We start from the raw sequence: 922,746 nt of genomic DNA, 5'->3' as shown, positions 1-922,746 counted from the left end.
AAACCCCGCCGTATATTTTTGGTGTTGTTGACTTAGGAAATAGTAATTTTGCTGTTCGAACAATAATGTATGTCGAAAATGGTCAACAATACAAGCTGGAGGAAGAATTACTAAGTACCTCAGTACAAGAATTGACAAACGATGGATATTCTATTCCATCCTCACCTATTAATATCTAAGTAAGGAATAACAGACCTTAAAAAAACTGACTATATAGATACTGCTCCTACGATTTGCTAGGTTCATTGTTGCAACGAAGCAATAGTTAGCAGATGGTATCATATATAGTTCAGTTTTTTATACTTGTTTTTAAATATTCAATTCTTCTTTTATTTCATTTACCCTTGGTATAAATTCATATCTTTTTTCTAATTCATGTGCGAGATGATTTACCGATTTTAATATTTCTTTTCGCGTAATAATTCCTTCAAAAGTATTGTTGGCATCAACAATAGGTAAAAAAGAAGCCTCTACCAATAAATGAAGCACATCTTCTAAATCATCTTCTTGCTGTAATGAAGCAACATTAACTTCCATCACGTCAGATACTAAAAGCCCATCTAGAACATTTGAGTTAAAACCATCAATATCCATCATTTTATCTACGATATTTGCTAAACTGATAAGACCTACCAAATGATCCGATGAATCTAACACAGGAATTTTGCTATATCCTACTTTTGATAAAACTAATAACGCGTGCTCTAAAGGATGGCTATATAGCACGGTCGCCACATTGTCTGAAGGGATCAAAAATGAATCTTTGTTTTCTAAAAGTAAGGATTTTGTATATTTCCCAATCAATCTACTGCCTCCATTTCTAACAAAACTACATCTTTTATTATACCTTAAAATAATGTAGAAAAGAAGAAAAAGCGCTTTCTTTAAAAATTTATAATAACTATTCACTTTTTATTCTCAATTATAAAAAATCTCCTACATTTAAATTAAAAACTTATCAAAAAGTGCTCAAAAGCCGATAAAAGCAACTTTTGAGCACTTTTTTCTACTTATTAAACTCAAATGAAAGATCTTCCAGTGCTTCAAAATTTCGGTCATAATATTGTACTTGAAAAGAAGTTTCTGTGCTTTCAATAACGGCGTAAGTTTTTATTGGAAATGCTCCACGAGGCTGTAAAATGCTCCCTGGGTTTAAGAATAAACGTCCTTTATTAACTTCACAGCCAAGCTGGTGTGTATGACCAAATAAAGCAATATTTGCTTGATACTCTTGTGCCTGCATATCCAACTGGGTCATTCCCATTTTCACACTTGATAGATGCCCATGCGTTAGATAAACAATGTCTTTTCCTGTATCTACTACTTGAAACTTTTTATACTGAGAATCAAAATCAGTATTGCCAGTAACGACATAAACACCTTTCCATACTGAATCATCTTCTGCTAGCTCAGAATCCCCACAATGAAAGAGATAATCAACCTGATCTTTATAATGTTCAAATAGATCCACTAGAATTTGACGATCTCCGTGATTATCACTAACAACTAAATATTTCAAACTAATTTCCTCCTTCTAGCCAATCTTGCCATTGGTTCTGTAACTTGTTTAATGCTTGTGCACGGTGACTTACCTTATTTTTTTCACTTTCACTCATCTCTGCAGCTGACTCATTTAAGCCCTCTGGTATAAAAAGCGGATCATAACCAAAACCGTTATCACCTTGCGGAATACGAGCGACTCGACCTGGCCAGTCAGCCTCAACAACCAAGCTTTCTTTTTTAGGTGCCGCAAATACCAGTGTACAATGGAATTGAGCCTTTCTTTGTTCATCGGCAATATTTGTTAATTCATGCAGTAGTTTTGCGTTATTGGCTGCATCATTTTTCTCTTCCCCTGCAAAACGTGCTGAATAAATGCCTGGCATCCCATCTAAAATGTCAACTTTTATCCCAGAATCATCTGCTAAAACAGGACATTGTAAAATATTTGCGATCGTTTCCGCTTTCAGTCGGGCATTTTCTTCAAAAGTAGTCCCCGTTTCTGCAACTTCGGACAACTCCGGAAAGTCTTTCATCGTTTTGACCTTATAACCAGCCGCATAAAACATTGTAGAAAACTCTCTGGCTTTGCCCGGATTTCCCGTAGCGATCACTATAGTTTGTGCATCCACGCCTTGATTTTGCTCTGGGTTGGCATATAATGCTTCTTTTTGTCTGGTTACTAATGTATCAATTCCTTGTTTTGCCAACAATAATAATTCATTTAGTTGAGAACGATCAAAGGTCGCTTGTTCCCCATTACCTTGAATTTCTATAAAACGGCCGGATTCAGTCATAGCAATATTCATATCTACGGCACAAAGGCTGTCTTCTTCATAATCCAGATCAAGTACACAACTACCATCGGCTAAGATACCGACACTGATAGCCGCACAGAATTCCTTTACAGGATCTTCGCTTAACTCATTCGTTTGTAATAACTTATCGATTGCTAAACGTAAAGCGGTAAAAGCACCTGTGATACTAGCAGTTCTTGTGCCACCATCGGCTTGTACTACATCACAATCGATGATGATCGAACGTTCACCCAATTTATCCAAATCGATCACAGCACGTAAACAACGTCCAATTAAACGTTGGATTTCCATTGTACGTCCCTTTAATTTTCCTTTGACACTTTCTCTTTTATTTCTAGTTTGTGTTGCGCGCGGTAACATACTATATTCTGCTGTTACCCAACCTGTATTGCTATCTTTAAGAAATGGTGGAACTGTGTTTTCAATGGTGGCTGAACAAATAACCTGTGTATTACCAAAATTGATAACAACCGACCCTTCAGGTTGTTTGTAAACATTTGTCTTTATTTTTATATTCCGTAATTGATCAAAATACCTACCATCATGACGCATGATCTGTGCCTCCTAGAGCAATTTGTTTTGAACTAGCCATCGTTTTACCCAGCCAGTCTTGAGCAATTTGGTCAAATAATTGAGTTGAACCTGTCGTATAAAAAGTAGTATCCCCTTTTTTCTTATTTTCAGCATTAGCAATACTAAAATAATCTAAAAGCATACTAACTTCACTGATCGTTTCTGCGCCAGAATCAATTAAAGTAACATCTTTTCCCATAACATCTTGAATTACCGGACGTAATAAAGGATAGTGTGTACATCCTAAAATCAAAGTATCTAAATGTTTATTTTTAAATGAACGTAATGTTTCAAAAACGACTTTTTTAGCCACTGAAGAGTGAAATTGGTTGCTTTCTACGATGGGGACAAATTTAGGACAGGCAAGACTTTCAACCTGAATTTGAGAAAATTTTTCTTTGATTGCTCGTTCATAAGAAGCACTTTTAACAGTTCCTTGAGTAGCAATCACACCGATCCTCTTATTTTTAGTTGCTTTAACTGCGGCCCTAGTTCCCGGCATGATCACGCCTACGACTGGTATAGCCAATTGATCTTTAATCGTGTCTAAAGCCACCGCAGTCGCTGTATTACAAGCAATAACCAACATTTTAATATTTTTTTCCAATAAAAAATGCGTCATCTCCCAAGTAAATTCAATTACTTGCTCTTTAGGCCTTGGTCCATACGGGCAACGTGCTGTATCCCCTAAATAAATAAAATTTTCGTTGGGTAATTGTTTCATCGCTTCTTTTACAACAGTTAAACCACCCACACCGGAGTCAATAAATCCAATTGGTCGATCATTCATATTTGTCATCCCTTATTTTTCTTTAAACACACTCATTTCTATATTGTGTACTTTTTTTTAAAACTTTTCAAGCTTTAAGCAAAAAAACCCATCTATAAAAGATGAGCTTTTTCTTTAGTATTTATAACGTTTATGCTCCAAGTATCTAGACAGTAATGATAGCAAGTAACAAATCACAAAATAACTAGCTGTCATAGCCACAAACATCGGTAAAACATAATTTGTATCTTGTCCATAAATGATTCTAGCATGGTGAGTTAATTCCGGTAGCGAAATAATAATTGCCAGAGAAGAGTCCTTTACTAAAGAAATCAACTGACTGATAATCGCTGGTATCATTGAACGAAATGCTTGTGGAATAATAATAATTACCATCGTTTGTATATAACTTAGCCCTGTGGAAAGACCTGCTTCAAATTGCCCGTTAGGTACTGCATTCAAACCGGCCCGGAAAATCTCAGAAAGCATAGCAGATTCAAAAATTGTTAAAGCCACTACTGCCGACCAAAAAATATCAAAACGAATACCTATTTGCGGTAGTGCAAAATAAGTAAAGAAAATGATCAATAATAAAGGCAAATTTCGAATAATATCTATAATTAAGCCTAGTATTTTAGAAAAAACAGGGATATCTGAAAAACGCAATGTGCCAGCCAATACGCCGATCAAAAAACTAAGTACAATCGATATAGCTGATACCGAAACAGTGACCTGCAAGCCATCTAATAAAAAGCGCAGATTATCGAATGAAAATGCTCCTATAAAATCCATGAGCTGCTTCTCTCCTTCCTAAACTAGACATTTAAACGTTTTTCTAGATAACTCATCAAATAAGATAACGGTAATGTCAAAATTAAATAAAAAATTCCTACGATAATATAAGTATCAAAGGTAATAAAGGTTGAACTTGCGATCAAATCTCCTTGATACATCAGATCCAAACCTGCAACAATCGCAAGTATTGAGGAATTTTTAATTAGATTTATAAATTGTCCGCCCAATGGTGGGATAACAATTTTGAAAGCTTGCGGTAAAATAATATAGCGCATCACTTGTACATAAGTAAATCCTGAAGATAAAGCAGCTTCAGTTTGACCTTTAGGTACAGTTTGGATACCCGAACGTACTGTTTCAGCAATAAAAGCAGAAGTATAAATCGTCAACCCAATCGTTCCTGCTTGAAAGCCAGTAAAGGGTAGACTGTACATTGGTAAAACGACGTAAAAAAACATCGCTATAATCAACAAAGGAATATTGCGGAAAAATTCAACATAAGCTCTTGCTAAACCCTTAACAACTTTGTTTGAAGAAAGCTGTAGAATCGCCATTAAAGTACCAATTACTAGACTAAAAAATAAAGCAATTAAACTAGAGAGTATGGTGATTTTAAATCCATCAAAAAACATTGTCGAGTAGTTCTGAAATAAAGTTAACATCTCTTCTCCTCCTTATTCACTGACTCTACCCTCGTCATCATTTGGAAACCATTTTTCATATAACTCATCATAGCTTCCATCTTCATGCATTTCTTTTAACGCTTCATTTATCGCATTTAAAAAGTCTTCTTGGTTTTTATCTACGGCAATTCCGTAGGGCTCGTTAGTGAAGGTTCCCCCTACTAATTCGTAATTAGGGTTTTCACTTGCCATCCCTAATAAAATTGCGTTATCAGTTGTCATAGCATCACCTTGGCCAGCTTGTAGAGCTGTAAAAGCTTCTGCGTAATTTTCTAATTCGATCACATTAGCTTCAGGAGAGTGCTCACGAATATTTTCAGTAGAAGTTGAGCCTTTCACGGCCAAAACTGTCATTCCTGGTTCAATAGATTCAACATCGGTAATAGGACTTCCCTTTTTAACTAAAAGAGATTGGCCTGCATCAAAATAAACATCAGAAAAATCAACTTCTTTTTTCCGATCTTCAGAAATGGTCATCGTTGCGATAATAGCATTTATATTACCATTTTTTAATAAAGGAATCCGTGTTTTTGAGGTAACTTCCACAAAAGTTGCTTGCCCATCTCGACCTAGAATTTTTTCGGTGATCGCTTTGGCCATGTCAATATCAAACCCTTTTACTTCTCGTGAGGAAATATCCATCAAGCCAAATAAGCGAGTATCATTTTTTACCCCCCAAATAATTTCGTTTGAGTCTTCGCTAACTTCCAAGACATCTCTATCTGCAATACTTTCTGATTTACAAGCAGATAATGCAAATACAGTCATTAAAAGGGTTAAAAAGGAAAATATTTTTTTCCTGTTCATTGCTTTTCCTCCTTTTTTAGACCCGTTTTTTCAAAAACTTATGTAAAAATCTATAGTTTAGAAATAACAGGTTAATGATTAACAACTTTACTAATAAATTGTTGTGCTCGCACTTCTTTTGGTTTTTTAAAGAAGCTTTCCACATCATGACTATCCTCTAATACTTCTCCGTCGGTCATAAAGATGACACGATCGGCTACTTCTCTAGCAAAGTTCATTTCATGAGTAACAACGATCATTGACATTCCTTCATGAGCGATTTTTTTCATAACATCTAATACATCACCGATCATTTCCGGATCAAGCGCTGAAGTCGGTTCATCAAATAAAAGCATTTCTGGCTGCATCGCTAGCCCTCTTGCAATAGCAACACGTTGTTGTTGTCCACCAGAAAGCGTTGAAGGGTAAGAATCTTTTTTATCCAACATCCCCACTCGGTCAAGTAAACTTTCTGCTGTATCACCTGCATCTTTTTCACTTTTATTTAAAACTTTAGTAGGCGCTAAAGTAATATTTTCCAGTACAGTTTTATTAGGGTATAAATTAAAGTGTTGAAAAACCATGCCAATATTCTTTCTGATTTCTGTTAATTTGGTTTGTTTACTACGAATATCTTGATCATTAATCAGAAGATTCCCCGAAGTAATCATCTCTAACCCATTTATTGTACGCAAAAGCGTACTTTTGCCAGAACCTGAAGGTCCAATCACCACTACTACTTCGCCTTTTTTAAATGTAAGATTAATATTTTTCAAAGCATGGAAATTACCAAAGTATTTTTCAACGTTTTTAAATTCAATCATTGACATATTTTCACACTCCCATTTTTTATTTAAAATTAATAAGATTTTTCTAATAAACAGCTAATCAACATTATAATCTTACAAATTCCTTTTTGTAAAGTTTTTTTTAATCAGAAAGACGAAATTTTTTTATTCCTAACAAACTCATGTTAGCTTATTTATCGTATGAAATTTATTTTGTTATAAGTTAATGATTGTTTCTTCTATGAAAAAAAGGTAAGATTATTACAGACTACAATTAGAAAAGGTGAATAAGTGTGAATACAATTCTTACAGGAGACCGTCCAACAGGCCAACTGCATTTAGGGCACTATGTTGGCTCGTTAAAGACTCGTAAAATGATGCAAGACGATCCAAATAATGAGTTATTTGTAATGATCGCTGATGTCCAAGCTTTAACTGATAATGCTAAAACACCGGAAAAGGTTTCTTCTAATGTGTTAGAAGTTGCCCTGGATTATTTAGCAGTTGGACTGGATCCCAAAAAATCAACTTTATTTATCCAATCGCAAATCCCTGAACTTTCTGAACTGACTATGTATTATTTAAATCTAGTCAGCGTTGGCCGTGTGCGACGTAATCCGACAGTAAAAACAGAAATTGAACAAAAAAGTTTTGGTGAAGGCGTGCCTACTGGATTTTTTATCTATCCTGTTTCTCAAGCAGCCGACATTACTGCTTTTAAAGGAAATTTAGTTCCCGTTGGTGAAGACCAAAAACCGATGTTAGAACAAACACAAGAAATCGTTCATTCCTTTAATACCACTTATCAAGAGGTTTTAATTAATCCTAAGGGCGTATTTCCAGAAAAGGGTATGGGGCGCCTTCCAGGGATCGATGGAAACGGAAAAATGAGTAAATCTTTGAATAATGGTATCTACCTCGCCGATTCTAAAGATACTGTGGATAAAAAAGTGATGAGTATGTATACCGATCCTAATCACATCCATGTGCACGATCCAGGAAAAGTTGAAGGAAATATGGTCTTTACTTATCTTGATGTTTTTGCAAAAGATAAAGCCTATGTAGAAGAATTAAAAAAACAATACCAAAATGGTGGATTAGGCGATGTAAAAATCAAACGTTATTTGATTGATGTCTTAGATGAAGAGTTAACACCAATGCGTAAGCGTCGTGAAGCTTTTGCGCAAGATCCACAGTATGTCATGGAGCTTTTAAAAGAAGGCAGTTTATCTGCTGAAAAAGTTGCTGCACAAACATTAGATGAAGTAAAAACAGCAATGGGCATCAATTATTTTCGCTAATGAAAAACTCCGGGTAAAATTTTACTCGGAGTTTTTTGTATATTTTTTCATGGCTATCGGATTGTTGCTGCTAATTGTTGCGTTAAGGCTTTTTCCACTTTTTCCATCGCTTTATTAACTTGTTCATCAGTTAATGTCGCTTCTTGATTTACAAAAGTTAAGCGATAAGCCATTGATTTATATCCTGTTTCGATATTTTCTCCCTGATAAACATCAAATAAGGTAACTTTTTGCAGGAATTTATCTGCAGCTTTTTCTATGGTTTGTACAATTGTTTGATTTGCTACATTTTCGTCAATAGCTAGCGCAATATCTCGTGTAACTTTCGGATATTTTGTGACTGCTACATAAGTAAATTCTGGCTTTGTTTTTAAAATGACGTCTAAATCTAATTCAGCGACATAAGTTTCTGGTATTTCATACGCTTTTGTAATCGTTGGATGTACTTGCCCTATAAAACCGATACTTTGTTCATTTAAAAAGACTTCTGCAGTTCTGCCTGGATGCATTTCCTTTAAAGCCGTAGTTTTTTCATAACTAATTTTATCCGCTAAATTCAATTCTGTGAACAGCTCTTCTAAAATACCTTTGGCTTGATAAAAATCAACCCATTCTTCCTTACTTTGCCAATCACGTCTTGTCCACTTGCCAGATAAAGCAAAAGCAACATGATTTTTTTCTTGAGGCAAATTTGCTTTAGGATCATCTGCTTGATAAAAAACACGCCCAATTTCATATAATGCCACTTGTTCATTTCTACGAGCAACATTATAAGAAATATCATCTAAGAGTCCAGTGATCAAGTTCAAACGAAGGACCGTACGATCAGATGTCATCGGCCAATCTAAATGGGTAAGCTTTGAACTTGTATTGGTAAATTGCAGTGATTTTTTTTCAGATGTTAAGGCATAACTAATCGCTTCACTTAGACCCGCTGATTCAAGAAGTGTACGTATCCTGCGTGTTTTCAACTGATCGTTTGTCAAGCTACCTGCAACGGTTTCGCCGCTAGGTAAAGTTGATGGTAAGTTATTATATCCATAAATGCGGGCAACTTCTTCTACAATATCTGCTTCAATAGCAATATCCCAACGGCGCGGTGGAACGACTACTGTATAGCTTCCCCCATCTTCCTGATAACCAAAACCTAAATCCGCAAAAATATCATTAACATCAGCTACTGTTAGTTCTGTTCCCAGATAGTCATTCAAACGTTGCAAGCTTGTCATAACCTCTTTATCTTGCGGTTGTACTTGACTAGCCTTTACACTACCCTGAAGTACCTTTCCGTCAGATAATTCAGCGATCAAAGCACAAGCTTGTTCACAAGCTTCGTCAATGGTAGCTACATTAATACCTTTTTCAAAACGAGCCGAAGACTCACTGTGTAAATTAAACTCTTGCGATGTACGACGAACAGCTGCTGCGTCAAACATCGCTGATTCAAGAGCGACAGTGGTTGTTGTTTCCGTAATCTCTGAATCAAGTCCACCCATCACACCTGCTAGAGCCACTGGCTGTTTGCCATTTGTGATAACGATATTTTGCTCAGAAAGTGAGCGCGTTTCCCCGTCTAAAGTGATAAGTTTTTCATCTTCTTGTGCACGACGTACGACAATTTCTTGACTATCTAAGCGATCATAGTCAAATGCGTGTAATGGTTGACCGTAATACATCAAAATATAATTTGTCACGTCCACTACATTATTAATAGGACGAATCCCAATATTCATTAAACGATTTTGCAACCAACGTGGACTCGGCTTAATTTTTACATTTTCGATCAAACGTATCTGATAACTAGGCGCATCTTTTTCATCTCTCACTTTTACCTTGATCTGATCTTCTGCTTTAGCAGTCGTTTCAGTTAGCTCTTGTTTTTTAAACACTGGTTTTTCAGAATAAATTGCAGCTATTTCAAAAGCAACACCTCTCATACTCAAGGCATCTGCACGATTAGGTGTGAGCTCTAATTCAATAATCGCATCATCCATTGCTAAATAAGAAAATACTTCATCACCAACGACAGCCTCTTCTGGTAAATAATAAATTCCATCTGCATACTCTTTAGGTATAACACTTTCGCTATAACCGATCTCTTGTAAAGAACAGATCATCCCATAAGAGATTTCTCCTCTGATTTTACCTTTTTTTATTTTTTCATTTCCAGCAATTCGTGCGCCCGGTAATGCAACGATTACTTTAATACCTGCTTTGATATTAGGTGCGCCACAAATAATTTGTAGCACTTCATCTTCTCCTACATCCACTTGGCAAATGGAAAGATGATCAGAATCCGGATGAGGTTTACAAGATTCAACATAACCTACAACGAGCTTTTTTAATCCTTCATATGGATAAGAAAGCCCTTCTACTTCAATACCGGTTAACGACATTTTATCGGCTAAAGTTTGGGGCGTGACATGAGACACATCTACCAATTCATTTAACCACTTATATGAAACTAACATTTACTTATTCCCCCTTGAACTGATCAATAAAACGAGTATCGTTTAAATAAAAGCTGCGAATATCTTCTACGCCGTAACGCAACATAGCGATCCGGTCAGGACCCAAACCAAAAGCAAAACCGCTATATTCTTTGGGATCAATCCCAGACATCTCTAAGACATCAGGGTGAACCATACCGGATCCTAAAATCTCGATCCAACCTGAATGTTTACAGACACTACATCCTTTACCTCCACATTTGAAACAAGAAACATCTGCTTCAACAGAAGGTTCCGTAAAAGGAAAGTAACTAGGGCGTAAGCGAACTTCGCGATCTTCACCAAACATTTTTTTCATCAGTTCTTCTAGTGTCCCTTTTAAATCTCCCATTGTTATATGCTTGTCAACAACAAGTCCTTCGATTTGATGAAATTGATGACTATGTGTAGCATCATCTGTATCTCGACGAAACACCTTGCCCGGAGAGATCATCCGTAGTGGCCCTTTAGAAAAATCATGTTTTTCCATCGTTCTAGCTTGTACAGGAGAAGTATGCGTGCGTATCAATAATTCATCTGAAATATAGAAGGTGTCTTGCATATCTCGAGCTGGATGATTTTTAGGAATATTCATCCGCTCAAAATTATAATGATCTTGCTCAACCTCTGGCCCTTCAATAATTTGATAACCCATACCTACAAAAATATCTTCAATTTCTTCTACAATTTTAGTCAAAATATGTCTGGTACCTTGTGGGATCTGTTTACCAGGTAAAGTAACATCAATACTTTCCTCTGCCAAGGCTTGATTTAACGCTTCTTCTTCCAACTTAGCTCTTTTTTTTTCAATTTGTTGTGTTAAATGATCCCTTACCTGATTCGCAAAACTTCCCACCTTAGGTCGGTCCTCAGGTGCTAAATCTTTCATACCGCGCAATACTTCAGTAATAGGGCCCTTTTTACCCAGTGTTTTTACTCGAATGTTATTAAGAGAATCCAAATCTGAGGTATTACTGATCTTTTCCATTGTTTCTTCCTCTAAATTTTCTAACTGTTCTTCTAAAGTCATTTATTTCCCTCCTTATTTTTAAACAAAAAAAGACCTCATTCCATAAAGGAACGAGGTTTCGTGTTACCATCCTAATTCGCGACAATCATCGCGCACTTAATCAATTAACGGTAGTCATTACCGGCTTTATATAAAAGCAAGCTACAGAAGTGAACTTCATTTTTCGAAACCAGCAATTGCTTTCAGTCTATGGCAATTTTCCCTGTTACTGTTTCAACCAAACTACTCTTTTCTATTAACGCTTTTTATTATCTAATTATTTGTTAGTCTACTAAATAATAAAGAAGAAATCAATAACTGTTTGTTGGATTTTTGAAATTACATTCTTTCTCGCTTACCCAATCTTGGCTCCAATTTCTCACCGAATCTAGCACGTCTTCAAGACCTACGCCCTTATCAGTTAATTGGTACAGTCCATCTGACTTACTAACGATTCCTTCATTTTCTAATTCTTTCAAACGTTCTGTTAACACACGATCACTTAACATAGGAATTTTATGTGCCATATCAACAAAACGTTGTGATTTTTCTTGAAGTAATACATCTATAATCAGACCATTCCACTTTTTCCCCAAAATAGAAAAAGCTTTTTCAAATTTAGGGCAAAGTGTATAAGTTGTTTCTCTTGTTTCCATCATGAGCCCTCACCTCTTTTTGAGATTATAACATAATTATTCGATTTCTTCCCAAAAATTGCTTCACTCAGTAAATAACTCAATATTTTCTTTACTATTTAAAAGAACTAAAAAAGTATGCTGCACAGGTTTATTTAGTGCCTGTTCCAAAGCTTGTCGATATAAGCGTAATTGCCCTTGATACTTAGCAATGAACTGTTGTCTACTTATTTCATTATACACAGCATCTGTTTTGAAGTCATATAAAATAACGTGATCCTCATATTCGATAAAGCCGTCGACAATACCGTGTATTAATAATTCAGCATCCGCTTCATGAAAGTCTAAAAATACATCTCGAGCATCTTTTAGCATAGAAAATGGTTGTTCACGATGGACAAGTTGTGGTTTTTTTAAAATTTCTTTGCCTAGTTCCGTTTGGAAAAACCACAGAATAGCAGTTAAATCAATTTTTTCAGCAACTTGTTTTTCGATTTGATGGTTATTGACTAACTGTCTTAATTTTTCTTGTATACTGTCAAATGTTGGCAAAGTCGTTAATGGGATCAACTGTAATAAACTATGAGTCGCACTGCCTACAGTCGTTGGATCAATACGGTCTGCTTGCATAAATTTAGGTTTAGCCAAATCTTGTGTTACATATCGATAATGTTGCGCTTGCTGCTGCTCGATATTGCTTTGCCAAGAGATTCTATTAAGCTGCTGGTCATCAGGATCGTTATACAAACGTTTCATCTCAGAAACGGACTGATAACTTGTGGTTTTGGTTGATTTTTCCAATGGGTAAACAAAGTCTAAACGTTGCTGTAAGTCATCTATTTCAGTTTTTTCTGAAGTACTTAATGAAAAATCCTCAGCAACTGATGTTTTAGGCTTATTCAACTCTTTTTGTAGTTGTGCTTGATTTACCCAATGTATTTCAAAATGAGCTGGATGATCAAGTACTTTTTTACTATCTTTGGCTTCAGCAAAAACTTTTTGCATATCTGGATGACGCATCAAAGTCATTCCTACCCAATCCATTAAGTTCCCTTTGCCTTTTAGACGTAAAGCTGTATCTAGCACCAAATTTTCTTGATCTAGCGCTTGTTGCCAATTCTTTAAGGCTTCTTCTTTGGTTTTGTAGGAGCCAACTAGATAAAGCTTCTGTTCTGCTCGGGTCAAGGCAACATACAACTTACGCATTTCCTCTGATAGCATTTTTTGAATTCTTTGCTGTTTGATTGCTTGATACGGCAAAGTATCATAGCGAACTTGTGCTTGATCTATATATTGAATACCTGCTCCTAAACGTTCTTCAAAAATATAGCGTGTCGAAAAATCACTATAATTAAACTGCTTAGTCATATCCAAAAGAAAAACCACCGGAAATTCGAGTCCTTTACTAGCATGGATCGTCATAACCTTTACCGCATTTTCTTGAGTTAAGGCAAGAGGTTCGGCTAAGTCCTTATCTTTTTCCTGCATTTTTTCGATAAAACGGATAAACTGATACAAACCTCTAAAACTACTCTTTTCATAAGTTTCTGCCCGATGAGCTAAAGCAACTAAGTTGGCATGACGTTGTCGACCTGAAGGAAGGCCAATGACGTAATCTAAATAGGCCGTTTCTTGATAAATCGACCAGATCAATTCACTAAGTGAACGTCTTCTAGCTAGTGTTCGCCACAATTCTAATTGTTCATTAAAAGTTCGCAGACGACTAGCAAGTTCGTCGTCTTCTGACAAATACGCCAAAAATGCCTTATAATAATCATCATTTTTTTTAGCTAAACGAATTTTAGTTAGCTCTTCTTCATTTAAACCAACTATCGGAGAGCGCAGAACTGCTACAAAAGGAATATCCTGATAAGGATTATCGATAATTTCTAATAGTGAAATCATAATTTGGATTTCTGATGCTTGAAAGTAGTTTTGTGCATCATTGACTTCCAAAGGAATTTGAAACTGTTTAAATATGTCCATAATCACTAGATTATTTTTGCGTGTTGGCGTCAATAACACAATATCATTGTAAGTAACAGCCCGTTTTTCTTTAGCATGTTTATCATAGATCATAAACTTATTTTCAACTAGTTCTTTGATCTTTAGCGCAACCAGATATAATTCTCCTTCAGTTTTATCGTCAACGACTGTTGGATCTTCCTCAACTTCTTTTTCATATAAGAGTAACTCAGTATTAAATGCATCACTTTCGGGAAAATCTGAAAAACCAGGGACTAATTGAGCTGCTTCATCATAAGGGATCTGACCTACCTTTTCATCCATCAATTGCTCAAATACCAGATTGGTAAAGTGTAGTACTTCCTTTCTAGAACGAAAGTTTTCCGCTAAAATAATTCTTCGGCCACCATTTTGCTGTGCAAAAGCTAAGTATTTATCTACAAATAATGTCGGATCAGCCAAGCGAAAGGCATAAATAGATTGCTTCACATCTCCTACCATGAATAAGTTTCCTTGTGCGGGATCTGGTTTACGGATCCAAAACAAAATAGCTTCTTGCAGGCGATTGGTATCTTGGTACTCATCAACTAGAACTTCTTCAAAACGATCTCTATAGTAAGAAGAAGCTTCACTACCTTCGCCATTAGCTTGTAAAATATCTAAGGCATAATGTTCAAGATCATTAAAATCTAATACACCCTTAGCCTGCTTACGCTTTTGATATCTATCAATAAAGCTTAAAGTTACTTCGCTCATCTTTTTAACTAAAGGTTTGGCTTGCTCCATTAATTCGAGCATTTTTTCAGGAGGCTGCGCAAAAAATGTTTCAGAATCTTTAATGAGTTCCTTAGCATGATCACGTCGAGGTTTAATGAATTGTTTTGATAGCTCCTTTTCTTCTTCTTTTTTATAAGTTGGATAGCGTTTAAAGTCAAAGCTTGTTAACTGCGCGTAAACTTGTTCTACATTATCCTCCTTGATGTAAGCATATAAACGATTCGCTTGTTCTAAATCATTGGCGACTACAACGACTGCTTTTTCCATCGATTCCAAACTTTGAGCTACTTGCAAAGCTGCTTGTAATTGACCAATAGCCGTTTGTAAATTAGCTAAAACAAGCGGCTTAACTTGGGTTTGATACATCTGATTTCCTGCTAAACCATGTGTCGTATCATAACTTTGTACCAGCTGGTTTAACCAAGTGGTCGAATCAGGATTGGCTCTAGCAAAATTATATAAAGACATGATCAGATCAGTAAATCCATCATCTGAGCGATCACTAGAAAAATTCTCTGCTAATTGATAAAATTCCTGATCAGAAGCTTCAAAGTATTCATCCCGTAACTCTTCCCAAACCTCTTCTTTTAATAATATCCGCTCCGTATCATCAGTAAGCATACGAAATACTGGATCCAAGTCAATCAAAAAGTAAAAACGGCGAATAACAGTTAGACAAAAAGCATGCAAAGTAGAAATATGAGCTCGAGGTAGTAAAGATAGCTGTTTAACAAAGTGATTACGCCGCGATTGCTGACTTTCTTTATTAATTGCATCTTGTAAAGAACTTTGAATACGCTCCTTCATTTCTCTAGCTGCTGCTTCGGTAAAGGTGACAATCAATAATTCGTCAATATTACTTCCACTCTTTAATTTTTCAATCACGCGACGTACCAAAACAGTCGTTTTTCCTGAACCTGCTGAAGCAGATATTAGTAAATTATCACCAGTGTCAAATACTGCTTGCCATTGTTTGTCAGTAAATGTTTCATTTTTTGGTTTTAAAGGAATATCAGTCATCTTTTTCCTCCTTTAAGCGTTCCATAATTTCTTCTTTTGATAAGGAATGAATGCGATGATAGTCATTTTCTTCTAACATCGGATCAAATAAAGAGATACTACGAAACGGAGAATATTGTGTTGCTCGCCTTTTATCTTTCATCTTATAAGAAGGATTCATTTTAATTTCACCAGAAAGTATTCTTTCAGCCGCTTCTTTTAACTTCTTGCGATTGTGTGCCATCAGCGTGTTCATCTCTTCTATAGTATAAAACTTTTCTTTACTTCTAACAGAGCCTTTTATTTGCTCATTTTTATCTTTTTGAATAGGAAATACTAGTGAATGTTCGGACTTATTAAGCGTTTCATCAAAAGCTTCAAACACTTCCGGGTCATCTGCAAAAAGCCCATCAAGCTTGTATTGCTTCAAGCGTTCCTTTTCACTAGCTTTTTTAGGGGCCAGAATAGGATCGTAAACATGGAAGTAATAAGCACCAGCACCACTTACATCTTTTTTGCCTATGAGTTCAACAGCATCTTTTAAAGCAATATCTAAATAAGTGAGCAGTTGCATGGCAAGACCATAGTAACTATCGGTAATATCAAACTGATGAGCGCTTGATTTATAGTCCATCACCGCAAGCCAAGGTTTTCCATCAATAGTCGTTGTGTCGACACGATCAATTTTTCCTCTTAGATAAAGTTTGCCCCCGTTAGATAAAGGGATTTCTAAACCGGGAATCCCTTGGTTTCCTGCAATTTCTCCAAATAAGACTTCAGTCTGAACAGGCGTTAATTGTGTTTTTTCAGCCTGTTTTTTTAACCCCCAGGAAACATGTTGGACTGTTTTGCCTAAACGATAACGAATAAAACTCATACGAGCATTTTTTTCCATAAAAGCATAACGTTCTTGTCCAAATATATTTTTTAACACACGATCGATTAAAAGTTGTCGCTGTTCTTCTGACATTTGCGTCAGTGAAAGGTCATCTTGAAAAACAGCCTTTAAAAAGTTATCTAAAGCCTCATGGAAGATTTCTCCAGTCATCGCAGAATTGAGACCGTAAATTTCTCTTTCTTTTAGCCCCAAACCGAATTTAAGGAAATAATCATACTGATAATCATAAAAAGTTTCTATTTGTGAAATCGAGCTATAAATATTTTTCCCATATAACTGCTCAGCCAACTCAGGTGAGAGGTTCACTGGAACATTACGATGCACTTGACTTTCAAATACTTTAGTTGCTAATGACCGATAATCAGACATCAAGAGTAAGTCTTTTAAGGATTGCCATTTCCCGGAAAGAGCGCTTTTTTCCTCTTGTGCTTGACGATATAAGCTGTTCAATTGGCGGATTAGGCTCTTATAGCTTCCAACGTAATGATGCGGATCACAAGTTAAATCCAAGCTACATCGATCTTGCAGCGTTAGATCAGTCCACTTTAATATACGAGCAAGATAAGAAGACATCTTGATATTTTGCTTGGAATCTGCATTTTTGGGATAGCTTAAATATAATTTTTCAGAAGCTGACAATAACATATTATAAGCGACAAAAGGCTCTTTACGAATCGTTTCTTCTGCTTGATCCTTTAAATATTGTCCTGGCTGTAAATTTTCGTTTAATTGTTGTCTTTCTTCTGTGGAAATTAAACTTTTATTTTCCACAGTACGAGGAAAACTTGTTTCGTCTAAACCAATTGCAAAAGTCACTTTTGCTTGTAAAGGACGAGTTAAATCTAGTGGGTTAATTTGTACTTGGTCAATAGCCGTGGGAACTTTACCAAATGTAAGATTTTCCAGCCCGCTAGATAGTATTTCCTTAAAAAGGTCAAGGTCAAAAGGGTCTTCCCCATAGATTTCTACAAGTTCATCTAATAAGTCCATCAAAGAAGCCCATGTTTGCTCGTGATCACGTGCTTGCTCCAAATTTCCCCATACAATTTCTTGTTCTCGCCAATAGATCAACTGCTGTTCAACACCAATTTTTTGTAAAAATTGATAAAATATTATAATTGCTTCTTTCGTTGTATCTGCAGCTTTTAAACTGATAAAAAAGCTGACAATATCATTACGAAAATTATTACGAAGCTGATTTGTAAGTACTTCTGTATTTTCAGTATCAATAAGTTCTTCTTTTTCAAAATCAAAATTAAATAAACGCCAGTCTTGCTCACGTGTCCAGTCAGCACCATGAAAATTATGTGCCAAAGCTTGATTTTCCGTTATATCAACTATCCAACGATATTTATCACGTGCTTTTTGCCAATCTTGTGTATCTTCTTGTAGTTGCTTTGGTATGTATAGTTCGGTGCGCAAGAAACGGAAAACATCAGATGTCCGGTAATAATAATTATCTAAAGCAAATAAAGCTTGGATAAATTCTACTAAGGGGTGTTGTTTCATCTGCCGATCTTCATCTAAATAAAAAGGAATATCTAATTCTTCAAAAATCGACGGAATGAAAGAATAATATAGTTCCGGATTCAAAGTTAATAGCTGAATATCTCGATAATAAAGTGGCTTATTCCCTTTAGTAAATGAAAGAGAAACTAATCGTCGAATTTCTGTTGCTACTTGTCTTAACTCTTCTTCTGGGTTCTCGGCTTTCCAAATTTCCACGTGATCACTCAGAGCCCCTGCTTGTTCATATCTTCCATGATTCGTCTGTCTGAAACAGCGTTCTAACTCTAAGTAACTAGTAGATACATTATTTAAAAGAGGGGCCTTTTTATCAAATAAGACATGGCTTTGTTGATTTTGCGCAAAGTTTTTTAAAAGATGGTAAGTTTGTTTTGGATCAAAAAATAAATCTAAGGCGTCACTATCTGTATGCACAGAGTCAACATACAGATCAATACACACATGACTTTTACCAAATAAGACTTTTAAAAGTTCTTGTTCTTGCATACTAAAATTCGAAAAACCAGTGACTATAAAAAGCTTTTGATTTAACTGAGCTGTATCCTGTAAATCACTAGCTGCTAAAAAATTAGTTAACATCGAAATCGGTTGTTCTATTTGTAAGTTTCTTTTAGCCAGTTCTTTTTCATAAGCGGTAAATATCAGTCTAATTTCATACATCTTAAGTTCAAAATCTTTAGCCTTAGTTGTTTCCTGACTGCTAGGAAGAAAGCCAAGCGTATCAATTGTAATGTTGCCTAGTTGAAATTCTTTATAAAGTTCAAGTAATTTTGCAATAAAACCTTCCTTATTGATCTCACCACGGAAAATAATCAGTTTATCGCTTAAAGTTAGAAGAACTTTACGCATGATCATAGCTGAACCTGTATCCGAAATTGTTTGTCCGCTTATATTTTCACTATCTTGTAAAAAATACCATGCTAAACGGTTAAAACTATAAACTTGTCCACGAATCGTACTAAAATCTTTTTTTTCTTGCCTATGTTTTAATTGCGACAAAATTTCTTGTTCACGTTCAAATTTATTGTAATTAGGGACTAAAAAAAAGACTTCATTATGGTCTTTTGCTAACCAGTCACAAGCGATATCTAATACCGCTTTTTCATGGTCGCAACTACCATCTCCGGTTATAAATTGTAAACTCAAAAAACCCCGTCTCCTTTTCTATCTAATATTATCAATGGAATTGACTCATATTATCATATGCAATGACCAGTGTAACACATTAGTAAAGATAAATTTAATAACAAAAATAAGCATTTTTTGTTTACTAACTTTTAGTAAGAGGTTATACTATATTTTGTAACAAAAAATCGAAAGGTGGAATTTTTTTATGTCAAATTTTTTAAATGCGATTAAAAGCCGTCGTTCTATTTATTCCTTAGGACGCAATATTTCTTTATCTGAAATTGAAATTACAGAATTAATCAAAGAGGCTGTAAAACAAAGCCCTAGCGCGTTTAATGCCCAAGAACCCCGTGTTATTACTTTGTTTGGTGACGCTCATGAAAAACTATGGGAACTAACTGAACAGGCTTTAAAACCATTAACCCCAGCAGAAGCTTTTGAAAATACAAAGCAAAAACTAGCGGGTTTTAAAGCAGGACTTGGTACAGCTATGTTTTTTAATGACACTGACATCACCAAACAATTACAAGAACAATTTGCCTTATATGCGGATAATTTTCCTACGTGGGCCGAACAATCAAACGGTATTGCTACAGCGAATACTTGGACAGCTTTAACAGAAGTTGGTATGGGGGCCAATTTACAACATTATAATCCAGTCATTGATGAAGCGGTAAGCAGCCAATGGGATATCCCAACAAACTGGCGTTTACGCTCGCAACTTGTTTTTGGCTCACCCGAAAAACAGGCTGGTGATAAAGACTTTATAGCAGATGATGAACGCTTTAAAGTATTCAAACAATAGAAAATAATAAATAGTACAGCTTGCGTCACATCAGAGAACAAGCTGTACTATTTATTATTTGGTTCCATTACAACATCAATAGGTGTTCCTTCTTTTAAATGTTTTGACAAAAATTTAACTAGTTCATCCATAGGTGTACTAAATTTCATTAAAGGACCACGTAAACCAAATTTAAAGAAATTCATCTTGACCTCATTTTTCTTTTCATCCCGGAATAAAACAACTCGATCCACTTCATCAAATTTGATTCCACGATTATCTAAAGGATGGATAACAAATCGATCGCTAGCAATTCCTCTGCCATTAACAGCATAACTAATAATTGCTAAACTAACTGCAACTCCTCTTACTATTTCATCCAAAGTTCCTGTGGTTATAAATAAACTACCTGCAAAAATGCCAAGTAATATTGGAAGAAAAATTGAAAAAAGCGATTGATGTTTTGCAGTAAAAATCAATTCTTTTTTTACTAAAAATAAAAATAGATATAAAACAATTGTAAACGCAACAAACAATAAGGTAAATACTGTCAAAGTAAACACCACCCTTCTAACTCCTTCTATTTTATCAGAAGATAGAATAATCTACAAAGAGAAACTACCAATTCAAATTTCTGAAAGCAAACTAAAACCTCTGAACTTTTCCTAACAGATAGTCCAGAGGGTTTAGTTTTTTTGCAAATTTAGTGGTCCAAAGAATTGACAATATAAAATATTCCGATCAATATAAAGTATAAACCAACTAAAAATGAGATAGTAAGTGCCGAAACGATTGGGTCGAAAAATAACATCAGACCCACTATAATTCCAATAATGTTTATAAATAGCGTTAGCCAGTAGTGTCCATTACCAAATGTCCGAGCGTGATCTAAGAAGAATAAGTTTCTAACTGAATCCGCGATAAACCAAACAGCAAAGACATAGGATAGTGCAATAACACCTGCGCTAAGGTTAAATAATAAAATAATTCCCAGGATCAATTCGATAATACCTAGTATTAAAAAGGCGGTTGCGCGAAATCCAGTCATATTCTTGATCTGATTACGAACTACAATACTAAAAATGCCATTGATAATCGCAAGAATAGCAAAGAAGATGACAATAGCAGACAAACTTCCAGCTGGATTGTTAAATGCTAATAGCGCGATTAAAAGAAACAGTATCCCTAAAATTAGACCGCCCCAATTAACAGATTTTCGTTCATTCATTTTTTCACCTCCTCTTTTCTCACTAAGGAGTATTATGACACACGTTTGTCTTATTCAGCAAAGAAAAACGATCGATCTTAAAAAAGAGATCGATCGTCGTTTTTATTCATCTAAACCTATTTCATTTCTTACTACTTCAGCTATTTGATTGACGTAATAATCAACTTCTTCATCCGTTGGGGCTTCTGCCATAATGCGTAATAAAGGTTCTGTACCAGAGGCCCGAACTAAGATACGTCCTTGGTCTCCGAGTTTAGCTTCGACGTCATCAATAATTTTTTTGATTGCTGGAACTTCCATAGCGCCGTACTTGTCAGAAACACGAATGTTAACTAATTTTTGCGGATAAATCGTCACATTAGCTGCCAATTCAGAAAGCTTTTTGCCCGTTTGTTTCATGATGTTAAGTAATTGAATGCCCGAAAGCATGCCGTCACCCGTAGTATTCAAATCAAAAAACACCATATGTCCTGATTGTTCGCCACCAAAATTGTAGTCATTTTTACGCATTTCTTCAACTACGTAACGATCACCAACTTTGGTCACAACATCATTCAAACCAGCAGCTTCTACTGCCTTGTGAAAACCTAAGTTACTCATTACAGTGGTTACAATCGTATTTTGTTTTAACAAATCATTTTCCGCTAAATAATTTGCACAAATGTACATAATTTTATCGCCATCAACGATCTGCCCATTTTCATCAACCGCAATGACTCTATCACCATCGCCATCAAATGCAATACCTACATCGGCTTGTTTTTCTACTACAAAATCAGCTAGTTGTTCTGGGTGAGTAGAACCTACACCATCATTAATATTAACACCGTTAGGAGAAGTACCTATTGTATAAAAATCTGTTTCCAAATCAGCAAATAAACGATTCACAGTAGGCGCAGTTGCTCCATTGGCAGCATCTATACATACCGTAAGTCCAGATAAGTCGTCTTTAATTGTTTGTTGCAAATACTGCGAATATTTCAGCATCCCTTCAGGAAATTCTTCTAAAGATCCTAGACCATCAGCCGAAGGGCGTGGAAGATCATCTTCCTCAGAATCAAGTAAAGCTTCAATTTCTAGCTCTTTTTCGTCTGCCAATTTAAATCCATCATTTCCGAAAAATTTAATCCCATTATCTGCTGCTGGATTATGTGAGGCAGAAATCATTACACCAGAGCTGGCTTTTTGGACACGAGTTAAGTAAGCAACTCCGGGTGTTGAAATCACGCCCAACTGAAAGACTTCAATTCCCACCGAAAGCAAACCGGCAATCAGCGCACTTTCTAATAGCTGACCTGACATCCGTGTATCTCGTCCTACTAAAACTTTTGGTTGTTCTTTTTCGTCTTCATGACGACTTAGTACATAACCCCCACAACGTCCTAATTTAAATGCCAATTCAGGTGTTAGCTCTTTATTTGCAATACCTCTAACACCATCTGTCCCAAAATATTTTCCCATAATCAACTTACCTTTCTGTTTCTTCTTCATTTTCTTGTGAATCTATTTGTTCATCTGTTGAATCTTGCTGTTCCTGTGAATCTTCTGTTTGTGTTTGCTCTTGACTTTCTTGAGTAGTTGTTTCTTCTTCCGGCGAGTTCTCCTTTATCTGACTGCTATCTGTAGTTTCTGTTGTTGTATCTTCTACTTCTGCATTTTCATTTTCTTCATTATTTTCCTCACTTGCTGGAGCTTGATTATCTGGCGCTGACTCATCACCGTTACTTTCTTCTGTAGTTGAATCTTCAAATACCGGCGTAATATTAACAGTTACCGAATCAATATTAGAAGTCAACTGAGAAGGAGCTTGAACATCAATATTTCTGGTTGTCGGTTCTGTAATATCAGTTACGTCAATCGGCACTTCAAGAGAATCTACATCATCTAATAAATTTTGTGCTCCAGTTATTGTAGCACTATTTTCGCTCAATTGAAAATCGTAATCAGTTACTCCTTCTGCAACTTCACCTGTCTGAGAGGGTTCTAAACTAACTTCCTTATCTGGCGCAGAAACCTCCATACTAAGGTCCACATTTTGTGGACTCAAACTTGCAGACAAGCTTTCCCCGTTTTCATCGACAGCTTGTAAAGGAAAACTATCAGAAATATTTTCATTAATTGTTTCTAAATCAGAGGAAACAACCACTCTAGAAATATCTTTCATTGTCTCTTCTCCTGAAGTAACTTCTACTTCTTGCGGGGAAACAGCCAGATTATCTAACTCAAAACCATCTTGCAGTTTATCTTCTAGATCTTGTGTATCAATTTGAAAATTTTTCGTCTCTTTTTTTTCAATCGTAACTGTTAAAGTATCTGGCTCTGCGCTAGCGTCTACACTATTACTTAAGTTCTCTATTTCAAGAGGAACATCGTGAGTACCTTCTTCTAAATCAGTTAAATCAGCAACTACTTCAAAATTTCGTGTTTCTTCGTTAGCTTCTGCATTTAACTGAACTCGGTTAGCACCACTTAATGTCACATCAGCCGTTTTTTCATAACCTTGAATGTAATACTCATCAGAATCATAGTCAATGGTAATAGGAACATCATGTGCTGTTTCATCAAAAGTTTCTGAAGAAGCAATACTATTTTGAAAATTTGAACCATTAGCATTGAAAAACAGAAGCAGACTGATAAATAAAGCTAAGAGTCCGTAGACAACATTGCTTTTTTTCTTTTTCTTAAGCATCATTTGCCTCCTTTACTCAACTTATTCAATTCATCTAAAAGGCTTCTGAAAAAATTCTTTTTACTCTTCTCAGTATTTTCTACAACCAGTGTATCTCTAAGCAATTTTAAATACTCTTCTTGACTTAATTCATTGTACATCTGGTTATTCAAAGTCAAAGTTACGCCGCCAGTTTCTTCAGAAACCACAATTGTTAAAGCGTCGCTAACTTCTGAAACACCAACAGCTGCTCGGTGCCTAGTACCATACTCTTTAGAAATCATATTACTATCAGATAACGGTAGATAAGCGCTCGATACCGCAACTTTTCCATTTCTAACAATTACAGCACCATCATGTAGTGGCGTATTGGGAATGAAGATATTGATTAAAAGTTCTCCAGTAATATCCGCATCTAAACTAATCCCAGTTTCCACGTATTCTTCTAGTCCTGTATTACGTTCAATGGTAATCAAGGCGCCAATCTTACGTTTGGCCATATATTGGATCGCCTTATCAAAGGCTTGAATCATTGTTTCTCCCTGATCCTTCTCTGTTTTTGTCGGGGTAAAAAAGGTTGTTCGCCCCAAGTGTTCCAAGCCGCGACGAATCTCAGGCTGAAAAATGACAATTGCAGCAATAACACCATAAGTAATGACTTGATCCATCAACCAAGACAAAGTGTGAAGTCCAATCACTTCAGCTAAGAAGCGAATAGCAATAAACATCACAACGCCCTTGAATAGTTGGATCGCCTTTGTCCCTTGTACCATCTGTATCAATTTATATACAAGATACCAAACAACCAAGATATCTAAAATATTGATAAAAAAAGGAACAGAAAAAAAATCCACAGATAATAACTGTCTCCAATAATCTAAATCAAAAAGTTCTGCAATGTTAAACGACATATAAAGCCTTCCTTTACTCTAAGACTACACTCTCTGTTACAGTATAGCATAGCTTTTTTCTGTTGTTGATAAAAAAGTTACTTCCTTTTTATTTTTTCAAAAAAAAATAACATTTTATTCACTTTGAAAAAATATAAGCCGGGAAAATATTGATAACCTTGATTAAAATTCTCAAATCCAAGGGTTAATTTAATACAGCTTTTTCGTTTTCAAGTTTTTTAAGTTAAAATATCAACCCAATAGCTTTTTTTCACTCTGTATTTGCCATTGATTAAGCCGCTATTTTCATATATCAAAAACGAATTGATTCACAATCGCTTAAAAAAACGTTACACTGGAGGAAAAAGAAGGAGGAATTCTTGTATGGATATCTCAGCAATTAACAAAGAAGAGGTAAACACTGATTACGGTATTCTCATCGGAAAAAAAGCACCCAAAACAACAGTGGAATTTATTAATTTAAACTGTCCCTTTTGCAAACAATGGTTTACAGAGTCTAAAGATACTTTGAATAAAGCTGTCACAGATGGAAAATTAAATCGTGTGGTTAAGTTATTAGACCGTACTAAGGAATCATTACAGCGCGGAAATGTAATGCATCGCTTTGTGACAGACGATGATAGCGATCAAGCGCTTGAAGATATGACTCGTATTTTTGCTTCTCAAGATGAGTGGGGAAATCTGCCCTTACAAGAGGTAGCCAATTACGCTAGAAACGAACTAGGGTTAAGCGAACATCATCATTTAGATATCGCTGAAGAAATTGTACAAGAAAGTAAAAAAGCCAATATCTCATCAGTACCAACCTTAATTCTTGGTGAACATATCTTTGATGAAAATATCGATCAAAAAACATTAAACGATTATATTAGTGAATAAAAAACACCGAGCGCTATTTAAAACACCCATAATGATTAGATATTATGTCTAACAATTATGGGGTGTTTTTTTATACTACATCTTTTTTTAGCTTGTCCGCAAATTCATTGATTTTTCGAATGCGATGGTTAATCCCCGATTTAGATATCGCACCTGAGGGCAACATCTCTCCTAGTTCTTTCAGACTAATTTCTGGATGAACCAAACGCAATTCCGCGATTTCTTGTAGTTTATCTGGCAAGGCAGACAAACCAACACGATCTTCAATAAATTGGATATTTTGAATCTGTTTAGAAGCAGCATCGATTGTTTTATTCATATTTGCTGTCTCACAATTCACCAATCGATTAACAGAATTTCTCATATCGCGTACAATCCGTACATCTTCAAATTTAAGCATAGAATTTGTTGCGCCGATCAAAGTAAGAAAATCAGCGATATGCTCCGCGCCCTTCAAATAAGAAATATGACCATTTCTTCTTTCTAATGTTCGTGCATTTAAATCATAATCATTTAACATCTTACAAATATCTTGATTATGCGCTTCATATGTAGAATAAATTTCCAAATGATAACGGCTCGTTTCCGGGTTATTGATCGATCCCGTAGCCATAAAAGCCCCCCGTAAGTACGAACGCATTTTCTGCGTATCTCCTATAATATCATTACTTACCTGAGCAGTAGGCACTCCGTTTTCCATAATACTTAGTTCATCTAAAACACGTCTTGTATCTTGTTTTAGACGAACAATATAAACATTGTTTTTCTTTAATTTCATCTTTCGTCGAACTAAAAGTTCGCTACGTACATTAAAATGTTCTTTTAATAAAGAATAAATTCGTCTTGCGATCGCAGCATTTTCTGTCTGTACATTTAAGATAAGACGTTGATTAAAAAGACTTAATGAGCCATTCATGCGAATTAAGGCAGCAAGTTCGGCTTTAGCATGTTCACGATGTACTTCTAGACTTGTTAACTCTTTTTTTACATCCGCAGCAAAAGACATCATTGCACCCCTTTCCAATTCTTTTTAATTTTTGGCTTCATAAACAATTCGTAACAATTCTTCGACAACTTTATTGCCATCGTGGAAAACACCACCGTCTCTTAACTCAAGAAAGTCGGTGGATACCACACGACAACCTAGACTCCTTAGTCCTTTAAAATCGTGCTGCACTTGTAATAAATACTCATCATAAACTTCAACATTCATATAACCATCCGGAACTTTTTCAGTATTTACTAAGACAGTATCAATAAAAGCCTCGCCTAAATGTTCATTTAATACACGTACATGATCTGCGTCTGTAAAATGTTCAGTTTCACCTTTTTGCGTCATGATGTTACAAATATAAACTGTTTCTGCCTCTGTCTGTAGCATTGCTTGTCCGATTTCTGAAATCATCAAATTAGGTAAAATACTGGTAAATAAGCTTCCTGGACCTAAAACGATCATATCCGCTTCTAAAATAGAGGAAACAACCTTTTTAGCTGCTTTAGGTTTACCATCATTTGCTTGATTTCTAACAGAGACATTGTCGATTGTTTTACGATCCAAAGCAATCTTAGATTCGCCTATCACACTCGTCCCATCTTTAAAGTTTGCTTGTAGTACAAGTGGTTCATCAGAAGAAGGATAAATATTGCCTTCAACGTGCATCATTTTGGATAACAATTGAATTGCTGCATATGTACTGCCGCGCATCTCAGACATGCCAGCGATAATTAAATTTCCTAATGCATGATTAGCCAAAAACTTATCTTCTTTTTTAAAACGATATTGAAAAATATCTGAATAAAGTTTTGGCATATCAGATAAAGCCACTAGTACATTACGTAGATCTCCAGGAGGTGTTACTGAAGTCACCGAGTCACGCAACTGTCCGCTGCTTCCTCCGTCATCAGCGACTGTAACCACAGCAGTAATATCCACCCCTTGGTTACGCAAACTTTTGAGTATTACGGGTAGTCCAGTACCTCCACCCATCACAACAACCTTAGGACGTCTAATACGGTAGGTTTTCATTCTCACGAGCGATTCACCGTCTCTTTCCTTTTAGCCTTGTCTCTATGGGTGATATTCACCTTATAGTCTTGTGCCAAGGCTTCTCCGATTCTTTGAGTCAATGCGACTGAACGGTGTTGGCCACCTGTACAACCAATAGCAACTAATAGATTGCTTTTTCCTTCCTCTACATAGCCAGGTAAGATCGATTGCAATAAAGATAGAAATTGCTGATAAAAATTTTCAGTTGAAGAAAAACCCATCACATAATCATAAACTGGTTCTTCTAGTCCAGTTAATGGACGTAATTCAGCAATATAATGAGGGTTAGGTAAAAAGCGCACGTCCATCACGATATCAGCATCAATCGGCAGCCCATATTTATATCCAAAAGATACCATTTCAATACGAAAGCCGGTATCAGTTGAACTACGAAACTCTTCATTGATTTTTTCTCGCAGCTGTCTTGGTGATAATTCTGTCGTATCTATAACAATCGACGCATCTGCTTTTAATTCTTCTAAAACAGCTCGTTCTTTTCTGATACCTTCTGTAATCAAACCATCCATAGCTAATGGATGTGTACGGCGTGTTTCTTTATAACGCGAAACTAATTCACTGTCTGAAGCATCTAAAAACAGTACACGTGTATTGATAAAAGCCGTATTTTCAATTTCTACTAACATTGCTTGAATTTCTTCAAAAAAAGACCTGGAGCGCAAATCCACAACTAAGGCAATCTTTGTTATCTTACCAGACTCTTTGATCAATTCCCAAAACTTAGGAATTAAATTAGGCGGCATGTTATCTATACAAAAATAACCTAAATCTTCAAAACTTTGGATGGCTACAGTCTTTCCTGCGCCACTCATCCCAGTGATGATTACTAAATCTAAATGATCAGACATCTTCTTCTCTCCTTGCTCGAACATTCTATTCTTCTTATTATAACACTCCGGGCGTATCTTTTCGAATGATTTTTGAAATAATTAAAAATTTTTTTACGAGTACAAAAAGAGCAATCACCTAAAGTAATTGCTCAAAAAAGTCATGATTTTTCAACTAATTTTTTTAAGTACTGCCCAGTATAGCTATCTGGACTAGCTGCAATTTGTTCTGGCGTACCTGTTGCTATAACTGTACCACCATTTTCTCCACCTTCTGGCCCTAAATCAATCACGTGGTCAGCAGATTTTATGACATCTAAATTATGTTCAATCACTAAAACTGTATTGCCAGCATCGACTAAACGATCTAGCACCTGTAATAACCTAAGAATATCGTCTGAATGTAAGCCGGTAGTCGGTTCATCTAGAATATAAAAGTTTTTACCGTTAGAATTTTTTTGTAGTTCACTAGCCAGCTTCATTCGTTGCGCTTCCCCGCCAGATAAAGTAGTCGCCGGCTGACCCAATTTGACATAACCTAAGCCTACATCCACAATCGTTTGAAGCTTACGACTGATTTTAGGGATATTTTGGAAAAATTCAAAAGCGTCATCAACGGTCATATCTAATACTTCTGAGATATTTTTACCCTTATAATGTACTTCTAAAGTTTCGGAATTATATCGTTTACCATGGCAAACTTCACAAGGAACATAAATATCTGGTAGAAAATGCATTTCTATTTTTATGATGCCGTCACCTTTACAAGCTTCGCAACGTCCACCTTTGATATTAAAGCTAAAACGCCCCTTCTTATAACCGCGTATTTTCGCTTCATTCGTTTGCGCAAATAGTTCGCGAATATCATCAAACACACTCGTATAAGTAGCAGGGTTACTACGAGGTGTTCGGCCAATCGGACTTTGATCAATATTAATAATTTTTTCAATGTTTTCAAAACCTGTGATCTTTTTAAATTTTCCTGGTTTTTTTGAATTCTTATTCAAACGCTGAGCAAGAGCTTTTCTTAAGATTTCATTAATCAAAGTTGATTTACCTGAACCTGATACACCCGTTACTGTAATAAATTTCCCAAGAGGAAACTTAACATTAATATTTTTCAAATTATTTTCTTGGGCACCCGTTAAAGTAATATTTTTTTTATTTCCCTTACGACGTTTTTTAGGTAAAGGAATTTCCCTTCTTCCGCTAAGATACTCCCCTGTTAAGGAATGAGGATTCTCGGCCACTTGTTCTGGCGTACCAGAAGCTACGATCTCGCCACCATAATCTCCTGCTCCTGGACCCACATCGATTAAATAGTCAGCAGAGCGCATCGTATCTTCGTCATGTTCCACCACAATCAAAGTATTGCCTAAATCGCGCATTTTCTTTAAAGAGCCTAGCAAACGATCATTATCTCGTTGATGTAATCCAATAGAAGGTTCATCTAGAATATATAATACCCCAGATAAATTAGAACCGATCTGCGTTGCTAAACGAATCCGTTGTGCTTCACCACCAGAAAGAGTACCTGCCGAACGGCTCAAAGTCAAATAATCTAAACCCACATTTTGTAAAAAGCTCAAACGATCTCCGATTTCTTTAACGATAGGTTGCGCAATCATTTGTTCCTGTTGTGATAATTTGAGATCTTCAACAAAATCATAGGCATAATTAATCGCTAAATCACTAACTTCTCCGATATGCTCTCCATTTATTTTCACGGAAAGCGCCTTATCATTTAAACGGTAACCGTGACAAAGTTGACAGGTCAACTCTGTCATATACAAGCGCATTTGTTCTCTAGTAAAGTCACTGTTTGTTTCATGATAGCGACGTTTGATATTGACCATCACTCCTTCAAAAGGCATATCTACATCACGAACATTACCAAAATCATTTTTATAATGAAAGTGAAAATGACGACCATTGGACCCATTTAATACAATATCTTTCTGTTCTTTTGTAAGCTCTTCAAAAGGTGTATCCATATCAATCCCAAAATCCTGACAAGCTTGTTCTAACATCTGCGGATAATATTGAGAACTGATAGGATTCCAAGGAACAATTGCCCCCTGGTGTAAAGTTTTTGTTTGATCAGGGATAACTAAATCAATGTCTACTTCTAATTTTATCCCTAAACCGTCACACTCTGGGCAAGCACCAAAAGGCGCATTAAAAGAGAATAAACGTGGTTCTAATTCACCTACGGTAAAACCACAGTAAGGACAAGAATAATGTTCACTAAAAAGCATATCTTCTCCATCAGTCACATCGACGATGGCGTAACCATCAGATAACCGAAGCGCTGATTCAAGGGAATCAAATAAACGAGAACGAATGCCCTCTTTAATGACGATACGATCTACAACGATCGCAATATCATGTTTTTTATTTTTCTCAAGTTCAGGCACCTCTGTTATGTCATAAATCTCATTATCAACTCTTACACGTACATATCCTTCTTTTTGTACCTGTTCCAAAGTCTTCTTATGTTGACCCTTTTTTTGAGAAATGACTGGCGCAAGCAGTTGAATCCTACTTCTTTCTGGTAATTCAAGTACTTGGTCAACCATTTGTTCCGGTGACTGACTGGTAATTTCCACATGGTCATTAGGACAAATCGGATGTCCAACACGAGCGTACAGTAACCGCAAATAATCATTGATTTCAGTCACTGTACCGACGGTTGAACGAGGATTTTTACTAGTCGTTTTTTGGTCAATCGAAATAGCTGGACTTAAACCATCAATACTATCAACATCCGGCTTATCCATTTGACCTAAAAATTGTCTGGCATAAGAGGAAAGACTTTCTACATAACGCCGCTGTCCTTCTGCATACAGCGTATCAAAAGCCAAAGAACTTTTTCCTGATCCAGACAAACCTGTGACCACTACCAGTTCATCTCTGGGAATGGTCACATCTACATTTTTTAAATTATGGGCACGAGCACCATGTATCACTATATTATCGTTTGGCATATTCTTCCCCCGAACTATTAAGCTTTTAATTCTAAAATCGAATCACGTAAATTAGCTGCTTTTTCAAAATTCTGCGATTTAGCAGCTTCTTTCATTTCTGTATTTAATTTTTCAATTAAATCTTCTTTTTCATCTTTTGTAAGATCTTCGTAAGAGACTTGTTTTTCTTCGCCTTCTTCGGTAACAGAAGAAATTGAAATTAAATCTCGAACATCTTTTTTAACTGTTTGTGGAACAATCCCGTGTTCTTCATTGTATGCTTCTTGAATTTTACGACGACGAGTGGTTTCATCTATAGCATTTTGCATAGAATCAGTCACTTTATCAGCATACATCACAACCTCACCATCAGCGTTTCTAGCCGCTCTTCCCATCGTTTGTACAAGGGAACGTTCGCTACGCAAAAAGCCTTCTTTATCAGCGTCTAATATCGCGACAAGAGAAACTTCAGGCACATCTAAACCTTCTCTTAGTAAGTTAATTCCTACTAAAACATCAAACTCACCTAATCGCAAGTTGCGGATAATTTCTGTTCGTTCTAATGTTTTAATATCACTGTGAAGGTACTTGACTTTTATTCCTAATTCTCGGAAATAGTCGGTTAAATCTTCCGCCATTTTTTTAGTTAAAGTTGTAACAAAAACACGCTCGTCTCTTTCCACACGTTCATTGATTTCCCCTACAAGATCATCGATCTGTCCCATAATAGGACGGACATCAATCACTGGATCCAATAAACCAGTTGGACGAATGATTTGTTCAACCACCGTATCTGTCTGGTCGTATTCGTAAGGACCTGGTGTCGCAGAAACATAAATAATCTGATTCACATGTTTTTCGAATTCTTCTAACCTTAATGGTCGGTTGTCTAAGGCTGAAGGTAAACGAAAACCATAGTCAACCAGCATCTGTTTTCTGGCCCGGTCTCCATTATACATCCCGCGAATTTGCGGCATAGTTACGTGAGATTCATCGATCACTATTAAAAAGTCCTCAGGGAAAAAGTCTAATAGTGTATACGGGGGCTCTCCTTCTTCTCTTCCGTCCATATGTCTAGAGTAGTTTTCAATGCCTGAAGTATAGCCCATTTCTCGCAACATTTCAATATCATAATTCGTTCTTTGTTCTAATCGTTGTGCTTCTAATAATTTATTATTTTCTTTTAAAATGGCTAAACGAGTATCTAATTCTTGTTTGATCGAGGCAATAGCAGTTTCCATATGATCTTCATCTGTCACAAAGTGAGTAGCTGGGAAAATAGAAACATGCTCGGTTTCATTTAATATTTCACCCGTTAATGCATCGACTTCGCGTATTCGATCGATTTCATCACCAAAAAATTCAACTCTTAAAGCTCGCTCAGCACGTGAAGCCGGAAAGATTTCAACGACATCGCCTCTTACACGAAAACGCCCCCGTTGAAAATCTATATCATTACGTTCAAATTGGATATCGATCAATGAGTGTAATAAGTCATCTCGAGAGATTTCCATTCCTTGACGCAAAGAAACAACTTGTTTTTGATATTCCATTGGTGAACCTAAACCAAAAATACACGATACTGAAGCAACAACAACAACGTCATTACGTTCTAATAACGAGCTAGTGGCTGAATGGCGTAATTTATCAATTTCATCATTAATACTGGAATCTTTTTCAATATAAGTATCGCTTGATGGGACGTAAGCTTCTGGTTGATAATAATCATAATAACTTACGAAGTACTCCACCGCATTATTAGGGAAAAATTCCTTAAATTCTCCATATAGCTGACCCGCTAGTGTTTTATTGTGAGCAATAATCAGTGTTGGCTTATTTACATTTTGGATCACATTTGAAATAGTATAAGTCTTCCCCGTTCCGGTAGCACCTAAAAGAATTTGAGCCTTTTTATGATCTAACACCCCATCAGTTAATTCTGCAATTGCTTCAGGTTGATCCCCTGACGGCTGATAATTTGAAACAAGTTCAAATTGATGTGATAATTCTTTTTCAATCATAAACGTCTGCCTTCTTTCTGGATAAAACTATCCTATATGCAAATCATTGCTTTTCCTATACTATTCTAACACACCGAACGTACTTTCGCTATTTTTTTACTTTTTTCTATAATTTCTCTAAAATGTTAGGTTTTCTTACGTAATTCGTGATTTTTTTAGACATTTTTGTATTTTTTATTCTAATTTTCTTGCTTTGTTTAAAAACTTTAGGATATAATCTTCTTTATTAAGACAATTTAACGGAAATAATTTATTTTAATCTAGACCCTGATTTTCAATTGTCTTTAAAGGAGGAATTTTTAAATGAAAAAAAGAACGATACTTATTTCGTTACTTTCTGTGTTTATTACTTTATTTTTTTGTGGGAGTAAAACTGTTTCAGCTGCGGAAAAAACCTATGATATTGGAACAGACGTGACATTTGCTCCTTTCGAATTTCAAAATGATGATAACGAATACGAAGGTATCGATATTGATATATTAAATGCGATCGCCGAAGATCAAGGATTTAAAATAAATTTACGTCCTTTAGGATTCGATAGTTCGGTGCAAGGCGTACAATCTAATCAACTTGATGGCATGATCGCAGGAATGTCGATCACTGAAGAAAGGGAGCAAAGTTTTGACTTTTCCGACCCCTACTACGACAGCGGTATACAAATGGCAGTTGCCCAGGGGAATGATGAGATAAAATCTTACAAGGACTTAGAGGGTAAAACGGTAGGCGCTAAAGTGGGTACCGAAAGTGCAGATTTTTTAGAAGATAATAAAGATAAATATAACTTTGATGTTAAAAACTACGATGATGCGTCTGGACTTTATGGAGCTGTTGACAATAACACCGTCGAAGCTATTTTTGATGATTTTCCAGTCCTTGGTTATGCAATTAAACAAGGAGAAGAATTATCCTTAGTTGGTGAACCAGAGGCGGGAAATCCCTATGGTTTTGCAGTTAAAAAAGGGCAGAATGAAGAACTGCTAGAAAAATTCAATGCTGGATTAAAGAAATTGAAAGACTCTGGAGAATATGATGAAATCGTCGATAAATATGTAGAAACAGAGGGTAACAGCGAAGAATCTGGCGAGATGAAAAATGTAGAAGCCAAAAAAGACGAATATGTAATTGCTAGTGACACTGCTTTTGCGCCTTTTGAATTTCAAAACGATGAAAATGAATATATTGGTATCGATGTTGATTTAATGAAGCGTGCTGCCGAATTACAAGATTTCAACATTACTTTCAACCATATAGGCTTTTCCGGTGCAGTGCAAGCTGTTGAAGGCAATCAAGCAGATGGTATGATTGCTGGAATGTCTATCACAGATGAACGAGAAGAAAGTTTTGATTTTTCGGATTCTTATTTTGAAAGTGGTATTCAATTAGCCGTACAAGAAGGTAACGATGATGATATCAGCTCTTATGAAGATTTAGACGGAAAAACTGTGGGAGCTAAGGTTGGAACCGAAAGTGCTGACTTTTTAGATGAGCATGAGGACGAATACGGTTATAATGTAAAATTATATGACGATGCTGATCAGCTATATGAGGCTGTAAGCGTTGATGCAATCGATGCTTTAATGGATGATTACCCGGTTATAGGTTATTCCGTTGCTCAAGGACAGGCACTTGAGACACCTATTGAACGCGAATCTGGTGGTGAATACGGCTTTGCAGTTAAAAAGGGAGAAAATCCTGAACTATTAGAAATGTTCAATGAAGGTTTAAAAGAGATGCAACGAACTGGTGAATACGACCAAATTATTGCAAATTATATCGATGATAGCGGAGATGCTACGGCCAGCGAATCTTCTGCCGATGAATCTTCTCTTATCGGCTTAATTAAAAATAACTATAAAGTATTATTGAACGGTTTATGGAAAACGATGGCTTTAGCTTTGATTTCTTTTGCTTTAGCTTTGATCGTTGGTGTTATCATAGGTCTCTTTAGTGTAGCGCCTATTAAAACATTACGGACGATCGCTTCAATTTATGTTGATGTGATTCGTGGTATACCGATGATGGTTTTGGCCTTCTTTATTTTCTTTGGTTTATCTGATGCAATTGGCATAACCATTCCTGACTTTACAGCAGGTGTTATTACATTGACATTAAACGCGAGCGCTTATATTGCAGAAATTGTCAGAGGTGGAATAAATGCTGTGCCAACAGGTCAAATGGAGGCCTCACGAAGTTTAGGATTAACCTATAACAAAACGATGCAAAAAATCATTTTACCACAAGCAATCAAAATTATGATTCCATCTTTTGTTAATCAATTCGTTATCTCTTTAAAAGATACCACAATCATTTCAGTTATCGGAGTTGTCGAATTACTACAAACAGGAAAAATCATTGTTGCACGAACAATGCAAAGTACCTATGTCTATTTGATTATTGCAATTATGTACTTGATTGTAATTACTGCTTTAACAAAACTAGCAAAAGTACTTGAAAAGAAGGTGAAATAATATGAAGGAAAAAATTGCAATTGAAAATCTAGTGAAAAAATTCGGAGATAATACTGTATTAAACGATATTACAACAAGCATTAAAGAAGGCGAAGTTATTTGTGTTATCGGTCCTTCCGGTTCCGGTAAATCCACCTTTTTAAGATGTCTGAATCGCTTAGAAGAAGCTACTAGCGGACAAATTATCATTGATGGTGAGCATTTGACCGATAAAAAAACTGACATTAACCAAATACGTCAACATATTGGCATGGTTTTTCAACATTTTAACTTATTCCCTCACTTATCTATTTTAGAAAATATTACTTTAGCGCCTCTAGATGTAAAAGGTAAAAACAAAAAAGAGACAGAAGAACGCGCAGATGAATTATTACAAACAGTAGGACTATCCGATAAAAAGAATGTCTATCCTGAAAGTCTTTCCGGCGGACAAAAACAACGTGTAGCCATCGCCCGTGCTTTAGCTATGAATCCAGATATCATGTTATTTGATGAACCTACTTCTGCATTAGATCCCGAAATGGTCGGAGATGTTTTGAAAGTCATGAAAAAATTAGCAGATCAAGGAATGACAATGGTCATCGTTACCCATGAAATGGGATTTGCCAAAGAAGTTGCAAATCGTATAATGTTCATTGATGACGGTTATTTTTTAGAAGACGGTAAACCCGATGAAGTTTTCAATCATCCTAAAAACGAGCGAACAAAAGATTTCCTAGACAAAGTATTGAATATCTAAATAGTAAAAAGTAGTTCTCGTTTTAGCGAGAACTTTTTTTGTGTTATTTTATTTCATACAACATAACTTTCTTATTCCTTTGTGCTATTTTCTTTCATACAACATAACTCGCTTGTTTCTTTGTGCTATTTAACAGTATTCAGTTTTATTTGAGAAAATTTACTCTTCATCTACAATCTCGGCTTCTTTTTCGACGGGTTTTGGTAAATCAATTCCGTATTTTTCTAATTTTAATCGGTATTTTTATTTATTTAACAGCTGAATAAACAATATCTTCGATTTAACCACCTTTTATTGAGGCTAGTAATTAAAAATTACAACAAATAGGATAAAGGACACTACGCCTCGCTTTCGCTCGCCCTAGTACTGTTCATCATCAGCTTTCAGCTTCCTTTGGTCGCTGAATCGCTGTGATTCACGGCAAAAAAGTGGAGATCAACTATTATGTGATCTCCACTTTCCATTTTATTTTTTAAAAGCATCTTTCATCTTGTCAAAAAAACCTTCTGATTGCTGTTCTTCTGTTCTTTGTCCCGTTAATTCAGCAAAATTTCGCAATGCTTCTCTTTGTTCTTCATTCAAGTTCTTCGGCGTGATGATCTTTACCGTTACTTGTTGATCTCCCGTACTATTTCCTCTTAAACGAGGTGCGCCTTTACCGCGCAAACGGAATTTCGTGCTAGTCTGTGTACCAGCTGGAATCTTCAATTTTACATTTCCATGAACAGTTGGTACATCGACTTCATCACCTAAAGCTGCTTGTACAAAGTTGATTGGCAATTCGTAATAAATTTCAGATCCATCACGATCAAAAATATCACTTTCTGCTACATAAAAGACAACATATAGATCACCATAAGGTCCACCGTTAATGCCAGCTTCCCCTTGGTTAGCTAGCCTCATTTGTTGTCCATCTTCTACACCAGCTGGAACAGAAACATTAACACTATGTGTTTTCTTTTCATGTCCTGTACCATGACATGTTTCGCAAACTTCTTTGATTTCTTTACCAGTTCCGTGACAAACATCGCAAGTTTGTCTTGTCATTACTCGACCAAGTGGGGTTTGACGTTCAGCATTGATCGTTCCAGAACCCTTACATTTATGACAAGTTTCTGGTTGTGTGCCTGGTTTAGCACCATTTCCACCGCAAGTATGACAAACTTCATTACGTTTATACGAAACTTCTGTATCTTTACCAAATATCGCTTCTTCAAAAGTCAGATTGATTGAATATTGTAAATCATCACCTTGTCGTGGCGCATTTGGATCTGCAGAACGGCCACCACCGAAGAAAGATTCAAAAATATCTTCAAAGCCACCGAAACCACCAGCGTCTGAGAAGCCTCCTCCGAAGCCACCAAATCCACCAGCGCCACCGCCGCCGAAATTGCCATCGGCACCTGCATGACCATATTGATCATAAGCTGCACGTTTTTGTGGATCGCTTAGCGTTTCATAGGCTTCTGAAATTTCTTTAAACTTCTCTTCTGCATCAGCTTCTTGGTTGACGTCTGGATGATATTTTTTGGAAAGCTTACGATATGCCTTTTTGATTTCATCATCTGAAGCCCCTTTGTCTACACCTAGGACTTCATAATAATCTCGTTTTGTTGCCATTGGCTTTCCCTCCATCTAATACTTTAACAGTCTTTCGTATTTTATCATAAATTATGCAGAAGAAACATTATTTTATAAAAATACTTAAATTAAAAAGAAAAGACCGGTTTATCACTATAGTAGACAATATTTCAAAAGAAAAAGCCAAAGTGGATGTCTTTGGCTTTTTCCCAAATAACGAAATTATTGATTATCGTTATCGTCGTCATCTACTTCTTCAAAATCTGCATCCACTACATCGTCGTCACCAGAAGCGTTAGAAGCATCGTCTGAGCCTTGAGCTCCTTGATCGCCTTGTTGTTCTTGTGATGCTTGTTCGTACATCTTAACACTCAAGTTTTGTACGATTTCATTCAATGCATCGCGTTTAGTTTTCATGTCTTCGATGTCGTCAGCTTCCACTGCAGCTTTTAGTTCATCACGTGCATTTTCAGCTTTTTTGACTTCTTCTTCGTCGACTTTACCATCAAGGTCACTCAATGTCTTATCTACTGTAAACAACAGTGTATCTACTTCGTTACGTAGGTCAACTTCTTCTTTACGTTTTTCATCGGCTTCAGCGTTTGCTTCAGCATCTTTAACCATTTTATCAATTTCTTCATCTGATAAACCGGAAGAAGATTGAATGGTAATTTTTTGTTCTTTTTGTGTGCCCAAGTCTTTAGCTGAAACATTTACAATACCGTTTTTGTCGATATCAAAGCTAACTTCAATTTGTGGTACACCACGTGGAGCTGCTGGAATATCTGTTAATTGGAAACGACCTAACGTCTTATTGTCAGCTGCCATTGGACGTTCACCTTGCAATACGTGAATATCTACGGCTGGTTGATTATCTGCCGCTGTAGAGAATACTTGCGATTTACTTGTTGGAATCGTAGTGTTACGATCAATCAACTTCGTAAATACACCGCCCATAGTTTCAATTCCTAGAGATAACGGAGTTACGTCAAGTAATACAACATCTTTAACATCACCACTAATAACACCCGCTTGGATAGCAGCACCCATAGCAACTACTTCGTCCGGGTTCACTGATTTATTTGGTTCTTTACCTGTTTCTTTACGTACTGATTCAACAACAGATGGAATACGAGTCGAACCACCAACCAAGATGACTTGATCAATATCAGATTGAGATAAATCAGCATCTTTCAAAGCTTGGCGTACAGGTTCTTTTGTACGATCAACTAAACTACTTGTTAATTCATCGAATTTTGCACGAGTCATATTCATTTCTAGATGAAGAGGGCCATCTTCACCAGCTGTAATAAATGGTAAACTGATTTGTGTACTTGAAACGCCTGATAAGTCTTTCTTCGCTTTTTCAGCAGCGTCCTTTAGACGTTGTAAAGCCATTTTGTCTTTACTTAAATCAATGCCATTTTCTTTTTTGAATTCACTCACCATGTAATCAATGATTTTTTCGTCAAAGTCATCTCCACCTAGCTTGTTGTCACCGGCAGTAGATAACACATCAAATACACCGTCACCTAATTCTAAGATGGAAACGTCAAAAGTACCGCCACCAAGGTCAAATACTAAGATTTTTTCATCTTGTTCAGTTTTATCTAAACCGTAAGCTAAAGCAGCTGCAGTTGGTTCATTTACAATACGTTCAACTTCTAATCCAGCGATCTTACCAGCATCTTTAGTTGCTTGACGTTGTGAGTCATTGAAATAAGCAGGAACTGTAATAACAGCTTTTTCAACTTCTTCGCCTAGATAATCTTCTGAAAAGCTTTTAATGTGTTGCAAAATCATTGCTGAAATTTCTTGTGGTGTATAAGATTTATTGTTCGCTTCTACCTTATAACCATCTTCACCAATATGACGCTTAATAGAAGTAACAGTATCTGAGTTTGTAACTGCTTGTCTTTTTGCTACTTCACCTACTTGAATTTCGCCATTTTTAAATGCTACAGCAGAAGGTGTTGTACGATTTCCTTCTGGATTTGTAATAATTTGCGATTCGCCGCCTTCTAAAACTGAAACGGCTGAATTTGTTGTACCTAAGTCAATACCAATTATCTTACTCATACTATGATCTCCTTTGTCATTTTATCATTCATTTAATATTGAAATAAACTAATTTATTGTGCGACAACTACCATGCTGGCGCGAAGTACACGGTCATAAATTTTATAACCTTTTTGCAATACTTCAACGACTGTTTCTGCCGGATGGTCCTCTGTCGCAGGAACTGTTTGAACAGCTTGATGTAATGTAGGGTCAAACGTTTCACCTTGGGCAGAAATTTCTTCAATTCCTTCTTCCTGCATGGCAGAACGTAAGCTTTCTAAAGTCATCTCTACCCCTTTTTTCAAGCTTTCGTTTTGTTCTCCTTCAACTTCAATTGCTACAGCACGTTCTAAATTATCAATTGCAGGAAGTAATTTCTTTCCTAAATCTTGTGAACGATACCTTTGCAATGTTTGTCTTTCGTTACGAAAACGATTATTCATATTCGAAAGCTCAGCTGAAGCACGAAGATATTTGTCTTCCATTTCATCAAGTTGTGCTTTTAAGTCATCAACTTCTGAAATAGCTTGAACATCTTCATTCTCATTTTCTTCAACTGTTTCATTTTCTACAGTTGATTCATCTTCACTGGTTTTGTCAGAAAATGTTTCTTCAAACTCTTCTGCATTCTTTTTTTTATCAGACAATCATCTAACATCCTTTCTATATAAATAATTGACAATTCACGCAGATCAGCCGAATGAATCGATCGAACGATAATAATCATCCAGTGTTTCTGCTAGTTCTTGACGAAACACATCAAGTAAACTAAGCATTTTCGAATACGGCATACTAGCCGAACCTAATAATGCGATCGTACCATTGCCATGATCTTTAATCTCATAATTAGCTTGGATCAAACTCATGTCGCTTAGTAAGTCATTACCCAATTCTGACCCAATCCGAATTTGAATCGGTTGATCTTTAGTGCTCAACAATTCATTCAATTGCTTCGAGTTCTCCATAAACAAATACATGGATTTAAACTGATCAATGTTTTGGATTTGATCGGAATTCAGTAAATTCATCTGACCGCCAACAAAAATCTTTTCTTCAAAAGCTTCACTCAACATATTATTGAATAAATCAAGAATTCCTTCAGTTGTTTGAAAATACTTATGAAGAATCATCGGGATTTCAGTTCGCAAGCGTTGATAAACTATTAATAAAGGTTCACCGATTAGTTTATCATTGATGATTCGCACCATTTTTTCAAGATCTTCACTATCTACGCTTTTAGGAATTGAAAATACTTGATTTTCAACATTTCCCTTGTCAGTTACAATGATTGCGATCACTTGCCGATTATTAAGTGGCACCATTTTAAAACCTGTAAGTTTTCTATTACTTACATCAGGTCCAATCGATAGCGCCGTATAGCTAGTCAATTTAGAAAGAATTTTAGCTGATTGTTCAATGATATCATTGATCTCATGAAAATCTTTTCCTAAGGACTGCTGTATGACGTCTACTTCGCTCTTTTTTAACTTTTCTGGTTCTAGCAGATAATCGACATAGTAGCGATAACCCTTTAGCGAAGGGATACGACCTGAAGAAGAATGTGGTTTTACCAAAAGCCCATATTCCTCGAGAGTTTTCATCTCATTTCTAATCGTGGCTGAACTAGCTGCGATCCCTTCTTCCATCAGCGTTTTAGATCCAATTGGCTTTCCTAAATTTGTATAATTATGAATAATTTGATGCAAAATATTATCTTGTCTTTGCGTCAACAAATTTATCACCCTTTAATTAGCACTCCTTATATCTAAGTGCTAACACGATTATTAATATACCACAAATCACAAGAATGTCAAGAGGAAATGCTCAAAAAATTAGCACTCTTTATGTTAGAGTGCTAATTCTGGAGAAATAGCTAGAAATTCGTCTAAGTTTATAAATAACTATGGTAAACTAATGACAAAACATGCTTTGCTAAAGGAGCAATTAATTAATGGAAAAAGTTCTACAAAATACCTCTTCATATATTCATATTCCTTTTTGTGAACATATTTGCTTTTACTGTAATTTTAATAAAGTATTTTTAAAAGGGCAGCCTGTCGATGAGTATATCCAAGGGTTATTAAAAGAAATACAATTAACACTTGATCTTCATCCTACAGATGCCAGTCAAACGATTTATATCGGAGGAGGTACGCCCACTTGTCTATCTGCTAAGCAATTAGATGATTTACTCAGTGGCATCACTCAATTGCTGCCCGTTGAAACTACCAAAGAATTTACAATTGAAGCAAATCCTGGTGATTTGACGCAAGAAAAACTAAATGTCATTAAAAATTATGGAATTAATCGCCTTTCAATGGGGGTGCAAACATTCGATAATCGTCTTCTAAGAAGAATTGGCCGTAAACATACTGCTGAAGATGTATACCAAACATTAAAATTAATAGAAAAAAATCAGATAGACAACCTTTCAATCGATTTAATTTATGCTCTGCCTGCACAAAGCATTGCAGATTTTCTTATTACTTTAGAAAAAGCGATCGCTCTTGATTTACCTCACTATGCGATTTATTCCTTAATTTTAGAAAATAAAACAATGTTTATGAATTGGGTAAGAAGAGGAAAAATTGAATTGCCCGAACAAGAAGAAGAGGCAAAAATGTTCGAGCTAGCGATAAATGAGATGGAAAAAGCCGGATTTTCTCACTATGAAGTTAGTAATTTCGCTAAAAAAGGATGGGAATCAAAGCATAATCTAGTTTATTGGAATAATGAGCATTATTATGGTTTTGGCGCTGGTGCTAGCAGCTACCTAAACCAACAACGTTATAAAAATTTCGGTCCTATTCAACATTACTTAAACCTGTTACGTAATAATCAGTTACCTATCATTGAAACAGAAAACCTTTCTTTTAAGAACCAAATTGAAGAGGAATTATTTTTAGGATTAAGGAAAAAAGAAGGCGTATCCTTGCATCGTTTTAAAGAAAAATTCAACTTAGAACTTACCGATTTATACCAGGAAGTTCTTCCTGAACTATTCGATGCGCAATTATTAACTTTTAAAAACGATCATCTCAAGTTGACTCGTAAAGGTTTATTTCTAGGAAACGAAGTATTTGAAAAATTCTTGCTCTCATAAAAATTTTTAGATAAGCTATTTTTTCTATTAAAGCAAATGCAATATTGATTTTTATTTTCTTTGTTATATCGATATAAAAGGGTAGAGGGGAAATAAGATTTCCGCCCCTCCCGTCGCACCGTACGTACGGTTCTCGTATACGGCGCTCCATTTGTATTGTTTTCACGCTTGATTAAGATAGTAATTTAAAGGATTGACCAATCCAGGTCGATCCTTTTTCTTTATGGCTAAAACTTTCGGACTTAGGGTAAAATTGACGACGTCCATGCCACATTTCCTATACCAACCTAATCTCGAATTTGCCACCTTATAAATATTTTCTTTGGTAAAATGGCATTTGAATAATCGGTTTAATTGTTGTAGATTCGTATAGATTCGTTGTGGCAGTTTCCATTGCTTTATGATGATCACTCGGACTTTATGTCGTAACCATTGCCCAAACTTTGCTAGATAGGTTTTCATATTCCCGATACGGTAGTAATTGATCCAGCCTCTTATCGTTTGGTTGAGTTTCGTGAATGTCACCGCTAAGGGTCGCGACACCGCCTGTTTTCTTTTAAGGATGGCTTTGGTTTTGTCATAGAGCTTTGTTTTACTAACTTTGCTCGGTTTACACTGCCAACCCTTCTGGTTCTTCCAGAAGGTAAACCCTAAAAATTGACTCTGTGTCGGTCGTACCACCTTGGTTTTTGTGACGTTCACTCGTAAGAAAAGCTTTCTTTCAATCCAACTCGTAATAGATTTCATTACACGATTGGCTGCCCGCTCACTTTTGACAAAGATATCCGTATCATCCGCATAACGGACAAAATAGAGTCCTCTTGCTTCTAGTTCTTTATCCAATTTGTCCAGATAAATATTCGCTAAAATGGGACTTAAAGGTCCGCCTTGCGGAACGCCCGTTTCATTCGGACGAACAAAGCCATTTTCCATAATCCCTGCTTTTAAGAAAACACGTATTAAGTGAAGCGTTTCTCTATCTTTGACCCGTTCTCTAAGGGTCGAGATTAATTTATCATGATGAACCGTATCAAAATATTTCTCAATGTCCATATCAATGAGCCATTCATAACCTTCATTCAAGTAATCAAGAACTTTTTCAATCGCTTGATGTGCACTTCGATTGGGACGAAAACCATAACTGCTTTCACTGAAGTGAACATCGAAAATGCGACTCAGCTGTTGCGCGGTTGCTTGTTGTACCACACGGTCCACGACACTTGGAATCCCTAAAGGTCTTTGTTTTCCATCGGGCTTAGGGATATAAACTCGTTTGACTGTTTTCGGACGGTAAGTCATCGATCGAATCTCTTGAACAAGGGAATGTCCGTGTTGATAGAAATAATGGTCAAGTTCGTCGACTGTCATTTTATCAACACCCGGAGCGCCTTTATTCTTTTTGACCTGCTCGATGGCTTGTCTCATGTTTTGCTGGCTCGTGATCTTTTCAATGAATCTCATGCGCTGTTCCTCCTCTAGGTGTAGATGGATCCAAGATCGTCCTCACTACTTTTCCCATCGATAGTTACGTTCTACCGTTCTAGGGTATCCTCGTTTCCGGACTGCTTGGATATTTTCTTCTAGCGATTCACACTATACAAACATTCAGCCCTTCACTACATGTAATATCATAGCTACTATGGCCTCGGCTGACTTCTTACGACAAACCTTTTTCGACCGTTCGCAAACGTCCGTAAGATCTCCCAGGGTAAGACACTTATCTTTCTCTCCACAACCTCTTGATTTACTGTCTTGGTTTTACGTTTACCTTTTGGACTTCGGCTTGATATGCAGCCTTATCCACCATTTAGCCTCATCAAGTTCCTGTGCGTAGGTTCAAGAGATTTGCGCCACCACTTCCTTCACCCCATCATCGCTGATTTCGGCTTGTGGCTCGCTACACTTGGCGGTAACTACCCGTGACTAGACTTTCACTAGCTAGATAAATGCCATGCCTGGCACAATCGAGTAGGAGACTAACCATTAATTGATTAGTCGACCTCTCACACCACCGTACGTACGGTTCCGTATACGGCGGTTCAATATCTTGCGTAAGCAGACTCTACCAAGGCGCTTAGTGAAACTAAGCCCCATCGGTGGAGTCTTTCGTTTGTAAGTGTCCGATGAACTTCAGACGTTTTGGACAGTCGCCAATATTTCTTTCTAGAGGATCCGATTTTCTTGGCGCCGTTTAAATCTAAACCATAAGACAATAACTTCGTTATTTTCGTTTTGGGAACTTTCCAACGTTTGAGGATCAGCTGCCTGATGCGGTGATGTAACCATGGTTCAATTTCCTTTTGAATAAAACCTCGAATAAATCCCAATCCGAAATAGCCTATCCAGCCACGCGTGACTTGATTGATTTCCTCTATGATCGTTCGAAAATCACCCGCACGCTTACGGCTTGTTCGACGTTTCAATTCGGCTTTGAATTTCTTCTTGGCTTCTTTGGTAGGGATAAAACGACAGGTGCCATTGACTTTCATTATCAGACAGCTCAAGAATTTTAAACGCGTTGGTGCCCCCACTTGACTCTTGTCTTGATTAACAATGAGTTTAAGATCTTTTTCAATGAAACGGGTCACACTTTTTAACACTCGTTCGCCCGCACGTTTTGACTTGACATAGATGACGAAGTCATCGGCATAACGAACAAATTGGTGTCCTCTTTTCTCAAGTTCTTTATCCAGTTCATGTAAGTAAATATTACAGAGAAGAGGCGATAAGACCGCCCCTTGAGGTGCACCCGACTTTCTTTCTACGTATTCGCTAGACAGGTTAATCACACCACTCGTCAAGAACTTACGAATAACCTTGAGAATTGCCTTATCTTGAATAAACTGCTCTAAGTGATACATGAGCTTGTCATGATTTAGTGTGTCAAAGCATTGTTTCAAGTCACAATCGACCACCACTTTATAGCCTTCCTCATAATAGGCGACACATTGCTTCAAAGCAGTGTGTGTTCCCTTATTCGGGCGAAATCCGTGGCTTTGTGGAAGAAAATATGGGTCAATGATGGGCTCAATGACTTGTCGAATCGCTTGTTGAACTACGCGATCACGCACACATGGAATTCCCAATTGGCGTTTTTCACCATTGGGTTTCGGTATTTCGACTTGTTTGACCGGTTGTGGCTGGTAGGTCCCTTGAAGCAATTTCTGCCTTAGTGGCGCATACAACTTCTCAATGTGGTCTTCTACTTCATCCACAGCCATACCATCGACACCAGCGGCTCCTTTATTACGTCGGACCCTTGTTGCGGCTGTCTTAAGATTTTCTTTTCTTACAACGGACTTCATCAAAGATGAAGACTTACGATACATTTCTTTCATTTCTCCTAGAGGATAACTCGACACATCTACATACGCTTTCAGGTTCCACCTTATCCCTCTGTAGATTGCCAACCTTATGGTTGTTTTCTGTCTTCTTTGCTTCCTCTAACCTCCAATCTATACTTTGTATGAATATTGTTCGGTCCTTCGGTACATTTTCCCTACTATGACCTCAGCTGACTTCTATCTATTCGTTATTACTACGACAGCTGTCGCTAGATAGATATCCTCGGGTAAGGAGTGATAACCTTCCACTCATGCCGCTGCCTCATTTACTGTATGGGATTCGGGCAGTATTGGACTTTGCTTTGTTTGGCAAGCTCATCCGTCCCAATCCAGCCTTCCTATGAGGTTTCTGTTCGTCAGCGCGAGTGTTTGCCTCCAGCTTCCTTCAGATTCCACTTCGCAGTGGACACCCTTGCTTTTGGCTAACAGTTCCTACTGCCAAGCCTGTAGTGGACTTTCACCACCAAGTTATCGCCCATGCCGAGCGCACCAAATAAGGTCTTTAAGCGAGAATACTCACTTAAAGACCTGATAAATCATTAATAATTCTTAACGACTCCTTCCCATTACCACCCCCCTGAAGCGCCTCCGCCTCCAGAGGATCCACCGCCAAATGAGCCCCCACCAAATCCACCGAACCCACCACCACGGCCTCGGCCTTTGGATGATCTTGGATTATAAGCAGAAGAAGCGTAATGAGCAGTTAAAATTAATCCACGGTAATCATATAAAGTATCGCCCACTAATACGCGACGTCCTATTTTACGACCAGATGGATATTTGTTCAACAGGCGTCCGATGTCTCTATTTTTTAATACATGATGATAAGTTTGCCAGTAAACCATACCATAAAAAATGAGTGCATATAGATTTAATTTTTTAATTTGTTTAGCAGACTGTTCCGTTACGCTATTGTCATTTCCAACAATACTAGAAAATTCTTTGTAGTCTTTTTTTACCCACTTTCTAGTTCTCATTATTCCGATAAAATATAAAAGAACCACAATAAATAAGAGGGTCATAAAAACAATTGGAATAAGTAAAACAAAGCCTAGACTATCTCGACGACCTTCATAAATGCTTATTTGGCTATCTTCATAAGGTGTTTTTGAATTAATATAATTTGCAACTAAATCAGTCGTGGCACTCACGCCTTCTGAATAATCTTCCTCTTGATAGTTTTCTACTACTTCCTCGTCATCGAGAATCCCCTGACTCTCAGCATCTGTCAGCACACCTTCCAGTCCATATCCTACTTCTAATCTAGTTTCCTGTTCAGCAACCGACATCAAATACAGTACACCATTGTCTTCCTCATCATTTCCGATACCTAAGTTATTAAAGATATCTGTTGCATAAGACTCAATATCTTTTCCATTAGGTAATTGATCAAGCGTGACAACCATAAATTGCGCACCATTAGCGTTCTCATCTAACTGTCGGTTGAACTGGTAAATTTTTTCCTTTACATCATTAGATAAAATTCCTGCATTATCTGAAACAAAAATATTATTACGATCAATTGCAATCGTGCTATTTCCTATGTCCGCTTCGTAATAATTAGCTTGAGGGGTATATTCATTAGCATACTGTGCTTTTTGCCCTTGTAAAGTTGTTTCAAAAGAAGAAGTATTTTGCGCGTCAATTTCTTCTTCTTTTTGCTCTTTTTGCCCTTGCAATTGGTTAATTTGCGTATTGTAATACTGTTCCATTACATTTTTTTGATGATTTAATAAAGGCACACCGATAATAAAAAATAATAACCCCAGTAAAATAAATAATCCACATATCCAAACATAAATAGTATTCAGACGTTTAAAACGTCGATAATAATGATGAATATTTTTTATTGTGTTTTTACTTAAATGTGACTCGTTCACTTCTTTCATAGACAAAAGCCCCCTTTATTCACTCGTATCAATATCAAAATCGACCTCGGGAACTTCTTGCGCGCCTTCTTCAGCTTCAAAATTATCCTTTCTATCAAAGTTGAATATGCTAGCGACTAAATTATTAGGAAAACGTACCAGCAATTGATTATATTGCTGAACCGATTGTATATAACGTCTACGTTCTGTTGAAATTCGATTTTCCGTTCCTTCTAGTTGGGACATTAAGGTTCTAACATTATCATTTGAACTTAGTTCTGGGTAATCTTCTCTGATAACATTAACCATCGTTGAAAGTTGTCCAGACAATTCGTCATTGGCTTCAACTGTTTCTTCAGGTGTATTGGCTTCATTATAAGCTTGTCTGGCTTCGGCAATATTACCAAATATTTCTTGTTCTTGTTGCATACTTCCTTGAACCGATTCTACTAAGTTAGGCACAAGATCAGCTCTTCTTTGCATCACATTTTCAACTTGTGACCAACTTGCATCCACATCATTTTCAGCAGAAGCTAAGCGATTATAAGTAAAAACGATAGGAGCAGCAATAACAAAAATCACTGCCGCAATAATTAATAATAAAAGGTTCCGGTTTCTTTTATCCAATTTTAAATCACCTTCCTTGTGAGTGTTTCACATTTTATTTTACCATAAAATAACATATACTACAAAAATATAATAGCTACATCCTTTGACAAGTCAGTCTGTATGTCTTAAGCTTAAGTTAACATCAAAATAATAAAAAGGGATGATCATCATGGAAGAAACGATATTTTTTAATCGTGGAAATGCTTTAACATCTGATGTCGATCAAGAAGAATTGATGAAAAAAGTACAAATCGAAAAAGATAAACGTGGGCTCAATAATAAATTAGTCGTCGTTCAAGATAATAGAGGCGAATACTTACTCTTTGATTTTTCTGATGCTGACGCTGAAAATGATCAATCCAGCGAATTTCAAGTAAAGCAAATTATCGAAGATGACAAAACAAAGTAGTTAAAACTGTATATTCTCTAGTAAAGAATCGAGTAGGAGACTAACCATTAATTGATTAGTCGACCTCTCACACCACCGTACGTACGGTTCCGTATACGGCGGTTCAATAATTTAAGCTTTTATTTCTCAAGGATTTCAATGAAATCCTTGAGTTTCCATTGTTTGAACTTTTCTTTGCTGAAGATTCTATTTAGAAGTTTTGATTTTGAAATTCGCCAATACTGTTTCCGGCTATTCGCATACGTCATGGCCTCTTTATGAGAGGCCCCTCTTGCCTTCAGTTGGCGGTATTTCGTATCGACTTTCTTCCATCTTTTCCAAATCAAGGCTCGCAACCTATGTCGTAAGTATTCCATCTGTTTAGCTAGGAAAGTTTTTAGTTCTCCGTCTTTATAGTATTGAATCCAACCTTGGGTGTACTGATTGATGGTTTTGATCATCTCATCTAGCGTGCCCACCCTTTTTCGGTTCGTCAATCTTTTCAGCGTTCTTTTGAACTTTTGTTTGGCCGACGCTGTGGGTCGGCTCTTTACTTTCCCTTATCTTTTCTCATACGATAGCTCAGGTATTCTAATTGATGCGCCTTAATGATTTGGCTCTTTTCTTGATTCACCGTCAATCGTAATTTCTTTTCCAGGAATTGGGTAATACTTTCTTGGACTCTCTGAGCGGCCCGCTCGCTTTGGACAAAGATAATAAAATCGTCCGCGTATCGAATAAACCGATGGTTTCTTCTTTCGAGTTCCTTGTCCAATTGGTCCAGATAAACATTGGCTAAAAGAGGAGAAAGCGGGCTCCCTTGGGAGGCTCCTTTTGAAGTTGGACGAAGAATTTCGCCCTCCATTACTCCTGCGTTTAAGAAATTCCAAATAAGTTGGAGAACGGCCTTTTCTTCGATGTACCATTGCATACGATGCATAAGTTTCTGATGGTTAATCGTGTCGAAATAGCTCTTTAAATCACAGTCGACAACCACGTCATAGCCTTCTTCATAATATTGGCCTGCCTTCGCTATTGCTTGTTGACAGCTTTTTCCAGGTCTAAACCCATAGCTGTTTTCCGAAAAGGTCGGGTCGATCAAGGGCGTGATGACTTGTAAAATCATTTGTTGTACTACGCGGTCCCGTACGACGGGGATGCTCAATTTTCGTTTCTTGCCGTTTCCTTTAGGAATTTCCACACGTTTTGTTGGTTGTGGGCGATAGGTCCCTTCTCTCAGCTTTTGTACAAAGGGACGACGATACTTGTTCAAATGAGATTTGATTTCAGATACCGTCATATCATCGATTCCCGGTGCTCCTTTGTTCTTTTTGACTTTCTCGATCGCTCGATCTATATTCATTGAGCTGACGAGTTCGTTCATTAATGGAAAGCCACTTTGGTTCATCATCTTATTGTCGTGCTCCCTTACGCGCTCCTCATTTCTTCTTTTGCTTCCAGCTTATCCTTCCACGAGTGAGCTACCTATCGGTCTTTACCACGGTATTGGCTGCGGTCCTGGTGAGCACGTCCACCTCCTTGTTTACTTCAAAGTTATTATTGTTCAGTCCTTCATATCCATAGGATACTACTATGACCTTGGCTGACTTCTGCCTATTCGTTGTTACTACGATTTCTATCGCTAGGCAGACCTCCTCGGGTAAGGTGCGATAACTTTCCACTCACGTCACCGCCTCATTTACTGTATGGGATTCGGGCAGTATTGGACTTTGCTTTGTTTTGCAAGCTCGTCCGTCCCAATTCAGCCTTCTTATGAGATTCCTGTTCGTCAGTGCGAGTGTTTGCCTCCAGCTTCCTTCAGATTCCGCCTCACGACGGACACCCTTGCTTTTAGCTAACAGTTCCTACTGCCAAGCCTGTAGTGGACTTTCACCACCAAGTTATCGCCCATGCCGAGCGCACAAAACCGCTAGAAAATGAAACTTTTATTCATTTTCTAGCGATTTAATTTTTATATTATTCATTAATTTTTTTCATTGCGGCAAAATAACGTCGTGTATCTTCTTCATCACATTTTAGCTGTTGAATTAATTCCTCTGCGCCATTAAAAGCTACCTGATCTCGTAAAAGATGATTCCAGCGCACGCTGACTTGCTCCCCATAAATATCCTGGGTAAAATCTAAAATATATACTTCGATCGTTAGCTGCCTACCTTTTTCAAAAGTATCATTATGACCGATCGATCCCATAGCTGGATACCACTTCTTACCTATCTTTATTTCAGAAGCATAAACGCCTTCTTTAGGTAGACGGCTGGTGATTTCAGTCTTGATATTAGCTGTTGGAAAGCCTAAAGTACGTCCTCTAGCGTCGCCGTGGACCACGGTTCCGTCAATTTCATAAATATATCCCAATAGACTTGCCGCTAGCTCCATATTTCCTTGATCTAAGCTTTCTCTAATTCGCGTTGAACTAACTTTACTGTGATCTTGTGTTTTTTTAGGAACGGATACAACCTCAAAACGACCTTGGGCATATTGCGGCAAATGATCCATATCCGCTATATTTTCAGGTCCGTAAGTATAATCAAAACCCGCAACCGCATACTTTGCATGTAAGTCAACAATATATTGGTCAACAAAATCCTGTGGACTCAAGCTTGCAAATAAAGATGTAAATTCTACGATATATAAATAATCCACCCCTAGACCAGCCATCAACAGCTTCTTTTGTTCTGGATTGGTTAAATATTTCATTTCCTCTGGTTTAACTTTTTGAAAAACAATGGAAGGGTGTTGGTTAAAGGTCATCACTGCCAACTTCAGTCCTTTTTTATCTGCAATTTTTCTCCCCGTTTCGATCACCTTTTGATGTCCCTTATGTACACCATCAAAAAATCCCAGCACTAAAACAACATCCTCATCAGGAATAATATTTTTTGAATAGGGATGTCTAAACTCAATGACTTTCATAAAAAGCTAATCTCCTAACTAACTCAGTTCTTTAATACTTTTAAGGGCTTTAAACCGTTCTTTTCGTTTTTATTGGCTTCATACAAACTAACAACCTGATTTTGATAAAAAATCGCAACAGCTTCTTTTGGCATATCAACTAAGCCAAAAGCCGAATAAGGTAAGCGTGCCCCATTTCTGACTTTCTGCCACAGTTGCTCAGAAATATCTACTCTTTGAAAAGCTTGAACACCATATTCGATCGGTAGTAATATTTCACTGGCTTGACCTTTTTCTGCTGCTGTTTGTACTTCTTCTAAAGTTGCCGCTTGTTCTTTTGTGAAACCAGCGCTTTTCACGCGCGTTAAATCTGACATATGCGCACTCACACCGAGTTCTTTCCCAAGATCAACAGCTAAAGTTCGAACATAAACACCTTTACCACAAACTACTTTGAAACGCCAAGATTGTGTCTGTCGTTTTTCTTGGTGAACAGGCCTACTTGTACGCGTAAAGGATTCGATTTGTACTTTACGCTGTGGTCTTTCTACTGGCTGTCCACTTCTTGCATATTCATAAAGGCGCTTGCCATTTACTTTCACAGCTGAATATAAAGGAGGAACTTGAATTATTTCTCCGACAAATTTTTTCATAGCATCATCAATTTCCTCAACTGAAAAGGGCTCATTAATCGGATCCTGTTGAACAACTTCTCCACTAGCATCTTCAGTAGTCGTTGCATAACCAAGCGTGATTTCGCCTTCATACTCTTTTCCAGAATCGACTAAAAATTCGACTACTTTAGTTCCTTTTCCAATACAAATAGGGAGTACGCCATCGACATCTGGATCCAGTGTCCCGCTATGCCCGATTTTTTTAGTATGTAAGATTTTTCTTAATTTAGACACGCAATCATGACTTGTCATGCCACGGTCTTTCCATAAAGGTAAAATACCGTCCATAAATTTCTCCTGTTCTAGTTTTTAGCTTCAATAGTATAAAATAGTATAACATAGCCTGTTAAAAAAAGCATAAAACAGTTTTAATCACCACGCACAAAAGTGAGAACTAGCTCTCTGTGTTTAAAAATAATAAATCAGTCCAACTATCAGTGTTATTGGTGGCAACTTTTCTGATCTACCTCCAATCCATGAATTATTGGTAGTAACTCCTTCGATGTGCCTCCAATAATTGTAAATAATGGTAGAATGTCTGAATGGAAGGGAATAATTTTCCTAATTAAGGAAACGACTACTGCTATTATAAAGTCTCAATAAATTTTAGATTTAGTTTTTCAAAATAAAAAACAGGTATCCACCTGCAGCGACCCCTAAAAGACAGAAGAAAAACTTCACTTCTAGAGGTCGATTCATCAGATACCTGTTTATTTTTTAATCTTCACTTTCATGCAGCTCACGAATGACTTCATCGATTCTTTCACCGTATTCAACTGATTCATCCAATTCAAAGAAGATCTCAGGCGTTTTATATATACTTAGTACATGACCTACTTCACGCCGGATAAGTCCTTTAGCATTTTCTAAGCCCATTTGTGCTTCTTGTTTTGCCGAAGCGTCCTCAGACAAAATACTATAAAAAATGGTCGCTTGTTGCAGGTCACCCGTGACACTTACATCTGTAATAGTTACATTTTGTACGCGTGGATCACGAATTTTTGTTTGCAATAAGTGAGTTACTTCTTTTAGTATTTCCTGAGCTACTCTACGATCACGATAATTAGCCATGATATGTCCTCCTATACCAACAAATTACTTGCCAAAAATTTAGTTTACTTTAACTTCTTGCATGACAAAGCCTTCAATAATGTCGTCTACTTTAATATCATTATATTTTTCGATAGTAGCACCACATTCATAGCCATATTTTACTTCTTTGACATCATCTTTGAAACGTTTCAAGCTAGCAAGTTTTCCTTCAAAAACCACGATACCATCTCGAATAACACGCACACCGCTATCTCTGTGAATTGACCCTTCCATAACATAACAGCCAGCGATTGTACCGACTTTAGAAACTTTATAAGTTTCACGTACCACCATTTGACCTGTGATTTTTTCTTCGTATTCTGGATCAAGCATTCCTTTCATCGCTGTTTCAATTTCATCAATCGCTTGATAAATCACGCGGTGCAAACGAATATCGACTTCTTCTGTTTCAGCTTGCCGTCTAGCTGGCGCAGTAGGTCGTACATTAAAGCCTATAATGATCGCGTCACTAGCAGAAGCTAAAGTAATATCACTTTCATTGATTGCTCCAACCGCTGCATGGACAATATTGATTTTCACGCCTTCTACTTCAATTTTTTGTAAAGAGGCAGAAAGTGCTTCAGCTGAACCTTGAACATCGGCTTTAATGATAACATTTACTTCTTTGAGTTCGCCTTCTTTTAGACTTTCAAATAAATTATCCAAAGTGACATTTGACCCAGTAGCGCGATGTTCCATCAAGGCTCTTTTTGCTCTTTCTTCTCCAGCTTGACGAGCTGTTTTTTCATCTTCAAAGACAGCAAAACGGTCGCCAGCTTGTGGCACATCGTTTAATCCGGTAATTTCAACCGGCGTCGCTGGTTTAGCTGATTTGTCACGACGACCTAAATCATTAGTCATTACACGTACGCGTCCATAAGTATTGCCCACTACAATTGGATCGCCCACCTTTAGTGTTCCTTGTTGTACCAATAAGGTAGCTACTGGACCTTTTCCTTTATCTAAACGTGCTTCAACAACTGAGCCGATCGCCCGTCTTGTAGGATCAGCTTGTAAGTCTTCAACTTCAGCCACTAATAAGATCATTTCCAAAAGTTCTTCAATATTTTGATTGAACTTCGCTGAGATTTCAACAAAAATTGTGTCGCCACCCCAAGCTTCTGGAATCAATTCATATTCACTTAATTCTTGCATCACACGTTGTGTGTTAGCACCGGGCTTATCAACCTTATTCACAGCTACGATAATTGGAATTTCCGCTGCTTTAGCATGGTTGATTGCCTCAACTGTTTGCGGCATTACGCCGTCATCAGCAGCTACAACTAAAATCGTAATATCGGTAATACTTGCTCCTCTTGCACGCATACTAGTAAAAGCCGCGTGTCCCGGAGTATCTAAAAAGGTAATTGGTTTTCCATCGATATCAAGTTGATAAGCACCGATGTGTTGAGTGATACCGCCTGCTTCGCCACTTGTCACGCGAGAATGACGCAAATTATCCAATAAAGTCGTTTTACCATGGTCAACGTGTCCCATAATCGTAACTACAGGCGGACGTGATTCTAGGTTCTCTTCATTCACTTCTTCGTTATCAAAGAATTTATCAATATCAGCAATATCAACTTCCACTTTTTCTTCTGCTTTTATACCATAATCAGCAGCTAACAGTTCAATACTATCTTTATCTAAAGGTTGGTTTTGGTTAACCATAATGCCGACCATAAATAACTTTTTGATAATTTCAGCTGGTTCACGACGAATCTTTTTGGCAATATCAGCCACATTCATTCCTTCTGTATATTCTAATACTTCAGGCAATTCATGATATTTACGTTGGGTAACTGGTTTTTTACTTTGTTGCTGTTGTTGTTTACCTTTTTTACCCTTTTTATTGAATTTATTACGGTTTTTATTATTAAAATTATTATTCTTATTATAGTTATCGTTGCGATTTTGCTTTTTACGCTGTTCGTTTGTGTTTCCTTGTCTTCTTTTATCTTCTTGCACTTTTTGCCCTTGCCTGTTTGTATTTTTTTGTGTCTGTTGTCTTTCTGCTTTTTGCGGTTGTTTCTTTTCAGCAGATTTATTCGCAGCTTCGCCTTTTTGCGTACGGTTTTGTGAATTATTTTCACTTGCTTTACGCTGTTGTTGATTTACAGGGCGATTTTGCGACGCATGTTGTCGTTGTCTTTTATCTTTATCATTTGTTTGTGTCTTTGGCTTATTTGGCTGATTTGTTGCTTGTGCCTGGGATTTTGCTTGCCGCGGGTTCCTATCTTGCGGGCCTTGGTTAGTCGCCGCTTGATTTTGTTGCGCTGGTTTTCCTGAACGCGTGGTTTGTTTTTGCCGATTTTGAAATTTCGGATTATTACGTTGTGATTGAAATTTCTTTTCTTTTGGTGCTTGTTTATTGTCCGCTGGTTTTTTATTTGTTGATTGACTATGATCTGACTGAGCACTTAAATTTTGACGAAGCTTTTGTTGTTCTGACTCAGAAAGTGAGCTCATATGGTTATTCACATCAAAACCTAGTGATTGTGCTGTTTCAACAATTTCTTTACTCGATTTGTTTATTTCTTTTGCAAGTTCATATATTCTTTTTTTGCTCATGCAGTCACCTTCCTAACTTGAGATTAGTTCCCTTATTTTCTTTGCAAATCCGCTGTCCAACACACCAACTACCAAACGTTGTCGGCCAATCGCTTGGCTTAGTTCAGATGAATGAAAACAGTTTGCAAAAGGAACTTGGTAAAAAGCACTTTTATCTTTTACCTTTTTTCGGGTATTCTTACCAGCATTTCCTGCTACTAAAGCTAATTTCACTTCTTGTGTGCGTATTTTTTGAACGGTCATTTCCTCACCTGTTACAAGTTTGCCAGCACGCATTGCTAAGCCCAGCAGATTCAAAGCTTTTTGTTTATTCATCGCCAAACAGCTCACGACGAGCTTTTTGATGCGAAACATAATCGTACAACTCTTGATAGAATTCATCGCTTAATTTCGTTTCTAATACACGATCTAAAATATGTTTATCCCACGCCATTTGTGCCTCCTCAGGCTCTATTGCGATATAAGCACCCCGACCCGGTTTCTTTCCAGTAGGATCGATCGAAACATCACCTTCCTTGGAACGTGTGATGCGTAACAATTGTTTTTTAGGTATCATTTCGCCAGATACAACAGATTTTCGTAAAGGAATTTTTCTTTTTTTCATACAAAAGCCCCCTTAAGATTCTGGTTCAGATTCATCTGATACATTAGAAACATGTTCTTCATCAAAAGCTTCATTATTATCTTCTAACACAGTATCTTCAACTTCTTCTGTGTCTGTAGCTTCTGAAGCATCCTCTTCTTCATCCAGCTGCGCATAAAAATCTTCCATGTCCGATTCAGATTTAATATCAATTTTATAAGCTGTCAATTTGGCAGCTAAACGAGCATTTTGTCCTCTTTTACCAATGGCAAGAGACAGTTGATTATCAGGAACCACGACAGTACACACTTTAGGATTTTCCATATCGAAAATAACATCGCTAACTTCTGAAGGATTCAAAGAATTGGCGATATAAATTGCAGGGTCTTCATTCCATTCAACAATGTCCATATTTTCACCCTTCAATTCGTTCACTAAAGCTTGTACTCGTTGACCTTGGGGTCCTACACAAGTACCGACTGGGTCGATATCTGGATCAATGGAACGTACGGCAATTTTAGCACGATCCCCTGCTTCACGCGCAATACTTAAAATTTCAACAGTACCATCATAAATCTCTGGCACTTCTTGTTCAAATAAGCGGCGTAACAAATCCGGATGTGTACGACTAACAAAAACTTGTGGGCCTTTAGAAGTATTTTCCACGCGAGTAACATACACTTTAATCTTATCATGTGCTTGGTAATGTTCATTAGGCATTTGATCTTGTTTAGATAAAACAGCTTCGATTTTGCCTAAATTAACGTAAATATAACGCCGATCTTGACGTTCAACAACACCTTGCATAATATCATTTTCATAAGCAGAAAACTCATCATAAATTATAGAACGTTCTGCTTCACGCACACGTTGTAAAATGACTTGTTTAGCCGTTTGCGCTGCAATCCGACCGAAGTCTTTAGGCGTTACTTCAAACCGAATCCTGTCTCCAACTTCATAAGCTGGGTTGATCGCAGTCGCATCTTTTAATGAGATTTCTAGTTGTGAATCCATTACTTCGTCTGTTACTTCTTTTACTGCATAGACATTAATGTCACCTTCATTTTCATCAAAATCCACTTCTACATTTTGTGATTGTCCATAGTGACGTTTATAAGCCGAAATCAAAGCAGCTTCTAGCGCTTCAATTACGATCGTTTTAGAAACTCCTTTTTCTGCTTCTAATGTGTCTAACGCGTTCAACATTTCTTTACTCATTATCTTTGATTCCTCCGTATTTATATTTGAACAGCTAAACGGGCTTTCGCAATTTTCTTGCGATCAATCGTTATCTCCTTTTCGCGGGTTTTAATGCGAATTTTTAAAACAAGTTGTTCTTTGTCAAAGGATTGCAAGAAACCGTCGTATTGTTTTTGGTTATCAATAGGTTCATACAAGGAAACATGGATATACTCTCCAAGTGCTTTTTGATAATCTTCTTCTTTTTTTAAAGGACGTTCAGCCCCAGGAGAAGAAACTTCTAAGAAATATGCTTGTGGAATTGGGTCCGGATCTGCCTTGTCCAATTTCTCACTTAGGTATTCACTCACATAAGCACATTCTTCAATATCAATGCCGCCTTCTTTATCAATAAAAACACGGAGATACCAATTTTTTCCTTCTTTTACAAATTCTAGATCAACCAATTCGAAGTTATTTTCTTCGAGTACGGGCATCACCAAATCTTTTACAGTGTCAACGACTGCACTCAACAGTTATCCCCTCCTTTAGTAATTGAAAAATTCTTTCCATAAAAAGAGTGAGGGAATTTTCAGCCCTCACTCACCTCTAGTATCAATACTTTTATAATATAGCACAAAATTTGCATAAACTCAAGCTTCATGCATTTTTTGTATGTAAAGGAACGGAATTTAATAAGTAGTGAAAGCTATTGATTCTTATCATTCAATAAGACCTTTCTTAAAAAAATTGAGATTTCAGCAAATTGATCTGAAACCTCAACTTCTTTTTTATACTCTACTATAGTTATTCACATCAGCTACTATAGAATCGATAAACATATTGGTTGATTGAACTTCTGTTTCTTTACTACCGTAACGACGCACATTAACTGTGGCCTCTGCCATTTCATTATCACCTACAACAATTTGATAAGGAATCTTTTGTGTTTGTGACGCGCGGATCTTATAACCCATCTTCTCATTACGGTCGTCAACTTCTACACGAATCCCCTTTTCTTGCAAACGGCTTTTAATTTCATAAGCATAGTCAGCATGCAAATCGACAGAAACTGGAATGATCGTTGCTTGAATTGGTGCTAACCAAGTAGGAAATGCGCCTTTATATACTTCCGTCAAGTGAGCAACAAAACGTTCCATAGTTGAAACAATCCCTCGATGAATAACAACCGGACGGTGCGTATTTTCTCCATCTTCTCCTACATAGGTTAAGTCAAAACGCTCTGGCATCAAAAAGTCTAACTGGATAGTAGACAACGTTTCTTCCATCCCTAGAGCAGTTTTTACTTGCACGTCTAATTTAGGACCGTAAAACGCTGCTTCGCCTTCAGCTTCATAGTATTGCACACCTAATTCATCTAAAGCTTCTTTTAAAACAATTTGCGCATGTTCCCACATCTGGTCATCGTCAAAATATTTGTCTTTATCATCAGGATCACGATAACTTAAGCGGAAACGATAGTCATTGATGTTAAAATCCTTATATACAGCTGTCATCAATTCTAATGTCCTTTTGAATTCATCCTTGATTTGATCCGGACGTACGAAAGTATGCCCATCGTTTAAGGTCATTTCACGCACTCGCTGTAAACCAGATAATGCGCCAGATTTTTCATAACGATGCATTTGTCCCAATTCTGCGATACGTATAGGCAATTCACGGTAAGAATGAACATCGTTTTTATAAACCATCATATGATGGGGACAATTCATCGGACGTAAAACCAGCATTTCGCCATCGCCCATGTCCATCGGTGGAAACATATCTTCATGGTAGTGGTCCCAGTGCCCCGATTGTTTATAAAAATCGACATTAGCCATGATCGGTGTATAAACATGTTGATAGCCTAAACTTACTTCTTTATCAACAATATAACGTTCGATAATGCGACGAATGGTCGCTCCCTTTGGCAACCAAAAAGGCAAACCAGAGCCTACTTCTGAAGATAACATAAACAAACCAAGTTCTTTACCCAATTTACGATGGTCCCGTTCTTTCGCTTCTTCTCTTTGTTTCATATAAGCTTTCAAATCCTTTTTATCAAAGAAAGCAGTACCGTAAACCCTTTGCATCATTTGATTATCTGAATTACCACGCCAATAAGCTCCCGCTACTGAAAGTAATTTAAACACTTGAATACGGCCTGTTGAAGGAACATGAGGTCCACGACATAAATCGATAAAATCTCCTTGTTCATAAGCTGTAATTTGTTCATCTTCTGGCATGTCATGAATCAGTTCTACTTTATAAGGATCATCTGCAAAAAGATCAAGCGCTTCTTCTTTAGATAACACCTTACGATTGATTGGATTATTTTCTTTTACAATTTTCATCATCTCTGCTTCAATTGCTGGTAAATCTTCTGAGGTTACAGGATTCTCACCATTATCAGTATCATAATAAAAACCTGATTCAATCGCAGGTCCTACACCAAAATGAATATTGGGATATAAACGACGCATTGCATTTGCCATTAAATGAGCTGTCGAATGACGTAAAATGCCCAAAGCATCTTCATGGTCGGGCGTAACAATTTCAATTGCCCCATCTTCATAAATAGGACGGTCTAAATCGATTAATTGTCCATTAAACTTAGCAGCTAAAGCTTTTTTAGCTAAGCTTTTACTAATATCTTCAGCAATCGCTTTAGGCGTGATTCCATCTTCCAATTCTTTTACAGAATTATCTGGAAAAGTGATTTTCAACATATTTATTTCCTCCTGATATTTATTTTAATTGATGAAAAAGCGCGTTTTACTGCAAATTCCTGTTTATTTTGCAATAAAAAAAGCCCTAGTATTATCCTAATACTAGGGCGACTAATTTCGCGGTTCCACCTATTTTTGGATACAAAACTTGTATCCCTCATTAGCTATAACGGCGCGGCCGCCTTTGTTTCAACAAAGGTTTCAAAAGTGGTCCTTGCTTGGGTTGCTTTTGGAAAAGTTTCAGCCTGGCTTTTCCTCTCTTATAAAAGTCGCACAAGTTTGGTTGGCTTTTTCATCAATCATTTATGGCTTTATTTAACCACTTCTGAAAATATTTTGCAAGTGCTAAGCGTTAATTTTTCTTTAATCAAATCGATAAAAAGCTACGCCTACACCTTAACCCACACTTTGATACAAATGTAATAATTGTTCCAAAGTGATATCTTTAGTTTCTTTTAATTCGTATTCTTTCATTAACTAGCTACCTTTTCTTGTAGATAATCTTTTAAAACGACCGCTTGATTATATTTTTTGTCCTTTGCACCATAAATAAGTGTCACATTATCTTCTTGCAGCCAGTCTGCGATTTGTTCAACAAATTCTTGTGTTTTATCATTATTATCCAATTCTTTTTTGTACTCTTTTTCAAACCAAGGAAATTTTTCTGGGTCATGACCAAATTCTTTTCGTAAATCATTTGTGGGAGCAATGCCTTTTTCCCATAAAGCTAACGCTAGTTTTTCCTTTTTGATCCCTCGTGGCCACATACGATCAACTAAAATTCGTTTGCCATCAGAAGGTTCTATATCTTCATACGCACGCTTTATTTGTAAATTTCCCATAAAAAATCGGCTCCTTTTCTTGTTTCCTTTATTATAACTTGATGCTACAATAAAAAACAAATATTTAGAAAAAGGATGACAGCAATGGATTACCTAGCAAGCTACAAAGAATTACTTTCTATCGCACAAGCAGGGCTACATTATGGTAACGATCAATTTGATCTTGTTCGTTATCAAGAACTAAACGATTTAGCCCTACAGTTAATTCAAAGCCTTGGTGATGAACCCCAAGAAGTGATCCATGATTTATTTTCTCATGAATCTGGTTATCAAACGCCTAAAGTAGATATTCGAGCATTCATCACTCAAGATAGTAAAGTATTGCTTGTACAAGATAGTAAGTCACTCAAATGGTCTTTACCTGGCGGCTATGCAGATGTTGGCTTTTCTCCTAAGGAAAACACGCGTAAAGAAGTCTATGAAGAAACCGGTCTTAAAGTAGAAGTTAAACAATTAAAAGCCATTTTTGATACCAATTTACGTAAAGATATCCCCCAAGCTTTTCAATATTACAAATTAGTATTTGACTGTGAAATCCTCTCTGGTTCTTTTATGGAAAATCTAGAAACTAACCAAATGCATTACTTTGCTCTTGATAAATTACCGCTACTTTCCCAAAAAAGGACGACCCAAGAACAACTCCTACAATTAATGCAAGAAAATAATACTAGCTATTTCGAATAGTAAAAAAGGGAGAAAGAAAATGGAAAATATCGGCACTATCCGATTAGAAACTAAGCGATTAAATTTACGTCTTCTAACACCTGAAGATGCACAACAAATGTTTGATCACTGGGCTAATGATACTAAAGTGACTAAATATCTTAACTGGAAACCCTATCAAACAGTCAAAGATGTCAGGAATAATTTAAGTGAATATCAAAAAAATTATATCGATGTTGATTATTTTTTCTGGGGAATTGAAGAAAAAGTAAGTCAACAGCTCATTGGTACAATTTCAGCAAGTGTTGCTGATAAAACCGCCAAAGTTGCGGAAATCGGTTATTGTATTGGCCAAAATTGGTGGGGTAAGGGTTATACTAGTGAAGCATTAGCAGAAGTGATTGCTTATTTATTTGAAAAAAATGATTTTAAACGAATCGAAGCTACTCACGACGCTGATAATGCTCCTTCAGGAAAAGTTATGGAAAAAGCTGGCATGAGTTATGAAGGAACGCTTCGACAACGACTGGTCAATAACCGCGGAGTTGTTGATGCTGTATATTACGCCATATTAAAAAAAGACTATATCAGTCAACAAGCCCAACATCAAATTTATAATTTTTTGAATGAAACCAATCTTTCCTATCAATTGCTAGAACACAAAGCAGTTTATACGATAAACGAAATTGACTTTGATATACCTGGCACCAGAGTGAAAAATCTATTTTTACAAGGAAAAGACGACCTTTATTTATTGATCCTAGCAGAAGATAAACGAGCTATTTTAAAAACCATCGCACAAGAAGTCGGTGAAAGACACTTGTCCTTTGCTTCTGAGCAAAAATTAAGTCAAGTTTTGCATACAACTCAGGGCGCTGTCTCCCCTTTAGGTTTGTTGTTTGATAAAGAGCAAAAGGTACAATTGATCATAGACGAACAGCTCCCTGTAAGAGGAAAAATTAGCTTTCACCCAAATAGAAATGATAAAACATTGATTTTTGACTTTAATGATTTTCTTACTTTTCTTACAAAAATCAACCACTCACCTAAGTATATCAGTATTTAAAAACAGCAAGGTTTATCGCATTCCTTGCTGTTTTTAAGCTGTTTATTCTCGATTTTTTAAGGCAAGCCGAAGCGTTTCATTGGCTAGTTCTGACTGTGCATCTACTACCGGATATTTTTCATTTTGTACAGCTTCTTGTACCAATGACAACTCCGTACATCCTAAAACCATGACATCACAATTGTACTCTTCCGTCATTTTTTGCAATATTTGATAAAACAATGCTTCATTACAAAAATGATTTTCCTTCACATCTCGATAAATCAGATTTGTAACGTCTTGTTGCAGATCAGCATCAGGCAAAACAACGTCTAAATGATCGAATTTATTCAACTCGTTTTCATAAACTTTGGTCTTAATCGTTCCTTCTGTCGCTAACAAACCTACACGCGTTTTCCCTGTTTTTTTGCCAAATTTTTGACTCGTTACTTCTGCAGCAAGACGCGGCATATGCAAAATTGGAATATTGGTCACTTCTTGTAATTCATCAAAAAAATGATGCGCGGTATTACATGTTAATACAAAAAAAGCAGGTTGAAGTTTAGTATACTGTCTTAAATCTTCTTTTAGCACACGGGAAGGATCTTCTGTCGATTTTCCCAAAATAAAATCTGTTCGATCAGGCACTGTTGCGTGATTGACTAAAAGGTAATTTAAATAATCTTGATCAGAATGGATAGGCGTTCGCTTATTGAGTACATGTACAAAGCTTTCAGTGGCCAACGTTCCCATTCCACCTAAAATTGTAAAAAAGTTTTCCATTATTATCTATTTCTTTCTAAAGTATTTTTTATATCTATCATGATATAAATAAAAAATCCGTTTGACAAGCAAATAGCGTTTTAAATTCATGTCTTTTTTATAGTATAAAGTATTGCCGTACTTATTTTCTGTCAAATATTGCGTCGCACGCTCTTTATCCGGACCTTCTGCAATGTATTGTTTTAAGATTTTTTTTGGCACACCTAACCAAAGTTTATCACCTTGCGCATAAGTTGTTTCTGTAAACGGTGTTTCTAATACATAATCTTCTACTAAATATTTCGCTAAATTATAGCCACCTAATGTTACACAGAAGCTGCTTCTACCTTGCCGCAAATTAATTTCAAATAATTTATATTCGCCGTCTCTTTCATCATATTTCATGTCAAAATTGGCAAATCCTACATATTCGATTTTTTCTAAAAAGTTTTTCATTTGGTCAAAAACTTTTTCATTATAATCAGGCATAATCGCCACATAATTTCCCACTGCTTCAGGCGTTGGGTCTTCTAATAGCGGATGACCTAAATACATCATTCTTACATTATGATTGTGATCCACATAAGCATTTAATACACGCATTCGTGAATCATCACCAGGTATAAAATTTTGACAAATCATTTCAGAAGTATAACCTGCTTGGTAAACTTTAGCCAAAATATCATCCACTTCTTCTTGTGAATACAAAATAAAGGCTTTTTTTCGTCCTTCGAAATCAACATCCAAGTACTCAACGCTATCTGAGGGTTTCAAAGCTACTGGGAAACCAAAAGGTAGTTCAACAGAGGAATTTTTTTCCACCATATCTTTTGTGATAATAAGAGTATCTGGATAAGGTAGACCGTATTTTTCACAAGTTTTATAAAATGCCGCTTTATCTTCTAATGTTTCTTGCGTTTTTGCATCTACAGTTGGACAAATAAAACGTTGACTCAATTCTTCTTTGTTATGTGTAATCAATTCGGTATATCCATCGCCGCAAGGAACTAAAATAATCTTACGAGGATCATCCTTGTATTGTGCCATCAATTCACGCATGACTTTCATAAAGCCTTCTGGTTCAGAAAAACCAGGATGAGAATGAACATTGACGATTTTGCTGTATTTTGTCGGAGAAAGTTGTCCAGCACCATGCGCTTCTGAAATTGTCCCATATGCTTCATGAAATGAACGCGCCATTCCATAAACATTTATATCACTACCTAATAGAAGAGGTAAAAATTGTTCATTTACTTTTGTATTCACAGCTAAAACCACTTTCTTTCTCAAAATTTTCATACATAATATTTAATTGAAAGTATACCATAAGTAAAAGAACAATTGCATCCATTAACTGATAAATCTTAAGATAGTTAAGACAGTCGAGAACTTTTTTAGAATTTTTCCGTCCCATACTCAACCTGACTTAGGGCCAAGTCTAGTATCATTGGCCCTTACTATGCGAAACGTTAGACCAATCACTCTATTTACGGCCCATTCTCTGCCTAACTTAGGGCCAAAAATCGAATTTGTGGTCCTTACTTTGCTAGACTTTAGGCCAAAAGACAAAGCTTTGGCCCTTTCTTTGTCATACTTAGGTCCGGAAATTGATTTTGCTAAACCAGCTTCTTTTCAATCAAACTTCAGTTCTAGCGCTATTCTTTCGCGTATAAGCTTAAATTATGCTATAATTTTATGATGGAAATTTCTATATTAGATAAAAAACTTATCAATTGGAGGTAAGTTCATGAGTGAACGTCAATATGAAGAAAAACATCTAGAACAAACGATTTCGTTGATTGAAAACGAAGAAGAGTTGTTGAAAAATCAGCAAGAAGAACTAGAAAAATCTATGAGCAATCAATTAAAAGAAGTAAGTAAAAATACGATTAATACTGCTACTGAAGAATCCTTTTATGAATCTGTAGTTGAATACCGTCAGCACGAACATGAACTAGCATTACGTTATCAAAGTGCTGAAGCAAAAGAAAAACGAATGAATACACTAGAAACGATGGCACAGTCTCCCTATTTTGCAAGAATCGATTTTAAAGAAGAAGCAGAACTAAAAGAAACATTATATCTAGGGATTGCTTCATTAAGAGATAAAAAAGATGACACGATCGTCATTGACTGGCGCGCCCCCATTGCCAATCTATATTATGAAGGAGAACTTGGGAAGGCTTCCTATACAGCAAATAAAGAAACTTTTTATGTTGATTTGTTGTTAAAACGTCAATTCAAAATCCAAAATGGAGAACTTCTTTCGATGGTTGATACTTCTGAAATGATCAATGACGAGTTTTTGTTGGATATTCTTGATGACACGTCTTCTCCACAAATGAAAAACATTGTTTCAACGATTCAAAAAGCGCAAAATCAAATTATTCGGGATACAAGCAGCAAATACATGCTCATTGAAGGAATCGCAGGTAGTGGAAAAACCTCTGCTTTATTACAACGTATTGCCTTTTTGTTATATCACCATAGAAACTGGTTAAAGGTTGATCAAGTATTATTATTTTCTCCAAACCATTTATTTTCCGATTATATTTCAATGGTATTGCCTTCTTTAGGTGAAAGTGAGGTACCTACCCAAACTTTTACCAATTTTTTACAAAAGCTTATTCCTAATTATACGATTCAAAATGTAGCGCAAGAAGAAGAACAATTTTTAAGTGGTGAAAATAATCCAGTTCAAACAATGAAAAATGGCTTAAGCGTACTTGATGAAATTCAACCTTATGTGACAATTATTACCAATTTTGGCCCGATTTTTCGTGACTTAAAAATCAATGGTGAAACCTACATCAAAAAAGATCAAATACGCCATTGGTATAACCAAACCAACACAAAGCTTCCGCTCTATCAAAGAATACAACTTTTACAAACGAAATTATTAAAGAAAGTGAGCGGCCTACAAAAAGATGAAGCGAAAAAAAATTGGGTAAAAGAACAGGCAGCTGAAAAACTCGAAGAAATTTATGAAAACAACCCTAACCTTGATGACTCTGAGGAAAAAGAAAAGCAACTAAGAAGACAAATAAAACAAGAAATTGTAAAAAAGGAATTCCGTCCGATGATGCAAAAAGTCAATAGCTTTCGCTTTATCAACTTTGCCAAACAATATATCCACTTTTTAAAACAATTTCCTGAAAATATTTTAAAAGAACATGGGATCTCTGCTAGAGCTTGGGAAGATAGTATTCAAACGGTGCGCCAACAAATGAAAAATAAAGAGATATTACAAGAAGATGCGTTGCTCTACTTTTCACTTTTGCGGAATATCTACCCAATGACTAATGAACAAAAGGTTCGCTTTATCTTTATTGACGAAATGCAGGATTTTCCTCCTGCACAAGTAGCACTATTAAAAGACTTATTTCCAAAAGCATCAATGACCTTATGTGGTGATTTAAATCAAAAAGTTTTTGGAAATGAAACAATTGTTCATTCAGTAGATAAATTATTTGAAAATGATGAAGTCACACGTTATCAACTAACCACAAGTTATCGCTCAACTGAGGAAATCACAGCCTTTGCTAATCAGTTTCTATCACAAGAAGATCGCGTACAAACGACAGCAAGAAACGGCGCAAAACCATTAATTGTAAATGCCGCAAATCAAGCGCAAGGAATTAACTGGCTTGAAAATGACTTGGGGAATGAAACGGCGCAGAAAAAACAATGGCGTACTGCGATCATTGCTAAAACCACCCAAGAATGTAAAGAATTATACAGTCAGCTTTCTGAAACGGCGCAAAAAAGTATTCAGCTCATTACTTCCGAAGATGAATTTATGAAGCGTTCAATTGTGATTATTCCTGCCTACTTGGCTAAAGGTTTAGAATTTGATCGTGTATATGCTTGGCATGTTGCCGAGAACTTCTCAGCTAGTGATCAACTCATTTTTTACACCATAGCTACCCGTGCTATGCATGAATTAAATATTATTAGCTTTGGACAAAACAGTCCTTTACTAGCAAATGTTGAAACAGATAGTTACCAACAAAAAGACTTACTTTCAGACGAATAAAAAACAAAAAAGCAGCAACTTCCCGGTCAATAATACTAACGGGTTGATTGCTGCTTTTTAAACGCTCAAATAAAAAAAGTTGTTTCTGGATATTTTAATTGTACCACCTGCAAAATCATTTTTAACTCAGAAACATTGATAGGATTATCTTCATCAAAAATTCGACTATGGCGACCAATTTGACCATTTTCAATCAAATGGTAAATACGGTTCCATACGATAAATTCTTCCAAGTTTTCAAATCTGCTGATGGGAAAACCTCCTACATCAAGGATCTCAGACAAACGAAAAGCGACATAAGCGCTATCTACATACATTTTTTCTGAATGAAATTCGTCAGGTGCCCTATAATTAATAATTGCCTTTTCTGGACGATTTTCTATCAACCAATCTAATAAAACGAAAAACCCCGGCATACGACTAGGCTCCCTAAACAATCGTTGTGATTCTTTCGCACCACGAAAAACCATCGGAATGAAAATATTTCTCTTATAAACAAGCATCGGTGCACTTTTAATAGAACATTCCAAGTAACGGTTTAAATAACTAGGGCCACTATAATCACCAATACGATAACCATCAACGCCAAATTGCTTATACTTATCAGCAAGCTCAGAGCAATCTTGGATCGTTAACGCTGTTTTGGATAATACTTCATACCCACTTAAAACACGACGAAAGGGCTTTAAAGTTATTTCTTCTTCCACCGTTCAACCCCCTATTCAAAACTTCTTCTTAAAAATAATAATAACATAAATTTCAAAGATTAGCTTATAACAGATGAAATATTATTTAGTTTCTAACTAAAATATTTTAAAACTGCTTATAAAACTTATTTATCATTTGCTTATTGTCTACAAAAAAATACGCTAAGTATCTATTTAAACAGATGCTTAGCGTAGATAAAGAGTTTGTTTTTATTCATTATTTGCTTCTAATAAGTTTCTTAAGTGTTCAACTGCCTCATTACTACCTGACATAATTAAATGATCACCTAATTCTAAACGAGTCGTTCCATGAGGGATGATTGGTTCATGATTCCGAAAAATACGACTAATGATTACCTCGTTAACCTCCGGCAATTGTGAGATCATCTTTTCTTCATACTTAGCATTTGTCACAGTAACTTCATTTAAGCGAAATTGTGTAGAAGTTAGTACGTTAAAGAAAGCAGGTGCTTCAATCGCACTACGTAACATACCGACATTAACATCAAACATACTGAAAAATTCCACCTCAGCTTGCGCCAAATTTTCCTCCATTTGTAGCCGTTCTTTTGGATCACGCACATCTAAACGTACAATGACACGAGGAACACCATATTCTTTAGCTTTTAATGCAAGATCAAAGTTAATGTTTGCCTCTTGATGGGCCAAAACGAGCACATCAGTATCAAATACTCGATTGAAAATCAAGTGTTGACTATCTAAAGATTCAAGTAAAGACAACTGTGCTTTATTATGATAAGTATCATATTGATATTGATCATTAGTATAGATAGCTTTACTATAATGAGTAGAAGACAATTCCTGCATTGCAGAGATTGCCATTAATCCAACCCCTATAAAATGCACCTCTATTTTCTTCTGAACTTCTTCGTGAGACTTATAAAAGTATTTAAATAAAAGAGGTCCTATTAAACAAGTCAAAATCCCCGATAAAAGGAAAGCTCCTGATTGTTGTTGATCAATGACATTCAAATTTTCCGCCACATTAAGTGCTGGTAAAATAAGCGTGAGAGTCGTTTGCGACAAAAATACCCCACTTAAAGCATTAGAAGTCGTAAATAGTCGACGAAAAATAAGCTGGTAGTTTAGCAAGCAGAAAAGCGATTAAAAATAAAGGAATCAATACTAGTGTTTCCGCCGAACTAAACATTGCCACTAAATCTAGTTTTACCCCTGTCAGAATAAAGAAAAACGGAATAAAATACCCGTAGCCAATAGCATCTAATTTTTCCTCAGTCTCTTTTTCTGGTTCCAATAATTTAATGACAATTCCTGCAAGAAACGCACCTAGAACGTTTTCTGCTCCAACAGTTTCTGCTAAAACCACTAGCGTAATAATCACCACAAAAGCAAGACGAACGTCTAGTTGGGTTGTTGATTTTGTATATTTCTTAAAAACAGTGAAGAAATTACGAAAACGCAAAAGTAATAATACAGCTACCAGAAAGATTAAGGAAGTAAACCAAAGCGTACTACTATTCCCGCTTTTTAAAGAGGAATAAATCGTTAAACCCAGAAGTGGAACGACTTCCCCTAATACTGCAAAGAGCAAAAGCGTTTGTCCATAAGTCCGTCCTAATAGCTCATTTTCTTTTAACACCGGGATCACAATTCCTAAGGCGACCGTACTAAATAAAATACTAGCTAACTGTACATCTGAGAAAAAGCCAGAAACACAGAACAAAACGGCAAGTAGTACAGAGCCAACCACTGTTAACCCATAAGCCAAGCTAGCCACTTTGAGCGGTGTTTCTTTGCTAGTATTTTCAGCTTGTCTAGCTGCTAAAGGAGTAGAAGTATCAGGCTTTTTAAATAATGAAAAATCAATTTCCATCCCACTTAAAAAAAGTAATAAAACCACACCTAAAGTCGAAATAGTAGATAATACAGCATTGTTTTCAACAATATTAAATCCACTCTTACCTAATAAAATTCCCACAAAAATTTCTGCAACAGTCGTAGGAATAAATGATATATGAAACCTAGCTAACAGCATAGGTGTTAAAAACGCTGCAAAAGTTACAATTACGAGAGAAAAATTCATACACTTGCCTCCCTGCTCAATTTTTTTAATAGATTTGAAATAAGTCATAGGATACATTCTTATGTTTATCGTTCCTACAACAGCCTTCATAAATTTTCTCGATTCAACCTATTCCAAGTTTTTTCCGAAAGTAATTCTAACAGCTTTCATGATATTTTGAAAATATTATAAACTATTGAAATAACGTATCTGCAGTTCAGCTTTTGAATCATCAAACTATAGTAAAAAAAATGGAATCAAGTATTATAAAAATAAGTCCGGAAAAGCTTTTTTAGAAATTATATGTTAAAATTTAGTTAGTAGTTACGAAAACGCTATTATTTTTACAAGGAGGTACAAATTATGAACAAAAAACAAGCTGCTCTGTTTTTATATCTTTTGGAAGATTTAGCTTTTGATAGACAGTTTCACCTGCAACAAAGTGTAGTATTTGAAGCTAAGGAAAATTTAATGACTGGGCTTTTCTATCCTAGTGACGCCTTCTTTGCTCCTTTTACAAGCCCAGAAGAGGCCTATACATTCAAAGAAACCTTTGTCAAAAGAACCATGAAGAGTGCTATTGCTGATTATAATAAGGCACAGATACAGCAAGATTTACAAAAAGATATGCCCGCAACTTTTGAAAAAATTGAATATTTTGTCTTACATTACGAAGAGTTCGAAGAAACAAAAGATGTAAAAACAATTGTTACTGATGATACAGTTATTAAAAATGTAGATTTTATGAACATCCCAAATAAAATCTTCCCATTTTTTATTTTCCCTAAAGATGTCACATTTACTCCTGTATCATTACTATTTGGAAGTTAGTAAATAGTTACATGTCTAAAAAAAGGCATTTAGCTGTTATCTAGCCAGCTAAGTGCCTTTTTTCTACGCAATGAAATATAAAAATCATTCTATTCTAACACTACGTTATGATAAATGTTTTGCACATCTTCCAAATCATCTAATACATCAATAATTTTCACAAAAATAGCCTTGTCTTCATCCTTTAATGTTACTTCACTTTGCGGAAGCATCTGCATTTCTGCAATGTCGTACTTTTCAACGCCATAACTATTTAGTGCTTCTTGAATAAGATGGAAATGTTCTGGCTCACCGTAAACGACGATTTGACCCTCATCATTTTCAACATCTCGTATATCAATTTCCTTATCTAGCAAAAATTCAAAAATTTCATCAACGTTATCTCCGGCAAAACTAAACAAAGCCGTATTATCAAACATATAAGACACCGCACCATTTACACCCATATTTCCACCATTTTTACTAAAAGCAGCACGTACTTCACCAGCTGTTCGATTTACATTATTTGTCAAAGCATCTACAATAAGCATCGAACCCGCAGGACCGAATCCTTCATAACGCAGTTCGGAGTAAATTTCGTCACTAGCGCCTTTTGCTTTTTCCAGCGCACGATCAATGACATGCTTGGGTACATCATAAGTCTTTGCCCGGTCAATGACAAACTTTAACTTTTGATTTGTATGCGGATCAGGCTCTCCAGATTTTGCGGCAGCATAAATTTCTATCCCAAATTTTGCATAAACTTTGCTATTATTTTTATCCTTTGCGGTCTTTTTAGCGACGATATTTGCCCATTTGCGTCCCATTTTTTCACTTCTCTTTCAATTATTTTAAAAATACTCTACATTAAACACGAATTGGAAACTGGCCAAAGTTTTGTTCTTTTATCTTAGCGTTTACCATCTGATAAATGTTATCACTTTGGATGCCCAGTGTCATCTTTTCTTCCTCAGTTTGACCAACCTTAGAAATAATCGGCCATGAGATAGTTTTTTTCTCCTGCTGTAAGTATTGTTGCCCCTTCTGGGTAAATCCTAAAATGTGTAAATAGTTATTATGCCAAGCTTTTTTTACATCTTTATCTTTTAAATTCAATAAACAATAGCAAAACAGTCGTTGAATCCTTGCACGTGTATATCTTTTTGATTTAACAAGCTGTACATATTCCTCAAAATTACTTGCTTGTCTAATTTTACTTTTTAAACGATACTCTAAACCTTCAACCATTTGATAGATTTCACGTAATTCAGCTAAGGAACTCGCTAATATTTTATATCGTAAAAATGGCCAATAATCCTCCCAACTCACTTGATAATCAGTGAGATCTTTTGCTGTTTTTACCGGAACTACATTTTTCACACTATTTTTTTCAAAAACTGCTTGACGGATTGCCGTAGCGCTTGCGATTTTTCCTGTTAATTCGGCGGAATGATGGTTTACTTTTTTTCGTTCAATGGGATAAATGCCCATAGCTTGTTCAAAACGAGCATTTTCTTTAGCATAAGTCAATCCTAATACATGATTTGGTTGTTCTTTTAATCGTGCAAAAGCAGGATCATCGTCAGCTAACACAGCCGCCATTTTTTGCGCGTAAGTTAAAGTAGGGTCATCATATTTCTGGTAAGCTTCATCGATTTCTTTTTGGTGAGTTGTAGTAAAATGTCCAAAAGAAGAATAATCAAAATCTGCACTATGATCTGTACCAAATGAAAGGCTTTTGCAGTGCAGTGCATGTAAAAGTTGCACGCCACCTTTAGCAAAGTAATCCGCCGACTGTAAGGACCATTGAATAGGTAATTCAACGATCAAATCTGCACCTTGTGATAGTGCTTCTTCGGCTCTTTGCCATTTATCAATGATAGCCGGCTCTCCACGTTGTAAGAAATTGCCGCTCATTACAACCACCATCACATCTGCTTGAGTCCGTTCTCTCGCCTCTTGCAATTGATATCTATGACCATTATGAAATGGATTATATTCAGCAATGATTCCGCAAGTATTCATCCTTATCTCCTTATATGTAAAAACTCAATTCCTACTAAAATCCCACGAAATCAAAAGATTTCATGGGATTACATTTATTTATAACAAACAAAAAACCAACGTTCGCTATTGTTTGTTGGTTCACTATCCTTAAAATCAGCACATACTTTAATCTGCTCAAAACCCGCTTGTTTCAACAAATCTTTATAAGTTTCTATGGGATAAGTACGTTCCAAATGCAATTCATCTTCACGGTTAAAAGTTTCATCCTGATTTTTAATAAAAAACGTCAGAAAGTGTTCGATACTATGAGGAAATTCTCCGGGATAACTTTCCCATAAAAAGGCGAAATCTTCTGTTTGATAATGATAAGTATAATCAGGAAAAACTTCATCTATCTGATAAAGCGAGTGGACATCAAACAAAAAAACACCATCTTTTTTAAGCACTTGGTAAACCTGATTAAAAGCCGTTTGTACTTCTAGTTCATCAGCTAAATAACAAATAGAATCAGAATAGCAAGTGACTACTTCATAAGTTCCCATATCTTTTAAATCAAGCATGTCTGCTTGTACAAACTGTACATCTGCTTGTTCATATTCTGCTCGTTGATTGGCTACTGTTAACATCTCTTCTGACAAGTCTAAAGCTGTAACAGCATATCCTTTTTGAGCAAACTGAATGGCTAATTCACCCGTGCCACAAGCCAATTCTAAAAGTTGCTTTTCTTTCTGTAAATGACGCAAGGTAAAAGCTAACCAATCCTCATATAACTGTTCATCCATAACTTGATCATAAATAAAAGCAAAAGTTTCAAATGCACTCATTATTCTGTGACCCAAGCCGAAGTATCAACAAAAGGGGCATCCGCCCATAGTTTTTCCAATTGATAAAATTCACGTTCATCTTCATTAAACACATGGACAATCACGTCGCCTAAATCAATTAAGATCCATTTCGCGCTATCTCTTCCTTCGACACTTTTTACTTCAACTTGTGCTTTTTGCTCACTTTCAATAATATCGTTCACAATAGCTTGAATTTGGCGATTGTTTCTTCCAGAGCAGATCATAAAGTAATCAGCCAGTAAAGACACCTCACGAACATCTAGAACGACAATATCTTGCGCACTTTTTGCGTTTGCTGTTTGTACAGCTGTTTGTAAAATTTGTTGACTATCTATTTTCGTTCACCTCTTATTTATCTTAGTTCTTTTTTGCCACCCAGCGGTTATAAGTTTCAATCGTTTTAGGGTAAATCGGCGCATTAATATCTATTAAATGAGCCAGTGTATGTTTAGTTTCATAAGCTACTGCTTCATCCAAATCTTTTTTAGCAATAGCACGTGCTTTTTCTACACCAGGGATATCTCTTCCAGCTTCAATATAATCTGCTACATAAATGATTTTATCTAGCAAGCTCATTTGAGAAGCCCCAGTTGTATGTAAACGGATCGCTTGCAAAATGGACTCATCAGTAATTCCAAGTTCTTTTTCGACGAATTGTGCACCTACAAGACCATGCCAAATCGCATTATTCCAATTCAATAAATCTAAGTCGTAGTCATAGTCACGAATGACTTGTTTAAATTCACTGTCCGAACGTTCCTTGGCATAATCATGAGTCAATGCAGCAATACTTACTTTTTCCTTAGACTCTCCATATCTTTCAGCCAAAGATAGGGCAGCTGCTTCTACTCCTAATACATGGTTAAAACGTTTTTCGCTCATCGCTGCTTTAATTTTTTCCAATAAGGTTGCTCGAGTATTTTCATCATATTTCATCAAGATACAACCCCTTTTCTTGAATATAGTGTAACACATTTTCTGGCAAGAGATAGTTCACCGAACAACCTTGTGCAATTTTTTTCCGTAAATCTGTAGAACTGATATTCATATCAGGTACATCGATCCAAATAATTGGATAAGAAGTTTCAGTTGGATAATTAGGTCGTTTGACTCCTACAAATTGAACCAATTGCATTAGTTCATCAACTTTATACCACTTGGGTAAATACTCCACCATATCTCCACCGAGAATAAAATAAAAATCAGTATCGGGATATTTCTCTGTTAAGATTTTCATGGTTTCATAAGTATAGCTTTTACCTTGACGATTGATTTCACTTTTTTCAATATCAAGTAAAGGATTATCAGCAATGGCTAACTCTAACATCTTTAATCGATCTGAAACATCAATTGTTTCTTTAGGGTCCACATGGGGCGGTTCATTAGACGGCATCAAATAAACCTTTTCTAAACCTATTGATCTGCCGACTTGATCTGCCATGATCAAATGCGCTATATGAACAGGATTAAAGTTTCCTCCTAAAATTCCTACTTGTTTTTTCTTTGAATTCCTTTGTTCTTTAACTTCTACAAATGTCTGTACATTACTCATCACTTGCTGTTTCAACTTCTCATGCGCCTCCAATAACTACACTTTCTTTACAGCAGCAGAAATCTTTTGATTTTTTTCTTGATTTGAAATTTTAAAAATCACTAGCACACGCCCGATGATTTGAACTACTTGGCAGTCCAATTTTTCTTCTAAAATCGACGCTACCTCACTAGCTTCTTCATCGGTATTTTGTAGTAAACTTACTTTAATCAATTCTCGTTTTTCTAAAGCTTCGCCGATTTGTACGATCAGTTGATCATTTAATCCACCTTTACCAATCTGAAAAATCGGTTGTAAATGGTGAGCTTGACTCTTCAAAAAACTTTTTTGCTTTCCTCTTAATTCCATAACGTCCTCCTAAACCAGCGCTTTACGTGTAATAACATCGACGCCCTTGGGTGCCCAACCACTGACCACAACTGAGCCTTTCACTGTAACCCAGCCCAAGCCGGCAAAAACAATATCCGTTTTTTCTTTAATAGAAAATTCAAAACGTTCCAATTCAGGGAAGTTTTCTTTTTCTTCATTACGTGGGGGTTGTAATAGTTCACCTAAGTGTTTTTCATAAAATTTATCCGCGTTTTCTAATTTGGTTCGATGAATCATTAGATCATTTGAAACAAAAACGGTAAAAGAGCTTTTTTCTCCTTTAATAAAATCAAAACGCGCTAAACCACCTAAAAACAATGTTTGTCCAGCGTTTAATTGATAGATCTTAGGCTTAATTTCTTTTTGGGGCGCGATAATTTTAAGATCTTTTTCCCCTAGAAAATGCGCCATTTGATGATGATGGATAATCCCAGGTGTATCTATTAAAAATTGACCATCCTCTAAAGGAATTTCAATTTTATCTAATGTTGTTCCAGGAAATTTTGAAGTAGTGATTAACTCCTTAACATCCGCTGTTTTTTGAACAATCTGATTAATCAATGTAGATTTACCTACATTTGTTACACCTACAATATAAACATCACGACCTTCACGATACTTTTCTATCATGTCTAGTAAAGTATCTAAATCATCGTTTCTTTTGGCACTAGTCAATAATACATCGACTGGACGTAAGCCTTTATCGTGGGCTTGTTCTTTCATCCATTGTTTTAATTTGGTCTTTTTTAAAGACTTAGGTAACACATCTACTTTATTACCTACCAATAATACGGGATTGTCTCCCACAAAGCGATGCAAACCAGGTATTATTGAACCATTAAAATCAAAAATATCTACCACATTGACAATAAGTGCATCCTTTTGCCCGATTTCATTTAATAACCTTAAAAAATCATCGTCGGTCAATGAGACATCTTGAATCTCATTATAATGGCGCAGACGAAAACAACGTTGACAATAAACTTCGCCAGATTCCAATCCTTTTTCCAAAACTGATTTTGGCGTATAACCTATTTTATTTTTATCTTCTGTTTGAATAACAGCTCCACAACCAATACATTGAAGGGCTTCTGTCATTTTATTTCACCTTGCCATTTCATATCAGAATATTTTTTTTGCAAATACTTCATGATCTTACGTTCAAAAAAACGATTAAAACGCGTTTTCCAACCATCAGTATTTACTACTGGTTTAACCAAAACGCTCCATACACCAGCACTATTTGCTGCTTTAATATCAGTCATAAGCTGGTCTCCTAGCATAACTACTTCTTCTTTATTCACATTTAGCTGTCTACATGCCCTATTGATCCCAACAGGAAGAGGTTTAAGTGCTCGTGCAACATAAGACAGTCCTAGTTTATCTGTCACCCTACTAACGCGTTGCGCGCTGTTATTTGATACAACCACAACAGCAATACCAGTGTCTTTCATTTCTTCCAACCATTTTCTTAGCTCATCAGTACCATCGGGATGATCCCAGGCGATTAAAGTATTATCAAGATCAGTCAAAACAACCCTTATACCAACGTTTTTTAATTGCTCAGGTGTAATTTTATAAATTGACTCGATCATCCAACTTGGTTTATAACTTGAAAACATCAATCATTTTTCTCCTCAAATGAACAAGCTCATGATAACCATCACGAGCGTTCTTATCTAACTTTTAAAAATAAATTTCTTTTTAACTCTTCACAAATGTTGATTATACAATAAATTTTCATAAAGGAAAAGTTTTGACCTTTTTATTGTTTTTATCCATTCGCCCACCAAAAACTTTCCAGTTTTTAGCAATATTTATTAAAATAACCATTTTGCTTTAGATAGCCTTACGTGCTTTTCTTCCTATCAAATACAAAACAAGACCAAATAATATAATGATATAAAATGGTAATTCAACTTTTGGTCCTAGATCAGGTATGATCAAAACGACCAAAACAAATAGTCCTACTGCAAAAATACCAAAAAGGCCAGATAAAAAAAGAAATCTTTTATTGTTGATCTCTTTGAAACAAGTCCAGCGAATATACTGAAGGGATAAATACATGATAAAAAACGCAATCGGAATATCTAGCAAAACTTTAAGCGCAAAAGCTCCCAAGTAATAAGTCTTACTCCATGAATCTACACTAAAAATATAAGGGCCCAGCCCGTTAAAAATACCAGAAGTCATGCTCACTGCCGCCAAAAAGTAACATACAAACATAATGAAATATTGTATATGCTTTTTAGTTACTCCTTTGGGAAGCTCTCCAAGGATTTCATTGGCATATTTCTTTGGTTGCTTCCCAAAAACATCTTTTGCTGTCTTTCCTTCTGCTTGTGCCTCTATTAAGTGATCGAGCAGCTCAACTAAAATTTCTTCCATTTCTTGATCAGATGTATTATAAGAGGCTCGTATGTAAATCATCATATCCTCATAGTACTTTTTATTTTCTTGAGATAGCTGTTTGCGCTTTTCATTATTCAATTGCACTAACGCTTCTGCATCCATCTTATTCCTCCTTATCCAATAACCGATCAACCGGTAACTTGATCGTTTCCCAATTTGCTTTAAAATCAACGAGTGCTTTTGTGCCCTCTTTTGTCAGATAATAGTATTTTCTATTCGGCCCTGCCGGTGACTTTTTCATCTCGCCTGTAATTAATTGTTCTTTTTGTAATCGCAATAAAATTGGATATATCGAACCTTCACTGACAAAAAGGCCGTAACTTTGAAGTTTCACTGATAATTCATATCCGTATACAACTTGACGATCGAGTAGTGCAAGAATGCATCCTTCCAATATTCCCTTTAATAATTGACTTCGTATCGACAATTATCCCACCTACTTTATATTTAAAAGTCATGAATGATTTTTATTTATTTGGCTAAGACTAACTTGTATTACCATATAGTTTAGTAAAAATGTAACTATCTTGCAATACAACTTAGTTGATTTTTTATTTAATTATTGAAAGCGAAATAATCGTTAGAATAATCAGATTTTTCGGACAATTGCTCGCTTTACCTGCAAAGATATGTTAATATACTCAAAAAGGAAGTCGATCATATGAAACAGCCCAAAAATTTCATTATTATTTCGCCGCATTTTCCCGAGAATTTTTCCACATTTGCTGTTTGTTTACGAGAAAGAGGCTTTAATACCTTAGGAATTGCTGATATCGCTTATGATCAACTAAGCGATACTTTAAAAAACGCTCTAACTGAATATTACCGTGTAGATGACATGAATGATTACGATCAAATGTATCGTGCAGTTGCTTTTTTCGCCCATAAATATGGTAAAATCGATAGAATTGAATCCCATAACGAACATTGGTTGGAGTTAGACGCGCAATTGCGAACAGATTTCAATGTAGTGGGCTATACCCTTACAGACTTTGAGCCAATCAAAAAGAAATCGAGTATGAAAAAACTCCAAATGCTAGATCTTCCTGTAGCAGAAGGTCGTGTATTTTCTGATGAAAAAACCTTCCCAACAAGTTTTTGTCTGTTAGGAAAGTTTTGAAATGAACAATAAACAGCTTAGTATACATTTAAAGCAAAAGCTAAAAACTCACCGAAAATGATCTACCTGATATTTTTCAAAATGGTATTCTCCAGACTGAAAAAATATTCTGGCTATCGTGCATGTATGCCATTGGATACTATGTAATCTCTGTCTTATAATCGCTGGGTAATAAAACACCTACCCAGCGTTTTTCTTTCATATAAGAAACTTCCAAAAAGTGCTCATGAAGCGCTCAAAAGCTATTGATAATAAGCAGGTAAGTGAAATTGTTGATTGTTTTCAAATAGCTCTCCAACTTCAAAAAGTAAATCCTCACGACCTTTAGCTGCCATAAACTGAATCCCCAAAGGAAGGCCTTCATTGGTTAAATGAGTAGGTAAACTGATTGCAGGTTGTCCAGTTAAATTTGCTAATTGAGTGAATGGCGAAAATCGTAAGCTTTTATCAAACATTTCATAAACCAAATCTCCTGCTTGTTTTAAGGAATAATTTTGTATTTGTGCTAATTGTGTGCGAATAGTATTACTTTGTAAATCATCAGTGATTTTAGGAGCTGAATAGGCTGTGGTAGGCGTTAATAACAAATCATAGTTTTCAAATAGCTCTTCCATCTGCGCTGCTGCTTGATCCCAAGTATTAAGATTATGAATATAACTAGCTGCTGACTGTTTCATACCATATTGGTACAGACCCCAAGACATCAATTCCATATCTTCTTTTTCGATCGGACGCGCTAAATTATAGGAAAGTTCTTCTATCATAGCGGCTGTTTCTGCGCCATTCATATGATAATAAGATTGCATTAGCTTTTTACCTTTGATCGGTAAAGAAATTTCTTCTATCCTATGCCCTTCTTTTGTTAGAAAAGAAACTGCATTTTTTACTGCCGTCATCGCCTCTTCTGATACTTCACTATCCACTGGCGAAGTTGTAACAAAAGCAATTTTGAGTCCTTTTTTATTCGCGCTTCTCGTATGCTCCCATTCAACTTTTGGCGCTTGATAAGGCGCTGCTTTTTCTGTACCTCTTATCGCATAAAAAAGCGTCTTTGTATCTCGCATTGAAACGTTTAAAGCAAAAGAAATTGAAGCTCCCTGCCAAGCACGAAATCCTGCAGGACCAACGAGCATCGTTCCGCGAGTAGGTTTTAATCCAATTAAACCACTAAAAGATGCCGGAATACGAATTGAGCCACCACCATCACTGGCCGCAGCAAGTGGAAACATACCAGAAGCCACACTAGCTGCTGCACCTCCGCTTGAACCCCCCGGAGAATAATCAAGATTCCAAGGATTACGTGTATTACCATAAAGTGTCGGGTCTGTAACATTTTTAAAACCGAATTCTGGAGCATTTGTTTGCCCTAAAGGAATCAATCCTGCTGTTTCCAAAGCCTGCACAAAATGATTACTGACTGGTGCACGATTTGTTTTTAATAAGTGACTGCCAGCAGTAGATAGCCACCCCTTTTTATCCTGACCTAACATTTTTAAAGGCAAGGGCAAACCAGCAAAAGGCGATTTTTCTATATTTTTACTAGCTTCATACTGTTTTTTAGCATCTTCTTTGGCAAAAGTTACCAGTGCATTTATTTTTTGATTATCTTTTTCTACCCTATTTTCAATTAACGTCAATAATTCTTCAAAAGAAATTTTTTGTTTTTTTAATTGCTCTGCCCAATACAAAGCATCATGTATCATCACACTCACCTCTTCTTTTATTTTACTATAGAAATTTAAAAGTGTCGCATGTAATTTTTTGTTTAGCTATTGCTAAAAATAGTTATGACCATTATACTAAGTTATACAATATATCGGATGGAAACACAACGAAAACACAATATATAGTATTTCCAAATGGTTGTCTTAAAGGAGTTTTTAAAATGAGCGTACAAATAAAAGAACCCGAACTTGATATTGAAAAGTTAAATCAAGATATTAAACAATTCCCACAAGTTTCCCCTATTACAGATGATATGTATACAACAAGACAAGGCGTTTCGCGCTTAGTCATGCTTGATCGTTACGCTTATAAAGATGTGCAACAGCGTACACTTGCAGTAGGAGATTTAATTGTTTTAACAGTTAAAAGTGATCCCAATTACCCAGCACGTGGCGTAGGAATCGTTCAAAAAATTGACGATCAGCAGCAAGAAGCAGATATTCTAGTAGAAGAAGCTTACCGTTTTTCTATTGAAGATCCCGATGAACAAGCTTCAGGTATCGTTACTCGTCATTTAAACGAAATTGACAAACCTCTAGAAGTTTTTTATGAACAAATTACAAAACGTGTTGCTCACGCTCTAGCAAGAGTAGACCAAACTATTGGTAGCAAGACGATGATTGAAGAAGGATTTTATCAACAATTAAAAGAAATGAACTTTGTCCCTGCTGGCCGAGTTCTTTACGGTGCCGGATCTGGGGCTAATGTCACCTATTTCAATTGTTATGTTATGCCTTTTGTCCCAGATTCAAGAAGTGGAATTGCCGAACATCGCAAAAAAGTAATGGAAATTATGAGTCGTGGAGGCGGTGTTGGTAGTAATGGTTCTGCTTTACGTCCCAGAAATGCAATCGTGCGAGGCGTTAATGGTAAATCTTCCGGCTCTGTTTCATGGCTAGATGATATTGCGAAATTAACTCACTTAGTGGAACAAGGCGGCAGTCGCCGTGGTGCGCAGATGATTATGCTGGCTGATTGGCATCCAGATATTATTGAATTTATTGTGTCAAAAATGCAAAATGCACGTATTTTACGCTACTTACTAGAAAATACAAATGACAGCCAAATCAAGCAAGCCGTTCATGAAAAATTGAATTTCACTCCTCTTTTACAAAGTGAACGTGAAATGTATCAATTTATCGTTAATCAAGAAAACAAAACAGAAACAGTTTCATCTGCAACAATTAAAGAAGCACAAACAAAATTAAATGACGGTGGTACTTACAGTGTAAATAATTCTGAGTTTTTATCAGGCGCTAACATATCTTTAACACTAACGGATGATTTCATGCAAGCTGTTAAAAACAATGAAGAATGGCCACTTCGTTTCCCCGACTTGTTCAATTATAGTCAAGAAGAAATGGATGATTATGACAACAAATGGCCGGAAATTGGCGATGTGCGTCAGTGGGAAGACTTAGGCTATCAAGTGGCAACTTATCGAACAATTAAGGCGCGTGAATTATGGAAATTGATTAATATCTGCGCAACTTATTCCGCAGAACCAGGCATCTTTTTTATCGATAATGCCAATAATAAGACAAACGCTATCGCTTATGGTCAAAAAGTTGTTGCAACCAACCCATGCGGCGAACAACCTTTAGCGCCTAACTCAGTTTGTAATTTAGGCGCCATCAATTTAGCGAATATGGCAAATAAAGACACTGCTGAAGTGGACTATGACAAATTAATGGAAACAGTCAAGATTGCTGTACAAATGCAAGATGATGTCATTGACTCAACACCTTATTTCTTAGAAGAAAACAAAAAACAAGCATTAGGTGAACGTCGTGTCGGGCTTGGCGTCATGGGGCTTGCCGATTTACTTATTTACACCCATCATCGATATGGTTCTAAAGAAGGAAACCAAGTTGTTGACAAGATTTTTGAAACAATTGCAACTACAGCTTATCGGGAGTCCATTCGTTTAGCAAAATTAAAGGGCAGCTTCCCATTTTTAATTGGAGAAACCGAAGAAGAAACACAAAAACTAAGACAACGTTTCATTCAAACTGGCTACATGAAAGATATGCCGCAAGATATTCGTGAAAATATTTTAGCGCACGGCATCCGTAATTCTCACCTATTAACTGTAGCTCCTACCGGCAGTACTGGTACTATGGTGGGCGTTGCCACTGGGTTAGAGCCTTATTTTGCCTTTAAATATTATCGTAGTGGACGCTTAGGTAAATTTATGGAAGTAAATGCTGAAATTGTACAAGAATACTTAAATGAACATCCAGAATCTGATGCTAGTCACTTGCCTGAATTTTTCGTTTCTTCTATGGAATTAGCGCCCGAAGAACATGTTGATGTGCAAACCACCATTCAACGTTGGGTTGATAGTTCGATCTCTAAAACTGTAAATGCACCTAAAGGTTATACCGTCGAACAAGTAGCAACTATCTACGAACGTCTATATGATGGCAATGCTAAAGGGGGTACGGTTTATGTAGACGGCTCACGTGATTCTCAAGTATTAACACTACAATCAGAAAAAGAAACAGAAAAACAAACCTCCTTGTTTGAAACAGAAGATATTCGTATTGTAGATGATTCTGACGAATTAGAACAATTAGTGGAACAAGCAGAAAATGATCATATTCAACAAGAAGGACATACAGATGATGTGATCTACGGTTCTGATGTTGGTAATACTTGTCCAATTTGTCGACAAGGCATTGTTAAGGATATAGGTGGTTGTAACACTTGCACAAATTGTCAAGCACAATTACGTTGCGGTTTGTAAGCTAAGGAGGAAAATAATGCAAATTTATACTCGTACTGGTGATCAAGGAACAACCAAACTTATCGGTGGCCTTGAAGTAACAAAAGATGATCCTCGTATCGAAGCTTATGGAACGATCGATGAATTAAATAGTTTAGTTGGATATATTGCTAGCTTGCACGAATTGGCAGTTAACTTCAAAGAAGAACTCGTTTACATCCAACATTATTTATTTGATTGTGGCAACGATCTTGCTACACCCACATTTAAAGAAATAGGAAAAATTTCACCCAGAACGAGAAATGCAAGCGACCCACTCTACCCTTACGTAGTCAAAAAAGAAGATATAGCGTGGTTGGAAGCACGGATAGATTTTTATGCAGATATCCCAGCCGAGATTGATTATTTCATCCTACCAGGTGGCACGCCGGAAAGTGCGCAACTGCATATGGCTCGTACCGTTGCACGACGAGCGGAACGAGAAATGGTTAGCTTTCAAAAGCAAGGACAGGTAAATCCCTTTGCGTTGAAATTTGTCAATCGGTTATCAGATTACTTCTTTGCCTTAGCCCGCGTCGTTAATAGCCAAGCAGGAAAAGAAGATATTCGGTATGAGCGTAGCAAAAAAGTCTTTCACAATGACCTCACAAAAGACGATATTCAATAAAAAACAGGACAAGAGCCAGTAGAAATGGGCTCTTTGTCAAATAGTGTTGTTTAAGCAAAACCTTTATAAAAAGAAGGACTTCGGTTCTTCTTTTTTTGTTATTTTATAAGATCTCAAGAAGCCCTTGTTGAATAAGCACTCGCTTACGTAGATGATTAAAAGAACGAAAGCCAAAGGCAATCCGTTGAATTACTTTAATCAAGTTGTTTTTCCCTTCAAGTTTGCCGTTGGAATACGGTTGAGTAAAAGATAAGGTAATTTCTTTACGGTACTTTTGGAGGTGACGTAAGGATTTTTTAAAGGGTTCTTCTAATAAAGGCGACAGTTGATCAATGATAGCGAAAAATGGTTGCGCTTTGCCGTTTTCAAAAGCGTCAAGCAGATCTTGATAAACATCATAAGAAGCCTTAAGCACGGGATCAATGGTTAATAAGTAATCCACAACTTCCGATTCCGTCACATATTTTTGGCGAAAAAGAGGGAACTGTTTCAAATGGTCGTACCCCAAGTTTTTATGCTTTTTTTGGAGCTGTTTCCAGTATTTTTTTAATTTGCGATAATCCTTCATTTGTTGGGCGCTCTTTTTGTCCAGCTGGTTCATCGACCGAATCCGCTGCTGGTTAAAAGCTCGAGAAATCTGTTGGATAATGTGGAAATGATCCACAAGAATCTTGGCCTTCGGAAATACTTGAGGGATCATTTTTCCATAAGCCGAATTCATATCCATAACCACATGTTGGACTCTTTTCCGCGCTTGTTGAGTAAATCGTTGAAAGTAAGCAATCAGTTTGAAATTGCGGCGATCGTCCAAGATATCGATAATTTTTCCTGTCTGAGCGTCACTGAAGATAAAACACATGGCTCCTTCACAGTCCTTCGTGCCTTTGAATTCATCGATTAGCAAATGTTTCGGTAAATGGTTGGGATTGAATTTAAGTCCTTGATAGAAGGTATCCAATACGCGTTCCACGGTTTTAAATGAGACCCCATAGCGTAAAGCAATATCTTTCATCGATAGTTTTTTCTTCAAGTCTATCGCAATGGCAAACTTCAAGGCTTGCGAAATATAACAGTCTTTGGCGATATAATAGGTCCTGGCACTAAAAGTATGATGACAGGATTTACAATAAAATCGTTGCTTAAATAAGCGTAAAACGCTGGGCACTTCCTGATAAGGAATTAATTGAATATCCGAAGCCTTTGGCGAATGTTTAATAAGAAGATTCTCTTCATTTATGAGGCCACAACATTCGCAAGCTTTCGGGGTGTAGGTAAGGACACCGTAAAAGACATTCGTCATTCGATGATGAATGGGTTCTTTTTGAACTGCTTGAGCGGAAAAAAAGATGTGAGGGTCCTTAATATTGAGTAAGTTTTTAAGGCCTACATCTAGATTTTGATCTTTAATTTTGATATCTTTGTATTGAAGCATTTGTTTTCTCCTTTTATTTTGGTGTCCAACTTAATTATAAAGGAAACAAATGCTTTTTTGTTATATAAAAAATTAGTGTTATTACTAATTTTTTTAGTAACAACACTAAATATTATAGACCCTAGAAATGACTCTTGTCCTGTTTTTATTTTTTTATAGCCTTAACTCCTATTAAACACCTTTTATCACCAAAATTAAGACTCATTTAAGTCAGCAATTGTACTGTTTTCACCAAAAATACTCTCCCAATCTCCAGTGAAATCATCCACCGCTTGAGCAATTGACGGCATTGCTAAAGCTTGACCAATAATATCTGGTGCAACCGTTACCGCTTGGGCCCCTTGTTCTAAGGCAGTAGTCACTTGACCTACATTTTTAAAACTAGCAGCTACGATTTTAGTTTGACTATTACTCGCTTGTATTTCATTTGCCATAGCTTTCAAAGCTTTTCTAGCATCGATATTTAAATTTTCCATACGGTTAAAATAAGGCGCAATATAATCTGCACCCGCTGCAATTGCTAAATAAGCCTGGAATTTAGTATAAATAGCTGTAGCCGTTACATTTAATCCTTCTTTTTTTAAGGCCTTAATTACTTTTAAACCTTCACTACTTACAGGAACTTTGAAATAAATCTCTCTTCCCAATTGCTCCGATATAGCTTCTACATCTTTTAACATCCCTACTTTATCCTTTGCCACCACTTGTATATGCAGCGAACGTTTTTCTCCAATCACTTCCCTAATTGCTTTCATATGCGCAAAAAAATCAATTTTCCCTTCTTTTTTTATGATCGAAGGATTAGTTGTTACGCCTGCTAATGGAAGAATAGCCTCATACTTTTTGATTGTTTCAATATTTGCAGTATCTAATAAAATTTCCATCATAATTTGCTCCTTTGTTTAAAAATAAGCGAAACCGCTTGCTTTAAAATTTAAAAAGCCAACTTTCGTTCAAAATTTTTTTATTATCTTACGAAATAAACATAGCACAAGTATCAGAAAACCGTCAATAAGTATTGTACAAATCATCACAAATTTATTTTTAAGTCAACAGCTAAAGATTTATACACTATGATTGCATAAATACAACTCATATAAAAAAATAATGAATATTTATTCGCTGATCTATTGATTAAATAAAAGTAATTTGCTAACATATAGTTTAAATTCAATTTAGGGGATGCATAATTATGAAAGAAAAAGTTGTTTTAGCTTATTCAGGAGGTTTAGATACTTCTGTTTCAGTTCGATGGTTGACCGATCAAGGATATGATGTTATTGCATGTTGCCTAGATATTGGTGAAGGAAAAGATATCCAAGCAATTCGAGATAAAGCATTAATGGTCGGAGCAAGCCAGTCTTATGCCATTGATGCAAAAGAAGAATTTTTACAAGACTTTGCTCTAATCGCTTTACAAGGAAATACTTTTTATGAAAATTCCTATCCGCTGGTTTCCGCACTGTCACGTCCACTTATTGCAAAAAAATTAGTTGAATTAGCACATAAAACTAACGCAACAACAATCGCTCATGGTTGTACCGGCAAAGGAAACGATCAAGTTCGCTTTGAAGTTGCTATTGCATCACTAGATCCTAGTTTAAAAGTGATTGCACCAGTGCGCCAGTGGCAGTGGTCACGTGAGGAAGAAATCGCTTATGCACAGGCTAATAATGTCCCTATTCCTGCTGATTTGGATAATCCTTATTCGATTGATCAAAACTTGTGGGGCCGAGCTTGTGAGTGCGGCGCCCTTGAAGATCCCTGGTCTACTCCACCAGAAGGCGCCTATGGAATAACAAATGAATTGTCTAATACACCTGATAAACCAGATAGCTTGGAATTAGCTTTTGAAAAAGGAGTCCCTATTGCTATCAATGATAAAAAAATGAGTCTGACCTCTATTACTTCTACACTTAATACTCTAGCAGGTAAACATGGTATCGGACGAATCGATCATGTAGAAAATCGTTTAGTAGGTATTAAATCTCGAGAAGTTTATGAATGCCCAGGTGCTTTAACTATGATGCATGCTCACAAAGAATTAGAAGATTTAGTTTTTGCCCGTGAACTGGCTCATACCAAACCGATGATCGAAAATCAATTAGCTCAAACCATTTACGACGGACTTTGGTTCAATCCACTTACAAAAGCGCTTGTCGCTTTTATTAAAAGTTCACAAGAAAACGTTAATGGCGTGGTTCGTTTGAAATTGTTTAAGGGAAACATCATTTGCGAAGGTAAAAAATCTAAGAATAGTTTATACAACGAAAATCTAGCAACTTATACTTCCGCTGACACTTTTGACCAAGAAGCCGCGGTTGGATTTATTAAACTATGGGGGTTACCTTCAAAAGTTCACGCTGAAGTACAAGCACAACAAGCAGCTGAGGAGGAAAGCAAATGAAAAAGCTCTGGGGCGGTCGTTTTACTGGTGAAAACAAAGACTGGGTAGATACATTTGGGGCCTCTATTTCTTTTGACTATCAACTGGCTAAAGAAGATATCTTGGGCAGCTTAGCTCATGTTAAAATGCTAGGCGCTTGCGCTATTATTACAAAAGACGAGATGCAACAAATTCAAACAGGGTTAGAAAACTTGCAAGAAAAATTAGCTAATGACGAATTAACTTTCACAATTCAAAACGAAGATATACATCTAAATATTGAATCCCTTTTGACTGAGGAAATTGGCCCAGTTGCTGGTAAACTTCATACAGCACGTAGTCGTAATGATCAAGTAGCAACGGATATGCATCTATACCTCAAAGAAACTGTGATCCTTGTCATCAAAAAATTGCACCAATTACGTAGTGTGTTGCTAGGTAAAGCCGAAGAAAATGTCGAAACCATTATGCCTGGTTACACGCATATGCAGCACGCTCAACCTATCTCTTTCGGTCATCATTTATTAGCTTATTATCAAATGCTGACACGCGATCAAGAACGTATGCAAGAAAGTTTATCACGTATCGATATCTCCCCCTTAGGCGCAGCAGCTTTAGCTGGCACTACTTTTCCTATTGATCGTCAAATGACAGCGGATGAATTAGGATTTTCTGATATTTATGATAACAGCTTGGATGCCGTTAGTGATCGAGATTTTATTTTAGAGTTTTTAAGTAATGCTTCCTTGTTGATGATGCATCTTTCTCGTTTTTGCGAAGAGCTTATTCTATGGTGTACTTACGAGTTTCAGTTTGTTGAACTAACAGATACTTTTTCTACCGGAAGTTCAATCATGCCTCAGAAGAAAAACCCGGACATGGCGGAACTAATCCGTGGTAAAACAGGACGTGTCTACGGGAATTTAACTCAGTTATTAACCGTTATGAAAGGTTTACCTCTAGCTTATAATAAAGACTTTCAAGAGGATAAAGAAGGCATGTTTGACACTTCAGAAACGGCTATCACTAGTTTAGAAATTATGAGTGACATGATCAAGACAATGAAAGTAAATCCAACAAATATGCAGCAGGCAACGGAAAAGGATTTTTCTAATGCAACAGAATTAGCTGACTATTTAGCCAATAAAGGCATACCCTTTCGACAAGCACACGAAATTGTAGGTAAATTAGTTTTAGAATGTATTCAACAAGGAAGCTATCTGCAAGATATCCCCCTAAAAAAATACCAGGAAGTCTCTCCTGTTATTGAAGCAGACGTTTACGATAAATTAAGTGCCGCAACCGCCGTGAAAAGTCGCAATTCAACAGGCGGCACTGGTTTTGATCAAGTAAAAGCCCAAATTGAAAAAGCTCGAAAAGAACTACAAAACTAGAGTTAGACTGATAAAGTAACCTTAGAATTTACTAAATCTAGAGCTAGTCTAGCAAACTAGCCCTAGATTTTTTTAAATTTAGAGTTGGACTAGCAAAGAAGCTTGTAAAATTTTTAAATCTAGAGCTAACCTGACAAAGTAACCTTAGTTTTTTTAAATCCAGGGTAATTCTGCTTATTTTTTCTAGTTTTGCGAAAAAAGTTTAGTATGCTTCTTTTTATATTTCTTCTAAACTTTCTGAATCGAGAATTCGAATTGTTTGTTTATCTCTTTTAATCAGTTGATCCTTTTCCAAAGATTTCAATTTACGCGACAATGTTTCTGGTGTCGTGCCTAGAAAACCAGCTAGTTCTTTCATTTTCATAGGAATTTTTATTTGGGAACTTTCCGTAGCTTTTGCTAAATCTAACAAATAAGTTGCCAATCGTTCTTCAATTCTCTCCATAGTTAGAAATTGCGTCTGTTCCTCAACTTTAGCGTTTTTTTCAGCATTAATTGTTAAAAGTTTTATACTTAATTGCGGATAGTCTTTTAAAAGTTTTTGAAAATCACTTTGTTTTAGTACACAGATCTCGATATTTTGTAAAGCTTCGCCAAACAAGTTGTTATTTTTTACACCAAACAACACATCTTCACCTTCATAGCCGCCAGGTTCCACCACGCGTAGTAATTGTTCTTTTCCATTTGGCGAAAGTTGATAAACTTTTAAAAGACCTTTTGCCAGAATGACCAATTGAGGGTCATCAAAAGGAGAAAATACTGTTTCTCCTTTTTTATAAACGGTATGTCTAACTAATTGATGAATTCTTTTTTGATCTTGCAAGTCCAAATGGTTAAATAAGGGAACTAACGTGACACATAAATGCTCTTTATGCTCCATAATCATCCTCTTTTTATTCTTCTTAGTCTTCTTCTAAACCTTCAGAAACTTCGTGTCCTAAATAACTTTGTATACTATAAATTTGATGTTTTATCCAAGAGTATAACTGTTTTAAAAATTTCGCAAGACCAAACTTACTTTCATCTTCTGACAACCTTACTCCTCGAGTAATAAACATTAATTGAGTACTAAAATCTTTAACAACCTCCATCAACAGATCCTTTCCTGTTTCGTACTTTAAACGTCCATTTTCTTCTAACATACTATATTGGGTAAATTCTTCTGTAATTGTAGGTATAACCTCGTCTTCATCTAGCATCAAATAATTTAACTCGTCAAATAAATGGCTTTCTTTAACAATCAATTCAGGAAACACTTCTTGAACAAAACTTCGCTCTACTCCCTTTATATAATAAACAACTTGTCTTAATTTATTCTGGTGGATATACAAATTGGCCAGAACATGTCCAATCATTGCTCCAGCTGTCGGCGTATGATGGTCTTTTTCACTTTGAATTAATTCTTGTTGGTATTTTTCTTCTGGAGTCATTAAGATAACTCCTTTGTCTTGGTATTTTCTACGGTATAGCCTAACTTTTTAATCGTTTGTTGGATTATTAAAGCATCTGTCACACTCGAATCAAGTTCAACTTTTACTTTACTTGCATTAAATAATACTTTCACTTTAGCTACGCCATCTTCCTTTTTGATTGCTTGTTCGATTTTTTGCATACATGAAGGGCAAGTAAGCGTCCCTAATTGAATGATTACTTTTTCCATAATAAAATTCCTCCTCTTTTATTTTCATAGCTATCTTAAATTATTTTATAAAAGAAAAAAATTGATACTTATCAAGTTTTGCGTTTTTTCTTATAACTTAGTAATAAACGCATGCCATTAAAGATGACAATTAAGATACTTAATTCATGGATAAACATACCACTAGCCATATAGATATAGCCAAAAACCAAACCTAATAACAACAGCAATATGGTTGTTAGTGCAATTAAGATATTTTCCTGCATATTCCGCAATGTTTTTTTCGTTAAACGATAAGCTTCTGCTAATTTTTCAAAATTTGATTTCATTAAAACAACATCTGACGTTTCAATAGCGACTTCTGTACCGCCTCCCATAGCAATTCCAATATCACTTAAAGTAAGAGATGGGCTATCGTTAACACCATCACCGACAAAAGCTGTTTGATGACCTTCATTTTGTAATTTGCGGATATAATCGGCTTTATTTTCTGGCATTAAATTTCCATAAACCTTAGTTATTCCAAGTTCTTCTGCAGTACTTTCTGCTGTTTCTTGATTGTCACCGGTTAGCATGATTAGCTCTTTTATACCCATTTCTTTTAGATGGGATAATGTCTCTTTTACTCCTGGACGAATCTGATCTTTAATACCAATCAATAAAGACAATTGCCCATCAATTGCCACCATCACTAAAGAATGTCCGCTAATTTGTAATTGATGAGTATCATCTTTTATTTTTTTCGTAAGTTTAATATTATTTGCGTTCATCAAGGATTTATTACCAACAAGTACCTTTTTATCATCCAATATTGCTTTAATTCCTTGACCTTTAACTACGTTTGTTTGAGTAACTGGCAGATAACTGGACATCTTTGCATAGTCTAAAATCGCTTGTCCCAATGGATGATCAGATTCTCTTTCAACACTAGCGACTACTTTTAAACTGTCGCTTAAATCCTCTGTGTAACTTTTGATAGCAGCAACACTTGGCTTACCTAATGTCAAAGTGCCCGTTTTGTCAAATACAAAAGTGTCAACTTTACTAAAACTGTCAATAACCTCGCCACCTTTAATCAATATGCCATCTTTAGCACCACTTCCAATACCGGCAACATTTGAAACTGGGACACCAATAACCAAAGCTCCAGGACACCCTAGAACTAAAATAGTAATGGCTAAGCGAACATCTTGTGTCAAAATACCGACAATTAAAGATAAAATAAGGACGAGTGGTGTATAATACTTGGCAAACTTATCGATAAAACGCTCAGCACTAGACTTACTATCTTGTGCTTCTTCCACTAACTCAATAATTTTACCAAAAGTAGTATCTTCCCCAACTTTTTTAGTTTTTATTTTTAGCGTGCCATTATCTAAAAAAGTTCCCGCAAAGACGTCGTCACCTTTTCCCTTTTTTCTTTGTTTCGATTCACCAGTTACACTGGCTTCATCTAAGTAACCTTCTCCTTCATCAATCACTCCATCTACCGGTACTTGACCACCCGTTTTTACTAATAAACGATCATCTTTAGCAATAGCCTCAATTTCAACCGTTTCGCTTGTTCCATCATCTAATATTTTTAGAGCACTTTTAGGAGCCATTTTGGTCAAAGACTGAATAGCTGTACGTGTTTTTTCTAAGGTTTTTCGTTCTAAAAAACTACCAAATAAAAACAAAAAGGTAACAATCGCTGACTCATTATATTCTCCTATCAAAAAAGCACCAAAAACTGCGATAGTTACTAACAAATCAATACTGAGTACTCGTACTTTTAACGCTTGATATGCTTGTAAAAAAATTGGTAACACCCCAATGATCGAAGCAATAATTAGAAAACTTTGATAAAAAAGCCTCTCCATAAAGACAAACTGCGCGATCCCAGCAAAAATGATGAATATTCCAGTAATAAACGTTAACTGATTTTTATGTTGCATAATATACTGTTGTATTTTCATTTGTCTCCTCCTTTTCACAATTACAGTGTAGTGAAAAAACCAGAGAAAAAAATTGATTATCATCAAGAAATACAGTTTTCTGTTAACAAAGTAATAATGATAATAAAATGACAAAACAGCATTTTTGAAGCTTATTGACAAAGCTATAAACATTGATATAATAAACTTTGTTGTAAAGCGGATGTGTTGGAATTGGTAGACAAGCATGATTCAGGTTCATGTGAGCATAACGCTCGTGTGGGTTCGACTCCCACTATCCGCATGTAAAGCAAATAAGATGATATAACAAAAAAGAAGGAAAAGATGACTTGTATCAACATCTTTTCCTTCTTTTTATTAACACCTCATAACTGCTCTAAATCAATCTGCTTATAATCTACATAAGCGCGATAAAACAAATCCATAATTTGAAATAAGGGCATCATACTGAAAATTTCATCGCTGGATTGACCTATTTCCGTCGATTGATAGTATAAATTATAAGTTGCTTTGGAGGCTAAACGATTCCTACTCATATTAGTGATCGATAAGATAGGAATATTTTTTAATTTCATTCGATTTAAAACATTTTCTTGTGGTTTATTTTCTCCGCTTAATGATAAAATAATCATCAAATCCTTTTCAGTAATAGAACCGTTTAAAACCAGACTCAACTCTTTTTGTGATTGTAAATGTATAGGAAAACGTTGTAATGGAATGACGCTACGTATAAAGCTTTGTAAAACATCTCTTTGTCCCCAACCAGTGCCATAACAATAAATTGATTTTGCTTGATCAAAAGTTTGCAAAGCAGGTATAATATTCTGCTGATTAAAAAGTTTAGCTGTTTGTAAAAGGTCCTCTTGTTGCATAGCGACAAAGGAACTTTCTTCTTTACGATATGTATGTTGTTGCTTTAATGCATACTTGAATTCACTATAGCCTGAAAGACCTAATTTTTGCGTAAAACGTAAAATTGAAGATTTTGAAGTCAATGTAGCTTCCGCTAGTTGAGTGATCGATAAACGTTTACATTCTTCTTCATGTTTTATAATATATTGAGAAATATGTTGGTCATTTTCATTTAAATAGTCATAATGTTCATTAATTAAAGCTTCTATACTCAAAATAATTCATCCTCCATCTTCTTGTGTTTTAATTGTAACACAAGGTGGATATGCTGCTAAAAGTTATTGCTATTTTGTTTATTTTATTTTATTAAAAAAGGTTCCCAGACACTATTTAAGCATCTGAGAACCTTTTTTCCATTACTTTAGTTCTGGCCAATATTCTTTGTTAGCTTCAATCAAATCATCCAAAATTTGTTTTGCTACACGCGCATTTGGCACAATACGTGATAATGTAAGAGCTTGCCATAATTTTTGATAAGATTTAGTAGCCCAAGCATCCACCACTAATTTTTCTACGGCTACTTGTTGTTCCATCAAACCTTTTTGGAAGCGGGGAATTGAACCTTGAGTCATTGGTTCAGCACCTTGTGATCCTACTATACAAGGGACCTCTACCATTCCTTCTGAGTCAAAGTTCTCTACTGCGCCATGATTAGGCACAATTAAAAGCATACGTTCTTTTGTGTTATACGCAATCGCCCGAGCTAAATCAACAATATAACTAGCATGATCATCTGCAACTAATTTTGCATCTTCTGCTGTTTTGATATTCGAAATGCGGTTACACTCACTAAATACGTGTTTTTCCCGATTATCCATAACTTCATTGGCACGAGTATAGTTGATATCACTGTGCTCTGCTTCATCTTGCGGATAGAAATAATACTTCAAATAGGTATTAGGTAAGGTATTGGGATCCAGCCATTGTACTTCTTTAGCTTTACCAAAAGTGTATTCCCAACTTGGTTCTTCGTCTGTACCCGCTTCTAATTCTTTCGGTGTAATATAGCCGTGTTCTTTTACCCAATCAGTAAGTTGTGGCATCAAATCGTTACCATCTTTATCGCGAATATCGGTCCACCAACCAAAGTGGTTCAAGCCATAATAACGTACTTCCATATCTTTACGGGAGGCTAGACCCAATACTTCAGCCATACGAATTTCAATTCCTACTGGCATATCACAAATATTGATAATCTTGCTATTAGGACGTAATCTTCTTGTTGCTTCAGCCACAATCGCTGCAGGATTGGAATAATTTAGCATCCATGCGTTCGGAGAATATTTTTCCATATAATCTAAAATTTCTAAGACGCCAGGAATAGAACGCATGCCATAAGCAATCCCACCAGGACCACAAGTTTCTTGTCCGATAACACCATATTTCATTGGGATCTTTTCATCTTTTTCCCGCATGGCGTATTTTCCAACTCGGATATGTGCCATGACAAAGTCAACATCTGTAAAAGCTTCTTCTGGATTTGTTGTTGCTTTAAATTCAATTTCTGGTGCCCGTTCTTTTATAATCACTTCTGTGGCATCCGCAATTTGTTTCTGTCTTTCTTTATCATTATCATAAAATTTCAATGAACGAATCGGAAATTTATCCAAGTTTTCTAATAACATCATCACGATTCCTGGTGTAAATGTACTGCCGCCGCCTGCTACTACAATTGATTGTTTTTTCAAAGTCATAAAACTATTCGTCTCCTTCATAATTTTTATTTTCGTCTTCTACAATTTCCTCAAAAAATTCTCTTACTTTCGGCACATCCAAACCAACAATGACTTGGAAAGCTTTTCCGTTTCTTACAACTCCGTGCGCACCGCCTCCTTTAAAGAAATCATCTTCTAGTACTTGTCCTTCATCTGCGACAGAAACCCGCAATCTGGTCGCACAATTTGTCACATCGGTGATGTTTTGCGCACCTCCCAGACCTTCTATGAACTGAGCAGCCTTCTGTGCATTGGGATTATCACTTTCTCTCACACTAGACATAGCCACGCTGCCTGCTGCTTGCTTTTCTTTAAAATCTTTTTTGCTGTACATTTTGACTTCGCCGCTATCTTCACGTCCAGGTGTTTTGATATTGAACCGAACAATTGCCCAACGGAAAAGGAAGTAATAAATCACCGAAAAGGCTAATCCAACACCTAAAAATATAAATATGGCATCTTTATGGTTGGCCCACATTGGTAAAATAAATTGCGAAAAGTTTGCAATAAAGCCGCCACCAATAGAAGCGGATACACCTAATGCATACATAATCATACTCATTGATGCAGCCAACAATGCATGAACAGCAAATAGCTGTGGCGCTAAAAACAAGAAAGTAAATTCAAATGGTTCTGTAATTCCTGATAAAATTGCAGTAAGTGCTGTTGGAATGACTAAAGCCATTGTCTTTTGCCGATTTTCTGGTTTAGAAGTCGCTATAAAGGCGCCGCCAATACCAATCGGCGCGAATACTTTGGAAACATTTTGAAGACCGAATCCTCCCCCCGGAAAAAGTTCTCTTAAAGATTCCGTGGAGTTGGCAAATTCAGATAAGTGTTCGAACCAATAGCTTATTGTTCCACCTTGAACGACTGCTGGACCTAAATCGAATGGTTGGTAAATAAAATGGTGTAACCCAGTTGGTATCAAAATTCGTTCTAAGAACACATAGATACCTACACCGATTGTTCCACTTGAAGCCATAAAACCTTGCAGTTGAGCAATCCCATCTTGAATAGGTGGCCAAACCCAAGCAGCTAAGAAAGCTAATGGCAAAGCTGCGATAAAACCTAAGATCACAACAAACGAAGAACCAGAAAAAACACCTAGCCATTCAGGTAGCGCTGTATCATAAAATCGATTATGTAAATAAATCGCTACCCCTGCTATTAAAATCGCTCCGATAATACTAGTATCAAGAGTTGTCACACCACCAATGGATTTAATTCCTATCGCTTCTGGATCACTTAAATCAACACCAAAATTCCAAGTCTCTAAAATAGCGTTCATAAAAGTATTCCATGTCATATAAATAACAAATGATTCCAATACTGCACGTCCGCTAGCTTTTTTAGCCAAGCTGATCGGAAGGCCAATAACAAAGAGTAACTCCATATTATTAAAAACAGTCCAACCGCCTTCTTCAATGACGCCCCAAATGTTACTCCAAAAGGTTCCTTCTGTAGCAATGGAACCAACAATATCTGGATTTTGAAAAACAGTGGATAAAGCTAAGATAATCCCATTAAATGCAAGCAATAATACAGGAACAATCATTGCTCCGCCAAAGCGTTGAATCTTTTGCATCATACTCCATTCACTTCCTCATAAATTTAATTTGCAATCGTTTTACTGATTTAAGTCTAGCAAATTCAAATCAAAATGATAGGGGTTTCAAAGTAAATGGGACTGTACTTCTAATTTCCATATTTTTCCTATATCGCGGGAAAATTCCCAGCTTCAAATACACTGAAATCTAAAACAGTGTGACTATGTATAATTAATAACTAAAACTTGAAACCTACTTTTCGATACGTATCCCTTGGTATACCAAGGATCTCATGCACAAAATTAACTTCAACCTGCTTGCTTGAGCTGTTTTTGTATAGAGGAAGGTAGTTTTTCAAGGAACTGTTCGATAATGTTATTTAATACGGCTTCATCCAAAACATATTCATCCGCAAAAGCTTCTTGGAATAAAACGAGTAATTGCAGAATGGCTTCCGATACAGAAAGCTCGGAAAGCTCATCAATGAGAAGATAAAATAACTCGCCAAGCGTTCGGTCGTCTTTACTTTCACGTTCTTGCACCGCTAGGATCATATAACCGATAGCTACCAGTGTCGTATGCGCAAAGATCCCGTCATAAGAAATCCCTTGGTACTTGGCTAATTTTAAGTATTGTTTGCACATCTTGAAGTAGACTTCCACCGACCAGCGTCTAGCATAGAGCTGAATGATCTCGTCTTCGGTCAGATCGATATCGGTCGAAGCTAAGACCAAATAGTCGTTTCGTTTATTGCAATTGCGAATATATACCAACTTAATGGGAAGGATTTTCCCTTCTACGACAGCTTCTACTCGGACACTCAAAAGATAGCGAGAACGACCGCGGCGCTTTTTATGTGTGCCAGGCATGGCATTTATCTAGCTAGTGAAAGTCTAGTCACGGGTAGTTACCGCCAAGTGTAGCGAGCCACAAGCCGAAATCAGCGATGATGGGGTGAAGGAAGTGGTGGCGCAAATCTCTTGAACCTACGCACAGGAACTTGATGAGGCTAAATGGTGGATAAGGCTGCATAACAAGCTGAAGTCCAAAAGGTAAACGTAAAACCAAGACAGTAAATCAAGAGGTTGTGGAGAGAAAGATAGATGTCTTACCCTGGGAGATCTTACGGACGTTTGCGAACGGTCGAAAAAGGTTTGTCGTAAGAAGTCAGCCGAGGCCATAGTAGCTATGATATTACATGTAGTGAAGGGCTGAATGTTTGTATAGTGTGAATCGCTAGAAGAAAATATCCAAGCAGTCCGGAAACGAGGATACCCTAGAACGGTAGAACGTAACTATCGATGGGAAAAGTAGTGAGGACGATCTTGGATCCATCTACACCTAGAGGAGGAACAGCGCATGAGATTCATTGAAAAGATCACGAGCCAGCAAAACATGAGACAAGCCATCGAGCAGGTCAAAAAGAATAAAGGCGCTCCGGGTGTTGATAAAATGACAGTCGACGAACTTGACCATTATTTCTATCAACACGGACATTCCCTTGTTCAAGAGATTCGATCGATGACTTACCGTCCGAAAACAGTCAAACGAGTTTATATCCCTAAGCCCGATGGAAAACAAAGACCTTTAGGGATTCCAAGTGTCGTGGACCGTGTGGTACAACAAGCAACCGCGCAACAGCTGAGTCGCATTTTCGATGTTCACTTCAGTGAAAGCAGTTATGGTTTTCGTCCCAATCGAAGTGCACATCAAGCGATTGAAAAAGTTCTTGATTACTTGAATGAAGGTTATGAATGGCTCATTGATATGGACATTGAGAAATATTTTGATACGGTTCATCATGATAAATTAATCTCGACCCTTAGAGAACGGGTCAAAGATAGAGAAACGCTTCACTTAATACGTGTTTTCTTAAAAGCAGGGATTATGGAAAATGGCTTTGTTCGTCCGAATGAAACGGGCGTTCCGCAAGGCGGACCTTTAAGTCCCATTTTAGCGAATATTTATCTGGACAAATTGGATAAAGAACTAGAAGCAAGAGGACTCTATTTTGTCCGTTATGCGGATGATACGGATATCTTTGTCAAAAGTGAGCGGGCAGCCAATCGTGTAATGAAATCTATTACGAGTTGGATTGAAAGAAAGCTTTTCTTACGAGTGAACGTCACAAAAACCAAGGTGGTACGACCGACACAGAGTCAATTTTTAGGGTTTACCTTCTGGAAGAACCAGAAGGGTTGGCAGTGTAAACCGAGCAAAGTCAGTAAAACAAAGCTCTATGATAAAACGAAAGCCATCCTTAAAAGAAAACAGGCTGTGTCACGACCCTTAGCGGTGACATTCACGAAACTCAACCAAACGATAAGAGGCTGGATCAATTACTACCGTATCGGGCGTATGAAAACCTATCTAGCAAAGTTTGGACAATGGCTACGACATAAAGTCCGAGTGATCATCATAAAGCAATGGAAACTGCCACAACGAATCTATACGAATCTACAACAATTAAACCGATTATTCAAATGCCATTTTACCAAAGAGAATATTTATAAGGTGGCAAATTCGAGGTTAGGTTGGTATAGGAAATGTGGTATGGACGTCGTCAATTTTATCCTAAGTCCGAAAGTTTTAGCCATAAAGAAAAAGGATCGACCTGGATTGGTCAATCCTTTAAATTACTATCTTAATCAAGCGTGAAAACAATACAAATGGAGCGCCGTATACGAGAACCGTACGTACGGTGCGACGGGAGGGGCGGAAATCTTATTTCCCCTCTACCCTATTTCGTTTGAAGATTTCTTTGACATCCATCTTTTGGCCTTGATAACGGTAGTAGATCTTTTGACTACGTTTGACCATCGCTACGCAGTGGCATTTCAGGTCACGGATCTGTTGGAACATTTTGGGACTGGAAAACCAAGTATCGAATAAGACATAATCCGCATGGATCCCTTGGTTCAAAGCCGATCGAAGCAGTTCCAGTGTCACTTCTGTGCCTTTACGAAGCGCTTGAGCTTTACGTTTCCCCCTATTCGTGCGTTGGTCCCCGATATCAAGATCAGATTGGAGCTTTCTTTTCCCGGAGAGCAAGGAAAAAGCGACGGGGACAAAGCTGTTGCCATCACTCCAGCCTAATTGTAAATAACGAAATCCTTTGAAATATTTTTTCTTGGCATGGTCGTATTGTAAAGCGGCACATTCCACTTTTTTCGCATTCGAGCGGGTATACATGGAGTCATCCACGATAAATGTGGTTTTTCGGGCATCACCCGTCAATGGACGTAGGAAAGTAATGACGGATTTAGCCACTAAGATCAGTAATTTTTGCCAATGAATGTGCGGATCATTCAAGACATTGCGAAAGGTCTTATCCGAAAAAGACAATTGTTCCTTCTGCTTTTGGTAAAACCGATAGGTAGAACCGTTGGTAAAGATCGAGGCCAATAAAAAAGAAAAAATAACAGGAACCGAAAAACCCCTTTTATGGACTGCGTTTGATTTTTTCAACGCAGAAGCTACATGGAACTGATGAAAAAAATCAGACACAGAGGTAGAAATTTTTTCTGAGTTTGGCGTTGTTTGTGTTATAATTGACATGGCATGAACACTCCTTGGTTAGTGGTTTTTCGTTGATTCTATTATACCAGGATTTGAGTGGTTCATGCTATTTTTGTATCAAAAAACGTTTATTTATCAAGGGATGAACTGTATTTTTGAACTTTCAAGTTTTAGTTAATAACAATAAAAAAAAGCAAGTAAATGACCTATTGCTAGGCTACATTCACTTGCTTTTTTCAGCAATACTTAAGCTACTTATTTTAAATATTGGCTAAATAGTTGTTTATACATTTCAATATAATCAAAATACATTGGTTTAGATAGACTTTCATTATCTTTATGCATCGTATCATTACCTGGACCAAACATCGTATAATCAAATCCGTTGGGTTGATTGATCAAGAATTTCGAACCGTCTGTTCCGCCAGAAACACCCATCGTTAAAATTTCATCGGCGGAAAATTTCATTCCCGTTAACTCCGCTGATTTTTTAGCTTGTTTGATTTCTTCTTCTGACATTCCTTGATTTTGCAGATACGGTGTTCCAATTTTTTGAATTAAACGAATCAAAGAAGAGTCTTTATTTCCAGTAATAGCTATCGTATTCATCGTTACTGTGTAATCAATTTGCGCATCGGTATCTTGATTATAATCAGCAATTGTTTCTTTAAAGATTGATTCTAGTTGATCATTAGTAAATTCAGGGATCGTTCGCATATTAATTTGAGCCTGAGCTGAAGCTGGGATTGCATTAATTTGATTTCCGCCATGAATGACATCAATATTAAATACCGTATCTCCTAGTACTTCATTTTCAATACCATCGGTTGCTTGTTTAACTTTATTTTCAATTGTATTTAATACATGTAGTAGATGTTCAACCGCATTTACGCCAGCTTTTGGCATGGAGCTGTGTGCTGCTTGTCCTTTAGAATCGATGGTGATATTTAATTCACCTTTATTTGCGTAAACACAACGATAGCCACTTGGTTCGGCAATTAATAAAGCATCAACATCTTTCATGTAGCCTTGCTCTGTCAGTTTTTCTGCACCTGGTTGCCCCACTTCTTCGCCACCAGTTGCTAGTAACTTAATTGTTCCATTCAGTTGAGTACCTGCTTCTTTTAATTCTATCATAGCAATAACTAAAGCCGCTAAACCAGCTTTCATGTCCGTCACACCACGGCCGTAAAACATATCGTCCTTTTCGACCAATTTAAATGGATCGGTAGCCCAGTTTTCTTTATCCACTTCAACGACGTCCATATGACCAGAAACAGTTAATACAGGATGACCTTGACCAAGCGTTGCAACTAAGTTTGCTCGGTTATCACCAAAAGGTAAAATTTCATTAGCTATTCCCGCGTCATCTAACTCTCTTTTTAAAATTTTAGCTACATCTTTTTCGTCTCCGTTAACTGACTTCACTCGAATCAGTTCGGAAAGTAAAGCGACTTTCTTCTTTTTGTCCATTAGTCAACACTCCTCACAAAATTTACTTACATTAATAGTTTAGCACTTATATTTATAAAATAAAAAGCTAACAAAATCCTAACAACAACAATAAATAACTACTTCATCACTTCAATCAGCTTAAATACTCGGTAAACAATTGCTTGAAGATTTCAATAAAATCAAAATACATTGCTTTGGATAAACTTTCATTATCTTTATGCATTGTATCATTACCCGGACCAAACATAGCATAGTCAAAACCATTCGGTTGATCGATTAAAAATTTCGAGCCATCAGTTCCGGCAGACATTCCCATTGTCAAAATTTCTTCGTTTGAAAGCTTCATCCTCATTAATTTCGCAGAATTTTCTACTGCTTTAATTTCTTCGGCTGACATATTTTGACCTGAATAATTTTGTCTTAAATTATTTATTCCTAGCTTGAATAAACAATATTTTATGCTTTTTTATTCATTCTACATATAAACAAAAATAAAACAGTAAGAATGATAAATTTTATCGACCCATTCTTACTGTTTTATTTATTTAACTATTCATCTCAGCTTGACGTTTCAATACACGTTCACTAACTTTTAAAAATGGTAAATAAATCATTACACCTATCGCAATTAATAAAATTTGCAAAATAGGTGCACGCCAATCACCGGCAGTTGCTAGATAACCACTGATAACAGGCGGTGTGACCCAAGGAATAAAGACCACAGTCTTACTAACCAAACCTATTGCTGTCACAACGTAGGCAATTAAAGCTTGTACAATGGGAACAATAACAAAAGGAATAATCATCGGAATATTAAATACAATAGGTAAGCCAAAAATCATCGGCTCATTAATTTCAAATAGGCCTGGTGCTAGACTTAGCTTAGCAACCTCCCGATAAGGTTTCATCCGTGAAAATATAAGAATTGCAATTAACAAACAAAAGGTCGCACCGGTTCCTCCCATCTGTGCAAAAGATGTTTGGAAGCTAATCGTTAAAATATTGGGAGGTTCTGTTCCTTGAGAATAAGCAATCATATTTTCATTAATATTTTGCGTTAGAAAAGGCTCAGTAAAAGGGCCATTAATCACTGATTGATGAATCCCAAAAGTAAACAATAGATTTCCAAAGCTATATAAGAATAGCCAGCCAATCAAACTTGTTCCCACACTCCGTAATGGCTGTTGAATCAGCATCACAATTAAAGTAATTAGATCCATATTAACTGTAATCTGTAAAAGTAAAGAAAGAGCTGCAAATAGGGAAACAGTAATAATAGCAGGCAACATCGTACTAAAAGATTTTGAGACAGCTGGTGGAACTTGTTCACCTAAGTTAATTTGTAAAGCTTTACTTTTATTTAAAGCTAGTAATAGTTCTGTTGCTAAAAGCCCTATGATAATGCCTACAAACATTGCTTCTGTACCCAAATTGGCATAAGTTAAAGCCCCAGTCGTTTCGATCGTATCTTCATTAAATGGCACCTCTACTGCTAAAGGCATAATAGTAATATAAGTTGCCAGTGAAACCACAGCAGCTGAAATCGGGTTAGCAAATCCTTTATTTGATGACAAAAAATAAGCAATGGTTGGACACAACAATAATCCAGCAATATTGAGTGTCCCATTATTAATACTATTACCGAAATCCTGAGCAATCGCTAAAGTTTCTCCAGAAAAAATAAAGGGAAACAAAACATTATTAATTAACACAGCCAAACCTGCCAAAATAAACATAGGAATGATCGTTGCAAAGGCATCACGTAAGGAGCGCAAATGAACTTGATTCCCAATTTTCGAAGCCATCTCTACAAATTTATCCATAAATTTACTATTCATTTTTTATCCCTCATTTCAAAAGATAGTCACCATTCGTTCGAATGACCTTTTTAAACCAATCGTAACTTTTCTTTGGCACACGTTTTAAATCTTTTAAATCATGATTTTCTCGATTAACATAGACCACACCATAGCGTTTGCGCATATCACCCTGCGAGCTTAAAATATCGATTAAACCCCAGCCAAGATAGCCTAGTACCTCGACCCCATCTTCATTAACTGCTCTTAATAAAGCGAGTAGATGTTCTTTGTGATAATCAATACGGTAGTCATCTTCGATTGGATCCTTGCCATTCCACTCTTCTATCACACCAATACCATTTTCAATTGGAAAAACAGGTAAATTGTAGCGCTGGTATATTTTATTTAAAATATCACGAAAACCATTAGGATCAATCTGCCAATCCCATTCTGTGGTATCAATATAAGGATTTTCCTTTTTACCAAATTGTATGTACTCATTAGGTGCCACACCTTGGGGAACCAGCTTATGATCAATTGTTGTACTAGAATAATAGCTAAAGGTTAAATAGTCACTTCTTAGCTTACTAATTTCAGCCAATTCATTTTCAGTAATAGCTAAATCAAATTGGCGATTTTTAATAAACTGCAAATAAGAGTCTGAACGTTTGCCATAAGTGTACATTTCCAAATAATGATGATTCATAAATTCATCAAATTCACGTGCTAAACGGACATCTTCAGGATGACTCGTCGCAGGATAAACTTCTTGATAAGCAAGCATCCCGCTGATCTGAGCATCTGTTGTTTCGTGAATATAGTTAGCAATACTAGCATGACAAACCATAGTATTATGTTGAATTTGATATAATTTCTCCAAGGTTTTTTCGCCTGTCAAATAGCCCGAAACAATAAAGCTTTCCTCCGGCATGCTAAAAATATTTTGTTCATTAAACGTTAACCAGTGCTTCACTTTATGACCAAATCGATCGACCATTTCTTTGCCATAACGAACAAAAGCATCAACGACTTCCTTGCAAATAAAACCATTATAAGCCTCAGCCAGATGTAAAGGCATGTCAAAATGATACAGACAAATCATCGGTTCGATACCACGACTGATTAACTCATCAATAAATTGATCGTAAAAAGCGATCCCTTCTTCATTCCATTCTCCATTGCCCGCTGGGTTTACCCGGCTCCAAGAAATTTGAAAGCGATACATATTCATGCCTAAATCTTGCATATAATCAAAATCCTCTAGATAACGATGATAAGAATCAGTTGCTACTTTCCAATCAGAAGCATTCTCGCTAGCTTCTCTAGTATCGTAGACAGATTTTCCCTTTCCTCCTTCATTCCAAGCACCTTCTGTCTGCATACTGGATACAGAATTTCCCCAATAAAAATCTTCACGTAGTTTCATTTAAATTCTCCCTTTCATCAGTTGTTAATTTAATCATAGCACGATAAATAGCGCTTCCATTTTCGAATTTGTTATTGCACTTTCATATATTAGTTCTGACTTTCAATTTGTGAAAATTAAAGATACAATTCAGACAAGGGAGTGTTGCATATTATGAGTGGAGGATTAATTCTTTCTTTACAAGATATTTTAAATCATTATCAAACTAAAGATACAGAATATCTTATTGCCCAATATCTTTTAAAAAACCTTTATCAGAAGACCATTACTATTACTGATATTGCTAAATCCTGTCACCTTTCTGAAGCAAGTGTTACACGTTTTGCTAAGAAATTAGGTTATACAGGATTTAGTGAGTTTAAAAAAGATTATTTTTTAATTCAACTTGAAGAAAACGAACTAGAACTTGACCTTTTAGCTAGAAATGAAAAACAAAGCACGAGTCAGTTATTATTAAATGAGTTACAAACAGTAGGACAAGAATTTCACGCTTTTATTGATAACTTTGATGCAAAACAAGTCGAAAAAGTAAGTAATAAAATACATGAATGCCGGCGAGTTTATCTATTCTCCACCTTGATACCCGGAAATATCACTATGGTTTTACAAACCATTCTTTTAAACTGTGGTAAAGAAGCCATATACCCGGTAGACAATAGAAAACAACATGAAATCATTCCGCAATTAGAAAAAAATGACCTAGCAATTGTTGTCTCCTTGGAGGGATCACTAGTCATGCAAAAGGATTTAACATTATCGATCATTAATTCAAAGGCCTCAAATATTTTGATTACTCAAAATTCACATATGAAACTATCTTCTTTGTTCGATACAGTTGTGACCCTTGGTGATCATGACTTAGAACGGACAGGTAAATATAAATTGCTAGCTTTTGTAGAATTATTAGGGAATTATTATATACTAAAAAATAAATAAACATTTCAATTTATTTCATAAGGCTCAAAATGTTTTTCAGTATGTGAAACATTTTGAGCCTTATAAAATAATCGTATTTACTTATCTTTCCAGTAAAAACTTATTATCGCAGATAAAAAAGAAAAATTAACAAAGAAGTTTTCCACAATTCTCCTTTTAGATGTTTTGTTAGTTTAACTATTTCTATCAAACTAAGATAAGTACATCATTATTTTTCAGAAAATTAAACCTATTCAGATTATTGTGTTGACAATCGCCTATTTTCCGGTATGATAGGCTTAAATATACTTTTTAGGAGGCTTTCATGCATTTAAAACCAACACTTAAAAGCAATATCAATCATTTTTTCGATCCAACAAATCAGCCCAACTCAAACGTTACAATGGGTTTGATTACACTACAACCAGGAGAAAAACATCCAAAACAAGGCTACTCTTACCATAAGCAAGATGAATTCTCTTACATTATTTCGGGACTAGCCCATACAATTTTAGAAAATGGAGAAGATATTTTAGGAAAAGCTGGGGATGCCCAATTGATTGAAAAAAATGAAGGTCATATAAATTATAATGACAGCAAGGAGCCCGCTGTTGTTGTTTGGTTTTTAGTTGAAAGAAAGGAGGAAAAGTAAATGAAAAAAGCCATGTTAACTAAAAGTTGCCTATTTGTAACATTACTTATTCTTTCTGGCTGTTCAACTGGGAAAACGAATGAAGCAGAGCAAGAAAATCAACCGATTCGTCTTATGTCTGAATCCGAATTAACAACGCTTGATACTTCGAATATGCTTGATTTTCCAGATGCTATTGTCCAAACTGCGGCTTTTGAAGGACTATATGCCCTCGATGAAGAAGACGAAGTCATTCCCGCAGTTGCAAAAGAAATGCCAGACATCTCTGAAGATGGGAAAACGTATACCATCCAATTAAGGGAAGATGCTAGCTGGTCAAATGATGACCCCGTCACTGCAGATGACTTTGAAGCTGCCTGGAAAAAAATGATAGATCCAGAAAATGCATTGGAATATAGCTTCTTGTTAATAGATACAATGGAAAATGCCGAAGCCATTGCAGCAGGAGAAAAAGAAGTGGATGAACTTGGCATTGAAGCACTTGACGATCACACACTAGAAATTCATTTAAATGAAGCAACTCCTTATTTTACTTCTCTATTAACATTTCCTACTTTCTTTCCCCAAAATCAAAATGCTATTGAAGAGTTTGGAGAAGATTATGGTAGCAGTAGCGAAACTGTGGTTTACAATGGACCGTTTGTAGTAGAAAACTGGGACCAATCTCAAACAGATTGGGAACTAGCGAAAAATGATAAATATTGGGATCAAGAAAATGTGAAAGCTGATAAAATTCATTACGACGTAGTCAAAGAGTCTTCAACGGCTTTAAATTTATATAACGACGGTCAATTAGATGTCGCAACACTGACTGGAGAAATGGCTAGGCAGAATTTGAACCACGAGGATTTTGAAGATTATCCTACTGCTACAATGAATTATATTCGTTTAAACCAAGAGCGAGCGGGTAAAGATACACCACTAAAAAACGAAGATCTACGTAAGGCATTAGCCCTGGGAGTTGATAAGGAAAACTTAGTAAATAATGTGATTGCCGATGGATCTGAACCCTTACATGGCGCAATAACAAAAGATTTTATCTCGCATCCAGAAACGGGGGAGGACTTCCGAGAAGACACAGGGGATTTAATGAAATATGATAAAGATCAAGCGCTCTCTTATTGGGAAAAAGCCCAAGAAGAACTAGGAGACGAAATAACATTAGAATTACTTGTAACCGATGAAGGAAACTATAAAAAAATGGGAGAAAGCATTCAATATCAATGGCAGGACCTTTTTGACGGGCTAACAGTCAATATGAAATCAATGCCCACTGAATCTGCATTGAATTTAGCCCGCGATAGTGATTACGACATGTTTTTAATCTACTGGACACCTGATTATAAAGATCCAATTTCAACTTTAAATACCTTGTATTCAGGTAATGATCGAAATTATTCCAACGAAACTTATGATCAACTTTTAGATGATGCATCTGGAAAATACGCCAACGATCCAGTAAAACGCTGGGAGACATTAATTGCGGCAGAAAAAGAAGTAATGGAGGATACAGCCGGTATGATTTCGATTAGTCAAAATCAGCAATCCATTCTACAAAATAGTGATATTTCTGGAATGAATTACCATACTTTTGCTGCGCCTGTTACATTGAAAGATGTTCATAGAGAATAATTACGTTCTTCTTAAAAATTTAAAATAAAAAATTGCGGATAGACATTTTTCGTCGCTCCGCAATTTTTTATATTGTTTAATCATTTCGCATATTTTTTACCTTAATCATTCTTGTAACACCCGCACGTTCGTCTTCTTCTAACTTCATTCGAATGTAATAAATTGTTTCTTCCAACTCAGGAATTGTCATATATTCCAAAGCGTTCACACGTCTTCGTGTTTTTTCGATTTCGTCAGACAGAAGTTGACAAGATTTTCTTTGGCTTTTGCCCGCTGAATTTTAATCAGTAAAATTTTTTCATTTAGTTGCAAACAAAAAACTTGCTGTCGCAATTTACCAATTTGTTTGGTCATCTCTTTTTGTTTTTTTCCACAAACGGTACTGCTTATCTTTTGCATCTGTTAGCATCTTTTTAGGAGACTTTCATAAGGATTTTGTTCAAATAAAACGCCCAGTTCATTTAATTGTTTTCTTATCGCCGCTTCTTCTGTTTTAAAAATAGCCCACTAAAAAACAGCTCGTTCTTGCGCGTATCATTTATTTCATACTAGATCTTGGAGGTTTTCAAATAAGATTGAATGTCTTCCCATTGCTCAGCTGTCTGTTTCTACCCACTGCTTCTGTAAAGCTTTGATATCAGATAAAAATTGATGCAACTTTGCGTTATCGTAGGAATTTTCTAAACTTGAAATATCCATCTCTTTTCTTTTTAGTATTCGTATCCTCTGCTTAGCAGCGCTATGATTTCTGATAAAACTAATTGCTTCTTTTACTTGCGTTAAGATTCACTACTATATAAAAAACTACGGACAATCGCTAAAAAAACGAATTAATCCATAGTTTTTTTGCAGACTTCATTGCTCGAGATGCGGGAAAACTAACTACTATTTATTTCACCGCCGTCAACAAATAATCTCCTGGTGTAACTTGTGTTTCTTCGGTTACGTCGATCGTTTGAAACTCAGCAGAATTTGTAATTACGACGGGTGTAATAGTGTCATAGTTTTCACTTTCTACACCCTCTTTATCAAATTTGATTAATAAATCCCCTGCTTTTACTTGTTGACCTTGTTCTGCACTAATTTCATAGTATTTTCCTTCTAATTCAACAGTGTCTAAGCCAATATGAATGAGAATTTCTGTCCCTTCATCAGTTGTCATACCAACCGCATGGCCAGTCGGAAATAGCGTTGAGATAATACCATTAGCTGGTGCTCTTACCTCACCAATTTCAGGTTTAATTGCAACGCCTTTTCCTAGAGCTTCACTTGAAAAGACTTCATCACTCACTTCGCTCATTGGAACAAGTTGTCCTTGCATGGGACTCGCAATGATATCTTCTTTGGCGCTTTCTTGTAACTCTTCTTTGCTTGCTAGACCTTGTTCATCGCTTTTGATATTTTCACTTTGTCCTTCATTGCCATTGCCGTCTATAGATGGTACTGGGAACATCATTTGAAGTACAAAACCAACGACAGTACACAAAGTAAAACCGATAATGACATTCCAAAAATTCATATCTAAGCTACCACTAGGGTTAATTGTATTAAAGATTGAAAATACACCTAAACCGCCTGTCCGATAACCTACTACACTCATAGCCCCGATATAAGCACCACCAACTGCATTACCAATTAATGCGTACAAGAAAGAACGTTTCATTGGTAACATTAAGCCATAAATTGTAGGTTCTGATACACCAAATGCCAGTGAAATCGCACCTGGTAAAGCAATATCTCGAACTTTTTTAGCTTTAGATTTGATAAGCAGAGCAATTACAACACCTAATACACCAAATGTTGATGAAACCATGGCAGGGCCAATCGATTCATAACCTTGTTCAGCTAGTAAGATAAACATAATCGGTACAATACCCCAATGCAGGCCAAAGATAACCAATAATTGCCAAGCAACAGCTAGTAAAGCACCAAATAGCAATGGACTGAATCCTTGAACAACAAGGAAGAATTGTCCGACTAATGCTGAGGCCCAATTAGCAATGGGTCCAATCACGATCAAGGAAATCACAAAAACGATCATCACTGTGAAAAATGGCGTTAAGAAAGAACGAACAACACTTGGAATAATATTTTTTATCCACTTTTCTACCACAGAACCCAACCATACAGAAACTAATATAGGAATAATTGCGGAATAATAACCGTTAGGTGGCATAATAATAGGAATTCCTAAAAAAGTGGAGTAAATTGGCGACTCAAATGCCGTACCGGAAAACAAGGTATACATGACATCTCCTGTCATCAAATTATTGATTTCTGGGTGTAAAAAAGCCACCGCAATTGCTAAAGCTGTAAATTCATTCATCTTTAATTTACGAGCAGCAGTTATCGCAACCATCACTGGTAAGAATTGGAAAAAACCGTCTCCAGCAAAGTTTAAGACTTGATATACGCCACTTTCTGGATCAACACCTACTGTACCTAATAACGCTACAAGACCTTTGATCATCCCAGTTGCAGCTAAAGCCATCAAAAATGGTTGGAAGACACCTGAAATAAAATCAATAAACTTATCTAGTACATTACGATTATCATTTTCATTGCCACCCTCACTAGTTTCACTAGCAGAAGTGTCACCGCCTATGCTTGTTTGGTTTACTATTGCTTCATAAACTTCTGCTACCTGTTCTCCGATAACAACTTGGTATTGTCCAGCACTTTTCATGACCGTTACAACACCATCTCTATTTTTCAAATAATCTGTATCCGCTTTATTTTCGTCTTTTAAATTAAAACGTAAACGCGTAATACAATGACGTAGTCCTGCTACGTTTTCTTCACCACCCACGTGATCAATAATATCACGAGCTAGCTCATCGTAATTATCTTTACTCATAATTGAACCTTCTCCCTCATTTTCTTTTAACAAAATAAAAAACCTAAATAAACACACAACACAAAAATAGCGTAAACAATTTTGTCTTATGTTAATTTATTTAGGTTATGCCTGGTCCATCCCAGTAACAGTCCTTTAAATGTCTATTACTTAAATTATCATGAACCGCTTTCTATTGCAAGTATTATTTTTAGTATTTATTCAAAAAATTTGTTGCTAATTTAAAATCCAGACAGACCAGCTCATAATAAAATAACGGAAAGTCAGAACAAGTATGCTGGCTTTCCGTTATTTATTTTATCCTGCTTGTTCAAACATCTGCTCAATCAACTGTAATACATTGCGCACTTCTGTATTTTTTACAATAGGTGTAGCATCATCACGGATGACATGATAAACATTGCTGTAAAAGCTATCATACTCAGCGGATGCTTTGGGTAAACTTAATGTTTCTGTTGCATCTTCTGAAGGTGGCGCCATAGTTTTTGTTAAACCGACGCCCGCTTGAATTGGTTGTGGCATTGTTTCATTTGAAGTTTGTACAGCACGAATCATCTCTCCGGAAAGATCCCAATCATCGATTCGAGCGGTACCTTCTGTTGCTTTAACATACCATCGCGGCAACTTCACATAATTTGTGGTTCCGACTTCAACAATTGCTTTTATACCGTTTTCGAAAGTAATAAAACTAATAAAGCCATCGTCGACTTCATCTCCTAAAACATAACTAAAATCTACTTGGACATCTTTAATCGGTGAATCAACCAGCCAAAGCATCTGATCTAATAAGTGAATCCCCCAATCCAAAAGCATGCCACCGCCGTGTTTTTTTAGATGACGCCAATCGCCTGGAATACCGTTAGCGCCATTTACACGTGATTCGATTTGAAATACTGAACCAATCGGCTGACTTTGGTACAAGTCCCGTACAATTAAGAAGTCTGGGTCCCATCGACGGTTTTGATGAACAATAAAACGATTGCCAGTGTCTGCTGCAACGGCAAGAATTTCATCAAATTCCTCCGTATTTAAAGTTGCTGGTTTTTCGCAAACCACATGTTTTCCTGCTTTTAATGCAGCGATACTCATACTTTTATGCAGATCGTTAGGCACAGCAATCAACACCGCTTCTATTCTTTCATCAGCTAGAACTTCTTCAAAACTTTCATAGGTGGATAAACCTTTTGCACGAGCCACTTCTTGTCTTTCTTCTAAGATGTCGTAAACGCCTACTAAGTTGATCTTTTCTTTTTCGGAAAACATTAAGTTCTTTTCATGATAACTACCCATGCCACCGTAACCTATAATTACAAAATTTACTGCTGCCATTTACACGTCTCCTTATGCCCACCACATTTCAGATGGTTCTTCTTTAATCATTACACCTTTTAAATTCTTAATCGCTTTGGTCAATCCTTCATCAATCGACATAATGGGATCTTCATGTTCAATACTTAAAACATGATCATAACCATAAATACGTAATGCAGAAATCATATCTGACCAGACTTTCATGTCATGACCATAACCAACTGTTCGGAAAGTCCAGGCGCGTGATTCAACCTTGTTGTATGGTTGCATATCCGTTAGTCCATGCATATTGATATTGTCTTGATCCAAGAAAGTATCTTTAGCATGGAAATGATGAATCGCTTGTTCTTTGCCTAGAATTTTCACTGCTGCAACAGGATCGATCCCTTGCCACCACATATGACTTGGATCTAGATTACATCCGATGGCTTTACCGGTTTCTTCACGTAAACGTAACATAGTATAAGGTGTGTGTAATAAGAAACCACCGTGCAGTTCAATGCCGATTTTTATTCCCGCCGCTTCAGCTTCTTCATTGATTTTTTTCCAGTAAGGAATCAGTTTTTCTTCCCATTGATACTTATAAATATCTGAATAAGTACTCGGCCAAGGAATAACCGGCCAATTATTAGCTGTATCGGTCGGATTACCTCCGGATACGCCAGAAAAACCATTAACGACAGGAACATTCATTAAATTAGCTAATTTAATTGTTTTACGTAATAATTCATCGCCTGCTTGCGCAACTTCTTTTTTAGCTGAAATTGGGTTATGATGCGCACTTAAAGCCGAAATTTCTAAGTCTTTATCTTGTAACTTATGCAAATATTCTTTACGTGCATCGCTACTTGCTAGTAATTTATCAATATCTAAATGAGCATTGCCTGGAGAACCTCCAGTACCGATCTCCACTGCTTCCAAACCTTTATCTGCAGCTTCTTCTATCATCTCATCAAATGTTAAATTATTAAATAATGGTGTAAATACGCCTAATTTCATTTTCTATCTTCTCCTTTGTAATGACCGTAATAGGGACGACTGTTTTCAGTAGGTGCACAAAACTCTACAGCATTGTTTATCACTCTTTGTACTTTTTCATTGTAATAACTGTCGTAAGTCTCATGCCCAGGCTGAAAATAAAAAATCTTACCGTTACCGCGACGAAAAACACAACCACTCCGAAAAACTTCACTTCCTGGATAAGCACTAATAAAAATAAGTTCATCAGGTGCTGGAATATCGAAGTGTTCTCCATACATCTCTTCTTGTTTAAGATCGATAAATTCACCCACACCCGCAACAATCGGATGGCTAGGATTCACATTCCAAAGTCGTGCTGACTGACCATCTTCTCGCCATTTTAAATCACATGTTGTGCCCATCAATTTTTTAAATATTTTTGAGAAATGTCCTGAATGAAGAATAATTAAGCCCATACCTTCTAAAACACGCTCGTATACTCTATTTACAATCGCGTCATCAACCTTGTCATGAGCAATATGCCCCCACCATAATAAAACGTCTGTTTCTGCTAATATCTTTTCCGTCAAACCATGTTCTGGCTCATCTAGCGTAGCTGTTTTTACAAAATAATTTTGTCCAAAAATTGTCGCTAACTGTTTATGGATGCCTTCTGGATACATTTTCTGAACGGCTTCATCGGTTTTTTCGTGACGAAATTCATTCCAAATCGTTACTCTAATCAACACTTTCACCTCTTTTACAAATAAACAGGTTCCCCAGTCTTAGATGATTGATAAATTGCTTCTAATATCTCTGTTACAGTTAAAGCTTCTTCTGGTTTAACAACTACCTCCGTATCATTTATGACTGCATCAATCCAGGCTTGAGCTTCCAATAAAGCAGGATCCTCTCCTTCTTCGTCGTAAAAGTCAACACCACCAGTTTCTAATTGAATTTTTTTATCATAAAGTAAGCCGTGGTCTTCGCCATTGATGGTCAAACCATCATTCATATCCGCACCAGCTTTGGTGCCCATTAAGGTCGTTTTTGCTTCTTTAACATCTAAACTATTTAAGGCCCAGCTGGCTTCTAGAAAAATGGTCGCGCCATTTTCCATAGCAACAAACCCAAAAGCTGAATCCTCTACATTAAATTCATCTGGATCCCAAGGACCCCAAGCATTGGCGGCATTTTTTGTCTCAGATAATTTATGATAAGCATTACCTACTACATACTTAGGTTTATAGTTATCCATCATCCACAAGGTTAGATCTAGCGCATGGGTACCAATATCGATCAAAGGTCCTCCACCTTGTGCTTGTTCGTCCAAAAAAACGCCCCAAGTAGGAACTGCCCGCCGTCTAATCGCATGGGCTTTTGCTGTATAAATTTCGCCTAATTCACCTTCTTGGCAAACTTCATGTAAATATTGCGCGTCTTTTCTGAAACGATTTTGATAGCCGATCGTTAACTTCTTACCAGTTTTTTTGGAAGCTTCGATCATTTTTTGTGCTTCTTCTGCTGTTTTTGCCATGGGTTTTTCACACATTACTTGGTTTCCTGCTTGCATTGCGGCAATCGAGATCTCTGCGTGCGCGTTATTAGGTGTTAGTACATGTACAACATCCAATTCAACCGAGTTAAGCATTTTATTATAATCCTCGAATACTTTTGCATTTACGCTACCATATTCTTTATTGGCTTTTTCTGCTTTTTTTACTTTAATATCACAAAAAGCGACAAGTTCTACCTCTTCAATTTGCGATAACGCCGGTAAATGTTTCCCTTCAGCAATTCCACCACAACCAATAATACCAACTTTTACAGACATAGCTTCCCTCCTGAAATCGTTTTTATATTTCATATATTTATTATAACGAAGAGCTATTCGTGATTCTTCCTGCTTTTATAAGGAAAAATTCCTGAATATTGCTTTTTTATTCTTTTGGGTATTAAAAAAGCCTGGAGCAGTCGGCCCAGACTAAAAAAATTTTCAAGATGACAAATAACTCATCATTTTTTGATATTGTAAAGGTGAATGGCCCACAGCCCCTTTAAAGACATGATGAAAAGTCTTAACACTAGCAAAACCAGCTTTTTCCGCTACTTCTGCCATAGGTAATTTTTCATTTCCCAAAATAAACTGTGCTTGATTTACTCGATATTCTGTCAAAAATTGCATAAAAGTTTGCCCTGTATTGGCTTTAAAAAAACGTGTGAAATAATAAGGGCTAAACCCAACATAACGGGCCACATCATCAATAGTAATAACTTCTTGATAGTAATTCTCGATATAATCAAATACTTTATTCAAACGTTGTAGTGTTTCTTTTTGCTGGATAGCATTAGGGACCTTTTTGTTTTTTACTATTTTTTGTTTTGGCAAAAAGCGGTAGCACTCTCCAATTAAACGATGTAATAACGCCAAAATGAAGTAGTTTTTCCCCGGAGACTCATTATTTTCTAGTTCAAATAATTCTAATAATAGTCCTCGCATTGTTTCCGCAAATTCTTCAGACCAATAGCGACTATGACGTTGTCCTTCTTCAAATAAAGAAAACAAAGAATTCTTTTCATTCTTTCGTAAAACAGACTCGTCGAATAATTTCAAATCAAATTGATAAACATAGCGCACACTTTCCGGAGAAGCTAAAAAATAGTGGGGTTGACCACTGGCAAAATAAATCATTTCTCCCTCTTCTAAGGTGATCACTTTTCCATCAAGACCGATATTCACTCTACCTGATTTGGCATAAATTATTTCTATTTCTTTATGCCAATGCGGATAAACGATGGTCATTCCATCATTTACTAACATCCGGTAAGGGAAATGCTGGTCTAGTTGTGGAATTTCTAAATATACACTCATAAACAACCTCTTTTACATAAATTTAGCTAAAAAATTCATGTATGCCTTTTCTTTTATTTTAATGAATATTAGGATAAAAAACTAGCATTTTATAGAAATTCTTTAAGTGATTACGCTTACTTCAAAAAATAGAATAACAAGCATCCCGATAAATATAAAATTATGCTAAAATAAATAAAAATTATATAATTAGGAGATTATTTGGATGAAAAATATATGGCTAATCATAAAAGGAATCTTTATGGGAGTAGCAAACATCGTCCCCGGTCTTTCTGGAGGGACAATTGCTGTTTCTTTAGGAATCTATGACGATATCATTCGTTCCATCGCTACTATAAAATCTGAAATGAAAAAAAGTCTCCGCTTTTTTATTCCTCTTCTTATAGGATTATTACTCGGTGTTGCGCTTTTTTCAAGGATGATCACTTATCTTTTTGATTTCTATCCTTTAGTCACTGCTGCAACTTTTACCGGTTTAATTTTAGGTGGCTTTCCGATCTTGTGGAAGGAATTTCGTTCCTCACTATATCTACAAAAAAATAAAATCAATTATTCTCATTGGATTATTTTTCTAGCAATGTTTGTTTTAGTTGCTTGGATGGGTGTTGCTGAAGTATCGGGGACTTCAACACACGAATTATCACTTGAATTCCCTACATTATTCGGTCTGTTTTTTATCGGAATTATCGCTTCTGCTTCAATGGTGATTCCTGGAATTAGTGGTTCCTTAGTCATGTTGATTTTGGGATGGTATCAAGCTTTCCTTGCCATGATCAACGGTTTTATCGATGCCCTACGAGCTGTTGACATCAATGAGATTCTAACTTTTGGTATTTATTGTTCTTTTTTTGGGATAGGAATGTTATTTGGAATAGCCATTATTAGCAAACTTATCGATCAGATGTTTAGACATTTTCCAAGTTACACTTACGCTGGTATTTTCGGTCTTGTACTGGCCTCTCCTATTGCTATTTTTTCTAGTTTAACTTTGGAGGCTTCCTCCTTTAGTATTTTTACAGTAGTAATGTCTGTACTGCTTGCTATTGTTGGGTTCGGGCTCACTTATCTTTTAGGAAATAAAAGTAGTTAGCACGTAAAAAATAAGCTTTACCGACTAAATAAAACGGTAAAGCTTATTTTTTTGTTTATTCTGTATCTGGAACCAATAATTCTTTAGGAACGGCAAAAAGATAAGTGATGATAAAAGTCAAAATAAAGGTCAAAACGCCTACTGCAATATAAGTAATTAATTGATATGGATCATAAATATACATTAATGGAGATAAAATAACTGCTAGACCATAAGAATTCGCTTGAATCCCTAACATAGATAGCACAGCGCCACCAATTGCAGAACCTGCTAACATAGCAGCTAAAGGTCTTGTACCATAGCGTAGTGTAATCCCGAATAAACCGGGTTCACTAACCCCGAGTAATTGCGTAACACCAGCACTTGTACCAATAACTTTTACATGACTTTTTTTAGCTCTTGTACTAATCGCAAAACAAACTGCCGCATTGGCAAATCCATACATTGCACATATCGTAATCAATGGATTAAATCCAGTTGAGCCCAAAAGTGCCGTTTCAATTGTAATAAATAAGTGATGCATACCGGTCATAACAGCTAATGGATAAATAAAACCGATGACTAAACCACCAATACCAAAAGGTACATGGATAAATGCTTCAACTACATAAACGAGACCGTTTTCTACAAGATGTAGTATAGGGCCTAGGATTAATAAAGCAGTAATTAGCATTACAGCAATCACGACAAATGGGGAAAACATCATATCTAGAGCTTGTGGCATCACCTTTCTTGTAGCAATCTCTAGTTTCGAGCCCAAGTAACCGATAACTAGAGCAGTCAATACACTTCCTTGATAACCAGTGATCGGGATAAAGCCAAAAGCCATCACAGCTTCAACATTACTACTTGCATCTGCCACCTCATAAGCATTAGGTAGTAAAGGCGAAACCAGCATTAAACCGATCACAAAACCGACGATAGGTGTTCCGCCAAATTTTTTAAACGCCGACCAACAAATTAGCGCTGGTAAGAAAGAAAACACTGTATCTGTTAAAACATCCAACAAAAGCATGACGGCATCAGGAATAGCATCTTGAGTCGTACCAAAAAAGCTTAAAACATTTTCATTTCATAAAACACCTTGTAGACCTAAAAATAAACCTGTAGCGGCAATCCCTGGAATAATTGTCACAAACACATCCGCTAATGTACGAACGCCTTTTTTAATCGGATTATGTTCTTCTTTTACCTTATCTACTTCTGCTTCTTTTTCTTCCATCGTATGATCTTCTTCTACTATCGCTTTATAAACTTTGTCAACAATTCCTGTGCCTAAAATCACCTGATATTGTCCTGCGTTAAAAAAGACACCTTTAACTTCGTCTATTTTTTCTATTTCATCGTCATCAATACGTTGTCTATCGTATACTTCTACTCGTAAGCGTGTTGCACAATGTGTAATGGATTGAATGTTATCTTTTCCAATTTTGTCAATAATTTCTTGACCGATTTTTTTATAATCTTGACCCGCCATACAATGGTCCCCCTACTTAATAAGCCCTGTGGCTATTAAAAATTTTTAGTAAATATAGAAAGCAGTTTCATAGCTGCTTTAAAAAATAAAACCTCACATGGTATCGATATCACAAAGAACATCAGAAATTAAGCTGTTATAAAACTTTTCAAATGTTGATAGCTTATCTGATACTCTTTGTTTTTATATTATTCTATGCTAGCTTTTTACCAATTATTTCCCGATACTTTTACAGCAAATGCTTCATAAGCTTGTAGTTCCTTAGAACCGCCTATTCCAGTATTATAATTATGAATTAAACACTTTGAATGGTTTAAATTTGTCTGTAAACTATACTGTTGTGATTGTTTTGAAAAGTTTACTACAACAATAATTTGTTCATTATCGTTATATCTAATATATGCAAGAACATCTGGATTTCCAGTATTTAAAGTTTGATATTCTCCATTAATAATGTCATAGTTATTTTTTCTTAATTCAATTAATTCTTTATAAGTGAAAAATAGTGAGTCTTGATTAGCTAAGGAAGTTTCTACATTTATACTTTTGTAGTTAGGATGTACAGCAAGCCATGGAGTAGCTGTTGTAAAACCTGCGTTTTTAGAAAGATCCCATTGCATCGGATGCCTAGCGTTATCACGACCTTTGGTATTGATTGACTGTAGAACCTCTTCTTTTGGATAACCTTTATCTAAACGATCATAATACATTTGCCTACTTTCGATATCGTTGACTTCTGAAATATCACTTATTTCATAATTTGTCATCCCAATTTCTTCTCCTTGATAGATGTAGGGCGTTCCAGACATAAAATAAAGATATATAGCTAACATTTTTCCGCTAAGTTCTCGGTATTGTTTCGAATCATCTCCCCAGCGAGAAATAATTCTTGGTAAATCATGATTATTCCAAAATAATGAATTCCAACCATCACCTTGCAATTCGGTTTGCCATTTCGAAAATACTTGATGTAACTCTTGAGGATCAAGTTCTTTTAAATCCCATTTTCTTTTTCCAGCTTGTTTATCTAAATTGATATGTTCAAATTGAAAAACCATAGATAACTCGTTTCTTTCTGGCTTACTATATAATTTAGCTATTTCAGGTGTTGCTCCCCAAGTTTCTCCAACGGTAACAACATTATAATTTCCAAAGGTTTGTTGATTGAGTTCATGAATTAACGGATGCAGTTCAGGTCCATTCTTCGTTATCAACTCATCTGGTTCTTTCCCTATTAAATCAATAACATCTAGACGGAAACCACCAATTCCTTTTTCTAACCAATAATTGACCATTTCCCAGATCGCCTTTTTCATTTCTGGATTTTTCCAGTTAAGATCTGGTTGTTCTTTTGAATGTAAATGAAGATAATATTCATCTAATTCTGGGACATATTCCCATGCACTTCCTGAATCAGCTTTTAATGAATTAGGAGGTTCTGAGTTATTACTTGTACGCCAAATATAGTACTCATGATAAGGATTGTCTTTACCTTTTAATGCTTCTTGAAACCAAAAATGTTGGCTTGAAGTATGATTAATCACCAAATCCATAATAATTTTGATCGAACGCTTATTCGCTTCATCAATCAGACGATCCATATCTTCCATCGTGCCATATTCAGGATCTATAGTTTGATAGTCACTTATATCATAACCATTATCAACATTAGGCGATTGATACACAGGGCTTAGCCAAATCGCATCTATTCCTAAATATTGTAAATAATCTAATTTTTGTATAATTCCGTTTAAATCACCTATACCGTCCCCATTTGAATCTTGAAAACTGCGCGGATAAATCTGATAAATCACCGCATTTTTCCACCAATTTTTTTCCATTTTTAAGTTTATCCCTTCTGCGTTGTCTAGCTTTTTTGTTATTTAAACAATATACTTTGATAGGGTGAAAGTATATTACCTATGTCTTGGTTTTTATTGTTATGTGTATTGACAAAAATCTGTTCAATATCTTTTGGCCAAATCACTTCTTCTTCATCTGTACCAAGATTGGTGAAAGAATAAACACGTTCACCGTTATATTCACGAACATAAGCAATCACATTTTCCGCTACATTTGATAAAAACTCGATTGTACCATGAATTAAAATCTGACTAATTTCAGAAGTTTGCCTTAAAGCAATCATTTTCTGGTAAAACGCTATAACTTCACTACCTTGTGTGTTAGTTGTAGGATATTCCTCTGTCATTTCTAACCATGGTTGTACTTGGGAAAATCCACCATACTTTTCATTATTCCATGGCATAGGGCTACGAGTATTGTCACGGCTACGTAAATTAACAAAATGCAAGGCTTCCTCTTTGGAATAGCCTTCTTCCATTCCTCGATAATAATTATCGATACTAGAAATATCATCAAACTCTTCAATGTTTCTTCTTTCGGCGTTTATCATACCTAATTCTTGACCTTGGTAAACAAATGGGGTCCCTCTTAAGAAGAAGTAGAGTGCTCCAATGCCACAAGCCGATCGTGCGTTTTGAAAGTCTGGATGAACAAGTTTTGACAATGCTCTAGGTTGGTCATGATTTTCAATAAAGTTGGCTGCCCAGCCTGCTTGTTGGATCGTTTCTTGCGATTGCGCTAATAATTCTTTAAAATCCCTTACTTGCCAATGGGAACGTTTAAACCAATCTGTTCCTGACTCAACATCAATATCTGCATAGTGAAAATCAAAAATCATCGAAAAATAGCCGTCTTCGCCAATAAACTCCTCATAATCCTCATAATTAACTCCTGATGCCTCTCCTATTGTTACACAATTATATTTTTCAAATGTTTCTTTTTTTAATTCATTTAAAAATCTTCCAATTCCTGGACGATTCCTTGTCTTATGCTTACAAGAAACTAAACCGTCAGCACCATCAGCAGGCAAAGACGCAAAGTCTTGGTCTTTTTTGATAAAAGTGATTGAATCAATGCGAAAACCAGCAATCCCTTTGGCAAGCCAGCGATTAATCATTTGATAAATTTCTTGCCTTAGCTCGGGATTCTCCCAATTTAGATCGGGTTGTTCTTTGCCAAAAAGATGTAAATAGTAAGCATCTTCGTTATCTACTTTTTCCCAAGCAGATCCTCCAAATTGTGAACGCCAATTATTCGGAACTTCTTTACCTTTTTTAAAAATATAATAATCGCGATATTTACTGTTTTTATCGGCTAGTGCTTTTTGAAACCACTCATGTTCATCAGAAGTATGGTTAACAACTAAGTCTAAAATAATCTTGATATCTAATTTTGTAGCTTCATTTAGTAACAAATCAAAATCATCCATTGTACCAAATTGTGGATCGATATCTTCATAATCTGCAATATCATATCCATTATCGTGCATAGGAGACTTAAAGATAGGACAGATCCATATCATCGTCACCCCTAAATCACTTAGATAAGGCAATTTCTGACGTATACCTTCTAAATCACCAATCCCATCTTCATTTGAGTCATTAAAACTTTTTGGATAGATTTGATAAATAACCTCTTTTTTCCACCAGTCTTTTTTTAATTCTTGCATTAAAAATACTCCTTCTCATTATGGTATCGATACCACATCGACTAATAAAACAAGAAAATCTTACTCATTTTCTAAGCAGATTTTCTTTTAATTAATGACAATTTTAGCTTACTTTGATCAACTTCATAGCTGCTATCTTCAATTTTAGCTAATAGTAAATTTGTTGCCTCAGTCCCTAAGGCTGCCACCGGTTGAGCAATCGTGGTTAAAGGAACAGTTAACATCGAAGTAGCCGGTTGATTATCAAAACCGATAATAGCCAAATCTTGCGGGACTTTATAGCCTCTTTGCAACATATTTTCCATCACACCAATAGCGACTTCATCACTATTGGTAAAAATAGCTTCCGGCCGTTTTTCTTTGGGCAAACTAAAAATTTTGTCAGCAACATCATTGCCATCTTGGCTTGTATGAACTTGTCGAAAAATCCAATCTTTTTTAAAAGGTAATTGTTTTTCCAGTAAAGCTTGCTCGAAACCTTCTGTACGTGAACGACCATGCCCTTCATTGGTCAATGTCCCGCCAGTACAGTAAGCAATTTGTTGATATCCTTTATCAGCTAAATAAATCATAGCATCATAAACGGCGCTTTTTTGATCTGTAACAACCGTCGGTACCAAACTTCCGCGCATCGTTTCATTACACAAAACAATTGGCCCAAATTCTTGGTAGCTTTGAATTGTCGCAGGATCTCCTTCTACAGAACACATAATTAACCCAGAAACCACCTGTTGTTTCAGTAATTCTAACATGTTCATTTCTGATTTTTTATCATCATATGTTTGCATAATCAGCACGTTATAGTGACTTTTTTTCGCTTCTTTTTCAATGGCATCAACTAAATAGGAAAAAAACGGGTTCGTTATCCTTGAAACAAGAATACCTATCGTATTTCCTTTTTTAGAGCGCAATTGCGTTGCAATCGAACTAGGCGTATAATCGAGCTCTTTCATGGCAGCTTTAATCCTTTGTTTCTTATCATCTGAAATATAAGGATGATGGTTTAAATATCTAGAAACTGTGGAAACAGACAAGTTAGCCTTACTAGCTACATCCTTTATAGTCGCCATAAAAAGAACTCCTTTGTGGTATCGATTTCAGATATACTATATACTCTCCCACTATTTTTGTCAATATGTTATTCTATTTTTTTAAAGTCAAATCAATTTTTGCTTTGAATCATTTTACTAATTTAAAGGTGCTAAAATTAGAAGACGAAAATACACTTGCTATTTCATCCCCTAATCTTAGTGTAGTTTACCCTTTAAAATTACTATGAATTGAGCAACTCGTAAATAACGTAAATCCAAATCAGAAATCTGAATTTTATAAAACTGTTCTAAGGAGTAAAAAACATTTTTTACGTTTTGATAAAATAATTTGCCATTAATCTTAAGTTCCACAATTTTTTCTGGAACAGAGTAATCTTCCACGCCTAATATTGTTCTTTCAATTAAAATTGCAGAATGCATTAATAAATTAAAACGCATTTTCGCGGATAGCTTTAGATCAAAACGTCGTTCAAGTTTTTCCACAACATCTTCTACTTGCCGGATAATAACATCCGGGTTTAAAAATCCTAATTTTTCGGATAACCCTTCTTTGGAGAAAAATTGAATGAACTCATTTAAAATGTTCGAAATATCATTAGGATGAGCTAAAGTATTAAATGAATTCTCTAATTGTTTTTCAGCATCCTCATCTACAACATCTAACATATTCATTGTAGGTATATGCGTTCTATTGCTAAGATAAGAAGTACTTAAAATTAAGATCGTCGATTTTAAGTAATCCTGTTGATCATTCGCAAGATCTAAAGTATTCAACAACTCGTTAAATTCCAATACGATAATCTTAATATCAGGATCTATATATTTTTTACAAATAGACTGTATTTTTTTAGCAACATCTTTGCCCGAAATGCTCGATATAATAATATTTTTATCGACTTCAAACCCTTCAAAATATTGCACCTCTGTTTTAAAATTCTTTTCAGCAGATTCTGCAATATCATAAAACTCAAGTTTCGCACATAAAAAAATAGGATAATCCATTGCCAGATCTGGGCCTGCATTGAATTCAATCGCCTTCTTGACTTTTTTAACAAAAGATACAAAAAGAACTCGCTTTGTTTTATAATTGATTTACCACAAATCAAAGACAAAGGAGTTCTTGCCCTTATGATACACTTAAAAGCCATCAAAAATCAATTACCAAATGAAGTAAAAGCGACTTTTTCCGAATTAAAGGTGCCTTCCTTTTTGCGTCAAGCTCACATCCACAAGCAAAAAGGCTATTCCGTCGCAGTCATCTTTACTTTTCTTTTTTCTTTAGTCTTTAAAGGCAAATCGCTTCATCAAGTCCTTTCTGGACGTGAGGCGGACCAATGGATGAAAAAAGATACGGTCTATCGTTTGATGAACGATCCTCACAATAACTGGCGGACCTTTCTTCTTCGTTTCAGTACTTCGGTGATCGAAAAGATCCATCGTCTGACGGATCCTCAAACTCATCTACGCACCTTGATTTTAGACGATTCTACCTTTTATCGAAATCGGAGTCAAAAAGTCCCTGGTTTAGCCCGTCTATGGGATCATGCCTTGCAAAAAGGCTACAAAGGATATCGTATGCTCACGTTGGGCTTTTCCGATGGGTATTCGTTTCTGCCTATTGATTTTAGTTTGCTTTCTGGCAATAAAAAAGTCCAGCCCACCATCTCTGTACAAGACCAGCGAACCGTGGGCGCTCGTCGATTCAAAGAAGCGCAGCGTCCCATGCCTGAAGTGGCGGTTGAAATGGTGGCACGTGCCCTTGATCAGGGCATTTATGCCACGCATGTGCTCATGGACAAGTGGTTTACTTGTCCGAAAATGATCGATCGGTTACACGATTTAGGCATTCATACGATAGGGATGATGAAAAACGGAAAAACAAAATATCTCTACCAAGGGCGTTTTTATAAATTAAGCGAACTCTACCAAAAATCGACGGAAGAAGTAACTGCTGAAGCTATTCTTTCGTCCATTATCGTCCAGCCCTGTGCTGGTCAGCATCCTGTGAAGATCGTTTTTGTGAAAAACCACAGTAAACAAAGTGCCTGGTTAGCCATTATGACGGATGATCTGAAGCTGTCTTCTCAAGAGATCGTCAAAACCTATTCTTTACGGTGGGATATCGAAACATTCTTTAAAGCATCAAAATCACTGCTTCATTTAGCGCAAGAAACACAGACACGGAATTATCAAGCCCTGCTCTGTCACACGACCATTGTATTTACCCGTTATATTCTCTTGAGCTGGCAACAACGCTGTGCCAATGACGAGCGGACACTGGGCGGCTTATTTTATGAACTCGCAGATCAGATGAAAGAACTTGATTGGTCTGTGGCATTGCTTGAGTTGGTCAAGATCATTCAGGCTGTCAGCGAAAAAGCAGAAAGTACACTACAAGACTTTATTGAAAGTCAACTACAACACTGGATCGATACGCTACCCAACTATATCAAGGGTTATCTACCGAATTTGGTGTGCGAAACTTGAGATAAAATAGTTTTCCATTGAGTAATTGTTGTCCGATATCTAAGGCATAAGAAGTCGTCAAATTATTAATCACCAACAATTCACCCAAAATTTGTGGCTTCAAACTCTTATACAATTGCGTTAATGATCCCATATCCACCAACATAATGACGCCTTGCGAAGTATCTCTTTCAGAAAGCCAAATTTTTACCTGCGAAACAATATCATGAATAGAAGAGGTCAAAGGCATATTAATCGCATCAAAAATGTAATCATTACATATTCTATTGGCTACTGCTTGAATACTAGAGGCCGTTGTATTTCCGTGGGCAACCAATAGCGCATGATAACGAATATCTTCTGAAACCGTACCAATTAACAAAATCCCCAGTATTATTTCAACAGACTCTTTAATCTCTTGGTTGATATCTTTGGTCAAATTACTTGTTAATAAGACCGTTCTTGGATATTCCCTTTGTAATCTCTGCTTGGTTTTAATAAGCTTTGCTTTAAGTTCATTACTTTCATTAAGCTTTATAATATTATATAAACAATCAATAGCCTCTTCTGTTAACCGTTCATTATCTAATATTTTCTTATTTTTACTTTGAATACTATTTTTTATATGATAAAAAAGAAAATCGTTATCATTTGAAAAAAGCGTGGTTAAATAGTTTTGATAAAATTGATAAATGTTTTCTTTTAATTCAACTAAACGATCGTTTTTATCAAATAGATTAAAAAATGTACGCTTTAGTCTTTCTTCTACTACCTTATTTTCGTCTGTTAGTGTATCTGAACGTGAAAGATAAATCCAATCATTTTCTTGTGAATCTCCAATTTGTATCACTTCTTCTTCGCTATTTTTTCTTAACCGATCAGCACATAACATGCGTACTTCATTTCTTAAACTACCTACATTTCCTGATAATCTTTCTTCTGTCATTTTAAAAAAGAGCGTTCGACCTATTTTTAAATCCTTTTGAATTCGCCTAGCTTCATTGAAAAATAAATATTTAACTAACCCTATTCTTTCAAGGAGCGGTCGCTGATGAAAAGTAGGTAAATGAATCGTAACCGAGATACGTCTGTAAAAGGTTGGTAACAGTACTTTTTCTGGGTTTTCTGTGGTGGCAAATAATAAACGAACATTTGAAGTGACTGTTTTTGCCTCTTCTCCCATCGGACGAAAACGTCCTGTATCCATAAATTGAAACAATTTTTCTTGATTCTCATTTGATAGCCGATGCACTTCATCAAGAAACAAAACGCCTTGATCTGCTTGCACCAACAATCCCTTTTTATCAGTATCCGCACCGGTAAAAGCACCTTTTGTATGACCGAAAAGAATTGAAGAAATAAGTTCTGGATTATTAGCATAATCAGCACAATTAAAAACCAAAAATTTTTCTGTTCCTTTAGCTTCTTTAGCTTTTAAATAGTCAAAAATCAACTCCGCTAAATAACTTTTGCCCACACCACTGTCACCATGAATTAAGAGGGGTAACCCTAGAGGTGGATAGAGTACAGCAGACTTACATTTATTGATCGCTTCTTTCACGCTTCCATCACTACCAATAAAATTTTGAAAAACATTTTCTTCATTTTTATCCTGGTTAAAATTAGCTAATTTCCAGTAAATTGGTTTTCTCCCTTTTTTTATAACTTCACCATTTGTTAAAAGTTCATTTAAATAAAGGCTAGTAACTGAACGACTTAATTCCACAATTTTAGCAATCTCAGTTGTGGTTAAACCATTTTTTGCTTCTTTTAAAGTAGACACAAGCTTTTGTCGTGTTTCTGATTTCATAGTTTATACCTCCATCTTATTAAGATACCTAAAATAAATTTAAAAATCACTCTAAATTAAAAATCGACGTGAACATTCATTAAAAGAAGTCTGTTCACGTCAATAATAGATTTTAAAAATTTTCACTATGAATTAATTTTCGCAGAGTCATTACAGCTTCTTCGTTTTCTTTTACCTCAATATACCCATCTTGCATTACTTTCTCGTTAAATCGATTTAACCAAACTGGAAGCCAACGACTGTTTAATAATGGTTCGATGTCGTTTGTAAAACTATCACCTACATAGATCCATGAATCAATGATTTTAGGTAACGCTTGTTCTACTTTCTCAAAACAGCTAAAATTAGGCTTTGCATCATTTAAACTTTCTGAAATAAAAATTCGTTCTGGAGTCATATAATTCAATAAATTTAACTGTTTAATTTTATTAGCCTGCGTTTTTTCTAAACCATTTGTTAGTACGCCGAAATAAACCTTATTTTTTTCTAAAAAAGAAAATAGATCAATATAACCTTTCGAAAGCTTTTGTTTCTGTTGGTTCTTATGATACAAATCATCTAGTTCTTCTAAAAACAAAGGATCACTTGCCATATTTAAGTCCTTTGTGACCCATTGCCAACGAGCATTTATATTATTGATAAAGCGAGTTTCATAATATTGCTTATAAATAACCTCACTATAAAATCGAAAATTTTTATAAAGTTTTTGCATTTGTTCTTCTGATAAAGACGCTAAAGAAGAAAGAGCAAACAATGTTTCCTTAAATGCGGCATAGTTATCCAGTAATGTATCATCTACATCAAAAAATACAGCTACTGTCATATTAAGCAATTCCTAACAAGCCTAGTAGTATCCCTAAGCACATAATGCCTAACATCACCCAGTTTACATTTACTTTTTTACGCAATAACCAAAAAGCCCCCAGTGTAACAGCTAAAGGTACAATACCTACAAAAAGTTGATCTAAGTATTCTTGAATTTGCATTGTTTCTTCACTGCCTGCGACATTTACCTCTAGAATCGTTTCAAAGTTAACATTTGAAGCTGTCATACTGCCCATCATCATTAAACCAAGCATACTAGAAGCTTTGGTTAAAATTTGCATACCACCAGATTCATATAACTTTTGAATAAAACTAGTTCCAACCGAATAGCCACCATATAAAGCAAAATAATGAATCAGAAAAGCTGGAATATTGTACAAAAGTAAAAAGACAATAGCACCCAATGGCGTCCCAGTACTTGCTAAAGAAATGCCTATACCTGCGGCGACAACTCTTAAAATTCCCCAGAAGAAAGAATCTCCAATACCGGAAATAGGGCCCATCAACGAAGCTTTTACCGCTGTAATTGAATTCGCATCGAAATTTTTATCTTCACTATTTTGTTTTTCCATTGAAGAAACTAAGCCCATAATAAAGTTATTTAGATGCATCGTTGCATTAAACCAAGTGGTATGGCGTACCAATGCATCTTTTCGTTCTTCTTCTGTTTTGTAAAAACGATTAATTACCGGAAGTAATGTATAAATAACACCAACGGCGTGATATTGCGTTGCTCCTGTTCGGCTAGCATTCATTGTCCAAGAACGCCAAAATACAGAGCGCATCATTTTTCTTTCTTCTTTACTTAAATTCTCTTGTAATTTCATGCGAAAAAGTCATCCTCCTCTTCTTCTTTGGTCATAGTTCCTGTGGCGTTGTTGTTATTATTTCCATTGGTAGAAATATCTCGCATCTGTAAATCTCGTTGTGCGCTAACTACACAAATAACAACACCGATAACCGCAACGGCAACAGCCGGTAAGTCTAAATAGGCAGTAAGTACAAAACCTAAAATATAAAAAACGGCTAATTTATTATCCCATAGAAGTTTCATTAACATCGCAAACCCGACAGCTGGTAATAAACCTCCTGCAGCACTTAATCCGTTCATCAATTTTTCTGGAATATTTTCTACAAATGTGTTGACTGGTCCACTTCCTGCTAAAATTCCAATGAAAGCTATTGAAGCGATAATTAAATAATAAATAACCCAAGTACCCCAATGAAGCGTAATAATCATTCTTTCGTTTGCTTCCCGAGCAGCTTTGTCTAAAATAGGCGCAAATAAGTTCATAAAAACATTTTTCAAAAACATGACTACAAAAGCTGCTAACATCCCAATAGGAACAGCTAAGGTCATTGCCGCATTTTGTTCTATATTTGAAATAATTGCAAATGTAGTAGCAAGTGTTGTGGCAGTTACTGGTTCAGCCGCAATGACTCCACCTATATTTACATTTCCTAAGAAAATTGCTTCTAAAGAAGCACCCATTAAAACGCCAGTTCTCATGTCTCCCATTACAAGACCCGTTACAAGACCAACAACTAATGGACGTTCCAACATACTTTGGCCTGTTAGATAATTTCCGGCAAAACAGACAAATACGACAAGCGCGGCTAATATTGCCTCTATCAACATAGTTTATAATTCCTCCTTCTATAGCTTACTTAAAGCATCATTTAAATTGTATCTGGAATTTGTAGGTAAAACTTGATTATAACTATCTACTTGTTCAATTTTAGATAATTCTCTTGCTGCTTCAAGCTCGTCTGGATTCAATTGCACACTTGGAAATAACATTGTTTTTGATTTTGGATCTGTCTTATCAAAACGCCCAGTATTGGCTACATTTACCGATTCAATAGATTCAACATTTTGAGCGATTTTAGTAGCATCACTGACGCTATTGACGATGACAAAAATCCGACGATCTTTACCTCGAGGGTCGTTGAAAACATCTATTGCTTCATCCACTGAACGAATCAATAACTTTATACCATTAGGCACCGCCATTTTTAACGTCATTTGTGTAACCTCATTTTTCGCAGCTTCATCATTAGCAACCACTAGTAATGGCGCGTTTAACTCTTTTGTCCAAACCATTGCTACTTGTCCGTGAATCAATCGGTCATCTACTCTTACTTGTGTTATCATTAGCTTTTCCTCCTAAAAAAATGTATCTTTTTCTACTGTTTGGCTTGTAGGAACTAACTTTACTTGACTTTCTTCTATAGCTTCTTGTATAAGTTCAGCGTTTAATTTTTCTTCCTCACTTCCTACAATCAGTGTCAATAAAACAGCTAAGTTAGTATTTGATATAATAAAAATATTTTCTTTTTTTTGTGTAAGTACCTCCGCTACTACCTTTTGGTTTACACTTCCACCGAATAAATCTGTAAAAATAATTGCTTGTTCATCTTGTTGAATTCCTTGCACAAATTCAGTAATTTTAGGAGTGTAATCCTCATCAGTTACATAAGCATTAATGACTTCAATACTCTTTCCTTTATCTGCTAAAATATTCAAAGAGCTTTGAAATCCATCAGCTAGCTTTCCATGTGTCGCCACTAAATATCTTTTTTTCATTAACATCACCTCATCCTTATATTAGCAATAAGTATGCCAAAAAATAAAAAGCTTATAACCCTATTATTTCAGAGTTACAAGCTTTAATTCTTCTGTTTAAACAGTTTGATTTATTTTTAAACAAGTATCAGTCATGTTTAATTCTATAATAAATTATTTATTGAATAGTAAACGAATAGTCTAGAGACCGAATACCATTGTAGCTGGCTTATTCAAAAAAAGCCTCTACAAATCTCTTATAAAATGCAATAGATTTACTAAAAACGTCAATGTCTATGTTCTCATTACTTTGATGCTCGCTATTATTCCCTGGTCCAATTTGCACTATACTAAAATTACCTTTGGCATGTGAAAATTCTGAAGCATCACTAGCACTTGTTTGGCCGACTACTTTTATTGGATCAGGATACATATTTTTATGTACATTTTTAATCAACCTCACTAGACTTGCATTGCTATCACCAGACATTGCTTCTTCTGGAAAAATATATTCAATACTTAAGTTATAGTCTGGTTTCTGATTTAAATTATCAATTAAATGGTTCAATGCAGAGAAAACCAATTGATTAGGGTAAGCAGGGATCGTTCGTATATTTCCTTTCATGATCGCTTTTACAGGGACGCTATTAATTTGTTCACCACCATGAAAGACACTTTGAACATGGGTTAACTTCCCTAAAATAGGATCAGTTTTATCAAAATTTTCCATTAGTGGTTTTACTTCATTAGCAAAATTAATTAAATGATCAATAGCATTTATGCCATCCTCTGGTTTGGAACTATGAGCTCCCTTACCTATGGATGTTACGACGTAATCAATAACACCTTTAGAGGATATCCCTATCTCTTTCATTTCATTGGTAGGCTCTGCGATAATTAAACCATCCAATTCATCAGCATAGCCTGCTTTAGTTAACTGCGCTGCACCATATTCTCCAGTTTCTTCACCAACTGTCGCAAGCAGTCTAATCTTTCCAGGAATCGCATCCTCTGCAAGAAAATCAAGCATGGTAATTACTAAGGCTGCTAAGCCACCCTTCATGTCAGTGACACCGCGTCCAAATAATTTATTATCTTTTATTTCAGCTTTAAAGGGGTCACTGTTCCAAGCTGACAAATCACCTTGAGATACAACATCTTCATGACCAGAAAATCCTAAGATCTTTTCACCAGTACCAATCGTAACAACTAAATTGTCTCTATTCGGTGCATAAGTTACTCGCTGGATATCTACATCTTCACGATCATTATAAGGCTCAAATAAAGAAGCGATATAGTTAGCAACCTTCGCCTCATTATCGTCCACCGAATCTATAGCAATCAAATTTGCTAAGATTTCAATTTGTTTTTCTTTGTCCATCTTATTCACTTCCTAAAGTATTAAACAAACTCTATACCAATTTTGTGTAACTTGCTGCCAATATTCTTTTATTTTAGTGGATATTTCGCTGACTTTCCACCAATAATTTTTATTTTGGTGGTTACTATGGCCATTTATCTCCAAAAAAGTCATGAAATTTATTCTGATATTAAACGTAATATTTTAAAAAGATAGACAAACATTTTTATTTATGGTCAATCATGCTAGACTATAGTTAAAAAACGTTTGGAGTTGGAGACATGGACTATCGTACATTCATGGAACAAGTTACAGAAAAAGTAAATCAAATGTCAAGTGCTGACAAAACAGATTTTTTGCTGAATTTATTACGATTAACCCCCGAGGTAAAACGTGAAAAAATTTTACAATTAATGACGGATGATACTTCCTCTTTTGAACAACAATTTCAAGAATATCAAGATTATCTAGCAAAGTTAGAAGATAAAGAATTTCATTTCACTGCTGAAGACGAAGAAATCTACGATGAATTTGACTGGGAACCCGACTACCAAGTTATTTTAATAGACTCTGAAAACGTTGGCAAAACATTAACAGAAATCTTGGACTTTGCTAAGCAGTTAGTTTATCAAAAACACTACCATGCTGCTTGTGCGCTATACATTCGTTGTTTGGGACTCCAATTTCTAACCTATGATAAAGAAATTGGAGATCAATATGAATATTATTTAGGTGAATTGATTCAAGAAGGGGTCGTTGATGATGATAACAGCAGCGTAATCACACATCTACTGTATGCCATTTATCAAACAACCAAAGACACTACAGAACTTGTCAAGACCTTTTATCATTACTTAGCTACTCCTATAAACCAAGAGGTAAAAATTGCGGATATATTCACTGTGGGACCCGAATCTTTAGAACAATCAGAAGAATTTTTGTTTGACTGGATCAATTTTTTAAAATTAAATCCTTCTCCCTTAGCTGATCGACTTTTATTAGATGCTGTAAGAACAAGCTCTTATTTTAAACAAGCGGATCATTTATTTACTTTAGCCCAAGAAACTGCTGCCACTCACCCTTATTTATACCTAGAATGCATTCATTTATTTAGTTCACAAAACGCTCCGGAAAAAGCTCTTGAGGTGGGAAAAGATGGTCTTGAAAAAATTCCATTACACAATAAGGTTCGTAGTCAAATAGCCGAAAAAGTAGTCTATCTTGCCAAACAGTTTAACGACGATTCCGTCTTCCATGCAGCTACACAAGATACTTTTTATTCTGACCCTTGTCTTGACAATTTATTTCCTGTTTTAAAATTAGACTTATCGCAACAAGAACAAGAAAAATTACTGCGTTTTGTACAAAATGACCATTCAGTGACTAACCAAGTTGTTCTGCTTTTCTTCCTAGGTCAATTCGAAGCAGTCTATAAAAATATTAGTAGCGATCACCATGCCTTAGGATGGAGCAAGAGTAACAAAGGGGTAATAATTCCTTTGTTACTCTTGTTATTGCGGCCCATGCAGTACTCAAAAGCCGCTAAAGCACTCATGGCAGATATAAATTTTAGGATATCGTCCCATCAATTGGATGTGTTTGAAGACGAGTTTATTTATTGGAAAAGTTCGGTTTTTTTACCAGAAAAAAACAAGGCTCAATACCTTAACTGGTGCAAAAAAGAAATCGAAAAAAGAGGCAAAGAACTTATTGTAACTAAATTTAGACATCATTATCATCGTATGGCAGCACTTATTGTCACATTAGGTGAAGCAGAAGAAAATAATGGCGTCATGGGTGCTCGTGCACAAATTATTCAAAGTTATCGTAAAAAACATAGTCGCAAACGAAATTTTACTGCTGAACTAGATAAACTAATTTGAAAGAAGGTTCAAAAATGAAAAAAAGTAAAAAAGAAAAGAAAAAACTACTAGCTAAACAGCACGCTTCTGATCATCTTGCAAGTTTAAAACAAGAAATTAGCACGATGCTAAGTTTCAATCTAAATCCTTATATGGTATTTGCCCTCTACATCATGGAAAGATTCGAATACACTCATGTTGAAAAAATGAAACCTGACGTGACGCAATTTATGGATAACTATTATTTAGATTTTCCCGATTTAGATAAAATCATGGACCACATAGAATTAAGAGAAGCTTTCAACAGCTATCTTCAAATCGTGCAATACTACTATCTATTAACTACCACAAGTGGAAAAGAAGAGTTTGAAAAAATCGTAGAGTGGCTTCCCACAGAAAATAAACAAAGACAAACTTTGTTAAGTTGGCCAGATAATTATATTATTAGTTTATTTCATCCGATCATCTCAGAAGGTACTTTATATTTTCAAGATTTAAAAGATCAGAATAATTACGACGTATATGTAGAAGATGGAAGTGAATTAATGGATATTATCCAAGAAAAGCAGCCAACTTTTTTATCCTTACTTTTCCCCACTGAGAATGGATATACCATCAGTCCTTTAGTGGAATGCCAACATTTTGATAATTTAAAGGATATCCTCGATAACGATCTACCTAAAACAAAGTGGGAAAGCGAACTTTTTCTCTGGTATCGAGATAATTTATCGTATATTCTTAACTCAGCAACCTTAGATCCATTTGGCGAAGATTTGCTACCCGAATTTTATTCAGCCGAACGTTTTGCTAACGAAAGTGACACTGATTTTGCGGATCGTTTATTAGATCAAGATCCTATGTTCGAAAACTTCCCATATGTACTGGAGCTAAAGCAATTGCTCGTTAAAGTGATTCAGACATTTCCTCAATTATTTATTGCCCGAGCTAACGTGTTTCCATTACTTGATGCTCTTAAGGTCCTTTTTAGCGATATAGAAATAGAATCTAAAATTGATGAATATTTAGGCGATTCCCTTTCTCATTTTTGGATATTACTAATTTTAGAGTATCTGCCCGAAGAAGTAAAAATGATAGAAGAATTTAAAGTTGATCCTGATGATTGGACTGATTATGACGATCTAGACTTACCTTTTTAAAATGTTGCATTTTATTAATTGTTTGATTCAACTTATGTGCTTAACACTACTTCCCTATTAAAAATAGAGCTGCCAAAGATTCATTTTCTTTAGCAGCTCTATTTTTTTATTCTGTTACCTAAACAAGCAACGCTAATTTTTTATTCTTAGCTTATGATATTTGTATATAACAGTATGAAAGGATGAGTTTTTTGCAAAGCGAAAAAAGATTAGTGATTCACATCCATGACCTGACACAAAAATATAATATGTCTTTACGAGAACTTTCTCGCCAATCTGGTATTGATATCGCTCGTTTAAGTGAGTTAGCTAGTGGCAAACGCAAGCGGGTCAATATTGACTTTGTTATAAAAATTGCTGAAGCATTAAATATTACTGACATTCGTGAAATTTTTACCATTGAAGATAAATAAATCAATTTTACTGAGTTTCCCCTAACTGCTGCTTCTTGCTTTCGACATAAACCTCGGAGGCAGCGCTTTCATTTATACGATCACCTTTCTTTTTGTTAAATCCAATCCCCTTTCCAACAAGAACCATTGATTCATCATTATCACTTTTAGCAACTAGAGCATTATGGCTAAATACTTGCAAAATTTTCACTGCAACCTTTCCTCCTTTAAAAAATAGTTGGTTATTCTCATTCGTTGCCCTTAAGGACAACGTTTTCAAACTTATTATAACCTATGATACTTATATAAGCAACAAGCTTTTGAAAGGATCTGGTTATTTGTATACAGAAAGAAAATTGGTCGTACATATTCATGAACTACTAGAAAAAGAAGGCTGGTCCTTATCAAAACTTGCGCTTGAAGCTGATATTGATAAATCAAAATTAAGTCGTCTGGCTAGCGGACAACGTGAGTATTTATATATTGATTACTTAGTAAGAATCGCTGAAACATTAGACATTGACGATTTAAATGAAATTGTTTCCCTTGAAAGAGTAGAAGATAAAAGCAAAAAATAAAAGCGGCTAATTTTTTAGTCGCTTTTTAGTTTTCTGAACAAACCAGTTTTATTATTCATTCGTCTTCTGAGTGAACAATTTTTTCTATTCTACTATCTGTTGCTTGACTTTACGCCATCAAAATTACATCAAAAAAACAGCTGACATCTTATCGATGCAGCCATTTAAGTAATATTATTCTATGTTTCCCAGTGCTAAATCTTCCAATAAATGTTCTGTTTGAGAGTTTAATTGCAGTAAAGAAAATGATTTTTGAACATAAAAAGTACTTGTGATTGTCTCATTTTCATTTATAAATATTTCAATAGAAGACCGATCAAGAAAAATTTGCACAGACAAAGCTTTTTTTGTATCTATAGCTAGCACATCAGATTCCTCCATAGAACTATCACCTTCCCCGCTTATTTGGTAAGCAGTATTTTTACGAGAGAAAAACAAGCCCTGTTTTTCTGAAGAATAGCTGAACTGTAAAGATTCTCCCTCTTCATTTGTAAAAAACAAATCAAAAGGCGTTACATTATTTGCTGCTATTTTAAAAGCAATATAATTTCTATCTTCTATTGAAATCTCATTATTTTCTAATTTTGTTTCTTATATTTTTATTAAATCAAAAATTTTTAAAGGGACTTTTTGCTGTAATTCCCCATCTTTAGCAGTAATCATTCTTGGCAATGTCATTTGTCCAAACCAGTTATGACCTAGTTCGTAAGTTGGCCGGTTTGCTTGCCAGTTCTGCATCCATGCAATAGCTAAATAGCGTTCCTCTGCTAATTTTACTGTTTGTGGAGCATAAAAGTCCATTCCATTATCCATCTCTTTTATAGATGTTTGTTGAAATTCAAAGTTTTCCCAGTCCATCTCACCTTCAATTAACCAAGAAATATGAGAGTGTACTTTTCCTTTTTCATCAACATAGTCCATAGCGCTTAAAATAAAAACAGCTTTATCTTTAAACAACAATAAATCTGGACATTCTACCATCGTACCTAAATAAGGGTTATACGGAAAAATAACTGAAACATACTCCCAATTCAATAGGTCCTCTGAGTGGTATAATATGACCTGCCCTTTGTTATCCAATGTTTTAGAACCGATCACAGAATAATATATGCCATCTTTTTCGAAAATTTTTGGATCGCGAAAATCAACGACCGAAGTACCTGCAGGAATATCATCTTCCGTTAGCACAGGGTTTCCCTCATATTTTTTAAAATTCACACCATCTTCTGAAATAGCTATATTTTGATTTTGACGCGTTTTCGTTTCATCTGTTTCATCTGGCAAGTGTCCTGTATACATCACATATAATTTTCCATCTTTTTCAATAGCACTCCCGGAAAAAACACCGCCCTTATCATAATCTTGATCGGGAGCAAGTGCTACTGGCAAATCTTGCCAGTGTAAACCCTCCTTACTTTTTGCATGCCCCCAATGCATAGCTCCATGCTCTGCTTTATAAGGATAATGTTGATAAAATAAATGAAGTTCATTATTAAATATAACTACACCATTTGGATCATTTGTCCATCCAATTGGAGGAGCAAAGTGATAGTCTGGATAAAATTTCTTCCCAGTAGTTTCCTTGTTCCCTCTAATAAATTCATTAGCTTTTTCAATTGTATAAAGCATAAATAACTTTTCTCCTGTTCCTAAATAAACTAAACTTTTGTTAAACCAAACCTTAAATTAAACATTAACTAACATTGTCGTTTACTATCCTTTCGAACTCTTCTCGTACTTTTGGAACCTCCATTCCAACAATAACCTGGATAGCTTTCCCATTTCGAACTACGCCATAAGCACCATAATTTTTGAAAAAAGCATCATTTTCCAACTGATCTGGATCTTTTACCGAAATTCGCAAACGAGTCGTACAGTTATTAATATCAGCAATATTATCAGTCCCACCCAAAGCATTTAAAAAACCTAACGCTTTTTTACCTACATCGCTTAATCCTTCATCACTAGAAGCAGCGCCTTTTTCTTCTGCTTTTTTAGCTTTATATTCTTTCTTACTATACATGTGTACTTCTTCGTCCTCTTCACGTCCAGGCGTTTTTAAATTGAATTTTAAAATTACCCAACGGAAAGCAAAATAGTAAATGAAAGTGAGTACAATACCACTAGCAAAGTAAATAAAAATAGCATCTAAATGATTTTCAGCCATTGGTAAGAGAACGCCCGTAATACCTCCAATATTTGCCGCGAATCCTCCAGCTAAACCAAACGCATATATGGTCATTGCAAAGATAGATGTTAATGCTGCATGAACAGCAAATAATTGGGGTGCTAAAAATAAGAAGGTAAATTCAAAAGGTTCTGTAATCCCTGCAATCATTGCTGTAGCAGCTGTTGGTATAACTAAAGCCATTGTCTTTTTCCATTTTTCAGGTTTTGAAGTAGCAACAAAAGCTGCTCCAATACCTATTGGAAAGAAAAACATAGATGCATTTTGTAACATAAAACCGCCTTGAGGAAATATCTCTCTTATTGAGCCATCAAAAGCAGCAATTTCCGAAAGATTTTCAAACCAATAATTAAGTAGCCCACCTTCAACGGCTGCTGGACCAAATTCAAAAGGTTGATTAATAAAATGATGCAAACCTGTTGGAATTAAAAGTCTTTGTAAGAAAACATAAATTCCAACACCAGCTGTTCCACTAGAAGCCATAAACCCTTGCAATTGAGAAATAACGTCTTGAATCGATGGCCAAATCCATGCAGTTAAAAATGCAAGAGGAATAGCCATAAAGAAACCAAGCATAACCACAAATGATGAACCAGAGAAAATCCCTAACCATTCTGGTAAAGGTGTATCGAAAAATCGGTTATGTAAGTATACAGCTAACCCAGAAATCAATAATGCCCCAATTAAATTAGTATCCAATGTCGCAACGCCACCAATTTCTTTAATACCGATAGCATCTTCCACATTACTCATATCTACGCCAAAGTTCCATGTGTTTAAAATGTAATTAATATTTGTATTCCAAATCATATAAATAACAAAAGATTCCATAACTGCTCGCGCCTGAGCTTTTTTCGCTAGCCCGATAGGCAAACCGATTACAAACAGTAATTCCATATGATCAAATACTGTCCATCCGCCAGATTCAATCATTCCCCAAATATCGCTCCAAAAGGAACCTTAAGCGGCGAGTCCTCCTACTATTGATTCATTTTGAAACGCAATAGATAAAGCTAATATTATCCCGTTAAAAGCAAATAGCATAACTGGCGTAAGCATTGCTCCACCAAAACGTTGTATTTTTTGCATCATTTTATTTAGCTCCTTTAATGCCTTTTTTATTTTATCCAGATATTTTTGACAGCGATTTCTAAAAGGGACAATTTATAAAGCTTTACTATGAATAAAGCTTTATAAATATATTTTTTTACTCTAATATTATGACTTCAACACCAAAATGATCACTCACAATAGATTCATTATCTTGATTGAAAATGACATGGTTTTTTTGAACAGTTAATTTATCACTAACAAAAATATAATCAATTCGTTTACTATCAGAAGTTGTTTTCCAACCATCGATTTTTCCCTTCATAGTTGCATACCCGTAATTTTCTTGTGCGATTGTATAAGAATCATTTAAAAAGGGCGCTGTTTTTAAAACATAATCATATCCTTTATTGTAAGTGCTAGCTTCATTGTTAAAATCACCCATAAAAATAATGTTTTCTTTCATGTTTTCATTAAGGGCAATTTGGGCTCTATCCCACTCATGTTTGAAAATTTGATTATCTTCTGGATCTTCCCACCAAGAAAAATGACCATTAAAAATTAACCATTTTTTATCAAAAATTGATATTTCACTTTTTAAAATATTTCTAGTGCCTACGTTATCGTATTCTGTAGACTGAGAAATATTTATTACCTGGGAATTTTGTGGTGTTTTCGATAAAATGGCTAGTCCTTCATCATATTTATCATATCCTATATGATTAGCGCTCCAAGTCCAAAAATAGTACTTTCCAAATTTCTCTAGTTCTTTGACCAAAACTCCTGCATAATTGCCTTTTTTTAATGGAACGAGATTAACTTCCTGACTGGGTTTTATAAAGCGCTTATGCTCAGTCATTCCTTCTTTCATAGGCTGATTAACTTCTTGAAGAGCGATCACATCATAATCTTTAGTCGCTATCACTTGCGCTAGTTGTTTTATTTTTTTACTAGCAAATTTTTCCATCCATCCATGTACATTTAATGTTAAAACTTTCATCTTCCAATCCCTTAATTTTAAAAAATTCAAATTCAAAATATTTTTTCCTATTTTGAAATTTTATACATACGTGCTTCATAAGGACGTAATAAGATACTATTATTTAAACGATCATTAACTTCATAATTAGCTAGTACAAGTTCTTTTAGATTATATTTAGAAAAGTCCATTTTTTCACGACCATCAAACATATTTACCATAATAAGAAAATCTTCTTGCTCACCGTGTCTGAGATAGGCATAAACTGATGGGTGCTTTTCTTCAATTAATTCATAGGTTCCATAAATAAGGGTTTCTGAACGACGTCTGATATCAATCATTTTTTTATAGAAATTATAAACAGAATTAGGGTCTTCATAAGACTCAGCTACGTTGATATCTGCGTAATTGTCATTTACTTTTAACCATGGCGTGCCCGTTGTAAATCCTGCTTGCTCTGTAGAATTCCACTGCATTGGCGTTCTTGAATTATCACGAGAACTTTCCCAAATATATTCCATTGCTTCTTCTTGCTTACTACCTTCTTTAATCATAGTTTTAGCTTTATTGACTGACTGTATATCATCATATTCATCTAAAGAATCAAAATGAACATTTGTCATACCAATTTCTTGCCCTTGATAAATAAAGGGAGTCCCCTGCATAAAGAAATACATCGTTGCTAGCGCTTTAGCAGATGTTTTACGCATATCTGTATCATTTCCCATTGACGAAACCGCACGCACTAAGTCATGGTTTTCAAGAAACAAAGCATTCCAACCAACACCTTCTAACCCTTTTTGCCACTTGGTTAACACTTTTTTAAATTCTGTGAGATCAAAAGTAGCTTTATCTCCCCAAAGATTTATATGTTCAAATTGAAAAATCATATCAAAATAACCGTTTTCTTCACCAACCCACTGTTCTGCATCCTCTACTTCAACACCATTTGCTTCTCCTACTGTCATAATATCGTAGTTATTGAAGGTTTCTTCAGCTAATTCTGTGAGATGTTTATCAATACCCGGTTGATTCATATGCGCATCAAAAGATGGCACAACATCTTTTTTCAATGGATTAGGCAAATCTGGAAAACCAGGCTTTTTCTTGATATGTGTAATTGCATCAATCCTAAAACCGTCGATTCCTTTATCTAACCACCAATTAACAGTATCATACAGCGATTGCCGCACTTCTGGATTCTCCCAATTTAAGTCAGGTTGTTTTTTAGAAAATATATGCATATAATATTCTTTTGTTTTGTCATCCCACTCCCAAGCTGGACCATTGAAAATAGATTCCCAATTATTAGGGCGGCTTCCATCTTTTTTACCTGGATGCCAAATGTAATAATCACGATATAGATTATCTTTAGAAGACCGTGATTCAATAAACCATTCATGTTCATCCGAAGTATGATTAATGACAAGATCCATAATTAATTTCATACCACGTTTGTGTATTTTTTCCATCAATTCATCAAGATCTTTCATTGTCCCGAATTCACTCATAATAGCTTTATAATCGCTAATATCATAACCATTGTCATCGTTAGGTGATTGATAAACTGGGCTCAGCCAAACTACATCAACCCCTAAATCTTTTAAATAGTCTAATTTTTCTATAATACCTCGTATATCACCAATTCCGTCTCCATTTGTATCATAAAAACTACGAGGATAAATTTGGTAAGCAACTGCTTCTTTCCACCATTTTTTTGTTTGTTTCATTGAACATCCTCACCTTTCCTAAAAGTTGCTCTACGCCATAATAGAATTAATTATTTTTTATTATTTCCGATTTTGAAATCGTTTTACGAAATATAATAATATAATATGTCAATCGTTACCATATATCAACCCTTTAACATATTTTATCAAAAAACACTCCCAACCTTTTTTAGTTAGGAGTGAATGGACATAATCACTGGCTAGAAGTTGAAGATAAGAGATTTACTGGTAACTTGGTTACTTGTTCAACTTTTTCTTCATTTAATAACGCCAATAGCACTTCGACTGATTTTTGTGCCAGTTTTTCGATTGGCTGAACAATGGTAGTCAATTCTGGATTCAGTTGCCGAACAATCTTTGTTCCATCAAAACCGATGATTTTTAATTCTGCAGGAACTGAAACCCCATGTTCTTTAGCGCTGTTCATACACATCGTAGCAATGATGTCATCCCCAGCAAAAATACCGTCATATCCCGTTTCTCCGGTAAAAAGCTGATCAATCAGTTCACGTTTTTTTGGTCGGTGAATTGAAAAGGAACTTCCTTGAAACTATAAACAAGGTTATTTTCTTTCATCACATCTTTATACGCAGCCGCACGATCATTTGCTGGAGTCGTAACCTGTTGATCTCCTCGAATGCATACAATTTTTTGGCAACCCTTATCAATTAATTCTTGTGTAGCAAGCTTTCCCCCCAGATAGTTATCACTTTGAATGATAGGAATATGGGCTGTTAATTCTCTTTCGATACTTACGATCTTATTCTCAAAGTATTGATATTCACTGATATTAATATTATGCGATCCTACAATAACCCCATCGACCCGTTTTTCTTGAAGTAAGCGTAAGTATTTTTTTTCATTATCAACATCATTTAAGCTGTTACAAATAAATAGATTATACCCTTTTTTAGCCAGCTCTTTTTCAAGATGAAACGTTAATTCACCGAAAAAAGGGTTTTCAGTTGTTGGAACAATTAGTGCAATAAAGCGCGTCTTATTGGTTAAAAAAGAACGTGCCATTTCATTAGGCGTATAATTTAATTCGTCCATTGTGGTCATGACTTTTTTCCGCGTCTTATCACTAATATACCCACGATTGTTTAACACGCGCGATACGGTTGTAACGGAAACGCCAGCCTTTTCAGCAACATCTTTGATGGTCAATGACATATTGAACCTCCTTATCATAAAGAAAGAATCGTTGCAATAAGTATAAATTTTTTTTACTAAGAAAGCAACGAGCAGGAAGTCGATCTAATTTTTAATTCGCTTCTTCATATTTCAGTGATTTTCCTTTTTTGATTTGTGTATTTGTTGATAGCTGAAAAAGTCTTTTTCAGTCATCTTTGTATTTCAGATGCAGTTCTGTTAACTTGCCCACTTAAGTGGTTTCTATAAATTGCAAATCCTACTTTTATATGGAATGTTTAAATATTGGAAAAATTCAGAAAAAGTGCTATTCTTTTACTTATAAAAATTTGTATTTCAGAAAGGGACAATCTTATGACTCAACAAGTAACTCCAAGAGAATTTATTATGAATATTTTAAACGGCTTAGCCATTGGTACAGTCATCGTTTTAATTCCAAGCGCCTTATTATCTGAACTTTGTAAAGCACTCTTACCTACTTTCCCGTTTTTGATCAACGTCTTAAATGCAGTAAATCTTTCTAATTCTATGATGGGAATTGTTATTGGGACTTTGATCGGTATCAACTTTAAATTTCCACCGATACAGTCGGCTGCGGTAGGACTTGCTTCTATCTTTGCTTCTGGAGCCGTTAACTTTACACCAGATGGAATGCTTTTAGAAGGTACAGGCGACATTATTAACATAGGACTAACTGCCGCTATGGCTTGTGGCATGCTTTTGTTCTTAGGAAATAAGTTAAAGTCTTATACCATTTTAGTTATTCCCGCGCTTTCTTTGATTATTCCAGGCATTATTGGACGCTTGATTTTGCCTTATATTTTAAAAATTACGGAATGGATCGGACAAGGGATCGCCCAACTACTTGATTTACAACCTCTTGTTATGAGTATTTTATTAGCTGTTATTTTTTCTGTTTTGATTGTTTCTCCGATTACAACCGTTGGTATTGCTTTAGCGATCTCGTTAAGCGGCATAGGTTCAGGCGCGGCCAATATTGGTATTTGTGCAACCGGATTTGGTTTTGCAATCATGGGCTGGCATGTGAATACCAAAGGAACAAGTTTTGCTCACTTTATCGGATCACCGAAAATGTCGATGGCTAACGCCTTGAAAAAACCACTGATTTTGTTACCTATCATTTGTACTGCTGCATGTTGCGGTGTTTTAGCTGCTTTATGGGATATTCAAGGTTCACCTATGTCAGCAGGCTTTGGTTTTAGTGGCTTAATTGGTCCGATTAATTACATGAATTTGGCCGAAGATGGCTGGACATTTGTTACTTTGTTAAAATCTATTATCGCTTTTGCCGTTGCTCCAATTGCTTTTAGTTTTCTTTTTAAATATCTCTTTACCAAGGTGACGCCCATTCTAAAAGAAGAAGATTACTATTTGAATATTTAATTTGTTAAATAATTTTTTTAGGTTTGCCATAAAAATTCTTTTAAGATTTCGGATTTTGATGTATGATAAAAACGAAATTAAAGGAAAGCAGGTATTTTTATGAGCGATGAACCAAAAAAACACTCCATTATTGAGCAAACCAATGGAGCATCCTTGCAAGAAATCAATAGTACCGTCCAAGTACCCAAAGGAAAAGGATTTTGGCGAACTTTACTGGCCTACTCTGGACCGGGTGCCTTAGTCGCTGTCGGCTACATGGATCCTGGGAATTGGTCTACCTCTATTACAGGTGGTCAAAATTTTCAATATTTATTAATGTCCATTATTCTAATTTCCAGTTTAATTGCGATGCTTTTACAGTATATGTCTTCAAAACTAGGAATCGTTAGCCAAATGGATTTGGCTCAAGCCATTCGTGCGCGTACAAGTAAATCTTTAAGTATCGTTTTATGGGTACTGACAGAATTAGCCATTATGGCAACGGATATTGCTGAAGTGATCGGAGCTGCGATTGCGCTTTACTTGTTATTCAATATTCCACTTGTATATGCTGTTTTCATCACTGTCTTAGATGTATTGCTCTTGTTACTGCTAACCAAAATCGGTTTTCGTAAAATTGAAGCTATTGTCGTTTGTTTAATTTTTGTCATTTTATTTGTCTTTGTCTACCAAGTCGCTCTATCAAAGCCTGATTTAGGAGCCATGTTTGCAGGTTTTATCCCAACAATGGATACCTTTTCGCAAACGCCGCATATTGGAGGTCAAACACCACTAACAGGTTCATTAGGAATTATTGGTGCCACGGTCATGCCGCATAATCTGTATTTGCATTCAGCGGTTTCACAGACACGCAAACTCGATCACGATAACAAAGAAGAAGTCGCACAAGCTGTTCGTTTTTCTACTTGGGATTCCAATATTCAACTTTCTTTAGCTTTTCTTGTCAATGCCTTGTTATTGGTTATGGGCGTAGCTGTATTTAAAGATGGCGCAGTACAAGATCCGTCCTTTTTTGGGCTCTACGAAGCTTTATCTGACCCTAATACCTTAAGTAATGGCGTATTATCTCAAGTAGCCAGTTCGGGACTGTTATCCACATTATTTGCCGTTGCCTTATTAGCATCTGGACAAAATTCAACCATTACTGGTACGCTCACAGGACAAGTAATCATGGAAGGTTTTATTCATATGCGAATGCCCATTTGGTTACGTCGTTTAGTGACTCGCTTGTTATCAGTTGTTCCCGTCTTAATTTGTGTTCTTATCACGAGTGGTAAAAGCACCGTAGAAGAGCATACCGCCTTAAACAATTTAATGAATAACTCACAAGTTTTTCTAGCTTTTGCTCTACCGTTTTCAATCATCCCACTGCTTATGATGACAAACAGTCAAGCTGAAATGGGCAAACGTTTCCGCAATAGTACCATCGTAAAGTTTTTAGGTTGGATTTCTGTTATTGCGTTAACTTATTTGAACTTAATCGGCTTACCCGACCAAATTGAAGGCTTTTTTGGAGCGCAAGCTACTAGACAAGAACTTTTATGGGCAGATGGAATTGCTTATGTTTTAATTCTTGTTGTTCTAGCCTTATTAGCATGGACAATTATTGAGTTATATAAGGGAAATAAAAAGTTTGAACAACTACAAAAAGAAGGAATGAATAATGATGGGTAATGGATTTCACAGCATCTTAGTTGGAGTCGATGAATCTGCCAATGCGCAAAAAGCTTTTCAATATGCCGTAAAAAAAGCTGCTCACGAAAATATTGAATTGGTTATTGCTTCTATATTAGAATCGGATGAAATAAACGTGTATCAGGCTTTGGATGATGATTACTTGCGATTAGCACGTAAAAAAACAGAAGAAAATCTACGAAAGTATCAGCAATATGCTTATGACCAAGGTGTACAAACCGTTAAACTTTTTAGCGATGAAGGTGCCCCTGCTGAACGAATTATTCATCATATCTTGCCACAAACCCAATGTGACTTACTCATTATTGGATCACACGCTAAGCATGGGCTGAAAGACTATTTTGGCACCAGTGCTTCTTATATGGCTAAAAATGCCCCAATTTCAGTCATGATTATTCGCTGAAAGTGTACTTTTTTGGTAACCGACACTCAGAAGTTAGATTTTAGCTCTAAGGATTGCTACATGATTTTAAATGAAGATTCTACTTACTTCTTGGATAAAAAATACAATTATAAAAAGCGTGCTGCTTTATACATAGCACGCTTTTTTTCATCATGAATTAAACTAAATTTTATCTATCTATAAACTCTGCTTCATCTTCCAAATTTTTTGGCAAATCAATATTGTACTTTTCCACTTGCTTTTGATTAACATATGTTTCCCCTTCGTCGTAAACATAGACAGGAGTTTTAGCTGGATCATCTCCATTGAGGATATCAGCTGTCATTTCACCTGTTTTTACCCCTAATTCATGTTGGTCAATCCCTACGGTCGCGACGCCGCCTTCTTCCACCATAATATCTACTGATGGAATAATGGGAATATTCTTTTTGTCGGCTTCGTTAACAATGGTTGACATCGCATTAGCCATAGTATTGTCATTTGGAATATAGATAAAATCGACATCGTCCATGGCTTGGATCGTTTGTTGAATTTCATTTGATGAAGGAACCGCATATCTTTCAGTCTTAAAATCTTGCTTTTTCGCCTCTTTTTCGGCTTCTACAACTTGTGGTTTAGCATTATCTTCTGAGGACGAATAAAGGATCCCCATTGTTTTTGCTTCAGGTAAAAGTTCTTTGGCCAAATCCAGTTGTTGATCAATCGGTACTTGATTAGAAACGCCGGTCATATTTCCGCCTGGTCTTTCCATAGAATCGACTAAATCACTGCCCACTGGATCTGCAATAGCGCCTAACATAATAGGTATATCACTCGTTTCATTTGCTAAACTCTGAACAGCGGGTGTAGCGATTCCTACCAGAGCGTCAGGATTACCTTCGACTAATTGTTGGCTCATTGTCGCTAATTTGCTTTGATCGCCTTGACCATTTTGAAACTCGAGTTCAAGATTCTCGCCTTCTTTGTAACCCGATTGCGCTAGGCCGTCTTCCACACCTTGTCGTATATCATCTAATGAAGGGTGACTGACATATTGTAAAATACTTACTTTTTTCGTTTCTTCAGACTGAGCGTTTCCCGAATTCCTTTTCCCTAACTCAAAAGCGAACAAGCTACCTGCTAAAACTACCACAATAACAGCAACACTGAATATCAATCCTTTGTTTTTCATTTTACCTTCCTACTTTCTTTATTGAATTAAACTGATATGATCGCTTTGTTTGCTTTGTTTTAACAAATAAAAAAAGCAACAATCCTGCGATCATTGCTGAAAAAATCATAACCACCCTTCAAAAGGGTGGTTTGCTCTGGGGCTATAAGCCCCCAATACTAGCCAGCGTCTCAAGGCGCTGGCTTTCACTTTGTTCAAGCCACACTGGTTTTGTCGCTTTTGCTACCTCTCAAGAGGTGTTTTTATCACTCTCTAACCCTTAAAAGGGTCTGCATATTCTCGAACACTTAGTTTATCTAAGGCCATATCATGTTTTTCTTGCTCTTGAATATATTTCTTGATGGTTGCCTCATAAGACCCACTGTGCTCACATAATAACCTTCTGCCCAAAAATGACGATTCCCAAATTTGTACTTCAAATTGGCATGTTTATCAAACATCATCATGGCGCTTTTTCCTTTTAAATACCCCATAAAGCTAGAAATACTTATCTTCGGTGGTATACTTACGAGTAAGTGAACATGATCGGGCATCATATGTCCTTCTAGGATTTCTACACCTTTATAACTGCACAATCTTTTGATAATCTCTTGTAGACTTGCTCTGTATTGATTATAAACAATTTTTCTTCTATACTTGGGGGTGAATACAATATGGTATTGCATAACCATTTTGTATGGGTTAAACTATTTGCTTTGTTAGCCAACTGAATCTCTTCCTTTCGTTACCATGTAGCCTGAACAACTACATTGTAACGCTAGTGAAGAGATTTTTTAGTATAACTTTTTCCTTTCCACCCGCATAGCGTGTGGTTTTTTGTTTCGCACGCTACGCGAGCTCAACCCGGTCTAAAGACTTAACAAAAACCGCATAGATGATTGATCTATGCGGTTCATAAGATTGATTTTAACCGGCATAGATACAAAGCTTTAGATTGCTCGTCTAAATCGTTGTATCTATGGAAAGAATCCATCAATACAACCTACTACGCCAGTTTTGCCATGCTTGTGCTAAATTGTTTGCGTAAGTTAATTGCATAATGGTTTCTTCCTTTCTTGTTTAGTAATTGAGCTTATCATACCTGAACAAAGAACTTAGGTCAACCTTTTTACAAATCAAAGATTCGATTTGGGTTTAATACATTTTTTGGATCTAGTGCTTTTTTAATCGCCTTTAATGTATTCATGTATTCTTTTGAGTAAAAATGGGATAAATACTCTTTCTTTTCCAAGCCAATACCATGCTCAGCAGAAGGCAAACCGCCCAGTTCAGCAATAAATGGATAAAGTTTTTGTTCATATTCGACTAACATCTTTTTCCACTGAACATCTTCATAATCTTCTTGTAAAACGCAGATATGGATGTTGCCATCACCTGCATGTCCAAAAAACGCACTTGAAATTCCCATCTCATCTGCATATTTTTTCGATTGAATAATTAAATCAGGAACGTAACGAGTGGGAACGACAGGATCGTACATTTTGGTAGTTGCCGCAGCATAAATTCCGGTTAGGATATGATCGCGAATATTCCAAACTAATTTTGCTTCTTTTTCATCAATATCCCGGATATTTAACGCGCCTGCCGAGTTAACAATGGAACGGACTTCGTCTAATTCACGGTTTAGAGCTTTTTCGTCATTGGAGTTTAATGTCAAAAGTAAAAAAGCCGCTCCTTCTTGTTTGGGCATTTTGACTTGTAAATAATCTTCCGCATAACCCACCGAATTTTTCTCTAATAATTCCAATGCTACGGGCTCTACAGGCGAATTTAAAATTTCATAGACTGTAGGTGCCAGATCATCTAATTTTTCAAAACCAACCAGCATGGAACGTTCATAACGTGGTCTAGTCCTCAATTTTAATTGTAATTCAGTAATAACACCTAATGTCCCCTCTGAGCCAATAAAAAGATCTTTTAAGTCGTAACCAGAACTATTTTTTTGATTTAAACTACCTGCATGAATAATATCACCATTAGCCAACACCACATCATAGCCACGTACATTATCGCGTGTTACACCATATTTGATGGCGCGCATTCCTCCTGCGTTCGTTCCAACAGTACCACCAATCGTAGCGGATTTTTCACCTGGATCTGGCGCATAAAAATAAGGCGTATCGGCTAAATACTGGCGGATTTGCGCCAGAGTCACCCCTGCTTGTACATTTAAAGTTAATGTTTCTTTATCTAAAGAGATAATATCAGTCATCTCAGCTAAACTTAAAAACCACTCACCTTCATGAGGATAAGTTGCACCAGTTAATCCGGTATGTGCCCCAATCGTAATCACTTTTTTGTCAGCCTCATTTGCTTTTTTCATAAAATCGCTGACATCTTCTGTACTCTTAGCATAACCGATTAATTCCGCTTGTCCCGGTTCGAGTTCATGAGCATTTGAGGTTAATAATTCCTCAGGCACTATTTCTTTAATTTCCATAAATAAAAATCTCCCTTAACTAAAAAATATGTAAGCGTTATTACTACTTAACTATAACATAGTTAATTTTTTTGAAAAAGAATTGCGTCAATTGTTTCTTATAAATGAAAATAAAAATTAGTTGGTTAACTTCAAAAAATAGCGCAATTGGCGAAATAGTTGACGATGTGAACCCAATCCATAGAAATATCGGCGGGACATTTGACGATGTGCCACCAATCGTTAAATTATTGGAGGCAACTTGCTCAATCTGCCTCCAATAATTACAAATAATGATAAAATGTATGAAACAAAACAACTTTCATCTTTTGAATTACTTTTCTATCGTTCCTTGTTCTTTCGCGAGTTCGTTTTTGTCATAAACTTTAAAGAAAGGATAATAAATTAAAATAGCAATAATAATTAAAATAATATTTAAAACAGCAGCTCGCCAATCACCATTGGTTGCCAAGAATGCCCCAATAGGACCAGGTAATGTCCAAGGAGCGGTTACAGTAACTGCATTTACTAAACCAAGGCTGGTCGCAAACCAAGCAATCGTTGCTAGAACAACTGGAGCTCCAATAAACGGTACCATCAAAATAGGATTTAAAACAATAGGTACACCAAAAATAACAGGCTCATTAATGTTAAAAATCGCTGGCGCAAGAATGGTTTTTCCGAGTTTCGACCCATATTGCGACTTTGAACGAAAAGCTAGTAAAATAGCTAATCCGATCGTTGCACCTGCCCCACCGATCCAGATGAACCATTGATAAAACGGCTCTGCTCCAATTGTAGGTAAAGGCTCTCCAGCAGCTAATGCACTGGAATTACTTTCTAACAACTGCAGCCAAAGCGGTCGAGCGATTGATCCAATAACTGCTAAGCCATGAATACCAAAGAACCAAAAGAAGGTTGTTAGTAAGACTAATAACAAAACAGATGGCAATGAATCTGCCGCACTAATTAATGGACTAATTAAATTACCGATAAAAGCATGCCAATCAAAACCTATATAATAAGTAATCGAACCAATCAGTAAAATAACGATTAATGTCGGCGTCAATGCTTCAAAAGAACGTGCAACTGCAGGTGGCACTTGTTCAGGCATTGTTATCTTGAAATTTGACTTATCCGTTAAACGATAGATTTCTACAGCAATAATCGAAGTGACAATCCCGACAAACATTCCTTCGCCACCAAGGTTGGCCATAGGCAATACAAATCCTTCAACACCAGCCATTTCCGTCGCTTCTTCAGGGATAGAAACTGGAACCAAAGTTAGAAGAAAAGCTGTTACTGCTAAAATGCCTCCAGCTACTTGGTCAAGATCATAACTCTTTGATAAACTCGCACCAATACCAAAAGTAGCATATAGCGCCATAATATACATAGACATACGATAAGGAAGCAAAATTGTTTCAGCATTTGCGGTCAAAAACTGTGTAATTCCCCACGACTCAGGTAGTGGCGGAAAAGCGACAATCATGAAAAAAGATCCAACAATAATCAAGGGTAATGCGGCAATAATCCCGTCACGGACAGCTCTTAAGTGACGCTGGTTGGCAATATTTGCCATCGGTCCTCCCAGATATTTTTCAATCCATTGGGTGAATTTGTCTAACATATTTCCCCTCTTTTCTTTTTTAGAAGATAAACCCTTCTATTAACCAGACATATGACATCAGTTCTAAAATGACCGTAGTTACAACAAAAAACAAAATAAATCGCTTACAAAAACCTTGCTTAGTCTCTATAAAATAATGACTATATACCAAAGAAAAAGCTAGACTGACTGGTAAGGTAAGCATAACGCCTAACTTAAAACTAAGCCCTAACATTGTCAATAAGTAAGGAAAAATCACTCCACCAAGTAACAAAAAAGCAAATACGATAAAACTACTTTTAACAGAAAGCCTAGGTCCTCGTAATGACTGTTCTTCAGGTTTCATCTTTTCCCTCCTCTCGCCTTTATTATAGCGTTTACAAAGCGTATTTTCAATGATTTCAAGTATTTTTTGAAATTTTATTTCTGAAGAGAAAATTTCTTACTGTTAAATTCAAATAAAAATGAAATATTATTTCATAAATGATCAAATGACTTCTTAAAAATACAGATTAACTTACAAAATATTATTCGACGTTTCTGCAAGGATTCTATGTGTTAAATGATTCACCGTCTAAATAAAGTAAAAAATGTAAAATGAATGCCAACCTCCTATAATTAAATCTATAACTAGCGTATAATGAACTGAGAAAATTGATGAAAAATTTATTGGAGGTAACTATGAAAAAAAGTAGCAGTAAAACGATACGTACATCGGATTTAATTTCTATAGGAATTTATACAGCATTATATTTTATATTAGTCGGCATCGCTGAAATGATTGTGGTACTACTTATTCCTGGTTATTCCTATTCTTATTCTCCTGTTGTGGCAGCTTTGCTTGCTGGAACGATTTTTATGTTAATGGTCGCAAAGGTCCCTAAATTTGGCGCGATTACGATTATGGGGAGTGTTTTAGGTATATTTTTCTTTTTGAGTGGATTATTTCCTTTTGCCTTAATTCCAAGTGTTATTTCTGCCCTACTTGCAGACATTATCGCCTATATTTTCAAGTACAAAAGTAGGATAGGACTACTCATTAGTTATATTGTATTTTCTTTTAATACTACTGGACCTGTCGTTCAATTGTTATTTAGCCCAGATAGCTATGCAGCTAATCTCAGAGAACGTGGAAAAGATACAGCTTATATTGAAAATGTCTTTGCAAGTATTGCTAATTACACGGGGATTGTTGTTTTTGTTTTGCTTATCATTGCGGCTATTGTTGGTGGCTTATTTGGTCAACGAATGATGAAAAAACATTTTAAAAAAGCAGGAATTGTCTAATGGTTTTCCATTTTGATCCGCGAACAATTCTTTATTTTTTGCTAATATCCCAAATTGTCTTACTGTTAGATAGCAGTATTTTTATCGAAATAGTCACGGTCTTTATTTTCATTATGCCTTTTTTTATAAGTAAGCAACTTAAATGGGGTTTCATTATTGTTATCGTTTATAGTCTGCAATTGTTTACAGCCTTTACTATTTTGCCAAATATCGATAATACAATGTTGCTTTACCCACTTTCAATGGTCGCTAATGGATTTCGGGAGTTAATCCCCGGAATTATAATAGGCATTTATGCATTAAGATTAACACACTCAGCGGAATGGATCAGTTTATTTAAAAAATGGCGTTTTCCTAATTTTTTTATTGTACCCTTTTCGGTTATCTTTCGTTTTTTTCCAACAATACGAGAAGATTATCATCAGATTAGAAAGGCGATGGCTTTTCGAGGAATTGAAAAAGGTCCTATTGCTTTTATTAAACAACCCGTACAAACCTTTGAGTTTATTTTAATTCCACTGCTGATGAACGCAAGTCAAGTGGCACAGGATTTGACTATTTCTGCTTTAACTAAAGGATTAAGTATTCCGGGAAAACAAACGTCCATTATCAACCTCCGCATGACTAAAGTTGACCTGATTTATATGGTTATTGCTATCATTCCCATTGTTATTGATATAGGAGGTTTATTATGAAACGATTTGCAATAAATAGTGAAAATACTTCATTTCGTTTTCTTCATGCAGATGATACTTTTTTAAAATCGATTAACCTAAAAGTATCTTCCGGTGAGTGTATTCTTATTTGCGGAAAAAGCGGTAGTGGCAAAACCACTTTTAGTCGTTTATTAAATGGAATTAGCCCTAACTATATTGAAGGCGACTTGACTGGACATGTTGAAACACTCGGTTTAATTGCGGGAGAAGCAGACATTGAAGATTATGTTCCTGTAATTGGTAGTGTTTTTCAAAATCCAAAAACACAACATTTTACTACAAATACCACCTATGAACTTGCTTTTGCTCCTGAAAATATAGGAGAGTCTCCTAATCAAATTTATAAACGTATCAATGAAGTCTCTGAAGAACTTGATATCAAAAACTTACTTAACCGTGATATCTTCAAATTATCTGGTGGGCAAAAACAACAAGTTGCTATGGCTGCTGCCAACACTCTACGCCCTAAAGTTCTGATATTAGATGAAGTAACAAGTAATTTGGATCAAAAGGCAGTAGAGCAGATCAAAAAAATGATAAAACAAAAAAAGGAACAAGGAGTCACAATTATTCTCACCGAACATCGTTTAGCTTGGAGCAAGGGACTAGTTGATCGCTACGTACTATTTGAAAATGGTAAGTTAGTCCAAGATTGGAACAGCGATAAATTTAATCAATTGACGAATCATGAGTTAGGACAAAAAGGTCTGCGAGCCATGGATTTGTCTAAAAAACACAAAAAACTTTTGCAAAAAGAACAAAAAACTGAAAATTTCCAAGGGGCCTATTTACTACAAGCGGAAAATTTAAGCATTGGTTATGATAAAAAAACTCCGATTTTATCAAATATGACTGTCGGGCTAAGTCAAAACAAAATCACAGGAATCATAGGTCCCAATGGCGTAGGAAAAACAACACTAGCAAACACGCTTACGGGCTTATTAAAACCCTTAGCAGGAAAAATTTTATGGCATGGCCAATCAATTTCTCCTAAAGAATTAGTCAAAAAAGGTTTTTTAGTGATGCAGGATGCAAATTACCAATTATTTAGCGAATCTGTTTCTGAAGAAGTTTTACTCAACGCAAAATATCCTGAACAAAAAGACCCAGTATTAGAAAAACTAAATTTGTCAGGTTTAGAAGAACGTCATCCTATGAGCTTATCAGGGGGACAAAAACAACGTGTTGCCATAGCATCAGCTATCTTATCGGGAAAAGAATTGATTATTTTTGATGAACCTACTAGTGGTTTAGACTATGTCAATATGCAACATTTTGGTCAGTTATTAAATACGCTGAAGGAAACCGACGCTATTATAGCCATCATTACCCATGATGTGGAACTATCAGCTGATTGGTGCGATGAGATTATTAATTTAGGATAATTGTATAAAAAATATCCAATTGGCAAATTATGCTTCTTGGATATTTTTTATACACTGAAATACTTATCTTTTTTTTTAAAATATCTATCGCTAAATGCTATCATCAAAACGACTCAGTCGAAAACTTTCCAAAGAAACAGCTGGTTGTTTTCCCATCAGCATATTTGCCAAACATTCACCAATACCACTGGCAAATTTAAAACCATGACCCGAAAAACCACAAGCAACCATAATATTTTCATACTCTGGTAAATAATCGATAATAAAATCTTCATCCGGCGTATTCGTATAAGTACATACTTTGCCTTCTTTTAATTCTATATTTTTTAATAAATGCTTATGTGTAAAATCAACCACTTCCTGCTCGTCTTCTGGATATGTTCCAAACCGTTCTAACACCCTCGGATCATCTAACAAACGTCCTCCATCATGTCTACCGATTTTCAACCCTTTTTCATTTATATCAGGAAAGCCATAATAAGTGCTATTTCCATCATCATAACCCCAAGCTGGAAACCTGCCTTCCTTATAAAGTGAATTTTTAGCAGCAGTCATCCATGAAAAAGTTTTACGTAGTGGTATAAGAGGTAATTTTATATTTAATAGTTTTGTTACTTGATTGGTCCTTTTACCAGCAGCGATAAGTAATTTTGTACCAACAACTGCTTCATTTTCTAATTTTACAGTAATTTGTTCTGTTGATGTTTTAATTGATTGAACAAAACGATTCATGTATAAATCAGCACCATTTTTTTCTGCTAACATACGGTAGGTTCGTATTGCATTTTCACTAAACAACACACCAGAACTTTTTTCAAAATAACCAATAGCGTCTTTATCCAATTGAAATCCCGGCCAGCGTTGGTTAATGTCTTTTGCTGTCATCACTTCTAGAGGCAAAAGATACTCTTCAGCTGACTTTTTCACGGTTTCTAAGAATATATTATATTTAGGACCAAAATTTAATACGCCAGTTTTAGCAAAAATTCTTTCATTCGTTTTCTTTTCTAAGCTTTCCCATAGTCTTTGTGCATGCAGTGCTAAAGGGACATAACTACTACCTTCTCCATAAGCATGGCGGATTAACCTAGTTTCGCCATGATGCGAACCTTCTTCATGCGGAGGGTCAAAAGCATCAATCAGCGCAACTGTTTGTCCTGATTCTGTTAAGTAATATCCAGCAGCCATTCCCATAGAACCTGCTCCTATAATAATCACATCATACAATATTTATAGCCTCCTTATTTTTTAATTCATTACTAAATTTAAGTCTTATATTATTTTATTTCTATGTACTGTTTCTTCCGAATACAACATTATCTTGTGTTTTTATAAAAAGCATCCTAAAAGCGTAATGCCTTTTGGATGCTTAAAATTATACATTAATAAATAAATTAGCTAGCGGATATGCTATAAATAATGCGATAATTAGTGTTCCTACTGCTACTAACATCCCATATTTTAACATTTGTATAGTATTGGTCCAACCAGAAGAACCAGCGATAGCTACATAAGGCATCGAAGGCGGTGTAGCTGAGCCGATAGAAGCCACTAACCCAATAACAGCTGCAAGAGAAGCTGCTTCAACCATATTGGAAGAAAGCGCAATAGGCACTGCCACGGAAGTAACCACTTGTGAAGTAACCATATGCGAGCCAATATTTGATTCAAAAGTTGCCCAAGCGATAAATAATCCTACGATCAATAACGGCGAAAGCCCTTGTGCAATTGGCTTCATCACATTTGATACATAATTAATCAACCCAATATCTTCATTAGTCAGCGCGCTACCTATGGCTAAAGTCGAAGCTGCCATAATCAGACTCGGCCAAGAGACACCCTTTGTGATAGCTTCATTGATAATTAATAAAGGTTTGCCTTCCAATCGCAGCATTGCTAACACAACAACGCCAGCAAGCGGCGGTACAGCAGTTCCGAAGCTATCGATTGTTGCTGCTATATTAGGCAAGATAGGCGAAATAATACCCGGTAATACCCATAATAAAATGACAATAACAAAAATAGACAAAATCATTTTTTCCCGTGTTGTAACAGGTTCAGTCTGCATTTCTTTAAAGTCAGCTTTATCCAACTGTTTAAATTGCTTTGTATCTGGTTTTAAAATAAAGCGGAAAACTAACAACATAAATAAAAAGATTAATAAACCTGATGGAATCGCAAAAGCCATATAATCTGCGTAGCTTATTGTCATATTTGCAATAGATTCAAATACGCCCAATGCAATTACAGGAAAAACATGAGCGATAGGTGTCATCCCCGAAGATAAAGAACAAGAAATCACTAAGCCAATCATTAACATGGAAGCAAAGGTACTTCCTTTTTTTAGATTTAAAATACCATAGATCTCTTCTAATATCGGCAGCATAATAAAAAATAAGACCGTTGGGGAAATAAATAATCCTATTAATAATACCGATAATAAAAATAATAATGTCAATTGCCAAGCGCCCTTTTGTGCCCACTTACTAGTAATAAACGCTAGTGCAATACGTTTAATAATACTTGTCTGCGACAAAGCGTAAGTAAGCATAAAAGTAAAAAGTAAAAAGACAAAAGTTTCATTACCAAAAGATGAAGCAAAAACTTGCTCCGGATCTAATACTGGCACCAAAGTCAAAGCCGCTAAACATAATAAACTTGGCCAATCAATCCCTACAAAAATCCACAATAGTAGCGTGCCTAAAAAGATTCCGACAACCTGCATACCATCCGCGTTTAACCCTGTAGGTGCTGGGATAAAACGGAAAAAGAAAATCACTAGTAAAGCAAAAAGCAGAATCGGTATTTTCCTATTTCTCATAAAAACGCCAACTTCTTTCAAAAAATTACATTATGATAAATTTATTAACAAGACAAAAAAGTATTATTGATCAATAATTTCTTCTTGTTGATATTCTTTTGTCGTGTCCATAATTGCTTGAAAAATTTTACGAACTGAATCTTCAAAGTCTTTGTTTTCAGTATAAGAAGCGATTTTATCTAAGACTGCTTTTTCACGATTTTCATCTAAAACAGGTATATTATGCTCTTTTTTAAATTTACCCACTTCCACTACCGCGTTCATTCGTTGTTCAATCAAAGGAACAAGCTCCTTATCTGCTTGATCAATCAGTTTTCTTGCCTCTTCTAAATTCATTGTCATACCCTCTTTCAGTTATTTTAAATAGGAGTATATCATGGTTGATAGTATAATACTATGGGAAAATAAAATTAGTCATTCAATATTCTAAAGTTAGTCTTACAAAGTCACTCTAGTTTTTCATAATTTTAGAGCTAGTTTGACAAAGTAGCTCTAATTTTTGTGGAATCTTGAGTTAGTCTGCTAAAGTAGCTTTAGTTTTTTCGAAATCTTGAGTTAGTCTGGCAAAGTAGCTCTAGTTTTATCACTACAAATGCTACTCATAAATCTCAAACCCATAATTTCGAATGTGCTGTTTTAGTAATTCTAAGTAATCTTTTGCTATCTTACTTAAATCGATCTTCTTATTTTTTAAGTAACCTAGTATCATTGAATCGTCTATTTCCAAAGGAATAGCAACAATCTTTTCATCATTTAATTCACTACTAATAATACCCGAACTGATCGTATAACCATTTAGTCCTACCATCAAATTAAAAATTGTCGCGCGATCACTGATTTGAATATGCTTTTTCCTTTGTAAGGTACTTAAAATTTCTTCAGAAAAATAAAACGAGTTAGTATCCCCCTGTTCATAGGATAAATAAGGATAATCTTCTAAGTCTTCTAAAGTAATACTTTTCTTTTTCGTTAAAGGATTTTCTCTGCCCACGAAAACATGTGGTTTGGCTTCAAATAATGGAATAAATTCTAAATTTTTTTCTGCAATAAGTCGCTTTAGGACGGTTTGATTAAAATCATTTAAATAAATTATACCTAATTCGCTTTTAAAAGTTTGGATGTCATCCAAAACATTTTGCGTCTGTGTTTCTCTTAAAGTAAATTGGTATTCGTCTTGACCGATTTTTTTCACTAACTCTACAAAAGCGTGAACAACAAAAGCGTAGTGTTGTCCTGACACACTAAAAATATGTTTACGTGTCGTAGTTTTCCCGAAACGTTCATCTAATAGATTAACCTGATCTAAAATCCCACGCGAATAGTTGATAAATTCCCGTCCTTCATTTGTTAATGTAATCCCTAATTTCGTTCGGTAAAATAATTGGATTTTATATTCTTTTTCCATTTCCTTCATTGCCTGTGATAACGATGGCTGACTAATAAAAAGCTGCTTTGCTGCTTCATTTATCGATCCTGTTTCAACGATTTTCTCCAAGTATTCTAATTGTTGTATCCTCATATGTTTTCTCCTTGTTATAGTTTTTACCTATCATAACATAGAAATAAAACGTATTATCTATTTTAGAGTAAACTTGTTAGAATAATGCCAATACAAAAATATTGGAGGAATGCTTTATGAGTACAGCTACAACAAAATTTCAACTTGTGGGTTTCTTTGTTAAGACCTGAAGATTTATTGGAATACAAACAAAAAATTGAAAATCGTGATGATATAAAGTATCCATTTTATGATGCTTTTCCAGGTTATAAAGAAAAAGAAAGTGAAACGACGAAACAAGTGATTGCTAAACAAAAAGAAGAAGGAATAACGCCTATTACTGATGGAGAATATACAAAGTCTATGTGGCATTTGGACTTTATTTGGGGCCTTAAAGGGATTGAACGCTATATTGCTGATACTGGCTATGCTTTTCAAGATCATGACGGCGGAGATTTTGAAACTAGAAAGGACATTGGTCTTCGTATCACTGAACCTTTATCTGGGAAAAATCATCACTTTATTGATATTTTTAAAAATATTAACGCTCAAGCTGAAGAGACCGATGTTAAGCTCACTGTGTGGGGTGCCGCTCATGCATTTACTGAACTAACAATCTTTGATGGTCTGTTTGGTAAGAATCAACTGTACAAAACCCAGGAGGAATTAAAAGATGGTTTAGTCAACGCTTATAAAGAATTTCTAACTGAATATAAAGAAGCTGGTGGTAAGATCATCCAATTTGATGATTGTCTGTGGGAGCTATTTGCTGATGATAATGAACATAGTTTTTACGCTAGTGGAAATGAAGGGATAGAAGATTTAGCCGACACCTTTATCTCAATTAACAACAAAGTCGCTGACTTTGGACATGAATTAGGTCTAAAAGTTTGGACGCATAATTGTCGAGGAAACTACCAGAGCCGTCATGCTGCGGGAGGCACTTACCAAGCAATTGCCGAAAAATTTTTAGGCGAACAACACTACGATCGTTTCTTTTTGGAATGGGATGATGAACGTGCTGGTGACATTTCAGCTCTAGAAGTATTAAAAGATAAGCCTGATGTTGAAGTCGTTTTAGGGCTTCTTTCCAGTAAAACAAGTACGCTTGACGATGAACAACGAGTGGTAAATCTGCTTGATAAAGCAAGTCAGATTTTGCCAAAAGAACGTTTATTTCTTTCACACCAATGTGGCTTTGCTTCTTGTGACAACGGAAATGAACTCTCCATCGAACAACAATGGAATAAAATTAATCAAGGTCAGAAAATCGCAGCTGAGTATTGGGGATAGATAAATTAGTTAAACGACAAAAACCACTCTGTCAATTCAAGCAGAGTGGTTTTACTTATCTCTTATAGTTTTAATAACAATCATCATTTTTTGGTAAATAATATAAAAAATCAGAAAGCTTCTCAACATACTTGTTAATACTAAAAAATTACCAATGTATTCAATTGAAGAGGACATATAAAATTACTATGAAGAAGTGAAAAAAATTGTACAACTATTTAATTATCTAGATTTGTTTCAGTCGTTTTGGATAGTAATTTTGCAATTGTATCATATAGTTCTACTGGATTTTGTACAATGTAATCAGCAATACAACTTTTAGGTTTTTGATAGTTTCGATAATTTACCCAAATTGTTTTCCAATATACTGAATTTGCACCAATAATATCGTTCACATAGTTATCACCTATATAAAATAGCGTCTGATTTTTTATAGAATCAGATAGTTTGTCCTCAAAAAAATTAAAAATGAGTTTTTCTGGCTTTGAAACACCGACTTCTTCAGAAATTAAAATATTTTCCCTTGGGACCCATTTTTCAAGCTGTAGAGCCTTTATCTTTTTTTGTTGTCGTTTTAAAGTACCATTAGTGATAATTCCTAAAGTTTGCTTTTTTGCAACAAGCAAGTTAAAAAGTTTTTCCATTTCAGGAAATAAAATGATATCATTCTGATAATTTTCAAAATCTATTTGGAATTTTATCGCTTGTTTATCAGTAATTTCGATATTATAGTCGTGAAGAGCTTGCTTAATACGAAAAATCTGCATATTTTTTAATTTTTCCCGATCAAATCCTGTTGTGGAAAAGGATTCGTCTCCATATTCCTTCATTAAATGATACAATCTAGGTATGTCTAAGTGCCAATGAGTTTTTAGTCCCAGATTATTAACTGCCCGTTCAAACGCATGTAATTGATCGTATAACGTATCATCTATATCAAATACAAAAATGTTTTCCATACTTAAGTTCATAATTACTTTACCTTTCTTCGTTTTCCAATTCAATTTTATGAATAATCTCAAAAAGCGTATTTTTATCCGCGATATAATCTGGTTCTACTGTATTTGGAATCTTTTTATGAGATCGTCGATTATACCACACAGCTTTCCAATCTGCATTTTTTGCTCCTATAATATCATTTTGAAACGAATCACCTACATAATAAATATGTTTATCTGTTAAACCTAAAGTTGTTTCTGCCAAGCGAAAAATATTCACATCTGGCTTAGCATAGCCAACCTTTGAAGAGATAAATATATGATTTGCAGGTATCCATTGGTCTACTTTTAATTGTTTAATTTTTCTTTCCTGATGAGCAAAGGGGCCATTCGTTATAATTCCCATAGTTATTTGCTTTTCCACACAAAATGACAATACATCTTCTACTTCAGGGATCAGTTTAATCTCTCTTTGAAATTCCTGATAATCCTTTTGAAACATCGCCGCCTTTTCATAAGAAATCTGCTTACCAAAATAAGCTAACGCTTGTTTAATCCTATATACGTACATATCTTGCGTATTCATTTGTCCATTTTCAGTTAAATGAAAAACTTCATCACTTAACTTACGGCTAGTCGTATATAGAGCTTCCAAAGGAATATCGTAAAAATTAAAATGTTTTTCAAAAGAGCGAGCAAAAGGAGTTAATTGATCATATAGCGTATCATCCACATCAAAAAATATAGCCTGCATCATTTTATCATCGCCTTTTAAAAAAGTAGCTAACCTAGTGATTAGCTACTTTTTTATTTCTATTTATAACACACGACCTATTCCATAAAATATTTCAATTTCTCCACCACTTAAAGTTAAAGAAATCTAACGATCTATGGTTATTTTGACAGACTTTTAATCCGTGAAGTAGCACCGTTCAACTTGTAACACTCCGCATAATCACGAATAGGACGCTTGATATGGTCAATAACGTAACGCTCACCGTCAATATTTTGTGTTTTAAGGTTGGCGTAAAGCTTCTTGATTTCATCTTGCACTTCGTCATCGTTGAATGTATAGTGACCAGCAATATCAAGGATTTCTGCTTGTAATTCTTCATCTTGTGAATTCAATATTTGATCGACAGTTAAATCTTTTTGTTCACCTACCATCCATTTTCTCCAACGTTCGCTGTTAATTGCATGAATCAATAAAGTTTCACGTGTATTCGATACTTCTTTAATCAAACCATTTTCAACGAGTCTTACTTCAACTGCTGCCAGGTTTAAATATGCTCGAGTCTCTTCTGTACCATATTGAGGCGCGACATTAGTAGCAGTAATTTCAGAAGGAACATGTTCTAACAATGTAACGTCATCTAAGTAATCGCCATTATGTTCTTTTAAACCTACACCATATTTTTTAGCCATTTGCGCTAAATCATAAGCATTTTTAAAGTTAAATGTGCCAATTTGTTCTGTTTTACGAGTTAATGTTCCTGTTTGCCCTACAATGAAAGTCGGCATAGGTAGGTTACGTTTTTCCAATTCTTCTTTTAAGCGTAAAATAAATGTTTCATAAGTTTCTGTAGAAGTTAAGCCGCCATTAGTCTCTTCTGTTCCCACTTCATAACCAATTTCTGGCAAATTACGTGCTTTACGTTCCTTTTCACAAAATTCAATGAGATCTACCGTTCTTTCTAAAACTGTATCTAATGGAATAACTTTTCCAACCTCAAATGGATCTTTTGTAGGATCAATCATTAATAAGTCAAAACCTGCTTCAATATCAGCAACATATGATTGCTGCCCAAGTTTCATTGCTTCATCTACTGGCAAATGGTCATTACGCTCTTTATCACGTTGCCAAGGTCCTCCATGGTCACGGCATAGATAATACAAATTATTATAATTAATATTTTCTGCAACTTCTTCGACTGCTTTAGCAAATGTAAATTGGTTCCAACCATTCACATAGCCCCCACCAAGTTCGTCTGCATCTACTTGATTCCGGCTAGCAATAAACATTACAGGAAAGTCATCTTCTTGTGATAGTTCTAGAGTTGCTTGTACGCAATTTCTAGACATAGGACCTACTCCTAGTATAGTTGCACTTTCTCCTGTCTTTTGTAAATCAAGTAACCCTTCAACAACTGATTTGATTGGTAATTTTTCCACAGTTCTTCCACTCCATTTCTTTATTATTAATTTGAAAGATAACGTTATCACTTATTTAAGTATAAAATGACGTATCTCTCTTGAATATTACATCTTCTTGCAACAAGTTTTCGCTTACTTTATATACTTCTTGCAATTAAACTAGCAAAAATAATCCCTAGTATTATTCTTTTCATTATTCTCTTCATCTTTAATTAGACAGACTTTCATATTTCCCACTTTAGATTTCTCTCGTTTTTTATTTATCTTCCTGCTGCTCTTTGTTATACATAAATATTCTGTATGATGTCATAATTACACAAAACAATACAACGCCTATTGCCAGCGCAATCAAAAATCCACCTACATTATCAATTAAGGGCCACATATAAAAGCCATAGATTCCTCCAGGAAAAATCCCTGAGCCAAACAAGAAAGCAATTGCTCCAGCAACAGCAGTACTAATCATGCTAATTGGAATAATACTTGGATAGACCATGATAAAAGGAATAACCGTTTCTGAAATTCCTAGCACGCCTAGTAATAAACAAGAGAATGCTCCTTTTTTTAATTGTGGATTAAAAATTTCTTTTTTTGTAAATAACCGTGCAAAGTACGGAGAAAGTCCTAAACCTATAGGAGGAACTAAAGCACCTAATACGAGTGCTATATAAGAATACCCAGTATCAAAATACAACTGCTTACCGATTGTTCCTGCCATCTTATTAACAGGACCTCCAAAATCAAAAGCTCGCGCTGCTCCTAACGCTCCTGATAAGACTGCTCCTCCCTCATTACCTACTGAAGCAATCAAAAATTGACTGAAGTTAGCAAAACCAACTCCAATATAAGCGCTTACAAATCTGCTTATTAAAAGTACAAAAATAGTTCCAAGTACTGGCAGCAGAAACAAAGACTTTACTCCTATATATTGTGTACTAAAACTTGAAACCTACTTTTCGATACGTATCCCTTGGTATACCAAGGATCTCATGCACAAAATTAACTTCAACCTGCTTGCTTGAGCTGTTTTTGTATAGAGGAAGGTAGTTTTTCAAGGAACTGTTCGATAATGTTATTTAATACGGCTTCATCCAAAACATATTCATCCGCAAAAGCTTCTTGGAATAAAACGAGTAATTGCAGAATGGCTTCCGATACAGAAAGCTCGGAAAGCTCATCAATGAGAAGATAAAATAACTCGCCAAGCGTTCGGTCGTCTTTACTTTCACGTTCTTGCACCGCTAGGATCATATAACCGATAGCTACCAGTGTCGTATGCGCAAAGATCCCGTCATAAGAAATCCCTTGGTACTTGGCTAATTTTAAGTATTGTTTGCACATCTTGAAGTAGACTTCCACCGACCAGCGTCTAGCATAGAGCTGAATGATCTCGTCTTCGGTCAGATCGATATCGGTCGAAGCTAAGACCAAATAGTCGTTTCGTTTATTGCGATTGCGAATATATACCAACTTAATGGGAAGGACTTCCCCTTCTACGACAGCTTCTACTTGGACACTCAAAAGATAGCGAGAACGACCGCGGCGTTTCTTGTTTCGTTTGAAGATTTCTTTGACATCCATCTTTTGGCCTTGATAACGGTAGTAGATCTTTTGACTACGTTTAACCATCGCTACGCAGTGGCATTTCAGGTCACGGATCTGTTGGAACATTTTGGGACTGGAAAACCAAGTATCGAATAAGACATAATCCGCATGGATCCCTTGGTTCAAAGCCGATCGAAGCAGTTCCAGTGTCACTTCCGTGCCTTTACGAAGCGCTTGAGCTTTACGTTTCCCCCTATTCGTGCGTTGATCCCCGATATCAAGGTCAGATTGGAGCTTTCTTTTCCCGGAGAGCAAGGAAAAAGCGACGGGGACAAAGCTGTTGCCATCACTCCAGCCTAATTGTAAATAACGAAATCCTTTGAAATATTTTTTCTTGGCATGGTCGTATTGTAAAGCGGCACACTCCACTTTTTTCGCATTCAAGCGAGAATACATGGAGTCATCCACGATAAACGTGGTCTTTCGGGCATCATCCGTCAATGGACGTAGGAAAGTAATGACGGATTTAGCCACTAAGATCAGTAATTTTTGCCAATGAGTGTGCGGATCATTCAAAACGTTGCGAAATGTTTTATCTGAAAATGATAGCTGTTCCTTTTGCTTTTGGTAAAACCGATAGGTAGAACCGTTGGTAAAGATCGAGGCCAATAAAAAAGAAAAAATAACAGGAACCGAAAAACCCCTTTTATGGACTGCGTTTGATTTTTTCAACGCAGAAGCTACATGGAACTGATGAAAAAAATCAGACACAGAGGTAGAAATTTTTTCTGAATTTGACGTTTTTTGTGTTATAATTGACATGGCATGAACACTCCTTGGTTAGTGGTTTTTTGGTAATTCTATTATACCAGGATTTGAGTGGTTCATGCTATTTTTGTATAAAAAAACGTTTATTTATCAAGGGATGAACTGTATTTTTGAACTTTCAAGTTTTAGTTGTGTATTAATTTTAATATTTTTATTTAACCATTTAATACTATAACCAGCAGCAAAACCAGCTAGAATCGCTCCAAGAAACCCTGTCCCCATCTGTTCAACGAGTAAGCCACCTAGAAAGCCAGGCGCTATCCCAGGTCGATTGGCTATCCCAAAGGCAATATACCCTGAAAAAACTGGATACATTAATGTAAACATTAAACTTCCTGAATCGTAACACCAAGTAATAAAATCTAACATAGGGCTTCCTTGTGCTGCCAAGACTTCTTCAGTAAATTCATTTACATTAAAAAATACTGAGCCGAGTAGAGAGGAGACCCCCATTGTTACACCTGCAATAATAATTATAGGCATCATATATGAAATACCTGTCATTAGGTTCTTTTTTAAGTCGTTTAATATACTTTTCATACTAGACATTTTCATTTCTCCTTATAGAATTATTTTTTTACTGTTGGTTTATTAAAAAGTCGGATATTACAAACTAAGTGCCAATCGCAAATTTCAAAATAATTACTAAACAGCTCTAGGGATTCAGTTTTACAAAAGGATAAGGAAAGTGTCCAGCAATCTCAAAAAGAATCGTACATTTTTAGGTGAAAATTATTCACAGAATTTTAGAAATCACTCAAACTTAACAGACCTTTGCTAGTTGCTTTTATTTGTCTTCAATGGTTTCTATATTAGGTTTTGTAAAATGTAAAATAGCGACTGAAACAAATACGCCAATAAACATAGCAATGGTAAACCACAATTTCCCATTTACTACCGGAAGAATGACCAATCCTCCATGTGGTACGAGAGCTTCCACTCCATTGACCATGCCTAGACCGCCTGCAACTGCGCTACCGATAACAATAGCTGGCAATACTCGTTTAATATCCTTAACTGCAAAAGGAATAGCTCCTTCTGTGATTCCGATTAAACCCATGAAAAAAGTTGAAAGACCTAAGTTTCTATCTGCTTCTGTATATTTTTTCCGATCAATGAACGTCGAAATAGCCATGGCAAGTGGCGGAACAGCAACTGCAATTCGATGAGCTCCATTTGGTTCATAAACATTTTCAGCCATAAGTGCTATCGTAAATGCGGTAGCTGTCTTATTAATAGGACCACCCATATCTATAGCTGTCATAGCGCCTAAAAGCATCCCTAGGACAATAGCGCTGCCTCCTTGTAAACTACTTAATACATCGACTAACCAATCCATTGCAGCGCCAATCGGTACCGCAATGATATAAATATAAACTACCCCTAGAATGAACGTCGTTAAAATAGGTACAATTAAGATCGGCATAATGGTTCGAATAGTTGCAGGAACTTTCCAAGTTTTAACCCATCGTACAAAGTAGCCAGTAGCAACCCCCATGATCATAGCCCCTAAAAAGCCAGTTTCAACTTCTCCTTGGCCAATAGGGTTGTTTGCTATATAACCTAAAATCATAGCTGGAACCAAAGCTGGTTTTCCTGCTAATGAATTAGCAATATAGCCTGAAAGTAACGGAATCATCATCGCAAAACCGGCATCGCCAAGATCGTTCAGATTTTTCATAAAAGGATTGGTAACTTCTAACCCAGCTCCAGTTGTTTCACCAGTTGCTAGAGAGACTGCTAAGAAAATACCACCGACTACAACTGCTGGCAGCATAAATGATACACCAGTATTAAATGCTTTTTGTAAGTCTTTAAAGAAACTCCCCTTTTTCTTCATGTATCCTTCTCTCCTTTGTTTTTTTCCAATAGATAGATTTACAATTTTTCTGCTTCATCAAGAACTTTAGCTGGCTGTTGAATAACTTCTCCAGGGTCTACAGTAAATACTTTTCCTTCGTTTTCTTTTTCTTCAAATCGTTCTTCGCCATCGATACCAATTGCTACGGCCATAATCACAATATCCGCTTCATCAATTTCTTCTTGTTCTAGTTCATTTTCAATTCCCATACTACCTTGTGTTTCTACTTTGACTTCGTACCCTCTTTTTTTCCCCTCTTTTTCGATTGCCTCTTGTGCCATATATGTGTGTGCAATACCTGTCGGACATGCTGTTACTCCTACAATTTTCATTTGTTTTCCTCCTCAAATTTCTATTGAATTTAATTGCTTAAAAGCGCCATTACTACTGGTTTGTGCCATTAATTTTGTCCTAAATTCTTGATCTAATAATTTTTTACTTAATTGTGAAATAAACTTTAAATGTAAATTGTTTTCGCTCTCATTTGGAACACCAATTAAAAATATCAAACGCACTCTTTCTTCATTTTCTTCTGTCCATTTTATTTCCTCAGTTGTTCGCAAAAACGATATAAATGGGTATGACACAGCATCGGTTTTTCCATGCGGAATCGCAATCGAATAGCCAATCGCTGTAGGGACTTCTTGTTCCCGTTTTTTGACAGCTTCATAGAGCTTGTCTTTATCAGTTACATAACCATTCGTTTGAGCATTATTTACGATAATCTGTAATACTTCATCTTGACTGGTAACCTCTTGATCTAAAAATATCAAGTCCTCTGAGATGACACCTCTCTCATTTTGTTCCATTATGTTCACTCCCTAAATTCTTCAATAAAGCTTCTCTAGTTGTTTTACTGCGAAATTGTTTCAAAATTTTAGATTCATCTACCATGCTATAAATATCAGATAAAATCTTTCGTGTTTGTAAAGTGTCTTCTTTAGAAATACAGATGAGAAAAACAATATCCACGTAATACTTATCCCATTTAAACTTTTTTTTGTTCTTTATAATAGATACAACCGTTTGATTAACATATAATGGGTTCCCGTGAGGGACCGCCGTGCCAGAAGGTAAATCAGTTCCTCCCAATTTTTCTCGATGCGAAAGTCCAGAGATAAACTCTTGTGTCACAAATTCTTGATTCACCAATTGTCTCCCAACTTCTTCAAATAGTTCCTCTTTAGACGAAAAGTTCATATCTGCAAAAATAAATTCAGGATGAATAAATTTCTTCAAATGGTGCAGAGTTAATAATGGTTTCATTTGTCGAATATCGCTTGGTTGATAGCCCGATCGTTTTATTTTTTCTATATCCGTATCAGTTAAAAACGGAGAAACAAATATGACATTATTTGCAGGTATATCTTCTTTAATTGTCGAAATAATTAAATCAAATTTTTCAACATCAATATATTCTAGTTCAGCAACTGATGCGACTTCAATGGTATCTAAAGATGGGATGATATTTTTAATGCGATTCATTAATAATTCGGAGGTTGCAACCCCCATCTGGCAGACAATTAATATTTTTCGATTGACTTTGGCCCGTTCAATAGCCGATTGGAAATAGATGGTAAGAAAAGCAATCTCATCTTCATTAAATGAAAATCCCAATTTTTTCTCATACTCACTAAGAACCAGCCAAATAACATTAAAGGTCAGTGTAAATTCTGTTTTTATCTGTTCAGTAAAAGGATTCTCCGTTTTATTATTCGAACGTAAGCGATAAATCATTGGTGGAATATGATTAATTAATTGTTCTTCTAATTTTTTATCATTAGAAAAATCAATACTTAGCGCTTCGGATACTTGCATGATAAGTTTATTTACAAGAGCATCATCAATATTTTCTTCTGGCAGAGATTCAAATCGATTAGAAATCAAGTGTTGTGAAAAAAATACAACATCTTCATTCGTATATGAAAAATCTAATCTTGAAGCAGCTTTATGCAGAATTCTTACAGCACTTTCTTCAAAAAACAAAGCATCATCATAAACATGGATTTCTTGATTTTCTTGAACATGTTTTCCATTTAAGTTACGATAAACAAGAACAACGAAAATGTTCAATACATTTTGTACATAATAATCTGAAATCACATTGCTATTATCTCGAACATAGCTATACAAAATATTCGTACATACCGAAATAATTCTTTCCCCATAATAAGGTTCCAATAAATTCATCTTTTTAGAAATGGTATCTTCATAATAAAAATCTGAGTTGCTTAATATATATCGGTTAAATTGCAAATAAGCCTTTTGGATATCTACCTCACTTCCTGATATTCTCGTACCACGAATATCGCTTTTAAGTTCGATATTAGAACCTGCTTTAAGAATCTTCATAATAAATTCAAAGTCTTTAATGATAGACGTTTTGCTTACCATGTAAGTTTCAGATAGAAGGTTGAAACTTACCGAAGTTTCTTCAAACAATAACGATCTCATTATGCTAATCCGTCGAGTGACTGTGTTATACACATCGGAAATCTCATCGTTTTCTTTAGAAAATTCACTTTCTTTTAATTCTCTAATGGCTACTCCAACGCCTCGCTTTCGTTCTAAATATTTACCTAAACTTTGAATATAATCTTCTAACTGTTTTAGCTCTGAGTGTACTGTTCTTTGTGATACTCCCAACTTAGTGGCTATAGATTTTACAGTCAGAAAATCATCTTGTGATTCCAAAAGTTCAAGTAATTCTTTTTCACGCTTTGATAACATACGATACGCACATCCTAACTTAAAAACTGCAACTCTGTTAGCGTTATCATGAGTACATTTTTTATTATAGTCAGATAACTAAAATTTGAATATTACATTTCTTTGCAACAAGTTTTAAGCGAAACTTGTTTACTTGTTGCAATTGATAATTGGAATGAATGAAAAACCAGTATCTTCCATGATACTGTCAGCTTTTTATTCTAAAAATCTTTCTCGTAGGAGAATTTGCTTGTCTACAGAAAAACCTAGTCCCTTCGCTACAAAATTTTGTATATCTCCATAGTTTTTCTTTAAAACAAATAAGCTTTCTTGCAAGAATCAAAATATTCAAGATATTTATGAAATTTTGTTCATTTAGGTTCTTTAAAAGTTTAACTGAGCGAAAGGACGTTATATTATATAGATGTCCTTAAAGGTTAATACAAATTAATAACTAAACCACAATGTCATCCTTTACAAACTAAGTTGTACAATATTCTGATAGAAAACCAAAAAGAGAATCATTTCGTTTGCTCGACGATGAAATGATCCTCTTTTAAAATTTCTTCAGTCAATCAAAAAATGACTATAGCTTACACTTTCTATCTCTTGTTTTACTACTCAATTTAATAACTCAAGTTTCGCACATAAAAAAATAGGATAATCCATTGCCAGATCTGGGCCTGCATTGAATTCAATCGCCTTCTTGACTTTTTTAACAAAAGATACAAAAAGAACTCGCTTTGTTTTATAATTGATTTACCACAAATCAAAGACAAAGGAGTTCTTGCCCTTATGATACACTTAAAAGCCATCAAAAATCAATTACCAAATGAAGTAAAAGCGACTTTTTCCGAATTAAAGGTGCCTTCCTTTTTGCGTCAAGCTCACATCCACAAGCAAAAAGGCTATTCCGTCGCAGTCATCTTTACTTTTCTTTTTTCTTTAGTCTTTAAAGGCAAATCGCTTCATCAAGTCCTTTCTGGACGTGAGGCGGACCAATGGATGAAAAAAGATACGGTCTATCGTTTGATGAACGATCCTCACAATAACTGGCGGACCTTTCTTCTTCGTTTCAGTACTTCGGTGATCGAAAAGATCCATCGTCTGACGGATCCTCAAACTCATCTACGCACCTTGATTTTAGACGATTCTACCTTTTATCGAAATCGGAGTCAAAAAGTCCCTGGTTTAGCCCGTCTATGGGATCATGCCTTGCAAAAAGGCTACAAAGGATATCGTATGCTCACGTTGGGCTTTTCCGATGGGTATTCGTTTCTGCCTATTGATTTTAGTTTGCTTTCTGGCAATAAAAAAGTCCAGCCCACCATCTCTGTACAAGACCAGCGAACCGTGGGCGCTCGTCGATTCAAAGAAGCGCAGCGTCCCATGCCTGAAGTGGCGGTTGAAATGGTGGCACGTGCCCTTGATCAGGGCATTTATGCCACGCATGTGCTCATGGACAAGTGGTTTACTTGTCCGAAAATGATCGATCGGTTGCACGATTTAGGCATTCATACGATAGGGATGATGAAAAACGGAAAAACAAAATATCTCTACCAAGGGCGTTTTTATAAATTAAGCGAACTCTACCAAAAATCGACGGAAGAAGTAACTGCTGAAGCTATTCTTTCGTCCATCATCGTCCAGCCCTGTGCTGGTCAGCATCCTGTGAAGATCGTTTTTGTGAAAAACCACAGTAAACAAAGTGCCTGGTTAGCCATTATGACGGATGATCTGACGCTGTCTTCTCAAGAGATCGTCAAAACCTATTCTTTACGGTGGGATATCGAAACATTCTTTAAAGCATCAAAATCACTGCTTCATTTAGCGCAAGAAACACAGACACGGAATTATCAAGCCCTGCTCTGTCACACGACCATTGTATTTACCCGTTATATTCTCTTGAGCTGGCAACAACGCTGTGCCAATGACGAGCGGACACTGGGCGGCTTATTTTATGAACTCGCAGATCAGATGAAAGAACTTGATTGGTCTGTGGCATTGCTTGAGTTGGTCAAGATCATTCAGGCTGTCAGCGAAAAAGCAGAAAGTACACTACAAGACTTTATTGAAAGTCAACTACAACACTGGATCGATACGCTACCCAACTATATCAAGGGTTATCTACCGAATTTGGTGTGCGAAACTTGAGTTAATAATATTGAATAACGTTTTCTTTATCCTATTTTATATTGCTGAAGGTTTTGAATTTGATTATTCACTATACAATCAGCTGCTTTTTTCTCATTTCTTCTAGTAATAGCCGTTTTCTTTTGTGAATAGTTAAAAAGCTCGCCAACTCTTTTTCCCAAATAGTTTCCTGATTAAATTTGTAATAAATGCTTCGAATCTCTTCTAATATACTAACCGCCCTCCTATAATTTTCTCTTTTTCCTGCTTGAATAAAGTTATTCGCTTCTTGCCAATAGAGATCTATGATTTCTTCTGGATAGTCATCAATCAATTGTTTACTGAAATAATGACCATTATCCGGCGTATAGAAAAACCAATCATTAGATTTCCTATTAGCTGATTGTAGATAGTTTAAAACAAGATTTTTTTGTCCCTTTTCTAAACAAATTTCCAGGTAAAAATCCGTATCTTTTTCTTTTATTTGTTCTAGAATAAAAGGTTCATGTTGATTAAAGTCTTTTGTGTGTAAAAAGTGTTGACACTCGGAATAGATTTCTTCTATTGAATCATATTGACTAGTTGCTAACCAGTCGAATAATTTTTCCTTTGCTTGTTCATAATTACCCATCTTTTTATGGTATTTATACAACAATTCTGTTAGATATCCAGCTGCAAAAGAGCTCTTTTGCAAAGAATCAAATAATTTATCTAATGCTTCTATTTCATTTCTATAAATCCACCTTTCTACGAAAGGTACCAATCAGGTCATGAAAAAAGCCTGAAAGCCCCTTCGGTATTTGTTTTTTGTGTTATTCTTTGTTTACACAGGTCCCCAGCGCACGACAGAACCTGAGGAGGTGAGTGGCGGGGCTGTATAGCGGCAACCCCGCATTTCTATATAGTGTCGGTCATCCGTTAAGGCATCAATGAATGGCGCAAACCCGTAGCCCGTAAACTTATCTCTTCCAAAGTTGACTCGATTTCGCCGGATGACCCGTCCCTGCTGTACCTGTGATTCACTGATAATAGGAGGGATTTGATGTTTAAAATCTTCCGTAAAAATTGTTGTGGCTTGGATGTTCACAAAACTTGGATTTTTGCCTGTATTGGGATCACCGATACAAACAACCGAACAGAATATAAGCAAGCTCGCTTTTCTTCCTTCTCAAAAGGACTTGGAGAATTAGCTGAATGGCTCGCAAAATATTCCTGTACCGACGTTTGTATGGAATCCACTGGAAAATACTGGATTCCGGTTTTCAATATCCTTGAAAAAACTTGTTTTGTTACCTTAGCTCATCCCAAATATACCAAGCCACAGAAAGGAAACAAAACCGATAAAAAAGACGCGAAGTGGATCTGTGACTTGTTTATGTGTGACATGATCAAGCCGAGTTTTATTCCTCCTCCTGCTATTCGTGAGCTTCGCGATTTAATGCGTTATCGAAGAAAACTGACGAATATGAAAACAGGAGAGAAGAATCGTGCCCTAAATTGCCTCACCGTTTCCAATCTCAAATTAGATGGGGTATTCAGTGATGTCTTTGGAAAGACCTCCCGTTCGATCCTTTATTATATCCTTGAACACCCTGGAGAAACCTTTGATGTGACTCCTTTTGTGGACAAACGCTGTAAGAAACCGATTGAAGAGATCCAAGCCGCTGTGGATGGCGCGATTTCTCCTTCGCAAACCATTAAAATTCGACAATGTCTCGCACACATTGATGAATTAGAAGGACATAAAGCAGACATCGAACAAGAAATCCAGCAGCTTTCGATTCCCTATGCGCCTGTTTTAAAGCTACTTCGAACTATTCCGGGTTTGAACACGAATCCCATGACCGCTATTGCGATTCTTTCAGAAATCGGGGCCGATATGTCGGTGTTTGCTCACTCGAAAAATCTTATCTCTTGGGCCGGTTGCTGTCCTCGGAATGATCGAAGTGCGCAACGAGTGAAATCTACTCGGATTTCTCAAGCGGGAAATTATCTCAAGCCGCTTCTTGTACAAGTTGCCAATGCGGTCATTCGCTCCAAAGAACACCCGGAATTTGGCAACCGCTATCGTCGGATCAAGTCTCACCGGGGGCATAAAAAAGCTATCATTGCTATTTGTAAGATGCTCCTGACCGCTATCTGGAACGTCTTAAGCAAGGTAGAACCTTATGATCCAACCGGTTATTTTGTCGAATCGCAAATGTCCATACGCACCTCAAAAGTATTGACGCAAACTCAGGCACTAGCCCTTCTTAGAAGTAGAGGCTATGTCATTACCGACAAAACGGACGTAGCGAATTGATTTAACCCAAGAATTCTAACTTTGACTTGCCACCTGTAAAAAAATTTTAACTAGCAGAGGGCTTATTTGTTGCACACTTTTTTAGGTTTTAGCTGTTAATTTTATTTTCAAACTTTTCTTATAATAGTTAAATAAGTAATCGACGAGCTCTGTATTATCAAAGTCTGCTTCTTTAATCCCTTTGTAAGCAAATGACACAGCCTTGTCTATCTCTTGATGTTTATCATAGTACCTTACAATTTTGTAATAACCATGTGTAAATTCCAAATTATCCAGTGTAACCTGCAAGAAAGCTTCATCTTTTCCATGCTTTTGGTAGATATCGGCTGCTAAATCTGTGTAGAACGGATTGGGACCTTCTGCCAAACAGTCAGCAAGATACAGTTCCTCTTTTTCATTCTGACAAAGTTCAACAGCTAGATCGATCAACGAATCTTCAAAACCACTATTACTTCGGTTAAATTGCTCTAAGATATCATCGACAAGTTCCCCGCGCACACTCCACGGTAAATCATTCTTCTGAACAATTTCTGTTATATAAGATAACTTAAAAAATACTTCTTCATCTTCACTAAGAGAACTTCCGCCATAATCATTTGCGGAATCAACAATATCGTAAACCACTTCCCAATATTCTTTTAACAAATTTATTTCTATAGCTTTATCGTCGCTCTTTTTGTTTTCTCTTGCCCATTCTAATATTTGAGCATCCAAGTTCATATTTTTCCAACGTAATTGTTCTATAAGCTCTATCAATCTATTTTTATCAAAATTATTCAGTAAATTTTCAAAAAATTCCCTATCCTTCATTTAGATGCCACCTTTTAGGAAAACTTTATTATTTTTTTATATTTTAATGCTTTTGTTTATTTTTTTCTATAAGAGTTCTTTATGGTAATTTTCTTTTTACCAATGCACGGTCTAGTTTAATATAGTTGCTTTTTAAATTGACAAAATCAAAAGCGTACTATATTATGTACATATAAGGATGGTGTTTAAAATGGATTCAATGACAAGAACAAATCTCAGAAAGAATTTATTTAAAACTATTGATAAAGTGAATAAAGATAACACCCCGTTAGAAATTACAATTAATAGTAATGAAGGTACAAATGAAGGTGTCGTTATGCTTTCCAAAAGAGAATATGAAAGAATGCAGGAAGAACTTTATCTTCGTGAAACTGGTACTTTAGACTACGTCTTTGATCTGATGGATAATTCTTCAGAAGACGATTTTGAAGAACTATGAGTGTTTGGAGAGTTAAAGCGCATAGAGTTATAAAAAAAGAGCATATTCCATTACTTGAGCAATCTGGATTAAAAAAAGACTTCGATGAGATTGTTGAGACATTAAAAGAAAATCCTTTTGCAAATGTCCGAAGACAAGAAAAATTAAGTCCAAAAAGTAGAGGACTCTACTCTATGAGAATAAATAATAAACATAGAGTTGTTTATTCAGTTAATAAAAAAGATAAAGAAGTCACAATTTTAGCAGCATGGTCGCATTATGAAAAGAATATACCAAAATTATAAAGACTAGATAAAACTGATATTGTAAAAGTTTTTTCTAGTCTTTATTTTTTTCTTATCAAGAGGTAAATTTCAATTTCGTTCTCACTTTGTTAAGTAAGTACTTAAGGATTGATTAGAAGTAAATTTAGACTCTGCTAAGCTCATAAGTAAGCAAAAGTAGTGAGCTAAAAAAGAAATAAGCACATAAGTTCAGTACTAGTGGGGTTAAATCATGATAACCACATTAGTTTGTCCGACTTATGTGGTTACTTTACTTATTCTTTATAAAAAATTGGCTACTATGAATTAACTTCACAGTAACCAGTCTTTTTACTTCATCGGTGTAGCTGTTTCTTTCAATGTTTCATTTAATTCATCAATGTTTTGTTTACCTTGTGTTTGTAACCATTCAATAGCGGCTTGTTCGCCACTTTTTACAAAGACAGGAACGCCATCTGTCCAAGTTGTCCGGCCACATAAGACGCCATTAAATGTCGATCCGGCTTCTTTAGCAAAACGCAAGGTGTTACGTAATAATTCAGCTGATACTCCGGCACTTAAGAAGATGAATGGTAAATCAGTTGCATTGGTTTGATCAACAAAGTAATCAGCTGCTTCATCTTGACTATAAACAACTTCTCCATCACTATAACCTTCGACAAAAGCCATGTTTACTGGCACTTCAACTTTTAATACATCCACATGGTATTTTTCAGCAGAAAATTCTTTCATCATTTATTTCTCTGTTTTTCGATACCGTTATTCAAATGCTATAACACCCTTCAATCCAACCGATTTTTCAGCATTTCCCAATGCTTGTTGACATTCTTCTTCGTTCATTGCAAGAGGTTTATCACATAAAATATTTTTTTTTACTTGTGCTGCAGCTATTGCAATTTCTTTATGGTAAGTAAGCGGTCGGTCGGCGTCACAATGATTACAGCATCAATTTCCTCGTTCTTTAAAGCATCATGCTAGTCTTTATATATTTTTTTGTCATCTAGCTCTGCTTGAGCATTCTGTAAACTTTCTTCCAAAGGGGGGCACACAAAGCGATGAGTTCGGCATTTTTAATTTTTCCAGCCATATTTCTAGCATGAATCATGTCCGCGCGCCAACGCCAATAAGATAAATATTAACCATCCAACTGTGCCCTTTCTGCTCGATATTCTTCAATAACTTTAACACTTGAACTCATGCCTAAACGATCGGCCCCTGCTTCAAGCATATCTTTAGCAGTTTTCAAGTCACGAATACCTCCAGCAGCTTTGACTTTTACTTTGTCACCAACCACTTCTTTCATTAATTTAACGTCAGCAACAGTTGCTCCAGCTGAACCAAAACCAGTGGTCGTTTTAACAAAATCTGGTTGAACTTCTTTAGCTATTTCACAAACTTTTTCCTTTTCATCGTCTGTTAAATAACAAGTTTCTAAAATAACTTTCGAAAGAATATTTTCTTTTTTACAAATATCTACAATTGTTTGCATCTCTTCTTCAATATATTTGTCATTACCATCTTTTAATTTTGATAAGTTGATAACATAATCAATTTCATCTGCGCCATTTTTAATTGCTTCTCTGGTTTCAAATACTTTTGTTTGGATAGTCGTTTGCCCTAAAGGAAAGCCAATCGCAGCTCCCACATGAACCGGACTATCCCTTAATAACTTTTTACATAGTGTAACCGGCGCGGAATTAATCGCTACCATTTTAAATCCATACGCTCTTGCTTCTTGACATAACTTTTCAAAAGCGGCTTCTTGTGCATCTGCTTTTAATAAAGTATGATCGATTTTATTAGCTAATTGTTCTACCGTTAAATCTATCGTCATTTTTATTCTCCTTTTCATACATTTGTTTTCGCTTACATCATAACATTTATCCTAGTTTGTTACATCTAATTATTGTAAAGCAAAAAAACGCTAACTCGTAAATTAGCGTTTTTTTTGCTTATATAACTTAGAGAAAAACTATTTATAAATCTCGGCTTGTTCAATCATCGTTACTTTTTCTGGTTGGCCGGTTTTCCTTGATTGAATTAATGCATCTGAGGTTACACAAGAAGCATAACCATCCCAAGTGCTGGCTCCGACAAGTTGATCATTTAAAATACCTGTTGCCCATTCAATAAACTCCTCATCATAAGAATCCGCAAAACGACTCGCCCAATGATCTCCTAAACCGTAAGAAACTTGTTGGTTTTTTCGCTTAGTCACTGCGGCCGGATCTGGTAAATCTAGTGTACCATCCTCTCCAACCACTTGGCAGCGAATGTCATAAGCGTAAGCACCATCTGTTTGGACTTCAACATCAATACGCTGTCCTGATTTTGTTGTAAACATCATCAACTGTGGGTTTAACCAATCGCCGGAAGTGCGTTTACTTTGTTTTACTTTAAGAACTTGGACTTCATCGTATTCGTCATTTAATAACCAACGACTAATATCAATTTCATGAATAGCAACACGAGTGATTGCGTAATCAGTTTGGAAACCAGCAGCCTGTGCGATATTGCGGTGTGCACTATGAATCATTAACGGCTCACCGACTTCACCTGCTTCAATCGCTTTTTTCATTTCAACATACCCTTTATCAAAACGACGATTAAAACCCATTTGTAACAAACGATGGCCTTGTTCACTTTCAATTGCCATCATTTCTTCGCATTCTTTGGCAGTTAACGCTAGTGGCTTTTCACAGAAAACATATTTATTTTGTTTTAAACACTCCACAACGTAACCAGCATGCGTTTCATCTGTCGAACAGACTACAACCGCGTCCACGTCATTACTTGCGATTAATTCTTCACCACTTGCGAAACTTTTAGCGTCATATTTTTGCGCAACTTCATCTGCAACTTTTTCTACATAGTCGTATACAGCCACGACTTTAGTCTGAGAAACGACGTTCGTTAGTCGTTCAACGTGTTCCTTTCCGATCGCTCCACATCCGATAACACCTACACGAATCAAATGATTATCCAATGAAATTCCTCCTCATATTTTCATTACATTACTATATTTTGCAATTTCAAGCGTTCTCTTACTCTGTTACAAAAATAACATATTTCACTTTTCTTGTCGTCCCCGAAAATCCTACTTCGTCATACCTATCAAAATACCTCCGGCAACCACCAAGATTAAACCACTTAAAGTGTACTTAAGTTCTTTGGAAGTTTTTATTTCATGAAGAATAAGCAGTCCACCTATAGTGGAAACCACCACATTCATCTGAGAAAGGGTAAAACCTAATGCAACGCCATTTGCTTCATTGGAAAGCATAAGTGTAATATTCCCAATAGCAAAAAAGAGCCCAATAAGTAAATTTTGAAAAGACTTTTTTCCGAAAATATCTGGTTTCTTCTCAAATGAACAAAACAAAATCGAACCGATAAACATACCAATCGCTTGTGGGAAAATTGCATCCCAGCCATTAATATCAGCAAGACGAGGAATTACTGCGTATAATACAAAACCTGCAGAAGAAACAATTAATGTAATCATCCCTTTTTTCATGTCTACTTCATTACTTATTTTTTCTACTTTTTCTTGATAAGCAGTAAAAGTAACACCCGCAATAATTAATACTAATGCACTTATTCCTAAAAAATAATGCATTGTTTGAGTCCATTCTCTAAAATACAATACACCCACTAAAGTTGTACCAATTAATTGTGTCCCAGTCGAAATCGGCATTGCACGTGAAACACCAATTATATGAAAACTTTTAATTTGGTTAAACTGACCAAATGACCAAGATATCCCACATAAAAATGAAGCTATAATTAGATTGGCAGACCATGTAGCTGGTTGATAAAAAAATAAAACCGCCACTGAGAATATTAATGTTCCCATAGACATTCCCATTTGTTGATTTGTTGCTTTACCACCAATTTTTTGCATAACTAGTGGGTTGATTCCCCACATTAACGCTGGCACTAGGGCCAATAAAATATTACCCATATTAAAACCACCTCTTGTTTTTATTTTCACAATAAATGAATTACTAGGCTGACTAATAATTAACAACTTGTGTCTACCATTAAATTATAGAAGACAATTGGTTAAAAGTATTTTCGTATCTTGCGCAATATGTGATTTACTAAACTTAGTAAAAGTCCTTCTCAAAAAAGTAAAAAACAAAAATTTTAAAATCTTGCGTTCACTATTTCACGTACCTATCTCGATATTCTCTGGGACTTAGAGAAACAATCTTTTTGAAAAGTGTTGAAAAATAAGCAGAACTATTAAATCCTACTTTGTGAGCAATTTCTGTGACTGAACTTTTAGTTGTAATTAATTGCGTTTGAGCTTCTCCTATCCTGCGTCGTTGTAAATATTCAATGGGTGAATAACCATAAAGCTCTTTGAATTTATGAGCAAAATAAAATGAATTGATATTCCACCGTGGATTACTTTCTAAATTCTTTACTTTAAACTCTTGAGTAAAATTTTCATCCATATATAATTTAATATCTTGTACGATAGCTAACTTGTTATCTTTTTTCTTCATATTGTTTTTATTTTGTAGAATATTCGACTTTAATAAAAGCACTAGCGTTACAAAAAACTGTTGCACAATTGTTGCATAATTGAGCTGTCGTTGCTCTAAAACTAGAAAACAAGTTTCAAAAATATTTTTTATAATATTAAAGTTTTCTCTTGTTTTAAAGATAGGCATTTCTTGATCAGAGATCAAAGCTCCTGGTCGTAGTCCTTTTTCTTGCACCCCTTTTAAACCAATACAATACGAAGAGACGGCTTCATTTTTAAAAAATTCCTCATGTACAACGTCACTATTATAGACAACCAGATCTCCTTTTTCGACAAGATACTCGCGTTCATCAATAAAGATTTCCCCTTTTCCTTCAGTAACTAAGAGCAATTCAACAATATCTGAATGCGCATGTAAGGTACGAGGATGGTTACGATCTTCTATGTTTACTTGACTAATATATATAAAACAAGGGTTGTTTTCATTAAATTTTTGAGTAAATGATTTCGGTAAAAATAACTGATGCATAGCATGCCTCCTTTAAATACAGTAGGAAAATGTGCAAATATTCTTTAAGATTAAATATAAATTCATTATAACAATTTTAAAGCAATGAAACCTTATTCGCTTTAAATTTTTGTGCGCTCGGCATGGGCGATAACTTGGTGGTGAAAGTCCACTACAGGCTTGGCAGTAGGAACTGTTAGCTAAAAGCAAGGGTGTCCGTCGTGAGGCGGAATCTGAAGGAAGCTGGAGGCAAACACTCGCACTGACGAACAGGAATCTCATAAGAAGGCTGAATTGGGACGGACGAGCTTGCAAAACAAAGCAAAGTCCAATACTGCCCGAATCCCATACAGTAAATGAGGCGGTGACGTGAGTGGAAAGTTATCGCACCTTACCCGAGGAGGTCTGCCTAGCGATAGAAATCGTAGTAACAACGAATAGGCAGAAGTCAGCCAAGGTCATAGTAGTATCCTATGGATATGAAGGACTGAACAATAATAACTTTGAAGTAAACAAGGAGGTGGACGTGCTCACCAGGACCGCAGCCAATACCGTGGTAAAGACCGATAGGTAGCTCACTCGTGGAAGGATAAGCTGGAAGCAAAAGAAGAAATGAGGAGCGCGTAAGGGAGCACGACAATAAGATGATGAACCAAAGTGGCTTTCCATTAATGAACGAACTCGTCAGCTCAATGAATATAGATCGAGCGATCGAGAAAGTCAAAAAGAACAAAGGAGCACCGGGAATCGATGATATGACGGTATCTGAAATCAAATCTCATTTGAACAAGTATCGTCGTCCCTTTGTACAAAAGCTGAGAGAAGGGACCTATCGCCCACAACCAACAAAACGTGTGGAAATTCCTAAAGGAAACGGCAAGAAACGAAAATTGAGCATCCCCGTCGTACGGGACCGCGTAGTACAACAAATGATTTTACAAGTCATCACGCCCTTGATCGACCCGACCTTTTCGGAAAACAGCTATGGGTTTAGACCTGGAAAAAGCTGTCAACAAGCAATAGCGAAGGCAGGCCAATATTATGAAGAAGGCTATGACGTGGTTGTCGACTGTGATTTAAAGAGCTATTTCGACACGATTAACCATCAGAAACTTATGCATCGTATGCAATGGTACATCGAAGAAAAGGCCGTTCTCCAACTTATTTGGAATTTCTTAAACGCAGGAGTAATGGAGGGCGAAATTCTTCGTCCAACTTCAAAAGGAGCCTCCCAAGGGAGCCCGCTTTCTCCTCTTTTAGCCAATGTTTATCTGGACCAATTGGACAAGGAACTCGAAAGAAGAAACCATCGGTTTATTCGATACGCGGACGATTTTATTATCTTTGTCCAAAGCGAGCGGGCCGCTCAGAGAGTCCAAGAAAGTATTACCCAATTCCTGGAAAAGAAATTACGATTGACGGTGAATCAAGAAAAGAGCCAAATCATTAAGGCGCATCAATTAGAATACCTGAGCTATCGTATGAGAAAAGATAAGGGAAAGTAAAGAGCCGACCCACAGCGTCGGCCAAACAAAAGTTCAAAAGAACGCTGAAAAGATTGACGAACCGAAAAAGGGTGGGCACGCTAGATGAGATGATCAAAACCATCAATCAGTACACCCAAGGTTGGATTCAATACTATAAAGACGGAGAACTAAAAACTTTCCTAGCTAAACAGATGGAATACTTACGACATAGGTTGCGAGCCTTGATTTGGAAAAGATGGAAGAAAGTCGATACGAAATACCGCCAACTGAAGGCAAGAGGGGCCTCTCATAAAGAGGCCATGACGTATGCGAATAGCCGGAAACAGTATTGGCGAATTTCAAAATCAAAACTTCTAAATAGAATCTTCAGCAAAGAAAAGTTCAAACAATGGAAACTCAAGGATTTCATTGAAATCCTTGAGAAATAAAAGCTTAAATTATTGAACCGCCGTATACGGAACCGTACGTACGGTGGTGTGAGAGGTCGACTAATCAATTAATGGTTAGTCTCCTACTCGATTTAACTACGCAAGATTCAAAGAATAAAAAAGCCGATTTATTCTTATATTTAGTCTACAAGAATAAACCGACAGTTTCATGGCACTATAAAAAATAAACTTCTATAATTATCTCTACATAAATATCTTTACAAAGATTTAAATTTATTCACTACATTACCCACAGTAAATCCAAAGGCTTCCATTACCTCTTCTGGGTCTCCTGAATAACCGAAGGAATCAACAGATAGAATTTTACCTTCAGACCCTGCATATTCTCTCCAACCTAATTTTGAAGCCATTTCTATGGTTACTCGCTTTGTTAAATGCTTAGGTAATATTTTTTCCTTATATTCTTCAATTTGCGCTTCAAATAAATCCCAAGAAGGAAGACTCACAACATTCACCGCAATATTTTCTTTGGCAAGAGCCTCTTGGGCCTCTACTGCTAATGAAACTTCCGAACCACTAGCGATTAATATCCCCACAGGATCTTTCACTTCAGAGACGATGTAGCCTCCATGGCTTACACCTTCTATTGCCTGATCCAAAGAATGAGTAACTGGTACAGTTGCTTGTCTTTCTAGTACGAGCATTGTTGGTTTAGTCTTTTGTTTTAAAGCGAACTTCCAAGCTGCTGCTGTTTCGTTGCCATCTGCGGGGCGAATTACTTGCAAGTTCGGCATAGAGCGAAAAGCAGCGAGTTGCTCGACCGGCTGATGCGTAGGGCCATCTTTGCCGACAGCAATACTATCGTGACTAAAAACATAAGTGACTGGTAAGCCCATTAACGCAGCCAATCGTATCGCAGGTTTCATATAATCGGAAAAAATAAAATATGTGCTGACAAAAGGTAGAAAATGATGCAGCGCGAGTCCATTTGCGATCGCCGTCATACCAAACTCTCTGACACCAAAATAAATATTTTTACCAGAAAAATCAGAAGCAGTAATCGCTGAAGAATTATCAATCGTCGCTTTTGTCGACGAACTGACATCTGCTGCGCCTCCAATTAATTGCGGAATATGAGTAGATAATGCATTTAATATTTTATGAGAAGCAGTTCGAGTAGCTAACATCCCCTCTTTAAACGAAAGTTCGTTGAATATTTCGGACCAGTCCTCTGGTAATTTTTGTTGCAAAAAATCTTCTAATATTTGAATTTTTTCTGGATTATTCTGCTTGAGTGCTGAATAATCTTGCTCCCATTTTTCTTTTAACCGTTTTCCCCTACTTTTTAAATCTGAAAATGCCTCATAAGCTTCCTCAGGGATAGTAAATGGCGTATCATATTCCCAACCTAAGTTTTCCTTGGCCTTCTTTGCGTCTTCTTCTCCCACCGGATCACTATGTGCATCACTAGTTCCTGCAATTTTGGGTAAACCGTAACCAATCGTTGTTTTCACTTCAATTACTGTTGGTTGATTTGTTTCTTTAGCTTGACAAAGAGCTTTATCAATTTCTTCTATATTTTGCCCATCTTCAACTAATAAATGCTGCCAATGGACCGCTTCAAATTTCTCTTGAATATTATCAGAAAAGGATTGCTCCAAAGCGGCATCCAAAGAAGATTGGTTAGAATCATACAACACGATTAACTTTCCTAATTGCAAGTGCCCGGCAAAAGAAATGGCTTCATGACTCACGCCTTCCATTAAATCTCCGTCACCGCATAACACATAGGTATAATGATCAATCAATTGATTTTGTTCTTCATTAATCGTATCAGCTAACTTCTCCTCCGCTAAAGCCATCCCTACAGCCATAGAAATTCCTTGCCCTAAAGGTCCTGTCGTCACTTCTACCCCTTCTGTTTGTTCCCATTCTGGGTGCCCTGGTGTTTTACTATTGAAAGAACGGAATTCTTGCAAATCTTTTTTTGAAACATTAAAACCACTTAAATGTAATAACCCATACAGTAACATAAACCCGTGACCTGCTGATAATACAAAACGATCCCGGTTAAACCATTGTGGATCTTCTGGATTAATCTTTAAATGTCTATTCCATAATGTATAAGCCATTGAAGCCGCCCCTAAAGGAAGCCCCATATGTCCGCTACTTGCTTTTTCGACAGCATCAATGGTCAATGTTCGTAAAGTATTGATTGCTAATTGTTCTTTTTTAGAATTTGTACTCATGTAATAATCTCCTTTAAACTTCTATTTTCTTTGCTGGACGTACAGCTGAATAGATAAAGTAAGCCACTAAAATAGCAACGATGCCATAAATCCCGACTTTACCAAACCAGTTATAAAAATAACCAAGTACAATTCCAACAACAGCAAAATCAGAATCTCCAAAAGTAGAGTTAGTAAATCCTAAGTCTCCTAATAATGGTAGCAAAATTGCTGGCAACAAAATTAGCAATGCGCCATTAATAATGCCACTAATAATTGTCCCTCGTCTTCCTCCTGTTGCATTGGCTAACACACCAGAACCAGCACCTACAAAGAATAATGGAATAAGCCCCGGAATGATCACTGGTAAATTAAACAACGGCAAGAGTAAAAACATAAGGAAACCACCGACGACAGAAGCGACAAAACCTACTAAAACAGAATTAGGCCCATAAGGAAAAATAACTGGTACATCCAAAGCTGGTTTCGAATCCGGTACAATTTTTTCAGAGATTCCTTTAAAGGCAGGAACAATTTCAGCCAACATCATACGTACTCCTTGTAAAACAATCACGAAACCAGCTGTAAAAGTAAGTGCTTGTGTAATGGCAAACATCACAATGTTATCTCCACCAGACATTTCACCAATAACCGCGCTATCAGCAAACAAGAATGTAAGAACATAGATAATTATCATAACAATAGCTGTAGAAATCGTATTATCTCTAAAGAAACCTAAGCCTTCAGGAATTTTTAAATCTTCTGTAGATTTTTCTTTATTCCCTACTAATTTACTAATCCAGCCAGATAACGCATAATTGGCCGCATTAAAGTGACCCATAGCGATATTATCATTTCCCGTCACATTACGATAAAAAGGCTGAACAATGGCAGGAGAAATCGCCATAAACGACCCTAACAAGAACGCACCAATCGCGACTAGCTCCACGCCCGAAAAACCGGTTGTACCAAGCACTGCAGCTAATAGCGCCGACATAAACAAGATATGGTGACCTGATAGAAAAATGTATTTAATGTTAGTCAATCGAGCGATCAGGATATTCATGATAAAGCCAAAAGCCATAATCAAACTCATTTCTGTTCCCAGCAAATTTTCCGCAATTCCAATAACAGCTTCATTTGCCGGAATTACCCCTTGGACATTAAATGCATCTTCAAAAGCGGGCCCCAGCGTTTCTAACGCTCCAGAAATAATGTCGCCCCCACTGGATAAGATTAGAAAACCGATGACGGTTTTACCTGTTCCGGTAATAATTTTCGTTACTGGTTTTTTTAAAGCAACCAAACCAATAAAAGCGATGAGTCCGATGATAATTGCTGGCTGATTAAAAAAACTATAAATAAAATTCATTCATTTTCACTCCATTTCTATGACTTTAACTGAGGTAAAATAGCTGCTCTGATCGCCTCTTTATCAACTACATTGTTCACAAACACTTTTGGAGTCTCAACGTCAGTTAGCTGATTTTCTAATTCAGCAGTGGAAATAATTAAATCTGCACCTTGTCCACCTACAGAACCTAAATCACAAGCTTCTACTTCTCCTTTAACATCCTCTTCTTCTAAAATCGCATCCACATTCATTTTCATAATCAAACTAGAACCTGAACCCATGCCACATACTGTTAATATTTTCATCTGTATTTCCTCCTAAAATTTTTATTTATTATTTACTACACTTTCTTCTACTTGCGTTAAGACCATATGGAAAATGGACATCGCAATTTCTTCAACTAAATCCGAATCTTTAAATGGAAAATCGACACATTTGTCTGTCCACTCTTTCAACACTCCTCCATTATTTCCCAGTACCGCAATCGTATATATTTCCTTTTCTTTCGCTTTTTTCAACGCCTGCAATAAATTAGCAGATCCTGCACTAGAAGACATGATAATAAGAACGTCTCCTTTGTTTCCTATCCCCTCCACTTGACGAGCAAACACTTCCTCGTAGCCATAATCATTCCCAGTCGCTGTCATCACACTAGGATCAACGGATAGTGTCACACCAGCAAAAGCTCCTCTTTCTATTTTGTAGCGTCCAACAACATCGCCTGTAATATGTTGTGCATTCGCGGCACTTCCGCCATTTCCAGCGGTTAAAATTTTACCTCCCTCTTCCAAAGCCTTTGTGAGTATTTCAGCTGCTTGTTTCATTTGTTCTACCTTTGTCTCACGAATATTTTGTAAAGTTTCTATCCTGTTATCAACTTCTTTTAGATAATCCATTTTTTATCTATCTCCTTTTAAATCTCCGTTTTATCAATATACTGTAAAATCCCTTCCTTATCAGAAGAACGTAATAAGCGATTAAATCGATCTTCTTTTAGAGCTTCTACTAACTCGGAAAGCGCTTTTAAATGGGAGTTATGATCAATAGCCGCTAAGCAAATAACAGTATAGACAGGATCATTCTCCTTATTACCAAAATTAATTCCCTTATCTAAGGTAATTAAACTCATACCAATTTTATGAACGCCATCTTTAGAACTAGCATGTGCTAAAGCAATATGTGGTGCGATAACGATGTATGGACCAAATTTTTCTACAGACTCTACCATCGAATTCGTATAAGTCCTATCAATGGTTCCTTCTTCTTCCAAAATTTTTCCGCCATAAATGATTGCTTCTTTCCAACCATTGACGTTAACTTGAGTATCAATTGTATTTTCTGTTAATAATTCTTTTAACATCGGTTCATAGCTTCCTTCCGTAATTTTTTCTTGAATCATTTTTTCATCTAAAATCTTTTTTTCTAATAATTGAATCTTATTGACATCTATTTCGGAAAGAACAGCCGATACTTCAACAAACGGAATATCTATAACTTCTAGCGGCACAGTAGAAATAATCATATCCGCGTCATATAAATGCGCTTGCAAATAGTCTTTGGTGACCACTTCCATAGGAAAATTAAAATGCTGTTCTAATTTATTTTTTAAAAACTGAGAAGTTCCTACGCCCATATGACAGACTAGAAAAACATTTAGATTTTTAGTATAGATGTTTTTCATTTTTTCCATCGAAGAAATGAGATGTAAGGTTACAAAAGAATATTCTTTATCATCACTTATTGAAATATGGTGTTGTGTAAATACCTGCTTCATTACTTTTTTGACAGCAACATAGACAGTTGGATACATATTTCGAATCTTTTTATACATCTCTTCATTGATCAAATCACTAATATCAGTATCTTTAGTTATAGTTGTCTGGAAATGTAAGGCTAAATTTTCATATAACTCTTTGTCTTTTGTTAAGTCAATGTTTAATTTCTTACTAATTTCCGTTATTACATTATTTGCTAAAATATCCAAGTTTACTTTAAACCCTTGATAGATCACCTCGTTTTTGATGAAATGTCTTTGATAAAGCTGATTGGATAGAAATAAAATTTCGGGGGAATCGAACAAAATGTCAAAGTATCTTTCTAGTAAATGACAATTGTTGCTAACAATTTCTAATTCATTGATAGAATAGCCAGCAGCGGGTTTATAATTTTCGCTTACATATTTGTTGCTCTTTATTCGTTTAATAATCGTCACAATAATTTCTTCGAATTTTTGAAAACTATCATCTGTCATTTGTATCATTAATTCTTCTTCCACTTTTTTAATCCAATAATTGATAAAAGAACGATCACTTGTTTCCAGTTCTTTTAAATAATTACTCGAATGTATGGCTTTTTCTATAAATATAAAATAAAGCTCGCGTTGATTTTCTTCAGAACCTGATAAATAAAATCCTCTCTTTTTTTCAAAATAAATGGAGATATCTTTTTTCTGGGCGATTTTTCTTAATTCTTTCAAATCATTATTGACTGTACTTCTACTAACTAATAAGCAATCCATAAAATATTCGATCGTAATCCGTCGTTCTTCCCAAAAAATTTTATTGTATAGAAATTGCAACCGAAATGCGGGCTCTTGCCAAAAATCTTCTTTATTATTCGGAGCGTCCTTGTTGGATAAAGCCTTTTCAATCAGGTTTTTATTATCATTAAGTGAATAGGTAACCTTCACTTGTTTTTCTAAACTATTTAAATTTTTACTTTGTAAAAATTCATCAATTTCCAAAAAATTATTTCTTACTGTCCGCGGTGAAACGCCCAATAGTTTAGCAATGTCATTTAACTCGATCGTTTTCTTTTCAAGAATAAGAGTCAAAATTAGCTGGCTTCTTTCGCTTAACATTTGCTTCCTCCTTACATCGTATTATCCGATACTTTTTTACTAAGGAACAGCTCAATTCTTTTCCATGATTTTGAAAGGGCTTAAATACATAAACTATCATACTATGACTTTCCATCGAATAACTGTAAAAAAATAACCGAAAAGGTTTGTACATATACAAACTTTCTCGGTTATTTATAGGTCAAACTAAAGAAGATATTTCTCTCAGTTTCTTTTCTCATTCATGTTAAAATTGGACTTTCATTTGCTTCTGCTTAAAAAAATTACCAATTAAAATTTTACTATTCTTTTTATCAATTCGATAAAATATAGCAAACGTTTTTCCAATAAGAACACGATAAGTAGGTTTCTCTAGACCATATAATGCAGAAACCTCTTCATACATTTCAGGAAAAGCTTTGAGTTGCTCTAAAGATTGATAAATAAGCTGGATAAAATGACGGATTTTTTCTTCAGAAAGAAAAAGTTTTGTTTCCCATTCATCAATATTAGTATTCAAACTATTTCTAAAACTTTCTGTATAAACAATTTCAAACTCTTTCATTTACTCGCCCCAACCGTATTTTCCAAACTCTTGTTTCATCTCCTCCTCGGAAAGAACACGCCCTGTTTCAAAATCTGCAAAACTTTCTTCAATCATTTGACGATCATGTTTTTGTGCTAGCTGTTGCGTATCAATAATATAGTGATTATCTTTTTTTTGATAATTTAAAATATCTCCTTCTTCCAATCCCCACTCTTTAGGAAAAATAGCTCCAACTGAGTTTCCAATTTTTCGTACTTTAATCTTTCCCATAATATCATCCCCTTGTTTTTATGTATAATTAATTATAACATGTTATAACGTATTTCGCTATTAAAAACTGTCGCTATTTTTATTTTCAGAGAAAAATAAAAATAAGCACTAAAAAAGATTACCCCTTTTCTAATGCTTATTTTTAGTCATTATAATAACTACTTTATTGTTTTAGAGTTTCAAAATTTAACGCTGCGCCAATAAGATTCGCATCATTATGGTACTGACAAGCTTGGATTTCTGGCATAATGGATTCAATATCGTCTTTTGCTAGATTATTATATAGTCGTTTACGCAATTCGTTGATAAATTCATTTCGCGCAGAAACACCTCCGCCGATAATCACCATCTCTGGATCTAAAGAGACTTGAATATTATATAGACTTTCCACCAAGGAATCATACATTTCTGAAACGGCTTGTTCCGCGTCAACATTGCCTTCCTTTTTTAGATCAAAAAGTTGGACGCCGTCTATGTTTTGACCAAATTTTTCAGAAAAACGCAAAGCTGTGTTTCGAACAGTCCCATTCACACTCAAAGATTTCCCATTCTGATTACGCATAAGACCAAATTCACCACCGAAAAGATGGGCGCCTTTGTATAATTGATTATGAATAAAAATGGCACCCCCGACACCCGTTCCAATAACAAGAAACACCGCTTGTTGTACTTGTTTTCCTGCTCCTTGAATCATTTCACAAATGCCAGCACAATTGGCATCATTTTCGATGGTAACAGGTAATTTTAAATAGTCTTCCAATTCAGCAAAAATGGGGCGATGATGAAGATAAGATACCGCACTTATGCCATCAATTCTTCGTTTCTCCACATTGACTGCGCCTGGAGAACTAATAGCAACGCCTGTAACCTCAGTATCAAAATTTTTGATTGTTTGAGCAAAAGTTTCTTCTAGTTGGGTAAAAGAAGAGGGGGTAGGAAATTTCCCCTTCTGTTTAATTGCCCCTTTTTGCCACAAACCATATTTTACTGCAGTACCGCCAATATCAAAAACTGCCAGACTCATTGTTTTCCTCTTTTCTTAATACCCATTATTTTGTGCGACTTCTTTGTACCATAGCCCACTTTTTTTCAAATGACGTTCAAAGTTATTATCCAATTCCAAACGATAAAAGCCATAACGGTTACGATAGCCATTTAGCCATGACCAGCAGTCAATAAAGGTCCAAGTATGATAGCCAAAGCAATTACTGCCTTCTTGAATCCCTTGATAAAGATAATCCAAGTGTTCTTTCATAAAATCAATGCGATAATCGTCTTGAATCATGCCTTGTTCATCCATAAAACGTTCCTCATTCGCAACGCCCATACCATTTTCGCTCACATACCAAGGGAAATTGTCATACTCATTTTTCATCATCATCGCCACATCATAGATGGCTTTGGGATAAATCTCCCAGCCACGATAAGGGTTAATCCTTTTTTCTGGCCAGTCATAAGGGGCATATAAGTCCTCTGGATCTTGCGCAGGAAAACGTGGATTTTCAGGTGCTTGTACGCGTAAAGGCTGATAATAATTTAAGCCAATAAAATCTACTGTATTTTCTTTCATTACTTCTTTATCAGAAGGGTTCGTTTCTGGGGTTAGCTCATGTCCTTTGATTAATTGCACCAAAGCTTCAGGTATAGCTCCTTTGACTGCTGGATCTAAGAAACTTTTCATCGTTAATAAATCGGCATTTTCTTTGGCTTTTTGGTCAGCTTGTGCAGCGCTGCGTGCATAAGCCGGAGTAATATTTAAGATAATGCCGATACTGCCTTTAGGCTTTACTTCACGAAAAGCTTGCACGGCATAAACGTGAGCCATCAAGGTATGGTAACCCACTTGGACTGCTTTTTTGAAATCATGAATAGCTGGATAATGAGCACCATTTAAATAGCCACATTCAATATGCACGATGGGTTCATTAAAGGTTGTCCATTGATCAATTAGGTCTCCAAACAACTCAAACGCCGTTCTTGCATAAAAAGCAAAAGCATCCACCGATTCACGACTTTCCCAACCGCCCTTTTCCATTAGCCACATCGGCATATCAAAATGAAATAAGTTAATAATAGGTTGAACACCTTCTGCAAGGATATGTTCAAAATAATCGCGATAAAAAGCCACTGCCTCCTGGTTTACATGTTTGCCATCAGGTAAAAGCCGTGCCCAGGAAATAGACGTCCGAAAAGAATTAAGCCCAACTTCTTTCATTCGCTGGCAATCTTTTTTATACATTTCATAGATATTCGACGTATTTTCAGGTCCTTGATTCTCGTAGAATTTTTCCGGATTGGTTTGAAACCAATAATCCCAAGTTGTAGCAGACTTACCATTTTGTGAACTATGACCTTCAGATTGCGGGGCAGAAGTGGCTGAACCCCATAAGAAATTTTTCGGGAATGTTTTCATAAATTTTCCTCCAATTTTATTTGTACTCCTACAAAAGGTGATTTTTGTAAAACAACAACTTTTCGCTGGTTCATTGTAAGTGTTTGGTTGGTTTCCATATTAATGATCTTTTTTATTTTTGCTGGAAATTGTGCCAAATTCAAACAAAGTGTATCATCAGTATTTTTGTGAAAAGCAAAAACACTGTTTTGTTTATAAGTAAAGTACCAACCAGATTGCGTGAAACTTTCGTAAGGACGCGTTTCATATATCCCTTTACCATAAATTTTTAACCACTCACCTAATTTTTTCATAATTTCTTGAGCCTTTTTAGGGAGAGTTCCGTCTGGTTTAGGCCCAATACCTAAGATAATGTTACCACCTAAGGCTACTACTTGAATAACAGAATTTAAAATTTCTTCAAATGTTTTATACTCATCATTAGGAACATACCCCCAATTTTTTGCTAGAGGGATATTACTCTCCCAGGCTTTTTTAGGAGGAATCTCCGGGATTTTCCTTTCTGGTGTAACATAATTTTCATATTTCCCACCAACTGCTCGATCTACAACTAATAAGTCGGGCTGAATTTTTCGCAGTTTAGTCACAATTTTATCCATGGGTAAATATTCATTATGGTCAGTATTAACCCAACCACCATCAAGCCATAAAATATCAATTGGACCATAATTTTTAATTAATTCTGTTAATTGATTTTCAACATATTGACTAAATTTTTCCCACGTTTTTGGCTCCTTTAGTGGATTATAGCTAGCATAACGTCCTATAGGTTCTTCTTCTTTTCTCCAATAATCATTCGAATGCCAATCAGCTTTAGAATAATACAATCCAGTAGCTATCCCTTCATTATGAAAAGCATTTATAAGGTGTTTTAAAATATCAGCATGTTTATTTGTGTGAAAAGTACTTTCGCTATTTGTTATTTTATAGTCACTATATTGTGTATCATACATATTAAAACCATCATGGTGTTTTGTTGTAAATAGCATATATCGAAAACCAGCGATCTTTGCCATTTTTGCCCAATGCTGCGGGTTAAATTTTTCTGGATTGAATACTTGGCTCAATGACCAATAATCCTTACGTAAAGTAGAGAGGTCTTCACGCCATGCGCCTTTTTTTCTTGCCCAGTCATCTTCTTTAGAGAGTTGCCAAGACTCTACAATACCTGCTTGTGAATACAAGCCCCAATGAAAAATCACCCCAATTTTTTGATCAGAAAACCACTTTAATTTATCAGTAATTTGCTGAGGTAATTCGTTGTATTCTTCTTGTAAAGCTGCTGAATTTTCTTCAATGTCTTTGCGTATTTTTGCCATTACTTATCCATTCTCCTTACTGAATCACGCCATAAGATTTTATTGGGTATGACAAACTTTTCGCCATCCACTGTATTTTCTTCTTGAATTTTTTTAACGATTTGTTCGGCAGCAAGCAAACTTATATCAGTCACTGGCTGACGAATAACAGTCAGCTTAGGTTTAAAAATATCACTTGCGTCAAAATAATCAAAACTTGCAAAAGAGAGTTCTTCTCCTAATTGTATTTCTTTTTCAGAGATTGCTTGTAATGCACCTAGCGACATATTGTAATTACAGACAAAAATAGCGCTAGTTTGCTGTTTTAAGAGCTTATTTACACCTACATAACCACTTTCTTTTGAATAATCTCCATAGTATATCTTTGCATGTCCTGCAAGTGGAACTTGCATCTCGTTAAACGCTTCGAGCGCTCCTTCTAGTCGCTCTCTAGCAATGTAGTCTTTTTGTAAACCAGCAATAATCCCTATTTCTTTATGTCCATAAGCAATCATTTTTTTTACAACCAATTTTGTACTTTCCCTATTATCCATGGTAATTGAGTCGACTTTAGGAAAGTCAAGCGGGGTGTTTATCGAAACCACAGGAATATCTAAATTTTTAAGTTTTTTTGTCTCTTGCCACTCTTGTTCAGCTTCAAAAACAATCAGACCATCTACTTTACGAGAAAGTAAAAAATCAAGTTTAGTCCCTAATTGACTTTTATTTTTTTGAAAACCGCTAAATAACATACTGTAACCAAGTTTTTCTAATTCATCAGCTAAAGTAGCAATCATGGCTGCTGAAAATATGCTTTGTGCGTTATTCATTAACAAACCAATAGACATTGTCCGATTACTTTTTAATCCTTTGGCAGAATAATTTTGTTGATAATCGAGTTTTTGAATAGCTGCTTCAATTTGTTTCATATTTGCATCTTTCAACTTATGCCCGTTTAGATAACGAGAAACACTACCAACAGAAACATTGGCTAACTTTGCAACTTCTTGTATAGTGGCCATAAGGTCTGATCCTCTTTTCTATTATCATTTACTCTATATTCTCCTGCATTCCACGATTAGCCGCAAGTATAAATGGCATATATAAGAAAATATCCAGAATAAATAAAACAACTGAAAGCAAAGTTGCCGGAATATCTCCAGCTGTAGTTACCCAAGTTGTAATAATAGGAGGTAACACCCATGGTGGAATAACTACACTTCTTCCCACAAGTCCTAAAACAGTTAAAGGATACGCAATAGCTAGATTAACAAGTGGTACACCAATAAAAGGTATCGCCAAGTAAGGATTCATTACAACAGGAAGGCCAAACATAATGGGTTCTGAGACATTGAAAAAACTTGGTAATAAGCCTATTTTAGCGATATTTTTATAATCTTTTCGTTTAGAGACCCATACAATTGCTATTAACATAGGTAATATTGCGCCAGTTCCACCGAATAACGTATACATACCAATCCAAGGGTTTGTAACAATGTTAGGGATGGCATCTCCAACATTGAACGCATCTACATTTTGTTGAATTGCTGTTAGCATTGGTGGAGAGGTAACAGAAGAAACAATATTTTGCCCATGCAAGCCAAAGAACCATAAGACTTGTGTAAATATTTGGACAACAAACAAACCAACTGGGCTCTCCATAGCTTTTTGTAATGGAACAGAAATAATTAATTGGATGATATCTGGAACGGATTGCCCTGTTCCTTTGACAATAGCAAAAGTTACAACCGCAAAGATAGCGATCGTTAAACACTCGGGAATTAACGCATTAAATGAACCTGCAACAGCTGGAGGTACACCGTCCGGCATTTTTATACGTAATTTTTTCTTGTTTGATAACCTCACCAATAATTCCGTTCCTAATAACGCAGCAATAATTCCAACAAACATGCCGCCAGAAGAAGTCAGTGATTGTAAATAAACTCCTGTCACTTCTACTGTTTCTTCCGAATCAACCAGCGTAGCTTCGTTAAATAAAGGAAACATAATCATAGCAATCGCTAAGCTTAAAATCCCCGCATGTAGTTCACTAAGATTTTCTCGTTTAATTTTTCCGGTTGAAATATAGTGACTTGTCATGCGATAACCGATTAAAAAGGTAACAAATATTGTCATTATCCCTAATGTCCCGTTATTTACCATTAATGCTAAATCGGACAAAGAAGACAAATCGACATATTCATTCACCGTTTCATTTGAAAAAATAAGCGCATTCAACAAAATAAATAAAGAATTGGCGATAATAATAGGGCTAATATCTACAAAACTATCACGTATTGCTACTAAATGACGCTGATTTGCCATTTTTGAAGCAAAAGGCATCAACCATTTGGAGATTTTTTCAGTCATAGACAATTTTTTCACGCTTTCTTTTTATATATTTTTGAATCGATTCAAAAATATAATAGCACAAAACTTTTAGTTTGAAAATGGTTTCATTGGAAATAAAAAAATATGATCTAGTCTTTATTTTCCAAACTATCTTTTTCTTATTTTTTGTAATACTGTTCGAACGAGTCGCTTCATTTATTATTCCATCAGAAATTATTTCCATTTCTGATAATACTACCAAAAATCGACTTACTTTATGAGAACGTTCGCACCTTCATCATGCTAATATAAACAAAAATATGGAAAGGAAGAATAAAATGAAGAAGACAGAAAAAGAAAAGAGAAAGCTATTTGAAGAAAAGGAAGGAAATCCCTTTGATGATGTCATAGGTCGCAGGCTCAAAGAGAAGATGGACAGTTATCCTGACATGGATAAATACGTGATGTTTTTAGCTGTAATGAAAGTGCTGATTGAATATGCAGAGAATGGTAACTGGGCTAAAAAAGCACCAGATTTTGTTAAAAAGTATTATTTTCCACAAAAGCAAATAGAAGAAGTACAGCAAATTTCTGCGTTTCGTTATTCTTATCAAGACTACTGTGAATTAACTCGCGATTATTATTTATTGACAGAAACCACAGGTAAAAAAATATTCCAAAAAATGTTGGATTGGTTTCCTTCAGAAAGAGAAAAAAATAGAATTGCTACTTGGCCAGCTTCTTTTGTAATAAGCTTATTTCGTCCTATTGAATTGGAAAATAAAATCTACTTCGAAGACATTCGAACGAAAGAAAGATATAAAGCAACGCTTCTTGATGACGCACTGATTAATAAAATTAAAACATTTCGTGCGCCTTTCTTATCGTTATTAGTCCCGTCTGATAAAGGGTACTTAACTGATATTATTTTAGAATGTGAAAACTTTGATCTTATCAATCCGACTAAAACAAAAAATCTTTCTAAAAAAGACTGGGGAGAATACGTATTTCGTTGGTATCGAACAAATTTATTAAAGTCACTTACATCAGAACGCTCTCAATCGAACTAGACTGGAATTAGGATCCCTCCGAAACGGCTTCTTCTAAGAAAATATAAAAAATAGCAACGTTCAACCAAGATTTTTTGGAGAACGTTGCTTTATGTTAAATATATTTATAATGAACGTGATAATTTTATAATTGTCGCTATATTTGTAGCTAAAGTTTCCACATTTTCTTTTCCATTGGCTAAAACTGTTTCTAGAGAAGAAAGTTGAGGAATAATACTAAACGCAGCATCAATTCCCTCTTTATAAATTGATTCATATCCTTCATTTAAACTACCAGCCAAAGCAATCGTAGGGATGCCCAACTTCTTTCCGATATGAGAAACAGCTACAGGCGTTTTTCCAAAGCGCGTCTGATGATTAATACTACCTTCTCCCGTTATTAAAAGTGCAGCATCTTTTAATGCATCTTCAAGACTCAACATTTCAACTAGTAAATCTCCACCTCTTTGTAACTTGGCATCTAAAAAACCTAATAAACCAGCTCCTAATCCACCTGCAGCGCCTGCTCCTGCTGGTGAATCAATATCTTTTCCCATTTGTTTTTTGACAATCTCTGCGTAGTGAACTAGATTTTTATCCAATTGTTCAAGCATTTTCGAATCGCCACCTTTTTGCGGCCCATAAATGTAAGAAGCACCATTTGGACCTGTTAAAGGATTATCTACATCACACGCAACCCTAAAAGTAACATCTTTAATACGAGAATGTATGTTAGAAACATCTATAAATTGAAGTTCTTTCAGTCCTTCTCCAGTCGGAAAGATATTTTTTTCATTTTTATCTAAAAGTTTTCCACCTAGACTCATAATCATTCCAGCACCACCGTCGTTAGTAGCGCTTCCGCCGATACCTAGGATGATCTCTTCAACCCCTTCATCTAAAGCTGAATGTATTAACTCACCAAAACCATATGTCGAGGTTTTTAAAGGATTACGGTCGCTTGGCTCTACTTTATCCAGGCCTGAAGAAGCTGCCATTTCAATCACTGCCACTTTTTTATCACCCGTTAATCCATACTGTGCTTTCAAAGATTCTCCTAATGGTCCTTTTACAGTCTCTGTCTTAAAACTGCCTCCTGTAGCATCAATAATCGATTGTACTGTTCCTTCTCCGCCATCTGCCATTGGAACTTTTAAATATTCTTCATTTGGCAATACTTTTTTAAAGCCCTTTTCAATAGCCGTTGCTGCTTCTAAAGATGTCATACTTTCTTTAAATGAATCTGGTGCGATCACAATTTTCATCTTTTAGTTCCTTTCTGTTTTTATAAAGTTATCCTATCATTCCAAAAATAACAACCGAAACAATTGTAATAGTTAGACCAACCAATGTTTCATAAGGAATGAGTTTCAACCTATCCTTAAATTTCATTTGAACGCTCCCACCTGTTGCATGGAAGAAACTTCCATGTGGCATATGGTCTAATACTGTAGCACCGGCATGAACCATAGCTGCACCGGCAATACCTGAAACGCCAGATTCTAGTAATGTGCTGCTGAAAACTTGACCAGCAACAATTGCCCCTGAAGTTGTAGAAGCGGTTGCACCTGACATAAGAATACCTGCTAATGGTGCCAGTAAATAAACAGGTAAACCCAAATCAGAAATAAAATTAATTAAAACATCGCCTAATGTCGAATTTGTGATCACTCCGGCAATCAAACCAGTCCCAATTAATAGCACTGCAACATTAGACATTTTACTTAACCCAAAAGTCGCTTGTCCTATAATTCCTTTAAAGCGTCCCATAATAACTGAACCTGTGACACCACCTAATGGTAAAGCAATCATAGGATCAATTTCAATACCAAATATTGGTCTTAACGAAAGTAAAATAACAGCTACTAAGGGACCGGATAGCGCTGTCATAAAACTCGGTAACTCTAATTCAGATCTTTTGTCTTCATCAGTGTCCTCCAAAGTTACTCCTACGCCTTTTTTCGTTAATCGTTTAGCCAAGAAATAAGTAATAAATAAAGCCACAAAAGCAGGGATTACTCCAGCAAGCATGACAGAAGTTAGCGGTGTCGCAAAAGCGTCGGATAGTGCTATTGTATTAGGATTAGGAGACATAACATTACCTGCTTTTCCGCCACCAATCATAGCTAATAAAATGGCTGTTTTACTAATGTTAGCATTTTTAGCAATGATTAATGCAATGGGAGCAACTGTAATAACTGATATATCAATAAAAACGCCAACTGTAGTTAAAATCATTGTTGCTAAAGCTAGTGCAAAAAGTGCTTTTGTTTCACCAATTTTATTGATAATTGTCCGAGCAATTGATTCCGCGCCCCCTGTTTCGATTAAAACACCAGCTAAAATACCTGCAGCCAAAATCCTCAAAATAGCTGTAACCATGTCTTGTGCTCCGTTTATCATCAACTCAATCGTTTCAGCTAAACTTGCTCCTCCTAAGAGTCCTCCTGCTAATGCTCCGATAAAAAGTCCATATACTGGTGGTGTCTTGATAAAAATCAAAATAATAGCAATAATTAAACCTGTTACAGCACCAAAAGCAGTTACTTGTATATCCATTTTTTTCCTCCTTGAAAATTTTAGTTATTCCCCGTCGCTAAAATACATGCCAAAAAACCTAATTTTTCAGTTTTAGATGAAAAATTAGGTTAAGCCTATGATAGTTACTCCCATTAAATAAGTTTTTAAATCATGCTATTTTTCATATTATTTAAAATTGTTCTTACTAATATTCCTCCTTTACTAATTATGATATTTAGATTAAAGTGCCATAGTTAAAAACATTATAAAAAATATGGTTAGTTATACCGCTTTCAAAGTTATTATATAATAACTTAAGTTACTCCACAATATAATTGACAAAAAGAACCTATACCTCTCTTCAACTTTTAAATAAAGGATTTTATTTAATTAGATAGACGACTTTTTTTAAACCAAAATACCAAATAGTTAATTTTTGCACAATATCAGCATTTTTTCTAAACTTTTCTATTCTTTTTTATTACGTGGCAATACTGAAAGCAAAAAATCCATAGAAATTTGCACAAATAGGCGAACTTCTATGGATCTTCTCATATCTTAAATTAACTACTATTTCTGATTTTTATCAACCATTGTCTCATTGACTTCTTCTCCGATAATTCTTACCTCGGTTTGCAAGTCAACATCAAATTTTTCTTTAATTACTTCTTGGATATGACCGATCAGTTCTACATAATCCGTAGCTGTTGCACCGTCTAGGTTAATAATAAAACCGGCGTGTTTATTAGAAACCTGCGCGCCGCCCCATTGTAATCCTTGTAGACCAGCCTCTTGGATTAATTGTCCTGTAAAATGACCAGGGGGGCGTTTGAAGACACTTCCACAAGAGGGGTATTCTAAGGGTTGTTTAGATTCTCGTAAATAAGTCAACTCGTCCATACGTTCTTTGATAAAATGATGCTGTCCTTCTTGTAGAGAAAAACGCGCATTTAAAATGATGCCATGACGAACTTGAATGATGCTATTTCGATAGCTAAAATCCATATCTTGGTTAGAAAAAGTTTGCACGGTACCATCTGGCATCAAAACATCACTAGAAGCAAATACATCTTTTATCTCACCGCCATATGCACCAGCATTCATAAAAACTGCGCCACCTACACTGCCAGGAATACCGCAAGCAAATTCTAAACCACTTAAAGACGCATCAAGCGCTGCATAACTGGTATCTATTAAACGCGCACCTGCTTGCACTTCAACTGTATCATCAGTAACTTTAATTTGGTCCATCGACAAAAGCATAATAACAAGACCACGGATACCGCCATCACGAACAATTAAGTTACTAGCATTTCCTAAAACTAGCCAGGGAATGTCATGATTACGACAATACAAAACTAATTCTTCAGCTTCTTCAGCAGTTTCCGGAAAAGCTAAAACATCAGCCGGTCCACCCGTTTTTGTAAATGTATAATATTTTAAAGGTTCATCTATCAATAAATTAATCGCAGGAAATTGTTGTACTAATTTTTCTTTATCCACCGAGAACTTCTCCTTTTTCCAAACATCTTACTCATTCTATCACGTTCTTAGCGAACTGACTACTGATAGTTTAGTGCATTCTACTTTTTTCAACTTGTTTTAATATTTCCGCGCAAATTTTATGACTATCATAGACATTTTCCTGACGTAAATCCGTCGTTGATCGCGTCTTTAAAGCCTTGAGAAAAGCTTGAACCATTGGATAAAACCCACGCTTTACCAAAGTATTTTCCCAATCACCAAAAGTTTCCATTTGCTCTATATCTTCTTTTTGCGTGATATATTTTGTTAAATTTGTTAAACGATGAATGCCTTCTTCGGTAGTTACTTGGTAATTTTCCTGATTACTGCCACTTTTAGTATCCATACTTAAAATCGCTGTCGATTGTTTTGTTTCTAACTTAAGCAAAGCTGTCTCTAAATGTTGCTTAGTTTCACGGATATCACTGTAAAATGTTTGAACTGGATCATCTAAGAGATAAATTGCCGTATCGACCAAATGTAAAAAGACATCAAAAATTTCAAAGGTCGTCTCTTCAGAATTGGCTAGTTGGTTCTTTTCCAAAAATAACATACGCTTAAACTTTTGCTGGTTCAATCTTTCTACCATAGGAGCGAATCGACGATTGAACCCTATCATTAAAATTCGTTGTTTCTCTTTGGCTAGATTTAATAGTTCTTCTACTTCGGCAATATCTTCACTTAAAGGTTTATCGACAAATACATCCACACCGTTTTCTAAACATTTTTTTACCAACGAATAATGCGTTTTTGTTGCTGTGTGAATAAAGCAGGCTTGGATTCCTTCTGCTAATAAATCATCCAAATATGTATTCATATGCTGCAGATGATACTTATCTTGCAGCTTTTTTTGTACTTCTTTATTTCTAGTCGCAAAATAAAACGCTGCTTGATCTTGCATCTGCGTATAAACAGGCAAATAAGCTTTTTGCGCAATATTTCCTAGACCTAAAACGCCCACTTTCATCTCTTATCCTCCAAATTTTCATTTGTTTTTATATTAACGTATTTTGCGATAAAACAAAACTTATATAGTCTGCTTTCTCATGTCAGAAAATTTGAAGGAGAACTGAATTGGTGCTAAAATGTAGGGGTGTATTCAAAGGGAACATACCAGCCCTTTAATAGGAGATGTATAGCAAATGAATTTTATCGCAATGGATTTTGAAACAGCTAACTACCAAAGACACAGTGCTTGTTCACTAGCTTTAGTCATGGTAGAAAATAGCCAAATCGTAGACGAATATTATACCTTAATTAAACCGGAAACAAAGTTTTTCTGGAAAAACATGCAAATTCACGGCATTCATCCAGAAGATGTTGCCGATGCACCAAAATTTCCTGAAATTTGGCAAACAATCCATCCTTACTTTCAAGAAAATAATCTCGTTGTAGCACATAACGCTGGCTTTGATAATAGCGTACTAGCAGGTTGTTTAAACTATTATAATTTAGAACCTGCCCGATTTTTATCATTATGTACCGTCAAGACGAGTCGCAAACTTTATCCTGAAATCAGTAACCATCGTTTGAATACGATGTGTGACTTTTTGCATATTCCACTGGATAATCATCACGACGCACTAGCTGATAGTCGTGCTTGCGCAAATATTTTACTAGAAGAAGAAAAGTACTTTGGTACTGAACCCTTTAAAAAATTAGTAACAGCAAAATAAAAGGCAAAAGCTCATCAATTGGGCTCTTGCCTTTTATTATAGTGTTTTTGAGGAAAGACTCCGTGTTTCTTTATTCGATTTAGCTTGCAGAATCAATCATCTTACTCATTAGCAACACATCCAAAAAGCGTCCATCGTCACCAATAGCGCCGCGCTCTAATACAGCTTCGGTTTGAAAACCATATTTTTCATAAAGATGGCTTGCACGGCTATTTTGTTTTTGTACGGTTAACTCTAAGCGGCGAATCTGTCCAGTTTGTTGGGACCAATCGATCAACTCTTCTAATAAAACACTACCTAAGCCTATGCCCCAGTAATCCTGTAAAATTGAGATACCTACTTCGCCAATATGTGAGATGCGTTTTTCTTCACTTGTTCTGACAGAAGCAGTTCCCACAATTCGCCCCTCTACTTCTGCGACCAAAAGCAATTGCTTATCACTCTCGTAAATTGTTTCAAGCTGATTTTCTAATAAATGAATCGGTAAATCCATGCCATGTTCGTCCATGACTAAAAATTCCGTTTGTTTGCCGATAGTTTGCGAAACTTTTACTATTTGCTCAGCATCTTCGGCTAATGCTTCCCGGATATTAACATCTACTTCTTCAGACATTTTACAGCTCCCATCTTTTCTCAATTCTTTTTTTGAAATCTTCGGCTTGCTCACCAAATGCCTGCAATACTACTGTACGTTTATTTTCATCATCCGAATCTTTTTCAATAGTAAGTTCTAAATAATCTAATGGGACTGCATCTTCTAATTGTTTCCCCCACTCAATTACACAAAGGCCATCACCTTCAAAATATTCATCTAAGCCTAAATCCCAAGCACCTGAATCAATCCGATAGACATCCATATGATACAAAGGTAGTCTTCCATTAGGATATTCTCGAATAATTGTATAAGTGGGACTTTTAATCGTTTGTTTAATTTCCAAGCCTTTAGCGATTCCCTTTGTTAAGGTTGTTTTACCAGCGCCTAAATCTCCGGTCAAGATTAAATTATCGCTTGCTTTGGCTACTTCACCAATGACTATAGCGAATGCTTCTGTGGCTTGTAGGTTTTGTAAAGTGATCACCTTTTTCACTTCCTTTCAATCAATGGCTAGTATAGCTGCTTTAATAAAAAATGGCAAAGATTTTACAGTCTACTGCTAAGTAGTAATGAATCCATAATTGTAAAATGATGAAGATTTCAATTCAAAAAAGCTAAAAGAGTCGGCGCTAACTTCAACCAACTTTTTTAGCTTTAAAAAATACTTTTTTAATTCATCAATGATTGACCTGCAGTAATAATTGCTAGCTTATAAACATCTTCTTCATTACAGCCACGAGACAAATCAGAAACCGGCTTGTTTAAGCCTTGTAAAATTGGGCCAATCGCTTCAAAGTTACCTAAGCGCTGTGCAATCTTATAGCCGATGTTTCCAGATTGTAAATCAGGAAAAACAAAAACATTCGCTTTGCCTGCAACATCAGATTCAGGAGCTTTTAGTTGAGCCACTGTTTGAATATAAGCCGAATCAAATTGCAACTCACCGTCAATTGGTAGCTCGGGAGCTAAATCTTTTGCCAATTTCGTCGCTTCAATCGTCGCGTCTGATTGCGGGCCGTGCGCAGAGCCTTTCGTTGAAAAGCTTAACATTGCCACACGCGGATCAATATCAAACATTTCCGCTGTTTTAGCTGATTCAACAGCAATTTCTGCTAATTCTTTGGGTTCAGGGGCAATATTAATCGCACAATCTGAAAAGATATATTTTTCTTGTTCATTTCCGCGCATCATCAAAAACGCACCGCTTGTACGACTTACACCAGGTTTGGTTTTAATGATTTGCAAAGCTGGACGTACTGTATCACCAGTAGCATGAATCGCGCCGGATACTAAACCATCGGTGATTCCCATATAAGTCAACATTGTGCCAAAATAGTTTTCATCTTTTAGGATTTCTTCTGCCTGCTCACGAGTCGCTTTTCCTTTACGACGTTCCAAAAATGCTTCTACAATTTGTTCCCAGCGCTTACAATTGTCTGGATCATAAATCGTCATATTAGAAATATTGATTCCCCGAGTAGCTGCGGCCGTTTCAATTTCACTTTGCTTTCCGATCAAGACTGGTTCAATCAATTCTTCCCCTCTTAAACGAGCTACAGCACTTAAAATACGAGTATCTGATGCTTCAGGAAAAGCGATTTTGATTCCACGACGAACAATTTTAAATTTCAGACTATCAAATAATTCCATGAATTGGTTCCCTCCAGATTTTATTTACCTCTTCATCATACACTATAACAGCGGAAAAAAACAGGGCTTCTTTCTGTATTAATAAAAAAACACCTTTTAAACATTTGCTTAATTTGAAAAGATGAACTGCTATATTACGGCTTTCAATCTGTTATACTTTTTGTGGTAATCGCCAATCAATAGGTTCTTTACCTAAAGCGATAAGCGCGTTATTGGCTTGAGAAAAAGGTTTTGACCCAAAAAAGCCACGGTGAGCAGATAACGGGCTAGGATGAACAGATTTAATAATCACATGTTTGCTTGTGTCGATCATAGAAATCTTCTTTTGTGCAGGTTTTCCCCATAGAATAAATATCACAGGATCTTGACGTTCATTTAATTTTTCAATGACTTTATCGGTCAAACGTTCCCAACCTTTTCCTCGGTGTGAATAAGCTTGGCCTTCTCGTACGGTTAAAACCGTATTTAATAATAAAACCCCTTGTTTGGCCCAAGGCACTAAATATCCATGATCTACCGGCGAAATGCCTAAGTCACTTTCTAATTCTTTATAAATATTTTGTAAAGAAGGTGGTACTTTCACACCCGGCTGCACGGAAAAAGATAAACCGTGTGCTTGATTTGGGCCGTGATAAGGATCTTGACCTAAAATAACGATTTTCACCTTTTCATAAGGCGTTATCTGTAAAGCCTCAAAAATATGATACATATCAGGATGAATTTTCTGACTCGCATATTCTTCTTTTAAAAATTCACGTAAATCTTTATAGTATGGCTTTTGGAACTCATCAGCTAAAATATCTTGCCAACTATTATTGATGATCGTCTTCATTTGAAATAAATCCTCCTTATTTTTAAGGATATCTCAGAAATTGTCTGGCTACAAGTAAAGACACATTTTTTTACTAAAAAACTTTTTTCTAGCTAAGAAATTCTAATAAGAATATGGTAAACTGAAATTGTATAAAAAGAAGAAGCGGCAATGTAAAGTCGTTTTGCGAATGGACTTTCGTAGATTTTTTACTTGCCTAGGATGAAAGGAACAAATATATGATTAAGCTAATAGCTTCAGATATGGACGGCACTTTGCTTGATGCAAATATGCAAATTCCTGAAAAAAACGTAGCAGCAATTAAATATGCCCAAACACAAGGGGTGGAATTTATGGTGGCTACAGGTCGAAACCGTTTTGAAGCACTTCCCTCACTAAAAGAAGCAGGAATCGATTGTGCGATGATTACGCTTAACGGCGCTCAGGTTTTTGATAAAGCAGGGAACTCTATGTTTATGGAGCCGATTGATGTAGAAACAGCAGATAAAGTTTTAGATCTCTTAGAAAAAGAAGACATTTACTGCGAAATTTCAACTAACAAAGGAACTTTTTCGCAAAGTAAAGAACGACGTATTGAAAATTTTGCTACCATAGTAGCCGAAGCAATGCCCCATTTAACGCGTAAAATGGCAATCGCCATGTCCACTGCACGTCTTGAATTTTTACCTATCCATTTTGTCGACAGTATCCGTGAAGTGATGCATCAAGAAGATATTATCGTCTTAAAAATTATTTGTTTCCATAGGGATGGCGCGGCATTTTTAGGCCCTGCTGCTCGTATTGTAGATGAAAGTTTTGAAAATTTATTTGTCACTTCATCTGGACAAAATAATTTGGAAATCAACCATCGCTTAGCACAAAAAGGCATCGCGGTCGCTCATATAGCAAAAGAACGCGGTATTTCTTTAGATGAAGTCATGACAATTGGTGATAATCTAAACGATGTTAGCATGATCCAAACAGCAGGTGTTAGTTTTGCGATGGATAATGGTTTGCCAGAAGTAAAAGAATACGCCAAATATACGACAGATACCAATGTCGCTTCCGGTGTCGGCCAAGCGATTTATCGCTCTATTGAAGAAAATTTATAGTGTTTTGCTTTTTTGCACGAACACCTTGATTGTTTAAACAAGGAGGTGAAGGGCATGCCAGAATTTTATATTCAAGATAAGCAATTAAGTAACATTACACGTACGGTTGTGACAGATGAAAAAGGTCAATCCCTTTTCTTACTTGTCGGACGCTGGGGTACAAAAGGCGATGCTCTTTCTTTATATCGAATGAACGGCAACTTAGTCGCTAGTATCAAACAGATCAGTTGGACTTTTGGTAAACGTTTTGAGATTTATGAAAACTATACTAAAGTGGGGACTTTACAAAAAATCTTTAATTGGCCAGGTGATTTTTATTACATTCCAAGATTAAATTGGAGTGTTTATGGAGATATTTACAATCACCATTACAAAATTCGGCGCTTTAACGAGGAAATCATGCAAATGAATAAAGCTGTGTTTTTAACTGGCGACTATTATATGCTAGAGATTCCCAATCCAAACAATGCGCCTACTTGTATCTGTGTCGCAGCTATTATGGACTATTGGTTATATAATCGTAATCGAAAAAAGAAAGCTGCTTTTTATTTTGATTTTAAACTATCCAACAGTCTAGAGTAAAAAGACAGAACCTAATTGGTCCTGTCTTTTTTCATTAAGAATGAATCTCTTTTTGCATATGATGATAAGGATGGTCACTGATGATTTGCTCCCCAACGATTTTAAATCCATTCTCTTCGTATAGTCTTTGCGCCTTTTTATTCGCATGGTCCACACAAAGGCCTAAAACCGTGGCGCCTTCTTTTTTGGCAAAATCTTCAGTAGCATCTAACAGTGCTGTAGCAATCCCTTGCCCACGATAAGCTGAATCTACACAAAGCGTATCTAGATACCACTCCCCAGCAAAACTTTCTTTTTCGCCAAACATAGATTGATCAGCTACATTATATTTAGCGAGCACTTTTTCTAAACTTCTATCGATCGTTTCTTCCTCGCTAGCAAAATAACCAAAAGCAATTCCAGCGACTTCCCCATCAACCTCATTTACCAAGCCATGTTTCCTGCCATACCGATACTCAGGATCTTGCATAGCTTCTTGTAAAATTTTTAAAGTCGTTTGTTCATCGACTTTATTTAAAAAGGGTAACTCCATATCCTTTAAAATAACTAATATTAATTCCGCAATTTTGGGTTGATCCTCTTTTTTGGCAAAACGAATCATAAAATTCCTTCTTTCTTATAAAATTATTTTCCAACATTTACTTATATTTGCTATACTATCTCCAGGAGGTAATATCCAATGAATGTAGTATATATATCTATTTCTGGCAACACTCGTTCTTTTGTGCAACGTCTCCAACGATTTGCCGAAGAAAAAAATGTTAATGAGCTAATTATACACGCAAAAGAAATCGACGACAATACACCTGAAGAAGAAGAAACTGAACCATTTTTTGCTTTTGTTCCTACTTACTTAGAAGGCGGCAATGGCATCGATAATGGAGATCAGGAAATCTTAACTGAAAGCTTACGAGATTATATCGAATTTAAAAATAATCCAAATCTTTGCTTAGGAGTAATCGGCAGCGGCAATAAAAATTTTAACGACCAATATTGTTTAACTGCTAAACAGTACGCTGAACAGTTTGATATCCCTTTTTTGGCTGATTTTGAATTACGTGGTACCAATGACGAAATCCAAAATATTTACCACTTACTCTGTGAAAAATGGCAAGCTGCCGTAGATGAATTTTAAAATTTATAGCAAATGAGGTGAAGGTTTGTTTCACTTATTAAAAGCTTTTTTATCTGTTTATGAAACCCATAATTTTACCAAGACAGCCAACAGTCTTTATCTAACACAACCTACTGTGTCCGCTCAAATCCGAAAATTAGAGGATCATTTAAATGTCACTTTATTTATTCGCAATGGGAAACAAGAAATTCTTCCTACCAAAGAAGCTGATTTTTTATATCCTAGAATTTTAAAGATTATTGAAGAATGGAATGACGCCATTACGCATGTAAATACACAAAAAAGTTATCGTGAAAATTGTGTTTTGGCTAGTTCTCAAACTTGCGGAACCTATCTGATCCCTAAAATTGTACCTATTTTGGTCAAGCGTTTCCCTATGGTTAATTTTAGTTTTCCAGTCATGTCAGGAGAAGAAATTGTCCAAGCATTAGAAAAAGCAAAAGTTGATTTTGGCTTGATTGAAACTCCAGAACGTAGTGAATTGGTTGATCGTTATATCGTCACTAAAGACGAATTAGTACTAGCAGGTGATCCTGATTCCGACTATTGGTTACTACCTGAAACCGACTCTCCTCTGGGTTTTATCAATGAAAATTATTTAAAATCTAACAACCTAACGCCTAATATTATCCGTACTTATAACCATGAGATGGTTTTAGCACTGTTAAAGCACCATGTAGGAAAAACGATCGTTTCCAAGTTAGCTTTAGAGCAAAATTTACCCTACCAATGTTTAGATTCTTTCGGCGAACGCAATCTATATTTTTTAACACGTAAGAAGGTAGTATCGGAAAAGTTAGGACAGATTTCTGCTTTTATCCAAGAACAATTATCCCATCGCGAAATGTTTTCTTAAAAAAATGGCTTACTGGTTTTTTAACCAAATAAGCCATTTTTTTATCCACAATTTTTATCCAAAAAACATCCACACCTCTACTTAGCGTTTCACAAAAATAGTCGTAAAAGAAAAATTAAAAGGCGTGATTTCATGTTTTAAATGATAAAATTATTTTTTATTAAAGCTAAACGTGAAACAACTTAATTGAAAAAATCGTTTTCTAAACTATATTGTTCCCCTTGTAAAATATCGTATTGAATCAAACGATAATCCTGGTAAATTTCTTGTTGCTTTTTATTCAACTTTAACTCTTCATGAAATTGTTTATCATTATCTACATACATCCTCGCCTCAAAAGCAGGCAGTATATCTTCTAAATCTAATAAAAGTTCATAAAAAGGTGTTGACTGCAAGCCTGCTTTTTCAAATAAATTCGGTGCGAAGTAAAAAGGACTCGTAACCTCCCCTTCTTCGTGTTGTAAATCTTCTTTTGAATCTACCATTAAAAATTCCGTTTGATGTAAATTAGCTTCATCATTTTGTTCTTGTAGTTGATCAGAATAAATCCCTGGTAAGTGATCGCCCCAAAAAACGACTAAGGTACGTTCTGGTAATTTTTCCAGTTCTTGGGTGAAGTCTTTTAGCGCTTTTCCACTGTAATGAATGTCTTGTAAATAATGTTCAACATTACGATTATTATCATTTCCACTTACTTGATAATCAACATTATCATATTTGCCCTCATAAGGCATATGCGTTTGCATAGTCACCAAATGAAAGAACTGTGGTGTTTTTTCTTCTTGTAATTGATCCAATATTTGCTGATAAGCGGCCTCATCAGAAATATAAGGATTATTTTCGATGGTTTGAGTATAATCCATACTATCTTGATCGATAAAACGATCAAAACCTAAGATTGAATAAACATCTTGTCTTTTATACATGGAAGTATCATAAGGGTGGATCGCAGTTGCATCATATCCGCGATCTTTTGTTAAAGAAACCAATGAAGGCAAATCATCCATCTTAGGTATTAACATCGTATAAGGGGTTGTCATCTGCGGATTCAATAATTCCATAGAAAAACTCGTTAGTGCCTCAAATTCAATATTCGCTGTACCCCCACCGTAATTTTGCGAAAGCATTTTCCCACTGTAGGTTTGCTCAGCTAGGTCATAATACTCTTTTAAAGGATTTCCTGAAACCGAGAGTCCCTGTAGATGCTCAGGATCAGAAAAACTTTCACTCATCACATAGACAATATTAGGCTGCTCTTTACTTTCAGCTGGTTCAACTTCCTCTTGGTATTTTTCTGTAATATCTGCAATTGCTTCTTGTGAATACCCTTCAGGCTCTTTCATTGCGTCCACCCGCAAATTATATAAAAAACCACCTACAAAACCGACATTATAGTAATTCATTTCTTGCGAATAAGGAATCCACAAAGCGGTTTGATCATAACCTTTTCTTAGCAAGTTACTCTCATCATTGAAATGACTAATATATACCAAACCTAAACTGCTAAGACAAAGCATCATAACGCGCAAGATTTGTGTATTTTTGGCTAAAAAGAAACTACGATATAATTGATAGATAAAAAGAAGTCCAACAGCGATCATTAAAATAAGAACGAACACAAAGGGGCCTGTCCCAATAACTTCTCTAAAAAACCCCAACTGAGTCACCATTTGTAAATCATCAGGATAAACCGGTTCTTGTCGAAAGGACATTTTCAAATAAGTAGCAATGCCTATGATCGTAATAAAAAGGCTATAAAAACTAGCACCAGCAATTAACGAGCCTGCCAGACTACTGAAAAAGATAAACAGTATCAACAAAACCAAACTAGCTAAAAAGAATTTTTCTGTATGCCATGAAAAAGCAAATTTTATGGCTAAATCAATGGATAGCTCATTTTGACACCATTGTAAAAAAAGATTACTAAAGATAATTCCACAAAAAATCACTAAAGTTAAGACGAAATATTTTAATTTTTTATTCATTCTTTTCAAACACCTTACTAAAAATCATAACCACCCTTCAAAAGGGTGGTTTGCTCTGGGGCTATAAGCCCCCAATACTAGCCAGCGTCTCAAGGCGCTGGCTTTCACTTTGTTCAAGCCACACTGGTTTTGTCGCTTTTGCTACCTCTCAAGAGGTGTTTTTATCACTCTCTAACCCTTAAAAGGGTCTGCATATTCTCGAACACTTAGTTTATCTAAGGCCATATCATGTTTTTCTTGCTCTTGAATATATTTCTTGATGGTTGCCTCATTAAGACCCACTGTGCTCACATAATAACCTTCTGCCCAAAAATGACGATTCCCAAATTTGTACTTCAAATTGGCATGTTTATCAAACATCATCATGGCGCTTTTTCCTTTTAAATACCCCATAAAGCTAGAAATACTTATCTTCGGTGGTATACTTACGAGCAAGTGAACATGATCGGGCATCATATGTCCTTCTAGGATTTCTACACCTTTATAACTGCACAATCTTTTGATAATCTCTTGTAGACTTGCTCTGTATTGATTATAAACAATTTTTCTTCTATACTTGGGGGTGAATACAATATGGTATTGCATAACCATTTTGTATGGGCTAAACTATTTGCTTTGTTAGCCAACTGAATCTCTTCCTTTCATTACCATGTAGCCTGAACAACTACATTGTAACGCTAGTGAAGAGATTTTTTTAGTATAACTTTTTCCTTTCCACCCGCATAGCGGGTGGTTTTTTGTTTCGCACGCTACGCGAGCTCAACCCGGTCTAAAGACTTAATAAAAAGGGAAACCTCAACGTTTCCCTTAGCTATTGTTAACAAAATCCAAACAAATACTTGCGCGCTTTTATTTCCAAAAGTCATCAAAAATCGTGATCGGTTGATGTCTTTTATGTTGCGTTTTCGCCCATAAATTTTCAATTGTTTCTTGGGCTTGTTGGGAAACGCGTTTTCCTTCTAGGTAATCGTCAATCTCTTGATAAGTTACACCTAATGCAGTTTCATCACTAATTAGTGGCTTTTCTTCTTCTAAATCTGCAGTTGGCACCTTAACATAAAGTTCTTCTGGTGCGTTCAACGTTTCTAATAACAGCTGTCCTTGTCTTTTGTTTAAGCGGAACAAAGGCATGATATCAGCTGCCCCATCACCAAATTTCGTGAAAAATCCTGTAATATTTTCTGCCGCATGATCTGTTCCGATCACTGCACCCGAAAACTCACCAGCAATTGCGTATTGCGTAATCATACGCTGGCGTGCTTTTATATTCCCTTTATTAAAATCCGAAACTGACATACCCACAGTTTCCAAAGAAGATACTTGAGCATCTACTGCCGGTTTAATATCAACTGCGATTTGTGTATCTGGTTGAATAAACTCAATAGCGCGTTCAGCGTCTTCTTCATCTGCTTGTGTCCCATAAGGAAGTCGTACCGCAATAAAATGATAGTCCGAATCTTGGGTCTCTTGTCGCATTTCCTCCATGGCTATTTGTGTCATACGTCCAGCTAATGAAGAGTCCTGTCCACCACTAATACCTAATACAAAGGTTTTAAAAAAAGAGTTTTTGTATAAATAATCTTTTAAAAATTCTATACTCTTTCTGATTTCTTCTTCTGGATCAATGGTCGGCTGGACGCCTGTTTCATTGATAATTTTTGTTTGTAAACTCAAAATAATTCCTCCTACATATATAACAATTAAGATGTTATATCTTCTACCTCTTGACGAACTTTATTCAAAAGTCTCATCTTATGATTATAACAATCTGTCGATAAATCTACTGGATAAGGTTGTGGATTTAACTCACGTTTATACTCTTCCCACAAGGAAGCTAAGCAACTTTTAGAATATTCTTTGATCTCTTCTAAAGAAGGCATATCATAAATTAATGCACCTTGTGCAAAAATATCATGTAAAAGAACGCGAGCAGTAAAATCAGTAACCGTTTTGTTAATATAAGTGTGTACGGGATGAAACATATAGATACTTTCTTGTTCGTTAGGTTTTTCATCCCACAAAGTGACGTAGTCTCCTTGTGATTTTCCATCTGAATTACGTGTAATACGCCATACTTGTTTTTTTCCAGGCGTTGTTACTTTTTCTGCGTTACTGGAAAGTTTGATTGTATCAACCATTTCTCCTTGATCATTTTCAATCGAAACTAATTTATAAACCGCACCTAATGCAGGTTGATCATAAGCAGTAATCAGATTCGTTCCCACACCCCAGACATCAATTTTGGCTTTTTGCATTTTTAGATTTAAAATCGTGTTTTCGTCAAGGTCATTGGAGGCATAAATTTTCGCCTCAGGAAAACCAGCGTCATCCAACTGCTCTCGAACTTTTTTGGAAATATAGGCCATATCCCCGCTATCAATTCGCACTCCTAAGAAATTGATCTGATCGCCTAATTCTTTAGCTACACGTATCGCATTTGGTACGCCTAGTTTTAATGTATCATAGGTATCCACTAAAAAGACACAATCTCTATGCGTTTTAGCATAAGCCATAAAACCATCATAATCATTCCCATAAGATTGAATAAGTGAATGTGCATGTGTCCCAGCATCCGGAATACCAAATACTTTACCGGCGCGTACATTACTAGTAGCATCAGCACCACCCACATAGGAAGCCCGAGCTCCCCAAAAAGCAGCATCCATCTCTTGTCCACGTCTTGAACCAAATTCCAAGAGCGGATCTTCTCCGATAACCGACTTAATACGGGCTGCTTTGGTGGCAATTAATGTTTGAAAGTTAACGATATTTAAAATAGCAGTTTCTACTAATTGCGCTTGAGCTAGAGGTCCTTCTACTTGGATAATAGGCTCATTGGCAAAAACCAAATCCCCTTCTTTAGCTGAACGAACAGTACAACTAAAAGAAAAATTTTTTAAATAATCCAAAAAACCTTCCGGATAATTTTCTACTGAACGTAGATATTCAATGTCTGATTCAGTGAATTTCAAATTTTTTAAATAATCAACCAAACGCTCCAACCCAGCAAATACTGCATAACCATTTTTAAAAGGCATTTCCCTAAAAAAACATTCAAAAACCGCATGCTTATCAGCACGCCCTAGTTCCCAATAAGTTTTCATCATATTAATTTGATAAAGATCCGTATGCAGTGCTAAACTATCATCTTTGTAGGTTTTATTCATTACACTCAGACTCCCTCAATTTTTCTCCATTATATTATAACAAAGATAATCACAGCAATGTAACAATAACACTTAAAATAAGTAAAATATTATAGAATGACTTGTAGACTTCCTTTTTATTTCGCCAATTATAATTATTTGTTATGCTAAAACAAGAAAGAACATTCGTGAAAGGAAGGGATACCAAATGAAATCATTGTCAGAATCCACAGTTTTAATTACTGGCGCAACAGATGGTCTGGGAAAAATGACAGCTGAACGTTTTGCAAAACAAGGCGCAAAAGTCTTGTTACATGGAAGAAATGAAGAAAAAGGTTTTAAAACTATTGAAGAAATACAACAAACAACCGGCAATCAGAATCTAAAATATTTTAATGGCGATTTTGCTTCGCTTCAATCGGTAGCAAAATTGGCTGAAAAAATTATAGCAAATAGTGAAAAAATTGATCTTTTGATAAACAATGCTGGTATTGGTGGCGGTCCGAAATCACAAAAGCAACGTGAACTGAGTCAAGATGGTTACGAGTTAAGATGGAGTATCAATTATTTAGCTCAAGTTTTATTAACTAGAAAATTACTTCCGATGATGAAAGATCATGCAAGAATCATTAACGTTGCTTCAGTTGGCCAAGCGCCTATTGATTTTAATGATATCAATATGGAAAACCATTATGAAGGTTACTTAGCATATGAGCGTAGTAAATTAGCTTTGATCATGTTTACATTTGACCTTGCAGCTGAATTACAGAAAAGAGAAATTCACGTCAATGCACTACATCCATCAACACTAATGAGCACAAACATGGTATCTGATCATTTCGGTCCAGCGCAAACTTCAGTGGAAAAAGGTTTTTCTGCCGTTGAATATCTTACAACTTCAAAAGAATTAGATGAAGTTACAGGTGAATATTTCGAAGGTAAAACCCAAGCTCAAGCAAACGCACAAGCTTATGATAAAGCAGCTAGAGAAAAATTGGGACAAATAACAAAAGATAGCATAGCAAATTATCTATAAATAAAAAATACAGATTGATTTTAGAGTATAAAAAACTTATGTTGTATGAGCGGCGATAGCACATAGAAATGGGAAACTTATGTTGTATGAGCAACGATAGCACATAGAAATGGAAAACTTATGTTGTATGAACGACGATAGCACATGGAAATGGAAAACTTATGTTGTATGAACGACGATAGCACATGGAAATGGAATTTCTATGTTGAATATATAGCAATTCGAATTCGCATAGCTCTTTTATATTATCAACGATAAAAGGTAAAGGACACTACGGCTCGCCTTCGCTCGCCCTAGTACTGTTCATCTCTTTGTTTACGCTTCGATTCACAGCAAAAAAGCCTTGGACATTTTAAAGTCCAAGGCTTTTTGTAAAGCTATTACATCATGCCGCCGCCCATCATTGATGGATCCATTCCTTGAGCGCCAGCTCCAGCATCATTGCCTGATTCATCTGGACGATCTGCAATTACTGCTTCTGTTGACAGTAGTAGTGCAGAGATAGATGCTGCATTTTGTAAAGCAGAACGTACAACTTTAGTTGGGTCAACAATACCTGCATCAACCATGTTTACCCATTGACCAGTTGCTGCGTTAAAACCAACGCCTAGTTTTTCGCTTTTTAGTTTTTCAATAATAACTGATCCTTCAAAACCAGCGTTTTCAGAGATTTGACGTACCGGTTCTTCTAATGCACGAAGTACGATGTTAACTCCTGTGATAGCATCGTCATCTGCATCTAGTTCAGCTACTTTATTAATTACATTAACAAGTGCTGTACCACCACCGGATACCATACCTTCTTCAACACCAGCGCGAGCAGCGTTTAAAGCATCTTCAATACGTAGTTTTAGTTCTTTTTGTTCTGTTTCAGTTGCTGCACCGACTTTGATTACTGCAACACCACCTGCTAATTTAGCAAGACGTTCTTGTAATTTTTCGCGATCAAAGTCAGAAGTTGTTTCAGCTACTTGATTTTTAATTAATTGTACACGATCTTCGATAGCTGTTGAATCGCCAGCACCTTCAACGATTGTTGTATTATCCTTATCAACAGTTACTTTATTAGCTTTACCAAGAGAGTCCATTGTAGCATCTTTTAGTTCAAGTCCTAAATCTTCAGTGATAACTGTAGCACCAGTCAATACAGCGATGTCTTCTAACATTGCTTTACGACGATCACCAAATCCAGGAGCTTTAGTTGCAACAACGTTAAATGTCCCACGAATTTTATTCAAAACAAGTGTTGGTAAAGCTTCGCCATCGATATCATCAGCGATAATCAATAGTGGTTTAGATTCTTGTACAACTTGTTCTAATAAAGGAAGAATATCTTGAATGTTAGAAATCTTCTTATCAGTAACCAAAATGTAAGGACTATCTAAATCAGCTTCCATTTTTTCATTATCAGTTACCATGTATTGTGATAGATAGCCGCGATCAAATTGCATACCTTCAACGACATCCAACTCTGTGTCAATACCTTGTGAGTCTTCAATAGTAATCACACCGTCGTTACCAACTTTATCCATTGCATCTGCAATATATTGGCCTACTTGTTTGCTGCCAGAAGAAACTTCACCAACTTGTACAATCGCTTCTTTTGATTCTACTGGTGTAGAAATATTTTGTAATTCTTCTACAGCTTTTTGTGTTGCTTGTTCAATACCACGACGAATGCCTAAAGGATTAGCCCCAGAAGTAACGTTTTTCAAACCTTCGCTTACAATGGATTGTGCTAATACAGTTGCAGTTGTTGTACCGTCACCAGCGATATCGTTAGTTTTAGAAGCAACTTCTGAAACTAATTGCGCGCCCATATTTTCAAAACGATTTTCTAATTCAATTTCTTTAGCAATCGTTACACCATCATTTGTAATTAAAGGAGAGCCGTAAGATTTTTCTAAAACAACGTTACGACCTCTTGGGCCTAAAGTTACTTTGACTGTATCTGCTAATTTACTTACGCCATTAAGCATTGAACGACGTGCGTCTTCTGAAAATTTAATATCTTTTGCCATGATTTCTTCACCTCAAAATAAAGTATTTTTTTATTCTACAATTGCTACAAGGTCTTTTGCTGAAAAGATCATGTAGTCTTGTCCATCATATTTCACTTCAGAGCCGGCATACTTTTCAAATAAAACAGTATCTCCGACGTTTACAGGAACCTTTGCTAGTTCACCATTATCTAGTGTACGTCCTGGACCGACAGCTACAACTTTACCAGTTTGTGGCTTTTCTTGCGCAGTGGATGCTAAAACAATGCCTCCAACTGTTTTTTCTTCTTCTTCCGAAACTTCGATCAATACGCGATCGCCTAATGGTTTTAACACGAGAAATCCCTCCAAATAAAATTTTTCATTTAATTTTCTGTTATTAGCACTCATTAATATAGAGTGCTAACTCACAATTTCAATATTATCATTTTTTACTAATATTGCAAGTAGTTAGAACAAATTTTTTTACAAAAGTCAAAAAAAGTCAGTCACTTCTAAGGCCGAATTTATCGACTAAATGACTGGCAATTGTCAATCTGACTCTCTTTTTGTATAATAAATAAATTGATAAAAAATTTCTTAGAAAAAGGAGTCGCTAATGTCTGTAAGAAAATATAGTTTATTAACCATTTTTATGTATATTATTGCTTTTTTTGCTCCCATCTTTGCGCCAACGAGCCAAGCCAGTACAAATGTCACCACCGTAACCTATCTTTTAGGCGCTGCTTTTATGATTTTTTTGTATCTTAGACAAACGAGCAAATTAAGCTTTGAAAAAAACAAGATTAACCTGCTCCCTACTTTATTTTGGGGGATCGTCGGGATTTTTCTAGCCATACTTTTGCAAACAGTCATTATGCAAATAGAACAATTTTTCGGCATACCGATTGAATCGCAAAATACACAAAATATTATTGGGATCGTTTTACGTCAACCCTTATTTGCGCTAGCAGCAATGGTTGGCGGTCCGATTATGGAAGAGTTTGTCTTCCGTCGTTCTTTGATCGGTCTTTTTGATTCATTTGCTTATCCTTGGATAGGTATTATTGTTAGTTCGTTAATATTTGCTGTTGTCCATCAAGACGGACATTTGCTGTTATACTTTTGTCTAGGCTTTTTCCTTAGCTTACTTTATAAAAAAACTGGAAAAATTTGGACTTCCATGATTAGCCATGTCGGCATGAACAGCTTAGTCGTTATTGCAAATCTTGTCCTAATTGCTGGAAATTAAGCAAAAAAGAGACATTCCGAATAAAGATTTTATTCGGAATGTCTCTTTTTATATAGCAAACAAACTTGTCGCTTGTTCTGGATCTGTATCACAAACTTTAAACATTTCACCTGCACCAAAATCATGTTCTTTTAAAGTATTTTCCATGGTTAAATGAGCTAACTCTTTTAAATTGTTTTCTTTACTTAAATGACCTAGATAAATGCGCTGGGTTTGATCTGTCAAAATATCTGTCATCGCAAGTGCACTATCCTCATTTGATAGATGACCGCGATCGCCTAAAATCCGCTGTTTTAAACTCCAAGGGTACTTACCTGAACGCAACATCGCTAAATCGTGGTTATTTTCAATCAAATAAGCATCTGCGCCGCGTACGACCCCACGCAAATAATCGCTACAATAGCCAGTATCAGTCAATACCACAAATGACTTTCCATCTTTATGAATGCGGTAAAACTGCGGAGCAGCCGCATCATGTGAAACGCCAAAGCTTTCAATATCCATATCGCCAAAAGTCAAAACTTTACCCATTTCAAAGGAATGCTGATGTTCAAGTGCGACATTGCCGATTAAAGGCGACATTGCTTGCCAAGTTTTATCATTGGCATAAATATCCAAATGATATTTACGTGATAATACGCCCACACCATGAATATGATCACGATGTTCGTGGGTAACAAAAATCGCATCTAGATCATCCGGTTTTCGTCCTACTTCACTAAGCAATGAAGTGATTTTTTTTCCGCTTAAACCAGCATCTACCAGAATTTTCTTTTTAGGTGTTTCAATATATAATGAATTACCGGTGCTTCCACTGGCTAAAACACTTACTTGAAATGCATTTTCTTTCTCCACTGCGCGTGACTTCCTCTCTAACATAAAAACTAATTTCATTATACATACCTTTTTATGAATTTTCTACCGTTTGAACTGTAGTATTTGTAATGATGCGATTTGTCAACGCATTGACTTTTTCAATTTGAGTCTGTCCATCCTCGTCTTCAATCGCAACAAACCAAGCAGGTACATAAACATTTTGTCCTCGTACTTTCAAATTTAAAGTATAGGCTAGATGGCGCCATTTGATTTCAGAGCCACTTGGAATTTTATTATTCACATATAAGGTATTGATAATTTCTTCTTCTGAATATAAAGAGATTGCTTCGCGCAATGGAATCAAATCAGAAATATGCGTTTGTGTATAATTACTTAAAACCCATTTATCATCTTGCTCTGACAGCTCGATTTCAATACGACTCGAACTATCATCAATAGGAATACCCTCATAGCTTTGTGCCGCAATTATTGATGGGTAATCTCCTTTAAAGCTTGAAACATCTTCTAAGTAACTGTATTCGTCTCCAAACAACACTTGATCTTCTTCTTGTAAAAATTGCTTTAATACATTGCTTGTCTGAGAGGTATCGGTGATCGCATTTTCTTCTGTCAAACTATGAGTAAGTGTTTTATCATCGACTGAAGTTTGATCTTTTAAAAGATCCTGGTCATCTTGACGATCCCTTTCTTCATCCAACGCCTCATTCATATCGCTAGGTTTGCCACTGATATAATAACCTTTTTGGTGTTTTCCAGAAAACTGACCACTATAGCTTATATCTTCTGAATCCAGACGATCTTCGATAGGAACTTTTTGGTCTGTTCGATAAACAACATCTTCCTGATCGTCTGCTTCTTTATAAATACTAAATAAAAATATATTCAATCCTAGAAAGGCAAAGAAAAAAATCCAACCGATCTTTTTAAAATCCATTTATTTATTCCTCGCTTTCTTGCAATTGTTGCATTAAGTCTTCTGATTTATGCCAGCTATTTCCATACTGCACATACCAAGCCGGTTCTAAATCGACAACACCTGTATCTTCAATATTTTCCCAGCTGTAGCCAACAACCAGGCTGTGTAATTTTTCTGGGTCTGCGCCTGTATAATACAGATCTTCTAAAACTTCTTTTCCTGAAGGAACTTCTATTTCACTATCAGAAGGAATCGGCACTTGAATCATATTTAGATTAGCTTGGATTTCCACGCTGCGTTGATCTTCTTGCGAAGTATCTGAAAATTCAACCGAAAATTTCCCTTCCTCGGTATCGCTAAAGACTGGAAAACCTTCTACAAAAATATGATAATCAAGGGTATTTTGCATAGAATCTAAAAAGCGTATTGAACCATAATTAGTGCCCAGTTTTCGAATATATTGATAACTATCAGTATAAGGGTCGAATTCCTCTTCTTCAGAAGTATTCCCTTGAAAATCGACTCTTTGGTTATCGGGCTCAATGACCATCGACTCAGACCCATCGTAAATATTTAGATTGTCGGTATCGTCATTACTGCGTAAATTATCCGGATTTGTAAAGAAAGAATCGCGGAAAACAGTATATGGTCTTGAAGAAGCAATGTAACTAAACTTTTTCAATTTTACTGGCTGGTCATTGAAGTATTCAAAATAATCAAGTCTTTCATCTTGAACAACATCATACCAGTCTACAGAATCTTCATTTAAGATGTTTTTTATACCATCTAAAGAAGATTGAATATCCGCTTCTGCTGATAGCTGTTCATCTTTGTTAATAAAACGAATTTTCTCTTCTGTAAAATCAATTTGAACCAACTGAAATGTCAATGAATTTATTTCTTCATTTCCTTCATTTGCCAACGCTAAATTAAAAAAGTCAATGTATTTTTCTAAAGGAAAGGAACTAGCATAATCCATCTCAATCCCATCAGACATTCTGGTTTGTTGAACTAGTTGTTCAGTTGAATCATAGCTTTGGACATTTAAAGAGTTAAAAGAAGCTTGCGAAATATCTGCCTGTAAATCTTCTAATAAGTTTTCCGTATTACTGGCTTGGATTTGATCTTCTGTTTTATAAACAGCTTTTATAGGTAAAAAGACATCTTCAGCGGCTATATAATCCTCTTCTTCTTCCTCATCATGTGCTTGACTTTCTTCTGTTTCTTCGACAAGTGTCTGACCTTCAATGGTTGGATTGGCCCATATCAAGTAAGAAAGATAGAAACTTAAGATGATCATTAGTGCTAAGCCGATCCACAAAAAATATTTTGAAAACTTCATTCCCACCAGTCCTCCTCATAAGGTTCATAAGGCAAACTAACAAAGAAAGTTGAGCCGACATGTTCACGACTTTCAACCCAAATGTTACCTCCATGAACTTTCAATACTTCTTTAGAAATCGCAAGGCCTAAGCCGGTACCGCCTTGCTTACGTGCTCTTGCTTTATCGACCCGGTAAAAGCGATCAAAGACTTTATTAATATCATTAGGTGGGATGCCTAAACCTTGGTCGGTAATACTTAAGATGATATTATTGTGTGTTTCCACCAATCGAACCGTGATGATACCGCCATCTGGTGAATATTTCACCGCATTGTTCATCAGATTATCAATTACTTGAATCATCCGGTCGGTATCTACTTCTACCCATAATTCTCTTTTCGTAAAATCACGTTTGATATGATATTTTTTTTCTTGCTCATCGACCATCATATCAAAACGGTCTAACACAAAATTCACCAGTTCTTTAAAATTAATATATTCTGCTTGGAGTTGATAATTTCCGCTATCCATTCTAGAAAGACTCAATAAATCATTGATCATACGAATCATACGATCTGTCTCATTTAAAGTAACATTCAAGAACTTCGGCGCGATTTCTTCGTCTTTCCAAGCGCCTTCAGACAAAGCTTCAATATAGCTCCTAGTACTTGTCAAAGGCGTACGTAATTCATGCGAAACATTGGAAACAAACTCGCGTCGTTCTTGTTCAGTTTTTTCTTGTTCAGTGACATCATGTAAAACAGCCACTAAACCAGAAATAAAGCCGGAATCACGACGGATCATGGAGAAATCTACACGCAAAAGGACATTATCCAAATTTTTATCGGCAGAAGGTCGCTCTAATAAAATTTCCTCTGGATTTTCCAAAATTTTACGTAAAGTATAATCTTCTCCCATATCAAAAAGCGTTAAAATCGATTGGTTTACTGCAGATTCACGTTCAACATTTAGTAAAGATAAAGCCATCTCATTGATAGTAATTACTTTTCCACGACGATCTGTTGCCACAACACCGTCTGTCATGTGGGATAACACACTATTTAAACGGTTGCGCTCTGATTCCATCGCTTCTTGTGTTTCTTCAATTCGTTCGCCCAATTGGTTAAAAGTCGCTGCCAATTCACCCAACTCATCATTTCCTTTTACTTGGACTTTACGACTATAATCTCCCTTGGCAATACGAAGGGCCTGCTGTCGCATTTCCGCAATCGGCTGAGTGATGGAACGCGCCACTAAAACAGCCACGATCATCGAGATAAAAACTGCAATCACTGAAGAAGTAATAAAAATTAAAGCAATATCATTGATTTCTTCATATTGTTGTTCTAAGTCACTTCTAATATACAAGGCCCCTGCTACTGTGTCACCTGTTGTTTGAATGGGCTGTACATTGATTTGCACACGATTAGAAGTTTCATCATCAACAGCTACTAAACTCTTGGTAGAAAAATCATCAATATAGGGATCATCATTTTTCTTCCCCACGGTATATCTTTCTGCAACATTGGTTGTTGCACGAATGTTATTTTTTTCATCAACCACTTTCATTTCCAATACATCAGAAGAATCACTATTATCAAGCACTCGTTGCAGCTCATCGTTTTGTTGGCCACTATCTTCGTCATCTGGACTGCCTAAGTGATTGCCTAACGTACTCGCCAGCGTTTCAGCCTGTGTATCCATATTGCTTTTAAAACTTTCAATGGTTGATCGTTCCAATCCGCGAATAAAATACGCCCCGATAATCTCGATTGAAACAAGTAAAACCAAGATAAAAGTCAGGGCGATTTTAAAGTTCACTGATCGAAAAAAGCGAACCTTTTTTTTCATATAGCGTTACTCCTGTTCTGGATTGCGTAAATAATAGCCTACGCCTCGACGTGTAACTAAATAGCCTGGATGGCTAGCGTTATCTTCGATTTTTTCGCGTAAGCGTCGCACTGTTACGTCCACAGTACGTACATCGCCAAAATAATCATAACCCCACACCGTTTGTAATAAATGTTCACGCGTCATTACTTGTCCAATATGTTGTGCTAAGTAATGCAATAGTTCAAACTCACGGTGGGTCAATTCAATCTCTTCCTCATTTTTTGTAACCATGTAAGCATCCGGATGAATGGTAATATCATTAATTGTAATCTCGACATTGGCTGCTTGATCAGCGCCCTTAGCGCTAGAAGATCCTCGCCTTAGATTGGCTTTAACACGAGCGACTAATTCACGATTAGAAAATGGTTTTGTGACATAATCATCTGCCCCTAGTTCCAAGCCTAAGACTTTGTCGATTTCTGCGTCTTTAGCTGTTACCATAATGATTGGCATATCATAAGTTTTGCGAATTTCACGCGCCACTTCTAGCCCATCGACTTTGGGTAACATTAAATCAAGTAAAACTAAATCAGGTTTCACCTCTTCTACTTGCTCTAATGCTTCTTCTCCGTCATAAGCTGTATAAACTTCATAACCTTCTTTTGACAAATTAAAATTAACAATGTCAGTAATCGGTTTTTCGTCATCAACAACTAATATTTTTTTCAAAAAATTTCACCTCATTTGATTTAAATCTTTTTAGCGTCGTTTCTATTATACATGATTTTGTCTCTAGTTTCATTAAAACAAAACAAACTCTTCTTCTTAAAGCCTAAGTTTTCCCAGAAATATGCGATTTTTGAAATGATTAACTACAAAATTCTAGACAATAAAAAAGAGAGCAAACAAAAAAAGAGGCCTGCCGAGAATGTATCGGCAGGCAAGGAGTAAAAATGAAAAAGTGTTAGGGTTGTCTTATAAAAAGACATTTTGTTGGTATGAGTCTATAGTAACTATTAATTATGAATAAATTATGAAAGATTAACTGTTTTCATGTAAAATTTTTATAAGGAATTTTTAAAAGCAAGTATTTCTATATATTTTAGCAAATGGTGTTACAATAAAGAAAAAAGTACAAGGAGGAGTTTCTGATGGGAAATACAATGAAAGCTGTGGGGCTTTATCGTTACTTACCAATTGATAATGAGGAAAGTTTGTTAGACTTGACTCTACCTAAACCACAAGCCAAAGGTCGTGATTTGCTTGTTCGTGTTAAAGCTATTTCGGTTAATCCGGTTGATACGAAGATACGCTCGCCTAAAGAAAAGATCGAAGAAAAACCAAAAATTTTAGGTTGGGATGTGGCAGGTGTCGTAGAAGAAGTGGGAGAAGATTGCTCTTTATTTCAAGTAGGAGATGAAGTATTTTATGCAGGTGATTCCACACGTCCTGGAGGCAATAGTGAATTTCATTTAGTAGATGAACGTATTGTAGGTAAAAAGCCAAGCTCCTTAGATTTTGCTTCTGCTGCTTCTTTACCTTTAACATCTTTAACGGCTTATGAAGCTTTATTTGAACACTTAGCCATTAGTCACAATAAAAGTAGTAATGTAGGAAAAAAATTACTTATTGTAAATGGTGCAGGCGGTGTTGGATCGATTGCAACCCAACTAGCTAAAAGTGTGGATTTAACGGTTATTGCGACAGCTTCCAGACCTGAAACACGCGATTGGGTAAAACAACAAGGCGCAGATGTGGTTATTAATCATCATAAAGATTTTTCTTCTCAGTTAAAAGAAGAAGATATTACAGATGTTGATTATATTCTTTGCCTACATTCCACCGAAATGCATTGGAAAAATATGGCAGATGTGATTGCGCCTTTAGGTAAAATCTGTTCTATTGTAGAAACGGAAGAAGCGGTTGATTTAGGGTTACTGAAAAACAAAAGTGCTACTTTTAGTTGGGAATTTATGTTTACTAAATCAAGTTATCAAACAGAAAATATGGTTACCCAGCATGAATTTTTAGATAAAATTTCGCAAATGGTAGATAACAATGAAATTCATGCAACCATCAACCATCATTATGGTACTATCAACGCTAAAAATTTGAAAAAAGCGCATAAACAATTAGAATCAGATACAACGATTGGAAAAATTGTTTTAGAAGACTTCGATTAATAAAAGAAATACTAGCTAAAAATATTGGAGACATATAGAAAAAATTGCCTCCAATATTTTTTGGATTAGGGGCACATTGAAAGAGTTGCCTCCAATATTTCTCAGATTGGCGGCACATCAGAAAAGTTGCCTCCGATATTTTTCGGATTGGGGGCACATCGAAAGAGTTCCCTCCAATATTTCTCAGATTGGCGGCAAATCGAAAGAGTTGCCTCCGATATTTTTCGGATTGGGGCACATCGAAAGAGTTCCCTCCAATATTTCTCAGATTGGTGGCACATCGAAAGAGTCGCCTCCAATATTTCTCGGATTGGTGGCACATCAGAAAAGTTGCCTCCAATATTTTTTGGATTGGAGGCACATCGGAAAAGTTCCCTCCAATATTTCTCGGATTGGTGGCGCGTCGAAAGAGTCGCCTCCAATATTTTGTGCGCTCGGCATGGGCGATAACTTGGTGGTGAAAGTCCACTACAGGCTTGGCAGTAGGAACTGTTAGCTAAAAGCAAGGGTGTCCGTCGTGAGGCGGAATCTGAAGGAAGCTGGAGGCAAACACTCGCACTGACGAACAGGAATCTCATAAGAAGGCTGAATTGGGACGGACGAGCTTGCAAAACAAAGCAAAGTCCAATACTGCCCGAATCCCATACAGTAAATGAGGCGGTGACGTGAGTGGAAAGTTATCGCACCTTACCCGAGGAGGTCTGCCTAGCGATAGAAATCGTAGTAACAACGAATAGGCAGAAGTCAGCCAAGGTCATAGTAGTATCCTATGGATATGAAGGACTGAACAATAATAACTTTGAAGTAAACAAGGAGGTGGACGTGCTCACCAGGACCGCAGCCAATACCGTGGTAAAGACCGATAGGTAGCTCACTCGTGGAAGGATAAGCTGGAAGCAAAAGAAGAAATGAGGAGCGCGTAAGGGAGCACGACAATAAGATGATGAACCAAAGTGGCTTTCCATTAATGAACGAACTCGTCAGCTCAATGAATATAGATCGAGCGATCGAGAAAGTCAAAAAGAACAAAGGAGCACCGGGAATCGATGATATGACGGTATCTGAAATCAAATCTCATTTGAACAAGTATCGTCGTCCCTTTGTACAAAAGCTGAGAGAAGGGACCTATCGCCCACAACCAACAAAACGTGTGGAAATTCCTAAAGGAAACGGCAAGAAACGAAAATTGAGCATCCCCGTCGTACGGGACCGCGTAGTACAACAAATGATTTTACAAGTCATCACGCCCTTGATCGACCCGACCTTTTCGGAAAACAGCTATGGGTTTAGACTTGGAAAAAGCTGTCAACAAGCAATAGCGAAGGCAGGCCAATATTATGAAAAAGGCTATGACGTGGTTGTCGACTGTGATTTAAAGAGCTATTTCGACACGATTAACCATCAGAAACTTATGCATCGTATGCAATGGTACATCGAAGAAAAGGCCGTTCTCCAACTTATTTGGAATTTCTTAAACGCAGGAGTAATGGAGGGCGAAATTCTTCGTCCAACTTCAAAAGGAGCCTCCCAAGGGAGCCCGCTTTCTCCTCTTTTAGCCAATGTTTATCTGGACCAATTGGACAAGGAACTCGAAAGAAGAAACCATCGGTTTATTCGATACGCGGACGATTTTATTATCTTTGTCCAAAGCGAGCGGGCCGCTCAGAGAGTCCAAGAAAGTATTACCCAATTCCTGGAAAAGAAATTACGATTGACGGTGAATCAAGAAAAGAGCCAAATCATTAAGGCGCATCAATTAGAATACCTGAGCTATCGTATGAGAAAAGATAAGGGAAAGTAAAGAGCCGACCCACAGCGTCGGCCAAACAAAAGTTCAAAAGAACGCTGAAAAGATTGACGAACCGAAAAAGGGTGGGCACGCTAGATGAGATGATCAAAACCATCAATCAGTACACCCAAGGTTGGATTCAATACTATAAAGACGGAGAACTAAAAACTTTCCTAGCTAAACAGATGGAATACTTACGACATAGGTTGCGAGCCTTGATTTGGAAAAGATGGAAGAAAGTCGATACGAAATACCGCCAACTGAAGGCAAGAGGGGCCTCTCATAAAGAGGCCATGACGTATGCGAATAGCCGGAAACAGTATTGGCGAATTTCAAAATCAAAACTTCTAAATAGAATCTTCAGCAAAGAAAAGTTCAAACAATGGAAACTCAAGGATTTCATTGAAATCCTTGAGAAATAAAAGCTTAAATTATTGAACCGCCGTATACGGAACCGTACGTACGGTGGTGTGAGAGGTCGACTAATCAATTAATGGTTAGTCTCCTACTCGATTTAGACCGCTTATCCTATTTGGTATTGGCGCAACGGAGGCTATTTTAGATTAACTTTCTTAAAAATTTTTATGTGCAGCTAGAATTAACATCATTGGTCGCCGCAATTCTTCTTGCATATCTTGACTAGATGCCAACATTTCTTGTGTAGGTGTTAGTTCAATGACTTGATCAAGAACAAGGCCTTGATGCAAAATAGCTTGCACGTAAGTCATCATGGTTCGATGATACTTCGTCACAGTGAATCCCAAAAAATCAGTATTCCTTTCGCCTTCTGAAAAGTAACGGTCCACCGGCCAATGACTGATTTCGCCTTGCTTATCTAGCACCCACTGTTCACTACCTTGGGCCGTAAAAACAGGATGCTCCACACTCATGACAAAAACGCCTTCAGGTGCCAACTGCTTATAAACTTTTTCAATTAATCCCACATAATCAGCAATATAATGAATCGCTAAAGAACTAATGATTACATCAAAATTTTCCTCGAATTTATCGAAATCAAACATATCCATCACTTTGTACGCTATATTTTCATTTTCGGTCATAGATCGTGCTTGCTCGATCATTTTTTCTGAACTATCAACACCAATAACTTGTCTTGCTCCGTGGTCTGCCGCATATCGACAATGCCAGCCATAGCCGCAACCTAGATCTAATACCCTTTTTCCTGTAAAATCCGGTAAAATTTCTTTTAGTTCATGCCACTCACCAGCCGCATCAAGCCCATACTTGGAGCGATCCATATTGGCGTATGCATTGAAAAACTCTGGATTATCATAATTGGAGTTCATTTTCTCATCCCTTTTCTGTTAACACTGATTAAAAATAATTACTTGATGTTAAAATTACTATAACATATTTAGATACTTAATTTTATGTAATAAAACTTAAATCATTAATCCAGAAAATCGTCATAATAAGTAACAAAATAATCATATAAATCTTTACCTCGTGTTGTTTTAACTTCTTGACGATAAATCGAAATTTTTTTATCTAACATTGCTAAATTTTTCTGATAAATATTTAACTGTTCTTGTATCTTTTTTCGATGTAAAAGTAAAGTTGCATCAGTTCCTCTACTGGTGGATCTTCTAATTGTCTTAATTCAGTGTATTTTTTCATATCTTCTATTGACATTCCTGTTTCTTTCATATGAATTAAAAATTCAATCCATTTCTTATCTTCTTCTGAATAAATCCGATTTTTGCCTTGTCTTTCTGGTGTTACTAATCCCTCTTTCTCGTAAAAGCGAAGTCCGTGAACAGTCATTCCTACAATTTTTGCCAATTCGCCAATAGAATAACTCATTAAAGTCCCTCCTCCATCTATCCAAAGCTAAGTAAAAAGGCTCAAGAATTAGCTTCCTGAACCTTTAAAAATTAAATGATTTAACAATTAGGCATCTTCATCAAAAATTTCTTTAGCTAAGTTAAATGCCGACCAAGCTTTAGGCCAACCGGTATAAAAAGCTAAGTGAGTAATAACTTCCACAATTTCTTCTTTAGTGACGCCATTTTGTTTGGCCATATTTAAGTGCGCTTCTAATTGTGGAACCCCTTGTGTTAATAAACTGGCAACAGTGACTAAACTACGGTCGCGTGGAGATAGTTGTTCTTCTCTGTCCCATACTTCACCAAATAAAACGTCATCGTTTAATGCCGCAAATTGAGGTGCAAAATCACCTAAATTGTCGCGTCCTGCGGTTTGTTTTGCCATAAATAAGTTCCTCCTTTATTGTTTTCTAATGATGAATCTTTTTATTTTTCTAATTAATCATAAATTTCATCGGAAACAGGTTCTAGCCATTCTGGAGTTCCTGCTGTGATTGCAATATGTTCAAACCAACTATCTTTAGTTGCACCATGCCAATGTTTAATGCCATCGTGTGTGACAATCACGTCACCAGTTTGTAAGAATTGCGCTTGTTTGCCATCTTCTTGATACCAGCCTTCGCCACCAGTTACTAAAAGAATTTGATAACCGTCATGATGAATATGCCAGTTGTTTCTACAACCAGGTTCAAACGTCACATTGCCAACACCTACATTTACTTCAGGATCTGCTACCAAAGAATTCATATAGCTTTGCCCTACAAAATATTGCGCAAATGCATCATTTTTTTCACCACTTGAAAAGATGATACCGTCTTTTACTTCTTCATTTTTTGCCATTGTTTATTCCTCCAATTTATTATATTGAACAAGCCTATTTTTTACAGCTTCATCAGCCCTATAAACACGAGAGCCATGTACAGCAAGCCCGGTCATAATTTTTGCGTGAGGGCACAATGCTTTTAGTTCAAATAGACTATTGCCAAAAGCACTTCCCTCAAGAGTGCAAAAAGGAAAAATAGTTTTTCCTTTTGTATTATAATTTTCTAAAAAATGAACCACAATTTTAGGGAGCCCGCCACACCAATTAGAAAAACCTAGAAAAAGTATCTCCCTCTTTAAGGCTTTTTCTAGTCCATAAAATAAAGGCCTTAGTTGATCTCTCTTTTCATTTTCAGCTATTTCTACCATCTTATTATAAGATTTAGGATAGCTTGTGACAGCTTGCAGCTCTAATTGCTCACATGCAATGCTTTGACTGATTTTAGCGGCAACAACTTCTGTATTGCCTTTTGCAAGCTCTACCACTTTCCCATCGATTAAATTTTCATACTTTCTAGAAAAATAGATTACTTTGGGCAATACTTTCACCTCAAAAAACTGTAACTGACTTATTTCATAAGTTTATCTTACAGCTGAACTTTGGCTATGGCTATTGCTTTTTATGCAGAGGGCTATGCTTGAAAAGCTTGTAAAAATTTTTCTAGTAGTTTATTAACTGAAGGGGATAATATTGTATTTCTTTTCCAAACAAGCACACAATGAGTGCTTATCTCTGGAACAATAGGTAAAAATTTCACATTGCTCGTATTTCTATTAGCCATAGCACCTTCTATTGTTAAGGCGGACCCTACTCGGTTTTCTACTAATGAAAAAACATTAAAGATTAGATTATAGGTGCCTATAATGTTCAATTGTCTATCCTGCAAAGCTTCATGAGATTGAAACATTTTTTGTACATCCTCACGTAGAGAACAAAGGAGAGGAACGCCGACCAGCTCTTCTAAATAAATACTATCTTTACTTGCTAAATAAGACTGTTGTGATACCATCAATCCCCATTTTTCTTCTCTGGGTAAAACGAACTTATGATATTTATCAGTTGATATAGGCTCTAATAAAATCGCTAAATCTAATAAGCCTTTATCTAACCTATCTACAATAACATCACTGGTACCACTAAAGATCGAAAAAGTTACTTGTGGATGTTCTGACACAAATTCTTCTAATATAAGCGCTAGTGTATCTGAATTATCCGCTTCTACACAGCCAATACTTATGTGTCCACTGAGCCATTCTTCTTTACTATCGTTAAATTCTTTTTCTGTTTTATCGCTTAGATATAAAATATCTTCTGCTCTTTTTTCAAAAACAAACCTGATTCAGTCAGAAACATTTTACGATTTGTTCTTGTAAAAAGGTCTGTCCCTAAATTCTCTTCAAGTCCTTTGATTTGTCTACTTAAAGTTGGCTGTGTGATATGTAATGTCTGAGCAGCTTTTGCGATACTTTGTTCCTCAGCGACAACTAAAAAATATCTAAGTACTCTTAGCTCCATATAGTTTCCCTCCGACTTTGTTTCCCTTTACATTACAACTTATTTTACCTAAATAATGAAACAAAAAAGATAATAAAGCAATAAAAAAATTCCTTGTAGCTCCTATTTTCTGTTATTTTAAATTTGATTTGAAGCTAGGCATAGTTTGTTAATTGACATAGAGTGAAGTCTAGGTAGTACACTACAATTGAATTACTTTAAGAAAAGAGGAGATTTAGTTATGAATAGACCTTACGTTTTTTGTCACATGCAAGTTTCTCTGGATGGAAAAATTATCGGTAAATTTATGGATATTCCAGAAAGTAAAGGTTCTGGTGAGTTCTTTTATAATGTTGCTTTTGGAGAAAACGCTCATTACAAACATCAAGGTTGGTTATCCGGACGTACAACAACGGATGATAATTTCACCCACTATAAAAAACCTGAATTAGACGAACAAGCTCCTGAAGTACCTGCAGGAGACTTTGTCGCAGAACCAACTGGAAATAAATATTACATTTCGATTGATACCTCTGGAAAATTGGGATGGGCTAAAAATACTCTACAATACGGTGATACAACTGCTGAAGTTTTAGAAGTCTTAACGGAAAAAGTAAGCAATGCATATAAAGCTTTTCTAAGAGAAAAAAATATTTCTTATGTTATTGCTGGAAAAGATTCCTTAGATATGGAGTTACTATTACAAAAGTTAAATGATCTTTTCCAAATGGATCTCGTCATGTTGGGTGGCGGCGGTGTCTTAAATTGGTCCTTTATCCAAGCAGGCCTTTGCGACGAAGTTAGTGTTGTGATTGCTCCTGCAGCAGATGCTTCAGCTACTTCCCCATCTTTATTTGATACAAAAGAGGGCTTAACAGATGATACACCCGTTTCCTTTACATTGAAAAATGTAGAAACAAAAGAAGATAGTACAGTATGGCTGACTTATGATGTTAATAATAAAGAAACAAATAGCTAATGAAATTTCGACACTTAACCCTCTATTTCTGTAATCATCTTTTCAAGAGCACTTGCAGCAATTTCATTTTCAGGCATGTTTTCTTTGATACGCTCTATACACTCACTATGGTCATGCTTACGTGCGATACATTGATAACGCCCAAACAACAATATCGAGTGATGCGCTGGGTACCACATGTCTTCAGGGAGTTTATCTGACATCATCTGTTCCACTTTTTCTACCGAAGCATCTTGGGGAACGAAATGGAGTTTTCTTGTCACTCTTTTAATGTGAGTGTCCACCGCAAAAGCCGGGATATTAAAACCGTTTGTCAATACAACATTGGCCGTTTTTCTACCCACGCCAGGTAAAGTTGTTAACTCTTCCCGATTATCTGGAATTTGACCCTCAAATTTTTCCAATAACATCTGACTCATATTTTTTAAATATTTCGCTTTATTTTTGTACAACCCAATACTTCGAATATTTTCCTGAATATCTTCTAAAGACGCTACTGACATAGCTTCAGGTGTTGGAAATTTTTCAAACAGCTGAGGAGTTACTTTATTCACAGACACATCTGTTGTTTGTGCGCTTAATAAAACAGCGCATAACAATTGAAAATTGCTTTCATGATTTAAGTCTGTTCCTAATTTTGGATAGAGCTTGTTAATGGCTTGAGCAACTGTTGTCGTTTCTTTATTGGTTAATAAAACTTCTTCAGACACATGATCCTTCCCTTCTAACTTTTATATTTAAATCCTAGCCTTTTTTTGTGAACTCGTCAACTTTCTTCTTATTTTGAAGATTTAAATAATTTGCGGTTATTGATGTTAAAGATAAAGATTGAAAAGATTTCCTCCCTGTGTTTATAAAGATGGGGATTGTTTGAACTCATTTACTCCCTGTTATTATCCACTCTACTTAATAAAAAAGCTATCTAACAAGATAGAATGAGTCTTCTTGTCAGATAGCTTAAATGAGTTTACTTTTACGCAAGAGCTTTTTTTGCTGGGCTTGCTTCTTCTTTAGTTGTTTCAGTTTTAGCTGGTTTAAATCCTTTCAAACGCAGCGCATTTAGTAAAACGGAAACTGAACTTAGGCTCATTGCGGCACCTGCAAACATTGGATTTAGTAGCGGGCCACCAAATAAGTACAAAATACCCATGGCAATCGGAATACCAATCGTATTATAAGCAAAAGCCCAGAATAGATTTTGTTTGATATTTTTAATCGTAGCTCGGCTTAGTTCAACCGCTGTTGGTACATCCATTAAATCACTACGCATCAAGACAATATCAGCTGATTCAATTGCAACATCTGTACCAGAACCGATCGCGACCCCTACATTGGCTTGAGCTAAAGCAGGCGCGTCATTGATACCATCGCCGACCATAGCTACATGAAGCCCTTCATTTTGTAATTTTTCTACTTCATTAGCTTTGTCTTCAGGTAAAACTTCACTAAAGACACGATCGATTCCTACTTGTTTAGCAATTGCTTCTGCTGTCCGTTTGTTATCTCCGGTAATCATCGCTACTTGCAAGCCCATATGGTGCAACTTATCAATAGCGGCAATACTGTTTTCTTTAATCGTATCTGCTACAGCTACAATGCCTATCAACTGTCCACCAGCTGCAATAAACATCGGTGTTTTCCCTTCATTAGCTAAACGATCAGAAACTTCTTGCGCATCAAGGGTGTCGATATTATTTTCTGTAATTAATTTTTTATTTCCTAATAAAACCGTTTGTCCTTCAACGGCGACTTGAATGCCATGGCCTGGAATCGATTGGAAATCTTTAACTGTTTGTAAAGTTACGCCTCGGTCTTTGGCACTTTCAACAATTGCTTCTCCTAATGGATGTTCTGATCCTGTTTCCGCAGAAGCGGCTAATGTTAAAACAGCTTCTTCATCATAACCATTATAATTAATGATATCCGTTACTATTGGTTTACCTTCTGTAATGGTTCCTGTCTTATCAAAAACAATGGTTTGAACTTTTTGCGTACCTTCTAGTGCGTCACCGCTTTTGATCAATACACCATTTTCAGCACCTTTTCCAGTACCAACCATAATTGCCGTCGGTGTTGCCAATCCTAAAGCGCAAGGACAAGCGATAACCAAAACGGAAATCGTGATCGTCAAAGCAAAAACCCAAGATTCTTGCCCTAAAAGAAACCAAGCTAAGCCAGAAAGTACAGCGAGGGCGATCACGATAGGAACAAATACTCCGGAAACTTTATCTGCTAATTTAGCAATAGGGGCTTTAGAACCTTGCGCATCTTCTACTAACTTGATGATTTGTGATAGTGTTGTATCTTTTCCTACTTTAGTTGCTTTAAAATAGAAAGACCCATTTTTATTGATACTTGCGCCTACAACTTTATCACCAACTTGTTTTTCAATCGGGATACTTTCACCTGTGATCATTGATTCATCAACAGCAGAGCTACCATCAACTAACTCTCCATCGACTGGGATTTTATCGCCTGGGCGAACGACTACAATGTCATCTGTTACTACTTCATCGATGGAAATTTCGACTTCTTTATCATTACGAATAACACGAGCAGTCTTAGGCGCTAAACCCATCAATTTTTTAATCGCATCGGAAGTTTTCCCTTTAGAAACAGCTTCTAAATATTTTCCTAAAGTAATTAAAGTCAAAATAACTGCGGCTGATTCAAAATATAAATCAGGATGACCATGATGTACTTCCACACGTCCCATTACTAGAAGAGCAGTCATCACAATGCCTTGCAATAAAGCCGCTGTCGTTCCGATGGCAATGAGAGAGTCCATATTAGGATGCCCTTTAAAAAGTGATTTGAAACCTACAGTATAAAAAGAACGTCCTAAATAAATGACGGGTAAAGTTAAAGCTAGTTGTACTACCGCAAAGGTGACTGTATGTTGTACCGGATCTAGAAATTCAGGAATAGGCAAGCCCCCAAAAGGCAACATAGGACCCATAGCGATATACAAAAGTGGTAAAGCAAAAATAGCGGATCCTAAAAAACGTAGCCATAAATCTTTCATCTGTTTTTGTTTTTTATCTGCATCATCGCTACTTACTTTATCTGATTCCACAGCCGCTTGATAACCAGCATCTTGAACAGCTTTAATAATATCGCCTGCATTGATTGCATCTTCATCATAAGAAACATTCATTTTTTCTGTGGCTAAGTTAACAGCAACTTCTTGTACACCATCTACTTTTCCTACACTTTTTTCAATCGCTTGTACACAAGAAGCACAAGTCATTCCTTCAATATCAAAACTTTGTGAAGCAATATTTTTAAATGCTTTATAACCGGCACTTTCTACCGCTCCTTCAATATCACTACCTGCAACGACTGTCGAATCATAAGAAACATCCATCTTTTCAGTCGCTAAATTAACAGCTACCTCTTGTACGCCGTCAAGTTTCCCCACACTTTTTTCTACAGCTTGCACACAAGAAGCACAAGTCATCCCTTCGATATTATATGTGTCTTTTAACACCCTTTTCATCCTCCTTCAATAGCGGATGTATGTAAGAAAAGTTATGCTAATTTCTTACACAACAATGCTCACTACGCTTTTTCCGCTGTATAACCTGCTTGGCTCACTGCATTTACAATATCTGCAGATTGTACTTCATTTGTATCAAAAGTAACCGTTAATTTCTTTTCATCTGGATCGGCATTAGCGTTTTGAATGCCAGTCAGTTTATTCACTTCTTCTTCAATGCGCGCCTTACAATGAGCGCAAGACATATCTGGTACTGAATAAGTATTTGTATTCATCATTCATTCCTCCAAAAAATTTTATTTTTTATCGCATGTTTCCTCAATCTTAGCTGAATCATGATTCGTAAAATATTTTCGTTTACAATTGTAATTAATTTCTATATTCTCAATTTACCTTTTTTGTTTACAAATGTCAATAATAAAAACAAAATTTTTTTAACTTCCTAAAAAAAAGCGAGCATCCCTTAGCTTATACCAAGAGAATGCTCGAATAAATTTATTTAAAAACTTCACTAAACAGCTATACGTTCAGCATTTAAAGCATAAGAAGCATATTGCTTTGCTTTTTTTACAATTTGTTCATCTGTTTGATGCCCCACAACAAGTGATCACTTGTTGTCATCAGAGGCTCATTTTTTATTCACTATCTTTACTAGACAACAAATCAGCGATCACCGGATGAACTAAATCAAGCAAATCTTGCACCGCAATAACGACACTTTTATCCAGCTCACCTGCAGAAACAGTAATGCGTTCATAATTTTTTATTACTTCATCAAACAATATCGGATACTCCGGATGGTGCATATAAATTCCAATAGGTGTATTAGCACCATGCGGATAACCGGTTGTCTCCATCACATAATCCATCGGTGGAAGCCCTATTTTTCTATTTTTAGAAACAGCAGCAGTTTTTTTATAATCCAGACGAGCATCTAAAGGAACTAACGCAATCGTAGGACCGGTCTTATTTCCCTTAAGTACTAAGGTCTTAAAAATAGGTGTTTTACTTGTATCAATATTATCAGAAGAAAATTCATAGGATTGATAAGCAATATTCTGCTTATCTAAAAAAAGTTCTACTTCATTTTTAGACATTTCCATTCTCCTCATCTCTTTATTTAAACTAATAAACATGATATGAAATAACATTGATGAAATCAAATATAGTGAACTAGCGTCAATTTGAAGATCGTAATATTTTCTGACTATTGAAGAGAGAATTCGATTTTCTTTATCCATTATTTCGTTTTTGAATAAGCTTTTCCGATTTCTTTATTCATTATTCAGTAATTGAAGAATGAATTCGAATTTGTTTACTCAATTTTGCTTATAAAAACAAACTTTATGCTTTTTATTACTCATTTATATCATTATTGAAGAAGCTTTCCTTATTTCTTTATTCATTATTTAATTATTGGATAAGCTTTTTCAATTTCTTTACTCATTATTTAAACGATACAGCAAACATTTCCGCTGTTTAAACATTGACTCACTTTTTCCAAAACATTACAAATTCTTTTTCTCCAGTCTCCTCATCGACATTTACTTCTTTTGTCACAAAGTCTTCTCTTTGGTAAAAATCTATCGCTTTTTGATTTTTTTCGTAAGCTTCTAGAGTTAATTGATTCTTTTGCGTTTTAACATAATCAAGCAATTGTTTATCTATACCGCCAGATTGTTTTTTATGAGTAACAAAAAGTCCAGCGATATATTCGCCAGCCAAGCCAATAAATCCTACAATATTATCCTTACTATCTAGATACACATAAACTTCAGATTGCGGCAATGCTCTTTTCATCATACCAATCTGACTGTACCAATAACTTGCAGCAATAAAATCATGTGCTTTGACATTTTCTTCTTGTAATCCACGAATCATATTTTCTACTCCTTATTTTTTACTAGGACAAACGCCCTAAATATGGTATTTTAAAGTTAATATTAAAAGCATGAATGGAGGCAACATTACCTATGAAAAAAGGAAATGCTATTGAAATTATCGCCATTTTGTCACTATCTTTCATTCTGACATCGACCTATTCCGTCTCAGGTGTGGTTCCCACTTTGTTAGAAGCTTTTCCTTTTTATTCACGTTCTTCCATAGAATTTCTGGTCTCCATCCCTTCGATATCTATGATTGTAATGATCGCCTTAAGTCCACTACTTGCCAAATTCTTTAGTGAACGTAGCACCATCGTTTCTGGATTGCTCATCGCAGGTATCGCTGGCATTACGCCTTTTTTTACAACAAGCTTTTCTATGATCTTCATTTCTCGTCTGATCACGGGTATCGGCTTTGGCTTGATTAATACTTGCGCTATAAGTATGATTAGCGAACGTTTTACTGGAAAAAAACGAGCTCATTTATTAGGTTATCGCACCTCTATAGAAACCTTAGGACAAGCGATTTTGACATTGTTTGCTGGGCAACTATTGGTCTGGGGTTGGCAGCCTGCTTTTTTAATCTACAGTATAGCATTTCCTCTTCTAGCTTTATATCTTCTCTTTGTTCCTAATAAAGAAGTTAAGACACAAAATACATTCACAAAAGAAAAGCTTCATCTAGATCAGCTTTTACCAATCTTAACTAGTGCGCTTTTTGGCGGTTTATTGATTGCGACCAATACAGCCAACTCGCTAAGAATCCCTAGTTATATCGTGGAAAATAATTTAGCTTCTACGCTAACAGCCAACCGTGTGCTAAGTTTGTTTATGTTTGCTGGTTTTATGGGCGGTGCTTTTTTTGGTAAACTTTTCACGCTATTAAAAAAATACTTTTTAACTGTTCTACTGTTTGCTGGTGGTTTAGGTTTAATCTTTATTCCGCTAAGTACAAGTATTTATTTTATAGCCATTGGTGCTTTTCTTAGTGGGTTTACAATCACAAGTACTGTTTCTAGTATTTTTACTCGTTTACCAGAAAAAATACCATTAACGTTTTTGAATACTGCCAACGCTATGGTATTAATCGGTTGTAATTTAGGCGCTACAATAGCACCTCTTCTTTTAAATTGGATAGGAAAAATAAATGCTGGCTTAGATTTTCCTTTTATTATTTTTGCAATAATCTTTTTTATCATTTCTGCTGGAAGTTTTTGGCATGCTATAACTTATAAGCAGTAGCAAGCAGATTGTTCTATTGCGCAGCTAAATTTTTTAATCCGAGATGAACCAAGCCATTAAAGTAATCCTTATTCATAAAGATATGACTCTATCATCCTCAATACGCTGTCTTCATCATTTGAAGGCGCAGTATATTTTGCTGTTTTCAATACCTCTTTACTGCCGTTTTTCATAGCATAACTTTCATTCGCTAATGCCAGCATTTCTAAATCATTATTCCCATCACCAAAAGCCAGCAACTCGCTAGTATCAATCTGCCATTTGTCTAAAAGTTTTTGCACAGCCTCTCCTTTGTGTATCCCCGGTATAATCAAATCAACATCTCCATGCCCGCTATAAACAGCGACAACTTCATTTAAAAAATACCGATTAACGCAATTAATCAGTTCTTCAGTTTTTTCAGTAGAAACATTTAACGCAAACTTTACAAACTCGTCTTTCGGTAAAAATGAAAAAGAAGAGATCTCAGCAAGTTGGTAATAATATTTTTTTGCAAAAGATTTAAAAGTAGCCATCTCATTTTCTAGCATATAGGCTTGGGTGACACCACATAAAACAATCCCTACTTGAAAAGGCAAATCCAGTAAAAACTGCAAAATCCTATCCACCAAATTTGCTTTAAAAGCTACTTTTTGTATCAATTGATCCTGCTTAAAAACCAAAGCCCCATTTTCTGATACAAAAGTCATCTCTTGCTCTTTTTCAGGAAAAAAAGTCCGCAACTGCGCGTATTGATTGCCACTAGCAACTATAAATTGAATATTTTGTTGCTGTATTTCATTAAATATTTTTTCAAATCGCTCTCTATTATAATCATTGTTCGAATTTAAAAACGTCCCATCCATATCAACTGCAATTGCTTTAATCATTGGTTTCCTCCTAGATTTTTTAAAGAACTTGAAGTTTCCTTAGCGCAAATTCAATACCTTCTTTTTCATGATCAAGCGTCACCAAATCAGCTGCTTTTTTAGAACGATTTTTATTCACAATTGCCAGCGAAAAAGGACTGTCTCGGTAAAAGACAAAAAAGAAGAAATTTAGACAGTTAGCACTTAATAAAAAGTTACCACAGAAAGACCTTTTTCTTATATACCGAATTACAAAAGTCTAATGTAGATGTAGATACTGCTTTATCCTCAATGACATGGTTTCCATAAAATGAACATCGATTACTTAAGACAAAAAACCTGGAAAATTTCAAAAAATCTTCCAGGCTTTTTATCCCGAATAATATGATCTTAAATATTTCACTCTTTCATCTTTTTGACTTGATAAGAAATTGGGCGAAAGCTAGATAGGCCTATCACTATGACGGCTACTAACAAAAAGCTAGCAAAGCTCCAATTAAGAAATACCTTCAATAAAAGAAGAAAAAGTAGTATTAACCCCATCCCACCTACATAAAGCCAAAAACTTTTTTCTGATTTAAAATATTTCATTGAAGAACACCTACCCTTTTTTATACTAGCGTATCAAATAACTTTTATTCCTTGCAAATATATATTTAAAAAAGAAAAATAAATATTTGCAAGTTACCCGTTACTTATACGGTTTTGCTAGCACTAGTAGCCGCAATTTTTATGCGGGTAATTTCAAAAGACAGTAATCTTTTGAAAATCGCCGCCTTATTATTTTTAGGTTCTGCTATCGTACGAAGTATAATAGTCATTAAGCAAACTAAAAAGGAATAATCTAAAGTATCTTAATTAAAAAAGCATAGAAACCTCTATTATGTCAGGAGTTTCCGATGCCTTTTTTTTATTATACTGCATTTTCATTATCTCTATCAGAATAAGAACTGTCTTTAAAGAAGTAATCCGTCACTTTTTTATATTCTTCTATGGAAACGTCGGCATTATCAGAATGCAGCATTTCATATCTCACGCCGCCTTCTGTCATAATTTTACCACTACCGACAAAACCGTTTCTCAAATAAAATCTCTTCCGGCTTTTTCTTTGCTCGTTATTTTCCGCATCATCACGGATTTCTTCAACCAGTAAAATAATTTTATCATTAGCAAAATAATTTCTTATTGCTTTTATAGCTTCTCTGCCATAACCTTTAGATTGAATCATCGCGTCTATGGCAAAATAAAAGATATATACTAAGTTCTCATATCTTGTGTAATAAACAATGCCAACGAGTTGTGAATCGGAAAAAAGTCCTGAAAAACTAGCTTTTCCCAATTCAACATTATCTTTTAATATGCTAAATGGTAATTGTTCTTTTTCAGGAAAAGAGTTGAAATAGATTTTTTTCGCGTCATCAATTGATGTTGAATCATTCTTAAGTTCTCGAATCATTAACATAAACTACCCCCAATATTACAATTCATCTATTTTTTTAATACAACTATTTTCCATCATAAGAAACTTAACAAAAGAAAGTCAATAAAAAAATATTAAACAACCCGTTCTATAAAATCCCTTTAAAAACGGGTCATTTAATACATTTTAATTTTATTATTTTGAAAACTTAACCTATATTTAAAAAACCAAGTTTAGATAAGTGAATCCTCACCTGCTTCTTGTGCAAGTAGTTTTTGATCGTACATTTTGATAAATGGAAACCAGATAAGAAATGCGATAATAGCACAAAGTATAGATATAACTATGGACATATAGTCTCCACCTGTACTAATAAAAGCACCTGCTCCTATAGGGGTTGGCCAAGGCATCATGGCAATCACTGGTTGCATAAATTGTAATTCAACTGCCCAATAAGCCACTGATGCGGTAACCATTGGCGCTACAAAAAATGGAATAGCTAAAAACGGATTATATACAATAGGTAACCCAAAAACTAAAGGTTCATTAATATTAAAGAACCCAGGTACAATAGCCGCTTTCCCTAATACTTTTAATTGTTTAGATTTGGCTACAAATGCAAGATATATTACCAGTCCTAAAGTTGCTCCTGCACCTCCCATAATGATAAATGCATTATTAAGCTCCCCTGCAAATGGAATATTCGCACCATTTGCATTAGATTGTAAATTTGACATAAGAATCGGAAAAAGAAAGCCTTGGATAATAATATTTGAACCATGAATCCCTACAATCCAAAGAGCATGAACTAAGAAATAAATGACTAAAATACCTAACCAACTATTTGTCAAATTAACAACAAAGCCAAAAGGAAGAGCAATCAATTTAAAGATATCTGTTCCAAATGCAATTAAAATACCGTTAATCAATAAGACTGAAATAGCAACAACAAAAGCTGGTATTAAAGCCGTAAAAGCATTAGCTACGCCCGACGGTACTGCTTCTGGCATTTTTATAACTAAGTTTCTTTTTACACAAAATCTATAGAGCTGAACAGCTAGTATAGCCATAATAATTGCTGAAAAAATTCCTGATGAACCTAAACGGCTAATGCCATCTTCAACCATTTCCCAGCCGTGAATAATCGTTGCATCTTCATTATTTTGGTTGACTAAAGACATTTCCCCATTTTGAAAAACTAATTGAGGAACTGTCATAAACAAAGCAAACATAGCTAGTAAAGCACCATTTACTGGGCTCATATTCAACTCATCTTCATCTGCATATATCCTTGTATATTCATAACCAACGACAATACCAAAGTATAATGCTAACAATCCCATAGTCGTTTTATTTGCTAACATATATAAATCACTAATTCTAAAAAAAGTATTATTGAAAAATCCTTCCAAGAAGGTAAATGTTTCGGGTAATACATTAAAAACGAGGAACATAGACCCAACAATAACAAACGGTATACTTGCCATCCCAGCAGCCATTACAGAACGAACAATACGCCATTGTGCAACTTTACTCATAGGTCCTAATAAGTACTTTTCTAAGGTATCAAGTGCCTTATTTCCTGATTCCATATAAATTCTCCTTTCGATTATACATGAATAATTTCTTCATATTTTTTAATACGCTGGTAATGTTTATCCTCATTATATTGAATTTGATGTAAACGATAGAGAATGATACTACTAAGTAAAATGCCTATTGCTAAAATACTTACAATTAGCACTTGGGACTTCGCTTGATTTACAAGAAAAGGATATAATTGAGAAAAAACTGGAGAAAAAAGGCTTAGAAACACCAAGAATACATTGGTTGTAAGCAAGGTCATAAAACAATATTTTGTATAAATTGCTCGATTTGTATGCTTGCTTATCATTTTCACCTGTTCAGCAACACTACTTAATAGACAAAGTATCAATATTGAAGGAATAAAAGATAGAATTGAACGACTCATTAATAAGGAAATTAACCAATATATATTGATAAAGAAAAATAACGCTACAACATACCTGACAAGTAAATACCGATTAAAGTACATCGATTTTATGCTAAAATTTTTCTTATTTTTCTCTATTTGCTTCTTTTCCTCTTTCTTCATAAGATAATTTTCACTCACTTTCATTTTGGATGTTTTTATATAAATGTAACATCTCCAAAGCAACTTCCCTTAGTGTCACTGTCGTCATTAAGTGGTCTTGTGCATGTACCATAATAATGTCTATATTGACATCTTCGCCTGAAGTGTACTTTTGCATAAGTGAAGTTTGTGATTGATGAGCCGCCGTTAATTCGTTATTGGCTTCGTCTAATTTTTCTTCAGCCTTATCGAATTCTTTATTTCTCATCAAGCCAAATCCTTCGTGTATTAGCGTTCTTGAATTACCACTATGTAAAATAATGGTAAAGGCGACATTTTGAATTTCATCTTGATCCATCCAATTAGCTCCTTTGCTTAAAACATTTTATTTTTACGATTCAGGTAACTCTTGCAAAATTAAATTCGATAATTTTTCAATTCCCATAGGGACAGGCACATATGCTTGAGGGGGAATATTTATTACTTTCTTGCCTGATCGTTCACCTGTTTTTTTAAGTTGTTCATAATACATCTTGGTTTGAGGGCTAACTAAATATAAATCATACTTTCCTTTTTCAATCATATTTCTTCCTTCATTTGTAGAGGTGGCTTCCACTTGAATATCATTACCTTTTTCTTTTAAGTATTCGGTCGTCTTCTTGGCTAATACAGAAGAAGACATACCTCCTTGACAAATAATTAATATATTTTTCATCTTTTTTCCTCCTTTATTTAATTTCACGATTTTTATTTATAGATCTTCACCACTTGACTTGATAACTTCTTTATACCAATAAAAAGAGTCTTTACGCTTGCGATCTAAGGTCCCTTTTCCTTCATTATCTTTATCCACATAGATAAAGCCGTACCGTTTTTCCATTTCTCCTGTTCCTGCGCTAACGATATCAATCACACCCCACGGCGTATACCCTATTAAATCTACGCCATCGGTAGCTACCGCCTTGATCATCTCTTCAATGTGTTTTTTCAGATACGTGACACGATAAGGATCATGGATACTTCCATCTTCCTCTACTTTATCGTAAGCACCTAAGCCATTTTCCACGATAAATAGTGGTAAATTATAACGTTGGTGAAGAACATTAAGAATATAGCGTAGACCAATGGTATCAATCGGCCAACCCCAATCACTGCTTTCAATATAAGGGTTATCTACCATTTTGGCATCAGGATATTCCGGCACAGAATCTTGTCCTGTTACATCTGGTAATGTGCTTACAGTTCCTGACATATAATAACTAAAACCGATATAATCCACTGTGCCTTCTTTTAAGGTCTGCAAGTCTTCATCAGTATATTCGATGTTATAGCCTTTTCTTTCCCATTCTTTCAAGGTATAAGCAGGAATTTCTCCGCGAGCGTGAACATCATTATAAAAGAAACGGCGATTCATCACTTTGACAGAAGCCATCATATCGTTAGGATTACATGAATAAGGGTATATTGGCACATAAGCCATCATACAACCGATTTCAAAATCAGGATTGATTTCATGGCCCAACTTCACCACTTTAGCGCTTGCGATAAGTTCATTAAGCCCAGCTTGAAAAATGACTTCCTCATCATTTTCTTCTTCATTGACTAAAATCGCCGAATTGGTCCATGTTTGAAAGGGTTCTTGTCCATCTGCCTGATTATTGATTTCATTAAAAGTCATCCAGTATTTCACCTTATCTTTATAACGATTCATCACCACTTCAGCATAATGAACGAAAAAGTCAATCAGCTCCTTATTTCTAAATCCACCGTATTCTTTAGCTAAATGATAGGGAATTTCAAAATGTGATAGCGTGATTACTGGCTGAATACCCGCTTCTAATAATTCATCAAATAAATCATCATAAAACTGCAATCCTTCTTCATTGGGTTCTTTTTCATCACCATTAGGAAAAATACGAGACCAAGCGATGGAAGTGCGAAAAGCTTTTAACCCCATCTCTTTTAATAGTGCAACATCTTCTTTATAGCGATGATAAAAATCAATAGCTTCGTGATTTGGATAGTTCTCACCTTCAATGACACCATCAGTAATTCTTCGACGCACCTTATTTGTACCTGCTGTCATAACATCAGCCGTGCTAATTCCTTTGCCACCTTCTTGCCAACCGCCTTCAATTTGATGTGCAGCGACCGCGCCACCCCACAAAAAATTTTTAGGTAATTTAGCCATTTATATCTTACCCCTTTCTTTTGTTGATTACATTTTTATAATAGTTTATAACCGCTTTCATTTGTAGAGAATATTTTTCCGTTGGCAACAGAAAAACGCTGGACATAAAAAAAGACGCCATATCGCGCCTTTTTAAACTTTCTTGAGCGTATTTTTTAAAGCTTCATAAGTATCACATTGCAGTACTTTTTGGATTAGCGGACGGTTGTCTAATAGTTTCATTAAAACATCATACATAGGTTTGGACTCTTCCATCTGATTTTGCTCACTGATATTAAGCAAACAGACAAATTGAACTAATTTATCACCCCACTGAATCGGATGTTTTAAAGTAACAACCGACCAGAAAGTTTCCTCTACTTGCGGGTCCATAGGATGAGGTATAGCAACTAAATTACCAAAACTTGTGGTAGAATATCTTTCCCGTTCTAGTACCGAATCGACAAAATCATTATTCACTAAACCTGCCTTTTGCAATTCTTTACCTAAAAACTGAATCACTTCTTCTTTAGAAGAGAAATCCTTTTGTAAATAAGTAAATTCTTTTAGCATATACTTTTCGATAATTGTAATATCAAGGCTCACTAATTTTTCTATTTTATTGACATCTTGCCTTCCTAAAAGCGTACTTACCTGAATAACTGGAACAGGCAATTTATCAAAAATAGGAATCGTACTAATGACTAAGTCTAAAGAATCAAAATCTTGGTTTTTTAAATTATAATATTCAGTTGTACCTAAGATATTCAACTCATCGTAAAAACGATCTTGTAATTTCAGTAAAAGCAATTGCGCAGTTCCTAAACCAGAGGCACAAACAATCAAACATCGTTTCTTACTTTTTTGATTTTGTTTTTGTCTTTCTAAGGCAGCTTCAAAATGAAGTGCAATATAGCCAATTTCATTTTCATCAATGGTGATTCCTAAACTTTCTTTTATAACTTCCGCCGCAATGGTTAAAGCTGCTTCATAAGAAAAAAGATATTTATTTTTTATTTCTTCTAATAAGGGATTTCTTAAATTCATCTGATGCTTATAGCGGTTAATCGCCGGCTCAAGATGAAGGCTCAAACTCAACATTAGTTCATTGTCTTGAAAAAGATTTAGTGAATATACATTATCCATTCTGCGCAAAATTTCTTTAGTCAACTGTTGAATATCATTTTCCAAATAGTTTTCTATTTCATTCATCTCTGAATTAGAATGCATTTTCTTTGTTCCTTGTAAATGAATGGCCAAGTAAACAACCTCATTTTTAGGAAAAGAGACGTCTAACTTTTGTTCTATATCTTCTACGATTGCTTTTGCTACTGTATATTCTTTTTTCTTAGTAATCTCTCCGAGCTCTTCTTGAAAAATCTCAACCATTTCCCTTTCGCGAATTCGCTTACAAGCGATGGCGATATGAGTTATTAAATTATTCAAACTAATATCGGTAATCACAATACTATATTTTCTTAAATTTGTTAGTATACTATCACGAATCCATTCAATCTCATTTTGGGGTAATATCTCAATCAATTCTGTGATTTGGTCACTTAAATCAGACTTATGATTAAAAACATATTCAGAAATACAAAAGCGAATATCCATCTCGTTTCCAGTAATTTTAATCCCGTAATTAGGTTTTTGTTCTAAAGATAAATGATACTTTTTTACAATTTTTCGAATATCGTTGATATCACTTTGTAAAGTCGAACGACTGACAAATAATTCGTCTGCAAGGTCGTCTATTTTCAAATATGAAGTCTGTAATAACAATTTTTCCATTAAAAATTGCATACGAGCTTCAGGCTCAGTCGGTATCACTTGATCATTTTTATCTGTATCTTTTCTTAGAAAATGTTTAAACTGCTCTTCATCAAAAATACGAAGTAAATAACCTTTTCCTCTATAGGAGTCAATTATTGCCGTTTTGTCACTTAGTAGCTTATTTAATTCTTTCATCTCTTTTTGAACCGTTTTTGAACTCAACTGAAGGTTTGTTGCAATTTCGCCACTAGTTTGTAGTTCATCGGTTGATAGTAATAACTGTAAAATTTGCTGCATACGAGCATTCAAAATACCCATTGGTTAAAACTACCCTCCTTTAACATATGTTGATTTCTAAACATTAGTATAGGGGAGTTGTTTTAAAAAAACAACGCTAATATTCATATTGTTAAAGTTCAAGTTAACAATAAATAGATTGAAAGCGTAAGAAAATGTTTTTAGAAAATGTGCTACTTATAGGAAAGTTAATAATATAAGATTCTTAAACTAATAAAATTACCTCTTAATACTATGCTATTTCACTTTAGCTAGTTACCTTTTAAAAAATAAGCTAGCATCTCTTACATATTTATAGAAAATGCTAGCATATTAATATATTTATTTAGCCACATGCATCATTATAGAATTCGCGGCAGCTCTTCGCCTTTAACACTATGCACATCGTCCACTACCACAAAGGCGTTTTTATCAATATTTGATATCAACGGGAAAATATTAGCTACTTGTTTATCAGAACAAATCAAATAGATCATTTCTCGAGATTGTTTATGGTAATAACCTGTTGAATTAATAAGCGTAATCCCTTGTTTTAAAGTGTTTGATAGTGCTCCGGTAACTTCCTCTGTTTTGTTTGTAATAATAGTGACTGATTTTTTAGCACCAAAGAAAGAGCGTAATTTATTTAAAAACATGGCACAAGTATATAATTCAACGACGGTTAATAACATATTTTCAAAGCCGATGATAAAGCCTGAAGGAATAGCCACTGCTAAATCAAAAATCAACATGGCATTTCCTCGCTTCATCCCTAAATAACGATTGCCAATTTCGCCTAAAACCGTACTGCCAGCGATCGTACCTCCAGCATTAAAAATCAAAAATAGACCAAATCCCATGAGCAATCCCGCTACTGTTGCAGGGATAATCGTCTGATCCGTAGTATAATCTAAAAAATTAGGCAAACGTAAAAAAACGGAAATCCATATAACCGCCCAAAGAGAATTAAAAATAATTTTTTTATCCAATAAGCGATAACCTAATAAAAGCAACAGAGCATTAAGCACTATATTTGATATATCAGGAGGAATTCCTAACGCATAATAGCCGATGGCAGCTAAACCCACCACGCCACCGTCCCCAATTTCATGCGGAAGTAGGAACCAATTCACAGCAATACCGTACATAAAGGCTCCTATTACCATCATCAATAAGTTTTTCATGCGCAAATTCATTTCACCAACTCCTTTAAAAAAGATAGACGCTTCAGTCTAACATAAAAGGAGAAGACTTTTAACCAAGAGCGGTTAGCACTTCTTGCTACTATTTTTACCGGCTAAAATAGTAGAATAAGTAATGAATAGCGTTTTCTTTACTCAAAATTACAAGAACGAGTAAAAGAAATCTTGCTCATTGTTTAATTCCAAATTAGAATAAACCAACACCTAACTAACACAATACTGAACATTCTTTACAGAAGTAATTATTTTACGCCTCTTTTACTTTAATTAACAATTTCCCAATATTTTCGCTATTTTCCATCGCTTGATGAGCTTTTGCTACATCTGCAAAAGCGTAAGTTTGATGGATAATCGGTTTTATTTTTCCGGCTTGAAAATAAGGGATCACTGTTTTTTGAAAATCAGCAGCTAATACCGCTTTGTAATCATCTGAACGTGGGGATAGTCCGGTACCAATAAATGAAATACGTTTGCCAAGAAAAGCACTTAAATCAACATGATCCACTTCCACTCCCCCAAGTGTTCCAATGAAAATCCAGCGAGCATCGACTGCAGCACTATTAACATTTTTATGCCAGTAAGTCGCGCCAATAAAATCTAGGATAACATCTGCGCCATGTCCGGTTGTTTCTTTTTGAACAATCTCATCAAAATTTTCTTTTTTATAATTGATCGTGACATCTGCACCTAATTCACGGCAAAAATCCAGTTTCTCTTGTGAGCCTGCTGTCACAATAATACGAGCATCACTGATTTTTCTAGCCATCTGAATGGCCGCTATCCCTACACCACTTGCTCCGGCGTGGATCAAAATAGTCTCTTCTTCCTGCAATTTTCCTAACCAATACATGGTTTGATAAGCGGTCAAAAACACTTCAGGTATAGCTGCTCCGTCTTTTAGAGACATCTCTTTGGGTAAGATAATTGCTCTACCCGCTGGAATAATAGCATATTCTGCATAGGCGTCTTTTTTTACTAAACCTGCTACTTTGGTACCCGGTTCTAATGAAGGATTATCAGAATGGTTTGCTTTTACCACACCACTGACTTCAACGCCTAAAATAGGATAAGGCTTTTTCATTGCCGGATTTTCTCTTGTTAAAATATCTAAACGATTAATCCCCGCATATGAAACCTCAACCAAAAGTTCGCCATTTTCTGCAGTTGGAACTTGTCTTTTAACTAATGTTAACTGTTCACTTCCTCCGGGTTTTTGAACAGACCATGCATTCATTTGCATAAACTCACTCCTCTAATTATTTGTGCAACCAACGAAACGCACGTTTTAATTCATCACTACCATTTTTATCATACCAACGTCCATGAGCCAAAATAATTTTTTCTGGTTGCCAATTTAACATTTGCTCATAAGCTGCTTTTGCGATTTTCTTTCGTCCTAGAAAAGTTAGACGTAAATCGATTGGCGTTTTCCCATCAGGATCTGCAATTCCTCCTAACTTATGTACTATACGCCAAAAACTATTTGAGGTTCGCTTTGATTCAAAGTTTTCAATTAAGTCCGTTAAAATCAATGTGTAACTACTTTTATGGAAGAAAACAACTTCTTCCATAGCACGACTTCCCTTAAAGATAAGCTGCTCAATTTCATCCTTCCAATAAGAAGGCGCAGTATTTTTTAACGAATCATCAAAATGTACCTCTATATCTTGCTTAGCAGCACGCTTTTCAACGCCTGGACTTGACCAAGCAATAGCATCGGGATAACGCTTCTTCCATTCTTCAATATAGGCGTAATGAATTTTATTCGGTGAAATCAAATGTCTTACTGGGCCTAAACGATCAATTTCTTGAAATAGCTCTTCATTAGCTTGAATCGGAGAATGACACCATAAACTTTGATCAGATAATCGAACAATAGTCATTCTAGTTGAAAATGGGACCTTAAAACGACCCACATTCATTTTAATTTGTCCACCGTCTACAATCCAAATATTTTCTGCTACTTTTTTTAAAGTATTTAATGGTTCATAAATGGGAAGTGTCATGATACGCTCCTTTATAGGTAATTAAAAAACGATAATGGTTTTACCGTTATTACCGCTTTGACTAGCATGTTTCAACGCTTCTTGTATCTCATTCATCGAATAGACCGCTTCGATTCGACTGTGTAATTTTCCTTTAGAAAACAAAGTAATGATGGTTTGTAAATCCTCTTGGCTAGTACGAACAAAATTATGTTCTGCCCACAAAGCCTGTTCTTCTACATTGTGACTTACTTTGTCATCACTTACGGTAATCAAACGTCCTTGGGACTGAAGAATCTCCGTACGATCTAAAATTCCTGCTGTATCAAATACTGTATTAAAAGCCGGAACCGATTCATCACTTACATACATTGTCACATCAAATAAATCTTCGCAAATCTTTTTTTGTTCTTTATTTCGGACAAGCCCTGCGACAGAAATTTTCGCTTGTTTTGCTAATTCGATGGCATAACCACCAACTGAACCCAATGCTCCTGTTACAAGTAAAGTTTCCCCTTGCTTTATTTTCAGTTTTCTTAAAGCTTGTAAAGCAGTCACAGCGCCTAAAGGAATGCTTGCGCCATGGATAAAATCAATATCCTCTGGTAATTTTAGCAGTTGGTCTTCTTTAACAGGCACGACTTGTTGCCAGCTTCCTTGTGGATGTAAAGCTAGCACCCGATCTCCTATTTGAAATGCACTATCTTTATCAGCTTCTATAACGATACCAGCGATATCCCAGCCGAGTACCATAGGAAATTGATCAATTTCTTGTACTGTTCCTGGTGTCATATGTTTAATGTCGACAGGATTCACACTAGAAGCAACCACGCTTACTAATACGTCTCCTTTGTTTTTTATCGGTGTGTCTACTGACTGAACTCTTGCAGCCTCAGGCCCACCATAATTTGTTACTTGAATTGCCTTCATATAAAGCACCCTTTCTTTTCAAGACTTACTTAATATCAGTGTATCTTTCTAAACAAAAAAAGTCAGTTAAAAGGTTTTACAGGAGAAGCCGCATGAATTACAGGCGAACGTTCAGGTATCGGACAAGCTATCGCTACTCGTTTACAAGCTGAAAGAGCCACAGTCATTATTCCAGTATTAATTCCTGCCTAAAATAAATAGGCAGGAATTTTTCATTCTAATCATTTTCTTGTACCTTCGTAAAAATCGACTTAGCAGTCGTCAAATCTTGGGCAGCAATGCCCACTGTTTCAAATAGGATAATTTCTTCATCATTTTCTCTGCCTAGCAATTCATTGCTTGCAAGTTGACCGATATCACCTGTAAATTTATCTTTAGTTATTTCTCCTTTATCTAATGGCACAAGTAAATCTCCAGCTTCAGCTAAGACCGCTTCTTGTGAGTCAAAATATATTTTTGAAGCTCTTTTTAATAATTCAACTGGGATTTCTTGCATATGTGGTTGATAAGAGCCTACGCCTGAAATCGTTGCGCCAGCTTTTACTTTATTTCCATCAAAAACAGCTTGCGTAGAAGAAGTTACCGTTGTGATTAAATCAGCATTATCAATCGCCTCATCAGCATCTGCCACGGCAACAATTTCAGTTGGAAATTTTGCTAAAGATTTACGCATGCTTTCCGCAAAATTTTTCGCCCGTTCAAAATCAAGGTCATAAACACGAACTTCTTTTAACTCTTTTGCTGTTAACATCGCTTCAAGTTGCGTGGCTGCTTGCCCACCCGTACCGATTAAAGCACCGATTTTACAATATTTTTTGGCCAATAATCTAAATGCTACACCACTAGCAGCTCCTGTTCTTAGCCGCGTCACATACGTTCCATCCACTAAGCCATTAATTACCCCAGTTTCAGTATCCATAACTAAAATCTGAGCATTAATGGTAGGCAATCCCTTTTCTACATTTCCCGGAAACATATTTAACACTTTAACACAAGAAGCGTCATACTCCTGGCAGTAAGCCGGCATACATAAATAGGTTCCTGTCCCCTCTTCATTTTTAATTTGTGTTCTTAAAGGAACCTCTACTTTTCCCTGAGAAAATAAACGAAAAGCATCTTGAACTGCCTCCATACACTCTTCCATCGAATAATATTTTTTTATATCTTTTTCAGAAATATTAAGCACTTTATCATTCCTCCTTTGATAATTATTAATAATAGTATAACATCTCCTATCACCTTTAAAAAACGTTTTCAGTTTTATCTATTAAGTTAATAATCAAAAAAGGGCTTTAATTGTAATTAACAACGATAAATATTAAAATGAAATCGTAATAATAGATTCAATCGAAATGGAGGATACAATAATGAATGATAAAACAGTGGTATTAAATGGCAGCGTCGTAAATTACGATGGGAATGTTGATTACTCAAACATTGCTTCTGAAGTTGTTGTTTATGATAAAACGCCTGAAGACAAAATCTTGGAACGTGTCGATGGGTTCAATATCGTCGTCACAAAAGAGATGCCTGTACCTGGAAACATTATTCGTCAATTTCCCGATAGCGTAAAGATGATTTGTGAAGTTGGTACTGGCTTTAATAATATCGATATGGATGCAATTCATGAAAAAGGAATTGCTTTATGCAATATTCCAGCTTATAGCACACAAAGAGTTGCTCATACAGGCATCATGTTTATTTTAAACTTAGCTAGCGCCATGCAAAAACAAATTCGCATGTTAGAAGAAGGCAACCATGATAATTTCCAAAAACATCTCATGGTCGATCATATGGAAGTGAATGGAAAAACTTTAGGTGTGATTGGTTACGGAAATGTTGGGCAAGAAATCATTAAAATCGCTCAAGCATTAGGAATGAAGATTTTAGTGTCGACTCGCACACCTCGTGACGATCAAGATGGCATTCACTTTACTACAAAAGAAGAAGTGTTTAAAGAAAGTGACTTTATTTCACTAAATTGTCCTTTAAATGATGAAACTAAACATACAGTAAATAAAGATACCTTGGCTATAATGAAACCAACTGCTTATTTAATTAACACAGCACGTGGTGGTTTAGTTGATGAAAAAGCACTGATTCAAGCCATCCAAAATGGAGACATTGCTGGTGCTGGTTTAGACGTCCAAGAAAAAGAACCACTGCCTGATGATAGCCCACTATATGATATGGATAATGTCATCATAACGCCTCACATGGGCTGGCGCGGTCTAGAAACCAGAAAACGTTTAGTCTCATTAATTCAAAATAATATTCAAGCCTTTGCCAAAGGCGAACCTATTAATCGTGTTGATTGATCGTTTAGCTACGATATATTTTTAAATAGGAAAGTCCCCAACTTTTGTCATTGAATTCTTACAAAAGCTGGGGTTGTTTTTCTCAAAAGACAATCACGATTTTTCCATTATTACCGCTTTGGTTAACATCTTTTAAAGCGGTTTAAATTTCATTGACGGAATAGACTGCCGTTCCCCTTGTTTATAATTTTTTATCTAGAGTAAACTGAATTGTGTCTTGTAAGTCTCTTTGATTAATAGACACATGGTTTTGTTTAGCAAACGATATATGTTGTTTTACTTCATTACTAACATCGTCATCACTTACCGTGATCAGTTCTCCCCCTTACTTAAGAATGTCCGTACGATCTAAAATTCCTGCAGTATCAAAGACAGCATTAAATGTTGGAAGGTTTTGAAAAAACCTGTAAATGAAGTAGCGGAGCTTTTTAACTAAAAAGAAAGCTCGTTTTCTGAAAGTAAACTTCAGATATAGTTTCTATCAATTTACAGGGAGTCAATTAACGAAACGTTCCCTATCTTTGGCTTTTCAGGGGTTAAATTGCAATTTTACTACCTAACATGTTGAACATAGGGAGTAAATCAGCTATTCAACCCCTATGTTTCTTCTTTTTTGCCATAATTATATAATTTTATGCTAATTTACACTAATAACAGGTAGTCTTTTTTCAATCTATTCCCTGTCTTTTATTTCTCAGGGAGTAAATCTGAGAAACGTTCCCTATCTTTTCAAACATAGGGAGTCGTTTTGGATTTTACTCTCTATCTTTGATGTTTACCGCTTAGAAAATAGATTACCCACTTATAGAAAAACTATAGTTTAGTGTTTCTAAATATAAACTAAATTTGAAAAGCAAGGACTATAAAAAACAGAGGAAATGGAAAGTCGAAGACACAATTGCTGAACCTCTTTTCAGACATAGAGCCTAGCTAACGTATATAATCATAAGCAATATTTATAAACAAAAACTGTCTACCGCTCGCTTCGCTCAAAATCTTGACGAATAAAATTTAAAATAATCGAAGCTAATCGTTGTTTCCAATAGTTTTCTTCCACGTACAACGCATATACATTAGGCGTTAAATCTTTACGTTTATGATAGTTATTTCCAATTACTCCTGCTCCTAAAATAATCTCGTCTTTAGCATTCATGCCTACATACCACTGGGGCACGGTGTTAGAGTTATTAATACAGTCTTGTATGTTTTTTTATAACTTGTAATAGAGGCCTTCCATTTTTCTGCAAACCAAGTCGCAGTTCTTTCTAATAGAAAAGACGCATCATGTAGAGGGACTAGCCCAGTTCAGCTATTAGTTAGGTGCAGTAAAGGGTATGGACGGTTTTGACCGTCTACACTGGAACGACCCATAATCAGAAAGCCATTTTTCAAATAAAATTTCTTAGCCACAGTATTTTGTTCATTTACATCAACACCAGTAATACCATATTTTGTGATTAGTTCTTGCAAAATAGCTGTTCTATAACCTTTAGCTGTAAATTGGGGATCGATAAAAAGCATCTCTAAATATTTTTCATTTTGACCGCTAAAACCTAGCAAATTATCCATATCATACCAAAGTCGAATATCTAAAAAAGGAAAATAACTTGGAATTTCTTTCCGAATTCGAACTTTATCTTCTTGACTTAAAAAATCATGCGTAGCTGTCACGCTTTTGTCCCATAAGGCAATAATTTGTCCTTCGTCTTGCTGTGTCGCAATTTTATTGCTTAACATATTTTCTCCTAAGTAAATTTTTCTATAATTTATTCAAGTATAAATCATAAAGAGGGGAAATTTCTATATTAATTTGTATCAAGATAAAATGATCCATATTTATCCCTACATTCCTCCACTTTTATATAATTATTGGTGGCAACTTTTTTAATCTACCTCCAATAAGTTAAATTGGTAGCAAGTTTGCAGAGTTGCCTCCAATAGCAGTTATTTATTAATATTTTTCAAATGAAACAAAAAAACTAGGTATTTTATGTTTATCGTTAAGTTAAACATAAAATACCTAGCGCAAAATTTTATTAACTAATCATCTAATCCTATCATATAATCATCATCACTCATCGCTTCAACAGTTCCAAGCAAATAACCATTACCGACTTGTGAGAAGAAATCATGGTTGCTGGTTCCTGTGGAAATCCCATTCATAACAATCGGATTGACATCATTCGCGCCATCAGGGAACAACGGATCTTGCCCCATATTCATCAAAGCCTTGTTGGCATTATAACGTAAGAAGGTCTTTACTTCTTCGGTCCAGCCAATATCGTCATAAAGTTGTTCCGTATAATGTTCTTCATTTTCATATAATTCAAAAAGAAGATCATACATCCAATTTTTCATTTCTTCTTGTTCTTTTTCAGAAAGTTCGTTGAATCCTAATTGGAATTTGTAACCAATATAGGTACCATGAACTGATTCATCGCGGATAATCAACTTGATAATTTCTGCCACATTTGCCAACTTGTTATTTCCTAAATAATACAGCGGTGTATAAAAACCTGAATAAAATAGGAAAGTTTCCAAAAAGACACTGGCTACCTTTTTTTGTAAAGGTGAACCATTTTTATAGATTTCATTGATACGTTCGGCTTTTTTCTGCAAATATTCATTAGTATTAGTCCACTCAAAAATATCATCAATTTCCGCTTTCGTATTCAAAGTGGTAAAAATTGAAGAATAACTTTTCGCATGAACAGACTCCATAAATTGAATATTATTTAAAACTGCTTCTTCATGCGGTGTGCGAGCGTCTTCGCGAAGACGCTCCATCCCATTTTCAGATTGTATGGTATCTAATAGAGTTAAACCACCAAATACATATCCCACAAGTTGTTTTTCTTGTTCACTTAAGCTACGCCAGTCATCTAAGTCGTTTGACAAAGGAATCCGCGTATCTAGCCAAAATTGCTCAGTTAACTTTTCCCATGTTGATTTATCAATAAAATCTTCGATTTCGTTCCAATTAATGGCTTCATAATAAGTGTTTGCCATTTTTGCGCCTCCTTGTTTCTAAACTTTAGATGACACAGCTTTCACATTGATTGCTGCCGATTTCTTCTTCATCTTCAGTAAACGTACGTACATAATAAATGGATTTAATGCCTTTATGAAAAGCATAGTTTCTTAAAATATTCAAATCACGTGTCGTTTGTTTATTCGTATCTGTCTTCCATTCGTAAAGCCCTTCAGGAATTTCCGAACGTAAAAACAGTGTTAAACTCATGCCTTGGTCTACGTGTTTTTGTGCTGCAGCATAAATATCAATCACTTTACGCATATCGGTATCATAAGCTGAAGTGTAGTAACCAATTGTATCATTATCTAAATGAGCAGCTGGGTAATAAATTTTCCCAATTTTCTTTTCTTGCCGTTCTTCAATTAAACGAGTAATTGGATGAATACTAGCGCTTGTGTCATTAATATAAGAAATTGAACCCGTTGGCGCAACTGCTAAACGGTTTTGGTGATACAAACCATATTTTTGCACTTCGTCGCTAAGCGCTTGCCAATCCTCTGCACTTGGAATAAAGACTCCTTCAAATAAAGATTGTACTTTATCAGATTTTGGTTGAGGTGCATCTGCAATATAGGAAGCAAAATAGCTGCCATCAGCGTAATCCGAATTTTCGAAGTTATGGAAAGTTGTTCCCCGTTCTTTTGCGATGTTGTTACTTTCAACTAATGTCCAGTAGTTTAACAACATGAAATAAAGATCCGTAAATTCGATAGATTCAGGAGAACCATATTCCATATGATTTTTCGCAAAATAACTGTGTAAGCCCATCGCGCCTAAACCGATGGTATGATTTAAATGGTTCCCATTTTGAATGGTTGGGACAACGTCAATATCTGAAGAATCTGTCACAAAAGTTAAAGCACGCGTCATGGTTTGCACAGATTTTCCAAAATCAGGACTGTCCATTAAGTTGCCAATATTGGTTGAGCCTAAATTACAGCTGATATCTGTACCAAGTACTTCGTAATCTTGCTTGCCATTAATGACTGAAGGTTTTTGTACTTGTAAAATTTCAGAACATAAATTACTCATGATGATCTTACCATCAATTGGGTTGGCCCGATTAGCCGTGTCAATGTTAATGATATAAGGATAACCTGATTCTTGTTGTAGTTTTGAAACTTCATCTTCTAATTCACGCGCACGGATTTTGGTTTTGCGAATATTTGGATTGTGCACCAAACGATCATATTCTTCTGTGATGTCTACATAAGAAAATGGGACGCCGTATTCTTTTTCAACACTGTAAGGGCTAAATAAATACATGTCTTCATTTTTTCTTGTAAGCTCATAAAATTTATCCGGTACAATTGCACCTAGAGATAATGTCTTCACACGAACTTTTTCATCAGCGTTTTCCTTCTTAGCGGATAAAAAGCTAATGATGTCTGGATGGAAAACATTTAAGTAAACCACACCCGCACCTTGGCGTTGACCTAATTGATTTGAATAACTAAAGCTATCTTCAAACAATTTCATAACGGGTACAACACCACTAGCGGCGCCTTCATAACCTTTAATAGGTGCACCAGCTTCGCGCAAATTAGACAATGTAATGCCTACACCGCCGCCAATGCGAGAAAGTTGTAGCGCCGAGTTAATACCACGACCAATAGCGTTCATATCATCGGTTAACTGTACTAAAAAGCAAGAAACCAATTCTCCACCGCGTTTTCTTCCGGCATTTAAAAATGAAGGGGTTGCCGGTTGATAACGTCGATGAATCATTTCATCTGCTAGATCAAGCGCCAACTGTTCGTCTCCATCAGCGAAATACAAAGCATTAATCGCTACGCGGTCTTCAAACCTTTCCAAATATTGGCTACCATCATTCGTTTTTAAAGCATATTGGGAATAAAACTTATAAGCTGCCATAAAAGAATGGAAGCGGAAATTTTGATTATCTAAAAACGCATAAAACTCTTCCAAAAATTCTGGCGTATATTTTTGAATAAACGTTTCGTCTAAAAACTCATTTTCGACCAAATAATTCATCTTATCTATAGCAGAATCAAACTTCATTGTATTTGGTTCTACGTTTTCTCTAAAGAAAGCTTCTAAAGCTTCCTGATCCTTATTTAGCGGAATTTGACCATTCACCGGGCGATTAATTTCATTATTAAGTTTAAAGTAACTGACATCTTTTAATGTTTTTAAACTCATGCATACACAACCTTATCTATAAAATAATGGGAAAAAAATAAAAAACAAGGACTTGTGAGTCAGAAGTGACGGACAAATCCCAGTCTTTTTTGAATTTGTTCAAAGAAAGAATTAACTTGCTAGTTGACGCAACTGGTCAGGACGGAACCCAACCACCGTAGTCGCATCTGAAGTAATTACTGGAACACTTTGGAAACCTTGCTCTTTTAACCAATCCAATGCGTTAGGTTCATTATCGATATTAACCTCTTCAAAATTAATATTATTTTCAGCTAAAAAGCGTTTTGTCATTTTGCATTGCATGCAATTATTTTTAGAGAACAGTGTAATATTCATAGTCGTTCCTCCTTGGTATTTCGTTTGATTAACTGTGTCTATCATATAATGAGTAATAAACAAAAGTCAATAGAAAAATACCATATCTTGTGTTTGTGAATCAGAGGAACACTAATTGTTGTGTTTTATTCACAATTTTTTAAAAGTCTTTTACTGTTAAATGAGGGCTTTGCCTTATCTTTTTTACATAAAAAAATCTCTTCAACTCTTTAAAAATTTCTAATTGTGAAAGTCATCTCAACAAAACATTATTCATCCATTCCCTGTTCAAACATCGCTTGACGTTCTTCAAAAGAAACTTCTTTATGAATTTGATGCAACATCCATTGGTAACCAAACGTATCGGCCACGACAGCATTGGTTACACCAAAGTCAGACATATTTGTTAACGGCATTAATTCTTGCCAGCCATGATCCATTGCGCGTTGAAAAGTTTCTTTGATATCAGGAACCATTACATTTAACCAAATCGGTACCACAGTTTCTTTAGGCGCTTGCATTCCAGCGTCAAGATTTTCATCTAGCAAATGAATACGTGTATCATAAATCGTAAACACCACTTCATTTTGTCCCTTAGGAAAATCTGTTTTTTCGATCAATTCTGTCGCAAAAATTTCTTGATAAGTTGCAAAAGCCTTTAATGCGTCATTTACGACAATATCCACTTCCACTCCAGTATGCATACATAAATACCTCCAATTTTTCTTTTTAAGTTTAACACAGAATAGTTAACCTGGATGATTTCTAAAAAGCTTGTGGATAACTTTCGTGCCGAATGAAAGCGTCTTTTTGATGTTATTGAATCATTTCTTTGCCTTTTTTGGCAAATGACGGTGCTGGACAACTTTCTATATCTAAAAGTGAACATACTTCTTCCTAGAATGTCTTTAAGGCGAAAATCAAGACGCTATTTTTTCTTCTTTTTTTCTCATTTTTATAGATTCAGTCGCTGGATTCTGGCAAGAACGTCCCAGAATAAAGTGTCATAAACATTCGTATTCGAAAGATGGATTTGAATTTGTCGTGCATGCGCCGTCATTCTGCCTGCTATATGAAACAGTTTAAAACGGATGGTATCGATCACTGTCGCTTTTTCTGTCGAAGGAAAGGTTAGATGCTTCATCAAGTGAATAATGTTGTAAGCCATAAAACTTAAGGCTAAACGCGCTTGATTGGCGGTAAACGAAGCGCTATCTGTTTTTTCGGCAAAGAAGCCGCCTTTCATTAATGAAGTTTTCCATGTTCCCTCGTTTTTGATAGAGTTGAAAAATCGTCTTGGGATCGAGATTCTCAAAGTTTGTAACGATAAACTGAAAATCGCTAAAAAGTAAGGACCCGGCAAGACGAGTGGCTTTCATGGCGACTCGACGTGATTGTCGCCATTTGTTAGCCCGATAGTCCATTAGAAAATATTGCTGTTCGGTTTTCGTATAATCGGTGTCATCTTGATAAAGGACTTGATGTTGAATGTGGTCGAGCAAACGGGCGTTGCTTTTGAGTTTGATCACATAACGGACTTGACGGTCTTCGCAATGGGAAAAAATTTCGGGCTTGGCAAATCCGCTATCTCCACGAACCATGATCAGAGGATCACTGGATCGCTGCTGATATCGATCTAACATCTCCTCGAGATAATCTTCGGCATGGGTAGACGTATAGGATTTTCCGTGACGATGGCGAACATCTAAAGCAAGCCCGGTCAATCCTTCAAAAGTGACAAACGGATGATAGCCATTGATGCCATAGTGATAGATAAACTCGGCTTCTTCTTGTTCCCCGTAGGTGGGACAAGCCGTCGAATCAAAATCGAGCACTAAGTGTTGTGTATTGTCATGGTCTAACCATAGATCCGCTAAGTCTTTGGCTACTTGTGAAAGTTGCGACACATTTTCTGTCGTTAATGTATGCAGAAAGGTCGAAAGCATGGATTGCGAACTAAGGTTTTCTTGTTGAAGCGCTTCTTGAAAGAGGCGATCGTATTGCACTTTATTGGCGTCTCGATCGCGTGAATATCCCGCAATCAATTGATAAAGCCATTGTTTCAAGATTTCTAGCCAGGAATGATGTGAAAATTTGCGGCCATCGTTGATATAAATCCGTTCATTTAATAACTGATCAAAATGAATCTTCTTTAAAAATTCGGCAACCAATACCATTCCGGCATCATTGGTTAAGGCGCCCCCATCATTGGCGATAGAAATTTTCTTTTGAGAATTGAACATTAATGGTTTTTGTTGTAAAGTGAAAGACATAAGAACGCACTCCTTATTGTTATGTTTTGTCGACTTTACAATAACACGAAGTGCGTTCTTTTTGTACACCCAAAAGGTGAAGCAACTAAACTTTTAGAAAAATGAGCATACCAAGGATTGAATCATTCTTGGAAAAATTTATAAATCATTCAGGGTTAACTTTCACGAAAAGAATTTTACTTCTAGCTGTGTCAATATAGTCATATAAATAATAAAAAATAATTTTTTTATTATTTAACTACTAATGTTTTACGATCATCCATTCATGTGGTACATTGTTACTGTTGACGTAAATGAAATTTTAACTAAACTATAGTGAAAAGGTGACAAGAGCAATGTGTGGGATTGTTGGATTTGTGAATACAACTTATTCAAAAGATGAAAAAGCAGATCAGTTAGAACAAATGATGGCACGAATCGTACATAGAGGCCCCGATAACACAGGCCAATTTATTGATGAAGGCGTGGGACTAGGGTTCCGACGCTTAAGTATTATTGATTTAAAATGTGGTAACCAGCCCATTTTCAACGAAAACGACACAAAAGCGATTATTTTTAATGGAGAAATTTATAACTATCAAGAGTTGCAACAAGATCTCCAAGATAAAGGGCATGTTTTCAAGACAAGCGCGGATACAGAAGTTATCTTACATGGCTATGAAGAATATGGAACAGAAATCGTTCAAAAACTACGTGGAATGTTTACTTTTGCGATTTGGGATAGAGAAAAGCAAGAACTGTTTGGCGCTCGCGATCACTTCGGAATTAAGCCATTATATTATTATCATAAAAATAATACCTTTATGTTTGGTTCAGAAATTAAAAGCTTCTTGGATCATCCAGCATTCGAAAAACAAGTGAATCCAGGCGCCTTAAAACCATACATGACGTTTCAGTACCCTGCAACAGACGAAACATTTTTTAAAGATGTCTATCGTGTTCCAGAAGGACACTATTTTTTCGTAAAAAATGGCGAAGTAACATTCACCCAATATTGGGATATGGAATATACGGAAGAAAATATGACAGAAAAAGAAGCGGTGGATTTGATTGACCAGGCCGTTCAAGAAACAACAAACGCTCATCTGATTAGTGATGTTGAAGTCGGAACGTTTTTATCGAGTGGGGTAGATTCTAGCTTAGTGACGACGCTAGCCAAACCTCAATATACGTTTTCCATTGGCTTTGGTGAACACACCTACAACGAATCTTCCGAAGCTAAAAAACTAACAGACATTTTAAACTTACGTAACTACTCACGTGTGATTGAATCTGAAGAAGCCTTTAATGCCTTTCCTGAGATCCAATACCATCTGGATGAGCCTTCTTCCAATGCTTCTTGTGTTCCTCTTTACTTTTTAGCGAAGTTAGCTCGAGAACATGTCAAAGTGGTTCTTTCAGGGGAAGGAGCTGATGAACTTTTTGCTGGTTACACAGAATATGGCTTCTCCTCTAACTCCAAGATGGTCCGTGTCTTTGCTCAAGGGTTAAAGAAATTACCTAAAAAGTCACGTTATCGCTTAGCAAGCCGTTTAAAAAATGCGCATAACTTTCATGGAAGACTTCATTTGTACCAATCCATCGCACCGGCGGAAGATTTTTTTATTGGCCAAGCCTTTGTGTTTGATGAAGATGAAGCTGCAGATTACTTGCAACCAACTTACCAGCAAAGCGAATCGGTACACGATATCGTACACAAACAATATCAAAAAGTCCCCGACCTGCCGGATTTGAAAAAAATGCAATACTTAGATATGCATCAATGGATGCCCAAAGATATTTTATTAAAGGCAGATAAAATGACCATGGCACATTCCCTTGAAGCACGAACTCCTTTATTGGATACCCGTTTAATGGAAGTTGCTGAAAAAATCCCATCCAAATATTTGTTAAATAGTAAAGAGACAAAATACGCCTTCCGTAAAGCCGCTCATCGTCATTTACCTGAGGAATGGGCCAATCGTAAAAAATTAGGTTTTCCAGTACCAATCAAAGATTGGCTACATGAAGAGCAATTTTATCATCAAGTTCGTGACGTTTTTTCATCTGATTTTGCTGCTGATTTTTTTGACCAAGGAAAAATCTTAGATCTGTTGGATCGTAATTACCAACAAGAAATCGATGCTCGACGTAAAATTTGGACAATTTATTCTTTCCTTACCTGGTATAAAGTATATTTTGTTGAAGAAAGTCAACCCAAGAGCTAATGGAAAAACTCAAAAGAAGGAAGAAGCTCGAGTGTATGAAACGACCGGTATCGTTAAGATAGCAGTAGATATGTTGTTATAGAACCTCATTGTTAACTGTTCTTTTGCATGAAAGCTCTTCGTCGTTGCAATCATAATTAACTTAGCTAATTGACGTAAAAAACTATTAGTAAGTGGTAGACTGTTATAAAATTCAATGAGATAAAAATGAGGTGAAGAAAGATGAAGCAAAAAAAGAATCAACTTTCTTTTAAAGAACTACTGCTTACTCTAGTCCTACACCACACTGCTATACTTCTATTTAATTTTATATTTACTAGGCAATTAATATGGGGGCACTTGTTTGTGTATTAGGCGCAATTATTATAGGAACTCCAATTACTTACTATTCGATGAATAATCGAAGTTTTCGATCAATGAATGTAGAAAAATTTTCAATAACTGTATTCATTAACATTCTAGTAACATTAATTATAGGTATGCACTATTTTTTCTCGTAATACATTTGTAAAAATAAAATTAGCAAATAAAAAAGCTCTCCAAGTCTAATAAAATTGGAGAGCTTTTTTAATAGTTAAGATGAAAATGTAGATATAAAACGAATCTAACATCAATATTATTAGAAAGATTTGCGCTCACGCTTAGGTTTGTAGAAATTTAGGATACTTACAGATTCTTTCTTTTGTTAGAAAGTCTAAAATGAACATTCTTTGCAGTAAAAATATTTAATAATATATTTTTATGACGCGTTGCCCATATGATCCCCAACGTTAAGAATAAGGTCGTAAAAAATGAGTCATACTCAGTTGAAATCCTATTCTTTTTAAACAATATAGAGAATCGGTTTGATTATATGTGTAAAAGAACTGTAAAAGACGAATGAAAGGTTATTTTAGACACTTTCTAGAAGTTAGTGACTTCTATATATTAAACCAATCTTCTCCAGTAGATCAATATGAATCAGATGTACAATTTTTCAATTTAATTCTATGACTACACAAATATAATGAACAAAAACGTTGGGAGATAGTGTTCATTCGATTGTTGAATGAACACTCTAACGCTTAAACAATGTTCGTTCGATTGTTGAATGAACATTCTAACGCTTAAACAATGTTCGTTCGATTATTGAATGAATACTCTAACGCTTAAACAGTGTTCATTCGATTGTTGAATGAACACCCTAACGCTTAAACAGTGTTCGTTCGATTGTTGAATGAACATTACAATACTTAATCCATGTTCGCTCAGCAGCAATTGAGAATAAATTCCCAGAAATACCCCACGTTCACTTAAAAAATAAAACTAGGAAATGGAAAATTATTGGCAATAGGGTTATTTTTCTAATTTTAGCTAAATTATTTTAAACAAAAAAAGAGGAGCAAGAAATGTTTTCGAAGTGCTTTTCGCACCAACATTCTTCTCCTCGTGGGTTTGGCACCCAATGGGCTGTGGGGGGCTCGAACCCTCGACCCACTGATTAAGAGTCAGTTGCTCTGCCAACTGAGCTAACAGCCCAAAAATAAATATATTAGCTTTTCATTTAACACCTTAATTATCCTACCACCCTATGATAAAAAATGCAAGTTGTTTTTTCATTAATTACTTTTAAAGATTTATCATTTATTTCTCAATTTTTTCCTTCGGTACCCATACCGAAATCGAGCCAGCACCCACCGCAAAGACAGCAGAGCCATCTTCTTCAATAGTTACTTCTTCTTCTCGATATCCGATAACATCAACATAAGTTTCACCGGCGTGCAGGCTTCCGACATTCATTTCTTTTTCATTTTCATCATTTGTAGAAATAACTACCGCACATCCTACTGGGTGTTCGTCATCGCCACTTCGTGTAAAACCAATACATCTTGGATCGTCTAGATAACCTTCTGTTTCACCATAAGCAAATTGTCGCCTTATATAAAGCAACTTATCGATAAGTTCCTGACTCCCACCATAATCCACATCTTCTGCATAATAACCGTAGTAATCGGGATAATATAAACAAGGATAACCATAAGAACTAAGCAAAATAATGCCATAAGCTAAAGGTTTGAACCAAGGCTCTACAAAGGATTCTAAAGATTGTCCAGGTTGCGAGTCATGATTATCCACAAAGGTAACTGCATACTTGGCATTGTCAAGATGTAAAGTACCGTCAAACAACTGCGTTAGATCATAATTATCCGGATCGATAGAAGCTTCATGTAAAGCGTAATGGAAGCGCACATCCATCATGGAAAAATCAAAATCCTGTTTTTCTAAATATTCTTCCAATACTTCTGTATCTTGTTCCCAATATTCTGCGACAAAAAAGAAATCTTGACCGAATTCTTCTCGAACATAGTCAACCAGTCCATCAATAACTGAACGTTTAATATGTTTTACCGCATCTAAACGAATACCATCAATTCCCGTTTCATTGATAAACCATTTAATCCATTGTTTTGTCTCTTCCAAAACTTCTTCATGTCCATAATCAATGTCTGCAAACATCAAATAATCAAAGTTGCCAAATTCATTAGACACTTCATCATCGTCGGCCCAACCTTTTCCTTCACCAACAATTTGAAAAATCCCCTCAGTATCTGTTTTTTCGTCTCTAGATACGCCGGAAAAATGACACCAGTGCCATTCAAAATCTGAGTATTTTTTCTCTCTTCCTGGAAAATAGAAATGGGGCCAGCCTTCAATTTCGTGTTCGTCACTAATCGCTTTTTGACGATTGTTTTCATCCACTCGAAAGGCTTGAAAGTTTTCAGTTTCATCTGCAGCTGCTTTATGATTTAATACAACATCTGCGTATACTTGAATACCATACTCATGTAGAGCATCAATAGCCTCATGCAGTTCTTCTTTTGTTCCATACTTCGTGCGTACCGTTCCTTTTTGATCAAATTCACCGAGATCATACAAATCATAGACCCCATAACCCACATCCTCTTGCCCTGTCCCTTTGAAACAAGGAGGAATCCATACTGCCGTAATTCCCTTTTCGCTAAGATGCTTAGCATCGTCACGTAACCTCTGCCAATGTTTGCCATCATTAGGTAAATCCCATTCAAAATATTGCATCATTAATCCATTTAGGCTCATAGTTATCTCCGTTCTTGTGTATTTCATTCCTACACAACTAATAAGTTAAGAGTATCATACTATAATACACAACTTATCCGAAGAAAAACGCTCTAATTAACATTTAAGCCTAAATTAGGGTCTGTATAAGCATACATACGCTGGATTAGACCATTCTCTTCATTAATTTCAAATACATTGCAGAAATGGTTATTTTCAATTGTTTGACCTTCTGACAGTTGACCATATTCGGTGCCTTCTACAACGATTCGATTTTTTTCTACTGTAAAGATAAACGCTTCTTTTCTAAAAAATAATTGTTTAAAATACTGTACCAATTGCTTGTTTACTTGTTCAAAAGCATCCCATCCTTTTGCAATACCAAAAGCAGCAAAAAACACTTCACAGTTTTCATGAAATAATTCCATAATTTTTTCATGACTTCTAGCTTCTACAGCTTCAAAATATTGAATAGCAATTTTTTTATTATCCATCAAATGTCCTCCCAGAAATTATTAAGCAAACTTTTTTGTTCAACTTTTATTAGCTTAATTAAAAGAATATCATCAGAAAAGAAATAGGGTAGAGGGGAAATAAATTTCCGCCCCTCCCGTCGCACCGTACGTACGGTTCTCGTATACGGCGCTCCATTTGTATTGTTTTCACGCTTGATTAAGATAGTAATTTAAAGGATTGACCAATCCAGGTCGATCCTTTTTCTTTATGGCTAAAACTTTCGGACTTAGGATAAAATTGACGACGTCCATACCACATTTCCTATACCAACCTAACCTCGAATTTGCCACCTTATAAATATTCTCTTTGGTAAAATGGCATTTGAATAATCGGTTTAATTGTTGTAGATTCGTATAGATTCGTTGTGGCAGTTTCCATTGCTTTATGATGATCACTCGGACTTTATGTCGTAGCCATTGTCCAAACTTTGCTAGATAGGTTTTCATACGCCCGATACGGTAGTAATTGATCCAGCCTCTTATCGTTTGGTTGAGTTTCGTGAATGTCACCGCTAAAGGTCGCGACACCGCCTGTTTTCTTTTAAGGATGGCTTTGGTTTTGTCATAGAGCTTTGTTTTACTGACTTTGCTCGGTTTACACTGCCACCCCTTTTGGTTCTTCCAAAAGGTAAACCCTAAAAATTGACTCTGTATCGGTCGTACCACCTTGGTTTTTGTGACGTTCACTCGTAAGGAAAGCTTTCTTTCAATCCAATTCGTAATAGATTTCATTACACGATTGGCTGCCCGCTCACTTTTGACAAAGATATCCGCGTCGTCCGCATAACGAACAAAACGTAGCCCCCTTGCTTCTAACTCTTTATCCAATTTATTCAGATAAATATTCGCTAAAAGGGGGCTTAGAGGGCCGCCCTGCGGGACTCCTTTTTCGTTTGGGCTCGTTAAACCATTCTCCATAATCCCTGCTTTTAAGAAAACACGTATTAAATGTAAAGTTTCTCTATCTTTGACCCTTTCTCTAAGGGTCGAGATTAATTTATCATGATGAACCGTATCAAAATATTTCTCAATGTCCATATCGATCACCCACTCATAACCTTCATTCAAGTAATCGAGTGCTTTTCCAATCGCTTGATGTGCACTTCGATGGGGACGAAAACCATAACTGCTTTCACTGAAGTGAACATCGAAAATGTGACTCAGTTGTTGCGCGGTTGCTTGTTGTACCACACGGTCTACCACGCTTGGAATCCCTAAAGGTCTTTGTTTTCCATCGGCTTTAGGGATATAGACTCGCTTGACTGCCTTAGGTCGATAGGTCATCGATCGAATCTCCTGAACAAGGTCTCGTCCATGTTGATAGAAGTAATGGTCAAGTTCGTTGACTGTCATTTTATCAACACCCGGAGCGCCTTTATTCTTTCTGACCTGCTCGATGGCTTGTCTCATATTTTGATGACTCGTGATCTTTTCAATGAATCTCATGCGCTGTTCCTCCTCTAGGTGTAGATGGATCCAAGATCGTCCTCACTACTTTTCCCATCGATAGTTACGTTCTACCGTTCTAGGGTATCCTCGTTTCCGGACTGCTTGGATATTTTCTTCTAGCGATTCACACTATACAAACATTCAGCCCTTCACTACATGTAATATCATAGCTACTATGGCCTCGGCTGACTTCTTACGACAAACCTTTTTCGACCGTTCGCAAACGTCCGTAAGATCTCCCAGGGTAAGACACTTATCTTTCTCTCCACAACCTCTTGATTTACTGTCTTGGTTTTACGTTTACCTTTTGGACTTCGGCTTGATATGCAGCCTTATCCACCATTTAGCCTCATCAAGTTCCTGTGCGTAGGTTCAAGAGATTTGCGCCACCACTTCCTTCACCCCATCATCGCTGATTTCGGCTTGTGGCTCGCTACACTTGGCGGTAACTACCCGTGACTAGACTTTCACTAGCTAGATAAATGCCATGCCTGGCACACATAAAAAAATATCGCACTTTTTTGTGCGATACTTACTAAAACGAAAGTATAAGAATTTGTATGCAAGCTTTCACCCACTTCTGAAGTTCATTCTCCGCCGAATGAAGAAAGGTTATTTATTATCCAAAGTTCACTCAATCTTCGTATAATTCTTCTCCAAGCATCTCTAATGTATCAAAGGTACGAGGACCATAGTCCATAAAGTCGTCGTAAGTTGTTGTGTATATTCTATTTTCTTTAATCGCGCTCACATCTTTAAGTAATGGTTCATTTGTAATACTTTCCACCGCTGTTTCGTCTAAATCCGCATTACGATCAGCTGTAACGTAGAGAATAATGTCAGGATCAGCATTAATGATTGTTTCTAAAGAAGGATCTGAGCTACTCCCTTCAATTGCAGGTTGCACATTTAACTGTTCAAGCAGGTCGCTTTGTAAACCTTCTGAAATGTTAAATGCTGCAAATGTTGAATCAGAATCATCATAGGCCACCATTGGAAGAAGCGTTAATTCTTCCTCTCCTTTGTTCTCATCGGCTTTTTCTATAACATCTTGTAGACGTTGTTCCAATTCTTCAGCATATTTTTCAGCACGTTCATTCACATTAAAAATTTGTCCTAAAGTACGTACATCATCGATTACTGCAGTCAAAGGAGGATTCGTGGACATACCACTTGCCGTTTGTATATAAGTTTGTGCGCCTAGTTCATTTAAAGTGGAGACTGACCCCATTGAATCATCATCAAATGACATTTCACGTCCTACGACAATATCAGGTGCGTACTCTGCAACTGTTTCCTTGGATACATTCATCTTATCGCCAATCACTGGGATATCATCAACATCTTCTGCAAATTTCCCAGTAACTTCATTATCTGGTTGAGTAGTGCCGACAATTTTATCTTTTAAGCCCAATTCTAACAAAATCTCAATTGAAGACAGGTTATTTGTCACCACTCGCTCAGGTGCTTCTTCAAATTTTTGGGTCTGAGTATTTCCCTCAGCGTCTGTCACATCTATCTCTAGAGGGTAAGTCGTCTCATTTTCATCGACTTGTTCTTCAGTATTAGCAGTAGCCTCCTGTCCTTCTGTTTGTTGTGAATTACAAGCTGTTAATAAAAGTAAAACTACAAATAATGCGCTTATCAAATAGATAGATCGTTGCTTCATCTGATTCTCTCCTTTAGTCTAAAATGTATAATAACTTATCAATAAATTTTGCGTTTTCGGGTCGTTGTAGACTTCACAATCCACTTCATAAATATCCTTTAAAATTTCTTTTGTGATAACCACTTTCGGTCTACCGTAATATTTCACTTCTCCTTCCTTTATAAAATAGATATAATCACAAAATTGTGCGGCTAATGAAATATCATGTAAAGCCACTAAAGTATTTACACCTAATTGTTTAATCACACGAAGACTTTCTAATTGATACTTGATATCCAAATGATTACTTGGTTCATCTAAAATCATTAAAGTAGGTGCTTGAACAATCGCTCTAGCAAGACAAACACGTTGCTTTTCTCCTCCAGATAGTTGGGAAATAGGCCGATCTCGTAATTTGCACAGGCCTGTTTTTACCAAGGCTTCTTCTACTAATTCGTAATCATGGACACTTTCTTTTTCTAAAGCACGTAAATGAGGCGTTCTTCCCATTAGAACGATTTCTTTTACGGTAAAATCAAAACTATTATTTTGAAACTGTGACACCACAGACATTTGCTGGGCAATTTTTTTAGTTGGCGTATTTTTTAAGTTCAAATCATTTAAATAAATAGTACCGCTTTTAGGTTCTAATACGCGATATACAGATTTTAATAAGGTAGACTTCCCACTACCATTAGGACCCAATAAAGCAGTGAAAGAGTGATCATGTACTTGTAGATCAATTCCTTTAATCACTTTATTTGTTCCTTGAAAAATTTCTACGTTTTCAACATTAAGGTTCATAACATTACTCCTGACTAGTCTTTGAATTGATAATTTTTTTGAATCATGATAAATGCAAAAAATGGCGCGCCAACGATTGACGTAAAGATGCCAATAGGTAATTCATTATTTTCAACCATAGTACGAGCTAAAATATCTACAACGACTAAAAAAATACTTCCAGTCAATACAGTTATAGGAATCAATTTCCGATGGTCTGGACCAACTAAAGCTTGGATATTTTATTTTTTCTTCATCACTATAAAAAAACGAGTTAACTAGAAGAATTTCTAATTGATATTCATAAAAGGAAACACACAATCTTGGCAGCAATCCATATGATTAAAGACTCCCCTTTCTTAAACAAAGTTGTTGACTATAAAAATCTATCTTGCTAGACTATTACGGTCGTCTTTTTAAAGACATACGAAATGAAAAGTAAGGAAGTGATGATGGTGGCTTGGATTTTAGATTGGGGAGAAAAATGTAAACCAAAGCTGGGAAAACACCTTATAGATATACAGGCTGGTTATAAACCAAGCCGCTATGATTTCTTTTAAAAAATAGAATGAGGTGTTTTCCCATGCAAAAGTTTAAAACGCAAAGTTTCATTTTGATTTTAACGTCGTTTCTTTTAGGCTTTAGTGAATTTATTATCGTAGGTATCTTAGATGATATCGCTGCTTCTTTTCCTGTAGATGTTTCTACAGCGGGTTATTTGGTCACCATTTTCGCATTATCTTATGCTATTAGCACGCCTTTTGTGACTACTTTAATTGGGCAAAAACGTTTGCTTAATGTTTTATTATTCCTGATGAGTATATTTACTATCGGAAACTTTGTCACTGCTATGGCACCAACGTATGCTGTTTTAACACTTTCCCGCGTTGTCGTAGCTGTTGTTTCTGGTTCAGGCATCTCCGTGATTATGGCTTTTGCGACTTATTTAGCTCCGATGGAAAGACGCGCTTGGCTTATCGCTTGGATATTTTCAGGTTTTAGTATCGCTTCTGTTTTTGGGGTTCCATTGGGTACATTCTTAAGCACACAATTTGGTTGGCGTTCTGCTTTTTACCTCATTGCTGGACTTAGCTTTATCTTGTTGTTTTTCCTTAAGATAAGTTTACCTGATGATCTGCGGCAAAAATCTTCAGGAGCTACACGTTTTTCTGACCAGTTAGCTATTTTTAAAGATTCACGGATACAATTAAGTGCTTTCGTTACCATGTTCAGCATTGCCGGTATTTATGCTGTGTACACCTACCTGCGTCCTATTTTTTCGACAGAATTAGGGATTGCGCCTTCGTTAGTGACCTTAGCTTTTACAGCTTATGGTTTCATGTCCCTTATAAGTAATCAATTGAGTGGTAAAATCGCGGAAAGACGTGGTTTGCTTACATGCCGAAAGTTTATATTGCTGAAATTTTCTTATTAGGATGTTTGCCTGTTTTGTTAAATATACATTGGGCGGGTTTTATTGATTTAATGTTGATTGGTTTGACGATGTATCTACTCAATTCGCCTATTCAATTGCATATGATAGGTATTGCAGAAAATAGTTATCCTCAATCTATGGTGTTAGCATCTTCTTTTAATTCGATCTTTTCCAATATTGGAATTGCCATAGGTTCTGCTGTTGGAAGTCAAATCGCACAAAATGTTGGTATGCAAGCTCTCGGGCCAGGAGGTGCCGTTCTTGCTGCAATTACATTGGTACTAACACTGATGTTAAATCGTAAGAACGCCCAATTTACGGAAAGTTTAGAAGCTTAAATTTTAGAATGGATCGCCTTTCTTTTTGAAAGGCGGTTTTTTCATCAGGTTTTGTTCAATCTTGCACATAATAAATGAGGTGTTAATATATAATTGTTCGCACAGGCCGCTATAATTTATATCCGGATATGAAATTTATGGCAACACCTCCAATTGATGGCGATTTAACCCAATATATCACTTATCCTAATGAGAAATTACGAGATGAATAAGCTGAAATCTTGTTTATACATCTAACCAAATAAAGAGACAAACCGGAATACTTCTTCAACTTTAAAAGCAAGTCTTCCGATTTGTCTCTTTTTGTTTTTAAATACAATAAAGCAAAAAAATTATAATTTCCCTGCTTTTATTAGCTCTGTTACCTTCGATGCTTTTGGTACAAACGCCACTGACAGATTCCGTAAATAACCAGTAAAGCAATTGTTAACATATTTTGCTGGATATACATCCCCATCTTAAAATAGGTATTCATTTCTGGATAAAACGAAACTTGCGGAACCATATAAATAGAATAACCTAATGATAGAAGGGGCAAAACAAGCCCCCACCAAAAATGTTTTCTGGTAGATAACCAAATCTGAAGTCCCACGCCCCCAAATACTGTAATCAATACAATGAGTAAATCGGTCATTGATAACGGCATAATATCACCTCTTTTTTATTTGACGATTTTATAGTAAGTCTTGGCAGTAATTCTATAAATCATAATGTAAACCAGCAAAAAGATAACAAACGCTAGGAATAGACTCAGCGGAAATAAGTTCACTTGATTTAACATCACTAAAACCATCCCTTTTTTCATCAGCGGCAACATCACGAGTGTATGGACGCCGGTGACAAATACCGGCAAGAAAAAGACGCTTAACATTTGCGAACGAATAGCTTGTTTAATCTCTGCATCGCTTAATCCAACATTACGCATAATCCGAAAACGTTCTTTGTCATCGTAAGCTTCTGAAATTTGTTTATAATAAATGATTAATACTGTCATCATCAACAATAATAACGCTAAGTTTAAAACGAGAAATAAGACGCCTCCTCTTAACGCACGAAAGTTACCGTTAGCCTCTACTCTTGTGTCAACATTGGTAATATTCATCTTTTCTTCATTTATTTTATCTTGATAATGATTGGAAAAATCAATTTTCTCCTCTTTTGTAGCATTTACTAAATCAAATTGTGAGAAAACGCTGGTGGGTGTCGTCATCTCCTGTAAAACATCTTGTTGGCTTTGATCAATTTCTTGTAATACTTCAGGAGAGCTAACAATGATATAGTAACCATCATTTACCGCATTTGACGTTTCATTTCCTATAGCAAACTCTTCAATATTATCTTCTTCTCTTACCTCAAATTGTTGATTTAATAAGGACAATGTGTTCGCTTTATAAGCTTGTACTGTCCCGTGAACAACCACTTCGTTTTCTGCTAAATCTAATTGATCCCCCGAAATTTCCTGATAATTATCTTGATCAACAAAATAAAGATTGGCTGGTGTTTGGTTCGTTTGCGTTGAGTAAACATCTTGTGTGAGCGTAAAACCATTTTTGTCTCGTTGTGCCGGAAAATTTAGATAAGTGTAAGATAGGAAGTCCTCTACTTGAATATTGGTCTCCGCTGAAATCTGTTCGACAACCTCTTGTATTCTTGTTTTTGTGGTATCCTCTGTTTCTGCATCACTATTACCTACTTTCACTTCAGAAATCACATCACGCGGATACTGTGTATTCACTGAATTATCCGTCGTTAAATACAAGGAAGCCGCAATAGAAAACATTAAAACAACACCGACTGATAAAATAGAAATATTGGCCAAACCTACTGCATTTTTTTTCATGCGATAAAGCATACCGGAAATCGGTATAAAATGTTTGGTTTGATAATAGTATCTTTTATTCTTTTTAAGTAGCTTCGAAAAAGTAATTGTTCCTGTAGTAAACAATAAGTAAGTAGCAGCAATTACGATTAAAATGGCTAAAAAGACTAACTGCATCCCTAAAATAGGTGACTGAATCGTTAATGCTAAATAGTAACCGACGCCCATTAAAAGTAAAGCAATAATGGTCCATACAATTTTTATTTTAGGTTCTTTCTCCCCTGTATTGCTTGCTTTTAATAATTCAATGGGATTAGCAAGCCTGACTTGATAGATATTCACAAGTAAAACTGCAAGAAAAATCAAGAGAAAGAAAGCTGAGGTCCATAAGATCGGCTGCATAGAAAGCTCAAAGCCCAAAGAGACAGGCGCAGCTAACATACGTCGAATAAGAAGCGTCGCGACTTTATTTAACAACAATCCTGCTATAAGCCCGACAATTAAGCTAACGAAATAAATAAAAAGAATCTCATAGGAAAGGATCTTGCTTATATGTTTTTTATCCATGCCTAAAATGTTATAAATACCAAATTCTTTTTTTCGATTTTTCATGAGAAAACTATTCATATAAAACAAAAATATCGCAGAAAACAGAACTAATATCACATAGCCTAAAGCTAAAATTGTTTGTAGGTTCGCGCCTCCAGGGATTTGTTTCAAACCGCTATTGACAGATAAGCTTAAAATAACGAAGGTCATCATAACAGAAACAATACTTGAGATAATAAATGGATTGTAAAGTCGGCTGTTTTCGCGAATACTTTGTAAGGCTAATTTTGCGTAAAATCCATTATGCATAATAATCCTCTCCTGCACTCAATACAGTTAGTGTCTGTGAAATTTTTTGAAACATCTGCTCGCTACTTTCTTCTCCTTTATATAATTCATGAAACACATTGCCATCTTTAAAAAAAGAACGCGTTTGGCATGACTAGCTGCTTCGATACTATGTGTGACCATTAAAATCGTTTGTCCTTCATCATTAATTTGATTAAAAAGGGTGAGCAGTTCGTTGGTTGATTTTGAATCTAGCGCTCCTGTCGGTTCATCAGCTAAAACCAAAGCCGGACTAGCAATAAGTGCCCGCGCCACTGCAGCCCGTTGTTTTTGCCCACCAGATACTTCGTAAGGAAATTTCTCTAGCAATTCTAATATGCCTAATTTTTCCGCAATGGGTTTTAGTTTTTCTTCCATCATTTCATGCTTCTTTCCTGATAGAACTAAAGGTAAAAAAATATTATCTTTTAAAGAAAAAGTATCTAATAGATTAAAATCTTGGAAAACAAATCCTAGATTTTCACGTCGGAATTTTGAAATATCTTTTTCCGAAATTTGTACGATATCTTGATCATTTAATAATACTTTGCCATTTGTCGGACGATCCAGCGCTGCTAAAATATTCAGTAAGGTTGTTTTGCCAGAACCCGATTCGCCCATAATGGCAATATATTCTCCACTTTCAACAGAAAAAGAAAGATTCGCCAAGGCTTCCAACTTATTTTTTCCGAATCGATTGCTATATACTTTCTTTAATTCTTGTACTTGTAGAAGACTCATTTTTAGCTCCTCACTTTCTAAGTAGTGATATTTCTTTGTTAATCTAACGATAGCAAAAAAGAGAAATGCCTTTCTATAATTTAAGCTGGCATTTCTCTTTATTTTCTAACAGTTTTGTTAGATTGCTTTATTTTGTAATCATTTCCTGTTTGTCAAAATGTATAGATACTTTTGTCCCTTTTTTAGCTTTGGAAGATAGGAAAAGCTGGTGCCCTAATTTCTGAATCACTTGTTTGGACAGGTAAAAGCCAATGCCCGTAGCATTTTTTTGTTGGCGTCCCGTAAATCCTGTGAAATTTCTTTGACCCACTCTAGGTAAATCTTCTGCTGAAATACCAATACCTGTATCTTCGATAACTAAAGACTGATTTTCTAAATAAATCGATATTGATCCTTCATGAGTGTACTTTAAGGCATTAGAAAGTAGTTGATCGATGACAAAACTTAGCCACTTGGCATCAGTAACAACACGAAGATGAATCATCTCATAATGTAGCGTAAGTTTTTTTCGGATAAAAGAAGGAGCGTACTTTTTAATATTTTCTCGAATTAAGTCATCTACATCCACTTCTTGAAAATGATAATCGGTGGAAGAACTTTCCAAGCGGACATACTGTAAAATCAAATTTACGTACTGATCAATTTTAAATAGTTGTTCTTCCAACTCATCTGAAACTTCTGCTTCATCTTCTTGTAAAATTAAATGAAGTGCTGCAATCGGTACCTTAATCTGATGGACCCAAGTTGTGAAATAATCCAAAATTTCTTGTTCAGTGTGTGCCGCTTCATTTTCTAAAGCTAAAAGCTGCTGGTTTATTTTTTGAATAATTACTTGATAGTCCTTTTCAACAGAACCATTGCTTTCAGGTAAGTCTTTGAATGTGACCTCTTCAGAACTTTTAAGACGAGCTAATTGAGTACGTTTGGTATAGAAATGGTAAAAATCAAAAACACCCATAATAATAACTACAAAACTGCTGATAACAATGCTTAATAAAGCTCTTTCTAGCGGCAATTGATAAACATAGCCCACTACAATATTAACCACAGCAAAAAAGAGACAGAGAAAAAGAAACATTCTTTGTTTGTATAGATATTGGAGTAGTAGCACACCTTTAGTTTTCAATAAGATAACCTTCTCCTTTTTTTGTACGAACAAAATCCTCTAAGCCCATTTCAGCTAACTTTTTCCTTAAACGATTGATATTGGTATACAGTGCGCTATCATCCACATAACTATCTGATTCCCATAGATAAAGCATGAGCTTTTTCCGAGAGACAATATGTCCTTTATTTTCCATTAACTTTTGGAAAACTTTTGCTTCGTTTTTTGTCAGTTCCATCTCATGGTCTTGATAGGAAATCGTAAAGTTGCTGCTATTAAAAATTAAACCACGATGTTCAATTAAGTCATTGGAATCACTAAAGTCGTAACTACGACGAAGAAGCGCTTGTATTTTTGCCATTAAAATTTCCAAGTCAAAGGGTTTTGTAATATAATCATCGGCTCCCATCTCAATTGCACGAAGAATATTCAGATTATCTATAGCCGAGGAGATAAAAATAATCGGCACACTGGAAATTTTCCGCATTTCCCGACACCAATGGTAACCGTCAAAAAAAGGAAGGGTGATATCAAGCAAAACTAGCTGCGGATCAAAGGAAACAAGTGCTGACAAAATGTTTTGAAAATCCTTTGCAATCAAACTTTCATAATCCCATTTTACTAGATGTTGTTTGATTTTATTAGCAATCACTTCATCATCTTCAACGATAAATATTTTCATGACGGCACCTCTTTTCTTCCCATATTTTCCTTTAGTATGCCTTAATCCAAGCTTTCTGTCTAATATTTTCAGCTGTTTAAACACTAGTGACGATTGATCAACGACCCCACCCATATTTCCATTGAAAATAATTGAGAGAAGAACGAAGGCTTTGCTTCATTTATTGCTGCGTTGTTATAGTAATCACTTAGTTTTCCTTGAAATTCTAACTGTAATGTAGGAATTTCTTTTAAATCTTGCGGCGCAACTAAAGATAATGGTTTTTCAAAAGTATTAAACTCGCATTCTGCCAGTACTGAAGCGACAAATTGTGAACAGAAAAATACATGATCTCTTTTTATAGGTCTATTGATTAAAAAACCAAATAAACCAATAAAATTATAATGATAATATTCTTTTTCTGCTTTTATTTGTTCAACATATAACTCCATTTGTTCTAATTGCTCTTGTGTAATATCAAAAGAGTAAACTGCACAGTGCGCTTTTTTAAGTAGCCCCGTTCTGATATTTTCCTCGATAAACCCACCAATAAATGGATTTCTTATATGCTTTCTGCCAAAGCTATAAACTTCCGACAAATCAGAAGTAAAAGCAATGGAAGCATGATTGTAAGGATGATGTGTATACAGCCTAATAAACTTAGTAAACAGCGTTCCCGTATCGGTTAATAGTATATATCCTTTTTTCTCTTCCATAATCTTGCTCCTTTAACTCTCCTATTAAGAATATTTTCTATTCTCAATATAACGATAAAATACTAAAAAAGAATTAATTAATTTCTTAAAAAAGAGTTAACTATTTTCTAATTGATAACAATTATCTAAAACTTGAGAACATCTTTATACCATGATAATTTATTATTAATAATAAAGCTATAAGGAGATCTTTTATAGAACAAAAACAACTCGTCTATGCAAAGTTAGAAGAAATGAATATTGATTTTCAAAGGATTGAGCACCCGGCTGTTTACACAATAGAAGAAATGAAAGCCCTGGATTTTCCAGCGCATTCCACCGTTGCTAAAAATTTATTTTTAAGAAATGGCAATGGGAAAGAACACTATCTGCTTGTGGTTGAAGAGGATCAAAATATAGATTTAAAAGAAGTTAAAACAATGATTGCCTCTTCTCGCTTATCTTTTGCCTCTGAAGAACGGCTTGAAAAATACTTAGGCTTAGCTAAAGGAGCTGTCAGTCCATTTGGTTTATTAAATGACAAACAGAACGATGTGACTGTTTATGTAGATAGTCATTTAAAAGACGCAAATGTCATTGGTCTTCACCCTAATGATAACACTGCTACTGTTTTTATTACTTTTGAGCAGCTCTTGCAATTTATAAAAGAAACAAAACATGAAATCCATCAATTAAATTTTGCTTAATTCATTTTACAAAAGAATACCGAATTGGAGGCAAGTACTTAAATACTTGCCTTTTTCATTGAAAAAAATGCTTGATTTCAGTAAATTTTCAAGCTTTTTTAGTAGATTATACAATAAAAAATATGCTATCCTATTCCAGGATTATTAATAACTCTTGCAAGCTTATAGACTGCTTTAAAGCAGCTTATTATATTTTCAAGGGGAGAAAGGAGTGTAGTAATGGCTAAATTTATTAATAAACATTATAAAAATATCATACTTTGTTTCATAGGAACTTTTATCAATGCGCTCGGTGTTAACTGTTTTCTACTTGGAGCAAATTTAGGAGATGGAGGTACTGTCGGGATATCTTTGGCTTTAAGGTATACGCTTGGCCTTTCGCCCGCCTTAACATCTTTGATTATAAACACTTTAGTCGTTTTTGTCGGTTGGAAATTTTTAAGTAAAACCACAGCAATTTATACTGTGATCGCCAACACTGCACTTTCTTTCTGAATTTAACCGAAGGAATCAATTTAGGTGTCGACGACTTTGTTATAAACTCTGTGTTCGGGGGTGCTGTTATAGGTATTGGCGCGGGTCTAGTGATCTCAACAGGTAGTACCCTAGGCGGAACTTCAGTTATAGCTAAAGTCCTCAACAAATATCTGGATATAAAAACTTCTCAAGGAATTTTTATGTTGGATGGTCTAGTTGTCCTATCTTTTCTTTTAGTACTTCCTATAGAAAATGTTTTATTTACTATCATTATGCTGTTTGTAACAGAAAGAGCTACCTCCTTTATTATTGAAGGTTTTAACCCTAAAAAGGCGGTTACCATTATATCTAATAAGAATGAGGAAATCAGTAATAAAATCAATGATTTTACAGGCAGAGGTTCAACGTTATTAACAGGTAGCGGTGGTTATAGTAAAAATCAAAGAACCATGCTTTATGTTGTTGTACCGCAATCACAAGTTACTAGGATTAAAAAGCTTGTCAATAAGGAAGACGAACATGCATTTTTGGCCATTCATGATGTTAGAGATGTATTAGGTAGTGGCTTTATCAATATCAATTAAGATAAAAATATTCCTTGTTCCCACCATAATTTACAAATATTGGTGGGAACTTTTTTGATGTCCCTCCAATAATTTTTCAATTGCTGGCATCTTTTTAATGATACCACCATTTTTTATGATTTTGGAGGAGTCATTTTATTTGATGTATTTTCTCCTAAATTGTAAAGGAGAGTCATCGTAATACTCGCCAAACTTTTTGATAAAGTAAGCGACATTTTCCATCCCTACGCTTTCAGCAATTTCTTTGACGGTTCGATTTGTTTCCAACAATCCTTTTTTTGCCATAGTTAGACGAATATTCATCAATCGTTTTTGTGGGGTTATCCCAGTAATTGCTTTATAAGTGTGGCGTAAATATGATTCTGAACCTCGTGCTAAGTGAGCTAATTCTTCTAGGGTTAACTTCTGCTGATAGTTATGAAGTAAAATCGTATCAATTTCTCTTACCCATTCCTGATTGCTAACTGGCTCACCTAAGGGTTGGCATCTTTTACAAGGTCTGTAACCTGCCTGTACAGCCCCTTCTTTTGTATAATAAATTTCTATATTTTCTTTTTTGGGTAATCTTGAAAGACAAGAGGGGCGACAAAAAATCCGAGTACTTTTGACTGCATACCAAAAGATATCATCATAATACTTATTATTAGCTTTTATGGCCTGCCACTCAGTTTTTGTTACACTCACACAATAAACCTCCTCTCATCGAATGTCTTCTAAAGTAAGCAGTTTTAATTTTCTTTCGATCCCTCCTGCATAACCGGTCAGAGAACCATCGCTTCCAATGACTCTATGACAAGGGATAATGATCGAAATAGGATTATGTCCTACAGCGCCACCAACAGCTCGTGCTGATCCGACGTTTTCACCGTAATTTTCTTTTAATTTATCAAGGATTTGCTGATAAGTAATTGTTTGTCCATAAGGTACAGTTTGCAAAATTGATAATACCTTTTGACGAAAATCTGTAACTTTAGGAGCTAATGATAAATGCTCTTTTGCAGGTTTTCTTCCGTCGAAATAGTCACTCAACCACTCTTTTACTTTCTTTATCACACGGTTTTCTTGATAAACAGCTTCTTCTAAAGAATAGGAAGCACCGTAATATTTCTGATCTTCAAACCATAGCCCCAACACAGAACTGTTGTCAGCTAATATTAGGAGATTGCCTAAAGGTGATGCATATTTACTTTTATATAACATCTTTTCCCACCTTTCTTTTATCATCTTTACTCATTTCATCACTAAAAAAATTTCTTTCTTATAAATCTATTATAGCAATTTTTTCCTATAAAAAATAATACAATCTGGCTTTTTTAACCTAAAAAAAGTCCAGACCTATTCTTTTATAGATCTGGACTTTTGCTGTTAAATTAAGCATCTTTCCATACTTCTTGGGCAATGTCTTTGATAAATCTTATTTTATTCCATTGCTGTTCTTCGGTTAAAATATTTCCTTCTTCAGTGGAGGCAAAACCACATTGAGGACTAAGACATAAATTTTCTAAAGGAACAAACTGACTTGCTTCTTTGATGCGAGCGATAATATCTTCCCGATTTTCTAAACTTCCTGATTTAGAAGTCACTAAGCCTAAAACCACCTTCTTTCCAGCTGTTACATTAGCTAAAGGTGAAAAACCGCCTGCACGATCACTATCGTATTCTAGATAATAAGCGTTGACATTTTCTTGGTCAAATAAGGGGCTAGACACATTATCATAGCCACCTGAAGAGGACCAAGTTGACTGATAATTTCCTCGACAAATGTGTGTGTTGATCACAAGATCTTGTGGTTGATTGTCGATAATTGCATTATTTAAAGTAACAAACAACCGTTTTTGTTCTTCCGCTTCTTTTTCAGCCCTAGCGCGCTCTTTACTAGCCACTTTTTCTGGAATACCATTTGTCATAGAAGTGCCAGCTGCTAACATTCCCCAAGTACAATCATCGATTTGTAAGGTTTTAACACCTGCAGCATAAAATTCCGATATCGCTTCTCGATAGGCGGAAATAATCCCGTCAACTAAGGCTTCTGTTGTTGAATATATTTCTTTAGTTGATGCTTCATTTTCCGGTCTAGCCAATTCTGCCCAAAATTGTGCAGGGGCTGGTATCGTTAATTTTACTTCCGTATCTTCTTTTGCATGTTCTTTTGCAAAACGAAAATGTTCTACAAAGGGATGATTTTTTCCACCCAGTTTACCTGTTAGTCTAGCAGTTTCTGCTCGAGTTTCCTTGTCTTTAAACTGATAGCCTTTATCACTTGCTGCTTTTGTAACACCATTGAGTCCCCAAAAGAAATCTAAATGCCACCAACTACGACGAAACTCACCGTCCGTTACAGCGTTAAGTCCAACTTCTTCCTGTTTCTTTATTAAATCAATAATTGCCTGATCTTCTACTTCTTTTAATTCTTCTGCCGAGATGTTTCCTTGCTCAAAATCTTCTCTAGCTTGCTTTAACGCCTCGGGTCTTAAGAAACTACCGACGATGTCATAACGATAAGGTGATTGTTGTTTTAATTTTGTATCTGCCATTATAATTCCTCCTGTATTATCTTTTTATTTATTATTTTTAAATACTTTTGAGAACTGGCTCTCTTCCTTTATATCATCCTTTTTTTATTTAATTTTTTTATCTACAGCATCCTTTGATAAGCTATTTAAAAGAATTTGAACAGCTTGAAATGCTTGAACGCTCACGTTATCCACTGAATCATCAAACATCTGTGGTGCTTTATCTCCTACCTTATCCGAAATTGCGCGCACATTGAGTATCGGAATATTATAAAAACTAGCTACTTGAGCAATTGCGCAACTTTCCATATCCGAACCTATCAAGTCTGGAAAATTTTTGCGTATTGTGTTGATAGTGGCATCATCACTCATAAAAGAATCCGCAGTTACAATCGTTCCTAAATGATAAGTAATATTGTGAACAGCAAATAACTTTTCAACTTCTTGCAAAAGAGCATGGCTAATCGGATAATCAGCTGGCATCTGAGGCACTTGACCATATTGATAGTCAAAGCCTGTCGCATCCACATCACTATAAACAAAACGATCGCTAAGAAGTATTTCTCCTAAGGCTGCATTTGCATGAAAAGTACCAGTAGTTCCAGTATTAATAATTAAATCGGGTGCGACATGTTCACATAACCAAGCCGTACTAGCAGCCGCATTTACTTTACCAATACCTGATTCAACTAAATAAACATCTTCGTTGAGTTTTTCAATAACAGTCTTTCCTTTTTGCCAAATTTGTTTACGTTGTGTGAAGAATTCACGAAAAGGAGTTACTTCTTCTTGCATCGCCGCAATAATAGCAATTTTCACTTTATTCCCCCCAAACTTCATCAATTGATTCGTCTACTTCTACTTTGGTACCTTCAAATTCTTCATCTATATACTCTTGGATTTCAGGGTCATGATAGATTTCTCCTAGCTTTTGCAGATCTTCTTCATCTTCTCTTCCTTCTTGGACTGCAATAATGTTAAAATTCCCTTTATTGTCATCATTAACTTCTTCATGATAAATAGCATCTTCTAATACATTTAGCCCCCCTTCAAGTGCGACCGTGTTACTGATTGGAATTAAATCCAAATCAGATAAAACACGAGGGCCCGTCAGATCATCAATTAAGCTAAACTCGAGATTTTTAAGATTTTCTGCAATATCATCAGGTGTACCCAGCCCATCATCAAAGTCCTCTTCTAGTGTAATCAATCCAGCCGATTCTAATAGGCGCAATCCTCGTGCGGTATTTGCTGGATTATCTGCTAGCGCTACCTGAGCACCATTAGGAAGATCTTCCACAGAATCATACTTGTCTGAGTATAATCCCATAGGTTCCATATAAGTTGTCGCTATAGGAATTAAATTTGTTTCACTTTCTTCGTTATAACTTTTTAAATATTCAATAGACTGAAAAGCATTCGCGTCTACATCGCCATCTGCCACAGCATTATTGGACTGTGTTCCTCCTGTGATTTCTGTTACCTCAATTTCAAGTCCCGCCTCTTGGGCTGCATCTGAGTTTGCGATATAATCCCAAACTTCCGCATCCGAATCTACTGAACTGATATGAACAACACCATCATTTTGCTGTGCACCCTCTTGTTCTGCAGACCCACTATTTCCACAAGCACCTAAAAGCAGTAAAAAAATTGTTGCACCTATATATAAACTTATTTTTTTCATGTGTCACCTTCCTTAATGTTTAAACAACTAATGATACGCCAACAAACAAGCAAATTCTTCCCCCTTATATGTTTTTAGAGATAAAAAAAAATCTCCATCCCTTTGCTTATTATTTCTAATAAACAAAGGGACGAAGACTTTTCGTGTTACCACCCTTATTCATATCGACCTCACAGCCAATATCTCAACGGTACGCATGATACCCGGCAGTATATCGGCTGCTTTCCCGTTTATTCAGCGCTAACTGAACAAAAAGCTTAGAGCTCATCTTCACTAAATTTATTTGCACCCTTTCACACCATCCGGGCTCTCTTTAACAAACGCAATAGTTACTCTTCTCTATTATCGCTTTATCTGTGATTTGCAAATTAGTATAGAGAATAGTCAAAACTTTGTCAAGCTATTTTTTGAAAATTCTTCCATTTTAACTATTAGTCCTTGTATACCATTGCTGCTAAATCAAATTTTTTAATTATTCTGATAATCTTATTTTTAACTAACACCTAAAATTTCCTCTTTGGAATGAATCAATTCTGTTAAAAAGTTACAATAAGGCGTTGGTATTTGGTATTGTTTTCCTTTTCTAACAATCACGCCATTAATATAGTCGATCTCAGTTAAACGTTTATTATCGATTAAATCCTGATACATTGATGGATAATGTAAACCTATTGTTTCTGGATCAAAACTTGATTTTATTTGTGTTAAAACTTCGTCTTTGTCTAGGAAAATATTTTGTGCGTTAGCAATTGCGATAAATTCATCGACAATTTGAGAAATAATAATGTTGGCGTAACTGCTTGCACCAAGACTAGCGATGTTACATTCTAAAACAGTGCATAGTCCATTGACACTTCCATTCACACATGCCTTTTTATAAATAGAGGACAAAATATTAGAAGAATACTTTGCATTTAAATCAGCTCGGTTCAATGCCTCAACAATTGTATTGGCTGCTTGTTCTTGGCCTTGTGCTAAGTTTTGTAAGTCAATCGAACCATCGCCAAATAGTTTCACTTTTCCTGGGCCTTGCAGACCGGAAGTCCACATAGTATTTCCTAAGAAAATATTTTGATAAGGTACATATTTTTTAATCATATCTTCATGACCAATGCCGTTTAGTAGACAAAGTACCTTCGTATCTTCATGTAAAAGACTATTAATAGATTGCAACATGGAATCTAACTGCATAGCTTTAGTAAATAAAATCACCAAATCTGCTGAAAAATCAACCTTTGCAATCTCATTTTGATTATAGGCAGAAATATTTTCAACTATTTTTTCTCCGTTAAAATTAGCTTGTAATCCATTTTTATTGATTGCATCAATGTGTTCTTGCCAACCATCCACTAAAACAACTTCATGATTCGCACGATGTAACATTAGCCCAAAACGACTTCCCATAGCTCCGGCTCCGGCTATAATAATTTTCATATAATTCACTTCCTACTAGGTATATTCATTTCACCCATTTTATTATACTACGCTTATTCCTGATAAAAAACCATTTAAGAGGTTGTAATTTTTTTACGTTCAGATATTATCCGTGCTACACTTTTATTGTACAGAAAATATATTAAGCGGAGGTAATATAAATGCAACAAGAACAATTAATTCTAAAAGAACGTCCGAATGGTTTACCCGATGATAATACTTTCGAGTATAAAAACATTGATGTTTTTGAAGCAGGGCAAGGCGAAATATTAGTCAAAACTTTATATCTCTCAGTTGATCCGTATATGCGTGGCAGAATGTCCGATGCGCCTTCTTATTCTGCACCTTTTGAAGTTGGTCAACCTCTAAACGGAGCGGTCGTTAGCCAAGTGATTCGTTCAAACGATAATAATTTTTCAAAAGACGATTTAGTAACTGGTAATCTTGACTTTCAAGAGTATAATGTCATAAAAGCTTCAGATGTACGAAAAGTGCAAACAGAAGGTTTAAAAGCAAGTAATGCACTCAGCGTATTAGGAATGCCTGCTTTAACAGCTTACTTTGGTATGATGCATATTGGCGAACCCAAAAAAGGCGAAACTGTCGTCGTATCAGGCGCAGCTGGAGCGGTTGGACAAGTGGCTGGTCAACTCGCTAAAAGAGTCGGTGCTCGTGTCGTTGGCATCGTCGGTTCAGAGAAAAAAGCAAAATATATCACTGAAACATTAGGCTATGATGCGGCTGTAGAATATAAAAAGGGAAATGTCAGTGAACAACTAAAAGAAACCTGCCCTAACGGTATTGATGTTTATTATGAAAATGTCGGTGGCGAAATCTCAGAAGCAGTTTGGCCTTTATTAAATGTTTTTGCCCGTATTCCTGTATGTGGCGCGATTTCCTCCTATAACCTTAAAGAAGGCGAAGAAGATATCGGCCTGCGTGTACAACGTTTCTTAATTAACTCTCGGGCAAAAATGCAAGGATTGCTAGTCGGTGATTTCGCGGATTCTTTCGATGAAGCTTATACCGCTCTGGAAAAAGCAGTAGCTAATGGTGAATTACAATTTGAAGAAACCATTTACAATGGTTTCCATAAAACACCAGATGCCTTTTTAGGTCTATTTAGCGGGGAAAATATCGGAAAACAAATTGTGAAAGTTGCAGATAAAGAGTAGTTAAATAATAAAAAAGAGAAAATGTAAGAGCGCTAAGTATCGCTCAAACATTCTTCTCTTTTTTATTTTCTTTCATATATTTCGTAAATCTTACTACCCAACAACTTTTCCTTATGACATACTCTTTCTGAAAAAGAGCGGGAATCATTTGTTTTGATTAATGGAACAGCCATCATTATGGGAAGTTTAATAGGTGTATTATTAAGAAATTTTTCTGAAGAAATGAGAGCCTTACCATTTTTATGTTATACTGTATTGGACAGTAAAGTTTGTGACGGTGGCTATCTTTTTGAAAGGCGGTGGTACTTATGAATGTAAGTGCTAAAATCTTAAAAGAAAGGAGAGGCCTTTTGTCTGTGGCTGAAGCGTTAGGGCTAATGATTGGTTTCGGTTCTTTAATCGCGACTTTAATTTTTGGTATCCTAGCAATAGTAAAAAACGACAAAAAATAACCGTCAACTTTAGCAGGGCGACGGTTATTTTTAATTAAATAATGTGTTCTGTCACCATCTTAAACGGTGCTGTCATTGAGGGATTGTTCATAGCAATTCCTCTCTCCTTATATAAGGAAGTATAGCATATAAAAGCGGATTATTCAATGTAGAGTCTTTGAGTGTATCATAGTATGAGCATTTCAAATTTAGCTTAGATTTAGGGATGCTATACCATTTATTTTATAAGTAATAAACATTCTGATATGAATAAAGACAGGGAATAAAATCCAAATCGACTCCCTATGTTTGAAAAGATAGGGAACGTTTCTCGATTCTACTCCCTGAGAAGTAAAAGACAGGGAGTATATTAAAAAAAGACGACTCCCTGTTATTAGCGTCAATTAGCATAAAATTGTATAAATATAGCAAAAAAGAAGAAACATAGGGGTTAAATAGCTGATTTACTCCCTGTGATGAACATATCAGGGAGTAAAATAGCCATTTAACCCCTGAAAAACCAAAGATAGGGAACACTTTTTTAATTTACTCCCCGTCCTTGACCCTTATAGTTTCTTTTCGAAACCTTCCATTGGAGCGGCTTGGTTTTGGTAATTTTCTGCTTTTTTGCCATCAGGTGTAAAGTTCATTACACTGCCAAATGATTCTTTCAAATAAGTTTGCATAGCACCTGAAATGCCTAGTTCTTCCATATCCGCAAGGCTCATTGTCGTACGGATACTTGCTTCATCGCCTGTCATTGCTTTTTCTACCCAATGAGGTTCACGTAAAAGCTCACGTCCAATAGCCACTAAGTCAGTGCCACTATTTATCATTTCTTCAGCATCTTCTGGCGTCTCCACTGAACCCACGCCGATAAGCGGAACCTCATTAGCGATTTTTTCCGTAAATTTTTTCAAAATAGGCGTAGTATCTGTTTTATCATTTAGCGAAGTACGTTTATAACTTCCCATAGATAAATGAATATAATCCACTTGATTTTTAATTGTTTCAGCAAGATATAAGGTATCTTCTAAATGAATGCCTGGTGTTTCAACTTCTTCAGGTGAAATCCGATAGCCTAATAAAAACGAATCAGTTGCATACTTTTCGATCGTTTCAGTTACTTCTTTAATAACTGCCAGCGGGAATCTCAAACGTTTTTCCTGACTACCTCCCCATTCATCAGAACGTTGGTTAGAATTGGCAGAATAAAATTGTTGTAACAAATAAGTATTTGCCCCATGTAATTCCACACCATCAAAACCTGCTTGAATTGCTCGTCTAGTAGCAGCACCAAAATCATTAATAATTTGTTCGATTTCTTCTTGTTCTAATGCTCGAGGAGTTTCCAAACCGGGAGGAAATTCTGCTGCGATTGCACTAGCACTTACAGGTGTTTCTCCGCGTAATACTTGTGAGGTTGATTTTCTCCCTGCATTAAAAATTTGCAAAATCGCTTTTGCGCCATCCTTTTTGATCGTTGCCGCTAACTTTCTTAATCCGGGTAACATTTCATCATGGGCTACGGAAAGTTCGCCTTCAAATCCTTTCCCATTATCGGAAACATTAGCTACTGAGCTAATTACCATTCCTGGACCTCCAGCTCTAGCAGCAAAATAATTAAGCTCATCTTGCGTAATCTTGCCATTATAAAAGCTAGACATTGTAGTCATAGGTGCCATGACTATTTTATTCTTTAAGGTGATGCCATTGTTAAATTGTAAAGGTTCTAAAAATTGATAATCTGCCATAGTTCAACACTCCTTATTTTTTAGCAAAGCTCTTTTCTTTTGCTTTACATATGTTAGTATAAATCTACGAAGAAGAATACGTAAGTACGCACTATAAAGTGCTATAGGTACCAAAAAGTTCCTATTGGAAGAAAAGAGGATTTATCATGAGTAAAATATATCAAATGGGCATTGAGGCTACTTTAGATGTTATCGGTGGAAAATGGAAACCTATTATATTATGTAATTTAGGACATGGACCCTTACGCTCAGGAGAATTAAAAAGAAAGCTCCCTAACGTTACGCAAAAAATGCTAACACAACAGCTTAGAGAGTTGGAAAAAGATCAGATTATTGCTCGAGAAGTTTATAACCAAGTTCCCCCTAAAGTCGTCTACGCTTTAACAGAAGAAGGAAAGACATTACGAGATATTCTAGTTTCCATGTCTATTTGGGGAGAAAAACGGATTAAACAAGCACAAACAGATGGCGAAGATGTTACTTTATTAAGGGATTATGACGGTTTTATAGAGATGTAAAAAAACATTACTAACTCCATAATGATTAGAGAAGCAAGCTAATCATTATGGAGTATTTTTGTATTGTAAGACTTTTGTAAGATTTACGAAAAAGATTCGAAAGTTTCTCTTATTAAGATAAGTCTATCATCAAATAACAGGGAGGAAATCTTTTGCAAAAATTTTTGGTTGGAATTGTACTTAAAACAAAAAAGAAGCGTGACAACTTATGAACCAGTCAAAGAAATTGACATCCTAAATACGAAAGAAAAACTATGAGGAGGAAATGAACATGGAAAAAATTGTCGATGCACAAGATTTGAGAAAAGTTTATGGTAAAGCGCAAGGAGAACAAACTGAGGCGTTAAAACAACTTTCTTTTACTGTGGAAAAAGGAGAATTTATCGGTATTATGGGCCCTTCTGGTTCGGGTAAATCGACCTTGTTAAATTTATTAGCCACGCTTGATAAACCAACAGATGGAACAATCACCATCGACGGAAATGACGTCACAAAACTAAAGGGTAACCAGATTGCGGATTTTCGTAGTCAAGAAATAGGATTTATCTTTCAAGAATTTAACCTTTTAGAAAATCTAACGGCTTCTGAGAATATTGCGGTCCCCCTTTCACTTCAAGGTGTTAACGCTAAGGAAATCAAAAAAAGAGTAAATCAAATCGCGCAGCGATTATCAATTGATGCCATTTTAGAAAAGTACCCAGCAGAAATTTCTGGTGGGCAAAAACAACGGGTAGCCGCCGCTCGTGCTTTAGTGACTCAACCTGCCATCTTATTAGGTGATGAACCTACGGGCGCTCTTGATTCGCAAAGTTCACGTGATTTGCTGGACACCATGAAAGAATTAAATCAAAATGACCAGATTTCCATCTTACTTGTAACCCACGATCCTTTTTCTGCTAGTTACTGTAAACGGATTTTATTTATCCAAGATGGTGTCATCCAACAAGAAGTCAAAAGAAACGACCAAAGTCGAGAAAGTTTTTATAGACAAATATTAAAGATTCTAGGAACTTTAGAACAATAGGAGGTGAACACAAATGCTTTTAAAATTATCACTGACTGGACTTAAAGGACGCTGGCGCGATTACGCAGTTCTTTTTTCTGGACTAATGATTGCCGCAGGAATATTTTATATGTTTCAATCTATGGCAAGTAACGATGCTTTTTTATCAAGTAATTCTCCTGTAGCTATGACAGGTATTATTTTTCAGCTAGGCTCTGTTTTGCTTGGTATTATCACCTTAGTTTATATTTTATATGCCAATTCTTTTTTGATGAGTATGCGACAAAAAGACTATGCGATGTTTATGATGTTAGGCGCTAAACAACGTAAAATCGCTCTGCTGATTTTTATCGAAACGTTTATTATCGGTCTTTGGGCAACACTTCTAGGCGCTATTATAGGTGTTGGATTGTCCTCTATTGTAAGCAAACTTTTGACCAATCAACTGGACATTCAAGTAACAAATTTTTCCGCCTTCAGCGCTAAAGCGCTCCTTCTTACATTAATCTTTTTTACGATCTTATTTTTATTGGCCGCGACAATTAACGCTTCTTCAATCGTCAGAAAGCCGATTTTATCTTTATTAAAAGCAAACGAAACGCCGACTGCCTCACGACGTAAGCCAGTAGTATTAGCCCTAGAAGCCATCAGTGGGCTGGTCTTACTCGGAATTGGCTATTACATGATGAATAGTGTTGACAAGATTGGTTTACTCGCGCTAATCATCGCTTTATTTACAATTGTATTAGGAAGCTATTTCGTTTTTCATTCTGTCATGATTTTTGGTTTAAATCTTTTGAAACGCTCCGATAAATTAAGACTGAAAAATTTAAATAACTTTACATTATCGCAGTTAAGCTTTCGTATTCAAGACTATACTAAAATGCTTTCGATGGTATCGATCATTTTCGCTTTAGCACTAGGCGCGTTAACTGTCGGATTAGGTTTTCACAAGGAAATTCCGAAAATGACTGAGCAAACCTCTACTTATGACTTATTCTTAAATAACGCACAAGATGCTGATCAAAAACAAGTCGAAGAGCTAAATCCGACTTTAGACCTTAGTTATCAGCTAAAAGAAGATGAAGATACGGTTTATTTTAACCAAGAACAGTTTGATGAAGAACCTTTAAACGCGATTTACTATGACACAACGCCTAAAAAAACCACTTATTCTGGTGAAGAATTAGCTAATGATGAAGCTAAGATGGATAGTCTACGGACCTTATTGCTTCCCGAGCAACAGGGAAAAGAGATATCGATGGTCGCTGCAGATGAGTTTAATGAGCTTAATCAGGCAAGCAGTCGCTTACAAGTTGTTCAAGTTAAAGATTTTATGGCCCAAAAAGATGCTGTTGGAAAAATTGTTGCTGAAAATGTAAAACAAAATCCATCTTTAGCCCAAGATCAATTTTCTATGAACCAAAAATATGACATTTACACACTCTACAATGAAATGTTCTCTGGACTTGAGTTTATGGGATTTTTCCTCGGCATCGCTTTTTTGACAATGCTAGCGAGTTGCTTGATGTTTAAAATCCTATCAGGAGCAGCCAGTGACGTTGCTCGTTACAACATGCTAAATAAAATTGGTACGCGAATGAGTTTATTAAAAAAATCGATCAGAAGAGAAATTGTGGTATTATTTTTAGCACCGGGAATTTTAGGCGCTATTCATGTGTTATTTGGTCTAAAAATGTTTACTTCTTTAATTACCGAACCTTATGCCGGCATTTGGTTACCGTTTCTTATCTTCTTCATCTTATATCTGCTTTATTATTTGTTAACGGTCTGGTTATACACCGATATTGTTTTAGAGAAAAAAGAATAGCTTACACAAAATGAAAGCTCCTTTTAAAAGGGGCTTTTTTGCTTGATATTTAGAAATCTATGACCTTATTAGTGGACAAATAAAAGCGCTTGCGTTTATGATAAAGATACGCTTTAGTGAATGGAATTAAACTTCACCTGTCAAAAATGTATTCGTCTAATAAATTGAAACACTTCATTATTTGCAACATTTGTGTACGTAAAAATTCAACTTATGAGAGGTGGTGAAGTTTATGAATCTAACATATCTTTTTATTATCACAATAGCTATTATTGTACTTATTTTTGGTTTTATTAATATTTTTTCACCTAAAACAGGCTGGTGGTTAGAAATTGGTTGGCGGATAAAAGATGCCGAACCTTCCCACGCTGCTTTAATTATGAACCGTGTTAGCGGTGTTTTCATGATTATTATCGCAAGTATAATCATCTATAGAATCATACAGTTAATGTAAATACGCAATTAAAAGCTCATTGCCAAAATTGACAATGAGCTTTTTACTTTAATCGTCGTCTTCTTCTACTTCTAATACTCCACCGTTTTCTGCATCAATAGTGACTTCTGTTTCGTTTCCTTTTTCAAGAACATTGACTTCCCAAGTTTGCTTATCATCAGAAACACGTTCTAATTTCCATTCGCGAGCTTTTCCGCTATTAGCTTCTTTTTCTGCGATATCCGTCGCTTCTTTTTGGCTAATGGCATCTTTTTGATTTAGTTCATAACGAGTTTCCTCTTCGTCATCGTCTTCATCATCTTTATCACTTCTGTTATCAATAATATCTCCAGAAGCTGCATCGATATCCGTATTATATTCCGTTTCATTATCATAGCTTTCCACTTCATATACGTAGCCATCGCGAGTAGGTTCTAATTCGATGCTTTCAACTTTTTTCCCATATTCATCAGCAAAAGTATCCAGAGCTTCCTCTTCTGTTACTTCAATTTTATCCGGATCAGAATTATCAAGTTCTTTATCACTGGTTGAAGCCCAAGCATAACTTCCGCCTACGATAAAAACCGCTGCAACTGCAATACTTCCAATCATTGTCTTTTTGAAATGTTTCATCTTATTTCCCTTTCTTCCTGTTTTTCTATCTTTATATTAGCAAGAATTTCATTTAAAAAAATCAAAAAAGAACATAAATCTGATGAAAATTTCTTCATTTTTTAGGGAAGGTAATCATAAATATGGTTCCTTTCGGTTGATTGTCCTCTATCTGAATGGTGCCTTGGTATTTTGTAACTAGGGCTTTTACGATAGATAAACCAATCCCTGAGCCATTCACTTCACTAGAGCGTGACTGATCAATACGATAAAGGCGCTCGAAGACTTTCTCTTTTTCATCATCCGCAATCCCAATGCCTTGATCGGCAATTTGTAAGCAGATCTTCTCATTTTTTTGCAGCGATAGCTTGATTTCACCTGTTGGCGCATACTTCAAAGCATTTTCTAGCAAATTTTGGATAATTTGTTGCAAATCAGTTTTAGCTGCTTTGATATAAATTTCTGGTGCTACTTGTAAGGTAATTTTTCTTCCAGATGTCAACTCCATGTTTTCTACTTCTTGCGTTACAAGTGATGAAAAATCAATATTTTCTAATTTATTCTTATTTTCTACACGTCCTAATGTTAGCAATTGCTCACTTAATAATTCAATACGCTTGGATTCTTTATCGATAAATTCCAAAGACTGCGGGATGACTTCTGGGTGCGTCTCACTTCTTCGTTGAATCAAGTTAACATGCCCGCGAATCGCTGCTATCGGCGTTCGTAATTCATGGGAAGCGTCACTTACAAATTGTTTTTCACGCTCAATCGCCTCTCGTTGTTTTTCCACTAATGTATTAAATGCCGTGGCTACTTGATAAATCTCCTGAGGATCTTCTGGCACAGTTAAATACCCTTGCGTTTCCTCCAATTGATTCAATTCGTTCGACATCTTACTTAATTTTTGGCTCCAACGGCCTACCATCCAGTAAATGAGTAGCGCACCCACGATTAAACCAACGACATTGAGCAAAAAATTGACCAGCAATAAACTGGTAACAATATCGGCAATGGCTTCACTATCAATAATTAAAGATACTTCAGCATCACCAATCTCTTTTTCTTCATAATAATAACGGTCGTCGTCTACAAATACAAAATGTTCTAAAAACGGAATATTTCTTCCTTGAGAAACATCAGCAAATGTCTCTTCTGCGTCTTCTGAATAATAGCTTTCACCATTTGGCAAGCGTACTTGCAGCACTTCTCCTTCATCTTGTATCACATAGCTATCAACCAAATCAGACCAATTTTGTTGGGATGGATCACTCTTTTCGATCGTTTCAAAAATATGCTCACTGCGATCAGAAACATAGTCATAGACAAAGGCGATAGACACACCAATAAAAATGACATTCATTAACAATAATATCAATGCAAATAAACCCATAAATCGCACGGTTAATTGTCGTTTAGCTGTTTGTTTAACTTTCATAAGGATCCCTCAAAACATAACCCACCCCACGAATGGTTTGAACAAAAGAGTCTGCATCAACTTCTTTTAATTTATTACGTAAGGTGCGAATATATACATCAACCACGTTTATTTGCCCAAAATAATCATAACCCCAGACTTCATTGAGTAAGTCATCGCGTTTTTTGACAACTTCAGGCTCTTTCATTAATTGATATAAAATCCCAAATTCTTTTGGTGTCAGCTCAATCAATTCATCTTTTACCTGCACTTGGTGTTTAGCTACATCCATTGTAATTTTTTTGTAGTGTAATAAGTTACTTTCTTCATTTTGCACTTGTAACCGTCGTTCAATTACGCGAATACGAGCAAAAAGCTCTTCAATTTCAAATGGTTTGGTGATATAGTCATCTAAACCAGTATCTAAGCCGGTCACGATATCTGTCGTTTGTGTACGAGCGGTCATCATAATAATTGGTATCTTGCTTACTTTACGAATGCGTCGAGCAATGGTAATCCCGTCTAATCCCGGTAACATCCAGTCTAACAAAATCAAATCGAACTGTTCTTTATACTGTAAAAAAGTATCTAACGCGGCTTCTCCATTTTTTTCCCAACTCGTCTTATACCCTTCAAACTGTAATTCACTTTGAATAAAACTAGCCAAGCTTTCTTCATCTTCTACTAATAACAAGTTTAACGGTTCCATTTTCCCCACCTCTTGTCTCTATTATAAAGGATATGTTTATTTTTATTGTAACAGAAGGGTACTATTTTCCCACTTTATTTATTATCAGACATTTTTAAAAGCTTGTCTTAAAAATAGGACAAAAATTTAATGAAGATTTTTTCATTATTATTTGACCACTTTTTTTTAAGTTCATTGCAAAGGGATGTTAAATCCCCACAGGCTAATAATGAATAATGTTTTCTTATTCCACTATTCATTATTCAAATATTGAATAAAACTTTATCTTTTTACTATTCAATATGCCAATAAAAAGAGGAAAAGGGCTTCTTCTTAGTTGTTAAATATACAAAAAACGAATTTGTGTTCATTTAGTCTACGTTATTGAACAATAAAAGTTGATTTCTTTATTCAATCATAAAAAGTTGAATAAAGAAATTGAAAATCATTCTCCAATTTTAAAAAAGTAAAGTAAAATGACAGTTATAATGAATGGCAGTTAAAAAGAATTAAAAGCTATAAGACTTTGACAATTTTAATGCTGTATGCATATGATAATTATCACAAAAGGACTGGGAGGAAAAATAATTTTCTATTCTTTTCAAGACAAATGGTAAAAAGCGTCATAAAAGGAGGACAACAATGATCAACGTAAATTTTTTGGTATTTGATGATTTTGAATCTTTAGATCTATTCGGTGTTGTAGAAATTTTTGGTCGTTTGACTAACATCTATACCTTAAATTACTACTCTATGAAAGGCGGACTCGTTAAAAGTAGCCAAAACGCAGAAATGATGACCCAACCAATAGCTCATTTGACAAATGAAGATATCCTGATTATTCCTGGTGGTAAGGGAACTAGAAAGCTGGTCAAGGACTCAGAATGGATAAAAAAATTAAAACACCTTAGCCTATCAGCTTCTAATGTTCTAACAATCTGTACAGGAGCTGCCTTGCTAGCAAAAACGGGACTTTTAAATGATAAAAAAGCAACCAGCAATAAAAGAGCGTTCGATTGGGTGAAATCTGTTAACAAATCCGTTTTTTGGCAAGAAAAAGCTAGATGGGTGGTTTCAGGTAAGTATTATACTTCCTCAGGGGTATCTGCAGGAATGGATATGGCTTTGGGCTTTATTGCAGACCAGCATGGAAGAAAAACGGCAGAAAAAATTGCCTTTGACATTGAGTATGTTTGGAACGATGATCCTAACAATGACTTATTTATTTCTTAGATGTAACTTTATAAACATAAGCGTATTTAATGCAAAAGTAGGATTTCATTGGTAGAGTAAAATTAATAAAGCATAGAAGGAGTGGTAAGATGTACGAATTACACGAGTTACTTGCGAAATTAAAAGATTACGAATGGGTTAATTTAACACATGTCGTCACAAAAGATATCCCGGTGTATCATACCTTCAACCCTCTGTCAGAAACGACGATCTCAACACTCAAGGAAACAGGTTCTTACTCCGTGGAATATAGCATCGGAAATTCGCACGGCACCCATATTGACGCGCCCAGTCATTTTGCCCAAGGAAAAAGAGATATATTAGATATTTCGCAAAAAGAACGCGCGCTACCTTTGTATGTTCTTCATTTGGAAGATAAAGTAAAAGAAAATCCTGGATATGCTGTAACGGTCGATGATTTGAAAGATTTTGAAGCGTCATACGGAGAAATTCCTGAAGGTAGCTTTGTCGCTTTTTCAAGCGGATGGTATAAAAACTTTGATGACAAAGAGAAGTTTTTAAATAAAGATGACAATGGCGTTGAACATACGCCTGGTTGGTCCATCCCAGCATTAGAATATTTAAGTCACAAAAGAAATGTCACCGCAATTGGCCATGAAACACTAAACACGGATAGTGGTCCCGATGCCGCTGCAGCTAATTTTTTACCGGCTCAACAATACTGACTAAAAGAAGATAAATACCAAAACGAACTGCTAGCTAATTTAGATAAAGTACCCGCAGTTGGCAGTATCATCGTTACAGCTATGCTACGCATCTTAGCCGCTCCTGGTTTCCCCGCTGAAGTATTTGCAATTGTGCCTAGAGATTAAACTGCTTTGAAATAATTTGCATCGTAGCATTATTTTGGCAAAATAATAGAAAAACCAGGTAGTCAGAAAATCGCTACCTGGTTTTATTAAAATTTTATGCAACTGAACATAGCAATATGGACTCGTCTTGAATTAGAGTCCATATAAAAAATATCTCCCTAAGTTACCACGGCCATTCGTTACCTTCTTCTTTCCCCCAATCTACCTCATGGTCACGTTGTCCGTCATCTTGCCAGTCTGCAAAAATGTCATGAATATGAGTCGGCTGTTTTTTTATAGGTGTTAAAACGATTGAATTATTTTGAATAGTTACAGTTAAAGCTTGCTTATCTTCTAAACCTAATTGTTTTACAATATATCTTGGGATTTCAGTAACCATCGAATTTCCCCACTGTATAATACGAGTTTGATTTTTAATATTATTCATTATGGTCACTCCTTAAAAAGGTTTCCTTTATATATAGTAAAAACGATGTACATACATAAAATCAACAATAATTACTCACTTACGATTAGTTGAATCCATCACGTTTATTTCTTAATTGAACAAATTCATCGAAATCCTTCGCGCGAATAAATGGATTGACTTCCTTTTCAATTTCAATGGTCGAAGGCAATGTTGGTTCATTATTTTCTCTTTGTTGCTGAACTTTCTTTAGTGCTTTACTTACTGCTGAATTTGAGGGGTCCACTTCTTTGGCAAAACGTAAGTTGGTATCTGAATACTCGTGAGCTGCATATACTTTGATATTATCAGCTAATTGTCCAAATTTATTGACTGTCTTAAACTGCGCTTGATAATCTCCTGTAAAGACTCTGCCACAACCCGCCATAAATAAAGCATCGCCACAAAAAACTTTATCATCCACTAAATAAGAGATATGCCCGTTTGTATGTCCAGGTACTGCCATAATTTCCCATTTGTGATCGAATAAATCAATGGCTTCGCCCTCATGAACTATATTTGTAGCATAAGCCCGACACTCTTCCGGTCCATAGACCGCCGCATCCGGATATGCAGCTATAATTTCTTTTACACCGCCAGTGTGGTCAGCATGATTATGCGTAAGTAAAATAGCCGTCAAATGTAATTCTTGATGACTAGTTAAATAGTCCAGAACAGGACGCGCTTCACCTGGATCTACAACGACAAGGTCTTGATCCTTTTGATAAAGCCAAATATAATTATCCGATAGCGCTTCTAATGGGGTTATTGTCATCTTATCTCCTACTTTCTATTTAATTTCTTATATTCATTTTACTGTAAATAAGATAATATGTTAAATCGTAGCTAGCAAACTTTGTGATAAAAAATTGTAAAAATGTAGAATTAGCACACAACTTATTGAAAATTATGTGCTTAGCCTGGTTTAACCACACTACTTTTGCATACTTATGTGCTTGTTTGCTGATAACCACACTAGTTCGCCGATCTCATGTGCTTATAATGTTTTAACCCCATTAGTTTTGTATTCTTATGTTCTTAATTAAAAGAAAGATAAACTTTATCTTTTACCGTTGGATCTAGAGTCTTTTGTATGGCTTGTTTATATTGGTTAAAAGGATAAATGATTTGCGGGAAAGCTAGCTGCAACTCTCTTTTATCTATTAAGTGGAAAATTGTCTCAAACTGCTTTCGCCATTCTTCAGGGGAACAGTTTTCGCTCCAATGTCGTAAGTGAAACATTTTCGCAGTGATATTTAAATGTTGAGCGATATATTGAAAGTCCACTTGACGACCTGAAAGCAAACCAATCGTACGGAAATCTCCACCATTTCTGACACAGCGAGCTAAAGTTGTTCCAGCTGAATTGCCAATCATATCGATAGCAGCTTGAACGCCCTTTCCTTTCGTTATTGCCATGACCGCATCAAAAACGTTTTCTATTCCCGAGTTAATCACATAATCCGCACCTAATTTCTTTAACGGTTCTCGATATTGCTCGTTTCTAACTACCGAAATCATTTTAAAGCCTAAAATATTTGCAAGTTGAATAAATATCTTTCCAATCGAAGAATTCCCGGCGTTGACTAATAAAAAATCTTGCTTTTTTAATGTAAATCCTCGAGTACACAACAACCAGGCCGTAATAGGATTGATATAAGTTTGGCAAGCTATTTTATAATCGATAGTTTCTGGAACAATAATTAACTGATTAGCTTTCATTACTACTCCCTCTTGCCAAGTTCCCTCTTCTCTTAAAGGTAACACCATTTTACCTATTAATGACTGATTCTCTGCTTTTCCAACTTTTTTAACAACTCCAACACCTTCGTAGCCAACTGTACTGGGCAAGGGAATTCTGTGGGCGTAAGCTCCAGTTACAGGAATCAAATCGGAAGGATTAATGGGCGCCATCATCATTTCAATGAGCGCTTCATCTTCCTCTAAATGCGAAATTCTTCTATTTGTTTCTTGGATAACCAATTCCGGTTGACCAAATTCTGAATAATATAAGCTTTTATAACTCAGTAATATTCACCCTTAACTTTTTATGACTTATGAACGAAAATAATTTATTTCATTGGTATTAAAAATTCACAGATCTTGTCTTCGCCTTCCTCTTCTTTGTAGCGTTCAAGTATAGGCGCATTTGCTATAATATCTAAATGATTTTGAGAAATAGTTTTACCTATATTTTTCCAAAATGAATCGACCGCTTCTGTGGTATGAGTCACAGTAAATACTGCATACTTTCCACCTTCAAAATCCCCCCATATTTACTTGAGAGTCCTGGGAAAAATCTTTATCCGTAAACAGCATTAAATCAAATCGACATTGTTCAACTGGTGTAAGCTGAGGATTACCTTGTGCAATGCCAATAATCCCTTCAGTCTTTTTGTCTTCTTCTAAATGATTATGAGAAATCCATTTTTTTAAGTTTTCCATCATTTGAAAGTTCTCAGGGCTTCCATACTTCCCTATATTTCTAACATGAACCATTTTGTAATTATCCAAAATTTCAATTTGATAATTCATTTGTTACCTCCCAAAATATATTGAGAAGATTAGCTAATCGTTGCTCATCAATAACGGTAACACGCTTTAAAATGGTTTTCACTACCTTTTTTAAAACAGTTTATATTTTTTAATGAAAGATAAGTTGGACCTAATATTTTACGGATTGGGGACATGTCGCTAAAGTTGCCTCCAATATCTTATAGATTGGGGGCACATCTCTAAAGTTGCCTCCAATATTTTATGGATTGGCGGCACATCGTAAGAGTTGCCTCCAATGTTTTATAGATTGGGGGCACATCTCTAAAGTTGCCTCCAATATTTTATAGATTGGCGGCACATCGTAAAAGTTGCCCCTAATCCATTACTATCCAATAAAAACTAAAACGCTAAAACTCTTTATAAAGAATTTCAGCGCTTTTATCCACATGATCAGCTATATATTTTCTAAAAACTTTTCTGCTACTGCTTTGGCGGAAAATGGGTTTTGTCCTGTGATGATTCGTCCGTCCTGTACGGCAAATGATTTAAAGACTCTTGCTTTGACAAACTGGGCGCCATGTTCTTCAGCGACTTTCTCATTATAAAATGGAACAACGGAACTTTTTCCACTCAGGTGTTCTTCTGTTGTCGTAAAGCCTGTAATCTTTTTGTCTTTTACAAAATATTCGCCATCTTTATTTTTCATAAATAACAATCCTGCAATTCCGTGGCAAACGGACATCACATAACCATTATTTTCGTAAATTTGTAAACTAATTTTTTCTAATTCGGGATTGTTCGGAAAATCCCACATCACGCCATGGCCGCCTGTGTAATAAATCCCACAATAATCAGCAGGCGTCACTTCGCTAGGTTTCAATGAATGAGCCAGTGCTTTTTCTTGGAATTGGCGTTGTTCATAGACAGCAAAAGATTCGTCGTCGATCGATTTCATACTACGTGGGTCTAAAGGAACAAAACCACCTTGTGGACTGACATAATCTACTTCAAACCCTTGTTTTTGCACTTCAGCAACAAATTCGGTAGCTTCGCCTAGCCATAAACCAGTTGCTGCATTCTTTTCACCATATTTTACTGTATTTGTTAGCACAACGAGAATTTTTTTCATCAAATCCACTCCGTTCATTATTCTTGTATTTTAATTATGATTTTTCCTTTAGCATGTCCAGACTCTGAATATTCTACAGCTTCTTGCGTTTGTTCAAAGGAAAATACACGATCCACAATAGGTTCTAATTTCCCATCTTCAATATAATCACGTAAAATTTCTAGTTGTTCATCACTTGGTTTCATGAATAGAAAGTGATAGTTCACGTCGTATTGCTTTTCTAAACGTGTCAATTTAAATGAAGCGAGGCTAAACAGCATGGTTTTAAACCAACCGACACCATATTCTTTACCAAAACGAGCATTGGGTGTTCCGCTGATCGTTACTATGTTACCTCCTGGTTTTAGTATTCTAAAACCATCCATCAAGTTTTGACCACCTAAAGTATCAAAGACATCATCATAATCACTTAAGACTTCCGCAAAATTTTCTTCATGATAGTTAATTATTTGATCTGCACCTAGACGAGTTACTAAATCCTTGCCTCGGTTACTTGCTGTTGTAGCGACATAGACGCCCATTAATTTAGCTAATTGAATCGCAATCGTACCAATGCCACCAGAGCCAGCTTGGATTAATACTTTATCGCCTGGTTTTACTTGCATAATATCGTGTAGGGCTTGATAACTGGTCAAGCCAACCAAAGGAATCGATGCAGCTTCTTCAAAAGTAAGATTTTTAGGCTTCAATGCAATATCTCCTTGGTCAATACCGATATATTCAGCAAATGTGCCGATTTTAGACTTTTGTGGTCGACCGTAAACTTCATCACCGACCTTGAATTTTGTTACCTTATCGCCTAATTTTACAATTCGTCCGGCAAAATCATTGCCTAAAACTAAGGGCATATCATAGCTTAACAACATTTTTAGTTTTCCATCGCGAATTTTCAAATCAACCGGGTTAATACTTGCAGCAACAATTTCTACTAATACTTCATTAGCCGAAATTTCAGGCATAGGTAAAGTTAATTCTTCTAATTTTTCTTGTTTATAATGAGAAATTCCCATTGCTTTCATCGTTTGTGCCACGCTTTTTCCTCCTAATCGTTCAAAGGTTTAAACCGTTGAATTTACGAAGATTATCGTATGCTTTTTGGGAATATTAGTCAACTATTATGTTTTCAATTAACCATAACTTTTAAAAAAGACATTAAGTTATAAAATAGGAACTTTTTCACCTAGTTTTATAAATATGGTATAGTATTTAAAAACGAGGTGGTTTGATGAAACTCATTGAATACACAGCAAAATATAAAGATTACCTGAATAACTACTACTTAGCCGACGATACCTTTTCTAAAAGCCCACAAGAATCACTTTTACAAACACATCGAGGTAGCGAGTTGCATCGAATTTTAGCTTTGAACCACGATGATTTGGTTACTTTTTTTGTTTTGGATGAAGGAAGAGATAAATATGATTATACCGATCGTACGGATAGTATCCTTCTACGCAGTTTTTCAACTGATAGCAGATATGCTAGAAAAGGCTTTGCTTTACAAGCGCTTAAGGAATTACCCGCTTTTGTTCAAGAGAAATTTCCTCACATCAAGACAATTATCTTAGGGGTCAACCAGGAAAACACTAAAGCTATTCAATTGTATAAAAAGGGTGGTTTTTATGACACCGGCAGAAAATATTCTGGTAGAAAGGGCTGGCAGCTTATTTTTGAATTACCTATCTATCAATATTATTCCACTAATTAAACAAATGAATCATAGAGGAGCTCATCATGGAAAAACAAGATTTACAACAATTAAAAACAGCATTTGCTGACACCAGAGATTTTCTTTTAGCGTTAGGTGATGAAAAAAGACAACTTATTATTATGGCTTTATTAGAACAAGAATCTTGTGATGGATTGCGTGTCGTCGACTTAACCGAAATTACACAGTTATCCAGACCCGCTGTTTCTCACCATCTAAATATTTTAAAACAAGCAAATATTGTTTCTGTTCGTAGTGAAGGCACCAAAAACTATTATTATTTCTCCAATATGATTGATAATGTCAAAGATATGAAAAAATTAATCGATCAACTGTTAAATCTATTAGAAGAAAAAGAAGTAAATCAATAAAAAAGAAGAAAAAAGCCTCATAAAAAGACTTTTTTCTTCTTTTTTAATTTAAAATCGCAAGTCCTAAACATAAGTAGCCGGCATACAAACACCAGATTAAGTAAGGAGCAAATAAGAAGCTAGCTGCTTTATTAATATAATAAAATACACGCATACAGAAAATAATCAAGGCGATTAGCACGATAATCACCAGCGTAGCAATCCAATAATGGTTGCCGCCAAAAAATAGAATACTCCAGGAAAAATTCAAAATTTGTTGTATGGCAAACAAGGTAATCGCCGAAGCTTTCATCTTTTTTGAAACTTTAGAGACAATCAATAAAAATAATGCTGTCCCCATCAGCGCATATATGATGGTCCAAATCGTACCAATGATACTTCCAGGCGGCGATAGCGGCGGTTTTTGCAATTGTTGATAAACACTTTGAATATCTCCTGCAAAAAATCCGGAAATAATCCCAGTCAATTCAATACCCACGACACTTATTAACCAAACGACCCACTTTCTCATACACTTGACCTCCTAAATTTTTTTACTAATTTTTTTCTATAATAATAGCCATCGTCTTATTTTCTTCATTATAAGCTCGTCCTGTAACATCGCTAAAAATTTCGCAAAACTCAAAACCAGCTTCTTGCATTTCTTTTATCAATGCATCCTTTGTAAAACAAGTATTCCACACATAATAAGGTGTAATTTCTGTATCTGAAACAATCGTGGTTTGTTCTAAAGTAACATCATTCGAATACTTATAATTTCCGTACAATGCAATATACTCATCTGGACGCCAAAAACCTCCGTTTTCACAGTTTTCCCACTTTTGTTCTTCTTGAAATTGTTGATAAAATTTTTGGGAAAAGACATCAAGTAATAATTTCCCACCTGGTTTTAAATGCTGATAAATATTATCCAGTAAAGTTTGACGATCCTTAGTCGATAAAGCACCATAATCACAATAGATTAATGTAGCTAAATCAAAGCTTTGTTTTAAATCCATTGCTAAATAGTCTTGATAATAATAAATATTTGCTAAGCCATGTTGCTGGGCGGACTTTTTGGCATAATCAATCGATCGCTTGGAAAAGTCAACGCCCGTTACTTGATAATTCTCTAAAGCAAACTTTTCTGCATATATTCCTGGGCCGCAGCCTATATCAAGTAGCTTGGGATAGGTTTGTGCTGGAATTTTTTCTTTAATCCAAGACACAGATTGTTCGATAAAAGAAAATTTGCGACTCGCACCAGAAAAATCCGGGTCTAAATGTGCTTTTAGCATTTGTTTCGAGATATATTCATCATCCCAAAAAGCTTCTTTTGATTTTGTATAAAGCGCTGGCTTTTCTAAGCTCTCTTTTAAATTATAAAACATTCACTACCTTCCTTTTTTACTCTTCTTATCTAAAATCGATAAATCATATGATAGACGCTAAAATGACTTGCTTGTTTATGCTCAACCATTTCATAACCAATGTGTGAATAAAGGTTCTTATTTTTTTCGTCCGCTGTATATAAGTAAATCGATTCAAAATCTTTTTTATACCGTTGATGGATTTCATTTAAAAACTGTTTACCTACACCTTTTCCTTGATAATTTGAAGTCACAGCAATCGCCGCTAAAGTGACATAGTTTTCTTTTAAAGGGTGGGTTAATTTCATTGTTTTGCTCATAGAAAATGCATTTCTATACTTTATTTTTGTTAATAATGGGAGCAACTCAAAAACTTCTGGGAAAACAAACCTTAAGGTATGGATCAAAGACTTTTGAGATGTTTTTTTCATAATAGAAACCCCTACAATAGTATCATCGATTTTAGCAACCATGATATCATGTCCCTGTTCAATATAAAGTTTAGCGTTCAACAAAGAAGCTTTATAGTACTGTTTTTCTGTCAGCTCATGATTAAAATTATAGGTATGAGCGGTAATAGCTTCTGTTTTAAAAGTTTCAACAAACAATTTCAACGCTTGCTCTAGCTCTCCATCTAATCCTCTTACTGTATGAAATGTTAGTCTATTCTTAGGCAATGGGCACTCCTTTTTAATTAACTAAATAAGGGGCAGTAACTGTATTGTCAGTTTTCGCTAAATCTTGAACTGTTCCTGAAAACGTAAGATAGCCCCCTTTATCTCCGCCTTCAGGACCGATTTCTATCACCCAATCGGCTCGTTTAATAACACTAATATGATGTTCTAGTAGAATAATACTATTGCCCTCATCTACCATTTGTTCAAATAAGTCTAGGAGCTGCTGAATATCATCTAAGTGCAAGCCGTCTGTTGGCTCATCTAATAGATAAATCGTTCCTTCGCGATGTAAATTATCCGCCAATTTTAAGCGCTGCAATTCACCGCCAGATAATGTCGTTAATGATTGATTTAATTTTAAATAGCCCAAACCTACATCTAAAAGTTGTTTTAATTCTTGGGCAAAAGGTTGGTCTTTAAAGAATGCAAAGCTCTCGTTCACGTTCATATCCAACACATCCACAATGGTCTTTCCTTGATAGAAGTATTGGGTTGCTTCTTCGTTGTAGCGAGCCCCATGGCACAATTCACAAACTGTTGTAACATCTTCCATAAAAGACATATCCGAAACGATAATCCCTTTACCCTTACATCTTGGACAGGCGCCTTTGGAATTATAACTAAACCAAGCAGGACTTACATTGTTTTCTTTGGCAAATAATGAACGGATTTTATCAAAAATATTTAAATAAGTCATCGGCGTCGACCGTAAATTCACACCAATATTTTTTTGTGAAATATAAACCATTTCCTTATCTTGTTGCATAATTTTTTGATAAATGACACTTGCCAATGAAGATTTCCCCGAACCAGCAACGCCACAAATAACAGCTAGCACGCCTAATGGAATATCAACGGAAAGATTTTTTAAATTATGCAGGTCAGCATTTTTTATCGATAATGTATTTTCCGATGTTCTTGGTGAATCGTTCAATGGTACTTTTTCATGAAGGGCTCGACTCGTTATCGTATTTGATTGTAAAAATTCACTATAAGGACCAGCAAACTGTACAGCTCCGCCATTTTCCCCAGCTTTAGGCCCGATGTCTATAATATAATCCGCCATTTGAATAAGTTGCGGATGATGTTCCACTAAAACCACTGTGTTTCCTTTATTTTTTATAGCAATCAGTGCTTGGCTCACACGTTCAATATCTTGCGGATGCAATCCCGCACTAGGTTCATCTAAAATATACATGATATCATTTAAGGAACTATTGATATATTTCGCGATTTTTATTCGTTGTGCTTCGCCGCCTGACAAGGTTCCAGTTGCTCTTTCCAAGGTTAAATAAGATAAGCCGATATCGATTAAAGCTTGTACACGTAACATAATTTCTGACTTTACATTTACAGCGAGAGGATCAGAAATAGCAGTGACAAATTCCTTTAGTTGCTCTAATGACATACTGACAACATCAGCGATATTTTTACCGGAAATTTTACAACTTCTAACCTTCTCATTTACTCGACTCCCATGACAATCTGGACACTCTTTTACCGTTACAAAACGGTCCAATTGTTTTTGGTGACGACGACCTTCATCCGAATGAATAATACTTCTTTGTACACGCGGTACAATTCCCTCATATAAAGCAGTATGTGGCCATTCAGCTGGCGCATTTTTGATTTGTTGTCGTGGCGCATAGAATAATAAGTCTTGTTCTTCTGGTGTGTAGTCTTTAATTTTTTCATCTAAATCAAACAAGCCACTATTAGCATAGCGTTTCCAACGCCATTTTCCTTTGTGAAACGTAGGAAAATCGATAGGGTCTTCGTTTAAAGACTTATTAAAATCAACCAGTTGATGTAGATGAATTTCAGTGACTTTTCCTAAACCATCGCAGGTTGGACACTTACCATCAGGATGATTAAAAGAAAAGGTATCAGAATAACCGATAAATGGTTTCCCAACACGAGAAAATAACAAACGTAAAAAAGTATATATGTCTGTATAGGTTCCCACAGTTGAACGAGAATTCGCTGAAACTTTTTGCTGCTCAATCATAATTGAAACCGGCAAATTTTCAATTTTTTCTACTTCAGGCCGTCCATATTTAGGCAAGTATGCCTGCACATAACTATTAAAAGTATCGTTTAATTCTCTTCTTGACTCAGCCGCCAAAGTATCAAAAACCAAAGAAGATTTTCCTGAACCTGAAACACCGGTAACCACAGTTAATTGATGTTTAGGGATCTCCACTGTAACATCTTTTAAATTATTCTGTTTAGCATTTTTTATTTTGATATATTCCATCACATAAGCCTCCAAATATATCTATATTATAACATGTTTCATCTAAATTTAGTTTTTAGATCACTTTAAGCCTTTGGCGTAAAAAAGCCAGATTTACGAAAAATAAAGTTTGTAAATCTGACTTTTTTATTAATAATTGTAACAGAGAGTGTTTTTCACTCCCCATGTTTTTAATATCAAGTAATATTTTTATCCGTTTATATATCAAGTTCTTCATTTAGCAACAAATCATCATTGGCTGTATCGATGATTTTCAAACGATTTGTTCGTTTAATAAATACGCTTTTGTATTCTTTTTGTCCTTCATCGTTAGAAAACAGTAATACTCTTTTATTTGGATTATCAGTGGCTGTCTCCATGGTTAAGCCTTCCAAATCAATGGTGTCTTGCAAAATATCGCCTTCCTCAAAGTCAGCAACATCATTTTCTGCATCTGAATTTTGCGATTCATCAGTAGAAGTTTCAGCAGTCTCTTCTTCTGTAGAAGCTTCTTCCGTCTCCTCTGTGGATTCTTCCATTGCTTCAGAACTTATCGAAGACGATTGTTCTGTTTCGGTTGATGTTTGTTCAGTTGATTCTGCTGTTTCTGAAGTTGCTGCTACTTCCTTATCTTCATTATTCTCAGTGGATGTTTGTTGTGTACAGCCTGCCAATAACATGGTTGAGATTAAGACAAGCGTTGTTACTTTTAAACTTTTCATTGTAATACTCTCCTTTAAATTATCTGTTTTATTTTATCATGTTTAAAGGGAGTACCCAAGTTTTATGCAAAAGCTTTTTCTTATTCCACTTCAACCACAAACGCTTGCCATGGCTGTAAGTTTATATTTTCAAGTGTCGTAAACTCGTCCACTGTATTTTGTATGATGACTTTTTTCATTTCATCTTCTGAAGAAAAAGGTTGTACTTCGCTGGAAAAGTTCGTTACCACTAACCAACGTTGTCCTTTGTACTTTCGATAATAACTAAAAACTTCATCAACAGTATCCACTAACTGAAAGCTTCCCCAAATCATAATTGGATTTTCTTTGCGTAACTGGATCAGTTTTTGATAAGTATAAAAAATTGAATTGGGTCCTTTTAACGCTAATTCTACATTAATATCTTTATAATTATCATTGAGTGCTAGCCATGGTTTACCAGATGTAAAGCCAGCGTTTGTTGAACTATCCCAAGCCATAGGACGACGTGCATTATCCCGGCCCTTGGCATTAATCGAAGCTAAGATATCTTTTTTATCATAACCTTTTGCTAAGCGTTCATGATACATATTAATGGATTCGATATCGGCTGCTTCAGAAATATCTGAAATAGGTGTATTGGTCATACCTATCTCTTCTCCTTGATAGATGTAAGGCGTTCCTTTCATCATATGCAACAGAATCGCTAACATTTTTGCACTTTGTACGCGATACTTATCATCATCACCCCAGCGTGAAACGATCCGTGGTTGATCATGATTGTTCCAATATAAAGAATTCCAACCTTCATCGCCTAACTCATTTTGCCATTTCGCAAGAACTTCTTTCAATTTAGCTACATCTAAAGGCGCTAAATCCCACTTTTCGCCATTTGCTTGTATGTCTAAATTCATATGTTGAAATTGAAAGACCATTGATAGTTCCTTACGTTCTGGTTTAGAATATAATTTAGCATTTTCCGGCGTTGCCGCCATCGTTTCGCCTACTGTCAATAAATCGTACTTGCCGAAAGTTTTTTGATTCATCTCTTGTAAATAATCATGTAACTTGGGTCCGTTCGTTGTAATTTTTTCTTGGGGGATTTTACCGATTAAATCAATCACATCCATACGGAAACCGCCGATGCCTTTATCAATCCAAAAATTCATCATATGATATACTTCTTCTCGTACTTTTTCATTTTCCCAATTTAAATCAGGTTGTTTTTTACTGAAAAAGTGAAGATAATATTGACCAGTCTCTTCTTCAAACTTCCAAGCAGAGCCAGAAAAAAAGGATGTCAAATCGTTAGGCGCCGTGCCATCTTCCGCAGGATTCGCCCAAAAATAATAATCACGATATGGATTATTTTTATCTTTTTTAGCTTCTATAAACCATGCATGCTCATCAGAGGTATGATTGACGACTAAATCCATTATAATTTTAATCCCTCGTTGATTGGCTTGGGCCAAAAGTTCTTCCATATCGTCCATACTACCAAATTCATCCATAATCGCTTCATAATTCGAAATATCATAGCCGTTATCATCATTAGGTGATTGATAGACCGGAGACAGCCAAATTGCGCCTATCCCTAGTTCTTTTAAATAATCTAGTTTTTCAATAATTCCTTGCAAGTCTCCAATACCGTCGCCATTACTATCGTTAAAACTACGCGGATAAATTTGATAAACTACAATTTCTTGCCACCAATGTTGTACCATACTATTCCTCCTTTGATTCATTTTAACTATACGCTCTTAGAATAAAAATTGAAAGCGCACTACTAAGTGTGGACTTTTTAAAACTGTAAATAATAAAAAAGTTACTCCTGTTTGTGAATAACCCTTGTTAATTATAAAAGCCGTAAACTTTCGCTTTGTTCCTTTCATTCCATCGCTGCCTTACGCAATTGTTTGATATCCAACTTTTTCATGGAAAACATAGTACGGTTAACATTTTCCACTTTTACCGGATCTGAATTGCTGAGTAGTTCATTTAATTCGCTAGGCACAATTTGCCAAGAAAGACCATACTTATCTGTTAACCAACCACATTCTTCTGGCTGGCCTTCTTCACAGAAACCTTCCCATAACCGATCTATTTCTTCTTGAGAATCACAGTTAACCATTAGTGAGATTGCAGGTGTAAATTTAAACATTGGTCCTCCATTAATCGCAATATATTCCTGATCAGCTAGTGAAAATTCTACTGTTAATACAGTCCCTTCTGGCATGTCAGATACCTTAGCGCCTGAAGAACCATAATAAGTGATATTATGAATAGAACCCTCTTCAAATAAAGAAGTATAAAACTTCGCCGCTTCTTCTGCCTGAGTATCAAACCACAAATTTGTCACAATTTTTTGCATCTGAAAAACCTCCCTTTTCAGACTCTCTGCTACATTCATATTTAGCTTAAACAACATTCCATTGTTATTAAAAAATGGTAACTAATCCTACATTTCACTTTTATTTTAACATAAACGCTTACAAATCGCTTATTGCTAATAATTATTTTATCTAAAGTTTTTTCTTACCACGGCTGTGTCGTAGGTCCGATAGTAAACTCATTAACATTTGTATCTTCTGGCTGATCAATGGCAAAAGCGACAACATTGGCTACACGGTCAGGACCAATTTCGTATTGATCATACATTGCATTTCACAGCAAACAAATACTTATATTACATACGCCCTATACTTAAAAAGCATATTAAGTCATTATTCTTCTATTTTGTCTGCCAAATTAGAAAGGAATTTTGCCGGATTTCCTCCTACAATTGTATTTGCCGGCACATCTTTGGTCACCACAGCTTCTGCGGCGACAACTGAATTCTCCCCCACTGTTACGCCTGGAAGAATAGTAGCATTTGAACCAATCCAAGTTTTTTCTTTCAAAACGATAGGACGCAGGTGCATAATCCCTCGCTTTTCTGGGTGATAATCATGGTTAATTATAGCCAAAACTACATTATGACCAATCAAACATTGATCACCAATTGTAATGCCTCCTTGGTCTTGAAAGCGACAACCAGAATTGATAAACACATTTTTACCGATTTTGATATTTTTACCAAAGTCAGACGTAAAGGGTAAAAACAAGGAGAAACCTTCATCTAATTCTTGGCCAGTGATTTGAGTCATCTGTGCTTTAATTTGCTCATCAGTATACACACCATTATTAAGTTTCGTACTCAGATAACGTGCTTCACTGGATACTTTTGTCATCGCACGATGGACTTCTGTATTGGGATAAATCACTTGCTCTTTTGCAAATCTGCTTAAAAGTTCTGTTAACTCTATTCTTCTCATTCCTCACTCATAATTTTTATATTTTTAACAAACAATACCTTTGCCACTCTATCATAAAATGATATGATTTATTTAGCAAATACTTATAACAAATATGTAACTATGCTTTTAACGTATAGGAGGAAACTTATGGAAATTCGATTGTTACGTTACTTTGTAGCGGTTGCCAGCCAGCAGACCATTTCTGCAGCTGCCCAACAGCTCCACCTTTCACAGCCGACATTATCCAGACAACTAAGTGATCTTGAAAATGAATTAGATACAACGCTATTTATTCGCGGCAATCGTAAAATTAGTTTAACCGCAGACGGACAGTATTTGTTAAAAAAGGCCCAAGAAATTATCCAGTTAACGGATAAAACGACGGCAAATTTTAAGCAAAAAGATGAAACATTAAGCGGAGAAATTTATATTGGCGCGGGTGAAACTAAGGGAATACAAGTTGTCGCTCAAGCTTTAAAAAAGCTTTTACAAAATTATCCTGCCATCCAATTCCATTTATACAGTGGTAACGCTGATGATATTATGAATAAATTGGATAGCGGTTTGCTGGATTTCGGAATTGTGATTGAACCTGCCGATAAGCAAAAATATGATTACATGCATTTACCAGAAAGCGATACTTGGGGTGTATTAATGCATAAAGATAGTCCACTAGCAAGCAAAGAAGAGATTCGTCCTGAAGACTTGCACAATAAGGCTTTAATTATTTCCCGACAAACGACCGTTGATAGTGAGCTTTCAAGTTGGCTAGGACAAGAGATTACAAACTTGAATATTGTCGGCACATATAATCTCCTTTATAATGCTGCACAAATGGCCAAAGAAAAACTCGGCTATGTTTTATGTCTTGATCGTCTGATTGACACTTCCATTGATAGCTCTTTAGTCTTTAAACCACTAACGCCTAATTTAGAAGCAAGTCTTAACATCATATGGAAGAAAAACCAGTTTTTTTCTACAGCAGCACAAGAATTTTTGCAAGAATTACGTAAAACAATTGAAAATGAATAGGAATCTCCTCGATAATAGCCTCGTTTTTTCTTTTCTAATATAAACAAAAAACGCGCTTTAGTGAAAAATCACAGAGCGCGTTTTTTAACATATTTTAAATTCAATGATTATTCAACTCTAGGTTCAGTTCTTGATTGTACTTCGTTTTTGGCTTTTTTCGTTGCTTTATTCGTTTGTTTTGAAAGATAACGACCTGTGGAGCTAGCAGCACCGCTTACTTTATCTTGCACAGTCTCGCTTTCTTCTTGATATTGCTCTTGCGATTTAATATCAACTACATTTACATTAACTTCAATTACTTCTAAATGCGTCATTTCACTAACTTCGCTGGAAATGATTTTTTTCACTTCATCATAGATTTTTCGAACGTCTTTACCAAATTCTACAACAATATCCATATCTACAGCCACTTGTTTTGTACCAACTTCAGTATGAATGCCTGTAGTCACATCATTTGTATTGACTAATTTTTCGGCAATGTTTGAGAAAAATCCTCCATCGATTGTCAACAAGCCATCAATATCTGCTAAAGCCAAACCAATAATCTTTTGAATGACTTTATCCGCAAAAGTTAATTCTCCCGAAATTTGTTGTGTTGTAGTTGTACTGTTGTTTGTTTTATTTTCCATCTGTCTTTCCCCCAATTCATACATTTTTTATTTAAAACGATCAAAAAATCCCATAGTATTTAAATAAATACCAATAAAAGCACCTAAAAAGATACAAATAATAAGTAATAAAGTTTCGGAAAATCCGATCGTTAGCAGAAGAACTGCCAATATTAACCCGATTCCTCCACCAATGATGCCGTATCGATAGCGCTGAAATAATCCTTGCATTTTGACATCCTTCCTATTCTACTCTATTTCTTGGGCCCGCATTTTCTTGTTCATCTTTTAAGTAAACCTCTGTTTTGATCGCATCTGTTGCTAACAAGTCAGAAACCTCATGCCGTATTTGCTCAACTAATTCATTTTGCTTTTCAGTTGTACGCATCGTTTTACGTAGGGCTCCGACAATTTTGATCTTAATCTTTTTCTTACTCATTTTAACCTTTACTCGAGGATTTTCAATAGAAGGTTCTTTTTTTAAGGTTTCTAATACAAAGTTTTCTACAACACTTTTTCGAACGCTTAAACGCCCATTTTTACCTTTGATCACTAGCGTATTGCTCTTTTTCGGATAAAAAATCGTTACAAGCATAAGAAGAATCGCTAAGCCGATAAAAAATACACTCAAGCAAAAAAGTATGATTTGAATATAAGGACCAACCAAAGGATAATTATCCATTGAAATAAAATAAACGGGTAAATAAATTGCTTGCTGGTTTTCAATCAGTACAAAAAAGAAGGTAATAAGTAAGCCGAGCAGCACAATACTAAATAAAAGTTTCCTTATTTTTCCCATCCTTTCACCCTCTCTGATAGATTCAATAGCTAGAATAGAAGTGAGTACCCACTCTTTTCTTTACTATACAATGGTACTCACGCTATTGAAAAACATTTACTCAACTTCGGGCTTATTTTTTGTTTCGGATTTTTCCAGGCCTTCATTTATTTTCCCAGCCGCTTGTTCGGTTTTTTCTGAAGTATAATCGGCAATTTCATTTGCTTTATCTTCTAGTGTTTCTTTATTTTGTTCATATTCTTCTTGTGTTTGAATGTCTGCTACATTGACATTAATTTCAATCACGTCTAAACGAGTCATTTTCTTCACTTCTGTAGTAATGACCTGTTTGATTTGTTCATATATTGCAGAGATGTCTCGACCATATTCACAAATAATCTGCATATCTACAGCCACTTGTTTTTTACCTACTTCAGTATCGATCCCTGCGGTAACATTTTCTGTATTGCTTATTCTATCAGCAACTGATGAAAAGAACCCCCCTTGAACATTCAATAAACCATCGATTTGTTCCATCGCGATACCGATAATTTTTTGGATCACTTTATCGTTAAAAGTTAGCTCTCCAGAAGCTTGAGAACGATCTTCCATTGCTTGAAAAGAATTGTTTCCTTTTGAAGTTTGCTCTGTTGTCATTTTGATTCCTCCTCATTTTATATAGTTCATGTTATCTAAAACAAATAAATTTTTCAAAAAATAACTATAAACATGCTTTTTATTTCATAAAATAAAATAGCTTTTTCTTCTGTTCTTATTATATTTGAAAGTTTTTCAAATCGCCAGCGATAACCACTTTAAGCAAGAAAAAAATTCTTGTTGCCACCATTATTGATAATTATTGGAGGCAACTTTTCTGATGTGGCACCAATCTGAAAAATATTGGAAGCGACTTTTCCGATGTCCCACCGATCTTTAGCAATTTAAAAAATATTTCCTTGTAATCCAGAAAAAAAAGAGAGAAAAATCTCTCGTTTTGTATCTACTGCTTAGATGTAGTAGTTTAATCAAAAAACTCACAACCAATTAAGATTGCGAGTCCTCTCTAGATTCAATATTTTGCTGGTCATTGTCATTATCATTATGATCTTCACTATCAGTGTTAACAAATTGCACTTCAAAAATGGTTTTTTGGGCGTCATTGTCATTGAAAGCATCAAACTGAGCAACCAAGGTAGCATGTTGCCACTTTTGTCTAATACTACTTTTGTATTGCATATCAATTGTCAATTCAGTGGTTTACTCTTTTTCTATTAGCGCCTGTTTCAAACCATCATGAACCTTATCGTTTACTGGAAGCAAGTAACTTTCGTTGCCCGGTAAGATATGCACATATTTATTTTGTAATTGTTCATTATCCAAATATATATCTATATTGATGTTTTTAGCAGTTCCTCCGCCTAAATTATACAAACTAAAATAATCAATACTTTCCTCGCCGATCTTCAATAAATCTACCGCATTTTGTAGCTTAAACTTACCGTTTTCATGAATGATAAATGTTTGCTCAAAACCTAGTGCTGGGTAAAAACCCAAACGCATTTGGTACAGTTGAATTGATATTGAAACACAATAAAAAATCGTCATAACAAGTGTCCCAATCGAACCCACAGCATTTAAAATACTGACAATATCCATAAATAACTCCCCCTTATTTTATACAAGTGTCCTAATTGCCTATACAAGTATAAAATAAAGGCCTTTTTTTATAAAGTATTTCCCTTCAAACGTACAAATAAAAAATCTTCTATGCTATTTTTACACAGAAATCGGTCGAGTCGCAAATACATCGTAGTAATGATTTAAAACAGCTAGCATTGTTTGATTCGCAATATTTTTCAATTGCAGATAATCTTCAGGCTGTTTTTTTTGTATGGCATAAAAAGCATCATTGATAAAATCGGAAAAGATGTTCACTTTACTAATACCATGTGTTGCACAACGATTTAAGTTGCTATCTCCACTAGAAGAACCGCCGTGAAGCACTAGCGGAATCGTTGTCATTTCATCTATTTCTTCAAGTCGTTCAAAGTTTATCGTGGGTGCCCCTTTATAAATTCCATGAGCTGTTCCTATAGAAATCGCTAATGAATCCACATTTGTCTGATCAACAAATGCAAGTACATCTTCTACTTCTGTATAGATGGAATCAGTAAGCGTGGGAGATTCGGAAAAATCATTTGATCCCACATGTCCTAATTCTGCTTCTACCGTTACATCGAATTGGTGGGCATATTCCACAACTCTTTTAGTTATCGCAATATTATCTGCAAAATTTTCTCTTGAAGCATCGATCATGACCGAAGTAAAACCCAATTCAATCGCCTTAAAAATAAAATCCGTATCTTCTCCATGATCTAAATGAAGAATAACTGGTACAGGACTTTTTTTGGCAAAAAATTTGCCGATCAGTGCTGCCTCTTCAATAGCTAACATTTCACTATGGGATTGTGCATACGCTAAAATTAAAGGCAAGCCTTTTTCTTCTGCTATCTTCACATAAGAACGTGCACTGTCTAAGTCAATAAAATTAGTAGCTGGTATGGCAAAATTTTCATCTTTAGCAGTAAGTAATGCGTTTTTAGAATTTACTAACATCGTTTATCTCCTTTTTTAAATATCTTTCTTGTAAAAGCGCTTTTATTTAATTGCCCATTATTAATAAATTACATGTTCGATGACGTTTTCGATTTTGATCCCAATCAACAAAATAAATATAACCTACAGAACCAATTAAAGGTTGGCCATCTTTAATGATCAATGTTTGGCTTGAACCAAACAGAGAAGCTCTTAAATGAGCATCCGCATTTAAAATGGTCGTTAAATCGTTGGGGTATTCCGGTGTTTGTTGGGAGAGTTCTTCTAAAAACTGTACGTGATCTTGTCCTGGATATAAATAATCACTTTCGGTTAACTGTCTGGGAATCAGTTTGTCCAAAATACGATTAAGATCAACTTGTAATAATTCATCCCCGTTCCAATCTTTATCATGGACAAACTCTTCAAAAATCACTGAACAAGTAGTATGTTGTGAACTAACGACACATAAACCATCTTGCACACCCGCTTCTTGAATCTCTTGTCGTACTTGATCGGTAATATCTGAATATGTGACTTTTGATCCGTTAGATTCGACTTTTAATGAACCATGTTCAATTTTCATAATTATCTTCCATCCTTTCCTTCTTCATAAACGCGTTGTACCGATTCAATCATTTCTTCTAGCATTTGACTAGGCAAATCTGCTTCGGTGATTCCACTTGTACATCCCGTACCATCGGCACCCAATTTAAGCGTGCGATACACATCCTCAGGGGTACTTATCCCAGCTGCTTGTAAAATATAGATATCCGGGTCAATCTCTTTTATGGCATGATTTGTTTCTTGGATATAACTTTCATCACTTGCTTGTCCCGTTCCAATGAGTTCAGTGGGTTCACAAAGCAAAACGTCAGGTTTAAGTAAAGCAATTGAACGAGCCTCTTCCAAAGAGTTAGCGCATACAATTGTTTTAATTCCCAGTTCTTTTGCCTTTTTCATCGATTGAATAAGCTCTGTTAATTGCAAAGGATGCTCCGCATGGTTCAAAAAGACTGCTCGAGTGCCTGCTTGATAAATAGACTCTGGTAATACTGCCCCCATTCCTCTGCCTGGGTCAATGCCATCCATGTGTTGCGCTGTAACGATAATATGTTGCGTATGACTTGCGATATTTGCTAAATCAGCATAAGGCGCAGTTATAAGAATCGTTAAATGGGGATACTTTTGGGCTAATGTGTCAGCTTTTTGTGCTAATTCCAATAATTTCTTACCATAAAAATAAGACTTCGGATTAAAAGTAAAAAAAGGTGCTTGCAATTTCATCGATCTCTTCCTTTCCATTTGTAAAAATTATTTACATTTGATAAATTTAGTATAACTTTCACAAGAAACCCTGTCAATATATAGTTTTCCAATTGAAAACACATTTAGCATTTGTTAAAACAATTATGTTATAATAAAAAGCACTTATAAAATTAATCCATTCAGGTGATCAAGTTGAACAATAGAAATAAAATGATCGTACAAGCTGCCCTCCTTTTTTATAAAGAAAATGTCAATCAAACAGAGATTGCCAAACAATTGAATGTTTCTCGTCCGACTGTGGCGACGCTACTCAAAGAAGCTGTAGATCGCGGTATTGTTAAAATTTCCATTCAAGACTCAGAAATTATGAATTTTGAACAACAAGAAATTCTCGCTAAAAAATATGGTCTAAAAACTGTTCTTATTTCCTCCGCTACTGCTTCTGAGGAGGAAGCCAAACAAGAAGTCGGCAATCTATGTGCTACTTTTGTAGAAAATAATTTAAAACGTATTAAAAATTTAGGGATTGGCTGGGGATCTACTTTAAATAAGTTTGCAGAAGCAGCCAGTTATCATCACTTTGAAGATTTATCGATCGTACCGCTTATCGGTGGTGTTGATGTATCAAATGTTAAAAACCAGTCCAACCACTTAGCTTTTATCTTATCGCAAAAATATAATTGTCATATAGACTATTTCTATGCGCCAGCCATTGCAGAAAGTTTAGAGATGAAAGAAGCCTTTGACCAATCACAATTTATTCGTGATATTATCCAAAAAGGAAAAAATGTTGATATGGCAATTACTGCAGTGGGCAATCCGATTGAATCGTCCTCCTATCGAAAGTTAGGTTATTTTAGTGAAGAAGACGCTTGTGAAATGAAAGAAAAGAATGTTATTGGAGATATTTTAGCCACATTTTTCAATAAAAACGGCGAGAGTGTTCCAACAAATATTTCAAAAAAAATGATTGGTGTTAATTTGGATGACCTTATGAACATTCCAGAAGTCGTTGTTGTAGCTTCCGGAAAAGAAAAAGCGCCTAGTATCCAGCATTTGTTAAAACAACCGATCATCGATCACTTAATTATTGATGCAGAAATTGCGGCAACATTATAAAAAGGAGCATAAAATGTTTACTTTTGAAAACTATCAAAGAAAATATCTCGCTCAAATGACAAAAGTTTGGAACGATGTGTTAAAAGACGGCGATGCTTTTCCAGGAGAAGAATTATTCACTGAAGAAGAATTTGAGACCTATGTAGCTGAACAAAGCATTGTTCGATGTATGACAATTAAAGGGAAACTAGCTGGTTTCTATGTTCTTCATCCTAATAATATCGGTCGTTGTAGTCACGTTGCCAATGCGAGCTATTGCATCGATAAATCTTACCGCGGAAGAAAAATTTTCTCTAATCTTGTAGAAGACTCACTCATACAAGCAAAAGCGCAAGGTTTTACCGGAATGCAGTATAATGCTGTAGTAACGAGCAATCTCCCTGCCATTCATATCTATCAAAAAAATGGTTTTACTACTGTGGGGACCATTCCTGCAGGATTTCGTTTAAAAGATGGTCGTTATTCTGATATGTATATTATGTATAAAGATTTGTAAATTGGTTATAGATGATGGAAAAACTTGGACCTTATTTTAGGTTCAAGTTTTTTATGCTAATACCACCTATCTGCTACAAACGCCCACTTATCCATAAGTTATATACATTTATGAATCATTCCACTATGCTTAATTTGAAGGAGGGAAAGAAGATGAAAGTAAAATTAGAATTAGACCAAGATCTGGACAAAGAAATGATTATTTTAAAAACAAAAAAACAGTCATCGAAAATTAAGGAAATTGTTGCCTATATCGAGCAAAAGTCCACACCATTAGTTGGAAAAAAACAAGACAAAAACTATCGAATAGCGATTAATGATTTTGTTAACTTTTATTCCAGTCAGAAAAAAGTCTTCGGTCACACAAAAGATCAAGAATATATTATTTCCTATCGTTTATATGAATTAGAAGAACAGTTGCCTCATTCTTTTGTCCGTATTTCTAATACCGAAATCATTAATTTGAATTACGTTCAACATTTTCAATTGAGTAAGAGCGGTTTAATTTTAATTCGTCTGTCAAATGGACATATGACAAGTTCATCAAAAAGATATTTAAAGAAAGTAAAGGAGCGCTTATTATGATGAAAAAAATTGCAGCTTGTTTAGGTATCGGTATCGTATTTGGCACATTCATCGGTTTAATTTTATCAGTCATTGCTTCATTAGTCTACAGTCAAACAGAGTATATGCCAGTAACGCCAGCGTTTATGTCCTATTTTTCTAATGAAATACAAGCCATGCTAGGAGCAATTGGTTTATGGTCAGCTATAGGCAGCATATTTTCATTGGCTAGTCTCATTTATTCAGAGACCGATTGGAGTGTCACTAAAATGACCTTGGTTCATTTTATCGTTACCTATTTAACCTTCCTACCTTTAGCCACTATAGCCGGCTGGACTTCTTTAAACTTAGGAACTTTATTTGGATTCACGCTTACTTTCCTTCTTATTTATGTAGTCATTTGGCTTGTTGCTATGTTAAGGGTAAAAAAAGAAATAGATGCGTTAAATAAACATTTGCAAGATAATAGCTAACTTAAAAAGCGTATCCTTTTTGTGGGATACGCTTTTCTAACCGTTATGAAATAAGCTGCAATTGTTTATCTTTTATTTCATAAACTTCGTCGGCTAATTTTTCGACAAAATAAGGATCGTGCGAAGTAAAAATAACCGTTCCTTCATAACTTGCAATCAACTTTTCTAAAGCTTCTATGGTTTTGATATCGATAAAATTCGTCGGTTCATCTAATATTAATACATTGGAAGGTCGTACAAACAATAGCGCAATAGCAAGTTTGGTTGCTTCTCCTCCACTTAAAGCAGACAACGGTTTATTAATCTCTAATTGAGCAAAACCTAAATTATTTAAAAGACTACGAACCAGTTTTTCTGGATACACCGTGCGTTTCATTAAAAAGGTTAGCATACTTTCTTCGACATATAATTTATAATCCATTTGTTGGTAAAAAGAAAAAGCCACCTTAGGTGATAAAACAACGCCTTCTCTGTCATTAACAATAGCATCCAGTAAAGTTGTTTTACCACTACCGTTTTCCCCTACAATCGCTATCTTCTTATTTAAAGCAAATTGAAAGTCCGTTTGTTTTAATAAAATTTTATCTCCGGCAGTTAATTGTAGATTTTCTCCACGAATAGGGTATTTATTATGAATTTCTACTGATTTTGGCGTAGGAAAATGAATTTCTTGTTCTTTGGTTTCTGTTCTGACTTCTTGAAGCTGAGACAAACGTGATTCCATTGACTTAGCAGACTTTTGCATTGATTTTTGCACCGTATCTTTTTGTTTTGAAGAAGAAAGACGATCAGGACGAATACTCTGTTGTTTTTTCTTATTAGATACTTTGCTTGCCTTTTCTGCTTGTTCTTTCTTTTTGGCAATTGCTGTTTCTAAACGCCTTTTCTCTTGTAAATAGTTTTCCTTGTCATGTTCATTTTTCATTTCTTCCTGTTCTTTTTGCTCTTTATAAGAATCATAATTGCCTTCATATTCAACAATTTTGCCATCTTGAATTTCCCATATTTTATCGGCTAATTGATTTAAAAAGTAACGATCATGACTTACAAACAGCAATGTTCCATAGTAATAACGCAGTTCTTCCACTAATTTTTTTACACTTTCCTGATCAAGATGAGTCGTCGGTTCGTCCAACAAAAGTCCCATTTGATATACTGAAAGTATTTGTGCTAAACGAAATTTCGAGCTTTCTCCGCCACTTAATGTCTGTAAATTATTTTTAGGAACATCAAATTGACTCATCAATGCCCAATCAAGTGAATCGATATTCAATAATTCGTCCACCTCTGCTATTTGCGGGTAATAATTGAATGCTACTTCTCTTTGAACTTCACCTTCAGGGATTAAATCACCATGAATAATTTTTAAGAGCGTAGATTTCCCCTCTCCATTTCCGCCAATAATACCGATGCGGTCGTTTTCATAAACAGATAATTCATCAATTGCTAATACTTCTTTTGCGCCAAAATTTTGCTGTATATTTTTTAATTTAATTGTTAATTGTTCCATGATATATTCCCTTTCTTACTTAGGAAAAGGAAAAAAATGAGTACACAAAAAAGGATAGTCTTCTACGGAACTATCCTTGCCATTTCAATTTTTATTTTATAGAAAAGTATACACTCATCCCTTGAAATCGCTATTCCTAAGACTTTTGAATTTATATTTAATTATTGATTCAAAAGTGCAAAGCGCAATCTCATAGATGCAGTCATTGTATACTTCCTTCCTTCATAATTTTCATTCTAATAATAACTTAACAGTTAGAAAAAGTAAAGATTTTGCTTTTTCCTATAAAAATTACAGATGAGGAATTAATCTAGCAAAAAGATTATTAGCAAATTCAAAAGTACATAAACATTTATATATATGAAAGGAGTATTCATATTATTTTTTATTAAAAAATGAACCAAGTTTATCTAACACAATTAAAAAAATAGAGAAAGCTATGATTTTTATAATAAACTTAAAAGAGTTTGTATCACGGAAAACAAAATTGTCCACGATAAAAATAACGCAAGCGTATCCTACTATGACAATTACATAAGGTAAAACCTTTTCAGGTTTCATAGAAACACTCCTACTCAAAATATATTAAATGTCCCATTAAACTCTAGTGTAAGCTACTAAAATTTCTTGAAAGATTTTCATTCATAAGAAAATTTGATAGTTTTTTGCACTATTTAAAAAGTATGGTCAAAAGTAATCGAGTAGGAGACTAACCATTAATTGATTAGTCGACCTCTCACACCACCGTACGTACGGTTCCGTATACGGCGGTTCAATAATTTAAGCTTTTATTTCTCAAGGATTTCAATGAAATCCTTGAGTTTCCATTGTTTGAACTTTTCTTTGCTGAAGATTCTATTTAGAAGTTTTGATTTTGAAATTCGCCAATACTGTTTCCGGCTATTCGCATACGTCATGGCCTCTTTATGAGAGGCCCCTCTTGCCTTCAGTTGGCGGTATTTCGTATCGACTTTCTTCCATCTTTTCCAAATCAAGGCTCGCAACCTATGTCGTAAGTATTCCATCTGTTTAGCTAGGAAAGTTTTTAGTTCTCCGTCTTTATAGTATTGAATCCAACCTTGGGTGTACTGATTGATGGTTTTGATCATCTCATCTAGCGTGCCCACCCTTTTTCGGTTCGTCAATCTTTTCAGCGTTCTTTTGAACTTTTGTTTGGCCGACGCTGTGGGTCGGCTCTTTACTTTCCCTTATCTTTTCTCATACGATAGCTCAGGTATTCTAATTGATGCGCCTTAATGATTTGGCTCTTTTCTTGATTCACCGTCAATCGTAATTTCTTTTCCAGGAATTGGGTAATACTTTCTTGGACTCTCTGAGCGGCCCGCTCGCTTTGGACAAAGATAATAAAATCGTCCGCGTATCGAATAAACCGATGGTTTCTTCTTTCGAGTTCCTTGTCCAATTGGTCCAGATAAACATTGGCTAAAAGAGGAGAAAGCGGGCTCCCTTGGGAGGCTCCTTTTGAAGTTGGACGAAGAATTTCGCCCTCCATTACTCCTGCGTTTAAGAAATTCCAAATAAGTTGGAGAACGGCCTTTTCTTCGATGTACCATTGCATACGATGCATAAGTTTCTGATGGTTAATCGTGTCAAAATAGCTCTTTAAATCACAGTCGACAACCACGTCATAGCCTTCTTCATAATATTGGCCTGCCTTCGCTATTGCTTGTTGACAGCTTTTTCCAGGTCTAAACCCATAGCTGTTTTCCGAAAAGGTCGGGTCGATCAAGGGCGTGATGACTTGTAAAATCATTTGTTGTACTACGCGGTCCCGTACGACGGGGATGCTCAATTTTCGTTTCTTGCCGTTTCCTTTAGGAATTTCCACACGTTTTGTTGGTTGTGGGCGATAGGTCCCTTCTCTCAGCTTTTGTACAAAGGGACGACGATACTTGTTCAAATGAGATTTGATTTCAGATACCGTCATATCGTCGATTCCCGGTGCTCCTTTGTTCTTTTTGACTTTCTCGATCGCTCGATCTATATTCATTGAGCTGACGAGTTCGTTCATTAATGGAAAGCCACTTTGGTTCATCATCTTATTGTCGTGCTCCCTTACGCGCTCCTCATTTCTTCTTTTGCTTCCAGCTTATCCTTCCACGAGTGAGCTACCTACCGGTCTTTACCACGGTATTGGCTGCGGTCCTGGTGAGCACGTCCACCTCCTTGTTTACTTCAAAGTTATTATTGTTCAGTCCTTCATATCCATAGGATACTACTATGACCTTGGCTGACTTCTGCCTATTCGTTGTTACTACGATTTCTATCGCTAGGCAGACCTCCTCGGGTAAGGTGCGATAACTTTCCACTCACGTCACCGCCTCATTTACTGTATGGGATTCGGGCAGTATTGGGCTTTGCTTTGTTTTGCAAGCTCGTCCGTCCCAATTCAGCCTTCTTATGAGATTCCTGTTCGTCAGTGCGAGTGTTTGCCTCCAGCTTCCTTCAGATTCCGCCTCACGACGGACACCCTTGCTTTTAGCTAACAGTTCCTACTGCCAAGCCTGTAGTGGACTTTCACCACCAAGTTATCGCCCATGCCGAGCGCACAAAAAAGAGAGCATCCTATGCCCAGGATCCCCTCTAAAAGCTAATAAATCAGCCATTTTATTATTCCGCTGCGTTGGCGTCTTTGAAACCGTATTTCTTGTTGAAACGGTCCACTGGGCCATCTGCTTGTGTGAATTTTTGACGTCCAGTATAGAATGGATGTGAATCAGAAGAGATTTCAACACGTACAACTGGGTATGTGTTGCCGTCTTCCCATTCAATGGTTTCTTCTGAATTTTTTGTCGAACCTGACAAAAATTTAAAACCTGTTGTTGAATCCATAAATACAACTGGATGATATTCTGGATGGATATTTTGTCTCATATTATTACTCTCCTTTGCCCTGAATTATTTGCTAAATCAGAGTGTTTCTTTACAACACGTAACATATTAACATTTTTTAGAACTTAATGCAATCAGGGGCTTTAATTTATTTGAAACTCTACTGTTTGGCAGATTTATCTTTTATTTGATCGCTTTGATTTTTTATCCGTAAATGAAACATCATGAAAAGAATCAAGAAACTCTTGATTTGTCTTCGTTTTTTTCAAGAAGCTTATAAATTGTTCCGTATTCTCTAAAGAATCACCCAACATATTATTACGCAAACGCCAAGTTTCTTCTAATTGCTCCGGACTCATTAACAATTCTTCTTTACGAGTGCTGGAACGTTTCAGATCAATTGCCGGAAATACTCGTCGTTCGGCTAATTGACGAGAAAGATGCATTTCCATATTTCCTGTACCTTTAAATTCTTCATAGATCACATCATCCATGCGACTGCCAGTATCTACTAAAGCCGTAGCTAAAACGGTTAAACTACCGCCTTCTTCAATATTTCTGGCAGCCCCGAAGAATTTTTTAGGTTTGTATAAAGCTGCTGGATCAATCCCACCGCTTAAAGTACGTCCACTGGGAGGTACGACCAAATTATATGCACGTGCTAAACGTGTAATACTGTCCATTAAAATAACGACATCGCGTTTATCTTCGACTAAGCGCATTGCCCGTTCTAAGACCAACTCTGAAACGCGTGTATGATTATTAGGCTGCAGATCAAAAGTCGAATAGACAACTTCACCATCTACACTTCGTTCTAAATCAGTAACCTCTTCAGGGCGTTCATCAATTAATAGAACAATTAACTCTACATCAGGATAATTTTCTGTAATCCCGTTGGCAACCTCTTTTATAATACTAGTTTTTCCTGCTTTAGGAGGCGCAACAATCAGTCCACGTTGCCCAAAGCCAACGGGGGAAAATAAATCCATTATCCTGGTAGAAATTCTTCCTGGTGTAGTTTCTAATGTGAACGGTGTTTCTGGGTAAAGTGCTGTCAGAGCTGGAAAATGTGGACGTTTTTTAGCTTCTTCCGGATTTTTTCCATTAACACTTTCAACATGCATCAAACCATAATAACGTTCAGATTCTTTAGGAGGACGTGCTTTACCTGCAACCTTGTCCCCATTTCTTAAGCTGAAACGACGAATTTGTGAATTGGAAATATAAATATCTTCAGCACTTGGTCCATAGTTAATCGGACGCAAAAAACCATAACTGTCTTGTGAAATAATGTCTAAAATTCCTTCCATATAGAAGAAACCTTGTTTTTCCGCTTGTGCGCGAATAACAGCCAAAGATAATTCTTTTTTGTTCATTTGACTATAATACGAAATTTTAAAATCTCGTGCGTAATTATAGATTTCTTTTAGCGTCATATTGTCTAATTCCGCCATTGTTAAATAGTCGCTCATTTTTCATCCTCTACCATTTCTATATCGGCTCCTAGCTTTGTTAATTTCTCAATAATATGATCATAACCACGCAAAATGTATTCTACACCACCAATAGTTGTAATACCTTCTGCCATCAAACCGGCAGTAACCAAGCAAGCCCCTGCTCGCAAGTCGGAGGCTTCTACTTCTGCACCATGTAATTGACTAGAACCATTAATAATCATCGTATTTCCTTCAATCGAAGCATTGGCACCCATACGAACTAATTCTGGAATATGATTAATACGTTTAGAATAAATCGTATCGATAACCTCAGAACTCCCGTTTGCTTTTAGTAAAAGCGGCGTAAGTGGTTGCTGTAAATCAGTAGCTAAACCTGGATAAGGATAGGTTTTTACAGATACTGCTTGTAAGTTTTCTGTCTTAGGCACATAAATTGCGTCTTCAGTAATGTCTAACTCCACACCAATTTCTTCTAATTTAGAAATATAACTATCCAAGTGTTCATAAATAACATTTTTGATTTTAACACCTTCACCACAAGCAGCTGCCATAGCCAAATAAGTTCCTGCTTCAATTCGATCGGGGATAATCGCATGACGACAACCATGTAGATTTTCAACACCTTCGATACGAATCTCATCTGTACCGGCACCACGAATTTTGGCGCCCATATTATTCAGCAAAGTAGCTACATCAATAATTTCTGGCTCTCTTGCGGCATTTTCAATAATCGTACGTCCTTTGGCTTTTACAGCAGCTAACATCACGTTAATCGTAGCGCCAATAGAAACCATATCCAAGAAAATACGGTCTCCTTGCAATCCTTCTTCTCTCGTACGTAAATACATGGCACCGTGTTCGTTTGTCACTTGCGCCCCTAAGGTTTCAAAACCTTTAATATGTAAATTGATCGGCCGTGGACCAAGATCGCAACCACCGGGTAACCCTACTACGCCTTCGCCAAATTTGCCTAACAAAGCGCCCATAAAATAATAAGAAGCACGTAAACTATTAATTTTTCCACTTGGCATCGGAACGGAAACAATATGAGTTGGATCAATTTCAAGTTGATTATTTTCAAAAGTGGTTTTTACACCCATGATTTCGAGGATTTCAATTAAAGAATGGACATCTTGAATGTCGGGTACTCCTTCAAGTGTAACCGGAGAATCTGCTAAAATTGCAGCGGGGATCAAAGCGACGGCACTATTTTTAGCTCCGCTAACAGCTACTTCACCTGACAACGGTTGGCCGCCGTGAATCACAAATTTTTTCATTTTTTTCACCTATTAATTATTTTTTTATGTACTTATACATACGAACCTTATTCTACCATAATAAGAAACTTGAAAAAAGCTAAAAAAACTCACGAACCAATGTTTTGGTCCGTGAGAGCTATCGAAAGGATGAGTTAAGCTTTATCAGCTGATCCGAACCAATCGATATGGTTTTTAGCTTCTTTGATGATTGCTTCTTTACCAGGTGCCAATAATTTACGAGGATCAAAGCCTTTACCTTCTTGATCTTTACCGTCTTCAATGTATTGACGAGTTGCTTTAGCAAATGCAATTTGGAATTCAGTGTTTACGTTAACCTTTGAAATCCCCATTGTAATAGCTTTTTCAATTTGGTCTTGTGGAATACCTGAACCACCATGTAGTACTAATGGCACATCTTTACCTACAGCTTCTGTGATAGCTTGTAAATGGTCAAAGTCTAAACCTTTCCAGTTTTCAGGGTATACACCGTGGATATTACCAATACCACAAGCTAGAAAGTCAATACCTGTATTAACCATTTGAATACATTCGTCGATATCAGCTAATTCACCTGCACCTACAATGCCGTCTTCTTCGCCACCAATTGTTCCTACTTCACATTCAACAGACATACCTTTTGCATGTGCTTTTTTGACAACATCTTTTGTTTTTGCCAGGTTTTCTTCAAAAGGAAGAGATGAACCATCAAACATTACTGAAGTATATCCAGCTTCGATACATTCTAACGCATGTTCATATTCACCATGGTCTAAATGAAGAACAACAGGAACGGTAATGTTCATTGAATCAATTAAGTTATTTACCATATCAACAACTAATTTGTAACCGCCCATGTATTTTGCAGCGCCCATAGAAGTTTGGATTAATACTGGTGCATTTTTTTCTTGCGCAGATTGAAGAATCGCTTGGGTCCATTCTAAGTTGTTTGTGTTATAAGCGCCAATTGCATACCCATTCTTACGTGCTTCCTTAAAAATTTCTGAGCCTGATACTAATGGCATAATAGTTTCCTCCTAAATTTTAATTGAACGTTTTTTACTAAGTCTTACTTAGTCAACATCTTTATTTTAGCAAATTATTCAAATTTTTTCTACTAAATCTAGAGGATTCTGTCGATTTTCCAACTTTTTCGCGTCTTGAACACCAGGAAATAAGAAAATTTTCAGAAAAGAAATGAACTTTATCATTCTTTAAAAGCCTGTATAAGAAATATCTTACTATGATTTAAAAAACTCGAAAAGCTTCTCTCAGCTTTTCGAGTTAAAATACTTTAATCTTCTTTTGATGCCAAGGAAGCTTCCACAAAACCTTTAATTAATTTTTGTGGACGGTTCGGACGAGAGATTAATTCTGGATGGAACTGACAGCCAACAAAGAATTTATTTTCAGGAACTTCTACAATTTCTACTAAATGGTTATCTGGAGATACACCAGAAAAAACCATACCACTTTCTGCAAAAGTATCACGGAAATCATTATTAAATTCATAGCGGTGGCGATGACGTTCTTGTACCACTTCTTCTTCTTGATAAGCTTGTGCTGTTTTCGTTCCTTTTTGCAACTTACAAGGATAAAGTCCTAGACGTAGTGTTCCACCTAAGTCCTCTACTCCTTCTTGATCAGTCATCAGATCAATAACATTGTATGGCGTTTCTGGATCTCTTTCGGTAGTATTAGCGCCTTCTAAGCCAATCACATTTCTGGCAAATTCAACACAAGCCATTTGCATGCCTAAACAAATCCCTAAAAATGGGACGTCATTTTCTCTTGCATAACGAATGGTTTCGATTTTTCCTTCAATTCCGCGATCCCCAAAACCGCCAGGAACTAAAATACCATCGACATTACCTAATATATCTTCTACATTTTCAGCAGTAATTTCAGCAGAATTTATAAGTTCAACATCAATGTCTGAATTATAACAAAAGCCAGAATGTTTTAATGCTTCAATAACTGAAATATAAGCATCAGGTAACTCAACATACTTTCCTACAATAGCAATACGAACAGTCTTTTGTAAGTTCAGCACACGATCAACTAACCCTTGCCATTCTGTCATATCTGCTTCTGGTGCGTCTAGATTCAGATGATCTAAAACAATTTTGTCCATTTTTTGTTTTTGTAAATTTAATGGAATAGAATAAAGTGTATCAACATCACGAGATTCAATCACAGCTTCCGGCGCAACATCACAAAACTGCGCTAGCTTATTTTTCATCCCTTGAGAAATAGCTTCTTCAGTTCGTACCACTAAAATATTGGGTTGAATGCCTAAACCTCGCAATTCTTTTACGCTATGTTGGGTAGGCTTCGTTTTCATTTCCCCTGCTGCTTTTAAATACGGGATTAAGGTAGTATGAATATAAAGAACGTTATCTGAACCTACGTCTCCTTTCATTTGACGTAGTGCTTCCAAAAAAGGTAAGGACTCGATATCACCAACAGTACCGCCAACTTCTGTAATAATGACGTCTGAATCCGTCATATTAGCTGCGCGCATAATTTTTTCTTTGATCTCATTTGTAATATGCGGGATGACTTGAACCGTAGCGCCTAAGTACTCGCCTTTTCTTTCTTTACGAATAACTTCTGAATAAACTTTTCCCGTAGTAACATTAGAATATTGGTTTAAATTAATATCAATAAACCGTTCATAATGTCCTAGATCCAAATCGGTTTCTGCGCCATCATCTGTTACAAATACTTCCCCATGTTGATATGGGCTCATTGTGCCTGGGTCCACATTAATATAAGGATCGAACTTTTGGATCGTTACTTTCAATCCACGGTTTTTTAATAAACGACCTAAAGAAGCCGCTACAATCCCCTTTCCGATAGACGAAACAACGCCGCCAGTTACAAAAATGTATTTGGTCATAACAAAAAACTCCTTATCCTTTTTTCAGGTGCTGTTTTTAGAAATAAAAGAAAACTCCCTATTCAGTTTGAATAGGGAGCATTATTTACTAAAACGATCATAGCTCTTTAATATAAGAGCGCCCAAGCAAAATATTACCTTGTTCATTTAAGAAAGTCAATCGTTAAAAAACAATTTTATTAATAAAGTTCTAAATACTGATCTCTTTCCCATTCTGATACAGTTTGCCTAAAGGCTGCCCATTCCATTTGTTTTGCTTCAACAAAGTTTTCATAGATATGAGTCCCTAAAGCATTAATCATTACTTCATCATCTCTTAACTCTTTAAGTGCATTATGAAGTGTGGAAGGTAAATCAAAAATTTGTGCCGTTTCACGTTCTTCTTCACTCATCACATAAATATTGCGATCCACACCCTCTGGCGCTACCATTTCATTTTGAATACCATCTAATCCGGCTTCCAACAAAGTAGCCAGAGCCAAATAAGGATTTGCTGAAGGATCAACTGAACGCAATTCTAAACGAGTAGACAAACCCCGTGAAGAAGGAATACGAATCAGTGGTGAACGATTATGTCCTGACCAAGCCACATGTACTGGCGCTTCATACCCTGGTACTAAGCGTTTGTAGGAATTAACCGTCGGATCACAAACGGCGGTATAAGCCCACGCATGTTTAATTAGACCAGCCAAGAATTGATATGCCGTTTTACTTAGCTCCAATTCGCCACTTTCGTCATAAAAGGCGTTTTCTTCTCCTTTAAATAAAGACATATTGCAGTGCATACCAGAACCAGCTATTCCTTCCATTGGCTTAGGCATAAAGGTCGCATGCAAGTCATATTTTCTAGCGATCGTTTTAACCACTAGCTTAAAGGTTTGTATACTATCACAAGCATCGACAGCATCTGCGTATTTAAAATCGATCTCATGTTGTCCTGGTGCCGCCTCATGATGAGAGGCTTCTACTTCATAGCCTAGTTTTTCTAACTCTAACACAATATCACGTCGACAATTCTCCCCTAAATCCATAGGAGCAAAATCGAAGTATCCGCCATGGTCATTCAAATGTTGAGTGATATTTTGGTTTTGGTCAAGTTGGAATAAGAAAAATTCTGGCTCTGGCCCTAGTTCAAAAGAAGAGAATCCTAACTCTTGCATATGTCTTAATACACGTTTTAAGTTTCCACGAGGATCGCCTGCAAATGGTGTGCCATCAGCATTGTAAATATCACAAATTAAACGACCCACTTTACCATGTTCAGCTTCCCAGGGAAAAATCATCCAAGTGGTTAAATCAGGATATAGGTACATATCACTTTCTTCAATGCGCACAAATCCTTCAATAGAAGAACCATCGAACATCATTTTTTGGTCCAGTACTTTATCCATCTGACTGATCGGTACTTCTACATTTTTTATCATACCACTAATATCGGTAAACATTAGTCGTAAAAATCGAACATTTTCTTTTTTGGCAATCTCTTTAATCTGTTCTGCGGTATAATCTACTTTTGGCATATATTTTTCCTTCCTTTACGGCGGTTTGTAGTAAGAGACAAGTAAGTACGGTAAAACTATAGCTTAGGGCGTTGAGAATCAAAAGGACCTTTGGGATTGAGTCCACCTTGGGATAAAATTTCATCATAAAAAATACGTCGGACATCTTTATCTGTTAACGGTTTTTTATTTTTTGCTTGTTTTTCTTCTTCTTTTCGCATCTTATAAACATGCTTGATACCGGCCATATTTAAACCATCTGAAAGATAATCTTTAATTTCTAGCAGGATATCTATATCATTTAAAGAATATAGACGTCGATTGCCTTCGCTTCTTTCAGGATGAATTAAATCTTGTTCTTCATAGTAACGAATTTGGCGCGCGCTTAAATCCGTTAATTTAATGACTGTACCAATTGGAAAAACTGACATTGAACGCCGCAGCTCTTTTTCACTCATAGGCTTACTCCTCTTTCTTTCATTCGGTCAAGCTACCTAGCAACTATACCAATTTATGTTATAGCTGTCAACAGTTTATGTTATAAAAGCTAACACAAAATAAGAGCAGTCAGACAATCCCGCTGCTCCTACTTTGCCTGTTCCATACGAGTAATAGCAAAAGAGTGCTCTTTAGCAAAACCTTTGGCTACATACTGCTGTTTTTCTTCTTCAAAATCGGTTGAAACAAGCAATGTATTTTGTTTTAATTTTTCTAACAAACGTCCTTCATCCGGCGCTAAAACTAAAGTATAAGGCTGTAATTTTTCCTTCATAATTGATTGGATCGCTTCAATGAGTTTATCCTTACTAGCAGGATCTTTTGCTGAAACTAAGACATAAGGAAATAATGTGGGAACAAATTGCTCTTTATCTATCAAATCCGCTTTATTATAAACCACCAAAACTGGAATTTGACGCAATTGCAAGTCGTCCATCAACTTTAAAACCGTTTGCTCTTGTTGCTGCCGATTTTCAGCAGAAGCGTCAATCACGTGCAGTAATAAGTCCATATTTTGACTTTCTTCCAAAGTTGAGTGAAAAGCGTCAATTAATTGCGTGGGTAAGTCTTGTATAAAACCAACTGTATCAGTAATCGTGACTTCAAAACCTTCTGGCAAGCGCCATTTTTTAGTCAGTGGATCCAGCGTTGCAAATAATTGATTTTCTTCATAAGCATCTGCGCTTGTCAATAAATTAAGTAAGGTCGATTTTCCAGAACTGGTATAGCCAACTAGACCAATTTGGTATACTTGTTGTTCATTTCTTTGTTGACGTGTTCTTTGGCGATGTTGCTCCACTTCTTTTAGCTCACGGCGAATACTTGTCATTTTTTTGCGAATTAAACGTCGATCAGTTTCTAGTTTAGTTTCCCCGGGGCCTCGGGTACCAATACCACCTCCAAGTCGCGACAAGGTTTTTCCTTGACCGATGATCCGAGGAAAGGAGTATTCTAATTGCGCCAATTCTACTTGCAGTTTACCTTCTTTGGAACGTGCACGTTTGGCAAAGATATCTAGAATTAACTGAATCCGATCAATGGTAGGCGCCTCCAATGCGTCTTCAATAATTTGCCCTTGTCTTGGTGTTAACTCATGGTTAAAAATCACCAAATCGATCGCTTCTTTGTCAATCGTCTGTCTTAATTCTTCCAACTTTCCTTTACCGATAATGGTTTGATGATCAAATTGTTCTCGATTTTGTTCGATAGAAGAAATCATGGTACCATTAGCAGTTTGTGCCAAATTTTTCAATTCAAGCATAGATTCTGCGAAATTATGATGATTTTCCGGCGTCTGTACGCCAACTAAAATCACTCGTTCTTTTTTTACCATACTACACCTCCAACCACTGTGCGACTTCTTTTTTGATCTGTGCTATTTCCTGAGGTTCTTGGAACAAATCGAACCAATGAAAAAACATGCGGTTATTAAACCAAGTCAACTGTCTTTTGGCATAGCGCCTTGAATTTCGTTTGATAAGATCGGTCGTTTCTTGAAGACTACGTTCTTTGGCAAAGTATGGAAAAAACTCTTTATAGCCAATTCCTTTTGCTGCCTGACTGTCGGGATATTTTTTTACTAACGCTGCTTCTGTGATAAGTCCACTTTGTATCATATCATCCACACGTGTATTAATACGCGCATGCAAAAGCGAACGATCAGTGGTTAGTCCAATCATAAAGCTATCATATAATGGTTTGGGCGCTTTTTCTGGCGCAATAATACTTCTTCCGGTTTTCTCTTTTACTTCTAAAGCGCGAATAATTTTACGCTGATTGTTCATATGAATCTTTTTAGCAGCTAAAGGGTCCTTTTTTTCTAATAATTCAAAAAGTGCTTGTGGACCTTCATTTTCTGCAAAAACTTCATATTTATGACGAAGTTTATCATCCTGCTCTTTTTGCGTTGCACCTAATTGATAATCATAAAGGAGGGATTGAATATACAATCCAGTCCCTCCCACAATAATAGGTAAATGCCCTCTGTTACAAATTTCAGTAATTTTTTGCCGTCCTTGCTTTTGAAAGTCGGCTGCAGAATAACGATCTCCGATATCACAAATATCGATTAAATGATGAGAGACTCCCTCTTTTTCTTCTTCGGTAACTTTGGCCGTACCGATATCTAATTGTCGATAAATTTGCATAGAATCACCGCTGATGACTTCACCAGCAAAAGTTTTGGCTAGTTGAATACTTAGACTTGTTTTTCCGACAGCTGTCGGTCCTGCAATGACTAACACTTTTTTCATGTCTTTTGTTGATTCCTTCTCTTAGCCAATTGTATTTCTTCCGGAAAATCAGTAAACGCGCCGGAAACTTGTAGGTCCATTACTTTTTTTAAGTTTTCTTCATCATTGACGGTCCATGGACGAACATCAATAGGATAATTAGGAACTTCTGCATCATGTGCCAAGGCCCAATCAAGACTCGGGTGAATGCCCTTGATATATGAACGATCCATCGCCATATTCGTCGCTTCTTCTGAATCCTTCATTACTAAATCAATTCGCGTTTTAGGTTCAAGTTTATGAATACGTTCTAATGTATCTAAATTAAAACTGGAATACCAATAAATAAATGGCCATTCTTGACTCAGCATAAGATCCGAAACTTTTTCTTCAATACCCGGATAGTCTTCCACATTTGTTTTAAGTTCAATTTCTACGATCCCTCGATAATTTCGTGCAATCAGTAAGTCAGTCACTTCTTTTAACGTGGGCACTTTAGTTGATGCATATTTTTCATCAAACCAACTGCCCGCATTCAATGCTTTTATTTCCGCAAGTGTTTTATCTTTAATAGCACCCTTACCATTGGTCGTGCGATTTACTTGTTCATCGTGCATAACAACTAGCTCATTATCTTTCGTTAGTTGAACATCTAATTCAATACCTTCTGCTCCTGCGCGAATCGCTTCAGCAAACGAAGGCAAAGTATTCTCGGGCCTTGTGCCACTAGCTCCTCTATGAGCAAAAATTTTCATCGGTCTCACTCCAATCAGAAATATTGTAACATGTAACGATAAAATCAACAAAAAAAGAAGAAACAGCGCTTTGTCTCTTCTTTTGGCTCATTATAAAGGTTTGGAAAAGTAGGTCAACGGTTCATCGCTGACTTTTTTCATTTGATTTTTCTTTTCATAAATCATTTCTGTTAACTCATCAGAAAGTTCTTCGACCAACATACGCGCGCCTTTAAATGTATAGCCGCCAATTTGAACCGTTTCTTCAGGAGATAAAACGACCTTACGAGTAGCAATTCTTTTAAAAAACTCATCCAAAAAATAATTAGGTAAATAAAAGCTATTTTGAGCTGCAAAAGAATGTAAATAAATATAATCATCCACCGTAATATAGCAATCATCAAAAGCGTTAAAACTGGTGTATTGCTCCATCATAATGACCCGTTTATCCAAAATTTCTACTATTTTTTTATTTAATAATACTAAAGTTTCAATCTCTTTGACCTTATGCTCTAGCATTCTTCTTTTTTCATCTTTACGTTGATCATATCGTATACGTAAATTAAACGCGACCGTTACAACCAATGCGCCAATTAGCACTCCTAATAAGCTTGCGATAAAAACTTGCATTTAACTTGCCTCCCCATTAAAAAATAATTGATGTCTTTATTCTACCAAATTTTCTTTATCATAGCCAAGGTTTTATATTTGACCTTTATTGACCAAATATGTATACTAGCTATTAGAAAAAGATAAATGGACGTGATATAATGTCTTTTAAACGTCTATATTTTCTATGATTTAAAAGGAGGAACATGAAATGAATTTAATTCCAACAGTAATTGAACAATCAGCCCAAGGGGAAAGAGCGTATGATATATACTCTCGTTTATTAAAAGATCGTATTATTATGCTAAGTGGTGAAGTAACCGATGATCTATCTAACTCCATCATTTCACAACTACTATTTTTAGATGCACAAGATTCGGAAAAAGATATTTATTTGTACATTAATTCGCCAGGTGGTAGTGTGACAGCTGGTTTTGCCATTTATGATACCATCAACTTTGTCAAAGCTGACGTGCAAACCATCGTATTAGGTATGGCAGCCTCTATGGGAAGTTTCCTATTAACCGCTGGTACCAAGGGCAAACGTTTTGCTTTACCAAATGCTGAAATCTTGATTCACCAACCATTAGGCGGTGCGCAAGGACAAGCAACTGAAATCGAAATTGCTGCTCGTCATATCTTGAAAACACGTGATCGCTTAAATGAAATCTTGGCTGAACGTACAGGTCAATCACTTGAAGTAATCAAACGCGATACCGACCGTGATAATTACATGACTGCTGAAGAAGCCAAAGAATACGGCTTGATAGATGACATCATGACCAACAAATAAACAATGATTAAAAGTGCCATTGTCTTTACTATTTTGGGTAAAGGCAATGGCTTTTTTGTATTTAATAATAATTTAAGAAGACTATTAGGACCTAATTCTTTTTATATTCAGTGTACTTGCCGTCCAGATAATCTTTGCCTAATTGGCAATAATGATCTACGTTTTCTTTATTGCCTTTAATTTCTTCTGGCGTTAATTCTCTAATCACTTTTGCTGGTCGTCCTAAAGCTAAGGAATTTGGCGGAATCACTGTTCCTTGGGTCACTAAGGAACCGGCACCAATCATACTGTTCTCCCCTATCATTGCATTATTCATAACAATCGAACCCATACCGATTAAAGCGCCGTCTTCAATTTTACAACTATGCAACAAGCACTGATGTCCTACAGTAATGTTGTTACCGAGCACACAAGAAATATCATGATCAACATGAATCACTGTTCCGTCTTGAACATTCGTCCTATCTCCTACAAAAATAGGGGCGTAATCACCACGAAGCACACTATTAAACCAAACAGTTACCTCTTTGCCCAAAGTCACATTTCCAACAATCGTAGCATTTTCTGCAACAAAATTTTTCATAGTTTCCTCTTTCTAATCCAATTAAAATAAGAATATAAAATTATAAATGAGGGTTTCTTTCTCAAACTTCCCTTCATTATTATCAAAATGAAGGGACCTCTCTCGAACTTCCCTTGATTTTGGATAAAATGAAGGTTCCTTTTCTAAACTTCCTTTCATTTCATCTAAAATGAAGGCTCCTTTGTTTAACTTCCCTTCTTTTGTAAAGTATATCATATCACTCACTAGCAACAAAAAAGCGACACCAACTTATAGTGGGTCTATAATATTTAGTGTTGTTACTAAAAAAATTAGTAATAACACTAATTTTTTATATAACAAAAAAGCATTTGTTTCCTTTATAATTAAGTTGGACACCAAAATAAAAGGAGAAAACAAATGCTTCAATACAAAGATATCAAAATTAAAGATCAAAATCTAGATGTAGGCCTTAAAAACTTACTCAATATTAAGGACCCTCACATCTTTTTTTCCGCTCAAGCAGTTCAAAAAGAACCCATTCATCATCGAATGACGAATGTCTTTTACGGTGTCCTTACCTACACCCCGAAAGCTTGCGAATGTTGTGGCCTCATAAATGAAGAGAATCTTCTTATTAAACATTCGCCAAAGGCTTCGGATATTCAATTAATTCCTTATCAGGAAGTGCCCAGCGTTTTACGCTTATTTAAGCAACGATTTTATTGTAAATCCTGTCATCATACTTTTAGTGCCAGGACCTATTATATCGCCAAAGACTGTTATATTTCGCAAGCCTTGAAGTTTGCCATTGCGATAGACTTGAAGAAAAAACTATCGATGAAAGATATTGCTTTACGCTATGGGGTCTCATTTAAAACCGTGGAACGCGTATTGGATACCTTCTATCAAGGACTTAAATTCAATCCCAACCATTTACCGAAACATTTGCTAATCGATGAATTCAAAGGCACGAAGGACTGTGAAGGAGCCATGTGTTTTATCTTCAGTGACGCTCAGACAGGAAAAATTATCGATATCTTGGACGATCGCCGCAATTTCAAACTGATTGCTTACTTTCAACGATTTACTCAACAAGCGCGGAAAAGAGTCCAACATGTGGTTATGGATATGAATTCGGCTTATGGAAAAATGATCCCTCAAGTATTTCCGAAGGCCAAGATTCTTGTGGATCATTTCCACATTATCCAACAGATTTCTCGAGCTTTTAACCAGCAGCGGATTCGGTCGATGAACCAGCTGGACAAAAAGAGCGCCCAACAAATGAAGGATTATCGCAAATTAAAAAAATACTGGAAACAGCTCCAAAAAAAGCATAAAAACTTGGGGTACGACCATTTGAAACAGTTCCCTCTTTTTCGCCAAAAATATGTGACGGAATCGGAAGTTGTGGATTACTTATTAACCATTGATCCCGTGCTTAAGGCTTCTTATGATGTTTATCAAGATCTGCTTGACGCTTTTGAAAACGGCAAAGCGCAACCATTTTTCGCTATCATTGATCAACTGTCGCCTTTATTAGAAGAACCCTTTAAAAAATCCTTACGTCACCTCCAAAAGTACCGTAAAGAAATTACCTTATCTTTTACTCAACCGTATTCCAACGGCAAACTTGAAGGGAAAAACAACTTGATTAAAGTAATTCAACGGATTGCCTTTGGCTTTCGTTCTTTTAATCATCTACGTAAGCGAGTGCTTATTCAACAAGGGCTTCTTGAGATCTTATAAAATAACAAAAAAAGAAGAACCGAAGTCCTTCTTTTTATAAAGGTTTTGCTTAAACAACACTATTTGACAAAGAGCCCTTATAGTCAGCGCCGCTTTTTCTCTTATTCTTGGTCTGCAAATTGGCTATTATATAGCTCTGCATAAAAACCATTTTTAGCAAGTAAAGTATCATGCGTTCCTTGTTCGATAATAGAACCATGATCCATAACTAAAATCAAATCCGCATCACGAATGGTTGACAAGCGATGGGCAATAACGAAACTGGTCCGTCCTTTCATCACTTGATCCATTGCTCTTTGAATCAATGCTTCTAGACGGGTATCTACTGAACTGGTTGCTTCATCTAAGATCAAAATTTCAGGATCAGAAATAATTGCCCTTGCAATTGTTAATAATTGTTTTTGTCCAAGAGAAACATTATCTCCTTCTGAAGCAATTTCCATATCATAGCCTTCTGGTATCGTCCGGATAAAGTGGTCAACATTGGCTGTTTTAGCAGCATCTACTACTTCATAATCGGTAGCATCTAACTTACCAAAACGAATATTATCTGCGATTGTCCCACCGTAGAGCCAAGCATCTTGTAATACCATACCGAATAATGAACGAACATCACTTCGGTTCATTTCCTTAGTATCAATCCCGTCGATTTTGATCGCGCCATCATCTACGTCATAAAATCGCATCAACAAATTAATTATGGTTGTTTTCCCAGCGCCAGTTGGACCAACGATCGCTACGGTCTGACCTGCTTTTACACTCAAGTTCAAATCTTCGATCAATGGCTCATTTTGTTGATAAGAAAAATAAACATGATCAAATTCAACATCACCTTGGACATGCTCGGGCAAAGCTATTTCATTTTCACTTGATTTTTCTTCGTCTTCATCTAAAACTTCAAATACACGACGAGAAGAAGCAGAAGCACTTTGTAGCATAGCAGATAATTGCGTGATATTTCCCATTGGTTGACTGACTTGCCAAATATATTGGATGAAAGCTTGTAATTGCCCAACCACGATCACACCACTTAGGACATTTAAACTACCAAAAACTGCAATCACTATATAAGTTAAGTAAGCAGTTGATTGAACCAATGGCATCATAAGTCCTGAAATAAATTGCGCTTTAAATCCATTGCCTCTAACAGAGCGATTTACTTTTCTGAAGTCTTCTGATGTTTCATGTTCACGTCCAAAAAGTTTAATGACATTAAAACCTGTCATATGTTCCTGTACAAAACCATTCATTTCACCTAAAGAGTTTTGCATTCCATTAAAGTATTTTTGCGATTTTGAAATAACAAAACGCGAAATAAAATAGGAAGCTGGAATCATAAGCACAGCTGCTAGTGCCATATAAACATTAATATAAAACATCATTGAAACAGATAATACAATGCTCAAAAAAGCATTCACTAATTGGACTAATGATTGTTGTAAAGCGCCACTAACAACATCCACGTCATTAGTCACACGCGAGAACACATTACCTTGTTGGTGAGTATCAAAGTAAGAAACCGGCAATCGATTGATTTTATGCGAAATATCTTTACGCAAATCTTTCATTGATGATTGTACAACACCGGTCATTAACAAACCAGCAGCCAATTGTGATCCCCCATAACCGATACCAATAAGGACAATGGCAATTACCGTTTGTTTGATGTAAGCAAAATTTATCGGATCACCATTTGAAATATTACGACTGATTTCTGTGGTTGGAAGTCCTGTAACATAAGGCAAGGCAGTATTAAAGCCCACCGTTGCAACTACTAGAAACATGACGAAAATAAATTTAAATTTATATGGTTTTATATATTGTCCTACACGTTTTAAAGAAGAAAAAGTATTCATTGTCCTAACTCCTCCTTCGTTAATTGAGACGAAGCAATGTCGTAATAAACGGAGCTAGATTTTAGTAACTCTTCATGTGTTCCTATACCGACAATATTTCCTTCGTTCAATACAATAATTCGATCTGCCCCCATAATCGTGCTCACTCGTTGAGCAACAATCAATACGGTGGCATTTGTTGTTTCTTTATCAATTCTTTCACGCAATTTTGCGTCTGTCGCAAAGTCCAAAGCAGAAAAACTGTCATCAAATATATAAAGATCAGGTCTTCTTACAACAGCTCTAGCAATGGCTAAGCGTTGTTTTTGCCCACCAGAAAAGTTAGAGCCACCTTCAGCTATCTGTGTATCTAAACCATCTACTAATTCAGAAACAAAATCGCTAGCTTGCGCGATATCTATGGCTTCATACAATTCTTCATCCGTTGCGTCTTTTTTCCCGTAGAGAAGATTTTCTCTGAGTGTTCCAGAAAACAAAACAGCTTTTTGCGGTACATAACCAATCTTCTGACGTAAAGCAGCAATATCATAATCGCGAACATCGATACCATCTACCAAAATTTCACCTTCACTAACATCATAAAGACGAGGGATCAATTGAATTAAAGTAGATTTTCCGCTACCGGTACTCCCGATAAAAGCGACTGTTTCGCCGGGTTTGGCTGAAAAGGTCGCGTCACGAATCACTGGAGCCTCGGCATGTCCTGGATAAGCGAAAGTAACATCATCAAAGGCTAAGTAACCATTCGTTTCTGTCGTTGTTACGCCATTTTCTTTATTTTCTATAATAGGTTCAGTATCCATTGCTTCTTGAATTCTGTTTGCTGATACTGCCGCTCTTGGATACATCATAAAAATCGTAGAAAACATCATAAATGAAAACAATGCGTGGAATATATATTCAATAAAAGCAATCAAATTCCCCACTTCTAATGTTCCAGCATCTATTTGGATACTTCCTTGCCAGATGATATAAGCCATCACGGTATTAAATAGAAAGAAAAATCCTGGCTTCGCTGAAGACATCAAACGAAACAAGTTTTTGGAACTTTTTTCAAAAGCGTCATTTACTTTACCAAAACGTCCTTCTTCAAAATCTTCATTAACAAAAGCGCGAATGACACGTAATCCTGACAAGTTTTCTCGTAAAATATTATTTAACCGGTCAAAATTTCCTTGTTGTTTCCTGGATAATGGATCAGAAAAACGAGCGATCGCTACAACACCGATCAACAAGAATGGCAATGCCGCTAAGACATAAGCACCTAAACTTGCACTCGTTCGTATGACCATAACCAGACTTGCAATAAACATCATCGGCGTCATAAAGCCAGTCCGTAAAAGGTTTTGCATAAACAACATAATTTGATAAGCGTCATTAGTTACACGAGTAATTAATGACGGAACACCTAGTTGTTCATATTCATTATGAGAATATCCTTGTATTTTCTCAAAAAGATCTTGGCGAATGGAGGCTGTTACATTAGTAGTGATACGGGACATAAAATATCCTAAAGAGATATTCATTAATACACCAACAACGACCACTGCTAACATGATTAAGCCTATTTTTTTAATATACGCATCATCATTATTGGCGACCCCCACATCGATCATTTGGCTTAACAATGTAGGTAATCCTAGTTCAATAATAATAAACCCGAAAACACAAATGAAATTAAAGAATAATAACCCTTTGTTTTTCAAAGTATAATGCAACATTAATTTCAAATTTATCCCTCCTTTTTTGAGCAATTACTTTAAAGATAGCATATAGATATGAAAAAAGTAAAGAAAATGAGAAGCGTTTTTAACAAGTTTTTTCAAACCTTTTTTCATATAAAAATACACCATCCTTTTCTTCATAAGGGACTTTATATTTTCATGTAATTTTCTTGTTTTTGCCGGCGCATTTCTATACTTATTTTTATTTGTGTGATAAACTATCAATGGATAATTGGTTATAACTTAAAAAGATATAATTGCTAACTACTTTCAACAATTATAGATGATTAAGTTGCCAAAAACGGACCTATTTTGGATCAATCTTCACTTATAAATTTAAGTAAAAAGTCAAATAAATAAAGATGCAATAAAGGAGAACATACACATGATCTACAAAGTTTATTATCAAGAAACAAAAGAAAGTAACCCTAAAAGAGAACAAACACACTCTTTATACGTGGACGTGGACGATGTCGTGACCGCTCGTCACATCGTTGAAGAAAATACCCCATATAATATCGAATATATACAAGAATTAACTGGAAATCACTTAGAATATGAAAAAGAACAAGCTGATTTCCATATAGCGGAGTTTTAACATGAAACAATCGCTTAAAAACAACGAAACAGGTGTTTTCGCTGTTGGCGGATTAGGTGAAATCGGGAAGAACTGTTATGGGGTACAATTCCAAGATGAAATCGTCTTAATTGACGCAGGAATTAAGTTTCCAGAAGACGAATTACTTGGCATTGACTATGTGATTCCTGATTATAGTTACATTGTTCAAAACATCCAAAAAGTAAAAGCTTTAGTCGTTACACACGGTCATGAAGATCATATTGGCGGAATTCCTTATTTACTAAAACAAGTAAATATTCCTATTTATGCCGGACCGTTAGCTTTAGCTTTGATTACAAACAAGTTAGACGAACATGGTCTACTGCGCGATGCAGAACTTCATGAAATCAATGAAGACACTGTAATCCGTTTTCGTAAGACTTCTGTCAGCTTCTTTAGAACAACCCACAGTATCCCGGATGCTTTAGGGATTGTTGTGAAGACGCCGTCAGGAAATATCGTTGAAACTGGTGATTTTAAATTTGACTTTACACCAGTTGGCGAACCAGCAAATCTTCATAAAATGGCAAAGGTTGGCGAAGAAGGCGTGCTTTGTTTACTATCAGATAGTACAAACGCTGAGATTCCTACTTTTACTAAATCTGAAAAAACGATTGGCTCTTCTATCCTTAAAATTTTTGAAAAGGTAGAAGGACGAATTATTTTTGCTAGTTTTGCTTCCAACATTTTCCGTTTGCAACAAGCTGCTGAAGCTGCAGTTGCTTACGGACGCAAAATTGCCGTTTTTGGTCGCAGTATGGAAAATGCGATTGCCAATGGACAACGTCTTGGCTACATCAATGTCCCAGATGGAACATTTGTTGATTCGCGCGAATTGAACTCTTTGCCGGCAGATAAAACAATGATTTTATGTACAGGTTCTCAAGGTGAACCGATGGCGGCTTTAAGTCGGATCGCTAATGGCACCCACCGACAAATCCAAATTCAGCCAGACGATACCGTGATTTTTTCTAGTTCACCGATTCCTGGAAATACGACTAGTGTAAATCGCCTGATTAATTCGTTATTAGAATCAGGCGCTGAAGTCATTCATGGTAAGATCAACAACATTCATACTTCTGGTCACGGTGGGCAAGAAGAACAAAAATTGATGTTGCGCTTGATGAAGCCTAAATATTTCATGCCGATTCATGGTGAGTTTCGTATGTTAAAAATTCATAGCCAATTAGCTGAAAATACTGGAATTCCTAAAGAAAATTGTTTTTTGATGGAAAACGGCGACATGCTAGCTTTAACCCAAGATTCAGCTCGCCCATGTGGTCACTTTAACGCAGACGACACTTATATCGATGGTAGTGGTATCGGCGATATCGGAAATATCGTTTTAAAAGATCGGCGAATTCTTTCTGAAGAAGGTTTAGTGATCGCTGTCGCAACTATCGATAAAAGTAAAAAGGAAATCCTAGCAGGACCCGATATTTTATCGCGTGGATTTGTTTATATGCGTGAATCTGGTGATTTGATTAAAAAAGGACAAAACATCCTTTATAATGCATTACGTGATGCACTAAATCAACAAGATACTAGTGAATATAAATTAAGAGAAGCCATGAGCCAAGCGTTACAACCATTTCTTATCGAACAAACGCAGCGTCATCCAATGATTTTATCTATGATTATGACACCAGATAATAAATAGAAAGAGCAGCCTGAAAAATGGCTGCTTTTTTTACATCCTTATTTCTACATATTCAACACTGGTTTTAATTATCTATGTGCTATCTCCATTCATTTAACATAGGTTTCGCATTTCTATGTGCTATCTTTACTCATTCAGCATTAATTTTCTTTTTTATGCTATTTTTTCATAAAAAAAAGACGTTCATAACTTTCATTACGAACGCCCTTTTTGTGAATTTGGTTTTTAAAGCATTGCTAGTTTTTAACTATACTTTTACAACATTAACAGCTTGAGGACCACGATCTGATTCTTCAACGTCAAATGACACAGATTGTCCTTCTTCTAAAGTTTTGAAGCCTTCTTCTTGAATTGCTGAAAAGTGGACAAACACGTCACTTCCGTCTTCACGAGAGATAAACCCGTAACCTTTTTCTGCGTTAAACCATTTTACTGTACCTTGTTCCATTCAAGTTTCCTCCTCGTGCGTTAGCACTTTATAAAATTGTAACATTGCTCGTACTACGTTAGAGACAGGTAACTGAGTGCCACTTCCATTTTCCAAACAAAATTACAAACACTATTCTACTCTCGTGGCTGTTTTTTTGCAAGTAAAAATTACTGTAAATTGATTAATTCCAAAATCCTTCTTCCCTTAAACTGACATATTCCTCGCTACCAATAATTAAATGATCTAAAATCTCAATGCCCATCATTTCTCCACATTCTTTCAAACGCTTGGTGAACTGACGATCATTTTCTGAAGGTGACGGATCACCACTAGGATGATTGTGCGAACATATTATGCGTGCCGCGCTACAACGAACAGCTTCGCGGAAAATCTCACGTGGATGCGCGACAGATTGATTAACCGATCCTACAAACAAAGTTTTACGAAAAATCACTTCATTTTTGGTGTTTAAATATAAACAAATCAAATGTTCTTGCGAAAAATCCTTCATCTCAGACATTAATTGATGGGCCAAATCAAAACTTGTCACTACTTTACCAAGCTTGGGTTGGTTTGCGCGTTGAATACGACAACCCAGCTCCATCATCGCCTTTAATTCGATTGCTTTAATTTGTCCTACTCCTGAAATTTGTTGTAACTCAGTTAAACTAGCATTTTTTAGTTCATATAAACTGGGAAACAGTGTTAAAACTCTAGCAGAAAGTTCCATTACACTATATTTCTTTGAACCTGTTCGTAACAAAATAGCCAGTAATTCTTGATTAGAAAGTGCCTGTACACCATATTCCAATAATCGCTCACGGGGAAGTGAACTTAAAGGTACTTTATTTTTTTCCATAAAAAAACCTCCTTGCTTCCTTATACTAATAAGTACGCAAAAAGGTTACATTTACTTTTCTAAAATTGTCGAAACTTCATTTAATGTCGGTAAAACTGCTGAAGTCTTTTCTTTAATTTCAGAAGTAGGCTTAACCAAATCGGGTACCATAATTACATCGATGCCCGCTTGATCAGCTGCCAATATGCCATTTTTCGAGTCTTCTAAGATAAGCAGATTCTCTTTAGGTAAGCCGAAACGATCAGCCGCTATTTCAAAAATTTCAGGGTCAGGTTTAGCTTTTGTAACGTCTTCAAAGGAAACAATATGAGAAAATTCTTCTGACAAGTTGTTCTTTTCTAAAAGAATATTGATGATTCTACGCTGATTACTAGAAGCAACACAACGTTTAATATTTTCTTCTTGTAAATACGTTAATAACTCTTTTAGTCCAGGTTTTACTTCAGCAGCACCTGATTCAAATAACTCCACTGCCCGATCAAAAGAACGGTTGATAAAAGTATTTACTGTTTGTTGGCCAAAAAGCGAATCATACATTTCATGATAAGCTTGCCAAACTTCTTCATCAGAAATCCCTATATATTTCTCATAAATGGCAAAGTCATAAGAAAAGCCCATTCTATCTGCCACTTCTTGTGTCGCCCTATAATAAAGGCTCTCAGTATCAAACATCAATCCATCCATATCAAAAATAATTCCTTGTATATTCTGCATTGTCTCCTCCTGATTAAGAAATAAGATCTTTAATTAATTTACGTACCTCTGCCACAAAGTAAAGAGAACCTGTTACTAAAATCATATCGTCATCAGAAATTTTTTCCAAAATATTTGCTAAACCAAAATGCCATAGAGATACAATATTGATTCGATCTTCATCTATTCGTTGATAATTTTTTTCTAAACGCATAACCCCTGCATAATCAAAATTTGTCAGATAAATTTCTGCATTAGAAATTTCCAATAATTGCTCAAGCATTCCTTCAACATTTTTTCTTTCTAAAGCTGAAAAAATTACATAGATATGACGATTTTTAAACTCATTATTGATATTTTCTGCTAACCGCTTGATCCCTTGTTCATTGTGCGCACCATCTAATATAATCAAAGGCTCTTGATTGATTCTTTCCATTCTGGCTGGCCAAGCTGTTTTTAACAAACCATTTTTTACGTTTTTTTCATCAAATGGAATTTTTTTAAATTGGCACACTAGATAGAAAAGTTGAACAGCCACAGCCGCGTTTTCTGTCTGATGTTTTCCAAGTAAAGAAGTGATTAGTTTAGGAATTTTCCCCGCTTCATTATAAAAGTCAAATTGCTCGCCCCAGTCAGGATATGGTCCTTTATAGTCAATAGAGTAGTCCACATTAAAATGATAAACCTTTGCTTGCTTTTTTTCAGCCGTTTCTTCGATGACTTTTAGTGCCTCAGGAGGAATTTTTCCAGTCACAACAGGCACCTTATCTTTGATAATACCTGCTTTTTGAGCAGCAATTTTTTCAATAGTATCGCCCAATACTTGTTCATGGTCCATCCCAATAGTAGTGATAGCTGTAAGCAAAGGAGAGATAATGTTCGTACTATCATACAAACCACCCAAACCAACTTCTAACACTACCATATCAGGACCTTGTTCTTTAAAATAAAGAAAGGCAGCAGCAGTCAATACTTCAAATTCTGTGATCTCAAAAAGATCGCTAACAGCATCAGCTGAATCAATAATAGCTTGTATTTTTGCTACAATATTTGTCAATGCATCGTCAGAAATGGGCTGTCCATTGATAGCGATTCGTTCATTAAGTGCTTCAATATAAGGTGAGGTAAAGGTCCCGATCGACCATCCCGTTTCCTGTAACATGGCAGATAAAAAACTAACGGTGGAACCTTTCCCATTTGTTCCAGCAATATGAACAATTGAAAGATCTTTTTCCGGATGATCCAAGGCATCTAACAAGGCACTGATGCGTTGCAAACCTGGTTTTGAACCAAACTTTTGTCGACTTTCAATAAACTGGATCGCTTCTTCTGCTGTTTTTATCACGATATTTCACCTCAAAAATTATTATAACAAATTGATTCAACACATACTATGATCCACGATCCAAAAAGAGTAACTAGCGTGTTATTGCTTGATTTTTTGTAACTGTTCAATCCGTTCTTTTACTGTTTGTTGTTTTTCCAGGTAATCTTTTTGTTTGTCGCGTTCACTTTGAACTACCTCTGCAGGTGCATTGGCAACAAAGCGTTCGTTAGCCAATTTATTTTTCACACGCGCTACTTCTTGATTCCATTTTTCCAATTCCTTTTCCAAACGATTCAACTCTTCGTCAATATTAATTAAGCCAGCCAATGGTAAATAAATATTTGCGCCCGTCAAAACAGCCGTCATCGCCAACTCAGGTGCTTCTAATTCGCTATCGATGACCAGTTTTTCCGGATTACAGAAGCGCTCAATATAGTTTTTATTTTCTTTTAGAAATGTTTCAATGGCCTGATCACTCGTTTGAATAAGCAATGTAATTGGTTTGGAGATCGGTGTATTCACTTCAGCACGAATGTTACGTACGGAACGTATCAATTCCATTAACACATTCATGCCTTGTGCTGCATCTTTATCATTAAATTTTGGATGAACTTCTGGATACGATGCGATCACAAGTGAAGTGCCATTGTGTGGTATCTTTTCCCAAATTTCTTCTGTGACAAATGGCATAATCGGATGTAGTAAACGCAAAATCTGGTCTAGAGTATAAACAAGAACGCTCTTGTTCATTTGTTGTGCTTGTTTATCAGTGCCGTAAAGTGTCTCTTTACTCATTTCAATATACCAATCACAAAAATCATCCCAGATAAAGTTATATAACTGACGACCCGCTTCTCCAAACTCAAAGCGTTCAAATAGTTCTGTCACTCTTGCTACTGTTTCATTTAGACGTGTTAAAATCCAACGATCTGCCACTGACTTTTTCCCATTAAGATCGATATCTTTTGCAGTCATTTCCTCTACATTCATCAAAACAAAACGAGCCGCATTCCAAATTTTATTAATGAAATTCCAAGCAGCATCCATTTTTTCATAACTAAAACGAACATCTTGTCCAGGCGTAGAACCATTTGATAAGAACCAGCGCAGCGCATCAGCGCCGTATTGATCAATAACTTCCATCGGATCAATGCCATTTCCTAGTGATTTACTCATCTTACGACCTTCTGCATCTCGAATCAGTCCATGAATCAAAACATTTTCAAATGGACGTTCATTGGTAAATTCTAAACTTTGGAAAATCATACGGCTAACCCAAAAGAAAATAATATCGTAACCTGTAACTAGTGTGCTTATTGGGAAATAGCGTTGAAACATTTCATCTGAAATATCGGGCCAGCCCATAGTTGAGAACGGCCATAAAGCAGAACTAAACCAGGTATCTAAAACATCTTCATCTTGTTGCCAATTTTGACTATCTTGTGGCGCTTGCATGCCCACATACATTTCACCTGTTTCTTTATGGTACCAAGCTGGGATTTGATGTCCCCACCATAATTGCCGAGAAATTACCCAATCATGAACATTTTCCATCCATTGTAAAAAGGTTTGGTTAAATCGACCTGGATAAAAATCAACAGCAGCCGAAGTGTCTTGATTATCAATGGCTTGTTGCGCTAAAGGTCCCATCTTTACAAACCATTGTTTTGATAAACGAGGTTCAACGACAGCGTCACTTCTTTCAGAGTGTCCCACGCTATGTACCATTTTTTCTACTTTGACCAAGCGACCTAAATTATCCAAATCTTCTACAATCGCTTTACGAGCAGCAAAGCGATCCATATTCGTATAAGCGCCCGCATTTTCATTCATCGTCCCATCATCATTCATCACATTTACACGAGGCAAATCGTGACGATTACCTACTTCAAAGTCATTTGGATCATGAGCCGGCGTGATTTTTACTACACCTGTTCCAAATTCGCGGTCAACATACTCATCTGCCACAATAGGGATTTCTTTATCCATTAATGGTAAAAGCACTGTTTTGCCAATTAACTCTTGGTAACGTTCATCATCTGGATGAACTGCCACCCCAGTATCTCCCAACATGGTCTCTGGACGTGTTGTCGCAATTTCTACTACGCCTGAGCCATCCGTTAACGGATAGGTCATATGGTAAAAAGCACCTTCTACCTCTTTATGGATAACTTCTATATCAGACAAAGCCGTTCGTGCTTGCGGGTCCCAATTAATAATATATTCGCCACGATAAATTAGAGCTTTTTCATATAATTTAACAAATACTGTTCTTACAGCTTCTGATAACCCATCGTCTAAAGTGAAACGTTCGTGTCCATAATCCAGCGACAAGCCTAATTTTTCCCATTGTCCTCTGATATGTTGCGCATATTCTTCTTTCCAATCCCAAGCTTGTTCCATAAATTTCTCACGACCTAAATCATAGCGAGAAATTCCTTGCTCCTTTAGCTTCGCTTCTACTTTAGATTGGGTCGCAATCCCTGCATGGTCCATTCCTGGAAGCCATAGAGTATCAAAGCCTTGCATACGCTTTTGTCGGATAATAATATCTTGTAAAGTGGTATCCCAAGCATGGCCTAAATGTAATTTTCCAGTAACATTAGGCGGTGGAATAACCACTGAATATGGCTTTGCTTTTTGATCACCACTTGGTTTAAATAAATCCAGTTTTAACCATTCTTGGTAACGACCGCTTTCGACTTCTTGCGGTGCATATTTTTTTGATAATTGATTTTCTGACATTTTACTTCCTCCTTGTAAAGATCGCATACTAATTTCCACTTTGTTGGGCTCACTTTTTCTTAAAGCTCGTTATTTTTCACTGATAGTAAAGGTAAAGGATACTACGCCTCGCTTTCGCTCGCCCTAGTACTGTTCATCACTTCGCTTACGCTTCGATCTCATCAAGGTCTAAGCGACAAGTCGCTAAGGCCTTGAAGGATCTACTTTCAGCTCCTTTTAGTCGCTGAATCGTAGTGATTCGGTTTGGGGAACTACGCTCGTTCCTCTCGCCTAGTACTGTTCATCAGCTACTCTTAGTGATTCACAGCAAAAAAGCCCTAAGATGTATATACATCTTAGGGCGCTATTTACGCGGTACCACCTAATTTGCAGTCTTTACGTACTGCCGCTTCTAAGTGAATTAACGATCACGACTCGTTTGGCTCTACTTTTTTCAAACCAAAGACTATCAAGCTACCTTCACTACCTATTGTTGAAAATTTTTCAGCCAGGAATTTTCTCTCTAAAAACAATTCAGTCAGTTACTCCTCTTGATCCTCGTCCGCTTTATTTTACAATGCACATTTTTTAAAGTCAACTTAAATTAAGGCTTTTGCTTCTTTTAAAGCTTTTTGATAATCTGGTTCATCAGACATTTCCGGTACAAACTCTTCATAAGTAATTGTGCCATTTTGGTCAAGCACAAAAATACTTCTAGTAAACTTATCTGCTTCTGGAATATAAAGATTATAGGTTTTACCAAAGGTATTTTCTGGATCGTGTAACATAATCATATCCACGCCTTCTTGGCCACACCATTTCGCCTGATCTTCTTTTGTATTATTTGAGATAGTAGCAAAATTAACATCTTCAAGCTGGCTAGCTTCTTGATTAAAACGTTTTGTTTGTAAGGCGCATACGCGGGTATTGATATCAGGAACAACACTCAAAATTGTAGGTTTTCCATTATCGAAATCTTCCAAATTATACGTACGATCTTGCAAATCTTTCAAGGAAAAGGAAGCTGCTTTTTCACCAACTGCTGGTTGTTGCCCAGGTACTTCTAATTCTTCGCCTTTACGTGTAATAATCATCTTTTTCTCTCCTTAACTATTTATCACTGAAAATAACATTTAAAAACTTTCAAAAGTTTTTAACTTACTGTTAGTATAAAGTAGTCAGAAAAATTTATAAAAAAATATGCTTATGAAGGAACAGCTGAAGATGTGTTCTTATAATGACGATCAAAAAAGAGCAGGGTTAGCAGTTCAGTTGTTAAATCAATATAGCGTATACTAACATGCTTTGGTATCTCTACCCGATCAGGCGCAAAGTTTAATATTGCAGTAATTCCACTATCAACCACTACGTCAATGGCTTGTTGCGCATTTTCACTAGGCACGGTCGATATCACCACTCTAATATTTTTTTCTTGCGCTATTTGTTTAAAATCATCCATGCTATAAACATGAAAACCCGCGATCGTTTGACCAATAATTTCTGGATCTATATCAAATACACAAGAAATCGTAAGGTTTTTATTACGTCGAAAATTATTATTGGCTAACGCTTTACCCAAGTTACCAAAGCCAATGATAGCTACACAACTTTTTTCTTTGCTATCTAAGATCTCACTAAACACTTTAATCAAATAACTAACTTCATAACCATAACCACTACGACCCAGTTCACCTAAATAAGAAAAATCACGGCGTATCGTAGCAGAAGGAACCTGTGTGATCTCAGAAAGTTGTTTTGATTTAATTCGTGTCATACCTTTTGTATCTAAAATTGTCAGGTTCCGTAAATACAACGGTAGCCTTTTAGCTGTAGCGCGCGGTATTTTTTCCTTATTATAATCTTTCACTTGCTAGCCTCCTTGTTAATTTGTTCACATAAAAGTGTATCACTCTTCCTGTATTTTAGCAATAGTCCACTTTCATTGGAGTAAGTTTCACACTTTTTCACAATATAAAATATCATCCTACCTTTTACTTATCGTTAAAAAAACTCAGTTAATCTTTTTATTGTCTTTTTTTCTTTTAAAAAAGGAGTAAACTCATCCACTAAAAGGATAAATTTACTCTCTTTTCTCCTTTTATAACAATTCAGCAAATTCGTCTTCTTGTTCTTGCAGGCTTTCTGGAACAATTTCCTCTACTTTAATATTTGTCAAAGCTCGTTCAATGAGTCCTTCAATGTCTAGTCTTTCTTCATATTGATGAACTTTATCCAAATGAGGCTTAGTTTTAGGTTGAGGTGGCGCAAAAATAGTACAACAATCCTCAAAGGGTTGAATCGACAGGTCAAAAGTATCAATTTTTTGAGCAGTATCAATGATCTCAAGTTTATCCATTGTCGCTACAGGACGAATAATCGGCGTATTAGTGACTTCATTAATCGCGACCATACTTTGTAAAGTTTGAGAAGCCACTTGTCCCAAAGATTCCCCATTTAATATCACTAATCCGCGCCGTAATTGGCGAATGCTATCTGTTAAGCGCAACATCATTCGTCGAGTGATCGTCATCCAGTATCCTTGAGGGACTCGATTTTTGATTTCCTCTTGAACTTCAGTAAAAGGCACTTCAATAAATTGAATTTGTCCCACATAAGGCGCAAGTTTTGCTGTGAGGTCTTTGGCTTTTTGTAGTGCCTGTTCACTAGTATAAGGAGGGCTAGCAAAATGAACTGCCTCAATTTCCACGCCACGTTTCATGGCCATATAACCAGCTACTGGAGAATCAATCCCCCCGGAAAGCATCAGCATCCCCTTGCCGCTTGTCCCAACCGGTAAACCAGCCGCACCAGAAATTGTTTCATGAGATAAAAAGGCACCGTTACTACGAATTTCTACCCGTAGATTAATATCTGGTTTTTTCATTTGTACTTTAATCTCAGGAAATCGTTCAATAACTGCGTCACCTACTGTAACATTCAATTCATTACTCGTTTGTTCAAATGAATGGTCACTGCGCTTAGCAGTTACTTTAAAACTTTCTTTTCCTGTATAGATTTCACTGACCATTTCTTGGGCACATTTTTTAATTTGCTCAATATCTTTTTCTACTCGTATACTTGGTGAAAATCCTTGGATACCAAACACCATTTTTAGTTTAGGAATAATCAAATCGCTATCTTCGCCATTTAAAACTAAATGCATCCGATCACGATCTGCATGAATTTTTAATCGAGGAAAATCAACCAACGCTTGTCTTACATTTTTAGCCAGTCGTATAATAAATGAACGTCGATTCTTTCCTTTTGTCGATAGTTCGCCATAACGAACCATGATTTCTGAATATTTCACAAAAACACCTCTTAATTAACTTTTGAAAATTTTTGATACAACTGCTCAAATACAATCATAAACTGTTCAACTTCTGCCATCGTATTACTTTCATCTAAACTGATCCGAATCGCACAAGTCGCCAAATCACTTGAAACATTCATCGCTGCAAGCGTGCTTGATTCTGTATTCTTTTTACTTGAACAAGCACTTGTAGTCGACACAATAATCTCTTTTTCTTCTAGGGCATGGACGAGTACCTCCCCACGAATGCCCTGTAATGCTATACATAAAATATGGGGAGCGGCGTTTTCCTCGAGCGAAAAAATTGTCACCTTATTATAAGTACTCAACCCATCTATAAGCGCTCTTTTTAAGTTGGCTAAGTGCTCTGGACGTTGCGCTTTCTTTTCAAAAACAATTCGTAAAGCCCTAGCCATAGCTACAATCGCCGGTACATTTTCTGTGCCACTACGTTGTTCTTTTTCTTGGCCGCCGCCTGTCATTAGTGCTTGCATGCGTCGTCCTTTTTTCCAATAAATAAAACCTACGCCCCGTGGACCATGAAACTTATGAGCAGAAAAACTAGCAAAATCAACACGTGGCGTCAGCCATTTATCTCTATCAACTTTAGCAATTGCTTGAACAGCATCCACGTGAAAATGGATTTTCGGATAGTTTTCCAGTAGCTCACTAATTTCTTTAATAGGTTGGATTGTGCCTATTTCATTGTTCACTGCCATTACAGAAATTAAAACAGTATCTTCTCTAATGAGTTCAGCCAGTTGTTTGACATCTACAAAGCCTTCTGCAGTTACCGGTGCTTGGTCAATTTCAAAACCAAAATCAGCCAATTGCTCAGCTGTTTTTTTTACAGCAGGATGTTCAATACTTGATATAATTAGATGTTTTCCATAAGGTTGTTTTTCAAAAGCAGTCCCTTTTAACACCCAGTTATCACCCTCTGTTCCTCCGCTGGTAAAAACAATCTCTTCAGAAGTAACCTGTAGCATATCTGCAATTTGTTTTCTAGCTTGCGTTAACAAACGATTCGCTTGCATGCCAAGGTAATGTAGACTTGAAGGATTGCCAAATACTCGTTGACTGGTTTTTACATATGTATCTAAACTTTCAGGCAAAATTGCCGTTGTTGCACTATTATCAAAATAGATCATTTATATAAGATCCTCTCTATAAAAATACTGTTTCATTATATCCACAACTGTGATTAGTTTCAAGTTCGACGATTGATACCACTATTCGTCTGATTCGAAGGTATAGGACACTACGCCTCGCTTTCGCTCGCCCTAGTACTGTTCATCTCTTCGCTTATGCTTCGATCTCATCAAGGTCTAAGCGACAAGTCGCTAAGGCCTTGAAGGATCTACTCTCAGCTCCCTTTGGTCGCTGAATCGTAGTGATTCGGTTTGGGGAACTACGCTCGTTCCGCTCGCCCTAGTACTGTTCATCATCTACTCTCAGCTCCCTTTGGTCGCTAAATCGTAGTGATTCGGTTTGGGGAACTACGCTCGTTCCGCTCGCCCTAGTACTGTTCATCATCTACTCTTAGCTCCCTTTGGTCGCTAAATCGTAGTGATTCACAGCAAAAAAGCTGGTATGAACTTAAAGAAGTTCAAAATCCAGCTTTTTAGACTAATTCTTCTCGATTTTCGTAGTAAAAGTCTTCAATCCGTTTAAAAGCTCCTGGTTCTACTCGTTCCAGTGCCGTACCGATCTCATCTAAAGCATCTTTGTAACGATATTCATAATAAAACAGATCAAAAGCACGTTCAATCGAAGCTTTCACTTCAGCATAAGAATGACGATAGCGATTAGCGTGCTGCATCATTTGTTCAGTTAAAGCAGCCTCATCAAGCATATCATGCGTTTTTTCTGTTAAAACACTTAGATCTTCTTTACAAAGGGCAACCATCTCGTTGACTTCATCCATGTCCACTCGAATTTGATTCAATGAATCATCTAATTCTTCTAAGCGGTCAGTTACGCCATAGAAATAATTAAGATAATCACCTGGCAAACCAGGCAAGCGTTGTTTTTCCACCAAGCGTTTTAAGTTACGTAAATCAAACTCGAGATCTTCTGCTTGCTGTTGCGCAACTTTCTCGCCCTTACGTAATTCTCGGATCGCTTGATCGATCTCAACTTGTTCGCTTTCAACCCCATCCAAAATTCTGTACGCTTCTTTATAAAAGCTTTGTGCTTCAGAATAAGCAATCTCATGAGCTTCAAGCTGAGGATCCACTGAGTCATTCCGGCGAGCAACTTCTTCAATTTCTGTTTGGAAACCACGTACTCGTGCTAGTTCATTATGATTCAAGGTATAAGTCTGCGAAGTATGATCAAGTTCAATCAATAGTTGACGATTATTACTTGTCGCATGTTGAATGTAATCCGCCACTGCTTTACGATTTTTTGTGACATAATTTTTAGCTTCGATCTCACGTTCCATTACGTCGTATAACTGATCAATTTGATCGGCCGTTTCAATGTTTGCAGCTTCCACGGTTGAAATTTCGACTTTTTCTAAATCTTCTAATGAATGCTCAACGCGATGATGCACTTGCTGGATATCTTGGGCAAAATTTCCTACAGGAAGCACATATTCCTGCTCCATTAATGTTTGATATCCTTCTTCGATTTCTTCTAATTGTTCAGGGAATGTTTTATGCAGCTTTTCATATTCATCAGGAATTTTTCTCATGAGTTCTTCTAGTTCAAAAGTATGCTTTTCAGCTGATTCTAGAATATCTCGAGCTTCTACGGGATCACCAGAAGTATTTAGTGTAATAAACTGTGTAAATTCACTTTCTACACTTTTTACTTGTTTTTGCACTTCCGCAAAAGCAGGTCCGAACTGATCCCCGTTATCTCTTAGCGCTTGTTTCATTTCTTCATAAACATCCATTGCTTGTTGGACTTTCAATGAATTGCGCTCTTCGCTTTCACGTAATTCTTTAAAGCCTTGACGGACTTTTCCTATTTCGTCTTCAATATCATCCATCGTTTTTTGCGCTTTTTCCACTGCTGCTTTGGCTTTGACAAAGCGAAAAGCTTCATTCAAATTTTCGATCTCGAAAATTTGACTTTCTAATTCAGCAAATTTGTCAGTAGAAAGTTGCTCCCACTTTTGTTCCCACTCTTTAAAATTACTTTGGCTCTGTCCTACAAGACGCATCTTTTTTATGGCATCGATATCTTCTTTAATAGACGAGTCAAATAAAGCTTTCTTTCGGTCTTCTAAAGCTTTTAACTTCTCCTGATTTTTCTTGCGCATAAAAAAACCTATACCATAAACAACCGCTGCAAGCACAACGATCGCTATCACAATTCCTAAGATCAGATTACTTCCCATTTAGCTGCCTCCATTTTTGATCCTATCCATCAATCTGTAATAAAAGACAGATGATTTTATTTACTTGATCATTACATCCCATAGAGATTCATTCTTTTCTAAAGAAAAGACATCTAGCTTTGATTATAGCATAAAGACAGTTGCCAATCACTATGAATCCTTAAAAAAATGATACTTTATTGTGCCAATTTTTTCAATTATTTGTTTCTTTTTTAAGAGATCTATACTACAGCCCTTGATTTATAATCCATTTAAAGGTACGCTATTAAAAAAGTTTTTGAATGAGTCAGGCGGAGATAATTTATGAAAACAGCAAAATTCGGCGGTAGTTCTTTAGCGAACGCAACACAATTAAAAAAAGTCGCAGAAATTATCAAGTCAGATAATACTCGACGCTTTGTGGTGGTTTCTGCACCTGGAAAAAGATATGCAACAGATCAAAAAGTAACTGATTTGCTGGTTGAACTTTATCAAAAAAGAATTAACAATGAAGCAACAGATGATTTAATCACTAAAATTTTTGCACGCTATGAAGAAATCAGTCGAGAGTTTCAAATCGAAAAAAGTATTTTAACTGAAATCTATCAGTCTTTGGAAAGTTTAAAAAATTTACCGACGGCAGATAATCCTCATTTTTTTGATGAAATTTTATCAAATGGAGAAAATAATAACGCCAAACTTGTGGCTGGTGTTTTACAAGCAGAAGGTGTCGATGCCCGTTATATTAATCCTCAAGAATTGGGAATTTTTGTATCAGACGAACCTTTAAATGCGCGTATTTTATCAAAAGCTTATCCAGCGATGAAAAATTGGCGTAACAGTTCAGAAGTCTTAGTGATTCCTGGCTTTTTTGGTTATACGGAAAAAGGCGAAATTTGTACCTTCTCTCGGGGGGGTTCAGATATTACTGGGGCGATCGTCGCTTCAGCAATGAATGTGGATTTGTATGAAAATTTTACTGATGTCAATGGTATTTTTGCAGCACATCCGGGTTATATTCACCATCCAGAACCCATTCGTGAAATTACTTATCGAGAAATGCGAGAGTTGTCTTATGGCGGTTTTTCGGTTTTCCATGATGAAGCCTTAATGCCGTCTTATCGCGCGAAAATCCCAGTGGTTATCAAAAATACAAATAATCCAGCACATCCGGGAACACTAATAACTAATGAGCGCGAAAATAAGGAACAACCGGTCGTCGGTATCACAAGTGATGATGGTTTTAGTATGATCTATCTTAATAAATACCTGATGAACCGGGAAGTTGGTTTTACATTAAAAGTGTTAGAAATTTTTAAGGAATTTAATTTAAATTACGAACATATGCCTTCAGGAATTGATGATATTTCCATTATTTTACGGGCGAATCAATTGACCCCTCAATTAGAGGAAGACTTATTACGAAAGATCGCATATGTTATTGATCCTGATGAACTTCGTGTTATTCATGATCTTTCTATGGTTATGATCGTCGGTGAAGGCATGAAACAAAGAATCGGAAGTATGTCTGAAAGTACGGCAGCTTTGGCTAGAAAAAAGATCAACATTGAAATGATCAGTCAAGGAGCTTCTGAGGTGAGTATTATATTTGGTATCCATAAAGAACGCGAGCAAGATGCTATCCGAACATTGTATTATACCTTTTTTGAGTAAGAATATTATCCGTCATCCAATAAGGATCATAAGAATAAAAAATTTACTATAAAGCAAAAACCGGCTGAATTTTTTCAGCCGGTTTTTACTATCATTCTTCTATCGATACCCATTTATAATCATATTTCGCACCGGCACTATGAGACACAATGCCTTTTACTTTATCAGAAACCATATGACCTTCTGCTTTTTGATAAACAGGAATAACACCCATTTCTTCATTGATCACTTTTTCAGCGTCAAGCAAATCTTGAAAACGTTCTTTAGGATCGTTTACGTGAGTTGTTGCTGAGTCTTCAACTAATTTGTCATATTCATCATTACTCCATTTACCAAAGTTATACGAATTTCCTGATTCAAACAAATCAGTAAAACTGCTAGGATCTGCGTAATCAGCTCCCCAACCGCCAACAACAGCATCGAAGTCTCCTTCGGTAGAACGATCGATACGAACAGTAAATGGCACCGTCGTTGAATTAACTTTCATACCATCTAGTTCCTCCCAAGCACCTTGAATGTATTCACCTACTCTTTTAGTAGAATCTGTATCCTCAGCTAGCAAGTCAAATTCTAATGAATCGATATCTAGTTCTTCTTTAGCTTTTTCCCAATGTTCTTGTGCTTTTTCTGGATCATATTCTAACGTAGAGTCCGAAACTTCGGTAAAATCTTCATCAGTATCTGGATCTTTTCCAGTTTCTTCAGGAAGTAAGTTTGTCGAAGCGACAGAACCATCCCCAAGGACTTGTTCTACTAAAGATTCGCGGTCAATAGCATAAGACAAAGCCAAACGAAGGTCTTTATTTCTAAATGGAGAGTCTTCGTCCTCTTGATTTAGTTCAACATAAGAAGTACGCGCTTCTTTTACGGATTGATATTCTGGATCATTTGCATTTTGTTGTGCTAATTCCCCGGTAAGAACAACATCATCTGTTTGGCCATCACGAAATAAATTCAAACCTGTTGAAGATTCTTTCACGACTGAAACATTGATTTTATCTAGATTGACACTGTCTTTATCCCAATATTCATCATTGGCGGTATAACTCCATTCAGTATCAGAACCCGCTCCTTCAAACTCAGTTAAAGTAAACGGACCATTATAAACTGAGTCATCACCTGTTTTGGCATAATCTTCCCCTTTTTCTTCAACGATCTCTTGTGGTTGCGGGAAAAAGGAAGCAAAAGCTAATAAGTTATCAAAAAATGGTGTGGGTGTATCTAATTTAATTTCCAATTCATAATCATTTACCGCCGTAATCCCCAATTCTGAAGGATCCTTATCTCCTTCGATAATATCGTCTCCATTTTCAACATAACCATAAAGGTAGGCGTATTCTGAAGCTGTTTCCGGGTCTACCGTGCGTTGCCAACCGTAAACATAGTCATCGGCTGTCACTGGATCGCCATTAGACCATTTGGCATCTTCTCTAAGTTTTATATTGTAAGTCATTCCATCTTCTGAAACCTCAGCCATTTCAGTGGCTCCAGCTGGTTGTGGTTCATTATTTTTATCTAAACGATAAATTCCTTCGTAAACGTTATTAAGCGCTGTAAAACTAATTGTATCCATTGCTAATGATAAATCAGCAGATGGCATTTCTTGTACAACCGACAAATTAAATTCTTGTGACTCACTCTCTGCTTCACCGCTTTCTGCTGTATCCCCTGTGGTACAAGCAGTTAGCAGTACCGTACTAACCAACATAAGCCCAAACAACTTTTTCTTTTTCATTCAAACACTCCTTCTTATATAATTTGAACTCCTTGATATGAATAACATTGTACAAAAACTGTTATTATTTTGCAATTAAATTTTCAAAAAATTTTCTATTTTCCAACTTATCTAAAAATTAAGTCCTTATGGCATTTTACGAAGAAAAGAAACCGTATTCTTTTCAAAAAATAAAAAAATTATTTATAATGAAAGTAAGAAAGGAGCGGATAAGAAATGGTTTGGAATATGAATGATTATCCAAGTACGATGAAAAACCTAGATTCATTAGTTCGCAAAAAGGCCATCGATGTGGCTAACGCTTTACTACAAGATGGTTATCCGGAAGGCCGCGCGATTCCAATTGCGACCCAACAAGCACAACAATGGTACGATAATGCAAGTTCAGAAGAAAAAGCAGCCTTTCGTCAAGAAAAACCGCCCCAAAAAAATGATTCTCATGCTGGTTCAAAAAGAAGCGGAAAATTATTAGATGCAGATGTTAAAGTAAATTACTCAGACAAACAATGGCAAGTCATATCAAAAGGTGCTAAAAAAGCAAGCGAAACTTATGACACTAAAGAAGAAGCCATTGAACGAGCAAAATATATCGCTCAGAATAAAGAAACCAGCTTGGAAATTTATAAAGAAAACGGTGATCTCCAAGAAACACGTGACTTCTCTAAATAATCACTTACCACGTTTATAAAAGGAAAAATCCTCCTGAACTGTTTTTCAGGAGGATTTTTTCAGTGAAGCATTTTTTACTTCTCTTCTTTTTGCCTTTGTAATTCTTTTGTTATTTTGCCCTCGGGCGCAAAATCTACTTCCCAATTCGCTGGTTTCAACACTTTATGGGTCTTTTTATCATAATGTGGCTCGCCATCTGGAAATACTTTGCCCATATTCGCTTGATGAACAATATCCATTATCGGTTGGGGATCAACGCCAAGTAATACAAAAGAACCATAAGTAAAGTACATGATATCTGCTAAAGCATCTGTTTGTGCAACTAATGGATTCGTTTCAGCATTTTGTTTACTTAAAACTTTTTCCTTGGCTTGTTCAATTGCCTCATGCAAACCATCCACTAATTCCAAAAATTCTTCCTTATTATCTGGACTTGCAGCATACAATAATTCAACAATTTCTTCTACTTTAAAACTTGCCCGATGAAGTGCCTTACTTTTAGTAAAAGCGGTTGGTTCATCAGGTTGTTCGGGATTAAAAGTTGCATGAAATTCTTTTGCCATTTCAAATGGATCCAAAAATATCTTCCTTCCTATTTTTTAATTAAATTAAAATATCGCAAAGCAGCAGTGATACCATCTTGGTTGTTTGTGGTTGTCACATAATCCGCCGCTTGTTTTGTCTTTACCGTAGCATTCCCCATCGCAACGCCCATACCAGCACCTTGTATAATTTCAATATCATTTAAATGGTCACCAAAGACCATCGTTTCTTCCAGTTTAATGCCTAAATGTTCAACCAAAAACTTAAGACCCGTTAATTTTGAGCTTCCTTTAGGTACAAGATCAACTGAATATGGATTCGAACGTTTAAGATCACAATGAGGTAAAGCTGCTGCCAATCTTTCATTCTCATATTCCGGACTCAACATGACACACTGATAGATAGGTTCTTTTAAAATAGCAAGGTTACTATATCTTTGTTTGCGTCGATTAGGACTATATTTTTGTAAAAAGCGTTTCATTTTCCGGATAGGAAAGTAATGCGGCACAAAACGCATAAAGTGTAATAAAAGCTGAGATTGACCAAAACGCATCGTCCAACTCCCTGCAGAATGATTTTTTCCACATAAGATCATTTGACGAAAATGCTGGTCTGCATAAGAAACAATCTCAGTTAAAGCTTCTGATTCAAAGGCGCGCTCATAAATCATTTGCTCTTTAGTATAAACAAGTTGACCGTTACAGGCGATAAATAAATCAAAAGGCAAATCTTTTAAAATATGAGCAATACTTTTGGGCGTACGAGCAGTGGACACACCACAAACAATCCCCTTTTTATGTAAAGCGCTAATCGCTTTTTTCGTATTTTTAGCAATTCTTCCCTTATTTGTCAAAAGGGTTCCATCTATATCAAAAAAAACCGCCTTTATCATTTCTTCACCGACTTCTTAGAACAAGCCTAATTGGCTAGGGTTTAAATTCTCAAAATCAAGTTGTAACAGGTCTTTAAACTGTAACGCATTTTCCGCTGCGTCACCCCCAGCATTATTATTAAAAATAATCGCAACTTGCTTACTTTGGTCTTTTACCGCAGCAACTGCCTCTTGTAGTTCTTCTAATTCTTCCTTACTATAACGGTAATTGGTGCGCAAACGTTTAGCATCTGGTCCAGTAGCGTTCCAACCGATATCATTACGTCCATGAAAACGAAAAAAGACAAAAGACGAGTTGGTCACATAAGAGTCAAAAGGAATCGTAGTCGATAATTTCTTTGGCTCATCAACGATCACTAAAGAAAATTTCTGTTCCTGCATAAATGCTCTAGTCCGCGCCAAAAAGGTTGAATCATACCAGCTGTTATTACGCAGTTCAACAGCCATCGGTATTTGCGGAAACAACTGACGAAGTATCCTCAAATAGTCGACATTTTCGCGCCTACAATCAAAATAAGGCGGAAATTGCGCTAATAAGCAGAATAAATTTCCCTGCTCAATCATAGGTTTTACACTTTCCAGCAGTTCTTGCGCAAGTTCTTTTAACGATTCGCCTTCTGTAAGCTCCTCATGCTTAGTAAAAACCTTAGGTAATTTCATAATAAATTGAAAACGCTCAGGTACTTGTTTTAACCATTCCTTAACATAAGTTTGTTTAGGAATGGCATAAAAACTTGTATCCATTTCAACCAACGGAAAGTAAGCAGCGTATTCAAATAAACTACTTTCTTTTTTTCCGGTCAAATAGGTATGTTCTTTAAAACTTGTACAGCCAATCTGAATCATTTTACTTCCCTCTTTATTTTAAAGTTTAATCTATTATAAAGAGAAAAAATGTCTGACGCAACAAAATACAATTTGTTGTGTTTTCTTTTCCTCGCTTTTACGATAAAATTGATAGACTAATTAAAAAGGAAAGGGTGAAAGTAATGAAACAGATTCTTGTTTTACATACTGGCGGCACCATCGCTATGAAAGAAAATCCGTCTACGGGAAGCGTAAGTCCGGACGCAAAAAATCCATTAACAGATGCACCGATTCCCCTGCCAGAAGACGTTCAGCTGATCACAGAAAATATTTTTAACCTCCCTAGCCCGCATATTACACCTGAACGTATGCTTAAAATAAAAAAACGTATACAAGAGGCTTATCAAAATGGCATAGATAGTGTGGTTATTACCCACGGCACTGATACTTTGGAAGAAACGGCTTATTTCTTAGATCTAACGATCGGTAACTGGCTTCCAATTGTTCTCACGGGTGCAATGCGTTCAAGTAATGAGTTAGGTAGTGATGGCTTATATAACTTCGCCAGCGCTATACGAGTAGCAGCTTCACCAGATGCCAAAGACCAAGGTGTGTTAGTTGTGATGAATGATGAAATTCATGCCGCTCGTTATGTAACCAAAACTCATACTACAAATGTCGCGACTTTTCGCACCCCTTCTATCGGTCCCATTGGTATGATAAATAAAAATAACGTTATATTTTTACAAAAAATTTTGCATTCACAATATACAGACATCTCCTCAGCATCTGGCTTTATCCCTATCCTAAAAGCTTATGCTGGTATGAGCGGTGAATTATTAGAAGGCTTAGCTCATCTATCGCTAGATGGCTTAGTCATTGAAGCCTTAGGAGCAGGTAATTTGCCTCCAGAAAATATCGTCCCTTTACAAAAACTATTGGATGCTCAAGTGCCAATTGTTTTAGTCTCACGTTGCTTTAACGGGATTGCTGAAGCTGTTTATGATTATAGAGGCGGCGGAAGCGAGTTACAAAAAATGGGCGTGGTTTTTTCTCCAAATATTAATAGTCAAAAAGTCCGAATAAAATTATTAATTGCGAATAATCTCCAACTAAAAAAAGACGAATTGACCGACTTTATGCAACATTAAAAGAGTCCCTTGTTAGCTAGACTTTTATGCTAATTAACAAGGGACAACTTTTATTTTTCTTGCCACTCAATTTGAGCTTCACAATATTTTTTATCTGCAATTTTAATCGCATGACGTGTTTGCTTGCCACTTTCCTGATCCACGATCTCATAAAGACTTTCAATCTGCTTGCCATATTCAACTTCTTTATCAAAACGAACGTTTATATATTTAGGCTCATAAGTGGTTAAAAAGTCATAGCCCAAGCCATCAATCAACCAATCAAAGTACACGGAATTATTGACATGATGATTACTATCGATATCATAAAATCGAACGTTATATGCAGTACTACTTGGATTTTCTAAAGACTCAACTTTTGGTGGACGTTTGATTTTAGTAATTTTTTCACTTTCAAACGGTGCAATAATGTCTTCAGTTACACTACTAATTTTACGTGTTGTATAGTTCATTAAAGAAAAAATAGATTCAATATGGACTAGCTCTTCCCCAGATTCTGTGGTAATCCAAAAGTCCCGATAGCAGAAATATTTATTATATTGCATTGCTTGAGTCGTCACTTGAATTTTTTCATTTACCCTTGGTAAACGAGAAATGAAAACTTCATAATGTGTGATAATCCATGTTACACCAAATTGATGTATGTAATCATTTCCTCTGTTCAATAGATCACTTTGTTCTTCTGACACCTTGATGACAATCGCAATCATGGTCGAAAGTTTCATTGTATGGTTTACATCACACTCGTAATAAGTCACCTCATGTGGAATTGTATATTTTGCTCCCAAACCAACAATCCTCCTTTATAGCTATTAAATATTCAACAAAACAATTATAACAGAAAATTTTTTATGCGTCTGTTCTTCCCTTGTTTTCTCTTTTTAATCTAAAAAAAAGAAGAGCACGCGCACTCTTCTTTAAGAAAATTCTTTTAATTAAACTTCATTTTCTGTAACTACTTGGTTAGAATCATTTAAGGTATCGCGATCTAAATCATGGAGCCTTGCGCTTGTTACAACGCCGACAACCATACTATCACTGACATTAACTAATGTTCTAGCCATATCAATTAATGGTTCAACTGAAATCACTAGACCTACGATAGCTAACGGCAAGTTCATTGAACTCAATACGATCAATGAAGCAAATGTCGCGCCACCACCAACACCAGCTACACCGAATGAACTAATCGTTACCACTAGGATTAGCATCAAAATAAAACGCCAATCGAAAATGTCAACGCCAGCCGTTGGTGCTACAATAGTAGCCAACATTGCTGGATATAAACCAGCACATCCGTTTTGTCCAATAGAGATACCAAAGCTTCCTGCAAAGTTTGCTGTCGCATCTTCGACACCTAAAGCTTTCGTTTGCGTTTGCAGATTCATTGGTAATGCGCCCGCACTTGAACGTGAAGTAAAGGCAAAACTCAATACAGGGAATGATTTTTTAAAGTAAGTGATCGGATTTACCCGTACAGACATGAGTAACAAACTATGCATAAGTAACACGATAATTAAACCTACATAAGAAGCGATAATGAATGTACCTAGGTTAATAATTGCACCAAAATCACTTGTTGCTAGAACGTTTGTCATCAAAGCAAATACACCAAAAGGCGTAAGGCGTAAAACAAGCGTTACAATACGCATAACGATATTGTATAAGCTTTCGATAATACGATTGAACGTTTCAGCTTGTTCTGGCGCTTTGCGCTTGACACCTAAGTAAGCTACACCAACAAAAGCAGAGAAGATAACAACACCAATCGTACTTGTATCCCGACTACCAGCAAGGTCCGCAAACACATTCGTTGGGATAAAAGATAGAATTTGTTCAGGAATTGATAGATCTTGTACTTCTGATTGTTGTTGCGTAATTTCAGCAATCCGGCTTGTTTCTTCAGAACCTTGAGTAAATTGGGCTCCGTCCAAATTAAACAACATAACCATTGAAATTCCAATCAAAGCAGCAACTGCCACAGTTCCTAACAGTGTTGCTAATACGGAAAAACTGATTTTCCCGATTTTTGAACTTTCCTTCATGCGTGTAAACGCACTTACAATGGAAACAAAAACCAATGGCATGATGAGCATTTGAAGTAATGCAACATAACCGTCACCAACAATGGACATCCAATCAAGCGACTGTTCTACAACTGGACTTTCTATACCAAAAATCAGCTGTAAAAGGCCCCCAAAAAGGATACCAGCAAACAAACCAGTAAATACACGCGTTGAGAACTTCGCATGTATTTTTTGCATGTGATAAAACACATATAAAACTGCAACAAATAAAAGTAAAACAATTACAGTGAGCAGATTTGTCATTTAACTTCCTCCTTTAATTTCTACGTATAATGACAAGTCCGTCAAGGGAAGTAAAGGTTCCTAGTGACCATTCTTCAACAGTACACTCTAATGAAAATGCGTGTGAAAGATTCATTAGTGACGGTTTCATTATAAAAGGACACATATCGAATGTCTAATATTTGTTCTTGTATTTAGTAAGTTAGCAACTGTTAGCTATTGAAAAGTTGTGCTATAGTAGATAAGCATGCAGTAAAGGAGGCATTTTTTATGGAAAAACAATCCAATGATTTAACAAAACAGTTCATTTTTTTACTGGCAGCAACTTGCGGTATTGTGGTTGCTAATATGTATTATGTGCAACCAATTGGCACGCAAGTCGCTGAAAGTTTTCAGGTAAGTACCAGCTCAATTGGCAGTGTAACGATGCTAACACAAGTAGGTTACGCTCTAGGTTTACTATTCATTGTCCCTTTAGGAGATGTTTTAAATAAACGAAGGCTTATTATCTCAATGGCTGCCTTATCCTCCTTATCATTATTAGGCGCTTTTTTTGCGCCAAATTTTCAATTATTTATCCTGGCAGCCTTTATGATCGGATTACTTTCAGTAGTCCCACAAATTATTATTCCCTATGGCGCAGTATTAGCTGGGCCCGAAAAACGGGGCCAAGTCATGGGAAAACTTTTGAGTGGGCTTTTGATAGGAATTTTATTATCACGCACGTTTTCTGGTGTTGTAGCTAGTTTTTTGCCTTGGCGTTCTATCTATCTCATTGCACCACTATTGATTATCCTGTTGACCATTTTACTTACATTTAAAATGCCAAAAGATCCAGTTAAAAATGCCACACTTTCTTATATGGATTCATTGAAAAGTATCCCTTTATTAATAAAAAAACAAAGAGCCCTTCGTGAAGCAGCTGTTTCTGGATTTTTTATGTTCGGAACTTTTTCAATCTTTTGGTCTACGCTAATTTTTTATATTAGTAGTCCTGTTTATAATTGGGGAACTTTTGAAGCAGGAATACTTGCTATTTTTGGTTTAGCCGGAGCTGTGGCAGCACCACTTGTCGGAAAACTATCCGATCAATACGCACAACGAACAATCGTGTGGATGGGAATTATCATGCAGACAGTTAGCTTTATTATTCTACACTTTTTTGCTGTGCATATTCTTCCGTTAATTCTATCTATTATTTTATTAGATATCGGCAATCAATTTGGTCAAGTAGCTAACCAAACTCGAGTACAGAATTTAGGAGAACAAGTCAGCAATCGTAACAACACTGTGTTCATGTTTTCTTATTTTATAGGAGGCGCACTCGGCTCTTTCCTAGGAACAACAATGTGGGAACAAGCAGGTTGGCTCGGCGTCACTTTGACTGCTCTATCTTTTCAATTATTAGCGATGATTTTCCACTTTGTTGTTTTTAAAAAGTAAGATCAGTGAGCTTTATTGGAGCAGATTCAACAGCGTTTTCTGCTTGCTTTGAGTTATCGGGACAGATTCACCATTGACTGTTGATCTTTTTATGCTATCCAGGCAATTATCATCTAAAATCAAAAAAACCGAACGTTTCTTTCAGCTAGAAGACCTAGAACAGTTAGTAGAAGAACGCAAAAAAAGCCCTATCAGAGTCACGGGGCTTTAGTTATTGTAAATAATATCATTTATTTTCGTTAAATTAATCATCATAGGATAAAAATTCAGGGAATTATTTTCTTTATCAGAAAGAGCTACGAATTCAAATCCTAAATCTTTGTAAAATTCAGTAGCTTCATATAATGCATCTATATAGATACTATTTACAGGTAAGGTATAGTGAAACCTAAAATCTAATACATCCTGATAAATCGCACCTAACATTTCCGCACCAACATATTGTCTTTGAAATTCTTTCGCAACGCCAAAACACATGATTTCAAGTACTGGAAAAGATTTTGTATTGAAACGTTGTATCAATTCATTACCAAATCTGGAACCCATAAAAGATTTAAAATTTTGGTATCCTTTTAAATAGTCTATGTCCAAGTTTTTCAATGATAAAGTGTAAAATCCTTGTATTTTTTCTTTGTTATCATCGAGAAAGAGCGTAGTATTCCCAAGGCCATACTCCTCTAATGTTGCTGCTTCATTATGAAAAAAATCATTTAATCTTTTATTATCACAATCAAACGCTGCTATTTTGTCTGAGTAAACAAAGGAATTGTAAAAATATTTTTTCATCAACGTTTACTATTATTTATATTTTTAGCAGATTTAATTAATTTGGCCGCTCTGCTAACACTTTTTTTGTATTCAGATTCATTGAGTAAAGTTTTTTTTCTTCCAGAAGCCAAAGATTCAATTTTTTTATACTCTTTGTCATCTTTAACTAAAATAGATGGGTTTTCACTTAAATTAGCTCGCATGACCGTCCCCTTCTTTCTTCTGATATGCAGCATCCTTATATAAGGAAGAATAGCACAATAACTTCTGATATTCAATTCTGAACAACTTATCGTACAAAAGGTGAAAAAACACCGAGATCTTTTTGTACGATTATACTATGTGATCAAGCAGTTGAAATTTTAAAAGTTCGTATCTACCGTCGAAAAAATTATACCTGTGTAACAAAAAAACAACAGGCAAGTCTCTTAGAAATTTTAAATAAACTCTAAAAAACTTGCCCCCTTTTTAATTCGATATACTATAAAAGTTGTTACGCCAATGCACCCATAGGATCCCATGGTGCTAAAACAGTTGGCTCTTTTTCATAGGCTTTTAATTGTTCAGCAGTCAATAAATCTTTTCTGACAACAATTTGATAAGTGTATTCGTCCATCCAAGCATCGCTTGCTACAAAGAATCCCTTATCACCGACTTTATCGCCCCAGCTGTTTTCAACCTTCCATTTCGTAGATTGATCATCGACAATATCTACACCGGTTAATACCATTGCATGGGTCATTAAACTTTCACCATAGTCTAAACGCTGTGCTTTTGTAGTCGTAAAGTCAATATCAAATAACTCGTTCATGTCATAAGTATCAAGTGACATGATACCGTTTTGTCTATTCGAAGATTGACCTACATCACAACCAAACCAAACAGATTCACCTTGTTCTAATTGTGCAATCGCTAATTTTTTAAAGGTATCCATATCAAGATTTAAATACTTCACTTGTTTACCACCTACGACATTACCTAACATTTCTACTGTGTAAGATTGATTATAAGGTTTGTCCTCTGTCGGTGCGTTGATAATAGGAACATAGTTATTTAAATCTACCCCTACGTATTTATCATAAAAGGATTTCGGTGTTAAATCACGATCAATATGGTATTCCTTATTTTCATCACGATATTCAAAATCAAAAGTAGTCGGCGGTGTGCCCAATGAAATAGCTAAAATATTATACACTTCTTGTAGCATATCCTCTCTGCTAGCTTGAATATCATTTTCAGAAGCACCATCAGCTACTAATTGACGTAAGATTGCTGCATCTTTGCGAAGTTTTTTGTTCAAATAATTATTCAAATCACGAGAGTTCGATGAATTACTACTTTCAGGCATCGCTGCTTTAGGGACAACACCATACTTATCAAAAAGTGAAACCATCATATCCCATTGTCCACCATCTTGTTGCGGTGTTTCTAACAAAAAGGCTACTTTACGACTTGTTACTTCTTGGTCGGCTGTCGCTAAAATATTTTCATAAAAATAATTGGACTTTTCATACTTATCCCAAAAGTTCGTATAATTTTGAGATAATTCAAAGTCTTTTAAGTCAAAATTATCTAAAATTTTATGACGAAAAGTATTAAGCGCCGCAAACATCCAGCAACGACCTGATTGCTTTTGGTTAGACACATTTCCTGTTTTTAAATCAATTGAAAATACAGGCACATTATTGCTTTGGGCCACGATATTTTCCGCTGAATTGGTAATACCATTTTTAACTACAGCATTTTGTACAGCTTGTTGTTTTTCATTTTCTTTAAATTCTGCAGCAAATTTTGCTGTTAATTCATTTGTTATTTCAGCCATTTTTTCATCTCCTTTTAAAACTTACTTATCTATTCTACTCTTTCCCTTTAGTAAAGACAACTACGACTCGTTGTAAGTTGGTTTGTTCTTATTCTTATTTCCCAAAAAGTAACGTTCAATTTTATTATAAACTTTTCCTACAGGTTCGCTTGCAAGCACAGTCGTCAGCAAAATGCTGGCTAGAGCTAATACGATAAAACCAGGAAAACCTAAATGGATATTTTCTAAATCAAAAGCACGCATTCCTCTTATAAAGAAACCATGTAAAAGATAAGCAATTAATGTATATTTCCCTTCTTTAGTGTAACTAGTTTCTCTAGTCGGTACCAAAGAGAAGAAAGCTAGCATACCTATAATTGCCAACATAAAGGTAACAATACGTACTAAAAATCCCCATTCTGGGAAATTCAAGAAGTCATCGTAAGGCTTTGAACCAAAGAACATATATTTATTTACTTCATTCAAGTAGTTCACTAAAGCATAAATAACAACAAAACCAACTGCAAATAGCTTTTTATACTTAAAGTTTTTAAACCAATCGAAAAAACCTTTAGGAAGATAATAACCAATAATAAAAAACGGCAAGAAAACAGCTGTACGCTGTAAAGTCAGCTCTCGGCCAATAAATGGTGTATAGCCGACAAGTAAACTAATTAATATGCTGATAGTGATACCAGCTGTTGGACGTATTCTTCTGAAAAAATACAAAGAAATCTGCCAAAAAAAAGAACTGATCAAAAACCACAGTGACCAATTGGGAACGTCAAGTTGAAAAGTAAAGTGTTCCTCTGCTCCTGATAAACGATTAAAAAGCGAATATAACCATTGAAAGAATATATAAGGTACAATAAACTTTTGAAAATTCGTTGCTACAGGCGCTTTTTTTTGTGGGTCAAATGATTTTGCAAAAAAACCTGAAATAAAAATAAAAGCTGGCATATGAAAAGCAAAAATCGTATAATACAAATCATGATTCCATTGTTCATTTTCAATAAAAGGTTGCATCATATGTCCAAAAACCACTAAGATCATTAATAAAAATTTGGCATTATCAAAATAAGGATCCCGTTTTTTCTCTGCCATATAACTCAATCACCAACTTCTCTACAAACTATTTGCCATTATATTTGTATTATACCTGAAGATTATTGCAATTTAATTGCATTTTTATGAAAAAACATCAAAAATTTTAACGACGAATTAAATAAAACCTAAAAAAAAAACAGCGTCCAAAATTCTGGGCACTGTTTGTTAAATACTCCGGCAGTAGGACTCGAACCTACGACATCATGATTAACAGTCATGCGCTACTACCAACTGAGCTATGCCGGAATGATAGGAGTCTAATCATCTTCAATAAAAAACAAGAAACAGGAGTAAAACAGTTTAGAATTAAATGACTTCTTTCATTTCCATTGCTTTTCTCTCCTTTACTGAATAATTAATTCTGGCATGCGATTGAGCTATGTCGGAATCTCTACATTGATAATATAACAAATTACTTTTTAAACGGCAAGTTATAGGCTTTGCTAATTTAACAGAATCAAGGGAACAAAAAAGACCTTTCGTTTTATTGTCCCCCCATTTATAACAACTTTATTCTTTTATAGATTGTCTTAGCAGAACTATTCTTTCGGTTCCAGATCTTCAATAGAATCAATATCCATATATTCAGGAACCACAAAACCGTTTTGTAATCCTTCTAAATTTGAACCCAAATCAACAACTTCGTCTTCGTGTTTATCATACAAGTGGCCTTGTGTCACTGGCAACGCTGGAGCAACACTTGCATCTGCACTATCACCAGCGATACTTTCGAATAAAATAGCGGGATCTACTTCCGTAACTGTAACATCATAGCCGTAATCACTTAATACTTGTTCCATCACGGCTGCAGATGCTTGCTCTGCTTCCCAAGGCATAGTAACAAGTTCAATTTCTTCACCATTTACTTCTTCTACATTCTCAGTCCACTCTGCCACTTTATCTTGATTATCTTCCATCCAATCAGAAGCAGCTGTTTCGACATCCGAGTTTTCTGCTTCATACATTATTTCTTCCACATCATCCAATTCCCAATTAAAGGCATCGAGTATTTCATAAGCACTGGGCATATCCTCTTCTAAACCTAAACGTGTAATCGTATGAGCCGCTTCAGAATCTCCCATGGTATTTTGCGGGTCATCCAACATTTTTAAATCATATTCGATAAACATATGATGGGGCACCCAGCCGGTAAAAACGATGGGTTCTTCATTTTTTATTGCATCATCTAATTGTGCAAGCATTCCTGCGGTTGAACTTTCTTCAAGATTCCATCCAGCAAGATTATCATAACTATCGATTGTATCATAAGAAACTTCCGTAATACCTGCTCCAGGTTCAATCCCTGTAATTGTATAATCCACTTCCTCACTATAGTTAATATCATCTTGAGCCTCAGTAGAATTTTCTGTCTCTCCATTATCACAAGCAGCAAGTAAAAAAACAGAAGATACTCCCAATATCAACAAAGTTTTTAATTTATTCACAAAACGCAACACCTTTCCATACTATTATTTGTTACTACCCTTTTAGATAGATTTAAATCGAGTCTTACATTTTTAGGACTTCTTTATCATCAGATCCATCGGGTTTAACATCATAACCCCCTTGTGTTAGCGATAACAAAACTTTCAAAAATAATTGTCTTACTGAAGCCATTCTTATTCTTAGTGGATCCGAATTTTTGCTTTCACCACCTCCATCAACTAAGCAACATAAACCTTTTATATTACTTGGTATAATTTTAAAAGTTTTGAAAGTTTCAAATTTGCAGCGCCACAATAATGCACCTTTTTCGCGTTCACATACTATTCAACTTAACACAAAGAATAAATATAAGCAAAATACCGTTGTATAGCTTTATTTTTTTGGCAAGAATTAGTAGAATGAATAAGTAAAATGAACAAAAGGTTGTTAGATAAAGGAGTAAATAATGGTTACATTAAAAACAATTGAACCCACAGATTACCAAACTGTAGACAGCTTAATTCGCAAAGCATTTACGAATACTGAAGAAGGTTACGGAAACGAAGCAGAACTAGCTGCTAATTTACGAAAAGATGCCACTTACCAAAATTATCTCGAAATAGTTGCTTTAAAAGATAATACTATTGTCGGCTATGGACTTTTAAGTGAAGTAGGCGTTTACGAAGATAGCATCCTGCTTAGTACAGGGCTCTGCCTAGCACCACTTGCTGTTCTACCAGAAATGCAAAAGCAAGGAATTGGCGCTATGCTGTTAGAAGAACTAGAAATACGAGCTAAAAAGGAAAATTACCCTTTTATCAGTATCTTAGGTCATCCTGCATATTATTCAAAATTTGGTTATCAATTAGCCAGTCATTTTAATATACAAGCACCTTTCCCTGTTCCTGATGATGCCTATTTTGTTAAAGAATTATATCCGGCCAGCTTAAAAAATGTAGAAGGGACAGTTTGTTATTTAGATGCATTTAACGAGTAACGTTTACGGTAGTGGAGGTGACGAAAATAGCAATTAAACTCATACCTGCATACGAATATCCCTACGAAATAAACAAGTTATTTAGCGAATATACTCATATGTTGGTAACACAAAATGAAGAAATGAAAAACTATCTAACAATCCAAAATTATAGTGGAGAACTAGAAAATTTGGAAAGAATATATGGCTTACCAGAAGGTCGTTTATATTTGGCTTACTATGACAGTAAACTAGCTGGCTGTATAGGATTAAAAAAGCTGGATAACCATTATTGTGAAATGAAACGATTGTATGTGCGTCCTGTTTTTAGGAGAAAACACGTAGGCGCGCATTTAATTGAAAAAATTATTGAAGATGCACGCCAAATCGGTTACAAGCATATCCTTTTAGACACGCTGCCTTCTTTAAAAGCAGCTGTTGTAAATTATAAAAAACATGGTTTCTATGAAATAGAAAACTATAATGATAATCCAATCGAAAATTCTATTTATATGCAACTTGACCTATAAAAAAGTAGCTAGACAATTTATTTTGCCTAGCTACTTTTTGTGTACAGTTCTGCTCTCCATTATTGAACAAAGGTACGCCAAAGTTTTATTCAATTGATGAATAATGAATAAAGAAATCCAAAGACCTATTCAACTTTTACTCAATGAATAAAAGAATTGATGGTATGCTCACCATAAATAGGACAATAAAAAATGGAAATCCTAATTTATGGAGGGAAGAAGCATGCGAAGTAAAGAAGTAAGCGAGGAAAAACGTTATCCAAAAGCAAAAACAAATAAACCTTTAGACCATCTTTTTCTTATTTCTACTTAGGAATTTTCATACATATAATCCCTCGTCATTGGTAGACCATAGCCGCTCGTACCATTGACTAGTAGGTATTGCATAACATCAATATTGCCTGCTTCAAAAGAAGCTGCACAAGCTTGCAAATACAATGACCACATACGTGAGAATGGTTCACCATATCGATCAACAACCGTATCAATATGTTCTAAATAATTTTGATACCAAATTTCAAGTGTTTTTTGATAATGACGTCTTAATGGTTCAAGATCTGTCAATTGTAAACCTGCGTTCATAATATTTGTCAAGTTTTCGGCAACATTTGGAATATATCCACCTGGAAAGATATATTTAGAAAGAAATGGATCGCTACCTACGCCCTCATGCTGACCAGTAATCCCATGAATCAACGCACGGCCATTAGGAACAAGTAGTTTTTGTACTTGTTCAAAATATTTTGGAAGATTTTCTTTACCCACGTGTTCAAACATACCAATAGATGTTGCGTAGTCAAATTTTTCTTCAACTTCACGATAATCTTCTAAATAAACGTCCACTTGACCTTCTAGGCCTCTAGTTTTAATTTCTTCTTTCACTTGGTCGTACTGTTCTTGACTTAAGGTAATCCCAGTAGCTTTAAGTCCAAATTCTTCAGCTGCCATAAAAAGTACAGAGCCCCAGCCACAACCAATATCTACTAAAGTTTTTCCGCGTTCCGGGTTTAATTTTGTTAAAACATGACGCACTTTATTTTTTTGTGCTTGTTCAAGCGTATCATTTTCATCTTTAAAGTAAGCACAAGAATAAGTCATCGTTTTATCTAACCACAGACGATAGAAATCATTACCGATATCATAATGGCTTTGCACATCTTCTTTGGAATTTTTTTCTGAATGAGAAATTTTAGGTAAAAACTTCAAAAATCCACTGTTATCTGTTACAAAGCTGTTTACGCTTCGATAAGCAGAAGCAACAAGTTCTTGTAGATCACCCTTTACCTCAATATCGCCGTTCATGTACGCTTCACCTAAAGTTAATGTAGGAAGTGAAGTTAGCTCTTTAATAGAGATCGCCTTTTTTAATTGGATCACAGTTTCAGGCGTGCCTTCGCCATAAACTTCGCTTGTTCCGTCCCAGTACTCTACCTTTACTGGAATATCAAAAGCATGACCTAAAAGCTTATCATACGTTTTCTCTTCTAACATTAAAAACACTCCACCTTTAAAATTTGTATTCTTGTTCTGCAAGTGTATACTTATATATTTTACAAAACTTTTTTATAATTTTGTAGTGAAAAGGTCGGTAAAAAAACGCTTTTCTTTTCAAATTTATTATTTGTTGATTATCAACAAATAAAAGTTACATGAACTAAGCATACAGTAACTGAAAGCAATAGAATAAATATAACATGATATTTTGTTATCGTAAATAAAACTGTCTTCCAGCAAAACACTCCTTTTGACAATCCCTAATAATTCACTTATATTCATAGTTAATTAGGCGATTGTAATAAACAAATTCTGAGTTAGCAATAAATAAGTTTAAATGATTAATAAGGTATCGTAATAACTGTTTGTGGACTCACCTTTGCTTGACTTTGGACCAAAGAATCTTAGAACGCTTAATTTTTTTGAATTCCACTCCTATAAGTGTCAGCATGTTCATCTTGTTCTCCTCCTAAACGTTATAATTAGTACTTCGATGAATGACAAAACCAAAACTTCCACAATCGCTGCGATAATTTTATACATTTCTTGATCGGTCTCAAATAATGTTTGAAAAGGTAAAGCAAATGGAAATAAGGAAAGTTCGAAGCTTTTTTGATAAATCATAGTCGCTAAAAAGACCGCAGTTACATTGATTCCAAGGCTCACCCAAATATTCTCGAATAATGACGCAATAACCAAAGCAAGAAAAACTGCTGGCAAGTGCATGAAGAAAAGATAGCCAAAATTTTTCATAAGTCCTATTCCAAAATTCTCATAAAAGTCAAACCATTGATAAGTAGCGACTATGATGGCAATCATCTCTAAAAAAAGAACAATGGTTGACAAGAAAGCTAGTAATAAGGCTTTATTAAAAAACAAGCTGCTCTCTTTAATAGGTAAAGTTTTCATCTTTTCCAAAGCATGTTCCGAGTATTCTATAGAATAAAGTAAGCAAGCCCCTGTGATGATCAAGAAGGAGTTTAACATCGCCAGCATCTGCCAATTCTCTGTCAGTAATTTTTCCATAGGTTCAACATTTGGCAAGTTCTGATCTGAGAGTATCAGCCTTAAGATAGGGATTGCAGCTGCGAGAAGCCCACCTAAGACAAACGCTAGCAATAATCCGGTTCGCTTGATTTTCTTGAATTCTAAGAAACAGTTCATGCCTTAATCCCCCTTCGGATATTATCTTCTTGAATTAACTGCAAGAAAGTATCTTCTAAGTTACCGTCTGTTCGATCCGATGGATGAAAGTTCGTTTTTAATTCATCAATGCTGCCTTCAAATAACAAGTTTCCCTGGTTTAGAATTCCAATCGTATCAGCAACTCTTTCGATTTCTGAGAGTAGATGAGACGAAAGAATAACTGTACATTGTAGTTTTTCCGGCAAAGTTTGAATGAGTGTCCGAATTTCATGTACACCCACTGGATCCAAGCCATTAGTTGGCTCATCTAAAATTAAAATCGCAGGTTTACCAATCAAAGCAATCGCTAAGCCAAGGCGCTGCTTCATTCCTAAAGAATATTTTTTGGCTTGTCGATCTTTCCATTTCACTAATCCTACAATAGACAACGCTTCTTCAATCGAAGTCTTGGGTAAGCCCAAAATTCGACGAATAATATCTAAATTTTCTTCTCCGGTTAAATTACCGTAAAAAGAAGGCGCCTCGATAAACGATCCGACTTCTCTTAAAATCTCATTACGATTTTGCGGATATTGCTTATGATTTATCGTAAAAGCTCCACCACTAGGTTGGGTAAGACCTAAAAACATTTTCATTAGCGTCGATTTTCCTGCGCCATTGGGCCCTAGTAGCCCGTAGACTTTTCCTTTAGGAACTTGAATATTCACCTTTGATACCGCCGTAAAATCAGCATAATTTTTACTTAAATTTTCTGTTACAATTACATTCATGGTTTGATTCCTCCTTTGTTACTTCGAGTTTACTGAATCAACCTTACATCCTCCTTCTCTTATCCTTACTTCTGCCTTACATTTTCACTGAATCAAACAAATTTTAAAGAAAATAAGCTACAATAAAAGTAACGTTAAAGAAGGTGGAAAAATGAACGAAGATTATCTAAAAGAGAAACGAATTTTGATTGTAGATGATGAACCGGAATTATTAGAAATGGTGGTTTCATTTTTAAAAGAAGAAGGTTTTAAACAAATTGACACGGCCAATACAGTAAAAAAAGCCGTCGAAGTTGTACAAAAGACGGCCCCTGATTTAGCGATTTTAGATGTCATGTTGCCTGATGGCGATGGTTTCTCATTAATGAAAGAATTAAAGCAGACAACAGATTTTGCGACTATTTTTTTAACTGCACGTGGAGAAGATACAGATCGGCTAACCGGATTAGGCTTGGGCGCAGATGATTATTTGGTAAAGCCTTTTTTACCCAAAGAATTAGTTTTTAGAGTTTTAGCTATTCTTAGGAGAACTTATAAAGAAGAACCTACTTTAGTGCAATTAAAAAACTGCCAGATCGACTTTGCTCGTGCCGAGATAATTAAAGAAGAAGAAACACTTTTTTTGACAGCAAAAGAACATGACTTGCTTAAAGCTTTGTACCGTAATGCTGGGCGTATTGTCACGATAGACGCTTTGTGTGAAGCTGCTTGGGGCGAAAATCCTTTTGGCTACGAAAATACCTTGATGGCACATATCCGACGGATTCGTCAAAAAATAGAAAAGCAGCCTTCTAATCCTGTTTCCCTGATTACGGTTAAAGGACTAGGTTACAAATTGATTGTGGAGGATTCTTGATATGAAAAGTGTACCGAAATTTATCAGTCGATCTATTGGTTTACTGGTTTTAAGCATCCTATTGTTACTCACAGCAAATGCCATTCTAGCTATCGTTATCTTCCATCAACAGTTTTCCGGAGAAGCTTCGTATAACAGCTCTCCTTACAAATACACGCAAAAAATAGCGAATCACTTTACAACAACTAATAATCACTATGAATTAGATGAATCCTATTTGGAAAAAATCGAAGCCGATCATGTGTGGGGAATTATTGTAGACGAAAAAAGTCAAAAAGTTGTGTGGCAGACAGATAATCTTCCGGAAAACATCCCGCAGACGTATTCTCTAGCTGATATTTCAGACCTAACATTAGGATATATCAAAGGGTATCCAACTTATACCGGTGAAGTCGACCAAGATCTGCTAATTCTTGGCTTTCCAAAGACAAGTTACTGGAAAATGATGACACCTAGCTGGAGTTATCGATTTATCGCCAATGTGCCACAAATCCTGCTAGTGGTTTTAACAGTCAACATCATTGTTATCTTGTTCATCTATCTTTGGTTTAGTGGAAGAATGGTCCGTTCTGTGGTTCCTCTTGTAGAAGGAATCAAAAACTTACCGACAGGACTGCATGAAAAAGTCCGTGAAAAAGGGCCCCTTTCAGAAGTGGCAGAAAACATCAACCAAACGTCAAAAGTTCTTGAAGAACAAGAAAAACAATTAAGCAAAAAAGAAGCAGCTCGAGCGGATTGGATTGCTGGAATCTCTCATGATATCCGCACCCCTCTTTCGATGATCGTAGGTTATGCTAGCCAGCTAACGGATCGTTCGTCGCTTTCAAAGCAAGAAAGAGGTCAAGCAAAAATTATTCTCACCCAAAGTCAGAAAATCAAGCAGCTGGTAGATGACCTAAATCTTTCTTCAAAATTAGAATACAGCATGCAGCCGATCCATTTAGCAAAAGTGAATATACTCTCCTTGGTGCGACAAGTCATTGTCGAGTTTATCAATAACAATCTGGACGAAAAATATCCTATAAAATGGCATTATGAAGAAGGTCTTGATAGATCTACCATCGAAGCAGATCAAAAATTATTACAACGAGCAATCACAAATCTAGTCCAAAATGCCATCGACCATAATCCCAACGGCTGTACGATTGATGTTGCAGTAAAAAAAGACCAAGAGAATGTTCGAATAATGATCGAAGATAATGGGGTGGGCGTTAGTGATAACCAGCTCACCGAACTAAACCATGCCTCACCGACTTTATTAAGCCAAGACGCTAAGCTTGAACAAGCTCATGGTTTAGGCTTACGGATCGTTCGTCAAATCATTGAGGTACACAAAGGAACGATCGCTTTTGAAGAAAACAAACAAGGCGGCTTTTCAGCCATTATCATAATCCCTGAAACACAGACTGGCTAAGCCCTCTTTTCTAGAAGAATACTTTTTCTATCCACAGTTTCACTGTCTATTTCTAAACTTTGTTTTGATAATTTACACAAAAAATGCCCCTCTCTTTTTTGAAACAAAGAAAGAGAGGGGGTATTTTTTTCACCTTCTATAAATAAATCTATCTAAGCAAAAAATTTTTTACAGCGTTTTACTGGCTTTAATCGCCTTGCGAATTTCTTGGAGTCCTTCATCGATTTTATCTACTGGAAGACTTGTGGTATTCAATTTCAGAAACTTTTGATTTTGAGTATAGCCAGTTAAGTAATTGCCCTTATAATTATCAACCCATACCCGCCGTCGAACCAACTCTTGATGTAGTTTATTCATATTCGTTTGTTTGGGCAGTTTGATGACTGTATGCATTTGGTTATTATCATTAAATGAATAAGCCGAAAAATATTTTTTTAATCCTTTTTGAAGTGCGTCAGCTTTTTGTTGATGTTTTAATACAATCTTATGTTTATGATGGGCATAGAGACCACTTTCGATAAATGTTTGCATAATGATCTGGCTTAAAGAATTTGTATGTATATCACTAATTTCTTTAAAACTTTGGAAATCATCAAGTAAACTTTCAGGAAGAACCGCTAATCCTAGACGTTGTCCAGGAAACATAATTTTGGAAAAACTCTTTAAATAAATCACCCGCTGATGAACGTCTAATTCAAAAAGCGTTTGATAGCGATTTCCTCCCTCAAAGTCTCCTAAGTAGTCATCTTCGATAATATAAAAGTCATATTTTTCTGATAAAGCTAGAACACTCTTTTTTTCTTGCTCAGTCATTGTTGTTCCCAGGGGGTTATGTAACCGCGGCATCAGATAGACAAAGTCAGGCCGTTCTTCTTGGATCACTTTTTCCAGTTCCTTGATTTGTATTTTATTCCAATCGCGACTATAAATGACATGATTCAATTGTAATCGTTCAATCAAATGCACCATCTGACTATAGGTTGGCTGTTCTATCAGAATAGATTTTTTTCTAGTCATGATGATCAAAGAAAGAATATGCAAAGCTTGCTGGGAACCACTGGTTATTATGATTCGTTCGTTTTTAGTATAAATTTGATCTTCTTCTAATAATTTCCGAAACAAATCCTTCAATTCCTCATTACCAGTTATAGCTCCATAAGTGAATAGCTCTGTCTTTTTATTTTGAATCGCAATTTCTAAACATTGCGAATAATTTTCCCAAGGGAAATCTGTCCAAGAAGTAGAGGCAGTAGAAAAGTCATAGCTATTTTCAACAGTAGCTTCTTTATGATTGTTAGAGAGAACAAAATAACCCACATTTGCTTTTGCATAAACTTGATTCATCGTTACTAAATGTTGTAAAGCGTGTGTTACGGTCGATTGACTTGCTCCAAAAACTTCCATCAACTTTCTAACCGGTGGTATCTGTTCTTCATATTCTCCCTCTTCAATAAGATGTAAAATCTGATGAGCAATCGACTGATATTTATACACCTGATTCCCTCCTTCTGTCTCCAGATTACCATAAAGCAACTTTAGGATAACTGATAGTTGATTTGTTTGTATCGATACAACAGGATAAATCATTTTTCTGTACATGTTTAATTTTCCTTATGATAAAACACAAGGAGGAAGCCTATGAAAAAAAATAATGCCCTATTAGCCGCCACAATTTTTTCTATTATTATTGGTTTGTCATTTATGTTTGTCAAAATCACTTTAACTTACGAAGGACAGCTACTCATATTAGCCCAACGTTTTACTTTTGCTTTTTTGGGTGTACTCGTATTTTGTGTAATAAAGCCCGTTTCGTTGCGGTTAAACCCAAGAGAAACCGCTCTTGTATTTCTCATTTCCTTGTTTTATCCGTTAATATTTTTTAGCAGCCAGATACTAGGACTTGATCATTCGACTGTTACAGAAGCGGGAATTATCCAAGCGATCGCTCCAGCCATAACCGTGTTACTTGCCAGTTTATTTCTAAAAGAACATATCCAAAAAATACAAGGAATCGGTATTTTTTTAAGTATTGCCGGCGTTATCTTTTTACAGTTAATGAGCCGTTCTGGAAACTATGAATTTCATCTGATAGGAAATTTACTGATTGTCGTATCTATTCTAGCAACAGCTGTTTATCAAATCATGTCAAGAAGCGTCACACAAAAAGTGTCCCCTCTACAAGTGACGATATATATTATTTTTGTGGGCTTTATCTTCTTTAATAGTATCTACTTCATCCAAAATGGATCATTAAATGAATACGCCCATTCTATGACAAAACTTCCTTATTTGTTATCCATTTTATTTTTAGGTGTCTTATCAACCGCTGGAACCTCTTTATTATCTATTTTTGCTGTATCAAAATTGCCCGTTATTCAAGTCAGTGTCTTTAATAACTTAGCTATTCTTATTACTATTTTATCAGGAATCATCATCTTAAACGAACCTTTTCATTACTATCATATTATAGGAGCGATTGTCATCATCTTAGGTGTTCTACTTGTAAATGCTCATAACCAGCCCCGTCGCATTTATGAAAAAAAGAAATGATTTGGCGCATTTCCTATTGATAAATGAAAGCTCATTTAAGGTTTCTTTTAAAGGTCAATGATTTATTATTCAAAAAAGTCCATTTCTTACAATTATACTCATTGTATCGATACAAACAGCATTTTATTTTCCTTAATCACCTTTTTCTTCTGCATAATGAGAATAAGTACATGTGGTATTAAAAAATTCTACAGGCATATAGCTCCCTAAATTGTTAATTAAAATATCAAAATCAGGAAATCATGCGATTGATTTCCCAATGCCTGAAGTTGAGCCAGTAATGAATGCTAATTTCCTTTTTAATTTCAAATCCATAGTATTATCATCCTGTGCTTCTTGATCTTTTCTTTTTGTTCATAATGGATTTTGGTTTCTTATATATTAGTATAAGCGCACTGATTATAAAAAATAAGTACGCATTATCAAGCCTAAAAAGTACCTAATGAATAAATAAAAGGGTAACTAAAGGAAAGGTTTTTAGATGGGTAACAAAATGACAAAATTAGCAAAAAGGTTAGAGGCTTATATCAAATATAGTCTTCTTTACCTATCTCACTCTCATCCCATTTCCCCATAGATCGTCATTGTCTTTGGAGTTCATATTGAGAGTCTACTTGCTTTTTTCTCACTTTTTTACAACCAACAAAAATATTACCATAACGAAGAGGACATAAAATTTTTTTCTTTCTAACTTTCATCTTGTTAAACTAATAACAAGTTCTTTTAAAACACTATAATAAAATTTAATAAACTATGCTATAATATTTTTTGGCAGCTTGCCTCAGAAGGGGGTGTTGTCTTGTTAGCAAAGATCTTTTCGTTAATCGTTGCACCTATTTTGGTAGGTTTAGCCATTGAGCTATTTTCTCACTGGTTGGAAGGGAAGGACAAAGAAGACGATTAACAACAAGTTGCCATCCAACTGCACACGTTAGTGATCATGTCTAACGTAAAAAAAACCAGCTCCTACTCGCAATAGGGCTGGTTTTTGTGCTGTCTTGCAGCAAAGATCTTTTCGCAAATTTATTATAGCATACTATTCTTAAAATATAAATAAATATATATATATTTATATTCATATTTAATCCTTCTTAAAATTTGAACAATCGCCCTATTCATGTTATCACCTCAACCAAAAGAAAACTATGCTTTTAATTTTACAGTTGATTTAATAAGCAGCATTAAAAAATTAATTAAAGAATTCATTTCAAAAACGAAGGCAACAAATTCATATATTATTTCAGTTATTTATTTAGGGTTGCATTTTAAGCCATCTGTCCTCTGAAAAGTACTTTAATATTAACCAAAACAATTCAACTCAAAAACTTTTTGAGTTACTATCTGAATCCATGATTAGGATCAGTATAGGTATACATCCGAGTAATGAGCCCGGTCACAGGATTAATTTCGAAGACATTGCACATGCAATTGTCTTTGATGATCTGTCCATTTGCTAATTCTCCGTACTCTCCCCCCTCTGCTACTATGCGATAATCTTGTACAGTAAAGATAAATTCTTCTTTTTTAAAAAATAATTGTTTGTTTACTTTTTCAAACGCTTGACGTCCATAAGAAACACCAAAATTCGAAAAAAGACTTCACACTTTTCATCAAACAAGTCCATAATTACTTCATAGCTTTTTGCTTCTACTGCTTCAAAATAAGCCATAGCAACTTTTTTAATATTTACGTCATCTTCAAATCTCCTCTATTAGTATAAGCAAAATACGAACTTACTAGTGTTTTATAAAAAAATACACTAATTGTATACATTTGTTAAGAATTATATTTTTAATAACTTAGATTTGCCTAATATCGTAGGAGTAAAAAATATACAAAGCACACTTTTTTTATGTGAAATTTTTAAATCCCCATAAACTATCTAAAATATATCCACTGCAATTGACTTACATATTATTATCTTTTAAAATGACTTTATGGTCATTTTTGACTAAATAGTCACCTGAAAGGAAATGTCATGTCAAAAGAAAAAAAGTTTCAATTACGAAATCAAAAAATTCTTACTACCGCAGAAAAAATTTTAAAAGAAAAAGGCTATTACTATTTTAAAATCAGTGATATATCTGAAAAATTAGAAATCGCAAAAGGAACCATTTATAACCACTACGATTCAAAAGAAGATCTACTTTTTGCTGTTATTTACCCAAAACTCCAAGAATTAAGAGATTCTTTACAAAAAATCTCACTTTCCGATCTGCCTTTTAAACAGCAAATTCAACAGGCCGTGCGAATTGCTTTAGAAAGCGATTATCATCAATTTTTAAAGCTCACTTATTCGGATATGGCCGTACTATTTCAAGAAAAAAGTCAAAAAGAAATGACGATTGTACAAGAGGAAATTATACAAGCATTCGAAAAAATTCTTGTTGTAGGCAACAATGAGGGCATTCTTAGAAAAGATTTATCGTTAACTTTTTTGAGTCATCAAATCCTTTCTATTTTAGATCCTTTATTAAACAGTTTAATGGTTGATTCTGGAAAAGTGGAAAAAGAGGATTTTATACAACAAACAACCAAAATATTACTATATGGAATGACGAAAGGATAAATTTATGGAAAATCAAAAACTTTATGAAATGACTTTAAATCAAATGAAACCTATCCAGCTTAGACAGCTAGGAACAGCCGGTCATGTTGCTTGTGCTTTAGAATCAATAGATGGAAATATTTATACGGGCATATGTATTGATATGCCTTGTTCCATCGGTTTATGTGCAGAACAATCAGCGATTGCAGAGATGTTAAAAAATGGAAAAACGCAAATCACTAAACTTATTGCTGTCTATGAAGACGGAAGTATTCTTCCCCCATGCGGAAGGTGTAGAGAATTTATTAGTCAATTAGATAATAATAATTATGAAACAAAAATACTACTACCAACATTGAGAGAAACATCGCTAAACAAACTACTTCCTGAAAGGTGGGATGATAAATGGAATTACGACAATTAACCGACCGCATCTTCTACTATCCCCATCAAACCGAAACGGACCGTCCAATGTTGGCTTATGTTCAAGGAGATAAATTATCACTTGCTATCGACGCCGGCAATTCCAGTGATCATGTTGCGGAATTTTACCAAACGCTACAAGCCAAGAAACTTAAATTGCCTGATCTAACTGCTATGACCCATTGGCATTGGGATCATACCTTTGGCATGCAGCAAATTCATGGTCTATCTATTGCTCATACTAAGACAAATCAACTTTTACAAATCGAAAAAGAAAAGATACAGGATAAGAAGTATGTACAATCATTGAAATTAGAAAATCCCTTTCTTGCAAAAGAATTTTCTGACGATAAAACGATTGAAATTGTTCCTTCTGATATTCAATTTGAAAATAAATTGAGTGTTTTACTTGGTAATTTAACCGCACAAATATTTCACACAGAATCGCCGCATTCATCAGATAGTACTTTGGTTTATATTCCTGAAGAAAAAATATTATTTTTAGGCGATGCAACGAGTGAAGATTTTGAAAACGACGGCTATATGGATCAAGAAAAATTGAAGTCACTGATAAAGGTAATTGAACAAACAGATTGTACTTACTGTATGCTAGGTCACGCACAACCGCTAGGAAAAATTGAATTAGTTGATTACTTAAAGTCAATCAATTCATTATCGTAATAGGTAAAAACAAAAGGACAGAAAGAATTTTAAATTTCTTTTTGTCCTTTTATTTAAAATATATTTTTCTATCCTATCCAAATAAACAATTCTCTAGCTCGATCACAATAGGTGTTACTCTACTATTTTTAGCTATCCCTTTAAATTTCCACTAATTTAAATAGAAAAACTTTGGTTGCTATAGCCAATCATTTCAACAATGATAAGTTCCCTGTTAATTTATTAATTATTTTTTTAGGCCCATACAAGCCAATGCCCATGTATTGTAAATCCGTAGCTTTCATTTGTTGAAACCTATCCATATATTCCTCATAGGTTTTACAAGATTGAGCAAGATTAGTGAAGTCTACCGTTTCAATATTTTGATAATCTTTTTGATAAAGTCTATTACGTAAGTCAAAAAGGTTTTTTCTATTTGATTTTAAAATTGGAACAGGAATGTAGATAATCCCTGAGTGTAAAAATTGGTCGCCATCAAGAGTGTCAGGACCTATTAATTCTGGATGTTTTTTTCCTAAACTCATTCCTAAAATGGCTGCAGTATTCGCAACTAGCCCTAAACTTAAAGCATCATCAATCAAAATAACGCATTTATTTTCAGTTGACATATCTTTCCTCCCTATTGTTTAAAAATACCTTGGTATTGTTTCGGAGTGATACCAATGAGTGATTTAAATACACGAGTAAAGTGACTTTGATCAGAAAAACCCACTTTTAAACTAATAGAAAGTAACTCTTTACCGTTAGATAACAATTCTTTGGCTTCCTTTATTCGAATTGTCTGTAAATACTGATACGGGGTAACACCAAAATATTTAGTAAAATAGCGAATAAGCGTGTATTTATTAAGATGACATCGCCTACTTAACTCTTCTAATGACACAGTAGAAGCGAAATTTTTTTCTAAATAGCTTTTAGCAAGAAGCAAATTTTCTTTTGAAGCTTCACTAAAAGCAATTTCCTCTATTTTAATATCGGCGGCATGGGCGATCAAAGCGTCGATAAAAAAATAAAGAAGTTCTTCTCTATTCAAATCATCTTTATTTTCCAATATCAATTGATGTAAGAGCAAAAAGAGTTCATCGATTTTAGGTAATTTCAAAATAGGCTTGGTAAATTTAACAAGTTCCTCTTTGCCTGTTATCGTTGTGATGATTTCTCTCATACGTTCAATTGAAACATTTATTGCTCGATAAGTTAAATCCAACGCCTCAACTTGTGTACATCCATGGCTATCAAAAGGATTAAACAACAGAAAGTCTCCTGGATTTACCTCATATTCCAACGTATTGCATGTTAAATTTCGTTTTCCTTTTTCGACAAAACCAATGACATAATAGTCATGAAAATGATTCGGAAAACTTTGAGAGACACCTTCAAAATAATACCCTTCTAGCTTTAACTGCTTGTCAAAATAAATTTCTCGAAAGTCTTTACTCATGTGATTTTGCTACCTCGCTTTTAAATTATCATAGCTACTGCTTTTTTTCTTGAATGATATTGACAATTACAATAAATATGAAAAAGAAGTATCAATTATTCTGGGAAGTCTCCCTTAACTTGCTATTTATCCATGGTTTCTATTTTGCCAAGTTTCGTCAATTCTTTTATTACCTCAGGGTTATGATGATCCATAAATAATGTTTGATGACTATCCAATTGGGCTAATTTTTCGAGTTCTTTTTGTTGGTAAAAGAGATGTAGTTCCACTTGGTTAATCGCAGGTGTAACTGTAGAGCATTCAGCTAAGTCAACAAGTCGATCGCTATAAAAATTACTTACGCCGATAGCCTGTATTTTGCCTTGTTGATGATATTCAGTCAGTAGCAGAAACGCGCTTGCATTTTCTAAATGAAAAACTGACACAATTTGATCAAATTCTTGATGGAAAGACAGCTGACGAACTCAACCCTATCTATTGGACAAATAAAAAAGAACAATTTATAAAAGAACGATTGGAAGAAAAACAATAAAAAACACACGAGTTGATTTGAGCCAACCTCCAAAGTTAGATTTTAAGTCTAGCTTCTGAGAATTGGCTCAAATTTTTTCCTATTCTTTTTCTGCAGGCTTAAATCCAAACTCATCGACAAAGCCCTGATGTCCTTGAGGCGTAACCCTCACAGAACGATGAATCGTCCCTTCTTCCAACCATTGCAAAGTAAGTAATTTTTTCGTTAACTGTAAAGCAAAGGGCCCCGCAATATGAAACTTGCGTTCCGTCCAGTCAACATGATAAGGAATCGTTTGTGTTAAAAACTTTTTTGTAGATGTTAGACCAAATTCTTGGGTCCACGCATATCCCTTCTGCGTTAATAAAGAGGAATTCCCTAAATCCTTAATATAGTCTAAATTGATCATCGCCTTGGTTAACTGAATGCCCAGATTTCCTGCTAGATAACCATAGCAAGTTCGTGCATAAGAGAGCGCCTTTTTATCTAAAGAATCTCTCATCGAACAAACTTCAATCTCAGGGGAAAGCGCAAGCATTCCTTCCACTACTTCTGCGACTTTTGGATTAGCAATATAATAATAACGATACTTCCCTGATTTCTGTTGGTTAAGAAAACCTGCCTTCATTAATTTTGCTAGGTGCTCACTTGTTGTTTGGGGAGATACTTTGACCATCTTAGCAATTTCACCTGCAGGTAAGGCTTTGCCATCGCTTAAAGCCACGAGTATTGCCATACGCGTCGGATGGCCAAACAGAGCGCTAGTGCTATAAAAGTTCTTATAAATAGACATACTCTCCCTCCTTGTCTTTTTTTAAGTATAGCATTTATATCATTCGGCGGAGGACGAAATATATCTTTGTTATAGTCAAATAATAGCAAAGGAGATGTTTTTATGAATGAGAAAATTATGAATGACAAAAAGCCACAACTCAGTCACGCCCTGACTTTTGTTGCTTGTATGGGAATGTTTTTATCCACCTTAGATACAGGGATTATGAACGTAGCACTGCCCTTTTTCACCCATTTTTTTAACACGCATGAGAATATTGCTGCAATGAGTGTTGTAGGTTACACAGTCAGCTTAGCCGCCGTTATTATGCCTTTAGGCAGTCTAAGTGATCGAATAGGCAAATTGAAAATTTCATTTTTCGGCTTTTTGTTATTTGGCATAAGTTCACTGTTATGCGGTTTAGCACCAAATATCCTCTTTCTAATTATTTTTAGAGTTTTTCAAGGAATTGGAGCTGCTGCCTTACAAGCGACTTCCTCTGCTTTGATTACTTCTTATGTAAAAAAAGAACAACTTAATAAAGCCTTAGGTACGTTGGGCATTGCCATTGGGTTAGGTCCTGTTTTAGGTCCATCTATCGGCGGAATGTTTCTATCCTTAGGTGCATGGCAATGGATTTTTTGGATCAATATTCCTTTAGTTTTAGTAACTTTATTTGTTAATCTCTTTTTATTAAAGCAAATCAAAAGCTCCCCAGTTAAAATCCATTCTTTCGATTATAAAGGAACCAGTTTATGCTTAACTGCCATTGTTTTGTTGCTTAGCGGATTAAATTTCATCGTTGAACCAAGTCAACTAGCCTTAGGAACAATCTTTATTCTGGGTGCAATAATTGTTTTCATTATGCTGATTAAAGTGGAAAAAAAGCAAAAAAATCCGCTTTTTCATTTACAAGATTATCGGAAAAGTAAAATCGCTTTAGATTTACTGGAAACAGCGCTTCTAGGATTTGCGACTTCAATGATTTTTCTGTTACCGCCTTTTTTACTCGAACAACTTTTACACATTAGTTCAGGGAAGACCGGCTTGTATGTATTAGGAGCGCCTATCGGATTGGTTGTATTTTCTAAAATCAGCGGCAATCTAAATGATGGAACAAAGCATCGACAATTTGTCAGAATTGGTTTATGGACGATGTTTATTTCCTTCCTACTGTTAGCACTCACTTCACAGTTATGGACACCAATTTTGGTCACTTCTTTGTTATTTATATACGGTGCAGGCGCTGGATCCTTTCAACCAGCCAATATTGCGCTTATCATGCAGTCATCTTCGCAAAAAATGCAAAGTGAGGTTGGTTCTTTACAACGGATGATTCAAAATATCGGAATCGCCATAAGCACCACCGTGGGCTCAGGCATTTTGATTTTACCCTTTTCATTAAGGACAAATCTGACGATCGGATGGGGGTTAACTACTAGCTTATTATTCATCACTCTTTTTACCCATTTGTTTATTAAAAGAGCCAAAAAATAAGTAAGGAAGAGCTTCTCGCAAAAGCTTTTAAAATAAATTTATCCCGAATACCAAGAATAAAAGGAATGTACAACAAAAAAGTGAAGTTAGGACTGTTTTGACATGTTCAACTTCCTTTTACTATTCATTAAACTTTTATCATATAAAAACTATCTTCAATTAATGCGAATAGTTCACCAACACTTACTTCACTCAGTAAAATTGTAACCCAATACTTTTTATCCATAAGATAGGCCGGTAGAAACTCATCTTTCATCACTAAAAGTTCAAGCAACGCTGAATTCAATTTAATATCTGTGATACCTAATTCTTCTTTTCCTTTCAATCACAAATTTTGCACCTGTTTATTTGACCACTCTGATTGTAAATAACATAGGAGGAAAAAACATTATTCTAACATAACTAATCCTTGTAAAGGGCGCTTATTATTTTGTGAACTATATGAGTTTAATTAGGTCTGAAGATAAAGAAAAACGGTCTTAATCAGACCGCAAAGCTACGAGAACGGATCTCCATATTTTTCAACATACCCATAATAGCCCATTTTATATAAATCAATTGTCTTCGTGATTTCTTTTGGTTCATCAAAACGAACCGCTTCTAAACACAGTTGGCTAAATTCTAACGGCGCAGTACCATTAGCTGTGATCAAGTTGCGGTCCCTTACCGCTTGCTCTTCACAAAAATCAGCCGCATTCGTATAACTTTCAAAATCTGTCCATAAAAATTGAGTGTTGCCTGTATGTTTGTATCCCTCTAAAAGGCCATTTTGTGCTAGAAAATCTACTGCCCCGCATATAGCACTAACAATATTTCCTTGTTTTAAATGATAAGTAACCAGTTTTACTATGCTTGAATTTGTAATTTCCCATGAATTACCACCTATTAAAACCAAAAGATCAATGTTTTGCGGAATATTTTCTATTAAGTAGTCTACATCTACTTGAAATCCACCAATGGAAGTAACTTTAGGTTTGATTGAAGCCGTCTTAACATTCCAAGTTGTATCACTGTTAAGTATACTAGCAATATATGAGGGTTCCCAATCAGCATATTCATCTAATAAAAATACTATGGCTTGTTTCATTAAACAATCGCCTCCGTTCCTTTATGTGAATAGTTTACCATTAAAAGAATAAATGACCAACTTATGCTCATTTTTTAAATTATTTAAAGTGTAACTCTAGTGAATCTCACACTTTTAAGAAAGTTTTTATAGTTACAAACGCTTAATACAACAACTGCAAGAATAAATAAATTAGTGAGTAAGCTTTTCAAAAGCCTTCCCTCGATCGCAATAAATATCCAGCTTAGTGGACTGTAGCAATTATTTTTGTTATACGTGTTAAAGTTTCATTTCTTGATAACCATCAATTTCTTTTTCGTTTTTTTTAGCTACACTGTAGTTGTTCAAAGAAAGGAGATGTAAAAATGAAGCTACAACAGTGGATTATGCAGCATAAGAATCATTTGACATTGATTAATGGTCTATTGATTCTTTTGGCTGGTGTTTCAAAATTTTTATTCACATGGATATTCGGTTATCAGCTTGCCATGCTGATTGCTTCTGTGATTGGTATGCTACCAATTTTTCTACAAGCTTATCAAGCATTAAGGGTAAAAGTTATCAGTATCGATTTATTAGTGAGTGTCGCCATTTTAGGCGCACTATTGATTGGTGAATATAATGAGTCAGCTATTGTCGCCTTTTTGTTTTTGTTTGGTAGTTTTTTAGAACAAAAAACGCTAGAGAAAACACGGACAGCCATTCACTCTTTAACTCAAATGGCCCCTAAAAGTGCGCTAAAGATCACAGACAATGGTCGCACAGAATCGGTTGACATTGATGATATTGATAAAGGAGATCATTTGTTAGTAAAAACAGACGCTCAAGTTCCTGTGGACGGTGTTATTGATGAAGGCGAGGGTTATTTAAATGAAGCCAGTGTAACCGGTGAATCGCAGCAAAGAAAAAAAGAAAAAGGCGACGATGTTTTTGCTGGAACTTTTTTAGATAATGGCACCTTAAAAATTGTCACAAAAAGAGTTGGCGAAGATACTACTTTTGGAAAGATTATCGAATTAGTGGAAGAAGCACAAGATAGTAAATCGAATGCAGAACGTTTTATCGATAAATTTGCCAAATATTACACACCAGCGGTCCTACTCTTAGCTTTTATTGTCGGGATTTTTTCTCAAGATGTTCGCTTAGCCATCACCATTTTAGTTTTAGGTTGTCCAGGCGCTTTAGTGATCGGTGTTCCTGTTTCAAATGTCGCAGGAATTGGAAGTGGTGCCAAAAGCGGCATTTTAATCAAAGGGGGCGAAGTGATCGACAAATTTAGCAAAGTAGATACTTTTGTCTTTGACAAAACAGGGACTTTAACCATGGGGAAACCCAGTGTGGCTGCCGTCAAAAATTATACTGATAATTTCACTGAAAGCTTAAAAATCACTGCTAGCATTGAAAGAGAGTCCGATCATCCATTAGGTCAGGCAATTGTCGATTATGCGAACGTTTCTAGTTATGTTTCTGTTGAGCAAACCAACGTGGTTAAAGGTCAAGGTATTATAGCAACTTTATCCGATAAGAAGGTGTTGATTGGAAACCAGTCATTAATGGTAGATCACCATGTCCCCCTCTCCAAATCTATCAAAAAAGACATTCATCAACTGCAATCTACGGGACATTCTTTAGTGATGGTTGCAATGAATGGTCGACTATCCTTATTAATAGGCATTAAAGATCAAATTCGGCCCGGTGCAAAAGAAACTCTTGCCCATTTAAAACAAACGGGCGTCAAAGAGCTCATCATGTTAACCGGCGACAACCAAGAGACTGCAGAAAATATTGCCCAAGAGCTAGGGATCACCAAAGTCTACGGCAACCTACTGCCAGAAAACAAGGCGGATTATATTCGTCAGTTACAAAAAGAGGGGCATCAAGTTGCTTTTGTCGGTGATGGCGTAAATGATAGTCCCTCCCTTGCTTTAAGTGATGTGGGAATAGCCATGGGCGGCGGAACAGAAGTTGCAATTGAGACCTCTGATGTTGTTTTGATACAATCAAATTTCGAAAGAATCGCCAAAGCTTACCATCTTACGAAAAAAATCGCCCTTAACATGCAAGAAAATATTATGATTGCACTTGCCACTGTCTTATTGCTGCTTATTGGTTTAATTTTCGGCTATATTTATATGGCAAGTGGGATGTTTGTTCACGAACTAAGTATTTTGATTGTCATTTTTAATGGGATGAGGCTCTTACTCGGTACGAAGAAAAAAGCATAAAAATTGATAGCTATCAATTTTTTCTCTGACAATCTATTTTAAACTAGCAATAGAAATAAAAAAGGAGGAATTTTATTATGGAAAAAGTCATTCTTCAATTAGGAACATTAACTTGTCCTTCATGTATGCAAAAAATAGAACAAGCAGTGAAAAAGGAAAACGGTGTAGAAAAAGTGAAGGTATTATTCAATGCAAGTAAGGTCAAAGTGGAGATCAATCCAGCTCTCACAAATGCCGAAGCGCTCAAAAAGACCATCGAAAAAGTCGGCTATAAAGTAGAAAACACAAAAACAAAGGAGCTTTCTTAATGAGTCCAAAAGAAAAATATCAAGAAGAATTAAAACAAAGTGAAATCGATCATCATACACCAACTGCCGGTGCTTTGGTCGGTCACATCCTATCCAATCTTGTCATCCAACAAAACAAGTTAAGACAGCTGCTTTACTATGTAAAAGGCAGTGAACAAACTTTTGTGCAAGAAGTATTCTCTACAATCATCGACCAGGAAAGTCAATTATTTGACGAATTGAACCATTTGATGTTAGATGAGGGAGAAGTGATCCCCACAACGACCGAAGAATTTACTCAATATAGTATGTTGGAAGAAAGCGGCCGTCTAAAATATGAACCAGTCAATGATCGATTGATGGAAACTGTTCAAGACTTTGCTACGCAGCTGTTGTTCATTACTCGAGGAATTACCCTAGCAGAAAATGAAAATAAATGGGGGATCGCAGATTTCTTGAAAAAGTTAAATACTTGGATAAAACATCAAATCTTTGTCATCCAAAGTTATTTAGGGCATGAAGTCACTGAAGGTTTGGAAGAAGACGAAGATGACGACGAATAAAAGAGGTTGATTATGAGTCAAAAAGAACATTTATGTGTCACCTTAGTTCCCTTATTTAATCATTTGGATTGGGAAGATCAAAAAAAGATTCACCAGCTTGTTCGACATATTCCCTTTAAAAAAGGAGAAACCATTCTTTCTCCTTATGACGATCCACAGCTTGTAATTGTCGCCCGAGGTCTCTTAAAAGTTTATCAGCTTTCCCCCAGCGGCAAAGAACAATTGCTACGAGTAGTGGAACCTGGTGGCTATGAAGGAGAAAATGCCATATTTGGCGTTGAGAATAGCAATCTTTTTGGTGAAGCTTTGCAAAATACAGAAGTCTGTCTATTAAAACAAAGTGACTTCCAAGCGCTTTTAACAGATTATCCGCAATTAAGTTTAAAACTTTTAACCATTAATGCCCAAAAAAATGCCAAAGTTGAAGAGCAGACTCAATTTCTCACGATGGAAAAAATTGAAGAACGGCTGGCTACCTATCTCTTAGATTTAGCGAAAGCTGAAGAAAGTTCTCAAGTAAAAATTCCTATGAAGATGAAAGAATTGGCTGCTTTTCTTGGAACCACCCCGGAAACATTATCGCGCAAATTAAAATCCTTGGAACGCGCACAATTGATTAAAAGAGAAAAACAAACCATTCAGCTTCTTGATTACGAAGGTTTAGAAGAAATTTAACGCATGAACTAGGATGAACATGCTTTTAAGTACAGAGGAAAAAGCTATTTTTTTAAATAAATAAGTCAATGAATTCTTCAAAAAAGGATTGTAATTTTATATAAAATCGTTTAAAATATTTATTAGATTATAATAATTATAATCTGTCTTTCTTATCTTTATTAAAGGAGCGTGATTCTAGGAAATATTTCTTTGATTTATAGATCGCAGGTTAGGCGGAAGTCGTAAAGAATAGTTGATAACTATTATCAATTAGATGGTGTGTTTAATTTACAAAAAAGAGGAGGCATTTTCAATGAAATTTGAAAAGACAAAAGAAACATTAAACCAATTAGTAGCAGATTTAAGTCAGTTCGCGGCTGTTATCCATCAAACCCACTGGTACATGCGTGGACCAGAATTCTTAACATTACATCCAATGATGGATGATTATATGGATGAAATTAACGATCAATTAGATGAAATTGCAGAACGTTTGGTTGCCTTAGATGGCTCGCCTTATTCCACCCTACAAGAATTTGCGGATCACACTGGCATCAAAGATGAAGTTGGTACTTGGGATCGTTCGATGAGCGAACGATTAGAAACTTTGGTATCTGGCTATCGCTATTTAGCAGACCTTTATCAAAAGGGAATTGAAATTTCTGGCGAAGAAGGCGATGATTCCACACAAGATATCTTTATTGCTTACAAAAGAGATATCGAAAAAAATATATGGATGATTCAAGCTGAACTTGGCCATGCGCCAAATAATGACCCAGCATAGAAAATTCACTTGTGTAAACATTCTCTGATTCGCTGTTAAAAAAACAAAACGAACCTTCCTTTTCTATCAGTGAAGAAGAAGATAATCACAATTTATCGTAAAAAATAAACTTGAAAAATGAAAATTCATTTTATGCTTTATCATTTCTAGCACTGGTCGCAAGAAACCATTTCTTGGGCACCAATGCTAGTTTTTTATTTTTTGAGAAAATATAAAATAATTTGCTTGAAAGCTCGTAGAATAAAGCTACTAATAGTTAACCAAGCAGCTAGACACTTTGGCAAAGTCTCTTTTTTAATCTATAAGTCCTTTTATCTCATCTACCAATTGTCCATTACCAAGAAATTGAGCTGTAGTTAATACATTCAAAAGCTCTTCTTCTCCCTTTATCTCATCTAGATATAAAAAAGTAACCTTTGCTTCATAGTATTTTGCTAGAAGTCGAAAACCGTCCATCGTAATTTCGATAGTTAAGTTATTCAATAACCTTAGATTTTTGATTGCGTTAGTTACATCCCCTTCTATAATCATACGATCAATACAATTACTTAATGCCATAGCAAAAATAAAATCGCTATTACGATAAAATGTGTACCTATTCTGCGCTTTTAATACTTCTTGCAATAAAATAATCATTAAGGAATAAGGCAACACATAACAATTATTCGCAAAAAATCTTATATCACTTAATGTCCATGAAGATAAATTAGAGAAATAGTTCACTACACTTTCCAATTCTTCCTTATTGGGTTCTAATTGATTGTTATAACTTCTTAAAAGACGGTAACTGGCTAATTGTATTCTTTCAATTCCAATGGCGTCGTCTTCAGCATGCTGTACATTTTCTTCAAATTCTACTAGATTATTTGCATTCCAAGCTTTACTGATCCGATAGCTATAATAATCATCTTTTTGTGGCTTATAGCCATTTCTTATCCATTGGAATTCATCCATTGTGATCATAAGATTAGAAAGCACTTGGTTAAATTTATCGACAGCTAAAATACGCTCGCCATTTTCAAATTTAATCGCATTGGTCTTTGAACAAACGTCGATATACACTGATTTTAATGGTAGCCCCTTGTTTAAACGAATAGTTTTTATTGTCTCCCCGTACAAAAAGCTTACTTCCTCTCTTTAGTAAACTAAAGTTTACTTTTCGATCATTATACACTACTTTCCTTCATAATTTCCCTACAAAGGAGGAAAATTATGCTTACTTTTTTAAAAAATAACCCTATATTTTCAAAAATTGCCGGTATTAGCCTATTTTCAAAAGTAGGAGATCGTTTATTTTATACGGCAATGCTAACGACTGCTGCTTCGTTACCTAATGGAAACACAGCTGTCATGATGGTCTCTATTTCAGAAACTTTACCCATCTTGTTGAGTTTTTTTCTGGGAACACTAGCTGACAAAAAGAAAAGAAAAATCCATCTTCTTATTCAAAATTCTTTCGTCCGAACGGTGATGTATCTATCTATTGGTTTGTTATTCAACTATCCACATACATTATTTTTGCTTTTTTTAATGGCTTCTTTCAACTTTATCTCTGACCTAGCAGGAAACTACTCCTCAGCTTTGGTTACTCCATTTACCAAAAATTTAGTTAAAGCTGAAGATATGGAACAAGCACAAGGAATAATCAGTATGACTACACAATTAATTAATGTACTCGCAACTTTTGCAGGTGCAACGCTTTTATCATTTTTTTATAGAAGTACCTTAGCATATATTAATGCTTCGGTTTTCTTTATCGTAGGAATAGGATATTTTTTCATATATCCTGAGTTGAGTGCTGTAGAAAAAAAGATAACTGTGAACAATAATGAAAATACATTACCTACAATCAAAAAAAATTTCAAATTATTACTTCATAACAAGTCCATTTTAAATAATCTTTTCCAACTTTCTTTACTAAATGGTTTTTTCGGGGGTTTGACTCCAATTTTCGTTCTTTTTATCCAGACAAATCAATCTTTAATGTTTATTCCCAGTCCGATAAAAATTTCTTTGTTATCAGCTTTAATTACTGTTGCTATGGTATTTGGCAATGCTTTAAACACTAAATTATTTCTCAATGTTTCAATAGGAAAATTAAATAATATTGCTAGTTCATTTATTAGTTTAGGAGGAATTGCCTTGCTTTTAAATAATTTCTATCTAGTTTTTGTCAGTGCAGGCGTTGTTTCTTTCTTATTAGGTATCGTTTCCCCCAGATTTTCTGCTAAAATTATAAATAAATATCCCACAGAACACTTAGGTGGCATCGTTACTACTGTAAATTCTCTCTTAGTTTTAACGCCTCCTATGACAAGCTTCATTTTCCCCATTTTGACAAATGTCAGCCTAAATTTTTCTTATTTTGGCTTCATTCTTTATAGTATAATTTTATTAGTATTGAGTTTTGTTATCTTGAAACATAAAAAAACAAGCTAGAAACGCTTCTAATAAACGTTTCTAACTTTATTTGTAACAGCTACCAAATCATGAAGATTTTTTATGCCTATAAATGTTTTTAATTACCTGAATGATTCCCCAGATAACTAGTAGAGGAAGTACGACTAGGATCAAGAAATTTCCATCTTCCTTCCAGTCAATAAAATACAAACAAATACGAAAAGCTATTAATAAAATAACGGCAAGAGTAAATGAATTAGTGAATAATCTTTTCAAAAATACTACCTCCTTTAAATACTTTACCAATTCGATTTTGAGTTCTTCTGATTGAGGTTAGGATTGGCTTTTTGATCGATATTAAATAATTCATCCTATTGTCATTCTGCTCAAAAGAATTGTTCTGCAGTGTAAGAATTCCTGTATTTTTTTAACTTCAACTCTCAACAAAATCATTCACTAATATCACGGCCTTTTTATAAGGATAAAAAGACAGAAAATAGTCTTACGCAAACTGTTGATGATTGATAATGCAACAAGTATTAATGATTTAAGAATTTCACCTGCACACCTGCAAACCATCTAGAACAATTAACTGGGAAAATCACCAAGGCTAGTATAGCATTAAAATTAATGCTCAATATCGAATATGCTTTTCAATAAACGATTTTTATCATGTTGAAATTGTGGATTATCATCGTGGATAGGAGGGATACTTATGAACGAAATTCCAACACCTAAAATTAGTGAAATTTTAAAAGAAGAATTTATGTACCCATTAAATCTTTCAGCTTATGCGTTAGCCAAGCATATTCATGTTCCTATATCGAGAATTCAAGATATTTTACATGATCGTCGGCAAATAACTGTGGATACATCTGTCAGGTTAGGAAGATTTTTTGGTGTCTCCGATCGTTACTTTTTGAATTTGCAAAACGATATTGATATTCGTAATGCAGAAAAAAATAACAGAGACGAATATGGACAAATAAAACAATATCAATGAAACTGAACTAACTTTTTAAGGTGCTGCCATAAATATAAAAAATGGTAGCACCTTTTCTTTGTTTAATAATAGATACTCATTTTGTTACCAGAGACTTGTATAACTCATCATGCTTTTGCACAGACTTGGCCATAACCATTTCTAATCTTTTTTGATGTTCATCTTTTTCTTCTTTCTTAACCAGAATTTCTTTTAATTTATCTTTATTAACATAAACTGTGTCAGTTTTCTTTGTTCTAATACTTTCTAATAATTCTCTGCGCAAAGTAGCTACAACTGAATGCCTGATTTCTCTCAGTTTCTTTTTTCGAATTGTCACTTGTTTTACCACCTTGTATATTATATTAGAAAAAAGTATCGATTATTTTGCTGCTATTGATAAATGGCGCGATATTGGCGGCTATTTCCGACTCAAAGTTTCTCCCAGTCGATATCGCTGACATCAATAAATTCACTAGAATCTTGTTCTCGTTCTCGAATTTTACCTAGGACACCAGTTTCTTCTAAATACAAAGTTTCTTGGATCGCACGCCAATCTTCTAAACTTATCAAAACAGCATGATTTTTATTTTGTTCATCTACAATCTCAATTTCCTTATGATTCTCATTCACTTCTTTTAATAAGCGATAAAAATTTTTACGCACTGAACTAGCGTTTATTGATGTTTGCTCCATAGGCTACTTCTCCTCTTCTCCTATAATTAAAATAGTTACCAAATCTTAACTAATCTCAAAGTATTTAATTCCATACGTCAGTTGAAAGTTTTAGTATTTTAAATTCTTAACGTGTTTTCTAACCATTTTTTATAATGTTTCCTGCTCGTTGTCATTCATCTAATTCACTTCCAATAGTAGAAATACTTCGAGCTAATTTATCTTCATCATCAACAAATTCTCCTTCAACCACATCAGCAAAATAATCTTCAATTTTAGGAATAAGCGAGATTGCTCCATCCTTTTCTTGCGTAATGTAAAATTCTTGTCCTTCAGAAACGTTAAATTTTTTTGCTAATGTGACCATGATTGCGTTACCTTGTTTCCTAGCTTTTACTTTATCCATTCAACATACTCCTAAAAATGAGAGATTTTTATTTATTTTTGTAAATGTCATTTCTCTTACCTGTTTTAAGAATAAGAACATAAATACATTATCAATAACATCTACAACCAGCCAAAAGCTGCCATAGAAATCTCCCTTAATTTTATATAGTCATTATACCAAGAAATGATTTCGCTTACATTCTCCTTTGCAATTGAACTTTACATAACTATCATTTTCACAGTAGGTTTCAAAAGAACAGATTATTTATAAAAAATAAAAAATATTTGACTCATTTTTGGCACAAAAAAGAGATAAACACTATTAAATTAATGTTTATCTCTTACCATTGAAGCCGTCTGCCGGACTCGAACCGGCGACCCCCACCTTACCATGGTGGTGCTCTACCGACTGAGCTAAGACGGCAGTTATTTAACACAAAATATAGCTTACCGAAAAGAACTGTACTTGTCAACCACCTTCCATCTTTTTTCTACAAAATTGTGCCTCTATTGAAAAATATCTAGTAAATCTCTAGGTTTAGCTACTATCTTTTGTGCTCCAGCATTCATTAACTCTTTTTTATCACCAAAACCATAAAGAACGCCAATATTATCAATATTGTTTTCTTTTGCGCCTACTATATCGTGTGCTCTATCTCCAATCATCACTACAGTGGAAAGTTCTTCCACTTTTTCTGCTTTTAAAGTGTCATGGATAACTGCCCTTTTTTCAGAGCGGATACCGTCTAGGTCTGCTCCGTAAATCCCTTCGAAAAATTCGGCAAATCCTAAATGATGAATAATTTTCACTGCAAAAAATTCTGGTTTTGACGTAGCTAGAAATAACTCGTATCGCTCAGCTAATTGAGTCAAAACTTCTTCTATATCAGCATAAGGTCTAACTTGATACATTCCCTCTTTTTTATATAAAGTACGGTAATGATCAACCGCTTCTTTAGCTTCTTCCTCTGTCATACCAGTTTTGGCGAAAGACTCAACTAGAGGTGGACCAATAAATGATTTTAATGTTTTTTCATCGAGTGGATTACGATTCATCTCTTTCATTGCATAGTTAAGCGAGGCAAAGATTCCTTGACTTGAATCAATAATCGTTCCATCTAAATCAAATAGAATTTTCGTTTTTTTCAAAAGCACTTCAACCCCCTTTGCTATCTTTTATTTTAGCATATCATTTTATGTTTTCAATTAGAGAACTTTATCATGCAAATAAAAAAGCTACCTACTTTCAGCTTTTTTGTTTTTTTCGCCAGTGATATTATTGAATTTATTGAAATTTATATTTCAGACGACACTTATACAAAAGAAGACTTTGTTAAACAAATTATTCCTTTACTAGAAGGCATGTACAAATAAAAAAATTCATAAAAAAAGTAATCAAAGTATTTATATACTTTGATCACTTTTACTGTTTTAAAGAACTCCGGCAGTAGGACTCGAACCTACGACATCATGATTAACAGTCATGCGCTACTACCAACTGAGCTATGCCGGAATAATGCGTGGCGATGTCCTACTCTCACAAGGGGAAGCCCCTCACTACAATTGGCGCTAAGAAGCTTAACGACTGTGTTCGGCATGGGAACAGGTGTCTCCTTCTTGCCATCATCACCACACAACTTGACGTTGAGTGAACCTTTGGTTCCCTCAAAACTGGATGAAAAACAATTTCAATTAACCGACAATCCAAACCTTTGTGGTTAAGTCCTCGATCGATTAGTATTCGTCCGCTCCAACCCTCACGGGTCTTCCACTTCGAACCTATCTACCTGATCTTCTCTCAGGGATCTTACTTTCTTTTAGAAAAGGGAAATCTCATCTTGAGGGGGACTTCACGCTTAGATGCTTTCAGCGTTTATTCCTGCCCTACTTAGCTACCCAGCGATGCCGTTGGCACGACAACTGGTCCACCAGCGGTAGGTCCATCCCGGTCCTCTCGTACTAAGGACAGCGCCTCGCAAATTTCCTACGCCCGCGACGGATAGGGACCGAACTGTCTCACGACGTTCTGAACCCAGCTCGCGTGCCGCTTTAATGGGCGAACAGCCCAACCCTTGGGACCGACTACAGCCCCAGGATGCGACGAGCCGACATCGAGGTGCCAAACCTCCCCGTCGATGTGGACTCTTGGGGGAGATAAGCCTGTTATCCCCAGGGTAGCTTTTATCCGTTGAGCGATGGCCCTTCCATGCGGAACCACCGGATCACTAAGCCCGACTTTCGTCCCTGCTCGAGTTGTTGCTCTCACAGTCAAGCTCCCTTCTGCCTTTACACTCTTTGAATGATTTCCAACCATTCTGAGGGAACCTTGGGGCGCCTCCGTTACTTTTTGGGAGGCGACCGCCCCAGTCAAACTGCCCATCTGACACTGTCTCCCGCCACGCTTAGTGGCGCGGGTTAGAGTGGCCATAACGCAAGGGTAGTATCCCACGGATGCCTCCTTCGAAACTCGCGTTCCGAATTCTACGGCTCCTACCTATGCTGTACATGCGTCACAGACACCCAATATCAAATTACAGTAAAGCTCCATGGGGTCTTTCCGTCCTGTCGCGGGTAACCTGCATTTTCACAGGTACTAAAATTTCACCGAGTCTCTCGTTGAGACAGTGCCCAAATCGTTGCGCCTTTCGTGCGGGTCGGAACTTACCCGACAAGGAATTTCGCTACCTTAGGACCGTTATAGTTACGGCCGCCGTTTACTGGGGCTTCAATTCGTACCTTCGCTTACGCTAAGCACTCCTCTTAACCTTCCAGCACCGGGCAGGCGTCAGCCCCTATACGTCATCTTTCGATTTTGCAGAGACCTGTGTTTTTGATAAACAGTCGCTTGGGCCTATTCACTGCGGCTGCTCGTTAGAGCAGCACCCCTTCTCCCGAAGTTACGGGGTCATTTTGCCGAGTTCCTTAACGAGAGTTCGCTCGCTCACCTGAGGATACTCTCCTCGACGACCTGTGTCGGTTTGCGGTACGGGCCATTACCTTCTTGCTAGAAGTTTTTCTTGGCAGTGTGACGCCAGAACTTCGGTACTTGAATTTCCCTCCCCGTCACAGCTGATCGTTGACAAGAAAAAGCCTTTGACTCTTTCTCCGATGCACTGCTTGGACAGACCTTTCCATTCGTCTGCTTTCTTTTGCCTCCTGCGTCCCTCCATCACTCAAATGAAGATAACAGGTACAGGAATATCAACCTGTTGGCCATCGCTTACGCCTTTCGGCCTCAGCTTAGGTCCCGACTAACCCTGGGCGGACGAGCCTTCCCCAGGAAACCTTCGTCTTACGGTGGACAGGATTCTCACCTGTCTTTCGCTACTCATACCGGCATTCTCACTTCTAAGCGCTCCAGCCGTCTTTTCAGTCGACCTTCACCGCCCTTAGAACGCTCTCCTACCAAAACACCTAAGGTGTTTTCCACAGCTTCGGCAGTATGTTTAGCCCCGGTACATTTTCGGCGCAGGGTCACTCGACTAGTGAGCTATTACGCACTCTTTCAATGATGGCTGCTTCTAAGCCAACATCCTAGTTGTCTAAGCAACCCCACCTCCTTTTCCACTTAACATACATTTAGGGGCCTTAGCTGGTGGTCTGGGCTGTTTCCCTTTCGACGATGGATCTTATCACTCACCGTCTGACTGCCAAGGGTCAATCAATGGCATTCGGAGTTTATCTGGATTCGGTAACCCAAGACGGGCCCCTCGTCCAAACAGTGCTCTACCTCCATCATTGCTTCCTTGACGCTAGCCCTAAAGCTATTTCGGAGAGAACCAGCTATCTCCAAGTTCGTTTGGAATTTCTCCGCTACCCACATCTCATCCCCGCACTTTTCAACGTACGTGGGTTCGGTCCTCCAGTGCGTTTTACCGCACCTTCAACCTGGACATGGGTAGATCACCTGGTTTCGGGTCTGCGCCCTCTGACTCAACGCCCATTTCAGACTCGCTTTCGCTGCGGCTCCGTCTTTTCAGACTTAACCTCGCCAGCCAGCGCAACTCGCCGGTTCATTCTGCAAAAGGCACGCTATCACCCATAAACGGGCTCTAACTCCTTGTAAGCACACGGTTTCAGGATCTCTTTCACTCCCCTTCCGGGGTGCTTTTCACCTTTCCCTCACGGTACTGGTTCACTATCGGTCACTAGGGAGTATTTAGCCTTGGGAGATGGTCCTCCCGGTTTCCGACGGCATTTCACGTGTCCCGTCGTACTCAGGATCCGTTTACGAACCTGACAGTTTTCGCCTACGGGGCTCTTACCCGCTCCGGCGGCTTATCCCAAAGCCTTCGGCTAACCGTCCTGTCCGTGAATAAACGTCCTACAACCCCAGAATGCAAGCATTCTGGTTTGGGCTATTCCCGTTTCGCTCGCCGCTACTCAGGGAATCGATTTTTCTTTTTCTTCCTGCAGCTACTAAGATGTTTCAGTTCACTGCGTCTTCCGCTTGCCTGCTATGTATTCACAGGTCAAGCCGCATTCGATAAAAAATGCGAGGTTTCCCCATTCGGAAATCTCTGGATCCAAGCTTACTTACAGCTCCCCAGAGCATATCGGTGTTGGTCCCGTCCTTCATCGGCTCCTAGTGCCAAGGCATCCGCCGTGCGCCCTTTCTTACTTAACCTGGCTTGACCTTGCGGTCAAGGGTTTCTCGAAGGTGTTTGCTTTGAGCGATCAAAGCCCTTCGAACATGTGCGTAAACTTCGTTAAAAAACGTGTTCAACGCGGATTCTCGGTTGGTGTTGATTGTTGTTTTTCTATCCAGTTTTCAAAGAACCAAGTTTTGAGAGTAAACCTCTCAAAACTGAACAAAGCGCAAACGATGTGTCGACCTTCCGTATGTTTCCTTAGAAAGGAGGTGATCCAGCCGCACCTTCCGATACGGCTACCTTGTTACGACTTCACCCCAATCATTCGTCCCACCTTAGGCGGCTGGCTCCCCTAGGGGTTGCCGCACCGACTTTGGGTGTTACAAACTCTCGTGGTGTGACGGGCGGTGTGTACAAGGCCCGGGAACGGATTCACCGCGGCATGCTGATCCGCGATTACTAGCGATTCCGGCTTCATGCAGGCGAGTTGCAGCCTGCAATCCGAACTGAGAGAAGCTTTCAGAGATTCGCTCGGCCTTGCGGCTTGGCGCGCTCGTTGTACTTCCCATTGTAGCACGTGTGTAGCCCAGGTCATAAGGGGCATGATGATTTGACGTCATCCCCGCCTTCCTCCGGTTTGTCACCGGCAGTCTTGCTAGAGTGCCCAACGCAATGCTGGCAACTAACAATAAGGGTTGCGCTCGTTACGGGACTTAACCCAACATCTCACGACACGAGCTGACGACAACCATGCACCACCTGTCACTTTGCCCCCGAAGGGGAAACCCTATCTCTAGGGCGGTCAAAGGATGTCAAGACCTGGTAAGGTTCTTCGCGTTGCTTCGAATTAAACCACATGCTCCACCGCTTGTGCGGGCCCCCGTCAATTCCTTTGAGTTTCAACCTTGCGGTCGTACTCCCCAGGCGGAGTGCTTAATGCGTTAACTGCAGCACTGAAGGGCGGAAACCCTCCAACACTTAGCACTCATCGTTTACGGCGTGGACTACCAGGGTATCTAATCCTGTTTGCTACCCACGCTTTCGAGCCTCAGCGTCAGTTACAGACCAGAGAGCCGCCTTCGCCACTGGTGTTCCTCCATATATCTACGCATTTCACCGCTACACATGGAATTCCACTCTCCTCTTCTGCACTCAAGTGATCCAGTTTCCAATGACCCTCCCCAGTTGAGCTGGGGGCTTTCACATCAGACTTAAATCACCGCCTGCGCTCGCTTTACGCCCAATAAATCCGGACAACGCTTGCCACCTACGTATTACCGCGGCTGCTGGCACGTAGTTAGCCGTGGCTTTCTGGTCAGCTACCGTCATAGAAAAAGCATTGCCTCTTTCTCCTGTTCTTTGCTGACAACAGAGCTTTACGATCCGAAAACCTTCTTCACTCACGCGGCGTTGCTCGGTCAGACTTGCGTCCATTGCCGAAGATTCCCTACTGCTGCCTCCCGTAGGAGTCTGGGCCGTGTCTCAGTCCCAGTGTGGCCGATCACCCTCTCAGGTCGGCTATGCATCGTTGCTTTGGTGAGCCGTTACCTCACCAACTGGCTAATGCACCGCGGGGCCAGCCATCAGCGACGCTGTAAAGCGCCTTTGAGCTTTCTTTCAGGTGAAAAAAAGCCGTATGCGGTATTAGCACCTGTTTCCAAGTGTTATCCCCCGCTGATGGATAGGTTCCCCACGTGTTACTCACCCGTCCGCCACTCCGCTTAAGAAAAAACCGAAGTTTCTTCTTAAGCAGCGTTCGACTTGCATGTATTAGGCACGCCGCCAGCGTTCGTCCTGAGCCAGGATCAAACTCTCATCTTGAATTTGATCGATCAACACCGTTGATCGTACTTAGCTCTTCAACTTTTTGCTCGCGTGTTGTTCGCGTTTATTGCTTGGTTGCTTCTCTTTTCAAAGAAGCGCCCGACACATTGGTTCGTTTGCTTGCTTTGTTCAGTTTTCAAAGGTCTACTGCTTGTTGCCGTAGCAACTTTTATATCTTATCAATTCGACAAGTGTTTGTCAATAACTTTTTTTGACTTTCGTTAATTTCATAAATTTGACTCATCCAAAAAGCAACGACTTAAACATCTTAGCACTTCACTAAAATAACGTCAATAACTTTTTTAACTTATATATTATCTGTCGAACAATTGACCTCAACTAATTTATCACGAATAAATCTTGAAAGCAATAAAGAATAATAACTTTTTTCGATTTTCATTAAAAGAAAGGCATTCCCTCAATATCCATATCTTGGATAATTTCACGAAAGGTTTGTGCCTCTGCCCAATAGTATTGATTAGGCAATTCTGCTTGCTGTTGATTTTCTTGCGTTTCAAAAACAAATAAAGGAACATTTGCATCTTGCGCTTGTCCATTTGTCAGTTCAACTAATCGAATATTTTTAATATCAAGGGTTACCTCTTCTTTTAAAAGATGAAGAATGTTTGCTAAACCTGTTTGCTCATCAGAAAAGTCTGTAAATGCCAAAGTAAATCTGTCTTCTGTTGTTCTTATTAAGAACTTCTTTGATCCATCCTCTAAATGAAGAATCACCGTACCAGCAACTTTTTTATTACTCAAATCTTTCACCTCGGCTAGTTATCCTTTTTAACAGTATCGTATATTTTAACATGAAGTTATTTACTTTGTGAAGTCTTACCAGATAAAAGCATATCCATCGCTTCATCAGTCCACTCAGGTAAACATTCTTCTATTGATTGAAATCCAATATCTTTATTTTTGTTCGTAAAATAACGTTTTTTGTGATAAGGCGGACGAACAAATTGAGACTCAAGTGTACGCTTTGAAAGACTAATTTTTTGCGTATATTCGTCTATGTCGATAATCTGTACTCTCACTTTTTCGCCAACTTGAACCACTTCTCGTATATCTTTAGTAAAACCTGACTGGATTTCTGATATATGAATCAACCCTTGGGTATGATCATCCAAAGAAACAAAAGCACCGTAAGTTTGTATACCAGTAATTGTTCCTTCTAAAATTTCTCCAATTTTATAGTCCATTTTATTCCCTCTTTTCGCAAATTTTATTATACTAGGAAATAGAAGAAAAATGAAGTATTGACTACAATACTTATTGAGGAGGAAAAATATGAGTCGATTTGATCAGATTGTTGACCGTAAAAAAACACAAAGCGTGAAATGGGATACTATAGAAGCAAACTATAAACAAAAGGATCTATTACCTATGTGGGTAGCCGATATGGACTTCAAGGCGCCTGAAGCGGTTCAGAAAGCCTTTAAAAATTATCTGGAGCAAGGCGTATTCGGTTATTCAATAGTCCCAGATTCTTTGTATGAAGCAATTATTAACTGGCAAAAAAACCGCCACAATTTCACTATAAAAAAAGAAGAGATCTTGTTAAATAGCGGTGTTGTCCCCAGTCTTGCGCTTAGTGTACAAGCTTATACTAAACCTAAAGAGGCAGTTTTAATCCATGACCCGGTTTATCCACCTTTTGCTCAAGTAGTTGAAGAAAACGACCGCAAGCTGGTTCGTAGTAAATTAAACACAGACGATAAATTTACCATGAACTTAGAGGAAATGGAGAAATTGTTTCAAAAAGAAAATATTCGTTTATTTATTTTATGTAACCCACATAATCCTGGCGGTCGTGTTTGGAGCAAAGAAGAATTGCAAGCTGTCGGTAAGCTTTGTAAAAAATACAATGTTATAGTGGTAAGCGACGAAATTCATCAAGATATTGTCTATCAGCCAGAAACGTTTACGACCTTTCAAAATGCGGACCCTTCATTTAAGGATTTCTCTATCGTATTAACCGCAGCTACAAAAACCTTTAACCTCGCAGGTATTAAAAATTCGATGGTGTTTATCAAAAACGAAAAATTAAGACAAGCTTTTGCAAGTATTCAAAAGAAAAACTGCCAGGACGATATCAATACTTTTGGTGTCATTGGTACACAAGCAGCTTATGAAGGTGGTAAAGATTGGTTAGATGACCTATTAGTCTACTTAAAAGAAAATATCAATACTACCTACAACTTTTTCCAAAATGAACTACCTAATGTGAAAGTAAGTAAACCAGAAGCCACTTATCTTATGTGGTTAGATTTTTCTGCTTACCACTTAACAGACAAACAACTAGAAGAAAAATTTATCAATGAAGCAAAAGTAGTATTAAATCCGGGAATTTCTTACGGTCCAAAAGGTTCACAACATATGCGGATCAATCTTGCCTGTCCTCGCGCTACTTTAAAAGAAGGTTTACAAAGGATCGCTACGGCTTTTAAATAAAATAAGACGTATAGTGCAAATTCTGATAGAGTTTTGCACTATACGTCTTATTTTTAATCTTTTATTTCGATACTATCAATAATCACATCATCTACTGGACGATCTTGCGGGCCTGTTGGCACTTTTTCAATAGTGTCAACGATATCCATACCTTCAATCACTTGTCCAAAGACTGTATGACGAAAATCTAGCCAAGGTGTCCCGCCATTTTTGTAGGCTTCCACAATCTCTAAAGGATAGCCTGCTTCTTGCATTTGAGATATCATGTTCTCAGGAAGATTTTTATTTGTTACGATAAAAAATTGACTGCCATTAGTGTTAGGGCCAGCATTAGCCATCGATAAAGCGCCTTGTAAGTTGAACAATTCACTACTAAATTCATCTTCAAAGTTTTCACCATAGATACTTTGTCCGCCAGCGCCACTTCCTGTTGGATCGCCGCCTTGAATCATGAAATCGGGGATGATCCGATGAAAGATGACGCCATCATAATATTCTTTTTTTGCCAATTCGATAAAATTCTTTACTGTTTTTGGTGCTTGTTTATCAAATAGTTGCAATTTAATGGTCCCTAAATTGGTTTGAATAATCGCCTGGGGACCTTCCTGTTTTGCTAAATTCATTTGTGGAAATTCAGTCAAAAAAAATTCCTCCTTGTTAATAATTAACTTCTTACTCTTTTATCATAGCAGAAAAAAATAGGAATGCCAGCTCTTCATTTCTTTGTTATAATACATCTAACTGCATTAAAAAATCCAGAGAGTTCTATATAAAGGGGGCCAGAAAATGGACATATATGATATTACGATCGTAGGCGCTGGTCCTGCGGGAATGTTTGCTGCTTTTTATGCAGGCATGCGCAATGCGAAAACTAAAATTATCGACACACTGCCACAACTAGGCGGTCAATTAACCACCCTGTATCCAGAAAAATATATTTATGATATTCCTGGATTTCCGAAAATAAAAGCGGATGAATTAGCACAAAATTTGGAAAAGCAACTAACAATGTTTAATCACCGTTATTGTTTGGAAGAAGAAGTGATAAACCTCAATTATCAAGAGGATTTTATTGAAATTGTTACCAATCAACGTACACATTATTCAAAAGCTGTGATTTTAGCTTTAGGTAATGGCTCTTTTCAACCGCGAAAGTTAAAGTTAGAACAAGCTGAAAGCTTTGAAAATAACGGTATCGATTATTTTATTACCGACCTTATGAAATATGCCGGTAAAAAAGTTGCTGTCGCAGGTGGAGGCGATTCAGCCGTCGATTGGGCATTGATGTTAGAGCCCATCGCTAAAGAAGTTTCTATTATTCATCGTAGAGGAAATTTCCGAGCGCATGAGCATAGTATGCAACAGTTAAAAAATTCATCTGTACAAATTTTAACGCCTTACATCATTAGAGGCGTATCAGGTGATAAGAATTTAGATAGTCTACACTTACAAGTAGCTAAAAGCGAGGAGACAGTTGATTTAGCCATCGATTACTTAATCGTCAATTATGGTTTTTCTACCAACTTGGACTTAAAAGATTGGAAAATCACCAGTAACCGTCGCGGTATTCCGGTAAATTCTGATATGAAAAGTTCACAAGATGGTATCTATTGCTGCGGCGATATTACTTCCTACGATGGAAAAGTAGATTTAATTGCAACCGGCTTTGGGGAAGCCCCTACAGCAGTCAATAACGCACTCCACTATATTGACCCTAAAAATCGAACACAGCCTATGCATTCAACAAGTCTTTTTCAACAAAGATAATCAGGAGGTTCATTTATGGTATTAGAAACAAAAACATTGGAAGAAAAAGCACGACAATTATTAAAAGAACGCGGCGTTTCCGTTATCGATATTGCTAAACTAGTCATGTATTTACAAAAAGATTATATTCCTGGGCTATCACTAGAAAATTGTGTAGATAGTGTCGACTCGGTCTTATCGAAAAGAGAAGTGCACAACGCGATTTTAACCGGCATTCAATTAGATATTCTGGCCGAAGAAGATAAATTGTTGCAACCTTTACAAGAAATTGTTGCTCAAGATGAAGGACTTTATGGTATTGATGAAATTCTGGCACTTTCTATTGTCAATGTGTATGGATCGATCGGATTTACCAACTACGGTTATATTGATAAAGTAAAACCGGGAATTTTACAAATGTTAAATGATCACGAGGGACCGCGTATTCATACCTTCTTGGATGATATCGTAGGAGCAATCGCTGCTTCTGGTGCCAGCCGTTTAGCCCACCAATATCCCGATAATGCAGATCAATTGATGCATTAATATTTTATCTTGACCCAAATCAAAAACCCTTTTATAATATTTTTGAACTAATCGTACAGATAACACGGGACTTCCCGTGTCGAAAAAGAGGCGGTTTCTATTGATTTAGAAGCAGTCTCTTTTTTAATGATTTTAAAGGAGCATACGCACAATGGAAAAAGTAAAAATTCATTTATTACCGGCCGTTCTAGCAGCTGGTATCATGTCATTTTCGGGGGTGTTGATTGAAACAGCGATGAATGTCACCTTTCCCACTCTAACCTCAGAGTTTAATATTTCAACTTCGATGGTCCAATGGGTGACAACTATTTATCTACTGGTTATTTCTATTATGGTCCCTTTTTCGAATTATTTAATTAAAAACTTCTCCATTCGAAAATTATTTATGATCGCAAATTTCTTTTTCATCGCTGGACTTATAACCGACTTTATTTCTCCAACATTCTTCGTTTTACTTTTAGGACGCATTTTGCAAGGGATTAGTACAGGTATCGCTTTACCGCTAATGTTTCATATTATTTTAACATTTACTCCTTTAGAAAAAAGAGGCGGGATGATGGGTGTCGGTATGCTAACAACTTCCATTGCACCAGCAGTCGGACCTACATATGGCGGGTTGTTAACTTCAGTTCTTTCTTGGCATTATATCTTTTTATTTTTAATTCCTATTTTACTCCTTTCTCTTGCCCTAGGCTTATATGCCATTCCAGAGATAAAGGTAGAAAAAAATAGCAAAATTGATATGATCAGTCTTTTGGGTATTGCTTTATTATTTAGTGGATTACTAGTCTTTCTCAATCAGATGGAAAGTCTCAAAAGTTTACTCCCTCTAATCATAGGAATGATTGGTTTAGTGATTTTCTTACAACGTAGCGCCAAGTCACCTTTTCCTTTAGTAAAAATTGATGTGTTAAAAGACAAAGCTTTTGTCCTATTTTTATGCGGCTTTCTTGTTTGTCAATTCTTACTTTTAGGTATTTCTTTTGTGCTGCCGAACTTTGTACAAATCGTCTCTGAAGAAAACGCCTTTATCGCTGGTTTAGTGATGTTACCTGGCGCCGCAGTCGGCGCTATTTTGGCCCCAGTTTCTGGAAGAATTTTAGATAAATATGGGGCTAAAAAGCCTATACTAAGCGGATTAATATTAGCTGCTATCGGTTGGATTGCTTTAACACTACTTTTAAAACAACCTAGTTTACTAGGCTTTGTAGCTGGTCATGTTTTTTATATGATTGGCCTTGGTTTTGCTTATAGTAATATGATGACAAGTGGTATGAACCTTTTAACCCAAGAAGAGTATGGAGATGGCAATACACTTTTTAACACCTTGCAACAATTTTCCGGTGCGGCCGCTACTTCTATCGTGGCAAGCGTTATTAATATCTTCCAAGAAAATAACGCTGATTATCAAGTAGGCACGGCTATAGGCGCGCAAGTGGCGATGATTATTTTACTCACTTTACTTTTAATCATAATTATTGCTTGCATCATTCATTTTCGACAAGCTAAGAATAATTGAAAAGTAGCGGGATCGCCGCTGCTTTTTAATTTATAGTTACTTGATTCTTTTTTAATAAACGGAAAATAAAATACGGAGCACCGATAATAGAAACAATAATACCAGCCGCCATTTCTCCATTAGTTAAAATAACGCGTCCCAAAATATCACTGTATAATAAAAGCAAACTGCCTATAAAAACCGACATGAGAAGAGCATGATTGTTTTTTCGATTCACAATATTTTTTGCTAAATGAGGGGCAATTAGACCGATAAAACTAATACTTCCGGCACAAGACACGCTGACTGCTGCCAAAATCACCGCACTAATAAGATAAAAAATCTGTTTTTTCTTTAAGGGAACACCTAAAGCGATAGCTTCCTCATCTCCCAAGCTGATCACTTCTAAACTTTTTCCTTGAAATAAAATAAAGGGTAATAAAATAAGCAAAGCAGGAAAAATCATAAGAACATGGTTCCAAGTTGTTCCCCAAATCGTTCCTGCTAACCAGGAAGTTACAAAGCGATAACTATCTTGTGAAATACGAACAGTACCAATTAATGTTAAAGCTGAAATACCTGCATTAACTGCTATTCCAGCTAGTAATAAACGATTTGGATAAAATTTTTCTTTTTGCTTGCCACAAAAATAAACTAGAAAAGCAGCGAGAAAACTGCCTAAACAAGCAATCAGCGGTAATAAATGACTTGATGTTTGGCTTGTAAAAAAGCCTAGATAAAGTAAAACAGTCAAACCAGCACCAGCGTTGATCCCTAAAATCCCCGGATCGGCTAAATCGTTATGAGTAACTCCTTGAAATAAATAACCTGAAGCCGCCAGTCCAGCGCCAGCCAAAATAGAAACCAGTGTACGAGGCAGACGAAAATCTAGGACAACTAACTGATGAGCTGGTGTTCCCTGATTTGCTAACACGGCTAAAAGTTCTTTAAAAGATAAAGGAATCGTACCAATAATAAGGCTTAAAATTAGCCCAGTAACTAATAAAATGCCCAATAGTAGCCAAAAAGCTCCTTTTTTCATACATTGCCCCTCCTGATTTGAATCAATAATAATGGCACGCCAATTAATGTAATGATGACGCCTACCGGAGTTTCTAAAGGTGGAGTAAACAGACGAGAGCCTATATCAGCTACAACAAAAAATAGAGCACCAAATAAAGTAGCAGCAGGAATAACAAAACGGTAATCATGACCCACAAAAAAGCGTACGACATGAGGAACAATCAAACCTAAAAAGCTGATCGTCCCCACTAAAGAAACAGCAGTACCTGCTAGTAACAACACACAAAGCATACTCTTTTCGCGAATTCTTTGTGGTTTTTTCCCTAAAGAAACAGCTGTTTCATCTCCCATCTCTAGTAAAGTCACTTGCTTAGTGATCAGCCAAGAACCGATAAGGCCCACTAATATTACAGGAAGAGCCACTTTAAGCTGTGGCCAGGTAACATTTCCACTACCTCCTACAAACCAGAAAGTGATCTCTTGATTTAAGTTAAACAACAAACGGATACTTTGACTTAAAGCTGTAAAAAACGATCCGATCGCAGCGCCTAAAAGTACCATATAAATAGGCGAGCGCGCGAAAATACTTCGATTTGATGCTGCATAAATTACAGCTAATACGATTGCAGCGCCAATAAAAGAAGACAGAATAGTTACAAAGGGTGTGGGTGTAGTTGAAAAAGCAAAAGCCAGAGCAAGACCCAAACCAGCGCCAGCATTAATCCCTAAAAGTCCCGAATCGGCGATAGGGTTATGCGTAATTCCTTGCATTAAAGCTCCTGAAGCGGCAAAAGCCGCTCCTACAGCTAAGGAGGCAATTGTACGCGGAAAGCGTAAATAATATATTAATTGATGCGTTTGATTAGTTGTATCAAATCGTAAAAAAGAATCTCTTACTTCTTGCCAAGAATTTTCAATAGCACCATATTTTAAAGAAGATACTGTTGCTATAATCAATAAAATGATTAGTAAAAAGAAAAACCAGTTTTTCTTCATGATCAACTCCTCACTAAATCATAAGAAAGAATAAATGGCTTTTGATTTTTCTTTGAAAGCACAACTTCTGGCTGAATATCAAACAGTTCTAATAAACGTTCTGCTGTGAACACTTCTTGCGGTTCCCCTTTTAATATTAGCTGACCTTGTTTTAGCCCTATAATATAATCGGAAAATTGCGCCGCATGATTTAAATCATGAATCGTCATTAGAATCGTTTTACCTTGTCGATTAATATCTTCTAATAGATAAAGGATTTCCAACTGATGGGCAGGATCCAAAGAAGAAATAGGTTCATCTAAAATTAGAATATCTGTATCTTGAGCCAAGGCCATAGCAATCCAAACACGTTGCTGTTGTCCTCCTGATAAAGTATTTAATGTTCGTTGTTTTAATTCCAACAAGCCGGTTACTTCCAGTGCCCATTGAATCAATTCGTGATCTTCTTTTTGCAAACCAGCAAAACTCTTCTGATAAGGGAAACGTCCATAAGCAACGATTTCTGCGACACTCAATCCATTGATTACATTGTTTTTTTGCGATAAAGAAGCGATTTTTTTCGCCACAGATTTAGTATTTAGCGTATTGATATCTTCTCCATTGATGTGGACGCTTCCATTTTCAGGCAATAAAATTCGTGCCAATGTCTTAAGCAGCGTTGTTTTTCCACTTCCATTAGGACCGATCATGCTTGTGATTTTTTTATCAGGAATTTCTAAACTTATATCTTTCAAAACTATCTGCTTTTCATAGCCACAGTAAATGCTATTTGTCGCTAATTTTGTCATAAACCCCACTCTTTTCTTTCTAGTGATAACTCTTCTCAATTATCTCTTTTTCTAGTGACTTCGTCAACCTTTGAGCAAAAAAATTTTTGCTTTAACTAAAACTTTGTTGACTTCTAATAGATGATTTGTGATAATATTAACTGATAACGGTTATCATTTGTAAAAAAGGAGAAAAATTATGATAAAAAGGGTTCTACCATTTACTATGCTATGTTTATTTGCTGTTTTTCTAGTTTCTTGTGAAAATTCGAACTCACCAGCCGACTCTGATACTAATGCTGAAACTCAAACTCGAACTTTAACCGATGCGCAGGATAACGAGGTCGAAATTCCTGATCAAGCAGAAAGAATCATCGCTCCTTATTTAGAAGATTACTTAATCGCTTTGGATGAACAACCAATCGCTCAATGGACAGTCGGAGAAGGTCAAATTCAAGAGTATCTGCAAGATGATTTAAAAGATATTCCGACAATTAATTTTGATTTGCCTTATGAAGATGTCTTAAACTTTGAACCGGACTTATTACTTATTGAATCAGATGCTACTGTCGAAGGCGGCAAGTATGAAGAGTATGAAAAAATTGCCCCCACCTATGTTGTAAAAAATGGTGAAGACATCTCCTGGGAAGAGCGTCTGGAAGATTTAGGCCAAGTATTTGATAAAAAAGAACAAGCAGAAGAAGTCGAAACAAATTACCAAGAAGAGGTAACAAAAGCACAAGACCAACTGCAAAATGAAATTGACGGAAACTCTGTAGCCGTAATTTGGGTTACCAATAACTCAGCGTTTATGGTGGCCAAAGACCGGTCAAGTGGAAGATTATTATACGAAGATTTAGGCTTTGAAGTGCCCGAATTAACACAAGAAATTTCCGAAGATGCCGAAGCTGACTGGACGCAAGTTTCTTTAGAAAGCTTGTCACAATTGGATGCTGATTACCTTTTCTTGGTCAATAGCGATGAAAGTGCTGAAATGTTTGACGATCCTTTGTGGAATAATATTCCTGCAGTAGAAAATGATCAGCTATTTGAATTTGGTCCAGATAGCAGCTGGCTTTATAACGGACCTATTGCCTACACTCAGATGTTAGATGATGTTAAAGAATCATTAGAATAAACAAAAAGCGTTGACGCCTTTTTATTACGTCAACGCTTTTTATTATCTCATTGATTCTTTCATTTTTGTCTTCTTTTAAACACGCACGCTTATGTTAATAAACTTATCTATAAGTATTAATCGCCTGGCGAACTGCTTGAATACGTTTTTGATAACTATTCGCATCATCACCTTGAAATAAGGCCGATGTTCCCAGCACAAAAACATCTGGCATAGCTTCTTTCATCCAAGAAATCGTTTGTGTATTTATATTGCCATCTACTTCGATTAACGGCTGGATGTTTCTTCGAGCTAAAATATTTTTTAGCTCACGTAATTTTTCCAATGTTTCTTGATGAAAGTTTTGTCCCGCAAAGCCAGTGGGAACCGTCATTAGCAGAATCTGATCTACTTCATCAATATAAGGTAGAATATCTTCCAAAGGAGTCGCTGGATTTAATGCTAGTGAAGGCTTAATGCCATAACTTTTCAATCGTTTGATTAAAAGAACTGGGTGAGCTGCTGTTTCAACATGAAAAGAAATCGTTTCAGGCTGTAAAAAACGAAACATTTCAACAAATTTTTCTGGCATTTCAGTCGCTAAATGAATATCAAAAGGTAAAGATGTTTTCTTTTGCACGCTTGTCATCCACTCAGGGCCTAATGCTAAATTATCAACAAATACACCATCCATGACATCTAGATGTAATAAGTCACAACCTGCTTGTTCTAAGTAGTCTAGTTCTTTTTGAATATTTAACATATCCGCACACATCAATGAAGCTGCAATCTTTTCCAATATGAGCCTCTCCTTCAATAAAACATTTATCTTAACTATTTCTCTTCTTTATTTAAAGTGATTTTCAAACTATAAACGGCACCGATAATTCCCGCTTCATTTTCGAATTTTGCCGGAACAATTTCAGGAAAATCCATATCTACCAGTGCACTATGTTCATTTTGTAGTTGTTTATAAGCCATCTGCAACTCTTTTAAAAAGGTTTTATTAGCGCTAATTCCGCCGCCAATGACAACCATTGCAGGATCAAATACAACTGCAACATTTAAAATACCTTGTGCTAGTTTGCGATGAAATTTAGCTAATACGGTTTGTGCTAAATATTCACCATCTTCAGCACGATCATAGATCACACGAGCATCATCGATTTTCTCACCAGATTTTAAATTATAAATTCGCAATAAACCAATGATGGTAGCTGCTTGTAAATTCATCGTACTTAAATTCAAATCATCTTGATTATCATCTAAAAGCATCCAACCAAATTCACCTGCCCGCGCATGCGCACCACGATAAATCTCATTATTAACAACTAGACAACCGCCAATACCTGTACCAACCACTAAACTAAGATAGTTCGCAACGTTTTGAGCTGCACCGCCCCATTTTTCCGCAATTGAAGCTGCATTTGCATCATTTTCTACATGTACAAATACCCCCGTACGTTTAGCCATTTCTTCTTTAATATTAATCCCATATAAACACTTAATAGCACCAGCAGTCGTTAAATAACCATCTTCTTCAACTACACCAGGGACAGAAATACCTACAGCTTTTATCACATACTTTGTTTTATAATCAGAAATAATTTGAACAATATCGTCTAAAATTTCTTCTTTAGTTTTAGGCGTAGGAAAATTTTTCTTATCCTTCATTGCGCCATCTTCATCTAATAATCCAATTTTAATTGAACTACCGCCAATATCTACACCTACATACATACCATGGATAATCCTTTCCTACAATTTCCTAACATTTGAACGAACAACTTCTTTTTTTACCAACAAAAACATAAACAGCCTCATTTCTCTTATTGTAATAGATATTGATTTGAGATGCCACTGTAAAAGATTTTTCATAGTATATTAACATTGCAAATAAGGTCTTGAGTTTATTTTCAGAACGCTCATTAAGTAAAGTTATGGCCTAAAAGCGAATTTAGAACATAATTTTGATAAATTTATGAGATCGATAGAACAAAGAAAAACGAAACTTATGTTGTATTATAATAAATACAACATAAGAATTGGAAAACTATGTTGTATAAATGTAAATAGCACATAGATAATAAAAAGTAACGTTCTATTTAAATAAATACCCCATAGAAAATGAGAAACGATGATATATTTCAACAAAAGAAGTTATACACAAATGTTAGCGCCTCAAAGACAAACATTCTTTTAGATTTTCTAAGTTAAAGTAAAATTTCTATTGAAAATCACTTGATATAAAACATAAAATGAAAGCGTAAGTTCGTCTTTTAACAACAGTAAGCAATTTATCTTTGCTGTTTCTAATTTTATACAAAGGAGCGAGAATACGTGAATCAAAATGATCAGTTACCAGAAGTTGACGAGAAACTTCCCTTAAGACAAAACTTGCTTTTAGGCCTGCAGCATACAGTAATTGCTGTTTTAGCCGCTATACCTGTCCCTTTATTAATAGCCACAAATGTCGGTTTATCTCCAGAACAAACCCGTTTTTTTATTAACGCGGTCATCTTTGGCGCAGGTCTTTCTAGTTTATTAATGGCTTTAAATATTATCCCTAAGACAAGCCCTAAAATCCCAATGGTCATGGGCGCAAATTTTGCCGTAGTCCCTATTGCAAGTACGACATTAAATGATGCTCCTAATATTGAAACAGGTTTTCAAATCATCGCTGGTTCAACCATGATTGTAGCAATTCTTTGTTTTTTAGCTGCTCCCTTTTGGATTAAACTTCAACGTTTTTTCCCACCTGTAGTTGTTGGAACAAACTTAATTGTCCTTGGTGTTTCTTTATTACCAAATACCTTTCACTGGTTAATGGGCGACAAAGCCTATAACCTAACTGAAAGTATAGATTATAAGACCTTACTGATGGCTTTAGCAATTTTTATTTTTCATGTCATTATCAGTAAATACTTTAAAGGCTTATTAGGAAACTTAACTATTCTCATTTCTCTTATTTTCGGTACACTATTGGCGTTATCTTTAGGTATGGTAGATTTTTCACCAGTCCAAGAAGCTCCTTGGTTCGGTTTAAATTTACCTTTTCATTATGGTCTTCCTAAATTTGATATTACAGCTACTTTATCATTTTTAATAGCCATGATTTTAGGCATGGTTGAGATTTCTGGCACAGCAATGGGGATTCATAATATTGTAGATAAAGAAATGACAAAAGGGCAATTTCGGCGCGTTTTACAATCTTTAGGGATTACAACATTTATATCTGGTTTATTTAACGGTGTACAACCCACAGCCTTTGTGCAAAACGTCGGTATTTTAGATCTGTCCAAAGTCAAAAGTCGGTTTGCTATTGCTACTGCTGGTTTCATGCTTGTTTTCATCGGTTTTATTCCAAAATTTTCTGCTTTAATTTCGGCTATTCCAGATCCAGTATTAGGTGGACTTGGCTTTGCTATTTTCGGTATTATTATTGGCAGTGGGATTAATATTTTGAAACAAGTAAGTTTTGAAGGTAATCAAAATATGTTAATTATTGGCCTAAGTGTTGGTGTTTGTATGTTACCTTCTGTTTATCCAAACTTTTACGCCAACTTTCCTGCCATTGTACAAAATATTTTTGGCAGTGGTATTCTAGCAGGTTCTTTAACAGCCATTATATTGAACCTATTTTTCAATTTTAAAGAAATAAAAAATAACATTAAGTAATGATTTAAGTTACAGATCATTTTCTGATAAAAAAATAGCAATCTATTACCCGAAAATGCCATTTGGATAATAGATTGCTATTTTACTATTTATTTTCATTGAAATTGTTTCTCATCAATCTCGCGAAAGTCTGTTACAACCTTATCTGCACAAGACAAGTCTTGCTTTGGATAATCCGGATTGGCAAATCCAATACAATACATGCCAGCCGCTTTAGCAGCGCGTGACCCATTTCTCGTATCTTCAATCACAACGCAATCATCAGGAACAGCACCAAGTAAATCTGCCGTGTGCAAAAAAACATCAGGCTCCGGTTTTGAATGAGCGACTTCTTCCGCACTGACAGCTTGACTGAAGTAAGCGTCCAATCCTAACTCCTGCAAATTATAAACGATTTCTTCTTTACGCGAAGCAGAAGCTACTCCTAATTTAAAACCAGCTTGATACAAGCGTTTGATCAAATCTTTTACATTGGCGATCAGCTGCACACCATCTTTTTGAATAATTTCTTCACGGCGCTGATTCATTTCCATAATATATTCATTTACTGCTTTGGGCAAATGAAATTCATCTTTCATGCCTTGCCACATAAAAACAGGAGTTGTCCCCATAAATTGATAATGATAACTATCAGGAACATCATGCCCTTCTTCATGAAGGATATCGGTTTTCGATTTAAAATAAGTGTATTCAGAATCGACAATCACGCCGTCCATATCAAATATAAAAGTATTCATTATTTCTCCTAAAGTTCATAGATTTTTTCGGTACTAAAAATCTCACGCCAATCATTGTGAAAATCATTTACAGCTTTTTGAACCGAAGGCATAGATAAAGCTTGCTCAAAAATATGGGTCTATAATATTTAGTGTTGTTACTAAAAAAATTAGTAATAACACTAATTTTTTATATAACAAAAAAGCATTTGTTTCCTTTATAATTAAGTTGGACACCAAAATAAAAGGAGAAAACAAATGCTTCAATACAAAGATATCAAAATTAAAGATCAAAATCTAGATGTAGGCCTTAAAAACTTACTCAATATTAAGGACCCTCACATCTTTTTTTCCGCTCAAGCAGTTCAAAAAGAACCCATTCATCATCGAATGACGAATGTCTTTTACGGTGTCCTTACCTACACCCCGAAAGCTTGCGAATGTTGTGGCCTCATAAATGAAGAGAATCTTCTTATTAAACATTCGCCAAAGGCTTCGGATATTCAATTAATTCCTTATCAGGAAGTGCCCAGCGTTTTACGCTTATTTAAGCAACGATTTTATTGTAAATCCTGTCATCATACTTTTAGTGCCAGGACCTATTATATCGCCAAAGACTGTTATATTTCGCAAGCCTTGAAGTTTGCCATTGCGATAGACTTGAAGAAAAAACTATCGATGAAAGATATTGCTTTACGCTATGGGGTCTCATTTAAAACCGTGGAACGCGTATTGGATACCTTCTATCAAGGACTTAAATTCAATCCCAACCATTTACCGAAACATTTGCTAATCGATGAATTCAAAGGCACGAAGGACTGTGAAGGAGCCATGTGTTTTATCTTCAGTGACGCTCAGACAGGAAAAATTATCGATATCTTGGACGATCGCCGCAATTTCAAACTGATTGCTTACTTTCAACGATTTACTCAACAAGCGCGGAAAAGAGTCCAACATGTGGTTATGGATATGAATTCGGCTTATGGAAAAATGATCCCTCAAGTATTTCCGAAGGCCAAGATTCTTGTGGATCATTTCCACATTATCCAACAGATTTCTCGAGCTTTTAACCAGCAGCGGATTCGGTCGATGAACCAGCTGGACAAAAAGAGCGCCCAACAAATGAAGGATTATCGCAAATTAAAAAAATACTGGAAACAGCTCCAAAAAAAGCATAAAAACTTGGGGTACGACCATTTGAAACAGTTCCCTCTTTTTCGCCAAAAATATGTGACGGAATCGGAAGTTGTGGATTACTTATTAACCATTGATCCCGTGCTTAAGGCTTCTTATGATGTTTATCAAGATCTGCTTGACGCTTTTGAAAACGGCAAAGCGCAACCATTTTTCGCTATCATTGATCAACTGTCGCCTTTATTAGAAGAACCCTTTAAAAAATCCTTACGTCACCTCCAAAAGTACCGTAAAGAAATTACCTTATCTTTTACTCAACCGTATTCCAACGGCAAACTTGAAGGGAAAAACAACTTGATTAAAGTAATTCAACGGATTGCCTTTGGCTTTCGTTCTTTTAATCATCTACGTAAGCGAGTGCTTATTCAACAAGGGCTTCTTGAGATCTTATAAAATAACAAAAAAAGAAGAACCGAAGTCCTTCTTTTTATAAAGGTTTTGCTTAAACAACACTATTTGACAAAGAGCCAAAAATATCCGGGCTTGCTGTAATAGCTTGAGCACCACTACGACAAGCATGATTTACCTGACTTACATTTTTAAAACTAGCAGCGAGTATTTGACTCGTCGCAGAAGATCTTTTAATCTCTCCTACCATCGCTGCAACAGTGTCCGCTGCATTTATATTCAAATTCTCCATTCGATTATAATAAGGTGCCAAATAATCAGCTCCTGCAGCAATTGCTAAATATCCTTGAAATTCAGTATAAATAGCAGTAGCAGTAACGTTAAAGTTTTTACTTTTTAATGTTTTTAACGCAGAAAGTCCTTCATTATTCACGGGGATTTTTATAAAAGTTTCCTTGCCTAAATGTTCCACAATATTTTGCGCATCTTTTTCAATCTCTTCTTTTGTCTCGCCAACTACTTGTACGTGTAATTCAGCAGTACCTATAATTTCTTTAATTGCTTTCAAATGCGCATAAAAATCAATTTTTCCTTCTTTTTTAATAATCGAAGGGTTTGAAGTTACGCCAGCTAATGGCAAAACAGATTGATAGTAGCGAATTTTATCAAGATTGACTGTATCTAACATAAATTTCATTGAAATTCTCTCCTTACAATTTTAAAGTCTGAGCAAAAACTTGTCCAGATTTTTTTCTTATTATATTGATATATGAGTCCCTATAGTTAACTCGGGTATCTCCTTTTCTTCTACATATAATGTTCCCGGTAATTCAGCAGAAGTGGAGCCATCAAATTTAATTGTAATATGGCCTAAGTCCTCTAAATTTTTTTGAACAACTTCCCCCACAGCTGTAACTTCATAAGAAGTATCTCCCATTGTTAAGGTGGAATCAATGGTTATCGAACCTTCCACTGAATTTATTTTTATGCTGTAACAATAATCCTTTAACGCATCAGGCGCATCTTTGCCAAATAAGATCACCATTTTTTCATCTTTAAATAATTCTGCTTCTGGACCAACCGCAATAATTTCTGTTTCAAAAACTGACATTCCTAGTTCCTCCTAAAATTTCGATACTTAACTATACAAACCAAAACTTGCTAACCAAGCAACAATCACGCGTGGCACTCCATTCAAAAAGCGTGAATACAATACAGAAGGTACTCCTACTTCAACTGTTTCAGATTCAGCTTCTTCTAAACCTAACCCCACTGGAATAAAGTCACAAGCATTTTGCGTATTAATTGCAAATAGTGCTGGTAAAGCAAATTGTGGTGGAATATTTCCTTTTCCAATCTCTACGCCAATTAAAGTACCAATTACTTGACCGATAACTCCGCCAGGTCCTAACAGCGGAGATAAAAACGGCAGCGAACAGATAAAACCCATAATAATTAAACCAAATACATTCCCGGCAAGAGGAGCCATAACTTTCGCAATCCAATCTCCAATTCCAGAGCCTTGGATAATACCAATTAGTAAGGAGACAAACGCCATAAAAGGAATCACAGTATGTAACATTGTTTGTACACTGTCTCGAGCTGCTTGGTTAAAAGTGGCAATTACTTTTCCTGCACCCATTCCTATTTTAGCAATAAAACTTTGTTGTTCCGCTTTTTGTTCAGTAATTTTTTTGCTTGTGTCATACTTGTTTTCTGAACGATTTTTCGTTTCCGAAACTTCTTTTTCTACCGCTTCTGTAGTAGCTTCTGTTTCTTCATCAGAAGCGATTTGAATTTGGTTATTTCCTACGGCTGATACATAAATATCTTCAGTAATATACTGCGCTAATGGACCGCTTTTCCCAGTAGCAACTATATTAATAGTCGGGATACCTTTTTTAGGATAAATTCCACATCTTAAAGTGCCTCCGCAATCGATAATAGCTAAAGCAATTTCTTCGTCTGGAATAGATGTTTTAAAACCGTTGACAGCTTCCATGCCTGTTAATTCAGCAATCTTATCAACGATTGCTGGCTTTTCTCCCCCACCAGTAACATAAATAAATTTATGTTTTTCTTCTGTTGGCGTAATAACTAATGGCCCGCCATAACCACCGTTTCCTTTCACTACTTTTATACTATTATAAGCCATTTTTGACCCTCCTTATTCTGTAACTGTACTTGCTTTTTTATTAAGTGTGATTCCTTGCTGTTTGCAAACAAAAGCTGTTGTGTAATCGGTGACCCAACCACCAACAAAGTTCATCACAAGTCCTACTAAAAGATAGCGGATTGCCAAGTCCATAGAATTAAGGCCTAATTGTTCAATTCCTTGAGCAATTCCCATCCAAATAAATAATTCTCCTGGGTTAATATGAGGAAACACGCCGTTGCTGGTATGACAAAATTGTGCTTGTGAGGCAAAGTAACTAGGTTTATAGTATTCAGGCAAAAAGCGAGCTAAAGTAAATGACATTGGATTTCCTAACATAAAAGCTGAAATAAAAGGCAAAATCATATATCGAGTAACAACATTTTTAGAAGATACTCTGGCTAATTTGGTTACTCGTTCCTCTCCCAAAAATGCAATAATCGTATTCATAGCAACTAATAACATCAAAACAAGCGGAACAATACTGCTCATCCAATCAATAAAAGTCTCAGCCCCTGTTTCAAATAAATTCATAAACCCTTCGGCAAAATTTGTAACATACTTCATGATTACACGCTCCTTTTCCTTTTTAATTTCATTTGGTTTTTCCATAATTGAAGTTGGTTTATGGCAACACCAACTGGTGACATAGGTTTCTCTTCTCGATAGTTTCCTACTTCAACCCGTAGAAAAACTTCTCTAGCATTTTCCATAGCTTGTCGTAATAACTTATTTTCCTTTCGAACTAAAGGATTATACGTATCCAGATAGTGGATATCTTCTCCTAAATACTGAGGAATGGAATGAAATTTGGCCAAAACTGTCACTCCTTGCATCTTCTTAGCATCTAAAATTATACCTTCGTTTGTTACTGCGAATAAGACTAGCGTACCTGCTTTAAATCGACCCTTTCTTCGACCAATCGCTACTTTTCCCTTTTTGCGTAATGATTGATAGATATTATTAAAATGCTTAATTTGTCGAAAGCCTAAAAGAGCTTGTAAAAGGTAAGCCGCTAGCGCAAAGAAACCAAAAACATAAATAAAATTCACGATAAAAACCTCCTATTCATCCAGTCTTTTAATTCAGATAAATCTTCCAATTGACGAAGTTCCTTACGTAACTGCTTACTCGTTGTAAAAGCGAAAACAAAATCATAGAGTTTCAGTAATTCTGACTCGTCGCCTTCTGACAGTGCTTCAGGAATTGCTAATAATATTATTAATTCAACCTTTCCACTCGATGTTTTTAACGTTTCTTGCGGAAACACACCTAAAGATAAAATAATTTGCTCGCTTTTTTTATTAATTGTATGAGGAAATGCAACCCCTGCTTCATAAATCGTCGTATGTTTTTCCTCTCGTTCAAAAACACGTGACTCAAATTGTGTATCTACAATATCTTCTTGCGTTAATTTTTGGACCATTTCTTTTAAATTTTCATTATATGACTTTGTAAAATCTAACTTTGTGAAACGAAAAGTAATATTTTCAAAACTTCTTGAGCGTATTTCATTCACGCGCTCCCATTCATCTCGTAACCATTCTGTGTTAAACAAATTCGTTATATGTACAACGGGAGTGCTCGATTTGACATTTTTCAAAGGAATCGTTGAAAACACTGCAAAATATTGGTTAAGGTCTTGCTGTTTATATTCTTCCTCTGAAAAGTGAGTAATTTTAATTTCAGTACCTACGACCTTTTCAATTTGTCGTTGAATAATTAGCGCAGTTCCTTTCCCTGTACTACAAACAATAGCAATCTCTTTTTGTACCGCTTTATCTGTCTGTTTGCGTATAGCTAACTCAAAATATAAAGCTAAATAACTAACTTCAACAGCCGGTGCCTTCCGATTTAATTCTTTTTCTAATCGAGCCATTCCTACTTTTGCAAGCTCATAAGCAAAAGGATACTGATTCTCAATCTCCCCATAAAATAAATCTTGTATTTCAAAATGGAATAACAAACGATTAAATAAATACATCAAATGATATTTCATATCAACAAATAAGCTTTTCTCATCTAAATCAACCACTAAAGCATTATGAATATGAGCCATCATTTGTTCAAAACGCACTTTTAGTTCTTTTTCATTCTCATCCTGTATACTTTTTAATTGATTGGAACTAAGGCTTAATGGAAAACAAATAAAACTTTTTTCATTCTCACTTAGCGTGATACCAAAAGCTAATTCAAGACGATACATCAACCTTTCAATACCTTCATAAGAGCGTACATAATTAATATAATCATGTGGCATAGTTTCTAATAGATAACCGCCCTCAATTCTTTTTATAACTGTAGCGATTGTTTTCTTTAAAAGCGCCGTATACATTTTTGATACTTGCCCAACTTGCGCAATTTGATCGACCAATTGTAATATTTCTGATGGTAAAAAATCGTCTGCAAAATAATCTTGCACATGATAGATATAAAGCAAACGTAGGTCAAATTCACTCCCGTAAATTCGCATCCCTCTATTTGGAGTTCCACTAACTTTTACATTAAAAAAACGCACCAATCGTTTCATCTCTTTAGTATCATTCGCCGTTGTGCCTCGACTTACCCCTAATTCTTCAGATAATTCGTCCATAGCAATAAAATCATTAGATTCAATCAACCTTTTAAGCATAAAAGCAATTCTTTTATTCGCTGAATTGAAATCACTTGTTTTCTTTAAGTCACCAACCATAACTTCTTCAAATCGTTCAAAGTTTTTAACATTTAATTGATACATATGATCTTTTTGTTTAATTTCAGCAATATCAGTAAGTTCTTCATTTAAAGCTTTGATACTACTTCGTATTGTTTGCCGACTAATGGATAGTTTTTGTTCCAATTCTGTCGTTGTCATTTGCTTGCGGGTAACTAGCAATTGTAGAATCTGGTACCAACGATTGACTACAGCCATTTTTACCCTCCAATTCTAGCCTCTGGTTTTACCTCCAGCCACATTTGTTGTAACGCCTGTGATATAACTAGCACGATCAGACAGATAATAACTAACTAAATCTGCCACTTCATGCAAGTAACCACTACGTCCTAATGGAATCGTGCTCGTTTTTGAATAACCTTCTCGTAGTTGTTCCACTGTAATTCCCCTTGTATAAGCAAGCGCTTCTTCATAAGCTAACGTTCTCAAACCTGTTTCTTCCATAATTCCTGGCGCAATTCCCACAACTCGAACATTTGATTTTCCTAACTCTTTTGACCAAGAACGAGTAAAGCTATTAACGGCAGCTTTCGTTGCCGCATATGGACTTTGCCCTTCAGAACCTTCTAAACCAGATTCAGAAGACATATTAATAATCACTCCTTCTTCTTTTTCCACCAAAACACGTCCAACGGCTTGGCTCATTAAAAATAATCCTTTTTGATTTACAGCTATTATTTTATCAAATACATCTTCTGATAATTCATATTTTCCTTGAGGGTTATTTTTGTCTACTAATAGCCTAGGAATATTAATCCCAGCGTTATTTACCAATCCATCAATCGTTCCAAAATTGTCAATTACTGTCTGTACCCCAGCTTCTACATCGCTTCGTGAAGTAACATCAGTTTTTACAAATAGTAAATGTTTGTCATCTAAGTCCGAATCTTCAAGATCAAAGTTGGCTACATTTACTTTTTGTGCAAGCAAACTTTCAACTATACTCTTTCCAATTCCAGAAGAACCCCCTGTGACAATAACTGTTTTACCTTCAATATTTAACCAATCTACCATAATTTTCACTCCTAACTTTTGATTACGTTTTCATTATAGGAGAGTATGCGAAAAAATTAAGACAATCTTTTTGGCAGTGGGAAGTAAAAAAGTTGTACTAATTTGGATATACTAATCCACTCAACATTTGGAGTCATTAATATAAAATTTAGTATTTCTACATCTCTCTTATTTATTTCCACATCCATTCTTCCCTCCTTTCTGTATATTTACGATAGCATTACGTCTATAATAAAGTAGGCCCTTACTTCTTCCGTTTTTCATCAATGAATTAAGAAACATGAAAATAACGACGGTTATAAAATCTTCTGAATATTTTCTAACTATATCTGTAAGCTTCTAAAACTACTAAAAAAGAAGGCAACAGATAATAAATAACGTCAAATTTATAACAAATAAAAAAGGCTTATTATAATGGAATCTTTTAGATTCACAATATAATAAGCCTACATAATTGTAGAAAACACTACTTAAATAAAAAACTGAACATTAATTATGCTTCTATATAGTTATTTATTGTCAATGACCTTCTAAACATGTTGCGGAACACGCAAATTTTTAACGCTCTATATACTTTTAATCATATAATACTATTTCTTCGAAACGTCATGTCCACCAAATTGATTACGTAAAGAAGCAACAACTTTTTCACCAAATTTTTCTTCATCGACACTAGCATATCTAGCTAACAAAGCTTGCGTAATTACTGGAGCCGATAGTTCTTGTCGCAGCATTTCTTCAGCTGTCCATTTTCCTTCACCTGAAGATGGGATCACGCCTTCAATATCTTTAAGGTCAGGATCTTCTTGTAATAAGTTTTCTGTTAGGCCCATCAACCAGCTACGGATTACTGAACCATTGTTAAAGACTTTTGCGACTCCTGACAGATCGTAGTCATATTCTCCATGATGAATAAGATTAAATCCTTCACCAATAGCCTGCATCATGCCATATTCGATACCGTTATGAATCATTTTTAAATAATGACCACTGCCGACTGGTCCGCAATAAAAATACCCGTCTTTTACACAAAGAGCTTCAAACAAAGGACGAATCTCTTCAAACTTTTCTGCGTCGCCACCGATCATCATACAAGCACCTTCACGAGCGCCAGAAGTACCGCCAGAAGTACCTACATCAAAGAAATAAACGCCTTGTTCTTTGGCTTTCTCACCGTTTTTTTGGCTATCAGTAAATTTAGAATTCCCACCATCAACTAAAATATCGCCTTGGTTCATTGCCTGAACACAGGAAGAAACTTGATTATTAGTAATCTCACCTGCTGGTAGCATGAGCCAAACAACGGAAGATGGTTTCTTATCTTCCATCAATGCTTCAAAATTTGAATAAAACTTTCCTCCGTTTCCTTCAAATTCACTCTTCATTTCACTATTTTGATCAAATCCAGAAACTTCATAGCCATGATCTAATAGGTTGTAAGCTAAATTTATCCCCATTTTTCCTAAACCAATAATACGAATATTCAACACTACATCTCCTCGAAATATAACTTCTAATTATTACTTGTTCCGTAGATAACGATAGTACATAATTATTATTATTTCAATCATGTTACTAAAATCTGCACATTTATAAGAACGAACAATAAGAAAAAAGCAGCTAGACAATAATCTAACTGCTTGAATTTCATTCCATATTTAAGCTACTAGAACGAATTAATATTTTATCACGCTAATTAAACTAGAAATTATTCACCTACTTCAGCTTCTTGTGCTTCTTTTTTAAGCAACGAATTATCGTAAGCTTTAAAAAATGGTAAAAATACGATCCAAGTAACAACAAATATAGCAATAGCTATAATAATCGCCCGCCAATCCTGTGTAGCAAGATAAGACGCAATAGGATAAGGGATGTACCATAATAAGAATGATTGCGTTGGAATATTTACTACCCCAATTGACATAACAAAATAAGCAATGCTTGGAACGATAATTTCATTGATCCACATTGGCACCATCAAATAGGGATTAAAAGCAACTGGGGCACCAAACATCAACGGTTCGTTAATATTAAAAATGGAAGGGATAAAAACAGCTTTTCCAATAGCCTTTAATTGCGCGGACTTACTTAATATTAACATCATAAAAGCAAGCGCTAAGGTAGTACCAATTCCCCCCAAGGAAGAAAAAGCATAAATTGTTTCTTGCGTCGCAATATTGGTTGCTTCTTGTCCGTTAGCAGTTGCCTGAATATTTTCTGCTAAACCAGCCATATACACCGGATAGATGGCTGGCATCATAACCCAACCTGAAATGCCAAAAGTATATAAGAAAGCTGGAATAAATACAGATAATACAAAACCTGGATAAGACTGAACAATTGCCGCTAATGGACTAAAAATGTAAATAATAATTTCGAAAAAGTCTATATTTAATTGAACTGTAATAAACCAACCAACTAATAATAGAAAAGTGATTGGTAATAAACTATTAAACCAACCCACAACAAAATCAGGAATAGGGGTGTCTTCATCAAAAAAAGATCTTTTTGCAGCAAAATTCATCACACAGCCGACAAATAAACCTGTAACAATAGCTAAAAACATTCCTGTAGCACCAAATCTTTCCAAGATAAATGTAACATCCCCTCCAGCAGTAACCGTAGGATATAAAAGCATCATAAATAATACAAGACCAGTTGCTCCTGTAATCAATTTCAAGTCATTCCCTTTCTTTTCCATCAAATAATAAGAAATTAAAAACGAAACTACCAATCCAAACATTCCAAAAGAAAAATCACTGATTCTCGAAAAATCTGGTAAATTATCAAAAACATTATTCAATAAAGAAAACACTGTGACGATCGACCCTACAAAAACTAGAGGTAGCGCAGTCATGATAGAATCTTGAATAGAAGCAACCCAAGGATTTTTTACGATTTTATTTACCTTTGGAGCAAATTTATTCGTCATAAAATCCATAATTTTTTTCATCATTGTTTTACCCCTCCATATTTAGTATTAGCTCTAATGCTTTTTTCCCATCTAATGCTCCGTAAATAGCTTGTGGGATAACTGCAATTTGGACATTTTTTCTTGTGTTTTTTTCTTTAATTCATCCACCATATAAGATAAATGAGGACCTATTAATAGATAATCAATTTCATCAATACGCTCATCTAACTGAGACTCACTGGCTGCCTTTACACTAACTTTTTCCCCTTTTTTCTTTGCCGCTTTGCGAATAGCACCTGCCATAAAACCACTTGATGCACCTGAACCGCAAATTAATAATATATTTTTCATTATTGTCACCGCTTTCTTATATTTATAATTGAATTATAAGTTGTATATATTTTCCTAACAAACTCCTTTTTTTCCTACTACTAGGAAAAATGTATAGACATAATAAAAAAGACCAAAACTATTACAAAATAGAGTTGACCTTTCAAATCTTTAATATACTAAAACAATAAAACACCTAATTTAGGTAGTTTCTTCCAGCGCCGCAACAAATCGCTCAGCAATTTCTTTAGGCCGTGTAATCGCACCTCCTACAACCATTCCTGTTACACCTATTTCTTTAATTTCTTTTGCTTGTTCAGGTGTATGAATATTTCCTTCAGCGATTACAGGATAACCTGCAGCAACTAACTTTTTCATTAAAGGAATATTCGGCTTAGGAGATTCAAAACTTTCTTTAGTATAGCCGCTTAGTGTTGTACCTACAAAATCGATTCCGGATTTTATCGCATTCTCTCCTTCTGAAAAAGTAGCAATATCGGCCATCAATAATTGATCGGGATACTTGGCTTTCACTTCTTGGATAAATTGTCTCACAGATTTACCATCATAACGTTCACGTAATGTACAATCTAGTGCAATCACTTCAACTCCTGTTGCGACCAGTTCGTCTACTTCTTGCATAGTTGCAGTGATAAATGGTTCTTGGGGTGGATAATCTTTTTTGATTATTCCAATGATTGGTAAATCAACAGTATTTTTAATTTCAGCAATATCCCTGGTTGAATTTGCTCTTATAGCAACTGCGTCGGCTTGTTGTGCTGCTAATGCAAAAAGCGGCATCACGCCACCCTTTTTTGTATACATAGGTTCTCCTGCTAATGCTTGACAAGAAACAATCAGGCCACGTTGAATCGTTTCGATAAATTTTTCTTTTTCCATCATATAACAAACCTCCAATTCTATACGGTGAAGAATGTGTGATTAAAATATAGTATACAATTTTACAAGAAAAAATCGCTTTATTGAATGAAAGTAGAAATCTTCCTTATAACAGTATTATTGGTGGCACATCTACAGAGTTACCTCCAAAGTAAATGTTATTGGTGGCACATCACAAAAGTTACCACCAATAACATTGAACAATGGCGAAAGGTGTCGTTCAAAACAAATCATTTATAAAAAAACCTGCTCGCCTCTAGATAACGAGCAGGATCTCTAAGATTATTTTTCATTTTCTTCAACTAACTTATCAAAACTTTCTCGAACTTGGGGTACATTCAAACCTACAATCACTTGAAAGTATTTATTATTCCTAACAACACCATGTGCTCCCCAAGCTTTAAACGCATCATCATTTTGCACTTGGTTTTCATCTTTAACAGATACACGTAATCTGGTTGCACAGTTATTGACGTTTTCTATATTTTCAGCACCACCGAATGCTTCCAAAAAGCCGAGCGCTTGATCGTGATAAAGATCATCTTCATGACCATCTTCTTGTTTTTTCTCTTTATAATCAGCTTTAGTAAACATCGTTACTTCTTCGTCGGCACGCCCTGGTGTTTTAAAATCAAATTTCAAAATTAAAAAACGAAAAACAAGAAAATATATCAAAATGAAAGCTAAACCAACGCCTACTTGAATTACATAAGTTTGCCAATGATTAGCTGCCATTGGAATCCAATTTTTAGTGATTATTTCAATCAAGCCTCCACCCATATCACCGACAACACCTAAGGCATAAGAAGTTGTTGCTAGAATTGCTGCTAAAACAGCATGGACAAAAAATAGAACAGGAGCGATAAATAGGAAAGTATAATCAAATGGCTCAGTAATTCCTGCTAACACAGCAGTGATAACCCCCGGAACAATTAGCGCCAAAACTTTTTTCTTATTTGCTTTTTTAGCTGTTGCATAAAATGCTAATGCAATTCCTGGCACACCAAAGAGATTAGATAAACCTTGTAATGCAAATCCTCCCTCAGGAAACAGCGCTTTCAAACTTTGGGAAGAAGAAGCAAATTCTTTTAAATGCTCCATCCAATACAAAGTCGTGCCTCCTTCAACCACAGCTGGGCCAAATTGAAATGGTGCATAAATAAAGTGGTGTAATCCCGTTGGAAGTAAGGCTTTTTCTAAAAAAATATAAGTGAATACCCCGAAATTCCCTGAGCGAACCATAAAAGCTTGTAAAGATTGGACGCCCTGTTGAAAGATTGGCCATATCCAAGAAAATAGAAGCGCCATGACAAACATCGCAAAAAATCCAATCATACCAATTAAGGCTGAACCTTGAAAAATCCCTAAGTACTCTGGAAGTTGAGTATCAAAAAAGCGATTATGCAAATAGATCACAACGCCAGCAATAATAATCGAACCGACAACTCCAGTATCTAAAGTTTTTACTCCACCGATCATTTTCAAACCTTCGCCCACTTGCTGGTCAAAATTTACACCAAAAGTCGAACCGAAATTTTCTAATATTTTAGACGTAAATGTATTAAATGTCATATAAAGAACGAAGGATTCTAACGCTGCACGTGCATTCGCCTTTTTAGCCAAGCCCAAAGGTAGACCAATAGCAAATAAAATTTCCATATTATTGAAAACAGTCCAGCCGCCCTCTTCAATAATTTCCCATACTTTATTCCATAAAGTTCCTTCTTCTGCAATATTTCCAACAATTGCCGGATCATTAATTACTGATGCAACAGCAATAACAATTCCTGAAAATACAAAGAACAAAACCGGCGTAAACATTGCACCACCAAAACGTTGGATCTTTGCCATCATAGTGAGTTCCTCCTTGTCAATTCAACTCTGGCCAGTAGTCGCCATTTGCTTTAATAAAGTCATCAAGAATTTGCTTTGCCGGATCTGCTGAATAAACGGTTTGATTTAAAGTAAATGCCTGTAAGGCCTTTTGATAGGAATGTTCAAAATAAGCATCAACAAGTAGCTTTTCTGCTGCATTTTGCGCTTCCATTAATCCTTTATGAAAGTCATTGATTGCAAAACGCAAAGAAATTGGTTCAGCACCAGTTCGACCCACATAAGCAGGTACTTCTACCATCGCATCGTCACGCAAATTAGGAATCGCCCCTTTGTTAGGCACAATTAGCATAAAACGATCATGATTGTCATTTAAGATAGAAGCTGCCATATCCATAATATAGTTTCCGTGCTCGCCAAAATTAAAGTCCAGAATTTCCCCTTTTTCTTGTTCACGCACTTTCCGAGCCATCTCTTTCGTTTGTTTTTCGCGCCCATCCATAACAATATTTGCCCTTGTATAGTTAGGATCCGTATGTTCCACTGTTCGATTAGGATACAAATAATACTCTAAATAGTTATTTGGCAAGTATCCTGGAAAGTTTTTGGTCATCAAACGCATCATGTCCCATGCTTCTTGCCAAGTATCATCTCCTGCATTGAAATCAGCGACATGTAATCGCTCATTTTCTAAACGTTCAAGAATTTCGGGCAAAACATCACGATCGACAGATTTATCATAAATGGAAGTATACCATCCAAAATGATTTAACCCATAATACATTGGAATCCAGTTTTTACGATCGTAACCATAATTAGTCGCAATTGTTTCTTCAATTGAAATCGTCATATCACAAGCGTTTAACATTTTAACATCGGGAAAAGCTCGTCTTACTGCCTCCGAAACTAAAGTTTCCGGGTTTGTATAATTTAACAACCAGGCGTCAGACGCATAATGGTCCACATAAGATACAATCTCTAACAAACCTTTAATGGAACGTAAACCATAGGAAAAACCGCCTAAACCACACGTTTCTTGACCAACAAGACCATATTTCATCGGTATTTTCTCATCAAGTTCACGCATTTTCATTCCTCCAACGCGTAATTGCGAAAAAATAAAATCTGCGCCAGTGAAAGCTTCTTGTGCATCAGTTGTTTGATAAAGATCGACTTCATTTGACAGCGCTTCCTTTTTTAGCATATAACGAATAATCTCAAACATATCATCATTACGTGCTTCATCAATATCATAAAGGGTCAATGAAGAAAATGGGAAGCGCTCTCTGCTTGAAATCATTGCTTGAACAATTCCTGGTGTGTATGTACTCCCTCCTCCAGCAATAACAACATTTAAATGATTGGTTTTCATAAATTCTCCATCCTTTCCTTTTGATTCAACTTTATAGTAAAGCAAAAAACTAAAAACCCCAATCATTTTCAGTTATTTCAGTTGTCATTTGCTTTTTTGGTTTCAATTTCGTAAAATGAAAGTGATTTCAGGAGGGAGTTTATCATGCGCTTAGAAGAACGAATTAATCAAGTAAGTTCCTTTTCCAACATAGAATACGTACTGCTAGAATACATTATCTCTGCTAAAAGTAAAATCATTTACATGCAAGCCGCTGAATTAGCTAGTAATACTTACACTTCTCCTGCAAGTATTACTCGACTTTCAAAAAAGTTAGGTTTTAGTGGTTTCAACGAATTTAAATTCTTTTTAAAACAAGAAGTGAATGAGCGGAGAACAAATAAAAATAAAAGCTGGCAATTGTTACAGTCAGACATTGAAAAAACGATTCATTTAACCGAAGAAACAAATTTATTACCCATCAATCGATTAATCGCTGAAGCAAAAAATATTTTTGTGTTTGGAACAGACTGGGGTGAACACAATACTGCTGAACTTTTTGCCCGAAATTTCATGGCTCTTGATATCTATATGACTGTCATCCCCTCAATCACTGAATTACGCTGGGTCTCAGAAAAGGTTCAAAAAAATGACGTCATCCTCATTATTTCCTATAGCGGAGAAGGTAAAGATGTAACAGAAATCTCCCAACTTTTAAAGTTAAAAAAAGTAAAGATTATTTCTGTCACGCCTTTAACTAGAAATCATTTGTCTAATTTGTCTTCTCATAATTTATATTATCAAGCCACTCAACTCGAAGGTGTTTCTGATGATCCAAATGCCGAGTATAATTTATTTACTACCTTACATGTTGTATTAGACGCCTTGTTTCGAAATTATTTTGACAATTTTTATCAATAATAAGTTGCTCATAAAAATACCGACCTCCAAAGTTAGATTTTTGGTCTAACTTTTGGGGGTCGGTTCAGAAGTTTAGTCGCTTTTTTAGTCTGAACAATGATAAAAAACATTTTGTCTACAAGTATGCTTAGCATCATTAGTATTAACTAGCTCTCATTTTCATAATTTTCTTCTAATGGCTCGATCATTGACTTTATATGCATCTCCATTAGTTGCTTAGCTTCTTTTGCTTTATGGGTAGTAATAGCTGCTGCAATCAGTTGATGATATAGGGCAGCTTTTGTTCTCATTTGTGGTAGTGTATTGGTCATACGACGGCTTTCTATTTGGTATTTTTCAAGCGACTGCGTCATTATCATTAATGAGGGTTGTTCCGCGCCCTTTGAAATCATTTGATGAAATTTTAAATCGGTAGTTAGAAAGTTATCGCTCACCTTCATCTCACGATCTAGTTGAGAAGCTAGGTTTTGCAGATCTCTACATAGTTTGGGGTCAGCCTTCTTTGCGCAATAATACGCTTGTTCTGGCTCCACCAGCAACCGAGCCTTTAATATCGAAAGTAGCGATATTTTTCCTTTATGATCTATTGTATTCGAATACACAGCATTAGGGTCATTTCTTAAATAGATTCCTCTTCCATGTTCGATACTCACTACACCATGAATTTCAAGCGTACGCAGCACTTCTCGTATGATCGTTACACTAACATCCAATTTTTTTGCTAGTTGTTTCATCGTAGGAAGTCTTTGACCAGGTTTCCATGTTTTATTTATAATAAGCTTATTTAAGTTATCAAGAGTTTGTTGATAGACAGATGGTTTATTATTTTCCATGATCTCCTCGACTTTCGGCAATAAATTTATCATTATATTATCTTATTTGAATAAATTAATCTAGCTAATAAAAAACAATAAACAACGGCAAAATCAATTCAGACAGTTACAATTCATTTATACGAAAATAGATAGAGTCAATACAGATAACAGACCAACCACCCCAATAACACAAGTTAATGGCGTCCAAGCTGTAAAGGTTTCTTTTAGAGAAAAATCAAAATATTCTTTTACCATCCAAAAGCCTGCGTCATTCACGTGTCCACCAAATACACTACCCGCACCAACAGCAAGAACCATCAATGCTGGATTTGCTCCAGTAGAAGCAATGAGAGAACCCATTAAGCCGGCACCCGTAAGAGCCGCAACTGTTGAGGAACCAAGGCTTACACGTAAAATTGCTGTTACTAGCCAAGCAGCAAGCAATGGCGAAATATTTAGTCCAGAGAAAATACCAGAAATATAATCTGAAATTCCGCCAGAAACTAAAACTTCCTTAAAAGCGCCGCCACCACCAATGATAAGTAACATACCGGCAATTTGAACGATCGCATTTTCTAAGGTATCGCCTATTTCTTTCATACTAGTGTTTTGATGAATGCCCATCGTATATATAGCAAATAGTAACGACAACAACATAGCGAAATCTGGATTTCCAATAAAGTTAACAATTTGATAAACAACTGTCTGTTCAGAAATGATAAATTCCAAAATTGTTGAAAGGCCAATTAAAATAACCGGCATCATGGCTGTAAAAACACTAATACCAAACTTCGGGGTCTTATTTAAATCAAACTCTTCTACTTTGCCTAAAGCAGGAATCTCGTCTTTTACTTGATAAATTTGGGAGAACCTTTTTCGCAAAAATCGATTATATACCGGGCCTGAAATAATAACCGTCGGAATAGCTACAATGACACCATATAAAATGACTTGCCCAATATTTGCATTAAAAACGCCTGCGATAGCAGTTGGTGCAGGATGAGGCGGTATAAAACCATGCATCACGTTCAATGTGGCAGCCATTGGTATAGCCAACTCCATTAAAGGCATCCTTATCTCACGGGCGATAATAAAGATGATAGGAAGCAATACAACCAGACCGACTTCAAAGAACAAGGCTAAACCAATAATGAAAGAAGCCAAAATGACAGCGATTTGTATACGCTTATAACCAAATTTATCGATCAAAGTATGGGCAATCCGTTGCCCGCCTCCGCTATCAGAAACAAGTTTTCCAAGCATTGATCCCATACCAAAAATAATAGCTAGATCTCCTAATTGCGAGCCCAATCCATCAGTAATGGTTGTTGGAACTTCATCAAGAGGTATGCCTAGAAGCAAGGCAACAACAAAGGAAGTAATAATTAGTGAAACAAAAGTGTTAAGTTCTAACTTTGTAACTAAAACTTGAAAGTTCAAAAATACAGTTCATCCCTTGATAAATAAACGTTTTTTGATACAAAAATAGCATGAACGACTCAAAACTTGGTATAATAGAATTACCAAAAAACCAATAACCAAGGAGTGTTCATGCCATGTCAATTATAACACAAAAAACGTCAAATTCAGAAAAAATTTCTACCTCTGTGTCTGATTTTTTTCATCGGTTCCATGTAGCTTCTGCGTTGAAAAAATCAAACGCAGTCCATAAAAGGGGTTTTTCGGTTCCTGTTATTTTTTCTTTTTTATTGGCCTCGATCTTTACCAACGGTTCTACCTATCGGTTTTACCAAAAGCAGAAGGAACAATTGTCTTTTTCGGATAAGACCTTTCGCAATGTCTTGAATGATCCGCACATTCATTGGCAAAAATTACTGATCTTAGTGGCTAAATCCGTCATTACTTTCCTACGTCCATTGACGGGTGATGCCCGAAAAACCACATTTATCGTGGATGACTCCATGTATACCCGCTCGAATGCGAAAAAAGTGGAATGTGCCGCTTTACAATACGACCATGCCAAGAAAAAATATTTCAAAGGATTTCGTTATTTACAATTAGGCTGGAGTGATGGCAACAGCTTTGTCCCCGCCGCTTTTTCCTTGCTCTCCGGGAAAAGAAAGCTCCAATCTGATCTTGATATCGGGGACCAACGCACGAATAGGGGGAAACGTAAAGCTCAAGCGCTTCGTAAAGGCACAGAAGTGACACTGGAACTGCTTCGATCGGCTTTGAACCAAGGGATCCATGCGGATTATGTCTTATTCGATACTTGGTTTTCCAGTCCCAAAATGTTCCAACAGATCCGTGACCTGAAATGCCACTGCGTAGCGATGGTCAAACGTAGTCAAAAGATCTACTACCGTTATCAAGGCCAAAAGATGGATGTCAAAGAAATCTTCAAACGAAATAAAAAGCGCCGCGGTCGTTCTCGCTATCTTTTGAGTGTCCAAGTAGAAGCTGTCGTAGAAGGGAAAATCCTTCCCATTAAGTTGGTATATATTCGCAATCGCAATAAACGAAACGACTATTTGGTCTTAGCTTCGACCGATATCGATCTGACCGAAGACGAGATCATTCAGCTCTATGCTAGACGCTGGTCGGTGGAAGTCTACTTCAAGATGTGCAAACAATACTTAAAATTAGCCAAGTACCAAGGGATTTCTTATGACGGGATCTTTGCGCATACGACACTGGTAGCTATCGGTTATATGATCCTAGCGGTGCAAGAACGTGAAAGTAAAGACGACCGAACGCTTGGCGAGTTATTTTATCTTCTCATTGATGAGCTTTCCGAGCTTTCTGTATCGGAAGCCATTCTGCAATTACTCGTTTTATTCCAAGAAGCTTTTGCGGATGAATATGTTTTGGATGAAGCCGTATTAAATAACATTATCGAACAGTTCCTTGAAAAACTACCTTCCTCTATACAAAAACAGCTCAAGCAAGCAGGTTGAAGTTAATTTTGTGCATGAGATCCTTGGTATACCAAGGGATACGTATCGAAAAGTAGGTTTCAAGTTTTAGATATTAATAATACAGTACCATCTTAGAAATCGTCCCCTCCTGGATGCTAAAATTACACAAGTATTCCTAGAATAATAAAGCTCCAAAGTGCAATGGTAATCGCTGGCATATCAACATGGGTATCAACATGTGTGTTAAATAGACGTTCAACATATTCTCCGGTAATAACAGCAAATAATCCAAACAAGGCTGCTAACCATGGACTTGCAAAAGCAATCGCTGCATAACCTGCGACCATTGACACATGGTGAGACACAGGAAATTTTAATCCAAAATATAAGAAAATAAGCGACATTGCACTAATGGAAAACCCGATGTTATCAACACCCAATGCAATGGCAGTATAGCCAACGACTCCTGATAAAGCAAACCCCCAAAGTGCATTAAAAAGCATCATTTTCCCAGAAAAGGGGAAACGCTGTTCGTTTGAAGGAAACATCCCTGTTAAACCTGTATTACCAAAAACATAACGAGTAATCACTGCAAAAGTGGCTACCGTTAAAGCAACAGTATCGACTGGAATGTTCCAGATAACACCGTAGACATAATCTACAAACAGTCCCAAAATACCAAATAAACCACCCACAACAAGTACCAAGGGATCGGTTGTCTTAAAGAGTGGTACGGTAGCATCTGCTCCATCTACATGTCGATCGTCTTCGGCAAAAATTTTCTCTTTTTCTGGATGTTTTCCAAGGACTGTTTTCGCATTTACGGGGTTTTCAAGAAAATCTGCGTTTTCTAAACGCTTTTTACTTATCTTTCCAGCATATGCCGCCGCTGCTACTCCACCAACAAAGGCTACATGTGGACCAAAAAAGGGACCGAAAGCCACGGAGTCTAAAATCAGTGTGCTCCCTGATGCAACGGCTGTCGCTGCCCCAGCTAAACCTAAAAATCCGGTGAATATAAAAGCAGTTGTTCCTCCAATCAGTGCACCAAACACACCCCCACCAAAAGCAGCTAATATCGTAACTAAAGACATTTACATTCCTCCCGGACATTTTTTTGATTCTAAAAAATATTTACTAAGTAAGTAAAACTATATCTTTTCTATATCACTGAAACGCAAACCGATATGCATGCGCTTACAAAATGCTGATTTAACTTAAATGCTTTCAAAAATTAACCAGAATATTCTATTCATTGGATAGTTAAAAAGAGCACACCCAGTGAACGCAACAATGAACACGAAAAAGTGCGCTCTCATACCTTTTTCCTTATAACAAAAAGTCATAAATTTCGCTTACTGAAAACAAGCTCATTTTCTTCTAGCTGTAGTTAAAAATTTAGCAAGAGTGATTTTTAGCATATTCAACTTCTTCCTCTTCTCTTGCACTAATTTGATCAACCTTTCTTTCAGAATTTCCTCCGGCAAAAGTATTGGATAAATATTCCTTAGCTAATAGTTTCATAACATCAACGCCAATGATTTTCGCGCCAAAGGTAATCACTTGGGCATTATTGCTCATTTGTGCACGTTCTGCTGAGTATGGGTCATGAACTTGTGCTGCTCTTACTCCCTTAATTTTATTGGCAGAAATTGCCATACCTATTCCTGTTCCACAAATAAGTATTGCACGTTCAACTTCTCCATTTTTAACACCTGTAGCTGTATTAAAAGCAATGCCTGGATAGTCGACTGCCTCAGCGGAATAAGTTCCGTAATCTTTTACTTCATGCCCTAGTTCATCAATAACATATCTTTTCAACTCTTCTTTCGCTTCATAAGCATTATGATCTGCACCAATTCCGATCTTCATTATTTCACACTCCTTAAACAATTTACTTAGCCTCAAAATGAAGCACTTTTTTGTCCACTTCATCTAATAATACATCAACAGTTTTTCCAAAAATTTGATCTACTTCATATTTTTCAATATCCGCTTGATTAATATTAATCCCTAATAGTTCATCAACATAGGCTATATAATCTAATTTTCGATCAACTACAATTCCTGCAACATGACCACTTGAATTTTTAAATGACGCCGCTAAATCATAAAATCTACTGTTGCCATTTAACTCTGAATCAAAAACAATCAACAAATCTCTGTCAGTTATGTCACTCCTATTTTCGGAAAGAGGTAGCGCTTTAATAGAATCAAAAAAAGTAGCAATCCTTTTTGAGCTAACTGTGGTTAAAAAGTAGATTTTTTCCGCTTTGTTGACTTCGTCTGTAAAGCAGCCGATTTCTCTATGGACTGTGTTTCTTAATGTACGGTCAATCGCCTTATTGACATTATCCACACCCATCTTAATTCCCCTCCTTTTCCTTTCAGGTTCATTGTATATCATTGTCTATCATTTGTCTATCATTTAATATTTTTAATTATCATTTGTAATCATTTTATTTATAAAACAAAAATGGCAGATATTAGTTTTTACTTTTTCTTGTCAATCAATTATACTATTGTTAAGGAACTAAACTAATAAGGAGGTTGGAAATCTTGTTTACCGAAGAGCGCCATAAAAAAATAATTGATATAGTAAATAAAGAGAAAAGCGTTTCTGTTAAAGACTTAACTAATTGGCTAGCTTTCTCTCCCGCTACTATTCGCTCGGATTTGAATTTTCTTAACAAGCAAGGTTTGTTAATACGAACACACGGCGGAGCAACTTCCTTAGATGAAAAAACAAATAATAAAAGTTTAAACATCAACTTTGGAATTAGGGAAAAAGAAAACCCTGCTGAAAAAGCAGAAATTGCAAAAAAAGCTTTTCAATTTGTAAAAGAAAACAGTTGTATTATTTTGGACGCTAGCTCGACATCACTTGAATTAGGCAAGCTGATTAATGAGACAAATATGCGCCTAATGATTTTAACTAATGGTTTAAATGTTTCCAATATTTTAAAAAATAATTCAACTATCACAACCATTTTAATAGGCGGAGTTGTACAAGGTAACTCAAATGCAATTCAAGGAACGTTAGGAGAATCTCTACTGCAAAAATTAAATGTCGATGCTGCTTTTTTCTCTGCTCATGCGTTTAATATGGGAGAAGGATTAACGGACTTTAATTTATATGAAGTAGATCTAAAAAAAATAATGGTAAAACATGCCAAAACCGTTTATGCTTTACTTGACCATTCGAAATTAGAAAATTCCTCGATTGCTACTTTTGGCAGTCTAGTTGATATTGATTATTTTATAACAGATTCAAAAGCTGACTCAAAAGTAACCGATAGCTATAAAAAAGCAGGCTTGACTGTTCTGTAGCATGACTCTACATACAATTTTTCACTCATTTGAAATTGTATGTAGAGCTTTTTTACTTACAACTAAATGTCTAATTACATATTTAAGTCTTATACTTAGCTGTCGCTTCGATCATTTTTTTCAAAACTATAGAAGGATTTTTAGCAGTTGTAATACTACTAGTTGCACCATTAGCATCTGACCCTAACTCCAAGTTTCGCTTGATGTCCTCGCTTGTACTAACCCCTGCGCCTTGCATTACATAAATCTTCTGATTTGTTTTTTTAATAGCAGATATTGTTTCTTTTATATAATCATCTGAGCTAACTGTGCCTGAACCAATCAATTCAGTCGGTTCGCAAAGAATGATTTCTGGTTCAAGAAGTGCCACCGCTTTAGCTTCATTATAACCACTGGCACAAACAATGGTTACCATGTCTAATTCTTTTGCTCGTTTAATTGTCTTTTCCAAAACCGAGTAATGCAGTGGATACTCTGCATGATTTAATACACAAGCACGGGCTCCAGCAAAGAACAGTGATTCAGGTAAGGTTGCACCCATACCACGACCAGGATCAAGGACATCCATATGCTGAGCTGTTATTACTATATTTTCTGTTATTTCATTCACGATTTTTATTTCTGCAAAAGGGACCGTCACAAAAACATTAATTTCATACTGCTCTGCTAATTGATCCGCATATTTAGCTAGTTCATATAGCTTCTCGCCATAAAGATATGACTTAGGATTAAACATAAAAAAGGGCGCCCGTATTTTTTTCATTTTAACCAACCTCCTAAAAAAGAGACACAAGGGATGTTATACCCACTCATGCCTCTTTCTTTAACTTATTTTTTGTGATAGATGATCTGCTAGCACTTTTAACAACATTTGGGAAGATTCTGCTCCTGGATCTTTATAGCCAATTGCCCTGTCACCTAAACGTAGTGCACGTCCCTTTTTAGCAACCATAGGTATAGTCGACTCTGCTCCTTCTTGCATTTTTACTTCGAACTCATTTAAAGTTTCTGTAGTTATCGTTGCTTTATTTTCAGCCAGTACTTGTTTACCTGGTTCTAATGCATCTACCATTGTTTTTTCGCCAACGGTTGCTTTACCCCGGCTTTCGATTCCTTCAATACCCTGGATGATCATCTCGGCCAATTGTTCACTCGTTACTTCTGTTTCTTCTGTTAATGGACTTGCCATTTTCATAAACAAAGTACCATACAAAGGACCTGAAGCTCCTCCAACTTTTCCTAAAAGAGTCATACCAACCTTTTTTAAAAAGCCTTTTATGTCTGTATTGCTCAAGTCAGTTTCATCCATATATTTTTTTATTGCTCGAAAACCTATACTTAAATTAATACCGTGATCACCATCGCCAATATCAGAATCCAATTTAGTCCAGTAATTTCGGTTTTCTTCAGTAAGTTTCCCCATATCTTCAATTACCTTTATAAAAAAATTTAGGTCTAACATGACATCACTAGCCATTAAAGTTCCTCTTTTCTTCAATTATTTATTGTTTCATATATGGAGTATCACAAGGAGCAGACAATAGTTCATATAATTCATCATCTAAATGAACCAATGTAACAGACATCCCCACCATGTCCATAGAGGTTGAGTAGTCACCTACCCAGGAGATTTTAATGTTAATATCTTTTTCTTTCAAGGATTGATCAACTCTACGATAACAAATATATTGATCCATTAATGGCAATGCGCCTAACCCATTAACCAGAACTAAGACATCATCGCCATTGGCAATGTTAGAATCTTCTAAGATATGTTCCAACAATTCATTTACAATTTCATCAGCAGTTTTTATTTGGGAAACACCCATACCTGGTTCTCCATGAATTCCCATACCGACTTCCATATCCCCTTCTTCCATATGAAAAATCGCTTCACCAGTAACTGGTAAGGTAGATGAAGAAAGCGAAACGCCCATCGAATAGGTGTTATCATTAGATTTTTGGGTAACTCTAACCACTTCATCTAAATCATAACCTTTTTCTGCTGCGGCTCCAGCTACTTTAAACGTTGTCACGTCACCAGCAATTCCTCTGCGCTCTGTTTTTTCAGTTGAAGAAGCCACGTCATCAGTAGAAAGCACAGTCTCCACATGAATTCCATCATCTCCTGCCATTTCTGCCGCCATATCAAAATTTAAGACATCTCCTTGATAGTTGCCATATAAGAAGATACATCCCATTCCTTGATCGACTGCCTTCACTGAATTGTAACAAGGTTCTGGCGAAGGAGAGGTGTTGATATTTCCCATTACCGAAGCATCCGCAAAGCCTTCTCCTACATATCCCAAGAATAAAGGCTCATGGCCGGTACCTCCTCCAACGATTACTCCTACTTTTGGTGTTTCAGATAGCTTATTTCTTACTAATACTCGTTTATCGTCGTCCAATAAATGAACAGTATCTTTATGCGCAGCTTCATAACCTTCTAACATTTCTTCGACTACGTCATAACCATCATTTATAATTCTTTTCATATTTCTGATCTCTCCCCATTTTAATTTACTTTCAAAAACTGCGCTGATTTGGTGGTAATTTTACAAGGCCTTTTACACTATTGAACATACCTTTAGTTGTGTAATTTCTCATTATCTAAAAAAAGAGTGAGCGGTTACAATTTTTTGTATTACATGACAAGAGAAAATTCTTCATCCAATTCTTGCATAACTTCTTCGCCACTTTTTCCAATGGAAGCTTGGACACTAGCACAAAAAGCACCATCTATTAGTGGTACATGGACAATCTTAACTTTTTCTTCCATTTCAGGCTCACATAATTCTTGTGCCATTTCAGCACTCAGATAAGCACTCCCCATATCACAAAAAATAAAGATATCTGAGCAGGCGTTACATTCTTCTATCTTTTCGAAAATGGTAACGCCGCTCGTTCCCAGACGACCATCTTCTGTTCCGCCTGCCGTCTTTAATAATACGTATTCATTTTCAGAACCAATATTTACCATCTCTTTTATCATATCTAGTAATCCTTCAACAATTTTACTACTATGCGAAACCAAGATAATGCCAATCATATTTATCTCCCTTCTACTACAAAAAAGTTGGTATCCATTTGAAACTAGTTTGTGACTATACATTTCCTCACTTTAAGGAGCAATCATTCTAACCCTAAAAATATCAACAACTAGCCAAATTATTGTTTCATTTTTTTCTCGTATGTTTCCCAATCTTTTAAGAAGTCATCGATTCCTTTATCAGTTAGTGGATGGGACCATAATTTAGGGAAGATTGAACCAGGAATTGTCGCAATATCAGCACCCGTTAAGGCAATACTTTCTAAGTGTTGTAGATGACGAACGCTTGCAGCAATAATCTCAGTTTTGAAACCATAGCTTTCCATCACTTGTTTTAATTCACTCACTAACTCCACTCCATCTTTTCCAATATCATCTAAACGACCAATGAATGGGCTGATAAATGACGCGCCAGCTTTAGCTGCCATCAAGCCTTGAGCGACAGAAAAAATTAATGTCACATTCGTCTTAATCCCTTCTTTTGCCAAAGTATAAACCGCTTTTAGTCCTTCTTCTGACATTGGAATTTTGACAACAACATTATCTCCCCATGCCGCCAATTTCCGCGCTTCACTAATCATTTCTTCTGCTTTTAAACCAACAACCTCAGCACTTACCGGACCATCTACAAAACCAGCTATTTCTTGGATAACTTCTTTAAAAGGACGTCCTTCTTTGGAAATCAATGTTGGATTGGTGGTAACACCATCAACTAAGCCTAATTTTTCCACTCTTCTAATCTCTTCTACATTTGCAGTATCCAAAAAGAATTTCATCGTTGTTCTCCTTTTTTTATTATTTGAAAACAGCTGCAGGCGATAGACAGCGCTTTCTTATAGTACTTTCATCATACAATTAATAGCAAAAATTGTCAATATTTATTATTTAGTATTGTTTTTTTAATTGGATAACTTACTTTTTTGTTTTATTAAAATACTATTTTGTCGGAAATGGAAGAATATTCTATATTATTCGTCATTGTTAACTAATTAAACAGTATCTCAAAGCAATCATTTGTTGATTTTTATTATTTATTTACAAAAAAATATAAAATAACAAAAATTGATAGACATATGAAAGTTTATATATTAAAATGGATATAGTGAAAGGGGATACATTTCTCCGCACTAAAAATTTTAGGAGGGAAATTAGATGTCGGAAATTCCTAAGAAAATGAATGCTGTTGTTGCTTACGCACCTGGTGATTATCGTTATGAACAAGTGGAGACGCCAACGTTAGAAAATGAAGACGAAATCATTGTAAAAGTAGAAGCTTGTGGTATATGTGCCGGAGACTTAAAAGCTTATGACGGTGCTCCAAGTTTTTGGGGCGACGAAAAACAACCCGCCTATATTAAAGCTCCAATGATCCCTGGTCATGAGTTTATTGGGCATATAGCAGCTTTAGGAAAAAACGTAGATGATTTTAAGATCGGCGATCGTATAACCTCAGAACAAATTGTTCCTTGCGGTGAATGTAAATTCTGTAAAAGTGGAAGGTATTGGATGTGCGAAAAACACGATCTGTACGGCTTCCAAAATAATGTTAATGGTGGAATGGCTGAATATATGAAGTTCACCAAAGAAGGTAGAAACTATCGTGTACCTGATGAGCTACCTATTGAAAGCGCATTATTAATTGAGCCGTTTTCCTGTAGTCTTCACGCAGTTGAAAGAGCCAATATTAAATTCGGTGATTTTGTTGTATTATCTGGTGCTGGAACTTTAGGACTTGGAATGGTCGGAGCTTTAGCAAAAACAACCTTGGGTACTCTTGTTGTACTCGACATGAAAGACGACCGCTTAGAACTAGCCAAAAAATTTGGCGCTGATATTGTTATGAATCCTGAAAAAGAAGACGTTGTTTCTAAAATAAAAGAAATGACGGATAGTTATGGATGTGATGTCTATATCGAAGCTACAGGACACCCCGCTTCTGTTGAACAAGGATTAGATTCTATTCGAAAATTAGGAACGTTTGTTGAATTTTCAGTATTTAAAGATCCAGTTACTGTGGACTGGAGTATCATTTCCGATCGTAAAGAATTAGATCTACTTGGAAGCCATTTGAGTCCATATTGCTATCCTTGGGTTATCGAACACATCACTGATGGTTCGCTACCAACAGAAGGCGTCGTTACCGACATACTCCCTCTTTCCGATTTTGAAGAAGGATTTGAAAAGGTTAAAAAAGGTGACGGCTCACTGAAAATAGCGTTAAAACCTTAGTTTACGACAAAAAAGCACCAAAAAAGAATTTTCTTTTTCGGTGCTTTTTTGTTTGAAGTAAAAATTTTTGTGTTAATCAACTTTTTCAATCTTCCGAAACTAACTTTTTTCTTAGCCGCTACTATTTTATTTTCTAGAGTTACTTTTGACAACCTACTCTAGCTTGGCTCGTTTCTAGGGTTACTTTTCCTTATTTGCTGAAATTTTAGTCAAAAAAAAGCGGCTAAGTCATTTATCTTAGCCGCTTTTGCATATTTTTTAGAATTGATCAATCAGCAATTGTTTTAGATCTTCTAAATATGGTTGTCGTGGGTTGGCCGAAGTACATTGATCGTTATAGATTAAATCAACAAGTTTATCTAGTGATTGATTAAAGTCTTTTTTCTTAACTCCATTGGCTGAAAGTGTTGGTTCTACTTCAACTGCTTTCATCAGCTCGTCAATTTTCTTACATAGCGATTCAACTAATTCTGCATCCGTTGAGCCTTTCAAATTTAAGTGGCGAGCAATGTCAGCATAATCTTTTTGTCCGCGATAGACTTCGTAACGTGGGAATGGTGTCCGTTTTACGTTACCACTAGCTGCATTAAAACGAATAACATGTTTCATTGCAATAGAGATAGCCAAACCATGAGGGAGTCCGAATTCGCCTCCCGTTTTGTGCGCGATTGAATGGTTAATTCCCAAAAAGGCATTGGCAAAAGACATACCTGCAAGTGTCGCTGCATAATGCATGTTTTCGCGAGCTGCTTCGCCTTCTAAAGTTGGATTTTTCGGATCATAATTATAAGATTCTACCAGATTATCAAAAACTAATTGGATAGCTTCTAGAGCCCAAGGCCGCGTGAAACTTGATGACAACACGGAAACATAAGATTCTAGAGCATGCGATAAAGTATCTAACCCCGATAAAGCAACGGTACGTTTTGGTACGGTCATAACAAACTCAGGGTCGACAATAGCAGCTTGCGGTGTCAATTCATAATCTGTCAAAGGATATTTCACATGTGTATGGTCATCAGTAATTACTGCGTATGGCGTAACTTCAGAACCTGTACCAGATGTTGTTGGAATAGCAAACAATTTTGTATGTTCTGAATGATGAAATTTCACAATTCTTTTACGAATATCCAAGAATTTTTGTTGTAATTGAACGAAAACTTCACTCACTTTTTCATAACTATCTAAAAAGCCATCTTCTTGATCAAGCGAGTATTCATAAATATAACGTGCAATTTTGGCTGCATCTAAAGCAGATCCACCACCGACGGCTAAAATTGTATCTGGTTTAAAGGCGTGCATTTGTTGAGCAATTTCAATCGTTTGACCTAGCGTAGGATCAGGTTTTACCGAACCGTAAATTGAAGTTTTTACAATATTATCACGGATTTCTAATTGTTCGTATAATTTATCAACAAAACCAAATTGAACCATTCCCGGATCGGCTACAATAAAGGCACGATCAATTGTTTCGTATTCATCTTGCAAATAAGAAATAGCATTTTTTTCATAATAAATTTTTTCCGGTAAACGTATCCATTGTGGACGGTTCCGTCGTTTTGCTACAGTTTTAACATTTAACAAATCCTCTGTTGATAAATTATGTGACAATGAATTTTTCCCCCATGATCCTGTTCCTAAGGTCAGGCTTGATTTCAATGCATCTGTATAAACATCGCCTATTCCGCCAATTGAATCCGGCTGATTCACCAAAAGTCGGGAAGCTTTTGTTTTGTCGCCATATTCTTCCACAAAAGGATCCACTTGAGAACCAATTTGAATCCCTGCATTATGTCCTGCCCCTTGATAATTTAACAAATCGTCAACGATTTTAATACCTTCCGCGCGATCTTTTGCCTTATAAACAGAAAGTAGAGGTGATAATTTTTCAGAAGATAGTTTTTCTCCGATATTTTTAGGATCTAATTCAAACAATAAGACGTCTTTTCCTTCTGGCAGTTTTACACCCGCTTGTTCAGCGATCCAGCGGGCTGGCATGCCTGCTACTGCACCATTAACGCCGTGACTATCATTAAAAACAAAATCGGCAATTTTTTTATAGTCAGATTTTGGTACAACATACGCACCTTTTTCTTCCATCTTTTCTAACCATTCTTTATAAACGGGCGCTTCTACCACTACTGAATTTTCTGTAGCACAAATCATTCCATTATCAAAACGTTTCGAAAGTAATAAATCTTCTACTGCCCGACTCGTGTCAGCTGTATGATCAACAAATATCGCACCATTACCAGGTCCTACACCCATAGATGGATTTCCTGATTTTAAAGCAGCGTTCACCATACCAGGACCACCAGTTGCCAAAATCGAAGCAATTTTTGAATTTTGAATTAATGAGCTGGTAGCTTCAAGTGATGGCTTTTCAATCCATTGAATAATATCTTTAGGAGCACCTGCTGCTACGGCTGCATCATAAATAATTTTTGCGGCGTGTGCTGAACAATTTTGCGCTTGAGGGTGGAAAGCAAAAACGATCGCATTTCGTGTCTTCAACGAAATCAAAGACTTAAACATCGCTGTCGATGTCGGATTGGTTGTTGGAACAATTCCTGCCAAAACGCCCAAAGGTGAAGCAATCTCAACACTACCTAATACTTTATCTTCTCCAATCACGCCTACTGTTTTATCATCTTTAATGGAATGATAGACATTTTCTGTGGCAAAACGGTTCTTAGTATCTTTATCTTCAACAACACCACGACCTGTTTCATCTACTGCTTCATGAGCCAATTCTAATGCAGCTTCAGAACCAGCAAGTGCTGCGGCATTCACAATTTTATCAACTTGTTCTTGAGTAAATGTAGCGAATTCTCTTTCTGCTTGTAAAGCTTTTTCTACTAACGTATCAGTATACTTACGAGCAGCTTCTTCTTTTGTTTCTTCACTTACCGTAACTTGTTCTTTTGTTACTTGAACTGCTTTTTCCATAAATGATTCCCTCCAAATAAAAATTATTGCCGTCGGTTCTTTATGTGAAATATTTCACTTATTATAATACACTTTCCCTCTTATAAATTCAATAGTTTTTTCAATATTTTTTTATTTATTTTCAATAAAGATTTATATTTGTGTTATATTGAACAAAAAATATTGTTAAAAAAGCTCTAAACAGCAAAGTCTAGAGCTAGAATGTGCAATATAAGCTTAGCCAATTGTCGCTATTGTTAAAAACCAATTAACGATTGAATTTAAAACAAAGACGAGTAAAACAATGTAAAAAGGAGCAATTTTAGCTTGTTTATTATCTGCGTTACGTTGTACAACAAAAATGATCGAAGATTGAAAGAATAAAACTGCAAGTAACATAATAATTAGACAAAATATTGGTGAAAATAAACGAATAAATAAGCCAAAGGTGAAGAGTAGTAAAAATAGATTAATACCACTTAAAAAGTTTGCCAATTGATTAACTGTTTGGTTAAAGGAAACTGGGCTTTTCAAGCTAAGTCTTTCAACCCCATAGGTAATTCCAATGGTGATCACTAAAATTAATACATAAAAGAAAAGTATACGTAAAAAGAAAGTAATTCCCAAACTACCTCCTAAACTCTCATTGAAGGAAAAGGGATCATAGCCATAATCATAAGCCCCAATAAGCCCAAAAAATTGATCAATTGCGCTCAATCCCCTTGAAATAACCATAGTTGTTAATAAAGCTTGTAATAATAAATAAATTCCTAAAGAAATGTAACCAAAATAGGTCAAGTTTCCTGTCAAGTCAGCATTGGGACGTCGTAACTTTTCCATAAAATAACCAAAATAACTTTTCCCTATAGCAAGACTTTGTTTAACAGCCTCTTTTTCTGTAAACGATTCTGTCTGTTGTTCATTATCTACTTCTTTTGTTTGGTCTTGACCACAGTTTGGACAAAACTTCGCTTCATCTTTTATTTGCGCACCACAATTAATACAATATTTCATTTTTACTCCCCCTAATTTACTTATTCATAATCACTGGCTGCGACCTCTTCAAAATTATCGGCGCCACCAAGGTCCTTAATACGTATATTTTCATCTTCTACGACCAAATTCGCCTTTTTATAGCGGAAATACTGATTATTATGATCTGTATCATCATCATAATAAGTATCATAATTGACAACATATTGTACATCGTAACTATTTTCTCCTGTACGCGTGACGTCTTCTACTTCTTGCAAATAACACACCACATAATCTTTTTTATCGGACTTTCGACTGGGGCCAATAAAGTTATCTTTAAAATCGATAAATTCCTCATTATCCGTACCGCCAGAAAAATAACCGGCTAATGACTTCGTCTCTTCATCTTCAAAGTCAAAATCTTCATCCGTATAATCAGAGACATCAAAATACAGATCATCCAATCGACTTTCAATATCAAATTCATCGATTTCTTCTTCTACATCTAAAGTGACATAAGCCGTACTGTCGACATAATCCGTGGGTTCAACTGTTTCGGTATCAGAATTGATCTCTTCATCTTCAAAACTTTGCTTAAGTTGTACTTTGTAAGGCTTTTGGGTTGGAACGACATCTATACTATAAATGTCATCTTCCTTATCGAAGGTTTCGGCCTTTTTATCATTAATATAAAAGTCGCCACTTGTCGCATTCGTGTCTGGAACAATATGAAAACTTTCGGGTTGGAAAATGCTTTGGTCTTGACTATAGTCTTTTTCCAAATATTCATCTCCGTCAAAATCTAGCGGCGTTGAAAGTAATTCTAAATCACCTAGCTCTTGCTTTATCTGCAAGTTTCCATCCTCATTCCAAATAAAGCCAGCCCCTTCTAACTTCCCATCTTTAATAGTACCCACTGATTGTCCATTAAACAGTAGCTCTCCAGAAGAAATATCCGAATCGACGTCAAATTTCACTTTTTTAGCTGCAAAAGATAGCTCTCGACTACTATCATCTTCTAAACCTTCACGATTCACTTGATCAACTTTTTGTTCAATTTCTTCTTCTTGACCATTACTTTGAAAACTACCATCTAATTGATAAGCCCCAGGAACTAGTGGACCTAATTTCCAAGTGTAATCTTCATTATCAGATGTTCCTTGATCTTTATCGTTTACTTTTAGTTGCATATTCTCAACATTAGTGTTCACATCAAGATAAAAAGGTTGTAAGACCAGATCGTATTTATCAAACAAAAAGAAATACTTGCCATCTTTTTTCAAATAAAGGTCTTGACTCTTATCATTTATATTTTGCAAGTTCTCACTGATATAATTGCTATAGTCTTTGTTATCTTTTGTATAATTAGTAAATGTACTTAAATTATCCGCTTTGGGTTTAAAATTTTTATCTGAAGAAACAACCGTTTCAGCTAATTCTTCAGGATCATTTTTTGCTAATATCTTTTGATAACGTTCTATTTGTTGCTCTTTGGAATAATAATGCTCTCCATATTTATATAACCCAACACTAACTATAAGCAAAACTACTAAACCAGCTAATAAAGTATTATATAATTTTTTATGTTTATAATAAGCAGTAAGCACTTTCGAAGTTTCTTTCTTTTCTTTTGCTTTACTACTTGCTTGTAAACTTGTGCCACAAGATTCACAAAAACGAGCAGTTGTTTGGTTTTCTTTACCACAATTAGGGCAAATGTTGCCTTTACTTTGGGATTCAGTTTTTTCTACCAGCTTTTTACCACAAACTTCACAAAAATTATGATCGTCTGAATACTCCTTTTTACAATGATTACAATATTTCATTTTCTCACTCCTCCAACAAATTCAACAACACCTAATACTCTATTTATATTCTTGCATTAAACGTTAGTAAATTACAAGCTTTATATTAAACTTTTTACTGAATTTTTTTATGCACCTCTTTAATTTTTTCATTTTTATTATATAATAGATGTAATTTAAGAAAGGAGAGAAATAATGAAGAACGCTTTACTTCCCCAAAATGATCAAAGACAACTAGAGAAAAAATTCAATCCAAAGTTAAACGAGCTACCTGCCTTCCATCTTAGCCAACCTTATTTTCCAGTTGATTTAGATTTATTACACAAAGAAATCGCTACTAGCAATCAGGCTAATTTTAAAGAAGAAATTTATGCTATTCTTCCTTACGGCAAACACTACACGCAATCATTTATCATTTATAAAGACACCATAAGAGAAGTTGACAATTCAGCTAATTTACTAGCTGAAAAATTTTTAAAACAACACTTACATATGGAAATGGAAAGTTATAAAAAAACGATGAAAGTATTTTTAAATAAAAACATTCATACCATGCCAATTGCTAATCATGACTTTAGTTTAGTTCCTTTTAGTCTAGATTTTCGCCCTACGACCTACAGCTGGATTAATCCTGGGAAAATTAAAGAATTATTTTTCAAAGCAAACAATGCACGCACGATTATTCAATTGACCAATTGCTTTAATATCGAAATCGATCGCCAACAACGCGCAATTTTAAATCGAATGAAGCGGGGATTTTTAATTCATGGAATTGTCAAGCGTGATATTGAAAACCAACCGATCAATGTAACAATGAATTTACTGGAATATTTAGGTATCAGTTCCACCCGTATCACCAGAAAAGTTACTAGAGATGTACAATATCAACATATCCCAGGCTTTGCCAATGACTTTTATCAAAAATACCAAGAAATCCACGATGCTATGGTTATTGAAAAATATTTTAATGAAAATTTCCTGCCAAAAAAATGAAAGCGATTAATAAAAATGAGCTCTGTGACCATCATCATCACAAAGCTCATTTTTTTAAAGTTTAGTTGACATATCTTTTAAATAACTTTTTAGCTCTTCTTTTGTATCTGGATGTTGCAAACCGTATTCGATATTTGCCTCTAACAATCCAATTTTAGTTCCTACATCATAACGTTTTCCCTTAAATTCTTGCGCAAATACACGTTGTGTTTTATTTAATTCATCAATAGCATCTGTTAATTGAATCTCACCACCCTGATCAGGTTCCTGCTTTTCTAACAAATCAAAAATTTCTGGTGTTAGAAGGTAACGTCCAATAATAGCCAAATTAGAGGGGGCTTTATCGGGGGCTGGTTTTTCAACAAATGAATTCACGTCATATAAACCTTTGTCTACTTCGCCATTAGGTTCAATCACACCATATTTTGAGGTGTCTTTATGTGGAACAGACATCACCGCTAATGTCGAAGCCTTTGTTTTTTCGTAATCATTGATCAACTGCTTGGTCAAAGGAACTTTATTGCTGGTAATATCATCACCTAGCATTACCACAAAAGGTTCGTCGCCTACAAATGCTTTAGCCTGTAAAACAGCATGACCTAAACCTAACGGACGTTTTTGACGTACAAAATGTAGGTTGATATCTGTTGTTTCTTCTACTAACTTCAGTAATTCAGTTTTGCCTGTTCGTTTTAAGTTTTGTTCGAGTTCTATATTTGCATCAAAATGATCTTCAATTGGACGTTTGGCTTTACCTGTGACAACCAAAATATCTTCAATCCCTGAAGCCATCGCTTCTTCTACAATAAATTGAATCGTAGGTTTATCTACGATTGGTAACATTTCTTTAGCAACTGCCTTAGTAGCCGGCAAAAAACGCGTTCCTAAACCAGCCGCTGGAATAACTGCTTTTCTAACTTTCATTTTCCACGCTCATCCTTTTCTTTTGAATTGCATTTATTATAACATAACGTTAGTTAAAAATACGGAGAGAAAATCAACAAAAAAAGACCCGCCAGCGGGTAACTGACGGGAAAGGAGTTAAAAATGAAAAAGTGTTTATAGGGTTGTTTCGTTGGTACAATGATTAATATAAACAAATTTTTTGAACAAATTATGATCATTTTATTTTAATTCAATAAAAATTAAAACTTTATTTGGTTTACAGATTTGCTTCAATATCAATTACTATAAAAAAACGAACCCACCAGGGGGTAACTGGTGGGAAAGGAGTTAAAATGAAAAAGTGTTTATAGGGTTGCTTCGTTGGTACAACTATAATGTAACTAATTTTTATGAAAAATATGTGACGAAACTATTTTGATTAAATTAAATTATTAATAACAGTAGCAGAAATATTAGCTTTTAACATAATCAATGCCAATAAGAAAATAGTGTTCCTTGTCTGCCATAAATTGGATCGTTATTAGGCCTCAAAACTTCATTGATATTGTTCAATTTTTCTGGACGTTCTTCTTTTTTTCCATAGCAAATATCATAATCCTGTCCATTGGGATAAGCCCCAATAACCGAAAAATCAGCTTGTTTTTCCAGCAATTTATGGCCTGTACCTGCTGGTAAAATGAATACATCTCCTTGTTGGGCCTCTAACTGTTCGCCATTTTCACCACCCATTTGTAACAATGCACTCCCACTATCAACTACGAGAACTTCATGTGAGTTGCTATGATAATGGTGATAAGGAAATACACCATTGCGCCAAGCATTTGACCAATGGTTCTGATAAAGGACTTGCATTGCCTCGTCCTCTGCTTCCATAACACTCTTGTAAATAAGTAGAGGAAACTGAGGATTGTTAGGAATTGACCCATCATCCATAAAATAAAGCGCTTGAACCTTTACCTCATCTTGTCTTTTCATGAAAATTCCTCCTCTATTTAAATTGTAGCATTCCTTTACCTAGAGCTAAAATAAAGAAAACCATACGAATGTTTAATTTATCTTACGTTTATTTTCATTAATTTTCCTAGGTTTTTAAATTACCCTAAACTAAATAAAGTTATCATTACTTAACTAGCTATTTTAATTTCATTATTTTACAGTATCTATTGTAATAGCGATAAAGAAAGGACGTGTTCGTTTAAAATGCTAACAAAATCTAATGTTATTTCCGTACAAATAAGGAAAGTGTTTTATCCATTTATTATCGCCAGAGATAGCAACGGACATTATCTTTATTTAAATCTTAATATGGCTGAGCGTAAAGATACAGTCTTTTGGGAGATCATGTTAAAAATTGCAGAGGCCGATCTATGGCTTCCTATTGATAAAGATTCTTATCAACTCTTAGAATATGACTGGCTAGAAGTGTGAATTAAATTCAAAAAGTTACAGAAATTGATGTAAAGTTAATTTCTGTAACTTTTTTCGTGAATATAAAATGTTTTTTAATAAACTAAGAAGACTACTTTGCTAAGATTTCTTTTTCAATCAGTTTATCAATTTCTTGTTTTGTATCTTTCATAAATAATAACGTTCCTTTATTTTTTTACAACTAAAATTGTCAGACCACAGGCGATACTTACTACTGATAGAAAGCCAAAAGCAAGTATGAATGACCCATTTCCTATTTCAATCAACTGACCTAAAATCATAGGAGATAAAAATCCCCCTAATGTACCTCCAGTATTAACAATACCAATGGCAGAGCCTATAGAATGCTCATCCATAATTTTGTGTGGTAAAGTAAAAATCGCCGTAAAACCCGAAACTACAATCATACTAAGTAAGATTAATGCCACCATTGAAAAAATCAAATGATTAGAAAATACAAATAACAAAACCAATACAGCAGATATCAAAGAAATAGTAAAAATAAAGCCTTTTTCTTTACCCAAAAATATTTTTGTCAAAATTGAACCAGCAAAAATTGTTCCCAAGGTTTGGAATACAGCGTTAGTTGAAAGTAAATATCCAATTGTTGTGATGTCTAAGCTAAATTTTTGTTCCAAAAAAGATGGCAACCATGACATATTCCCATACATGACGATATTAATTAAAAGCATCGCCAAAAATAAGATCAACACATTTCGATCTTTCAATAATTTTTTGAACGAGGCTGAATTTTGCACGGGACCTTTTTTTACAGCTAAATCTTTAGGGACAAAAAGCGTCACCAAAATAATTGATATTACAAATAATAATCCCAATGCTATATAACCATAGCGCCAGTTCATACTGATTAAATTAGCCCCTATCGTAAATGCTAAAACACCACCAATACCATAGGTGGATAACATTAAAGATTGCACAAAAGTACGTTGTTCTTGCGCGAAGTTTTCCGCCACAGCTTTTGAACAACTTGGTGGGTAACCTCCATGCCCTACACCAGCAAAAAATCGAATGACCAGAAATAACATAAAACTACTCACTGCACCAAAAGCAAATGAAAAGAATGCAATAATTCCTAAAGATAGTAATAGTACCCTTTTTGCACCGATTTTGTCTGCTAGCCAACCGCCTGGAATTTGCATCAATGAATAACCTAAGAAAAATAATGACATAATCAAACCCGTTTGGTTCGCCGCTAAATTATATTCTGCTGCGATTGGAATAATTGCGGTAGAAATCATAGTCTTATCCATATATACCATAGAATAGCCGATCATTAATGCGAAAATAATACCAACAGTATTTTTGGCTTTTCCCTGTTCAACATTTGTTTCCAAGTTTTTACACTGCCTTTCCAACATATTTTTACTCCAAATAACTTTCAAAAAATGAATATAAATTGCTTCATCTATTTTGTTATTATTCTAGCCTCTTTTATTATAACATGTGTTCAAAAAATTTAATTAAAATAAAAAGAGCTACAGAATTCGCAACAAAAAACTGCAAAGCCATTATAGTAGCTTTGCAGAATTTCTTTTTTCGTTATTTTTTTTTAAAATGTTATCCTAAAAACTCAAATACTTCTTGTCGTTTATACAAGTTCAACACTTTTTCGCAAGCATATTGCGAAACAATTGCTGCAGCAGCTGGGATAACGATCCAACAGATAAGCGCCATAAGAGGTGCTTGTCCACCATCAATCGCAGCAAAAGGACCTACTAAACCTACTAAACCAAAACCGGCAGAAGCTGGTGTTCCTGTAATACCTAAAAATGCTACCGGAAGAGCAGCTACAATAGCTGTAAAAAAGCATGGCACTAAGATAACGGGCTTACGGAACAAGTTTGGCATCATCATTTTCATTGCGCCTAAAGCAATTGCGATGGTAATACCTGATTTATTAATTCTCCATGAATTAACAACTAAAACAATAGTCGTCGCGCCGACACCCATTGCTGCGGCACCGGCAGCAACGCCATCCAATTGAATCGCTAGACCAATAGCAATCGTTGAGATTGGGGAAATAATCAATAGAGCAAATGAACAAGAAATCAAAATACTCATCAAAACCGGCTGTAAAGTTGTAAATGTATTAATAGCTGTACCAATAGCTGCAGAGATAGCAGTAATATAAGGATATAAATAAAGGCCGATTAAGCTTGCTCCAGTACCAACAACAATAGGAGTACCAATAATTTCAACTGAACCAAATTTATCACCGATTAATAAAATTAAACCTACAGCAATTGCTGCTGTGATCATCGTATTGATGATATCACCAGTACCAGCACCTATAAACGCGCCTGCTTCATCATTAAATTGAATTGAACCAGAGCCAATTAAAGCCGCAACGCCGACAACAGACATCCGCATCGGATTTAAATTAAATTGTAATCCAATCAAAAAACCGATAACTGCAGGGGTTGCAATTTGAAAAAGTTCCGTCGCCTGAGTCCAAGTCACTGCAAATGAATTATCGCCAAAGGCTCCTAATATGACAGATAAAACCGCATTCGGGATTAAACCAACAATAATTCCTGTTGCTGTTCCTGCTAATATTTTATTCAAAAACCTTTTCGGTGTTAGAGCTTCTTCCATAATTTTCGCTTCCTTTCAACTCCTATAAATTTCCTAAAACATTATAATAGGGTTTCTGCTATTTTCTATAGTTAAATTGAAAATTTTCAGAATTTTTATTTATCGATTATTATAACGAAAGCAAATCCAAATTGCAATAGAATTGTCTGAAAATAACGAATATACTGATAATTTTTTTGATTAATCAGCGTTTTCCTAAAAAAGCTAAAAAAATCCCGTCAGCAAACTACTGACGGGAAAGGAGTTAAAAATGAAAAAGTGTTTATTAGGGTTGTTTCGTTGGTATGCTTATAATGTAACGAAGAAATATGAATAAATTGTGATAATTATTTTCTAAAACCTTTAAATTTATGCTATTTCTCTTTCGATTTTAAAAAAGAGCGTTGAGAAAGAATCTTGGAGAATTATACACAATGTGCTTTTGTGCGTCCCAACGCTCTTTATTTATTAATGATATCACTTACAAACTTAAAAAGATAGCATGTTTTTTTAATTAAAAACATAAAACAGCAGTATTACTGAGAGAATAGGTTTAACTAGATATTATCAAGAAAGCAACGTGCAATTTAGACATTGTTTAACAAATAATTATTGGTGTTTTTTTGCAATACAATGTTTATTCTTCTTTGGTGATTTGCTGATAAAAAATCTCTGCTAGTGCCTCAGAACCTTCTTCATCTGGATGAATTCCATCGGGAAAGTATTCTGAATGACCCCTCATTTCTTCATAGACATCGACAAATTCTAGTCCGAACTCATCAGCTGTTTCTTCTACTACATCTCGCACGTTAATAACAACACCCGAATCAATGGAACCACTGATGACGTCACTTTCAATAAAAGCTGGCGGTGGGGAAGCTAAGATAATCCTGGAAACACTTGCTAGATCCTGATAGTTTTTAAGAAGTGCTTCATATTCCTCTTTAAATTGATCTGCACCATTCCAATTAGTTGCCTTTGTATCATTGGTTCCCAACATGATAATAACAATCTCTGGATTAAAATCTAAACTTTCCTCATACTCTTCTGTCGTTTCATAAGGAAAGTCGCTAGAGGATTGCGCAGCGTAATTTGACACGCCAAAATTGCGCACTGCATACCCTTCTCCTAGTAAGTTCTCTAATTGTTCAGGATAGAAATCGCCTTCGGTCGCTGCGATATACATATCATAGGTAATACTATCGCCAACAGCAGCAATTCGTGTATCACTAGCCGTTACGCCTTCGTTCTCATTATCAGGACTTGACCTAGCATTAAAGTAAAATATTACAGCAAAAATTATGACAAGCAGGAGTAAAATAAATAAAACGATATTGATTCTTTTTTTCCTGAATAAATTTCTCATGGAACTGCTCCCTTTTTATATAAGGATACACAAATTCACTTACTTTTTAAATAAATCAGCTAAAAAAGCTAGGATAAACAATGAATTGCTCAACCTAGCTTAGTATTCAAACGCTCTATTTTATAGCTCATAATCTATCAAGTTTTGCGCCAAAACTGAATCAAAAATCCCATAGTTAGCATAACCTGCTTTTAATACGGCATGGACTGCCGCAGCTTTTTTAGCGCCACCAGCAACCAGAATTGAATGCTCTTTCTTTTGCAATTCTGTTAGCTCAATGCCAACTGTGCGATGATCTAACTCGTGGTTAACTATCTGTCCTTGTTCATCAATAAAACGTGAGACAATATCGCCTACAGCCTTATCTCGCAGCTTTTTCTTTTGCTTTTCATCTAAGTAGCCCAAATTAAAAAGTAAAGCGTCTTTACGCACAGAGCCGACTGTAAACAACGCAATATTCGCTTTTTTTCCAAGATTCAGAATTGATCGAATAAAACGGTCCTGTTCAACAAATTCTTTAGTGGTTCGTTCATCAAAAAAGGTCGGTAGAGGCAGATGTTGTGCTTGGGCATTAAAAGCGTTAGCTAATTCATTAATACTTTCATAGGCGTAAGTTTTTTCATGATCAAAACTAAAGCCTCCCTTTAGCTGGACAGTTTGAACCCCTGTAATCTCCTGCTTTTCTAAATGGGACGTCACCGAATGAATCGTTTTACCCCAACCAATACCAATAATATCTGTTGGCTGTACAATCTTTGTTAAATACAATGCAGTATAGGCGCCTAGTCGATGAAGCATTGTTTTTTGTGATTGATATTGGTCAGGGACAATTTGAATATTTGCTTTATATTTTTTGCTTAAAGTTTCTGCCAAAGTTTGAAAATCGACAAAAGGATTTTCCACCTTAATTTTAACCAAACCTTCTTCTTTAGCAATTTGTAAAGACCGCGAAATTGTTGGTCGGGACACCTGCAACTTCTCGGCAATCGCAGTTTGCCCAAGATTTTCTTCATAGTAAAGCTTGGCAATTGTCATCGCTTGTTTTAGTTTGGCTTTTCTATCCTTTTTTGCCATTTTTTCCACCAACTTCTAAATCAATTCTGACAAAAAACTCTTTCCTTTAGCTGTTCCTTCTACATTAAAGTTATCTAATACTGTGGCACCAAGATCTGAGAAGGTATCTCGCACGCCTAAGCTTCCATTTTTTTCCATACTTGGAGAATAGGCTAGAAAGGGTACTTGTTCTCTAGTATGATCTGTTCCCTTAAATCCAGGATCATTGCCGTGATCGGCAGTAATAAGTAATAAGTCGTCTTCTTTTAATTTTTCTAATACAGTCGCCAAACGTTGATCAAAGTCCATCAAAGCTTGTCCAAAACCAATAGGATTACGACGATGCCCATACATTGAATCAAAATCCACCAAGTTAACAAAGCAAAAACCATTAAAATCTTGTGCCATTACATGATCGACATGGTTCATACCATCCATATTATCTTCATTATGGTAAACTTCATCTAAACCATTTCCCGAAAAAATATCGCTGATTTTTCCTATACCAATTGTTTTGATATCATTTTTTTGTAGATAATCCAAATCCGTTTGACCTGTTGGCTCTAATGAATAATCATGGCGATGAGAGGTCCGTGTAAAATTATCTTTATTTGTGCCCACATAAGGACGAGCAATCACACGTCCTAACGTATACTTAGGACCATTAACCAAACTACGAGCGTACTCACAAATTCGGTATAGTTCATCTAGTGGAATCACTTCTTCATGCGCTGCAATTTGCAAAACAGAATCTCCAGAAGTATAAATAATCAGATCTCCTGTTTCTAATTGATGTTCGCCCAATTCTTCAATAATTTTCGTCCCTGAAGCGGGTCGATTTCCTACGATTTTACGTCCGGAAAAATCCGCAATTTTAGCTAATAATTCATCAGGAAATCCCTCTGGAAAAAAATCTAATGGTTGGGTTACAGGAAGTCCCATCATTTCCCAATGACCATCCATACTATCTTTACCAGCTGATATCTCTGTCATTTTGCCATAATAACCCAGCGGACTGTCCACTGCAGGAACTCCTTCAATGGCTTGCCCACGCAAATTGGAAAGCCCCATCTTTTGTAAATTAGGTAGTGCAAGTTTTCCTTTATAAGCTTCTCCAATATGCCCTAAAGTATCCGAGCCTTCATCTCCAAATTTGTCTGCATCTGGTGCAGCACCTGTTCCTACTGAGTCTAATACAATCGTAAAAATACGTTTATAACTCATTTATAGTCTTCCTCCTCAAGCTAAAATTTTCTTCGTCGCACTGACGCCTAAGCGGCTCGCGCCCGCTTCTATCATTGCAACAGCCTCGTCATAACTATGAATGCCGCCAGAAGCCTTCACGCCTAAACGATCGCCAACTGTTTCGCGCATTAGACGAACATCTTCTGTTTTCGCCCCAGCTGAACTAAATCCTGTCGAAGTCTTAACAAAATCTGCTTTGGCACTTTCTGCTAATTGACAAGCTTTGACAATATGATCTGTATCAAGGAAAGAAGTTTCAATAATAACTTTTAATATTTTTCCATATTCGTGTACGATATTTGCAACGGCGACAATATCTCCTTCAACAGCTTCATCATTTTCACTAAGAAGTTGGCCGATGTTAATCACCATATCGATTTCATCAGCACCTTTTTTAATAGCAGACTCTGCTTCTGCAACCTTGGCTTCTGTGGTCATTGCTCCCAAGGGAAAACCAACAACTACACAAGTTTCAATATTAGTATCAGCCAATCTTTCTTTTACAAAAGAAGCCCAGTAAGAGTTCACACAAACAGCTGCCGTATTAAATTCTTTTGCCTCTTCACAAGTTTGTTGAATCTGTTCTTTAGTTGCATTTGCTTGCAAATTTGTATGATCCAAATAAGCAGCCAATTCTTCTTTTTTTAATGTCATTTTCTGTATCCCCTTTCATTTACAATTAAAATAATAACAATATTTTTTACAAATGTAAACTAAAAAGATGAAAATCCGTTCATTTATATTATTCAAGAAAAGAAGCAGCAAGACAATCTCACTGCTCCTTTTTATTTAGCGAAAAATTTTAATCTCTTTTTTGGTTTCCACTGTAATCCGCCCATTTTTAATCACATACAGCCTGGTTGGAATATCGATAATCGCATCTTTTACTACTTTCGTATCAAGAAGCACGACATCTGCTTTATTCCCTTTTTCAATCCCGTATTTTTCTAAACCGATGGCTTTAGCTGGATTTGTTGTGATCATAGGTAACACAGTCACAATGTCATCTGCTCCTCCTAAATGAGCCGTAGGAATCGCAAGCATCGCACTTTGTAAAATATCCCCATTACCATAAGGAGTAAAAGCATTACGGATATTATTTGTACTAATAGAAACGTTAAGACCACTATCACGGAACTTGCGAATCGGGGTAATTGCCCGTCGAACATTATATTCGTCATGACGTGCGCCTAAATGCAAATCAGTCGGCGGCAAAGAAATCACGTGAATATTTGCTTCTTTCATCAGCTCAATGATAGGATACAATTTTTCATCAGGTAGCGCATGCATAGCAGTAAAATGTCCAACTGTTACACGTCCTTGATAACCTTCTTCGATAGTCTTTTTACACAGATACTCAATGGAAATATTATCTGCTTCATCGCTAAAGTCCTGATGCAGGTCGATGTCTTTATCATACTTTTTAGCGATTTCAAAAATTAAATCAATATGCTCATTAGCAGGAGCATCGTTATACGGAATTCCTCCAACAACATCTGCCCCTTTTTCCATTGCTTCATGCATCATTTTCTCTGTCCCAGGCGCTTTAAAAATCCCTTCTTGTGGAAAAGCAACGACTTGAATATCAACTAGGTTTTTGTATTCTTCTTTCAAGTCCAAAATCGTATCAAAACCCGTAAAACCTTGCGCCGGATCAAACTCTGCATGAGAACGAATGGCTGTCACGCCGTGAGCCACAATCATATCTAATACTCTTCGTGCACGATCGTAAACATCTTCTTTAGTAAAGGTGGGCTTTAACTCTGCAGTAACCGTTATCGCTTCTTGTAAGGTTCCAGATTTATTAGGGCGGCGATCTGAAATTAGTGCTTTATCCAAGTGGACATGACTTTCTACAAACCCTGGCACTAAAACACGACCCTTTGCATCGATCTCTTTTTCTGCTTGTTCTCCTATATCTTCTGCGACTTGAGTGATCTTCCCATCATCAATTGCAACATCCTGTAGAGGCCGATCATCTTCAATTCGAGCATTTTTAATCAATAAATCCATTTGTTATATCCTCCTAATAAAGTTTAAGCTATGCAAAAATAAAAGTGGAAGCGAACGCGAATAAGTATACTTTTGTTTGGAAGAAAGCGGTCGATCGCTTCTATCCTAAATTAAAAGAAAAAGAAATGAAAATTTATGAGGAAGAAATCGCGCCTTTGATCGAACAGGAAATGATACGAGAAAATAACGACGCATTTACAAAAGAAGAAATTTTCACGCTAAATGATCTTTTACAAGAAGAAATTGAAAAAGTAAACGAAGAATTACAAACGGTTACAAAGAAAGAACAAAGCAGCTCTTTAAAGAAAAAACGTCGTCAGTTAAAAAAGTACCGAAACCAATGTCATAATGATTTTATTCCCAGAGAGCAGAAATACGAAAGGTATTATAAAACGTTTAAAGGACGAAATAGTTTTTCTAAAACCGATCCCGACGCAACTTTTATGCGTATGAAAGATGACGCTATGATGAATGGGCAATTGAAAGCTGGTTATAATGTGCAAATTGCGACAGAAAACCAGTTCGTTTTGCATACCCAAATTTATCCCAATCCAACGGATACCCAAACATTGATTCCTTTTATGAATACTTTTCCAGAGAGCGTAAAACCTTCGACCTATGTGGTCGCAGATGCTGGCTATGGCAGCCAAGAGAATCTTGAATTCCTAGAAAGTTCACCTTGGACGGGAATCGTAAAATATGGCATGTATGAAAAAGAGCAAAAACGGAAATATCTTCAATCAGAAAAAAATTTAGCCAACTGGACCTACATACAAGAAGAAAATGCTTATGTCCATCCCGATGGGACGTATTACGCCTTTGATTATATTCGACGGCAGAAAACGAACACCGGATATGTAAGGTTTTCTCATGTTTATCGCTCAACGGACCCTTTTTATCAAAACGGGAAAAAGTCTTTATGGATAAACTACGACTATGAAGCCCACAAATTAAAAATCAAAGAAAAGCTTTCATCAAAAGAAGGCGCGAAACGTTACGGACAGCGTAAAATCGATGTGGAACCCGCCTTTGGACAAGTGAAGGCGAATTTAGGTTTCACTCGATTTTCTGTCCGTGGGCAATCTAAGGTGGAAAATGAAACCCAACTGATCTTTATGGCGAATAATCTACGAAAATACCATAAAAGAAAAGAGAAATAAGGAAAGAAAAAGGAAAAATCCGGGGAAGTTTGTTAGTTCATACAAACTTTCCCGGATTTTTTTGTGATTCAAAGTTAGGTTAGGCTTTTTGTCCCAGCTTCTACTTTTATTTACAGTTTCTGTTAGCATTCCTACTATACCCAACGATCCAAAGCTTTAGTCGTCTACAATAATCGTTCCCTTATCTTCAAAGATATGTGGAAGATTTTCAATTGACGTAATAATTGCTTTACGGTCGTTGTGTCCTTTGACAAATTTAAGTGCGGCTTGCACTTTCGGTAACATACTACCTGCTGCGAATTGTTCTTCTGAAGTATATTGTTCTGCTTCAGAAACAGTAATGGTTTCTAACGCTTTTTGATCTGGTTGATTGAAGTTAACATAAATATTATCAACACCTGTTAAGATAATTAAACGTTCAGCGCCAACTTCTTCAGCAATAACACTTGCTGAAAAATCTTTATCATTAACTGCCTCGATACCTTCAAATTGACCATCTTTTTCAACAACAGGCACACCGCCGCCACCAGAGCAGATAGCCACAGCATTTGAAGCAATCAGTGCATTCACTGCTTCTGTTTCTACCATTTCTTTAGGCATTGGAGAAGCCACAACTTTACGATAACCTCTTCCTGCATCTTCTTTAAAAACAGATCCATCAGCTTTAGCTTCCTCATCTGCTTCTTCTTTTGACAAAAATGGACCAATTGGTTTAGATGGATTATCAAATGAAGGATCATCAGCATCTACACGCATCTGTGTCACTAATGAAACAACAGGTTGAGACATTTGCAATTTGTTAAATTCATTAATTAACGCACTTTGAAGCCAGTAACCAATGCTACCTTGTGTCATTGCAACACAAGTATCTAACTTCATTGCAGGATTTTTCTCACTTTCTGCTGCTTTTTGTTGTAATAACAAATTTCCAACTTGGGGGCCGTTCCCATGACAGACAACTACTTTTTCCCCTTCATTAACAAATTTAGCGATATGGATCGCCGCATTTCTTACAACTTCTTTTTGTCCTTCATCTGTAGGATCTGTTTCTAGAATCGCATTTCCACCAAGGGCAATTACATTTACACTCACGATATATTTCCTCCTCTATTATCCATTCACCGGTTTATCTTTAGCCATAAATGAAAAGACAACTAAACCAGCAATTAACAACACACTAGCTAAATAAAAACCAATTTGCATAGAACCTAGGCTATCTGATAAAGCACCAGTAATATATGGCGCTAAAATTGAACCAGACATTCCGATAAAGTTATAAGCACTCAAAGATGTACCCAAAGCTCCTCTTGGCGCATTTTTCGTTACAAAAGTAATCAAAATTGGGTCTAAAGCTAATTTTCCTGTCAAACCATAAATAACTAATACAGTAAGTAAAAGCGGACGATTTGTTACAAAAGCAATCGCAAAGACAGATAACAGCGCAATAGGTACCAATGTATAAACTAAAGGTTTTGCTTTTCCAATTTTGTCATTTACACGAGCAAAAATTAACGCACCTGGGATAGAAGCCCATGGTACAAGTGAAGAAATAAAACCAACGCTTGAACCGGCAAATCCACGTTCTGAAATTAAAAATTCAGGCAACCAAGTAATAATAACAAAGTTAGCATAGATACTAACAAAACATAAAATAAAGGCTGCTAATAAATCCTGGATGATTTCTAAAAAGCTTGTGGATAACTTTCGTGCCGAATGAAAGCGTCTTTTTGATGTTATTGAATCATTTCTTTGCCTTTTTTGGCAAATGACGGTGCTGGACAACTTTCTATATCTAAAAGTGAACATACTTCTTCCTAGAATGTCTTTAAGGCGAAAATCAAGACGCTATTTTTTCTTCTTTTTTTCTCATTTTTATAGATTCAGTCGCTGGATTCTGGCAAGAACGTCCCAGAATAAAGTGTCATAAACATTCGTATTCGAAAGATGGATTTGAATTTGTCGTGCATGCGCCGTCATTCTGCCTGCTATATGAAACAGTTTAAAACGGATGGTATCGATCACTGTCGCTTTTTCTGTCGAAGGAAAGGTTAGATGCTTCATCAAGTGAATAATGTTGTAAGCCATAAAACTTAAGGCTAAACGCGCTTGATTGGCGGTAAACGAAGCGCTATCTGTTTTTTCGGCAAAGAAGCCGCCTTTCATTTCTTTAATGAAGTTTTCCATGTTCCCTCGTTTTTGATAGAGTTGAAAAATCGTCTTGGGATCGAGATTCTCAAAGTTTGTAACGATAAACTGAAAATCGCTAAAAAGTAAGGACCCGGCAAGACGAGTGGCTTTCATGGCGACTCGACATGATTGTCGCCATTTGTTAGCCCGATAGTCCATTAGAAAATATTGCTGTTCGGTTTTCGTATAATCGGTGTCATCTTGATAAAGGACTTGATGTTGAATGTGGTCGAGCAAACGGGCGTTGCTTTTGAGTTTGATCACATAACGGACTTGACGGTCTTCGCAATGGGAAAAAATTTCGGGCTTGGCAAATCCGCTATCTCCACGAACCATGATCAGAGGATCACTGGATCGCTGCTGATATCGATCTAACATCTCCTCGAGATAATCTTCGGCATGGGTAGACGTATAGGATTTTCCGTGACGATGGCGAACATCTAAAGCAAGCCCGGTCAATCCTTCAAAAGTGACAAACGGATGATAGCCATTGATGCCATAGTGATAGATAAACTCGGCTTCTTCTTGTTCCCCGTAGGTGGGACAAGCCGTCGAATCAAAATCGAGCACTAAGTGTTGTGTATTGTCATGGTCTAACCATAGATCCGCTAAGTCTTTGGCTACTTGTGAAAGTTGCGACACATTTTCTGTCGTTAATGTATGCAGAAAGGTCGAAAGCATGGACTGCGAACTAAGGTTTTCTTGTTGAAGCGCTTCTTGAAAGAGGCGATCGTATTGCACTTTATTGGCGTCTCGATCGCGTGAATATCCCGCAATCAATTGATAAAGCCATTGTTTCAAGATTTCTAGCCAGGAATGATGTGAAAATTTGCGGCCATCGTTGATATAAATCCGTTCATTTAATAACTGATCAAAATGAATCTTCTTTAAAAATTCGGCAACCAATACCATTCCGGCATCATTGGTTAAGGCGCCCCCATCATTGGCGATAGAAATTTTCTTTTGAGAATTGAACATTAATGGTTTTTGTTGTAAAGTGAAAGACATAAGAACGCACTCCTTATTGTTATGTTTTGTCGACTTTACAATAACACGAAGTGCGTTCTTTTTGTACACCCAAAAGGTGAAGCAACTAAACTTTTAGAAAAATGAGCATACCAAGGATTGAATCATTCTTGGAAAAATTTATAAATCATTCAGGTATAAAATGTTGTATAAATATTTTCAAACATTTGCTCAACTGCTTTTTTTAAATACTCATTACTTAAATTTTCATTAGCAAGAACCGATCCGGCATACATGCGGTAAATATAGGCAAACTCCTCCTTTGGAAGCTCAATAGAAAATGTTTTCTCTAAAATTTCAACTAATTTCGTCGTCAAATAACTACTTTTCTTATCAATCATAGTAGATAGCTGGATATTTAAATAACTCCCTTTTCTAACGCGCTCAATTAAAACTGCTATATGTAGAATAAATGTAATCGTAGAAAAATCATTCATTTCAATCTCTTCTTTTCGATGAAAAGACACAATTAATTTTGAGAGCTGTTTTAAATTACTTTTTTCAAAATAATCTGAGTATGCCTCTAAGTCTAATTTATTTTCTTCAACTTCTTGATTTAAAAAGCGATTAAAAATTTTTCGTTTATCTTCTTCTTTGCCTTGAATAAATATTTGGTTGTTTTTCCGCTGTATTGGTAAAGAAGAACTATTGTCTTTTAACAACATATAGTTAAGGTCTTTTATATATCGATTTAAGGTAGATTCGCTAATAAAAAATAAATCCGCTAAATCATAAAAATTACAACTTTTATGATCTAATAGTTGTAAAAGCAAGTCATATAAAGCATTAGGACTATCATTTTCCATTTGTAACTGTGTATCATTATCCAATTGCTTCTTAAAGTAAAAGCCTATCCCATTTTTTGAAACAATTTTATTACTATCTAATGATAAATTAATTTGTTGTATATCATTACGAACTGTTTTAGTAGATACTTCTAGGGTTCCTGCCAATTCCTTAGCCGTTAGTGGTTGTTTTGCAACTGCTAGGTATTTTACTAGTCTTTTTTGCCTGGACAAGATATTAGCCATCGTCTTTCCCCCTCAAAAGCAATTAATTTATTAATTATAACAACTTTTTATCTAGTAGTTATCTATAACTAACAAACAGAACTGCCTTAAACACAGTCCTGTTTGTTTTTTCCTATCAATATAAATCTAATTACCCATAACAATCAGCTTATAACCTTCATCATTAAAATTCATTCTTCTGAAACTGTTTCACTTTCTAGTTTAATTAAATTTTTTTCGTATACTTTTAAAAATGGGTAGTAGATTAAGCCATCAATAACAATCAACAAAATAACAAGGACTACTGCTCGCCAATCCATTGTCGATAAAAATGCCCCAATAGGCGCAGGCATTTGCCAAGAAAAAACTGCAAAAGTTTTGCCGACTATTCCTCCTGCCATACACAAGTAAGTAACAATTCCATTAAATACAGAAGTAAAAATAAATGGGAAGAAGAAAATTGGGTTTAACATTAAAGGTGTTCCAAAAATCATTGGCTCAGAAAGCCCGAATATTGAAGGAATAAAACCAACCTTTCCCACTGTGCTTAGTTGTTTTGATCTTGAAAAGATCATTAGTAATGACAAAGCTAAAACCGATCCTGATCCACCAATAATCACAAAATAAGTCCAAAATGGTGTTGTGAAAATCCTTGATAGATCACTCCCTGCCACTTTTTCCGCTGCGTTAATCGACAAATTCCCATCACGAATAGGACCTAATATTCCAGCTAAAGCAGCATCATGAATACCAAAAAACCAGAATAAATGAATCAAGAAAATACTTAAAATTGTAAATGGCAGACTATCTGCTGCTTGCAAACTAGGGGACATCGCTTCATATATAAATTGGACAGCAGTTGTATTAAAATTATGGAAAATAACGAATAAAATCGCAAAAAAGGTCATTAATATTACACCTGGAACTAATGCTGCAAACGTTTCTGATAACGAGGCAGGAACACTATCTGGCATAGTGATACGACCTATATTTTTTTTACGCATCCAATGATAGCCTTCCACAGTAACAATAGCTACAAAAAGGGCCATTAGTATTCCTCGTCCGTCTAAAAAGCTAATTTCTACTTCGTTTCCTTCCCACCCCATCTTCATGGGTGTTAATACTAGCATTAAAAAACCCGCAATGGCAAACATCATCGGTCTTAAAACATCTTCTTTGTAATGACGACACAAAAAGTAGACAACACCCATACATATAAACAATGACATTGCGTTAAGAGTTAGTCCGCTAATCCAGTTTAAAGCTAAACTGTTTTTTTCTGCAAAATCTGCCCAAGCAAGTAAAAAAATATTGGTTGTATCCTCTGTTACAGGAGCTGCATTTAAAATAATGGGAATTGAACCAAATAGAGTAATAGGTAACATTGACATAAAAGCATCCCTTATGGCTTTTAAATGTCTTTGTTGACTTAGCTTATTAGCTATTGGAGATATATATTGATCCATTTTTGCACTAATACTATCAAAATTCATCTTTATTTACTCTCCAATCAATTTTTTTATATCTTCGTACACACCTTTTCCATCCATAATGCCGTATTTCATAGGGGAAATCGCCTCAACGGGTACGTCTACTGCATCTTGAATTTGAGGCTTTAAAAAACGTATTTGCGGGCCAATCAATACTAAAGAAACGTCCTTTAAGTAATCCTTATATTCTGCTTCACTATACGCTTTTACTTCTAAAGTATGATCTGAAGCTGCTTCAATTTTCTTAGCTAACATCCCAGTAGACATTCCTGCATTACAAACTAATATAATTTTTTTCATCACCTTTTACTCCCTTAGTTAATTTTTTTACGTTTAATCTTTTTTCCATTACTTTCTATAATTTCTTTAAACCAATAAAATGAAGCCTTAGGTTTTCTTACTTGTTCTTTTTGGAAATCAATTGCTACAAGACCATAACGTTTTTCCTCACCATTTTTCCACGAATATAAATCAAAAGAAGCCCAGGCAAAATAGCCACGTATCTCCACTCCATAATCTATGGCATTCATCATTGCGTTAATGTGATCGTTCATAAATGAAATACGGTAGTCATCATTTACTTGTTCTACCTCAATATTTTCACGAACTCCTACCCCGTTTTCTGTTACGTAAATTGGCAAATGATATCTCTCCCAGGCTTCTATCAGTCCATCTTGTAAACCTTTAGGATAAATTTCAGTGTCCCAAGCGGTAAACTCACTATTAGGATCTCTTACTTGTTCAAACCACCCTTTAATAACAACTTTACTTTCTCCAGGTTTTCCAGAATGATTAAAAACTAGTTGCGTTTCTCCAGAAGTATAAGGTTTAACTAAAGCACGAGCGTAGTAATTTCACCCAATAAAATCAACCGTATTTTCTTTAATAACTTTTAAATGCTCTTGCTTCATGAAACTAATATCATAGTTTTCGGATAATTTCGCTATTAAATCAATTGGAAACTCCCCTAAAACTGCAGTGTCTAGAACCCAGTTATTACTATAGTTATCCGCATAGCGCATTGCAACGAGTGTTTCAATTGAATTATCTACACCATTTACCGGCGTATAACTGTGCACAATACCTATTTCGCCGTCGTATTTTCCCTGACGGAAAGAACGAACACCTAATGCACTAGCAAACATAACATTATAAGCAGCAATCATTGTTTTCTGTACATCTTGCAAACCTGGTGGATAATTTCCTATAAAATAACCATTAACAACAAACCATTTGGGTTCATTAAAAGTTGACCAATAACGTACTTTTTTACCAAAATTTTCAAAACAAACTTTAGCATAATGTTCAAAAGCGTAAGCTACTTCTAAGTTTAACCAACCCCCTTCATCTTCCCAATATTGAGGTAAATCCCAATGGTATAACGTGACAAAGGGTTCGATATCATTTTTGTGACAAGCGTCTAATACACGTTGATAAAATTCAATCCCTCGTTGATTTACCTCACCTTCTTTATTTTTTATAATTCTTGGCCACGATAACGAAAAACGGTAAGCATTTTGTCCTCCTTTTTTCATCATACGAATATCTTCTTCAAAATGATGATAATGGTCACTAGCGATATCTCCATTTTCCAAGTTATTCTCATGCAAATAGCGGTCCCACATAGATTCTACTTTCCCATCTAAATTCCAAGCACCTTCACATTGATAAGAAGCTGTTGCGCTCCCCCATAAAAAATTATTATTCATTAATAGTCTCCTTCCATTTATATAGTTCAGCTAATTCACCAATCATATCTATTGCAATATCTGTCGATGATAAATGACCTTCAGCGTGGATCATTAGTAAATCAACATCTTTCATACGTTCTTCTGATGAAAGCTTGCGTAACATTTCAGCGTGTGCACGATGCCCAATACGAAGCTCATTTTTTGCCAATTTATATTTTTGATCAAATGTTTCTATATCCCCTTCTTTTACTGCTTTAAGTGCTTCATAAGCTTCACTTTTAGCATTACCAATATGTAAGATGATTGTCATAGAATCTAATTCATTACTTTCGTTTTTTTCACTCATTTCCTTTCCCCCTTCCTTCTATTACAAATATAAACCGTTTCCAAAAAGAGTTAAATTTTTTATTTTCCACTTTGAAAGTGGAAAATATAGAAGTAGTAAGTTATTCGAGATGTAAACTAAACAAAATAACAACTTCCTGAAAAAATTTTATGAGAAGCTGCTATCTTTTTATTTTATTAATTTTTTCGTCTTTTACCGGTTTATAATTACGAAATCATATGCTAATTAAAAAAAATATGCCCAATTGGCTTCATTACTATAAGTATTAACAGTTAAGCACCCTAGTATTGTAATAATTAAAGAAAAGGATTTATCAAAAACACCATAATTTTATTCTTATTTATTTTCCTTATCAATTCTCAGATTGTTATTTTTATTATAAAATCACTAAGATTTTTCAATTTAAACCTCTCTATTTAATAGGATAAAAAGGCTTAATTTTATTTTGTTAACAATTTTTCTTGGCGGCTACTTAAGTGATTTTACAAAAAACCTCTTCACATCATTTATTTCTTATTGTACAATTTCTAGTGGCATAAAATACTATATATTGTGTTTAAATCTATAATCAAACACTTTATTTAGTGTTTTTTTACTTGATTTATATTGAAAAAGTATTGAATTCATAATAATAACTGGAGGAATGTTTACATAGAAAAGAATATTAAAACAATAAAAATAAGTTAGATTAGTAAATTAGATAAGGTGGACAGGAATATGGAACATGGAAGATTAAACGCGTTATATTTAGCAGAAAATAAATTGCATCAAGTAAGTGATGATTCTAAAGGATTAAAACTTTTTAATTATTTTGTGACTTTTGCGATGGTTATCGTTACAGTATGGGGAAGTTTTAATAATGGTTGGCTGAACCTAGCAAATTTAATGTCATGGTTAGGTCTTATTGGAGTTATCGGGATTGCCTACAGATGGAAAGGGAATTTCTTATTTAATATGAGCCAAAATGTTGTTGGATTCATTGTAAATACCCGAGCAAAGCTATTCGGAGATGCTGCGATGTCTTTATTTTTCTTCGGATCTCAAGTTTGGGGGATTAAAGATTGGTTTGGGCATCAAGATAATGAAGGTAAAGTAACTACCCATTCGAAAACAAACTGGAAACAAGTAAGTATTATGATTTTATTTCTTTCTGTTGGTATTGCTATTGTTTCCTACTTTTTAGGCGGAAATTATATTATATTAGACGCTGTAACGAATGCTACAGCTATTATTGCACAAACGATGCACATGAATAGAAACAAAAACGGTTGGATCATTTGGACATTAACAAATGTTATTTCTATTTATATGTTTACTTCTCTGGGCGTAACACAAGTAGCCGTTATGTACACGGTATTTTGTTTTAATAATGTTAGAGGTTGGATTAATTGGACCGTAGCTGGGGAACAAGAAGAAGTATAAAAAATATATTTTAAGAAAAGAGGACGAACTGTTATGCAACTATAACAATTCGTCCTCTTTTAAATTATTACTTCCAAGTTTGCACACTATTTATTAAAACGAAATACCCGGTATGCTTTTTCTGCTGTTCGTTCTATTAATTGCGAGGTTTGTGCTAAAGCTTCTTTTAAAAGCATAGGTTTGTATATAATTTCTAAAACCAAATCTATTCCTTCATTATACACTTTACTCAAATCATAATCTGCACTTCCAACAATTGCAATAACAGGTAGATTATGTTTTTTAGCTAGTTTAGTGACTCCTATAGGCGCCTTTCCTTGTAATGACTGACCATCCATTTTGCCTTCACCAGTTATAACAAGTGAAGCTTCCCCCATTTTTTCTTCAATAGCTAATAAATCAAGGATTTCATCAATGCCACTCATCATTTTCGCACTACAAAATGCAATCAAAGCTAGGCCCATACCTCCTGCAGCTCCTGCTCCATTTTTGTGAATTAATTTTGTATCAAGTGTTTCTTCAACTTTTTTTCCATAGTTCTCTAATATTTCATCTAGCACCGGTAAATCTTCTTCTAAAGCTCCTTTTTGTGGTCCATAAATATAAGAGGCTCCTTTTTCCCCACATAAGGGATTTGTAACATCGGAAAGAATATTAATAGAAACGTCATTAATTCTTTTATCTAAATGTTTCATTTCTATAGAAAAAATCCGGTTTAATTCTTCAGCTCCAAACCCAATTTCTTCTCCATATGAATCTTTCAAAGACACTCCTAAAGCCTGGACCGCCCCTGCTCCACCATCATTGGTTGCACTTCCACCAATTCCTATGAAAATTTCCTCGACTCCATAATCGAGAGCTTTTTTTATCAATTCTCCAGTACCAAAACTTGTAGTTTTAAATGGGTCCATTACCTCGTTTTCAATCAAATGTAAACCAGACGCTTCAGCCATCTCAATTATTGCGGTCTTTCCTTCATTAAGTAGACCAAATTTTGCTTTAACTGTATTACCATAAGGACCTATAACTTCTACATATTCATATTCTCCATTTAGCCCGATTACCAACGAATCTACCGTTCCTTCTCCACCGTCAGCAATCGGAAATTTTAGAACTTCACATACTGGATTTATTTTTAAAATTCCGTTTTCTATATACTGAGCGACTTCATAAGAAGAAGCACTTCCTTTAAAAGAATCACTAGCGATAATTATTTTCTGTTTATTTATATCCATGCTATCAAACAACCCTTATCATAATTTACTTATTATTAATAGATTAACGGACAAACCCTGCCTTACTTAATTCGCTTTCCATTTTTTTACGTAATTGTCCCTTAGAAGAGGTCACTGGTAAAACAGGATTTCCCATATTTAAGTCCATTATATTAGCCATGTCTTTTGTAGCTGCAGGAAAAGTCGCTTCGTTCTGAGAAAGTCTTATCGGATTTAAAATAAGTTGGTTTTCTAGCGCTCCTGTGTAATCTCCTTTTTCATACTTGTCATAAATACCATTTACTAATTCTCCAAGCATATTTGACGTTGAACAAACAGCACCTGCTGCTCCTACACATAAAGCTGGATAAACTAAAGTATCTTTTCCCGCAAAAGTTTTAAAGTCGAGATCTTTAGTTTGCCGAATAAACTCAAACAATTGTGTGAAGTCTCCACTTGAATCTTTTATCCCTACTATATTTGTAACATCTCTTGCTAATTTTGATACTAAATCTGCTGAAATAGTATACCCAGTCTTTCCGGGATTATTATATAAAAGAACTGGGATCTCTGGTACAGTGGAAGCAATTGATTTAAAGTGCTGATATAATTCTTCACTAGTTGGATCAATAAACATAGGCTGTAAAATAGAAATTCCGTCTACATTTAGTTCTTCTGCCATTTTAGCTAGTTCTATACATTTTTTCGTCCGTATTTCTCCTATTCCAAAATAAACAGGGACTCTGTGGTTTGTTTGTTCCAAAACAATTTCAATCACTTTTTTCATTTCTTTTTCGTTAAACATAAAAAATTCGCCATTACTTCCGAAGATTAAAATCCCGTGTACTCCGTTTTCAATTACATGTTCTACTATGAATTTTAATTTTTCTTCATCTATTTCTTCCTCATTAGTGATAGGTGTAATAAGAGGGACAATTATCCCCTTTAAATTATCTGTATTCATTTCTAATCTCCTTTTTTGCTTCACTCTTCAAGAAAAATAATATCTCTGTCGATTTAGAAGAACCTAAATTGACAGAGATAACTATATCTATCTAACGAAAGACGGCTTTTTATTATCAAAAGTCCAATTAGGGATCAGATATTTCATTGCTATCGAATCATCTCTAGTTCCAAGGTTGTTTTGAACATAGAGCTTGTTTGCTTCTTTTATTTTATCCATATCCACTTCAATCCCTAAACCAACCATATCTCTAGGAATATCAATACTTCCGTTTTTAATCTTCATGGCATTTTTCGTTAAATCTTGCCCATCTTGCCAAATCCAGTGTGTATCTATGGCATTTACATTTCCTGGCGCTGCAGCAGCTGTATGAGCAACCATAGCTAAAGAAATGTCAAAATGATTATTAGAGTGAGCGCCCCACGTCATACCGAAATCATGAGATAATTGCGCGACCCTAACAGAACCTTCCATTGTCCAAAAATGAGGATCAGCTAACGGGATATCTACACTGTCTAAGGTTACAGAGTGCCTCATTTGTCTCCAATCTGTAGCTACCATATTCGTGGCTGTTGGAAGACCCGTGGCTTTCTTAAATTCTGACATTATCTCTCGTGAAGAGAATTCGTCTTCTGCTCCACAAGGATCTTCTACATATGTCAAAGTGCCATGCATATCTTTACATAGCTCGATTGCTTCATTTAAAGACCATGCCCCATTTGGGTCTAGCGTAATTCGAGCATTAGGATAAGCTTCTTTTAATGCTTTTATTGCCTCTATTTCTTCTTTTCCATCGAAGACACCGCCTTTTAATTTAAAATCTTTAAAACCATAACGGTCATAAGCGGCTTTCGCTAGTTGAACAATTGAATCTGGAGTAACTGCTTCTTCCCTTCGAAGCTTGCCCCAATCATCAGAAGTATCATCATTTTCAATATATGGTAAATCGGTTCGGTCTTTGTTTCCTACATAGAAAAGGTAACCAAGGACTTCTACTTTTTCCCGAACTTGACCATCGCCCATTAAAGCAGCTACCGGCACTTCAAAATGCTTACCAAGTAAATCTAATAAAGGAGCCTCCACAGCTGTCATAACATGTACAGTCGTTCGTAGATCAAAAGTTTGCGTGCCTCTGCCACTACTATCTAACTTGATATATTTTTCTTTGATATCACGTAAAACATTCTTATATTCTCCAATGCTTCTTCCAACAACGAGCTCTTTAGCGTCCATTAAAGTATTAGTTATCTTTTGTCCGCCCGGAACTTCTCCTACGCCAATTTCACCGTTATCTGCTTCCAAGATTACAATATTGCGTGTAAAAAATGGCCCATGCGCTCCACTTAAATTTAATAACATACTATCATAGCCAGCTACTGGATAAACAGTCATTTCTCTTACTTTAGGAGTTGTATTCACTTTTAATTCTTCCTTTCTTTATTTATTTAGTACTTTCAACGCTTTACTCCTTAACTGTTTTTATTCACTTTCAATAGTTATATTATTAATTTTTTCAAAATATTGAGCAACGCTTGCGTGGTCTTTTCCTTCAAGCCCGTCTATCTTAAGCGATTGCATAATTTCCATTAATTGAGCAGTAATTGGAATTGAAGCATTTACATCATGTGATGTATCTAAAGCATTCTGCAAATCTTTAATATGAAGTTGTATTCTAAAACCTGGTTCAAAGTTCCTATCTAAAATCATAGGCATTTTAGCATCCATTACTGTACTTCCTGCCAGTCCACCACGAATAGCTTCAAAAACTAGCTTTGGATCCGCTCCTGCTTTTTTAACAAAAGTCATTGCCTCACCTACCGCTGCTATGTTTGTAGCGACCACCATCTGGTTAGCTAATTTAGTAATATTTCCTGCGCCTACTTCACCAACATAAGTTACTGAACCAGCCATTGTCATCATTAAGTCATAATATTTATCAAATACTGATTTATCTCCTCCAACCATTACGGCAATAGTTCCATCAACGGCCTTTGGTTCTCCACCAGATACTGGAGCATCTAAAAAGTCAACGTTTAATTCTTCTAGTTTAGTAGAAAATTCTTGGCTCGCTACAGGAGAAATTGAGCTCATGTCAATAACAGTTTTTCCACTCGATAAACCTTCAGCAATCCCATTTTCATCAAAAAGTGCAGCATCCACATTAGGAGAGTTTGGTAACATCGTGATAATAACGTCTGTTTTCTCTGCTACTTCTTTTCCGCTGCTAGCTTTGTTCGCTCCTTCATTAGCAAGTTCAGTTATTGAGTTCTCATTGAAATCAAAAACTAAAACATCATAACCCGCTTTTAAAACATTTTTTGCCATAGGCTTGCCCATAATTCCTAGTCCGATAAATCCTATATACATTTCACATTCTCCTTTATTGTTTTATTTATCTACTTGAAAATTATAATTATTTAAGTAACAGGGGCGGGATTAAAAATCGCTAATTGATTATATAATCCATGCTTTTCAGATTTCACTTCTTTTTTCCCACTAGCTACTTCAATAATTGTTTCAAATATTTCTTCGCCAACTTCTTTAATTGTTTTTTCACCTGCTGCAATTGTTCCAGCATTTACATCTAGCAAATCTTCCCACTTGTTATATAAACCGTTATTTGATGCTACTTTAATTACTGGTGCTTGTCGTAAATTGTAAGGAGTTCCTCTTCCAGTAGAAAAGACTTGAAGCGTCATACCGGAAGCTAATTGCTCTGATCCACAAACAAAATCACTAGCCGGAGTAGCTGCAAACGATAATCCAGATTTTTTAATTCTTTCTCCTGGAGAAAGTACATCTACAATTTCAGAAGTTCCCGACTTAGCCACCGAACCCATTGACTTTTCAATAATAGTCGAAAGTCCTCCTTTTTTATTTCCAGGAGTTGTATTTGCAGAACGGTCTACCTTTGATTTTTTAAGATAATTATCATACCATAGCATTTCGGCTATCAATTTTTCTCTTAGTTCTTTATTTCTTATCCTCTTAAATAGTGAGTGAACAGCATCACGTACCTCCGTCACTTCCGAAAACATTACCTTAGCCTTATGTTGTACTAATAAATCTGCTGCGTATCCTATAGCAGGGTTGGCTGTCACTCCAGAAAGCGCGTCACTTCCACCACATTGCAAACCTATAACCAAATGGCTTAAATCGCATAGCACTCTCTTACGTTTGTTTAAGCGCTTTATCAACACCTCAGCTTTTTTACAAATAGCATCCATCATTTTGTAAAAACCCTTATAATCTTGTAAAGTAATTAAATAGTCATTTTCGTTTAGATGACTCGTATTGAAAGCTCCTTGTGGGATAAGCTTTTCACATCCAAGTGAAACAACCAATCTCTCTTCTCCAAAATTTGGGTTTTCAGCTATGTTTCTGATAGTCCTTTTTGGTATATCAGCGTTTTCCCCATCAATAGCTATACCACAACCATAAATATGGTTAATTGCTATCACATCGTCTACATTAGGATACTTAGGTAAGATTTCTTGTTTTATTTTTTCAACTGCTTTATTTACTACTCCCTCAGTACATTGAACAGTTGTATTAATAGCTAAAATATTTCTAGTGCCTGCTGTGCCATCTTTATTAAGATACCCCATAAAATACCTTTTTTTGACAGCCTTTCCTCTAAACCGATATTCTTTATCAGGCTCATCAGATTTAATTGAATAGTTTGCAATGTCTACTGGTTCTAAGACATGCATCTTATCTTCATTAATCCACCCCCCTTCACTAATAGTTGCGTTAGCGTAACCTATCGTTTCACCATAACGGATAATTGGCTCATCTTTTTTTATGCTACTCAATGCTACTTTATGTCCATATGGTATTTCTTCTAATACTTTCACTCCATTTAAAAGAACACCCCCTGGACTGAGTCCTGTTGAGGTAACAACTGTACAAACGTTGTCCCTTTCATCAACTTTTATAGCATTTTGTTTTCTACTCATCGCAAATATCCTTTCTTAACCTACAAAAGCGTTAGCAACTAGCACTACTACCAATGCAGTCCCTGCTCCTACAAATGAAACTACAGTCTTACACATAAACTGGTCTTTTATGTTTTTCAAACCATATAAACCGTTAAATACCCAAAATCCGCTATCATTAAAATAACTAAAAGATACTGCCCCAGCACAAGTAGACATTCCTACAAGAGTAGAATCTAACCCTAACTGAGAGACTAATGGTGCTGTTAAAGTGGCTGCAGTTACTAAAGCCACTGTCGCACTTCCTAAAGAAATCCGCATTACTGCAGCAATAATAAACGGAATTAAGATCCCTGGAATATTTAATGAAATAATAGCTTCTCCTAGTGCATTTCCAATTCCAGCATCTTGAACTACATATCCTAAAGCTCCGCCTGCTCCTGTAACAAGCATGATCATTCCCGTTGTTTTTATTCCATCTTCCATAGCACTCATCAATTCATCTTTTGTAAACCTTCTCGCAAGACCATATATAGAAAGAATTAAACCTACAATCAAAGCAATAATCGGATTCCCAATAAATCCGGTTATTGTAGTTAAAGTTCCTTGTATATTTAAAAAGTTCATTACAGTATCAGAAAGAATAAAAATAATCGGAACTATTATTGGTGCAAAAGACATCATCGTATTAGGTAAGTTTTTTTCTTCCATCATCTGTTTAATATTATCAATAGATTTAATATATTCTTCTTTATAATCTTTACGTATATAGCCTGTTCCATCCTCGTTAGGCACTTGATAAATTTTTTTACCTACCCAAATACAATAGATCGTAGAAGCGATAATTGTTGGTATTGTTAGTGCTATACCCGTCATAATCATAATTCCAAGATCAATATTTAATATTCCTGCTACAGTTAAGGGACCCGGGGTAGGTGGAATAAATACATGCGTTAATTGAAGACCAGTAGCAAGGGCCAAACCAAGCCCAACAACGCTTTTCCCAGTAGTTCTAGAAAGAGATTTAGCTAGCGGAGTTAAAATAACTAATCCTGAGTCAGAAAAAACTGGAATAGCCACTATATACCCTGCAAAACTTAAGGCCCATTCTTCTTTTCCTTGTCCGATCAATTTAATGATTGAAAAGGCCATCCTCTCAGCTGCGCCGGATTTTTCTAAAACTGCTCCCATCATGACGCCTAGTCCAATAATAATACCAGTACTTCCAAGAGTACTTCCGAACCCCTCAGTTATGGATTCCATTACGCTTTCAAAAGGCAGACCTCCAATTAGTCCTGTAATTATAGAGGCAATTAATAACGCTACAAACGTGTGAATACGTGTTTTCATTGCCAGAAATATTAAAGTTGCTATACCAATTAATAAACCAACTAATAGTTGCGTGCTACTAACCGTTGCTCCCATCGATTTCTACCACTCCTTTTTTTTAATTTTTCATTTTTCTCAAAAAATTGCTCACTACTGATCATGACAATCGAAATTTGTTACCTGCTAACAACCAAGCATTAGTATCATGTGAATATTTTAGTGATATTAAATTTAGCGCTTTCATAAAATTGAAATTAAATATAAATTTTGAAAAAATCTATGATGAATCACTTTTACTAAAACGTGGACAAACAAAAACCCAATTTCTCCTAAACAAAGTTAGGAGAAATTGGGTTAAGCCTTCTGTCTAGTTACCCCCCGTATCCTATTTTCAAATAGATTAATTAAATAATTACTTATAAATAGTGATTATTTTTAGGCAAAAAAATAAACCTATTTTTTTCTACATTAACTACTACCTTTTATTCCCTACATAAATCTTAGCGACCATGTTTTTATTGGTACATTCTCCTCTCTCCTTCAAAACTTATACCTTTTTGACTAAAACTATTGTTTCCTCATTAATTCTTTCTGTAATTAACACATGATGTAAAAAACTTTTTCAATAAAAAAGTTAACAATTAAATGAAAAGCACTTTGATATAGGAATCTATATCACTTCTGAAGTTATTATATACTATAATTTTTTTAAATGCAACTAGTGAAGGAGCTTATTTGATGAAAGTAAAAAAAATAGTGATACATATTAATGAACTCATTGAACAAGAAAATATAAGCTTACGGGAACTAGGAAGGCAAGCAGATGTCCAAATATCTGCGTTAAGCCCGCTTGCTAGTGGAAAAAAACAACGAATAGACCTAGGTCATCTTAAACGTATTGCGGAAGCCTTAGATATAAATGATATGAACGAAATTATTTCCATTGAAGATGATGAAGAAGACGCATAGAATTTCTATGCGTTTTTTATATTTTTCATCCTTTGATATAGATACGTATAACACTTCTTTACTACGGCTATACTATGCTTTTGGTAGTTAAATAAATCACGAGAGGAAGACTGCCATGAAAGCTGGATACCAACCTAAGAAGATCGTTTTACATATTGATAAACTTGCCAAAGAAAATTATGACTCTTTAAGGGATATGGGGATAGACACGGACATTCAAATTTCTTCACTAAGCCATTTAGCCAGAAACGACCGGAAGCGTATTGACCTTGGTCATATGCAAAGAATAGCCGAAGCTTTAGACCTTAATGATATGAACGAAATCATCTCTATTGAAAACGATGATTCTTATAAAGAGGAAACGAATTAAGCGTTGAAAGAATAGCATTATTACCCATAAAAAAAGCAGAAAAAGTTGAACTTCGCTTTGTCAACTTCTTCTGCTTTTCTTATTTCAGCCTTATTAAAAATATACACCTACAATTGTTCCCGTTAAAATAGAAACTAAGGTAGCACCTAGTAAAAGCTTCATAGAAAATTTGGCTACAAATCCTCCTTGTTTTTCACTGATAGACTTAATGGAACCAGTAATAATACCTACCACACTAAAATTGGCAAACGAAATTAAATAAGAAGAAATAATTGCATTGCCTTTTGGGCTTAATGCTTCAGCTACTTGGTTGAGTTCACCTAAAGCAACAAATTCATTGGTTAAAATTTTTGTTGCCATTAAACTACCAATTTGTGTGATGTCTTCTGAAGGAACGCCCATCAAAAAAGCGATCGGTGAAAATATGTAACCTAAGACAGTCGTAAATTCGACATTAAAAATCGCTACAAAAGTACTATTTAAAAAGGTAACTAGAGCGACAAAACCAATGAGCATCGCTGCAACTGTGGTTGCTAATTTAAACCCATCTTGGATATAATTGCCAAGGACTTGAAAAAACGGTTCTTTACTAACATTTAGCGACTCATTCGTGTTCATGGAAAGCTCTTCTTCAGGGGCCACATCATAAGGATTGATGATACAAGAGACGATCAGTGCAGATAAAATATTTAAAAATACTGCTGTCACCACAAATTTAGCTGGTACTAATTGCATATAAGAAGCTAAAACAGTCGCCGACACCGCACTCATTGCAGAAGCACAAATCGTATAGAGACGCTTCTCATCTAATTTTGGAATTTTGTCTTTAATGGTGAGAAATACTTCAGGTTGCCCTAATATAGCAGTAGATACTGCAAAGTAACTTTCGAGCTCTCCCATCCCGGCTATCTTATTTAATAAATACCCTGTCCATTTGATGATAAAGGGCAAAATTTTAAGATAATTTAAAATCCCCACTAATGCCGAAATAAAAACGATGGGCATTAAAACGTCCAGGAAGAAGACAGATGCTCCTTTTTGAACCATCAATCCGCCGAAAACAAAGTCAACACCACCTGCGGCTTGTTCCATTAGCCAACCGAAAAAGACAGAAATGCTTTCCATTACATGGACGCCACCTGACGTATTCAAACAGAGGAAAGAAATAATGAGTTGCAAGACAAACATCATGCCCATCTTTTTAAACTTAATCTGTTTCCGATTACTACTTGCTAGCCAGCCCACCACAAAAACAAAAGCTAAACCGGTCAATAAAAACACGAATTGCATTCCTAAGCGCCTCTTCCATTCCATAAAATTTAAAAGGGATCTAACAGTTACAAATGTATAACTTTGTTATTAACACCATTAACATCCCTTTTTTGTTCATCGTATAAATCCTACCAGTGTTTTTTGCAATTATAAGCCTGAATGATTTATAAAAATTTGTGGATAACGCATTCGACTGTTCAACGAGGTGACTTTTATGTTATTTTCCCTTTTTATCGCCGCTTTTGAATAAAGAATAGAAAGGGATGATCGAACGACGCTAAAAAAAGATAAAATTCTTCCTAGAGAATGAAAGCCAAGCCTTTTTTATCAAGAGGAAAAGGGGAAAAGTAAACTAGAGATTCAATCGCTGAATTCGTGTAAGGACTTCCCAAAAAAGCGTGTTGTAAACATTCGTACTTGATAAGTGAATTTGCACTTGACGCGCGTGTTCTGTGACTTTTCCAGCAATATGAAATAGTTGAAAACGGATCGTGTCAATCACCGTCGTCTTTTTCTCTTGCGGAAAAGTCAGCTGTTTCATCAAGTGGATGATATTATAGGCGATAAAACTTAGGGCTAAGCGAACCTTATTCGCTAAAAAGGAAGGACTGTCCGTTTTATCAGCGAAAAATCCGGTCTTCATTTCTTTAATGAAGTTTTCCATATTCCCTCGTTTTTGATAGAGCTGAAAAATGGTTTGGGGCGAAAGATGAGCGAAATCGGTCACCACAAATTGAAATTCGGAAAAAAGTAAAGTTTCGGCTTTTCGAGTAGCCTTGATGGCTACTGTTCGAGATCGGTCCCAAGAATCTGCTTGATAAGCCATCTTAAAATATTGATGTTCGGACTTTGTGTAGTCCGTACCGTTGGTATATTGGACAAGATGTTGCGCATAATGAATCAACCGTACGTTATTTTTCAATTTAATCACATAATGGGCGCCTCGACACTCACATTGTTTATAAATTTCCGGTTTGGCAAAGCCACTATCCCCGCGTACAAGCATTGTGGGATCACTCGAACGTTGTTGGTAATGCGCCAACATTTCTACGAGATAATCTTCGGCGTGGGTGGAGGTATAAGATTTGCCATGACGATGGCGAACATCTAATGCCAATCCGGTTAAACCTTCAAATGCCACAAATGGATGATACCCATTGAGGCCATAGTGGTAAATATATTCCCCTGCTTCTTGCTTTCCGTAAGTGGGACAACAGGTGGAATCCAGATCAAGCACGAGTTGTTGGCTGTTTTGCTGGTCCATGCCTAAATCGCCAAGTTTTTTCGCCACTTGTAATAGTTGATTAACATTTTCTTCTGTCAAGGTATGAAGCAAAGTAGACATCATAAATTGCGAACTAAGGCGTTCTTGTTTCAATGCTTCCTTAAAAAGGCGATCATATTGTAAGGTATTGGCGTCTCGGTCTCGAGAATAACCAGCGATCAATTGATATAGCCATTGTTTTACGACATCCAGCCATTCATGTTGGGCGAAGGCACGATACTCTGGAATATGAACGTATTGCGCTAACAGGGAATCAAAACGAATTTGATTTAGAAACTCCGAAAGTAAGACGAGCCCCGCGTCATTGGTTAAGGTGCCACCGTCATTGGCGATCAAGATGGCTTTTTGCTTATTGAATGTAAGAGAATTTTGTTGTAAAGTGAAAGACATAAGAACGCACTCCTTATTGTTATGTTTCGTTGACTTTACAATAACACGAAGTGCGTTCTTTTTGTACACCCAGAAGGTGAAGCAACTCAACCTTTAGAAAAAAGCACATGCCAAGGATTGAATGATCCTGGGAAAAATTTATAAATCATTCAGGATAAAGTGTTTTTCGTAAAATTTTCTTTCCTATAACAAGGAAGTTTTCCAGAAGGAAACAACGCAGTAAATGTTTATACAAACGCTTTATCAACGTTATCACACGAATTTAATCAGTACGTATTTTATCAAATGAGCGAAAAAAGCTAAATTTTTAGCCATAAAAAAACGCCTACCAAAGCCTTGATAGACATTTTTTCCATTCTAAAGTTTTTCCAGTTTCAAGATTTTAATATAATCTTGTTTTGTGGATAAGATACGATAAACATTAACCTCCTCAGACAGGTACGATATTATTCATGCTTTTTACCCTTTCTTATACTACTTTTTCTCAATTGTTAACTTATTCTGGGCTTCATATGCATTCTTGTATGGCTTTTTTCCCTTCTTGCCCGCAGAGCGCTCAAAATCGACACCGTGTCCACCACTTCTTGTAGAGCTGCCCCTAACAATGCCGGTATAAGACCAGTACTTGCAACCAACATCAAAGCTACACAAATAAATATTCCAATCAAAACAGATTGCTGGGCTACTTTCATGGTATCTTTTGACAAACGAATGGCTTCTGATACTCGTGTTAAGTCATCTTTTAAAATAACCGCATCCGCACTTTCACTGGCCGCAGTCGACCCATGCGCGCCCATGGCAATGCCAATATCTGCCGTAGCCAAAGCCGGCGCATCATTGACACCATCGCCTACCATAATAAGTGGACGTTGCTTTTCTTCTAGATCTTTTAGGACTTGAATTTTTTCTTCAGGCAAACATTGAGCATGAACATCAGAAATATTTACTTTTTCCGCAATTTGATAAGCAATTTCTGCATCATCACCTGTCAACATTACGGTTTTTTCGACCCCTAGCTGATTTAATTGATTGATGGTTTCTCTGGCTTCTAAACGAAGTACGTCTTTAAAAGTAATATAACCAACATACTGTTCATCTACTGTAAGATAAACAACCGTTTTGTTCGTTTGCCCTACAAAACCATTTCCAGCAAATGAAGCATTGCCAACGCGAACTTTTTTTCCAGCAACAAAAGCTTCTACGCCCTTTCCAGTCACCTCTTGTAGGTTTTTCACAGCTCGCAGTTGAAGGCTCTCTTCTTTTGCTTGCGCAACTAACGATCGTGCTAAAATATGAGTCGATTCTTGTTCGACGCTTGCTGCTAAAGTTAGTAACTCTTTTGCAGAAAGTTGCTTATTCTCAGATTGAATTTCATCGACAGAAAGCTTTCCTTTAGTTAAAGTTCCCGTTTTATCAAAGGCAATGGTATTTGCTTTAGCTAATTTTTCAATCGTTGTTCCTGTTTTAACGACAATACCGTTTCTACTCGAACGGCTCATACCTGCCACTAAAGCAACCGGCGCAGCTAGTATTAATGGACAAGGCGAAGCTACAACCAAAACTTCCGCAAAACGTACGGGATCTTTAGAAATAAACCAAGCAAAGCCTCCGATAATATAGGCAATTAAAGTAAAAGGAACTGCGTACCGATCCGCCAACCGTACAAAATGAGCAGGTTTGGCTTTCGATTCCTCCACTAATTTGACTAATTTTTGGTATTGGCTATCACTTGCTTTTTTGATTACTCGTATACGGATTGAAGCATCCTTCACAATGGAGCCCGACATTATTTCATCACCAGCCGATTTTTCAATGGGTCGGGATTCTCCTGTTAAAGACGATTCATCCACCAGCGTTGTTCCTGTCTCTACTGTCCCGTCTACCGGAGCAATTTCGCCTGGCTTAATCAAAAGAAGGTCATTGACACTGGCTTCCTCTACTTCAATGTCATGTAACTGTTCATTCACGATTTTATGGGCAACTTGCGGTGAATTTTCTAAAAGGGTGCGCAATTCACGACCCGCTTGATGACTGGCATAGTCTTCTAAACTGTCTCCGCCTGTAAGCATTACCAATACTACTAAGCTTGCCCAATACTCACCAACCAACAAGGTGGCGACAATAGCCGTAATCGCTAAGATATCTACCCCGTATTTCCCAGATTTTAAGGTCTGAATCATGCCAATAAACATAGAAATTGCCATGACGCCTCCTGCAATAGCGATAATCCAAAAGGCAACTTGCGGTTGATTAAACATAAATTCCATAATTAAAGCAATAATGCCAATAAAAATCGTTAGGACAAATTTTTTAAAATTACTCACTTCATCACCCTCCAACTTTCCATCCCAGCTTAGCACTTATTTTTTCCAATTGATACTAGAAAACCGTAATTGAGAACGATAATCATTGGCAATAGCTTATATGTTTTTTTCTATTAGAATAGTTCTAAAAAATAATTAATAAAATCCCCTTATCTAAAAAGTTATTTTCTTAGATAAGAGGATAAGAGAATCTATTTTTCATCCCAAGTTATTTTTTATTAAAGCGGCAAATCTTTACGGGTAAAGATAAATCCGCTAACTGTATACAAGACAACAGGTATTACGGCAAGTACACCCATTTGAATTAAGAAATCACCATCAGCAATGATTTCGCTTGTATTGTATAAAGTAGTTATCGTAATATACTTCAAATCTTCTAGATTATCATTTTGTTCAATCACTATGCTGACAATGTAAAATGCCAGTGGCAAGCCACCACCTACGGCCATTGCCGCATTGGTCCGATTGAATAACGTGCTTGCAAAAAAAGAAATACTTCCCATAGCTAATGTCAATAAGCATGAGCCTAAAATCAACCAGCCAAAGGTTTCAAGGTCAAATTCAGTGCCTTCATCAGAATCAATCGCAGAAGAGACCATGGATTCATCTATCATATCAGACAATTGATCTTCTGGAACATCGGTAGCTTCAGAAGTGGCTTCTAGCGCATTGTCATTTTTCATCAGATTCATATTGTCATCTACCGTAGCTGAACTTACGTCTAGCTCACTTTCAGTGACTTCTTTAGCTGTGGATAAAACAGCGGATGGGTTCATTTGACCGTTTGTATCTTCATCTTCTTCATTTTCATTTTCGTCCACTAAATCATTAACATAATTACGATATTCATTCACGTTCATACCTAGAGGTTTACTACCTTCTTGCAAGGCATCGCTATCGTTTAAAATCATGCCTGGATCATCAGCTAACTCGTCTGTGGTAATTTCGATGTCATCTTTATCCATATCGTCGTCATCATCGTATTCATCTTTACGACTGTCTGTAATCTCATCAGAAGCTTTATCCAAACTATCACGTTTCATCGCTTCATCTAGATATTTGCCATAGGTCGTTTCATCCATACCTCGCGCATCTGCTCCAGATTGTAGCGCATAATCGTCATCTTTAATCATATAAAGATTATCGCGCACATAAGAAGGATCGCGATCAAGAGCGGCCGCAGCTTCTTCCACATCTTCTGTAATGGCATTGCCCGAAAGGTTATTATGAACAATTTCTGTGACGCCCATACCAACGCCTGCTGTGACAGCAAACATCAAGATAATGGAACCAATCATATAAACCATTTTGGTAAAAATGACCGTCCCTCTTTTGATTGGAGTCGATAAGGTATACGCCATTGAACCACTATCGATTTCACTTACCACTAAATTATTGGCACAAAACACGCCATAGATTAATCCCAATAAAATGGCAACCATCTTAAAGAACATTTCTAACGTTCCCATCAGGGTACCAAGATCAGAAACTTGATCCCCAAAAGACGTATCTTCTGCTGCACTAACAATTTGTCCGATATCATCCGCATCAAAACTTACAATAAAAATAGTAATTAGTAAGCTTAAAACAATCGTGATAACTAACCATAATGGACCGTTACTACGTACACTCTGTTTAAAAATTGGTTTACTAAACATTGGCTACTTCCTCCTTGAATACATTGGTAAAGTAATCTTCAAAATTCGTTTTGATTTCTTTAAAGAATAAAACATCATAATGTTGAAGATCATTCATCAAGTCATTGATATCTTTATCATTGATGTTGACGTTTAATTGCAGGTCCTCTTCTTTTACATTTGTCAGCTCATAATCCAACGCTTGAAATTGTTGAAAACTTTCCCTTGTTTTAAATTCTAATTTATAGGTTTTATTTTTATTATGAAGAAGGTCATCCATGACGAGTTGATCAATAATACGGCCATCTTTAATCATAGCTACGCGATCACAAGTTTGTTCGATTTCTTCAAAAATATGACTCGACAAAAAGATCGTATGTCCCATTTCTTTTTCTTCTTTGATTAAATCGATAAATACATCACGCATTAAAGGATCCAAGCCAGTTGAAGGTTCATCTAAAATCAACACGTCAGAACCCAAGGAGAACGCTGCAGCCAAAGCTGTTTTTTGCTTCATCCCTTTACTCATTGTCTTTAGTCCAGCGGTATAATCTAATTGCAGTCGTTCACAAATTTCCTTACAACGTTCCCAACTGCCGCGTCCCGCTTTTTCCATCTGCCGCTTTAAAAAGGTTTCGCCGGTTTTATCTGCTGGAAAATTGATTTCTCCAGGTACATAACTGACAAAGCGTTTAATTTGGGCACTACTTTTTTGCGTATCCATGCCATTAATAAAAGCTTGTCCACTATCTGGCTTGATAAATCCCATCAATTGACGGATTGTCGTTGTTTTTCCAGCACCATTAATACCGACAAGGCCAAAAGTCTCTCCTTGCTCAATCGAAAGAGAAATATCAAATACGCCACTATCTTGCCCGTAATCTTTTGTTAAGTTTTCTAAATCAATGTATCCCATGGCTCAACACCTCTTCTCCAGACGAAACACTCTTGTTGGTATCATAGAAGTTCATAAAGTAATCTTCTAGTGAAGACTTCTCTTCGGTAATAAAATTCAATTGGTATTGACTTAAATCAGTAAATAGCTCTTTGATATTTTCATCTTTGATTTCGACCTTTGCCTGATTTTGACTTGGACGTTTGACCGTGATATCTAACGAAGAATTGTCAACAAAACGTTGATATTCATCTTCATCAGCAAATTCGATCTTATAAGTTTTATTTTCATTTTTCCGAATATCATCCGCAACAACGGTCGAAACCACTTCGCCTTCTTTAATGATCGCAATTCGATCACACGTGGCATCCACTTCACTAAAAATATGACTGGATAGAAGAATCGACTTGCCGGCTCTTTTTTCTTCTAAAAGAAATTCAATAAAACGTTCCTGCATAACCGGATCTAAGCCACTAGTTGGTTCATCTAGCACCAAAATATCTGGGTCATGCATAAAGGCTGTCACAATCGCCACTTTCCGACGAGTTCCCAAACTCATCGTATCTAATTTAGGAGAAATATCTAATTCAAACATATCAATTAAGTGATCCGTCTTGGTCATATCCGAGATTTGACGTTCTCTTGCCATAAAGTCGATAAACGCTTTTCCCGTCATATTTTTAGGAAAAGCTAATTCCCCAGGCAAATAACCGACTTCTCGTTTGATCGCCGCTGCGTCTTTCCATGAATCTTTATTCGATACTTTAATTGCTCCCGATTGTGGCTTCGAAAAGCCCATTAAATGACGAATCGTTGTGGTTTTTCCAGCGCCATTTGGACCTAAAAAGCCAAAAACTTCGCCTTCTCCAACCTCAAAAGATACATCAAATACACCACGATGAGAACCGTAATCTTTTGTTAGTTGTTCGACTTCAATCACTGACATATCTTTTCGCTCCTCATTTACAAAAGTATGTTAAATGACATATGACCGTTTATTTACATATGTTCATTTATTGATTATAATAGGCTTGACAAAAATTACAACAAACAACTTGAGTAATTGTGGAAATTAAATGACACATTCGCCGAAATTGTTTGTTAAAATTTAGGAAAGGAACATCTTCTCATGGAAAGCTCACTCGATTTGCGTGTTCAAAAAACTTACGACGCGCTTATTACTGCTTTGTTAGATTTATTGAAGGAAAAATCACTCGATAAAATCACGGTCAACGAACTGTGTCAAAAAGCTAGAATTCGTCGCCCTACCTTTTATAAACACTTTAATGATAAGTACGACTTTTTTAATTTTACCGCACAATCATTACAAGAACACTACATAGCTAAAGTAGAAGAAAAAACCGATGATACGCATCCCGTTCGCTATTTCATCACCCTTTTTCAAACCATGCTTGACGCAATCGATGAATATCAAAAAGTTCTTTTACCTTTAAAAATTGATGGCACAAGCTTTTCTATCTTTGAAACAGTAGATGATAAGCTAAAACAACAATTAGAAAAACGGTTACGCCATTTCTATGATATGGGGTATCAACTACCAACAAATGTCGATTTTAGCCTACAAGTTTTGCTAGGTGCCTTTAAACAAGCGGCTTTTTGGTGGTTAAAAAACCAAGAAACCCTCTCAAAAAAAGAGGTCATAGATGAAATGAACAAAACTTTGCGATGGTTTTTTGACATGCAACGTTAAAACACAAAAAAAGACCCGCCAGCGGGTAACTGGCGGGAAAGGAGTTAAAAAATGAAAAAGTGTTTTAGGGTTGTTTCGTTGGTACATTTTTAATATAACGATAAAAAGTGAATAAATTATGACATTTCTTTTTTTAAATTCTAAAAAAGAAATGAAAAAGAATTTTTGTCAAAGGATCAAAGTGAGCCTCTCCCTATTTCGAAACTAACCGTATTAATTACTAACACAAAGACGATTTTGTTATAGCGTTAAAGTTACCTCTTAGCTAAAAAGATCTGCGTGCGTGCCTGTATCAATAAATCGGACAAATGCTCCATCATACTTATAAATTAATCCCCAGTCCGGCTGACTAAAAAGTGATCATTATATTGAGATTCCAGAGGTTTATCACAAAAAAGTTTCCAATAAACTCTTTCAAAATCTTCTCTTTCATAACGATCACCTTTAAGCATTTTTATAATACTTTTTAAATTTTCATTCGAACGCAGACTTATATTTAGGCCTATTCTTCATTTAACCAATCCAAACCTTCCTTCCCGTTTTCAAATTCAATATAATCCTGGCTTTTCGTTACTTCTTCTAATTGAGAATTTGGGACAGAGACTTCAAAGGGAATTCCGCCTACTTCAATTGAACGTTTTACAAAGATACGATAAGCTTCATTAGGCTCTAAACCTATGCTTTGCATTACCTTTCTGAACTTTTCTTTATCCTCTTCGTTCATTCTAAAATGTACTTGGTTCGTCATAATAAGCGCCTCCTATATCTAGAATACCAATTGCTACCGCTTTAATCCAATAAGATAACATTTCAGCTTAAAATAAACATGAAATTAGTGAAAAATAACAAAATTTCAGGTAGGATAAGTACTTAGACACATGAGCATTCTATATTGTGTGAAATTTTTAAAGGAGGGATTTGTTTTGGAGTGGATAAAACTCATTGGAATCTTTATTATCTTACTAGGATTTTTATTTAAATTAGATACAATCGCGGTCGTTGTTTTCGCTGCTTTTGCGACAGCTCTAGTATCTGGCATACCTATAATGGACTTTTTAGAAGCTTTTGGACAAGCATTTGTGGAAAATCGACTCGTAACGATTTTTCTACTCACTTTACCGATGATTGGTCTTTCAGAACGTTTTGGTTTGCGTCAACAAGCGGTGATTTTGATCCGAAAAATTAAAGGAATGACGCCAGGGAAATTTTTAACGCTTTATATGGCAATCCGGGAAATCGCCGGTCTTTTAGGGATTCGTATTTCAGGACATCCACAATTTGTTCGTCCTATCGTTAATCCTATGACCCAAGCTGCGGCAACTAAATACGGTGATATTTCGGATAAAGATAAAGAAGAACTGAAGGCCCGTGCGGCAGCTAATGAAAATTACGCCAACTTTTATGGGCAAAATACTTTTGTCGCAGCTTCTGGTGTTTTGTTAATTGCTGGAACATTGCGAGATTTAAACTATGATGTATCAGAAGCTAGCATTGTGCAATATTCTTTAATTGTTGCAGTCATTGCGCTTGTACTAGCTGCGATTTCAAATATGCTATACGATCGCAAATTAGCTAAAAAATATGGCATTACAAAGGATGGTGACCTAAACAATGACACAGACAATTGATACGATTCTTGAGTTGTTTTATATTTTAATTGGTATTCTAGCTGCGATGACTTCGATTCGTTCTTTTAGAGATCATACCAACTCAGCTCGAATCGGTACGGGGTTATTTTGGTTATTTTTAGGCATCATTTTTGCTTTCGGTAATTTCTTGCCTTACGCTGTATCTGGTATTATGTTAGTCATCATTGGGATCTTGACATTATTTAAGCAAGTAAAAATTGGTAATATTGCCAAGTTAGATGATAAACAAGGAGAAAAAGCTGCCGAACGAATTGGTAGTTGGATTTTCTTTCCTGCCATTGTACTGGCATTAACAGCAGTGGGTGTTTCCTATACCGTTTTAGGTGGTCAAGTAGGCATCGGCGTGGCCTCTATCGTCGCTTTAATTGTCGCTGTGATCATTACTTCTGCTAAACCTAAAACAATTATGGACGATACGGATCGCATGTTCCAATCTGTCGGAACCACTGGGATTTTGCCTCAATTATTGGCTGCTTTAGGTGTGATTTTTAATTTAGCTGGCGTTGGTGAAGTCATAGCTGATGCCATCGCCAACCTTATCCCAGTTGGAAACCAATTTTTCGGCGTTGTTGCTTATTGTCTAGGGATGGTGTTGTTTACCATGGCTATGGGCAACGCTTTTGCGGCGTTTACTGTCATCACAGCTGGCATTGGTGTTCCTTTTGTTATCGCCCAAGGTGGAGATCCGGTGATTGCTGGTAGTTTAGCCATGACCGCCGGCTTTTGTGGTACTTTGTTAACTCCGATGGGTGCCAATTTTAATGCCTTGCCGGTTGCTTTGTTGGAAATGAAAGATGCAAATGGCGTCATCAAAGCGCAAATCCCTATGGCCTTGGTTATGATTGTAGTTCATATCGTTTTAATGTATGTACTAGCTTTTTAACTAAAGCAAACTTGGAAATTGAATAAAGAAACGAAGAAACGTTATTCAAAATTGAAATATTGAATAATAAAATAAGAAAACATTATCCAATACTGAAATAATGGATAATGAAATGAGAAAACGTTATTCAAAAAAGATAAAAACGAACAAAAAAACAAAGAAATGTTACTTATTGTTGAAAAATTGAAGAGTGGAAACAAGAAGCATTATTCAATATTAAAATAATGAATAATGAAACAAGAAAGCGTTATTCAAAAATAAGATATTGAATAAGGAAATAAAAAAGTATTATTCATTATTAAAAAATTAAAGAAAGGAAGAGTAATATGAAAATTTTAATTACAGGATTCGACCCATTTGGCGGCGAAAAAATAAATCCTGCGTGGGAAGCAGTCAAAAAACTTCCTAACACCATTAAAGGTGCTGAAATTGTTAAAGAAGAAATTCCAACGGTTTATGGTAAATCAGCCGATGTTTGTAAAAAAGCGATTCAAAAACACCAACCAGATATCGTTTTAAATATTGGTCAAGCAGGCGGGCGTTTCACTATTACGCCAGAAAGAGTTGCTATTAACGTTGACGATGCGCGAATCCCTGATAATGAAGACAACCAACCGATTGACCAAACGATTCAAACAGACGGTCAAGCGGCTTATTTCACACAGCTACCTGTCAAAGCGATGGTAGAAAATGTGAAAAATAACGGTTTTCCAGCAGCAGTATCTAATTCAGCTGGTACCTTTGTTTGTAATCATATCATGTATCAAGTCCAATATATGATTGATAAAGAGTTCCCTAATATGAAAGGCGGCTTTATTCATGTTCCTTTCATCGCTGAACAGGTTGTAAACAAGCCTAACCAACCTTTTATGCAAATTTCTGATATTGCTTTTTGTATCGAAAAGACAATTGAAGCAATTGTTAATTTTGGAGATAAAGATGACTTAAAAGCTGTTGGCGGAGAAACACATTAATAGGTAATAAAACTACCGGAAACAAACACCATAAAAAATGTTTGTTTCCGGTATTTGTCTGTTATGCCAAAGATTATTAAAAAAAGACTTAATAATAAGGAATATATAGAACTTCAGTATTTTTTATGTTACTTTATTAAGTAACAGTAAAGTTTATGACGGTGGCTATCTTTTTCGAAAGTGAGGTGGTGCGTATGTGCGTACTAACTAAAACTAAAGAAAGGAGAAGCCTTTTGTCTGCATTTGAGACGATTCAGGTAATTTTAGGTTTTGGTACATTTACCATCGCCTTAATTGCTTTAGTCGTTGAATTGCTAAAAAATGACAGAAAAAAATAACCGTCAACTTTAGCAGGACGACGATTATTTTTTATTAATCAAACTCTGCCACCGTCTTAATCGGTGCTGTTATTGAAGAGTTGTTTACACAACTCTTCTTTACACAACAATTATAACAAATTTTCTTACTCTATTCAACTTTTATGTTACTTTAAAAAGCAACATAAAAAGTTCTAGTAATAACTTTTTAAGATAATCTTATCTGTCCTTTTTCAATTATAAACATTTTTTTCATGACCAACTTGAACAGCTAGTACAACCAATTGGCTATCTTCTATTTCAACGATAACACGATATTTGCCAATTCTATAACGCCATTGACCAGACCGATTTGTAGTTAGTTCTTTGCCAAATTTGCGAGGGTCGTCAATTCCATCAATATGCTGATACAGCCAACGAGTAATTAAAGTCGCCTGATATTTATCCATTTTTCTAAATTGTTTTTGTATTTCAGAAGTGAAGACTAAGCGGTAGCTCATTCTAAACCTCCAAATTCAGAAAGAATTTCATCCATTGATACTGTTTGCTTACCATTTTCGAGCCAATGTTTATATGCAATCTCAGCTGTTTGGCGGTCATATTCATCTTCTAATTGTTCCATCGAATAGGTTTTTAAAAGGTCAGACAAAGAGATTCCGTAGAAATCAGCCATATAATTCAACCATTCTTTTTCCGCGTCACTTACACGTACTGTAATCATAGCCATAACAATGCACCTCCACTCGTATTACATTGTAATACAAACAAAGGCCTTCGTCAATTAAACTTCATAGTTGAGTTAAAGTAACCGTATAAGGACACATACTTGTTTGCGTAAATATTTGTCATTTTACTCAAGAGAATATATAAGATATATATTAGGAGTGATTATCATGTCCGTTAAACTTCGTAAAGTGGGTTCTTCTCATGTTCTAACTGTACCCAATAAATTTAAAGTACCAGAAAATACCGAATTCGATGTTTTTCATGGCCACGATGGAAGTATCATTTATACGCCTAAACGGAACAATCCATTCGAAGGAGATTGGTATAACCACGATCTCCAACAAGAAAGTGAATTTGAAAACGTAGATGATTTAAATATCGAAATGGTTAGAAAAAGTGGGTGATAACAAACTGCACTGTGTATAAACCGACGCTTAACGTAACTCTCTTAAGTATCGGTTTATTTTTTTGTTAAAAGAAACTTGGCAACCACTTCCCTGTCATTTGAGCCAACTTCCCCACTGTGCTAAACTATAGATAAATAAAGCAAGCGCTTACTTCTTTATTTTTGCTTTACTTACATAATTAAAAACTTAATTTAGGAGGAATTTTGCATGACAAGCTTCATAGAATGGGATTTTTTGACGGACTTTATCGAAAAGGCTTTCGCTGCTTATGGAGTACCTCAAGAAGATGCTAAGATTTGTACGGATATTTTGTTGCAGGCGGATAAAAAAGGAATTGAAAGTCATGGTGTGAACCGTTTTAAGCCTATTTATATCGATCGAATTAAAGCAGGTATTCAAAATCCAATTACAAAATTCGATATTGTACGTGAAACGCCTACCACTGCTGTTGTTGATGGTCATGACGGCATGGGACAAGTCATTGGTCATCAATCAATGCAGCTGGCAATTGATAAAGCCAAAGAATATGGCATGGGCATGGTCGCAGTGAGAAACTCCACGCATTATGGTATAGCTGGCTATTATACGGATATGGCAGCTGAGGCTGGCTGTATCGGAATGTCGGGTACAAACGCTCGTCCTTCTATCGCCCCTACTTTCAGTGTAGAAAATAAATTAGGAACCAATCCTTTAACGGTCAGCTTCCCAACTGATGAAGAATTTCCATTTTCATTAGATTGTGCGACTTCTATTATTCAAAGAGGAAAAATCGAACTATATGAAAGACAAGGTACAGATACGCCAGCAGGTGCAGTCATCGGACGTGATGGTTCAGCAATGACTGATTCTCCTGAAATTTTAAAAGCACTACAAACCGGAAATGCTGCCTTAGCGCCTCTAGGTGGGATTGGCGAAAAACTTTCCGGCTATAAAGGATACGGTTATGCCACAATTGTTGAAGTTCTCTCTGCTGCTTTACAACAAGGAAACTTCTTAAGTATGTTATCAGGAATCGGTGAAAATGGCGAAAAAGCAAAATATCATCTAGGTCATTTCTTCATTGCTATTGATACCGAAGCTTTTATGGGATTAGAAAGCTTTAAGAAAACTGCTGGTGATATTCTACGAGAACTACGTGCCGCAGAAAAAGCTCCTGATGCAGATCGAATCTACACACCTGGTGAAAAAGAATATCTTGTTTGGCAAGAACGGCAAAAAACTGGCTTACCTGTGAATGAATCTGTTCAAAAAGAATTAATTGAAATTCGCAATGAAGCAGGACTAACAGATTATTATTTCCCGTTTGAAGAATAAAATGACTTATAATTTATTTAGTTGTTCACTAGTGGTGCATTAATATGATCAGAATATTCAGATTTTAACTTTTTTCTAAAAAATGACAAAAAAATCAAATGCTTGCGCAAAGGATGACTTTTCCAGAAAAAAATTTTCATTATTTATCTGAATACTATTGCAACAACGACAAATGCTATTTCGTCACGTAGGAACGAGCAACACCCATAATTCTTCAAAAGGTTGAAAAAGCAAGTGTTTCAATAGACGCTTGATTTGAAAAGGAGATTTCTTACTTCCTGTCTCCACTTTGAGTAAATACGTCAGTAGACTGGCAATCATGGCGAGAATGATTTGATTGCTTACCCCTTTTTCACTGTGGGAAAATAGCTTTTTTATCGTCATATGTTGCTTGATGTGCTTAAAAAATAGTTCAATTTGCCAACGAGCTTTGTACATGTCGGCCACTTCTTGGGCGGTCACATCAAAACGGTTAGTGACAAAACGTAATTGTTTTCCCTTTTCATCCTGAATCGTCACTAAGCGAAACGGGGAGGTTAAATAAACCTGCGTACCTAACACCACCATTTGGTCACGCAAAATGTTTTTACTCTGAGAAGTATCATAAGTTTCTCTGACATGGATTTTGGTGTTTTTCTTCACTCTTGTGACGAAAAAATAGCCATCGGCTTCCATTTCATCCAGTCGCTCGTAATCAATATAACCACGGTCAAAGATATAGGTCGCTTCCGGTTGATTGACAAAAACTTCTAAGTGATTGTCATCATGTTCAACCGCATTCGTGACTTCAAACTGATCCGGATACAAGTGTTCTTTATCCATAAAACAAAGTTTTAAGTGAAGCTTGATCCCCGCTTTGGTTGAGCGAAAGTCCGCCCAAGGATATCGAGTGGTATTTAACGGAAAGGTAGAAGAATCCACGAGATAGAGCGCATTTCGTTTAGTCACCGGTGTTTTTGACCGTGCTTTTTCCAGTAACTGTGCGAAAATCGCCCACAAAATTTCGTCATCCATCTGGGCGAGCTCACGGGAAAGCTGCGAATGGCTGATGGCATCTAACGCCATGGTCTGTTGTAGATCAGGGGAAACAAATGCCGTATCCATTTCACGTAAACTTTCACACTCATGATCGATGCCATAGAGAAACACCTTCAAAAAGTGTTCAAAAGCAAATTTTTTATGATACTTGTCGGCTTGAAAAATTTTCTCACGAATAGAAAAAGGTAATTTTTTGAAATTTATGTTCGAAAACCATTTATTAAAAGCTGAAATTGTTTTATACTTATCCATATTAAGTTCCTTTGTATTGGTCTTGGATAAGTCATCCAAGCTCAGTATAAAGGATTTTTTTATGAATGAAAATAGTGTGAAACATAAAGAGCTAATTTAAAATGTTTCATGCACCACTAGTGTTAGTTGTTATATTATATTTTTTCTAAACTAAAAGTTGAAAATTAGTAAGCAACTGAAAAATAAAGTTCATTATTAAACTACGGCTTTATTTTAAGCTTATTAAAAGCAAATATTTAACTATCAAAATTCCTTGAATTAGGTTAAAATATACTCACCCCAAAAAGGGGAAATGTATGGTAACTGTTATAGAAAACTAATTTTTTCAAAATGTTGAAAAGTAGGCAGACAAGTATATAACTTTTAGGGGTGGGTAAAAATGGGTCAAAAGAAAAAGCACAAGAAAAGTTTGGCAGAAAAGTTGAAAGGTATGGGACCAGCAGCCATAGTAACCAGCGCCTTTGTTGGCCCTGGTACTATTACAACAACAACACTGGCCGGTGTTAATTTTAAATATTCATTATTATGGGCAATCCTTTTTTCTGGCTTGTCTCTGGTAGTTTTAATGGAAATGGCTGGAAGAATTGGTATTATTTCAAATCATGATATAGCTGAAGCAGCAACTGCGAGTTTTTCAAATAAAAAGCTAGCAGGAATCATCATCAAAAGTGTCATTGTTGTTACCTTATTTGCTACAGCTTTTGGACTTGAAGCAGGAAATCTTATCGCGGATCATTAGGAATAGCTGATAGCGCGAATTTTCCACAATGGCTCTCAGCTCTTATTCTTGGAGTAGCTGCATTTTATGCCGTGGCTGTTGGAACTGCCAAAACGCTTGAAAAATTGATGTCTTTCTTCGTTAGTCTGATGGGCTTTATCTTTATACTTACTATGATACTGGTTGGCCCCAACTACATTGAAGTGTTCAATGGTTTTATTCCAACAAATATCCCAGAAGGTTCAGGCGTAAACATTATTGCACTGATTGGTACGACTTTGATTGGTATTAATATATTGATGCATGCCACAACCACTGCAGAAAAGTGGCAAGGCTCTGAGCATTTAGAAGATGCTAATTTCGATATTTATTTTAATGTTGGCATAGGTACAATTATTACATTTGCTATTGTTATTACAAGCGGAACGGTTTTATACGGGAGTGGAACCACTGTAGATACACCACTTGTATTTTCACAAATGTTGGAACCCGTATTAGGAAGTTATGCTAAAATCATTGGAAATGTAGGAATTGCAGCCGCTGGGTTATCATCGGCGATCGCTACACCGCTTATTTTAAAGACCGTTCTGGCTCGACTGTTTCGTTGGGAAGCTAATGGCACGAAAGCACGAATAACAGGAGGCTCAGCTGTTATTTTCGGCTCGATATTTGCGGCGATCGGCACAAATCCAACCCAAATGATTGTATTTGCTTCTGCAATTAGCGGTCTATTTTTACCTATCGTAGCTATTTTGATTATGATTGCCGCAAATAATAAGAAACTGTTACAAGAGTATAGAAATAACATATTTCAAAACATTCTTGGTGGAATCGCAACGCTGATTACACTTGCTCTTGGTATTAATAGCTTGCTTAATTTCTTTGAAAATTTAACTAGCTTATAGTGCTTAACAAGCGCATGTTTGCTGACATCTACCAATGAACTGTAAAATAAAGTAGAGCTTTTCTATTGTTTATAAATTGTTTAAAAGAAGGGCGTTTAAACAAAAGCACCCTTCTTTTTACATGCGCTAAACAAACAACTGTTAAAAGAATATTTAAAAATAAGTCCTACTTTTTTGTTAAAAATACAAAAAAGCATTACGATAATATTGTAGTAAGAAACTTTAAAAAAGGAGACAAATAATATGAACCAGGATCCAGAAAAATTACTAGAACAATTATCCTTGGAAGAAAAAGCTTCTCTTGTATCCGGGACTGATTTTTGGTATACCACAGCTATTGAATGCTTGGATATTCCATCTCTCAATTTAACTGATGGCCCTGCCGGGTTGAGAAAACAAGCAGGCGACAGCGACGCCCTTGGTTTAAATAAAAGTGTAGAAGCCATCAATTTTCCGGCAGCCAACTTAATCGCTTGCTCTTTTGACCGGAAGGCGTTACAAGAATTAGGGGAACGCTTAGGTAATGCAGCCCAATCAGAAGATGTATCCATCCTGCTAGGTCCAGGAATCAACATTAAGCGTAGCCCTCTGGCTGGACGCAATTTTGAGTTTTTTTCTGAAGACCCTTATTTAACAGGTGAATTAGGCGCAGCTTATGTCAAAGGGGTTCAAAATAAAGGGGTTGGCGTGAGTCTGAAACATTTTGTGGCAAATAACCGAGAAAATCAACGTTTTACCGTTTCATCAAATATCGAAGAACGACCTCTGCGTGAAATTTATCTACATGCTTTTGAAACAATCGTTAAAGATGCTCATCCTTATACCATTATGTGTTCTTATAATCCTTTAAATGGCGTTTTAAATGCCCAGAACCGTACGTTATTGACAGATATTTTGCGAAATGAATGGGGCTTTGATGGTATAGTTTTATCTGATTGGGGTGCAGTCGCAGATTCAGCCGCCTCCGTGCAAGCAGGTATGGATCTAGAAATGCCAGGAAAAGGAAAAGCATCACAACAAGCAGTAGTTGAAGCCGTTCAAAACAATCAACTTGCTGTTGAAGATCTAGATAACTCTGTCTTACGTATACTAAAGCTTATTCAACAGCTGACAGATAACGCGCAGACGGATCCCTCTTATGACAAAGAAAAACAACATGAGCTAGCACGTGTATTGGCATCTAACAGCATGGTTTTATTGAAAAATGACGAACAAGTATTGCCGATAAAAGAGGACGATTCACTATTAGTTGTCGGAGAACTAGCCGATAACCCTCGCTCACAAGGCGGTGGCAGTTCACATGTCAATGCTTATAAAGTTTCTTCTCCCTTAGAAAATATCCAAAGCGGTCATAGCAACGTTCATTTTGAACAGGGCTATCACTTAGACCAAACAGCGGATAAAAATTTATCAAGCAAAGCTTTGGAAGCTGCCAAAAAAGCAGACAAAGTAGTATTATTCGCAGGTTTTCCTGAATCCCTTGAATCTGAAGGCTTTGACAAAGATTCTCTCTTGTTGCCAGAAAACCAAAATCGCTTAATTCAAGAAATCAGCCAAGTCAATGACAATGTCGTTGTCGTTTTACAAAATGGCTCTGTAGTTGCAATGCCTTGGATTCATCAGGTAAAAGCCATTTTAGAAACTTATTTAGCAGGTGAAACAGTAGGCGAAGCCACTTGGGATGTGCTTAAAGGTACTGTTAATCCTTCAGGCAAATTGGCCGAAACTTTTCCACAACGCGTGGAAGATAATCCGACAGCCTTGACTTTCAATGCAAGCACGATTGATGAAAACTACCGTGAAGGACTTTTTGTAGGTTATCGTTATTATGACAAGAAAAAATTAGCACCATTATTCCCATTTGGTCACGGCTTAAGTTATACGACATTTGCTTACCAAGATTTAACTGTTGAAGAAAAAGAAAATAACTTTATCTTAACTGTAACATTATCTAACACCGGTAAAGTAGCCGGAAGCGAAGTTGTACAAGTGTATATTTCAAACCAAACAAGTAATATCGAAAAACCAGAAAAAGAATTGAAGCAATTTGAAAAAGTTTATCTAGAACCCAACGAAACAAAAAAAGTTAAGATAGTATTAGATGATAATGCCTTTATGTGGTATAACGTCGACAAAAAAGACTGGCAAATCGATGATGGCTCTTATCTTGTCCAAGTGGGTTCCTCTTCTGCAGATATCCGGCTCACACAAGAAGTAACCATTCAAAAAGGAACAAAAACGCATCCTGAAGTAACCTCAGATACTTATATCGCTGATATTATGAAACGTGATGATTTAAAAGATTTGATCGCTACAACAGAGTTTGGAAAAACACTGAATAATTTAATTGGCGATGATTCCAATAGCAAAATGTTAGAAAACATACCGTTGCGCGCAGCCGAAATGATGGGCTTTTCGCCAGCACAAGTGAAAGCATTTATTGATAAAGCAAATGAGAAATAGAGTTTTGAGAATCATCTGTGTATAAATAACCCCGTCGATTGGCTAGTTTAGTCAATCGACGGGGTTTATTTGTAAACAAGTCTTTTTTGAACAAAATTACTCTTAATCGTCTAAAACGAATTTTTCCACTGATCCCGACCCGGCGATGAATACATCATAACCAGCGGCTACTGCTAAACGTGCCAATGTTGTACCCAATTTCCCTTCGCCTAAAATTTCTATTGAAAAATAAAAACAGATTCCTAGCACTAAAATTTGCTAGAAAACTGTTTTTATTCACACTACCATTATTTTATATACTATTTTCCCTTATTTCTTTCCACCATTTTCAACACTTCATCTACAATATAATCAACTGTAAAACCATAATCATTTAATAAATCATCTGCTGGTGCTGATTTTCCAAATTTATTTACGCCAAGTGAGATACCATCTGTACCAACGTATTGTGACCAGCCAATTGTAGAACCTAGTTCAATAGATGCTTTATTAACAATACTTGAAGGAACCACTGATTCTTTATACTCCTTCGTTTGTTTGTCAAACAGTTCCCAACTTGGTAAAGATACAACATTTACTTTAAAATCCGATAATTTTTCTTTAGCCTTAAGTGCCATTTCCACTTCAGAACCAGTAGCAATCAAAATAACGTCTGGTTTATCTGAAGCTTTTGATAAAACATATCCACCCTTTTCAGCACCTTTAAAATCAACATTATCTAAAACAGGTACATCATGTCTACCTAACGATAAAAGGTAAGGATTGTCTTTTGACTCTATTGCTAATTTCCAACCAACCAGGGTTTCGTTTGCATCTGCAGGTCGATAAACAACCAAATTAGGCATTGCCCTTAAAGAAATGAGGTGTTCAACTGGTTGGTGCGTTGGTCCGTCTTGTCCAACATGTAAGCTATCATGTGTCATCAAATACGTTGCCGGAATATTCATAACAGAGGATAAACGAATCGCTGGTCTCATATAATCAGAAAAAATTAAAAACGTACCACAATAACCCCTTACTCCACCGTGTAATGTAATTCCATTTGTTATTGCAGCCATAGAAAATTCTCGTATACCAAAATGAAGGTTAGGACCTATATGTTCTTTTTCATTCATAAATGGATAGTTATCAATAGTCGTTTTATTTGAAGAAGCCAGGTCAGCAGATCCCCCAATAAGTTTAGGAAATTCGTGATATAACCTATTTAATACTTTTCCTGAGGCAGCTCTTGTAGCCATCTTATCATCTTCAAAAGGCTTCCAAACTTCTTTACTGATAGAAATTTCATTAGAGATAAATCCTTCTAGCTCTTTTCCTAAATCTGGATATGCTTCTTTATATTCTTCAAAAAGTTTATGCCAGTTCTTTTCAGTTTCTTCTCCTTTTTCGATCACTTCATTAAAATCAGTTTTTATTTCTTTTGGAACAAAAAAGTCATCATAATCCCAAGTAAACGATTCTTTTATATGTTGAGCTTCTTTTGCACCCACTGGATTACTATGAATCTTTTCTGTCCCTTGTAAGGTCGAACCAAAACCAATAATCGTTTTTACTTCAATTAACGTTGGCTTATTTTCCTTTTCTTGCGCTTTTTTTATTGCTCGGGATATCTCTTCTAAATTATTTCCATCTTCTACCAAAATCGTTTGCCAATTCATAGCGCTAAATTTTTCTTGTTTATTTTCTCGTGATGATTCCTCTAACGGACCATCTGAAGTAATATCATTCGAATCATATAGTACAATTAGTTTTCCTAACCCCAGATTTCCAGCAATCGCTGCAGCTTCCATAGCAACGCCTTCTTCTAAGTCCCCATCTCCACAAATCGTATAAGTATAATGGTCAACAACATTAAAGCGATCTCGATTGAACCGTTCTCTCAAGTGTGTTTCAGCTATAGCGAAGCCAACCGTCATTGCGAAGCCTTGTCCTAAGGGTCCAGTGGTAGCTTCTACTCCTTCAGTTTGGAATACTTCTGGATGGCCTGGCGAAAAATTCATAAGATTTGTGCATTTTTACTCGGTACGTTATGATAAAAAGGTATAGTAATTTAATTATTTTGAAAGAGGAGTGAAGTTATGGATACTGGTATTACTGCTTTAGACAATTTACTAGCATCATTACCAGCAATCGTCGCTGGAATTGTATTACTGATAGTCGCATGGATTGTTGCTTCTATCTTAAAAAACATCCTAGCAAAAGGACTTAAAAAAGTTGGTTTTAGTCGTTTGCTTACAAAATGGGGAATGGCCAAATCAGAAGAAAATGCCAATTCTGCCATTGATAGCTTAGCCAAAGTGGTTTATTACATTGTTTGGCTAGTCTTCTTGCCGGGTATATTTGAAAGTTTTGGTGTCCCTGCAATTGGACGTCCAATTCAAACAATGTTAGACACAGCACTGGCTTACTTACCTAATATCTTTGGTGCTATTATTATCTTAGTTATTGGTACAATAGTTGCACGTTTTGTAAGAAGCGTAGTTTACAACTTATCTGTTGCTGCAAACATCGATTCTTATGTAGCTAAATTCTTAGGTACTAATGAAGAAGATCAAGAAGTTGAAGAAAAGAAAGATACATTAGCTTCTGCTTTAGGCGGAATTACTTATTTCTTGATTATTATTCCAATTGCGTTGATTGCACTAGAAACATTGAACATCAACACAATTGCTGAACCGATTAGTTCAGTTCTAAATACCATTTTAGCTGCTATTCCGCATATTGTGGTAGCTGCAGTATTACTTGGCGTTGGTTTAGTTCTTGCAAAATTCTCTGGTCAAGTTGTTGGAGACTTGCTTAAAGGTACTGGAATTAACAAATATTCTAAGACCATCGAAGACAACACAAATATGTCATTTGACTTAGCTAAATTATCTGGTCAAATCGTTTCATTTGTTGTTGGTTTACTATTCTTTGTTGAAGCGTTGAATGCACTACAATTGGATATCTTAAACATGGTAGGTTCAGCAATCATCGCTTATATTCCTAACCTAATCATTGCTGCAATTATCCTAGTTGCCGTATTTGTCGGTGGCGATTTTGTTGGCAATGCAATCAGCAAAGCAACAAAAAGTGGCTTAGCTGGTGCAATCTTTAAATTTGCCCTAATTATCTTTGGTATCTTTATGGCATTAGAACAATTAGACTTTGCAACTGCTATTGTACAACAAGCATTTGTATTGATCTTAGGTGCCGCAGCTGTCGCATTTGCCATTGCATTTGGTATCGGCGGACGTGATTTTGCGAAAAGACAATTAGACAAAGCAGACCAAAAAATTGATTCTGAAAAAGATAATTCAGACAACTCTTAAAACTCGTCTTAAGAGTTTTAAATTGGTTGATTAAAAGTTAACCACAAATGTTAAGTAGTTATTTACTTAATGTTTGTGGTTTTTTATTGAGTAAAAGCTAGTCAACAATAACCCATTACATTATTGAGGAAGCTTCATCTTCTTACTCAACATTACAGATAAAAATCTTTTATTATAAAAAGTTGTAGATACTCACAGTTTCAGAGAGCATCTACAACTTTTTTACCTATTCTGTACTAGATCTCCTACAACTTTCACCCGCAAGCGTGTCGCGTTATCTGGATGATAAGCAAGTGGAATTTCTTCGACTTCTACCAGTTCAATGGTACCTTCAATAGCTCCTGCTTTCATCGCTTGGTCATCTGCTTTTTCTCGAGCATCTTGCATGGCTTGTTCTCTTGCGATTTGCGAATAAATATAAATTTGTTCATATTGGCCCCCAATTTGCGAGATCGAAGCTCCGATCGCATTAGCAACCGCTCCTTTTTCATCGCGAATGATCTCTTTTACGCCATTTAATTCTTGTGGGATAATTACACTTCCTCCACCTACAAGGATTAAGGTTACATCACCAGCGCTGGTTTTCATTCGATCAATAGCTTCTTCTGTCATCGCGCCGATTTTTGCGTAAGCTTTTTCAGCAAAAACAGTATCGATATGTGCAACATTTGCCGGTTCTCCAATTTCAATTTTTCCTAAGCGAACCGCAATATCGGTAGCAGTTAAAGTATCACCACCAAAAACCATCGCTTTATCTACTAATTGATAACCCACGCTATCTGGTCCCACAGTCACATCATCATCTGCTGTTTGACGTACAATAGAGCCTCCTCCCAAGCCAATCGATACGATATCAGGCATCCGAAAATTGGTACGTACACCTCCCACATCGACCGCAACAGAAGATTCGCGAGGAAATCCATCGGTAATTACACCAATATCAGAAGTTGTTCCGCCAACGTCTAATACAATAGCATTTTCTAAATCTGCTAAATAAGAGGCCCCACGAATACTGTTGGTCGGACCACAGGCAATAGTCAAAATGGGAAATTCCCGTGCATAATCAATGGACATTAATGTTCCATCATTTTGACAGAGGTAAACTTCGGCATCTGAAACGCCTTCTTGTAGCAAAGCTTTTTCAAAGCCATCACTTGTTGTACGCATCACTTTAAATAAAGCGGCGTTTAAAATAGTTGCATTCTCTCTTTCAATCAATCCCACAGAGCCAATTGTAGAAGATAGAGAAACTGGAATACTTTCTCCTAAAATCTCTTGGGCTAATTCTCTTACGTAGAATTCTTGCTCATTTTTTAAAGAAGAGAATACTCCTATAACAGCAATTGATTCAACTTTTCCTTTCCAACTTGTTAAAATATCACGTATTTCTTGTTCATCAAAACTTGAAAGATTTCTTCCGTCAAATTCATAACCACCTTTAGCAAAAGCGTAAGTTTTAGATAGTTGCTGCACGATTGTATCAGGCCAAGCAGTAAAAGGAGCAACAGAAGCAGTTGCTGGATAACCTAAGCGGAGCACACCTACTTTAGCTAATTTTTTTCGTTCTACAATGGCATTTGTACACTGAGTTGTTCCTAACATCGCATGAGTTACCGCTGCTTTATTAATTTTTGATTCTTTAAGTACTAAATGTAATGCTTGAAAAATACCACTTTCGATGTCTTCGGTTGTAGGATATTTGACACTATGAATCAGCTTTAAGTTTTCATCTAAAATAACAGCGTCTGTATTTGTTCCACCAACATCAATACCGATTTTATATTCCATTATTGACCTCGCTCCTTTCTTACTAATTCTTCAACAGGGTCATAGTCATAATCATAACCAAAATAACGGGGCCCTACTGTTTCAATCCCTTTTGCACTACGCCACTGCTTGTTACATGGTAAAGCTAGTAGTCGCACACGTTTTCCGTATTTTAGACTTTCTGTAGTTACTGGAGTCAAAGTTTCCAAATCTACTAAACAAATAAGATCTGGCGTTAATACCAAAGGATGTCCATTTTTTAAGGCAATCAAATTTTCATTTTGGATATATACATTAACTTCTTCATCTGTATATTCAGCTAGACCTTCAATAATCACTTTTCCTCGGTTAAAGCCTCCTTCAGTTCCTCTTAATACATCGACTATTTTTCCAGTAAACAAATCATAGCCACCCGTAATGTCTAACACCTTTTGTAATTTAACTTGATTATCTTTTTCTTTAGAACGAATGATGCGACCTAGTTTCTCTGAAAGAGAAACAATATTAGCTATTCCAGAACGTTTGAGTTCAGTTCCTGAAGAAGGATAATTACTAATCAAGGTACTTGCACCCATTTCCACCGTAGCTGTTCGCGCTAGGCGTTCAGCCCAAACATTATCCACTGTTTCAATAATGCCAATATTTCCCTTCTCATCTGTTATTGCCATAGGTGTAGAAGAAACACCGTTTAAATGAAAAGTGACCATTTGTAGTTCTGGAAAAGCTCGTCCCATACCATCACAATCAATCAAAGGTAAACCTAATTGAGCGGCTACAATGATAGGAATCATGGAATTTACTCCACCAGCTTCCATTGGAAATACTCCTTTAATTTCACTTCCTAAGTACTTCTCCAATTTTTGAAATACACGGACAAATTCATCTCCTTTAGGAAATTTTTCCACTAAAACACTAGGTGCTCCCATCATAGCAGCTGGTGCGTACATTGCATTTTCGTCAATTTCATCAGGAGAAACTAGATGAGCCGGACCGTATTCATTAATCGCTGAAAGAGCCATCATTTTACCAATATACGGATCGCCGCCACCACCAGTTCCTAACAAAGCTGCACCCACTGCAATGTTTTCAATAGCTTCTGCATCAATTTTGTACATAATTTTTCCTCCAATGTTTCTAAAATTCTATTGTTTAATCATCAAGATTTCTTTTCACAGCTTTTTTCTCTATAAATTGATAACCCGCATAATAAATAACAAATGAGATAACGACACCAATCAATGGTTGATTAAGTAATTGCGGTGCATTAGGGAAAAATTCCAAAATAACCGGTAATGCCGCCACTGCAGCACCAATAAACCAAGAAATTACGCCTAACCAATGAATCTTAGGAATCTCATACCAACTTGCAGGATTTCCTTTTTGAATAATCCAATACGAAGCAATCATCACACCAGCAACAGGCGGAATCATCGCAGATAACACATTCATAATAGGAACAAAATAGTCCAGAATACCTATCGCAGCAAGGATAGTTCCCATACCACCCGCAGCTGCGACAGCAATCGTTTGTTTTTCTTTAGCTACGTTAAACACATTTACAATAGCAATTCCACCAGAAAATGCATTCACAGCATTCGTTGTCCAAGTAGCCAAAAGCATAGCGATCACTCCGATTACAGGCAACCCTAATTGAGTAAATACTGAGATAATATCTGCAGTCTCAGAAGTTACACCAAAAATCGCACCTGCCGCAATCATCAAAATTCCTGCGGGCAGAACACCGATAATTGAAGCTTTAGCTACACCTGAACGTTTACGAACATATTGCGAATAATCCCCTGCAATAATAGCTCCTAAAGCAAATGAACCAATTGTCACCGAGACGCCTGTTAGAAAAGGCATATGTGTTTCAGGTTGATAGTTTACAATCGCTGTCCAGCCACCGCCAGTCACCGAAATAACGATAGCATAAAGAATAACAACTAATAAAAAAGGTACTGCAATATAATTTAACCAACTAAGTAATTTAATACCAAAGATCGCAGATAATAACATTACGATCCCCCAAAATAAACTCGAAATCCACACAGGCAATCCAATATCATATAATGCCAAAAATTGTGAAAACGCCACACCTGCGACATTGGCTTGTAACCCGAACCAACCCAAACAAGAAATGGCTAAGATAATAGCAATAATTTTTTGAGCACCCTGTTCACCAAAAACTTGGGAAGCCACTTGAACAGTTGGCTTTCTTAAATCTGAACTTTGAATACCTTGGAAAATCATTCCAATAACAATAACACCGTAACCTACCAAAGCTGTTAAAATTGCTCTCCAAAAAGACATTCCAGCAATTAAAGTACCACCAAGTAATAACCCTGGCACACTAATCATAGAACCAATCCAAATAAAAGCTAAACTTTGCCAAGTCTGTTCTTCTTTGTTGTCTTGCATAAAAAGCCCCCCATTTCCCTCAATTTTTTTGAGAATACCTGCTATTATACGTAAAAAGGGGAGCTTTGTATTTATCTTAAACTAAAAATAAACAAGAGATGTTTTGTCAATATCGACAAAAATCATCTCTTGATCTATCTTTTTTCTGTATTTTTTAATAAACGCCAGATGGCAATAGCACGGTAATAAGTTAAACTCTCAGGTAATTTAGTTACGGAATAATGCACCAACTCGTTGATTCTTTTGATTCGATATTTGATTGTATTCATGTGTACATATAGTAATTTACCCGCTTTAGCATAGTGACTTTGTGCATCTAGTAAGAAAACAGCTAAGGTATCTAGCAATTCGGGCTGTTTTATTAATGGCTGCAACGGCCCTAGTGCTTGATGAATGGATTTTTCTCCTTCAGCGATCCTCTTTTCGCACTCTGCTACAAACTGAAAGTGTAGCTGCGTAAACATCCTTTGTTTAGGATACAAAAATTTCGCCTGCTCAAAGTATTCTTTCATTTTGCTATAAGCAGCCTGTACATCACTGGTTGTACCCATGCCTAAATATTGCACAATGGTATGACAAATCCCTTCTTGCTGTAGCTTTTTAGATACTTCAAAGGCAATCATATCAAAACCTTCATTGGTTTTTCCTTCATCCATAAATACCGCAATTATCTGTTCAAACAATTCTACGAGTAAAACGTTAAAGTGTGAAGTCATTTCTTCTTTTAATTGCCGCATTACTATTGCTTGTAAAGTAGGCTCTTCTACATGAACAAACCACACGTTGGAAATATTTCCCACGTCTATATGTAAAACAGCGCCTAATCGACGCATCTTGACACTTTCGTCATTCAAAATCGCTTTGACCAGTTCTTGTGTGTTGACTGCTTCATAATTTTGACCCCATAAGTTCATAAAGATTTGCACCACTTCCGCGGCTTGTTCCACCATATTTTCAGTTAATGGTTGATTTTCCTTAAACATATAAAACTGGATAGCTTCCATCCCACTATGAAAAATCGTTCGCTTCACAGCAGAAACAGTTTCTATCGATTGAATGTTAGTACCTGTTGTTTGTTTAACCATATAAGACAGATCCAAAGTACTAATACTTGGCCAAGTACCTGCATTAATAATTTGGCCTCGCATATCCGTTAATACAATAGAACTATGTGTTCGATCGGTTAACATTTTTAACATCGTATCTGCGTTACGCTGGTTGGCAGGAAGTTTAGAAATTTGTTCCACCATTTGATTAGAAAAACTTGTTTCGACCATTTCTTGTTTGACAATAGCTTCTACCACTTCATAAATAACTTCACTATAACGTAAAGAAGGCTCTCCTTCTGGCATCACAATCAGTGGAAAGTTTAATTTATTACACGTATCCAGTAAACGTTGGTCTATTTCTGGAATAAAAACACCTACATAATAAAGAATTAAGCCTATTTCTCCTTCACGTTGCAAATGTTGGATCATTTCTACTTGAGCATCAATGTCATGAGAAATTGTCATTAGCCCACTAATAACAATCTCACTTCCGTATTTATCTTCTTGATTAAATAATTCTTCCCTTAATTTGGCAACATTTGATTGCTCTAATACTGTAATAGAAGATACTTGCCTTTTTAGACCGTCTACACCTGCAACTACTTCTGCTTCTCTTAAAGAAGGTAAGTTTAAGAGACTTTTAAACTCCACACTCATCTATTTCCCCTCCCTTTTGCTTGCTTTGTCCGTTATTGTAGCATTAGCTTAAGATAAAGTCATGAATAAATTGTCTAACAATTCAAAATTTTTTCAATAGAACAGGGAGTAAAATACGAATTTGCTCCCTGTGATTGAAAAGACAGGGAGTGTTTTTTCATTTTTTTCCCTGAGATTGCAAAGATAGGGAGCGTTTCGTTTATACACTCCCTGTTATTAAGGATAAAATGGAAATAAGTAAAAAAATCAAACAAAAATCAGAAAAGATAGGGAATGAAATGCTAATTCACTCCCCATGATTGCAAAGATAGGGGGTACTTTTTCGTTTTGCTCCCTGAGATTGTAAAGATAGGGAGCGTTTTTCCATTTCTCTACCTGTCTTTTAGATAAAAAAAGACGCTCCTAAATAGAAGCGTCTCATTAACTTGCGATAGAAGTATTTTGAAAAAAGTTAGCCAAAGTTTCGCGTATTTCATCCGTTGTTTCTGTTTGCATCAATTCAGCTCGCAAATCGCTAGCGCCCGGAAAGCCTTTAATATAAATTTTAAAGAAACGACGTAAGCCAGCAACAGGGCGAGGAACAGTTTCACTATAATAGTCTTGTAAATCAAGTTGCAAGCGCAACAAATCAATATATTCTTGCACACTGTGTTCTTTAGGCTGTGTTTCGAAAGCAAAAGGATTGTTAAAAACGCCACGACCTATCATAACGCCGTCCACGCCATATTTTTCCACGAGTTCTAACCCTGTTTGGCGATCAGGGATATCTCCATTAATTGTAATCAAAGTTTGCGGCGCAATCCGATCACGAATCGCTACAATCTGTGGAATCATATCCCAATGAGCATCTGCCTTACTCATCTCTTTACGTGTTCGCAGATGAATCGATAAATTCACGATATCTTGTTCTAATAAATGGGTGATCCATTCTTCCATTTCATCCATTTGCTCATAGCCGATCCGTGTTTTCACACTAACCGGTAAGTCGCCAGCTTTGGCTGCATCAATCAACTCAGTAGCGACTTCTGGTCGTAAAATCAGACCACTACCTTTCCCGCGTCTTACCACATTACGAACCGGACACCCCATGTTAATATCAACACCACTAAAGCCCATTTCGGCTAAACCAAGACTCATCTCACGGAAATATTCAGGTTTATCTCCCCAAATATGTGCCACGATCGGTTTTTCATCTTCAGTAAAAGTCAGGCGACCTTGGACACTTTGCCTACCATCCGGGTGACAATAGCTATCCGAGTTGGTAAACTCAGTAAAATAAACATCCGGCGCACCAGCTTCTTTTATCACATGACGAAAAGCGACATCTGTCACATCTTCCATCGGCGCTAAAATAAAAAAGGGCTTCGGTAATTCTGCCCAAAAATTCTTAGTCATTTATAAACTCTCCTAATTTATGTATTCCATTTCTATTCAAAACAAAGTTATTATACTAGTAATGACAAAATGGTGCAAAAAGTAAGTTTGTTCTCTTTTAGAATTTTTAAATTGCCCAGAACTTGTATCCTTAGCAATAGAATGTGATAAAATGACTATATAATAATTAAAACAAAAAGAGGTATGAACTGTGGCACAAGCAATTTTTACAAAGACAGGTTTTTCTATTGAACAACCTACAACGCCATTTGAATATCGTTTAAAAAATGAACCCTTTCGCACACTTTACGAACAAGGCTTTGCAGAGAGAATAAGCAAAACTGATCCTTCCATCGACTACTTATTACAAGTGGCGCAAAGCTTTGTCCACCAATTAAAAAAAGACGGAGAAATCGAAATTACCCGTAAGTTCCGTTTCCCAGCGAAACATTTTTACCAAACCTTAGTAAATGAGGTCCCTTTTGTTATCGGTTATGAATTTGTCACCATTTCATGGCTTCAGGCCATTCACCAAGAATTGGCGAACATTTTTGCTGAGGAAATGAAAAATTTCCAAGGAAGTGTAGCAGATTATGTTCAGTCAAAAAATCAAAATTTAACAACCGCCGGAAGAGTCTATTTCCACTTGATTGAGCGTAAGCAAGGCCCCACTCCTTTCGCTTTTTTAGCTACTTATGCCACACTGCAAAATGGAAAAGTGAATCATAGACCGCTAAAAAACGCTCTTTCAGAATTTGAAAATTCAACTGAAATTTTCTCATTACTTTCTGCAGTGGGCCGAGTTGCTGATGAGTCCACTTTTATCTCCCAGTTAGTTGAATCCGGTGAGTTATTTTCTCCTTTAGGATTTAATGAACAAGAAGCATATCAATTTTTAAAAGAAACGCCTATTTATGAAGAAAGCGGAGTTATTTGTCGCATTCCTGACTTTTGGAAAAAAGAATATCAAGCTTCTGTCAAGGTAACTCTAGGAGATCAACAGCCAAGTTATCTCGGCATGGATTCTCTTCTCTCAAGTCAACCAGAACTGTATCTAGGCCAAGATCGCTATTCAAAAGCCGAGATCGAATCACTTTTACAACAAGACGAAGGACTCGCTTTTTTAAAAGGAAAATGGATTGAAATTAATCATGAAAAATTACAAGATTTGCTCGATACTTTTGAAGAACAAGAAAATACGCAATGGACGCTATTCGAAGCCTTACGAAACCAGCAAATAAATACAGATTCTGAAGAGAACCAACCTATCGAAATAAATAACGGACAATGGTTAAATCAGGTATTTACTCAAATGACAATGCCAAGGAAAATCGACCAGGCAGAACCCGCAACTACATTCCAAGCTGAACTACGACCTTATCAGCGTGTCGGCTATAATTGGTTGAAGTTTATGCAAAACCAATCTTTCGGAGCTTTGCTCGCTGATGATATGGGCTTAGGAAAAACTGTACAAATTTTAGCTTTATTAGATGCTTTAAAAAATCAAGGTACTCGTGCGCTTCTAATCATTCCAGCTTCTCTCATCGAAAATTGGAGAAAAGAAGCAGCTAGATTTGCGCCTAATTTAAACGTGCAAATCTTACACGGAAAACAAACTGATATGCAGGATGCCACAGCTGATCTGTTCATTACGACTTATGGCATGGTAAGTAAAATCGCGGCTCTTTATGAAAAGACTTTTGACTTACTCATTTTAGATGAAGCTCAAGCCATTAAAAACCCCGGAACAAAACAAACGAAAAACGTGAAAGCTTTGCACGCACGTGCTAAAATCGCCATGACAGGAACGCCTATTGAAAATCGATTATCGGACTTGTGGAGTGTCTTTGACTTTTTAAACCAGGGATTGTTAGGCACAAAAAAAGAATTTAGCTCTCAAATCAAAAAAGGCATGGATTACGGCGCTTTAAGAAAAATGATTTCACCATTTATTTTACGACGTTTGAAAACCGACCAACAGATCATTTCTGATTTACCAGCAAAAAATGAGCAAAAAGAATACATTGGACTTTCAAAAAAACAAGTAGCTCTATATAAAGGCGTACAGCGTGAGATTGAAAAATCCTTGGAAGACTCTGAAGGGATTCAACGAAAGGGAATGATTCTATCTGCTATTTCCAAGTTTAAACAAATTTGTAACCATCCTGACCAATATCTAGGCAACCAAGAGTTTCGACCGAACCTCAGTGGAAAATTTGAAAACTTACGTGCCCTATGCGAAACGATCCGGGATAAACATGAACAGGTACTAATTTTTACGCAGTTTAAAGAAATGTGTGAACCTTTAAATGAATTTCTAGCGGAAGTTTTTGGCAAATCAGGCCTTGTCTTACACGGAAGCGTGCCAGCAAAAAAAAGAGCGCAATATGTCCAAGAGTTTAACTCATCAGAATCCTACACCCCTTATATGGTATTATCAATCAAAGCAGGCGGTGTAGGTGTTAACTTAACCGCCGCCAACCATGTGATTCACTTTGATCGTTGGTGGAACCCGGCAGTTGAAAATCAAGCAACAGACCGAGCTTTTCGAATTGGCCAGGAAAAAAATGTTTTTGTTTATAAATTTGTCACAACAGGAACCATCGAAGAAAAGATTGATGAAATGTTATCCGAAAAAACACAACTCTCTAATGATCTTATTTCTGAAACAAGCGGTGAAAATTGGCTAACGGAAATGAGTAACCAAGAATTGAAACAATTATTCACTTTGGAGGCGAACTGATCATGTCTAGCTACGACTTTTATGAATATGAAAGTATCGCAGAAAAAAGGGACAGAGCAACAACAAAAAGAAGAAGCTATCAAAAAAAGCATCCAAATGCCGTTCCTATTACTATAAATGGTAATAAAATCGCTAAGTCCTTTTGGGGAAAAGCGTGGTGTAATCATTTAAAATATTATGCAGACCATGATAACCGCGTTTCTCGAGGTCGTTCTTATATCAAAAATGGCTTTGTTTTTGATTTAGCTATTAAGGAAGGACTGATCACTGGAACCGTGAGTGGTAGCGGCAATAATCTTTATCAAGTTATCATTACCATAGACCCTATTGCCGATCAACGCTTGGAAGAACAAATCAACGGCCATGTTGAAAGCTTAGAAGATTTAGCCTATGGAAAATTCCCTAAAGCATTAGAGAAAGTGTTTCTAACAAGTGAGAATGGCCTCTTTCCAAAGATGAATGAAATTCAATTTAGTTGTAGTTGCCCCGACAGTGCTTATATGTGCAAACACGTCTCGGCCATACTGTATGCGGTAGGCGCTAAATTAGACTCAGAGCCCTTGCTCTTATTTGAATTACGGGGGGTGGATACCTCTGCTTTAGTGAAAAGATCAGTAGAAGAAAAGATGTCCTCCCTCTTGGAAAACGCTTCTTCTGTAAAGTCTGATCGTATCATTGAGGATGATTCGATTATCGATCTTTTTGATTTAGAGTAAATATTATTTAAAACAAATATCATATTTTTGTACGAATAGCCTGACTTCAATCATTTCAAGTTAAAGTAAGGTTTAAAAGTTTAACAAAAATAAAAATATCTCAAGAAAGCATTGATATGTATAGTCATTGTTGCCCTCAACAATCAAATTTTTCATTTATGGAAAATTTTTCCAGAATGATTCCTAAACTTTACTGGAAAGAAACTGAACTTTGGTGTTGTTCAGTTTTGAAACATTTCCAACTTTCACCTTTCGGATGTCCAATCGGATGATACGAGCGATCGAACATTATGATTGGCAAAAGGTCCAGCTTGTTTTAGATACCTCGGAGAGCTTGACCGAAGAAAAGGAAACCGAGGCCTTAGTGCATTTACGTTTACTGCATCACTATCTTCAAAAAAATTAGCCTTATCTAAAACCGTTGAAAGCATGAGGAATCAGGGAGTCCAAAGCTTGTATAGGCACGATCGAAAGCACCTACCGAAAAATAACCTATAGCATGAAGCGCCAATCATTGACAGTATAAAAAAACAAGAATTTGAGGATTAGTTGAACCAACACGAAATGCTTCCGAATGACTTGATTACCTAGGAAAAGCTAAAAGTGTACCTTTAGGCCAATTCCAAAGGATTAGATCAATTAATAACTCAAGTTTCGCACACCAAATTCGGTAGATAACCCTTGATATAGTTGGGTAGCGTATCGATCCAGTGTTGTAGTTGACTTTCAATAAAGTCTTGTAGTGTACTTTCTGCTTTTTCGCTGACAGCCTGAATGATCTTGACCAACTCAAGCAATGCCACAGACCAATCAAGTTCTTTCATCTGATCTGCGAGTTCATAAAATAAGCCGCCCAGTGTCCGCTCGTCATTGGCACAGCGTTGTTGCCAGCTCAAGAGAATATAACGGGTAAATACAATGGTCGTGTGACAGAGCAGGGCTTGATAATTCCGTGTCTGTGTTTCTTGCGCTAAATGAAGCAGTGATTTTGATGCTTTAAAGAATGTTTCGATATCCCACCGTAAAGAATAGGTTTTGACGATCTCTTGAGAAGACAGCGTCAGATCATCCGTCATAATGGCTAACCAGGCACTTTGTTTACTGTGGTTTTTCACAAAAACGATCTTCACAGGATGCTGACCAGCACAGGGCTGGACGATAATGGACGAAAGAATAGCTTCAGCAGTTACTTCTTCCGTCGATTTTTGGTAGAGTTCGCTTAATTTATAAAAACGCCCTTGGTAGAGATATTTTGTTTTTCCGTTTTTCATCATCCCTATCGTATGAATGCCTAAATCGTGTAACCGATCGATCATTTTCGGACAAGTAAACCACTTGTCCATGAGCACATGCGTGGCATAAATGCCCTGATCAAGGGCACGTGCCACCATTTCAACCGCCACTTCAGGCATGGGACGCTGCGCTTCTTTGAATCGACGAGCGCCCACGGTTCGCTGGTCTTGTACAGAGATGGTGGGCTGGACTTTTTTATTGCCAGAAAGCAAACTAAAATCAATAGGCAGAAACGAATACCCATCGGAAAAGCCCAACGTGAGCATACGATATCCTTTGTAGCCTTTTTGCAAGGCATGATCCCATAGACGGGCTAAACCAGGGACTTTTTGACTCCGATTTCGATAAAAGGTAGAATCGTCTAAAATCAAGGTGCGTAGATGAGTTTGAGGATCCGTCAGACGATGGATCTTTTCGATCACCGAAGTACTGAAACGAAGAAGAAAGGTCCGCCAGTTATTGTGAGGATCGTTCATCAAACGATAGACCGTATCTTTTTTCATCCATTGGTCCGCCTCACGTCCAGAAAGGACTTGATGAAGCGATTTGCCTTTAAAGACTAAAGAAAAAAGAAAAGTAAAGATGACTGCGACGGAATAGCCTTTTTGCTTGTGGATGTGAGCTTGACGCAAAAAGGAAGGCACCTTTAATTCGGAAAAAGTCGCTTTTACTTCATTTGGTAATTGATTTTTGATGGCTTTTAAGTGTATCATAAGGGCAAGAACTCCTTTGTCTTTGATTTGTGGTAAATCAATTATAAAACAAAGCGAGTTCTTTTTGTATCTTTTGTTAAAAAAGTCAAGAAGGCGATTGAATTCAATGCAGGCCCAGATCTGGCAATGGATTATCCTATTTTTTTATGTGCGAAACTTGAGTAATAATAAGGGAAAATCGAAGAAAATTGAGGTTGAAAAACAACTTAGTGTTTCCCCCAAAAGACGATTTTTTATTCAACCTCAATAAACTTGACACATACCACGCTCCCATGAAGAGAGCGACTGGCAAATAATAAAGAAACCGCTACATTTATTGTAATTTCAATCCACGCTCTCATGAAGAGAGCGACTTCCAGTCCGACCATTCGGCTTCTGCCTCAGATTATTTCAATCCACGCTCTCATGAAGAGAGCGACTGTCAAGTATTTCCATCAAATGCTGGTTCAGATGTTATTTCAATCCACGCTCTCATGAAGAGAGCGACGATATATTGTACGCCGTCTTTAATATTAAACAATATTTCAATCCACGCTCTCATGAAGAGAGCGACTTGCCTTGCGTACCTCCCTCACTATCTGGTTTTTGAATTTCAATCCACGCTCTCATGAAGAGAGCGACTGTTTTTGGTCAATGCTTTTGTAAATTTTCTCATCGATTTCAATCCACGCTCTCATGAAGAGAGCGACTTTTGTTTCGTATCTAAACCGATGGCCCTCGTATTATTTCAATCCACGCTCTCATGAAGAGAGCGACCGCTAGTGGCACGTATCAAGTCGCGCTCGAAAGCATTTCAATCCACGCTCTCATGAAGAGAGCGACACGTCGTCCAAGAATCCTTGAAGCGTAGCAACAGATATTTCAATCCACGCTCTCATGAAGAGAGCGACAGCAGTTTATCAAATATCTATCTCTAAACTTTGTATTTCAATCCACGCTCTCATGAAGAGAGCGACACGTCGTCCAAGAATCCTTGAAGCGTAGCAACAGATATTTCAATCCACGCTCTCATGAAGAGAGCGACAGCAGTTTATCAAATATCTATCTCTAAACTTTGTATTTCAATCCACGCTCTCATGAAGAGAGCGACGGCTTCTCTACCATGTAAATAGTCGAGAGTTACACCATTTCAATCCACGCTCTCATGAAGAGAGCGACTTGTCATAGCGACATAACGACGTTGGCCACTATAAATTTCAATCCACGCTCTCATGAAGAGAGCGACCTTCTGTTTCTTGTGCTGTAAAGCCCATATTTTCATTTCAATCCACGCTCTCATGAAGAGAGCGACTTTAGGGATAAATTCTTTCCCACCGTCATCATTTAATTTCAATCCACGCTCTCATGAAGAGAGCGACTGCTCCCATTATGATAGCTTCTACTGTCACGTCCTATTTCAATCCACGCTCTCATGAAGAGAGCGACAATTACAGCCTTAGTTACTTTATATCAAAAATCTATTTCAATCCACGCTCTCATGAAGAGAGCGACCGATTTTAGGTGGCGTAATTCAAGGCTTTACAGTTATTTCAATCCACGCTCTCATGAAGAGAGCGACTCAGGCTATCGTCCAGGCGATCCAAATTATCACGGATTTCAATCCACGCTCTCATGAAGAGAGCGACCGCGGAAGTCATGCGGTTTTTCTCCATTTTAAATGAAGAAATTCGTTAATAAATAATAAAAATAGTACTCATTTCTCCAAAATAACAACAATTTCTCGCGAACCGACTTAGTAATTTATGTGTAACGTCGACTCGCACAAAATTAATTTACAACAATAAAACATCTTTATCTGGATCATAACTATCATTATTTCCGATTTGTTCTACTCTGTTCTGCCAGTTTTTTCCTAACAAATAAAAACGAATACTGTCAAGCTCCGGATTAATAATATTGGCTAATTTTCCTTTTAGTTCGACAAATTCTGCTGGAACAACTGAACATTCAAAAACAGAATTTTGCACCCGTTGTCCGTAATCAACACATAAGTTAGCTACATGTCTCAAACGCTTTCTACCTTGCTTCGTTTCTGTATTTACATCATAAGTAACCAAAACCATCATAAGCATACCTCCTCGTAAAATATATTTGTAAGCATCATTTCTGATGTCTTACGATTGATTCTTTGAAAAATAAATAAATAACATCAAAGCATAGTTGTTTTTCTTTCGTTTGGTCCAAAGAAGCGTGGGGATCTTAATGAGTGATACGCACTTCTTTATGGGAGCTTGTTTCGATATTGTGTGGTTTCTGAGATATAATTGTCTGTGGAAAGGATCCACATGGGATAGTGCTATTGCCTCCTGTAGCTTGTCTACGATCATAAGCATGTAACCCAGACCGTTGTTATACTACCAACACACTATTTGTTTTTGCCTTCGTTTAAGCTTATCTTTAACAGAAGATTCGAACGCAGCTCTTAAACTTTGGCTATCATATTCTTGTACGCGAGGTTGTGGTTATACAACGTGTATCTCGGGAAGCCCACAGTATCGAAGCATTTTCCTAAAAATTTTAGAAAGGAGGTCCTTCCCTCATGAAATGTTTTGTAGGAATCGATGTCAGCTCCGAAAAACTAGACAGTTGTTTTCTAGACGACGAAAAAAATATTCTATGCCAAACCAGCTATGTCAATGACACTTTAGGTGCGACGGCTTTAAAGAAACAAATCTTACAGCTACACCAAATCTATGATTTTGACAAAGTCGTGATTGGTATGGAAGCAACATCCATGTACAGCTATCATCCAGCCATGAATTTCCATCAAGATGAACAACTCCAGGAAATTCAGGCCATTACGACCATCGAAAATCCACATCGTATCAAACAATATGCCAAAATGTTTGATACGGACAAGACCGATACGATTGATGCCTTTATGATCGCTGATTATTTAAGAAACCAGCATTATACGACGTCTCCAGTAAAAGAAGAAAAATATATGGCCTTACAACGTTTGACGCGTGCACGTTATCAAACCGTATGCCAACTGGTTGAAGTCAAACAACACTTTATCGAAAATCTTTCGTATAAGTGTAATACCTTAAAAAAGGAATTACGTGACGCGCCCGGAAGCACAACGGTCTTTAGTGCCGCAATCATGGAGCTATTTACTCAAGATCTTTCGATGGATGATCTCGCACAGCTCCCTTTAGATGATTTAGCGGATTGGCTTCAAAAGAAAGGGCGCGGTCGTTTTAAAGACCCTCAAGATCTAGCGAAAACTATTCAAAAGGCCGTCCGTACGTCCTACCGGCTAGATAAAGCGGTCAACCAATCGGTCGATATCGTTTTAAGTGTTTTCGTTCGAGAAATCCGCGGCTTAGAAAAAGCGATTAAGGATTTGGATAAGGCCATTGAAGACCTTGTCCAAGCCATTCCAGAATATCAATGCTTAACCAGCATTCCCGGCGTGGGCAAAGTTTATGCGGCTGGGTTATTAGCTGAAATCGGTCAAATCGAACGTTTTAAAGACCAGGCCCATTTAGCGAAATATGCTGGGCTTTTCTGGAAAAAACACGAATCCGGTAAACATTCACGGGAGAATACGCCATTGACGAAAAAAGGAAATCGTTATTTTCGTTATTACTTAGTTGAAGCTGCCAACTCTGTGAGACACTATCTTCCGGAATATCAAATGTATTACCGTAAAAAATATCAAGAAACACCCAAACACCAACATAAAAGAGCCATCGTTTTAACTGCAAGAAAATTTGTGCGCTTGGTGGATACGCTGTTACGTAACCATCAACTCTATACGCCTCCTAGGAGCGTGATAGAAAAATAACATAAACGTTATTTGCGTACTTCTTAGGAAACGACCTGTGAAAACGCTTGATTTACGCAGGTCTAGTTCAGTGATCTCTTTTTTAGGTTTTAACCAAGAAAGATTTTCATTTTTTATCTTGACTATTTACCACTATGCTCATGCCATAAAAGGTGGGTAACTAGGTAAATCATCGCGAATTGCTTTTGCCATTAACTGTGCTTGTACATATGGTAACAGCATTAGTTTTACTTTTTCATTAATAAAAGGATGAATGACTTCAGTTTGCTTACGCGCTTGCCATTCTTTAATAAAAGCACTTCTTCCTTTATCATTCAAAAATACACTACCATTTTCTTTTACATCAAAATGTTTTCTTGCAATTTGTCGCTTATTAATTAAAGAAAAAACAAATCGATCCACAATATAACTACGAAACTCTTCGACTAGGTCTAGGGCCATGCTTGCTCTGCCTGGACGGTCTGTGTGAAAAAAACCGACGTAACTGTCTAATCCCACAGTTTCTAAAGCCGATTGACATTCGTTGGTTAACAAACTATAACCAAAAGAAAGCATAGCATTCACACAATCTAGCGGAGGACGTTTGCTTCGACCTTTAAATTGAAAATCGCCTTTATTTCCAAGTACAAAGTCATTAAAAACCCTAAAGTATGTATTAGCTGCATTGCCTTCAATGCCTCTTAGACTATCTTTGTCTTTTGCATTCTTTACTAATTCAATACTTTTTAACAGTTCTTTGTCAACATTACTAAATAAGGACCCATCTATCTTTTCATTATGATCACGTCTAAATCGCAACACATATTTCCTTGAATTAGAAAGTTTAGCGAGTAAACTTCTTTTTGCATACTCAATGGATCTTACATCGTCATCTGCAATCCTATATTGTTCCCGCCTTAATAATACATTCCCATTTGTCATACCAACAAAACGTCCACAAAATTTACCATTTGGTGTTAAAAAGGTTAAATGGATATTATTTTCATTACATAGTTGAACAAGAGATGGAGAAGTTCCCAGGTAGGAAAAGCAAATAATATTTTCTATAATTCGATAAGGAAAACGACTCACTATTTTACCCTCTTGCTTTATAACAATATTGTCGCGCTCACGTGATAAATAATAATCCTCTTGAGTAAGATATAATGTATTTAATAGTTTTCGCATATATTTCCCTCATCTCTCATTATGGATAGCATTTTCAATATAATTATCAATATTTTTTGGTTTTTTACTCATCCTGGGCATACAAATATCATACAATGAACACAGTCGACAGTTTTTAAAATATTCTGCATTAGGTACCTTTTTATGTTGGTAATAAAAATGCATTTTTGCACAAAAATCGCTAACTAGATCACGTAGTCTATCTGTAATTTCCACTCTTATTTTTTTATTTACGCTGTGATAAAATAAATAGCTACTTGATATATGACAAGCTAATGTTTCTTCAAGGCACATCACTTCTGCAACTAATTGAACAATGTCTCTTTCATCTTTTTTAGGTTTACCACGCTTATATTCAACAATATAAGGTTGCCATTTTCCTCGTTTTGACTGAAAAGAAATTCCTTTTTCATCTTTGTAAAACTCAACTACGTCTAAAATACCTGACAATCCTAAGCTACCTGAAGAGACGCGAATCGCACGTGAAATAAACATATCTTTCCTTTTTTCTTTAACTGTTGGATTATCTGCTTTCGTGTGTAATTGTTGACCTTCCACAGTATAAGTATTCTCTGCCCACTGTTGATCAATATGAATAAGTCCCCATTGTCGCTCACAAAAATAGTAATGCTGAATACCTGATAACATCAGGTATTCATCCTCAATATATTCCATAATTATAATCCTTCAATGATTTCCACTTGCAACCCTTTATCTTTATACTCAGCTAGCTTTTCTTGATTCAATTTAATTTGGTAATCTTCATAATTTGTATGTTCCATTGTCGAACGATCATATTCTAGTAGTTCATGAATTTTGGCACTTGAAACATTCCCTAGTTTATTGGAATGAATAAACCAGAAAAGTTCTTTAACTGCCATTGAGCCTTCTGGACGAGCCGAGGAAGCATCATTTGCAAATAATGTTAGTAAAGACTCTTTAATCACTTTTAAGTCATCCTCACTAAAGCCCGTTTTTTCAGAAAAGAACACATTCGCCGAACCAAAAACAACATATACCCCATATTCTACAAAATGTTTTGTTCCCATTGTGTCAGAAGAACGAGAAGAAGTTCCTTTAGGCTCCATACTATTAGCACTGCGAGTAATCTGCATACTTGTAATTTCAATCGGATCTAGTGATTTCGCCATAGAAACAGAGATCGGACCGCGAATACCAATAGATCGATTCTGATAGGTGATTACTTGACCGAAAGAGCGAACGTCTAACCAGTTTTCGTTGGATTTATTTTCCACTTCTTCATCTGACTCTTTACCAAATTCATTCTCAAACCTTTTCTGCAATGAATTAAATCCATCATCCGCATGATCTCTCGATTTTACAAAAATATCATTACCTTGGTCTTGCATACGATTTCGTATCTTACGTTTAATCGCTACGTCACTAATAAGTCCGTACCCATTAGAATCCGTTCTTGGCATGTTCCCAGCCAATGGATCTCCATTTGGATTCGCATTGTTTACCTCAATTGTTGCAATAAAATCTACCTTATTCGTTAACATTTTCTAATTCCTCACTTTCACTTTTTTCTGTTTTTGTAAATAAAAATTGAGTTTCAGCATAATAGCCAAAAATAAAATGATAATCAAGCGGCTTGTTCAAATCGGCCGAATCCAGGTGATAATCGTTCAGTAGATTTATAATTTCCTGTTTTTCCTGGTCTAATTTAAGAAACAATCCCCAACTATTACTTTTTAATGTTTTTTCATAATTTTTTGTCTTTTCAATTAACGTTTGCATTGTCTTAGCTGGATGGTTTGTATAAGAAGTCCAAAATTTTTGTGCATTTGTTACACGACGCTTATCCGAGTCGGCTCTACTTTGTCCATCAGAGCCCATCCGATTATAAGTTGCTGCTTCTGTCCGATCCAATACTGCCAATAAACGACCAAATAAATAAGACCGATCGGTGTTTTCTTTATCTAACACTGGTGTTTGCTCCTCTCCATTTTCGTGACTAAAAACTGCTAAGGTTACAAATTGTATTTGCGACCAAGTTCTTCCATAACTCATAGGTTTTCGAATATTCATATTTAAAGCTGTAGCGATATTAGCTGGAATCATTTGTCCATCTATCAAACTGATGACCAGTTTTTGAAATTGATCTTTTTTAAAATTATCATTATCTATTTCAAGACGCCCGTTACGTTCTACTCCATAGGCAACCTGCAAAAATTGCCATAAAGAAGGTGTTGTTGGGTAGACTTTCCCATCTTGTGCGTTATATCGCTCCCAGCGATACCTTTCTTCCCATTTTTTTAGATTCTTTAGTAATTGAGAAGCCCGCAAATCTCGGAAAAATTTTAAAGAAATTCGTCCATTACTTGCTTTATCGATAATCGCTGCATAATAATTCGCATCATTACTAAACAATTGTTCACCACGAATAAACGATTTTCCCACCTCTTTGTTTGCTAAGGAGGTTACCTCTGGCTTGGTCGGTTCATCCGTTGAAAAAGGGACAATACTCTCGATAGAGACATCAAGTTGGCTTTCATTAGCAATATCATCGCTAAACCAGTTCACCAGGTATTGTTGCCCACCTAACCAACGTCGACTGTTTTGGTTTTCAAGTAAATATTTCAACATAAGATGGATTTTTTCAGAAGTTCTACGACCAACTCGAATAATGTCATCTTTATTTTTAAAGCGTCCTTTATAGGTTTCCTTGTTATTACTGACAGAAATCAACTTTGCATTACCAAAAAAACCACGATGCTTCATCGTTAGTGGTTGTTCTTCACCACTGATATTACAGACACCTCTAGAACTGTCCTGCGCCTCGACATATTGTATATAATTTTCATGTAATTTTACGAAATCAGTAACCTTTACTGTTTTGTATCCAATAAAATCATTGACAGCAAAAGTCAAAAAGGTCTTTGACAAATCAGTTTTTTTGGTCTTCCCTTCTTTACTGTAACTAATTTTTAACTCTTTTCGTGAATAATTTCCTTTACCGTACAAACTATCTAAAATATTTTCCAAAAAGTTTGATTTCATCATAAATTTTTTAATAATTGATAAGTACTGCTTAATTTGATTGTCCTGAACAAAACTATACCACTTATTAAATTCTTTAATGTATAGCTTATTTTTTTCTTCATTTATAGAACTGAGATAAGAAAAGTTATCTATCAACGGGTGACTAGCTTTATTACTAGTTCTAACAACGGAATCTTCCGTTATCGGGAAAATAATTGTCTCACCTTTTGGTAAAAATTCAGACTGAAATAAGTCTCCTGTGTTCGTTAAAGTCACCTGAATAATATCATTGCCATCTGACTTCATATTGGTATGATACAAGGGCAAAAGAACAGTATTATTGCCTTCTTGTTTGTCTACTAGTCCTTGTTCTAAGCTGCTGTCATAAGCGCGTAACAGCGCTGTTAAAAAACTCATCTGTTCACCTCGTTTCCATTTGTTTATATTCTTCAAATTCTTTGTCTACAGATTTGATCTCTTGTTGAGTCTTAAAATTATACGTAGATAGTGTATTGACAATCTCACAATCTTCTTTGTTTTTAAATCGAATAACGCCGCCTTTCATGACAATATCTGCAAAATAACTTTTTAGTGGCTGTTTATCTTCTGCTGGATATTCAAATTCTTGAAACATGATTCCCATGGAAAGTACATCTTCCTTATAACAACTCTCAGCTTGTTCATATTCTTCTTGTGTAAGATATTCAGCCGTAGCTACGCATTCCCTTGTTCCCAGAAAAATATCGCGACGTCCGCCTTTTTTTATCGATCGTTCCATAATAGCCTCATGTTTCTTTTGGTTCCGATCATTGATTAAATCAGGACGAGCTTCGTTCCAGGTCATATAAAAACGAACCAAATATTCCACATTAGTCAAATAAGAAACATAATTTAGGTCCGCTTTTCCATTTCCAAGTAGTGCTCTTGTGCCAATAACCTCCGTCTGTATTGGTTTCATCATCTTTACTTCGGTAATAACATTTTTAAATGTCGGCTTAAAGTAAAGACTATCTACACACCCTTGTAATGCCTGTCTTGTCGGAACAGTATACGTTGCTTTTTCACCACCACCCTTTGTTGAAGGATTAGTAAAAAGCGCATATTTTCCCTTTAAACTCACGAAAAATTCCCGTGATTTAAACATTTTTCCACCTTCTTTTCAGCATAGAAATAAAATCATTTTGACCAATGAACTTCGAAAAGTCTAAAAATTAGACTTTTCGATAGCGTATAAATAATTTAAAAGTTAATTTCCAAATAAAACCAAAATCAACTCTTAATTTCATGAAAAAATCTTTTATATTTCTCACTTCCTTCTATATAATATTTAATGTATATTAGGATACATTAACCTAAAGAATTAATCAATAGCTCTTTTTTATAACAAAATAATTATGGTATAATACTCCTATCATAGTAAGCTATGCGGATTGAAATTATATTATATTTAATGATGTTTATACTATCGAGATTCCTATAGTATAAACTCATTCATATTGTCTATTATACCTACCTCATTATCATAAAAACTCTGTTGTAAAATTAGAATTTCTCCGTCCATATAGGGCATTACAGCTTGCTGTGTTTGATTCGAGCTACGAATATTTACCGTGTACGGCTGCAGTTTTTTTAATAATTGTTTAATGGTTTTCACAGCATCCATTTCATATTCTATTTCAAACTGATCAATTGCTTCAATCAATCTTTTAATCAGCTGGCTCCCTTCTTCATCATAGTAGACAATAACCCCCTTTGAATTGTCTTGGATCAAATCCATTTTTATTCCTGCTTCTTTAAAAGATTGTTTCAGTGCTGCATGTTGCACATTGTTCATTTCATTGGTAGATAACAAATCATATACGGTAGGTTCTTCTTGCCTTAAAGAATAGTCAAGATCTTTCTTATCACTATTTACAAAGTACCGCTCAAAGAATTCATCATTTAATTGCTCAATATCTACTGGAGAAGATAAGTCTTCAATAATTTGTTTTGTTACTTTTTTTTTATCTTTTATCGATTTCAAGTAAGATAAATTCTCTTGACTGTTATCAACATCAACCAGTTGTACAATACCTTTGTCCTTGCCTCCTTCGCGGTTACAACGACCACTGGCTTGAACAATTGAGTCAATTCCTGCATATGAACGAATCACCCGATCGAAATCTAAATCAACCCCTGCCTCTATCAATTGGGTACTGATACAAATAAGGGGTTCTTCTTTTATTTCTCTCTTAATTTTTTCAATAATATCTAAGCGATGCTTTGCGCACATGTTGGTTGACAAGTGATAACATTGCCGCAAGTCCCGATCTTTAATCAGATCATATAAGTCTTTAACCGCTGCTTTAGTATTTAAAATAATTAAAATGGAGTCATCTTCATGCTCAACAACTTCATCTACGACATCTTCAATACTTGCTATTTCATTATCTTCATTGAATTTGTAAACTTCCGTTCGTTCGAAAACCTGTCGCTGCTTGTCGTTTAAATTAACAATATCTGCTGGTTCACCGCTCAAGCCCCCATATTGTATACGATGATCAATCCCACTAGAATCATAAACTGGCTGTGTCGCTGTACAAAGGACAACGTTCACTTTCATAATCTGACTTAAAAAATTCATCGTTAAATTAAATAAAGTGGTTACTTCTAACGGTAGAGATTGGACCTCATCAAGAATAATTGTGCTATTAATTAAATTTGCAAAACGACGTATATTCCCAGATTTTACTTTAAAAAATGTTTGAAAAAGTTGCACCATTGTACTAAGAACGATCGGACTATCCCAGGTATCGATCAGATAGTCTTTATAGGTAGTCTCCCTTTCATCACCATCAACATTTTCTTTGATTTCCGTGTCGACTACATTTGAGTGATGTTCTAAGACACCTTCTTCTCCTTCAGGTCCGATAACATCTTTCACTTCTGCAGCGTTTTGCTCAAGAATAGACAAGTATGGCGCTATATAAATAAAACGATGCCGACCTTGATCATTCATCTGATGAAATCCATAACGCATGCTTAATTTTGTTTTCCCAGCACCCGTAGGTAGGTTTAAACGATACACTCCAGCTGAATCTTTCGAGCCTCTTCTTTTCGACTCTTTGGCAATCGAAGTACGAATTTTATTGATTTTTGTTGTTGGATTTTGATAACCTTCATATACCTGTTCAATAGAATCTAAATAATGAGCAGAAAGTTTATCATACTTTTGGGACGACATAGGTTCGACAATATTTGTGTAAGCATTAATCGTATCCAGAATATCAGCATTCTTAAGCAAGGAAAGGTATAAACGCACTATTAAAGAAGTATAGAAATCTTTTTCTGATTTATCTTGAGGTTTTAGCTTTTCCCAAAGTAAACAATAATTATCAAATGCGCCTAAAATAAGTTCTTCAAGTGTGATTTGATTTTCTCTTTGTAACTCAGCTTCCAATTCAGAAGCGAAATTCAATACTTGCGTGTCATAATGATAAGTTTCATCCAAGCCATGTAGTATTCTTTTATATAACTTACCTAAAATATCCGTTGATAGAGAATCAGCGCTTTCTTTTAACGGAATGTCAAACACCCCATGGTGTGCTGCAATGACATAACAAATGGTCTCAATAAATGACCCACGATATTCATTTTGCCTAGGATCTGTTATTTGTTTTTTTAAGACTTGTTGTATTTTTTCCTTCAAATACTTAGCACCAGCGGTTGAATGATCCACATGAGTTTGTCGCTGGTGAATAATTTTATCCTGAAATTTTTCATCCACTTTCCCCAAATCGTGATAAAAGCCACAAAGGAAGGCTACGTCTTGTTGTCCAATCTCTTTGGCAGCTTCTGCCGCTTTGTTAGCAACATTGAATAAATGTACGTCTAAAGATTGATCACTTCCTGTTTTTTTATCATAATGTGCAAGCAACACTTTTAGCCTTCTTTCTACTACATGATTTTATATTTAAACAACAAATAGATTTTCTTAATTCTTTCTGATCATTTTCATCTTAACTAAAGATAAATTGTAAACGCATTTATAAAATATTATATCAGTTTTTTTATCTTATTACCTTAAAATCCAAAGTTTTCTTTTATTTTTTCTCACAAAAACTTACTTTGTAACGTATTGTCTTTATTCAAATAAAAAATAATTATCTTAAGTAAAAGTCCCTAAAGATAAATATTAATTTCAATTTTATGTATATACATGGTATATACAGTTGTTAAGAAAAAATTATTTAAGGACGTGATTTGTCATGAATAACATTAAAAGCCAAAGACGTATTACTTCAGTGGGAAAATTCTAAAGCTACTCGTATTCCAAATTGTATTGTAAAAACAATTAGGCTTAGAAAATAAACAAACGTTAATCATCACAACACTTGATAGATCAATTATCTCCCATTATAAATTATCATTTAGTATTGTTGACGAATAAATAGGTTTTATTCATAAACTAGCTACAAAATTCATTTGAATAAAAGACAGGTGGTGAGTACCTTGCTGCCAGTTTTTATTTTATCCCATTCTTTTTATAAAGGAAGTGTTTATAGACAAGTGGTTTAAAATTACGTTTTTTTCTTTATGAAATTGAGTTTAAAACAAAAGTCTTAAGTAAAAAGCTGATCAAGAAATTCATATAATAGCTTCACACATCGGAGAGACTTTATGTCAAATGTTATAGATTTGTATTTCACATCAGAGTGTAATTAAATTTGTACCCAACATCAGATAAAGTTAAAAAGCATTCTATAAACTGGAATAGTAAGAATTGAGATTCGACCGTCGTTTTCACGAGGAGAGCGACTCTTTCCTTTCATTTGTAAGTTAGATGGTAAAGACATTTCAATCCACGCTCTCATGAAGAGAGCGACAGGAGAGGGAATCAATGACAGTATTCAATTTATTATTTCAATCCACGCTCTCATGAAGAGAGCGACACCAAAAACTACGAGGAAGCAACGAAAGGGGGTGAATTTCAATCCACGCTCTCATGAAGAGAGCGACAACCCCTCAATTCGATGTGATTCCAACATGACCATTATTTCAATCCACGCTCTCATGAAGAGAGCGACCAACAGCAGCAGAATTAGACATTTTCCAAAAAATAATTTCAATCCACGCTCTCATGAAGAGAGCGACCTCTGTGAGATTCTCTTCGATAAATTCTTCCATGTTATTTCAATCCACGCTCTCATGAAGAGAGCGACTCATATCTTGTGTATTTTTTGGTTCAAATAGTTTATTTCAATCCACGCTCTCATGAAGAGAGCGACAATAGCGGTAGTAGCCAATCTGCTAGCACGCAACAATTTCAATCCACGCTCTCATGAAGAGAGCGACTCGGAGCAAAAAGAATTCGTATTCAACCAGCAGATTTCAATCCACGCTCTCATGAAGAGAGCGACCGGGTTTGGGGCTAGCTCACATTAAAGTTAAAAATTTCAATCCACGCTCTCATGAAGAGAGCGACTCTAAGCCCCACCACTCATTTTGGAAGTATAAAGAATTTCAATCCACGCTCTCATGAAGAGAGCGACAGAAGTCTTTCCAGACACAGATCTTGACGCTATGATTTCAATCCACGCTCTCATGAAGAGAGCGACAGGGTGCCGTGGTTAAGTTTTACCCATTCGATGGATATTTCAATCCACGCTCTCATGAAGAGAGCGACGTTGAATTAAATAACAAAAAAGTATTTGGAAAAGTATTTCAATCCACGCTCTCATGAAGAGAGCGACGTAAGTAACATGATTAAATGGACACAAGTTCAAATATTTCAATCCACGCTCTCATGAAGAGAGCGACAAGGTAATAGTCTTCTCCGGTATCTCTAGCGTCTTATTTCAATCCACGCTCTCATGAAGAGAGCGACAAAAATACAGCCACTCACGACACTTATAAAAGTGATTTCAATCCACGCTCTCATGAAGAGAGCGACTTGTGTTTATACAGTACCAGACGATCGCTTTCAAATTTCAATCCACGCTCTCATGAAGAGAGCGACCGCGTAACACACGCGGTTTTAAAACATTTTAATAAAAAAATAACTAAACATTGTTGAAAAAATAAGGGCTCATTTTTATCAAACAATGCTATTTGGTGCGAGACAACTTAGTGATTTATGAGTGATCTCGACTCGCGTAAATGATAAATAGTCCATAGAGAAGCAACACCTATTATTTATTCTTTTCCTCTTATGTACATTTTGCCAGGTTCTCATCAATAAATAAAGTATAAATTATTACTGTTAATTCAACTTTTTAATTATATATATATTTATACTCCGCATTAAATATAGGGATTAAAATCGTTTATTAGCATTAACTAAAATAGAAAGTACCCAGCTTATCCTTTTAAAAAAATTCCAAATATAATGAACTGAGAACTTTTAATCCGTCCACTGTTTAAAAGTTATAGTTTCCTACTTAAATATCCATAAACCGTTAAAATTATATTTTATACTAGCTTCTTGCACGTACTTTATCAACTTTGTTTTTCGTGGAGAACAGACTGTATCAATAACAATCGTGTTAACAGAAATATCGGTGGTCTCACCTTTTGGTCTTTTAACAACCTTATCTATCACAACACACTTTTCGTCAGCTAAATCTAATGAGTTTGGATGTGAACCGATTTTTCTTTATAACATTCATGCCAAATAAACTAAAAAATCGAAGAAAGAAATTGTTTCCCATCTCCGATTTCTGCGAACTTTCTAGTTTTCCCTCACTTTTTTAACTATCAATTGACCCTTTCTGTTGCCGGCTTTTTATTCATATACCGTCTTATCATCAAACAAATGCTATAGCCGACTAAACAACCTAAAAAGTTCAGCAAAATATCACTAACTGAAAAGGTTCCGATATAAAAGACATATTGTATCGTTTCAATGCCTGTGATGGTTAATAATGAAATCAAAATAAATTCAACCCAGTTTACTCGCAGGCCGTACAACCCACCTAATGGAATGAAATAAGCTAAGTTTAAGAACGCTTCTATCAACGTTGCTCTATCCCAAACAAGAAAATCGAACAGATCAGCATTAAATGTATGATACTCTGGCGCTTTTGTAAATAAGACAACAAAAAGCAAAAACAGATAAACACTATAAAATAAATAAAGATAGACAAGCGAAAAATGTCGAAACTCCACTTGCAAGTATAAAAGCCATAAACTCAATATGACAAATACCATCAATGTTTCTTTTGTATAATCAAAACGGTTCATAACATTGGCGAATCGTTCATATTGTAATAATGTTGGATAAGCAAGATATTGAATCACGCCAAAACCTAAAATCGTTGAGACAATGAACGCAAGAATACTGCGAATACTTCGAGACATAGTCTTCCTCCTTTGACTTATTGCAAAACATACTATAGCAAAGTAGGAAAATATTACGAGATTTATGCTTAATATTTAAAAAGTTTTATATAAAAAAGCAAAGGACCTATTTTGAACCCATTGCTTTTTGTATAACCTTAAATAACACTTTAAAAACTTCCACTTACTTCAACTGTAGAAGTGCATTATTTGCGGCTACATATCCTGAAGAAATACTCCAAGTATTCATCATACTTGGCATAGAGTCATGGCCATTCGCACCACCAATGACTTCCCCTGCGCCCCAAATATTGGAAATTTCTTTTCCATCTTTAGTTCGCAGTTTTAAATCCGCTTCAGTGACAAATCCACCAAGTGTCGTGGCAAAACGATCTCTTTGTTCAACCACATAGAATTCGTTTCCTTCATAGCTATGCAAGAATTGCGGATCTCTACCAAAGTCTTCATCTTTTCCTTGAACTGCATAACTTTCATAATTATTTAAAGCTTCTTGTAGTTGCTCAGCATCAATCCTAGCTTTTTGTGTTACATCTTTTAGACTTCCATGAACAAATATAGGGGATTTTGGGCCGTCGTTAGCAAAATATTGCTGAATTTCTTCTTCCGTAAAATCATGTAAAGTTAATAAGTAATAAAACTCTTGCCAAGTTCGTTGATCCATAAGCAAAAAGGCCATTTTATCCGTTTGTTCTAGCACAGCATTTCTTAATTTGGCATAGACGTCGGATTCGTCGACAATTCGATGACCTTCTTTATTCACATAAATCGCACCCATATCCGTTGCTTTTTTCGATGCATAGGTTGTTAATTTAGCAATACCTGGCTCCACTTCCACACCGTGCGGATAAACTTTATACCAACCGATATTTCTCGTTTGCAATTCTAAAGGCGACAAAAATCCATAGGCATCGCCTGTTGAAGTTTGTGGACCATAATAGTCTAACCCTTGGCTTTCTTACCTCGCATATTTAAATTCGCGCCATATCCACCTGTACTTAATGTGATCGCATCTGCATGTACGGTTAACGTACGTTTTCTTCCTTCGGCAACGACACCAGTAACTTTACCGTTCTCATCTTGAAGAATATGTTCTACACGAGCATCTAAGAAGATCTGTCCTCCTTTTTTAGTAAAAGCTTCCGCCGCTTTCTTAACCAATTCATAACTACTAGAAGAAGATAACTCAATTTGACGATCTATCGAGTGTTCTGGAGTTTGTGTTTGCGCTTTGCCATAATTCAAATTGACAAAATCACTGATAAAATCAATAGCTTCACCAATATTTTCTGTCATCACTTGGGTTAAATTTTGGTCATTCGTGTGTAAACTTTCATTACTAACATCTGCGGCTAAATGTTGAGGAGTATCTTTTTTGGCCTGTTCACCAAAAATTCTTTTTGCTGTTTTTGATCCTGTAGCTGTGACATTCGAGCCGTTTAAAATTGTTGCGCCACCTAGATAGCCATTTTTTTCTAGCAAAGCAACTTTTTTTCCTGCCGTTAATAAACGAGCTGCAGCGACTAAACCTGCTTCACCGCCTCCAATGACCACAATATCTACTTGGATCTCTTCTTTTTGTCGCGTTTGCTCTTTTTCTTTTTCAGGCAATTGGACGCCTTCGTTTTTTACTGCCTGATCTGCGGATTCTAAGATAGCTTCACTCATGACAGTAGCGCCACTAATAGCGTCAATGGCAAAACTTTGATTTTCTAAAACATCGGACCTTAGTTTATCAGCCACTTGGTCAAAAATCCCGGGTATTTCTGAATGTTGTTTTATTTCTAGATCAGTCACTCGACCGTCATCAATACTAAGCTCGAAATCGATCGGGCCATTATGACCTTTTGCTTGTACATCAATTTTTCCTTTGTTATCCATCGTTTTCTCTCCTTTAGTAAGCCCTTCATATAAAACCATTAGAATTATTGTAGTCCACATAACGCAATTCCTTGCAAAAATTAATCAGCAAACCTTGTTACATTTTTAACAATCTTCATACTTAAATGTAAACTGCCTTTTATTTCCTGTCCAATAGGATTCATGCATGAACTCATAGAAAAAATTTATATATCAAAAAAACAGTCATTCAGTCGATAATTGGGAATGTTCAATAGATTACTTAAAAAACATTTATCTAAAATAAAAAAGCAGCTGACTGTCTGGATCAACCGCTAAAAACTTTGCTTTTAAGTAGATGACTTCATAGAAGTATATCTTCTTTTTAAACGTTGGCTGATAAATACTGTCAATAAGCCAATACCCGCTAAAATAGCCAAAAGTACGAAATCGATTTGGCTACCTTGTGCTGTTAATAAACCAGAAGCTGCATCTTGCTGTAACTGAACGGAAGAAATGATCGCAGACAAGACACTAGTACCAATTGAACCTGCATATTGTTGAAAAGTATTAAACAAAGAGTTAATATCTGCCTTTTCTTCTATAGTTACTTGTCTACTAGCATCAGATAATGTATTGCCAAAACCAAAATTAAATCCAACACGCAAAAAGACGTAAATTAAGACCATAGAACTTATACTTAAAATTGGGGTACCAAAATAAAAAAGCCAGCAACCTAAAAACATAGATACATTTGCTATCGTTAAAGGTAAAAATATGCCGCGCCGATCATACAAACGCCCTGCTAAAGGAGCAATTGCAGCGCCTAACAACGAACCTGGTAGTAAAATTAAACCAGCGATAAATGGTTCAGTATTTAAATAATCTTGTGCAAGAATCGGTAAGACAAAAGAAATACCTATATTAATAAACTGCAAAATAAAAAAGTTCAACCAACGTAAACCAATAATTGGTCGTAATAGCAGGGAAAAATTTAGTATCTTTTTTTCAGAAAAATGATAATGAACAAACAAAGCAATAATTCCTACAATAAAAATAGCTAAAAGACTAAAAAAAGATAAACTATAAAATCCATTATTACCAGCATTTGCAAATGCCACACTAAGGCTTACAAATACCCAGGATAAAAGAACAAGCCCTATCCAATCAAAGCGCTGTTTGGTCCCAACAGCTTCTAATTGAATGTTTCTTCCACCGAGCCATATACTCACTAAAATAATAGGGATTGCTATAAAAAAAATAGCACGCCATGATAAAAAGGAGGTAAAAAGACCACCATAGGTTGGACCTAGTGCAGGTGCAAAGGAGTTTACCATACTACCAATTCCCATATAAACACCCATCTTACTTTGAGGAACTAAGGATAAAATGATCTGAAACATCAAGGGCGTTGACAATCCTGTCGAAACTGCTTGAAGTAAGCGCCCGGTCATCAACATCGGAAATGAAACAGCGCTTGCGCATAATATTGTCCCTGTAATGAAAAATAATACGGCTATACGAAATAAGTGCTGTGCTTTAAACTTTTTAATCAGGTGACCCGATGCGCTCATAACGACCGTTACCATCAATAAGTAACCAGAAGTCGCCCATTGCATAGTTCCTAGTGACACATTAAATTCTTCCGTTAATGTTGGAAATGTTACATTTAATGAAGTCTCTACTAAAATTCCTAAAAAAGAAAGTAGAGCAACAGCCAATATTGCTAATTTTGTCTGCTTAGTAACAATTTCATTTTCCATAATGTCTTTCCTTCTTTCGTTCTTATGTATCTTTTTTATCTTTGAAAAACGTTATTGATTTTTGACGAATGCTTTATCAATCTCACTGCTCTTTATTACAATAAAAGAATAGATCGGATTGAGAATCGCCAAGCCCAAATCATTTCAATACATTGCTCAAAAAAAACGACGCGGAAAATGCACGCCGCTATATATCATATTTTTTAATAACATTTTCGCAGTTTCCTATAACTCTTTATCATAAGTGTACTACAGATAATAATAATAATAATAAAAACCGTTGTTGCCCCTCATTCCAAAATTGATATGCAAGAAAATTTGATAAGTATTAGTATCTTTAATGGTAACAATGCAGATATTGTTGAAAAGGGTCATTTATATATAGAAAAAACAGTAGCGCTGATGAAATAGAACATACCACATTATATCCAATATCTTGGCGGTAATCATGTTAAGTAAAATACACTCTTAATTAACAGTCATAAATCGATAAGTGGTTTTAAGGATTTTTTCTTCATCTTTTTTAAGAATGGGCGTTGCAAAGTTCGGTTCATTAACCGCATTGGAAAAAGCTTGTGTTTCAAAACATACGCCCCCTCGTGGTGGATAAAAAGCATTATTTTTCCCTGGCGTATCGTTTAAAAAGTTTCCAGAGTAAACTTGAACACCTGGGAGTTGGGTAGACACTTCCATTAAAATCCCCGACTGATCTCCTTCTAGTCTCGCTGTTATGTCAGCATTTTGATCAATTACAAAATTATGATCATATCCTTGAGCATAATTTAATTGAGAAAAATTTTTCTGAATGTCCTTTCCAATTCTTTTACTACTTCTAAAGTCCATAGGTGTATCTTCAACTGTTAAGATTTCTCCTGTTGGTATTGAACTTTCAGCCTTAATTGGCGTATATTTTGATGCATTAAGCTGAAGAACATGGTCTAATACATCACCATTTTGGTGTCCATTCAAATTAAAATAACTATGGTTTGTTGGATTAAAAATGGTGTCTTGGTCAGCATTTCCCCTATAAGTTATAGAAATTGCATCTTCTTGAAGCTGATATGTTACTTCCAAATTTAACTCACCGGAAAACCCCTGATCTCCATCTACACTATCTAGCGCAAAGGTAATTGAATGCTCCAATTCATTTACCGCCCTTACTTCCCAAATCCTTAGTTGATAGCCATCAGGTCCACTATGTAAATTATTATTGCCTTCGTTTTTATTCAATTTATACCTAACGCCATTTAATTCAAATGCAGCATTTTCTACCCGGTTCGCATTACGCCCAACCGTAGCACCAAAAAAGAATTCATTGTTTATTTCATAACCTTTCAGTGAAGGAAAGCCTAAAACAATGTCTCTTGCTTTACCATCCTTATCAGTCACCCAAAGATTGGTCAATGTTGCACCGAAATCACTAACTGTCATTTCCATACCCTGCTCATTTTTAAAAGTATACAAAAATACTGTCTTTCCATTCTCGGTATTGCCAAATATTGTTTTTTCCATTTAATCACTTCCTTATATATCCTTATTATAATGTGCTCACATTTAACTTGCCAGTTATCTTTTACGTTAGAATAATTTTATCATGTATTTCCATAAGGATCAGAAATAGGCATTTGTTTCATGCATATTGACTGGCATTTCGTAATTCACTTGAACGTAATCAGCCGTCAAACGATGTTTTGGCAAATAAATATCAATACTTTTTAGAATAAATAACGCCGTCTTTATTTCTCTCAAAAAACCTCAATAAATACATAAAACCGGTTTACTTTTTAAATAAAAAGGTTTAAGCTATTTTGTGGATTTATTCAAAGCAAAATTCACATAATTAATGAAAGTAGGAGATCTGAAATGAATAAAGCGACAATTGTAGGAAGCATTAATTTAGATACCAACTTACGAGTTCATCGAATGGTAAAACCAGGTGAAACAATTCATGGAAAAGAGCACTATACTGCAGCTGGTGGTAAAGGAGCTAATCAAGCTGTTGCCACTGCAAGAGCCGGAACAAATACAAGTTTTATTGGTGCCGTAGGTAATGATGGTCCTGGAGAACAGATGCTTGATTTATTAAAAGAAGAAAAAATTGATGTTTCTGGCATTGAGATCATCCAAAACGAACCAACTGGTCAAGCTTTCATCCCCATTGACGATAACGGAGAAAATTCTATTATGTTCTATGCTGGTGCAAACTATGCTTTTGGCACAGAAGAAGTTGCAAAAAATAGTTCACTAATTGAAACGAATGATTTTGTTATCGCCCAGTTGGAAACTCCGATTGAAGCTACGATAAAAGCTTTTGAAATTGCTCGCAGTAAAAATGTCAAAACTATTTTGAATCCAGCTCCTGGTGAAAGTGATCTACCGGAAAAACTATTAAAATTAACGGATATGATTATTCCCAACGAAACTGAAGCAGAAACAATCACTGGGATTGAAGTAAACGATGAAACTTCAGCTAAAAAAGCTGCGGCGAAATTGCACGAATTAGGCGTTGAAGCTGTAATTATCACTTTTGGAGCAAAAGGCGCCTTTTATGATTTTAATGGGTATAGCGAATTAGTTCCTGCTTTTAAAGTAAAGGCCGTAGACACAACAGCTGCTGGAGACACCTTTATTGGTTATATGATTGCGACCTTGGAAAAGGATTTTTCTAACCTAAGAGAAGCGATTTTACATGGCAATAAAGCCTCTTCTGCCACCGTCCAACGTTTTGGCGCACAACCATCGATCCCTTACAAAAATGAAATAATATAATATTGAAAGGAATGTTTAAAGACATGAAAAAGACAAAAGTCATTAATTCCAATTTATCGCGAGTTATCGCACAAATGGGTCACTTTGATAAATTAGCCATCGGCGACGCAGGTACACCTGTACCGGATGAAACCGAAAAGATTGATTTGGCCGTTACCCAAGATATCCCTAAATTTATGGATGTCTTAAATAACGTACTAGAAGAACTAGAAATTCAAAAAATTTATTTAGCAGAAGAAATTAAGACGAAAAATCCAGAGATGCTAAAACAAATCCAAAAACAATTACCAGACACAACAATAAAATACATTTCCCACGAAGAATTAAAAAGAGAGCTCAAAGATTGTAAAGTATTCGTGCGAACAGGTGAAATGTCACCCTTTGCTAATATCATGTTAGAAAGTAATGTCGTTTTTTAAAAGAAAATTATAGTAGAAAAGAGGATAAAAATGGATACTGTGGCACTTCTTGTTGGTTTAGGGCCTTTGATCGGTTGGGGATTATTTCCAACTATCGCATCTAAATTCGGTGGACGTCCATCGAACCAAATCTTAGGAACAACCATCGGAACATTTATTTTGGCGTTAATTTTTATGTGGGTTCGTGGTCTTGCCTTCCCTAGCGGGTCTGACTTGCTTTTATCCATCGTTTCTGGTATTGGCTGGGCGTGCGCACAAATTGTTACTTTCTTATCATTTCGTTTAGTTGGATCCTCAAGAGCTATGCCTATCACCACAGCTTTTCAATTGCTCGGAGCCTCACTATGGGGCGTGTTTTATCTAGGAGACTGGCCTGGAGTTACCGCTAAAATTTGGGGTGGGATTGCTTTAATTGCCATTATTATTGGAGCCTACTTCACTGTCTGGTCTGAAAACAAAACTCAGGAAAATTCTAGTTTGCTAAAAAAAGCTGTCATTTGGTTACTCTTCGGCGAAATTGGCTACTGGCTTTATTCAGCGGCTCCTCAAGCAACTTCGATCAGCGGGATGGAAGCTTTTTTACCACAAGCGATCGGCATGTTAATCGTAGGGATGTTTTATGCTGCTATAGAAACAGTGGGAAATAATACCGCCGCTTCTCCATTTAAAGAAACTGTTTCTTATAAACAAATCTGGGCGGGTTTCTTCTTTGCTTTTGGAGCATTGACTTACTTGATCTCAGCACAGCCTGACATGAACGGTTTAGCTACGGGCTTTGTTTTATCACAAACGAATGTTGCCTTAGCTACCCTAACAGGTATTTGGTTTTTAGGACAAGAGAAAACGAAAAAAGAAATGACTGTTACAGTCATTGGTCTTGTATTAATCATTGCTGGTGCAGCGGTGACGCAATTTATTTAGCCATATTAATTGGTTTTTCAACAAAACAACTCTCTTTTTGGTATTGAGTCGGACTATCTATCAAAAAGAGAGTCATTATTTATCATTTATACAATTCTCCTACTAAAATCCCCTCAATTAATAGCAATGAACCTAACCTTTTCTTTTTGCAAGGTCTTTTAAAATACGCATTCCTTTTTCGAAATCTTTCGTACCGGGAACAAATGTGTAACCTAACTTTTGGTATATTGTAATCGCAGGATAATTCCACGTTTGAGTATGCAGCATTGCAGGTTGATCAGGATATAGTTCTTCTAAAAGCGCAGTAACTTTGACTGCTAGGAAAGTAGCTATCCCTTGCCCTTGTGCTTCTGGCATCACTGCTAACCAATGAAATTGAGGCCCTCCTTCTTTTGCCCACCAAGCTGTACATGTAGCAACTTTTTTACCAGACGGATCTGTGACAAAAGTCATTCTTTTTGTCAATTCATCTGGATAAGGGGAAAAGTTCTTTTGGAAATAGGTTTCTGCTTCTGACAAGTGATCAAATTCTCCCGCAGAAGTTTCAATAGCTTGCCAATCCCTTTCATCCCCAGGAGTATAAAAGCAAAATTGATAACCTTCTGGCAGTTGTCTATCTGGTAATGCTTGGGAAGTGCTTTTTTCCATTTGAAGTTTAACATAAGGAATTGTTTTATCTATCATTTTTTCTCTAACCCTCCTTGTTAATATAGTAACAAATACTTTTGATACTTCATACCTTAATTGAATAAACTACGTTATAATATTTTATGGCAACTGCCTCGAAAGGGGGGTGACTCAGTTGTACGAAATTGTCTCATTAATCATTGCCCCACTTTTTGTGGTTCTAGTAATCGTGCTAGTTAATCACTGGCTAGATGATTAGCAATGATTGAAACAGTTGCTTTTCTAGCTCCAACGCTGGAGTCGCAACAGTGAAAAGAAAAACTACCCTATTGCCGTAGGGTAGTTTTTTGGTTTTAAAAGTTTAACTAATTACATAACGAAACTCTAGCATAATACACTCGTTTTAAAATATGTACACAGCCACTTTTTCTTAAGAATTTGAATCAGTACTTAAAACATAATACTATCTTTAAAAAAATATTTGTTTTTGAAAACGGTCCTACTGATATATAAAACAAAAACTATTATGAAGGAGAAAACACATAAAAAAATCTTCTTAACTTCATACTTTGCCGGAACACTAAAACAATTTCAATTATTTATTAAAGATAACGTAATTACAGATAAAGAGATCGCATATATTCACGTTGAAGAATATACGGACTATATTGATGAAGGCAAAGAAGCTTTAAAAGAACGAAACTTCTTGCTGGACCCCATAAGTAACAGCGAAACTATTATTATAAATGATACAGTCTATGAAATTCTTAAATAAATATCTAACATTCAAATTTTAAAGTTAAAAATATACTACCTAAAAAAGCCACCCTATTGCCGTAGGGTGGCTTTTTGGTGACTCAGTTGCACAACAGTCTCATTTCGCAAACTTATTATAGCATATAGATTAAAAAATGTACATATTTTGTACGCTTTCACCTACGTATTTACTTTGCCTTAAAAACTTGAGGTATTTTCTCATTGGTTAGAAGAAAAGGATAAAGACGATTGATAACAAGTTGCCGTCCAACTGCACACGTTAGCCCATATCAACAGTTAACCCGATCCTTATTCTCCTTGTTAACAAACTTTTTAGTGCACTTCAACAATATCGGAGGTAGTATAAGCTTCTTTCCGTAAAGCTGGAATACTCATCATCGCAATAAAACTCATGATATACAAACTCGCGATAAACAGCATGACTTGAGATACACCTGCGTTATCTAAGATAAAGCCGATCACAACCGATGAGAAGCCGCCCACAGCACGGCCAACATTTAAAATGGTGTTATTAGCAATCGTACGAATATGATGAGGATACAGTTTTGTACAGATAGCACCGTATCCTGAAAACATGCCATTGACAAAAAATCCCATCATTGCACCACCCAGTAGTAAGGTAGTCATTGAATTCACATAAGTAAAGGCATAAACTGACAACATTGAACAGATCAAAAAGATACCATAAGCAAGTCGTGGTCCGAAATAGTCCAAGATATTGCCAAAGACTAACATACCCACACACATTCCTAAGATAGTTGAAATCATCCATAGGTTATCACTGGCTTCTATTCCTAAAGAACGTTGCATCATCGTCGGTAACCAGTTCATTAAACCGAAATAACCCGCGATTTGTACCGTAGTCATAAGCATCAATGCTAGTGTTTGATGCGTCCGTTTCTTATTAGCGAAGAGTTCTTTGATCGAAGCTTTTTCTTTCTTATCGGAAGTAATTTTTGCCCCACGATCGGTAACATTCTTTTCATCAACCGCGAAATGCATCCAAGCTACCAGTAGCACCGGCAATAGACCAAACAAGAACAAACCTTTCCAGCCAAAAATAGGAGCGATCAATCCTGCCAGCAGTGCTGCTCCAATCGAGCCCAACTGACCCATAATACCATTTAATGAACTAACGCGTCCCATTTTGTTACTAGGCACAATGCCGCCCATAATCGAAATAGCCACACCATACTCACCACCAACACCGATTCCTGCGATAAAACGCATCAAATATAGATAACCTAGACTTTCAGTAAAGAAAATCATCCCTGTTGCAACCGAAAAAACAAGAATTGTCGATTTGAAGACAGTAAATTTATTATAACGGTCCGCTAAAACGCCAAAAACTAGGCCCCCAGCCAGCATTCCTAAATTAGTAATGGTAGAAATCCAACCACCTTCGACACCACTTAAACCTAGATGCGCCATGATTGATCCCAGCGTAAATGACAGAAACATCACATTCAAATCATCTAACCCTGAGGCAAAAATGGAGGCAAAAAGGGCTTTTTTATCGTTTGCTTTCAATTGATTCATTTGAACTCTCCTTAATGTGTGCTCTCAGTCACACTTTATTAATTATTTGATGCATCGACCTGCTTCAGCTTTGTCCAACCATCTCCTTTTACCTATAAAAAAAGACCAACAAGCCGAATGCCTGCTGATCGCAAAAAGAATGTGTTTTAAGACACTACCACATAATTACATATAGGGCAGTTTTCCGATTATGACATTCTTCCATGCATCGCAGTACACGGTTAAAGAAATTTAACTTGATATAAGTTTAGAGAAGTTTTTGGGTTTTGTCAAACTTTTTTTAATAAAGATGCGACTGAAAGTGAAAAATCTACGCAAGTTTTTATATACTAACGTAGATTCTCAATCTTTAAAACCAACAAAATATAAGTCTTGCTAAGAATATATAATACGAGTTTTTCAGAAGCTAGATTTTAACAAAGCTTAGCGCTTTTTACTAACATCCAATTTTATTATGCATTAAAATTAGGTCGCAAAACGTTATTAAAGTCTGTAAAATTACTTTGTTTTTCATAAGGTACAAAAAACTCTGATTCAATTGAAAACATTTCTTCTAATAATGATCTTTCTACTTGAAAGTGTTCTTCAATACTTTGCAAATCAGTAATATGGTTGTTTAGAATCATATGAAAAATACTTCGAATTTTTCCTGGACGCTTTAAGGCAATTTCTCTATCCAATGGTTCTTCTAACTTATAATCGTTTAAAGAAATTTGACGGTAAAAATAGCTATGTTGTTTTGGTGTCAAAAAACCTAATTTATAAGCTCGCATTTCAAGCGCTTGAATGGAAACATGATACTTTAATTTTAAAGGAATATAACTATCAGGATTAGAAATCTTTTTTATTCCTTCAAACTCTTTTTTCACAGTTTGAGCAGGTAAAAGAAAACATGAAGCAAAATAATCTGCTTCTCTTTCTACTTGAGCGCGCTCGTTATTTTCTAACATTAAAAAATCTACATGAGCATGCAACAATAAATGACCTAGTTCATGTGCTAAGTCGAAATTTCTTCTAACAGCTGATTTTTTAATTCCTAAAACGATCACAGGAACATCCTTTGTAGACCAAGCACTATAAGCATCTGCTTTACCACCTACGTTTTTCTCCAGAACATGAATGCCTGATTTTTCCAGTGATAATAAAAGATTGCCATTATCGGAACAAATATTTAAAAACTCACGAGCAAGAACAGCCGTCTTCTTTATAGCTGCATTCGTCAATTCACTAGGCAAATGCTCTATAACTTTTTTTCTCAAAGTGATTAAGGTTGTAGGCGGAATATTTAAAAAGCCTTCTAAGTAGTGGATTATTTCTGCAACGAAATTTAAATAGACAACTTCACTGTTCGTTTTTTTTCGAGAAACAACATCTGCTTTACGGTAAGCAATATTATTCTCTGGAAATGTTTGTGTAACAGTTGATTGCTCAAAGAAAAAAGATGATTTCACCTGCAAAATATTTTTTAATTGCAAAACATTTTCAAAAGACGGCTCAGTCATTTGTTTTTCAAATTGCCAAATAGACTGCTCAGTTACATTTAATCTTTCCCCAAGCTCCTTACGAGAAAGACCGTGTAACATGCGAGCTAATTGTAAACTTTTCCCGTAAAACATTATTTTCTTCCCCTTTTATCTATAAAGCTACTCATCGGAAGCTTCTTTTTCTTCTTTTGGTACTGTATAAGGATAATCATAAAGATTACCTGCCACGATTTCCTCGTCTCCAACCACTGCAGAGTATTCATCTTCCTCTATATTAACAGTGGAGCTTTGTAAATAAGATGACAAATTTTGAATCTCATGTAGCTCCTTTATTTCATCGTCAGGCAAAACTAGCGATACAGATTCAATGACTTTTTCTGCGCTAGTTCGATATACAATAATATAAAAGCTGTCGTATTGTGTTAAGTCTTTCTCAGAAATAGCGTCTTCTGCTAACGGTAAGGCTAATTGAACAAAAGAATTAGTTAATTCCCTTTCTCCCTTATAAATGGAGTCAAGCTTTGCCTCATTGATCTTTGCGTAATCAGATAAATACTGACTCGTTTTCTCTTGTTTATTCTTGGAAAAAGTCTGCTGTAAACGAAAATCATTTTTTATAATAAGAAGAGAAGGTTTACTTTTATTAAGTGTAAATTCTAAATACTGCCAACTTTGTCCAGCTGTCTTTTTCTTGTATTCCATAAAGTCTGACACGTTTTTGGCAATCCCATCATCAATAAAATTTCCTCTTGTAAATGCAAACGCAGCTGAAACCTTTAGTCTATTTCTCATTTCCCTGCGAAGTTCCAAATATTCTTTGTAGCCATTTAATAACCCATCCACTACTGCTTGTGCTTGCTTTTCATTTAAAACTGTCCCTTCCATTAGCTTTGCCTCCATCTATCTGTATTTCATTTATTATATACTATTAATTTTATAATTTAAACCAAAGAGTACAAAAAAGTGATATTTTTTAAAGTGAACTATGATAAGTGCCATATTCATATAAATATCACTGGATGACTCCCTTTATCAAGAAATTTCTGTAAACTTACTTTCGTTACACTACCTTTTTTTGCAAGTTTAAAATTTTAGTTTTGTTACTATATGTGTCAATTTTACTTTCAATTTAGTAAGTAAAAACGCCTTAGAAACATAATAATTGATTAATACTTTGAAACTATGGTAATTTTTACTTATCACCTGATAAGTAAAAAAATCCTGAAATATATAGTTGATTTTTAAACTTATGTATAAAACGTGAAAAACAATGCTGTTAAAAAGGGAGAAAAAATGGAAAAAATAGTTGTAATAGGCGCAGGGGTTGCGGGATTGTCCGCAGCGGTTCGTTTACAAAAATTAGGCTACAATGTGCACTTATATGAAAAAGAAACACAAGTCGGCGGGAAAATGAATCAAATCAAACAGAAGGGTTTTACTTTTGATATAGGACCTACCATTGTGATGATGCCAGAAATTTATCAGGAAATTTTTACATTTTGCAAAAGAGATCCAGAAGAATATATCCCTATGAAAAAAGTCGAACCTATGTTGGAATTGTTTTTTCGTGAGGACGCTCCTTTATTATTTTCTAGTGATTTAACCGAATTAACCAAAACCTTAGAAGCCATTTCTGAAGAAGAAGCGCAAGGCTATTTTCATTTTTTAGCTGATATCTATAAACGATATACAATTGCAAAAAAGCATTTTATTACCCAATCCTTTCGTGGTTTTTGGGATTTTTATAATCCAAAATCTTTATACGCAGGATTACGTTTAAGGACCTTTAACGATGCCTACTCTTCTATTTCAAAATTTGTCAAAGACGATCGTCTTAGAAAGTCACTCGCCTTTCAAACCTTATACATCGGTGTTTCTCCTTATCAAGGTCCTTCATTGTATACCATGATACCCATGATTGAACTATTTTATGGTATTCACTTTATCAAAGGCGGAATGTACACATTAGCTACATCCTTAGATCGCCTTTTTGCTGAATTAGGTGGAAATCGTCATTATGCAACAGCTGTAGAAGAAATCGTCATTGAAAATAAAGTAACTACAGGAATTAAGGTAAACGGCGAATTCGTAGCCGCAGATGCCGTAGTCTGTGGCGCAGATTTTCCTTACGCAATGGAAAAATTGATTCCTGATGAAAACAAGCGCGGAAAATATAGCAATAAGAAAATTGCCGCGATGGATTATTCTTGCTCATGTTTTCTACTTTATTTGGGATTAGATAAAAAATACCCTGAAAGCACCCTGCACAGCATTTATTTTGCAGATGATTTCAAAAAAAATATTGATGATCTATTTGATAATGGCGTGTTACCTTCGGATCCATCTTTTTATCTATATCGTCCATCCTTAATGGATGAGACATTAGCACCCAAAGGTCAAGAAGGATTATACGTCTTAGTCCCGGTACCAGAGTTATCCAAATATCAAGATTGGTCGCCAAAAGCAACAAAAGGCTTTCGTGACCAAATCATTCACTTGATCAAGGAACGTTCAGTTTTTAATGATATTGACGAACATATTGTAATGGAAGCTTGTTATACACCTAAAGAGTTTGAGCGAAAATTTAACGCCTACTATGGCGCAACATTCGGTTTGAAGCCCACCTTAGCTCAGAGTAACTACTACCGGCCGCATAATAAATTTGATTATGCAGACCGTTTGTATTTCTGTGGTAGTAGTGTGCATCCGGGTGCAGGCGTTCCCATTGTGATGCAAAGTGCCAAACTGGCAGTAGAGGAGCTGATAAGAGATGATAATGAAGCCAACTGATAATTTCAAAAAACGAAAGAAAGAATTTGATTATTGTGAAAAGATCATTCAACGACATTCAAAATCTTTTTATGCCGCATTTTCTCAACTTCCAAAAAAGAAAGCTCAAAGCATTTATGCCATTTATGCCTTTTGCCGAATGGCGGATGATATCGTAGATGAAAAAAAAGATGCAGAACAACTACAAGAATTGTTTCAACAATTAGCAGCCTTTGAAGCAGGGAATGTTCCGAATGAGCCTACTTGGTTAGCCTTAGAAGTAGTATTTAAGGAATTTCCAATGGATATTCGCCCGTTTTATGACATGTTAGTGGGACAGCGAATGGACCTTAATTTCCAACAACCCCAAACTTGGCAAGAGCTATCAGAATACGCCTACTATGTCGCGGGTAGTGTTGGACTCATGTTATTGCCCGTTTTATCAGACAAAACAGATCAGATTATTCCCCATGCTAAAAGACTAGGTGAAGCGATGCAATTAACAAATATCTTACGAGACATTGGCGAAGACCTTTACATTGGAAGGATTTATTTACCTCAAAAAGAAATGCAGCGCTATAATGTCACAATGGAAGATTTAAAAAAACAAAAAGTTACACAAAATTTCATTGAATTATGGGAATCTATAGCAAAGTATGCCGAAAAACTTTACCAAAAATCCTTGAACATGATGCCTTATATAAAAAAAGATGCACGTCAACCTTTGCTAAGTGCTATAATAATTTATGCAGAATTATTACCAGAAATCAGACGAAACCAATACGACGTTTTCAACAAAAGACAAGCGGTGAGCACCCGAAAAAAATTGGAATTAATACGAACGATAGAAGGTAATGTAGAAAACTAAAAGCTTAGGTGACTTTATGTATGAAAAAATCTTAGATATAGCAGAACAACTATTTATGACCCAAGGATATCAAGCAACATCTACGAGACAAATCACAGAACTATTAGGAGTAACCCAACCTACAATTTACTATCATTTTAAGAAAAAAGAAGATATTTATTATGCTGTGATGTTGCGTTTATCCAAAGACATAGAGCAAAATTTAACAAAGATTGTTTGTGATTCAACACCTGATTTAGAAAGAAAATTAATAACAATGGTAGAATTTTTGAAGAAGAAACATCCTTTTAATTTCTTTGTCATGATGCACGATGTCCAACACTCTTTGCCTAAAGAAATGACGACAAAACTCTATCAACTTTTTTCAAATTCTTATAAAGCACCTTTTGTTCGCTTATTAACAGAAAACAGCCCGAAACTACGTGAATCTGTTAATATCGAATTTGCGGTTAGCCAGCTATTTATTTTAATGGCATCTTATTTAGATAACACGAACCCCAAAGACAATATTTCGGAAATGATTGATTTATATCTACATGGAATATATAGAACTTAGTGCAAAATAGACAAAAAAACTAGAACAATCTGACATCGATAGAATAATGGTGTCTTAGATTGTTCTTTTTTATCAAGGTTACATTCCTTCTTTAATTATCCGAAAATACATAGCTTTTTATTCGGGAACTTCCTTATTCCCTACTTATCTGAATTTCTATCAATTTGGATAGCGCTTTTCGTTAGCCTATTTTAAAATAAGCAAAAGAATACAGAATTTCCAAACAAACCATCTACAGCAGAATATCCTGATTAAACACGAAAGTGAGTCTTTTGAAATGAATAAAGTTACGTTTGCAGGGGAGTATTGATTTAGATACGAATTTACTTATTAATGAATGATAAAATCTGGAGAAAACACTCATGGAAGAGAACACTATACGACAACAGAAGATAAAGGAGCCGAGCAAGCGATAACCACAGCACAAGCCAAAAGTAAAAAACTAATCTTTTCACAATGAAATTCCATGAGCTAGATATTAATTAGAAATTGTTTAAAGAAATTCTCCAACTAGTAATTCAATGACCAGTTGGAGATCTTTACAATAAACAGATTATAATGTTTTAGCAATCTGATTGAAGCAACGACCATAAATCCATTTATATCCGTCTTCATCGAGATCTCTTGGATTCCCAATCGTTTGTGGGTCTTTCATTGCTTCTTTTGCAAGACGGTCAGTCATATCCGGTGATACACCTTGTGCTTCTAAGCTAGGAACTTCTAAATCTTCCACCAATCGGTAAACCTCATTAACAGCTGCTTTAGCCGCTTCTTCCGTTGACATTTCAAAAGTGTTAACACCTAATGCTTCTGCAATACGGGCGAATTTTGCTGGATAACCTTTCCAGTTATATTCCATAACAGGCCCCATCATTGCAGCCACACATTGACCATGTGCTACTGGGATAATTCCGCCAAGCGTTTGCGCCATCGCATGCGCTGCTCCGGCTGATGCACTCCCATAAGATAATCCTGCCAACATAGCCGCTTGTGCCATCGCATAACGTGCTTCGATGTCCTGTCCATCTGAGTAAGCGCGTCGAATATATTTTCCTACGTATTCCATCGCCAGTAATGCGACCGCATCTGTCACTGGTTGGGCATAATGCATAGTATAACACTCAATCGCATGTGCTAAAGCGTCAACACCTGTCATCGCCGTTACATGTGGCGGCATGGAAACGTGAAGCTCTGGATCAATAATCGTTAAATAAGCAGCGATTAATGGGCCTCCTGTATTAAATTTATATTCTCTTTCTTCATCCGTAATAACCGCCCATTGAGTTACTTCTGAACCCGTTCCAGCAGTCGTTGGAATGGTAGTTAATGGTGGAATACGACGTTCTAGTGGTTTTTTCCCATCTGCTGCTTCGTAATCCAATACACTTCCATCATGGGTTGCTTCTACGCCAATTCCTTTGGCAGTATCCATGGAGCTACCGCCACCTACTGCCACAAGTCCATTACAGCCTTCTTCTTTATAAAGGCTTGAACCTTCAGCAATTAAACGTACAGGAGGGTTTGGCTCTACTTTGTTAAATAGAACAGTTTCTACCCCAGCTTTTTTTAAAGATTCCTCAATCGGTGAAGTGACGCCCGCTTGATAAATCCCCGGGTCTGTTACTAACAACGCCTTCGTAACGCCTAAATTTTTCACTTCTTCTCCTACATGTTTTATCGCACCAATACCATGCTTGATAGCTGTTGGTAACTCAAATTGGTGAAATTCATGCATATGCTCTACTTTCATATTAAGGCTCATTATATATTCCTCCAAAAATCTGTTTTAATATTTATTTCTTGATCCAATTTTCTATTTTAGAACCAATTGATTGGTTCTGGATTAATGTTATGGTAAACATGCTTTGTTTCTTGATATTCTTCCAAGCCAGGCTTGCCTAATTCTCTGCCAATACCTGATTGTTTAAAACCGCCCCACGGCGCATGCGGGAAATACACATTCGCATCATTAATCCAAACAGTTCCCATGCGCATTTTAGCGACACAGCGTTCAGCTTTTGTAATATCCTTTGTCCAGACACCGCCAGCTAACCCATAAATCGAGTCATTGGCTAAACGAATAGCTTCTTTTTCATCACGAAATCTTTCTACTGTAATGACTGGACCAAACCCTTCGTGTTGGACCACACTCATATCCGTTGTACATTCAGTCAAGACAGTCGGCAAATAGAAAAAGCCGTTTTGCAATTTTGGGTCAGTAGGACGAGAGCCGCCTACCGCTACTTTTGCTCCTTCTTTCACTCCATCTTCTACATAAGCTTTTACTTTATCTAAGTGTTCTTGAGAAATTAACGGCCCCATTTGCGTATCTTCTTCAAATCCACTTCCTAAATGAATTTTTTTAACACGCGCCACTAATGCCTCAACAAACGCGTCGTGAATACTTTCTTCTACAATAACGCGTGTCCCAGCGGAGCAAATTTGTCCCGCATGAAAGAAGACAGCATTCATTGCTTGATCTACAGCGGTATCAAAGTCCGCATCCGCAAAAATGATGTTCGGATTTTTCCCACCAAGTTCTAAAGCTAGTTTTTTTACATTTGAGCTAGCCGACCGCATAATACGTTTCCCTGTTTCAATACCGCCAGTAAAGGAAATTAAATCAACGTTTTCGTTAGTCGACAATTCTTCTCCAACCGTTGCTCCCGTTCCTAATACAAGGTTAGCAACTCCTTTTGGTAGACCTGCTTCTTCCATCAGTTCAAACACTTTTATGGTGGTTAAAGGGGTAATTTCACTCGGTTTCATAATTAATGTATTCCCCGCAGCAAGCGCAGGTGCTAATTTCCAAGAAGCTTGCAATAATGGATAATTCCAAGGCGTAATTTGTCCACATACGCCGACAGGTTCTTTAACTACCTTGCTAATAGTATCTGGCACAGGAGAATCGATAATTTCTCCGCCATCTTTATCAGCTAATTCTGCATAATATCGAAACACACCCGCGATATCTTCCATATCACCTCTGCTTTCTTCTACTGTTTTTCCTGTATCAAGCGATTCTAACTCCGCTAATTCTTCCTTATCTCTTTCGATAAGTGCTGCAATAACACCAACGAGATTTCCTCTTTCTGTCGCTGATGTTGTCGCCCAATCTCCTTGATCAAAAGCATTTCTAGCTGCATCAATGGCTAACTTGGCATCTTTTTCATTGCCTTCAGCAACAAGCGCGACTACTTCTTGGTCAAATGGGTTGATAATTTCCCTTGTCTCTCCAGAAAGAGCAAGCACCCATTTCCCATTGATATATTGTTTTTTTACATCCAAATAAATTCCTCCTAACCAACGTTAATTTTGTTAAATATAAATTTAACGTTTCGATTAATCTTAATATTAACGAATAAATTTCATGCTGTCAAACGAATCTATGTTCTTTTACTTTTGCAATTGAACAGATCTTTATTCATCAATAGCCATTTGACAAATTCATTTATTTCCTTATTATTAACATTAAGGTAATTAAGAATAATTTTAACAAAGTGGACGCAGAATTATAGGAGGACTTTATATTGACCAACTCCCACGATGAGAAGGCAAAAGCACAATTAGAAGATGCAGAAGATCAAGTGACACAGGCTATCTCCGAAACAATGGATTTATATGGCGTAACGCCAGCAGCTGGAAAAATATACGCGACAATGTATTTTGAAGATCAAATGAACTTAGATGAAATGCGGGAAAAGCTAGGAATGAGTAAACCTAGTATGAGTACAAACGTTCGACATCTTCAAGAAATTGGAATGGTAAAAAAGAAATTTCAACGTGGTTCAAGAAAACATACTTATACTGCAGAAAAAAATTTCTTTCATTCTTTTATGTCCTATTTCTGTCAGATGTGGGAACGGGAAGTAAAAACAAATATGAAAGCCATCCACCATGCTGAAAAAGCACTTTGTGAAATTATTCATGACGAGGATGTTTCTGATAGTTTACAAGAAGAAGCGAGAGATCATTATGAATTACTAAACCAGTCCAAAATTTATTATCATTGGTTGGAAAAATTAGTCCACAGTATTCAATCCGAAGAAATTTTTGAGTTTTTGCCAAAAGACACCTCAGAAAAAAATTAAAAGGAGAGATATTATTAAGTTTTCAAAGCAAAAAACACTCATTTTTATCATGACAACAATTTCTATTTTAGTACTAAGTGCATGTAGTGAAGGTACAACAAATGAAGACGCTGCAGAAGAAAACAAAGGAACTATTGAGATGGGGCAAATTAGCTGGGAAGAAAATATCGCAGTGACAAATATGTGGAAAATTCTTTTAGAAGAAGAAGGCTATGAAGTGAACTTCCACTTATTAGATATTGCCACACAAATGTCCTCACTTGAAAATGATGAACTAGATATCAGTCCTGAAATTTGGTTGCCAGTTCAAGATGCGGAATATAAAACACAGTATGAAGACACCGTTAATTTTTCAGAAGAGACTTGGTATGATAATGCAAAAGTTGGACTGGTTGTACCAAGCTATATGGAAGATATAAATAGTATCGAAGATTTAAATGACCATAAAGAAGACTTAGATCAGAAAATCACTGGTTTTGACGCTGGCGCAGGAACCATGTTAGTCGTAGAAGATGTAATAGAAGAATATGGATTAGACTATGAACTCACCGCAAGCTCTGAACCTGCTATGCTGACTGAATTAGAAAAGTCAATCGATAATGAAGAGGATATTGTGGTACCCTTATGGAACCCACATCGTGTGTTTTCTGAATTGGACTTAAAATATCTAGACGACCCTCAAAATGCCTTTGGCGAAGCTGAAAAAATTCATCATGCCACACGCCAAGGTTTTGATGAAGATTATCCAGAAATAGATCAGTGGATGAAAAATTGGAAAATGGATGATGATCAAATTGGTGAATTAATGAGTTATGTCAGTGAAGCTGAAGAGGAAGATGAAGAACCGTCTGAAGGCGCTGAAAAGTGGATTGATGAAAACCAAGAACTCGTTGATGAATGGCTGGAAAAATAAACTTCTTTGTTCAATTTCAACAAACAAGGGGTTAAAGGATAGATAAAATTCGTTCTTATAATATTTAGTGTTGTTGCTAAAAAATTAGTAATGACACTATTTTTTGGACAAAATATAAAGAAAAAAACTATTTATCCAAGCCAACGCTTTTACGCTGCTTTCGGTTTGATTCTTCTGCAACATATTTCAACACCGTTCGAAATTCCTTGCGAGAAGCGTTTTTTGAAAATTGAGTATAGTTTTGTTTAAGGTTCTTTGAGCTTCTTCTTTACTTACCATCTAGTTTTACTTCCACTTCTTCAAAAGAAAAGTGATCAGAAATAATTAAATCAATATTTTCCACACCTTCAACAACTTCTGAAATAGCATTTTGAAAGACTTTTAGTACAACTACAATACCTACTTCGTCTTCAAAGGTTTCATTACTTTTTTAACATTTTTCCTAGAATTAAAGTAAGACTTTATAAGTTTCGCTTTAGGTACATACCTTCCTTCTGTTTGTTGTCTTAACTGTGTAAACGCCCTAGCTATGAATAGGTTTTGATAAACATAATAAGTTGAGGTATCATAATCTCTTTTCACTGCTCTTTTGACATTTTCTAAAGACTTATCAATAGCAAATGTACCATCCAAGATAAAAGAATAACCTTTTTAACATGAGCTATCGTAGCAATATACTCCCCAATTAATAGCGTTCAATTTAATCCTCTCTTCTTACAATATCTTTTAAAATACTCATTCCTTTTTCGAAATCTTTCGTACCAGAAACAAATGTGTAACCTAACTTTTGGTATATTGTAATCGCAGGATAATTCCACGTTTGAGTATGCAGCATTGCAGGTTGATCAGGATATAATTCTTCTAAAAGTGCAGTGACCTTTACTGTCAGAAAAGTAGCTATCCCTTTCCTTTGTGCTTCCCGCATAACAGCCAACCAATGGAACTGAGGGCCTCCTTCTTTTGCCCACCAAGCTGTACATGTAGCAACTTTTTTACCTGATGGATCGGTGACAAAAGTCATTCGTTTTTCCAATTCGTCTGGATAAGGCACAAAATTCTTTTGGAAATACCCTTGGGCTTCTGACAAGTTATCAAACTCTCCCACAGAAGTTTCTATAGCTTGCCAATCTCTTTCATCCCCAGGAGTATAAAAGCTAAATTGATAACCTACCAGTAATTGTCTATCTGGTAATTTTTTGGAAGTGTTTCTTTCCATTTGAAATTTAACATAAGGAATTGTTTTATCTATCATTTTTTCTCCTTTCATTATCCAGTATAAAATCAATCTGTCTTAATAAGGGTAGGGTACTTTTCCCTCGCTTTTATTACCTTCAAAAAATATTACAGCAACACACAACATGTTCAGTATAAAACATTTTTTGTTTTAACTACTTCTTTTGTAAAGCGAAAAGAAAAATCACCCTACGACAACAGGGTGATTTTCTGGTGGCTCAGCTGTACATTAGTCTTATTTCGCATATTAAGTATAGCATGTAATTAAAATAAAAAATTTTAATTGCAATTATCAAATAATGAACTCAATGATCTGTTCTATTTTCTTCAAGTCCACAGGGTTCATTTTCTCAATAAAGTCAATTTTGCGTTTATTGAAATCTAAAGATTTCATTTGATGGATGACTATTTGTCCTTTTGTTTTATAATTTTCTGAAAGACTATATCTAGTTGGTAAATCTATTTCAGTGGATGTAATAGGACATACCACCGCAAATTTTGTCGCCGTATTAAAATTTCCGCGCGAAATTACCAGAGCTGGCCGTCGCTTTTGAATTTCCATTCCAGTTGAAGGATCAAAGTCGATCCACACTATGTCTCCTTTTTCTGGTGTATAGTGATTAGTCATCCAGCACCTCTTTACCAACTGCTGGCATATCTTCCCATACATCCGATTCGTAAAAAGCTCCTTCTGTAACATTAGCAAACGGATCTTCAATTTTAGGTATCAAAACAATAGTTCCATCATTTCCGTATGAAACAAGATATTCTTTCCCAGGAAAAACTGTTGCCCCATCCTCAGCTGGTAAAGTAACCACGATAGATCTACCTTGTGCCCTTGTTTTTGTCTTTAGCATAGAAATCACCTCTCTAATTTGATTATACATGGTAACACCAAAATAATCAAGCGTGACCAAACTTGTGAGTTCACCCATTTCCTAGCATGAAGCGCTAAATTCTGTTACATTATTCTTTTTCCTATATTTAAGGTAATATAGATCTTTCGTCAAAAGAAAATAAACAATAAAAACTTTCTCCTGTTATCATGTAGTATAAATAATCACACTATAACGATATATTTAAGCGTTCTTCTCAAACAAAAACACTATAATATCAAAAAAACCAGCCCTATGATGAATAGGAGCTGGCCTTTGTACTGTCTTGCAACAAACATTTTCTCGTTTCTCAACTTCATTATAGCATACTATTCGAAAATATAAACATGCTTGTCATTTTTGTTCTTATAAAATTCTATAAACCGTGTTATAATATAGGCGACAGTAAAGTTTAAGACGGTGGCTATCTTTTTTGAAAGGTGGTGCTTATGCAAGTAAGTGCTAAAATCTTAAAGAAAGGAGAGGCCCTTTGTCTGTTGCGGAAGCGCTAGGGCTAATGATTGCGTTCGGTTCTTTTACCGCTACGCTAATCTTTGGCATCCTAGACGCCGTAAAAAAGACAAAAAAATAACCGTCAAACTTTAGCAGGAGCGACGATTATTTTTCATTAAATAATTAATACCTGTCACCGTCTTAAACGGTGCTGTTAAGAGGGGTTGTTGAAACAATCTCTCTTTCCATTTGTATTATAGCATAATTCTAATGAATTTTTCAATTTTTAGTCAGCTGTACCTACCCTTTTGTAAAAGCTATTACTTTCAAGGAGTTTTTGAAAATTTCTCTTTCAAATTATCAAATTCCCTTAACTTTTTTCTACCCCCAAACTTAAACCAAAATTTCCCTACATAAATTATCTGTTATAATAATAAATGAAAAATTATTTAGGAGGATACTTTATGGACTCGGTCTATCATCAAATACAAAAGAACTATGATGCACTATCAAGTACTGAGCAGATCATTATCGATTACATGTTGAACCAGCCCAATGTCAAGAATTTGAAAATGAAGTTGATCCAAAATGATCTTCACGTCTCTGCTCCAACGATTGTACGAGCTATAAAGAAACTATCGTACCCTTCATTTACTGAATTTAAATATGCGATTGCAAATACGCAAGGCCCGGCAAATCAGATTGATTCAGAGGAGAATTACGAAACAATGATTGAGACATTTTCTTCCGATTTTTCCAAAACAATTCATATGATGGAAGAAGAAAAACTTTATGCTATCGCTAATTCCATATTACAAAGTCATCGAGTTTTTTGTATTGGGATGGGATCAAGTGTAAGTGTAGTCAATTCATTCAATCGAAAATTAAAAAACTTGGGATTATGGTCTAATGATTACACCGAAGCCGCCCCTTTTCGTGATATTGCTGATATAGCTACCAATAACGACTGCTTACTCATTTTTTCTTTAAGTGGTAAAGAAGAGCAAATTTTAGAAATCGCTGTAAAAAGTAAGTTAAAAAATGTCACTGTCATTTCAATTACCGGATTTTCCAATAATCCATTACAAAGCTTATCAGACATTTCACTGCTTACTTATCAGACGCCACAAAAACGAAAAAAACTGCGGTCACGTTTGATGTTATCGGTCGCTGCCGAAGTTATCTTTGAAACCGTATTACTGAAAAAAGAAGGAGAAAAAGACGATACTTAAGTAAAAGAAAAGTCGAGCATATATATCATACGCTCGACTTTTCTTTTATATATATTGCGCAATTTCATAAAAATCATCTATCACATAATCCGCTGCCTCCCGTACTTCAGAGGCTGCATGTCGCAAACAAAAACTTGTATCCGCTAGTTCAAACATACTCATATCATTTTCAGAATCACCAACAGCAATGACTTCTAATGGTTGTGTTTGTTTGATATATTCAATGGCTTGACCTTTTGTGATCTCTGCGGGCGTGATTTCTATTCTTTCAGGTCCGCTCTTACAAATGGAAAGCTCCGGAAATTTATGCTGTAAATCTAGTAATGTCGACGTACAACGTCCAGCTTCAGGTCGCACATTAATTTTATATATCCTCAGTGGTGCTATTTCATGAATCATGTCTTGAGGCTTTATTAGTGGAACATTCCAAATACGTCCTTGATTTCCTGACTGATAGGTTCCGATACGATTTTTCCCATCTAGTGCGTCATAAATCAATTGATTGTCTTGAATATAATACAGTAATTCAAGCAAAACGGACGTTTCGATAAATCGTTCAAATATCTTTTGCCCCTCTTTCATAATCAAACCACCATTAAAGCCGATTTTAGCATTCACTTTGAACCCGATTTGCTCTTCAATAAAATCAATTTCTTTAACAGAACGCCCTGTGGCAATCCCCAAATGAATTTTATCTTTTAAAGAAACAAATAGCTTCTTATCTTTAGAAGCGACTTGTCTTGAATCTTTCACAAAGGTCCCATCTAAATCAGTCACTAGTAATTTATTCTCCATAATCATTCCGCCAATCCTAAAATATCCTGAATTTCAACTTTTATTGGGTTCGCTTTGCCCCCATAAATCGATTGCATTTGCATCCCTGAAGTTGCAAATCCCATCGCTTCTAATTTATTTTTTATTCGGTCGGAATCCACCACAGCATCATCTTTCACATTGATACGCAAACGGGTAATACAAGCATCCACTACTGTAATATTATCCGCCCCACCATGAGCATCGATTAGCTGTAGTGCTTGATCATGAAGCGCAAGCCCATTCTCATTTTCTTTTTCTTTATCTTTCTGAGTTTTTACGCCCATCTTCTCACGTGTTTCGTCTTTCCCATGTAAGGTGATCGTAGCTGGGTCTGCTTCACGTCCAGGTGTCTTAAAGTCGAACCTTTCAATAGCAAATTTAAATACAAAATAGTAAATAATAAAACAACCAATGCCTAAAAGCGGTAATAAGTACCACTGCGTCCGCATTCCTTGTAAAACACCATAAATTAAGAAATTAATTAAACCATGTCCTGTTGGCGTCAAGAAAGCTGCTCCAACAATATTGGTGACTAACATCGTAAGCCCAGCTAAAACCGCATGGATGCCATACAGGGCTGGTGCGACAAAAAGAAAAGTAAATTCAAGAGGTTCCGTAATTCCTGTAACAAATGAAGTTAACGCCGCAGCAAGTAATAATGAACCGACCGTTTTCCGATTTTCAGGACGAGAGGTTTTATACATTGCTAAAGCTGCTCCTGGTAGTCCAAACATATTAAAAACAAATTTCCCGGCAGAAAAACGCGTAATCATCGAATCGATGGCGCCATTGTCACTTAACGCAGCCATATAAGCATTGATTGTTCCTGCATATTCTTGACCACCAATCGTAAAAACTCCTCCAAGAGGCGTCGTGCGAATCGGCCAATTAATCCCATGATGTAAACCAAAAGGTAATAATAATCGTTCAGATAAGCCATAAGCAAATGTACCTGCATAACCTGATCTCAAAACACCTAGAGACAAAATATTGATTCCTTGTTGTATAAAAGGCCAGATAAAGAAGAATAAGATCGCAACAAGTGCCATCGCCGGAATCGTCAAAATAGGGACTAATCGTGGTCCGCTGAAGAAACCAAATACTTGGGGCACTTGAATTCGAATCGCTTTTTTATGCACAAAATAAACAATAACCCCCGTAATAATACCACCAAAAACATTCAAATCCATTGTTTGAATACCTAACACTTCAGTCTGCATCGCCTGAGCCATTAGTTCATCAGCATTTTCCGCTCCCGCATCTACAAGCCTTCCTGTAGCATCAAGTAAAAAGTTCAAAGTACTATGCAGTACAAGAAAACCTAATAAACCTGAAACAGCTGCCGATCCTTTTTCTTGCTTTGCCAAACCAACAGCTACACCTACCGCAAAAACAATAGGTAAGTTATCAAAGGCAACATTTCCAAGCATTTCCAAAAAACCCATCGCAAATTGTAGGGCTTCATTTTGCATCCAAGGATACATCTCTACGGTATTTTCATTGGTAAATGCTGAGCCAATTCCCTTTAAAATCCCTGCTGCTGGTAACACCGAAACGGGCAGCAAAAAAGAGCGACCAAAAGTTTCAAATACTGATAAAAATTTCGCTTTCTTACTTCCTTTTTGTGACTTTTCCATTTTTTCAAACCTCCCTTTTACTTTCTTTTATCATACCAGTTAAAAAAACGATTACAATTATCTGTGATTTAAAATAACTTAAAAGAAGGAAACTAGTTTTTTAGTAGAAAACTAGCTTAGAATAAAGTGTTTCAGTCAATAAAAAAAGAAACCTTGTATAAAATCATCATATGTACGTGTTCAACGAGTGGTAAAACTGGAGAAACTATTTAATATACTACGCGGGGAAGCTACTATTTTTGTGTTAGCAAAAACTTCTGTTAGTAACACTAACAAGCATTACATTGTTATTTTATTGTCATTTGCCAAATAACGCACTATTTCTATAATAAAACATGTTATAATATAGACGACAGTAAAGTTTATGACGGTGGCTATCTTTTTTGAAAGGTGGTGGTGCTTATGAAAGTAAGTACTAAAATCTTAAAGAAAGGAGAGGCCCTTTGTCCATTGCGGAAGCGCTAGGGCTAATGATTGCGTTCGGTTCTTTAACCGCTACGTTAATCTTTGGTATCCTAGACGCCGTAAAAAAGACAAAAAAATAACCGTCAAACTTTAGCCAGTTACGGTTATTTTTTATAAATAACATAGACTTGCCACCGTCTTAAACGGTGCTGTTACTAGAGGGGTTGTTAACACAACTCCTCTTTTCGTCTGTATTATATCGTAGTTTCTAAAAAATTTCAATTTTTTTGTTAGGTTACCTATTTCCCTTGAATCAGCCAAAGAAAGACTTTGCTATAACAATTTTCACCGAAATGATACACTATATTATACAATAATCGTTTACTATTGTTTGAAAAATACTCGCAAAAATTTCTTAACGAACAAGGAGACCTATTCATGGATAATGATTTAAAAGTAAAAATTGATGCAATAAGTGATCCAGAAGAATTAAAACAATATTTAAATCCTTTAGATAATGACTCCTTTTGTCAAATCGTTACCAGCTGTGCTGATCAACAGGAAATGGATACTTTTGTTCCTAACCATAAATTTCCTGCTTATACCATTGCCCTACACTGCCTTGATCAACACAATATGAGCCAAAAACAACGGAAAACCATACAAAATATTTTCTTAGGTGTTAAGGCGCAGGAAAACCAATAGGTTATTTCGCCAAGTTATCGCCTATAACGAATTTACTTAAAAAACGCCTTTAGTGTCCATTTCAAATGTTTGGCTCCATGTCTTTTCGACCATTTGAAATTTAACTTAAGGAATTGTTTTATCTATCATTTTTTCGCTCTTTTTTATCCAATGCAAAATCAATTTGACTTAATAATGTTACTTTTTTTTCACCTTTACTACCTACAACAAAAATATTACAGCAACACACAAAACGATCATTATAAAACAATTTTTGTTACCATCAAATTCTATAAAATATGTTATAATGTAAGCAACAGTAAAGTTTATGACGGTGGCTATCTTTTTTGAAAGGTGGTGGTGCTTATGAAAGTAAGTGCTAAAATCTTAAAGAAAGGAGAAGGCTTTTGTCCATTGCGGAAGCTCTAGGGCTAATGATTGCGTTCGGTTCTTTTACCGCTACGCTAATCTTTGGTATCCTAGACGCCGTAAAAAAGACAAAAAAATAACCGTCAAACTTTAGCAGGAGCGACGATTATTTTTAAAATAATTTGATTTCTGTCACCGTCTTAAACGGTGCTGTTACTAGAGGGGTTGTTAACACAATTCCTCTTTTCGCTTACATTATAGCATATCTTCCAAGAAGATTTCAATTTTTGTTAGATTGTGGTAGCAAAAAAGAACGAACAAAGATTGAATTTGAAAATAACAAGATTATGTTCTTGCTGAACCAGAATGAATGCACCTTACCCAACATATTTTTCATAAAAATCTATTCAATAGTCTTAATAGACTTTTCCAATCTTTCTAATCCATCTACTAACTTACTCCGTGGACATCCAACATTCATACGTAGAAATTTCCCTTCATTTTCGTGATAAACTTTACCTGACATAATTCCAACATTGCCAACATTTACCAAAGCATTTTGTATTTCTTCCTCCGATGATTTTAAATCTGAGCAGTCCATCCACGCCAGATAGGTTGATTCTGGAATTTTAAACTTCACATTTGGAACCTGTTCTTTTACAAAAGAAGATACAACTTGCATATTACCATATAAATAATCAACTAAATCATCCACCCAATAAGCAGAATAGTTGTATCCTTCGATTATTGATAGTAAACCAAATATAGTTATGCTAGATAAACCATCACGTTGTTTTATAGTAGTCAAAAATTTATCTTTTATGTTTCCATCTGGTATAAATACATACGAACCACCTAATCCTGGTGTATTAAAAGTTTTGCTAGCAGATGTGCAAATAAATACATTATCTGGATTCGTTGTCATACTTGTAATAGGTATATAGTTGTGATTGGGATAGACAATATCCATATGAATATCATCAGAAATAATTTTGACTTGATATTTTTCACAAAGATTTATTACGTCCTTCAATTCTTGCTTACTCCATACTCTACCGGTAGGATTATGCGGGTTACAAAATAACATTACTTTGCTTTTTGGATGAGATAGCTGTTTTTCTAACAAATTAAAATCAATGGAATAAGAACCATTTTTGTAAGTCAAAGGATTCTTTATCATTTCTCTACCAGATGCGTTTAACTGTTTAAAAAAGGCGTCATATCCTGGGGTTTGCAATATCACTTTATCGGTCTCATCTGTTAGAATTTCAATTAATTTTGAAATTGAATAAATAACGCTCGGACTGTAAACAATCCAATCAGCAGGCATATTTACTGCAAAACGTGACTTGTACCAATGTGTAATAGCTGATTTATATTCGCTGTGGTTCCACCTTGTGTATCCAAATACACCGTGTTTCACATACTCATCCATTACTTGTAAAATTTCATTGGGACTTTGAAAATCCATATCTGATATGGAAAAAGGAAGCACATCATTTTTTCCAAAACGATCTTCTGCAAAATCCCACTGCGTGCTATATGTTCCTGTTCGATTAATTACTTTGTCAAAACGAGTCCCCAAAAAAACACCTCCTAAGGATTAAAAAGATAATCCTGTATCTTCTGATTCATCTACGTCACTTTCTTTTCGAACCATCCCCACTGCGAAAGTGATACTAATAATAGAAATTGCAAGACCTATTAATAACATGAACGGATTGCTTACAAATGGTAGTCCCCAAATTCCGATAGCTGCGGGGATTGGGGATTGTGCACCAAGTGATAAAGCAACTCCTCCCCCAATGCCTGAGCCAACAGTGATAATAGGAATTACCTTTAATGGAGTAGCTACTGCATAAGGGATAGCGCCTTCACTTATACCTAAAGAAGCCATCAAAGCTGTAGGAAGTGCATTAGCCTTCTCGGATTTTGAAAATTTCTTAGAAAAAATCAATGATGCTAAAGCTAAGCCAAATGGTGCACTCATAATGCCAATCCAGCAAGCTGCCATCGGTGCATAAATGCCTTCAGCCAATGTAGCATAGCTAAATGACAAAGCAATTTTATTTACTGGTCCTCCCATATCAACTGCCATCATCGCTGAAATAATGAAGCCTAAAATAAATAGATTACTTCCATCCATAGAGTTTAACCAATTTTCTAAGCCTGTCATTGCTGGTGTTAATACCAGTGAAATCAATCCCATGAAAATAGCAGATGCTCCAATACCAAATACTGGAATAATCATAATAGGCTTTATGACAGCTACGTTAGGGTGCATCGGTATTTTCTTTAATTGGTTAGTAATCCAACCTGCAAAAAAACCAACTAAGATTCCGCCAAGATATCCGGTACCAAGTTCTGCTGCAAACACACCACTTGCTAACCCAACTGCGATCCCCGGTCTTTCAGCTATTGAATAGGAAATATAACCCGCAATCATTGGGACCATTAGATCTAAGGTCCAACCTCCATAATTGACTAACTGTTCACCTAATTGAGTATCTTCTCCAATGATTACCCCTAACGAAAGTAATATACCACCAGCTACAACAACAGGAATCATGTAAGAAACTCCTGTCATCAGATGTTTCTTAGCTTCGTTTAACATAAATTTTGCTCCTTCCTTAAAGTTTTGCTGTTGCATCCTTAATTACTTTAGAGGCATTTTTCACTGCATCAGCAACAGGTACTTCATAAACAATTTTATTATCAAATCTATTTGCTTTTTCTATTTTCGTATCAACAGCTAAAATGACTAAATCTGCTTTTTCTAAGTCTTTGGAGTTAATTTCATTTTCGGTTCCCATTGATCCTTGAGTTTCTACCTTAATTTTATACCCCATTTTTTTTGCTTCTTTTTCTAATGCTTTTTTTGCCATATAAGTGTGAGCTACCCCAGCTGGGCATGCAGTTACTGCTAAAATATTCATTATTAAACCTCTCCCTTGTCAGTTAAAATCTCAGTAATTATTTTAGAAATCTCGCTTTTTGTACGTGCCGATAGTAATGATTGGACAAAGCTTTCCTCCATTAAATTCTCTGACAATCTTGCCAATAATTTTAGATGAAAGTTTCCTTCTTGTTTTTTCGGAACAGCTAATGCTATCAAAAAATAAACCGGTTCATTATCCATAGCCTCCCATTCTACTGCTTTATCAAGCTTTATTACACTAATCGTTGGTTTGATGACTTCATCAAGTTTGGCATGAGGTATGGCAATTCCGCCACCAAAACCAGTGGTTGATGTAGCTTCTCTTTCCATCATACCGTTGCAATAAGCTGTTGCGCTCTCTACACGTCCAGCTTTAAAAACGAGTTCGGCTATTTTTTTTAACGCTTCTTTTTTTGAATGTGCATCAACATTTAGTTCAATCAAGTTATCATTTATTAATTCTGAATTATCCATATATTTCCCCTCGTATAATAAAATCACTCATTTTGCTATTATGCACCATTTAGTTCCCCCTCAGTAACTCAATAATTTTGTCTTTATCTTTTAAACGAAACATTTTTTTCAAACGTTTCTCATTCTCTAATATATCATTGAAATGTTGATATATTGATTGTATATCAGGTTTTATCGACTCATTCATAGCAAGAAAAAATATCAGTTTCACTTTCCCATGGTCCCATGTAATGCCTTCAGGATTAATATATAAACTAATACATGGTTTTTTCACGTAATCGACTGGCGCATGTGGTGTAGCGACAAATCCTATTTTCGTGCTCGCTACTTCTTCACGTTCTACTGCTGCTTCAGCAATCCCTGGGTATCCATAATCTTTTTCTACCAGTTGTTTTCCTATTTCTTGAATGACTTCTTCTTTCGTTTTTGTTTTGTCATCAAGTAGGATAAGTTCTTTATCTATTAAGTTCATAAATGCATCGGCATGTTCATGATTATCTATTAGTTGATCGACCTTATGACTAATCGCATTGGCTGAAAAATCGTCCAAAAACGGCGACACTTTTATCACTGACGCACCTTCATATTGTGTATTTACTGTACTAATGACTAATTCTTCAGAAATGGGGGCTTCTTTCATCTCTTGCAACGACATGACTCTTGTGATTTTTAAACGATCAGAAAAATATTTCTTCACTCTTTGTTCCAATAATCTTGCTGTACCTAAACCAGTACTACATACAATGACTGCTTCGATCTTTTTGGTTTCTTTTCGCTCTTGGTAAGCTTGAATATGCAAAGCGATAAAAGCGATTTCATCATCATTTATATCAACTGAATAAGCATTTTTTAATTGAATACTTAAATCAACTGCTCGATTATAAGCCAATGAGAAAAATTTCTTTGTCTCTGCGGTATAGGGATTATAAATATTTAACCCTAATGAAAAACGTTTGATCGCTGGTGTCAAATGTAAAAGTAAATTGTTAATCAATATATCATCATAATCAGTCAATGACTGTCTTAGAAAAGCGTCAAGATCATTTTCCGTTTCTAAGTTAAAAATTTGGGCCTCATCAGAAACACTTTTGTTATCTGTTTCAGCAGCTAAAATATGGATATTAATGTACTGTTGCTCGTCCTCAGGAAGCTTCATATCAAGGTTATTTTCTAGAATAGAAACTAATAGCTTTGTACTATCTTTTATTTTTTCTTGAGCGTTTCCTAACTCTCTGCCTAATAACGGTTCACCCTTTCGTAACCGCTCAATGGCTATAACTAAATGAACCGTTAAAGATTGATATTCATAATCATCTAGCTTTAAATGAACTCTTTTTTGAAACTCATTTAATGAGTCCAATACTTTTTGTACAATTTCAGAATCAAATAAATGAGATAGCGATTGCAAAATTGAATGATCAATCATGGTAGACTTTTTAGACGTTGCCCAAACATTATCCTTTCCCCAATACATCTCTAATAACTGTGATAAAAGCTTTCTTTTTGTCTTTTCTGAAGCATCGATATAAATGCCTTGATGAGTATTTTGTAAAGTTGCTCCACTGTCGACCAGTCTTTCCTTAATGTTAACCAAGTCGTTTTCAAGTGTGCTACGGCTAATATATAGCGAATCGGCTAACTCTTGTATCAATACGGGTTTCTCACACATTAACAAAGTGGAAAAGATAGAAATAATTCGTTCTTCCCTATCTTCAGAAACTTCAGTTAGCTCTCCATTTTGTATAGCAGTGACTAACATACTCGTATTTCCAGAAAGATAAATCCCTACGTTTCTTTTTCGATTTAATTGAACATTGTATTTCAATACTTCTCTTTCAATATGATCAAGGTACTTAGCAATTGTTTTCTTTGACTTATTAATTTTCTCTCCGATATCAGAATAATGGACAGTATCTTGTGATAAAAGCAAATTAATAATTTCTAGTTCGTAGGTATTAATTATGTCACCTCCCTTGTTTCTAATAACAATATAATACATGCAAAAAATTTTGAGTACATAAAAAAGTATACTTTCATAGGTATACTTTTTAGAAACCTTTATTCGAAATATAGCATCCCTCTGAAATAAGAATTTAAAGCAACTAACATAACGGAAGCTCAGACACTTCTGTTTAATCAACGTTATTCATACTACAATTAGTTTATAATTTTATCTCCAAAACGCGAAGCATTACAAAAACAGGATTGAAAAGTTCAAAATGAAACTCTACAATCCCGCTTGTCTATTATTTAAATTCATTTTATAAAATCATATATTGTTACTTATCCATACATTATTACCTTTTTTTGATAATATCCGTTAATTCTTTATCATTTAAAGGTCTGTTCTTATTCGTTTTATTCGCAGTTGTATTACCAAAATATTGAGTATACAACTCAGGATTTTTAAGTGTCATGTCTAAAGCATATAGTTTCCACTTACCTTCTCTTCCTGCATAGGGTTTCCTAACTTCCTCTGTTCTCAGAGTTTCAACTGTGGGCGCATCATAGAATAGTTCTCCATATTCATCGTATTTAGGTTGCGCTAAAGAAGTCTTGTTTTTAACATGATAATCTTTTCTCCACACCCATACAACTTTTCTTATATAGTCATCTACTGAAAATCCATATTTATGTGAAACGATTTGTTTAGGAGTAAGAATTAGCTTCTTACCATCTGCTCCTTTAATCCATCTTTCTGTTAATTCTTTCCAGCTAGCTGTTTCATAGTCCCAATACTCACCATAACTGACTTTATTCGGTTCAATTGGAATATTCAGTTTCTTTGCTTCTGCCAACGTGTACTCTACAAATTCTTTTTTCAAAATACTTACCGTTAAGTCAGACATTCTATCTGGACCAAAATCATGTGCAAATACTAAAATAGATACTGGTTGTGCCATAATATCTCTTCTCAAGCTACCTGTATCTAATACAGTATCAAAAAGGTTAGATAATGAATGTTTAGAAGCTCCGTTTCCTCTAGACTCTTTTTCCGAAAAACCAAAATGATTAGCATTGCTTTCCTTAGAATGGTCAAACATATTCTGCAAAGCCTGTTCTTTATTTTCAGTAGCATATAAATCAAATACCACCTTAAAAAAAGACTCAACCTTTCGTTTTCCCAATGAAAAAAATTTTTCATTCGCCGATTCTTCTAACAAAATAGGATTAACAAATAACTTACTATCTCCCATCATATTAACGTTCACAAAATCAATGTCTTCTTGCTTCTTATTTAAATTGTAGTAGTTTGTTACAAATTTCAAATAATCTCTCCTTATAATAGTGTAAGAAAAGATGAAATTAGATACAGCATATATGAAAATGAAAATAAACGAAAAAGTACTTTACTTTAGAATATAATGTTGTTATGATTTTAACAGTTAAAATATTTGATTAGAGTTGTTTCTAAAAAAGTAACAGCTATACCTAATAACCTAAAACAGTAGACGCCTATCTACTGTTTTTTCTTTTCTCCATTAAGAATGGTATCATACCACAACATATAGATCAATAACAAATCCAATTAAACGGTCGTAAAATTAATTCTAAGCTGCTTGATGTTGCTTATTGTAAAGGGTCATATGTTTTTAATGAAAATTTCTCAAAAAGAAAATGAACACCTTTAAATGTCCCGCAAAAGTGGAGCAGGCAATTATACCGTAGCAAAATAAAACAGAATTATATAAAAACACAACATATTGTGTTTCGCCTTATCTTTTCTATATGTAGTAAGCTTTTTCCCTTTATCTGATATTTAATTTCAACATTACTATTTAAATAAAATAGTTGTCCCTGAATGATTTATAAATTTTTCCAAGGATCATTCAATCCTTGGTATGTGCTTTTTTCTAAAGGTTGAGTTGCTTCACCTTCTGGGTGTACAAAAAGAACGCACTTCGTGTTATTGTAAAGTCAACGAAACATAACAATAAAGGAGTGCGTCCTTATGTCTATCACTTTACAACAAAATTCTCTTACATTCAATGAGCAAAAAAGCATCTCGATCGCCAATGATGGTGGCACCTTAACCAATGACGCGGGGCTCGTCTTACTTTCGGAGTTTCTAAATCAAATTCGTTTTGATTCCCTGTTAGCGCGATACGTTCATATTCCAGAGTATCGTTTCTTCGCCCAACATGAATGGCTGGACGTCGTAAAACAGTGGTTATATCAATTGATCGCTGGTTATTCTCGAGACCGAGATGCCAATACCTTACAATATGATCGCCTTTTTAAGGAAGCATTGAAACAAGAACGGCTCCCTTCGCAATTTATGATGTCTACTTTGCTTCATACCTTGACAGAAGAAAATGTTAATCAACTATTACAAGTGGCGAAAAAACTTGGCGATTTAGGCATGGACCAGCAAAACAGCCAACAACTCGTGCTTGATCTGGATTCCACCTGTTGTCCCACTTACGGAAAGCAAGAAGCAGGGGAATATATTTACCACTATGGCCTCAATGGATATCATCCATTTGTGGCATTCGAAGGGTTAACCGGATTGGCATTAGATGTTCGCCACCGTCATGGTAAATCTTATACCTCCACCCACGCCGAAGATTATCTCGTAGAAATGTTGGCGCATTACCAACAACGTTCGAGTGATCCCACAATGCTTGTACGCGGGGATAGTGGCTTTGCCAAACCGGAAATTTATAAACAATGTGAGTGTCGAGGCGCCCATTATGTGATTAAATTGAAAAATAACGTACGGTTGATTCATTATGCGCAACATCTTGTCCAATATACCAACGGTACGGACTACACAAAGACCGAACATCAATATTTTAAGATGGCTTATCAAGCAGATTCTTGGGACCGATCTCGGACAGTAGCCATCAAGGCTACCCGAAAAGCCGAAACTTTACTTTTTTCCGAATTTCAATTTGTGGTGACTGATTTCGCTCATCTTTCGCCCCAAACCATTTTTCAGCTCTATCAAAAACGAGGGAATATGGAAAACTTCATTAAAGAAATGAAGACCGGATTTTTCGCTGATAAAACGGACAGTCCTTCCTTTTTAGCGAATAAGGTTCGCTTAGCCCTAAGTTTTATCGCCTATAATATCATCCACTTGATGAAACAGCTGACTTTTCCGCAAGAGAAAAAGACGACGGTGATTGACACGATCCGTTTTCAACTATTTCATATTGCTGGAAAAGTCACAGAACACGCGCGTCAAGTGCAAATTCACTTATCAAGTACGAATGTTTACAACACGCTTTTTTGGGAAGTCCTTACACGAATTCAGCGATTGAATCTCTAGTTTACTTTTCCCCTTTTCCTCTTGATAAAAAAGGCTTGGCTTTCATTCTCTAGGAAGAATTTTATCTTTTTTTAGCGTCGTTCGATCATCCCTTTCTATTCTTTATTCAAAAGCGGCGATAAAAAGGGAAAATAACATAAAAGTCACCTCGTTGAACAGTCGAATGCGTTATCCACAAATTTTTATAAATCATTCAGGTAAACGAAATTCCCATAAAGCGTTTATAAAATCGGGAAAAATAAGAAGCATTGTAATTAAAATGTCTAGCTACTACTTCAAGTGTTAGATTCTCTTGATAATGTTTTTGGATAAAAGAGTTTATTTCGCTCAATTGATCTAATTTCTTGACTGTTTCCGTCTCCTTGATAATAGGTCCATTTATTACTTCTGTAGTTAATAAATGGGAAAACAATTCATACACCTTAGCAAAAACAAAAGCATGACTAGCCAAATCGTTATACCTATCTAGTTGCCTAACAGCTAACAAATCTTGCTGGATTTTATTATTATTTGAAAGATCACCTTGAAAATAAATCTGTTTACCATAATTATTTTCGGTACATTGCTGGACAAATTCTAACGGGACTTGTAATACAAACACATGCCCTGGACGAGGGGTTCTTGTCGAATGAATAATATTGCTATTAATCAAGTAGACGTCTCCTTCCGTAAGATGGAATGTCGACTGCGACAAACGTATTTCAAGCACGCCTTCTAAACAAAGCAAAATTTCTACGCTATTATGCCAATGAGGTAAGATTAATCGGGAAGGGTCTTCTGAGTTAAATTCAAAAAGTTTAAACGGGTAATTTTTATTAGGGGTAATCATTTCATATTGTGTCATTAACATATCTTCTCTTTCTTCATAATTGTCACATTAAGGAGTATTATAAATACAAAAACATATTCTGTTAAAACCGGATAGTCTCTAAAAACATGAGAGTTAGTCTGCCAATGAAATCTAAGGTCCCTTTCTTTTTCAGTTAATACATTCTGGATATACAAAAAATACACTATACTATCTTAAAATTTTCGTTAAAGCTATTATACCAAACGAACCATCTATGATAACGATATTATTTAAGTAAATATATATACCTGTAAATAGATCTGAGTTATAAGATGCCCTACAATCGCTTCTATTTTTTCTAACACAAGCCCTCCTCTTCGTAAAACTAATTTATAACAAATTTTTTATTTACATCCTTCCTATTTTTTTAAATTTTTTTAGTACTATTAAATTTAATAGTACTAAAAAAATTACAGTGATCAATAGTCTTTATAGTAAGCGATTGCTATAAATTGATATTATTTCGTTTAAAAAAAGTCTATACTTTCATAGCTCAAATTAAACGCTTATTTCAAAATATTTACATTTATTAGAATGTTTTAATAACTAATTATAAAAAAAGCAACCTGACAACAATAGAACATTGATATCAGGTTGCTTTATTATATTATTTGCCTTATTCTTTTAAAGATCAAAACATAATATCTCCGCCATTAACATTGATCGCTTGGCCCGTGATATAATCGGCTTGATCGCTTAATAAGAAAGAAATTGTATTGGTTACATCTTCAACCTTACCGACTCTTCCTTTTGGAATTTTCCCGGCAAAATAATTCATAACTTCTTCGGAATCAATGCTTTTCTTAGCCGCGTAGTCAGCTTTTTGCTTTTCCCACATTGAAGTATAAACTACACCCGGACAAACTGAATTAACACGGACACCTTTTCCTGCGAATTCTTTAGAGAGTGCTTGTGTTAAGCCAATGACCCCAAATTTACTAGCGCAATAAGCTTGATAATCATTCGTGCCTACCTTCCCAGATTGAGACGACATATTGATTATACTTCCAGCGCCTTTTTCTAACATTTGAGGAATAATAGCTCTACAGCATAAAAACTGTCCTTTTAAGTTAATTTCCATTGTTCTATCCCATATTTCTTCAGTATGCTTAAAAAAGGGAGTAATGACAGATAGCCCGGCATTATTTACTAAAATGTCAATTAAACCAAAGTTTTCTTTTACATATTCGCTCATGCTAGTTATTTCATTAGATTTTGTAACGTCTAGTTTAAAATATACTGACTTTTCTTCATTAGCTAAAATTTCGTCTGAAACTTTCTTAGCATTTTCTTCATTTAAGTCAGTGACTATTACCATAGCACCTTCCTTAGCTAGCATTAAACTGACTCCTCTACCAATTCCACTCCCAGCTCCTGTAACAACAGCTATTTTATTTTTAAATTGCAAAATAATCCCTCTTTTCTTATTCGATAATTCCAAATGCGCCACCGATAACTCCAATTAAAATTAAAACAACAAGTACTGTAGTTGGTTTCATTCTTCTTTTTAACATCCAATAAGTTCCTAAAGTAATTCCTAATGGTAGTATCCCTAAAAGTAATGTATCTAATATTTGTTCTTGCACATCAAGAGAATCAGAGCCTAGTGGTATTTGTAAAGAAGTACTAACTTCAACAAAACTAGCGGCTAAAGCTCCCATAACAATTGCTCCTAAGTACTTACAAAAGAACATTACTTTTTGTAGTAAAGAACTTCTTAATAACTCCGTAACTCCCTTTCGCCCAGTGTAGTAACCTTGTAACCATAACCATCTAGCTAAAGGAAGCATTATTCCTAATAGCAATACACCATAAGCGACAGGCCCCATGATAATATTTCCACTTGAGCCAAATGGGATAGTTAAAGACAATAGGATAGGAATTAATGTCCCTTGAAATAAACTGTCGCCAACACCTGCAATTGGTCCCATCAATCCAGTTTTAAAGCTTTCAACCATAGTTCCTTCTATGGGTTCTCCTTCTGCTTTTTGTTCTTCCATTGCTATAGAAACAGATAAAATCGGTCCACCAAAAGAAGGCTCTGTATTGAAAAATTGTAAATGTCTACCTAACGCTTCGGTTAATTGATCTTGATCATCTTTATAAATCTTTTTAAGAATTGGAGAAAGTGCATAAGCAACACCTGTTGATTGTAACCTCTCATAATTATAGTTTGCGTGAGAGAAAAACATCCAACGCCAAAATGCTTTTTTCACGTCTTTTTTTGTTAATTTGTTTGTTCCATTCATTCTCTACACCGCCTTGTTTTTATCTTCTTTAAAAGTCAATTCTGTATAAATATATACAACAAAAACTCCAAATACAGACAGAGCTAAAATTGGAATATCTGAATAAACAGTTACTAAAAATCCGAAAATAAAAAATAGTAATATACCTTTACCACTCATTGCCCGTAAATTCATTGCGATCCCTAAAGCTGGTAAAATTGCGCCTATAACTGATAAAACATCTAAAGGTTTACCTTCCATCATATTAACAACTTGTGCTACTGGCCCTGCTCCATAGTACACTGCTAAAGCTACTGGTATAACAGACATTAAAAATACAATAATTTGTGGCGGCCAAATATTTAAAAAATTAAGCTTTTTAGTATTACCTTCTTCAGCTGCTTTATCTGCCATATGAAGAAAAGAAATATCAACAGTCATATGGACAACCCAGATAACAGTTCCCAAAAGGCCTAAAGGAACAGCTAAAGTCGTTGCGGCTGAGGCATTTACTCCACCAGCAATTGCCAACGCCGTTCCTAATGTTCCAGCCAAAGCAGGATCCATTGGTACAGAACCACCAGCTGAGATCCAAGCTAGATAGGGTAAGTTAATTGCTGTACCGATAATACATCCTTCTATTGGTTTTCCTAATACTAACCCTACTAAAGTTCCGTTAACCATGGGTCTCATAATCATATGAGTACCTACGGTTGTTAACCAGGGTTGTGCATTTATTCCTAAAAAATATATAAATCCTATTAAAATAGCTTGAAAAAAACTAATGTGCATCTTCAACTAACCTCCCTATAAAATCTTTTCCAGACCGACAGCTTTTTCATCAGGAACGACTTGGATTTGAACATCAATATCTTTTGCAATTAACTTTTTAATATCCTCTTTCTCATCCTCTGTAGTAGCAATATTTTTATACAACTTTTTCCTGTTTTTATTAGCCCCCATACCTCCAATAATAATTTTTTCGATTGTTATACCGCTTTCAATTAGAGTTAAAAAAACTCCAGGCGTTTTAGTAAGGATTATAATTTTTTTGTTTCTATCTAAGTTACTAATTCCTTCGACAGCTTCACTTTTACTAAATATATCTAAACCGATTCCCTCAGGAACTGCCATTTCCATGATTTCCTTCGTAAATTCATCACTAGCAGTAATATTATCAACAATAACAATATGATTTCCTCCTGTGTATTGAAGCCAGGCTGTCATAACTTGGCCATGGATTAAACGATCATCAACACGTGCTAAAACAATATTTTCCATTTTTTTATTCCTCACATTATTTAGTTTTTTTGTTTTTAGACAATTCTCTAGTAAATTCTTTCACTCCTGCTTTTGCAGAAAACATCGCTTTCTCACAAATATCGTCAAGTGAGTTTTCAAGCATTCGTTGATTAAATATCTCTAATAACATTGATAAATTGACACCAGTTACTAAACGGTATTCAATATTTTCATCTAATATTCTTTTATGATTAAACGTTGTTTGATTATATGGACTGGCCAAAAATAAATCAGTTACCACAATAACCCCAGAACCATCATTAATCTCTTTAATTTTATTAAATATTTCTTGAGAAAAATCTTCAACGCTGTCTCCCTCAAGTAAAGATAAAGAGAAACTTTTCTCTTGCTTTCCCATAATAAGCTTTACAGTATTTAAAAATTCCTCGGCCAAATGACCATGTGTTACAACTAGTACTCCGATCACTTTCTCACCTCCTTTAGCAATTACTATTAGACTTCATTGAAAACCAGCCTATCACTTGTTTCAATTTTTATTAAAAGCAGTTATTTTTCCCCCTAAAAACTCGGTTCTATTCTCTACTTTTACACAAATAAATCGAGTAGGAGACTAACCATTAATTGATTAGTCGACCTCTCACACCACCGTACGTACGGTTCCGTATACGGCGGTTCAATAATTTAAGCTTTTATTTCTCAAGGATTTCAATGAAATCCTTGAGTTTCCATTGTTTGAACTTTTCTTTGCTGAAGATTCTATTTAGAAGTTTTGATTTTGAAATTCGCCAATACTGTTTCCGGCTATTCGCATACGTCATGGCCTCTTTATGAGAGGCCCCTCTTGCCTTCAGTTGGCGGTATTTCGTATCGACTTTCTTCCATCTTTTCCAAATCAAGGCTCGCAACCTATGTCGTAAGTATTCCATCTGTTTAGCTAGGAAAGTTTTTAGTTCTCCGTCTTTATAGTATTGAATCCAACCTTGGGTGTACTGATTGATGGTTTTGATCATCTCATCTAGCGTGCCCACCCTTTTTCGGTTCGTCAATCTTTTCAGCGTTCTTTTGAACTTTTGTTTGGCCGACGCTGTGGGTCGGCTCTTTACTTTCCCTTATCTTTTCTCATACGATAGCTCAGGTATTCTAATTGATGCGCCTTAATGATTTGGCTCTTTTCTTGATTCACCGTCAATCGTAATTTCTTTTCCAGGAATTGGGTAATACTTTCTTGGACTCTCTGAGCGGCCCGCTCGCTTTGGACAAAGATAATAAAATCGTCCGCGTATCGAATAAACCGATGGTTTCTTCTTTCGAGTTCCTTGTCCAATTGGTCCAGATAAACATTGGCTAAAAGAGGAGAAAGCGGGCTCCCTTGGGAGGCTCCTTTTGAAGTTGGACGAAGAATTTCGCCCTCCATTACTCCTGCGTTTAAGAAATTCCAAATAAGTTGGAGAACGGCCTTTTCTTCGATGTACCATTGCATACGATGCATAAGTTTCTGATGGTTAATCGTGTCGAAATAGCTCTTTAAATCACAGTCGACAACCACGTCATAGCCTTCTTCATAATATTGGCCTGCCTTCGCTATTGCTTGTTGACAGCTTTTTCCAGGTCTAAACCCATAGCTGTTTTCCGAAAAGGTCGGGTCGATCAAGGGCGTGATGACTTGTAAAATCATTTGTTGTACTACGCGGTCCCGTACGACGGGGATGCTCAATTTTCGTTTCTTGCCGTTTCCTTTAGGAATTTCCACACGTTTTGTTGGTTGTGGGCGATAGGTCCCTTCTCTCAGCTTTTGTACAAAGGGACGACGATACTTGTTCAAATGAGATTTGATTTCAGATACCGTCATATCATCGATTCCCGGTGCTCCTTTGTTCTTTTTGACTTTCTCGATCGCTCGATCTATATTCATTGAGCTGACGAGTTCGTTCATTAATGGAAAGCCACTTTGGTTCATCATCTTATTGTCGTGCTCCCTTACGCGCTCCTCATTTCTTCTTTTGCTTCCAGCTTATCCTTCCACGAGTGAGCTACCTATCGGTCTTTACCACGGTATTGGCTGCGGTCCTGGTGAGCACGTCCACCTCCTTGTTTACTTCAAAGTTATTATTGTTCAGTCCTTCATATCCATAGGATACTACTATGACCTTGGCTGACTTCTGCCTATTCGTTGTTACTACGATTTCTATCGCTAGGCAGACCTCCTCGGGTAAGGTGCGATAACTTTCCACTCACGTCACCGCCTCATTTACTGTATGGGATTCGGGCAGTATTGGACTTTGCTTTGTTTTGCAAGCTCGTCCGTCCCAATTCAGCCTTCTTATGAGATTCCTGTTCGTCAGTGCGAGTGTTTGCCTCCAGCTTCCTTCAGATTCCGCCTCACGACGGACACCCTTGCTTTTAGCTAACAGTTCCTACTGCCAAGCCTGTAGTGGACTTTCACCACCAAGTTATCGCCCATGCCGAGCGCACAAAAACCCAAACCCTCCGTCTAATAAATTGACGAAGGATTTGGGTTAAGCCTAAAACGTAGTTACTCCCCATAACATGTAAATAATTTATAACATGATAGTAAAAATAGCTTTTCTACTTCATGTCTAAAATATTAACATATTATAGTGTTCTATACAACACTTTATAATAAAAGGTGTTTTAAAGGTATGTTTAAGTGTTCTCTAAAGCACTATATTCTTAACATAAAGGAGTTGAGTGCGATGAGTCATCCGCTTCATGAATACATCTCGGTTAGAATTAGACACTTACGTGAAGAAAAAGGCTGGACACAAACCTATCTTTCCGAAAAAGCTGATAGAGAACCAAAGTACATTAGTAAAGTCGAAAACATGAAATATAACATGAAAATGGAATCGTTAGAAAATATTATAAATGCGCTCGAAATTACGCCCGAAGATTTTTTTGGTGCAAGATTTCCTGATAGTGATGAAAAGTATGAAGAGCTGATGCAAAAGTTGAACGAGCTATCTTATAGCAAACAAAAAGAAATGATACAGCTATTTTTGTACTTATTAAATGAAACGAAGTAAAACTATCTTTATATTCTTAAACCAGCTGTAGACAAAAGAATAATAAGTATTCATACCTAATAATAAAGACTTTCAACTGTGAAGGTCTTTATTTTATATAATGTCTAAGTTTTCCCAAAATTGGATACTCTTTCTTCATTTAGCTATGTCAATTTCCCTAAGTTACTTGTGTTATTGCGTAAAATTTTGAATAACCGATTTTTTTTAATAAGTGTCCCCTTAAGATAAACAAAACCAAATATTTGGGTAATAAATCGATTTTGACCCAAATATTTGATAAAAAGAGGTGCTAGGATGAAAATGCACTGCACTCGAAAAACGAACATTTGTGAGTCACAAGATCTTCTAAATTTCTACCATCAGTTTAATAACTAGGATTGTCTACCACTACACTACGATAGCGGCATTATGGATAAAAACAACGAAGAATAATAGAGTAGAGGGGAAATAAGATTTCCCAAAAACAGAAGATAAGACTCCTATTTCACCCAAGCAACACTCTTCCCAATATCAATATAGCCTTTATTTCCATTACTTCTGGGCTGTACGCCCCAAACAAAACCATCGCCAAAAACAATATTATTAATTTTAATTTGGGTTCCTTTGGCAAGTTCTGCAATCACGTTATTTCCTGTCTTTGGTGAGCTACGTAATTTTACTTTCGTTGCGGTTGTTGTAATAGTCTTCATTTCAATATCCTCCACTTCTTTGTGATTTTCTTTATCAGGAATTTGATGATTTTGACGAAAAAAGTAGAACAGATCCCTCCTGACGATCTGATTTAAATCTAGATCCCCATTATAACCATTCAATTTTCCTTTTGAAGTATATTGATGAATATCATAGCTATTTGTTGTGGTTGGCCTTGCCCCTTGATATTGTCCTGTATTTTTCCCATAAGTGGGTAGCCAAACGCCGTCAAATTTTTCCGTAGCTAAATTAAATTGTGCATACAAATGGTTGGCGACATAAACGCCCACCTTTTTAGCACCTAAGTCTTTTAGTTTTTTTCGATAAGCTTCACAGCCGCCTCGCATATCTTGCATGGATTGTTCTTCCACATCTAACCACCAAAAAGTTGGGTGAAATTTTTGCGCTCGTTGATAAAAATCTTGTGCTTCTTGTTGCATATCTGCCTTAGACGTCCCTCGCACCCAAGCATAAACCGCCACTGGCACATTTCGTTTTTGAAATTCTTTGATATGCGTTTGATAGTGCTTATCTACATAATTTGAACCATATTGTACACGGACAATCACACCATCAATGTTGGCAGCTAGCTGATCATAATTGATCTGCTGCGGATCTTGCCATTCACTAATATCGATAATAATCGGTTTAGGAATCATTTCTTTACCTCCTTTTTTCTGTTAAAAAAAGCGAGAAGATCGCTCCTCTCGCTTTTCCTTCTTAAAACAATGGGGTTTCGATCGTTTCGACGTATTTCGCACTATCGATTTCTTGATATAATCTTACCCCATCTTTATCAAAAATATCTAAGTCGCGTAGTTCTTCCATTGCTTGGCGAACTTCTGCTTCAGTTAAATCTTCCGCAGCCACTTTCGGTATTAAATTGTGTTTTTTGCCTTCTTCATTTAAAAATGTTAAATATAATTTTTTCATGATTCTTTCCTCCTATGATTTATTTATTCAGTAATTTCTTCAGCGTCTTGTACATGCGAATATTCAACTGTTTCAGTGACCAAAGCTAATTCATTTTCTTCAGGAGCTAAGTTTGCCATAGTTTCTCCCAGCGCTAATACCGCAGATTCACTAGGCTCAGATACCACATCGTTAAAGTTTTTCTTCAGTGTTTTATCCTCGCCCGGCTGGCTCAATTCAACCGTTAATTTTGTTTTTTCTAGATTTTTCATTGTCATTCTCCTCTGTAATTTATTTTTCATAAGCAGCGCCGCCTACACTATCTATAAACGAGGTAAGGAAGAAAAATGTCACGGTTTTAGTAAATATTTTTTCAATAAATAAAAAAGCCTAGCGAACAGGCATATACGCTGTTTACTAGGCTAGAAAAAATTCATTTATTCAAATTAATCATTATCGATTTAAAAAATACTAATGCTATATTGAAATATAGTATTAAAAACTAAACAAAGCTAAAAGTTAATTGCTTACCAACGGAACCTGCAATTTGTTCAAGGGTTTTTATGGTGGGATTAGCATTCCCATTTTCAATTCTAGCAATAGTAGATTGAGGTTTATTTACTGCTTTAGCAAATTCTTCTTGAGTAAAACCCAACGAAGTTCTTAATTCCATTACGGCAACCGCATAATCCAACTTTTGTTCTTCTTTTTCCATCATTTTTGTAAGAGCAGGGTCGTTTCTTTTTTCGTTTTCAAGATAATCAGAAAATTTAATTGTATTTCTGTTAGTCATGATTTACACCTCTCATGTATTTGTCTTTTAAGTTTTTGGCATGTTGGATTTCTTTTCTAGGGGTCTTCTGCTCCTTTTTCGTGAATCCATGTGTGATAATGTATTGATTGCCTACTTTTTGAAAATACAGGCAGCGTTGAATATTAGAACCAACTTTTGAACGTACTTCATATATTTCGCTGTCCAGTTTTTTTATCCATTGCATTTTTTTAGCCGTAGTCAAACCCAATGTTTCTATCTTACTAATTACTTGCAGTAATTTTGCCTTATCTTTTGTGGGTAATGAGTTGATAAACTCAACGACTTCATTTTTGTTATCCAATTCTAAAAATTCAAATTCTACCTTCTTATCCATAAACACATTATATCATATATGATATAATTTATCAACTTTTATATTCTATACAATAATGAAATTCGAATAGGTGTCTTATTTTAATAAACAATGTTCACCTACACTATCTATAAACGAGATGAGTTAGAAAATTGTCACGGTTTTAACAAATATTCTTTATCAATAAAAAAATCCTAGTAAACAGGGGTTATCGAACTGTTTACTAGGATTTAGTTTCTCAAATATTCAATTATCGTTTTCGAAAAAATCTTTTGGAAGCTCTGTCTCCCCATTATCAATTTTCTCCCATTGTTCTTTTTCAAATTGCCTTTGTTTTTTGGCTGTTTGATAAAAATTATCCATTCGTTCTTGTTCGTTGGTTAATTTCTCCTTGGCATAGTTAACCAATCCTTTTACGTCTTGATTCGTTTCAAACTGAATATATTGATCTCGGTAATTCCGTTCAATAACGAGTAAAGGAGCTTGTTCCAAGATCAGACCATAATTAATTAACATACGTCCTACTCGACCGTTGCCGTCGCTAAACGGATGAATCCGTTCAAACTCAATATGGCTTTTTATTAATGCTGTTAATTTTTCGTCAAACGTCCTTGCTTGCTGAAAAGATTGGTTTAAGTTATCGCACCATTCTTGAATCTTTACAGGCACTTCAAAGGGTTCTGTGGTTTGAAAATCTGTCCCTAAAATATAATTTTGCACGCTTTTATATTGTCCACCGTCCGCCAAAATATGGTCGGTCAATAAACGATGAATATTTCTTACTAATAGTGGCGAAAAAGGTTGTTGCTCTTTGGCCTCTTGAAAGACATAATCAAAGGTTTGCCGGTGATTTTCCACTTCGTACACTTCATGCAAGCTGTGCCCTTGTTCACTAGGCAATCTACCATATCGTAAAATCATACGTGTGTCATTCAAAGATAATGTGTTTCCCTCAATTCCTGTCGAATGATAAGCAAATCGAATGAGTACGTCTTCGATATAGTCTTGACTGTACTTTCCATACATGCTTTTTAGCTCCTTACATAATAAAGCTACCAGTTAATTTTGACCAAATTTCAACTGCATTTCTTCCTTATGTATTAAGTAACTAGACAACGCTTTTAAGTCGTTCATTAGATAATTAAACACGATACCTCATAAACGAAACCCTTCTTTGGCTGTCTCAATATCAACAGTTCCACTAGCTTCCGCATCCTTCAAATTTTCAACAACTTCTAAACTTACTTTTAATTTATCATAGTCTTCAGTATCAATAATAGCATACTTTACTCTGCCATTTTTTGTCAGAAAAACAGGTTCACCATTAGCCACTTCTTGTAACACTTTATCATAATTTTTTAAATCAGAAATTGGCTTGATATCCATCACGGTCACTCTCCTTATAAAGGTTATATCATATTTTGCGAATGGTTTGCAGTAGGAACCGTTTTTTACTAACAATGATTTTTAAGCTATGAAAATAGCGTTAAACTTGAGAAATTGAACAAACTACCCTTAAAATAGCAAACCAACAATTTAAAAATCTCACTATATAGCTATCCACTTATAATTTTCTTGTCGCTTTGGCCCTTTTCTGACTATTTCCACCTATTTTTTACCACCGCTCAATTTTCTCCTTCTCATTATTCCGATTATAGTGAAACTACCTCGAGGAATAATAAGAAAAAGGAATAACATCCAATGCAAACAACAGAATTAAACCAACTCGTACAAGATTACCAACGACTTTTCCACAAAGTGTTACGTAAATGTAGCATTTTTCCGGGGCAACCAGATTATGAGGACCACATGCAGGAATTACGGCTACTATTTTTCTTAAAAGCCAAACCTTATGAATCACGAGGCTTATTTGAAGCAGAATGTAACGTGAGCTACCTCTATCGGTTCTTACTATGGAGTATTATCGACAAAAAACGAAAGAAAGATCCAAAAGAAAATGAAATTAATGATGAGGAAGTCCTTTATTTACAACAAGCAGAGTCAAACTACTCTGAAGTTGATTTCTTAGATGAGTTTCTAACGACTTACAACCAATTACAAGAAAAAGATCAAAAGAAGGTATTAGCTTTGTTAGAAAATGTCGACTTATCCCGGCAAAACCGGCATCGTTATCGCATGCGTCTAAGAGAATTGTTTAAAAAGAACCGATAAATTAAAAAATCTCGGCTTTAGCCTTTACTCGGTTAAAGTCGAGTATAAATAATAGCAAAAATTTTATTACTCTGAAATCTCCAATTCAGATAGAATTTGCTGCTTCTCATTTCCTTGGATCATCTTGTCATGTATCTCTATACACTTTCCATAAAAATCTTTTCCATAACCAGGAATTTCTAGAAAAGTCAGTCCATTGATTGCTTTGCGTATAACGCAAGAAGAAGAAACATCTAAATATTCTAACAGTCCCATTCTCCAACCATCTGGCATTTTTCCTGCATATCGTTTGATGATCCCATGAACTAAAAAAGCTCTATGCATCTTTTCATAAATAGCTTTAGCTTTACGATCCAAATAGAAAACAAAATTATTCACTAGAGAAACAATCGCCCTCTGACCAAAAGGAAAACTCAAATCATTCATCCGTCCCGGATTAACCCATATAGCTCTTTTCGGGTTGGTTGAAATACTAAAAGGAATTAAACTAAAATTTTCACAAGATAATGGGATACTATTTACCTTCAAAGACAAAAATTCCTCTACTGTTTTCTTATACTCTATAAATCCTACTTTCCAATAATAATACAAAAACTGATCTACAATAATGTCTGTCCCTAAATCAACGATCTTCGCCGTATTTTGATAAATAATAAATGTGTGATCAATTTCTTGTCCATACGGTATAATTGCATAAATCTCTTCATCAAAATCGACACTAGTTCCAATACTGATTTCTGTATAAAGCTGGTTCAAATCCACAGGCTGATTTATCGCCCGATTGTTAAATGCAAAAAGCTTTTCCAGTTCTGGTTGAAATTCTGACGTTTTCGTCTGCCTCCCTACTCCAAATTCAGTATTTAGCCCCAATATAGAGCTAATTTTCTCTTCCATTGACTACGCTCCTCACTTTTAGATTACATCTATTATAAAATAAACAGCCGGAAAAGAAAACGGTTTTATGAAAATATTTTCGTGAAAAATAATCTTTTTGTGTTTTTGAAAGGCATACTGTTGCTTTTCAAAGCAACAACCTCCTGAACAGTTAGATGTAATTTTATTTGAAAGGTATTTCTGCAAATGTAAAAAGTACTGGTAGAAAAATTATACATTCCACCAGCACTAAAGCTAAATTTATTAAATTTTGAATAACTTAACTTGTTTTAATTTACTTCTCTGAGTCATTAAATATCGAAAGCGGCAATAATGCACTGACAACATACTGTCCTGCGTCAACAACTTCAGATATTTTCAAATCGACACAAAGGCTAGCAAGCAAATATGCATCGATTTTCTCAATGGAATAAGTTTCAGATACGTAATCAATCATCGAACGTAAAGCTTCCTGAGCGCCCGTCATCAAATCTGGTCCTACGCCTGTCGTGCCGTAAAAATCATCGTGATTTACTTTTTGGGTTAAACCACCCTTCGTTTGAAACTGTGGGGAAGGAATTGATTTTTCTGCTGCTTTTATTACTGTGAATTTCAAACTAGCATACATTGGACATTCTAAAGCTGATACGCATACTTCTCCGTCACCTTGTGCCGCATGACCGTCACCACAGCTGAACAGGGCTCCAGCTTGTTGCACTGGCAAGTACAGTTTTGTTCCTATGGTCAATTGTCGTACATCCAAGTTTCCGCCAAAGTTTCCAGGAGGCATAATTGGAGTACCATCTCCATCTTTGGGGCAAACACCCATTGTTCCTAAGAAGGGTTCAATTGGGACTTTAATACCTTCACTAAAATGAATATACTTTCCATCTGATAAATCAAAGGTACGCAAATATGCGTCAGGATAGTCTTCTGCTAACAAGCCTAAATCAGGTAAAACCGCCGTCCATCCCCAGCGTTTTGTTTTCAAATCAAGGATTTCTACAGCCAAGGTATCTCCTGGTTCCGCACCATTGATGTAAACTGGACCAGAAAGAGGATAAACATAATCCCAATTAAGTTCCGAAATCGCTTCTGTCGTTGAGTGAAAATTAAATTGATTATCCGATACTTCTCTTGTTTAAAAACCACCGTGTCACCGTTTTCAATTGTCAGAATAGGTTCATGCTCTTTGTGCCAAGTGTAGTGAACTGTATCCGTTGAACATTTATGAGTTTCTGCCATTGCTTACGCCCCCTTTGTTATTTAACCTTAAATATAGCAAAGTAATTAGGAATAAGCAATTGGGAGATTAGAGTTGTAAGAGGAAGAAATGTTTAGTTACTCTAACAGCCCCATTTTAAAGGCATCTGGCATAATACCTAAATAACGCTTTACAATACCGTACACTAAAAAAGTTCGATTCATCCGTTCATAAATGAACTTCCTTTACGGTCTAAATAAAAAACAAAATTATTAAACAATGAAACGACTGTCTTTTTATCAGAAATAATTTTTAATTCTTTTATACGCCCAGGATTAATCCATATATCTCTTTTCGGCTGTGAGGAAATACTAAAAGGCATAAAATTAAAAATTTCACAAGATAATGGAATACTGTTTGCATTCGAGCCTAAAAAATCTTCTATCGTTTGTTTATATTCCGCAAATCCTAACTTCCAATAATGATATAAAAATTTTTCAGAGATAGTATCCGTACCTAATTCAACTAACTTTATCGTATTTTGATATATAACGTACGTATAAGCAGACTCACTCATACAAGGTATAATAGCGTAGAGCTCTTCATTAAAATCAACGTTTGTTCCAATGCTAATTTCATTACAAAGCCTGTCTAAATCCACAGGTTCATTTATTGCTCGATTTCTAAAACAGGAAAGGTCTGTGAACTTAGGCTTATATTCCAACGGTTCTTTTGCTCGTTTACGTCTCGTTCAGCGTTTAGCTCTGAAATAGAGCTATTTTTTTCTTCCATTTTTTTCGCTCCTTACATATTGGATTACATCTATTATAGAATAAATAAACGAAAAAGAAAACGCTTTACAGAAAAAATTACAAAAAATGTGAACTATTATATATATATTGACAAATTAGCTAGTTTTTCTTAAATTTTAGCTCTTCGTTTGGTATTCTATCATAAAAAAACTGTAATGCAATATCTATCGACACAATATTGCTCTACTAAATAACTGGTGTTAAACTGGTTTTGCAGACACATTTTCATAAAATGCTATGGTATTCTACGAAAGAATATCTATTTACAGCAAAACAATATAACAATAAAACAAATAATTGTTTTTTCAATTGAATAAGTAAGGATAGAATATAGCTTCTTTGACGTACGAATATGGAATTATCAAACATTTTATAAATATTCATCGAATAAAGAAATGGAAAAAGACAAGCCTTTCTCTAAAAATAGACCAGGATATACAAAATTTAAAGCAGAAAACTGATATTCTAAAAAGATTATAATGCTATTTATGAAAGAATAACCGTTAGTTTCTCCATTTATGAGGTAATTGATGAAGGACATCAAGCTCACCCGATACAGTTACTACTGGTATTCCCAAAACGATAAAATTGATCTATTACACTTCCAAACATTCTCGCTCCAGTTAAAGGAGCTAAGAACCTAACCAGTTAAAAAAGAAACTTTTGTAACATCTCTGCAGACACAAGGTTAAGTTCAAAAACTGATGGAGAACTCTGGTTTCTTCTACACATTTTTTGAGAAATTTTCCCACGAGCCCCATGTCATCATTTTGGAAAAAATATTTTCAAAAAATGTGATAAATATTGACATAACTCCGTATTTTATAACCAAAATTACTTAGAATGAGGAAAACAACCATGACAAAAAAAATGAAAACCACTGCATACCGTTCACAAATGATGTCAAAAATCAAATCAACTGGCGGAAAGGCAGAAGTATTGTTGAGAAAAAAACTTTGGCACCATGGTATTAGATATCGTAAAAATTATAAAAGACTACCTGGGAAACCTGATATTGCGATAACAAAATATAAAATTGCTGTTTTTGTAGATGGAGAATTTTGGCACGGCTATGATTGGAGAACTAAAAAAGAACGAATTAAATCAAATAGAGAATACTGGATTTCCAAAATTGAAAAGAATATAGCTAGAGATAAATATCAGAATGAAGAGTTAAGAAAGCTAGGCTGGACAGTCCTTCGTTTTTGGGAAAGTCATGAAGTATTGAAAAAAACAGATGATTGTGTAAAAAAAATTCTAAAAACAGTTGATGAAAAAAATAATATGAATTAGGGAAAGATGCAAAAGAGAGCATAAGCTAAGTAACATAACTTTTTGTACAAGAAGTTATACATGCACTAAGTATCTTTATTATTCTTTACAGTTCATTGCTGAAAAACTTTGCGCAGAAACTTAGACATATTAATATAAAAAATAAACGTTTTTAATAAAAACAACACAAAATGACTTTTGATATGCTTGTTTTTTATAATAATGATGCAATTTTCTACTTTGTTACATCTAACCCATTTAAAAATAATTTCGAATGGAATAGTGACATAGATAAAGATAAAGCAAAAAAACATACGAATTATTATTAGGACATTTCTAAATATTAAAAAAAGTCTCTCTTCTTTATAGTTTGGATGTTTTATTATAAAAATAACTTATGTTTTAGCCTCATTAAAAAACTTAAAAAAGTTGTTACGCTTTATTTTAACTCTGTCAGCGTAACTAATTTTTTAAGAAAATCTTATTTGTAAATTTAATCTAAAATTTCTTTCCCCAGTTATTTGATCATTTAAAATTTTGCCAACTGAATATCTACTCGTACTAGGTGTATCAAAAGTCGTATGTGTGTATAAATACTGGCTTAACTTATTTCTATTGTAAATATGATAACAAAGAACATCTGCGTCGTCCTTAACAACTAGATAGCCTCCATTAGCTTCTTCTAAACCTTCCCATGGAGTCAAAGGGACCATTCCCAATGCGCAAGCAATTAAAAACTGCTTAACTTTATACTCAATTAGTCCCTTATCCTCTAGAGAGTTGTTTGCTGCATATGAATCAACAACATCTGGGATTCTTTTCCCTTTTACAAAATACGATTCTAAACATAACGCAGCTAATATTTCTGGCATTTTAAAATCTATCATTTTGAGATTTCTTGAAAAAACTGCTGACGATACTTCTTTTAACTCTAAAGTATTTCCTTTATCATAAATTTCTGAAATTCTTTTTTTGATTTTCCCACTTCCTGTAATACCATTAATTTCACCTACAACTTCATTTGAAAGTTCCTCTGATCCTGAAGCTGAAGCAATCTTAAACAAAAAGTTTGTACCTTTTGAAGAGTTTACAAGTGTTGGTTTACTTCCAATATGCGACTTAACGCTAAAACTTAATACTGGTTCCGAGGCAATCATGGGGTCATGTATTTTTAAAACTAAGTCACCTTTCAGTCTATTGCCAGCTTTCAAAGTTCTGATACCCAACTTTTCTATAAGGCTTTCAATATCAGGTATTTCAAACGTGCTCCCACGTCCATCTTTAATTTGATAGAATAATCTTTCTGTATTATTTTTTAAGTCCTCAATTGTTACGAAATAACTTTCTCCATTGATTATAAACTCTACAATTTCTTTTTCTAGATTTCTCATATATTCTATGTCACTTTGAAATGCTGATACAACGTTATATTTAATATTCTTATCTTTATTTAAATCCTCATCTGCACCATATATTACACCATTAGTCAATGAATACAAAAATGCATATAATTCTGACCATTCTCCTTTATTGTACTTATTACTCATAATCTTCCCTCTTTCTATACACTTTTAACGGATTATCTCATATTTTAAAAATAATAAAAAGAAACGGGCTTATTTTGATTTTTTTAATTGCAAAATCAAAATAAATAGAGTATATTAAATGAAAGATTATAAGGAGTTTTTAATATGAGAGGCGGATATAGAAAAGGTTCTGGAAGAAAACCTAACCAAAATAAAAAAGTTGCAAAGACTATATATCTATCGGAAGACTTATATGAAAAAATACGCTCATTAAATATTGACCAATGTAACAGTTTTAATAAAAAATGCTTATATTTAATTAACTCTGGATTGAATGTAACTAAACAAAAGGATGTGGATTCAGTGACTGATAAATTAAAATTTATAGATTTGTTCGCTGGAATAGGAGGAATTAGACAAGCATTTGAAGACGAAAACTCTACCTGTGTATTCAGTTCAGAATGGGACAAATACGCTCAAAAAACCTATGAAGCTAACTACAACGAAAAACCTGAAGGCGATATAACAAAAATAAAAGAACAAGATATACCAGAACATGATATTTTATTAGCTGGTTTTCCATGTCAGCCATTCTCAATGATTGGAAAACGTGAAGGCTTCAAACATGCTACACAAGGTACACTTTTTTTTGATGTCCTAAGAATTATTAGCTATCACAAGCCTAAAATGTTTTTACTTGAAAATGTTCCTGGCCTGTTAACAATACAAAGTGGAGAGGCTTTCAATATCATCTATAATTCTCTTATTAATGAAGGCTATGATGTTTTTTATAAAGTCTTAGATGCTCAAAATTTTAATTTACCACAAATACGAAAACGGTTAGTAATTGTTGGTATGAGAAAAGATTTAAAAATAAATACTTTTAACTTTCCTGCTGGAAACGTATATTCTAAAAAAGCTGTCGGCACAATTTTAGAGACCGCACCTGACGGCTATTCAATATCAAAACATTTACAAGATAATTATTTATTTAAAAAAAATGATGGCAAGCCTCAGTTAGTGGATAAAAATTCGACTATGCAAGCAAAAACATTAGTAGCAAGTTATCATAAAATCCAACGTTTAACAGGAACTTTTGTAAAAGGAGGAGAAACTGGCATAAGGTTATTCTCTAAACTTGAATGTAAAAGATTAATGGGGTTCCCCGATGAATTCGTTGTGCCTGTTTCTCGGACTCAGATGTATAAACAGTTCGGTAATTCTGTAGCAGTGCCCATGATGCAAGCAGTAGCTAGCGAAATGAAAGCTGAATTATTTAAAACACAAAAAAAGATCTATTAGAATTAGTTTAATGAAAATTAATATTTTAAATAAAATGTTTTTAAACTGTAATTAGTAACAACTAATAAATTTCAAAAATCCCCTAGGTTATGATCATGTAATTGTGTAAGCAATAAAAGGACTCTGACTTATAGTTACTTGTATACTGTTTTTAACAAAAAAGCGTACTTGAATAGGATCGACCTCGATAAATCTCATGTGTCTTACCTTTGAAGGCCAAGAAATTCAAAAAAACGACTCACAAATGCGGCGTGACGAAATATTAATGATTACGATTTTAATTAATTGATGAATGGACAGTAGAATCAATGCATATAAGCTGGACTTACGTTACGAGCGAGCAAAAGGACGTTTTTCTCAAAGCAACTCCATTATGCTCGAACTTTTACAATTCTTATAAGAACCTTGAAATTATATATTCATTGAAAAGTGACTTTAGCCCCACACTTTCCGAACGTTATCAACCAGCGAGCACTCTTTACTCTTAATTGATAACTGATAAAAATGATAATACCAGAGCATTTTGATCCAAAAAATCATATAAAGAATTGAACTACTTACAGAGGACGTTTGCAAAATCATTTATTTCCAAATTAATCAAACAGATGGTATCAACGCAGCATTAGGAGCTTAAAGATGCTACTCATTCTTTCTTTTTGTTTGTCGCGCTATATGAATATTCGTGAGCACCATCGTATCCAAAGAATTCTACATTGTCGGCTACGATATTGAAGGATGTCGAAACGTTCTTACTCTAGATATCAAAAATGATAAATTATAAAAATAATTGTATATTATAAAAAAATAATAGTACAATGTCGTAGTTGTGATATTGTACTACTATTTTACGTCTATTTGATGAATTCCTAATAAATTAATCGAATAAAAATTTATTCCTGTGAGTCATTAAATATCGAAAGCGGCAATAATGCACTGACAACATACTGTCCTGCGTCAACAACTTCAGATATTTTCAAATCGACACAAAGGCTAGCAAGCAAATATGCATCGATTTTCTCAATGGAATAAGTTTCAGATACGTAATCAATCATCGAACGTAAAGCTTCCTGAGCGCCCGTCATCAAATCTGGTCCTACGCCTGTCGTGCCGTAAAAATCATCGTGATTTACTTTTTGGGTTAAACCACCCTTCGTTTGAAACTGTGGGGAAGGAATTGATTTTTCTGCTGCTTTTATTACTGTGAATTTCAAACTAGCATACATTGGACATTCTAAAGCTGATACGCATACTTCTCCGTCACCTTGTGCCGCATGACCGTCACCACAGCTGAACAGGGCTCCAGCTTGTTGCACTGGCAAGTACAGTTTTGTTCCTATGGTCAATTGTCGTACATCCAAGTTTCCGCCAAAGTTTCCAGGAGGCATAATTGGAGTACCATCTCCATCTTTGGGGCAAACACCCATTGTTCCTAAGAAGGGTTCAATTGGGACTTTAATACCTTCACTAAAATGAATATACTTTCCATCTGATAAATCAAAGGTACGCAAATATGCGTCAGGATAGTCTTCTGCTAACAAGCCTAAATCAGGTAAAACCGCCGTCCATCCCCAGCGTTTTGTTTTCAAATCAAGGATTTCTACAGCCAAGGTATCTCCTGGTTCCGCACCATTGATGTAAACTGGACCAGAAAGAGGATAAACATAATCCCAATTAAGTTCCGAAATCGCTTCTGTCGTTGAGTGAAAATTAAATTGATTATCCGATACTTCTCTTGTTTAAAAACCACCGTGTCACCGCTATCAATTGTCAAAATAGGTTCATGCTCTTTGTGCCAAGTGTAGTGAACTGTATCTGTTGAACATTTATGAGTTTCTGCCATTACTTATGCCTCCTTTGTTATTTAACCTTAAATATAGCAAAGGAATTGGGAATAAGCAATTCAAATCAATCCATCATTGACTTATGCGCATTATGCGTATATAATATAATTGTAGGAAGGAGTTGAGTAAATGCCTCAAACAGCTAAGCAAGTCATTAAACTACTTAAAAAAATGGATTCACTGAAACAAGAATTAAAGGCGACCATCATAGATATGAAAATGGTCAAGGTAATAAAGTGACAGTGGCATACAGTAGTTTAAAAGACGAAATCAGACCAGGCACTTACAACAACATCCTAAAGCAAGCAGGGCTAAAATAGTCTTGCCTTTATTAAAAAACTAAGGAGGAATCACTATGGTAAAAACTAATTTTGTAGCTTATCCTGCCGTATTAGACGATAGTGAAAACAAAACTGGTGAATATTCTGTTCTTTTCCCAGATGTCCCGGGCGCACTTTCAGAAGGTGTTGGCATTCCTCAAGCATTATCTAACGGAGCTGAAGCATTAGAGCTGATGTTATATGATGAAGAGGAACTGCCTGAAGCTTCTGACCTAAAAACTGTACAAGAAGAATACCCTCAAGCAATTGTTAGTTTTGTCACCGTAGATTTAATCGCCGCTGCTAAAAAAGTTAAAACGCCTGTGGTTAGGAAAAACACTACAATCCCTGAAGACCTTGCTGAAAGAGCAGATTCTGCCGGTATCAACTTCTCAGAAACACTTACAGAAGCACTAAAAGAAAAATTAGAAGTCTAGCATGTGTTAGGCTTCTTTTTATTTGTTTACTTCTATGTTATTTCCCCTCTACTTAAATGGTTATCTTGGTCGTCAAAATGGTAAAAGATTCTACACATATCCAAACCCAGCTTATGAAGACCCAGATTTCTTAAAGTAATTAACTAATACTGAATGATTGGTAAATTTTTTCAAGAACTCATTTAACCCTTGGCATAACCTTTTTTCTAAAGGCTCGGTTTTTTTACTTTCTGGATGTACAAAAAAACGCACTTCGTATTAATTAATAAAGTGCCCTTTTATTTTTAACAGGAAATAAGTAGTTTTGGTTGAAACTTTCTGTACATTGGCGTTCAACTTTGATTTCATCTTTTGTTCTTCCGTGCAATAATTTTCGCTTGAATTAATGCTTTTTTGGGTAAACTTATATGGCTCCATAATATCACAGTTAGTCTTCATTCATCTAATCATGAAAATGCGGAGCTTTTTCGGGATTATAATGATCATTTTGATCAACATCAACCTTTTCATTAGGAATAGTCGTAATTAAGTTATGCCAATCTAAAGCAGTTGGCAATTTTTTAAGAACAAGTTCATTATTATCATTAACATCAATAGTGACTTGGTCGCCATCTTGTAAACCTAGTTTACGACGAAGTTCAACTGGAATAACAACTTGTCCTTTACTAGAAACTTTAGAAGTTTTGGGAGCTACTTGATCGATCATAAAAATCCCTCCTTCAGGTGTCTTACTTCTTACTAAAAAAAATAGACTAAAAGCATGTTTTTGAACGTAGATTATGCCTGATCGAGTCAGTAACAGTCCGTATTTTACTAATAAATAGTATAATTCACAATGTAATCGGTGTTAAGAAGAAGTTCATTCTACTACTTCTTCTTCGTGCAGACTGTGTTAATTCCCGATTGCTTATACACATATTTTCGTCCCAAACTATAAAACTAATTTTCCCAAAAAATCTCTCTCTTATACATCTTATTTCTAACATCTAGCAGTTCTGCTTCCATTCGCTTAGACACAATCATATCCGATATTGTCTTAAATTTATCAAAGTCTTTAAAAGCGCCATTTATATAATTTTAACCAGCCGTCCTTCTTATTATAAAAATTGACCAAAAGTAATCTTATCTTTTGATCAACTTTATTTTCTATAAATATCTTTCCTGTGCCCTACTTCTAAAGCTAAAATAATTAATTTTTCGTCGTCAACCTTGGTAATAACGCGATAACTTCCTATTCGATAACGCCATTTCCCAGAGTGATTTCCAACGAGCGGTTTACCCATCAATCTTGGATTATTGCTTCCTTCAATATTTTTATCAAGCCACTTAAGTATAGTTTTTGCAGCAAATTTATCTAATTTTTTTAATTGCTTATCGAACCTAGGAGTTGTCTCTACATGAAAAGTCATTCGCTCTCTCCTAAGCCATATTCCTCTAATGATTCTGACAGAGGATGGGATTGCGGATTTTTCAAATACTCATCATAAGCTGCATCCCCAATTTGTGCATCATAGGCGTCTTCTAAAGATGACAGTGTTGTAGTCTTTAATAGTTCAGACAAACTCTTTCCCTCAAACTTTGCCATATTATCTAAAAAGTCTTTTTCTTCATCAGTAACACGTACAGTAATAGTAGCCATATAATTCCCTCCTTTAGGGTTAATTCTATCATAATTATAGCATGTACTCTTTTCATCGTAAACACAATTGTGTTCAAATTTGAATTCCTTTAATTGGCTACTCAGCTTATATATTTATCCCACATTTACACTTTACAAAATAGTAGTGCAATACCATCGACATAGGTACTGCGCTACTAAGTTTTTATTCCTGTGAATCATTAAAAATAGAAAGCGGCAATAATGCACTGACAATATATTGCCCTGCATCAACGACTTCAGATATCTTCAAATCGACACAAAGACTGGCAAGCAGATACGCATCGATTTTCTCAATGTTATAGGTTTCAGATACATAATCGATCATAGCCCGTAACGCTTCCTGCGCACCCGTCATTAAATCAGGTCCGACACCTGTCGTGCCATAAAAATCATCATGATTGACCTTTTGGATTAAACCACCCTTCGTTTGAAATTGTGGAGAAGGAATGGATTTTTCTGATGCTTTGATTACTGTAAATTTCAAACTGGCATACATGGGACATTCTAAAGCCGAAACACAGACTTCTCCGTCACCTTGCGCCGCATGACCATCTCCACAGCTAAACAAAGCGCCAGCCTGTTGCACTGGCAAGTATAGTGTCGTTCCTATAGTCAACTGCCGTACATCTAAGTTTCCGCCAAAATTACCAGGAGGCATAATTGGCGTGCCGTCTCCATCTTTCGGACAGACACCCATTGTAACCAAGAATGGCTCAATCGGAACTTTAATATCTTCACTAAAATGAATATATTTCCCATCTGATAGATCAAAGGTACGTAAATATGCATCGGGGTAATCTTCAGCTAATAAACCTAAACCAGGTAAAACCGCCGTCCATCCCCAGTGTTTCGTTTTCAAATCAAGGATTTCTACAGCCAAAGTATCTCCCGGCTCCGCACCATTGATATAAACTGGACCAGAAAGAGGATACACAAAATCCCAGTCAAGTTCTGAAATAGCTTCTGTCGTTGAGTGAAAATTAAATTGATTATCCGATACTTCTCTTGTTTCAAAAACAACCGTGTCACCGCTATCAATTGTCAAAATAGGTTCATGCTCTTTGTGCCAAGTGTAGTGAACTGTATCCGTTGTACATTTATGAGTTTCTGCCATTACTTACGCCCCCTTTGTTATATTATCTTTAAATATAGCAAAGGAATTGGAAATAAGCAATTGGAAAATTAGAACATTATTATTCTATTTTAATGTTATGTGCTTATATGTTAAATATAGTTTCCCAAAAGATTAAATTCCTTTCTTCCTAACCTTTGGGTCCAGATTTGATTTATAATCCAATGCTTGTTTTTCTTCAAAACTCATTCATGAATTTGAGCGTACACAGATTCTCCTAAAGAGCCACCAGGATGGTATAAATGGTAAGTTTTTAAATCAAGTTTTTGTTCTTGTTGTAATAAAATCGAGAGACATTGTAGAATGATAATTTCTACCAATACTGATGATCTAGGTGGTTTATTTAACTCGTCTCCTTCATGTGCTACTCCAGCGTATAGAAAAACATCCACATTATTTTTTAACCATGAAGTAACTCCTCCACTGACACCTATAACCTTTACGCCTATTTTTTGTAGCGCAGTAATTGTGTTCTTTAGTTCTATCGTTTGACCACTATTAGAAATAGCAACCACAACATCTTCCTCTTTTACTTGACCTATGGAACCATGAATCGCTTCTGTTGTGTCCAAAAAATAAGTTGGCGTACCAATCGACGAATTTAACGCCGCAATATATTCTGCAACATAACTCGTTTTTCCAACCCCAGTTATATGGACACGTCCCTCTTTTTCTTTACTTTCTAAGATTAAGTTACATGCTTTGATTAACATTTTTTTATCAATATTATCAATAAAATTCGTCATTTCTGTTTCCATTTTTCCAATATAATCTTCTAGCTTTCGCAAGTCCAATTTCTTACCCCCTCAAACTAACTTCATTTGATCATCTAAAGTTTAACAACGTTATTTCCCCACTTCAGGTGATCAAAAAACCGTATTAATTCACGTAAACTGTTAATAAGGTTGTTCTACAACTTCGATATTATCTAAGCCTTCGTAAATGTCGTACCAAGGCGTTGCTCCTTGATTTAAAAGCTTAGTTAATTCTTGGACATTTTGTTTACCAGTTGTTTGTAACCATTCTGTTAGTGCTGCAACACCTTCTGTTGCATAAATTGAAACCCCTTCTTGCCAAGTGGCTCTTCCACATAAAACACCACTATATTTTGCACCTGAGTTATTAACTAAATCTAATTCCTTACGAAAAACATCGGTCGGAACCCCTGCGGAAAGATAAATAATTGGACAAGAGGCTAGTTCTCCAACTTGAATTAAATCTTGTTTTACTTCTTCTTTTGTATAAAGGCTATCCTTTTTTCTACAAAATCTTCTACAAATTTATAATCAAAGGGGAATTCTATTTTTAAAACATCTATTTGATATTTACTTTTCAACCATAAAACTTGACCCTAAACCTGTCCCGCATATTGCCATAAATTTCATATTATTTTTCCCCTTCCTTGATTATTTCCATTATTTGTTTTTTTGTTTTTGCAGTTCTCAATGCTTCTAAGCTCTCCGGCTCAGATAGAATAGTTGTCAAACTGGATAAGGCTTTTAGATGCATCTCATTATCTACCGCTGCTAAACAGATAAAAGTATCAATAGGATGATCGGGTAAATCCAATAACAATACTGGTTTTGAAACTTTTAACATACTCATTCCTAATTTTAAAACTCCCTCATCAGGTCTAGCATGTGGTAAAGCTATTCCTGGACCAATATTAATAAACGTACCGTATTCATTAACTTTAGCAATCATTGCCTGAATATATTGATCTTTTATTTGTTTATTTTTTACTAACGGTTCTGCTGCCAACGTAATGGCTTCTTGCCAATTTAAATTTTTATCTGAGAATTGAACCGTATCCGTCGTTAACAATTCAGATAACATAGGTTTCCTCCTTTGACTAAAATTTTCTCTAGTAAATAAGTTCTTTTCTAATATATTTTGAATCTTTTTCATGGAGACATCTGGTTTTAGATCAATATAAGGCTCAATTAAAGTTATTACTTCCTTAGCTGAAGGGATCATCATACTTGGAATAGCAAATTTTTGTCTTACTCGATTAACAAGTTCTCTCTTTTCTTTTTTATCCATGATCGGATTGACAGTGAACACCGCCTTATCTGAAACATATGGCAAGTCGATAGTTGAAAAAAACATGTCAAAATCTAATTCCATATTTAATTCTTTAAATTGAGAAATCGAAACTGTTTCTTTAAATATAATCGTTGGAAATATATGAGTTAGTTCCGACCGCAATATTAGTGAAGCGCTCGTACCATTTGGACAAAGGATTAACGCGCGGTAACGATCATTTTTTTCTCTATTCTTTTGTTTTTCAATTTCACCCCCAAAAATAATTGTAAAATATCCGATCTCATCTTCAGGTACTTCCTTGTCTAAATTCTGCTCTAATGGTTTCAAACTATATTTAGTTAGTTGAAACAATTCTCGATAATTTTTCTTTATTTCGCTAATAATAATATTAGAAGAAGACATATCGTATTTAATTCTGAAATAAGCAGGGACTAAATGACGGTACAATTTGAATAGTAAAGTTTCGTGGTCAGCAAACTTAATCGCTGCTAAACGCTCAATTTCGTTAATAATTTGGTCAGATATAGATAAGAGAAATACTAGTGAAGGCTCGTATTGTCCACCTTGTAATGTAGAAATTAAAATGATTGTCAAGTAAGCAATTTCTTCATTGTTTATACTTTGTTCAAAAAAATATGAATAAAATCTTTTCGTTATTTTAAACGTTTTCAAATTAATTAAAAAAATATATTCTTCATTTTCCAACTTTATAGAACTTTTTTTCATGCGGATCAGAATAGTTGATAAGAAGTATTCCGTTTCTTCTAACCTTCCAGGAACCGTTTCAACAGAATTTACACGTAAAACTTCTTTAAAAGAAGTACACACTTTTGCGTACATCCCGAAGTCTACCTTTTTTATTAAGTAATGAAAGCCTAGTTTAGTATGCAATGTCATTAACTTAAGCGTATTGACAAAATAAAATCCAAAACAAACACAAGCTATCACTGTGTTTTGTTTTGGATTTTTTAATTTTTGTAAAAAAGACCAACTTAAATACACCTGCTAAAGACAAAAAGCCTTCTGTTCAGTAAGTATAACGATAAGAGCGTCTCGATTTGTTTTTACTTTCTTGTCGCCTGGCCTTTCTATCGGGTCGAATGGGGACAAGGTACGCTGTTAATAAGTTCTCCATTTGTATGATACTTTCTTCTCGTTTTTCATAGGTTTCCCCCATGATTGATTGGAGTAATTCAAATTTTTTTGTAATAAATGACTGGATAAACCTTGCTTATCCCCGTCCAATCAAACTTTTAATAAAAAAACACCTCTACCCCCCTTTATTTGGTAGAATGAAGTTGACCAAAACCCACAAAACCAAAAAGAAAAGGTGATAGAGATGTCAACTTCATTATACGCAGAGCTTTGGGAAATTATCAATACACAACAACAATTTATTGCGCTTTTGGTTTATCAACTAAGTTCGATTTACGCCAACGCTAAAGCACCCAGACCCACAGATATCGCAGACTTAGATTATCAAAAAATGACGGTCGATGAACTGCCAAAAGTAGTGGAAATGGAGAAACTCAATTATAAAAAACTTCTACAGGAACACCTTCATCAAACAGGAAAACCATTAAAACCTGTTCAACGTCGTGCAAGTTCGCCAACACTTCCTTCCACCATTCACTGTCCACGTTGTCAAGCACCTTCGGACTATCTCTACTTGAACAACGGGAAAAGTGATAACGATCAATATTTATGCAAGGTGTGTGCCAATTTATTCAACGACAAGAATCGCTATGCCAAAGAGGTGTGCTTTCAATGTCCCCATTGTGAGAAAAACCTAGCCAAAATCAAAGACCGTAAGGGATTCGATATCTATAAATGCCTGCGTAAAGACTGTCCCTATTACACAAAACGTCTTAAAGGACTGTCAAAAAAAGAATTAAAGCAGTTCAAGAAACACAAATCGCTTTTCAAAATGCATTATATCTATCGTAGCTTCGACTTAACCTTATCTGATTTGGAAGCAAACCCTGACTTTAAAACCAAGGTGCACTTAAATAAGATCCACAGTTCCCCTTATGTCTTAGGGCTCATTCTCACTTATCATGTCAATTACGGACTGTCTGCCGAAAAAACAGCGGCCTTAATGTTCGATGTGCATCAACTAAAAATCTCAGGGCAAACCATTCGTAACTATGCCCGATCCGTTGCCCATCGGGTCCAAGCTTTTACTGATCATTATCCTTATGAGCTATCCGATCAATTTTGTGGAGATGAGACTTACATTCGTGTCCAAGGGAAATGGCATTATATCTACTTTTTCTTTGATGCGGAGAAAAAGATTATTCTCTCCCATCGTTATAATCGACACCGTGATACAGAAACAGCCATTAAAGCCATCCACGACGTGGTTCGTCGTTTTAAACAGCTACCTGACGCGCTCCAATTGATCGTCGATGGCAATCCTATTTATAAGTTGGCGCAAGCTTTCTATGCCCAAAACGGGATTGACTTTGAAGTGATCCAAGTGATTGGTTTAACCAATGCGGATCCGGTCTCCCGAGCGTATCGTCCTTTAAAACAGATCATTGAACGTTTAAATCGGACGTTTAAAGGAAATTACAAACCTTTAGGCGGTTTTCATTCCGGGGCTGGGCCTTTGGCGCACGTCACCTTGTTTACAACCTATTTCAACTTTCTTAGACCCCATGCCAAGCTAGAAAAGAACGTCCCTGTATTACTGCCGGAACTCAACGAGTGTCCTGACATGCCGCAAAAATGGATCAAACTCCTCCAGCTGTCAGAAGACTTTATCAAAGGGCATCAAGCAAGCTAAAACAAGCTTTCGGCAACGGGTTGTCCTCAACGAGAATAGGCGTAGCGCACACTTGACCTGCCGAAAAAATGGCTTACACTCGCAGGTTGAGGGTGCGTTTCGTGTGCTTTCTTTCGTATAACTGGGCGCCCTCATTCATAAGGCAAGCCATTTTGTAGGCTTGTCAAGTGCTATTCGGCAGTAAAAATTCTCCTCAAACAAAGTTTCCCAATTTTCCACTGCTTTTTCATAGATTATTTTGAGTTACCAAGTAACTATTCAATAGTTTCGCTATGTCTTCACTATCTTTTTTATTTTTTAAGGTCTCAATAATTTTTTCGTTGCTTAATAAGCTCATAATGGCTTGTAGCATTTTTAATTGTTTATCTGATTCCGATATAGCCAGTAACATCACCAGATCTACTGGAATTTCTAAATTACTATCTTCCATAGAGTTAAAATAAACAGATTTTTTTAGCGTTCCCACTGCAACGCCGTTATTAAAAACGTGCGTACTTTTCGCATGTGGTATAGCTATTGCACCATTTTTTACAGGTAAACCTGTCGAAAACTCTTTTTCTCTTGAAAGTACATCATTTTTATAATTTCTCTCTACTAGCCTACTGTCTTCTAAAAGTTTGGATAAGTAAGTGATTGCTTCTTCTTTACTATTAACAGCCAGATTAGGTATGATAAGTTCTGGTAAAAAGCTAAAGTCAAACATATAGTTGCTCCTTAATAAAACATGTTTATTTTTAATTCCTTAATTCTATTACTCCTTTATATTATTCTGTATGTAAAAATCTCATCAGAATTGCCATAAAATAAGATCGTACTCAATACAGGCCACATCTCTGTAAAGTTTGTTTGGATTCCTCTATATACTATTTTCTCTTTTCTTTACAAAATTATGCGTGCCTCCTTTCCAAATAAATAAAAACCCAAATCTCACTCCAACAGTCTGGTGTAAGATTTGGGTTAAGCCAATAAGTTAAGTTACTCCCCTTAATATAAGATAGCTTCAAATGTACCGCTTTCATTTAACTAGTTAACTATCGTTGTTTTCTTACTCGATTATATCATAACATTTACAATTGTAAAGTTTATCATTTATTTCTTTACTTTTGTTTGTGTATTTACTTGTTATTTCATCTTATAATTAATCTATATTGCTCAAGGATAAGGAGTTTTTCCATGAAGTTATCTCAACTAGATAAAATAGGCCCACATGTTGCTGCATATAGAAATAAAGCTGGGTTAACTCAACAACAATTGGCTACGGAAACCGGGCTTAGTCCACAATTTATCGGTTTTATTGAAAATGGTAATCGAAATATTAGTTTACAAACACTTATTAAGATTACTAATGTTTTTGGTATTGATATAATAACCTTCCTATCGCCTTTCGAGCAACAAGACGAGAATTTGGGACAATTAATTCAAAAAATTGAACATAGCTCTAAAAAAGACTCTTATATCCAGATGTTTAATAATATACTTGACACAGCTGATAATGAGTAAATTATTTTAAAAAGCATTCAATTTTACGTTTAGGTATATGCTTTTTTGTAATTTTAATAATGAATATGGCATTTAAAGCAGACCACTAAGTACGAAAGAATAGACCATAACTATAAGATTATTATAACTTAACTTAATGGTTTAAGTTTCTAAATACTCATCGATAATTTAACAAAAAAATACGCCAAAAACACAAGCTAAGAGCATGTTTTTGAACGTAGATTATGCCTGATCGAATCAGCAGCAATCCGTATTTTGTTAAAGATTAATGTAATCGGTGTCAAAATCCTTCTTTGTATTTACCTAAATTCAAAGAAGGTTTTAACACGTTTTTGTTATCATATATAGAAACGTTTGTTTGAACCTTTCAATTTCCCTCCAAGACCAAATTAAAATACCTCACTAAATCAGTTTACCATTATCAAAGAAAAACAACGCGTGGTTTTCGAATAGTGCGTTTAACCGCGTTTTCCCCTAAAATAGTAATTTGTTTATCATTTACCTCGTTAGGTAATAAATAAAGTGTAATCATACCCGTACTAGGTAATTCTGTGCGTAATACTTCAATTACTTTTTCTCTTGTCTTTTTTTGTTTAATTTCCCTTTCATATAAACTAAACTGTTTTCTCGTGAATCCTAGTTCAACCAATTTTTTCTGGTATTTATTTGCTTGTTTCCGTTCTACCCTTGTTGTTCTAGGAAGATCGAAACAGACTAGCAGCATCATTTATTTCCCCACCTCTATAAAACTCGGTAACTTTAGTGGACTTGAACTATTCTTGTCCAAACAGCTGACAAATGAAGTAACAGCGACCTTTATCGCATCTGTCACTGTACAAACCTTCTCATCAATAATACAATTTTCTAATAAAATATTTAACAGAGCTTTTTTCTCTCCCAATTCCAGTGTTAAAGCTCCTTCATTAAAGATATTTTCATATACATAAGAGTCCACAAAAGGACGAAAAGGTTCAATTAGATCGTCGGATAAATTAAAAGCGTTTTCAATTGATTGATGATGAATCCCTACGCTTGCTTCCAGTCCATGAACCGCTATTTCTCTTCTTATCATAGCCCTAATAAGGGCATATCCATAATTTAAGCTTGCATTTACAACATCATCATAACGCCCTCGTTTAAAGTTTGGACCAAATAAAGTCGTAAAATACCGACGTGCAGCATAAGCTTCTCGATTTTTAGTATCTCCTTCATCTACCTGCTTTGAAGCAAGGACCAACATTTTCCCCATATCATTATTTTCAGTCAGCAACTGCAAGTTTACCGCCTGGTTATTAATTTTCCCAATAACTATCTTCCTCCATAAACGTTTTTTCACTTTATTACCCAAAGACATTTGGAGATTTAACCTTTTTAACCGCTTACTATGACCAAAATCATTAGTAAGCATGGTTACTGGTGAATGTTTCTTATCACAGAATAATAGCGCTATATTTTCTTCCATACATTTAGTCACCATTTTTTTAGAAAAATAGCTAAGTTCATTCTCAAAAATCAAACATTCAATTTCTGAAAAAGGTATATAAGTAGTTTCCTTTGAAACAACATTAACGAATTTAAAGCTATTAGTTACAACAGAAACAAAATTTTGGTGCTCAACATATATACAATCTCTCATTATATTTACTCCTCACTATATTGATTCAAACATTATATTAATTCTCAGTCCTCTAATCGTGAGGTTAGGTATCTATTCTAGTGAATATGGATTTACTTCAAAAAGTAATTTAGTTCTCGTCCCCTAATAATGGGGTTAGGTATCTATTGTAATAGACACGGTCATAGAATACTTAGACCCGGACGTTCTCGTCCCCTAATAATGGGGTTAGGTATCTATTTGAAAGTATTAACAAATGAAATAAACGATTTACTAAAGTTCTCGTCCCCTAATAATGGGGTTAGGTATCTATTGAGAGGAAGATAAAGAATGAATAACATAAAAGAAGATAGTTCTCGTCCCCTAATAATGGGGTTAGGTATCTATTAGATTGACACAGTCCAAATCGTAATTAACTTCTTTTTGTTCTCGTCCCCTAATAATGGGGTTAGGTATCTATTGAAATGCTGAGATGCACCTAAACATCGATTTCGAAGTTCTCGTCCCCTAATAATGGGGTTAGGTATCTATTAGATTGACACAGTCCAAATCGTAATTAACTTCTTTTTGTTCTCGTCCCCTAATAATGGGGTTAGGTATCTATTGAAATGCTGAGATGCACCTAAACATCGATTTCGAAGTTCTCGTCCCCTAATAATGGGGTTAGGTATCTATTTTAGAAAGTTAAAGAGAGGAGAAATTAAAATGAATGTTCTCGTCCCCTAATAATGGGGTTAGGTATCTATTTTAGAAAGTTAAAGAGAGGAGAAATTAAAATGAATGTTCTCGTCCCCTAATAATGGGGTTAGGTATCTATTCTGTAAAACAGCCCGTTTATTACAGATATCAAACAGGTTCTCGTCCCCTAATGATGGGGTTAGGTATCTATTAGAAATCACACCGAATAATTTTAGTGGAGCAGAGTTCTCGTCCCCTAATGATGGGGTTAGGTATCTATTAACTTCCTATCAACTCTTGAATAAATTTCCTCAAGGAGTTCTCGTCCCCTAATGATGGGGTTAGGTATCTATTAGGAACTTATTGCTTTGGCTGGTCAAACGCCTGCCGGTTCTCGTCCCCTAATGATGGGGTTAGGTATCTATTATTATATAGCGGGACAGATGAGCGTGCTGATGTTGCTAGGGTTCTCGTCCCCTAATGATGGGGTTAGGTATCTATTATGAAATGTACAAAGATAAATCAGTGGAAGAACTTAGTTCTCGTCCCCTAATGATGGGGTTAGGTATCTATTTTGTAGATGGCACGGTCGAGGAATGGAGTGAGTGAGTTCTCGTCCCCTAATAATGGGGTTAGGTATCTATTAGTGTATTAGACGTGAAAGGGAATACTTTCCTTAGGTTCTCGTCCCCTAATAATGGGGTTAGGTATCTATTACATAATATCATAAAAGCTTTTATATCAGCCATAAGAATACTTTTCATTAGTCCATAAACTGACCATAAACTACTTCTAAAGCTCAATCCTTGGTCACAATTTGACAATTATTTGAGAGAATACTCTCTATTACAAGAAAACTGCTCAATAACCAACCATTTCTTTAAAAACTTTATTTTTATCCTCAAAATAGGAACGCCATTTTTCATCTACATCATTAACGATTAATAATAGCATCCAACAAGTTTCTGCTAGATCTTTCACTCTAGAATTTTTCATATTAATTGGCTTAAATCCATGTGCAACTTGATTTCTAAAAGTATTTACCCCATTTACTTTATCAATTAGTTTTAATAAAGAACTATCAGGTTGAATAATACGAATAATTTCAGCATAAAGCGGCAGACTTAAATATCGATCTGTATTTAACTCGTTCCCTGCTTTTTTTAGAGAATATTGTAATTTTAATATGACGTCTTCGAATCCCTCTGTATTCAAATACGGTTTACCGTCATATCTGACAATGAGTCCATTATAATTTTTGTCCAGATACATTTCCACAATGAATTCTGCAAAATTTTTCACTCGGATTAAGACTTCTGTATTTAACTCTCGTTTAGCTTGCAGACTAATTAACAAATAAGCATTTAATATTGTTTTTTGAGATACATCAAATTCGCTATTTTCAACTTCAGGAAGTAAGTTTTGGGTTTTTATCGATTTAATTAAATTATCTAATTCATGATGCAATTTCCCTTTCTTTTTTTTACTTAACATCAAATCATTACCAGAGATAACTTGAACTGCACCTTCATAATCATATTCTCGAATTAAATCCAAAAATGTTTTACGAACTAATAATTGCTGAAATTTTTCAGCTTTATCTTCAATTAAACGATTGTTATAGTCTTTCCTATTATCTTTATTACTTTCAATCAATTGTTGAATATCTTGCTGATTATTATGCTTAATTCCCTCATTAGAGGTATTGCTAGGTGTTGCCACTTGGTAAGCACGTACATTTAACCCACTAATACGGTTGATAGAAAACATAGCTGAAATGATTTGTGGCGTAGCACTCGTTAAATTTAAAATAATTTCCTCTTCACTTCTCGCATATTCTTGAATGATCTTCGATAAAACCTCAAACATTTTATCAAATAGAAAGATGTCTGTATTTTTTATTGTTCTCTTATCAGTAACAATTTCAGGATAATAATCGGGAATAGAATTCAAAGCTTGCACAATATTATCATGTTTTTCTTGTGATCGCTCAGAATGAACAATAACGATTTTTTCTGGTCTTATACCTCTAGCTATATGAAGCAAAGGGCCATCGTAAAAGTTACGAATTGGATCCGTATCGCCAACACACGAAATTAATGTTTGCAAATTAATTTTCCTCTCTTTCTTTCAAGTTAAACACACATTTCCCCATTTCATAAAGGTTTTCACTATTTTCTATTAATTGACGGGGCTTGCCATTTAATCGGAATTTAGTTATAGGAGCTTTAGTTAGTTTTAAAACCCCTTTACCTTTCATTGCCATTTTTCCTCCCTTTTTATGTCTAGAATTATCTGCTTTATCAATATTCGTTTTCGTCCAAAAACCACTACCAGCACCTAAATATAAAGGAGACCAAAAATACTTCTGAATATAACGTGAAGGAAAATCACTTAGAAATTGATTTGTATATTTTTGATAGTATTCTTTTGCAAACTGTGGTAATTGATCCATTAGTTCAATTGCTTGCTCACCAACAGCAGTAATAATAAAGGTAGCAACCGACATTGGTTTCAATGATTCCCTATGAATGGGTAAGGATCTTGCTGTAAGTTTTTTTGGGGAAAAATCCCATTTTTGTGCCAAGATAAGCTGATTTATATTGATTGGTTCACTATCAGAAACTCGAATTTGATGAAATATATCTTGTTGCTTTGGTCCCCAGGGAATATCATCTCGACGAAAATATTCATTTACTAAAATAGTTCGGATAGCTCCTTTTAAGGAACTTCCAGGGATATAGGGATAACCATAAGCATCCTTTACAAAAGCCGAAATGTCATTTAAGTTCCCTCTTGCAGACTTCTTTTTTTCAAGTTCAAATCCAGTTTCTTCTATTTGATATCCTGAAAAATTTCGCTCACGTATTTGTTGATCATTTAAAAATTGCACAAGACGAGGACGTCGGCTATTCGTATGACCATTTTTCATCAAAAAGTCTTCAAAAATACGATCCTTTTTCTCTCCCTGCTTCTGTAATTTTTTATACAAAATTCCCATATCTGGAAAATAGTAATACCCGTTTTCATAAATGTACTCTTTTTGAGTATAGGTTGTTCCGCTACCAATGTGCAAGGGTGCCATGGTTCGTAATGTTAATTCATACCTCTTTCTTTTTTCCATCAACTTTAACTCCTTACTCACAATTGATAAAATATTCCTTTTGCAAAATTCCATACTGGATGAGGAAAATTATCTGGGCGAACATCTACAATATCACCTGTAAATGAAGTCTGAAAAGTCGATCCAGCTTTAAATTTATATAAATCTTGTTTACGTAATAATGCTCCCGCTGTCTCACTGTAAGCAAAACCACTAGACTTTTTTAACAAATAGTTTGCGCCGTCTAAGCAAGTTAACATTTCTTGATTCATTGGTAAGCAAGTTGATAATGCCATGACCCTCTGCTGTTTATTTGTAGTTAAGTTTTCCGCAAGTTCATCAGGTAAACTTAGAATTTCTAAAGAATATTGACCAAGACCGCTGCTTCTTTTTCCACCTACGCCACTGTATTGAAGACTATCCATTAGTTGATCAAACAGTGGACTTTGGCTAGCTAAAACATAAAGGGCACTATTGTATACAGTAACGCCTACTTCAAAAGGATCTACGCCTTTCTGAGTGGTATAACTATGCTCCGCTAGTTGTGCTTGATATTCCGCTAGTTCTTCAATATTTGCCTGTTGCTTTAAAAACAATTCCAGCTGATTTAAAGGAAGATAAAAGATCTTCTTCAACTTTTTTGCAGTTTGTCTCACCTTTTTTAAATTATCGTCTGCATTATCCTGCTCCACTTTTGGATACCCTATTGGCTTGGGTAAGAACGGCTGATCATCAATAAAAGGGAATGCATCACTCAAAACAAAATTTGCATTTTGTGTAAGTTTCATGAATTCGTCAACGACATCCATTTTTTTTGCCTCTAAAAATAAAGCACTATACAAACGACTAGCATCAAAAGAGCTTGCGCTTTCACTCAGTATCCCTTCCCCAAAATGAGCATGTTGAAACTTCATTTTATAAATTTTTAAGGTCATAATAACTCCTTCAAACGTTCATTAAACTGCGTTGCATCATATTTTCCATAAACTGTATTTGCTGCAATATCTTTAAAACAGACTCTTCCATAACCTCGGCTTCCGTTGCCGCCAAGATAATCTAATTCGAGTAATTGTAGGCCTGTTAAAATCGTTTCAAAATCTTCTTCTGCTTCTTCTTGGTTATCTAATTCATAGATAAGTTCAAAAGAAAACTGACTTCCTCTTATAGCACGCTCAATTTGACGGGGGCTAGCTTCTGCTGTACGCCGATCTATCGTATTTTCAAACTTAGTTTCAGTATATGTTCTTACTCCTAATTCATCTAAAACTGCTTTATTAGTTAAAAGACTGTCTCTAAACAATAAACGGCCACGGATAATTTGATCCCCTTTTTCTCCACCGCCCATACTAGCGCCAAACAAGCGCGTAATTTTTGAATCATCTTGATTTGGGTCCTCAGCTACCTTTTGGTTCATCGCTTGCGCTAGTAAAAAACGTATCTTCCCTTTAATACTTGATCCAGGAATCATCGGTAAATTATTAACCGGATCTTTAATCACTGGCGAATCGACCGCACCAATAGCAGCAAAAGCCGTACTTCCCCCTATATGTAGACCACTCAATAGCTCTATTTTTCCTTCGATTTTAATTTTGGTAAACTGACTCATAGCACTTCCCCCTAATCTCTTCCGCCATGATATTTAAAATATGCAACTAATGCTTCCATATAGCGACAAAAACGAATTAAATCTTGCTTTTTTTGATGCTTTTGAATAATTTTTAAAATATCTAAAATTCGTGACAATTCAACTAATTTTTTCACTGCCTCGTTACGCCCGCTCTGGTAGACAAACTGTACCCGCAAGTAAGCCACTTGGTCCATAACATTTTCAACACCTGAACTTAACGCTTCGTCATAAACTGTACTAGTTAGACTTAACAAATTCCTTATTTGTGAAGTCGTTAAAGTATCTCTACCTACTTTGAATCTTTTATCTTTTAATTCCTTAATAACTGCCTCAGCATCTGAAACATATGTCCTATCAGTAAAATGAATCTTAGGTTGTTCCCACCTTACTGTTTGTTGTCTGCTCTTTCCATGGTTCATCAAATAGATCAATCCTTTCTTATTTCATAAACATAAAGAAGTAGAGCTAACTCAGTTTGTCTAATTTGCTCACTATCTTCAAACCAATCATGCATTTTTTGCTTAAATATACGAAAATTTTCTTTATTTCTAGCTGTATCTTCCAATCTAGCTAAGTAATAGGCTAAACGAGCAAAAGTAATACGATCTGTTTCATCTCTTTCGCGAATCAAAGAAAGCAATTTATAAATAAAAGATTTTCCTCGTTCGTTTTCTTGTGCAAAAAAGTCACGGATAATCGGTAATTTCCCATAATAAATCTCTTGAATAAATGTACCATATCCAAAAGTAAAATAATCAGAAAAACAAGCAATGCTATCCTTACCAGAGTCCTTAGCTACATCTTCTAACTCCCCTGTTTGCCTTGCCATAATATTGATAGGTGTTTTATCCGCAAATAAACCAATACCTGTTGAAAGAGTCAATTTTCCATTCGTCCAACGAATAAAGTATTCACGTAACTGAACAGAAAATTCTATAATATCATCCCAAGCACCAATGATAAAAACATCATCACCACCGGCATAAACAATTGTCAGATGCTTTTCTTCAGCAAATTGATTAATATAACATTTAAAAAAGATACTCATATTCCTTGAAAATGTCGCTGTTCTACTAAAAGTATTATAACGACCCCCGTCTTGTTCAGAAAAACCAGCCATAAAACCAAAGCCTAAATCATCGACATCACAACGCAATACTGCTGTACGTTTGATTCCTATAGAAGCCCCAGCCCCTTGTTGTGTCCATTCTCGTTGGGCATAATGGCTAAATTCATTCCTATCTAAGTCACTATAATCGGCCACCCAAAGGTGAGTTGCTTGGTCTAACCCGGTATATAATTGGTTCTTTGCATAAACTTTTCCTGAAAAATGATGATTCTCTATGTTTTTTCTTGACGTTTGGTGCAAAAAAGCATTGGGTCCTATTGGCAAGCTATATTGCGTGTCTTGATCATTTATTTCAAAAAAATCATCTTCTTGAATATTACGAGAAAAGTGTTCTAAACGATAGCAAAGTTCACACTTGTCTTGTCCATCGTCTTCTACTAATTGACTAGTGTTATGACAAATGGCACATTCTCTGCCACTTCTTTTTCCTCCTTGATTTAAGCTTTTGATTTCATCAGCAGAATAGCGGTGTAATTTCTTTTGACTAATTTGATTACTTACACGATGAAAAATAGCTTGATAGTCTTTAGGGCTATTTCCTTCCATTATCTCATTAGCACAAAAAGCTGTATGACCAAAAATCACGTATAATTGTGTACCAAAATTCTTTAAAAAGAACTGGTTAAAACCGCTCTCTATTTTCTCTATTTCATTAAGCATCTCTTTTGTGTTTGGTAAGAACAGATAAGCATGGCCACCTCCACTATAGAGTAAATTCGCCCTAGTTAATGAACAATTTTCTAATAGGTCATCTATAAGCCATTCACTAATCATGTCTAAATAAAATGACCTGCTTCGTAGTTGTTTATGTGCACCTTTACTTGTAATAGTATAAATAAAATCCTGAATTCCTGATATATCAAAACTAACCAATAAAAAAGCTTTTTCTTTGTAAAAACTGCGAGAATTCTCAAATAATTCTTGCTTGAAATTTAAACGACTCTGATCCGTTAAATACTGAAAAGTTGCTTGACTAAAACCAGCGGTCATTTTTAAATGATCATATAAAGAAATATCCACAGCTTCTTGCATATTTGTAGAACTAGGAATAAAACTTGCAGTAGCCTCAAGTAAATTCAATGTGCTTTGCATATAGTTTCCCGTAAATTCTATTCTTGTAAAAGCTTCTTTAATTTTTTGTAAAATGCCAGCGTACTCTCCACTAGTAAACTCTTGGTAATTTTCACTAGGAAAAATATTATTTACATCCAAATCAAGTATTCTCGGCTGAATAAAACGCTTTGTTGGTTTTGAGCCAAACTTACTAAAAATATCTTCCAAATTCATTTGACTGTTCCATTTACGTTTGACTTCCTCATTATGTTCTCTTCGATCTAAACCGCTAGCAATATTATCAGCTATGTAAGTAATGTATGCTTGATTTTGATCCTCAATATTTGCATTAGAAAGTTCTTTATAATGATGAAATTTAATTTGATCTAAGATATTCTTACTAGATAAATAATCTTTCATAAATTTAGCACCAATTTCCGTATGACGCTTTTTTTCTTGTGTTGCACGTTGAACAATTTTTCCAATATCATGCAACAATGACCCATAAAATAAATCAACCGATTGTTTATCCATGGCTTTCTCCTTTCAACTGTAAAGCACCCATTCCCATTCCAGTTTTGATCCCAACTCCAGAATATTCGCCAAATTTTAACAGCATCTCCAAGAAGTTCATTAAAGTTTGATTTCCTCGACAACGAATCCGTATTGTACCTTTAAAACCTGGAATAAATGATTGATGGACTTTATAGTAACTCGACATAATGTGATAGCTAACAATCTGTGTACTTTCACATAATCTCTCAAGCATTTCTGGATCTACTTTTTCATCACGTTCAAAAGTATAGCTATATTTTCTCATTAAACTTTGATAGAATAACCTCAAATCAGGGAAGAAAACATAGTCTCCACCAGACTTAAAAGCTATCGGTGTTATAAAAGAAATGTCAAAAGTATTTCGTGCGCTCTCACGATAAAAAATATCTGCCAAATCCTTCTCCGATAAATCACTTATCTCTCTATTATGAATAGGAAAAATCTTTTGACGACTAGCTTCTAAAGTAATCACCGTTAGTTTGCTAGATAATAAAATAGGCGAGAAGATTTCTATAACCTCTGCGTTTAATAAGGACACAACGAATTGTAGTCTATCATGACGCCGCTCCACGTAAATTGCAAAAGGATTTGTCTTCATAGAGTGAAGCTCATCTACCAGTTCAGGTTGCAACTGTTGCATGAGCCATCCATGAAAATAAGTTCCCAAATGATTTTCTACTTTTCCTTCAACTGAGCAATTTAATTTAATCTGTTGCACATGATCATCCTTTTTATATAAGTAGTTATGTATTAACTATACTAACAAATAAGGTGATTGTCTATAATTTATAGCTTAATTATTGCTTATTTATAAAATATATTCACGAAGAAGTTATACTTTATTATTTTCTATGAAATCAAACTGTTAGATTCATTTATAATCGGTTGCTGGAAAAAATAAACGAAAACTTTTAGGATTGCTAGAAAATTCTGACTTATTACCTCAAAACTGTAATCTGTATAGCATTTGTTTAAGAAAATTATTTAAAGAAAATGACAAACAAAAACTCGACTTTACCTCTTTATAGATAAAGTCGAGTGATTAATAGATAGAATAAATTCAAATTTCTTTACTCTTAAATGTTCAAGCTGGTAAAAAGGTGTTGATTTGTATTCCCCCGACACACAATTATATTCGACCAGTCTCATTTCCCAATAATGATACAAAAATTTTGCAGCGGTAACTTCTGTTCCTAATTCAACCAGCTTTGCCGTATCTCGATAAATAATAAATGTATAGGTTTTTCCTTTTTCATAAGAAATAATGGCATAAATCTCTTCATCAAAGTTAACACTTGTTCCTATACTAATTTCTGTATAAAATTCATCCATCGCCCGGTTGATAAAACACTAATACTAATTAAATTAGGGTTAAACCTTAGTAACTTCTTTTGCTCATCTATTTTACACTTGGCATTTAGCTCCGTATTAGAGCTAATTTTTTCCATTTACTCCGCTCCTAATATATTTAATTACTTCTAATAATAGAATAAATGGCCGCAAAAGAAAGCGTTTTACAATTCTTTTATGTAAGATTGAAGAAAAATTTTTGCTATGCACTAGTACCTGTAATCAAAATTACTTATAAGGTTTTTTAGGCTTGTCGAAGTAATCAAAAATATGGAAAAATAAGTAGAAAACTGTACCGATTAACGCATATAGACTATATATAAAAAAGGGAATAAACACAGCTTTTGTTACTACATTATCAAAAACTTTAACTGATTCAACTATGTATGATACAACATAAAGCATCGAAAAACGTTGGACAAACATAAGAACTAAATTATGGACTCTTGTCTGTTTGTTAAGAGCACGTATAGGAACCATTCCGCCATAATTTAAACATTCCCTAATCATTAACCCTATCGTAAATACTGCTGATATCAGGAGAAACATCTTTTAATTCATCTTCTTTCTAAGGTGCAATACAAGTACAACGTTACCAATTTTATATTTTTACGTTTACAGACATTTCTAACTGAAAAATCATTCAATTTTTTCTAATCTATATTCCACTAATAATTTGACAGAGAGTAAGATTTTGGGGCCTTTAAAAAATTATCATGAGCTGCATCCCCCCAATTCGTGCATCATAGATATCTTCTAATGAGGATAGCATCGTGTTGAATATTGCATTTCAATAAAGCCAGCTGTGCGGAAAAATAAACCACTCATTGCGTAAAATAGAACCAGTAAGTGCGGAGTAAAGAGCCACTTAAATAAAATACCTTTATTAGAATAGAATTTCTGTATAATGAAACTATGCCTAACAGCATAATAATTATATAGAAAGTCATTTTTTATGATTCAATATCGAAAAATTTTTTTATATAGAGCTGTTTCTCCCTTCTTTTAAATTCTTCACTTAGCTATTTTAAAAACATCTATTGTTTAATAAATTTCTTAATCCTTCCAACTTGGAATCAATTTCACTAGCCTTCTTTTCAGGAAACAATTTATCGTAAGCTATGTAATTCCCAAAAGCACCTCCCGTAGAAACATTATTTTCTAGTACGCTTTTTATCTGATCTTTTTCAGAAACACATATAGAAAACTTTTGTATTACATCTTCTTTGTCAATGCCCTCAATATCACATCGTTTCTTTATCTGTGCATCTAAACTTTCTTTACCAGGAACATAGATAAATTTGCCACTTTGAGGCGCCATTCTAGCTATTAAAGGATCTTTTATTATTGTTTCCATTTTATCTTCCCAATCAGCAGATAAATATGGCGACCTAAAACCACGAAATGGCATTGGTTTCTCCATTTCTGATAAACTTGTTATACCGGGACCTACCCTTAACGGGGGTATGTTTTCAACTATTTTTTGATCCTTTTTTCCATAAACATTATCTTCACAAAATGACATTGACACTTTATACTGAATATCAAATAATTCCATAAATTTTTTTACATTTAGTGCGTAAATAGCAGCGTCTGTTTTTTGTTCCTTCACGATCCAATCATGGCAAGCAAATTGCGCTGCAACCATTGGATAACTGGTCCAATCAAGTAACGGGGAGGGAAATCCTCTATGCTGTAAAAAAGCAAAACCAAAATTTTCATAGTCTGTAAGAATAAAATCATCTGTATCTAATCCGTTAATGCATTTTCGTATCTTTTCATAGTATTGTCTAAGTTCCATTTCATTTACAACTGAGTTTCTCTGAAAGCTTGTTGTCAAATCATATGAACACTTTGACACACCTCTATACCATATAAATTGCTCTTTACCATCTTCATTTTCTTTAGTTGAACCAAACCAGTTCTCATTTATACGTCGTGTCCATTCACTAAACCGCTTTTCTAAACTAATCATCTAAAACCCACCTTTTTTTTAATTATAATTTTTAAAATACACCACCCATCTTTTTACAACAATTACCTTTTCTTAAAAAGTCTTCCTGACCAACCTATTGAGTAAATATTATTACTAGTTTAATAGTAGCTATACTATTATACAACTAAAAATAAACAATATACTAATGCATAAAGAAACATGAAGGCTATATGATAACATACGTTTTTTATCTATCTTTGCTCCTCCTTTAGCTTTTGATTTGAAGCAGTATTTAAGCTTTTTATAGACTAGGTGTTTCGTTTTCGTGTATTCTACCACTTTTAACAACTTTTAAATTAAGGTCTTGAAGTAAATTTATACTAGTTAATATTGCTTCACCCTTATCAAGTTTTTTTATTTGTCCTAAAGAGTTTGCTTTTAAATGATTTTGTATAGTCCTTATCTCTTCTACATGCGTTAAGCGGTGAATTAACAACGTTCCAATCTGTCCTAATAAAGTGTCCGGTACGTCTTGCGGATTCTGAGTAGTTAAGAATAAAAAGATTCCTTTTTTACGTCCTTCTCTAGCAATTGAAGTCAATCCTGTGTAATAATCACTTTCGGAATTAATTGCTTTTGTATATCTGTGTACTTCATCAACAAAAAAAACAAACGGGCTAATTTCATCCCTTTGCTTATTAATTAAGTAATTACTAATTAAGTCAATAATTACACCACCAATAGCATCATCAGTTCCAATTGCAGAAGTGTCAATATATAAAGCAGAATTTGGCTTCTGCAAGAATGCATCCAATTGTTGCAATAAGTTTTTCTTTGAACCATCGTTATTAAAAAAATTTATTAAGCTCGTATTGGCAAGTTTATATTGAACCTTTTGAACGAGCCACTGATTGCTATTAAAATTAAAGTCATTCTGTTGGTAGATTGTATTTTTACCATTTTTACCTATTTTGTTTGTTTCTGCAGCTATTTGTTTAGGTAGATCATTTAATTCAAAATCTTTATTATCATCTCCTACACTTGCCATGTCTTTCTTAACATTTGTAACTAATTGATTTTCTTTTTCATAAATTCCTACTTTCTTATTTTTCTTTTGATACCTTAAGCTTTTTATTGCATCAGCAAGGACAGCCGGCTGTGTAGCATCGTTTGTCTCAAACAACATTGCCCACTGTTGATTTGAAACTTCCCCAACAGGTAATACAGTGTCAGTTCCTAATCTAAGTTTACAAACCTCTCCCTCCAAATCTTCTTGAGTTGATTCAGTAAATGAATTACTATATTCTCCAGTTGGATCAACTATCAATACCTTTTTCTGGTCCCTTACCAATTTATCTAAAATAGACAAAGCTGATGTTGATTTACCACTATTTGTCGTGCCAACTGCCATAATATGTCGATCGAAAAGTGTACTTGGTTTCAAATAAATCGATTGGTTTTCTAACTTTGAAAAGTTTGCAAACGAAGAAAGTGGTGATTCAGAAATATTACTATTATATTTTATTTCGATAGAGTTTAAATACATTTCAATTACTCTTTCATTAGCAATATACACTTTATCTGTTATCCCCACTGTATGGAAACCAGCAAGTTCAAAGGTGTTTCCATTTGATTTCATAACTCCTATTACATCAATACTTAATTCTGGATACACATCTTCGGTTACGCCATTATTCATTGAATCATGAACACTCTCCGAAGCTGCTACCTTAGATTGATAAACCTCTCCGATAAATAATCCTTGAATAGAATCAACAATAACAAAATAGTTAATTGTATTCGGAATAAGCGTCTCTGATTTTATTTTTCTATGAGATAACCATGACAAATTTTCCACTTGAACCACGCTATTCTCTCGATAAACTTGAGAAACCATACCTAAATAAAAGTTACTTTTATCAATTTTGTCGTAAAAATTATCAATAAACATTTTGTTCACCTACGTAATCAATTAGATCATCATTTAATGTTGCTTTCAAAAAGGTAACTTGAAAATGGTTCTTCATTAATTCATAAAGTTCTTTCCAATTATTATGTCCATGCGATATATTACGGTCACTCACTAAAACATTTAGTCCTGGATTATGCTTTATTGCCTGTGTAATCATAGTAGCAATATGATTATCGGCAAAACTAAAACCTGCGGTAATAAGTAGAGTGTTGGGTCTTCTTAAAAATTCTTGAAATTTAGTAAAAAGTTCAAAATAAGGCTCCTCATAACTTTGAACATATTTATTAGAACTAGGGAATACCATAATAGGGTTATTAACAGAATCTTTTTGTTTTCTTCTTATCTTTTGCTCACTTTCAGAACGCTCCCACGTCAATGATCCGTGGATCTTTAGTAAATTGATTACATTTTCTTTATATTCAAGTTGTGTAGTTTTAACATTTGAAACATCTCTAACCAATTTCCAGTCAAACATGTTGCTATCAAAATATGGATGATATGAGAAACTAAAGCCATCAATCACGGTCATTTCTAAACTTTCTGCTGCTTCCTCAAAAAGAGTATCATAGTTAGTCGTTACAACAGTTAGTTTATTTTCTTTTTCTAATTTACTGGATAAGATTTTTAAAAGAGCACCATGGTTCATTTTTTTTGTATCAAAATTATAACTGGTTTGTTTTTTTATAATTTCCAAGATTTTTTCTACTGTCTTCAGATACTTATCTTTTTCTTTGTCATCATCATCAAGATATTGCTCATAAGTTAATACTTTTGATAAAAAATCTTCAAGATTAAACTCTTCATTAAATTTACTTTCTTTTTTCACAGGAATTCGATAATTACACATATCTGATAACTGTTGAATAGTAAAAAAACTTTCAGAATTTACGTCAGCTTTAGAATCTGATTCTTCTATATTTAAATCACCTAATTCTTGTGCAATACTTTTAGCAATCATACCAACAGTTTTTCCGTAATTTTTATCAATGCCGCTTTCATTTGCTACAACAGAAGCTCCAGCACCAGCTAAAACAACAATATTATCAAATGAACGGTTAATAAATTTTGAGACTTCATTCTGTATCTTCATTTTAAAATCTTTCTCAGCAAATTTCTCCCCTATGTCCGAAGCTGTTAATTCAGCTCCATTCTCATAAAAACCCTTACTATCTTTTGAAAGTATTATGTTCGGTGCTACAAAATACTTTATCAACTCATTTTCCTCTAGAACCATATATTTCACTCTTTCATAATCACTCGTTTTTCTTTTAAGTTTTCATTTTTTCTCTAAAGCTATTTCACTAATTTTATAAATTAAGTTTTTATATTTATTCACTTTATTTGGTTCGCATCAAAAAATTTCACTAATAGCTTTGTTTTTAATTCTTTAACTAATTTTATATATAAAATTAGTTAAAGCCCTGGTAAAGCGCCTCATTCTTATAATACTCTTCCTTCTCAACTTACACCTTAATTTTTCTTCCTCATTAATTTATTACTAAACCATTCAACGATTCTTTACTATAAACAATTAACATGCTTTATCATACCAAACAACAAACCTATTCACACCATCTTGTATAGTTATTTCTGGTTTAAAATCAATATCTCTATATAGATCATCGACGTTTGCATGAGTTTCTGAAACGTCCCCAGGCTGTAAATGTAAGCCCATGTAATTCTTTTTAGCAACTTTTCCTAATTTATTTTCAATCGCTTCAACAAATTCCGTTAAGCGGACAGGACTATTATTGCCAATATTATATATTTTATATGGCGCGGTTGATGAACTAGGATCCGGGTTAGCGCTTGATCATTCTGAATTAGGAGAAGCTTATTTTTTCACTAACCGACTAATAGCTTCTACAATATCATCAACATAAGCAAAATCGCGCATCATTTTTCCTTTATCAACTTGTCTAAGAGCGCTTCTCTTTATCTGATTACTTTCTTCTACCTTTAAGATATTCAACTAAAGGATTCACCTTAAATAAACTCGTCAACCCAAAATAAATCGGCACAGCAATTACTACTTGAAACAAGTTCGTAACCATAGAAGCGTTCATCCCCCTCGTTAAAAATCGCGTAAATAAACACATAACAACGCCTGAAACTATATAAACAGCGATTCTACGTAGATCAAACTTAAATTCAGTATTCTTAGTAAAAGATCTTGCTCTAACAAAAGTAACAAAAAATTCCGCTGTTAACATGGAAATTACAACTCCCCAAAATCCAATTGTTGGCAATAAAGCTAGATTAGCTATAATATTAATGATTGCGCCTAAAATTACTGATTTATTATACTCACCAATTTTTCCAATTGGCATTAAATACTGCCTTGAAATAGAGATTCCCAAAGATTTAATAACAACCAGTATGGAAAAAAAAGGAATAACTTGTTCTATAAATAGAAACTTACTACCAAAAAACCAAGGCACTAATTTATCAAACACTGTTAACATACCAAACATAATTGGAATTGAAAAAAATAATTGAATGTGAATAGTAGTACCCATAACTTGTACAATTCGATTTGTATTATTCTTAGCAAAAAGCCCGCTCATATGTGGCAACAGTACAACATCAAGTGTCGTAATAATTGTGACAAATACATCATTCAATTGTAAGGAGTTAGCGTAATAGCCTACTGCTGCACTACCGATTATCCATCCCAAAAGTGTCTTGTTTAAATTGGTGTAAAGTAAAATTGCCACTTGTGGAATAAAAAAAGTAATAGAACCTCTAAAACGAGAAAGACTCCTCTTTAACGATACAAATTCGAATTTGATATATCTTTTTAAAAAAATCCAAACAATAGCTTGTGACAGGAACATTCCTGTTGTTTGAATAAAAGTATACAATAATGTGTCACTTTCATCGTTGACAAATAATATAATCAAAATAAAAGTCATTACTTGCACAAAAAGATTGCTCATACTTGTTTTTTTAAAATCTTCGATTCCCATGAAAAACCAGGATATGTCGAATAAAACAGCAATAATTGTTAATGATTGTGCAAGATAGTAAACCTTATTATCAAAAAATAAAAAAACAATAAAAAAGTACATCAGTAAACAAAACACTGTTGATAGAGCCTTAAAAGTAAATAGCTCCCAAAAAGTTTGAGATATATCTCCTTTTTTATTCCACGCTAATGCTATTTCTCGATTCCCATATAACATGACCCCTAACCCAGCAAAAAGCACAAAATACTGAGCAATAGAACGAGTATAATTATATAAACCTATACCTTCGGGGCCGAGAGCATTAGACACTATCGGAATAGTCACAATAGGAATGATTATTTTAGTTAGTTGAAATATTGTTTGGTAAAAAAAGTTCTTCGCTATATTTTTCATTTTTAATTCTTCCCAAAAATATCCCTCGTGTAAACTTTATCTCTTACATCTGTCAATTCTTCTTCCATTCGGTTAGACACAATCACCTCTGATACTGCCTTAAATTCATCAAAGTCTTTCACAACTCTTGAATTAAAGAATTCATCTGTATCCAACGATGGTTCAAAAACCACAACTTCAATGCCTTTAGCTTTAATACGTTTCATGATCCCTTGAATTGCTGATTGACGGAAATTATCCGAATTAGTTTTCATTGTTAATCGGTAAATTCCTACAACCTCAGGATCTTTGGAAATAATTTGATCAGCAACAAAATCTTTTCTTGTACAATTTGCATCTACTATCGCCGTCATAATATTTTGTGGTACTTCTGTATAGTTTGCTAACAATTGCTTCGTATCTTTTGGTAAGCAATAACCGCCATAACCAAATGAAGGATTATTATAATGGCTTCCAATACGGTGGTCCAGACTAACCCCTTCGATAATTTCTTTGGTATCCAAACCTCTTGATTCAGCATAAGTATCCAACTCATTAAAATAAGCTACACGCATCGCAAGATAAGTATTTGAAAATAGTTTGATTGCCTCCGCTTCAGTCGGATGGGTAAGCAAAACATTTACGTCTTCTTTAAATACGTTTTCTTTAAACATTTGGGCTATTTCTCGGCCACGGTTTGAATCTTCGCCTACAATAATACGTGAAGGATACAAATTATCATATAAAGCCTTCCCTTCTCGTAAAAATTCCGGTGAAAATATAATATTATCCGTACCAAACTTTGCTTTTGCATCTAAAGTGTAGCCGACAGGTACAGTCGACTTGATAATAAATGTAGCATCAGGTCGAATTACTAATGCTTTTGCGATCACATCTTCTACTGTTGATGTATTAAAGTAGTTTTGCTTTTCATCATAATCTGTTGGCGTAGCAATAATTAAGTAATCAGCATATTTTACCGCATCCTCAAAATCACTTGTAAATTCAATATTTAGATCATCGCGTTTTAAAAATTCGTGTACTTCCTGATCTTCTAATGGTGACTGCTTTTGTTGAAGCATTTGAACCTTTTCTTCAACAATATCGTATGCTTTTACTTCTTCATTTTGACTAAGTAATAATACATTTGCTAAACCAACATAACCTAGTCCAAAAACTGAAACTTTCATTACATTTCCTCCTCAACTAAAGTTACCAATACCAAAAATTTCTAACCACATAACACAAATTTTAGAAAATTAAATGTATTGACAAACTTCATTAAAGTTACTTTTTTCGCTACAACAACCTAAATCAACATTTATAAAAACTCTTATACCATTCTGCAAAACTACGTAGCCCCTCGCGCAGAGAAGTAGAAGGTTTAAATCCAAAATCACGTTCTAATGGTGCTGTATCCGCAAAAGTTACTGGAACATCTCCCGGCTGCATTGGCACTAATTCTTTATGACTTTCGAAATCATAGTCTTTTGATAATACTCCTGCGCGAACTAATTCTTGTTGTAAAATATCTACAAATTCTAAAAGATTTTCAGGATTACTGTTTCCAATGTTATAAATTTTATACGGTGGAACTGGTAAACCATCCCTTCCCATTTTTCTTTCTGGGGGGCATATCATAACTCGTGTGAGTCCTTCAACGATATCATCGATATAGGTGAAGTCTCGTTTAGAGTTACCATAATTAAAAATCTTTATATTTTCATTATTTCGAAGCTTATCGGTAAACCCGAAGTAGGCCATATCAGGACGACCAGCCGGACCGTATACTGTAAAAAAGCGAAGTCCAGTTGATGGAATATTGTATAGTTTACTATAAGCATGGGCCATTAATTCATTAGACTTTTTAGTAGCCGCATATAAAGAAACTGGATTATCTACCTTATCTTCAGTTGAATATGGAATCTTTTTATTCGATCCATATACAGAAGAAGACGAAGCATACACAAGGTGTTTTACACCAATTGCACCGTTGTTATATGAATGACGACAAGCTTCCAAAACATTGTAAAAGCCAATTAGATTACTATTAACATATGTGTCTGGATTAGTGATAGAATATCGAACACCTGCTTGAGCGGCTAGGTTCACTACAATATCTGGTTGATACTCTTCAAAAATTTGGTCAACCAATTTTTGATCTGAAATAGAACCCTCAATAAACGTCCATTTAACATGTTTTTTGTTCTCAGCTATTTTTTCTACTTCATTTAGTCGGAATCTCTTAATATTTACATCGTAATAATCACTCATATTATCGATACCAATAACTTGAATTGCATCATTTTGTTTAATCAATTCCATTACAAGATTAGCTCCAATAAAGCCAGCTGCTCCAGTTACAAATACCTTATTTTTTTCTATTGTTAAAGACAAGTTAACCTTCCTCTTTCATAAATATTTAAAAATATATATTCTATTGAACAAATAAATAGTATCTAACCTGTAAAGGTCCTTCCATAATAACGTTTGAAATCATTTTCTCTTATAAAGATATAGCATGTCCCGTACTGATAATAAGAGAAATTAACAGAAATTTATTATTGCTTTTGTTACTAATTGTTTTATATTAAGTAATTTCATTTCTACTGTTTTTCGAGTAATCCGAAGTCACCATACCCATAAATAACCATAGCAACATTATCCGCCAAACTTCAGCTGACACCATTGCTCGTGTTAAAGAAATACACAGGAGCAATAGTATCAAGATAAATTTATCTCTATTAACTATCCTAATTACTGAAAAAGATCTTATTACCCCGTTAGCAACGTACCCCAATAGTGGTATAGCCAATAATAGCCCGCCATCAAATAAAAATTGAAGTATAATATTATGAGGGAACGGATAACCAGTGTAACTTTGAAATGTGGCCATACCATGCCCATATAACGGCGACTCTTTAAAGCCTTGAATTGCACTTTGCCATATATCTAAACGTCCCTGTAGTAAACTACCAGTACTAGATAGAAAAGAAGTTTTATCAATAAACGCAATGTTAATATTATTAGAATGAAAAAAAGTAGAAACCTTCAAAAGAACACTATTTATATCTACAAGAAGCAAAAAAATTATAATAAAAAAGCATAAAGTTATCGAAATTGTTCTTTTTATCGTACGCCACTTAATATTTCCAGAGAACATAAATCCAGCAAACAAAACTACCATTAATGCGACTAATGCCCCCCTATAACTCATTGCTACAAACATTATTGTAATTAAAGCTAGTACTACATATAGTAATTTCTCAAATATATTACTTTCCTTCCTATAAAAGAAAAAGTGAAGCATTCCTGCGCCTATTATTGGTACAATTGCATACGAAACATTCATTTTAATTGCATCATATTCTTGCCCCATATTTGATTTTGCAAATAAATCATTAGCTACAGGTATTGATAAAATTATCATCCACATACAATAACTAAGAACTTTCTTAAAGTCAGGCTGTAATACCCCACCACAAATTAAAGGAACTAAGCACATTCCCAAAAAATCCGCAATAAATAAATCGCTTTTCCCATTAGTAAGGGAAACAGTAAGTAAAAATGCAACAATTATTATTCCCAGAAGAGCCGGATACTTAATATTTACAATTACATTCGGTCTATAAATAAAAGAAATAACAGATAGTATAATAACTATTCCTATTATTAAAATTAAATATCCCTCTTCTGAACTATTTATATATAAACCTAAAATTGTATTTAGATATTGTGCACCAATCAATATTGCTATAGCCATGCTTCCAAATAATTGACTGTATGAATCTTTTTTATTTTTTCTAATCATATGTTGAAATCTTCCTTTACGTTTTGGACGAACTTTTATAATCGTCGACTAGGTTCTTAAAAGTTTTTATTGGATTACCACATTTACAAAAATAGTAGACGGTTTTAATTATATTTTTTTCTTTCAAATATTCTCTAAGAATGCCTCTATAGTGAAAAAAATATAGCTCTTTTTTTTCACGATCCTTTAATCGCTTAATATACGGACCCATTTTTTTTAGATAATATAGGCGATTTTCTTCAAATTTTTTTGGGTCTTTTTCAGATGTTCTTTCATAAATATATCGATCAACACATACCTCAGGAACTACTGCTATTTTATAATGGTAAGCTAGACGATCGAAAAATTCCCAATCTTGATGCCTACGGAAGGTTTCATCAAACCCTCCCAGGTCTAGTACTAACCTTTTTTTAAACAAAAATTCACTTGTTTGTGCATGGACTTTTCTTAAAATAGCCTCTCTAAAAATATCTCCTTCTTTATTGCTCATTAGTTTCTTTTGCATTCCATTTTTATGATGAATCAACATCCCTGTATAGCATAGTGCATACTCTGAACCTTTTTTTTCCATCATTACAACTTGTTTTTCAATTTTATTTTTCCTAAATACATCATCGTCATCGAGTAAAGCAACGTATTCCCCTTTAGAAGACATTATTCCAGTATTTCTAGCTTGAGATCCATTTAAGTTAACTTTATGAGCAATATATTTAATATCATTATCTATTTTTTTTATAATTTTTTCTGTTTCAACTTGATTTACAGTTCCTAATCCATTGTCATCAACAACTATCATCTCAATATTTTTATATGTTTGGTCTTGAACACTTTTTATTGCTCTTTCAATTACTTCCAAACCATTATAAGTTGTAATAATTACCGATACTAAAGGACCCATTCTAGCACCTCTTTACTTAAATTTATTATCCTTGCTTGGAAAAGAAGCTAATTTTAATGAAAAACTTTTTTGTCTCAGTACCGGTTTTTGATATTTATAATAATTGCACTTCATAGCCTGTAATCCTTATAGTACTGTACTTTCTACATTTTGATAGTCCATAAATAATCAAATAAAAAGCTCTTTTAAATTACCTTCCATATTTCATTCATCACATTTCTTAATGATTCTGTTAGATTGACTGACGTATCAATTATTACCGAATTTTCCGATGGTTTCATTTTTATTACTGCTGCTTTCTTATTTTCAATTTCTTCTACTGACATTTCTGGTTTTCTTTGAGTAGCTATTTGTGTAGGAACCAATAATTTTAAAGTCAAATCTGGGGGATTTAAGTAAGCAGATCTATATATATAAAATTCCTTCACCGCTTTCTTATAAAGAATTCCCGAGCCATTTTTGATATATTTTGAAAGTAAGGGACCATCGTTGTATCCATCAACCTCAATTTGTGGATAACGATCTAACAGTATAATCATCCCGTTATTTCTTGCTTTAGTAACTTTTTTTAATTTTTTCTTTTTCTCTTTGGCTAAAGTATCTGCCCACATTATCTTAGCCATGGAATAAAGACGTCCCTTTAATGAAACATCATTTTTATTGTTCTGTGAATATTCTTTTGCAACTGAGTGTCCTAACCCTTTACCTCCAACTTTTTTTGCAATCATTTTCATTGGCTTTCTGAGTAATGAACTACTACCATCTCCACTACCGAGATAGATTATTTTTACATCTAATTTTTTTCCAAGCTCTTTTTTTACATATCTAATGGTCGTAGTTTTCCCGGCCCCGTCACTACCTAAAAAAGCTACAGCAGCCCCCCCAGCTGGAGACAGTCTTCTATTAGGCTTATTAGTATCTAGACCTGTTCGCCGTGATACAGCTCCAAATAACCAGAACAATTCTCTTTTACTTCTCAACCACCAGGAATGTACTTTAGAATAGCCTGTAAAAACATTTAACTCTTTCCTCAAAATATTTTTTAAAGGGATTAGTTGATTCTTATTCGACAATTCTAATGTTGTTAATTTAAGTATTTCTTTCTTTGCCACATCACTTAAAAACTGGTCTAACCGTATTATTAATTTATCGTTGTTAATCTTTTCTTTAAGCCATAGCAATTCTTTTACATCGTCTTTTCCTAAAGATCTGTTAAAATCTCTCCATCGTAATTTCAAAGAATTTCTTACCATAAACATTATATATTCATCTTCAAAACTTGAAGTATAAATTCCCTCAGGGTTCCAAATCTTATCCTCAATTATTTTTGGTCCCCAAGTAGTAATAGTATATCCCTTTAAATGTTTCTCTCCTAGAGTCATTCTATAATGAGTATGTAAATGCCAAATTTTAGCTGTTTTTTCATCAAACCCAATATAATCTTCAATAGCATTATATTGCGTTAAAGGCGTAGCACGAAATCTTTTTAAACCACATTCACTAAGAACTCTATCAATTAGTACTCTCTGTTCTGGGAGAAACAAAACATCTAAATCAGTATCTCCATTTAATGCAGGCCTTATATGTTCATTACTTTTCCAATGACAGTATTGAATATTATTTTTTTCTAACTCGTCTAGCATTTTTTTTACAGATACTAACATAATTATCTCCTTGTATAGAAATTGCTTTTTAAATTAATTTTTTATAAACTTCCATATATCTATTATGCATTTTAACTAAAGAAAATTCTTCATTCACAGAGTTTTTTATTTCATCAGAAATAATTTTAAACTCTTCCTCTTCAAGCCTTTCAATATATTTTATTTTTTCTACCCATCTGTCTTTTTCAAAAGGTAACGTGTTAACATATTTTGAGTAGTTAGCAATTTCTTGATGTGATGGTATTGTAGAAATAACTGGAATTAATCCGACTCTCATAGCCTCAAGTACAGAAACGGGTAACCCTTCTACATAAGATGCAGAAACGTATATTGAAGCTGAACTAAGTTTATCAAAAACTTCATCTCTAGATACTAAGCCTAAGAACTTTACTCTATCGTCAACTCCATATTTTTTAGCCAATTTCCTAATTTTTTTATTATCGTCCTCTAAACCTATAAGAGTTAAAGTATATTCAGGAAGTTCTTTCATTAAAGAAACTAAAAACTCATGATTTTTTAAGGGTATAATCCGTCCCACACAAATCATTTTTTTTGAGTTTTTAATCCTTTTTTTGTTTTTTAATATTACATCTATTCTTTCAGTATCAACGCCATTTCTTATACTTAAAAACTTTTCTTTTTTTAACTTCTTTACCATCGATGAGTACTCTTTATAAGCTGAGTTACTTACACAATTAGCGTAATTAGCCCATATTGAGCACAAGCAGCTAGATAATTTATATATCAAATTCCTTTTGCTATAAGTACTATGTATTGTATATAAAGTATGACTTCTAACATTCATACCAATAGTAGCCCATAAGAAAATTAATGCCGATTTTTGATGATGCATATGGTAAATTATCGAATTCTCTTTATTTAGATTTTGAATCTTCTTAACCACATCTCTAATCCTTTTTTTATCTTTACCGACTAAATAAACATCTATATTTTCTGGAATATCAACATTTGCTGGAAAATGAGTATCGCACACAATCAGTATTTGCCGGATATTATAATTATGGATACTTCGATATATTACAAATTCGTTTACAGGCATGCTTGTTGCAGAAACTGAGTTCACTATAGAAACAACGCATAACATACTATATCACTCCATGACAGCTTATTAATCTTTAAATCTTCATTATCAGAATATTATTTACTATACTTCTTTAAAGCTTCTATCAGTTGTTTTTTGGTAACCTAATTTTTGCATCACATTAATTGTTTTCTCCATAGCCTCTCTTCCATTTATAATTTCTTCCTTATTGTTATAATCCAGTCTATTATTATCTTTTCTCTTATTCGAACGAAAGATTAACTCTAAATCATCGGCGTCTGTTAAATAGACAGTCTGAGGTAGTGTTTTATCTTCAAGTAAATATTTATAGTTAAAATTACTTGATGAACTATAATATATAGACCATATTCCTTGAAATAGTCCTTGGTCCCATAAATATATCGCTTTTCCAGAAGAGTATTTCTTATATTGATAAATAATTAGGTACCAATTTGTTAAAACAGAGTATAAATTTTTATATGAATTTTGTTTTGAAGAAATTATTATCTTTGTATCTTTTAAAAAAAGGCTAGGAAATCTCAGAAATAATAAAAAAGCATACATTATTTTTTTGAATTGTCTCCATAAATTATTCTTAGGTAAAATACCATTAACATTAATAGTATTAGAATTTTCATCCATTAATTGTCTAACGAAAGTAGTTTTTCCAGAAGCAGGCATCCCAGTTATTTCAACACAATTTTGTTTACTAAAATATTTTGAAGAGTCTAAAATATACATCAAAAAGCACCTTTCCAACAATTCTGGTACATCAAATTTAACAACTACTATTTCATAAATAATTTTTAAGGTAGAATAATATAATTAAAATTTCAAAAGCTAATACACATACCCCATTTTTTAAAACGGAGTAACTTTTTGATTCTAATTAAGTAAAGTGACTTTTACGTAGCTAAAAAACTATTTCTTATTTTCTCTCATGAAAACTTCTAACTAATTTATTTAACCCTTCATTTACCGTGTAAGTTGCATCAAAACCTAAAGAAGTTAATTTTTCTTTTGACGCAACCGACTGACGAATGTCTCCCTTACGTACAGACTTTTGTACAATTGGTAACTCTATACTATAAATTCCGGATAAAATTTTTATAATTTGATTTAATGAAGTCACCGTTCCCGTACCTACATTGTAAACTTCACCCAAAGACTTAGAAGAAATTGCTATAGAATTAAGAGCGTTCAAGACATCATCTACAAAAATAAAATCACGCGTTTGTTTTCCATCACCAAAAAGCGTAAAATACGTTTTTTCTCCATCTCTGAGCTTTTGAAATTTATCCGTTAATATAGAAACAACACCTGAATAAGGTGAACTTGGATTTTGGTTAGGCCCGTACACATTGAAAAAACGTACTGCAGAAGTTGGAACACCATATAAATTATAAAAATTTAAAACGGTTCTTTCTCCCGCGTATTTATCCACCGCATATTGCGAAAGTGGCTTAACTGGTGTACTCTCACTTTTGAAGGGTAAATCAATATCTCCATATACTGCTGATGAAGATGAGAATATAAAGCGTTTCAAACCTGGTTGATATTTTTTACATAAATTCAATAAATAAAGAACACTGTCATAATTTACTTTATGTGTTTCTAGTGGTCTTTCTATTGAATCAGCAACACTTGCAACAGCAGCAAGGTGAAATATATAATCAAACGTTTCTGCTTTGATGATTGACGACAATAAGTTTTTATCCATAACTGACCCTTCAAAGAATTTTACTTTATCAGTTTCTCGAATATTACATTTTTTTCCCATGGACAAATCATCTATAATAGTTACATGATTACCTTCAGTAACTAAACGATTAACCAAATTTGAGCCGATGAAACCAGCCCCGCCAGTAACTAAATAATTCATTCTTCTCTCCTTAAATAATCTGGATACTTTTTCTTAACTCATATTCTCTTACCATATTACCTACATAGCTAAGCATTAATATTCTTCTATAATATGACTTATACCGTTAATATTTTTCTAATATCTTGAAGATATTTTAATTTTAACTATTGAGTTATCTTGGTCTTTAACTATAGAAAACCAATCCTACATTTCAATATTTCAAATTTTTTATTCCAACGAATTCAACTTATTTTTGATTGGATTTCATTCATATATGCGTTAACAACAATATTTCTATCAAATTCGTTAACTGTTTTTTCTCTTCCAGCTAAGCCCATCGCTTTTCTCTCTTCAAATTTTAAATTCAAGAAATGTTCAATTTTCTCAATTAAGTCTTGACTATCTTTTTGAGCGAAGATATAACCAGTAACTTTATCATCAACAGTTTCTTTACATCCACTTCTATTAGTTGTAATTATAGGTCTTCCTGAAGAGGCACTTTCCAAAAGAACATTCGACATGCCTTCTGGATAGTAAGACGGATGTACAGTACAATTCATGTTTTTCAGAACTGTTCGAATATCCCTAACCATACCATGATATTTTATATAATCTTTTTTATTTAGTTCTCCGCTTCGTTCTTTATATTCGTTTTCTAAAAAACCACATATGTGAAATTCTGTATTAGGAAACTCTTTATGAATAACTTCAGCAGCACTTAAAAATTCTTCTATCCCTTTTTCTTTCATTACTCTAGAAATAAATACAAATCTCTGAATACTAGAAGTTGGATAATCGAGATAATCAAAATATTGAGTATTAACACCAGAACCCGGTAACAAGACCCTCTTTCCTTTAAGTAATTTATTGTTTTCAAAAAAGCGCATGTTTTCTTTATTTTGAAACATGATAGTACTAACTTTTCTAATAGCATATTTGTAAACTTTTATTAGTAGTTTTTTTGTTACCCCTTCTCTTTCTAGGGGAGTACCTAAGCCCGTAATATTAATTATATAAGGAATATCTCGTTTTGCTGCTTCCATCCCAGCATATAGATTAGGTTTAATCGTAAAAGTGAGAATTATATTGGGTTCATATTCATCGATCACTCTTCCATATTCTCTTTTTAATTTTAGTTCTTCAAAAATATTTTTCCCATGTCTCTTAAGAGAACTGTCAAAAATTTTACATCCAATATTTTCAAAGTAATCCAATTCTTCGCCATATGGACAACAAATTGCTACATCGTAATGTTCTTCTACTAACTTCTCTATAATTTCTCTACGTAGAGTAAAAACATAAGTTGGGTGGTTTGCAATCAAAAGTACTCTAGTCATTGATAATTTTCATCCCTTCCGAAACTGCTATACTATCTTTGAAGCCATAATTATTATATTCAAATTTCACCCCACCATATTCACTATTTGGTGATCCTATCAAATCCTCATCATAAACTAGTATCCCGAAAATTTTAGAAAAGACAGTAATATTTTTAACTAATAATTGAGGGATAATTCCCCCTATACTAATCAAACGCATGCTTGTATTATGGACACTAGCAATTTCATAAACTAATTGTGATGTATTTATGTGTTGACTATTTTTAGGATGAAAAGTCCCAGAAAGTTGATTATCAATAATTATTTTTAAAAACTGATGTAAATTAAGTACAAATAGCATACTTCTCTGATTATTAATTTCAGGAAAAATGTTAATTTTTTTTGCTAATGTAGAAAGACGCGAATAATTACCTGAAGCATTAGGTCCATAAACCATCGGGGGCCTTAAAATGGAAACAAGAAATTGTCTATCTTCAAGTTTTCTAATTTCTTTTTCTGCTTCTAATTTTGATTTTCCATACGAAGTTTTAGGTAACAATCTTGTTTCTTTGTTAATGACTCCTTGATTCATTCCAAACACCGACATTGTACTAAAAAAAACAAATTGTTTTACTCCTTCATTTTTTGCTTTTTTTGCAGTTTCAACGGCTAAATCACGATTTACTCTATAGTAGATATCATCTTCTTGGCCTTTTTTATGAACAATCGCTGCTAAATGAATCAAACAATCATAGATTGAAAAATCTTGTTTTTTCCAATCAGGATCTTTTAAGTCGATTGTATCGATCTTATAATCAACATTATTTGCTTTCACCCAATTGATAAAAGTCTGCCCAATATAGCTGTTCTTCCCTGTAATTAAAATCCGTTTCATTCATCATCAGCCTTTTTCTTTGTCCCTGTTCCGCCTTCTATAACCCCGTCACTTTTAACAATGGAAAGTATAGTTCCCAAAAAACACTTAAGGTCCATCATAAAACTAATATTCCTAGTGTACTTACCATCTATTTGTGCTTTTACAGGTATTTCTAACTCATCGCGTCCACTAATTTGTGCTAATCCAGGTTGAGCTTCATTTACGCCATATTTATCTCTTTCAGCGATCAAATCATATTGGTTCCATAAAGCAGGTCGAGGACCAATAACCGCCATGTCTCCTTTTAAGATATTAAATAATTGAGGGAGCTCATCTAAACTCGTCTTACGCAAAAACTTACCTACTTTGGTAATAAAAACATCTGGATTATTTAATAAGTGTGTTGGCATTTCTTTAGGTGTTTCACTTTTCATCGTACGAAATTTATAAATATTAAAATACTTTTTATTTTTCCCGACACGCTTTTGTTTAAAAATTATGGGGCCTTTGGAATCAATTTTAATTGCCAAACAAATAATTAATAAAATAGGAGAAAGAATAATAATTCCAAGTAAAGAAAGAAGAAAACCTAAAACTCTTTTTATATACTTTTCATACATGGTTTTACTCCTTTCCTATCTATTTGAACTATTGGCGAAATTAACGACTTCATTTGCTAACTGCTCATCATTATCTGGTAAATAATCAACAAACTCTAAGACCTCGTCTAAAGAATATCCATTCACATTTCCTACAAAAATCTGATCATGCACTTGTTCTTCGCTACGCTCTTTGTCTAATAACAATTCTTCGTATAGTTTTTCTCCCGGACGTATACCTGTTTCTACGATTTCTATATTATCTTCGGAATAACCACTAAGTCGCACCATATTTTTGGCTAGATCCAAAATTTTCACTGGTTCATGCATATCAAGAACGAATACTTCGCCACCATTTGCCAAAGCGCCAGATTGAATGACTAACCGGCTCGCCTCAGGTATCGTCATAAAGTAACGCGTCATACGAAAATCTGTTACAGTCAAAGGTCCACCATTAGCCAACTGCTCACGGAACAACGGGATGACGCTCCCACGTGAACCTAAGACATTGCCAAAACGTACGGCCGAAAATTTCGTTGTTCCTTTTTCATTCATTCCGGTAACAATCATTTCAGCGATTCGCTTAGTTGCACCCATTACATTCGGTGGATTGTTGGCTTTATCCGTAGAGACCATAACAAATTGTTCCACTGCGTGAGCTTTCGCTGCTTCAGCGACATTTTTTGTACCATAAACGTTATTTTTAACGGCTTCTTTTGGATTAAATTCCATCAAGGGAACATGTTTATGAGCTGCCGCATGATAGACAATATCTGGTTGGTATTTACCTATAACTTCAAAAATCTTCTCACGATTTTGTACATCGGCAATAATTGGTACAAGCTCTGTTGTCCTTTCTTTGCAGCGGGTGCTCAGTTCTCGATGAATTAAGTAAATCGAATTTTCCCCATGTCCTAGTAATATTAATTGGCGTGGATTAAATTGAATGACTTGCCGCGTAATTTCAGAACCAATCGATCCCCCTGCTCCAGTTACTAGGATCGTTTTATCAGTAATTTGATCTTTGATCGAAGTCACATCTAGCTTGGCTTCATCACGACCTAATAGATCTACCACATCAATTTCTTTTAACTTGGAGATGTTAATCTTACCTGCAGCTATCTCTTCCATCGATGGCATGGTATTTACGGTTACTTGATTATTTTCAAGCAAGTCAAAAATTTCCCGTAACTTTTTCCTTGGGATTGAAGGAATGGCAATTGTTACCATATCCACATTGTACTTTTGTACTAATTGAGGGATATTTTCGACTTTCCCTAGCACTTTTACATTGGATAGATAAACCTTTTGCTTATTAGGATCATCGTCCACAAACCCTACCACATGGATGTCACTTGAGGTTTTAGATCCAAGCAAAGAATTATATAAAACTCGTCCGCCTTCTCCAGCTCCTACAATCAGTGTTCGTTTTGCTGGCTGATCTTTAGCTGTATGCATATTCCTACGTTCGACAAATAAGCGCCAAGCTAAACGGCTTAAAATGATAAAAAAAGCGGACAATATGTAGGTAAATAAAATCAGTCGTTTGCTGAACGCTTCGCTAAAGCTTAGTAAGTAAATTGCATTACCAAGCGCTGTTCCCGTAGTAGCTAATAGGATTGCTAAAATTTCCCTTAAATTGGTATAGCGATTAATCCGTGTAAACACACGAAAAACATAACCAAAAATTAAATACAAGATCATACTCGAAATTATTAAACGACTGATAAGAGGGATAGGGATCGGAATAAATGGATTTAAAAATAAATAACCTGCGATTGTGGCACACGCAATAAGTGTTAAATCAACCACAATTAAAATCGCGATTTTCCTTTTTCGTGTTAAGGCAAACACACCAACATCTCCTCAAAACAAACCAAACTTTTTCTTTTTCACTTTTTCTGGAGAAGGATAACTCACCTCATCTCCATTAATTACATCTTTAGCTACTTGTTGCATTAACTCCGCTTTTTCATTTTCTATTCGCTCATAAGCTTCTTGCAGATGAAACCTGCGCTTATTCACTCCGTGCGCATCCGAAGCTACCATCTGAACCAAGTTATGATCTACCATTTCTTGCGCTGTTTTTTGAATGGATTTGCCAAAGGTTCCCACTAAACTGGGTGCCGTTAACTGGGCCAGACAACCCATTTCTAGATAAGAGAGCAAGCGATTGGGATCTTCCCTGAATTTGGCATTACGTTCCGGATGGACAATCACAGGGACCTTACCTTGTGTTCTTAATTCAAAAAAGAGCTCCTCTGTGTATGCTGGAATATCCATTGTAGGTAACTCAATTGAACCAACTAATAATACTTTTTTCATTAGCGTGCCCCATCCCCTGTTAACACAATTTTTATAGTTTTAATAAAAATATCACTGTCAATTCTTAAGCCAACATTTCTTATATAATACAGATCTAACTTCAATTTTTCCTCGGGCGTAATATCGTAGCCTCCATTAATCTGCGCCCAACCAGTCAAGCCAGGTTTTACCTTCATTCGCTTTGGAAAATCTGGGATTTCAGAAGTAAATTCTTCTACAAATTGTTTCCTTTCTGGTCTAGGCCCAATAAGAGCCATGTTTCCTAAAATGATATTCAGTAGTTGAGGTAACTCATCAATACGATTTTTCCGTATAATATTACCTACTTTAGTCACTCTAGGATCATTTTTTTGAGCCCATTGTATTCCACTTTTTTCAGAATCCTTGTACATAGAACGTAATTTAAATAAAGAAAACTCTCTCCCTAATAGTCCCATTCTTTTTTGTACATAAAAAGGATTCCCCGGACTTTCAATCATAATACAAATGATAGCTATCAAAGTCAGTGGAGAAGTAACAATTAACAACACCAACGCAAATATAAATTCAGAAATACGTTTAAATTTAAAATAATATTTTCTATTTTTACTAGCCTTACTTGTCGTATATTTAGGTTCATCCATTTATTATACACCTTCTAACACTGCTCCGTATAACTAACTAACTTTGATAGACCTTGATACAACCCATTTATCGGTTCAAATCCAAGTTCTCTTAATTTATCAATGTCTGCTACTGAAAGCCTTATATCTCCTTTACGTTCATCAAAGATTTTTATATGCAATTTTGTATTAAAGATCTTAGAAAGTTCACTAATGACTTGGTTCAAACTCGTTTGATGGCTAGTTCCTATATTGTATACTTCGCCTAAAGTTTTTGGTGAATTTATAATGTAAGATAGTGCTCTAATTACATCTTTTACATAAACAAAATCTCTTGTTTGTTTACCATCACCATATAAGTTAAAGGAAACTTCTTCTCCCCTCTGATACCTAGAAAAACGATCTAACAGAATAGAAATCACTCCTGAATAAGGTGAATTAGGATTTTGATTTGGACCATACACATTGAAAAAACGAACTACAGTGGTTGGTGTACCATATAAATAATAATAATTTATAACGCTACGTTCAGCACTATACTTATCTACTGCATAAGGAGTCATGGGCTTAACCTTTGTAATTTCCTTTTTTGGTGTCTCCGTAATATCACCATATACCGCAGCTGATGACGGAAAAATGAACCGTTTTAAGTTAGGCTGGAACTTTTTACATAGTTCAAGCAAATACAAAACACTACTAAAGTTTATCTCATGGGTTTCAACAGGAGAATTTACTGTCTCAGCAACACTTGCAATAGCCGCAAAATGGAAAATATAATCAAAAGTTTCGTTCATCAATAAACCATTCATTAATTCTTTATCTGTAACAGACCCTTCAATAAAATGCACAGCTTTCGAATAAACAATATTGTCCTTTTTACCCATAGATAAATCGTCTACTATAGTAACCGTATGGCCTTCTTCTACTAAAACATTGACTAAATTAGAACCGATAAAACCTGCACCACCTGTAATTAGAAACCTTTCCTTCCTTGTACTTTTAACAACACTTTCCATTTATTACCCCTCGCTTTTCTTAAAAACAAAATATAAATTGTTATCAATATACTCAAAAATAACGATACTAAAGTATAGTTCTTAAGTAGTACCGTGATACGATATTATATAAGGTTAAAATCACAAAAATAACAACTCCCTAAAACAAACCAAACTTTTTCTTTTTCACTTTTTCTGGAGACGGATAACTCACCTCATCTCCATTAATTATATCTTTAGCTACTTGTTGCATTAGCTCTGCTTTTTCATTTTCCATTAACTCGTAGGCTTCTTTCAGATGGAACCTACGTTTATTCACTCCGTGCGCATCCGAAGCTACCATCTGGACTAAGTGATGATCTACCATTTCTTGCGCTGTTTTTTGAATAGATTTGCCAAAGGTACCTACCAAACTGGGAGCCGTTAACTGGGCCAGACAACCCATTTCTAAATAAGGAAGTAAACGATTGGGATCTTCCCTGAATTTAGCATTACGTTCAGGATGGACAATTACTGGCACTTTGTTTTGTGTCCTTAATTCAAAAAAGAGCTCTTCCGTGTATGCTGGAATATCCATTGTAGGTAACTCAATTAATAGATATGTATTCGATAAATCAGTAAAAAGAATACGGTCATCCTTGATTTCCTGCAACAAATCACCTGTAATGCGAACTTCTTGTCCTTCAAATAAGGTCAAATCAATCTGTTGCTTATCTAATTCTGCTTGCAACAAAGCGACGGCTGGTATTACCGTCGCTTTTGAATTTTCGTAACGTCCATTATTATGATGAGGCGTACATAAAATATGGGTAATTCCTTGAGTGACAGCTTCTTTCGCCATCGCTAAACTAGTTTCCATATTACCTGCACCATCATCCACATTGGGTAAAATATGACAATGTAGATCAATCATAGCCATCGTTCCTTCCTGCTAATCCGAATAATAATAGTAGGCTTTATCTTTCCCTTGTTCGCTACCGTTATAAATTACCCCAAGGACGCGGGCTTGCACTAAATCTAATAGCTCTTTCGCTTTACTTAAGGCATCCTTACGTGTCCAGTTTTCCCGCACGACAAGTAACGTCCCATCTGCTTTAGAAGACATAATTTGCGCGTCCGTTACCGCAACAACCGGAGGCATATCAAAAATTACTATATCAAAAATATTACGTGCTTCTTCCATAATCTGGTTCATTTTGGCAGAACCTAATAGTTCGGAAGGATTGGGTGGCTTAGGACCGCTTGTTAGTATAAACAAATTTTCCACTACCGTCTTTTGCACTGTTTCCTCCATTTTTACTCCGCTACTTAATAACGTACTTAAGCCAGCTTCATTACTTACTTGAAAGGTTTTGTGGATCGTCGGTTTCCGTAAGTCAGCATCCACAAGAAGTGTTTTCTGACCAGCTTGAGCAAACACAGCAGCTAAATTGGCCGAGGACAATGATTTTCCTTCTCTAGGGCCAGAAGAAGTCACGACAATTGTTTTTAGTTGTTGGTCTGCCGAAGAAGCAAACTGAATATTGGTACGAATAGTGCGATACTGCTCAGCCACGGGAGAAGAAGGATCAATCAATGAGACTAAGCTAACCGCATGTGTTTGTGTGCCTTTGCGTTCATTTTTTCTTTTCATCTCATTTCCCTCCTATACACGCGTACGGCTGCGACGACCCACGTCGTCTCCGTCATTTCCTTGGTCATTATCATCATTATTTTGTCTCGCCTTTGTGAGCTTTTTAGTGGTTTCCTCGATTTCTTTTTGGCTCATCTTCGGCACTGTACCCAGCACTGTCATACCTAAAGTGTCTGTAATATAGCGACTATCTTTCACTGTACGGTCGAGTACTTCCATTAAGAAGGACAACCCAATCCCCACTAACAGACCTAAGATAAGACCAATCGCTAGATTCAGCATATTATTAGGTGACGCTGGTTTGGCACTTGCGGAAGCTCGAGAGACGATGGTAATTTTATCAACATTGGTTAACACATCTTGGACCGTATCTTGGAAGACCTCAGCGGCTGTATTGGCAATATGTTCGGCATCCGCTGCGCTTTCACCCGTAGCCACAATAGAAAACATTTGCGACTCTTCGGATTGTTCGACTTCCATACTGTCTTTAATCTCACGAATTGTCATATCCAAACCGTAGTCAGAAGCCAGACGATCTTGCATACTAGCTGCCAAAGCGTCCCCTTCTTCAATAATATCTTTATAGGTATTTAACATCTGTAAGTTGTAGTTTACTGTATTTAGACTCTCATCCGAATTTTCATCTTGGGGCAAAGCTACAATCATTTGTGCTCTTGAGTTATACTGCGGTGTCATGATAAAAAATGTAACCACAGCAGCTAAGGCCAAACCAGCAAACAAGCTAGTTAAAATGGTGGTCCAATATTTTTTTAATACGTCGAAAATTTCACTTAAACTAATCGTCTCTTCCATTTTTTCTCCACTTTCTATTGGTCTAGTTGTTCCTGTAAGTTTTCTTGCACTTCTTTTAATTCATTTTCATCGACTCGCTGATAAGAAACGCCGTCTTGGTTGAAGCCTTCTCCTTGTAATTGCAATTGGTCAATATTTGAAAAGGCTCCGCGGTAATCAAGGGCAATACTTCTCATATCGCCAAAACTTAAGTCGGTTTTCATATTGTCTTCCATCGCATCTAAAATACTGCGGTATTGCGTCGCTCCGGAAAGCGAAAGAGATTTATCAATAACAGCTTCAACTACTTTACGTTGCCGTTTCTGTCGTCCGTAGTCTCCTTCAGGATCTTCATGACGCATACGCAAGTACCCTAAGGCTTCTTCACCATTCATATGAATTTTTCCGAAATTATAAGTATGACCATCTTGCTCAAAGGCTAAATCATTATTGACGTCAACGCCATCGACTGCGTCCACCAATTCTTTAATTCCTTCCATATTGATGGAAACATAATGATCGATTGGAATATCTAAGAACTCACTGACAGTATCCATCGACATGGGTGCTCCACCAAAACCATACGCATGATTGATTTTATCTTGAGTATCATGTCCGACAATATCAACATAAGTATCTCTAGGAATACTTACTAGCGTCGATTTATTTTCTTGTGGATCGACGGTTGCGACCATCATGGTATCAGAACGTCCTTGTTCAGTTCGTCCTAAATCACCCGTATCGATTCCCAAGAGCAAAACGCTGAACGGTTCTTCATCGCTGAAGTTCACATCTCGTCCATTGTCTCGATCGACTGACTCATAGGTCCGATCCACTGAACCTGAAACATCAAAATAAAGCTTGGTTACGGCTCCAACAATTGCTAAAACTAAAATAAGTAACACAATGAGTACTATGCGAAGAACTTTTTTTCCGCCGCTTGTTTTTTTGTGGCTTCTTCTTGCCATATTCTTTTCCTCCGTTTAAGTGAAACATTTTTAATAAGTTTCTGTACTTTCCGCTGCAGCCGCCTCTGTAGATACCCCAAATCGTTGTCCTAATTCGTCTGCTGCTTGTTCAAATTCTTCTTGTTGTCCTGAGTTACGAACTTCTTCAATCTGAGCAGCCAAGTTAGCATACTGCTCATAAGTAATTTCTTGCTCTTTAGCATCATTTAGCTTCTTTTGAATTTCTTCTATATTTTGCAACTGCTCACTTGCACTTTGGGCATAAGACTTAGCTAATTCCAGCCATTGATCTTCTGAAAAGAAACTAAAATTTTCACTAACTTCATCGATAGCTTCTTGTTGCAAACCCTCTTTAATGACGACATCTTCTGTAAGTTCTTGCCAATTAGGTGTCTTTTCATCAAAAAAAGCATCGATTTGCTCTTGCATATGTAACTTATCATTTGCCTCTGTTAAACGATTGCTAAGGTCTTCTTTTTCCGTAGCGACTTCTTCCAAATCTTCAGGCATCGAATCTTCTTCAATTTGAAAATCTTCAGCTGAAACTTGAATTCGATTCACTTCACTTTGTAGAGAAGATACCTCTGACACACTAGCTTTCTCATCTAATAGCTCCGGCTCATCTTCTTGATAGAGCTCTTCGGTTTGTTGCGCGAACTCTTGAATTTCATTTTTTGCTTGCGACCCTGCTTCACTCGCATAAGCCACACGTTCTTGATATTGTCTTTGGTTTGTTACATAGTAACCTCCCACACAAATCCCCAGTGCAAGAATTGCTGTTACGTATACACCGGCATGTTTAAACAATGGCTTTTCCATTAAGAAATAAACACTCCTTTTTCACAGAAATTTCAAATTTCAGTTACAACATTATTAGTGTATCTAAAACAAGACCAAATAAAAAGGGTTATTAAAAAAAATTTCTTTTATACCAACTTTGTGAATGATAAAAAAAACACTACCTTATTTTAAAAAGATTAGAAATTTTTATTTAATAACGCTTACAAACAAATCTTATTATTGTTTTATATTTTTATTTTTCTGAGAAGTATACATAAGATTATGACTAATGTTTTTTTATCATAGAAACTATCATACTTCTTTTTAGTAATTTTTTTTGTATTAGTTGTAAGTAAGATTTTTAGTTCAATTAGAAAGTTTAAACATTCGAGCTTGCTGTTGTGTTTCTCTAAAAAAATAACATCAAAAAAGGTCAATTTTTTTTATAAAAAAACAAGCAGCAAGAACATTTTTCACCTGTTCCTACTGCTTGTTTCATTTTGCTAGTTAAGTAAATTGAAATTTATACAACAATTTGTTTTTCTTCACTTAAAGACATAAGCACAGCTTACAAAGTCACTTTTTCATCATTTTTAGTTTTAAACTCAATAGAAGTTTGTATACTATTTAAAAGCTGCGTTACCAACGCGAAAGATGGATTCATATCAGCATTTTCTATTTTTGAGATCGTTACACGATTAATGCCTGATAACTCTGCCAATTCACTCTGTGTTAATCCATTTCTTTTACGAACTTGTCGAACAGTTTGTGCCAACTGGTATATTGTATCTTCAACTTGTATTGCTTGCTTAAAATCTGGATCATTTTGCGAATAATCAGCAATATATTGATCAACTTTACTCAACTTTCTCATCCCCTTTTTGGTTTATTTGCAAAAAATGAACGTTTTCTATTTTTGGCTAGCATCCCTTATTTCTCTCGTTATTGTAGCCTATAAGCTACAAATCGTCAATTTTGCATTTTATACCATTAATAAACTCATTATAACAACCATTTCATTTATAAAATAATTGAGGCAGCGTATGAAAAATATTCATCAATTCAAAAACAGCTTTTGAAAGTTCCCTTCCTCAATTGCTGATTTCTCTAGAAAAACATGAAATCATATTTCTTCATAAAATCATTCAAAGACTTCTTCTTCCAACACTTCCACCGGATCCAGCAGCTGCTCTTTTTCTAAATTTTGCGAACGATTGACTTCAAAATGTAAATGTGGCCCTGTGCTATGTCCGGTGGAGCCAACGCTAGCGATTTTTTCTCCTTGTTCGACAAGTTGCCCTACTTCGACATTTATTTTCTCACAATGGGCATAAAGCGTAGTTAAGCCGTCAGAATGCTGAACTGTAACGTAATTTCCCCAGGATGGATGAAATGCAGCACGTGTCACTTTTCCTTCTCTGCTTGCTTTGATTTTTGTTCCCTGGGGTGCAGCTAGGTCAACACCTCTGTGAAAACTATCATTACGTTTGCCGTATTTTGAAGTCAATTTAAAAGCATCGAGTGGTCGGATATAGTCAGCTTTTTCAGAAACTAAAGTCTGTTTATGGTCATAACGTGTGAGCTCATAGTCTTCGATCAGCTGATTTAACTTCTCATGATATTTATGGTCAGTCGCATAGCGACCTGTTAAAAATCGTGTTGCCACACGGTAATTTTCTGCGTTTGTCTTCCAACTTCCTTGGTAAAAATTTTTATCGCCAATAATGCCATTTTTGATGAGTTTTACATAATCACCTAAAGAATCTTCGTAGTTATTATACTTTTTAAATGTCGTCTGTGTTGTATACATTTTCCCCTGGCTATCTTCTTCTAAAGTTTTGAAAGAAGCGCCTTGTCCTTTGACCCCAAATAAATTATAATAAGGTGCTTGACTCAGCTGGCTTTGCCCGCTATTTGATTCTAGAATGGCTTGAGCTAGCATAACTGAAGCGTATAAATCTTCTTCTTGCGCAATTTCTCTGGCCTCTTCTCCTAAAGAAGTGATCAGTTGCCAAGTCGTTTGATCTCCTTTTTCTTTTTGATTTTTTGTTGCTGGTTGGCTCATTTTTTCTACGCTAGTTTCTTTAAACGAATCAGCCATAACCCTAGTTGTGCCTGTTGAAAATTGCAATAATGCCAATAAACAACAACTCCATTTGATTGTTTTTTTCATAAATTCATCCTCCATCATTTTTTGCTTTCTTTAATAAAGTACGCAAAAGATGCGATTTACTTTTTTGCGGCAAATTTTTGATGAAGTAAGAGTATTTATATTAAAAACATGGAGAAAGAATCCGCTTTTCATTCTCTGTGTTAGACTATTTGATAAACTATTCTCGATTTTAAATGGCTATTGTTTGAGAATTTCTTTGTTTTTTCCTATAATGATAATGTTTAACTACTTTAAGGAGGAGCTTGGTACATGGAACAGAAAAAAACGAATCGTTTAATCCAGTTTTTAGGAGGAAAAACTTCCTATTATATCCTTGGATTAATTATCTTAAGTGCTATCGCTATTTTTCTTGTAAATAAGGTTTCATTTATTTTTGTACCTTTTATTACGATTTTACTCACCTTTCTACCCCCAATAATTTTTGCTATTGTTATTTATTATATATTTAAGCCTTTTGTTAGTTGGGTAGAAAAGAAGATGTCACGGACCTGGGCGGTTACTTTGATTTATGTCCTGGCTATTTTATTAATTGGTGTGTTAGGATTTTTCGGGGTTCGTTCGCTGGTACGCGAAGGTCAAGAGTTAGTGCAGCAATTTCCTTCCATGTTGGATAGCGTGCAAGAAAATTTCCGATCCATTGTCGGACAGTTACCTTTCCAAGATCAATTAGATGATTTAGCCAACTCTGCTAATGATTTAATTAAAAACACGCTATCTGCTTTGGGAGATAATTGGCAAGAAGGTTTATCCGGTTTAGGTAGTGTCTTTTCAGCCGTTTCCGCAACTGCTATGACCTTATTTATCGGTCCAGTGTTGGCTTTCTTTCTATTAAAAGATACGGAAAGATTTTCCCAATCCGTCCTAAAAATTGTGCCACCCAACTTCCGGGATGACTTCACCATGTTAGTCAAAAAAAGTGATGAACAACTCAGTGCTTACTTAAAAGGACAGCTTGTTTCCAGCGCTGTTTTAGGGATCATGTATTGGGTAACATTCTTATTAATCGGCTTAAATTACGCTACCGTGATGGCCTTTTTAGTAGGGATTTTAAGCATTGTTCCATATGTCGGCTCAGTGATTTCCTTCTTCCCTGGTTTGATTATCGCTTTTCAACAATCACTTTTAGAAGCCGTCATCTTTGTGATCGCTTGGTTTGTGATTCAAGCACTCCATGGCAATCTTGTGATGCCGCGCGTGATGGGCGATAAATTGCAACTACATTTTCTTACAATTTTGTTAGTTGTACTGGTTATGGGAGACTTGCTCGGTTTTGTCGGTGTCTTGTTCGGGATTCCGATTTACAGTCTACTTAAAATCGGTGTACAATATCTTTTTGATCGCTTTAAGAAAAGATATAATCGTTTCTTTAGTGAAGATAACGGGAGATATGAAACACAAAAAGATAGACAAAGTGAATAATCTTTTAGAAAGTCAATTGGCTTTTTTCTATCACTTTTAATACCTGAGAATAACGAAAAAAGCTCTATGAAGATGTTGATTCAGTGCATCTTTATAGAGCTTTAGTTATATAAAACGAGAATGAGTTGTCATATTTTCTAAAACTTTATGCATTGATTAAATTTATAACAAATTCTTTTAACACTCCTTTGTCTTTTTCATCCGCTTTATTGTCAATTTTTACTACATCAGCTCCTTTTTTCGCTCCTGCTTGCTTGAAATCTTCATCGAATGTATCGGCAGCAAAACAATAGGTAGCAAAATGATATTCTTTATCCCCGCTACCCACTACACCATAAATTTTTCCTTGCAAATCTTGTTCTCTTAAATTTTCTTTGAAGTAAACAAAGTTATCCGGGACTTTACCATTATTGTAAGTATAGGTCGCGATAACACAAATATCGGCGTCGGTAAAAGCTTCTTCGTCTGCGTCATCCGCGTCATCAGCCTCCATGCGTGTGACTTCTACCCCCTGTTGCTGGAATTCTTCTTCTAAAATTTCCGATATTTCTTCTGTATTTCCCGTCATGGTAGCGTATACAATTTTAGCTAACACGTTAATCTCTTCCTTTCTAAAGTTAATTTTAACAAGTTTATTATATCACAATATAAAAGAAACTTTTAGAAAAAGCATGTTGTGTTTTTTTAATTAGCTTGCCAAAGTAAATTTTTTATTTCACAATAGATATAGAGATAAATTGAAGGAGGAAAAATAAATGGCAGATGTAAAAAAAGAAGCGCTGAAAATTAGCCAAGAAAAAGGTGGGAAGCTTGAAATAAAATCTAAAGTTCCGGTACAAAGCCGAGAAGATTTAGCGATTGCTTACACACCAGGAGTTGCTGAAGTCAGTAGTACGATTGCCAAAAATGAAAATGCAGTTTATGACTATACTTCCAAGAAAAATATGGTCGCAGTGGTTACGGATGGTTCTGCAGTGTTGGGTTTAGGCAATATTGGTCCGGAAGCTGCTTTGCCGGTTATGGAAGGTAAAGCGATTTTGTTTAAGGAATTTGCGGATATTGATGCGATTCCTATTTGTTTAGACACTCAGGATACCGAAGCAATTATTTCTCATATCAAAGCAATAGCGCCTACTTTTGGTGGCATTAATTTAGAAGATATCGCGGCGCCACGTTGTTTTGAAATTGAAAGTCGCTTGAAAGAGGAATTGGATATCCCTGTTTTTCATGACGATCAACATGGAACAGCTATTGTTGTTTTAGCTGCTTTATTTAATGCGCTAAAACTAACGAAAAAAGATCTTAGTGAAGTAGAAATTGTGGTTAATGGCGGTGGTGCGGCTGGTATTGCGATTACGAAAAAATTGTTAGCTGCTGGTGCTAAAGATGTTTTATTAGTAGATAAAACGGGAATCATTTCATCCGACGCTTCTGATTTAGCAGAGCGTCATCGAGAAATTGCTCAGGTCACTAATTTATCTCATAAAAAAGGAGATTTGCACGAAGCGTTGAAGGGTGCGGATGTTTTCATTGGTGTTTCGGCGCCTAATGTTTTAGATCCAGAATGGATTCAAGATATGAATGAAAAACCGATTCTTTTTCCTATGGCTAATCCAACACCTGAAGTGATGCCAGATGCCGCTAAAGAACATGGGGCATTTATTACCGGAACTGGGCGGTCTGATTTTTCTAACCAAATCAACAACGTTCTAGCTTTTCCTGGAATTTTCCGTGGTGCTTTAGATTCCCGTTCTAGTGACATTACTGATGAGATGCAAATCGCCGCTGCTAAAGGAATAGCAGCTGTGATTCCTGAAGATGAATTGAGTACTGATTACATTATACCTGATGTTTTTCATCCCGATGTTGTAGATATTGTTGCCAAAAGTGTTTCGGATAGCGCAACAAAATAAAAAAGGATCGCCGTTGATTTAGCGGCAATCTCCTTAACTTCCCCAATCATTGGGGGACCAAAGCGTACCGTCCAATTGTCCTTGAATTTGTTCGGTACGTTTTTCTTGTTCTAAGAGTAAATCTTTTATCCCCATTAATAAGGCTTTTTGTTTATAGTCGTGGCTATCTTTTATTAATTGGTCCAGCTGGTCTAATGACCATTGAATATTTTCTTCCATTATAAAGACTCTCCTGCTTGTTCCAAATACATCTGGATTTCATCCAATTCCATGCGATTATCTTCGATCAATTCTTTGATCTGATCTAAAATGAATTGGCTGCCATCGGGTAAAAATTTCTCATCCATATCATCAAGTTGTTGTAAGAACCAACTTTCTTTTGCTCGTAGGGTATCAAAGTTTTCAATCATCAGATACTGTTGATAGGCGATTAACATCCGCATTTTTTCGCTTTCTTCCATATAGTGGAATTGAAAAATGAGAAAAGGTTTTAAAAAGTTCATCTGTGTTTTTTTAGCCATCGCTTGATAAGGGGTGGTTAAAGCACTAAGTGTATAACCTTCATTACCACTGACCTGGTATTCTTTTTCGGGCATACCAATGACCAAAACTAATCCTAGTTCTTTATCTTTTAATTTGTTTCCGCCAAAGCCGTATGCAAAATTTTCAGTTAAGACTTCATCTTGCCAATGCTTTAGCATAGGCGGCGAAGAATACCAGTACAATGGAAATTGGAAAATAATCCGATCGTGTTGTTGTAAGAGTTGCTGTTCTTGTTCGATATCAATCTTACCCTCTGGATAAGTTGATTCCAGATGATGAAAAGTAATGTCTGAAGAATTTGGCAAAGCTTCTTTTAAATATTGCTGGCTGCCAGATTCATCAATTTCCGGATGAGATACGATAATAAGCGTCTTCATAACGTCCAAACGCCTCCTTGTCGTAAACATTATAACAGCTCACCCATCTTCCGTCAGTTGAACAGCTTGTTTATTTTCTAAAAGCTGAACGAATAGCTCCTATCATCGTACCTTTTCTTCTAGCTTGTTTTTTGCGTTGTTGTTTTGTCAGTTTTTTCTTCGATTGTGATTTTTGTCCGGTGCGCAGTCTCTTTGAAGCTTGCGCCCAGTTTTTAGTGGCTCGTCTTCTTCCTATCATTTCTGTCACCTCTTTTATTGTAAGCTAACAAGTCTAGCTAGAGCTGTCAATTTTTTGATTTTTGCTTATTGAGTAGTGAAACACAGATCGTTTACTCAACATTTTCTTATTAAGTAACGCTTTAGCTTTTCTTTACTCGTTTTGTAAATATTGAGCAAGCTTTTCCATCTCCCTTACTCAACTTTCTCCGTTTCGCTTCGTTTTATCTACTTTCTTAAATTTTTTGAGCTTTTTTGAGTAATGAAACGCAAATCGTTTACTCAACATTTTTTTATTGAGTAACGCTTTAGCCTTTCTTTACTCGTTTTGTAAATATTGAGTAAGCTTTTCCTTTTCCCTTATTCAATTTTTTAAAATTGGAGTGCTCCAGTCTATTCTTTTTTCTAGTTTTTTAAAGTATCTTATTTGGTCTTCAAACCAATAATCAAATATTATTCCTTTGTTCTGATGGCCAAACTTCTTCTTAGGCGTACTTTTAATTGAAACAAAATGTCTTTTAAGTATATACTTCAAATAATGTTCATCCACCTGCTCGCCAAAAAATTCCTTTAGCTTTTTTAGCTTTAAATCTTGATCATGGAAAATAACGCCGAATTCGCAGATTGTGCGAGTATAAGCTGTTTCTTTGGGTTCAACATAACCGCAATCGCATCTAACTGTATGTCTTTTATCCACCACTTTAAGCTGATGGCAGCGAGAGCAACGAATTCCTTTTTGTAATTGCTTTTCTTCTTCGATCGATAAAGTACGTTGGCTACGATAGTTGTCTATCCGATACTGAAATAATACTGATTGACAATCATAGTAATATTCGTTGGCTGTTTGTTGATTTAACCCTAATAGCCAGGCAGGAATTTCATTAAATGATAATACAGTTTCTGGGATTTGATCTTTTATTTGGATACTTGATTTTGGGTTCAAAAAAGCTAGTACGCCTTTTACCTCCAAATCGATTTGCTGTTCTCTAAAAATATTGACGATTACCCGCATAGCTTTTCTTAATTGTTCCAAGATATTTGTAGTTAAAAACTTTCCGCCACATATCCAGCTATTATTTTGTAAGATATAGTTGCCTTGATAAAATTTCACGTCAATGACATAGATAGTGTTTCCAATAATCAACAATTTATCAATTTGGACAACTGTATTTTGGTATCGTAGTGTAATGTCATCTATGACAAGTACCTTTCCTGATAAAAACATTTCGGCAAGTTGGTCCATTTGCTGTTCTCCTAGAAATCCTTTTTGCGACCTTTGTAAAGCTCGTCGCTGTTCTTCAGTCAATTGTTTTCGTTGACTGACCGTTTCTAGCCATTGTAATTCGTGTGACTCTTTTCTCATTTTGCGCCTCCTATTAAAACTCATTTATTAATAAGTACGCAAAAATAGCGTGAGAAATTTTTTTACATAAAAAAATCGTCTTGGCAAAAAACTGCTCAAGACGATTTTACTATCTATCTTCTACCTAAGAAAAATGATACGACAGCCACGACAATGATCGCGCCAATAATAGAAGGAATGACTGCCATTCCACCAATTGCAGGACCCCAGCTTCCAAAAAGCGCTTGTCCAAGTGAGGAACCAACAAGGCCTGCAATCACATTAAAGATAATGCCCATTGATTCACCTTTGTTAGCGATAGCACCAGCGATCGCGCCGATCACACCGCCAACAATGATTGTCCATAACCAACCCATAGTAAATCTCTCCTTTCCGTTTTATTTTTTAATCAAATCGATTAAAACATCAAAACTATGCGAGAAATCAAGTGTATCTGAATGCTCGTATTTTTTCAAATCATTCCCCTTGGCTGCTAATTTTTTCGGATCTTTTTCTGTCGTGTACTGAATGTAATCCAAATCTTGCAACCAATCATAGTAAAAAGCACTTGCTTTGCCGTAATTGTTATCAAATACAAGACATGGGGTTTGAGTAATCGCCGAAAAAATCATGCCATGCAAACGATCCGTTACTACCACTTCTTTGGCTTTGATCTGTTCTAATTTAAGTGACAATAACCAATGACGTTCGGATATTCTTACAATATCAAGCGAAGGATTATTTTTCGATTTTACATCATAAGCTTTATAGGAAAGCACGGTATCTGTTGCTTCTACTTTATCCCCAATGCTTTTTAAATTAGCAGTTAACTGCTCTATCAGCTCATCTGATGTAACTTTTTCCGCGTCTTCTCGCATGATAAACAGTACACCATCTCGCTTAGTTTCAGAAAGTTTTTCTTGTAATAGTAAAACCATATCTGTCGTAAGAATAGCCTCTGCTTCAAAATGATTTTGGAAATAACTTAGCGTTTGCGTATCTCTTGCAACTAGGGTTAAATTCGAATTTTTATTATAAGCTTCCTGACTTTTGCGCAGTTCTGCTTGTCCTTCTTCTGTTTCTTCAAAATAGACAGACTGCGGAAAAGAGATCGTCTTATTGTTAACAAAAGTAGAAAAGACTTTGCGACGAACAATTTCATGCGTAATGTCCAAATTGCCAATATTTCCCCCGCCAACGTAACCAATCATATCATCAGAACGCAGCAGTGGTAATAATTCTTCAATCGCCTGTTCTGTCTGCGGTTCGGTAATCTCAATATAGGTAATTTCTGGAAAGTTTTCAGCAAAGAATCGCTTCTGTGCTTCACTAATCGCTAAATCGCCTAAATTATTGTAAATAGGTGTGCCAAACATATAAAAGCGTTGTCGATCTTCTGGTAATTGTTTAATAAGCTCGGTTAAAGAAAGTTGTTCTATGGTATAAGCAAAATTTAAATTCGTTATTTCTGCTAAGGTGTTTGCTGTCATACTAAGATCTTCCCTTCTTTGAAGGTAACTGTCCGCAGACAAGTCAACATCAACAACTTTTTATTTTTTGATCAAATCGATTAATTCGTCATAACTATGTGTAAAGTCATGATAATTTGAATGTTCATAACCTTTTAATTCTTCAATCATCGGTGCTAATTTATCCGGATCATTTTCAGTTGTGTGCTTTATATAATCCAAATCTTCGAACCAGTTATAATAAGAAGCGCTCGCTTTACCATAACTGTTATCAAATACCAAGCAAGGCGTTTTGGTTAATACACAAAAGATCATGCCATGCAAACGGTCGGTTACTACAGCTTCACTGGCTTTAATTTCTTCTAATTTACGCTCGATCAACCAGCCACGTTCTGAAATGCGTACTTCATCTAAGTCGGGTGCAGTGTCCGCATTACTATCGGAAGCTTTAAAGGGTAAAACGGTGTCCGTTTGTGCCACTTCATCGCCAACATTATTTAGTTTATAGCTTAATTGTTCTAGCAATTTTTCATTTACCACTTTTTCCGAATCTTGCCGCATGATAAACAATACCCCCTCACGTTTAAATTCAGAAGGATCTGGTTTAAGTGAAGCAACAATATCTGAAGTATAAATCACATTGGCGTCAAAATTCTTTTTAAAATAATCCAACGATTGTGTTTCTCTAGCAACAATTGTCAAATTAGGATTTTTATTGTAAGCTTCTTGACTCTTCCTTAATTCTTCTTGCCCTTGTTCTGTGTCTTCAAAGTTCACAGATTGCGGGAAAGAAATGGTCTTATTATTTACAAAAGTAGAAAAGACTTTACGACGTGGTTCTTCATGGTCCAAATAGACATTGCCTATATTTCCACCACCGGTATAACCGATCATGTCACTATCACGTAACAATGGTTTTAATTCATTAATTGCTTAGTCTGTTTGTGTTTCTAAAATTTCGATATAAGTGATTTCAGGGAAAACTCTTTTGAAAAAAGCTTTTTCTGCATAAGCGACTGCTTGATCCCCTAAGTTATTATAATTTGGTATTCCGAACATATAAAAACGACGTGGTTCTTCTGGTAATCGTTTAATTAGCTCAGTTAAGGAGACTCGTCCTAACGTATAAGCAAAATTTAAATTATCAATATTCATTGCTCTTTTAATTGCCAATTAGATCTCTCCTTTTTTTACTTGACTACAATTAAAGGATAACTTTTATAAAAATATCTGTCCAACAAAAACCATCACGACAGAAAAGCTTAAAAAAATAGAGCAGGAAGCCTGCTCTATTAAAAGTTATTTTATTCTACCCAGCTGTCTACCTTATCACGATTTTCATCGATCCAATCACTAGCAGCATCTTCTGGGTCCGCACCATCTTCAATATCTAACATGATTGATTCCATGTCTGATGCTTCCCATTCAAAATTATCTAAGATTTGATAAGCTTCAGGCATGTCTTCTTCTAATCCTAAACGCGCTATAGTATCAATACTTTCAGCTTCACCCATGGTTCCTTTAGGGTCATCTAGATATTTCAAATCATAACGTTGGAATATCCAGTAGGGATTCCAACCGGTTACGACGATTTCGTCTTCTGAGCTAATCGCACGTTCTAATTGTGCGTTCATTGCTCCAGTTGATGAAATGGTTTGCTCCCAATCGGATAAATTAGGATAAGCCTCTAACGTTTCATCGGTTGCGGACACAATACCGGCACCTGGTTCAATCCCTGTGATTTTCTGATTCGCTTGGTCATCTAGATCTTCAATAGAATCCACGTCATCCATATAAGATGGTACAACCAGCCCCAACTTAGCTTCTTTATCAATATGTGGGCCTAAATCATCCACATCATCTTTAAACTCTTCATATTGTGCCTGGTGGGTAATCGGTAGCCAAGCTCCCGTGTTGGCATCTACTTGACCGTTAGCCACAGCTTGCCAAACCACCGGAATATCTAATGAAGTCATATTCACATTGTAACCTTGCTCTTCTAAAACCTGAGCCATCACATTGGTTGAAACCACTTGGTCATCTTGTTGGGCATAACCTAGAGTGATTGTTCCTCGATTAGAACCAGATGAAGCTTGATAAACGCCATAAACAGCAAAGAAAATAACGCCAATCGCTACAGCTCCGTTAATAGCCATCCTTTTCTTCTTAGAAAGTCTTTGACCTTGCTGAGAAGAAGGACGATTCATTGCTTGTGTGAAACGGTCCATAATAATCGCAAGAATTACAATACCAACACCGTAAACAAAACCATTTCCCACATCAGAACGTTGTACAGCTGCTAGAACTCCGACACCTAAACCTGGTGCTCCGATCATAGAAGCAATAACAACCATTGATAGAGCCAGCATAATTGTTTGGTTGATACCGGCAAAGATACTGCCTTTAGCTAAAGGCAAATCCAACTTAAATAATTTTTGCCAAGGTGTCCCCCCAAAAGAGTCTGAAGCTTCCACTAATTCAGTAGAAATTTGACGAATCCCTAGGTTGGTCATCCGTACAGTAGGCGGCAATGAGAAAATCACTGAAGCAAATACGCCAGGTACCATCCCTACACCAAAGAAAGCTACGGCTGGAATCAAATAAACAAAACCTGGCATAGTCTGCATAACGTCTAAAATCGGCTGAATAATGCTTTTGGCTACTTCGCTTTTAGACATCAAAATACCTAAAGGCACGCCAATAACAATCGCCACTAGACTTGAAATAATTACCAGCGTTACAGTATTGAGTAAATCTTGCCACATTTCTTGGTTGTAAATAAGTAATAACCCTAAAAAGACGATGATGGGAATCCACCACTTACGATGAAAAACAAAATAAGCTGTAATCGCTAGTAATACCATCAATAATAACGGTGGAACAGCTGACAATGTATTGGTCATAAAATCCATTACTGCTTGCCCTACTGTTTGAAGGAAGGAAAAAAGCCCTGATAAATGTTGTGTTAACCAGTCTACCCCGGCATCAATCCATTGGGCAAGTGGGATTTGTTGTTGTAAAAAATCAAACATCTATGTCCACTCCTTCGTCCTCCGTCGTTTCGTTCTCATTCGTTGTTTCTTCTTTATTTTCTTCTACTTCACCAGTATCAGCCATTGCACCGATCACACTACCACGGACCACAACGCCTACAACACGGTCCTCTTCGTCAACCACCGCTAGTGGTGCCGGTGAATTATAAATCATATCGAAAATATCTGTAACTAAGGTATCTTTCTGTATTTTTCGTACATTTTCTTCGACAACCTCTCTAAGAGGCTTCTCGTTTTTACGAGCGTCTAAAGCTTTTTCAGCAGTTAGACTCCCTTTTAAATGACGCTTTCTATCCACAGCTAGTAACATACTAACTTCTTCTTTACGCATACGTTGTAAGGCAACATTGGGCCCATCCGTTTCGACATTACTAATAAGCGCAGGTTCCATAATATTTTCTGCTGTTAAAACCTTCGAACGGTCGATATCTTCGGTAAATTCACGAACGAAATCATTGGCAGGATGGGTTAGAATTTCTTCACCGGTACCAATTTGCATAATTTTCCCGTCACGCATTAAAGCGATCCGATCACCAATCCGTAAAGCTTCATCCAAATCGTGAGTAATAAAGATAATTGTTTTTTGTACTCTTTCTTGTAAATCTAACAAATCATCTTGCATATCCCGACGAATCAAGGGGTCCAAAGCAGAGAAAGCTTCGTCCATTAACAAGACTTCTGGATCATTCGCTAAAGCACGTGCTAAACCAACCCGTTGCTGCATCCCACCAGATAATTGATTGGGGTATTGATCTTTTACCGAAAGCAAGCCGGAATTATCTAGCGCTTCTTCTGCTTTTTTCCGGCGTTCTTCCTTATCCACACCTCGTATTTCAAGTCCATACTCGGTATTTTGTTGAATCGTCCGTTGGGGGAAAAGACCAAAGTTTTGGAAAACCATGTTCATTTTGCTACGACGAACTTCACGTAAATCTTCTTTCGACATCTTAGATACTTCTTGATCATCGATATAAACTTCACCTGAAGTTGGTTCAATCAAACGGTTAATCAGACGAATCAAAGTCGATTTCCCACTTCCAGATAGCCCCATGATCACAAAGACTTCTCCATTTTCTACATTAAAACTAACGTCATGCACACCAACTGTAGCGCCCGTTTCTTTTAGGATCTCTTGTTTTGATTTTCCTTCTTTTACTAGATCGAGTGCTTGTTGGGTTCTTCGACCAAATACTTTAGTCAGATGTTCTACTCGAACTTTACTCAAAGTGATCACTCTTCCTTTCTATATTGAAAAATGGAATATTTGCCATCAATTAATTAAGTTCGAGTTTATCATACCATATTTTAAAATCTAGCCAAACGATAACGTTTGTTGTTCAAAATTATTCAACCCATTCTTCCACTTTTTCTGGATTGTTATCTATCCAATGTTGGGCAGCTTCTTCTGGAGCATCTCCTTCTTCCATTTCTAGCATCACGGATTCAATATCTTCAACTTCCCACTCAAAATTATCTAAAATTTGATAGGCTTCGGGCATGTCATCTTCTAGACCTAATCTTGCCAAGGTTACAATACTTTCAGCACCCCCCATGCCGCCTTCAGGATCTTCTAAAAATTTCACATCGTAACGTGAAAAAATCCAATGAGGGCTCCAAGCAGATACTACAACTTCTTCTTCTTGACTCATCGCTCTTTCAAGCTGAGTTGTCATTGCTCCAGCAGAAGAAGTAGCCAAATCCCAATCTGCCAAGTTAGGATAAGCCTCTAAAGTTGCTTTGGCCGCTGCGGTATTACCGGCACCTGGTTCCACGCCTGTAATAGTTTGATCCGCTTCATCTGTCAAGTCCTCAATAGAATCAACATCCATATACGAAGGAACCACAAGGCCATTTTGCGCTTGTTTATCTAAGCTGGGACCTAAATTATCCAGTTGGTCTCCTAACTGTTCATAATTGGCTTCATGCGTTGTCGGCAACCATGCGCCTAACATAGCATCTGCTTGACCATTGGCTACCGCTTCAAAAGTTACTGGAATATCTAAAGCTGTCATGGTCACATTGTAACCTTCTTCTTCTAAAACTTGTGCGGCTACAGTGGTTGATGCGACTTGGTCATCTTGTTCGGCATAAGTTAAGGTAATAGCTCCTTTATTTGAACTTCCCTGCGATACGCCTCCTATAATAACTAAAACAACAAGCACAGCTGCTGTCAGACCACCTATAAATACTTTTCTTTTCTTGGACATTACTTTGATTTCGTTCTGACTTTTTCCACGGTTTTTATTTAGACTTTGGGTGAAACGGTCCATCATAATCGCTAAAATCACTACAGCCACACCATAGATAAAGCCAGAACCAATTTGCGAGCGTTGTACAGCCGCTAATACTCCTTGACCTAAGCCAGGTGTTCCGATCATCGAAGCAATCACGACCATAGATAAAACCATCATCGTGGTCTGATTAATACCAGCAAAAATATTTCCTTTGGCTAGCGGAAGTTCGACTTTGCTTAATTTCTGCATCGCCGTGCCTCCCAAAGAATCAGAAGCTTCTTTTAATTCGGTATCCACTTGACGAATCCCTAAATTAGTCAGTCGCACTGTTGGCGGTAAAGCGAAAATAACCGAAGCCACTGTCCCAGGCACTATACCAATGCCAAAAAATGCAACTGCCGGAATTAAATAAACAAAACTAGGCATGGTCTGCATGACATCTAAGATGGGTTTAATCACCACTTGGGCTTTATCGCTTTTAGCCATTAATATTCCTACAGGAACACCGACTGCAATTGCGATAAAACTAGAAACAATAACTAGCGTCAATGTGTACATGAGATCATCCCACATGCCTTGGTTATAAATAAGAACAAGCCCCAACAAAACAAATACAGGCATTTGCCACTTTTTATTAAAGACAAAATAAGCTGCAAGGGTCACTAGTAAAATTAACAATATCGGAGGGATTGCCGCCAAAGTATTGGATAAGACGTCCATCACGCTCTGACCAATGGTTTGTAAAAGATTAAAAAAACCAGATAAATGTTCAGTCAACCAATCAACGATCGCATCTATTGCTTGAGCAATCGGGATTTTTTGTTGTAAAAAATCAGCCATGTGCAATCACTACTTCTATTCGGTTTTTATTCAATTTAGACACTCCTTATTTTTATAAAACAAAAACTGCCAGAATTTTCATTCCTGCAGTTTTTTTCCGTTACGACTTATTCAGTCCAATGCTCAACTTTTTCTGGATTTTCACTAATCCAGTTTTGCGCTGCCTCTTCAGGTTCAGCGCCATTTTCTATTTCTAACATCACAGATTGAATATCGTCAATTTCCCACTGAAAATTATCTAGTATTTGATAAGCTTCTGGTTCGTCTTCTTCTAACCCTTCTCGTGCCATGGTTTCAATATTTTCAGGTTCTCCCATAGTTTCTTTGGGATCTTCTAACATCGTTAAATCATAGCGTGAAAAAATCCAATGCGGGGCAAAGATTGAAACCACAATGGGTTCTTCTTGTTTAATCGCTTGATCTAATTCAGCAATCATGGCTGCAGTTGAAGAATTAACTTGTTCCCAATCAGATAAATTCGGGTAAGCCTCAATCGTTTCATCAGTAGCGTCTGAAGTCCCTGTACCGGGCTCAACGCCCACGATTTCTTGGTCAGCTTGGTCGGTTAAATCCTCAATACTTTCAACATCTTCCATGTAAGCAGGAACAACCAAACCAGTTTGAGCGCTTTTTTCTAAATTTGCACCTAATTTATCCATTTGGTCACTAAACATATCATATTGGATTTGATTGGTTGCCGGCCAGGCACCAACCATGGCATCAGCTTCGCCGTTGGCTACAGCTTCCCACATCACGGGAATATCTAAAGCGATAGTATTCACTTCATAACCTTCGTTTCTTAAGACTTGAGCAATGACATTTGTCGAAGCCAGTTCGGTATCTAAATTGATATAAGATAAGGTAATGGTCCCTTTATTTGAACGACCGGGAACAGTTAAGCCAAGCACTGTAATCAAAGCAACTGCTGCAACAACAAGTCCGCCAACCAATTGCTTACGTCGCTTGGTCGTTTTGACAACTAGATTGGCTTGTTTTTTACTTGGCTGGTTCATTCGTTGCGCCACACGATCCATTAGAATCGCTAAAATGACAATACCTACGCCATAAACAAAACCATTCCCAACTTCAGAACGTTGTACTGCTGCTAAAACGCCTTGTCCCAATCCTGGTGCGCCAATCATAGAGCTAATAACTACCATAGATAGACTGAGCATGATGGTTTGGTTAATCCCAGCAAAAATGCTTCCTTTAGCAAGAGGCATTTCTAGTTTATAAAGTTTTTGCCAAAGCGTTCCGCCAAAGGAATCAGAAGCTTCTTTTAACTCCTCATCCACTTGGCGAATTCCCAAGTTGGTTAATCTTACAGTTGGAGGTAAAGCAAAAATAACTGAAGCAAACACACCAGGAACCATACCAATGCCAAAAAAGGCGACTGCTGGTATCAAATAGACAAAACCAGGCATGGTCTGCATGATATCTAAAATCGGTTTTATGACAATTTCTACTTTATTACTTTTAGCCATCAAAATTCCCAATGGTATCCCAATCATTACAGAAATTAAACTTGATAAAATGACTAATGTCAATGTGTACATCAGATCTGACCACATGTCTTGATTGTAAATAAATAATAAACCAATCAAAACGAAGACGGGCATCTGCCACCGTTTTTTAAAAATAAAGTAGGTCGCTACCGTTAATAGCAAAATCATTATCATTGGCGGAATTACGGATAGTCCATTGGATAGAGTATCCATCACAAATTGCCCGATTGTTTGAATCATTGAAAAAAAGAAGGCAAGATGTTCAGTTAACCAATCAACAATACGATCTACCCAGTCAGCTATCGGTATCGAAGTTTCTAAAAAATTAATAATGGGCGGACACCTCGACATATGGATCAGATTTGTCTGCTCTCATAATAAACACTCCTCATTTTTAATTTAGCGTTAATACATGTCATTTAGAGTAACAAACATCCCGGTGACATGCAAATTTATTATGAATATTCTGTCATTTTTTATCGCTATTATCCCCACCATCAAAGAGTTCGAAAGAATTTTCAAAAAAATGAATTTATTTGCTATTTTTATTCTTTCATTAAAAGTAAGCGTTTGTAATTTCATTATAAAAAAAGGCTTTGTTTTATCAAAATTTTTAGTAAAACAAAGGCTTTTATCTGCCATATGTTCATTTCTATATCCTGAGCATTGATTTCAGCACATAAGTCTGAAAAAGCACTGCCCCCACTATTATATAAACTTCATATTCATTGGGATTTTGGCCTTCAACGCGGCTTTTTTCGCCTTGGACTAAGTCACCAATTTCATCCATATCTTCTTGAGCTAGTTCAAAGTCTAAATAGCGGAAATTATCGTATTGATGTTTTTGGCTGGTAGACCTTACCACTGGAAAGATATGATGTTGATTGTCCCAGTTAATAATCACCTGTGCAGGACTACGATCGTATTTTTTCCGCAATTTCTTTTATCGTAGGATCGGTTAAAGCATCATTGATTTCGCGGGCATAAGGACTCCAAGCTTCAGAAACGATACCACGTTTGTCATTTTCTGCAATTAATTCTTTATTATTAAAATAAGGGTGACGTTCAATTTGATTCGTTGCTGGAGTTACATCTGTTGCCTCAATGATATTATCCAAATGTTCAGGTAAAAAGTTGGAAACACCAATTGTCTTAATCAAGCCATATTTCTGCGCATCCAACAGGGCTTAGCAAGCTTTGACATATAATTCTTCTTTAGAACTGGCCCAATGGATCAAATACATATCGAAATAGTCTAAACCTGGGCGATAAAGTGATTCTTGAATGAGCGCAATCGCTTTATCGTATTTATGCGCTAATCCGGGGAGTTTATCGCTTATATAAAGTTGTTTTCTGGGAATAGAAGAGCTTCGAACAGCTTTATCCACCATACCTTCATTATTAATCTGTGGCGGTATCGAGAATGCGATAACCCAAATGAGCTTGGTAAATACCTTTATCACCTTGAATATGAACTGTACCTAATCCAACATGGGGTAAAGTTGTGCCAACATTTAAATAAAATTTATCCTACAATGTCATGATTACCCTCCTCGTAAATCCAATAAAAAAAGCATGCCTAAACAGACATGCTCTTTCTCATTTATTAGACAAACTCTTCGTATTCATTTGGATTTTGACCTTCGACACGACCTTCTTCGCCTTTGTCTAAAGCATCGATTTTATCCAGATCTTCTTGGGCTAATTCAAAGTCTGTATAATGGAAATTTTCGTATTGATGTTTAGGGTTAGCTGAGCGAACAACTGGAAAAACATGATTTTGATTGTCCCAGTTAATGATCACTTGTGCCGGACTACGATCGTATTTTTCTGCGATTTCTTTAATGGTGTCATTGGTCAATACATCGTTGATTTCACGACCAAACGGACTCCATGCTTCAGATAAAATGCCGCGCTTGTCATTTTCTTGCACTAATTCTTTGTTATTAAAGTAAGGATGACGTTCAATTTGGTTGGTTGCCGGTGTTACACCGGTTGCTTCAATAATATTATCCAAATGTTCCGGTAAGAAGTTGGAAACACCAATGGTTTTGATCAAGCCATATTTTTGTGCGTCAACTAAAGCTTTCCAAGCTTCAACATACAAACCTTCTTTAGGGTTAGGCCAATGGATAAGAAATTTATCAAAATAATCTAAACCTGTGCGATAAAGTGATTCTTGAATAAGAGCGATCGCTTTATCGTATTTATGCGCTAATCCAGGGAGTTTTGCACTTACATAAAGTTGCTCTCTAGGAATCGATGAACGGCGAACAACTTCGCCCACCATGCCTTCGTTGTTATAATTGGTTGCTGTATCAAGCACGCGATAACCAACATCAAGTGCAGCGAGGGCTTGATGAAATCCTTTGCCACCTTGCAGATCGATTGTTCCAAGTGCAATATGTGGTAAAGTCGTTCCATCATTCAAAAGAAACTTGTTATTCAATGTCATCATAAATCCTTCCCTTCTTGTTTCTATTTCCATTATAAGAAAGAATCACTTATTTTTTAAATAAAATGCCTAAATCCTCTTTCCAAGCCAACACACGCTCAACTGAAGCATCCAATTCCGCTTCTGCATAATCGCCATCTTTCACTGCTTGAATGACTGCAGGAATTTGTGATTGATAACTAGAAGACATCACCATATCATTCCCTGCTTTTAACGCCTCTAGACCAGCATCTTCTTGCGAAATAAAATCAGCTAATCCAGCCATATCCATATCATCAGTCATGACTACGCCATCAAAGTTTAACTCTTCGCGCAAAATTTTATGCACTTCAGGTGAAATAGACGCAGGAGCATTTGGATCGATACTATTTACAATATTATGAGAGACCAGCACACTATCTGCGCCGGCTTTAATGCCTGCTTCAAAGGGTAGAAAATCATTTTCGCGTAATTCATCTAAAGAACGATCATCTTCCACAATTTCTACATGGGAATCACGGTTATCGCCATAACCAGGAAAATGTTTTAAGGTAGAACCGCTTTGTGCTTCATTTAATGTTTCTACCACGTTTTTCACATATTCACTTGTTCCTTTTGCATCCATTCCAATGGTTCGATCATAGATAAAAGACTCTTCATCTGTGGAAACATCAGCATCAGGAAACAGTCCAGCATTAATGCCTAAGTCAGCAAGAATAGCTGCCTTTTGTTTTGTATCTTGAATAATTCCCTGCCAACCGTCTTCTGCATATATTTCTTGCGGTCCTTTAAAAGGCTGGTCCACTAATTCAGGATTATTGCTAATCCGTGTCACTGTCCCGCCCTCTTCATCCGAGCCAATTAAAAGAGGGATATCGCTTGCTTCTTGAAAAGATTGGACTTTCTCTTGTAAGCTTTCTTTTGTCGCATTTTCCGTATCCTCACCAAATAAAACATAGCCGCCTAAATGATAATCTTCTAGATCAGACACTTGATTTTCTTGTGGCGTCCGTGCAAAAAATAACTGACCAACCTTTTCTTCTAATGACATTTTATCGATCATTGTAGTAATATTATCTTCCTCTTCTGAACTACTAGTCATCGTTGTTTGTGAGCTAGAATTGCTTGTAGTACTTGTCGCAGTTTTTGTCTCCTGATTGCGAGTCATCGCCCAAACACTAGCCGCGCAAACCACCAACAAAACACCCACTAAACTAATAATAACGCCTTTTTTCTTCATCTCTACTCTCCTAATTTTTAAGTATATCGTATATTGTCTTTTCTATTTTAACGTACTTATTAACAAAATAACAAAATTTCATCTAATAAAAACACCTTCTTATTATTAGATAAAGAAGGTGTTTTTCACCACAAAAAAATGCGGCAACTTTTGGATGTTTTATTTCATTTAATTAACGAACTGTTTTTAAGTAACTTTTCAATCGTTTCAAAGGTAGGGCACGTCCCACAACATAGTTCAAAATTGATTGAATCGGAAACATAACTAAAGCTTTTATAACTCTTGGGCCCCAAATTACTCCGCTGGTAATAGGTTGATTATACATAATCATTAACCAAATCGGTGTCAAAATTAAGCTGACAATAATTGTAATTGACAAGGAGCAAAGAATAGCGTTTTTCCAAGTCACTTCTTTTTGATAAAAGAAATAACCATAAATTAGCCCCCCGATAAATGCATTCAATGTAAATCCAGGAAAAAACGCAGATCTAGCAAATAGCATCATACCAATTGTATCTGCTAACACAGCTCCTATTCCGGTCCACATCGGGCCAAATAAGGCGCCCATAATAATTTTAGGGACAAATTCAAAAGAAATTTTGATAAACTGTGTTTCAAAACCGAAAATACGTGACAGAATAACAGTCAGTGCGATCAATAGCCCTAGCATGGTGATCATATGTGCATTGATCTTTTTTGTCATAACTAGCATCCCCTTTTTGCGACAAAAAATGCCGCCTAGAGCTGCTACATTAAAAATGCAGCGAATGCGAAAACAAAACCGCGAACTTTCGTCCTTCGTCCAAAAGGCAACATCCCATCCTCTCGGCACTTGACGCTTCGTTTTCTACTCTGATTTATTAATGGAAGTTTTATCCACCACACAGACTATAGCACAGCTGTTGGTTAACTACAATGGATTTGTTTTTTTAAGAAGTAACTAATAACAAGAGAACACCAGAAAACATTAAAACTAGAGTTAGTCCGTAAAAGCAGCTAGTTTATTTGAATTCTTAAGTTAGTCTGCTAAACTAGATCTAGTTTTTTTAAAATCTTGAGTTAGTCCACCAAAGTAGATCTAGTTTTTTTGGATTCTTGAGCTAGTCCGCCAAAGTAGATCTAGTTTTGTACGAACTCTTGAGTACTAAGTCTATTTTGATAAAAAAAGAAACCACCTTTGTATTTAGGTCTATCGTAGTTTAATTACAAAAGAGTAGCTTCTCTTCAGTCATCTATCACGGCTCATTTATGCTTCGCTTTTTTCAAATGTTCCCCACTTGACTGCTGTGCCTTTTTCTACCATCGTTTCTCCTTTAGCAATTACCGTATCGATGGTTAGATTATCCTCATCAAGTAAGACAATATCTGCGTCAAATCCTACTTTTAAATGCCCTTTTTTAGAAAACTTCAATAATTTAGCCGGTGCGCTGGTTATTGCACGCAAAGCAGTCTCTAACGGAATATTTTCTTTTTCTACGCTTTCTTTCACGCCTGTTAAAAGTGATTTGGAGCTACCGACACCCATTTCTACAAAATGGTTATTCTCATCAAAAATCGGCAAGCTTCCTTGACCATCTGAAGTCATCGTGATGCAATCAGTGTCCAATCCTTCGTCGATCACCCGTTTTAGACATCTACGAAAAGGGATCGAACCATCGAGTTCATAGGTCTGATCAGGATTCTCACTGCCTGTAATATCAAAAACGCCACCAGCTTTAGCAAAGGCAATCGCTTCGTCCAATAACGCCTCATTTCTTTCACAGTGGGTTGGATAAAAATTACTTACTGGAATATCCGTTTCTTCCAAAGCTTGTCGAATAAATGATAAACGTGATTTTCCGGGACCTACATGAATATTGGTTACGCCGGCTTTGCCTGCTAATAAACCACCTACGCGCGCGTCAGCTGCCGCATGAGCAAATTCTGTAAAAGTAGGCGCGCCATTTCTATGATCTGCGATTGCTATTTCACCAATACCAATTACTTTGTCGATGGCCATTAAATCTTTAATCACTGAATCAGTGATTGTACTTACCGGCAGGCGATAGCTACCTACATAGATATAAGTGCTAACCCCTTCAATTTCTAAGCCCCGAGCTTTGCTCAATAAAGCTATATCATCACGACCTACGCCGTCTGTACCAAGGACACCCACCACTGTGGTCACACCAGCTGTCGTCAACTGACTGAGTTGTACTTCTGGTGTTCGATTATGAAAACCATTTTCACCCCCACCGCCTAGTAAATGGAAATGGCTGTCAATAAAACCTGGCACGGCAACTTTTCCACTACCATCTATTTCTTCTATATTTATACCAGTGATTGAAGCATCGATATGATCTTCAATCGCAATAATTTTATCATTAGCCAATAATATATCTTTTACACCCTGATACTCTGGGGCATAGGTTGCAATTTGTCGAAGTAACTTCATTTCTATCATCTCCTCTTAGTGATACCCAATCAATACTGCACCAATCACAAAGGCGCTGCCTATAACAAACAAGAAAGCCTGCATCTTGACCTGAAATTTTGCCCACTGACTCCAGTCCATCCGAGCAATTCCTAAGACACCGATCAAACTAGCAGAAACCGGCGTAAAGGCATCCACAAAGCCTGCGCCTAATTGGAAACATAGAACTGCAACCTGGCGAGAAACCCCTGCCAAATCCGCTAGCGGGGCCATAATCGGCATGGTCAAGGCCGCTTGTCCAGAGTTTGAAGTGACCACTAAATTAAATAAACTTTGGAAAATATACATCAACCAAGCGGCAATCATTGAAGGTACCCCTGATAAAAGCTCTCCTACACTGTGCAAAATCGTATTCAATGCAGAAAAAGAGCCCGCATCTGAACCTCCTAGGACTAAAAGAATACCTTGGGCCATCCCTACAACAGCTGCAGTAGGTGCTAAATCAGCAACGCCCTCTTGAAAGGCAGAAGCTACATCATTAATTTTCATATTGTTCACCCGCAGAGCCATTGCAATGATACCTGCACCTAATCCGATCACAAAAAATTGTGAAGCCATTTCTGGAATAGTAAATCCTTGGGCCATCACTCCATAAACAATCCAAATTAACCCAACCAATAATTCCAATAAAATAAGCTTATGTCCTAAAGTAAATGTATGGTCCTCATCGCTGCTATTGGCTAAATTCTCACGGAAATAACCATCCGTTTTATAAGTAACTGAGCGTGTGGGATCTGCCTTAATTTTGCGCGCATAATGCACCGTATAGCCACATGAAAGCAATGTTATCACAATCCACATGACAATTCTAAAACCTGCTCCTGATAAAGCAGGAAGTCCGGCTATTCCTTGTGCGATTGCGATACTAAATGGACTCATCCAGGAAGCAGCGTTTCCTATTTCAGCAGCGGCAATCGTAATAGTCACTGCCGTAATCGAATCATAACCTAGCGCAATCGTAAAAGGCACGATAATAATGGCAAAAGCAATCACTTCTTCAGAAGCACCAAATGTGGCGCCCATAAAAGAAAAAGCAACAAAGATTAACGGAACAGCTAAATGCTGCATTCCTTTAGCGTTACGTAAGAAAGCATAAATTCCAGCATCAATTGCGCCTGTACTCATAATAATCCCAAAAGCACCGCCGACCACTAAAAGCATGGCCACAATCCCGATGGCAGAACTAAATCGATCTCCTGTGACCAATCCTTCAAACAAATAATTAAATACACCAAACCCATAGTGGTCTTCTGTCCCCCACACTTGAGCGGTCTTATTTAAATTCTCTGAAGTATCATAAATACTATTGCCATAAAGTTCGTAAAGATTATCTTCAGACAAACCAATATTTGCTAATTGTTCTAAGGAAAGCTTTTGATTTTCATCTAGAACTTGAGTTAAATCATTTTTATCTACCTGCAAGTCGCTCAATGTCTTTTCATCCTGTGAGAGCTCTTCTAACTTTGCATGTAAAACATCCTGTTCTAGTGGATTCATATAGCGAAATGAATCTTGCTGTAAAACTTCCTGAGTTTCAGTACCGCCATCTCCAGTCTCATATTCCACCTCTTCAGTACTGAACTTCCCTGCAGGAACAATAAAGGTCAACAGCCATGCTACAATAACGATGCCAAAAATGATCACGTAAGTATGCGGCATCTGAAATCTTTTTTTCTCTTCTAATTCTACCTCTTCTTGCATAATTATTTACTCCATTCTTTTTTTATCAGTTCCATGATACGTTTCTTAACCCTTTTTTTCAATAATTTTTTGTTTTCCTTTACTAAGACTAACAACTCAGTCTTTTATTATTTTGCATAATTATAACGTCATGGTGGCCATAAAAAAATCCCAAAGATTCGATTAAACCAATCTTTGGGAGAACGTCAACTGTTTTAAAAATGTTTGTATCTTTGTGCCGCATTTTTTTAGAGCAATTTAAGAAAGATAGAGGCAATGATAATCGAAGCCACAGATACTGTAGCAAAGCCTCCTACCAACATCTTAGGCATCATGTGATCTGTTAAATAATCGCGTTGTTGTTTATCGTTTGTCAAATGTTGGATCACTTCTGAAGTTAAGATATAATCCGATGGAAAACCACACAAGGCAGTTAAAGAAGTAGCAAAAGCCATTGCTGTACTCATTTTCATCGACTTGGCTAAAATGGATGAAGCGATAAACATTCCTAATACGCCCAATAGGAGTAAAATTAAAATTTGAATAATAATTCCTTGAAGAATCTGAGGCGTTACGGTATTTAGCTGGGAAAAGATATAAGCCATTAAGCCATACATCAACCAATTAAAGACGTTGGCTTGGTTTAACACATTTTTTTCCAGAAATCCGATTTGATGCCCAACAACGCCCAAAATTAAAGCACAAATACTTGAATCGATCGCTTCATTGGTTAATTGCGATAGTCCCATCGCTAATAATCCAACAAATGCGACTTTAGCTAAAACAAAAGCACTTGTCTTGTATTGACTGGAAACTTTTATAAACTTTTTTGGTTGTTTTGTTTCTTCCTGTGTTTTTTCATTTAACCTATTTTGTGACCTTGGTTGGTATTCTTTTAGCAAACGGGTACCCTCTTTTTTTAGCATAAACGAAACAAGTGGGTAACCAACAAAACTTTGTAAGATATACATCGCCACAGGTAAAGCAAGATACATGGTTAAACCTTCCGCCTTCAACCCTTCTGTCATCAAAGCAGTGGAAACCACACCGCCAATTAAAGGAGGGATTGTCGCCGCAACTGTGGACCAATCATACAAAATTGTCCCGATAATCATGGTTAAGATAGAAGCTCCGAAAGCTCCTGTTAAAGCAACGACAACTGCTTTCCATTGACTAGCCAGTTGTTTTATATCCATCATTGGGTTCTGTTGCAAAGTTCCCCATAACACCTGATTTATTGTAAAATGTAATAAAAAAGAATGCGAGGACAACAGATGAATCATTTTAAGGGCAAACAATTCCAAAAAGACGTGATTATTATCTCTGTTGGGTATTATCTTCGCTATAATTTGAGTTATCGTGATGTTCAAGAGATGTTATATGATCGTGGCATTAACGTTTCTCACACAACAATTTACCGTTGGGTTCAAGAATATGGTAAGCTGATCTATCAAATCTGGAAAAAGAAAAATAGACAGTCCTTTTATTCGTGGAAAATGGACGAAACTTATATTAAAATTAAAGGGAAGTGGCATTATCTCTATCGTGCAATCGACTCAGAAGGCATGACACTGGATATTTGGCTAAGACGAAAGAGAAATACTCAGTCTGCTTATGCTTTCTTTAAACGACTATACAAGCAGTTTGGGGAACCGAAAGTTATCGTGACAGATAAAGCACCATCAATTGCTAGTGCTTTTAGGAAGTTACAAAAGCAGGGGCTATACAGCGAAACTGAGCACCGGACAGTCAAGTATCTCAATAACTTAATTGAGCAAGATCATAGACCTGTTAAACGTCGAAATAAACTTTATCAAAGTCTTCGTACTGCATCAACTACGATTAAGGGCATAGAAGCATTGAGAGGCATATACAAAAAGAACCGAAGAAATGGAACGCTCTTCGGCTTTTCGGTATCTACTGAAATTAAAGTTTTGATGGGTATACCAGCATAGTCAAAGTATCAGAATGGGACTTTTGTACTCAGTATTGAAACTTTGCAACAGAACCGTATATCCAAATAATTTACTGTTATAAATTGTTTTGAATCGTTTAGAAAAACTTCTCGCAATCCTGGTTTATTGTTTACGACTATCATCTATACCAAAAAAGCCGCAACCTTTGATTACAGGATCAAGGAAGCAGCTTTTTTGTGTAGGCGCATGTATTCATTTTTCAGTCTGCAGGTCTTACGCAAACATCTTCTTCGCCGCACGAGCCAACGTTTTCAAATCTTTGTCATAGCGTGGTGTAGGTACCAACCGTGACATTGGTATGCCGGCAAAGTGGAATGCCGCAATTTCCCCAGAACGGACAGCACTTTGTTCTGTGAAAATCATTTGATAGGGTTGTTCGACGAATTCTCCAGTGAAAGCCAGATTGGTGGAATGAGCTGGAATCACTTTTGGCCGATCACTTTTGGCACGATTGTTGAACAATGCAGAGGCATACGGCATATACACAGGAATATTGTTGATGACACTATCCATGATCAATGCTTCTTTGTCTCGAATATTGCCCGGTCCGGGATCGACTTTAGACAACTGGCCAATCAATTCTTGCACCATTTCTTTCCCAGTCATTTCGATATAGGGTTTAGTCACAAATTCTCCTACTCGACGCGGATATAAGAAGTACCCCCAAATGACGGTTTCATTCGGTTTTTGACTGGTGAAGTGTGGTTGGTGATGGACCACGATCGACATATTGACATCTTTTTGATGTAAAGGCGAAATCGGCGTTGTGGAAATAAATGAATTCAAGGCATTTCCTGGTTCTTGTGTAGTGATACGTGTGATTTCATTCAGTAATAGATGGTCTTTGGTCGTCAAAGTAAAGCTGACCCACTCGCTCGCATCACGATCCGCGAAAAATTTATCCGGGGTACCCAGATTATAAAACTGCTCAGCCGCTTTCTTCCAAAGACTAGAGGCTGCACCGTAATCCATATTTTCTGCAGCTGGTGTATCAAAATCACCTAATGTCGCTGAATCAGTGATTGACCCATTGGTAAAGATAACAGCTGTATCATCATCAACTGCAACATACTCTTCTTGATTGGTCGTCACATTCAACATATGCAACCCAGTCACAGTGATTTTATCTTGCATCGTGGTGTCTTTGAACGACCAATCTGTGACTAACCGATCGAGGACGATGTGGCACCCTTGTTCTTTCAAGTAATTGATCAAAGGCAGCATAATGCTTTCATATTGATTGTAGCGTGTCCGATTGACCCCAACTAAATGCTCGATTTGTGTAAATTCGTAAATCATTTGGTGCATATAGCGCCGTAATTCTTGCGCGGAACTCCGGGTCCGAAAGGCAAACGTTGTTTCCCACATGTACCAAAAATTGGATTCAAAAAAGGCTGGATCTTCTTTGAAGTATTCGGCAATGGTGACATTGTCTAATTTTTCTTCATCACTGTCAGACATCATGATCATTTGTGTCAGCAACATACGGCTTTTATTGTTCAAACCTAAATGACCGCCATCAATGATCCCCTTGCCGCCTTCCAATAGTCTGGCTTTATCAAATGTCCGATGTTTCGCATCAAAATCGCGGGTATCTTCTGCAGCGGTCATGTTTGGTTCCGTCGCAGAAGGAATCCGATCCAACAGATCCATCAAGTCCACGTAGGTTCGATAGTTTAACATTCGGCCGCCTCGCGCCACATACCCTTTTTGATTCTCCATAGGATGATTCTTGTTCCAGTATTCATCTGTGACATCCCCAGTAGGTGCCCCATCATTTGATCCATGATCGTCGAGAGAGTAAAACGTGATTTGGTCGCCTTGCCATTTGCCTTCTTGAATCAGGTAAACTGCGGCTGCCATATTGGATAATCCTGCACCGATCATGATTGCTTTTTTCTTTTGCATTGCGCTTCCTCCTATTTATACATCTTGCTCAACTTCCAGTTAATTCAATGTTGAATCATATTCATCGTATAACCAAGCATCATCTTCAAAGAAACCTGTCTTCTTCGCTAGATATCCTGCACCAGCTGCAGCGATGCCTAAACCGATACTTGATAAGATCATTTTTTTCTTCATGTGATTTCGCTCCTTCGTGATTATTCTATGTCTTATTCAACTTACGGGTTCATTGTAGTCCTTAGGAGGAAATAGTTCAAATGATAACCTATGTGATTTTAGGTTCTGTTGCAAAGTTCCCCATAACACCTGATTTATTGTAAAATGTAATAAAAAAGAATGCGAGGACAACAGATGAATCATTTTAAGGGCAAACAATTCCAAAAAGACGTGATTATTATCTCTGTTGGGTATTATCTTCGCTATAATTTGAGTTATCGTGATGTTCAAGAGATGTTATATGATCGTGGCATTAACGTTTCTCACACAACAATTTACCGTTGGGTTCAAGAATATGGTAAGCTGATCTATCAAATCTGGAAAAAGAAAAATAGACAGTCCTTTTATTCGTGGAAAATGGACGAAACTTATATTAAAATTAAAGGGAAGTGGCATTATCTCTATCGTGCAATCGACTCAGAAGGCATGACACTGGATATTTGGCTAAGACGAAAGAGAAATACTCAGTCTGCTTATGCTTTCTTTAAACGACTATACAAGCAGTTTGGGGAACCGAAAGTTATCGTGACAGATAAAGCACCATCAATTGCTAGTGCTTTTAGGAAGTTACAAAAGCAGGGGCTATACAGCGAAACTGAGCACCGGACAGTCAAGTATCTCAATAACTTAATTGAGCAAGATCATAGACCTGTTAAACGTCGAAATAAACTTTATCAAAGTCTTCGTACTGCATCAACTACGATTAAGGGCATAGAAGCATTGAGAGGCATATACAAAAAGAACCGAGAAATGGAACGCTCTTCGGCTTTTCGGTATCTACTGAAATTAAAGTTTTGATGGGTATACCAGCATAGTCAAAGTATCAGAATGGGACTTTTGTACTCAGTATTGAAACTTTGCAACAGAACCCATCATTGTTCCCAGATGAACTAATAAGACAGGAACGATAATCGCGATAAACTCATCGCCAAAAGACGCTTGAACCGCAATATCTTTGGGTAAAATCGTCCAGAATCCTATAATAAATAAAATAGCTGTTATAAAAATTGATGGAATATATGCCTTTGAAAAAGTTGATACCCATTCACCAATAAAAATAAATACCATAACTACTAAAAAGGCGATTAAATATTTCATACCATCCCTCCTTGGTCTTTTGATTTGATAAAAACAAATACTAAACCTAATTTATTTGTATGTAAAGTATTTTTTTGGAATTTTCTCAAAACTTTTTATTTTCAAATTTTTTATCATATTAACGACGATTGATTTTTTGACAAATAATTTTTCTTTCAACAAAAACCATTCTTCAAATAACTAACAAAAACGCCCAAACGCTAGTTTCTAAAACTAACATTTGGACATTTATAGTCATCGATTATTCTACTTTTTTGCCTTTTTTATAAACTGTTTTTTCTTTTTGCAAGACTTTAATCTCTGTTAATGGGTTCTCATCTAGAACAATAAAATCAGCCATTTTGTCGGGTTCAATCGTTCCTGCTTGTTGATCAATTTGTAATAATTGTGCTGCATTCACCGTTGCTGCCTGAAGGACTTGTAAATTCGTTACACCGGCATCTGCCATGAGTTCAAGCTCGATGGAAGAATTTTTATCAAAATTATTAAAGGCAGTACCTGAATCGGTTCCCATAGCCAATTTTACGCCGGCTTTAGCGGCTTTACCGATGCTTTGTATATGAGCTTGTGCCAGCTCTATCGATTTTTTAACCATGAAATCAGGAAGCGTTTCTGAATTTTGATTAATTGCCCAAGGGGCAGCTAATGTCGGCACAATATAAGTTCCCTTTTGTAAAAACATCTCAATGGTTTTTTCATCTAAATAAACTGCATGCTCGATAGAATCGACACCCGCACGGAGTGCATTTTGGATACCTTCTGTTCCTTGAGCATGAGCATTGGCGGTGCGCCCTTTATGATGCGCTTCTTCTACAGCGGCTTTTAATTCGGCTTCTGTTAATTGAATATCATGAGGCGTTTCGCCATCAAAAGATACACCACCAGTTGCCATCAATTTAATATTATTGACGCCTTTTTTCAATAATACCCGAGCATATTTTCTTACCTCATCAACACCGTCAACCTCATAAGAACCCGCACTGAAATGTCCACCTGTCATAGTTAGCGGAGAACCTGAAGCAACAATACCCGGCGCAAATAATTCTCCTTGTCTTTCAAGTGCAGCTAATTCGATATCAATATCAGCGATCGAGCCAACGTCGCGAATGTAGGTAACTCCGTCTGCTAATAATTTTTGTAAATTGTTTAAGGCCAAAAAAGTAGCCGTTGGCGCTGTCGCATCCGGAGAACCCAATTGCGCAATTTTCCCATAAGGGTCAGCTACAATATGCGTGTGGGCGTTAATCATTCCCGGCATGACATATTTGCCAGCAAGATCCACTGTTTGGTCCCCTTGTTTCTCTTGGACAAATCTGCCATTTTCATCATCCATGACAAAATTTAAGCTTTCAAATTGCTCATTTTTTCCAGTAAATACCTGTGCGTTTTTATATAATGTTTTGGTCATATATCAGACTTCTTTCTTTATATTTAAAAAACATGGTAAATCTAATTCATGAGATTGTAAAGCTTATTTTGGAATTTTCTTACAATTAAGTTTATTCGCCTATTTTTATGAGAAATAGACCTTTGCTATTTTTTCTTGCCAATAATAAATTTGCCATAAGTTTTGCTTGAAGTTTATCGCAAACGTCATTTTATTTTTGGTACGATCGCAAGACTTTTTTCGCTAACTTTTTACTTTACTTTGGGGAAAGCGATTGTTTTAGCTTTTTTAAATACAGGGACTGCATAAACTTTACTAAGAGTTTTCACTACAAAAAAAGCGATATTATAGTCAATCAGACTATGAATAACCCCGCCGATTCCGATAAAACCAAATAATAAAACAAATAAGGAACCCTCATAATGAACTTGCGAACTGCCCCCTAGTAAAAAGGCCGCTACAACGAACGTTTCAATCGCAGCATGAATGATTGCTATAGCAAAATTATATAATTGAAACTTCTTCGGTTGATAAACAATTTGTGGTCGTTTTTGTAAATACCAAGCACCTAGTAGGGCAAAAACCAAGTGAGACAATGCCCGCAAGGCAATAATAAAAGGCGCCGTTAATAAAAAACCAAAAGTCGTACCTAAGGCAACAATAACCGCCATCCGTGGTGAAAAAAACATCGCTACAAATAATGGCACATGACTTGCCAAGGTAAATGAAGCAGGACCAATCACAATCCGTGGCATAACAAGAGGAATTAATACGCCTAAAGCAATTAATAAAGCTGAAATCGTTAACTGTTGCACAGAGTTTCTTTTCATTTAAGTTCTCCTTATCAGGTGTCTTGACACCTTTAGTTGAGCTAAGTTTACTGACAAAAAGGCGAGCTGTCAAGACAGCTCGCTCTTTTTATTCTTTTTCAATTCTATTTTCTTCCATCCGATTACTCAAACGAGCAAATTCCTCTAACGATAAGGTTTCTCCACGACGTGATGGATCGATTTCAGCTTCTGCTAAACTTTTTTTTAGCCTTGTTTTAGTGACAGTTTCTTTGCCGTAAGCGTGCTGTAAGTTATTCCACAAAGTTTTTCGACGTAACTGGAAAGCAGCTTTTGTTAGTTTAAAGAATGCTTTTTCATTCGTTACTTGTACTTTAGGCTGCTTGCGGCGAGTTAATTTCAATAAAGCAGAATCCACCTTGGGTTGAGGAACGAAAACCGTTTTAGGTACAATAAGGGAAATCTCGGTGGCCATATAGTATTGCACGGCAATCGTTAATGAACCATAGTCTTTTGTCCCAGGCTTTGCGTTAATACGCTCTGCCACTTCCTTTTGCAGCATAACAATCATTTGATGGACTGCTAGGTCCGATTCTAAAAAATGCATCATAATAGGTGTCGTGATGTAATAAGGTAAATTTGCGACCACTTTTACTGGCAAATCTTTGGTAAACACTTTTTCCGTTGTTTTAACTAAATCTGTTTGTAAAACATCTTGATTGACAATCGTTACATTCTCAAATGCTTGTAAAGTATCTGCTAAGACGGGTATCAAGCGTTGATCAATTTCAAAAGCCAACACTTGATTCGCCTTTTGTGCTAAGTGCTCGGTTAAAGCACCAATCCCCGGCCCTACTTCAATGACATTATTGTTTTTAGTTATCTCTGCAGCTGCTACAATTTTATGCAAAATGTTGGGGTCTGTTAAAAAATTTTGTCCTAGGCTTTTTTTCAAAGTAAAGCCGTGACGCACTAAGATTTCTTTTGTTTTTGAAGGTACCGCAATTTCTCTGTTGTCTTTCACAAATTTTCCTCCACAATTTTCATGGCTTTTACTAAGTCTTCTTCTGTCACCCGAAACATTGTCAAACGTTTCTCCAGTTGTTTACCATTTGTATAACCAATTCGTAACTCATCTCCTAATAACTCACGTCGTCTTTTCGCTTTTTGTCCGCCTATTAGACCATAATCTAGCAAAATTTGACGCGGAATTTTAGGAATATCTTTTTCCTTAGTGGGTGTTGCTAAATGTTCTAGTGCTGCCAAAATAGCTTCATCACTAGCATGCTCTACACCTAAACTAGCGTATTTTTTCTTCCCTCGAGCTTTATCACGCGGTAAAAACGCATGCTTAGCGTCGGGAACCTCTTCCATAATAATCTTTCGAATCTTTTCTCCTGAATAATCAGGATCGGTAAAAACGATGACTCCCCGCGTTTCTTGCGCATGAATAATACGTTCAATAATCTCTTCATTGATCGCTGAACCAATTGTCTCAATCGCATCTACGGCTAGCACCTCTTGGAGGCGACGAGTATCGTCTTTACCTTCAACGACAATAACTTCTTCAATTTTTTCTTTGCTCATTGTTCAATACCAAATAAGCGATGAGCATTGGCTGTGGTTTGGGCAGCCACTTCTTCTACGCTTAAATCTTTTAATTCAGCAATTTTTTCGACAACATAGCGAGTGTAGCCCGGTTCATTTTGTTTCCCTCGGTAAGGAACGGGTGCTAAATAGGGTGCGTCTGTTTCGACCAACATTCGATCAAATGGCATTTTTTGGGCTGCTTCTTGTACTTCTAATGTCTTTTTAAAAGTAACAACACCGCTGTAAGACAAATGCATTCCTAAATCCAAAAATCGTTGCGCCCATTCGTAATCGCCGTTAAAACTATGCATAATCCCACCGATGTCATGAACTTTCTCGTCTTTTAAGATACGATAAGTATCTTCCATGGCTTCTCGGTTGTGTACACTAAATGGCAGACCCATTTCACGCGCAATCGCAATTTGACGACGAAATATTTTTTCTTGAACATCTTTAGGATCTTCCATCCAGTGATAGTCTAACCCAATTTCACCTAGAGCTACGACTTTTGCTTTATCTAATTCTTTTTGTAAATAGCTTTCGACCTCTTTGTTATAGCTTCCAGCTTCAGTTGGATGCCAGCCGACAATACTGTAAATATTATCATATTCTTGGCTTAATTTTTTCGTTTTTTCAATTGTTGGATAATCAAAACCGACAACAGCCATTTCATTAACGCCTAATTCTTTAGCGTGTTCAACCGTCTCTTTTTCTATCCCTTCAAATTGTTCAGCGTTCAAGTGTGTATGTGTATCAAAAATCACAAAGATTTCCTCCTTTTATTTGAAAATCCGTTTGAATTCCTTATATATCCTAGCATATTTTTCTTAATTTTAGAACTAAGGGCTTTTTTTATTAAACACAAACAATATGTAAGTTTTCTGCTTTGTTCGATTGCAATTTTCTCTTATTTCCACTATTATTCTATATATAGTTGTGTTAAAAAAATGGCAAAGGAGACCTATTAACATATGTACATGTACATTATTTGGGGAATTTTATTCCTGTTGTTTTGCCTGTTCTTTTACATGGTCTTCATTGAGCCACGTCGTTTAAAAGAAAAACATTATTTTATTAAAAAAAATAAAAAAAAAGTATTGGATATTTCCAATGCCTTCGATCTTTATGAAAATGATTCTAACATCGTTATTTGTCATTTAAGTGATTTCCACTTTTCCCGCTATTTTAAACCGCAACGTATTAATCGTGTTATTCGTTCTATTATGGATATTGCCCCGGATCTAATTGTCTTTACCGGCGATTTGATTGATAACTATGAAAAGTGGCCGCATAAAGAAACGCAGCGTTTGGTTGAAAAACTAAATAGAATGACTGCTCCTATGGGTAAAATTGCTGTTTTAGGAAATCACGATTATCGAAGTGAAGGCTATTATTTTGTCAAAACAGTCCTAAGCGAGGGCGGTTTTACTGTTTTAGAAAATGAAGAGATCTTTGGTTCAAATGATGAAGTTTCCATTAATATTGCTGGAATGGATGATTGTTTAAGCGGAAATCCAAAGTTCAGTTTTGAACGTACCTTGGCCCAGTGGCATCTTCTTTTAGTTCATGAACCTGACGGTGTATTAGATACTGAAAACATTCAAAACTTTGACTTAATCCTAGCAGGACACAGCCACGGTGGTCAAGTTCGTTTGCCTTTTCTTTTTTATAAAATAAAGGGATCTATTACCTATACTCATGGTTTGTATTTGTTAGGTAAAAAAACATTACTTTCTATTAGCAATGGAATCGGCACCTCACTTTTTCCCATACGCTTTAGAGTCCCACCCGAACTTATTTATTATCATTTAGCTAAAAAACCGGCAGAAGTAGAACAAGAAAAATAACTCCCGTGGCACCGAAACAGTGCTGCTTGGGGGTTATTTTTGTCTCATGAAATCATTAAATCTTTTAAATTCAATACTTATAAAGTCCATACAAATTTGTTGAACTTGAGACACACTTTAGTCCAAAAGACAGGCTAATGGTCTCTTCTTTGTTAAACTTTGGGACAATTACTCTGTTTATGGCCTCTTCTTTGCCTGACTTAGGGACAAATGCTAATTATTTGGCCCCTCCTTCTCCATACTAAAGGACAATAGCCAACGTTTTGGTCCCTTTTTTATTTGATTTTAGTGAAAAATTCACTAAAAGTATAAAATTAAAGTTGAACTGTTTTTTTATTGTGTTATGATGAAATAAGACTTTTTTTATTGTAAACAATGTAAATATAGTAGAATAAACTATTTTGCATTAATTTTTTTATACGAGGAGGTTTTTCATAAAAATGAAAACTGGGAAATTAGTGATAGGAATATTTAGTATTGTACTGTCTGTAATTATTGGTTTTCAATCAATGATTGCAGGTTTAGGAAATACTTTATCAGAAAATGGTGAAGCTGGAGGTTCAGGCGGTTTTATACTTGGGATTTTAATGCTTGTAGCCGGTATTGTTTCAATTGTACAAAGAAGTCATCGTGGAAACGCCCCTGTCATTATGTTTGTCATCGGTGGTTTATTAGGGTTAATTTTAGCAGGTTCATATAGTGATTTGTATATATGGTCTACTGTAAGTTTGGTTTTTGGAGCAATTATTTTAATTTTTAATATCAGAAACAAAAAAATAGCACAACAATAATAAGACATCATTTGTATACAATAAAACACCGCCGTAATAGCTAACTTACTACTACAACGGTGCTTTATTGTATTAATCTTGTGTCAGTCCTTCATGAATCTTATCAATATTCCATTTCATCATCGAGTAATAACTATCGCCTTCTTCACCAGGTTCAGCTATTGAATCGGTAAAGATTTCAGAATGAATTGGTATCCCCGAGTCCTGCGAAACGCTTTGCATTGGGCTCTTATTCACACTTGTTTCAACAAATAAAGATTTGACATTGGTCTCATCAAGTTGGTCCACCACTCTTTTTGTTTGTTCTGGTGTGCCTTCTTCTTCAGTATTGATTTCCCAAATATAAGTAGCAGATACATCATAAGCGTCAGAGAAGTATTTAAATGCCCCTTCGCTTGTTACTAGTAATTTTTCATCATCAGGAACATCATCAAATTTATTCTTGGCTTCTTGGTCCAAGTCATCTAATTCGTCTAGATAGTCGTTCAAGTTTTCTTCATAGTAATCCGCATTTTGCGGGTCTTTTTCGCTAAGTTGTTTTTCAATATTTTCAGCATAAGTCATTCCATTTTCTAGACTCATCCAAGCATGAGGATCTTGCTGTCCTTCATCTTGGCCTTCTTCTAGATAAAGCGGCTCAACACCATCACTTACTGCAAAGTAATCTTCGCCTTCTTCTTTATCCGCATTTTCCATCAGGTTATTAAACCAAGCGTTACCGCCTGTCTCTAAGTTTAAACCATTATAAAAAATAACGTCAGCTTCAGTCGATTCTTCAATATCTTCAGGAAGCGGCTCATAATCATGAGGGTCTCTTCCATAAGGAACGATACTGTGTAAATCAATTCGATCTCCTGCAATTTCTTTGGTCATATCGCTGATAATCGAATTCGTTGCAACAACATCTAATTTATCATCATCTTGACTAGCGCTTGAAGACTGTTGATAAGCATAAAAACCGATGCCACCAGCAAATAATGCCGCGATTAATGCAACAATAAAGTAAGCTTTTTTGCCGTGTTGCAGGCGTTGTTTTGGTGATAAGAAGAAACCAATAACAAACATAAATGCTGCTGTTAATACGATACTAGAACCAGCTGCAATATTAAAACTATAACCGATGAAAAGTCCTAGGAATGAGGAAACACCACCTAAAATCGCAGATATTACAATCATCGTTTTAAGCCGTTTAGTGTAAAGATAAGCAGTAGCTGCTGGTGTTACTAGCAGCGCAACAATCAAAATCGTTCCGACACTTTGCATAGCTGTAACAGAAACGAGTGTCAATAGAATCATCAATAAGTAATGATAAAATTGTACGTGCATACCAAAAGCCTTAGCCATATTGGAATCAAAAGATGTGATTAAAAGAGAACGATAAAAGATAATAACTAAAGCAATAACAAATACTGCAATGCCAATCGTCAACCATTTATCTCCATCTTGTACTGCTAGCACATTCCCAAATAAAATATGGAACAAATCCGTCGAACTGTTTGCTATACCAATTAAAATAACACCTAAGGCTAGAAATGAACTGAATGTAATCCCAATCGCTGTATCACTTTTAATGGTACTATTTTGCGAAATATAGGTGATCAATATCGAAGCCAAAACTCCAAATATGACCGCTCCTATAAAATAATGAACACCTATAATAAAGGATAATGCCACCCCGGGCAAAACTGCGTGAGAAATGGCGTCTCCCATTAATGACATTCCTCTTAAAATAATAAAACAACCAATTACACCTGCTACGATACCAATGGCAACCGAGGTCACTAAAGCATTTTGTAAGAAATGATAATCCATCAATCCTTCAATAAAATTACTAATCATTTGACTGACCTCCTCTAACAAATATCGTATCGCCAAAGGCTTGTTTCAAATTCTTTTCCGTAAAAACTTCTTCTGTTGGCCCTTGAGCAATCAGTGTTTTATTTAAGATAACTAATTCATCAAAATATCTTTCAACTTTACTTAAATCATGATGAACAATAAATATTTCTTTTCCTCTTGTTTTAAAATCGTTCAAAAGGTCCATTATAATTTGTTCACTGGTGGCATCAATTCCTACAAATGGCTCATCTAGGAAAATAAAGGTCGCGTCTTGAACAAAAGTACGTGCAATCAGAATTCTTTGAAATTGCCCACCAGATAATTCGCTAATTTGTCGATTCTTAAAGTCTTCCATCTTCACTAAACTCAAAGCACGATCAACTTTTTTCCAATCTTCATTTGTTATCCGTTCAAAAAATCGTTTGTCCGGATATAAACCTAGGGAAACACATTCACGAACTGTTATCGGAAATGTATAATCGATATCACTTTTTTGTTCTACATAAGCAACTTCTTTTTGTCTTTTTTGTAGTGGTTCTCCATCTACTGTTGTTGTACCTGTTCCTTCTATCAATTGCAGGGCAGCTTTGATAAAGGTTGACTTACCAGCGCCGTTAGGGCCAATAATACCGATAATCGCTGGCTGATCAATGGTAAAAGTTACATCTTCCACTGCTTGATGAACACCGTCATAACTAGCAGATATCTTATCAAATGCTATCATCGTCTTCCTCCATATTGTGTATTTTTTAGGTGTACCTAATTTTATCTTTAAGTCCATTATGAAATCTTCTTTTATTTTATGCAACAAAAAATCTTTGTTTTTCTTAATTTGTTAATAATTCGCTTACAAAGTTTCATGGATAGTCTTTTGATAAATAAATAAAAAAACATTACTTATCTTAATTTCAGAATATAAAGATAAGTAATGACTATTAATTGGCAAATAAAATAGCCAAACATGAGAAGAAAAAGAAAACAATCCCCGACTTTTTCCGTAACACACAAGCGCTCATTTTTAGTTCTAATGTAACTTCTTTTGATAATTGCTATTTCTACTTACTGTCTTTTCCGCCAAAAGAAACATAAAGGACGATTAAACTAACAACAAATATAGCTAATGATCCCCATGCTACCATTCTTGCATTAGGAATAAGGTCTAAAAATCCTAAAATAGCTATAATAGGGAAAATAAAAACACCTCTGACTAATTTGCGGTAACGTGCGTGGTGGACTCTATCTTTAAAAGACATAATATAAGTCCTCCTTTTATTTTGTATAAGTATACCATAGGCTCAGTTATTCATTAAAATATAATCTTTGCGACTAGCGCACAAAAAAACACGCATGAACTATCAGATAAATGTTCATGCGCGTCCTTCATTAATCTTTTGTATAACCTTCTAATAATCGGTTTTGTCCGCTGATTTTTTGAATATCTGTGATATCTTGTGTAACTTCTAAACAGCCTAAATACTGCTCTTCTTGGTTTTTCAAGGCAAAATAGCGAATATAGATTTTCCGTTCATTGATATCTATCCAAAAATCCGCCGTATCATTGCTTCCTGCATGAAAATCTTCTAATATTTTTTCAACCATGTGCATACTTTTAGGTGGATGACAGTTGACAACTTCTCGACCAATGATCGATTTTGTCCGCGGAAATACGCGATTTTTTCCTTCTGAGAAAAAACGAACACGGTCGTTATGATCAACAAAAGTTAAATCCACTGGCAGTACCTCAAAAATAGCGAGTAATTGATCTAGCTGTAAAATGCCAGTAGGTAGTACAACAGTATTCTTCGAATCAACATTTTGCCAATCATACACTTCTTCTAATGTTTCTGTCTCATTTAAACCTTTTGCAATTTCTTCGGTAGTTTCTTTGGCTTGTTGGATAGCTTCCTGTCGTTGAGGTTCGCGTTCTTTTTCCTTAGCGTAATCATTGGGGCCCGCTACCCACATAGGCGGCTCAGAGATATAGGCAAAACCAATATCATAACTATCTTCTGCGATATTTTCCCAGTCTTTTAAACTAAAAACATCTAGTGTCATGGGTGTCATGATCTCTTCTTCTTTAAAAATCATCTCTTCGATTTCGTGTTTTACAGCTTCCCATTTTTCCAGAAGAGGATTAAATGCTGCTTTAGGATTTTCTACATAAGTAAGTAATTCTTTGATTTGCGCTCTGATCTCATCATCAACACCCCACATGACTTGAGGAGGCGCTGTAATTCCGTATTTTTCCATATAAGAAAATATTAGCGTTTCTTTACGAGCATAATGTTTGTCAATTTGTCTTAGGTCTTTTATTGCGGCAACTAATTGTTCTTTTTTCTGCCAATCTCCCTTTTTGATTTTTTCCATCAAATCGTCAATTTCATCGGTAATTAATGATTGTAAGACTTGATTTTCTAATTTTAATGTATGAATTGGATGTCCAGGCTGACCATAAGCTTCATCAGATTTATGAATATCATTGATTGAACCTTTAAAAACTGAAGCATGAATATTACATAGTTTTTGAATTTCTTCTGCTTTTAAGCCACCTTGGATCAAGGATTTTTCGGCTGAAGTGATTTCCGTTACATCCACACCATCAAATTCTTCATTAAATAAACGTTTGGCTTCTTCAAATGTCCCTTCTTCATGCAGCATCGAAAGAATTTCTACGATACGCTTTTTTCTTTCTTCTTTGCTTCGCGCCATTTTATTCTACTCCTTTTACTTCAAAACCATGTACTTCAAATGCCTCAACTACTTTTTCTAACGGAATTTTTTTCATTTTGGCGCCTTTGGGAATGGTCATATAACGTCCTGCTGTCTGCAGCATGCCTGGCTTATTAATATCTGAAAAACCTAATTCAGTCATAATTTCCTTGGTTATTGGGTGTTCTTTAACCAAAGTAGCCAAATTTTTAGAAAAATCGATTTCCATCCAACTAACTCCTTACTAAAAATGATTTTCAATTACTTTGATTATAACCTAACCTGTAAAACTATTCACTATTTTATTTGTTATCAAAAAAATTTTGTAGTAAAAAAATGATAATATGCTTTTTTAGTCGGTAAAAGACAGGAAAAGGACAATTTTATCCTGTAATTTTTGTTTGTGATGTTTTATACTTTTTGTGATGTTAAAAACAAGGAGGGTAAAAATGAAAAAATTCATTTGTAGTTTATTAGTATTTTCATCAGCAATAGCATTAAGTGCTTGTGGAGTAGCTTCTCCTGACAATGCAGAAGATAATGCGCAAAGTTCAGAACAAGCAACAGAAGCCTCTACTGATGCAGCATCAGGTGCTTCAGAACAAGAGGAATATACTGATCCTAGTGAACTAGAGAACAAGTATGATGTGGTTATCGTTGGTGCCGGTGGTGCTGGCATGGCAGCTGCAATTCAAGCAAAAGAAGAAGGTGCCAATCCAGTTATCTTGGAAAAACTTCCAGTAGCCGGAGGAAATACGACAAAATCTTCTGGTGGTATGAATGCTTCAGAAACAAAATTCCAAGAGGAAAGTGATATTGAAGATAGTAACGATACTTTTTATGATGACACCTTAGAGGGTGGACAAGAAACCAATGATAAGAAACTATTACGTTATTTTGTAGATCATTCAGCAGATGCGATTGATTGGCTGGATAATATGGGCATTACTTTAAATAATATTAGTTACAGTGGTGGTGCAAGTGTTCAGCGTATTCACCGTCCAGAAGATGGGGCAGCAGTGGGTGGTTATCTAGTAGATGGTTTATTACGTAACGTCAACGAAAACGAGATCCCTATTTTTGTCAACACAGACGTGACAAATATCAATGAAGAAAATGGACAAGTTGATGGTGTAGAAATTGATATGGATGGCGATTCTCAAACTATTGATGCAGGCGCAGTTGCGGTAACAACAGGTGGTTATGGCGCTAATGAAGAGATGATTGAAGAAAATCGCCCGGATTTAGAAGGTTACGTAAGTACGAACTCTGAAGGTAGTACCGGCGATGGTATTAAAATGATCGAAGAACTAGGCGGACAAACTGTAGATATGGACCAAATTCAGGTGCATCCGACTGTCATTCAAAAAGATGGCACCTTAATTAGTGAAACAGTCCGTGGTGAAGGTGCCATTTTAGTAAATCAAGAGGGTGAGCGTTTTTTCAATGAAATGGAAACGCGTGATAAAGTATCCGAGGCTATTACAGATTTACCTGAAGAAGAGGCTTATCTAATATTCGACGATGCTTTAGCCGATCGTGCAAAACAAGTTGATTTTTATAAAGAACAAGGCGTCGTTGAATCTGGAGATAGCATTGAAGAGTTAGCTCAAGAAATCAATATTTCTGAAGACCAATTGAAAGAAACATTGGATAATTGGAATGAAGCGGTAGACAAGGAAGACGACCAAGATTTTGAACGGGAAACAGCGATGGACTACGATCTAACTGACAGTCCTTTTTATGCCATAAAAATTGCCCCAGGAATCCATCATACAATGGGTGGCGTCAAAATTAATACAGATACCGAAGTATTAGATGAAGATGATCAAGCAATTTCTGGTTTGTATGCCGCAGGCGAATTAACTGGCGGGTTACATGGTAATAACCGCATTGGGGGTAATGCAGTAGCTGATATCATTATTTTTGGTCGACAAGCCGGTACGCAAGCAACGAAATTTGCCCAAGAGAACAACTAAATTTATAAGATCTCGATTACTGTTTTTGGGTGATAACAGCTTTTACTGAGAAATAGTCTCCTGCTTCTTTCTTTATTATTTCAAAATTGAGTAATGAAATGGCAATTCTTTATTCATAATTTTTTTATTGAATAAAAGTTTTCAATTTCGTTATCCAATTTTCCTTTTGAATGAAGAAAATAAAAACTTTCCGAACTTTAAATCAACAAAATCATTTATTTTGTTGATTTAATTAATATTATTGAATAACAGATTTAGAATTCGTTATCCAACATTTCAAAATTGAGTAATGAAATGAGCAAACGCTATTCAATTTGAGCTAAAATGACGAAAATCATCAGATAAAAAAATAGCAAATGCAAAAAAGTTGATTTGCATTTGCTATTTTTCAAATGATATCTGGCCAGTATTTTTTTAGCAGAGCTACGGTCTTTTCGTAGGTATATCTAGCTGTCGTTTCGATTCCTTTGCTTAATAGTTTATCGTTAACGACTTCTATTCCGATAATAGAAGGCTTTACGCCGGCTTCTTTGATCATTGCGATAAAAGCAGCTAAATCAATTATACCATCACCAGGTGCTAAACGGTCGTGCATCGCCTCGTCGCGTAAAATGGCAGTTGCGTATGGACGTTGGTAAGCGTCATTTAGCTGTATCGAAACGATATATTGTGCGTCTTTTGCTGTGAGTTCAGAAAAAGTTTGGCTAGCTCGGTACCAATGCCAAGCATCTAACAAAATGCCCACATTATTTGCTTGAGATTGTTGTATCAATTTTTTAGCTGTAGCAAAATCAACGATACCGCTATAAGGCATCGGCTCTATTGCAATCAAAAGCTCTCCTGCTCTTTGGCATAATTGGGCTAATTTTTCTGCAATATAGGCAAGTGAATAACTCTCCATTAAAGCCACATTTACTTGTTTGACGCCAAATAGGTAACACATATGAAAACAAATCTGTTCTTTGAATTTTTCTTCATAAGAGCGGTTTTCCGCTGCCCACGCTTGCACACATTCAATTTCTGTGACTTTCATTTGATATTTTTTGAGTATTTGCAAAAGTTCTTCATCGTTATATCCTTCTGCTAGTGCATCAACATAAGCTTCAGCTGACAAACCAATTCCATTATAACCAGCTTTCGCTGCAACACTCACTCTTTTTTCAAAAGAACATGCAGAGCCTAGTGTTAAAGAACTGATCGTTAGTGGTATCTCCTTTGACATAAAACCAAGCTTCCTTCCTTTTAACTGTTTACCTGCTTTTTTTCATATAATAATAGACAGGGACACCGATAGCTGTCACACCAATACCAGTTAAGGCTAAGCCGGGTGTTGTAATCAGGGTCATCATTAAAATAAAGCCGCCGCCTATCATAGCGATCAACGGCACCACAGGATACAGCGGCACTTTGTAAGGTCGTGGCATTTCTGGCGCTTTCTTGCGTAAAATAAAGACTGCCAAAAAAAGCAACATACTAAAGGACCACATGACAAAAATCAGCATATCCGTCAATAAATCAAACGTTCCTAAAGTCATCATAATACAAGCAATAACCAATTGCACAAGAGCCGCTACAAAAGGAACCTTTGTTTTTTTAGAAACTTTTTTCAAATATTTACTAAAAGGAAACTCATCATTTAAAGATAAGGCAAAAGGCACCCGGATTCCGGTCATAGTGTACCCATTCAAAGCGCCATAGACTGAAATCAAAATACCTATGGTGACAATTTTACCGCCCATATTACCAAATAACTGATTGGCCACCTCAGAAGAAGCGTTGAGATTCCCCGCAATTTGGTCGGCAGGCAAAGTTTTTAAATAAACAAAATTAATGATCCAATAAACAACGGCTACAGAACCCAGCCCTAGGATAATGGCTTTAGGTAAGTCTTTTTCCGGTTGCTTCATTTCACCTGCAATATTGCCTACATTTAACCAGCCATCATAAGCAAATAGGGTCGCTAATAAAGCCGCACTAAAACCTGAAGCCCAAGAACTATCGCCGCCGATACTTAAATCAGCTACACCAACTTCAACCTGTCCGGGCTGAATGATTCCTGCCACTACGATCACTAAAATTGGCAAAAGTTTGATAAAAAGCGCAGCTGATTGCACATTTGCAGCAATTTTAGTGCCTAATAAATTAATTCCTGTCACACTGACTGCTGTAATCATCGCCAGAGGTATTAAGATATGCTCATTTAATTGAAAAAGGTGAATAAATTGTGTCGCAAAAATAATACTCAAAGCGGCGATGTTTGCAGGAAAATAGATAATCGTTTGGGCCCAGCCTAATAAAAAGGAAGGCATTTTCCCGTAGGTAACTTCGATATAGCGGATAGGGCCGCCGGTTTTAGGAATAGCTGTTGCTAATTCAGCTACAGTTAGACCCCCACAAATCGTCAAAAAACCGGCAAATAGCCAAGCAAATAATGTTAAACCAGCAGACTGTGTATGAGATACGACTGCGGCCGCTTTAAAAAATACACCTGCGCCGATCACAGTTCCCATAACTGTCGATAATGCACCGGAAAAAGAAATTTCTTTTTTTAATGGATTTTCCGCCAAGTGAATACTCCTTTACTTTTTATTATTTAAGAAAATGATGATCAATGAGTACGAACTATTTCTATGTAAATATACCTGAGTTTTCTCATGATTTTCAGCAAAAAAAAGAAAGAGGAGCGCTCTTTCTTTTTTACTTACTTAAAACTCTTCGTATTCAGCTGGATCTTGATCGTTAGTACGCCCATTTTCTTTTGTTAAACCATTGATTACTTCCATATCTTCTTTACTTAACTCGAAATCAAATATAGCAAAATTATCAACTTGTCGCAAGTAATGTGAAGCTTTCGGAATAGGTAAAACGTTTAATTGTACTTCCCAACGCAAAATAATTTGTGCAATGCTTTTATCATATTTGTCAGCAATTTTTTGAATCGTTTCGTTTTGCAAAATTTTAGAAGCACGACCTAAAGGGCTCCAGGCTTGCGTAACAATTCCCTTAGAAGCATCAAATTCACGTTGTGCTTGTTGGTTAAATTCCGGATGTAGCTCTACTTGATTAATCACTGGTAAAACGCCTGTTTCTTTTTCCAAGCGATTGATATGTTCAGGCAAAAAGTTACTTACCCCGATGGAACGAACTAATCCCGTTTTTTGGGCGTCGACCAAAGCTTGCCAAGCTTCTACATATTTATCTTCTTTCGGGTTGGGCCAGTGAATTAAATACAAATCAATATAGTCCAAATTTAGACGAGAAACAGATTCTTCAATAGTTGTTAGTGCGTCTTGATAAGCATGATAGCGTCCGGGCAGTTTTGAAGCTACCGTTATCTGATCACGAGCAACACTGCTATTTTTAATCGCACGCCCTACGGCACCTTCATTTTCATAATTAAAGGCCGTATCAAGTAAACGATACCCCACCTGCAAAGCTTGTTCAATCATTCGCGTGCCGTGCGCACCGTTTAATTTATAGGTTCCAAAACCTAGTTTAGGAATACTAAAGCCGTCAGCTAATTCATAAATTTCCTTCATATTATCGCCTCCTCATAAAAATCATACCATATCTGCTTTTAATTGAAAGTAAATAGATAATGTTTTTATTCGCATTCTTTTCTCACTCCTTGTTATAATAAAAAATGGAGGTGGATAAAATGTTAAGTAATCAATGGACAGAAGAACTTCCTATATCTGGTATCAAAAAGTTTCGTACCGTTTCTGGCGGTGATGTAAACGATGCTTATCAAGTAGAAACCAATGAAGACACTTATTTCTTATTGCGACAACCTAAGCGCTCCGCTGATTTTTATCAAGGAGAAATCGCTGGACTTAAAGCTTTTGAAGAAGCAAACGTAACAGCTCCGCGTGTAATCGCTAATGGTCAAATCGAAGGCGACGCCTATCTTTTAATCAGCTTTTTAAATCAAGGAAGCGGAAAACAAAGTGATTTAGGTCGTTTAGTCGCTAAGATGCACCAACATTACAGTCCTAATGGTAAATTCGGCTTTGATCAGCCTTCAACTGGTTCAGATTTAACTTATGATAATGCCTGGTGTGATACTTGGCGTGAATTGTTTGTCGATCAAAGAATGGATGCATTAGCTAATGAATTATTACGAAAAAACTTATGGCACAAAAAAGAAGAACAACAATACCAAAAAGTTCGCCAAGTAATGAATGAAGAATTATCACAACATCAAAGCAAACCTTCTTTATTACATGGGGATTTATGGGGCGGTAACCATATGTTTTTACAAGATGGCTCACCTGCTTTATTTGATCCGGATGCCTTATATGGCGATCGTGAATTTGACCTGGGCGTAAGTTTGGTGTTTAATGCCTTTAATGATAATTTTTATCAAGCTTATCAAGAAGTTTATCCTCTTGATGCTGGTTATGAACAACGCTTAAAATTTTATAGCTTATATCTTTTGATGGTCCACGTAAATAAATTTGGTAGTATTTATGAAGGTGGCGTACAAAGAACAATGAATGATATTTTGAGCCACTCATAATATAGAAAGGAAGGATATATTATGGATTTCAACTTAGCTGGGAAAACAGCGCTAATTACGGGCGGCGGTTCTGGTCTAGGTTTAGCTACAGCCAAAAATTTAAATAAAGAAGAAGTAAGGACCATTTTATTTGATAAAAATTTTGCAAGTTTTGCTGAAAATGATTTTGCCAATAAGCAACTCGTTGAAACCGTAACAGGAGATGTTAGAAATCCCGAGGAACTTGCTAAATTGCACCAAGATTTAAAAACGCAGAACAAGGCTGTAGATATTATTATTAATTGTGCGGGTATTACCGGTGCACAAGGCGATTTTTCCGATATTTCGTTGGAGGATTGGCAGGAAGTATTTGATATTAACCTTTTTGGCTCTGTGAATGTAACAAAAGAATTTCTTAGTGATTTGCAAGAGAAAAAATGGGGCCGCGTCCTTTTCTTAGCTTCTGAGGATGCAATGCAGCCTTATGATGATGAAATTCCTTATTGTGCAACCAAAGCGGGAATCTTAGCTTTATCTAAAGGTCTGGCCAAAACACTCGGGCCACAAGGAATTACTTCAAATGCAGTTTCGCCTGCCTTTATCAATACACCAATGACCGATAAGATGATGCAAAATCGGGCAGATGAACTAAATGTTTCTTTTGACGAAGCGATTCAGTCCTTCTTAAAAGAAAGAAGACCCTTTATGACCAGTTCTAGACGTGGCTATCCAGAAGAAGTGGCAAATGTGATTACCTTCTTGTGTTCAGAAAAAGCCAGCTTTGTCAACGGTGCAAACTACCGCGTGGATGACAATTCAGTAGGAACGATTTAACTTAATTAGGAGGAAATAACGTGAAATATTACGATCAGCACCTGCACACTTTTTTATCTTTTGATTCCAAAGAGATCTTTGAAAATTATCTATTAAATAAACCGCCCTATTTTGTGGCTACCGACCATCTAGATTTGCGTAATCCAGGGGATAACTTTCAAGATGATATTCCTGATTATGATAAGTTAGCACAAAAGTTAAGCGAATTAGAAGCTAATTATCCGACCACCTTTTTAAAGGGTGTTGAAATCGGCGTTGTTCCCGGTCAAGAAGAACAAATTAACGACTATCTTAACGATCACCCTTATGACTTAAAGCTGTTAAGTATTCATCAAAATGGTAAATTCGACTATATGGATGATGTCGTTTTGAGTAAAGACAAATATAAAGTTGCTAAAATGTACTTTGACCAAATGGCGCAAGTTTTAGATACTTTTTCAGGAGCACAAATTTTGACTCACTTTGAATACGGTCTTCGTCGGCTTGATTTTACCGCAGAAGAGTTAGAAGAACACTTTGAAAAAGAGTTAAGTGCGATTTTGAAAAAAGTCATTCAAAAAGAAATGGCGCTAGAAATCAACGCAAAAAGTTTTGGTTATTATCAAAATGCCAATCTTTATCGCTATATTATCCCACTGTATAAAAGCTTGGGCGGAACATTTTTCACTTTAGGCTCAGACGCCCATCAGGCTAGTGACTATGAAGCACTTTTTCCTGAAATGTCAGGTTTATTAAAAGAATTCGGTATAAACTTTCTAGTAACTTTCCAAAAAAATGACCGTTTTCTGACAGAGTTGCCTTAAAAAATTCATAATAAAAGCAGGAAGTTTTTGGCTTCCTGCTTTTGTTATTCTTCTGTTTTTTCGACTCTTTCTTCGTCGATTTTCTCGGAATCAACAACATCATTTTTAGCGGCTTCTTTTTGGGCTTGTTTAAATACTTTTTCTTTTTCTTCTTTATAATCACTTTGACGTTGTGCGTATACTTCTTCTTTGCTTTTTTCTTTTTTGTCTTCTGTCATGCAAATCCCTCCTCAGTTAATTTAGGGGTTTAGCTCTACTTTTACTATAAAGAATTTTTTTTATTTTGTAAAATATAACAACTTGAAAACGGTGTCTGTTATAATGAAATAAATACTGAAAGGATGTGTATTTTAATGGCTTCTTTAGATGATATCATTGATAATTTTTTTCAAATGAAAATCACTGAACTTAATGACTATAATGAACATATCGACGACCCTGCTAGCTTAGTAAAAATCATCGCTGAACTGACCGATAGAATGCAGGACACACAAGACTTTTCTGATAAAGGGCAACTTGAGCAATATTATCTTACTGATCTACCTGAAAATATGGTTGTTTTTCCCGATGAAGTGCTTGCTATTCATGAAGTACTACTTGATTTTTACCAATTTCTGCAAGAAAACGGCTATTTAACAGCAGCTGTATACAAAGATCTATTACTCTTTTTGCAAAAAAATAAACATCGCTTTATCAATCGTATGCACGACAAGCAATTTTGGTCCCAGGAAAAAAGAACGAGCATGGAAAATCTTGATCAGGAAATGATGGATGCCATGCCGCCTGAAGTAAATGACCTTTTCCAAAGTTTAAACAATATCTTTCAAGAAGAAGCAAATACTGAGCAAAAAGATAATGTGATCGATTTTCCTTCCAACAAGGGAGAAAAACTAACAAATGCAGCGCCTTATGCCATTCAGCTGAGAATCGACTTATTAGGCTTTAAACCACCAATTTGGCGGCGTGTATTGGTGCCTTTTGATTATACTTTAGCTGATTTGCATGAAGTCATCCAAACTTGTTTTGAATGGGAAGATGAACATTTACACCAGTTTATCGTCGGCAGAATGTATTATGAACCTGCGGGAATGGATTTCGATGATTTTGGTGATTTTTTCACTGGCGATACTTCTTCTATAACTGTTGGAGAAGTCTTCGAGCAATTTAAATCGATCGATTATATTTATGATTTTGGCGATGACTGGCAACATAAAATCAAATTTGAAGCAAATATTCCCTATGCCGAATTGCCTAAAGATAAGGGAGCATTAAGCAGTGTCGAGTCTGAACAACTTCCAATTTGCCTTACCGGACGACAAGGAGCTCCTGTGGAAGATTCAGCGGACCAAGAAGAATTCGCTCCTTTTGATATAGATAGAATCAATAAAAATTTATCGGATATTTGATTTTTTGAACAAATAAAATTGTTTTGCTGCACCAAAATTTACACTTATTGGCGCTAACTTTCTCTACTAGCCTCCAATAACTTGTCAATTGGTGGGACATCCAAGATTATGCCACCAATCCCTTTTTGATTGGCGGCACATCAACTGACTTAGCTCCAATATCTTGCTACATTCTTTGATTTAGTGTACTTAAGATATGATTATCATTAAAAAAGTTTCTGTACTATTTTTTTATAATACAGAAACTTTTTTCTTTATTTATCTTTAGTAAAATCAAGGCAAGCCTTTTGTAACTCTTCGTAAAGCTTCTGTGCTTGCTCCAAGTCAGCTACATTGGCGCCACTAGCTAGCGCATGTCCACCTCCATGGTAACGTTTGGCGATTTCATTGATCGCAGGACCTTTAGAACGCATGCGCACACGGTAATAACCTTCTTTTTGTTGGACAAAAATCGCCCAAGCTAATACCCCTTCAATAGCACCAGGCAATGGAACAACGCCAGAAGTTTGTGCATCAGAAACACCAAATTCGTCTAACATTTCGGTGCTAAAAGTTACTCGTGCAGCACCTGTTTTATCCATCTGTAGATTCTGATAAACATAACCCGATAAACGGGCGACATTACTTGAAATTTCTTCGATACGTCGATTTAACCCAGCGTAATCAAAACCAAAGTCAATCAAATCAGCTGCAATTCGTAAAGTATGAGAAGAAGATGCTGGATACAAAAAACGTCCAGTATCTCCAACAATACCAGCATATAACAAACGTGCAGCGTCTTTTGTCATATGTAGTTCTTCTTTAAACATTTCCCAAAAATCTGCGATAATTTCACTACAGCTAGACGCATTATCTTGTACCCACATTAAATCACCATAAGGTTCATCGTTGGGATGATGATCAATTTTAATTAATTTAGTGCCTAAATTAAAACGATCGTCACTGATTCTTGGCGCATTTGCTGTATCAGTGACAATAACTAAAGCATTCTGGTAAGTAACGTCATCGATGGTTTGCATGTCAGCCAAATATTCCAAGCCTTCTGAAGGCCCACCCACTTGATAAACTTTTTTTCCAGGAAAACTTGCTCGCAATAGTTCAGCCAAACCAACTTGTGAGCCTAGGGCATCGGGATCAGGGCGCTTGTGCCGATGAATAATAATTGTATCAAAAGCTTTAATTTCAGCTAAAATATCTTCTTGTACGCTCATCTTGTTCCTCTTTTCTAAATTATGGACGTTCCATAACTTGGCAAACGACAATCGCTTTAGCTACTAATGAATTTTCGATAAAGACATTAATATCCAATTTAGCTGAACGTCTACCTAGTTCTAAAATTTGTGGTTCTATTTTTAATTCACTTTCTAACTGAATTAAATGAAAATAATGTAAACTTACTTGTTCAATCCAAGCGTTCCGCCGATGATTCACATCCATCACTCGCTTAGTAACGTTTGCGATAACTTCATTTAACACACCAAATGAAATGGTCCCTAATTCATCCACCATTTGCGGTGTGACACCAAAGGTAAATTGCGGTGTTGATAATTTATTACCTTCAATATCTTGTTCGATCGATTGAATTTCGCCAGTAATTTGATCAGAAATCGTATCTGATAATTGCGGTTGACGTTGCACTAACTGCATAGCTTTCATAACATCTTGCCGAGTGACAATACCCAGAAGTGATAAGTCATCTGCGACAACAGGCATAACCTCCAAACCATCCCAAATCATCTGGTGACTGACTGAAGCTACACTCATTTCTTTTTTTACTCTACGTGGGTCTTTAGTCATTACCCGCTCAATCAGTTGTGTATCAGCTTTTCCTAATACATCTTTGGCCGTGACAATCCCCACCACCCTTGTGTTTTTATTAACCACAGGATAGCGCGAGTGTTGGGTGGCATCAGAAAGTGCGCGATAATCTTTAATCATATCAGAAGTCGTTAAATAGCTGGTTTTTTCAAGCGGCATATAAATATCGCCCACCAATAAGATATCTTTTTTAATAAGTTGATCACTCATGGCACGATTTATCATACTTGCCACAGTGAAGGTATCATAAGTTGTCCGCAAAATCGGCAATGCCAACTGATCAGCTAACGCTCGAATTTCTTGTGAAGTATCAAAACCACCGGTAATTAATACGGGTGCACCTTCTTTAAGCGCTAATTTTTGCGCATCCAACCGATTACCGACAATCATCAAAGAACCAGGCGTGATGTAGCGTTGCATGGCCTCTTCAGTCATCGCTCCGATCACGAATTTATTTAAATCCTTTTCTAGGCCGTTAGCACCACCTAAAACGTCGCCTTCAATAATACGCACAACTTCTCCAAAGGTTAATCTTTCAATATGCTTTTTAAGTTTTCGTTCGATTCGAATCGTTCCCACACGCTGGATCGTGGAAACTAGTCCGATATTCTCAGCATCTTTGATTGCTCTATAAGCGGTTCCTTCGCTAACGTCTAAACTTTTAGCAATTCCTCGAACAGAAATTTTTTCGCCTACTTGTAAACTTTCAATGTGTGCCAAAATCAAATCATGTTTTGTCGCCATTATTTTCTACACCTCAATTGCCTCTCCACTATTCATTACTTTTCCTACACTCGTTAATTGTTCTACAAATTTTTGCGGATCTTGTTTGATTTGTGGGAAAGTATTGTAATGAATAGGTACAACCGTCTTGGCTTTCAACCGATTAGCCGCACGAAGCGCATCCTCTGGTCCCATCGTAAAGTTATCGCCAATTGGCAAAAAGGCAACGTCAATATCATATTGTTCGCCTAATAAAGATAAGTCACTATAATCTGCTGTATCTCCAGCATGATAAATCGTTTTTCCTTCTGCTTGCAATAAAATACCAGCAGGTTCGCCCATATAGATCATTTGCCCATTTTCTTGATAACCAGAACTATGTTGTGCATGGGTAAATTTCACGCGTCCAAAAGGAAAGTCATAGCCACCGCCAATATTCATGCCGTGAGTATTTTCAATCCCTTTACTAGCAGCATAAGTACAAACCTCAGGTAAACCTATAACTGTTGCATTATTTTTCTTAGCGATCGAAACCATATCACCTATGTGATCATCATGTCCGTGAGTAATCAAAATATAATCCGTTTCAACGTCTTCAGCAGAGATATCCGCTAAAAGATTTTGTGAAATAAACGGGTCAAATAACAAACGAATGCCCTCATCCAATACTACAGAAAGAACAGCATGTCCATGATACGTGATCTTCATTTAAATCTCCTCACTTTATAATTTATTACCTACTCTTGTTTTAAAAAGTTATAACAGTATACACTCTATATTGTAACAGATATCAAGTGATAAAAAAACAATGACGGGTGTAAGCCAAATCGTTTACAAGCTTAAAATTAAATAAGAAGTATAATGTTTTTTGACCTAAGTACAACGAAGGAAGGGCCAAAACTTTAACAATTGTCCTCAAGTACAACGAAGGAAGGGCCAAATATTTAGCATTTGTCCCTAAGTTAGCTAAAGTAAGGGCCATTAGCAGAGCAACTGGCCCGAAGTTCAACAAAGAAGAGACCATTCCCTAATCTTTTGGCCTAAAGTCAGACATAAGTAGGACCAAAAACCAGGTTATGTTTCTCAGCTCATCAAAAAACGCGCAGCCTTTATTCTGCGCGTTTTTACTATTTATTATTATAATTTGCTTGCGGCATCTTCATCGATGATTACGACTACATCGTCGTGTTTTTGTAAGACGCTGGCTGGCAAGTCTTCTGTCACTTTTCCGTCGATCATGCCTTTGACCGCATCAGCTTTCGCTGCTCCAAAAGCCATTAAAATGATTTTTTTACTTTTCATAATAGATTGAATGCCCATAGTCAATGCTCGAGTTGGCACATCTTCTACTTTGTCAAAATAACGTTTATTAGCGTTCACTGTTGATTCAGTAAGCTCAACAACGTGTGTCGTGGCTTCAAAGGAAGTTCCTGGTTCATTAAAGCCAATATGGCCGTTTTGACCAATCCCTAAGACTTGAATGTCGATCGGATTAGCGGCAATGATATCATCATAACGTTGGCATTCTGCATCTAAATCTTGTGCTTTACCGTTTGGAACATAAGTTTTTTTGAAAGGTTTATGATTAAATAAATGTTGGTCCATAAAAAAGCGATAACTTTGTTCGTTATTACCATCCAAACCTACATACTCATCTAAATTCACAGACACTTTATCAGAAAAATCCATGTCACTTTCAATCATGTAGCTATACATTGTTTCTGGTGTGCTACCTGTTGCTAAGCCAAAAGTATCAGCGCCGTTTGCAATGCCATCTTTGATAATTTCAAATGCTTTTTTGCCGCCCTCATCGGCATTTTTCACGCGAATAACATCCATAAAATAATCTCCCTCGTCCGTATTTTTGGTATAAACCAATTTTAGCACGGACTTTTATAAAAAACAAGATTGTACGTTAACCATTTCACATTAGCTATTTCTTACTTTTTCAACGATTTGGGCCACAAGTGTCGGTTCACTTAAGTTCGTTACTTCTTGGATCACTTCGGTCATTGTTTTTTCTTTTAACATTTCTTGTAAACGTACGCTTTCTTCATCCTTGGGGTCATCGTATTGTAGGATCATCGCCACAACATCAACCAAAGCTTCATAAGAAAGTCCGTAATCTTTTGCTTCACGAATGGGACGAATAAAGCGTTCGTCATAACCTAGTTTTCGAATAGGTGTACGTGCTACTCGCGTAATATCATCTGAAATATAAGGGTTTTTAAAACGATCGATAATTTTTTGAATATATTGTTCATGTTGCGGACGCTCAAACTGCCACTTAGCGATTAATAAATCGCCAGTTTCTTGTAAAACAGCCTTTAATTGATCCAATACTTTCCTATCTGCAACAGCTTCGCCAATAGTAGTATAGCCATAAAAAGCCCCTGTATAGGCAGTTGTCGCATGACCAGTATTTACTGAAAATAGTTTGCGCTCGATGTAAGGCGCTAAATCAGACACATAACCTACATTATTCAAACGAATCTGTTTTGCCTTACTTTGTGTATCATCTACTAACCATTCACTAAAAGGTTCAACAGAAACAAACAAAGGATCTTCATGTTGTTGAATAGGTACAATTCTATCCACAGCTGCATTAGGAAAGCCTACATAGCTATCGACATAATCCATATCATCTGCAGATAGAAATGGCTGAACTTTATCCAGTAAAAACTGACTACCGCCAATCATATTTTCACAGGCAATAATATCAATAGGCGTTTGCTTTCCTCTCTGCCGACGCTTTTGAATTCCTTTTGCGATCAATTCTGCAATCATAGGTAAAATCTTAGGACCGATCGCTGTCGTAATAATATCACTTGTTGCTACTGAATCGATCACTGCTTCAGGATCCTTCTGATTATTAAGTCCGGTCACTTGATCGACCGTAATATGTTTTTTCTCTTCTGCTGCTAATTCAATTTCATAACTTTTTCTTTCTTTTAAAGCATTAATAATCGTTTCGTTAATGTCGACAAAATCGATAGAAAAATCATTTTCATGTAAAATTTCGCCAATAAAACCACGACCGATATTTCCTGCGCCAAAATGTGTGGCTTTCATTCTGCTACCTCCTCAAGTAATGCAATCACTTCATCTTCGGAATTTGCATCTGCTAATTTCACAACATTTTGTACATCTGAGCAAAATACAGCAATCTGTTGCAAAATGTCTAAATGTTCATTATTTACACCAGCAATACCGAAAATAACTGTCGCCAGCTTTTCTTCATCATCATCTTCAGTAGAAAAATCTATTCCTTCAGGTACTTGAACAATAGAGATCCCGCTTTTTTTCACATACTCTTTGGCTTCATCTGTCCCATGGGGAATGGCGATAAAGTTGCCCATATAGGTAGATACTTTATTCTCACGCTCAATCATCGCATCTACATAAGCAGAATCGACACAACCAGCGTCAACCAAGAGCTGTCCACTTTTTTTAATGACATCTTCCGGCGTCTTATCTGTCTGATTCAATAAAATCATTTCTTTTTGTAATTTCATTTTCTATTCCTCCTCCGATTCTTTAATTTCAGCAATAAACAAAGAACTGATCCATTCATAAATCTCTTCTTCATTTCCGTACTGATAAAGCTGCATATTGACATCACTTTCAATGACTGAAGCACTGATTTTTCCTAAAAGACGGTTTTCAGTTTCAGACATGTCCGCCGGCGCTAGCATTAACAATAAACGTGTTAGCTCCATTGGTTTTTTATCCATTCCTAAAATAGGGACGGAACGTGATAGATCAAAAATCGCAAAAAAAGGCTCTTTCACATAATGATTAGAACTATGAAATAAAGCAAAATGTGTATTCGGTATGCCAATCGGCGCTAATTGGTGACGATTAACAATCAAATCACGAACTTTTTTCCGATTTTCTAACACCACTCCTTCTAATTCTTCTAAAATGACTTCTAAAGTTTTTTCTAAAGTTTGTTGGGTTGTGATATTTTTAATTGAAAAGCGGGTCAACAACTCATTGGCCACTTTCATCTGCTCATAAACTTTTTCAAAGTCATTCTGTGTAGTTTTTGGTGCACTTTCATAAGATACTAGCTTATTTTCTGACTGTTTCCCCTTTAATTCCTGCTTGATTTGATAAATTTCATCATCTAACAACAAAGGGGAAATAACTTTATAGGGTAAAGAAAATTCAGGTAAGTAAATCGTCGAAAGAATTAAATCAAACTCTTTAAAATCAATATGACTCATCTGTGAAATTTTAGCAATTTCGATTCTTTCAATTTCTGGAATGTATTTATTGATACGACTTTCTAAAATTTTGGCTGTGCCAATTCCGCTAGAACAAAGCACCAGTGCTGAAAGTTCCTTTCGAACCGGATTTCTTTCTAAAGAAGCCGCAAAGTGAATCACAATATAAGCCAGTTCATCTTGCAAAAATGCTTGATGATCTGTAAAAATCTGTTTTAAATTTGCTTGGATAATCTTCGTTAGTTCAGGATATTCTTCCAAAATTTTTTCTAGTAAAGGATTTCCCGCTAATTGTGCCTGATTATCAATGCGTTTAAATGCTGCTGACAAATGCGTCAATAAATCATAGAAAAGGGTATCATCTTTACGAAAGTCTTTTTGCATTTGTTCAGAAACCAAGCGAATCAACTCTCTTACTTGGTAAGAAAGTTCTGCATCAAAATTATCTAGAAAAATATTTTGCGGTTTCTTATAATTTACTCCTTCTAATTGCTTAGAGAAAAATAAAATTTCCGCTTCTGTCATTCCTAAATCCGTCTGTCTTTTTATTTCTCCTATAATCTGATCTGCTAGACTTCTAATACTTGGCGATACTGTTTGGCTAGATGATGTTTCTGTTAGCAAATGACCCTTATTCATTCGCTCAAGAGACAAAGCCAAACTAGTAATAACCTGTTGTAATTGGTTATCCGTAACCTCAATAAAAAGACTGTTCATTTTTTCAAGTACCGCTTTTTGGGCAAAATAAAACCAGATTGGAGAGATAAAGTTCAAAAAGAAATTAGTGGATTGAATATTTTTATCAGCAGCGTTTACTTCGGACAAATAAGAGAAAAACTCGTATTCATTAACATCGCTATAGATAATATTACTCAGAATCTGACGACGATTTTCTTCCGAACCTGTGACCAGAATCCCGCGAGCTTTTTTCCGTTGCAGAGAAAGTCCATACTCGGATAGACTCTTTTCAACCTGTTGTAAATCACTATGAATCGTTGTAGGGCTTACCGCAAAATCTTGTGCCAACCCTTCAATGATCATGTCTTCTTCAGCCAATAATAAACTTGATACAAGCGCACTTTGACGATGTACATTATCAAAAACTACTTCTTGATTTTTTTCTACTTCTTGTCTTATAGCTTGCAGTGTTTCTTTTTCTCCAATTAAACGATAACCATTTTTACGTTCATTAATAATTTGTGCTTTTTGCGGCTTGATTGTTTTTTCAATACTTGAAATTTCTCGATATAACGTTCGCTTACTAATTTGCAATGTCTCTTGTAAATGTTGCGCAAAAACCCCTTGATCATTTTCAAGCAATATTTTCAACAATTGATTTTCCCGGTTGGAAAAATACAAGTAATTCACCTCCAATATAAAATCAAAAGAAAAGATAGTGCCCTTCTTTTAAAGTCTGACAACTATCTAGAAAACTTTACTGTAGCTGCTTATAAAGAAGTTGCCCTATCTTTTCACAAAACTAAGATTTAATCGTTACTGTCCTCATCCTAGATGATACCATTTCTTTGTTTATCAGGGGTTTTATTTTACTACTGCTCTTTCATTCGTTCAACAATCTGTTCATAACTTTCTGTATCCATAAAGTTATCTACTGTAATAAATTGTGCGGATGGCGCTTTTTGCTCAGCACGATCATACAGTTCTTTTTGCGTTACTACCAAGCTTTGAGCATCATCTTCTAAGTGATCAATCACTAAATTTGTCACATCTACATCTAGATTAGATTTTTTCACCATATTTCGCAATACCGAAGCACCCATCGCACTGGATCCCATGCCTGCTTCACAGGCAAAGACAATATGTTTTACTTCAGATAATGTTAAGTCTTCTACCTTATTGCTTTTTTTAGCTGTTGTTTCTTCAGCATTTTCTACTTGTGATGTTTCATTTTTCATTCTTTCCACGATTTCATCATAACGTGGACTATTCATGAAGTTTTCAACGCTGACAAATTCTGCAGAAGGCGCTTTTTGCACCGCTCGATCGTGTAATTCATTTTGTGTGATAACTAAAGTATTCGCATCATCTTTTAGTTTACTAATTGAGGCATTAGAAACCGGCATATCAATACCTGCTTCTTGCATTTTCTTTCGTAAAACAGAAGCACCCATCGCACTAGATCCCATACCTGCATCACAGGCAAAAATCACTTGGTCGACTTTTCTTAATTCAGCATTTTCTACATCTGTTGTGGCTGTATTCTCTGCAGCTTGGCCTTTGCTTTCTTGTTTAGCAGATTGTACAGCTGCTTGTTGAGCAGCAAGATCTTCATCATTTGCTTCTGAACGATCAGATTTTAGGATGACCATCCCCACCAAGAAAGAAACGATGGTAGCAACAACTACACCTGCAATGACTGCAACATAACTGTTTGGCGGTGTCATTCCCAATACGGCTATAATAGATCCTGGCGATGCAGCGGCTCTTAAGCCCGCATCTAAAAGTTGGAAAGTAAAGGTTCCTGACATCCCGCCAGCGATCACTGCTAAAAACATGAGTGGTTTCATCATAACGTATGGGAAATAAATTTCATGAATCCCTCCGACAAATTGAATTAAAATCGCACCCGGCGCAGAAGCCTTCGCTGAGCCTTTTCCAAATAGGGTAAAAGCTAATAGAACGCCTAACCCAGGACCTGGATTTGCTTCAAGTAAGAACAAAATCGATTTACCTGCTTCAATAGACTGTTCTGTTCCGAGCGGAGTCAGAATTCCATGATTAATCGCGTTATTTAAGAACAAAATTTTCGCTGGTTCAATAAATATATTAGCTAATGGTAACAGTCCTGCTTGAATTATCGCAGCAACCCCTAATCCTAACCATTCCGTCAATATTGATACAATAGGTCCAACTGCATAATAACCAATAATTGCTAAGGCAAAACCAATCAATCCAGATGAAAAATTATTTACCAGCATTTCAAAACCAGCTCGGATTCTATGACCAAATCTTTCATCAAATTTCTTAATACACCAACCGCCTAAAGGTCCCATCATCATCGCGCCGATAAACATAGGAACATCAGAACCAACAATTACCCCCATGGTTGCAATAGCGCCAACAACGGCACCACGCTGTTCATGAATCATGCTCCCACCAGTATATCCAATCAATAATGGCAATAAATAAGTAATCATTGGGTCAGTCATAGAAGCCAATTGTTCATTAGGTAAAAAACCGTCCGGAATAAATAACGCCGTAATGACTCCCCAAGCAATAAACGCGCCAATATTAGGCATAACCATGCTACTTAGACTACTACCTAATTGTTGCACTTTGGCCTTAATTCCTTTATTCTCTTGTGCCATTTCTCCTTCTCCTCTCAAAAATTTACTTTTTCTACATCTTTAGTTTAAGTCAAATTGAGAGGGCTTACAACATAAACTAGTTAGAGTTTTGACACAAAAAAGAATGCCAAGATTTATAATAACTATTTGTCTAAAACCCAAGAAGCTACTTTGACAGGTCTACTCTAGTTTTGAAAAAATCTAGAACTACTTTGACAGACCTACTCTAGTTTTGGGAAAAATCAAGCTACTTTGGCAGACCTACTCTAGTTTTGGGGAAATCTAGAACTACTTTGGCAGACCTACTCTAGTTTTGAAAGAATCTAAAACTTTTTTCAAAGAGCTACTTTACTCTTCACGATATTTACGCCTCAATAAAAAGAAGCTAGAATTCATCCAGCTTCTTTTTGTGTACTTTAGGATTTTCTTTTCTTACGTTTTTGGCTTGATTCCATAATTACAGGTAGAATTACAGGTCGTCTTTTGGTTTGTTCAAATAAATAACGACTTAGTTTTTCACGAATTTCTTGTTTTAATTTACTCCATTCAAAGTCATTGCTGTGTAAATGCTTGTCAACAATTTCTTCTACAATATCTCCGCCTTCTCTTAAAAGATCTCGGCTGGCTTTAACATAAACAAAGCCGCGGGAGGTAATTTGTGGCTTTGAAACAATTTGTTTTTTCCGTCGATTAATTGTCACTACAGCAACAAAAACGCCATCTTCTGACAAGACTTTCCGATCTTTTAAGACAATATTTCCGATATCGCCTACACCAATGCCATCTACCATGACATTATCAGAAGGGATCGTGCCACTAAGTGCCATTTCTCCTTCTTTGTACTCCACGATATCTCCAGGAGCGGTAATAAATATGTGATCTTTAGGAATACCCACAGCTTCTGCTAAATCAGCGTTGGCGGTCAAAAGACGATATTCTCCTTGTACTGGAATAAAATATCTCGGTTTTAACAAATTCATCATCAACTGTTGGTCTTCAGGGTTGGCATGACCTGACACACGTAAATTATCCGAAATATTTTTGACCGTACCACCTGCTCTATAAATCATATCCTCGGTTTTAGCAACATAAGTTTCCATGGCAATCGTAGGTGTTGTTGTAATATAAACCAGATCGCCTTCTTTGATGCGTAAAGTTCGATGAGCACCGCTAGCCATTTTTTGCAAGGCTTTGATAGGTTCACCCATCCGACCTGTTTCTAAAATAATCAATTGATCATCATTATATTTTTTCATCGCTTTTTGCGTGATTAAAATATCTTCATCTGGTAGTTCCAACTTCCCTAATTTCATAGCTGTACGGATAATACGGCCGAAATCTTTACCGGTCAAAACAATCTTTCTTCCTGCACGATAAGCTGCATTAATCAACTGTTGTACGCGTTGTAAGTTACTAGCAACACAAGCAACAATAATACGTCCTTCCCAAAAACCGATATTATCATATACTTCTTCGCCAATTTGTTTTTCAGAAGCAACTGTTTCTGGATTTTCAGCGTTACTTGACGTACTTAAAAGTGCTAAAACACCTTCACTTCCAATTTCAGCTAAACGTCCAAAATCGGTACGATAAGATGAAACAGCTGATTGGTCAAATTTGAAATCTCCAGTATAAACAATATTTCCTTCTGATGTCTTCAAAGAAACACCTACGGAACCAGGAATCGTATGTGTTGTTGGAAAGAAACTTACGACAGTTGATTTAAAATCAATCTCGGTATCTTCATCAATTACATGAAATCCCTTGAACTTTTTGGTTGGTTCATAACGGTGTACCGACATTTTTGCCAATTCAATCGTCAATTTTGTCCCAAAAACGGGCGCATTAATTTTTTCTAAAAAATAAGGCAGTGCTCCGATGGCATCTGCGTGTCCATGTGTTACAAAGACTCCGGCTACGCGATCCGCGTTTTCTTCTAAGTAAGTAAAATCAGGGATGACTGTATCAATCCCAAATAATCCATCTTCTGGATAGCTTAAGCCGCAATCTAACACAAAAATATCTTCCCCAACTTCAGCGATGTACAAGTTTTTTCCATTGCCTCGTACACCACTAAGAGGGATAATTCTTATTTGTGCCAAATTTTTCACCTCTCCAATCATTTTATATCTTTTTATTTAACGTTTTTTTCAAACATTTACTAAAAGCAAACGTTCTTTCCGAGCCAAAAACATCCTAGCATAGTATAACACAAAATAGCCCGACAATACATTTTCGCGAATGATTCCCTTAAAAACTTACTTTTCACTTAATGTTTAAAGGTAAAGGATACTACGCCTCGCTCTCGCTCGCCCTAGTACTGTTCATCTCTTCGCTTACGCTTCGATCTCATCAAGGGCTAAGCGACAAGTCGCTAAGGCCTTGAAGGATCTTCTCTTAGCTCCCTTTAGTCGCTAAATCGTAGTGATTCGGTTTGGGGAACTACGCTCGTTCCTCTCGCCTAGTACTGTTCATCAGCTACTCTCAGCTCCTTTTAGTCGCTGAATCGTAGTGATTCGAAATAAAGGACACTACGCCTCGCTCTCGCTCGCCCTAGTACTGTTCATCAGCTACTCTCAGCTCCTTTTAGTCGCTGAATCGTAGTGATTCGGTTTGGGGAACTACGCTCGTTCCTCTCGCCTAGTACTGTTCATCAGCTACTCTTAGCTCCCTTTAGTCGCTAAATCGTAGTGATTCACAGCAAAAAAACTGATGAAAATATTTCCACCAGTTCTTTTCACTAAACGATCTAAAAACTGAAAATCATCGGTTGTAAGACATAGACTGCAAAAACGATCACAACGATACCAAACATATTTAACCAAAAACCAGCTTTTATCATATCTTTAATCGCTAATTCTCCAGAACCAAATACAGCAGCATTAGGCGGTGTTGAAATAGGCAACATAAATGCACAGCTAGAAGCCAAAGCAACAATTGCCATAATGCCAAAAGGTTCCACGCCAATTCCAGCAGCTAATCCAACACTGATTGGCATCAACATATTGGAAACAGCTGTATTGGACATAATTTCGGTCATAAACAAAATAGTTACAGTCAAAATAACAACGATATAGAAATAATTGAATTGTTCAAGTCTAGTTAACAGCTCGCCAAACCAAGCCGTCAATCCGGAATCTTCAAAAGCTGCAGCTAAAGATAAACCACCACCAAAAAGCAGCAGTAATCCCCAAGAAAGATTTTTCATGTCCGCCCACTCTAGAATCCGACCGCCCTTAGTATTTGGGATCAAAAACATTGCGCTGGCGCCAAATATAGAAATCGTGGTATCCGATAAGGTCCATGGCAATAGACCGCCAAAAATCCACATAAAACCAACAATAACAAAAATTGTTAAAACACTTTTTTCCTCTGTTGACATTTTTCCTAATTCTTTTAATTGATCTTGCGCAAATTTAGTGGAAATATTTTGATCTTGCTCTACCTTAAATTGAAATTTTGTAATATAAAAGTACATAAATACCATTAAAAGAACGGTAACGATCGAACCGAATAAGAACCAATTAGCAAAGGTAATCTCAACGTCCAACATGTTATTAGCTACAGCCACTAAAACTGCATTAGGTACTGAACCAATAATCGTTGCCAGTCCACCAATAGAAGCAGAATAAGCGACGGTCAATAAAAGACCTTTTGAAAAGTTATCAAAAGACGTTTCATTTAACAAGCGCTTTTCTTTAATTTCTGTAATCAAGGCCAGCGCAATGGGTAGCATCATTAAAGCCGTCGCAGCATTAGAAATCCACATCGATAACACCGCCGTCGCAAGTCCTACTGCCAGAATAATACGAGAACAACTTTTTCCTATTAGCGCTATAATCAGCATAGCAATACGTTTATGTAGTCCCCATTTTTCAATAGCTAGGGCAATGGTAAAACCTCCCATATACATGAAAACAATAGGATCGCCGTAAGCCATAGCTGCAGTTGCTTCATCTGTCCCACCTGTAAGTGGTAATAAAAAAATAGGCAGTAAAGAAGTCGCAGGAATCGGCATAGCCTCTGTTATCCACCAGGTAGCCACCCAGGCAGTAACAGCTAAAACTGCACGGGGTGCATCTTCCAATCCCGTTAAACTATTCATGAAATAAATTATCGAAAAAAATACTGGCCCTAAAATAAGGCCAACTTTTTGGAAGTTCATCTCTACCATCCCCTATGTATCAATCTAACATTAAAAGTAAAAATACTAGAATAAAATTTTTAGTGATAATAGCATACCATATTTCGATTTCAAGCAATAGATTTTAATATTATATTATGCAAAAACAAACGTGAATCATTAAAATTTTCATAAAATTCTAATATTTATTGAAATAAAAAAGAGCAGAACACTTTTACTAAAAAGCATCCTACTCATAAATAATTTTAAACCATTATTTTTAAATCAGTCGATGACCGCCTTCATTGTGGATAATTTTCCCTGTAACAAAACTATTTTTCATAAGATAAATCACGCTATCAGCGACATCACCTGCTTGTCCTACCCGTTTTAAAGGAAGTTGTAATGCCAACTCAAAACTTACTGAAGTTGAGTTGGCATTTTATTTCGTATTATTCCTTTTATCGTTCTGCTAAGTATTCTTTAATTTGTATTACTTCATCATAATCAAATTTACTTTCGGATATTTCTTGTATTAGTTCTTCTTTAAACCTTATAGTAATCTCCCAAAAGCCATCAATAATTTGAAAGAGCTCTGGGTCATAATTTTTAAAAACAGGATAAATTTCCAAAAAATCTTCAAAAGAAAGATGCTCATCCTCATAGAAATCTTTGACCCAACCATTCTCTAAGGCATAGTCTGTAGGCAAGCCGTTTTCTGTAAGGATGCCTTTTTCAACCATCGAACGATACATCTCAGCTTTACTGATTTTTTTTGTTCATTTCCTTGTGTATAGTATTGTATACTTTGTTCAACTAACGGCGGGTAGATAATTTCCATCTTATTCACTCCTCGTTATTTAGCCACTTTCTTTCCTTTATAATACCCATTAAGAGATACACGATGACTATGGCGGTATTCTCCTATACTTTCGTCAAAAGAAATTTCTGGTTTTGCATGATTTTGATGCGCACGTCGTATCCTCTTTTTAGCTTTTGATGTTTTTCTTGCAGGTACTGCCATTTCCTCATCCCCTTGTACTATTTGTTTGATTTACAATTTACCAACTAGCTTTTTTTACACCCGGTATTTTCCCTTGGTGCGCTAACTGACGAAATTTAATCCGAGACATACCAAACTTACGCATGTAACCCCGTGGTCTACCATCAATCGTATCGCGGTTTTTATGATGATTAGGATTGGAATCTTTAGGCAACTTTGCGAGTGCTTGATAATCACCAGCTTCTTTAAGTTCCTTACGTAAATCAGCGTATTTTGCAATTAATTCCTTTTGTTTATTAGCTTTTGCAATTTTTGATTTTTTAGCCATAAAATTTCCTTTCTGTTTCCAAGAATTAAAACGTAATAATTACGATTTACTAAAATTAGATTAGCATTCTTAAAAATTATTGTCAAGACAAAGTCCCAGGCCGCTATAAAAAAAGGGCAATGAAAAGCTGAAATAGCCCAACATTGCATCGCTAGTTTTATTTTTAATAAATTTCGTAACTTTGCCCAGTTTGGATACCTTCAACGCTCTTTTTAAACGCTAAAGCTACTTTACTCAGTGGTGTTGGTTCAAAACCTGGGAAAAACATTTTTAAGTCTTTCGAAGATTCCTGAAATACTGTAGGACTCACGCTATTTATACGGATTCCTCTAGGTGCTTCAGTGGCTGCTGACTTGACAAAAGCTTTGACCGCGCCATTGGCCATTGCAGAAGAAGCCCCTTGATAGATAGGTTCATCCATAATGATCCCTGTTGTTAACGTAAAACTTCCGCCGTCATTAATATAGTCCATACCAAGTAACACAAGATTTACTTGCCCTTTTAACTTGCTTTCAATCGTTACTTCATTGAGTTCTGGCGTAATTTTTTCTAAAGGACCAAAGTGTGCATCTCCTGCGGCACTAAGCACGGCATCTACTTTACCAACGCTTTCAAACATTTCCTTGATACTGATCGGCTTAGTAATGTCTACCTCCACATCAGTATTATGACGCGCAGCTTGGATAATTTCGTGTTCGGTTTCTAATTCTTTCTTTATCGCTGTTCCTAAAAGTCCTGTAGCGCCAATTAATAAAATTCTCATATAATTCATTTCTCCTCTCTTATTTTTATTTTAATACTTCGAGTATATAATAAGGATAACAAACAGTAAAACAAGTGACTTTTGACAAGCGGGTAAAGAATACGAACAATATCAGTCAATTGCTAAAGAATTCGAAGAAAATTTCGACTGCTCTTTTTCCCATTTGAATACAGCTCTTCTCCGAGACATTTATCGCTGGTATACAGAAACAGATAAAAAAGAAGTCACAAAAGAATTATTAGCAAAAATAGAAAAAGCTAGAGAACAATATTTTGAAAGAAAAGATAATAGTAAACAAGCTTACCTAGAGGAGTCAAAAAAAAAACGAAAATGGAGAAACTAAAAAGAGCACCAATGAAGATAAGCTCAATGAAGAGTTGGAAAAAACATATTCGCGAGAAGATCAAAAGAGAGTTTTCCGAGGACATCCCTAATGACCACATTGTATATGATATGTCCTTAGAAGATGACCGTGTCAACATAAGAGTTTACCAGAATCAAGACAAAAAAATTGCAATATGAAGTAGGTTTTAGCTATAAAATTGCACAAGACCAACTTACTAAACAAGAATAAAGCACTCGTTCCTCATTATCAGTGAAAAAGTTTTCCTAATGATAATGAGGAGCATCCAATTCCATAATTAGACAGATATAATTTTTTCAGATTAACTTATTATTTCTGATAATCCTGCAGTATTTCTTGCCAAGCTTTTTGTGCATCAGTGTCATTCGAGACTTTAAAAGTGTACTCAGCTTCAATATCTTTTGTACGACCATCATCGTTATATAAACCAAAACCTGCTTGATAAGCTCTGAGCTCATCCACACTTCCAATTAATTCATAAACAACGCCATTATCGCCCAATAGATATTTATGAATTGGGTAATCTGCGTCTGCTAAGCCACCATAATCCCGTCCTCCGCCAGCACCTCCGTGAGTTTCACCGGCTTTTTCGTCATATCCTGTAACACCAGAAGAAGAAACATAAAACACGACACCTTTTAAGGCATGAATATCATAAGCATCATAACCCGGTAGTTCCTCTTGCGTTGATTGCTGTTGTACTTGTATTTCTCCATCTTCGGTTTCAGCGAACCAATCTCCTGAGCCTGAAGCACCATGGTCAAAATAAGTATCTGTCACAGCCATTCCGCCTTCTTCTGCTCGAGGAATCGCCCAGTCTAAAAACGCTTGTTGAAGCTCATCTTTTTCTTCTTCTGAATATTTTCTAACTGGAATAGTTTCTTGCTCTTCTTGTTTTCCATCAGAAGAAGATTCTGTCGAACGACTTGTGGTTGTTTCAGTTGTGACAGATTCGCTAGTTTCAGCTAAACTCTGACTTTCAGTTGATTGATTGATTTCTCCTGAAGTAGAAGTCTCTGTCGAAATACTCGTATTGGAAACTGTTTCTTCATTATTCTGTGAACAACCGAATAAAACCAATCCAAAGATTACAGCTAACATCGACAAGATATTAATTTTTTTCAATTTTTCCCCTCCTTTCAAAAGAGATCGCTTTCTTTCTAGTTTAACAATAGCATAAGTTACTTTTTTGAGCGAATTATATATAACTAAAAAAAGCAATTAGACGCCAATCACGTCTAATTGCTTACTTTTTGAAGAAAAGTGTTATTCTTCTACCCACTCTTCAACTTTATCTGGATTATCATCAATCCAATCTTGAGCTGCATCTTCAGGAGATGCGCCTTCTTCAATATCTAACATAACATTTTCCATATCTTCTGTATCCCAGTTAAAGTTATCTATTATTTGATAAGCTTCTGGCATATCGTCTTCTAAGCCTTCACGAGCTAATGCATCAATATGCTCTTCTTCTCCCATCGTTCCTTGTGGGTCATCCAGATATTTTAGATCATATCTTTGGAACATCCAATGTGGAGACCAGCCAGTGATAACGATAGGATCCTCATTATTGATAGCACTACCTAATTGTGAAGTCATCGCACCGCTAGAAGATGGTGTTACTTCCCAATCAGATAAGTTATCATAACTTTCAACTGTATCTTCTGCTGCAGAAACGACACCAGCACCTGGGTCGATACCGATAATTTCTTGATCTGGTACTTGGTCATCTAAATCTTCAATCGAATCTACGTCCATGTATTCTGGCACAGCAAGGCCAAGATTAGCACCTTCTGTATGTGGACCTAATTCATCTACTTGATCTTTAAATTGATCATATTGCGCTTTTTGCGTCACTGGTAACCAAGCAGAAAGTGTCGCATCAGATTCTCCATTAGCTACAGCTTCCCAGTTTACCGCGTTATCCAAAGGCGTTTGTGTGACATTATATCCTTGGTCTTCTAAAACAAGTGCTAAGACATTGGTTGAAGCGACTTCTGTATCCCATTCAACATAAGAAAGGTTAATATTACCGCCCTCTTCAGAGCTAGCACCACTTGAATCATTACCTGACATACTTGTATAAGCAAAGATCGCTGCAATAACGGCTGCTACAACAACAACGCCAGCAATAATCTTATTACGTTTTGATTTTTTAGTGGACGCATTTTCACTCGTTTTAGCTTTACTTGAATTCAATTTTTGTGTAAAACGGTCCAAAATAATTGCTAAAATAACAACTGCGATACCATAAACAAAGCCGCTACCTACTTGAGAACGTTGTACAGCGGATAATACGCCTTGTCCAAGTCCAGGTGCTCCGATCATTGAAGCAACAACAACCATGGATAATGCTAGCATCATCGTTTGGTTAATGCCGGCAAAGATATTGCCCTTAGCTAGGGGTAATTCTAATTTAAATAATTTTTGCCAGTTCGTACCACCAAATGAATCCGAAGCTTCAGTTAATTCAGTTGGCACTTGGCGAATACCTAAGTTTGTCATCCGTACAGTTGGTGGCAAAGAAAAGATCACTGAAGCAAATGCCCCAGGAACCATCCCAATACCAAAGAAAGCAACTGCTGGGATCAAATAAACAAAGTTAGGCATGGTTTGCATAAAGTCAAGAATCGGCGTAATAATATTTTTTGCCGTCTCATTTTTAGACATTAAAATACCCACTGGAACTCCGATAATTATGGAGATCACACTAGCCACAATAACCAATGTCACTGTATTTAACAAATCGCTCCATAAACCTTGGTTATAAACAAGTAGTAATCCAAGGAATGTAAATGTAGGCAATTGCCATTTTTTTCCACCAAGGAAAAATGCAACTACGGTAGCTAATACAATAAAAAGCAATGGTGGGATAAATGACAAACCTGATGTCATTCCATCCATGATTGTTTGTCCCAATGATTGTAAGAATGAGAAAAATGCCGCCCAATGTTCGGTTAACCAATCAACGCCATTATCTACCCATTCTGATAAAGGAATTTCATTTTGTAGAAAATCAAGCATCTGCATTCACTCCTTTCTTATCATCCTCTTCTTGGCTTTCTTTTAATTCCTCGCTATCATTTGTGTCTGTATCAGTCATAGCCCCAATGACGCTACCACGAACAATAACACCAACGACACGGTCATCGTCGTCTACAACGGCAAGAGGAGCTGCAGAACCTTCAATTATATTAAAGATATCAGTCACTAATGTGTCTTTTTCCACTTTTTGCACGTTTTTATCCAAGACGTCTTTTAATGTCTTGTCATTTTTACGAGCATCTAAAGCTTCTTCAGCTGTTAGACTACCTTTTAAATAACGTTTACGGTCAACAGCTAGTAACATACTAACTTCTTCTTTACGCATTCTTTGTAAGGCTACATTTGGACCATCTGCTTCTACATTGATTGTCAAAGCAGGTTCCATAATATTTTCGGCTGTTAGAACCTTGGAACGGTCGATATCTTCAGTAAATTCACGCACGAAATCATTGGCTGGATGCGTCAAAATTTCTTCGCCGGTACCAATTTGCATAATTTCACCATCACGCATTAAAGCAATCCGATCACCAATACGCAAAGCCTCGTTCAAATCGTGGGTGATAAAGATAATTGTTTTTTGCATTTTTTCTTGCAAATCTAATAAGTCATCTTGCATATCCTTACGAATCAAAGGATCCAAAGCAGAAAATGCTTCGTCCATTAATAGAACTTCGGGATCGTTGGCTATTGCGCGAGCTAAACCAACCCGTTGTTGCATCCCACCAGATAGTTGATTTGGATATTGATCTTTCACCGAAAGCAAACCAGAATTATCTAAAGCAGCTTCTGCTTTTTTCCGGCGTTCTTCTTTATCTACACCGCGTACTTCTAGACCGTACTCAGTATTTTGTTGAATGGTTCGTTGCGGAAAAAGACCAAAGTTTTGGAAAACCATATTCATTTTCGTACGACGAACTTCTCGTAACTCTTCTTTTGACATCTTAGATACATCTTGATCATCGATGTAAACTTCCCCTGAGGTCGGTTCAATCAAACGATTAATCAAACGAATCAAAGTAGATTTCCCACTACCAGATAAGCCCATAATGACAAAAACTTCGCCTTCGTTAACATCAAAACTTACATCATGTACACCGACAGTAGCGCCGGTTTCTTCTAAGATATCTTGTTTTGATTTGCCTGCTTTTACTTGTTCGAGCGCTTGTTGAGTTCTTCGACCAAATATTTTACTCAAATGCTCTACACGAACTTTTTTACCCAAAAATTAACACTCTTTTTTTCTATATTTTTCAGAAAACTATCATGAAATTGACCGTCCCAGTGTAACGCTGTATTGTCACTTTTGTCAAAAGAAAAAGCACTATTTTAATAGCACTTTTTTCTTACTTATTAGGATAAAATAGTTGCATCATACGCTGTGCGGCCAGTTCATTTCCTACATAATAAATTGTATTTCCTGCGCTTAACTTGGCATATGGGCCTGGAGAAAGGAGTAATTCTACATCTGTTTGAATACCAACAATGGTCGCACCTGTTTTTTGCCAAATATGCAAATCAGAAATGCTTTCTTCCAAATGCTGCGCTTCTCCGGTAATCTTAAGTTCATAGGGGACAAATGTTGAAATATCATGAACTTTTTTCGTCTGACTTACCAAAACATTTAACAAATCAGAAAATTCATCGAGCTCTTCTTTTTGACGTTGGACACTTTCCAAAAGGTCCTGACGAATTTCTTGAACCGATTGAACATTTTTATATTTCTCTATAAATATTTGTGCATTTTCTTTAGATGCTACATAAGTACCACTTCCTTGTTGGACTTCCATAATTTGAAGATCTACCAAGACATTAATAGCCTTACGAGCAGTTTCCGGTGAAGCGCTAAAATTGCTTGCTAAAGTCGAACGTGCAGAAATTTTTTCTCCCACTTTATACCGACCTTCAACAATTCTTTCAGCAATATCCACGGCAATTTGTTGATAACGTGGCAAAGAAACACGTTTAGCAGGTTTTAATTCTTTTGCCATCGCTTACTATCCTCCCCGGCTTGTTCAATTTTTTTCAAATTGATAATACCACACCTATTTTTAACAAAACAAGCTTTTCATCTTGCTGTATTAAAAATCTGTTTTACTACATATAATATTTTTTATATTCCTTCATTCAATCATACTCCTAACTTACGTTGAAGTTCGCAGCACAATTCTTCTTTACCAGTAAAGTAGTCAACTGACCACTTTTTTCGCCTTATTTTGACTAACCAAGTAGTCAAAATAGGAAATCCAGAGTAAAAACGATGCCTTTTTGCTTGTTTTAAAAAATGACAAACAAAAAAACCTGATAGACAAGGGATCTCGCAAGGTTGTACTGGAATAGAGAAACTAAGATTTTTCATAATAGTATCTCCTTTTTTATTGATATACATTTCTTGTGGCTATGAAAATGAAGTATATACATAAAACCGCAATTATAAATAACAACACAAATGAACTGACAGTTGCCATTACAAAAAGAACCTTATTTTTCTTAATTTTACTTATCAACAATAAAGACAAGATAATAACGAAAAACATCACATATAAAGCAGAAAAAACTAACAAATTCATGTCCCCCTATTTATAACTTTAAAGTATTTATTCATTAATGAATAAAGCAATAACAGTCCAAACATGTTCAAAGGTTAACATATTTTTTTAACTCATAATGCCTTAATATACTTCGAGCCACTAGTGGTACATTAATACAATCAGGATATCAGATTTTAACTTTTTCCAAAAAATGACAAAAAATCAAATGCATGCGCAAGGGATACTTTTCCAGAAAATTTTTCATTATTTATCTGAAGACTATTAAAGCGACGACAAATGTTGGTTGGTCACGTAGGAACGAGTAAGACCCTCAATTCTTCAAAAGGTTGAAAAAACAAGTGTTTCAATAGACGTTTGATTTAGAAAGGAGATTTCTTACTGCCTGTTTCCACGTTAAGTAAATACGTCAGTAGCCTAGCAATCATAGCGAAAATAATTTGATTGATTACTCCATTTTCACTTTGTGAGAATAACCTTTTCATCGTCATATGTGCTTGATGTACTTAAAAGATAGTTCAATATTTGCCATCTCGCTTTGTACATTTCGGCTACTTCTCGGGCGGACATATCAAAACGGTTAGTGATAAAATATCATTTTTCCTTTGTCCTGATTTTGAATAAGTCATCCCAGCTCAGTATAAAGGATGTTTTATGAATAGAAACAGCGTGAAACATGGTACACAAATTTAACATGTTTCATACACCAATAGAGAGAATTACTATTAATTAAACTAATAATCCTACTATCGTCATTTAAAGTTATATTTTTCAGTACTGAAAGTAAAATTCAGTTACAGTAAACAGCACTATCCCTATAATAAATAAGTACTTGTGACATCCATCAATTCCTCGATAACGTGACTACCGTCTTCCACTGATGAATTCCCATCAGACAGAGCTACCGCGAGGTATTCATTATCTCCTTGTGATACTTTCCCGATACTTGTAACAATCCATTCGCCACTTACACCATCTGTTAACCAACCATTTTTAAAAGAAACATCATCTGAGCCGGCGTAAACGCCCCAACTTTGATCTTCATCGATTTGAGTCATTAAATCAATGATATCATCCTGAGATTCTTCTGAAATATAGTCTGATGGCAAATACAATTCTTTCAATAATTTCATTTGATCTTTGGCTGTTGTTGTACTGTTTCCCCAATTGCCTAAGTTCACGGTCGTATTGTTCATGCCCAATTCATCAAAAATGGTTTGTAAGGACTCAAACCCACCTAAAGATTCATTTAATAGCGCAGAAGTTGCGTCATTATCACTACTCAAAATCATGGAAGACATCCGCTCTGTCTCTTCTTCTGTTAATTCTACTTGCGCATTTTCTTTTTCATGCAGTAATAACATGGCTACCGCGATTTTTACAATACTGGCAGTTTCATATAGTCGATCTTTTTCATCATTGGTATAGCTATAAGTCTCTTCTGTATCGAGGTCATAAACTCTAAATTCTAAAGAATTAGGATACTCTTCGGCTAACTGATCTCCTTTTTGTTGCAATTGCTCTTTAAGATCTTCCTTGTCTTTTTGCGGCTCATTTACGACTTCTTGGCTTGTTTCCGTAGTACTTTCTCTTGTTTTCTCTTCATTGGTTCCCATAGAACTTTCGTACCAAAAACCAACAGCTACAAGTAAAAGCACGCCTAATATCACGGGAAAAATTTTTAAAAACTTATTCATCCTTTATTGCCTCGCTCTATTCTTTTGTTTCTTTCTAAGAAGCCTGAACATTCCTCTGTTTTTCGTCTACAAAATAGACTTTATACCAAACAAGAAACGAGTAAAGGGTCCAAATCCGACGTCGCGCATCGATATCTTGTTGATAGTTTCGGTCTAATAGATCTAAGATTTTTTCTTGGTCAAAAAATTCAGCTGCAAAATTAGCAGAGAATACTTCACGAACTTGTTTATAGAACTGTTCTTCATGTAACCAATCTTTAATCGGTACAGGGAATCCCAACTTTTTCCGATTCGCCCATTCATCAGGAAGATGACGGTGAGCTGCTTTACGAAAAGCATACTTGGTATTTTTACTATTTAACAAATATTTGGTTGGAATTTTTTCAGCGACTTCCATTAAACGAATGTCTAACAACGGGGTCCGTGCTTCTAAGGAACTTGCCATCGTCATTTTATCCGCTTTTAATAAGATATCTTTAGGCATCCATTGGTGCATATCTAGATACTGCATTTTTTTAAGTTCTGGCAAATCCGGTACTTTTTGATACTGTTTTTCCACAATATCATGCACGGACTCACTTTTTTGGTATTTCGGTTGCAAGTAATCGTCTGATTCCCTTTCATCAAAGACTTTGGCTTGTCCGATAAAGAAATCTTCCGCTGGAGCTACTGATTGATACAAGTGCAGTTTTCCATGAAAATTGCCTGTATGTTCTAAACGGCTTGCTAGACGATAACGGGACTTTTTAGATAATTTTTTCAATCCTTGGGCAAATACACGGACCATTTTCGAATTTGAAGAAAAACCATATTCTGTATAGCCTGCAAACAATTCGTCTGCACCTTCACCAGATAAAACAACTTTCACATGTTCACTGGCTAATTTCGCTAAAAAGTAAAGTGGAACGCACGATGCATTGGAAGACGGTTCATCTAAATGATATTGAATATCAGGAAAGGCATTGAAAGCTTCTTCAGATTCAATCACGCGAGAGTAGTTGTTTAGTTTTAAAATATCTGTTAATTTTTTGGCTTCGGAAGATTCGTTGTAAGTGTGTTTGCCAAAACCAATGGAAAACGTATATTTGGGCTGAGCAAGCGTGGTTACCAAACTGGAATCCACCCCACTGGAAAGGAACGTTCCAACTTCAACATCACTAACCAAGTGAGCATTCGTTGTTTCTTGAACAGCTTGATCAATTAAGTCAACCGCTTCGTTTTCTGTCATGTTTTCTTCTGTATATTCAGGATCCCAGTATTGAGTAAAGGTTACCTCGCCATTTCTTATGTAAAAATAGTGGCCTTCTGGCACACGATAAACATCCTTAAAAAATGTTTCATCTGTAGCAGGGTATTGAAAAGTCATATAAGGTTTTAACGCACCTGGATTCACTTGCTTTTCAAAAGCTGGATGATCCAAAAAACTTTTTATTTCAGAGCCGAACATAAATGTATTATTTTTATGATAATAATATAATGGCTTAATACCAAAATGATCTCTTGCTCCAAATAATTCTTGTTTTTCACGATCCCAGATAGCAAAGGTAAACATGCCACGTAATTTTTTTACGATTTGAGTACCATATTCTTCGTAGCCGTGTAAAATAACTTCGGTATCCGCACTGGTCTTAAAAACATGACCTTTTTCTTGAAGATCTTGTTGCAGTTCTTGATAGTTATAGATTTCTCCATTAAAAATGATCGCTTTTGAATCGTTTTCATTGAAAATGGGCTGGTTTCCTCCCTTTAAGTCAATGATACTTAAACGTCGAAAGCCTAAAGCTACACCTTCATCAACAAATTGGCCTGTATTATCTGGTCCTCTATGTACAATTCTTGCCATCATTTCTTCTAGTTGTTCTGTTTTTTCATCTATAGAATAATTTGTATTCACAAATCCAACAATCCCACACATTAATTATCTTCACCTTTTCATTAAAGTTTAATTGAAATTCAGTTCAAGTCAATACTATTAATTTATCATATGAACGGATAATCACAAAATAATTAATAGTTAAATAACAGTAGAAAGTTTCTTTATCGATTAAATATATATATAAAGATTATTACGTTTTAAAACTCCTTATCACTAGTATTTAAAAAAATATAGTTTTCTGATAACATTTAATAAAAAAAACAATATGCTTTTTTTACACAAATGACTAACACCTATACATTTGAAAAATAAAACAAAATTATACTAATTAAAAAATAGCCTGTCCTGCTTAAAACAGAACAGACTATTTAGAATTGCTTAACTATCATCTACATTACTATCTTTGTACTGACTTTGATCTTACTAGTTATATCCCTTATGCTTGAACAAAATAGTTTTTTATTAAATTTTAGATTTGGCAATCTTTTAGTAGTAATGATTTCTTTGATTGTGTGCATAAGTTCTCTTATAAGTTATAAAAAAATAGAAATAAACTCAACCTGTTATTTTTTACTATCGGTTTAAGTCCATTACTTTTTGTTCATATAATCTTATTTTTGGTATATATTAATGCAATACCGTTAGTACCTTAATTAAACAACTCATAGCATCAACTACGAGTTGTTTAACACCATCACCTGCACGCCGGATCTGCATTAAGTTTCTCAACTCCTTCAGCTGAAACCTTATCTGTGTTGAGAGCAACACACTTTTCCCCCGAGTTAAACATTTTCTTTGGGTTTACTCCAATAATTAGGGTAATTGAATCAAAGTTTGTTACTTTCTTTGGATAGTATGCGCTTACATTGCACGCATCAAGCTCTTTTTTGTTCTTTTCTACTTCAATTAGTTTTTCTGTAAATGTTACTTCTTTCTTTTTTAATTCTTCCTTTAATAATTTAAAAAAAGGACATAAAACCAATGTATATATTCGATCATTTTTCCTCTAAATCTTTTACTAACAACATCTTCTATTAAATGCTTTGTTACCGTTGAGAAATACCTTGTATTCTCCATAACATTTCGAATTTGCTACACAACAACAAATATGCTTTTGATAACCGAATTCATATTGTGGACCAACTTCACCGTTTCGACTTACAGTTTCTTCTTTTTTAACTTGGCTCATACTTTCATCCCCTCTCTTCATACTCTTCAAAGAAAAAGAATGATGATTTAACAACCGTAAAAATTAAAAAAATTTTTTCTAATTTAAATTATTTTTGGGCTTGGAAACTACAAGAAATAAAACTTCAGAATTAAAAGTAAATTAATTGATTCTACTTTTTATCTCAATTCACCTAACTTACTATTATCAACTGTTTAGTTAAAGATTTTTGATAATCTCGAGTAGTAACAATATTATATTTTTCTATAAAGTCATTAATTAATAAAGCTAATTCCAGATCGTTTTTACCTTTCCAAATAATTTTTTTGTTTTGTCTCATACAATCGTACTCCTAAGTTTATTTCGTCAAGTAACGCGTTCTAACTTCTTTTTAACATCGAAGTGCCTACAATGGTATTTTTTTCGATTTTATCATCCTGGACTCAACTTTTGATAAATTCGGTCATCGTTTTTGCTTGTTTTAAAAAAATGGCAAACAAAAAAACCCTTGATAAACAAGGGTTTTCGCAAGCTTAGATTGAAGTAGATCATCTAAGGTTTTACTTTCTGCGTCTTTCTGGAATACGTGCAGCTTTACCGTGACGGTTACGTAAGTAATACAATTTCGCACGACGTACAAAACCATGACGGGTAACTTCAATTTTGTCAACACGTGGTGTATGCAATGGGAAAGTACGTTCAACACCTACGCCACTAGAAACTTTACGTACAGTGTATGTTTCGCTGATTCCAGCACCACGACGCTTGATCACTACACCATCAAATACTTGGATACGTTCACGTGAACCTTCGACAACTTTTACGTGAACACGAACTGAATCTCCAGGACGAAAATCTGGGATATCAGTGCGCAACTGTTCTTTTGTTATTTCTTGAATCAATGGATCCATTTTACATTCTCCTTATTCCCAAATACTCTTAAGAGATCTCTCCCAGCGGAATATTGTAATAGTTGAGCAATTTACTCACTGAAGTATACTACCATATCCACCTATTAATGTAAAGAAATTTTTCGTTTTCATACATGAACTAAATTCATTTCATGTAGCGTTTCAGCAATCTGCACAGAATTCCAAGCCGCCCCTTTTAACAAGTTATCGGAAACGACCCATAAATGAAAGCCATTATCGATATCTAAGTCTTGACGAATACGGCCCACAAAAGTATCTTTTTTGCCTACACTATTGATAGCTTGCGGATAAATTTGTTGACTAGTATCATCTTCAACGGTTACTCCAGGAGCATTTTCTAAGGTTGCGCGTAGATCTGTTAAGCTAATTTTGTCCTCTGTTTCTATATAAATGGATTCCGAATGACCAGTAATTACAGGGACACGTACACAAGTTGCACTAATTTTCATCTGCTTATCTTCCAGAATTTTTTTGGTCTCATTCACCATTTTCCATTCTTCTTTGGTATAATCATTTTCCGCAAATTCATCGATTTGAGCTAAAGCATTGAAAGCTAATGGATAATGTTTTTTATCGCTAGCCGCAGGCAAAATTTCCGCAGATAAGTTTTCCGGAAGCTCCCCATCTAACGTTTCTTGACTTTGTTGTTTTATTTCTTCAACCGCTTGGGCTCCAGCTCCTGAAACCGCTTGGTAAGTAGACACAATAACGCGATCAATCCCTACTGATTGTTTGATAGGTGCCAGTGTTACCATCATTTGAATCGTAGAGCAATTAGGGTTAGCAATGATTCCTTGATGGTCTTTTAGTGCTTGTTTGTTGACTTCAGGTACGACTAAAGGAGTGTCTTTATCCATGCGATATTGACTGGTATTGTCCACAACAACTGTTCCACGCTTTACTGCTTCGGGCGCAAATTTTTGTGAAATGCTTCCACCAGCACTAAAAATGGCGATATCTACATCATCAAAGGCTTCAGGAACAAGTTCTTCCACAAAAAGACCTTCGCCTTTAAATAAAAGTTTGCGACCCGCAGATCGTTTTGAAGCAAGTAGTTTCACGTTTTTAAGTGGTAAATTTGTTTGTTCTAACATCTCAATCAATTTCGTTCCAACAGCGCCTGTCGCTCCAACAACTGCTACATTATATCCATCGTTCATTAAAGACCGCTCCCTTTTGCTTTTATTATTTTAACCATTCTAACATACAGCAAGAAAAATGTTACTTTTCGACTAGGAAATTTTTCTAAAATCATAAGGGCAGCCACTGAATTTTTTATTTTAATAAAAGTAATTTTTTAAAAGTATATTATTTGAGATATTGACCATACTTCAGCTATAATTAATATAGAAGAATTTTGGGGAAGATTCTTCGCAATGTGTATTGGATTCATATCCTTTATTCAGGCAGAAAAGACAAGGAGGCGTTACATATAGTGCCTTGTCTTTTTTGCTTTTTTTTATTAAATTTTTAAAACAAGAAACCCCTTTGCTTGTAAAGTGATCCTTTCTACCTTTTGTTGGCTTAAATGACTAAAGAGAATTTCTCCTGTTATTGCTAAATTCATTTCTTGTTTGCCAGTATTAAAAATTGCTTGAAGTGTTTCTCCATTTAATTTACGTTCTAAAATCAAAAGACCGTTTTCTTCATTCGTTTCTTGCCAATCCATTCTTGCCTGGCTGATCATTTTTTGCCAAGTTTTGCGTAAAGCAATTAACTTTTTAACAAACTGAAACAGTTCTTGGTCCTGTTCATCTTCTTTCCAAACCATGCATTTACGACAGAGTGGATCCGCGCCTCCGGTCATGCCTATTTCATCGCCATAATATAAACAAGGAACACCCGGTTGTAGGTAAGTAAATACCAACACTTGCTTCATTAATTCTTTATCTTCTTGCGCTTGGGTTAATAAACGCGGTGTGTCATGTGAATCTAAGACATTGAACTGCACCTGATTGGTTTGATCACGATATAACATTAATTGCTGATTAATCGCAGAAACCATTTCTTTTAACGAAAGTTGTTTTTTAACAAAATAGCCCATGATGGCGTCAGTATAGGCATAATTCATCACTGCATGAGATTCATCGCCTTCTAACCATTTTTGCGCTGAATGCCAGATTTCTCCTAGTATATAGAAGTCTTTTTTTGTCTCATCACAAACCTTCCGAAACTTTTTCCAGAAAGCATGATCTACTTCATTCGCCACGTCTAAGCGCCAAGCGTCAATATCAAAGTTTTCAATCCAATATTTTGCGGTATCTAATAAATATTCTTGGACTTCCGGATTTGCGGTATTAAGTTTTGGCATATGAGGTGTAAAAGCAAAGGTGTCATAAGTAAGTTGATGCGCTTCTTCAAAATCATTACTTTCTTTATAGCTTGCAGGAAACGCATTAACGTGAAACCATTCTGCATATTTTGAATCTTTTCCTTTTGCTAATACATCTTGCCATTGAGGCGATTGGTCTCCCATGTGATTGAAAACAGCATCCAACATTACTTTTATGCCACGTTTATGACATTCTTCCACCAAATTTTTAAAAACTTTTTCATCACCAAAGTCCGGATCGATTTTACGATAGTCAATCGTGTCATATTTATGATTTGAATAAGCTTTAAAAATAGGACACAAATAAATGCCATTAATTCCCAACTCTTTTACATAATCCAAATGATCAATAACACCTTGTAAGTCGCCGCCAAAATAATCCTGACGTCCAGGAACTTTCGATCCCCAACGAAGCGCTCCTTTTGGATCATTTGATTTATCACCATTAGCAAAGCGTTCAGGAAAAATTTGATACCAAACAGTTTCCTCTGCCCATTTAAGGGCTTTAAAGCGATCGATTTCATGAAAATAAGGTAGGCGAAAGTATAAGTTGGGAGAACCCAAAACATTTTTTGATAAAGGAAATAGTCCTTGATCTCCATAAAAGACTTGTACATGATCTTCACTTGTTAAAACAAAGCCATAGGATAGGCGTTTAAAAGGAGCTTTGACTGAGGCAAACCAGTAATCATGAAGATCGGTTGATAAAATTTTCACCATGTCAATTGGCGTTTCTCTTTGTCCTTTCTCTACTAAATAAGGATCTCCGCCCACAACTTGCACACTTGAAATGTCACTTTTTGCCGTGCGTAGTCGTAAATGCAGTGTTTCTTTTTCATAGAGATAGGCAAATTCGCTTTCGGGACGATGATAGATAGCAGCTGTATTCATATTTTACCCCTTTCTAAAACAATTAAAGTTTGCGCTTACACTTTTAATTATACACTACTTTTTATATGAAAAAAATTTTTATTTTTAGCGCTAACTACGCGCAAATGAATTTATTGAAAAAGGCTTAAGAATACTTGTTGACGCCTGTCAGCATTGAATTATTCAAAAAGTTATGCTAGGCTTTGAAAATGAATGAAAACAATTTTTCATTACTTCCAATTGAAGGAGAATGAACATGCTCGAACTAAGAGATATAAAAAAGCAATATAAAGTTGGAAATACTGTTACCAAAGCTTTAGATGGCGTATCGGTCGCTTTTCGCCAACAAGAGTTTGTTGCGATCTTGGGAGAAAGTGGTTCTGGGAAAACGACACTTTTAAATGTCATTGGCGGACTCGATCAGTATGATTCCGGCGATATGGTAATTAACGGGAAGTCCACCAAAGATTTTAAAGATAAAGATTGGGACGCCTACCGTAATAATTCCATCGGCTTTATTTTTCAAAGCTATAATCTGATCGGTCATCAAGGAATCATTGATAACGTGGAATTGGGAATGACTTTAAGTGGTGTTTCAAAAAAAGAACGTCGAAAAAAAGCGGAAGAAGCTTTAGAACGTGTCGGTCTAACGGAACATATGCATAAAAAACCTAGTCAGTTATCGGGCGGACAAATGCAACGTGTCGCCATCGCTCGTGCCCTTGCCAATGATCCGGATATTTTACTTTGTGATGAACCCACCGGAGCACTCGATTCACAAACTAGCGTTCAGATTATGAATCTAATCCAAGAAGTGGCTAAGGATAAATTGGTAGTTATGGTGACCCATAATGCTGATTTAGCAAACAAATATGCCGATCGAACCATTAGTTTTGCAGACGGGCAAGTGACAGATGATTCAAATCCTCATGTGGAAGGCAAAAAGAAAGAACCATTTGATTTAAAACATACGAAAATGACTTTTCTTACTGCCCTACGTTTATCTTTTAATAATATTCGTACAAAAAAAGGACGTACATTTTTAACTGCTTTTGCCTCCAGTATTGGAATTATTAGTATCGCGATTGTTCTGTCTTTATCGACCGGCTTCCAAAAGCAAATTGATCAAACCCAGTCAGAAACATTAGCGCAATTTCCAGTCACAATCTCGCGAGAAACCACAGAGCAAGACCCGGAAAATTTTGAACAAGAGCGTTCTGATGAAGGAACTTTCCCTGAGGATAAAGAAGTCACTGCTAAGATCAGTGAGGAAGATCGATCGCAAAGAACAAATAAAATTGATCAAGATTTTATCGACTATGTTGATGACATCAATCCTGCCTTGAGTAATAATATCGGCTATACCCGTTTAGCAAACATGAATTTACTGCGTGAAGTTGACGACGAGCCGGAAGTCGTTAAATTTTCAAATGGAGCTGAAGATGAGTCACAAGCCGAATCGATGATGTCAATGATGGCCGCACAAACGGGCATTGGCGTTTCTTCTTTTCCCAAACAATTAGATGATTCGCAAGGTAACTTCTTAGAAGATAATTATCGCCTTTTAGAAGGAAACTTTCCCGAAGACACCAATGAAGTGGTGTTAGTCGTCGATGAAAATAACGAAACAAATATCAACGCCCTAAACAATCTAGGTTTTGATTTAGAAGACGGAGATAAAATATCTTTTGACGATGTCATAGGTACAACAGTTAAGTTAGCCTATAACGATGCGTTTTATGAAGAGTTACCTACTGGAAACTTTATTCCAAATCAAGATTTAGATGAAGTTTATGATAATGAGGATAATGAGGAATTGACAATTTCAGGCGTTATCCGAAATAAAGAATCTTCAACTATGGATCTGTTAGCTCCTGGTATCGCTTATAGTGACACTTTAGCGCAAAAAGTTATCGACAATAATAAAGATTCTGACATTGTGCAAGCACAAGAAGACAGTGATACCAACGTGATGACCAATGAGGATATTGACGATACTGCCAAAGACAACTTGCTAGATGCTTTAGGTGCTAGCGAAATTCCTTATAGTGTAATGATTTATCCTAATAACTTTGATGATAAAGAACAAATACTGGATTATTTAGATGATTATAATGAAGGAAAAGATGAAGATGATCAAATCGTTTATAGTGATTTAGCTGGAACGATGACAGATTTGACCGGTGGTATCATGGATGCTATCACTTATGTTCTGATCGCTTTTGCCGGCATTTCACTGATTACAAGTATGATCATGATCGGTATCATCACCTATACTTCAGTCTTAGAACGAACCAAAGAAATTGGTGTATTAAAAGCTTTGGGTGCGCGAAAAAAAGATGTTACGCGCGTATTTGATGCTGAAACTGCCATTTTAGGTGTTGCTTCTGGCACATTAGGCGTCGTTCTCGCCTATCTGGCAACATTTCCGATTAACTCGGTCTTGCTGAATTTGACTGATTTAGAAAATGTCGCCCAACTAGATCCGATGCATGCCCTGATTTTGGTTATTGTAAGTACTGTGCTGACAATGATCGGCGGACATATCCCCGCACGAATGGCAGCCAAAAAAGACGCCGCTATTGCTTTACGAGCTGAATAATTTCCTAAAAAACGCATGAGCTGTTAAGTTCATGCGTTTTTTCATATATTGGCGGGACATATTGTGATGTGCCACCAATATATTTTTGATTGGGAGCACAACGTCAAACTTGCCTCCAATCCTTATATTTTTGGTGGCAAATGACTGAATCGGAGTATTTTAATTATGCAAAAAATCCATTGTTTCCTTTTTTATTTCTTGCTCTTCAATAACAAGTAACCCATTAAAATTCTTTTGCAAAAAATAACGATCATGTGTCACAGCTAGAAGTGTTCCTGTATATTCGCTCAATAATTCTTCGATTTCTTCGCGAGCATAGATATCTAAGTGATTGGTTGGTTCATCTAAAATTAACAAATTTATTTGTCTTTGAAAAAGTTGAAGCAGGTAAAGACGAACGCGTTCACCACCAGAAAGCTCTTTGAGGCGACGCTCGACATCCTCGCTATAAAAACCAAAATGTGCCAACCTTTGGCGAGCTTTTTGTTCTTGTGGTAAAAATTCTTTGACAAAGGCCAATACACGCTGGTTAGACTGTTCAAATGTAATATTTTGTGGCAAATAGCCTATTTTTATACTCGCGCCTAAAGAGAGTTTTCCTTCATCAGGCAATAATTCATCTAAAATAATACGCAACAAAGTCGATTTGCCTGAACCATTTTTTCCTAAGAGGGCTATTCTTTCGCCGCGATAAATCGTAAATGTACTATCAGAAAATAGTAAACGCTCGCCTATCATTTTACCAATATTCATAGCTACAATGACCTCTTTGCCTGAACGGCTTGCTTGGGAAATACTTTCTAAACGTTTTTTTGGCGGTTTTGGAGGTTTAACGACAGTTATTTTAGCTAAGCGATGCTCCAGTTCTTTTGCTTTTTTGAAAAACGCTTCATCACCGCCTTCATTACCCCACTGTCGATAGCGACGGATCATTTTTCTCAAACGGTGGATTTCTTTTTGCTGGAGCTCGTAATCTTTCGTGATTTCTGCGATACGCGCTTTTTTAAGTTGGACGTAACGACTATAATTTCCCGGATACTCAACCAAGCGACCTTCCTCAATTTCCACAATTTTTTCCGTGACTTGATCTAAAAAGGCTCGATCATGAGAAATCACCAGATAAGCAGCGCTGGTTGTTTTTAAGTAATTTTCTAGCCATCGAATTCCTGCTAAATCCAAATGATTCGTTGGTTCATCGAGTAGTAAAAGATCAGCCTCTTGTAATAGCACTTTTGCTAGTTCCACCCGGACTCTTTCTCCGCCACTAACAGTCGATATCGCAGCATTGATTCTATCTTCCAAGCCTAGTCCCTTTAACATACTAATAATACGATCTTCTAATTCGTAACCCCCCGCATCTTCAAAATCTTGTTGTAACTTGCCGTAAATACTCATCACATGGTCCAAGTCTTCTGATGCATCTGTCATTTTCTGTTCATAAACGCGTAATCGTTGTTGTAAGTTCTGTAATTCGACAAAACTTTCTGCTAAATACTTTGAAACTGTTAAATCACTTTCAGCAAAAATTTGTGGTACATAACCAATTTTTAACTCTTTTTTACGACTAATGGTGCCAGAATCAGCCCCTTCTTCTCCTGTAATGAGTTGAAAAAGAGTAGTTTTGCCCGTACCATTTGTTCCGACAAGACCAATTTTTTCCTGTTCATTGATCGCAAATGATAGTTGTTCAAAAAGTAGCGTCCCACTGAAAATTTTATTGATTTTATTTAATTGTATAAGCATGGTCTTCTCCTTTTAAGACCATTCGTACGATTTTTATAAATACGGAAAATACGCCTCGCTTTCGCTCTCCCTAGTAATGTTCATCTCTTCGCTTACGCTTCGATTCGAATACTTCGGAAACTACGTCCGCTTCGCTCCCCTAGTACTGTTCATCAACTACTCTCAGCTCCCTTCGGTCGCTGAATCGTAGTGATTCACAGCAAAAAAGGCCATGAAAATATCCATGACCTTGTTATTTATTTTCTTATTGTAAAAATAGAAACATACAAAATGGTCATTGGTTTAATAAATTTATACTGTTTTTAGATACACTTCTCCCGTCAACAGCCACTGTAAAACCAATCGCATGACTAAAACTGATATGATACCGTTGGTAATTTTCACTCGTTGTTATTTTAATCATACTTACCATTTGTTATGTTCCCTCCTTTGTCTTTTAAATTATTTAAAAGTGTAACAAATTTTGTTGGCTTGTACAAGCACAAGCCACTCTGTCAGCTTGAGTTTTTGAATAATAAAATTCAATTCCGTTATTCAATTTCGAAGAATTGAATAATACATCTCGTTTTCGTTATTCAATCTCCCATTATTGAATAGCAAATTCTAATTTCTTTATCCAATTTTATCAATTTTAAGACTCATTTTCTTCATTTTATTCCTTTTAGCCTGTTATTGAACAATGAATTCCAATTCTTTTATTCAATTACTCGTTATTGAATAATGGATCCTGATTTCATTATCCAATTTTTGGTTATTGAATAACGGATTCTAATTTCTTTATCCAATTTTACCGATAACGACTGACACATTTTCCAATATAATCTTTCGTTACTTATATGAAATTATGGCTTAGCTGTTGTCTCTAAATCATGTAGAAAGAGGCCGCTTAACAATTTAGGCTCAAACCAAGTAGATTTAGGCGGCATAATTTCTTGAGCGTCCGCCACTTCTAAGAGATCCTGCATTTTTGTTGGATACATAGAAAACGCCACTGTTCTTTTTTTCTCATCAACCAGTTCTTCCAATTTTTGAGGACCATAAATACCACCTACAAAGTCAATTCGCTGATCACTTCTTACGTCTTGAATATTAAAAATAGGAGCAATCAATAGATCTTGCAACAAAGACACATCTAATTTAGCGACTGGATCTGTTAGTATTTTATCTTCTTTTACTTGCAAACTATACCAAGTTCCTTCTAAATACATGCACATTTTCGCAGCGTTATCAGGTCTTTTTTCATTGGTTTCTTCTAGCACAAAATTCTCTTTTAACTGTGCAAAGAAATCTTCCGGTATCTTCACATCCAATACACGATTATATTCTTTAATCAACAACTCATCTTCCGGAAATAAAATTGATAAGAAATAGTCACTTTCCATGCTATTTGTCTGTTCTTCTCTTTTTTCCAAACCAATTTTTACGGCTGATTCTGTTCGATGATGACCGTCTGCGATGTATAAAGCATCTAATGCAGTAAATGCTTCTTCTAATTGTTGAATAACTGTTTTATCATCAAGCAACCAAACCTTATGTTCTACCTCATAGTAACTAGTAAAATCATAAATAGCTTCATGTGTCTTCTGCCAATTTTGGATCAATTGTTGAATCTCTTGGTTTTTTCGATAACTAAGAAAAATAGGACTTGTATTGGCATCACAGCTACGTATGTGATTCATCCGATCGATTTCTTTTTCATGGCGAGTATACTCATGTTTTTTAATATTTGCGGCGCTATAATCATCAATCGACGTACAAGCAACTAAACCGGTCTGACTTCTGCCATTCATCGTTAATTGGTATAAATAGTAATGATCTTGTATGTCTTTTTTTAACCAACCCTTTTGCAAAAATGCGGTTAGATTAGCCGCAGCCTTTTGATAAACTTGTGCATCATAAGGAGAAATACTTTGGGATAAATCAATTTCAGCCTTATCAATATGAAAGTAACTATAAGGATTCCCTTCTGCCAAATCACGAGCTTGCCAAGAGTCTACTACATCATAAGGCAGTTCAGCGACTTTATCAGCTAAGCTAGCTTTGGGACGAATCGCTCGAAATGGACGTACAACAACCATATCTAATAAGGAACCTCCTCTTTTTTAATAACCCGAACGCGAATAATATCATCGGTTTCTCTTAATTTTTCTACGACATTGGCAATTTTATTTTCATCGCTTTCGTCAATGTCCACTAAAGTATAAGCATAATCATCACGCCCACGATTAATCATATTATCAATATTAATTTCAAAATCTGCGATAACTGCTGAAATCTGCCCTAACATATTCGGCACATTTCGATTAATTACAGTGATACGATAGGGGGAATGAAAAGCCATGTCAACCGTAGGAAAATTTACTGAACGTTTAATAACTCCTGTCTCAATAAACCTTTTCAAAGTACGCACAGCAATTTTTGCGCTATTGGTTTCTGCCTCAGCCGTTGATGCACCTAGATGAGGAAGCACTGTAATACGCTTTTGATGAAGCAGCTGTTCATCGGCAAAATCTGTTGTAAAACCAGCCAATTCATCAGCGTCGATAGCTTCTACTACCGCATGATTATCGACAATTTCAGCCCGCGCAAAATTAAACAACTGCGCCGAATTTTTCATCATAGCAATTTCTTTTTGTCCAATTAAGTGGTGGGTCTTTTCTTGTAAAGGAACATGAACTGTAATAAAGTCACAACTAGTAAAAATTTCGCTGATATCTTTAGCACGATGAACGCGTCGAGAAATACTCCAAGCTGTATCCACCGAAACATAAGGGTCATAGCCCATGACTTCCATACCTAAACGATAAGCGTCATTAGCCACCATAGCGCCAATTGATCCTAGTCCGATGACACCTAGCTTCTTTCCTTCCAATTCATGTCCGGCAAATTGCTTTTTGTGCGCTTCAGCTTGTTCTGCTATATCGGACCCTGTTAGTTGCTGCAGCCAGTTAATTCCACGTACTACCGGTCGTACACTAAGCAATAAACTCACCAGAACTAATTCTTTTACAGCATTGGCATTGGCGCCAGGCGTGTTAAAAACTACAACCCCTTGTTCTGTACATAAATCAACCGGAATATTATTAACGCCTGTACCTGCCCGTGCTATAGCTAAAACCGAATCAGGCAAATCAGAGCTTTCTAATTTTTTACTACGTAAGATGATACCTTCGGGGTGTTGATTTTCATTAATGGCGTATTTTTCTTTTTCTAAGCGTGCCATGCCTTCTGGGGCAATTGCGTTAAAAGTCGTTATTTGATGCATAGGCTAATCTCCTCCGTGTGCTTTTTCAAATTCTTCCATAAAATCTACCAATCTTTTTACGCCTGTAAGCGGAAAAGCGTTGTAAAGACTTGCTCGCATACCGCCAACTGAACGGTGACCTTTTAAATTTTCAAACCCTTGTCTTTGAGCAGCGTTAATAAATTCTTGGTTCAATTGATCACTAGCTGTCAAAAATGGAATATTGGTCAGTGAACGATCCTTTTTATTTACAGGGCTTTGAAACAGATTTGAACGGTCAATAGCATCATACAATAATCCGGATTTTTGTTGATTGTATTTTACCATTTGCAAAATACCACCTAAATCCTGTAACCATTCAAAAACGAGTTTGGCCATGTAAATACTAAAGGTTGGCGGTGTGTTATACATCGAATGACTATCTGCTTGCACACGATAATCTAGCATGGGCGCAAAAAGCGGTTGTTCGTTTAATAAATCATCTCGTATGATAACAACAGTAAGACCCGCTGGACCGATATTTTTTTGCGCACCTGCATAAATAATGCCAAAGTCTTTAACCTGATAATTGTTTGATAAAATATTGGACGACATATCCGCTACAAGAGGCACCCGACCTGTGTCAGGGATTTCTTGATAACTGATTCCACCAATCGTTTCATTCGTTGTAATATGCAGATAAGCGGCGTCTTGATCAATTTGATCTTTTGTTATTTGTGGGATATAGGTAAAATTTTTATCTTTACTGCTTGCAATCACTTTTGTATTAACTGAAGGAATCGCCTGAGCTGCCGCAATTGCTTTTTTGGCCCACGAGCCTGTATTCACATAAAGTGCCTTTTTATTTTGTGCTAGATTTAAAGGAACAGATGAAAATTGCAGACTAGCGCCTCCCTGCAAAAATAAAACATGGTAATTTTCTGGTATATCCATTAATTTTCTCAGTAAATGCTCAGCTTCAGTAATAATATCTTCAAATAAGGAGGAACGATGACTCAACTCCATTACTGACATGCCACTACCTTGATAATCTAAAAGTTCTTCTTGTGCTTTTTTTAGTACTGGACCAGGCAAGACTGCAGGGCCAGCTGAAAAGTTATAAATTGTCACGTTTGACACTCCTTTTTTATGGCAAGATGTTTGATTTATTATAGCAGAGTTCACAAGCTTTAAAAAGGAACTGTTTTATCGATTCTGAAAATTCTAATAATTTTTTAATGAAGTATCTAATTGTTTTCACAGATTTTTTGATTCGATATACTTTTTACTTTACCTGTCGTAGTAATCCATTTATAATTACTGCAATAGATAAAGTAATCCAAGGAGAATGGCGATGATATCAAGTGATAGTATTCGCGGATATAATGATGTGATCATTTTATCCATTTTGAACGAAGGCGATTCTTACGGCTATGAAGTGTCTAAAGAAATCCGTACTCGAACCAATGAATTATATATGATCAAGGAAACAACGCTTTATTCTGCCTTTACTCGTTTAGAAAAGCAAAAATTTATTCGGTCCTATCCAGGGGACTTAACTCATGGAAAAAAAAGAACCTATTATACGATCACAACGGATGGAAAAGAAGTTCTCGCCGCAAAAAAACAAGAATGGCAGGAAGCAAAACGAGTTGTAGATGAATTTCTTACAAGGGGGCCCAACCATGAATACCATTAGAAATTATTTGGATAGTCTATTTTTAAATGTTCCAAAAACAGCAGAAACACAAAAAGCAAAAAAGGATTTACTATCCACCATGGAAGACCATTACTATGAACTAATTGAAGAAGGGAAAAATGAAAATGAAGCCATTGGTACAGTCATTAACGAATTCGGCTCTATTGACGAGCTTTTAGCTGAACTCGAGCTGGAAAAAAAAGATTCCTCTGAACAAGACACTGAATTTTTTGACGCTATAGATATCGAAGAAGCTTTTGACTTCTGGGCAACTGTTCGCCGTTTTGCTTTCTCTGTATCTTCTGGGATTTTGTTATTCTGCTTAGCGTTGTCTACTGTGGTTTTTTCTGATAACGGATCAATTATCGCTGCCTTACCCATTGTTTTTTTCTTTATCTTTATTGCATTGGGGGTAGGACTCATTGTTCCTGCGGGAATGAAGTATTCCAAAACATTTGAAACTCTGGAAGATCGTCCTTTAACACAAGAAACACAAAAAGAAGCTCGTACTCAGGTGAAAAATTATGAAAAAAGTTTTCGTTCTGGGTTATCTTTGGGTATTGGTCTTTGTATCTTGGCCATTCCTTCTATTGTTTTCTTTTCAGAATTCCTTCATCTTGATACTGTTGGTGTCTCCACCTTTTTTGGTATAGCAGGTATTGGCGTATTTTTAATCGTTTATACAAGCATTATTTATAATGGCTTTAAAAAAATGACAAAAAGTCATTATTTTATTTCTGACGAAGACGAACCCGGCCCCAGAGCTACCGAAGAAACTTATGGTAAAAACGCACCTTTTATCAACTTTTTCCGTAGAATCTATTGGCCATGTATTGTAGTGATTTATTTTCTAGGGTCTAGTATTACTGGGGGCTGGAGTTACAGCTGGCTTATTTTTGTTATCGCAGGGCCTATTTACAGCTTTGTCATGGAACAAGGAGCAAGGAATAAAAATGAGGAGCAGTAATTGCCCCTCTTTTTTTTTAATTTGTATCTAATTTTTCCTGTCTTGCCAATGCTAAACAACCAAAGATCCCAGCATCATCTTTCAAGAATGGCGTCACAATGTAATTTTCTAGCTTTGGTGTTTCCACATAATTTTTTAACAAGCGCTCAAAAGCCTGGTGCACTTTTTCCACCATGTGTTGCTGTTTCATCACACCGCCACCAAAAATAATCACATCTGGCGAAAACATCAAAGTTGTATTGTAGGCGCATTGGGCAATATAGTCCGCTTCAATTGTCCAAATTGGATCATCTTCCGGGATATCTTGGCCTTTCCGACCAGCACGTTGCTCAATTGCAGGACCAGCAGCCATCCCTTCTAAACAATTCCCATGGAAGGGACAATTGCCGGCAAAAGCATCTTTTGGATGAGGAACCACTAGCATATGTCCCATTTCTGGGTGGCTAAAGCCTTCCACAAAACGTCCCTCCTGTAATGCGCCACCACCAACGCCAGTGCCGATGGTGTAATAAATAACGTTAGACTGATCTTTTCCATTACCAAAAACATATTCCCCGTATGCCGCAGCATTTACATCGGTTGTCCAAGCAATTGGAATATCAAAAACTTTTTTTAAAGTTCCGACAAAATCAAAATTTTGCCAAGCCAACTTAGGTGTAGATGTAATATAACCATAGGTTTTTGAATCTTTATGAATATCAATAGGACCAAATGAACCAACACCAATAGCAGCTAAATCCTCTTTATAGGGCTCAAAAAAATCAACAACCGCTTGCATAGTCTCTTCTGGTATGGTTGTTGGAAAACTAGCGCGTTTTTTTATTGTTAGTGTTTCATCGCTGATTGCACAAACAAATTTTGTCCCCCCAGCTTCAATAGCTCCGTATAACATTTATCTTCTCTCCTTTAAATTTTTACTTATTCTTCTTTAGTATAAATGTAAAGCCTATCTTTTACATCCCTTTTCTATAATTTTTTACGTTAATTCTTTGTTTTCACTTGTGTCATCATTTATGTTTCGCTAATCTAAATTTATTGTTGCAATATATTTTCAATGATTGTCAAACGCATGACAATAATTTTTAAAAATTGAAAACAACATTTCTGTTTACAGTATTACTTCATTGTTATACGTTTGACATAATTTTCGAAATACGCTATCTTTAAGCTAAGAAAATTAGCTATTAAAAAAGGAGTTAATACAATGAATCTTATTAACGAGTGGACAAGAAAATTACGCTATCATCCTTATGAAAAATGGGGGAAAGATTATCGAGATCAATTAAACAAAACTGTTAATCAATCGATTTGGCGTTTAGATTACCATATTCAACCAGTTACTGGTTTATTAAATGATCCAAACGGTTTTACTTTCTTTAATGGCAAGTGGCACTTGTTTTACCAATTTTATCCTTTTGGTCCTGTGCATGGTTTGAAATCCTGGTTTCATCTAACTTCAGCCAATTTAGTGGACTGGAAAGAAGAAGGCATCCGTCTTTTACCTGATAGTTTGTATGATAGTCACGGCGTGTATTCTGGTTCTGCTTTAGCTATTGATGATCAACTGCTTCTTGCTTATACTGGAAACGTCCGTAACGCTGATTGGGAACGCTCTACTTATCAACTAGGGGCTTATATGGATAAAAAACACCAAATCAACAAAATGGAGACTCCTCTTGTCTCGGGCCCTCCTAAAGGATATACAACAAATTTTCGTGATCCGCAAGTTATTTTTTACCAAGATCACTATTTAATGATCATTGGAGCCCAAACAACAGAAGAAAAAGGAGAAGTTCTTCTTTATAAAAGTAAGGATTTAAAAGATTGGCAATTTTTGGGGCCTTTAAACTTCACTCAACAATCTTTAGGCTTTATGGTGGAATGTCCTAATCTAATTTTTATTGATCAACAAGCTGTTTTGATTTTTTGTCCGCAAGGGCTAGATAAAAATGAATTATCTTATCAAAATATTTATCCCAATACTTACGTCATTGGACAATCATTTGATGAAAGGAATAGAACGATCGAGCATACGAGTCCTATCCATAATTTAGACAGTGGCTTTGACCTTTATGCTACACAAGCCTTTAATGCACCAGATGGTAGAGCATTAAGTATCAGTTGGATCGGTCTTCCTGAACTGTCTTATCCAACAGATCAAGAAGGGTGGGCGCATTGTTTAAGTATCGTCAAAGAACTGAAAATAAAAGATGGGCAGCTTTTGCAACAACCCGTCGCTGAACAAAAAAATTTACGTTATAAAAAGACTGCACTTCTGGGTGATATACAAAATACCCAAAATTTAATGGCAAATAATGAAACAAACCGTTATGAATTAAATCTTAATTTGCAAGAAGATAGCCGTGGCAGCTTATATTTATTTGCCAATAGCGATAATAGCCACTATTTAGCCCTTCATTTTGATGCAGTTCATGGTAAAATAGAGTTGGACCGTAAGCAACTTCGTTATCCGTTGAATAAAGGTTTTGGCCAAACACGGGACGTTACTTTAGAAAATCACCAGTCGATTGACTTACAAATTTTTGCTGATCAATCCGTCTGTGAAATTTTTGTTAATCAGGGACGTTACGTTTTCACTACGCGTGTCTTTCCTGAAACCCATGACACAGGAATCTTTCTTGCAGGAACAACAGGAGCGTATACAGGAGATTTCTGGACTTTACGGTCTGCGCGGTAAAAAAATAAGGAGAATTTTCTTATGACAGTAAAGCTTACAGATGTTGCCAAAGTTGCAGGTGTTTCGCCTACAACCGTTTCACGAGTCATCAATCACTATGGCTCTTTAAGCCAAAAAACTATCGATAAAGTTCATGCAGCCATGGAAGAATTGAATTATCAACCTAACTCTCTTGCGCGTTCTTTACAGGGAAAGCAAGCGCAGTTGATTGGATTAATTTTTCCCACAGTGGCTAATCCTTTCTTTGGCGAACTTGTTGAGCAATTGGAAACAAAATTTTTCGAACGCGGCTATAAATCAATTTTATGTAATAGTGCAAATAACAAAGAAAAAGAACGGAATTATTTAAATATGCTGATGGCAAACAAAGTAGACGGGATCGTTGCAGGAGCACACAATCTTGGTATTAAAGAATACCAGCAAATGGACCTGCCTATTGTCTCTTTTGATCGTCTATTAGCTGAAGGGATTCCAATTGTTGGTAGCGATAATTATCATGGCGGATATGCAGCGACTGAAAATCTTTTCTTTCACGGCGCACAAAATATCGCGATTATCACAGGAAGCAATGCTTCTGACTCGCCGACTAACGATCGCTTGCAAGGGTATTTGGATTTTGTTCAAGAAAAAAACTTAACTGCAAAAGTCTTTCGTTTCGAATCTTTTGAACATACATTAACGCTAAAAAATATGCGTATCCAAGAGATTCTTAAACAAGAGGCAATTGATGGCCTTGTTTGTACAGATGATTTAACAGCACTTTTAGTTATTGACAATTGTCAGCAATTAGATATCAAAATACCGGAACAGTTAAAAATTATTGGCTACGATGGCACACAGTTTATTCAAAATTATTACTCGCAATTAACTACAGTAGAACAGCCTATCGGTGAATTGTCGGATTTATTGGTCGATTTATTATTACAAAGGATCACACAGCCAGATAAAAAACTAGCGCCTCGTTACACCTTACCTACTAAAGTATTACAAGGGAAAACCTCATAGTAAAAACGCATTTGTTTTGACCATTTATTTAGTCAGACAAATGCGTTTTTATTCTTATGAACCACCGCTATTTGCAGCAGCTTCATCTGCTTTTACACAATCAATCGCAATCACAAGAGATAAGACCAAACGTTCCATCGACTCATCAAGGATTGTGAGCTCGTAAGTATCGCCCCAAGAAAACCAACGTTTTGTAATTTCTGCCATATTTTTCCCTTGAGCAAAAACAGTAAAATCCATATCCCACCAATTTCCTTGGATTTCAATCTCCTGGGCGGAAATCGTATAGCGAGATTTTAAAAAGGTTAATTCTTTTTTCAGTGTAATCATTTCACTACCGTCTACTTCAACGAAAAATTTTGGTAACAAAGCGAACGTTTTCTTCGTAATTCTTCCAATTTCGTGTTGATGATCGTCATAAATTAAAAAATGTTTAGGTAATTTGAAAAAACTACCTTCTACAAAGTAACAAGGATGTTCGTTTTCATCAGTCACAGTAAAACTTTCCCCTATACTAAATACCTTTTGCTTAATATATAATTTTTTCATCAGCTTCTCCTTATTAGAGACCTTCTTCACCTAATTCGCCTGTATTAATCACGGGTTGTGTGCCATTATCTGTGATAATGGAAACCAATAGATTATTAATCAATTGCACTTTACGATCATCAGTAAACTGGATATCTTGTCCTTTTTCAATCTGCTCTAGAGCCATTTGTGTCATAGAAACCGCACCTTCAACAATTGTTTGTCTTGCTGAAAGAATTGCTCTAGCTTGTTGTCTTTGTAACATCGCACTAGCAATTTCTGTCGAATAGGCTAAATGATTTAATCGTGTTTCGACGACCTCAACACCAGCAACTTCCAAGCGATCTTGCAGCTCTTTAGTCAGCTCTTGGGAAACACGGCTAGTATCTCCGCGTAAAGTAACATCATTTTCTCCAAAAGTATCATAAGGATATTGAGAAGCAATATGACGAATCGCTGTTTCACTTTGAATTTCAACAAAATCTTGGTAATGATCCACATCAAATAATGCTTTTGCCGTATCAACAACTCTAAAAACGATCACTGCTGAAATTTCAATAGGATTGCCATCTAAATCATTAACCTTCAAACGAGCACTATTAAAGTTACGAACTTTCAATGAAACATTTATTTTTTGCGTCAAAGGTGTCGTGATAAATAATCCATTGGATTTGATCGTTCCTAAATATTTGCCAAAAAATAAAATGGCTTTTGCTTGATTAGGCCCCACAATTGTTAGTGAACTAATAAATAATATAGCAATAATCAAAATCACAATACTTGAAATGATTTCAAAAACACTCTCATTGGTAACGCCAAGAAAGAATACGTAAGCTCCTAATAAGAGTACAATAAACAACACTAATAATCCAAAATAACCATTAACATGAAATGTCTTTTTTTCTTTCACTAATAACTCCTCCTTCTTTTTTCCTATCGTAACTTAAAGTAACAAGAATGCCAAATTCAATTTATTTTTTCACTAAAAAAGCCTAAAAAACTACCGAAATAGCTCTTTAGGCAAATTAAATCTTTATACTTTTGCTTCTTCTTTAAAGTTTTCTAAACGAGCACGCCAATCTTCATTGGAGATATTATGTCTTTTTACATAAAGATTATCTTCACTTGCTGCACATTCATAGCTACAACCACCTGCGTGTTTTGCCTGGTTTTCTTCAGAAGCAAGAATTTGACGGTTGCATGCCGGGTTAGCACAGTTCATATAGCGTTCACAAGGTGTACCGTCAAACCAGTCTTTCCCTATAACTTGTTTGTCTACATCATTGATTTCAACGCTGATACGTTCATCAAACACATACATTTTCCCATCCCACATTTCTCCTTGGGTATTAGGATCTTTGCCGTAAGTTGCGATACCGCCATGTAATTGACCCACTTCTTTTACACCTTCACGTAAAAGCCAACCAGAGAATTTTTCGCAGCGAATACCACCTGTACAATAAGTGACCACTTTTTTATCCATGAATTTTTCTTTGTTATCACGAATCCATTGTGGCAATTCACGGAAAGTACGAATATCCGGTCTTACTGCACCACGAAAATGGCCTAGATCATATTCATAATCATTGCGTGCATCAAGAACGATAGTATCTTCGTCTTCTAAAGCTTCTTTAAATTCAGCAGGCTCTAAATGTTTTCCAGTCAGTTCATTTGGATCTACATCATCATTCAAATGTAGTGACACAAGTTCATTACGAGCTCTTACATGCATCTTTTTAAATGCATGCTCTTTTGCTTCATCTATTTTAAATTCAGTATCTTTAAAGCGAGGATCTGCGTGCATATGTTCTATGTAAGCATTCGTTGCTTCAACCGTTCCAGAAACTGTACCATTGATTCCTTCAGCAGCTACTAAAATTCGACCCTTTAAACCAAGCTCATTACAAAAAGCCAAATGTTGTTTAGCAAAGCCTTCTGGGTCATCAACTGGCGTATAATTATAATAAAGTAATACTCGATAATCCATTCTTATATATCCTCCTTCAATTTTCACAAACATATTATAGGAAAAAGAGTAGAAAAAAACGAAATTTACGCTTGTGAATCGTAAACAATCCCGTCATGTTTTGTTAAAAAAACAATCTTTTATTAAATAGTAAATTTTTATTGCGTTTTTCTATTAGTAGTATATCATAATATCTTCTTTTATAAATGATTAACAAAAAAATCAGTCACTTGGTCCATTGTAGGAACTTTAACCATATGCCGTTCATTCGCCGCACGAAAAGTAATCTCAGGGCCTAAGTTGTTTCTAACAAAACGGTCTGTTTGCACAAATTGGACTTTTTCATCATGAATCCCATGCCAGAAAAACAGGGGTCTCTTTTTGATTTCATCATAGTGTAAAGCTAAATCATAGTAAGGAATCCAGCTTGTTAAATTCTCATAATCTTGCGGCACTGAAATCTTGCGCTTTTTAAAAGATTCTTCTAATTGCTTACGATAATCAATTAAAGAAGGCGAGCCCATAACACACGCTGCTACATCAATTTCTGGATGCTGAGTTAATAAAGCACAAGTCGTCATACCGCCCATCGAAACACCGCCTACACCTAGCCTCCCATTGTCCAAACCCAATTGAGTAAAATAATCAACAATCGATTCAAACTCAAATAAGTTCGTATAGATACTTTGCAAAAAAGTTAGTGAAGGAACTTGTGACATAGGAGCCTCACGTTCTCCATGATTTTGAGCATCTGGTAATACTACTCGAAATCCTTGTTGAGCTAACTTTCTTCCTTGCGTTAATACCAATTCCTTGGACGTTTGCCAACCATGATAATAGACAATTAACGGCAGTGGCGTATACAACTGATCTTGGTCAACGACTTCCAATACCGGAATTATTCCTATTTTTCTTTTACGAACCGCTAATTTCATTAACGTCACCTGGTTTCTTTCTTCATTAAAAAAAGCAGTCATTGCTTTTTATTATTATACAAGCAATGGCTGTTTTCTTATTAATCTTCTGATTCAATCACATCAATTGATTTCATCAAACGAGTCAATGTCGCACGTTCGCTTTCATCTAATGTGCGTTCTATATAATCAATGGTATCTTCTAACTGTGGAATCATCATATATTCTAATGCATTCACTCGCCGCCGTGTTCGTTCGATCTCATCGGCCATCATCTGACAAGATTTCTCAACTTCTGCTAGTTTAAGCATTTTAGGCAAAATTGTACTCAAATGGTTTAAGGCCAGATCTAACTCACTAGTCGTTGACATAAAACCGTAAGAAAAACGATCTTCTGATTTTTCATCATCATAAATTTCATTTAAGACTGGCATTTCGATATTCATTACTGTCCTGCTTTGTACGTCCAAAGTGATTTTATCAAGAGGAATAGCAAAAGCTTCTCCTAAAACGTAATCCGGCGTACGACTAGAAGCAAGAACATAATCTTCCATACCTTTTTGTAAGGTTTCTTCCATTTCCTTACGCAAGTCTTGGTTTTGTTTGACCAGTTTCGTAAATTGGCGAATCAATTCATCTTGTTTATCTTTTAACAGTTTATGACCCCTAGAAGCTGTTGATAATCGACCCTTTAGTCGATTCATCTCCATACGGGTCGGATTTACATTCATTATTGCCATAATTCATCCAACTCCTCTTGGCTTGGGAGAAATTCTTTGATGTCTTCTTCTTTGATCCGATTGAGTTCTTCTCTTGGCAGAGTAGCTAATAATTTCCAACCTAAATCTAAGGATTCTTCAATACTACGATTTGTAGAAAATCCTTGATTTACATATTTTTCTTCAAATAAATCGGCAAAACGAGCAAACTTTTTATCTGCATCGGACAGTGCCGCTTCGCCTAAGACAGTCGATAATTCTTTAGCGTCTTTACCATCAGCATAAGCAGAATATATTTGGTTCATTGTAGAAGAGTGGTCTCTTCTTGTTTTGCCTTCGCCCGTTCCTTTATCTTTCAAACGAGAAAGACTTGGTAAAATATCCACCGGTGGATTAATATTACGTTTATCCAAATCTCTTGATAAAATAATTTGTCCTTCGGTAATATAACCTGTCAAATCAGGAATTGGGTGGGTTTTATCATTATTAGGCATTGTTAAAATTGGGATTTGCGTGATAGACCCTTCTCGGTCCATCAAACGTCCTGCACGTTCGTAAATATTGGCTAAGTTCGTATACAAATATCCCGGATAGCCCCCTCGGCCTGGAACTTCGCGACGAGCGGCTGAAACTTCACGTAAGGCTTCAGCATAGTTGGTCATATCCGTCATAATAACTAAAACGTGCATCCCTTTTTCAAAGGCTAGGTACTCAGCAGCAGTTAAAGCAACCTGAGGTGTTGCAATCCGCTCAACTGCAGGGTCATCTGCCAAGTTTAAAAACATTACTGAACGGTCAATCGCCCCTGTTTTTCGAAATTCATTGATAAAAAATTCCGATTCTTCAAAAGGTACACCAATGGCCGCAAAGACAATCGCAAAGTTACTTTCTTGTCCTGGAACTGTTGCTTGACGTGCAATTTGAGCAGCGATCTCTTTGTGTGGTAATCCTGAGGCAGAAAAAATAGGTAATTTTTGCCCTCTAACCAAGGTGTTTAAGTGGTCAATCGTTGAGATACCTGTTTGAATAAATTCATCTGGGTAATCACGAGCCATTGGATTAATTGCTTCGCCGTTTACATCAAGTCTTTTTTCCGGCAAGATTTTAGGACCGTCATCAACAGGCTGTCCTAAGCCATCAAAAATACGTCCCATCATATCTGTCGAAGCACCTAGTGTTAACCCTCTACCTAAAAATCGGACCCGGCTATCTTCAGCCCCTAAATTATTCGTTCCTTCAAAAATTTGTACGACAGCTTTGTCTTCTGAAACTTCCAATACTTGTCCTTGACGAATTTCGCCAGAATCAGTACGTATCTCAACAAGCTCATCATAAGTTACGCCTTCAACATTTTCTACCATCATTAAAGGTCCAGATATTTCTGAAACGGAGCGGTATTCTTTTAGCATCAATCCATTCCTCCTTTCTCAACAATTTCTTGAACAACCTGTTCAATATCATTATAAATCGTATCTAGTTTATCTAATTCTTCTTCTGAAATGTATTTACTACGAGCAATACGCTCACGTATTTGCGTTGTGCCTTCCATCAATTCACTATAATAAGCACCTAGTTGAATCGCTTCTTGGGTTTTCTTATGGAAGTATAAGATATTACGCAATAAGCGAAATTGTTTTGTTCGCGATGTAAAGGTATCAACATCGTCAAAAGCGTTCTGTTGCAAGTAGTCTTGACGTAAAGAACGGGCCGTGTTCATAGTAATTCGATCTTTTTGCGACAAGGAATCCACGCCCACTAATTGTACAATTTCATCTAAACGAGATTCTTCTTGTAACAAGGACATCGCCTTATCCACCATTTTGGACCACTGACTGCCTAATACAGAGTCCATGTATTCTTTTAGCTGGTCATCATAAAGGGAGTAAGACTCCGTCCAACTGATCGCAGGAAAGTGTCGTTTTTGCGATAAAGAAGCATCTAGATCCCAGAACACCTTAACAATACGCAAAGTATTTTGCGTAACAGGTTCAGAAATATCTCCACCAGCTGGAGAAACTGCGCCGATTGCAGTAATACTTCCTTCACGCTCTCCTTCATTTCCTAATACAGAAAACCTACCCGCACGTTCATAATATTCTGCAATCCGGCTACCTAAATAAGCAGGGTAGCCTTCGTCGCCGGGAATTTCTTGTAAGCGGCCGCTCATTTCTCTTAGTGCTTCTGCCCAACGAGAAGTTGAATCCGCCATAATAGCTACACTATACCCCATATCTTTATAATATTCTGCAATTGTAATCCCTGTGTAAACAGAGGCTTCACGCGCAGACACGGGCATATTTGACGTATTGGCGATCAATACGGTACGCTGCATAATCGATTCTCCTGTTTTAGGATCAATCAATTCTGGAAACTCATCAATAACATCTTTCATTTCATTTCCGCGTTCTCCACATCCAACATAGACAACGATATCCACATCCGCCCATTTAGCGATTTGGTGTTGTACAATTGTCTTTCCAGCACCAAAGGGACCTGGTACCGCTGCGGTTCCGCCTTTAGCAACAGGAAAGAAAGTATCGATTACTCTTTGTCCAGTTACCAAGGGTTCTCCAGGAGTCATTTTATTTTTAGAAGGGCGTGGTGTACGAATAGGCCATTTTTGCATCATTGAAAGCTCTTTTTCACCACTATCAGTTTCTAACACACAAATGGTTTCGGTAATATCAAAATCGCCAGCTTCAATACTTTTGATTGTTCCTGAAACACCGTTTGGCACCATGATACGATGTTCGACCGCTTTTGATTCCTTTACTGTTCCAATGATATCGCCAGGACCTACCTGTGTATCTACTGTTTGTTTAGGTACAAATGTCCATTTTTTCTCACGATCAAGTGGGTTAATTTCTGCCCCTCTTTCTAAGAAGTCACTATTTGTTTGTTTCATAAAGGTATCCAAAGGTCGTTGAATCCCATCAAACATTTGACTTAAAAGACCGGGTGCTAATTCTACAGATAAAGGAGCGCCTGTTGTCTCTACTGGTTCACCTGGCCCTATACCAGCAGTTTCTTCATATACTTGGATAGAAGCAACACCATTATCTAATTCAATAATATCTCCGATTAACCCTTTTTCACTTACTTTGCAGACTTCATTAATTTTAGCACCTTGTAATCCGCTAGCAGTAACTAAAGGCCCGGAAACTTTTGTAATTGTTCCTACTGCCAAAAAATCTCCTCCTGCCTAACTGCAAATTGTTGTTTAATCATCATCTAAAATATTCATTCCAATCGCTTTTTCTACATTTTTATGAATACGATCCATACCAATATTCAAACTCCCGGTACTACTTGGTATCGGAATAATGGCTGGCGTTGGTTGTCCATCATATTGAGCAATGGTTTCTTCTAGCTGCTGAGCTACACGTTCAGTAATAAAGATAACGCCATAATCCTCCGCCATTGTTTCAATTTGTTGCCTTGCTTCATCTAAGTCTGTCACAGGAAAGACGTCGATCCCCAAGCCCTTAAAAGGTAAGATCGAGTCCTTTCCGCCCATCATTCCTATTTTTTTATACATAACTTTCACGCACCCGACTTCGAAGTGTTTCTTCTGGGATTTTATTGATTTTACCCACAAGGATCATCCGTAAATTTCTAACTTCAACTTCTTTTGCAAAAAGATATCCCAAAATAGCTTGTGGACCAAAAGGCACCATTTTTTCTTCCTTTAAACGGCGCATCAAAAAATTATCTCTATTTAAATCTAGTTGTGTTAATTTTTTTTCTTCCATAATTTGATCATAACTATCCACTAACAAATCCATATAATTTGTTTCTTCCATATAGCTCATAAAATTTTCAAGTGAGACGTTAATTTCATCTACCATTTCTTTAGGGCTCAAAGTACCACCCTTTTGTAAAACAGCATTTATAAAACCTTGTTTTTGTCCCATCAAATAACTTCTAAGTATGGTTGTAATATTGAACACATCAATATTTCTTTGGATCAATCGCTCGATATTGGTATCATTTTCGCTGCGGCTAAGCTTAATCATATGATCCCAATAATAGTTATCAAAGATAATATCAACAGCTTGAATCTCTTCATAATCTTCCATATATTGAAAAACAGCTTGTATGCACTGATTCATTATAGGATCTACTTGCTTACTTTGTCGTAAATTCACCAGATTTTTTAAAGTCGACAAGGGAGTTGTTCCCATCGGCACTAGAAATTCAGAAAAATCTTCTTGTGTATATTCCTGTTTAACCAAGACTTTTAAGTTTTGATAATCATATTGCAAAGCAATTAAATCAACGATGCTTTTGACCGGCGTAATACTGTAAACTAAATCAAAGGTCCGCTTCTTTTCAGCTATGAGGACTTCTTCAAAATCACGAACTTCATTATCATCTTCAATAAAGTCGCCATAAGTTGTTTCTTGTAAAATTGAATACGCATCTTCAGCTTCGGAGGCAGCCAGCATCCGGTCCAATGTGTTTTGTGTCAGTAACCGGCTCTCATAAGTCCGAATTCTAACATTAGCGGTGCTAAATTGAATATCGTCCATTTTGACACCTCTTATTCTCCATCAAATATCAAGTTTAACAATTCGCTGCTTAGCTCTTCTTCAGATGTGCCTAACATTGCTTCAAAAGTAAAGTTATATTCGATTTCTCCTTGTCGTAACAAAAAACCGCTACGTTTCGGAATTGTACGTTCTGCTATGGATAAATTCATCTGAGATGAGGTCGCTTTTTGCCAAACCTTTTTGTTTTCTTCTGTTGCATATTTTGTGCTATTTTGACCTACAACCATTTCAACATTGCCGTCAAGTTGTACTTGTTCGATCTGCAATCTTACAAATTGGTTAAAGTCTTCTGCAGACATTTCTTTCATTTTTTTTAAACTTTCAGCAAAAAGATCTTTAAGTAATTGCTGTCTTGCAGCTAATAAGCGGCTACGAGCTTTTACATGAATATCTGATACTTTCAAACTCAACTCTGTACGACGTTGTTTTTCAAATTGTTCTACATTTTCTTCTAATTGTTGTTCAATTTGTTTTTTTCGATTTTGCTCATTTTTTTCTATATCTCTTTGCGCTTTTTTAATATACTGCTTTTGTTTTTTTTGTGCATCTTGGGTAATTTTATCTGTTAGATTTGTGATATCAGACATTTCATACCTCCTAATTCATTACAAGCAAGAAGGAAATAACAAAGCCTAAAATCCCATATGTTTCCATCATTGCTACATAAACAATTCCTTTTGTCACATGTTCTGGTTTTTTAGCCAAAATTTGCATTGCCGCTGCAGCTGCACGACCTTGCCATCTTCCGGCCCAAATTGCAGTAAATGCGATAGGTAAAGAAGCAATTAATAGATACAAACCGTCTTGCATTGCCATATCACCAGTAATTTGTAAAAAGATCATAAATGAAATAACAAAGCCATATAACCCTTGTGTTGCTGATAATAGCTCTAAAATCAAAGCTTGTCCGAACTTCTCAGGTTGTTCAGCTGTCAATCCAGCTGCGGATTCAGCTGTTATCCCAATACCAATTGTGGAACCAATACCCCCACAGATTGTCGCAATTGCGATCCCTAAGGCCGCAAAAAGAATGCCACCATTTTCATAAAAGAATGTTATCCAATTTTCCATTTTCTATTCTTCCCCCTGCTGTTGTTTTTGTTCTGAGACCACTTGAACATAGGACTCATTTGACTTAAATGGCTTGAATGCGCGTCCGCCGCCTGTATAAAATTTATTGAAAAATTCTAGGTATTGCAAGCGAATCCCGTGTACATAAGCACTCAAATAACTCAAGAAAATGTTCAAGCCGTGTAATACAATAAATAGCACAATACCGATAGTAAACTTCGCTGGTGTTGGTAAGTAGCTTAAAATTAAATTAAAAGCTGCACCAATACTACCTCCAGCAACGCCTAGTGCCATCAAACGTGTGTAACTGATTAAATCACTTAGATAATTGGTAATATCCATAACTGAATACAAGCTTGATCCTATTTTACCAATAATTGTATTGCCGTCTAAGCTACCGCCAATAACAACCAACACTAAACTGATAATCAGGCAAGCAATGCCAACTGATTGCAAATTTGTCTCTGGAACAAGTAGCATTCCAGCCGCAATCATAGCCGCACTTACTAGAAAGAGCATCCAAGAGCCTGCTTGTAGTAAAGCTTTTAGCTTTTCACTTTCTCGGCGCCATAATAGATAAAATTTCAGTCCTAATCCAAACATAATCTGAATAAATCCGAAAATCATGGACATCACAAGAATTTCTGTAATATCTGAATCAGTGGATAATAATTGAAAAGAAAATTGCTTACCAAATATATTGCCGTAAACCAAGCCCCACATCATTGTTGGCACCGCACAAATTTGAAACATATTGATATTTTGTTTCATACCTTCTTTAAAATGCAAAAAATATTTTGCCAAGGCACTGGCTACAAATAAAAGTAGGCCATAACCAAAGTCAGCAACCATTAGTCCAAATGCTAATGCGTAAAAAGGCATCATAAAAGGCGTAGGATCTATTTCCCAGTATTGCGGTAAGCTATACATTTCAACTAGAGCTTCAAAAGGCTTAATGAGCTTGTGATTTTTCAGCAATACAGGCGTATTGCTGTATTCCTCTTCTTTTACCTCAGCAAATTCTAAGAAGTAGTCCTTACCGACTACTTGTCGGATTTGTCTATCTAATTCTTCTGTTTGTCTTGCTGGTACCCAGCCTGATAGGTCCATTGTATATTCTGATTGTAATAAATACTGATTAGAGTGAACTCGCACAAATAAACTATCCAAATACTCTGCGACCAACCCTAAATCCTTATAATTATTTTTTTGCGCTTTTAGCCGCGCTTTAATAGATCTTTCTTCCTCTACTAATTGATGTAATTTTTCTTTGACTTGTCTTAAAGCCTCAGCCGGTTTATCCTCATAAGGATATTCATATTCTTGAAAACCAGCGTCACTTAGTGTAGTTTGGACTTCTTCTTGATTTTCTCGTAGAAAAAGAAGCAAAAGATAAGATGTTGTTGATGATTGATGTATTATTTCAAGGTAAGCGTTTTGTAGTTGTTCTTTTCCCATCTCTTTTTTTAGCTGATTTATTTCAGTATTAGGAACCGTACCTAATACACCGATAGTTTCTTTGAACGTAGCTAAAACTGCAGGATGTTCATCAAAGTATTGCCACTTATTTAACTCATCTTCTTGCAAAGATAAGTCTTGTTTTTCCTGCTCAATGGCACGCAATCGTTTATCTTGTTTCCTTAAATCAGAATAAATATTTTTCCAGTCAAAAGTATGGGCATGCTCAGAAAGTTGTCTGAGCGTATAATGTCGTAATGGTTTTCGCAAAGCCTGAATCATACTAGGTTTTTCAACATAGGGCGTTAAAAAATCTCTTGCCCATGTTACATTACCGATTTGATCTTCAATTTTGTCAGCTTCAGGATGTTCTTGCATCTGACTAAAAAAAGCATTTGCCTGTTTATTAAATTGACTAGCTGAAAACAACTCAACTTGTTGAAAATCTTGCAGCTGTTCCATTACGGCATCTTGATTATTGTAAAAAGTAATCAAATTAAACTTTTGCATTTTTTCAATTGCCATATTCATTCACAACCTTATTTATAATAAGACCAAGCGCTTTTTCTCGCATTTCTGGCGAAATTGTCTGCAATTGTTCGACTTCTTTTTGTGTTTTTTCCATCAAGGGTTCTTTAATATTACGGAACTCTTCGTCGAACTTTTCACGCAGTTCTTGCTTACGCTTTTCTTCATTTTCATCTTGTTCTTCTTGAAAATGAGCAATCCTTTTATCGCTTTCTTCTTGCTCTTTACGCGCTTGTTTTTTTGCTTCATTAAGCAGCTCATCTGCTTGTTCTTCTGCTTTGGCTAATTGTTGGATCGCATCGACACTCATTTGTCACACTCCTTTTCGTAGTTTAGACAAAGTCCTAAAAAATCCTCTATTTATTAAGAGGATACCGAAATAGTCTTTATTGCATTAATTTAACCAAAGGATAATCTGCCAGTTTATTTAAAAATGATTGCTCACTTTCATTAAAGAGTCCAAACATATTGTCCTCAACTTTTTTGGACTCATCATAAGATGAAAAAACTTGACCAGCTAAATTTCGCAACTGCACACAAGAATTTTTTCCTTCAATAGCATAATAAACGTCGATCATAAAAATATTCTCGATTGGTTTTGCTAACTTAAATCCTCCGCCCTTACTTGAGGTTGAGTTAACGACACCGCCTAGAACCAATTTACGCAATATTTTTTTCAGATAAGAATCTGAGACGCCTAATTGTTTACTGATCCGATAACTTTTTACAGGATTATCTCCTTCTTTTTTCGCTAATATAAGAAGAACATATACTGCTTCTTCTAGACTTCTTTTTAACCTCATGACCATTTCTCCTTTGAAGGACAAATAATATCCATAAATAATCTTACCAAAAAAAAATAACATCATCAAGCAAAGTACCAGGTATTCCAATTTTTTACACACTTGTGAAATTATGATGAACAAAACTTTTAGATAAAAAAAGAAAGTCTACCATAAAAGTAAACTTTCCCTTTTCTTAAGATTGATCGTTTTTTTATAAGAAGTTAGTTGATTATACACTGATTAATTGAACACGAACCATATTTTCATGCATAGATAAATCCTCTACCACTGTTTGGTAAGATAACGAACGCGGTAGTTCAACAGTATAAACGTTGGTATAGACACGACTTTCTCCTCTTTTTTTCACTTCAAAATCAACATCTTTTACTTCAATATCTTTTTCTTCAAAGTAATCCGTTATAAACTCTTTTGTCGTTGTCTTATGTACAAAACTAATCTCAATTTTCTTCAAAGTCGGGATATTAATCACACGTTTTAATACAGTTAAAACAATCATAATCATCACAAAACTCACGATTGCAATACGATAGTTCCCCATACCAATCGCCAAACCTAAGCCCGCCACTGTCCATAGTGAAGCAGCGGTTGTCAAACCACGGACGACTTGTTTAGTAACAACAATAGTCCCGGCGCCTAAAAAGCCAATACCACTAACAACTTGGGCAATCAAACGAGCTTCATCCGCGCGAATGACTCCAGAAAAGTCGGGGTTATCTCTGGCAATTTCTAAAGCAGTATTTGTAATTTCTTTTTGGATCATAGCGATAAGTGCAGCACCAATACAAACTAAAATATGCGTCCGTATTCCTGCCGGCCTATTTTTAAACTCTCGGTCAAAGCCAATAAACCCTGCAAAAGTACCTGCCAGTAACATACGTAAACAAATTTCATAAATCGATAAATCGCCCGTCATCAGTCCACCTCCTTGTGTAATTTAAAAAATCCGAATGCCCATTAGAACCATTCGGATCTCCTAAATATTCAACTATTATTAAGATTTTGCCAAGCATTCAAACCACCTTGAATGTTTACAACATCATAGCCTAAACTTGCTAAGTAATCACAAGCACGAACTGTTCGTACACCAGCTTTGCTGATGACATAATAAGTTAAATCTTTACGCAAATTTTCGGCTTCAGTCACAAATTCACCAATAGGTAAATTCGTTGCACCTTCAATATGATACTTCTCAAAATCTTCTGTTTCCTGTACATCTAATATGGTAATCGCTTCATTTTGCAATATCTCTTTTAACTCCTTCACAGTAATGGAAGGATACATAAGATCCATAACAAACGCCCCTTTACTTCTTCACTTTTGATATTAGTTGAATTCTCAACGTTTGTCAAAAATTATACGTTTTTGCTTTCATTTTCAGCTGCTACACAAAACGAAGGGGACAGGCTGGTTGATTTTCTCAATTTTTTTACATTTAATGTTTGTTTATGCTTCATTCGAATTTAGCGTACTTTTATTTTTCTTCAATGGAAACAATAAACGTAAGCCATTAAGTAATACCAAAAGCGTACTTCCTTCATGCGCTAAAACGCCAATGCCGATATCCATTTTACCAACAATATTTAACACACTTAATAATAAAACAACACCCATTGCAAAAATAACATTTTGCCAAACAATTCGACCTAGCTTTTTAGAAAGCTTGTGAGCATATTCAAATTTCTGCAGATCATTTTGCATAATTACCGCATCTGCGACATCAATTGCAACATCTGTACCTTCTCCCATCGCAAAACCAATATCAGCTTGGGCCAAGGCAGGAGCGTCATTTATACCATCACCTATCATCGCAGTTTTACCATATTTCGTTTGCAAAGAGGTGACCGCAGTTGCTTTATTTTCAGGTAAGATATTACTAAACACATCATCGATTCCCAAAGCATGAGCAACAGCTTCTCCGGTTACTTTTGCATCTCCTGTGATCATCAATGTGTTTATTTGTTGCTCTTTTAGATAAGCAACCGTTGCAGCTGCTTTTTCATCTGCTCTATCCATTAACGCAATCAGTGCCACTACTTCTTCGTTTTCACTAAAATAAACAACCGTTTTCCCCGCTGAAGTAAGTGCTTCAGTTTTTGCAAGAATCTCTTCATTGGTCCTATTAAATAAACTAGGCTTACCAATTCGATAGTCATTTCCATTGTAATTAGCAACAATTCCTCGCCCGATTTCATTGGTTACTGACATTTCAAGCACTTGTGTTTTACCAAATGCATCTAAAATTGCTGTTGCTAGTGGATGATTGGCGCTTTCTTCCATCGTTGTAATAATTTGTTGCCACTTAGCTTGTTTTGTTTCGTCTATATAATAGGAATCTGTCACAACAGGTTTTCCTTTGGTTAGTGTACCTGTTTTATCAAAGGCTACTGCTTTAATATCCTGTAAATTCGACAGATAAGCTCCACCTTTAAATAAAACACCCTTTTTAGCCAAATTTGAAATAGCTGAAAGAGTAGCTGGCACGGCGCTTACTGCTAGTGCACAAGGAGACGCCGTAATCAACAAGACAATCCCTCGATAAATACTCATCTGCCAAGTCCAATCAATTAAAAAAGGCATTAAAATAACAAATAAAGGAATAATAAGAAGAACCGTTTTAACATACACAGGTTCGATTTTTTGTATTTCAGTTGCCGCTTTAGGTAGATTATTTTGCGATTGCTCAACTAGTTGTAATATATTAGCAAAGACAGTATCCGAAGAATCTCTAGTTACTTGCATAGTAAAGGTGCCTTGTCCGTTGATTGTGCTGGCAAATACTTCGGCTGCTTCTACTTTTTCTTTGGGCATACTTTCTCCATTAATAGAAGATTCATCGATTGTCGTATGTCCGCTAATAATAAAACCATCTGTCGCAATCTGGTCACCTGGCAAAACTTTCAGTTGATCGCCCACAGTTACATTTTGCACATCAACTAACTTTGTCGAACCGTCTACTTGCAATAATCTTGCTTGGGTAGGATTTAACTTCAGTAAGTTTGTAATTTCTTTTTTACTTTTTTCTTCAGCAAACTCTTCAAGAAAATGAGCGCCCGCAAAAATTAATATTAATATCGCACTTTCATCAAAACTTCCAATGAACATCGCTCCTAAAACAGCTAGTGTCATTAGCAGATGCACGTTTGGATAAAATCTTTTTTCTTCTTTTGTATTTGTTATCGTATCCACAATACCTTCAATTATGATATGAGAACCTGCAAAAACAACTGCAGCTACAAATAACCAATTAGCAACTAAAGTTGAAAACGGTCCGAAAGCCGCTAACAAATAGGCAGCAACACCTATAAAATACATGGGAACTTCACCCTGTAAATGTCCAGAATGTTTAGGTTCTTTTGCTTGGTAATCGCTAGATTTATCCATAACTGAATCCTGCGACTTATCCATATTCATGCATCTCCTTTATCGTTATTCATTCATTTATTTACTAGTAAGCGTTTATATGAATATATAATCATTTGTTCAATTAAAGTTTACATGAACAACCATTCATTTGTCAAGCGGAATTTCATTAAAATTTAGGCCTTGTGAAAAAACAAGCAATAAACTTAACCAAATATATTCTCGTTTCTTTTTCTAAAGTATAATAGAACATAATTAGAAATTACGTTTGCACTTTATAAAGACTTAGAGAGGAGAAGTAGATATGATTAATCAAGTCGATAGAAGTTACTTAGAGCGCTGTGTGGAATTAGCAGAGCTTGCATTGGAAAAAGGAGATGCACCTTTTGGATCGATCTTAGTATCACAAGATGGGGTAACTTTATTTGAGGATCACAACAGAATTTCTGACGGAGATAATACTCGCCATCCTGAGTTTGAAATCGCAAAGTGGGCAGCAAAAAATCTAAATGAGGATGAACGCAAAAATGCTGTTGTCTATACTTCCGGCGAACACTGTTCAATGTGTGCTTCGGCACACGGACTCGTTGGGCTCGGACGTATCGTTTATGCAAGTTCAACCGAACAACTAAAAAAATGGAATGAAGAAATGGACGTGGAAAGTGGACGACTAAAAGGACTCTCAATCAGAGAAGTTATTAATGACACTGAAGTAGATGGTCCTGATGATTCTCTTTCAGAAAAAGTAAAACAGCTCCAATATAGATATCAAAACAAGACGTTAGATTAAATAAAGCTATAAAAAAGAAACGGCAAAATGCCGTTTCTTTTTTATAACTGTAATAATGTCAACTATACATTTTTTATTGCCTCACTAATAGGCTTATCTCCTGCTAGTACTTCAAATTCTTTACGAATTGTTGAATCATCTTGTAAAGAAGCTAATATTGTTTGAGCGATATCTTGACGAGGCACTTCACTATGCTTAAGACCCATACCAACTTGAACTTTTCCATTACCCTTTTCATCTGTTAATGTGCCAGGATGGATAATTGTCCAGTCAAGTTCAGTACGATTTTTCAACCATTCATCTGCATAATTTTTTGCAATAGTATAAATCTTCAGTGGCGCATCATTTTCGATTCCTTTAGCAATTTGCTTACGTCCAGTACGGAAAGTACTTACCATCACAAAACGTTTAACATTTGCCTGCTCAGCAGCAGTCATAATTTTAATTGCACCATCTAAATCAACCATAACCGTCTTGTCTAAACCGCTACCACCAGCACCTGCACTAAAAACAACTGCGTCAACATCACTCATCGCTTCGGCAAAATCTTCAATAGAGTTGTAAATAATATCCAAAACTTGAGTTTCAATACCACGTTCATCAAAAAAAGTTTTTTGGCTCGCATCACGAATCACTGCTTTTTCTTCAATATCTGAATAACCTTTCGTTAAATCTGCAAAGCATTTAGCAACTTTTCCGTTTGCACCTACTACAAGTACCTTCATATATAAGCTCCTTTCTCTTGCTTTATAAATAGTATACCATTTGTTCGTCACTTGTTTAAAATGCTATGCTTTTTTAAGTATCTTCATTCTCTATTCGTTGATTATAGTAGTCTTCATAGTCTTCTTTTAAAATCTTATGCAAGGGCTCAATCTGGTTAAATTCGTAACCTTCTTTCTTTTTCTGAACATACCAATCGAATAAAATATCCTCTCCTCTGCGTAGTACCACCATTAAGCGATCTTTTTCAGACAGATCAAAATTTTCTATAGAATAGGATTGTGCCTCCAATGCGTCAATAACTAACTGATTTTCCAAAAATTCCATATAAGAGTCTAAAACATCGCCTTTTTTCTTGAAATTCACAAGTTTTTCTTGCATTTCGGTGGCTTTTGCCCACATATCTTCAATTTCATTTTCCATCTGTCCCATCTGGCTATAAAAATCATCCCGTCTTTTTTCTAAGGCATCAAGTCTTTGCTTTGTCTCTTCTTTTCGTAATTCGTATCTTTTCATCATAGATCTCCATTCTAAAATAATTTTTCCAAACGTACGTTCGCTTTTGAGAACACTTTCATCATAGCACTGCCGTTTTCTTTTGTCAACGTTTTATTATTCTGTTGTTCTTTTTAAAGAACAATGTTATTATGTAAAATACAGGGAGGGAATTTAATTGAAAACAAATGATGAAATTATGGATATACTCGATCGACTAAAAAGAGAAAATAACCTTTCAATTAGCGAAATTGCACGACGTGTTGGTATGGCAAAATCAGCCGTTTCTAAATATTTTACCCGACAAAGAAAATTCCCTTTAAATCGTATTGAAGATTTTGCTAACGCCTTTAATGTCAGTGCAGATTATATTTTAGAATACGGCAAAAAACAGACTTATTCTGAAGAAATTATAAATGTTCCTGTTATTCAATCAATTACAAACGACTCTACTATCATCGCTGAAGCAAGCCCTGAAACTTACTATCCTACTGCTTCTTTTGATTTACCAAAAGGCCAATTATTTTATTTTAAAATGAACGATATCAGTATGGAGCCAATAATTCCTAAAGAAGCCAACGTTCTCATTAAAGTACAAAATAAAACCAATGATGAACAAATTGTAGCTGTGACCTTAAATGATAATCCAACACTATTTTTAAGAAAAATTAGAAAACAAGATGGTTTTATTCTTTTATTAGCAGAAAATCCAGATTATGCCCCCATTATCGTTACTAAAGAGGACTCTATGAAGGTCATTGGAAAAGCCATTCGGGTAAGTTATGATATTTAAAAAATTAAAATAAGGATTTTAAAGGAGAATTTTATGCAAACACCAGAGACAGTTTTACATTTTTGGTTTCATGAATTAGCCCCAGAGCAACAATTCAATAGTGGTAGTGAAATCGATCAATTAATTACAGAGTGGTTCAAAGAACTGCATCTACAAGCTAGCCAGGGTGAACTTGACAGCTGGCGTTCTAGTATCCAAGGTCGTTTAGCAGAAATTATTTTACTTGATCAGTTTTCTCGCAATATTTATCGCGGACAAGCAAAATCATTTGCTTTTGACTCTATGGCCTTAGTTTTGTCCCAAGAGTCATTAAAAACCGAACAAGCACAAAGTCTAACACCAGATGAACTTGGTTTTTTGTTAATGCCATTTATGCATTCTGAATCCAAAAAGATCCACCAAACAGCTATAAGCTTATTTGATCAACCAGGCTTAGAACTATATTTAGACTATGAAAAACGCCACAAGAAAATTATCGACCGTTTTGGTAGATATCCACACCGCAACGCGATCTTAAAAAGAGTATCAAGCGAGGAAGAGCAAGAGTTTCTGACTGAACCAGGTAGTTCTTTTTAGTAGTAATTAATAAAATAACCGAACGATAAAAAGAGGCCATTGAAGTTTTTTCGTGAAAATCACGACAGTTAATAGATCTCAGCAATATCGTTCGGTTATTTTGTTTTACTTATTCCGAAGTTTTTATCTCAAACCTTCGCCTTTTTATCCTTTTTGCTTTGTGTTAATTTATGCATAAAATTCTCCTAAATTTTATTTATAGTCATGAATTGTTACACCCTTAACGACACGGTTTACTGTTCCTGTAGCAGATGGCGTATCTGGTGTATTTTTTAATTTCAAAGAAGTCATAATTGCAACAGTTTGAGCAAATACAATATCTGCTAAAGCTAAATAACCGTCTGGCAACAGTCTTTGTTCTTCTGAGAAAGTAAACTGAGTTCCTGTAAAATTACATTCTCCCATTTGACCAATAGCAATGACATCTTTTACAATTTCGTCTGTTTTCACTTCTTCAAGAATATCTAAATCATAATCACGAGTATATTCGTTGTTATTTACGAAGCCAAATACGATTGTTTTATCATTAACAAATGATTTAGGTCCATGACGAAAACCCATAGAAGAATCAAAAACGGTCGCTATCTGTCCTGCTGTTAGTTCTAAAATCTTCAATTGTGCTTCCCGTGTTAATCCTGAAAGACTTCCCGAACCAAGATAAACAATACGGGCAAAATCCTGATCAACAATCTCTTGTACTTCATTTTCACGAGTAATCACTTCTTTTGCCATATTACTTAGCTTTTGTACATCGCTTGCTTTTTGCTCTTGACTGCTTGTGTCAAAAATCAGTAAAGAGGTCAAAGTCATGCAGGTAAAACTACCCGTCATCGCAAAACCATCATCATTTGAACGCGCAGGAGTTAAAAATAAGAAATTATTGTCTTCCTCTTTACTACGTTTTGCCAACGCGCCTTCAGGTGCACAGGTTACAGTTAAATGATGAATATTTTTAACCACTTGATTTGCTACATCTACTGCTGCAATACTTTCTGGACTATTACCACTTCTGGCAAATGAAACTAACAATGTCGGTTCTTTTTCAAACAGGTATTCTGTAGGGCGAGCCACTAGATCCGTTGTGCCAATACTTTGAAAAATATATTTTTGTGTATCCCCTTTCAAATTTAAATAAGGTACTAGCGTGTCTCCAACATATTGAGATGTCCCTGCTCCAGTAAAAACTACCCTGATTTTTTGTCCGTCAGCACTTGCTTCTACCTTCGATAAAAATTCTTTAATGTCTGTTTTTATATCCTCATAAAGCGCTAAATTTTCTTTCCAAAGCTCAGGCTGTTGTTTGATTTCCCTACTGGTAATTTCACCCCCTTTTTTCTTTAATTCTTCTGTTGATAATGAAAACACCATTTATCTTCCTCCTTTTTTTAATTCCTTACATGACGAATTTTATAATGAAATTGATCTGCCCTAGCAATACTTAACGTAAATTCAATCACTTCATTTTTCATATTATAAGTTAACCGACTTAGATGTAGCACCGGTGAACCTGAATAAATCTGTAAAACCTCAGCATCCTCTTTTGTAGCAATACTTGCATAAAATTCTTCATCTGCTAAACGAATTTTTTGTTCAAAGTCTTCGGAAAAAACATCATATAAAGGTTTTTGTAATAGCTGTTTTTTTGTTAGTGATAAAAAAGGTCTTATCGGTAAATATGAAGTCTCTACCATCAAAGGTTCATCATCTGCTAAGCGTAGCCTTTTCAACTTATAAACTGTTTTCCCTAAAGAAGTTTGTAAGGCCTCTGCGATCTGTTTATCAGCTTCAACTTGTTCAAAAGCCAAAATGTGAGTCTGAGGTTTTCTGCCCAATTTTTTCATCTGTTCGGTAAAACTATAAACCCCAGCTAAATCAGCCGTTTGCTTAGATAGCTCAGATACAAAAGTCCCTTTGCCATGACGACGGTAAACATAACCATCGCTTTCTAATTCTTGCAAAGCTAAACGTACCGTAGTACGACTAACACCGAATCTTTTTTCTATTTCTCTTTCAGAAGGTAGTTTATCATGTGCAAGCAGTTTATTTTCAATTTGATTTTTTAAAAAATCCACTAATTGATAATACAAAGGTTGACTATTAAATGTATGTTTCATAACTACCTCCTTGTAACTGGTTATAACCACGATGCAAGTATAAGCGGATCCTGTTAAAATGTCAAATAAGTATAGCTTATTTGACTTAGGATAACATTCTGCTAGAAAGCGTCACATCAATCAATGACTGCTTTCTTATTTTTAATCAATTAAAAAAGTCACTGGTTTATCAGTTTTAAACCAATGACTTTTTAGTTTCAATAGGTATTTTTCAATACCACTATCTCCTTAAAATTCATTACATGTACAGATATTTTACCCTCTTCAACAATAAGTAAAAATCTGCTAAAGACTCTAAAAGAGTTAACTTTAGCAGATTTTTATATACTTTTTATAGACGTATGGGTGTTGCAGTCTTGTTTAACACTTCATTCAATTCATCTATATTTTGCTTTCCTTGCGTTTGTAACACTCAACAGCTTCTTTTTTTCCATTTTGGACAAATACAGGAACGCCATCTGCCCATGTTGCACGACCACATAAAAGTATTCTGAAGAATACACCTTTATTAAAGTAAAAAATAACTACGGATAAAATAAAATAAAATCATTTTATCCGTAGTTATAGTTATTTATGTCTAAAATTTACCCAATCACTTCCACCAGCGCGTCAAAAAATAGTGCACTAGAAGCAGCACCTGGATCAATGTGCCCTTTCGAACGTTCGCCTAAATAAGAGGCACGCCCTTTTTTTGCGATCAAATCTTTGGTGTGTTCTTTGGCTTTTTCGATCTGATCTTTAATCAGTTTACCTTCTTTTAAGCTTTGTGCAACGGGCTCCCAAACGTCTACCATGGTTTTATCTTCAAATTCGGTTTTTCCTCTTTTTTTAATTCCCGCTAAACCTTGTTCAATAATTGAACCTAATTGTTCATAAGAATCAATCGTTTCAATTCCTTTCGTTTCTTTGACCATATTCATCAGTGCCGACCCATATAATGGCCCCGAAGCGCCACCGACTTTAGAAATCATCGCCATAGAAAACACTTGAAAAGTATCACTGATTGTTTCAGGCTGCTTTTGTTCAAATGATTCTTCATAGGCATTGACACCACGAGCCATATTGTTGCCATGGTCGCCATCGCCAATAGGCGTATCTAAATCACTCAAATAACCTTTATTTTCTTTAATTTTTTTCGTAAATTTCGTAAACCAAGTTTGCACATCTTCAACTGTTAATTGCATAAAAATCCTCCTCACCAAGAAATCGTAGTGACTTCACTTTCCAGCGCATCTTTGATCGTTTCATCTTCTAAATCAATCAAAGTTAAAGAAACACCTTCCATATCAAGAGAAGTCATGTAATTGCCCACTTTATGGAATGTCACTTCAATATTTTGCTCTTTTAATAAGTTTAAAACATCGTTCATGAAAATAAACTGTTCCATTAATGGCGTACCACCCATACCATTTACGAGAACCCCTACTTTTTGAGGTTGCTTTTCATAGTCCGCTAAAATTTTTGTGGTGAGTTCTTTGGCCAAACCTTTAGACGGTTGAATTTTTTCGCGACGATAACCTGCTTCTCCATGGATGCCAACACCATATTCAATTTCATCTTCGGCCAACTCAAAGCCTGGCTTTCCAACTTCTGGTACAGTCGCTGCGTGCAAGGCTAAACCGATCGTCTTAATTTTTTTAACCACTTCATCGCCGCGTTTTTTTAGTTCTTCTAATGAAGCACCTGCTCGTGCAGCATCGCCTAAAATTTTATGCACTAAAACTGTGCCAGCCACGCCGCGTTTACCGGCTGTAAATTCACTATCTTCTACAGCAATATCATCATCTATGACCACAATTTCGGATTGGATATCGTCCATTTCCGCCATCTCTTGCGCCATTTCAAAATTTAAATTATCGCCCGTATAATTTTTGACCAGAAGTAAGACGCCTTCTCCTTGATCCGCTTCTTTCATGGCAATTTGAATTTGATCCGGTGTCGGTGAAGTAAAAACATCACCCGCGACAGCAGCACTCAACATGCCATCACCCACAAAACCTGCGTGAGAAGGTTCATGCCCACTACCGCCCCCGGAAACCAGCGCAACTTGTTTTTTACTTTCATTTTTTGCGATCACACGAGAATCTTCTACGCGATGAACAAGTTTAGGATAACTGGCCGACAGTCCCCTTAACATCTCTTCAATAATATCATCTGTTTGATTAATAATTTTTTTCATTGTTTGCCCTCCAATTTATTTTTACGAACTCCAGTCTTTTTCCCCGGCTTTTTTAGCTTCTGCCATAATCTGTTCAAGATCATTTGAACTCCCTGCAGTAATCGCTGCTGCAAATGCGCCTTCAACAAGTGGACCATCGACAAGATAATAACGTTCTTGTTGGTCTTCTTCTAGCATATCTTTTGCCATTTCAGCGTTGAGAATTGCACTACCGATATCAGCAAAAACCAAGAAAGTATCCTCTTTAGAAGCTTCGTTTACTGCATCTACAATTTTCGTCGGATCAGAACCTATTTCATCTTCTGTCGTACCACCTAGTGAATAAATGGATACATCATCGGAAGTTTGCATTTGTTCAATCATTTTTTTAATCCCATCAGTAATTTCCTTACTGTGCGAAATGAGTAAAAAACTAGTCTTCATCTTATTATGCTCCTTTACTTGAAACTGACAGTTAAGCTTTTGCGTTTATTTCATTTGCAAAAGTAAACGTTTTATTCAATTTCAATCATATCATAGCTCAAAAAAAATAACAATTTTTTGAAATAGCTTTTGCTTTGATTATCAAACAATCTAACCATTAGCTTGGCACATGGCCCCTTATCAGATTGACTTTGGGCCGTTAGCATAGCTTTTGGTCCTTCTTTTAACTGGGTTTAGGCCAAGTTCTCCACTTGTGGCCCTTCTTTTGATTATCCTTAGGCCAATTGTTTCTCCTTTGGTCCCAACTCAGAATGACTTTAGACCAACTTCTCCCTTTATATTTAGAGATATAAAAATAAAAATTTCCAAGCAAAAAACCAGCGAATTTATATCCGCTGGTTTTAGTCATCTGTTATCTTTTTTCTACATCACGTACAGCTTGTTGTGCACCTACGTTAATAATACTCCAAGGTCGATCGAAATCTGGTTGGAAGAAGAAATCTGCATAAGCCAGATCATCTAGGGTTAATTTTTCTTGAATAGCTAAAGAAAGAGCATTGATATTTTGTGTAACGTCTTCTTTAGACATGATTTGTGCTCCTAGAACTCGTGTTGTTTCTGGATCATAAGTTAATTTGAAGTAAACTTGCGCATTGCCATATTTATCAGGTACAAATGGTGGGCGATAACTATCTGTTACCAGAGTAGACATTGTTTCTACCCCGTAGTTACCAGCAGTACCTTCTTTGATTCCTGTGGATGCAAATTTATAATCAAATAATGAAAGTGCGCTTGAACCTGAAACACTTGGAACTGCTTTATTGTAACCTAAGGCATTTTTAGCAGCGAAGCGTCCTTGTCGTCTTGCGTTAGATGCTAAAGCAATGCGAGAAGGCGTACCATCGGTTGGCGCAAATTTTACTAAAGTTGCATCTCCTACTGCATAAACATCTGGTGCACTTGTTTGCAAGTAATCATCAATGTCAATTAAACCACCAGCTGTTAGATCTAATGTCCCATCTAACCATTCTGTATTTGGTTTGATTCCTGCGGTTACTACAACTAAGTCTGCTGGATATGTTGCTTGGTCCGTCACAACTTTAGTGACTTTACCATCTTTTCCTTCAAAACGTTGAATGTTTTGACTCGTAGCCGCTGTGATATTATTCTTTTCTATCTCTTCGGTCAAAATATCGGTAAATTCTTTATCCAAGTGGGTGTCTAATATCCTTGGCAAAACATCAATAAGTGTAACCTTTTTCCCAGCTTTGGCAAAAACTTCTGCAGCTTCAATACCAATATAGCCGGCACCCACAACAACAACGTTATTTACGTCAGGTTCGACCGTTTTACGTTTTATCTTGATTGCCCAGTCACGACCGCGCATTGCATATATATTTTCTAAATCATTTCCTTCGACCGGTAGTGTTGCAGGAACAGCACCGGAACTTAGAATTAATTTATCGTAATTTTCATCGCGCTCTGTCCCATCGCGATGGTTGACCACGTGAACTGTATGATTGTCTGGATCAACAGCTGTGATTTCTTGTTCAACAAATACTGAAACTCCTTTTGAACGCATTTTTTCAGGAGTTGCATAGCTGACATCATTTACATTTTTTACATAGCCTTCAAGGTATAATTGCATACCACAAGACAAGAATGAAATAAAGTCGCCTTTCTCATACCATTGGATTTCTGTATCTGGCTCGTCCATTAATAATTCACGAACTGCTTCATATCCACCGTGGGAAGATCCAACAACAATAACTTTCATGTGATTCCCTCCATTGATTAAAATTTCCGATGTGAAAACATCTACTTTTACTTTAAAACAGAAGCCGTTTTATTGCAAACAAATCATTTTAACAGTTGCGCAATCAAACTTTTGCCATATTCCATTTTTCGCCTGAAATTTCACAAGAAAATGGTGATATGACTTGTTTATAAGAATTAATTCACATGGAAACAACTATTATTAAATTTTTTTGTTAAATAAAAATAAAAAAATTTTTTAAAGATTTTGCGTATTTACTTATAAAGTAGAATTTAATGTTAATCAACATTACCTGTTCGCTATTTGAACAGATATCTTTTACATACATAATTTTCATAAAACTTTACATATCACATGTTACGCGTTACACTAGTAAATGTAGGTATTTAAGTAAAAAATACTAAAAAGGAGTATTTATATGTCAGTAAATATCGATTCAAAAGAATATCTAGAAAGAATGAACGCATGGTGGCGCGCAGCAAATTATATTTCTGTCGCACAAATTTTTCTAAGAGACAATCCTTTATTACGTCGTCCTCTTGAAAAAGAAGATATAAAAATTAATCCTATTGGTCATTGGGGAACTATCTCAGGACAAAACTTTATCTATGTTCATTTAAATCGTGTGATTAATAAATATGGTTTAAACATGTTCTACATTGAAGGACCAGGACATGGTGGACAAGTAATGGTATCTAACTCCTATATTGATGGTAGTTATTCAGAAATTTATCCAGATGTCACACAAGATGAAGCGGGTTTGAAAAAATTATTTAAACAATTTTCTTTTCCTGGTGGTATGGGTTCTCACGCAGCACCAGAAACGCCAGGTTCAATCCACGAAGGTGGCGAATTGGGCTATTCAATGTCCCATGCTGTTGGTGCGGTTTTAGATAACCCAGATGTTATTGCAGCAACAGTTATTGGCGATGGTGAAGCAGAAACAGGTTCACTGGCCGCTAGCTGGATGTCTAATAACTTTATTAACCCTGTAAATGATGGTGCAGTTTTGCCTATTTTAAACCTAAATGGTGCTAAAATCGCTAATCCTACTGTGCTAGCGCGTAAAAGCGATAAAGATTTGCAGAAATATTTTGAAGGCTTGGGCTGGAAACCTTACTTTGTTGAAGGTGACGACCCTGAAAAAATGCATCCATTAATGGCAGAAACATTGGACGCTGTTATTAATGAAATTCAATCGATTCAAAAAGAAGCTCGTAAAGGTTCAGCTGAAGATGTAGCTATGCCGCATTGGCCAGTCATTGTTTTCCGTACGCCAAAAGGTTGGGAAGGCCCAGAAAAATGGGATAATGAACAAATTGCTGGGACTTTCCGTGCGCACCAAGTACCAATTCCGGTAGATGCAAGTCATATGGAATATGCAAATGACCTAGCAAAATGGTTGAAATCTTACCGTCCTGAAGAATTGTTTGATGAAAATGGCACGATTATTGATGCAATTAAAGAACTTTCGCCTAAAGGTGACAATAGAATGTCAGTTAACCCTATTACTAATGGCGGACTTGACCCTAAAGCTCTTAATATGCCCGATTGGCACACGCATGCAGTAGACACCAGCAAGCGCGGTACAGATAAAGCACAAGATATGTCTGTTCTAGGTGGTTTTATTGCAGATATTATGGAAAATAATCCTAAAAATTTCCGTATTTTTGGACCAGATGAAACAAAATCAAATCGTTTAAACAAAGTATTCGACGTTACAAATCGGCAATGGGTAGAACCTAGAGAATTATCCGATGAATGGCAATCTGCTGTGGGTCGTGTGATTGATGGACAATTATCAGAACACCAAGCTGAAGGTTTCTTAGAAGGTTATACTCTTACTGGACGTCATGGTTTCTTTGCAAGCTATGAAGCTTTCTTGCGGATCGTAGATTCAATGTTAACACAACACTTTAAGTGGATTAGAAAAGCAAATGAAAAAAGCTGGCGTAAGAAATATCCATCTTTGAATGTAATTTCTTCATCAACAGCGTTCCAACAAGACCATAATGGATATACTCATCAAGACCCAGGCGTTATTACTCATTTAGCTGAGAAAAAACCTGAATATATTAGAGAATATTTCCCGGCTGATGCAAACAGCTTGATGGCTGTTATGGATAAAGCTTTAAAAGATGAAAATGTCATCAACTTGATTACATCTAGTAAGCATCCAAGACCACAATTTTATTCCGTCGAAGAAGCACAAGAACTTGTCGATTACGGCGTGAAGAAAATTGATTGGGCAAGTAACGATCAAGACAGCGAACCTGATATCGTATTTGCAGCTGCTGGTTCGGAACCAAACTTAGAAGCGTTAGCAGCTATCTCGATCTTACATGAACAATTCCCTGAAATGAAGATTCGTTTTATTAACGTTGTCGATCTTTTGAAACTACGTCATCCTGATGTAGACCCACGTGGTTTAAGCGATGAAGCATTTGATGAATTGTTTACAACAGATAAACCTGTTATCTTTAACTTCCACGGTTATGAAGGATTGATTCGTGACATCTTCTTTACACGGCACAACCGTAATCTAAGCATTCATGGCTATCGTGAAGATGGAGACATCACAACACCATTTGATATGCGGGTTAAAAATGAATTGGATCGCTTCCATTTGGTCAAAGACGCTGCTAATACCATTTATGCAGAAAAAGCAGCTGATTTTATTCAAGAAATGGATAAAACTTTACAATATCATCATGATTATATTCGTGAAAATGGTGATGATATTAGTGAAGTACAAAATTGGGAATGGAAAGATTTGAAGTAATCTCACCCAAACAAAAAATATCCGCGCTCAATTAAAATTTGAGCACGGATATTTTTTATATTTCTTTACTTATTTGCCAATAACCAGTCTTCTTGTATAAACTGCTTGACCTGAATGCATGTCAGCATCATCAATAATAGAAACAATACGTGCCTGCCGAGTAACTACAGGTGTCCAATTTCTATCGATGACTTCATCAAGCGTATCATCATTTAGTTGTTCCAGATAAGATTTTGTCAACTTAACAGCCGCATCTAAATAATCAACTAATAGTTGTCTATCATTGACTTTTACTTTCGCCGCTTCTTCAGGTGTGTGTATATAGTCTTGTGTATCATCTGGCAAGTCTAAGGAAAACTTCGTATTCCAACCATCGCTTGTCCACATAGGTTCATTCCCCTTAAGTTCTGAAATTTGCAGGTCCAGCTCTCTTGCTGTATGCCACATAAGCCAAGTAACAGACTTGATAATCGACGTAGGCATCGTATTTGCTCGTTCCATATCCATTTGATCCAGCGTATCAACAAGACGTTCTTGCGCACGATCTAAAGTATCCATAGACATTTGTGTACTTTGCATATTATCTCCTCCATTTTTATTTATAAATTATTACTCATCAAATAAAACGTTCCACTTTCAATCTAACACAGCTGGCAAATCACAACAAATTATTAACTTTTGTTGTATGTAAAAAAGCACCTAAGTAAAAAAGTTTACTTAGATGCTTTGATCTTTAATCAATATATTGTTCTAATGTTTGTTGCACTTGTTCTTTTGGATGGAAGCCTACTAATGTTTCAACAACTTCTCCATCTTTTTTAATCATTAAAGTAGGAATACTCATAATGCCAAATTGACTTGGTGTTTCTGGATTTTCGTCGATATCCATTTTGTTGAAAGCCACTTTATCGCCAATTTCTTCTGACAATTGTTCAATTGCTGGAGATTGCATCTTACATGGACCACACCAAGTTGCCCAAAAATCAGTTAGCGTTACTCCATTCGCTGTGTCTTTTTCAAAAGTTTGATCTGTTGTTACATCTACAGACATAATAAAAATCCTCCTTATAATAATTCTCATTTTTTAAATGTTTACTCTGTTTTTAGTGCTTCGGTAATATCTTCTTCCATTTTCTCTAGCTTGGTTTGTGGCGCGTATCGTTTAATAACTTCTCCGTCTCGCCCCACTAGAAATTTCGTAAAATTCCATTTAATCTTTCCATGACCAGCTGCCTCTTTTAAGTGGGTAAATAGCGGGTCTTCTTTGTTTCCATTTACTTCAACCCTTTTAGTCATTGGGAAAGTAACGCCATAATGGACTTTACAATAATTATCTGTTTCATCATCACTGTCTAGTTCTTGATGAAATTGGTTTGAAGGCAAACCTAACACTTCAAATCCTTGATCCTTATATTTTTGATAGAAAGATTCAAGTGTCTCAAGTTGAGGCGCAAGTCCACATTTACTAGCAGTGTTTACAATGACAACAACCTTGCCTTTGTAATCACTTAACTCAAGCGTTTCTCCGTTCATTTCTGTTTCCTTGAAATCATAAATTGTTGCCATGGTAAACCACTTCCCTTTCAAAAATGTGATTAAACCGTCTCTTGCGTTGTTTGTTCCAAGTAATTTTTCAAGCCATCCATCAAGTATTTATTATCTTCTAACATACGATAATACTGATCAGTGCTTATTCCAGCCTGTTCATTACATTTCTCAAGACAATTTTCGACTGCTGCTTTTTGTTCTCTACCTTTTTCAGTAAGCTGTATTGTCAATTGACGTTGATCATTTTCAGCTCGACAACGAGTCAACCAACCCGCACTTTCGAGTCGTTTTAACAACGGCGTTAAGGTGTTACTTGCCAAATCCAATTCTTTTGCTAAATCACTTAGCGTTTTACAATCTTGCTGCCAAAGAGCTAACAATACTATATACTGTGTATAAGTCAAATGGTAAGGTTCTAATGCTTTTTGATAGTATTTAGCAAAAAGCCGATTGACATTGTAAATCGAAAAACAAAGTTGGTCAGCTAATCTTGTATCTGTCATATCTTTCATCTAAAGCCACCCTTTGTTCTGATTATTTACACATTTGCTGCTTCAGTCTTTGCTTCTAATTCAGTAATGTATTGATAAGCTTTTTGTCCAGCAATCCCACCATCATTGGTTGCAGTAACTACTTGGCGCAATTCTTTCTTGCGAATATCACCTATAGCAAAAATACCAGGAATTGTTGTTTCCATATTTTCATTGGTAACAAACCAACCATTCTCATCGGTAATATTCAAAGATCTAAACGGCTCACTCATCGGTTCAATACCTACATAAATAAAAATGCCGCCTGCATCAGCAGTGAAAGGTTCTCCTGTTTTGTTGTTAACTCCCTTAACACCCGTTACTTTGTTACCATCACCGGTGATTTCTTGGACATTACTATCCCAAATGAAATCAATTTTATCATTCTTAAATGCACGGTCTTGGATAATTTGTTGTGCTCTTAATTCGTCACGGCGATGAATAATTGTTACTTTATCAACCAAACGTGTGAGGTATTCTCCTTCTTCTACTGCAGAATCGCCGCCGCCTATAACAACTACATGTTGATTACGGAAAAAGGCGCCATCACAAACAGCACAATTTGATACACCGCGTCCTCGATATTCTTCTTCGCCCGGAACACCTAGATCGCGATAATTCGAACCTGTCCCAATAATAATCGCTTTAGTTTCATAATTATCTGCATCAGTTTCGATGGTTTTATAATCACCATGATCAGTCACTGATTTAACCGTCCCATAACCAAAATCAGCACCAAATTGAATGGCTGAATCATACATTTCTTGTGATAAATCAGGTCCTAAAATAGATTTAAAACCAGGATAATTTTCAATTTCAGCTGTATTATTCATTTGTCCACCATAAATACCCCGATCGAGTAACATGACAGATAAATTTGCTCTTGAAGCATAAAGTGCTGCAGTCATACCTGCGGGTCCTGCTCCGATAATGACTACATCATATTTTTTTGCCATTTAAACACTTCCTTTATCCCAACATTCAATCGCGCACGATTGATTCTGTTTCTATACTAAACTTATTCTATAATTTTCGCAATTATTTTGTTTAACTTTCATTACAATAAATCAATCCTAACATTTATTGAACGATTTGTACTTCCAAAGCTTCTGAAAAATGCAATTGCCCATCTTTGGTAATTACCAAACCATCTAATTCATCCGCTTGATTTAAAATATCAATAATTTCATCCGGCTGTTTACCAAACAAACGGGTCGTCCAAATCTCGCCATCTACTGATTTAGCAGAAACAATTGTTACACTCGCTAAATTAGTTTCAAGCGGAAAACCTGTTTCTTGATCAAAAATATGATGGAAAGTTTGTCCATTGATCGTATTCATCCGTTCATAAATTCCCGAGGTAACCACTGACTTATCTTTTACCTTAACAACTGCTTTTAGTTCTCCTCTTTTTGAAAACGGACTTTGAATACCAATACGCCAACAACCATCTTCATGTTTGGGCGCAGGTCCATAAGTTAACACATTCCCTCCCAAATCAATTAAGGCCGAATATACACCATTTTCTTTAAAGAAAGTTAACAGTTTATCCGCAAAATAGCCTTTAGCGATAGCACCCAAATCTAAAGACATTCCTTTTTTCTCTAAAAAGACGGTCTTCGCTTCTTCATTTATATAGATATTTTGCGGATCAATTCGTTGTAACAATAATTGAATCATCTGATCTGACGGACGGTTGGCATTATCAAAACCGATACGCCAAGCTTGAATCAACGGTCCAATAGCAATATTTAAAAAACTATCTTTGGGCAAACTATGTTTTTTTCCTAATTGGATCAATTCAAATAATTCATCATCAGCCTTTACAGGTGCCACACCTGCTTGGTGATTGATTACCATTAGTTCTGAAGCATCATCATTTGCGCTAAAACGTTTTTCATAATCAATGAGACGATTCTCAGCTTCTGGCAATAGTTCATCTGCTTGTTCATGTTGAACCCATAGTTTAATGACTGTTCCCATCAAGTAACAGGTACGTCTTTCTTCATTCATAACTTCCCTGCTTTCTTTTTGTTAAAATTAATCGATAACCCTCTAAAAAACTCGTCGCAAATGCCGGCTGGTTTTTCACATAGATTTTCCCAAATTCATCAAGTAAGCCATGGAATTCTTGCGCTTGTTCTAGGCTAAAATTGTCTAATACTGGTATAAGTTTTTTTAATGAGCGATAATTTTTGATTCCTTCCACCTGCAAAAAAGTAAATAATTTTTGTGTATATTTATCCGCTACAAATACTTTTTCATCAAACACGTAAAGCAGTAATACGTCTGCAGTTTCCTCGCCAATTCCATGTAAAGACAGTAACTGTTGACGTAATTTCCCTTGATGGGCTATTTTTATTTTTTCTAAGTCAAAGTTATATTCCCGCAACCACTGAAATACGTCCATAATTGCTTTACTTTTATTTTTATAAAACCCACTAGGACGAATCAAATGTATTAATTGTTCATTGTTTAGCTGACTCACTTTTTCAGGTAGGTAAGCTGTTTTTTCTTTAATATTAGCTAAAGACTTTTCTACATTCTTCCAATTTGTATTTTGAACTAAGATGGCGCCTAAAATAATTTCAAACTTACTATCTGCTGGCCACCATCCTTGCGGTCCCATTATAGCTAGCATTTTTTGATACAATTGATATAATGTTAGATACTGCATATTTACTTCTCTTTCCTATTTTATCTATTTATTTTAACATAAATCCTTCCTAAGATTGACCGCTTATTTATAAAAAAACAGACTAAAGAATGCAACAAAGTCTTCAGTCTGTAAAAGTACAATTTTTTATTTTTCTGGTATTTCAAGTGCTAAAAGATTAGCGTATTGTTGAGAGCCATGCATATCGCTTTCTCCAACTGATCCTTGTGGCCAAGGTCGTGGGATCGTGATTTTAATTCCTCGAGCTGCTTTTATCTGTTCAAAAGCAATAATATCGTTTACATCTATTTGGTATAATTTAGCAAAGCTTTCTTTGGTTAAAACCTTACTGCTTACAAAATATTCATAGTCCTCTAAATTAGCAAAAAGAATATCAAAGGTTAACTCAAAAGGTCCTGAGTTCTTACTACGAATAACACGGGCATAGTCTTGTAATTTTATCATCTTCCCACCTCCTGCATTCTTACTGGAAATTGTCCTACAGGATCATCAATTTCTAATAAATGATAAACATTAAACTGACAAACTTTTCCTAATGGAATCTCTAAAGGAGTAAATGGCATACCAATATTTCCAGAAGTTGCAACACGTCCAGGATAACCGTAATGTAGTAATGTTGTGCGAATACGATTCACTACTAAATGTGCCATCTCTTGTGTAGGAGAGGCAACTTCTGCAATAACACACATTTCGTGTCCAACTTCATCGGCTAAACTTTCCAAATTTTTCATTGTAGCGTTTTTTCCATAGGGATGGAAAATTATTTGAGATTGTGCACATTCCTCTGGCAATTCTTTTTCTGTTTGATTTTTGACATAATCTAGTGCTTCATCTATCTGTGAAATTAATATGGGATCACGCAGGCCCATTACCGTAATCGAACGATAACCAGTAACTTTAGCGCCTTCTAGTTTAACTGTATACTGCTCATCTTTTATAAAACGACTTCCAGAAACCCGGGTAATACGATCTGTTTCAGCATTAAATTCACACGCTTCTAGATTTAACACGCCACCCGGACCAGGTAAGTTTAAGGCGCTACTTTTTTCATACATCGTATGTGCCGCCACGGTATGTGGCATCGCTTTAGCATTCGGGTCCATCGGCTCAATCAAAAAATGATCAGAACGCAAAGTCCCCAGAACTGTTTTACCTGCTGGCACACAACAGATTGCTCCACATTCGATAATTTTTCCCATATGCCAAGCTAATGCTGGATCAAAACCATAATACATCCCTAAAGCAGCTGTTGGTGAAGGATCATAAGTGCGTCCTGCAATAATCACATCCGGTTTGTTTTCTGCTTGTAATAGAGCTAGATAAGGCTCTGCCCCCATTTGTGCGGTGATCACTGTTGTTTGTTCTATTTATTCCAAGTTTAATTCGGGCACATTTTGCATAGCCGTTATCTTCTCATCGTTTAAAGCGCTAGCAATTTCGGTTTTAGGAATGTCACTATAAATTCTTGCAACACTGGCTGACAAATTTTGTTCTTTTGCAATTTGTTCGACCATTTCGGCGAATAAATCAACGTGCTGATTGCTACCATCGCCTCCTGCTGAACTTACAATTAAAGGTATCCCTGCTTTTTTAGCTGCTGGCACTAAAATAGAAAGCTCCTTATAATAAGCAGACTCAGGACAAGTCATTTCCCCTAAAGCTAGTTTTTGTGGACCGGAATCAGTAGAACCTGCATCAACAACAATACCATGAGGCTGCCTTTTCATTCCTCGCTCAAAATCTTCTAATGAAAATCCATAACCTAACATCCCATTAGAAACCATTATACGTAATTCATCCATCCTATCTTTTACCTCCCTTTCATATATGACTCATAATTATTGTATACTCAAATAGAATAAACGTCTAACGTATTTTTTAATCGTTTATTTTGAATCTTGATAGAAAATTGAATGACTGTCCTGTCTTTCATAATTATTGGAGGCAACTCCTTTTATATCGCGCCAATAACTTTGCAGATTGGTGGCACTTCGCTCGACTTCCCTCCAATATTTTACAGATTGGTGATACTTCGCTCGACTTCCCTCCAATATTTTATAGATTGGTGGCACTTCGCTCGGTTTTCAATAACCTTCCTTGTTGAGTCTAGGTTTAAATCTGCTATTGAAAAAGCTTAGCAGACAGAATTATTGAATTTTTCACAAATTCTGCTATAATGAACACAAGTTCTCAATAGCTGTTTGGACGTTTCCTGCACAATATTTGAGAGCTATTTTTATGAAGATAAATAAGGTGATCAAAACGAATCAAAAAATAAAAAACAAATTAGCCTTACTTCCTGATCAACCTGGTTGCTATATTATGAAAGATCAAACAGGGACGATCATATACATCGGCAAAGCCAAAATCTTAAAAAATCGTGTACGTTCTTATTTTACTGGCGGTCACGATACAAAAACTGAACACCTAGTAAGCGAGATTGCTGATTTTGAATACATTGTTACTGAATCAAATATTGAAGCACTGTTATTAGAAAATAATTTAATTAAAGAAAACTTGCCTCGTTACAATATCATGTTGAAAGATGACAAAACTTATCCTTTCATCAAAATTACCAATGAGAAATATCCGCGACTTTTGATTACTCGTAAAGTATTAAAAGATGGGGCAGAGTATTTCGGTCCTTATCCTGATATAGGTGCTGCTAATGAAACCAAAAAGATCTTAGACCGTATTTTTCCTTTACGTAAATGTGGACCTCATCAAAAAACGCCTTGTTTGTATTACCATCTAGGACAATGTTTGTGTCCATATGCTTTTGATGTTGACCCAGCGGTTTATAAAGGTATTGTAAAAGAAATCAAACACTTTTTTAACGGCGGTTATAAAGATGTTCAAACAGCATTAAAGGGACAAATGGATGAGGCTGCTGAAAATATGGAATTTGAGAAAGCGGCAGAACTACGTGATCAGATCAATTCCATCGATACGATTATGACTCGCCAAAAAATGACCTCTACTGATTTAAAAGATAAAGATGTCTTTGGCTATACAGTAGATAAAGGTTGGATGTGTGTCCAAGCATTCTTTATCCGACAAGGAAGAATGATTCAACGCGATGCATCAATTTTTCCGTTTTATAAAGAAGAAACAGATGATTTCTTGACATTTATCGGTCAATTTTATCAAAAAAATGAACACTTTATTCCCAAAGAGATCTTAATTCCAAATGATATTGATAAAACAGCGGCAGAAGCATTATTAGATACGAAAATTTTACAACCACAACGTGGCCAAAAGAAAAAATTAGTTGAATTAGCGAATAAAAATGCGCAGGTTGGCTTGCAAGAAAAATTTGATTTGATCGAACGAGCACAAGAACGGACAGTAGGTGCTGTTGAAAGATTAGGACAAGCACTTAATATTCCTACTCCTATACGTATTGAAGCCTTTGATAATTCAAATACTATGGGAACAAATCCAGTTTCTGCGATGGTCGCTTTTGTGGATGGTAAACCTGCAAAAAAAGATTATCGTAAATACAAAATTAAGACGGTCGAAGGACCGGATGATTATGCTTCGATGCGTGAAGTGATTTATCGTCGTTACTCGCGCGTACTAAAAGAAGAAGGTATTCTACCTGATTTAATTTTAATTGATGGCGGTAAAGGGCAAGTAGATGCGGCCAAAGAAGTATTAGAAAATCAACTGGGTGTAGATATTCCTGTCGCAGGTTTGGCTAAAGATGATAAACACAAAACTAGTGAACTATTGTTTGGAGAAGAGCTGACTCCTGTGCCTCTTGATCGTAGCTCTACTGAATTTTTCTTGCTGCAACGGATTCAGGATGAAGTACACCGTTTCGTTATAAATTTTCACCGTCAACTACGAAGCAAAAACAGTTTCTCTTCAAAATTAGATGAAGTTACAGGACTAGGGCCAAAACGAAAGAAAAAATTGCTGAAAAAATTTAAGTCCTTAAAAGGAATCCAACAAGCATCCCTTGAAGACTTACAAGAAGCAGGAATTCCTAAAAAAGTGGCTGAAACAGTTATGGAAGAATTGGCTCCTGTAAAAAAATAACAAAAGACCGCGAAGTTTGTATCTCGTTTAAAAGTAATACAAACTTTATCGCGATCTTTTTTTAGTAGTTTTATCTTATAAATACGCGATTAAACAAAGGTTTCATCTTGTTTTTCTTCCTTAATAAGAAGAAAAAGACTGTAACGGATGAGTATGTAAATACATAAAAAAATAGCAAGAATAATCTGTATATTGGCTATCACAGTAATTATTTTGCTAAAACTATAACCTTGTATTATAAAAAATTCCGCTGCTTTTTTTGTCGCTAAAGCAGAGATGGCAAAGGGAAACGTCGCTGCAGAAAAAGTAGGAAAAAAGATTTGGTGGTTCATACGAATAAAAAAGTAATAGCCTGAAAATGTACTCACTAAGGATAGACTCAGCAATACACCGACTACTTCAACAGAAGGATTTAAAAATGACGATAAATACCCTGCTAAACACAAATTAGCAGGTGCTGCAATAATCATATTCGTAGGTTGTAAAAATATAGACATTTTTTTGATAACAAAAATACGATATATAACCGGTAGTAATAAAATAGCAAAAAACACAAATCCTAAATAAAATAAAATTTTTCCTAAGGTTAACATCGCAAAAACAGGCGCCGTTACACTAGCGACAACAAAGCCCACAAACGGTATAAAGTAAGTAGCGCAAAATCCTTCCCAAGTATACCTACGCACAAAATTGTTGATAATAAAAATTAACAAGATAAAGTGCAGAACTAAGCCAATGAACCATATAAACTTGGCGAAATTTTCATTTAAAAAAAGTAAATAAGTTGAAAAAACGATCAAAACCATAGGAAAAGTTGCAGAACTGCTTGCAATAATAGGATTTGTTAACTCTAATCTCACTAGTTTAGCTGATGTAAATAGTTTGATTATAATTAATATTAAAATAAGACTAGCAATTATACCACAGAAAATATACATTACAGAGGATATCTCTTTTAAGATATTTCCCCAAGTTAAAAAAGCAAGAGCCACTCCAGCGATAGGTAAAGGTAATTTCTGCATAAGTTAATCCTTACTCTCCTCTCCTACAATAGGTAAATCTTTTTCTCTTGCTATGATGCGCGCCAAATCCTCTGCTACTTCACCTGTAAAACGCACACATTGTTTTTTATGTTCAGGAGAACCCATTTCAAATTTGTGAGTTAAAATACTACAGCAAGCAACTCGATTACGTGCTAAAAATTTCTTATGTAATTCTTGGGATAGTTCCAATGTTTTTTCACTTTTATCTCTTTGCCCCCCAGTGGTTCGTCCAAAAGCGTATCCAATACACATTACACCACCTGAAATCGCACCACACATACATTTGCTACGACCTACTCCAATGGGAAAACCTGAAGCTGCCGCAATCAGCTCTTCAGGCATATCATCTAAAAGCGTTTCTTTAAATGCGGATACAATTCCTTCTGAACAATACATGCCCCCATCACGATAATTTTCTTCAGCTGCTTCTCGGATCTTTTTTACATCAATTTCTTTTAACATTTTTTCGCTCCTTAATAAACTTTCTGCTATCTCAAACAAAGTATAACACTTTCCAAGAGCTATTAAAATATTTTTTTGCGCAACTAATTATTTTTTATTTCACTTTATGCCATCTTCTCCGAATTTCTCCTCTTAAATATTGGTAGAACAAAAAACGTTGTCGATATCTTTTGATCCGCTTATATCTTTTTGGATTCTTTTTATAAAATTGTTGATAATGATTTTCAACTGGCCAAAAAGTACTAATTGCTTTAATTTCTGTGATGATCGGTTGCTTATATCTAGCTGATTCAATCATTTTTTGCTTTGATTTTTCTGCAATTTTTCGTTGCTGCTCATTTCTTACAAAAATAATCGGGCGATATTGATTCCCTCTATCTTGAAATTGGCCTTGGTTATCTGTTGGATCAATAAGTTGCCAATATAAATCCACTAGTTCTTGATAGCTAATCTTGCGCGTATCAAATATGATTTCAACCGCTTCAACGTGCCCTGTGCCGCCACTAAGAACTTCATCATAACTTGGCTGTTGAGTGTCGCCTCCGGTAAATCCTGATAAAACAGAATCAATACCTGCTCTTGTTTCAAAGGGCTCTACCATACACCAAAAGCAACCACCGCCAAATACTGCGTAATCTTGATGAGTGAAATCTTTAATCCTATGTTTTGAAAAATCAAACGCTTCTTCTGCAGATTCTCCTAATATTTTTAAATAAAAATCTGCGACATCTCCAGTCAAGTTATCCCGCAGCGCAAGCGGACGTAATTTTTCTTCCAATTTTGCCATCTGAACTTTGAAGTTCTCATTTGTTTCTAAGGCATCTTTTGTGGTTGTTAGTACAGTTCGCTCCCAATCCCGTGTATCTTTATTCAAAATAAGATTATAAAGTTCTCTTAGCGTTTCTTCCCTTGTTAGATTCATATCCACCCCTCCTAAGAGAATTAGTCAAAAAATACAACAACAATTTTTACAATATGTATTTCAAAGTAAATCATCCTGCTAATACTATTATAAACACTCATTTTTTATACTGCTAATATTCAACATCGTGTATCCAACAAAGTAAGTAGTCCCTTATAAAAAACAAAACTTTTCAAAAAAGTTGTAAAACTAAACAAGAATAATATTCTTTAAAAGAATATGTAGGTTATAAAAGGTTATTTTTAATAATTTCTATATTGGTATTAATATCTAAAGTTCCATCTACTATTAAATCTGCTTCTTGAATGACAAAATTTTCATAATCTATAAAAATCGGTCGTCCAAAATTTAAATAGTGTTCTGTCACACTTTTTATACTACTAGCAGTTTCATCTTTAAAATCTCGTAATAACCTACGAGCAAAACAAATATCTAAAGGGGTTTTTACATAGATTACTTTATCAATGATCGCTTTGATAGATTTATGTTTATAACCAAAAGGAAAATCAACAAATAAGTAAGCATAACTACCGTATGCCATTTTTAAATCTTCTAATAGTGCACTAATATCATATTGATTTACAGCTAATTGAATAGGCGTATATAAAGAAGGCGTAGAAGGAAGCACATCAATATCATAATCATCAAAAAATAAGCATTTGCTATTTGTATAATTTTTTGCAAGTTCTCGAACAACAGTCGTTTTTCCACTACCACCCATACCACTAACAATAACTACTTTACTATTTGTCATTTAATAATGTCCTCCTATATTAAAACCAATAGACGCTAACTATTTACTTATGATAAGGCTCACCACGATTGATTCGAAAAGCACGATAAATTTGTTCAACTAGAATCAGCCGCATCAACTGATGAGGATAGGTCATTTTTCCAAAAGAGAGCTGTGCGTTACTTCTTTTTAAAACTTCTTCACTCAGTCCTAAAGAACCTCCGATAACAAAAGTTAAATGACTCCTTCCTCCTATTGTTAATTGATCTATTTGTTTTGCAAAGGCTTCGCTAGAAGGATTTTTCCCATCAATTGCTAAAGCAAATAAGAACTCTGTATCACGGACTTTTGCTAAGATGCGCTCCCCTTCTTTATCTTTCACTTTTTTCATTTCTGCTTCGCTCAGATTTTCTGGTGCTTTTTCGTCTGTAACTTCAATCAATTCAATCTTTGTGTATGCTTGCAGCCGTTTGGTATATTCTTGAATTCCTTGGACAAGATATTTTTCTTTTAATTTTCCTACACTAATAATTTTAATATTCATAAAAGACTCCTTTTCAATTTTCAACAAAGTTATTCACAATTTAAACAGACTTATCCCCAGTTTTCTGTGGATAACATCCCTTTTATCATAAGGTTTTTTATACGAACGTATGTTTTTAACAAAAATATCCACTTTATCCACACCCCTGTGGATAAAAAACACTTCACTTATACACAAGTTTTCCGCAAAATTTTACACAGCTTTTGTGGAATTTTTTTCTTCATTTTTTTGAAATTTTTTTATCCCAAGTTTTTCATAATTCTTTCAAAGTCTGGCAGTAGACTAAACTTACCTGATAATATTATACTAGGAGTATAGCAATTACCAAGGAGGTAATGATCATGGCAAAAAAGAATGTAACACCTGATTCTAAAAAAGGCGGGTGGATTAAAAAATTCGGAATTGGCCTATTAGGTGGATTAATAGGCGGGTTACTTGTCATTGGCGGCTTTTATTATTTTTCTAATGGTAACCCATTTCAAACAAATGAAGCAACTTCTTCATCTGGCGTAACAGATAATAACGACGACGTACAGGTCAGTGATGTTAAAGTTGATGCCGATAGTGATACCACAGACGCTGTAGAAAATGTACAAAATGCTGTCGTTTCAGTGATCAATTTACAAAACTCTTCTCCTCAAGAAAGCGGAGGTATTTTTGGCACCGAGCAACCAGAAGGCAACTCTGAAGACGACGAGGAGCCAGCTGGTGAAGGTAGTGGTGTGATTTACAAAGAAGATGGCGGCGATGCCTACATTGTAACAAATAATCACGTAGTTGCCGGACAAAGTGGCTTAGAAGTAGTTATGGCAGACGGTAGTAGAGAACAAGCAGAATTAGTAGGTACTGATGCTTATACTGACTTAGCCGTATTAAAAATTTCTTCTGATAATGTAGACACAGTAGCTACATTCGGTGATTCTGATGAATTACAAGTAGGTGAACCAGCGATCGCTATTGGTTCTCCTCTAGGTTCTGATTATGCTAATTCAGTAACCCAAGGAATTATTTCTTCAGTCAATCGTTTAGTATCCAGAAAAAATGAATCTGGCGAAGATGTGAGCACAAATGCTATTCAAACGGACGCTGCAATCAACCCAGGAAATTCTGGCGGGCCATTGGTCAATGCTGGTGGACAAGTTGTTGGAATTAACTCCAGTAAAATTGCTAGTTCCGGACAAGCTGGCGTAAGTGTTGAAGGCATGGGCTTTGCTATTCCAAGTAATGATGTAACAGATATTATTAATGAATTGGAAGAAAATGGTGAAATTGCTCGTCCAGCGTTAGGCATCTCCATGCTTGATTTAAATACCATTCCTACAGAACAAAGACAACGTGTTTTACAAATCCCTGAGGATGTAGAAAACGGCGTTGTTGTAGAAAACCCTGGCGATGGCACACCAGCAAGTGATGCAGGATTAGAACAATATGATGTTATTACAAAAGTTGACGATAAAGAAATAAAAGATTCTACTGAGCTACGTGCCGCTTTATATGAAAAATCAGTAGGAGATACTTTGAAATTGACTTTTTATCGACAAGATGACGCACAATCTGTAAATGTTAAACTATCAGAAGATCAATCAATCATTGAAAGCAACAACGAATAAAACATAGAAAAAGCGAGGTCGAAATAAAAACGACCTCGCTTTTTTATGCTTTCACACTAAACGGTTCTCCTACAACAGTACCTTGCGCTAGTTCTAGTATTCCACGCTTTTCAGAAGCGTTAGGTAAATGTAGTTCTCTAGCCGAACAAATCATACCAAAACTTTCAACACCCCGCAGTTTTCCTGGCCAAATTATACTACCATCTGGCATCATCGCTCCAGGTTTAGCAACGACAACTTTCAACCCTCGACGAATATTAGGCGCACCGCATACAATCTGCAGTGTTTCTTCGTGATCAACTTCAACTTCAGTAACCGATAAATGATCACTATCTTTATGGGGTTCACAAGTTTTCACATAACCCACAACAAAGCTAGCTTGTTGTTTGACAGCTAATGTTTCAGTAAATCCAGCTTCTTCTATCACTTGATTTAATACCTTCATTTGTTCTTTAGTAAGTTGCACTTGTCCAATATCTTGTAAAGCCATCAGTTGTGAAATACCAAAAATATTCCATCCAACTGTGCGCTTATCTTCTGTTTGAATACGCGCAACTCTTCCCTTGCGTGTAACTTCTTGAATCATTCCTTTATCATCATCTGTAACAATCAATAATGTATCACCGACATAGGCTGGATTATAAGCAAAAATCAAAATTGTTCCTCCTAAAAATTCATTTCACAGCGTATTTTTTCCGTCATTATGTCTAAGATTCCTCTATACTTGGCGTAATCACCAAAACATCACAAGGTGCTTGGCGGATAACATAGCTTGCTATACTACCAGTAATAAAACGTTCTACAGCATTTAAACCAGATTGACCCACCATAATTAAATCTACACCATATTTTTCTGGAAGTTCAACAGTTAAAACATTTTTAGCTGATCCATAGACTACTAATCCTTCAACATTTTCAAAAGAAACGGAGTTGGCGTATGCTTTACATTCTTCGATCAATTCATTCGCATCTTTTTCTTCTTGAGCAAGCACTGATTCACCCAAAGGAGCAAACCCCATTGTTGAAGGAACTTGTTGTTCAATTACTTTAACTACCAGCACGCGTCCATTGTTTCTTCTGGCAACCTCAATCGCTTTTTCAAATGCTTCGTTTGCTTGAGAAGAACCATCCACGCCAACTAGAACGGTTTGATATGTTTGATCCATTTTTCTCACCCTTTGTATTTTTTTATCTTACACTGCTCAGAAAATCTTCAATTTCTTCTTTAGTTTTCCTATTTTTGCTAACAAAGCGTCCACGCTCTTCCCCATTCTTTATTACTACAAAACTAGGAATACCTAAAATGTTCCACATCTTGGCAATGTCTATATATTGATCACGGTCAACTTCAATAAACTGTAAATCAGGGAAATCCGCTTCAATTTCTGGTAAATAAGGTTTAATAAAACGACAATCACCACACCAATCTGCCATAAAACAAAAAACATTTTCGCCATTTTCTACATAATTAGCTAAATCTTCAACATCTTTTGGAATAATCATAAGTCGCCAACTTTCTCTTTATATTAATCTCATTATAACATTTTTTATGCAAAACCGTTATTTTAACATTTAATGAAAATTAGCTCTTTATTTCCCTGCAATAATCGTTTCGATTGTAGTTTTATCCAAACCTTTTAATACTTGGATCAACATTTCGCGCGCAGCTTCAAAATCGGCAATATTAAACATGGTTTGATGTGTATGAATATAGCGTCCACATACACCAATGACTGAGCTTGGAATTCCTTTATTTGCAGTATGTGCATTGCCCGCATCAGTCCCACCTTTAGAAACAAAATATTGGTAAGGGATATTATGTGTTTCTGCCGTATCTAATAGATATTCTTTTAAACGCGGCAGCATAATCAACCCTGGATCGTAAAGCCGCAATAAGGTCCCTTCTCCTAAATGACCAAAAGTGCCTTTTGTCGTTTTAGTGTCATCAGCTGCTGAACAATCAACCGCGAAAAATAAATCTGGATCAAATTTAGTCACTGCTGGTTTCACGCCTCGTAAACCAACTTCTTCTTGGACGTCAGCTCCTGCAATCAAGTGATGTCCTAGTTTTTCATTTTTTAAAGCTTCCAAAGCTTCTAAAACAACTGTACAGCCATAACGGTTGTCCCAAGATTTTGCGATAACATTTTTCCCATTTGCAGTTTTTGTGGTTTCTACTGCTGGAACTAATGTATCACCAGGGCGTACGCCGTATTCTTCTGCTTCTTCTTTAGATTCAAAACCTGCGTCAAATAAAATATCCGTGACTTGCAATGCTTTTTGTCCGGCAGTGCCTCGCAAAAGATGAGGAGGAATAGAAGAAGAAATACAAGGGTAGTTTCCTTTTGCCGTTTGTAAGGTAAAACGTTGCGCCGAAACTACATAAGGATTCCACCCACCTAGAGGCGTTACTTCAAATAATCCTCGATCTGTAATTTGGGTAACCATAAAGCCGACTTCATCCATATGCGCTGCTACCATAACACGTGGTGCTGTTTTGTCCTCATTTTCACGAATACCAAAAACACCCCCCAAACCATCTTGTTGCACATCATCGACTAAGGGCGTCATCGCCTTTTTCATATAAGCACGGATATCTTGTTCAAATCCGCTCGTGCCTTGTAATTCTGTTAATTCTTTAATCCGTTGAAATGTTTTGTCTTCCATATTAATATCTGGCAGAAGCCAAATCTTACCTCCCTTTTGTGTCTTATATTTTTTATTATAACGCAAATTCGGTTACAAAAAAGCAAGTTTGATCGTAAAATCCAGTTAATTTTGCTATAATCCTTAAAAAGGAGAGCATTGCTATGCGTAGCGCAACTGAAATGATGGATCTAATTTTAGAGACTGCTCAAAAGCTGCCAGAAGTAAAGGCAGTGGCTATGAGTGGTTCTAGAGCGAATAAAAATATCCCAAAAGACAACTTTCAAGATTTTGATATTGTTTATATTGTAGATGAAGCAACCAAGAGTTAAAGATCTATAAGACGACAAGAAGGATTCTATGTTAAAATATAAGTAAGTGAATTTATGCAAAGAAAGGGGCCTGGCAATGTATGAAAAAGAGCAATTAAACAATTTTAAAGGTGGCATAGCTATCGGTATAGGTATTGGCCTTTTGAGCGGCGTTGCTTCTACATTATTGATCAAAAACAAGCAAAATTTATCCGCAGACGTTATCTTACAGCGTATTAAAAAAGCCTTTTTAAAAGAAGGGCCCATCGAAGGTTCATGGATTAGTTTTGAAAAACAGCCTGTACGAAAATTTGCGGTTCGAACCGAAGGATATAACGGTGGCATTACTCGCTTAGAAGATAATCGTCTGGTTACTTACGAATTTTTAGCTGACGCAAAAACTGGGAGTGTACTAGATATTAATCGTATTAGTGTTTAACTTGAAACAAAGTCATGCCGTAAAGCTTACTTTTCCTGATAAAAAAAGTTCCGAGCCGTTTAATGACTCGGAACTTTTTTGTTCATATACAGTTATTTTATTGATTTTTTACTTTGCTAAGCGATAAATTGCATCTGCATAAATAACTGCTGCACGATACAAATCATCTAATACCATAAACTCGTTTGCTTGGTGCATTGTATCTTCAGCTCCTGGAAACATTGCCCCAAAAGCAACGCCTCGTTCTAACAAACGACCATAGGTACCGCCACCAATGATTTGTTCTTCGCCTTTTTCACCAGTGTGTTCTTCATAAACATCCAACAATGTTTCAACTAATGGATCTTCTTGCGGAACATAGTGAGGCAACATATGATGACCCCCAATAGATAAACTAACACCATATTCACCGATCGTATCATTGATCACAGCTTGGATAGTGTCTGCTGAAGTTCCTTGTGGGTAACGGAAATTCAAATTGATCAATGAATGGTCTTTATTTATATCAAAATCAAAGATACCTGCGTTCATGGTCAATTGTCCCATTTTAGCATCTTTAAAATCTACGCCTAAATTTTCACCATAAAAATCTTCATGAAGGTAAGCACCGGCAACATGTAAAAAGTTCTTAGCGCCGCCAGCAAAATCATATTTATCTAGAAAGTTGGCTAGCCAAGTTGCAGCGTTATGCCCAAATTGTGGACTAGCGCCGTGAGAACCTTTCCCAGCAACCCTAAAAATAATAGTATTTTCATCTCTATCACTAGAACCTGTGATTGGATTTATCCCTAGATATTCAGAAAAAGCAATATCCATTGCATCTGCCTGTTCAGCAGTCACCGTTTTTACTCGCGCAAAAGCACTTGTAGGGACCATGTTAGCGCGTAAACCACCTTGGAATTGTTCTAAAACATAATCTCCATCATTTGCTGTTTCAATATGCACTTCAATCGAAACATTCCCTTTTTCTCCATTAATAATTGGAAATTCAGCATCAGGAGAAAAACCAAAGTCAGGTGTCTCTTCTTTTTCAAAATAATGGTCCATATCGCCCCAGCCGCTTTCTTCATCTGAACCTACGACAAAGCGGACTTTTTTAGATAAAGGTAAATTTAATTCTTTAATGATTTTCATTGCATAATAAGCAGCAATACTTGGACCTTTATCATCTGAAGAACCACGAGCAAATAATTTACCATCTTTTACTACAGGATCATATGGATCAGTATCCCAGTCATCGCCTGCAGGCACTACATCCATGTGGCCAAAAATCCCTAGCGTCTCTTCACCTTCGCCAAATTCAATATGCCCTGCATAGTTGTCTACATTTTTAACCGTGAAACCATCACGTTCACCATAAGAAAGCATTTGTTTCAACCCATCACGAGGGCCTGGACCAAAGGGTGCGTCAGCTGTTATTTTATCATCGTCACGTTCACTTTTTACCTTTAATAGTTCTTTTAAATCATCTAAAAGATCGTCTTTTCTTGCATCGACCTCTTTTTGCCAATCAATTGCCATAGTCAATTCCCCCTCGAAATTTTAACTTCTCTTTTATCATACCATTTATTTTCTCGATAAAAAAGTTTTACAAAATGGTCATTTCATTTAAGTCATTTTTCTTTACTAAGCCGAAGCGTTATAATAAAAATAAGCCAATGTTTTTAAGGAGTTGTTTTTATGCAAACTTTATCAAAAGAATGTTTATCCATTATCCAAAAGCGTCCACAAAATTCTCATAAGGGAACCTTTGGACGTACCGTCTTAGTTGGAGGAAATGCTCAGTTTGGTGGCGCGATTATAATGAGTACGGAAGCTTGTGTACAGGCCGGTAGTGGTTTAACTACCGTCATTACTGATCCAACGAATCATCCGGCTTTACATGCGCGCATGCCAGAAGCTATGTCTGTTGATTGGAATGATAGACAGTTATGCGACTCGGTTATCGCCTCGGCAGATATCATATTAATTGGTCCTGGTTTGGGTGAAGATAAGAAAAGTCAAGAGCTATTATCCTATATTTTTAAATCACAAACAAAAGACCAGTATCTAATTATTGACGGTTCAGCAATTTCCTTATTCGCCAAAGGAAATGAAGCGTTACCTTATCCAGAAATGACGGTTTTTACGCCGCATCAAATGGAATGGCAACGTTTGAGTGGTATAAAAATTGCCGATCAAACTGAAGAAATAAATCAAGCTGTCCAACAAGAGTTACAAGCAACTATTGTTTTGAAAAGTCATCAAACAGAAATTTACGATGATAGAAATGCTTTTCAAAATCCCCTAGGTAATCCTGGCATGGCAACTGGCGGAACCGGGGACACTTTAGCTGGCATGATCGCTGGATTTTTAGCACAATTTCCTCATTCAGTTGAAACGATCAATGCCGCGGTTTACTTACACAGTTATATCGCTGATCAATTGGCTCAGGATAATTACGTCGTCTTACCTACTAAAATTAGCCAAGCTTTGCCTTATTGGATGAAAAAGTTTGAAAAATAATTTAGACCTCATAAAATAAGCCTCGAGTAAAAACCCGAGGCTTATTTTATAAACTATTATGTCTTATTAATCATTTTTACGTAATGATTCTACATCACGCGCGATCACTAATTCTTCATCTGTTGGTACCAATAACACTTTGACCTTGGAATCATCAGTGGAGATCACTCTTTCCTTACCACGTACATTATTTTTCTCTGGATCGATTTCACAACCAAACCAAGTCATTCCATTAATAATATTCGCACGTGCATTCGCATCGTTTTCTCCAATACCAGCAGTAAATACAATCGCATCTACACCGTTCATTGTACTTACATAGCTGGCGATATATTTACGTATACGATCGGCAAAAATATCCAAAGCGATTTTTACGTCTTTATTATCCATATTATCTTCCAAATCACGCATGTCACTTGAAATATCAGTCAAACCAAGTAAACCTGATTTTTTGTTCAAGATATTTAACATTTCATCGATATCAATATTTAATTTATTCATTAAATATTGTAAAACAGCTGGGTCAATATCGCCAGAACGTGTTCCCATAGTAACACCTGCTAGTGGCGTAAAGCCCATTGAAGTATCTACTGATTTGCCATTTTCAACAGCAGTAATAGAAGCACCATTACCTAAGTGACAAGTAATAATTTTCAAGTCTTCAAGTGGACGATCAAGCATATCAGCTGCACGTTCTGCCACATAGCGATGACTGGTTCCATGAGCCCCATACTTACGGATGCCATATTCTTTTCGATATTCTAAAGGAATACTATAACGGGCATTTGATTCTGGCATATTTGCATGAAATGCTGTATCAAAAACAGCGACATTAATAACATTAGGTAATAACTCTTTAAATGCGCGAATCCCCATCAAATTAGCTGGATTATGCAATGGTGCAAAGTCAGCTAGTTCTTCAATTTTTTGCATAACATCGTCATCAATCACTACCGATTGATCAAAATATTGTCCGCCTTGAACAACACGATGGCCTACGCCGGTGATTTCATCATAAGAAGCTAAAATGTCTAATTCGAGCAATTGATCTAACAACATTTTAACCGCTACTTCATGATCATCAATATCTTTTGTCACTTCATATTCTTGGTCGTCTCCATATTCAATTGTAAAGATAGAATCTTTCAAACCGATTCTTTCTACAATTCCTTTAGCTACGACTTCTTCTGACGGCATTTCATATAATTGCCATTTTAAACTTGAACTTCCTGCATTAATCGAAATTGTTTTTGGCATTTTTATCCCCTTTTCTCTTATTTTAAAATTTTATTATTAATAATAAACCTAATTTGCTAAATTAGCAGCTTGCCATTCTTTAAATTCTTTAAAGAAAGCTGTCACTTGAGACGGCTCTTTTAATGAAGCTACTTTTGCTAACAATACTTCAGGTACTTGCTGAGCTGTTTTTCCTTTTTGCTGTAAAATCAAAATACTTTTACTAGCAGCCTTGTTTTTAAATAGGTCTTCTGGTAATTGAATAATGCCTTGTAAATATACTTTACCTGTCAACCATTTTTTTAAATACTCACTTTGATCTGTTTCTAGAAAGTTTGTAGGGACTAAAAACAAACCAAATCCATCTTCTTTGACATACTTCATGCTTTGTTCCAGCAACAAATGATGGGCAAAACTATGATCTTTTTCTGCCGCTGTATCAAATTTCTTCGCATTTTCATCCATTGGATAATAACCAACGGGTAAATCACTTAAAACCGCATCACTCGGATCCATTAATAAATCCGTAGTTGCATCCTGATGAATAAATGTCACATCTGTCGGCAACCACTGGCTATTACTAGCTGCCACAGCTAACATGGTTTCATCATTATCTACACCATAAGCATGCAAACCATAGCCTTCTTTTTCAAGGTTTGTCAATACCGTAGAAAGTAAATTTCCCATCCCACAAGCTAGATCAGCGATCGTCTTTAATGAATCTTTTTTGGGATATAATTGCTCTAATAAAAAGACAAATAAAAAACCAATACTATCCGGAGTTAACTGATGGTTTGGTTGTAGTGGCTCTGTCTGCATTCCTTTTAAAAGCAATAACTGCGAAAGCTTACGCCCTTCTTCTTTTTCTAAAGAAATTCCTTGAAGCTTTTGATAAATTCGTTGAATTTCTTCTACCGTTGATTGCTTAGGGACACCATTAACAACACGAACTTGGTAGTGATCGTTAATGTTTTCTATATTTTCTATGTAAGCATCTAAATAAGAAGTTTCTAGTGCATTTTGCAATAGTTGAATGGCCTCAAGTTGTAAATTAAAACTTTCTTCAACATTTTCTGCAGACATAGTCTTCCCCCACTTCCTTAGTTTACTATAACAATAAATTCACCTGTTTTATTTTATCTGATTTAACCTAATTAATCAACTAACTCCATTTATAGCACTTTTTCTTCTCTTAATTTTCGTATTTGAATCAATAAAAACAGAATGAGGTCATTCTGTTTTTATGTCACGCATTTTTATTGTGTATTATTATTTACTTTCTTCTATGACTTCTTTAAATTTTCTTTCTTGGTCATCCACATAAACAGTTAAAACTAAGTGATCGTTCTTTTTTTCATAACTTAACTTTCCCTGGTTATAAAACACTTCTCCGGTTTTTGAACGTTTATTTTCTGCCAATGCTTGATAATCTGTCAAAAATAATTCTTTCATAATTTGCGCTTCATAGTATTGGCGAGTGCGACGCGTAAATTGCGCTTGAATACGATAGTTTTCTGCTAAAAATAGTAATAAAATACTAAGGACAACCACCGTGAAAACCGCCGTCAGTAACACACCACCTTCATATTTTTTCGATCGTCCATTTCCCATTTTTTATTTCTCCATTCAAAAAAGTTACCGTAAATAAAATATATCTATTATTTTTACGAAACTGTAATTGTTTTACTTCTGTTAAAATTGGTTCATATCCATTTTTTTCGCGTATAGCGATCTCATTTCGATTCGCATTTAACTCGATTCGACATTCATATGCTCTTTTGGTCGTTGAATTTATCTTGTCATAGTAAATCTTATCTTTGGCTAGACGAGAAAAACGACCTTCAGCTAGTTTACTTTCAAATTGTATCAAAAATACATGCCACTCTTGTAGATTTCTACCGTAAACCATTTGTTGCACTTGTTTACTTTGTTGAAAAACCCCCAAAATCCCTGTTAAAAATAGACCTAAAACCATCAGTGCAATTGCACATTCTATTAATGTAAAACCTTTATTTTTCACGTATAAACGTCCAATCTTGTTGATTTGTAGAAATTTTTGCCTGTGCCATAGGACTTTTTTGATAGAAAATTGTAAAAGTTCCATCTCTTTTTACTTGATAACTAGCAGTCTCTAGTTCATAGTTTCTTCGTTCCTTTGTCTCTTCATACAACACACGCAGCATTTGTAACTCTTCTTGGCTTTCTTTGGTCTTTTTTAGTACATGAATTTGGCTTGTCTGAAAAAGAAAAACGGTTGTCGTTAAAAGAGATAAAGCAATAATACATTCTAGCAAAATAAAACCGTTATTTAATGGATGTGATATTTTTTTCATAATGCCCCCTTGCAAACAAAAAACGATAAGTGATTTGTTGTTCATTTTTATCCCAATAAAAATGGATATTTTGTAAACTGCTGTTATTTCCAGAGCCTGAATTAAAATAAAGTGTTTTGCTTCTACTTGCCCTTAAATCCTTTGGTAGATCGAGTTTTTCGATGGTATCTGTATAAAAATAATATTGCTGGGTGTTATCTTTTTGTATCATCTTTGTTTTCTTATTGGATGTAATGGCGGCTTGCTGGGTTGCAAGAATATTTTTTTCAAAGTGGTCAAAAAAATGAATAACATCCAGCGTCTCTTTAGTATCTTTTATAACAATTGAAGGAAGTGCAATAAATAAAGTTACGACCAATAGCACCAACAAGGACTCGATCAAAGTAAAAGCTTGATGAGTTTTCATGACATTCTCCTAATTTTTATACTTTTTGTATACCTTATATTGTTCGGGCGTGACTAATTCTTTCAACTTACTATCGGTGATTTTTTGGTTATGATTGATTTCATAAACTTCAATCTGAGTCTCAACAGTTTTGACAATAGCTTCATCTCCTTGCTCTGAAACTGTATCTTTTTGCTTTGATAAATTAGGGATAAATAGCAAGACTAAAACACTAATAATTAAAAGTACGATCATCATTTCTATTAACGTAAACGCTTTTTTGGATCTTTTTTTAAGTTTAATCAATTGATTGTGTAAAAATTCGCTTAATTGAAACTTCCGTATTTTTGTCATTTCATAATACCTCCAACGTTCTCATACATAGGTAAAAACATCGCAATATAAATAGCCATAATCAAAACAGCGACAAATAAAAAAACAAGCGGCTGTATCCATTGAATCCAACCTTCTATTTTTTCAACGATTCTTTTGGTCAGCAATTGACTATAAAGGAGTAGTTCTTCGCCTAGTTTTCCTTTAACTTCTCCTTGTAAAATAATTAGAGAAAATTCTGGCAGTAAAAAAGGATAGCTTTCTAACTCTTTAGCTAATGAATTTCCTTTAGATAATGCATCGTTTAATTCTCTAGCTAAGCTAGCAACTAAAGAATGAGGATTAACACTTTCCATAAATCCTAATATCTGTCTGGCCTCAAGACCTTGTTTGAACATCTTCCCCCACTCTAAAGCAAAATAGCTGGTCTGATACATTTTGTATAAAAAGCCAATAAACGGTAATCCTGCCAAAAAAACACCGCGATCAATCACAGTTTGCTGCTTGGCATACCACCAACCAGCAACAAGTAAGCATAAGATAATAAGGATAAAACCCACCATAATAAATGGCCCATAAGCAATTAACCAAATACTCCAATGGCTTGTTTCAATCATCCCTGATTGTAGTAATGAAGGCAGGAGAAAAAAACGCATAGCAAATAATAAAGCAAGTACAAATAGAAATAATAATAGGGGGTAGCTCGCAACTTTACTTAGTTCTTTTTTCTGTTTTCTTAAAATTTGCATAGTGTTTAGAATGTTTTTTAGCGTAACAACGATATTGCCGTGTATGTCTGCTAATTGTACTTGTGTCGTTTCTGCCAGGCTAAATCCTGCCTGATAAAAACATTCTGCAAAACTAGCCCCTTTGGCAAGGCCGCTTGTAAAACACTGCAAAATTTCCCAGGAAAATTGTTGGTTACGCTGCATTACAGCTAAACTTTCTTGTAAAGAAAAACCATTTTCCAATAAACTAATCAACATTTCTAAAAACTGTTCACGCATAAGGGCGTTATTTTTATGTTTTCTTTTCAATATCCAGTAACCCTTCCTTTTGTGCTTGTGCATATGCTTTTGTCCACTGCCTTTGTTCTGACTCCCCCGTAAAAAATTCGTAGGCCAGTAAAGCTCGACTTTCTTTTTGGCTGTCTAAAAATAGTTGTTGATAGATCACTCCATTTAAACAATCACCCAGCTCTGTTTGACTCCCTACTAAATCTAACAGGCGCCCCTTTGTTTCAAGCACTCCTTTTGCATGTACCGTTGCTAGTACAGTATGCCCAGTCAATGCTGCACGTATGGCTGCTTTTGCTGTTAATTGATCGCGAATTTCGCCAATGATCAGTAAGTCTGGACGATGTCGTAGTGACAGTTTGATAAGCTGGTCATATGTCTGCTGAATTTTTTCATTTGTTTGTAGCTGTAAAAACTTCGGTTCTTCGATTTCCACAGGGTCTTCAATGGTGATCACCTGTCCTTTTGTATATTGTGCAATGTGATACATCAAAGTAGTTTTCCCCGATCCTGTAGGACCACTAAAAAGATATAATCCCCTTTCTTTTTGGATTTTTTGTTGAATTAACTCTGCATCTTCTGGGAAAAAATAAGCTGGTTTCTCTTGCTTTAAATTGTACAAAAAACGAATCACTAGACTTTCATTTCCTTGGTAATCACCAACAGTTGATAAGCGCAGCCTTTGCGTATAATTTTTGATTAAATAACTTATAGCCCCTAGTTGCGCTTTACGCTTTTCACCTACATCCATTTCTCCTAAATATTTAAATCTTGAAATCAACTGCTGTGCTTGTTCATAAGAAAGCTCTTTGTACTTAAACAACTGCGCATTTTTTCGAAAATAGATTATTGCCTGCTCGTTTAACAAATACAAATACATATCTTGCATTTTTTGCTCTTTCCCATAGCTAATTAATTCATCAGATAATTCTTCGATTGTCATCTCTGTCCTCCTTTCATTATTAAGTACGCAAATTTTACTCATTTCTTTTTTATACTCACAACTTTTTTCAGCTCGCTTAGCACAGTAGAAGCGAAAACTAGTGAGATAAACATAAAATAAGGACACAAAAAAAGCGTCCCTACGCGCCTAATAAAAATTAAGTACATAAGAACGTTATAACCATAAACGAATGAGACTAATAACCATTAAAAAGTTGAGAATAGTAGTAAACAAAAACCCCGCTAAAATTTTGTAGCGGAGCTTTTGCGTATTATTCTAATATTTTTTTAGCTAATAAAGAAGTATATTCGACTCTGCCGACATCGGTTGGATGAACTTGGTCTTCTCGGAACCAGTTGGTATTTTCATTACTTAAGCCATACCAATCGACCAAGGTAATGCGTTTATATTTATCATTCATTTTTTTAAATAAACTATTATTATCATTTTGCCAACGCTGTGTTGGCACTCGGACGTTAATTAAATAAACTTTTCGATCACCTATAACATCCATCAAATCATCAAATTGAGCTTCATCCGCATAACCATTGCTTCCTAAAGCTAATACAACATTTTCTTTTAGATTATCTTCATCTTTTAATTCCTGTAAAAGATCCACACTATCATACAATTGTCTGCCCACATCGGCATCAATGACAGCATCAGGAAAAATTTCTTGGATATTTTTAGTAGAACCTAATAAAACAGAATCGCCAAAGGCTGTAACTTCAGTCTCTTTTGCCTGTTTTACTTGTTTTTCTGTCAAACCATATTTTTCCATCACATGATCTGTGTCCGTACTATAAGTTTCTAAAATATTTTCATCTGTAGCAGTCTCTTGTGTCTCTTCTTCTGAATCATTTGTGTCACCCTCATTTTTAGTCTTTTGGGCGGCCTGTTTGTTTTCTTGAATTTCCTCTTGAAACTCTGCTTGATTTGCATTGACAGCATTACTAGGCGCTATGCTAACACCAATGGACGCAATAAGAACTACTATAAAACTTGCTATGCCCAAAGCTTTTTGTTTACTAAGGATTGGTTTAGAAAACCAGCCCTTAATCATTGTCCAAGTCTTTTTATAATCAAACTTTCTGAGTGGTTCTTCTATAAAACGATAAGACAACTCACTGCATAAGACAATCAATGCTAATTCAATAAACACATGCAACCAAACGTTATTGGCCACATTAACTTTAGCTTCATAAAAGATCATTACTGGAAATTGATATAAATAAATCCCATAACTACGTTTCCCCAAATAACTAAATACTGGGTTAGTGAGCCAACGGTTTAAGCTTGCACCAGGGTGAGCCGTAACAGCCACTAAAACAGCTGTAACAACACTGACTAAATAGATTCCTCCATAATAAGGAAAACTAAAACGATCATCCATAAAAATGTATGAAACGATAAGTAGGAATAAAGAAGCTAAACCAGCAGTATTCAAAATCTTTTTGGCATTGTCCGGAATTTCTTCTTTCAAACGAGTACTTGGCCAGATAAAAGCTAAAGCATTCCCAATCAGTATGGAAAAAATCCGCGTGTCGGTACCATAATAAATCCTTGTAGGATCTTCTCCTGGGGTAAAACCAACTGCCATTCCTATGGCTGATAGAAGACCTCCAATAGTTAATATATAAAAGATCCAATCTCTACGTCTCACAAATTTTATTAAAAGGATAAAAAGAAGCGGCCAAATCAGATAATTTTGCCCTTCAACTGCCATCGTCCACAAATGAGTAAAAGGAGATTCATTGCCAAAACGATCAAAATAAGAAAGTCCATGATCAATTTGCCACCAATTATTCACATATAAAAGACTGCTAAAAACGGCACCTCGTATGTTATTTAATAAGTTTCTTTGGAACAAAGTTATGTAAGCAGTTGAAACAACCAATACCGTAACTAAAGATGGATATAATCTTTTTAGACGCCGAATATAAAATTTTAAAACATCTATCTTCTCATTTTGTTTCCATTCCTGCCGTAATAAATCAGTAATCAAATAGCCAGAAATAACCAATAGAATGGGTACTCCTAAATAGCCTCCTGGTAAATAAGAAGGCAATAAATGATATAAAATGACTCCGATAACCGCTAGTGTACGGATACCATCAATACCTGTGATATATCGGCTGTTTTTAATTCTTTTTTTCTCCATGATTTTTGTACCTTCTTATACTCTATCTAGCGTTGTGACAAATTTTATCTAACCAAAAAAAACGCACAAAAGCAATCTGTAATATAATTCTTATAAAAAATTAAAACTAGTGTTTCCCTCAATAACTGTAAAAGCTGTTATAACTCTTCTTCATAGAAATTCCCTAAAATCTGGACATTTTCTGTAATACTGACAAATGCTTCTTTGTCAGATTCCTTCATGGCCTGACGTAGTAAAGGTAATTCGTAACGGGTCACTATTGTAAATAGTACCTTTTCGCCTTCTTTAGTATAAGCTCCTTGAGCGTTATTTATAATAGTAATTCCACGACGTAGATGACTTTGCAAAGTTTCGACCACAATGTCTGGCTGACGCGTAATAATCATTACTTGCATTTTCTGTTGTTTTGTATAAACGACATCTGTCACTTTTCCACTAACAAATATTGATAAGGCACTATATAAAGCGTATTGCCAACCAAACAATACACCCGCCGCAAACATGATCATACCATTAAAAATAATGGCAAGTGAACCCACATCTCTGCCGGTCTTTTTACGAATGTAGATCGTAATAAAATCTAATCCACCTGAAGATAAACCATTTTTAAAAGCATAACCAATTCCTGCACCTGTTAACACTCCGCCAAAAATAGCACAGATAATTGGATCAGTCGTTAAAACTTCTGTAGGAATAAATTCCATAAATAAGGAAGTAAGGATCACTGTAATTCCGGTAAATACAGTAAAACGTCGGCTAATCTTAAACCAGCCTAATACAAACAAAGGCAGATTAATTAATAGTAGCACCCAGCCAATAGGAAAGTCTATATGAAAAAGCTGTTGAAATACGGTGGAAATAATTTGTGCCAGACCTGTTGCACCATTAGCATAAATATTTCCTGGTTCATAGAAAAAATTTAAAGCCACAGAAGCCAATAATGCATAGACTAAAGAAAAAGAAAAACGATTAACATAGTCAGCATGGAAGAAATCTTTTAAAAATTGCTTCATTAATTTAACCTCTTTTTGCCATTTATTCTATTATAACAAAAAATTCGAATAAGGATAAAAGCAGTACACTATTCATATGCTTTTCCTTATTCGATAAATTTTACTCTTCAGTGTCTGTTACATCAATATTTAATTCATATAATTGAAGTGGAGATACTGTACTTGGCGCGTTAGTCATCGGATCCATAGCTTTACCATTTTTTGGAAAAGCGATGACTTCGCGAATATTGTCTTCTCCGGCTAATAACATCACTAAGCGATCTAGACCTAAAGCAATACCACCGTGCGGAGGAAAGCCATAATCTAAAGCTTCTAATAAAAAGCCAAACTGTTCCTTCATCTTTTCTGGTGAAAAACCTAAAGTCTTAAACATTTGCTCTTGCAGTTCTTTAGTATGGATACGTAATGAACCACCACCTAATTCATAACCATTTAATACAATATCATAAGCTTCAGCATGAACTTTTGCTGGATCAGTTTCTAAATAAGGAATATCTGATTCTTTAGGCATGGTAAAAGGATGATGGGCAGAGACATAACGTTCTTCTTCTTGACTATATTCAAACTGTGGAAAGTCAACCACCCATAGAAAGTTAAATTTACTTTGGTCGATCAAATCTAGCTCTCTTGCCAAACGTGTGCGAATAGCGCCTAAGGTTGCTGCTACCACTTCAAAAGAGTCAGCACCGAACATAATTAAATCGCCCACTTCTGCGCCCGTTTGACGAATAATTTTATCGGATACATCTGTTAAGAATTTTGCGATCGGGCCTTTAAGTCCATCTTCTTCTACTTTCAACCAGGCTAGTCCCTTAGCTCCAAATTGACTCGCGTACTGCCCTAATTGATCCATATCCTTACGTGAATAATTTTTGGCCGCCCCTTTGGCATTCAACGCTTTTACTACACCACCATTTTGTAAGGCCATTTGAAAGACTTTAAAGTCTACATCTTTAACGACTTCTGAAAGATCGATCAATTCCATGCCAAAACGGGTATCTGGCTTATCACTACCAAAACGATTCATCGCTTCATCCCAAGTCATTTTAGGAAAAGGTAGTTCAATGTCTATTCCCAAAGTATCTTGCATTACTTTAGCAAGCATTTGTTCTGTATAATTTTGAATATCTTCAGGTGTTAAAAAAGAAGCTTCAATATCAACCTGGGTAAATTCCGGTTGCCGATCTCCTCGTAAATCTTCATCTCTAAAACAACGAACAATTTGATAATAACGATCCAGACCAGCATCCATCAATAATTGTTTAAAAATTTGTGGTGATTGTGGCAATGCATAAAAGTGGCCCGGATGTACACGTGAAGGCACTAGATAATCACGAGCTCCTTCTGGCGTCGATCTCCCTAAAAAGGGCGTTTCAATATCTAAAAACTCATGATCGTCTAAAAAGTGGCGAATTGCTCGCGTTGTTTTTGATCGCAACTTCAAATTTCTAGTCATATTAGTTCTTCGCAAGTCTAAATAACGATATTTTAAGCGAATATCATCCCCTGCTTTGGTATCTTCCTCAATTGAAAAAGGAGGCGTTTTTGCTTTATTTAAAATTGTAATATTGCTAGCCATCACTTCGAATTCACCCGTCTGCATATTAGGGTTGATCGCTTCTTTGCCCCGGTTTTTTACAATACCGGTAACTTCTATTACGTATTCACTACGACAACTGTCCGCAATTTCCCAAGCTTCTTGTGAATTTTTCGGGTTAAATACTACTTGGACGATCCCTTCTCGATCACGTAGGTCAATAAAAATAACGCCGCCCAAATCTCTTCTTTTTTGTACCCAGCCTTGTAATGTAATTGGCTGTTCCAAATTATCTTTTGACACTCGACCACAATAAACGGTTCTATTTCCCATGCTCTTTTCTCCTTTAGTTCATTTCATCAAAAATTTGTGTTAAATCATTATAAACTGTAGTTAGTGGAATCCGTTTTTCTTCTCCACTTGCCATTGATTTTACATTGATCATCCCAGCATTTAATTCATCTTCACCTAAAGTAAAGACAAATTTAGCCTTTTGTTTATCAGCTGATTTAAATTGTGCTTTTGCTTTACGCCCCATAACATCGCGATCAGCAGAAAAACCCGCATCACGTATTGCTTGTATAACTTTCAAAGCTTCAGTATTGGTTGATGCACCGATATTAACAACATAAGCATCCAATTGATGTAACACAGGTAGTTCAACCTCTTCATTTTCGAGAACTAATAACAACCGCTCAATACCAATAGCAAAGCCAAAACCAGGCGTATCGGGGCCGCCTAACTCTTCAACCAATTGGTCATAACGTCCTCCAGCACAAAGAGTTGATTGTGCACCTAATTGAGGATTGTCACTCATAATTTCAAAAATGGTGTGTGTATAATAATCCAAACCACGTACCATTGTCGAATCAATCTCGTAGGAAATTTCCAGTGCATCCAACATTGTAGTGACCTGAGTAAAATGCGCTTGTGCTTCTTCACTTAAGTAATCCAAAATCGAAGGCGCGTTAGCTACCAATTTTTTATCCGCCTTTTCTTTACTATCTAAAATACGTAAAGGATTCTCATGCAAGCGTCTTTTAGAATCTTCACTTAGCTCATTTTCATAAACGGAGAAATAGTCAATTAGTGCTTGACGGTAGTTTTCTCTAGTCGCTTGATCACCTAAGGTATTAATAACCAAACGCAGATGTTTAATCCCTAGCTGTTTGAAAAACGCTAAGGCCATAACCATTGTTTCAACATCAGTCGCCGCATTATCCGATCCAAAGGCTTCCACGCCGATTTGGTGAAATTGACGCAAGCGACCCTTTTGTGGACGTTCATAGCGAAACATTGGTCCAATGTAAAAGACCTTATAAGGTTTACTATATTCAGGCCCAAATAATTTATGCTCAACATAAGCGCGCACAATAGGAGCTGTGCCTTCTGGACGCAAAGTGATATGACGTTCGCCCTTGTCATAAAAATCATACATTTCTTTAGAGACAATATCTGTTGTATCTCCTACGCTTCTTGAAATCACTTCATAGTGTTCAAATAAAGGCGTGCGGATTTCTTGATACTGGTAGTTATTAAACAAACTACGTGCTGTATCTTCAATAAACTGCCATTTTTCAGATTCACCAGGCAAAATATCATTTGTACCTTTTGGTCGTTGATAACTCATTATTTTTCCTCCTAAAACTCATACCGATAACAACGTAATTCGGACACCACACCTCGCTTTTGCTCGCCCTAATACTGTTCATCTCTTCGCTTACGCTTCGATCTCATCAAGGTCTAAGCGACAAGTCGCTAAGGCCTTGAAGGATCTACTCTCAGCTCCCTTTGGTCGCTGAATCGTAGTGATTCGGTTACTTCGGTCACTACGCCTCGCTTTCGCTCGCCCTAGTACTGTTCATCATCTACTCTTAGCTCCCTTTGGTCGCTAAATCGTAGTGATTCACAGCAAATAAAAAAGCCCTTGTTTTTACAAGGGCGAATCAGTCGCGGTACCACCTAATTTTGAAAGTCTTACTTTCCTTTAACGAATAACGCTCGTTTAAGCGGAACGGCTTTTGGCTCGCTCTCCTCCGGAATGTCTTTACATCTAGTATTCACTTAAACTATTTTCAGCCAGGATAGTTTTTCTCTAAAAAGTTTTTTACTAAATGTTTGTTCCTTCTCAGGCATTTTTGTATTAGCTTTAAATTACAAGAAAATCCTTGAAAAGTCAAGCTTTTTAGCAAGATTATTGCTGAAAGTTTTCTTTTTATTTTCTTGTAATTCAAATAAAAAAATTTTAGACTATATAAGAAAGAGGTGAGAATATGTATCCTGGCTATTATCGTAAGCCTCATTACTATGAAACAGATCAAATGGGCATTGTTCATCATTCAAATTATATTCGTTGGTTTGAAGAAGCCCGAGTTGATTTATTAGAATACTTAGGGCTTGCTTATCAAGATATGGAAAAAGCGGGGCTTATCGTTCCTGTATTAGCAGTTGACTGTCAATACAAGGGTATGGTCCACTATGGAGAACAAGTACGGATCGATCCTTTAGTTGCAAAATATAACAGTACACGATTGGATTTTTCTTATACAATAACCAATGAAAAAAATCAAATAGTAACCACTGGAAGCAGCAAGCATTGTTTTTTAGAACAAAATACGAATCATTTTATACGCTTAAAAAAAGATTACCCTGATTTTCATCAAATATTTGCTAACTATCAAAAAATTAGTTCTTCTGATTTTTAATGCTTTGCTTAAATATACGAACTCTCGTAGGCGGGTTAAATAAAATTTTAATATTTTTATTAAATGTGAGCGTTTTTATTGCTTTTCTGCTAGTCTTTCGTATAATCAAGGTTACATTAGAATAAGGGAGGACTTTTTATGTATGTAGTCAAAGTTTTTCATGGATACATTTCTAAAGAGGGTCGCCGAACACGTGATAAAACCCCTAGAAATCTATTGGTGTTTTATACAAAAAAAGATTCCGAAAAATTCGCGGATAAAATCGGCGGACGTGTTAAAAAGTTAGAAGAAATAACAAAGGCTTGAGTTTTCCTTTTATAGGAAAACTCAAGCCTTTGTTATTTTGCCTATTCCTCCTTTTCTAAACATAAAATGTCAGATCTATGTTATTCTTATAGCGAGGTGGTTATATAGTGAAAAATAATTTTTTCAAAGATTTATTGCATCTACATAAACCCAAAATCAACGCAGTGCAACTTTTCGGAACAATTCTTTGTATGACTTTTATATTTTTTATTGGATACTTTTCACACAATATGTCTATTGCAAGTTTTGGCTTTTTAGGTATTTTTATTCTGATGTATTATGAAAACATCCCTTTAAAAAACTTACTCCATCGTTTCATAGCCATCACTCTTTTTATCCTAACAAGTTTTTCAGCAGGTATTTTAACCTCTTCTGCTAGCTGGTTTACACCCATCATTATTGGATTGATTGCTTTTTTTGGCCGAGTTTTTTTCCGACTTTATGATATCAAAAAACCCGGGGTATTTTTTTGTATTTTAGTTGCAGCTATGGGGACAAATATCAACGTTCCCTTTAATCAAGTTCCTATTTTATGTAGTTATTATATATTGGGTGCTGTTATTGCTATGCTTATGGCTATTATTGTACACTTTGCGGAAAAAGAAGCGCCAGAAATTTTAGAGGAAAAATCTATTTCACAACACGTTTACGAAGACCCTGGCGTTTTTATCGATGGTATTTTTTATGGTTCAACGTTATTTTTAGCTGTCTACTTAAGTGCCGGTTTACAGTTACAAAATCCTTATTGGATGGTTATTTCTTGTGCAGCTATTTTACAAGGCGATAACTTAAGAGCTATTTTGCAACGCAATATCCAACGTATCCTAGGAACCGTGATCGGTATCGGAATTGCCGCTGTACTTTTGTATACTCCTTTAACAACTTTAGAAACAATTTTCATAATCATCACACTTTTTACAATGTCACAAATCGCAGTACGTACGAATTATGGTCTTTCTGCCTTTTTTACAACACCTATGGCTTTACTGTTGGCCAGTTTAACTAAAGAAATAGATGTACCTTCTTTATTACAATATCGCTTTATAGGAATTGCTTTAGGATCCTTATTGGGCGCTTTTTCTGCATTTTTGATCACAACCGGACTCAAATTTTACAACCGTTCATTTCATTTACACGAAAGTTTCGATAAAGATCCTAATTGAAACAAACGTTGCGATTTACCAATGATCTAATAATATCAACTTATGCTCATTTCCCAATAATCGTTTAATATTCCCAATGGTTTACCTAGGTGATACCTAAGGACTGCCGAGGTTTTCATAAGCTTTATTTTAAAGTAAAGAGGCCTATTCCAATGAATAGCCCTCTTTTTATTACTATCATTTAATTGTCGTTTAATGCAGATTTTGCTTGTCCTACCAAGGCAGTAAAACCACTTTCGTCATTTACTGCAATATCTGCTAACATTTTACGGTTTACATCGATGCCAGCTTCTTTTAGCCCATGCATCAATTTTGAATAGCTAATATTATTCATACGAGCTGCTGCATTAATACGCGCAATCCATAATTTACGGAAATCGCGTTTTTTCTGACGACGATCGCGAAATGCATAACTATTCGATCTCATCATTTGTTCTTTTGCTTTTTTATATAAAGTATGTTTAGCTCCGTAGTAACCTTTTGCTAATTTTAGCGTTCTTTTACGACGTCTACGAGTTACTGCTCCACCTTTAACACGTGCCATGTTTAATTCCTCCTAAGTAGTTCTTTCATTTAAATGGATATGCGACATTTGCGCAAAACTTATTTCATTTTAGCTATTTGTTGGCTGATGCGTTTTTGGTCATCAGCTGAAACCATTGCTGGTTTGCGCAATTGACGACGTTGTTTTTTGGTTTTACCGTGGAAACGGTGACTTGTAAACGCACGATGTCTTTTTAAACCGCCATTAGCAGTACGCTTTACACGTTTAGCTAATCCGCGATGTGTTTTTTGTTTTGGCATAACTAATTTCCTCCTCAAAATCTATATAACCTGACTGTTAATTAATCTTTCAGCAAGTTATTTTTCCTTGTCATTTTTAGGCGCAAGCATCAAATTCATACTGCGACCATCCATTTTCGCTTTTTGCTCAACTGTTGCAACGTCTTCTGTTTCTTGAGCCAAACGATCTAAGACTTCCTGACCAATTTCTTTATGGGTAATGGCGCGTCCTTTAAAACGAATAGAAGCTTTCACTTTATCGCCTTTTTGAAGGAACTTACGTGCATTACGTAGTTTCGTATTGAAATCATTCTCATCGATCGCTGGACTTAAGCGGACTTCTTTTACGTTGATCACTTTTTGTTTTTTACGAGCTTCACGTGCTTTTTTCTGTTGTTCGAAACGATATTTTCCGTAGTCCATAATTCGCGCAACGGGTGGTTTTGCTTTTGGTGCTACCAAAACAACATCTAAGTTTGCTTGTTCAGCTATCTCCATCGCTTCCGCTTTTGTTTTGACGCCAAGTTGATCTCCGTTTTGATCGATCAATCGCAACTCACGTGCACGAATGCCGTCGTTAACCATCATATCTTTTGCTATGGTCATTCACCTCCAAGTTTTTTGAGAGAAAGAAAGATTTATTGAAAATCACCATAAAAAAACGAGTTCTTCTATAAGAACCCGCACGTATCCACACTAAGCTCTAACGAACTTTTTTGTGTAAAAACTATTCTGCCCAGCCACATCTGTCACTAAGGCGAGAAGCGGGTGCTTCTACTTCCATTTCTCAACTTAAACACTATACCATATAACCCTATCTACGTCAATTATTTATACTATTTTTCTTTATTATTCGCTAATTCCCCAATTTCTTTTTCTGTATTTAGTCCGTTTGTTCAAAATGACCAAATACAGATAGTTCTTATTGTAACTTTTGACGGTTTCTTCTTTTATCGATTATGGTAAATTAGCAATTACAAATATTAAAAATTATCTGATAATTCAGAAACTTATTTATTTATAAAAAGGGGATGAAAAAATGAAAGCGAAAAAACTAACATTATTAGGCGCTATTTCTGCTACATTACTATTAACAGCTTGTCAAGGAAATTCAACAAACCAAGACACCCAAGGTAACAATGCCCAACAAGATTTAGAATTAAGTTCTTCAGCAGCTATCTCTACAATGGAGCCTAGTCAAGCTGGTGACACAACTTCAACTTTGGCTATGAGCCAAGTTTTTGAAGGTCTTTATGTTTTAGGACCAGATGATGAATTGCAACTAGGAGTTGCTGCAGAAGAACCTGAAATCAGCGAAGATGAAACAGTCTATACATTTACTTTAAGAGATGATGCCGAGTGGTCTGATGGCACCCCTGTTACAGCTGATGATTTTGTCTTTGCTTTTCAAAAAATCACAGATCCAAAATATGCAGCACCCAACGCTGATGTGCTTTTTGATGTAGTGAAAAATGCCCGAGAAATCAACTTAGAAGATGGCGATATTGACACATTAGGTGTCAAAGCAATTGACGATAAAACATTAGAATTTACCTTAGAACGGCCTGTTCCTTACTTCAAGTCACTACTAGCTTACCCAGTATTGTATCCGCAAAATAAAGAATATGTAGAAAACCAAGGGAAAAAATATGCTACTGACTCAGATCATTTAATTTATAATGGTCCATTTAAATTAAGTGATTGGAGCGCTTCTGGTGACGATTGGGGTTATGAAAAAAATGAGAGCTATTGGGATAAAGATGAAGTCAAATTAGACAAAGCAAATGTCACTGTAGTAAAAACACCTTCTACAGCAATTAATTTATATACGACTGATGCTTTAGATATGATTGATAAACTAAGCAGTGAATACATCCCAACCTATAAAGACGATCCATCGTTTGAATCCGTCGAACAATTTACCACTTTCTTTTTGAAAATGAATAGTGAGCGAGATGGCAAAAAGAATGCATTAGATAATGAAAATATTCGTAAAGGGATTGCCCAAGCATTTGATAAGGAGAGCTTTGTAAAAAATATACTACAAGATGATTCAAACCCAACGGATCACTTAATTCCAAAAGGGCAAACTAAAGCTCCTGATGGTAAAAAAGATTTTACTGAAGTAGCAGATGAAAGAAATGATTATCTATCATATGACCCTGAAAAAGCCAAAGAAGCTTGGGAAAAAGGGAAAGAAGAACTTGGTGTTGATAAAGTAGAACTTGGTTTCTTAACTGACGACACCGAAGAAGCTAAGAAAAATGCGGAATTTTTCCAATATGAACTACAAGATAACTTACCTGGTCTAGAAATAACTGTTGAACAAGTTCCTTTTACTGTTCGCGTAGATCGCGACTCCAACAAAGAGTATGATTTAGAACTAGCAGGTTGGGGAACTGATTACCGTGACCCACTAACAGTAATGCGTATCTTTATGTCTAGCAGTGATTTAGGAGGCGTTACTTACAGTAATGAAGATTATGATAAGTTAATCCAAGATACAAGAGAAGATCATGCGGCTGATAAAGAAGCACGATTTGATGATTTTGTTGAAGCACAAGATATACTAATTAACCAAGATGCAGTGATCGCTCCTATCTACAATAGAAGTCTTTCTACTTTAGTAAATCCAAGTGTTAAAGACTTACACTGGCATGCCTACGGACCAAGTTATAATCTGAAATGGGCTTATAAAGAATAAGTCGGATGGTAACATAGCATCTTAAGCAATAAAATATCCGAACGAACAAAAGATTGTTGCTGCAATAAGCAGACCTTCTCAAATGTAGTTCGGATATTTTTACTTATGACATAAGCTCTGGTGATCACTCTAGCTCGTTTTCCTGATAAAATTTTAACGCTAGTTGTAACGACAAGGCAATATTAGGTTCAGTAATATCTATGGCCAAAATATTTTCAATGCGTTCAATACGGTATATCAATGTGTTGCGATGAATATAGAGCTTTCTTGCGGTAACTGCAATATTTTGGTGATTAGCTAAATAACTTGCTAAAGTTTGTAGTAAATTTAGCTGATTCTTTTGATCATAAGCAATAAGTTTGTATAAATAATGCGCAGAAAATTCGGCAGCAGCTTGAGTAGAAATTTGTTCTGATAAAAAGGTATCTAGATAAAATTCATTTAAAAAATGAATCCCAGTTTGTTTTGCAGCGATTGTTTTTAACATATTGGTTGCTTCAGAATAACTTTTAGCAACGGATAAAACCGACTGACTAGAACCTACTACAACCGAAAAGTGTAATGTCCGATTGATTTGTTGCTTTAAGTACTTCAACAATCTTTTTAATACTTTACTTTGTTCAGCTTGAATGGCAGCCTTTTTTGTCTCTTTTGCATTACCTAGTAGTCCTATCAATTGATTCCCTTGTTTAAACACATTTGAATCTAAGAAATTATTTTGAATATAGCGATGTAGAGCTGACAATAACATCTGCATCGCCTGTTCTTCGTACTTACGTTGTTCAAAAAGTGTTTTATCCGTAAGTTTGGGAAAATACACAGAAATAATATAAACAGAATATTCCAGCTCTACGTTGATATCTATATTAAAAGACCTTAAAGTTTCAACGTCTGTTATTTTTCCTGCAAATAAACGAGCAAAGAAATCACGATAAACTTGATTGTTCACTCGTTCTTTTTCAATTTGATGAGCGACTTCTAAAGCAATAGACATGGTACAACTTTCTAAGGCAATATGATCCGTATTCACTAGCGAACGATTCGTTAAATAAACAATAATATAACCATAATTAATTTGATTAAAAAAAATCGGCATAACACAACATAAAATTTCTTGCCCGTTTTTATATAATTTACGATAAAATGGGTGTTGTAACTGCTCTACATTTTTAGGAAGGTTTTGCAAATTTTGTTTCGGGAAATGATACGCTTTTCCTTGCTTCATTAAGCTAGTACGTAATTCATTTTCAAAACCTGTTAAAGACAAAACTTCCCAATTAGATGTAGTAACAAGGACAGGATTTTCCACAATTGCTCTGAGTTTTTTGGCAATATAATCGATACCGCCATTATTTAAAGAAGATTCGAAAAATTGCGAATAAATATCTAATGTAAATTGTTGTTCACTTGCTAAATCAGAAGATAATTGATTCATTATCATCTTTAAAATTTTTGAAAAAGCAATCCCATAAGGTATTTCAATCAAAGGAATCTCCAATTGTTGACTAAGTTTTATAAGATCACTCGGAATTTCTTTAAAAAACTGCCCTGTTTTAATACAAACTGCGGCAATATTTAATTCCTGAAAATGTTGGAAATAACGTTTTTGCTGGGCATAGTTTTCATAGAAAAAGTAACCTGATGTAATAATCAGTTCTCCTGCTGTCAGCCAATCATATGCTTTAGGATTATCCAAGATATTAGCCCCCGTAATGTTATGATCCATCCCTAGATCATCCCCAGTGAGTAATTTAAAGTTATGCGCCATTGGTAATTTCAGAAATTCAGCAATATTCATGGCAAACACTTCTTTCTTTAATAATTTGTATAAGTATATATGATTTAAAAGATAGAAACAATAAATAAACTAATTTTTAAGGAGTGAAAAAATGAAACAATTGATCCGAAACGCCCGACTAGAAACTGGTTACCAAACAAAAGATGAAGTAGTGATAAAAACAAACACTGAAATAACAGACCTATTAATAGAGGAAGGTCACTTTACCAAAATCGGTCCTCATTTACAAGAATCAGCGGATGTCACGATAGATGCTAAAAAGCAGCTATTACTCCCTAGTTTACGTGAAATGCATATTCATATCGACAAAACTTATTTTGGCAATGGTTAGCAAGCCCCTATTCCAGCAAAGAATGGTATCTATACTCGTTTAGAAGAAGAAAAAACATTATTGCCAGAACAATTAGAAGTTGCTGAACAACGTGCCCATACTATGATACAACATTATATTCGACTCGGACACACCCATATCCGTACGCACGTAAATGTAGACCCGCAGATTAAAACGAAACATGTACAATTGGTTAAGCGTGTTTTACAGGACTATGAAAATCAGATTACTTATGAAATCGTTGCTTTTCCTCAGCATGGATTGCTACGTAATGGTTCAGAATTTCTAACTATCTTAGAGGATGCATTAAAATTAGGTGTGACTCACATTGGTGGTGTAGATCCTGCTTCTTTGGACCGCAATATTGGCGAGGTTTTAGCGACAACTTTTGCTTTAGCCGAAAAATATCATGTTGGCATTGATATGCATTTACATGATCGTGATACGCTAGGCGCTTTTGAAATCCATCGCCTCTTAGATTGTATTGAACAAAGGAATTTCTCTCAGCCAGTGACTCTTAGCCATGCATTTGCTTTAGCAGGTATTAGTGACAATGAATTAGATGAATTAATACAGCGAATGGCCAAAAATAAGGTAGATGTCACTACTACAGTGGTCATTAGTGACGAAAATCTTACCCTTCCAGTTAAAAAGTTATACGACAATGGTGTCATGGTTTCTTTTGGCCATGATAGTTTAACCGATCACTGGTCTCCTTTTGGTACGGGTGATACGATTCAAAAATTAAATTTATTTATTGAACGTTGCGGTTATATCGACGAGTACCAAATCAGTCAATCTTTAAAATATGCTAGTGGGGGTATTACGCCTTTAAATGAACAAGGAAAACAAGTTTGGCCACAATTCGGTGATCAAGCAGATCTTATCTTAGTAGATGCCGTCAGTAGTGCTCACATGATCGCCCGCCAGTGTCCTATCTCAACAGTAGTTTCTGCTGGTGAAATCATTTATCAAACAGATATTACATTGAAAGGAGCTTACCGCGGATGAAAACATTAAAAAATGTGCGCTTAGAAACCGGAGAATACTTTGACAGTCGACATCGGTTACAAACAAAGACAGAATTATTTGATTTAAGAATTGACGGCAAAAAAATTACACAAATCATACCGACTAAGCAAAACTCAGAAGAAGCTGGTATTGATATGCAAGGACAACTCTGTTTACCAGCCTTCAAAGATATGCATAACCATTTAGATAAAACCTACCTATCCTTGCCTTGGAAGGCTTGTATACCTAGCAAAAATTTAGCCCACCGCTTAAAGTTAGAAGCAGAAGAATTAACGGAATTAGCGGAAACCACTGAGCAGCGAGCTTCTACAATGATAGAAAAATATTTGGCTAGTGGAGTAGACCACATCCGTACCCATGTTAATATTGATCCTTTCATCGGCCTAAAAAACCTTGAAGGTGTTAAAAAAGCGTTGAAAAAATATGAAAAATATTTAACAGCTGACATCATCGCTTTCCCCCAACATGGTCTACTTGCCCATCCTGAAATGCCAGATTTGTTAAGAAAAGCATTAAATTCAGGAGCAAGCATGTTGGGCGCTTTAGACCCAGGAGGAATTGATCAGGATATTGAACGTTCTTTACAAATAACAATGGACATTGCCAAAGAATGCCAAGTAGATGTTGATATGCACTTTCATGATCCTGGCCAATTAGGCTATTATACAATGGATAAGTGGTTAGATATGGTTGAAGAACAAGACTTTAAAGGAAAAACAGGCTTTAGTCATGCTTTTGGATTATGCGATTTGTCAAATAAAGCATGGGAAAACATCTATCCACGCTTACAAGAACACGCCGCTCAGATTCTTACAACGATTCCTATCAGTATGAAGAAAAAGCTCTTACCTATCGATGCCTTACAAAAGGCTGATATTTTTGTTGGTATAGGTTGTGATGGCTTTTATGATTCGTGGAGCCCTTATGTATCGGGAGATGTAGTAGAAAAATTACGTAATTATTGTGATTACACTGGAAAAAGTAATGAGCAAGCTTTAAGACAAAGTTTAAGTTTAATTACCAATAATCTTACGCCTCTTGATGAAAATGGACAGAAACAATGGCCCGAGGTCGGCGACACAGCCAGCTTTGTTTTCACTGATGCTGTATGTAGTGCGCAAGTTGCAGCTCGCATACCGAAAAAAAGAAGCCTAATGCATGAAGGAAATTTTTATTCTTCTAAATAAATTTTTCATACCGAACTTGAACAAAAAAGCTAGTAAGTAAGAGGAATGTCTTCCTTCTTACTTACTAGCTTTTCATTTTAGTTCATGATTATTCAGCAGCTAAAGCGGCTTTATTAATATAATTATATGGTTGATTGAAATGTGGTAAGAAGAATAAATCAAGCATACCCAATTCGTCAATCGTTACTTGGCGTTCAATTGCTAGTGAGAACATATGAATCGCCATAGAAATATCTGAAGTTGTAGAAGACATTTGTGCGCCTACAATACGGCGAGAACCTGTTTCATAGACAATACGTAATTTTATCGAGTCATTTTCTTTCATGAATTCTGGTTTTTGTGTGTCTTCAATATCTGTATATTTAACATCTAAATTAAATTTAGCCGCCAATTCCACAGAATAACCAGTGGATACCATATGATGTCCAAAGATTGAAATACCGTTTGATCCTTGAACTCCTGGTGATTCTACAGGATTGCCCGCAATATTTTCACCAGCAACAATGCCTGTACGTAGCGCATTTGATGCTAGCGCAATATAAGTCGTTCCTTGTAAAGCATTTGAGTAAACCGTCGCACAATCTCCTACTGCATAAACATCCGGATCACTTGTTTGTTGATGACGATCTACCAGATAAGCGCCATTTGCAAACAGTTCTAAATGATCTTTTGCCAATTGATTGTTAGGTAAAAAACCGATCGCGTTAATCACTAAATCAACGTCATATTCGCCTTTTTCAGTCACGATCTGTTCTACTTTGTCTGAACCTTTATATTCTTTGACCAGTTCACCATAATGTAATTCAATGCCATGATCAGCCAAATTTTTGTCCATATCGTCAGTAAACCAAGTATCGTAATAATTAGGTAAGCAACGGTCTAAGGCATCAAATAACAATACATTTTTATTACGACGTTTAGCAGCTTCTGCCATTTCTACACCGATATAGCCAGCGCCAATAACTGCGATATTTTTCACATTTTCATTTTCAAACATTTGGTCTATATTTTGACCTTCTTCATATTTTTTCATAAAGGTAATGTTTTCTAATTCACGACCAGGCACCTTAGGAGAGATAGGAATGGATCCTGTAGCTAAAACTAGTTTGTCATAGCTTTCTTCGACCTTATCACCCTGCTGTGTTATGGCATGAACCACTTTTCCATCAAAGTCAATAGATTCAACAGTTGTTTGTGTACGTACTTTAGCGCCTTTAGCTTCAAAATCTTCCCGATTCGTATAAAACAAGCCGTCTACACCGTCAATTTGTTTACCTACCCATAAAGCAGTGCCACAACTTAAATAACTAAAATTTTCATTACGCTCAATCATCACAACTTCTTGATCTGAATTATCTAAAATCGCATTTGCTGCTGCTAGACCTGCATGATTCGTTCCTATAATTACTGTTTTTGCCATCTATTTTTCCTCCCTTATTTTACATATATAATATATCAAGATTGTGAAGATAAGAACTATCAATAATTTTTGCACAACCGAAAGATTTGCAAGGAAGTTCACATGAAAAACTAGATAAAAGGATTTAAATCATAGAAAAATTACCTACAAAAATTTATTTGTGAAAAAAGACAAATAATATCCTTTTTTTTCACAAAGTAAAATACTCACTATGAACCTCGTATTTTTGTTAACTTTGCATTAATCATCGACAAAACTTGCTGAGCTTCCTCCGAGTTTTCTACAAAATTCAATTGATCTCCAATTAATTTGGATTTTAGGACTATGATTATAATTTTCATCCCATGCATTATAACGTCGGTTTAATTCTTTATAATAAGCATCCAAACTAGGATTGTTAATTAGGATATTCTAGCTTTTTTCCTCTAAAAAACCTTAAGATTTGACTTTTTTTCTTATAAAACGTTTTGATTACTTAACGAGAACCTATTAATTTAGTAAAATGTTTAAAGGATAAAAAATGAAAACAGAAAGAGGGACAACATGTTATTTCAGGGAAACGGTCGATCAAACGGAAAAATCATTTTAATTGGGGAACACTCTGCTGTTTATGACAAAGCAGCTATTGTTCTCCCTTTTAATGACACGCAGATTCATGTGACTGTGCAACAAGCGCCTAGAAACTTTTTAATGTCACGTTATTATATAGGTTATTTAACAGACGCTCCTGAAAATCTACAAAGTATCAAAGAACTAACTTATAAATTACAAACTTATTTACATACACCTAATTTTCAGTTAAATATCAATAGCACTATTCCCGTTGCCAGGGGCATGGGATCAAGTGCTGCCGTTGCTATTGCCATTACGCGTGCTTTTTTTGCTTGGAAAGAACAGTATCTTGATCAAGAAACTTTATTATCTTTTACTGATTATGCCGAAAAAATTGCACATGGTAATCCTAGTGGAATGGATGCTGCGGCTGCTAGCAGCAAGGAACCTATTTTTTTTGAACATAAACAATTCACTACCTTTCCGATGAATATTGACGCTTATTTACTTGTGGCTGATACGGGTGTTCTTGGCCAAACAAGAGCTGCCGTTAAGTCTGTCTCTCAACAATTTAAAACATTTCATAAGCAAACGAGCCATGCAATTGAAGAACTGGGCTTATTAACTGAACGAACAAAAGAAGCCATCATTATGAACCAACCGGAAATTTTAGGCGAAGTTATGAACCAAGCACAAAATCATTTACGATCATTAACAGTCAGCAATAAATTGTTGGATGATTTGATTCAATTTTCTTTAGAAAACGGTGCTTTAGGAGCAAAGTTAACCGGTGGAGGCCGCGGCGGGTGCTTTTTAGCCTTAGCTAAAACAAAAGAAGAAGCTGAAGAATTAGCCCAACTTTTACAAGAAAGAGGCATAAAAGAAAGCTGGATACAAGGATTAGGAGTTTACCAATATGCATAATGGAAAAGCTAGAGCATTTACTAACATCGCGCTAATTAAATACTGGGGCAAAAAAGATCCACAGTTGATTTTACCTATGAATAATAGTTTATCTTTAACATTAGATGCTTTTTACACTGAAACAAGTGTTTCTTTTTCTAAGGAGTATACAGCTGACAGCTTTTATCTTGATGGTCAATTGCAAGACGAAAAGTCTACAGAAAAAGTTAGGCGGTTTTTAGACTTAGTTCGTGAACAAAGCCAGATTTTTGAATATGCCATTGTTCAAAGTCAAAATTTTGTCCCCACAGCAGCTGGTCTGGCTTCTTCTGCCAGTGGCTTAGCTGCTTTAGCCGGTGCTTGTAACGATGCTTTAGGACTTAACCTTTCCGATAAAGAGCTATCCCGTTTGGCTAGAAAGGGGTCTGGCTCTGCTTGCCGAAGCATCTATGGCGGATTTGTCGAATGGGAAAAAGGAGATTCTGACCAAAACTCCTACGCTTTTCCTGTACCGTCTAACCATTGGGAAGATGAATTGGCGATGATTTTTATCCTTATTAATGATAAAGCCAAAGATATTTCTAGTAGAAATGGTATGCAACGTACAGTAGGCACTTCAACTTATTATACCGATTGGGTAAAAAACGTTGATGTAGATATAAAAAAAGCAAGAGAAGCCATTATTGAACACGACTTTCAAGCTTTAGGCGAAGTAACCGAAAGTAATTGTTTAAAAATGCACGCGACGACTCTAGCGGCTTCTCCACCCTTTACTTATTGGACACCTGATAGTCTAAGAGCAATGAACAAAGTACATGACATGCGTCAGGCGGGTCAAGATTGTTATTTTACTATGGACGCAGGTCCCAATGTAAAAGTTCTTTGTCAAAAAAAAGATAGCCAAAAGATCTATAATGAGTTGCAAAAAGAATTTCCTGTAGAACAACTAGTGATGGCTTATGCAGGAAAAGGAATGGAAACTTTAGAAACGGAAGTGGCAAAATGATTGAGGTCTCTACCCCGGGAAAATTGTATATCGCAGGCGAATACGCTGTTGTTGAACCGGGTCATCTGGCGATCATAGCAGCTGTAGACCAATTTATTAATGTAACTATCGAAAGTGCAACAGAAAACGGCAGTATTCAATCCCAGCAGTATAGCGACCTACCTATACGCTGGACAAGAAGAGAGGGCGAACTGGTTTTAGACCATCGTGAAAATCCTTTCCATTATATTTTAGCTGCTATACGTTTAACAGAACGCTACGCTAAGGAACAAGGGACTTTATTAAGTTTTTATCATTTAAAAGTTACTAGTGAACTTGATAATTCTAGTGGGCGCAAATACGGTTTGGGTTCAAGCGGTGCAGTTACAGTAGGAACAGTTAAAGCACTTAATTTGTTTTATGACTTGCAAATGGATCCACTGATGCAATTTAAAATTGCCGCCCTAGCTCACCTCGCTGTTCAAGGAAACGGTTCTTGCGGTGATATTGCTGCTAGTTGCTTTGGCGGTTGGTTAGCTTTTTCAACCTTTGATCATCAATGGGTAAAAAAAAGACAAGAAACCTGGAAAATCAGCGATCTACTTAAAAGCGATTGGCCAAAACTTTCTATTCAACCACTACAGTCTCCTAAAAATATGCGTTTATTAATTGGTTGGACAGGTAGTCCAGCCTCTACTTCTGATTTAGTCGATCAGGTGAATCAGTCCAAAGAAGATAAAGACGATATACAAAAGAATTATGAACAATTTTTAACTGATAGTCATCATTGTGTAGAAGATTTAATGGATGGTTTTGTTAAAGATGATGTGACAAAAATAAAAAAAATGATTAGAAAAAATCGGACATTACTGCAAAACCTAGCTAAAGCAACAAATGTTGTAATTGAAACCCCCGCTTTAAAACAATTGTGTGATCTAGCGGAAAATTGTGGTGGTGCAGCAAAATCTTCGGGCGCAGGTGGCGGTGATTGTGGCATTGTGATCGCCGATCAAAAGACAGGAATCCTGCCTTTAATGAGCAAATGGGAGAAAGCTGACATTATACCATTACCTTTACATGTTTACCATTATCGAGGAGGACCCAAATGAACCGAAAAGATGAACATGTTTCGCTTGCAAAAGCATTCCACAAACCACATCATAATGACTTTGATGAAGTAAGAATTGTTCACCAATCTTTTACTTTAAATCGTTTTAGCGATGTATCTATTCGTACTGAATTATTCCAACGTGAGTTTTCTAGTCCTTTTTTTATTAATGCGATGACTGGAGGCAGCGAATGGACGAAAAAAATCAACCAGCAGTTAGCGATTGTCGCCAGAGAAACTGATTTAATGATGGCTACAGGTTCGGTTTCTACCGCCTTAAAAACACCTGAAACCAAAGATTCTTTTTCTATTGTTAGAAAAGAATTTCCTGATGGTTTTTTATTGGCTAATATAGGCGCTGGTTCTTCTTTAAAAAGCGCGCAACAAGCAGTTAATTTGTTTCAAGCAGATGCTTTACAAATCCATTTGAACACGCCTCAAGAGCTTGTAATGCCTGAAGGAGATCGCGATTTTGCCGACTGGCTTTTTTTACTAGAAGAAATCGTAGAGCATATTGAAGTTCCGGTTATTGTCAAAGAGGTCGGTTTTGGTATGAGCAGGGAGACGATTAATCAAATACTGGCAACAGGCGTTAAAACTATTGATATCGCGGGTAGCGGCGGTACCAGTTTTACACAAATCGAAAATGCTCGTCGAAAAAAAAGAGAATTTAATTATTTAGATCAATTTGGTCAAACAACAGTCGAGTCTTTGTTAGAAGCAAATGAAATTTCCCAAGAATTTAATTTGATCGCATCCGGCGGAATTCGAAATGCCTTTGATATTTTTAAATCTCTTTGTTTTGGTGCAAAGATGGTAGGCATCTCTGCTACAATTTTAAATTACCTACTGACCAATGGTTGCCAAGCAACCATTGAACTTATCGAACAATGGAAAAATGAATTAAAAACCCTTTATACGATGAGTGGTGCCTTAAAAACTTCTGATTTAACATCCGTTCCTTTAATTTTATCTGGGAATCCCCAAAATTGGTGTCAGGCTAGAAACATTGACATAAAAAAATATAGTATGCGTAAACCTGTATAAACAAAGCCTTCCACTTTGTTTATACAGGTTTTTTTTATAAAAAAAAGACTAGTGCTATACTAGCCCTTAATCTTATGATTTTATTCAAACAACTATTCTTGTGATTCGTCTTTTTCTTCTTGCGATTGTTCTTCAGCATTTCTATCTTCATTATTTGCCTCTTCTGAAGGTTCTGGTGTGTTATCTGTAGGAGGCACTGAAGTGCTTTGTGCTGTTTCTTCACTATAAGTTGGTTTTACTGTACGAATAGACGCACGGTCAAACTCTAAAAAGATACCTTCACAATCAAGTGTCACTGTCTTTTTGTCATCATCAATTTCTGAAACTACGCCATGTAAGCCACCAATTGTTACCACTTGGTTGCCTGGACGCATGCTATCTAATACCTCTTGACGTTTTTTTTGCTGTTTCTTTTGTGAACGTTGCATAAAATACATCAAAATGATGATAGGTACCAGCATTATAAGTATTTCCATTTTTTTTTCACCTCAACTTTTATCGTTTCATTCTCTACTTTATCAGAAGCAAGTACTTTTCACTAGTATTTTTCTAGAAAGTTAGAAATTTTTCGCATTTTCTTTATTAAATCCGTACGCTTCAAAAAATTGTTCCCGAAATTCAAGTAATTGGTCGTCTCTTATCGCTTGACGAACTTGTTCCATCAAGTGTAATAAGAAATAAAGATTATGGTAAGTCGTTAAGCGTATACCAAATGTTTCATCACATTTTAATAAATGCCGCACATAAGCCCGCGTATAATTACGACATGTGTAACAATGACATTGTTCGTCGATCGGACGGAAATCTCGTGCAAATTTTGCATTTTTTACAACTAAACGACCTTTTGAAGTCATACAAGTCCCGTTACGAGCAATCCGAGTAGGCAATACACAATCAAACATATCAATCCCCCGAATGGCGCCATCGATTAAAGAATCGGCCGCACCCACACCCATTAAATAACGAGGTTTATCTTCAGGAATCAAAGGCGTTGTATATTCTAACATACGATTCATTTCTTGTTTAGGTTCTCCTACAGATAATCCTCCAATAGAATATCCTGGAAAATCTAAGCTCACCAAGTCTTTCGCACTTTGTTTTCGTAGATCTTTATAGCCCGCACCTTGAACAATGCCAAACACGCCTTGTGTTTGAGGATTAGCATGAGCATTTAACCCTCTTTCTGCCCAACGCGAAGTGCGTTCAATAGAATCTTTCACGTAGTTATAGCTTTCATCATAAGGCGGACATTCATCAAGGCTCATCATAATGTCTGAACCTAATTTATTTTGAATATCAATTGCCTTTTCTGGAGATAAAAACATCTTTGAGCCATTTAAATGATTACGAAAATGAACACCCTGTTCTTCAATATTACGCATATCAGCTAAAGAAAATACTTGAAACCCTCCGGAATCAGTCAAAATAGGTTGATCCCAGTTCATAAATTTATGCAAACCACCTGCTTCTGCTACAAGATCTTCTCCTGGACGTAACCATAAGTGGTAGGTATTACTTAAAATAACACCAGCGCCCATTTCTTTTAATTCTTCTGGTGACATCGTTTTTACTGTAGCAAGTGTACCTACTGGCATAAACATTGGTGTTGGAAAAGTTCCGTGCGGAGTAATTAATTCGCCTAAGCGAGCGCCAGTATGCTTTTCTTTTTTGATCAATCGATATTTAATGGCGGGTTGTGTCATCGTTTCGCCCTACTTTCTTAAGTTTATCAGTTAAAAAATACCCTTAACTTTCAAAATATTTACAAACCACCTTTTATCATAAAGGTAAAAACAAGATTTTGCAATATCCAAAGAGACTATTGATACTTCTTAGTTTTGCTTTTTATCGCCCTCTGTTATACTATTTATAAGATAACAATATCTAAACAGATAAAGGAGGGTTTTTATGAAATCAAATGCTGAATTACGTGCTGAAGCTAGACAAATGCTAAAGGGGCGCTGGAAAGAAAGTGTGTTAATGAACTTAGTTCCCGTACTGATTACATTTGCTATAATTGCAATTATCACGATACCCGCTATATTATTTCTCAGCCAAAACTTCCAAGCTATAAATGAACCAACTGCTTATAATACTGGTTCTGATGGATCGAGTGGTAGTTCTTCGGGATTTATTTCAGGGCTTATCACTACTTTTTTTACCGTAGCTATGAGCTGGACATTTTTGGATATTTTACGGGGAAAAAAGGAAATTATTCGTCCATTTAGGGATGTTTTCCGAACTTTTCGCGCTCCCTACGCTTTAGCAGTTCTTGTTATTTACTTGCTGACGGCAATATTCCAATTTTTGTGGACATTATTGCTTGTCATTCCTGGTATCATTAAAGGCTATTCTTATTCACAAAGTTATTTTATCTATTATGATACTTATGAAAAAACAGGAGAAACTCCTCGTTACCTTGACTCTATTACTGCTAGTCGACATTTAATGGACGGTTTTAAAGCAAAATTATTTTTCTTAGATTTAAGTTTTATCGGATGGCATATTCTTTCTTTCCTTACTTTAGGAATTGGTTATCTTTGGTTAATGCCTTATATCTACGCTACCAAAGCAGCGTTTTATGACAGCTTGCCTAAAGAGTAAATAAAATGATTATAAACATTTGGCTAGTAAGACAGCACTTTATCATGTGCTGTCTTTTTTTTGCCCATACAAATATCACAACGAGAAATAAAAAAACCAAACGTCTTCCCTTCATCTTATCGATAAATGTGAAAACATTTGATTTTAATTTTATTTAATAAACATCGCATCGCCAAAGCTAAAGAAACGATAACGCTCGTCAACCGCATGTTGATAAGCGTTTAAAATATTATCTCTACCAGCAAAAGCACTGACCATCATCACAAGTGTGGATTTAGGTAAGTGAAAGTTGGTAGAAAAAGCATCAACAACTTTAAATTGATAACCAGGCGTGATAAAGATATCCGTCCAGCCGCTATCTGCTTTAATCTCTCCATTAAATTTTGTTCCAATCGTTTCAAGCGTACGAATGGAGGTTGTTCCTACAGCAACAATTTTTCCGCCCTGCGCTTTTACTTGATTCAAACGATCTGCTGCATTGTCTGTTAAGCGATAAAACTCACTATGCATATCATGATCTTCAATATTTTCAACGCTCACAGGACGAAAAGTGCCTAATCCAACATGTAGCGTTAAATATACAAGTTCGATCCCTTTTTGCTGGATCTTATCTAATAACTCTTGGGTAAAATGCAATCCAGCTGTTGGCGCCGCGGCTGATCCATTTTCTTTAGCATAAACGGTTTGATAACGTTCCGGGTCATCTAACTTTTCTTTAATATAAGGAGGCAGTGGCATTTCACCTAAAGCTTCTAGGTTTTCCAAAAAAATACCTTCGTAACTAAAACGAATCATTCGTCCACCATGGTCTAGTTCTTCTTCCACTACCGCTTTTATACGACCATCGCCAAAAGTAATTTGGGTGCCTACTTTGGCTCGTTTAGCAGGCTTTACTAACGTTTCCCAAACGTCACCTTCAGTGTTATTTAACAATAAAACTTCAAGATGTGCGCCTGTTTCTTCTTTTTCTCCATATAAACGAGCAGGTAATACTCTTGTATCATTCATAACCAGCGCATCTCCAGGATGTAACTCATCGATAATGTTATAGAAATGCTTATCTTGCAATTTTCCAGTCTTTGAATCTAATACTAATAGACGAGAACTTGTACGATCTTCTAATGGTGTTTGCGCAATTAATTCTTCAGGTAAATCAAAATCAAAATCTTCTGTAGTTAACATTGTTTTCACTCTTTTCTACACAATCTGTTTTACATTTTAGCACTTTTCTTCCTTGCTTCAAAGCTTGCCATTCTATTTATAGAATTGTGTTATAATAAAGATATATTTCTTCTGTATAACAGCCAAAAAAGATGCGGTAGTATAAGTCTTATTCTCTTTGTAACTTTGTCCATAAAAAATGTTACTTTTAGTCAAAATCTTATTTATGCATATTTCTTACTAAATATAAGCTTAAAGCAAATTATTTACAATATATATCGCTTATTCGTTCGTAAATCAATCATTTTATCATTTCCAAAAGACACAAATGTTTGTTTTTTGAACTTAACTGTTGTATTTTTTTAAGTTTTATGCATATTATATAATATAGAGTAACAAATAAAAAAAGTTTGAGGGTGGAAAATTTGATTGAATTTCAAGATGTATCAAAAATCTATAAAGGTGGCAAAAAAGCCGTCGACGATATCTCCTTTATAGTCGAAACAGGAGAAATGGTTTGCTTAATTGGCACAAGTGGAAGTGGAAAGACAACATCTATGCGAATGATCAATCGTATGACTGACCCCACAAAAGGAAAAATTTTGATCGATAACCAAGACGTTACAGATATTAATCCAGTAGAACTTCGTCGCAGAATTGGATATGTTATCCAAAACATTGGGCTCATGCCTCACATGACTATTCGAGATAACATCACAGTGGTTCCTAAGTTATTAAAAACATCACAAGATGATCGAAATAAAACTGCAGAACGCTTGATTAAGCTAGTAGAAATGCCAGAGGAAATGTTAGACCGTTATCCACATGAATTATCCGGTGGACAACAACAACGTGTCGGCGTTATACGAGCTTTAGCAGCCGACCAAGATGTCATCTTAATGGACGAGCCGTTTGGTGCTTTAGATCCGATTACACGAGACTCTTTGCAGGATTTAATTAAAGATTTAAATAAACGGTTAAAAAAGACGATCATCTTTGTAACTCATGATATGGATGAAGCTTTAAAACTAGCTGATCATGTAGCCATTATGAGCGAAGGAAAAGTCATCCAATATGACACGCCAGAAAATATCTTACAAAGTCCAGCCAATGAATTTGTTGAAGAATTACTAGGCGAAGATCGTTTGATGCAAGCTCAACCCGATAATACTTTAGTTAAAGATGTAATGACAACTGCCGTTACAATCACTTCCGAAAAATCAATACAAGAAGCGATTACCTTGATGCGCGAAAAAAGAGTAGATACTTTACTAGTAACAGACAATCGCGAAATTTTAAAAGGTTTCATTGATATTGAAACAATTAATCGAAGAAGCGATCGTACAATGAGCGTTGGTGATATCATAAAAACAGACGTCTCATCTGTAAAAGAAGATACGCTTTTACGTAACACATTACAACGTATTTTAAAACGTGGACTGAAGTATGTCCCTGTCGTTGACGATAAAAATCGCGTTGTCGGTATATTAACTCGTGCTTCATTAGTCGATATCATTTACGATGTCTTATGGGGAGAAGAACAATCGATTAGAGATGCTGTCGAGTCATTTAAGCCAGAAGATACAGAGGAGGTCTAGATTATGCAAGCCTTCTTTTCAGAATATGGTTCACAATTAATGAGTAACCTATTTGAACATATTATTATTTCATTCATGGCACTGTTTTTAGGTACCTTAGTCGCAATTCCTTTAGGCGTTTTATTGACAAGAACCAACAAAATCGCCGGTATCGTGATCAGTACTGCCAGTGCTTTACAAACTATCCCAGCACTAGCTCTACTTACTTTAATGATCCCATTTCTTGGTGTAGGACGAGCACCTGCAATTGTTGCACTATTTATTTATTCTCTATTGCCGATTTTGCGTAATACATATATCGGTATGGAAAATGTAGATCCCAACTACGTAGATGTAGCAAAAGGCATGGGCATGACAAATATCCAATCGATTATAAGTGTAGAACTGCCAATTGCAGTCCCTACTATCATGGCTGGAGTACGATTAGCAGCTACTTATGTTATTGCTTGGGCAACACTTGCTTCTTATATTGGCGCTGGCGGTTTAGGGGTCCTAATCTTTAGTGGTCTGGACAATTACCAACCAGAACTAATCATTGGGGGTACCGTTCCTGCGATTTTACTAGCGATAATTGTTGATTACTTGTTAGAAAAATTAGAAACATTCCTTACTCCAATTTCATTAAGGGGGGGAAGCGAACAATGAAAAAAATGAAAAGTTTTATTTTATTTTTAGGTGGACTACTTTTATTAGCAGGCTGTTCCTTTCCTGGTCTAGCCTCAAATCAATCTGAAGATACAGTTGCGATTACTGGTGGTATCACCACTGAATCACAGATCTTAGCTAGTATGGTTGCAGGTATGGTCGAGCATTATACAGACAAACAAACGTCCATTATTAATAACTTAGGAACAACGAATATTAATCATGAAGCGATGATGAATGAAGATGCTGATATATCTGCCGCTCGCTACACTGGAACCGATGTTGCTTCCACCTTACTTCTGCCGCCAGAAAAAAATCCAGATAAGGCATTGGACCTTGTACAAAAAGAGTTTAAAGAACGTTACAATCAGGACTGGTTGGCATCTTATGGTTTTGATAATACCTATGTTTTCTTAGTGCGTAGAGATACAGCAGAAGAATACGGTTTAGAAAAAGTCAGTGACTTAGAAGACGTCGCTGATGAGTTGACGGTGGGTGCTGACCGAGCATGGATGACACGTGAAGGTGACGGTTACCCAGGATTTACGCAAGAATACGGTTTTGAATTTGACCAAATCTATCCAATGCAGATTGGTTTAGTTTATGACGCTCTAGCTGCGCATCGAATGGATGTTGTATTAGGCTATTCAACCGATGGCCGGGTTGCAAGTTATGATCTTGTGATGTTAGAAGATGATCGCCAATACTTCCCGCCTTATGATGCTTCTCCAATTATAAATGATGAGTTAGCCCAAAGGGATCCGGAAGTAAAAGATGCCCTCGATCGACTCGCTGGTAAAATTGATACAGAAGCAATGCAAGAAATGAATTATCAATCAGATAATAACCTGGTTGAACCATCGATTGTGGCCGAACGTTTCCTAGAAGAACATAATTATTTTGAAGATGAGGAGTGATGGAAAATGGATATGAGTCAAATGAATTTAATGCAACAATTTATTTATTACTTTCAAGAAAATGGAAGTTACGTTTTTTCTCAATTTATTCGTCACTTCTTAATCTCGATTTATGGAGTGATCTTTGCTGCGATAATTGGTATACCTATTGGTATTATCATCGCAAGACGTACAACATTAGCTAGTTGGGTCGTTCGAGTCGCAAATATCATCCAGACTGTTCCCCAATTAGCTATGGTATCTATCTTGATGTTTGCCTTTGGCTTAGGTGTCAATGTAGTTATTATTACCGTATTTTTATATTCTCTATTACCGATTATTAAAAATACGTACACAGGCATGACACAAGTAGATAAAAACGCGCTGGACGTAGGCAAAGGAATGGGGATGACGGCCTGGCAGCGACTGTATATGATCGAATTGCCCTTATCTATTTCAGTGATCATGGCAGGTATTCGAAATGCTTTAGTGGTCGCGATTGGAATCACTGCCATCGGTACTTTTGTTGGTGCAGGTGGATTAGGTGACATTATTGTTCGTGGAACGAACGCAACTGATGGTGCCGCCATCATTTTAGCTGGTGCATTACCAACCGCTTTAATGTCAATTTTAACTGATTGGTTATTAGGATTAGTTGAACACCAACTAGATCCGTCCAGTCGTACTAGCAAAAGTTAATACTAGAATAAAAAGAAAACTAAGCTACTTTACATTTAACACAACAGTTGAATGTAAAGTAGCTTGGTTTCTTTTTTTGTATTTTAGTCTTCTTTGCTCATCTCACGATTTTTATTAGCAGCAGCTTGAACAGCTTTCATAACACTAGCACGAAAGTTGCTTTCTTCCAGGGATTGAACTGCTGCAATCGTTGTACCTTTAGGTGAAGTGACCATATCTTTTAATTCTGCTGGATGTTTCCCGGTTTCTGCCACCATTTTGGCTGCTCCTAAAACAGCTTGACTGGCAAATTCATAAGCATCGCCTCGGGACAATCCTTCTGCTACCGCACCATCCGCTAGAGCTTCGATAAACAAATAAACATAAGCTGGGGCTGAACCTGAAACACCAACAACAGCATCAATAACCTCTTCTGAAACGACTTTGGCCTTCCCGAACTTGTTGAATATATCTACGACAGTTTGTATCTGCTTGTCAGAAACAACTTCGTTTGGCGAAATAGAAGTCATCGCTTCATTGACCATGGCTGGCGTATTGGGCATTGCGCGAATAATTTTATGTGGCCCAGTTAACTCGGCAATTTGTTGAATACTAATACCCGCTGCAATTGATACAAGAAGGTGTTCTTCTTGCAAATATGCCTTTATTCGAGGAAGTATCTGAAGCAAAATTGCTGGTTTGACTGCTAAAATAACCACATCCGTTTGTTCAAACAATTCTTTTTCATCTATAACTGCCTGAATACCATACTTTTTTTCTACTTCTTGCAAAGTTGGTTCATAACGATGATTATAAACAAAAATTTCTTCTTTCTTATAAATATTAGAAGCAACTAAACCTGCAATAATTGCCTGAGCCATATTTCCTGCGCCATAAAATCCGATCCGATGTCTCACATCAATCACTCCTCTGTTTTAAATGTTAATACTTTGCCATTTTCAGCATGTAAGTATCCTCTTTGTGGTACTTGTAAATGTATGTACAAAGAAAATGCTAATTCAAGTTGATACTCTTTTTCTCCTTGCTGAAAGATGCCATAGAATTTTCCTAAATTATTTTCCTTTTGCTTTTCCACCAGCAAATAGTAACCATAAACCCCTTGCTTTCTTGTTTTAAAGAAAAATTGCCAAATTTGTTTAAAAATTAATGACAATAATAATCCAATCATAAGAACGACAACGAGATATCCCAAGTTTTCACCTGCTTTTTTATGTACTGAGGCCTTCTTCATTAACAACTACATCAATGCCAATACTAACTTTTAATGCCTCATTCGCTTTTTCCATTGTTTCTTCTTCTAAAATGCATACTTTTTCTTTTAAACGGGACTTATCCACCGTTCGAATCTGCTCTAATAAAATAACCGAATCTTTATCTAAACCTTTCGTCGTTTTCTCAATGCCGATATGTGTAGGTAGACTCGTTTTTTCCATTTTCGCGGTTACTGCAGCCACAATAACTGTTGGACTAAAATAATTACCCAAGTCATTGGAAATAACCAAAACAGGACGAATACCGCCTTGTTCTGACCCTACAACTGGAGATAAATCTGCGTAATAAATCTCTCCACGTTTTATCATAGACTTCATCCTTTTTCTACATATTCTCTTGGTACACGATTTGAAATTAAGCAAGCCACTTCATAATTATTTGTACCTTTATATGTAGCGATATCTTGCAAGGTGATTTCATTTGTTCCATCTTTTCCCACTAAGGTTACTTTTGTACCTTCTTTTACTTTTTCCGGCAAACGTACCATGATTTGGTCCATACATACACGTCCTACAACTTCACAGAATTCACCGTTAATCAGTACGTGAAATCCCTGTAGATCACGAGTAAACCCGTCGGCATAACCAATCGGTATGGTAGCAATCCATTCCTCAGTTTTTGTTTCATAAGTTTTACCGTAACCAATACCATAGCCTTTAGGTAATTTTTTTGTTTGAACAATCTCTGAAACTAGAGAGAGGGCTGGGACTAAAGGATAAGTAGAAGTAAGTGCTGTTCCGGAAGGATTTAACCCATACATTGCTATACCCAAACGAACCATATTCCCTATGTCCTGATGCCACATAGCAGTTGCGCTATTGGCCGTATGAACATACTTAGGTTGATAAGGTAATGTATTTAGTATCTCATTAAAATAACGGCTCTGAGCTTGAAAATATTGTACATCTTCTTGGTCAGCCGTAGCAAAATGCGTAAAAATACCTTCCCAATAAAAGTTCTGTTCTTTTTCAATAACTGCTAGTGCTTGTGTTGTTTCTTCTGCATTTAAAAAACCGATTCGACCCATGCCAGTGTCTATTTTAATATGTAAATGTAGTGTTAAAGAACTGTCCTTTAAGTATACAGCTGCTTCTTTCAACCACTCGATCTCTGCCACTGGTACAGATAAGTAATAAGCTGCAGCTAATGCTGCATCAGCCGGAGAAATAATCCCTAAAATAAGAATGGGCTGTGTGATCCCACTATGGCGTAATTCTATAGCTTCATCAAGTGTAGCAGTACAAAATCCTTGAGCGCCAGCTTTTAAAGCAACTTTCGCAACAGAAACCGCACCGTGTCCGTAACCATCTGCTTTAACTACAGCAAAGATTTCTTTTTCTGGATGACGTTGCTTTTCTTGTACGATATTTTGCCAAATAGCATTTAAGTCGATCACTGCTTTTGTTGGACGGTGATATGAAATAACCAAAATTCATTTCCTTCTTTCTAAGTTTCCAAAATAATTTGTGCCAAAGCTAAGTCATCAGTATGAGTAATGGAAACAAACGCTGTTCCCTCAAACGGTGAAGCAGTGACGACTGGCGCTCCAACCGCGTTGGATAAAACCTCCATTTCCTGAAAAGATATTTTCCCAATGCCAGTACCCCAAGCTTTAGAAAATGCTTCTTTACAAGCATAACGCCCTCCTAAGAATTCAACTTGACGTTTAGTGGACAGTTGTGAAAATAATTGTTGTTCATTTTCAGTCAAAATACGTTTAATCAACTTTGGTTTTTCCTTAATAATTGCTTTAATACGTGCTAATTCGACCGCGTCTAGCCCAATACCATAAATCATCTCATTTTTCCTTTTCTTAGAATTTACACTTATTTTATCAAACTTTTTTGAAAAACTATATATATTTATATGAAAACAAAAAAATGATTGAGAAATTTAAATTTCTCAATCATTTTTCTTAACCTTTACCGTTTCGAATTACAAAATCTTGTTTCTTTTCGTTTCCACGTCGGCTTTTTTTAGGATAACTATTTTTGTTTCCTTGGTTTTTATTATTCTTTTTATAGTAATCATTATTATTTTTCCGCCGATTACCATTACTATTATTACGGTCGCGCGAGTAATTCTTCCGACGTCCTTTATTTGATTTACCCTTAGGTAACGGACGTTCTGGTGTGATTTTTACTGGCACTGATTCCGCAGGATCTTTAGCTAACGTCTTTAATAATAATGCTGCTAAATCTTGAGCTGAATAATGCTCCAACAATTCACTAGCATCTTTAGTGTATTTATCCAAGCCATTTTCGTTCATCTTTTCGTCAATTAATTCTACCGCTTGAGAAACTTGACCTTTGAACGCTTCTTTATCAGAAGGTGGACGCATAGGTGTCATACGTTTTTTCGTTAAGTTTTCAATAACGTGCAAATAATTCATTTCATTGGGCGTTACAAAAGTCACTGACATACCACTTTTACCAGCGCGGCCAGTCCTTCCAATACGGTGCACATAACTTTCTGGGTCTTGAGGAATGTCATAATTATACACGTGAGTGACCCCAGAAATGTCTAAGCCTCTTGCGGCTACATCAGTTGCAACTAAAATATCCAAACGACCCTTTTTAAAGGATTGTAAAATATTCATCCGTTTTTGTTGAGAAAGATCTCCATGGATCCCTTCTGCTTTATAACCACGGGCTTCCAGTCCACGTGCGATTTCGTCAACACGGCGTTTGGTGCGGGCAAAAATAAGTGTTAGTTCTGGCAATTGAACGTCAAAAAGACGCGTCATAATATCGAATTTCTCATAATCTTTTGCCTTTACATAATATTGGTCAATGGAATCGGCTGTCATTTCTTTAGCTTTGATTCGAACATGATGTGGATCTTTCATGAATTTTACGCCAATACTTTTAATTTCTTTAGGCATTGTAGCTGAAAATAACAATGTTTGACGTTGTTCAGGGACTTGGGCAATGATTTTTTCAATATCTTCCAAAAAGCCCATATTCAACATTTCATCTGCTTCATCTAAAACCAAAGTTTCAACTGTAGAAAGTTTTAACGTACGACGATTGATATGATCAAGCATTCGACCAGGGGTTCCTACGACAATTTGTGGGTTATCTTTTAATTGACGAATTTGTCTGCCAATATCTGCTCCACCATAGACCGCTTGTACCCGAATTTTCTTCTCTTTTCCTAAACGAAATAACTCTTCTTGGGTTTGAATTGCCAATTCCCGTGTAGGTGCAATGACCAATCCTTGAATTTGTTTCTTTTTACCATCTATCTTGTCTAACATAGGCAAGCCAAAGGCAGCTGTTTTCCCCGTACCTGTTTGTGCTTGACCAATGACATCTTTTCCTTCCATCGCTAATGGAATTGTTTCTGCTTGTATAGGCGTTGCTTCTTCAAAACCGATTTTTGTCACAGCATCCAATAGTTCTTGTGACAAATTTAATTCTTTAAACTTCAAATAAATCCTCCTCTTTAAAAAACATGAAAAAGATTACTTTTTTCTTTTTCACTTTTGTGAAGCGTCTGCTTTTTTCTGTGATCACTTAAAACCTGTCCCCAAATAAGGTTTAAAGCATCGTTTCTACCGAAAAACCGCTTCTTGAAGGCATTAGAAAAGGCTAGGACAAAACATACTCTTTTTTTGTCTTAGCCTCATTTGAATTTATTCTGACGAATTTTACTATTTTTAACCTATAAAAGGTAGCGTTGTTTATCAGTTATTTCAATATATACTTCATCTTTCGGCACGTCCATTAGTATAGCATAATTTGAAACTTTCAGCAAGTTTGCAAGCTTCATTTCACTTTTCTTGTAAAGCCGTGATAACTTCTGCCAATCCCATACCATTACTCCCTTTTAAAAGCACCGAGTCTTGCGCTTGAATATCTCTTTTGATAGCTTCTATCATTTCTTTTTTTCTATCCTCAGTAAAATAAAAAACATCTTGATTGCTATCTTTTAATACCTGATATAAAGCCTCCATGTCAGAACCGTATAGATAAACTTCGGCCAAGGAATCACCAATATGTTTTGCCATTTGGCGATGCATTTGTTTAGAATCTTTTCCTAATTCAAGCATATCTGCCAATACAGCAATCTTTCTGCCTGGCAATGTTAATTCAGCAAAGCTATCTAACACTAACCCCATCGCTGTGGGATTTGCATTATATACATCGCTTAGGATATCCGCTCCGTTAGCGGCTTTACTCCATTGCGTACGATCTTTGGTTAAATGAAAATTCTTTAGACCCGCTGCGATTTCTTCATTACTTAGGCCAAAATAATGGCCAAAACTATAAGCAACCAAGGCATTTTTGACATTATAGCTTCCAATAACAGGAATCAAAAAGTTTTTTCCATCAATGGAAAACTCTGTACTTTGTTTTGTCGTATTTAATACCTCAGCTTGAACCATCCCTTCTTTTAAACCAAAAGTTACTACTTTTTGATTTAAAGGACGAATAAGTGGAGATAATAAAGGTTCATCTACAGGAATAAACAATACACCGTTTTTTTTTAACCCAGCAGTAATTTCCATTTTGCCTTTTGCAATACCTTCTCGTGAACCCAGGCTTTCAATATGAGCCTCACCGATTAAAGTAATCGCTGCTGCATCTGGCTGGCCTATCTGAGAAAGGAGTGTTAAATCACCTGCGTGATCCATTCCCATTTCCAAGACTAAAATCTCTGTTGTTTCAGGCATGTGTAAAATCGTATAAGGCAAACCCAATTCGTTATTATAATTTCCTTGTGTTTTATACGTTTGATACTTTTGCGCCAAAACTGCTTCTGTCATATCTTTAGTCGTTGTTTTGCCGTTACTTCCTGTGATCGCCAGAACTTTAGGCGCAAGTTTTTGTCGATAGTAACTAGCTAATTTTTGGAAAGCTTTTTTGGTATCTGACACAAAAAATACAAATAAACCTGCTGGTGCTTCAGATACATCTTCACTCCAAAGTGTAGCAATCGCGCCACTTTCTTGGGCATAGGCAGCAAACTCATGGCCATCTCGTGTTCCCTTTAAAGGAACAAAGAGATCTCCTGTGGTTATTTTTCTACTATCAAATTCAACATTTGTAATCTTTTGTTCGCTAGTTTGAGAGCTTCCCAAGACTTCTGCAATTTCTTTAATCGTTAGATCCATATGTTCTCCTTAATATAATTGTTATTCGTATTTCTTTACTTTGTCTTGTTCATCTTGATATCACTAAACGGTATTAATTAAAATCATTTTTAATCAAGCTAAAAATTTCAATCGATAGATAAAAAAGCAATACAAAAACAAGGCACTACAAAATTGTTACTTGTGTGCCTTGTTTTACATTTATTCATCTACATCGACATGTAATTTTTTCTTTTGATTGTACTGATTCAAACCAAGCTGAATCAACTCTTCAATCAAATCCCCATAAGGCAACCCTGTTTTTTCCCACAAAGAAGGATACATACTAAATTGTGTAAAACCAGGCATCGTATTTAATTCATTTAAGAACAGTTCATTTTTACTAGTCAAAAAGAAGTCACAGCGACTTAATCCACTGCCTCCTAAAGTTGTATATGCTCTTTTGGCATATTGACGTGCTTTTTCTTGAACCTCTTCAGGAATTTTTGCCGGAATCTGCATTTTTATATTGTTATCAATATATTTAGAATTATAATCATAAAACGCCACATCTTTAACAATTTCACCTGGTAATGTTGTTCGTACATCTTCATTACCCAAGATAGCCACTTCAATCTCACGTGCTTCTATACTTTGCTCAATCACTACACGTGAATCATAACGGTAAGCTTCAATCAAAGCTTCTTGCAGTTCTTCTCGATTATGAGCTTCTGATATCCCAACACTAGAACCCATATTAGCTGGTTTAACAAACATTGGATAAAGCAATGTTCCTTCACATTGCTCAAAAACTTTTTTAGGATTTTCTTTCCACTGATTTTTCAACACAGGAACATAAGGTACCTGCGGAATATCTACTGCATGTAAAATATATTTGGTGGTGATTTTATCCATACTGCTTGCGCTAGTCATGACTCCTGCGCCAACATAAGGCATATCAATTGTTTCAAGGAAGCCTTGAATCGTCCCGTCTTCACCATTTGGTCCATGAAGAATAGGCAGTACAATAGCATTATCTTCTTTAATTTGACAAGCTTGGATAACTTGAGCAGTGTCTCCCTCGTTTTGCCAATGAAGATGGAGTACTTCTTCTGACGCTGGCTTTTCGTTAAGCAACGGACCTTTGACCCATTGGCCATCTTTTGTGATATAAACTAATTGGACTTGGTAATAGTTATAATAAACTGCATTGAGTACAGAAAAAGCTGAAAGGATCGACACGTCGTGTTCTGCACTTTGTCCTCCGTATAATAAAATAATTCTCAAGGCTTTTCCTCCTGTATTTGAGTATCACTTTTAAGTTATTTCTTATATATTTTAGCACAAAATGTAGAAAGCGAACATATTTTTTTCCTATCCTCTTTTTACCGACTCAGTTCTTTTTTTAAGGCTTCATCCAACACCGCAAAAAAATGTTCACGGTCTTTTTGTGTAAAAGCTTTGGGTCCTTTAGTTTTTTTGCCTGCCTTACGCATCTGGGCACTCATATATCGTTTATTTAATAAAATATCGATCGTTTCTTTTTTATATTCTTCGCCAGAATGATGAAATACACGAGCGCCTTTAGGCAGTGCTAAAGAAGCCAAACCATAGTCTTGTGTGATCACAATATCATTAGGTTCTACCAATTTAATAATCTCATAGTCCGCCCGATCTGCGCCTTTGTCGACATAAACAAAATGAACAAAGGGAGGTTCTTCCTTATTCGTATAATGATCTATGCTTGTCACGATCAAAACAGTTAATTGAAACTTTTCCCCTAAGTAAATGACTTCTTCTTTCACAGGAGAACCGTCTCCATCAATAATCAGTCGCATTACTAGTGCATCCTTTACTTTCTTTTTTATAACTTTTAATACTACGGTTGGCTACTAAGTACATCTGTAATGCTGTATTCTCCATCACTTTCATGATCTTCTACCTGATCCTTAGCCTCAAGATCGTTGAAATGCCACCATTCAGAAGCTAGTGGTGTCATACCTGCATTGACAAAGTAGTCTTGTAGTGACAGCGCTGCTTGATTCATTTCAGAACGTAGCTCTGCCTCTTTCCAAGCATCAGGATCCAATGCCGTGACTGGAGCTGTAAAAACAGCAGAAGCCACACTAAGTTCATGCATAGGCGAAGGCATATCATATTCGGTATAACCTTTCACTACATCTACAGAATAATCACCATAAAATTCAGTTTCTTGTTCATCAATCTGTGCTAAACTGACGTCAATAGCATAGCCTTTTTGATGGTTAGATACATCGTCATGAATAAACCAGAACATTTCCCACGGTGCAGTATCAGCTCCAGCTTTTACTGTTGAATTTTCATCCGCTAATTCTGTCAGTTGATCATATACCTTTTTCTGTGCATTATGCGGGCGATAAGTTTCGTAAATAAGTAAACTTTCATCGTTTTCTAAAGCTTGAGATTGAGCATCGTTTATTTTTTTAGCAGTTGTATATAAAACAGGTATGACAAATTCTTCTTTTTGCAATCTTTCATTATCAGCTTTACTATCATATAAAGAAGTATTCGTAACCTCAGGAATGTCTATACCGGAAGATCGATATAAAGATGAATACGTATTAGTGTTATTATAAACCGCTGAAGGCACCACGTCTGCTAAATTGATAAAGGCGTACTGATGTTGTACCCATCCTTTTGCTTCATCGCTTTCAACCTCCCACCAATCTCCTTCTTCTTGTAAGATACGAAAAGCTGTCCCAGGTGTAAGTGTTTCTTGTGTTTTAGCGTCATCATCTGCTTCTTCTTTTATATCCAAATCAATAGGAGCAAACCCCGAAGCATTTTTGACAGGAAGTTCAAACTCACCCTCATAAGGATTTTCTTCTTGCTGAGCTGGTTCTTCAGACGAAGACTCTTGGGAAGTGTCTGTCGTGGAACTTGCTTCTTCTGAGGATTTCTTAGCAAATGTGGAATTTTGGGTTTGATCTGTCGAAGGATTAACTACATTATTAAAAATAAGAAAACTAATAGCTGCAGCCACTATGATAGCTAGCATTAATCCTAAGATAATTTTTTTATTTCTTTTCATTTTCTAATACCTCCTCAAAAGATATAATATCTTAATACGTATAAAATCAAAAGATGGCCTGGATAGATAATATAAAAACCCCACTTCATTAGAAAAGATTTTCTTCCTAATGTCCCGTCATACATTGTAAAAAGCGGAAGTGTCAATAAAATTCCTAAACGAAAAATAGCGTTAGGATCAAGGATTGAAAAATCTGGTAAAACATAAAAGAGTATGCCAATCAAAATAAAGCTTGTCATTTGTAAGGAAAAATTATTTCTAAAAAGACCAAAAGCTAAAATCCATAGTACACTAATATAATTCCAGTCCGCTGTCCACGACATTAAACAACAAAGCAAAATAAAAAAGACCTTCAATCCCAGAGGCATTACCTTTGATTGACTAATTGATAATGCTAAAAAGCCAGCGAATAGGCCCCAAATAATACTTGTTGTCTGAAAAGAGGTCAAATTGAAATATAAAATATAAGGATAATGTGAAATTAAGGCAAAAATAAATAATCTTTTTAGATCACTAGTGGTGCATTAATATGATCAGAATATTCAGATTTTAACTTTTTTCTAAAAAATGACAAAAAAATCAAATGCTTACGCAAGGGATGACTTTTCCAGAAAAAATTTTTTCATTATTTATCTGAATACTATTGCAACGACGACAAATGCTATTTCGTCACGTAGGAACGAGTAACACCCACAATTCTTCAAAAGGTTGAAAAAGCAGATGTTTTAATAGGCGCTTGATTTGGAACAGGGATTTCCTACTTCCTGTCTCTACTTTGATTAAATACGTCAATAGACTGGCAATCATGGCAAGAATGATTTGATTGCTTACCCCTTTTTCACTGTGTGAAAATAGCTTTTTAATCGTTATATGTTGCTTGATATGCTTAAAAAATAGTTCAATTTGCCATCTCGCTTTGTACATGTCGGCCACTTCTTGGGCGGTCACATCAAAACGGTTGGTGACAAAGCGTAATTGTTTTCCTTTTTCATCCTGAATCGTGACCAAGCGAAACGGGGAAGTGAAATAAACCTGAGTGCCTAACACTACCATTTGGTCACGCAAAATGTTTTTACTCTGAGAAGGTTCATAAGTTTCTAGGACATGAACTTTGGCGTTTTTCTTCACTCTTGTGACGAAAAAGTAGCCGTCAGCTTCCATCTCGTCCAGTCGCTCGTAATCAATATAGCCACGATCAAAGATATAGGTCGCTTCCGGTTGATTGACAAAAACTTCTAAGTGATTGTCATCATGTTCTACCGCATTCGTGACTTCAAACTGATCCGGATACAAGTGTTCTTTATCCATAAAACAGAGTTTTAAGTGCAGTTTGATCCCCGCTTTGGTTGAGCGAAAGTCCGCCCAAGGATATCGAGTGGTATTTAACGGAAAGGTAGAAGAATCCACGAGATAGAGCGCATTTCGTTTAGTCACCGGTGTTTTTGACCGTGCTTTTTCCAGTAACTGTGCGAAAATCGCCCACAAAATTTCGTCATCCATCTGGGCGAGCTCACGGGAAAGCTGCGAATGGCTGATGGCATCTAACGCCATGGTCTGTTGTAGATCAGGGGAAACAAATGCCGTATCCATTTCACGTAAACTTTCACACTCATGATCGATGCCATAGAGAAACACCTTCAAAAAGTGTTCAAAAGCAAATTTTTTATGATACTTGTCGGCTTGAGAAATTTTCTCACGAATAGAAAAAGGTAATTTTTTGAAATTTATGTTCGAAAACCATTTATTAAAAGCTGAAATTGTTTTATACTTATCCATATTAAGTTCCTTTGTATTGGTCTTGGATAAGTCATCCAAGCTCAGTATAAAGGATTTTTTTATGGATGGAAATAGCGTGAAACATAATAAGTGAATTTAAAATGTTTCATGCACCACTAGTGTTTTTAGATATTTTTTCTTATTTGACGTATGAAAGTAACCTTCTGAAATTAAATAACACATAATAGGCGCTGCAAGTCTGCCAATCATACGCAAAATAACATAGAACAATGTGTCACTGGGCACTAACCAAAATGTAGTATGGTCGACGATCATGGCCATTACGGCTATAATCTTTAATGCATTCGCATTTAACGAAGGCTTGTAGGTAATTTCCAAAGAGACACCCTTTCTTTTTCCATGATGAACTTGCTAGTACAATTATTTTATTGTTCAAAAAATCTACTTTTTACATATTCACAAAAATAAGGTGACAAAGTCGTCCAACAATACCTATTTTTGAATATAGTATCATATGAATGCTTTTTCTTAATATTAAATGTTTTTTTCAAAAGATTAAATTTATGACAATCTTTCTATAAATTATGAGTTCAGGAAAAAATTACCTTCCTTGTAGTACCAACCTTATTCAAGTCTTTAAATTATTTCAGCAATAAATTGCAGACGTTTTTAAGCATAAAAAAAGACCGTTGTTACAGCTTAGATAGCTAAACAACAGTCTTTTACAGTACTTATTTAGTAGGAAATGTCTTTCCACAAAAACATTTACCCGGCATCCTGCAATCCGGCAGGTGAGCGTATACTCTTATGCCGCTGTTTGAGGTACCGACAAATGTCGGCTTCTCGGCTCATCGCATAATACATTTTACCATAAAAAACGACAAATCACCAATTAATTTCCTAAAAACGTATCAATTTTTGTATTGATAAGATCAATAGCCACGTGGTTCTGGCCACCTTCTGGTACCACGACATCAGCATAGCGTTTCGTTGGCTCAATAAACTGATGATACATCGGTTTAACGACAGTTAAATACTGGTTGATCACCGAATCCAGTGTTCGTCCTCTTTCTTCTATATCGCGTTTAATGCGTCGAATAATTCGAATATCATCATCAGTATCCACATAAACCTTGATATCCATCATATTACGCAAACGTTCATCTGCTAAAATCAAAATCCCTTCTAAAATAATAACTTCTTTTGGCTCTTGAATTTCAACTTGCTCACTGCGCGTATGTGCTACATAATCATAAACCGGTTTTTCCACTGCTTCGTAATTCAATAACTTATGTAAATGTTCAATGAATAAATCCGTATCAAACGCAAATGGATGATCATAATTGGTCTTTAATCTTTCTTCAAAAGGAAGACCACTCTGATCCTTGTAGTAAGAATCATGTTCAAGCATCATAATTGAATGGTTTGGAAAATGGTTTAAAATCGCATGACTAACGCTTGTTTTTCCGCTACCAGAGCCACCTGTAACGCCAATAATAATCGGTTGATGTTCTGTCATCATTCTTCCTTCTTCCGTCTTTTTTATAAAATCTATATGAATTTTCTATTCTTGCAGATTAAATCATTGACCCAAATTGTATCCTTGTATCTTTACTGAAGCATATCGTACGCTAATTATGAAATAACGTCAATAAACACTCTCTAAGTCTTCAAACATGGAGAGTCAAATCGCTTTTACTCTTCATATTTAATAATAATAGTTTGAAGTTACAATGCTAATCAATTATTTGACTTATTTAGATTTTTCTTTTAAAGTAATAACATAAGTAAATAGAGTTTCTCACTACACACAGCGTTAAGACCTGGTGGAGAAAGTTATGAAAGATTGTCTGAGGGGTAGCTGTGTATTCAGTTGCCCTTTTTTAGTAACTTATCGATCATGTATTATCATCTCAGTATTTGAGTAACCAATATTTGCTTGAAAAATATTGTTTAACACACAATTTAGGAGGAAAAATAAATTATGGCAGTAGCATTAGAAGTAGAAAAAAGAGCCGTACGCCCGCGTTCAATCAGAAATAAATTACGCCATGAAGGCAGGGTTCCTGCAATCGTTAATGGTTATCAAATCGAAAGTACACCAATTTCTGTTAATGCGCAAGAACTAGATAGAGTACTACGTGAAAATGGACTAAACTCAGTTATTACAATGAATATCGATGGTAAAAAAGTGAATACTTTAGTCCAAGACTATTCAGCAGATACATTTACTCAAGATCTTATTCATGTTGAATTCCTATCTGTAAACATGACAGAAGAACAAGAAGTAGAAGCAGAAATCAACCTTATCGGCGAAGCTAGCGGAGTAAAAGCTGGTGGTGTTCTTACTCAAACATTATACAGTGCTAATGTTTCAGCTACCCCAGACAAACTACCTGAAAACATCGAAGTAGATATTTCTAATCTAGAAATCGGTGATTCTATTAATATCAGTGATATTCCGGTTGCAAAAGATTATACGATTGTCAATGATCCGGAGGAACAAATAGCTTCGATTAACGAACCAGAAATTGAAGAAGAACCAGAAGAAGAAACGGAAGAAGCTGAACCAGAAGTTATCGGTGAAAGCGACGAAGATTCTGAAGAATAAAAATAATAAAGCTCTTGAAATCTTAATGATTGATTTCAAGAGCTTTTTACTTTAATTATTATAAATGATCAAATTCAGATTGTTCGACATCTTTTAAGCTAAGAATCCAAGCATTCATCTCGTCTTCATCATTTAACATATCTACATTTTCATCTGCTTTTTCATTGATAGAAGAAACCGTTCCTGATAAAGGACTCGTAAGAGCGCTTGTTGCTTTTTCTGCTTCAATTTCAACCAAAGTATCACCCTTTACATAGCTTTGGCCCGCTTTAGGAAAAGTAGCAAATGTAATATTCCCTAGTTCATCTTGCGCTTCATTTGTCAAACCTATAACGTATTCTTTTCCGTTAAACAGCACCCACAAGTTATCAACTTTTTTTAGACATTGCTTTTCCATGATGTAAATACTCCTTCATAATCATTCTCATTAAATCCGATCGCTAAGAAATGGTTATCTTTTACTAAAATCGGACGCTTGATCAGCATACCGTCTGTTGACAGCACCTGGCAAGCTTCTTCAAGTGTATACCCATCTATCTTATCTTTCAAGCCTAAAGCCCGGTATTTTTGCCCACTTGTATTAAAAAATTGACGAAGGGACAAACCGCTTTCTCTCATCCACTTCTCTAGTTGTTCTTTAGAGGGGACTTCTTTAATCATATCCACAAATGTAACTTCTTTACCTTGTGCTTCTAACCATTTTTTTGCATTTTTACAACGACTACATTTAGGATACCCATACAATGTTAACAATAGTTAACCTCCTACTTTCCTTAAGCTTCATTTGTTGCCTGATAACGCATCGCTAAAATTAAGCCTACACCCACCATATTGCTCAAAAGTGCAGAGCCCCCTTGACTGATAAATGGAAGCGGAATCCCCGTTAAAGGCAATAGTCCAATATTTGCTCCAATATTTTCAAACACATGGAATAAAATCATCATAATAATTCCGGTTGCCAGATAAGAATAAAATTCATTATTTGTATCAAAGCAAACACGAATCATTCGATAGATTAAAATAAAATACAATAAGACAACAAACGCACTTCCAACAAAACCAAAATTTTCTCCAATAACAGAAAAGATCATATCAGATTCGCGCACTTGCACAGCGATTTCACTAGTATTAAAACCTTTACCAAATAAACCTCCTGAACCAATCGCCATCATGGCAGAAGCTACTTGCATAGAATCACCTTGTACATCATGAAACGGATCTAACCAAGAATCTATTCGCGCAAATTGGTATTGAGAAAACAAACCAATATCAGACAGAAATTCTCGACCCCCGTCACTTACTACAAGGGCAATCGTACCTACACTGATCACTAAAAAGACTACAATTACAGGTATGATAATCCGCCATGAAATACCAGACATCAAAAATATACCGCCAAAAATAGCTAGAAAGACTAACATTGAGCCAAAATCATCTTGTAACATAATTAAAAATAATACAGGAGCTACAACTGCTAGCATTTTTCCGATCAATATACCGTCTGATTTTAAAGTACGTTGTTGATAGGAAGCATTATGTTTAGTAACCACCATTGCTAACATCAAAATCATAGCAATTTTCATCAATTCAGCCGGCTGTACTGTAATAGGACCTAGACTAAACCAGTTTTTAGACCCTGTGGCTCTTTGCATGTCTTCATCATAAAATTGCACCAATAATGCCATGACAGCTAAACCCGCTGCATACGCATATTTAGTGATTGTCCAAAGCTGTCTAGGCTTGATATGCATAATAATTATTACTGCAATTACTCCTACAGCATACCAAAGCAACTGTTGAAATACGTCATTCCAAGGATTGCTATTTGATATCGGATCGTGGTAGGAAGCAACATATAAAGAAGCTAAGCCAACCAAACATAATAAAAATACTGGTAGAATTACGCCATAATCGATTTTATTGTCATTTTTAAAAAGGTTCCTTTTTTCCATCTGCTCTCTCTTTTCATAAAAATTACTTTCTTCATTATAGAGGTAAACAGTGATAAAAGAAAGCTTTGTACCCAGACATTCAAAAAAAGTTTAGAATTTATTTTAAAGATGACTTTTCACTTTTATTAAAAATAAAAAAGCATTTAGCACTTTTTTGGTACAAAAAAAGCGATAAACGCTGATATAACAGTGTCTATCGCATAATTTAAATGCCAGCAACAGGACTTGAACCTGCGACCTACGCGTTACGAGTGCGTTGCTCTACCAACTGAGCTAAGCTGGCAAAATACATATGAAATTATAAGGAATTTTTTACTGTTTGTAAAGCTAATTTTTTAAAATTATGTTATCTGAAAATTTCCAAAAATTATGTTACAATAAATATAAGGAGGTTTTATATATGGCAGCATTTGGTAAGTTTGATTCGTCTATTGACCCATCAGAAGTAGGCAAAGAATTCTCAGTTAATGAGCACGTAAGGTTTCAAATACATAATCAGCCGGAAACAGGCACAATTACAAAGCAACTGAAAAACTCAGCCGTTATTGCCATTGATGAAACAAGTTCCAATCAGGAGTTGATCTCCGAAAAGAACGGTGTCATTATCATTAACTACAAACAGATGGAACCAACAGATCAATAAAAAAGAAGCTGGAATTCCAGCTTCTTTTTTATTGCTATTTCGTACCGAATAAACGATCTCCCGCATCACCTAATCCTGGAACAATATAACCATCTTCATTTAAATGATCATCTAAAGCAGCTGTGTAAATATCTATATCCGGATGAGCTTCTTGTAAGGCTTTAACCCCTTCCGGAGCAGAAACGATACAAACAAATTTAATATTAGAAGCACCACGTTTTTTCAAAGAGTCAATCGCCATAATCGCTGATCCTCCTGTGGCAAGCATAGGATCAACCACCAATAGTTGGCGACTATCGATATCTTCTGGCATTTTGACAAAATACTCATGAGTTTCTAATGTTTCTTCGTCCCGATACAAACCAACATGCCCTACTTTAGCCGCTGGGATAAGTTGTAAAATACCATCTACCATACCCAAACCTGCACGCAAAATTGGAATAATAGCCACTTTCTTACCAGCTAATGTTTTTTGCGTTGATAGTTCAATTGGTGTTTCAATTTCAACATTTTCAGTTGGCATATCACGAGAAATCTCGTAAGCCATCAACATTGCAAGTTCATCAACAACTTCTCGAAAAACTTTTGTACCACAGTTTTTCTCCCGTATAATTGTTAACTTATGTTGAATTAATGGATGTTCCATTACTTGAAATTTTCCCATTTTTTAAGGCCCCTTTATTTTTTCTCTATTGTAATCTAAAAGCAGTATACAAGCAATGCATCAAAAGAAATTGCCTTTAATATACAACTTAATGCGTATAAATTGGATGAGCTTCAGTCAGTTTTGCAACAGCTTCTTTGACCTCATTAAGCACTGCCTGATCTTTGTTATTTTCTAAAACTTTTATAATCAAACGAGCGACTTCCGCCGCTTCTTTTTCTTTAAAACCACGACTAGTGATGGCAGGTGTCCCTATACGTATACCACTTGTTTTAAAAGGACTCAATTTTTCAAAAGGAATGGCATTTTTATTTACTGTAATATGCACAGAATCTAAAAGCTGCTCAGCCTCTTTTCCTGTCATACCATAGTCGGTCACATCAATTAAAAGTAAATGATTTTCTGTTGCACCAGACACTAAACGTGTTTTTGCAGCTTGGTTAAATTCGGCTTCCATTGCCTTAGCATTATTTAGTACCTGTTGACTGTATGCTTTAAAATTATCATCCAGTGCTTCATTAAATGCAACAGCTTTTCCTGCAATTACATGTTCTAAAGGTCCTCCTTGAATACCAGGAAATACATTACTATTGACTTTTTTTGCAAGTGCTTCATCGTTTGTTAAAATCATACCACCACGAGGTCCTCGTAATGTTTTGTGTGTGGTAGTCGTCGTAATATCAGCATAAGGAATCGGATTAGGATGAAGCCCACTAGCAACTAAACCAGCAATATGAGCCATATCCACCATCAATTTGGCACCCACTTCGTCCGCAATTTCTTTAAAAGCCGCAAAGTCAATATAACGAGAATAGGCACTGGCTCCAGCAACAATCAGTTTAGGCTGATATTTATGCGCTAAAGTGCGAACATCTTCAATATCAATAATTTCAGTTGTCGGATCAACACCGTAACTAACAAAATGATAAGTTTTACCACTGAAATTTACCGGTGATCCATGTGTTAAATGCCCACCTGCAGATAGATCCATTCCTAAAACAGTATCTCCTTCTTCAATCAATGACAAATAAGCCGCGGTATTGGCCTGCGAACCAGAGTGTGGTTGAACATTAGCAAACTCGGCACCAAATAGTTTTTTCGCCCGTTCAATCGCTAAATTTTCAACGACATCTATAAATTCACAACCACCGTAATAACGACGTCCGGGATACCCTTCTGCATATTTATTCGTTAAAATACTTCCTTGAGCTTGCATTACCGTTTTGGAAACAATGTTTTCTGAGGCAATCAATTCCAGATTATCTTGCTGACGCCTAGTTTCGTTTTCAATTGCAGTGCCGATCTCAAAATCAAAATCTTTTATAGCCATATCAAGAACACCCCTTTTACTTTCTTACAATATTGTATCACAGGAAAATTAAGAAATCTTTTAACCTTCAAAATACTTTTGAGCAGCAGCTTTTTTTAAGCGATTCATATAAGCTAGGCCTAAACCTTCTTCAGGCAAAACAGCGACCAAAATAACATCTAAAGATAATTGTCCTTCATCTAATGCACGCATGCCCGCATATAAACCTCTAGTAGCTGCTAGCATACTATCATCACTATAAGAAAAAGTAGCTGCTGTATTTGCGCGAACTTCATCACATATTCTTGGTCCAGCCAGCACTCCTGCACATAGATTATTTTCTTTTACCCAGTGAACAGCAGCTGGCCAATCTTGTTTTTTTACCATTAGAACTTTTGTATCGGGTGAATAATGTTTATACTTCATTCCCGGTGATTTAGGTGTCTCAGAAGTTTCTAATAGATGCTTATCATAGCTAACCTCAATCCCTAGGTCTTGTTGGATTTGTTCTTTAGTAATAGCGCCCGGACGTAAAATCATTGGATTTTGCTCAGGGTCACTAACATCAATTACCGTCGATTCCACCCCAATTTTTGTTGCACCATCATCTAAAATTCCATCAATTTTGCCCTGTAAATCATGATAAACATGTTCATAAGTTGTAGGACTAGGTTTGCCCGAGGTATTAGCACTAGGTCCTACCGCGGGAACGCCTGCTTTTTTGAGTAACATTAAAGTAGCCTCGTTATCTGGCATGCGGAAAGAAACCGAGGGTAAACCTGCAGAGACTTCTTTGGCAAATAAATCTGTTTTTGTTTGACAAATTAAAGTCAGCGGACCTGGCCAGTAAGTATCAGCTAATTTTTGCGCATAAGGATGCAACGCAACGACATAATCTTTTACCTGTTCAAAACTATTCACATGGACAATCAACGGATTGTCATGAGGTCTTCCTTTAACATCAAATACGCCAGAAACTGCGTCTGAATTCATTGCATTTGCGCCTAAACCATAAACAGTCTCAGTTGGAAAAGCTACTAAGCCACCTTTTTTCAACTTTTGCGCCGCTTCACCTATCTCATCAACTGTCCAATGTTTTGTTTCTTTTATTTCCACAGTTTATCCACACCCTTTCTTTTTATCAACACCAAGTTATCAACAATTCCGGTTAAGTTATACACAATCTGTGGAAAAAGTGACATCTTATTGTGTATTTATCTGTTTATAACTTGAAAATAGCTATAATTTCTGTATTATTCGCCTTTTTTCCGAAATAATTTTTATAGAATCACTAGTTACCCACAAACTTGTGGATAACTAGTGCACAAGTAACATTCGTTCATTTCCTGATAAATCTTTTTTCCGCTGAATTGTTTTTTGCGGAAAACTCCTTTGAAAAATTTCTTCTACTTTCCCTCCTTGATTAAAACCAATTTCTAAAAATATTTTTCCTTTTTTAGTGAGCTTTTCTTGCGCTTGTTCAGCAATTTTTTGATAAACAGCTAAGCCCTCATTTTCAGCAAATAAAGCGATGGAAGGCTCATAACGTTGAACACTTGTATCCATCAATGACCATTCGTCTTGGCTAATATAAGGCGGATTGGCAATCAGAATATCGATAGAGTGTTTGATAGGCTCCAAGGTATTACCTAGGTAAAATTCTACTTTTGCTTCAAGCAAATCGCTATTCACCTGTGCTACTTCCAAAGCGTTTTTTGAAATATCCACAGCGCTTATCTGCCATGCAGGTCGTTCTAATTTTAAAGTAGCCGCAATAGCTCCAGTGCCAGTACCTACATCCACTACCTGGAGTGCTTCTTCTTTTTGCTTAACAGTGTTTTGTAAACACCATTCAACTAATTCTTCTGTCTCTGGACGTGGGATCAATGTATTAGAATTGACTTTGAAACTTCGTCCATAAAATTCTTCATAACCAAGTAAATATTGTGGGGGATAATCGTTTAGCAACTGCTCTAGGTCAATTTGTAATTGATCGTATTCTTTTTGTGTTATTTTGTCTTTCATGTGTGACAACCAATCTGTTTTTGTCCATTTTTTACGAGCTAAAAACACATAGAAAATCGCATAACCTTCTTTACCATGATTTTCTAAAAAAGAAGAAGCCCAATTCAGGACTTCTTGATACGTTTGTTTACTCATTTTGCAACTCTTCCAATTTCGAAGTTTGGTCATATAAAATTAAAGCCTCGATAATTTCTTCTAAGTCCCCATCTAAAATTTTATCTAATTGTTGAACAGTCAAATTGATTCTATGATCAGTCACTCGATTTTGCGGGAAATTATACGTACGAATACGCTCGGAACGATCGCCAGATCCGATCGCTGATCTCCTATTGGCATCGTACTCATTTTGAGCTTCTTGTTCATACTTATCATAAAGACGTGCACGCAAAACTTTCATTGCTTTTTCGCGGTTTTTAATTTGCGAGCGTTCATCTTGCATCGCTACCACAATACCTGTTGGAATATGTGTTAAGCGTACAGCAGATGCCGTTTTATTGACGTGCTGTCCGCCTGCACCGGAAGCATGATAAATATCCGTGCGAATATCCTTATCATCTATATCTAACTCCACTTCCTCAGCTTCTGGCATCACAACCACTGTTGCAGTTGAAGTATGCACGCGGCCTTGTGATTCAGTTTCTGGCACACGTTGTACACGGTGAGCGCCGCTTTCATACTTTAATTTCGAATACACTTTATTACCAGTGATCATCATAATGACTTCCTTATAGCCACCAATACCGGTAATACTAGCATCCATCACTTCTACTTTCCAACCTTGTGATTCTGCATAGCGTTGATACATATCAAATAAATCGCCAGCAAAAAGTGCGGCTTCATCGCCGCCAGCTGCCCCTCTAATTTCCATAATAATATTTTTATTATCATTAGGATCTTTAGGTAATAACAGAATTTTGATTTGTTCTTGTAGTTCTGCTTCTTCTTTTTTTAACTCTGCTAATTCTTCTTTGGCTAAATCAGTCATTTCTTCATCCAAATTTTCGCTTAACATTTCTTCGTCTTCGCTAATATCTTCTTCTACTTTCTTGTAGCGTTGATAAACCTCTACTGTTTCACGTAAATCCGCTTCTTCTTTAGACAGCTTCATGAAACGATTGGTGTCTGCGATCACATCTGGATCGCTCATTAATTCGCCTAATTCCTGATAGCGATCTTCAATCTTTTGTAATTGATCGTAATACACTTAACATTCTCCTTTACTCGATTTCTGGGTGAAAATAATGATGACGACAAACAGGATAATATGCATCATTTCCCCCAATTTGTACTTGCTCTCCTTCATATACTGGCTTTCCATCTATAAAATGTAAATTCATGATTGCCTTTTTATGACAAAACCAGCAAATCGTCTTCATCTCTTCGATTTTATCCGCGTATAATAATAAATATTTAGAGCCTTCAAATAATTCGTTACGAAAATCGTTTTTTAATCCAAAGGCCATCACTGGAATCTTTAATTCATCTACAATCCTCATAAATTCTAAAACGTGATGTTTTTTTAAAAATTGCGATTCATCGATCAATATACAGTACGGTCTGGGTTCCAGTTGCACAATAAGCTCGTAAACATTTGTTTCTTCAAATATCGGCAGTGCTTTTTCTTCTAAGCCAATTCGGCTAGAAATTTGCCCAACACCTGCCCGTGTATCTAAGCCGCTTGTCATCAAAACAACTGGTTTTTCTTGTTCTTCATAGTTATGAGCAACTTTTAAGATCTCAATTGATTTGCCACTGTTCATCGCGCCGTACTTAAAAAATAGTTGTGCCATCTTCTCATCCTCCGTATACTTCCCACTAAAAGTATACTTGAAAACAAATGATTTTTACAGCCCTAGCCTTTTGAAATTTAACTAAACAAAAAGGAAGAGCACTGTGCTCCCCTTTTACTTTCTTATATTTATAACCAGCTATATCTTAATTAATAACGTCTTTGTTTTTTAAATGCATTTTCTACTTGTTCAAAACCTACTTTAGAGTAAAAAGAACTTGCACTAACTGCCGATATTAAAACAATTGAAATATTTTTTCCCTGATTTTTTCGCAATGTAGACAATAATTTAGTACCAACGCCTTGTTCTTGATAGCTTTTTAAAACAGCTAAATCTGATACAAACGTACAGTAAGACATGTCAGAAACACCACGGAGTACACCTACTAATTTAGCATTATCCCAAGCAGTATACAAAATATTAGCATTATCTAACATTCGTTTAATCCTTGCTTGATCGTAAACCGGTCGCTTAATTCCCGAATGAGCAAAAATTTCTATCAAGTCTTCTACCGTAATTTTTTCCTTATCTCGAATTTCTATCATCGCTAGCCCTCCCTATGTATGCGATACATCTTATCTGTGGGCTGAAAATCGAGTTGCTTATAAAAACCCAAAGCTTTTTCATCTGCCCTTAAGGAAATTGTCGTTTTGCTACCTAGGTATTGTTTCATCTCATCGACCAAAATTTTTCCAATTCCTTGCTTTTGGTAAGCTGGTAAAATTAAAATGTCACTTAAGTAACAAAAGTACTCAAAATCTGTTAAGCAACGCGCAAAACCTAACAAAATCCCATTGCGCCACGCACTAAAAACTAAAGGCGTATGATTTATCATCTCTTGCAACCTATTCTTATCTTCAAGCGGCTTATCAAAGGCAGTTTCTTTATAAACAGCCGCCACTTCTTCTACTGATAAAGATTCATTTACTTTGATTTCAACATTGTTTTCTTTCATTTTATTCAACTCTCCCTATATTGTTAATAACAATTAACTGCTAGCAGTTACCCAATTTGAGATGTCCCGTCAAAAACATAATTTCCCAGATACCTCTTTATTTATACGCCTACATTTTCCTTTATTTGACTACTATACGCTAAAAAATAAAAAACTTCAGCCAAATTTTTATAAAACTTGCTATAATATTTTCAAGAACTTGTATTAAATAAAAAAGAGAACACGTGAAGACTAGTGCAAAAGCCTTCGTGTGTTCTCTTCTTTCAGCGTTAACTTTCATTACTGATATTCAATTATTTAATATCAATTTTCTTTTTATCTTCATCTTTGCCTGGTGCTTTTGGTAATTCCAAATTCAAGACACCATCTTTAAATGAAGCATCGATTTTATCTTCATCAATTCCTTTTAACATAAATTGACGACGGAAAGAACTGCTACTACGTTCTCGACGTAGGAAATTGCCTTCTTCATCTTTATCTTCACTTACATCATTACGACTTGCTTCAATTGTCAAAATATCATCGTCATAGGTAACATTCAAATCTGACTTATCAAATCCTGGTAGGTCTGCTGTTACTTCATAGTTATTATCTTTTTCCTTGATATCGACTTGAAAATTATCGTTTCCCATAAAGTTTGAGAAGAAATTATCGAAAAAGTCATCTCTCATGTTCATAAGATCATTGTTTCTTGACATTAAGTTTGCCATAAATAATCCTTCCTTTCTTTTTCTTTATTACAAAAGAATTGGCAGTTTCTTTTGTAAAACGGGATTTTTCAATCTCGATTTATCCTATCGGAAGCTCTCTAACTTCCTTACAATTACAATATACAACCTTAGTCAAAAATGGTCAAATAATTAACACTCAAATCCCGAGAGTGCTAATTATTCATTTTATTTAAACTGTTTCTCCTTTTAATAAGGAGATAAATTGTTCACCATATTTATCCAACTTATTTTGCCCTACACCCTTGATCTGTAAAAATTCAACGGGGGTTTTGGGTTTTTTCTGTGCCAATTCTTGCAATGTTTTATCCGAAAAAATAATATAGGGCGGCAAGTTTTGCTCTTGAGCTAGTTCCAAGCGTAAAGCGCGTAATTTTTCAAATAACTCGTCGTTATCTGCTAACTGTTTTACAGCTGCTTGTTTACGATATACTTTTTGCTTACCTAGTAAAACATCAATACCTGTTGATGAAACGATTAACTTAGGAAACTCACCCTTACTCAATGTTAAATATTGTTCAGCTGTCAGATAATCAATCAAACTAACGACTTCTTTTTGTGACCATCCCTTCATTAATCCATAGGTGGTAAGCCGATCAAAGTGCCAATCCTTTACTTGTTTAGTCTTTGAAGCTGTCAAAACTCTTGCCACCATAGTTTTACCAAAGCGTTCCTCCATACGTTTCACACAAGATAATATTTTTTGCGCATCAAGAGTAATATCAACTGCTTCACGTTCATCCAAACAATTACTACATTTACCACATTTTTGCCCATTTTCCCCAAAGTACCGTAAAATGTAACATTGTAAACACATTTGGGTGTGGGCATATTGATTCATTTGTCTTAGTTTTTCGTATTCATTTTGTTGATAGCTATGGGTTAAATTGGATTGTTCAATGAAAAAATGTTGAATTTGTAGATCTTGGGGGGCATACAATAAGATAGCATCACTTGCTAATCCATCCCTACCTGCACGCCCTGCTTCTTGATAGTAAGATTCAATATTTCCTGGTATCTGAGCATGGATAACAAAACGCACATTACTTTTGTTGATTCCCATTCCAAAAGCATTTGTCGCTACTATAACCTGCGTGCGCTCAAACAGAAAGTCTTCCTGACTTTTTGCTCGTTGTTTTTTATCCATGCCCCCATGATACATCCCCACAGAAAAATCATTATGTCTTAGCAAACGATAAAGTCTTTCAACCTCTTTTCTGGTTGTCGCATAAATAATTCCTGATTGATTTTTATTTGTTTTTAGATAGGTAAACAAATAACTATCTTTTTGCTCTTTAACCACTTGAAAAGCTAGATTTTCCCGAGCAAAACCAGTATTGATTTGATTTTGTTCTGGTATAGACAATAATTGAGAGATATCTTGTGCAACTTGTTGTGTGGCCGTAGCTGTCAAGGCTACAACTGTCGGCAGTTGCTTTAACGATTGAATCATTTGTGCTAACTTCAGATAACTAGGACGAAAATCATGACCCCATTGCGAAATACAGTGAGCTTCATCAACTGCCAAAAGGTCAATTTGAACGGTTTCTAATAAACGTAAAAATTCCTCTGATTCTAAACGTTCTGGAGCAATATACAACAACTTAATGCGACCTTTTTTTGTATCATCTAGTCTTTGATTTATCTCTAAATAAGAAAGCGAACTATTAATAAACGTAGCTGGTATCCCCATATCATTTAAACTATCTACTTGATCTTTCATTAAAGAAATTAAAGGAGAAATCACTAGTGTCAACCCATCCAATAAAAGCGCCGGTAACTGATAGCATATAGATTTCCCTCCTCCAGTCGGCATGATTCCAAGTACATTTTCTTGGTTTAAAATTTTTTGAATAATAGCTTCTTGACCTCTACGAAAGCTAGTAAATCCGAATTTTTCAGCTAAAATACTTCTTAAATCTGTCATTTTTTCGCCTCTTTCCTCTTTCATTATAGCGAATTTTTCTTTATGAACCAAAGTTATTTTCTCACTTCATTTTTCTTTTTTTGACAAAAAAATACGCCTTCGACTAGAAAGCGTAAAAAAGCAAAGTGTAACTACAACTACCTTTCAAATTTGTTAATTAATTTAGCCAAAAGTTTAATTATTTATAATAGCAATTTCGTTCAGCGGCCAATAACGAAAAACTACTTCGCCTTCGATCAAAGAACGATTTACAAAGCCAAACGCGCGGCTGTCTTTAGAAATCAAACGGTTATCGCCTAAGACAAAATATTGACCTTCAGGAACTTTATAAACAAAGTCACTCGTAAAACTAGCTGCACCTGCAGCAATATCTTGAAAAGCTGGATTATAGCTATACTCCGATTGCATTTTATCGTCAGCAAATTTTTGCTGATAAGGCTTCAAATATGATTCATCTACTTGCTCGCCGTTAACCGTAAGTACGTCGTCTTTCATCTGAACTCGATCACCAGGCAAGCCGATCACTCTTTTAACAGCCAATTTATCTAAGTCATCAGGTTCTTTAGTCGTTACAACATCAAAACGATCAATATTAGATAACTTATAAGTTATCAATTTTTGTCCATCAGCTAACGTCGGGTCCATAGAATGACCATTTACCGAAACAGGCGTAACCACAAATATATACAATGCCCAAAAAATCGCTAAAATAAGAAAAAAAGGACCCCAATTTTTTATAAATTCTTTCAAAGTGTAAACTCCTTATTGATTTTGATAAAATTTCATTTATTATTTTTTATATTATTATACTATGTTAGTATAACATAGCCTAAAACAATAAGGAAAAAACATCTTCTCTCTTAAAAAACTTTTGAATTTTTTCTTTTTTATATTTTATCATTCAACTATCTGGAATACAGTATCTTTTTTGTTATACTATGCGTAATCTATTAGAAATGGAGTCTTTAAAATGTCAATAAAACTTTTCATACGAGATACTTTACAAAAGAGCAGGTTTTTTCTTAAACACAAGCTTTCTTCTGTGCAAGTTATTGTGTCTTATTACCTATTAGTGACATTGATTGCAATTGTTTTATTTTACCTGCCTATCTTTCGCCAGCCTGGCTCCCATGTATCATTTATTGACATGCTTTTTATGGCAGTTAGTACAATTAGCGTGACCGGATTATCAACTTTTTCAGTCACAGATGTTTTTAATGAACAAGGTGTTATTCTATTAGAAATCCTTTTCCAAGTAGGGGGATTGGGTATTATGATGATTTCCACTTTTTTCTTTATTCTTTCAAAGAGAAAAGTTACCTTGAAACAGCGACAATTAATTATGACAGATATGAATCAACCACGTTTAAGCGGTATTGTTCGTTTAATCCGAACGACTTTCGTTATTATTTTAGGCGTGCAGATAATTAGCGGTATTGGCTTTAGCATATACTTAAAATTAAATGAGTACTATACATCATGGACCGATGCATTTTATTACGGCTTCTATCAAGCTGTTTCTTCAGTGACAAATTCTGGTTTTGACGTTACAGGTGATTCAGTTTCTCCTTATGCAAACGACTTCTTGTTTTTATTAACAATTATGTTTTTAATTTTTATCGGAGGAATTGGCTTTCCAGTTTTAGTAGACGTTAAAGAATGGATTGCGTATAAGTTTCATAGAAGACCTAGACTCTCGCAATTTCGTTTCTCTCTATTTACTAAAATTGCCTTATTGTCCTCAGTAATATTGTTTATTGGAGGAAGTATAGTCATTTTTCTTTTAGAAAAAAACCATCTATTCGCTAATATGAGTACGCTCGGACAAGGTATCCATAGTATGTTTTATGCGGTTACAACAAGAAATGGCGGACTACAAATTCATGACTTGGATAGTTTTCAAACGACAAGTCTAATTGTTTTCGCTATGCTAATGTTCATTGGTTGTAGCCCTAGTTCAGTAGGAGGAGGCATTCGTACAACCACAATCATGATTATCGGCCTTTACATTTATTCATTTTTGAAAGGGAAAGCTCATGTTCATATTTTCGGACGTAATATCAATAAAGAAGACATTCGTAAATCCATAGCTGTTTTTATGCTCTCTCTTATCATGTGCTTTAGTTGTGTCGTTTTTTTAACTGCTATTGAAGATGTTTCCTTGATTTCTATCATTGTTGAAGTCACCTCTGCTTTTGGTACCACAGGCTTATCTTTAGGTATTACAAGTGACTTGTCTACCATCGGAAAACTGGTCATTGCAGGTTTGATGTTTATCGGGCGAGTAAGCATGCTGTATACCCTGATGTTGTTTATTCCCCAAAATCCTCATGATTCAGGTTATCGTTATCCTACTGAAAAAATTATTATTGGCTAATGCATTACACAAAAGTAAAAGGCCTGACTAAACTTATTTAGGCTTTTTATTTGCTTTTTTTATAATCATTTATACTTTAACTGTTTAGATATTAGCGAATAAAAAAAAGACCTACACAAAAATTCTTACGCCTTTGCAACCAATAACAGACAAAGAATTTTCACTTATTCTTAAGAACAAGAAAATTGATTTAATCTTTTTTTTAAGTTGTGGTATGATAAATTGAATTTATGTTTATATGATGGAGGTTTGACATGGGATTTCGAAGTTATATTGCTTCTTTTGTAGGAAAGAGTTCGCAATGGTTTTTAAAAACTTTTACTAAAGGCGGATCAAGTTTACCGGGAAAATTAGCTTTAAAAATTGATCCAGCTATTTTAGATCGCTTGGCCAGTGATTATAAAGTGGTTGTTGTTACTGGTACAAATGGCAAAACGTTAACAACCGCATTAACAGTTAATATTTTACAACAAGAATTTGATGATGTATTAACCAACCCAACAGGCGCCAATATGGTACAAGGAATTGTTTCTACTTTTCTTTCTGCTAACCCTAAAAATGAACAGAAGAAATTTGCTGTTTTAGAAATTGACGAAGCAAGTTTGAGTAAGGTCACTGACTATATTAAGCCAGAATTATTTGTCTTTACAAACATTTTTCGCGATCAAATGGATCGCTATGGCGAAATTTATACAACTTATCAGTTAATTGTCGATGGTGCAGCAAAATCACCGGAAGCCACCATTTTAGCCAACGGTGACTCACCGATCTTTAATTCACTTGAAACAACAAATCCTAGAAAATATTATGGTTTTGATCATGAGTCGGATGAAGAGCAAATGGCACATTACAATACGGACGGCATTTTGTGTCCTAAGTGCCAACACATTCTACATTATAAAATGATCACCTATGCAAACCTAGGTAAATATTATTGTCCAAATTGCGGCTTTACGCGCCCCCAATTAGATTACAAATTAACAGACTTGCGAAATATGACCAATACCTCGGCAGAATTTACAATCGACAATAACGATTATAAATTAGAAGTCGGTGGTATGTATAATATATATAATGCCTTAGCGGCAACCGCTGTAGCTGAATATTACAATGTTGCACCAGAAAAAATCCGTAAGGGAATTGGATTTGACGAAAAAGTTTTTGGCCGTCAGGAAGTTGTAGATATTGACGGTAAAAAATGCACCTTGGTTTTAGTTAAAAATCCGGTTGGCCTAAATCAAGTCATTGATATGATTGGTTTGTCGCCTTATAATTTCTCACTTGTTTCTTTACTAAACGCTAATTATGCCGATGGTACAGATATTAGTTGGATTTGGGACGGAAATTACGAAGCCTTCAGCAATACAGAGATACCAAAAGTAATTTCCGGCGGGGAACGTCATGAAGATATGACCAAACGTTTAAAAGTAGCAGGTATTTCTGAGGATAAAATTACAGAAACACAGAATTTAGATGAGGTCATTGAACAGATCAAACAATTACCCAGCGAACAAGTTTATATTCTATCAACCTATACTGCTGTTTTACAATTACGTAAAAAGCTAGCAGATATGGGATATATAAAAGGAGGTATGGATCGTGGCTGATTATCAATTAAAGATGGCACATCTGTACGGCAATTTATTAAATACTTACGGTGATAATGGAAATATCTTGATGCTTGGTTACACAGCACAAAACTCAGGTGTTCATTTATCTACTGAAATCGTCAGTATTCACGAACCTTTCGATCCTAAGCGCTACGATCTAGTATTTTTTGGTGGCGGTCAAGACTTTGAACAGTATATCGTTTCAAAAGACATTCAAACAAAAAAAGAGAGTTTGACTGAATATATCGAAAACGATGGTGTGATGCTGGCAATTTGTGGTGGTTATCAGCTCTTAGGTCATTACTACACTGGCGCTCACGGAGAAAAAATTCAAGGCATTTCTGCATTAGACCACTATACCTTAAGCCAAGATAATAATCGCTTTATTGGAGATATCAAAATTTATAATGATGAATTCGATGAAAGTTATGTTGGCTTTGAAAACCATAATGGGTATACAGTCTTAGGGAAAAATGAAAAGCCACTAGGCAGAATTATCGAAGGTTATGGAAATAACGGAAAAGATCAAACAGAAGGCGCTCATTACCGCAATGTTTTTTGCTCTTATTTCCATGGTCCAATTCTGGCAAGAAACGAAATATTAGCCAAACGTTTAATTGACACTGCTTTAGTAAATAAATATGGTGAACAAGCTCGCCAGGCTATTTCTTAATTAAAAAGACTTTTTTTATTACATAAGAACCTTTATACTGTTAATAGATAGTATAAAGATTCTTATATTTTGATACTCGAGAGGAGTTTTAATTATGTTTTCTTTTTTAAAAAAGAAAAAAACCGCTTTATTTAGTCCCGCCGATGGACAGTTAGTGCCATTATCAAAGGTTGAAGATCCGGTTTTTTCGCAAGGAATGATGGGGCCTGGCATTGCTGTTTTACCTTCTTCAGATGATATCTATTCTCCCGTTGAAGGAACGGTATCCAATGTCTTTCCAACAAAACACGCTATTGGACTAAAAACAAAAGATGGCAAAGAAGTGCTGCTTCATTTTGGTATCGATACCGTAGAATTAAAGGGCGAAGGTTTCGAAGTATTTGTAGATGTTAATGATAAAGTACAAAATGATACGCTTTTGGCTCGAATGGATCGCGCCTATTTAAAAGAACAAGAAAAAATTGACACTTTGATGGTCCTATTCCCAGAAGAAAAAGAATTTCCAAGTGTAGAAGAAAAAGCAGTAAATGCCAAAGATGAACTGTTTGAATTAGATTAATCAAGAAGATATGTAGGCTTTGTACGCTTGCATATCTTTTTTTTCGATAAATTTCATTGACTATTGAAATCGTTTTCAATTACAATGAATATATGAACCGATAAATGGGGGACTCCATATGAAAAAAACACACTCAACCTTAGATATTCATCCTTGGAAAATTACTAGTACTAAACTTGACCAACAAAATCGACGGCTTCATGAATCTATCACCAGTATCGGTAACGGGTATATGGGTATGCGTGGAAACTTTGAAGAATATTATAGCGCAGACCATCATCGAGGGACTTACCTAGCTGGTGTCTGGTATCCAGATAAAACACGTGTTGGTTGGTGGAAAAATGGCTACCCTGACTACTATGGAAAAGTCATTAACGCGGTAAACTTTATTGCGCTAGATCTCTATGTTAATGGCACCCAAATTGATCTGGCTCGCTGTGATTATGAAGATTTTTATATGGAGCTAAATATGTATGATGGCATTCTTTATCGTCATTTTACTGTTAACATCGGTAATACCAAGGTGAAATTTTCTTTTGAACGTTTTACAAGTGTTACTAAAAAGGAACTTGCATGTATCACTATGAAAGCCGAGGTCTTAGAAGGACAAGCCAAAATTTATGCCATTTCAAAGTTAGATAATAATGTACAAAATGAAGATAGTAACTACGAGGAAATGTTTTGGCAAGAACGAAATAAAAAGATCACAGATAAAGCAAGTTTTTTAACAGTACAAACCATTGAAAATCCTTTTGACGTTGAACAATTTGTTGTTACTTCAAGTATGAGGCATAATTTTACTCCTGTAAAAATAAGAAAAGAACCATTGGCTATTAGTAATGAATTTGAGTTTTTTCTAGCTAGGGGTGAAATTGCCCGTCTAGAAAAAGAAGTTGTTGTAGTAACCAGTCGTGATGTAGCAGAAGAAAAACAAATCAGTCATGCCCAAACACTATTACAATCTTTTGGTACCGATTTTTCTGCTTTAAAAGCTGAACACAAAAAGGCCTGGCATAAACGCTGGGCACTCTCTGATGTCCTTATTGAAGGCGACAAAGCAGCGCAACAAGGGATTCGTTTTAATCTATTCCAGCTTTTTTCTACTTATTATGGTGAGGACGAACGTTTAAATATTGGACCTAAGGGTTTTACTGGAGAAAAATATGGCGGCGCAACTTATTGGGATACAGAAGCTTTTGCCGTTCCCTTATATTTGGCGCTAGCTCAACCGGAAGTAACAAAAAATCTTCTAAAATACCGGCATAAACAATTACCACAAGCCTATTATAACGCTGAGAAGCTTGGGTTAAAGGGGGCTCTTTATCCAATGGTGACCTTTAACGGCGTTGAATGTCATAATGAATGGGAAATCACTTTTGAAGAAATTCACCGCAATGGTTCAATTGCTTATGCTATATATAATTATACTAACTATACAGGTGATACTTCTTATTTAAAAAACGAAGGATTGGAAGTTCTTACTGCTATTTCGCGCTTTTGGGCCGATAGAATACATTACTCCAAAAGAAATAAGGCTTATATGATTCATGGTGTGACTGGACCTAACGAGTACGAAAACAATGTAAACAATAACTGGTTTACCAATAAAATTGCTAGCTGGGTACTACAATATACCTTAGATAGCTATCAAAAATTTAAAAATGAAACATCGATTCAATTAACCAAAGAAGAACAGAAGAAATGGCAAAATATAATTGATTACATGTATTTTCCTACAGAAGAAGATCTGGGGATTTTTGTACAGCATGATACTTTTTTAGATAAAAAGCTAATGACAAAAGATTCTTTAACAGCGGATGAATTACCGCTAAGCCAACACTGGTCCTGGGATCGTATTTTACGTTCTTGTTTTATCAAACAAGCTGACGTCTTACAAGGTTTATATTACTTTGGTGACCAATACAGTCTAGAAGAAAAAACACGTAACTTCAATTTTTACGAACCAATGACTGTCCACGAATCTTCTCTATCTCCTTGTGTACACGCTATTTTAGCAGCGGAAATCGGCAAGCTCGACAAAGCCTTAGAGATGTATGAACGAACCGCACGCTTGGATCTGGATAATTACAACAATGACACGCAGGATGGGCTTCATATTACTTCTATGACTGGTAGTTGGCTGGCTATAGTACATGGTTTTGCTCAAATGAAAACTTTCAATGAAACGTTAAGTTTTGCGCCAATATTACCAAAGACCTGGCAATCTTATGCTTTTCATATTAATTACCGAGCTTGTTTATTATTTATCCAAGTTTCTTCTGATAAAATTGAACTCCAACTAAAAAAAGGAACTCCTTTAACAATTAATGTTTATCAAAAAGCGTATACCTTAACAGATCATCTAACAATCAATACTAAAACGATTTAATTTCAATATAACACTGTTATTTTAGCCTTTCAGCACAAAAAATCACCTCGGCGAAAATTGTACATTTATTAATTCACCGAGGTAATTTTTTTGTTTTTACACATTCTCTCCTGGTTCAGAAGCGATTAATGTAGCTTCTCCTTGAAGCTCCCAACTTTCAACATCATTAGGCAAAATAAAACTTGTTCCCATTGTTAGTTCAAAGGTCTTACCTTCTACAATTAATTTACCATAACCTTCTGTAACCGTAGCCAAGGTATAAGGGGCCTGTTTCTTTAACTTTAAAAAACCGTGAACTTGCCATTCATAGACATTAAAAAATTCTGTTTGTAAATAAGTAATGACAGAAGAGCTTCCTTGCTTATTTTCTGAAATATTCAAGGTATTTTCTCGTGCTGGAACTGTCGTTACATCTTCTGATTGACCAATATGCAACTCCCTACGATTTCCTTGGTCATCCTTACGATCATAATCATAGACACGATAAGTCGTGTCCGAACTTTGTTGAGTTTCTAAAATCATGATTCCTTTTCCAATGCCATGGATAGTGCCACTGGGTACATAAAAAAAGTCGCCCTTTTTTACAGTAACCTTGTGTAACAAATCATCCCAACGTCCTGCTTCAATCATTTGCGCCAATTCTTCACGAGTTTTGGCAGTATGCCCATAGATAATCTGTGCACCCGGTTTAGCGTCTATAATATACCAACATTCAGTTTTTCCAAACTCGCCTTCATGTTTTAAAGCATAATTATCATCTGGGTGTACTTGCACCGATAGATCATCTGCAGCATCTAAAATTTTTACTAAAAGAGGAAAAACATCACCTTCCTGCTTACCAAACAATTCTTGATGATCACGCCAAAGTTGATCAAGTTTTTGCCCTTTAAAAGGACCATTTTGCACTCTGCTAACACCATGGGGGTGAGCGCTTATAGCCCAATCCTCACCGATTTTTTCACTTGGAAGATCAAAGCCAAACGCTGAGTGTAAAGAATTTCCTCCCCATATTTTTTCTTGAAATACCGGTTCCATAAACAACGGTTCCATAAATACACCTCGTTTAAATTATTTTTATTTTATTATAACACGTTGAATAAATCTTTTTCATTTAAGTAAGTGCTGATTAATTCATCACGATATTTTACATAAGCAGTTTTACAATCTCTAGGATGAATACGATTCGATAAGAAAATAAAAGCTTGCTTTTTTAAAGGGGCAATAGCTAAAAAAGTACCGGTATATCCAGTATGAAATAAAACATTATTTTTCAGATCCCACCCTAAACTTCTGTCACCATTTTTTAACGGTGTATGATCCTTTAATAAAGCATTGATTGTTTGCTCACTTAAAAATTCTGTATTGTTCAAATAAATTTGTACAAAACGTTCAAGGTCATCTATTGTAGTGAATAGCCCAGCATTACCTGCATGTTCTTTTAAAACTCGAGCTTTAGGATCATGAACTTCTCCTTTTAAAATTCTTCCAGACTTTAATTTCTCTGTAGCTACAATTTTAGTTCCTTGAATAGGAGAAAAATAGCTATTTGTCATCTTTAACGGACTTAATACTTCTTTTTGAAAGATCGTACTAACATTTTCTTGATAAATCTCCTCCAAAATAAAACCTAATAAAATCATGCCGCTATCAGTATATTTTACTTTTCTTCCCAGCTTATCTCCTGCTTGTATAGAAAGATAAGCTTGTTTTAATTCACTTTTTGTTAACTGATCTCGTTGGTTAATCCAACTAGTAATATCAGCAGTATGGGTCAATAAATGACGTAAGTTCAACCTTCGATCGGGAAATCGTGGTAAATATTTTTGTACGGGATCTTCTAAAAAAATTTCTCCGGCTTCTAATAAACGGAGTATGACAGTAGTTGTACATATAACCTTTGTTAAAGAAGCTACATCAAATAGATGTTCTTGTGTCATTTTTTCTTCTTGAGGTATGATTGCTGCGTTTCCTAGCACCTTCGTTTCTTTCTTTTTTCCCTCAATAAAGCGATAAACAACACCCGGGAAAATATTTTCCTGCCAACCTTCGATAATTTTTTCTTGCGTTTTCGGATACATTGTTTTCCCCTTTTGAACCTTTCTAATCATAACCACCCTTCAAAAGGGTGGTTTGCTCTGGGGCTATAAGCCCCCAATACTAGCCAGCGTCTCAAGGCGCTGGCTTTCACTTTGTTCAAGCCACACTGGTTTTGTCGCTTTTGCTACCTCTCAAGAGGTGTTTTTATCACTCTCTAACCCTTAAAAGGGTCTGCATATTCTCGAACACTTAGTTTATCTAAGGCCATATCATGTTTTTCTTGCTCTTGAATATATTTCTTGATGGTTGCCTCATAAGACCCACTGTGCTCACATAATAACCTTCTGCCCAAAAATGACGATTCCCAAATTTGTACTTCAAATTGGCATGTTTATCAAACATCATCATGGCGCTTTTTCCTTTTAAATACCCCATAAAGCTAGAAATACTTATCTTCGGTGGTATACTTACGAGTAAGTGAACATGATCGGGCATCATATGTCCTTCTAGGATTTCTACACCTTTATAACTGCACAATCTTTTGATAATCTCTTGTAGACTTGCTCTGTATTGATTATAAACAATTTTTCTTCTATACTTGGGGGTGAATACAATATGGTATTGCATAACCATTTTGTATGGGTTAAACTATTTGCTTTGTTAGCCAACTGAATCTCTTCCTTTCGTTACCATGTAGCCTGAACAACTACATTGTAACGCTAGTGAAGAGATTTTTTAGTATAACTTTTTCCTTTCCACCCGCATAGCGTGTGGTTTTTTGTTTCGCACGCTACGCGAGCTCAACCCGGTCTAAAGACTTAATAAAAAACACGCGCAAAATACGCGTGTTACTTGTCATTTTTAAGAACAAACCACCATTCGATTCCTGCCGGATCGTAAACAGTAAGAATTGTTTTTTTCTTATCAATATAAAAACCTTTTCCTATTTTAGCTAAATGTTTTTGAATACCTTCTAATACATCGCTAGTAACAACAAAACGAATAATTTCAAGACCTAAAACTTCAGCACTTTCGATATCCACTAGCTGACTGTCAGATTTGTGTAAAACAATCTCAAGATCGGACTTTTTAAATGAATGTGTCGTAGAATTATTATTACCTAGGTAAAATCCTAGATTGTTTTGTAAGAAATCTATTTCCTTTTCTGGAGCAGTGACATTCAACTGTATTTGTTGCAATACAGTAGCTTGAGACAGTTTAGTAGCTTTTTTTGTAGACAAAGCTAAAAGTTGCTCGTCATTTTCTACCTGTTTTTCATTCATATCTGCAATAATTTCTAAGCGATTGCCTTCCGGATCATCCACTAGTATGTACGCTTTATCATCATATGATGTTTGCACGACAGGATATGACGCTTGTTTTAATCGATAGTATACATCACTTAATTCTTCTACATTAGAAACTGCTATTGTATATTGCTTTAGTTTTTTTACTTCCCCAAAATGTTCTGCCGCCCGCGGGCTTTCTTCCAACCATAAATATTGCCTTTCGTTTTCTTTTACTCCCATAATTGCTAGAGTATTCTCTTCTTTTTTTAAAGCAAAACCAATCGTATCTTTATAAAATGCAATCATCTTATCTCGATCTTTTACTCTTATAGCTATTGTCATTTGTTTTGCAGCATCTGCTAAAGTAAGAACTGACATCTTTTTATTTCCCCCTTGTTTCTTCTCAAACCATTGTACTGATAAATCCGTTTTCTTTCAACTAATAACATATAAATTGCGTCTTTTTCTGCATTAATAGTAAAAATGGTGAATTTATGTTATCCCATAAAAAAATATGGTACAGTAAGAATAAGAGAAAAAGGAGGACACATCATATGGATGAATGTATTTTTTGTAAAATTAAAGATCAAGAAATCCCTAGTTATAAAGTATATGAGGATGATAAAGTTTATGCATTTTTAGATATGTCACAAGTTACTAAAGGACATACTTTAGTTATCCCTAAAAAACATGTTAGCGATATTTTCGAATACAATGAGCAATTGTCAGCTGACTTGTTTACACGGATTCCAAAAATTGCTCGAGCATTACAATCAGCTTTTCCAAAAATGCAAGGAATTAATATTCTCAACAATAATAGAGAAATTGCTTATCAATCGGTTTTCCATTCTCATGTACATCTAATTCCTCGTTACGGAAAAGATGATGATTTTTCGATACATTTCGGTGATCATTCTGAACAACGCAGTAAAGAGGAAATGACGCAAATCGCTCAAACAATCAAAGCGCAGGTGAGCTAATATGATAAAAAATTTTGTAAAAGGGCTATTTTTTGGTGCTTGTGCCGGTAGCATAAGTGGACTACTGTGGGCTCCTCGAAGTGGTAAAGAGACGCAACAATTATTAAAAGATTATGTAGATGAAGTGAGTGATTCATTGGATGATGCAGCTGACTCAGCAAAAGAATTACAAGAAAGTGTTAAAAACTTTGGAACAGAAATGAGTCATACCCAAAAAACAATCCAAGAAACCATTCCTTCTGTTATGGATTCTCTACAAAAAGATATTGAAGCTTTTCAATTTCAAGCGGAACCACGGATTGAACGAGCAAATGAGCAAGCAGAAAAGTTACAGACACACATTGCTGATTTTTCTGCTGATATGTCCAGCAACTCTACAGAGGATAAAAATTAAAAGTTGTTTGTGTAGATTATTTGAATTTTATTGGAAAGTTTTAGACAAAGCTTTCCAATCGAAAAAGAACTATGATATAGTAATTCCTGTTAATATTTAATTTATAGATAACAGGAGTGTATACAAACATGAAAAAGAAAAAAATGATTTTATCATTGGCTTGTTTATTGGGTGTATTTGGCTTAGCAGCTTGTTCTGGAGGAGATTCAGACACTGATGATGAGATTGCAACAATGAAGGGCGATAAAATCACTGTAGGCGATTTTTATGATAAAGCAAAGACCGATCAAAATAATCAACAAATTGTATTAGACATGATAATCTCTCAAGTATTTATGGAAAAATACGGCGATGAAGTTTCTGATGATGAGGTAGATCAGCAAATCAAAGATACTTTTGGAGATGAAGACACCTTAGAACAACAATTAGAAGCTTCACAAATGAGTCGCGGAGAGCTAGAAGAAACATATAAACAAAGCTTAGCACTACAAGAAGGATTAAAGGATCATGTCGATTTAACTGATGAAGATCTAAAAGAAGCTTGGGATTCTTATCATCCACAAGTTGAAGCGCAACTAATCGCTGTTAATTCTGAAGATGATGCTAATGACGTCAAAGAGCAAGTGGATGAAGATGATGCTGATTTTGGCGAAATTGCTCAAGAAAATTCTATTGCTCCTTCTAAAGATGACGATGGTAAAGTAAATTTTGATTCCACAACTCCAGCTGAAGAAGTCCCTGACGAAGTAAAAGAAGAAGCTTGGGGCATGGACGACGGAGAAATTACTGATCCAATTGCTGTAGAATCAGAATATGGAAGTGGCTACTATATTCTAAAAATGAACAAAAACCAAGATAAAGGCGACGATATGGATGAGTATAAAGACGAAATTCAAGACGTTGCTACAGATAATAAAATAAACGACCAAGAATTTACGACAAAAGTGATTGGCGAAGAACTACAAGATGCCAATGTAAAAATAAAAGATGAAGCTTTCAGTGACATTTTAACGCAGTTTACTGATGCAGCTGAAGGTAACCAAGAGGGAGCTAACAGTACTGCAGATTCTGCTACAGAAGAATCAACTGAAGCAACTGAAGCTGAAGATTCCAGTAATGAATAACTTAAACTTGTAAAAAATAAGGACCTAGGTACAGACTCAACAGAGTTACTTTACCTAGGTCTTTATTATTATGTCTATTCAGAATTTTTAGGCACATAAAAGCTACGATTATCCATGCCAAAAATACGCTCTGTATAATCCCCTGCTTCTGTTTTAGAAATTGCATTTGTCAGCATCTGCATCGATGCATCAATATTGTCAATTTGGTGCAAGATTTCAGCTTCCATTATTCGAGGACGCACTGGAGAACCATAGTCTAATTGACCATGATGGGCCAACACCATATGACGTAAGACCACAATATCTTCCGCACTTTCGTCGATTTTTAGCGCCAAACAAGCTTTAGTAATTTCTTCATTTACTAAAACTAGATGTCCTACAAGATTTCCCACTACTGTATACTCTGTGGACATAGCACCACTTAGTTCAATCACTTTACCTAAGTCATGTAAAATAATTCCAGAAAAAAGCAATGCACCATCTAATTGCGGATATTCTTTTACCAAACTTTTACCTAGGTGCAACATCGTTGTCGTATGATAAGCTAGACCTCCGACAAAAGCATGATGATTTTTCTTTGCCGCAGGATATTCAAAAAAATCTTTTTTATATTTATTTAGTAGAAAACGAACAATACGGTTCCAATGAGGATTAGTAATTTCAAAGAGTACTTGGTTGATCTCTTCTTCCATAGTCTCTTTTTTTACAGGAGCACGTTCCATAAATAAGTTTGGATCATTAGGCTCTTCAGGATTTGTTAAACGTAATTTATAAATTCTTACCTGAGGATTGCCTTGGTAAACCTCTCTTTTTCCAGTCAAGTGGACCACTCTTCCAACTTCAAAGCGTTGTATTTCTTCACTAGAAGCATCCCAGAATTTTCCATCGATTGAACCTGAAGTATCCTGGAAGGTAAAAGCAATAAAGGTTTTTCCATTTTTAGCAGTACGTACGTCTGCATTTTTGATTAATACAAATCCTTGAAAATCTTCGTCTACAACTAAATCTCGTATTTTTTTCATTGCAATTGCCGAATACTTGTTTTACAAGTATCGCTTTTTCACATCCTTTACTTAAAATTTAATAACAGCTTGTCTTAGCTCTTGGTAATAGCTTACCATTTCTTGATCAGAGGACAAGCAAATTACCTGATAGTTATCGCCAAACTCACTAAGCAATTTAGCCAAATTCTCTTTTCTTATACTATCATAATGCAACCAACCATCATCAATAATAACCGGAGAAATACCACGTTCTTTTTGCATAAAGAGATAAGCAAAACGAATGGACATAATCAACTGATCTTTGGTGCCTGTCGATAATTCATAAATCGCAAATGTTTCTTCATTTGAAACAGCATTTATGGTCCCTTCTATTAAAGTTACCTTTTTGTAATTTCCATTTGTCAACAAAGAAAAATAATATGAAGCTTGCTTCAACAATTGGGGTAATTGTTGTTCCGATAGCTCTGTCGCCAAATCACTCAAAAAAGCAACTAATAAACGATTAGTGCTCCACCTTAAAGCTGTCTCCTGTATCTCAGATAGCATACGACTTTCTTCTTGATAAAGCATATCCAAAGTACCATTCTTTTGTAAATATTCAACTTGCAACTGTAAACGCTGCTTTTCTTCCAGTAAATGGTTAATTGTTTCTTGATTTTCTTCTTGCTTGGTTTGGTTTTTTGTTAAATATTGTGTTAGTTGATCATAACTTATATCTTCAGGAAAAATAGGACGCAAAATAGCAGCCAATTCTTCTTTTCTATTCATTTTTTTTTGCATGCTTTCCCATTGCTTTATCCATAGCGGAATTTCTGTCGGTTGCTCTAAACCGACTGTTTCCAATAAGCTAGCATTGCTGGTAAATAATTCATCTCGCTCTTCTTTTGTTTGCTTTAATTGCTGTGCAAGTAAGGTGCTCGGTTGTTGTAAGCGTGTCATTTTAGTTTCTTGCATCTGAGCGGCAAATTTTTTCACGATATCTTGTTTTTCTTCTAAACTTTTATCAGCTAAAGGTAACCATTCTGCTAAAAACTGGAATCGAGCTTCTAAATCCATTTTTTGCTCTTTGACCGCTGCCAACTGACTTTGCAAAGAAGATTCTTCTAGTACTACTCTTTCATATTCCTCTTGGTCTTTTTGATAACTTTCTACTAGCGTCCGCCAATTCTGTTCAACATTTTCATGACCCAAAGTTGTTTGTAACATCGTATCAATTTTTTGTGCTTCCTGTTGTAAGTTTTTTAAATCTTTTTCTTCATTTAAAATTTCCTCTGAATAAGCATCTGATTGCAATAATTTTTCTTGCCAAGTTGGTTTAACGTCAGTGGAAGGCTTTTTATTCTGATAATTTTTCAGCAAACTTGCAGCCACACCTATAAAACCAACAATAAAAGCAATCAAATTAAAGGGGAATGATAAAAATAAACCAACAGCAGCAATTATTCCTCCGAAAGTTACAATGAAGGGAGAATAATTTTTTTTATTTTTTGTAGTACTTAATAATTCAGGATATTTTTCTTCTAACTGATCAATTTCTTTTTCAACATGCTGCTTTCTTTCTTTTAACCATTGAACCTGTGCTTCTTTTTGTCGTATTTGTTCATGTAACCCTTCTAGTTTGTCAATTGAAGAATCGATCGAAGATGGCAAAGTCTGTGGTGGCTGCTGCTCTGTCCAGCCCCATTTTTGCTTTAATTTAAAAAGTATTTGTTCAACATTTTCTTTTTCTTGGAAAATCTCCTTTTGTCTATCAAGCAAGCGCATGATAGGAACATCTAACTGTAGTAAATCTTGTACCTCTTTTTCATGATCTAAATAAAAGAAGTAACGATCTGTTTCTTGTCCTTGTTCAAGCTGAGCTAACTCATCTTCTTTTTTTTGAATTTTTTCAGTAAGACTTTGATACTTATGATAAAAGCGTTGCAATTTTTTTTGTTCTTTTTCCGAGACACGACTTTCTTTTGCTTTTTCTAACTCTTTCCATTCTTCATATAATGACCAGTGTGATTTTTTTTGATTTAAATCTTTTTCTTTAACTTGCAACTTTTTTTGTTCATCAGATAAACTTTGTAACTCTTGATCAAATTGCGAAATTTTGTGATAGGCTTTTTGTACGTTTTCCTCTTCAGCTTCTTGTTGCTGAATTGTCTGCCTTAAGTCTTGCCAATCTTTTAATTGTTGATTTAAAGTCAATTTTTTAGCGCGAGGCTTAAATAATTGTTGATTTTCTTTTTGATACTCCTGTATTTTTCCCATCAATTGTTGACTTCCAGTAATACCTAAGGAAATCAACGATGTTTGCAATTCTTTTTCTTGTAAGCGATCAATTTGTGAGAGTTGTTCTTGTTGAAAGGTAAAGACATCTTGAAAGACGTCTTTATTTAATGGCGACAAAACCTGATTCAAGATTTTTTCATCTTTTTCTTCTCCACCGATAAATAATTTGGCTTTTCCTCGGTTAACTTTACGGTAACGTTCAATTAAAACATCACCATACGGTTCAATACTTACCCAAAGCCGCCCACCATAAGCCGCACCATCTCGTGGCGTATAATCTTTTTTTTTACTACCTTTTTTGGGGAAACCAAACAACATAGCTAAAATAAATTGATAGAGCGTTGATTTACCTACTTCATTACTACCATAAAAAAGTTGGTTACCAGGTAAAAACTCAAATATCTGATTACGATAGTGTCCAAATCCCGCAATTTCAGCTTTCCTTAATTCCATCTAGCTTCCTCCAACTAAATTCACTTTCTAGTTTTTCCTGTATCTGTTTAAAAGTTTCTTCCTGTAATTGTTCCATCGATATTGCTTGTGTGGCTAAAGGATAAGATACAAGTTCGTTGATTGTTTCATTATACTTATCGATTTGTTGATATGTGGCCAACAACTGCTCTAATAACTTTTTATCGGCTGGTAGCACAATTTTTTCAGCTGCTAGTTCTTCGACTACATCTACCTGATAAACTAATTGTTTAAACTGATATTTGTCCAAATAATCATTAACATAATCAAGTAGCTCCAGAATTTCTTTTTCTTGTAGCCAGTTTGTCGGTAAAAGGCCAGTATCCTTTAGACGTAGCTTAACTAGTTTTCTTTCCGATATTTGAAAGGTCTCGATTATTCTATCTAATACAGCTTTTTGCTGGCTAATCCCTGCTAAAGAAATTTCTTTTTGTTCCCACTTCACTGCGGAAACATCCACTATTTGCCAATGAACCTGTCCTTGATCTATCATGACATAGTTAACGCCCGTCGACTCTTCTTTTTGGGTATGTCCTTGGGGAGTACCCGCATATATAATGGCAGCTTCTTCAGAAAGAATCGTTGGCACATGAATATGTCCTAACGCCCAATAATCATAATTTTTATTTTTCATTTCTTGCAACTGAAAAGGTGCAAAATGTTTACTGGACATATCCCCATGATACATACCTATATGATAATCTGTTTGCTTTATAGGAAATTCGTTAACTTTTTTCTGACTAATCTGTGGACTTAAATAACTAAAGCCGCTGATAAAATACCGTTCACCTGCATTCGTTTGTCCACTGATCGTTTGAACTTTTTCCTCTTTAAACAAATGTACATTCGTAGGAAAATCAAACCAATAACGTTCTTCTTCATAATAGTCATGATTGCCAAAAATCATATAAACTGGAATATTTTCCTTATTTAATTGTTCCATTTGTTGAAAAAATTGTTGCTGAGTTTTTAAGGTAGGTCGATTTTGATGAAAAGTATCACCTGCAAAAAGCAAAAAATCAACTTTTTTATCGATAGCAAGCTTTACAATATTAGCAAGCACTTGTTCATTTTCCCTAGGTAATTCCTTAGTTTTACTTGCAACTGAGTGAAGTCCCTCAAAAGGACGATCAAAATGTAAATCCGCACAATGAATAAAACGCAACATACTAGCGACCTCCTTTTTGCCTTTTATTTTAGCATTTTTTTATTTAGAAGTCAGCAAAAGCGAACAAATTTTCGCTTTTTACCCGCCAAAAATTACACAAATAAAGAATAGTTAATTTTTGCGAGATACTTATAAATTCTACTTATTCCTAAGAAAACCTAAGATTTACTTCTATTTAATCGTTTAGTATATTTTATCTTACATACCATAAAAAAGTTCTCAGAAAGTTCCTCAATATTTTAAATGATTATCTTAATTATAACTATAAAAAATTAACCGTCGTTTTTTTGCGAAAAGTATGCTAAAATCTACCTAGGCAGTTCTTAGGTTCTACCTGAGGAAGTAGTGTAATAATGGAGGACTTACAATATGGCAGAGGAAACAGAAAAAACTTTAACGCAATTAGCAAATGAACTAAATGTATCTCGTGATAAAATAATTTATCGCTACAAAAAACTTCCAGAAGAAGATTACTTTAAAGAAAATAACACAATCTATCTTCGTCATTCAGGCATTCAAAAGATCGTTGATGACCTAGGAGACGATATTAAAGAAAACAAAGAAGAAGAACAAGAAGAGGAGAATCCAGTTAACCCATCTTTTGATTACCTTGTTGAACAGCTAAGTAAAAAAGATGAACAAATTGATCAATTGCAAAAACTAGTTGATCAACAGCAACAATTAAACGCCGAAGATAAAAATTTAATCAAAGAATTACACCAATATTTGTCCCTTGAAGCACCAAAAGAAGAAAATCCTAGTGATAAAGAAAAATACGATGAACAGTTACAACAAAAAGATGAACAATTAGCACAATTGCAAAAGCAGTTACAACAAAGTGAAGCAATCCAACAAGAAAAAGAAACACTGGAAACAGAATTATCTTCTTTGAAACAACAAAAAAATAAAAAATGGTATCAGTTTTGGAAATAAAATACCCTATAAACTAATTAAATGCAGAAAAATATCCGACCTATATTTAAAAAGACTTTCTTTTAGTCGTAAATCTATGACTAATTCCTGCCAAAATGCTGGAACGTCTTTCTGTCTATAGTTCGGATATTTTTATATATTTGGTTCTGTTGCAAAGTTTTCCCAAAAATCTATTTTAGTGTAAAATTGAGAAAAAAGACAGAGAGGACAGAGTAATGAATCATTTTAAAGGCAAACAATTCAAAAAAGACGTCATTATTGTCGCTGTTGGTTACTACCTGCGTTACAATCTAAGCTATCGTGAAGTTCAGGAATTGTTATATGATCGTGGAATAAATGTGTGTCATACTACGATTTATCGTTGGGTGCAAGAGTACAGCAAAGTCCTCTATTATCTTTGGAAGAAGAAAAATAGACAATCCTTCTATTCATGGAAAATGGACGAAACCTATATCAAAATTAAGGGACGTTGGCATTATCTTTATCGTGCAATTGATGCGGACGGCTTAACCTTAGATATCTGGTTACGAAAGAAACGGGATACGCAAGCAGCCTATGCTTTCTTAAAACGACTCCATAAACAGTTTGGTGAGCCGAAAGCAATTGTGACCGATAAAGCACCTTCTCTTGGCTCCGCCTTTAGAAAGTTACAGAGTGTGGGTTTATATACTAAGACAGAGCACCGAACTGTGAAGTATCTTAACAATTTAATAGAACAAGACCATCGACCTATTAAACGACGAAATAAATTTTATCAAAGTCTCCGTACAGCCTCTTCCACGATTAAGGGCATGGAGACCATTCGAGGAATATATAAAAAGAACCGAAGAAATGGAACGCTCTTCGGCTTTTCGGTGTCTACTGAAATCAAGGTATTAATGGGAATAACAGCCTAAGATATTTAGAGTTCAGAGAGGGCGCGTTTGATTTTCAAACTTCGCAACAGAACCAAAAGCCGTAACCCCAAATTGAGTTACGACTTTATGATTAATTTTTTCTTGGATAAGTTAAACGAATTAAACTACTATTCATTGCTGGAATTAAGAAGACTAGTATAACCAGACCACTAATTACCCCAACAGCAACTTGTGTCAAGGTCAGAACTCCTGCTGGAATTAAGGCAGCAAATGTTCCCCCTAGGATAATTGCAGCTGAAATTACCACCGTTCCAATAATTCCTGCTGATTTAACAATTCGATCTCCAGCATCCTCGTTATCAAATTCACGGTACTTCATCATCAAGAAGATACTGTAATCTACTCCAAGGGCAACCAACATTACAAAGGTGAAGAAAGGTACATTCCATCCTAATAGATTTTCCCCAAGGAATGTACTACTAATAAAGCGTGTAATTCCTAGTCCACCTACGTATGCTAGTAGCAATGAAGCAATGATATAGAATGGTTGTAAGATAGAGCGCGTTACTAACATCAATGCAAGTGTAATGCCAACTAACATAATTACTGCACTACGTAAGAAATCTTGATTAGCAATACTTGATTTATCAGAAGTTTCAGAAGTCTGACCGCCAATCGAAACGGAAGCTTTCTTCAATGAGGTTCCCTTGATATTGTTGTTAATCATCGTTTGCAGACTTTCAACTTTTTTAATCGACTTAGCAGTTAATGGATCTGAATCTAAGACCACCGTGATCTTAGCGGCCTTTTTATTTGAAGATAAGTAGACATCTTCTGAATCTTTAAATGTATCACTTTCTAACACTGCTTTAGGCACAAATAATGTGTTAGATGCAGATGAATCTTGAAGTTCTTTCAAGTAATTATTGGATTCAGATAGCCCGTCATTTAGTTTACCAACGCTGCCACCAGCGGTTGCCATTTTTTGTTGTTGTCTCTTAAGTTCATTTCCAAGAGTTTGAGCATCATTACCGATTGCTTGGGTATAAGTGGCAATTGCTTGAAGGCGAGTTTGCATTGAACTTACTGAAGCCATTTCTTGGCTAGCTGCTCCAGAAAGAATCGTCATTTGTGTTTGTGATAATGGTTGACCAGCCGCTGCCATCTTTTGTTGTAAGGCCGTCATCAATTGTTGACCACTTACAGAGCTACCACTAGTTGATTGGATACTCTTCAACTCTTGCCCAATTAAGGTCGCTTTAGCACCGATATCTTCAAGTTGACTAGCATCAAAATCTCCACCAGTTAAACCTTTTTGAAGTTCTTTTAAGCCCGCTTGAGCCTTGCTTGTTTGGGAAGTCAACGTCTTCAATTGATCATTAACATAAAGCTGATCTAACTTATCGCCACCTGGTTGAGTAACTGATGCAACCGTCTTGATTCCATCAATACCTTTAATTTGGTTGGTTAAGTTATCAATAACTCTTAAATCACTTTCATTATCAAGCTTGTGACTGCTCTTGATATAGATGGTAGTAGGTTCCGCTGTTCCTTTGCTAAAGTGCTTTTGCACCGTCTTAAATCCTTGCTTAGCAGAATAATTAGCTGGTAGTTCAACGACTGTATCATAATTAAGTTTATTGTTATAAGTTAACAGCATTGGAATTGCTAAAATTACGATGATGCCTAAAGCAATCAATGGATTTTTAGCTGAGTGTCCTGAAAGCCAATCCCACAACTTACTGTGATTTGATTCTTTTGAATTATGACTAGGCCAGAATACCTTATTCCCGAGTAGTGACATAAAGAAGGGGTTAACGGTCAATAATGCTAGTAGTAAAATAGCAACCCCAATTCCAACCCCCGTTGCCGAACGGTAAATGGAAAACTTAGCCAATGCTAAAGTCAAGAATCCTAATAGAACGGTACTTCCTGAATAAAGAATCGTTTTCCCTGCCACCTTAAGTGAATGCTTCGTGGCAGTTTCTTTATCCATCCCCTCAATCAAATCATTCTTGAATTGGTTATAGAGTAAGATATTGTAATCCGTCCCGATTCCAAACATAACAACGACCATGAAAACTTGGGTAAAGTTTGAAATCGTAAATCCTGCATATTTAGCTAAATTCATCACTGCTGATAAAGCGACGATGAAAGATAGTCCAACAGTTCCTAAAGAAATTAAAGGAACAATTGGGGAACGGAAGACTAGAATTAGCACAATCAAAATGAAGACGATGGCAATAACTTCAGTCTTTTTAAGACCCTCTTCAATGGCTACCGAGAAATCATCATTTAAGATATCACTACCAGTTACGTAAGTTTTCACTCCGCTCGTCTTAACTTCTTTAACCAGCTTTTGATTCATCTTCCGCACTGAATCCCGCTTACCTACATCTAGTTGCACTATCTGGGTTGATTTATCTTTTGAAATTAATTGCTTCTTAGTTGCCTCACTATCGTTAGGAGCAGTAACTCCTTTAATATCATACTTAGATTTATTATCTTTGATTTTATCAATAGTGTCATTAATACGATCTTTTTGCTTATGGGTTAAGGCTTGGTCACCATTATTAAAGACCAAAACGACCTGGCGCGTATTGCTAATTTTGTGGCCCCAATCTTTTTGGATGGTTTTAGCAACTTGGCTTTTAGCCGTATCCGGAATTTTGGTTTGACCTTTTTCAGCTACTAAGCTAGAAATATTAGGTAACATTACGATTCCTAAAATCAAAACGATAATCCAAGTCACAAACTTGGCAATGTTTTGTTTGATATACTTACTCATACTCTTCTCTCCTATCTATAATTAATCAATTCACTCTTCTCTTAATGCTTATTTCCCTAGTAACTCATCAACATATTCCATCGCTTCTCTCTTAGACAATGGATGATTTTCGATGAAAATCCACTTAAGTACCAACAAAATCGTATTACTATAATGCTTTGCTACTAATTCTAGTGGTACTTTCGAAGTTTGATTTTTTAGATCTTGCTTTAAAATCGTAATAGCCTCGTTTTTAAAGTACTCATAAATGCTGCTCACAATCGAACTATTATTAGCATTATGCTTTGCTAATTGAGTTAATAGTTCCCGATGCTGATCCATGGCCTCAAAGATTTGACCCAATATATATTCTTGAAGATTTTCGTCAGCAACGTCATGATACTGCTCAATATTGCTTTCTTCTTTGAATAATAACCAACAATAATTCAATAAATCTTTTTTATCTTCAAAATAGTTATAGAAAGTTGCCCGCGGAAAATTACTAATCTTACAAATTTCATTAATGCTAATATCGTCATACGATTTTTCCGCTAGTAGCTTATACATCGCATCCGAAAATGCTCTTAAAGTTCTTTGCGCTCCTTTGGTTGATTTTTTCGTCAAATCATATTTCATTTATTCCCTCCAAAAATGTTTTTCTCTATAAACTATTCTATCTCCACATATTTATTTTTACAACAGTTTAAATTTAGACATGTGTAAAAATGCATTTCCATACAAAAAAAGTTACGATGGTTCTGTTGCAAAGTTTTCCCAAAAATCTATTTTAGTGTAAAATTGAGAAAAAAGACAGAGAGGACAGAGTAATGAATCATTTTAAAGGCAAACAATTCAAAAAAGACGTCATTATTGTCGCTGTTGGTTACTACCTGCGTTACAATCTAAGCTATCGTGAAGTTCAGGAATTGTTATATGATCGTGGAATAAATGTGTGTCATACTACGATTTATCGTTGGGTGCAAGAGTACAGCAAAGTCCTCTATTATCTTTGGAAGAAGAAAAATAGACAATCCTTCTATTCATGGAAAATGGACGAAACCTATATCAAAATTAAGGGACGTTGGCATTATCTTTATCGTGCAATTGATGCGGACGGCTTAACCTTAGATATCTGGTTACGAAAGAAACGGGGTACGCAAGCAGCCTATGCTTTCTTAAAACGACTCCATAAACAGTTTGGTGAGCCGAAAGCAATTGTGACCGATAAAGCACCTTCTCTTGGCTCCGCCTTTAGAAAGTTACAGAGTGTGGGTTTATATACTAAGACAGAGCACCGAACTGTGAAGTATCTTAACAATTTAATAGAACAAGACCATCGACCTATTAAACGACGAAATAAATTTTATCAAAGTCTCCGTACAGCCTCTTCCACGATTAAGGGCATGGAGACCATTCGAGGAATATATAAAAAGAACCGAAGAAATGGAACGCTCTTCGGCTTTTCGGTGTCTACTGAAATCAAGGTATTAATGGGAATAACAGCCTAAGATATTTAGAGTTCAGAGAGGGCGCGTTTGATTTTCAAACTTCGCAACAGAACCAGTAAAAAGCACACCACTCAACAGTAAAAAGCACACCACTCAACAGTAAAAATAAAAAAATAGTGTTTACTAACTGTAATTTTGTTATATACTGTATTTATAAAATAAAATGTATGTTCGAAAGGAAGAAAATTTATGGTCGATAAACACAATATGTTATGGGTCAGTGACCGTAACTTTAACAAAGAAGATTTTAAAGACCAACAATATTTTCAGGTGGCTGAACATAATAACCTAATTACTAAGGCACGTCATGATTTAAATGCCCGTGAGTTAAAGATTATGGACTACGTCATATCAAAGATAAAACCTGATGATGAACACTTTAATATTATTCAAACGTCGATGTATGAGCTATCTAATGTTCTTGATTTAAAGCGTAGCGGTCGTACGTACTCGCAACTTGCCCAAAATTTGCAGGATATGCGTGCTAAATCTATCAGAATTTATAGTGAAGAAGAGCGTCGTATTACAATGACTGGTTGGTTTGAAGTGGTGCGTGTTTGGGAAAATGGGCAAATACAAATTAAAATTAATGAAGAATTTGCGCCATTTCTGTTGCAATTAAAAGATAAAGGGCACTACACCCAATACTTACTCGTTGATACCGTTAAACTGAAAAGTAAATATTCTATTTTGCTTTATAAACTCATGCGTGAAGCTGATAAAGATAACGGTAGTTCCATTGCCATTGTCCAAGGAACGCCTGATGAGTGGAAAGAATGGCTAGGTGCGCCAGAAAGTTATACCTATGGACGATTGAAAGATAATATTTTAAACCCAGCAATTGAAGAAATTAACCTTGAAATTGGGGATATGGACTTAGAGTTATTTCAAGCACGCCGTGGTCGCGAGGTCGTTCAAGTAGAAGTTCACAATAATTTTATTCGTAACCCACGTTTTTAATATAAGGGGGGAAATGATGAATATAATAAAAAGAGGGATACCGCCCTAGCCTGCACAGCTCACGGTATCCCTAACATTTAGCAAAACAACCAACCATTTGAAAGGAAGTTTCACTATGAAGAATAGTATCACAAAAGTAAGTCTAGTTGTATCAATTATCAGTCTGTTGGTAGTGGGTTTTCTTGCGCTACAAATGAACAAACAAGCTAGTGAACTACAAGATGTTCAACAACAAGTTGACGATAATACTAACGTTACTGATCCACGGCAAACGTCATGGGCATTACAAAACATTTGGGTATTTGATAATCAAACGCACAAATATGTCCTAACACATATCAGCAAAGGGAACAGTAAAGCTTTAAGAGATAAATTGCTTAAAAACCAATCGGGCATGCTCACACAAGTATCTATTACTCACCCTGTCGTACCGTTTATCTATGTTCAAAACAACAAAATTAGCTATGATAAACTGACCACTAAGGGCATGAACTCACCACAATTACAACGAGTTCACACAAATTTAACTTATAAGTAAGGGGAGAGTTCATGGATACAGTAATTACAGCGTTAATTGTTTTCGGAGCATTAATTTACATGCGTATTCATAATCACAGTCACGCTGATTATGACGAAGATAATCCTAAGGGGTTTGATGTACGGGCATTTATCTTCCCGATACATTATTTCATTCGCAGTACGATTTTTAACACTTTTAAAAGTAACGGTCTTGCATTCTTTTTTGTGCTTTTTGTCGGCGGATACGCTTTACTGTTAGACGTCCCGATTTGGTACATGAATAGAACAGCAGGCAAAATGTTTGACGACTTTTTTTATATTTTAGAGGAGGATCTGAATTTGTTTGAATGTGTGAATGTATTTAAATCAATTAAATCAAGTTAGCTACTTGCATTAAAATTGGCACAACAATTACGAACAAGACAGTTGATGTTGTAACAAGGTTAGTAGCGTAGTCAACATCACCATGTGATTGATCAACTAGAATAGGTAGGACAGCTAAACCAGGAGCAGCTGATTGAATGATGAATGAGTTTGATTCGATAGTTGGTAATGAAGTACCCATCATTGAACCACCAATAAGAATAATGCTAATCATGATTGCAGGAGCAACCACAAATCTACCTAATAGAGCTAGGATTGTATCACGGTCGAATCTGATTGATTTCAAACCTGCATCGGCTAAGATAATACCGATGTAGATCAATGACATTGGTGTAACGATACCACCGACCATGTCCAAAGTCTTGTTGATCCAGTCAGGAACTGGGATAGCAAGTAGTAAGAAAACAAGTGATACTAAGAAACCAACAAGTGGAGCAGGAAGTAATTTTTTCCAGTTAAAGTCTTTCTTAGCACCCTTTTCAACGGTTGGATCATCACTTGAGATGAAGAAGACACCAACAGCCCAAGTTGAAATTGTATTCATAACATAGTAGATAAGGAAGTAAGGTAAACTCTTAGTTCCAAATAAAGCCATGTTTAGAGGTAAACCGATAAAGATGGTATTAGCATTAACGAACATGTTAATGAAAGTACCACGACGGCCCTTTCTAATACGGAAGACCTTTGTTAAGATCCATGCAATGATGTAACCAATCGTGAAACTGGCGAAGGTAAAGATCAGTCCGCCGGACAAACTTGCTAATTTATCTCTGTTCAAATATTTAAGAACAGAGACGAAGATTGAAGCAGGTAAAGCAATTTTCATAATGATAAATGAAATATTGCCTTTAAATTTATCGCCTAAACGTCCTGATCCTCTTAGCCAATACCCCAAAGCAATGACAAGAACGATTTCAGCAACACTTTCAAGTGAAGTGATAAATGCAGCCATGAATAAATTCCCCTTTATTTAACAAAAATTTTAATTAATATTTAGGTTCCCACTTAAGATCAGCAACTGCTTTTTTAGCGTCTGTAGCAGTTGTTAATTTTTCGTCAATAGCTTGTTGAGCAGCACCATTGGCAACAGTCATACTGAACTTGTCTAGTTGTGAAACTGGAGGAAGAACAGCAGCACCAGGTTGTGTAGGATCAACGATACCACCCAATGAGTGAGCAGCTTTGTTGATCATGCCATCTGAAAGAATCTTAGCATTAACAGCCATAGAACCAAGACCAAGACCTGGGTAAACTAAAGCGTTATTTGCTTGACCGATATGATATGTAACACCATTGTATTCAACGGGTTCAACAGGAATACCAGTAGCAATAAGAGCCTTGCCATCAGTCCATTTCAAAAGGTCTTCAGCCTTAGCTTCAGCAAGCTTTGTAGGATTTGACAATGGGAAGATAATTGGACGTTCTGTATGAGCGGCCATTTCCTTGATAACAGCTTCTGTAAAGGTACCAGGTTGTGTTGAAGTACCAACAAGAATAGTAGGGTGAACAGCTTTAACAACAGCTTCTAAGTTTGTTAATTCATCAGCATTAGCAAATTCACTACGTTTTCTTGTAAATGGCTTTTGTTCTGGTGTTAAATCTTCAGTATCATCGAACAAAAGGCCTTGTTTGTCGACTAGGTAGAAATGTTTTCTAGCTTCATCTTCAGAAAGTCCTTCTTCAACCATTGCATCGAAGATTCTCTTAGTAATACCAGCACCGGCAGTACCAGCACCAAATGATAGATAAACTTGATCTGTAAGTTTTTCCTTGGAAATATTCAAAGCACCAAGAATACCAGCAAGAGTAATAATACCTGTACCTTGAATGTCATCATTGAAGGTAAGAATATTATCTTTGTACTTATTTAAGATGTTAGCAGCATTGCTACGGCCAAAGTCTTCAAAGTGAAGATACATATCAGGGAATAAGTTTTCAGCAGTTTCAACAAATTTGTCAACGAAGTTGTAGTACTTGTCGCCAGTAACACGTTCGTGATGATTACCCATGTATAGATCATCAGCTAATAATTCTTTTCTGTTTGTACCTACATCAAGGACAACAGGAAGAACTGATTTAGGATCAACACCAGCAGCAGCTGTGTAAACCATTAATTTACCAACAGAGATGTCAACACCTTGAACACCCCAGTCACCAATACCAAGGATACCCTCGCCATCAGTAACAACGATTAACTTGATATCGCGACCAGCAGATGCATTCTTCAATGATGCTTCAATATCATCTTGATCATCGATTGATAAGAAAGCGGCATTTTGTGGATCTAAGAAGAGGTGACTGTAGTTTTCAATTGTGTCAGCGATTGTTGGATCATAAACAACTGGCATAAATTCATTAACATGTTGACTGAATAACTTGTAGAATAAAGTAACATTTTCATTGAAAAGATCCATCAAATACATTCTCTTAGCCAAGAATGTATCCTTATTAGAATAGTTTTCATAAGCTTGTTCGACTTGTTGATCCAAAGTTTGCACGAATGGTGGCAACAAACCTTCGATGTGATTTTCTTTTCTTTCTTCCTTAGTAAAGGCAGTACCTTTATTTAAGAAGTGATTGTTTAATAGATCTAAACCCTCATATTTCATAAAATGATTCCTCCTAATTTAATTTTCTAACCATAATCACATTATAATAAAAAGTATGATCTGTTATATCAATATATATATATATAAACATAATTTTCATATATTGAATTTATATAAAATATTAACTTAGCATATTTTTTTATATATAATGTTTTCTTAACTAACTTCTAAGGAGTATTATAGACCATAATAAAAAATATAGTCAAATATATTAACTTGGTAGATTGCAAATTTAATCCGAATTTTTTGACAAATTGGTCAGCATGACCTGATAAGGTGTTTGCCAGTCAAGTATTTTAAGTGGTCTCTGATTAATTTCGAGTAAGGTGGTTTTCAAGCCTTGAGCACTAATCTTGAGCACTAATGTGCTCAAAATAAGTCCCCTTAGGATAAAAATAGCGTAAGTTCCGATTAAATCGTTCATTACTGCCGCGCTCAGCTGGCGTATAAGCATGGCAGTAATAGGTCTTAATACCGTATTGTGCTTCAAGTGATACTAGACCGCTAAACTCAGTGCCACGGTCCACCGTAAAACTATGCACCGGGCCATTAAAAGTTGCTAGAAACTTATTTAGGGCTTCATTAACAGTCGCTGTCGTCCGGTTTTTTAATCGGTAGGCCCAAAGGAAACGTGATTTGCGATCGATTAAGGTTAATAAAACTGCCTTACTATGCCCACGAGGACCAACGACTGTATCTAGTTCAAAATCGCCGATGCGATTACGTTGATTAATCATCATGGGACGCTGTTCAATTGATCGCCCCAAAGATTGATTATATTTAGAACGTTGGTCAACGTTACGCCGTTGGCGCACGCCATGTTCAGGCAAATCATTTAAAGAAAACTCAATTTTCCCTTGATTTAACCAATTATAAATTGATTTAGTCGCTAGTTTAAATTCGTGAGCTATCATTTCTGGTGACCAACTTAGCCGTAAATGGTTTAAAATTATTTGCCTTAATTTGTCATTCAATTTAGTCTTTCGGCCACATCGTGACCGCTTGTATTCGGCATCTGTTTGTGCTAATTCAGCCTGATAAGGTTCACATCGAGCTAATTCATAAGAAATTGTGGCAGGTGATCGTTTTAGGCGATCGCTCATTTGGATATTGGACAGGCCTAGTTCACAAAAGGTTTCGATTTTAATTCGTTCGGAATAGGTTATACTAGACAAAAGATCAGCTCCTAAAAGATGGGTTTGTGGTAAACACCATTTTAAAGGAAGCTGATCTTTTTTGTCCGAACAGCGTTCGGATTAATTTTACGGTTCTGTTGCAAAGTTTTAAATCTACTATCAAATAAGGTAGAATAATAGAAAAAGATAGCAGGAGGAATGACGATGAATCATTTTAAAGGAAAGCAATTTCAGCAGGATGTGATTATTGTAGCCGTGGGCTACTATCTTCGTTATAACCTTAGCTATCGTGAAGTTCAAGAAATCTTATATGATCGTGGCATTAACGTTTCTCATACGACGATTTATCGTTGGGTGCAAGAATATGGCAAACTACTCTATCAAATTTGGAAAAAGAAAAATAAAAAATCCTTTTATTCATGGAAAATGGATGAAACGTACATCAAAATTAAAGGAAAATGGCATTATTTGTATCGAGCCATCGATGCAGATGGTTTAACCTTGGATATTTGGTTACGTAAAAAACGGGACACACAAGCAGCCTATGCTTTTCTTAAGCGGTTAGTGAAGCAGTTTGATGAACCGAAGGTTGTAGTCACAGATAAAGCCCCCTCTATTACAAGTGCCTTTAAGAAACTAAAAGAATACGGCTTTTATCAAGGGACAGAACATCGTACCATTAAATACCTGAATAATTTGATTGAACAAGACCATCGTCCAGTAAAGAGACGCAATAAATTCTATCGAAGTTTACGCACTGCCTCTACCACGATTAAAGGCATGGAAGCCATCCGAGGATTATATAAGAAAACCCGAAAAGAAGGCACTCTCTTCGGGTTTTCGGTCTGTACTGAAATCAAGGTATTATTGGGAATCCCAGCTTAAATCATAGATACCGTAAGGGATTTTATTCTTTATTTAAAACTTTGCAACAGAACCATATTTCTGAAAAATTTATAAATTATACTAAAAATTATTCAAACCTTGGTATGCTCATTTTTCTAAAAAGAGAGCAAATTAAAAAAATGAGCCATACTAGGTTTTGAATAAATATAATTAGATTTAGAAAACCATTGAGAACTTTTTCTTTACTAAAATTATAAACTCAAGTTTCGCACATAAAAAAATAGGATAATCCATTGCCAGATCTGGGCCTGCATTGAATTCAATCGCCTTCTTGACTTTTTTAACAAAAGATACAAAAAGAACTCGCTTTGTTTTATAATTGATTTACCACAAATCAAAGACAAAGGAGTTCTTGCCCTTATGATACACTTAAAAGCCATCAAAAATCAATTACCAAATGAAGTAAAAGCGACTTTTTCCGAATTAAAGGTGCCTTCCTTTTTGCGTCAAGCTCACATCCACAAGCAAAAAGGCTATTCCGTCGCAGTCATCTTTACTTTTCTTTTTTCTTTAGTCTTTAAAGGCAAATCGCTTCATCAAGTCCTTTCTGGACGTGAGGCGGACCAATGGATGAAAAAAGATACGGTCTATCGTTTGATGAACGATCCTCACAATAACTGGCGGACCTTTCTTCTTCGTTTCAGTACTTCGGTGATCGAAAAGATCCATCGTCTGACGGATCCTCAAACTCATCTACGCACCTTGATTTTAGACGATTCTACCTTTTATCGAAATCGGAGTCAAAAAGTCCCTGGTTTAGCCCGTCTATGGGATCATGCCTTGCAAAAAGGCTACAAAGGATATCGTATGCTCACGTTGGGCTTTTCCGATGGGTATTCGTTTCTGCCTATTGATTTTAGTTTGCTTTCTGGCAATAAAAAAGTCCAGCCCACCATCTCTGTACAAGACCAGCGAACCGTGGGCGCTCGTCGATTCAAAGAAGCGCAGCGTCCCATGCCTGAAGTGGCGGTTGAAATGGTGGCACGTGCCCTTGATCAGGGCATTTATGCCACGCATGTGCTCATGGACAAGTGGTTTACTTGTCCGAAAATGATCGATCGGTTACACGATTTAGGCATTCATACGATAGGGATGATGAAAAACGGAAAAACAAAATATCTCTACCAAGGGCGTTTTTATAAATTAAGCGAACTCTACCAAAAATCGACGGAAGAAGTAACTGCTGAAGCTATTCTTTCGTCCATTATCGTCCAGCCCTGTGCTGGTCAGCATCCTGTGAAGATCGTTTTTGTGAAAAACCACAGTAAACAAAGTGCCTGGTTAGCCATTATGACGGATGATCTGACGCTGTCTTCTCAAGAGATCGTCAAAACCTATTCTTTACGGTGGGATATCGAAACATTCTTTAAAGCATCAAAATCACTGCTTCATTTAGCGCAAGAAACACAGACACGGAATTATCAAGCCCTGCTCTGTCACACGACCATTGTATTTACCCGTTATATTCTCTTGAGCTGGCAACAACGCTGTGCCAATGACGAGCGGACACTGGGCGGCTTATTTTATGAACTCGCAGATCAGATGAAAGAACTTGATTGGTCTGTGGCATTGCTTGAGTTGGTCAAGATCATTCAGGCTGTCAGCGAAAAAGCAGAAAGTACACTACAAGACTTTATTGAAAGTCAACTACAACACTGGATCGATACGCTACCCAACTATGTCAAGGTTTATCTACCGAATTTGGTGTGCGAAACTTGAGTTATAAAATCAACGAATACGGCATTTCCAAATATTCAACCACTCTAGAAAGGAAGTCAGCTGCAGGAGCACCATCAATTACTTGGTGATCAAATGTTAAGCTTAAAGGTAGTTTTTGTTTTTGGACAACTTGACCTTTTTCATCAAGTACTAATTCATTCAACATAGATCCAACGCCTAAGATTCCTGTTTCTGGCGGGTTCAAAATAGGAGTAAAGTATTCTGCGCCGCCTTTTCCTAAGTTAGTGATGGTGAATGTCGAACCGCTATAATTTTCACTCTCTAACGTTCCTTGTTTTGTTTTTTCGATTCGATCATTTAAAGTCTTTCCTAACTCAGTCAGTGTCATTTTATCGGCATTTTTTACCACTGGAACAATCAGTCCTTCATCTAGCGCCACTGCCATACCTAAGTGAACTTCAGCAAATTCTTCTAATTTTCCATCATGATATAAAGCATTCATTTTAGGGGTTTCCTGTAATGCTAAAGTTGTTGCTTTGGATAATAAAGTGGTTATACTCATTTGTCCATCTGTTAATGGTATCCCAGCATTTTCTTTCATTTCTTTCCTAAAAGCCATCAATTGAGTCACGTCAGCCTTTTGTTGAACTGTTACTTGAGCAGTATTTTGTAGACTTGATGTCATGCGTTGAGCAATCGTTTTCCTCATACCAGTTAAACCAGTGCCTACTGATGTCGTTGTCGTAGCTGCTACACTTTCTTCTTGAGGTTCGAACATTTCGACATCACGTCGCGTGATCCGTCCATTGCCACCCGTGCCATTGATTTGAGAATAATCGATACCTTGTTCTTTAGCAACTTTTCTAGCTAACGGAGTAATGAAAATCCGATCGCCCTTTGCTTTTTCCTCTTTCGGTTTTACAGGTTCAGGTTTTTTGTCTGATGGTTCTTCTGGAGTTTCTTCGGTTGTGTCTTTTTTTTCAGTTTTTGAAGAAACCTCTTCACCTGGCTCGCCGATTAAACCAATGGCGTCTTTACAAGGAGCTACTTCACCAGTAGGAACTAATATTTTTATAAGTGTTCCTTCTGCTGGTGCTTCAACATCATGGCTGAGCTTTTCTGAGCTGATTGTACATACCGCTTCTCCTTTCTCAACTTGATCTCCTTCACCTTTCAGCCAAGTATCTACTGTACCTTCTGTCATCGTTAAACCTAATGTCGGCATAATAATTTCTGTTGCCATACTTTTTCGCCTCCTTTATTGTTTTAAATCCTCAATAATTTCGGAAGCTGTATCCATTACACGATCTGCATTAGGAAGATACAGCTGTTCTAAATTCGAGGCAAATGGCACGGGAGTATCTGGTGCGCAGATACATTTAATAGGACCATCGAGGTAGTCAAATGCTTTATTTCCGACAACTGAAGCAATATCAGTCGCTGTATTATTATGTGGGTTGGCTTCGTCAATTATAGCTAAGCGACCTGTTTTCTTAATTGATTCGATCACTGTATCTTGATCCCAAGGTGAAACTGTCACAAGATCAATGACTTCCACAGACACGTTCTCTTTTTCTAATTTTTCGGCTACATCTAAGGCGACATAAAGCATCTTTCCGATTGTAACAATGGTTAGATCCGTACCTTCACGTTTTACTTTAGCTTTGCCAATTTCTACTTTATAATAGTCTTCGGGTACGTCTTCTTTAGTCCCTAAAAGGGTTTTATCTTCTGAAAAGACGACCATATTGTCTTCTTCAATTGCCGAAAGCATTAAACCTTTGGCATCATAGGCATTTGATGGAACAACAACTTTAACTCCCGGGATGGAACCAAATAAACCATAATATGAACCGGAGTGTTGAGCCGCGGCTCCTGCACCAGCCCCGTGAGTCGTGCGAATAGTTAAGGGAACTTTAGCTTTACCGCCAAACATATAACGCATTTTTGAGCCTTGCGTTAAGATGGTATCAAGACAGTAACCAATAAAGTCGTTAAACATTAATTCCACTACAGGACGTAATCCAGTAGCTGCAGCGCCGACAGCCGCTCCCATATAACCGTTCTCAGCAATTGGCGTATCCATCACTCGCTGGCGACCAAATTTCCCCATCAGCCCGCTAGTTACTCCAAAAACACCACCAAAGGCATCTTCATTTTCTTCTAAGTGTTCAACTGTAGCTCCACCAGATTGGTCTTCACCAATCAAAAATACATTTTCATCTTTATCCATTGCTTGCTCTAAAGCTTCATTTATTGCTTTCATCATAGTAATTTGTCTAGCCATATTACTCTCTCCTTTATTAATTATTCAGCAAAAACATCTTCATACAATGAATCTGGTTCAGGAATTGGGCTATTTTCAGCAAAATTAATTGCTGCTTGTATGTCTTCTTCCGATTGTTTATTGATAGTTTCCATATCTTTTTTGCTTAATAATTCTTCTTTAAGGGCGTAGTCTTTAAACTCTTCAACAGAATTACGATCAGCTAATTCTTTCTCTTTTCCTTCGTGTGCTTTATACTTTTGTTCGTCTCCTTCAAAGTGCCCATTATCACGATAGGTCAAACATTCAATCAATGTAGGCCCATTCCCTTTACGAGCACGATCAATAGCTTTTCCTGCTGCTTCATATACGGCAACAACATCTTTACCATCGACGGTTTCACCAGGGATGTCATAAGCAACTGCTCGTTCTGAAATTGTCTCAGTACTTGAAGCGTATTGATGCGGCGTCCCTTCACCATACATATTGTTTTCATTAACAAAGACAACCGGTAGTTTCCAAATAGAAGCAAGGTTTAAACCTTCATGAAAACTTCCCTCATTGGATGCTCCGTCACCAAAGAAACATACAGCAACATCTTTAGTTTTCAAATATTGATTACGCAATCCAGCACCAGTTGCTAAAGTTATACCGCCACCAACAATACCATTGGCACCAAGCATTCCCTTATCGATATCAGCGATATGCATGGAACCACCCTTACCTTTACCCAAACCAGTTTTTCGACCTAAGATCTCTGCCATCATCCCATTTAAATCACAGCCTTTAGCAATACAATGTCCGTGACCACGATGTGTACTCGTAATTGAATCATCTTCTGATAAATGGGCACAAACACCAGTCGCAATAGCTTCTTCGCCTGCATACAAATGTACAAAACCTGGAATATTGCCATCTGCGAAAAGTTCTTTAACCGAAGCTTCAAAATGCCGAATATCTTCCATCCTTTGCAATATCCATTTTGCACGTTCTTTATTTATTTTTTTCATATAAAATTCCTCCTCTTATCCGTGAATAGCTTGATCAATGATACTGTTTGCTTCTTCCCCAATAGCTTCAGATAATGTCGGATGAGCAAAAATTATGTCAGCTAATTCATCAACAGTTCCTTCAGATTCCTTGACTGCTAAAATCGTGTGAATCATTTCTGTTGCATGACTGCCAACTACCACTGCGCCTAAAATTTGCTGGTACTTCTGTTCACTAATAATTTTGACAAAACCCTCTGTTTCTGCAGAAGCTAGCGCTTTACCATTTCCAGAAAAGGGAAAGCTTTTGATGGTCACATCATGGTTTTCTTTTGCCTCGTCCTCACCTAAACCAAAACTTGCAACTTCCGGGTCAGTATATAAACAACGTGGGATCATATTTTGATCAACTGGATAGGTTTCTCCTCCACAGAATGCTTCTACTACACGTAATCCTTCCGCACTTGCAGCATGTGCTAATTGAAAACCTCCTATCATATCTCCAATAGCATAAATTCCCTTTTTACTGGTTTGATAGTGCTGGTCTACTTTAACAAAGTGTCCTACTTCATCCAACTCCAAATCTAACTGCTGCGGAACTTCCAAGTTTGCTTGTCTACCAGTAGCGATTAATAACTGATCAAAATACTTTTTTGTTCCATTTGACAACACAACAGCATCTTTTTTCACTTTCTCTATTTTGGCTTGAACAGTTACGTCGATTTTCATTTGCTGTAATTTCTTCTTAATTGTTTGTCTAGCTACGCTATCTTCTGTTAATAAAATATCCGAAGCAACTTCAATTAAATTTACTTTCACACCTAAAGGCTTCATGGCAAATGCTAATTCAACAGCAACTATACCACCACCGATCACTGTTAATTCTTTTGGTAATTCTTCCAGGTTAAAGAACGTGTCAGTTGTTAAATAATCTGCTTTATCAACTTCATTAATTGGGGGGATAAATGGATGACTCCCACAAGCTAAAAGTAGGTTTGTATAGCTAATTTTTTCTCCGTTTACAAACAGTTGTTGCTCTTGATCAAACGAAGCTAGTCCTTCGATATAATCGACTTTATTTTTTTGAAATAACTGTTTGATTCCCCCTTGTAAAGTTTGTATAACTTGATCTTTTCGCTGGACCATTTTAGCAAAATCAAGTGTTTCCTTATTGACCTGTAGACCATATTGATTAGCTTGCTCTGCAGATAAAATCCACTGTGCATGCGTTAAATAACTTTTTGATGGAATACATCCTACGTTCAAACATGCACCGCCGATATCTTTTTCCTCGATCACTGCTGTCTTTTTCCCTTTTTGCGCTGCTTTAATCGCACTTACATAACCACCCGGACCAGAGCCTATGACAACCAAATCATAATTTGCCATTCTTGCTAAACCTCCTTTTGCTAAATTGTTAAAATTTCAATACTCCTTTACCACCTTTCATTTATATAAACGCAACTTTTGTGCCAAGCAAAAAGGGAGTTAAAACAAATTTTCTTTTTCACAAATAAGTGCTAAATTTCTATTAAAAAATTTAAAAAACTATTAAAATAAGGTTTTGTCCAAGTGATTATTTCACAATTTTTTTAATAAAAATAGACGATGATTTAACTGTATTAGAGCTGAAACATATTGTTTCAGCTTGTCTCACATAAAATAACCGCAAACAACGAATAATCCTCATTCGTTTGCGGTCAAAATTACTTCATATTATGTGCTTTCATTTTTCGATAGAGTGTTGCCCGAGAAAAGCCTAGTCGTTTAGCTGTATTTGATATATGAAACTTTTCTTTTTCTAAAGCATTTTCGATCTCTTGTTTCTCGTTATTTGCCTTGGCATCAGTTACCTGTAAGCTTCCACTTTCAATCAATTCACAGATATCTTGTTTGGAAGGTTGTTCTGATGAATAGAAAACGTAAAGCCGTTCTAAAAAGTTATTAAACTCACGTACGTTTCCATACCAAGAATAATTTTTTGCTGCTTGAAAGATCTCTTCTTGCCAGTTAATCCTCCAATTTTTCTGCGTACAAAACTCTTGGATTAACGGACGAAGATCTATCAAACGCTCACGTAACGGTGGAATTGCTAATTGTCCGACAAAGATACGATAAAATAGGTCTTCTCTGAAACGTTGTTCAACAACAGCTTGTTTTAAATCCTGATTGCTTGCAGTAATTAAACGAAAATCGACCTTTTTTGGTAAACCATTGATCCGCGTTACCTGTTGGTCTTCCAACACACGCAACAAAGCGGTCTGCATTTTTTTCGACATATTATCAATCTCATCTAAAAACAGTGAACCTCCGTCAGCTTGTTCAATTTTTCCTGTATGGCCTTTACTATCTGCGCCGGTAAAAGCGCCTGGAGCATAGCCAAAAAGCTGGCTTTCTAGTAAGTTTTCATTCAATGCCCCACAGTTAAGAGCTACAAGTGGACCACTTTTTTTCGAACTATTATGATGAATCGTTTCGGCAATAATTTCTTTTCCGCTACCCGTTTCTCCATAAATATGAATCGGTAGGTCACTGGTAGCAAACATAACTACTTTCTTCAAAAACTTCTGATACTTCTCATTTTGGCTCGAAATTCCAGGATAGTAAAAACTGTTCTGTTCTGATGAGAAATCTTGGAGTAAAAACCGGTAACCCACTAATTCTTTATCTACATAAATTTCTTCTTGTTTATAAGTCGACTGACCATTTAAATAACTTCGGATATCATCACCGATCGGGAACTTATCTGTGTATTTATCAGAAATATAAACAATACGGAAATGTTCATCGCACAAAAGGTCATCTTCTGAATACTTAGCCACGTAACGAAGCAAACTATTCTTGCGCTCTAAATAATGATAGACAATTGTATTGGTTATTTTTTGTGTGACAACTCTTAACGGCAATTGGGCATCTTTTGACGAGCTATTTTGATATGTAGAAATATCAAGTACAGCAATTAGTTGATTTTCTTCATCAAAAATCGGTGAAGCAGCACAACTCCAGCTTCTAGAAGCTACAGAGTAATGCTCATCAAGGGTAAGCCATTCTTGTGATTTAGTTTTTAGTACTAAACCAATCGCATTTGTCCCTACCCCTAACTCTGACCAGCCGCTACCTTCTTGGAAAAAGATACCATTGGCGTAATCTTTTGAACGATAGCTACCCTCACGCCATAATATATTTCCAACTTCATCCGTTAGAACGAACAAAGGTAACTTCAATTCTAAGCAATTTTGCAATTCAGCGACTTCTTTTTTAACTAGTTGAATTAATTCCTGATGTTTTCTTCGTTGCTTTTTTAGCTCTTGTGCTGTCATTACTTTACGCGGTTTATGAAGATAAGGATCTACTTGGTTCATATAACATGTTTGCCAAGAATCAGCAATTTTTTCTGGCAAACTATCTAAAATTTCTTCGTCTCCATTAATAAATCGCTGCCAAATTTCTTGTTGCATATTGGTCACCTCATTATTTCCTTTCAACTTCATTCTAACATTTTTGGCCCAATATAAAAGCGATTTCAAAAAGAATAGTTCATATTTTTTAATTTTTCAGACAAATAGTGTAGGTAGTTAAAATATGACTGTCCCTATTTATCTAATCCTTATTACATTGCATGTTTCGTTCGTTCGATAATATCATATTAAGTAGCTTTTGATTGTACATTGAAGAAGACGGAATATCCAGCCACAAAACAAATAAATTCGATATTTTTCTAGACTTTTTTGCGCATCAAATAATGTTTTCTTAGAAATAGCATTATGTTGAATATGATATCCTTTAAATTTATTGAAAAACGTGCGTAATATCATAATTAATTTTTTCTTTTAGCTAGCGGTTCATTCAGCTAATTTATTTATAAATTAAAAAATTTGGTATTATACTTATAGAAGATAGATAATACGTAAAGGAGGAATAAATGGCTATTGAAACAACGACAACAAAAGTAATATTAAAAAGTGGCGTAAAAGTATCATGTAAATCTAGAAATTTTTAGTTTACTGTAGATGAGCCAAAATCTAGTGGTGGCACGAATGCTGACATGAATCCAGTAGAAACGTTATTAAATTCATTAGGAACTTGTTTAACAACCGTAGCAAAAACTTTTGCTAAATCTAAAAATATTCAGTTAAAATCTTTCAAAGTTGACTTGGAGGGCGAGATTAACTCTGATAGTTATACGGGAAAAAGATCCAAATGCTAAAAAGGGATTCTCAAAGATTAAGACTATCTTTTATATAGAAACTGATAATACTGAAGAAGAAATTAGGGACTTTATTGACTTTGTTAACCTGAATGATTTATAAAAATTTGTGGATAATGATGGGCACCCCGTCAAGTGGACACGGAAATATAATAAAATTTTTAGAGAACGATTTGCTGATTTTTGGCAAATCGTTCTTTTGTTTTTATGATGATTAAACTTTGACTACGTTTGGCTGAAATATACTTTTGACGAGCGAAAACCCAAATATCTCACGCATGAAAAGTATACGACGATTATGCGGCTATCAAAAGTTGCTGGTGGACTTGTAATGGTGTTTTTGATTTCAAACAACGTTGATAGCGGCCGTTGTTGTAATAGTGAATATAGTTTTCAATCATGGAAACAAGACTTTGGCGACTTGTAAATTGCCTACGATAGTACTTTTCCCGTTTTAATGTTCCCCAGAATCCTTCCATAGGGCCATTGTCAATACAATGAGCAACGCGGGACATGCTTTGTTTCATTCCCTGTTTCTTCAATCGATTGCTCATCTGTTGACTCGTATATTGAAACCCTCGGTCGCTATGAAAAAGCGGATGAGCATCTGGTTCAAGCCGCACTGCCTCATCGAAGGTGTCAAACACTAACTGATTGTCATTTCTGTCGCTGAGGACAAACGAGACAATCCGACGATCCGCCAAATCTAGAATGGCACTAAGGTAAACTTTCTTTACTTGATCACCTTCGTAATACTTAAACTCACTGACATCGGTTAACCATTTTTCATTGGGTTTATCCGCATGGAAATTCCGATTTAAGTAGTTCTTGGCAATATAATAAGGATTTTTGGCAGCCTTGGTACTTCCGTGAGGATGATGTTTGACTGTTGATTGAATTTGAAGGCTACGACAAATGCGCAATACTCTTTTGTCATTGACGTGTAAGCCATAATCTTGAACCAAGTCATCCCGAATTCTCCGATATCCCTTGTCGTTATCTGCCTCATAGATATATCTGATTAAATCTGCCAAGTGTTCGTTAAAGATCGTTTGCGCTGATTTTGGTTGCTTTAACCAGCGATAATAGGCGGATCTTGAGACATGGAGAAACGCACACATCGGTTTAATCGGATAATTTTTGATATCGTGCAGCGCTTTGATTGCTTCATATTCAAAAACGTGGCGGATAAGGTCTACTCCCACTTCCTTTCTAACGCCCTGACTTTTTTTAAGAGGTCATTTTCCATTTCTAATTGTTGGATACGACGTTCTTTTTCAGCTAAGCGATCCCGCATTTCTTCTTCTGGGGTTCGACTAGGTTTTGTTCCCGCACGATGTCCTCGTCGGTCTTTTAATCCTTGTTCGCCCATTTCGTCATATTTCAGTACCCAGTTACGAACTTGTTGGTAGGACACTTGATATTTGATGGCTGTTTCTCCATAGTTACGATCGTGCAAAATACAGTAATGGACGATCTCTATACGTTCTTTAAAGGTTGTTTTTCTAGATTGACTCATTTGACTTCCACCGCTTCCTGATTTGAAGTTTCCATGAGTATTATATACCTTAATCCAGTCTCGTAGTTGTTTATCACTTCTAAGTTTATATTTTTTTGTAATATCATTAAGGCTTCCTGTGCCACTTAAGTAATCATTAACTGCCTGGAGCTTTGTTTCAATACTGTAATGAGCATTCTTCTTTTTTGGTAGTAGACCCGTCGGACCTTCATTTTCATAAATCGTCAACCAATGTCTTAAAGTATCATTACTGATCCCCAATGTACTAGCGATATGATTCAAGCTATCTTTACCACTCAGATAGCTTTCTACTGCTTCTACCCGTTCTTTTGGGACAAGCTTCATCTCCCTTTTTGACACACAAAATCCCCCCTATATAGGACTTTTATATTTCAGTGTCCTGTATAGGGGGAGCATATCATAACGCATTCGACTGTTCAACGAGGTGACTTTTATGTTATTTTCCCTTTTTATCGCCGCTTTTGAATAAAGAATAGAAAGGGATGATCGAACGACGCTAAAAAAAGATAAAATTCTTCCTAGAGAATGAAAGCCAAGCCTTTTTTATCAAGAGGAAAAGGGGAAAAGTAAACTAGAGATTCAATCGCTGAATTCGTGTAAGGACTTCCCAAAAAAGCGTGTTGTAAACATTCGTACTTGATAAGTGAATTTGCACTTGACGCGCGTGTTCTGTGACTTTTCCAGCAATATGAAATAGTTGAAAACGGATCGTGTCAATCACCGTCGTCTTTTTCTCTTGCGGAAAAGTCAGCTGTTTCATCAAGTGGATGATATTATAGGCGATAAAACTTAGGGCTAAGCGAACCTTATTCGCTAAAAAGGAAGGACTGTCCGTTTTATCAGCGAAAAATCCGGTCTTCATTTCTTTAATGAAGTTTTCCATATTCCCTCGTTTTTGATAGAGCTGAAAAATGGTTTGGGGCGAAAGATGAGCGAAATCGGTCACCACAAATTGAAATTCGGAAAAAAGTAAAGTTTCGGCTTTTCGAGTAGCCTTGATGGCTACTGTTCGAGATCGGTCCCAAGAATCTGCTTGATAAGCCATCTTAAAATATTGATGTTCGGACTTTGTGTAGTCCGTACCGTTGGTATATTGGACAAGATGTTGCGCATAATGAATCAACCGTACGTTATTTTTCAATTTAATCACATAATGGGCGCCTCGACACTCACATTGTTTATAAATTTCCGGTTTGGCAAAGCCACTATCCCCGCGTACAAGCATTGTGGGATCACTCGAACGTTGTTGGTAATGCGCCAACATTTCTACGAGATAATCTTCGGCGTGGGTGGAGGTATAAGATTTGCCATGACGATGGCGAACATCTAATGCCAATCCGGTTAAACCTTCAAATGCCACAAATGGATGATACCCATTGAGGCCATAGTGGTAAATATATTCCCCTGCTTCTTGCTTTCCGTAAGTGGGACAACAGGTGGAATCCAGATCAAGCACGAGTTGTTGGCTGTTTTGCTGGTCCATGCCTAAATCGCCAAGTTTTTTCGCCACTTGTAATAGTTGATTAACATTTTCTTCTGTCAAGGTATGAAGCAAAGTAGACATCATAAATTGCGAACTAAGGCGTTCTTGTTTCAATGCTTCCTTAAAAAGGCGATCATATTGTAAGATATTGGCGTCTCGGTCTCGAGAATAACCAGCGATCAATTGATATAGCCATTGTTTTACGACATCCAGCCATTCATGTTGGGCGAAGGCACGATACTCTGGAATATGAACGTATTGCGCTAACAGGGAATCAAAACGAATTTGATTTAGAAACTCCGAAAGTAAGACGAGCCCCGCGTCATTGGTTAAGGTGCCACCGTCATTGGCGATCAAGATGGCTTTTTGCTTATTGAATGTAAGAGAATTTTGTTGTAAAGTGAAAGACATAAGAACGCACTCCTTATTGTTATGTTTCGTTGACTTTACAATAACACGAAGTGCGTTCTTTTTGTACACCCAGAAGGTGAAGCAACTCAACCTTTAGAAAAAAGCACATGCCAAGGATTGAATGATCCTGGGAAAAATTTATAAATCATTCAGGACAATTTAACTTTATTAAGTCAATTGTATCAAGTAGACATTTACGAATTGAACGGCCAAAATAAACCGGCTGATCCACCAATACAAATAAATAAAGAGTCCGAAAAGGAAAATAATTATAAAAACAAAGATAAAGACGAAGGACTTGTATTGTTGATCTTTTCTTGCATTTTATTTTTAATTGCGCCCTTTGGTGTTTTTATTGCTCCTATCATCATTTGGCATAATAGGGTAGAGGGGAAATAAGATTTCCGCCCCTCCCGTCGCACCGTACGTACGGTTCTCGTATACGGCGCTCCATTTGTATTGTTTTCACGCTTGATTAAGATAGTAATTTAAAGGATTGACCAATCCAGGTCGATCCTTTTTCTTTATGGCTAAAACTTTCGGACTTAGGGTAAAATTGACGACGTCCATGCCGCATTTCCTATACCAACCTAACCTCGAATTTGCCACCTTATAAATGTTCTCTTTCGTGAAGTGACACTTGAATAATCGGTTTAATTGTTGTAGGTTCGTATAGATTCGTTGTGGCAGTTTCCATTGCTTTATGATGATCACTCGGACTTTATGTCGTATCCATTGCCCAAATTTTGCTAGATAGGTTTTCATACGCCCGATACGGTAGTAATTGATCCACCCTCTTATCGTTTGGTTTAGTTTCGTAAATGTCACCGCTAAAGGTCGCGACACCGCCTGTTTTCTTTTAAGGATGGCTTTGGTTTTGTCATAGAGCTTTGTTTTACTGACTTTGCTCGGTTTACATTGCCACCCCTTTTGGTTCTTCCAGAAGGTAAAGCCTAAAAATTGACTCTGTGTTGGTCGTACAACCTTGGTTTTTGTGACGTTCACTCGTAAGAAAAGCTTTCTTTCAATCCAACTCGTAATGGATTTCATTACACGATTGGCTGCCCGCTCACTTTTGACAAAGATATCCGTATCATCCGCGTAACGAACAAAATGCAGTCCTCTTGCTTCTAGCTCTTTATCCAATTTATTCAAGTAAATATTCGCTAAAATGGGACTTAAAGGGCCGCCTTGCGGAACGCCCGTTTCATTTGGACGAACGAAGCCATTTTCCATAATCCCTGCTTTTAAGAAAACACGTATTAAGTGAAGTGTTTCTCTATCTTTGACCCGTTCTCTAAGGGTCGAGATTAATTTATCATGATGAACCGTATCAAAATATTTCTCAATGTCCATATCAATGAGCCATTCATAACCTTCATTCAAGTAATCAAGTACTTTTTCAATCGCTTGATGTGCACTTCGATTGGGACGAAAACCATAACTGCTTTCACTGAAGTGAACATCGAAAATGCGACTCAGCTGTTGCGCGGTTGCTTGTTGTACCACACGATCTACCACGCTTGGAATTCCTAAAGGTCTTTGTTTTCCATCGGGTTTAGGGATATAAACTCGTTTGACTGTTTTCGGACGATAAGTCATCGATCGAATCTCTTGAACAAGAGAATGTCCGTGTTGATTGAAGTAATGGTCAAGTTCGTCGACTGTCATTTTATCAACACCCGGAGCGCCTTTATTCTTTTTGACCTGCTCGATGGCTTGTCTCATATTTTGCTGGCTCGTGATCTTTTCAATGAATCTCATGCGCTGTTCCTCCTCTAGGTGTAGATGGATCCAAGATCGTCCTCACTACTTTTCCCATCGATAGTTACGTTCTACCGTTCTAGGGTATCCTCGTTTCCGGACTGCTTGGATATTTTCTTCTAGCGATTCACACTATACAAACATTCAGCCCTTCACTACATGTAATATCATAGCTACTATGGCCTCGGCTGACTTCTTACGACAAACCTTTTTCGACCGTTCGCAAACGTCCGTAAGATCTCCCAGGGTAAGACACTTATCTTTCTCTCCACAACCTCTTGATTTACTGTCTTGGTTTTACGTTTACCTTTTGGACTTCGGCTTGATATGCAGCCTTATCCACCATTTAGCCTCATCAAGTTCCTGTGCGTAGGTTCAAGAGATTTGCGCCACCACTTCCTTCACCCCATCATCGCTGATTTCGGCTTGTGGCTCGCTACACTTGGCGGTAACTACCCGTGACTAGACTTTCACTAGCTAGATAAATGCCATGCCTGGCACACATAAAAAGACCAATTTGTATTATAAATTGGTCTATATTGTTTGTATTGGAGCAATTCTATATAACTTATACACTGGTTATGGAAATTTATCGGATTATTTAGATTGGGGTGCTACTGAATATCATTAGGTTACTTGTAAACTTCCTCCACTAATGGTAGCAGTACATGATACATTGTTAGATAATAATCCTCTTTTATGGACGCCTTTCCATTGTGCTGTAGTATTACTTATTTTGTTTAAAGACGAGGACGTAAAACTTCCAGCGGTAGCTACTGCATTTAGACCGTAAGCACTGGTTATTTTGTTATTGTTAACGTTAATTTTGTAAGAAAGGTTCCAACCAGACCCTTTTTTTAGAGGCTGTATAAGCTTTATTTGCTAATAACGGTGAAGTATTTTCTTCTGATACTGTAATTTCAATTTCTTCTCTATTACTGTCGACATTATCGAACGTTTGCGTACCACCTACAGTTAAATCATATGAAGCATTTACTTTTTCGACTTCATCGGCCTTCGTGTTAACGGAAGTCATTAAAAATAATGAAATTACCCCTAACATAAGAAATAAAGCTTTTTTCATAGAATATCGTTCCTTATTTTTGCTATTTCCATAGTAGCGCTTCTTAAAAAAAGTAGCAAAGAATAGCTAAGATTTTTTGGAAGAAAAATAGATAAGCAAGAAAGAAAACGCATTAAAAATCCTTGAAAATGAGGAAATAAAGCAATAGAATAAGGGCAAATTAAAGAATGTAAGCAAAAAAAATTAATTATAACCCCACTACTAATAGGAGGCAGAAAAAACCGTGAATAACGATAAATAGTAGTGTCAAACGTTGCTATATAAACATTTTGTTCTTTAGTATGTGTCAATTTTTTATAAGGTAAAAAATAGGCGAGAGGTTTCTACTCTCGTCTATCAGTTAGCCATCAATTTGGCTCATATGTCGCCATGTTGGTTTCTTATTTTTCACTTGTTCTTGATTTAATAACGCCATTTCGTGATTCTTCGGTTTTATAGCTAATGCATGCTGGATTTTTTCTCGAAAGCTATCAAAGTCAAAAATAGCAGCCCGTATATTTTCTTCGTCATCCCAATAAAGACATGATTTTATATATCCGTCTGCAGTAATTCTCAATCGATTACAACTTTCACAAAAATTGCAACTGATAGGATGAATCAGACCAAAACTTCCTTTGGCTCCTCCAATTTTATAATTTTCAGAAGGGCCATTGCCATCTAATCTAATTGGTTCGTATATCCAATGGTTTGTTTGACACGCGTTAAAAATTGCATCTAAGCCGCGATACTGTTTTTTCCACCGTTCATCTTGTTGTATCGGCATAAATTCAATAAAACGAAGATTTACATCATGATCAAAAGTGTATTTCAAAAAATCTGCAATTTCGTGATCGTTTTGTCCATTTATAATTACGGTATTGATCTTTATTTTTTTAAAGGGCAACTGACTTGCAGTATCAATTCCTTTTAATAAACGATCTAAATTTCCCCCGCGCGTAATTTCTTTATACCGTTTTTTATCAAAAGTATCCAAACTAATATTTAAACGATTCAAACCAGCTTGATATAGTCTTTTAGCCATCTTGGGCAACGCAAGACCATTTGTAGTCATTGAAATATCATCAATTTCTGTTATCGCTGAAATCCCTTTAATGATTTCAATAATATCTGATCGCATTAGTGGCTCTCCACCGGTCAGTCTTACCTTTTTAATACCCATCCGCGCAAAATTTTTTACCATCTGAATGATTTCCGCACAACTTAATACACGCTCATCTGGAAAAAAAGGCAATCCTTCCTCGGGCATACAATAAACACAGCGCAAGTTACATTTATCGGTAACGGAAATACGAATATAATCATGTCTACGCCCAAATGAATCATGCAAGACAGCTTGTTGTTTCAACATAAGATCACCCTCCACTAACAGGTGGTATCAAAGCAATTTCAGCGATATCACTCATTACATAACTTTCTTTTCCAATAAAACTTTGATTGATCGCAACACTACATTCAGATATCTCTGCTTTGTATTGCGGAAATTGTTGTTTAATTGCTTCTAAGACAGTCACTTTAGTTACTTTTAGAGGTAAATCAACGATTACCTCATGATTTAGTTTCTCTCCTAAATAAGCAAACGCTTTAATTTTTGTCTGCATTCAATTCGCCTCCCCATCGAATTTTATCTGTATTAATTTCTTTTTTCCAAATTGGAACAGTTTCTTTCAAATGATCTATAATATATTGACAACCTGCAAAAGCTTCTTTGCGATGTGGGGCAGCAACACCTACAAATACTGCTTCTTCAGACAATGCTAAACTACCCAAACGATGCACAACAATTGCACTTGCACCCTTTTTTTCCACTTCACTCGTTAATTTCTCCAACTCTTTTATCGCCATTTTTTGATAGGCTGTATACTCAATTTCTTTTGTTTGAATTGTACCTGTCCACTCTCGTACAGTACCTGAAAATACAACAATACCACCGTATTGCTTATTTTTTAATTGTTGATACAGATAAAAAACATTGATTGGTTCATACTGTAATTTAACAATTGCCATTCATTTATTCCTTTCTCAAAGCACAGCAAACATTTCATTTATAAAAGCGCTTGTGTTACTTATCACTATTATAATCCAAAAAAGATTTTTTTTAAACAATATTTTTTTATTGTTTATTAAATACAAAATGACCGCTTTTTCCACCTTCTTTTTCTAACAAATGACAATCTGTAATTTGCATACTACGTTCCATTGCTTTACACATATCATAAATGGTTAGTGCAGCAATTTGACAAGCAGTCAGCGCTTCCATTTCCACGCCAGTTTTTCCTGACATTTTAACCATAGCAGTAATTGTTAGTGTATCTTTTTCATTATCTTCAAAAATAATATTCACTTTTTCTAAAGGTAATAAGTGACACATCGGAATCAGTTCACTAGTCTTTTTAGCTGCCATAATGCCCGCAGTTTGTGCAACTGCTAGCACATCTCCCTTTTTTACTTTACCATCTTTAATTCTTTGTAAGGTTGCCTCTTTCATGATTACTTTTGTTTGAGCGCTAGCTTTTCGCACAGACCTTTCTTTATCGCCGACATCAACCATATTCGCATGACCTTGCGTATTAAAATGGGTTAGTTTATCCATAATTTTTTCTCCTATCTGATATTAATAAGATTGCATTTCTAAAAATATATGCTATGTTAAAAAAAGAAGTTCAATACTTAACAAACGAGGGATTCAAAATGAACCGTTACGATCGCCAAATACGTGTTGACCAAATCGGCTTAGCCGGACAAGAAAAAATAAAACAAGCGGTTATTCTAATTGTAGGATGTGGCGCACTAGGTACTTACGCTGCAGAACAGTTGATTCGTACCGGCGTACAACATTTAATTTTAATTGATCCAGACATTGTTGAAGAAACTAACTTACAAAGGCAAACGCTTTTTACAACAAAAGACGCTCAAGCTCAAAAAGCAAAAGTAACTGCTGCAAAAGAAAAACTTCTTCAAATCAATCCTAAAGCAAGAATTGACGTTTATCAAGAACGATTTGATAGTGCCTTATTCCACCAGCATAAAAAAATTCATTTGATTTTAGACTGTACAGACAATTATTTAGCAAGACGATTGATCAATGATTACTGTTTGGCTTTTAATTTGCCTTTTATCTTTGCGTCTGTCGCTAGTACTTCAGGACAAGTGATGCCTCTTTTTCCCAGCGAAGGTCCCTGCTTATCCTGTGTTTTCCCTCAATTACATCAATTAGAAAAAAAGGGATGTGATACTATCGGTGTGATAACGCCAATAGTTCCATTGATTTCAAGCATCCAAATTTCACTTTGTTTACAATACTTAGTAGGAGATTTAAAAAATTTTCATACCCTACATATGGTCGAATCATGGCCCTTAAAAGTTTCTTCTTTTCAAGTAAATAAACAAACAGATTGTTTGATGTGTAATCAAAAACAAAGTCATACCAGTGCCTCAGAATTGACCGAAACTTGTGGGGAAGTGTTTCAAACTACATTTCCTTTTCTTAGTCTTGAAGAGATAGAAGGATTATGTATAGATCAAAAGCTTACTTATCAAAAGAATCCTATTGCAATAAAAATGCAACTAGGTAGTTTTGAAATTACATTTTTTAAAAACGGGCACACACTTTTTTACGGCTTTACTGAAACTGAAGCTAAAGAAACCTTTGGCAAGATCAAAAAATATTTAGCTCAATTGCATCCATAATAACTAACTTTGCTAAATTTATCTAGCCATAACAATTTTTAAACAAGATTATAAAAAAAGGTTTTTGAGGCAATCCCTCAAAAACCTTTTTTACTAACTTTCGTATAATTCTCTCAAAGGCGTCATAATAATGCGATTCAAATCATTGATCGTTGTACTGAAAACTTGTTCTTTTTGCATCAAGTCATTAATTAAAGGCTCTTGTTGAACTTGTTGCGCTAATTCTTGTGCTCTTTGCGCGTCTTCGTCTGTCATATCTTCGCCTTGTGACATCTTTTCTTGTAATTCTTGTTGAAAAGTTTGAAATTCCTTAAATAAACGATAAGCTTCTTCGTTTTTTTTCAATTCAGCAAAAGAACCACTTAAGTCTTGGAACTGTTCCAATTCTCGAATTTCTCTTTCCAGTTGATTCGCAGTATCATAAATATTTGCCATAAAAATTTTCCTCACTTTTTCTTTATTTATTTTATTGTAACATGTTCAACATTGATTGGCTAATTGTTATTAAAGCGCTCTTTAAAGCCCTGAATCAGTTCTTTGCCGCCTTCTTTAACACGTTCGCCAAATTCATTCATTCCTTGTCTTGCATCGTCGGTAAACTGGTCAACATTTTGTTTCCAGCCATCTTCACCTTCATCTTCAGAATCTTCTTCTGTTTCAGAAGACTCTTCTACTTTCCCGCCAGTTGCATAAGCATCGGCCACATCAAATTGTGTATTATTGCTATAAGGCAACATATTTTCCGCCTGCGCTTTAAAGATTTGACCTACAACGTCACCACTAGTACCACTAAAGTTGTGCTCTTCATCCGTTTCCTCAAAACCAAGCCAAGTAGAAATTACAGTATCAGGCGTATATCCAACAATCCATTGGTCTTTATTTTGGTCGGGATCATAGTCTGTTTCGGTGGTACCAGTTTTACCTGCGACAGTATATCCATAAGGATTAGCACTGGAGGCTGTACCATTAGAAAATGTTCCTAAAAGCATACTTGTCATTTCGTTAGATGTCTCTTTAGAGATTATTTTTTCTCCCTTAGGCTTTGTATTATCAACGATTACAGCGCCATTAGCATCCACAATTTTTGTGATCAGATGAGGCGTATATAAGGTACCGCCATTAGCAAATGAGCCGTAAGCTCCTGCCATTTGTATCGGTGAAGTGCCATACTCCAAACCTCCTAATGCTAATCCATAATATTTATCTGAATCAGTTAGTTCAAGCCCAAATTCTTTTGTTTTGTTATATCCCTTATTTATTCCAAGTTCATGTAACATCCAGACAGCTGGTAAATTCAAACTACGAGCAACTGCCTCGTACATAGGAACATCCCCTTCATGCTCGCCATTGAAATTTTTGGCATCATAATAATCTTGTGGTTCATCTTTTAATGTGCTATCTGGCATATAGCCCGCTTCAAGAGCTGGCGTATAAACACTCAATGGTTTAATCGTCGAACCAGGAGAACGTTTCATATCTGTAGCAAAATTAAAGCCTCTAAATGTATGCTCCCCACGACGCCCAACCATGGCCTGTATACCGCCAGTATTAGGATCAACAGCCACCGAAGCTGATTGCACCATTGTTCCATCCTCAGCATCAGCTGGAAAGTTGTTACCATTGTCGTATACTTCTTGCATGCCATTTTGAAAATTCGTGTCTAAATCAGTATAAATCTTATAACCACGATTCATTAAGTCATCTGCCTTAATATCATACTTTTCTTCTGCTTCTTCAATGACAGCATCAAAGTAATAAGGATACTGGTAACCTTCATCCTCTTGTTGATAAGTATCATTGACTAAATCGCTTATAGCGACTTGTTCTTCTTGTTGTGCTTCTTCTTTTGATATTTTATTGTTATCCACCATTACTTGTAAAATTGTATCACGTCGATTACTTGCATTTTCTGGATGGTCAATAGGATTATACAAAGATGGGCCTTTTAACATACCAGCAATTGTTGCTGACTCTCCTAATGTAAGATCAGCAGCATCAACACCAAAATATTTTCGCGCTGCATCTTGCACTCCCCATACGCCATTACCAAAGTAAGAGTTATTCAAATACATAGACATGATTTCATCTTTACTATAATTTTTCTCAATTTCAATTGCTAAAAATAACTCTTTAGCTTTACGGTTAAAAGTTTGATCTAACGATAAATAGGCATTTTTAGCCAATTGTTGTGTAATTGTACTACCTCCACCACCAGATGCATTTCTTCTAATAACCATGCGCAATCCCGCACGCGCAATTCCTTTGATATCAAAACCGCGGTGCTGATAAAAATTACGATCTTCAGTCGAAACTACTGCATCTACTACATAAGGTGACATATCTTCTACGCCAATATATGTCCCTTTTTGCGAAGAAACACTCCCTGCTTCATTTTCCTGTTTATCATAAATCACTGTTTCTTCTTGTAAACCAGCTTTTAATTCTTGTACTTTGGTCGTTTTCGCTATATAAAAAAGATAGATACTCATTACTAAGACTACAATCAACCCAAGTAGTAGTAATATTTTATTGACATGATATTTCTTCCAAATTCTCTTGCGCCAGTGATGAAACTGTACAAGGTATGGTTTCAGCCATGCCCAAAATGACGATAAATATTTTTTTATCGTACTAAAAAAGCGCTGAAAATCCATTACTTTTCCCTCCTGGTGTTAAGTGTAGCATAATTCCCTTTTTCTCCAATACTGCTCGAGTTGTATTTTTACTGATGAATCTTATACATTTTATCATTTATCTTAGCGGATTTGCTTATTTTTTTATTAAAAAAGCATTAAACATGATACAATAATGAAGCGAAAGGAAGAAAATCAATGGAATATTCAATCACTTTACCTACTTTTCAAAAAACAATAACGCTTCGTGAATTGTTAGAAACCCAGTGGCTTGTTCCTCGAAAAGTGCGTCATTTTCTGCGAACACGTAAAAATGTCTGGTGTAACCATCAACCGATAAAATTTCATGAAATGGTGCATGCTAATGATATGATTACCTTGCGAATTGAAGAAGATGATTATAATTATCAAACAGTAAAAGCTGGATCAAAAGAAAATATCGAAGTTTTATATGAAGATGAACATTTAATTGTTGTCAATAAAGCTAGCGGGGTGAAAACACATCCTAACCAACCCGATGAAACAGCTACGCTCTTAAATGACCTAAGTGCTTACCTAGGTAAAAAAAATGAACGACCTTATGTCGTTCATCGCCTGGACAAAGAAACGTCTGGCGCTATCTTGTTCGCTAAAAGTCCCCTTGTTCTCCCTATTTTAGGAAGACTCCTAGAAGAAAAGAAAATCTACCGAAACTATCAAGCAATCGTTTGGGGCAAGCTAACACAGGACTGTACAATCGATAAAAGAATTGGTCGTGATCGCCATGATAAACGCAAGCGTATCATAAGTGAACGCCAGGGTAAAACTGCCATTACCTATGTAAAAGTCCATCAAGTGTACAAACAGACCAGTGAAGTCTATTGTAGCCTCGCCACAGGCAGAACACATCAAATACGTGTTCATTTAGCAAGTATAGGACACCCAGTTGTAGGTGATCCACTATATCAAAACAAAGAAGAAAAGCGCCTAGCTTTACATGCCTACAAAATAAAATTCCTTCACCCATTTACTCAGGAACAAATCGAGGTAATAGCTAAGCCAGGCCTTTGGTAAAAAATAGTTCATTTGTTTTCAAGTAGCTTTATTTCTTCTTCGGTTAGTTCTCGGTAATCTCCAGCCTCTAACTGATCATCAAGGTACAATGCCCCCATGCGGATGCGTTTTAAATGAGTAACTTCTTTCCCGACAGCATGAACCATCCGTTTTACCTGATGATATTTACCTTCATATAGTACCAAACGTATTGTCGATTCTTCATTTTCTTCATCTACTTGTTCGATCGTCAACTCAGCAGGTAAACAAAGTTCATCGCCGTCAATCTTTAAACCTTCAGCAAAACGTTTAATATCTCTTGTCGTCATAACTCCTTTAACTTCAGCGATATATTCTTTTTCTACATGTTTTTTAGGAGAAAGTAAACGATGTGAAAGTGCGCCATCATTTGTTATTACAAGCAGTCCTTTTGTATCTTTATCTAAGCGACCTACCGGAAAAAGATCTGAACGAAAATCTTGATCAGAAAAAATATCCAAAACAGTTAATTCAAAATCGTCTACCGTAGCACTGATAACATCAGCAGGTTTATTGAGTATATAATAAAAGTATTTTTGATAAATAATTTCCTCTTCGTCTAAAGTGACACGATCCTCATTTTCATTGACTTGAAATTTATCTGAAACTTCAGTTTTACCATTAACAGCTACTCGTTTCTTTTTGATCAGTTGCTTCACTTCTTTTCTTGAACCCACATCCATATTTGCTAAATATTTATCTAAGCGCAAATTTTATCCTCCTTTTAAAAGAAAGTTCGAAAACCAAAACGATTTCCGAACTTATTTATGTCTATTTTATTTTATTCTTAATTTTTGACGTAATGAAGCCATTTTTGCTCCTAGAAGTTTATCAGCTAACCGAATTTTCAGCGTCATATACAGATAAGTTATTACACCTATGAGTGCAACAATTAAAATCAAAATAAAAGATTGCACTTTACGTTCTTGAGTAAAGACCATGCCGAAAATCCCGCGTGTAATAGCGGCAAAAACAATCATCGCCATAGACAGCATAAATATTAATACGACCCGGCGAAAAGTTAGACCAACGTTAAATCCAGTTTCTTTCTGTAATTTACGTAAGTTAAGATAACAAGTCACCCCAAAACCAAGTATGGTAGAAACGACTGGACCATAAGATTCTAACATATAAATACTTAAGTATTGAGTTAAAAATTTAACAGCTAGACCAATAACAAAGTAAAGCACAGCTGAAGAATTTTTATATATACCCTGCAACATACTTGAAGTAAGCATGAATAACCCTAATAATAAGCCAGAAAAACTAACGGCGATTAAAAGGTTAGCACCTAAACGATTAGGTTGATAAAATAAAGTATTCAGCGGATAAGCTAACAGCATCATACCAAATGTCGATGGGAACATAACAAAGGTATACAATTGTAAATTATTACCAACGAGTTTTGCTAAAGCAGGACGGTCTTTTTTTGCAAAAGCTTCAGTCACTAAAGGTAACCCTACCGTAGCTAAAGAAGTGGCAAGTCCAATCACAACCATAACTAACTTATCTGGGTTACTACTAAACAAAGCGAATAAGGATTTCAACTGTTGACCAGAATATTCCGTAAAACCAGACATAGTTCGAATAAACGTATATTGATCGACCATTTTGTAAATAGTGATTCCTGAACCTACAATAATAAACGGTACAGCTTCTCTAATCGTTTGAAGTAATAACCTTGTTGTATTAACTTTGACTTTTCCTGGACTCATATCTGCTAAGACATCCAGGCGTCCTTTTTCTTTTTTGTAGTAGTAAAGCAATACAGCAATACTAGCTAATGCGCCAATAAAAGCGGCAAAAGTTGATTGTGTCACTGCGGCAACATAATCCCCACTACCTAGCCTCATAATAACAAATGTAGCAACCAACATATAACCAACACGAGCTACTTGTTCAATTAATTGCGAAATAGCATAGGGAGCAACGTTTTGTAAACCTTGAAAGTAGCCACGAATGACACTCATTAACGGAATAACTAAAATTGCCACGCTTAGAGAACGCATTGAAGGGATTAGTTCTACTCCACCTCCAGCATAACGTGCAAGAGCAGGGGCCGCGAAGTACATAATAATTGCAAAAACTGCACCCAGCCCTAGCATCAATTGCAGAGCCCGTATAAAAAGTTTTTGACTCGCTCTATATTCATTTATCGAGTTATAGTAAGACACTTGCTTGGCAATCGCAGAAGGAAGACCTGCAGTTGAAATCATTAAAAATAAGGCATAAACATTATAACTCATCCCAAATAACGCATTTGCGGGTAAAGCATCCTCGCCTAACCAATATATCCAAGGCAAAAGATAAATGACACCTAAAAGGCGTGAACCGATATTACCAATCGTCATCCATGCAGAACCGCGAGCCATCTTGTCTTCATTTGTTAACTCTGGTGTTTCGGGGTCTTTATTATTCATCATGATTATCTTCTCCAACTTTCTTCATACATAATCCTTATTTTAATTCGAAACACCAGCAATCGCAAATGATTTTTAAAAACGACTTCTTTTGTTAAAAAAATTTATCAAAAATACCGGTTTTTCTTCTCCTGTGCTATAATGGTTGAGAAGTTTTTTACCAGAAAGCAAGGTGTGTGTAACTTATGTATTCCATAACCCTTAAAGGGCTCTATCAATTATTAGCAGAAAAAAATTTATTAAAAGAACCAAGCAGCAAAGAGCAACTAACTGATCAAAAATTCACTTATCTGTCTTATGACTCCCGTGATTTAGCAGAACAAACCTTATTTTTTTGCAAGGGACGCCATTTTAAAGTAGCGTCTTTACAAGATGCCGTGGACAAAGGCGTAAACGTCTATGTCTCTGAAAAAAAATATGATACATCAGCACAAGCTATAATCGTTACTGATATTCGCAAAGCCATGGCTATTGTGGCACAAGCTTTTTATCATCATCCTCAAGATAAATTATATAAAATCGGAATTACAGGTACTAAAGGAAAAACAACAACAGCTTACTTCATTAAAAAAATATTGGATGATGCATTTGCCAAAAAAGTGGCGCTCTTCTCTTCAGAAGAAACCACTCTAGATGGCACAACGCTTCTTCCTTCAAAATTAACAACACCTGAAGCACTTGATATATATCGACAGATGGCTACTGCTTGTGAAAATGGACTCACACATTTAGTGATGGAAGTATCGTCACAAGCATATAAAACAAAAAGGGTTTATAACCTTACCTTTGAAACTGGGATCTTTTTAAACATTAGCCCAGATCATATCAGCCCTATCGAGCATCCAACATTTGAAGATTATTTTAATTGTAAAAGGCAGTTGTTATTAAATAGTAAACAGATGGTGATCAACCATGAAAGTGATCAATTTGATATCTTAGAAAAAACTTGTAACGATCACCAAATTCCTTTATACACTTATGGACATAATGAAGGAACTTACCTTTTATCAAATAAAGAAGAGGCTCGCAGTTTTAATTTAAAAGCGAAAAGCAATGATATGCTAAGTATTAGTGGCGACTATAAGATAGCTTTATTTGGGCAATTTAACCACGAAAATGCTACAGCGGCTATTTTAGCTTGCGGATTAGCAAATGTATCAAAACAAAAATGCCAAGAAAGCTTACCATTAACTCAAATACCTGGACGTATGAATTTACTGGAAAAAACAAATGGGGCTTACATTTTTATCGATTATGCTCATAATTATCTAAGTATTCATTCCATCGGTCAATTCGCGCACGAATTAAGGCCTAAAGGGCGAATTATCATTGTCACAGGTAGTGCAGGAGGAAAAGCTATTTCTCGTCGGCCTGATATTGGAAAAGCACTATCAGAATATGCAGACATTGCTATATTAACCAGTGATGATCCAGATTTTGAAGATCCCGCTGCTATTGCTGCAGAAATAAAAACTGCCATTACAAATCCTGATACTGATGTTCAATTAGAGCTTGATCGCGCCAGCGCTGTTACTTCTGCTTTTAAACAAGCACGAGCAAACGATACAGTCATCGTTGCCGGTAAAGGAACTGAAAAGATGATGAAATATCGCGGAACAGAAGTCACTTACGAAGGTGATTTTGATATCATTAAACGTCTAATTAATGAATCCAACGAAAACTAATTATTTCATTTTTATTTCATTTTTATTACATTTTTATTTTCTTTGGAGTATGCCTTTATTTTTATGCAATTTTTCTTGTATAATCAATGTATAGATAAGTTGAAGGAGCGTTTCCATGTCTGCTAAACACAAAAAATTACTATTTTTCATCGTTACTATCGTTATTCTTTTAGTTGCTTATTTTGCTTGGAAATTTTTAGCGGCTATTCTTGCACAAGGAACCATTGAAAATTATACTCGTTCTACCGTTCCTTATGGCTTTGTATTAATGTGGTTTTTCCCAATTGTGGCTACTTCCACTTTATTTCTAGGATTAGCACGTGCAAAAAAATAGACTTATTAAAATACTCTTGGACTAAAAGCTAAGAGTATTTTTTATTTTCCTCGCATTTATGATATTGCTAATTTATAAGCACTTTATTTCTCTTCTTTTGTTTTTTATACTATAGTGAAGTTGTAACATAAAAACACAAAAGGAGTGTTAATTCATGAGCAACAAAATGTCTGTTTCAACAGTAATTAACGAAGGCGGACGCGAAGGTGTTAGCAGATCTTTAAATGGTGATTTTGAAGTAAAAACATCTGGAACAAATAAAAAAGGTTACACTAACCCAGAAGAACTATTTGCTGCAGGATTTTCTGCTTGCTTTAATGGAGCGATCCAATTCCCATTAGATCGTGACGGTTTAGGTGACCGTGATCGTTCAATTCGTGCAGAAGTAACTTTATACGGAGATTTGCCAGACGATCATACTACACTTCATTTAGAAGTAACAATTATCGGTAAAATCGATGGTGTTTCTAAAGAAGATACTGTGAAGTATTTGCAAGAAACAGATAGTATTTGCCCTTACTCAAAAGCAGTAAATGGTAATATTGATGTCAAATACGAAGCTGCCGAATAAAATGAAAATTAAATTGTAACTAAAGAAGCTAGAAACTTTTTCTAGCTTCTTTTTTGTTCAATCAGCATTACGATTTTCCTCTTTTCTTGTTTTATTTCATTATATTTAAAACCGCAAGAACCAACTTATGTTGAATTCTTGCGGTTTTTATCGTTCTTTAATTTGCGACAATATTAACAATTTTATTAGGCACCACAATTACTTTACGAATCGTTTTGTCTGCCAAATGTTCTTGAATGTTAGGATTATTTTTAGCTAATTCTTCCAATTCTTCTTTTGTCGCTTCAGCCGGAACTTGGACTTTAGCTCTAACTCTTCCATTAATTTGCAAAACAACTTCCACCTGGTCTTCAACTAAAGCAGAGTCATCATAAGTTGGCCAAGGAACGTAAGAGATGCCTCCTTTATTACCAAGAATTGCCCATAATTCCTCGCCCAAATGAGGCGCAACAGGTGCGAGTAATTGTACAAAACCTTCTATATAACCATAATAAAGTGAATCAGCTTTATTAGCTTCATTTACAAATACCATCAATTGAGAAATTGCGGTATTAAAGCGTAAGTCTGCAAAATCTTCAGTGACTTTTTTAACCGTTTGATTATAAACTTTTGTTAATGAACCGTCATTTATAGTGGTAATACGATCACGCATTTTTCCGTCTTCATCAACACACAAGCGCCATACACGATCCAAGAATTTACGACTACCTTCTAAGCCGCTTGCACTCCAAGCAACAGAAGCATCTAAAGGCCCCATAAACATCTCGTAAAGACGTAATGTATCCGCGCCATATTGTTCAATAACGTCATCAGGGTTAATAACATTACCTCGTGATTTTGACATTTTTTCATTATTTGTACCTAAAATCATTCCTTGATTATACAATTTTTGGAAAGGTTCTTTTGTTGGTACTACGCCGATGTCGTATAAAAACTTATGCCAAAAACGTGCGTAGAGCAGATGCAACACTGCATGTTCAGCACCCCCAATGTAAACATCTACCGGCATCCATTTCTTCAAATGATCATAATCTGCTAGAGCGCCTTTATTATGCGGATCTACAAAACGTAGGAAATACCAAGAACTTCCTGCCCATTGTGGCATAGTATTTGTTTCCCTACGGCCTTTTTTCCCAGTTACTGGATCTGTCACATTAACCCAATCTGTTACATTAGCTAAAGGCGATTCGCCCGTGCCACTTGGTTTAATATCGGCAGCTTTTGGCAATTCTAATGGCAATTCGTCTTCTGACAAGGCAGAAGTAGTACCATCTTCCCAATGAATAATAGGAATTGGTTCACCCCAATAACGTTGACGAGAAAATAGCCAATCACGCAAACGGTAACTAACTTCTTTTTGACCTAAGCCTTCTTTTTCAAGCCAAGCCATCATCTTTTCAATAGCTTCTTCTTTATTTAAGCCATTTAAAAATCCAGAATTGATATGAGGGCCGTCTTCTGTAAAGGCTTCTTTTTCTATATCGCCGCCTTCTAATACAGGAACGATCTCTAGACCAAATTTCTTAGCGAATTCGTAATCTCGTTCATCGTGAGCAGGAACAGACATGATAGCTCCAGTTCCGTAAGAAGATAAAACATAATCGGCAATCCAAATAGGAATTTCATTCCCATTTACTGGATTGATTGCGTAAGCACCAGTGAAAACACCTGTTTTTTCTTTAGCTAAATCCGTACGGCTTAATTCAGATTTTTTAGCAGCCTCTGCAATATATTGATCTACAGTTTCCTTTTGTTTAGCTGTCGTAATTTGTTTAACAAGATCCAACTCTGGGGCAAATACAGCATAGGTAGCACCAAACAGTGTATCAGGCCGTGTTGTAAATACAGTAAATGTTTCGTCTGTATCTTTTATTTTAAATTGTACGTTTGCCCCTACAGAACGTCCAATCCAATTTCTTTGCATTTCTTTGATACTTTCCGGCCAGTCCAAATCTTCTAGGTCATCTAATAAACGATCAGCATAAGCGGTAATTTTCAACATCCATTGTCGCATTGGTTTACGTACAACATCATAGTCGCCACGTTCACTTTTTCCGTCAATGACTTCTTCATTGGCGATAACTGTACCAAGTTCTGGCACCCAATTCACAGGCACTTCAGCTTCATAAGCCAAGCCTTTTTCATACAACTTTATAAAAATCCACTGCGTCCATTTATAGTAATCAGGATCTGTTGTATTAATTTCTCGTTCCCAATCGTAACTAAAACCTAAAGAATTAATTTGTTTACGAAATACTTCAATATTTTTTTTAGTAAATTCTGCTGGGTCGTTTCCTGTATCTAATGCATACTGTTCAGCAGGGAGTCCGAAAGCATCCCATCCCATTGGGTGTAACACATTATAACCTTGACTACGCTTCATGCGCGCTAAGATATCTGTAGCTGTGTAACCTTCTGGATGACCTACATGCAAACCTTGCCCAGATGGATAAGGAAACATGTCCATAATGTAAGCTTTGGGTTTTTGCTCATCTTCTGTTGTAACAAATGTATTATTTTTTTCCCAATAATTTTGCCATCTTTTTTCAATAGCTTTGTGATCGTAAGTTTTCACAAATCTCTCCTCCTTGTAAAAATAAAAAAAATCCCATAGAAAGCTATAAGCTTCCTATAGGACGCAATAAGCGTGGTACCACCTATTTTTACTGAAAAAAATTCAGCCTCAAACGTTTTAACGGCCGCCGCCTTATGTGCTTTTAAACTACACGAAAAGGCAAGTTCAAAAGTATTCTTGCACATTTACACCAACCATGTACTCTCTAAAAAGAAAAACTTTTTACTACTCCACAGTAGTTTTGTTTCATATGTTCATAGACTGTATACATAGTATCAAAAAAGTAGCATAAATTCAATTATAATCGTTAAATAAATAAAACACGTCATTTGACGTGTTTTATTTCCATTGCTTTTAATGAATCATTTAGCTTACCTTTAAATTTTGACCGATAAAAATCGTATCTGAATTTAAATTATTGATAGACTTCAAACGACTCACTGAAATATCATATTCTTGCGAAATCAGCCATAAACTATCTCCACTCTTAACTTTATGTTGAGTATTTGATGAGCTACTGTTGTTGGATGAACTAGATGAAGAAGACCCATTGCTCACAGTAAGTTTCTGACCAGGATAAACAAAATTGTTTTGAATGTTGTTCCAGTCACGCAATTGATCCATTGTAATCCCGTTTTGATCAGCGATCAACCAGACAGAATCGCCAGCTTTTACTGTGTAGCTTCCGCCTGAGGAATTATGAGAACTACTTGAGCTATTATTATTTGAATTATTAGAGCTACTACCTTTTGACACAGTTAATTTTTGACCAGGGTAAACAAAATCGTTTTGAATATTGTTCCAGTCGCGCAATTGGTTCATCGTAATCCCGTTTTGATCAGCGATCAACCAGACAGAATCGCCAGCTTGCACTGTGTAGCTTCCGCCTGAGGAATTATGAGAACTACTTGAGCTATTATTATTTGAATTATTAGAGCTACTACCTTTTGACACAGTTAATTTTTGACCAGGGTAAACAAAATCGTTTTGAATATTGTTCCAGTCGCGCAATTGGTTCATCGTAATCCCGTTTTGATCAGCGATCAACCAGACAGAATCGCCAGCTTGCACTGTATAAGTGCTTGAACCATTATTTGATGAATTACTGTTATTACCAGAATTTCCGGCACCATTTGAGTTATTTGAGCCATTTGAACTGCCATCTTTTGATACGGTTAACTCTTGACCAGGATAAACAAAATCATTTTGGATATTATTCCAGTCGCGTAATTGATTCATCGTAATCCCGTTTTTATCAGCGATCAACCAGACAGAGTCGCCGGCTTGCACTGTATAAGTACTTGAGTTACTATTCGATGAAGCATCATCGTTAGCAGAGTTATTATCTTCACCAGTATCTTCGTCGGTGTTTTCGTTACCGCCCGTACCAGTATCAATCACTCCACCATCGTTTCCAGAATCAAAACGAGTTAAATCATAACTTTCGATGATGCCATTTAATACGGTATTATAGTTCGGTGCAGTTGCATAAAGACCTGTTAAAGCAGCTGTAGCATCCTTGTATGAATTTGTATTACTTTTCCAAGCGCCGCTGTACAAACTTGTACTTAATAAAGCAGCGTTATCTTGAAACGATGCAGTATATGAAGGATATTTACGAAAGGCCGCGTCAACTGTAACATATCTACCATTAATATACTCTTGGGTAGGCATCGTTACAGACTGTCCGTTATAACTTCCTTTAATCCCAAATAAGTTATGATTAGGAGCTTGTGATAAAGCACTTGAACCCCAACCACTTTCTACGACAGCTTGTGCTATCATTACTGACGCGTACAAATTATTACTTTCGGCAACAGGCGCTGCATGTGCCGCAAACTCTTCAATAAATGCAGAAGGTTCCGGCGAAAGTTGTGCAGAAAAAGTAGACGCCTCTGCTGGTCCTTGATCTCCTGGATGTTGCCCAGCAATTTCTTGTAATTGTTCTGCCTCTTCTTCCGGAGTTTCTGGAAGATCTTCTTCTGCTTCAGCATCTTGTTCTTCATCTTCTGATGTTTGTTCTTCTTGTTGAAGATCCTCTTCTGGTTCTTCTTGTGGCTGAACTTGATCTTGCGAATTTTCTCTTTCTGTTGAAAATTGCTGCGCTTGGTCATAGGCTACTTCATTATCAGCTGGTTCTTCTGCTTGTTCGACATCCCCAGCTTCTACACTGTTATCTTGCGTTACATTATTTTCAGCTTCAGCACTTGGTTCTTCAACCGTTTGATCATCTGTTTGACTTTGAAAGTCTTGTGCCCCATCTTCTGATTCATAAGATGCTACTACGCTACTATCTGCTTCCTCAGCAAAGACGTTATCTAGCGGTAATAAAGGTGTAACCATTGAAACAGCTGTAACAGTTGTTCCAACAACTGCCGCACCCTTTTTAAAATTCCCATATAAACTCATGCGCTCCTGAACTTTTCGGCGCTCTTTTCGTGTCAAAGACGATCTCATTTACTCTCCTCCAAACTTTTACATTTATAACAATTATACATGTAATATTTTTCATAGGCAAAACAAAAAACGAATGTAATATTTTTTTAATCTAGTTGTAATATAAAAAATTTTCTAAGTTACTCCATTTCATTTTAGACTGTTTTTATAGTTATGCTATACTGTTTTTGTTAAAAAAATAAGGAGCTTTTAGTTTATATGCACAAAAAATTATATATGCAGTTTGCCGCTAGCTGTACTTTCCTCATTTTTGCTTTTTTGAGTTATGTCGTAAAGTTTTA

853 protein-coding genes, 6 tRNA genes, 3 rRNA genes, 32 pseudogenes, 3 CRISPR repeat arrays, 1 riboswitch and 4 other annotated features (2 of these 902 only partly in view) are annotated in these 922,746 nt (G+C 35.9%); of the genes and pseudogenes, 223 read left to right on the top strand and 671 right to left on the bottom strand.

What is annotated here, in order from left to right:
• Positions 1 to 179, top strand: partial view of a mechanosensitive ion channel family protein gene (locus AC806_RS04885; RefSeq protein WP_014124710.1) — the 3' portion only. It extends 763 nt beyond the left edge of the window; only the last 179 of its 942 coding nucleotides appear in the window; the start codon falls outside the window, past its left edge; it ends in the stop codon at positions 177 to 179.
• A gap of 130 nt (positions 180 to 309) precedes the next feature.
• Here AC806_RS04885 and cbpB read toward each other — a convergent pair whose 3' ends face one another.
• The 8 genes from cbpB to AC806_RS04845 all read right to left on the bottom strand — a co-directional run bounded on the left by cbpB (position 310) and on the right by AC806_RS04845 (position 6,754).
• Complete coding sequence (gene cbpB / locus AC806_RS04880; RefSeq protein ID WP_014124709.1) at positions 310 to 804, bottom strand: cyclic-di-AMP-binding protein CbpB; 495 nt, start codon at positions 802 to 804, stop codon at positions 310 to 312.
• 202 nt (positions 805 to 1,006) lie between these two features.
• Positions 1,007 to 1,519: a metallophosphoesterase family protein gene (locus AC806_RS04875; protein ID WP_069028912.1), complete on the bottom strand. Its 513-nt coding sequence runs from the start codon at positions 1,517 to 1,519 to the stop codon at positions 1,007 to 1,009.
• A gap of 1 nt (position 1,520) precedes the next feature.
• Positions 1,521 to 2,870 carry a ribonuclease PH gene (rph, locus tag AC806_RS04870; RefSeq protein ID WP_069028911.1) on the bottom strand — a complete coding sequence of 450 codons (1,350 nt, stop codon included), beginning with the start codon at positions 2,868 to 2,870 and terminating at the stop codon, positions 1,521 to 1,523.
• Positions 2,860 to 3,681: a glutamate racemase gene (racE, locus tag AC806_RS04865; RefSeq protein ID WP_014124706.1), complete on the bottom strand. Its 822-nt coding sequence runs from the start codon at positions 3,679 to 3,681 to the stop codon at positions 2,860 to 2,862. Before racE ends, rph begins: the two co-directional genes overlap by 11 nt.
• Positions 3,682 to 3,795: 114 nt before the next feature.
• Entirely contained in the window at positions 3,796 to 4,452 is a 657-nt protein-coding gene (locus tag AC806_RS04860; RefSeq protein ID WP_014124705.1) for an amino acid ABC transporter permease, read from the bottom strand.
• 23 nt (positions 4,453 to 4,475) lie between these two features.
• A complete protein-coding gene (locus AC806_RS04855; RefSeq protein ID WP_014124704.1) occupies positions 4,476 to 5,117 on the bottom strand; it encodes an amino acid ABC transporter permease in 642 nt (213 codons plus the stop codon).
• Between the two features lie 12 nt (positions 5,118 to 5,129).
• A complete protein-coding gene (locus AC806_RS04850; protein ID WP_014124703.1) occupies positions 5,130 to 5,945 on the bottom strand; it encodes a transporter substrate-binding domain-containing protein in 816 nt (271 codons plus the stop codon).
• A 71-nt stretch (positions 5,946 to 6,016) separates the two neighbouring features.
• The gene (locus tag AC806_RS04845; RefSeq protein ID WP_069028910.1) at positions 6,017 to 6,754 is read right to left on the bottom strand and encodes an amino acid ABC transporter ATP-binding protein; all 738 of its coding nucleotides are present in this window, start codon (positions 6,752 to 6,754) and stop codon (positions 6,017 to 6,019) included.
• 251 nt (positions 6,755 to 7,005) lie between these two features.
• Here AC806_RS04845 and trpS point away from each other — a divergent pair, with 251 nt between their 5' ends.
• Positions 7,006 to 8,013: a tryptophan--tRNA ligase gene (gene trpS / locus AC806_RS04840; RefSeq protein ID WP_061840962.1), complete on the top strand. Its 1,008-nt coding sequence runs from the start codon at positions 7,006 to 7,008 to the stop codon at positions 8,011 to 8,013.
• A 53-nt stretch (positions 8,014 to 8,066) separates the two neighbouring features.
• Here trpS and pheT read toward each other — a convergent pair whose 3' ends face one another.
• From pheT to AC806_RS04815, 5 genes are all read right to left on the bottom strand, one after another.
• Positions 8,067 to 10,484 carry a phenylalanine--tRNA ligase subunit beta gene (pheT, locus tag AC806_RS04835; RefSeq protein ID WP_061840961.1) on the bottom strand — a complete coding sequence of 806 codons (2,418 nt, stop codon included), beginning with the start codon at positions 10,482 to 10,484 and terminating at the stop codon, positions 8,067 to 8,069.
• A 4-nt stretch (positions 10,485 to 10,488) separates the two neighbouring features.
• Positions 10,489 to 11,532, bottom strand: a complete 1,044-nt coding sequence (gene pheS / locus AC806_RS04830; protein ID WP_061840960.1) for a phenylalanine--tRNA ligase subunit alpha — start codon at positions 11,530 to 11,532, stop codon at positions 10,489 to 10,491.
• Positions 11,533 to 11,575: 43 nt separating this feature from the next.
• Positions 11,576 to 11,780, bottom strand: a binding site (T-box leader).
• 42 nt (positions 11,781 to 11,822) lie between these two features.
• Positions 11,823 to 12,167, bottom strand: a complete 345-nt coding sequence (locus AC806_RS04825) for a winged helix-turn-helix transcriptional regulator (RefSeq protein WP_174706111.1) — start codon at positions 12,165 to 12,167, stop codon at positions 11,823 to 11,825.
• A 63-nt stretch (positions 12,168 to 12,230) separates the two neighbouring features.
• Entirely contained in the window at positions 12,231 to 15,908 is a 3,678-nt protein-coding gene (addA, locus tag AC806_RS04820; RefSeq protein ID WP_061840958.1) for a helicase-exonuclease AddAB subunit AddA, read from the bottom strand.
• A complete protein-coding gene (locus tag AC806_RS04815) occupies positions 15,901 to 19,458 on the bottom strand; it encodes a PD-(D/E)XK nuclease family protein (RefSeq protein WP_069028909.1) in 3,558 nt (1,185 codons plus the stop codon). Before AC806_RS04815 ends, addA begins: the two co-directional genes overlap by 8 nt.
• Positions 19,459 to 19,645: 187 nt before the next feature.
• Between AC806_RS04815 and AC806_RS04810 the strand changes: the two genes are divergently transcribed.
• Positions 19,646 to 20,245, top strand: coding sequence for a nitroreductase family protein (locus AC806_RS04810; protein WP_061840957.1), 600 nt, complete (start codon positions 19,646 to 19,648; stop codon positions 20,243 to 20,245).
• Positions 20,246 to 20,292: 47 nt separating this feature from the next.
• On the opposite strand, the gene AC806_RS04805 is transcribed toward AC806_RS04810, so the two are convergent.
• From AC806_RS04805 to cdaA, 5 genes are all read right to left on the bottom strand, one after another.
• The gene (locus tag AC806_RS04805) at positions 20,293 to 20,787 is read right to left on the bottom strand and encodes a hypothetical protein (RefSeq protein WP_227869063.1); all 495 of its coding nucleotides are present in this window, start codon (positions 20,785 to 20,787) and stop codon (positions 20,293 to 20,295) included.
• Between the two features lie 140 nt (positions 20,788 to 20,927).
• A complete protein-coding gene (locus AC806_RS04800; RefSeq protein ID WP_061840956.1) occupies positions 20,928 to 21,452 on the bottom strand; it encodes an HdeD family acid-resistance protein in 525 nt (174 codons plus the stop codon).
• A gap of 102 nt (positions 21,453 to 21,554) precedes the next feature.
• Complete coding sequence (gene glmM, locus AC806_RS04795) at positions 21,555 to 22,913, bottom strand: phosphoglucosamine mutase (RefSeq protein ID WP_061840955.1); 1,359 nt, start codon at positions 22,911 to 22,913, stop codon at positions 21,555 to 21,557.
• Positions 22,914 to 22,920: 7 nt separating this feature from the next.
• On the bottom strand, positions 22,921 to 24,141 hold the full coding sequence (locus AC806_RS04790) for a CdaR family protein (RefSeq protein WP_061840954.1): 1,221 nt from the start codon (positions 24,139 to 24,141) through the stop codon (positions 22,921 to 22,923).
• Entirely contained in the window at positions 24,141 to 25,031 is an 891-nt protein-coding gene (gene cdaA, locus AC806_RS04785) for a diadenylate cyclase CdaA (RefSeq protein WP_014124690.1), read from the bottom strand. The genes AC806_RS04790 and cdaA overlap by 1 nt, the downstream gene beginning before the upstream one ends.
• Positions 25,032 to 25,394: 363 nt before the next feature.
• Between cdaA and AC806_RS04780 the strand changes: the two genes are divergently transcribed.
• Positions 25,395 to 25,910, top strand: coding sequence for a thioredoxin domain-containing protein (locus tag AC806_RS04780; RefSeq protein WP_069028908.1), 516 nt, complete (start codon positions 25,395 to 25,397; stop codon positions 25,908 to 25,910).
• A gap of 70 nt (positions 25,911 to 25,980) precedes the next feature.
• Here the strand turns inward: AC806_RS04780 and whiA are convergent, their stop codons facing one another.
• The 5 genes from whiA to uvrB all read right to left on the bottom strand — a co-directional run bounded on the left by whiA (position 25,981) and on the right by uvrB (position 33,789).
• On the bottom strand, positions 25,981 to 26,916 hold the full coding sequence (gene whiA, locus AC806_RS04775) for a DNA-binding protein WhiA (RefSeq protein ID WP_069028907.1): 936 nt from the start codon (positions 26,914 to 26,916) through the stop codon (positions 25,981 to 25,983).
• Positions 26,917 to 26,940: 24 nt separating this feature from the next.
• Positions 26,941 to 27,942: a gluconeogenesis factor YvcK family protein gene (locus AC806_RS04770; protein WP_069028906.1), complete on the bottom strand. Its 1,002-nt coding sequence runs from the start codon at positions 27,940 to 27,942 to the stop codon at positions 26,941 to 26,943.
• On the bottom strand, positions 27,939 to 28,823 hold the full coding sequence (gene rapZ / locus AC806_RS04765) for an RNase adapter RapZ (protein WP_069028905.1): 885 nt from the start codon (positions 28,821 to 28,823) through the stop codon (positions 27,939 to 27,941). The genes AC806_RS04770 and rapZ overlap by 4 nt, the downstream gene beginning before the upstream one ends.
• A 140-nt stretch (positions 28,824 to 28,963) precedes the next feature.
• Complete coding sequence (gene uvrA, locus AC806_RS04760; protein ID WP_069028904.1) at positions 28,964 to 31,789, bottom strand: excinuclease ABC subunit UvrA; 2,826 nt, start codon at positions 31,787 to 31,789, stop codon at positions 28,964 to 28,966.
• 17 nt (positions 31,790 to 31,806) lie between these two features.
• The gene (gene uvrB / locus AC806_RS04755) at positions 31,807 to 33,789 is read right to left on the bottom strand and encodes an excinuclease ABC subunit UvrB (protein ID WP_069028903.1); all 1,983 of its coding nucleotides are present in this window, start codon (positions 33,787 to 33,789) and stop codon (positions 31,807 to 31,809) included.
• A gap of 303 nt (positions 33,790 to 34,092) precedes the next feature.
• Here uvrB and AC806_RS04750 point away from each other — a divergent pair, with 303 nt between their 5' ends.
• On the top strand, positions 34,093 to 36,258 hold the full coding sequence (locus AC806_RS04750; protein WP_014124683.1) for an amino acid ABC transporter substrate-binding protein/permease: 2,166 nt from the start codon (positions 34,093 to 34,095) through the stop codon (positions 36,256 to 36,258).
• Position 36,259: 1 nt separating this feature from the next.
• Entirely contained in the window at positions 36,260 to 36,997 is a 738-nt protein-coding gene (locus AC806_RS04745) for an amino acid ABC transporter ATP-binding protein (protein WP_014124682.1), read from the top strand.
• 465 nt (positions 36,998 to 37,462) lie between these two features.
• On the opposite strand, the gene dnaJ is transcribed toward AC806_RS04745, so the two are convergent.
• The 4 genes from dnaJ to hrcA all read right to left on the bottom strand — a co-directional run bounded on the left by dnaJ (position 37,463) and on the right by hrcA (position 42,372).
• Positions 37,463 to 38,617: a molecular chaperone DnaJ gene (gene dnaJ, locus AC806_RS04740; protein ID WP_014124681.1), complete on the bottom strand. Its 1,155-nt coding sequence runs from the start codon at positions 38,615 to 38,617 to the stop codon at positions 37,463 to 37,465.
• Positions 38,618 to 38,800: 183 nt separating this feature from the next.
• On the bottom strand, positions 38,801 to 40,657 hold the full coding sequence (dnaK, locus tag AC806_RS04735; RefSeq protein ID WP_014124680.1) for a molecular chaperone DnaK: 1,857 nt from the start codon (positions 40,655 to 40,657) through the stop codon (positions 38,801 to 38,803).
• A gap of 53 nt (positions 40,658 to 40,710) precedes the next feature.
• Entirely contained in the window at positions 40,711 to 41,286 is a 576-nt protein-coding gene (grpE, locus tag AC806_RS04730) for a nucleotide exchange factor GrpE (protein WP_014124679.1), read from the bottom strand.
• Positions 41,287 to 41,331: 45 nt separating this feature from the next.
• Positions 41,332 to 42,372, bottom strand: a complete 1,041-nt coding sequence (gene hrcA / locus AC806_RS04725) for a heat-inducible transcriptional repressor HrcA (protein WP_014124678.1) — start codon at positions 42,370 to 42,372, stop codon at positions 41,332 to 41,334.
• 218 nt (positions 42,373 to 42,590) lie between these two features.
• Between hrcA and hemW the strand changes: the two genes are divergently transcribed.
• On the top strand, positions 42,591 to 43,742 hold the full coding sequence (gene hemW / locus AC806_RS04720) for a radical SAM family heme chaperone HemW (RefSeq protein WP_014124677.1): 1,152 nt from the start codon (positions 42,591 to 42,593) through the stop codon (positions 43,740 to 43,742).
• Between the two features lie 162 nt (positions 43,743 to 43,904).
• Here the strand turns inward: hemW and ltrA (AC806_RS04715) are convergent, their stop codons facing one another.
• The 4 genes from ltrA (AC806_RS04715) to AC806_RS04700 form a co-directional block, all read right to left on the bottom strand.
• Positions 43,905 to 45,203: a group II intron reverse transcriptase/maturase gene (gene ltrA, locus AC806_RS04715; protein ID WP_014124169.1), complete on the bottom strand. Its 1,299-nt coding sequence runs from the start codon at positions 45,201 to 45,203 to the stop codon at positions 43,905 to 43,907.
• 578 nt (positions 45,204 to 45,781) lie between these two features.
• A complete protein-coding gene (ltrA, locus tag AC806_RS04710) occupies positions 45,782 to 47,080 on the bottom strand; it encodes a group II intron reverse transcriptase/maturase (protein WP_227869084.1) in 1,299 nt (432 codons plus the stop codon).
• 572 nt (positions 47,081 to 47,652) lie between these two features.
• Complete coding sequence (locus tag AC806_RS04705; protein WP_069028901.1) at positions 47,653 to 48,975, bottom strand: TPM domain-containing protein; 1,323 nt, start codon at positions 48,973 to 48,975, stop codon at positions 47,653 to 47,655.
• A 15-nt stretch (positions 48,976 to 48,990) separates the two neighbouring features.
• Positions 48,991 to 49,581, bottom strand: coding sequence for a LemA family protein (locus AC806_RS04700; protein WP_069028900.1), 591 nt, complete (start codon positions 49,579 to 49,581; stop codon positions 48,991 to 48,993).
• A gap of 151 nt (positions 49,582 to 49,732) precedes the next feature.
• On the opposite strand from AC806_RS04700, the gene AC806_RS04695 reads away from it, so the two are divergent.
• Positions 49,733 to 49,972, top strand: a complete 240-nt coding sequence (locus AC806_RS04695; RefSeq protein ID WP_069028899.1) for a hypothetical protein — start codon at positions 49,733 to 49,735, stop codon at positions 49,970 to 49,972.
• Between the two features lie 119 nt (positions 49,973 to 50,091).
• Here the strand turns inward: AC806_RS04695 and AC806_RS11700 are convergent, their stop codons facing one another.
• The 12 genes from AC806_RS11700 to AC806_RS04635 all read right to left on the bottom strand — a co-directional run bounded on the left by AC806_RS11700 (position 50,092) and on the right by AC806_RS04635 (position 62,534).
• Positions 50,092 to 50,448, bottom strand: coding sequence for a group II intron maturase-specific domain-containing protein (locus tag AC806_RS11700; RefSeq protein ID WP_014123482.1), 357 nt, complete (start codon positions 50,446 to 50,448; stop codon positions 50,092 to 50,094).
• Positions 50,449 to 50,501: 53 nt separating this feature from the next.
• Positions 50,502 to 51,362 (bottom strand): group II intron reverse transcriptase/maturase, encoded by an 861-nt coding sequence (ltrA, locus tag AC806_RS04690; RefSeq protein ID WP_014123943.1) that lies wholly within the window; start codon positions 51,360 to 51,362, stop codon positions 50,502 to 50,504.
• A gap of 566 nt (positions 51,363 to 51,928) precedes the next feature.
• Positions 51,929 to 52,885, bottom strand: coding sequence for a riboflavin biosynthesis protein RibF (ribF, locus tag AC806_RS04680; protein ID WP_069028898.1), 957 nt, complete (start codon positions 52,883 to 52,885; stop codon positions 51,929 to 51,931).
• 23 nt (positions 52,886 to 52,908) lie between these two features.
• A complete protein-coding gene (gene truB / locus AC806_RS04675; protein WP_069028897.1) occupies positions 52,909 to 53,826 on the bottom strand; it encodes a tRNA pseudouridine(55) synthase TruB in 918 nt (305 codons plus the stop codon).
• A 429-nt stretch (positions 53,827 to 54,255) separates the two neighbouring features.
• The gene (gene rbfA, locus AC806_RS04670; RefSeq protein ID WP_069028896.1) at positions 54,256 to 54,609 is read right to left on the bottom strand and encodes a 30S ribosome-binding factor RbfA; all 354 of its coding nucleotides are present in this window, start codon (positions 54,607 to 54,609) and stop codon (positions 54,256 to 54,258) included.
• A gap of 39 nt (positions 54,610 to 54,648) precedes the next feature.
• Positions 54,649 to 57,201 carry a translation initiation factor IF-2 gene (infB, locus tag AC806_RS04665; RefSeq protein ID WP_069028895.1) on the bottom strand — a complete coding sequence of 851 codons (2,553 nt, stop codon included), beginning with the start codon at positions 57,199 to 57,201 and terminating at the stop codon, positions 54,649 to 54,651.
• Between the two features lie 12 nt (positions 57,202 to 57,213).
• Complete coding sequence (locus AC806_RS04660; protein WP_069028894.1) at positions 57,214 to 57,516, bottom strand: YlxQ-related RNA-binding protein; 303 nt, start codon at positions 57,514 to 57,516, stop codon at positions 57,214 to 57,216.
• A complete protein-coding gene (gene rnpM, locus AC806_RS04655; RefSeq protein WP_014124668.1) occupies positions 57,509 to 57,805 on the bottom strand; it encodes an RNase P modulator RnpM in 297 nt (98 codons plus the stop codon). The genes AC806_RS04660 and rnpM overlap by 8 nt, the downstream gene beginning before the upstream one ends.
• Positions 57,806 to 57,817: 12 nt before the next feature.
• Positions 57,818 to 59,002, bottom strand: a complete 1,185-nt coding sequence (nusA, locus tag AC806_RS04650) for a transcription termination factor NusA (protein WP_069028893.1) — start codon at positions 59,000 to 59,002, stop codon at positions 57,818 to 57,820.
• 20 nt (positions 59,003 to 59,022) lie between these two features.
• Positions 59,023 to 59,496: a ribosome maturation factor RimP gene (gene rimP / locus AC806_RS04645; RefSeq protein WP_014124666.1), complete on the bottom strand. Its 474-nt coding sequence runs from the start codon at positions 59,494 to 59,496 to the stop codon at positions 59,023 to 59,025.
• Between the two features lie 258 nt (positions 59,497 to 59,754).
• On the bottom strand, positions 59,755 to 61,692 hold the full coding sequence (thrS, locus tag AC806_RS04640; RefSeq protein ID WP_069028892.1) for a threonine--tRNA ligase: 1,938 nt from the start codon (positions 61,690 to 61,692) through the stop codon (positions 59,755 to 59,757).
• A gap of 473 nt (positions 61,693 to 62,165) precedes the next feature.
• Positions 62,166 to 62,534 (bottom strand): DUF488 domain-containing protein, encoded by a 369-nt coding sequence (locus AC806_RS04635; protein ID WP_069028891.1) that lies wholly within the window; start codon positions 62,532 to 62,534, stop codon positions 62,166 to 62,168.
• 75 nt (positions 62,535 to 62,609) lie between these two features.
• Between AC806_RS04635 and AC806_RS04630 the strand changes: the two genes are divergently transcribed.
• Positions 62,610 to 63,218 carry an NUDIX hydrolase N-terminal domain-containing protein gene (locus AC806_RS04630; protein WP_083207567.1) on the top strand — a complete coding sequence of 203 codons (609 nt, stop codon included), beginning with the start codon at positions 62,610 to 62,612 and terminating at the stop codon, positions 63,216 to 63,218.
• Between the two features lie 19 nt (positions 63,219 to 63,237).
• The gene (locus AC806_RS04625) at positions 63,238 to 64,263 is read left to right on the top strand and encodes a GNAT family N-acetyltransferase (protein ID WP_069028889.1); all 1,026 of its coding nucleotides are present in this window, start codon (positions 63,238 to 63,240) and stop codon (positions 64,261 to 64,263) included.
• Between the two features lie 42 nt (positions 64,264 to 64,305).
• On the opposite strand, the gene AC806_RS04620 is transcribed toward AC806_RS04625, so the two are convergent.
• Complete coding sequence (locus AC806_RS04620) at positions 64,306 to 65,025, bottom strand: aspartate/glutamate racemase family protein (protein ID WP_069028888.1); 720 nt, start codon at positions 65,023 to 65,025, stop codon at positions 64,306 to 64,308.
• Between the two features lie 6 nt (positions 65,026 to 65,031).
• Complete coding sequence (locus AC806_RS04615; RefSeq protein WP_069028887.1) at positions 65,032 to 66,303, bottom strand: carboxylate--amine ligase; 1,272 nt, start codon at positions 66,301 to 66,303, stop codon at positions 65,032 to 65,034.
• A 448-nt stretch (positions 66,304 to 66,751) separates the two neighbouring features.
• Here AC806_RS04615 and helD point away from each other — a divergent pair, with 448 nt between their 5' ends.
• A complete protein-coding gene (gene helD / locus AC806_RS04610) occupies positions 66,752 to 69,040 on the top strand; it encodes an RNA polymerase recycling motor HelD (RefSeq protein ID WP_069028886.1) in 2,289 nt (762 codons plus the stop codon).
• Between the two features lie 65 nt (positions 69,041 to 69,105).
• On the opposite strand, the gene AC806_RS04605 is transcribed toward helD, so the two are convergent.
• Entirely contained in the window at positions 69,106 to 69,747 is a 642-nt protein-coding gene (locus AC806_RS04605; RefSeq protein WP_069028885.1) for a hypothetical protein, read from the bottom strand.
• 210 nt (positions 69,748 to 69,957) lie between these two features.
• A pseudogene (locus tag AC806_RS04600) lies at positions 69,958 to 71,812 on the bottom strand (monovalent cation:proton antiporter family protein).
• A gap of 342 nt (positions 71,813 to 72,154) precedes the next feature.
• Here AC806_RS04600 and AC806_RS04595 point away from each other — a divergent pair.
• A complete protein-coding gene (locus AC806_RS04595) occupies positions 72,155 to 72,622 on the top strand; it encodes a hypothetical protein (RefSeq protein WP_069028884.1) in 468 nt (155 codons plus the stop codon).
• 89 nt (positions 72,623 to 72,711) lie between these two features.
• Here the strand turns inward: AC806_RS04595 and AC806_RS04590 are convergent, their stop codons facing one another.
• The 11 genes from AC806_RS04590 to AC806_RS04540 form a co-directional block, all read right to left on the bottom strand.
• Positions 72,712 to 73,428, bottom strand: a complete 717-nt coding sequence (locus tag AC806_RS04590; RefSeq protein WP_069028883.1) for a YebC/PmpR family DNA-binding transcriptional regulator — start codon at positions 73,426 to 73,428, stop codon at positions 72,712 to 72,714.
• A 40-nt stretch (positions 73,429 to 73,468) separates the two neighbouring features.
• Positions 73,469 to 74,626 carry a nucleotidyltransferase gene (locus AC806_RS04585; RefSeq protein ID WP_069028882.1) on the bottom strand — a complete coding sequence of 386 codons (1,158 nt, stop codon included), beginning with the start codon at positions 74,624 to 74,626 and terminating at the stop codon, positions 73,469 to 73,471.
• Between the two features lie 74 nt (positions 74,627 to 74,700).
• Positions 74,701 to 75,432 (bottom strand): class I SAM-dependent DNA methyltransferase, encoded by a 732-nt coding sequence (locus AC806_RS04580; protein ID WP_014124650.1) that lies wholly within the window; start codon positions 75,430 to 75,432, stop codon positions 74,701 to 74,703.
• A complete protein-coding gene (rsfS, locus tag AC806_RS04575; RefSeq protein WP_050989760.1) occupies positions 75,432 to 75,773 on the bottom strand; it encodes a ribosome silencing factor in 342 nt (113 codons plus the stop codon). Before rsfS ends, AC806_RS04580 begins: the two co-directional genes overlap by 1 nt.
• Positions 75,774 to 75,810: 37 nt before the next feature.
• Entirely contained in the window at positions 75,811 to 76,389 is a 579-nt protein-coding gene (gene yqeK, locus AC806_RS04570; protein ID WP_069028881.1) for a bis(5'-nucleosyl)-tetraphosphatase (symmetrical) YqeK, read from the bottom strand.
• Complete coding sequence (locus AC806_RS04565) at positions 76,379 to 77,005, bottom strand: nicotinate-nucleotide adenylyltransferase (RefSeq protein ID WP_197492673.1); 627 nt, start codon at positions 77,003 to 77,005, stop codon at positions 76,379 to 76,381. The genes yqeK and AC806_RS04565 overlap by 11 nt, the downstream gene beginning before the upstream one ends.
• Before the next feature lie 36 nt (positions 77,006 to 77,041).
• Positions 77,042 to 77,353 carry a ribosome assembly RNA-binding protein YhbY gene (yhbY, locus tag AC806_RS04560; protein WP_069028879.1) on the bottom strand — a complete coding sequence of 104 codons (312 nt, stop codon included), beginning with the start codon at positions 77,351 to 77,353 and terminating at the stop codon, positions 77,042 to 77,044.
• 9 nt (positions 77,354 to 77,362) lie between these two features.
• Positions 77,363 to 78,472, bottom strand: a complete 1,110-nt coding sequence (yqeH, locus tag AC806_RS04555; protein ID WP_069028878.1) for a ribosome biogenesis GTPase YqeH — start codon at positions 78,470 to 78,472, stop codon at positions 77,363 to 77,365.
• A complete protein-coding gene (locus tag AC806_RS04550) occupies positions 78,469 to 78,996 on the bottom strand; it encodes a YqeG family HAD IIIA-type phosphatase (protein WP_069028877.1) in 528 nt (175 codons plus the stop codon). The genes yqeH and AC806_RS04550 overlap by 4 nt, the downstream gene beginning before the upstream one ends.
• A 217-nt stretch (positions 78,997 to 79,213) precedes the next feature.
• Complete coding sequence (locus AC806_RS04545) at positions 79,214 to 79,888, bottom strand: DUF1129 family protein (protein ID WP_069028876.1); 675 nt, start codon at positions 79,886 to 79,888, stop codon at positions 79,214 to 79,216.
• A 1-nt stretch (position 79,889) separates the two neighbouring features.
• A complete protein-coding gene (locus tag AC806_RS04540; protein WP_069028875.1) occupies positions 79,890 to 80,213 on the bottom strand; it encodes a PadR family transcriptional regulator in 324 nt (107 codons plus the stop codon).
• 234 nt (positions 80,214 to 80,447) lie between these two features.
• Here AC806_RS04540 and AC806_RS04535 point away from each other — a divergent pair.
• Positions 80,448 to 80,864: pseudogene (locus tag AC806_RS04535) on the top strand (ATP-grasp domain-containing protein); the annotation flags it as partial.
• 284 nt (positions 80,865 to 81,148) lie between these two features.
• Here AC806_RS04535 and AC806_RS04530 read toward each other — a convergent pair.
• The gene (locus AC806_RS04530; RefSeq protein ID WP_180991216.1) at positions 81,149 to 82,606 is read right to left on the bottom strand and encodes an amidase; all 1,458 of its coding nucleotides are present in this window, start codon (positions 82,604 to 82,606) and stop codon (positions 81,149 to 81,151) included.
• Between the two features lie 185 nt (positions 82,607 to 82,791).
• On the opposite strand from AC806_RS04530, the gene AC806_RS04525 reads away from it, so the two are divergent.
• Both AC806_RS04525 and AC806_RS04520 read left to right on the top strand, forming a co-directional pair.
• On the top strand, positions 82,792 to 85,380 hold the full coding sequence (locus AC806_RS04525) for a vitamin B12-dependent ribonucleotide reductase (protein ID WP_069028873.1): 2,589 nt from the start codon (positions 82,792 to 82,794) through the stop codon (positions 85,378 to 85,380).
• Positions 85,381 to 85,396: 16 nt separating this feature from the next.
• On the top strand, positions 85,397 to 86,026 hold the full coding sequence (locus tag AC806_RS04520; RefSeq protein WP_069028872.1) for a cob(I)yrinic acid a,c-diamide adenosyltransferase: 630 nt from the start codon (positions 85,397 to 85,399) through the stop codon (positions 86,024 to 86,026).
• Positions 86,027 to 86,129: 103 nt separating this feature from the next.
• Here the strand turns inward: AC806_RS04520 and AC806_RS04515 are convergent, their stop codons facing one another.
• Both AC806_RS04515 and AC806_RS04510 read right to left on the bottom strand, forming a co-directional pair.
• Complete coding sequence (locus AC806_RS04515; RefSeq protein ID WP_012345024.1) at positions 86,130 to 87,458, bottom strand: ISL3 family transposase; 1,329 nt, start codon at positions 87,456 to 87,458, stop codon at positions 86,130 to 86,132.
• 194 nt (positions 87,459 to 87,652) lie between these two features.
• The gene (locus AC806_RS04510; protein WP_014124634.1) at positions 87,653 to 88,342 is read right to left on the bottom strand and encodes a fructose-6-phosphate aldolase; all 690 of its coding nucleotides are present in this window, start codon (positions 88,340 to 88,342) and stop codon (positions 87,653 to 87,655) included.
• Between the two features lie 308 nt (positions 88,343 to 88,650).
• On the opposite strand from AC806_RS04510, the gene AC806_RS04505 reads away from it, so the two are divergent.
• Both AC806_RS04505 and argH read left to right on the top strand, forming a co-directional pair.
• Positions 88,651 to 89,865, top strand: coding sequence for an argininosuccinate synthase (locus AC806_RS04505; protein ID WP_014124633.1), 1,215 nt, complete (start codon positions 88,651 to 88,653; stop codon positions 89,863 to 89,865).
• On the top strand, positions 89,862 to 91,238 hold the full coding sequence (gene argH, locus AC806_RS04500) for an argininosuccinate lyase (RefSeq protein ID WP_069028871.1): 1,377 nt from the start codon (positions 89,862 to 89,864) through the stop codon (positions 91,236 to 91,238). Before AC806_RS04505 ends, argH begins: the two co-directional genes overlap by 4 nt.
• 217 nt (positions 91,239 to 91,455) lie before the next feature.
• Here the strand turns inward: argH and AC806_RS04495 are convergent, their stop codons facing one another.
• The 4 genes from AC806_RS04495 to AC806_RS04480 all read right to left on the bottom strand — a co-directional run bounded on the left by AC806_RS04495 (position 91,456) and on the right by AC806_RS04480 (position 94,835).
• Positions 91,456 to 92,118: a Crp/Fnr family transcriptional regulator gene (locus tag AC806_RS04495; RefSeq protein WP_041591806.1), complete on the bottom strand. Its 663-nt coding sequence runs from the start codon at positions 92,116 to 92,118 to the stop codon at positions 91,456 to 91,458.
• A gap of 22 nt (positions 92,119 to 92,140) precedes the next feature.
• Entirely contained in the window at positions 92,141 to 92,668 is a 528-nt protein-coding gene (locus AC806_RS04490) for a ferritin family protein (protein WP_069028870.1), read from the bottom strand.
• Positions 92,668 to 92,898 carry a heavy-metal-associated domain-containing protein gene (locus AC806_RS04485; protein ID WP_069028869.1) on the bottom strand — a complete coding sequence of 77 codons (231 nt, stop codon included), beginning with the start codon at positions 92,896 to 92,898 and terminating at the stop codon, positions 92,668 to 92,670. The genes AC806_RS04490 and AC806_RS04485 overlap by 1 nt, the downstream gene beginning before the upstream one ends.
• A gap of 71 nt (positions 92,899 to 92,969) precedes the next feature.
• Positions 92,970 to 94,835, bottom strand: coding sequence for a heavy metal translocating P-type ATPase (locus AC806_RS04480; RefSeq protein ID WP_069028868.1), 1,866 nt, complete (start codon positions 94,833 to 94,835; stop codon positions 92,970 to 92,972).
• A gap of 177 nt (positions 94,836 to 95,012) precedes the next feature.
• Between AC806_RS04480 and AC806_RS04475 the strand changes: the two genes are divergently transcribed.
• Positions 95,013 to 95,097 (top strand) — tRNA-Leu (locus AC806_RS04475).
• Between the two features lie 82 nt (positions 95,098 to 95,179).
• On the opposite strand, the gene AC806_RS04470 is transcribed toward AC806_RS04475, so the two are convergent.
• From AC806_RS04470 to AC806_RS04455, 4 genes and pseudogenes are all read right to left on the bottom strand, one after another.
• On the bottom strand, positions 95,180 to 95,941 hold the full coding sequence (locus AC806_RS04470) for a MurR/RpiR family transcriptional regulator (RefSeq protein ID WP_069028867.1): 762 nt from the start codon (positions 95,939 to 95,941) through the stop codon (positions 95,180 to 95,182).
• A gap of 141 nt (positions 95,942 to 96,082) precedes the next feature.
• Entirely contained in the window at positions 96,083 to 97,420 is a 1,338-nt protein-coding gene (locus AC806_RS04465; RefSeq protein WP_231960512.1) for a 6-phospho-alpha-glucosidase, read from the bottom strand.
• A 4-nt stretch (positions 97,421 to 97,424) separates the two neighbouring features.
• Positions 97,425 to 99,032, bottom strand: coding sequence for an alpha-glucoside-specific PTS transporter subunit IIBC (locus AC806_RS04460; protein WP_061840431.1), 1,608 nt, complete (start codon positions 99,030 to 99,032; stop codon positions 97,425 to 97,427).
• 267 nt (positions 99,033 to 99,299) lie between these two features.
• Positions 99,300 to 99,848: pseudogene (locus tag AC806_RS04455) on the bottom strand (IS4-like element ISTeha4 family transposase); the annotation flags it as partial.
• A gap of 502 nt (positions 99,849 to 100,350) precedes the next feature.
• On the opposite strand from AC806_RS04455, the gene ltrA (AC806_RS04450) reads away from it, so the two are divergent.
• Positions 100,351 to 101,649 (top strand): group II intron reverse transcriptase/maturase, encoded by a 1,299-nt coding sequence (gene ltrA / locus AC806_RS04450; RefSeq protein ID WP_014124523.1) that lies wholly within the window; start codon positions 100,351 to 100,353, stop codon positions 101,647 to 101,649.
• A gap of 81 nt (positions 101,650 to 101,730) precedes the next feature.
• Here the strand turns inward: ltrA (AC806_RS04450) and AC806_RS04445 are convergent.
• The 5 genes and pseudogenes from AC806_RS04445 to AC806_RS04425 form a co-directional block, all read right to left on the bottom strand.
• Positions 101,731 to 102,549, bottom strand: a pseudogene (locus AC806_RS04445) (IS4 family transposase); the annotation flags it as partial.
• 216 nt (positions 102,550 to 102,765) lie between these two features.
• Complete coding sequence (locus AC806_RS04440) at positions 102,766 to 103,983, bottom strand: ArgE/DapE family deacylase (RefSeq protein WP_069028866.1); 1,218 nt, start codon at positions 103,981 to 103,983, stop codon at positions 102,766 to 102,768.
• Positions 103,984 to 104,098: 115 nt separating this feature from the next.
• Positions 104,099 to 104,362, bottom strand: coding sequence for a M20/M25/M40 family metallo-hydrolase (locus AC806_RS04435; RefSeq protein ID WP_069028865.1), 264 nt, complete (start codon positions 104,360 to 104,362; stop codon positions 104,099 to 104,101).
• 148 nt (positions 104,363 to 104,510) lie between these two features.
• Positions 104,511 to 105,803 carry a PTS sugar transporter subunit IIC gene (locus AC806_RS04430; RefSeq protein WP_069028864.1) on the bottom strand — a complete coding sequence of 431 codons (1,293 nt, stop codon included), beginning with the start codon at positions 105,801 to 105,803 and terminating at the stop codon, positions 104,511 to 104,513.
• A 10-nt stretch (positions 105,804 to 105,813) separates the two neighbouring features.
• Positions 105,814 to 107,145 carry a glycoside hydrolase family 1 protein gene (locus AC806_RS04425; RefSeq protein ID WP_069029387.1) on the bottom strand — a complete coding sequence of 444 codons (1,332 nt, stop codon included), beginning with the start codon at positions 107,143 to 107,145 and terminating at the stop codon, positions 105,814 to 105,816.
• Positions 107,146 to 107,343: 198 nt separating this feature from the next.
• Between AC806_RS04425 and AC806_RS04420 the strand changes: the two genes are divergently transcribed.
• The 3 genes from AC806_RS04420 (at position 107,344) to AC806_RS04410 (ending at position 110,389) form a co-directional block, all read left to right on the top strand.
• On the top strand, positions 107,344 to 108,126 hold the full coding sequence (locus AC806_RS04420) for a MurR/RpiR family transcriptional regulator (protein ID WP_069028863.1): 783 nt from the start codon (positions 107,344 to 107,346) through the stop codon (positions 108,124 to 108,126).
• A gap of 304 nt (positions 108,127 to 108,430) precedes the next feature.
• A complete protein-coding gene (locus AC806_RS04415; protein ID WP_061840435.1) occupies positions 108,431 to 108,757 on the top strand; it encodes a cupin domain-containing protein in 327 nt (108 codons plus the stop codon).
• A complete protein-coding gene (locus AC806_RS04410) occupies positions 108,758 to 110,389 on the top strand; it encodes a peptide ABC transporter substrate-binding protein (protein WP_069028862.1) in 1,632 nt (543 codons plus the stop codon). It begins immediately after the preceding gene.
• 76 nt (positions 110,390 to 110,465) lie between these two features.
• Here the strand turns inward: AC806_RS04410 and AC806_RS11685 are convergent.
• The 7 genes and pseudogenes from AC806_RS11685 to AC806_RS04375 form a co-directional block, all read right to left on the bottom strand.
• Positions 110,466 to 110,645: pseudogene (locus AC806_RS11685) on the bottom strand (V-type ATP synthase subunit D); the annotation flags it as partial.
• A gap of 633 nt (positions 110,646 to 111,278) precedes the next feature.
• The gene (locus AC806_RS04400) at positions 111,279 to 113,246 is read right to left on the bottom strand and encodes a beta-glucoside-specific PTS transporter subunit IIABC (RefSeq protein WP_069028861.1); all 1,968 of its coding nucleotides are present in this window, start codon (positions 113,244 to 113,246) and stop codon (positions 111,279 to 111,281) included.
• 297 nt (positions 113,247 to 113,543) lie between these two features.
• A complete protein-coding gene (locus tag AC806_RS04395) occupies positions 113,544 to 114,575 on the bottom strand; it encodes a Gfo/Idh/MocA family protein (RefSeq protein ID WP_069028860.1) in 1,032 nt (343 codons plus the stop codon).
• A 12-nt stretch (positions 114,576 to 114,587) separates the two neighbouring features.
• Positions 114,588 to 115,556, bottom strand: a complete 969-nt coding sequence (locus AC806_RS04390; protein ID WP_069028859.1) for a sugar phosphate isomerase/epimerase family protein — start codon at positions 115,554 to 115,556, stop codon at positions 114,588 to 114,590.
• The gene (locus AC806_RS04385; RefSeq protein WP_069029386.1) at positions 115,553 to 116,263 is read right to left on the bottom strand and encodes a ThuA domain-containing protein; all 711 of its coding nucleotides are present in this window, start codon (positions 116,261 to 116,263) and stop codon (positions 115,553 to 115,555) included. The genes AC806_RS04390 and AC806_RS04385 overlap by 4 nt, the downstream gene beginning before the upstream one ends.
• Positions 116,264 to 116,277: 14 nt before the next feature.
• Entirely contained in the window at positions 116,278 to 117,351 is a 1,074-nt protein-coding gene (locus AC806_RS04380; RefSeq protein ID WP_069028858.1) for a Gfo/Idh/MocA family protein, read from the bottom strand.
• 162 nt (positions 117,352 to 117,513) lie between these two features.
• A complete protein-coding gene (locus tag AC806_RS04375) occupies positions 117,514 to 118,389 on the bottom strand; it encodes an AraC family transcriptional regulator (protein ID WP_014124605.1) in 876 nt (291 codons plus the stop codon).
• A gap of 205 nt (positions 118,390 to 118,594) precedes the next feature.
• Here AC806_RS04375 and AC806_RS04370 point away from each other — a divergent pair, with 205 nt between their 5' ends.
• Positions 118,595 to 119,479 (top strand): DUF368 domain-containing protein, encoded by an 885-nt coding sequence (locus AC806_RS04370; RefSeq protein ID WP_014124604.1) that lies wholly within the window; start codon positions 118,595 to 118,597, stop codon positions 119,477 to 119,479.
• Positions 119,480 to 119,534: 55 nt separating this feature from the next.
• Here AC806_RS04370 and AC806_RS04365 read toward each other — a convergent pair whose 3' ends face one another.
• From AC806_RS04365 to AC806_RS04345, 6 genes and pseudogenes are all read right to left on the bottom strand, one after another.
• Positions 119,535 to 120,488: a PTS sugar transporter subunit IIC gene (locus AC806_RS04365; RefSeq protein ID WP_231834369.1), complete on the bottom strand. Its 954-nt coding sequence runs from the start codon at positions 120,486 to 120,488 to the stop codon at positions 119,535 to 119,537.
• Positions 120,489 to 120,551: 63 nt separating this feature from the next.
• Positions 120,552 to 120,956, bottom strand: coding sequence for a PTS transporter subunit EIIB (locus AC806_RS12115; RefSeq protein ID WP_014124602.1), 405 nt, complete (start codon positions 120,954 to 120,956; stop codon positions 120,552 to 120,554).
• Positions 120,957 to 121,162: 206 nt separating this feature from the next.
• On the bottom strand, positions 121,163 to 122,797 hold the full coding sequence (locus AC806_RS04360; RefSeq protein WP_069028857.1) for a glycoside hydrolase family 13 protein: 1,635 nt from the start codon (positions 122,795 to 122,797) through the stop codon (positions 121,163 to 121,165).
• A gap of 38 nt (positions 122,798 to 122,835) precedes the next feature.
• Positions 122,836 to 124,488, bottom strand: a complete 1,653-nt coding sequence (locus AC806_RS04355; RefSeq protein WP_069028856.1) for a glycoside hydrolase family 13 protein — start codon at positions 124,486 to 124,488, stop codon at positions 122,836 to 122,838.
• Between the two features lie 71 nt (positions 124,489 to 124,559).
• On the bottom strand, positions 124,560 to 125,558 hold the full coding sequence (locus AC806_RS04350; RefSeq protein WP_061840442.1) for a LacI family DNA-binding transcriptional regulator: 999 nt from the start codon (positions 125,556 to 125,558) through the stop codon (positions 124,560 to 124,562).
• A gap of 203 nt (positions 125,559 to 125,761) precedes the next feature.
• A pseudogene (locus tag AC806_RS04345) lies at positions 125,762 to 126,506 on the bottom strand (PRD domain-containing protein); the annotation flags it as partial.
• A 162-nt stretch (positions 126,507 to 126,668) separates the two neighbouring features.
• Here AC806_RS04345 and AC806_RS04340 point away from each other — a divergent pair.
• Entirely contained in the window at positions 126,669 to 128,027 is a 1,359-nt protein-coding gene (locus AC806_RS04340) for an IS4-like element ISTeha3 family transposase (RefSeq protein WP_069028854.1), read from the top strand.
• Here the strand turns inward: AC806_RS04340 and AC806_RS04335 are convergent.
• From AC806_RS04335 to AC806_RS04305, 7 genes are all read right to left on the bottom strand, one after another.
• On the bottom strand, positions 127,990 to 129,816 hold the full coding sequence (locus tag AC806_RS04335; RefSeq protein ID WP_472573225.1) for a sigma 54-interacting transcriptional regulator: 1,827 nt from the start codon (positions 129,814 to 129,816) through the stop codon (positions 127,990 to 127,992). The two genes, AC806_RS04340 and AC806_RS04335, sit on opposite strands and share 38 nt — an antisense overlap.
• 112 nt (positions 129,817 to 129,928) lie before the next feature.
• A complete protein-coding gene (locus AC806_RS04330) occupies positions 129,929 to 130,639 on the bottom strand; it encodes an HAD family hydrolase (protein ID WP_083207564.1) in 711 nt (236 codons plus the stop codon).
• A gap of 1 nt (position 130,640) precedes the next feature.
• Positions 130,641 to 131,468, bottom strand: coding sequence for a PTS system mannose/fructose/sorbose family transporter subunit IID (locus AC806_RS04325; RefSeq protein ID WP_014124596.1), 828 nt, complete (start codon positions 131,466 to 131,468; stop codon positions 130,641 to 130,643).
• Complete coding sequence (locus AC806_RS04320; protein ID WP_014124595.1) at positions 131,465 to 132,280, bottom strand: PTS mannose/fructose/sorbose/N-acetylgalactosamine transporter subunit IIC; 816 nt, start codon at positions 132,278 to 132,280, stop codon at positions 131,465 to 131,467. Before AC806_RS04320 ends, AC806_RS04325 begins: the two co-directional genes overlap by 4 nt.
• A gap of 18 nt (positions 132,281 to 132,298) precedes the next feature.
• The gene (locus AC806_RS04315) at positions 132,299 to 132,796 is read right to left on the bottom strand and encodes a PTS sugar transporter subunit IIB (RefSeq protein ID WP_014124594.1); all 498 of its coding nucleotides are present in this window, start codon (positions 132,794 to 132,796) and stop codon (positions 132,299 to 132,301) included.
• A 12-nt stretch (positions 132,797 to 132,808) separates the two neighbouring features.
• Positions 132,809 to 133,228, bottom strand: a complete 420-nt coding sequence (locus AC806_RS04310) for a PTS sugar transporter subunit IIA (RefSeq protein ID WP_061840446.1) — start codon at positions 133,226 to 133,228, stop codon at positions 132,809 to 132,811.
• 208 nt (positions 133,229 to 133,436) lie between these two features.
• Complete coding sequence (locus AC806_RS04305; RefSeq protein WP_061840447.1) at positions 133,437 to 134,588, bottom strand: ArgE/DapE family deacylase; 1,152 nt, start codon at positions 134,586 to 134,588, stop codon at positions 133,437 to 133,439.
• Between the two features lie 260 nt (positions 134,589 to 134,848).
• On the opposite strand from AC806_RS04305, the gene AC806_RS04300 reads away from it, so the two are divergent.
• The 3 genes from AC806_RS04300 to AC806_RS04290 all read left to right on the top strand — a co-directional run bounded on the left by AC806_RS04300 (position 134,849) and on the right by AC806_RS04290 (position 137,999).
• Positions 134,849 to 136,450, top strand: a complete 1,602-nt coding sequence (locus AC806_RS04300) for a hypothetical protein (protein ID WP_069028852.1) — start codon at positions 134,849 to 134,851, stop codon at positions 136,448 to 136,450.
• 14 nt (positions 136,451 to 136,464) lie between these two features.
• On the top strand, positions 136,465 to 137,586 hold the full coding sequence (locus AC806_RS04295; RefSeq protein WP_014124590.1) for a hypothetical protein: 1,122 nt from the start codon (positions 136,465 to 136,467) through the stop codon (positions 137,584 to 137,586).
• Between the two features lie 182 nt (positions 137,587 to 137,768).
• On the top strand, positions 137,769 to 137,999 hold the full coding sequence (locus AC806_RS04290; protein ID WP_014124589.1) for a helix-turn-helix domain-containing protein: 231 nt from the start codon (positions 137,769 to 137,771) through the stop codon (positions 137,997 to 137,999).
• Between the two features lie 7 nt (positions 138,000 to 138,006).
• Here AC806_RS04290 and AC806_RS04285 read toward each other — a convergent pair whose 3' ends face one another.
• Positions 138,007 to 138,189: a CAT RNA binding domain-containing protein gene (locus AC806_RS04285; RefSeq protein WP_014124588.1), complete on the bottom strand. Its 183-nt coding sequence runs from the start codon at positions 138,187 to 138,189 to the stop codon at positions 138,007 to 138,009.
• Positions 138,190 to 138,316: 127 nt separating this feature from the next.
• Here AC806_RS04285 and AC806_RS12025 point away from each other — a divergent pair, with 127 nt between their 5' ends.
• Positions 138,317 to 138,556: a helix-turn-helix domain-containing protein gene (locus AC806_RS12025; protein WP_014124587.1), complete on the top strand. Its 240-nt coding sequence runs from the start codon at positions 138,317 to 138,319 to the stop codon at positions 138,554 to 138,556.
• 174 nt (positions 138,557 to 138,730) lie between these two features.
• Here AC806_RS12025 and AC806_RS04275 read toward each other — a convergent pair whose 3' ends face one another.
• From AC806_RS04275 to AC806_RS04250, 8 genes are all read right to left on the bottom strand, one after another.
• Positions 138,731 to 139,087, bottom strand: coding sequence for a GH32 C-terminal domain-containing protein (locus AC806_RS04275; RefSeq protein WP_227869153.1), 357 nt, complete (start codon positions 139,085 to 139,087; stop codon positions 138,731 to 138,733).
• Between the two features lie 60 nt (positions 139,088 to 139,147).
• Positions 139,148 to 140,185: a glycoside hydrolase family 32 protein gene (locus AC806_RS04270; RefSeq protein ID WP_014124585.1), complete on the bottom strand. Its 1,038-nt coding sequence runs from the start codon at positions 140,183 to 140,185 to the stop codon at positions 139,148 to 139,150.
• A gap of 64 nt (positions 140,186 to 140,249) precedes the next feature.
• Positions 140,250 to 141,686 (bottom strand): PTS transporter subunit EIIC, encoded by a 1,437-nt coding sequence (locus tag AC806_RS04265; protein WP_307718627.1) that lies wholly within the window; start codon positions 141,684 to 141,686, stop codon positions 140,250 to 140,252.
• Positions 141,687 to 141,704: 18 nt separating this feature from the next.
• Positions 141,705 to 141,836, bottom strand: coding sequence for a hypothetical protein (locus AC806_RS12230; protein WP_014124583.1), 132 nt, complete (start codon positions 141,834 to 141,836; stop codon positions 141,705 to 141,707).
• 115 nt (positions 141,837 to 141,951) lie between these two features.
• Positions 141,952 to 142,794: an endonuclease/exonuclease/phosphatase family protein gene (locus tag AC806_RS04260; RefSeq protein WP_014124582.1), complete on the bottom strand. Its 843-nt coding sequence runs from the start codon at positions 142,792 to 142,794 to the stop codon at positions 141,952 to 141,954.
• Positions 142,795 to 142,841: 47 nt separating this feature from the next.
• Complete coding sequence (locus AC806_RS04255) at positions 142,842 to 144,503, bottom strand: glycoside hydrolase family 13 protein (RefSeq protein ID WP_014124581.1); 1,662 nt, start codon at positions 144,501 to 144,503, stop codon at positions 142,842 to 142,844.
• A gap of 193 nt (positions 144,504 to 144,696) precedes the next feature.
• The gene (locus tag AC806_RS11680; protein WP_256729363.1) at positions 144,697 to 144,966 is read right to left on the bottom strand and encodes a substrate-binding domain-containing protein; all 270 of its coding nucleotides are present in this window, start codon (positions 144,964 to 144,966) and stop codon (positions 144,697 to 144,699) included.
• 38 nt (positions 144,967 to 145,004) lie between these two features.
• Positions 145,005 to 145,676, bottom strand: coding sequence for a LacI family DNA-binding transcriptional regulator (locus tag AC806_RS04250; protein WP_014124579.1), 672 nt, complete (start codon positions 145,674 to 145,676; stop codon positions 145,005 to 145,007).
• Positions 145,677 to 146,009: 333 nt separating this feature from the next.
• On the opposite strand from AC806_RS04250, the gene AC806_RS04245 reads away from it, so the two are divergent.
• The 3 genes from AC806_RS04245 to AC806_RS04235 all read left to right on the top strand — a co-directional run bounded on the left by AC806_RS04245 (position 146,010) and on the right by AC806_RS04235 (position 149,157).
• Entirely contained in the window at positions 146,010 to 147,059 is a 1,050-nt protein-coding gene (locus AC806_RS04245) for a PTS sugar transporter subunit IIC (protein WP_014124578.1), read from the top strand.
• Between the two features lie 99 nt (positions 147,060 to 147,158).
• Positions 147,159 to 148,733, top strand: coding sequence for an Nramp family divalent metal transporter (locus AC806_RS04240; protein WP_014124577.1), 1,575 nt, complete (start codon positions 147,159 to 147,161; stop codon positions 148,731 to 148,733).
• The gene (locus tag AC806_RS04235; RefSeq protein ID WP_014124576.1) at positions 148,726 to 149,157 is read left to right on the top strand and encodes a universal stress protein; all 432 of its coding nucleotides are present in this window, start codon (positions 148,726 to 148,728) and stop codon (positions 149,155 to 149,157) included. The genes AC806_RS04240 and AC806_RS04235 overlap by 8 nt, the downstream gene beginning before the upstream one ends.
• Before the next feature lie 169 nt (positions 149,158 to 149,326).
• Here the strand turns inward: AC806_RS04235 and trpX are convergent, their stop codons facing one another.
• From trpX to AC806_RS04210, 5 genes and pseudogenes are all read right to left on the bottom strand, one after another.
• Positions 149,327 to 150,328, bottom strand: a complete 1,002-nt coding sequence (gene trpX, locus AC806_RS04230) for a tryptophan ABC transporter substrate-binding protein (RefSeq protein WP_014124575.1) — start codon at positions 150,326 to 150,328, stop codon at positions 149,327 to 149,329.
• A 252-nt stretch (positions 150,329 to 150,580) separates the two neighbouring features.
• Positions 150,581 to 151,034 (bottom strand): annotated as a pseudogene (gene tnpA, locus AC806_RS04225) (IS200/IS605 family transposase).
• 402 nt (positions 151,035 to 151,436) lie between these two features.
• Positions 151,437 to 152,768: an FAD-binding oxidoreductase gene (locus tag AC806_RS04220; protein ID WP_069028851.1), complete on the bottom strand. Its 1,332-nt coding sequence runs from the start codon at positions 152,766 to 152,768 to the stop codon at positions 151,437 to 151,439.
• 313 nt (positions 152,769 to 153,081) lie between these two features.
• Complete coding sequence (locus AC806_RS04215; RefSeq protein ID WP_069028850.1) at positions 153,082 to 154,377, bottom strand: PTS sugar transporter subunit IIC; 1,296 nt, start codon at positions 154,375 to 154,377, stop codon at positions 153,082 to 153,084.
• A 19-nt stretch (positions 154,378 to 154,396) separates the two neighbouring features.
• Entirely contained in the window at positions 154,397 to 154,702 is a 306-nt protein-coding gene (locus AC806_RS04210) for a hypothetical protein (protein ID WP_069028849.1), read from the bottom strand.
• A 335-nt stretch (positions 154,703 to 155,037) separates the two neighbouring features.
• On the opposite strand from AC806_RS04210, the gene AC806_RS04205 reads away from it, so the two are divergent.
• Genes AC806_RS04205 through AC806_RS04195 form a run of 3 tightly spaced genes read left to right on the top strand, consistent with a single transcriptional unit; the run spans position 155,038 to position 157,744 of the window.
• Positions 155,038 to 155,643, top strand: coding sequence for an MptD family putative ECF transporter S component (locus AC806_RS04205; RefSeq protein WP_069028848.1), 606 nt, complete (start codon positions 155,038 to 155,040; stop codon positions 155,641 to 155,643).
• A complete protein-coding gene (locus AC806_RS04200; protein ID WP_014124569.1) occupies positions 155,643 to 156,338 on the top strand; it encodes an energy-coupling factor transporter transmembrane component T family protein in 696 nt (231 codons plus the stop codon). The genes AC806_RS04205 and AC806_RS04200 overlap by 1 nt, the downstream gene beginning before the upstream one ends.
• Positions 156,335 to 157,744, top strand: coding sequence for an ABC transporter ATP-binding protein (locus AC806_RS04195; protein WP_014124568.1), 1,410 nt, complete (start codon positions 156,335 to 156,337; stop codon positions 157,742 to 157,744). Before AC806_RS04200 ends, AC806_RS04195 begins: the two co-directional genes overlap by 4 nt.
• A 90-nt stretch (positions 157,745 to 157,834) precedes the next feature.
• Here AC806_RS04195 and solA read toward each other — a convergent pair whose 3' ends face one another.
• From solA to AC806_RS04175, 4 genes are all read right to left on the bottom strand, one after another.
• Positions 157,835 to 158,962, bottom strand: a complete 1,128-nt coding sequence (gene solA / locus AC806_RS04190) for an N-methyl-L-tryptophan oxidase (protein ID WP_231960524.1) — start codon at positions 158,960 to 158,962, stop codon at positions 157,835 to 157,837.
• Positions 158,963 to 159,119: 157 nt separating this feature from the next.
• Positions 159,120 to 160,565, bottom strand: coding sequence for an SLC13 family permease (locus AC806_RS04185; protein WP_014124566.1), 1,446 nt, complete (start codon positions 160,563 to 160,565; stop codon positions 159,120 to 159,122).
• Positions 160,566 to 160,628: 63 nt separating this feature from the next.
• The gene (locus AC806_RS04180; protein WP_014124565.1) at positions 160,629 to 160,901 is read right to left on the bottom strand and encodes a chorismate mutase; all 273 of its coding nucleotides are present in this window, start codon (positions 160,899 to 160,901) and stop codon (positions 160,629 to 160,631) included.
• A gap of 259 nt (positions 160,902 to 161,160) precedes the next feature.
• Positions 161,161 to 162,084 carry a LysR family transcriptional regulator gene (locus AC806_RS04175; RefSeq protein ID WP_014124564.1) on the bottom strand — a complete coding sequence of 308 codons (924 nt, stop codon included), beginning with the start codon at positions 162,082 to 162,084 and terminating at the stop codon, positions 161,161 to 161,163.
• A gap of 116 nt (positions 162,085 to 162,200) precedes the next feature.
• Here AC806_RS04175 and AC806_RS04170 point away from each other — a divergent pair.
• Positions 162,201 to 163,356, top strand: a pseudogene (locus AC806_RS04170) (cobalamin-independent methionine synthase II family protein).
• 218 nt (positions 163,357 to 163,574) lie between these two features.
• Here the strand turns inward: AC806_RS04170 and AC806_RS04165 are convergent.
• The 10 genes from AC806_RS04165 to AC806_RS04120 form a co-directional block, all read right to left on the bottom strand.
• Complete coding sequence (locus AC806_RS04165; RefSeq protein WP_083207562.1) at positions 163,575 to 164,327, bottom strand: HAD family hydrolase; 753 nt, start codon at positions 164,325 to 164,327, stop codon at positions 163,575 to 163,577.
• A 7-nt stretch (positions 164,328 to 164,334) separates the two neighbouring features.
• The gene (locus AC806_RS04160; RefSeq protein WP_231960510.1) at positions 164,335 to 165,051 is read right to left on the bottom strand and encodes an HAD family hydrolase; all 717 of its coding nucleotides are present in this window, start codon (positions 165,049 to 165,051) and stop codon (positions 164,335 to 164,337) included.
• 137 nt (positions 165,052 to 165,188) lie between these two features.
• A complete protein-coding gene (locus AC806_RS04155) occupies positions 165,189 to 166,466 on the bottom strand; it encodes a class II D-tagatose-bisphosphate aldolase non-catalytic subunit (protein WP_069028847.1) in 1,278 nt (425 codons plus the stop codon).
• Positions 166,467 to 166,704: 238 nt separating this feature from the next.
• Positions 166,705 to 167,358, bottom strand: coding sequence for a hypothetical protein (locus tag AC806_RS04150; RefSeq protein ID WP_069028846.1), 654 nt, complete (start codon positions 167,356 to 167,358; stop codon positions 166,705 to 166,707).
• A gap of 95 nt (positions 167,359 to 167,453) precedes the next feature.
• On the bottom strand, positions 167,454 to 168,815 hold the full coding sequence (locus tag AC806_RS04145) for an IS4-like element ISTeha4 family transposase (RefSeq protein ID WP_069028845.1): 1,362 nt from the start codon (positions 168,813 to 168,815) through the stop codon (positions 167,454 to 167,456).
• Positions 168,816 to 168,911: 96 nt separating this feature from the next.
• A complete protein-coding gene (locus tag AC806_RS04140) occupies positions 168,912 to 169,370 on the bottom strand; it encodes a PTS transporter subunit EIIC (protein WP_069028844.1) in 459 nt (152 codons plus the stop codon).
• A gap of 238 nt (positions 169,371 to 169,608) precedes the next feature.
• The gene (locus AC806_RS04135) at positions 169,609 to 170,661 is read right to left on the bottom strand and encodes a PTS fructose transporter subunit IIC (protein ID WP_069028843.1); all 1,053 of its coding nucleotides are present in this window, start codon (positions 170,659 to 170,661) and stop codon (positions 169,609 to 169,611) included.
• Positions 170,662 to 170,699: 38 nt separating this feature from the next.
• On the bottom strand, positions 170,700 to 171,014 hold the full coding sequence (locus AC806_RS04130) for a PTS fructose transporter subunit IIB (protein WP_069028842.1): 315 nt from the start codon (positions 171,012 to 171,014) through the stop codon (positions 170,700 to 170,702).
• Positions 171,015 to 171,026: 12 nt separating this feature from the next.
• Complete coding sequence (locus AC806_RS04125) at positions 171,027 to 171,491, bottom strand: fructose PTS transporter subunit IIA (RefSeq protein WP_069028841.1); 465 nt, start codon at positions 171,489 to 171,491, stop codon at positions 171,027 to 171,029.
• Positions 171,478 to 173,412 (bottom strand): BglG family transcription antiterminator, encoded by a 1,935-nt coding sequence (locus AC806_RS04120; protein WP_069028840.1) that lies wholly within the window; start codon positions 173,410 to 173,412, stop codon positions 171,478 to 171,480. Before AC806_RS04120 ends, AC806_RS04125 begins: the two co-directional genes overlap by 14 nt.
• Before the next feature lie 774 nt (positions 173,413 to 174,186).
• Here AC806_RS04120 and AC806_RS04115 point away from each other — a divergent pair.
• Positions 174,187 to 175,545, top strand: a complete 1,359-nt coding sequence (locus tag AC806_RS04115; RefSeq protein ID WP_014123593.1) for an IS4-like element ISTeha3 family transposase — start codon at positions 174,187 to 174,189, stop codon at positions 175,543 to 175,545.
• Positions 175,546 to 175,615: 70 nt separating this feature from the next.
• Here the strand turns inward: AC806_RS04115 and AC806_RS04110 are convergent, their stop codons facing one another.
• Positions 175,616 to 176,287, bottom strand: coding sequence for a hypothetical protein (locus AC806_RS04110; protein ID WP_069028839.1), 672 nt, complete (start codon positions 176,285 to 176,287; stop codon positions 175,616 to 175,618).
• A 279-nt stretch (positions 176,288 to 176,566) separates the two neighbouring features.
• Between AC806_RS04110 and AC806_RS04105 the strand changes: the two genes are divergently transcribed.
• Positions 176,567 to 177,826, top strand: a complete 1,260-nt coding sequence (locus AC806_RS04105) for an IS110 family RNA-guided transposase (RefSeq protein WP_069028838.1) — start codon at positions 176,567 to 176,569, stop codon at positions 177,824 to 177,826.
• An 81-nt stretch (positions 177,827 to 177,907) separates the two neighbouring features.
• Here the strand turns inward: AC806_RS04105 and AC806_RS04100 are convergent, their stop codons facing one another.
• A complete protein-coding gene (locus AC806_RS04100; RefSeq protein WP_069028837.1) occupies positions 177,908 to 178,636 on the bottom strand; it encodes a hypothetical protein in 729 nt (242 codons plus the stop codon).
• Between the two features lie 190 nt (positions 178,637 to 178,826).
• Between AC806_RS04100 and AC806_RS04095 the strand changes: the two genes are divergently transcribed.
• A complete protein-coding gene (locus AC806_RS04095) occupies positions 178,827 to 179,075 on the top strand; it encodes a type II toxin-antitoxin system Phd/YefM family antitoxin (protein WP_069028836.1) in 249 nt (82 codons plus the stop codon).
• Positions 179,072 to 179,359: a Txe/YoeB family addiction module toxin gene (locus tag AC806_RS04090; protein WP_069028835.1), complete on the top strand. Its 288-nt coding sequence runs from the start codon at positions 179,072 to 179,074 to the stop codon at positions 179,357 to 179,359. Before AC806_RS04095 ends, AC806_RS04090 begins: the two co-directional genes overlap by 4 nt.
• 309 nt (positions 179,360 to 179,668) lie before the next feature.
• On the opposite strand, the pseudogene AC806_RS04085 reads toward AC806_RS04090, so the two are convergent.
• From AC806_RS04085 to AC806_RS04065, 6 genes and pseudogenes are all read right to left on the bottom strand, one after another.
• Positions 179,669 to 180,073, bottom strand: a pseudogene (locus tag AC806_RS04085) (beta/alpha barrel domain-containing protein); the annotation flags it as partial.
• Positions 180,074 to 180,097: 24 nt separating this feature from the next.
• On the bottom strand, positions 180,098 to 180,202 hold the full coding sequence (locus AC806_RS12300; protein ID WP_399266614.1) for a hypothetical protein: 105 nt from the start codon (positions 180,200 to 180,202) through the stop codon (positions 180,098 to 180,100).
• A gap of 271 nt (positions 180,203 to 180,473) precedes the next feature.
• Entirely contained in the window at positions 180,474 to 181,172 is a 699-nt protein-coding gene (gene deoC / locus AC806_RS04080; protein WP_197492667.1) for a deoxyribose-phosphate aldolase, read from the bottom strand.
• A 138-nt stretch (positions 181,173 to 181,310) separates the two neighbouring features.
• The gene (locus tag AC806_RS04075; RefSeq protein ID WP_069028833.1) at positions 181,311 to 182,324 is read right to left on the bottom strand and encodes a Gfo/Idh/MocA family protein; all 1,014 of its coding nucleotides are present in this window, start codon (positions 182,322 to 182,324) and stop codon (positions 181,311 to 181,313) included.
• Positions 182,325 to 182,435: 111 nt separating this feature from the next.
• A complete protein-coding gene (locus AC806_RS04070) occupies positions 182,436 to 183,302 on the bottom strand; it encodes a GRP family sugar transporter (RefSeq protein WP_069028832.1) in 867 nt (288 codons plus the stop codon).
• 202 nt (positions 183,303 to 183,504) lie between these two features.
• A complete protein-coding gene (locus tag AC806_RS04065) occupies positions 183,505 to 184,362 on the bottom strand; it encodes a helix-turn-helix domain-containing protein (protein WP_069028831.1) in 858 nt (285 codons plus the stop codon).
• A gap of 623 nt (positions 184,363 to 184,985) precedes the next feature.
• Between AC806_RS04065 and ltrA (AC806_RS04055) the strand changes: the two genes are divergently transcribed.
• Positions 184,986 to 185,846, top strand: a complete 861-nt coding sequence (gene ltrA, locus AC806_RS04055) for a group II intron reverse transcriptase/maturase (RefSeq protein ID WP_014123943.1) — start codon at positions 184,986 to 184,988, stop codon at positions 185,844 to 185,846.
• A 53-nt stretch (positions 185,847 to 185,899) separates the two neighbouring features.
• Entirely contained in the window at positions 185,900 to 186,256 is a 357-nt protein-coding gene (locus tag AC806_RS11670) for a group II intron maturase-specific domain-containing protein (RefSeq protein ID WP_014123482.1), read from the top strand.
• Positions 186,257 to 186,474: 218 nt separating this feature from the next.
• On the opposite strand, the gene tkt (AC806_RS04050) is transcribed toward AC806_RS11670, so the two are convergent.
• The 12 genes from tkt (AC806_RS04050) to AC806_RS03995 all read right to left on the bottom strand — a co-directional run bounded on the left by tkt (AC806_RS04050) (position 186,475) and on the right by AC806_RS03995 (position 199,536).
• Positions 186,475 to 188,466, bottom strand: a complete 1,992-nt coding sequence (gene tkt, locus AC806_RS04050) for a transketolase (RefSeq protein WP_069028830.1) — start codon at positions 188,464 to 188,466, stop codon at positions 186,475 to 186,477.
• Between the two features lie 13 nt (positions 188,467 to 188,479).
• Positions 188,480 to 189,817: a PTS ascorbate transporter subunit IIC gene (locus AC806_RS04045; RefSeq protein WP_069028829.1), complete on the bottom strand. Its 1,338-nt coding sequence runs from the start codon at positions 189,815 to 189,817 to the stop codon at positions 188,480 to 188,482.
• Positions 189,818 to 189,834: 17 nt separating this feature from the next.
• On the bottom strand, positions 189,835 to 190,104 hold the full coding sequence (locus tag AC806_RS04040) for a PTS sugar transporter subunit IIB (RefSeq protein ID WP_069028828.1): 270 nt from the start codon (positions 190,102 to 190,104) through the stop codon (positions 189,835 to 189,837).
• A gap of 21 nt (positions 190,105 to 190,125) precedes the next feature.
• Positions 190,126 to 190,695, bottom strand: coding sequence for a D-sedoheptulose-7-phosphate isomerase (locus tag AC806_RS04035; protein WP_083207560.1), 570 nt, complete (start codon positions 190,693 to 190,695; stop codon positions 190,126 to 190,128).
• Between the two features lie 17 nt (positions 190,696 to 190,712).
• On the bottom strand, positions 190,713 to 192,659 hold the full coding sequence (locus tag AC806_RS04030; protein WP_069028827.1) for a BglG family transcription antiterminator: 1,947 nt from the start codon (positions 192,657 to 192,659) through the stop codon (positions 190,713 to 190,715).
• A 226-nt stretch (positions 192,660 to 192,885) separates the two neighbouring features.
• Entirely contained in the window at positions 192,886 to 193,203 is a 318-nt protein-coding gene (locus AC806_RS04025; protein ID WP_069028826.1) for a type II toxin-antitoxin system RelE/ParE family toxin, read from the bottom strand.
• Positions 193,204 to 193,455, bottom strand: coding sequence for an AbrB/MazE/SpoVT family DNA-binding domain-containing protein (locus AC806_RS04020; protein ID WP_069028825.1), 252 nt, complete (start codon positions 193,453 to 193,455; stop codon positions 193,204 to 193,206). It abuts the gene before it with no gap.
• A gap of 163 nt (positions 193,456 to 193,618) precedes the next feature.
• Entirely contained in the window at positions 193,619 to 194,479 is an 861-nt protein-coding gene (locus tag AC806_RS04015; RefSeq protein ID WP_069028824.1) for an ROK family protein, read from the bottom strand.
• Between the two features lie 15 nt (positions 194,480 to 194,494).
• The gene (locus tag AC806_RS04010) at positions 194,495 to 195,868 is read right to left on the bottom strand and encodes a glycoside hydrolase family 1 protein (RefSeq protein ID WP_069028823.1); all 1,374 of its coding nucleotides are present in this window, start codon (positions 195,866 to 195,868) and stop codon (positions 194,495 to 194,497) included.
• Complete coding sequence (locus AC806_RS04005; RefSeq protein WP_069028822.1) at positions 195,865 to 197,187, bottom strand: alpha-L-fucosidase; 1,323 nt, start codon at positions 197,185 to 197,187, stop codon at positions 195,865 to 195,867. Before AC806_RS04005 ends, AC806_RS04010 begins: the two co-directional genes overlap by 4 nt.
• A complete protein-coding gene (locus AC806_RS04000; protein ID WP_069028821.1) occupies positions 197,187 to 198,188 on the bottom strand; it encodes a LacI family DNA-binding transcriptional regulator in 1,002 nt (333 codons plus the stop codon). The genes AC806_RS04005 and AC806_RS04000 overlap by 1 nt, the downstream gene beginning before the upstream one ends.
• 28 nt (positions 198,189 to 198,216) lie before the next feature.
• Positions 198,217 to 199,536: a PTS sugar transporter subunit IIC gene (locus AC806_RS03995; protein WP_069029381.1), complete on the bottom strand. Its 1,320-nt coding sequence runs from the start codon at positions 199,534 to 199,536 to the stop codon at positions 198,217 to 198,219.
• 299 nt (positions 199,537 to 199,835) lie between these two features.
• Here AC806_RS03995 and AC806_RS03985 point away from each other — a divergent pair, with 299 nt between their 5' ends.
• The gene (locus tag AC806_RS03985; RefSeq protein ID WP_069028819.1) at positions 199,836 to 200,567 is read left to right on the top strand and encodes a hypothetical protein; all 732 of its coding nucleotides are present in this window, start codon (positions 199,836 to 199,838) and stop codon (positions 200,565 to 200,567) included.
• A gap of 104 nt (positions 200,568 to 200,671) precedes the next feature.
• Here the strand turns inward: AC806_RS03985 and AC806_RS03980 are convergent, their stop codons facing one another.
• The 4 genes from AC806_RS03980 to AC806_RS03965 form a co-directional block, all read right to left on the bottom strand.
• Positions 200,672 to 201,811 carry a glycerate kinase gene (locus AC806_RS03980; RefSeq protein WP_069028818.1) on the bottom strand — a complete coding sequence of 380 codons (1,140 nt, stop codon included), beginning with the start codon at positions 201,809 to 201,811 and terminating at the stop codon, positions 200,672 to 200,674.
• Between the two features lie 28 nt (positions 201,812 to 201,839).
• Positions 201,840 to 203,105, bottom strand: a complete 1,266-nt coding sequence (locus AC806_RS03975) for a GntP family permease (RefSeq protein WP_069028817.1) — start codon at positions 203,103 to 203,105, stop codon at positions 201,840 to 201,842.
• A 531-nt stretch (positions 203,106 to 203,636) separates the two neighbouring features.
• Complete coding sequence (gene murB / locus AC806_RS03970; protein ID WP_069028816.1) at positions 203,637 to 204,569, bottom strand: UDP-N-acetylmuramate dehydrogenase; 933 nt, start codon at positions 204,567 to 204,569, stop codon at positions 203,637 to 203,639.
• Positions 204,570 to 204,639: 70 nt separating this feature from the next.
• On the bottom strand, positions 204,640 to 205,557 hold the full coding sequence (locus AC806_RS03965) for a Gfo/Idh/MocA family protein (RefSeq protein WP_069028815.1): 918 nt from the start codon (positions 205,555 to 205,557) through the stop codon (positions 204,640 to 204,642).
• 175 nt (positions 205,558 to 205,732) lie between these two features.
• On the opposite strand from AC806_RS03965, the gene AC806_RS03960 reads away from it, so the two are divergent.
• Positions 205,733 to 206,266: a 3'-5' exonuclease gene (locus AC806_RS03960; RefSeq protein ID WP_069028814.1), complete on the top strand. Its 534-nt coding sequence runs from the start codon at positions 205,733 to 205,735 to the stop codon at positions 206,264 to 206,266.
• 79 nt (positions 206,267 to 206,345) lie between these two features.
• Here AC806_RS03960 and AC806_RS03955 read toward each other — a convergent pair whose 3' ends face one another.
• The 4 genes from AC806_RS03955 to AC806_RS03940 all read right to left on the bottom strand — a co-directional run bounded on the left by AC806_RS03955 (position 206,346) and on the right by AC806_RS03940 (position 209,343).
• Positions 206,346 to 206,879, bottom strand: coding sequence for a GNAT family N-acetyltransferase (locus tag AC806_RS03955; RefSeq protein ID WP_069028813.1), 534 nt, complete (start codon positions 206,877 to 206,879; stop codon positions 206,346 to 206,348).
• 1 nt (position 206,880) lies between these two features.
• Positions 206,881 to 207,345, bottom strand: coding sequence for a tRNA (adenosine(37)-N6)-threonylcarbamoyltransferase complex ATPase subunit type 1 TsaE (gene tsaE, locus AC806_RS03950; protein WP_069028812.1), 465 nt, complete (start codon positions 207,343 to 207,345; stop codon positions 206,881 to 206,883).
• A gap of 185 nt (positions 207,346 to 207,530) precedes the next feature.
• Positions 207,531 to 208,511: a phosphate acetyltransferase gene (pta, locus tag AC806_RS03945; RefSeq protein ID WP_061841216.1), complete on the bottom strand. Its 981-nt coding sequence runs from the start codon at positions 208,509 to 208,511 to the stop codon at positions 207,531 to 207,533.
• 151 nt (positions 208,512 to 208,662) lie between these two features.
• The gene (locus tag AC806_RS03940) at positions 208,663 to 209,343 is read right to left on the bottom strand and encodes a uracil-DNA glycosylase (protein WP_061841215.1); all 681 of its coding nucleotides are present in this window, start codon (positions 209,341 to 209,343) and stop codon (positions 208,663 to 208,665) included.
• A gap of 218 nt (positions 209,344 to 209,561) precedes the next feature.
• On the opposite strand from AC806_RS03940, the gene AC806_RS03935 reads away from it, so the two are divergent.
• Positions 209,562 to 210,434: a Cof-type HAD-IIB family hydrolase gene (locus tag AC806_RS03935; RefSeq protein WP_061841214.1), complete on the top strand. Its 873-nt coding sequence runs from the start codon at positions 209,562 to 209,564 to the stop codon at positions 210,432 to 210,434.
• A gap of 54 nt (positions 210,435 to 210,488) precedes the next feature.
• A complete protein-coding gene (locus AC806_RS03930; RefSeq protein ID WP_069028811.1) occupies positions 210,489 to 211,016 on the top strand; it encodes an LURP-one-related/scramblase family protein in 528 nt (175 codons plus the stop codon).
• Between the two features lie 34 nt (positions 211,017 to 211,050).
• Here AC806_RS03930 and AC806_RS03925 read toward each other — a convergent pair whose 3' ends face one another.
• Positions 211,051 to 211,617, bottom strand: a complete 567-nt coding sequence (locus AC806_RS03925) for a GNAT family N-acetyltransferase (protein ID WP_069028810.1) — start codon at positions 211,615 to 211,617, stop codon at positions 211,051 to 211,053.
• A gap of 78 nt (positions 211,618 to 211,695) precedes the next feature.
• Here AC806_RS03925 and nrdI point away from each other — a divergent pair, with 78 nt between their 5' ends.
• Positions 211,696 to 212,151: a class Ib ribonucleoside-diphosphate reductase assembly flavoprotein NrdI gene (nrdI, locus tag AC806_RS03920; RefSeq protein ID WP_014124515.1), complete on the top strand. Its 456-nt coding sequence runs from the start codon at positions 211,696 to 211,698 to the stop codon at positions 212,149 to 212,151.
• A gap of 25 nt (positions 212,152 to 212,176) precedes the next feature.
• Positions 212,177 to 213,007, top strand: a complete 831-nt coding sequence (locus AC806_RS03915; RefSeq protein WP_061841211.1) for a LysR family transcriptional regulator — start codon at positions 212,177 to 212,179, stop codon at positions 213,005 to 213,007.
• 182 nt (positions 213,008 to 213,189) lie between these two features.
• Here AC806_RS03915 and AC806_RS03910 read toward each other — a convergent pair whose 3' ends face one another.
• From AC806_RS03910 to AC806_RS03895, 4 genes and pseudogenes are all read right to left on the bottom strand, one after another.
• Positions 213,190 to 214,992: an LTA synthase family protein gene (locus AC806_RS03910; RefSeq protein ID WP_014124513.1), complete on the bottom strand. Its 1,803-nt coding sequence runs from the start codon at positions 214,990 to 214,992 to the stop codon at positions 213,190 to 213,192.
• A 171-nt stretch (positions 214,993 to 215,163) separates the two neighbouring features.
• Positions 215,164 to 215,618: pseudogene (gene tnpA, locus AC806_RS03905) on the bottom strand (IS200/IS605 family transposase).
• Positions 215,619 to 215,841: 223 nt separating this feature from the next.
• The gene (gene nadE, locus AC806_RS03900) at positions 215,842 to 216,666 is read right to left on the bottom strand and encodes an ammonia-dependent NAD(+) synthetase (RefSeq protein ID WP_069028809.1); all 825 of its coding nucleotides are present in this window, start codon (positions 216,664 to 216,666) and stop codon (positions 215,842 to 215,844) included.
• A 26-nt stretch (positions 216,667 to 216,692) separates the two neighbouring features.
• Positions 216,693 to 218,159, bottom strand: a complete 1,467-nt coding sequence (locus tag AC806_RS03895; RefSeq protein ID WP_069028808.1) for a nicotinate phosphoribosyltransferase — start codon at positions 218,157 to 218,159, stop codon at positions 216,693 to 216,695.
• A 187-nt stretch (positions 218,160 to 218,346) separates the two neighbouring features.
• Between AC806_RS03895 and AC806_RS03890 the strand changes: the two genes are divergently transcribed.
• Positions 218,347 to 219,174: an SDR family NAD(P)-dependent oxidoreductase gene (locus tag AC806_RS03890; protein WP_069028807.1), complete on the top strand. Its 828-nt coding sequence runs from the start codon at positions 218,347 to 218,349 to the stop codon at positions 219,172 to 219,174.
• A 380-nt stretch (positions 219,175 to 219,554) separates the two neighbouring features.
• Here AC806_RS03890 and groL read toward each other — a convergent pair whose 3' ends face one another.
• Entirely contained in the window at positions 219,555 to 221,195 is a 1,641-nt protein-coding gene (gene groL / locus AC806_RS03885; RefSeq protein ID WP_014124509.1) for a chaperonin GroEL, read from the bottom strand.
• 30 nt (positions 221,196 to 221,225) lie between these two features.
• Positions 221,226 to 221,510, bottom strand: coding sequence for a co-chaperone GroES (groES, locus tag AC806_RS03880; RefSeq protein WP_014124508.1), 285 nt, complete (start codon positions 221,508 to 221,510; stop codon positions 221,226 to 221,228).
• A 262-nt stretch (positions 221,511 to 221,772) separates the two neighbouring features.
• On the opposite strand from groES, the gene AC806_RS03875 reads away from it, so the two are divergent.
• Positions 221,773 to 222,405: a CPBP family intramembrane glutamic endopeptidase gene (locus AC806_RS03875; protein WP_069028806.1), complete on the top strand. Its 633-nt coding sequence runs from the start codon at positions 221,773 to 221,775 to the stop codon at positions 222,403 to 222,405.
• Between the two features lie 48 nt (positions 222,406 to 222,453).
• Here AC806_RS03875 and AC806_RS03870 read toward each other — a convergent pair whose 3' ends face one another.
• The 5 genes from AC806_RS03870 to yycF are packed head-to-tail and all read right to left on the bottom strand — an operon-like array spanning position 222,454 to position 228,043.
• Entirely contained in the window at positions 222,454 to 223,284 is an 831-nt protein-coding gene (locus AC806_RS03870; protein WP_050989811.1) for an MBL fold metallo-hydrolase, read from the bottom strand.
• Between the two features lie 28 nt (positions 223,285 to 223,312).
• Positions 223,313 to 224,176: a two-component system regulatory protein YycI gene (locus AC806_RS03865; protein WP_014124505.1), complete on the bottom strand. Its 864-nt coding sequence runs from the start codon at positions 224,174 to 224,176 to the stop codon at positions 223,313 to 223,315.
• Positions 224,177 to 224,180: 4 nt separating this feature from the next.
• Positions 224,181 to 225,500: a YycH family regulatory protein gene (locus AC806_RS03860; protein WP_014124504.1), complete on the bottom strand. Its 1,320-nt coding sequence runs from the start codon at positions 225,498 to 225,500 to the stop codon at positions 224,181 to 224,183.
• A complete protein-coding gene (gene walK, locus AC806_RS03855; RefSeq protein ID WP_069028805.1) occupies positions 225,497 to 227,332 on the bottom strand; it encodes a cell wall metabolism sensor histidine kinase WalK in 1,836 nt (611 codons plus the stop codon). The genes AC806_RS03860 and walK overlap by 4 nt, the downstream gene beginning before the upstream one ends.
• Positions 227,333 to 227,338: 6 nt before the next feature.
• Complete coding sequence (gene yycF / locus AC806_RS03850) at positions 227,339 to 228,043, bottom strand: response regulator YycF (RefSeq protein WP_014124502.1); 705 nt, start codon at positions 228,041 to 228,043, stop codon at positions 227,339 to 227,341.
• 422 nt (positions 228,044 to 228,465) lie between these two features.
• Between yycF and AC806_RS03845 the strand changes: the two genes are divergently transcribed.
• The 3 genes from AC806_RS03845 to AC806_RS11665 all read left to right on the top strand — a co-directional run bounded on the left by AC806_RS03845 (position 228,466) and on the right by AC806_RS11665 (position 231,708).
• Positions 228,466 to 229,497, top strand: coding sequence for a zinc-binding alcohol dehydrogenase family protein (locus AC806_RS03845; RefSeq protein WP_061841398.1), 1,032 nt, complete (start codon positions 228,466 to 228,468; stop codon positions 229,495 to 229,497).
• Between the two features lie 940 nt (positions 229,498 to 230,437).
• A complete protein-coding gene (gene ltrA, locus AC806_RS03830; RefSeq protein ID WP_083207559.1) occupies positions 230,438 to 231,298 on the top strand; it encodes a group II intron reverse transcriptase/maturase in 861 nt (286 codons plus the stop codon).
• 53 nt (positions 231,299 to 231,351) lie between these two features.
• Complete coding sequence (locus AC806_RS11665) at positions 231,352 to 231,708, top strand: group II intron maturase-specific domain-containing protein (RefSeq protein WP_014123482.1); 357 nt, start codon at positions 231,352 to 231,354, stop codon at positions 231,706 to 231,708.
• A 150-nt stretch (positions 231,709 to 231,858) separates the two neighbouring features.
• On the opposite strand, the gene AC806_RS03825 is transcribed toward AC806_RS11665, so the two are convergent.
• From AC806_RS03825 to AC806_RS03800, 6 genes and pseudogenes are all read right to left on the bottom strand, one after another.
• Positions 231,859 to 232,593 (bottom strand): class I SAM-dependent methyltransferase, encoded by a 735-nt coding sequence (locus tag AC806_RS03825; RefSeq protein WP_069028803.1) that lies wholly within the window; start codon positions 232,591 to 232,593, stop codon positions 231,859 to 231,861.
• Between the two features lie 232 nt (positions 232,594 to 232,825).
• Positions 232,826 to 233,110: a MerR family transcriptional regulator gene (locus tag AC806_RS03820; RefSeq protein WP_083207558.1), complete on the bottom strand. Its 285-nt coding sequence runs from the start codon at positions 233,108 to 233,110 to the stop codon at positions 232,826 to 232,828.
• A gap of 87 nt (positions 233,111 to 233,197) precedes the next feature.
• Complete coding sequence (locus tag AC806_RS03815) at positions 233,198 to 233,518, bottom strand: carboxymuconolactone decarboxylase family protein (RefSeq protein ID WP_069028802.1); 321 nt, start codon at positions 233,516 to 233,518, stop codon at positions 233,198 to 233,200.
• Positions 233,519 to 233,571: 53 nt separating this feature from the next.
• Positions 233,572 to 233,973 (bottom strand): cupin domain-containing protein, encoded by a 402-nt coding sequence (locus tag AC806_RS03810; protein ID WP_069028801.1) that lies wholly within the window; start codon positions 233,971 to 233,973, stop codon positions 233,572 to 233,574.
• Positions 233,974 to 233,976: 3 nt separating this feature from the next.
• Complete coding sequence (locus tag AC806_RS03805; RefSeq protein ID WP_069028800.1) at positions 233,977 to 234,495, bottom strand: flavodoxin; 519 nt, start codon at positions 234,493 to 234,495, stop codon at positions 233,977 to 233,979.
• Positions 234,496 to 234,587: 92 nt separating this feature from the next.
• Positions 234,588 to 235,471, bottom strand: a pseudogene (locus AC806_RS03800) (LysR family transcriptional regulator).
• A gap of 220 nt (positions 235,472 to 235,691) precedes the next feature.
• Here AC806_RS03800 and AC806_RS03795 point away from each other — a divergent pair.
• Positions 235,692 to 236,429 (top strand): RibD family protein, encoded by a 738-nt coding sequence (locus AC806_RS03795; RefSeq protein ID WP_069028799.1) that lies wholly within the window; start codon positions 235,692 to 235,694, stop codon positions 236,427 to 236,429.
• A 14-nt stretch (positions 236,430 to 236,443) separates the two neighbouring features.
• Here the strand turns inward: AC806_RS03795 and nth are convergent, their stop codons facing one another.
• From nth to AC806_RS03770, 5 genes are all read right to left on the bottom strand, one after another.
• Positions 236,444 to 237,139 carry an endonuclease III gene (gene nth / locus AC806_RS03790; protein WP_014124490.1) on the bottom strand — a complete coding sequence of 232 codons (696 nt, stop codon included), beginning with the start codon at positions 237,137 to 237,139 and terminating at the stop codon, positions 236,444 to 236,446.
• 263 nt (positions 237,140 to 237,402) lie between these two features.
• Positions 237,403 to 239,928 (bottom strand): heavy metal translocating P-type ATPase, encoded by a 2,526-nt coding sequence (locus AC806_RS03785; protein WP_069028798.1) that lies wholly within the window; start codon positions 239,926 to 239,928, stop codon positions 237,403 to 237,405.
• 62 nt (positions 239,929 to 239,990) lie between these two features.
• Complete coding sequence (locus AC806_RS03780; protein ID WP_231834367.1) at positions 239,991 to 240,206, bottom strand: heavy-metal-associated domain-containing protein; 216 nt, start codon at positions 240,204 to 240,206, stop codon at positions 239,991 to 239,993.
• A gap of 357 nt (positions 240,207 to 240,563) precedes the next feature.
• Positions 240,564 to 241,025, bottom strand: coding sequence for a YbaK/EbsC family protein (locus AC806_RS03775; protein WP_014124487.1), 462 nt, complete (start codon positions 241,023 to 241,025; stop codon positions 240,564 to 240,566).
• A 394-nt stretch (positions 241,026 to 241,419) separates the two neighbouring features.
• Entirely contained in the window at positions 241,420 to 241,809 is a 390-nt protein-coding gene (locus tag AC806_RS03770) for a GNAT family N-acetyltransferase (protein WP_069028797.1), read from the bottom strand.
• Positions 241,810 to 241,901: 92 nt separating this feature from the next.
• On the opposite strand from AC806_RS03770, the gene AC806_RS03765 reads away from it, so the two are divergent.
• Positions 241,902 to 243,053, top strand: a complete 1,152-nt coding sequence (locus AC806_RS03765; RefSeq protein WP_069028796.1) for an MFS transporter — start codon at positions 241,902 to 241,904, stop codon at positions 243,051 to 243,053.
• A gap of 68 nt (positions 243,054 to 243,121) precedes the next feature.
• Here AC806_RS03765 and AC806_RS03760 read toward each other — a convergent pair whose 3' ends face one another.
• From AC806_RS03760 to AC806_RS03695, 13 genes are all read right to left on the bottom strand, one after another.
• The gene (locus AC806_RS03760; protein ID WP_069028795.1) at positions 243,122 to 243,922 is read right to left on the bottom strand and encodes a Cof-type HAD-IIB family hydrolase; all 801 of its coding nucleotides are present in this window, start codon (positions 243,920 to 243,922) and stop codon (positions 243,122 to 243,124) included.
• 892 nt (positions 243,923 to 244,814) lie between these two features.
• Positions 244,815 to 245,363 (bottom strand): GNAT family N-acetyltransferase, encoded by a 549-nt coding sequence (locus AC806_RS03750; RefSeq protein WP_014124483.1) that lies wholly within the window; start codon positions 245,361 to 245,363, stop codon positions 244,815 to 244,817.
• 191 nt (positions 245,364 to 245,554) lie between these two features.
• Positions 245,555 to 246,913: a PTS cellobiose transporter subunit IIC gene (gene celB, locus AC806_RS03745; protein WP_069028794.1), complete on the bottom strand. Its 1,359-nt coding sequence runs from the start codon at positions 246,911 to 246,913 to the stop codon at positions 245,555 to 245,557.
• A gap of 17 nt (positions 246,914 to 246,930) precedes the next feature.
• Positions 246,931 to 247,215 carry a hypothetical protein gene (locus AC806_RS12015; protein WP_197492666.1) on the bottom strand — a complete coding sequence of 95 codons (285 nt, stop codon included), beginning with the start codon at positions 247,213 to 247,215 and terminating at the stop codon, positions 246,931 to 246,933.
• Positions 247,216 to 247,447: 232 nt separating this feature from the next.
• Positions 247,448 to 247,774, bottom strand: coding sequence for a PTS cellobiose transporter subunit IIA (locus AC806_RS03735; RefSeq protein ID WP_014124480.1), 327 nt, complete (start codon positions 247,772 to 247,774; stop codon positions 247,448 to 247,450).
• A gap of 33 nt (positions 247,775 to 247,807) precedes the next feature.
• Positions 247,808 to 248,131 carry a PTS cellobiose transporter subunit IIB gene (locus AC806_RS03730; protein ID WP_014124479.1) on the bottom strand — a complete coding sequence of 108 codons (324 nt, stop codon included), beginning with the start codon at positions 248,129 to 248,131 and terminating at the stop codon, positions 247,808 to 247,810.
• Between the two features lie 36 nt (positions 248,132 to 248,167).
• On the bottom strand, positions 248,168 to 249,607 hold the full coding sequence (locus AC806_RS03725; protein WP_014124478.1) for a 6-phospho-beta-glucosidase: 1,440 nt from the start codon (positions 249,605 to 249,607) through the stop codon (positions 248,168 to 248,170).
• A 132-nt stretch (positions 249,608 to 249,739) separates the two neighbouring features.
• Entirely contained in the window at positions 249,740 to 251,677 is a 1,938-nt protein-coding gene (locus AC806_RS03720) for a BglG family transcription antiterminator (protein ID WP_083207556.1), read from the bottom strand.
• Between the two features lie 320 nt (positions 251,678 to 251,997).
• Positions 251,998 to 252,831, bottom strand: a complete 834-nt coding sequence (locus AC806_RS03715; RefSeq protein ID WP_069028793.1) for a YitT family protein — start codon at positions 252,829 to 252,831, stop codon at positions 251,998 to 252,000.
• Positions 252,832 to 253,084: 253 nt separating this feature from the next.
• Positions 253,085 to 254,071, bottom strand: a complete 987-nt coding sequence (locus AC806_RS03710) for an NAD(P)H-quinone oxidoreductase (RefSeq protein ID WP_069029378.1) — start codon at positions 254,069 to 254,071, stop codon at positions 253,085 to 253,087.
• A gap of 22 nt (positions 254,072 to 254,093) precedes the next feature.
• Complete coding sequence (locus AC806_RS03705) at positions 254,094 to 254,843, bottom strand: DUF4336 domain-containing protein (protein ID WP_069028792.1); 750 nt, start codon at positions 254,841 to 254,843, stop codon at positions 254,094 to 254,096.
• A gap of 21 nt (positions 254,844 to 254,864) precedes the next feature.
• Positions 254,865 to 255,752, bottom strand: a complete 888-nt coding sequence (locus AC806_RS03700; RefSeq protein WP_069028791.1) for a quinone oxidoreductase family protein — start codon at positions 255,750 to 255,752, stop codon at positions 254,865 to 254,867.
• Positions 255,753 to 255,969: 217 nt separating this feature from the next.
• Positions 255,970 to 256,938: an ornithine cyclodeaminase family protein gene (locus AC806_RS03695; protein WP_069028790.1), complete on the bottom strand. Its 969-nt coding sequence runs from the start codon at positions 256,936 to 256,938 to the stop codon at positions 255,970 to 255,972.
• A 181-nt stretch (positions 256,939 to 257,119) separates the two neighbouring features.
• On the opposite strand from AC806_RS03695, the gene AC806_RS03690 reads away from it, so the two are divergent.
• The gene (locus AC806_RS03690; protein ID WP_069028789.1) at positions 257,120 to 258,070 is read left to right on the top strand and encodes a 2-hydroxyacid dehydrogenase; all 951 of its coding nucleotides are present in this window, start codon (positions 257,120 to 257,122) and stop codon (positions 258,068 to 258,070) included.
• Positions 258,071 to 259,043: 973 nt separating this feature from the next.
• Here the strand turns inward: AC806_RS03690 and AC806_RS03685 are convergent.
• The 7 genes and pseudogenes from AC806_RS03685 to AC806_RS03655 form a co-directional block, all read right to left on the bottom strand.
• Complete coding sequence (locus AC806_RS03685) at positions 259,044 to 259,223, bottom strand: hypothetical protein (protein ID WP_050989756.1); 180 nt, start codon at positions 259,221 to 259,223, stop codon at positions 259,044 to 259,046.
• 152 nt (positions 259,224 to 259,375) lie between these two features.
• Entirely contained in the window at positions 259,376 to 259,807 is a 432-nt protein-coding gene (locus tag AC806_RS03680) for a GNAT family N-acetyltransferase (RefSeq protein ID WP_069028788.1), read from the bottom strand.
• Positions 259,808 to 260,110: 303 nt separating this feature from the next.
• Positions 260,111 to 261,079, bottom strand: coding sequence for a class 1b ribonucleoside-diphosphate reductase subunit beta (nrdF, locus tag AC806_RS03675; protein ID WP_014124466.1), 969 nt, complete (start codon positions 261,077 to 261,079; stop codon positions 260,111 to 260,113).
• Between the two features lie 25 nt (positions 261,080 to 261,104).
• Complete coding sequence (gene nrdE / locus AC806_RS03670; RefSeq protein ID WP_069028787.1) at positions 261,105 to 263,267, bottom strand: class 1b ribonucleoside-diphosphate reductase subunit alpha; 2,163 nt, start codon at positions 263,265 to 263,267, stop codon at positions 261,105 to 261,107.
• 111 nt (positions 263,268 to 263,378) lie between these two features.
• Positions 263,379 to 263,603 carry a glutaredoxin-like protein NrdH gene (gene nrdH, locus AC806_RS03665; RefSeq protein WP_014124464.1) on the bottom strand — a complete coding sequence of 75 codons (225 nt, stop codon included), beginning with the start codon at positions 263,601 to 263,603 and terminating at the stop codon, positions 263,379 to 263,381.
• Positions 263,604 to 263,851: 248 nt separating this feature from the next.
• The gene (locus tag AC806_RS03660; RefSeq protein ID WP_014124463.1) at positions 263,852 to 264,286 is read right to left on the bottom strand and encodes a VOC family protein; all 435 of its coding nucleotides are present in this window, start codon (positions 264,284 to 264,286) and stop codon (positions 263,852 to 263,854) included.
• A gap of 251 nt (positions 264,287 to 264,537) precedes the next feature.
• Positions 264,538 to 265,855: pseudogene (locus AC806_RS03655) on the bottom strand (IS1380 family transposase).
• 335 nt (positions 265,856 to 266,190) lie between these two features.
• Between AC806_RS03655 and asnB (AC806_RS03650) the strand changes: the two are divergent.
• Positions 266,191 to 268,062: an asparagine synthase (glutamine-hydrolyzing) gene (gene asnB, locus AC806_RS03650; protein WP_014124462.1), complete on the top strand. Its 1,872-nt coding sequence runs from the start codon at positions 266,191 to 266,193 to the stop codon at positions 268,060 to 268,062.
• Positions 268,063 to 269,507: 1,445 nt separating this feature from the next.
• Here asnB (AC806_RS03650) and AC806_RS03645 read toward each other — a convergent pair.
• The 7 genes from AC806_RS03645 to AC806_RS11660 form a co-directional block, all read right to left on the bottom strand.
• Positions 269,508 to 269,580, bottom strand: a tRNA-Lys gene (locus AC806_RS03645).
• A gap of 105 nt (positions 269,581 to 269,685) precedes the next feature.
• On the bottom strand, positions 269,686 to 271,158 hold the full coding sequence (locus tag AC806_RS03640) for an alpha-amylase (RefSeq protein WP_041591794.1): 1,473 nt from the start codon (positions 271,156 to 271,158) through the stop codon (positions 269,686 to 269,688).
• Between the two features lie 92 nt (positions 271,159 to 271,250).
• Entirely contained in the window at positions 271,251 to 271,631 is a 381-nt protein-coding gene (locus tag AC806_RS03635; protein WP_069028786.1) for a nuclear transport factor 2 family protein, read from the bottom strand.
• A 168-nt stretch (positions 271,632 to 271,799) separates the two neighbouring features.
• On the bottom strand, positions 271,800 to 273,098 hold the full coding sequence (gene ltrA / locus AC806_RS03630; protein WP_014124458.1) for a group II intron reverse transcriptase/maturase: 1,299 nt from the start codon (positions 273,096 to 273,098) through the stop codon (positions 271,800 to 271,802).
• A 637-nt stretch (positions 273,099 to 273,735) separates the two neighbouring features.
• Positions 273,736 to 274,770 (bottom strand): ABC transporter substrate-binding protein, encoded by a 1,035-nt coding sequence (locus AC806_RS03625; RefSeq protein ID WP_014124457.1) that lies wholly within the window; start codon positions 274,768 to 274,770, stop codon positions 273,736 to 273,738.
• 18 nt (positions 274,771 to 274,788) lie between these two features.
• Complete coding sequence (locus AC806_RS03620; protein WP_014124456.1) at positions 274,789 to 275,553, bottom strand: ABC transporter ATP-binding protein; 765 nt, start codon at positions 275,551 to 275,553, stop codon at positions 274,789 to 274,791.
• A 14-nt stretch (positions 275,554 to 275,567) separates the two neighbouring features.
• A complete protein-coding gene (locus AC806_RS11660; RefSeq protein ID WP_257784584.1) occupies positions 275,568 to 275,771 on the bottom strand; it encodes an iron ABC transporter permease in 204 nt (67 codons plus the stop codon).
• A gap of 344 nt (positions 275,772 to 276,115) precedes the next feature.
• Between AC806_RS11660 and AC806_RS03615 the strand changes: the two are divergent.
• Positions 276,116 to 277,305: pseudogene (locus AC806_RS03615) on the top strand (MFS transporter).
• A gap of 361 nt (positions 277,306 to 277,666) precedes the next feature.
• Here AC806_RS03615 and AC806_RS03605 read toward each other — a convergent pair.
• From AC806_RS03605 to AC806_RS03580, 6 genes and pseudogenes are all read right to left on the bottom strand, one after another.
• Complete coding sequence (locus AC806_RS03605) at positions 277,667 to 277,951, bottom strand: hypothetical protein (RefSeq protein ID WP_014124440.1); 285 nt, start codon at positions 277,949 to 277,951, stop codon at positions 277,667 to 277,669.
• 15 nt (positions 277,952 to 277,966) lie between these two features.
• Entirely contained in the window at positions 277,967 to 279,982 is a 2,016-nt protein-coding gene (locus AC806_RS03600; protein ID WP_014124439.1) for an FtsX-like permease family protein, read from the bottom strand.
• Positions 279,975 to 280,741 (bottom strand): annotated as a pseudogene (locus AC806_RS03595) (ABC transporter ATP-binding protein). The gene AC806_RS03600 and the pseudogene AC806_RS03595 overlap by 8 nt, the downstream one beginning before the upstream one ends.
• 127 nt (positions 280,742 to 280,868) lie before the next feature.
• Entirely contained in the window at positions 280,869 to 281,867 is a 999-nt protein-coding gene (locus AC806_RS03590) for a sensor histidine kinase (protein WP_041591790.1), read from the bottom strand.
• Complete coding sequence (locus AC806_RS03585; protein ID WP_014124436.1) at positions 281,857 to 282,528, bottom strand: response regulator transcription factor; 672 nt, start codon at positions 282,526 to 282,528, stop codon at positions 281,857 to 281,859. Before AC806_RS03585 ends, AC806_RS03590 begins: the two co-directional genes overlap by 11 nt.
• An 83-nt stretch (positions 282,529 to 282,611) precedes the next feature.
• Positions 282,612 to 283,223, bottom strand: a complete 612-nt coding sequence (locus AC806_RS03580; protein WP_014124435.1) for a hypothetical protein — start codon at positions 283,221 to 283,223, stop codon at positions 282,612 to 282,614.
• Positions 283,224 to 283,456: 233 nt separating this feature from the next.
• Between AC806_RS03580 and AC806_RS03575 the strand changes: the two genes are divergently transcribed.
• The 3 genes and pseudogenes from AC806_RS03575 to AC806_RS12290 all read left to right on the top strand — a co-directional run bounded on the left by AC806_RS03575 (position 283,457) and on the right by AC806_RS12290 (position 284,970).
• The gene (locus AC806_RS03575; protein ID WP_069028785.1) at positions 283,457 to 283,909 is read left to right on the top strand and encodes a prolyl-tRNA synthetase associated domain-containing protein; all 453 of its coding nucleotides are present in this window, start codon (positions 283,457 to 283,459) and stop codon (positions 283,907 to 283,909) included.
• 219 nt (positions 283,910 to 284,128) lie between these two features.
• A pseudogene (locus tag AC806_RS12295) lies at positions 284,129 to 284,706 on the top strand (YitT family protein); the annotation flags it as partial.
• Positions 284,707 to 284,835: 129 nt separating this feature from the next.
• Positions 284,836 to 284,970: a DUF2179 domain-containing protein gene (locus AC806_RS12290; RefSeq protein ID WP_371873168.1), complete on the top strand. Its 135-nt coding sequence runs from the start codon at positions 284,836 to 284,838 to the stop codon at positions 284,968 to 284,970.
• Positions 284,971 to 285,105: 135 nt separating this feature from the next.
• On the opposite strand, the gene AC806_RS03565 is transcribed toward AC806_RS12290, so the two are convergent.
• From AC806_RS03565 to AC806_RS03540, 6 genes are all read right to left on the bottom strand, one after another.
• Positions 285,106 to 285,654: a bifunctional transcriptional activator/DNA repair enzyme AdaA gene (locus AC806_RS03565; RefSeq protein ID WP_014124432.1), complete on the bottom strand. Its 549-nt coding sequence runs from the start codon at positions 285,652 to 285,654 to the stop codon at positions 285,106 to 285,108.
• Positions 285,655 to 285,669: 15 nt separating this feature from the next.
• Positions 285,670 to 286,170 carry a methylated-DNA--[protein]-cysteine S-methyltransferase gene (locus tag AC806_RS03560; RefSeq protein WP_014124431.1) on the bottom strand — a complete coding sequence of 167 codons (501 nt, stop codon included), beginning with the start codon at positions 286,168 to 286,170 and terminating at the stop codon, positions 285,670 to 285,672.
• A 170-nt stretch (positions 286,171 to 286,340) separates the two neighbouring features.
• The gene (locus tag AC806_RS03555; RefSeq protein WP_014124430.1) at positions 286,341 to 287,504 is read right to left on the bottom strand and encodes a 5-methyltetrahydropteroyltriglutamate--homocysteine S-methyltransferase; all 1,164 of its coding nucleotides are present in this window, start codon (positions 287,502 to 287,504) and stop codon (positions 286,341 to 286,343) included.
• Between the two features lie 84 nt (positions 287,505 to 287,588).
• Positions 287,589 to 288,302 carry a 5'-methylthioadenosine/adenosylhomocysteine nucleosidase gene (locus AC806_RS03550; protein ID WP_014124429.1) on the bottom strand — a complete coding sequence of 238 codons (714 nt, stop codon included), beginning with the start codon at positions 288,300 to 288,302 and terminating at the stop codon, positions 287,589 to 287,591.
• 1 nt (position 288,303) lies between these two features.
• A complete protein-coding gene (locus AC806_RS03545) occupies positions 288,304 to 289,167 on the bottom strand; it encodes a MetQ/NlpA family ABC transporter substrate-binding protein (protein ID WP_014124428.1) in 864 nt (287 codons plus the stop codon).
• Between the two features lie 492 nt (positions 289,168 to 289,659).
• Positions 289,660 to 290,601: a 2-dehydropantoate 2-reductase gene (locus AC806_RS03540; protein ID WP_069028784.1), complete on the bottom strand. Its 942-nt coding sequence runs from the start codon at positions 290,599 to 290,601 to the stop codon at positions 289,660 to 289,662.
• 161 nt (positions 290,602 to 290,762) lie between these two features.
• Between AC806_RS03540 and AC806_RS03535 the strand changes: the two genes are divergently transcribed.
• Positions 290,763 to 291,776, top strand: a complete 1,014-nt coding sequence (locus AC806_RS03535) for an NADP-dependent oxidoreductase (RefSeq protein WP_069028783.1) — start codon at positions 290,763 to 290,765, stop codon at positions 291,774 to 291,776.
• Between the two features lie 308 nt (positions 291,777 to 292,084).
• Complete coding sequence (locus AC806_RS03530) at positions 292,085 to 292,228, top strand: putative holin-like toxin (protein ID WP_069028782.1); 144 nt, start codon at positions 292,085 to 292,087, stop codon at positions 292,226 to 292,228.
• Positions 292,229 to 292,773: 545 nt separating this feature from the next.
• On the opposite strand, the gene AC806_RS03525 is transcribed toward AC806_RS03530, so the two are convergent.
• Positions 292,774 to 293,961, bottom strand: coding sequence for an NADH-dependent flavin oxidoreductase (locus tag AC806_RS03525; RefSeq protein ID WP_061841088.1), 1,188 nt, complete (start codon positions 293,959 to 293,961; stop codon positions 292,774 to 292,776).
• A 146-nt stretch (positions 293,962 to 294,107) separates the two neighbouring features.
• On the opposite strand from AC806_RS03525, the gene AC806_RS03520 reads away from it, so the two are divergent.
• The 4 genes from AC806_RS03520 to AC806_RS03505 all read left to right on the top strand — a co-directional run bounded on the left by AC806_RS03520 (position 294,108) and on the right by AC806_RS03505 (position 297,767).
• On the top strand, positions 294,108 to 294,479 hold the full coding sequence (locus tag AC806_RS03520) for a winged helix-turn-helix transcriptional regulator (protein ID WP_014124424.1): 372 nt from the start codon (positions 294,108 to 294,110) through the stop codon (positions 294,477 to 294,479).
• A gap of 271 nt (positions 294,480 to 294,750) precedes the next feature.
• Positions 294,751 to 295,503: an ABC transporter ATP-binding protein gene (locus AC806_RS03515; protein WP_014124423.1), complete on the top strand. Its 753-nt coding sequence runs from the start codon at positions 294,751 to 294,753 to the stop codon at positions 295,501 to 295,503.
• Positions 295,504 to 295,516: 13 nt separating this feature from the next.
• Positions 295,517 to 297,313: an ABC transporter permease gene (locus AC806_RS03510; protein WP_014124422.1), complete on the top strand. Its 1,797-nt coding sequence runs from the start codon at positions 295,517 to 295,519 to the stop codon at positions 297,311 to 297,313.
• Between the two features lie 232 nt (positions 297,314 to 297,545).
• Complete coding sequence (locus AC806_RS03505; RefSeq protein WP_014124421.1) at positions 297,546 to 297,767, top strand: DUF6199 family natural product biosynthesis protein; 222 nt, start codon at positions 297,546 to 297,548, stop codon at positions 297,765 to 297,767.
• Between the two features lie 48 nt (positions 297,768 to 297,815).
• Here the strand turns inward: AC806_RS03505 and AC806_RS03500 are convergent, their stop codons facing one another.
• The 3 genes from AC806_RS03500 to AC806_RS03490 form a co-directional block, all read right to left on the bottom strand.
• The gene (locus AC806_RS03500; RefSeq protein ID WP_069028781.1) at positions 297,816 to 298,379 is read right to left on the bottom strand and encodes a PepSY domain-containing protein; all 564 of its coding nucleotides are present in this window, start codon (positions 298,377 to 298,379) and stop codon (positions 297,816 to 297,818) included.
• Between the two features lie 94 nt (positions 298,380 to 298,473).
• Positions 298,474 to 299,796 carry a sensor histidine kinase gene (locus AC806_RS03495; protein WP_014124419.1) on the bottom strand — a complete coding sequence of 441 codons (1,323 nt, stop codon included), beginning with the start codon at positions 299,794 to 299,796 and terminating at the stop codon, positions 298,474 to 298,476.
• Positions 299,786 to 300,484, bottom strand: coding sequence for a response regulator transcription factor (locus AC806_RS03490; protein WP_069028780.1), 699 nt, complete (start codon positions 300,482 to 300,484; stop codon positions 299,786 to 299,788). Before AC806_RS03490 ends, AC806_RS03495 begins: the two co-directional genes overlap by 11 nt.
• 621 nt (positions 300,485 to 301,105) lie before the next feature.
• On the opposite strand from AC806_RS03490, the gene AC806_RS03485 reads away from it, so the two are divergent.
• Positions 301,106 to 301,696 (top strand): DJ-1/PfpI family protein, encoded by a 591-nt coding sequence (locus AC806_RS03485; protein ID WP_014124417.1) that lies wholly within the window; start codon positions 301,106 to 301,108, stop codon positions 301,694 to 301,696.
• Positions 301,697 to 301,785: 89 nt separating this feature from the next.
• Entirely contained in the window at positions 301,786 to 302,382 is a 597-nt protein-coding gene (locus tag AC806_RS03480) for a cyclase family protein (protein ID WP_083207555.1), read from the top strand.
• Positions 302,383 to 302,692: 310 nt separating this feature from the next.
• Here AC806_RS03480 and AC806_RS03475 read toward each other — a convergent pair whose 3' ends face one another.
• From AC806_RS03475 to AC806_RS03450, 7 genes are all read right to left on the bottom strand, one after another.
• Entirely contained in the window at positions 302,693 to 302,956 is a 264-nt protein-coding gene (locus AC806_RS03475) for an AbrB/MazE/SpoVT family DNA-binding domain-containing protein (RefSeq protein WP_069028779.1), read from the bottom strand.
• 85 nt (positions 302,957 to 303,041) lie between these two features.
• The gene (gloB, locus tag AC806_RS03470; RefSeq protein ID WP_069028778.1) at positions 303,042 to 303,749 is read right to left on the bottom strand and encodes a hydroxyacylglutathione hydrolase; all 708 of its coding nucleotides are present in this window, start codon (positions 303,747 to 303,749) and stop codon (positions 303,042 to 303,044) included.
• A 263-nt stretch (positions 303,750 to 304,012) separates the two neighbouring features.
• On the bottom strand, positions 304,013 to 304,957 hold the full coding sequence (locus AC806_RS03465; protein WP_083207554.1) for a zinc-dependent alcohol dehydrogenase family protein: 945 nt from the start codon (positions 304,955 to 304,957) through the stop codon (positions 304,013 to 304,015).
• A gap of 89 nt (positions 304,958 to 305,046) precedes the next feature.
• Positions 305,047 to 305,208, bottom strand: coding sequence for a hypothetical protein (locus AC806_RS12010; RefSeq protein WP_014124409.1), 162 nt, complete (start codon positions 305,206 to 305,208; stop codon positions 305,047 to 305,049).
• A gap of 25 nt (positions 305,209 to 305,233) precedes the next feature.
• Complete coding sequence (locus tag AC806_RS12005; RefSeq protein ID WP_014124408.1) at positions 305,234 to 305,509, bottom strand: GyrI-like domain-containing protein; 276 nt, start codon at positions 305,507 to 305,509, stop codon at positions 305,234 to 305,236.
• A 415-nt stretch (positions 305,510 to 305,924) separates the two neighbouring features.
• Positions 305,925 to 306,599: a type 1 glutamine amidotransferase domain-containing protein gene (locus AC806_RS03455; RefSeq protein WP_014124407.1), complete on the bottom strand. Its 675-nt coding sequence runs from the start codon at positions 306,597 to 306,599 to the stop codon at positions 305,925 to 305,927.
• 17 nt (positions 306,600 to 306,616) lie between these two features.
• The gene (locus AC806_RS03450) at positions 306,617 to 307,618 is read right to left on the bottom strand and encodes an NADP-dependent oxidoreductase (RefSeq protein WP_069029376.1); all 1,002 of its coding nucleotides are present in this window, start codon (positions 307,616 to 307,618) and stop codon (positions 306,617 to 306,619) included.
• Positions 307,619 to 307,824: 206 nt separating this feature from the next.
• Between AC806_RS03450 and AC806_RS03445 the strand changes: the two genes are divergently transcribed.
• Together AC806_RS03445 and AC806_RS03440 are read left to right on the top strand one after the other, a co-directional pair.
• Positions 307,825 to 308,307 carry a GNAT family N-acetyltransferase gene (locus tag AC806_RS03445; RefSeq protein WP_014124405.1) on the top strand — a complete coding sequence of 161 codons (483 nt, stop codon included), beginning with the start codon at positions 307,825 to 307,827 and terminating at the stop codon, positions 308,305 to 308,307.
• A 26-nt stretch (positions 308,308 to 308,333) separates the two neighbouring features.
• Entirely contained in the window at positions 308,334 to 308,678 is a 345-nt protein-coding gene (locus AC806_RS03440; RefSeq protein WP_014124404.1) for an ArsR/SmtB family transcription factor, read from the top strand.
• A 43-nt stretch (positions 308,679 to 308,721) separates the two neighbouring features.
• Here the strand turns inward: AC806_RS03440 and AC806_RS03435 are convergent, their stop codons facing one another.
• The 9 genes and pseudogenes from AC806_RS03435 to AC806_RS03400 form a co-directional block, all read right to left on the bottom strand.
• Positions 308,722 to 309,189: a TspO/MBR family protein gene (locus tag AC806_RS03435; RefSeq protein WP_014124403.1), complete on the bottom strand. Its 468-nt coding sequence runs from the start codon at positions 309,187 to 309,189 to the stop codon at positions 308,722 to 308,724.
• Positions 309,190 to 309,214: 25 nt separating this feature from the next.
• Positions 309,215 to 310,048: a class I SAM-dependent methyltransferase gene (locus AC806_RS03430; protein ID WP_014124402.1), complete on the bottom strand. Its 834-nt coding sequence runs from the start codon at positions 310,046 to 310,048 to the stop codon at positions 309,215 to 309,217.
• Between the two features lie 29 nt (positions 310,049 to 310,077).
• Positions 310,078 to 310,704, bottom strand: a complete 627-nt coding sequence (locus AC806_RS03425; protein WP_041591787.1) for a GNAT family N-acetyltransferase — start codon at positions 310,702 to 310,704, stop codon at positions 310,078 to 310,080.
• A gap of 13 nt (positions 310,705 to 310,717) precedes the next feature.
• Positions 310,718 to 312,961 (bottom strand): ATP-binding cassette domain-containing protein, encoded by a 2,244-nt coding sequence (locus AC806_RS03420; protein WP_014124400.1) that lies wholly within the window; start codon positions 312,959 to 312,961, stop codon positions 310,718 to 310,720.
• A gap of 197 nt (positions 312,962 to 313,158) precedes the next feature.
• Complete coding sequence (locus AC806_RS03415; protein ID WP_014124399.1) at positions 313,159 to 313,662, bottom strand: hypothetical protein; 504 nt, start codon at positions 313,660 to 313,662, stop codon at positions 313,159 to 313,161.
• An 80-nt stretch (positions 313,663 to 313,742) separates the two neighbouring features.
• Entirely contained in the window at positions 313,743 to 315,365 is a 1,623-nt protein-coding gene (locus AC806_RS03410; protein ID WP_069028776.1) for a glycoside hydrolase family 13 protein, read from the bottom strand.
• A gap of 164 nt (positions 315,366 to 315,529) precedes the next feature.
• Positions 315,530 to 316,012, bottom strand: coding sequence for a VOC family protein (locus AC806_RS03405; RefSeq protein ID WP_014124397.1), 483 nt, complete (start codon positions 316,010 to 316,012; stop codon positions 315,530 to 315,532).
• A gap of 164 nt (positions 316,013 to 316,176) precedes the next feature.
• Positions 316,177 to 316,296 (bottom strand): annotated as a pseudogene (locus tag AC806_RS12000) (oxidoreductase); the annotation flags it as partial.
• A gap of 68 nt (positions 316,297 to 316,364) precedes the next feature.
• Complete coding sequence (locus tag AC806_RS03400) at positions 316,365 to 316,955, bottom strand: acyltransferase (RefSeq protein ID WP_231960507.1); 591 nt, start codon at positions 316,953 to 316,955, stop codon at positions 316,365 to 316,367.
• Positions 316,956 to 317,084: 129 nt separating this feature from the next.
• Here AC806_RS03400 and AC806_RS03395 point away from each other — a divergent pair, with 129 nt between their 5' ends.
• Complete coding sequence (locus AC806_RS03395) at positions 317,085 to 317,969, top strand: LysR family transcriptional regulator (RefSeq protein WP_061841425.1); 885 nt, start codon at positions 317,085 to 317,087, stop codon at positions 317,967 to 317,969.
• Between the two features lie 107 nt (positions 317,970 to 318,076).
• Here AC806_RS03395 and AC806_RS03390 read toward each other — a convergent pair whose 3' ends face one another.
• The 9 genes from AC806_RS03390 to AC806_RS03350 all read right to left on the bottom strand — a co-directional run bounded on the left by AC806_RS03390 (position 318,077) and on the right by AC806_RS03350 (position 323,237).
• Entirely contained in the window at positions 318,077 to 318,598 is a 522-nt protein-coding gene (locus AC806_RS03390) for an Asp23/Gls24 family envelope stress response protein (protein WP_061841424.1), read from the bottom strand.
• A gap of 27 nt (positions 318,599 to 318,625) precedes the next feature.
• The gene (locus tag AC806_RS03385) at positions 318,626 to 318,808 is read right to left on the bottom strand and encodes a DUF2273 domain-containing protein (protein ID WP_069028775.1); all 183 of its coding nucleotides are present in this window, start codon (positions 318,806 to 318,808) and stop codon (positions 318,626 to 318,628) included.
• Positions 318,809 to 318,821: 13 nt separating this feature from the next.
• Positions 318,822 to 319,376 (bottom strand): alkaline shock response membrane anchor protein AmaP, encoded by a 555-nt coding sequence (gene amaP, locus AC806_RS03380; protein WP_061841023.1) that lies wholly within the window; start codon positions 319,374 to 319,376, stop codon positions 318,822 to 318,824.
• Positions 319,377 to 319,472: 96 nt separating this feature from the next.
• A complete protein-coding gene (locus AC806_RS03375; RefSeq protein ID WP_094243720.1) occupies positions 319,473 to 320,012 on the bottom strand; it encodes an Asp23/Gls24 family envelope stress response protein in 540 nt (179 codons plus the stop codon).
• Positions 320,013 to 320,399: 387 nt separating this feature from the next.
• Positions 320,400 to 320,603 carry a hypothetical protein gene (locus AC806_RS03370; RefSeq protein WP_069028774.1) on the bottom strand — a complete coding sequence of 68 codons (204 nt, stop codon included), beginning with the start codon at positions 320,601 to 320,603 and terminating at the stop codon, positions 320,400 to 320,402.
• Positions 320,604 to 320,612: 9 nt separating this feature from the next.
• A complete protein-coding gene (locus AC806_RS03365; protein ID WP_082786927.1) occupies positions 320,613 to 321,011 on the bottom strand; it encodes a hypothetical protein in 399 nt (132 codons plus the stop codon).
• 120 nt (positions 321,012 to 321,131) lie between these two features.
• A complete protein-coding gene (locus AC806_RS03360; protein WP_069028773.1) occupies positions 321,132 to 321,971 on the bottom strand; it encodes a class II fructose-bisphosphate aldolase in 840 nt (279 codons plus the stop codon).
• Positions 321,972 to 322,017: 46 nt separating this feature from the next.
• Entirely contained in the window at positions 322,018 to 322,536 is a 519-nt protein-coding gene (locus tag AC806_RS03355) for a YjbQ family protein (RefSeq protein WP_069028772.1), read from the bottom strand.
• Positions 322,537 to 322,538: 2 nt separating this feature from the next.
• Complete coding sequence (locus AC806_RS03350) at positions 322,539 to 323,237, bottom strand: triose-phosphate isomerase (RefSeq protein WP_069028771.1); 699 nt, start codon at positions 323,235 to 323,237, stop codon at positions 322,539 to 322,541.
• Positions 323,238 to 323,411: 174 nt separating this feature from the next.
• Between AC806_RS03350 and AC806_RS03345 the strand changes: the two genes are divergently transcribed.
• From AC806_RS03345 to AC806_RS03330, 4 genes are all read left to right on the top strand, one after another.
• Positions 323,412 to 324,338: a sugar-binding transcriptional regulator gene (locus AC806_RS03345; protein ID WP_069028770.1), complete on the top strand. Its 927-nt coding sequence runs from the start codon at positions 323,412 to 323,414 to the stop codon at positions 324,336 to 324,338.
• A 13-nt stretch (positions 324,339 to 324,351) separates the two neighbouring features.
• Positions 324,352 to 324,834 carry a GNAT family N-acetyltransferase gene (locus AC806_RS03340; protein ID WP_069028769.1) on the top strand — a complete coding sequence of 161 codons (483 nt, stop codon included), beginning with the start codon at positions 324,352 to 324,354 and terminating at the stop codon, positions 324,832 to 324,834.
• A gap of 152 nt (positions 324,835 to 324,986) precedes the next feature.
• Positions 324,987 to 325,418, top strand: a complete 432-nt coding sequence (locus tag AC806_RS03335; RefSeq protein WP_069028768.1) for a LytTR family DNA-binding domain-containing protein — start codon at positions 324,987 to 324,989, stop codon at positions 325,416 to 325,418.
• On the top strand, positions 325,415 to 325,870 hold the full coding sequence (locus AC806_RS03330) for a DUF3021 domain-containing protein (protein WP_083207552.1): 456 nt from the start codon (positions 325,415 to 325,417) through the stop codon (positions 325,868 to 325,870). Before AC806_RS03335 ends, AC806_RS03330 begins: the two co-directional genes overlap by 4 nt.
• Before the next feature lie 43 nt (positions 325,871 to 325,913).
• Here the strand turns inward: AC806_RS03330 and abc-f (AC806_RS03325) are convergent, their stop codons facing one another.
• The 15 genes from abc-f (AC806_RS03325) to AC806_RS03255 all read right to left on the bottom strand — a co-directional run bounded on the left by abc-f (AC806_RS03325) (position 325,914) and on the right by AC806_RS03255 (position 341,440).
• Complete coding sequence (gene abc-f / locus AC806_RS03325) at positions 325,914 to 327,380, bottom strand: ribosomal protection-like ABC-F family protein (RefSeq protein WP_069028767.1); 1,467 nt, start codon at positions 327,378 to 327,380, stop codon at positions 325,914 to 325,916.
• A gap of 378 nt (positions 327,381 to 327,758) precedes the next feature.
• Positions 327,759 to 327,941, bottom strand: a complete 183-nt coding sequence (locus tag AC806_RS03320; RefSeq protein WP_041591785.1) for a hypothetical protein — start codon at positions 327,939 to 327,941, stop codon at positions 327,759 to 327,761.
• Positions 327,942 to 328,168: 227 nt separating this feature from the next.
• The gene (locus AC806_RS11655) at positions 328,169 to 328,525 is read right to left on the bottom strand and encodes a group II intron maturase-specific domain-containing protein (protein WP_014123482.1); all 357 of its coding nucleotides are present in this window, start codon (positions 328,523 to 328,525) and stop codon (positions 328,169 to 328,171) included.
• A 53-nt stretch (positions 328,526 to 328,578) separates the two neighbouring features.
• Entirely contained in the window at positions 328,579 to 329,439 is an 861-nt protein-coding gene (ltrA, locus tag AC806_RS03315) for a group II intron reverse transcriptase/maturase (RefSeq protein ID WP_014123943.1), read from the bottom strand.
• Between the two features lie 572 nt (positions 329,440 to 330,011).
• Positions 330,012 to 330,275, bottom strand: coding sequence for a type B 50S ribosomal protein L31 (locus AC806_RS03305; protein WP_014124377.1), 264 nt, complete (start codon positions 330,273 to 330,275; stop codon positions 330,012 to 330,014).
• Between the two features lie 134 nt (positions 330,276 to 330,409).
• Positions 330,410 to 331,705, bottom strand: coding sequence for a transcription termination factor Rho (rho, locus tag AC806_RS03300; protein WP_014124376.1), 1,296 nt, complete (start codon positions 331,703 to 331,705; stop codon positions 330,410 to 330,412).
• Positions 331,702 to 332,967: a UDP-N-acetylglucosamine 1-carboxyvinyltransferase gene (locus AC806_RS03295; protein WP_069028766.1), complete on the bottom strand. Its 1,266-nt coding sequence runs from the start codon at positions 332,965 to 332,967 to the stop codon at positions 331,702 to 331,704. The genes rho and AC806_RS03295 overlap by 4 nt, the downstream gene beginning before the upstream one ends.
• A 134-nt stretch (positions 332,968 to 333,101) precedes the next feature.
• Positions 333,102 to 333,971, bottom strand: a complete 870-nt coding sequence (locus AC806_RS03290; RefSeq protein ID WP_069028765.1) for a class II fructose-bisphosphate aldolase — start codon at positions 333,969 to 333,971, stop codon at positions 333,102 to 333,104.
• A gap of 269 nt (positions 333,972 to 334,240) precedes the next feature.
• Positions 334,241 to 335,848 carry a CTP synthase gene (locus AC806_RS03285; RefSeq protein ID WP_014124373.1) on the bottom strand — a complete coding sequence of 536 codons (1,608 nt, stop codon included), beginning with the start codon at positions 335,846 to 335,848 and terminating at the stop codon, positions 334,241 to 334,243.
• Positions 335,849 to 336,027: 179 nt separating this feature from the next.
• Entirely contained in the window at positions 336,028 to 337,368 is a 1,341-nt protein-coding gene (gene glnA / locus AC806_RS03280) for a type I glutamate--ammonia ligase (protein WP_069028764.1), read from the bottom strand.
• 56 nt (positions 337,369 to 337,424) lie between these two features.
• On the bottom strand, positions 337,425 to 337,805 hold the full coding sequence (locus AC806_RS03275; protein ID WP_014124371.1) for a MerR family transcriptional regulator: 381 nt from the start codon (positions 337,803 to 337,805) through the stop codon (positions 337,425 to 337,427).
• Between the two features lie 128 nt (positions 337,806 to 337,933).
• Positions 337,934 to 339,178 (bottom strand): GTPase HflX, encoded by a 1,245-nt coding sequence (gene hflX / locus AC806_RS03270; protein WP_061841036.1) that lies wholly within the window; start codon positions 339,176 to 339,178, stop codon positions 337,934 to 337,936.
• A 1-nt stretch (position 339,179) separates the two neighbouring features.
• Complete coding sequence (miaA, locus tag AC806_RS03265; protein ID WP_014124369.1) at positions 339,180 to 340,097, bottom strand: tRNA (adenosine(37)-N6)-dimethylallyltransferase MiaA; 918 nt, start codon at positions 340,095 to 340,097, stop codon at positions 339,180 to 339,182.
• Positions 340,094 to 340,831, bottom strand: a complete 738-nt coding sequence (locus AC806_RS03260; RefSeq protein ID WP_014124368.1) for a glycerophosphodiester phosphodiesterase — start codon at positions 340,829 to 340,831, stop codon at positions 340,094 to 340,096. The genes miaA and AC806_RS03260 overlap by 4 nt, the downstream gene beginning before the upstream one ends.
• 90 nt (positions 340,832 to 340,921) lie before the next feature.
• Complete coding sequence (locus tag AC806_RS03255; protein WP_069028763.1) at positions 340,922 to 341,440, bottom strand: hypothetical protein; 519 nt, start codon at positions 341,438 to 341,440, stop codon at positions 340,922 to 340,924.
• Positions 341,441 to 341,630: 190 nt separating this feature from the next.
• On the opposite strand from AC806_RS03255, the gene clpP reads away from it, so the two are divergent.
• Positions 341,631 to 342,212, top strand: coding sequence for an ATP-dependent Clp endopeptidase proteolytic subunit ClpP (clpP, locus tag AC806_RS03250; protein ID WP_014124366.1), 582 nt, complete (start codon positions 341,631 to 341,633; stop codon positions 342,210 to 342,212).
• A gap of 91 nt (positions 342,213 to 342,303) precedes the next feature.
• On the opposite strand, the gene AC806_RS03245 is transcribed toward clpP, so the two are convergent.
• Complete coding sequence (locus AC806_RS03245) at positions 342,304 to 342,795, bottom strand: gamma carbonic anhydrase family protein (RefSeq protein WP_014124365.1); 492 nt, start codon at positions 342,793 to 342,795, stop codon at positions 342,304 to 342,306.
• Between the two features lie 378 nt (positions 342,796 to 343,173).
• Between AC806_RS03245 and AC806_RS03235 the strand changes: the two genes are divergently transcribed.
• A complete protein-coding gene (locus tag AC806_RS03235; RefSeq protein ID WP_012345024.1) occupies positions 343,174 to 344,502 on the top strand; it encodes an ISL3 family transposase in 1,329 nt (442 codons plus the stop codon).
• Between the two features lie 101 nt (positions 344,503 to 344,603).
• Here the strand turns inward: AC806_RS03235 and AC806_RS03230 are convergent, their stop codons facing one another.
• Together AC806_RS03230 and AC806_RS03225 are read right to left on the bottom strand one after the other, a co-directional pair.
• On the bottom strand, positions 344,604 to 346,358 hold the full coding sequence (locus tag AC806_RS03230; RefSeq protein WP_069028762.1) for an ABC transporter ATP-binding protein: 1,755 nt from the start codon (positions 346,356 to 346,358) through the stop codon (positions 344,604 to 344,606).
• Complete coding sequence (locus AC806_RS03225) at positions 346,355 to 348,088, bottom strand: ABC transporter ATP-binding protein (RefSeq protein WP_069028761.1); 1,734 nt, start codon at positions 348,086 to 348,088, stop codon at positions 346,355 to 346,357. The genes AC806_RS03230 and AC806_RS03225 overlap by 4 nt, the downstream gene beginning before the upstream one ends.
• A 379-nt stretch (positions 348,089 to 348,467) precedes the next feature.
• Here AC806_RS03225 and AC806_RS03220 point away from each other — a divergent pair, with 379 nt between their 5' ends.
• Together AC806_RS03220 and rnjA are read left to right on the top strand one after the other, a co-directional pair.
• A complete protein-coding gene (locus AC806_RS03220; RefSeq protein ID WP_014124361.1) occupies positions 348,468 to 348,680 on the top strand; it encodes a DNA-directed RNA polymerase subunit epsilon in 213 nt (70 codons plus the stop codon).
• A 1-nt stretch (position 348,681) separates the two neighbouring features.
• Entirely contained in the window at positions 348,682 to 350,361 is a 1,680-nt protein-coding gene (gene rnjA, locus AC806_RS03215; protein ID WP_014124360.1) for a ribonuclease J1, read from the top strand.
• Positions 350,362 to 350,608: 247 nt separating this feature from the next.
• On the opposite strand, the gene AC806_RS03210 is transcribed toward rnjA, so the two are convergent.
• The 10 genes from AC806_RS03210 to AC806_RS03165 all read right to left on the bottom strand — a co-directional run bounded on the left by AC806_RS03210 (position 350,609) and on the right by AC806_RS03165 (position 363,056).
• Entirely contained in the window at positions 350,609 to 350,809 is a 201-nt protein-coding gene (locus AC806_RS03210; RefSeq protein WP_014124359.1) for a cold-shock protein, read from the bottom strand.
• Between the two features lie 163 nt (positions 350,810 to 350,972).
• Complete coding sequence (gene radC, locus AC806_RS03205) at positions 350,973 to 351,650, bottom strand: RadC family protein (protein WP_014124358.1); 678 nt, start codon at positions 351,648 to 351,650, stop codon at positions 350,973 to 350,975.
• Positions 351,651 to 351,701: 51 nt separating this feature from the next.
• On the bottom strand, positions 351,702 to 352,364 hold the full coding sequence (locus AC806_RS03200; RefSeq protein WP_014124357.1) for an HAD family hydrolase: 663 nt from the start codon (positions 352,362 to 352,364) through the stop codon (positions 351,702 to 351,704).
• 13 nt (positions 352,365 to 352,377) lie between these two features.
• Positions 352,378 to 353,688, bottom strand: a complete 1,311-nt coding sequence (locus tag AC806_RS03195) for a bifunctional folylpolyglutamate synthase/dihydrofolate synthase (RefSeq protein ID WP_069028760.1) — start codon at positions 353,686 to 353,688, stop codon at positions 352,378 to 352,380.
• Between the two features lie 81 nt (positions 353,689 to 353,769).
• Positions 353,770 to 356,415 (bottom strand): valine--tRNA ligase, encoded by a 2,646-nt coding sequence (locus AC806_RS03190; RefSeq protein ID WP_069028759.1) that lies wholly within the window; start codon positions 356,413 to 356,415, stop codon positions 353,770 to 353,772.
• A 333-nt stretch (positions 356,416 to 356,748) separates the two neighbouring features.
• Positions 356,749 to 356,962: a binding site (T-box leader), on the bottom strand.
• A 31-nt stretch (positions 356,963 to 356,993) separates the two neighbouring features.
• Positions 356,994 to 357,488, bottom strand: a complete 495-nt coding sequence (tpx, locus tag AC806_RS03185) for a thiol peroxidase (RefSeq protein WP_014124354.1) — start codon at positions 357,486 to 357,488, stop codon at positions 356,994 to 356,996.
• Positions 357,489 to 357,598: 110 nt separating this feature from the next.
• Positions 357,599 to 358,261 carry a redox-sensing transcriptional repressor Rex gene (locus tag AC806_RS03180; RefSeq protein WP_069028758.1) on the bottom strand — a complete coding sequence of 221 codons (663 nt, stop codon included), beginning with the start codon at positions 358,259 to 358,261 and terminating at the stop codon, positions 357,599 to 357,601.
• Positions 358,262 to 358,492: 231 nt separating this feature from the next.
• On the bottom strand, positions 358,493 to 359,704 hold the full coding sequence (gene thiI / locus AC806_RS03175) for a tRNA uracil 4-sulfurtransferase ThiI (protein WP_069028757.1): 1,212 nt from the start codon (positions 359,702 to 359,704) through the stop codon (positions 358,493 to 358,495).
• An 11-nt stretch (positions 359,705 to 359,715) separates the two neighbouring features.
• On the bottom strand, positions 359,716 to 360,858 hold the full coding sequence (locus AC806_RS03170) for a cysteine desulfurase family protein (RefSeq protein WP_014124351.1): 1,143 nt from the start codon (positions 360,856 to 360,858) through the stop codon (positions 359,716 to 359,718).
• 473 nt (positions 360,859 to 361,331) lie between these two features.
• Positions 361,332 to 363,056, bottom strand: coding sequence for a septation ring formation regulator EzrA (locus tag AC806_RS03165; RefSeq protein ID WP_069028756.1), 1,725 nt, complete (start codon positions 363,054 to 363,056; stop codon positions 361,332 to 361,334).
• 303 nt (positions 363,057 to 363,359) lie between these two features.
• On the opposite strand from AC806_RS03165, the gene AC806_RS03160 reads away from it, so the two are divergent.
• Positions 363,360 to 364,709, top strand: coding sequence for an aspartate kinase (locus AC806_RS03160; RefSeq protein WP_014124349.1), 1,350 nt, complete (start codon positions 363,360 to 363,362; stop codon positions 364,707 to 364,709).
• 91 nt (positions 364,710 to 364,800) lie between these two features.
• Here the strand turns inward: AC806_RS03160 and AC806_RS03155 are convergent, their stop codons facing one another.
• Positions 364,801 to 366,444, bottom strand: coding sequence for a peptide ABC transporter substrate-binding protein (locus tag AC806_RS03155; RefSeq protein WP_069028755.1), 1,644 nt, complete (start codon positions 366,442 to 366,444; stop codon positions 364,801 to 364,803).
• Positions 366,445 to 366,660: 216 nt separating this feature from the next.
• Between AC806_RS03155 and AC806_RS03150 the strand changes: the two genes are divergently transcribed.
• The gene (locus AC806_RS03150; RefSeq protein ID WP_069028754.1) at positions 366,661 to 367,113 is read left to right on the top strand and encodes a DUF2188 domain-containing protein; all 453 of its coding nucleotides are present in this window, start codon (positions 366,661 to 366,663) and stop codon (positions 367,111 to 367,113) included.
• A 74-nt stretch (positions 367,114 to 367,187) separates the two neighbouring features.
• On the opposite strand, the gene AC806_RS03145 is transcribed toward AC806_RS03150, so the two are convergent.
• The 3 genes from AC806_RS03145 to AC806_RS03135 are packed head-to-tail and all read right to left on the bottom strand — an operon-like array spanning position 367,188 to position 369,394.
• Positions 367,188 to 367,691 carry a pyrophosphohydrolase domain-containing protein gene (locus tag AC806_RS03145; RefSeq protein WP_069028753.1) on the bottom strand — a complete coding sequence of 168 codons (504 nt, stop codon included), beginning with the start codon at positions 367,689 to 367,691 and terminating at the stop codon, positions 367,188 to 367,190.
• A gap of 14 nt (positions 367,692 to 367,705) precedes the next feature.
• Positions 367,706 to 368,548: a Cof-type HAD-IIB family hydrolase gene (locus AC806_RS03140; protein ID WP_069028752.1), complete on the bottom strand. Its 843-nt coding sequence runs from the start codon at positions 368,546 to 368,548 to the stop codon at positions 367,706 to 367,708.
• Between the two features lie 15 nt (positions 368,549 to 368,563).
• Complete coding sequence (locus AC806_RS03135) at positions 368,564 to 369,394, bottom strand: DUF72 domain-containing protein (protein WP_069028751.1); 831 nt, start codon at positions 369,392 to 369,394, stop codon at positions 368,564 to 368,566.
• 143 nt (positions 369,395 to 369,537) lie between these two features.
• On the opposite strand from AC806_RS03135, the gene AC806_RS03130 reads away from it, so the two are divergent.
• Positions 369,538 to 370,506 carry an asparaginase gene (locus tag AC806_RS03130; RefSeq protein WP_069028750.1) on the top strand — a complete coding sequence of 323 codons (969 nt, stop codon included), beginning with the start codon at positions 369,538 to 369,540 and terminating at the stop codon, positions 370,504 to 370,506.
• A 50-nt stretch (positions 370,507 to 370,556) separates the two neighbouring features.
• Here AC806_RS03130 and AC806_RS03125 read toward each other — a convergent pair whose 3' ends face one another.
• Both AC806_RS03125 and AC806_RS03120 read right to left on the bottom strand, forming a co-directional pair.
• Positions 370,557 to 371,294, bottom strand: a complete 738-nt coding sequence (locus tag AC806_RS03125; protein WP_014124341.1) for an acyl-ACP thioesterase domain-containing protein — start codon at positions 371,292 to 371,294, stop codon at positions 370,557 to 370,559.
• Between the two features lie 147 nt (positions 371,295 to 371,441).
• Positions 371,442 to 372,836 (bottom strand): L-cystine transporter, encoded by a 1,395-nt coding sequence (locus AC806_RS03120; RefSeq protein ID WP_014124339.1) that lies wholly within the window; start codon positions 372,834 to 372,836, stop codon positions 371,442 to 371,444.
• Between the two features lie 249 nt (positions 372,837 to 373,085).
• On the opposite strand from AC806_RS03120, the gene AC806_RS03115 reads away from it, so the two are divergent.
• Complete coding sequence (locus AC806_RS03115) at positions 373,086 to 374,258, top strand: MFS transporter (RefSeq protein ID WP_061841436.1); 1,173 nt, start codon at positions 373,086 to 373,088, stop codon at positions 374,256 to 374,258.
• 207 nt (positions 374,259 to 374,465) lie between these two features.
• Here AC806_RS03115 and AC806_RS03110 read toward each other — a convergent pair whose 3' ends face one another.
• The 6 genes from AC806_RS03110 to AC806_RS03085 all read right to left on the bottom strand — a co-directional run bounded on the left by AC806_RS03110 (position 374,466) and on the right by AC806_RS03085 (position 379,379).
• Positions 374,466 to 375,044 (bottom strand): GNAT family N-acetyltransferase, encoded by a 579-nt coding sequence (locus AC806_RS03110; protein ID WP_069028749.1) that lies wholly within the window; start codon positions 375,042 to 375,044, stop codon positions 374,466 to 374,468.
• Positions 375,044 to 375,229 carry a hypothetical protein gene (locus tag AC806_RS03105; RefSeq protein ID WP_069028748.1) on the bottom strand — a complete coding sequence of 62 codons (186 nt, stop codon included), beginning with the start codon at positions 375,227 to 375,229 and terminating at the stop codon, positions 375,044 to 375,046. Before AC806_RS03105 ends, AC806_RS03110 begins: the two co-directional genes overlap by 1 nt.
• Before the next feature lie 290 nt (positions 375,230 to 375,519).
• The gene (locus AC806_RS03100; protein WP_061841434.1) at positions 375,520 to 376,848 is read right to left on the bottom strand and encodes a C1 family peptidase; all 1,329 of its coding nucleotides are present in this window, start codon (positions 376,846 to 376,848) and stop codon (positions 375,520 to 375,522) included.
• Positions 376,849 to 376,908: 60 nt separating this feature from the next.
• The gene (locus tag AC806_RS03095) at positions 376,909 to 377,931 is read right to left on the bottom strand and encodes an acyltransferase family protein (RefSeq protein WP_061841433.1); all 1,023 of its coding nucleotides are present in this window, start codon (positions 377,929 to 377,931) and stop codon (positions 376,909 to 376,911) included.
• A 175-nt stretch (positions 377,932 to 378,106) separates the two neighbouring features.
• Positions 378,107 to 378,180 (bottom strand) — tRNA-Asn (locus tag AC806_RS03090).
• 293 nt (positions 378,181 to 378,473) lie between these two features.
• A complete protein-coding gene (locus tag AC806_RS03085; RefSeq protein WP_061840894.1) occupies positions 378,474 to 379,379 on the bottom strand; it encodes a glycine betaine ABC transporter substrate-binding protein in 906 nt (301 codons plus the stop codon).
• A 446-nt stretch (positions 379,380 to 379,825) separates the two neighbouring features.
• Here AC806_RS03085 and AC806_RS03075 point away from each other — a divergent pair, with 446 nt between their 5' ends.
• Together AC806_RS03075 and AC806_RS03070 are read left to right on the top strand one after the other, a co-directional pair.
• On the top strand, positions 379,826 to 380,356 hold the full coding sequence (locus AC806_RS03075) for a GNAT family N-acetyltransferase (protein ID WP_069028747.1): 531 nt from the start codon (positions 379,826 to 379,828) through the stop codon (positions 380,354 to 380,356).
• 98 nt (positions 380,357 to 380,454) lie between these two features.
• Entirely contained in the window at positions 380,455 to 380,865 is a 411-nt protein-coding gene (locus tag AC806_RS03070) for a GNAT family N-acetyltransferase (RefSeq protein ID WP_231960506.1), read from the top strand.
• Between the two features lie 309 nt (positions 380,866 to 381,174).
• Here the strand turns inward: AC806_RS03070 and AC806_RS03065 are convergent, their stop codons facing one another.
• From AC806_RS03065 to AC806_RS03055, 3 genes are all read right to left on the bottom strand, one after another.
• Positions 381,175 to 382,356, bottom strand: coding sequence for an SAM-dependent methyltransferase (locus tag AC806_RS03065; protein WP_069028746.1), 1,182 nt, complete (start codon positions 382,354 to 382,356; stop codon positions 381,175 to 381,177).
• A gap of 456 nt (positions 382,357 to 382,812) precedes the next feature.
• Positions 382,813 to 383,523: an ABC transporter permease gene (locus AC806_RS03060; protein WP_061840875.1), complete on the bottom strand. Its 711-nt coding sequence runs from the start codon at positions 383,521 to 383,523 to the stop codon at positions 382,813 to 382,815.
• Positions 383,520 to 384,275 (bottom strand): ABC transporter ATP-binding protein, encoded by a 756-nt coding sequence (locus AC806_RS03055; RefSeq protein ID WP_061840874.1) that lies wholly within the window; start codon positions 384,273 to 384,275, stop codon positions 383,520 to 383,522. Before AC806_RS03055 ends, AC806_RS03060 begins: the two co-directional genes overlap by 4 nt.
• 151 nt (positions 384,276 to 384,426) lie before the next feature.
• On the opposite strand from AC806_RS03055, the gene AC806_RS03050 reads away from it, so the two are divergent.
• On the top strand, positions 384,427 to 385,131 hold the full coding sequence (locus tag AC806_RS03050) for a response regulator transcription factor (RefSeq protein WP_061840873.1): 705 nt from the start codon (positions 384,427 to 384,429) through the stop codon (positions 385,129 to 385,131).
• 1 nt (position 385,132) lies between these two features.
• Entirely contained in the window at positions 385,133 to 386,545 is a 1,413-nt protein-coding gene (locus tag AC806_RS03045; protein ID WP_061840872.1) for a sensor histidine kinase, read from the top strand.
• Between the two features lie 168 nt (positions 386,546 to 386,713).
• On the opposite strand, the gene AC806_RS03040 is transcribed toward AC806_RS03045, so the two are convergent.
• The gene (locus tag AC806_RS03040) at positions 386,714 to 388,039 is read right to left on the bottom strand and encodes an aminotransferase-like domain-containing protein (protein WP_069029373.1); all 1,326 of its coding nucleotides are present in this window, start codon (positions 388,037 to 388,039) and stop codon (positions 386,714 to 386,716) included.
• A 144-nt stretch (positions 388,040 to 388,183) separates the two neighbouring features.
• Here AC806_RS03040 and AC806_RS03035 point away from each other — a divergent pair, with 144 nt between their 5' ends.
• The 5 genes from AC806_RS03035 (at position 388,184) to AC806_RS03020 (ending at position 392,747) form a co-directional block, all read left to right on the top strand.
• A complete protein-coding gene (locus tag AC806_RS03035; protein WP_069028745.1) occupies positions 388,184 to 389,095 on the top strand; it encodes a DMT family transporter in 912 nt (303 codons plus the stop codon).
• Between the two features lie 799 nt (positions 389,096 to 389,894).
• Entirely contained in the window at positions 389,895 to 389,999 is a 105-nt protein-coding gene (locus AC806_RS11845; protein WP_128973736.1) for a type I toxin-antitoxin system Fst family toxin, read from the top strand.
• Positions 390,000 to 391,073: 1,074 nt separating this feature from the next.
• Positions 391,074 to 391,664: a TetR/AcrR family transcriptional regulator gene (locus tag AC806_RS03030; protein WP_061840869.1), complete on the top strand. Its 591-nt coding sequence runs from the start codon at positions 391,074 to 391,076 to the stop codon at positions 391,662 to 391,664.
• A gap of 4 nt (positions 391,665 to 391,668) precedes the next feature.
• Positions 391,669 to 392,067 carry a cytidine deaminase family protein gene (locus tag AC806_RS03025; RefSeq protein ID WP_069028744.1) on the top strand — a complete coding sequence of 133 codons (399 nt, stop codon included), beginning with the start codon at positions 391,669 to 391,671 and terminating at the stop codon, positions 392,065 to 392,067.
• Positions 392,049 to 392,747, top strand: a complete 699-nt coding sequence (locus AC806_RS03020) for an MBL fold metallo-hydrolase (RefSeq protein ID WP_061840867.1) — start codon at positions 392,049 to 392,051, stop codon at positions 392,745 to 392,747. Before AC806_RS03025 ends, AC806_RS03020 begins: the two co-directional genes overlap by 19 nt.
• Positions 392,748 to 392,935: 188 nt before the next feature.
• Here the strand turns inward: AC806_RS03020 and AC806_RS03015 are convergent, their stop codons facing one another.
• The 4 genes from AC806_RS03015 to AC806_RS03000 form a co-directional block, all read right to left on the bottom strand.
• Positions 392,936 to 393,355: a DUF2000 domain-containing protein gene (locus AC806_RS03015; RefSeq protein WP_061840866.1), complete on the bottom strand. Its 420-nt coding sequence runs from the start codon at positions 393,353 to 393,355 to the stop codon at positions 392,936 to 392,938.
• Between the two features lie 11 nt (positions 393,356 to 393,366).
• Positions 393,367 to 394,188: an AraC family transcriptional regulator gene (locus AC806_RS03010; protein WP_061840865.1), complete on the bottom strand. Its 822-nt coding sequence runs from the start codon at positions 394,186 to 394,188 to the stop codon at positions 393,367 to 393,369.
• A gap of 122 nt (positions 394,189 to 394,310) precedes the next feature.
• Positions 394,311 to 394,613, bottom strand: coding sequence for an aldo/keto reductase (locus AC806_RS03005; RefSeq protein WP_061840864.1), 303 nt, complete (start codon positions 394,611 to 394,613; stop codon positions 394,311 to 394,313).
• Positions 394,614 to 394,799: 186 nt separating this feature from the next.
• On the bottom strand, positions 394,800 to 395,492 hold the full coding sequence (locus tag AC806_RS03000; protein WP_061840863.1) for an ArsR/SmtB family transcription factor: 693 nt from the start codon (positions 395,490 to 395,492) through the stop codon (positions 394,800 to 394,802).
• A 102-nt stretch (positions 395,493 to 395,594) separates the two neighbouring features.
• Between AC806_RS03000 and AC806_RS02995 the strand changes: the two genes are divergently transcribed.
• A complete protein-coding gene (locus tag AC806_RS02995; RefSeq protein ID WP_061840862.1) occupies positions 395,595 to 396,968 on the top strand; it encodes an MFS transporter in 1,374 nt (457 codons plus the stop codon).
• A gap of 127 nt (positions 396,969 to 397,095) precedes the next feature.
• Here the strand turns inward: AC806_RS02995 and AC806_RS02990 are convergent, their stop codons facing one another.
• On the bottom strand, positions 397,096 to 397,293 hold the full coding sequence (locus AC806_RS02990; RefSeq protein ID WP_061840861.1) for an MmcQ/YjbR family DNA-binding protein: 198 nt from the start codon (positions 397,291 to 397,293) through the stop codon (positions 397,096 to 397,098).
• Positions 397,294 to 397,464: 171 nt separating this feature from the next.
• Positions 397,465 to 398,055, bottom strand: coding sequence for a type 1 glutamine amidotransferase family protein (locus AC806_RS02985; RefSeq protein ID WP_061840860.1), 591 nt, complete (start codon positions 398,053 to 398,055; stop codon positions 397,465 to 397,467).
• 344 nt (positions 398,056 to 398,399) lie between these two features.
• Here AC806_RS02985 and AC806_RS02980 point away from each other — a divergent pair, with 344 nt between their 5' ends.
• The 5 genes from AC806_RS02980 (at position 398,400) to AC806_RS02960 (ending at position 402,550) form a co-directional block, all read left to right on the top strand.
• Positions 398,400 to 400,259: a heavy metal translocating P-type ATPase gene (locus tag AC806_RS02980; protein WP_061840859.1), complete on the top strand. Its 1,860-nt coding sequence runs from the start codon at positions 398,400 to 398,402 to the stop codon at positions 400,257 to 400,259.
• Positions 400,260 to 400,336: 77 nt separating this feature from the next.
• On the top strand, positions 400,337 to 400,567 hold the full coding sequence (locus tag AC806_RS02975) for a heavy-metal-associated domain-containing protein (protein ID WP_061840858.1): 231 nt from the start codon (positions 400,337 to 400,339) through the stop codon (positions 400,565 to 400,567).
• Complete coding sequence (locus tag AC806_RS02970; RefSeq protein ID WP_061840857.1) at positions 400,567 to 401,109, top strand: ferritin-like domain-containing protein; 543 nt, start codon at positions 400,567 to 400,569, stop codon at positions 401,107 to 401,109. Before AC806_RS02975 ends, AC806_RS02970 begins: the two co-directional genes overlap by 1 nt.
• A gap of 12 nt (positions 401,110 to 401,121) precedes the next feature.
• Entirely contained in the window at positions 401,122 to 401,784 is a 663-nt protein-coding gene (locus AC806_RS02965; RefSeq protein WP_061840856.1) for a Crp/Fnr family transcriptional regulator, read from the top strand.
• 295 nt (positions 401,785 to 402,079) lie between these two features.
• Complete coding sequence (locus AC806_RS02960) at positions 402,080 to 402,550, top strand: Dps family protein (protein WP_061840855.1); 471 nt, start codon at positions 402,080 to 402,082, stop codon at positions 402,548 to 402,550.
• 294 nt (positions 402,551 to 402,844) lie between these two features.
• Here the strand turns inward: AC806_RS02960 and AC806_RS02955 are convergent, their stop codons facing one another.
• Entirely contained in the window at positions 402,845 to 403,669 is an 825-nt protein-coding gene (locus AC806_RS02955) for an Rgg family transcriptional regulator (RefSeq protein ID WP_061840854.1), read from the bottom strand.
• Positions 403,670 to 403,762: 93 nt separating this feature from the next.
• Here AC806_RS02955 and AC806_RS02950 point away from each other — a divergent pair, with 93 nt between their 5' ends.
• The 3 genes and pseudogenes from AC806_RS02950 (at position 403,763) to AC806_RS02940 (ending at position 405,953) form a co-directional block, all read left to right on the top strand.
• Positions 403,763 to 404,989: an MFS transporter gene (locus AC806_RS02950; RefSeq protein WP_061840853.1), complete on the top strand. Its 1,227-nt coding sequence runs from the start codon at positions 403,763 to 403,765 to the stop codon at positions 404,987 to 404,989.
• Between the two features lie 478 nt (positions 404,990 to 405,467).
• Positions 405,468 to 405,654 (top strand): annotated as a pseudogene (locus AC806_RS12285) (type II toxin-antitoxin system RelE/ParE family toxin).
• 11 nt (positions 405,655 to 405,665) lie between these two features.
• Entirely contained in the window at positions 405,666 to 405,953 is a 288-nt protein-coding gene (locus tag AC806_RS02940; RefSeq protein WP_061840851.1) for a HigA family addiction module antitoxin, read from the top strand.
• A 76-nt stretch (positions 405,954 to 406,029) separates the two neighbouring features.
• Here the strand turns inward: AC806_RS02940 and AC806_RS02935 are convergent, their stop codons facing one another.
• The 5 genes from AC806_RS02935 to AC806_RS02915 all read right to left on the bottom strand — a co-directional run bounded on the left by AC806_RS02935 (position 406,030) and on the right by AC806_RS02915 (position 408,149).
• Positions 406,030 to 406,272, bottom strand: coding sequence for an AbrB/MazE/SpoVT family DNA-binding domain-containing protein (locus AC806_RS02935; RefSeq protein ID WP_069028743.1), 243 nt, complete (start codon positions 406,270 to 406,272; stop codon positions 406,030 to 406,032).
• A 92-nt stretch (positions 406,273 to 406,364) separates the two neighbouring features.
• On the bottom strand, positions 406,365 to 406,628 hold the full coding sequence (locus AC806_RS02930) for a type II toxin-antitoxin system Phd/YefM family antitoxin (RefSeq protein WP_061840849.1): 264 nt from the start codon (positions 406,626 to 406,628) through the stop codon (positions 406,365 to 406,367).
• A 151-nt stretch (positions 406,629 to 406,779) separates the two neighbouring features.
• Positions 406,780 to 407,013 (bottom strand): type II toxin-antitoxin system PemI/MazE family antitoxin, encoded by a 234-nt coding sequence (gene mazE, locus AC806_RS02925; protein ID WP_069028742.1) that lies wholly within the window; start codon positions 407,011 to 407,013, stop codon positions 406,780 to 406,782.
• Between the two features lie 332 nt (positions 407,014 to 407,345).
• Positions 407,346 to 407,418, bottom strand: a tRNA-Thr gene (locus AC806_RS02920).
• 83 nt (positions 407,419 to 407,501) lie between these two features.
• Positions 407,502 to 408,149 carry an HAD hydrolase-like protein gene (locus AC806_RS02915; protein WP_371872121.1) on the bottom strand — a complete coding sequence of 216 codons (648 nt, stop codon included), beginning with the start codon at positions 408,147 to 408,149 and terminating at the stop codon, positions 407,502 to 407,504.
• Positions 408,150 to 408,215: 66 nt separating this feature from the next.
• Between AC806_RS02915 and AC806_RS11840 the strand changes: the two genes are divergently transcribed.
• Complete coding sequence (locus AC806_RS11840; protein ID WP_156768843.1) at positions 408,216 to 408,368, top strand: hypothetical protein; 153 nt, start codon at positions 408,216 to 408,218, stop codon at positions 408,366 to 408,368.
• A 65-nt stretch (positions 408,369 to 408,433) separates the two neighbouring features.
• Here AC806_RS11840 and AC806_RS02910 read toward each other — a convergent pair.
• The 6 genes from AC806_RS02910 to AC806_RS02885 form a co-directional block, all read right to left on the bottom strand.
• Positions 408,434 to 408,507, bottom strand: a tRNA-Asn gene (locus AC806_RS02910).
• Between the two features lie 5 nt (positions 408,508 to 408,512).
• Positions 408,513 to 408,628 (bottom strand): 5S ribosomal RNA (gene rrf, locus AC806_RS02905).
• 80 nt (positions 408,629 to 408,708) lie between these two features.
• Positions 408,709 to 411,621 (bottom strand): 23S ribosomal RNA (locus AC806_RS02900).
• A gap of 227 nt (positions 411,622 to 411,848) precedes the next feature.
• Positions 411,849 to 413,407: ribosomal RNA gene (locus tag AC806_RS02895) — 16S ribosomal RNA — on the bottom strand.
• The 16S, 23S and 5S rRNA genes sit together here with 1 tRNA gene alongside, the layout of an rRNA operon.
• Positions 413,408 to 413,809: 402 nt before the next feature.
• Positions 413,810 to 414,172 carry a hypothetical protein gene (locus AC806_RS02890; RefSeq protein WP_014125419.1) on the bottom strand — a complete coding sequence of 121 codons (363 nt, stop codon included), beginning with the start codon at positions 414,170 to 414,172 and terminating at the stop codon, positions 413,810 to 413,812.
• Between the two features lie 56 nt (positions 414,173 to 414,228).
• The gene (locus AC806_RS02885) at positions 414,229 to 414,615 is read right to left on the bottom strand and encodes a CvfD/Ygs/GSP13 family RNA-binding post-transcriptional regulator (protein ID WP_014125420.1); all 387 of its coding nucleotides are present in this window, start codon (positions 414,613 to 414,615) and stop codon (positions 414,229 to 414,231) included.
• An 88-nt stretch (positions 414,616 to 414,703) separates the two neighbouring features.
• Between AC806_RS02885 and AC806_RS02880 the strand changes: the two genes are divergently transcribed.
• Positions 414,704 to 415,867 (top strand): MalY/PatB family protein, encoded by a 1,164-nt coding sequence (locus AC806_RS02880; RefSeq protein WP_069028741.1) that lies wholly within the window; start codon positions 414,704 to 414,706, stop codon positions 415,865 to 415,867.
• Between the two features lie 53 nt (positions 415,868 to 415,920).
• Here AC806_RS02880 and AC806_RS02875 read toward each other — a convergent pair whose 3' ends face one another.
• Positions 415,921 to 416,490, bottom strand: coding sequence for a peptidylprolyl isomerase (locus AC806_RS02875; protein WP_174706107.1), 570 nt, complete (start codon positions 416,488 to 416,490; stop codon positions 415,921 to 415,923).
• A gap of 163 nt (positions 416,491 to 416,653) precedes the next feature.
• Between AC806_RS02875 and AC806_RS02870 the strand changes: the two genes are divergently transcribed.
• From AC806_RS02870 to AC806_RS02860, 3 genes are all read left to right on the top strand, one after another.
• A complete protein-coding gene (locus tag AC806_RS02870; protein WP_014125423.1) occupies positions 416,654 to 417,634 on the top strand; it encodes an NAD(P)/FAD-dependent oxidoreductase in 981 nt (326 codons plus the stop codon).
• Between the two features lie 15 nt (positions 417,635 to 417,649).
• A complete protein-coding gene (locus AC806_RS02865) occupies positions 417,650 to 418,159 on the top strand; it encodes a phosphatidylglycerophosphatase A family protein (protein WP_014125424.1) in 510 nt (169 codons plus the stop codon).
• 151 nt (positions 418,160 to 418,310) lie between these two features.
• Positions 418,311 to 419,678, top strand: coding sequence for an MFS transporter (locus AC806_RS02860; RefSeq protein ID WP_069028740.1), 1,368 nt, complete (start codon positions 418,311 to 418,313; stop codon positions 419,676 to 419,678).
• A 25-nt stretch (positions 419,679 to 419,703) separates the two neighbouring features.
• Here AC806_RS02860 and AC806_RS02855 read toward each other — a convergent pair whose 3' ends face one another.
• Genes AC806_RS02855 through AC806_RS02845 form a run of 3 tightly spaced genes read right to left on the bottom strand, consistent with a single transcriptional unit; the run spans position 419,704 to position 422,464 of the window.
• Complete coding sequence (locus AC806_RS02855; RefSeq protein WP_069028739.1) at positions 419,704 to 420,699, bottom strand: FecCD family ABC transporter permease; 996 nt, start codon at positions 420,697 to 420,699, stop codon at positions 419,704 to 419,706.
• Positions 420,696 to 421,676 (bottom strand): FecCD family ABC transporter permease, encoded by a 981-nt coding sequence (locus AC806_RS02850; RefSeq protein WP_014125428.1) that lies wholly within the window; start codon positions 421,674 to 421,676, stop codon positions 420,696 to 420,698. The genes AC806_RS02855 and AC806_RS02850 overlap by 4 nt, the downstream gene beginning before the upstream one ends.
• Before the next feature lie 2 nt (positions 421,677 to 421,678).
• A complete protein-coding gene (locus AC806_RS02845; RefSeq protein WP_014125429.1) occupies positions 421,679 to 422,464 on the bottom strand; it encodes an ABC transporter ATP-binding protein in 786 nt (261 codons plus the stop codon).
• Between the two features lie 178 nt (positions 422,465 to 422,642).
• Here AC806_RS02845 and AC806_RS02840 point away from each other — a divergent pair, with 178 nt between their 5' ends.
• The gene (locus AC806_RS02840) at positions 422,643 to 423,581 is read left to right on the top strand and encodes an ABC transporter substrate-binding protein (protein ID WP_069028738.1); all 939 of its coding nucleotides are present in this window, start codon (positions 422,643 to 422,645) and stop codon (positions 423,579 to 423,581) included.
• Between the two features lie 103 nt (positions 423,582 to 423,684).
• On the opposite strand, the gene AC806_RS02835 is transcribed toward AC806_RS02840, so the two are convergent.
• Together AC806_RS02835 and AC806_RS02830 are read right to left on the bottom strand one after the other, a co-directional pair.
• Positions 423,685 to 424,359 (bottom strand): ribulose-phosphate 3-epimerase, encoded by a 675-nt coding sequence (locus tag AC806_RS02835; RefSeq protein ID WP_069028737.1) that lies wholly within the window; start codon positions 424,357 to 424,359, stop codon positions 423,685 to 423,687.
• Between the two features lie 35 nt (positions 424,360 to 424,394).
• Entirely contained in the window at positions 424,395 to 425,300 is a 906-nt protein-coding gene (locus AC806_RS02830) for an ROK family protein (RefSeq protein ID WP_069028736.1), read from the bottom strand.
• A gap of 600 nt (positions 425,301 to 425,900) precedes the next feature.
• On the opposite strand from AC806_RS02830, the gene AC806_RS02825 reads away from it, so the two are divergent.
• Entirely contained in the window at positions 425,901 to 427,238 is a 1,338-nt protein-coding gene (locus tag AC806_RS02825) for a uracil-xanthine permease family protein (RefSeq protein WP_014125433.1), read from the top strand.
• Between the two features lie 95 nt (positions 427,239 to 427,333).
• Here AC806_RS02825 and AC806_RS02820 read toward each other — a convergent pair whose 3' ends face one another.
• Positions 427,334 to 427,975, bottom strand: a complete 642-nt coding sequence (locus AC806_RS02820) for an HAD family hydrolase (RefSeq protein WP_014125434.1) — start codon at positions 427,973 to 427,975, stop codon at positions 427,334 to 427,336.
• A 237-nt stretch (positions 427,976 to 428,212) separates the two neighbouring features.
• Between AC806_RS02820 and AC806_RS02815 the strand changes: the two genes are divergently transcribed.
• The gene (locus AC806_RS02815; RefSeq protein WP_012345024.1) at positions 428,213 to 429,541 is read left to right on the top strand and encodes an ISL3 family transposase; all 1,329 of its coding nucleotides are present in this window, start codon (positions 428,213 to 428,215) and stop codon (positions 429,539 to 429,541) included.
• Between the two features lie 49 nt (positions 429,542 to 429,590).
• Here AC806_RS02815 and AC806_RS02810 read toward each other — a convergent pair whose 3' ends face one another.
• From AC806_RS02810 to AC806_RS02750, 13 genes and pseudogenes are all read right to left on the bottom strand, one after another.
• Positions 429,591 to 430,193 (bottom strand): fructose-6-phosphate aldolase, encoded by a 603-nt coding sequence (locus AC806_RS02810; protein ID WP_083207551.1) that lies wholly within the window; start codon positions 430,191 to 430,193, stop codon positions 429,591 to 429,593.
• 60 nt (positions 430,194 to 430,253) lie between these two features.
• Entirely contained in the window at positions 430,254 to 430,607 is a 354-nt protein-coding gene (locus tag AC806_RS02805; RefSeq protein WP_061841264.1) for a PTS glucitol/sorbitol transporter subunit IIA, read from the bottom strand.
• Positions 430,608 to 430,634: 27 nt separating this feature from the next.
• On the bottom strand, positions 430,635 to 431,651 hold the full coding sequence (srlE, locus tag AC806_RS02800) for a PTS glucitol/sorbitol transporter subunit IIB (RefSeq protein WP_061841263.1): 1,017 nt from the start codon (positions 431,649 to 431,651) through the stop codon (positions 430,635 to 430,637).
• A 12-nt stretch (positions 431,652 to 431,663) separates the two neighbouring features.
• Positions 431,664 to 432,218 (bottom strand): PTS glucitol/sorbitol transporter subunit IIC, encoded by a 555-nt coding sequence (gene srlA, locus AC806_RS02795; protein WP_061841262.1) that lies wholly within the window; start codon positions 432,216 to 432,218, stop codon positions 431,664 to 431,666.
• 2 nt (positions 432,219 to 432,220) lie between these two features.
• The gene (locus tag AC806_RS02790; protein ID WP_061841261.1) at positions 432,221 to 432,703 is read right to left on the bottom strand and encodes a transcriptional regulator GutM; all 483 of its coding nucleotides are present in this window, start codon (positions 432,701 to 432,703) and stop codon (positions 432,221 to 432,223) included.
• Positions 432,700 to 434,562: a BglG family transcription antiterminator gene (locus AC806_RS02785; protein ID WP_069028735.1), complete on the bottom strand. Its 1,863-nt coding sequence runs from the start codon at positions 434,560 to 434,562 to the stop codon at positions 432,700 to 432,702. The genes AC806_RS02790 and AC806_RS02785 overlap by 4 nt, the downstream gene beginning before the upstream one ends.
• 15 nt (positions 434,563 to 434,577) lie before the next feature.
• Positions 434,578 to 435,378 (bottom strand): SDR family oxidoreductase, encoded by an 801-nt coding sequence (locus tag AC806_RS02780; RefSeq protein WP_061841259.1) that lies wholly within the window; start codon positions 435,376 to 435,378, stop codon positions 434,578 to 434,580.
• Between the two features lie 590 nt (positions 435,379 to 435,968).
• Positions 435,969 to 436,865 (bottom strand): phosphogluconate dehydrogenase (NAD(+)-dependent, decarboxylating), encoded by an 897-nt coding sequence (gnd, locus tag AC806_RS02775; RefSeq protein WP_061841258.1) that lies wholly within the window; start codon positions 436,863 to 436,865, stop codon positions 435,969 to 435,971.
• 221 nt (positions 436,866 to 437,086) lie between these two features.
• Positions 437,087 to 438,331: a PTS sugar transporter subunit IIC gene (locus tag AC806_RS02770; protein ID WP_212880354.1), complete on the bottom strand. Its 1,245-nt coding sequence runs from the start codon at positions 438,329 to 438,331 to the stop codon at positions 437,087 to 437,089.
• A gap of 7 nt (positions 438,332 to 438,338) precedes the next feature.
• A pseudogene (locus AC806_RS02765) lies at positions 438,339 to 438,643 on the bottom strand (PTS sugar transporter subunit IIB).
• Between the two features lie 180 nt (positions 438,644 to 438,823).
• The gene (locus AC806_RS02760; RefSeq protein WP_061841268.1) at positions 438,824 to 439,522 is read right to left on the bottom strand and encodes an N-acetylmannosamine-6-phosphate 2-epimerase; all 699 of its coding nucleotides are present in this window, start codon (positions 439,520 to 439,522) and stop codon (positions 438,824 to 438,826) included.
• 282 nt (positions 439,523 to 439,804) lie between these two features.
• Positions 439,805 to 441,376 (bottom strand): alpha-glucoside-specific PTS transporter subunit IIBC, encoded by a 1,572-nt coding sequence (locus AC806_RS02755; RefSeq protein ID WP_069028734.1) that lies wholly within the window; start codon positions 441,374 to 441,376, stop codon positions 439,805 to 439,807.
• A 16-nt stretch (positions 441,377 to 441,392) separates the two neighbouring features.
• On the bottom strand, positions 441,393 to 442,727 hold the full coding sequence (locus AC806_RS02750; RefSeq protein WP_061841267.1) for a family 4 glycosyl hydrolase: 1,335 nt from the start codon (positions 442,725 to 442,727) through the stop codon (positions 441,393 to 441,395).
• 144 nt (positions 442,728 to 442,871) lie between these two features.
• On the opposite strand from AC806_RS02750, the gene AC806_RS02745 reads away from it, so the two are divergent.
• Positions 442,872 to 443,627 carry a MurR/RpiR family transcriptional regulator gene (locus AC806_RS02745; protein WP_061841255.1) on the top strand — a complete coding sequence of 252 codons (756 nt, stop codon included), beginning with the start codon at positions 442,872 to 442,874 and terminating at the stop codon, positions 443,625 to 443,627.
• Positions 443,628 to 443,773: 146 nt separating this feature from the next.
• Here AC806_RS02745 and AC806_RS02740 read toward each other — a convergent pair whose 3' ends face one another.
• Positions 443,774 to 444,460, bottom strand: a complete 687-nt coding sequence (locus tag AC806_RS02740; RefSeq protein ID WP_069028733.1) for a FadR/GntR family transcriptional regulator — start codon at positions 444,458 to 444,460, stop codon at positions 443,774 to 443,776.
• A gap of 117 nt (positions 444,461 to 444,577) precedes the next feature.
• Positions 444,578 to 445,882 carry a gluconate:H+ symporter gene (locus AC806_RS02735; protein WP_061841252.1) on the bottom strand — a complete coding sequence of 435 codons (1,305 nt, stop codon included), beginning with the start codon at positions 445,880 to 445,882 and terminating at the stop codon, positions 444,578 to 444,580.
• A gap of 116 nt (positions 445,883 to 445,998) precedes the next feature.
• Between AC806_RS02735 and AC806_RS02730 the strand changes: the two genes are divergently transcribed.
• Positions 445,999 to 447,360 carry an IS4-like element ISTeha4 family transposase gene (locus tag AC806_RS02730; RefSeq protein ID WP_069028732.1) on the top strand — a complete coding sequence of 454 codons (1,362 nt, stop codon included), beginning with the start codon at positions 445,999 to 446,001 and terminating at the stop codon, positions 447,358 to 447,360.
• Positions 447,361 to 447,482: 122 nt separating this feature from the next.
• Here AC806_RS02730 and AC806_RS02725 read toward each other — a convergent pair whose 3' ends face one another.
• From AC806_RS02725 to AC806_RS02715, 3 genes are all read right to left on the bottom strand, one after another.
• Positions 447,483 to 448,415 carry a DUF7973 family transport facilitator gene (locus AC806_RS02725; RefSeq protein ID WP_061841082.1) on the bottom strand — a complete coding sequence of 311 codons (933 nt, stop codon included), beginning with the start codon at positions 448,413 to 448,415 and terminating at the stop codon, positions 447,483 to 447,485.
• Between the two features lie 304 nt (positions 448,416 to 448,719).
• The gene (locus AC806_RS02720; RefSeq protein ID WP_069028731.1) at positions 448,720 to 449,193 is read right to left on the bottom strand and encodes an RpiB/LacA/LacB family sugar-phosphate isomerase; all 474 of its coding nucleotides are present in this window, start codon (positions 449,191 to 449,193) and stop codon (positions 448,720 to 448,722) included.
• 22 nt (positions 449,194 to 449,215) lie between these two features.
• On the bottom strand, positions 449,216 to 449,686 hold the full coding sequence (locus AC806_RS02715) for a hypothetical protein (protein WP_061841081.1): 471 nt from the start codon (positions 449,684 to 449,686) through the stop codon (positions 449,216 to 449,218).
• Positions 449,687 to 449,880: 194 nt separating this feature from the next.
• Between AC806_RS02715 and AC806_RS02710 the strand changes: the two genes are divergently transcribed.
• The gene (locus AC806_RS02710; RefSeq protein ID WP_061841080.1) at positions 449,881 to 450,651 is read left to right on the top strand and encodes a DeoR/GlpR family DNA-binding transcription regulator; all 771 of its coding nucleotides are present in this window, start codon (positions 449,881 to 449,883) and stop codon (positions 450,649 to 450,651) included.
• A gap of 82 nt (positions 450,652 to 450,733) precedes the next feature.
• Here AC806_RS02710 and AC806_RS02705 read toward each other — a convergent pair whose 3' ends face one another.
• From AC806_RS02705 to fsa, 5 genes are all read right to left on the bottom strand, one after another.
• On the bottom strand, positions 450,734 to 451,414 hold the full coding sequence (locus tag AC806_RS02705; RefSeq protein ID WP_061841079.1) for a triose-phosphate isomerase: 681 nt from the start codon (positions 451,412 to 451,414) through the stop codon (positions 450,734 to 450,736).
• A gap of 60 nt (positions 451,415 to 451,474) precedes the next feature.
• Positions 451,475 to 452,128, bottom strand: coding sequence for a dihydroxyacetone kinase subunit DhaL (gene dhaL / locus AC806_RS02700; RefSeq protein WP_061841078.1), 654 nt, complete (start codon positions 452,126 to 452,128; stop codon positions 451,475 to 451,477).
• A gap of 25 nt (positions 452,129 to 452,153) precedes the next feature.
• A complete protein-coding gene (locus AC806_RS02695; RefSeq protein WP_061841077.1) occupies positions 452,154 to 453,146 on the bottom strand; it encodes a dihydroxyacetone kinase subunit DhaK in 993 nt (330 codons plus the stop codon).
• 149 nt (positions 453,147 to 453,295) lie between these two features.
• Positions 453,296 to 453,700, bottom strand: a complete 405-nt coding sequence (gene dhaM / locus AC806_RS02690) for a dihydroxyacetone kinase phosphoryl donor subunit DhaM (protein ID WP_061841076.1) — start codon at positions 453,698 to 453,700, stop codon at positions 453,296 to 453,298.
• 119 nt (positions 453,701 to 453,819) lie between these two features.
• Positions 453,820 to 454,476 (bottom strand): fructose-6-phosphate aldolase, encoded by a 657-nt coding sequence (gene fsa / locus AC806_RS02685; protein WP_061841075.1) that lies wholly within the window; start codon positions 454,474 to 454,476, stop codon positions 453,820 to 453,822.
• 376 nt (positions 454,477 to 454,852) lie between these two features.
• Here fsa and AC806_RS02680 point away from each other — a divergent pair, with 376 nt between their 5' ends.
• Complete coding sequence (locus AC806_RS02680; protein WP_061841074.1) at positions 454,853 to 455,929, top strand: alcohol dehydrogenase catalytic domain-containing protein; 1,077 nt, start codon at positions 454,853 to 454,855, stop codon at positions 455,927 to 455,929.
• Between the two features lie 258 nt (positions 455,930 to 456,187).
• Here AC806_RS02680 and adhE read toward each other — a convergent pair whose 3' ends face one another.
• From adhE to AC806_RS02665, 3 genes are all read right to left on the bottom strand, one after another.
• Positions 456,188 to 458,878, bottom strand: coding sequence for a bifunctional acetaldehyde-CoA/alcohol dehydrogenase (adhE, locus tag AC806_RS02675; protein WP_061841073.1), 2,691 nt, complete (start codon positions 458,876 to 458,878; stop codon positions 456,188 to 456,190).
• Between the two features lie 216 nt (positions 458,879 to 459,094).
• Positions 459,095 to 459,871: a zinc ribbon domain-containing protein gene (locus AC806_RS02670; RefSeq protein WP_014125466.1), complete on the bottom strand. Its 777-nt coding sequence runs from the start codon at positions 459,869 to 459,871 to the stop codon at positions 459,095 to 459,097.
• Positions 459,872 to 459,891: 20 nt separating this feature from the next.
• Positions 459,892 to 461,658, bottom strand: a complete 1,767-nt coding sequence (locus tag AC806_RS02665; protein WP_061841072.1) for a zinc ribbon domain-containing protein — start codon at positions 461,656 to 461,658, stop codon at positions 459,892 to 459,894.
• 174 nt (positions 461,659 to 461,832) lie between these two features.
• Here AC806_RS02665 and AC806_RS02660 point away from each other — a divergent pair, with 174 nt between their 5' ends.
• Complete coding sequence (locus AC806_RS02660) at positions 461,833 to 462,630, top strand: hypothetical protein (protein WP_014125468.1); 798 nt, start codon at positions 461,833 to 461,835, stop codon at positions 462,628 to 462,630.
• Positions 462,631 to 462,684: 54 nt separating this feature from the next.
• Here AC806_RS02660 and galU read toward each other — a convergent pair whose 3' ends face one another.
• A complete protein-coding gene (galU, locus tag AC806_RS02655; protein WP_069028730.1) occupies positions 462,685 to 463,554 on the bottom strand; it encodes a UTP--glucose-1-phosphate uridylyltransferase GalU in 870 nt (289 codons plus the stop codon).
• 450 nt (positions 463,555 to 464,004) lie between these two features.
• Entirely contained in the window at positions 464,005 to 464,511 is a 507-nt protein-coding gene (locus AC806_RS02650; protein WP_069028729.1) for a cupin domain-containing protein, read from the bottom strand.
• A gap of 225 nt (positions 464,512 to 464,736) precedes the next feature.
• On the opposite strand from AC806_RS02650, the gene AC806_RS02645 reads away from it, so the two are divergent.
• The gene (locus AC806_RS02645; protein WP_014125471.1) at positions 464,737 to 464,964 is read left to right on the top strand and encodes a hypothetical protein; all 228 of its coding nucleotides are present in this window, start codon (positions 464,737 to 464,739) and stop codon (positions 464,962 to 464,964) included.
• 167 nt (positions 464,965 to 465,131) lie between these two features.
• On the opposite strand, the gene AC806_RS02640 is transcribed toward AC806_RS02645, so the two are convergent.
• The 7 genes from AC806_RS02640 to AC806_RS02610 all read right to left on the bottom strand — a co-directional run bounded on the left by AC806_RS02640 (position 465,132) and on the right by AC806_RS02610 (position 473,236).
• Complete coding sequence (locus AC806_RS02640; RefSeq protein WP_418361194.1) at positions 465,132 to 466,319, bottom strand: MFS transporter; 1,188 nt, start codon at positions 466,317 to 466,319, stop codon at positions 465,132 to 465,134.
• Positions 466,320 to 466,542: 223 nt separating this feature from the next.
• Positions 466,543 to 467,580, bottom strand: coding sequence for a PTS sugar transporter subunit IIC (locus AC806_RS02635; RefSeq protein ID WP_061841070.1), 1,038 nt, complete (start codon positions 467,578 to 467,580; stop codon positions 466,543 to 466,545).
• A 616-nt stretch (positions 467,581 to 468,196) separates the two neighbouring features.
• Positions 468,197 to 468,925, bottom strand: coding sequence for a GDSL-type esterase/lipase family protein (locus tag AC806_RS02630; protein ID WP_014123942.1), 729 nt, complete (start codon positions 468,923 to 468,925; stop codon positions 468,197 to 468,199).
• Positions 468,926 to 469,045: 120 nt separating this feature from the next.
• Complete coding sequence (locus tag AC806_RS02625; protein ID WP_014123941.1) at positions 469,046 to 469,999, bottom strand: sugar-binding transcriptional regulator; 954 nt, start codon at positions 469,997 to 469,999, stop codon at positions 469,046 to 469,048.
• A 15-nt stretch (positions 470,000 to 470,014) separates the two neighbouring features.
• Complete coding sequence (locus AC806_RS02620; RefSeq protein WP_069028728.1) at positions 470,015 to 471,202, bottom strand: phosphopentomutase; 1,188 nt, start codon at positions 471,200 to 471,202, stop codon at positions 470,015 to 470,017.
• 15 nt (positions 471,203 to 471,217) lie between these two features.
• A complete protein-coding gene (gene deoC / locus AC806_RS02615; RefSeq protein ID WP_069028727.1) occupies positions 471,218 to 471,877 on the bottom strand; it encodes a deoxyribose-phosphate aldolase in 660 nt (219 codons plus the stop codon).
• A gap of 135 nt (positions 471,878 to 472,012) precedes the next feature.
• The gene (locus AC806_RS02610; protein ID WP_069028726.1) at positions 472,013 to 473,236 is read right to left on the bottom strand and encodes an amidohydrolase family protein; all 1,224 of its coding nucleotides are present in this window, start codon (positions 473,234 to 473,236) and stop codon (positions 472,013 to 472,015) included.
• A 41-nt stretch (positions 473,237 to 473,277) separates the two neighbouring features.
• On the opposite strand from AC806_RS02610, the pseudogene AC806_RS02605 reads away from it, so the two are divergent.
• Positions 473,278 to 474,396: pseudogene (locus AC806_RS02605) on the top strand (transposase); the annotation flags it as partial.
• Positions 474,397 to 474,552: 156 nt separating this feature from the next.
• On the opposite strand, the gene arcC reads toward AC806_RS02605, so the two are convergent.
• The 8 genes and pseudogenes from arcC to AC806_RS02565 all read right to left on the bottom strand — a co-directional run bounded on the left by arcC (position 474,553) and on the right by AC806_RS02565 (position 482,146).
• Positions 474,553 to 475,488: a carbamate kinase gene (gene arcC / locus AC806_RS02600; RefSeq protein ID WP_069028725.1), complete on the bottom strand. Its 936-nt coding sequence runs from the start codon at positions 475,486 to 475,488 to the stop codon at positions 474,553 to 474,555.
• 18 nt (positions 475,489 to 475,506) lie between these two features.
• A pseudogene (locus tag AC806_RS02595) lies at positions 475,507 to 476,067 on the bottom strand (MFS transporter); the annotation flags it as partial.
• A gap of 201 nt (positions 476,068 to 476,268) precedes the next feature.
• Positions 476,269 to 477,591, bottom strand: a complete 1,323-nt coding sequence (locus tag AC806_RS02590; protein ID WP_069028724.1) for an IS1380 family transposase — start codon at positions 477,589 to 477,591, stop codon at positions 476,269 to 476,271.
• Between the two features lie 149 nt (positions 477,592 to 477,740).
• Positions 477,741 to 478,640 carry a BglG family transcription antiterminator gene (locus AC806_RS02585; RefSeq protein WP_069028723.1) on the bottom strand — a complete coding sequence of 300 codons (900 nt, stop codon included), beginning with the start codon at positions 478,638 to 478,640 and terminating at the stop codon, positions 477,741 to 477,743.
• 170 nt (positions 478,641 to 478,810) lie between these two features.
• Positions 478,811 to 480,112 (bottom strand): PTS sugar transporter subunit IIC, encoded by a 1,302-nt coding sequence (locus AC806_RS02580; protein WP_014123932.1) that lies wholly within the window; start codon positions 480,110 to 480,112, stop codon positions 478,811 to 478,813.
• Positions 480,113 to 480,118: 6 nt separating this feature from the next.
• Positions 480,119 to 480,409, bottom strand: coding sequence for a PTS sugar transporter subunit IIB (locus AC806_RS02575; RefSeq protein ID WP_014123931.1), 291 nt, complete (start codon positions 480,407 to 480,409; stop codon positions 480,119 to 480,121).
• A gap of 14 nt (positions 480,410 to 480,423) precedes the next feature.
• Positions 480,424 to 481,818, bottom strand: a pseudogene (locus AC806_RS02570) (glycoside hydrolase family 1 protein).
• Complete coding sequence (locus AC806_RS02565) at positions 481,811 to 482,146, bottom strand: PTS lactose/cellobiose transporter subunit IIA (protein ID WP_014123929.1); 336 nt, start codon at positions 482,144 to 482,146, stop codon at positions 481,811 to 481,813. The pseudogene AC806_RS02570 and the gene AC806_RS02565 overlap by 8 nt, the downstream one beginning before the upstream one ends.
• A gap of 717 nt (positions 482,147 to 482,863) precedes the next feature.
• Here AC806_RS02565 and pnuC point away from each other — a divergent pair.
• Positions 482,864 to 483,568 (top strand): nicotinamide riboside transporter PnuC, encoded by a 705-nt coding sequence (gene pnuC, locus AC806_RS02560; RefSeq protein ID WP_069028722.1) that lies wholly within the window; start codon positions 482,864 to 482,866, stop codon positions 483,566 to 483,568.
• An 86-nt stretch (positions 483,569 to 483,654) separates the two neighbouring features.
• Here pnuC and AC806_RS02555 read toward each other — a convergent pair whose 3' ends face one another.
• From AC806_RS02555 to AC806_RS02530, 6 genes are all read right to left on the bottom strand, one after another.
• Positions 483,655 to 484,803: a glycerate kinase family protein gene (locus AC806_RS02555; protein WP_014123927.1), complete on the bottom strand. Its 1,149-nt coding sequence runs from the start codon at positions 484,801 to 484,803 to the stop codon at positions 483,655 to 483,657.
• Between the two features lie 43 nt (positions 484,804 to 484,846).
• Entirely contained in the window at positions 484,847 to 485,746 is a 900-nt protein-coding gene (locus AC806_RS02550) for a dihydrodipicolinate synthase family protein (protein ID WP_014123926.1), read from the bottom strand.
• Between the two features lie 87 nt (positions 485,747 to 485,833).
• On the bottom strand, positions 485,834 to 487,138 hold the full coding sequence (locus AC806_RS02545; RefSeq protein ID WP_041591897.1) for an enolase C-terminal domain-like protein: 1,305 nt from the start codon (positions 487,136 to 487,138) through the stop codon (positions 485,834 to 485,836).
• An 87-nt stretch (positions 487,139 to 487,225) separates the two neighbouring features.
• Positions 487,226 to 488,113 carry a 2-hydroxy-3-oxopropionate reductase gene (gene garR / locus AC806_RS02540; RefSeq protein ID WP_014123924.1) on the bottom strand — a complete coding sequence of 296 codons (888 nt, stop codon included), beginning with the start codon at positions 488,111 to 488,113 and terminating at the stop codon, positions 487,226 to 487,228.
• 50 nt (positions 488,114 to 488,163) lie between these two features.
• Positions 488,164 to 489,705, bottom strand: coding sequence for a UxaA family hydrolase (locus tag AC806_RS02535; RefSeq protein WP_014123923.1), 1,542 nt, complete (start codon positions 489,703 to 489,705; stop codon positions 488,164 to 488,166).
• 15 nt (positions 489,706 to 489,720) lie between these two features.
• Positions 489,721 to 491,109, bottom strand: a complete 1,389-nt coding sequence (locus AC806_RS02530) for a GntP family permease (protein ID WP_014123922.1) — start codon at positions 491,107 to 491,109, stop codon at positions 489,721 to 489,723.
• Between the two features lie 642 nt (positions 491,110 to 491,751).
• Here AC806_RS02530 and AC806_RS02525 point away from each other — a divergent pair.
• Together AC806_RS02525 and AC806_RS02520 are read left to right on the top strand one after the other, a co-directional pair.
• Positions 491,752 to 491,982, top strand: coding sequence for a helix-turn-helix domain-containing protein (locus tag AC806_RS02525; RefSeq protein WP_014123920.1), 231 nt, complete (start codon positions 491,752 to 491,754; stop codon positions 491,980 to 491,982).
• 115 nt (positions 491,983 to 492,097) lie between these two features.
• Positions 492,098 to 492,352 (top strand): helix-turn-helix domain-containing protein, encoded by a 255-nt coding sequence (locus AC806_RS02520; protein WP_014123919.1) that lies wholly within the window; start codon positions 492,098 to 492,100, stop codon positions 492,350 to 492,352.
• Positions 492,353 to 492,445: 93 nt separating this feature from the next.
• On the opposite strand, the gene AC806_RS02515 is transcribed toward AC806_RS02520, so the two are convergent.
• The 6 genes from AC806_RS02515 to AC806_RS02490 all read right to left on the bottom strand — a co-directional run bounded on the left by AC806_RS02515 (position 492,446) and on the right by AC806_RS02490 (position 501,101).
• Positions 492,446 to 493,642: a NupC/NupG family nucleoside CNT transporter gene (locus tag AC806_RS02515; RefSeq protein ID WP_069028721.1), complete on the bottom strand. Its 1,197-nt coding sequence runs from the start codon at positions 493,640 to 493,642 to the stop codon at positions 492,446 to 492,448.
• Between the two features lie 334 nt (positions 493,643 to 493,976).
• A complete protein-coding gene (locus AC806_RS02510; protein WP_014124543.1) occupies positions 493,977 to 495,299 on the bottom strand; it encodes an IS1380 family transposase in 1,323 nt (440 codons plus the stop codon).
• Between the two features lie 491 nt (positions 495,300 to 495,790).
• On the bottom strand, positions 495,791 to 497,623 hold the full coding sequence (locus AC806_RS02505) for a heavy metal translocating P-type ATPase (protein ID WP_014123916.1): 1,833 nt from the start codon (positions 497,621 to 497,623) through the stop codon (positions 495,791 to 495,793).
• 218 nt (positions 497,624 to 497,841) lie between these two features.
• The gene (locus tag AC806_RS02500; RefSeq protein WP_069028720.1) at positions 497,842 to 499,281 is read right to left on the bottom strand and encodes an ABC transporter permease subunit; all 1,440 of its coding nucleotides are present in this window, start codon (positions 499,279 to 499,281) and stop codon (positions 497,842 to 497,844) included.
• On the bottom strand, positions 499,274 to 500,176 hold the full coding sequence (locus AC806_RS02495) for an ABC transporter ATP-binding protein (RefSeq protein ID WP_069028719.1): 903 nt from the start codon (positions 500,174 to 500,176) through the stop codon (positions 499,274 to 499,276). Before AC806_RS02495 ends, AC806_RS02500 begins: the two co-directional genes overlap by 8 nt.
• A complete protein-coding gene (locus tag AC806_RS02490; RefSeq protein WP_069028718.1) occupies positions 500,163 to 501,101 on the bottom strand; it encodes an ABC transporter ATP-binding protein in 939 nt (312 codons plus the stop codon). Before AC806_RS02490 ends, AC806_RS02495 begins: the two co-directional genes overlap by 14 nt.
• 183 nt (positions 501,102 to 501,284) lie before the next feature.
• Here AC806_RS02490 and AC806_RS02485 point away from each other — a divergent pair, with 183 nt between their 5' ends.
• On the top strand, positions 501,285 to 501,866 hold the full coding sequence (locus tag AC806_RS02485) for a TetR/AcrR family transcriptional regulator (RefSeq protein WP_061840029.1): 582 nt from the start codon (positions 501,285 to 501,287) through the stop codon (positions 501,864 to 501,866).
• A 502-nt stretch (positions 501,867 to 502,368) separates the two neighbouring features.
• On the opposite strand, the gene AC806_RS02480 is transcribed toward AC806_RS02485, so the two are convergent.
• Positions 502,369 to 502,614: a type II toxin-antitoxin system RelB/DinJ family antitoxin gene (locus AC806_RS02480; protein ID WP_061840030.1), complete on the bottom strand. Its 246-nt coding sequence runs from the start codon at positions 502,612 to 502,614 to the stop codon at positions 502,369 to 502,371.
• Positions 502,615 to 502,789: 175 nt separating this feature from the next.
• On the opposite strand from AC806_RS02480, the gene AC806_RS02475 reads away from it, so the two are divergent.
• The 4 genes from AC806_RS02475 to pepG1 all read left to right on the top strand — a co-directional run bounded on the left by AC806_RS02475 (position 502,790) and on the right by pepG1 (position 505,710).
• Positions 502,790 to 503,494 (top strand): DUF969 domain-containing protein, encoded by a 705-nt coding sequence (locus AC806_RS02475; RefSeq protein ID WP_069028717.1) that lies wholly within the window; start codon positions 502,790 to 502,792, stop codon positions 503,492 to 503,494.
• On the top strand, positions 503,478 to 504,398 hold the full coding sequence (locus tag AC806_RS02470) for a DUF979 domain-containing protein (RefSeq protein WP_069028716.1): 921 nt from the start codon (positions 503,478 to 503,480) through the stop codon (positions 504,396 to 504,398). Before AC806_RS02475 ends, AC806_RS02470 begins: the two co-directional genes overlap by 17 nt.
• 326 nt (positions 504,399 to 504,724) lie before the next feature.
• The gene (gene pcp, locus AC806_RS02465) at positions 504,725 to 505,372 is read left to right on the top strand and encodes a pyroglutamyl-peptidase I (protein ID WP_014123904.1); all 648 of its coding nucleotides are present in this window, start codon (positions 504,725 to 504,727) and stop codon (positions 505,370 to 505,372) included.
• 194 nt (positions 505,373 to 505,566) lie between these two features.
• Positions 505,567 to 505,710: a type I toxin-antitoxin system toxin PepG1 gene (pepG1, locus tag AC806_RS02460; protein WP_069028715.1), complete on the top strand. Its 144-nt coding sequence runs from the start codon at positions 505,567 to 505,569 to the stop codon at positions 505,708 to 505,710.
• Positions 505,711 to 505,922: 212 nt separating this feature from the next.
• On the opposite strand, the gene AC806_RS02455 is transcribed toward pepG1, so the two are convergent.
• Both AC806_RS02455 and relB (AC806_RS02450) read right to left on the bottom strand, forming a co-directional pair.
• Positions 505,923 to 506,189, bottom strand: coding sequence for a type II toxin-antitoxin system RelE family toxin (locus AC806_RS02455; protein WP_014123900.1), 267 nt, complete (start codon positions 506,187 to 506,189; stop codon positions 505,923 to 505,925).
• Positions 506,186 to 506,416, bottom strand: coding sequence for a type II toxin-antitoxin system RelB family antitoxin (gene relB / locus AC806_RS02450; RefSeq protein ID WP_014123899.1), 231 nt, complete (start codon positions 506,414 to 506,416; stop codon positions 506,186 to 506,188). Before relB (AC806_RS02450) ends, AC806_RS02455 begins: the two co-directional genes overlap by 4 nt.
• Positions 506,417 to 506,582: 166 nt before the next feature.
• Here relB (AC806_RS02450) and mazE (AC806_RS02445) point away from each other — a divergent pair, with 166 nt between their 5' ends.
• Together mazE (AC806_RS02445) and AC806_RS02440 are read left to right on the top strand one after the other, a co-directional pair.
• Positions 506,583 to 506,819, top strand: coding sequence for a type II toxin-antitoxin system PemI/MazE family antitoxin (mazE, locus tag AC806_RS02445; protein ID WP_014123898.1), 237 nt, complete (start codon positions 506,583 to 506,585; stop codon positions 506,817 to 506,819).
• A gap of 210 nt (positions 506,820 to 507,029) precedes the next feature.
• Complete coding sequence (locus tag AC806_RS02440) at positions 507,030 to 508,136, top strand: Ldh family oxidoreductase (protein ID WP_014123897.1); 1,107 nt, start codon at positions 507,030 to 507,032, stop codon at positions 508,134 to 508,136.
• A gap of 183 nt (positions 508,137 to 508,319) precedes the next feature.
• Here the strand turns inward: AC806_RS02440 and AC806_RS02435 are convergent, their stop codons facing one another.
• On the bottom strand, positions 508,320 to 509,426 hold the full coding sequence (locus AC806_RS02435; RefSeq protein ID WP_069028714.1) for an IS4-like element ISTeha5 family transposase: 1,107 nt from the start codon (positions 509,424 to 509,426) through the stop codon (positions 508,320 to 508,322).
• A 379-nt stretch (positions 509,427 to 509,805) separates the two neighbouring features.
• Here AC806_RS02435 and AC806_RS12160 point away from each other — a divergent pair, with 379 nt between their 5' ends.
• From AC806_RS12160 to AC806_RS02420, 3 genes are all read left to right on the top strand, one after another.
• On the top strand, positions 509,806 to 510,165 hold the full coding sequence (locus AC806_RS12160) for a divalent metal cation transporter (protein ID WP_014123896.1): 360 nt from the start codon (positions 509,806 to 509,808) through the stop codon (positions 510,163 to 510,165).
• Between the two features lie 2 nt (positions 510,166 to 510,167).
• Positions 510,168 to 511,049: an NRAMP family divalent metal transporter gene (locus tag AC806_RS02425; RefSeq protein ID WP_081497481.1), complete on the top strand. Its 882-nt coding sequence runs from the start codon at positions 510,168 to 510,170 to the stop codon at positions 511,047 to 511,049.
• Between the two features lie 243 nt (positions 511,050 to 511,292).
• Positions 511,293 to 513,512 (top strand): glycoside hydrolase family 3 C-terminal domain-containing protein, encoded by a 2,220-nt coding sequence (locus AC806_RS02420; RefSeq protein WP_069028713.1) that lies wholly within the window; start codon positions 511,293 to 511,295, stop codon positions 513,510 to 513,512.
• A 299-nt stretch (positions 513,513 to 513,811) separates the two neighbouring features.
• On the opposite strand, the gene tkt (AC806_RS02415) is transcribed toward AC806_RS02420, so the two are convergent.
• Positions 513,812 to 515,512 (bottom strand): transketolase, encoded by a 1,701-nt coding sequence (tkt, locus tag AC806_RS02415; RefSeq protein WP_014123892.1) that lies wholly within the window; start codon positions 515,510 to 515,512, stop codon positions 513,812 to 513,814.
• A 78-nt stretch (positions 515,513 to 515,590) separates the two neighbouring features.
• On the opposite strand from tkt (AC806_RS02415), the gene AC806_RS02410 reads away from it, so the two are divergent.
• Entirely contained in the window at positions 515,591 to 516,823 is a 1,233-nt protein-coding gene (locus AC806_RS02410) for a mechanosensitive ion channel (protein ID WP_069028712.1), read from the top strand.
• A gap of 222 nt (positions 516,824 to 517,045) precedes the next feature.
• On the opposite strand, the gene AC806_RS02405 is transcribed toward AC806_RS02410, so the two are convergent.
• From AC806_RS02405 to AC806_RS02385, 5 genes are all read right to left on the bottom strand, one after another.
• Complete coding sequence (locus tag AC806_RS02405) at positions 517,046 to 518,611, bottom strand: hydantoinase/oxoprolinase N-terminal domain-containing protein (RefSeq protein ID WP_069028711.1); 1,566 nt, start codon at positions 518,609 to 518,611, stop codon at positions 517,046 to 517,048.
• The gene (locus tag AC806_RS02400; RefSeq protein ID WP_069028710.1) at positions 518,611 to 519,705 is read right to left on the bottom strand and encodes a DUF917 domain-containing protein; all 1,095 of its coding nucleotides are present in this window, start codon (positions 519,703 to 519,705) and stop codon (positions 518,611 to 518,613) included. Before AC806_RS02400 ends, AC806_RS02405 begins: the two co-directional genes overlap by 1 nt.
• A 34-nt stretch (positions 519,706 to 519,739) precedes the next feature.
• Positions 519,740 to 521,008, bottom strand: a complete 1,269-nt coding sequence (locus tag AC806_RS02395) for a cytosine permease (protein ID WP_069028709.1) — start codon at positions 521,006 to 521,008, stop codon at positions 519,740 to 519,742.
• 134 nt (positions 521,009 to 521,142) lie between these two features.
• The gene (locus AC806_RS02390) at positions 521,143 to 522,714 is read right to left on the bottom strand and encodes a PucR family transcriptional regulator (RefSeq protein WP_069028708.1); all 1,572 of its coding nucleotides are present in this window, start codon (positions 522,712 to 522,714) and stop codon (positions 521,143 to 521,145) included.
• A gap of 420 nt (positions 522,715 to 523,134) precedes the next feature.
• On the bottom strand, positions 523,135 to 524,109 hold the full coding sequence (locus AC806_RS02385; RefSeq protein WP_069028707.1) for a tRNA dihydrouridine synthase: 975 nt from the start codon (positions 524,107 to 524,109) through the stop codon (positions 523,135 to 523,137).
• A 190-nt stretch (positions 524,110 to 524,299) separates the two neighbouring features.
• Here AC806_RS02385 and AC806_RS02380 point away from each other — a divergent pair, with 190 nt between their 5' ends.
• From AC806_RS02380 to AC806_RS11830, 3 genes and pseudogenes are all read left to right on the top strand, one after another.
• Positions 524,300 to 526,831 carry a DEAD/DEAH box helicase gene (locus AC806_RS02380; protein ID WP_014123885.1) on the top strand — a complete coding sequence of 844 codons (2,532 nt, stop codon included), beginning with the start codon at positions 524,300 to 524,302 and terminating at the stop codon, positions 526,829 to 526,831.
• Positions 526,832 to 526,833: 2 nt separating this feature from the next.
• Entirely contained in the window at positions 526,834 to 527,547 is a 714-nt protein-coding gene (locus AC806_RS02375) for an SWIM zinc finger family protein (protein WP_061840043.1), read from the top strand.
• A gap of 262 nt (positions 527,548 to 527,809) precedes the next feature.
• Positions 527,810 to 528,093, top strand: a pseudogene (locus tag AC806_RS11830) (ISLre2-like element ISTeha1 family transposase); the annotation flags it as partial.
• Between the two features lie 101 nt (positions 528,094 to 528,194).
• On the opposite strand, the gene AC806_RS02370 reads toward AC806_RS11830, so the two are convergent.
• On the bottom strand, positions 528,195 to 529,553 hold the full coding sequence (locus AC806_RS02370) for an IS4-like element ISTeha3 family transposase (RefSeq protein WP_014123593.1): 1,359 nt from the start codon (positions 529,551 to 529,553) through the stop codon (positions 528,195 to 528,197).
• A 321-nt stretch (positions 529,554 to 529,874) separates the two neighbouring features.
• Positions 529,875 to 531,178: a CRISPR direct-repeat array (repeat unit 32 nt; unit sequence ATTTCAATCCACGCTCTCATGAAGAGAGCGAC).
• Between the two features lie 147 nt (positions 531,179 to 531,325).
• Positions 531,326 to 531,619 carry a CRISPR-associated endonuclease Cas2 gene (gene cas2 / locus AC806_RS02365; protein ID WP_068710726.1) on the bottom strand — a complete coding sequence of 98 codons (294 nt, stop codon included), beginning with the start codon at positions 531,617 to 531,619 and terminating at the stop codon, positions 531,326 to 531,328.
• A 473-nt stretch (positions 531,620 to 532,092) separates the two neighbouring features.
• Between cas2 (AC806_RS02365) and AC806_RS02360 the strand changes: the two genes are divergently transcribed.
• Positions 532,093 to 533,343: an IS110 family RNA-guided transposase gene (locus AC806_RS02360; protein WP_069028706.1), complete on the top strand. Its 1,251-nt coding sequence runs from the start codon at positions 532,093 to 532,095 to the stop codon at positions 533,341 to 533,343.
• 138 nt (positions 533,344 to 533,481) lie between these two features.
• On the opposite strand, the gene cas1c is transcribed toward AC806_RS02360, so the two are convergent.
• From cas1c to AC806_RS02310, 11 genes are all read right to left on the bottom strand, one after another.
• Positions 533,482 to 534,510, bottom strand: coding sequence for a type I-C CRISPR-associated endonuclease Cas1c (gene cas1c / locus AC806_RS02355; protein WP_069028705.1), 1,029 nt, complete (start codon positions 534,508 to 534,510; stop codon positions 533,482 to 533,484).
• Between the two features lie 9 nt (positions 534,511 to 534,519).
• Positions 534,520 to 535,185, bottom strand: a complete 666-nt coding sequence (cas4, locus tag AC806_RS02350) for a CRISPR-associated protein Cas4 (protein ID WP_069028704.1) — start codon at positions 535,183 to 535,185, stop codon at positions 534,520 to 534,522.
• Between the two features lie 2 nt (positions 535,186 to 535,187).
• Positions 535,188 to 536,033, bottom strand: a complete 846-nt coding sequence (gene cas7c, locus AC806_RS02345; protein ID WP_069028703.1) for a type I-C CRISPR-associated protein Cas7/Csd2 — start codon at positions 536,031 to 536,033, stop codon at positions 535,188 to 535,190.
• A complete protein-coding gene (gene cas8c, locus AC806_RS02340; RefSeq protein ID WP_069028702.1) occupies positions 536,020 to 537,933 on the bottom strand; it encodes a type I-C CRISPR-associated protein Cas8c/Csd1 in 1,914 nt (637 codons plus the stop codon). Before cas8c ends, cas7c begins: the two co-directional genes overlap by 14 nt.
• 4 nt (positions 537,934 to 537,937) lie before the next feature.
• Positions 537,938 to 538,660, bottom strand: a complete 723-nt coding sequence (gene cas5c, locus AC806_RS02335; protein WP_069028701.1) for a type I-C CRISPR-associated protein Cas5c — start codon at positions 538,658 to 538,660, stop codon at positions 537,938 to 537,940.
• Between the two features lie 330 nt (positions 538,661 to 538,990).
• Positions 538,991 to 541,435 (bottom strand): CRISPR-associated helicase/endonuclease Cas3, encoded by a 2,445-nt coding sequence (locus AC806_RS02330; protein ID WP_069028700.1) that lies wholly within the window; start codon positions 541,433 to 541,435, stop codon positions 538,991 to 538,993.
• Between the two features lie 914 nt (positions 541,436 to 542,349).
• Positions 542,350 to 543,514: direct repeats of the CRISPR family, unit length 32 nt; unit sequence ATTTCAATCCACGCTCTCATGAAGAGAGCGAC.
• Between the two features lie 737 nt (positions 543,515 to 544,251).
• Complete coding sequence (locus AC806_RS02325; RefSeq protein ID WP_014123873.1) at positions 544,252 to 544,854, bottom strand: VanZ family protein; 603 nt, start codon at positions 544,852 to 544,854, stop codon at positions 544,252 to 544,254.
• A gap of 163 nt (positions 544,855 to 545,017) precedes the next feature.
• On the bottom strand, positions 545,018 to 545,749 hold the full coding sequence (locus AC806_RS12095) for an FAD-binding protein (protein WP_231960505.1): 732 nt from the start codon (positions 545,747 to 545,749) through the stop codon (positions 545,018 to 545,020).
• 44 nt (positions 545,750 to 545,793) lie between these two features.
• Positions 545,794 to 546,732, bottom strand: a complete 939-nt coding sequence (locus AC806_RS12090) for an FAD-dependent oxidoreductase (RefSeq protein WP_227869120.1) — start codon at positions 546,730 to 546,732, stop codon at positions 545,794 to 545,796.
• A 308-nt stretch (positions 546,733 to 547,040) separates the two neighbouring features.
• Positions 547,041 to 548,453, bottom strand: a complete 1,413-nt coding sequence (locus AC806_RS02315; protein ID WP_069028699.1) for an MFS transporter — start codon at positions 548,451 to 548,453, stop codon at positions 547,041 to 547,043.
• 468 nt (positions 548,454 to 548,921) lie between these two features.
• Complete coding sequence (locus tag AC806_RS02310) at positions 548,922 to 549,965, bottom strand: aldose epimerase family protein (protein ID WP_069028698.1); 1,044 nt, start codon at positions 549,963 to 549,965, stop codon at positions 548,922 to 548,924.
• Positions 549,966 to 550,316: 351 nt separating this feature from the next.
• On the opposite strand from AC806_RS02310, the gene rbsK reads away from it, so the two are divergent.
• From rbsK to rbsU, 3 genes are read left to right on the top strand one after another with little or no spacing between them, the layout of a single operon-like run.
• On the top strand, positions 550,317 to 551,222 hold the full coding sequence (gene rbsK / locus AC806_RS02305; RefSeq protein WP_061840050.1) for a ribokinase: 906 nt from the start codon (positions 550,317 to 550,319) through the stop codon (positions 551,220 to 551,222).
• Between the two features lie 23 nt (positions 551,223 to 551,245).
• Positions 551,246 to 551,641 (top strand): D-ribose pyranase, encoded by a 396-nt coding sequence (gene rbsD, locus AC806_RS02300; protein ID WP_038022287.1) that lies wholly within the window; start codon positions 551,246 to 551,248, stop codon positions 551,639 to 551,641.
• Positions 551,642 to 551,671: 30 nt separating this feature from the next.
• Entirely contained in the window at positions 551,672 to 552,562 is an 891-nt protein-coding gene (rbsU, locus tag AC806_RS02295) for a ribose/proton symporter RbsU (RefSeq protein WP_069028697.1), read from the top strand.
• Positions 552,563 to 552,694: 132 nt separating this feature from the next.
• Here rbsU and AC806_RS02290 read toward each other — a convergent pair whose 3' ends face one another.
• Positions 552,695 to 553,246, bottom strand: a complete 552-nt coding sequence (locus AC806_RS02290) for a GNAT family N-acetyltransferase (RefSeq protein WP_069028696.1) — start codon at positions 553,244 to 553,246, stop codon at positions 552,695 to 552,697.
• A gap of 469 nt (positions 553,247 to 553,715) precedes the next feature.
• On the opposite strand from AC806_RS02290, the gene AC806_RS02285 reads away from it, so the two are divergent.
• Complete coding sequence (locus AC806_RS02285; RefSeq protein WP_014123864.1) at positions 553,716 to 553,964, top strand: hypothetical protein; 249 nt, start codon at positions 553,716 to 553,718, stop codon at positions 553,962 to 553,964.
• A 314-nt stretch (positions 553,965 to 554,278) separates the two neighbouring features.
• Here AC806_RS02285 and AC806_RS02280 read toward each other — a convergent pair whose 3' ends face one another.
• The 3 genes from AC806_RS02280 to AC806_RS02270 all read right to left on the bottom strand — a co-directional run bounded on the left by AC806_RS02280 (position 554,279) and on the right by AC806_RS02270 (position 557,874).
• The gene (locus tag AC806_RS02280) at positions 554,279 to 555,505 is read right to left on the bottom strand and encodes an MFS transporter (RefSeq protein ID WP_069028695.1); all 1,227 of its coding nucleotides are present in this window, start codon (positions 555,503 to 555,505) and stop codon (positions 554,279 to 554,281) included.
• A gap of 452 nt (positions 555,506 to 555,957) precedes the next feature.
• Entirely contained in the window at positions 555,958 to 557,121 is a 1,164-nt protein-coding gene (locus AC806_RS02275; protein WP_014123862.1) for a spr1629 family repressor/antitoxin, read from the bottom strand.
• A gap of 27 nt (positions 557,122 to 557,148) precedes the next feature.
• Positions 557,149 to 557,874: a spr1630 family ClpXP-sensitive toxin gene (locus tag AC806_RS02270; RefSeq protein ID WP_028791011.1), complete on the bottom strand. Its 726-nt coding sequence runs from the start codon at positions 557,872 to 557,874 to the stop codon at positions 557,149 to 557,151.
• A 408-nt stretch (positions 557,875 to 558,282) separates the two neighbouring features.
• Here AC806_RS02270 and AC806_RS02265 point away from each other — a divergent pair, with 408 nt between their 5' ends.
• From AC806_RS02265 to AC806_RS02255, 3 genes are read left to right on the top strand one after another with little or no spacing between them, the layout of a single operon-like run.
• Entirely contained in the window at positions 558,283 to 559,779 is a 1,497-nt protein-coding gene (locus tag AC806_RS02265) for a phytoene desaturase family protein (RefSeq protein ID WP_069028694.1), read from the top strand.
• Positions 559,760 to 560,626 carry a phytoene/squalene synthase family protein gene (locus AC806_RS02260; protein WP_061840054.1) on the top strand — a complete coding sequence of 289 codons (867 nt, stop codon included), beginning with the start codon at positions 559,760 to 559,762 and terminating at the stop codon, positions 560,624 to 560,626. Before AC806_RS02265 ends, AC806_RS02260 begins: the two co-directional genes overlap by 20 nt.
• A gap of 16 nt (positions 560,627 to 560,642) precedes the next feature.
• Complete coding sequence (locus tag AC806_RS02255) at positions 560,643 to 561,182, top strand: TetR/AcrR family transcriptional regulator (protein ID WP_069028693.1); 540 nt, start codon at positions 560,643 to 560,645, stop codon at positions 561,180 to 561,182.
• Positions 561,183 to 561,735: 553 nt separating this feature from the next.
• Here the strand turns inward: AC806_RS02255 and AC806_RS02250 are convergent.
• Both AC806_RS02250 and betB read right to left on the bottom strand, forming a co-directional pair.
• Positions 561,736 to 562,944, bottom strand: a complete 1,209-nt coding sequence (locus AC806_RS02250) for an iron-containing alcohol dehydrogenase (protein WP_069028692.1) — start codon at positions 562,942 to 562,944, stop codon at positions 561,736 to 561,738.
• A gap of 56 nt (positions 562,945 to 563,000) precedes the next feature.
• Positions 563,001 to 564,470, bottom strand: a complete 1,470-nt coding sequence (betB, locus tag AC806_RS02245; protein WP_061840057.1) for a betaine-aldehyde dehydrogenase — start codon at positions 564,468 to 564,470, stop codon at positions 563,001 to 563,003.
• A 242-nt stretch (positions 564,471 to 564,712) separates the two neighbouring features.
• Between betB and cudC the strand changes: the two genes are divergently transcribed.
• Both cudC and AC806_RS02235 read left to right on the top strand, forming a co-directional pair.
• Positions 564,713 to 565,273 (top strand): choline uptake/conversion transcriptional regulator CudC, encoded by a 561-nt coding sequence (gene cudC / locus AC806_RS02240; RefSeq protein ID WP_014123854.1) that lies wholly within the window; start codon positions 564,713 to 564,715, stop codon positions 565,271 to 565,273.
• 49 nt (positions 565,274 to 565,322) lie between these two features.
• Positions 565,323 to 566,186: a glycine betaine ABC transporter substrate-binding protein gene (locus AC806_RS02235; RefSeq protein WP_069029370.1), complete on the top strand. Its 864-nt coding sequence runs from the start codon at positions 565,323 to 565,325 to the stop codon at positions 566,184 to 566,186.
• A gap of 399 nt (positions 566,187 to 566,585) precedes the next feature.
• Here AC806_RS02235 and AC806_RS12085 read toward each other — a convergent pair whose 3' ends face one another.
• From AC806_RS12085 to mazE (AC806_RS02215), 4 genes are all read right to left on the bottom strand, one after another.
• Positions 566,586 to 566,819, bottom strand: a complete 234-nt coding sequence (locus tag AC806_RS12085; RefSeq protein ID WP_014123851.1) for a zeta toxin family protein — start codon at positions 566,817 to 566,819, stop codon at positions 566,586 to 566,588.
• A gap of 67 nt (positions 566,820 to 566,886) precedes the next feature.
• Positions 566,887 to 567,438 carry a GNAT family N-acetyltransferase gene (locus tag AC806_RS02225; protein ID WP_069028691.1) on the bottom strand — a complete coding sequence of 184 codons (552 nt, stop codon included), beginning with the start codon at positions 567,436 to 567,438 and terminating at the stop codon, positions 566,887 to 566,889.
• A 273-nt stretch (positions 567,439 to 567,711) separates the two neighbouring features.
• Positions 567,712 to 568,047, bottom strand: coding sequence for a type II toxin-antitoxin system PemK/MazF family toxin (locus AC806_RS02220; protein WP_014123850.1), 336 nt, complete (start codon positions 568,045 to 568,047; stop codon positions 567,712 to 567,714).
• Positions 568,040 to 568,276 carry a type II toxin-antitoxin system PemI/MazE family antitoxin gene (gene mazE, locus AC806_RS02215; protein ID WP_041591760.1) on the bottom strand — a complete coding sequence of 79 codons (237 nt, stop codon included), beginning with the start codon at positions 568,274 to 568,276 and terminating at the stop codon, positions 568,040 to 568,042. Before mazE (AC806_RS02215) ends, AC806_RS02220 begins: the two co-directional genes overlap by 8 nt.
• 535 nt (positions 568,277 to 568,811) lie before the next feature.
• On the opposite strand from mazE (AC806_RS02215), the gene AC806_RS12280 reads away from it, so the two are divergent.
• Together AC806_RS12280 and AC806_RS02205 are read left to right on the top strand one after the other, a co-directional pair.
• Positions 568,812 to 568,886 (top strand): putative holin-like toxin, encoded by a 75-nt coding sequence (locus AC806_RS12280; protein WP_081497518.1) that lies wholly within the window; start codon positions 568,812 to 568,814, stop codon positions 568,884 to 568,886.
• A 325-nt stretch (positions 568,887 to 569,211) separates the two neighbouring features.
• Entirely contained in the window at positions 569,212 to 569,979 is a 768-nt protein-coding gene (locus AC806_RS02205; protein WP_069028689.1) for a MurR/RpiR family transcriptional regulator, read from the top strand.
• Between the two features lie 45 nt (positions 569,980 to 570,024).
• Here the strand turns inward: AC806_RS02205 and AC806_RS02200 are convergent, their stop codons facing one another.
• A complete protein-coding gene (locus AC806_RS02200) occupies positions 570,025 to 570,774 on the bottom strand; it encodes an HAD-IIB family hydrolase (protein WP_069028688.1) in 750 nt (249 codons plus the stop codon).
• Between the two features lie 2 nt (positions 570,775 to 570,776).
• Positions 570,777 to 572,432 (bottom strand): PTS transporter subunit EIIC, encoded by a 1,656-nt coding sequence (locus AC806_RS02195; RefSeq protein ID WP_069028687.1) that lies wholly within the window; start codon positions 572,430 to 572,432, stop codon positions 570,777 to 570,779.
• Positions 572,433 to 572,902: 470 nt separating this feature from the next.
• Here AC806_RS02195 and AC806_RS12275 point away from each other — a divergent pair, with 470 nt between their 5' ends.
• From AC806_RS12275 to AC806_RS12270, 3 genes are all read left to right on the top strand, one after another.
• The gene (locus AC806_RS12275; protein WP_253212770.1) at positions 572,903 to 572,977 is read left to right on the top strand and encodes a putative holin-like toxin; all 75 of its coding nucleotides are present in this window, start codon (positions 572,903 to 572,905) and stop codon (positions 572,975 to 572,977) included.
• Between the two features lie 298 nt (positions 572,978 to 573,275).
• Positions 573,276 to 573,542, top strand: coding sequence for a hypothetical protein (locus AC806_RS02185; RefSeq protein ID WP_069028686.1), 267 nt, complete (start codon positions 573,276 to 573,278; stop codon positions 573,540 to 573,542).
• A gap of 413 nt (positions 573,543 to 573,955) precedes the next feature.
• Positions 573,956 to 574,030, top strand: coding sequence for a putative holin-like toxin (locus AC806_RS12270; protein WP_081497518.1), 75 nt, complete (start codon positions 573,956 to 573,958; stop codon positions 574,028 to 574,030).
• 263 nt (positions 574,031 to 574,293) lie between these two features.
• On the opposite strand, the gene AC806_RS02175 is transcribed toward AC806_RS12270, so the two are convergent.
• From AC806_RS02175 to AC806_RS02150, 6 genes are all read right to left on the bottom strand, one after another.
• The gene (locus AC806_RS02175) at positions 574,294 to 575,475 is read right to left on the bottom strand and encodes a MalY/PatB family protein (protein ID WP_069028684.1); all 1,182 of its coding nucleotides are present in this window, start codon (positions 575,473 to 575,475) and stop codon (positions 574,294 to 574,296) included.
• An 18-nt stretch (positions 575,476 to 575,493) separates the two neighbouring features.
• Positions 575,494 to 576,504, bottom strand: a complete 1,011-nt coding sequence (locus AC806_RS02170) for a PTS fructose transporter subunit IIC (RefSeq protein ID WP_069028683.1) — start codon at positions 576,502 to 576,504, stop codon at positions 575,494 to 575,496.
• 16 nt (positions 576,505 to 576,520) lie between these two features.
• The gene (locus AC806_RS02165) at positions 576,521 to 576,826 is read right to left on the bottom strand and encodes a PTS fructose transporter subunit IIB (protein WP_069028682.1); all 306 of its coding nucleotides are present in this window, start codon (positions 576,824 to 576,826) and stop codon (positions 576,521 to 576,523) included.
• A gap of 2 nt (positions 576,827 to 576,828) precedes the next feature.
• Positions 576,829 to 577,302: a PTS sugar transporter subunit IIA gene (locus AC806_RS02160; protein ID WP_069028681.1), complete on the bottom strand. Its 474-nt coding sequence runs from the start codon at positions 577,300 to 577,302 to the stop codon at positions 576,829 to 576,831.
• Between the two features lie 49 nt (positions 577,303 to 577,351).
• The gene (locus AC806_RS02155) at positions 577,352 to 579,232 is read right to left on the bottom strand and encodes a BglG family transcription antiterminator (RefSeq protein ID WP_197492665.1); all 1,881 of its coding nucleotides are present in this window, start codon (positions 579,230 to 579,232) and stop codon (positions 577,352 to 577,354) included.
• Positions 579,233 to 579,599: 367 nt separating this feature from the next.
• Entirely contained in the window at positions 579,600 to 580,571 is a 972-nt protein-coding gene (locus AC806_RS02150) for a hypothetical protein (protein ID WP_069028679.1), read from the bottom strand.
• 683 nt (positions 580,572 to 581,254) lie between these two features.
• On the opposite strand from AC806_RS02150, the gene AC806_RS02145 reads away from it, so the two are divergent.
• Positions 581,255 to 582,577, top strand: a complete 1,323-nt coding sequence (locus AC806_RS02145; protein WP_069028678.1) for an IS1380 family transposase — start codon at positions 581,255 to 581,257, stop codon at positions 582,575 to 582,577.
• A 193-nt stretch (positions 582,578 to 582,770) separates the two neighbouring features.
• Here the strand turns inward: AC806_RS02145 and AC806_RS02140 are convergent, their stop codons facing one another.
• The 8 genes from AC806_RS02140 to ltrA (AC806_RS02110) form a co-directional block, all read right to left on the bottom strand.
• Positions 582,771 to 583,421, bottom strand: a complete 651-nt coding sequence (locus AC806_RS02140) for an AraC family ligand binding domain-containing protein (protein ID WP_069028677.1) — start codon at positions 583,419 to 583,421, stop codon at positions 582,771 to 582,773.
• A gap of 637 nt (positions 583,422 to 584,058) precedes the next feature.
• The gene (locus AC806_RS02135) at positions 584,059 to 584,877 is read right to left on the bottom strand and encodes an SDR family NAD(P)-dependent oxidoreductase (protein WP_197492664.1); all 819 of its coding nucleotides are present in this window, start codon (positions 584,875 to 584,877) and stop codon (positions 584,059 to 584,061) included.
• Positions 584,852 to 585,676, bottom strand: a complete 825-nt coding sequence (locus AC806_RS02130; RefSeq protein ID WP_069028676.1) for a PTS system mannose/fructose/sorbose family transporter subunit IID — start codon at positions 585,674 to 585,676, stop codon at positions 584,852 to 584,854. The genes AC806_RS02135 and AC806_RS02130 overlap by 26 nt, the downstream gene beginning before the upstream one ends.
• 3 nt (positions 585,677 to 585,679) lie before the next feature.
• Positions 585,680 to 586,447 (bottom strand): PTS mannose/fructose/sorbose/N-acetylgalactosamine transporter subunit IIC, encoded by a 768-nt coding sequence (locus AC806_RS02125; protein WP_069028675.1) that lies wholly within the window; start codon positions 586,445 to 586,447, stop codon positions 585,680 to 585,682.
• A 15-nt stretch (positions 586,448 to 586,462) separates the two neighbouring features.
• Positions 586,463 to 586,936 (bottom strand): PTS sugar transporter subunit IIB, encoded by a 474-nt coding sequence (locus tag AC806_RS02120; RefSeq protein ID WP_069028674.1) that lies wholly within the window; start codon positions 586,934 to 586,936, stop codon positions 586,463 to 586,465.
• 16 nt (positions 586,937 to 586,952) lie between these two features.
• Positions 586,953 to 587,384, bottom strand: coding sequence for a PTS sugar transporter subunit IIA (locus tag AC806_RS02115; protein ID WP_069028673.1), 432 nt, complete (start codon positions 587,382 to 587,384; stop codon positions 586,953 to 586,955).
• A gap of 223 nt (positions 587,385 to 587,607) precedes the next feature.
• Positions 587,608 to 587,964 carry a group II intron maturase-specific domain-containing protein gene (locus AC806_RS11635; RefSeq protein ID WP_014123482.1) on the bottom strand — a complete coding sequence of 119 codons (357 nt, stop codon included), beginning with the start codon at positions 587,962 to 587,964 and terminating at the stop codon, positions 587,608 to 587,610.
• 53 nt (positions 587,965 to 588,017) lie between these two features.
• Positions 588,018 to 588,878, bottom strand: coding sequence for a group II intron reverse transcriptase/maturase (gene ltrA, locus AC806_RS02110; RefSeq protein WP_014123943.1), 861 nt, complete (start codon positions 588,876 to 588,878; stop codon positions 588,018 to 588,020).
• Between the two features lie 754 nt (positions 588,879 to 589,632).
• Between ltrA (AC806_RS02110) and AC806_RS02100 the strand changes: the two genes are divergently transcribed.
• Positions 589,633 to 589,962 (top strand): helix-turn-helix domain-containing protein, encoded by a 330-nt coding sequence (locus AC806_RS02100; RefSeq protein WP_069028672.1) that lies wholly within the window; start codon positions 589,633 to 589,635, stop codon positions 589,960 to 589,962.
• Between the two features lie 479 nt (positions 589,963 to 590,441).
• Here the strand turns inward: AC806_RS02100 and AC806_RS02095 are convergent, their stop codons facing one another.
• From AC806_RS02095 to AC806_RS02065, 7 genes are all read right to left on the bottom strand, one after another.
• Positions 590,442 to 591,311 carry a GH25 family lysozyme gene (locus AC806_RS02095; RefSeq protein ID WP_069028671.1) on the bottom strand — a complete coding sequence of 290 codons (870 nt, stop codon included), beginning with the start codon at positions 591,309 to 591,311 and terminating at the stop codon, positions 590,442 to 590,444.
• A 61-nt stretch (positions 591,312 to 591,372) separates the two neighbouring features.
• Positions 591,373 to 591,585 (bottom strand): DUF2922 domain-containing protein, encoded by a 213-nt coding sequence (locus tag AC806_RS02090; RefSeq protein ID WP_069028670.1) that lies wholly within the window; start codon positions 591,583 to 591,585, stop codon positions 591,373 to 591,375.
• Positions 591,586 to 591,608: 23 nt separating this feature from the next.
• Positions 591,609 to 591,836 (bottom strand): DUF1659 domain-containing protein, encoded by a 228-nt coding sequence (locus AC806_RS02085; RefSeq protein ID WP_014123817.1) that lies wholly within the window; start codon positions 591,834 to 591,836, stop codon positions 591,609 to 591,611.
• A 230-nt stretch (positions 591,837 to 592,066) separates the two neighbouring features.
• Positions 592,067 to 592,357, bottom strand: coding sequence for a helix-turn-helix domain-containing protein (locus AC806_RS02080; protein WP_069028669.1), 291 nt, complete (start codon positions 592,355 to 592,357; stop codon positions 592,067 to 592,069).
• Entirely contained in the window at positions 592,350 to 592,712 is a 363-nt protein-coding gene (locus AC806_RS02075; protein ID WP_014123815.1) for a type II toxin-antitoxin system RelE/ParE family toxin, read from the bottom strand. The genes AC806_RS02080 and AC806_RS02075 overlap by 8 nt, the downstream gene beginning before the upstream one ends.
• A 225-nt stretch (positions 592,713 to 592,937) precedes the next feature.
• The gene (locus AC806_RS12190; protein WP_069028668.1) at positions 592,938 to 593,717 is read right to left on the bottom strand and encodes a Fic family protein; all 780 of its coding nucleotides are present in this window, start codon (positions 593,715 to 593,717) and stop codon (positions 592,938 to 592,940) included.
• Positions 593,718 to 593,846: 129 nt separating this feature from the next.
• Positions 593,847 to 594,077, bottom strand: coding sequence for a type II toxin-antitoxin system Phd/YefM family antitoxin (locus tag AC806_RS02065; protein ID WP_083207542.1), 231 nt, complete (start codon positions 594,075 to 594,077; stop codon positions 593,847 to 593,849).
• A gap of 315 nt (positions 594,078 to 594,392) precedes the next feature.
• Between AC806_RS02065 and AC806_RS02060 the strand changes: the two genes are divergently transcribed.
• Positions 594,393 to 594,863: an RNA polymerase sigma factor gene (locus tag AC806_RS02060; RefSeq protein ID WP_069028666.1), complete on the top strand. Its 471-nt coding sequence runs from the start codon at positions 594,393 to 594,395 to the stop codon at positions 594,861 to 594,863.
• A gap of 66 nt (positions 594,864 to 594,929) precedes the next feature.
• On the opposite strand, the gene AC806_RS02055 is transcribed toward AC806_RS02060, so the two are convergent.
• From AC806_RS02055 to AC806_RS02045, 3 genes are all read right to left on the bottom strand, one after another.
• Positions 594,930 to 595,757: a hypothetical protein gene (locus AC806_RS02055; protein ID WP_069028665.1), complete on the bottom strand. Its 828-nt coding sequence runs from the start codon at positions 595,755 to 595,757 to the stop codon at positions 594,930 to 594,932.
• 274 nt (positions 595,758 to 596,031) lie between these two features.
• Positions 596,032 to 596,826: an acetamidase/formamidase family protein gene (locus tag AC806_RS02050; RefSeq protein WP_197492672.1), complete on the bottom strand. Its 795-nt coding sequence runs from the start codon at positions 596,824 to 596,826 to the stop codon at positions 596,032 to 596,034.
• A 334-nt stretch (positions 596,827 to 597,160) separates the two neighbouring features.
• Entirely contained in the window at positions 597,161 to 597,664 is a 504-nt protein-coding gene (locus AC806_RS02045) for a hypothetical protein (RefSeq protein WP_124006953.1), read from the bottom strand.
• A gap of 946 nt (positions 597,665 to 598,610) precedes the next feature.
• Between AC806_RS02045 and AC806_RS02040 the strand changes: the two genes are divergently transcribed.
• Entirely contained in the window at positions 598,611 to 599,045 is a 435-nt protein-coding gene (locus AC806_RS02040; protein WP_069028663.1) for a very short patch repair endonuclease, read from the top strand.
• 449 nt (positions 599,046 to 599,494) lie between these two features.
• Here AC806_RS02040 and AC806_RS02035 read toward each other — a convergent pair whose 3' ends face one another.
• Positions 599,495 to 600,571, bottom strand: a complete 1,077-nt coding sequence (locus AC806_RS02035) for an HpaII family restriction endonuclease (protein ID WP_069028662.1) — start codon at positions 600,569 to 600,571, stop codon at positions 599,495 to 599,497.
• Between the two features lie 144 nt (positions 600,572 to 600,715).
• On the opposite strand from AC806_RS02035, the gene AC806_RS02030 reads away from it, so the two are divergent.
• A complete protein-coding gene (locus tag AC806_RS02030) occupies positions 600,716 to 601,852 on the top strand; it encodes a DNA cytosine methyltransferase (RefSeq protein WP_069028661.1) in 1,137 nt (378 codons plus the stop codon).
• Positions 601,853 to 602,742: 890 nt separating this feature from the next.
• Here AC806_RS02030 and AC806_RS02025 read toward each other — a convergent pair.
• Both AC806_RS02025 and AC806_RS11990 read right to left on the bottom strand, forming a co-directional pair.
• Positions 602,743 to 603,537, bottom strand: coding sequence for an acetamidase/formamidase family protein (locus tag AC806_RS02025; RefSeq protein ID WP_197492670.1), 795 nt, complete (start codon positions 603,535 to 603,537; stop codon positions 602,743 to 602,745).
• The gene (locus AC806_RS11990) at positions 603,450 to 603,692 is read right to left on the bottom strand and encodes a hypothetical protein (RefSeq protein ID WP_197492663.1); all 243 of its coding nucleotides are present in this window, start codon (positions 603,690 to 603,692) and stop codon (positions 603,450 to 603,452) included. The genes AC806_RS02025 and AC806_RS11990 overlap by 88 nt, the downstream gene beginning before the upstream one ends.
• A gap of 192 nt (positions 603,693 to 603,884) precedes the next feature.
• Here AC806_RS11990 and AC806_RS11630 point away from each other — a divergent pair, with 192 nt between their 5' ends.
• Together AC806_RS11630 and AC806_RS02020 are read left to right on the top strand one after the other, a co-directional pair.
• Positions 603,885 to 604,013 carry a type II toxin-antitoxin system HicA family toxin gene (locus AC806_RS11630; protein WP_231960522.1) on the top strand — a complete coding sequence of 43 codons (129 nt, stop codon included), beginning with the start codon at positions 603,885 to 603,887 and terminating at the stop codon, positions 604,011 to 604,013.
• 35 nt (positions 604,014 to 604,048) lie between these two features.
• Positions 604,049 to 604,450, top strand: a complete 402-nt coding sequence (locus tag AC806_RS02020) for a type II toxin-antitoxin system HicB family antitoxin (RefSeq protein ID WP_014123807.1) — start codon at positions 604,049 to 604,051, stop codon at positions 604,448 to 604,450.
• A 442-nt stretch (positions 604,451 to 604,892) separates the two neighbouring features.
• On the opposite strand, the gene AC806_RS02015 is transcribed toward AC806_RS02020, so the two are convergent.
• The 6 genes from AC806_RS02015 to AC806_RS01990 form a co-directional block, all read right to left on the bottom strand.
• A complete protein-coding gene (locus AC806_RS02015) occupies positions 604,893 to 605,156 on the bottom strand; it encodes an AbrB/MazE/SpoVT family DNA-binding domain-containing protein (RefSeq protein WP_069028660.1) in 264 nt (87 codons plus the stop codon).
• Between the two features lie 433 nt (positions 605,157 to 605,589).
• The gene (locus AC806_RS02010; protein ID WP_028790514.1) at positions 605,590 to 605,859 is read right to left on the bottom strand and encodes a type II toxin-antitoxin system RelE family toxin; all 270 of its coding nucleotides are present in this window, start codon (positions 605,857 to 605,859) and stop codon (positions 605,590 to 605,592) included.
• Positions 605,856 to 606,089, bottom strand: a complete 234-nt coding sequence (gene relB, locus AC806_RS02005) for a type II toxin-antitoxin system RelB family antitoxin (protein ID WP_028790515.1) — start codon at positions 606,087 to 606,089, stop codon at positions 605,856 to 605,858. The genes AC806_RS02010 and relB (AC806_RS02005) overlap by 4 nt, the downstream gene beginning before the upstream one ends.
• A 184-nt stretch (positions 606,090 to 606,273) precedes the next feature.
• Positions 606,274 to 607,224: an acetamidase/formamidase family protein gene (locus AC806_RS02000; RefSeq protein WP_069028659.1), complete on the bottom strand. Its 951-nt coding sequence runs from the start codon at positions 607,222 to 607,224 to the stop codon at positions 606,274 to 606,276.
• Between the two features lie 203 nt (positions 607,225 to 607,427).
• Positions 607,428 to 608,036: an SIS domain-containing protein gene (locus tag AC806_RS01995; protein ID WP_069028658.1), complete on the bottom strand. Its 609-nt coding sequence runs from the start codon at positions 608,034 to 608,036 to the stop codon at positions 607,428 to 607,430.
• Between the two features lie 592 nt (positions 608,037 to 608,628).
• Positions 608,629 to 610,290, bottom strand: a complete 1,662-nt coding sequence (locus AC806_RS01990) for a BglG family transcription antiterminator (protein WP_069028657.1) — start codon at positions 610,288 to 610,290, stop codon at positions 608,629 to 608,631.
• A 337-nt stretch (positions 610,291 to 610,627) separates the two neighbouring features.
• On the opposite strand from AC806_RS01990, the gene AC806_RS01985 reads away from it, so the two are divergent.
• A complete protein-coding gene (locus AC806_RS01985; RefSeq protein WP_069028656.1) occupies positions 610,628 to 612,076 on the top strand; it encodes a DDE-type integrase/transposase/recombinase in 1,449 nt (482 codons plus the stop codon).
• A gap of 226 nt (positions 612,077 to 612,302) precedes the next feature.
• Here the strand turns inward: AC806_RS01985 and AC806_RS01980 are convergent, their stop codons facing one another.
• Positions 612,303 to 612,779: a PTS sugar transporter subunit IIA gene (locus tag AC806_RS01980; RefSeq protein WP_069028655.1), complete on the bottom strand. Its 477-nt coding sequence runs from the start codon at positions 612,777 to 612,779 to the stop codon at positions 612,303 to 612,305.
• Positions 612,780 to 613,249: 470 nt separating this feature from the next.
• Here AC806_RS01980 and AC806_RS01975 point away from each other — a divergent pair, with 470 nt between their 5' ends.
• Positions 613,250 to 613,576 (top strand): helix-turn-helix domain-containing protein, encoded by a 327-nt coding sequence (locus AC806_RS01975; protein WP_069028654.1) that lies wholly within the window; start codon positions 613,250 to 613,252, stop codon positions 613,574 to 613,576.
• 421 nt (positions 613,577 to 613,997) lie between these two features.
• Here AC806_RS01975 and cas2 (AC806_RS01970) read toward each other — a convergent pair whose 3' ends face one another.
• From cas2 (AC806_RS01970) to AC806_RS01785, 37 genes and pseudogenes are all read right to left on the bottom strand, one after another.
• A complete protein-coding gene (gene cas2 / locus AC806_RS01970; protein ID WP_069028653.1) occupies positions 613,998 to 614,303 on the bottom strand; it encodes a CRISPR-associated endonuclease Cas2 in 306 nt (101 codons plus the stop codon).
• Positions 614,304 to 615,212: a type II CRISPR-associated endonuclease Cas1 gene (gene cas1, locus AC806_RS01965; protein ID WP_069028652.1), complete on the bottom strand. Its 909-nt coding sequence runs from the start codon at positions 615,210 to 615,212 to the stop codon at positions 614,304 to 614,306.
• Positions 615,213 to 615,324: 112 nt separating this feature from the next.
• Positions 615,325 to 616,585: direct repeats of the CRISPR family, unit length 36 nt; unit sequence GTTCTCGTCCCCTAATAATGGGGTTAGGTATCTATT.
• Between the two features lie 145 nt (positions 616,586 to 616,730).
• Positions 616,731 to 617,978 (bottom strand): type III-A CRISPR-associated CARF protein Csm6, encoded by a 1,248-nt coding sequence (gene csm6 / locus AC806_RS01960; RefSeq protein ID WP_069028651.1) that lies wholly within the window; start codon positions 617,976 to 617,978, stop codon positions 616,731 to 616,733.
• A gap of 1 nt (position 617,979) precedes the next feature.
• The gene (csm5, locus tag AC806_RS01955; RefSeq protein ID WP_069028650.1) at positions 617,980 to 618,993 is read right to left on the bottom strand and encodes a type III-A CRISPR-associated RAMP protein Csm5; all 1,014 of its coding nucleotides are present in this window, start codon (positions 618,991 to 618,993) and stop codon (positions 617,980 to 617,982) included.
• Positions 618,994 to 619,010: 17 nt separating this feature from the next.
• A complete protein-coding gene (gene csm4, locus AC806_RS01950) occupies positions 619,011 to 619,907 on the bottom strand; it encodes a type III-A CRISPR-associated RAMP protein Csm4 (RefSeq protein WP_069028649.1) in 897 nt (298 codons plus the stop codon).
• Positions 619,904 to 620,578, bottom strand: coding sequence for a type III-A CRISPR-associated RAMP protein Csm3 (csm3, locus tag AC806_RS01945; protein WP_069028648.1), 675 nt, complete (start codon positions 620,576 to 620,578; stop codon positions 619,904 to 619,906). Before csm3 ends, csm4 begins: the two co-directional genes overlap by 4 nt.
• Before the next feature lie 11 nt (positions 620,579 to 620,589).
• The gene (gene csm2 / locus AC806_RS01940) at positions 620,590 to 621,018 is read right to left on the bottom strand and encodes a type III-A CRISPR-associated protein Csm2 (RefSeq protein WP_069028647.1); all 429 of its coding nucleotides are present in this window, start codon (positions 621,016 to 621,018) and stop codon (positions 620,590 to 620,592) included.
• Between the two features lie 8 nt (positions 621,019 to 621,026).
• Positions 621,027 to 623,315, bottom strand: coding sequence for a type III-A CRISPR-associated protein Cas10/Csm1 (gene cas10 / locus AC806_RS01935; RefSeq protein WP_069028646.1), 2,289 nt, complete (start codon positions 623,313 to 623,315; stop codon positions 621,027 to 621,029).
• On the bottom strand, positions 623,308 to 624,054 hold the full coding sequence (cas6, locus tag AC806_RS01930) for a CRISPR-associated endoribonuclease Cas6 (RefSeq protein WP_083207540.1): 747 nt from the start codon (positions 624,052 to 624,054) through the stop codon (positions 623,308 to 623,310). The genes cas10 and cas6 overlap by 8 nt, the downstream gene beginning before the upstream one ends.
• A 296-nt stretch (positions 624,055 to 624,350) precedes the next feature.
• Positions 624,351 to 624,668, bottom strand: coding sequence for a hypothetical protein (locus tag AC806_RS01925; protein WP_069028645.1), 318 nt, complete (start codon positions 624,666 to 624,668; stop codon positions 624,351 to 624,353).
• Positions 624,669 to 625,713: 1,045 nt separating this feature from the next.
• Positions 625,714 to 626,661 carry an FRG domain-containing protein gene (locus AC806_RS01915; protein ID WP_069028643.1) on the bottom strand — a complete coding sequence of 316 codons (948 nt, stop codon included), beginning with the start codon at positions 626,659 to 626,661 and terminating at the stop codon, positions 625,714 to 625,716.
• Positions 626,662 to 626,923: 262 nt separating this feature from the next.
• Positions 626,924 to 628,573, bottom strand: coding sequence for an ATP-binding protein (locus AC806_RS01910; RefSeq protein ID WP_069028642.1), 1,650 nt, complete (start codon positions 628,571 to 628,573; stop codon positions 626,924 to 626,926).
• Positions 628,563 to 629,828, bottom strand: coding sequence for an SIR2 family protein (locus AC806_RS01905; RefSeq protein ID WP_083207539.1), 1,266 nt, complete (start codon positions 629,826 to 629,828; stop codon positions 628,563 to 628,565). The genes AC806_RS01910 and AC806_RS01905 overlap by 11 nt, the downstream gene beginning before the upstream one ends.
• A gap of 600 nt (positions 629,829 to 630,428) precedes the next feature.
• Positions 630,429 to 630,566 carry a hypothetical protein gene (locus AC806_RS11985; protein WP_197492662.1) on the bottom strand — a complete coding sequence of 46 codons (138 nt, stop codon included), beginning with the start codon at positions 630,564 to 630,566 and terminating at the stop codon, positions 630,429 to 630,431.
• Positions 630,538 to 631,956: an oligosaccharide flippase family protein gene (locus AC806_RS01895; RefSeq protein WP_069028641.1), complete on the bottom strand. Its 1,419-nt coding sequence runs from the start codon at positions 631,954 to 631,956 to the stop codon at positions 630,538 to 630,540. The genes AC806_RS11985 and AC806_RS01895 overlap by 29 nt, the downstream gene beginning before the upstream one ends.
• A gap of 2 nt (positions 631,957 to 631,958) precedes the next feature.
• The gene (locus tag AC806_RS01890) at positions 631,959 to 633,125 is read right to left on the bottom strand and encodes a nucleotide sugar dehydrogenase (RefSeq protein WP_069028640.1); all 1,167 of its coding nucleotides are present in this window, start codon (positions 633,123 to 633,125) and stop codon (positions 631,959 to 631,961) included.
• Positions 633,126 to 633,249: 124 nt separating this feature from the next.
• Positions 633,250 to 634,332 (bottom strand): NAD-dependent epimerase/dehydratase family protein, encoded by a 1,083-nt coding sequence (locus tag AC806_RS01885; protein WP_069028639.1) that lies wholly within the window; start codon positions 634,330 to 634,332, stop codon positions 633,250 to 633,252.
• A 193-nt stretch (positions 634,333 to 634,525) separates the two neighbouring features.
• Positions 634,526 to 635,746 carry an O-antigen ligase family protein gene (locus AC806_RS01880; protein ID WP_069028638.1) on the bottom strand — a complete coding sequence of 407 codons (1,221 nt, stop codon included), beginning with the start codon at positions 635,744 to 635,746 and terminating at the stop codon, positions 634,526 to 634,528.
• Between the two features lie 16 nt (positions 635,747 to 635,762).
• Positions 635,763 to 636,644: a glycosyltransferase family 2 protein gene (locus tag AC806_RS01875; RefSeq protein WP_069028637.1), complete on the bottom strand. Its 882-nt coding sequence runs from the start codon at positions 636,642 to 636,644 to the stop codon at positions 635,763 to 635,765.
• 185 nt (positions 636,645 to 636,829) lie between these two features.
• Positions 636,830 to 638,308, bottom strand: a complete 1,479-nt coding sequence (locus tag AC806_RS01870; RefSeq protein ID WP_069028636.1) for a nucleoside/nucleotide kinase family protein — start codon at positions 638,306 to 638,308, stop codon at positions 636,830 to 636,832.
• 28 nt (positions 638,309 to 638,336) lie between these two features.
• Positions 638,337 to 639,413 (bottom strand): glycosyltransferase family 4 protein, encoded by a 1,077-nt coding sequence (locus AC806_RS01865; RefSeq protein ID WP_069028635.1) that lies wholly within the window; start codon positions 639,411 to 639,413, stop codon positions 638,337 to 638,339.
• Between the two features lie 60 nt (positions 639,414 to 639,473).
• On the bottom strand, positions 639,474 to 640,112 hold the full coding sequence (locus tag AC806_RS01860; protein ID WP_069028634.1) for a DEAD/DEAH box helicase family protein: 639 nt from the start codon (positions 640,110 to 640,112) through the stop codon (positions 639,474 to 639,476).
• Positions 640,113 to 640,299: 187 nt separating this feature from the next.
• A complete protein-coding gene (locus tag AC806_RS01855) occupies positions 640,300 to 641,253 on the bottom strand; it encodes an NAD-dependent epimerase/dehydratase family protein (protein ID WP_069028633.1) in 954 nt (317 codons plus the stop codon).
• A gap of 224 nt (positions 641,254 to 641,477) precedes the next feature.
• Positions 641,478 to 642,572: a glycosyltransferase family 4 protein gene (locus AC806_RS01850; protein WP_069028632.1), complete on the bottom strand. Its 1,095-nt coding sequence runs from the start codon at positions 642,570 to 642,572 to the stop codon at positions 641,478 to 641,480.
• A complete protein-coding gene (locus AC806_RS01845; protein WP_069028631.1) occupies positions 642,565 to 643,449 on the bottom strand; it encodes an NAD-dependent epimerase/dehydratase family protein in 885 nt (294 codons plus the stop codon). The genes AC806_RS01850 and AC806_RS01845 overlap by 8 nt, the downstream gene beginning before the upstream one ends.
• Complete coding sequence (locus tag AC806_RS01840; protein ID WP_069028630.1) at positions 643,446 to 644,051, bottom strand: sugar transferase; 606 nt, start codon at positions 644,049 to 644,051, stop codon at positions 643,446 to 643,448. Before AC806_RS01840 ends, AC806_RS01845 begins: the two co-directional genes overlap by 4 nt.
• Positions 644,052 to 644,066: 15 nt before the next feature.
• Entirely contained in the window at positions 644,067 to 645,884 is a 1,818-nt protein-coding gene (locus AC806_RS01835) for a nucleoside-diphosphate sugar epimerase/dehydratase (RefSeq protein WP_069028629.1), read from the bottom strand.
• Positions 645,885 to 645,896: 12 nt separating this feature from the next.
• Positions 645,897 to 646,328, bottom strand: a pseudogene (locus AC806_RS11820) (CpsB/CapC family capsule biosynthesis tyrosine phosphatase); the annotation flags it as partial.
• A gap of 26 nt (positions 646,329 to 646,354) precedes the next feature.
• Positions 646,355 to 646,978, bottom strand: coding sequence for a sugar transferase (locus AC806_RS11815; protein WP_038025554.1), 624 nt, complete (start codon positions 646,976 to 646,978; stop codon positions 646,355 to 646,357).
• Positions 646,979 to 646,992: 14 nt separating this feature from the next.
• Positions 646,993 to 647,973, bottom strand: a complete 981-nt coding sequence (locus AC806_RS01820; protein WP_069028628.1) for an NAD-dependent epimerase/dehydratase family protein — start codon at positions 647,971 to 647,973, stop codon at positions 646,993 to 646,995.
• A 139-nt stretch (positions 647,974 to 648,112) separates the two neighbouring features.
• Entirely contained in the window at positions 648,113 to 648,865 is a 753-nt protein-coding gene (locus tag AC806_RS01815) for a tyrosine-protein phosphatase (protein WP_069029366.1), read from the bottom strand.
• Positions 648,866 to 648,883: 18 nt separating this feature from the next.
• Positions 648,884 to 649,585: a CpsD/CapB family tyrosine-protein kinase gene (locus AC806_RS01810; protein ID WP_069028627.1), complete on the bottom strand. Its 702-nt coding sequence runs from the start codon at positions 649,583 to 649,585 to the stop codon at positions 648,884 to 648,886.
• Between the two features lie 12 nt (positions 649,586 to 649,597).
• Positions 649,598 to 650,398, bottom strand: coding sequence for a YveK family protein (locus AC806_RS01805; protein ID WP_014123786.1), 801 nt, complete (start codon positions 650,396 to 650,398; stop codon positions 649,598 to 649,600).
• A 14-nt stretch (positions 650,399 to 650,412) separates the two neighbouring features.
• The gene (locus AC806_RS01800; RefSeq protein WP_069028626.1) at positions 650,413 to 651,345 is read right to left on the bottom strand and encodes an LCP family glycopolymer transferase; all 933 of its coding nucleotides are present in this window, start codon (positions 651,343 to 651,345) and stop codon (positions 650,413 to 650,415) included.
• Positions 651,346 to 651,375: 30 nt separating this feature from the next.
• Entirely contained in the window at positions 651,376 to 652,164 is a 789-nt protein-coding gene (locus AC806_RS01795) for a coiled-coil domain-containing protein (protein WP_069028625.1), read from the bottom strand.
• 529 nt (positions 652,165 to 652,693) lie between these two features.
• On the bottom strand, positions 652,694 to 652,990 hold the full coding sequence (locus tag AC806_RS01790) for a helix-turn-helix transcriptional regulator (protein WP_050989746.1): 297 nt from the start codon (positions 652,988 to 652,990) through the stop codon (positions 652,694 to 652,696).
• A gap of 276 nt (positions 652,991 to 653,266) precedes the next feature.
• The gene (locus AC806_RS01785; protein ID WP_069028624.1) at positions 653,267 to 654,298 is read right to left on the bottom strand and encodes a peptidoglycan DD-metalloendopeptidase family protein; all 1,032 of its coding nucleotides are present in this window, start codon (positions 654,296 to 654,298) and stop codon (positions 653,267 to 653,269) included.
• A 249-nt stretch (positions 654,299 to 654,547) separates the two neighbouring features.
• On the opposite strand from AC806_RS01785, the gene AC806_RS01780 reads away from it, so the two are divergent.
• A complete protein-coding gene (locus AC806_RS01780; protein WP_069028623.1) occupies positions 654,548 to 655,717 on the top strand; it encodes an AI-2E family transporter in 1,170 nt (389 codons plus the stop codon).
• A gap of 145 nt (positions 655,718 to 655,862) precedes the next feature.
• Here AC806_RS01780 and AC806_RS01775 read toward each other — a convergent pair whose 3' ends face one another.
• Positions 655,863 to 656,312 (bottom strand): flavodoxin, encoded by a 450-nt coding sequence (locus AC806_RS01775; protein ID WP_083207537.1) that lies wholly within the window; start codon positions 656,310 to 656,312, stop codon positions 655,863 to 655,865.
• A gap of 160 nt (positions 656,313 to 656,472) precedes the next feature.
• On the opposite strand from AC806_RS01775, the gene AC806_RS01770 reads away from it, so the two are divergent.
• Positions 656,473 to 657,630, top strand: coding sequence for an NAD(P)-dependent malic enzyme (locus AC806_RS01770; RefSeq protein ID WP_069028622.1), 1,158 nt, complete (start codon positions 656,473 to 656,475; stop codon positions 657,628 to 657,630).
• 33 nt (positions 657,631 to 657,663) lie between these two features.
• Here the strand turns inward: AC806_RS01770 and AC806_RS01765 are convergent, their stop codons facing one another.
• The 20 genes and pseudogenes from AC806_RS01765 to AC806_RS01680 form a co-directional block, all read right to left on the bottom strand.
• A complete protein-coding gene (locus AC806_RS01765) occupies positions 657,664 to 657,849 on the bottom strand; it encodes a hypothetical protein (protein ID WP_014123778.1) in 186 nt (61 codons plus the stop codon).
• The gene (locus AC806_RS01760) at positions 657,849 to 658,550 is read right to left on the bottom strand and encodes an NAD(P)H-dependent oxidoreductase (protein ID WP_069028621.1); all 702 of its coding nucleotides are present in this window, start codon (positions 658,548 to 658,550) and stop codon (positions 657,849 to 657,851) included. Before AC806_RS01760 ends, AC806_RS01765 begins: the two co-directional genes overlap by 1 nt.
• Positions 658,551 to 658,620: 70 nt before the next feature.
• The gene (locus AC806_RS11980; protein ID WP_164966992.1) at positions 658,621 to 658,788 is read right to left on the bottom strand and encodes a hypothetical protein; all 168 of its coding nucleotides are present in this window, start codon (positions 658,786 to 658,788) and stop codon (positions 658,621 to 658,623) included.
• Between the two features lie 342 nt (positions 658,789 to 659,130).
• The gene (locus AC806_RS01755; protein ID WP_069028620.1) at positions 659,131 to 660,129 is read right to left on the bottom strand and encodes a nuclease-related domain-containing protein; all 999 of its coding nucleotides are present in this window, start codon (positions 660,127 to 660,129) and stop codon (positions 659,131 to 659,133) included.
• Between the two features lie 113 nt (positions 660,130 to 660,242).
• Entirely contained in the window at positions 660,243 to 660,485 is a 243-nt protein-coding gene (locus AC806_RS01750) for a GlsB/YeaQ/YmgE family stress response membrane protein (protein ID WP_014123770.1), read from the bottom strand.
• Between the two features lie 21 nt (positions 660,486 to 660,506).
• Positions 660,507 to 661,598, bottom strand: a complete 1,092-nt coding sequence (locus AC806_RS01745) for a polysaccharide pyruvyl transferase family protein (RefSeq protein ID WP_069028619.1) — start codon at positions 661,596 to 661,598, stop codon at positions 660,507 to 660,509.
• A 60-nt stretch (positions 661,599 to 661,658) separates the two neighbouring features.
• The gene (locus AC806_RS01740) at positions 661,659 to 662,489 is read right to left on the bottom strand and encodes a polysaccharide pyruvyl transferase family protein (protein ID WP_231960504.1); all 831 of its coding nucleotides are present in this window, start codon (positions 662,487 to 662,489) and stop codon (positions 661,659 to 661,661) included.
• 21 nt (positions 662,490 to 662,510) lie between these two features.
• The gene (locus AC806_RS11615; protein WP_081497478.1) at positions 662,511 to 662,750 is read right to left on the bottom strand and encodes a hypothetical protein; all 240 of its coding nucleotides are present in this window, start codon (positions 662,748 to 662,750) and stop codon (positions 662,511 to 662,513) included.
• Positions 662,751 to 662,881: 131 nt separating this feature from the next.
• Complete coding sequence (locus AC806_RS01735) at positions 662,882 to 664,609, bottom strand: ABC transporter permease/substrate binding protein (protein WP_069028618.1); 1,728 nt, start codon at positions 664,607 to 664,609, stop codon at positions 662,882 to 662,884.
• A complete protein-coding gene (locus AC806_RS01730) occupies positions 664,602 to 665,855 on the bottom strand; it encodes a quaternary amine ABC transporter ATP-binding protein (protein WP_041591751.1) in 1,254 nt (417 codons plus the stop codon). The genes AC806_RS01735 and AC806_RS01730 overlap by 8 nt, the downstream gene beginning before the upstream one ends.
• 118 nt (positions 665,856 to 665,973) lie before the next feature.
• Positions 665,974 to 667,704, bottom strand: coding sequence for an ABC transporter permease/substrate binding protein (locus AC806_RS01725; RefSeq protein WP_069028617.1), 1,731 nt, complete (start codon positions 667,702 to 667,704; stop codon positions 665,974 to 665,976).
• 107 nt (positions 667,705 to 667,811) lie between these two features.
• The gene (locus AC806_RS01720) at positions 667,812 to 669,542 is read right to left on the bottom strand and encodes an ABC transporter permease/substrate binding protein (protein WP_069029364.1); all 1,731 of its coding nucleotides are present in this window, start codon (positions 669,540 to 669,542) and stop codon (positions 667,812 to 667,814) included.
• A gap of 319 nt (positions 669,543 to 669,861) precedes the next feature.
• Positions 669,862 to 670,146, bottom strand: coding sequence for an aldo/keto reductase (locus tag AC806_RS12210; protein ID WP_307718648.1), 285 nt, complete (start codon positions 670,144 to 670,146; stop codon positions 669,862 to 669,864).
• Positions 670,124 to 670,597, bottom strand: a pseudogene (locus AC806_RS12205) (aldo/keto reductase). The gene AC806_RS12210 and the pseudogene AC806_RS12205 overlap by 23 nt, the downstream one beginning before the upstream one ends.
• Positions 670,598 to 670,815: 218 nt before the next feature.
• Positions 670,816 to 671,664, bottom strand: coding sequence for an aldo/keto reductase (locus AC806_RS01705; protein ID WP_069029363.1), 849 nt, complete (start codon positions 671,662 to 671,664; stop codon positions 670,816 to 670,818).
• A 49-nt stretch (positions 671,665 to 671,713) separates the two neighbouring features.
• Positions 671,714 to 672,883: a glycoside hydrolase family 3 N-terminal domain-containing protein gene (locus AC806_RS01700; RefSeq protein ID WP_069028615.1), complete on the bottom strand. Its 1,170-nt coding sequence runs from the start codon at positions 672,881 to 672,883 to the stop codon at positions 671,714 to 671,716.
• Positions 672,884 to 673,055: 172 nt separating this feature from the next.
• Positions 673,056 to 673,595, bottom strand: coding sequence for a folate family ECF transporter S component (locus AC806_RS01695; protein WP_178892178.1), 540 nt, complete (start codon positions 673,593 to 673,595; stop codon positions 673,056 to 673,058).
• A gap of 47 nt (positions 673,596 to 673,642) precedes the next feature.
• Positions 673,643 to 673,740: riboswitch (THF riboswitch) on the bottom strand.
• A gap of 389 nt (positions 673,741 to 674,129) precedes the next feature.
• Positions 674,130 to 675,317, bottom strand: coding sequence for a beta-aspartyl-peptidase (gene iadA / locus AC806_RS01690; RefSeq protein WP_069028614.1), 1,188 nt, complete (start codon positions 675,315 to 675,317; stop codon positions 674,130 to 674,132).
• A 15-nt stretch (positions 675,318 to 675,332) separates the two neighbouring features.
• Positions 675,333 to 677,057, bottom strand: coding sequence for a putative basic amino acid antiporter YfcC (gene yfcC / locus AC806_RS01685; protein ID WP_069028613.1), 1,725 nt, complete (start codon positions 677,055 to 677,057; stop codon positions 675,333 to 675,335).
• Between the two features lie 227 nt (positions 677,058 to 677,284).
• Complete coding sequence (locus AC806_RS01680) at positions 677,285 to 678,250, bottom strand: hypothetical protein (protein ID WP_180991294.1); 966 nt, start codon at positions 678,248 to 678,250, stop codon at positions 677,285 to 677,287.
• A 60-nt stretch (positions 678,251 to 678,310) separates the two neighbouring features.
• On the opposite strand from AC806_RS01680, the gene AC806_RS01675 reads away from it, so the two are divergent.
• Positions 678,311 to 678,991 (top strand): IS6-like element ISTeha2 family transposase, encoded by a 681-nt coding sequence (locus AC806_RS01675; protein ID WP_016897246.1) that lies wholly within the window; start codon positions 678,311 to 678,313, stop codon positions 678,989 to 678,991.
• 234 nt (positions 678,992 to 679,225) lie between these two features.
• Here AC806_RS01675 and AC806_RS01670 read toward each other — a convergent pair whose 3' ends face one another.
• Together AC806_RS01670 and AC806_RS01665 are read right to left on the bottom strand one after the other, a co-directional pair.
• Positions 679,226 to 680,920, bottom strand: a complete 1,695-nt coding sequence (locus AC806_RS01670; protein WP_069028612.1) for an oleate hydratase — start codon at positions 680,918 to 680,920, stop codon at positions 679,226 to 679,228.
• Positions 680,921 to 680,959: 39 nt separating this feature from the next.
• The gene (locus tag AC806_RS01665) at positions 680,960 to 681,094 is read right to left on the bottom strand and encodes a hypothetical protein (protein WP_014125699.1); all 135 of its coding nucleotides are present in this window, start codon (positions 681,092 to 681,094) and stop codon (positions 680,960 to 680,962) included.
• Between the two features lie 174 nt (positions 681,095 to 681,268).
• Here AC806_RS01665 and AC806_RS01660 point away from each other — a divergent pair.
• Positions 681,269 to 681,948, top strand: a protein-coding gene (locus tag AC806_RS01660; RefSeq protein ID WP_156768841.1) for an IS6-like element ISTeha2 family transposase whose coding sequence is annotated in 2 segments (ribosomal slippage) — positions 681,269 to 681,878 and positions 681,878 to 681,948 — 681 coding nt in all. Because the reading frame shifts where the segments join, the coding sequence is not laid out codon by codon here.
• Positions 681,949 to 682,003: 55 nt separating this feature from the next.
• On the opposite strand, the pseudogene AC806_RS01655 reads toward AC806_RS01660, so the two are convergent.
• The 6 genes and pseudogenes from AC806_RS01655 to AC806_RS01630 form a co-directional block, all read right to left on the bottom strand.
• Positions 682,004 to 682,231, bottom strand: a pseudogene (locus tag AC806_RS01655) (hypothetical protein); the annotation flags it as partial.
• A 241-nt stretch (positions 682,232 to 682,472) separates the two neighbouring features.
• Complete coding sequence (locus AC806_RS01650; protein WP_068710621.1) at positions 682,473 to 683,639, bottom strand: metal-dependent hydrolase family protein; 1,167 nt, start codon at positions 683,637 to 683,639, stop codon at positions 682,473 to 682,475.
• A gap of 230 nt (positions 683,640 to 683,869) precedes the next feature.
• Positions 683,870 to 684,448, bottom strand: a complete 579-nt coding sequence (locus tag AC806_RS01645) for a hypothetical protein (protein ID WP_068710620.1) — start codon at positions 684,446 to 684,448, stop codon at positions 683,870 to 683,872.
• 88 nt (positions 684,449 to 684,536) lie between these two features.
• Positions 684,537 to 685,430, bottom strand: coding sequence for a 16S rRNA (adenine(1518)-N(6)/adenine(1519)-N(6))-dimethyltransferase RsmA (gene rsmA, locus AC806_RS01640; protein ID WP_069028611.1), 894 nt, complete (start codon positions 685,428 to 685,430; stop codon positions 684,537 to 684,539).
• Entirely contained in the window at positions 685,427 to 685,993 is a 567-nt protein-coding gene (rnmV, locus tag AC806_RS01635; protein ID WP_068710618.1) for a ribonuclease M5, read from the bottom strand. The genes rsmA and rnmV overlap by 4 nt, the downstream gene beginning before the upstream one ends.
• A complete protein-coding gene (locus AC806_RS01630; RefSeq protein ID WP_069028610.1) occupies positions 685,990 to 686,760 on the bottom strand; it encodes a TatD family hydrolase in 771 nt (256 codons plus the stop codon). Before AC806_RS01630 ends, rnmV begins: the two co-directional genes overlap by 4 nt.
• Positions 686,761 to 686,973: 213 nt before the next feature.
• Here AC806_RS01630 and AC806_RS01625 point away from each other — a divergent pair, with 213 nt between their 5' ends.
• Positions 686,974 to 687,843: a metallophosphoesterase gene (locus AC806_RS01625; protein ID WP_041591885.1), complete on the top strand. Its 870-nt coding sequence runs from the start codon at positions 686,974 to 686,976 to the stop codon at positions 687,841 to 687,843.
• Between the two features lie 440 nt (positions 687,844 to 688,283).
• Positions 688,284 to 688,634: a hypothetical protein gene (locus AC806_RS01620; protein WP_014123748.1), complete on the top strand. Its 351-nt coding sequence runs from the start codon at positions 688,284 to 688,286 to the stop codon at positions 688,632 to 688,634.
• 72 nt (positions 688,635 to 688,706) lie between these two features.
• Here the strand turns inward: AC806_RS01620 and AC806_RS12185 are convergent, their stop codons facing one another.
• From AC806_RS12185 to AC806_RS01595, 5 genes are all read right to left on the bottom strand, one after another.
• Complete coding sequence (locus tag AC806_RS12185; RefSeq protein ID WP_083207534.1) at positions 688,707 to 690,473, bottom strand: metal ABC transporter permease subunit; 1,767 nt, start codon at positions 690,471 to 690,473, stop codon at positions 688,707 to 688,709.
• Positions 690,466 to 691,197, bottom strand: a complete 732-nt coding sequence (locus AC806_RS01610; protein ID WP_061840337.1) for a metal ABC transporter ATP-binding protein — start codon at positions 691,195 to 691,197, stop codon at positions 690,466 to 690,468. Before AC806_RS01610 ends, AC806_RS12185 begins: the two co-directional genes overlap by 8 nt.
• A 331-nt stretch (positions 691,198 to 691,528) precedes the next feature.
• Positions 691,529 to 691,726 (bottom strand): hypothetical protein, encoded by a 198-nt coding sequence (locus AC806_RS01605; protein ID WP_061840336.1) that lies wholly within the window; start codon positions 691,724 to 691,726, stop codon positions 691,529 to 691,531.
• Between the two features lie 130 nt (positions 691,727 to 691,856).
• Entirely contained in the window at positions 691,857 to 693,182 is a 1,326-nt protein-coding gene (locus AC806_RS01600) for a DUF438 domain-containing protein (protein ID WP_069028609.1), read from the bottom strand.
• A gap of 1 nt (position 693,183) precedes the next feature.
• Entirely contained in the window at positions 693,184 to 693,411 is a 228-nt protein-coding gene (locus AC806_RS01595) for a DUF1858 domain-containing protein (protein ID WP_061840334.1), read from the bottom strand.
• A 220-nt stretch (positions 693,412 to 693,631) separates the two neighbouring features.
• Between AC806_RS01595 and AC806_RS01590 the strand changes: the two genes are divergently transcribed.
• A complete protein-coding gene (locus AC806_RS01590) occupies positions 693,632 to 695,161 on the top strand; it encodes a flavocytochrome c (protein ID WP_069028608.1) in 1,530 nt (509 codons plus the stop codon).
• Positions 695,162 to 695,549: 388 nt separating this feature from the next.
• Here AC806_RS01590 and AC806_RS01585 read toward each other — a convergent pair whose 3' ends face one another.
• The 3 genes from AC806_RS01585 to AC806_RS01575 form a co-directional block, all read right to left on the bottom strand.
• Entirely contained in the window at positions 695,550 to 696,383 is an 834-nt protein-coding gene (locus tag AC806_RS01585; RefSeq protein WP_061840332.1) for a sugar phosphate isomerase/epimerase family protein, read from the bottom strand.
• Between the two features lie 28 nt (positions 696,384 to 696,411).
• Positions 696,412 to 697,728 (bottom strand): APC family permease, encoded by a 1,317-nt coding sequence (locus AC806_RS01580; protein WP_082786897.1) that lies wholly within the window; start codon positions 697,726 to 697,728, stop codon positions 696,412 to 696,414.
• A gap of 138 nt (positions 697,729 to 697,866) precedes the next feature.
• Positions 697,867 to 698,700, bottom strand: a complete 834-nt coding sequence (locus AC806_RS01575; protein WP_061840331.1) for an aldo/keto reductase — start codon at positions 698,698 to 698,700, stop codon at positions 697,867 to 697,869.
• 119 nt (positions 698,701 to 698,819) lie between these two features.
• Between AC806_RS01575 and AC806_RS01570 the strand changes: the two genes are divergently transcribed.
• From AC806_RS01570 to AC806_RS01560, 3 genes are read left to right on the top strand one after another with little or no spacing between them, the layout of a single operon-like run.
• Positions 698,820 to 699,680, top strand: a complete 861-nt coding sequence (locus tag AC806_RS01570) for a fructosamine kinase family protein (RefSeq protein ID WP_069028607.1) — start codon at positions 698,820 to 698,822, stop codon at positions 699,678 to 699,680.
• Between the two features lie 21 nt (positions 699,681 to 699,701).
• Positions 699,702 to 700,493 carry an SDR family NAD(P)-dependent oxidoreductase gene (locus AC806_RS01565; protein ID WP_069028606.1) on the top strand — a complete coding sequence of 264 codons (792 nt, stop codon included), beginning with the start codon at positions 699,702 to 699,704 and terminating at the stop codon, positions 700,491 to 700,493.
• Positions 700,494 to 700,513: 20 nt separating this feature from the next.
• Positions 700,514 to 701,296 (top strand): PHP domain-containing protein, encoded by a 783-nt coding sequence (locus AC806_RS01560; protein WP_069028605.1) that lies wholly within the window; start codon positions 700,514 to 700,516, stop codon positions 701,294 to 701,296.
• 44 nt (positions 701,297 to 701,340) lie between these two features.
• Here the strand turns inward: AC806_RS01560 and AC806_RS11975 are convergent, their stop codons facing one another.
• Positions 701,341 to 701,514, bottom strand: a complete 174-nt coding sequence (locus tag AC806_RS11975) for a hypothetical protein (protein ID WP_014123737.1) — start codon at positions 701,512 to 701,514, stop codon at positions 701,341 to 701,343.
• Positions 701,515 to 701,649: 135 nt separating this feature from the next.
• Here AC806_RS11975 and AC806_RS01555 point away from each other — a divergent pair, with 135 nt between their 5' ends.
• The gene (locus AC806_RS01555; protein ID WP_069028604.1) at positions 701,650 to 702,702 is read left to right on the top strand and encodes a plasmid pRiA4b ORF-3 family protein; all 1,053 of its coding nucleotides are present in this window, start codon (positions 701,650 to 701,652) and stop codon (positions 702,700 to 702,702) included.
• 254 nt (positions 702,703 to 702,956) lie between these two features.
• On the opposite strand, the gene AC806_RS01550 is transcribed toward AC806_RS01555, so the two are convergent.
• The 27 genes and pseudogenes from AC806_RS01550 to AC806_RS01420 all read right to left on the bottom strand — a co-directional run bounded on the left by AC806_RS01550 (position 702,957) and on the right by AC806_RS01420 (position 733,848).
• Positions 702,957 to 703,913: a DHH family phosphoesterase gene (locus AC806_RS01550; protein WP_014123733.1), complete on the bottom strand. Its 957-nt coding sequence runs from the start codon at positions 703,911 to 703,913 to the stop codon at positions 702,957 to 702,959.
• Between the two features lie 19 nt (positions 703,914 to 703,932).
• Positions 703,933 to 705,264 carry a DRTGG domain-containing protein gene (locus AC806_RS01545; protein WP_061840143.1) on the bottom strand — a complete coding sequence of 444 codons (1,332 nt, stop codon included), beginning with the start codon at positions 705,262 to 705,264 and terminating at the stop codon, positions 703,933 to 703,935.
• A 6-nt stretch (positions 705,265 to 705,270) separates the two neighbouring features.
• The gene (locus AC806_RS01540) at positions 705,271 to 705,951 is read right to left on the bottom strand and encodes a metal-dependent hydrolase (protein ID WP_061840144.1); all 681 of its coding nucleotides are present in this window, start codon (positions 705,949 to 705,951) and stop codon (positions 705,271 to 705,273) included.
• Between the two features lie 429 nt (positions 705,952 to 706,380).
• Positions 706,381 to 707,082: a glucosamine-6-phosphate deaminase gene (nagB, locus tag AC806_RS01535; protein WP_061840145.1), complete on the bottom strand. Its 702-nt coding sequence runs from the start codon at positions 707,080 to 707,082 to the stop codon at positions 706,381 to 706,383.
• Between the two features lie 90 nt (positions 707,083 to 707,172).
• Positions 707,173 to 708,315, bottom strand: coding sequence for a mannitol-1-phosphate 5-dehydrogenase (locus AC806_RS01530; RefSeq protein WP_061840146.1), 1,143 nt, complete (start codon positions 708,313 to 708,315; stop codon positions 707,173 to 707,175).
• Complete coding sequence (locus AC806_RS01525; protein WP_014123728.1) at positions 708,312 to 708,758, bottom strand: PTS mannitol transporter subunit IIA; 447 nt, start codon at positions 708,756 to 708,758, stop codon at positions 708,312 to 708,314. The genes AC806_RS01530 and AC806_RS01525 overlap by 4 nt, the downstream gene beginning before the upstream one ends.
• Positions 708,759 to 708,761: 3 nt before the next feature.
• Positions 708,762 to 710,840 carry a BglG family transcription antiterminator gene (locus tag AC806_RS01520; protein ID WP_231960503.1) on the bottom strand — a complete coding sequence of 693 codons (2,079 nt, stop codon included), beginning with the start codon at positions 710,838 to 710,840 and terminating at the stop codon, positions 708,762 to 708,764.
• A 182-nt stretch (positions 710,841 to 711,022) separates the two neighbouring features.
• Positions 711,023 to 712,801 carry a PTS mannitol transporter subunit IIBC gene (locus tag AC806_RS01515; protein ID WP_069028603.1) on the bottom strand — a complete coding sequence of 593 codons (1,779 nt, stop codon included), beginning with the start codon at positions 712,799 to 712,801 and terminating at the stop codon, positions 711,023 to 711,025.
• A 395-nt stretch (positions 712,802 to 713,196) separates the two neighbouring features.
• Positions 713,197 to 714,882 (bottom strand): ribonuclease J, encoded by a 1,686-nt coding sequence (locus AC806_RS01510; protein WP_061840220.1) that lies wholly within the window; start codon positions 714,880 to 714,882, stop codon positions 713,197 to 713,199.
• A gap of 647 nt (positions 714,883 to 715,529) precedes the next feature.
• Positions 715,530 to 716,945 (bottom strand): SLC13 family permease, encoded by a 1,416-nt coding sequence (locus AC806_RS01505; protein WP_069028602.1) that lies wholly within the window; start codon positions 716,943 to 716,945, stop codon positions 715,530 to 715,532.
• Between the two features lie 238 nt (positions 716,946 to 717,183).
• Positions 717,184 to 717,315 (bottom strand): hypothetical protein, encoded by a 132-nt coding sequence (locus tag AC806_RS12165; protein ID WP_256729347.1) that lies wholly within the window; start codon positions 717,313 to 717,315, stop codon positions 717,184 to 717,186.
• 49 nt (positions 717,316 to 717,364) lie between these two features.
• A pseudogene (locus AC806_RS01500) lies at positions 717,365 to 717,744 on the bottom strand (hypothetical protein).
• Between the two features lie 15 nt (positions 717,745 to 717,759).
• Positions 717,760 to 717,927: a 50S ribosomal protein L32 gene (gene rpmF, locus AC806_RS01495; RefSeq protein WP_014123721.1), complete on the bottom strand. Its 168-nt coding sequence runs from the start codon at positions 717,925 to 717,927 to the stop codon at positions 717,760 to 717,762.
• Between the two features lie 37 nt (positions 717,928 to 717,964).
• Positions 717,965 to 718,234, bottom strand: a complete 270-nt coding sequence (rpsN, locus tag AC806_RS01490) for a 30S ribosomal protein S14 (protein WP_014123720.1) — start codon at positions 718,232 to 718,234, stop codon at positions 717,965 to 717,967.
• Positions 718,235 to 718,397: 163 nt separating this feature from the next.
• Positions 718,398 to 718,997: a short chain dehydrogenase gene (locus tag AC806_RS01485; protein ID WP_069028601.1), complete on the bottom strand. Its 600-nt coding sequence runs from the start codon at positions 718,995 to 718,997 to the stop codon at positions 718,398 to 718,400.
• Between the two features lie 673 nt (positions 718,998 to 719,670).
• Positions 719,671 to 720,486, bottom strand: a complete 816-nt coding sequence (locus tag AC806_RS01470; RefSeq protein ID WP_069028600.1) for a peptidoglycan recognition protein family protein — start codon at positions 720,484 to 720,486, stop codon at positions 719,671 to 719,673.
• A 141-nt stretch (positions 720,487 to 720,627) separates the two neighbouring features.
• Positions 720,628 to 722,385, bottom strand: a complete 1,758-nt coding sequence (locus AC806_RS01465; protein ID WP_069028599.1) for an ABC transporter permease/substrate binding protein — start codon at positions 722,383 to 722,385, stop codon at positions 720,628 to 720,630.
• Entirely contained in the window at positions 722,378 to 723,628 is a 1,251-nt protein-coding gene (locus tag AC806_RS01460; RefSeq protein WP_069028598.1) for a quaternary amine ABC transporter ATP-binding protein, read from the bottom strand. The genes AC806_RS01465 and AC806_RS01460 overlap by 8 nt, the downstream gene beginning before the upstream one ends.
• Positions 723,629 to 723,749: 121 nt before the next feature.
• The gene (locus AC806_RS01455; RefSeq protein WP_061840157.1) at positions 723,750 to 724,394 is read right to left on the bottom strand and encodes a GntR family transcriptional regulator; all 645 of its coding nucleotides are present in this window, start codon (positions 724,392 to 724,394) and stop codon (positions 723,750 to 723,752) included.
• A gap of 140 nt (positions 724,395 to 724,534) precedes the next feature.
• Positions 724,535 to 724,762, bottom strand: coding sequence for a hypothetical protein (locus tag AC806_RS01450; RefSeq protein ID WP_061840158.1), 228 nt, complete (start codon positions 724,760 to 724,762; stop codon positions 724,535 to 724,537).
• Positions 724,763 to 725,242: 480 nt separating this feature from the next.
• A pseudogene (locus tag AC806_RS12200) lies at positions 725,243 to 725,543 on the bottom strand (transposase); the annotation flags it as partial.
• 224 nt (positions 725,544 to 725,767) lie between these two features.
• A complete protein-coding gene (locus AC806_RS11610; protein ID WP_083207532.1) occupies positions 725,768 to 726,649 on the bottom strand; it encodes a serine hydrolase in 882 nt (293 codons plus the stop codon).
• A 34-nt stretch (positions 726,650 to 726,683) separates the two neighbouring features.
• Positions 726,684 to 728,564, bottom strand: a complete 1,881-nt coding sequence (gene asnB, locus AC806_RS01440; protein WP_061840160.1) for an asparagine synthase (glutamine-hydrolyzing) — start codon at positions 728,562 to 728,564, stop codon at positions 726,684 to 726,686.
• A gap of 1,322 nt (positions 728,565 to 729,886) precedes the next feature.
• The gene (locus AC806_RS11810; RefSeq protein WP_155224451.1) at positions 729,887 to 730,033 is read right to left on the bottom strand and encodes a hypothetical protein; all 147 of its coding nucleotides are present in this window, start codon (positions 730,031 to 730,033) and stop codon (positions 729,887 to 729,889) included.
• 220 nt (positions 730,034 to 730,253) lie between these two features.
• Positions 730,254 to 730,604, bottom strand: a complete 351-nt coding sequence (gene rplS, locus AC806_RS01430; protein WP_014123709.1) for a 50S ribosomal protein L19 — start codon at positions 730,602 to 730,604, stop codon at positions 730,254 to 730,256.
• Positions 730,605 to 730,732: 128 nt separating this feature from the next.
• The gene (locus AC806_RS01425) at positions 730,733 to 731,785 is read right to left on the bottom strand and encodes an aspartate-semialdehyde dehydrogenase (RefSeq protein ID WP_061840163.1); all 1,053 of its coding nucleotides are present in this window, start codon (positions 731,783 to 731,785) and stop codon (positions 730,733 to 730,735) included.
• Positions 731,786 to 732,087: 302 nt separating this feature from the next.
• A complete protein-coding gene (locus tag AC806_RS01420; protein ID WP_069028596.1) occupies positions 732,088 to 733,848 on the bottom strand; it encodes a glycoside hydrolase family 13 protein in 1,761 nt (586 codons plus the stop codon).
• 235 nt (positions 733,849 to 734,083) lie between these two features.
• Between AC806_RS01420 and AC806_RS01415 the strand changes: the two genes are divergently transcribed.
• Positions 734,084 to 736,429: an ABC transporter ATP-binding protein/permease gene (locus AC806_RS01415; RefSeq protein WP_069028595.1), complete on the top strand. Its 2,346-nt coding sequence runs from the start codon at positions 734,084 to 734,086 to the stop codon at positions 736,427 to 736,429.
• Between the two features lie 159 nt (positions 736,430 to 736,588).
• Here the strand turns inward: AC806_RS01415 and abc-f (AC806_RS01410) are convergent, their stop codons facing one another.
• The 5 genes from abc-f (AC806_RS01410) to serC form a co-directional block, all read right to left on the bottom strand.
• Positions 736,589 to 738,172, bottom strand: coding sequence for a ribosomal protection-like ABC-F family protein (gene abc-f / locus AC806_RS01410; RefSeq protein ID WP_061840165.1), 1,584 nt, complete (start codon positions 738,170 to 738,172; stop codon positions 736,589 to 736,591).
• Positions 738,173 to 738,446: 274 nt separating this feature from the next.
• Positions 738,447 to 738,584: a hypothetical protein gene (locus AC806_RS11970; RefSeq protein WP_164966988.1), complete on the bottom strand. Its 138-nt coding sequence runs from the start codon at positions 738,582 to 738,584 to the stop codon at positions 738,447 to 738,449.
• 430 nt (positions 738,585 to 739,014) lie between these two features.
• Positions 739,015 to 740,250, bottom strand: a complete 1,236-nt coding sequence (locus tag AC806_RS01405; protein WP_069028594.1) for a DUF1015 domain-containing protein — start codon at positions 740,248 to 740,250, stop codon at positions 739,015 to 739,017.
• Positions 740,251 to 740,252: 2 nt separating this feature from the next.
• Positions 740,253 to 741,437, bottom strand: a complete 1,185-nt coding sequence (locus AC806_RS01400) for a phosphoglycerate dehydrogenase (RefSeq protein ID WP_069028593.1) — start codon at positions 741,435 to 741,437, stop codon at positions 740,253 to 740,255.
• A 3-nt stretch (positions 741,438 to 741,440) separates the two neighbouring features.
• Positions 741,441 to 742,526 carry a 3-phosphoserine/phosphohydroxythreonine transaminase gene (gene serC, locus AC806_RS01395; RefSeq protein ID WP_069028592.1) on the bottom strand — a complete coding sequence of 362 codons (1,086 nt, stop codon included), beginning with the start codon at positions 742,524 to 742,526 and terminating at the stop codon, positions 741,441 to 741,443.
• A gap of 223 nt (positions 742,527 to 742,749) precedes the next feature.
• Between serC and AC806_RS01390 the strand changes: the two genes are divergently transcribed.
• Together AC806_RS01390 and AC806_RS01385 are read left to right on the top strand one after the other, a co-directional pair.
• Positions 742,750 to 743,094, top strand: a complete 345-nt coding sequence (locus AC806_RS01390; protein WP_061840168.1) for a PadR family transcriptional regulator — start codon at positions 742,750 to 742,752, stop codon at positions 743,092 to 743,094.
• Positions 743,081 to 744,061 (top strand): permease prefix domain 1-containing protein, encoded by a 981-nt coding sequence (locus AC806_RS01385; RefSeq protein ID WP_061840169.1) that lies wholly within the window; start codon positions 743,081 to 743,083, stop codon positions 744,059 to 744,061. Before AC806_RS01390 ends, AC806_RS01385 begins: the two co-directional genes overlap by 14 nt.
• A 16-nt stretch (positions 744,062 to 744,077) precedes the next feature.
• Here AC806_RS01385 and scrK read toward each other — a convergent pair whose 3' ends face one another.
• Entirely contained in the window at positions 744,078 to 744,953 is an 876-nt protein-coding gene (gene scrK, locus AC806_RS01380; RefSeq protein ID WP_014123697.1) for a fructokinase ScrK, read from the bottom strand.
• A 312-nt stretch (positions 744,954 to 745,265) separates the two neighbouring features.
• Between scrK and AC806_RS01375 the strand changes: the two genes are divergently transcribed.
• The gene (locus AC806_RS01375; RefSeq protein ID WP_069028591.1) at positions 745,266 to 746,759 is read left to right on the top strand and encodes a sucrose-6-phosphate hydrolase; all 1,494 of its coding nucleotides are present in this window, start codon (positions 745,266 to 745,268) and stop codon (positions 746,757 to 746,759) included.
• Positions 746,760 to 746,780: 21 nt separating this feature from the next.
• Positions 746,781 to 747,764, top strand: a complete 984-nt coding sequence (locus AC806_RS01370) for a LacI family DNA-binding transcriptional regulator (protein ID WP_069028590.1) — start codon at positions 746,781 to 746,783, stop codon at positions 747,762 to 747,764.
• 54 nt (positions 747,765 to 747,818) lie between these two features.
• Here the strand turns inward: AC806_RS01370 and AC806_RS01365 are convergent, their stop codons facing one another.
• The 17 genes from AC806_RS01365 to AC806_RS01285 all read right to left on the bottom strand — a co-directional run bounded on the left by AC806_RS01365 (position 747,819) and on the right by AC806_RS01285 (position 763,712).
• Complete coding sequence (locus tag AC806_RS01365) at positions 747,819 to 748,313, bottom strand: LURP-one-related/scramblase family protein (RefSeq protein ID WP_014123694.1); 495 nt, start codon at positions 748,311 to 748,313, stop codon at positions 747,819 to 747,821.
• Between the two features lie 13 nt (positions 748,314 to 748,326).
• Positions 748,327 to 749,202, bottom strand: coding sequence for an SPFH domain-containing protein (locus AC806_RS01360; protein WP_069028589.1), 876 nt, complete (start codon positions 749,200 to 749,202; stop codon positions 748,327 to 748,329).
• 123 nt (positions 749,203 to 749,325) lie between these two features.
• Complete coding sequence (trhO, locus tag AC806_RS01355; protein ID WP_069028588.1) at positions 749,326 to 750,279, bottom strand: oxygen-dependent tRNA uridine(34) hydroxylase TrhO; 954 nt, start codon at positions 750,277 to 750,279, stop codon at positions 749,326 to 749,328.
• Between the two features lie 179 nt (positions 750,280 to 750,458).
• On the bottom strand, positions 750,459 to 751,193 hold the full coding sequence (locus AC806_RS01350; RefSeq protein WP_069028587.1) for an alpha/beta fold hydrolase: 735 nt from the start codon (positions 751,191 to 751,193) through the stop codon (positions 750,459 to 750,461).
• A gap of 80 nt (positions 751,194 to 751,273) precedes the next feature.
• Positions 751,274 to 751,912, bottom strand: a complete 639-nt coding sequence (locus AC806_RS01345) for a V-type ATP synthase subunit D (protein ID WP_069028586.1) — start codon at positions 751,910 to 751,912, stop codon at positions 751,274 to 751,276.
• Entirely contained in the window at positions 751,903 to 753,300 is a 1,398-nt protein-coding gene (locus AC806_RS01340) for a V-type ATP synthase subunit B (RefSeq protein ID WP_061840175.1), read from the bottom strand. Before AC806_RS01340 ends, AC806_RS01345 begins: the two co-directional genes overlap by 10 nt.
• The gene (locus AC806_RS01335; protein ID WP_014123688.1) at positions 753,300 to 755,078 is read right to left on the bottom strand and encodes a V-type ATP synthase subunit A; all 1,779 of its coding nucleotides are present in this window, start codon (positions 755,076 to 755,078) and stop codon (positions 753,300 to 753,302) included. The genes AC806_RS01340 and AC806_RS01335 overlap by 1 nt, the downstream gene beginning before the upstream one ends.
• 33 nt (positions 755,079 to 755,111) lie before the next feature.
• On the bottom strand, positions 755,112 to 755,429 hold the full coding sequence (locus AC806_RS01330) for a V-type ATP synthase subunit F (RefSeq protein ID WP_061840176.1): 318 nt from the start codon (positions 755,427 to 755,429) through the stop codon (positions 755,112 to 755,114).
• The gene (locus AC806_RS01325) at positions 755,422 to 756,423 is read right to left on the bottom strand and encodes a V-type ATP synthase subunit C (RefSeq protein ID WP_061840177.1); all 1,002 of its coding nucleotides are present in this window, start codon (positions 756,421 to 756,423) and stop codon (positions 755,422 to 755,424) included. Before AC806_RS01325 ends, AC806_RS01330 begins: the two co-directional genes overlap by 8 nt.
• A gap of 11 nt (positions 756,424 to 756,434) precedes the next feature.
• A complete protein-coding gene (locus AC806_RS01320; protein WP_061840178.1) occupies positions 756,435 to 757,031 on the bottom strand; it encodes a V-type ATP synthase subunit E in 597 nt (198 codons plus the stop codon).
• A gap of 10 nt (positions 757,032 to 757,041) precedes the next feature.
• Positions 757,042 to 757,515 carry a V-type ATP synthase subunit K gene (locus AC806_RS01315; protein ID WP_061840179.1) on the bottom strand — a complete coding sequence of 158 codons (474 nt, stop codon included), beginning with the start codon at positions 757,513 to 757,515 and terminating at the stop codon, positions 757,042 to 757,044.
• Between the two features lie 3 nt (positions 757,516 to 757,518).
• Positions 757,519 to 759,498, bottom strand: a complete 1,980-nt coding sequence (locus AC806_RS01310; RefSeq protein WP_069028585.1) for a V-type ATP synthase subunit I — start codon at positions 759,496 to 759,498, stop codon at positions 757,519 to 757,521.
• Complete coding sequence (locus tag AC806_RS01305; RefSeq protein ID WP_014123682.1) at positions 759,488 to 759,811, bottom strand: V-type Na+-transporting ATPase subunit F; 324 nt, start codon at positions 759,809 to 759,811, stop codon at positions 759,488 to 759,490. The genes AC806_RS01310 and AC806_RS01305 overlap by 11 nt, the downstream gene beginning before the upstream one ends.
• A 76-nt stretch (positions 759,812 to 759,887) precedes the next feature.
• Positions 759,888 to 760,304, bottom strand: coding sequence for an RrF2 family transcriptional regulator (locus tag AC806_RS01300; protein WP_014123681.1), 417 nt, complete (start codon positions 760,302 to 760,304; stop codon positions 759,888 to 759,890).
• A 211-nt stretch (positions 760,305 to 760,515) separates the two neighbouring features.
• The gene (locus AC806_RS01295) at positions 760,516 to 761,220 is read right to left on the bottom strand and encodes an MgtC/SapB family protein (protein ID WP_061840180.1); all 705 of its coding nucleotides are present in this window, start codon (positions 761,218 to 761,220) and stop codon (positions 760,516 to 760,518) included.
• A gap of 68 nt (positions 761,221 to 761,288) precedes the next feature.
• Positions 761,289 to 761,597 (bottom strand): rhodanese-like domain-containing protein, encoded by a 309-nt coding sequence (locus tag AC806_RS01290; RefSeq protein ID WP_231960502.1) that lies wholly within the window; start codon positions 761,595 to 761,597, stop codon positions 761,289 to 761,291.
• Positions 761,598 to 761,750: 153 nt separating this feature from the next.
• The gene (locus AC806_RS01285; protein ID WP_069028584.1) at positions 761,751 to 763,712 is read right to left on the bottom strand and encodes a heavy metal translocating P-type ATPase; all 1,962 of its coding nucleotides are present in this window, start codon (positions 763,710 to 763,712) and stop codon (positions 761,751 to 761,753) included.
• 259 nt (positions 763,713 to 763,971) lie between these two features.
• On the opposite strand from AC806_RS01285, the gene AC806_RS01280 reads away from it, so the two are divergent.
• Positions 763,972 to 764,457: a nucleoside deaminase gene (locus AC806_RS01280; protein WP_069028583.1), complete on the top strand. Its 486-nt coding sequence runs from the start codon at positions 763,972 to 763,974 to the stop codon at positions 764,455 to 764,457.
• A 62-nt stretch (positions 764,458 to 764,519) separates the two neighbouring features.
• Here AC806_RS01280 and AC806_RS01275 read toward each other — a convergent pair whose 3' ends face one another.
• Both AC806_RS01275 and AC806_RS01270 read right to left on the bottom strand, forming a co-directional pair.
• Entirely contained in the window at positions 764,520 to 765,182 is a 663-nt protein-coding gene (locus AC806_RS01275; protein WP_069028582.1) for an SDR family oxidoreductase, read from the bottom strand.
• A gap of 73 nt (positions 765,183 to 765,255) precedes the next feature.
• On the bottom strand, positions 765,256 to 765,696 hold the full coding sequence (locus AC806_RS01270; RefSeq protein WP_069028581.1) for a hypothetical protein: 441 nt from the start codon (positions 765,694 to 765,696) through the stop codon (positions 765,256 to 765,258).
• A 157-nt stretch (positions 765,697 to 765,853) separates the two neighbouring features.
• On the opposite strand from AC806_RS01270, the gene AC806_RS01265 reads away from it, so the two are divergent.
• Together AC806_RS01265 and AC806_RS01260 are read left to right on the top strand one after the other, a co-directional pair.
• A complete protein-coding gene (locus AC806_RS01265; RefSeq protein ID WP_069028580.1) occupies positions 765,854 to 766,468 on the top strand; it encodes a LexA family protein in 615 nt (204 codons plus the stop codon).
• Between the two features lie 33 nt (positions 766,469 to 766,501).
• A complete protein-coding gene (locus AC806_RS01260; RefSeq protein ID WP_014123673.1) occupies positions 766,502 to 767,044 on the top strand; it encodes a DUF924 family protein in 543 nt (180 codons plus the stop codon).
• 192 nt (positions 767,045 to 767,236) lie between these two features.
• On the opposite strand, the gene AC806_RS01255 is transcribed toward AC806_RS01260, so the two are convergent.
• From AC806_RS01255 to AC806_RS01225, 6 genes are all read right to left on the bottom strand, one after another.
• Complete coding sequence (locus AC806_RS01255; protein ID WP_041591879.1) at positions 767,237 to 768,409, bottom strand: SIS domain-containing protein; 1,173 nt, start codon at positions 768,407 to 768,409, stop codon at positions 767,237 to 767,239.
• Between the two features lie 20 nt (positions 768,410 to 768,429).
• Positions 768,430 to 769,158, bottom strand: a complete 729-nt coding sequence (locus AC806_RS01250) for a GntR family transcriptional regulator (RefSeq protein WP_069028579.1) — start codon at positions 769,156 to 769,158, stop codon at positions 768,430 to 768,432.
• Positions 769,159 to 769,742: 584 nt separating this feature from the next.
• Positions 769,743 to 770,342: a dihydroxyacetone kinase subunit DhaL gene (dhaL, locus tag AC806_RS01245; protein WP_014123670.1), complete on the bottom strand. Its 600-nt coding sequence runs from the start codon at positions 770,340 to 770,342 to the stop codon at positions 769,743 to 769,745.
• Positions 770,343 to 770,353: 11 nt separating this feature from the next.
• A complete protein-coding gene (gene dhaK / locus AC806_RS01240; RefSeq protein WP_014123669.1) occupies positions 770,354 to 771,337 on the bottom strand; it encodes a dihydroxyacetone kinase subunit DhaK in 984 nt (327 codons plus the stop codon).
• 21 nt (positions 771,338 to 771,358) lie between these two features.
• Entirely contained in the window at positions 771,359 to 771,760 is a 402-nt protein-coding gene (gene dhaM / locus AC806_RS01235) for a dihydroxyacetone kinase phosphoryl donor subunit DhaM (RefSeq protein WP_014123668.1), read from the bottom strand.
• Between the two features lie 412 nt (positions 771,761 to 772,172).
• Positions 772,173 to 773,537, bottom strand: a complete 1,365-nt coding sequence (locus AC806_RS01225) for an FAD-dependent oxidoreductase (protein WP_069028578.1) — start codon at positions 773,535 to 773,537, stop codon at positions 772,173 to 772,175.
• Positions 773,538 to 773,955: 418 nt separating this feature from the next.
• Between AC806_RS01225 and AC806_RS01220 the strand changes: the two genes are divergently transcribed.
• The gene (locus tag AC806_RS01220; RefSeq protein ID WP_069028577.1) at positions 773,956 to 776,319 is read left to right on the top strand and encodes a phosphoketolase family protein; all 2,364 of its coding nucleotides are present in this window, start codon (positions 773,956 to 773,958) and stop codon (positions 776,317 to 776,319) included.
• Positions 776,320 to 776,388: 69 nt separating this feature from the next.
• Here the strand turns inward: AC806_RS01220 and AC806_RS01215 are convergent, their stop codons facing one another.
• The 10 genes from AC806_RS01215 to AC806_RS11965 all read right to left on the bottom strand — a co-directional run bounded on the left by AC806_RS01215 (position 776,389) and on the right by AC806_RS11965 (position 782,876).
• Positions 776,389 to 776,898: a DinB family protein gene (locus tag AC806_RS01215; RefSeq protein ID WP_061840679.1), complete on the bottom strand. Its 510-nt coding sequence runs from the start codon at positions 776,896 to 776,898 to the stop codon at positions 776,389 to 776,391.
• 154 nt (positions 776,899 to 777,052) lie between these two features.
• On the bottom strand, positions 777,053 to 777,370 hold the full coding sequence (gene trxA / locus AC806_RS01210) for a thioredoxin (RefSeq protein ID WP_014123664.1): 318 nt from the start codon (positions 777,368 to 777,370) through the stop codon (positions 777,053 to 777,055).
• Between the two features lie 41 nt (positions 777,371 to 777,411).
• On the bottom strand, positions 777,412 to 777,885 hold the full coding sequence (locus AC806_RS01205) for a glutathione peroxidase (protein ID WP_061840680.1): 474 nt from the start codon (positions 777,883 to 777,885) through the stop codon (positions 777,412 to 777,414).
• Between the two features lie 29 nt (positions 777,886 to 777,914).
• The gene (locus AC806_RS01200) at positions 777,915 to 778,379 is read right to left on the bottom strand and encodes a MarR family winged helix-turn-helix transcriptional regulator (protein ID WP_014123662.1); all 465 of its coding nucleotides are present in this window, start codon (positions 778,377 to 778,379) and stop codon (positions 777,915 to 777,917) included.
• Positions 778,380 to 778,405: 26 nt separating this feature from the next.
• Positions 778,406 to 779,353 carry a thioredoxin-disulfide reductase gene (gene trxB, locus AC806_RS01195; RefSeq protein ID WP_014123661.1) on the bottom strand — a complete coding sequence of 316 codons (948 nt, stop codon included), beginning with the start codon at positions 779,351 to 779,353 and terminating at the stop codon, positions 778,406 to 778,408.
• A gap of 124 nt (positions 779,354 to 779,477) precedes the next feature.
• Positions 779,478 to 780,410 carry an FAD:protein FMN transferase gene (locus AC806_RS01190; protein WP_069028576.1) on the bottom strand — a complete coding sequence of 311 codons (933 nt, stop codon included), beginning with the start codon at positions 780,408 to 780,410 and terminating at the stop codon, positions 779,478 to 779,480.
• On the bottom strand, positions 780,403 to 781,074 hold the full coding sequence (locus AC806_RS01185) for an endonuclease III domain-containing protein (protein ID WP_069028575.1): 672 nt from the start codon (positions 781,072 to 781,074) through the stop codon (positions 780,403 to 780,405). Before AC806_RS01185 ends, AC806_RS01190 begins: the two co-directional genes overlap by 8 nt.
• Positions 781,075 to 781,200: 126 nt before the next feature.
• Positions 781,201 to 781,518, bottom strand: coding sequence for a DUF4387 domain-containing protein (locus tag AC806_RS01180; protein ID WP_014123658.1), 318 nt, complete (start codon positions 781,516 to 781,518; stop codon positions 781,201 to 781,203).
• Complete coding sequence (locus AC806_RS01175; RefSeq protein WP_197492661.1) at positions 781,515 to 782,426, bottom strand: acyclic terpene utilization AtuA family protein; 912 nt, start codon at positions 782,424 to 782,426, stop codon at positions 781,515 to 781,517. Before AC806_RS01175 ends, AC806_RS01180 begins: the two co-directional genes overlap by 4 nt.
• Before the next feature lie 15 nt (positions 782,427 to 782,441).
• Complete coding sequence (locus AC806_RS11965; RefSeq protein WP_197492660.1) at positions 782,442 to 782,876, bottom strand: hypothetical protein; 435 nt, start codon at positions 782,874 to 782,876, stop codon at positions 782,442 to 782,444.
• 436 nt (positions 782,877 to 783,312) lie between these two features.
• Between AC806_RS11965 and uvrC the strand changes: the two genes are divergently transcribed.
• Complete coding sequence (gene uvrC, locus AC806_RS01170) at positions 783,313 to 785,118, top strand: excinuclease ABC subunit UvrC (protein ID WP_069028574.1); 1,806 nt, start codon at positions 783,313 to 783,315, stop codon at positions 785,116 to 785,118.
• Positions 785,119 to 785,207: 89 nt separating this feature from the next.
• Here the strand turns inward: uvrC and AC806_RS01165 are convergent, their stop codons facing one another.
• The 5 genes from AC806_RS01165 to rlmH all read right to left on the bottom strand — a co-directional run bounded on the left by AC806_RS01165 (position 785,208) and on the right by rlmH (position 788,822).
• Positions 785,208 to 786,140: a TDT family transporter gene (locus tag AC806_RS01165; RefSeq protein WP_069028573.1), complete on the bottom strand. Its 933-nt coding sequence runs from the start codon at positions 786,138 to 786,140 to the stop codon at positions 785,208 to 785,210.
• A gap of 3 nt (positions 786,141 to 786,143) precedes the next feature.
• On the bottom strand, positions 786,144 to 786,623 hold the full coding sequence (locus tag AC806_RS01160; RefSeq protein ID WP_069028572.1) for a C-GCAxxG-C-C family protein: 480 nt from the start codon (positions 786,621 to 786,623) through the stop codon (positions 786,144 to 786,146).
• A gap of 94 nt (positions 786,624 to 786,717) precedes the next feature.
• Positions 786,718 to 787,545: a peptide-methionine (S)-S-oxide reductase MsrA gene (gene msrA, locus AC806_RS01155; RefSeq protein WP_069028571.1), complete on the bottom strand. Its 828-nt coding sequence runs from the start codon at positions 787,543 to 787,545 to the stop codon at positions 786,718 to 786,720.
• Positions 787,546 to 787,771: 226 nt separating this feature from the next.
• Positions 787,772 to 788,299, bottom strand: coding sequence for a nucleoside/nucleotide kinase family protein (locus tag AC806_RS01150; RefSeq protein WP_061840689.1), 528 nt, complete (start codon positions 788,297 to 788,299; stop codon positions 787,772 to 787,774).
• 43 nt (positions 788,300 to 788,342) lie between these two features.
• Positions 788,343 to 788,822 (bottom strand): 23S rRNA (pseudouridine(1915)-N(3))-methyltransferase RlmH, encoded by a 480-nt coding sequence (gene rlmH / locus AC806_RS01145; RefSeq protein ID WP_069028570.1) that lies wholly within the window; start codon positions 788,820 to 788,822, stop codon positions 788,343 to 788,345.
• Between the two features lie 341 nt (positions 788,823 to 789,163).
• Between rlmH and AC806_RS01140 the strand changes: the two genes are divergently transcribed.
• Positions 789,164 to 790,432 carry a S1C family serine protease gene (locus tag AC806_RS01140; RefSeq protein ID WP_069028569.1) on the top strand — a complete coding sequence of 423 codons (1,269 nt, stop codon included), beginning with the start codon at positions 789,164 to 789,166 and terminating at the stop codon, positions 790,430 to 790,432.
• Positions 790,433 to 790,475: 43 nt separating this feature from the next.
• Here AC806_RS01140 and ytpR read toward each other — a convergent pair whose 3' ends face one another.
• From ytpR to pepA, 4 genes are all read right to left on the bottom strand, one after another.
• Positions 790,476 to 791,087, bottom strand: coding sequence for a YtpR family tRNA-binding protein (ytpR, locus tag AC806_RS01135; RefSeq protein WP_014123649.1), 612 nt, complete (start codon positions 791,085 to 791,087; stop codon positions 790,476 to 790,478).
• 52 nt (positions 791,088 to 791,139) lie between these two features.
• On the bottom strand, positions 791,140 to 791,598 hold the full coding sequence (locus tag AC806_RS01130; protein WP_014123648.1) for a universal stress protein: 459 nt from the start codon (positions 791,596 to 791,598) through the stop codon (positions 791,140 to 791,142).
• A gap of 22 nt (positions 791,599 to 791,620) precedes the next feature.
• On the bottom strand, positions 791,621 to 791,935 hold the full coding sequence (locus AC806_RS01125; protein ID WP_061840692.1) for a thioredoxin family protein: 315 nt from the start codon (positions 791,933 to 791,935) through the stop codon (positions 791,621 to 791,623).
• A gap of 87 nt (positions 791,936 to 792,022) precedes the next feature.
• Positions 792,023 to 793,099 (bottom strand): glutamyl aminopeptidase, encoded by a 1,077-nt coding sequence (gene pepA, locus AC806_RS01120; RefSeq protein ID WP_069028568.1) that lies wholly within the window; start codon positions 793,097 to 793,099, stop codon positions 792,023 to 792,025.
• A 143-nt stretch (positions 793,100 to 793,242) separates the two neighbouring features.
• Between pepA and AC806_RS11600 the strand changes: the two are divergent.
• Positions 793,243 to 793,395, top strand: a pseudogene (locus AC806_RS11600) (aminoglycoside 6-adenylyltransferase); the annotation flags it as partial.
• 91 nt (positions 793,396 to 793,486) lie between these two features.
• Positions 793,487 to 793,828, top strand: coding sequence for a hypothetical protein (locus tag AC806_RS01115; protein ID WP_061840694.1), 342 nt, complete (start codon positions 793,487 to 793,489; stop codon positions 793,826 to 793,828).
• Between the two features lie 108 nt (positions 793,829 to 793,936).
• Here the strand turns inward: AC806_RS01115 and pepV are convergent, their stop codons facing one another.
• Positions 793,937 to 795,349: a dipeptidase PepV gene (gene pepV / locus AC806_RS01110; RefSeq protein ID WP_069028567.1), complete on the bottom strand. Its 1,413-nt coding sequence runs from the start codon at positions 795,347 to 795,349 to the stop codon at positions 793,937 to 793,939.
• A 159-nt stretch (positions 795,350 to 795,508) separates the two neighbouring features.
• Between pepV and AC806_RS01105 the strand changes: the two genes are divergently transcribed.
• Entirely contained in the window at positions 795,509 to 796,333 is an 825-nt protein-coding gene (locus tag AC806_RS01105; protein ID WP_069028566.1) for an NAD(P)H-hydrate dehydratase, read from the top strand.
• Between the two features lie 66 nt (positions 796,334 to 796,399).
• Here AC806_RS01105 and AC806_RS01100 read toward each other — a convergent pair whose 3' ends face one another.
• The 13 genes from AC806_RS01100 to hisS form a co-directional block, all read right to left on the bottom strand.
• Complete coding sequence (locus AC806_RS01100) at positions 796,400 to 797,590, bottom strand: acetate/propionate family kinase (RefSeq protein ID WP_014123641.1); 1,191 nt, start codon at positions 797,588 to 797,590, stop codon at positions 796,400 to 796,402.
• 48 nt (positions 797,591 to 797,638) lie between these two features.
• On the bottom strand, positions 797,639 to 798,652 hold the full coding sequence (locus tag AC806_RS01095; protein WP_014123640.1) for a class I SAM-dependent methyltransferase: 1,014 nt from the start codon (positions 798,650 to 798,652) through the stop codon (positions 797,639 to 797,641).
• Positions 798,653 to 798,838: 186 nt separating this feature from the next.
• On the bottom strand, positions 798,839 to 799,180 hold the full coding sequence (comGG, locus tag AC806_RS01090; RefSeq protein WP_014123639.1) for a competence type IV pilus minor pilin ComGG: 342 nt from the start codon (positions 799,178 to 799,180) through the stop codon (positions 798,839 to 798,841).
• Positions 799,152 to 799,589: a competence type IV pilus minor pilin ComGF gene (gene comGF, locus AC806_RS01085; RefSeq protein WP_014123638.1), complete on the bottom strand. Its 438-nt coding sequence runs from the start codon at positions 799,587 to 799,589 to the stop codon at positions 799,152 to 799,154. Before comGF ends, comGG begins: the two co-directional genes overlap by 29 nt.
• A complete protein-coding gene (locus AC806_RS01080) occupies positions 799,579 to 799,902 on the bottom strand; it encodes a hypothetical protein (protein ID WP_014123637.1) in 324 nt (107 codons plus the stop codon). Before AC806_RS01080 ends, comGF begins: the two co-directional genes overlap by 11 nt.
• Entirely contained in the window at positions 799,874 to 800,308 is a 435-nt protein-coding gene (comGD, locus tag AC806_RS01075) for a competence type IV pilus minor pilin ComGD (RefSeq protein ID WP_014123636.1), read from the bottom strand. Before comGD ends, AC806_RS01080 begins: the two co-directional genes overlap by 29 nt.
• A gap of 9 nt (positions 800,309 to 800,317) precedes the next feature.
• Entirely contained in the window at positions 800,318 to 800,641 is a 324-nt protein-coding gene (gene comGC, locus AC806_RS01070) for a competence type IV pilus major pilin ComGC (protein ID WP_050989739.1), read from the bottom strand.
• Positions 800,638 to 801,657 (bottom strand): competence type IV pilus assembly protein ComGB, encoded by a 1,020-nt coding sequence (gene comGB / locus AC806_RS01065; RefSeq protein ID WP_231960501.1) that lies wholly within the window; start codon positions 801,655 to 801,657, stop codon positions 800,638 to 800,640. The genes comGC and comGB overlap by 4 nt, the downstream gene beginning before the upstream one ends.
• On the bottom strand, positions 801,641 to 802,579 hold the full coding sequence (gene comGA / locus AC806_RS01060; protein ID WP_061840699.1) for a competence type IV pilus ATPase ComGA: 939 nt from the start codon (positions 802,577 to 802,579) through the stop codon (positions 801,641 to 801,643). Before comGA ends, comGB begins: the two co-directional genes overlap by 17 nt.
• Before the next feature lie 271 nt (positions 802,580 to 802,850).
• Positions 802,851 to 804,740: an acyltransferase family protein gene (locus AC806_RS01055; protein WP_061840700.1), complete on the bottom strand. Its 1,890-nt coding sequence runs from the start codon at positions 804,738 to 804,740 to the stop codon at positions 802,851 to 802,853.
• A gap of 137 nt (positions 804,741 to 804,877) precedes the next feature.
• On the bottom strand, positions 804,878 to 805,753 hold the full coding sequence (locus AC806_RS01050) for a YitT family protein (protein WP_061840701.1): 876 nt from the start codon (positions 805,751 to 805,753) through the stop codon (positions 804,878 to 804,880).
• A 100-nt stretch (positions 805,754 to 805,853) separates the two neighbouring features.
• Positions 805,854 to 807,623 (bottom strand): aspartate--tRNA ligase, encoded by a 1,770-nt coding sequence (aspS, locus tag AC806_RS01045; protein ID WP_061840702.1) that lies wholly within the window; start codon positions 807,621 to 807,623, stop codon positions 805,854 to 805,856.
• Between the two features lie 13 nt (positions 807,624 to 807,636).
• Positions 807,637 to 808,920 carry a histidine--tRNA ligase gene (gene hisS, locus AC806_RS01040; protein WP_061840703.1) on the bottom strand — a complete coding sequence of 428 codons (1,284 nt, stop codon included), beginning with the start codon at positions 808,918 to 808,920 and terminating at the stop codon, positions 807,637 to 807,639.
• 643 nt (positions 808,921 to 809,563) lie between these two features.
• Here hisS and AC806_RS01035 point away from each other — a divergent pair.
• From AC806_RS01035 to AC806_RS01030, 3 genes are all read left to right on the top strand, one after another.
• Positions 809,564 to 809,995: an acyl-CoA thioesterase gene (locus AC806_RS01035; RefSeq protein WP_061840704.1), complete on the top strand. Its 432-nt coding sequence runs from the start codon at positions 809,564 to 809,566 to the stop codon at positions 809,993 to 809,995.
• 138 nt (positions 809,996 to 810,133) lie between these two features.
• Positions 810,134 to 810,301, top strand: a complete 168-nt coding sequence (locus AC806_RS11960) for a hypothetical protein (RefSeq protein ID WP_014123627.1) — start codon at positions 810,134 to 810,136, stop codon at positions 810,299 to 810,301.
• 107 nt (positions 810,302 to 810,408) lie between these two features.
• Entirely contained in the window at positions 810,409 to 811,464 is a 1,056-nt protein-coding gene (locus AC806_RS01030; protein ID WP_069028565.1) for an FUSC family protein, read from the top strand.
• A 181-nt stretch (positions 811,465 to 811,645) separates the two neighbouring features.
• Here AC806_RS01030 and rplT read toward each other — a convergent pair whose 3' ends face one another.
• From rplT to infC, 3 genes are read right to left on the bottom strand one after another with little or no spacing between them, the layout of a single operon-like run.
• Positions 811,646 to 812,008: a 50S ribosomal protein L20 gene (gene rplT / locus AC806_RS01025; RefSeq protein ID WP_069028564.1), complete on the bottom strand. Its 363-nt coding sequence runs from the start codon at positions 812,006 to 812,008 to the stop codon at positions 811,646 to 811,648.
• Positions 812,009 to 812,067: 59 nt separating this feature from the next.
• Positions 812,068 to 812,268, bottom strand: a complete 201-nt coding sequence (gene rpmI / locus AC806_RS01020) for a 50S ribosomal protein L35 (RefSeq protein WP_014123624.1) — start codon at positions 812,266 to 812,268, stop codon at positions 812,068 to 812,070.
• A gap of 57 nt (positions 812,269 to 812,325) precedes the next feature.
• Entirely contained in the window at positions 812,326 to 812,853 is a 528-nt protein-coding gene (infC, locus tag AC806_RS01015; protein ID WP_014123623.1) for a translation initiation factor IF-3, read from the bottom strand.
• 41 nt (positions 812,854 to 812,894) lie between these two features.
• Positions 812,895 to 813,033 (bottom strand) — a sequence feature (ribosomal protein L20 leader region).
• Between the two features lie 253 nt (positions 813,034 to 813,286).
• On the opposite strand from infC, the gene AC806_RS01010 reads away from it, so the two are divergent.
• Complete coding sequence (locus tag AC806_RS01010) at positions 813,287 to 814,951, top strand: peptide ABC transporter substrate-binding protein (RefSeq protein ID WP_014123622.1); 1,665 nt, start codon at positions 813,287 to 813,289, stop codon at positions 814,949 to 814,951.
• Between the two features lie 124 nt (positions 814,952 to 815,075).
• On the opposite strand, the gene AC806_RS01005 is transcribed toward AC806_RS01010, so the two are convergent.
• Positions 815,076 to 816,749, bottom strand: coding sequence for a PucR family transcriptional regulator (locus tag AC806_RS01005; RefSeq protein ID WP_069028563.1), 1,674 nt, complete (start codon positions 816,747 to 816,749; stop codon positions 815,076 to 815,078).
• 91 nt (positions 816,750 to 816,840) lie between these two features.
• Between AC806_RS01005 and AC806_RS12055 the strand changes: the two genes are divergently transcribed.
• From AC806_RS12055 to AC806_RS00995, 3 genes are read left to right on the top strand one after another with little or no spacing between them, the layout of a single operon-like run.
• Entirely contained in the window at positions 816,841 to 817,080 is a 240-nt protein-coding gene (locus AC806_RS12055; protein WP_231960500.1) for a hypothetical protein, read from the top strand.
• A 60-nt stretch (positions 817,081 to 817,140) separates the two neighbouring features.
• A complete protein-coding gene (locus tag AC806_RS01000; protein ID WP_231960499.1) occupies positions 817,141 to 818,091 on the top strand; it encodes an amidohydrolase family protein in 951 nt (316 codons plus the stop codon).
• Entirely contained in the window at positions 818,088 to 819,299 is a 1,212-nt protein-coding gene (locus tag AC806_RS00995) for an amidohydrolase (protein ID WP_061841195.1), read from the top strand. Before AC806_RS01000 ends, AC806_RS00995 begins: the two co-directional genes overlap by 4 nt.
• An 88-nt stretch (positions 819,300 to 819,387) precedes the next feature.
• Here the strand turns inward: AC806_RS00995 and nox are convergent, their stop codons facing one another.
• Positions 819,388 to 820,719: a H2O-forming NADH oxidase gene (gene nox, locus AC806_RS00990; RefSeq protein WP_069028562.1), complete on the bottom strand. Its 1,332-nt coding sequence runs from the start codon at positions 820,717 to 820,719 to the stop codon at positions 819,388 to 819,390.
• A gap of 543 nt (positions 820,720 to 821,262) precedes the next feature.
• Between nox and mvk the strand changes: the two genes are divergently transcribed.
• Genes mvk through fni form a run of 4 tightly spaced genes read left to right on the top strand, consistent with a single transcriptional unit; the run spans position 821,263 to position 825,314 of the window.
• Positions 821,263 to 822,195, top strand: coding sequence for a mevalonate kinase (gene mvk / locus AC806_RS00985; protein WP_069028561.1), 933 nt, complete (start codon positions 821,263 to 821,265; stop codon positions 822,193 to 822,195).
• The gene (gene mvaD, locus AC806_RS00980; protein ID WP_014123614.1) at positions 822,188 to 823,180 is read left to right on the top strand and encodes a diphosphomevalonate decarboxylase; all 993 of its coding nucleotides are present in this window, start codon (positions 822,188 to 822,190) and stop codon (positions 823,178 to 823,180) included. The genes mvk and mvaD overlap by 8 nt, the downstream gene beginning before the upstream one ends.
• Positions 823,177 to 824,268, top strand: coding sequence for a phosphomevalonate kinase (locus tag AC806_RS00975; protein ID WP_014123613.1), 1,092 nt, complete (start codon positions 823,177 to 823,179; stop codon positions 824,266 to 824,268). Before mvaD ends, AC806_RS00975 begins: the two co-directional genes overlap by 4 nt.
• Positions 824,265 to 825,314 carry a type 2 isopentenyl-diphosphate Delta-isomerase gene (gene fni / locus AC806_RS00970; protein ID WP_069028560.1) on the top strand — a complete coding sequence of 350 codons (1,050 nt, stop codon included), beginning with the start codon at positions 824,265 to 824,267 and terminating at the stop codon, positions 825,312 to 825,314. The genes AC806_RS00975 and fni overlap by 4 nt, the downstream gene beginning before the upstream one ends.
• 92 nt (positions 825,315 to 825,406) lie before the next feature.
• Here fni and yajC read toward each other — a convergent pair whose 3' ends face one another.
• Both yajC and tgt read right to left on the bottom strand, forming a co-directional pair.
• Positions 825,407 to 825,790, bottom strand: coding sequence for a preprotein translocase subunit YajC (yajC, locus tag AC806_RS00965; RefSeq protein ID WP_014123611.1), 384 nt, complete (start codon positions 825,788 to 825,790; stop codon positions 825,407 to 825,409).
• A gap of 81 nt (positions 825,791 to 825,871) precedes the next feature.
• Positions 825,872 to 827,017, bottom strand: coding sequence for a tRNA guanosine(34) transglycosylase Tgt (gene tgt / locus AC806_RS00960; protein WP_014123610.1), 1,146 nt, complete (start codon positions 827,015 to 827,017; stop codon positions 825,872 to 825,874).
• A 205-nt stretch (positions 827,018 to 827,222) separates the two neighbouring features.
• Between tgt and AC806_RS00955 the strand changes: the two genes are divergently transcribed.
• Positions 827,223 to 827,918, top strand: coding sequence for a DUF975 family protein (locus AC806_RS00955; protein WP_069028559.1), 696 nt, complete (start codon positions 827,223 to 827,225; stop codon positions 827,916 to 827,918).
• Between the two features lie 150 nt (positions 827,919 to 828,068).
• Here the strand turns inward: AC806_RS00955 and queA are convergent, their stop codons facing one another.
• Positions 828,069 to 829,100 carry a tRNA preQ1(34) S-adenosylmethionine ribosyltransferase-isomerase QueA gene (queA, locus tag AC806_RS00950; protein ID WP_069028558.1) on the bottom strand — a complete coding sequence of 344 codons (1,032 nt, stop codon included), beginning with the start codon at positions 829,098 to 829,100 and terminating at the stop codon, positions 828,069 to 828,071.
• 404 nt (positions 829,101 to 829,504) lie between these two features.
• Here queA and AC806_RS00945 point away from each other — a divergent pair, with 404 nt between their 5' ends.
• From AC806_RS00945 to AC806_RS00930, 4 genes are read left to right on the top strand one after another with little or no spacing between them, the layout of a single operon-like run.
• Complete coding sequence (locus tag AC806_RS00945; protein WP_069028557.1) at positions 829,505 to 830,677, top strand: betaine/proline/choline family ABC transporter ATP-binding protein; 1,173 nt, start codon at positions 829,505 to 829,507, stop codon at positions 830,675 to 830,677.
• A gap of 3 nt (positions 830,678 to 830,680) precedes the next feature.
• Positions 830,681 to 831,322, top strand: a complete 642-nt coding sequence (locus tag AC806_RS00940; RefSeq protein ID WP_069028556.1) for an ABC transporter permease — start codon at positions 830,681 to 830,683, stop codon at positions 831,320 to 831,322.
• Entirely contained in the window at positions 831,319 to 832,239 is a 921-nt protein-coding gene (locus AC806_RS00935) for an osmoprotectant ABC transporter substrate-binding protein (protein WP_069028555.1), read from the top strand. The genes AC806_RS00940 and AC806_RS00935 overlap by 4 nt, the downstream gene beginning before the upstream one ends.
• 6 nt (positions 832,240 to 832,245) lie before the next feature.
• Entirely contained in the window at positions 832,246 to 832,917 is a 672-nt protein-coding gene (locus tag AC806_RS00930; protein WP_061841206.1) for an ABC transporter permease, read from the top strand.
• Between the two features lie 83 nt (positions 832,918 to 833,000).
• Here AC806_RS00930 and proC read toward each other — a convergent pair whose 3' ends face one another.
• The 14 genes and pseudogenes from proC to udk all read right to left on the bottom strand — a co-directional run bounded on the left by proC (position 833,001) and on the right by udk (position 845,592).
• Positions 833,001 to 833,813, bottom strand: a complete 813-nt coding sequence (gene proC / locus AC806_RS00925; RefSeq protein WP_082786940.1) for a pyrroline-5-carboxylate reductase — start codon at positions 833,811 to 833,813, stop codon at positions 833,001 to 833,003.
• Positions 833,814 to 833,818: 5 nt separating this feature from the next.
• Positions 833,819 to 834,109 (bottom strand): hypothetical protein, encoded by a 291-nt coding sequence (locus AC806_RS00920; RefSeq protein WP_061841207.1) that lies wholly within the window; start codon positions 834,107 to 834,109, stop codon positions 833,819 to 833,821.
• A gap of 16 nt (positions 834,110 to 834,125) precedes the next feature.
• Positions 834,126 to 834,497: a type II toxin-antitoxin system PemK/MazF family toxin gene (locus AC806_RS00915; protein WP_041591743.1), complete on the bottom strand. Its 372-nt coding sequence runs from the start codon at positions 834,495 to 834,497 to the stop codon at positions 834,126 to 834,128.
• 5 nt (positions 834,498 to 834,502) lie between these two features.
• Positions 834,503 to 835,618, bottom strand: coding sequence for an alanine racemase (gene alr / locus AC806_RS00910; protein ID WP_069028554.1), 1,116 nt, complete (start codon positions 835,616 to 835,618; stop codon positions 834,503 to 834,505).
• Positions 835,619 to 835,635: 17 nt separating this feature from the next.
• Positions 835,636 to 835,986, bottom strand: coding sequence for a holo-ACP synthase (gene acpS / locus AC806_RS00905; protein ID WP_069028553.1), 351 nt, complete (start codon positions 835,984 to 835,986; stop codon positions 835,636 to 835,638).
• 118 nt (positions 835,987 to 836,104) lie between these two features.
• Positions 836,105 to 837,622: a degradosome RNA helicase CshA gene (gene cshA, locus AC806_RS00900; RefSeq protein WP_069028552.1), complete on the bottom strand. Its 1,518-nt coding sequence runs from the start codon at positions 837,620 to 837,622 to the stop codon at positions 836,105 to 836,107.
• Positions 837,623 to 837,964: 342 nt separating this feature from the next.
• Positions 837,965 to 839,308 (bottom strand): UDP-N-acetylmuramoyl-tripeptide--D-alanyl-D-alanine ligase, encoded by a 1,344-nt coding sequence (locus AC806_RS00895; protein ID WP_069028551.1) that lies wholly within the window; start codon positions 839,306 to 839,308, stop codon positions 837,965 to 837,967.
• A 180-nt stretch (positions 839,309 to 839,488) separates the two neighbouring features.
• Positions 839,489 to 840,553: a D-alanine--D-alanine ligase gene (locus AC806_RS00890; protein WP_069028550.1), complete on the bottom strand. Its 1,065-nt coding sequence runs from the start codon at positions 840,551 to 840,553 to the stop codon at positions 839,489 to 839,491.
• Between the two features lie 98 nt (positions 840,554 to 840,651).
• Complete coding sequence (locus tag AC806_RS00885; RefSeq protein WP_014123573.1) at positions 840,652 to 841,104, bottom strand: YaiI/YqxD family protein; 453 nt, start codon at positions 841,102 to 841,104, stop codon at positions 840,652 to 840,654.
• A 41-nt stretch (positions 841,105 to 841,145) separates the two neighbouring features.
• Positions 841,146 to 842,336, bottom strand: coding sequence for an SH3 domain-containing protein (locus AC806_RS00880; RefSeq protein WP_069028549.1), 1,191 nt, complete (start codon positions 842,334 to 842,336; stop codon positions 841,146 to 841,148).
• Positions 842,337 to 842,350: 14 nt separating this feature from the next.
• Positions 842,351 to 842,833: pseudogene (locus tag AC806_RS00875) on the bottom strand (TraX family protein); the annotation flags it as partial.
• A 172-nt stretch (positions 842,834 to 843,005) separates the two neighbouring features.
• A complete protein-coding gene (locus AC806_RS00870) occupies positions 843,006 to 844,112 on the bottom strand; it encodes an IS4 family transposase (protein WP_069028548.1) in 1,107 nt (368 codons plus the stop codon).
• A gap of 96 nt (positions 844,113 to 844,208) precedes the next feature.
• Entirely contained in the window at positions 844,209 to 844,451 is a 243-nt protein-coding gene (locus tag AC806_RS11595) for a TraX family protein (protein WP_083207531.1), read from the bottom strand.
• A gap of 514 nt (positions 844,452 to 844,965) precedes the next feature.
• The gene (gene udk, locus AC806_RS00865) at positions 844,966 to 845,592 is read right to left on the bottom strand and encodes a uridine kinase (RefSeq protein ID WP_069028547.1); all 627 of its coding nucleotides are present in this window, start codon (positions 845,590 to 845,592) and stop codon (positions 844,966 to 844,968) included.
• Positions 845,593 to 846,057: 465 nt separating this feature from the next.
• On the opposite strand from udk, the gene AC806_RS00860 reads away from it, so the two are divergent.
• Complete coding sequence (locus tag AC806_RS00860) at positions 846,058 to 846,684, top strand: 50S ribosomal protein L25/general stress protein Ctc (protein WP_014123569.1); 627 nt, start codon at positions 846,058 to 846,060, stop codon at positions 846,682 to 846,684.
• A gap of 58 nt (positions 846,685 to 846,742) precedes the next feature.
• On the opposite strand, the gene AC806_RS00855 is transcribed toward AC806_RS00860, so the two are convergent.
• From AC806_RS00855 to AC806_RS00840, 4 genes are all read right to left on the bottom strand, one after another.
• Positions 846,743 to 847,081: a glycine cleavage system H family protein gene (locus tag AC806_RS00855; protein ID WP_014123568.1), complete on the bottom strand. Its 339-nt coding sequence runs from the start codon at positions 847,079 to 847,081 to the stop codon at positions 846,743 to 846,745.
• Entirely contained in the window at positions 847,063 to 847,437 is a 375-nt protein-coding gene (locus AC806_RS00850) for an arsenate reductase family protein (protein WP_014123567.1), read from the bottom strand. The genes AC806_RS00855 and AC806_RS00850 overlap by 19 nt, the downstream gene beginning before the upstream one ends.
• Positions 847,438 to 847,457: 20 nt before the next feature.
• Positions 847,458 to 848,636 (bottom strand): FtsW/RodA/SpoVE family cell cycle protein, encoded by a 1,179-nt coding sequence (locus tag AC806_RS00845; RefSeq protein ID WP_069028546.1) that lies wholly within the window; start codon positions 848,634 to 848,636, stop codon positions 847,458 to 847,460.
• Between the two features lie 210 nt (positions 848,637 to 848,846).
• Positions 848,847 to 848,919: transfer RNA gene (locus AC806_RS00840), tRNA-Thr, on the bottom strand.
• Positions 848,920 to 849,036: 117 nt separating this feature from the next.
• Here AC806_RS00840 and AC806_RS00835 point away from each other — a divergent pair.
• A complete protein-coding gene (locus AC806_RS00835; RefSeq protein ID WP_069028545.1) occupies positions 849,037 to 849,279 on the top strand; it encodes a hypothetical protein in 243 nt (80 codons plus the stop codon).
• A gap of 34 nt (positions 849,280 to 849,313) precedes the next feature.
• Here AC806_RS00835 and upp read toward each other — a convergent pair whose 3' ends face one another.
• From upp to lepB, 11 genes are all read right to left on the bottom strand, one after another.
• On the bottom strand, positions 849,314 to 849,943 hold the full coding sequence (gene upp / locus AC806_RS00830; RefSeq protein ID WP_069028544.1) for a uracil phosphoribosyltransferase: 630 nt from the start codon (positions 849,941 to 849,943) through the stop codon (positions 849,314 to 849,316).
• Positions 849,944 to 850,031: 88 nt separating this feature from the next.
• Positions 850,032 to 851,273, bottom strand: coding sequence for a serine hydroxymethyltransferase (gene glyA / locus AC806_RS00825; RefSeq protein ID WP_014123563.1), 1,242 nt, complete (start codon positions 851,271 to 851,273; stop codon positions 850,032 to 850,034).
• A 60-nt stretch (positions 851,274 to 851,333) separates the two neighbouring features.
• Positions 851,334 to 852,368 carry an L-threonylcarbamoyladenylate synthase gene (locus AC806_RS00820; RefSeq protein ID WP_082786912.1) on the bottom strand — a complete coding sequence of 345 codons (1,035 nt, stop codon included), beginning with the start codon at positions 852,366 to 852,368 and terminating at the stop codon, positions 851,334 to 851,336.
• A 201-nt stretch (positions 852,369 to 852,569) separates the two neighbouring features.
• The gene (gene prmC / locus AC806_RS00815) at positions 852,570 to 853,412 is read right to left on the bottom strand and encodes a peptide chain release factor N(5)-glutamine methyltransferase (protein WP_014123561.1); all 843 of its coding nucleotides are present in this window, start codon (positions 853,410 to 853,412) and stop codon (positions 852,570 to 852,572) included.
• On the bottom strand, positions 853,405 to 854,481 hold the full coding sequence (gene prfA / locus AC806_RS00810) for a peptide chain release factor 1 (RefSeq protein ID WP_014123560.1): 1,077 nt from the start codon (positions 854,479 to 854,481) through the stop codon (positions 853,405 to 853,407). The genes prmC and prfA overlap by 8 nt, the downstream gene beginning before the upstream one ends.
• Positions 854,482 to 854,494: 13 nt before the next feature.
• On the bottom strand, positions 854,495 to 855,067 hold the full coding sequence (locus tag AC806_RS00805; protein WP_014123559.1) for a thymidine kinase: 573 nt from the start codon (positions 855,065 to 855,067) through the stop codon (positions 854,495 to 854,497).
• Positions 855,068 to 855,216: 149 nt separating this feature from the next.
• On the bottom strand, positions 855,217 to 855,612 hold the full coding sequence (locus AC806_RS00800) for a GNAT family N-acetyltransferase (protein ID WP_014123558.1): 396 nt from the start codon (positions 855,610 to 855,612) through the stop codon (positions 855,217 to 855,219).
• 2 nt (positions 855,613 to 855,614) lie between these two features.
• Positions 855,615 to 856,022, bottom strand: coding sequence for a GNAT family N-acetyltransferase (locus tag AC806_RS00795; RefSeq protein WP_014123557.1), 408 nt, complete (start codon positions 856,020 to 856,022; stop codon positions 855,615 to 855,617).
• A gap of 293 nt (positions 856,023 to 856,315) precedes the next feature.
• Entirely contained in the window at positions 856,316 to 856,732 is a 417-nt protein-coding gene (locus AC806_RS00790) for an Hsp20 family protein (protein WP_014123556.1), read from the bottom strand.
• Between the two features lie 190 nt (positions 856,733 to 856,922).
• Positions 856,923 to 858,677 carry a DNA helicase RecQ gene (gene recQ / locus AC806_RS00785; protein ID WP_041591737.1) on the bottom strand — a complete coding sequence of 585 codons (1,755 nt, stop codon included), beginning with the start codon at positions 858,675 to 858,677 and terminating at the stop codon, positions 856,923 to 856,925.
• A gap of 174 nt (positions 858,678 to 858,851) precedes the next feature.
• Positions 858,852 to 859,427 (bottom strand): signal peptidase I, encoded by a 576-nt coding sequence (lepB, locus tag AC806_RS00780; RefSeq protein WP_014123554.1) that lies wholly within the window; start codon positions 859,425 to 859,427, stop codon positions 858,852 to 858,854.
• A 220-nt stretch (positions 859,428 to 859,647) separates the two neighbouring features.
• Here lepB and AC806_RS00775 point away from each other — a divergent pair, with 220 nt between their 5' ends.
• The 5 genes from AC806_RS00775 (at position 859,648) to AC806_RS00755 (ending at position 866,285) form a co-directional block, all read left to right on the top strand.
• Positions 859,648 to 861,054, top strand: coding sequence for a TrkH family potassium uptake protein (locus tag AC806_RS00775; RefSeq protein WP_014123552.1), 1,407 nt, complete (start codon positions 859,648 to 859,650; stop codon positions 861,052 to 861,054).
• 254 nt (positions 861,055 to 861,308) lie between these two features.
• Positions 861,309 to 862,661, top strand: coding sequence for a Mur ligase family protein (locus AC806_RS00770; protein WP_069028543.1), 1,353 nt, complete (start codon positions 861,309 to 861,311; stop codon positions 862,659 to 862,661).
• On the top strand, positions 862,654 to 863,337 hold the full coding sequence (locus AC806_RS00765; protein WP_061840659.1) for a type 1 glutamine amidotransferase: 684 nt from the start codon (positions 862,654 to 862,656) through the stop codon (positions 863,335 to 863,337). The genes AC806_RS00770 and AC806_RS00765 overlap by 8 nt, the downstream gene beginning before the upstream one ends.
• A 94-nt stretch (positions 863,338 to 863,431) precedes the next feature.
• On the top strand, positions 863,432 to 863,896 hold the full coding sequence (locus AC806_RS00760) for a PTS sugar transporter subunit IIA (protein ID WP_061840658.1): 465 nt from the start codon (positions 863,432 to 863,434) through the stop codon (positions 863,894 to 863,896).
• 118 nt (positions 863,897 to 864,014) lie between these two features.
• Positions 864,015 to 866,285, top strand: a complete 2,271-nt coding sequence (locus AC806_RS00755; RefSeq protein WP_061840657.1) for a glycoside hydrolase family 65 protein — start codon at positions 864,015 to 864,017, stop codon at positions 866,283 to 866,285.
• A 96-nt stretch (positions 866,286 to 866,381) separates the two neighbouring features.
• Here the strand turns inward: AC806_RS00755 and manA are convergent, their stop codons facing one another.
• The 4 genes and pseudogenes from manA to AC806_RS00735 all read right to left on the bottom strand — a co-directional run bounded on the left by manA (position 866,382) and on the right by AC806_RS00735 (position 869,989).
• On the bottom strand, positions 866,382 to 867,335 hold the full coding sequence (gene manA / locus AC806_RS00750) for a mannose-6-phosphate isomerase, class I (protein ID WP_069028542.1): 954 nt from the start codon (positions 867,333 to 867,335) through the stop codon (positions 866,382 to 866,384).
• A 32-nt stretch (positions 867,336 to 867,367) separates the two neighbouring features.
• Complete coding sequence (locus AC806_RS00745) at positions 867,368 to 868,363, bottom strand: serine hydrolase domain-containing protein (protein WP_069028541.1); 996 nt, start codon at positions 868,361 to 868,363, stop codon at positions 867,368 to 867,370.
• Between the two features lie 173 nt (positions 868,364 to 868,536).
• Positions 868,537 to 868,990 (bottom strand): annotated as a pseudogene (gene tnpA, locus AC806_RS00740) (IS200/IS605 family transposase).
• 180 nt (positions 868,991 to 869,170) lie between these two features.
• Entirely contained in the window at positions 869,171 to 869,989 is an 819-nt protein-coding gene (locus AC806_RS00735) for a VOC family protein (RefSeq protein WP_069028540.1), read from the bottom strand.
• Between the two features lie 116 nt (positions 869,990 to 870,105).
• On the opposite strand from AC806_RS00735, the gene AC806_RS00730 reads away from it, so the two are divergent.
• From AC806_RS00730 to AC806_RS00720, 3 genes are all read left to right on the top strand, one after another.
• Positions 870,106 to 870,591 carry an HIT family protein gene (locus tag AC806_RS00730; protein WP_083207530.1) on the top strand — a complete coding sequence of 162 codons (486 nt, stop codon included), beginning with the start codon at positions 870,106 to 870,108 and terminating at the stop codon, positions 870,589 to 870,591.
• 1 nt (position 870,592) lies between these two features.
• Positions 870,593 to 870,985, top strand: coding sequence for a YtxH domain-containing protein (locus AC806_RS00725; protein WP_069028538.1), 393 nt, complete (start codon positions 870,593 to 870,595; stop codon positions 870,983 to 870,985).
• A 128-nt stretch (positions 870,986 to 871,113) separates the two neighbouring features.
• Positions 871,114 to 872,109 (top strand): peptidylprolyl isomerase, encoded by a 996-nt coding sequence (locus AC806_RS00720; RefSeq protein ID WP_069028537.1) that lies wholly within the window; start codon positions 871,114 to 871,116, stop codon positions 872,107 to 872,109.
• Between the two features lie 74 nt (positions 872,110 to 872,183).
• Here the strand turns inward: AC806_RS00720 and AC806_RS00715 are convergent, their stop codons facing one another.
• Genes AC806_RS00715 through AC806_RS00705 form a run of 3 tightly spaced genes read right to left on the bottom strand, consistent with a single transcriptional unit; the run spans position 872,184 to position 877,029 of the window.
• Positions 872,184 to 873,131 carry a 3'-5' exoribonuclease YhaM family protein gene (locus tag AC806_RS00715; RefSeq protein ID WP_069028536.1) on the bottom strand — a complete coding sequence of 316 codons (948 nt, stop codon included), beginning with the start codon at positions 873,129 to 873,131 and terminating at the stop codon, positions 872,184 to 872,186.
• A gap of 51 nt (positions 873,132 to 873,182) precedes the next feature.
• On the bottom strand, positions 873,183 to 875,843 hold the full coding sequence (locus AC806_RS00710; protein ID WP_069028535.1) for an ATP-binding protein: 2,661 nt from the start codon (positions 875,841 to 875,843) through the stop codon (positions 873,183 to 873,185).
• The gene (locus AC806_RS00705; protein WP_069028534.1) at positions 875,824 to 877,029 is read right to left on the bottom strand and encodes a metallophosphoesterase family protein; all 1,206 of its coding nucleotides are present in this window, start codon (positions 877,027 to 877,029) and stop codon (positions 875,824 to 875,826) included. The genes AC806_RS00710 and AC806_RS00705 overlap by 20 nt, the downstream gene beginning before the upstream one ends.
• 369 nt (positions 877,030 to 877,398) lie before the next feature.
• On the opposite strand from AC806_RS00705, the gene AC806_RS00700 reads away from it, so the two are divergent.
• Together AC806_RS00700 and AC806_RS00695 are read left to right on the top strand one after the other, a co-directional pair.
• Positions 877,399 to 877,962, top strand: coding sequence for a hypothetical protein (locus tag AC806_RS00700; RefSeq protein WP_069028533.1), 564 nt, complete (start codon positions 877,399 to 877,401; stop codon positions 877,960 to 877,962).
• A gap of 215 nt (positions 877,963 to 878,177) precedes the next feature.
• Positions 878,178 to 878,858 (top strand): IS6-like element ISS1N family transposase, encoded by a 681-nt coding sequence (locus AC806_RS00695; RefSeq protein WP_002319817.1) that lies wholly within the window; start codon positions 878,178 to 878,180, stop codon positions 878,856 to 878,858.
• Between the two features lie 91 nt (positions 878,859 to 878,949).
• Here the strand turns inward: AC806_RS00695 and AC806_RS00690 are convergent, their stop codons facing one another.
• On the bottom strand, positions 878,950 to 881,607 hold the full coding sequence (locus AC806_RS00690; RefSeq protein ID WP_069028532.1) for an MMPL family transporter: 2,658 nt from the start codon (positions 881,605 to 881,607) through the stop codon (positions 878,950 to 878,952).
• A 48-nt stretch (positions 881,608 to 881,655) separates the two neighbouring features.
• Positions 881,656 to 882,222 (bottom strand): TetR/AcrR family transcriptional regulator, encoded by a 567-nt coding sequence (locus AC806_RS00685; protein ID WP_014123534.1) that lies wholly within the window; start codon positions 882,220 to 882,222, stop codon positions 881,656 to 881,658.
• 191 nt (positions 882,223 to 882,413) lie between these two features.
• On the opposite strand from AC806_RS00685, the gene AC806_RS00680 reads away from it, so the two are divergent.
• From AC806_RS00680 to AC806_RS00665, 4 genes are all read left to right on the top strand, one after another.
• Positions 882,414 to 883,094, top strand: a complete 681-nt coding sequence (locus AC806_RS00680; RefSeq protein ID WP_069028531.1) for an IS6-like element ISS1N family transposase — start codon at positions 882,414 to 882,416, stop codon at positions 883,092 to 883,094.
• A gap of 189 nt (positions 883,095 to 883,283) precedes the next feature.
• Positions 883,284 to 884,054 carry a replication initiation protein gene (locus AC806_RS00675; protein WP_069028530.1) on the top strand — a complete coding sequence of 257 codons (771 nt, stop codon included), beginning with the start codon at positions 883,284 to 883,286 and terminating at the stop codon, positions 884,052 to 884,054.
• A gap of 115 nt (positions 884,055 to 884,169) precedes the next feature.
• The gene (locus AC806_RS00670) at positions 884,170 to 884,592 is read left to right on the top strand and encodes a hypothetical protein (RefSeq protein WP_069028529.1); all 423 of its coding nucleotides are present in this window, start codon (positions 884,170 to 884,172) and stop codon (positions 884,590 to 884,592) included.
• A gap of 11 nt (positions 884,593 to 884,603) precedes the next feature.
• On the top strand, positions 884,604 to 884,957 hold the full coding sequence (locus AC806_RS00665) for a hypothetical protein (RefSeq protein ID WP_069028528.1): 354 nt from the start codon (positions 884,604 to 884,606) through the stop codon (positions 884,955 to 884,957).
• Here AC806_RS00665 and AC806_RS00660 read toward each other — a convergent pair.
• From AC806_RS00660 to AC806_RS00650, 3 genes and pseudogenes are all read right to left on the bottom strand, one after another.
• A complete protein-coding gene (locus tag AC806_RS00660; RefSeq protein WP_069028527.1) occupies positions 884,944 to 885,909 on the bottom strand; it encodes an AEC family transporter in 966 nt (321 codons plus the stop codon). The two genes, AC806_RS00665 and AC806_RS00660, sit on opposite strands and share 14 nt — an antisense overlap.
• 34 nt (positions 885,910 to 885,943) lie before the next feature.
• Entirely contained in the window at positions 885,944 to 887,566 is a 1,623-nt protein-coding gene (locus AC806_RS00655; protein WP_069028526.1) for a malolactic enzyme, read from the bottom strand.
• 232 nt (positions 887,567 to 887,798) lie between these two features.
• A pseudogene (locus tag AC806_RS00650) lies at positions 887,799 to 888,741 on the bottom strand (IS30 family transposase).
• Positions 888,742 to 888,906: 165 nt separating this feature from the next.
• On the opposite strand from AC806_RS00650, the gene AC806_RS00645 reads away from it, so the two are divergent.
• Entirely contained in the window at positions 888,907 to 889,587 is a 681-nt protein-coding gene (locus AC806_RS00645) for an IS6-like element IS1216 family transposase (RefSeq protein ID WP_001015311.1), read from the top strand.
• A 381-nt stretch (positions 889,588 to 889,968) separates the two neighbouring features.
• Complete coding sequence (locus AC806_RS00640) at positions 889,969 to 891,327, top strand: IS4-like element ISTeha3 family transposase (RefSeq protein WP_069028524.1); 1,359 nt, start codon at positions 889,969 to 889,971, stop codon at positions 891,325 to 891,327.
• 1 nt (position 891,328) lies between these two features.
• Here AC806_RS00640 and AC806_RS00635 read toward each other — a convergent pair whose 3' ends face one another.
• The 6 genes and pseudogenes from AC806_RS00635 to AC806_RS11805 form a co-directional block, all read right to left on the bottom strand.
• Positions 891,329 to 892,531, bottom strand: coding sequence for a dihydrolipoamide acetyltransferase family protein (locus AC806_RS00635; protein WP_014123522.1), 1,203 nt, complete (start codon positions 892,529 to 892,531; stop codon positions 891,329 to 891,331).
• Positions 892,532 to 892,546: 15 nt separating this feature from the next.
• Positions 892,547 to 893,575, bottom strand: coding sequence for an alpha-ketoacid dehydrogenase subunit beta (locus AC806_RS00630; protein WP_014123521.1), 1,029 nt, complete (start codon positions 893,573 to 893,575; stop codon positions 892,547 to 892,549).
• A gap of 20 nt (positions 893,576 to 893,595) precedes the next feature.
• Complete coding sequence (locus AC806_RS00625; protein ID WP_014123520.1) at positions 893,596 to 894,564, bottom strand: thiamine pyrophosphate-dependent dehydrogenase E1 component subunit alpha; 969 nt, start codon at positions 894,562 to 894,564, stop codon at positions 893,596 to 893,598.
• A 15-nt stretch (positions 894,565 to 894,579) separates the two neighbouring features.
• Complete coding sequence (lpdA, locus tag AC806_RS00620) at positions 894,580 to 895,932, bottom strand: dihydrolipoyl dehydrogenase (RefSeq protein ID WP_061841400.1); 1,353 nt, start codon at positions 895,930 to 895,932, stop codon at positions 894,580 to 894,582.
• Between the two features lie 317 nt (positions 895,933 to 896,249).
• On the bottom strand, positions 896,250 to 898,001 hold the full coding sequence (locus tag AC806_RS00615) for a sigma-54-dependent Fis family transcriptional regulator (protein ID WP_041591736.1): 1,752 nt from the start codon (positions 897,999 to 898,001) through the stop codon (positions 896,250 to 896,252).
• A 188-nt stretch (positions 898,002 to 898,189) separates the two neighbouring features.
• Positions 898,190 to 898,373 (bottom strand): annotated as a pseudogene (locus tag AC806_RS11805) (glycine radical domain-containing protein); the annotation flags it as partial.
• Between the two features lie 215 nt (positions 898,374 to 898,588).
• On the opposite strand from AC806_RS11805, the gene AC806_RS12050 reads away from it, so the two are divergent.
• On the top strand, positions 898,589 to 898,750 hold the full coding sequence (locus tag AC806_RS12050) for an OsmC family protein (RefSeq protein WP_014123516.1): 162 nt from the start codon (positions 898,589 to 898,591) through the stop codon (positions 898,748 to 898,750).
• Between the two features lie 296 nt (positions 898,751 to 899,046).
• On the opposite strand, the gene AC806_RS11955 is transcribed toward AC806_RS12050, so the two are convergent.
• The 10 genes from AC806_RS11955 to moaC all read right to left on the bottom strand — a co-directional run bounded on the left by AC806_RS11955 (position 899,047) and on the right by moaC (position 907,625).
• Positions 899,047 to 899,955 (bottom strand): IS3 family transposase, encoded by a 909-nt coding sequence (locus AC806_RS11955; RefSeq protein ID WP_197492659.1) that lies wholly within the window; start codon positions 899,953 to 899,955, stop codon positions 899,047 to 899,049.
• Positions 899,946 to 900,629, bottom strand: a complete 684-nt coding sequence (locus tag AC806_RS11950; RefSeq protein WP_197492658.1) for a helix-turn-helix domain-containing protein — start codon at positions 900,627 to 900,629, stop codon at positions 899,946 to 899,948. The genes AC806_RS11955 and AC806_RS11950 overlap by 10 nt, the downstream gene beginning before the upstream one ends.
• Positions 900,630 to 900,861: 232 nt before the next feature.
• A complete protein-coding gene (locus tag AC806_RS00600; RefSeq protein WP_069028523.1) occupies positions 900,862 to 902,184 on the bottom strand; it encodes an IS1380 family transposase in 1,323 nt (440 codons plus the stop codon).
• Between the two features lie 465 nt (positions 902,185 to 902,649).
• Positions 902,650 to 903,948, bottom strand: coding sequence for a group II intron reverse transcriptase/maturase (gene ltrA / locus AC806_RS00590; protein ID WP_069028521.1), 1,299 nt, complete (start codon positions 903,946 to 903,948; stop codon positions 902,650 to 902,652).
• A 627-nt stretch (positions 903,949 to 904,575) separates the two neighbouring features.
• On the bottom strand, positions 904,576 to 904,752 hold the full coding sequence (locus AC806_RS12265) for a DUF5626 family protein (RefSeq protein ID WP_368393344.1): 177 nt from the start codon (positions 904,750 to 904,752) through the stop codon (positions 904,576 to 904,578).
• A gap of 16 nt (positions 904,753 to 904,768) precedes the next feature.
• Complete coding sequence (locus AC806_RS00585; RefSeq protein WP_069028520.1) at positions 904,769 to 905,032, bottom strand: hypothetical protein; 264 nt, start codon at positions 905,030 to 905,032, stop codon at positions 904,769 to 904,771.
• Positions 905,033 to 905,372: 340 nt separating this feature from the next.
• Positions 905,373 to 906,380, bottom strand: coding sequence for a GTP 3',8-cyclase MoaA (gene moaA, locus AC806_RS00580; protein WP_069028519.1), 1,008 nt, complete (start codon positions 906,378 to 906,380; stop codon positions 905,373 to 905,375).
• Between the two features lie 4 nt (positions 906,381 to 906,384).
• Complete coding sequence (locus tag AC806_RS00575) at positions 906,385 to 906,630, bottom strand: MoaD/ThiS family protein (protein ID WP_069028518.1); 246 nt, start codon at positions 906,628 to 906,630, stop codon at positions 906,385 to 906,387.
• Positions 906,614 to 907,036, bottom strand: coding sequence for a molybdenum cofactor biosynthesis protein MoaE (locus AC806_RS00570; protein WP_069028517.1), 423 nt, complete (start codon positions 907,034 to 907,036; stop codon positions 906,614 to 906,616). The genes AC806_RS00575 and AC806_RS00570 overlap by 17 nt, the downstream gene beginning before the upstream one ends.
• 106 nt (positions 907,037 to 907,142) lie before the next feature.
• Entirely contained in the window at positions 907,143 to 907,625 is a 483-nt protein-coding gene (gene moaC, locus AC806_RS00565; RefSeq protein WP_103083412.1) for a cyclic pyranopterin monophosphate synthase MoaC, read from the bottom strand.
• A gap of 95 nt (positions 907,626 to 907,720) precedes the next feature.
• On the opposite strand from moaC, the gene AC806_RS00560 reads away from it, so the two are divergent.
• Entirely contained in the window at positions 907,721 to 908,719 is a 999-nt protein-coding gene (locus AC806_RS00560; protein ID WP_014123513.1) for a HesA/MoeB/ThiF family protein, read from the top strand.
• 93 nt (positions 908,720 to 908,812) lie between these two features.
• Here AC806_RS00560 and AC806_RS00555 read toward each other — a convergent pair whose 3' ends face one another.
• Both AC806_RS00555 and AC806_RS00550 read right to left on the bottom strand, forming a co-directional pair.
• Positions 908,813 to 909,154, bottom strand: a complete 342-nt coding sequence (locus AC806_RS00555) for a YlbF/YmcA family competence regulator (protein WP_014123512.1) — start codon at positions 909,152 to 909,154, stop codon at positions 908,813 to 908,815.
• Positions 909,155 to 909,213: 59 nt separating this feature from the next.
• Complete coding sequence (locus AC806_RS00550) at positions 909,214 to 911,373, bottom strand: PBP1A family penicillin-binding protein (RefSeq protein ID WP_014123511.1); 2,160 nt, start codon at positions 911,371 to 911,373, stop codon at positions 909,214 to 909,216.
• A 177-nt stretch (positions 911,374 to 911,550) separates the two neighbouring features.
• Here AC806_RS00550 and AC806_RS00545 point away from each other — a divergent pair, with 177 nt between their 5' ends.
• On the top strand, positions 911,551 to 912,405 hold the full coding sequence (locus AC806_RS00545; protein WP_014123510.1) for an RluA family pseudouridine synthase: 855 nt from the start codon (positions 911,551 to 911,553) through the stop codon (positions 912,403 to 912,405).
• Positions 912,406 to 912,413: 8 nt separating this feature from the next.
• Here the strand turns inward: AC806_RS00545 and AC806_RS00540 are convergent, their stop codons facing one another.
• Entirely contained in the window at positions 912,414 to 913,133 is a 720-nt protein-coding gene (locus AC806_RS00540; RefSeq protein ID WP_069028516.1) for a pseudouridine synthase, read from the bottom strand.
• Between the two features lie 66 nt (positions 913,134 to 913,199).
• Positions 913,200 to 914,846 carry a putative polysaccharide biosynthesis protein gene (locus AC806_RS00535; RefSeq protein WP_069028515.1) on the bottom strand — a complete coding sequence of 549 codons (1,647 nt, stop codon included), beginning with the start codon at positions 914,844 to 914,846 and terminating at the stop codon, positions 913,200 to 913,202.
• 182 nt (positions 914,847 to 915,028) lie between these two features.
• Between AC806_RS00535 and murE the strand changes: the two genes are divergently transcribed.
• From murE to AC806_RS00520, 3 genes are all read left to right on the top strand, one after another.
• The gene (gene murE, locus AC806_RS00530; protein WP_069028514.1) at positions 915,029 to 916,528 is read left to right on the top strand and encodes a UDP-N-acetylmuramyl-tripeptide synthetase; all 1,500 of its coding nucleotides are present in this window, start codon (positions 915,029 to 915,031) and stop codon (positions 916,526 to 916,528) included.
• A 115-nt stretch (positions 916,529 to 916,643) separates the two neighbouring features.
• The gene (locus tag AC806_RS00525) at positions 916,644 to 916,862 is read left to right on the top strand and encodes a hypothetical protein (protein WP_069028513.1); all 219 of its coding nucleotides are present in this window, start codon (positions 916,644 to 916,646) and stop codon (positions 916,860 to 916,862) included.
• A 154-nt stretch (positions 916,863 to 917,016) separates the two neighbouring features.
• The gene (locus AC806_RS00520; RefSeq protein WP_061839971.1) at positions 917,017 to 917,433 is read left to right on the top strand and encodes an Ohr family peroxiredoxin; all 417 of its coding nucleotides are present in this window, start codon (positions 917,017 to 917,019) and stop codon (positions 917,431 to 917,433) included.
• A gap of 157 nt (positions 917,434 to 917,590) precedes the next feature.
• On the opposite strand, the gene leuS is transcribed toward AC806_RS00520, so the two are convergent.
• Together leuS and AC806_RS00505 are read right to left on the bottom strand one after the other, a co-directional pair.
• Positions 917,591 to 920,008, bottom strand: coding sequence for a leucine--tRNA ligase (gene leuS / locus AC806_RS00515; protein WP_069028512.1), 2,418 nt, complete (start codon positions 920,006 to 920,008; stop codon positions 917,591 to 917,593).
• Positions 920,009 to 920,062: 54 nt separating this feature from the next.
• Positions 920,063 to 920,251 (bottom strand) — a binding site (T-box leader).
• A 123-nt stretch (positions 920,252 to 920,374) separates the two neighbouring features.
• Entirely contained in the window at positions 920,375 to 922,465 is a 2,091-nt protein-coding gene (locus AC806_RS00505; RefSeq protein ID WP_069028510.1) for a LysM peptidoglycan-binding domain-containing protein, read from the bottom strand.
• 198 nt (positions 922,466 to 922,663) lie between these two features.
• Here AC806_RS00505 and AC806_RS00500 point away from each other — a divergent pair, with 198 nt between their 5' ends.
• On the top strand, positions 922,664 to 922,746 hold the 5' portion of the coding sequence (locus AC806_RS00500) for a phosphatase PAP2 family protein (RefSeq protein WP_014123502.1). Its footprint extends 568 nt past the window's final position; the window shows 83 of its 651 coding nt (coding positions 1-83); the start codon lies at positions 922,664 to 922,666; its stop codon lies off the right edge, out of view.

This window comes from Tetragenococcus halophilus (assembly GCF_001712815.1).
Lineage (GTDB): Bacteria > Bacillota > Bacilli > Lactobacillales > Enterococcaceae > Tetragenococcus > Tetragenococcus halophilus.
This window is presented reverse-complemented; position numbering and strand designations above follow the sequence as displayed.

What these genes read in the sequence shown, in the direction of transcription:
- AC806_RS01100 (WP_014123641.1), bottom strand. Translation starts at nt 797,590, where the DNA reads ATGCCAAAAACAATTTCGATTAATGCAGGAAGTTCAAGTTTAAAATGG.
- AC806_RS02985 (WP_061840860.1), bottom strand. Translation starts at nt 398,055, where the DNA reads ATGAAACAAGCCATAGTATTTTTATTAGATGAATATGCTGATTGGGAA.
- AC806_RS01815 (WP_069029366.1), bottom strand. Translation starts at nt 648,865, where the DNA reads ATGATTGATCTACATTGTCATATTTTACCCAATGTGGATGATGGTGCA.
- AC806_RS03690 (WP_069028789.1), top strand. Translation starts at nt 257,120, where the DNA reads ATGAATGATAAAACAGTGGTATTAAATGGCAGCGTCGTAAATTACGAT.
- AC806_RS01375 (WP_069028591.1), top strand. Translation starts at nt 745,266, where the DNA reads ATGAATCTTATTAACGAGTGGACAAGAAAATTACGCTATCATCCTTAT.
- AC806_RS04235 (WP_014124576.1), top strand. Translation starts at nt 148,726, where the DNA reads ATGGGTAATGGATTTCACAGCATCTTAGTTGGAGTCGATGAATCTGCC.
- AC806_RS03170 (WP_014124351.1), bottom strand. Translation starts at nt 360,858, where the DNA reads ATGATCTATTTTGATAATAGTGCAACAACGGCAATTTTGCCTGAAAGT.
- AC806_RS01115 (WP_061840694.1), top strand. Translation starts at nt 793,487, where the DNA reads ATGTATGAAAAAGAGCAATTAAACAATTTTAAAGGTGGCATAGCTATC.
- prmC (WP_014123561.1), bottom strand. Translation starts at nt 853,412, where the DNA reads ATGAGTAAACAAACGTATCAAGAAGTCCTGAATTGGGCTTCTTCTTTT.
- AC806_RS04195 (WP_014124568.1), top strand. Translation starts at nt 156,335, where the DNA reads ATGAAACGATTTGCAATAAATAGTGAAAATACTTCATTTCGTTTTCTT.
- yajC (WP_014123611.1), bottom strand. Translation starts at nt 825,790, where the DNA reads ATGGAAATACTTATAATGCTGGTACCTATCATCATTTTGATGTATTTT.
- AC806_RS02440 (WP_014123897.1), top strand. Translation starts at nt 507,030, where the DNA reads ATGACAAGCTTCATAGAATGGGATTTTTTGACGGACTTTATCGAAAAG.
- AC806_RS00655 (WP_069028526.1), bottom strand. Translation starts at nt 887,566, where the DNA reads ATGAAATATGAGGGTTTAGATCTATTAAACAATCACTTCTTAAATAAA.
- deoC (WP_069028727.1), bottom strand. Translation starts at nt 471,877, where the DNA reads ATGACATTAAAAAAAGAAGAATTGGCTGCTTATTTGGATCATACAAAT.
- AC806_RS04825 (WP_174706111.1), bottom strand. Translation starts at nt 12,167, where the DNA reads ATGGAAACAAGAGAAACAACTTATACACTTTGCCCTAAATTTGAAAAA.
- AC806_RS03935 (WP_061841214.1), top strand. Translation starts at nt 209,562, where the DNA reads ATGATTAAGCTAATAGCTTCAGATATGGACGGCACTTTGCTTGATGCA.
- galU (WP_069028730.1), bottom strand. Translation starts at nt 463,554, where the DNA reads ATGAAAGTTAGAAAAGCAGTTATTCCAGCGGCTGGTTTAGGAACGCGT.
- AC806_RS00705 (WP_069028534.1), bottom strand. Translation starts at nt 877,029, where the DNA reads ATGTTGCGTTTTATTCATTGTGCGGATTTACATTTTGATCGTCCTTTT.
- cas4 (WP_069028704.1), bottom strand. Translation starts at nt 535,185, where the DNA reads ATGGAATATATTGAGGATGAATACCTGATGTTATCAGGTATTCAGCAT.
- AC806_RS04660 (WP_069028894.1), bottom strand. Translation starts at nt 57,516, where the DNA reads ATGAATAAACAAAAAGCTTTGAATCTGCTGGGCTTAGCAATGCGTGCT.
- AC806_RS01800 (WP_069028626.1), bottom strand. Translation starts at nt 651,345, where the DNA reads ATGGCAAGAAGAAGCCACAAAAAAACAAGCGGCGGAAAAAAAGTTCTT.
- AC806_RS02630 (WP_014123942.1), bottom strand. Translation starts at nt 468,925, where the DNA reads ATGAGAAATTTATTCAGGAAAAAAAGAATCAATATCGTTTTATTTATT.
- yhbY (WP_069028879.1), bottom strand. Translation starts at nt 77,353, where the DNA reads ATGGAATTAAGAGGAAAGCAAAAAAGTTTTTTGAAGAGTCAAGCTCAC.
- infC (WP_014123623.1), bottom strand. Translation starts at nt 812,853, where the DNA reads ATGACCATAGCAAAAGATATGATGGTTAACGACGGCATTCGTGCACGT.
- AC806_RS01785 (WP_069028624.1), bottom strand. Translation starts at nt 654,298, where the DNA reads ATGAAAAAAACAATCAAATGGAGTTGTTGTTTATTGGCATTATTGCAA.
- trpX (WP_014124575.1), bottom strand. Translation starts at nt 150,328, where the DNA reads ATGAAAAACAAAGGATTGATATTCAGTGTTGCTGTTATTGTGGTAGTT.
- AC806_RS11960 (WP_014123627.1), top strand. Translation starts at nt 810,134, where the DNA reads ATGTATGTAGTCAAAGTTTTTCATGGATACATTTCTAAAGAGGGTCGC.
- AC806_RS03545 (WP_014124428.1), bottom strand. Translation starts at nt 289,167, where the DNA reads ATGAAAAAAATAAGTTTATATATAGGTGCAACAATTTTTTTACTGCTT.
- AC806_RS02870 (WP_014125423.1), top strand. Translation starts at nt 416,654, where the DNA reads ATGGACATATATGATATTACGATCGTAGGCGCTGGTCCTGCGGGAATG.
- AC806_RS02850 (WP_014125428.1), bottom strand. Translation starts at nt 421,676, where the DNA reads ATGAAGAAAAACTGGTTTTTCTTTTTACTAATCATTTTATTGATTATA.
- AC806_RS03515 (WP_014124423.1), top strand. Translation starts at nt 294,751, where the DNA reads ATGGAAAAAATTGTCGATGCACAAGATTTGAGAAAAGTTTATGGTAAA.
- AC806_RS02585 (WP_069028723.1), bottom strand. Translation starts at nt 478,640, where the DNA reads ATGGCTAATATCTTGTCCAGGCAAAAAAGACTAGTAAAATACCTAGCA.
- AC806_RS02410 (WP_069028712.1), top strand. Translation starts at nt 515,591, where the DNA reads ATGGATACTGGTATTACTGCTTTAGACAATTTACTAGCATCATTACCA.
- AC806_RS00695 (WP_002319817.1), top strand. Translation starts at nt 878,178, where the DNA reads ATGAATCATTTTAAAGGCAAACAATTCAAAAAAGACGTCATTATTGTC.
- AC806_RS02035 (WP_069028662.1), bottom strand. Translation starts at nt 600,571, where the DNA reads ATGAGTAATAAGTACAATAAAGGAGAATGGTCAGAATTATATGCATTT.
- AC806_RS01160 (WP_069028572.1), bottom strand. Translation starts at nt 786,623, where the DNA reads ATGTTAAAAGAAATTGATGTAAAAAAGATCCGAGAAGCAGCTGAAGAA.
- AC806_RS00930 (WP_061841206.1), top strand. Translation starts at nt 832,246, where the DNA reads ATGGATATGAGTCAAATGAATTTAATGCAACAATTTATTTATTACTTT.
- AC806_RS02970 (WP_061840857.1), top strand. Translation starts at nt 400,567, where the DNA reads ATGAGTCCAAAAGAAAAATATCAAGAAGAATTAAAACAAAGTGAAATC.
- AC806_RS02165 (WP_069028682.1), bottom strand. Translation starts at nt 576,826, where the DNA reads ATGAATATTTTAGCAGTAACTGCATGCCCAGCTGGGGTAGCTCACACT.
- AC806_RS03050 (WP_061840873.1), top strand. Translation starts at nt 384,427, where the DNA reads ATGAACGAAGATTATCTAAAAGAGAAACGAATTTTGATTGTAGATGAT.
- AC806_RS01340 (WP_061840175.1), bottom strand. Translation starts at nt 753,300, where the DNA reads ATGCTAAAAGAATACCGCTCCGTTTCAGAAATATCTGGACCTTTAATG.
- AC806_RS01610 (WP_061840337.1), bottom strand. Translation starts at nt 691,197, where the DNA reads ATGATAGCATTTGATAAGATATCTGCTAGTTATGACGGTGTTCATCAA.
- AC806_RS02880 (WP_069028741.1), top strand. Translation starts at nt 414,704, where the DNA reads ATGAGTCGATTTGATCAGATTGTTGACCGTAAAAAAACACAAAGCGTG.
- AC806_RS01905 (WP_083207539.1), bottom strand. Translation starts at nt 629,828, where the DNA reads ATGGTTCTAGAGGAAAATGAGTTGATAAAGTATTTTGTAGCACCGAAC.
- AC806_RS01505 (WP_069028602.1), bottom strand. Translation starts at nt 716,945, where the DNA reads ATGAACTTCCAAAAAGTTGGCCTTATTTTAGGGCCAGTATTTTTTTCG.
- queA (WP_069028558.1), bottom strand. Translation starts at nt 829,100, where the DNA reads ATGTTAACTACAGAAGATTTTGATTTTGATTTACCTGAAGAATTAATT.
- AC806_RS00895 (WP_069028551.1), bottom strand. Translation starts at nt 839,308, where the DNA reads ATGGATCTAACGATTAAAGAAATTGCAGAAGTCTTGGGAAGCTCTCAA.
- AC806_RS01365 (WP_014123694.1), bottom strand. Translation starts at nt 748,313, where the DNA reads ATGAAAAAATTATATATTAAGCAAAAGGTATTTAGTATAGGGGAAAGT.
- adhE (WP_061841073.1), bottom strand. Translation starts at nt 458,878, where the DNA reads ATGGAAAAAGCAGTTCAAGTAACAAAAGAACAAGTTACGGTAAGTGAA.
- AC806_RS02860 (WP_069028740.1), top strand. Translation starts at nt 418,311, where the DNA reads ATGGAAAAAGTAAAAATTCATTTATTACCGGCCGTTCTAGCAGCTGGT.
- AC806_RS04290 (WP_014124589.1), top strand. Translation starts at nt 137,769, where the DNA reads ATGAGTTTTTTGCAAAGCGAAAAAAGATTAGTGATTCACATCCATGAC.
- AC806_RS01600 (WP_069028609.1), bottom strand. Translation starts at nt 693,182, where the DNA reads ATGGCGCGAAGCAAAGAAGAAAGAAAAAAGCGTATCGTAGAAATTCTT.
- AC806_RS04125 (WP_069028841.1), bottom strand. Translation starts at nt 171,491, where the DNA reads ATGGAACAAAATGAGAGAGGTGTCATCTCAGAGGACTTGATATTTTTA.
- AC806_RS02100 (WP_069028672.1), top strand. Translation starts at nt 589,633, where the DNA reads ATGAGTCATCCGCTTCATGAATACATCTCGGTTAGAATTAGACACTTA.
- AC806_RS03890 (WP_069028807.1), top strand. Translation starts at nt 218,347, where the DNA reads ATGAAATCATTGTCAGAATCCACAGTTTTAATTACTGGCGCAACAGAT.
- AC806_RS12015 (WP_197492666.1), bottom strand. Translation starts at nt 247,215, where the DNA reads ATGATAAGCAAGCATACAAATCGAGCAATTTATACAAAATATTGTTTT.
- glnA (WP_069028764.1), bottom strand. Translation starts at nt 337,368, where the DNA reads ATGCCAAAAGTAGATTATACCGCAGAACAGATTAAAGAGATTGCCAAA.
- AC806_RS00585 (WP_069028520.1), bottom strand. Translation starts at nt 905,032, where the DNA reads ATGAAAAAAGCTTTATTTCTTATGTTAGGGGTAATTTCATTATTTTTA.
- AC806_RS03355 (WP_069028772.1), bottom strand. Translation starts at nt 322,536, where the DNA reads ATGAAAATTGAACATGGTTCATTAAAAGTCGAATCTAACGGATCAAAA.
- AC806_RS04550 (WP_069028877.1), bottom strand. Translation starts at nt 78,996, where the DNA reads ATGTTTTCAAGTTATAAACCAAGTTGGATGATCGAGTCAATTTATAAA.
- relB (WP_028790515.1), bottom strand. Translation starts at nt 606,089, where the DNA reads ATGGCTACTATTACTGTACGTGTTACTGATGAAGAAAAAGACTTTTTA.
- AC806_RS01185 (WP_069028575.1), bottom strand. Translation starts at nt 781,074, where the DNA reads ATGCAGTATCTAACATTATATCAATTGTATCAAAAAATGCTAGCTATA.
- AC806_RS03415 (WP_014124399.1), bottom strand. Translation starts at nt 313,662, where the DNA reads ATGAAAAGTTTAAAAGTAACAACGCTTGTCTTAATCTCAACCATGTTA.
- AC806_RS04035 (WP_083207560.1), bottom strand. Translation starts at nt 190,695, where the DNA reads ATGGATTATCTAAAAGAAGTTGATAACAGGATAGAAACTTTACAAAAT.
- AC806_RS03350 (WP_069028771.1), bottom strand. Translation starts at nt 323,237, where the DNA reads ATGAAATTGCAAGCACCTTTTTTTACTTTTAATCCGAAGTCTTATTTT.
- AC806_RS03860 (WP_014124504.1), bottom strand. Translation starts at nt 225,500, where the DNA reads ATGAAGTTTTCAAAATATTTTTTGTGGATCGGCTTAGCACTAATGATC.
- AC806_RS02830 (WP_069028736.1), bottom strand. Translation starts at nt 425,300, where the DNA reads ATGTATGTAGGTGTAGATATTGGCGGTAGTTCAATTAAAATTGGATTA.
- AC806_RS02590 (WP_069028724.1), bottom strand. Translation starts at nt 477,591, where the DNA reads ATGTCTTTCACTTTACAACAAAAACCATTAATGTTCAATTCTCAAAAG.
- AC806_RS02950 (WP_061840853.1), top strand. Translation starts at nt 403,763, where the DNA reads ATGCTTACTTTTTTAAAAAATAACCCTATATTTTCAAAAATTGCCGGT.
- AC806_RS03120 (WP_014124339.1), bottom strand. Translation starts at nt 372,836, where the DNA reads ATGACAAATCTGCTCACTGTAATTGTTTTACTTTTATTTGTTGCAGTT.
- AC806_RS02400 (WP_069028710.1), bottom strand. Translation starts at nt 519,705, where the DNA reads ATGTACAAAATTGATGCAGAAGCTATTGAAAACATTGCAGTGGGTGCA.
- pheS (WP_061840960.1), bottom strand. Translation starts at nt 11,532, where the DNA reads ATGACTTTAGAAGAACAGTTAGAAAATTTAGAGGAAGAAACAATGGAA.
- AC806_RS02090 (WP_069028670.1), bottom strand. Translation starts at nt 591,585, where the DNA reads ATGAAAAAATTATATTTAACATTTTTAAATGAAGAAGGCAAAAAACAC.
- AC806_RS02060 (WP_069028666.1), top strand. Translation starts at nt 594,393, where the DNA reads ATGCAAACAACAGAATTAAACCAACTCGTACAAGATTACCAACGACTT.
- AC806_RS00685 (WP_014123534.1), bottom strand. Translation starts at nt 882,222, where the DNA reads ATGAAATATGATTTGACGAAAAAATCAACCAAAGGAGCGCAAAGAACT.
- AC806_RS11970 (WP_164966988.1), bottom strand. Translation starts at nt 738,584, where the DNA reads ATGGTAAGTATGATTAAAATAACAACGAGTGAAAATTACCAACGGTAT.
- AC806_RS03320 (WP_041591785.1), bottom strand. Translation starts at nt 327,941, where the DNA reads ATGAAACCTGAAAAGGTTTTACCTTATGTAATTGTCATAGTAGGATAC.
- AC806_RS02275 (WP_014123862.1), bottom strand. Translation starts at nt 557,121, where the DNA reads ATGTTTTACGGGAAAAGTTTACAATTAGCTCGCATGTTACACGGTCTT.
- AC806_RS02975 (WP_061840858.1), top strand. Translation starts at nt 400,337, where the DNA reads ATGGAAAAAGTCATTCTTCAATTAGGAACATTAACTTGTCCTTCATGT.
- pheT (WP_061840961.1), bottom strand. Translation starts at nt 10,484, where the DNA reads ATGTTAGTTTCATATAAGTGGTTAAATGAATTGGTAGATGTGTCTCAT.
- AC806_RS00955 (WP_069028559.1), top strand. Translation starts at nt 827,223, where the DNA reads ATGAAATCAAATGCTGAATTACGTGCTGAAGCTAGACAAATGCTAAAG.
- AC806_RS00700 (WP_069028533.1), top strand. Translation starts at nt 877,399, where the DNA reads ATGGCAGAGGAAACAGAAAAAACTTTAACGCAATTAGCAAATGAACTA.
- AC806_RS01310 (WP_069028585.1), bottom strand. Translation starts at nt 759,498, where the DNA reads ATGGCAATTGAAAAAATGCAAAAGTTTAATTTGATTACTTTTTACAAT.
- AC806_RS00800 (WP_014123558.1), bottom strand. Translation starts at nt 855,612, where the DNA reads ATGATAGAAATTCGAGATAAGGAAAAAATTACGGTAGAAGACTTGATA.
- AC806_RS00675 (WP_069028530.1), top strand. Translation starts at nt 883,284, where the DNA reads ATGGTCGATAAACACAATATGTTATGGGTCAGTGACCGTAACTTTAAC.
- moaA (WP_069028519.1), bottom strand. Translation starts at nt 906,380, where the DNA reads ATGTTGAAACAACAAGCTGTCTTGCATGATTCATTTGGGCGTAGACAT.
- AC806_RS03210 (WP_014124359.1), bottom strand. Translation starts at nt 350,809, where the DNA reads ATGGAACAAGGTACAGTAAAATGGTTTAACGCAGAAAAAGGTTACGGG.
- AC806_RS00550 (WP_014123511.1), bottom strand. Translation starts at nt 911,373, where the DNA reads ATGGATTTTCAGCGCTTTTTTAGTACGATAAAAAAATATTTATCGTCA.
- AC806_RS04165 (WP_083207562.1), bottom strand. Translation starts at nt 164,327, where the DNA reads ATGAACTTAAGTATGGAAAACATTTTTGTATTTGATATAGATGATACG.
- AC806_RS00935 (WP_069028555.1), top strand. Translation starts at nt 831,319, where the DNA reads ATGAAAAAAATGAAAAGTTTTATTTTATTTTTAGGTGGACTACTTTTA.
- nagB (WP_061840145.1), bottom strand. Translation starts at nt 707,082, where the DNA reads ATGGATGTTATTCGCGTGAAAAATGCCGATGAGGGCGGCAAAAAAGCA.
- AC806_RS03955 (WP_069028813.1), bottom strand. Translation starts at nt 206,879, where the DNA reads ATGTCTGAAGAAGTAGATGTTAATATCCGGGAAGCATTAGCCGAAGAT.
- AC806_RS01125 (WP_061840692.1), bottom strand. Translation starts at nt 791,935, where the DNA reads ATGATTATTCCAAAAGATGTTGAAGATTTAGCTAATTATGTAGAAAAT.
- AC806_RS02745 (WP_061841255.1), top strand. Translation starts at nt 442,872, where the DNA reads ATGCGCTTAGAAGAACGAATTAATCAAGTAAGTTCCTTTTCCAACATA.
- AC806_RS03965 (WP_069028815.1), bottom strand. Translation starts at nt 205,557, where the DNA reads ATGAAAGTGGGCGTTTTAGGTCTAGGAAATATTGCGCAAAAAGCTTAT.
- AC806_RS11990 (WP_197492663.1), bottom strand. Translation starts at nt 603,692, where the DNA reads ATGGCAGAAACTCATAAATGTTCAACAGATACAGTTCACTACACTTGG.
- srlE (WP_061841263.1), bottom strand. Translation starts at nt 431,651, where the DNA reads ATGGCTTATAATAGTATAAAAGTAGTGAAAGGAAACGGTGGTTATGGC.
- AC806_RS03140 (WP_069028752.1), bottom strand. Translation starts at nt 368,548, where the DNA reads ATGATAAAGGCGGTTTTTTTTGATATAGATGGAACCCTTTTGACAAAT.
- nox (WP_069028562.1), bottom strand. Translation starts at nt 820,719, where the DNA reads ATGGCAAAAACAGTAATTATAGGAACGAATCATGCAGGTCTAGCAGCA.
- AC806_RS04545 (WP_069028876.1), bottom strand. Translation starts at nt 79,888, where the DNA reads ATGGATGCAGAAGCGTTAGTGCAATTGAATAATGAAAAGCGCAAACAG.
- AC806_RS02435 (WP_069028714.1), bottom strand. Translation starts at nt 509,426, where the DNA reads ATGGATAAGTATAAAACAATTTCAGCTTTTAATAAATGGTTTTCGAAC.
- recQ (WP_041591737.1), bottom strand. Translation starts at nt 858,677, where the DNA reads ATGACAGATTTAAGAAGTATTTTAGCTGAAAAATTCGGATTTACTAGC.
- AC806_RS01765 (WP_014123778.1), bottom strand. Translation starts at nt 657,849, where the DNA reads ATGGAAGAAAATATTCAATGGTCATTAGACCAGCTGGACCAATTAATA.
- rpmI (WP_014123624.1), bottom strand. Translation starts at nt 812,268, where the DNA reads ATGCCAAAACAAAAAACACATCGCGGATTAGCTAAACGTGTAAAGCGT.
- AC806_RS04120 (WP_069028840.1), bottom strand. Translation starts at nt 173,412, where the DNA reads ATGTTATCAAAGCGTGAAAAAGAATTACTTGAACTTTTGGAATCACAA.
- AC806_RS03445 (WP_014124405.1), top strand. Translation starts at nt 307,825, where the DNA reads ATGAAACTCATTGAATACACAGCAAAATATAAAGATTACCTGAATAAC.
- pepG1 (WP_069028715.1), top strand. Translation starts at nt 505,567, where the DNA reads ATGTGCGTACTAACTAAAACTAAAGAAAGGAGAAGCCTTTTGTCTGCA.
- rpmF (WP_014123721.1), bottom strand. Translation starts at nt 717,927, where the DNA reads ATGGCAGTACCTGCAAGAAAAACATCAAAAGCTAAAAAGAGGATACGA.
- AC806_RS01305 (WP_014123682.1), bottom strand. Translation starts at nt 759,811, where the DNA reads ATGAGTGTCGATGCGATCCAACAATTAGCCAAAGCAGAAGAACAAGCA.
- AC806_RS03220 (WP_014124361.1), top strand. Translation starts at nt 348,468, where the DNA reads ATGATCTACAAAGTTTATTATCAAGAAACAAAAGAAAGTAACCCTAAA.
- AC806_RS04065 (WP_069028831.1), bottom strand. Translation starts at nt 184,362, where the DNA reads ATGCATCAGTTATTTTTACCGAAATCATTTACTCAAAAATTTAATGAA.
- AC806_RS02120 (WP_069028674.1), bottom strand. Translation starts at nt 586,936, where the DNA reads ATGGAAAATATTGTTTTAGCACGTGTTGATGATCGTTTAATCCATGGC.
- AC806_RS00555 (WP_014123512.1), bottom strand. Translation starts at nt 909,154, where the DNA reads ATGGCAAATATTTATGATACTGCGAATCAACTGGAAAGAGAAATTCGA.
- AC806_RS01845 (WP_069028631.1), bottom strand. Translation starts at nt 643,449, where the DNA reads ATGAAACGGATTTTAATTACAGGGAAGAACAGCTATATTGGGCAGACT.
- AC806_RS03520 (WP_014124424.1), top strand. Translation starts at nt 294,108, where the DNA reads ATGAGTAAAATATATCAAATGGGCATTGAGGCTACTTTAGATGTTATC.
- AC806_RS11840 (WP_156768843.1), top strand. Translation starts at nt 408,216, where the DNA reads ATGCAAATAAAAAAGCTACCTACTTTCAGCTTTTTTGTTTTTTTCGCC.
- AC806_RS03720 (WP_083207556.1), bottom strand. Translation starts at nt 251,677, where the DNA reads ATGGGTATTTTGAATGCTCGTATGCAGCAAATTTTACAGTTATTACTA.
- AC806_RS02680 (WP_061841074.1), top strand. Translation starts at nt 454,853, where the DNA reads ATGTCGGAAATTCCTAAGAAAATGAATGCTGTTGTTGCTTACGCACCT.
- AC806_RS01370 (WP_069028590.1), top strand. Translation starts at nt 746,781, where the DNA reads ATGACAGTAAAGCTTACAGATGTTGCCAAAGTTGCAGGTGTTTCGCCT.
- AC806_RS03190 (WP_069028759.1), bottom strand. Translation starts at nt 356,415, where the DNA reads ATGTCAGAAAATCAATTATCAAAAAAATATGCACCGCAAGAAGTCGAA.
- AC806_RS02385 (WP_069028707.1), bottom strand. Translation starts at nt 524,109, where the DNA reads ATGACTAAGAATTTTTGGGCAGAATTACCGAAGCCCTTTTTTATTTTA.
- AC806_RS03155 (WP_069028755.1), bottom strand. Translation starts at nt 366,444, where the DNA reads ATGAAAAAGAAAAAGTTGTTTGGGCTTATGTTGGTTAGTACGGTACTG.
- AC806_RS02360 (WP_069028706.1), top strand. Translation starts at nt 532,093, where the DNA reads ATGAAATGTTTTGTAGGAATCGATGTCAGCTCCGAAAAACTAGACAGT.
- AC806_RS02535 (WP_014123923.1), bottom strand. Translation starts at nt 489,705, where the DNA reads ATGAGTAGAAAACAAAATGCTATAAAAGTTGATGAAAGGGACAACGTT.
- AC806_RS00535 (WP_069028515.1), bottom strand. Translation starts at nt 914,846, where the DNA reads ATGATGAATAATAAAGACCCCGAAACACCAGAGTTAACAAATGAAGAC.
- AC806_RS02145 (WP_069028678.1), top strand. Translation starts at nt 581,255, where the DNA reads ATGTCTATCACTTTACAACAAAATTCTCTTACATTCAATGAGCAAAAA.
- AC806_RS03865 (WP_014124505.1), bottom strand. Translation starts at nt 224,176, where the DNA reads ATGGATTTTAAAAAGATCGGTTGGATTTTTTTCTTTGCCTTTCTAGGA.
- csm2 (WP_069028647.1), bottom strand. Translation starts at nt 621,018, where the DNA reads ATGAACCATGGAAAGAGCAGACAACAAACAGTAAGGTGGGAACAACCT.
- AC806_RS04180 (WP_014124565.1), bottom strand. Translation starts at nt 160,901, where the DNA reads ATGAATTTAGAAGAGGCAAGAAAACTGATTGATCAAGCAGATAAGGAG.
- AC806_RS03505 (WP_014124421.1), top strand. Translation starts at nt 297,546, where the DNA reads ATGAATCTAACATATCTTTTTATTATCACAATAGCTATTATTGTACTT.
- AC806_RS03285 (WP_014124373.1), bottom strand. Translation starts at nt 335,848, where the DNA reads ATGACCAAATACATTTTTGTAACTGGCGGCGTTGTTTCGTCTATCGGA.
- AC806_RS03245 (WP_014124365.1), bottom strand. Translation starts at nt 342,795, where the DNA reads ATGAAAAATTTTGTTGCAGAAAATGCTACGATTGTTGGAAATGTGACT.
- AC806_RS00805 (WP_014123559.1), bottom strand. Translation starts at nt 855,067, where the DNA reads ATGGCACAACTATTTTTTAAGTACGGCGCGATGAACAGTGGCAAATCA.
- dnaJ (WP_014124681.1), bottom strand. Translation starts at nt 38,617, where the DNA reads ATGGCAACAAAACGAGATTATTATGAAGTCCTAGGTGTAGACAAAGGG.
- AC806_RS01700 (WP_069028615.1), bottom strand. Translation starts at nt 672,883, where the DNA reads ATGAAGAAAAAAGGCGTTATTATTAGTTTAGTGGGTGTTTTGTTGGTG.
- AC806_RS04620 (WP_069028888.1), bottom strand. Translation starts at nt 65,025, where the DNA reads ATGGAAAACTTTTTTACAATTTTAGGTGGAATGGGAACGTTGGCCACT.
- AC806_RS03875 (WP_069028806.1), top strand. Translation starts at nt 221,773, where the DNA reads ATGTCTGTAAGAAAATATAGTTTATTAACCATTTTTATGTATATTATT.
- AC806_RS04210 (WP_069028849.1), bottom strand. Translation starts at nt 154,702, where the DNA reads ATGAAACCTGAAGAACAGTCATTACGAGGACCTAGGCTTTCTGTTAAA.
- AC806_RS00735 (WP_069028540.1), bottom strand. Translation starts at nt 869,989, where the DNA reads ATGTCAGTTCTTACTTTAGCAGATGCTGCAAAACAAATGACAATAGCT.
- AC806_RS04305 (WP_061840447.1), bottom strand. Translation starts at nt 134,588, where the DNA reads ATGGACAAAGAAAAACAAATTGAAATCTTAGCAAATTTGATTGCTATA.
- AC806_RS04745 (WP_014124682.1), top strand. Translation starts at nt 36,260, where the DNA reads ATGAAGGAAAAAATTGCAATTGAAAATCTAGTGAAAAAATTCGGAGAT.
- rbsD (WP_038022287.1), top strand. Translation starts at nt 551,246, where the DNA reads ATGAAAAAGACAAAAGTCATTAATTCCAATTTATCGCGAGTTATCGCA.
- AC806_RS02720 (WP_069028731.1), bottom strand. Translation starts at nt 449,193, where the DNA reads ATGAAGATCGGAATTGGTGCAGATCATAATGCTTATGAAGCGAAAGAA.
- AC806_RS02095 (WP_069028671.1), bottom strand. Translation starts at nt 591,311, where the DNA reads ATGATTCCTAAACCGATTATTATCGATATTAGTGAATGGCAAGATCCG.
- AC806_RS01820 (WP_069028628.1), bottom strand. Translation starts at nt 647,973, where the DNA reads ATGGAAAGTGTTGTTAAAAGTACAAGGAAGGAAAGGTTTCTAATTACA.
- thrS (WP_069028892.1), bottom strand. Translation starts at nt 61,692, where the DNA reads ATGTTGAAAATCACTTTTCCAGATAATTCTGTAAAAGAATTGGAAGAT.
- AC806_RS02285 (WP_014123864.1), top strand. Translation starts at nt 553,716, where the DNA reads ATGAAGGAGAAAACACATAAAAAAATCTTCTTAACTTCATACTTTGCC.
- ltrA (WP_069028521.1), bottom strand. Translation starts at nt 903,948, where the DNA reads ATGAGATTCATTGAAAAGATCACGAGCCAGCAAAATATGAGACAAGCC.
- AC806_RS12190 (WP_069028668.1), bottom strand. Translation starts at nt 593,717, where the DNA reads ATGTATGGAAAGTACAGTCAAGACTATATCGAAGACGTACTCATTCGA.
- lpdA (WP_061841400.1), bottom strand. Translation starts at nt 895,932, where the DNA reads ATGGCAAATTATGATTTGGTTGTCATAGGCTCTGGTCCGGGTGGTTAT.
- AC806_RS02485 (WP_061840029.1), top strand. Translation starts at nt 501,285, where the DNA reads ATGGAAAGCTCACTCGATTTGCGTGTTCAAAAAACTTACGACGCGCTT.
- rho (WP_014124376.1), bottom strand. Translation starts at nt 331,705, where the DNA reads ATGAGCGACTATTTAACAATGGCGGAATTAGACAATATGACGCTAAAA.
- AC806_RS01250 (WP_069028579.1), bottom strand. Translation starts at nt 769,158, where the DNA reads ATGAAACATACATTTAATAGTCAACCTTTGTATTATCAATTAGTGGAT.
- AC806_RS03585 (WP_014124436.1), bottom strand. Translation starts at nt 282,528, where the DNA reads ATGAAAATATTTATCGTTGAAGATGATGAAGTGATTGCTAATAAAATC.
- AC806_RS03100 (WP_061841434.1), bottom strand. Translation starts at nt 376,848, where the DNA reads ATGGCTGAAATAACAAATGAATTAACAGCAAAATTTGCTGCAGAATTT.
- AC806_RS04615 (WP_069028887.1), bottom strand. Translation starts at nt 66,303, where the DNA reads ATGAAAATTTTGAGAAAGAAAGTGGTTTTAGCTGTGAATACAAAAGTA.
- AC806_RS02490 (WP_069028718.1), bottom strand. Translation starts at nt 501,101, where the DNA reads ATGTCAGTGATTGAAGTCGAACAACTAACAAAAGATTACGGTTCTCAT.
- AC806_RS00710 (WP_069028535.1), bottom strand. Translation starts at nt 875,843, where the DNA reads ATGGAATTAAGGAAAGCTGAAATTGCGGGATTTGGACACTATCGTAAT.
- AC806_RS04420 (WP_069028863.1), top strand. Translation starts at nt 107,344, where the DNA reads ATGAGTGGAGGATTAATTCTTTCTTTACAAGATATTTTAAATCATTAT.
- dhaK (WP_014123669.1), bottom strand. Translation starts at nt 771,337, where the DNA reads ATGAAAAAAATTATTAATCAAACAGATGATATTATTGAAGAGATGTTA.
- AC806_RS01980 (WP_069028655.1), bottom strand. Translation starts at nt 612,779, where the DNA reads ATGTTTGACTTTAGCTTTTTACCAGAACTTATCATACCTAATCTGGCT.
- ltrA (WP_014123943.1), bottom strand. Translation starts at nt 51,362, where the DNA reads ATGATGAACCAAAGTGGCTTTCCATTAATGAACGAACTCGTCAGCTCA.
- AC806_RS04025 (WP_069028826.1), bottom strand. Translation starts at nt 193,203, where the DNA reads ATGAAAGAGTTTGAAATTGTTTATACAGAAAGTTTTAGAAATAGTTTG.
- AC806_RS03825 (WP_069028803.1), bottom strand. Translation starts at nt 232,593, where the DNA reads ATGAACTCCAATTATGATAATCCAGAGTTTTTCAATGCATACGCCAAT.
- AC806_RS01650 (WP_068710621.1), bottom strand. Translation starts at nt 683,639, where the DNA reads ATGACCAAAACATTATATAAAAACGCACAGGTATTTACTGGAAAAAAT.
- AC806_RS04255 (WP_014124581.1), bottom strand. Translation starts at nt 144,503, where the DNA reads ATGAAACAAACAAAAAAATGGTGGAAAGAAGCAGTTGCTTACCAAATT.
- dnaK (WP_014124680.1), bottom strand. Translation starts at nt 40,657, where the DNA reads ATGAGTAAGATAATTGGTATTGACTTAGGTACAACAAATTCAGCCGTT.
- AC806_RS00725 (WP_069028538.1), top strand. Translation starts at nt 870,593, where the DNA reads ATGATAAAAAATTTTGTAAAAGGGCTATTTTTTGGTGCTTGTGCCGGT.
- AC806_RS04175 (WP_014124564.1), bottom strand. Translation starts at nt 162,084, where the DNA reads ATGAGGATACAACAATTAGAATACTTGGAGAAAATCGTTGAAACAGGA.
- AC806_RS01350 (WP_069028587.1), bottom strand. Translation starts at nt 751,193, where the DNA reads ATGAAATTAGCGGTTCGTAAAAGAAAAATAGGAATAATTCCGGTATTG.
- AC806_RS03275 (WP_014124371.1), bottom strand. Translation starts at nt 337,805, where the DNA reads ATGAGTGAAAAAGAGCTGCGGCGTTCAATGTCAGTTTTTCCAATTGGT.
- csm4 (WP_069028649.1), bottom strand. Translation starts at nt 619,907, where the DNA reads ATGACCTTAAAAATTTATAAAATGAAGTTTCAACATGCTCATTTTGGG.
- aspS (WP_061840702.1), bottom strand. Translation starts at nt 807,623, where the DNA reads ATGGGAAATAGAACCGTTTATTGTGGTCGAGTGTCAAAAGATAATTTG.
- AC806_RS04565 (WP_197492673.1), bottom strand. Translation starts at nt 77,005, where the DNA reads ATGAGTAATGTACAGACATTTGTAGAAGTTAAAGAACAAAGGAATTCA.
- AC806_RS00665 (WP_069028528.1), top strand. Translation starts at nt 884,604, where the DNA reads ATGGATACAGTAATTACAGCGTTAATTGTTTTCGGAGCATTAATTTAC.
- glmM (WP_061840955.1), bottom strand. Translation starts at nt 22,913, where the DNA reads ATGGGAAAATATTTTGGGACAGATGGTGTTAGAGGTATTGCAAATAAA.
- AC806_RS02375 (WP_061840043.1), top strand. Translation starts at nt 526,834, where the DNA reads ATGTCTAGCTACGACTTTTATGAATATGAAAGTATCGCAGAAAAAAGG.
- mazE (WP_014123898.1), top strand. Translation starts at nt 506,583, where the DNA reads ATGTCCGTTAAACTTCGTAAAGTGGGTTCTTCTCATGTTCTAACTGTA.
- AC806_RS03725 (WP_014124478.1), bottom strand. Translation starts at nt 249,607, where the DNA reads ATGGCTAAATTACCTAAAAATTTTTTGTGGGGTGGCGCGGTCGCTGCA.
- AC806_RS03390 (WP_061841424.1), bottom strand. Translation starts at nt 318,598, where the DNA reads ATGGAAAATAAAACAAACAACAGTACAACTACAACACAACAAATTTCG.
- hflX (WP_061841036.1), bottom strand. Translation starts at nt 339,178, where the DNA reads ATGGTAAAAAAAGAACGAGTGATTTTAGTTGGCGTACAGACGCCGGAA.
- upp (WP_069028544.1), bottom strand. Translation starts at nt 849,943, where the DNA reads ATGGGAAAATTTCAAGTAATGGAACATCCATTAATTCAACATAAGTTA.
- AC806_RS12090 (WP_227869120.1), bottom strand. Translation starts at nt 546,732, where the DNA reads ATGGATAACAAAGGAAAAATTGATGTACAAGCAAAAGGTCATAATGGC.
- AC806_RS02130 (WP_069028676.1), bottom strand. Translation starts at nt 585,676, where the DNA reads ATGAATGGAACAAACAAATTAACAAAAAAAGACGTGAAAAAAGCATTT.
- AC806_RS03340 (WP_069028769.1), top strand. Translation starts at nt 324,352, where the DNA reads ATGTTTACTTTTGAAAACTATCAAAGAAAATATCTCGCTCAAATGACA.
- AC806_RS01565 (WP_069028606.1), top strand. Translation starts at nt 699,702, where the DNA reads ATGGATTTCAACTTAGCTGGGAAAACAGCGCTAATTACGGGCGGCGGT.
- AC806_RS01675 (WP_016897246.1), top strand. Translation starts at nt 678,311, where the DNA reads ATGAATCATTTTAAGGGCAAACAATTCCAAAAAGACGTGATTATTATC.
- AC806_RS02885 (WP_014125420.1), bottom strand. Translation starts at nt 414,615, where the DNA reads ATGGACTATAAAATTGGAGAAATTTTAGAAGGAACAATTACTGGTATA.
- AC806_RS03580 (WP_014124435.1), bottom strand. Translation starts at nt 283,223, where the DNA reads ATGGAAGAGAAAAAAGGATATATACTATTAACCGATACGGGAACGCTG.
- AC806_RS03985 (WP_069028819.1), top strand. Translation starts at nt 199,836, where the DNA reads ATGAAGAAGACAGAAAAAGAAAAGAGAAAGCTATTTGAAGAAAAGGAA.
- ltrA (WP_083207559.1), top strand. Translation starts at nt 230,438, where the DNA reads ATGATGAACCAAAGTGGCTTTCCATTAATGAACGAACTCGTCAGCTCA.
- AC806_RS00745 (WP_069028541.1), bottom strand. Translation starts at nt 868,363, where the DNA reads ATGTATCCGAAAACGCAAGAAAAAATTATCGAAGGTTGGCAGGAAAAT.
- AC806_RS03000 (WP_061840863.1), bottom strand. Translation starts at nt 395,492, where the DNA reads ATGTCTATTTATAAGAACTTTTATAGCACTAGCGCTCTGTTTGGCCAT.
- dhaL (WP_014123670.1), bottom strand. Translation starts at nt 770,342, where the DNA reads ATGCAATTAACAGTTGAAGATGTGCAAACTTGGTTTACGAAATTTACG.
- AC806_RS00600 (WP_069028523.1), bottom strand. Translation starts at nt 902,184, where the DNA reads ATGTCTTTCACTTTACAACAAAATTCTCTTACATTCAATAAGCAAAAA.
- AC806_RS04400 (WP_069028861.1), bottom strand. Translation starts at nt 113,246, where the DNA reads ATGAGTAAAGATAATTACGATGAGCTAGCTCGTGATATTATTGATCAC.
- AC806_RS02125 (WP_069028675.1), bottom strand. Translation starts at nt 586,447, where the DNA reads ATGCACATTAGTTTTTTTCAAGCTATTTTAATAGGATTTATATATTTT.
- tpx (WP_014124354.1), bottom strand. Translation starts at nt 357,488, where the DNA reads ATGATTATTACACGTAAAGGCGAAGAATTAGAAGTACCTGGGCAACAA.
- AC806_RS02805 (WP_061841264.1), bottom strand. Translation starts at nt 430,607, where the DNA reads ATGTCAGTTTTTGAAACAGAAATTATTGCGGTTGGTCCAGAAGCAGAA.
- AC806_RS02815 (WP_012345024.1), top strand. Translation starts at nt 428,213, where the DNA reads ATGCTTCAATACAAAGATATCAAAATTAAAGATCAAAATCTAGATGTA.
- AC806_RS04300 (WP_069028852.1), top strand. Translation starts at nt 134,849, where the DNA reads ATGGACTATCGTACATTCATGGAACAAGTTACAGAAAAAGTAAATCAA.
- AC806_RS04810 (WP_061840957.1), top strand. Translation starts at nt 19,646, where the DNA reads ATGTCAAATTTTTTAAATGCGATTAAAAGCCGTCGTTCTATTTATTCC.
- tgt (WP_014123610.1), bottom strand. Translation starts at nt 827,017, where the DNA reads ATGACACAACCCGCCATTAAATATCGATTGATCAAAAAAGAAAAGCAT.
- AC806_RS00995 (WP_061841195.1), top strand. Translation starts at nt 818,088, where the DNA reads ATGAAAACATTAAAAAATGTGCGCTTAGAAACCGGAGAATACTTTGAC.
- AC806_RS00860 (WP_014123569.1), top strand. Translation starts at nt 846,058, where the DNA reads ATGGCAGTAGCATTAGAAGTAGAAAAAAGAGCCGTACGCCCGCGTTCA.
- msrA (WP_069028571.1), bottom strand. Translation starts at nt 787,545, where the DNA reads ATGAATCTAACAAGGGAAGAAACGCTAAGAGAACTTTATAATCTTATT.
- AC806_RS02370 (WP_014123593.1), bottom strand. Translation starts at nt 529,553, where the DNA reads ATGATACACTTAAAAGCCATCAAAAATCAATTACCAAATGAAGTAAAA.
- AC806_RS02670 (WP_014125466.1), bottom strand. Translation starts at nt 459,871, where the DNA reads ATGAAATATTGTATTAATTGTGGTGCGCAAATAAAAGATGAAGCGAAG.
- AC806_RS03495 (WP_014124419.1), bottom strand. Translation starts at nt 299,796, where the DNA reads ATGAAAGTTAAACAAACAGCTAAACGACAATTAACCGTGCGATTTATG.
- uvrC (WP_069028574.1), top strand. Translation starts at nt 783,313, where the DNA reads ATGAAGATAAATAAGGTGATCAAAACGAATCAAAAAATAAAAAACAAA.
- truB (WP_069028897.1), bottom strand. Translation starts at nt 53,826, where the DNA reads ATGGACGGTATTTTACCTTTATGGAAAGACCGTGGCATGACAAGTCAT.
- AC806_RS03105 (WP_069028748.1), bottom strand. Translation starts at nt 375,229, where the DNA reads ATGCGAGCTAATTTAAGTGAAAACCCATCTATTTTAGTTAAAGATGAC.
- AC806_RS04375 (WP_014124605.1), bottom strand. Translation starts at nt 118,389, where the DNA reads ATGAGTGTATATTTAGAAATTCCACAACTAGACCAGCATTTCCCTTAC.
- AC806_RS02020 (WP_014123807.1), top strand. Translation starts at nt 604,049, where the DNA reads ATGGTAAAAACTAATTTTGTAGCTTATCCTGCCGTATTAGACGATAGT.
- AC806_RS03290 (WP_069028765.1), bottom strand. Translation starts at nt 333,971, where the DNA reads ATGCCATTAGTATCAGGCTCAGAAATTTTTAAGGAAGCACGTAAGAAT.
- AC806_RS11965 (WP_197492660.1), bottom strand. Translation starts at nt 782,876, where the DNA reads ATGGATGAATTACGTATAATGGTTTCTAATGGGATGTTAGGTTATGGA.
- AC806_RS03600 (WP_014124439.1), bottom strand. Translation starts at nt 279,982, where the DNA reads ATGCATAATGGATTTTACGCAAAATTAGCCTTACAAAGTATTCGCGAA.
- AC806_RS02235 (WP_069029370.1), top strand. Translation starts at nt 565,323, where the DNA reads ATGACAACAATTTCTATTTTAGTACTAAGTGCATGTAGTGAAGGTACA.
- AC806_RS04780 (WP_069028908.1), top strand. Translation starts at nt 25,395, where the DNA reads ATGGATATCTCAGCAATTAACAAAGAAGAGGTAAACACTGATTACGGT.
- rbsU (WP_069028697.1), top strand. Translation starts at nt 551,672, where the DNA reads ATGGATACTGTGGCACTTCTTGTTGGTTTAGGGCCTTTGATCGGTTGG.
- AC806_RS03020 (WP_061840867.1), top strand. Translation starts at nt 392,049, where the DNA reads ATGGAATTACGACAATTAACCGACCGCATCTTCTACTATCCCCATCAA.
- AC806_RS01745 (WP_069028619.1), bottom strand. Translation starts at nt 661,598, where the DNA reads ATGACAGCAAACACCTTAGCAGAAATAACGAATTTAAATTTTGCTTAT.
- AC806_RS01320 (WP_061840178.1), bottom strand. Translation starts at nt 757,031, where the DNA reads ATGTCTGATATCACAAATCTAACAGATAAAATTACCCAAGATGCACAA.
- cas8c (WP_069028702.1), bottom strand. Translation starts at nt 537,933, where the DNA reads ATGAGTTTTTTAACAGCGCTGTTACGCGCTTATGACAGCAGCTTAGAA.
- relB (WP_014123899.1), bottom strand. Translation starts at nt 506,416, where the DNA reads ATGGCTATGATTACAGTACGTGTAAGTGACGCGGAAAAAGAATGGTTG.
- comGA (WP_061840699.1), bottom strand. Translation starts at nt 802,579, where the DNA reads ATGACAATCGAAGAATTATCTGATGAATTAATTAGCTATGGGAAAGAG.
- AC806_RS04425 (WP_069029387.1), bottom strand. Translation starts at nt 107,145, where the DNA reads ATGCAGACAGAAGGTGCTTGGAATGAAGGAGGAAAGGGAAAATCTGTC.
- AC806_RS04350 (WP_061840442.1), bottom strand. Translation starts at nt 125,558, where the DNA reads ATGGCGACTATAAAGGATGTAGCTAGTAAGGCTAACTTGTCTGTTTCC.
- AC806_RS00640 (WP_069028524.1), top strand. Translation starts at nt 889,969, where the DNA reads ATGATACACTTAAAAGCCATCAAAAATCAATTACCAAATGAAGTAAAA.
- AC806_RS01485 (WP_069028601.1), bottom strand. Translation starts at nt 718,997, where the DNA reads ATGAGAATTTTATTAATTGGCGCTACAGGACTTTTAGGAACAGCGATA.
- AC806_RS04460 (WP_061840431.1), bottom strand. Translation starts at nt 99,032, where the DNA reads ATGATGCAAAAGATTCAACGCTTTGGCGGAGCAATGATTGTTCCTGTA.
- AC806_RS02810 (WP_083207551.1), bottom strand. Translation starts at nt 430,193, where the DNA reads ATGAAATTTATGTTAGATACAGTCAATCTTGATAAAATTCGCTACTAT.
- AC806_RS03015 (WP_061840866.1), bottom strand. Translation starts at nt 393,355, where the DNA reads ATGTCAACTGAAAATAAATGCGTTATTTTGATTGATGATGCTTTAAGT.
- AC806_RS01130 (WP_014123648.1), bottom strand. Translation starts at nt 791,598, where the DNA reads ATGGATCAAACATATCAAACCGTTCTAGTTGGCGTGGATGGTTCTTCT.
- AC806_RS03065 (WP_069028746.1), bottom strand. Translation starts at nt 382,356, where the DNA reads ATGTTAGAAGAGAAAACGTATGATAAGCTTTTAGGTCATGCTTTTGAT.
- AC806_RS03025 (WP_069028744.1), top strand. Translation starts at nt 391,669, where the DNA reads ATGGAAAATCAAAAACTTTATGAAATGACTTTAAATCAAATGAAACCT.
- AC806_RS02820 (WP_014125434.1), bottom strand. Translation starts at nt 427,975, where the DNA reads ATGAATACTTTTATATTTGATATGGACGGCGTGATTGTCGATTCTGAA.
- AC806_RS02495 (WP_069028719.1), bottom strand. Translation starts at nt 500,176, where the DNA reads ATGGGATACATTGATTTAGAAAACTTAACAAAAGATTACGGGCAAGAT.
- AC806_RS03715 (WP_069028793.1), bottom strand. Translation starts at nt 252,831, where the DNA reads ATGAATTTGCGCATGAAAAACTTATTGATGATGGTAATAGGAGCCTTT.
- AC806_RS03730 (WP_014124479.1), bottom strand. Translation starts at nt 248,131, where the DNA reads ATGAAAAATATATTAATTATTTGTCAAGGAGGTATGTCTTCTTCTGTA.
- AC806_RS01855 (WP_069028633.1), bottom strand. Translation starts at nt 641,253, where the DNA reads ATGAATTATTTAGTTACTGGCGGGGCTGGTTTCATCGGCTCAAATTTG.
- AC806_RS03820 (WP_083207558.1), bottom strand. Translation starts at nt 233,110, where the DNA reads ATGAGTTATTCTATTGGCGAATTGGCAAAAATTGTAGGAATGACTGTT.
- cas1 (WP_069028652.1), bottom strand. Translation starts at nt 615,212, where the DNA reads ATGAGAGATTGTATATATGTTGAGCACCAAAATTTTGTTTCTGTTGTA.
- AC806_RS01450 (WP_061840158.1), bottom strand. Translation starts at nt 724,762, where the DNA reads ATGAAAAATCTTAGTTTCTCTATTCCAGTACAACCTTGCGAGATCCCT.
- AC806_RS01055 (WP_061840700.1), bottom strand. Translation starts at nt 804,740, where the DNA reads ATGGAGAAAAAAAGAATTAAAAACAGCCGATATATCACAGGTATTGAT.
- dhaM (WP_014123668.1), bottom strand. Translation starts at nt 771,760, where the DNA reads ATGAAGACTAGTTTTTTACTCATTTCGCACAGTAAGGAAATTACTGAT.
- pepA (WP_069028568.1), bottom strand. Translation starts at nt 793,099, where the DNA reads ATGGAAGACAAAACATTTCAACGGATTAAAGAATTAACAGAATTACAA.
- AC806_RS02160 (WP_069028681.1), bottom strand. Translation starts at nt 577,302, where the DNA reads ATGGATAATTCAGAATTAATAAATGATAACTTGATTGAACTAAATGTT.
- AC806_RS02290 (WP_069028696.1), bottom strand. Translation starts at nt 553,246, where the DNA reads ATGATAGATAAAACAATTCCTTATGTTAAACTTCAAATGGAAAAAAGC.
- AC806_RS02200 (WP_069028688.1), bottom strand. Translation starts at nt 570,774, where the DNA reads ATGGAGAATAAATTACTAGTGACTGATTTAGATGGGACCTTTGTGAAA.
- AC806_RS00660 (WP_069028527.1), bottom strand. Translation starts at nt 885,909, where the DNA reads ATGGCTGCATTTATCACTTCACTTGAAAGTGTTGCTGAAATCGTTCTT.
- AC806_RS02980 (WP_061840859.1), top strand. Translation starts at nt 398,400, where the DNA reads ATGAAGCTACAACAGTGGATTATGCAGCATAAGAATCATTTGACATTG.
- AC806_RS04015 (WP_069028824.1), bottom strand. Translation starts at nt 194,479, where the DNA reads ATGAGTCTGGCAGTTTTTGATATTGGCGGTACTGCAGTAAAATATGGT.
- AC806_RS01095 (WP_014123640.1), bottom strand. Translation starts at nt 798,652, where the DNA reads ATGTCTGCAGAAAATGTTGAAGAAAGTTTTAATTTACAACTTGAGGCC.
- ltrA (WP_014124523.1), top strand. Translation starts at nt 100,351, where the DNA reads ATGAGATTCATTGAAAAGATCACGAGCCAGCAAAACATGAGACAAGCC.
- AC806_RS01515 (WP_069028603.1), bottom strand. Translation starts at nt 712,801, where the DNA reads ATGGCACAAGAGAATAAAGGAATTAAGGCCAAAGTGCAACAATTAGGT.
- AC806_RS03255 (WP_069028763.1), bottom strand. Translation starts at nt 341,440, where the DNA reads ATGCAAGTTTTTATCGCAAGCTTATTAGGAGTGCTAATTGGCGCATTG.
- AC806_RS02995 (WP_061840862.1), top strand. Translation starts at nt 395,595, where the DNA reads ATGAATGAGAAAATTATGAATGACAAAAAGCCACAACTCAGTCACGCC.
- cas2 (WP_069028653.1), bottom strand. Translation starts at nt 614,303, where the DNA reads ATGATGCTGCTAGTCTGTTTCGATCTTCCTAGAACAACAAGGGTAGAA.
- asnB (WP_061840160.1), bottom strand. Translation starts at nt 728,564, where the DNA reads ATGTGTGGGATTGTTGGATTTGTGAATACAAATTATTCTATAGATGAA.
- AC806_RS02065 (WP_083207542.1), bottom strand. Translation starts at nt 594,077, where the DNA reads ATGGATATCAAGCCAATTTCTGATTTAAAAAATTATGATAAAGTGTTA.
- AC806_RS03305 (WP_014124377.1), bottom strand. Translation starts at nt 330,275, where the DNA reads ATGAGACAAAATATCCATCCAGAATATCATCCAGTTGTATTTATGGAT.
- AC806_RS04635 (WP_069028891.1), bottom strand. Translation starts at nt 62,534, where the DNA reads ATGGGAAATTTACAAATAAAGCGTGCGTATGAAGATATAGAACCTTCT.
- AC806_RS03110 (WP_069028749.1), bottom strand. Translation starts at nt 375,044, where the DNA reads ATGAAAAAATATTTTTACAATTCCTTTGTTTACTCAGACAAAATAGCA.
- AC806_RS02625 (WP_014123941.1), bottom strand. Translation starts at nt 469,999, where the DNA reads ATGGCAAAAAAGGATAGAAAAGCCAAACTAAAACAAGCGATGACAATT.
- AC806_RS00775 (WP_014123552.1), top strand. Translation starts at nt 859,648, where the DNA reads ATGTCAATAAAACTTTTCATACGAGATACTTTACAAAAGAGCAGGTTT.
- AC806_RS02525 (WP_014123920.1), top strand. Translation starts at nt 491,752, where the DNA reads ATGAAAGTAAAAAAAATAGTGATACATATTAATGAACTCATTGAACAA.
- AC806_RS03455 (WP_014124407.1), bottom strand. Translation starts at nt 306,599, where the DNA reads ATGAAAAAAATTCTCGTTGTGCTAACAAATACAGTAAAATATGGTGAA.
- AC806_RS02770 (WP_212880354.1), bottom strand. Translation starts at nt 438,331, where the DNA reads ATGAAAAAAATTATGGATTTTATGACGAATAAATTTGCTCCAAAGGTA.
- AC806_RS02530 (WP_014123922.1), bottom strand. Translation starts at nt 491,109, where the DNA reads ATGGGAGCAACGGTTAGTAGCACGCAACTATTAGTTGGTTTATTAATT.
- AC806_RS03895 (WP_069028808.1), bottom strand. Translation starts at nt 218,159, where the DNA reads ATGAATAAAACCTACAAAGATGATAGTTTAGCACTGCATACGGATCTT.
- AC806_RS04585 (WP_069028882.1), bottom strand. Translation starts at nt 74,626, where the DNA reads ATGAATACTTGCGGAATCATTGCTGAATATAATCCATTTCATAATGGT.
- AC806_RS01810 (WP_069028627.1), bottom strand. Translation starts at nt 649,585, where the DNA reads ATGAAAAGAAAAAATGAACGCAAAGGCACACAAACACATGCGGTTAGC.
- AC806_RS04395 (WP_069028860.1), bottom strand. Translation starts at nt 114,575, where the DNA reads ATGGCAGCAGTAAATTTTGTAATTATAGGTTACGGTGGCATGGGTAGT.
- radC (WP_014124358.1), bottom strand. Translation starts at nt 351,650, where the DNA reads ATGGAAAAAAATAAAGTACCTTTAAGTTCACTTCCCCGTGAGCGATTA.
- AC806_RS04590 (WP_069028883.1), bottom strand. Translation starts at nt 73,428, where the DNA reads ATGGGACGCAAATGGGCAAATATCGTCGCTAAAAAGACCGCAAAGGAT.
- AC806_RS01725 (WP_069028617.1), bottom strand. Translation starts at nt 667,704, where the DNA reads ATGGCTGATTTTTTACAACAAAAAATCCCGATTGCTCAAGCAATAGAT.
- cdaA (WP_014124690.1), bottom strand. Translation starts at nt 25,031, where the DNA reads ATGTCGTTTAACATTGCAGAACTTTTTGATTTAGATTATTGGAGACAG.
- AC806_RS01975 (WP_069028654.1), top strand. Translation starts at nt 613,250, where the DNA reads ATGAAGTTATCTCAACTAGATAAAATAGGCCCACATGTTGCTGCATAT.
- AC806_RS03135 (WP_069028751.1), bottom strand. Translation starts at nt 369,394, where the DNA reads ATGATTCAGATTGGCTGTACAAGTTTTAAAGAACATACCTATTTGACC.
- AC806_RS04245 (WP_014124578.1), top strand. Translation starts at nt 146,010, where the DNA reads ATGACTCAACAAGTAACTCCAAGAGAATTTATTATGAATATTTTAAAC.
- AC806_RS04850 (WP_014124703.1), bottom strand. Translation starts at nt 5,945, where the DNA reads ATGAACAGGAAAAAAATATTTTCCTTTTTAACCCTTTTAATGACTGTA.
- AC806_RS01620 (WP_014123748.1), top strand. Translation starts at nt 688,284, where the DNA reads ATGAAAACTGGGAAATTAGTGATAGGAATATTTAGTATTGTACTGTCT.
- AC806_RS04750 (WP_014124683.1), top strand. Translation starts at nt 34,093, where the DNA reads ATGAAAAAAAGAACGATACTTATTTCGTTACTTTCTGTGTTTATTACT.
- AC806_RS03960 (WP_069028814.1), top strand. Translation starts at nt 205,733, where the DNA reads ATGAATTTTATCGCAATGGATTTTGAAACAGCTAACTACCAAAGACAC.
- AC806_RS03735 (WP_014124480.1), bottom strand. Translation starts at nt 247,774, where the DNA reads ATGGATCAAGATGAAATTCAAAATGTCGCCTTTACCATTATTTTACAT.
- comGC (WP_050989739.1), bottom strand. Translation starts at nt 800,641, where the DNA reads ATGACAAAAATACGGAAGTTTCAATTAAGCGAATTTTTACACAATCAA.
- AC806_RS03540 (WP_069028784.1), bottom strand. Translation starts at nt 290,601, where the DNA reads ATGAAAATTATTATAGCCGGAGCCGGAGCTATGGGAAGTCGTTTTGGG.
- AC806_RS01880 (WP_069028638.1), bottom strand. Translation starts at nt 635,746, where the DNA reads ATGATTAGAAAAAATAAAAAAGATTCATACAGTCAATTATTTGGAAGC.
- rph (WP_069028911.1), bottom strand. Translation starts at nt 2,870, where the DNA reads ATGCGTCATGATGGTAGGTATTTTGATCAATTACGGAATATAAAAATA.
- AC806_RS01420 (WP_069028596.1), bottom strand. Translation starts at nt 733,848, where the DNA reads ATGAATACAGCTGCTATCTATCATCGTCCCGAAAGCGAATTTGCCTAT.
- AC806_RS02310 (WP_069028698.1), bottom strand. Translation starts at nt 549,965, where the DNA reads ATGGAAAAAACAATATTTGGCAATACCGAGAATGGAAAGACAGTATTT.
- AC806_RS02140 (WP_069028677.1), bottom strand. Translation starts at nt 583,421, where the DNA reads ATGACACAATATGAAATGATTACCCCTAATAAAAATTACCCGTTTAAA.
- comGG (WP_014123639.1), bottom strand. Translation starts at nt 799,180, where the DNA reads ATGGGAAATGGACGATCGAAAAAATATGAAGGTGGTGTGTTACTGACG.
- AC806_RS01645 (WP_068710620.1), bottom strand. Translation starts at nt 684,448, where the DNA reads ATGAAAAGAAACTCTGTGCAACAGTTAACGATTTCAGCTTTATTAATT.
- AC806_RS03030 (WP_061840869.1), top strand. Translation starts at nt 391,074, where the DNA reads ATGTCAAAAGAAAAAAAGTTTCAATTACGAAATCAAAAAATTCTTACT.
- AC806_RS01425 (WP_061840163.1), bottom strand. Translation starts at nt 731,785, where the DNA reads ATGAACGATGGATATAATGTAGCAGTTGTTGGAGCGACAGGCGCTGTT.
- AC806_RS02725 (WP_061841082.1), bottom strand. Translation starts at nt 448,415, where the DNA reads ATGTCTTTAGTTACGATATTAGCTGCTTTTGGTGGGGGTGTGTTTGGT.
- AC806_RS04380 (WP_069028858.1), bottom strand. Translation starts at nt 117,351, where the DNA reads ATGTCTGTAAAAGTTGGTATTATTGGTTGTGGTGGAATTGCTGAAGGG.
- AC806_RS04205 (WP_069028848.1), top strand. Translation starts at nt 155,038, where the DNA reads ATGAAAAAAAGTAGCAGTAAAACGATACGTACATCGGATTTAATTTCT.
- AC806_RS03685 (WP_050989756.1), bottom strand. Translation starts at nt 259,223, where the DNA reads ATGAATGCTAAAGACGAGATTATTTTAGGAGCAGGAGTAATTGGAAAT.
- AC806_RS02740 (WP_069028733.1), bottom strand. Translation starts at nt 444,460, where the DNA reads ATGGAAAATAATAAACCATCTGTCTATCAACAAACTCTTGATAACTTA.
- AC806_RS03625 (WP_014124457.1), bottom strand. Translation starts at nt 274,770, where the DNA reads ATGAAGCAACGATCTATCTATTTGATAAGCGCATTATTTGTAGTTTTA.
- AC806_RS04495 (WP_041591806.1), bottom strand. Translation starts at nt 92,118, where the DNA reads ATGGAGCATAAAGAGCATTTATGTGTCACGTTAGTTCCCTTATTTAAC.
- AC806_RS12160 (WP_014123896.1), top strand. Translation starts at nt 509,806, where the DNA reads ATGGGTCAAAAGAAAAAGCACAAGAAAAGTTTGGCAGAAAAGTTGAAA.
- AC806_RS04200 (WP_014124569.1), top strand. Translation starts at nt 155,643, where the DNA reads ATGGTTTTCCATTTTGATCCGCGAACAATTCTTTATTTTTTGCTAATA.
- mvaD (WP_014123614.1), top strand. Translation starts at nt 822,188, where the DNA reads ATGCATAATGGAAAAGCTAGAGCATTTACTAACATCGCGCTAATTAAA.
- AC806_RS01205 (WP_061840680.1), bottom strand. Translation starts at nt 777,885, where the DNA reads ATGGCAACAATTTATGATTTCAAGGAAACAGAAATGAACGGAGAAACG.
- pcp (WP_014123904.1), top strand. Translation starts at nt 504,725, where the DNA reads ATGAAAATTTTAATTACAGGATTCGACCCATTTGGCGGCGAAAAAATA.
- AC806_RS02455 (WP_014123900.1), bottom strand. Translation starts at nt 506,189, where the DNA reads ATGAGCTACCGCTTAGTCTTCACTTCTGAAATACAAAAACAATTTAGA.
- AC806_RS00520 (WP_061839971.1), top strand. Translation starts at nt 917,017, where the DNA reads ATGAGCAACAAAATGTCTGTTTCAACAGTAATTAACGAAGGCGGACGC.
- AC806_RS02645 (WP_014125471.1), top strand. Translation starts at nt 464,737, where the DNA reads ATGCTAACAAAATCTAATGTTATTTCCGTACAAATAAGGAAAGTGTTT.
- AC806_RS00505 (WP_069028510.1), bottom strand. Translation starts at nt 922,465, where the DNA reads ATGAGATCGTCTTTGACACGAAAAGAGCGCCGAAAAGTTCAGGAGCGC.
- nrdE (WP_069028787.1), bottom strand. Translation starts at nt 263,267, where the DNA reads ATGAGTTTAAAAACATTAAAAGATGTCAGTTACTTTAAACTTAATAAT.
- AC806_RS02855 (WP_069028739.1), bottom strand. Translation starts at nt 420,699, where the DNA reads ATGAAAAAAGGAGCTTTTTGGCTACTATTGGGCATTTTATTAGTTACT.
- AC806_RS02875 (WP_174706107.1), bottom strand. Translation starts at nt 416,490, where the DNA reads ATGAATTTAGCAAAACAGGAAGGTCCCCAGGCGATTATTCAAACCAAT.
- ltrA (WP_014124169.1), bottom strand. Translation starts at nt 45,203, where the DNA reads ATGAGATTCATTGAAAAGATCACGAGCCAGCAAAACATGAGACAAGCC.
- AC806_RS03400 (WP_231960507.1), bottom strand. Translation starts at nt 316,955, where the DNA reads ATGAGAAGAATAGAGTTAACAGAACTTTTAAGCAGATTTGCAAAAGAG.
- tkt (WP_014123892.1), bottom strand. Translation starts at nt 515,512, where the DNA reads ATGAATTTTTCGCCAGGCCATCCAGAAGTATTCCAAACTGAAGGAGTA.
- AC806_RS02715 (WP_061841081.1), bottom strand. Translation starts at nt 449,686, where the DNA reads ATGGGTGTGGATAATGTCAATAAGGCGATTGACCGTACATTAAGAAAC.
- AC806_RS01590 (WP_069028608.1), top strand. Translation starts at nt 693,632, where the DNA reads ATGAAAAAATTCATTTGTAGTTTATTAGTATTTTCATCAGCAATAGCA.
- AC806_RS04525 (WP_069028873.1), top strand. Translation starts at nt 82,792, where the DNA reads ATGAGCGTACAAATAAAAGAACCCGAACTTGATATTGAAAAGTTAAAT.
- AC806_RS02085 (WP_014123817.1), bottom strand. Translation starts at nt 591,836, where the DNA reads ATGAAAAATCTAGAAAAAACAAAATTAACGGTTGAATTGAGCCAGCCG.
- cas5c (WP_069028701.1), bottom strand. Translation starts at nt 538,660, where the DNA reads ATGTTTAAATCACGGGAATTTTTCGTGAGTTTAAAGGGAAAATATGCG.
- AC806_RS01570 (WP_069028607.1), top strand. Translation starts at nt 698,820, where the DNA reads ATGTTAAGTAATCAATGGACAGAAGAACTTCCTATATCTGGTATCAAA.
- AC806_RS02325 (WP_014123873.1), bottom strand. Translation starts at nt 544,854, where the DNA reads ATGTCTCGAAGTATTCGCAGTATTCTTGCGTTCATTGTCTCAACGATT.
- AC806_RS03980 (WP_069028818.1), bottom strand. Translation starts at nt 201,811, where the DNA reads ATGAAAATTGTGATCGCACCAGATTCATTTAAAGAAAGTATGACATCT.
- AC806_RS04410 (WP_069028862.1), top strand. Translation starts at nt 108,758, where the DNA reads ATGAAAAAAGCCATGTTAACTAAAAGTTGCCTATTTGTAACATTACTT.
- AC806_RS03075 (WP_069028747.1), top strand. Translation starts at nt 379,826, where the DNA reads ATGGTTACATTAAAAACAATTGAACCCACAGATTACCAAACTGTAGAC.
- AC806_RS04005 (WP_069028822.1), bottom strand. Translation starts at nt 197,187, where the DNA reads ATGGCAAAAATACGCAAAGACATTGAAGAAAATTCAGCAGCTTTACAA.
- ltrA (WP_227869084.1), bottom strand. Translation starts at nt 47,080, where the DNA reads ATGAAAGAAATGTATCGTAAGTCTTCATCTTTGATGAAGTCCGTTGTA.
- AC806_RS04370 (WP_014124604.1), top strand. Translation starts at nt 118,595, where the DNA reads ATGAAAAATATATGGCTAATCATAAAAGGAATCTTTATGGGAGTAGCA.
- AC806_RS01080 (WP_014123637.1), bottom strand. Translation starts at nt 799,902, where the DNA reads ATGAAAAAAATATCACATCCATTAAATAACGGTTTTATTTTGCTAGAA.
- AC806_RS12185 (WP_083207534.1), bottom strand. Translation starts at nt 690,473, where the DNA reads ATGATTAGTAATTTTATTGAAGGATTGATGGATTATCATTTCTTACAA.
- AC806_RS04105 (WP_069028838.1), top strand. Translation starts at nt 176,567, where the DNA reads ATGTTTAAAATCTTCCGTAAAAATTGTTGTGGCTTGGATGTTCACAAA.
- AC806_RS01225 (WP_069028578.1), bottom strand. Translation starts at nt 773,537, where the DNA reads ATGAAAGTTATTGTTGTTGGATCTTCCCACGGTGGATATGAAGCAGTT.
- AC806_RS02510 (WP_014124543.1), bottom strand. Translation starts at nt 495,299, where the DNA reads ATGTCTTTCACTTTACAACAAAATTCTCTTACATTCAATAAGCAAAAA.
- AC806_RS03335 (WP_069028768.1), top strand. Translation starts at nt 324,987, where the DNA reads ATGAAAGTAAAATTAGAATTAGACCAAGATCTGGACAAAGAAATGATT.
- hisS (WP_061840703.1), bottom strand. Translation starts at nt 808,920, where the DNA reads ATGAGTTATCAACGACCAAAAGGTACAAATGATATTTTGCCTGGTGAA.
- AC806_RS04355 (WP_069028856.1), bottom strand. Translation starts at nt 124,488, where the DNA reads ATGCAAGAATTAAAAAAAGACTGGTGGAAAAAAGAGGTTATTTATCAA.
- AC806_RS03660 (WP_014124463.1), bottom strand. Translation starts at nt 264,286, where the DNA reads ATGCATACTGGAGTGGAAGTGGATATTGTCGTAAATGACGCATTAAAG.
- murE (WP_069028514.1), top strand. Translation starts at nt 915,029, where the DNA reads ATGTATTCCATAACCCTTAAAGGGCTCTATCAATTATTAGCAGAAAAA.
- AC806_RS04480 (WP_069028868.1), bottom strand. Translation starts at nt 94,835, where the DNA reads ATGAAAATACAACAGTATATTATGCAACATAAAAATCAGTTAACGTTT.
- AC806_RS02555 (WP_014123927.1), bottom strand. Translation starts at nt 484,803, where the DNA reads ATGGATATAAATAAACAGAAAATAATTATCGCTAGTGATTCTTTTAAA.
- AC806_RS12050 (WP_014123516.1), top strand. Translation starts at nt 898,589, where the DNA reads ATGAATCCAGTAGAAACGTTATTAAATTCATTAGGAACTTGTTTAACA.
- AC806_RS04010 (WP_069028823.1), bottom strand. Translation starts at nt 195,868, where the DNA reads ATGAAAACATTCCCGAAAAATTTCTTATGGGGTTCAGCCACTTCTGCC.
- AC806_RS01870 (WP_069028636.1), bottom strand. Translation starts at nt 638,308, where the DNA reads ATGTTAGTATCTGTAAAAAAAATGCTAGACGAGTTAGAAAAAAATAAT.
- AC806_RS01750 (WP_014123770.1), bottom strand. Translation starts at nt 660,485, where the DNA reads ATGGGTTGGTTATGGACAATCATTGTTGGCGGTGTGATCGGCGCGATC.
- AC806_RS02390 (WP_069028708.1), bottom strand. Translation starts at nt 522,714, where the DNA reads ATGAGTGTGGAGTTTAAAAGTCTCTTAAACTTACCTTCTTTAAGAGAA.
- AC806_RS02565 (WP_014123929.1), bottom strand. Translation starts at nt 482,146, where the DNA reads ATGAGTGAAAAAAACGAAAGTAATGAATTAGATTCTATGACAATCATC.
- AC806_RS01910 (WP_069028642.1), bottom strand. Translation starts at nt 628,573, where the DNA reads ATGTTTATTGATAATTTTTACGACAAAATTGATAAAAGTAACTTTTAT.
- AC806_RS01540 (WP_061840144.1), bottom strand. Translation starts at nt 705,951, where the DNA reads ATGAAGATCACGTATCATGGACATGCTGTTCTTTCTGTAGTATTGGAT.
- rnpM (WP_014124668.1), bottom strand. Translation starts at nt 57,805, where the DNA reads ATGAAAAAAAGAAAAATTCCTTTACGAAAATCTGTTGTATCTGGCGAA.
- AC806_RS04135 (WP_069028843.1), bottom strand. Translation starts at nt 170,661, where the DNA reads ATGAAGAAAAAGGGGAGTTTCTTTAAAGACTTACAAAAAGCATTTAAT.
- AC806_RS04520 (WP_069028872.1), top strand. Translation starts at nt 85,397, where the DNA reads ATGCAAATTTATACTCGTACTGGTGATCAAGGAACAACCAAACTTATC.
- AC806_RS01200 (WP_014123662.1), bottom strand. Translation starts at nt 778,379, where the DNA reads ATGAAAGATATGACAGATACAAGATTAGCTGACCAACTTTGTTTTTCG.
- rnmV (WP_068710618.1), bottom strand. Translation starts at nt 685,993, where the DNA reads ATGAGCAAAGAAAAAATTGAAGAAGTTATTGTCGTTGAAGGTAAAGAC.
- AC806_RS03435 (WP_014124403.1), bottom strand. Translation starts at nt 309,189, where the DNA reads ATGAGAAAGTGGGTCGTTTGGTTAATAAGTGTCGTGGGTATTGAATTG.
- AC806_RS03365 (WP_082786927.1), bottom strand. Translation starts at nt 321,011, where the DNA reads ATGGATATTGTCAGTATTTTAAATGCTGTGGGTTCGATTGGGACACTT.
- trxA (WP_014123664.1), bottom strand. Translation starts at nt 777,370, where the DNA reads ATGTCTGTAGATGTAACAACAGATCAAACTTTTGAAAAAGACACAGCG.
- AC806_RS01840 (WP_069028630.1), bottom strand. Translation starts at nt 644,051, where the DNA reads ATGTATGAAAAGTATATAAAAAGAGTTTTAGGTTTTCTTCTTTCTTTA.
- AC806_RS04390 (WP_069028859.1), bottom strand. Translation starts at nt 115,556, where the DNA reads ATGAAATTAGGCGTATTTACACCATTATTTAATAATTTAACATTTGAT.
- trxB (WP_014123661.1), bottom strand. Translation starts at nt 779,353, where the DNA reads ATGGCAAAAAAATATGATGTAGTCATTATCGGAGCAGGACCCGCAGGT.
- AC806_RS02650 (WP_069028729.1), bottom strand. Translation starts at nt 464,511, where the DNA reads ATGAAAAGACAAGATGAGGTAAAGGTTCAAGCGCTTTATTTTATGGAT.
- AC806_RS00755 (WP_061840657.1), top strand. Translation starts at nt 864,015, where the DNA reads ATGAAAAAAACACACTCAACCTTAGATATTCATCCTTGGAAAATTACT.
- AC806_RS01735 (WP_069028618.1), bottom strand. Translation starts at nt 664,609, where the DNA reads ATGTTTGATTTTTTACAACAACAAATCCCACTTGCCCAATGGATTGAT.
- AC806_RS02250 (WP_069028692.1), bottom strand. Translation starts at nt 562,944, where the DNA reads ATGAGCCTTAATATGAAAGTAGAGCATATGCATGAATTTCACCAATTT.
- AC806_RS01925 (WP_069028645.1), bottom strand. Translation starts at nt 624,668, where the DNA reads ATGGATGAATTTTATACAGAAATTAGTATAGGAACAAGTGTTAACTTT.
- AC806_RS03925 (WP_069028810.1), bottom strand. Translation starts at nt 211,617, where the DNA reads ATGATTCGTTTTGCCAAAAAAGAGGATCAACCCAAAATTGCGGAATTA.
- AC806_RS02260 (WP_061840054.1), top strand. Translation starts at nt 559,760, where the DNA reads ATGATAATGAAGCCAACTGATAATTTCAAAAAACGAAAGAAAGAATTT.
- AC806_RS00770 (WP_069028543.1), top strand. Translation starts at nt 861,309, where the DNA reads ATGGGATTTCGAAGTTATATTGCTTCTTTTGTAGGAAAGAGTTCGCAA.
- csm5 (WP_069028650.1), bottom strand. Translation starts at nt 618,993, where the DNA reads ATGGAAAAAAGAAAGAGGTATGAATTAACATTACGAACCATGGCACCC.
- AC806_RS02075 (WP_014123815.1), bottom strand. Translation starts at nt 592,712, where the DNA reads ATGGATAAGAAGGTAGAATTTGAATTTTTAGAATTGGATAACAAAAAT.
- asnB (WP_014124462.1), top strand. Translation starts at nt 266,191, where the DNA reads ATGTGTGGGATTGTTGGATTTGTGAATACAACTTATTCAAAAGATGAA.
- whiA (WP_069028907.1), bottom strand. Translation starts at nt 26,916, where the DNA reads ATGTCTTTTGCTGCGGATGTAAAAAAAGAGTTAACAAGTCTAGAAGTA.
- dhaL (WP_061841078.1), bottom strand. Translation starts at nt 452,128, where the DNA reads ATGGCTAGTGATGTCATGTTAGACCTAAATTTTTTTATAAAGGTAATT.
- AC806_RS04510 (WP_014124634.1), bottom strand. Translation starts at nt 88,342, where the DNA reads ATGGAAATTTTATTAGATACTGCAAATATTGAAACAATCAAAAAGTAT.
- AC806_RS03930 (WP_069028811.1), top strand. Translation starts at nt 210,489, where the DNA reads ATGCCAGAATTTTATATTCAAGATAAGCAATTAAGTAACATTACACGT.
- AC806_RS02055 (WP_069028665.1), bottom strand. Translation starts at nt 595,757, where the DNA reads ATGGAAGAGAAAATTAGCTCTATATTGGGGCTAAATACTGAATTTGGA.
- AC806_RS01985 (WP_069028656.1), top strand. Translation starts at nt 610,628, where the DNA reads ATGTCAACTTCATTATACGCAGAGCTTTGGGAAATTATCAATACACAA.
- AC806_RS04360 (WP_069028857.1), bottom strand. Translation starts at nt 122,797, where the DNA reads ATGGAAAAAAATTGGTGGAAAAATGCGGTGATTTATCAGATTTATCCG.
- AC806_RS02470 (WP_069028716.1), top strand. Translation starts at nt 503,478, where the DNA reads ATGACACAGACAATTGATACGATTCTTGAGTTGTTTTATATTTTAATT.
- rapZ (WP_069028905.1), bottom strand. Translation starts at nt 28,823, where the DNA reads ATGTCTGATCATTTAGATTTAGTAATCATCACTGGGATGAGTGGCGCA.
- AC806_RS04695 (WP_069028899.1), top strand. Translation starts at nt 49,733, where the DNA reads ATGGAAGAAACGATATTTTTTAATCGTGGAAATGCTTTAACATCTGAT.
- clpP (WP_014124366.1), top strand. Translation starts at nt 341,631, where the DNA reads ATGAATTTAATTCCAACAGTAATTGAACAATCAGCCCAAGGGGAAAGA.
- mazE (WP_069028742.1), bottom strand. Translation starts at nt 407,013, where the DNA reads ATGGATAAAGTAAAAGCTAGGAAACAAGGTAACGCAATCATGGTCACA.
- AC806_RS03260 (WP_014124368.1), bottom strand. Translation starts at nt 340,831, where the DNA reads ATGAAAATTTTTGCTCATAGAGGAGCTAGTGGCACAAGGCCCGAGAAT.
- nrdH (WP_014124464.1), bottom strand. Translation starts at nt 263,603, where the DNA reads ATGAATATTACACTGTTCTCTAAAAATAATTGCATGCAATGCAAAATG.
- AC806_RS03640 (WP_041591794.1), bottom strand. Translation starts at nt 271,158, where the DNA reads ATGAGCCTAAATGGATTAATGATGCAATATTTTGAATGGGATTTACCT.
- AC806_RS04705 (WP_069028901.1), bottom strand. Translation starts at nt 48,975, where the DNA reads ATGAAAGAAGTGAACGAGTCACATTTAAGTAAAAACACAATAAAAAAT.
- AC806_RS03430 (WP_014124402.1), bottom strand. Translation starts at nt 310,048, where the DNA reads ATGTTTTATAATTTAAAAGAGAGCTTAGAAAAGCCAGCGCTTTATACA.
- AC806_RS04790 (WP_061840954.1), bottom strand. Translation starts at nt 24,141, where the DNA reads ATGCTTAAGAAAAAGAAAAAAAGCAATGTTGTCTACGGACTCTTAGCT.
- AC806_RS03530 (WP_069028782.1), top strand. Translation starts at nt 292,085, where the DNA reads ATGAATGTAAGTGCTAAAATCTTAAAAGAAAGGAGAGGCCTTTTGTCT.
- AC806_RS03295 (WP_069028766.1), bottom strand. Translation starts at nt 332,967, where the DNA reads ATGAAAAAATTTGTGATTCACGGCGGCCAACCGTTGTCAGGTGAAGTA.
- AC806_RS12290 (WP_371873168.1), top strand. Translation starts at nt 284,836, where the DNA reads ATGCTTTATGTTGTTGTACCGCAATCACAAGTTACTAGGATTAAAAAG.
- tkt (WP_069028830.1), bottom strand. Translation starts at nt 188,466, where the DNA reads ATGAGTACAAATTCTAAAAAAGAACAATTAGCAATCAATACTTTACGA.
- udk (WP_069028547.1), bottom strand. Translation starts at nt 845,592, where the DNA reads ATGACAGAACATCAACCGATTATTATTGGCGTTACAGGTGGCTCTGGT.
- AC806_RS01770 (WP_069028622.1), top strand. Translation starts at nt 656,473, where the DNA reads ATGGCAGATGTAAAAAAAGAAGCGCTGAAAATTAGCCAAGAAAAAGGT.
- AC806_RS04130 (WP_069028842.1), bottom strand. Translation starts at nt 171,014, where the DNA reads ATGAAAATTGTAGGAGTAACAGCATGTCCGACAGGTATTGCACACACA.
- AC806_RS02780 (WP_061841259.1), bottom strand. Translation starts at nt 435,378, where the DNA reads ATGGTAGATTGGTTAAATATTGAAGGTAAAACAGTTATTGTCACAGGG.
- AC806_RS03680 (WP_069028788.1), bottom strand. Translation starts at nt 259,807, where the DNA reads ATGTTAAGCAATAAAATTGCGACACAGCAAGACGAAGGACAAATTATT.
- AC806_RS01805 (WP_014123786.1), bottom strand. Translation starts at nt 650,398, where the DNA reads ATGGAAGAGACGATTAGTTTAAGTGAAATTTTCGACGTATTAAAAAAA.
- AC806_RS00560 (WP_014123513.1), top strand. Translation starts at nt 907,721, where the DNA reads ATGAACCGTTACGATCGCCAAATACGTGTTGACCAAATCGGCTTAGCC.
- AC806_RS01260 (WP_014123673.1), top strand. Translation starts at nt 766,502, where the DNA reads ATGCAAACACCAGAGACAGTTTTACATTTTTGGTTTCATGAATTAGCC.
- argH (WP_069028871.1), top strand. Translation starts at nt 89,862, where the DNA reads ATGAAAAAGCTCTGGGGCGGTCGTTTTACTGGTGAAAACAAAGACTGG.
- AC806_RS04145 (WP_069028845.1), bottom strand. Translation starts at nt 168,815, where the DNA reads ATGTCAATTATAACACAAAAAACGTCAAATTCAGAAAAAATTTCTACC.
- AC806_RS01050 (WP_061840701.1), bottom strand. Translation starts at nt 805,753, where the DNA reads ATGAAGCAATTTTTAAAAGATTTCTTCCATGCTGACTATGTTAATCGT.
- AC806_RS04330 (WP_083207564.1), bottom strand. Translation starts at nt 130,639, where the DNA reads ATGACAGTAGCTGTATTTTTTGATGTAGATGATACATTACTGGATAAC.
- AC806_RS03480 (WP_083207555.1), top strand. Translation starts at nt 301,786, where the DNA reads ATGTACGAATTACACGAGTTACTTGCGAAATTAAAAGATTACGAATGG.
- rbfA (WP_069028896.1), bottom strand. Translation starts at nt 54,609, where the DNA reads ATGGCTAATTATCGTGATCGTAGAGTAGCTCAGGAAATACTAAAAGAA.
- AC806_RS01285 (WP_069028584.1), bottom strand. Translation starts at nt 763,712, where the DNA reads ATGGATAAGTCGCAGGATTCAGTTATGGATAAATCTAGCGATTACCAA.
- AC806_RS02195 (WP_069028687.1), bottom strand. Translation starts at nt 572,432, where the DNA reads ATGGAAAAGTCACAAAAAGGAAGTAAGAAAGCGAAATTTTTATCAGTA.
- AC806_RS01220 (WP_069028577.1), top strand. Translation starts at nt 773,956, where the DNA reads ATGTCAGTAAATATCGATTCAAAAGAATATCTAGAAAGAATGAACGCA.
- AC806_RS03635 (WP_069028786.1), bottom strand. Translation starts at nt 271,631, where the DNA reads ATGGATAATAAAAAAATTGCTATTCAATATTTTGAAGCTGTAGAAGCT.
- yfcC (WP_069028613.1), bottom strand. Translation starts at nt 677,057, where the DNA reads ATGCAAGAAGAGGTAGAATTAGAAGAGAAAAAAAGATTTCAGATGCCG.
- rbsK (WP_061840050.1), top strand. Translation starts at nt 550,317, where the DNA reads ATGAATAAAGCGACAATTGTAGGAAGCATTAATTTAGATACCAACTTA.
- AC806_RS01010 (WP_014123622.1), top strand. Translation starts at nt 813,287, where the DNA reads ATGAAAGCGAAAAAACTAACATTATTAGGCGCTATTTCTGCTACATTA.
- AC806_RS04020 (WP_069028825.1), bottom strand. Translation starts at nt 193,455, where the DNA reads ATGGGAAAGATTAAAGTACGAAAAATTGGAAACTCAGTTGGAGCTATT.
- yqeH (WP_069028878.1), bottom strand. Translation starts at nt 78,472, where the DNA reads ATGACAGAAGCCCTTCAATGTATTGGTTGTGGAGCTGTTATTCAAACA.
- AC806_RS01705 (WP_069029363.1), bottom strand. Translation starts at nt 671,664, where the DNA reads ATGACATTGAATAACAAGTTTCTTTTGAATGATGGAACGACTTTACCA.
- AC806_RS04260 (WP_014124582.1), bottom strand. Translation starts at nt 142,794, where the DNA reads ATGAAAGTTTTAACATTAAATGTACATGGATGGATGGAAAAATTTGCT.
- AC806_RS04070 (WP_069028832.1), bottom strand. Translation starts at nt 183,302, where the DNA reads ATGGGTAATATTTTATTGGCCCTAGTGCCAGCGTTAATGTGGGGAATC.
- AC806_RS02395 (WP_069028709.1), bottom strand. Translation starts at nt 521,008, where the DNA reads ATGCAAGACAACAAAGAAGAACAGACTTGGCAAAGTTTAGCTTTTATT.
- AC806_RS03450 (WP_069029376.1), bottom strand. Translation starts at nt 307,618, where the DNA reads ATGAAAGCAATGGGAATTTCTCATTATAAACAAGAAAAATTAGAAGAA.
- abc-f (WP_069028767.1), bottom strand. Translation starts at nt 327,380, where the DNA reads ATGGAACAATTAACAATTAAATTAAAAAATATACAGCAAAATTTTGGC.
- AC806_RS01595 (WP_061840334.1), bottom strand. Translation starts at nt 693,411, where the DNA reads ATGGAAATCGATTTTTCTAAAAATTTGGCTACTTTGGTTAAAGAACAC.
- manA (WP_069028542.1), bottom strand. Translation starts at nt 867,335, where the DNA reads ATGGAACCGTTGTTTATGGAACCGGTATTTCAAGAAAAAATATGGGGA.
- AC806_RS01005 (WP_069028563.1), bottom strand. Translation starts at nt 816,749, where the DNA reads ATGAATATTGCTGAATTTCTGAAATTACCAATGGCGCATAACTTTAAA.
- srlA (WP_061841262.1), bottom strand. Translation starts at nt 432,218, where the DNA reads ATGAAGTATGTTACAAATTTTGCCGAAGGGTTTATGAATTTATTTGAA.
- AC806_RS03130 (WP_069028750.1), top strand. Translation starts at nt 369,538, where the DNA reads ATGAAACAGATTCTTGTTTTACATACTGGCGGCACCATCGCTATGAAA.
- AC806_RS04000 (WP_069028821.1), bottom strand. Translation starts at nt 198,188, where the DNA reads ATGGCCACTATACAAGAAGTTGCAAAGTTAGCCAATGTTTCTGTTGGT.
- rlmH (WP_069028570.1), bottom strand. Translation starts at nt 788,822, where the DNA reads ATGAATATTAAAATTATTAGTGTAGGAAAATTAAAAGAAAAATATCTT.
- AC806_RS02500 (WP_069028720.1), bottom strand. Translation starts at nt 499,281, where the DNA reads ATGTTTAGTAAACCAATTTTTAAACAGAGTGTACGTAGTAACGGTCCA.
- nusA (WP_069028893.1), bottom strand. Translation starts at nt 59,002, where the DNA reads ATGAGTAAAGAAATGTTGAACGCGTTAGACACATTAGAAGCAGAAAAA.
- AC806_RS01385 (WP_061840169.1), top strand. Translation starts at nt 743,081, where the DNA reads ATGAATACCATTAGAAATTATTTGGATAGTCTATTTTTAAATGTTCCA.
- AC806_RS03870 (WP_050989811.1), bottom strand. Translation starts at nt 223,284, where the DNA reads ATGTTAGAGAGGAAGTCACGCGCAGTGGAGAAAGAAAATGCATTTCAA.
- AC806_RS01865 (WP_069028635.1), bottom strand. Translation starts at nt 639,413, where the DNA reads ATGTTATGCGTTGTTTCTATAGTGAACTCAGTTTCTGCAACAAGCATG.
- comGD (WP_014123636.1), bottom strand. Translation starts at nt 800,308, where the DNA reads ATGAAAACTCATCAAGCTTTTACTTTGATCGAGTCCTTGTTGGTGCTA.
- AC806_RS04465 (WP_231960512.1), bottom strand. Translation starts at nt 97,420, where the DNA reads ATGACTTTGAAAAAACAATCAATTGTAGTAGCAGGCGGCGGCAGTACA.
- AC806_RS00760 (WP_061840658.1), top strand. Translation starts at nt 863,432, where the DNA reads ATGTTTTCTTTTTTAAAAAAGAAAAAAACCGCTTTATTTAGTCCCGCC.
- AC806_RS11980 (WP_164966992.1), bottom strand. Translation starts at nt 658,788, where the DNA reads ATGATAGGAAGAAGACGAGCCACTAAAAACTGGGCGCAAGCTTCAAAG.
- fni (WP_069028560.1), top strand. Translation starts at nt 824,265, where the DNA reads ATGAACCGAAAAGATGAACATGTTTCGCTTGCAAAAGCATTCCACAAA.
- AC806_RS01405 (WP_069028594.1), bottom strand. Translation starts at nt 740,250, where the DNA reads ATGGTTGTTGTACGTCCATTTCGAGCGATTCGTCCCAAAGCTAGCTTA.
- AC806_RS03045 (WP_061840872.1), top strand. Translation starts at nt 385,133, where the DNA reads ATGAAAAGTGTACCGAAATTTATCAGTCGATCTATTGGTTTACTGGTT.
- AC806_RS00630 (WP_014123521.1), bottom strand. Translation starts at nt 893,575, where the DNA reads ATGGCTAGACAAATTACTATGATGAAAGCAATAAATGAAGCTTTAGAG.
- AC806_RS02695 (WP_061841077.1), bottom strand. Translation starts at nt 453,146, where the DNA reads ATGAAAAGAATTATAAATGATGGTTATGACGTAGTCGAAGAAATGTTA.
- AC806_RS04030 (WP_069028827.1), bottom strand. Translation starts at nt 192,659, where the DNA reads ATGTTAAGCGAAAGAAGCCAGCTAATTTTGACTCTTATTCTTGAAAAG.
- AC806_RS03575 (WP_069028785.1), top strand. Translation starts at nt 283,457, where the DNA reads ATGAATATTGATTTTCAAAGGATTGAGCACCCGGCTGTTTACACAATA.
- AC806_RS00915 (WP_041591743.1), bottom strand. Translation starts at nt 834,497, where the DNA reads ATGATAAAACGTGGAGAGATTTATTACGCAGATTTATCTCCAGTTGTA.
- AC806_RS02665 (WP_061841072.1), bottom strand. Translation starts at nt 461,658, where the DNA reads ATGAAATATTGTAATCATTGTAAAAAGGAGTATTCAGACGATCATAAT.
- AC806_RS03420 (WP_014124400.1), bottom strand. Translation starts at nt 312,961, where the DNA reads ATGGAATATATCAAAATAAAAAATGCTAAACAGAATAATTTAAAAGAT.
- AC806_RS02785 (WP_069028735.1), bottom strand. Translation starts at nt 434,562, where the DNA reads ATGGCTGTAGTCAATCGTTGGTACCAGATTCTACAATTGCTAGTTACC.
- AC806_RS01915 (WP_069028643.1), bottom strand. Translation starts at nt 626,661, where the DNA reads ATGATTAGTTTAGAAAAGCGGTTTAGTGAATGGACACGACGTATAAAT.
- ltrA (WP_014123943.1), bottom strand. Translation starts at nt 329,439, where the DNA reads ATGATGAACCAAAGTGGCTTTCCATTAATGAACGAACTCGTCAGCTCA.
- AC806_RS03385 (WP_069028775.1), bottom strand. Translation starts at nt 318,808, where the DNA reads ATGCAAGGATTATTTCAGCGCTATCGATACGGCATCATTGGTGGAGGA.
- AC806_RS02010 (WP_028790514.1), bottom strand. Translation starts at nt 605,859, where the DNA reads ATGACTTTTCATGTAGAGACAACTCCTAGGTTCGATAAGCAATTAAAA.
- AC806_RS03360 (WP_069028773.1), bottom strand. Translation starts at nt 321,971, where the DNA reads ATGTTAGTAAATTCTAAAAACGCATTACTTACTGCTAAAGATGAAAAT.
- AC806_RS00635 (WP_014123522.1), bottom strand. Translation starts at nt 892,531, where the DNA reads ATGGCAACAGAAATTATTATGCCGACATTAGGTTTAACGATGACAGAA.
- ltrA (WP_014123943.1), bottom strand. Translation starts at nt 588,878, where the DNA reads ATGATGAACCAAAGTGGCTTTCCATTAATGAACGAACTCGTCAGCTCA.
- ltrA (WP_014124458.1), bottom strand. Translation starts at nt 273,098, where the DNA reads ATGAGATTCATTGAAAAGATCACGAGTCATCAAAATATGAGACAAGCC.
- pnuC (WP_069028722.1), top strand. Translation starts at nt 482,864, where the DNA reads ATGGAACATGGAAGATTAAACGCGTTATATTTAGCAGAAAATAAATTG.
- AC806_RS02730 (WP_069028732.1), top strand. Translation starts at nt 445,999, where the DNA reads ATGTCAATTATAACACAAAAAACGTCAAATTCAGAAAAAATTTCTACC.
- AC806_RS00645 (WP_001015311.1), top strand. Translation starts at nt 888,907, where the DNA reads ATGAATCATTTTAAAGGAAAGCAATTTCAGCAGGATGTGATTATTGTA.
- garR (WP_014123924.1), bottom strand. Translation starts at nt 488,113, where the DNA reads ATGTATATAGGATTTATCGGACTAGGAATTATGGGCAAGCCTATGGCA.
- AC806_RS02015 (WP_069028660.1), bottom strand. Translation starts at nt 605,156, where the DNA reads ATGATCGATCAAGTAGCTCCCAAAACTTCTAAAGTTTCTAGTAAAGGA.
- AC806_RS03440 (WP_014124404.1), top strand. Translation starts at nt 308,334, where the DNA reads ATGGAAAAACAAGATTTACAACAATTAAAAACAGCATTTGCTGACACC.
- nrdF (WP_014124466.1), bottom strand. Translation starts at nt 261,079, where the DNA reads ATGGCAAACACTTATTATGAAGCCATTAATTGGAACGAAATCGAAGAT.
- AC806_RS03510 (WP_014124422.1), top strand. Translation starts at nt 295,517, where the DNA reads ATGCTTTTAAAATTATCACTGACTGGACTTAAAGGACGCTGGCGCGAT.
- AC806_RS03605 (WP_014124440.1), bottom strand. Translation starts at nt 277,951, where the DNA reads ATGCCGTTATCAATGACCGATTTACTCATTGTATTGATTACAGTATTT.
- AC806_RS00690 (WP_069028532.1), bottom strand. Translation starts at nt 881,607, where the DNA reads ATGAGTAAGTATATCAAACAAAACATTGCCAAGTTTGTGACTTGGATT.
- AC806_RS04860 (WP_014124705.1), bottom strand. Translation starts at nt 4,452, where the DNA reads ATGGATTTTATAGGAGCATTTTCATTCGATAATCTGCGCTTTTTATTA.
- walK (WP_069028805.1), bottom strand. Translation starts at nt 227,332, where the DNA reads ATGAAAAAAAAGGTTCGCTTTTTTCGATCAGTGAACTTTAAAATCGCC.
- AC806_RS04320 (WP_014124595.1), bottom strand. Translation starts at nt 132,280, where the DNA reads ATGTTGATAGAGGCAATATTAGCCGCGCTTGTCGTATTTGTCTGTTTT.
- AC806_RS04845 (WP_069028910.1), bottom strand. Translation starts at nt 6,754, where the DNA reads ATGTCAATGATTGAATTTAAAAACGTTGAAAAATACTTTGGTAATTTC.
- AC806_RS01455 (WP_061840157.1), bottom strand. Translation starts at nt 724,394, where the DNA reads ATGGCAAAAGAATTAAAACCTGCTAAACGTGTTTCTTTGCCACGTTAT.
- AC806_RS01670 (WP_069028612.1), bottom strand. Translation starts at nt 680,920, where the DNA reads ATGCAAAAGAAAAAAGCAATCATGATCGGTGCAGGATTATCCAATATG.
- AC806_RS02840 (WP_069028738.1), top strand. Translation starts at nt 422,643, where the DNA reads ATGATAAAAAGGGTTCTACCATTTACTATGCTATGTTTATTTGCTGTT.
- AC806_RS00975 (WP_014123613.1), top strand. Translation starts at nt 823,177, where the DNA reads ATGATTGAGGTCTCTACCCCGGGAAAATTGTATATCGCAGGCGAATAC.
- AC806_RS03475 (WP_069028779.1), bottom strand. Translation starts at nt 302,956, where the DNA reads ATGAATAATATTAAAAATCAAACTCGTATTATACAGTGGGGAAATTCG.
- AC806_RS02865 (WP_014125424.1), top strand. Translation starts at nt 417,650, where the DNA reads ATGGTATTAGAAACAAAAACATTGGAAGAAAAAGCACGACAATTATTA.
- AC806_RS03060 (WP_061840875.1), bottom strand. Translation starts at nt 383,523, where the DNA reads ATGAACTGTTTCTTAGAATTCAAGAAAATCAAGCGAACCGGATTATTG.
- AC806_RS00545 (WP_014123510.1), top strand. Translation starts at nt 911,551, where the DNA reads ATGGAATATTCAATCACTTTACCTACTTTTCAAAAAACAATAACGCTT.
- AC806_RS04415 (WP_061840435.1), top strand. Translation starts at nt 108,431, where the DNA reads ATGCATTTAAAACCAACACTTAAAAGCAATATCAATCATTTTTTCGAT.
- fsa (WP_061841075.1), bottom strand. Translation starts at nt 454,476, where the DNA reads ATGAAATTCTTTTTGGATACTGCAAATGTAGAAGAGATTAGAAGAGTG.
- AC806_RS01325 (WP_061840177.1), bottom strand. Translation starts at nt 756,423, where the DNA reads ATGGACGATATTCAATTTAGCACCGCTAATGTTAGAATTCGGACTTAT.
- AC806_RS03555 (WP_014124430.1), bottom strand. Translation starts at nt 287,504, where the DNA reads ATGGCAGATACAAAATTAAAACAACAATCACCTTATCGTTATGACATC.
- AC806_RS01875 (WP_069028637.1), bottom strand. Translation starts at nt 636,644, where the DNA reads ATGGGTCCTTTAGTATCGGTAATTATTACAACTTATAATGGTTTGGAA.
- AC806_RS03760 (WP_069028795.1), bottom strand. Translation starts at nt 243,922, where the DNA reads ATGATTAAAGCAATTGCAGTTGATATGGATGGGACGTTTTTAAATTCG.
- rpsN (WP_014123720.1), bottom strand. Translation starts at nt 718,234, where the DNA reads ATGGCTAAAAAATCAAAAATTGCAAAAGCTAATAAACAAAAGGAATTA.
- AC806_RS01275 (WP_069028582.1), bottom strand. Translation starts at nt 765,182, where the DNA reads ATGAAGGTACTTGTAGTAGGTGCAAACGGAAAAGTTGCTAAATGCTTT.
- AC806_RS11815 (WP_038025554.1), bottom strand. Translation starts at nt 646,978, where the DNA reads ATGGATGAACCTAAATATACGACAAGTAAGGCTAGTAAAAATAGAAAA.
- AC806_RS02040 (WP_069028663.1), top strand. Translation starts at nt 598,611, where the DNA reads ATGACAAAAAAAATGAAAACCACTGCATACCGTTCACAAATGATGTCA.
- AC806_RS04270 (WP_014124585.1), bottom strand. Translation starts at nt 140,185, where the DNA reads ATGCTTTATACAATTGAAAAAGCTAATGAATTTATTAGAGGGAACAAG.
- AC806_RS04045 (WP_069028829.1), bottom strand. Translation starts at nt 189,817, where the DNA reads ATGAATTTTATTTATAGTTTTTTTAATCAGCCAGCAATTATCATCGGA.
- AC806_RS00880 (WP_069028549.1), bottom strand. Translation starts at nt 842,336, where the DNA reads ATGAAAAGAAATAAAAAAATTATCTTAGGATTAATGCTAGCTATCATA.
- addA (WP_061840958.1), bottom strand. Translation starts at nt 15,908, where the DNA reads ATGACTGATATTCCTTTAAAACCAAAAAATGAAACATTTACTGACAAA.
- AC806_RS01295 (WP_061840180.1), bottom strand. Translation starts at nt 761,220, where the DNA reads ATGACGGGCGATTTATCGATTTATGAAATTTGTTTACGTATGTTACTG.
- AC806_RS04580 (WP_014124650.1), bottom strand. Translation starts at nt 75,432, where the DNA reads ATGAGTGCATTTGAAACTTTTGCTTTTATTTATGATCAAGTTATGGAT.
- AC806_RS04240 (WP_014124577.1), top strand. Translation starts at nt 147,159, where the DNA reads ATGAGCGATGAACCAAAAAAACACTCCATTATTGAGCAAACCAATGGA.
- AC806_RS01315 (WP_061840179.1), bottom strand. Translation starts at nt 757,515, where the DNA reads ATGGAAAATTGGATAACATTCTTTTATGAAAATGGTGGCATTCTTTTT.
- AC806_RS04295 (WP_014124590.1), top strand. Translation starts at nt 136,465, where the DNA reads ATGAAAAAAAGTAAAAAAGAAAAGAAAAAACTACTAGCTAAACAGCAC.
- AC806_RS04595 (WP_069028884.1), top strand. Translation starts at nt 72,155, where the DNA reads ATGAACAAAAAACAAGCTGCTCTGTTTTTATATCTTTTGGAAGATTTA.
- AC806_RS02030 (WP_069028661.1), top strand. Translation starts at nt 600,716, where the DNA reads ATGAGAGGCGGATATAGAAAAGGTTCTGGAAGAAAACCTAACCAAAAT.
- AC806_RS04090 (WP_069028835.1), top strand. Translation starts at nt 179,072, where the DNA reads ATGAGTGTTTGGAGAGTTAAAGCGCATAGAGTTATAAAAAAAGAGCAT.
- AC806_RS00715 (WP_069028536.1), bottom strand. Translation starts at nt 873,131, where the DNA reads ATGAAAAAAATACGAGATTTAGTTGTAGACGAAGATTTTCAAGGATTT.
- rnjA (WP_014124360.1), top strand. Translation starts at nt 348,682, where the DNA reads ATGAAACAATCGCTTAAAAACAACGAAACAGGTGTTTTCGCTGTTGGC.
- AC806_RS12055 (WP_231960500.1), top strand. Translation starts at nt 816,841, where the DNA reads ATGAAACAATTGATCCGAAACGCCCGACTAGAAACTGGTTACCAAACA.
- AC806_RS01695 (WP_178892178.1), bottom strand. Translation starts at nt 673,595, where the DNA reads ATGCTAGTTATGACAAAAAAGATCAATGCACATATGATCACCATGCTA.
- AC806_RS03910 (WP_014124513.1), bottom strand. Translation starts at nt 214,992, where the DNA reads ATGAATAAAAAATTAAAATATTTCGTCTTAACTTTAGTGATTTTTTGT.
- AC806_RS03940 (WP_061841215.1), bottom strand. Translation starts at nt 209,343, where the DNA reads ATGAAGACGATCATCAATAATAGTTGGCAAGATATTTTAGCTGATGAG.
- AC806_RS04335 (WP_472573225.1), bottom strand. Translation starts at nt 129,816, where the DNA reads ATGAAATCAGAAACACGACAAAAGCTTGTGTCTACTTTAAAAGAAGCA.
- AC806_RS00940 (WP_069028556.1), top strand. Translation starts at nt 830,681, where the DNA reads ATGCAAGCCTTCTTTTCAGAATATGGTTCACAATTAATGAGTAACCTA.
- AC806_RS00835 (WP_069028545.1), top strand. Translation starts at nt 849,037, where the DNA reads ATGGCAGCATTTGGTAAGTTTGATTCGTCTATTGACCCATCAGAAGTA.
- AC806_RS03165 (WP_069028756.1), bottom strand. Translation starts at nt 363,056, where the DNA reads ATGGGAAGTAATCTGATCTTAGGAATTGTGATAGCGATCGTTGTGCTT.
- AC806_RS03525 (WP_061841088.1), bottom strand. Translation starts at nt 293,961, where the DNA reads ATGGCAGATTATCAATTTTTAGAACCTTTACAATTTAACAATGGCATC.
- AC806_RS01180 (WP_014123658.1), bottom strand. Translation starts at nt 781,518, where the DNA reads ATGATAAAATTACAAGACTATGCCCGTGTTATTCGTAGTAAGAACTCA.
- ribF (WP_069028898.1), bottom strand. Translation starts at nt 52,885, where the DNA reads ATGAAAGTCATTGAGTTTAGACATCCCTATTCAAAAAATATTATTCCT.
- racE (WP_014124706.1), bottom strand. Translation starts at nt 3,681, where the DNA reads ATGAATGATCGACCAATTGGATTTATTGACTCCGGTGTGGGTGGTTTA.
- AC806_RS02255 (WP_069028693.1), top strand. Translation starts at nt 560,643, where the DNA reads ATGTATGAAAAAATCTTAGATATAGCAGAACAACTATTTATGACCCAA.
- AC806_RS03035 (WP_069028745.1), top strand. Translation starts at nt 388,184, where the DNA reads ATGAAAAAAAATAATGCCCTATTAGCCGCCACAATTTTTTCTATTATT.
- AC806_RS01755 (WP_069028620.1), bottom strand. Translation starts at nt 660,129, where the DNA reads ATGAGAAAAGAGTCACACGAATTACAATGGCTAGAAACGGTCAGTCAA.
- AC806_RS01270 (WP_069028581.1), bottom strand. Translation starts at nt 765,696, where the DNA reads ATGAAAAGATACGAATTACGAAAAGAAGAGACAAAGCAAAGACTTGAT.
- AC806_RS03780 (WP_231834367.1), bottom strand. Translation starts at nt 240,206, where the DNA reads ATGATGAATACAAATACTTATTCAGTACCAGATATGTCTTGCGCTCAT.
- AC806_RS01625 (WP_041591885.1), top strand. Translation starts at nt 686,974, where the DNA reads ATGTACATTATTTGGGGAATTTTATTCCTGTTGTTTTGCCTGTTCTTT.
- cas7c (WP_069028703.1), bottom strand. Translation starts at nt 536,033, where the DNA reads ATGTTAACGAATAAGGTAGATTTTATTGCAACAATTGAGGTAAACAAT.
- AC806_RS04040 (WP_069028828.1), bottom strand. Translation starts at nt 190,104, where the DNA reads ATGAAAATATTAACAGTATGTGGCATGGGTTCAGGTTCTAGTTTGATT.
- AC806_RS01780 (WP_069028623.1), top strand. Translation starts at nt 654,548, where the DNA reads ATGGAACAGAAAAAAACGAATCGTTTAATCCAGTTTTTAGGAGGAAAA.
- ltrA (WP_014123943.1), top strand. Translation starts at nt 184,986, where the DNA reads ATGATGAACCAAAGTGGCTTTCCATTAATGAACGAACTCGTCAGCTCA.
- AC806_RS03490 (WP_069028780.1), bottom strand. Translation starts at nt 300,484, where the DNA reads ATGGAACCGTTAAACTTGTTATTAGTAGAAGATGAAGAAAGCTTGGCT.
- AC806_RS03010 (WP_061840865.1), bottom strand. Translation starts at nt 394,188, where the DNA reads ATGAGTAAAGACTTTCGAGAAATTTATTTTGACAAGCAGTTAAAGCTA.
- amaP (WP_061841023.1), bottom strand. Translation starts at nt 319,376, where the DNA reads ATGGGAAAAATAAGGAAACTTTTATTTAGTATTGTGCTGCTCGGCTTA.
- helD (WP_069028886.1), top strand. Translation starts at nt 66,752, where the DNA reads ATGAGTGAACGTCAATATGAAGAAAAACATCTAGAACAAACGATTTCG.
- AC806_RS00625 (WP_014123520.1), bottom strand. Translation starts at nt 894,564, where the DNA reads ATGAAAAAAATAAATAAAGAACGTGCAAAATGGATATTGCAAAGGATG.
- AC806_RS03055 (WP_061840874.1), bottom strand. Translation starts at nt 384,275, where the DNA reads ATGAATGTAATTGTAACAGAAAATTTAAGTAAAAATTATGCTGATTTT.
- AC806_RS03410 (WP_069028776.1), bottom strand. Translation starts at nt 315,365, where the DNA reads ATGGTACAACATTGGTGGCAAGAAATTGTAGTTTATCAAATTTATCCG.
- hemW (WP_014124677.1), top strand. Translation starts at nt 42,591, where the DNA reads ATGGAAAAAGTTCTACAAAATACCTCTTCATATATTCATATTCCTTTT.
- AC806_RS03500 (WP_069028781.1), bottom strand. Translation starts at nt 298,379, where the DNA reads ATGAAACATTTCAAAAAGACAATGATTGGAAGTATTGCAGTTGCAGCG.
- AC806_RS00845 (WP_069028546.1), bottom strand. Translation starts at nt 848,636, where the DNA reads ATGGAAAAAAGGAACCTTTTTAAAAATGACAATAAAATCGATTATGGC.
- AC806_RS12115 (WP_014124602.1), bottom strand. Translation starts at nt 120,956, where the DNA reads ATGGCGGGTCAAGATTATAAAAAAATCGGTCAAGAAATTATTGACAAA.
- AC806_RS04630 (WP_083207567.1), top strand. Translation starts at nt 62,610, where the DNA reads ATGACAGCAATGGATTACCTAGCAAGCTACAAAGAATTACTTTCTATC.
- AC806_RS01575 (WP_061840331.1), bottom strand. Translation starts at nt 698,700, where the DNA reads ATGAAGGAAATTTATGAATTAGCTGACGGCTTTAGTATTCCTAAACTA.
- AC806_RS01400 (WP_069028593.1), bottom strand. Translation starts at nt 741,437, where the DNA reads ATGCATCAAATAACGACTTTTAACGCAATTGCCCCAGAAGGCATGGCA.
- AC806_RS00790 (WP_014123556.1), bottom strand. Translation starts at nt 856,732, where the DNA reads ATGGCAAACTTAATGTCAAGAAACAATGATCTTATGAACATGAGAGAT.
- AC806_RS00670 (WP_069028529.1), top strand. Translation starts at nt 884,170, where the DNA reads ATGAAGAATAGTATCACAAAAGTAAGTCTAGTTGTATCAATTATCAGT.
- AC806_RS04215 (WP_069028850.1), bottom strand. Translation starts at nt 154,377, where the DNA reads ATGTTAGACAAATTCACCCAATGGATTGAAAAATATCTGGGAGGACCG.
- AC806_RS02960 (WP_061840855.1), top strand. Translation starts at nt 402,080, where the DNA reads ATGAAATTTGAAAAGACAAAAGAAACATTAAACCAATTAGTAGCAGAT.
- AC806_RS03795 (WP_069028799.1), top strand. Translation starts at nt 235,692, where the DNA reads ATGAATAGACCTTACGTTTTTTGTCACATGCAAGTTTCTCTGGATGGA.
- AC806_RS01300 (WP_014123681.1), bottom strand. Translation starts at nt 760,304, where the DNA reads ATGAGGTTAAAAAGAAGTCTAGAAGAAGCAGTATATGTTCTTCTTATA.
- AC806_RS02705 (WP_061841079.1), bottom strand. Translation starts at nt 451,414, where the DNA reads ATGAAAAAAATACGGGCGCCCTTTTTTATGTTTAATCCTAAGTCATAT.
- AC806_RS02520 (WP_014123919.1), top strand. Translation starts at nt 492,098, where the DNA reads ATGAAAGCTGGATACCAACCTAAGAAGATCGTTTTACATATTGATAAA.
- AC806_RS02635 (WP_061841070.1), bottom strand. Translation starts at nt 467,580, where the DNA reads ATGGAAGAAGCTCTAACACCGAAAAGGTTTTTGAATAAAATATTAGCA.
- AC806_RS02550 (WP_014123926.1), bottom strand. Translation starts at nt 485,746, where the DNA reads ATGAATACAGATAATTTAAAGGGGATAATTGTCCCTCTTATTACACCT.
- AC806_RS03160 (WP_014124349.1), top strand. Translation starts at nt 363,360, where the DNA reads ATGAAAACAGCAAAATTCGGCGGTAGTTCTTTAGCGAACGCAACACAA.
- AC806_RS04220 (WP_069028851.1), bottom strand. Translation starts at nt 152,768, where the DNA reads ATGGAAATTAAAGAAATAGTGCCTGAGGAATTATTAACCTCAAATGCT.
- scrK (WP_014123697.1), bottom strand. Translation starts at nt 744,953, where the DNA reads ATGTTATACGGAGCTATTGAAGCTGGGGGGACAAAATTTGTTTGTGCA.
- AC806_RS02620 (WP_069028728.1), bottom strand. Translation starts at nt 471,202, where the DNA reads ATGAGTTATAAACGTATTTTTACGATTGTATTAGACTCAGTAGGAACA.
- AC806_RS11610 (WP_083207532.1), bottom strand. Translation starts at nt 726,649, where the DNA reads ATGAATAAGTTTTTAAAAATTTTTCCCGTGATATTAGGCGTGCTTTTA.
- AC806_RS01665 (WP_014125699.1), bottom strand. Translation starts at nt 681,094, where the DNA reads ATGAAGAAAAAAATGATCTTATCAAGTATCGGTTTAGGCATCGCTGCA.
- AC806_RS02205 (WP_069028689.1), top strand. Translation starts at nt 569,212, where the DNA reads ATGGACTCGGTCTATCATCAAATACAAAAGAACTATGATGCACTATCA.
- AC806_RS00870 (WP_069028548.1), bottom strand. Translation starts at nt 844,112, where the DNA reads ATGGATAAGTATAAAACAATTTCAGCTTTTAATAAATGGTTTTCGAAC.
- miaA (WP_014124369.1), bottom strand. Translation starts at nt 340,097, where the DNA reads ATGAAAAAAGTGTTAGTCATTGCAGGACCGACAGCTGTCGGAAAAACA.
- AC806_RS03405 (WP_014124397.1), bottom strand. Translation starts at nt 316,012, where the DNA reads ATGCAAAAAATTGTGACAAATTTGTGGTTTGATACTCAGGCAGAAGAA.
- AC806_RS04160 (WP_231960510.1), bottom strand. Translation starts at nt 165,051, where the DNA reads ATGATGCAGGCTATATTTTTTGATGTGGATGATACGCTATATGATCAA.
- AC806_RS01895 (WP_069028641.1), bottom strand. Translation starts at nt 631,956, where the DNA reads ATGAAAAATATAGCGAAGAACTTTTTTTACCAAACAATATTTCAACTA.
- AC806_RS02660 (WP_014125468.1), top strand. Translation starts at nt 461,833, where the DNA reads ATGAAGAACGCTTTACTTCCCCAAAATGATCAAAGACAACTAGAGAAA.
- AC806_RS01545 (WP_061840143.1), bottom strand. Translation starts at nt 705,264, where the DNA reads ATGGCGACAAAACATGATTTGATTTTGGCACACATTGAAAGTTTACAA.
- groL (WP_014124509.1), bottom strand. Translation starts at nt 221,195, where the DNA reads ATGGCAAAAGATATTAAATTTTCAGAAGACGCACGTCGTTCAATGCTT.
- AC806_RS04185 (WP_014124566.1), bottom strand. Translation starts at nt 160,565, where the DNA reads ATGAGAAATAGGAAAATACCGATTCTGCTTTTTGCTTTACTAGTGATT.
- AC806_RS02930 (WP_061840849.1), bottom strand. Translation starts at nt 406,628, where the DNA reads ATGGAGCAAACATCAATAAACGCTAGTTCAGTGCGTAAAAATTTTTAT.
- AC806_RS02225 (WP_069028691.1), bottom strand. Translation starts at nt 567,438, where the DNA reads ATGATAGATAAAACAATTCCTTATGTTAAATTTCAAATGGAAAGAAAC.
- AC806_RS12230 (WP_014124583.1), bottom strand. Translation starts at nt 141,836, where the DNA reads ATGATGCAAAAAATACAACGTTTTGGTGGAGCAATGCTTACGCCAGTT.
- csm3 (WP_069028648.1), bottom strand. Translation starts at nt 620,578, where the DNA reads ATGAGTCAGTTTACCAAAATTAAAATCGAAGGAAAAATAGAGCTATTG.
- AC806_RS03975 (WP_069028817.1), bottom strand. Translation starts at nt 203,105, where the DNA reads ATGGATATACAAGTAACTGCTTTTGGTGCTGTAACAGGTTTAATTATT.
- AC806_RS03710 (WP_069029378.1), bottom strand. Translation starts at nt 254,071, where the DNA reads ATGAATGCATGGTCTGTTCAAAAACCCGGAGGAAGTGAACAGTTAACA.
- AC806_RS01105 (WP_069028566.1), top strand. Translation starts at nt 795,509, where the DNA reads ATGCAAACTTTATCAAAAGAATGTTTATCCATTATCCAAAAGCGTCCA.
- AC806_RS00575 (WP_069028518.1), bottom strand. Translation starts at nt 906,630, where the DNA reads ATGCAGACAAAAATTAAAGCGTTTGCTTATTTAGGAGAGAAACTAAAT.
- AC806_RS02315 (WP_069028699.1), bottom strand. Translation starts at nt 548,453, where the DNA reads ATGGAAAATGAAATTGTTACTAAGCAGACAAAATTAGCAATATTGGCT.
- AC806_RS02405 (WP_069028711.1), bottom strand. Translation starts at nt 518,611, where the DNA reads ATGGAATATAAAATCGGTATTGATGTTGGTGGAACAAATACAGACGCT.
- AC806_RS12005 (WP_014124408.1), bottom strand. Translation starts at nt 305,509, where the DNA reads ATGAATTATCAAATTGAAATTTTGGATAATTACAAAATGGTTCATGTT.
- yqeK (WP_069028881.1), bottom strand. Translation starts at nt 76,389, where the DNA reads ATGAAATATGATGAAAATACTCGAGCAACCTTATTGGAAAAAATTAAA.
- AC806_RS11975 (WP_014123737.1), bottom strand. Translation starts at nt 701,514, where the DNA reads ATGACAGAAGACAAAAAAGAAAAAAGCAAAGAAGAAGTATACGCACAA.
- cas1c (WP_069028705.1), bottom strand. Translation starts at nt 534,510, where the DNA reads ATGCGAAAACTATTAAATACATTATATCTTACTCAAGAGGATTATTAT.
- AC806_RS01165 (WP_069028573.1), bottom strand. Translation starts at nt 786,140, where the DNA reads ATGCAGAAATTACCTTTACCTATCGCTGGAGTGGCTCTTGCTTTTTTA.
- AC806_RS04310 (WP_061840446.1), bottom strand. Translation starts at nt 133,228, where the DNA reads ATGAAAAAAAGATATTTAGTGGCGACACATGGAAAGCTAGCTGATGGA.
- AC806_RS03095 (WP_061841433.1), bottom strand. Translation starts at nt 377,931, where the DNA reads ATGGCAGAGAAAAAACGGGATCCTTATTTTGATAATGCCAAATTTTTA.
- AC806_RS01035 (WP_061840704.1), top strand. Translation starts at nt 809,564, where the DNA reads ATGTATCCTGGCTATTATCGTAAGCCTCATTACTATGAAACAGATCAA.
- AC806_RS03845 (WP_061841398.1), top strand. Translation starts at nt 228,466, where the DNA reads ATGGGAAATACAATGAAAGCTGTGGGGCTTTATCGTTACTTACCAATT.
- AC806_RS03200 (WP_014124357.1), bottom strand. Translation starts at nt 352,364, where the DNA reads ATGCAGAATATACAAGGAATTATTTTTGATATGGATGGATTGATGTTT.
- AC806_RS02965 (WP_061840856.1), top strand. Translation starts at nt 401,122, where the DNA reads ATGAGTCAAAAAGAACATTTATGTGTCACCTTAGTTCCCTTATTTAAT.
- AC806_RS02610 (WP_069028726.1), bottom strand. Translation starts at nt 473,236, where the DNA reads ATGGATTTATTGATTAAAAATGCTCGAATTGAAGATGATCGGCCTCTA.
- AC806_RS03785 (WP_069028798.1), bottom strand. Translation starts at nt 239,928, where the DNA reads ATGAAAAGGGTGTTAAAAGACACATATAATATCGAAGGGATGACTTGT.
- deoC (WP_197492667.1), bottom strand. Translation starts at nt 181,172, where the DNA reads ATGACGATAGATTTAACGGTAGAACAATTAGCTAATAAAATCGATCAT.
- AC806_RS01280 (WP_069028583.1), top strand. Translation starts at nt 763,972, where the DNA reads ATGATTAATCAAGTCGATAGAAGTTACTTAGAGCGCTGTGTGGAATTA.
- AC806_RS00855 (WP_014123568.1), bottom strand. Translation starts at nt 847,081, where the DNA reads ATGGAAAAGCAATGTCTAAAAAAAGTTGATAACTTGTGGGTGCTGTTT.
- AC806_RS01530 (WP_061840146.1), bottom strand. Translation starts at nt 708,315, where the DNA reads ATGAAAGCCACACATTTTGGCGCAGGAAATATCGGTCGTGGTTTTATT.
- AC806_RS01550 (WP_014123733.1), bottom strand. Translation starts at nt 703,913, where the DNA reads ATGAGCGTACAAGAAGATATTTTAGCTGAAATTAAAGCTTTTGATACA.
- pepV (WP_069028567.1), bottom strand. Translation starts at nt 795,349, where the DNA reads ATGGCAATTGATTGGCAAAAAGAGGTCGATGCAAGAAAAGACGATCTT.
- AC806_RS02000 (WP_069028659.1), bottom strand. Translation starts at nt 607,224, where the DNA reads ATGGCAGAAACTCATAAATGTACAACGGATACAGTTCACTACACTTGG.
- AC806_RS03560 (WP_014124431.1), bottom strand. Translation starts at nt 286,170, where the DNA reads ATGTTATATAAAAGTAAATATGCATCACCTTTAGGCAATCTCCTAATA.
- AC806_RS01415 (WP_069028595.1), top strand. Translation starts at nt 734,084, where the DNA reads ATGCTCGAACTAAGAGATATAAAAAAGCAATATAAAGTTGGAAATACT.
- AC806_RS03705 (WP_069028792.1), bottom strand. Translation starts at nt 254,843, where the DNA reads ATGACACTTCCCATTTATGAACCATTAAATACTTTAAAAAAAGTAGCA.
- AC806_RS02170 (WP_069028683.1), bottom strand. Translation starts at nt 576,504, where the DNA reads ATGTTAAACGAAGCTAAGAAACATCTGATGACAGGAGTTTCTTACATG.
- AC806_RS04855 (WP_014124704.1), bottom strand. Translation starts at nt 5,117, where the DNA reads ATGTTAACTTTATTTCAGAACTACTCGACAATGTTTTTTGATGGATTT.
- AC806_RS00570 (WP_069028517.1), bottom strand. Translation starts at nt 907,036, where the DNA reads ATGGCAATTGTTAAATTACAGTATGAACCAATCAATGTTTTTTATCTG.
- AC806_RS02220 (WP_014123850.1), bottom strand. Translation starts at nt 568,047, where the DNA reads ATGACTAATCACTATACACCAGAAAAAGGAGACATAGTGTGGATCGAC.
- AC806_RS02580 (WP_014123932.1), bottom strand. Translation starts at nt 480,112, where the DNA reads ATGAATTTTGATAGTATTAGTGCAAAAATGGATCAATATATATCTCCA.
- AC806_RS04095 (WP_069028836.1), top strand. Translation starts at nt 178,827, where the DNA reads ATGGATTCAATGACAAGAACAAATCTCAGAAAGAATTTATTTAAAACT.
- mvk (WP_069028561.1), top strand. Translation starts at nt 821,263, where the DNA reads ATGTTATTTCAGGGAAACGGTCGATCAAACGGAAAAATCATTTTAATT.
- AC806_RS02270 (WP_028791011.1), bottom strand. Translation starts at nt 557,874, where the DNA reads ATGGAAGGGACAGTTTTAAATGAAAAGCAAGCACAAGCAGTAGTGGAT.
- cas2 (WP_068710726.1), bottom strand. Translation starts at nt 531,619, where the DNA reads ATGATGGTTTTGGTTACTTATGATGTAAATACAGAAACGAAGCAAGGT.
- AC806_RS03995 (WP_069029381.1), bottom strand. Translation starts at nt 199,536, where the DNA reads ATGACTGAAAAAATCTCCAAATGGTTGATGCCTTTTGCTTCAAAAATG.
- AC806_RS04625 (WP_069028889.1), top strand. Translation starts at nt 63,238, where the DNA reads ATGGAAAATATCGGCACTATCCGATTAGAAACTAAGCGATTAAATTTA.
- AC806_RS04100 (WP_069028837.1), bottom strand. Translation starts at nt 178,636, where the DNA reads ATGAAGGATAGGGAATTTTTTGAAAATTTACTGAATAATTTTGATAAA.
- AC806_RS03235 (WP_012345024.1), top strand. Translation starts at nt 343,174, where the DNA reads ATGCTTCAATACAAAGATATCAAAATTAAAGATCAAAATCTAGATGTA.
- cas10 (WP_069028646.1), bottom strand. Translation starts at nt 623,315, where the DNA reads ATGGATAAACAATCGGTTGATTTATTTTATGGGTCATTGTTGCATGAT.
- infB (WP_069028895.1), bottom strand. Translation starts at nt 57,201, where the DNA reads ATGAGCAAAAAAAGAATATATGAACTTGCAAAAGAAATAAACAAATCG.
- AC806_RS01525 (WP_014123728.1), bottom strand. Translation starts at nt 708,758, where the DNA reads ATGAAATTACAAAAAGAAATGATTTTATTGAATCAGACAGATAAGACG.
- AC806_RS04140 (WP_069028844.1), bottom strand. Translation starts at nt 169,370, where the DNA reads ATGTCTAGTATGAAAAGTATATTAAACGACTTAAAAAAGAACCTAATG.
- AC806_RS02545 (WP_041591897.1), bottom strand. Translation starts at nt 487,138, where the DNA reads ATGACTGTTTATCCAGTAGCTGGCTATGATAGTATGTTATTAAATTTA.
- AC806_RS02280 (WP_069028695.1), bottom strand. Translation starts at nt 555,505, where the DNA reads ATGAATCAATTGAAAGCAAACGATAAAAAAGCCCTTTTTGCCTCCATT.
- AC806_RS00730 (WP_083207530.1), top strand. Translation starts at nt 870,106, where the DNA reads ATGTTATCCCATAAAAAAATATGGTACAGTAAGAATAAGAGAAAAAGG.
- AC806_RS04115 (WP_014123593.1), top strand. Translation starts at nt 174,187, where the DNA reads ATGATACACTTAAAAGCCATCAAAAATCAATTACCAAATGAAGTAAAA.
- celB (WP_069028794.1), bottom strand. Translation starts at nt 246,913, where the DNA reads ATGGAATCAGGAAATAAGGCACTTGATACCTTAGAAAAGTACTTATTA.
- AC806_RS02080 (WP_069028669.1), bottom strand. Translation starts at nt 592,357, where the DNA reads ATGACTAACAGAAATACAATTAAATTTTCTGATTATCTTGAAAACGAA.
- AC806_RS03330 (WP_083207552.1), top strand. Translation starts at nt 325,415, where the DNA reads ATGATGAAAAAAATTGCAGCTTGTTTAGGTATCGGTATCGTATTTGGC.
- AC806_RS01140 (WP_069028569.1), top strand. Translation starts at nt 789,164, where the DNA reads ATGGCAAAAAAGAATGTAACACCTGATTCTAAAAAAGGCGGGTGGATT.
- AC806_RS03815 (WP_069028802.1), bottom strand. Translation starts at nt 233,518, where the DNA reads ATGGCAAAACAAACCGCAGGACGCGACAATTTAGGTGATTTTGCACCT.
- AC806_RS03700 (WP_069028791.1), bottom strand. Translation starts at nt 255,752, where the DNA reads ATGAAGGCAATTCAAGTAACAAATTATGGTGGGCCTGAGGCTGCAAGA.
- AC806_RS02940 (WP_061840851.1), top strand. Translation starts at nt 405,666, where the DNA reads ATGAACGAAATTCCAACACCTAAAATTAGTGAAATTTTAAAAGAAGAA.
- AC806_RS04430 (WP_069028864.1), bottom strand. Translation starts at nt 105,803, where the DNA reads ATGAATAGTAAATTTATGGATAAATTTGTAGAGATGGCTTCGAAAATT.
- AC806_RS03750 (WP_014124483.1), bottom strand. Translation starts at nt 245,363, where the DNA reads ATGTTAATGATTCGAGAACTTAAGAATGATTCAACATCAATTGATGAC.
- rplS (WP_014123709.1), bottom strand. Translation starts at nt 730,604, where the DNA reads ATGGATCCATTGATTCAAGAAATAACAAAAGAACAGTTGCGCACTGAT.
- AC806_RS03375 (WP_094243720.1), bottom strand. Translation starts at nt 320,012, where the DNA reads ATGACAACAGAGCAAACTTCAAAAGGAAACAATTCTTTTCAAGCAATG.
- AC806_RS04340 (WP_069028854.1), top strand. Translation starts at nt 126,669, where the DNA reads ATGATACACTTAAAAGCCATCAAAAATCAATTACCAAATGAAGTAAAA.
- AC806_RS03485 (WP_014124417.1), top strand. Translation starts at nt 301,106, where the DNA reads ATGATCAACGTAAATTTTTTGGTATTTGATGATTTTGAATCTTTAGAT.
- abc-f (WP_061840165.1), bottom strand. Translation starts at nt 738,172, where the DNA reads ATGCTTATACAATTAAATAAAATCAATAAAATTTTCAGTGGGACGCTA.
- AC806_RS02575 (WP_014123931.1), bottom strand. Translation starts at nt 480,409, where the DNA reads ATGAAAAAAATTATATTAGTTTGTAATGCAGGAATGTCTACTGGGATG.
- AC806_RS03230 (WP_069028762.1), bottom strand. Translation starts at nt 346,358, where the DNA reads ATGAATACTTTTTCTTCTTTAAAACGTGTAGGACAATATATAAAACCA.
- mazE (WP_041591760.1), bottom strand. Translation starts at nt 568,276, where the DNA reads ATGCTAAAGACAAAAACAAGGGCACAAGGTAGATCTATCGTGGTTACT.
- AC806_RS11810 (WP_155224451.1), bottom strand. Translation starts at nt 730,033, where the DNA reads ATGAGACAAAACAAAAAAATTATTTGGAAAGGTAAAAACGATCTGGAA.
- AC806_RS04315 (WP_014124594.1), bottom strand. Translation starts at nt 132,796, where the DNA reads ATGATAACACAAGTAAGAGTAGATGACCGATTGATTCACGGACAAGTA.
- AC806_RS01330 (WP_061840176.1), bottom strand. Translation starts at nt 755,429, where the DNA reads ATGTATAAAAAAATAGGAATGATGGGCGGAAAGGACTCGATCTTACCT.
- rplT (WP_069028564.1), bottom strand. Translation starts at nt 812,008, where the DNA reads ATGGCACGTGTTAAAGGTGGAGCAGTAACTCGTAGACGTCGTAAAAGA.
- AC806_RS04505 (WP_014124633.1), top strand. Translation starts at nt 88,651, where the DNA reads ATGAAAGAAAAAGTTGTTTTAGCTTATTCAGGAGGTTTAGATACTTCT.
- acpS (WP_069028553.1), bottom strand. Translation starts at nt 835,986, where the DNA reads ATGATTTATGGTATTGGGCTAGACGCGGTCGAATTAGCACGTATTAAA.
- AC806_RS04325 (WP_014124596.1), bottom strand. Translation starts at nt 131,468, where the DNA reads ATGAAATTACAAGAGAATTTAAGTAAAGAAGAAAGAAAAATGATGCGC.
- glyA (WP_014123563.1), bottom strand. Translation starts at nt 851,273, where the DNA reads ATGGCTATAAAAGATTTTGATTTTGAGATCGGCACTGCAATTGAAAAC.
- AC806_RS01605 (WP_061840336.1), bottom strand. Translation starts at nt 691,726, where the DNA reads ATGTCTTTTAAAGATAGAGTCCACCACGCACGTTACCGCAAATTAGTC.
- pta (WP_061841216.1), bottom strand. Translation starts at nt 208,511, where the DNA reads ATGGAATTATTTGATAGTCTGAAATTTAAAATTGTTCGTCGTGGAATC.
- uvrB (WP_069028903.1), bottom strand. Translation starts at nt 33,789, where the DNA reads ATGATTGAAAAAGAATTATCACATCAATTTGAACTTGTTTCAAATTAT.
- AC806_RS01465 (WP_069028599.1), bottom strand. Translation starts at nt 722,385, where the DNA reads ATGCTTGATTTTCTACAAAATGAAATTCCTTTATCAGAATGGGTAGAT.
- AC806_RS01860 (WP_069028634.1), bottom strand. Translation starts at nt 640,112, where the DNA reads ATGTATATTTTAGACTCTTCAAAATATTTTAGTAAACAAAATTGTGTT.
- AC806_RS03770 (WP_069028797.1), bottom strand. Translation starts at nt 241,809, where the DNA reads ATGATTCGTGGATTACAAGAAGAAAATGTCAAAGCACATGATTTTATT.
- AC806_RS02760 (WP_061841268.1), bottom strand. Translation starts at nt 439,522, where the DNA reads ATGGAAAAAGAAAAATTTATCGAAACGATTCAACGTGGCCTGATTGTT.
- AC806_RS01850 (WP_069028632.1), bottom strand. Translation starts at nt 642,572, where the DNA reads ATGACTAGAGTACTTTTGATTGCAAACCACCCAACTTATGTTTTTACT.
- AC806_RS03395 (WP_061841425.1), top strand. Translation starts at nt 317,085, where the DNA reads ATGGAAATTCGATTGTTACGTTACTTTGTAGCGGTTGCCAGCCAGCAG.
- AC806_RS00885 (WP_014123573.1), bottom strand. Translation starts at nt 841,104, where the DNA reads ATGCGACTGATTATTGATGGAGACGGTTCTCCTGTGAAAGAAGAAGTC.
- AC806_RS04440 (WP_069028866.1), bottom strand. Translation starts at nt 103,983, where the DNA reads ATGGACAAAAAGAAGAAAGTCGCTTTACTTTCCGAACTGATTCGAGTG.
- AC806_RS03070 (WP_231960506.1), top strand. Translation starts at nt 380,455, where the DNA reads ATGTTGGTAACACAAAATGAAGAAATGAAAAACTATCTAACAATCCAA.
- AC806_RS01890 (WP_069028640.1), bottom strand. Translation starts at nt 633,125, where the DNA reads ATGAAAGTTTCAGTTTTTGGACTAGGTTATGTTGGTTTAGCAAATGTA.
- AC806_RS02420 (WP_069028713.1), top strand. Translation starts at nt 511,293, where the DNA reads ATGAACCAGGATCCAGAAAAATTACTAGAACAATTATCCTTGGAAGAA.
- AC806_RS02185 (WP_069028686.1), top strand. Translation starts at nt 573,276, where the DNA reads ATGGATAATGATTTAAAAGTAAAAATTGATGCAATAAGTGATCCAGAA.
- trhO (WP_069028588.1), bottom strand. Translation starts at nt 750,279, where the DNA reads ATGGATTATCGAGTATTACTTTATTATAATTATACGCCAGTTGATGAC.
- AC806_RS01150 (WP_061840689.1), bottom strand. Translation starts at nt 788,299, where the DNA reads ATGACAAATAGTAAAGTAGTTATTGTTAGTGGTATGGGTGGTAGTGGA.
- AC806_RS01555 (WP_069028604.1), top strand. Translation starts at nt 701,650, where the DNA reads ATGGCTTCTTTAGATGATATCATTGATAATTTTTTTCAAATGAAAATC.
- AC806_RS03775 (WP_014124487.1), bottom strand. Translation starts at nt 241,025, where the DNA reads ATGTCTAAAAATGAAGTAGAACTTTTTTTAGATAAGCAGAATATTGCT.
- iadA (WP_069028614.1), bottom strand. Translation starts at nt 675,317, where the DNA reads ATGAAGTTACTTCGACAAATTGCAACCTATGCCCCAGAGTATCAGGGT.
- AC806_RS04515 (WP_012345024.1), bottom strand. Translation starts at nt 87,458, where the DNA reads ATGCTTCAATACAAAGATATCAAAATTAAAGATCAAAATCTAGATGTA.
- AC806_RS00680 (WP_069028531.1), top strand. Translation starts at nt 882,414, where the DNA reads ATGAATCATTTTAAAGGCAAACAATTCAAAAAAGACGTCATTATTGTC.
- AC806_RS01585 (WP_061840332.1), bottom strand. Translation starts at nt 696,383, where the DNA reads ATGTCAAAGGAGATACCACTAACGATCAGTTCTTTAACACTAGGCTCT.
- AC806_RS01345 (WP_069028586.1), bottom strand. Translation starts at nt 751,912, where the DNA reads ATGGCAATAATGAATGTAAATCCGACCCGTATGGAGATGAATCGACTA.
- AC806_RS03150 (WP_069028754.1), top strand. Translation starts at nt 366,661, where the DNA reads ATGGTTTGGAATATGAATGATTATCCAAGTACGATGAAAAACCTAGAT.
- AC806_RS03535 (WP_069028783.1), top strand. Translation starts at nt 290,763, where the DNA reads ATGCAACAAGAACAATTAATTCTAAAAGAACGTCCGAATGGTTTACCC.
- AC806_RS03765 (WP_069028796.1), top strand. Translation starts at nt 241,902, where the DNA reads ATGAAAAAAGGAAATGCTATTGAAATTATCGCCATTTTGTCACTATCT.
- dhaM (WP_061841076.1), bottom strand. Translation starts at nt 453,700, where the DNA reads ATGATTGGCATTATCTTGGTTTCGCATAGTAGTAAAATTGTTGAAGGA.
- AC806_RS02265 (WP_069028694.1), top strand. Translation starts at nt 558,283, where the DNA reads ATGGAAAAAATAGTTGTAATAGGCGCAGGGGTTGCGGGATTGTCCGCA.
- AC806_RS01190 (WP_069028576.1), bottom strand. Translation starts at nt 780,410, where the DNA reads ATGAATGAAGAAAGACGTACCTGTTACTTGATGGGAACAGTCATTAAA.
- AC806_RS01795 (WP_069028625.1), bottom strand. Translation starts at nt 652,164, where the DNA reads ATGGAAAAGCCATTGTTTAAACATGCCGGTGTATACGTAACAGCAATT.
- AC806_RS04435 (WP_069028865.1), bottom strand. Translation starts at nt 104,362, where the DNA reads ATGTCAGCCGAAGAAATTAAAGCAGTAGAAAATTCTGCGAAATTAATG.
- uvrA (WP_069028904.1), bottom strand. Translation starts at nt 31,789, where the DNA reads ATGCCAAACGATAATATAGTGATACATGGTGCTCGTGCCCATAATTTA.
- AC806_RS01390 (WP_061840168.1), top strand. Translation starts at nt 742,750, where the DNA reads ATGATATCAAGTGATAGTATTCGCGGATATAATGATGTGATCATTTTA.
- AC806_RS02515 (WP_069028721.1), bottom strand. Translation starts at nt 493,642, where the DNA reads ATGCAATTCGTGTTTTTATTGACCGGTTTAGCTTTTGTTTTTGTGGTG.
- AC806_RS00615 (WP_041591736.1), bottom strand. Translation starts at nt 898,001, where the DNA reads ATGCAACAAGAAATTTGGCAGCGATTTATTAATGGAGACGAAGAAATT.
- AC806_RS03620 (WP_014124456.1), bottom strand. Translation starts at nt 275,553, where the DNA reads ATGAACCTTAATGTTGAAAACGTAGAAATTTTTCAAGGAACAAATAAA.
- AC806_RS03810 (WP_069028801.1), bottom strand. Translation starts at nt 233,973, where the DNA reads ATGGCAAAAAATGAAGAAGTAAAAGACGGTATCATCTTTTCAAGTGGT.
- AC806_RS04490 (WP_069028870.1), bottom strand. Translation starts at nt 92,668, where the DNA reads ATGACTCCAGAAGAAAAATACCAACAAGAATTAATTCAAAGTGAAAAA.
- AC806_RS02750 (WP_061841267.1), bottom strand. Translation starts at nt 442,727, where the DNA reads ATGAAAACCAATCATTTAAATGTTGTTATTGCTGGAGGAGGGAGTACA.
- AC806_RS01290 (WP_231960502.1), bottom strand. Translation starts at nt 761,597, where the DNA reads ATGGATCTTATGTATCCTTCCATTACTGTGAAGGAGTTAAAAGAGATA.
- AC806_RS00720 (WP_069028537.1), top strand. Translation starts at nt 871,114, where the DNA reads ATGAAAAAGAAAAAAATGATTTTATCATTGGCTTGTTTATTGGGTGTA.
- AC806_RS02755 (WP_069028734.1), bottom strand. Translation starts at nt 441,376, where the DNA reads ATGATGGCAAAGATCCAACGTTTTGGTGGTGCAATGTTTACGCCGGTT.
- nrdI (WP_014124515.1), top strand. Translation starts at nt 211,696, where the DNA reads ATGAATGTAGTATATATATCTATTTCTGGCAACACTCGTTCTTTTGTG.
- AC806_RS00525 (WP_069028513.1), top strand. Translation starts at nt 916,644, where the DNA reads ATGTCTGCTAAACACAAAAAATTACTATTTTTCATCGTTACTATCGTT.
- gloB (WP_069028778.1), bottom strand. Translation starts at nt 303,749, where the DNA reads ATGACAATAACCCCATTAGAAGCGCTATCGGATAATTATATTTGGCTT.
- AC806_RS04250 (WP_014124579.1), bottom strand. Translation starts at nt 145,676, where the DNA reads ATGTCATTGACCATCAAAGATGTTGCTGAAAAGGCTGGCGTTTCCGTT.
- AC806_RS03115 (WP_061841436.1), top strand. Translation starts at nt 373,086, where the DNA reads ATGGAAAAACAATCCAATGATTTAACAAAACAGTTCATTTTTTTACTG.
- AC806_RS01760 (WP_069028621.1), bottom strand. Translation starts at nt 658,550, where the DNA reads ATGAAGACGCTTATTATCGTATCTCATCCGGAAATTGATGAATCTGGC.
- AC806_RS01215 (WP_061840679.1), bottom strand. Translation starts at nt 776,898, where the DNA reads ATGCAAAGTACACAAATGTCTATGGATACTTTAGATCGTGCGCAAGAA.
- AC806_RS02480 (WP_061840030.1), bottom strand. Translation starts at nt 502,614, where the DNA reads ATGACGAACCAAGTACATTTTAGAATGAACGAAGAGGATAAAGAAAAG.
- AC806_RS04485 (WP_069028869.1), bottom strand. Translation starts at nt 92,898, where the DNA reads ATGGAAAAAGTAATCATTCAATTAGGGACGCTTACTTGCCCTTCATGT.
- AC806_RS02845 (WP_014125429.1), bottom strand. Translation starts at nt 422,464, where the DNA reads ATGACAAAATTAGCGACAAATAGCATTTACTGTGGCTATGAAAAGCAG.
- AC806_RS04800 (WP_061840956.1), bottom strand. Translation starts at nt 21,452, where the DNA reads ATGAATGAACGAAAATCTGTTAATTGGGGCGGTCTAATTTTAGGGATA.
- AC806_RS00795 (WP_014123557.1), bottom strand. Translation starts at nt 856,022, where the DNA reads ATGAAAGAAAACAATGTTGAAATCAAAGTAAATGAATCTTTATCAGTA.